The sequence below is a fragment of the Alphaproteobacteria bacterium HT1-32 genome (genome assembly GCA_009649675.1).
Lineage (GTDB): Bacteria > Pseudomonadota > Alphaproteobacteria > Rhodospirillales > HT1-32 > HT1-32.
This window is the reverse complement of the sequence record WJPL01000002.1, coordinates 115343-845363: the sequence shown is the minus strand read 5'-3', so window position 1 is coordinate 845363 and position 730021 is coordinate 115343. Positions and strand designations below refer to the sequence as shown.

648 protein-coding genes, 3 tRNA genes, 1 other RNA gene, 5 pseudogenes and 2 riboswitches (1 of these 659 only partly in view) are annotated in these 730021 nt (G+C 57.3%); of the genes and pseudogenes, 267 read left to right on the top strand and 390 right to left on the bottom strand.

All coding sequences use genetic code 11. The features are described 5' to 3' along the window. Positions 1-139: 139 nt before the first annotated feature. The 4 genes from GH722_15375 to GH722_15360 all read right to left on the bottom strand — a co-directional run bounded on the left by GH722_15375 (position 140) and on the right by GH722_15360 (position 2983). A complete protein-coding gene (locus GH722_15375; protein MRG73148.1) occupies positions 140-919 on the bottom strand; it encodes a polyprenyl synthetase family protein in 780 nt (259 codons plus the stop codon). Between the two features lie 128 nt (positions 920-1047). After that, positions 1048-1299 (bottom strand): exodeoxyribonuclease VII small subunit, encoded by a 252-nt coding sequence (locus tag GH722_15370; protein ID MRG73147.1) that lies wholly within the window; start codon positions 1297-1299, stop codon positions 1048-1050. A gap of 71 nt (positions 1300-1370) precedes the next feature. After that, positions 1371-2297, bottom strand: coding sequence for a histone deacetylase family protein (locus GH722_15365; protein ID MRG73146.1), 927 nt, complete (start codon positions 2295-2297; stop codon positions 1371-1373). Further along, the gene (locus tag GH722_15360; GenBank protein ID MRG73145.1) at positions 2294-2983 is read right to left on the bottom strand and encodes a TetR family transcriptional regulator; all 690 of its coding nucleotides are present in this window, start codon (positions 2981-2983) and stop codon (positions 2294-2296) included. The genes GH722_15365 and GH722_15360 overlap by 4 nt, the downstream gene beginning before the upstream one ends. Positions 2984-3117: 134 nt before the next feature. Here GH722_15360 and GH722_15355 point away from each other — a divergent pair, with 134 nt between their 5' ends. From GH722_15355 to GH722_15340, 4 genes are read left to right on the top strand one after another with little or no spacing between them, the layout of a single operon-like run. Beyond that, the gene (locus tag GH722_15355) at positions 3118-4293 is read left to right on the top strand and encodes an efflux RND transporter periplasmic adaptor subunit (GenBank protein MRG73144.1); all 1176 of its coding nucleotides are present in this window, start codon (positions 3118-3120) and stop codon (positions 4291-4293) included. A gap of 36 nt (positions 4294-4329) precedes the next feature. Next, positions 4330-7593 carry an MMPL family transporter gene (locus tag GH722_15350; protein ID MRG73143.1) on the top strand — a complete coding sequence of 1088 codons (3264 nt, stop codon included), beginning with the start codon at positions 4330-4332 and terminating at the stop codon, positions 7591-7593. Between the two features lie 11 nt (positions 7594-7604). Continuing rightward, positions 7605-8747, top strand: a complete 1143-nt coding sequence (locus GH722_15345) for an FAD-dependent oxidoreductase (protein MRG73142.1) — start codon at positions 7605-7607, stop codon at positions 8745-8747. Beyond that, the gene (locus GH722_15340) at positions 8744-9124 is read left to right on the top strand and encodes a RidA family protein (protein MRG73141.1); all 381 of its coding nucleotides are present in this window, start codon (positions 8744-8746) and stop codon (positions 9122-9124) included. Before GH722_15345 ends, GH722_15340 begins: the two co-directional genes overlap by 4 nt. A gap of 3 nt (positions 9125-9127) precedes the next feature. Here the strand turns inward: GH722_15340 and GH722_15335 are convergent, their stop codons facing one another. Then, positions 9128-9826, bottom strand: coding sequence for a dienelactone hydrolase family protein (locus GH722_15335; protein ID MRG73140.1), 699 nt, complete (start codon positions 9824-9826; stop codon positions 9128-9130). Positions 9827-9962: 136 nt separating this feature from the next. On the opposite strand from GH722_15335, the gene GH722_15330 reads away from it, so the two are divergent. Continuing rightward, complete coding sequence (locus GH722_15330; protein MRG73139.1) at positions 9963-10403, top strand: cyclic nucleotide-binding domain-containing protein; 441 nt, start codon at positions 9963-9965, stop codon at positions 10401-10403. Between the two features lie 18 nt (positions 10404-10421). On the opposite strand, the gene GH722_15325 is transcribed toward GH722_15330, so the two are convergent. From GH722_15325 to ehuB, 4 genes are all read right to left on the bottom strand, one after another. Beyond that, positions 10422-11102 (bottom strand): GntR family transcriptional regulator, encoded by a 681-nt coding sequence (locus tag GH722_15325; protein MRG73138.1) that lies wholly within the window; start codon positions 11100-11102, stop codon positions 10422-10424. A 7-nt stretch (positions 11103-11109) separates the two neighbouring features. After that, positions 11110-11778 (bottom strand): ectoine/hydroxyectoine ABC transporter permease subunit EhuD, encoded by a 669-nt coding sequence (gene ehuD, locus GH722_15320; GenBank protein ID MRG73137.1) that lies wholly within the window; start codon positions 11776-11778, stop codon positions 11110-11112. Further along, entirely contained in the window at positions 11775-12503 is a 729-nt protein-coding gene (gene ehuC, locus GH722_15315; GenBank protein ID MRG73136.1) for an ectoine/hydroxyectoine ABC transporter permease subunit EhuC, read from the bottom strand. Before ehuC ends, ehuD begins: the two co-directional genes overlap by 4 nt. Before the next feature lie 81 nt (positions 12504-12584). After that, positions 12585-13469 carry an ectoine/hydroxyectoine ABC transporter substrate-binding protein EhuB gene (gene ehuB, locus GH722_15310; protein ID MRG73135.1) on the bottom strand — a complete coding sequence of 295 codons (885 nt, stop codon included), beginning with the start codon at positions 13467-13469 and terminating at the stop codon, positions 12585-12587. 219 nt (positions 13470-13688) lie between these two features. Here ehuB and ehuA point away from each other — a divergent pair, with 219 nt between their 5' ends. From ehuA to doeA, 4 genes are read left to right on the top strand one after another with little or no spacing between them, the layout of a single operon-like run. Continuing rightward, positions 13689-14507, top strand: a complete 819-nt coding sequence (ehuA, locus tag GH722_15305; GenBank protein ID MRG73134.1) for an ectoine/hydroxyectoine ABC transporter ATP-binding protein EhuA — start codon at positions 13689-13691, stop codon at positions 14505-14507. Further along, positions 14504-15502 carry a hydroxyectoine utilization dehydratase EutB gene (eutB, locus tag GH722_15300; GenBank protein MRG73133.1) on the top strand — a complete coding sequence of 333 codons (999 nt, stop codon included), beginning with the start codon at positions 14504-14506 and terminating at the stop codon, positions 15500-15502. The genes ehuA and eutB overlap by 4 nt, the downstream gene beginning before the upstream one ends. A gap of 13 nt (positions 15503-15515) precedes the next feature. After that, positions 15516-16508: a cyclodeaminase gene (locus GH722_15295; protein MRG73132.1), complete on the top strand. Its 993-nt coding sequence runs from the start codon at positions 15516-15518 to the stop codon at positions 16506-16508. Positions 16509-16523: 15 nt separating this feature from the next. Then, positions 16524-17705, top strand: a complete 1182-nt coding sequence (gene doeA / locus GH722_15290) for an ectoine hydrolase DoeA (protein ID MRG73131.1) — start codon at positions 16524-16526, stop codon at positions 17703-17705. A 9-nt stretch (positions 17706-17714) separates the two neighbouring features. Here doeA and GH722_15285 read toward each other — a convergent pair whose 3' ends face one another. The 3 genes from GH722_15285 to GH722_15275 form a co-directional block, all read right to left on the bottom strand. After that, the gene (locus tag GH722_15285) at positions 17715-18236 is read right to left on the bottom strand and encodes a hypothetical protein (GenBank protein ID MRG73130.1); all 522 of its coding nucleotides are present in this window, start codon (positions 18234-18236) and stop codon (positions 17715-17717) included. A 28-nt stretch (positions 18237-18264) separates the two neighbouring features. Then, a complete protein-coding gene (locus GH722_15280; GenBank protein MRG73129.1) occupies positions 18265-18729 on the bottom strand; it encodes a cupin domain-containing protein in 465 nt (154 codons plus the stop codon). 93 nt (positions 18730-18822) lie between these two features. Beyond that, positions 18823-19794 carry a zinc-binding dehydrogenase gene (locus GH722_15275; protein ID MRG73128.1) on the bottom strand — a complete coding sequence of 324 codons (972 nt, stop codon included), beginning with the start codon at positions 19792-19794 and terminating at the stop codon, positions 18823-18825. Between the two features lie 147 nt (positions 19795-19941). Between GH722_15275 and GH722_15270 the strand changes: the two genes are divergently transcribed. The 6 genes from GH722_15270 to GH722_15245 all read left to right on the top strand — a co-directional run bounded on the left by GH722_15270 (position 19942) and on the right by GH722_15245 (position 27770). Further along, positions 19942-21204, top strand: a complete 1263-nt coding sequence (locus GH722_15270; protein ID MRG73127.1) for an MFS transporter — start codon at positions 19942-19944, stop codon at positions 21202-21204. A gap of 66 nt (positions 21205-21270) precedes the next feature. Further along, positions 21271-22533, top strand: coding sequence for an MFS transporter (locus GH722_15265; protein MRG73126.1), 1263 nt, complete (start codon positions 21271-21273; stop codon positions 22531-22533). A 15-nt stretch (positions 22534-22548) separates the two neighbouring features. Beyond that, on the top strand, positions 22549-23964 hold the full coding sequence (locus GH722_15260; protein MRG73125.1) for an L-seryl-tRNA(Sec) selenium transferase: 1416 nt from the start codon (positions 22549-22551) through the stop codon (positions 23962-23964). Beyond that, on the top strand, positions 23961-25868 hold the full coding sequence (gene selB / locus GH722_15255; GenBank protein ID MRG73124.1) for a selenocysteine-specific translation elongation factor: 1908 nt from the start codon (positions 23961-23963) through the stop codon (positions 25866-25868). The genes GH722_15260 and selB overlap by 4 nt, the downstream gene beginning before the upstream one ends. Positions 25869-25946: 78 nt before the next feature. Next, a tRNA-Sec gene (locus GH722_15250) sits at positions 25947-26042 on the top strand. Between the two features lie 162 nt (positions 26043-26204). Then, on the top strand, positions 26205-27770 hold the full coding sequence (locus tag GH722_15245) for a PAS domain-containing protein (protein MRG73123.1): 1566 nt from the start codon (positions 26205-26207) through the stop codon (positions 27768-27770). A 7-nt stretch (positions 27771-27777) separates the two neighbouring features. Here the strand turns inward: GH722_15245 and GH722_15240 are convergent, their stop codons facing one another. Continuing rightward, a complete protein-coding gene (locus GH722_15240; GenBank protein ID MRG73122.1) occupies positions 27778-28419 on the bottom strand; it encodes a uracil phosphoribosyltransferase in 642 nt (213 codons plus the stop codon). A 22-nt stretch (positions 28420-28441) separates the two neighbouring features. Further along, positions 28442-31063 (bottom strand): aminopeptidase N, encoded by a 2622-nt coding sequence (gene pepN / locus GH722_15235; protein ID MRG73121.1) that lies wholly within the window; start codon positions 31061-31063, stop codon positions 28442-28444. Positions 31064-31202: 139 nt separating this feature from the next. Here pepN and selD point away from each other — a divergent pair, with 139 nt between their 5' ends. Then, positions 31203-33425, top strand: a complete 2223-nt coding sequence (gene selD, locus GH722_15230) for a selenide, water dikinase SelD (protein MRG73120.1) — start codon at positions 31203-31205, stop codon at positions 33423-33425. On the opposite strand, the gene GH722_15225 is transcribed toward selD, so the two are convergent. The 4 genes from GH722_15225 to deoC all read right to left on the bottom strand — a co-directional run bounded on the left by GH722_15225 (position 33418) and on the right by deoC (position 38327). Continuing rightward, positions 33418-34890, bottom strand: coding sequence for an AMP nucleosidase (locus GH722_15225; protein ID MRG73119.1), 1473 nt, complete (start codon positions 34888-34890; stop codon positions 33418-33420). The two genes, selD and GH722_15225, sit on opposite strands and share 8 nt — an antisense overlap. A gap of 102 nt (positions 34891-34992) precedes the next feature. After that, positions 34993-36192 (bottom strand): phosphopentomutase, encoded by a 1200-nt coding sequence (locus GH722_15220; protein MRG73118.1) that lies wholly within the window; start codon positions 36190-36192, stop codon positions 34993-34995. Further along, positions 36189-37526 (bottom strand): thymidine phosphorylase, encoded by a 1338-nt coding sequence (deoA, locus tag GH722_15215; GenBank protein ID MRG73117.1) that lies wholly within the window; start codon positions 37524-37526, stop codon positions 36189-36191. The genes GH722_15220 and deoA overlap by 4 nt, the downstream gene beginning before the upstream one ends. Positions 37527-37529: 3 nt before the next feature. Then, positions 37530-38327, bottom strand: coding sequence for a deoxyribose-phosphate aldolase (gene deoC / locus GH722_15210; GenBank protein ID MRG73116.1), 798 nt, complete (start codon positions 38325-38327; stop codon positions 37530-37532). Positions 38328-38417: 90 nt separating this feature from the next. On the opposite strand from deoC, the gene GH722_15205 reads away from it, so the two are divergent. Then, positions 38418-40364: a hypothetical protein gene (locus GH722_15205; GenBank protein MRG73115.1), complete on the top strand. Its 1947-nt coding sequence runs from the start codon at positions 38418-38420 to the stop codon at positions 40362-40364. 286 nt (positions 40365-40650) lie between these two features. On the opposite strand, the gene GH722_15200 is transcribed toward GH722_15205, so the two are convergent. Genes GH722_15200 through GH722_15175 form a run of 6 tightly spaced genes read right to left on the bottom strand, consistent with a single transcriptional unit; the run spans position 40651 to position 46536 of the window. Continuing rightward, a complete protein-coding gene (locus tag GH722_15200; GenBank protein ID MRG73114.1) occupies positions 40651-41436 on the bottom strand; it encodes a purine-nucleoside phosphorylase in 786 nt (261 codons plus the stop codon). Next, on the bottom strand, positions 41433-41822 hold the full coding sequence (cdd, locus tag GH722_15195) for a cytidine deaminase (GenBank protein ID MRG73113.1): 390 nt from the start codon (positions 41820-41822) through the stop codon (positions 41433-41435). The genes GH722_15200 and cdd overlap by 4 nt, the downstream gene beginning before the upstream one ends. Positions 41823-41824: 2 nt before the next feature. Beyond that, entirely contained in the window at positions 41825-42796 is a 972-nt protein-coding gene (locus GH722_15190) for an ABC transporter permease (protein MRG73112.1), read from the bottom strand. A gap of 6 nt (positions 42797-42802) precedes the next feature. After that, positions 42803-43933: an ABC transporter permease gene (locus GH722_15185; GenBank protein MRG73111.1), complete on the bottom strand. Its 1131-nt coding sequence runs from the start codon at positions 43931-43933 to the stop codon at positions 42803-42805. 3 nt (positions 43934-43936) lie between these two features. Next, positions 43937-45517: an ATP-binding cassette domain-containing protein gene (locus GH722_15180; GenBank protein MRG73110.1), complete on the bottom strand. Its 1581-nt coding sequence runs from the start codon at positions 45515-45517 to the stop codon at positions 43937-43939. Between the two features lie 23 nt (positions 45518-45540). Further along, the gene (locus GH722_15175) at positions 45541-46536 is read right to left on the bottom strand and encodes a BMP family ABC transporter substrate-binding protein (protein ID MRG73109.1); all 996 of its coding nucleotides are present in this window, start codon (positions 46534-46536) and stop codon (positions 45541-45543) included. Between the two features lie 246 nt (positions 46537-46782). On the opposite strand from GH722_15175, the gene GH722_15170 reads away from it, so the two are divergent. From GH722_15170 to GH722_15140, 7 genes are all read left to right on the top strand, one after another. After that, positions 46783-48378 (top strand): multifunctional 2',3'-cyclic-nucleotide 2'-phosphodiesterase/5'-nucleotidase/3'-nucleotidase, encoded by a 1596-nt coding sequence (locus GH722_15170; protein ID MRG73108.1) that lies wholly within the window; start codon positions 46783-46785, stop codon positions 48376-48378. Between the two features lie 116 nt (positions 48379-48494). Continuing rightward, the gene (locus GH722_15165; GenBank protein MRG73107.1) at positions 48495-49652 is read left to right on the top strand and encodes an MFS transporter; all 1158 of its coding nucleotides are present in this window, start codon (positions 48495-48497) and stop codon (positions 49650-49652) included. 153 nt (positions 49653-49805) lie between these two features. Further along, positions 49806-51062 carry a sarcosine oxidase subunit beta family protein gene (locus GH722_15160; protein MRG73106.1) on the top strand — a complete coding sequence of 419 codons (1257 nt, stop codon included), beginning with the start codon at positions 49806-49808 and terminating at the stop codon, positions 51060-51062. Between the two features lie 12 nt (positions 51063-51074). Then, complete coding sequence (locus GH722_15155; protein ID MRG73105.1) at positions 51075-51386, top strand: sarcosine oxidase subunit delta; 312 nt, start codon at positions 51075-51077, stop codon at positions 51384-51386. Further along, complete coding sequence (locus GH722_15150; GenBank protein ID MRG73104.1) at positions 51383-54409, top strand: sarcosine oxidase subunit alpha family protein; 3027 nt, start codon at positions 51383-51385, stop codon at positions 54407-54409. Before GH722_15155 ends, GH722_15150 begins: the two co-directional genes overlap by 4 nt. After that, positions 54402-55016: a hypothetical protein gene (locus GH722_15145; GenBank protein MRG73103.1), complete on the top strand. Its 615-nt coding sequence runs from the start codon at positions 54402-54404 to the stop codon at positions 55014-55016. The genes GH722_15150 and GH722_15145 overlap by 8 nt, the downstream gene beginning before the upstream one ends. A gap of 2 nt (positions 55017-55018) precedes the next feature. Beyond that, positions 55019-55567: a GNAT family N-acetyltransferase gene (locus GH722_15140; protein ID MRG73102.1), complete on the top strand. Its 549-nt coding sequence runs from the start codon at positions 55019-55021 to the stop codon at positions 55565-55567. Positions 55568-55570: 3 nt separating this feature from the next. Here GH722_15140 and GH722_15135 read toward each other — a convergent pair whose 3' ends face one another. Continuing rightward, positions 55571-56875, bottom strand: coding sequence for an iron-containing alcohol dehydrogenase (locus GH722_15135; protein ID MRG73101.1), 1305 nt, complete (start codon positions 56873-56875; stop codon positions 55571-55573). Positions 56876-56995: 120 nt separating this feature from the next. Here GH722_15135 and GH722_15130 point away from each other — a divergent pair, with 120 nt between their 5' ends. Then, complete coding sequence (locus GH722_15130) at positions 56996-59194, top strand: CHASE2 domain-containing protein (GenBank protein ID MRG73100.1); 2199 nt, start codon at positions 56996-56998, stop codon at positions 59192-59194. 4 nt (positions 59195-59198) lie between these two features. Here GH722_15130 and GH722_15125 read toward each other — a convergent pair whose 3' ends face one another. The 4 genes from GH722_15125 to msrA all read right to left on the bottom strand — a co-directional run bounded on the left by GH722_15125 (position 59199) and on the right by msrA (position 63331). Then, entirely contained in the window at positions 59199-60656 is a 1458-nt protein-coding gene (locus GH722_15125; protein ID MRG73099.1) for a tetratricopeptide repeat protein, read from the bottom strand. 87 nt (positions 60657-60743) lie between these two features. Then, positions 60744-62180 (bottom strand): hypothetical protein, encoded by a 1437-nt coding sequence (locus tag GH722_15120; protein MRG73098.1) that lies wholly within the window; start codon positions 62178-62180, stop codon positions 60744-60746. A 334-nt stretch (positions 62181-62514) separates the two neighbouring features. Then, positions 62515-62694: a hypothetical protein gene (locus GH722_15115; GenBank protein ID MRG73097.1), complete on the bottom strand. Its 180-nt coding sequence runs from the start codon at positions 62692-62694 to the stop codon at positions 62515-62517. A gap of 160 nt (positions 62695-62854) precedes the next feature. Next, positions 62855-63331 carry a peptide-methionine (S)-S-oxide reductase MsrA gene (gene msrA, locus GH722_15110; protein ID MRG73096.1) on the bottom strand — a complete coding sequence of 159 codons (477 nt, stop codon included), beginning with the start codon at positions 63329-63331 and terminating at the stop codon, positions 62855-62857. A gap of 165 nt (positions 63332-63496) precedes the next feature. Here msrA and GH722_15105 point away from each other — a divergent pair, with 165 nt between their 5' ends. After that, positions 63497-64207, top strand: coding sequence for an NrdH-redoxin (locus GH722_15105; protein MRG73095.1), 711 nt, complete (start codon positions 63497-63499; stop codon positions 64205-64207). Between the two features lie 30 nt (positions 64208-64237). Here GH722_15105 and GH722_15100 read toward each other — a convergent pair whose 3' ends face one another. The 4 genes from GH722_15100 to GH722_15085 form a co-directional block, all read right to left on the bottom strand. After that, positions 64238-65776 (bottom strand): HAMP domain-containing protein, encoded by a 1539-nt coding sequence (locus tag GH722_15100; protein ID MRG73094.1) that lies wholly within the window; start codon positions 65774-65776, stop codon positions 64238-64240. 18 nt (positions 65777-65794) lie between these two features. Further along, positions 65795-67225, bottom strand: coding sequence for a transporter substrate-binding domain-containing protein (locus GH722_15095; protein MRG73093.1), 1431 nt, complete (start codon positions 67223-67225; stop codon positions 65795-65797). 157 nt (positions 67226-67382) lie between these two features. Then, a complete protein-coding gene (locus GH722_15090) occupies positions 67383-69728 on the bottom strand; it encodes a molybdopterin-dependent oxidoreductase (protein ID MRG73092.1) in 2346 nt (781 codons plus the stop codon). 84 nt (positions 69729-69812) lie between these two features. Beyond that, a complete protein-coding gene (locus GH722_15085) occupies positions 69813-70481 on the bottom strand; it encodes a hypothetical protein (GenBank protein MRG73091.1) in 669 nt (222 codons plus the stop codon). Between the two features lie 140 nt (positions 70482-70621). Between GH722_15085 and GH722_15080 the strand changes: the two genes are divergently transcribed. Together GH722_15080 and GH722_15075 are read left to right on the top strand one after the other, a co-directional pair. Next, positions 70622-71860 (top strand): DUF4147 domain-containing protein, encoded by a 1239-nt coding sequence (locus GH722_15080; GenBank protein ID MRG73090.1) that lies wholly within the window; start codon positions 70622-70624, stop codon positions 71858-71860. A 4-nt stretch (positions 71861-71864) separates the two neighbouring features. Next, positions 71865-72335 (top strand): molybdopterin-guanine dinucleotide biosynthesis protein A, encoded by a 471-nt coding sequence (locus GH722_15075; GenBank protein MRG73089.1) that lies wholly within the window; start codon positions 71865-71867, stop codon positions 72333-72335. Here the strand turns inward: GH722_15075 and GH722_15070 are convergent. Further along, positions 72325-72693, bottom strand: a complete 369-nt coding sequence (locus GH722_15070; protein MRG73088.1) for a DUF454 family protein — start codon at positions 72691-72693, stop codon at positions 72325-72327. The two genes, GH722_15075 and GH722_15070, sit on opposite strands and share 11 nt — an antisense overlap. 341 nt (positions 72694-73034) lie before the next feature. Between GH722_15070 and GH722_15065 the strand changes: the two genes are divergently transcribed. After that, on the top strand, positions 73035-74498 hold the full coding sequence (locus GH722_15065) for an amidohydrolase family protein (GenBank protein ID MRG73087.1): 1464 nt from the start codon (positions 73035-73037) through the stop codon (positions 74496-74498). A gap of 19 nt (positions 74499-74517) precedes the next feature. Then, the gene (locus tag GH722_15060) at positions 74518-75699 is read left to right on the top strand and encodes an aminotransferase class I/II-fold pyridoxal phosphate-dependent enzyme (GenBank protein ID MRG73086.1); all 1182 of its coding nucleotides are present in this window, start codon (positions 74518-74520) and stop codon (positions 75697-75699) included. 11 nt (positions 75700-75710) lie between these two features. On the opposite strand, the gene GH722_15055 is transcribed toward GH722_15060, so the two are convergent. Further along, on the bottom strand, positions 75711-76154 hold the full coding sequence (locus tag GH722_15055; GenBank protein MRG73085.1) for a hotdog fold thioesterase: 444 nt from the start codon (positions 76152-76154) through the stop codon (positions 75711-75713). A 518-nt stretch (positions 76155-76672) separates the two neighbouring features. On the opposite strand from GH722_15055, the gene GH722_15050 reads away from it, so the two are divergent. Together GH722_15050 and GH722_15045 are read left to right on the top strand one after the other, a co-directional pair. After that, positions 76673-77593, top strand: a complete 921-nt coding sequence (locus GH722_15050; protein ID MRG73084.1) for a dihydrodipicolinate synthase family protein — start codon at positions 76673-76675, stop codon at positions 77591-77593. A gap of 40 nt (positions 77594-77633) precedes the next feature. Beyond that, a complete protein-coding gene (locus GH722_15045) occupies positions 77634-78977 on the top strand; it encodes an MATE family efflux transporter (GenBank protein MRG73083.1) in 1344 nt (447 codons plus the stop codon). A gap of 48 nt (positions 78978-79025) precedes the next feature. On the opposite strand, the gene GH722_15040 is transcribed toward GH722_15045, so the two are convergent. Next, positions 79026-80075 carry a trypsin-like serine protease gene (locus GH722_15040; GenBank protein MRG73082.1) on the bottom strand — a complete coding sequence of 350 codons (1050 nt, stop codon included), beginning with the start codon at positions 80073-80075 and terminating at the stop codon, positions 79026-79028. A gap of 17 nt (positions 80076-80092) precedes the next feature. On the opposite strand from GH722_15040, the gene sufS reads away from it, so the two are divergent. Further along, positions 80093-81304 carry a SufS family cysteine desulfurase gene (sufS, locus tag GH722_15035; protein ID MRG73081.1) on the top strand — a complete coding sequence of 404 codons (1212 nt, stop codon included), beginning with the start codon at positions 80093-80095 and terminating at the stop codon, positions 81302-81304. Continuing rightward, positions 81301-81723 carry an iron-sulfur cluster assembly scaffold protein gene (locus GH722_15030; GenBank protein MRG73080.1) on the top strand — a complete coding sequence of 141 codons (423 nt, stop codon included), beginning with the start codon at positions 81301-81303 and terminating at the stop codon, positions 81721-81723. Before sufS ends, GH722_15030 begins: the two co-directional genes overlap by 4 nt. Positions 81724-81753: 30 nt before the next feature. Here the strand turns inward: GH722_15030 and GH722_15025 are convergent, their stop codons facing one another. Together GH722_15025 and GH722_15020 are read right to left on the bottom strand one after the other, a co-directional pair. Next, complete coding sequence (locus tag GH722_15025) at positions 81754-83148, bottom strand: aldehyde dehydrogenase family protein (GenBank protein ID MRG73079.1); 1395 nt, start codon at positions 83146-83148, stop codon at positions 81754-81756. Between the two features lie 21 nt (positions 83149-83169). Continuing rightward, entirely contained in the window at positions 83170-84540 is a 1371-nt protein-coding gene (locus GH722_15020) for a glutamine synthetase (protein MRG73078.1), read from the bottom strand. 194 nt (positions 84541-84734) lie between these two features. Between GH722_15020 and GH722_15015 the strand changes: the two genes are divergently transcribed. The 6 genes from GH722_15015 to GH722_14990 all read left to right on the top strand — a co-directional run bounded on the left by GH722_15015 (position 84735) and on the right by GH722_14990 (position 90927). Further along, a complete protein-coding gene (locus GH722_15015; protein ID MRG73077.1) occupies positions 84735-86663 on the top strand; it encodes a hypothetical protein in 1929 nt (642 codons plus the stop codon). Further along, positions 86663-87118: a response regulator gene (locus GH722_15010; GenBank protein ID MRG73076.1), complete on the top strand. Its 456-nt coding sequence runs from the start codon at positions 86663-86665 to the stop codon at positions 87116-87118. Before GH722_15015 ends, GH722_15010 begins: the two co-directional genes overlap by 1 nt. Positions 87119-87129: 11 nt before the next feature. Next, positions 87130-88281, top strand: a complete 1152-nt coding sequence (locus GH722_15005; GenBank protein ID MRG73075.1) for a response regulator — start codon at positions 87130-87132, stop codon at positions 88279-88281. Between the two features lie 174 nt (positions 88282-88455). Continuing rightward, complete coding sequence (locus GH722_15000; protein ID MRG73074.1) at positions 88456-89097, top strand: HAD-IA family hydrolase; 642 nt, start codon at positions 88456-88458, stop codon at positions 89095-89097. Between the two features lie 17 nt (positions 89098-89114). After that, positions 89115-90248 (top strand): hypothetical protein, encoded by a 1134-nt coding sequence (locus GH722_14995; protein ID MRG73073.1) that lies wholly within the window; start codon positions 89115-89117, stop codon positions 90246-90248. After that, positions 90238-90927, top strand: coding sequence for an FCD domain-containing protein (locus GH722_14990; GenBank protein ID MRG73072.1), 690 nt, complete (start codon positions 90238-90240; stop codon positions 90925-90927). Before GH722_14995 ends, GH722_14990 begins: the two co-directional genes overlap by 11 nt. A gap of 54 nt (positions 90928-90981) precedes the next feature. Here GH722_14990 and phnY read toward each other — a convergent pair whose 3' ends face one another. After that, positions 90982-92433 carry a phosphonoacetaldehyde dehydrogenase gene (phnY, locus tag GH722_14985; GenBank protein ID MRG73071.1) on the bottom strand — a complete coding sequence of 484 codons (1452 nt, stop codon included), beginning with the start codon at positions 92431-92433 and terminating at the stop codon, positions 90982-90984. A gap of 24 nt (positions 92434-92457) precedes the next feature. Beyond that, positions 92458-93591, bottom strand: coding sequence for a 2-aminoethylphosphonate--pyruvate transaminase (locus tag GH722_14980; GenBank protein MRG73070.1), 1134 nt, complete (start codon positions 93589-93591; stop codon positions 92458-92460). A 112-nt stretch (positions 93592-93703) separates the two neighbouring features. Between GH722_14980 and GH722_14975 the strand changes: the two genes are divergently transcribed. Then, positions 93704-94585: a LysR family transcriptional regulator gene (locus GH722_14975; protein ID MRG73069.1), complete on the top strand. Its 882-nt coding sequence runs from the start codon at positions 93704-93706 to the stop codon at positions 94583-94585. A gap of 6 nt (positions 94586-94591) precedes the next feature. On the opposite strand, the gene GH722_14970 is transcribed toward GH722_14975, so the two are convergent. From GH722_14970 to GH722_14955, 4 genes are all read right to left on the bottom strand, one after another. Next, a complete protein-coding gene (locus GH722_14970) occupies positions 94592-94981 on the bottom strand; it encodes a RidA family protein (GenBank protein ID MRG73068.1) in 390 nt (129 codons plus the stop codon). A 31-nt stretch (positions 94982-95012) separates the two neighbouring features. Beyond that, on the bottom strand, positions 95013-96713 hold the full coding sequence (locus GH722_14965) for a putative 2-aminoethylphosphonate ABC transporter permease subunit (protein ID MRG73067.1): 1701 nt from the start codon (positions 96711-96713) through the stop codon (positions 95013-95015). Continuing rightward, the gene (locus GH722_14960; GenBank protein ID MRG73066.1) at positions 96710-97792 is read right to left on the bottom strand and encodes a putative 2-aminoethylphosphonate ABC transporter ATP-binding protein; all 1083 of its coding nucleotides are present in this window, start codon (positions 97790-97792) and stop codon (positions 96710-96712) included. Before GH722_14960 ends, GH722_14965 begins: the two co-directional genes overlap by 4 nt. 84 nt (positions 97793-97876) lie before the next feature. Next, positions 97877-98905, bottom strand: coding sequence for a putative 2-aminoethylphosphonate ABC transporter substrate-binding protein (locus GH722_14955; GenBank protein ID MRG73065.1), 1029 nt, complete (start codon positions 98903-98905; stop codon positions 97877-97879). Between the two features lie 309 nt (positions 98906-99214). On the opposite strand from GH722_14955, the gene GH722_14950 reads away from it, so the two are divergent. The 3 genes from GH722_14950 to GH722_14940 all read left to right on the top strand — a co-directional run bounded on the left by GH722_14950 (position 99215) and on the right by GH722_14940 (position 104755). Then, complete coding sequence (locus GH722_14950; GenBank protein ID MRG73064.1) at positions 99215-100918, top strand: NADH-quinone oxidoreductase subunit F; 1704 nt, start codon at positions 99215-99217, stop codon at positions 100916-100918. Next, complete coding sequence (locus tag GH722_14945; GenBank protein ID MRG73063.1) at positions 100915-103680, top strand: formate dehydrogenase subunit alpha; 2766 nt, start codon at positions 100915-100917, stop codon at positions 103678-103680. Before GH722_14950 ends, GH722_14945 begins: the two co-directional genes overlap by 4 nt. Before the next feature lie 175 nt (positions 103681-103855). After that, entirely contained in the window at positions 103856-104755 is a 900-nt protein-coding gene (locus tag GH722_14940) for a methyltransferase domain-containing protein (GenBank protein MRG73062.1), read from the top strand. On the opposite strand, the gene GH722_14935 is transcribed toward GH722_14940, so the two are convergent. The 13 genes from GH722_14935 to GH722_14875 form a co-directional block, all read right to left on the bottom strand. Continuing rightward, entirely contained in the window at positions 104712-105311 is a 600-nt protein-coding gene (locus GH722_14935; GenBank protein ID MRG73061.1) for a DUF2062 domain-containing protein, read from the bottom strand. The two genes, GH722_14940 and GH722_14935, sit on opposite strands and share 44 nt — an antisense overlap. A 106-nt stretch (positions 105312-105417) precedes the next feature. Next, positions 105418-107145, bottom strand: coding sequence for a methylhydantoinase (locus tag GH722_14930; GenBank protein ID MRG73060.1), 1728 nt, complete (start codon positions 107143-107145; stop codon positions 105418-105420). Continuing rightward, a complete protein-coding gene (locus GH722_14925; GenBank protein MRG73059.1) occupies positions 107142-109193 on the bottom strand; it encodes a hydantoinase/oxoprolinase family protein in 2052 nt (683 codons plus the stop codon). Before GH722_14925 ends, GH722_14930 begins: the two co-directional genes overlap by 4 nt. 3 nt (positions 109194-109196) lie before the next feature. Then, entirely contained in the window at positions 109197-109898 is a 702-nt protein-coding gene (locus GH722_14920; GenBank protein ID MRG73058.1) for an ATP-binding cassette domain-containing protein, read from the bottom strand. After that, complete coding sequence (locus GH722_14915) at positions 109891-110676, bottom strand: ATP-binding cassette domain-containing protein (GenBank protein MRG73057.1); 786 nt, start codon at positions 110674-110676, stop codon at positions 109891-109893. Before GH722_14915 ends, GH722_14920 begins: the two co-directional genes overlap by 8 nt. Further along, a complete protein-coding gene (locus GH722_14910; protein MRG73056.1) occupies positions 110673-112526 on the bottom strand; it encodes an ABC transporter permease in 1854 nt (617 codons plus the stop codon). The genes GH722_14915 and GH722_14910 overlap by 4 nt, the downstream gene beginning before the upstream one ends. A gap of 89 nt (positions 112527-112615) precedes the next feature. Continuing rightward, positions 112616-113815 carry an ABC transporter substrate-binding protein gene (locus GH722_14905; protein MRG73055.1) on the bottom strand — a complete coding sequence of 400 codons (1200 nt, stop codon included), beginning with the start codon at positions 113813-113815 and terminating at the stop codon, positions 112616-112618. A gap of 69 nt (positions 113816-113884) precedes the next feature. After that, positions 113885-114922, bottom strand: coding sequence for a Rieske 2Fe-2S domain-containing protein (locus GH722_14900; protein MRG73054.1), 1038 nt, complete (start codon positions 114920-114922; stop codon positions 113885-113887). Further along, on the bottom strand, positions 114919-115818 hold the full coding sequence (locus GH722_14895) for a UPF0280 family protein (protein MRG73053.1): 900 nt from the start codon (positions 115816-115818) through the stop codon (positions 114919-114921). The genes GH722_14900 and GH722_14895 overlap by 4 nt, the downstream gene beginning before the upstream one ends. Positions 115819-115832: 14 nt before the next feature. After that, a complete protein-coding gene (locus GH722_14890; protein ID MRG73052.1) occupies positions 115833-117284 on the bottom strand; it encodes a 6-hydroxynicotinate reductase in 1452 nt (483 codons plus the stop codon). Continuing rightward, on the bottom strand, positions 117284-120043 hold the full coding sequence (locus GH722_14885; protein MRG73051.1) for a molybdopterin-dependent oxidoreductase: 2760 nt from the start codon (positions 120041-120043) through the stop codon (positions 117284-117286). Before GH722_14885 ends, GH722_14890 begins: the two co-directional genes overlap by 1 nt. After that, positions 120043-120885 (bottom strand): xanthine dehydrogenase family protein subunit M, encoded by an 843-nt coding sequence (locus GH722_14880; protein ID MRG73050.1) that lies wholly within the window; start codon positions 120883-120885, stop codon positions 120043-120045. Before GH722_14880 ends, GH722_14885 begins: the two co-directional genes overlap by 1 nt. 151 nt (positions 120886-121036) lie before the next feature. Continuing rightward, entirely contained in the window at positions 121037-121489 is a 453-nt protein-coding gene (locus GH722_14875; GenBank protein MRG73049.1) for a MarR family transcriptional regulator, read from the bottom strand. Between the two features lie 175 nt (positions 121490-121664). Between GH722_14875 and GH722_14870 the strand changes: the two genes are divergently transcribed. Beyond that, entirely contained in the window at positions 121665-121991 is a 327-nt protein-coding gene (locus GH722_14870) for a hypothetical protein (protein ID MRG73048.1), read from the top strand. A 23-nt stretch (positions 121992-122014) separates the two neighbouring features. On the opposite strand, the gene GH722_14865 is transcribed toward GH722_14870, so the two are convergent. Both GH722_14865 and GH722_14860 read right to left on the bottom strand, forming a co-directional pair. After that, a complete protein-coding gene (locus GH722_14865) occupies positions 122015-122779 on the bottom strand; it encodes an SDR family oxidoreductase (GenBank protein MRG73047.1) in 765 nt (254 codons plus the stop codon). After that, complete coding sequence (locus GH722_14860; protein ID MRG73046.1) at positions 122776-123570, bottom strand: FkbM family methyltransferase; 795 nt, start codon at positions 123568-123570, stop codon at positions 122776-122778. The genes GH722_14865 and GH722_14860 overlap by 4 nt, the downstream gene beginning before the upstream one ends. A gap of 149 nt (positions 123571-123719) precedes the next feature. Between GH722_14860 and GH722_14855 the strand changes: the two genes are divergently transcribed. The 3 genes from GH722_14855 to GH722_14845 all read left to right on the top strand — a co-directional run bounded on the left by GH722_14855 (position 123720) and on the right by GH722_14845 (position 126507). After that, the gene (locus GH722_14855; protein MRG73045.1) at positions 123720-124199 is read left to right on the top strand and encodes a redoxin family protein; all 480 of its coding nucleotides are present in this window, start codon (positions 123720-123722) and stop codon (positions 124197-124199) included. 49 nt (positions 124200-124248) lie between these two features. Further along, a complete protein-coding gene (locus tag GH722_14850; GenBank protein MRG73044.1) occupies positions 124249-125232 on the top strand; it encodes a zinc-binding dehydrogenase in 984 nt (327 codons plus the stop codon). An 81-nt stretch (positions 125233-125313) separates the two neighbouring features. Then, on the top strand, positions 125314-126507 hold the full coding sequence (locus GH722_14845) for an NADH:flavin oxidoreductase/NADH oxidase (protein ID MRG73043.1): 1194 nt from the start codon (positions 125314-125316) through the stop codon (positions 126505-126507). A 17-nt stretch (positions 126508-126524) separates the two neighbouring features. Here the strand turns inward: GH722_14845 and GH722_14840 are convergent, their stop codons facing one another. The 3 genes from GH722_14840 to GH722_14830 all read right to left on the bottom strand — a co-directional run bounded on the left by GH722_14840 (position 126525) and on the right by GH722_14830 (position 129551). After that, complete coding sequence (locus GH722_14840; GenBank protein ID MRG73042.1) at positions 126525-127991, bottom strand: sulfatase-like hydrolase/transferase; 1467 nt, start codon at positions 127989-127991, stop codon at positions 126525-126527. Between the two features lie 85 nt (positions 127992-128076). Continuing rightward, entirely contained in the window at positions 128077-128418 is a 342-nt protein-coding gene (locus GH722_14835) for a hypothetical protein (protein ID MRG73041.1), read from the bottom strand. A 206-nt stretch (positions 128419-128624) separates the two neighbouring features. Further along, entirely contained in the window at positions 128625-129551 is a 927-nt protein-coding gene (locus GH722_14830; protein MRG73040.1) for an N-carbamoyl-D-amino-acid hydrolase, read from the bottom strand. A 101-nt stretch (positions 129552-129652) separates the two neighbouring features. Between GH722_14830 and GH722_14825 the strand changes: the two genes are divergently transcribed. From GH722_14825 to GH722_14805, 5 genes are all read left to right on the top strand, one after another. Further along, positions 129653-129895 carry a hypothetical protein gene (locus GH722_14825; GenBank protein ID MRG73039.1) on the top strand — a complete coding sequence of 81 codons (243 nt, stop codon included), beginning with the start codon at positions 129653-129655 and terminating at the stop codon, positions 129893-129895. A 128-nt stretch (positions 129896-130023) separates the two neighbouring features. Further along, positions 130024-131166 (top strand): hypothetical protein, encoded by a 1143-nt coding sequence (locus GH722_14820; GenBank protein ID MRG73038.1) that lies wholly within the window; start codon positions 130024-130026, stop codon positions 131164-131166. A gap of 110 nt (positions 131167-131276) precedes the next feature. Next, on the top strand, positions 131277-131834 hold the full coding sequence (locus GH722_14815; GenBank protein ID MRG73037.1) for a TRAP transporter small permease subunit: 558 nt from the start codon (positions 131277-131279) through the stop codon (positions 131832-131834). Positions 131835-131836: 2 nt separating this feature from the next. Beyond that, positions 131837-133123 carry a TRAP transporter large permease subunit gene (locus tag GH722_14810; GenBank protein MRG73036.1) on the top strand — a complete coding sequence of 429 codons (1287 nt, stop codon included), beginning with the start codon at positions 131837-131839 and terminating at the stop codon, positions 133121-133123. 135 nt (positions 133124-133258) lie between these two features. After that, positions 133259-134545 carry an amidase gene (locus GH722_14805; GenBank protein MRG73035.1) on the top strand — a complete coding sequence of 429 codons (1287 nt, stop codon included), beginning with the start codon at positions 133259-133261 and terminating at the stop codon, positions 134543-134545. Positions 134546-134627: 82 nt separating this feature from the next. On the opposite strand, the gene GH722_14800 is transcribed toward GH722_14805, so the two are convergent. From GH722_14800 to cysE, 16 genes are all read right to left on the bottom strand, one after another. Beyond that, entirely contained in the window at positions 134628-135560 is a 933-nt protein-coding gene (locus GH722_14800) for a LysR family transcriptional regulator (protein MRG73034.1), read from the bottom strand. A gap of 183 nt (positions 135561-135743) precedes the next feature. After that, positions 135744-137009, bottom strand: coding sequence for a SidA/IucD/PvdA family monooxygenase (locus GH722_14795; protein MRG73033.1), 1266 nt, complete (start codon positions 137007-137009; stop codon positions 135744-135746). A gap of 161 nt (positions 137010-137170) precedes the next feature. Further along, positions 137171-138037, bottom strand: a complete 867-nt coding sequence (locus tag GH722_14790; protein MRG73032.1) for a prolyl oligopeptidase family serine peptidase — start codon at positions 138035-138037, stop codon at positions 137171-137173. A 237-nt stretch (positions 138038-138274) separates the two neighbouring features. After that, positions 138275-138351, bottom strand: a tRNA-Met gene (locus GH722_14785). 44 nt (positions 138352-138395) lie between these two features. Further along, positions 138396-139529 carry a tRNA 2-thiouridine(34) synthase MnmA gene (gene mnmA / locus GH722_14780; protein ID MRG73031.1) on the bottom strand — a complete coding sequence of 378 codons (1134 nt, stop codon included), beginning with the start codon at positions 139527-139529 and terminating at the stop codon, positions 138396-138398. A gap of 198 nt (positions 139530-139727) precedes the next feature. Beyond that, entirely contained in the window at positions 139728-140213 is a 486-nt protein-coding gene (locus GH722_14775) for a 6,7-dimethyl-8-ribityllumazine synthase (GenBank protein MRG73030.1), read from the bottom strand. Positions 140214-140317: 104 nt separating this feature from the next. Then, positions 140318-140518, bottom strand: coding sequence for a Fe-S cluster assembly protein IscX (gene iscX / locus GH722_14770; GenBank protein MRG73029.1), 201 nt, complete (start codon positions 140516-140518; stop codon positions 140318-140320). A gap of 16 nt (positions 140519-140534) precedes the next feature. After that, on the bottom strand, positions 140535-140876 hold the full coding sequence (locus GH722_14765; protein MRG73028.1) for a 2Fe-2S iron-sulfur cluster binding domain-containing protein: 342 nt from the start codon (positions 140874-140876) through the stop codon (positions 140535-140537). A gap of 26 nt (positions 140877-140902) precedes the next feature. After that, on the bottom strand, positions 140903-142789 hold the full coding sequence (gene hscA / locus GH722_14760; GenBank protein MRG73027.1) for a Fe-S protein assembly chaperone HscA: 1887 nt from the start codon (positions 142787-142789) through the stop codon (positions 140903-140905). 1 nt (position 142790) lies between these two features. Next, on the bottom strand, positions 142791-143420 hold the full coding sequence (gene hscB / locus GH722_14755) for a Fe-S protein assembly co-chaperone HscB (protein ID MRG73026.1): 630 nt from the start codon (positions 143418-143420) through the stop codon (positions 142791-142793). Between the two features lie 88 nt (positions 143421-143508). Further along, positions 143509-143832 carry an iron-sulfur cluster assembly accessory protein gene (locus GH722_14750; protein MRG73025.1) on the bottom strand — a complete coding sequence of 108 codons (324 nt, stop codon included), beginning with the start codon at positions 143830-143832 and terminating at the stop codon, positions 143509-143511. A gap of 69 nt (positions 143833-143901) precedes the next feature. Then, positions 143902-144306, bottom strand: coding sequence for a Fe-S cluster assembly scaffold IscU (gene iscU / locus GH722_14745; GenBank protein ID MRG73024.1), 405 nt, complete (start codon positions 144304-144306; stop codon positions 143902-143904). A gap of 51 nt (positions 144307-144357) precedes the next feature. Further along, positions 144358-145593 carry an IscS subfamily cysteine desulfurase gene (locus GH722_14740; GenBank protein ID MRG73023.1) on the bottom strand — a complete coding sequence of 412 codons (1236 nt, stop codon included), beginning with the start codon at positions 145591-145593 and terminating at the stop codon, positions 144358-144360. A gap of 49 nt (positions 145594-145642) precedes the next feature. Further along, complete coding sequence (locus GH722_14735) at positions 145643-146758, bottom strand: aminotransferase class V-fold PLP-dependent enzyme (protein MRG73022.1); 1116 nt, start codon at positions 146756-146758, stop codon at positions 145643-145645. A 9-nt stretch (positions 146759-146767) separates the two neighbouring features. Further along, on the bottom strand, positions 146768-147238 hold the full coding sequence (locus GH722_14730) for an Rrf2 family transcriptional regulator (protein MRG73021.1): 471 nt from the start codon (positions 147236-147238) through the stop codon (positions 146768-146770). Between the two features lie 24 nt (positions 147239-147262). After that, entirely contained in the window at positions 147263-147967 is a 705-nt protein-coding gene (gene cysE / locus GH722_14725) for a serine O-acetyltransferase (protein MRG73020.1), read from the bottom strand. A 207-nt stretch (positions 147968-148174) separates the two neighbouring features. Between cysE and GH722_14720 the strand changes: the two genes are divergently transcribed. Further along, positions 148175-148819 (top strand): alpha/beta fold hydrolase, encoded by a 645-nt coding sequence (locus GH722_14720; GenBank protein MRG73019.1) that lies wholly within the window; start codon positions 148175-148177, stop codon positions 148817-148819. 3 nt (positions 148820-148822) lie between these two features. Here the strand turns inward: GH722_14720 and GH722_14715 are convergent, their stop codons facing one another. Next, on the bottom strand, positions 148823-149884 hold the full coding sequence (locus tag GH722_14715; protein ID MRG73018.1) for an anhydro-N-acetylmuramic acid kinase: 1062 nt from the start codon (positions 149882-149884) through the stop codon (positions 148823-148825). Between the two features lie 99 nt (positions 149885-149983). Between GH722_14715 and GH722_14710 the strand changes: the two genes are divergently transcribed. Continuing rightward, complete coding sequence (locus tag GH722_14710) at positions 149984-151231, top strand: tyrosine--tRNA ligase (GenBank protein ID MRG73017.1); 1248 nt, start codon at positions 149984-149986, stop codon at positions 151229-151231. A 16-nt stretch (positions 151232-151247) separates the two neighbouring features. On the opposite strand, the gene GH722_14705 is transcribed toward GH722_14710, so the two are convergent. Continuing rightward, positions 151248-154427 carry a hypothetical protein gene (locus tag GH722_14705; protein ID MRG73016.1) on the bottom strand — a complete coding sequence of 1060 codons (3180 nt, stop codon included), beginning with the start codon at positions 154425-154427 and terminating at the stop codon, positions 151248-151250. An 81-nt stretch (positions 154428-154508) separates the two neighbouring features. On the opposite strand from GH722_14705, the pseudogene GH722_14700 reads away from it, so the two are divergent. The 3 genes and pseudogenes from GH722_14700 to GH722_14690 all read left to right on the top strand — a co-directional run bounded on the left by GH722_14700 (position 154509) and on the right by GH722_14690 (position 159974). Continuing rightward, positions 154509-157958 (top strand): annotated as a pseudogene (locus GH722_14700) (bifunctional [glutamine synthetase] adenylyltransferase/[glutamine synthetase]-adenylyl-L-tyrosine phosphorylase). Between the two features lie 5 nt (positions 157959-157963). Beyond that, positions 157964-158770 (top strand): DUF455 family protein, encoded by an 807-nt coding sequence (locus GH722_14695; GenBank protein MRG73015.1) that lies wholly within the window; start codon positions 157964-157966, stop codon positions 158768-158770. A gap of 70 nt (positions 158771-158840) precedes the next feature. Next, positions 158841-159974, top strand: coding sequence for a hypothetical protein (locus tag GH722_14690; GenBank protein MRG73014.1), 1134 nt, complete (start codon positions 158841-158843; stop codon positions 159972-159974). A gap of 16 nt (positions 159975-159990) precedes the next feature. Here the strand turns inward: GH722_14690 and GH722_14685 are convergent, their stop codons facing one another. Continuing rightward, on the bottom strand, positions 159991-161217 hold the full coding sequence (locus GH722_14685; GenBank protein MRG73013.1) for a Bcr/CflA family efflux MFS transporter: 1227 nt from the start codon (positions 161215-161217) through the stop codon (positions 159991-159993). A gap of 149 nt (positions 161218-161366) precedes the next feature. On the opposite strand from GH722_14685, the gene GH722_14680 reads away from it, so the two are divergent. Further along, the gene (locus GH722_14680; protein MRG73012.1) at positions 161367-162188 is read left to right on the top strand and encodes a CoA synthetase; all 822 of its coding nucleotides are present in this window, start codon (positions 161367-161369) and stop codon (positions 162186-162188) included. Then, entirely contained in the window at positions 162185-162910 is a 726-nt protein-coding gene (locus GH722_14675) for a CoA synthetase (protein ID MRG73011.1), read from the top strand. Before GH722_14680 ends, GH722_14675 begins: the two co-directional genes overlap by 4 nt. A gap of 16 nt (positions 162911-162926) precedes the next feature. Here the strand turns inward: GH722_14675 and sbmA are convergent, their stop codons facing one another. From sbmA to aroQ, 4 genes are read right to left on the bottom strand one after another with little or no spacing between them, the layout of a single operon-like run. Then, entirely contained in the window at positions 162927-163934 is a 1008-nt protein-coding gene (gene sbmA, locus GH722_14670; protein MRG73010.1) for a peptide antibiotic transporter SbmA, read from the bottom strand. A gap of 56 nt (positions 163935-163990) precedes the next feature. After that, positions 163991-165343, bottom strand: coding sequence for an acetyl-CoA carboxylase biotin carboxylase subunit (gene accC, locus GH722_14665; GenBank protein ID MRG73009.1), 1353 nt, complete (start codon positions 165341-165343; stop codon positions 163991-163993). Between the two features lie 13 nt (positions 165344-165356). After that, on the bottom strand, positions 165357-165815 hold the full coding sequence (locus GH722_14660; GenBank protein MRG73008.1) for an acetyl-CoA carboxylase biotin carboxyl carrier protein: 459 nt from the start codon (positions 165813-165815) through the stop codon (positions 165357-165359). Then, a complete protein-coding gene (gene aroQ / locus GH722_14655) occupies positions 165812-166276 on the bottom strand; it encodes a type II 3-dehydroquinate dehydratase (protein MRG73007.1) in 465 nt (154 codons plus the stop codon). The genes GH722_14660 and aroQ overlap by 4 nt, the downstream gene beginning before the upstream one ends. 245 nt (positions 166277-166521) lie before the next feature. On the opposite strand from aroQ, the gene GH722_14650 reads away from it, so the two are divergent. Then, complete coding sequence (locus tag GH722_14650) at positions 166522-167652, top strand: type III PLP-dependent enzyme (GenBank protein MRG73006.1); 1131 nt, start codon at positions 166522-166524, stop codon at positions 167650-167652. A 109-nt stretch (positions 167653-167761) separates the two neighbouring features. On the opposite strand, the gene GH722_14645 is transcribed toward GH722_14650, so the two are convergent. The 3 genes from GH722_14645 to GH722_14635 all read right to left on the bottom strand — a co-directional run bounded on the left by GH722_14645 (position 167762) and on the right by GH722_14635 (position 170718). Beyond that, positions 167762-168490: a thioredoxin domain-containing protein gene (locus GH722_14645; GenBank protein ID MRG73005.1), complete on the bottom strand. Its 729-nt coding sequence runs from the start codon at positions 168488-168490 to the stop codon at positions 167762-167764. 88 nt (positions 168491-168578) lie between these two features. Next, complete coding sequence (locus GH722_14640; GenBank protein MRG73004.1) at positions 168579-169337, bottom strand: DUF3047 domain-containing protein; 759 nt, start codon at positions 169335-169337, stop codon at positions 168579-168581. Continuing rightward, positions 169318-170718, bottom strand: coding sequence for a M48 family metalloprotease (locus GH722_14635; GenBank protein MRG73003.1), 1401 nt, complete (start codon positions 170716-170718; stop codon positions 169318-169320). Before GH722_14635 ends, GH722_14640 begins: the two co-directional genes overlap by 20 nt. Here GH722_14635 and GH722_14630 point away from each other — a divergent pair. Together GH722_14630 and GH722_14625 are read left to right on the top strand one after the other, a co-directional pair. Next, positions 170621-172348 carry a gamma-glutamyltransferase gene (locus GH722_14630; GenBank protein ID MRG73002.1) on the top strand — a complete coding sequence of 576 codons (1728 nt, stop codon included), beginning with the start codon at positions 170621-170623 and terminating at the stop codon, positions 172346-172348. The genes GH722_14635 and GH722_14630 overlap by 98 nt on opposite strands. A gap of 21 nt (positions 172349-172369) precedes the next feature. After that, positions 172370-173533 carry an aminotransferase class I/II-fold pyridoxal phosphate-dependent enzyme gene (locus tag GH722_14625; protein MRG73001.1) on the top strand — a complete coding sequence of 388 codons (1164 nt, stop codon included), beginning with the start codon at positions 172370-172372 and terminating at the stop codon, positions 173531-173533. A gap of 54 nt (positions 173534-173587) precedes the next feature. Here the strand turns inward: GH722_14625 and GH722_14620 are convergent, their stop codons facing one another. After that, the gene (locus GH722_14620; GenBank protein ID MRG73000.1) at positions 173588-176176 is read right to left on the bottom strand and encodes an Rne/Rng family ribonuclease; all 2589 of its coding nucleotides are present in this window, start codon (positions 176174-176176) and stop codon (positions 173588-173590) included. 526 nt (positions 176177-176702) lie between these two features. Between GH722_14620 and GH722_14615 the strand changes: the two genes are divergently transcribed. Then, the gene (locus tag GH722_14615; protein ID MRG72999.1) at positions 176703-177875 is read left to right on the top strand and encodes an AMIN domain-containing protein; all 1173 of its coding nucleotides are present in this window, start codon (positions 176703-176705) and stop codon (positions 177873-177875) included. Between the two features lie 5 nt (positions 177876-177880). Here the strand turns inward: GH722_14615 and GH722_14610 are convergent, their stop codons facing one another. Beyond that, positions 177881-178039, bottom strand: coding sequence for a hypothetical protein (locus tag GH722_14610; protein ID MRG72998.1), 159 nt, complete (start codon positions 178037-178039; stop codon positions 177881-177883). A gap of 2 nt (positions 178040-178041) precedes the next feature. On the opposite strand from GH722_14610, the gene GH722_14605 reads away from it, so the two are divergent. The 4 genes from GH722_14605 (at position 178042) to GH722_14590 (ending at position 184155) form a co-directional block, all read left to right on the top strand. Continuing rightward, positions 178042-180507: a PBP1A family penicillin-binding protein gene (locus GH722_14605; GenBank protein ID MRG72997.1), complete on the top strand. Its 2466-nt coding sequence runs from the start codon at positions 178042-178044 to the stop codon at positions 180505-180507. A 123-nt stretch (positions 180508-180630) separates the two neighbouring features. Beyond that, positions 180631-182250 carry a PAS domain S-box protein gene (locus GH722_14600; GenBank protein ID MRG72996.1) on the top strand — a complete coding sequence of 540 codons (1620 nt, stop codon included), beginning with the start codon at positions 180631-180633 and terminating at the stop codon, positions 182248-182250. Positions 182251-182328: 78 nt separating this feature from the next. After that, positions 182329-183448 (top strand): peptide chain release factor 2 gene (gene prfB / locus GH722_14595; GenBank protein MRG72995.1). Its coding sequence is split into 2 segments (ribosomal slippage): positions 182329-182397 and positions 182399-183448, totalling 1119 coding nucleotides; the frame shifts between segments, so codons are not numbered across the junction. A gap of 50 nt (positions 183449-183498) precedes the next feature. Beyond that, complete coding sequence (locus GH722_14590; protein ID MRG72994.1) at positions 183499-184155, top strand: leucyl/phenylalanyl-tRNA--protein transferase; 657 nt, start codon at positions 183499-183501, stop codon at positions 184153-184155. Here GH722_14590 and GH722_14585 read toward each other — a convergent pair. The 4 genes from GH722_14585 to GH722_14570 form a co-directional block, all read right to left on the bottom strand. Beyond that, positions 184122-184556: a DUF2155 domain-containing protein gene (locus GH722_14585; GenBank protein MRG72993.1), complete on the bottom strand. Its 435-nt coding sequence runs from the start codon at positions 184554-184556 to the stop codon at positions 184122-184124. The genes GH722_14590 and GH722_14585 overlap by 34 nt on opposite strands. A gap of 77 nt (positions 184557-184633) precedes the next feature. Then, complete coding sequence (locus GH722_14580; GenBank protein MRG72992.1) at positions 184634-185086, bottom strand: MCE family protein; 453 nt, start codon at positions 185084-185086, stop codon at positions 184634-184636. Next, entirely contained in the window at positions 185086-185580 is a 495-nt protein-coding gene (locus GH722_14575) for an MCE family protein (GenBank protein MRG72991.1), read from the bottom strand. The genes GH722_14580 and GH722_14575 overlap by 1 nt, the downstream gene beginning before the upstream one ends. 16 nt (positions 185581-185596) lie before the next feature. After that, complete coding sequence (locus GH722_14570; GenBank protein ID MRG72990.1) at positions 185597-185947, bottom strand: NADH:ubiquinone oxidoreductase subunit NDUFA12; 351 nt, start codon at positions 185945-185947, stop codon at positions 185597-185599. A gap of 115 nt (positions 185948-186062) precedes the next feature. Between GH722_14570 and GH722_14565 the strand changes: the two genes are divergently transcribed. The 6 genes from GH722_14565 (at position 186063) to GH722_14540 (ending at position 193947) form a co-directional block, all read left to right on the top strand. Beyond that, positions 186063-187076 (top strand): hypothetical protein, encoded by a 1014-nt coding sequence (locus tag GH722_14565; protein MRG72989.1) that lies wholly within the window; start codon positions 186063-186065, stop codon positions 187074-187076. A gap of 252 nt (positions 187077-187328) precedes the next feature. Then, a complete protein-coding gene (locus tag GH722_14560; GenBank protein MRG72988.1) occupies positions 187329-190946 on the top strand; it encodes a vitamin B12-dependent ribonucleotide reductase in 3618 nt (1205 codons plus the stop codon). Positions 190947-190980: 34 nt separating this feature from the next. Then, on the top strand, positions 190981-191205 hold the full coding sequence (locus tag GH722_14555; GenBank protein ID MRG72987.1) for a hypothetical protein: 225 nt from the start codon (positions 190981-190983) through the stop codon (positions 191203-191205). A gap of 3 nt (positions 191206-191208) precedes the next feature. Beyond that, entirely contained in the window at positions 191209-192168 is a 960-nt protein-coding gene (locus GH722_14550; protein ID MRG72986.1) for a hypothetical protein, read from the top strand. Between the two features lie 75 nt (positions 192169-192243). Beyond that, the gene (locus GH722_14545; GenBank protein ID MRG72985.1) at positions 192244-192711 is read left to right on the top strand and encodes a RidA family protein; all 468 of its coding nucleotides are present in this window, start codon (positions 192244-192246) and stop codon (positions 192709-192711) included. A 69-nt stretch (positions 192712-192780) separates the two neighbouring features. Continuing rightward, complete coding sequence (locus GH722_14540) at positions 192781-193947, top strand: GNAT family N-acetyltransferase (protein ID MRG72984.1); 1167 nt, start codon at positions 192781-192783, stop codon at positions 193945-193947. Positions 193948-193981: 34 nt separating this feature from the next. Here GH722_14540 and GH722_14535 read toward each other — a convergent pair whose 3' ends face one another. The 4 genes from GH722_14535 to GH722_14520 all read right to left on the bottom strand — a co-directional run bounded on the left by GH722_14535 (position 193982) and on the right by GH722_14520 (position 199018). Beyond that, entirely contained in the window at positions 193982-195133 is a 1152-nt protein-coding gene (locus GH722_14535; GenBank protein MRG72983.1) for an MFS transporter, read from the bottom strand. Positions 195134-195407: 274 nt separating this feature from the next. Further along, positions 195408-197750 carry an ATP-dependent Clp protease ATP-binding subunit ClpA gene (gene clpA / locus GH722_14530; GenBank protein ID MRG72982.1) on the bottom strand — a complete coding sequence of 781 codons (2343 nt, stop codon included), beginning with the start codon at positions 197748-197750 and terminating at the stop codon, positions 195408-195410. A gap of 4 nt (positions 197751-197754) precedes the next feature. Beyond that, a complete protein-coding gene (gene clpS, locus GH722_14525; GenBank protein ID MRG72981.1) occupies positions 197755-198156 on the bottom strand; it encodes an ATP-dependent Clp protease adapter ClpS in 402 nt (133 codons plus the stop codon). A 130-nt stretch (positions 198157-198286) separates the two neighbouring features. Then, positions 198287-199018: a hypothetical protein gene (locus GH722_14520; GenBank protein ID MRG72980.1), complete on the bottom strand. Its 732-nt coding sequence runs from the start codon at positions 199016-199018 to the stop codon at positions 198287-198289. Positions 199019-199238: 220 nt separating this feature from the next. Here GH722_14520 and GH722_14515 point away from each other — a divergent pair, with 220 nt between their 5' ends. Then, positions 199239-200432 carry a D-alanyl-D-alanine carboxypeptidase gene (locus tag GH722_14515; protein ID MRG72979.1) on the top strand — a complete coding sequence of 398 codons (1194 nt, stop codon included), beginning with the start codon at positions 199239-199241 and terminating at the stop codon, positions 200430-200432. 35 nt (positions 200433-200467) lie between these two features. On the opposite strand, the gene GH722_14510 is transcribed toward GH722_14515, so the two are convergent. The 9 genes from GH722_14510 to GH722_14470 form a co-directional block, all read right to left on the bottom strand. After that, on the bottom strand, positions 200468-200884 hold the full coding sequence (locus GH722_14510) for a hypothetical protein (GenBank protein MRG72978.1): 417 nt from the start codon (positions 200882-200884) through the stop codon (positions 200468-200470). Between the two features lie 3 nt (positions 200885-200887). Beyond that, a complete protein-coding gene (locus GH722_14505) occupies positions 200888-202261 on the bottom strand; it encodes a phosphomannomutase (GenBank protein ID MRG72977.1) in 1374 nt (457 codons plus the stop codon). A gap of 12 nt (positions 202262-202273) precedes the next feature. Beyond that, positions 202274-203590 (bottom strand): nucleotide sugar dehydrogenase, encoded by a 1317-nt coding sequence (locus GH722_14500; protein MRG72976.1) that lies wholly within the window; start codon positions 203588-203590, stop codon positions 202274-202276. A gap of 33 nt (positions 203591-203623) precedes the next feature. Continuing rightward, entirely contained in the window at positions 203624-204502 is an 879-nt protein-coding gene (gene galU, locus GH722_14495; GenBank protein ID MRG72975.1) for a UTP--glucose-1-phosphate uridylyltransferase GalU, read from the bottom strand. 149 nt (positions 204503-204651) lie between these two features. Further along, positions 204652-205395, bottom strand: coding sequence for a molecular chaperone DnaJ (locus tag GH722_14490; protein ID MRG72974.1), 744 nt, complete (start codon positions 205393-205395; stop codon positions 204652-204654). Between the two features lie 3 nt (positions 205396-205398). Beyond that, positions 205399-206112, bottom strand: coding sequence for a VWA domain-containing protein (locus GH722_14485; GenBank protein MRG72973.1), 714 nt, complete (start codon positions 206110-206112; stop codon positions 205399-205401). Positions 206113-206150: 38 nt separating this feature from the next. Continuing rightward, positions 206151-206927, bottom strand: coding sequence for an AAA family ATPase (locus tag GH722_14480; protein MRG72972.1), 777 nt, complete (start codon positions 206925-206927; stop codon positions 206151-206153). After that, positions 206924-208996, bottom strand: a complete 2073-nt coding sequence (locus tag GH722_14475; GenBank protein MRG72971.1) for a molybdopterin-dependent oxidoreductase — start codon at positions 208994-208996, stop codon at positions 206924-206926. Before GH722_14475 ends, GH722_14480 begins: the two co-directional genes overlap by 4 nt. A 74-nt stretch (positions 208997-209070) precedes the next feature. After that, positions 209071-210045, bottom strand: coding sequence for a DUF3179 domain-containing protein (locus GH722_14470; protein ID MRG72970.1), 975 nt, complete (start codon positions 210043-210045; stop codon positions 209071-209073). Between the two features lie 139 nt (positions 210046-210184). On the opposite strand from GH722_14470, the gene GH722_14465 reads away from it, so the two are divergent. The 3 genes from GH722_14465 to GH722_14455 are packed head-to-tail and all read left to right on the top strand — an operon-like array spanning position 210185 to position 213398. After that, entirely contained in the window at positions 210185-211285 is a 1101-nt protein-coding gene (locus tag GH722_14465; GenBank protein MRG72969.1) for an FAD-dependent oxidoreductase, read from the top strand. Continuing rightward, on the top strand, positions 211263-212462 hold the full coding sequence (locus GH722_14460) for a hypothetical protein (GenBank protein ID MRG72968.1): 1200 nt from the start codon (positions 211263-211265) through the stop codon (positions 212460-212462). Before GH722_14465 ends, GH722_14460 begins: the two co-directional genes overlap by 23 nt. A 3-nt stretch (positions 212463-212465) precedes the next feature. Beyond that, positions 212466-213398: a hypothetical protein gene (locus GH722_14455; protein ID MRG72967.1), complete on the top strand. Its 933-nt coding sequence runs from the start codon at positions 212466-212468 to the stop codon at positions 213396-213398. A gap of 7 nt (positions 213399-213405) precedes the next feature. Here GH722_14455 and GH722_14450 read toward each other — a convergent pair whose 3' ends face one another. The 4 genes from GH722_14450 to GH722_14435 form a co-directional block, all read right to left on the bottom strand. Continuing rightward, a complete protein-coding gene (locus GH722_14450; protein MRG72966.1) occupies positions 213406-215424 on the bottom strand; it encodes an FAD-dependent oxidoreductase in 2019 nt (672 codons plus the stop codon). Between the two features lie 121 nt (positions 215425-215545). After that, entirely contained in the window at positions 215546-216289 is a 744-nt protein-coding gene (truA, locus tag GH722_14445) for a tRNA pseudouridine(38-40) synthase TruA (protein ID MRG72965.1), read from the bottom strand. A gap of 5 nt (positions 216290-216294) precedes the next feature. After that, positions 216295-217224: a methionyl-tRNA formyltransferase gene (locus GH722_14440; protein ID MRG72964.1), complete on the bottom strand. Its 930-nt coding sequence runs from the start codon at positions 217222-217224 to the stop codon at positions 216295-216297. A gap of 16 nt (positions 217225-217240) precedes the next feature. Next, positions 217241-217759 carry a peptide deformylase gene (locus GH722_14435; protein ID MRG72963.1) on the bottom strand — a complete coding sequence of 173 codons (519 nt, stop codon included), beginning with the start codon at positions 217757-217759 and terminating at the stop codon, positions 217241-217243. A 356-nt stretch (positions 217760-218115) separates the two neighbouring features. On the opposite strand from GH722_14435, the gene GH722_14430 reads away from it, so the two are divergent. After that, complete coding sequence (locus tag GH722_14430) at positions 218116-219594, top strand: STAS domain-containing protein (protein ID MRG72962.1); 1479 nt, start codon at positions 218116-218118, stop codon at positions 219592-219594. A gap of 81 nt (positions 219595-219675) precedes the next feature. Here the strand turns inward: GH722_14430 and GH722_14425 are convergent, their stop codons facing one another. Next, positions 219676-221112: a DUF4139 domain-containing protein gene (locus tag GH722_14425; GenBank protein MRG72961.1), complete on the bottom strand. Its 1437-nt coding sequence runs from the start codon at positions 221110-221112 to the stop codon at positions 219676-219678. A gap of 132 nt (positions 221113-221244) precedes the next feature. Between GH722_14425 and rmuC the strand changes: the two genes are divergently transcribed. Then, positions 221245-222345: a DNA recombination protein RmuC gene (gene rmuC / locus GH722_14420; GenBank protein ID MRG72960.1), complete on the top strand. Its 1101-nt coding sequence runs from the start codon at positions 221245-221247 to the stop codon at positions 222343-222345. A gap of 56 nt (positions 222346-222401) precedes the next feature. Then, on the top strand, positions 222402-224036 hold the full coding sequence (locus GH722_14415) for an AMP-binding protein (GenBank protein MRG72959.1): 1635 nt from the start codon (positions 222402-222404) through the stop codon (positions 224034-224036). On the opposite strand, the gene GH722_14410 is transcribed toward GH722_14415, so the two are convergent. Continuing rightward, positions 224024-225052 (bottom strand): DUF2219 family protein, encoded by a 1029-nt coding sequence (locus GH722_14410; GenBank protein ID MRG72958.1) that lies wholly within the window; start codon positions 225050-225052, stop codon positions 224024-224026. The two genes, GH722_14415 and GH722_14410, sit on opposite strands and share 13 nt — an antisense overlap. Continuing rightward, a complete protein-coding gene (locus GH722_14405) occupies positions 225012-225257 on the bottom strand; it encodes a hypothetical protein (protein ID MRG72957.1) in 246 nt (81 codons plus the stop codon). Before GH722_14405 ends, GH722_14410 begins: the two co-directional genes overlap by 41 nt. Positions 225258-225428: 171 nt before the next feature. On the opposite strand from GH722_14405, the gene GH722_14400 reads away from it, so the two are divergent. Next, positions 225429-226028 carry a 2-hydroxychromene-2-carboxylate isomerase gene (locus GH722_14400; protein MRG72956.1) on the top strand — a complete coding sequence of 200 codons (600 nt, stop codon included), beginning with the start codon at positions 225429-225431 and terminating at the stop codon, positions 226026-226028. A 4-nt stretch (positions 226029-226032) separates the two neighbouring features. On the opposite strand, the gene GH722_14395 is transcribed toward GH722_14400, so the two are convergent. From GH722_14395 to GH722_14270, 26 genes are all read right to left on the bottom strand, one after another. Further along, positions 226033-226980 carry a nucleoside hydrolase gene (locus GH722_14395; GenBank protein ID MRG72955.1) on the bottom strand — a complete coding sequence of 316 codons (948 nt, stop codon included), beginning with the start codon at positions 226978-226980 and terminating at the stop codon, positions 226033-226035. A gap of 110 nt (positions 226981-227090) precedes the next feature. Next, entirely contained in the window at positions 227091-227594 is a 504-nt protein-coding gene (locus tag GH722_14390; protein MRG72954.1) for a phosphorelay protein, read from the bottom strand. Between the two features lie 168 nt (positions 227595-227762). Then, entirely contained in the window at positions 227763-229142 is a 1380-nt protein-coding gene (locus GH722_14385) for an SLC13 family permease (GenBank protein MRG72953.1), read from the bottom strand. Next, entirely contained in the window at positions 229139-229561 is a 423-nt protein-coding gene (locus GH722_14380) for a DUF1489 family protein (protein MRG72952.1), read from the bottom strand. The genes GH722_14385 and GH722_14380 overlap by 4 nt, the downstream gene beginning before the upstream one ends. A gap of 5 nt (positions 229562-229566) precedes the next feature. Then, positions 229567-230418: a class I SAM-dependent methyltransferase gene (locus tag GH722_14375; GenBank protein ID MRG72951.1), complete on the bottom strand. Its 852-nt coding sequence runs from the start codon at positions 230416-230418 to the stop codon at positions 229567-229569. A gap of 49 nt (positions 230419-230467) precedes the next feature. After that, positions 230468-231400 carry a hydroxymethylglutaryl-CoA lyase gene (locus GH722_14370; protein ID MRG72950.1) on the bottom strand — a complete coding sequence of 311 codons (933 nt, stop codon included), beginning with the start codon at positions 231398-231400 and terminating at the stop codon, positions 230468-230470. Beyond that, a complete protein-coding gene (locus GH722_14365; GenBank protein ID MRG72949.1) occupies positions 231397-233403 on the bottom strand; it encodes an acetyl-CoA carboxylase biotin carboxylase subunit in 2007 nt (668 codons plus the stop codon). Before GH722_14365 ends, GH722_14370 begins: the two co-directional genes overlap by 4 nt. Beyond that, positions 233403-234194, bottom strand: coding sequence for a hypothetical protein (locus GH722_14360; protein MRG72948.1), 792 nt, complete (start codon positions 234192-234194; stop codon positions 233403-233405). Before GH722_14360 ends, GH722_14365 begins: the two co-directional genes overlap by 1 nt. Before the next feature lie 13 nt (positions 234195-234207). Beyond that, positions 234208-235815: a methylcrotonoyl-CoA carboxylase gene (locus tag GH722_14355; protein MRG72947.1), complete on the bottom strand. Its 1608-nt coding sequence runs from the start codon at positions 235813-235815 to the stop codon at positions 234208-234210. A gap of 109 nt (positions 235816-235924) precedes the next feature. After that, entirely contained in the window at positions 235925-236527 is a 603-nt protein-coding gene (locus GH722_14350; GenBank protein MRG72946.1) for a 2-hydroxychromene-2-carboxylate isomerase, read from the bottom strand. 3 nt (positions 236528-236530) lie between these two features. Then, positions 236531-237667, bottom strand: a complete 1137-nt coding sequence (locus GH722_14345; GenBank protein ID MRG72945.1) for an acyl-CoA dehydrogenase — start codon at positions 237665-237667, stop codon at positions 236531-236533. 315 nt (positions 237668-237982) lie between these two features. Then, positions 237983-238375, bottom strand: coding sequence for a GxxExxY protein (locus tag GH722_14340; GenBank protein MRG72944.1), 393 nt, complete (start codon positions 238373-238375; stop codon positions 237983-237985). Between the two features lie 64 nt (positions 238376-238439). Next, positions 238440-238946, bottom strand: a complete 507-nt coding sequence (locus tag GH722_14335; GenBank protein ID MRG72943.1) for a DUF3291 domain-containing protein — start codon at positions 238944-238946, stop codon at positions 238440-238442. Positions 238947-238958: 12 nt separating this feature from the next. After that, positions 238959-239636 (bottom strand): SDR family NAD(P)-dependent oxidoreductase, encoded by a 678-nt coding sequence (locus GH722_14330; protein MRG72942.1) that lies wholly within the window; start codon positions 239634-239636, stop codon positions 238959-238961. A gap of 46 nt (positions 239637-239682) precedes the next feature. Next, on the bottom strand, positions 239683-240873 hold the full coding sequence (locus GH722_14325) for an acetyl-CoA C-acyltransferase (protein MRG72941.1): 1191 nt from the start codon (positions 240871-240873) through the stop codon (positions 239683-239685). Next, positions 240873-241352: a cupin domain-containing protein gene (locus GH722_14320; protein MRG72940.1), complete on the bottom strand. Its 480-nt coding sequence runs from the start codon at positions 241350-241352 to the stop codon at positions 240873-240875. The genes GH722_14325 and GH722_14320 overlap by 1 nt, the downstream gene beginning before the upstream one ends. A gap of 10 nt (positions 241353-241362) precedes the next feature. Next, entirely contained in the window at positions 241363-242535 is a 1173-nt protein-coding gene (locus GH722_14315; protein MRG72939.1) for an isovaleryl-CoA dehydrogenase, read from the bottom strand. A gap of 13 nt (positions 242536-242548) precedes the next feature. Beyond that, a complete protein-coding gene (locus GH722_14310) occupies positions 242549-243004 on the bottom strand; it encodes a hotdog fold thioesterase (GenBank protein MRG72938.1) in 456 nt (151 codons plus the stop codon). Continuing rightward, a complete protein-coding gene (locus tag GH722_14305; protein ID MRG72937.1) occupies positions 242997-243479 on the bottom strand; it encodes a thioesterase in 483 nt (160 codons plus the stop codon). Before GH722_14305 ends, GH722_14310 begins: the two co-directional genes overlap by 8 nt. A gap of 3 nt (positions 243480-243482) precedes the next feature. Further along, positions 243483-243905 (bottom strand): MerR family transcriptional regulator, encoded by a 423-nt coding sequence (locus tag GH722_14300; GenBank protein MRG72936.1) that lies wholly within the window; start codon positions 243903-243905, stop codon positions 243483-243485. Positions 243906-244013: 108 nt separating this feature from the next. Further along, positions 244014-244544 (bottom strand): gamma carbonic anhydrase family protein, encoded by a 531-nt coding sequence (locus tag GH722_14295; GenBank protein MRG72935.1) that lies wholly within the window; start codon positions 244542-244544, stop codon positions 244014-244016. Positions 244545-244621: 77 nt separating this feature from the next. Continuing rightward, a complete protein-coding gene (locus GH722_14290) occupies positions 244622-245668 on the bottom strand; it encodes an N-acetyl-gamma-glutamyl-phosphate reductase (GenBank protein ID MRG72934.1) in 1047 nt (348 codons plus the stop codon). 94 nt (positions 245669-245762) lie between these two features. After that, positions 245763-246242 carry an AAA family ATPase gene (locus GH722_14285; GenBank protein MRG72933.1) on the bottom strand — a complete coding sequence of 160 codons (480 nt, stop codon included), beginning with the start codon at positions 246240-246242 and terminating at the stop codon, positions 245763-245765. Between the two features lie 140 nt (positions 246243-246382). Continuing rightward, entirely contained in the window at positions 246383-248023 is a 1641-nt protein-coding gene (locus tag GH722_14280) for a BCCT family transporter (GenBank protein ID MRG72932.1), read from the bottom strand. A 220-nt stretch (positions 248024-248243) separates the two neighbouring features. Beyond that, entirely contained in the window at positions 248244-248786 is a 543-nt protein-coding gene (locus GH722_14275; GenBank protein ID MRG72931.1) for a hypothetical protein, read from the bottom strand. Between the two features lie 4 nt (positions 248787-248790). Continuing rightward, positions 248791-249411, bottom strand: coding sequence for a methyltransferase domain-containing protein (locus GH722_14270; GenBank protein MRG72930.1), 621 nt, complete (start codon positions 249409-249411; stop codon positions 248791-248793). Positions 249412-249529: 118 nt separating this feature from the next. On the opposite strand from GH722_14270, the gene GH722_14265 reads away from it, so the two are divergent. Then, positions 249530-250414 (top strand): LysR family transcriptional regulator, encoded by an 885-nt coding sequence (locus GH722_14265; protein MRG72929.1) that lies wholly within the window; start codon positions 249530-249532, stop codon positions 250412-250414. Positions 250415-250718: 304 nt separating this feature from the next. Here the strand turns inward: GH722_14265 and GH722_14260 are convergent, their stop codons facing one another. Next, a complete protein-coding gene (locus GH722_14260; protein MRG72928.1) occupies positions 250719-251795 on the bottom strand; it encodes a tartrate dehydrogenase in 1077 nt (358 codons plus the stop codon). A 129-nt stretch (positions 251796-251924) separates the two neighbouring features. Here GH722_14260 and GH722_14255 point away from each other — a divergent pair, with 129 nt between their 5' ends. The 4 genes from GH722_14255 (at position 251925) to GH722_14240 (ending at position 255195) form a co-directional block, all read left to right on the top strand. Then, positions 251925-252854, top strand: coding sequence for a LysR family transcriptional regulator (locus tag GH722_14255; protein ID MRG72927.1), 930 nt, complete (start codon positions 251925-251927; stop codon positions 252852-252854). A gap of 175 nt (positions 252855-253029) precedes the next feature. Beyond that, positions 253030-253950: an aldo/keto reductase gene (locus GH722_14250; protein MRG72926.1), complete on the top strand. Its 921-nt coding sequence runs from the start codon at positions 253030-253032 to the stop codon at positions 253948-253950. Next, a complete protein-coding gene (locus GH722_14245) occupies positions 253947-254609 on the top strand; it encodes a hypothetical protein (protein ID MRG72925.1) in 663 nt (220 codons plus the stop codon). The genes GH722_14250 and GH722_14245 overlap by 4 nt, the downstream gene beginning before the upstream one ends. 238 nt (positions 254610-254847) lie before the next feature. Beyond that, positions 254848-255195 carry a RidA family protein gene (locus GH722_14240; GenBank protein ID MRG72924.1) on the top strand — a complete coding sequence of 116 codons (348 nt, stop codon included), beginning with the start codon at positions 254848-254850 and terminating at the stop codon, positions 255193-255195. 92 nt (positions 255196-255287) lie between these two features. Here the strand turns inward: GH722_14240 and GH722_14235 are convergent, their stop codons facing one another. The 5 genes from GH722_14235 to rplM all read right to left on the bottom strand — a co-directional run bounded on the left by GH722_14235 (position 255288) and on the right by rplM (position 259847). Next, a complete protein-coding gene (locus GH722_14235; GenBank protein MRG72923.1) occupies positions 255288-256145 on the bottom strand; it encodes a taurine dioxygenase in 858 nt (285 codons plus the stop codon). Between the two features lie 113 nt (positions 256146-256258). Then, positions 256259-257659 carry a CoA transferase gene (locus GH722_14230; protein MRG72922.1) on the bottom strand — a complete coding sequence of 467 codons (1401 nt, stop codon included), beginning with the start codon at positions 257657-257659 and terminating at the stop codon, positions 256259-256261. 219 nt (positions 257660-257878) lie between these two features. Then, the gene (locus tag GH722_14225; GenBank protein MRG72921.1) at positions 257879-258712 is read right to left on the bottom strand and encodes a hypothetical protein; all 834 of its coding nucleotides are present in this window, start codon (positions 258710-258712) and stop codon (positions 257879-257881) included. Between the two features lie 177 nt (positions 258713-258889). Next, positions 258890-259381, bottom strand: coding sequence for a 30S ribosomal protein S9 (rpsI, locus tag GH722_14220; GenBank protein ID MRG72920.1), 492 nt, complete (start codon positions 259379-259381; stop codon positions 258890-258892). Position 259382: 1 nt separating this feature from the next. Continuing rightward, positions 259383-259847, bottom strand: coding sequence for a 50S ribosomal protein L13 (rplM, locus tag GH722_14215; protein MRG72919.1), 465 nt, complete (start codon positions 259845-259847; stop codon positions 259383-259385). 185 nt (positions 259848-260032) lie between these two features. Between rplM and GH722_14210 the strand changes: the two genes are divergently transcribed. Further along, complete coding sequence (locus tag GH722_14210; protein ID MRG72918.1) at positions 260033-260746, top strand: SDR family oxidoreductase; 714 nt, start codon at positions 260033-260035, stop codon at positions 260744-260746. Between the two features lie 63 nt (positions 260747-260809). On the opposite strand, the gene GH722_14205 is transcribed toward GH722_14210, so the two are convergent. Further along, positions 260810-261220, bottom strand: a complete 411-nt coding sequence (locus GH722_14205) for a hotdog fold thioesterase (protein ID MRG72917.1) — start codon at positions 261218-261220, stop codon at positions 260810-260812. A 99-nt stretch (positions 261221-261319) separates the two neighbouring features. On the opposite strand from GH722_14205, the gene GH722_14200 reads away from it, so the two are divergent. Continuing rightward, positions 261320-262012: a glutathione S-transferase family protein gene (locus tag GH722_14200; GenBank protein ID MRG72916.1), complete on the top strand. Its 693-nt coding sequence runs from the start codon at positions 261320-261322 to the stop codon at positions 262010-262012. Positions 262013-262169: 157 nt separating this feature from the next. Then, complete coding sequence (locus GH722_14195) at positions 262170-263387, top strand: MFS transporter (protein MRG72915.1); 1218 nt, start codon at positions 262170-262172, stop codon at positions 263385-263387. A gap of 82 nt (positions 263388-263469) precedes the next feature. On the opposite strand, the gene GH722_14190 is transcribed toward GH722_14195, so the two are convergent. From GH722_14190 to argE, 7 genes are all read right to left on the bottom strand, one after another. Beyond that, a complete protein-coding gene (locus GH722_14190; protein MRG72914.1) occupies positions 263470-264015 on the bottom strand; it encodes a peptidylprolyl isomerase in 546 nt (181 codons plus the stop codon). An 8-nt stretch (positions 264016-264023) separates the two neighbouring features. Continuing rightward, a complete protein-coding gene (locus tag GH722_14185) occupies positions 264024-265187 on the bottom strand; it encodes an iron-containing alcohol dehydrogenase (GenBank protein ID MRG72913.1) in 1164 nt (387 codons plus the stop codon). A 6-nt stretch (positions 265188-265193) separates the two neighbouring features. After that, a complete protein-coding gene (locus GH722_14180; GenBank protein MRG72912.1) occupies positions 265194-265814 on the bottom strand; it encodes a hypothetical protein in 621 nt (206 codons plus the stop codon). A gap of 78 nt (positions 265815-265892) precedes the next feature. Then, a complete protein-coding gene (locus GH722_14175; protein MRG72911.1) occupies positions 265893-266912 on the bottom strand; it encodes a hypothetical protein in 1020 nt (339 codons plus the stop codon). A gap of 176 nt (positions 266913-267088) precedes the next feature. Beyond that, positions 267089-267697, bottom strand: a complete 609-nt coding sequence (locus tag GH722_14170; protein MRG72910.1) for a hypothetical protein — start codon at positions 267695-267697, stop codon at positions 267089-267091. Positions 267698-267786: 89 nt separating this feature from the next. Next, positions 267787-269301, bottom strand: a complete 1515-nt coding sequence (locus tag GH722_14165; protein MRG72909.1) for a tetratricopeptide repeat protein — start codon at positions 269299-269301, stop codon at positions 267787-267789. Positions 269302-269334: 33 nt separating this feature from the next. Continuing rightward, the gene (gene argE / locus GH722_14160; protein MRG72908.1) at positions 269335-270606 is read right to left on the bottom strand and encodes an acetylornithine deacetylase; all 1272 of its coding nucleotides are present in this window, start codon (positions 270604-270606) and stop codon (positions 269335-269337) included. Between argE and GH722_14155 the strand changes: the two genes are divergently transcribed. Beyond that, positions 270605-272146 (top strand): MlrC family protein 3, encoded by a 1542-nt coding sequence (locus GH722_14155; GenBank protein ID MRG72907.1) that lies wholly within the window; start codon positions 270605-270607, stop codon positions 272144-272146. The genes argE and GH722_14155 overlap by 2 nt on opposite strands. Here GH722_14155 and GH722_14150 read toward each other — a convergent pair. Beyond that, positions 272079-273104, bottom strand: a complete 1026-nt coding sequence (locus tag GH722_14150; protein MRG72906.1) for a LysR family transcriptional regulator — start codon at positions 273102-273104, stop codon at positions 272079-272081. The genes GH722_14155 and GH722_14150 overlap by 68 nt on opposite strands. Positions 273105-273302: 198 nt before the next feature. Here GH722_14150 and GH722_14145 point away from each other — a divergent pair, with 198 nt between their 5' ends. From GH722_14145 to GH722_14120, 6 genes are all read left to right on the top strand, one after another. Then, entirely contained in the window at positions 273303-274883 is a 1581-nt protein-coding gene (locus GH722_14145; protein MRG72905.1) for an ABC transporter substrate-binding protein, read from the top strand. 72 nt (positions 274884-274955) lie between these two features. Beyond that, complete coding sequence (locus GH722_14140) at positions 274956-275933, top strand: ABC transporter permease subunit (protein ID MRG72904.1); 978 nt, start codon at positions 274956-274958, stop codon at positions 275931-275933. Then, positions 275930-276874 (top strand): ABC transporter permease subunit, encoded by a 945-nt coding sequence (locus GH722_14135; protein MRG72903.1) that lies wholly within the window; start codon positions 275930-275932, stop codon positions 276872-276874. Before GH722_14140 ends, GH722_14135 begins: the two co-directional genes overlap by 4 nt. Before the next feature lie 12 nt (positions 276875-276886). Then, positions 276887-277870 carry an ATP-binding cassette domain-containing protein gene (locus tag GH722_14130; protein ID MRG72902.1) on the top strand — a complete coding sequence of 328 codons (984 nt, stop codon included), beginning with the start codon at positions 276887-276889 and terminating at the stop codon, positions 277868-277870. Further along, on the top strand, positions 277867-278871 hold the full coding sequence (locus GH722_14125; protein ID MRG72901.1) for an ATP-binding cassette domain-containing protein: 1005 nt from the start codon (positions 277867-277869) through the stop codon (positions 278869-278871). The genes GH722_14130 and GH722_14125 overlap by 4 nt, the downstream gene beginning before the upstream one ends. Then, on the top strand, positions 278757-279734 hold the full coding sequence (locus GH722_14120; protein ID MRG72900.1) for an N-formylglutamate amidohydrolase: 978 nt from the start codon (positions 278757-278759) through the stop codon (positions 279732-279734). The genes GH722_14125 and GH722_14120 overlap by 115 nt, the downstream gene beginning before the upstream one ends. A 36-nt stretch (positions 279735-279770) precedes the next feature. Here GH722_14120 and GH722_14115 read toward each other — a convergent pair whose 3' ends face one another. Together GH722_14115 and GH722_14110 are read right to left on the bottom strand one after the other, a co-directional pair. Further along, complete coding sequence (locus GH722_14115) at positions 279771-280292, bottom strand: hypothetical protein (GenBank protein MRG72899.1); 522 nt, start codon at positions 280290-280292, stop codon at positions 279771-279773. Beyond that, on the bottom strand, positions 280210-280884 hold the full coding sequence (locus tag GH722_14110; protein MRG72898.1) for a hypothetical protein: 675 nt from the start codon (positions 280882-280884) through the stop codon (positions 280210-280212). Before GH722_14110 ends, GH722_14115 begins: the two co-directional genes overlap by 83 nt. 263 nt (positions 280885-281147) lie before the next feature. On the opposite strand from GH722_14110, the gene GH722_14105 reads away from it, so the two are divergent. Together GH722_14105 and GH722_14100 are read left to right on the top strand one after the other, a co-directional pair. Beyond that, the gene (locus tag GH722_14105) at positions 281148-281810 is read left to right on the top strand and encodes a cyclic nucleotide-binding domain-containing protein (protein ID MRG72897.1); all 663 of its coding nucleotides are present in this window, start codon (positions 281148-281150) and stop codon (positions 281808-281810) included. Positions 281811-282191: 381 nt separating this feature from the next. After that, entirely contained in the window at positions 282192-282569 is a 378-nt protein-coding gene (locus GH722_14100) for a response regulator (GenBank protein MRG72896.1), read from the top strand. A gap of 98 nt (positions 282570-282667) precedes the next feature. On the opposite strand, the gene rpmG is transcribed toward GH722_14100, so the two are convergent. From rpmG to GH722_14060, 8 genes are all read right to left on the bottom strand, one after another. Continuing rightward, a complete protein-coding gene (gene rpmG, locus GH722_14095) occupies positions 282668-282835 on the bottom strand; it encodes a 50S ribosomal protein L33 (protein MRG72895.1) in 168 nt (55 codons plus the stop codon). Between the two features lie 76 nt (positions 282836-282911). Then, positions 282912-284483, bottom strand: coding sequence for a PDZ domain-containing protein (locus tag GH722_14090; GenBank protein MRG72894.1), 1572 nt, complete (start codon positions 284481-284483; stop codon positions 282912-282914). A 74-nt stretch (positions 284484-284557) separates the two neighbouring features. Next, positions 284558-286795, bottom strand: a complete 2238-nt coding sequence (gene rnr / locus GH722_14085; protein MRG72893.1) for a ribonuclease R — start codon at positions 286793-286795, stop codon at positions 284558-284560. Then, positions 286792-289389, bottom strand: a complete 2598-nt coding sequence (topA, locus tag GH722_14080) for a type I DNA topoisomerase (protein MRG72892.1) — start codon at positions 289387-289389, stop codon at positions 286792-286794. Before topA ends, rnr begins: the two co-directional genes overlap by 4 nt. An 18-nt stretch (positions 289390-289407) precedes the next feature. Then, complete coding sequence (dprA, locus tag GH722_14075; protein MRG72891.1) at positions 289408-290529, bottom strand: DNA-protecting protein DprA; 1122 nt, start codon at positions 290527-290529, stop codon at positions 289408-289410. A gap of 86 nt (positions 290530-290615) precedes the next feature. Further along, entirely contained in the window at positions 290616-291230 is a 615-nt protein-coding gene (plsY, locus tag GH722_14070) for a glycerol-3-phosphate 1-O-acyltransferase PlsY (protein MRG72890.1), read from the bottom strand. An 8-nt stretch (positions 291231-291238) separates the two neighbouring features. Next, positions 291239-292531 carry an amidohydrolase family protein gene (locus GH722_14065; GenBank protein MRG72889.1) on the bottom strand — a complete coding sequence of 431 codons (1293 nt, stop codon included), beginning with the start codon at positions 292529-292531 and terminating at the stop codon, positions 291239-291241. Beyond that, the gene (locus GH722_14060) at positions 292528-293490 is read right to left on the bottom strand and encodes an aspartate carbamoyltransferase catalytic subunit (protein MRG72888.1); all 963 of its coding nucleotides are present in this window, start codon (positions 293488-293490) and stop codon (positions 292528-292530) included. Before GH722_14060 ends, GH722_14065 begins: the two co-directional genes overlap by 4 nt. Before the next feature lie 185 nt (positions 293491-293675). Between GH722_14060 and GH722_14055 the strand changes: the two genes are divergently transcribed. The 8 genes from GH722_14055 to GH722_14020 all read left to right on the top strand — a co-directional run bounded on the left by GH722_14055 (position 293676) and on the right by GH722_14020 (position 305235). Then, positions 293676-295094: a tetratricopeptide repeat protein gene (locus GH722_14055; protein ID MRG72887.1), complete on the top strand. Its 1419-nt coding sequence runs from the start codon at positions 293676-293678 to the stop codon at positions 295092-295094. Between the two features lie 115 nt (positions 295095-295209). Beyond that, the gene (gene phaZ, locus GH722_14050; GenBank protein ID MRG72886.1) at positions 295210-296556 is read left to right on the top strand and encodes a polyhydroxyalkanoate depolymerase; all 1347 of its coding nucleotides are present in this window, start codon (positions 295210-295212) and stop codon (positions 296554-296556) included. 168 nt (positions 296557-296724) lie between these two features. Beyond that, positions 296725-299982 carry a response regulator gene (locus tag GH722_14045; GenBank protein MRG72885.1) on the top strand — a complete coding sequence of 1086 codons (3258 nt, stop codon included), beginning with the start codon at positions 296725-296727 and terminating at the stop codon, positions 299980-299982. Beyond that, positions 299979-300902: a diguanylate cyclase gene (locus GH722_14040; GenBank protein MRG72884.1), complete on the top strand. Its 924-nt coding sequence runs from the start codon at positions 299979-299981 to the stop codon at positions 300900-300902. The genes GH722_14045 and GH722_14040 overlap by 4 nt, the downstream gene beginning before the upstream one ends. A gap of 303 nt (positions 300903-301205) precedes the next feature. Further along, positions 301206-302216 carry a DctP family TRAP transporter solute-binding subunit gene (locus GH722_14035; GenBank protein ID MRG72883.1) on the top strand — a complete coding sequence of 337 codons (1011 nt, stop codon included), beginning with the start codon at positions 301206-301208 and terminating at the stop codon, positions 302214-302216. A gap of 107 nt (positions 302217-302323) precedes the next feature. After that, positions 302324-302869: a TRAP transporter small permease subunit gene (locus GH722_14030; protein ID MRG72882.1), complete on the top strand. Its 546-nt coding sequence runs from the start codon at positions 302324-302326 to the stop codon at positions 302867-302869. After that, entirely contained in the window at positions 302866-304149 is a 1284-nt protein-coding gene (locus GH722_14025; protein ID MRG72881.1) for a TRAP transporter large permease subunit, read from the top strand. Before GH722_14030 ends, GH722_14025 begins: the two co-directional genes overlap by 4 nt. A 54-nt stretch (positions 304150-304203) precedes the next feature. Further along, positions 304204-305235: a hypothetical protein gene (locus GH722_14020; protein ID MRG72880.1), complete on the top strand. Its 1032-nt coding sequence runs from the start codon at positions 304204-304206 to the stop codon at positions 305233-305235. Positions 305236-305305: 70 nt separating this feature from the next. On the opposite strand, the gene GH722_14015 is transcribed toward GH722_14020, so the two are convergent. The 8 genes from GH722_14015 to GH722_13980 form a co-directional block, all read right to left on the bottom strand. Next, positions 305306-306697 (bottom strand): NAD synthetase, encoded by a 1392-nt coding sequence (locus GH722_14015; protein ID MRG72879.1) that lies wholly within the window; start codon positions 306695-306697, stop codon positions 305306-305308. Positions 306698-306709: 12 nt separating this feature from the next. Continuing rightward, on the bottom strand, positions 306710-307129 hold the full coding sequence (locus tag GH722_14010; protein ID MRG72878.1) for an NAD(P) transhydrogenase subunit alpha: 420 nt from the start codon (positions 307127-307129) through the stop codon (positions 306710-306712). Then, positions 307129-308271 (bottom strand): Re/Si-specific NAD(P)(+) transhydrogenase subunit alpha, encoded by a 1143-nt coding sequence (locus tag GH722_14005; GenBank protein ID MRG72877.1) that lies wholly within the window; start codon positions 308269-308271, stop codon positions 307129-307131. Before GH722_14005 ends, GH722_14010 begins: the two co-directional genes overlap by 1 nt. A gap of 131 nt (positions 308272-308402) precedes the next feature. After that, the gene (locus tag GH722_14000; protein ID MRG72876.1) at positions 308403-310115 is read right to left on the bottom strand and encodes a hypothetical protein; all 1713 of its coding nucleotides are present in this window, start codon (positions 310113-310115) and stop codon (positions 308403-308405) included. Between the two features lie 595 nt (positions 310116-310710). Beyond that, positions 310711-311175 (bottom strand): hypothetical protein, encoded by a 465-nt coding sequence (locus GH722_13995; GenBank protein ID MRG72875.1) that lies wholly within the window; start codon positions 311173-311175, stop codon positions 310711-310713. Next, positions 311165-311857, bottom strand: coding sequence for a hypothetical protein (locus tag GH722_13990; protein ID MRG72874.1), 693 nt, complete (start codon positions 311855-311857; stop codon positions 311165-311167). Before GH722_13990 ends, GH722_13995 begins: the two co-directional genes overlap by 11 nt. A 162-nt stretch (positions 311858-312019) precedes the next feature. Further along, on the bottom strand, positions 312020-313360 hold the full coding sequence (locus tag GH722_13985; GenBank protein ID MRG72873.1) for an AarF/ABC1/UbiB kinase family protein: 1341 nt from the start codon (positions 313358-313360) through the stop codon (positions 312020-312022). A gap of 3 nt (positions 313361-313363) precedes the next feature. After that, positions 313364-315160, bottom strand: coding sequence for a M3 family oligoendopeptidase (locus tag GH722_13980; GenBank protein MRG72872.1), 1797 nt, complete (start codon positions 315158-315160; stop codon positions 313364-313366). Between the two features lie 166 nt (positions 315161-315326). On the opposite strand from GH722_13980, the gene GH722_13975 reads away from it, so the two are divergent. Further along, complete coding sequence (locus GH722_13975; protein ID MRG72871.1) at positions 315327-317117, top strand: AMP-binding protein; 1791 nt, start codon at positions 315327-315329, stop codon at positions 317115-317117. Between the two features lie 3 nt (positions 317118-317120). Here GH722_13975 and GH722_13970 read toward each other — a convergent pair whose 3' ends face one another. After that, a complete protein-coding gene (locus GH722_13970; protein MRG72870.1) occupies positions 317121-317600 on the bottom strand; it encodes a winged helix-turn-helix transcriptional regulator in 480 nt (159 codons plus the stop codon). 131 nt (positions 317601-317731) lie between these two features. On the opposite strand from GH722_13970, the gene GH722_13965 reads away from it, so the two are divergent. Genes GH722_13965 through GH722_13955 form a run of 3 tightly spaced genes read left to right on the top strand, consistent with a single transcriptional unit; the run spans position 317732 to position 319316 of the window. Next, positions 317732-317968: a hypothetical protein gene (locus GH722_13965; GenBank protein MRG72869.1), complete on the top strand. Its 237-nt coding sequence runs from the start codon at positions 317732-317734 to the stop codon at positions 317966-317968. Between the two features lie 11 nt (positions 317969-317979). Next, positions 317980-318780, top strand: a complete 801-nt coding sequence (locus tag GH722_13960) for a class II glutamine amidotransferase (GenBank protein MRG72868.1) — start codon at positions 317980-317982, stop codon at positions 318778-318780. A 47-nt stretch (positions 318781-318827) separates the two neighbouring features. Next, positions 318828-319316, top strand: a complete 489-nt coding sequence (locus GH722_13955) for a response regulator (GenBank protein ID MRG72867.1) — start codon at positions 318828-318830, stop codon at positions 319314-319316. 2 nt (positions 319317-319318) lie between these two features. Here the strand turns inward: GH722_13955 and GH722_13950 are convergent, their stop codons facing one another. Beyond that, positions 319319-320287: an NAD-dependent epimerase/dehydratase family protein gene (locus tag GH722_13950; protein ID MRG72866.1), complete on the bottom strand. Its 969-nt coding sequence runs from the start codon at positions 320285-320287 to the stop codon at positions 319319-319321. A 146-nt stretch (positions 320288-320433) separates the two neighbouring features. On the opposite strand from GH722_13950, the gene GH722_13945 reads away from it, so the two are divergent. Continuing rightward, positions 320434-320679, top strand: coding sequence for a DUF2312 domain-containing protein (locus GH722_13945; protein MRG72865.1), 246 nt, complete (start codon positions 320434-320436; stop codon positions 320677-320679). A 31-nt stretch (positions 320680-320710) separates the two neighbouring features. Here the strand turns inward: GH722_13945 and GH722_13940 are convergent, their stop codons facing one another. The 4 genes from GH722_13940 to GH722_13925 form a co-directional block, all read right to left on the bottom strand. Further along, the gene (locus tag GH722_13940; GenBank protein MRG72864.1) at positions 320711-321145 is read right to left on the bottom strand and encodes an acyl-CoA thioesterase; all 435 of its coding nucleotides are present in this window, start codon (positions 321143-321145) and stop codon (positions 320711-320713) included. Positions 321146-321147: 2 nt separating this feature from the next. After that, positions 321148-321945 (bottom strand): alpha/beta fold hydrolase, encoded by a 798-nt coding sequence (locus GH722_13935; protein ID MRG72863.1) that lies wholly within the window; start codon positions 321943-321945, stop codon positions 321148-321150. Positions 321946-321947: 2 nt separating this feature from the next. Continuing rightward, the gene (locus GH722_13930) at positions 321948-323243 is read right to left on the bottom strand and encodes an O-acetylhomoserine aminocarboxypropyltransferase (protein MRG72862.1); all 1296 of its coding nucleotides are present in this window, start codon (positions 323241-323243) and stop codon (positions 321948-321950) included. A 540-nt stretch (positions 323244-323783) separates the two neighbouring features. After that, complete coding sequence (locus tag GH722_13925; protein ID MRG72861.1) at positions 323784-323966, bottom strand: DUF1192 family protein; 183 nt, start codon at positions 323964-323966, stop codon at positions 323784-323786. Between the two features lie 70 nt (positions 323967-324036). On the opposite strand from GH722_13925, the gene GH722_13920 reads away from it, so the two are divergent. From GH722_13920 to GH722_13910, 3 genes are all read left to right on the top strand, one after another. Continuing rightward, positions 324037-325035 carry a zinc-binding dehydrogenase gene (locus GH722_13920; GenBank protein ID MRG72860.1) on the top strand — a complete coding sequence of 333 codons (999 nt, stop codon included), beginning with the start codon at positions 324037-324039 and terminating at the stop codon, positions 325033-325035. 137 nt (positions 325036-325172) lie between these two features. After that, a complete protein-coding gene (locus tag GH722_13915) occupies positions 325173-325775 on the top strand; it encodes a DUF1013 domain-containing protein (GenBank protein ID MRG72859.1) in 603 nt (200 codons plus the stop codon). A gap of 43 nt (positions 325776-325818) precedes the next feature. Further along, positions 325819-326991 (top strand): response regulator, encoded by a 1173-nt coding sequence (locus tag GH722_13910; protein MRG72858.1) that lies wholly within the window; start codon positions 325819-325821, stop codon positions 326989-326991. A gap of 81 nt (positions 326992-327072) precedes the next feature. Here GH722_13910 and GH722_13905 read toward each other — a convergent pair whose 3' ends face one another. Further along, positions 327073-327855 carry a glucose 1-dehydrogenase gene (locus tag GH722_13905; GenBank protein ID MRG72857.1) on the bottom strand — a complete coding sequence of 261 codons (783 nt, stop codon included), beginning with the start codon at positions 327853-327855 and terminating at the stop codon, positions 327073-327075. 94 nt (positions 327856-327949) lie between these two features. Here GH722_13905 and GH722_13900 point away from each other — a divergent pair, with 94 nt between their 5' ends. Next, entirely contained in the window at positions 327950-329581 is a 1632-nt protein-coding gene (locus GH722_13900; GenBank protein MRG72856.1) for an AMP-binding protein, read from the top strand. A gap of 50 nt (positions 329582-329631) precedes the next feature. Here the strand turns inward: GH722_13900 and GH722_13895 are convergent, their stop codons facing one another. Then, a complete protein-coding gene (locus tag GH722_13895; GenBank protein ID MRG72855.1) occupies positions 329632-329796 on the bottom strand; it encodes a DUF465 domain-containing protein in 165 nt (54 codons plus the stop codon). Positions 329797-329916: 120 nt separating this feature from the next. Between GH722_13895 and GH722_13890 the strand changes: the two genes are divergently transcribed. Continuing rightward, complete coding sequence (locus tag GH722_13890) at positions 329917-330510, top strand: UbiX family flavin prenyltransferase (protein MRG72854.1); 594 nt, start codon at positions 329917-329919, stop codon at positions 330508-330510. On the opposite strand, the gene GH722_13885 is transcribed toward GH722_13890, so the two are convergent. Continuing rightward, the gene (locus GH722_13885) at positions 330504-330998 is read right to left on the bottom strand and encodes a TIGR02444 family protein (GenBank protein MRG72853.1); all 495 of its coding nucleotides are present in this window, start codon (positions 330996-330998) and stop codon (positions 330504-330506) included. The two genes, GH722_13890 and GH722_13885, sit on opposite strands and share 7 nt — an antisense overlap. Before the next feature lie 107 nt (positions 330999-331105). On the opposite strand from GH722_13885, the gene GH722_13880 reads away from it, so the two are divergent. After that, positions 331106-331321 carry a DUF465 domain-containing protein gene (locus tag GH722_13880; protein ID MRG72852.1) on the top strand — a complete coding sequence of 72 codons (216 nt, stop codon included), beginning with the start codon at positions 331106-331108 and terminating at the stop codon, positions 331319-331321. Here GH722_13880 and GH722_13875 read toward each other — a convergent pair. Next, the gene (locus tag GH722_13875; GenBank protein ID MRG72851.1) at positions 331298-332071 is read right to left on the bottom strand and encodes a diguanylate cyclase; all 774 of its coding nucleotides are present in this window, start codon (positions 332069-332071) and stop codon (positions 331298-331300) included. The two genes, GH722_13880 and GH722_13875, sit on opposite strands and share 24 nt — an antisense overlap. A 107-nt stretch (positions 332072-332178) precedes the next feature. Between GH722_13875 and purE the strand changes: the two genes are divergently transcribed. Both purE and GH722_13865 read left to right on the top strand, forming a co-directional pair. Then, positions 332179-332682 (top strand): 5-(carboxyamino)imidazole ribonucleotide mutase, encoded by a 504-nt coding sequence (gene purE / locus GH722_13870; protein ID MRG72850.1) that lies wholly within the window; start codon positions 332179-332181, stop codon positions 332680-332682. Next, positions 332679-333773 (top strand): 5-(carboxyamino)imidazole ribonucleotide synthase, encoded by a 1095-nt coding sequence (locus GH722_13865; protein ID MRG72849.1) that lies wholly within the window; start codon positions 332679-332681, stop codon positions 333771-333773. Before purE ends, GH722_13865 begins: the two co-directional genes overlap by 4 nt. Before the next feature lie 25 nt (positions 333774-333798). Here GH722_13865 and GH722_13860 read toward each other — a convergent pair whose 3' ends face one another. The 7 genes from GH722_13860 to GH722_13830 all read right to left on the bottom strand — a co-directional run bounded on the left by GH722_13860 (position 333799) and on the right by GH722_13830 (position 339183). After that, on the bottom strand, positions 333799-334245 hold the full coding sequence (locus tag GH722_13860) for a glyoxalase/bleomycin resistance/dioxygenase family protein (protein MRG72848.1): 447 nt from the start codon (positions 334243-334245) through the stop codon (positions 333799-333801). Beyond that, positions 334205-334552, bottom strand: a complete 348-nt coding sequence (locus GH722_13855) for a metalloregulator ArsR/SmtB family transcription factor (GenBank protein MRG72847.1) — start codon at positions 334550-334552, stop codon at positions 334205-334207. Before GH722_13855 ends, GH722_13860 begins: the two co-directional genes overlap by 41 nt. 105 nt (positions 334553-334657) lie before the next feature. Continuing rightward, positions 334658-336475 carry an SLC13 family permease gene (locus tag GH722_13850; protein ID MRG72846.1) on the bottom strand — a complete coding sequence of 606 codons (1818 nt, stop codon included), beginning with the start codon at positions 336473-336475 and terminating at the stop codon, positions 334658-334660. A gap of 33 nt (positions 336476-336508) precedes the next feature. Next, positions 336509-336991 (bottom strand): GNAT family N-acetyltransferase, encoded by a 483-nt coding sequence (locus tag GH722_13845; GenBank protein MRG72845.1) that lies wholly within the window; start codon positions 336989-336991, stop codon positions 336509-336511. Between the two features lie 20 nt (positions 336992-337011). Beyond that, positions 337012-337713: an alanyl-tRNA editing protein gene (locus tag GH722_13840; GenBank protein MRG72844.1), complete on the bottom strand. Its 702-nt coding sequence runs from the start codon at positions 337711-337713 to the stop codon at positions 337012-337014. A 15-nt stretch (positions 337714-337728) separates the two neighbouring features. Continuing rightward, positions 337729-338226, bottom strand: a complete 498-nt coding sequence (locus tag GH722_13835) for a GNAT family N-acetyltransferase (GenBank protein MRG72843.1) — start codon at positions 338224-338226, stop codon at positions 337729-337731. Between the two features lie 3 nt (positions 338227-338229). Continuing rightward, positions 338230-339183 carry a threonine dehydratase gene (locus tag GH722_13830; protein MRG72842.1) on the bottom strand — a complete coding sequence of 318 codons (954 nt, stop codon included), beginning with the start codon at positions 339181-339183 and terminating at the stop codon, positions 338230-338232. An 89-nt stretch (positions 339184-339272) separates the two neighbouring features. Between GH722_13830 and GH722_13825 the strand changes: the two genes are divergently transcribed. After that, positions 339273-339767, top strand: a complete 495-nt coding sequence (locus GH722_13825; protein MRG72841.1) for an arsenate reductase ArsC — start codon at positions 339273-339275, stop codon at positions 339765-339767. Positions 339768-339772: 5 nt separating this feature from the next. Here the strand turns inward: GH722_13825 and GH722_13820 are convergent, their stop codons facing one another. Then, entirely contained in the window at positions 339773-340669 is an 897-nt protein-coding gene (locus GH722_13820; protein ID MRG72840.1) for an EamA family transporter, read from the bottom strand. A gap of 10 nt (positions 340670-340679) precedes the next feature. Further along, positions 340680-340904 (bottom strand): DUF1127 domain-containing protein, encoded by a 225-nt coding sequence (locus GH722_13815; GenBank protein MRG72839.1) that lies wholly within the window; start codon positions 340902-340904, stop codon positions 340680-340682. Between the two features lie 92 nt (positions 340905-340996). On the opposite strand from GH722_13815, the gene GH722_13810 reads away from it, so the two are divergent. Next, positions 340997-342400, top strand: a complete 1404-nt coding sequence (locus tag GH722_13810; protein ID MRG72838.1) for an aminotransferase class I/II-fold pyridoxal phosphate-dependent enzyme — start codon at positions 340997-340999, stop codon at positions 342398-342400. Positions 342401-342439: 39 nt separating this feature from the next. Here the strand turns inward: GH722_13810 and GH722_13805 are convergent, their stop codons facing one another. From GH722_13805 to GH722_13720, 18 genes and pseudogenes are all read right to left on the bottom strand, one after another. Next, positions 342440-343222, bottom strand: a complete 783-nt coding sequence (locus tag GH722_13805) for a PhzF family phenazine biosynthesis isomerase (GenBank protein ID MRG72837.1) — start codon at positions 343220-343222, stop codon at positions 342440-342442. 94 nt (positions 343223-343316) lie between these two features. Further along, positions 343317-344660, bottom strand: a complete 1344-nt coding sequence (locus tag GH722_13800) for a phosphoglucosamine mutase (GenBank protein MRG72836.1) — start codon at positions 344658-344660, stop codon at positions 343317-343319. Between the two features lie 55 nt (positions 344661-344715). Beyond that, positions 344716-345738 (bottom strand): dihydropteroate synthase, encoded by a 1023-nt coding sequence (gene folP, locus GH722_13795; protein MRG72835.1) that lies wholly within the window; start codon positions 345736-345738, stop codon positions 344716-344718. Between the two features lie 14 nt (positions 345739-345752). Beyond that, the gene (gene hflB / locus GH722_13790) at positions 345753-347672 is read right to left on the bottom strand and encodes an ATP-dependent zinc metalloprotease FtsH (protein ID MRG72834.1); all 1920 of its coding nucleotides are present in this window, start codon (positions 347670-347672) and stop codon (positions 345753-345755) included. An 80-nt stretch (positions 347673-347752) separates the two neighbouring features. Further along, positions 347753-349057 carry a tRNA lysidine(34) synthetase TilS gene (tilS, locus tag GH722_13785; GenBank protein ID MRG72833.1) on the bottom strand — a complete coding sequence of 435 codons (1305 nt, stop codon included), beginning with the start codon at positions 349055-349057 and terminating at the stop codon, positions 347753-347755. Between the two features lie 6 nt (positions 349058-349063). After that, positions 349064-350017 carry a tol-pal system protein YbgF gene (ybgF, locus tag GH722_13780; protein MRG72832.1) on the bottom strand — a complete coding sequence of 318 codons (954 nt, stop codon included), beginning with the start codon at positions 350015-350017 and terminating at the stop codon, positions 349064-349066. Positions 350018-350144: 127 nt separating this feature from the next. Further along, positions 350145-350657: a peptidoglycan-associated lipoprotein Pal gene (gene pal / locus GH722_13775; protein MRG72831.1), complete on the bottom strand. Its 513-nt coding sequence runs from the start codon at positions 350655-350657 to the stop codon at positions 350145-350147. A 152-nt stretch (positions 350658-350809) separates the two neighbouring features. Then, entirely contained in the window at positions 350810-352126 is a 1317-nt protein-coding gene (gene tolB / locus GH722_13770) for a Tol-Pal system protein TolB (GenBank protein MRG72830.1), read from the bottom strand. Between the two features lie 464 nt (positions 352127-352590). Next, positions 352591-352920: pseudogene (locus GH722_13765) on the bottom strand (cell surface-anchored protein). 225 nt (positions 352921-353145) lie between these two features. Next, positions 353146-353529 carry a protein TolR gene (tolR, locus tag GH722_13760; protein MRG72829.1) on the bottom strand — a complete coding sequence of 128 codons (384 nt, stop codon included), beginning with the start codon at positions 353527-353529 and terminating at the stop codon, positions 353146-353148. A 66-nt stretch (positions 353530-353595) separates the two neighbouring features. After that, positions 353596-354324 (bottom strand): protein TolQ, encoded by a 729-nt coding sequence (gene tolQ, locus GH722_13755; protein ID MRG72828.1) that lies wholly within the window; start codon positions 354322-354324, stop codon positions 353596-353598. An 11-nt stretch (positions 354325-354335) separates the two neighbouring features. Continuing rightward, complete coding sequence (ybgC, locus tag GH722_13750; protein MRG72827.1) at positions 354336-354767, bottom strand: tol-pal system-associated acyl-CoA thioesterase; 432 nt, start codon at positions 354765-354767, stop codon at positions 354336-354338. Positions 354768-354932: 165 nt separating this feature from the next. Further along, the gene (locus GH722_13745) at positions 354933-357851 is read right to left on the bottom strand and encodes an HD domain-containing protein (GenBank protein ID MRG72826.1); all 2919 of its coding nucleotides are present in this window, start codon (positions 357849-357851) and stop codon (positions 354933-354935) included. Positions 357852-357922: 71 nt separating this feature from the next. Next, complete coding sequence (locus tag GH722_13740) at positions 357923-359233, bottom strand: transporter substrate-binding protein (protein ID MRG72825.1); 1311 nt, start codon at positions 359231-359233, stop codon at positions 357923-357925. A gap of 146 nt (positions 359234-359379) precedes the next feature. Beyond that, on the bottom strand, positions 359380-360420 hold the full coding sequence (gene ruvB, locus GH722_13735) for a Holliday junction branch migration DNA helicase RuvB (GenBank protein MRG72824.1): 1041 nt from the start codon (positions 360418-360420) through the stop codon (positions 359380-359382). After that, complete coding sequence (gene ruvA / locus GH722_13730) at positions 360417-361037, bottom strand: Holliday junction branch migration protein RuvA (GenBank protein MRG72823.1); 621 nt, start codon at positions 361035-361037, stop codon at positions 360417-360419. Before ruvA ends, ruvB begins: the two co-directional genes overlap by 4 nt. Next, on the bottom strand, positions 361034-361540 hold the full coding sequence (ruvC, locus tag GH722_13725; GenBank protein MRG72822.1) for a crossover junction endodeoxyribonuclease RuvC: 507 nt from the start codon (positions 361538-361540) through the stop codon (positions 361034-361036). The genes ruvA and ruvC overlap by 4 nt, the downstream gene beginning before the upstream one ends. A 4-nt stretch (positions 361541-361544) precedes the next feature. Next, the gene (locus GH722_13720) at positions 361545-362294 is read right to left on the bottom strand and encodes a YebC/PmpR family DNA-binding transcriptional regulator (GenBank protein ID MRG72821.1); all 750 of its coding nucleotides are present in this window, start codon (positions 362292-362294) and stop codon (positions 361545-361547) included. Positions 362295-362563: 269 nt separating this feature from the next. Between GH722_13720 and GH722_13715 the strand changes: the two genes are divergently transcribed. Beyond that, positions 362564-364483, top strand: coding sequence for a hypothetical protein (locus GH722_13715; protein ID MRG72820.1), 1920 nt, complete (start codon positions 362564-362566; stop codon positions 364481-364483). 57 nt (positions 364484-364540) lie between these two features. Here GH722_13715 and GH722_13710 read toward each other — a convergent pair whose 3' ends face one another. The 5 genes from GH722_13710 to GH722_13690 form a co-directional block, all read right to left on the bottom strand. Next, complete coding sequence (locus GH722_13710) at positions 364541-365356, bottom strand: TIGR00282 family metallophosphoesterase (protein ID MRG72819.1); 816 nt, start codon at positions 365354-365356, stop codon at positions 364541-364543. Then, entirely contained in the window at positions 365347-365937 is a 591-nt protein-coding gene (locus tag GH722_13705) for a 5-formyltetrahydrofolate cyclo-ligase (protein MRG72818.1), read from the bottom strand. Before GH722_13705 ends, GH722_13710 begins: the two co-directional genes overlap by 10 nt. A gap of 31 nt (positions 365938-365968) precedes the next feature. Next, positions 365969-366124: non-coding RNA, 6S RNA (ssrS, locus tag GH722_13700), on the bottom strand. A 9-nt stretch (positions 366125-366133) separates the two neighbouring features. Beyond that, positions 366134-366472 carry a cell division protein ZapA gene (gene zapA / locus GH722_13695; GenBank protein MRG72817.1) on the bottom strand — a complete coding sequence of 113 codons (339 nt, stop codon included), beginning with the start codon at positions 366470-366472 and terminating at the stop codon, positions 366134-366136. A gap of 1 nt (position 366473) precedes the next feature. Beyond that, complete coding sequence (locus GH722_13690) at positions 366474-366803, bottom strand: DUF4164 family protein (protein MRG72816.1); 330 nt, start codon at positions 366801-366803, stop codon at positions 366474-366476. A gap of 120 nt (positions 366804-366923) precedes the next feature. On the opposite strand from GH722_13690, the gene gap reads away from it, so the two are divergent. Both gap and GH722_13680 read left to right on the top strand, forming a co-directional pair. Then, positions 366924-367931, top strand: a complete 1008-nt coding sequence (gene gap / locus GH722_13685; GenBank protein ID MRG72815.1) for a type I glyceraldehyde-3-phosphate dehydrogenase — start codon at positions 366924-366926, stop codon at positions 367929-367931. A gap of 12 nt (positions 367932-367943) precedes the next feature. Further along, a complete protein-coding gene (locus tag GH722_13680; protein ID MRG72814.1) occupies positions 367944-368285 on the top strand; it encodes a hypothetical protein in 342 nt (113 codons plus the stop codon). Positions 368286-368328: 43 nt separating this feature from the next. On the opposite strand, the gene alaS is transcribed toward GH722_13680, so the two are convergent. Next, positions 368329-370974 carry an alanine--tRNA ligase gene (alaS, locus tag GH722_13675; GenBank protein MRG72813.1) on the bottom strand — a complete coding sequence of 882 codons (2646 nt, stop codon included), beginning with the start codon at positions 370972-370974 and terminating at the stop codon, positions 368329-368331. Positions 370975-371185: 211 nt separating this feature from the next. Here alaS and GH722_13670 point away from each other — a divergent pair, with 211 nt between their 5' ends. Continuing rightward, a complete protein-coding gene (locus GH722_13670) occupies positions 371186-373321 on the top strand; it encodes a N,N-dimethylformamidase large subunit (GenBank protein ID MRG72812.1) in 2136 nt (711 codons plus the stop codon). A gap of 61 nt (positions 373322-373382) precedes the next feature. On the opposite strand, the gene GH722_13665 is transcribed toward GH722_13670, so the two are convergent. The 5 genes from GH722_13665 to efp form a co-directional block, all read right to left on the bottom strand. After that, positions 373383-374909: a peptidoglycan -binding protein gene (locus GH722_13665; protein ID MRG72811.1), complete on the bottom strand. Its 1527-nt coding sequence runs from the start codon at positions 374907-374909 to the stop codon at positions 373383-373385. A 17-nt stretch (positions 374910-374926) separates the two neighbouring features. Then, positions 374927-376081 (bottom strand): flagellar motor protein MotA, encoded by a 1155-nt coding sequence (locus GH722_13660; GenBank protein ID MRG72810.1) that lies wholly within the window; start codon positions 376079-376081, stop codon positions 374927-374929. Between the two features lie 62 nt (positions 376082-376143). Continuing rightward, positions 376144-377190 (bottom strand): OmpA family protein, encoded by a 1047-nt coding sequence (locus GH722_13655; protein ID MRG72809.1) that lies wholly within the window; start codon positions 377188-377190, stop codon positions 376144-376146. Between the two features lie 125 nt (positions 377191-377315). Further along, positions 377316-378128: an inositol monophosphatase gene (locus GH722_13650; GenBank protein MRG72808.1), complete on the bottom strand. Its 813-nt coding sequence runs from the start codon at positions 378126-378128 to the stop codon at positions 377316-377318. Between the two features lie 6 nt (positions 378129-378134). Further along, complete coding sequence (gene efp, locus GH722_13645) at positions 378135-378704, bottom strand: elongation factor P (GenBank protein ID MRG72807.1); 570 nt, start codon at positions 378702-378704, stop codon at positions 378135-378137. 15 nt (positions 378705-378719) lie between these two features. Between efp and GH722_13640 the strand changes: the two genes are divergently transcribed. Continuing rightward, the gene (locus GH722_13640) at positions 378720-378869 is read left to right on the top strand and encodes a hypothetical protein (protein ID MRG72806.1); all 150 of its coding nucleotides are present in this window, start codon (positions 378720-378722) and stop codon (positions 378867-378869) included. Here the strand turns inward: GH722_13640 and GH722_13635 are convergent. The 4 genes from GH722_13635 to GH722_13620 form a co-directional block, all read right to left on the bottom strand. After that, positions 378866-379492, bottom strand: a complete 627-nt coding sequence (locus GH722_13635; GenBank protein ID MRG72805.1) for a thiamine phosphate synthase — start codon at positions 379490-379492, stop codon at positions 378866-378868. The two genes, GH722_13640 and GH722_13635, sit on opposite strands and share 4 nt — an antisense overlap. A gap of 175 nt (positions 379493-379667) precedes the next feature. After that, entirely contained in the window at positions 379668-380033 is a 366-nt protein-coding gene (locus GH722_13630; protein MRG72804.1) for a hypothetical protein, read from the bottom strand. 327 nt (positions 380034-380360) lie between these two features. Then, complete coding sequence (locus GH722_13625; protein MRG72803.1) at positions 380361-381539, bottom strand: VWA domain-containing protein; 1179 nt, start codon at positions 381537-381539, stop codon at positions 380361-380363. 65 nt (positions 381540-381604) lie between these two features. Then, complete coding sequence (locus tag GH722_13620; protein ID MRG72802.1) at positions 381605-382456, bottom strand: AAA family ATPase; 852 nt, start codon at positions 382454-382456, stop codon at positions 381605-381607. Positions 382457-382584: 128 nt separating this feature from the next. Between GH722_13620 and GH722_13615 the strand changes: the two genes are divergently transcribed. Beyond that, positions 382585-383106, top strand: coding sequence for a methyltransferase domain-containing protein (locus GH722_13615; protein ID MRG72801.1), 522 nt, complete (start codon positions 382585-382587; stop codon positions 383104-383106). Positions 383107-383236: 130 nt separating this feature from the next. On the opposite strand, the gene GH722_13610 is transcribed toward GH722_13615, so the two are convergent. From GH722_13610 to cyaY, 6 genes are all read right to left on the bottom strand, one after another. Then, the gene (locus GH722_13610; protein MRG72800.1) at positions 383237-384379 is read right to left on the bottom strand and encodes a glycosyltransferase; all 1143 of its coding nucleotides are present in this window, start codon (positions 384377-384379) and stop codon (positions 383237-383239) included. A 6-nt stretch (positions 384380-384385) separates the two neighbouring features. After that, a complete protein-coding gene (locus GH722_13605; protein ID MRG72799.1) occupies positions 384386-385459 on the bottom strand; it encodes a hypothetical protein in 1074 nt (357 codons plus the stop codon). 62 nt (positions 385460-385521) lie between these two features. Then, a complete protein-coding gene (locus tag GH722_13600; GenBank protein MRG72798.1) occupies positions 385522-386592 on the bottom strand; it encodes a hypothetical protein in 1071 nt (356 codons plus the stop codon). Between the two features lie 107 nt (positions 386593-386699). Beyond that, positions 386700-387440, bottom strand: a complete 741-nt coding sequence (locus tag GH722_13595; GenBank protein ID MRG72797.1) for a DUF599 family protein — start codon at positions 387438-387440, stop codon at positions 386700-386702. Positions 387441-387517: 77 nt separating this feature from the next. Continuing rightward, positions 387518-389338 carry an ATP-binding cassette domain-containing protein gene (locus GH722_13590; protein ID MRG72796.1) on the bottom strand — a complete coding sequence of 607 codons (1821 nt, stop codon included), beginning with the start codon at positions 389336-389338 and terminating at the stop codon, positions 387518-387520. Positions 389339-389353: 15 nt separating this feature from the next. Continuing rightward, positions 389354-389674, bottom strand: a complete 321-nt coding sequence (gene cyaY / locus GH722_13585) for an iron donor protein CyaY (protein ID MRG72795.1) — start codon at positions 389672-389674, stop codon at positions 389354-389356. Positions 389675-389851: 177 nt separating this feature from the next. Here cyaY and rpmE point away from each other — a divergent pair, with 177 nt between their 5' ends. Both rpmE and GH722_13575 read left to right on the top strand, forming a co-directional pair. Then, a complete protein-coding gene (rpmE, locus tag GH722_13580) occupies positions 389852-390076 on the top strand; it encodes a 50S ribosomal protein L31 (protein MRG72794.1) in 225 nt (74 codons plus the stop codon). 252 nt (positions 390077-390328) lie between these two features. Beyond that, the gene (locus GH722_13575; GenBank protein ID MRG72793.1) at positions 390329-390787 is read left to right on the top strand and encodes an Hsp20 family protein; all 459 of its coding nucleotides are present in this window, start codon (positions 390329-390331) and stop codon (positions 390785-390787) included. A 77-nt stretch (positions 390788-390864) separates the two neighbouring features. Here the strand turns inward: GH722_13575 and GH722_13570 are convergent, their stop codons facing one another. Beyond that, positions 390865-394356: an indolepyruvate ferredoxin oxidoreductase family protein gene (locus tag GH722_13570; protein ID MRG72792.1), complete on the bottom strand. Its 3492-nt coding sequence runs from the start codon at positions 394354-394356 to the stop codon at positions 390865-390867. Between the two features lie 179 nt (positions 394357-394535). Next, complete coding sequence (locus tag GH722_13565; GenBank protein ID MRG72791.1) at positions 394536-395480, bottom strand: LysR family transcriptional regulator; 945 nt, start codon at positions 395478-395480, stop codon at positions 394536-394538. A gap of 190 nt (positions 395481-395670) precedes the next feature. On the opposite strand from GH722_13565, the gene GH722_13560 reads away from it, so the two are divergent. From GH722_13560 to GH722_13545, 4 genes are all read left to right on the top strand, one after another. Next, positions 395671-396948 carry an FAD-dependent oxidoreductase gene (locus GH722_13560; GenBank protein MRG72790.1) on the top strand — a complete coding sequence of 426 codons (1278 nt, stop codon included), beginning with the start codon at positions 395671-395673 and terminating at the stop codon, positions 396946-396948. 113 nt (positions 396949-397061) lie between these two features. Next, entirely contained in the window at positions 397062-398054 is a 993-nt protein-coding gene (locus tag GH722_13555; GenBank protein ID MRG72789.1) for a TAXI family TRAP transporter solute-binding subunit, read from the top strand. Positions 398055-398153: 99 nt separating this feature from the next. After that, entirely contained in the window at positions 398154-400382 is a 2229-nt protein-coding gene (locus tag GH722_13550; protein MRG72788.1) for a TRAP transporter fused permease subunit, read from the top strand. 4 nt (positions 400383-400386) lie between these two features. Then, positions 400387-401643, top strand: coding sequence for an FAD-dependent oxidoreductase (locus GH722_13545; protein ID MRG72787.1), 1257 nt, complete (start codon positions 400387-400389; stop codon positions 401641-401643). A 3-nt stretch (positions 401644-401646) separates the two neighbouring features. Here GH722_13545 and GH722_13540 read toward each other — a convergent pair whose 3' ends face one another. Next, the gene (locus tag GH722_13540) at positions 401647-402363 is read right to left on the bottom strand and encodes an HAD-IA family hydrolase (GenBank protein MRG72786.1); all 717 of its coding nucleotides are present in this window, start codon (positions 402361-402363) and stop codon (positions 401647-401649) included. Positions 402364-402421: 58 nt separating this feature from the next. Here GH722_13540 and betA point away from each other — a divergent pair, with 58 nt between their 5' ends. The 3 genes from betA (at position 402422) to GH722_13525 (ending at position 406185) form a co-directional block, all read left to right on the top strand. Beyond that, on the top strand, positions 402422-404074 hold the full coding sequence (gene betA / locus GH722_13535) for a choline dehydrogenase (GenBank protein ID MRG72785.1): 1653 nt from the start codon (positions 402422-402424) through the stop codon (positions 404072-404074). Positions 404075-404227: 153 nt separating this feature from the next. Next, positions 404228-404719: a PAS domain-containing protein gene (locus tag GH722_13530; GenBank protein MRG72784.1), complete on the top strand. Its 492-nt coding sequence runs from the start codon at positions 404228-404230 to the stop codon at positions 404717-404719. A gap of 62 nt (positions 404720-404781) precedes the next feature. Further along, complete coding sequence (locus tag GH722_13525) at positions 404782-406185, top strand: MmgE/PrpD family protein (GenBank protein ID MRG72783.1); 1404 nt, start codon at positions 404782-404784, stop codon at positions 406183-406185. Positions 406186-406207: 22 nt separating this feature from the next. On the opposite strand, the gene GH722_13520 is transcribed toward GH722_13525, so the two are convergent. Next, entirely contained in the window at positions 406208-407527 is a 1320-nt protein-coding gene (locus GH722_13520) for a mechanosensitive ion channel (GenBank protein ID MRG72782.1), read from the bottom strand. Positions 407528-407896: 369 nt separating this feature from the next. Next, positions 407897-408943: a malate/lactate/ureidoglycolate dehydrogenase gene (locus GH722_13515; protein MRG72781.1), complete on the bottom strand. Its 1047-nt coding sequence runs from the start codon at positions 408941-408943 to the stop codon at positions 407897-407899. A gap of 114 nt (positions 408944-409057) precedes the next feature. On the opposite strand from GH722_13515, the gene GH722_13510 reads away from it, so the two are divergent. Then, complete coding sequence (locus tag GH722_13510; GenBank protein MRG72780.1) at positions 409058-409486, top strand: acyl-CoA thioesterase; 429 nt, start codon at positions 409058-409060, stop codon at positions 409484-409486. Positions 409487-409574: 88 nt separating this feature from the next. Beyond that, on the top strand, positions 409575-411491 hold the full coding sequence (locus GH722_13505) for an AsmA family protein (protein ID MRG72779.1): 1917 nt from the start codon (positions 409575-409577) through the stop codon (positions 411489-411491). Positions 411492-411494: 3 nt separating this feature from the next. Here GH722_13505 and GH722_13500 read toward each other — a convergent pair whose 3' ends face one another. From GH722_13500 to GH722_13480, 5 genes are all read right to left on the bottom strand, one after another. Further along, positions 411495-412556, bottom strand: coding sequence for a ribonucleotide-diphosphate reductase subunit beta (locus tag GH722_13500; protein MRG72778.1), 1062 nt, complete (start codon positions 412554-412556; stop codon positions 411495-411497). Beyond that, positions 412547-414382, bottom strand: coding sequence for a ribonucleoside-diphosphate reductase subunit alpha (locus GH722_13495; GenBank protein ID MRG72777.1), 1836 nt, complete (start codon positions 414380-414382; stop codon positions 412547-412549). The genes GH722_13500 and GH722_13495 overlap by 10 nt, the downstream gene beginning before the upstream one ends. A 293-nt stretch (positions 414383-414675) precedes the next feature. Next, positions 414676-415539 (bottom strand): MBL fold metallo-hydrolase, encoded by an 864-nt coding sequence (locus GH722_13490; GenBank protein ID MRG72776.1) that lies wholly within the window; start codon positions 415537-415539, stop codon positions 414676-414678. A gap of 50 nt (positions 415540-415589) precedes the next feature. Beyond that, on the bottom strand, positions 415590-416042 hold the full coding sequence (locus GH722_13485) for a GNAT family N-acetyltransferase (protein ID MRG72775.1): 453 nt from the start codon (positions 416040-416042) through the stop codon (positions 415590-415592). Between the two features lie 29 nt (positions 416043-416071). Further along, on the bottom strand, positions 416072-417097 hold the full coding sequence (locus GH722_13480) for an MBL fold metallo-hydrolase (protein MRG72774.1): 1026 nt from the start codon (positions 417095-417097) through the stop codon (positions 416072-416074). Between the two features lie 75 nt (positions 417098-417172). Between GH722_13480 and GH722_13475 the strand changes: the two genes are divergently transcribed. Beyond that, entirely contained in the window at positions 417173-418072 is a 900-nt protein-coding gene (locus tag GH722_13475; protein MRG72773.1) for an ROK family protein, read from the top strand. Positions 418073-418074: 2 nt separating this feature from the next. Continuing rightward, the gene (locus GH722_13470; GenBank protein MRG72772.1) at positions 418075-419352 is read left to right on the top strand and encodes a DNA polymerase IV; all 1278 of its coding nucleotides are present in this window, start codon (positions 418075-418077) and stop codon (positions 419350-419352) included. 17 nt (positions 419353-419369) lie between these two features. Here the strand turns inward: GH722_13470 and GH722_13465 are convergent, their stop codons facing one another. Further along, on the bottom strand, positions 419370-420158 hold the full coding sequence (locus tag GH722_13465; protein MRG72771.1) for a DUF1849 family protein: 789 nt from the start codon (positions 420156-420158) through the stop codon (positions 419370-419372). A gap of 208 nt (positions 420159-420366) precedes the next feature. Between GH722_13465 and GH722_13460 the strand changes: the two genes are divergently transcribed. Next, on the top strand, positions 420367-421092 hold the full coding sequence (locus GH722_13460) for a diguanylate cyclase (protein ID MRG72770.1): 726 nt from the start codon (positions 420367-420369) through the stop codon (positions 421090-421092). Positions 421093-421114: 22 nt separating this feature from the next. Further along, a complete protein-coding gene (locus GH722_13455; GenBank protein ID MRG72769.1) occupies positions 421115-421624 on the top strand; it encodes a hypothetical protein in 510 nt (169 codons plus the stop codon). Here the strand turns inward: GH722_13455 and GH722_13450 are convergent, their stop codons facing one another. The 3 genes from GH722_13450 to aspS form a co-directional block, all read right to left on the bottom strand. After that, positions 421625-422095 (bottom strand): hypothetical protein, encoded by a 471-nt coding sequence (locus GH722_13450; GenBank protein ID MRG72768.1) that lies wholly within the window; start codon positions 422093-422095, stop codon positions 421625-421627. It lies immediately after the preceding gene. 92 nt (positions 422096-422187) lie between these two features. After that, on the bottom strand, positions 422188-422946 hold the full coding sequence (locus tag GH722_13445) for a TSUP family transporter (GenBank protein MRG72767.1): 759 nt from the start codon (positions 422944-422946) through the stop codon (positions 422188-422190). Between the two features lie 17 nt (positions 422947-422963). Further along, entirely contained in the window at positions 422964-424787 is a 1824-nt protein-coding gene (gene aspS / locus GH722_13440; protein MRG72766.1) for an aspartate--tRNA ligase, read from the bottom strand. 139 nt (positions 424788-424926) lie between these two features. Between aspS and GH722_13435 the strand changes: the two genes are divergently transcribed. Beyond that, on the top strand, positions 424927-426009 hold the full coding sequence (locus tag GH722_13435; protein MRG72765.1) for an ABC transporter substrate-binding protein: 1083 nt from the start codon (positions 424927-424929) through the stop codon (positions 426007-426009). Positions 426010-426044: 35 nt separating this feature from the next. Further along, positions 426045-427199 (top strand): ribonuclease D, encoded by a 1155-nt coding sequence (gene rnd, locus GH722_13430; protein MRG72764.1) that lies wholly within the window; start codon positions 426045-426047, stop codon positions 427197-427199. Positions 427200-427239: 40 nt separating this feature from the next. Here rnd and GH722_13425 read toward each other — a convergent pair whose 3' ends face one another. The 7 genes from GH722_13425 to GH722_13395 form a co-directional block, all read right to left on the bottom strand. Continuing rightward, positions 427240-428748 carry a hypothetical protein gene (locus tag GH722_13425; protein MRG72763.1) on the bottom strand — a complete coding sequence of 503 codons (1509 nt, stop codon included), beginning with the start codon at positions 428746-428748 and terminating at the stop codon, positions 427240-427242. Further along, a complete protein-coding gene (locus GH722_13420; protein ID MRG72762.1) occupies positions 428738-430885 on the bottom strand; it encodes an RNA degradosome polyphosphate kinase in 2148 nt (715 codons plus the stop codon). The genes GH722_13425 and GH722_13420 overlap by 11 nt, the downstream gene beginning before the upstream one ends. A gap of 193 nt (positions 430886-431078) precedes the next feature. Next, positions 431079-431858 carry an SDR family oxidoreductase gene (locus GH722_13415; GenBank protein ID MRG72761.1) on the bottom strand — a complete coding sequence of 260 codons (780 nt, stop codon included), beginning with the start codon at positions 431856-431858 and terminating at the stop codon, positions 431079-431081. 18 nt (positions 431859-431876) lie between these two features. After that, positions 431877-432563, bottom strand: a complete 687-nt coding sequence (locus tag GH722_13410) for a DNA replication protein (GenBank protein MRG72760.1) — start codon at positions 432561-432563, stop codon at positions 431877-431879. Continuing rightward, entirely contained in the window at positions 432560-433651 is a 1092-nt protein-coding gene (locus GH722_13405) for an AI-2E family transporter (protein MRG72759.1), read from the bottom strand. The genes GH722_13410 and GH722_13405 overlap by 4 nt, the downstream gene beginning before the upstream one ends. Then, positions 433648-434223 carry a CDP-alcohol phosphatidyltransferase family protein gene (locus GH722_13400; GenBank protein ID MRG72758.1) on the bottom strand — a complete coding sequence of 192 codons (576 nt, stop codon included), beginning with the start codon at positions 434221-434223 and terminating at the stop codon, positions 433648-433650. The genes GH722_13405 and GH722_13400 overlap by 4 nt, the downstream gene beginning before the upstream one ends. Beyond that, positions 434202-435308 carry a DUF2066 domain-containing protein gene (locus tag GH722_13395; GenBank protein MRG72757.1) on the bottom strand — a complete coding sequence of 369 codons (1107 nt, stop codon included), beginning with the start codon at positions 435306-435308 and terminating at the stop codon, positions 434202-434204. Before GH722_13395 ends, GH722_13400 begins: the two co-directional genes overlap by 22 nt. Positions 435309-435343: 35 nt before the next feature. On the opposite strand from GH722_13395, the gene GH722_13390 reads away from it, so the two are divergent. Next, a complete protein-coding gene (locus GH722_13390) occupies positions 435344-436420 on the top strand; it encodes a phosphoribosylformylglycinamidine cyclo-ligase (GenBank protein MRG72756.1) in 1077 nt (358 codons plus the stop codon). Then, the gene (locus GH722_13385) at positions 436408-437064 is read left to right on the top strand and encodes a phosphoribosylglycinamide formyltransferase (protein MRG72755.1); all 657 of its coding nucleotides are present in this window, start codon (positions 436408-436410) and stop codon (positions 437062-437064) included. The genes GH722_13390 and GH722_13385 overlap by 13 nt, the downstream gene beginning before the upstream one ends. 441 nt (positions 437065-437505) lie before the next feature. On the opposite strand, the gene GH722_13380 is transcribed toward GH722_13385, so the two are convergent. Continuing rightward, on the bottom strand, positions 437506-437928 hold the full coding sequence (locus tag GH722_13380; GenBank protein ID MRG72754.1) for a nucleoside-diphosphate kinase: 423 nt from the start codon (positions 437926-437928) through the stop codon (positions 437506-437508). 105 nt (positions 437929-438033) lie between these two features. On the opposite strand from GH722_13380, the gene GH722_13375 reads away from it, so the two are divergent. The 4 genes from GH722_13375 (at position 438034) to GH722_13360 (ending at position 442303) form a co-directional block, all read left to right on the top strand. After that, positions 438034-439911 (top strand): ATP-binding cassette domain-containing protein, encoded by a 1878-nt coding sequence (locus GH722_13375; protein MRG72753.1) that lies wholly within the window; start codon positions 438034-438036, stop codon positions 439909-439911. Positions 439912-440003: 92 nt separating this feature from the next. Further along, positions 440004-440372: a hypothetical protein gene (locus tag GH722_13370; protein ID MRG72752.1), complete on the top strand. Its 369-nt coding sequence runs from the start codon at positions 440004-440006 to the stop codon at positions 440370-440372. A 14-nt stretch (positions 440373-440386) separates the two neighbouring features. Continuing rightward, positions 440387-440863 carry a hypothetical protein gene (locus tag GH722_13365; GenBank protein MRG72751.1) on the top strand — a complete coding sequence of 159 codons (477 nt, stop codon included), beginning with the start codon at positions 440387-440389 and terminating at the stop codon, positions 440861-440863. 69 nt (positions 440864-440932) lie between these two features. Beyond that, positions 440933-442303 (top strand): hypothetical protein, encoded by a 1371-nt coding sequence (locus tag GH722_13360; GenBank protein ID MRG72750.1) that lies wholly within the window; start codon positions 440933-440935, stop codon positions 442301-442303. 38 nt (positions 442304-442341) lie between these two features. On the opposite strand, the gene GH722_13355 is transcribed toward GH722_13360, so the two are convergent. Together GH722_13355 and GH722_13350 are read right to left on the bottom strand one after the other, a co-directional pair. Beyond that, positions 442342-443016 carry a glutathione S-transferase family protein gene (locus GH722_13355; GenBank protein MRG72749.1) on the bottom strand — a complete coding sequence of 225 codons (675 nt, stop codon included), beginning with the start codon at positions 443014-443016 and terminating at the stop codon, positions 442342-442344. 58 nt (positions 443017-443074) lie between these two features. After that, entirely contained in the window at positions 443075-443383 is a 309-nt protein-coding gene (locus GH722_13350) for a 2Fe-2S iron-sulfur cluster binding domain-containing protein (GenBank protein ID MRG72748.1), read from the bottom strand. A gap of 138 nt (positions 443384-443521) precedes the next feature. Here GH722_13350 and GH722_13345 point away from each other — a divergent pair, with 138 nt between their 5' ends. After that, entirely contained in the window at positions 443522-445078 is a 1557-nt protein-coding gene (locus GH722_13345) for an aminotransferase class I/II-fold pyridoxal phosphate-dependent enzyme (GenBank protein ID MRG72747.1), read from the top strand. Here the strand turns inward: GH722_13345 and GH722_13340 are convergent. From GH722_13340 to GH722_13330, 3 genes are all read right to left on the bottom strand, one after another. After that, complete coding sequence (locus GH722_13340; protein MRG72746.1) at positions 445037-445999, bottom strand: calcium/sodium antiporter; 963 nt, start codon at positions 445997-445999, stop codon at positions 445037-445039. The two genes, GH722_13345 and GH722_13340, sit on opposite strands and share 42 nt — an antisense overlap. 345 nt (positions 446000-446344) lie before the next feature. Then, entirely contained in the window at positions 446345-447961 is a 1617-nt protein-coding gene (locus tag GH722_13335) for a hypothetical protein (protein MRG72745.1), read from the bottom strand. Positions 447962-447963: 2 nt separating this feature from the next. After that, positions 447964-448884 carry a TIGR02285 family protein gene (locus GH722_13330; protein ID MRG72744.1) on the bottom strand — a complete coding sequence of 307 codons (921 nt, stop codon included), beginning with the start codon at positions 448882-448884 and terminating at the stop codon, positions 447964-447966. Here GH722_13330 and GH722_13325 point away from each other — a divergent pair. Further along, a complete protein-coding gene (locus tag GH722_13325) occupies positions 448782-449492 on the top strand; it encodes a response regulator (protein MRG72743.1) in 711 nt (236 codons plus the stop codon). The genes GH722_13330 and GH722_13325 overlap by 103 nt on opposite strands. 65 nt (positions 449493-449557) lie before the next feature. Here GH722_13325 and GH722_13320 read toward each other — a convergent pair whose 3' ends face one another. Next, on the bottom strand, positions 449558-450007 hold the full coding sequence (locus GH722_13320) for a DNA polymerase III subunit chi (GenBank protein ID MRG72742.1): 450 nt from the start codon (positions 450005-450007) through the stop codon (positions 449558-449560). Between the two features lie 27 nt (positions 450008-450034). Beyond that, positions 450035-451525 (bottom strand): leucyl aminopeptidase, encoded by a 1491-nt coding sequence (locus GH722_13315; protein ID MRG72741.1) that lies wholly within the window; start codon positions 451523-451525, stop codon positions 450035-450037. A 180-nt stretch (positions 451526-451705) separates the two neighbouring features. Here GH722_13315 and GH722_13310 point away from each other — a divergent pair, with 180 nt between their 5' ends. The 4 genes from GH722_13310 to GH722_13295 are packed head-to-tail and all read left to right on the top strand — an operon-like array spanning position 451706 to position 457088. Beyond that, on the top strand, positions 451706-453559 hold the full coding sequence (locus tag GH722_13310; protein MRG72740.1) for a hypothetical protein: 1854 nt from the start codon (positions 451706-451708) through the stop codon (positions 453557-453559). Continuing rightward, the gene (locus GH722_13305) at positions 453556-454515 is read left to right on the top strand and encodes a glycosyltransferase (GenBank protein ID MRG72739.1); all 960 of its coding nucleotides are present in this window, start codon (positions 453556-453558) and stop codon (positions 454513-454515) included. Before GH722_13310 ends, GH722_13305 begins: the two co-directional genes overlap by 4 nt. Beyond that, positions 454512-455621 (top strand): GNAT family N-acetyltransferase, encoded by a 1110-nt coding sequence (locus GH722_13300; protein ID MRG72738.1) that lies wholly within the window; start codon positions 454512-454514, stop codon positions 455619-455621. Before GH722_13305 ends, GH722_13300 begins: the two co-directional genes overlap by 4 nt. Before the next feature lie 6 nt (positions 455622-455627). Continuing rightward, the gene (locus tag GH722_13295) at positions 455628-457088 is read left to right on the top strand and encodes a RimK family alpha-L-glutamate ligase (protein MRG72737.1); all 1461 of its coding nucleotides are present in this window, start codon (positions 455628-455630) and stop codon (positions 457086-457088) included. Here the strand turns inward: GH722_13295 and GH722_13290 are convergent. From GH722_13290 to GH722_13280, 3 genes are all read right to left on the bottom strand, one after another. Continuing rightward, positions 457063-458037, bottom strand: a complete 975-nt coding sequence (locus tag GH722_13290; GenBank protein MRG72736.1) for a UPF0104 family protein — start codon at positions 458035-458037, stop codon at positions 457063-457065. The genes GH722_13295 and GH722_13290 overlap by 26 nt on opposite strands. Before the next feature lie 69 nt (positions 458038-458106). Then, positions 458107-459204, bottom strand: a complete 1098-nt coding sequence (gene amrS, locus GH722_13285) for an AmmeMemoRadiSam system radical SAM enzyme (GenBank protein MRG72735.1) — start codon at positions 459202-459204, stop codon at positions 458107-458109. Between the two features lie 170 nt (positions 459205-459374). Further along, positions 459375-460661, bottom strand: a complete 1287-nt coding sequence (locus GH722_13280) for an FAD-dependent oxidoreductase (protein ID MRG72734.1) — start codon at positions 460659-460661, stop codon at positions 459375-459377. 79 nt (positions 460662-460740) lie between these two features. Between GH722_13280 and GH722_13275 the strand changes: the two genes are divergently transcribed. After that, a complete protein-coding gene (locus tag GH722_13275; protein MRG72733.1) occupies positions 460741-461517 on the top strand; it encodes an SDR family oxidoreductase in 777 nt (258 codons plus the stop codon). Positions 461518-461594: 77 nt separating this feature from the next. On the opposite strand, the gene GH722_13270 is transcribed toward GH722_13275, so the two are convergent. Continuing rightward, positions 461595-462167 carry a glycine zipper 2TM domain-containing protein gene (locus GH722_13270; GenBank protein MRG72732.1) on the bottom strand — a complete coding sequence of 191 codons (573 nt, stop codon included), beginning with the start codon at positions 462165-462167 and terminating at the stop codon, positions 461595-461597. Positions 462168-462429: 262 nt separating this feature from the next. Here GH722_13270 and GH722_13265 point away from each other — a divergent pair, with 262 nt between their 5' ends. The 7 genes and pseudogenes from GH722_13265 (at position 462430) to GH722_13235 (ending at position 470707) form a co-directional block, all read left to right on the top strand. Further along, positions 462430-463641 (top strand): phosphoserine transaminase, encoded by a 1212-nt coding sequence (locus tag GH722_13265; GenBank protein MRG72731.1) that lies wholly within the window; start codon positions 462430-462432, stop codon positions 463639-463641. A 12-nt stretch (positions 463642-463653) separates the two neighbouring features. Further along, positions 463654-465234, top strand: coding sequence for a phosphoglycerate dehydrogenase (locus GH722_13260; GenBank protein ID MRG72730.1), 1581 nt, complete (start codon positions 463654-463656; stop codon positions 465232-465234). A gap of 145 nt (positions 465235-465379) precedes the next feature. Further along, a complete protein-coding gene (locus GH722_13255) occupies positions 465380-466135 on the top strand; it encodes a response regulator (protein ID MRG72729.1) in 756 nt (251 codons plus the stop codon). 95 nt (positions 466136-466230) lie between these two features. Next, a pseudogene (locus GH722_13250) lies at positions 466231-467055 on the top strand (ATPase). 162 nt (positions 467056-467217) lie between these two features. Further along, the gene (locus GH722_13245; GenBank protein ID MRG72728.1) at positions 467218-468144 is read left to right on the top strand and encodes a homoserine O-succinyltransferase; all 927 of its coding nucleotides are present in this window, start codon (positions 467218-467220) and stop codon (positions 468142-468144) included. A gap of 119 nt (positions 468145-468263) precedes the next feature. Continuing rightward, positions 468264-469391 carry an ATP phosphoribosyltransferase regulatory subunit gene (locus GH722_13240; GenBank protein ID MRG72727.1) on the top strand — a complete coding sequence of 376 codons (1128 nt, stop codon included), beginning with the start codon at positions 468264-468266 and terminating at the stop codon, positions 469389-469391. A gap of 23 nt (positions 469392-469414) precedes the next feature. After that, positions 469415-470707: an adenylosuccinate synthase gene (locus GH722_13235; protein ID MRG72726.1), complete on the top strand. Its 1293-nt coding sequence runs from the start codon at positions 469415-469417 to the stop codon at positions 470705-470707. Between the two features lie 141 nt (positions 470708-470848). Here the strand turns inward: GH722_13235 and GH722_13230 are convergent. Further along, positions 470849-471067, bottom strand: a pseudogene (locus GH722_13230) (hypothetical protein). Between the two features lie 147 nt (positions 471068-471214). On the opposite strand from GH722_13230, the gene GH722_13225 reads away from it, so the two are divergent. Beyond that, positions 471215-472111, top strand: coding sequence for a LysR family transcriptional regulator (locus GH722_13225; protein MRG72725.1), 897 nt, complete (start codon positions 471215-471217; stop codon positions 472109-472111). 62 nt (positions 472112-472173) lie between these two features. Here the strand turns inward: GH722_13225 and GH722_13220 are convergent, their stop codons facing one another. Then, complete coding sequence (locus GH722_13220; GenBank protein MRG72724.1) at positions 472174-472857, bottom strand: COQ9 family protein; 684 nt, start codon at positions 472855-472857, stop codon at positions 472174-472176. A gap of 45 nt (positions 472858-472902) precedes the next feature. After that, the gene (gene def, locus GH722_13215) at positions 472903-473451 is read right to left on the bottom strand and encodes a peptide deformylase (GenBank protein ID MRG72723.1); all 549 of its coding nucleotides are present in this window, start codon (positions 473449-473451) and stop codon (positions 472903-472905) included. Between the two features lie 145 nt (positions 473452-473596). On the opposite strand from def, the gene rpsU reads away from it, so the two are divergent. Further along, complete coding sequence (gene rpsU / locus GH722_13210; GenBank protein ID MRG72722.1) at positions 473597-473800, top strand: 30S ribosomal protein S21; 204 nt, start codon at positions 473597-473599, stop codon at positions 473798-473800. Between the two features lie 227 nt (positions 473801-474027). Here rpsU and rplI read toward each other — a convergent pair whose 3' ends face one another. From rplI to rpsF, 4 genes are read right to left on the bottom strand one after another with little or no spacing between them, the layout of a single operon-like run. After that, positions 474028-474618, bottom strand: a complete 591-nt coding sequence (rplI, locus tag GH722_13205) for a 50S ribosomal protein L9 (GenBank protein MRG72721.1) — start codon at positions 474616-474618, stop codon at positions 474028-474030. Between the two features lie 4 nt (positions 474619-474622). Then, a complete protein-coding gene (locus GH722_13200) occupies positions 474623-475582 on the bottom strand; it encodes a DUF2232 domain-containing protein (protein ID MRG72720.1) in 960 nt (319 codons plus the stop codon). A 47-nt stretch (positions 475583-475629) separates the two neighbouring features. Continuing rightward, entirely contained in the window at positions 475630-475866 is a 237-nt protein-coding gene (gene rpsR, locus GH722_13195) for a 30S ribosomal protein S18 (GenBank protein ID MRG72719.1), read from the bottom strand. Further along, the gene (gene rpsF, locus GH722_13190; GenBank protein MRG72718.1) at positions 475863-476309 is read right to left on the bottom strand and encodes a 30S ribosomal protein S6; all 447 of its coding nucleotides are present in this window, start codon (positions 476307-476309) and stop codon (positions 475863-475865) included. Before rpsF ends, rpsR begins: the two co-directional genes overlap by 4 nt. Before the next feature lie 185 nt (positions 476310-476494). Here rpsF and fabD point away from each other — a divergent pair, with 185 nt between their 5' ends. The 5 genes from fabD to mltG all read left to right on the top strand — a co-directional run bounded on the left by fabD (position 476495) and on the right by mltG (position 480931). Beyond that, positions 476495-477436 (top strand): ACP S-malonyltransferase, encoded by a 942-nt coding sequence (gene fabD / locus GH722_13185; protein MRG72717.1) that lies wholly within the window; start codon positions 476495-476497, stop codon positions 477434-477436. 93 nt (positions 477437-477529) lie between these two features. After that, entirely contained in the window at positions 477530-478267 is a 738-nt protein-coding gene (gene fabG / locus GH722_13180; protein ID MRG72716.1) for a 3-oxoacyl-[acyl-carrier-protein] reductase, read from the top strand. A gap of 124 nt (positions 478268-478391) precedes the next feature. Further along, positions 478392-478625, top strand: coding sequence for an acyl carrier protein (locus tag GH722_13175; GenBank protein MRG72715.1), 234 nt, complete (start codon positions 478392-478394; stop codon positions 478623-478625). A 63-nt stretch (positions 478626-478688) separates the two neighbouring features. After that, positions 478689-479945, top strand: a complete 1257-nt coding sequence (fabF, locus tag GH722_13170; GenBank protein ID MRG72714.1) for a beta-ketoacyl-ACP synthase II — start codon at positions 478689-478691, stop codon at positions 479943-479945. Beyond that, on the top strand, positions 479945-480931 hold the full coding sequence (gene mltG, locus GH722_13165) for an endolytic transglycosylase MltG (GenBank protein ID MRG72713.1): 987 nt from the start codon (positions 479945-479947) through the stop codon (positions 480929-480931). The genes fabF (GH722_13170) and mltG overlap by 1 nt, the downstream gene beginning before the upstream one ends. A gap of 68 nt (positions 480932-480999) precedes the next feature. On the opposite strand, the gene GH722_13160 is transcribed toward mltG, so the two are convergent. Together GH722_13160 and GH722_13155 are read right to left on the bottom strand one after the other, a co-directional pair. After that, positions 481000-481278 carry a cupin domain-containing protein gene (locus GH722_13160; protein ID MRG72712.1) on the bottom strand — a complete coding sequence of 93 codons (279 nt, stop codon included), beginning with the start codon at positions 481276-481278 and terminating at the stop codon, positions 481000-481002. A 108-nt stretch (positions 481279-481386) separates the two neighbouring features. After that, positions 481387-482049: a glutathione S-transferase family protein gene (locus GH722_13155; protein MRG72711.1), complete on the bottom strand. Its 663-nt coding sequence runs from the start codon at positions 482047-482049 to the stop codon at positions 481387-481389. Between the two features lie 80 nt (positions 482050-482129). Between GH722_13155 and GH722_13150 the strand changes: the two genes are divergently transcribed. Next, positions 482130-483464, top strand: a complete 1335-nt coding sequence (locus tag GH722_13150; protein MRG72710.1) for an MFS transporter — start codon at positions 482130-482132, stop codon at positions 483462-483464. Positions 483465-483468: 4 nt separating this feature from the next. Here GH722_13150 and GH722_13145 read toward each other — a convergent pair whose 3' ends face one another. Together GH722_13145 and GH722_13140 are read right to left on the bottom strand one after the other, a co-directional pair. Next, positions 483469-484251, bottom strand: a complete 783-nt coding sequence (locus tag GH722_13145) for an SDR family NAD(P)-dependent oxidoreductase (GenBank protein MRG72709.1) — start codon at positions 484249-484251, stop codon at positions 483469-483471. Further along, complete coding sequence (locus tag GH722_13140; GenBank protein MRG72708.1) at positions 484242-484775, bottom strand: hypothetical protein; 534 nt, start codon at positions 484773-484775, stop codon at positions 484242-484244. Before GH722_13140 ends, GH722_13145 begins: the two co-directional genes overlap by 10 nt. Positions 484776-484828: 53 nt before the next feature. On the opposite strand from GH722_13140, the gene GH722_13135 reads away from it, so the two are divergent. Further along, positions 484829-485761 carry a YicC family protein gene (locus GH722_13135; protein MRG72707.1) on the top strand — a complete coding sequence of 311 codons (933 nt, stop codon included), beginning with the start codon at positions 484829-484831 and terminating at the stop codon, positions 485759-485761. A gap of 12 nt (positions 485762-485773) precedes the next feature. Further along, positions 485774-486400 (top strand): guanylate kinase, encoded by a 627-nt coding sequence (locus GH722_13130; GenBank protein ID MRG72706.1) that lies wholly within the window; start codon positions 485774-485776, stop codon positions 486398-486400. 4 nt (positions 486401-486404) lie between these two features. Here GH722_13130 and rsmA read toward each other — a convergent pair whose 3' ends face one another. The 6 genes from rsmA to lptF are packed head-to-tail and all read right to left on the bottom strand — an operon-like array spanning position 486405 to position 494050. Further along, positions 486405-487217 carry a 16S rRNA (adenine(1518)-N(6)/adenine(1519)-N(6))-dimethyltransferase RsmA gene (gene rsmA / locus GH722_13125; GenBank protein ID MRG72705.1) on the bottom strand — a complete coding sequence of 271 codons (813 nt, stop codon included), beginning with the start codon at positions 487215-487217 and terminating at the stop codon, positions 486405-486407. Continuing rightward, positions 487214-488233 (bottom strand): 4-hydroxythreonine-4-phosphate dehydrogenase PdxA, encoded by a 1020-nt coding sequence (pdxA, locus tag GH722_13120; GenBank protein ID MRG72704.1) that lies wholly within the window; start codon positions 488231-488233, stop codon positions 487214-487216. Before pdxA ends, rsmA begins: the two co-directional genes overlap by 4 nt. After that, positions 488230-489639, bottom strand: a complete 1410-nt coding sequence (locus GH722_13115; GenBank protein MRG72703.1) for a hypothetical protein — start codon at positions 489637-489639, stop codon at positions 488230-488232. The genes pdxA and GH722_13115 overlap by 4 nt, the downstream gene beginning before the upstream one ends. Then, the gene (lptD, locus tag GH722_13110) at positions 489513-491657 is read right to left on the bottom strand and encodes an LPS assembly protein LptD (protein MRG72702.1); all 2145 of its coding nucleotides are present in this window, start codon (positions 491655-491657) and stop codon (positions 489513-489515) included. The genes GH722_13115 and lptD overlap by 127 nt, the downstream gene beginning before the upstream one ends. 2 nt (positions 491658-491659) lie before the next feature. Then, a complete protein-coding gene (gene lptG, locus GH722_13105) occupies positions 491660-492784 on the bottom strand; it encodes an LPS export ABC transporter permease LptG (GenBank protein ID MRG72701.1) in 1125 nt (374 codons plus the stop codon). Positions 492785-492787: 3 nt separating this feature from the next. Continuing rightward, a complete protein-coding gene (gene lptF, locus GH722_13100) occupies positions 492788-494050 on the bottom strand; it encodes an LPS export ABC transporter permease LptF (protein MRG72700.1) in 1263 nt (420 codons plus the stop codon). 24 nt (positions 494051-494074) lie between these two features. Between lptF and GH722_13095 the strand changes: the two genes are divergently transcribed. After that, on the top strand, positions 494075-494659 hold the full coding sequence (locus GH722_13095; protein MRG72699.1) for a BON domain-containing protein: 585 nt from the start codon (positions 494075-494077) through the stop codon (positions 494657-494659). Positions 494660-494742: 83 nt separating this feature from the next. On the opposite strand, the gene GH722_13090 is transcribed toward GH722_13095, so the two are convergent. From GH722_13090 to amrB, 7 genes are all read right to left on the bottom strand, one after another. Next, positions 494743-496482 (bottom strand): acyl-CoA dehydrogenase, encoded by a 1740-nt coding sequence (locus GH722_13090; protein MRG72698.1) that lies wholly within the window; start codon positions 496480-496482, stop codon positions 494743-494745. 376 nt (positions 496483-496858) lie between these two features. Continuing rightward, positions 496859-498244 (bottom strand): FAD-binding protein, encoded by a 1386-nt coding sequence (locus GH722_13085; protein ID MRG72697.1) that lies wholly within the window; start codon positions 498242-498244, stop codon positions 496859-496861. Positions 498245-498396: 152 nt separating this feature from the next. Then, a complete protein-coding gene (locus tag GH722_13080) occupies positions 498397-500001 on the bottom strand; it encodes a choline dehydrogenase (protein MRG72696.1) in 1605 nt (534 codons plus the stop codon). Positions 500002-500333: 332 nt separating this feature from the next. Continuing rightward, a complete protein-coding gene (locus GH722_13075; protein MRG72695.1) occupies positions 500334-501275 on the bottom strand; it encodes a threonylcarbamoyl-AMP synthase in 942 nt (313 codons plus the stop codon). Positions 501276-501295: 20 nt separating this feature from the next. Then, complete coding sequence (cysQ, locus tag GH722_13070) at positions 501296-502081, bottom strand: 3'(2'),5'-bisphosphate nucleotidase CysQ (protein MRG72694.1); 786 nt, start codon at positions 502079-502081, stop codon at positions 501296-501298. Beyond that, the gene (locus tag GH722_13065; GenBank protein MRG72693.1) at positions 502078-504414 is read right to left on the bottom strand and encodes a molybdopterin-dependent oxidoreductase; all 2337 of its coding nucleotides are present in this window, start codon (positions 504412-504414) and stop codon (positions 502078-502080) included. Before GH722_13065 ends, cysQ begins: the two co-directional genes overlap by 4 nt. A 155-nt stretch (positions 504415-504569) precedes the next feature. Continuing rightward, a complete protein-coding gene (amrB, locus tag GH722_13060) occupies positions 504570-506009 on the bottom strand; it encodes an AmmeMemoRadiSam system protein B (GenBank protein MRG72692.1) in 1440 nt (479 codons plus the stop codon). Between the two features lie 279 nt (positions 506010-506288). Between amrB and GH722_13055 the strand changes: the two genes are divergently transcribed. Genes GH722_13055 through GH722_13015 form a run of 9 tightly spaced genes read left to right on the top strand, consistent with a single transcriptional unit; the run spans position 506289 to position 515424 of the window. Further along, positions 506289-507809: a replicative DNA helicase gene (locus GH722_13055; protein ID MRG72691.1), complete on the top strand. Its 1521-nt coding sequence runs from the start codon at positions 506289-506291 to the stop codon at positions 507807-507809. Further along, positions 507806-508924: an alanine racemase gene (alr, locus tag GH722_13050; GenBank protein ID MRG72690.1), complete on the top strand. Its 1119-nt coding sequence runs from the start codon at positions 507806-507808 to the stop codon at positions 508922-508924. Before GH722_13055 ends, alr begins: the two co-directional genes overlap by 4 nt. Further along, positions 508921-509694, top strand: a complete 774-nt coding sequence (locus tag GH722_13045; GenBank protein MRG72689.1) for an MlaE family lipid ABC transporter permease subunit — start codon at positions 508921-508923, stop codon at positions 509692-509694. Before alr ends, GH722_13045 begins: the two co-directional genes overlap by 4 nt. Position 509695: 1 nt before the next feature. Beyond that, a complete protein-coding gene (locus tag GH722_13040; protein ID MRG72688.1) occupies positions 509696-510469 on the top strand; it encodes an ATP-binding cassette domain-containing protein in 774 nt (257 codons plus the stop codon). After that, on the top strand, positions 510466-511866 hold the full coding sequence (gene radA, locus GH722_13035) for a DNA repair protein RadA (GenBank protein MRG72687.1): 1401 nt from the start codon (positions 510466-510468) through the stop codon (positions 511864-511866). Before GH722_13040 ends, radA begins: the two co-directional genes overlap by 4 nt. Further along, positions 511859-512527, top strand: coding sequence for a CvpA family protein (locus GH722_13030; protein ID MRG72686.1), 669 nt, complete (start codon positions 511859-511861; stop codon positions 512525-512527). Before radA ends, GH722_13030 begins: the two co-directional genes overlap by 8 nt. A 25-nt stretch (positions 512528-512552) precedes the next feature. Further along, positions 512553-514016, top strand: coding sequence for an amidophosphoribosyltransferase (locus GH722_13025; GenBank protein ID MRG72685.1), 1464 nt, complete (start codon positions 512553-512555; stop codon positions 514014-514016). Between the two features lie 2 nt (positions 514017-514018). Beyond that, positions 514019-514741 carry an SDR family NAD(P)-dependent oxidoreductase gene (locus GH722_13020; protein ID MRG72684.1) on the top strand — a complete coding sequence of 241 codons (723 nt, stop codon included), beginning with the start codon at positions 514019-514021 and terminating at the stop codon, positions 514739-514741. 5 nt (positions 514742-514746) lie between these two features. Then, positions 514747-515424: a methyltransferase domain-containing protein gene (locus GH722_13015; protein MRG72683.1), complete on the top strand. Its 678-nt coding sequence runs from the start codon at positions 514747-514749 to the stop codon at positions 515422-515424. Here GH722_13015 and GH722_13010 read toward each other — a convergent pair. The 9 genes from GH722_13010 to thiM all read right to left on the bottom strand — a co-directional run bounded on the left by GH722_13010 (position 515421) and on the right by thiM (position 523370). Further along, complete coding sequence (locus tag GH722_13010; GenBank protein ID MRG72682.1) at positions 515421-516623, bottom strand: CoA transferase; 1203 nt, start codon at positions 516621-516623, stop codon at positions 515421-515423. The genes GH722_13015 and GH722_13010 overlap by 4 nt on opposite strands. A 531-nt stretch (positions 516624-517154) precedes the next feature. Continuing rightward, positions 517155-517922, bottom strand: coding sequence for a TSUP family transporter (locus GH722_13005; GenBank protein MRG72681.1), 768 nt, complete (start codon positions 517920-517922; stop codon positions 517155-517157). Between the two features lie 117 nt (positions 517923-518039). Beyond that, complete coding sequence (gene tenA, locus GH722_13000) at positions 518040-518705, bottom strand: thiaminase II (protein MRG72680.1); 666 nt, start codon at positions 518703-518705, stop codon at positions 518040-518042. Between the two features lies 1 nt (position 518706). After that, positions 518707-519648: an ABC transporter ATP-binding protein gene (locus tag GH722_12995; protein ID MRG72679.1), complete on the bottom strand. Its 942-nt coding sequence runs from the start codon at positions 519646-519648 to the stop codon at positions 518707-518709. After that, complete coding sequence (locus GH722_12990) at positions 519645-520418, bottom strand: ABC transporter permease subunit (protein MRG72678.1); 774 nt, start codon at positions 520416-520418, stop codon at positions 519645-519647. Before GH722_12990 ends, GH722_12995 begins: the two co-directional genes overlap by 4 nt. Then, entirely contained in the window at positions 520415-521164 is a 750-nt protein-coding gene (locus GH722_12985; protein ID MRG72677.1) for an ATP-binding cassette domain-containing protein, read from the bottom strand. The genes GH722_12990 and GH722_12985 overlap by 4 nt, the downstream gene beginning before the upstream one ends. Before the next feature lie 4 nt (positions 521165-521168). Further along, the gene (gene thiD / locus GH722_12980) at positions 521169-521984 is read right to left on the bottom strand and encodes a bifunctional hydroxymethylpyrimidine kinase/phosphomethylpyrimidine kinase (protein ID MRG72676.1); all 816 of its coding nucleotides are present in this window, start codon (positions 521982-521984) and stop codon (positions 521169-521171) included. After that, positions 521981-522649 (bottom strand): thiamine phosphate synthase, encoded by a 669-nt coding sequence (gene thiE / locus GH722_12975; GenBank protein MRG72675.1) that lies wholly within the window; start codon positions 522647-522649, stop codon positions 521981-521983. Before thiE ends, thiD begins: the two co-directional genes overlap by 4 nt. Further along, positions 522642-523370 (bottom strand): hydroxyethylthiazole kinase, encoded by a 729-nt coding sequence (gene thiM, locus GH722_12970; protein ID MRG72674.1) that lies wholly within the window; start codon positions 523368-523370, stop codon positions 522642-522644. The genes thiE and thiM overlap by 8 nt, the downstream gene beginning before the upstream one ends. Before the next feature lie 49 nt (positions 523371-523419). After that, positions 523420-523520, bottom strand: a riboswitch (TPP riboswitch). Between the two features lie 175 nt (positions 523521-523695). On the opposite strand from thiM, the gene GH722_12965 reads away from it, so the two are divergent. The 7 genes from GH722_12965 to GH722_12935 all read left to right on the top strand — a co-directional run bounded on the left by GH722_12965 (position 523696) and on the right by GH722_12935 (position 531801). After that, positions 523696-525285 carry an ABC transporter substrate-binding protein gene (locus tag GH722_12965; GenBank protein ID MRG72673.1) on the top strand — a complete coding sequence of 530 codons (1590 nt, stop codon included), beginning with the start codon at positions 523696-523698 and terminating at the stop codon, positions 525283-525285. A 73-nt stretch (positions 525286-525358) separates the two neighbouring features. After that, on the top strand, positions 525359-526339 hold the full coding sequence (locus GH722_12960; GenBank protein MRG72672.1) for an ABC transporter permease subunit: 981 nt from the start codon (positions 525359-525361) through the stop codon (positions 526337-526339). Beyond that, complete coding sequence (locus tag GH722_12955; protein ID MRG72671.1) at positions 526340-527290, top strand: ABC transporter permease subunit; 951 nt, start codon at positions 526340-526342, stop codon at positions 527288-527290. A 16-nt stretch (positions 527291-527306) separates the two neighbouring features. After that, on the top strand, positions 527307-528293 hold the full coding sequence (locus GH722_12950; protein ID MRG72670.1) for an ATP-binding cassette domain-containing protein: 987 nt from the start codon (positions 527307-527309) through the stop codon (positions 528291-528293). Further along, entirely contained in the window at positions 528268-529335 is a 1068-nt protein-coding gene (locus GH722_12945) for an ATP-binding cassette domain-containing protein (protein MRG72669.1), read from the top strand. Before GH722_12950 ends, GH722_12945 begins: the two co-directional genes overlap by 26 nt. Positions 529336-529337: 2 nt before the next feature. After that, on the top strand, positions 529338-530594 hold the full coding sequence (locus GH722_12940; GenBank protein ID MRG72668.1) for an amidohydrolase family protein: 1257 nt from the start codon (positions 529338-529340) through the stop codon (positions 530592-530594). Positions 530595-530616: 22 nt separating this feature from the next. Beyond that, positions 530617-531801 (top strand): amidohydrolase, encoded by a 1185-nt coding sequence (locus GH722_12935; GenBank protein MRG72667.1) that lies wholly within the window; start codon positions 530617-530619, stop codon positions 531799-531801. A gap of 223 nt (positions 531802-532024) precedes the next feature. On the opposite strand, the gene GH722_12930 is transcribed toward GH722_12935, so the two are convergent. From GH722_12930 to GH722_12905, 6 genes are all read right to left on the bottom strand, one after another. Beyond that, positions 532025-532651, bottom strand: a complete 627-nt coding sequence (locus GH722_12930) for an FMN-binding negative transcriptional regulator (protein ID MRG72666.1) — start codon at positions 532649-532651, stop codon at positions 532025-532027. Between the two features lie 99 nt (positions 532652-532750). Further along, on the bottom strand, positions 532751-533371 hold the full coding sequence (locus GH722_12925) for an SIS domain-containing protein (GenBank protein ID MRG72665.1): 621 nt from the start codon (positions 533369-533371) through the stop codon (positions 532751-532753). Further along, positions 533371-534174, bottom strand: a complete 804-nt coding sequence (locus tag GH722_12920) for a TIM barrel protein (GenBank protein ID MRG72664.1) — start codon at positions 534172-534174, stop codon at positions 533371-533373. The genes GH722_12925 and GH722_12920 overlap by 1 nt, the downstream gene beginning before the upstream one ends. Next, positions 534167-535135 carry a nucleoside-diphosphate sugar epimerase gene (locus GH722_12915; protein ID MRG72663.1) on the bottom strand — a complete coding sequence of 323 codons (969 nt, stop codon included), beginning with the start codon at positions 535133-535135 and terminating at the stop codon, positions 534167-534169. Before GH722_12915 ends, GH722_12920 begins: the two co-directional genes overlap by 8 nt. Positions 535136-535139: 4 nt before the next feature. Beyond that, entirely contained in the window at positions 535140-535919 is a 780-nt protein-coding gene (locus GH722_12910; GenBank protein ID MRG72662.1) for an enoyl-CoA hydratase/isomerase family protein, read from the bottom strand. Positions 535920-535992: 73 nt separating this feature from the next. Beyond that, positions 535993-537984 (bottom strand): tetratricopeptide repeat protein, encoded by a 1992-nt coding sequence (locus GH722_12905; GenBank protein MRG72661.1) that lies wholly within the window; start codon positions 537982-537984, stop codon positions 535993-535995. A 105-nt stretch (positions 537985-538089) separates the two neighbouring features. On the opposite strand from GH722_12905, the gene GH722_12900 reads away from it, so the two are divergent. The 5 genes from GH722_12900 to GH722_12880 are packed head-to-tail and all read left to right on the top strand — an operon-like array spanning position 538090 to position 545198. Next, positions 538090-539757, top strand: coding sequence for a peptide ABC transporter substrate-binding protein (locus GH722_12900; GenBank protein MRG72660.1), 1668 nt, complete (start codon positions 538090-538092; stop codon positions 539755-539757). Positions 539758-539775: 18 nt separating this feature from the next. Further along, a complete protein-coding gene (locus tag GH722_12895) occupies positions 539776-541728 on the top strand; it encodes a tetratricopeptide repeat protein (protein ID MRG72659.1) in 1953 nt (650 codons plus the stop codon). Further along, the gene (locus GH722_12890; GenBank protein MRG72658.1) at positions 541721-543343 is read left to right on the top strand and encodes a dipeptide ABC transporter ATP-binding protein; all 1623 of its coding nucleotides are present in this window, start codon (positions 541721-541723) and stop codon (positions 543341-543343) included. The genes GH722_12895 and GH722_12890 overlap by 8 nt, the downstream gene beginning before the upstream one ends. Further along, positions 543340-544290 (top strand): ABC transporter permease subunit, encoded by a 951-nt coding sequence (locus GH722_12885; GenBank protein MRG72657.1) that lies wholly within the window; start codon positions 543340-543342, stop codon positions 544288-544290. Before GH722_12890 ends, GH722_12885 begins: the two co-directional genes overlap by 4 nt. After that, complete coding sequence (locus GH722_12880) at positions 544287-545198, top strand: ABC transporter permease subunit (GenBank protein MRG72656.1); 912 nt, start codon at positions 544287-544289, stop codon at positions 545196-545198. The genes GH722_12885 and GH722_12880 overlap by 4 nt, the downstream gene beginning before the upstream one ends. Before the next feature lie 16 nt (positions 545199-545214). Here the strand turns inward: GH722_12880 and GH722_12875 are convergent, their stop codons facing one another. Next, positions 545215-545472 carry a hypothetical protein gene (locus tag GH722_12875; GenBank protein MRG72655.1) on the bottom strand — a complete coding sequence of 86 codons (258 nt, stop codon included), beginning with the start codon at positions 545470-545472 and terminating at the stop codon, positions 545215-545217. Then, positions 545459-546877, bottom strand: a complete 1419-nt coding sequence (locus GH722_12870) for a mannose-1-phosphate guanylyltransferase/mannose-6-phosphate isomerase (protein ID MRG72654.1) — start codon at positions 546875-546877, stop codon at positions 545459-545461. Before GH722_12870 ends, GH722_12875 begins: the two co-directional genes overlap by 14 nt. Before the next feature lie 80 nt (positions 546878-546957). Between GH722_12870 and GH722_12865 the strand changes: the two genes are divergently transcribed. The 6 genes from GH722_12865 (at position 546958) to GH722_12840 (ending at position 553139) form a co-directional block, all read left to right on the top strand. Continuing rightward, positions 546958-547776 carry a methyltransferase domain-containing protein gene (locus tag GH722_12865; protein MRG72653.1) on the top strand — a complete coding sequence of 273 codons (819 nt, stop codon included), beginning with the start codon at positions 546958-546960 and terminating at the stop codon, positions 547774-547776. Continuing rightward, positions 547773-548702: a ribokinase gene (locus GH722_12860; protein ID MRG72652.1), complete on the top strand. Its 930-nt coding sequence runs from the start codon at positions 547773-547775 to the stop codon at positions 548700-548702. Before GH722_12865 ends, GH722_12860 begins: the two co-directional genes overlap by 4 nt. An 85-nt stretch (positions 548703-548787) precedes the next feature. Continuing rightward, positions 548788-550164, top strand: a complete 1377-nt coding sequence (locus tag GH722_12855) for an aminotransferase class III-fold pyridoxal phosphate-dependent enzyme (GenBank protein MRG72651.1) — start codon at positions 548788-548790, stop codon at positions 550162-550164. Between the two features lie 17 nt (positions 550165-550181). Continuing rightward, on the top strand, positions 550182-551405 hold the full coding sequence (hemA, locus tag GH722_12850; protein ID MRG72650.1) for a 5-aminolevulinate synthase: 1224 nt from the start codon (positions 550182-550184) through the stop codon (positions 551403-551405). Positions 551406-551431: 26 nt separating this feature from the next. Continuing rightward, the gene (locus tag GH722_12845) at positions 551432-551965 is read left to right on the top strand and encodes a hypothetical protein (GenBank protein ID MRG72649.1); all 534 of its coding nucleotides are present in this window, start codon (positions 551432-551434) and stop codon (positions 551963-551965) included. Between the two features lie 28 nt (positions 551966-551993). Next, positions 551994-553139, top strand: coding sequence for a hypothetical protein (locus GH722_12840; GenBank protein ID MRG72648.1), 1146 nt, complete (start codon positions 551994-551996; stop codon positions 553137-553139). 2 nt (positions 553140-553141) lie between these two features. Here GH722_12840 and GH722_12835 read toward each other — a convergent pair whose 3' ends face one another. From GH722_12835 to GH722_12810, 6 genes are read right to left on the bottom strand one after another with little or no spacing between them, the layout of a single operon-like run. After that, entirely contained in the window at positions 553142-555412 is a 2271-nt protein-coding gene (locus GH722_12835) for a tetratricopeptide repeat protein (protein ID MRG72647.1), read from the bottom strand. After that, positions 555409-556230: an FkbM family methyltransferase gene (locus GH722_12830; GenBank protein ID MRG72646.1), complete on the bottom strand. Its 822-nt coding sequence runs from the start codon at positions 556228-556230 to the stop codon at positions 555409-555411. Before GH722_12830 ends, GH722_12835 begins: the two co-directional genes overlap by 4 nt. Further along, a complete protein-coding gene (locus GH722_12825; GenBank protein ID MRG72645.1) occupies positions 556227-557174 on the bottom strand; it encodes an NAD-dependent epimerase/dehydratase family protein in 948 nt (315 codons plus the stop codon). Before GH722_12825 ends, GH722_12830 begins: the two co-directional genes overlap by 4 nt. Then, on the bottom strand, positions 557164-558240 hold the full coding sequence (gene gmd, locus GH722_12820; protein ID MRG72644.1) for a GDP-mannose 4,6-dehydratase: 1077 nt from the start codon (positions 558238-558240) through the stop codon (positions 557164-557166). The genes GH722_12825 and gmd overlap by 11 nt, the downstream gene beginning before the upstream one ends. Before the next feature lie 60 nt (positions 558241-558300). After that, on the bottom strand, positions 558301-560172 hold the full coding sequence (locus GH722_12815; protein MRG72643.1) for a tetratricopeptide repeat protein: 1872 nt from the start codon (positions 560170-560172) through the stop codon (positions 558301-558303). Further along, a complete protein-coding gene (locus tag GH722_12810) occupies positions 560169-561671 on the bottom strand; it encodes a tetratricopeptide repeat protein (protein MRG72642.1) in 1503 nt (500 codons plus the stop codon). Before GH722_12810 ends, GH722_12815 begins: the two co-directional genes overlap by 4 nt. Before the next feature lie 168 nt (positions 561672-561839). On the opposite strand from GH722_12810, the gene GH722_12805 reads away from it, so the two are divergent. Genes GH722_12805 through flgE form a run of 3 tightly spaced genes read left to right on the top strand, consistent with a single transcriptional unit; the run spans position 561840 to position 565450 of the window. Then, complete coding sequence (locus GH722_12805) at positions 561840-563417, top strand: hypothetical protein (GenBank protein MRG72641.1); 1578 nt, start codon at positions 561840-561842, stop codon at positions 563415-563417. A gap of 20 nt (positions 563418-563437) precedes the next feature. Then, entirely contained in the window at positions 563438-564121 is a 684-nt protein-coding gene (locus GH722_12800) for a flagellar hook capping protein (GenBank protein ID MRG72640.1), read from the top strand. Between the two features lie 30 nt (positions 564122-564151). Continuing rightward, positions 564152-565450 (top strand): flagellar hook protein FlgE, encoded by a 1299-nt coding sequence (gene flgE, locus GH722_12795; GenBank protein MRG72639.1) that lies wholly within the window; start codon positions 564152-564154, stop codon positions 565448-565450. Positions 565451-565562: 112 nt separating this feature from the next. On the opposite strand, the gene benE is transcribed toward flgE, so the two are convergent. After that, a complete protein-coding gene (gene benE / locus GH722_12790; GenBank protein ID MRG72638.1) occupies positions 565563-566729 on the bottom strand; it encodes a benzoate/H(+) symporter BenE family transporter in 1167 nt (388 codons plus the stop codon). 239 nt (positions 566730-566968) lie between these two features. Between benE and GH722_12785 the strand changes: the two genes are divergently transcribed. Beyond that, positions 566969-567262 (top strand): GIY-YIG nuclease family protein, encoded by a 294-nt coding sequence (locus tag GH722_12785; protein MRG72637.1) that lies wholly within the window; start codon positions 566969-566971, stop codon positions 567260-567262. Positions 567263-567457: 195 nt separating this feature from the next. After that, positions 567458-568621 carry a SpoIIE family protein phosphatase gene (locus tag GH722_12780; GenBank protein MRG72636.1) on the top strand — a complete coding sequence of 388 codons (1164 nt, stop codon included), beginning with the start codon at positions 567458-567460 and terminating at the stop codon, positions 568619-568621. A 34-nt stretch (positions 568622-568655) separates the two neighbouring features. Here the strand turns inward: GH722_12780 and GH722_12775 are convergent, their stop codons facing one another. After that, positions 568656-570626 carry a tetratricopeptide repeat protein gene (locus GH722_12775; protein ID MRG72635.1) on the bottom strand — a complete coding sequence of 657 codons (1971 nt, stop codon included), beginning with the start codon at positions 570624-570626 and terminating at the stop codon, positions 568656-568658. 5 nt (positions 570627-570631) lie between these two features. Between GH722_12775 and GH722_12770 the strand changes: the two genes are divergently transcribed. Next, positions 570632-571804, top strand: a complete 1173-nt coding sequence (locus GH722_12770) for a glycosyltransferase (protein MRG72634.1) — start codon at positions 570632-570634, stop codon at positions 571802-571804. Positions 571805-571864: 60 nt separating this feature from the next. Here GH722_12770 and GH722_12765 read toward each other — a convergent pair whose 3' ends face one another. The 13 genes from GH722_12765 to GH722_12705 form a co-directional block, all read right to left on the bottom strand. Next, a complete protein-coding gene (locus tag GH722_12765; GenBank protein ID MRG72633.1) occupies positions 571865-573124 on the bottom strand; it encodes an ABC transporter permease subunit in 1260 nt (419 codons plus the stop codon). Next, on the bottom strand, positions 573121-574044 hold the full coding sequence (locus tag GH722_12760; protein ID MRG72632.1) for an ABC transporter permease subunit: 924 nt from the start codon (positions 574042-574044) through the stop codon (positions 573121-573123). The genes GH722_12765 and GH722_12760 overlap by 4 nt, the downstream gene beginning before the upstream one ends. 19 nt (positions 574045-574063) lie before the next feature. Next, positions 574064-575149 carry an ATP-binding cassette domain-containing protein gene (locus GH722_12755; GenBank protein ID MRG72631.1) on the bottom strand — a complete coding sequence of 362 codons (1086 nt, stop codon included), beginning with the start codon at positions 575147-575149 and terminating at the stop codon, positions 574064-574066. 229 nt (positions 575150-575378) lie between these two features. Beyond that, entirely contained in the window at positions 575379-576545 is a 1167-nt protein-coding gene (locus tag GH722_12750) for an extracellular solute-binding protein (GenBank protein MRG72630.1), read from the bottom strand. 287 nt (positions 576546-576832) lie between these two features. Further along, on the bottom strand, positions 576833-577573 hold the full coding sequence (locus GH722_12745; GenBank protein MRG72629.1) for a hypothetical protein: 741 nt from the start codon (positions 577571-577573) through the stop codon (positions 576833-576835). 7 nt (positions 577574-577580) lie between these two features. Beyond that, the gene (locus GH722_12740; GenBank protein ID MRG72628.1) at positions 577581-577904 is read right to left on the bottom strand and encodes a hypothetical protein; all 324 of its coding nucleotides are present in this window, start codon (positions 577902-577904) and stop codon (positions 577581-577583) included. Continuing rightward, complete coding sequence (locus GH722_12735) at positions 577901-579031, bottom strand: aminotransferase class V-fold PLP-dependent enzyme (GenBank protein MRG72627.1); 1131 nt, start codon at positions 579029-579031, stop codon at positions 577901-577903. Before GH722_12735 ends, GH722_12740 begins: the two co-directional genes overlap by 4 nt. Next, on the bottom strand, positions 579021-580124 hold the full coding sequence (locus GH722_12730) for an aminotransferase class V-fold PLP-dependent enzyme (GenBank protein ID MRG72626.1): 1104 nt from the start codon (positions 580122-580124) through the stop codon (positions 579021-579023). The genes GH722_12735 and GH722_12730 overlap by 11 nt, the downstream gene beginning before the upstream one ends. A gap of 61 nt (positions 580125-580185) precedes the next feature. Next, the gene (locus tag GH722_12725) at positions 580186-581283 is read right to left on the bottom strand and encodes an alpha-ketoacid dehydrogenase subunit beta (protein ID MRG72625.1); all 1098 of its coding nucleotides are present in this window, start codon (positions 581281-581283) and stop codon (positions 580186-580188) included. After that, on the bottom strand, positions 581270-582199 hold the full coding sequence (locus tag GH722_12720; GenBank protein ID MRG72624.1) for a thiamine pyrophosphate-dependent dehydrogenase E1 component subunit alpha: 930 nt from the start codon (positions 582197-582199) through the stop codon (positions 581270-581272). Before GH722_12720 ends, GH722_12725 begins: the two co-directional genes overlap by 14 nt. Positions 582200-582234: 35 nt before the next feature. Continuing rightward, positions 582235-583236 carry an NAD-dependent epimerase/dehydratase family protein gene (locus GH722_12715; GenBank protein MRG72623.1) on the bottom strand — a complete coding sequence of 334 codons (1002 nt, stop codon included), beginning with the start codon at positions 583234-583236 and terminating at the stop codon, positions 582235-582237. 14 nt (positions 583237-583250) lie between these two features. Further along, on the bottom strand, positions 583251-584792 hold the full coding sequence (locus GH722_12710; GenBank protein MRG72622.1) for an adenylyltransferase/cytidyltransferase family protein: 1542 nt from the start codon (positions 584790-584792) through the stop codon (positions 583251-583253). Beyond that, positions 584792-585790: an NAD-dependent epimerase/dehydratase family protein gene (locus tag GH722_12705; GenBank protein MRG72621.1), complete on the bottom strand. Its 999-nt coding sequence runs from the start codon at positions 585788-585790 to the stop codon at positions 584792-584794. Before GH722_12705 ends, GH722_12710 begins: the two co-directional genes overlap by 1 nt. On the opposite strand from GH722_12705, the gene GH722_12700 reads away from it, so the two are divergent. After that, complete coding sequence (locus GH722_12700) at positions 585716-586906, top strand: hypothetical protein (GenBank protein MRG72620.1); 1191 nt, start codon at positions 585716-585718, stop codon at positions 586904-586906. The genes GH722_12705 and GH722_12700 overlap by 75 nt on opposite strands. Before the next feature lie 16 nt (positions 586907-586922). Here the strand turns inward: GH722_12700 and GH722_12695 are convergent. Continuing rightward, positions 586923-587009, bottom strand: a tRNA-Leu gene (locus GH722_12695). Positions 587010-587155: 146 nt separating this feature from the next. Here GH722_12695 and GH722_12690 point away from each other — a divergent pair. The 4 genes from GH722_12690 to GH722_12675 are packed head-to-tail and all read left to right on the top strand — an operon-like array spanning position 587156 to position 589628. Beyond that, positions 587156-587953: an ion transporter gene (locus GH722_12690; protein MRG72619.1), complete on the top strand. Its 798-nt coding sequence runs from the start codon at positions 587156-587158 to the stop codon at positions 587951-587953. Positions 587954-588013: 60 nt separating this feature from the next. Next, positions 588014-588595: a DedA family protein gene (locus GH722_12685; GenBank protein ID MRG72618.1), complete on the top strand. Its 582-nt coding sequence runs from the start codon at positions 588014-588016 to the stop codon at positions 588593-588595. Next, complete coding sequence (locus tag GH722_12680) at positions 588595-589086, top strand: disulfide bond formation protein B (protein ID MRG72617.1); 492 nt, start codon at positions 588595-588597, stop codon at positions 589084-589086. Before GH722_12685 ends, GH722_12680 begins: the two co-directional genes overlap by 1 nt. Beyond that, entirely contained in the window at positions 589083-589628 is a 546-nt protein-coding gene (locus GH722_12675) for a demethoxyubiquinone hydroxylase family protein (protein MRG72616.1), read from the top strand. Before GH722_12680 ends, GH722_12675 begins: the two co-directional genes overlap by 4 nt. Before the next feature lie 30 nt (positions 589629-589658). Here GH722_12675 and GH722_12670 read toward each other — a convergent pair whose 3' ends face one another. Further along, positions 589659-590219, bottom strand: a complete 561-nt coding sequence (locus tag GH722_12670) for an HNH endonuclease (GenBank protein MRG72615.1) — start codon at positions 590217-590219, stop codon at positions 589659-589661. Between the two features lie 103 nt (positions 590220-590322). Then, positions 590323-590973, bottom strand: a complete 651-nt coding sequence (locus GH722_12665; GenBank protein ID MRG72614.1) for a prolyl oligopeptidase family serine peptidase — start codon at positions 590971-590973, stop codon at positions 590323-590325. Positions 590974-591034: 61 nt separating this feature from the next. On the opposite strand from GH722_12665, the gene GH722_12660 reads away from it, so the two are divergent. After that, on the top strand, positions 591035-591874 hold the full coding sequence (locus GH722_12660) for a tRNA glutamyl-Q(34) synthetase GluQRS (GenBank protein MRG72613.1): 840 nt from the start codon (positions 591035-591037) through the stop codon (positions 591872-591874). Between the two features lie 9 nt (positions 591875-591883). On the opposite strand, the gene GH722_12655 is transcribed toward GH722_12660, so the two are convergent. The 4 genes and pseudogenes from GH722_12655 to GH722_12640 all read right to left on the bottom strand — a co-directional run bounded on the left by GH722_12655 (position 591884) and on the right by GH722_12640 (position 594598). Then, complete coding sequence (locus GH722_12655) at positions 591884-592903, bottom strand: OmpA family protein (GenBank protein ID MRG72612.1); 1020 nt, start codon at positions 592901-592903, stop codon at positions 591884-591886. Further along, entirely contained in the window at positions 592900-593352 is a 453-nt protein-coding gene (locus GH722_12650) for a hypothetical protein (GenBank protein ID MRG72611.1), read from the bottom strand. Before GH722_12650 ends, GH722_12655 begins: the two co-directional genes overlap by 4 nt. A 141-nt stretch (positions 593353-593493) precedes the next feature. After that, complete coding sequence (locus GH722_12645; protein MRG72610.1) at positions 593494-594381, bottom strand: DUF4743 domain-containing protein; 888 nt, start codon at positions 594379-594381, stop codon at positions 593494-593496. Continuing rightward, positions 594359-594598, bottom strand: a pseudogene (locus GH722_12640) (hypothetical protein). Before GH722_12640 ends, GH722_12645 begins: the two are co-directional and overlap by 23 nt. A 337-nt stretch (positions 594599-594935) precedes the next feature. On the opposite strand from GH722_12640, the gene GH722_12635 reads away from it, so the two are divergent. The 4 genes from GH722_12635 (at position 594936) to GH722_12620 (ending at position 600703) form a co-directional block, all read left to right on the top strand. Beyond that, on the top strand, positions 594936-596432 hold the full coding sequence (locus GH722_12635; GenBank protein ID MRG72609.1) for a hypothetical protein: 1497 nt from the start codon (positions 594936-594938) through the stop codon (positions 596430-596432). 113 nt (positions 596433-596545) lie between these two features. Further along, a complete protein-coding gene (locus GH722_12630) occupies positions 596546-598402 on the top strand; it encodes an ATP-binding cassette domain-containing protein (protein ID MRG72608.1) in 1857 nt (618 codons plus the stop codon). Between the two features lie 16 nt (positions 598403-598418). Then, on the top strand, positions 598419-600002 hold the full coding sequence (locus tag GH722_12625) for a GNAT family N-acetyltransferase (GenBank protein ID MRG72607.1): 1584 nt from the start codon (positions 598419-598421) through the stop codon (positions 600000-600002). A gap of 2 nt (positions 600003-600004) precedes the next feature. After that, positions 600005-600703 carry an alpha/beta fold hydrolase gene (locus tag GH722_12620; GenBank protein ID MRG72606.1) on the top strand — a complete coding sequence of 233 codons (699 nt, stop codon included), beginning with the start codon at positions 600005-600007 and terminating at the stop codon, positions 600701-600703. A gap of 16 nt (positions 600704-600719) precedes the next feature. Here the strand turns inward: GH722_12620 and GH722_12615 are convergent, their stop codons facing one another. Next, positions 600720-600983, bottom strand: a complete 264-nt coding sequence (locus GH722_12615; protein ID MRG72605.1) for a hypothetical protein — start codon at positions 600981-600983, stop codon at positions 600720-600722. A 129-nt stretch (positions 600984-601112) separates the two neighbouring features. Here GH722_12615 and GH722_12610 point away from each other — a divergent pair, with 129 nt between their 5' ends. From GH722_12610 to GH722_12590, 5 genes are all read left to right on the top strand, one after another. Next, entirely contained in the window at positions 601113-601412 is a 300-nt protein-coding gene (locus GH722_12610; protein ID MRG72604.1) for a hypothetical protein, read from the top strand. A 95-nt stretch (positions 601413-601507) separates the two neighbouring features. Further along, complete coding sequence (gene rpmB / locus GH722_12605) at positions 601508-601804, top strand: 50S ribosomal protein L28 (GenBank protein MRG72603.1); 297 nt, start codon at positions 601508-601510, stop codon at positions 601802-601804. Between the two features lie 241 nt (positions 601805-602045). Beyond that, a complete protein-coding gene (locus GH722_12600; protein MRG72602.1) occupies positions 602046-602531 on the top strand; it encodes a response regulator in 486 nt (161 codons plus the stop codon). A gap of 11 nt (positions 602532-602542) precedes the next feature. Further along, positions 602543-603031, top strand: coding sequence for a transcriptional regulator (locus tag GH722_12595; GenBank protein MRG72601.1), 489 nt, complete (start codon positions 602543-602545; stop codon positions 603029-603031). 112 nt (positions 603032-603143) lie between these two features. After that, positions 603144-603356 (top strand): hypothetical protein, encoded by a 213-nt coding sequence (locus tag GH722_12590; GenBank protein ID MRG72600.1) that lies wholly within the window; start codon positions 603144-603146, stop codon positions 603354-603356. 4 nt (positions 603357-603360) lie between these two features. Here GH722_12590 and GH722_12585 read toward each other — a convergent pair whose 3' ends face one another. Then, positions 603361-603876 (bottom strand): hypothetical protein, encoded by a 516-nt coding sequence (locus tag GH722_12585; GenBank protein MRG72599.1) that lies wholly within the window; start codon positions 603874-603876, stop codon positions 603361-603363. A gap of 177 nt (positions 603877-604053) precedes the next feature. Here GH722_12585 and GH722_12580 point away from each other — a divergent pair, with 177 nt between their 5' ends. Genes GH722_12580 through GH722_12560 form a run of 5 tightly spaced genes read left to right on the top strand, consistent with a single transcriptional unit; the run spans position 604054 to position 609408 of the window. Beyond that, entirely contained in the window at positions 604054-605358 is a 1305-nt protein-coding gene (locus tag GH722_12580) for an FAD-dependent oxidoreductase (GenBank protein ID MRG72598.1), read from the top strand. Then, on the top strand, positions 605355-606158 hold the full coding sequence (locus GH722_12575) for a DUF1365 family protein (protein ID MRG72597.1): 804 nt from the start codon (positions 605355-605357) through the stop codon (positions 606156-606158). The genes GH722_12580 and GH722_12575 overlap by 4 nt, the downstream gene beginning before the upstream one ends. Positions 606159-606211: 53 nt before the next feature. After that, the gene (locus GH722_12570) at positions 606212-607408 is read left to right on the top strand and encodes a methyltransferase domain-containing protein (protein ID MRG72596.1); all 1197 of its coding nucleotides are present in this window, start codon (positions 606212-606214) and stop codon (positions 607406-607408) included. A 7-nt stretch (positions 607409-607415) separates the two neighbouring features. Continuing rightward, positions 607416-608765: an MFS transporter gene (locus GH722_12565; GenBank protein MRG72595.1), complete on the top strand. Its 1350-nt coding sequence runs from the start codon at positions 607416-607418 to the stop codon at positions 608763-608765. Further along, complete coding sequence (locus GH722_12560; GenBank protein MRG72594.1) at positions 608692-609408, top strand: DUF3833 family protein; 717 nt, start codon at positions 608692-608694, stop codon at positions 609406-609408. The genes GH722_12565 and GH722_12560 overlap by 74 nt, the downstream gene beginning before the upstream one ends. Here the strand turns inward: GH722_12560 and GH722_12555 are convergent. Genes GH722_12555 through GH722_12545 form a run of 3 tightly spaced genes read right to left on the bottom strand, consistent with a single transcriptional unit; the run spans position 609269 to position 611159 of the window. Continuing rightward, positions 609269-609727 carry a nuclear transport factor 2 family protein gene (locus GH722_12555; GenBank protein MRG72593.1) on the bottom strand — a complete coding sequence of 153 codons (459 nt, stop codon included), beginning with the start codon at positions 609725-609727 and terminating at the stop codon, positions 609269-609271. The two genes, GH722_12560 and GH722_12555, sit on opposite strands and share 140 nt — an antisense overlap. Continuing rightward, entirely contained in the window at positions 609688-610455 is a 768-nt protein-coding gene (locus tag GH722_12550; protein ID MRG72592.1) for an SDR family NAD(P)-dependent oxidoreductase, read from the bottom strand. The genes GH722_12555 and GH722_12550 overlap by 40 nt, the downstream gene beginning before the upstream one ends. 50 nt (positions 610456-610505) lie before the next feature. Beyond that, positions 610506-611159, bottom strand: a complete 654-nt coding sequence (locus tag GH722_12545) for a hypothetical protein (GenBank protein ID MRG72591.1) — start codon at positions 611157-611159, stop codon at positions 610506-610508. A 112-nt stretch (positions 611160-611271) separates the two neighbouring features. Between GH722_12545 and GH722_12540 the strand changes: the two genes are divergently transcribed. Beyond that, positions 611272-612087 (top strand): phytanoyl-CoA dioxygenase, encoded by an 816-nt coding sequence (locus tag GH722_12540; GenBank protein ID MRG72590.1) that lies wholly within the window; start codon positions 611272-611274, stop codon positions 612085-612087. A gap of 50 nt (positions 612088-612137) precedes the next feature. Next, on the top strand, positions 612138-612563 hold the full coding sequence (locus tag GH722_12535) for a heme-binding protein (protein MRG72589.1): 426 nt from the start codon (positions 612138-612140) through the stop codon (positions 612561-612563). Positions 612564-612614: 51 nt separating this feature from the next. Here GH722_12535 and GH722_12530 read toward each other — a convergent pair whose 3' ends face one another. Genes GH722_12530 through GH722_12520 form a run of 3 tightly spaced genes read right to left on the bottom strand, consistent with a single transcriptional unit; the run spans position 612615 to position 614418 of the window. Next, positions 612615-613190, bottom strand: a complete 576-nt coding sequence (locus tag GH722_12530) for a hypothetical protein (GenBank protein MRG72588.1) — start codon at positions 613188-613190, stop codon at positions 612615-612617. Continuing rightward, positions 613163-614029 carry a branched-chain amino acid transferase gene (locus GH722_12525; protein MRG72587.1) on the bottom strand — a complete coding sequence of 289 codons (867 nt, stop codon included), beginning with the start codon at positions 614027-614029 and terminating at the stop codon, positions 613163-613165. The genes GH722_12530 and GH722_12525 overlap by 28 nt, the downstream gene beginning before the upstream one ends. Before the next feature lie 50 nt (positions 614030-614079). Further along, positions 614080-614418 carry a DUF1491 family protein gene (locus GH722_12520; protein ID MRG72586.1) on the bottom strand — a complete coding sequence of 113 codons (339 nt, stop codon included), beginning with the start codon at positions 614416-614418 and terminating at the stop codon, positions 614080-614082. Positions 614419-614470: 52 nt separating this feature from the next. On the opposite strand from GH722_12520, the gene GH722_12515 reads away from it, so the two are divergent. Then, the gene (locus tag GH722_12515) at positions 614471-614881 is read left to right on the top strand and encodes an HIT domain-containing protein (GenBank protein MRG72585.1); all 411 of its coding nucleotides are present in this window, start codon (positions 614471-614473) and stop codon (positions 614879-614881) included. Between the two features lie 3 nt (positions 614882-614884). Here the strand turns inward: GH722_12515 and GH722_12510 are convergent, their stop codons facing one another. Then, positions 614885-616786, bottom strand: coding sequence for a hypothetical protein (locus tag GH722_12510; protein MRG72584.1), 1902 nt, complete (start codon positions 616784-616786; stop codon positions 614885-614887). 2 nt (positions 616787-616788) lie between these two features. Beyond that, positions 616789-618960, bottom strand: a complete 2172-nt coding sequence (locus GH722_12505) for a zinc-binding dehydrogenase (protein ID MRG72583.1) — start codon at positions 618958-618960, stop codon at positions 616789-616791. A 146-nt stretch (positions 618961-619106) separates the two neighbouring features. Here GH722_12505 and GH722_12500 point away from each other — a divergent pair, with 146 nt between their 5' ends. Further along, on the top strand, positions 619107-619568 hold the full coding sequence (locus tag GH722_12500) for an OsmC family peroxiredoxin (protein MRG72582.1): 462 nt from the start codon (positions 619107-619109) through the stop codon (positions 619566-619568). Positions 619569-619640: 72 nt separating this feature from the next. On the opposite strand, the gene GH722_12495 is transcribed toward GH722_12500, so the two are convergent. From GH722_12495 to GH722_12420, 16 genes are all read right to left on the bottom strand, one after another. Continuing rightward, positions 619641-621008 carry an MFS transporter gene (locus GH722_12495; GenBank protein ID MRG72581.1) on the bottom strand — a complete coding sequence of 456 codons (1368 nt, stop codon included), beginning with the start codon at positions 621006-621008 and terminating at the stop codon, positions 619641-619643. Continuing rightward, on the bottom strand, positions 620866-621627 hold the full coding sequence (locus tag GH722_12490; GenBank protein ID MRG72580.1) for a GntR family transcriptional regulator: 762 nt from the start codon (positions 621625-621627) through the stop codon (positions 620866-620868). The genes GH722_12495 and GH722_12490 overlap by 143 nt, the downstream gene beginning before the upstream one ends. Beyond that, positions 621627-622835, bottom strand: a complete 1209-nt coding sequence (locus GH722_12485; GenBank protein MRG72579.1) for a CoA transferase — start codon at positions 622833-622835, stop codon at positions 621627-621629. Before GH722_12485 ends, GH722_12490 begins: the two co-directional genes overlap by 1 nt. Continuing rightward, the gene (locus tag GH722_12480; protein ID MRG72578.1) at positions 622832-623983 is read right to left on the bottom strand and encodes an acyl-CoA dehydrogenase; all 1152 of its coding nucleotides are present in this window, start codon (positions 623981-623983) and stop codon (positions 622832-622834) included. Before GH722_12480 ends, GH722_12485 begins: the two co-directional genes overlap by 4 nt. Before the next feature lie 2 nt (positions 623984-623985). Further along, the gene (locus GH722_12475; GenBank protein ID MRG72577.1) at positions 623986-624504 is read right to left on the bottom strand and encodes a MaoC family dehydratase; all 519 of its coding nucleotides are present in this window, start codon (positions 624502-624504) and stop codon (positions 623986-623988) included. Positions 624505-624521: 17 nt separating this feature from the next. Next, complete coding sequence (locus GH722_12470; GenBank protein ID MRG72576.1) at positions 624522-625910, bottom strand: MmgE/PrpD family protein; 1389 nt, start codon at positions 625908-625910, stop codon at positions 624522-624524. A gap of 48 nt (positions 625911-625958) precedes the next feature. Then, positions 625959-626798 (bottom strand): CoA ester lyase, encoded by an 840-nt coding sequence (locus tag GH722_12465; protein MRG72575.1) that lies wholly within the window; start codon positions 626796-626798, stop codon positions 625959-625961. A gap of 14 nt (positions 626799-626812) precedes the next feature. Then, a complete protein-coding gene (locus GH722_12460; protein ID MRG72574.1) occupies positions 626813-627988 on the bottom strand; it encodes an acyl-CoA dehydrogenase in 1176 nt (391 codons plus the stop codon). A 4-nt stretch (positions 627989-627992) separates the two neighbouring features. Further along, positions 627993-628943 (bottom strand): hydroxymethylglutaryl-CoA lyase, encoded by a 951-nt coding sequence (locus GH722_12455; protein MRG72573.1) that lies wholly within the window; start codon positions 628941-628943, stop codon positions 627993-627995. Positions 628944-628952: 9 nt separating this feature from the next. After that, a complete protein-coding gene (locus GH722_12450; protein MRG72572.1) occupies positions 628953-629747 on the bottom strand; it encodes an enoyl-CoA hydratase in 795 nt (264 codons plus the stop codon). Continuing rightward, entirely contained in the window at positions 629747-630904 is a 1158-nt protein-coding gene (locus GH722_12445) for a CoA transferase (GenBank protein MRG72571.1), read from the bottom strand. Before GH722_12445 ends, GH722_12450 begins: the two co-directional genes overlap by 1 nt. Positions 630905-631053: 149 nt before the next feature. Beyond that, the gene (locus GH722_12440) at positions 631054-631827 is read right to left on the bottom strand and encodes a hypothetical protein (GenBank protein MRG72570.1); all 774 of its coding nucleotides are present in this window, start codon (positions 631825-631827) and stop codon (positions 631054-631056) included. Positions 631828-631922: 95 nt separating this feature from the next. Then, positions 631923-633164 (bottom strand): CoA transferase, encoded by a 1242-nt coding sequence (locus tag GH722_12435; GenBank protein ID MRG72569.1) that lies wholly within the window; start codon positions 633162-633164, stop codon positions 631923-631925. 21 nt (positions 633165-633185) lie between these two features. After that, positions 633186-633905, bottom strand: a complete 720-nt coding sequence (locus tag GH722_12430; GenBank protein MRG72568.1) for a glutathione S-transferase family protein — start codon at positions 633903-633905, stop codon at positions 633186-633188. A 22-nt stretch (positions 633906-633927) separates the two neighbouring features. Further along, a complete protein-coding gene (locus GH722_12425; GenBank protein MRG72567.1) occupies positions 633928-634548 on the bottom strand; it encodes a disulfide bond formation protein DsbA in 621 nt (206 codons plus the stop codon). Positions 634549-634665: 117 nt separating this feature from the next. Continuing rightward, positions 634666-635595: a LysR family transcriptional regulator gene (locus GH722_12420; protein ID MRG72566.1), complete on the bottom strand. Its 930-nt coding sequence runs from the start codon at positions 635593-635595 to the stop codon at positions 634666-634668. A 90-nt stretch (positions 635596-635685) separates the two neighbouring features. Between GH722_12420 and GH722_12415 the strand changes: the two genes are divergently transcribed. The 3 genes from GH722_12415 (at position 635686) to GH722_12405 (ending at position 639393) form a co-directional block, all read left to right on the top strand. Next, entirely contained in the window at positions 635686-636972 is a 1287-nt protein-coding gene (locus tag GH722_12415) for a hypothetical protein (GenBank protein MRG72565.1), read from the top strand. Positions 636973-637048: 76 nt separating this feature from the next. Beyond that, positions 637049-638095, top strand: a complete 1047-nt coding sequence (gene gtdA, locus GH722_12410) for a gentisate 1,2-dioxygenase (GenBank protein MRG72564.1) — start codon at positions 637049-637051, stop codon at positions 638093-638095. A 152-nt stretch (positions 638096-638247) separates the two neighbouring features. Further along, a complete protein-coding gene (locus GH722_12405) occupies positions 638248-639393 on the top strand; it encodes a PrpF family protein (GenBank protein MRG72563.1) in 1146 nt (381 codons plus the stop codon). Between the two features lie 230 nt (positions 639394-639623). On the opposite strand, the gene GH722_12400 is transcribed toward GH722_12405, so the two are convergent. From GH722_12400 to GH722_12380, 5 genes are all read right to left on the bottom strand, one after another. After that, positions 639624-640931 carry a hypothetical protein gene (locus GH722_12400; protein ID MRG72562.1) on the bottom strand — a complete coding sequence of 436 codons (1308 nt, stop codon included), beginning with the start codon at positions 640929-640931 and terminating at the stop codon, positions 639624-639626. Positions 640932-641551: 620 nt separating this feature from the next. Continuing rightward, positions 641552-642445, bottom strand: coding sequence for an FkbM family methyltransferase (locus tag GH722_12395; GenBank protein ID MRG72561.1), 894 nt, complete (start codon positions 642443-642445; stop codon positions 641552-641554). A gap of 231 nt (positions 642446-642676) precedes the next feature. Beyond that, a complete protein-coding gene (locus GH722_12390) occupies positions 642677-643462 on the bottom strand; it encodes an enoyl-CoA hydratase (protein MRG72560.1) in 786 nt (261 codons plus the stop codon). A 139-nt stretch (positions 643463-643601) separates the two neighbouring features. Beyond that, entirely contained in the window at positions 643602-665231 is a 21630-nt protein-coding gene (locus GH722_12385; protein MRG72559.1) for a hypothetical protein, read from the bottom strand. 325 nt (positions 665232-665556) lie between these two features. Continuing rightward, entirely contained in the window at positions 665557-666945 is a 1389-nt protein-coding gene (locus GH722_12380; GenBank protein ID MRG72558.1) for a tetratricopeptide repeat protein, read from the bottom strand. Between the two features lie 104 nt (positions 666946-667049). Here GH722_12380 and pncA point away from each other — a divergent pair, with 104 nt between their 5' ends. Then, positions 667050-667658 (top strand): bifunctional nicotinamidase/pyrazinamidase, encoded by a 609-nt coding sequence (pncA, locus tag GH722_12375; protein MRG72557.1) that lies wholly within the window; start codon positions 667050-667052, stop codon positions 667656-667658. Here pncA and GH722_12370 read toward each other — a convergent pair. Beyond that, positions 667655-668107 (bottom strand): hypothetical protein, encoded by a 453-nt coding sequence (locus GH722_12370; GenBank protein MRG72556.1) that lies wholly within the window; start codon positions 668105-668107, stop codon positions 667655-667657. The two genes, pncA and GH722_12370, sit on opposite strands and share 4 nt — an antisense overlap. Before the next feature lie 115 nt (positions 668108-668222). On the opposite strand from GH722_12370, the gene GH722_12365 reads away from it, so the two are divergent. The 3 genes from GH722_12365 to GH722_12355 are packed head-to-tail and all read left to right on the top strand — an operon-like array spanning position 668223 to position 671373. Then, positions 668223-668972 carry a glycosyltransferase gene (locus tag GH722_12365; GenBank protein ID MRG72555.1) on the top strand — a complete coding sequence of 250 codons (750 nt, stop codon included), beginning with the start codon at positions 668223-668225 and terminating at the stop codon, positions 668970-668972. After that, entirely contained in the window at positions 668969-669694 is a 726-nt protein-coding gene (locus tag GH722_12360; protein MRG72554.1) for an SNARE associated Golgi protein, read from the top strand. Before GH722_12365 ends, GH722_12360 begins: the two co-directional genes overlap by 4 nt. Further along, on the top strand, positions 669691-671373 hold the full coding sequence (locus GH722_12355) for a glycosyltransferase family 39 protein (GenBank protein ID MRG72553.1): 1683 nt from the start codon (positions 669691-669693) through the stop codon (positions 671371-671373). Before GH722_12360 ends, GH722_12355 begins: the two co-directional genes overlap by 4 nt. On the opposite strand, the gene GH722_12350 is transcribed toward GH722_12355, so the two are convergent. Genes GH722_12350 through GH722_12340 form a run of 3 tightly spaced genes read right to left on the bottom strand, consistent with a single transcriptional unit; the run spans position 671370 to position 673255 of the window. Then, on the bottom strand, positions 671370-671819 hold the full coding sequence (locus GH722_12350) for a dehydratase (GenBank protein ID MRG72552.1): 450 nt from the start codon (positions 671817-671819) through the stop codon (positions 671370-671372). The genes GH722_12355 and GH722_12350 overlap by 4 nt on opposite strands. Beyond that, on the bottom strand, positions 671819-672490 hold the full coding sequence (locus tag GH722_12345) for an RraA family protein (GenBank protein ID MRG72551.1): 672 nt from the start codon (positions 672488-672490) through the stop codon (positions 671819-671821). The genes GH722_12350 and GH722_12345 overlap by 1 nt, the downstream gene beginning before the upstream one ends. Before the next feature lie 45 nt (positions 672491-672535). Continuing rightward, the gene (locus GH722_12340; GenBank protein MRG72550.1) at positions 672536-673255 is read right to left on the bottom strand and encodes an FCD domain-containing protein; all 720 of its coding nucleotides are present in this window, start codon (positions 673253-673255) and stop codon (positions 672536-672538) included. A 114-nt stretch (positions 673256-673369) separates the two neighbouring features. Here GH722_12340 and GH722_12335 point away from each other — a divergent pair, with 114 nt between their 5' ends. From GH722_12335 to GH722_12315, 5 genes are all read left to right on the top strand, one after another. After that, positions 673370-673945 (top strand): TRAP transporter small permease subunit, encoded by a 576-nt coding sequence (locus GH722_12335; GenBank protein ID MRG72549.1) that lies wholly within the window; start codon positions 673370-673372, stop codon positions 673943-673945. A 14-nt stretch (positions 673946-673959) separates the two neighbouring features. Next, complete coding sequence (locus GH722_12330; GenBank protein MRG72548.1) at positions 673960-675249, top strand: TRAP transporter large permease subunit; 1290 nt, start codon at positions 673960-673962, stop codon at positions 675247-675249. A 14-nt stretch (positions 675250-675263) separates the two neighbouring features. Then, complete coding sequence (locus GH722_12325; protein ID MRG72547.1) at positions 675264-676082, top strand: creatininase family protein; 819 nt, start codon at positions 675264-675266, stop codon at positions 676080-676082. Continuing rightward, entirely contained in the window at positions 676079-677059 is a 981-nt protein-coding gene (locus tag GH722_12320) for a transporter (protein ID MRG72546.1), read from the top strand. Before GH722_12325 ends, GH722_12320 begins: the two co-directional genes overlap by 4 nt. 86 nt (positions 677060-677145) lie before the next feature. After that, entirely contained in the window at positions 677146-678744 is a 1599-nt protein-coding gene (locus GH722_12315) for a gamma-glutamyltranspeptidase (GenBank protein MRG72545.1), read from the top strand. A gap of 112 nt (positions 678745-678856) precedes the next feature. On the opposite strand, the gene GH722_12310 is transcribed toward GH722_12315, so the two are convergent. Further along, on the bottom strand, positions 678857-679786 hold the full coding sequence (locus GH722_12310) for a glyoxylate/hydroxypyruvate reductase A (GenBank protein ID MRG72544.1): 930 nt from the start codon (positions 679784-679786) through the stop codon (positions 678857-678859). Positions 679787-679953: 167 nt separating this feature from the next. Between GH722_12310 and GH722_12305 the strand changes: the two genes are divergently transcribed. Both GH722_12305 and cydC read left to right on the top strand, forming a co-directional pair. Then, on the top strand, positions 679954-680643 hold the full coding sequence (locus GH722_12305) for a nitroreductase (GenBank protein MRG72543.1): 690 nt from the start codon (positions 679954-679956) through the stop codon (positions 680641-680643). 129 nt (positions 680644-680772) lie between these two features. Then, positions 680773-684363, top strand: a complete 3591-nt coding sequence (cydC, locus tag GH722_12300) for a thiol reductant ABC exporter subunit CydC (GenBank protein ID MRG72542.1) — start codon at positions 680773-680775, stop codon at positions 684361-684363. Positions 684364-684476: 113 nt separating this feature from the next. On the opposite strand, the gene GH722_12295 is transcribed toward cydC, so the two are convergent. After that, positions 684477-685682 (bottom strand): imidazolonepropionase, encoded by a 1206-nt coding sequence (locus GH722_12295; protein ID MRG72541.1) that lies wholly within the window; start codon positions 685680-685682, stop codon positions 684477-684479. A 59-nt stretch (positions 685683-685741) separates the two neighbouring features. Here GH722_12295 and GH722_12290 point away from each other — a divergent pair, with 59 nt between their 5' ends. Further along, positions 685742-687067, top strand: coding sequence for a formimidoylglutamate deiminase (locus tag GH722_12290; protein ID MRG72540.1), 1326 nt, complete (start codon positions 685742-685744; stop codon positions 687065-687067). A gap of 99 nt (positions 687068-687166) precedes the next feature. Here GH722_12290 and hutH read toward each other — a convergent pair whose 3' ends face one another. From hutH to hutC, 3 genes are read right to left on the bottom strand one after another with little or no spacing between them, the layout of a single operon-like run. Beyond that, on the bottom strand, positions 687167-688705 hold the full coding sequence (gene hutH, locus GH722_12285) for a histidine ammonia-lyase (GenBank protein MRG72539.1): 1539 nt from the start codon (positions 688703-688705) through the stop codon (positions 687167-687169). A gap of 4 nt (positions 688706-688709) precedes the next feature. Further along, positions 688710-690380 (bottom strand): urocanate hydratase, encoded by a 1671-nt coding sequence (locus GH722_12280; GenBank protein MRG72538.1) that lies wholly within the window; start codon positions 690378-690380, stop codon positions 688710-688712. A gap of 10 nt (positions 690381-690390) precedes the next feature. Then, complete coding sequence (hutC, locus tag GH722_12275; GenBank protein MRG72537.1) at positions 690391-691131, bottom strand: histidine utilization repressor; 741 nt, start codon at positions 691129-691131, stop codon at positions 690391-690393. A 271-nt stretch (positions 691132-691402) separates the two neighbouring features. Here hutC and GH722_12270 point away from each other — a divergent pair, with 271 nt between their 5' ends. Together GH722_12270 and GH722_12265 are read left to right on the top strand one after the other, a co-directional pair. Beyond that, positions 691403-692173 carry an enoyl-CoA hydratase gene (locus tag GH722_12270; protein MRG72536.1) on the top strand — a complete coding sequence of 257 codons (771 nt, stop codon included), beginning with the start codon at positions 691403-691405 and terminating at the stop codon, positions 692171-692173. 2 nt (positions 692174-692175) lie between these two features. Continuing rightward, positions 692176-693693, top strand: coding sequence for a 3-hydroxyacyl-CoA dehydrogenase (locus tag GH722_12265; GenBank protein ID MRG72535.1), 1518 nt, complete (start codon positions 692176-692178; stop codon positions 693691-693693). 20 nt (positions 693694-693713) lie between these two features. On the opposite strand, the gene GH722_12260 is transcribed toward GH722_12265, so the two are convergent. Then, positions 693714-694427, bottom strand: coding sequence for a DUF1194 domain-containing protein (locus GH722_12260; GenBank protein ID MRG72534.1), 714 nt, complete (start codon positions 694425-694427; stop codon positions 693714-693716). A gap of 220 nt (positions 694428-694647) precedes the next feature. On the opposite strand from GH722_12260, the gene GH722_12255 reads away from it, so the two are divergent. The 3 genes from GH722_12255 to GH722_12245 are packed head-to-tail and all read left to right on the top strand — an operon-like array spanning position 694648 to position 697524. Continuing rightward, the gene (locus GH722_12255) at positions 694648-695652 is read left to right on the top strand and encodes a C4-dicarboxylate ABC transporter substrate-binding protein (GenBank protein ID MRG72533.1); all 1005 of its coding nucleotides are present in this window, start codon (positions 694648-694650) and stop codon (positions 695650-695652) included. A gap of 9 nt (positions 695653-695661) precedes the next feature. Then, positions 695662-696225, top strand: a complete 564-nt coding sequence (locus GH722_12250) for a TRAP transporter small permease subunit (GenBank protein MRG72532.1) — start codon at positions 695662-695664, stop codon at positions 696223-696225. Between the two features lie 3 nt (positions 696226-696228). Beyond that, the gene (locus GH722_12245; GenBank protein ID MRG72531.1) at positions 696229-697524 is read left to right on the top strand and encodes a TRAP transporter large permease subunit; all 1296 of its coding nucleotides are present in this window, start codon (positions 696229-696231) and stop codon (positions 697522-697524) included. A 114-nt stretch (positions 697525-697638) separates the two neighbouring features. Here GH722_12245 and GH722_12240 read toward each other — a convergent pair whose 3' ends face one another. Then, the gene (locus tag GH722_12240; protein ID MRG72530.1) at positions 697639-697908 is read right to left on the bottom strand and encodes a Usg family protein; all 270 of its coding nucleotides are present in this window, start codon (positions 697906-697908) and stop codon (positions 697639-697641) included. A 281-nt stretch (positions 697909-698189) separates the two neighbouring features. Between GH722_12240 and GH722_12235 the strand changes: the two genes are divergently transcribed. The 6 genes from GH722_12235 (at position 698190) to fabF (GH722_12210) (ending at position 705074) form a co-directional block, all read left to right on the top strand. Next, entirely contained in the window at positions 698190-698504 is a 315-nt protein-coding gene (locus GH722_12235) for a co-chaperone GroES (protein ID MRG72529.1), read from the top strand. An 18-nt stretch (positions 698505-698522) separates the two neighbouring features. Beyond that, positions 698523-700181: a chaperonin GroEL gene (groL, locus tag GH722_12230; protein MRG72528.1), complete on the top strand. Its 1659-nt coding sequence runs from the start codon at positions 698523-698525 to the stop codon at positions 700179-700181. Between the two features lie 203 nt (positions 700182-700384). Beyond that, on the top strand, positions 700385-701428 hold the full coding sequence (locus GH722_12225; GenBank protein MRG72527.1) for a hypothetical protein: 1044 nt from the start codon (positions 700385-700387) through the stop codon (positions 701426-701428). 12 nt (positions 701429-701440) lie between these two features. Continuing rightward, positions 701441-703150, top strand: a complete 1710-nt coding sequence (locus GH722_12220; GenBank protein ID MRG72526.1) for a PAS domain S-box protein — start codon at positions 701441-701443, stop codon at positions 703148-703150. 142 nt (positions 703151-703292) lie between these two features. Then, complete coding sequence (locus tag GH722_12215; GenBank protein ID MRG72525.1) at positions 703293-703715, top strand: MarR family transcriptional regulator; 423 nt, start codon at positions 703293-703295, stop codon at positions 703713-703715. A gap of 78 nt (positions 703716-703793) precedes the next feature. Further along, complete coding sequence (fabF, locus tag GH722_12210) at positions 703794-705074, top strand: beta-ketoacyl-ACP synthase II (protein ID MRG72524.1); 1281 nt, start codon at positions 703794-703796, stop codon at positions 705072-705074. 117 nt (positions 705075-705191) lie between these two features. On the opposite strand, the gene GH722_12205 is transcribed toward fabF (GH722_12210), so the two are convergent. Further along, positions 705192-705521 carry a hypothetical protein gene (locus tag GH722_12205; GenBank protein MRG72523.1) on the bottom strand — a complete coding sequence of 110 codons (330 nt, stop codon included), beginning with the start codon at positions 705519-705521 and terminating at the stop codon, positions 705192-705194. Between the two features lie 129 nt (positions 705522-705650). Here GH722_12205 and GH722_12200 point away from each other — a divergent pair, with 129 nt between their 5' ends. Further along, on the top strand, positions 705651-705941 hold the full coding sequence (locus GH722_12200; GenBank protein MRG72522.1) for a hypothetical protein: 291 nt from the start codon (positions 705651-705653) through the stop codon (positions 705939-705941). Between the two features lie 213 nt (positions 705942-706154). Here the strand turns inward: GH722_12200 and GH722_12195 are convergent, their stop codons facing one another. The 3 genes from GH722_12195 to GH722_12185 are packed head-to-tail and all read right to left on the bottom strand — an operon-like array spanning position 706155 to position 710376. Continuing rightward, positions 706155-707462 carry a pyridine nucleotide-disulfide oxidoreductase gene (locus tag GH722_12195; GenBank protein ID MRG72521.1) on the bottom strand — a complete coding sequence of 436 codons (1308 nt, stop codon included), beginning with the start codon at positions 707460-707462 and terminating at the stop codon, positions 706155-706157. A gap of 24 nt (positions 707463-707486) precedes the next feature. Further along, on the bottom strand, positions 707487-708515 hold the full coding sequence (locus GH722_12190) for a 2-oxoacid:ferredoxin oxidoreductase subunit beta (GenBank protein MRG72520.1): 1029 nt from the start codon (positions 708513-708515) through the stop codon (positions 707487-707489). Position 708516: 1 nt separating this feature from the next. Next, positions 708517-710376 carry a 2-oxoacid:acceptor oxidoreductase subunit alpha gene (locus GH722_12185; protein MRG72519.1) on the bottom strand — a complete coding sequence of 620 codons (1860 nt, stop codon included), beginning with the start codon at positions 710374-710376 and terminating at the stop codon, positions 708517-708519. 220 nt (positions 710377-710596) lie between these two features. On the opposite strand from GH722_12185, the gene GH722_12180 reads away from it, so the two are divergent. Beyond that, entirely contained in the window at positions 710597-711013 is a 417-nt protein-coding gene (locus GH722_12180; protein MRG72518.1) for a rhodanese-like domain-containing protein, read from the top strand. A 79-nt stretch (positions 711014-711092) separates the two neighbouring features. On the opposite strand, the gene metZ is transcribed toward GH722_12180, so the two are convergent. Next, complete coding sequence (gene metZ, locus GH722_12175; GenBank protein ID MRG72517.1) at positions 711093-712280, bottom strand: O-succinylhomoserine sulfhydrylase; 1188 nt, start codon at positions 712278-712280, stop codon at positions 711093-711095. 67 nt (positions 712281-712347) lie between these two features. Further along, a riboswitch (SAM riboswitch) is annotated at positions 712348-712422 on the bottom strand. A gap of 99 nt (positions 712423-712521) precedes the next feature. Between metZ and GH722_12170 the strand changes: the two genes are divergently transcribed. Continuing rightward, positions 712522-713580, top strand: a complete 1059-nt coding sequence (locus GH722_12170; protein MRG72516.1) for a heme A synthase — start codon at positions 712522-712524, stop codon at positions 713578-713580. A gap of 8 nt (positions 713581-713588) precedes the next feature. On the opposite strand, the gene GH722_12165 is transcribed toward GH722_12170, so the two are convergent. The 3 genes from GH722_12165 to GH722_12155 form a co-directional block, all read right to left on the bottom strand. Further along, a complete protein-coding gene (locus GH722_12165; GenBank protein ID MRG72515.1) occupies positions 713589-714743 on the bottom strand; it encodes an alanine/ornithine racemase family PLP-dependent enzyme in 1155 nt (384 codons plus the stop codon). Continuing rightward, the gene (locus GH722_12160; protein ID MRG72514.1) at positions 714740-715945 is read right to left on the bottom strand and encodes a DUF1611 domain-containing protein; all 1206 of its coding nucleotides are present in this window, start codon (positions 715943-715945) and stop codon (positions 714740-714742) included. Before GH722_12160 ends, GH722_12165 begins: the two co-directional genes overlap by 4 nt. A 460-nt stretch (positions 715946-716405) precedes the next feature. Beyond that, positions 716406-717707 (bottom strand): DUF3422 family protein, encoded by a 1302-nt coding sequence (locus tag GH722_12155; protein ID MRG72513.1) that lies wholly within the window; start codon positions 717705-717707, stop codon positions 716406-716408. A gap of 74 nt (positions 717708-717781) precedes the next feature. On the opposite strand from GH722_12155, the gene tldD reads away from it, so the two are divergent. The 5 genes from tldD to GH722_12130 all read left to right on the top strand — a co-directional run bounded on the left by tldD (position 717782) and on the right by GH722_12130 (position 722626). Continuing rightward, positions 717782-719215, top strand: a complete 1434-nt coding sequence (gene tldD, locus GH722_12150) for a metalloprotease TldD (protein MRG72512.1) — start codon at positions 717782-717784, stop codon at positions 719213-719215. A 2-nt stretch (positions 719216-719217) separates the two neighbouring features. Further along, positions 719218-719859: a glutathione S-transferase gene (locus tag GH722_12145; GenBank protein ID MRG72511.1), complete on the top strand. Its 642-nt coding sequence runs from the start codon at positions 719218-719220 to the stop codon at positions 719857-719859. Positions 719860-719876: 17 nt separating this feature from the next. Continuing rightward, a complete protein-coding gene (locus GH722_12140; GenBank protein MRG72510.1) occupies positions 719877-720941 on the top strand; it encodes a YeeE/YedE family protein in 1065 nt (354 codons plus the stop codon). Between the two features lie 107 nt (positions 720942-721048). Continuing rightward, positions 721049-721345, top strand: a complete 297-nt coding sequence (locus GH722_12135) for a c-type cytochrome (protein ID MRG72509.1) — start codon at positions 721049-721051, stop codon at positions 721343-721345. A gap of 12 nt (positions 721346-721357) precedes the next feature. After that, complete coding sequence (locus tag GH722_12130) at positions 721358-722626, top strand: hypothetical protein (GenBank protein MRG72508.1); 1269 nt, start codon at positions 721358-721360, stop codon at positions 722624-722626. 12 nt (positions 722627-722638) lie between these two features. Here GH722_12130 and GH722_12125 read toward each other — a convergent pair whose 3' ends face one another. From GH722_12125 to gabT, 7 genes are all read right to left on the bottom strand, one after another. After that, a complete protein-coding gene (locus GH722_12125) occupies positions 722639-723052 on the bottom strand; it encodes a YeeE/YedE family protein (GenBank protein MRG72507.1) in 414 nt (137 codons plus the stop codon). Next, a complete protein-coding gene (locus GH722_12120; GenBank protein ID MRG72506.1) occupies positions 723049-723480 on the bottom strand; it encodes a YeeE/YedE family protein in 432 nt (143 codons plus the stop codon). The genes GH722_12125 and GH722_12120 overlap by 4 nt, the downstream gene beginning before the upstream one ends. A gap of 86 nt (positions 723481-723566) precedes the next feature. Then, positions 723567-724535 carry a hypothetical protein gene (locus tag GH722_12115; protein ID MRG72505.1) on the bottom strand — a complete coding sequence of 323 codons (969 nt, stop codon included), beginning with the start codon at positions 724533-724535 and terminating at the stop codon, positions 723567-723569. Positions 724536-724540: 5 nt separating this feature from the next. Beyond that, positions 724541-725983, bottom strand: a complete 1443-nt coding sequence (locus tag GH722_12110) for a biotin carboxylase (GenBank protein MRG72504.1) — start codon at positions 725981-725983, stop codon at positions 724541-724543. A gap of 48 nt (positions 725984-726031) precedes the next feature. Next, positions 726032-728794: an ornithine decarboxylase gene (locus GH722_12105; protein ID MRG72503.1), complete on the bottom strand. Its 2763-nt coding sequence runs from the start codon at positions 728792-728794 to the stop codon at positions 726032-726034. Continuing rightward, on the bottom strand, positions 728791-729756 hold the full coding sequence (locus tag GH722_12100) for a carbon-nitrogen hydrolase family protein (protein MRG72502.1): 966 nt from the start codon (positions 729754-729756) through the stop codon (positions 728791-728793). The genes GH722_12105 and GH722_12100 overlap by 4 nt, the downstream gene beginning before the upstream one ends. Positions 729757-729833: 77 nt before the next feature. Continuing rightward, on the bottom strand, positions 729834-730021 hold the 3' portion of the coding sequence (gene gabT, locus GH722_12095; protein MRG72501.1) for a 4-aminobutyrate--2-oxoglutarate transaminase. Its footprint extends 1114 nt past the window's final position; only the last 188 of its 1302 coding nucleotides appear in the window; its start codon lies off the right edge, out of view; it ends in the stop codon at positions 729834-729836.

Below are 730021 nucleotides of genomic sequence, written 5' to 3'. Positions count from 1 at the left end.
AGAGACCGCCTCAATCGTCTCCTGACGTAACTCGACAGCAAGCTGCTTCAGCTCAGCCGTCGAAAAAGAACGGATGTCTGACGGAAGACCTGCGCGGTCAAGAACGGGCTTCGACGTGTTCATGCTGGTGTTATCCGTGTCAGTTCTTGCGTTCGACCACAAACCGGGCAACCGCCCGCAGGGGTTCGGCACGTTCATCAAATCGTTCGAGATGCTGGACAGCCTGATCGGACAGCATTCTTGCCTGTGACTTGGCCTGATCCATGCCAAGCAGTGACACGAACGTTGCCTTGCCCTGCTCCAGATCCTTGCCGACCGTTTTACCCAAAGCTTCCTGATCGCCTTCGATATCAAGGATATCATCTGCAATCTGGAACGCGAGACCGATGTCATGTGCATAAGCCGCAAGGGCAAGCTGACATTCATGATCGGCCTTGCCGAGGATAGCCCCGGCTTCACAGGACCAGGCAATCAGCCGGCCCGTCTTCAGCTGTTGCAGGCGGGTGATCCCATTTGCATCAAGTTGCTGATTTTCAGCCTGCAGGTCGATCATCTGACCACCGACCATGCCTTCGGCCCCTGAGGCTTTTGCCAGTGATGTCACCAGCTTGCAGCGCACATTCGGATCGGAATGCGTCTCGCGCTCACCCAGCACCTCAAACGCCATTGTCAGCAGGGCATCACCAGCCAGAATGGCCGTGGCCTCGTCAAACTTGCGGTGGGTTGATGGCTGTCCGCGCCGCAGATCATCATCATCCATTGCCGGCAGATCGTCATGCACCAGCGAATAGGAATGGACCATCTCGATGGCTGCAGCGGCACGAAGTGCGCAGACCTTCTGGACGTCGAACAGATTGGCGGAGGCCATGACAAGGAAGGGCCGCAACCGTTTGCCGCCAACCATGATGGCATAGCGCATCGCGTCAAAGACGCGGGATTCCGGCGCGTCGCCTCCGGGCAACAATTCATTCAGGGTCTTTTCGACAGCCGCAGCGTTTTCCGCCAGGCCGGTTTTCAGATCATACACGGCGAAGGTTCCGTTTCAGTTCAGTCAAATTTCGCCGGTTCAGCAGACACTGTTCCATCGGCGCGCTGAGATATTTTTTCGACGCGTTCCTGTGCTTCCGAAAGCTTCCGGTCACAATGGGCTTTCAGGGCAGCGCCACGCTCATAGTCGGTGATCGACTCATCAAGCTTCGCCTCGCCTTTTTCCAGCTTTCGCACGATGTTTTCCAGTTCAGACAATGCATCTTCAAAGCTCATTTTTGCAATGTCTTCAGGTATCACTTGCTCTGCCATCGAAAGGCTCCTGTTAAATCAGTCTGTGCCCGTTATACCGACAATTCCGGACAGATTACCCCGGATTCGCCCTATGCTGCCATCAAGGCAGCAACATGTGCCGCAGAGCATTCCCCGAGTGCGTCGAGGTCATACCCGCCCTCAAGGGTCGAAACAACCCGTCCGTCACAGCAGTCCGCCGCAATCTGGCAGAGTTTCGAGGTTGCCCAGCCGAAATCTTCCGCGACAAGGTTCAACCCGCCAAGCGGATCATCCTGATGCGCATCAAATCCGGCAGAAATCAGAACCAGTTCCGGGTCAAATGTTCGGATGGCCGGCAGGATCGTGTTCTCCATTGCCGCCCGGAAGGTTGCCGACCCGCTATCCGGCGATAAAGGCGCATTGATGATATTGCCGACACCGCGTTCATGGCGATCCCCCGTACCCGGATACAGCGGCATCTGATGGGTCGAGGCGTAAAGACAGGACGAATCATGCTCCAGCAGATGTTGCGTCCCGTTACCGTGATGAACGTCAAAATCCATGATCACCACCCGCCGGAGCCCATGTGCCTGCTGTGCATGGCGCGCCGCGATAACGACATTGTTGAACAGACAGAACCCCATGGCCTGATCTGCCTCGGCGTGATGCCCCGGCGGACGGGTTGCGCAAAAGGCATTCCGCGCCTGTCCGGATATCACTGCGTCAACGGCGGCAACCACAGCCCCGGCCGCGCGCAGGGCAGCCTCACCGGATTCGGGACAGACAACCGTATCAGCGTCAATCATCACCAGTCCCTCCTCGGGGACTGACCCCAGCACATGATCAACATGACCCTGAGGATGAGCCAGCATCAGATGCTCTCGGGTCGCACGGGGTGCTTCAAGGCGATCCAGCCCGGAAAAAGCCTCTGCACGCAGCGCTTTCAGAACGGAACGCAGCCGGTCTGCCCTCTCCGGATGATAGGCCCCCGTATCATGTTCAAGGCAGGCCTGATGGGTATAAAGGAATGTGGTCATATCGCCTGGCTACCATTCACGGCATAAGCTGCCATGAACACTTTAACAGCCCGTTCCACCGCAAGGTCAATTGCCTGAATATCTTCGGTCGTTGCCACGCCCAGCAGCCCTTTATTATACAGATCACCTTTGACCATACCGAAAAACTGTTCTGCGGCCACCTGCGGATCTTCAATGGCCAGTGTTCCTTTTTCCGCTTCCTTTTTCAGATAAGACGCAAGTCGGCTGTGCGAGCGCTTTGGTCCGGCATTATAAAAAGCCCGTCCGAGTTCAGGGAAACGGATCGATTCGGCTAAAACCGTCCGGTAGAGATTGATCGCGTCATCTGCCAGTACCAGCATCAGAAAACTGCGTCCGAGATGGTCGAGAACATCTGATACAGGGCGGGCACGGTCCACAGGTTCCGGCACCATCGACAGCATTTCATCGCAGCGTTCTGTCACCAGAGCCTCAAACAGGGATTCCTTGCTCTGAAAATGGCTGTAAACGGTCTGTTTTGAAACGCAGGCGGATTGCGCAATACGATCCATGCTGACCTGACCGTAGCCTTCCTTCAAAAACAGCGCGGCTGCCGCATCTGTTATCGCATTGCGTTTATTGATGGAATGCCGGGCGCGCGACGGCACGCTGTCGACAAGTTCTTTATTTGCAGTGGTTTGTGGCAAGAAGTGAGATTTCCCTGACAATCATCATCACAAAGAATTATCTAGACTGGACTACACAGTCCAGTTAAAAGACCGCACGATTCCGCATCATGGATTTCCGGGGGTTAATCCAAGGTCAGTTTTAACGATCACTTTAGCAGCAGGCACCCATCACGATGTTCAATCAGACCAGAATTATTGCATCCATTCTGGGCATGGCGATTTCCGCCCTGCCGATCGCCGCTCTCGCACAGGGTGGCCCCGCACCGGTCGGCGTCGATGTCGTCAAGACCGAACCCCTGACACAGACCAGCCCGGTCATCGGGCGGCTCGTGTCCCGAAAATTCGGACCGATTGCGGCCAGAACATCCGGGCCAGTTGAAGAAGTTCTCGTTGGCGTTGGCGACAAAATCAAAGAAGGCGATATCATCGCCCGCCTTGATGTCCGCCGTCAGCAGGCAGAAGTTGACCTCCGCAAGTCTGAGGTTGCTGAATATCAGGGGCGGATCGCCATGGCGAATGCCTCCCTGCGTAAAGCACAGCAGGAAATGCAGCGGATGGAAAGCCTCCGCTCTTCCGCCGCTTTCCAGAAAGGCCGGCTCGAAGACCTGGAACAGACAGTTGCAGAGGCACGCGGCAGCCTCGCCGTCGCCCGTGCTGAAGCGACCAGTGCCAAAGCCAGCGCAGATCAGGCAGAGATTGAACTCAACGATTCAGAAATCCGGGCACCTTTTGATGGTGTCGTGACAATCAAACATGTTGAATCAGGCGCCTGGGTGAATGCCGGGCAGCCGGTCGTAACACTGCTGAGCGATCAGGATCTCGAAGTTGAAGCCGCCGTTCCTTCCCGGATCATTGCCGGTGTGAAGTCAGGTGTCGTCGTCAAGATCAGGCTTGGTGAATCAGAGTTATATGATGCGGTCATCCGTGCGGTGATTCCGGAAGAAAACCCGCTGACCCGTACCCGCATTGTTCGGGCGATTCCCGACCTTTCCGCCGGTGCCACCCTTGCTGCGGGGCAAAGTGCCATCATGATGGTCCCGATCGGTGAGCCACGCGACGTCATCACCGTTCACAAGGACGCTGTTCTGAACCGCGCAGGCACAAATCTTGTGGTCCTGGTGGTTGACGGCAAGGCCGAGTTCCGCCCGGTACAGATCGGTGACGCTGTTGGCAGCCGGTTTGAAATTCTCGACGGACTGGCCCCGGGTGACGTTGCTGTCGTACGTGGAAACGAGCGGCTTCGTCCCGGACAGGCTGTGGCACCAACAGGCAAGAAGGCCCCAAGTAAGGATGAGAAGCCTGCCGCAGCAAAAACTGACTCTCAACAAAAGGCTCAGGGTGAAAGCTGATCAGCCCGACAGGCTGAGAACTTCTGAGAATACACTATGAATTTGATACGCCTCGCCATCGAGCGACCGATTGCGATTATTTCTGCCGTCATGATGGTATTGCTGTTTGGCATCGTTGCCTTGCAGACGATTCCGATTCAGCTGACGCCTGATGTCGACAAACCGGTTATTGAGATTTCGACGATTTGGCCCGGCGCCGCGCCCGAAGAAATCGAGCGTGAAATCGTCAACCGGCAGGAAGAAAAGCTGAAAGGTATCGAAGGGCTGTCAGAAATGAGCAGCCGTTCTGAAACCGGTCGCGGGTCTGTTGAGCTGGAGTTCGACATATCCACAAACATGGACCGCGCCCTGTTGCTGGTTGCCAACCGGCTCGATCAGGTCAGCGGTTATCCTGATGAGGCCGACGAGCCGACACTCAGCACGTCCGGTGCCAATGATAACGGCATCGCCTGGTTCATGCTGCAGACCCTGCCGGGCAATGACCGGCCGATCCATACCTATCGCGATTTCGCCGAGGATGTGGTTCAGGACCGCCTTGAACGGGTTGCCGGTATCGGTGCCAGTAACCTGTATGGGGGTGGCGAACGTGAGTTGCAGATTACGGTCAATCCGGAATCCCTGGCCCGCTACCGTCTGACCGTTTCGCAGGTCGTCCAGAAGCTTCGTGAGGCGAACGCCACAATTACCGGCGGCGACGTTGATGAAGGCAAACGCCGCTATGTTGTTCGGACCGAGGGCGACTTCGAATCCCCGGAGGATGTCCGCGCTGTCGTCCTGCGCTCAGAAACCGACCCGACCACAGGTCAGGTAAGCCGCGTGACGGTCGGCGAAATCGCCAATGTTTCATACGGATACAAGGATCCTGCGGCCTTTATCCGTGTGCTCGGCAAACCGGGCATGGCCATGAATGTCATCCGCGAAACCGGCGCCAACGTCATCGAGACGATGGAGGGTATTCGTGCTGCGGTTATTGAACTGAACGAATTTGCGTTGCCAAACCAGGGCCTCAAGCTGACTCAGGTTTATGACGAAACCACCTACATCGAATCTTCCATCGATCTGGTCATCAGCAATATCTATGTCGGTGGCGCGCTTGCAGCCTTCGTGCTCATGGTCTTCCTGCGCTCATTCCGGGCAACACTTGTTGTCTCCCTGGCGATACCTGTATCCGTCGTCGGCTCCTTTGTTGCCATGGCCGCCCTTGGCCGGTCGCTGAATGTCGTCTCGCTGGCCGGGATCGCCTTCGCCGTTGGTATGGTGGTCGACGCAGCCATCGTCGTGCTCGAAAACATCTATCGCCATTATCAGAACGGCAAAAGCCGCCGTGAAGCGGCCTATCTCGGTGCAGCGCAGGTATGGGGGGCGGTGCTGGTTTCCGCACTGACCACCGTCATGGTGTTCATCCCCGTGCTGATCATGAAGCTGGAAATCGGCCAGCTTTTCCGCGACATCGCCGTGGCCATTTCAGTTGCTGTCATGTTGTCGCTGATTGTCGCCGTAACCGTAATCCCCGCTCTTGCCAACAGCCTGCTCGGCGAGAACGATGGCAAAAGCATCACGACCATGCGCATTCCGGTCATTGATGATATCGCCAACGGCTTCATGGCCCTTGTCACCGGCTTTGTCCGGGCCGTGCTGAAAAGCAAGATACTGGCCGTGGTAACCGTCGCGATCATGTGTGGCGGCGCAGGTACGCTGGCCTATACCTTCCTGCCGAAGCTTTCCTACCTGCCGGAAGGAAATCAGAATTTCGTGTTCGGCATGGTTCTGCCCCCGCCGGGATACAACCTGGAGACAACAGCGGATATTGCAGGCGGCATTGAACAGACCATCAAACCTTTGTGGGCCTCCGACAAGCTGCGGTCCATCGAAGAAGAAAAGGCATGGAAAGAGAGCGGTGAATACAAGCCGGACCCGAATGCCCCGCCCCTCATGGAACGGTTTTTCTTCGTTGCGACACGGGCAACCACCTTCCTCGGTGCCATTGCCGTCGACGAAGGCCGTCCGTCCGAGCTGATCCCGATTCTTCAGGGACCGGTGTTCCGTGAACCAGGAACATACGGGTTCGTCACCCAGCCGTCGATTTTCGGCCGGGCAACCAGCGGAACCTCGATTGACCTGAACATCTCCGGCCCTGATCTGGAAACAATCATCGGCGTCGCCCAGAATGCCTTTGGCATGATCATGCAGGCCATGCCGATGAGCGAAGGCTATCAGGTGCGTCCGATACCCGGTCTTGAGCTTGGGGCTCCGGAAGTGCGTGTCATACCTGACCGGACAAAACTGGCCGATAACGGCGTCACAGCCCGTGAACTCGGCGATACCGTCGATGCCTTCAATGACGGTCTGAGGGTTGCCGAGATAACCGTTGAAGGCAAACGTATGGACCTGATCCTGCGTGGCCCCACCAATCATGTCATCGCGACACAGGGCATCGACAACCTGCCGGTCGTCACCCAGACCGGCCAGATACTGCTGGCCAATTCGCTGGCCAATGTCGTTGTGACATCCGGCCCGACGGAAATCCTTCACAAGGAACGTGCGCGCACAATCACGCTGCAGGTCAAACCACCAGCAGGTGTCGCACTGGAATCCGCAATGGACATCCTGCGCGACAAGGTCATGTCCCCTCTCAGCGCCGCCGGATTACCCGGAGGGGTAAAGCTGAATGTCTCGGGAACTGCCGACCAGCTGACAAAAACCTGGGACCAGATGCAGCTCGACCTGCTGCTTGCCCTGATCATCGTCTATCTTGTGATGGCAGTCCTGTTCGAGAGCTTCGTCTATCCGATGATCATCATGCTGTCCGTGCCACTGGCCGCGGCAGGTGGTGTTGGCGGTCTGAAGCTGCTGAATATCTACCTGTCCTTCAGTGGTGGATTTCAGGAACTCGACATGCTGACCCTGCTCGGCTTTGTCATTCTGATTGGTATTGTCGTGAACAATGCGATTCTGCTGGTCCATCAGACGCTGTATCAGATCCGCGAAGACGGTATGGGAATACATGAGGCGATTGTTGATGCGACCCGGAACCGTATCCGCCCGATCTTCATGTCCACGCTGACCAGTGTCTTCGGCATGTTGCCGCTGGTTCTGTTCCCCGGTGCCGGATCGGAACTCTATCGCGGTCTCGGATCTGTTGTCGTTGGTGGTCTGGCTCTGTCGGCTGTGCTGACATTGCTGATTATTCCGCCATTGCTCTCGCTGCTGGTTGATCCTCTGGAAAGCTGGTCACGCCGAAAGAACAAAACGGCCAACAGCACCAAGAGCGGAGAGGCGAAACCAGTTCCGGCGGAGTAATCGGACGAACCATGACCCGGAAAGTCATCATTGTCGGCGGCGGGATGGCGGGTATCTCGCTTGGCGCCGTGCTGTCAGCAGAGACTGAGGTTACGGTCCTCGAACGGGAAACGGCCCCCGGTTATCACGCGACCGGTCGTTCCGCCGCCGTCTATGCCCCGGCCTATGGCAATCGTGTGATACGGGCATTAACGGCCGCCTCCCGCGAGTTCCTTGAAACACCACCGGACGGTTTTTCTGCCTCCCCCCTGCTTGAGCCCCGCCATGTCATGTTTTTTGGCCGGGCGGACCAGCAGGAAACGCTGGCCGCGCTGATATCAGAGACGGCGGGGCAACCGGGGCTGCAAGCCGTCAGCGCATCAGAGGTTCTGGCACAGATACCCTGTTTCAGGTCCGGCTACCTCCATTCGGCTGTCGAAGACACGACAACAAGCGGCATTGATGTTGACGCCCTGTTGCAGGGATATGCGAGACAATTGCGCAGCAATGGCGGTGACATTCTCACAGACTTTGATGTCGACTCACTGTCTCGCGAACGAGACAACTGGGCCATAACATCAAAAGACGGACGGTCGATTGACGCCGACGTTCTGGTTGATGCTGCAGGGGCCTGGGCAGATCAGCTTGCCGTCATGTCCGGTGTTGCACCGGTTGGCCTGACCCCTCTGCGCCGGACAGCCATCACTATTGATCCGCCTGCTGGTGTCGATGTCAGCGGGTGGTCTATTGCCATTGATGCGGATGAAGAACTCTATTTCAAACCGGAGGCCGGGCGTCTTCTCGTCTCCCCCGCAGATGAAACCCCGTCAGAACCCTGCGATGCACAGCCGGAAGAGCTCGACATTGCCATTTGCGTTGACCGGCTGGAAACCGCAACTGACCTGACTGTACGCCGGATTACCCATAAATGGGCCGGATTACGGACCTTTTCACCGGACCGGACCCCGGTTGTCGGCTATGACCCGGCGGACAACGGATTCTTCTGGCTGGCCGGACAGGGCGGCTACGGAATTCAGACCGCCCCCGCCATGGCCGAGCTTGCAGCAGCGCTGGTGATGAACAGGGCTGTTCCCGAGAGGCTTGCAGCCTATGGTGTGAAAGAGGAGGATTTAACGCCTCATCGTTTCACAACTGACAGCGAGTCCGGACAATGAAAGTCATTGAGACAAAAGACGCCCCACCCGCCTTTTCCGCCTATGCACAGGCGACCGAAATACCTTCCGGTGCACGCTGGGTGCATGTTTCCGGTCAGGTGGGACTTGATGACAAGGGGCAGTTGCCGGCTGATTTCGAAGGACAGGCCAGGTGGGCTTTCCGCAATGTCATTGCCATCGTAAAGGCCGCCGGCATGCAGGCCGGCGACATAGCCAAGATAACGGTGTTCCTGACACGTCAGCAGGATGTTGCGGCCTATCGTCGCATACGTGACGAGGAACTGGGCATGGTTACCGGCTCCACCCTGCTTGTGGTGGCAGGACTGGCCAGCCCCGACTGGTTAATTGAAATCGAGGCTGTCGCAGCCGCTGTCTAGCTATCAGCCGAGATGGGCTGAGAAAAACTCCAGACTTCGCTGGTTGGCAAGTTCAGCGCTTTCCCTGTCGTAATGAATGCCGTCAGGGCGGGCAAAGGCATGGTCCTGCCCCGCATAGGAATGCAGGGTGACTTTCGCATTGTCGCCCCAGATGCGTTTGATTTCCTGCTGCTGCTCAGCGGAAACAAACTCGTCTTTCTCGGCGATATGCAGCATCACCGGGCAGGTCACTGTCTCATCCGCATGTTCGGGCAGCATCACACCGTAATAACCAACCGCAGCATCCGCACTTGTCCGGGTTGAACAGGCAAAGGCCAGCCGTCCGCCGAGGCAGTAGCCGATGGCTCCGACCTTACCCGTGCAGACATCGAGGCCGCGCAGATGGTCAATCGTCGCGCTGATATCTTCCATGCCCTTGTCGAGATCGAACCCGCCAAACAATTCAAACGCCCGCTTCCATTCCGCATCGGTCTTGTCTGTCAGCTGGATACCCGGCTCCTGTCGCCAGAACAGGTCAGGGCATAAAACCACATATCCCTTCCCGGCCAGCCAGTCGCTGATCTCGCGCATCCCCTGATTGACGCCGAATATTTCCTGAATAGCAATAATCCCCGGCCCTGAACCGCTGGCCGGTGTCGCCAGATAAGCCATGAATTCACCTGAACCATCGGCTGCGCTGATCTTGATTTCCTGTCCGCTCATTCACTCAATCTCCTGTTCTGGTCTCACAGTTTCGCTGACTTTAAACGATCCGGGTCGCGGTTCGCCAGCGGTCTGCAAGGATTGACGTTAGAACAGACCCTACCTACTATCCGGACAGACAGAAAAAGAGGGCTTGATGGACTGGTCGCGGTGTTTTCCGAAACTGAACGAAAGCGACCTGGAGAAGCTTATGGCTGTCTCCGAACAGGCCGAATTCATGCTTGGCGACCAGATCGTGGAAGAAGGGCAGCAACTCGACCATTTCTTCGTACTTCAAGAAGGACATGTCGGGATAGAACGCAGTCTGAGTGGTGGTGTCTGGGCACAGTTCATCAATCCGCTTGAAGAAGGCGATGTGTTTGGCGAAATGTCCTTCATTTCCCCCATACAGGCTTCTGCCACACTGATCGCACTGACGGACATCCAGACGATTAGTTTCCCGACGGACAAGGTCAAAAAGCTCGTGGCGGAAGATGACGGATTCGCCGCACGTCTCTATCACTCATTCGGTATTGTACTGGTGAACCGGCTGATACGAACCAACCAGCGAACCGATACATTTGAGCCCCGTCTTTAAGCTTTCTGCCATACCATTTTATCTGGCCTGAAGCATTCGCTGCTGACTTTCGAAGATATGGTTCCGAACCACATAGGCGAGGCCTACCGGGTCGCCTATTTCAATTCGCCGGATAATTTCCAGCAATTCATCGTGAACCGCCGTCATGGTTTCGGTCCAGTTCATTGCCGGTAGCAGCAATAACCACATTCTCGACGTCTGAAAGAACAGGCTTCGCTGCATTTCCCGTAATGTCGCGTTGCTGCCAAGGCCCGTCAGGCCCGTATAATAACGGATATTGATCTCAGCAAATCCGATCGTATCGCCCTCTTTCAGCGTCAGAAAGCTCTCTGCACATTCACGGAAAAAGTCTGCGGCATCGGGCGCAAACGGCAGTTTGATAAAGGGCCCCATTGATTCAGCCAGGACTTTCCTGACAGCATAAACATCGGCCAGTTGCTCAGGTTCGATCCGGGTGACAAGTGTCCCGATGCCATGTTTGATCTCTACCAGTCCCTCATGCTCCAGCATGGAACAGACACGCCGGATCGGTGACCGGCTGACAGAATATTCCTTCGCCAGTTCCTCTTCACTCAGCAACGTTCCCGGAGGGCAGCGGTTGGTGCAGATGCGATACCGGATATCCTGATAGATTGCCGTTATCCGCTGTTGTGGTGCCGTTCTCGGGCTGGTCAGGGTATTTGATGACGGATAAATCACAATGGCCTCAATAAACCTGGGAACCGGGCAATGCCGCCCGCTTGCTTGCCATTCTGGTCAGCTTTGCTGCGATCAGTGAGAGAATGAGAAAGAAAACTCCGGCAAGGGTAATTGGCTCAGTATACCGGAATGTGTCGTTCCCGATAATACGGGCGGTAGCGACCAGTTCAATGACGGTAATGGCCAGCAGAACCGGCGTTTCCTTGAACATCGTCACAAAATAATTTCCGAGCGGAAGAATGATCGGCGGAATGGCCTGCGGAAGGATAATGCGTTTCAGTGTCAGACCGGTCGAAAGATTGATGACCTTTGCCGCCTCCCACTGCCCCCGGTCAACCTGGGAAAAGCCGGAGCGATAAACCTCGGCGCAATAGGCAGAGTAGTGAATTCCGAGGGCCAGCACACCGCACAGCATGGCCGGAAGGAATATTCCGACCAGAGGCAGAAAATAGTACATCGCAAAGAGCTGAATCAGCAGTGGCGTTGTCCGGATGAATTCGATGAGCAGCCTGACCATGAAACTGACCACCGGGATTTCAAGCAGACTGACCACTGCCCAGATCAGCCCCAGTACGGCAGCAAGGGCAAAACCAAACACGGTAACCTGTAGGGTCACAAGTGAGGCAGCTGCCATCTGCGGCAAAATTTCAAATGCATAAGCCCAGTCCCAGATCATCCTGCACCTCCCAGACGAATGCCGCGCGAGAAATGCTTTTCCAGCACTTTCATGCCGATGGTGATGCACAGACCGATGGCAAAATAGATAAAGAGGATAATCGTGAACACCTCGACGGTCCGGTAGGTCGTCTGGTTCAGCTGATAGGCGGTATAGGTCAGATCGGAAATGCCGATAAAGGACACAAGTGCTGTAAGTTTGAACAGCTGAATTGCGATATTGCCAAAGGGCGGAATCATAATCCGGATTGCCTGAGGCAATATGATCCGTCTCATCCGGTTGAATTCGCTCATATTCAGGGCCGTCGCCGCTTCATGCTGGGCTTTCGGCACAGCCCGGATAGAGGACTCAACGACAATCGCAGCATAGGCCCCGACGTTCAGCGACACCCCCAGCACACCGGCTGTAAAAGGATCAACCCGGGGGCCGAACAGGGGCAGAACATAAAACAGCCAGAACAGCTGAACGAGTGCAGAAGTCCCCCGGAAAATCTCAACATAACCAATTGAAAGCCAGCGTATCAGCCGGACAGTCGATAACCTGCCGATACCTGCAGAGAAAGCGATGATGACTGTCAGAATCATCGACGCAAGAATCAGTTCCACGGTAACGCCCGCCGCCTGAAGAAAAACATCGGCACTGTCAGCGAAAGGCGAATGCTGAAAATATGCGAGGCCGGTAACGACCGTAATGCACAGTGTAATCAGCAGCGCACGGATCGACATGGGTCACCTCCGGCGTTGAAAGCTGGCGGACCCGCACCGAAGTCGTCTGGCGCGGGTCCGTAACGGGGAATCAACGAAAACTCAGAGGCCGGAACCGCAGAGTTCTTTCATGGACTTCGTTGGCGCATCCTTCGGCCCGAACCCCCAGGCCGACGCCATCTTGGCGTAATCACCGCTGGCTACATACTTGGCCAGGGTTGCCTGAAAGGCATCACGAAACGCCATATTAGCCTTCAGTTCATCGCCCGTCCCTTTCGGGAAAGCAATCGAGCCATGGCCCTGATAGTTCTCCCCTGCAATTTCAGTGATAGATCCGGAACTTTCCATGCCGATAAGATCTCCGGCGGTACGAACAATGTCGTTGATGGCAAACGCAGACAGCGCGAAACCATCAGCGCGCCCGGACATCACTGCTGAAATGCCGGCGGCCTTGTCGCCAACCTTGAGCAGTTTGTCTTCCGGCACGCCGTCTTTCTTCGCCAGTGTCTCCTCAGTACCACCTGCCAGCACGGCAAGTTTGACACCATCCGTTTTGGCGATGTCCGTGAAGGTATGCAGGCCCTTCGGGTTACCCTTCTTTACCAGATAGGCTGCACCCTGCCCCCAGGTCGGTTCCGCAAACAGAACCTGCTCACACCGCTTCGGACGCACATAAATGCCGGCTGCCCCCAAATCTGCCCGTCCGGCAACCAGTGACGGAATGATCGCACCGAAATCCATTGCGATGAATTCCAGTTTTGAAACACCCATCTGACCAAGCACATGCTTGACGATTTCCACCTGTTCACCGGTGAAACTTCCGTCTGCCTGCTTGTAGCCATAGGGCGCATAGCCGGCGATCGCCACTTTCGCCCCTTCTGTCCGGTACTTCTCCAGCAACGGATTGTCTGACGCAAGGGCTGTACCCGTAAGTATCATGGAGGCAGCGAGAACCATTGCCCCTTTGAATGATCTGATAACGCTCATTTTTCATCTCCTGTTCAAATGAAACCCACCTGGAATTCGATCCGGGTGATCTGCCGCCACCCTGTGAGAGAAGGATAATCAGATGCCAAGTTGGATACAACATGAAATCAGAAACGATCATAACCGGCGTATTCAAAACAATTATCGGTATATTTTCCTATAGATGTGTACCTCTATATGATCATAGTATGTGAGGACGCCAATGATGGAGACGCCGCCATGCCCGATGACAGCCCGACGCCGCCCTTGAGCCTGAACGGTTCAGACGAACCAGTCGTACGGTTCGCCAATGTCACCAAACGCTACGGTGACCTGACGGTTCTCGACCAGTTGAATCTGGACGTCTCGGAAGGTGAAATGGTTAGCATCATCGGCCCCTCCGGCTCAGGCAAGACCACTGTACTGCGTGTCCTCATGACACTGGAAACCATTGATGACGGCGTCATTTACGTCGATGGCAAACCACTGACGCATATGGAAAGGAATGGGGTGCTCGTACCTTCTGATGCCCGGTATCTTCGTCAGATGCGGCAAAACATCGGCATGTGTTTTCAGCACTTCAACCTGTTCCCCCATATGACCGCTCTGGAAAATTGCATGGAAGGCCCGGTCTATTCCCTTGGCATGACCAAACAGGAAGCCCGGGAGCGGGCAGAAGACCTGCTCGATATGGTTGGCGTTGCCGACAAGCGGGATGAACACCCCTCCCGTCTGTCCGGAGGCCAGCAGCAGCGCGTCGCCATTGCGCGAGCACTCGCGATGCGTCCGAAGGTCATGCTGTTTGATGAAGTCACCTCAGCCCTTGACCCTGAAGTCATTGGCGAAGTGACCACCGTCATTCGTAAACTGGTCAACGAACTCAACCTGACCATGCTGATGGTCACGCATCAGATGGGCTTTGCCCGGGATATCTCTGACCGGGTCTGCTTTTTTTATGGCGGCAGGATTGAAGAACAGGGTACACCGGATGAAGTCTTCGGAAATCCGCAACAGGAGCGGACGCAACAATTCCTCAGTGCCGTGAAGGAAGCCGTATGAAGCAATTGCCGATGCATCCGCGCCAGGTCTATCAGGCGCATGAACGGATACGGTCCCGGATACGAACCACACCACTGGCCCCTTCCCCGTCTCTGAGTGATGCATCAGGCAGCGATGTTTATCTCAAGCTGGAACATCATCAGCTGACAGGCAGTTTCAAACTGCGGGGCGCAACGAATGCCATTCTGTGTCTGAGCGATGAACAGAAAGCAAAAGGCGTCGTCGGGGCATCGACCGGCAACCACGGGCGCGGGCTTGCCTATGCCGCCCGGCAGGCCGGGGTGCGCTGCATCATCTGCATGTCCGAACTGGTACCATCGAACAAGGTCGAGGGCATCAGGGCTGAGGGCGCTGAGGTCCGGATTATCGGTCGTTCGCAGGACGACGCCCAGACAGAGGTTGACCGGCTTGTTGCAGAAGATGGCATGGTCATGCTGCCCCCCTTTGATCATGCCGACATCATTGCCGGTCAGGGCACCCTGGGCCTGGAAATCCTCGAAGCCCTGCCTGCAACAGACACGGTTCTGATTCAGCTGTCGGGTGGCGGGCTGATTTCCGGCATAGCCCTGATGCTGAAAGCAGCAGACCCCGCCATCCGTGTCGTCGGCGTATCGATGGAGCGCGGTGCTGCCATGATCGAAAGCCAGCGTGCCGGCAAGCCGGTTCCGGTTGAAGAACTGCCAACCCTTGCAGATTCGCTGGGTGGCGGTATTGGCCTCGACAACCGCTATACTTTTCCGATGGTACGCGATCTGGTGGACGACTTCGTCACCGTGTCGGAACAGGAAATTGCTGCGGCTATCCGGCACGCTTACTGGCAGGAACGTCAGATCATCGAAGGTTCAGGATCGGTCGGCATCGCAGCCCTGCTCGCCGGGAAAGTCCGCAACAGCGGCAAAACCGTCGCGCTGCTGAGTGGCGGTAATATCGACATGAAGCTGCACAAACGCCTGATCGACGGTGAAGACGTCGATGTCGCGGCCAGTCCGAACTGACGGGGTATAGCGGATGCCGGAAATCAGAATATTCACGGAAAGTGATCTTCGGCAAATGATCCCGCTCGACCTCGCCGCTATCGACTGTGTTGAGGCTGCGTTCAGTGCCCTTGCGACCCGTGATATTGCCATGCCGCCCATCATGAGTTTTCAGGTGCCGGAACATAATGGCGAGGTGGATGTCAAAACCGCTTATATTCCGGGGGTCCCCTCCTTTGCCGTCAAGATGAGTCCCGGCTTTTTTGATAATCCGAAGATCGGCCTGCCCAGCGTCAACGGCCTGATGGTGGTTTTCTCTGCCGCGACCGGGCTGGTTGAAGCCCTGCTTCTGGATAACGGTTATCTGACCGATATACGTACCGCCGCGGCCGGTGCCGTCGCGGCAAGGTGGCTGGCACGGGAAGATGCAAAAACCGCTGGTATTGTCGGATGCGGTGTTCAGGCCCGACTTCAGCTTCAGGCGCTGACACTGGTCCGGCCGATCCGGGAAGCCATCATATGGGGCCGCGACCCGGAAAAAGCCGAAGCCTGTGCAAAACAATGCAGCGATGATCTGGGTATCCCTGTCACCGTGGCTGCCTCCGTTTCTGATGTCATGACTGCGGATATCGTTGTCACCACAACCCCCGCCACCACTCCCCTGGTTGAAAGCCGGGATATCAAGGTTGGTCAGCATATTACGGCGATGGGGTCCGATGCTGATTACAAGAATGAACTGGCGCCGCAGATCATTGCCGATGCCAGCCTCTATGTCTGCGACAGTCATGCTCAGTGCCTTCGTCAGGGCGAACTGCGATCAGCCGTTGCCGCCGGTGTGGTTGGGGACAACCATCCCTATGAAGAACTTGGGCAAATCATCACCGGCAATGCCCGGGGACGTCATTCTGCCGGGGATATCACGGTCTGCGATCTGACCGGAACCGGCATTCAGGACACGGCGATAGCCGCTTTCACCCTGAAGCGCGCGAACACATTCACGCTCGGACATCTTTTCAACAGCGACTAACCTCCGGAGACTGCCATGCCTGACATCGATCTTCCTTTCAGCCGCGCAGAGTATGCGGATCGGATCAACAAGGTCAGGACGGCAATGGCCGCGCAGGGAATCGATCTTCTGATCGTCTCTGACCCGTCCAACATGGCATGGCTTACCGGATATGACGGCTGGTCCTTCTATGTTCATCAATGTGTTCTGGTGGACCTGCATGAAGACCCGGTCTGGTATGGCCGTCTGCAGGACGTCAATGGGGCGGTGCGAACCGTATATATGGATGAAGCGCAGATACTCTCCTACCCCGATCATTATGTTCAGTCGACCGAGCGGCATCCCATGGATCTGCTCAGTCAGATCATACAGGACCGTGGATGGGGCAAATGTCGCATCGGCGTCGAGATGGATAATTACTATTTCTCTGCTGCCGCCTATCAGTCACTGACCCGGCATCTTCCGAATGCACAGTTTCATGATGCAACAGGACTGACCAACTGGTGCCGGGCGGTCAAGTCAGCACAGGAACTGACCTACATGCGCCGGGCTGCCCGGATCGTTGAGGCTATGCATGCCCGGATCATCGACAAGGTCGAACCGGGAATCCGGAAATGTGATCTGGTTGCAGAAATTTATGACGCCGGCGTTCGTGGTGCCGACGGACATGGCGGCGATTACCCGGCCATCGTCCCCCTGCTGCCGTCCGGCTCGGACGCTGCGGCCCCGCACCTGACCTGGGATGACCTGCCGATGAAGTCCGGTGAAGGGACCTTCTTCGAAATTGCCGGCTGCTACCGGCGCTATCACGTGCCGCTATCCCGTACTGTCTTTCTGGGCAAACCCTCGCAGCATTATCTCGACGCGGACAAGGCCGTTCAGGAAGGCATGATTGCCGGACTGGACGTCGCCCGTCCAGGCAACACCTGCGAAGATGTCGCCCGGGCCTTCTTCAACGTGCTGAAAAAACACGGAATTACAAAAGACAACCGGACCGGTTATTCCATCGGTCTCAGCTATCCGCCGGACTGGGGCGAACGCACCATGAGCCTGCGGCTTGGTGATGTGACGGTTCTGCAACCGGGCATGACCTTCCATTTCATGACCGGTCTGTGGATGGATGACTGGGGCATGGAAACAACCGAGAGCATCCTGATCACCGAGCAGGGTGTTGAATGCCTTGCATCCGTTCCCCGTGAATTGCTGGTGAAAGCCTGAACCCGGACCCTACAGTCCCGGCAGACGCTCACCCGCCCGCCATTTTGCGGGATCCGTGAACAGACCGCTGAATATCCCCCGGTTGGCGCCACGCGCCTCCCGGTGGTTCTGTTTGTACGGAGACGAGCGGACATCAATGGCAATCGCATAACCCCGGTCAATCAGGGCGGCCGCAATATCGGAATAACCGAGATAGCACCGCGCGACAGGAATATCAGAACCCCCGTCACCTGACATGACGAGGCAATTCAGTTCCCCGCCCCGAACGATATCGCGCATGTTGTCGCGGGCAATCTGCCCGCATTCCCAGACCACACCCTGCCGCAGACATTGCTGCTGCGGCGAAGGTGCCTCGATTTTCCAGAGCACCAGCAACTGCCCTTCAACCTCGACGGTCCGCGCATCAATCACCACTGCTGTTCCGATAACCCGTTGTCCCGGCAACTGGCTATAGGCCGCTGTCTGAAAACCGGTTAATACAGAACCAGCCACAAGAGCGACGAAAAGCCAGAAGGGTCGGGAAACATGCAATTCAGGACGTCTCCGTTCTGTCAGAACATCACCGGATAAAGCGCTTCACATAGTCTGAGCCAAGTCCGACGGCTTCGTAATGTTTCCGGGCGTCATCAACACGGTCGAAGACATCGGTAGAGCCTGTCGTGTTGCCTTCTTCATCACAATAGAGCAGCGCACCGGTATTGTGGAACAGGGTCAGCATGCTGTCACCCTCATCGACGTATAATGTATGTACATCGCCCGGCGGTTCATACAGGTAACTCCCTGCCGTCGCGACCCAGTCACGTTCCAGATAGCGCCAGCGACCTTCGAGCACGAACCCATGCACGGGTGCCGGGTGACGATGGCGGGAAATCACGCCGCCCTGGGTTACCTTTGTCAGATGTACCCAGTAGCCCTGACTGACGTTGAAACAAAGCGGACGTGACCAGCGACCGGGGCCATTTGGCACCCAGAGTCGTTCATCCTCCGGCTCCCGGCCATCTTTCAGGAATATCTCATCAACCATATCCTGTGGTACAAGGGATGAATATTTAGGGGTGATACTGTCAGGCATTTCGTTTCCCGGTTCTGTTCATAAATTGAGAGTGGGTAGCTGTAATCAGCTGATCTTCAGCACGACCTTGCCCGTCGACTTCCGGTCGATGAGGAGTTGCAGCGCCTCTGCAGCCTGCTCCATCGGCAGGACGTGGCTGACATGCGGTTTCAGCTTGCCCTCTTCATACAACCCCACCAGAGCATCATAGGAACGGCGGTGAACTTCGGGCTTCTTCTTGCGGTAACTGCCCCAGTAGAAACCGATGGCAGAGCAATTTTTCACCAGCAGGATATTCGCCGGGATCTGCGGGACATCGCCGGACGCGAATCCCACCAGTATGATGCGCCCCTCATAATTGATGCAGCGAAGTGACGCCTTGAACACATCCCCGCCGACCGGGTCATAGATCACATCGGCACCACCGACATATTCCTTCACCTTCTCGCGGATATCTTCCGTGCGATAATTGATCAGGTAATCCGCGCCATACTGCTTTGCGATGGCCAGTTTTTCATCACTGCCTGCGGTAGCCACCACGGTCGCCCCAAGTGCCTTGCCGATCTCGACTGCGGTCAGTCCGACACCACCGGCCGCACCATGAACCATAAGAACATCGCCGGGAAAGACCGGGCAACGATGTGTCAGGGCGACATGGCTGGTGCCATACACAATCGGAAAGGCCGCTGCCTGAATATCTTCCATACCGTCGGGGACGACCGTCGTATCGACTTCATGGCAGATCGCATATTCCGCGAAGGCACCATGGCTGACCCGTGCCATCACCCGCTGACCGGGTTTGGCAATTGTGACACCCTCGCCGACTTCCACCACTTCACCGGCCAGTTCAAGGCCGGGCACGAAAGGAAGCTCCGGCCGGTCCTGATACGTTCCTTTTGCCATCAGGGTGTCAGCAAAATTACATCCTGCTGCTGCCACCCTGACTTTCAGTTCTCCCGGCCCTGGTGACGGTTCCGCAAACTCGCCGCATTGCAGAACATCCAGACCGCCATTTTCCCGAATCACAATTGCTTTCACGCTATCCGCCTTTTTGCCAAATTATGCCGGAGGGTCCCCGAGGATCACGGGCGGGTCAAGTGCCCGCTCCAGTACCCCGCGTTAAACGCATGTCTGCTATGCAACACAATAAGGGCTATCGCGTTTGGCTATCTAATGCTGCTATAGATGGTCTTCATGACACTCAAAGAATCAGTTACGCGAAACCCCATTATCGAAACCCTGAGCCAGCCGAATTACGGCCGGTATGTTGCTGGAAACTCGATTTCACTTATCGGCCTCTGGATGCATCGCATCGCAGTCGGCTGGCTGACCTGGAAACTGACGGAATCAGGATTCTGGCTTGGAGCCGTCGCCTTTGCCGATCTTGCCCCCTCCATCGTAATCGGCCCCATAGGCGGGGCATTGGCTGACCGGATCAGCCGCCTGCTCATTGTTAAGGTCGCCCAGACAATTGCCATGTTTCAGGCTGTGTTGCTGGCTGTCCTGTTCTGGACTGACGCCATCAATATCTGGCTGCTGCTGGGACTGACATTCGTCAATGGCGTGGTCATCGGCTTCAACCAGCCATCCCGTCTGGCGCTGGTCTCCAGCCTTGTCGACAAGGATCATGTCTCTGTCGCGGTGGCTATCAATTCCACAGTGTTCAACACAGCCCGGTTCATTGGCCCTGCCGCGGCAGGCGTTGTCATTGTCGCATCCGATGTCGGATGGGCCTTCATCATCAATGCGGCCAGCTATCTGGCCATGCTGGCCGCCCTGGCCAGCATTCACATCCTGCCCGAAACCGATGCAAAGAAGCGGGAGAAACGTGGCGTTCTTGCCGATATTGCAGAAGGATTCGGTTATGTACGGCGTCATCCGGGAGTTGGGCCGATGCTGTTCCTCATGCTGGTCACGGCTGTCTGTGTGCGTCCGTTTGTGGAACTGATGCCGGGCTTTGCCGCTGATGTATATCAGCGTGGTGCCGAAGGGCTGGCGACACTGTCATCGACAGTTGGTGTCGGTGCCGTTCTGGCAGGCGTCTGGATGGCCAGCAGACGCAACAAGTCGGACGCGGCAGTGATTGCTCTCACCTCGCCCGTCATCATTGCCATCGGTATTATCATTTTCGCCTCAACCGACATCTACCCGGTCGGCGTCGTCGCTGTCGCAATCGCCGGTTTTGGTATGGTTGCTTCCGGTGTCGGAATGCAGACATCCATCCACCTGTCTGTTCCAAGCGAAATTCGCGGACGCGTACTCAGCCTGTTCGGAATCATTTTCCGGGGAGGGCCAGCCTTCGGGGCGCTGGTAATCGGTGCCTTCTCTGAATTCTTTGGCCTGCAGGCCCCGACTCTTGGTGCGGCAATTCTGGCGCTGGTTATCTGGTTTTTCATCTGGCTTCGCCGGCAACGTATCATTGCAGCGATGACATCGGATTTGTCATAAGATTGATACTTTCGTAACGTCAGTACAGCGCTCACTGACGCAATTTTTTTCGACGGGAAGAATAGCATGTCTGACCTGTCCGGGCTCCGCGGAATTATCGCCTGCTACAAGCACCGGAATTTCACGATCTATTTCGCAGGCAACGCCACGTCCCTGATCGGAACCTGGATGCAGCGCGTTGCGGCGGGCTGGCTGGCATGGGAACTGACCCATTCGCCGACCTGGCTCGGTATCGTCGCCATGGCCGAATTTTTCCCGACCATTCTGCTCGGCCCGGTCGGTGGCGCGCTGGCTGATCGTTACAGCCGTGTCGGAATCATGGTCATCACGCAAATTTTCGCGATGATCTTTGCCGGTTTACTCTGTCTGCTGACCTTCCTTGATCTGATTACGATTGAATGGCTTGTGCTGCTGGTGGCTCTCACCGGCGTCGCTATCGGGTTATATCAGCCTGCCCGGCTGGCCATTGCCCCCAGTCTGGTTCCGCCAGAAAGCATCACCACCGCGATTGCACTGAATTCAATCTGCTTCAATGGCGCAAGGTTTGTTGGCCCCGCGATTGCCGCATGGATTATCGCCGACCATGGATCGGAATATGCATTTGGCGTCAATACGTTCAGCTATTTCCTGCTGATCACGGCCCTGCTGATGATGAATATCCCCCGTCGCAAGAAACGTGGTGACGGACAGGTATCTTCTATCCTCGGCGACATGCGTGAAGGATTCACCTTTGCGGTCCGCAGCGGAGGCATTGGTCCCCTGCTTCTTATGCTGACCGTCTCCGCCATCAGCGTCCGGGCCGTCATGGAACTGCTGCCGGGCCTTGCTGACAATGTCTTCGGCCAGGGCGCAGCCGGATATGGCTATCTCGTTGGTGCCGCCGGAGCCGGTGCTTCGGTATCCGGAATCTATCTTGCTGCCCGCGGGGGCCGGCAGGATGTCGCCGGCGTCGCCCTGATCGGAACCCTCGTTGCAGCACTGGCCAATCTGCTGCTGGTTGCCACAACGGATTATACACTGGCCCTCATCGGATCCTGCCTTTGCGGCTTTGGCCTGACGCTGGCCGGTGTGGCAACTCAGTCTGCCTTCCAGTTCGCTGTTTCCGGTCGCATGCGCGGACGAATACTCAGTCTTTATGGCACGATTTACATTGGTGGCCCGGCACTCGGCGCACTGATTATTGGCTCGATTGCCGAATTCACCGGCCTGCGTCTGCCACTTGCTGTCGGTGCCATTCTCTGCCTCATCGTCTGGGCCGGTGTCTGGGCCCGTCGTGCCACCATCATTGCAAGCCTTGTTCCTGTCGCACCTATTGGTGACGATGACTGACAACAAACCTGACTGATGAAAGGGGCTAACGCCGTGAGCGCCAGACCCGACTATTCCCGCCTTCCCGCCATTGATGCGCTGCTTCGACATCCAGGCCTTCGGAATGTTCGTGATGACTTTGGTGTCATGATCGTCACCGATATGGCACGAGACGAGATATCCCGGCTTCGCGGGGAACTGTCGGAGGGTACAGAGCTTCCCTCACATGAGCAGATTGCAGACCGCATTGCCCGGCGGGTTACCCGGCTGATGAGCAGCAATCTGCGGCCTGTCTACAACCTGACAGGCACCGTCATTCACACCAATCTGGGGCGGGCACCACTGGCACCGGAAGCTGTTGACGCGATGCGACGGGCAGCCGGTGCTGCTGCACTGGAATTTGATGTCGCGAGTGGAAAACGCGGCGACCGCGACAGCATTGTCGAGGACTGGCTGATTCGTCTGACCGGCGCAGAGGCCGCCACTGTCGTGAACAACAATGCGGCCGCCGTCATGCTGGTGCTGAACACCCTGTCTGAGGGACGGGAATGTATTGTCTCCCGCGGTGAACTGATCGAAATCGGCGGTGCCTTCCGGATGCCGGATATCATGTCCCGTGCCGGAGCCATTCTGCGGGAAGTGGGCACCACAAACCGGACTCATTTACGGGATTACGCGAATGCCGTAAATCCGGAAACCGGCATGATGATGAAGGTCCATACCAGCAACTTTGTTGTTCAGGGTTTCACCAAGATGCCGTCCGAACCGGAAATTGCCGGTGCCGCGAAAGCCGCTGGCGTCCCTTTCGTAAATGACCTTGGCAGCGGCATGCTGATCGACCTTGCGGCCTATGGCCTGCCGCATGAGCCGACACCGGCAGAAGCAATCCGCGATGGTGCCGATATTGTCACTTTCTCCGGCGACAAGCTGCTTGGCGGACCACAGGCCGGACTGATTGTCGGACGGGCAGACCTGATTGAGAAGCTCAAGAAAAATCCGCTGAAACGGGCCCTCCGGCTGGACAAGATGACCCTGGCCGCACTTGAGGCGACCTTGCAGATTTATGCCAATCCGGCAAAGCTGATTGAAAGGCTGCCAACCTTGCGCCTGCTGACGCGGCCAGCCCCGGACATTGCCGCGACGGCAACCCGGATAGCCGGTGCCATTGCGAAACAGCTGGGTGATGCAGCAACGGTAGACTGCCTCGCCTGCCACAGCCAGATCGGCAGTGGCTCCCTGCCCGTCGATCTGCTGCAAAGCACTGCCGTCCGGATTACTCCCAATGGTCCCCGGCGTGGTTCCGGCTCAAAACTGGAAGCACTGGCGGCGGCATTCAGATCCCTTCCGATGCCGGTTATCGGGCGTATTGCAGATGGCGCCCTGCTGCTCGACTGCCGCTGTCTTGAAGACGAGCCGGGATTCACCGAACAGCTTTCTTCCCTCGCGCCATGATTATCGCCACAGCCGGGCATATCGACCACGGCAAAACCACCCTGATCAAGGCGCTGACCGGCGTTAATGCGGACCGCCTAGCAGAAGAACAGCGCCGGGGCATGACTATCGACCTCGGCTTTGCCTATGGCAGGCGGAACGGCCTTGATCTGGCTTTTGTCGATGTACCGGGACATGAACGATTCATCCGCAACATGCTGGCCGGGGTCAGCGGTGTGGACGCTGTGCTGCTGGTTGTCGCCGCTGACGACGGTGTGATGCCGCAGACCCGGGAACATCTGGAAATCGTCGATCTGCTTGGGCTTGATCAGGGCGTCATTGCGATCACCAAAGCCGACATGGTTGATGCTGACCGGCTGACGGAGGTTGAACTGGAGGTTTCTTCCCTGCTCGCGTCAACAGGGCTGCGTAACAGCCCGATTCAGCCTGTATCCGGCATCACCGGCCTCGGTCTCGATGAACTGACAGATCATCTTCGTAATCTCGCGCCGGAAACCAGCCTGCAATCAGCAGACAAGGCGTTCAGGCTGGCTATAGACCGGGTCTTTACCATCGACGGTGCCGGCCTGATCGCAACGGGTGCTGCACATTCCGGGCAGGTGTCGGTTGGTGACAGTCTGCGCGTGATGCCGTCAGGCAGCCTGGTTCGTGTCCGCGGTCTGCGCGCCCATGACAAGCCGGTGACAACGGCAGGCCGTGGCCAGCGGATCGCCATCAACCTGACCGGCGTGGGCCGCGACGAAATCGGACGGGGTGACTGGCTTGCCGCCCCGCATCTTGATCTGCCAACAGACAGGCTGGATATCAGATTACGGGCTACGCAACCTCTGCGGCATTGGGATGCTATCCGGTTTTGTCATGGTGCTGCTGTTCACGAAGGACGTTTGGCCCTGCTGGAGACAAAGTCGATCACATCCGGCGAGACAGCCCTGGCGCAACTGGTTCTGGGAGGTCCGGTACAGGCGGTTCACGGCGACCGTTTCGTACTGCGGAATGCCGGGAATATAACAACTGTTGCCGGTGGTACGGTGATCGACCCCTTTTCGCCGAAACGCGGGCGGGCAAAACCTGAACGTCTGGCTCTGGTCAGGCAACTGGCTGACCTGGATCTGATCGACGGAGCAATTGCCGAACTGACGGCAACCCGAAACGGATTTGATCTCAGCCTGTATTCAATTGGTCGTGGTATCAGCCCTGATACACAGGCAGAACTGGCCGACGGTTTGCCCGCTGTCACTATCGGAGGCAGCCTGATTGATCAGGATCGCTGGACATCACTCAAGACAGAGATCACAGAATTTCTCAGCCGTTATCATCAGGAACATCCGGACAAGGCGGGTGCTGGCCGTGCAGAACTTGCTGACATCGGCAAATCGGCGGGCCTGTCAGGCCCGGCATTTGAAGCCGTCATCAACCGTCTGGTCAGCAACCGTCATCTTGGCCGTGCCGGATCAGCGATCGCGCTCTCCGGACATAAGCCAAGGCTGGCCCCGGCTGATCAGAAGCTCTGGAAGACATGCGAGACGCTGTTTGCCGGGGCGGGCCTGCGACCGCCACGCGTGCGGGAACTGGCAGAAGAACTCGGCCTTGAGCCGAAAGTAACAGAACGATTTCTGAATCGCTGTGTTGGGGCCGGCCTCGTTCTCAAAGTCGCTGACAACCGCTATTTCCCTCCCCTGGTGCTTAATCGCCTCGGCCTGATTGCCAGCGAGCTTGATACAGAAACGCAGGGCGCTTTCACCGTTCGGGATTACAAGGATCGTTCAGAAATTGGCCGCAACCTGACGATCGAGTTGCTTGAGTTCTTTGACCGTACGGGCCTGACCCACAGATCCGGTGAAACCCGACGACTGAAACGCAGTCCGGAAGAGTTGTTTTCCACCGGGGAAAACCCGGAGACCTGACACCTTTTCATCCGCCATCGAAGAATTTTCTGTTCAGTTCCCCTTGAAGGACGGGATGCAGTTGATACCCTTACTATTGGAAGAGTATGCGCGTCTGGTGATCGTCGCGGGCTTCAAACCCGTTGAGGGGTGGCAAGCCATCCCTGGTAGGTTCAATTCCTGCCTCTTCCGCCACTACGCCTGAAAACAAGACTGTGACCGGATTGACCGTCACACTCAATGCAACTTCGGTGTGAAAACCACCCTCATGTTTGATAAATTGTCACCTTTATTAACAACACCAGAATATTCACCTCTGGCGGCAATACCTGATGCTCAGAATGACACGCAAATAAGATGAAAATGTGGGAAATAGATAAGAATTTTTGGGCAGAAACGCCAATTGATACCTTAGGCCCAATATTAAACAGCATTGGCGTTTCCGTTTTTGTTATTGAGGTACTGGAAGACAACAAATTCATAGTTAGTTTTATTAATAATTTTTACGAATCGACATTCAATTGTGATGCTCGTGAGATTGCAGGAAAATTTATTGAAGATGTCATGCCCGCCGCATCAGCAGAAATGGTCATCAGTAATTACAAACGCTGCATAGCGACGGGGAAAATCGATCAGTACGATGAAGAAATCCAGCTTAGCAGCGGTTTTTTTCTGGCCAGAACGACACTGACTCCTCTGTCAAAGGACGGCAGAGTTACACGCCTTATCGGGACAACAAATGATATAACCGACCGCCGCGCCATGGAGATGGAACTGGCGACCGCCCGGGACCAGGCGGATATTGCCAACAAGGCAAAGTCGAGTTTCATGGCAAATATGAGCCATGAACTGAGAACACCTCTGAATGCCGTAATCGGGTATTCAGAAATGATTCAGTCCGAGATTTTTGGCCCGATCGGAAGCCCGAAATACAAAGAATATCTTGATGATATCCGGTTTGCAGGACGTCATTTGCTCGAAATTGTAAATGATATTCTGGACATCGCACAGGTTGAGTCCGGAACGACACCGATCGAGTACGAGGATGTCAGCCCAAGAAACCTGATTGAAAACGCCGTCCGGCTGGTTCAGCAGACTGATCGCACCAATCCGGCGACTGTCAATATCGGACGCATACCGCCAGACATCCTGATATCTGTTGATGTAAAGAAGATGCGGCAATGTCTCATCAATCTCATCGCGAACGCTCAGAAATTTTCATCCTGTGACCGGAATGTCCTGATTTCCAGCGAACTGCTCGACGATGAGCGGCTGTGCTTCATAATTTCGGACAACGGACGCGGCATGTCAGCATCCGATCTTCCAACTGCCCTCGCTCCGTTCGGACGTGTCGACAGCGAACTTGATTCACAAACTCAGGGTGCCGGACTGGGATTACCGATCACCAAAGCGTTTGTCGAACTCCATAGCGGAAGTTTTTTCATGAACAGCCAGCCGGGCATTGGCACGACCGCCTTCATTGTGCTGCCCACTGAGCGTATAACGCTGCCGGAAGGTGTCAAAAAACGCACTTCAGTTGAAGGCCTGAAGGATTTTTTCACGATTGACGGCGTCGACATCCCGTCTACGGCGGCTGATCTGGCCGACCAGTCACTCGATAAACTTCCGATTGGCGCAATCCTGCTCTCGGACTCCGGAAAGATCCTCAAGTATAATGCTACGGAAGCCCATTTTTCGGGCATGACACAGTCCAGGGTGATCGGCCTGAACTTCTTCAAGGAAGTTGCCCCCTGCACCTTCACTGATACTTTTTATGGCAGGTTTACCGATATCAGTGAGGGAAAGTCAGTAAGCGAAATATTCAGTTACGTATTCACATTGCGCCGGAAGTGGAAGGTCCTGATAGAAATGCGCCCTGACAAGGAGCCCGGCAACGTCTGGCTGTTTATCCGCTGGGCCTGACGACAATTTATTTGGTCCCGAACAACCTGTCACCGGCATCACCGAGGCCCGGCACAATATAGGCGTCCTCGTTCAGATGGCTGTCCAGGGCCGCTGTGTAAACCGGGATTTCCGGATGCGATCTGTGGAATTGCTGCACACCTTCCGGCGCGGAAACTAAAGCCATGAAACGAATATCCTGATCTGCCACACCATGCCGGTTCAGAACATCCGCTGCATGAACAGCGGAGTTCCCTGTCGCCAGCATCGGGTCCACCAGAATAAAAACCCGGCCTTCGGCAGAGGGCAGTTTGACCAGATATTCCTGTGGCTGCTTTGTCTCCTCATCCCGATAGAGGCCGACATGACCGACACGCGCGCTCGGTGCCAGTTCGAGCAACCCGTCGGCCATCCCTGCCCCGGCCCGCAAGATCGGTACGATGACGAGCTTGCGTCCGGCAATGAACGGCGCCTGCATGGTTGTCAGCGGTGTCTCAATCTCCCGCATCTCAACCGGCAGATCGCGGGTGATTTCGTAGCCCATCAGCAAGGCGATTTCGCGAAGCAACCGGCGAAAGCTGCCGGTTGAGGTTCCGATATCCCGCATGATGCTCAACTTATGCTGAACCAGCGGATGATTGACGATGTACAGGTTCGGCGTCTCACTCATGAAGAATGCCCTCCGATGATGATCAGTTGATCGACTTCGACGCAATTTCAAAGACATCCCGCGACAGGCCGGATGTCTCCAGAATTCTCCGCAGACAGGACTTCATGGCTATCTGACGGTCGCTGTCAAATCTCTGCCACCTGCCAAGCGGCTGCACAAGACGGGCAGCCACCTGAGGATTGATCCCATCCAGTTCAATGACGCGATCCGCCAGAAAGCTGTAACCCGATCCGTCAGCCGCATGAAAGGCCGGCAGGTTTCGCATGGCAAAACTGCCGACCAGAGACCGTACCTTGTTGGGATTGCGCATAGAGAAATCCGGATGCTTCAGCAGCGATTTGACCTGATCAAGGACATCCGGTCTTTGTGCTCCGGCCTGAAGCGCAAACCATTTATCCAGTACCTCAGTGTAGGATTTGAACCTGTCATGGAAATCTTCCAGTGCGTCACTGGCCGCCGTTCCCCCGACATCAACCAGACAGGCAAGCGCAGCCATCCGGTCTGTCATGTTTGTTGCGCTTCCATACTGCTTTCTCGCCAGATCAGCGTTGTCGGGATCGGCAGACAGAAAGCCGAGCGCCATGTTGCGGAGTGACCGGGCTCCGGCCTGTGCTGCCGTCGGCTCGTAAGCAGCATCACTGGTATTATCGTGCCAGATCGTCAGTAAACGGTCGCGCAGCCGCCGGGCGACCTGCTTACGGAATGTGCTGCGGACATGATCTATGCCCTCGATATCGATGATCTTCATGCTTTCTGCCACAAAACCAACCGATGGCAGCGCAACAACCTCAGCGACAAAGGCCTTATCCAGCCCTGAATCTCTCAGCGTATCAGCCAGTGCTTCGATATAATCTTCCGCAAGGCGCGGTGTTTTACCTGCACGCCAGTCCTCAATTCCGCTCAGAATCAGGGACAGGCCGTATTGCTGACCGGCTTCCCATCTGTTGAAGGGATCCGGATCATGCGCCATCAGTATGGCTTCCGATCCCCGCTGTCCTGTCATTGAGAGCTTTACCGGTGCCGCAAAACCGCGATTCAGTGAAAGAACCGGTTCCACTGGCAAGTCACGAAATGAGAATGTCTGCCTGCCCTCAGTCAGTGACAGCACAACGCTGTCATGCTCTGCCGGGGTCGAGGGCGCATCCGTTTTCACCGGCAACGCCCTACCGTCAGGTTTCAGAAGTCCGACAGATAACGGAATCTGCATCGGCTGCTTGGTTTCCTGCCCCGGTGTCGGACGCAGCGTCTGTTCGACATGAAGTTGCAGAACCCCGTTGGCATAATCCTGACTGATTGCCAGTTCCGGCGTGCCTGCCTGATGGTACCACAGCTTGAAATGAGTCAAATCAACGTCATTCGCATCTGACATTGCGGCCACGAAGTCGTCGCAGGTCACAGCCTGCCCGTCATGGCGGGCGAAATAGAGCCGCATACCCTTCTGAAAACCGTCTTCACCAAGCAGGGTATGCATCATGCGGATAACTTCAGCACCCTTTTCGTAAACCGTCGCCGTATAGAAGTTATTGATCTCGATATAGCTGTCCGGACGGACGGGATGTGCCAGTGGCCCGGCATCTTCCGGGAACTGGGCCGCACGGAGCGCCCTGACCGCCTTGATCCGTTCCACCGGTGCTGATCGCATGTCCGCTGAAAACTCCTGATCCCGGAAAACCGTCAGACCTTCTTTCAGACTGAGCTGGAACCAGTCGCGACAGGTAACCCGGTTTCCCGTCCAGTTATGGAAATATTCGTGCGCAACAATGCTCTCGATCGCTTCGTAATCTGCATCAGTTGCTGTCTCAGGGTCGGCCAGTATGTATTTGGAATTAAAGACATTCAGACTCTTGTTTTCCATGGCTCCCATGTTGAAATCGGAGATCGCGACGATGTTGAAAAGGTCGAGATCATATTCCAGACCGAAACGAACCTCGTCCCATTTCATGGAGCGTTTGAGAGATTCCATAGCCCATTCACAGCGCGGTTCATTCCCCGGTTCCACCCAGATCGCCAGTGCAACCTTGCGTCCGGAAGCCGTAATGAAGCTGTCCTCATAGGCACCGAGATTTCCGGCGACCAGAGCAAACAGATAACTTGGCTTCGGAAACGGGTCTTCCCAGACAGCGTAATGTCTGCCGCCTTCGAGTTCCCCCTCTTCAACCTTGTTGCCATTCGACAGCAATACCGGGGCCTCCGACCGTGCAGCGCGGATCGTCACCCGATAGGTTGCCATCACATCCGGACGATCCGGGAAATAGGTGATCCGACGGAATCCTTCCGCTTCACACTGGGTGCACCAGGTCCCGTTTGACCGGTACAGGCCTTCCAGTTTGGTGTTCGACTGCGGGTCTATCCGCACGACCGTTTCCAGATCAAATTCGTCCGGTACTTCGGGAATCGACAGGCTTTCGGCGTCTTTCGTGAAGGCTGCCGGATCGAGCTGGCGCCCGTCAATGGAAAGACTGACCAGATCAAGATCCTCCCCGTCCAGCCGCAGCGCCCCTGCTCCGCGCCGGACCATGTGAAGCCGTGTGGTGACTTCCGTCACTTCCGGTTCAAGGTCAAAGGTAAGGTCGACGGTTTCGACCGTAAACAAGGGCGGCTGGTAGTCGACAAGACGAATCGTGCGGGGGTCTTCCGTGCGCATCAGGGGGCTTTCAGATTGGTGATCCCGCTATTCTGCATGAGCGCCCGCCAGTGACAATGATTGCCGCAGGGACAGCCTTACATTTCCCCGTGATCCTGTTCAGGTTTTCGGGTTCCCCGCTTTAACAGCCTCCGTGGCTATGCCTATGATGGTACCATACGCCGGACGGGATGCGTCCGATAAAAAGGATGCCAACTTGATTACAGAGAACGACCGGACAGAGACAGAAATCATCCTGGTGGGTGGCGGGCATGCCCATGTGGAGGTAATCCGCCAATGGGCAATGAACCCGTCTCCACGGACCCGGATGACCCTGATCGCCCGTGATATCCAGACACCCTATACCGGCATGCTGCCCGGTCTCATTGCTAGTCTATATGATTTTGACGAGGCTCACATCGACCTGCGGCGACTTTGCCGGCATGCCGGTGTGCGCCTGATCCATGCTGCCGTTGACGGTATCGATGCTGATGCCCGGACCGTCAGCATGGCAAACCGCCCGCCGTTGCGGTTCGACTGGCTGTCTGTGGATATTGGCTCAACCCCTGATCTGCGCAGCATCCGGGGTGCCCGTGAACATGCCATCGGGGTAAAACCCGTCGATCAATTTCTGGTCTGGCTGAACGAGCTTGAACAGCAGACGAAGAATCAGCCCCGAAACCCCGTCAGGCTGGCAATCATCGGCGGCGGTGCTGGCGGGACCGAACTTGCGCTGTCTCTGGCCCATCGGTTCGGAGACCGTGTTTCGCTCCTCCTCATATCGGCAAGCCACGAGGTTGTGCCCGAACATTCATCCGGGGTGCGCCAGACATTACGACAGGCATTGACGGAAGCAGGCGTTGAACTGCACCGCGGCTCCCCGGTCACCGAAATTCGGGCGGACAGCGTCATTCTGGGTAATGGTGAGAGCATCCCGGTGGACAGGGTGATCTGCACAACCCGGGCGTCAGCCCCGGACTGGCTGGCAACAACCGGGCTGGCACTGGACAGTCACGGTTTTATCGCCGTCGATGATTGTCTTCAGTCCCCCTCGCATCCTCATGTTCTGGCCGCGGGTGATATCGCCTCAATGACAGGGCATGATCTGCCGAAAGCCGGGGTTTACGCCGTTCGGCAGGGTCCGGTACTGGCCGAAAGCCTTCAGCGTCTTGCCCGTGGAAAGCCAGCGGTTCCCTATCACCCCCAGTCACATGTTCTGGCCCTCATCTCTACTGGCAAGCGGCATGCTGTTGCCTCCTACGGGCCGCTGTCGGTCAGTGGTGACTGGGTCTGGCGCTGGAAAGACGGGATTGATCGCAAATGGATGGAGAAGTATCAGGACCTTCCGGTCATGGCCGAACCATCCGATCCGCAAACCGGCGACAGCCTCATGCGATGTGGTGGCTGCGGGGCAAAGGTCTCCAGCCTTGTCCTGAAATCCGCCCTCGCACGGGTCCGCCAGATCTATCCGCAGTCGATTGGGGACCTGGGGGACGATGCAGCCATTATCACGCCGCCTCCCGGCCAATCCATTGTTCAGTCGGTCGATCAGTTCCGCCAGGTGATTGATGATCCCTTCCTGTTCGGGCAGATCACGGCGGAACATTGTTTATCAGACCTGCACGCCATGGGCGCCGACCCCTATGGGGCACTGGTGACCGTCACGCTGCCGGATGGTGAGCCGGAGGTGATGGCCGATGACCTGACTCAAATTTTATCCGGCGTCACCGCAGCACTGGCCGCCTGTGGTGCGCTGTTACTGGGCGGTCACACGGCAGAGGGCGCTGAACTGACCCTCGGGCTGGCTGTTACCGGTTTCATAGATCCCAAGTCCCTGTCCGCCAAAGGCGGTGCCAGAGGCGGTGACAAACTGATCCTGACCAAACCGCTGGGCACAGGTGCCATCATGGCAGCCGACATGCGTGGCCGCGCCCGGACCGAACATGTGGAGGCAGCCGTTGACAGCATGCGGCAGTCCAATGGACCCGCAGCCCGTATCCTGCACGATTACGGGGTGACGGCGGCCACAGATGTCACCGGCTTCGGGCTGGCCGGTCATCTGATCGAGATGATGACCGGCGCCCGCACTGTGGCTTTGCTGGATCCGGCCAGCCTGCCCGTTCTGCCAGGATACAGGGAAGCAGAGGCAGCCGGTATCCTGTCCACCATGTATCCCAAGAATTTGCCGTTCGCCGTGCATTTCGATGGACATCCAGACGACATTTTCTTCGACCCGCAGACATCCGGTGGCCTGCTGGCCGCACTGCCTGACGGTCAGGCGGATGTCTGTCTGGCCGCGCTACAGAAAGCCGGAATACCGGCCAGAATTATTGGCAGCGTCGCCACACAGGCTGCCGGATCAAAGACAATCTGGCTTATCTGAAGGCCGGTTCATCAAAGGCCCGAAGTTTGCGGGAATGCAGGCTTTCCACACCCTGCTGCCGCAGCCGTTCCAGTGCCTCGATACCAATCTTCATATGCTGGCTGACCCGCTCCCGGTAAAACGCATTTGCCATGCCCGGCAGCTTTATCTCGCCATGCAACGGTTTGTCGGAGACACAGAGCAACGTGCCATAGGGAACCCGAAAACGATAGCCGTTGGCCGCGATGGTCGCCGATTCCATATCAATGGCAATGGCACGGGACTGGTTGAACTCCCGGTTCAGGGCATCCAGACGTAATTCCCAGTCCCGGTTATCTGTCGTATAGACAGTCCCCGTCCGGAGACGGGCCTTCAGTTCGCGGCCAGTAACCCCGGTAATGGCGGACACGGCCTCGGTCAGCGCAATCTGGATTTCGGCGATTGGCGGCACCGGCACCCAGGGTGGCAGGTCGTCATCCAGCACATGGTCGGCCCGCACATAGGCATGGGCCAGAACGTAGTCACCCAGCAACTGGGTTTTCCGCAAGCCACCGCAATGGCCGATCATCAGCCAGCAATGCGGGCGCAGTACCGCCAGATGATCGGTGATGGTTTTGGCATTCGAGGGGCCGACCCCGATATTGACCAGCGTAATTCCTTCATGCCGGTCTGATACCAGATGATAGGCAGGCATCTGCGGCAGATGCAGCGGCTCCATACCGCTGGCTGGCAGGTCACTCAGACGCGGGTTTGGCGTGACCACATTCCCCGGCTCGACAAAGGCCCGGAAGCGATCTCCGGACCGGACTTCAGACAGACCAAGTTCAATAAATTCATCAACATATCGCTGATAGTTCGTAAACAGGACGAACCGCTGGAAATGCTCCGGAGCGGTGCCGGTATAATGGGCGAGACGCAGCAGCGAATAGTCTACCCGCGAGGCCGAGAACATCGACAACGGCTTTGGCAGACCGGCCGCCACGACATTCGTTCCGTTGGCGATTTCGTCGTCAATTTCATTCAGGTCAGGCAGCGGAAACACCCGTTGCAGGTCGGTCGCATCATCCGCCGACATACCCGCCCCCGCAGCCTCAATCACAAAGGGAAGTGGAATCGGGCAGTTGCTGACCCCGACATGAAACGGCCCGCCATAATGCTGTTTCAGCAATGTCAGCTGTTCACGGTAATAGCTTTTGAACAGTTCCGGGCGTGTCAGGGTCATGCCAAAGGCACCTGATCCCCCCAGCGTCCCGTAAGACAGGGTTCCCTCCGACGCAGGCGTGACACGGCCATTATTAATGATCCCGACGAAGGGATAGCCGCGCCGGGGTGTCGGGCTGGTCCGGTCACCTGCGGCAAACTGGTCAAAACGGTCCTGAAGTGCCGTCACGCCATCGAGATAGATTTCGGCGACCCGTTCCAGTACCGCGTCAACGTCATCAAGCGACTGGAGATTGCCGACACCGGGAAAATGCTGCGCGCTCATGCTGTCAAAACCACCTGTGTTCCGAATGCACCAGAGGGAAGCCTGTCACGCAGTCGCCACCGCGTCAAAGAATGCAGCAGACCTTCACCCGCACCCGCGCCATTACAGAAAACTTTCGCCCGCATCCAGTGATGCAATGCCAAGATGGGTGGCGAGGCTTTGACCGATATCGGCAAAGGATGCCCGCCGGCCGATATCGCGCCCTTCAACATCCGGACCGAAAGCCAGGACCGGGACATGTTCGCGGGTATGGTCAGAACCGGGCCATGTCGGGTCACAACCGTGATCGGCAGTAATCACCGCCAGATCACCCCTCCGCATCCGGCGTTCCAGTTCCGGCAGGCGACGGTCGAAATATTCAATTGCGGCGGCATAACCCGGCACATTGCGGCGATGGCCATAGCTGGAATCAAAATCGACGAAGTTGGTGAAAATCAGTCCGCCATCCGGTGTCTCATCAAGGGCCTGCAATGTGGCATCAAACAGCGCCTCGTTGCCATCGGCCTTCACCTTCCGGGTTAGTCCCTGATGGGCAAAGATATCCGCAATCTTGCCAACGGACAGCACTTCACGCCCCTCGCCCGCCAGCCTGTCCAGCAGGGTCGGGGCTGGCGGCGGTATCGAATAGTCGCGGCGGTTCCCGGTACGACGGAAACTGGCACTGTTGTCGCCGATGAAGGGCCGGGCAATCACCCGGCCGATATTCCAGTCATCAACAATCGCCCTCGCCGCCAGACAAAGCCGGTACAGCCGTTCAAGGCCGAAGGCTTCCTCATGAGCGGCAATCTGCAACACGCTGTCGGCAGAGGTATAGACAATCGGCTTGCCGGTTCGCAGATGTTCCTCGCCCAGTTCTTCAATGATTGTGGTGCCGGAGGCGTGGCGTTCCCCCAGCACACCGGGGATTTCCCCGTCAGCGATCAGCCGGTCAATCAGTTCAGCCGGAAAACAGGGTTCTTCACGGGGGAAATAACCCCAGTCGAATTCAACCGGCACACCGGCCAGTTCCCAGTGTCCGCTCGGCGTGTCCTTGCCGAAACTGCGCTCCGCCGCATGTCCGTACAGGGACTGCGGCTCGACAGAGACATCACAGCCCGCCGCGACAGAACCGGAGCCGCCAAGCCCGGCCCGCACCAGCCCGAGGCGGGTCAGGTTGGGGATTTGCAGGGCACCACGATCAGAACCGGCACAGAAAGCGGCAATATGTCCGAAGGTATCTGCCCCCTGATCGCCGAACCTGACCGCATCTTCAGTCGCCCCGACGCCAAAGGAATCCATCATCAGGATGATTGCCCGGCTCATACCCCCTCACCCCGCAGATGTTTCACGATAACCGGCGACGGCGTTACCGGGTCATCCTGCACACGGACGGCACCGAGAACCAGAGCCTCTGCCCGCCGGGCGCTGTCTTCATCACGGGCATGAATGACACAGAGCGGCTGATCCGGACCCACCTTCTCACCAATGCCCCGGACCTGATCGAGACCAACGGCGTGATCAATGCTGTCTGTAACCCGCCGTCTGCCGCCACCAAGTTCAATCACCGCAATCCCGACAGCGCGGGTATCCACATTCGCGACGTAGCCTTCTCCGGAAGGTGTCACGACATGCCGGACCGGCGCTTCCCCTAGATAACGCTCAGGCTTTTCGACAAAATCAGCCGGGCCACCAAGGGCCGCGACCATGCGGCCAAAATGTTCGGCAGCGGCACCGCTGCCCAGCACCTCAGCCACCTTCCGGCGCAGGTCAGCCCGCGGGTTGCCGCCATCAGCCAGTTTACCCAGCAGTCCCATTTCGATGGCCAGTTCCGTCAGCACCTCAACCAGACGCGGATCACCGGTTCTGCCGGTCAGCAGGTCAACGGATTCCCTGACTTCCAGCGCATTACCGGCGGTGCTGCCCAGAACCTGATTCATATCGGTAATCACCGCCGTCGCAGGCAACCCGGCCCCGCCGGCCACATCAACGATGCTGCCCGCCAGTTCCTCTGCCATCGCCAGTGTCGGGGCGAAGGCACCGCTGCCGGTCTTCACATCCATCACCAGCCCGTCCAGCCCCGCCGCCAGCTTTTTTGACAGGATCGAGGCCGTAATCAGCGGGATGGATTCCACCGTCGCCGTCACGTCCCGGATGGCATAAAGCCGCCGGTCAGCCGGTGCCAGATCATCGGTCTGTCCGATAACTGCACATCCCGCCGTCTTTACGGTTTGCCGGAACAGGACATGGTCCGGGGTCGCATTATAGCCGGGAATGCTCTCCAGCTTGTCCAGCGTGCCCCCAGTATGGCCGAGGCCACGGCCGGAGATCATCGGCACAAAACCACCCAGCGCGGCGATGACCGGGGCCAGTACCAGGCTCACCTTGTCACCAACCCCGCCGGTCGAATGCTTGTCGAGCACCGGGCCGCCAAGGTCCAGATCGGCCCAGTCCATCCGGCGGCCCGATTCCATCATGCAACGGGTCAGGGCAACCCGTTCATCCATCGTCATACCCTGAAAGAACACCGCCATGGCAAAGGCCGAGACCTGACTTTCGGCAATGCTGCCGTCGGTCATGCCTGTTACAAAGCCGGCGATTTCATCTGCCGTCAAAACACCGCCATCCCGCTTGCGTCGTATCAGCTCCTGCGGGATCACGGCTCAGTATCCTTTTACCGCAATCGACGGGGCTGTGCCGTCCAGCGTCGAGATGATGTCATCCAGCAGGCCGCTGGCCCCGATCCGGAAACGGGCGGGTGTTGCCCAGTCCGGCCCCATGATGCGGTCAGCCAGCTGAAAATAGATATCGGCGTTGGCCACTGTCCGGATACCGCCGGCTGCCTTGAAGCCGCAATCAGCCCCGGTTTCAGCAATCGCCTTCAGCATGATTTCCGCCGCTTCCGGCGTGGCATTGATATCGACCTTGCCGGTTGAGGTCTTGATGAAATTGGCACCGGCCTCAATCGCGGCCTTGCTGGCGCTTTCGATCAGCGCCGGGTCAGCCAGACAGCCGGTCTCCAGAATGACCTTCAGGGTACAGTCTGCGGTGGCGGTCCGTGCTGCCGTCAGCAGTTTCAGGGCTGCCTTCTGCTGACCCTGCACCCATTTGTCCCAGGGCCAGACCAGATCAATCTCGTCCGCCCCGTCTGCAACCGCAGATTCGATCTCTGCCACGGCCTTGCCGATATCGGCCCCGCCGAACGGGAAATTGGCGACCGCCGCAACAGGTATGTTCTTCCCCGCTAGTTTCTCCCGGCAGAGCCCGATGAAGCGCGGCCAGACACATACTGCCGCCACAGAACCGGCTTCCGTCACCGCCCGGTCACAGAGCGCGGAGACAATCTCCACATCATCACTGTCCCCCAGCGACGTCAGATCCATCGCCGCCAGGGCGCGTTCTGCCGTAATCTTCAATCTGTCCTGCAAGCCTGTTTCCTCCGTTAAATTCACAAGCCCCATCATACGCCACTCGCCCCCCGAACTCACGCGATGCCGTCATGCAAAAACACGGCCCTGCGGAAGCGGCGGTGATCCTGAAACAAGTTCAGGATGAGGGATGGTTTGGGGACGGTTTTCACTGACCAGGGCCAACCGGCTGCACACCGGAAAACCCGCCTACCCTCTCCTCACAACGCCCACACCCAACAACCACCCCATCCTTTCCCTGACATCCCCTTACCCCTGCCAGATACCCTGTCTCCCTCATCTTCCTTACCTCCTCATCCTGAACTCGTTTCAGGATCCTTCCCGTTCAACCCCCTGCACGACAGTAATTCAACACGACACAGGAAGAGCAGCCCAGCCCGACGAAGAACCCAGCAACCTGCACCTCCAAATCCTTCATCAGTTGCAGAACCCGTCGACAGCCCCCGCTTTCCGCGCCAGACTGTCCGCATGACCGACGATCAGATCAAATTGCGCCCCGCCAATGAAAACCCCTGGTACGTGCTCGCAACCTACCACGGAGAGCAGACGGGCGACGAATTTGACGAAGACCTTCACGCAAAAAACCGGGATATCTGGAACCGCTGGATGGCGGCTGCCCTGTCGGATGAAGACCGCCAAAAGCTGATCGATGAAGAACGCGCCACGGCAGCAGAACTGAAGCCTTTCAGCGCGGAACAGCGCCGGGAACTCTGGGCTAGTTTCAGATCCCGGGAATTACCCGTCCCCGACCCAGCCACCGACATCGATTTCACCGAAACGGTATTCGCCTGTCCCGTTTCATTTGATCATTTCATTTTTCCTGCAAGGACGAGCTTTGTCAGGTCAGAGTTTGGAGGACAAGCCAACTACCAGAACGCCACATTCGAGAGGTACGCCGACTTCCACCACGCCGTGTTCTACTGGTACGCTGACTTTCGCTACTCTGCATTCCAAGAACACGCCTATTTCCAGCACATCGTGTTTCACAATTACGCCGACTTTCGCCACGTCTCGATCAAGGGGAATTTCGACTTCCGCCGCACCATGTTTCAGGGAAACGGTGACTTCGAACACGCCACGTTCAATGGAACCGCAGTCTTCGCGCACGCTACATTCCTGAGTTACGCAGTCTTTCTACATACAACGTTCAAGGGGGATGCCGACCTTCAACACGCCACGTTCCAGTATAACGCAGTCTTTGAAGATGCCGTTTTCCTGAACCAAGCCGTTTTCCAGAATGCTGCGTTTGAGACACGCGCAATCTTCCAGCATGCAGCATTCAAGCAAGGCGCCTCTTTTCTAGACACTCAATTCAAAGGATTAGCCGACTTCCGAAAGACCATATTTCAAGGGGATACGTTTTTCCGGGTTGAAGGAAAAAGTCATAGTCTATCTAAGACTTGTCAGTTTGGGGGAATTACAGACTTTAGCCACGCTGTATTTAATGCAGAAGTTTTTCTCACCAACAGGGAATTCTGTTCAGAAACGCGTTTCAACAGCTGCAAATTCTTAACGTGTGTGCCTGAATTGTCAGATTGCAGATTGCATGAAGGCACCACCTGGCATGACGTTCAATGGCCACAAACACCTTCCAACCCGATAGCAGCCCGCGATATGGCCGATGCCTACAGCCATCTACGGCGGCGGTCCAATGCGATTCAGGATCATGAGGCGGAACTGGATTTCTATGGCCGGGAATTGCGGGCGAAGCGAGCGGCTGTCGGTGGGGCGACCGGGTTTCTTATCTCGCTCTATGAGTGGAGTTGCGGGTTTGGTGCAAGTGTGCATTTACCGGTCTTCTGGCTCCTTGGATTGTGGACTGGCCTGGCCCCGGTCTATCACCTGATCCTGCAACATGCCGGAAGAGCCGGGATTGATCCGGCGCAAATGTACGGGTTCAGCCTTGCCAGCCTTGGCGGATTCTTCGGAATGCGGAAGGAGTTCTTCGCTGACTTCACAGAAAATCTCCCGACCATGGCTCAAACCCTCTCCGGGGCTCAAAGTTTGCTGGGGGCGGTGTTTGTGTTTTTACTCGGGCTGTCGCTGCGCAACCGGTTCCGGATCAAATAGGCGGTCCTCCGAAACGCGGCTTCGCCGCTCCCTGATTCATGAAATCTTTTTGTGTTGAAATCCTCATCCTGAGGAGGGCTGAAAGCCCGTCTCGAAGGATGGCGGCAGGGCAGGATTGTCCCCGCTTCGGCACCCCTTCCTCATCCTGAACCTGTTTCAGGATCCGGCAGATGACCTGAACGGGGGAGATCCTGAAACGAGTTCAGGATGAGGGGGGTGAAGGAGATGAGGGGGAGTGATTGATTGGTGGTATCTGTAGTCTGTCAGGGGGAGCTGTGTCTGCGGGTCAGGTCAGCCAGCGGGTGAGCAGGCGGGTGAGGCTTTCGCCGCCGGATTTTGCCTGTTCCATGGTATGGTCGTGGCTCAGCACTTCGTCGCTCATGCCCGCCGCCATATTGGTGATGTTGGAGATGGCGGCGACGCGCAGGCCGAGGAAGCGGGCGATGATGACTTCGGGGACGGTGGACATGCCGACCGCATCACCGCCCCACATCCGGACCGCACGGATTTCCGCCGGGGTCTCGAAGGTCGGGCCGGAGAACCAGACATACACACCGTCATGAAGGTCGATGGATTCTGCTTTCGCTGCCCTGTGCAGGGCGGCCGCATGATCCGCATCATAGGCATCCGCCATGTTCAGAAACCGCTTCGGGGAGGCTTCCCCGATCAGCGGGTTGATCCCGGCGAAATTGATATGGTCCGACAGCAGCATAAGCTGGCCCGGCCCCATGCCCCGCCGCAGTGACCCCGCCGCGTTGGTGAGAACCAGCGTTTCACAGCCAAGCGCCGCCAGTGTTTCGATTGCCGGGCGCATGGCATCGGGCCGTCCGGATTCATAATAATGCGCCCTGCCCTGCAACATCGCGACATCTGTAGTGCCGAGACGGCCAAGGATCAGCTTGCCGCCATGCCCCTGAACAGACGGAACCGGAAATCCCGGCAGGTCCGCATAGTCAATGATACAGCGGTCTGAAACCGCCTCACCCAGCCCGCCCAGGCCGCTGCCCAGAACAATGCCGACCGTGGGGGTGGTCGCTGTTTTTGCGCGGATAATGTCGGCGGCAGATGTCATCGCAGGTTTTCCGGGCCGAAACTTTCCGGCAGTAACTCAGCTAGGGTGAAACTGCGGCGATGGCCCTCCGGCCCGCAGATATGAATGGCCGTCTCCTGACCCGCAAATTCACGGATTTTCTGACGACAGCCCCCGCAGGGCGTGACCAGTGCATCGCCGGGACCGATGACGCAGACTTCCCTGATCTGCCGTTCACCCGCCATGACCATGGCCGCGATGGCGGTGGCTTCCGCGCACCAGCCCTGCGGATAGGCCGCGTTCTCCACATTGCAGCCGGCATAAACGGCCCCGCTTTCGCCCCGCACGGCCGCCCCTACCTGAAACCCGGAATAAGGTGAATAGGATTTGGCCATCGCCTCGCGGGCGGCCTGTATCAGATCATCCATAACTAGCGTTCTTTCACATAGGGAACGCCCAGTGCTTTCGGGGCCGTCGCCTTGCCGATGAAACCGGCGAGCAGAATAACGGTGAGAATATAGGGCAATGCCTGAATAAGCTGCACCGGCGCTTCACCGATGAAGGGCAGATCAACACCCTGCAGACGCACAGCCACCGCATCCAGAAAACCGAACAGCAGACAGGCCGCAAAAGCCGTAAAGGGACGCCATTTACCGAAGATCAGGGCTGCAAGCGCGATATAGCCCTGCCCCGCCGTCATATGCGGCAGGAAGGACGCATTCTGGCCGATCGACAGATAGGTGCCCGCAATACCACAGAGCAACCCGGCACAGATCACCGCAGAATAGCGCAGACCAGTGACCGATATCCCGGCGGTATCCACGGCATTCGGGGATTCCCCAACCGCCCGGATTCGCAGACCGAACCGCGTATGGAAGATCACCCACCAGGTCAGCGGCACGGTCAGCAGTGCCACATAGCCCAGCAGGTTATGGCCGCTGATCAGTTCCTGATACAGCGGACCGAAGACCGGAACCTGTCCGATCACCTCTGCCCCCGGCAACATGATCGGCAGAAAGCGGGCTTCATCCGGCAAGCTGGGTGTCTGGCCACCACGGGAGAACCAGGCGATGCCGAGGACAATGGTCAGGCCGGCGACCAGTACATTCAGGGCGACACCACTGACCACCTGTTCGCCCTTATGGGTAATACAGGCGAAACCGTGCACCAGCCCCATTGCGACGGAAACCAGAACCCCGCAGCCAAGCCCGGCCCAGGGCGATCCGGTATAGGAGGCCGCCGCCGCCGCGGCAAAAGCCGCCCCCAGCATTTTCCCCTCCAGCCCGATATCAATAACGCCGGAGCGCTCCGAAAACAGCCCGGCCATCGCAGCCAGCATCAGTGGCGCGGCAACCCGCAGGGTCGCATCAAAGGTCAGTAATATGGTCAGCCAGAGTTCCATGGCGGCCTAGCCCTCCACCGCACGGGCAGCGGCAATCGCCAGCATGCGTTTGCGGAAAAGCCGCTCCAGCGGGGGGCGTACCATCAGGGCCAGAGCCCCGGAAAACAGGATGACCAGCCCCTGAATGACCACCACCATGTCACGGGTCATACCCGGAATTTCAAAGGCCAGTTCCGCCCCGCCCTGATACAGGGCCCCAAACAGCAGGCTGGCCAGCACGATGCCGAAAGGATGGTTCCGGCCCATCAGCGCCACGGCAATACCGGTAAATCCGTAACCCGCCGTGAAATCGAGCATCAGGCGGTGCTGCACACCCATCAGTTCATTGACCCCGACAAATCCGGCCAGACCGCCGGAGATACACATCGCCAGCACGATCACCTTCTTCGGTTCAATACCGGCATAGACCGCCGCGGCCTCGTTAAAGCCGACGGTCCGGATTTCATAACCCCAGCGGGTCTTCCAGATGAACAGCCAGACAGCAACACAGCAGATCAATGCGCCGACAAGCGACAGGTTCAGTGGCGAAGGGGTAATCTCGATGCCTGCCCAGCCCGCGATTTCATGGGCGAACGGCAACCATGCAGCCTCTGCGAATTCACGGCTTTCCGGCGACATCTGGCCGGGTTTGATGAAGACGTTCACCATCAGGTAAACCATCAGCGACGCCGCGATGAAATTGAACATGATGGTCGTGATGACAACATGGCTGCCGCGATAGGCCTGCAACCAGCCCGGCACAAAGGCCCAGAACCCGCCGAAAGCCGCAGCCCCCAGCACGGCCAGCGGAATCAGCACGAACCCCGGCAGATACGGATCGAGCCACAGACAGACAAGGCCGACACCCAGGCCCCCGATATAGGCCTGCCCCTCCCCGCCGATATTGAACAGCCCGGCATGAAAGGCGACGGAAACCGCAAGTCCGGTGAAGATGAAATTGGTCGCGTAATACAGCGTATAGCCAATCGCCTCTTCAAAGCCGAAAGCGCCATTGATCAGCACCAGCAAAACCTCAACCGGGCTTTCCCCGACCGCAAGTACGATCAGGCCGGCAGCAAGGAAGGCAAGTGTCAGATTGATCAGCGGGATGGCGACGATATCAACCCAGCGTGGCAGCGTGTCTGAGGAAACAGCCATCGGTCAGGCCCCCGGCAAAATCGGGTTGGCATTGGCCATCATCAGACCGAGATGACGTTCATTCGCCTTCGCACCATCGACCCGCCCGACGATGCGGCCTTCAAACATCACCAGAATTCTGTCTGCCAGAGCCATGATTTCCTCCAGTTCGACGGAAACCAGCAGAATGGCAGCACCCCGGTCGCGCTGTGCCACCAGGTTTTTGTGAATGAACTCGATGGCACCGATATCCACCCCCCGGGTCGGCTGGCCAACCAGCAGGACATCCGGCTGGCGTATCATCTCCCGCGCCAGAACCAGTTTTTGCTGATTACCGCCGGAAAAATTGCCCGATTTCAGGCGGGGGTCGCGGGGCCGGACGTCATACCCCTCCATATTTTCGGCGCAATCCTCCAGCACATGATCGGAATTCATCAGTATCGTGCTGTTGTAGCGGTCATCACGGTGATAGCCCAGAATCGAGGACTCACTGGCGGCAAAGGGGGTGACCAGTCCCATGCGAATCCGGTCTTCCGGCACATGGGCGAGGCCCATTTCGCGCAGGCTGGCTGCTGTCCTCTCCGTCTTCGGAAATATGTCATGTCCGTTGACAGATATCCGGCCTTTCCGGAACTCCCGGATGCCCGCCAGCACTTCCAGCAATTCGCTCTGTCCGTTTCCGGAGACCCCGGCAATGCCGACAATTTCGCCAGACCTTACTTCAAGGCTGAGATTATCAATCCGCTTTACGCCATCCGGGTCATAGGCCGTCAGGCTGTCGACCAGCAAACGGACTTCGCCCGGTTTCGCATCACCTTTCGGCACCCGCATGACCACCTTGCGACCGACCATCAGTTCCGCAAGCTCTTCGCGGTCCGTCTCAGCAGTTACACGATGGGCGACCATTGCGCCCTGTCGCATGACCGAAACATTATCGGTGACAGACAGAATTTCCCGCAGCTTGTGGGTGATCAGGACAACCGTCACACCCTGTTCACGAAGCGCCGAGAAGATACCGAACAACTGGTCGGTTTCCTGCGGGGTCAGAACACCGGTTGGCTCATCAAGGATGAGGATTTCTGCACCACGATAGAGCGCCTTGAGGATTTCAATCCGCTGTTGCTGTCCGACCGTCAGTTCTGAAACTGGGGTGTCGAGCGGCGTTGTCAGACCGTAATCCGCCGCCAGCCTCTCCAGTTCAGTTCGACACCGCGCAACACCCTTTGCCAGGGTGTGGCCGCCTTCGCTGCCCAGCATCACGTTTTCGATGGCGGTGAAGGTATCAACCAGCATGAAATGCTGATGAACCATGCCAATGCCCGCGGCGATTGCCTGAGACGACGACCGGATGCGGGTCTTGTTTCCATTGATATAGATATCGCCCGCATCAGCTTCGTAGAAGCCGTAGAGGATCGACATCAGTGTCGATTTACCGGCTCCGTTTTCACCAACGATGCCATGGATGGTGCCCTTCGGGACAACCAGATCAACAGCCCGGTTGGCATGGACCGCGCCGAACCGTTTATCGATCCCGCGCAACTCAATTGCCGGGGGCGGAGCCAAGGCCCCGCCCCCGTCCGGATCAGGTGATATCGTCGAAGCCATAACGGCAGCCGGACGTTAACGCCCTACATGCTGCACTTGTTGTCAGCCATATAGTCATGGACCTTCAGATCGCCGGCGATAATGGCCGCTGATGCTTTTTCTACCGCGGCCTTCATGTCAGCCGAGATCAGCTTCTCGTTATGTTCATCAAGCGCCCAGCCCACACCGTTATCGGCAAGACCGAGAACCTTGATGCCCGGCTCAAACGTGCCATCCATCGCAGACTTGAAGGTTTCATAGGCGGCCACATCAACCCGCTTCAGCATGGAGGTCAGCATGGTGCCCGGCTGCAGATGGTTCTGGTTGGAATCAACGCCGATTGCGAATTTGCCGTTATCCTTGGCGGCCTGCAGAACACCAATCCCGGTGCTGCCGGCTGCGGCATAGACAACGTCAGCCCCGCGGTCGAACTGGCTTTTGGCAAGCTCGGCACCCTTGGTCGGGTTGTTCCAGGCGGCGGGAGTGGAACCGGTCATGTTTTCAAAGACTTCCGCATCAGCCTTCGCATGTTTTGCGCCTTGCGCATAACCACAGGCGAATTTCCGGATCAGCGGAATATCCATGCCGCCGACAAAACCAACCTTGCCGGTTTTTGAAGCCATTGCCGCGAGAATACCGACAAGGAACGAGCCTTCATGTTCCTTGAAGACAATGGACTGAACATTGGGCAGCTCGACCACGGCATCGATGATCGCGAATTTCACTTCCGGAAATTCCTTTGCGACCTTTTCAATTGCGGACGCCTGAGCAAAACCGACACCAAGTACGATATCGGAACCGCGTTGGGCCATACGGCGAATCGCCTGTTCGCGCTGCGACGGATTCGTGACCTCGAATTCCCGGTACTTGATACCTGTCTCCTTGGCGAACTTCTCAACACCGTTGAAGACACCTTCATTGAAGGATTTGTCGAACTTTCCACCCATATCGAAAACGACAGCAGGCTGAATGTCCGCCGCCTGTGCAGTCGAAATCGAAAGGAATGCGGCTGCGGCCGCAACGCTGATCAGGCGTATCATGATGTCTGTCCCTGGTTAAATTGTCCCCTCAAGGGATTTGAGTTTATCGGTTGTCCTGCGTCTGACAATCCCGAAGGACAGGCTACTCATCTCCAGCCGTGGCATAAACCGCTTTTCCGCCACGTCACAGGTTTGTGCGGGCGACTGTTTTGTTGCGGGATCTTCCCGTCAGGTTCAAACTATCCGGAGCTATAACCCGATATTTCGATATCACCGTTCGCAACCGACAAACTGGGATGTAAAACCATGAAAACCGGGGTCTTTCTTGCAACAGCAGCCGCCTGCGCCCTGACAGCAGGCAGTGCGCTGGCCGACTATTCCATTACCATCCTGCATACCAACGATTTTCACAGCCGGGTTGAGCCGATCAACAAGTATGATTCTGGCTGCAAGGCAGAAGACAATGACGCCGGAAAGTGTTTTGGCGGATATGCCCGTCTCGTAAATGCCATCCGCGCCGCCCGTGCCGCTTCACCAAACAGCCTGCTGGTTGACGGTGGTGACCAGTTTCAGGGCTCGCTTTTCTATACCTACTATAAAGGCAAGGTCGCAGCCGAGATGATGAATGCCCTCGGTTATGACGCGATGACTGTCGGCAACCACGAATTCGATGACGGCCCGGAAGTGCTGCGCGGATTTATGGATGCGGTGAAATTTCCGGTTCTTATGGCAAATGCCGACATTACGCAGGAGCCGACGCTCGCCGGAGTTCTGATGCCGGCAAAGATCGTTGAGAAGAACGGCCAGAAAATCGGCCTGATCGGTGTCACACCAGAAGATACAGGCGAACTCGCCTCACCCGGACCGAATGTAAAATTCGGCGATCCCGTACCTGCCGTTCAGCGCGAAGTGGATGCCATGAAGGCTGCCGGGGTGAACAAGATCATCCTGCTCTCGCATTCCGGCTATACCATTGACCTGTGGATCGCCTCCAAGGTTTCCGGTGTCGACGTCATCGTCGGCGGCCACAGCAACACTTTCCTGTCGAACGCCTCCGACAAGGCAGATGGCCCCTATCCGACATGGCGTAACGGACCTGACGGCGGCAAGGTAGCCATCGTTCAGGCCTATGCGTTCGGCAAATATCTCGGCATGCTGAATGTCAGCTTCAACGATGCCGGTGAAATCACCAGTGCTGCCGGTGAGCCGGTTGTGGTTGATGGCAAGATTGCCGAAGACTCCAGCCTGAAGTCCCGGATTGCCGAGCTGGCCAAACCGCTTGATGAAATCCGCAACAAGGTTATCGGCAGCTCAGCAGCCCCCATTGACGGTGACCGGAAGTCCTGTCGCGCCGGGGTTTGTGAAATGGGCGTTCTGATTGCTGATGCCATTCTCGAACGGACCAGATCACAGGGCGTTACCATTGCCATCACCAACGGCGGCGGCATTCGCTCCTCCATTGATGCCGGTGAAGTGACAATGGGCGAAGTCCTCACGGTGCTGCCCTTCCAGAACACCCTGTCGACATTCCGTCTCAAGGGTAAGGACATTGTCGCGGCCCTCGAAGCTGCTGTCAGTCAGGTAGAAGAAGGCAAAGGCCGGTTCCCGCAGGTCGCCGGTCTCAAATTCACCTGGACCCGCAGCGTCCCCGCAAATCAGGGTCGTGTGAAGGAAGTTCTGGTCATGAAGGACGGTGCCTGGAGCGCCATTGATCCGGAAGCGACCTACAGCGTTGTCTCCAACAACTATATTCGTGGTGGCGGTGACGGCTATGTCGCCTTTGCCGAAAACGCGATTGATCCTTACGACTTCGGTCCGGACCTGGCTGATGTCGTTGCCGATTATGTGGCGAAATCCGGCGACTACAAGCCGTACAAGGATGACCGTATTACCGAAAACTAAGCCGGTCTCACCCGCTCCGGAGACTTTCCGGGGCGGGTGTTTTTCCTGAATCGCAGAACCGATGCTGGCTGACATCACAGCTTGCCGAAGCTGACGGTCCGGCGTATGCCGCAGATATGAGCTCTGCCTCCCCCGCCCTTCGTTTATCACTGTTCTATGGTGCCTTCTTCTGGCTGATCGGCACAAACCTGCCCTACTGGCCGGTCTGGCTGGAAAGCCGCGGGCTTGGAGCAGCCGAAATCGGGCTGGTCGCGGCGGCCGCCTTCTGGACCCGCATCTTCATCGCCCCGACAATCGCCTTATGGGCTGACCGTACCGGGCGCCGGCGCACACCACTGATTATTCTCTCTATCACAGTCACCTGCGGTTATGGCCTGTTGTCCGTTACGGACGGCTATTTTCAGATATTGCTGCTGTATGGCTTCATCGGGTCACTGATGAACGCTGCCATGCCGCTGACCGACAGCCTGACCATACTGGCGCAACGTCAGACCGCGCTGGATTATGGCCGGGTCCGCCTGTGGGGCTCGATCACCTTTATTCTGGCCTCTTTTGCCGGCGGGTCCATTCTGGCGTCGGCCGGGCCGGACGGCATTCTCTACAGCATCATGGCTGGTGGTGTACTGCTCTGTATCATTGGCTTTCTGCTCCCCAGCATCCGCACAACTCCGGCAACGCGATCCTTTGCAGCAATAGGGGAACTGATCCGGCGACCGGCATTTCTGGCATTTGTTGCAGCCTCTGCAACGCTGCAATCCACCCATGCCGTCCTCTACGGTTTTGCCACCCTGCATTGGCGCAAGGCAGGCATTGATGATCAGATCATTGGTCTGCTCTGGGCCGAAGGCGTCATAGCCGAGGTGCTGCTGTTCGCTGTCGCCGGGAAGTATCTGACGCGCCTCAGCCCGTCGACCATGCTGCTGATCGCGGGCCTGGCCGGGGTCATCCGGTGGACCACCATAGGCACGACAACTGATCTCGGTGCACTGGCCGCTGTCCAGCTATTGCATGCCTTTACATTCGGGGCGACGCATCTCGGCATGATCCGGTTCATGTCTGCTGCGATTCCCGACCGGATGTCAGCAACAGCCCAAAGCCTCTACGACTCTCTCGCGATGGGGGTTGTCTTTGGCAGCCTGATGATGGTCTCCGGCCTGATGTACGACCGTTTCCAGGGGCAGGCATTCATTGCGATGGCCGTGGCTTCCGGCTTCGGCATCGTTCTTACTCTGGTTTTCCGCAAATTATGGTCGGGAGGTCGGGTTCTCGACTGAAACAGGGCCTCCCGTCGCCAACTGACAAGGAAACGTCAGCCGGTCGACATACGGTTTTACTGTCGGGCAATATTTCTGAGATCGGCATGTGACAAAGCAATCCTCGCATGCTGATATTCAGCATCACTTCAGACGTCCGGGACCCCTGCATCCATGACACGATATTCCGCCTGGTCGGTATTCCGTAACGCCCTGACAAAACAGGAAGACTGGGACCGGGCCTGGCGCGATCCCGAACCGAAACCTGCCTATGATGTAATTATCATCGGCGGCGGCGGCCATGGCCTTGCAACTGCCTACTACCTGGCCCGCAATCATGGCATCACCAATGTTGCGGTGCTTGAGAAAGGCTGGCTCGGTGGTGGAAACACCGGCAGGAACACCACCATCGTCCGATCAAATTACATGCTGAATGCGAACGGACATTTCTATGAACATTCCCTGAAATTATGGGAGGGTCTCAGCCAGGATCTCAATTACAACGTGATGTTCAGCCAGCGTGGCGTTCTCAACATCGCGCATTCCAGTTCCCAGATGGAAAGCTACAGCCGGCGCGGCAATGCGATGCTGCTGAACGGAATTGATTCCGAACTGCTGAGCCGCGATGAGGTGCAGAAATTTGTCCCGGACCTCAACTATTCCAGCAATGCCCGGTTTCCGATCTATGGCGGATTGCTGCAGCGCCGGGGCGGCACCGCGCGTCATGATGCGGTGGCCTGGGGGCTTGCCCGGGGCGCCGACATGCGGGGGGTCGATATCATCCAGAACTGCGAGGTTACCGGTATCCTGCGCGATGGCGATAAGGTAACGGGTGTGGAAACCAGCCGGGGGACCATTCGGGCACCGAAGATCGGGGTTGCTGTTGCGGGGAACACCGGCCGGATTACCGAAATGGTGGGCATGCGTGTTCCCATCGAGAGCCACCTGCTTCAGGCCATCGTCAGCGAACCGCTGAAACCCTTTATCGACACCGTCGTGACCTTCGGCGTCGGCCATTTCTATATCAGCCAGTCCGACAAGGGCGGGCTGGTTCTGGGTGGCGATCTGGATGGCTATAACAGCTATGCCCAGCGTGGCAATTTGCCGACAATTGAACATGTCATGGCCTGCGGGGTCGCCATGTATCCAGCTCTGAGCCGGATCCGGATGCTGCGGCACTGGGGTGGCGTCATGGACATGTCGATGGATGGCAGTCCGATCATCGGAAAGACACCCATCAAGGGCTTCTACCTGAACTGCGGCTGGTGCTATGGCGGGTTCAAGGCGACACCGGGTTCAGGGCATGTGTTCGCCCATACAATTGCCAACGACGCCCCTCACCCGTTCAACGAGGACATGACGCTGGAACGCTTCTCATCCGGTGCAGTTATTGATGAGCGCGGTGCTGGTCCGACGCCTAATGCGCATTAGGAGAACAGGGAAATGATCCGTCTGACATGCCCGCATTGTGGCGAACGCGATTTCACCGAATTTTCCTTTCGTGCGGAAGCGACTGTCACCCGCCCCGGTCAGGATGAAACCTCAGCGGAAGTCTGGATGGACTATCTGTACAACCGGGAAAATCCACGCGGTGCCTACTGGGAATACTGGCAGCACAGTGCCGCCTGCCGTGTCTGGTTCAAGGTCCTGCGCGACACCATGACCCATGAAATTCTGGATACTGCCACAGCAACCAGTGATGTAAGGCATGGACATCTGGCCAGCGGGTCACCTGTTCCGGGGAAACAATCATGACGGAGGCAGCCGTTCGCCGGGTCAGTTCCGGCGTCACCCAGCCCCGGCGTCTGCCACTGGAGAGTGAAGTCGATCAGTCACGGCTTTTACATTTCACCTTCGACGGCAAGCGACTGACGGGGCATCCCGGTGACACGCTGGCCTCTGCCCTGCTGGCGAACGGCACGGGGCTGGTTGGACGCAGCTTCAAATATCATCGTCCCAGAGGTATTTTCTCAGCGGGATCGGAAGAGCCGAATGCACTGGTGCAGTTACGCGACGGTAACCGCCAGGAACCGAACACCCGCGCCACTATGGTCGAACTGTTCGACGGCCTGACAGCAACCAGCCAGAATCGCTGGCCCTCGCTGGCCCTCGACATTCAGGGGCTCAACGGACTGATCGCCCCCTTCATCCCTTCCGGCTTTTACTACAAAACCTTCATGTGGCCACGTAGCTGGTGGACCGGTGTTTATGAGAAGATCATCCGCCGTGCTGCCGGAATGGGCATCGCCACCCGTGAGGCCGATCCGGATCGCTATGAGAAGATGCATGCCCATTGCGACCTTCTGGTCGTCGGTGCAGGTCCGGCTGGTCTGGCCGCAGCCCTGACCGCAGCTGAATCTGGCGCACGGGTTATCATCTGTGATGAGGGCAATGCGCTGGGCGGTGCACTTCGCCGGGAGCAAGATTATCTGGATAATGAGCCGGCGCTGAACTGGGTTGGGGTTGCCGCTTCCCGGCTCGCGGCATCACCGGATGTTCGTATTCTGACCCGCACATCCGCCTTCGGATATTACGATCATAACACACTGGGCCTGATCGAGCAGGTGGCTGACCACCTACCCGTTCCGCCCGAATGGATGCCACGACAGCGGCTCTGGACCGTTCGTGCGAGAAAGGTGATTCTGGCGACCGGTGCAACTGAACGCCCGCTGGTCTTCCCCGGTAATGACAGGCCCGGCATCATGCTCGGATCTGCGGTTCGCACCTACATCAACCGCTTCGCCATTCAGCCCGCAAAACGCGCCGTTATCTTCACCAACAATGACGATGGTTATCGCACGGCAGAGGATCTGCGGCGGGCGGGCGTGACGGTCGTTGCAATCATTGATCCGCGCAATGCCCCCGGCGAGGCAGCTCTGGCACAGGCCGGACTGGCCCCGATATACCGCAACAGCGTTATTGTTGAGACCGGTGGCGCCCGCGCACTGAGCCATGTCGATGTTCAGAATATCCGCGATGACGGCAGCCTGGCTGGCAAGGCAGAACGCTTGAGTTGTGATCTGCTGGCTATCAGCGGAGGCTGGACACCGAATGTTCACCTGGCCAGCCAGTCCGGGGGCCGTATGCGGTATGATTCCGCACTGACCACGTTCGTTCCGGACAGTTCGAAACAGCAGGAAACCTCTGTTGGGGCGGCGGCGGGGCTGTTTGATCTGCGTGACTGCCTGTCTTCTGGCGCCGGGGCGGCCCGTGATGCACTTGAAGACCTGGGTCAGGTAGCCGTCGCCGTCAGTCTTCCCGATGCACCATCACGACCAGCCAACCCGCTGATGCCGCTTTGGGAGGTTCCACGGGCCACGCACAGTCGCTCCAAAGCCTTCGTCGATCATCAGGATGATGTGACGGCAGATGATATCCGTCTTGCCCACCGGGAAGGTTTTATCTCGGTCGAACATCTCAAACGCTACACCACCCTTGGCATGGGAACGGATCAGGGCAAGACATCAAACGTCAATGGTCTCGCCATCATGGCCGCGGCACGCGGGCTGGACATACCGGATGTCGGCACGACAACCTTTCGGCCGCCAGTGACTCCCGTTGCCTTCGGTGCCTTTGCCGGAGAGGAGACTGGTCTGCATTTCATGCCCGTCCGCCGCACCCCGCTGCATGACTGGCATATCAGTAATGGCGGCGACATGGTGGAGGTTGGCCTGTGGATGCGGCCAAGATGGTATCCGCAAGCAGGAGAGACCACACGGCAGGCGCATCAGCGGGAGACCCGCCATGTCCGCCAGAAAGTCGGCCTCAATGATGTATCGACGCTGGGCAAGATTGATATTCAGGGACCGGATGCTGCGGAATTGCTCAACCGTGTTTATGTGAACGGCTGGAAAACATTGCCGGTGGGGAAAGCCCGATACGGGCTGATGCTGCGTGAGGACGGTTTCGTCTTCGATGATGGCACGACATCCCGCCTCGGTGAAAACCGGTATCTGATGACCACGACCACGGCCAACGCAGTTGCGGTGATGCAGCATCTTGAGTTTCATCTGCAGGCCGTCTGGCCAGAGCTTGATGTACAGGTCACATCTGTCACCGATCAGTTTGCCGGAATGGCCCTTGCCGGCCCCCTCTCCCGCAAGGTGCTGGAAGTGGCAGCTGACATCGCCATGGATAATGACAGCTTCCCCTATCTCGGGGTCCGGGAAGCCCATATCGCCGGTATTGCCGTTCGTATATTCCGCATCAGTTTTTCCGGCGAACTGGCCTATGAAATCCTCTGCGAGGCAGATCACGGCGTAACCGTCTGGGAAGCCCTGATGGCCGCTGGTGAACCGCATAACATCATTGCTTACGGCACCGAGGCCCTTGCCAATTTACGAATTGAGAAAGGCCATGTCGCCGGTGCCGAACTGGATGGCCGAACCACCCCTGATGATCTGGGCATGGGGCGCATGGTGTCCTCAAAGAAAGACTTCATCGGACGCCATATGCTGCAACGCCCTGCCCTGCAGCGCCCTGACAGGGAAAAGCTGGTCGGTCTGGTGCCGGTTGACGGAAAAACACCGGTCTCCGGCGGCAGCCATCTGGTTGAAAACCCAAACCTGCCGGTACCCGTTCCGACAATTGGCTGGGTCTCATCAAGTTGCCACAGCCCAAATCTGGGCCATCCCATAGCACTTGCTTTGATTCAGGGGGGCATGGTGCGGGAAGGTCAGATTCTTTATTCGATGTCCCCGCTACAGAAGAAAGTTGTCAGGGTTCGTGTTGTTCATCCCGACTTCATTGACCCGGAAGGATCGCGTCTTGATGTCTGATACTGCGTCATCCCGCCTGTCTCCTTTTACCGGTCATCTGCCTTCCGGCCGGACAGGTCGTCCAGACGGACAGCCCGGACTGATCGTCACTCCGCGGTCGGGGTTGCAGATTGTCCAGGTCGCAGGCCAGCCGAGACAGCTAAATGATCTGGCAAAATCCATTGCTGTGGGGATGCAGATCGCCCCCCCACTGGATGCAAATATGACGAGCCGGGAACCCGGGCTTGCCGCCATCTGGAGTGGCCCCTGCAGATGGCTGTTCGTCGCAGACCAGAATGGCCCCTCTGACCTCAGCCGTCAGCTTACAGATTTGCTGGCTGACAAACCGGTGGCCGTCACCGGTCTCAGTCATGCCCGTGCCGTAATGAACATTTCCGGACCGAATGTCCGGGATGTGCTCTCAAAAGGATGCGGTCTGGATTTCCATCCCGACCGTTTCACCCCCGACCAGTCTGCCCAGACATCCATCGCACATGCCGCTGTCCTGATAGATTGCTGCGAAACTGACCAGTTTGACCTGTATGTCTCACGAAGTTATGCCGCTTTCTTCGCCGAATGGCTCATCAATGCCGGTCGTGAATATGGTGTCGACGTATCGGAGAACTGAAAATGACGCCAGTCATTCGTGATGCAACGCCGGAAGATGCAGCACAGATCGCTGCGATCTATGCCCCGGTTGTCCGGGATACCGTGATCTCGTTCGAGACATCGCCGCCAGCAGATACCGAGATCGCGCGACGGATCACTGAAACCCTGAAAACCTATCCCTGGCTGGTAGCGGCCAGTGGCGACATCATTACCGGTTATGCCTATGCCAGCCAGCATCGTACACGGGCGGCCTATCGCTGGTCTGTCGATGTCACGGTCTATATGCATCCCGATTTCCACAGGCGCGGCATTGCATCAGAACTGTATCAACGCCTGTTCGCAATCCTGGCCGGGCAGAATTATCACGCAGCCTTCGCTGGGATTACCCTGCCCAATGCCGGAAGTGTTGGCCTGCATGAATCACTGGGATTCGAGCCGGTTGGAATCTACAGGGAAGTCGGCTTCAAAATGGGCGGCTGGCGGGATGTCGGCTGGTGGCGCAAGCCACTTCAGACATCCCGCACAGGCAATGAAGAGCCCATTCCCTACCCGGCACTCAGAAGTGTCTGACGCTTACCAGTAAGAGACCGCGTTGGAATACAGCCCGGTCAGGGACTCCAGATCAATCGGCTTCGGCGAGTTGTTGATCGCCGGCTGATGCAGGCACATTTTCGCCAGTTCGGGTGCCCGCTCGCGTGTCATGCCGACACCGCCAATACCATTCGGCATGCCCGTCTGCTGCATCATCCAGATCAGGCGCTTGGCGATCACTTCGCCGGCGTCTTCGCAGCCCGCACCACGAATATCAGCACCCAGCCATTCTGCGGCTGACAGATGCCGTTCCGGACAGGCGTCAGCGGTGAACCGGAACACCGACGGTGCGTTGATGATGACTGCCATGCCGTGCGGCACGATCTTGTGGGTATCGGCATATCCGGAGGCATGATACTCGCAGTTCAGTGCCGAAACCGGGTAAGACATTGCATGTGGTGCATGGGTGCCGGTATTGGCGAAGGCAATCCCGGCAAGGGTCGCCGCCCAGCTGATATTGTCGCGGGCTTCGATGTCACGGGCGTCTGCCACAGCACGAACCGCATATTCACCCGCAAGCTTCAGGGCTTCCCGTCCGATAATATCGCTGAACAGATTGGCCCCCTGCGTCGTCGGTCGAAGTGTTGGACGATCAGGTGCCGGGCGTACCGTATGTGGTCGTGCCGTAAAAGCTTCCAGCGCATGACTGATCAGGTCAAAGGCACTGCAGGCGATGACAGTCGTCGGCAGGCTGTAGGTACAGGTCGGGTCGACAATCGCCTCGGTCGGCAGCATCTGGCGGTGCACGACCGGCAGTTTGAAGTCGAGCCCCTGTACATAAACAACAGAGATTGGTGTCGTCTCTGATCCGGTACCGGCTGTCGTCGGGCAGGCAATATGCGGCGGCAAGGGGCCGGGCAATGTCGCACCGCCACCCAGCGGCTTGATGACATAGGTCATGAAATCAACGGGATACACACCATAGGCAATCGCCGCTTTTGCCGTATCCATGACAGAACCGCCGCCAACGGAGACAAAGCCATCGAAATTGCCTTCCTCAACCCATTTCGCCGCCTTCATGACGGAAACCGAATCCGGTTCCACAAGAATTTCGTCATAGACATCGACATCCAGTCCGGCTTTCCGGATCGACTCCAGTGCACGTGTTACCGGCTCCAGTGCCTTCAGCCTGGGGTCTGTGAACAGTCCGATGCGGGTCATGCCGAGTGCTTTGGCACGGTCTCCAAGCTCGGACATCACGCCACGGCCAAAGGTAATCCGCGACATATCAATGGTAAAACCGGCATCGCCGCTGGCGGTTTCGATATAGTGATGACAACAGGCCATGATCTCTCCCGGAGGTTTGTTTATCGTTTTGCGAATGATACCCCCATTCTCGCCGGGCAAAAACCGTTGCCTGAATTTATTGAATCCGTGTTCAACTGCGATATCGGAACGGGAGGCTGAATGTCGATAAAGCCGGGAAAACTGCTCGCACCTGTGCTGTCAGGAATGCTGGTACTTGCGCTGGCCCTTGCCATGCAGGCCAACCTTGGCCCCCTGACGACCGTGCGCAATCTTGTGTTCGACAGCTTTCAGCAATGGAAACCCCGAACCGCACTGGACGTACCGGTTCGCATTGTTGATGTCGATAATGACAGCCTGACAAAAATCGGCCAGTGGCCCTGGCCACGCACGATACTGGCCAGTCTGGTGCAACAACTGACTGGCCTCGGTGCCACCGCGATCGTTTTCGACGTGGTCTTCGCCGAACCGGACCGAACCTCCCCCGCCTCCGCTCTGTCCTACTGGAATGCAGGGTCTGAAGCACAACGCCTGCTGGGTGAACTGCCCGACCATGATCTGTTGTTTGCCGAAGCCATTGCCAATTCACCAGCGGTGATGGGAGTTGCGTTCGGAGACAGCGGCAAGACAACCCGTCCTCCGGCAAAAAAATCCGGCATCGCCTTCGGCGGGGACAACCCGCGTGAAAGCCTGCCTTCCTACAGCACGGTCGTCGCCAATCTTCCGATACTGGAAGAGGCAGCATCCGGTGTCGGAAACTTCAATTTCATCCCCGACACTGATGGCATTGTCCGGCGCGCGCCCCTGTTCGTGACAATGGGTGAAGAGATTTACCCGTCTATTGTCGCCGAGGCATTGCGGGTGGCACAGAATGCCGACAGCTATATCATCAAAAGTACCGGTGCCAGCCAGGAGTATGGTGCCGGCGGTTCAACTGCCATCGCCAGCGTTCGTATCGCCGATGTCGTCATCCCGACCGATGCAAACGGTGCCATGCGGCTTTATATGGCGCCCCACCATTCGTCCCGATATGTCCCGGCATCGACCGTCCTCGACAATTCAGTCTCTCCGGAGCTGATCGATGGCCATATCGTTCTGGTCGGCACCTCGGCCTCGGGCCTGCTCGATATTCGTTTCAGCCCGCTCGGCCAGCCGGTCGCTGGCGTTGAACTGCATGCACAGGCCCTCGAACAGATCATCACCCGTCAGATCATTACCCATCAGCCGGAAGCCGCTGAACTGGCCGGGCAACAATTTCTGTCCCGTCCGGACTGGTCGCCAGGCGCGGAAACGCTGGGCATGCTGTTGCTGTCGATCTGTCTTATTGTTTTCATGCTGCGATTTGCTGCCCTGCCCTCGGCGATCGCTGCCCTGCTTGCCATCGGCACCGCCGCCGGCGGTGCCTTCTGGGCCTTTTCCACACAGGGGCTGTTGTTCGACCCGGTCCTGCCGTCGCTGGGTCTGCTGCTCACCTATCTGACGTTCTCGATCCTGCGGCATATTCAGGCTGAACGGGACCGGCAATGGATCAAGACAGCCTTTGCCAGCTATATCTCCCCCAGTATCGTCGAGCAGCTGGTCAGCAATCCCGATCAGTTGAAACTTGGTGGCGAGCGTCGTGAAATGACCTTTCTGTTCACCGACCTCGCAGGCTTCACCCCGCTGGTGGAAAGCACCTCCCCTGAAAAGCTCATTCCCTTGCTGAACGAATATCTGAACGGCGTGACAAGGATCGGCTTCGATCATCAGGGGACACTGGACAAAATCGTCGGGGATGCGACGACCTTTTACTGGAATGCCCCGACTGACCAGCCGGACCATGCCGCCCGCGCCATCCGCTGTGCGCTCGACATCGACGCATTTTCAGAAACGTTTCGACGTGACAAGAATGCGATTGGCGTCCCCATCGGCATCACCCGGATTGGCGTGAATACAGGCAGTGTCATTATCGGCAATATGGGCGGTGATGCGATTTTTGACTATTCCGCGCATGGTGATGCCATCAACACGGCGGCCCGTATGGAAAGCGTCAACAAACAGCTTGGCACACGAATCTGCATCGCTGGCAACACCACATCTCAGATGGCTGACTTTACCGGTCGCCCCGTCGGAGACCTCGTGTTGAAAGGACGCTCTGAGGCTGAGAGCTGTTTCGAGCCGCTGACGGAGAAACTGGACAGGTCAGAGCATATCGCCGCCTACCGGCATGCCTACGAACTGATGGAACAGCTCGACCCCGGAGCACTGAACGCCTTTCGGGAATTGCTGCAAATCTGGCCGGAAGACAGCCTCGCAAAATTTCACCGGGATCGCCTTGCCCGCGGCGAACAGGGTATTCGCGTCGTCTTTGATGCGAAATAAATGGCTAGAATTCAAACCGCTTTGATAACAATGCCTGTCCGCGCCAGTTACGGTAGTCATAGGTCACCAGATTTGATTTCTGGCTATAAGCTTCACCGGTAAGATTAAGCACCCATCCGCCAAACGCTGTTCTTGTCAGCCGTGATGACGGGATATCCGGGAAGATATAGTCACCGATCATCGTGGAAACCGGCATCCCGTAAGTCAGACGGTATCGTGTCACCTGATCCTTCCGGCGTTCGGCACTGACCGCTTCATCCGGGCCTGAATAGAGCCGCTTTTCGAAGGAGAGTGAGTTCAGCACATAATGCCCGCCCCCCAGAAGCAGCGTATGGGCAAGTTCCGCCTCGCCAGAGACATACTGATAGAAAACACGGCGGGCGCGTTTGAACTTCTGATGATAGGACAGGGATAACCTGTTCGACGGATTGATCACGTAATCCAGCCCGATTTCATAATCGTGACTGTGACCACTACGCAGCACGGCGGAACTGCTTTCCGAGATGCCGTTGAATTTTTCGTTGGTGTAGCGTCCATCGACATTAAGCGTCAGATCGCCGTCAATCGGCACCGACAATGCCCCGGCCACCCCCCATCCTCTGAAATATCGTTCACGCGACAGAAAGGTCGATTGCGTGAAGGCTGTCGGCGTGAAGGTAAATCGGGGGAAATTCAGCTCCAGTCCGCCTTCTGCGGAAAGTGACTGGGTGTTAAAGGTTTCCTGCGTTGCCTGTTCCGAAATGTAGTGGCTGGCTGATCCGATGATCTGATGCTTGTCCTGAAGCCCGAGATCATAGCGCATGCTGATTGACGCAACACCGAGCAGGCCAAAGTCATCGTGATCTTTATCCGCTTCTGCAAGATCACCCAGAGCCCCCACAACCAGTTGCTGTCCGGTCTTGCTGCCTGCGGTCTTGTTGTCATCAAAATACCCGCCGAATGTCACGCCCAGCACAAACCGCAACCGCTGTCGGCGCAACGCAATCTCCGACAGAAACCCGTCAACTTCAGCGGCAACTTCCGATGGCAATTCCATTGCCTGCAACGCCCGCAATTCCCGCTCTGCCTCGTCGGTGTTATCCAGGCGATACAGAACAATCGCGTAATACAGCCGGATCTGGGGCTGGTCCGGATTGATGAGCAAGATACGCTCCAGCGTGGCGGAAGCGCCTTTCAGTTCGCCGCGGGCGATCTGGGTTTTTGCATAACGCAGGTTAAGTTCGAGATTGTCCGGGTCTTTCAGAATGTCCTGAAAGGTAACATCATCTGCAACCGGCAGCTTCCGGGCATCTTCTGCCGCCTTTTCGCGCCGCCGCCGTTCTTCCTCATCATCCTGATCCGGAATGTCCCGGTCGTTGACCGTCTGAGCAGACACCAGACCCGACGGCGTAAGCAGCAAAGCAGACAACAGGGCAGCAAAGCAGACCTGAAGGGCTGCGTTCAGGCATCCACGTTCGATCATTTATGTTTCTGCATCCGAACCGGCTCCCCGTTACCGAAAAGCTATAGTCCGAAGTGCCGCAACTCGCAACAAACCTGCGAGTCGCAATCAGGGGGCCGGCCCTGGCTGGCGCGTCGCGGTGCCGCTTCCGCTATCCGTTTGTATTGGTCCAACAGTGTCGGAAATTGAAACCTCATGTGTAAATTTTTTCGCAACAATTCCACCGAGATTACTAAGTGTCGCTTTTACGGTCACCTGGCAGGCTCCCGCACCGGAGGCACAGTCAACGGTGCTCGGGCCGCCGGAATCAGATCCAAAATTGGCCAGTCCATTTGGCAATTCATCGAATGACTGGGCAGAAAGCATCTCAACGGCAGTACCGATATCAGCATGCAGGGAGTTGATAATAACCCGGGAGTTTCCTCCGCCGGCATGACGCGCACCGAAATCAAGCTCCGCAATGAAGCGGTATGTCCCTCCCGATGACAATGGCACCGTCTGGTCGAAATGGAACTTTCCGGACTGGATGGTATTCAGATCACTGATCGAAGACACTCCGTCCTGAACATGGATCTGCTGAACAATCTGCTGACCGGCAGCGGCCTGGCTGCTCACTTTTTTCTGTGCGACCTGCATCCCCGACAAACCGACAATTCCCGCCGCCTGTGACTGACCACTGAATCCGGCACCGGATGACGCAGATCCCTGCTGACGAACCGGAGCCGCCTGATTTGTCTGTCTGTTTTCGGCTGATGACGTTGTCTGGTTTTGCCGGTCTGCCTGACTGGCCGGGGATGCGCCGTTATTTCCGGGGTTATCTGCCAGCCCCGCAGCATCAGGTCGGGCGATCGATGTTGTCAGTGCGGAAATACGTTCCGGCGGTATCTGTACCGGTGCTGTCGGCGCCTCCGCCCCTCCTATTGATGTCCCAAAACCTGGCCGGGTGACAACCACACTGCCTTTTTCATTCGAAACCTCAATCCGGCCGATCCTCTCCGCTGTATTGGTTTCCACTCCCGGACCCAGCAACACAACATCCGCGCCACTGGCGGTGACTTCGCCTGCAACAATCGTCCCGCGGATACCGATCGTACCGAACGGCGTCTTCACCTTCATATCTTCCGGTCGGTTCGCCGCAACCTTGCCTGTCACGAACCGGAACACGCCTCGCGCAACCGTGGCGGAGACACGTCCCGCCCCCGTTTCCGGATCATAGACGAACTCGTCGATTGTCAGCTGACTGCCCGGACCTATCGTGAAGATGGTCTCATCAAGCAACAGTATCTGCATCCCTGACGAAGGGCCTGATAGAATTCGGTCGGTCAGAAAGATCGGCTCGCCACTGGTTATCTGGCGCCCGACAACTTCCGGCAGACGGGTCAATTGCACGTCACCACGAACAGCAGCGGAAACACCAGCCTGCTCGGCTGCTGTAGCCGAAAAGGGGGCTGACCAAACCAGAGCGCAAATAGCAACCATGGTTGCAGCCGAACGAAAGGAATATGTCTGTTTCATAGCTGAACAGTACAGCAATCTGCCGACCATGCTGTGAAGTGGTTCACTTTGTATCCTGATGACGCCGACGACCCCACCAGACAGTAATGCGGCGTCGTTGTCGTCGCAACCATGCCGAGTCTTTCGACAGGACGACAACCCCCAGAGGAAACATCCAGAATCCAACAATCGGGAGAAAACCGACAACCCCGCCGGCACAGAGCGCAACCCCCATTATCCGCCGGCCGGTTCTGGATCGGGGAATTGGAATACCGGCGATTTTGTGATGCCCAGACATGATGTCCTCAGAAAAACGAAAACCCGCCTGATTAAGGCGGGTTTTCGGTAGTCTAACGCAGGCCCAGCGGGCCGCGCATGAACTTCGTCAGGCGGCCCAGCCGCCTTCACGCCATGCGGCGGTTTCCTTGCAAGACTTGCAGATCCGTTCGCCGTAATGCAGCGACTGAAATTCGCTGCTGCACATCAGGCACCGACGAGCCTTCGGCTTGATCTGTGCTTCGTTAACCGGCTTCTTGTTTGATTCGTTCCGAGCGGACGACGCCATTCGGCCCTCCGAGTAGTTGCGTACAGTGATGTTCGAATGCGTTGGTTTACACTAATCTTATTTTCGTGTGAACTAAAAATTTCAAGAACCTGTCATGTTCTCACCGCATAGCATGACATTTTGTCATCTCATGACAGGTTTCAAGGCTTAAGCCCCGGAATTAACCAAGAAAATCAAAAATGCTGCCTCGTTTTTTGGCAATATATTGCTGATGATAATCTTCAGCTTCCCAAAATGTTGACGCGGTTTCAATTTTCGTCGCAACAGGACGCCGCAGTCGTCCGGAGGCATTCAGTGCGGTGATTGCCTTCTCTGCCGCCCTCCTCTGAGCCTCATCATGAGGAAAAATTGCAGACCGGTACTGGGTGCCGATATCCGGCCCCTGACGGTCCATCTGCGTCGGGTCATGTGCACTCCAGAAGGTTTCCAGCAGTTCCTCATAACTGACCTGCTCCGGATCATACTCGACATCAACAGCCTCCGCATGCCCGGTCCGACCGGTACAGACCTCCTCATAGGTCGGAGAGTTGCTGGTGCCACCGGTATATCCTGCACGGGTCGCAGTTACTCCCGGAGTGGTCCGGAACGTCTCTTCAATGCCCCAGAAGCAACCCGCAGCAAATGTTGCTCTAGCCATACCTTTACCCTATCCTGTTTATCACAGACAGCAGGTATGCAACTGTCGTTCAGCGTCAAGACGGGCGGTAATGCAGTAACTAAATCGTGCGCTGTCTGGAACAGAAAGGAGCTCATCATGAGCGAACAAATCAAGGTTTTCTGGCAGCCTGCCTGAAGCAGCTGCATGAGACTCAAAGAGTTTCTCTCGATCCGTGGGATTGAGTTCGAATCGATTAATATACGGGAAGATGCAGACGGCCTGGCCGAGCTCCAGAGACTGGGAGCCCGTTCAATTCCGGTTGTCTCAAAGGGTGATCGCTTCACCTTTGCGCAAGTTATCTCTGACGTTGTGGAATTTCTCGAACTGGACGAAGAAACCGGACCGGAACTGGACCCGCAGGAACTCATGGACCGCATGAATCTGTTCATGACTTCGGCACAGCGTTTTGTCCGGCAAATGCCACAGGGTAACGTCGAAGACATGCTACCGGGCCGACCACGCTCCTATCGCATGCTGATGCATCATATCTTCCAGATTCCCCGCGCTTTTCTCGATATCTTCGAAGAAGGCGAGTTCAAGTACGAGAATACGGTGATCATGCCGCCGGATGATATGACAACCCCGGAGAGTATTGCCCGGTTTGGCGAACAAATTCAGGCACAGGTCAATGAATGGTGGGCAACACATCCTGATAAGGCTTGTGAGGAAACCGTCAAAACCTATTACGGTCAGCATAAGCTGCATGATGTTCTGGAACGTACGACCTGGCATTCCGGTCAGCATATCCGTCAGTTGATGTCCCTGCTGGAACAGCTCGGTGTCACCCCTGACAATCCGCTGACAATGGAAGACTACAAGGGGCTTCCGGTTCCAACGAACGTCTGGGACGGGTAACCCGCACAACTCCGGGCCGGCAGATCACCTTCAGTTCAGGGTGGTCTGCCGGTCCGTTACTTTTGGGGTAACCGGAAGAGTAAAGCTGATTGTCGTCCCTTTGCCGATCTCACTGTTAACCTCCAGCGCCCCCTCACTGGCTTTCAGCAGTTCCGTAACAATCGACAACCCAAGCCCGGTTCCCTGAGTGTCTTCTGTTGCGGCACTCCGGATATAAGGTGTGTGGGAATGGATGAACGGCTGGCCAATCGCCCTGATCATTTCCTCTGGCATCCCCTGGCCGTTATCCTCGACCGTAAAGCGAACCTTTTCACCATCTGCGGTCAGATGAGCAGACAATGTAACCAGCAGGTTCCTGCCACCATGACGGATGGCATTGTTGACCAGGTTAAGCAGTATCTGACGAAAAGCCCGTTTGTCAGCAAAGACGGCCAGCGCCGTATCTCCGATTTCTGTCTTCACAGTGGTCGATTGCCGTTCAGCGGTTACCATCAGTGACTTCACGACATCACCGGCAACCGGCGCAATCAGGAAGATTTCCGGTTCCAGTTCAAGATGACCAGCCTCAATTTTCGCCAGATCAAGCACGTCATCAACAAGACTGTTCAGATGCTGGCTGCTAAACCGGATATCCCCAAGATACTCGATCAGCTTCGCCTGATCAGTGCGCAAACTGTCAACAACCATCAGCATCTCGGAAATTCCCGAAATCGCGTTCAGAGGAGTTCTCAGTTCATGGCTCATGGATGCCAGGAAGTCTGATTTCGTGCGGTTGGCCTGTTCCGCATCTTCCACGGCTTTGGCAAGCTCTGCCGTCCTCTCGCGCACCCGTTCTTCCAGCCTGTCACGGGCCTCCGTCAGCTTTGCTTCACCAAGCTGCTCGATCTCCTGCATTCTGTTAAAGGCTTCGATCAGCGTGCCGATTTCATCTTTAGCTTCCCAGTCAACCCGAACCCGTTCATGCCCCCGCCGGGGATTATTGACCGCAGCAGCGAGATTCCGGATCGGCGTGACAATCGTCCGCCGGTTGACGAAACCCGCAATACCGAGTCCCCCCAACAGCAACACCGCAGCAAAACCCATTTCCAGAATGGTGCTGCGCCGGAGCTCATCAATTAACTCGACATTCGTGTAGGTGACATTCAGCTTGCCAATAACCGCAGGCTTCTCGCCGGGCGTTGCCGCAATAGCGATGTCCCTCATAACGGATATCTGAGCGCTGCCGTCCGGATTCTCGCCGTCTTCAGCAAAGGCAAGGGTCGCCCCGAATTCATCTGTGACCGTCGCTCCGACGATCCCCTGTTCTGCGACGATAGCCTTCAGGATGACATCCAGACGATCATGATCAAGATGCCAGAGAGAATCAGCCAGTACATTGCTTTGTGCTGTCACGAAGTCATTAAAGCGCTCCATCTTGCGGGCTCCCTCGTTCTCGTACTTGAACCAGGCAAAGCCTGCGATAAAGACTGACGAGAACAGAAAGAATGCCAGCGAAAACAACAGTGAAAAACGACGCTGGATCGATGTGGTCGAGCGGTTGAACCGGGCAAACTGTTCAAGAACGCTCATACCCCGGCCTTTCCGGCATCAACGCGCGTCAAGGCGCGCCTGCAGATCACTCCAGACCATATTCTGATTCACCTTCTTAAGGCCGGCATTGAAAGATTTCATCAGAACCCGGCCGTAGGCATCATTACGGAGACACAGATGGAGCGAACGCTGTCCCATGACTTTCTCATCCAGGCGCAGCACGCCGCGATACTGGGCAAGGTCCGGATCCTCAGACATCAGGTATCTGAAAACCTCGCTGTCGATAAGTGCGATCTCAGTCTTCCCTTCTGCAAGTTTCAGAAGATTGGCCTTATCGTCATGCGCAGAAACCGTGCTAACCAGTCCATCCTGCACCAGTTCATCAAACTCCTTCGTATTTGCATAGCCGACTACAGTACCAACCTGATACTGACAGAGATCTTCCGGATTGTTCCAGGACACATCATTTGCCCTGCGTTCAGCGACCGCAAGCGTACTGATACCGATCACATCGGACTGTATAAAACCCGCATCCAGATCGCAGCCGGTCGACGGAAAAAAACCTATGGACCGGTTCGTCCCTGTTCTGGCGTAAGCAATCGCCCGTTTCCACGGCAGGGAAGCTGTCTTTACAGGGTGCCCGTTTCCGGCCGCAAATGCCCGGCTGACGATCTCATTCGTCCCGCCACCAAAGGGCAGGTTTTCACCAACGAACGGGGGCCAGTTGCGTGAGGCCAGAACCAGTTCATCCTCAGGGTTGGAATATTTTGCAAGCAATGCCGCAAATCGTCCGGTTTCCTTGAGCCGCGCAACGCCACGATCAAAACTCTCCAGGAACTCGCCGGAAAACCGGGACTTCTTCGAGACCAGCAGATGAAATGGAACGGAGGCATAAACCTTCGGCATCGCAATGATCCGGTCAGACAGCCCCAGCCGTTCGATAGAATACCGGGTGGTTCCGGAAACATGCAGGAAGATGTCCTGCCGTCCGGCATCTATCTGCTTCAGACAGCCATCAGTTTCCCGTGCGGTGTCGAAAATAATACGATTCGTGTCCATGAAGTCCTGAGACCAGCCATCCCCCAGCATGACACAATGCCGGAACAGGCGGTGAGACTCGATATCCTGTGACTTGCGCAAGGCGGAATGGGCCGCAGACCCAACTCGCAAAAACGCCCGGGTTTCCAGATAAAAAACCGCTTCTTTCGAGGCGTTGACATAGCCCAGACGTTCAGAGGACGGATAGGTTACAATAGCATCAAGCCGCCCGAGTTCGACTTCCCGCTGCGCCCGGGCCCACGGCAGTCCTGTAACCCGAATTCTCTGGCCCGTCGCTTCCTCAACCAGTTCCGAGATAAAATGGACGAGATCTCCAGAAACTCTGGCACCATCACCACTGGAATAGGGATTCCAGTCCGAATTGAAGACAACATTAACCTCGTCAGCTTCTGCTAACGAGGCTGAGGCCAGCAGAATGCACGCAGCCAACATTCCAGCCAGGCGATTCAAGATCATCTTCCCCCTGATATAAGACAGCATACCCCCCTGCGCTCGCACCAGAATAACCGAAATTTCAGCCGGGTAAATCTGCCCGACTGGAATTCTCCAACTGTCCACAACAGCGGTTACCGAAAAATCCTGCCGTTCAGTCTTTTCCGGCTTCCTGCAGTGCGCCCCACACCCGCATTGGTGTCAGCGGCATGTCGATATGCAGAACCCCCAGATCACGGGTTGCATCCATGGCGGCATTCACAACCGCGGCCATGGCACCGACACAACCCGCTTCCCCTGCACCCTTGACGCCGAGCGGGTTCTTCTTGGTTGGTGCATCTTCGTAATACTCGATCGCCATATCTGCGATATCGGAAGCCCGTGGCATGGCATAATCCATGAAGGATGCCGTCAGTAACTGGCCGTCATCGTCATAGATCATCGTTTCCAGCAATGCCTGACCGATCCCCTGAACAGTCCCCCCCATGACCTGTCCATCGGCCAGCATCGGGTTCACCACATTGCCAAAGTCATCAATGATCGCATAGCGGTCCAGTTTCACGACGCCCGTATCCGGATCCACTTCAACCTCGGCAATATGGCAGCCATTCGGAACCGTGATGGCACTTCGTTCAAAAATTTCTTCTGAATCGAGACCGTTCTCAAGACCATCCCCCCGGAATTCATCCTTCCGGGACAGACGAACGATCTCGTCAAAATTCAGAACCCGGTCAGTCCCGACAACACGGGCAACACCGTCTTCGAAGGTGACATCCTCAACCGAAGTCTCAAATTCCTGAGCCGCAATTCGCCGGGCCTTCGCAATCACCGTGTCGACCGCTTTCATTACGGCACTGCCGCCAACTTCCAGCCCCCGGGATCCGCCATGGCCACCACCGATCGGCGTTGCAGCAGTATCAGCCTGAACATAATCAATCCGGTCAAAGTCAAGCCCCAGACGCGCGGCAACAATCTGCGGCAGGGCCGTCTCATGCCCCATGCCGGTCGACTGGCTGCCAACGGACAGGGTGGCACGACCATCATCTTCGAACACAATCCGGGAAAACTCCTTCGGCCCGCCGCCTGAGCATTCCAGGTACAGACAGGTGCCAAAACCGCGACGCAATCCGCGGGCGGCAGAATCCTTCTTGCGCTGTTCATATCCCTTCTGGTCGATCAGCGTCAGGGCCTGTTCGTAGATAGCTGCGAAATCACCGGAATCCACATCCAGCCCCATCGGGGTCGTATGCGGGGTTTCAGCCCCCGTCAGGGCGTTTTTCCGGCGCAGTTCAATCGGATCCATCCCCAGCTTGTGAGCCGCATAGTCGATGACGCGTTCAATATGAAAACTTGCTTCCGGGCGTCCGGCCCCCCGGTATGGTGCCGTAGGCGACGTATTTGTAAACACGGCATAGGAATGGAAGTACATTGCCTCCATTCTGTATGGCCCGCCCTGTGTACGTGCGCTGCCTCCGGTTGGGGTGAACGGACCGTTTGAGGCCGCATAGGCGCCAATATTCCCCCAGGAACTGACCTTCAGAGCCTTGAAAACACCATCATTATTGATCGCAAGCTCGACCACACTGCGCTGATCGCGACCGTGGATGTCCGCAATGAATGTATCCGTACGGTCCTTGCGCCATTTGACAGGTCGTCCCAGTTTCTCCGATGCAAACAGGACAAGTACATGTTCCGGATAAATACCGTTCTTCGCGCCAAACCCACCGCCGACATCATAGGCGACATGACGTATTTTCTGAGGGTCTACGCCAAGAATTTTTGCAACCTGGTCCCGGTTCGCATGAATGTTTTGACTGGAATTATAGAGAACATAACTGTCAGTTTCTGCATCATAGGACCCAAGTGCGGCACGCGGTTCAATCGGTGCCGCCTGTACCCGGTTGGAATGCATTTCCAGTGAAATCACGTGATCGGCTGCTGCAAAGGCCGCATCGGTGGCAGCTTCATCACCTTTCTCGAAATCAAGGCAGATATTGTTGGGGATATCTTCCCACAATTGCAGTGCCCCGTCCTGAACCGCTTTTCGTGCATCGGTGATTGCCGGTAACGGGTCATAATCAACCATGACCAGTTCAGCGGCATCTCTCGCCTGTTCCCAGCTCTCGGCAACCACCATGGCAACAGAATCACCGACATACATAACCTTGTCGGAAACCAGGCAGGGTCGCCCCGGTGCGCGGATTTTTGATCCGTCTCGGCTTTCCTGAACGGCACTTACGATGGGTAGTGACGGATATTTAGCCGGATCCCAGTCCTTGCCGGTATAAATCGCAAGAACACCTTCGGCGGCCTCGGCCTCCGACGTATCAACAGACAGAATTCTGGCATGTGCGTAGGGCGAGTATACGACTACGGCATAGGCCTGATTATCCAGATTGATATCATCGACATATTTACCTGCCCCCGTCAGCAGACGCGGGTCTTCCTTTCGTCGTACGGGTTGGCCAATGCCGAACTTCTGGAAATTGTCGCCGTCCATGTCTGTTCCTGACTCTGATTAGGATATGTTTGATAGAAAACTTATGGTGGCTGAATGGTACGGACAACTTCTATTTCCGAACACTCACTTCTGCCATGCATCTTCCGGCGAGCCGGGAAACTCCGTTTCAGCCATATTCCAGGACATCGTGATTCTCGGCGCATTCCCGTGATAGGGGATAACAAAATGCACCAGTTCACTGGGGAAAATCAGCATGGTACCCGCCTTGAACCCCGGATAGGCCGGTGTGGTCATCCGGTTTTTTTCCTGCGAACAACAGGCTGGCATCCGCGGGTCAACAAAACAGAATTTTCCTGCCAGCAGATCATTTTCATCTTCGTCACCTTCAGCCAGACAATAGACCAGACTTGCGGCACATCGGCGATGGCTGTGCGGCATCACGAAGTCACCGGCACGATAGACATTACCCCAGCAATAATCGACGAAAGCGGCTTCTGTATTGAACAGTTTTCTGAATAAAGCCAAGGCTCTGGCATGAATCAAATCTGCTGCCGGATTACCCCAGTCCTGTACGTTATGAAACTTTGTGCCACCAATTGCCCGGGATTGTGGCGGCGTCTCCGCGCGCTTCTTTTCTTCCCATTCGACAAGCTGTTTCACCAGAACGTCGTTATAGTCCGCCGCATCGTGAAAAACCGCAGCAAAGACGTTGTCGGTAAACTTCCCGATCTTCTGCCCTTTCGGCCAGACATCAAACTTGCGCGGTCCAACCCATATCGCTTCTTCAGTCATTTCTATCCAACCAGATGTTGCCGGGGGAGCCTACTCGTCCATAATCGAAGGCTCAACCGCCGCAACGACATCCCGGAAAAATGACCTTGAACACGCCTGACACTATTGCTGCCGATCCCGAACAATTCCTCAAAGACCTGATGTCGATGTCGCTCGCCGATGTTCGGCCGGAAAACTGTGTGCCTGCTGCACTTCCCCCGCGCCCCAAAGGGCGTACTGTCGTGATTGGCGCAGGCAAAGCCTCAGCCGCAATGGCACAGGCCTTTGAGCGTGCCTGGGACGGGCCTCTCTCCGGGCTGGTGATAACCCGGTACGGTTTTGCCCTGCCCTGCGAACAGATTGAAATTGTTGAAGCCTCCCACCCGGTACCCGATGCCGCCGGACGGGATGCGACGGCCCGCATCATGGAACTGGCACAAACACTGGGACCGGATGACCTGTTGGTTGCCCTGATTTCCGGCGGTGGTTCTTCCCTGATGATTGCGCCCGTTGACGGTGTCAGCCTGGAAGACAAGCAGGAGGTGAACCGGCTGCTGCTGAAATCTGGCGCCGATATCACTGAAATGAATTGTGTCCGCAAACATCTGTCCGGTGTCAAAGGCGGACGACTGGCAGCCCTTGCCGCACCGGCACCACTGCATTGCCTGATGATTTCTGATGTCCCCGGCGACGATCCGGCTGTTATTGCCTCCGGACCAACCGTGCCTGACCCCACCACTCTCGCAGATGCACGGGACATTCTGCGACGCTATGAAATCAACCCGCCTGCATCGGTTACGCATGCGCTTGCGGACCCGGCAAATGAAACACCGAAGCCGGGTGATCCGGCCTTTGAGACCACCATCAACGAACTGGTCGCACGACCTCTGCAGATGCTTCAGACAGCCGAGGCAGAAGCCCGGCGGCAGGGTCTGAATGTCATCAACCTTGGTGACCGCCTTGAAGGTGAAGCCCGTGAAGTTGCAAAAGCGATGGCTGGCATCGCCCGCAGCATCCAGGAAAGTGGCATTCCCTGTGCTGCCCCGGCATTGCTGTTAAGTGGTGGCGAACTGACGGTCACAGTCCGGGGCAATGGTGCCGGCGGTCCCAATCAGGAGTTTTCGCTGGCGCTGGCCATGGCACTGGAAGGCCGTGCCGGCATCTATGGCATTTCCTGCGATACGGACGGCGTTGACGGCAACAATGATGTCGCCGGGGCCATCATCGGGCCCGACACTCTCTCCCGCGGGAAAGGTGCCGGCATGAGCGCGGACGATTACCTGAAATCCAACGATGCCGGGGGCTATTTTGGCGCGATCAAAGACCTTGTCGTCACCGGCCCTACCTATACCAACGTCAACGATTTCCGCGCTGTTCTGGTGCTCCCTGAAGGGAATTAAATTTGTGAAAAAGCTTCTCATCGCTCTTCTTTTCGTAGCGGCACCACTGACTGTATCCGCCGCCGCTGACCGTCATGCCGGTTATTACTATCCAGAGCCCCAGACCATCGAAACCTACATCTCCCGGGCACAAAAAATCGACGGGGTTCAGCGCCGTCAGAGAATTGGATTCGTCGTCGGTTTCACACAGGCCATTCTTTCACTTCCCTATGCCCCGCCCTATGCCATCTTCGTAAAAGGTGATGACGCTGAGAAATTGCTTATCATCGGCTATCAGGACGGACGACTGGACACGATTTACCGGGTGCGGGCGCTGCTGGCTCAGCTGACCAGCACGGCCCGGACAATGCCGATATTTCAGAAATTCGAGGTCGAAGACATTTTCACTTATCTCGATTTGCTGAAAATGATGGGTTTTGCGCAGATCACGGTCAGTGACGGTGACGCTTTCGCGCACCAGATCATCATTCAGTAGGACGATCCGACGGTCGGGACAGAATGAAACCTGCACCTGCCAGCATCAGGGCGATTACAAGCCCCAGAACAACCGGTCCGGCCGCACCGGAGTAAATCGTCACCCCGAGGCTGATCAGCATCACACTAATAGCCACCGTCTTTGCCTGTCGCGGAATGACCCCATAGCGCGTCCAGTCCTGTAAGGGCGGACCAAAATTCGGATGCGTTATCAGCCATGCATGCAGGGCGGGAGAGCCTTTTGCGAAGGCCCATAAGGCCAGCAACATGAAGGGCGTTGTCGGCAGCACAGGCAAGACCACACCGGCACATCCGATCGCGACAAACAAAAGCCCCAGACAGCGCCATATAAGCACCACCGGCTTCCTGATCGTCTTTTCCTCAACCGGGTGATTCTGCATGGCATCCGACTATCTTCACTGATCCCACAGTCTACAATGCGGATGTCAGCAGAACAAAAAGAAGCCGGGACCATTAACGGCCCCGGCTTTTCCGGTCACTGAGGGGAAACAGCAACCGGCGAAACCGGCGGGGAACACCGGACAAAAGAACTGCGCAATAAAGCTGCCTGTTTTCCGGTGTCCACCGGATAAACCACTCAAATCTGATGACAAACTTATCAGCTTCCTGTCTGAACGCACTTGAACTGCCTTCAACAGAGCGTGATAAATCCGTGTAAACAAAATTGAGGGAAACAGGAATGACCAAGCCAGACAGCTGCGACCTGCTGATTCGCAATGCCACCATCATCGACGGAACGGGTGCCAACCGGCTAACCGGGGACCTTGCGGTAACCGGCGACCGGATTACGGCTATGGGAGACCTGTCCGAGATGACAGCCTCACGCAGCATTGACGCCACAGGTCAGGTTCTGGCTCCCGGTTTCATTGATGCGCATACTCATGATGACGCGGTGCTGCTGGCCCGTCCCGACATGACACCGAAAGTCAGTCAGGGTGTGACAACAGTCGTCGCCGGGAATTGCGGCGTCAGCCTGGCCCCTCTCGAAATCCGGCGCCCTGTCCCACCGCCACTTGACCTGATCGGTGGTACGCAAAGTTATAAATATCCCAAATTTGCAGGCTATCTGGATCAGCTCGACAAGGACCCGGCGACGGTCAATGCAATCTTTCTGGTCGGCCATGCCACCCTGCGTGAAGGAGCGATGGATCAGCTTGACCGTCCGGCAACGGCCGCAGAAATCACCCAGATGCAGCGTACTTTGGACGAGGCTCTGGATGCCGGTGTTGTCGGCATGAGTACCGGCCTGTTCTATCCGCCTGCCCGCTGCGCCCCGACCGAAGAGATCATCGAACTGGCGAAGGGTCTGAAACCCGCCGGCGGAATTTACGTGACCCACATGCGCGATGAAGCCGACCATCTGGAAAAATCGGTGGAAGAGGCCATCCGCATTGGTGCCGACGCTGATGTGCAGGTCATCATCTCGCACCACAAGGCAACCGGCGTCAAAAACTGGGGCAAGGTCATGCGAACCCTGCCAATGATTGAAAAAGCCCGTGAACGTCAGCGCATTGCCATGGATGTCTATCCTTATCTCGCATCTTCCACGATTCTGCAGGAAAGCTCTATCGGCGTGTCGAAACGGGTCATCGTCACATGGTCCGAATCAATGCCAGAAATGGCCGGACGTGATCTGTCCGACATCGCGGCAGAACTGGGCCTCAGCGATCTGGAAGCCGCAGAGAAGCTGAAACCTGCCGGGGCTGTCTATTTCAGCATGGATGAAGCAGACGTGCAGCGGGTTCTCAGTCACAGCCTGTCGATGATCGGCTCTGATGGTCTGCCACACGACACAAAACCGCACCCCCGTCTGTGGGGTACTTTCCCGCGTGTTCTCGGACATTATGCCCGTGATGTCGGCCTGTTTACGCTGGAGCAGGCGGTTCACAAAATGACCGGAATGACAGCCCGTGAATTCGGGATCAGTGAACGCGGTGTGCTGAAAGTCGGTAATTTCGCTGACCTGACCCTGTTCAACCCGGACGAGATCATCGACGCCGCAGATTTTGAAAATCCCATGCAGCCTGCACCCGGCGTCAATCTGGTGGTTGTCAATGGCCAGGCTGTCTGGCAATCCGGCGCCCACACTGGTGCACGACCCGGTCGTGCACTCCGACGTCAGGCCCTGCAATCCGCGGCCTGACCCTATAAGGATTGATCAGATGCTGAACACCCGTCTGGCTGACTTGCCGAACAGCCCTTTTGAGCGCCTTGGCAGTCTGCTGGCGGGTGTTACGCCTCCGATGGACCCTGCCGACATGACGATCGGGGAGCCACAGCATCCCTACCCTGACTGGATTGCCCGCGACATCCATGATGCCCGCAATCTCTGGGGCAAGTATGCGCCGCGCCGGGGGACGCTGCCGCTGTTGCAGTCAATCGCCGGCTACCTGACCCGGCGCTATGATTTGCCACAGGGAATGATCGAACCGGCACGCCACATTGTTCCCCTTACAGGAACCCGCGAGGGGCTTTTCCTGATCGTCAATCTGATCACCCCGCCAGAAAAGGCGGGTAAACAGCCAGCCGTCCTGATTCCAAACCCGTTCTATCATGCCTATGCCGGGGCCGCGCTTGCCGCAGGCGCTGAGCCTGTCTTTGTCTCCGCCCGTGCTGATACCGGTTTTCTGCCCGATCCGGGAAAACTGGATGAACAGCTGCTGGCACGGACCAGTGCCTTTTTTCTCTGTTCACCGGCAAACCCTCAGGGCGTCTTTGCATCAAAAGACCTGCTACGGCGCATGATCGAACTGGCCCGGCAATATGACTTCGTCCTGCTGCTCGATGAATGTTATGCGGAAATCTATACCAGCCTGCCCCCGACCGGAGGACTGGAAGTCTGTGCCGCCATGGGGGGTGACATGCGTAATCTGCTTGTCTTCCATTCCCTGTCCAAACGCTCAAGCGCACCGGGGCTTCGTTCCGGTTTCGTGGCAGGAGATCCGGATATTCTGGCAAAGTTCGGAGCCTTCCGGGATTATGCTTCGGCTATCCAGCCACTGCCGATCCAGCATGCTTCGGCAACGCTGTGGAACGATGACAGTCATGTCGAGGCAAGCCGCAACCTCTATCGCCAGAAATTCGCGGCCGCAGACCGGATACTCGGGCAAAAACCCGGTTATTACACACCTCCCGGCGGATTTTTCCTGTGGCTGGATGTCGGAGACGGCATTGCCACAGCCCGGCGTCTGTGGGCCGAACAGGGTGTTAAGGCCCTGCCCGGCAGCTATCTGTCCCGCGACGATGCATTTGGCAATCCAGGTGCAGAATATATCCGGCTGGCGCTGGTACAGGATCTGGCAAAAACAGAATCTGCCCTGACACGGATTGCCGGGGTTATCTGACGTTTCCCGAATCAGATCGGCGCGTCGCGAGGTACACCCTTCAGATCCTCGGAGCCGGTGCGCAGGCGATAAACCCCCTCGCCTGTCGCGATCAGATCGCCCTTCGCGTTGAACATTTCCCCGGCACAGAAATAAATTTTCCGACCGCCACCAGTCCGCCGGGCGACGCAACGCACCCGACCCGTTTTTGCCTGACCAAGAAAATTGGTCGTCAGTGACAGGGTGACTGCATAGCGGATATTGCCCGGTTCGCTGCAATACTGACCGGCATAACCGCAGACAGCATCAAGCATCGTTGCAATGACACCGCCATGCAAAACACCTGTCCGGTTAAGGTGGCGGGGCTCCAGATCAAGCTCCAGTACAGCATGGCCTTCAGACCATTCCGTCAGTTCATAACCGACAGTTATGTTAAAGCCGCTGAGTTCTTCTTCCTGAATCGCCTGATTGGTCATGTTGTCGCCTCTGTGAATTTGATGAGGCGTTTTAGAATGTCAGATAGCCGTCGTCCACCGACAGCATGACCCGGTCACATAACTTGGCGCATCAGACAACAGAAACAACAGAGGTCCGACAAGCTCTGCCGGTTCACCAGTCCGTACCATCGGTACATTTTCCAGATAGCGCGCAATCATCACCGGGGCTGAACCTGTAGCCTCTGTCGTCGGTGTCATTATTCAGGCGGGCGAGGATCACCTGCCCCCCCCTGCCGATGAGAGACCCGGCGCAAGGGCTTTGCCGATACCATTTCCGGCACCGGTAACAATCCCATTCTTTCCTGTGAGAGGATAAGTTTCAGCCGCCAGCACCACTTCAGACAACTGGATATCACATCAGGTAGTTCTCAGGGCCGGAACTGAAAACTGCCCACAGGAAACAGCACAAAAGTTTGCCAATTGAATTGTAGCAGGCGTATGACAAACGCTATAGTCCGCAAACAAATCAGCCTGCCCTTTTTTTCGAGGAATGTCCTATGACAAACACTGCACTTCGCGGCGTCTATGCTGCTGTCGCCACACCATTCACCAAAGATTATGAGCCCGATATTGACCGCTGGCTGGCACATTGCCACTGGCTGCTGGAGAACGGCTGTAATGGTCTGGCGCCGCTTGGCACAACCAGCGAAGCGAATTCGATCAGCCTCGAAAAACGACTGGAAATGATTGCAGCCTTCGGAGACTCCGACCTGCCAAAAGGTACGGCCATCTTCGGAACCGGCGCCTGCTCCATCGCAGAATCTGTCAGACTGACCAAGGCCTCCATCGACGCCAATGCCGGCGGACAGCTCATGCTGCCGCCGTTCTACTATAAAAACCCCAGCGAAGACGGCCTGTTTGCCTTCTTCTCCGAGGTGATTCAGCGCGTCGGCGATGATCGCATGCGGCTTTATCTCTATCACTTCCCGCAGATGTCAGCGACGCCCATCCCGGTTTCACTGACCGTGCGCCTGAAGAAAGAATACGGCGATCTGGTCGCCGGCATGAAAGACAGCTCGGGTGTCTGGGCTTATACGGCTGAAACGCTCCAGGAAATTCCCGGTTTTGGTGCTTTCTGTGGCAATGAAACCTTCCTTCTCGACACGCTCCGGGCAGGTGGTGCCGGTACAATTTCGGCCTCCACCAATATCTCTTCATCGATCTGCCAGAAGGTATATGCCAACTGGGAAACTGATGCGGCTGAAGATTATCAGGCTGCTGTCACCGCCGTTCGCAAGGTCTTCCAGAACTTCCCGACCTTTGCCGGTCAGAAAGCGGTTAAAGCCCATGTTTCTGGCGATGCCGAATGGGAACGCCTTTCCCCGCCACTGGAGCCGATGTCGGCTGCTGCGAAGGCTGACCTGATCGGGCAGCTTCAGGCACTCGGACATCTGTCGAGCTATCTGAAAGCCGCGTGAGGGCCCTGAACGGCTCTGTTCAGCATTGTATCGGGTTGCCATGATCCGGCTCGCTGACAAAAGTCTTTATCGGAAAATCTGGGTTATCGCCCTGCCGATGATGCTTGCCAGCGTGTCGGAACCCCTGCTCGGGGCCGTCGACACAGCCGTGGTCGGGCATTTGCCCGACCCGAAGCATCTTGGCGCGGTCGCCGTGGGGGCGATGCTGTTCTCCTATGTCTTCTGGGCTTTCGGGTTCCTGAAGATGGCAACCGGCGGGTTTTCGGCTCAGGCATTCGGTAAATCCGACGGGGATGAACTGCGTGCCGTGCTGGGCCGGGCCCTACTGATTGCCGCCGGCATATCGCTGGCGATGATCTTGCTTCAGCGCCCGATCCTTGCCTTTGCACTTCCCCTTATCGGGGCCGCAGAGGATGTCAGCCAACTGGCCGATGTCTATTTCAGCATACGGATATGGAGTACGCCGGCCGCCCTCGCCAACTATGTCTTCTTTGGCTGGCTGCTCGGGATGCAGAATGCCCGCGCCAATCTGATCATCACGCTGGCGCTGAATATTCTGAATATCGGCCTCGACCTGTTGTTCGTGGTCCAGTTTGAATGGGGCGTTGCCGGGGTTGCCTGGGCGACAGTTACCGCCAGCTATATTGCCGCTCTGATCGGCTGGTTCTTCGTTGCCCGCGGTCTGCAACAGTATCCCGGAAAATGGAGCTTCCCCGCTCTTTTCAATGCTGCAAAACACCGCAGGCTTTTCAGCACAAACAGCGATCTGTTTATTCGCACCTTATGCCTGGTCTCATGCTGGGCTGTCTTCACATCAGTCAGCGCCCAGATGGGAACCGTCATTCTGGCGGCCAACGCTGTGCTGATGACCTTCATGCAGATCATGGCCTATGCACTTGACGGATTTGCAAATGCGGCACAGGCCGTTGCCGGAGCAGCCTATGGCGCCGGTGACCGTCAACGGTTTGACGATGCTGTCCGCGCCGCCGGGCACTGGTCGATAATTTTCGGCCTGCTGATCGGCGCTGTTTTCATGCTGTTTGGCGGACTTATGATCGACCTGATGACCGGTCTGCCGGAAGTCCGTGAACTGGCGAAGCATTATCTGCCATGGCTTGCCCTGCTGACCACAATCTCAACCTGGGCATTTCTCTATGACGGCGTTTTCCTTGGCGCGACCGAGACACTTCCGTTGCGGAACACCTCGGCCTTCTGCCTTGTCGTTTTTCTTATCGCCCTGTTCGCCGGCACCCATTTCTTTGGCCCCGACGCCATGTGGCCGGCTATCCTGCTGCTTAATCTGTTGCGGGGACTGACGCTGCATCTGTCCTATCCGCGCCTGCTCAACTCTATCGCACCTCCGGCGGCAACGCCCTCGACCTGAGTTTCTGGCCGTCCCGTCCGACCCGGCTATACCGGAATCTGTCAGCCCCTATTTCCTCAGGTCTTCCATGGCCCGCCCGAGATAGGGGATATCGAGTTCATCCGGCACGGCTGGTCCACCTTTGCCGGCCCAGATTTCCATCGCCGTCGGCAGATTGTCTGCCTCCGGAAATTTCTGTTTCAGGATCTCGAACACTGTCCGCCGTGGCGGGCGCATGCCGCGCGGAATCCCCGGTGATGTCAGCCCCCCTGCACGCAGGGCCTGATTGAACATGACAACGGTAGACAATGCCTTGTTGTAACCTCGGGAGATCGTGATGTTGACCCCAAGCACCCGAAAACCGCCATCACGCCAGACCAGCAGGGGTGATCCGGAATCCCCCTGCACAATATCGCATTTATGACCGAGCACCGGCTGACCTTTAAAGAAACCATCAACCTGACAATTGATATGCGCACTGAGGACATGCGGCGCATCACCGCTATAGCCGGCCTGCAGGAATACGGTGCTGCGATCAACCAGCCGTTTGAAGTTCTCCGGTCCCAGCGGAGAAATGCCGATATGACCAACCTCACGCCCGATATCACGGTCCAGTTTCAGTAATGCCCAGTCATTGGCATTGTTGTTCGCATCCGGTGGTACCCGCGGATCAAACCCGGTCGGCAGAATGATTTCGCGGGCCTTGGCATCCGTCAGCCACTCACCACGCATATAACCCGCAACGAAAGTCACCGACCCGGCACGGACATAATCCTGTGTCAGACGATTATAAAGACAATGCGCTGCGGTCAGCACGAGAGCTTCGCCGATCAGGGTTCCTGTACAATGCCCTCGTGTGCGAAGACCGGTGATGACATTGACCCGGCCTACTGCACTCCACGGATATTCCCGGCTGTCCATGACGACCCGGTCATCCGCTCCCTTGATACCAATGCGACTGACATTGGCTGCGGACAAGGTGGCCGGCATCAGCCAGCCGCAGACAATCAGGGTCGCAATCAACCAACGACATAGCATTCTGAACCCTCCGGTTTCCCACCCCGTCAGGCATAGACTGTATAGCCAGAATTTAGAAGCCCTTGAACTGTGCCCCGCCATCGCGCAGTTATGATCTCATGACCGATGTTTCAGGAAATATTCGCGCCAGCTTCCCCGTCTTTGATCAGGGACCGCTGCATTATCTCGACCATGCATCTTCCAGTCAGGTGCCTGATGCTGTGATTGATGCAATCTCAAGTCATGACCGGGTATCACGGGCCAATGTTCATCGCAGTGTCTACGACCTCGCCGAACGTGCGACGGCGGCCTATGAAGGTGCCCGTGCGAATCTGGCGAACTGGATCAACGCCCCTTCAGACCGGGAGGTCATTTTTACCAGTGGCTGTACCGCCGCCATAAATCTTGTCGCCCAAAGTTTTGGCAGCCTGATGCAGCCGGGCGATGAGGTGATCATTTCGGAACTGGACCATCATGCGAATATCGTTCCCTGGCAGATGCTGCGGGACCGGGCCGGGATTGTGCTGAAGGTGCTTCCCGTCGATAGTCAGGGTATTCTGGACCTGTCGCGGCTGGAACAACTGGTGACACCACGCTGCCGGCTGATTGCCGTGACTCATATCTCCAACGTTACAGGCGCAATTACGGATATCGACCGGGTGGTCGCGGCAGCAAAATCTGTGGGGGCAGCCGTTCTGCTCGACGGCGCACAGGTAATGGGTCATGGCCCGGTAGATGTGCAGCGCCTCGGGGTCGATTTCTATACCGGGTCTGGCCACAAGATGTATGGCCCGACGGGTATCGGGTTCCTCTGGGGCCGGGGTGAGTGGCTGGAACAGATGCCGCCCTTCCTTGGCGGCGGTGAGATGATCCGTCGTGTAACGATGGAAACAACAACCTACGCCAGCCCACCCGGCCGTTTTGAGGCAGGCACCCCGCCAATCACACAGGCAGCAGGTCTGAATGCAGCCATCAACTGGATGCGACATCAGGACTGGAATGTCATCGACCAGATGGAACGCAGCCTGACAGAACGCCTTCTCAACGGTCTTTCCGACATACCGGGGATTACAGTTGCTGGACCACAGGGGCTGCAATCCCGCGCGCCCGTCATCTCGTTTTCACACAAGACCATCCACGCACATGACATCTGTGAAATCCTCAATCTGCATCATGTTGCGGTCCGGGGAGGACATCATTGTGCCCAGCCGCTGCTGGACGCCCTCGACCTTGCTGCACTGACACGGGTCAGCCTCGGTGCCTATGCCACAACCGAAGACATTGATGCCTTTCTGGCCGGACTGGCGGATGCGATCAGGAGACTCGGATGAGCGACAGTATTTACCACGACACGGTCATGGAACTGGCGAGATCAGCAACCGGGGCCGGCCTCCAGGACAAGGCCGATGCAGAAGCCACAATCGACAATCCGCTCTGCGGCGACAGGATTACCCTGCAGATCGACATGCAGGGCTCACAGGTTGCAGCCGTCCGGCACAAGGTCCGCGGCTGCGCGCTATGTGAAGCCTCGGCAGCGCTGATCTCCGGAAATGCTGCCGGTCTGGATCGCCCTGCCCTCCAGACAGCCCGGCAGAACATCGAAGCGATTGTCCGTCGTGGCGAGGACATTACGCCGGTATGGGCAGAGATGGCGGCATTTGCACCTGTCCATAGCCGCAAAAGCCGGCAGGATTGTGTCCTGCTGCCCTTTGATGCTCTGGACGCCGCCCTGTCGCAACTGAAAGAGTAAACTGGCTCGCCGGTTCAATATCCTCCGGATTTACGAACCGAGACGTTTCAGATGGTAGCTTTTCGGGCGTGTCAGGCTTTCATACCCGACCGATGACAACGTACAGCCACGACCGGAATTCTTTACCCCTGTCCAGGCCAGTGCCGGATCAAGGTAGTCGCAGCGGTTCATGAAGAAAGTTCCGGTTTCCACCTGATTTCCAATGAAGATCGCAGCCTCTTCATCTCTGGTAAAAACGCTGGCCGTGAGACCGAAGGCGCTGTCATTCATCAGTCGAATGGCTTCGGCGTCATCCGCAACCGGCATTACACCCACGACCGGGCCAAAGCTTTCTTCCGTCATCACCCGCATGGAATGATCGACCCCGCTCAGAATTTGCGGTGCCAGATAGGGCGTGCCTGCTGCATCGGCAGCGAACAGCTTCGGATCAACATGTGCCGTAGCCCCGGCGGCGACAGCCTCTGCCACCTGTCCGCGAACGAAATCTGCGGCGCTGGTCCGCACCATTGGTCCCAGATTGGTCGTGCTGTCAGTCGGATCCCCCAGCCTGTAGCCCCGGATCAGCTCCGCTGCCCCTGACAGGAAGTCATCAAAAACCGACTGATGGACATATATCCGCTCGATACCGCAGCAGGACTGGCCCGTATTGAACATCGCACCGTCAACCAGCGTATCAATGGCCTGCGCCAGATCCGCATCAGCCCGCACATAAGCCGGATCCTTGCCCCCCAGTTCCAGACCCGTGCCGATGAAACGATCTGCCACCGCATGCTGCACGGCATGTCCGCCATCCACCGAACCGGTAAAGGCCACGAAGTCAACGCCGGCAGAGCGCATGACAGAAGCTGTCTGGTCGTGAGTCAGATGCAGATGGCGCACCAGACCTTCCGGCGCGCCTGCTTCGACAAAGGCTTCCTCGAACCGCTCAGCACAAAGCGGTGTCTGTGCAGAATGCTTGAGCAACACCGCATTGCCTGCCATCACCGCTGGCCAGACACTGTTGACCGCTGTCAGGTACGGGAAATTCCATGGTGCCACAGTGAAAACCACGCCGACTGCTTCCCGCCGGATAAACCGGTTGAAGCCATCTTTTGCTGCAGGTTGCACATCTGCCAGTGCGGTATCGGCAATGGCGATCATATGGCGTGCACGTTCCTCAAAGCCGCCAACCTCGCCGGGAGCCTGCGAAATGGGCCGGCCCATCTGCCAGGTGATTTCTTCCGCTATCTGAGACTTCCGGCCGACAAAGGCATCGACGGCAGCACCACAGATTGCCGCACGTTCGGCGACAGATTTCAGACGCCAGGCTGCCTGTGCTTTCGCCGCACCGGCAATCGCCTGCTCAATGGCTGCATTGTCCGCATGCGGACGTTCAACATAGACCCGGCCATCAACCGGGGAGATACATTTCTGGATGGATGTCATGATAGCAGCCTTGTCGATAAATCAGATAATTTCGAAGTAACGTTCCATTTCCCAGCTGGTAATCGCTTTACGGAACTCCCGCTCTTCCCATTCACGGGTAGCAGCATAATGTTCTACAAAGGCATCCCCGAACAGATCACGGGCAGCTTTGGATTTCTTCAGTCGTCCCGCCGCTTCAAACAGGGTTGCCGGGAAACGGCGCTTCGGCGGAAACGTCTTCTCATAGGCATTTCCCTTGATTGGCGCATCCGGTTCGATCTTGTTTTCAATGCCCCAGATACCAGAGCCGATAGCCGCCGCCAGCGCGATATACGGATTGATGTCAGCCGCTGCAACCCGGTACTCGACCCGCTGCGACGACGGCTTGCCGCCAATCGTGCGAAGGGCACATGTTCGGTTCTCAACACCCCAAGACGCCTCTGTCGGCGCCCAGAAGCCCGGGATCAGGCGGGAATAGCTGTTCACCGTGCACGCGATCATCGAGAGCAATTCAGGCATCAGCGCCTGCTGGCCACCAATAAACCAGCGCATCTCGTCACTGATATTATCTGGTTTGTTCTCATCGAAGAACACGGCACCCCGTTCATCATGTCGCAGACTGACATGGATATGGCCGCTCTGGCCCGGCCAGTCCGGCGACCATTTCGCCATGAAGGTCGCCATCCAGCCGTTGCGTTGCGCCAGTACCTTTGTGAAGGTCTTGAACAATGCCGCCTTGTCCGCCGCCCGAAGCGCGTCATCGACGCCAAGCGCAGCCTCCAGCACCCCCGGACCGGTTTCGGTATGGAGGCCCTCAATCGGCATATCCATCAGGGTGCAGGTCTCAAGCAGGTCGTGATAAAACTCGGCATAAACTGAATTACGCAGCATCGAGTACCCGAAGAAACCGGGAGATATCGGCTTCAGGTCGCGATACCCCTTCTCCCGGACAGACTCTGAATCTTCATCAAACAGGAAAAATTCAAATTCGCAGGCTGATTTGACGCTGTAGCCATGGCCGGCCGCCCGGTCGAGTACCCGCCGAAGCAAACCGCGGGCGCAAACACTGTCAGCCGGTTCAGCGAACTCAGCCAGAAACAGAACGCTGCGCTGATCTTCCATCGGCAGTTCACGACAGGTTTCCGGAAGGATGCGGACAGGTGCATCAGGATAGGCCGTGTGCCAGCCGGTGAAACTGGTGTTGTCATACAGCTGGTCATTGGAATCCCAGCCGAGCACCACATCACAAAACCCGAACCCGCCTTTAAGCGCGGATATGAACTTGTCACGCGACATATATTTGCCACGCATCACCCCATCGGTATCGAACAGCCCGACCTTGATATAATCAAGGTCACGATCCTCAATCAGCTGAATAGCATCTTCCGCTGTTCTGACGTCACTGGCCTGCATGTCATTCCCCTTCGTTCATCTGAATACAGGCTAGCCAAAACGATACCGCCCGCAAGGTGAATGAAGGGGAGAAACACATCTTTCAAAGAGATCAGCCGTATCATGACTTCACAGCCTCTGACTGCCGCGTCAGGTCATTTCCGCATATCCGTTTAAATACGTATCTTCACAGTTTCAATTGCCTGCCTTAGGTTTTGTCTTCAACGGCAATCCACGGGGAGCCAGTTTTTTTGATTAATGCGGTAAAAAAAATTCTCCCTGCGGTTTTTGTTCTGCTTTCCATAGCCGGCAACGCAATTGCTCAGGACAAAGTGGTTCTCCAACTGCGCTGGGAACCACAATTCCAGTTTGCCGGGTATTATGCCGCGCTCTGGCAGGGCTATTACGAAAAATCCGGACTGGATGTTGATATCCGTCATGCCTTTGATGGCAATCAGGGCTATCGGAATGCCGTCAGGGAAGTCGTATCCGGGGCTGCGCAGTTTGGCGTCGGTTCGCTCGATTTTCTGCAGGAAAACGACACGGGAACACCAATGTCCCTGGTTGCCTCGATCTTTCAGCAAAGCCCGACAGTATTCTTCGTAAACCCGGAACTCGATGCCTCAACGGCAGAGCAACTGGCAAGGCTGAAAATTATCAGGAACCGGAACGGCTCAATGCTTGATCTGGAAATGCAGGCTTTTTTCCATTCAGAAGGCATAGATATAGAAAATATCACCTTTGTTACCGGCACAGACAATACGGAGCTGCTCACCTCCGGTCAGGGTGATGTCATCCTTGGGCATCGGTTTGGCGAGCGGGTCATTGCCAATGCACTTGGCAAATCTCCCCGCATCATTGAGCCAGCAAAGTTTGGTATTAATTTTTACGGCGATTCACTCTTCACCACTCAGCAGTTTGCAACCGCTAACCCTGATCTGGTTTCCCGCTTTCGCAAAGCCACAATTGAGGGGTGGCAATATGCCATAAACAATCCTGAGAAGATTATTGAACAGCTGATAGATATCTATGATCGTAAAAACCCGGTCGGTAACGAAACAGCTCTCAATCTGGATCAGGCAGAAAAAGTAGAAGCACTGACACTCTATCCGATTGTCACCCTGGGAAATACCAACCCGAGACGATGGGAGGCAATTCAGGACAGCCTGATGAGGATGGGTTTTCTGAAACATCCGCTGAATACGGATAATTTCATTTTTGATCCGGAACGCCTGTCCCGAAAAGCCGCAGAAACCCGTCAGAAAACCATATACTGGGTTATTGGCATTCTTCTGGCCCTGCTGATTGCGGCAGCAATCTGGACACTAACGCTGAGACAGTCGGTCAGCCGTGCGACCCGTGAACTGGCGGCTGCTTTTCAAGCAATTGAAGTCAGCAACAAAAAGCTGCGCCGTTCCAACAGCGACCTGGAAGAGTTCGCTTATGTCGCAGCACACGACCTGCAGGAACCCTTGCGGAAAATTCAGTCTTTCGGTCAGCTTATCCTGCATGATCAGGCCGAGAGGCTGGATGATCGCGGCAAGGAATATTTCGGCCTCATGACTGACGCGGCCAATCGCATGCAGCGCCTGATCGCTGCCCTGCTGAGCTACTCACGCGTGGTGTCGCGCTCCGAGCCGTTCAAAAAGGTATCGCTGAAAAAAATCTATGACGATGTCATTGGTGACCTGTCATCCATCATCTCTGAATGTTCAGCCCGGATCACGACGAGGGCCCTCCCCGAACTCCTTTGCGATGAGACCCAGATACATCAGCTATTCCAGAATCTGATTGGAAATGCTCTCAAATTCCGGCATCCGGGCCGCAGTCCGGTCATTACGATCACTTGCGAGATGCTGGAGAAATCAGAAAATCTGCATGGCCCGGTTTCTGTTATCAGAGTGTCCGACAATGGCATCGGCATAGATGAAAAATATCACAAATCGATTTTCGAGCCCTTCAAACGTCTGCATGATCGCCAAACCTACCCCGGAACGGGAATTGGACTGGCAATTTGTCAAAAGATCATTGCCCGGCACGATGGTCATATCTCCGTGGGGAAAAGTCACCTTGGAGGTGCCGAGTTTATTATCGAGCTACCCGTACCAAAAATGCCGAACCCAACAGAAGAGAACCAAACCTGATGTCTTCAAATTATCGCGACTGCGTCATCCTGATGGCGGATGACGACCCTGCGGATATCCTGTTAACCCGGCGGGCGTTTGAAGATGCGAAACTGAATAACACTCTGCGCACTGTCCCCGACGGGGTGGAATTACTTTCCTATCTGAATGGCGAAGGCGACTATTCAAACCGGAAGAAACATCCCTATCCCGACATCGTACTGCTTGATCTCAACATGCCAAAAATGGATGGCAGGACGGCGCTTGAGAAAATTCGGAGCAATCCCGGTCACCGCCGCCTGCCGGTTATCATTCTCACGACATCCAGTGCAGAAAGTGACGTGCTGAGTGCCTATGATACGGGCGCGAATTCCTATATCACGAAACCGGTCGACTTTGATCAGCTTGTGGAAGCGGTATCGTCTCTGGAGCGATACTGGTTCAGGCTGGTTACCCTGCCGACACCAAACGGTTAGATCTTTTTCTGATGGCACATGACCCGCCTGTCAGAATACTGGTTGCTGATGATGATCCCGGTGATCTGCTGCTGATCCGGCGGTATTTGTGCGATTCGACTGTCATGCATTTTGATGTAACCACTGTCGATAATTACCGGGATGCCCTGAATGCGATCAGACAGGATAATTTCGACGCGGCATTGATAGATTATCGCCTCGGTGCAGATTCCGGCCTCGACCTTATCAGAGAAGCTTCAACGACAGAAAACACCACGGCGCTGATCCTGCTCACCGGACAGGGAGATGCGGAAACAGACATAGCCGCCTCGCAGGCCGGTGCGGCGGACTATGTCGATAAATCCAGCCTGTCGCCGGAAACAATCGAACATGTACTTCGTTATGCCCTGCTCAACCAGGCGGCATTGTTGCGACACCGTCAGGCCCGCCAGTCAGCAGAAGAGCTTGCAAAAGCAAAAACCGAAATGCTGTCACAGATCAGCCATGAATTCCGGACCCCGCTGAATGCAATCATCGGCTTTGCAGACATGATCGGCAGCGAAATTCTCGGCCCCGTCGGGCAACCGCGTTACAAGAAATTTGCCAGCGACATCTCCAGCAGCGGCCAGCATCTACTTGGACTGATCAATCAGCTTCTTCTCTCGGCGAAGATGGATAACACCAGTCTGGTGCTGGAGCCTGAAACAGTCGACGTCGCAAAACTGGCGAGAGAATCAGTGACCATGGTCAGCCAGCTTGCCATCAGACAACAAATTGATCTTCAGTGCGTGCTGCCTGATGAACTTCACTGTATCGCTGACGAACGCGCCGTAAGACAGATATGTATCAATCTGCTGTCAAATGCGATCAAGTTCACCAATCAGGGAACTGTGCGCCTGACAGCTGACCATACAGATGACAACAAGATATCAATTTCTGTCTCCGATACCGGTATCGGCATTGAAGACAGCCAGTTACACAGGCTCACGGAAGCATTCTTTCAGGTCAATGACTGCCGTACGCGGTCAAGCGGTGGAAGTGGCCTGGGCCTGTCGATCGTCAAGGGCCTCGCCGAACGGCATGGCGGCGATATCCATATTGAAAGCACCTATGGTGAGGGAACCACCGTTACCGTCACCCTGTCACAGACAGCACCTGACGGGCCGCTCAAAATTAAAGCATAAGACCGGATTTATTCCCGGGCTGTTTCCCCCTGTCGCCATCCATTTTTCCGAGATGAGACTGAATATATAGCCAGACAAAAACATATTTACACATTACATGTAACGTGTAGTTTGACATCTCAAAATCGATAAAGCCGGGATCATCCGCCTGCCAACATCATATCGTGAGGAAACATGAACACCGCCTCCCCTGCCCGTTACGACGCCGTCATATTCGATCTGCTCACAGCTCTGATTGATTCATGGAAGCTCTGGAATGATGTCGCCGGATCAGAGGCCGATGGTCTGAAATGGCGAAAGCGTTATCTCGAAATCACCTATGGGTGCGGAGCCTATCGACCCTATGAGACACTGGTCCGTGAAGCCGCGATTCAGACCGGGTTTCCCGGCCACTTCGCCGACGAACTGGAACGCCGGTGGGCCGAACTGGAACCATGGGACGACGCCCCCCGGGCTTTGTCTGCTATTGGCAAAAAGGTACCGATGGCCGTGGCAACCAACTGCTCGGAACGCCTTGGACATATAGCCGCGGAAAGGGCCGGCGGAAACTTCACCGTGATTACGACAGCAGAAAGTGCCGGATTCTATAAACCGCGGTCAGAGGTCTACCGGGCTGTACTCGAGAAGCTTGGCACGGACCCGGCGCGAACCCTGTTCGTTGCAGGTTCAGCGTCAGATGTGCCGGGCGCAAAGGGCGTTGGCATGCCGGTCTATTGGCATAACCGCATCGGTCTGCCACCACGCGATGATGCAAGACCGGATTTCTTTGAACGTACACTGGCCCCCCTGCCCGGCATCGTGCTGACCAGAAGCTGAACTGACGGATACCCGGTATGACCCGACTGACTGACCTGGAAACACCCTGCCTTCTTCTTGATCGCGCACGTGTTGAAAAAAATGCCGCCGCAATGATTGCCCGATGCCGCGCCCTGGGTGTCACACTGCGCCCACATGTAAAAACACCGAAGTCACTCGACATAGCCCGCATCACGCAAGGGGGGGGAATCGGCCCCGTCACAGTCTCAACCCTGCGTGAGGCCGAACATTTCGCACGCCATGGCTATCGCGATATTCTGTATACGGTTGGCATTATTCCGGCAAAACTGGACCGCCTGACCCGCATCCAGCGTGAAACCGGGGCAACGGTGCGTATCGTTCTCGACAGTCAGTATGTTGCTGAAGGAATTGCAGGTTATGCCCGCAACATAGAAACGACGATCGAAGCCCTGATCGAGATCGATTGCGGTGAACATCGCAGCGGTATCAGCCCGGACGACTCAAGCTTGCTGACAATTGCCAGTACATTACAGGCGGCACCCGGCGTCACACTTGTCGGTGTCATCACCCATGCCGGCCATTCCTACGCTGAGAATGACATCGATGCAGTACGTGCCCTTGCCGCACATGAACGCGACTCCTGCATCGCCGCCGCAGAGAAACTGCGACAGAACGGCCATGACTGCCCCGTCGTCAGTGTCGGTTCAACACCGACAATATTGCATGCGGACCATCTGGAAGGCGTAACCGAGGCGCGCTGTGGTGTTTATGCGCTGTGGGATCTCGCACAGGCATCGCGGGGAATGTGCAGCCTTGATGACATCGCAGCGACCGTACTTACTACCGTGATCGGTCATAACCGGCAGGGAAACTGCATCATCATTGATGCTGGCGCGCTGGCCCTGTCGAAGGATATCGGCGCGAACAGGTTCATGCCTGCCGCAGGCTATGGCATCCTCTGTGATGCTGTAACCGCAACACCCCTGACACCCTTGTCCGTGAATCAGGTGCATCAGGAACACGGCACTGTCGACATACAGGACGCCGCGTGGTTTGAGCGCTTACCCATTGGAAGACAGGTGCGTATCATGCCCAACCACACCTGCATGACCTGTGCGGCCCATGATGTTTATCACGTCATTCAGGGCGATCAGGTGATCGACAACTGGGGACGCATCAATGGCTGGTAGCCGCATCGAGGACCTTCAGTTCGGACCTGTCGAAACATCGGCCCGTCTGGTTGATACCATCGTTGAGAAACTGAGAGACGCCATTGTCAGCGGCGAACTGCTTCCCGGCACGGCACTGAGTGTTCCCGCACTCGCCCGCGCCCTTGATGTCTCCCGCAGCCCCGTCCGAGAGGCTGTCCTGCAACTGGTTGGTGACGGGCTGGCTGTTGAACAACCCCGAAAAGGCGTTGTGGTAGCTACCATTGATCATGAGGACCTGGTCCGGATACATGAGATCAGGGAATATATGGAAGCAGCAGCTGCACGTTATTGTGCAGAACGGATCGACCGGTCCGGCATTGCCGCTCTTGATACCGTTCTGATCAGACAAAAGCAGGCCGTCGTCGATCATGATGCCCGGACCTACTATGAAACCAATGCCGAACTGCATGCGCTGATTGCCGGCAACAGCAACAATCCCCCCCTAGCACTTATGCTCAGCCGGTTTGAAGGGCAGATGGCAATCGCCCTGCAACAGATCTCATCAAGCCCCGCCCATATGCGCGAGGCTTTTCAGGAACATGAGGAGATTGTTGCCCAGATCCGCTCCGGCAACAGCGACAAGGCAGAACTGGCCATGCGTCTTCATATTGCCGGAACTCTCGCCCGCGTAAAACAGATGCACGAAGACGGGGACTAACGCCCCCGCCCTCTGTAGTACCGGGTTATTCAGACCGGAAAATGACAGATACGATCAGAACCAGGGCAGTGAATAGGTTTTCACGTTGGTGTAGCTCTTCATCGCTTCGATGACGCCTTCCTTGTAGCCAAGGCCGGAATCCTTAATGCCACCAAACGGGCTCATCTCGATGCGATATCCCGGAACCTCCCAGACATTCACCGTGCCGACATTCAGTTCTTCGATGAAACGGGTGATGTAATCCAGCCGGTTCGTGCAGACACCCGAAGACAGGCCGAAAGCCGTCGCGTTGGACAACTGAATAGCATGTTCGATCGAGTCAAAGCGGATGATCGGACAGGCCGGACCAAAGGTTTCTTCCATCACGAGTTCTGCCGTGTAGGGCACATGGTCAATCACCGTCGGCGGATACAACGCGCCCTGACGATCATTTCCGAGCAGCAGCTTCGCTCCGACAGACACTGCATCCTTAACCCGACGCTCAATGGTTTTTGCCGATTCCTCATGGATGACCGTCCCAAGATCGGTCTCCGGGTCCATCGGATCACCGGCTTTGATCTTGCGGCTTTTCTCGACAATCAGCGCGGCCAGTTCATCACCAATGGCATTATGCGCCAGCACCCGCTTGACCGCCGTGCAACGCTGGCCCGAATTCTTGTAAGCACCGGCAACTGCCAGTTCTGCCGCCTTGTCGAGGTCTGCGTCCTCCATGACAATCAGCGGGTCATTGCCACCAAGTTCCAGCACAGTCCGGCGGTATCCGGCTTTTTCAGCGATATACTTGCCGACAGGTACAGAACCGGTGAAGGTCACCAGATCGATATTCGGATTGACGATGAACTCGTCCCCGAGGTCAGCCGGCAGACCGGTGACAACCTGAAACATTTCCGGCGGCAGGCCCGCATCATACAGCATATCCGCCAGTAGCAGGCAGGTCAGCGGCGTCAGTTCTGTCGGCTTCACAACCATGCAGTTATTTGTCGCGACCGAAGGCGCAACTTTGTGCGAAACCATATTCAGCGGATGGTTGAAGGGCGTGATGGCGCTGATGGTACGAAGTGGCTCGCGCATCGTATGAATACGGCGCTGCTTGCCCTGCGGCGTGATATCGCAGGAGAAGGTTTCATCATCGTTCCGGATGGTCATCTGCGCAGCCAGCGAGAACACGTCATAGGCCCGGCCGCATTCATACAGTGAATCCTTTTTCGACAGGCCGGATTCTGCGGTGATGACGTCCGAGATCAGATCACGGCGTGCCGTGATATTCTCGGCGGTCCGGCGCAGGATTTCCGAACGCTCAAACCGGGACAGCTTCGGCTTGTAATCTGCTGCAATCCGGAACGCTTTTTCAGCATGCGCTGAGGTGCCACGGGGGACGGTGCCGATAACCTGATTATTCCAGGGATTGAAAACCTCAATCCGGCCGGACGTATCAACCAGCTCACCGCCAATGCGCATTTTCTCGTGACGCACGGTCTGTGCGACTGAACCGGTTGATCCATCCATTTTGTAGTCTCCTGTTTGAAAGTGTCAGGCTGCCTTTGGCGGCCCGAGACGTGTTACACCCATTTCCGTAATGACCGTCTTCACGGCAGCCAGCGCACCGCGCATTTCGTCAGCACCCAGACGCCCAATGCATCCAACCCTGAAACTCGGCGCGACAGTCAGTTTCCCCGGATAAATAACGAAACCCATCGCCGCGAGGCGGTCATAGAATTTTCCGAAATCAAATGCCGGGTCTTCCGGCATATGGAAGGTAATGATGATCGGCGCCTGCAGACTGTCGGGCAGCAGGGTTTCGAAACCCATTTCCCGCATCCCGTCGATCAGGATCCTGCAGTTATCGGCATATCGCGCCCCGCGACCGGCGACACCACCTTCTGCGTGATGTTCTGCAATCGCCACATCAAGCGCCGCCAGCACATGCGTCGGCGGTGTGAAACGCCACTGACCATTCGCCTCCAGTGCTTTCCACTGCTCATACAGATCAAGGCTGAGTGAATGGCTGTTGCCCGCCGTCTTTTCGAGGACGGATTGACGAATAACCGCAAAACCAACACCCGGGGCCCCTTCGAGGCATTTATTCGACGAGGCCATCAGGGCATCAAAATGAATTTCCCTGGCATCGACTGGCAGCGCACCAAACGCACTCATGGTATCAATCAGCAACGAGCGGTTCTGCGCGGCAACAACTTCGGCGATCTTAGACAACGGATTCAGAATGCCGGATGTTGTTTCGCAATGAACAACTGCCACATGCGTAATCGACTTATCCTGTTCCAGACGGGCGACAACTTCCGCCGGATTAACGGGAACATCCTCTGCCCATTCAAGAAATTCGCAGGCGCGGTCCAGATATTTGCACATCTTGACCATGCGATGGCCATAAGCACCGTTGACCAGCACCAGCAATTTGCCGTCACGGGGCAGCAGCGTGGCAATCGTCGCCTCGACGATAAACGTTCCGCTGCCCTGCAGGGGAACTGCGACATGCGTCCCCTCGCCGCCGGCAAGAGCCAGAACGGAAGACCGGATACGTGCCGTCATCTCGATGAACCGCGTATCGCGTGAGCCCCAGTCATGCAGCATTGCCTGCTTTACCGTCAGTGAGGTCGTCAGCGGTCCCGGCGTCAGCAGCCAGGGGTCACGGTTATCTGTCGTCATGTCATTCTCCTGCGTTGGCTGTTTCCAGCGCGATGACAAAATCGCGCAAAACAGCATTATAAGTCCAATCTTTATTGCCAATGCTCTGCATTGACCCTATCTATCTGAAATCATGAATCACGCCCAACTCAGAGCTTTTCATCAGGTCGCAACTGAAGGCAGCTTCACCAAGGCAGCCGCTGCACTGCGCGTCACACAACCGACGATTTCCGCTCAGGTCAAGGGGTTGGAAGATTCCTATGGTATCCGCCTGTTTGACCGACGTGGTCGCGGCATAGAACTTACCGACCTGGGTGAGACTCTGTTACAGATTACCCGTCGCCTGTTTGATCTTGAAGAACAGGCCGCCGAACTGCTCACTGCGAACCGGGCGCTGGAAGGTGGACATCTGAAGATCGGCATCGACAGCCCGATGCATGTCACCCCGATCCTGACCGAATTCGTCAAACGCTTTCCCGGCATTACCATCGGCCTGTCGACCGGCAATTCCGACAAGGTACTCCACGATCTGCTGGATTATCGTACAGATATCGCGGTCGTTGCCCGCCTGCAGGTCGACGACCGTCTGGTTTCCATCGTCCTGCGGGAAGACCATCTGGTTGTCTTCATGCGGTCTGACCACCCGCTTGCCGGCCGGAAAGGTATCAACCTGACCGAAATCGCACAGGAACGCCTTATCCTCCGTGAGTCCGGCTCCGTTACCCGCCAGATATTCGAGGAAGCACTGGACCGCGCTGAAATCGTTCCGCACACGATCATGGAAATGGACAGCCGGGAAGCGGTTCGGGAAGCCGTCTCAGCGGGTCTCGGTATTGGCATCGTATCCAACGCAGAAATCGGTGAAGCCGCCGGCCTTGCCATACTGGATATTCAGAACGCGGATGTCGGGATGACCGAATATCTGGTTTGCCTGCGTGAACGCCGCCGTCTGCGCATCGTCCGGGCCTTTATGGACCTGTCGCGGGAAATCCGTGACCGCGCAACGACTGGCTGACGCTCATCAGTCCGTTGAGCGGGCTGCAATCAGGTCAATCTCGACATTCGCACCACCTGCCAGTCCGGTCACACCAACACAGGTCCGGGCTGGCAACTTTCCCGGCTCGAACCAGCGGGCATAGGCATCGTTGACCTCGTCATACCGGTCGAAATCAGTGATGAACAAACGGGCATGCATCACCTGTTCCCATGAGCTGTTGCTGGCAGCCAGAATGGTTTCCAGATTCCGCATGCAGGCATCTGTCTGTTCTGCGTAACTGCCCCGGATATAGTCACCCGTCGCCGTATCAATCGGCATCTGGCCGGTGATAAAGACAAACGGGCCGTAAGCTACGGCGTGACTGTAGGGGGCAACCGGTGCCGGCGAGCCTGCCGGCATGATGCGTTCAATCATCGCTGCCATTTCCTGTCCCAGACCACTCATCCTAACGTGTCCGCCAGGCTTGGGTTCGCGCCACAACGCCTTTGCTTAGAACTGCATGAATAATACGGGCCACGGCACAGGTATAGGCAATCATCATCGCCATTGCCGCCGCAGGGGCAATGTCCCCGGCGTCGTCCATATTCATGACCGCAACAGAAGCCAGCGTTGTATCCGTTGAGTAAATGAAAACCACGGCTGACACCGTCGTCATCGCATTCATGAACAGATAGATCGAGATGTCGAGAATGGCCGGCAGACAGACCGGAACCGTCACTTTCGCAAACGTGCGATAGAACGGAGCCTTCAGCGAGGCCGAAACAGATTCAAACTCGGCATCCATCTGCTGCAGCGCCGTGGTCGCCGTCAGATGGCTGACCGTATAGAAATGCGCGACGGTACAGACCACCAGAATTCCCATGGTCTGATAAAGGAAATTGAACGGGTTATCCGGATTGTTGAAGAAGAAGATATAAGCCAGCCCCAGAACCAGCCCCGGAACCGCCAGCGGCACGATAGCAAGAAACTGAAAAGCCATCCGACCGGTCTGGAATCCCCGGCCCTTCTCCACCAGATAAGCCCCGAAGAACACGATCACTGTGCCGAACAGAGCGCTATACAATGCCATGCGGATGGAATTGAAATAGGAATCCCAGCCGCCACCATCCATCAGGTCAAAGCGGTAATTGTTGAACGACAGTTCGAGGTTATAAGGCCAGAACTTCACCAGAGCCGCATATTGCGCCATGCCCAGCATGCCGATGATCAGCAGGGCGACGATGGTGCAGAACACCAGCATCATCATGTCGACACGGCGATCAGGTTTTGGCTGCAACGGAACAGCACGTGCGGATAACAGAGCCACCTGACGATGCTGCACCCAGCGGTCGACAAAGAAAGCCAGCAGCGCAGGTGCGAGAAGCACAACGGAAACCACGGCCCCCATCTGGAAATTCTGCTGACCGATGACCTGCTTATACACGTCGGTCGCCAGCATGTTGTAATTGCCGCCAATAACCTTGGGCACCCCGAAGTCGGTAAAAACCAGCGTGAAAACCACAAAGCTGGCACTGATGAGGCCATATCGCGCGCCCGGCAGGGTGACTGTCAGGAACGTCCGCAACCGTGAGGTCCGCAGTGCAGTCGCGGCTTCATATAACCGCGCATCAGAAATCGACAGGGCCGTAATCACAATAATCAGCGCATGCGGAAACACCCAGTAACAGGATCCGATGACGATGCCGATCGGGCCATAAATTGACTGATCCCCCAGCAGAGCCTTGGCCACCCCCTGATTCCCAAACCAGTAAACGAGTGAAATGCCGCCCAGCAATGACGGTGTCAGCAGCGGAATCAGAGCGACAATCCGAAACACCCATTTGAATGGCATACAGGTGCGGGTCAGCGCATAGGCATAAATGAAGGCCACAGAGATTACGACGACAGTGGCTATAAGGGCGATCGACAGGCTGTTGAAAATCGAATTGAACAGTGCCGGCGTCGCAAAATACTCGGCATAGTTTGCCAGCCCCAGGAAGTTACCATCCTTGTCCTCAAGGCTTTTCGACAGCATGGCATAGAGTGGCAGCATAACCGCCACCACAAGAAACAGACCAATCGCCAGCATCGACAGCCGCATGATCCAGTCATCACGGCCGAGAACCGGCTTCACCCTTGCGGCAGCCGGGCTGACTTTGCCGCTCATGCGGCGCTCCCCGGGAAAATTCGCATCAATTCCGGAGGAAACCGGACCGGAAGCTGTTTCCCTGTAACGAGATTTTGTCGCCGAACCATGTTCGGGGACATATCCGCAAACAGTTCAACTTCACCAAAAGCAGCGCATTGCAGGTCAACGCGATAGAACGTACCGAGGAATTCCATCGAACGGATGACGGCTTCGACCACATTGCCACCTCCGGACTCAACCCCCTGCAACTGAATATCTTCCGGGCGGATAGCCGCAATTACCGGCTTCCCGGCCAGGCTTGTCGGTGTTTCTGCAATGAACCCCGCCTCCCCGATCTGCACATGTCCGGCAGAAGCCATTGCCGGCAGGAAATTCATCGCACCGATAAAGTCAGCAACAAATGGTGTTGCCGGCGTGCTGTAGATCTCTTCGGGCGTACCAACCTGCTCAATACAGCCATGATCCATGACGACAATCCTGTCACCCATCGACAGGGCTTCTTCCTGATCATGTGTCACCATGATCGTCGTGACACCGAGACGCTGCTGTAATTCGCGGATTTCCCCGCGCAGGCGCACCCGGACCTTTGCGTCCAGCGCGCTCAGCGGCTCATCCAGCAACAGCAGGCCCGGCGATGGTGCCAGTGCCCGGGCCAGTGCCACACGTTGCTGCTGGCCACCCGAAAGCTGGGACGGATATTTGCTGCCCTGATCGGCCAGACTGACAAGCCCGAGCAACTCATCAACACGCCGGTTTATATCAGCCCTCGGCATCCGCCGGTTTTCCAGCCCATACGCCACATTGGCTTTTACAGACAGGTTTGGAAACAGCGCGTAGGACTGGAAGACGATGCCAAAATCGCGCAGGGCCGGCGGCAGATTGGAAATGTCTTCTCCCGCCTGTTCTATGCGCCCGCTGGTCTGGTAATCCAGTCCGGCAATGGCCCGCAGCAAGGTCGTCTTGCCGCAGCCGGAGGGACCGAGGAAACAAACGAATTCCCCCTCATTCACCGACAATGAAACTTCAGACAACGCCGTGAATTCGCCAAATTTTTTGGTGACATCAGTGACGCGAAGATATGGCGCAGCTTTAGACATAATCCGTAATTCCCCCTGAAAACAAACAGCAGCGGCCCACCGGACTGATCATCCGGCAGGCCGCCTTGACCCAAAAGCGGGGTCTTACTTCGCTTCTGATTTCGAATCGTAACGCTTCTGCCATTCAGCAAGGATCGCCTTGCGGTTTTTCGCAGCATATTCGAAATCGTTATCGATCATTTTCTCAAGGATGCCTGTCGGGAAATGTTCCACCGGCGCGGCAACACCCGGATAGGCAACAACAGCATATCCGGAATTATACAGTTCGTTGGCCTTCTTTGTGATCGACCAGTCAACCAGCGTCTGGGCGGCTTCCATCTTCTTCGTGCCCTTGATGATCGCTGTTGCTTCCATGTCCCAGCCCACACCTTCGGACGGCAGGACAATCTCAACCGGTGCACCCTGAGCTTTCACCTTGGCACCACGGAATGCGAAGGACACACCGATCGGCACTTCGCCGGAACCGGCCTGACGGCAGGGCTTGGAGCCGGAATGGGTGTACCAGGCGATGTTCTGATGCAGGGCATCCATGAAGGCCCAGCCTTCTTTTTCACCGAAAATCTGCAGCCAAGACGATACGTCGAGGAAGCCGGTGCCCGAGCTGTTCGGGTTCGGCATTGCCACATGTCCCTTGTAGACCGGCTTTGCCAGATCCTTCCAGGATGTCGGCATCGGCAGGCCTTTGGCCTTGGCTTCAACCGTATTGACGCAGACGGCAGCAATCCAGGCGTCCATTCCCGTCCATGACGGCGGGTTGGCAGAATCTACGAATTTCGGATCCAGCTTCTCGACACCATTCGGCTTATAGGGTTCCAGCATGCCTTCGGTTTTCAGCAGCATCAGGCTGGTGGCCGCAAGACCCCAGACCACATCGGCCTGCGGATTGTCTTTTTCAGCAAGCAGCTTTGCGGTGACAACGCCCGTTGAATCCCGCACCCAGTTGATCTTGATATCCGGATGATCTTCATTGAATGCTGAGGCATAACGCTTCAGATCTTCGGCTTCGACCGCCGTATAGACAGTCAGTTCGGTCGCAGCCATCGCCTGAGCGGCAAAACCTGCCATTGCAACGCCTGCAATCAACGCACCTGCGCGCTGAACAATTTTCGACATATTATGGTCCCCTTCTGAATTGTTTAAATGAGCTTCACGAGATCACTTAACTGGTACAGGATCACCCGCTCCAGCTCCCCACGAATGTGCGTGTCACCCTGTTACACCATGAATTGTGACACCAATGCGACAGATAATGCAAAACCTTGATAAAGATGGGTGAAAAATGTTTTCGTCGCGATCCAGTCAAAATCAGGCGCGGATAGCCCATACCAGACCTGCGGATCGCTGTTGCATATCAGCCGGTTCGCTGGCACGAAATGCTGGCGTCACAATCAAAAAAAACAAAAGCCCGGGAGTACCGAGAAGATGACTCAGAATGACCCGCTGAAAACCCCCAATCGCCCCCCGCATCCGGGTTTTGGCAAAGGCGGGACGCGGGGCACACCCAAGGGTCGTCAGGTCGAAACAGAGGCACTTCAGGATATTCAGGCCACGCTGGATGGCAAAAGCCTGCAACGTGATCTTCTGATCGAGCATCTGCATGTCATCCAGGACAAATATGGCCATCTGAGCGCCCGCCACCTCGCAGCGCTGGCAGAGGCCATGAAACTTCCGATGGCCGAGGTTTTCGAAGTTGCCACTTTTTATGCACACTTCGATATCGTGCCCGAGGGTGAATCCCCGCCCCCACCCGTCACAATTCGGGTCTGCGACAGCATCACCTGCGAGATGAAGGGGGCAAAGCAGCTGCTGCAGTCCCTGCAATCCACTTCATCAGATCATGTCAGGGTGGTACGCGCACCCTGTATGGGAGCCTGTGACCGCGCGCCCGTTGCAGCAATCGGCCATTCCCAGATTGATCACGCAACGGCTGCGACAGTTCTGGCCGCCGCCTCTGCCCCACCCCATAACCTGCCAGATTATGAGACTCTCACCGCTTACCGGGAAGCTGGTGGCTATAAAATTCTTGAACAGCTTCAGGCTGCCGCGATTTCTCCTGACCGCATCATGTCGATCCTTGAGGATGGTGGCCTGCGAGGGTTGGGCGGTGCCGGTTTCCCGACCGGCCGGAAATGGCGCATCGTCTCCGGAATGGAGGGGCGCAAGCTGATGGCCATCAATGCGGATGAAGGTGAGCCCGGCACCTTCAAGGACAGATATTGTCTGGAAACCAGACCTCACCGGATCCTTGAAGGCATTTTGCTGGCCTGCCGGGTTGTCGGCATTAGCGAGGCTTATCTGTATCTCCGTGATGAATACCCCGCGGCCCGGGAAATTTTGCAGACAGAAATTGCGGCACTCGGTGAAAGCGGCCTGTCTGATGGCATTACCATCCACCTTCGCCGGGGAGCCGGTGCCTATATCTGTGGCGAAGAATCCGCCATGATCGAAAGCATCGAAGGCAAGCGCGGTCTGCCCCGCCATCGCCCCCCTTATGTTGCCGAGGTCGGCCTGTTTGGCTGCCCTACACTGGTCAACAATATCGAGACGTTATACTGGATTCCGGAAATTCTGGAGCGTGGCGCAGACTGGTGGGGAAGCCTCGGACGGCATGGCGGCAAAGGATATCGCATGTATTCGGTTTCCGGCCGTGTCCGTCATCCGGGGGTGAAGACAGCCCCTGCCGGCATCACCATGCAGGAACTGATCGACGAGTTCTGCGGCGGGATGGAATCCGGGCACAGCTTCTATGGCTATCTGCCCGGCGGGGCCTCCGGGGGTATCCTTCCGGCCACCATGGCAGACATTCCCCTCGACTTCGGCCATCTCGAAAAACATGGCTGTTTCACGGGTTCCGGCGCCGTTGTCGTGCTCTCGGACAAGGATACGGCGAAGTCTGCCGCGCTGAACCTTCTTCGGTTCTTCGAGGATGAAAGCTGCGGCCAGTGCACCCCCTGCCGGGCCGGGACTGAGAAGGCGGTCAAACTGATGCAGCAGGATAACTGGGACCAGCCGTTGCTCACCGAACTCTGCAACGCGATGGCTGATGCCAGTATTTGCGGCCTTGGTCAGGCAGCTCCTAACCCGCTACGCTCAGTATTCCGTTTTTTCCCGGAGGAACTGTCATGAGCGCGCCAGTCAAATTCACGCTCGACGGCAAATCTGTCGAAGCAGCACCAGACGAAACGATCTGGCAGGTGGCAAAGCGCCTCGGCACGGAAATTCCGCATCTCTGCTACCGGCCAGAACCCGGCTATAGGCCAGACGGAAACTGTCGTGCCTGTATGGTGGAAATCGAGGGGGAACGGGTTCTCGCCGCCTCCTGCCTGCGCAAACCCGCCGACGGTATGGTCGTCAGCTCCGCCAGCGACCGGGCAAAAGCCTCTCGCAATATGGTCATGGAACTGCTGATCGCCGATCAGCCCCCACAGGCAGAAGCCCACGATCAGGAAGCCAGTTTCTGGAAATGGGCCGATGCAATGGACGTCAAAGGCTCCCGCTTTCCTGCCCGGGATGTTCCGGTACCGGATTCCAGCCATCCGGCAATGCGGGTCAATCTGGATGCCTGCATCAACTGCAATCTCTGTGTTCGCGCCTGCCGGGAAGTTCAGGTCAATGATGTTATCGGTATGGCCTGGCGCGGCCATGACTCAAAGATCGTTTTCGATTTTGACGACCCCATGGGCGACAGCACCTGTGTTGCCTGCGGTGAATGCGTGCAGGCCTGCCCCACCGGCGCACTGATGCCCGCAAGTATTGTCGATGAAAAGGGTATCGGCGCACGGACGGCCGACCGTGAGGTAAACAGCGTCTGCCCCTATTGCGGTGTCGGCTGCCAGATCACCTACAAAATCAGAGACGACAAGATCGCCTGGGTTGAAGGCCGCGAAGGCCCTGCCAATCAGAACCGTCTCTGCGTCAAAGGGCGGTTCGGATTCGATTATGCTCATCACAGCGATCGCCTGAGTAAACCCATGATCCGCCGGAAAGATGCGCCGAAAGAAGCAGACTCCTACGTCAACCCGGCCAATCCATGGACTCATTTCCGTGAAGCAAGCTGGGATGAGGCGCTGGAAGCAGCCGCAGGAGGTTTCCTGAAAACCAAAGCCGCCTACGGCCCCGGCTCACTCGCCGGGTTCGGGTCTGCCAAGGGTACAAATGAAGAAGCCTACCTGTTCCAGAAACTCGTCCGGACCGGGTTTGGCACCAACAATGTCGATCACTGCACCCGGCTCTGCCATGCCTCCTCCGTCGCTGCCCTGATGGAAGGTATTGGCTCCGGCGCCGTGACGGCACCGGTTTCCGAATGCCAGAATGCTGAAGTCATCATCATCATCGGCGCACAGCCGACCACCAATCATCCGGTCGCCGCGACCTATATCAAGAATGCCACGAAAAAGGGTGCCCGGCTGATCATCATGGATCCGCGTGGCCAGGGCCTCGACCGTTATGCGCATCACAAGCTCCAGTTCAAGCCGGGGACCGATGTGGCGCTGCTGAATGCGATCATGAATGTGATTGTGACAGAAAAGCTTTACGACCAGAACTATATCGACGGGTTCACCCGTGATTTCAGCCATATACAGGCCCATGTCGAAGGTTTCACACCGGAAAGCATGGCCCCCGTCTGCGGCATTGATGCCGAAACCATTCGCACCGTCGCCAGACTTTATGCCAACGCCAGGACGGCGATGATTTTCTGGGGTATGGGCATCTCCCAGCATGTACATGGCACCGACAACGCCCGCTGCCTGATCGCACTGGCGCTGATGACCGGTCAGGTCGGACGCCCCGGCAGCGGTCTGCATCCGCTCCGCGGACAGAACAACGTTCAGGGTGCTTCCGACAGCGGCCTTATTCCGATGGTGTTCCCGAATTATGCGCCCGTCACGGACCCGGCCAATCAAGCGTTCTTTGAACAGTTCTGGAATGCAAAGCTGGACCCGAATGCCGGCCTTACCGTGGTCGAAATCATTGACGCCGCTGATCGTGGTGATATTCGCGGGATGTATGTCATGGGCGAAAACCCGGCGATGTCTGACCCGGATCAGCTGCATGTCCGCAAGGCACTGGCGAAACTTGACCATCTGGTCGTTCAGGAAATCTTTCTTACCGAGACGGCGATGTTCGCCGATGTCATTCTGCCGGCCAGTGCCTGGCCCGAGAAGGACGGAACCGTCTCCAATACCGACCGGCGGGTGCAGATCGGCCGGGCTGCTGTGCCCCTGCCCGGTCAGGCCCGGCAGGACTGGGAACTGATCCAGCAACTGGCCAACCGGATGGGCCTTGACTGGAATTACACTCACATCAGTGAGGTTTTCGCCGAAATGCGGGACTGTATGCCGCCGCTCAAGGGTATCACATGGGACCGCCTGGTACGGGAAGACGCCGTAACCTACCCCTGCGAAGCCGTTGATGAACCCGGTCAGGAAGTGCTGTTCGGCGACGGCTACCCCACTCCGGATGGCCGGGGACGGTTTGTCGCCGCAGATATTATTGCACCCGATGAAACCCCGGATGAAGACTATCCGATGGTTCTGACAACAGGGCGTCTGCTGGAACATTGGCATACCGGCGCGATGACACGACGGGCAACAAATCTCGACGCGCTCGAACCGGAGGGCGTTGCCCATTTGTCACCTTCAGACCTGAAACGCATCAATGTGGAAGCCGGGGGCTGGGTCAGCGTGGTAACACGCAGAGGCACCGTCACCCTGAAGGCCCGTGCAGACCGCGCCGTACCTGCAGGTATGATTTTCATACCTTTCTGTTTCGCAGAATCGCCTGCAAACCGGCTGACCAACCCTGCACTGGACCCTGCAGGCAAGATTGCTGAGCTGAAATATTGCGCTGCACGCGTTGAAGCTGCTGAAATGGTTGCTGCTGAATAAAACTCTGCCTGGCGACAGCTGTTGCCATGCCGGGCGGATTTAAGAAGCTGAACAAGAATTTCCAACCCATTGTATAATGGGCAAAAAAAGGGGCCGTGCTAAAAGCACGGCCCAAGTCTAGGGAGGAAACGTCCAAGATGGACGTTGCAACGGAAACCGCTGCAACACAGAAATAATGGCAATCCGGCCTCATGCTGTCAACTGCGATTTCGCAATTGCAGCATTTTTCTCGCCAAACCACATCCAGATATGCTGCGATTGCGAAATCAGAACAGATAAGGGCTGTAAACTGACCTTGAACGACGACAAATTAGAGGTTCTCAATCGATCGACTTATCGGAATAAAGCCATCGTTGCGCAATATCAGCGCCGGGCCGATATACTTCCGGGGGAGCGATTCCTTTTTCACAGCCTGAAACAACGCCTGCTGGGCAGCCGGATGCTCGATATCGGCGTCGGCGGTGGCCGGACAACCGCCTATCTGCTCGATATTGCACAACATTACACCGGCGTCGATCTGTCTCAGGAAATGGTCGATGCCTGTAAATCCCGCTTTCCGGCCCATGCCGAAAACTTTCACCAGTGCGACGTTCGTGACATGTCGATATTCGATGATGCCTCTTTCGATGTCGCAATTTTCAGTTTCAACGGTCTCGACTACATCCCCCATCAGGGACGGCTGGCCGCATTGCAGGAAATCAGGAGAATCGTGAAGCCCGGCGGGCTGTTCATCTTCTCCACCCATCTGACACCCAGCCTGAAATCCCGTTTTGCCCCGACGGCCAATCCCAACTCTGACAACTGGCTGAGGGACTGGCGGCTGAGGCTCCTATTCCACTGGCACAATCTGAGCGTCCGGAACATCGACACGACACCGTATAGTCTTGTCCGGGACGCCTCGCACAATTTCCGTCTGATTACCTATTACAGCCAGCCGGAAACCGTATTGCAGCAGCTTGCCAATGCCGGATTCGGAGCTGTCAGGATATTCGAGAACTATCGCGAGGCCGAGCTTACCAGAGAAGCCTATCTCACAACGCAGTTGAACTGGGCTTATTTCGCCGCTGAAGCCTGAGTTCGCGTTTCTTCCGGCGGCGGGCCTGTTGTGCAGCACTGTAGCGATGAGCCAGCCGGTAAGAAAACCACCCCCCCAGAATAGCCCAAGGGATGGAGCCGATAAACATCGGGACACCGAATGTCCGCAACAACCCGGCAGTATATACCCAGAGCGATTCGAGAAAGGATGCATCCGAATGCATGCTCTGCGAGAGCATGTTGACGAAGATACCGTAACCCTGAACGTCTGTATGCTGGCCCAGCATCAACTGGCCTGTAACAAAGAAGACGTAATAGACCGGGCCGACCGTAAAAACATTGGTCACCCAGGTCCAGGCCATCGCAACGATGACGCTGAAATCGAATTGCCGGGATATCGTGCGAAACAACAGCCAGATCAGGGCAACCATCGGCATCTGAACACCGACAGTCGGCGTCAGCGCGATCACCATCCCGACAGCAACACCACGCGCCACGAAATCCGGTGGATTACGATCCCGCTTGATGGGAATCACCAGCCGATACCGGGCAATACGCCGCAGTCCCACCAGAATCCGACTGGTCAACCCTGTCACATAGTCCTCCGTCGTCGCGGATCACACACCGGGGGCATATGACCTTCCTGCATCCGTCATGTCTAGGAGGAACAAGCTGACATCGCCGTGAATTGACCCGACAGGTTCATGCGCCGCGTAAACGTCCGGTTTCGGCTGCGTTGACGGACAGTGAATCCGGTTCAATCACAACGCCAAAGCGCTCTCTGGCCTGTTCGACGGTGTAATAGCCACGTTGCACATCACGGACAACTTTCTCTGTCGGACGCGTAAAAGGATCACCATAGCCCCCGCCACCGGGGGTTGAGACCCGAACCCGGTCACCGGCATGAAGCTCGATGCCCTGATCCTTGGACCGATGCGGCGGACGGTAGATCTGCCCTCCGCGCTCGATCTCCACCTGATTCATCCCGCCAGTGCTGCCACCAAACGCACCGTTTGGCCCCACACGACCATGATCCATCACCATGGAGGCCTGTGCCTCGCCTCGACGGACAGCCACCGTATAATTAACCCCGAATCCGCCACGGGTCCGCCCTGCCCCGCCTGATCCTTCATGCAGGGAATATTCCTCAAACAGAACCGGGAAACGCTGTTCCATCACCTCAATCGGTGTCGTCTTGGAAATACCGATTGTCGAACAGCCGTTGGTCAGCCCGTCAAGGTTCTTTGACCCGCCATAGCCACCACCGGAAATCACATACATGACATAGCTTTGCCCGGATTTCGGGTCATGCCCGCCAAGGCTGAAATTACCGGAGCTGCCTGCCGGTGCGGCAAACATCCGGTCCGGCATCGACGGGGCCAAGGCATCAAAAACCGCCTCGGCAATACGCTGACTTACCTCCGCCGCACAACCGGACACCGGGCGCGGATAGCGCGCATACAGAAATGTCCCCTCCGGATCGGTGATATGCAGCGGCTCGAACGTACCGGCATTGATCGGCACTTCCGGAAAGATATGCTTGATCGCCAGATACACCGAAGACTTCGTCGTCGCGATGACGCTGTTCATCGGTCCCTTGCAGGGCGGGCTGGACTCCGACATGTCGAAGAACAGCTCTTCCCCCGATTTCCGGACCTTCATGACGATTTCCAGCGGCTCATCAATCACACCATCTGAATCGACAACCGCCCGGCCTTCGTAATCACCATCGGGAATTTCCGTAATACGGGCCCGCATCTGCTGTGACGCCCGGGCACGCAACTCGTTGATTGCCTCCCGAACGACATCATCGCCATAACGGTCGAGCAATGCGGTCAGGCGTTTGTCGCCGACAGCCAGTGCCGAAGCCTGCGCCTTGATATCCCCGATCCGCTGGTCGGCAATCCGGATATTCGACAGGATGATCGAGAGGATTTCCTCATCCATCACACCGGCCTTATAGAGCTTCACAAACGGCAGGCGCAGCCCCTCCTGCTCCACCTCGGTCGCATTCGCCGAAAAGCCACCGGGCACCATGCCGCCGGTATCGGGCCAGTGGCCTGTATTCGCCAGCCAGGCAAAGAGCTTACCCTTGTAGAAGAATGGCCGGTAGAACCGTACATCCATCAGATGCGTACCGCCGAGATAGGGGTCATTGGCGATGAACACATCTCCGGGCACCACGTTTTTCACCCGGGCAATAAGCTCCTGTGTTCCGAACTGCATGGTCCCGACAAATACCGGCAGGCCAAGATCACCCTGGGCGATCAGATCCCCCGTGGTGGCATCATAAATGCCGTCAGAACGGTCGAGAGCTTCCGAAATCACCGGACTGAAGGCAGAGCGGACGAAGGCCAGATCCATTTCGTTACAGACCTGTTGCAGGCCATTCTGGATTACGGTCAGGGTGACCGGATCAAGCGTACTCATATCGCGACCTCCAGAATGATATTCCCGACCGCATCGACAGTCGCCTTGTCTCCCGGCTCGATGACACTGGTGCAATCCATCTGCGTTACGATGGCCGGACCGCTGAAAGCGGCCCCCGGTGCCAGTCGTTTGCGCTCAACCACCGGTGTATCCTGCCAGCCACCAACAGCAAACCAGACCTGTCGTGACCCAACCTGCGCCCCTTCAAGGGTCAGCGCATCCCCCTTCGGCGCAAGGGCTTCCATCGGAACAGGCTTCCGGCGCCCGATAGCAGCCGTATGCAGGTTCACCAGAACCGGCCGGATTTCCGGCAGCTCAACGGCAAATCGTTCAAAATAGACTTTCTCGAATGTGTCCCGCAGTTCATCCAAGGTGAAATCCGGGCCATCCAGCGGGATCGACAGCACATGGGTCTGCCCCTGAAACTGCATGTCTGCGGTATACAGAAACTCGATGGCTTCCACTGGCACATTGTCCCGTTCGATCGCAGCCTTGCCGCTGGCGACCTGACTTCGAACCAGTTCCCGCGCAGCCTCAATATCCAGTGCCGACAGCGGCATATTCAGCGTATTGACGAAATCATGGCGCAGATCTGCTGCAATACAGCCCAGTGCATTGGTGATGCCCGGTCGTGCCGGCAGGAAAACCCGGGGAATGGAAAGCTCCCGCGCCAGGGCCGCAGCATGCATCGGCCCTGCCCCGCCAAAGGCAAACAGTGCGAAGTCACGGGGGTCACGTCCCCGGGACAGAGAAACCATACGCACAGCACCTGCCATCAGGTCATTTCCCACACGCAGAATGGCCGCAGCCGCATCTTCCAGTGACAGGCCGAGGGGGTCACCAACTTCCCGCATGATGGCGCTGCGGATATCATCAATGGTGACCGGGTTATCGACCGACAGCAATGCCGCCGGATCCAGCCGCCCCAGTGCCAGGTTGGCATCGGTCAGGGTTGGCAATGTGCCGCCACGACCGTAACAGACCGGCCCCGGCGTCGCCCCGGCACTTTGCGGTCCAACGCGCAGCATCCCCGCATCATCAATCCAGGCAATCGATCCGCCACCGGCACCGATGGTATGGACATCAACCATCGGCACATGGATCGGCATGGCATATTTCAGTTCCATGTCGGAGGTTACCTGTGGCACCCCGTCGATCACCACGCCGACATCGGAACTCGTGCCGCCCATATCGTAGGTGATGACACGGTCAACACCGGCAGCACGGGCCGTTGCCGCCGCCGCCATGACACCGGAGGCCGGGCCAGACATCACCGTCTGCACTGCGGTCTCCGAGACAACAGCCGCAGAGACGCTGCCGCCATTGCCCTGCATCACCAGCAGGTCACGCTGATATCCACCCTTCGTCAGTTCACTCGACAACCGGTCGATATAACGATGCAGAACCGGCTGCACGACGGCATTCACCGCCGCCGTCACACCGCGTTCATATTCGCGATATTCCGACAATATCTTGTGGCCTGCGGTGACGTAACCGTTCGGCCAGTGTTTTGCCGCAAGCTCCAGCACCTTCAGTTCATGCACCGGATTGCGATAGGCATGAAGGAAATGCACAACCAGCGATTCGCACCCCGCCGCCTGCAGGGCAGCCATTGCCGAGATAACAGCATCTTCATCAAGCGGCGTAATGATCTCGCCCGCCGCATCCATGCGTTCCGGCACTTCCATGCGCAATTCGCGCGGGATCACAGGCTCAAAGGAGCCGATCAGACCGTAAGGCTTTGGCCGGGTCCGGCGACCGAGTTCGAGAACATCACGGAACCCCTTCGTCGTGATCAGACCACATCGGGCAACCTTGCCTTCCAGTACAGCATTCGTGGTCGTTGTCGTACCATGCACGATACTGCCTGCTGTTGGCAGATCGACGCCCCCTGCCTTGATCGCCGACATGACGCCAAATGCCTGGTTTTCAACGGTTGTCGGCACTTTCGCGACCCGCACCTCACCTGTTCCGGTATCCAGAACAATGAGGTCGGTGAAAGTTCCGCCGACATCAACGCCGACAACGATATTATTCTGCTCAGACATTCATTACACCGTCAGGTAGGCGGACCGGATGCTTTCATCCGCCGCAAGTTCGTCCATCGTGCCGGTATATCTGATCTCACCCTTCTCGATGATGATCGCCCGATCCGCCACAAGTTTTGCGAAGTGCAGATTCTGTTCTGAAATCAGCACGGTGAGGCCTTCGCTTTTCAGTTCCCGGATCGTGTTCGCCATCTGCTCGACAATAATCGGCGCCAGCCCTTCCGAGGGCTCATCCAGCAGCACAAAGGTCGGGTTTCCCATCAGTGAACGGGCGATCGTCAGCATCTGCTGTTCGCCACCGGACATCTGACCACCGGGCCGGGTCCGCATCTCGCCGAGATTCGGGAACAGTTCGAACAGACGCTCCGGCGTCCATGTCGGGGCCCCCTCCCGTGGCGGGCGACGCCCAACTTCAAGGTTTTCCATTACTGTCAGATCAGAAAAGATCCGGCGTTCTTCCGGAACATAAGCCAGCCCCAGTTTTACAATGCTGTGGGAAAGCTGCCCGGCAACTGAATGGCCGTCGAATCGGACCTCTCCGCTGGTCGGGCGTACCATCCCGACAATCGCCTTCATGGTTGTCGATTTTCCGGCACCATTACGACCCAGCAGGGCGACGACCTGACCACGTCCTACCGAGAAGGCCACGTCATGCAGAATATGCGCACGCCCGTAATGAGCATTCAGGCTGCTGACTTCAAGCATCTGCTTTCTCCGCGCCATAGGTGGTTCCGGCACCGAGATAGACCTGCTGTACCAGCGGGTCCGCCCGCACTTCTTCCGGTTTTCCTTCAGCCACCAGTTTCCCCCGGTTGAGCACAATGATCCGGTCGGCCTGTCCGAAGACGATATCCATGTCATGTTCCGTAAACAGAACGCTGAGGCCTTTTTCCGCGACGATTTTCTTGGTCAGCCGCATCAGGTCCATGCGCTCCTTCGGCGCCATCCCGGCAGTCGGCTCGTCCATCAGCAGCAGCTTTGGTTCATTCGCCAGCGCGATTGCCAGTTCCACCCGTTTCAGATCGCCATAGGCCAGCACACCACAGGCACGGTCAGCCTGATCGCTGATCCCCACCAGTTCCAGCAGCGCATCCGCCTCGGCCACATGACGGGAAGCGGCAGATCGGAAAAGGTCGAAAATCCCGCGATGATGACTGATCAGAGCCATCTGTACGTTTTCACGTACGGTCATCGTCTGGAAGGTCGCCGTAATCTGAAAGGTACGGCCAACCCCCATACGCCAGATCCGCCGGGGGCGTCGGCCGACCAGCTGGTTACCATCAAATATCACGCTGCCGGCATTCGGGCGTAACTGTCCATTCAGCATGTTGAAGCAGGTCGTCTTGCCAGCCCCGTTCGGGCCGATCAGCGCCAGAAGCTCACCCTGCCTTACATTGAAATGCACATCAGAGACGGCCTTCACACCACCGAATGATTTCGACAGACCCCTGACTTCCAAAGCGATGTTTTCTGTTCCGCTCACCACCGTTCCTCCATGCCAAAGGACTTGCCGAAATAGCGTTTGAACGAACCCGCAACACCCTGCGGAAACAGCACCACCAGCGCGATGATGATAATTCCGATAATCAGTCGCCAGTATTCGAAGGTCGTCAGTGCGTCATGCAGCCAGGTAAACAGGGAGGCACCGACAAATGGTCCGGAGAGTGTCTGTACACCGCCAAGCAACACCATCAGCAATCCGTCAAAGGATCGCTGAATCGACATTTCGTCCGGGAAAACGCTGCCCTTCGAAAAGACGTACAGCGCACCGGCCAGACCCGCCATGGTTCCGGCAAACACGAAGGCCGCCCATTGCTGCCGCGAGGTGTTGATGCCGATCGCCTCACTGCGCTGGGCAGAGTCACGGGTAGCCCGCAGGCCATATCCGAAAGGCGAGAACAGCACATGCCGGATAAACAGGATACCCGCGGTACAGATCAGCAATACCAGATAGAAAAAGATCATCCGGTCACTGGCCCAGGATGACGGCCAGATACCAAGCAGCCCGTCATCGCCATTGGTCACGTCGGACCACTGGAACACGATGGACCAGCCGACCTGTGCAAAGGCCAGTGTCAGCATGGCAAAGTAGACGCCCCGCAACCGGACACAGAACCAGCCGACAATCACTGCCATCGCAGCGGCGCAAAGTGGTGCCAGCAGCATCGCCAGTTCCATCGAACTGCCCGCATAAGTGACCAGCAGAGCCGCGCCATAGGCACCGCCGCCAAAATAGGCGGCATGTCCGAATGACACCATCCCGCCCGGCCCCATCAGGAAATGGAGGGAAACGGCGAACAGCGACAGAATCAGCATGTCTGTTGCCAGCACCAGCAGGAAGTCATCACCGGCCAGCGGCAAGGCAACGACAACCGCCAGCAGCAGCCCGATCAGCAGACGCAACTTCGGCGGGGCCTTTCTGTAAGGCGCTTCAAGCGGACCCGCCTCGCCCTTCGATCCATCCTCCGGCGTGCCTAGCAATCCATAGGGCCGGAAAATCAGCACCACCGCCATGACGACAAACATCAGCACCAGCGTGCTTTCGGCCCAGACAAGGATGCCGAAACTGTTCAGCTCCGAAATCAGCACGGCCGCCAGAAACGCACCGGGAATTGACCCCATGCCACCAACAACGACGACCACAAACACCGCAGCAAGAATATTGAAATCCATCAGCAGCGTCGCACCACCTTTCGGCAGTTGCGCCGCGCCTCCCAGCGCCGCCAGCGCGGACCCCAGAAAGAAAACACCGGTAAAAAGCCAGACCTGATTGACGCCAAGCGCACCAACCATCTCCCGGTCCTGTGTTGCCGCCCGCACCAGAATGCCCCAGCGGGTCCGGTTGAACAGCAGCCACAAACCTCCGAGAACAATCGGACTGAGGGCAATAAGCGCGATGTCGTATGTGGGCAACAACGCCCCGCCGATATCAACCGCGCCCTTCAGCAACGGTGCGCGCGGCCCGAGCAGATCTTCCGACCCCCAGGTCAGAAGCGAAAGATCCTGAATAACCAGAATAACACCAAAAGTCGCAATAAGCTGGAACAGCTCCGGTGCCTGGTAGACGCGGCGCAGGATCGTCATTTCGACCACAACACCGACCAGCCCCCCGGCCAGCGCAGACAACAGGATCGCAACCCAGAAACCGGCAAAACTGCCGCCGATAGCATTGATCATCGTGTAACCGATATAGGCTCCGAGCATATAGAACGAGCCATGCGCAAAGTTCACGATGCGGGTTACGCCGAAAATAATCGACAGACCGGAGGCAACCAGAAACAAGGCGGCTGCATTTGCCAGGCCGGTCAGGAACTGGACAACATAAAAACCCACGGGCAAAAATCCTGTCTGTCGAAGTCAGAAAACGAAGGTCTGTAGCGACCGGCCAGTATATGACCGGTCGCCAGCACAGACTTTAAGCGTCAGTTCGCAGGCCGCATCTTGCGGACTTCTTCATCTGACGGCAGATAGGCGCCACCATCGAGGTAGCTCCAGTCAACCATGATGCCCTTGCCATCCTTCAACGCGGTGGTGCCGACGAAGGCCCCCATCGTTGACTGATGATCCAGCGCACGCATGTGGATCTTGCCAAGCGGCGTATCCGTATCGAGACCTTCCATGGCATCGACCAGCTTTTCCGTATCAGTCGAACCGGCTTTCTTGATGGCCTCGGCAATCACCAGCATGGCGTTGTAGCCAACGATCGACCCGACACGCGGATAGTCGTTGAACTTGGCCTGATAAGCATCGACGAAAGCCTTGTGAGCCGGCTCGTTGAAGTCGTACCAGGGATAGCCTGTAACCAGCCAGCCTTTCGGTGCTTCGTCCTTCAGCGGGTCGAGATATTCCGGCTCGCCGGTCAGCAGACCAACGACCAGACGATCCTTGAACAGGCCACGCACTTCGCCCTCACGAACGAATTTCGCGAGATCGGATCCGAAGGTCACGTTGTAGATTGCATCCGGCTTAACGGCCTCGAGAGCCTGGGTTTCCGAACCGGCATCAATCTTGAACAGAGCCGGCCACTGTTCGCCCACGAACTCAACATCCGGACGCTTGGCCTTCAGAACCTTCTGGAAGGCGGCAACCGCATCTTTGCCATACGCATAGTTGGGAGCGATTGTCGCCCAGCGCTTGGCCGGGTTCTTCGCAGCAACCTCAGCCAGCATGGCAGCCTGCATATAGGTCGAGGGACGCAGGCGGAAGGTGTAACGATTGCCCTGTTCCCAGACCAGTGCATCAGCCAGCGGTTCAGCTGCGAGATACAGCTTTTTCTTCTGCCCGGCATAGGATGTCAGCGCCAGACCGATATGCGAGAACAGCGAACCCGAAATCAGCGAGACGCCTTCTTTCACAAACAGTTCTTCGGCCAGCTTGACCGCTTCACCCGGCTTGCCCTGATCATCGCGTGAGATCACTTCAAGCTGTTTGCCAAGGACACCACCCGCAGCGTTGATCTGCTCAATGGCCAGATCGACACCATATTTATAGGGCAGTGTATGCGCGGGCAGTGTCTTGTAACTGTTGATATCACCGATCTTGATGGTATCGGCGGATTGCGCCAGTCCCGGCGCCAGCATCGCAGCAACACCTGCTGCTGCGATAAAAGTTCTGCGTTTCATAGTCATCTTCCTATCGTCTCCCATAGTGTTTAGATGGACTGTCGGCTCTCGGTGGTGTGCCGTCGTGAATCAATTCGCGGCGGCAGAATAGGTTTCCTTGTCTTTCAATTCACTAATCAATTTTCGCAGACGGTTCGCGCCGGCATCAATGGCGATACGAACCGGCTGTCTGTCCGGCAGGCGGTCTTCCTCTGCCTGAACGGCCTGCAGGATAGCTTTGTCCTCAGCAAAAGCTATCCGGAAGGCATCGCTTATCCGTTCACCGACCGAGGCATCCCCGGCCGCAAAATTGCGGACATGCAGCCAGTAATCGATGGTCGTCCGCTCATCGACCGGAGTCATGAAATGGCAGGAATAGACCTGAATACAGTCATCTCGATTACCATCCGGCGCGCCTGTTCCTGCATCTGCACTGCCAAAATCAATGATCGCCGTTGAAGGAGCATGGAGATGGTAATATTGCCACCGGTCCACATTTCCCTGAAAATTTCCAAACATCTTGAAAAAAGCGACCGGCTCCGCATCCAGCGTCCAGCGCCAGGTCAGAACCTTGTTATCCTGCCGTTCCGAATAGATCGGAATCTCCTCCCCCGCCGGGCTGCCTAATGTCGTGCCATGCACGAAGCTGACATGCGCCGGATCGCAGAGATTATCGGCCAGACTGAGATAATGCGCGTCAACCAGCAACGCATCCCCATGCGCCACACCCCATTCAGGGTCATGATATTCCGGCAGATCAAACGGCTCGACAGTTGCCGCCAGATCAGCATCCCCCATCCAGACCCAGACCAGCCCCATATTCTCGGTGACCGGATACTTCCGAACCTGCGCTGTCGACGGAATGCGCTCTTGTCCCGGAATGCGGACACATTTTCCGGAACAATCAAAACGTAGTCCGTGGTAGCCGCATTCAATTACATCCCCCTGAAGGCGTCCCATGGACAAGGGCAGGAACCGATGCGGACAGCGATCTTCCAGTGCAACCACTTCTCCTGCTTCTGTCCGGTAGACCACCACGGGCTGCCCGATAATCGTACTGCGCTTTAGGCTGCGGTCGATATCCGTGCTCCAGCCCGCAACATACCAGGCGTTCTGAATGAAGGTCACATCCCCCTCCTCAGTTCTTGTCGACCATTCCCCTGCTTAAGCAGAGGCACCATGCTGGCTTCCGCCGATGACGTTGCGGACACCACACTGGCCACGCCCTGCAACATCAGGCTGGCAGACAGTATCAGCCCCCGGTCTGCCATATCCGCAGCAACAACCCGGCCTGCTTCAAGTGCTGCTTCAACACTGTCGCGGTCCAGCATCCCGACATCGACTGTGACCAGACGGTCGCCAAGATCTGTATCATCCCGCAGGCTGATGGCGGGTGCCCGACGGACCACCGGATGGTCAATATTCACCACATTCGCTATCAGCGTCGCCGCAACGTCCGCTGCTGCGGCCGCCGTTGCCAGCACGGTTACGGAATCCGCAATCCCCAGGGATTGCGAGCGCCCCCGCCAGCCGGAAGTTGCAATCCCCCGAACCGGACTGGCGGCATCAATCGTCAGATCACCATCCAGACGCGGTGCATCTGCATTGCTGACCAGCCCCACGGTTATCCGGGAATCACCCGCAACATGCAGCGCGATATCGCCGCCATTATTCACAATGAGGCTATCCAGTCCCGGCGCAGCGTCATGCATGGCCTTCAGAATATCTTCTGCCACGGCCCCGGCAACAGCCGCCATTGGCGTCACAAAATGTCGGTCTGAATGACAGGACACCGCAGCATACATTCGTGCTGCGACCGGACTGACAAAATCAGGCCGGATATCTGACGGAGGCTGTCGCAGCACGGCGAGATCCTGAACCAGTTCAGACAGAACTGACCCGAACCGCAATCCGGCCGCATGATAGGCCGTTCGCACTGACGCAACATCGCCACGTGCTTCAGCAATGATGTCAATCGGGCCATGCTGCAGATGCAGCTTCCGGCCGTCAGGCAACAGGGCTATCTGCGGGTTTCCACTCAATGCAGTTTCCCCGCTGAAGGCCAGGGGTTCTCCGGGCGGTTGTTTTCAAGTTTCAGCCGGTCACGCCGCAGTACTTCTTCCAGCGTGACGATGTGGTCCGAATGACCGCCAAGCGCCACATAATCCTCACGCGATAATGTGAATTCAATAGGCGCGACAAGTGCCGGTGTCGGTACATAACCGAACGAGTTTTCCGGCATTCGGGTGACATCCGCCATGATGGTGATTCCCCCACCCGGCCAGACAAATACCGGCGCACCACCACAGGTCACACGGGTCAGGGACTGCTTGACGCTGTTGGTCAGGCGGACCGGGTTTTCCGTCACACCCGCCCGAAGCGATCCACCGGCACCAGCCATGAACAGAATGCTGCAAAGAGCCGGCTCGCAGTTCTCCGCGATGCGATCAACAACAACCTGTACCGGTTCCGGCATATCAGCGGGTTGCGGCTTCAGATCTTCATCCAGCACAAACCAGGCTGAATCCTCGCCGGTCGTCGAGACCATCAGCAGACGCATGCCCGGCCAGGCGGTCTTGGGGTTGATCCGGTCGATGATCGCCAGCGGGTCGGAAACATTGGTCCCGCCCCAGCCGGAGCCATGATCCGCGACCTGAAAATAACGACCGGGGGTAGACTTCCTGCCCCTGACGCGGATGCCCGCCGGTGGCATGTCGAGAAAACGGCCGGCCTGATGTTCGGTCAGAACGCCGGTGATATGGTCGTCAACGACAATCACTTCATCCGCATGGCCCTGCCATTGCTGGGCAAAGATACCAATTGTTGCAGAACCACAGCCCACACGCATACGGTTCTCCTTCAGGCCATCCACAACCGGTGGCTCGCCCGCCTGCAGGATCAGCGTTGAACCATCATCAATTGTCAGTTCAACCGCCTTGCGATTGCAGAGATCCAGCATCGCCTGACAGGTAACATTGCCTTCCTTTTTGCTGCCGCCGGTAAGATGGCGGACGCCGCCCAGCGCCAGCATCTGCGAGCCATATTCCGCTGTTGTCACATGGCCGATCTGTTCGCCTTCGCAGCGGACAGCCGCCTGTTCCGGACCGAGATAACGATCTGTGTCGATCTTTGCCTTCAGACCGCAGTAACTGAAAATACCTTCGGAAACGACAGTAACCGTATCAACACCGTCGATGACCGAGGAGACGATAAAGGGTGCGGGTTTATAGTCCGGATAGGTCGTGCCTGATCCGACACCGGTGATGAATTTCTCCGGCTCCGTTACCGGGTTGCCATCCCATTCACCTTCAACGAAAGGAACAATCTTGTCGGCCCGCTGGGTAATGACCAGCGGATCAACACGGGTCAGAACGCCCTCAACATTGGCGTAGCGGTCACAGGCCCCGGTCTTGCCCTCACGTATCCGGCATAAAACCGGACAGGCATCACAGCGAACCAGACCATCAGCAGCATCTGTGGCTTCAGCCATCAGCTTGTCTCCTTCTCGACAATCATCTGTCGCAGACGATGCGGCAGCAACGGTGCCTGACGAACCCGGACACCGACAGCATGCCGCACGGCACCAAAGATAGCCGGGGCGGTTGCCACCAGCCCCGGTTCACCAACCCCTTTTGCCCCATAGGGGCCGAGAGGTTCTTCATCTTCAACCAGTATCACTTCCATTTCGGGCATATCCCCGAATGTCGGGATCAGATAATCATGCAGGTTTTCTGTCCGCCCCGGAATATATTCCTCCATCAGCGCCAGACCGAGCCCCTGTGCAATGCCGCCGTGAATCTGACCTTCAACCTGCGTCGGATTGATCGCCCGGCCGACATCATGGGCCGCAACAATGCGCCGCACCTTTACCGTCCCCAGAATCGGATCGACATCGACTTCGGCCATCTGTGCAGCAAAGCCGTAGGTTGCATAGGGGATCCCCTGGCCATTTTCATCCAGAGGTTCCGTCGGCGGGTCAAAGGTTCCCTCGCCCATCAGCACGAAACTGCCATCCTCCCGGAGTGGCAGCCGGGCCGGGTCAATCTCCCGGGCATCTTCGCCCGTGATGACGGTCAGCCGGCCGGCGGTCATCTCAATACGGGCTTCCGGCCCGGCATTTGCGGCACGCAGAATCTGACTGCGAAGATCCCTGCCCGCCAGTTCCGCAGCCTTACCCGTCACGAATGTCTGACGCGACGCAGATGTCTTGCCGGCGTCGGGGGTCAGATCGGTATCCCCAAACACAAAATCAAAATGATCGAGGCTGACACCCAGTGCCTCCGCAACAATCTGCGGCACAATGGTGTAGGAACCCTGGCCAATATCCACAGCACCCGAGAACAGAACGAACCTGCCGTCCGGTTTCAGCCCGACGCGGATCGTTGAGGGATTGGACATGGATGTATTTCCAATTCCGTACCACATGCAGCCAATTCCGACGCCCCGACGGGTTTTGCCGCCTCCGGCATTCAGCCTCTCAGCCTCGGCCAGAGCGGTTTCCCAATGAGGTCTTAATTCATCGAGACATTCACCAAGCCCGGCGCTTGCTTCCAGCAGATGACTGCAGGCGGTCTCCTGCCCTGCGGCGATTGCATTGCGGCGACGGAATTCAAGACGGTCCAGTCCGATCTGCTCTGCCAGGTCATCCAGCAGACATTCATGCGCAATCGCTGCCTGTGGCACACCAAACCCGCGGAATGCGCCTGACGGCGGCTCATTGGTGAAATAGGCCCGGCCCCGGTTTGAAACATGCGGCACGAAATACGGGCCACTGGCATGAACGGGCACCCGCCCCGCGACAGTCGGCCCCCAGGACGCATAGGCACCTGTATTGAAGATGGCATCCATCTCACAGGCCTGAAGATAACCATCCCGGTCACAGGCAAATTTCGCGTAAATGCTGGAGGGGTGCCGCTTCGTCGAGGACATCATGCTGTCCGGTCGCTCATAGATCGTCGCGACCGGCTTATTGCACAGCCATGCCGCGACCGCGACCAGAGGCTGCACCGAAATATCCAGCTTGCCGCCGAAACCACCGCCGCAGCCTGTCGGAATGATCCGTACATCCTCCGGAGCAAGCTGCATGACATTCGCCGTCTCGTCCCGGTCCATATAGGGGGCCTGGGTACAGGCCGTGATTTCGATGCGATTGCCAACCCGGCGCGCCCAGCCTGCTTCCGGTTCGATATAGGCATGTTCGACAAACCCGGTCCGGAAATCATCTTCCGCAACCGCTGCCGCCTCACCAAAACCTTTTGCGATATCACCCTTTCGCACCCAGCCATCAATCAACAGGTTTCCCGGCCTGTCCGGCAGCACCTGCGGCGCGCCCTCTGCCATCGCTTCTTCGACACCTGTCACAGAAGGCAACGCTGTATAGCTGACGGGGACGTCAGACGGATCAAGCGCGGCAATTGCCTCATACGAGCCGACCACAGCCACAACTGCCTGTCCCCGATAACGCACGATCCGGTCGGTCAGAACCGGCTGGTCCTTGATATCGGGATAGATACCAAAGCCGTTGAACGGAACATCAGCCGCCGTCAGCACACGTTCAATCCCGTCGCGCGCCAGCACCGACGACATGTCACCAAGCGTAATTTCCGCCGAGGCATGAGGCGAACGGATCACCCGAAGCCAGAGCGCATCCTCCGGTATGGCATCTGCGCCAAAGCGTTCAGCGCCTGTTACCTTTGCTACGCCATCAATCCGCGGCAGCCGGGCACCAACATAGCCATCCGCGCCAGCTTCTGCGACACTACCAGTACTCGCGACATCCAGCACTGCCTCGACAATCTTCTGATAACCGGTGCAGCGACAAAGCACCCCACCCAGCGCATCCATGACAGCCTGCCGGTCCGGCGCTGCATTTCGTTGCAGCAGATCGGTCGCAGCCATCAGCATACCCGGTGTACAGATGCCGCATTGCGCCGCCCCATGGCGCTGAAATGCCTGCTGCAGAGGGTTCATTTCAACGCCGGACGACAACCCTTCGACGGTGGAAATATCCCGCCCTGTCGCCTGCCCTACCGGCATCATGCAGGAGCAAACCTGCTCACCATCCACCAGCACGGTGCAGGCACCACAATCCCCGGCATTACAGCCGACCTTGGTACCCGTCAGGCCCAGATCATGACGCAACACCTCTGCCAGACGACGCAGGGGGGAGCCGGAAACTGAAACAGGCTTGCCGTTTACCCGGAAGCTGATGTTTTCGGCATCAACAGTCGTTCTCTGTTGCCCGTCCATCATGCGTTCTCCCCAATTGCGTCGAGCACCCGGCGGACAGCCTCGATAGCAGCTTCCAGCCGATAAGCGGCTGAGCCCCTGACATCGTCAATCGGCGACAGGTTTTGAAAATGATCCGGTGACAGACCGGCTGACAGATTACCCTTCACCTCCCGTCCTTTCAGATCGGCTTCCAATAGCGGCAGGCGTTGTGCCACTTCCGAACAGGCACCAATAGCGATGCGGGCGGCCGACACACAGCCTTGCGGATCAATCTCAATGACACCCGCGGCCATGACGATGGAGATCACCAGATATTTCCGGGCACCCAGCTTGTAGAAGGCAGCGTTTGCAGATGGAGAGACTTTCGGGATCAGCAATCCGGTCACCAGTTGATCCGGGCGTCGCGCTGTCCTGCGATTACCCAGCACGAAGTCGGATAACGCGATACGGCTGACGCCATTGCGGTCGGCAAGTTCAACAGTCGCATCAAGGGTCAGCAGCGGCGGCATCCCGTCCGCCGCCGGGGAAGCATTACAGATATTGCCGCAGAGGGTTCCGGCGTTCTGAATCTGGACACCACCTACTTCAAGTGCTGCCTGCTTCAGTCCGTCAAAACAGGCAGGCAGGTCGGCCCGGACGATATCTGTCCAGGTCGTTGTCGCGCCAATCCGCCAGTGGTCACCTTTGTCAGAGACCCCGCGCAGTTCAGTCACAGCCGACAGGTCGAGAATATTCTCCCGCACCGGCTTTCCGACACGCGCCGGATAGAAATCCGTTCCGCCCGCTAAAATGACATAGTCTTCTGACCCGACCGCCGACACGGCATCGGCCAGAGTGGATGGCCTAACATACGCTCCCATGCGCAGTGCTCCCTTATCTGCGCTCCTCCCCGTTGCGCCGAGGCGCGATACACAGTCAGGCTGCTTTTTGCGCCAATTATTGTATGTGTACGTACAAACTTTGCGCCGATATGATTTTCCTGTCAATAGGCGATCATTCTCCGGCAGCCCGTCAGACCAGCCTCTCCAGAAGACTGACAAACCGGGCCCTCTCCCGCGGCGACAGCGGTTCCAGGACGCGGTTCGTCACATCAAACCCCAGAGAAATTGCCTTCTGCGCCAGTTCTTCCCCGGCGTCGGAAAGGCGCAGCACGGCCCGTCTGCGATCCGTTTCATCTGCCGCCCGCTGAATCAGACCACGTTCGACCAGACGCCGGATCACGCCCTGCGTGGTTGCCGGGTCCATCGCTGTCAGCCGCCCCAGATGATTCTGGGACAAAGCACCCTCGTCATGCAACTTGGCCAGGGCGGCAAACTGGGTCGGAGTCAGCCCCGTCTCCTGCATGACATCGAGGAAAATCGCCGTTGCACGCTGATGCACGCGACGAATCACATGCCCGATCGCCTCCTCGACATGATAGACTTGGGGTTCGGTTTCATCGCTCATCATCGCTGCTGTCCGCATTACAGAATCAGGTTTCCCGTACCATGGCGGAAATCTTCCGGGAACGCTATCGGGACGCGATGACCGGAAATGAACACCAGACAGCGTCGATATGTTGTTGCCGGAAGACAGACCGTCTAGCCTCACCCGGTCTCTGCTGAACAGGGGTAATATGTGGCTTCGAAGGAGAAACTGAATGGGCCAGTCGATAACTGCAGCACTCACGGTACTTTTTCTGTTTGCCGCAAGTCCGGTACAGGCGAATGACAAACCGATCCCGTTTCATGAATTGGTCGATCTGTACGAGGGCTGCCTGTCCAAATATGTCGGCAAATTTCCGCCAGAGCAGGCATTCATCGGCAAGAGTCTCTGTTACTGCCAGACTGAGGCGTTCTCCCGCAACCGCACCTACGCCGAACTGGCTGACCTCGTAAAGACACCTGGCGCATTTAACGGTGCCGCAGACGGCTATATGGAAAATTGCGTCATCCGGGTACAGGGTGAGATTAAAGGCGGTAACTGACGATCCGTACGACCGCCCCGGTTTCAGCTACCCGCCGTCACACCACCATCGACGACCAGTTCCGTGCCGGTGATGAAACCCGCCTTGTCTGAGAGCAGGAACAGGCAGGCATTGGCCATGTCCTGAACTGTTCCCACCCGACCGAGCGGAATTGCTGCTGCCAGCCTGTCGCGGGCAGCCGGATCATCTTCCCATCGCTGCTGCATCGGTGAAGCGGTCCCGGCGGGCAGAATGGCATTGGACCGGATGCCCTCACCTGCCAGCTGGACTGCCAGTGATTTTGACAGACGGATCACCGCCGCCTTTGACGCACCGTAGGCATCCTGCGGCTTGCTGTCGCCCATCGTTGCGTCGATCGATGAAAAATGAACCATCGCCCCGCCGCCACCGGCACGCATCAGCGGTACCGCATGCCGGGCGGACAAAGCCATGGACTTCACATTGACAGAAAACACCTGATCCCAGACCGCCATATCCATGGCCGGATCAAGACAGGAAAGGTCACGGTCAAACCAGAGAACGCCAACCGTATTGACGAGATAGCGCAGTCCGCCAAAGGCGACCGCTGTGCCGCCGATGGCCGCACGAACGAATCCTTCGTCTGACAAATCACCCTGAAAATAACGATACTGGCCGCTGCCCGGAACAAGACCTTCAGGTTCGGGCTTCTGATCCGCCATACCAACATTCGCACCTGCCGCCAGCAGATCATTGGCTATTGCCAGCCCGATACCGCCACCAGCCCCTGCAACAAAGGCCGAACATCCTGCAAATTCTGACATGATCAGCGCTCTTCCACTTCTCTGGTTTTGTATTCCGGATTCCGGCAGGCCTGTTTCTCACCACTGAAGGGAATCATATCCCAGCCTTTCGTCGCATGCCGGAAAGCTTCGCTGCATCCCGCAACAATACGGTCATGCAGTTCGGCAACGATCAGCCCGACCTGATCGCGCCACTGATCGGCAGATTCCAGAACGGCTTTCTCACCGCCTTCGATATCCAGCTTCAGCACATCAATCTGCGGTACTGAAAACCTTTCCATCAGTGTTGGTATTGAGATCATATCGATCTCACCGAGAGCATCGACATGATCCGTATCACGGGCCCCGGCAACCATTGTGAATCCCCACTCACCGCTGCCACGGTCATAGAGAACTGCCCGTCCGTCCCGGTCAGAAAGCGCCGCATTCACCGCGGTTATTGTCGGCCAGTCCGCCACATTCTGACAAAGAACAGCATAATTTTCTGCCGAAGGTTCCAGCACGATGATGCGCGCACCCGGACAGGCCTGTGCCAGTGCGATGGCGGAAGTGCCGATATAACCACCGGCATCCACAATGACCTCTGCTGAACCGGCCAGCCGGGTCATCTCTGAAAATTCGCCGAAATGCAGGCAATCCAGTGCAACATTTATATCCGGAGTTCCGCTGCGCACCCGGACATCAAGACCATTGATCCGGATGGCAATCAGCCTTTTCCTGCCGATGATCTGATACATGACGAGACGCAGCGCACTCGCCCCGCCACCCGCTGCCCTGTGATCCCTGAATTGTCTGAGAATGTGAAATATCTGCATCATGGCGGAAGCTATCCTGATCACTGGTCAGAATCCAGTTTGACCGGGCATGTCCCTTATTGAACGCCTTTCTCGGGATTTTTATCTGTTGATCGTTCCGTCGCTGACGCGGAGTATCAGATTAACAAAATCAAATGGACAAGGAGGCTGAGATGGCCCTTTCAAAGAATGACAAAATGCCTGTCGTAAATGTTGGCGTCATGACCGAAAACGGTCCCGGCGTGATTTCGACTGAAGAAATTTTTGCCGGCAAGACTGTCGCCCTGTTCGGTCTGCCCGGTGCTTTTACAAAGACCTGTTCGTCTCAGCATCTGCCGGGATATGTACGAAATGCGGAAGCATTGAAGACAAAGGGCGTCGACAGCATCGTCTGCATTTCCGTCAATGACCCCTGGGTCATGCATGCCTGGGGCGAATCACAGGAAGTTGGCGACAAGGTCATGATGGTCGGCGACGGCGCCCTCAACTTCACCAAGGCTGTCGGTCTTGAAGTTGATCTCAACGACAAATGCTACGGTCCGCGCTGCAAGCGTTTCTCAGCCCTCGTCGTGGATGGTGTCGTCAAATCGGTCCATTATGAAGACAGCGGCTTCGGCGAGACCAGTGCAGAGAAACTGCTGGAAGATCTGTGACATATTTCCGGTGTAGCAATCGCCGAAACGTGACATCGGGATCAATCTGATGAAGGCTGCATTTTACAGCGCAACTGGTCATGCCCGGGATGTACTGCGGATCGGTGAGTTCCCGGATCCCATTGCTGCACAGGGCGAGGTTCTGGTGCAGATGGCAGTGTCTGGCATCAACCCCTCCGATGTGAAGACACGGCAGGGCAAGACGGCCCGCCCCTTTGAAGGCAGTGCCCGGATTCCGCATAATGACGGGGCGGGAACCATTATTGCCGTCGGGCCGGATGTTGACACCACCCGCATCGGACAACGGGTCTGGGTTCATAACACCAATGTCACGGGTGTGCTGGGTACAGCGGCGGAACTGGTTGCGGTCCCGCAGAACGATGCTGCAATTCTGCCGGACAATATCAGCTTTGACGAAGCCGCCTGCTTCGGTGTTCCCCTGCTTACCGCCTGTCATGGCGTCACCATTGGCGGTCCGGTGGAGGGCAAGTGGGTCTATATCAGTGGCGGTGCCGGGGCCGTCGGGAACTATGCCATTCAACTGGCCAAGGCGCTTGGCGCCTCAGTCATCACCAGTGTCAGCTCTGACGCCAAGGCTGAAGCCGCGAGGGAAGCCGGGGCTGATTTTGCTCTGAACTACCGCACCGAGAACCTCGTCGACCGCGTGGCAGAAATTACCGGTGGCAGGGGCGTTGATCATTATGTTGAGGTCAACCTCACCGCAAATGCCGAAACACTGCATGATCTTCTGGCAACCGGGGCAACGGTTGCCATCTATGGCTCCGACAGCCCCATGGCAACACTGGATGCCGGCAAGCTGCGTGTAAAACTGATCGGGCTGCATTTCTATAATGTTTATGCTCTTCCGGCCGAGATCCTCGCAGCGTCTAAAGCGGCACTGTTACCGATTCTGGAAACTGGTTTCATCCGGACCCGGATCGCAGAGCGTTTCACACTGGACGAGATCGTCGCAGCACATGAGGCTGTCGAATCCGGCAAACTGATCGGCAATGCCATCATCCGGATCCGCTGAGACAAACAACTTTGATTTCCCGGCGTCTTTTTCTGCTCCCGGTCTTGTATGCTCCTGCTCATCTGTGGATATAATGTATCTATGACAAACAATGACACACCGCTTCTGTTCACCCCGATCAAACTTCGCAGCGTCACCGCGCGAAATCGGATCGTTGTTTCCCCCATGTGCCAGTATCATTCCGTCGATGGCGGACCAACCGACTGGCAGCTGATGCATCTGGGTCGGCTCTGTGTTGGCGGCCCCGGCATTGTTTTTGGCGAGGAAACAGCCGTTGAGGACATTGGTCGCAAAACCTATGCCTGTGCCGGACTGTATAAGGATGAACATGTTCCGGCCTATCGGCGCCTGAACGACTTTATCCGGGAACAGGGTGCCGTTCCCGCCATTCAGTTGGGCCATGCCGGGCGCAAGGCCTCCTGCCATACCGCAGTCGAAAGCTGGCGCCCGTTGCGCGACGAAGATGTCGCTGACGGCATGCCACCCTGGCAGGGTCTTGCCCCCAGCGCGCTACCCGAACCGCCGCGGCGGTTTCTGCCGAAGGAAATGGACCTGGATGATATCGCCCGGGTGAAGGAAGCCTTCCGGATTGCAACCCTGCGCAGCGCAGAAGCAGGTTACGACATTCTCGAAATCCATGGTGCCCATGGCTATCTGATTCATCAGTTCCTGTCTCCGGCATCAAACCATCGCACTGATGCCTATGGTGGCGACATTGAAGGGCGGATGCGTTTTGCACTGGAACTGGCAGAAGTTACCCGTGCAGCATGGCCTGCGGACAAGCCCTTATTCTGGCGTATTTCTGCGGTCGATGGTGCCGGGGGTATCTGGAACCTGAATGACTCAGTCATTCTGTCGCAGGCGCTGAAAGACCGGGATGTCGATCTGATCGACGTTTCATCCGGCGGCATCAGCGGAAATTCAAAGATGCCGATGGTGCCCCGGCTTGCCGGCTACCAGACCGACTTTTCAGACCGTATCCGCAAGGAGACCGGTATCATGACCATCGCTGTCGGCGGCATTACCGACCCGCATCAGGCAGAAGCCATTCTGCAGAACGGCCAGGCTGACATGGTCGCGCTGGCCCGGGAGTTGTTGTGGAATGCTGACTGGCCGGCACATGCTGCAAAGGCTCTTGGTCTTCCGGATGCCTTTGACGGCATGCCGCATGAATACGCCTTCCGTTTACGGGAACGCGAGCGCCAGAAGGAAATGCAGATCAATCAGGCCGGCGCAAAATCGGAAGAAGCATTCCGCTATTTCATGGGAAACTGAGCTGAACGGAACGGTCCTCAGGACCGCTCCAGTTCCACCTGTTTTCCCGGCACCGGCGATACTGAAAACACACCGGCTTTCCTGACGGCTTCGATGCCGCCAAATCTGTCGGCATGAGTCAGCTGATCAGCCTTTGCCAGACGGTCGATTTCTTCCGGGTCAACGATAGCCCGGAGCTTCGCCTCAAGCGCGTCGGCCAGTCCGTCCGCACCGCCCCCCAATAACAGGTCATGTTCTTCCAGAGGGTCCGCCTCAAGATCGAAAAGCTGACGGGGCATATCGACATGGTAGATCAGCTTGTGCCGTCCTTCGCGATAGGAAAATCCGGCATTCAAGGCACCCATCGCGTGGAATTCCGCAAAGGACGAACGGTCTTCTCCCTCTCCTGTAATTGCCGGCCAGAGTGAGCGTCCGGGCAAAGTCGCATCCTCTGCAGCAAGGCTGGCACCGGCAGCCTCGGCAATCGTCGGGAACAGGTCGATATGAGAGGATATCTGTGTAACGACCTTGCCGGACGGAATACCGGGGCCTGACATCAGCAACGGCACACCGAGCGCATGTTCATAATGATTCGATTTTCCCATGATCCCGTGATGGCCGGCTGCCTCTCCGTGATCGCTGGTGTACAGCAGCCGCGTGCGATCCATCAGGCCCAGTCGTTCAGCAGCATCCATCACCTTGCCGATCTGTTCATCGACGACAGAAACCAGACCGCAGTAACCTGCAACGACACGACGGATCAGGTCTTCGCTGAATTCGTCTTCAAAGCTGTTCATCCATGACAGGTACTGAACTGCTGGATGCTGTGGCTGCTCGCTTTTGCGCCATTGCACCGGCATTGGCACCTCATCCAGCGGATACATGTTCCAGAACCGCTCTGGAACCCGGAAAGGCGGGTGCGGACTGGCATAGGAAACCAGCAATATCCACGGCCTGCCCTCTGAATTTCCGTGCTTTTCCAGCCAGGCGATGGCGTTGGCCGTAATATCACGGTCATAGAACTGGTAATCCGCCTCGCCAACGCCCGAATTTTCATAGATTTTCTTGTGACCCAGCCGCTGCGGCATGCCCTCCGGCGTGGCCCGCAACAAGGCGATCAGGGCGCCTTTACCGTCCAGGATATGCATCGGAATGATTTCTTCCGAAAAGCCGTTATCAATCTCACCTGACCGATAGTGAAGCTTGCCGATTGCGGTCACCAGACTGCCCTGATCACGGACACGCTGCTGCCAGGTCGGAAACCGTCCGTCATAGGCCAGGGCATTATCCCAGTATCCGGTTTCATGCGGATACCGCCCCGTTGCAATCGCCGCCCGCGACGGGCAGCAGAGCGGACTGACGCAACTGACATTGGTGAACCGGACGCCATTTTCAGCAATCCGGTCCAGATTAGGCGTTCTGACTGTCGGGTGCCCGGCTGCGCCCAGCATATACCGCGCATGGTTGTCACTCAGGAAGACAATCATATTCGCTGCGTCTGTCATGAGGACAACTCCTTGCTTTGGGAACAATGTATCGGGGACCAGACATTATCATTTGCCTGTCCGCCATGAAGTGCAAGCACCAGCCTTAGCCGGGAAAGGACTGAATACCGATCACTTCGAGCCTGTCACCGCTGTCATCGGATGTCAGACAGAGCAGACTTTCGCTGCCCTGAACAAAGCAATGCAGGCGGCGTTTCGACAGCCTGACCTGTTCATAACGTTCACGCGACATCCCCTCTTCGACATAAAAGGGGAATTCGCGGTGATCGGGAACAGTCTCTCCCTCCCGCCAGGGCGGAAGGCGGTCTGTCGTCGCCGTTACGGGATACTGCGACACCCAGTCCTTCAGGGCATCCTGCATGTCTGCCGGTGTATCGACATCTCCAAACCCGAAAAGATCAGAGATGTGATAGCTCGACTCATGCACCACCGCTCCCCTCCGGTTGCGCACCCGGAGTATGAGATCAGCACCTGAGCAATTATCAGAGGCCTCTGCCTGCGCCGTGAAACTCTCCAGCCAGACATGCTGGACGGATAATCCGCAACCTCCCGCAAACGCTGCTGTCCCCACAAGAGAGAACAGCAGCCCGCCTGTCACGACAACAGGGCACGTAATTGCGGTCAGCCCCCGCGTCATTCCGGCAACACAACGCCTACCTGTGAGGTAATCCGCTGATAATGTTCGGTCCGGCGATGGCGCTTGAAATCAAAGATCGTCTGTTTGCCGAAATTGCAGAGATCCATGTCACAGGCATGAATCAGCAGTTCATCTTCCTCTGTTTTCGCACGCGCCACCACATAACCGTTCGGGTCAACGATCACACTGCCACCAATCATCGGGAAACCGTCTTCAACGCCGCCCTTGGCGACACCCACGACCCAGGTTGAATTCTGATAAGCCCCGGCCTGCATCGACAGCTCAGAATGGAACAGGCGTCGTTCCGGCCCTTCCTCATCTGCCTGCGAATTCACGGAAGGGGTGTTATAGCCAAGCAGAACCAGTTCGACCCCCTGTAATCCCATTTCCCGGTAGGTCTCCGGCCAGCGCCGGTCGTTGCAGATGCAAAGGCCCATCCAGGCATCCATGTTGCGCCAGACATTAAAACCCAGATCACCCGGCTCGAAATAGCGTTTCTCCAGATGCTGAAAACTCCTCTCCGGGTCAAATTCGATATGCCCCGGCAGATGCACCTTGCGGTACTTCCCGACAATGTTCCCATCCCGGTCCGTCACGATGGATGTATTGAAGCGGTGCCCGTCCGGAGTCAGTTCCGCATACCCGAAGGTGATGGCGACCCGGTGTTCCCGCGCCCGGTCAAATAAAGGCTGTGTCGCCTGATTCGGCATATCACGTTCAAACCAGCTATCGGCCTCCGCCCGGTCTTCCATGTACCAGCGGGGAAAGAAGGTCGTCAGTGCCAGTTCGGGATAGGCGACCAGGTCAGCTCCCTGAGCGGCTGCCTCATCCAGCAATGCGATCATCCGCTCGACAACGGTTTCCCGGCTGTCCGCTTTATGGATGGCTCCCATCTGTGCTGCACCTACGGTAATATTCCTCATCCAGATTCACCCTTCCTTCTCTTTAAAATTACATTCCTGTCCGGACATCTCCCGGCTTGCCCGGACATTACGACAGGAGCCCGCCGCGGGCGAGCAGGACCATGCAAGGCATCGCCACAAATGCCGTGAGAGACCTTTTTGACACTGTCTGGCAAGCAATCCGTTTTTCGCATAATGAAATCGTTGTTTCATTTTCGATTTTAAGGCAAGTTGTCCGCATGTTTCCGGGATTTTCCAGCGTACCGGCTTCCTTTGCCCCTCATTCAGGGGGCGCGAAAAAGATGTCCGGACTAAACAAATTTGGTTCAGTAATGAACAGATACTGGAAAGTGCCTGAAAGATAGTGAATGATGTAATGCATACGCCGACAAGAGCGTACGAGACCAATGGGATTTCCCCAAAATTAGTGAGAGATCCTGGCGCTACGCCAAGATTTAAGTGAAACAAACCTAATGCCTCTGGGAGGGATTTAATGACTACAATGATTCGTAAGCCGGCACATGCGCTGGCTATTCTGACACTGGCCGCCGGCGTTTCGGCAGTCGGTTCAGTTGCTCCGGCGTCGGCACAGGATATCAAACCTGTAACCATCCGTCTTGCAGCCGATCACAGCGGCCCGCCGCATCCGGCTGGTATTGCGCAGGAATATTTCAAACAGCGTCTGCAGGAAGTCATTCCGGGCAGTGAACTGCGTGTGTATCACGCTGGTGCGCTCTACACGATTCCGCAGGCTGTTGAAGCCATGACGGACGGCAACCTCGAAATGGCCTGGGGCCAGTTCGGTAAAACCGCTCAGATCGATCCGTTCATGAGTGTTGTTGTCGGCCCGATGCAGCTCACAACCCCCGGTGCCATGAACGAACTGGATTCGTTTGAAACCGTCAAAATGCTGGCTGATCGCTTTGAAAAAATTCATTCGGTCAAGCTGCTCGGTACAGCACATCTCAGCATGTACATGGGTGCCGGTGCCGGCAGCCGTCTGCTGAATCCTGAAGATTTCGGCGGCAAGAAAATCCGCAGCATGGGCCCGGCTGAAAATGCCGCTCTCGGTGCCTGGGGTGCCAATGCAACGACGATGTCCTTCGGTGACGTGCCGCCTGCCCTGCAGACCGGTGTTATCGACGGCCTTCTGACCAGCCTTGGTGGTTACAACCAGGTCAAGGAACAGGCTCCTTACTTCACCGTTGCCGGTATCAACGGCGTCGTTGGTGATTACTACTGGATGGGTACCAGTGCCAACTGGTGGAACTCCCTCGAAGCCAACCAGCGCGATGCACTGCAGAAGCTGATTGTTGACGACGTTCTGCCGATGGCCAAGAAGCTCAACTGGTGCAACGACAAGCGCGTCCTTGATCTCTATGAAACCAAGGATCCGACGAAGCCGGGCATCTACATCATGAATGCATCCGAGCAGAAAGCCCTTGCTGACAAGCTCGGTACAGCAACCTCTGACTGGGTGAAAGCCAACACGCCTGACGACGCCAACCAGTGGGTCGACAAGTTCAAGGCAGAAGCCAAGGCAGCTGTTGAAAGAAACCCGCTCGGCGATGGCTGGATTGAAAAGACGGATTGTGCCGAACTGAAGCCATGGTTCGACAAGTACACCAAGAAATAATCTGACACCTAATCGTGTCGCTTGAGCTGTAGTAATATGCAGCGCTCTTCTGCCGCGCGCCCCTAATACCGGCGCGCGGCATCTTTTCTTGATGAAGGACATCAGTTCAAATGGAGCAACTCCTTGACCGGACCTACCGCGTCATTCGATTCATTCTGGATCGACTGGTCGGTAATGCCGCCGCAATCGTGCTTCTCGGCGCGACTTTGTTTGCAATCGTCGAAATCATCCGCCGCTATATCTTTGGCAGCGTTTTTCACTGGGGTCAGGACGTTGTGACATTCCTGATATCCGGTGCCGTATTCATGTTTTTTGCCGTCACCCAGGCTCGCCGCTCCCATCTCGCCGTGACTGCCGCTATCGAGCTGCTCCGGGAGAAGGGCTTTCTGAAAACCGTACTGGCAATCCGTACGGCGGTCAGCGCCATGTCACTGACCATGTTTGCCGCTTTCACATGGTGGGGCATTCCCACTGTCGAACGCAGCATGATGATGGGCCGGACAACACAGAGCATGGTACTGCTGATCTGGCCGTTCCAGCTGCTGCTGCTGATCAGTTTCGGAATTATGGCCCTCGTAACCCTGTTCCATCTCTATCAGGACATTCAGGCCCTGCGGAACAAGACGGTCTTCCCCTGGGCGCCTGTTGAAGAAGGGCTGGAGGTCTAGTTATGGGTTTTATCGGTACCGCACTATTCGGTCTGCTTACGATCGGTGCACCTATCGGCGTCGCCCTCGCGGGTTCTGCCATTCTTTTTATTCTCTATGACCCGATCCTGTCCCCTTCGACAGTATTCCGGGCATTTTTCAGCTTCCTCGGCAACTACACGCTGATGGCAATTCCGTTCTTCATCTTCGCCGGTTATCTGATGGAACGGACGGGCCTGATCGACAAGCTGTTCAAGCTTGCCGATGCTCTTGTCGGCTGGGTTCCGGGTGGCTTCGCCTATGCCACACTTCTGGCGGCTGTTCTGTTTGGCGCCATTTCCGGCTCCAGCACCGCAATGGCAGCAGCCATGGGCATGATCGCCTATCCGGAAATGATCAAACGCGGTTATCCCGTCTGGCTTTCTGCCGGGGTTATCGCCTGTGGTGGTGGTATCGCCATTCTGATCCCGCCAAGCATTACACTGATCCTGTATGGCGTGCTGACAGAAGAATCGATCGTCAAACTGTTCTTTGCCGGCTTCATACCCGGCTTCATGCTGGCCGTCAGTAATGCAGTGGTCATTCTGGGCGTGTCCTTCTATCTGAAACTGCCGGCTGGCACGTTCAGCTGGAAAGAACTTGGCATCTCCACCATTGAAGCCCTGCCAGCCATTCTGATGCCTGTGATGATTCTGGGTGGCCTGTATGGCGGGGTCTTCACACCGACAGAAGCAGGTGCAGCGGCCTGTGCCTATGCGCTGGCTTACGGCTTCTATAAAAAGCCCCGCGTCTTTGCGAAAGAACTGATCCCGGTCACTTTCCGGGCCATCAACCTGACCTCGATCGTGTTCTTCCTGGTCGGCTGTGTGGGTGTCTTCCAGTTCCTGCTCGCCAACAAGGGCTGGCCTCAGGATATTGCTGAATGGGTTATCAACTTCGGCCTCACGCCGTTGAGCTTCCTGTTCGTGCTCATCCTGTTCCTGCTGTTCCTGTCGATGTTCCTGAACGGTGTGGCCATTCTGGTGCTGACGGTTCCGATCTTCTTCCCTGTGGCTCTCAGCCTGGGCGTTGATCCGATCCATCTTGGTATCCTGTTTGCCATCTCCATCGAAATGGGCGGCGTTATTCCGCCGGTTGGCCTGAACCTGTTTGCGGTCAGTGGCACAACCGGGGTGCCGGTAACAAAGGTGATGAAAGGCGCGATTCCATTCCTGCTGACGGATGGTGTCGTTCTGATCCTCGTCCTGCTGTTCCCGATCCTGGCTCTCTGGATCCCGAACATTATGGTCGAGAATATCTTCGCCAACTAACACCGGACCGGGTGGTGAATAATCACCCGGTCATTCCAGACGAGCGGCCCGAATCGACTGAACGCGAATTGTTCATGTCAATTCGGGCCGTTTTCTTATCTGCTCTCCCCCTCCTCACCTATCGGATGTCCCCCTATGAAAACGCCAAACAAACTCACCGCAACTGAAGCCATTACCGCCATCGAAGCCGGTGACCTCACCGCACAGGCCCTGCTCCGGTCATGCCTCGACCGAATTGAAGAACGTGAACCGGTTGTCGGAGCCTGGGCTCATGTCGGTGGTGACACTGCTCTGGCCCATGCTGCCGCTATCGACAACTCCCCGAAACAGACAGCTCTGGCCGGCATCCCGTTCGGCGCAAAAGACATCATCGACAGCCACGACATGCCAACCGGCTATGGCTCGCCGATCTATGAAGGACATCGCCCGGTATGGGATGCGGCCTGCATTGCCCTGACCCGGGCTGCCGGGGGCACTCTGCTTGGCAAAACCATCACCACCGAGTTTGCCAACCTGACACCGGGCAAGACCGCCAATCCATATGACCCGACCCGCACGCCCGGCGGATCGTCCAGCGGCTCTGCGGCCGCGGTTGGTGATTTCATGGTGCCCTTCTCCTTTGGCACTCAGACCTCGCAGTCAACAATCCGCCCCGCAGCCTATTGCGGCGTTCACGGCTATTGCCCGTCACAGGGCGATTTCCGTATGGCCGGCGTCCGGGAGGCATCAGGCTCCTTCGACCGTCTTGGCCTCTTCGCACGCTCGATAGAGGACATCTCGCTGGTTCGTGATGTTCTGCTGCGTCGCCCTGTCCGCCCTGTCGGTGATATCCCCACAACTCCGCCACGGATCGGCTTCTGCCGCACCAGTCTCTGGGACAAGTTCGAACCTGCCATGCGGGATGCAATGGAGGATGCTGCAAGCCGCCTGTCGGCTGCGGGTGCCCGGGTCCGTGATTTCGCCTTTCCTGACTCATTCGACCGGCTGGCCGACGCCCATCGCTGGGTTTCCAGCTTTGAGTTCGCCCGCAATTTCACGCATGAATATGAACAGCATAACGATCTGCTCAGTCAGCGCCTGCGCGATGGCCGGATAGCTGATGGCATGGGATGCAGCTTTGAAACCTACCGCGATTCCCGCGCCTATCTGGCCAGTTGTCGCGCAACCCTCCCCGAACTGTTCGGCGATATTGATTTCCTGATTACGCCCAGTGCCTTCGGCGAAGCAACCAAAGGTCTGGACACAACCGGCCCCACTCAGATCGGATCAATCTTCACCCCGCTCTATCTGCCCTGTCTGTCCCTGCCCGTCTTCACAGGCCCCTCCGGCCTGCCAATGGGCCTGCAGATGCTTTCCCTGCCAGATACAGATGAACGTCTGTTCCGTCAGGCACGCTGGGTGGAAAACCAGCTGAAAGACTGAGCCGGAGCAGACAGAACAAACAGACGGCGTGCTGAACAGGCTTGCTCAGCACGCCGCCATTCCGTCAGGAAAGCCGTATTGGTCAGAGCGGTGGCGGCACAATCATCGACATCTGCGGAACACGGTCTCTGCAGTATTGTGCGAAAGCCGTCATCACACGTGACGGCCCGGCAATATCGGGAGAGGCCATCCCAATCATCATCGGGCGATGTTTTCCGGTCAGTTCGACGGTCACAAGTTCATGCCCGTCCATGGAATATTGTGCATCCGCGACAATATTCACCAGTGAGTACCCCAGGCCATTTCCCACCATCGTCCGGATCAGTTCGAGATGCTCGGATTCATGCGCGATCTTCGGCTTGATCCCGGCGGTCGCGAACAGGGATATAAAATATTCCCGGGAATGCGGCAGATCGAGAAGGATGAACGGCTCTTCCTCCAGATCTTCCAGAGAAACGGCTCCCTCACCGGCCAGCCGGTGCCTCGCCGGCAGAAGCACACGGGGTGGCACCGCTCCCAATGTCTCAAACCGGACATCCTCGGGTATGCCAAGGTCGTAACTTATCGCTATGTCGATGGCGGCATTCTGCAAACCTTCCATCAGATCCTTATGATGCTTTGCAGATGACCTGATCCGTACCGCCGGATATTCAGCACCAAAGCTGTAGCAAAGCTTTGGCAGCAGCAAAGGCGCCAGGGTCAGCATGCAGCCAACCGTCAGCGGCCCCTTGACCTCATCCGATATCTCTCCGGCAATTGTATATAGTCCCTCCGCCTGACTGAGCAGAACCTTGACTTCCCGCAGCAGCTGGCGGCCAGCCGGGGTCAGGTGCAGCCCCTGTGCATGACGCCGGATAAAAAGCGAGATTCCGAATTCCTGCTCAAGCTGGGAAATCGCATTCGATATGGATGGCTGAGAAACGTGAATTCTCTCCGAAGCCAGACGAATGCTGCCCGCCTCGCCGGTTGCAGCAAAATAAGAGAGCTGACGCAGGGTGAAGCGCGGTGGCGTCACACCACCAAACCAGTGCAATAAATGGACATGAGCTGCCCTCTCCTGTCAGAACAATGGCCGGGACCGGAAAACCCCGGTCAGCCTTACACAGAGCATCCGTGGTCTTCTGTCACGGTCTCCGCTGCCCCTGAATGTGGGTGAAGACGGCCGATCCGGTCAATTGTTTAATTCAGGCAACCCTGATCAGGGCTTTTTCCCTGCCGACTCATGATAGGCCAGATATTTGCGCTGTGTCAGAATATGGTCTGCGAGATATTTTGCGTCATGCCAGACGCCCCAGATGAAGGACGACCCCCGCTGTGACAGCCAGGGCAGGCCCAGAAAGTAAATTCCGGGCTCAGATGAGACCCCGCGCTGATGCTTGGGACGCCCCTGCTCATCAAAGGCATCAACCTTCAGCCAGCTGTAATCGACCGTGAACCCCGTTGCCCAGATGATCGAGGTAATCCCCGCTTCCGCCAGATTCAGTTCGAGAACCGGATTTGTCACGCAATCCGGGTCCGGCCCGATCCTCCGGGCCTCCGGCTCTTCCGGGAGATCAAGGCCGTTGCGGGCAATATAGGCGTCCGCCTCATCCAGCACGGACAGATAATTTGCATCACCTGCCGCAATATTCCGGGCCAGATCCGGCGCAAAACTCAGCACACCGTCACGAAAGGCCCTGGTGACACCAACCAGCGTCATGCCTTCTTCCGCCAGACGCCGGAAATCCACGGTCTGCCCTCCATGCGCACCACTGACTGCAATGGTGACATGTTCCGTGCCCGGCCCCGGCACTTCCGCATCCCATTTGCCGAGCACACCCAGCCACCAGACGAAATCACGTCCCCGGTAACTTCTGGGAGGCCGGTCGTGCTGTCCGACCGAGAGATAGACTTTCCGGCCAGCCTTCAGAATTTCGTCGGCAATCTGCGCACCTGACGAGCCCGCACCAACCACCAGAACAGCCCCTTCCGGCAACTGGTCAGGATTGCGATAGGCATTTGAATGGATCTGATGCACATCCGCCGTCTCCGGAACAACCGGCGGAATGACAGGCTTCTGAAATGGCCCGGTGGCGACAACCACGCTTTTAGCCTCGACCGGCCCCGCAGAAGTCTCAACCCGGAATCCGGAACGCCCCGTATTGCGCTCTACGGACGTAACCTCGACACCGCAGCGAACCGGGGCTGATATCTTTTCTGCGTAAGCAACAAAATAGTCCGCCACCTGCTCCTTGCCAGCGAACGCGTCCGGACTGATGCCGGAGAATTCAAGCCCCGGAAACCGGTCATGCCAGGCCGGACCATTGGCCACCAGCGAATCCCACCTTTCCGACCTCCAGCGCTCTGCAATCCGATGCCGTTCAAGAACCAGATGCGGCACACCGCAGTTCCCCAGATGCTCACTCATCGCCACACCGGCCTGCCCCGCGCCAACAACCAGCGTATCTATTCTCTCAACTGCCATATCCGAGTCCTTCCGGGCAACCTGCATTCAAGCCATACAAGGCATCACCATACGGTGCGCACCGGACAGCCCCAAATACGATCTTCATAAGCATTGGTTTGATTGTAACTAACCGCACTTAACGAGCCTGACAGTCTCGTCAGGCCGTATCAGACACATTGTTAATTCCGCTGTGCCGGCCCGCCATACCCAGCCAGAAATGCAAAAGTCCGCTTCCATGCATCTTCTGCTTTTGCGGCATCATAGTCAGCCATTTGCGCCCCATATTCATCTGCTTCAATCATGAAGGAATGACCCGTGGCCGGATATGCGATGATATCAACCGGGCGGTCGGCCGTGCGATTTCGATTCAATATTGATTTGCAGATCTCCGGGCTTGAGACCTGATCTTCTTCCGGAATCAGCGCCAGAATCGGAACATTTGCATAAAACGGCTCGTGCAATGATGCGACGATATTAAACCCCATGACATCTCCAATGCATAAAGGCGCCCAGAGAACGGCAGCACGCAATCCATCCAGTTCATTCACAGGGTTCGCTGATACTCCAAGCGGTACCTTGGCGGGGTCTGCATAGACCATCGCATCCATAATCGTCGCGCCACCAAACGATGTTCCCACCGCATAAACCCGGTCAGCGTCAACCCAGTGCTGCCGCTTAGCCCAGTCCAGAGCAATCATCAGGTCGCCCGCAGTCTGCTTTGGCAAAAGGTGACCTGACCGGGCAGCCTGCCCATTCGACCCGCGCCCGGAATACATGTCGAGGAAGACGATTCCATAGCCATTCGCAACAAACCGCTGCACCATATCGTCATATACGGAGTACCAGCTTTTATCGCTCGCACCATGCAGAAAAATCACGGTCGGGTGCGCCCCGGTCCCGGCGGGCTGAAACGTCCTGAGATACGGAACAACCTGCGTCTGGGCCTGATCCAGTGAAATACTGGGCGGTAACGATGGCGCACAGCCAACAATCCCAGACAGACATATCAGTGCCATCAGTTTCCGCTTCAACGTCGAACCCGGCATGTTCTCCTCCCTCGTAACTCAGATATAATTATGCATACTATATGCAAATTATACGACGAGGAAATAACGTGGCACTAAGCAGTCTCTCCACGGAAGATAGTCTGCTCACCAAAAAAGTCAGCTATGTGAAAGTTGCTTCCGGACCTGACAAATCCAGACAAAAGTCGAAGCAGGACATGCGAACAACATTCCTCATCTCCTGCGGGAGATTTCAAGCATTTGATATCATGAGAAAAATGGTAGCGGAGGAGGGATTTGAACCCCCGACACGCGGATTATGATTCCGCTGCTCTAACCAACTGAGCTACTCCGCCCCATGCGTGGCAGGCGGTGGATTTAGGCTGTCAGGGCGGGCATGTCAAGCCGCTGCAGCCGCCTGTTCTTCACGACGTATCCAGCCGCCGCCGAGAACCAGATCGCCATCGTACAGAACACAAGCCTGACCGGGGGAAACGCCGCGTTGCGGCTCTGCCAGAATAACTTCCGCCCGGCCGTCGCCAAGCGGGCGAACCGTGGCCGCAACCGGGGGTGTGGTCGAGCGGACCTTAACCTGACAGTCGATTCCCTCTGCCGGCAGCCCTGCCCTGTCGCCGATCCAGTTGACCTCACCGATCATGAAACGGGTCACGCCGAGTGCCTCACGCGGGCCAACAACGACACGGCGCCGGGTCGGCTCCAGCCGGACGACATAAAGCGGCTCTTCCGTGCCGCCAATGCCAAGACCACGACGCTGACCAACTGTATAATGGATGACGCCCTCATGACGGCCGATGACCTGACCATCCAGATCGACAATGTCACCTGGCTCAGCCGCTTCCGGGCGCAGCTTGCGCACGATCGAGGCATAATCACCGTCCGGCACGAAACAGATATCCTGGCTGTCGGGCTTGCTGGCGACGGGCAGGCTGAAGCGTTCCGCATGGGCACGGGTTTCGCTCTTCTCCATGCCGCCGAGGGGGAAGCGGACATAGTCCAGCTGTTCAGTTGTCGTCGCGAACAGGAAATAGCTCTGATCACGACCAGGATCGACGGCGCGCAGCATCCGGGCCGGGCCATCGCCATCCGGGCTGCGGCGCACATAATGGCCGGTCGCCAGCGCATCGGCACCGAGATCGCGGGCGGTGGCCAGCAAATCGCGGAATTTAACGGTCTGGTTACAGCGTACGCAGGGGATTGGCGTCTCGCCACGGGCATAGGTATCGGCAAAATCGTCGATCACGGCGTCACGAAAGCGGCTTTCGTAATCCAGCACGTAATGGGGCACGCCAAGGCTGTCTGCCACCCGGCGGGCATCATAGATGTCCTGGCCGGCACAGCAGGCACCCTTCTTCTGGATCGCCGCACCGTGATCGTAAAGTTGCAGGGTGACGCCGACCACGTCATATCCGGCCTCTGCCATCAGGGCGCAGACAACCGACGAATCGACGCCGCCGGACATGGCGACCACGACACGGGTATCCGCAGGCTTCTTGTTGGCGATTACATGTTCCATTGGCGGAATATACGGCGGGCCGGTGCGAATGCAAGATGGGCGGAGAATCCGGGCGATTCACGACAGACAAAAGATCTTGCATTCAGATCCCACAACCTGCCCGACAAGCCGGTTAATTACGGGGCATAAGTATCCGGATCCGGGGGCTTAACCCCTGCCCCGGCCACCCGTGCACCAGGCCCCGTCACCGCAAGAGGGTTACGTCAGCGTCTTCACCTGTGCGACATTTGCCAGCATGCTCAGACAGGCGGCGGCAGCCTCCCCGCCTTTTTTGGTGAAATGATCGAAGAAGAAATCGTGATGCTCACGGCTTTCATGGAAATTGACCGGCGTCAGCACGGCTGAAATCACCGGCACACCACTGTCCAGCTGAACCCGCATCATGCCGTCGATCACGGCGGTTGAGACGAATTCATGGCGGTAAATGCCACCATTGACGATCAGGGCACTGGCAACAATCGCATCATAGAGACCACTGTCAGCCAGCATCTGCGCCTGCAGCGGTATTTCGAGTGCGCCGGGGACTTCAAAGACATCAATATGATCGGCAGTGATCCCCGCTTGCGTCACCTTTGTTTCAAACGCGATCCGGCACTGATCAACGATATCACCATGCCAGCCAGCCTTGATGAAGGCGACACGCTTGAAGGCGTAATCAATCGCCGCAGGTTTCGTGTAGTCCATTGGTCTTCCTTCCCGATATCCGGCTCTGTCCCGGCCTGTGTCGTCAATTCACATCCCGCCATCCCGAATCTGTTCAGGACGGCAAATCAAAATACTGTCTCAAGCTATTCGCGTTCTTCGATCCAGGCCATCTGAATGGCTTCAAGAATTTTCTCGTTGGATTTCTGCGGATCATCATCAAACCGCTCCAGATCCTGCACCCATTGCCAGAGGTCGGTGAAGCGGAGATTGATCACGTCCGCTTCCGGATGCGCTTCTTCAAGATCAATGGCGATATCGTAGACGTCGCTCCATTTATATCCCATCTCTGCCTCCGTTAGCTCAAGTCTTGTCGACCATCATGTTGCGGGTGGCTTTCGGCAGTTTCACCCGGATACCATCGGTTTCTTCATTCAGGATGATCTGGCAGCCCAGCCGTGACGTGTGGGTCAGGCCAAAAGCCAGGTCGAGCATGTCTTCCTCTTCCTCGCTCGGCTCGTCCAGACCGTCATAGACGTCTTCTTCAACAACGATGACATGGCAGGTTGAACAGGCCAGAGAGCCCTCACAGGCCCCTTCCAGGTCGATATGGTTGCGATGGGCGGCCTCCAGCAGGGACAAGCCTTCTTCAGCTTCCACTTCCTGTTCGGTGCCATCCCGCAGGATGAATGTGGCTTTCCGCATGGCCATGATTGTATTTTACCTCTCGATTATTGGGCGTCGGACGGGCCGACGCGATGTTCCAGATCATTCATGGCAACGCCTTTCAGGGCATTGCCGATTCCCCGATCCATTCGTTTCTGGGCAAACGGCAGGCTGGCTGTATCCAGTCGTTCCACCGCACTGTTGATGACATCACGGTCATCGCCCTGAACGGCAGTCCGGACGGCTTCACCGGCGGCGATCAGTTCTTCCCGTTCAGCCCCCTCCAGCAGGTCGCCATCGACCTTCAGCGCCGCATCCAGCGCATCAACAGCCCGGCCCGCCTCAACACGGGCTTCCGCCAGCAGGCGCCATTCCATGTCATCCCGGGCGTTCTCCATACTGCTGCGCAGCATGGTCGCCATATCATCTTCCGACAGACCATAGGACGGCTTGACCTCGATGGTCTGTTCAACCCCGGTCATCTCCTCACGGGCGCTGACTGTCAGCAGGCCATCCGCATCCACCGAATAGGTTACCTTGATCCGGGCCGCACCGGCGGTCATCGGCGGAATGCCGCTGAGGACAAACTTGCCCAGCGAGCGGCACTGATCGACCATCTCCCGCTCACCCTGAACCACATGCACCATCATGGCGGACTGACCGTCCTGATAGGTGGTGAATTCCTGCGCCATCGACACCGGGATAGAGGTGTTACGCTCGATCACCTTCTCGACAATCCCCCCCATCGTCTCAATACCGAGCGACAGCGGCGCCACATCCAGCAACAGCGTGTCCGAGCCGCCGGTCAGCGCATCGGCCTGACGGGCAGCACCAACGGCGACCACCTCATCCGGATTGATATCCGCCAGCGGTTCCTGACCGAACAGTTCCGCCACACGCTTGCGAACCAGTGGCACACGGGTCGAGCCGCCAACCAGCACGACGCCTTTCACATCTTCCGGGAAAACATCTGCGTCTTCGAGGACGGACAGGCAGGTATCCAGCGTGCGCTGCACCAGCGGGCTGATCATTTCCTCGAACTCATCACGGGTCAGGCTGTGTTCACTGCGAACGCCCTCCGCCTCCATATACCAGGAGCCGCTGTCCTGATCGCTCAGGGCTTCCTTGATCATCCGTGCCGTGGTCAGGGCTGTGCGAACTTCGGCGCGGGAGGGATCTTTCGTGCCCCGTTCCGCCATCAGACGTTCAGCAATCACATGATCGAAATCATCGCCCCCCAGTGCGGCATCGCCGCCGGTTGAACGAACCTGAAACACGCCCGTCTGCATCCTCAACAGCGAAACATCAAACGTGCCACCACCCAGATCATAGATCGCGTAGAGACCTTCGGCCCCTTCATCCAGACCATAGGCCAGTGCAGCAGCCGTCGGTTCATTGACCAGACGGAGTACCTCCAGCCCGGCAAGCCGGGCTGCATCTCTGGTCGCTGTCCGGGCGGCATCATCGAAATAGGCCGGCACGGTTATGACGGCCTTGCGTACCTCACCACCCAGTGCTTCCTCAGCACGTTCTTTCAGTCCGCGAAGGATATCCGCAGAAATTTCCACCGGTGACAGGGTCAGGTCGGCAATGCGCAGTTTCACCATGCCGCCATCAGACGGCTCAATGTCATAGGGCAACGTACCGGCGACGGCTTTGATATCTTCCGCCCCCCGGCCCATCAGACGCTTCACCGAGGACACAACACGATCAGGATGGCTGAGAGCCAGTTGCTGCGCCATGGGGCCAACAATGGCCGAGCCATCGGGAGCGTAAGCAACGACGGACGGCACAAGGGCTGACCCGTCTTCGTCACGGAACGGCTGCGCCTCGCCCTCGCGGATCACCGCAACCACGGAATTCGTCGTGCCGAGATCAATACCAACCGCCTTGGTCTGCTCACCTTCATGGGGCAGCGGGGTTTGTCCGGGTTCATGGATCTGCAGCAGCATATCAGCCTCTTCCAGCCAGTTTCAGTCGGCGCGCGCGTGTTTCACCCGCCAGTTTGCCGAGATATTTCAGTTTTGTGGTCAATGCCCCTGCCTGATCCAGATCGCCGGCGGTGAAGGCCACGGCCAGTTCCTGCTCACAGGAGCGGATTCTCGCGTTCGTCTCACGGGACAGGCCAACCACTTCCTCAACGGTTTCTGCTTCAGCCAGGGCTTCCCGCGCTTCCATCGATTCCATCAGCAGTTCCGGATCACTGATCGTACTGTCACGATCAACATCGGCAGTCCGGCCATTGAGAGAAAGCAGGTAAGCCGCGCGGCGGAGCGGATCGCTCAACGTCTCATAGGCTTCATTCACGGCAACCGCCTGTGACTGGGACAACGCCTTCTCACGGCCGGAGCGGGTCGCAAAGCGATCAGGATGGAGTTTCCGCTGGAGATCAAAATAAGCCGCCTCCAGTGCCGCCGGATCAAGATCAAAACCGATCGGCTGTCCGAAGCGGGTGAAATGGTCGGCCTGCCCCGGAGGCTGAATAGCTGAACAGGTGTCACAAAACAAAGCCGCATCAGACACAGGCCCCTTGCAGGACCAGCAGGCGTTTGTCTTTGTCGATATGGAAGGTTCGTCAGCCATTGCGGCCTTTTTCACTCAAAAACAGGCCCGGCGCAGCAAGCTGCGCCGGGGAATTCAGGCAAGCCGGTCCGTAATCCCGGACAGAGACTCAGACGTGGAAGCTCTCGCCACAGCCACAACGGGCTTTCTCGTTCGGATTACGGAAGACAAAACCGGATTCCAGCTTGTCCTCTACATAGTCCATTTCCGTACCAAAGATGAACATCGAAGCCTTCGGATCAATGAACAGCTTGGTGCCCTCATCAATATCAATGGCTTCATCAAATCCGTTCTGCTCGTCGGCGAATTCCAGCGTATAGCTGAGGCCGGAGCAGCCTTTAGTGCGGACACCGATGCGAATGCCGAGAGTTTCCTTACCCCGGCCTTCAATCAGCGCATGAACGCGCGCAATCGCAGCCGGCGTCAGGGTAATCGGCGCAGGGCGTGGCGGCAGCGGACGGCGTTTTTTCGCCGCCCCGTCTTTGGTTGTCGCTTCCAAGACTTACTCCGCCGCTGCCGGTTTGGCCTGACCGGCTTTTGTACGATAATCCTTGATCGCAGCCTTGATCGCATCTTCAGCAAGCACCGAGCAGTGAATTTTCACCGGCGGCAGCGCCAGATGTTCAGCGATTTCCGTGTTCTTGATCGCTTCGGCTTCGTCAACGGTCTTGCCCTTCACCCATTCTGTCACCAGCGAGCTGGAGGCAATTGCTGAACCGCAGCCAAAGGTCTTGAACTTGGCGTCTTCAATCCGGCCATCCGCGCCGACCTGAATCTGCAACTTCATCACGTCGCCACAGGCGGGCGCGCCAACAAGGCCGGTTCCGACAGATGTCGAGTTCTTGTCGAGATTACCGACATTGCGGGGATTCTCATAGTGATCGACAACTTTTTCACTGTAGGCCATCAGATGTAACTCCTTGTTATACCGTATATATTGTTATGCGGGACGCGCAGATCAATGCTCAGCCCATTCAATCTTCGAAATGTCGATACCTTCCTGGGCCATTTCCCAGAGCGGGCTCATCTCACGCAGGCGCGTCACCTCTGCAATAATGCGATCTGCGGCAGTGTCCACTTCCTCTTCGGTCGTGAAACGCCCCAGCCCGATACGCAGAGAGGTATGGGCCATTTCGACCTCAACGCCAAGCGCACGCAGCACGTAAGACGGTTCCAGCGATGCCGAGGTGCAGGCTGAACCGGACGACACGGCAAGGTTTTTGATTCCCATCATCAGCCCCTCACCTTCGACAAAGGCAAAACTGATATTCAGGTTACCCGGCAGACGGTGCTCTGCATCACCATTCAGGTAAACCTCCGGCAGGGAATCATTGATCCGCTTCAGGAAGCGGTCACGCAGATAAATCAGCCGCTCGGCCTCTGCCGCCATCTCTTCTTTGGCGATAGCACAGGCCTTGCCAAAACCAACACAGAGCGGCAGCGGCAGCGTACCGGAGCGCATGCCACGTTCCTGACCGCCCCCGCTGATCTGACCGACCAGCCGGATACGCGGCTTGCGGCGAACATACAGCGCGCCGATGCCCATCGGACCATAAAGCTTGTGGCCGGAAATGCTCATCAGATCGATCTTCATTTCGTTGACATCAAGCGGGATCTTGCCAACCGCCTGCGCACAATCCGAATGGAAGAAGACCTTGCGTTCACGGCAGATCGCACCGATTTCAGCGACCGGCTGAATCACACCGATCTCGTTGTTCGCCGCCATGATGGAGACAATCGCCGTCTTGTCGGTGATCGCGTTCTTCAGCACTTCCAGATCAACCAGACCATTCTGCTGAACCGGCAGATAGGTCACTTCAAAACCCTGCTGTTCCAGCTGGCGGCAGCTGTCGAGCACACATTTATGCTCGGTAACACAGGTGATGATGTGGTTTTTCCGATCACCGTAAAACCCCATGATGCCTTTCAGGGCAAGGTTGTTTGATTCGGTCGCGCCGGAGGTAAAGATGATCTCCCGCGGGTCCGCACCGATGATATCAGCAACCTGACGCCGGGCATTCTCGACCGCGTCTTCCGCTTCCCAGCCATACTGATGGCTGCGCGAGTGCGGATTACCGAACTGCGCATTGAAATAGGGCAGCATCTCATCGACGACCCGGGGGTCAGTCGGCGTCGTTGCCTGATAGTCCAGGTAGATTGGACGATCTTTGGAATTCTGACCGGTAACACTCATAACTGCCTCATTGCCTCTCATTTAAATCCTGGCTGAATAGCCACTTGCTTCAGGCCGCAGATGCGATGCCCGGGCGCATTCGCCCGATCACCCGCATCCAGCCTTCGAAAAATCGTTCCTCGTCATCCGGCTGACTGGTCCAGCCAAAGCTGACCCTAACAGCAGACTTCGCCACGCCCTCTGCAACTCCCATCGCCGACAGGACATGCGACGGAGCAACCTTGCCCGACGAACAGGCTGAACCGGAACTGACTGCCAGACCCTCAAGGTCCAGAGCCATCAGCAGGCGTTCAGCCTCAATGCCATCGACACCAAAGCAGCAGGTCGTCGCCAGTCGCTCGGACTGGCCACCGAAAATCTGCACATCATAGCCAGACTGCAACAGCCGGGCTTCGAGACGGTTCCGGGCATCCCGCGCCGACGACACCCACGCCCAATCCTCAGATAATGCATCAACAGCAGCAGACAACCCGCTGATAAATGAAATGTTTTCCGTTCCAGCCCTTTGGCGACGCTCTTGCCCGCCACCACAAATCAGACTGTCCAGTTGCAGCCCCGGTCTCAGGATCAGGGCACCGACACCCGCCGGGGCACCAAACTTGTGACCGGAGATCGTCATCATGTCAGCACCGGTTTCAGCGAAACTGACAGCCATCTTTCCGACCGCCTGAACGGCGTCCACATGGACCAGCGCACCCGCATCATGAGCCAGCCTGACAACATCACTCACCGGCTGAATAACCCCGGTTTCATTGTTCGCCAGCATGACGGAAACAACCGTATCCTCGCCCCGTTCAGCCAGCATTGCAGCAAGCCGTTCCAGATCGACGATACCACTGCCATCAACCGGCAGAATATCTGCATCCGGTCCGGCCGCAGCCAGCACCGAATCATGTTCAATCGCAGACACAATCTGTCGCGCACGGCCACAACCACGCAGCGCCTGATTGTTCGCTTCTGTACCACCCGATGTGAACACAACATCCTGCGCCCGAGCACCAATGAAGCGGCCAACCACTTCACGGGCATCTTCAATCCGGCGGCGGGCTGCCCTGCCTGCCATATGGATTGATGACGCATTGCCAGTCTCCGAAAGCGCCGCAATGACTGCGTCCCGCGCTTCCGGCCGAACCGGTGTTGTTGCGTTATGATCGAGATAGATCACCGGATTATCCTATTCCGCTGCCCGCACGCCTTCGCGCGCATCAGCACCAAGAAAATTGCGCAATCCAAGCACGCGACGCTCGCAGATATCATCCAGCGATACCGTGCTCAGGAACGTATAGATCTGATTGCCCAGTTCCTCCCACAGATCATGGGTAAGACAGCGGCTTTTATCCATGTGACAGCCCCGGGGGGAACCGCTTTTGCAGCGTGTTGCCCGGATCGGCTCGTCAACAGCCATGATGATATCGGAAACCCGTGTCTGTTCGCGCTCACGGGCCAGCAGATAACCGCCTCCCGGCCCACGCACACTGGCAACCAGACCATCACGGCGCAATTTGCCGAATAACTGTTCCAGATATGACAGCGAGATCTCCTGGCGGTCTGCAATATCGGCGAGCGATACCGGCTTCCCGCGGCTGTGGGTCGCGAGATCCACCATCGCCATCACCGCATAGCGGCCTTTTGTCGAAAGTTTCATGTCACTTACCTGTCATTCAATTCATCAGGAGCGGTTTGCCGCACGCGGCTCTTCAGGCCGGTCTGCAGCATCACGCCGTTCAAGTTCATTCTCCAGTTCCGCGACACGGCCAGCCGTCGCCTGCAATTCCCGGCGGAGGTCTTCAATCGCCCGGACAACCGGATCCGGAATGTCACCGGTTGGCGTACCATAGGCCTGGAAGGATTCATCCCGCGCCTTCATGACCTGACGCGCCGGAATACCCACCATGGACGCCCCTGCCGGGACATCCCGAAGAACAACCGCATTTGCACCGATCCGGGCGCAACGGCCAACCGTCAGCGGGCCAAGTATCTGGGCCCCCGCCCCGACAATCACACCGTCTTCAAGTGTCGGGTGGCGCTTACCGGCATTCAGCTTGACCCCGCCCAGCGTCACACCCTGATAAAGCGTGACGTCATCACCGATCTCTGCCGTTTCACCAATCACCACACCTGTTGCATGATCTATGAAAAACCTGCGACCAATTTTCGCGCCGGGGTGAATTTCCACCTGGGAAACAATCTTTGCAAAATGCGACAACACCCGTGCAAGCAAGTGAAACCGTGCATTCCAGAGCGCATGCGTCACACGATAGATCAGTGTCGCGTGCAACCCGGGATAGCAGAGAATAACCTCCAAAACCGACCGGGCAGCGGGGTCACGATCCCGAATTGACCTGATATCCTCACGGATTACCTTGAAAAACATGGCTCTCGTCGCGTAATTAATCGCTTCGCCGGGTGCGATGGCCAATCCGTTGGTTCAGACATTTGCCCCGTCGACTATCGGGTATATAGGATACCCTACTAAATTGGTCAAGAATACGGACACCATATTCGGTATGCCTGATAGCCTCTATTTTTCAATTCCTACAAAAGTGACGGGTTAATCCCTTCCCCAAGAGAGCCGTAACCTATGCCTGAAGTTATTTTCAACGGTCCGGAAGGACGCCTCGAAGGTCGATACAGCCACGGTAAAACGGAGAACGCTCCGATTGCACTGGTCCTGCATCCGCATCCGCAGCATGGCGGAACGATGAACAACAAGATCGTTTACAATCTGTATCACTCCTTCGTGAACCGCGGCTTTTCGACACTGCGTTTCAACTTCCGCGGCGTTGGCCGCTCGCAGGGTGGTTATGACGACGGACAGGGTGAACTCTCTGATGCCGCTTCGGCGCTGGACTGGCTGCAGACCCTCAACCCGAATGCATCGGATTGCTGGATCGGCGGATTTTCCTTCGGTGCCTGGATTGCCATGCAACTGCTGATGCGGCGCCCGGAAATCTCGGGCTTTGTCTCCATTGCCCCGCCGGCAAACATGTTCGACTTCTCGTTCCTTGCACCCTGCCCGTCATCAGGCCTGATTCTGCATGGCGATAATGACGAAGTTGTGCCGGAAGCTGCTGTTGCCAAACTGGCACAAAAGCTCAAGACACAGAAAAACATTGTGGTGGATTACGATGTCATCGGCGGTGCCGGTCACTTCTTCACCGAACAGTTCGATGACCTGAATGAACGTGTCGGCACCTATCTGGATGGCAGACTCGGTCTCGGCTGACGCCTAAGCTTTGCGCGAGACCGCCAACCGACCGCCGGTCAGTGGCTGCGGCACACCCGTGGTGCCGGGAAAACTGATCGGCAGTCCCTCCAGATGGCGAACCGCCATATAGGCGAAGGCCTGCGCCTCCAGAACATCCCCCTGCCAGCGCACCGCCTCACAAGGCTGTACATCGGCATTCAGCCGCCGCCGTAACTCCGACATCAGGAAACGGTTATGCCGTCCGCCACCGCAAACCAGCCAGATCTCCGGCGGTTCCGGCAGATGACGGGCTGCCCGGGCGACACAGGCGGCGGAAAAAGATGTCAGCGTTGCCGCGCCGTCAGCCGGGTCTAATCCGGCAACAAAGTCGCCACTGAAATCATACCGGTCGAGCGATTTCGGCGGCATCTCGGCAAACCACGGATTATCCAGCTGTGCGTCAATCAGCGCCTCGTTTACTTTGCCGGCAACCGCAAGCGTTCCATTCCTGTCATACGGATCACCGGTTTTCTGTGCCACCCAGTCATCAACCAGTGCGTTCGCCGGTCCGGTATCAAAAGCCAGCATCGCGTCACCTTCACCAATCCAGGTGACATTCCCGACACCGCCAAGGTTCAGCACGGCAACCGGACGGCGGCTCAGGTTTCTGGCCAGCGCCTGATGCAGGACCGGCGCAAGCGGTGCGCCCTCACCGCCTTGCGCGACATCATTGCTGCGAAAATCGAAGACCACATCAGTTCCGGTTTTCTCTGCCAGTAAGGCACCATCCCCGATCTGCCAGGTCCGTCCCTTGTCCGGTTCATGCAAAATCGTCTGGCCGTGAAATCCGATCACATCGACCGGACCGGTTTGCTGTACCAGCAGTTCGACGGCTTCGGCATGAGCCAGGGTAACATCCCGCTCAACCTCCTCGACCGGCCCCTTGCCGCCAAGCACCGAACGAATGCGCTGTTTAAGCTCATCACGGTAGGGAACCATCAGATGCGGGCCGAACAGGCGGATCATCTCGCCATTGGTTTCCAGCAGGGCGGCATCAATGCCATCCATCGACGTACCACTCATCAGACCAATCGCGCGCCGCATGGATCGTTGTGTCATTTGAACCTCCGCATTGTCCCGCTCAAGGGGCTGTGATAGATCATCGCCCCTTCATCCGGAAACAGTAATCAGAAAAGCCTAATCATGTCTGAGCCGAAATCCGATTTTCTCCGTCTCATTGTTGAGCGCGGATATCTGCATCAATGCACCGACCTCGACGCGCTCGATGAGAAAATCCTGAACGGTCGCATTTCAGCCTATGTCGGCTATGACGCGACCGGTGACAGTCTGCATGTCGGACATCTGGTCTCGATCATGATGCTTTACTGGATGCAGCATTTCGGCCACCAGCCGATTACCCTGATGGGTGGCGGCACCACGAAAGTCGGCGATCCGAGCGGCAAGGACGAAACCCGCAAGATGCTGACGGATGATGACATAACAGGCAATATCGCCAGTATCCGGCGGACCTTCGAGAACGTCCTGACCTATGGCGAGAATGACGCCATCATGGTCAATAATGCAGACTGGCTGGACAAGCTGGAATACATCTCGTTCCTGCGTGATGTCGGCCCCCATTTCACCATCAACCGCATGCTGACATTCGATTCGGTAAAGCTGCGGCTGGACCGTGAGCAGCCGCTGACCTTCCTTGAATTCAACTACATGATCCTTCAGGCCTATGACTTCATGGAGCTATCGCGCCGCCATGGCTGTGTGCTGCAGATGGGCGGGTCTGACCAGTGGGGCAATATCGTCAATGGCGTGGAGCTGACCCGTCGTATCACCGCCAAACAGGTATTCGGCCTGACCACCCCGCTTATCACCACTGCCTCCGGCGCGAAAATGGGCAAAACAGCGGCTGGCGCTGTCTGGCTGAATGAAGACCGCCTCTCCAGCTTCGATTACTGGCAGTTCTGGCGGAATACGGAAGATGCCGATGTTTCGCGCTTCCTGAAACTGTTCACCCTGTTGCCAATGGACGAAATCGACCGGCTGTCCAAACTTGAAGGCCAGGAACTGAACGAGGCGAAGAAAGTCCTGGCGACGGAAGCGACCGCCGTGATTCGGGGTCGGGCCGCAGCCGAGGAAGCCGCAGAGACTGCCCGCAAGACTTTTGAGGAAGGGCAGTCTGCCGAGGGTCTGCCGACTGTTGACGTACCCGCCGCTGATCTTACTGCCGGGATACCAGCCTTCAGCCTGTTCCAGATTGCCGGGCTGGCATCCTCCGGCGGCGAAGCCCGTCGTCTGGTACGCGGCGGCGGTGCACGGCTGAACGATATCCAGATTACGGATGAGAATCAGAACATCGGAATGGAATCTGCGACACAGGACGGCGCGATCAAACTGTCAGCCGGGAAAAAACGTCATATTCTGATCCGTCCCGCCTGATCCGCAGAACCGGTGGCTATTTGTTATCCTGCTGCGGCGGCTTGCTGGTTCCGGGCTTTGGGTTTGTGCCGCGCTCGCCGCTGAACAGGTCGAAAAACTTTCGCAGGAACCCCGGCGCAAGGGCAGAAATCGGATTCACGGACGGGTCCGGATCATAAAGCGGCCCCCGAAGGCTGTAGTTCGCGGCAAAGACGCCACCGCCCTTTTCACCTGTCAGGATTTCGCCGATCAGCGGAATCTGTCCGATCAGGCTGTTCAGCGCATATGCCGGAACAATGGTGCCCGTGATATCCACCCGGTCCCTGCTAAGATCAACAGTACCGTTTGCCGACAGGCCGATTTCGCTGCCAAAAGCGCGGGCATCATCAATTTCAACAATCTGGTCGTTGATGATGAACGGCACCTGCATCCGGGCAAAATTGATCCCCTCTCCCTGGGCCATGTTAATGATCCCCGCCACAGATGGCGCACTCAGCAGCCGGGCAAAGGTCGGGGCATTCACGATCTGGAAGTCCTGAATTTCAGCACCACCCGTGACTTTCAATATCTTTGAACTGTCAATATTTGCAGCAATTTTCAGCCGTCCGCCCTGCATATCCTTGTAAAAGCCGAGGACTTCGAGAGCCGCCCCCGCATCATCGCTGACGATTTCCAGCCGTCGCCGGTTTTCCAGTGGTGTCAGGATAAGCCGGGTCATTTTCCGGTCACCGACCAGCCCCTGCAGATCAGCCGTTTCCCACCGGGAGGAACTGCGCGATGCAAATCCACGAACCTGTTCAACGCTGCGTTCAGGTGACAGCCAGAGACGTTCAATCTCTGCCGATATACGCAGCGGGACCAGATTGCCATCCTGCGTCGTCTGATCGGGGGCCGTGGCAACGGCGGTTATTGTCTCACCCGTGTCTTCATCTCCGCCAACAATCGTTGCCGCGTCAAATGACGGACCGGACACAGCGATATCGAACCCGCCATCCGGAGCCGCAACGACGCTTGCCGTGACATCGGTTTCCCCGAAACGGATCTTCGAGAATTCGATTCTGTTGGGTGCCGTTCCCTCTTCGTTGAAGGCCACACGCCCTTCCGCTTCGATCCCCGCGCCATCGAAATCAAACGACTGAATGGCCACGAGCCGCCCATCGACAAAGACCAGCGTTGCCCGTGCCTTGCCGCCAACCCCCGCACCTTTCGACCAGCCGAAGCCCGGAAGAGACATCACGGCCGCACGAAGATCCAGTTCCGCATTCAGGGCACCACGACCACCATCAAGTTCGGTAAAGACAATGTCCGCATCGACAGGGCCTTCCAGAAACGGGGCTGTAAACGGCGGGAAATCCAGGCCGAATTCATGACGGCTTGCCGCATCAATTTCCGCCTGCACTTTGTATTGCCAGCGAAACGGCGCCTGATCGGTGAAGTATCTCGTTGTCGTCAGGGTAATCGGCACAGGCCCCAGCAGCCCGGTGCCGTCGATCAGCATCCGTTGCTTGTTAACATCGAGCGCAAGGTCAGCTTCCCGAATGCCAAGGTTGGCGACCAGTCCGGGAAGCGCCACAGCCGTCAGGTCGGCTTTTGCCGTTATTTCGACTTCACTGAGCTGAAGCGCCAGTTTCGCCGGAAAATCTATTGCCAGATCGACCGATGCTTCACCTGATGCCTTTTTGGGATCCAGCCCCAGTTCGGAAGCGTAACCCAGTGGTTTGCTGTCAAGCAGGTGCAAAGCCTGATCCAGCGGCCCGTGCAGGCGGACATCAATATCCGTATTCGGATATTCCTGATCAAGTCCGATAAACAGCACCCGGCCTTCATCGACCTTCAGCTTGTCGATATGACCGGTATGTAACGCAATATCGAAGGTTGTCTGTGTGAAATCCGCCCGACCATCGACATCCTGAACCCTTGGCATCCCTTCAAGATAGCCAACCGTGAAATGTTCGAGATCAAGGTAGCCCTTCATATCGCTGAGCGTGAGCTCGCTGCCCTGAAGCGACCCCTGCAGACTGAGATTGGCCGTTGTAACCATCCCGTCTGACAGATTTTTCTCCACCCAGTCACGGACCAGAATGCCGATTGTTGCCGGCCAGAGTTCATTGAACCGGTTGTTCGGGATGTCCCGTCCGGCGACATTACCTGCGAAGGAAATTGTTCCTGTCCTGAGCCCCAGCGCACGCAGGCCGACAGCGGCGCTGGCCCCTTCCGAAACCACGGACAGTTCATCGACAACCAGTATGTCGAGACCTTCGATAGCCCGTCCCCGCAACGTGATCTCATCGAGGTCGAAACTGTGATCAATCGGGTCATTCAGCGTCAGGTTGCCCTTCCCTGTCTGAACATCGAACCCGATGGAACGAAAATCACCATCCAGGCCAACAGACAGGGTCAGCGTCCCCGCAGCCGACATATCGGAAGACCCGAAGTCTGCCGCAGCCGTCCAGATATCCTGCACACCGCCGAGCCGGAGATTCGAAAAACCAACAACAAGGTCAAGCAGCTCCGTTTCCGCCTGATAGCTGCCGACAATATCAATTACGGCAGCTTCCCCCTGCAGATCAATCGCTGTGGACATCTGTACTTCCAGCCCGTTCGGGCTGCGTTGCAGCAAGATGTCGCTATCCGGAATATTAAGAGACAGCGCAAGCGACTGATCATGGACCTGCAAATCTGCATCCCTGATTGCAAGTTCGGTCAGGTGCCCGAGCGGACGGCTGCGATCCGGGGCATCCAGCAGTTCATCGACCAGTCTTCTGGTCAGTTCCGACGATGCGACACCGGTTTCAGTCGCGCGGCCAAAATCCAGCTCATATCCGGATTTGGCGGCACGATTCAGCCGAACGGTTGGTCTGTTGATCATGATTCTGCGGGGCGCAATCATGCCACGCAACAAGGCCGGGCCACTGATTTCGATCGCAAGGCTTGGCACCGTCGCAATCACCACACCTTCCGAATCAATACCCTGCACATCTGTTGCCGTCAGATCGAGAGGCCTGTCCCAGCCACCCCAGCGCAACTCTGTCGCACCAATATTGATCCTGTAGCTGCCATCTTCAGGGGTCAGGGCATCTTCCACATAGGGGGTCAGAAAATGCAGTTCCACCGGGCCGGAACTCAATCGCCAGGCAGCCAGCATCAACAGCACGAAAAAGCCTGCGCCTATTGCACCGATGATGCGGATCAGCCTGTGTGTCGTGCGAATGATCAAAGATGTCTTCCAGCGCTTCGTTTCTTGACCAGAATAGATGCATCCCACAAGGTCGAAAAAACAACCGGAAACCTTTATATAATGTTCCAGGAAATCGATCCGGCAATCCTGCCTGTCGTATCAGACCCGCAACGCGCCACCCGCGGATGGGAGCGCTTTACCGAAGCTCTGGGAAAAGACGACGACGGCCAAGCTGTTGAAGCTCTGGAGGTCCTGCGCCAGTCACAGGGGCTGGAGAGGCTTGTCGATTCGGTCTTCGACCACAGTCCTTACCTGACAGCAGCACTTTGCCGGCAGCCGCAGTTTGGGCTCGAACTGTTGCGGTCTGATCCCGAAATTGTTGTCGCCTCGGAACTTGAGCAGCTCCATAAAACACTGATTCCTGACGAATCGACGGCCGCCATCATGAAACGTCTTCGGCAAAGCCGGGACCGGGTTGCCATTGCTGTTGCGCTGGCAGATATCAGCGGTCTCTGGCCCCTGGAATCCGTCACCGGCGCAATCAGTGACCTGGCCGATGCAACCGTCAATTCAGCTATCGCCCACCTGCTTCGCCAGGCCCATGACAAGGGCGACATCCAGCTGCCCGACCCGGAAGCACCCTGTAAGGGTTCCGGCTTCACCGTGCTTGGCATGGGGAAACAGGGAGGCCGGGAGCTTAACTATTCCAGTGATATCGACCTGATTCTGCTGTTCGACCCGGAACGTGTCGATTATCGCGGTAAAGATGCACCGCAAACCCTGTTCTCGAAAATATCCCGCAATCTCATCAAGATCCTGAGTGAGCGTACCGGCGACGGTCAGGTTTTCCGGGTTGATCTGCGATTGCGCCCTGACCCCGGTTCCACACCGCCTGCCGTTTCCGTCCAGGCTGCTGAAACCTATTACGAGGCGATGGGACAGAACTGGGAACGGGCAGCGATGATCAAGGCGCGGGCGGTTGCCGGAGATCTGGAGACCGGCAATGAGTTCCTGCGTTTCATACAGCCTTTCATCTGGCGCAAACATCTCGACTTTGCCTCAATCGAAGACATTCATTCGATCAAACGCCAGATCGACCGGCATTACGGCGGCTCGGAAATCTCGGTTGCCGGCCATGATGTGAAACTTGGCCGGGGTGGTATCCGGGAGATCGAGTTTTTCGTTCAGACCCAGCAACTGATCTGGGGGGGGCGACAGCCTGAACTGCGCGGCCGCGCCACGCTCGCGATGCTGCGGGAACTTGTCCAGCAGGGGCATGTGACCGAAACCGCTGCGGATGAACTGGAACAGGCATACAGGTTCCTGCGCTCGACCGAACATCGGTTACAGATGGTCGATGATGCCCAGACCCATGCTGTGCCGGAAGATGACGACAAGCTGGAAATCTTTTCACAGTTTGCCGGTTTTGCCTCCACGGCAGAATTTGCGGCAGAACTGGTTCACCACCTGATGACCGTGGAACGGCATTACAGCGGGTTGTTTGAAACCTCGCCGCAACTGGGGTCAGAGGGCAGTCTGGTCTTCACAGGTGTCGATGATGACCCGGAAACCCTGGCCACCCTCACCCGCATGGGTTTTTCCAATACGCCGGGCCTGTCCGATACGATCCGGGGCTGGCATCACGGGCGTTACCGCGCGACCCGCAGTAACCGGACACGGCAATATCTGACGGAACTGACGCCCCGCCTGCTGAAAGCCTTTGCCGCTGCTGCCAACCCTGACACGGCGCTGCTGAATTTTGACCGGTTTCTGGCAAAACTGCCTGCCGGCGTGCAGTTGTTTGCCATGTTCCACACCCATCCGGAACTTCTGGATGTCGTTGCCGAGATCATGGGGGGTGCCCCCAAACTGGCGGATCAGCTCAGTCGTCGACCGGACCGGCTGGAAGCCATTCTGAATGATGATTACCGCGGACCGCCACCGTCTCTGGAAGAACTGATTGCCGAATGTGACAATGACGTCCGTCAGGGAGCATTCTTTGAGGATAAACTGGATATTGCCCGTCGATGGGCCGGTGACCGGCGCTTCCTGATCGGGCTGCAAATTCTCCGCGGACAGATGAAACCTGTCGATTCAGGGCCGGCACTCAGTCACATAGCAGAGGCTGTTCTGAGAGCCATGCTGGCTGCTGTACGGCAGGAGCTTGAAATCCATCATGGTACCGTTCCCGGTGGCCGGATGATGCTTCTGGCCATGGGCAAGCTTGCCAGCAAGGAACTGATGCCCGGTTCTGATCTGGACCTCATCCTGATTTATGATGCTCCGGAAGACTGCACCGGATCAGACGGGGCCAAACCGCTTGCCGTCTCCGCCTACTACAGCCGCCTCTGTCAGCGTCTGGTCAACGCCCTGACGGCACTGACCGCCGAAGGGATGCTCTACGAAATTGATCTCCGCCTGCGCCCGTCTGGCAACAAGGGTCCGCTGGCCTGCAGTCTGACCGCTTTCGACAGCTATCACCGCAAGGATGCCTGGACCTGGGAACATATGGCATTGAGCCGGGCCCGCGCAGTGGCCGGAGATACCGACCTGTGCAAGACCGTCGACAGGGTGATCTCTGCAATCCTGAAATCCCCCAGGGATCCCGCCAAGTTGCTGGGTGATGTCTATTCCATGCGCCTGAAAATGGCCGGCGAACTGGACAAGGGCAGTCTCTGGGACGTCAAGCAGGCCCGTGGGGGAATCGTTGATGGGGAGTTCATCATCCAATATCTGCTGCTGCGGGAAGCAGCCAGCGCGGATGTTCTGGGCAAGACCACCATGGCGGCTTCGATTACGGCACTGCATGAAGCCGGTGTCCTGAGCGGCGAAGCAGCCAGAACCCTCACCGAAGCACTGGAATTCTGGCAAAGTCTTCAGGCTGTGCTGCGGGTTACGGTCGTTGGCGAGTTCAAACCGCTTGAAGCAAGTGTTGGCATGACCCGGACCATCCTGCGGGCAATGGATGCGCCTTCGCTGGACATTCTGGAGAAACATATGCTTGAAACAGCGACTGCCGTGCACGACCTGTTCATCGACATAATTGCTGAACCGGCAAAACAGTTGCCGGCGGAAAATGAAACCAGTGAATGAGGAGAGACCGGAATGACTGTGGACACAGGTGACAAGGCGCCGGAATTCAACATGCCCACCGACAGCGACGGAACCGTCAGCCTGAGTGACCTTAAAGGAAAGAATGTCATTCTGTATTTCTACCCGAAAGACGACACACCCGGCTGCACCAAGCAGGCCTGTGGCTTCCGGGATCTGCTGCCTGATTTTTCCGGCGCCAATGCCGAAATTATCGGTGTCTCCAAGGATACCGCCAAGAAGCACGACAAGTTCAAGGCCAAGTACGAACTGCCCTTCACGCTGGGTGCAGATGATGCCGGAACTGTCTGCGAGGATTACGGTGTCTGGAAAGAGAAAAACATGTATGGCCGGAAATATATGGGAATCGAGCGCACCACATTCCTGATCGATTCAACCGGCGTGATCCGTAATGTCTGGCGCAAGGTCAAGGTTCCCGGCCATGTCGAGGAAGTTCTGGCTGCTGTTAAGGCATTGTGATCACCATAACCGACACCACCACACTCTCCGGTCTGGCAACAGGCGTTCTCACCACCGCTGAGGCGCGGGCCAAGGCGGCAGCCGCCCTGGCTGCTGCGGCTGCCTGGGAAGATCGCGGCATTCAGGATATCGGGGCGACAACTCCGCCGGACCGGCCGGCACGGCCCGAACATCCGGTCCTTCAGTCACCCGGCAAAATGCCACGACGACGGATCGGAACGGTGGAGGGTCGTATCGCACTTCTGCATGCGGTCGCACATATTGAGCTGAATGCGATTGATCTGGCCTGGGACATCATCGCCCGATTCCCTGATATGCCCCGGGCATTTTATGATGACTGGGTCAGCGTCGGGCGTGAAGAGGCCACGCATTTTCTGCTGATTGATGACAGATTGCGGGAACTCGGTGCTTCCTACGGGGATCATCCGGCGCATGACGGTCTCTGGAAATCGGCTCAGTCGACGGCTGACGATCTGCTGGCCCGCCTCGCCATCGTGCCGCTGGTCCTGGAAGCACGGGGACTGGATGTCACCCCGGCCATGATTGAAAAGCTCGACCGCGCCGGAGATAACATCTCCGCTGATGCCCTGCGCATTATCTATCGGGATGAAGTCGGCCATGTTGCCATCGGCAAACGCTGGTTCGATCATGTCTGTGCCGGGCGCGGCATCGACCCTCTCGCTGCCTGGCGACGTCTTGTCACCGAGCGTTTCAGCGGCGGGCTGAAGCCCCCTTTCAATGACGAGGCCCGGCAACGTGCCGGCTTCGACAGTGCCTTCTACACGGACCTGCCTCCAGGCGGCACAGCCTGACGCCGTTGTCGCTTGCACCGACGGATGATTGCCGGTCAAAATCGGGCATTACTTCCACAGGCCAGATCGCATGACCAAAACCGTTGACCAGATCCCCCTGCCACAAGCCAGCCCCGGCACAGAGCGCAACCTGACCGTCGTGCGATATCGTGCCGCCAGTGCACGGCCATTCGTCTATCTCCAGACCGGGCTGCATGCCGATGAACTGCCGGGAATGCTGGTACTTGATCATCTGATGCGAAAGCTGGATGAAGCCGATGCCCGGGGAATGCTGGAAGGCCAGATTGTCATTGTGCCGGTCGCCAATCCCATTGGTCTGTCACAGCGGATCAGCCGCAGTCATATCGGCCGGTTTGATCTGGACAGCGGTAGCAACTTCAACCGTCATTACCCGGATATAGCCGGTCCTGTCGGCGATCTGGTTGACGGAAAACTGACCCAGTCAGCAGAAGGCAATGTCGCCCGCATCCGGAGTGCCATGGCGCGATATCTTGCCTCGCTCGACGATATCCGGGATGAAGCTGACGAACTCCGCCTGCGTCTGATGCGGCTGTCTTGCGAAGCCGATATTGCACTGGACCTGCATTGCGATTCAGAATCCATCATGCATCTGTATTTTTTGCAGGAACACTGGCCGCAAGCCGAAGACCTGCATCGCCTGATGGCCAGTGAATGCACTTTGCTGGCCAACAAATCCGGTGGCGAGCCGTTTGACGAGGCCCTGAGCACCCCCTGGCTGGAGCTACAGGCCCGTTTCCCGGACCTTCCCATCCCTCCGGCCTGTCTGGCCTGCACGGTGGAACTGCGGGGCCAGCATGACGTCTCCGACGATCTTGCCGCCCGTGATGCAGACGCCCTGTTCCGTTATCTGCAACATCAGGGTGTGCTCTCCGGCGACCCCGGCCCTCTGCCTGCGCCGGTTTCTTCTGCCACCCCTTTGTCCGGCGTCGACATGATCGAAGCGCCGGTACCCGGCATTGTCAGTTTCAGGGCAGATCCCGGCGATCGGGTGAAGGCCGGCACTGTTGTCGCTGAAATTCTCGACCCGACAACGGGCGAAAGGACAGAAGTCACCACCCGTCAGACGGGGGTGGTCTTTGGACGGCGAGCCCACCGGCTGGTTCGGCCAGGTGATATTTTTATTAAGGTTGCCGGCGAAAAAACGCTCGAAGGCCGTGAGGGACAGTTACTCACATCCCGCTGAACCGCCCGTCTTCAACTCAGTCGACCACGCTCATTGAAGCGGCTTCCCGGGCACGGACGGCAATCCGCGCCCGCCGCCGGAAGGCCGCACCCAGCAGATAGCAGCAGACCGCAAGAAACCCGGACGTTGCCATCACACCGACCATTGGCCACTGCGAATCTGTCTGCAACAGACCAACGACCTGCGCCACGCTGGCACCAATTCCCATTTGCAGAAAACCGCACATCCCCGACCCGGCTCCGGCCAGATCAGGACGGATGCTGAGTGCGCTGGCCAGCGCATTTGGCAGGCTGAGACCGTTGGCAAGCGAGACCAGAACCATCGGCAGGAAAATCGCCCAGGATGTGAACACCCCGGCGGCAGCAAATCCGACCATCGTCAGTGACCCGAGAATCATCAGCATCGCGCCGATCACCATCATCCGGTCAGCACCAAGACGTTCCGACAGGCGCCCGGTCAGAAAGTTGCCCGCCATATAACCAAAGGCCGGGAACATGAACATCAGGCCATATTCCGAGGGCGGACGGTTCAGAAGCTCAATCATGATGTAGGGCGCGCCCGCCAGAAACGAGAAGAACATCCCCGACAGCAAACCCGCAAACAGGGCATAGCCCCAGAAAGCCGGATGCCGTGCAATCGTGCCAATACCATTAAACGTCTGGAACAGGCTCAGGCTTTGCGGCCGGTCGAACTTGGTTTCATGCAGTGCAAACCAGGCATAGATCAGAACGGCAGTGCCAAAAACACCGGCAAAGGCAAAGCTTGCCTGCCAGCCATAATATTCATCCAGAAACCCGCCGATTGTCGGCGTCAGAAACGGCACGATCATCATCACCATCGTGACATAACCGATCATGCTGGCTGATTTCTCCCGGCCATACAGGTCACGTACAACCGCACGCCCGAGCACCAGCCCGGTAGCCCCTCCGATGGCCTGCAGCATACGACCCAGAATCAAAACTTCGATATTTCGGGCCAGAGCGCAAATCACTGTAGAAACCAGAAACAGAACCATCCCGGCCAGCATTACCGGTCGTCGTCCGAACCGGTCTGAAATTGCACCGACAAAAAGCTGGGACACCGCAATCGCGACGAGATACAGGGTTAGTGCATATTGCACTGTGCCATAAGGCACACCAAGTTCGTCGGCGATGCGCGGCATCGACGGCATGAAGATATTCAACGCAAGCGGCCCAACGGCCGTTAACGCGATCAGAACAGCCAGGCTGGGTCGCTTTATCATGCGCTAGATATAAGTTTCATTGATAGGACAATAAAGCGAAGAACGTGCTTATGCCCCATGCTTCTCGCGCATAGCTGGAACACGTCTCAAAAACTGCACGCCGGGCCGAAGCTGTTGTCGCTGGTTCGGCCTTCGCTTATTCTCCTGAAATGACACAGACACTGACCATCGAACAGATTGCCAAATCGATTCCTGACGGCTCACTGGTGGCCATACCGCCCGATTACAGCGGCTGCGCCATGGAAGCTGTCCGCGCCCTGATACGCAGGGGCGCACGTGATCTGCGGCTTGTTGGCGTTCCCAGTGGCGGGTTTCAGGCTGATATGATGATCGGGGCTGATTGCGTTCAGGCGGTTGAGGCCGCAGCCATGACGCTTGGCGAATATGGTGCCGCGCCCCGGTTCGTCGCAGCCTTCAAAGCCGGTGACCTTGTGATGCGTGATGCCACCTGCCCGGCCATTCATGCCGGTCTTCAGGCTGCGGAAAAAGGTATTCCCTTCCTGCCGCTCCGGGGGCTGATCGGCTCCGACATCCTTGCCCATCGTCCGGACTGGAAGCTGATGGACAATCCGTTTTCGACAGTGGATGACAAGCTGGTCGCCCTGCCCGCCATCCAGCCCGATGTCGCCCTTTTCCACGCGGCGAAGGCAGACAAGCGCGGCAATGTCTGGATCGGTGTCCGGCGGGAACTCATGCTGATGGCACATGCCGCTCGCCAGACCCTTGTGACGGTTGAGGAAATTGTCGACGAAGACCTGCTTGCCGACCCGGTCATTGCGGCAGGCACCATCCCGGGCCTCTATATCACCGGCATTGCCGAGGCGCGAAACGGTGCCTGGCCGGTTGGCCTGCCCGGATGTTATCCGCCGGATCATACGCATCTCGCTGATTATGCAGCAATGGCCCGTACCGAAGACGGATTCGCAGATTACATGCAGCAACATATTCTGACCGCACCGGCAGCCGCATGAGTGAGATTCGCCGCGAAGAGCTGCTGATCTCGGTCATTGCCGATATGCTGCAGGATCTCAACCATGTTGCCGTTGGCGCCCTGTCGCCGATACCGGGGGCCGCAGCCCTGCTGGCCCGCGCCCGGTCAAAAGGCCGGTTGCGCGTCAGCCTGCTTGGCAGTCAGACCCACAACCCCTTCACTGATGGCGGCAAGGAACTGTTCGATTGCGCCGCACAGGGTCGCATCGACGCTTTTTTCCTCTCAGGCGGCCAGATTGACGGGGAAGCCAATATCAACCTTGTCGGGGTCGGTGATTATCCGTCGCTTGATGTGCGCTGGAACGGCTCGTTCGGATCAACCTATCTGTATTTCCTGATTCCGCGGGTCATCCTGTTCCGCGAGGAACATACCCCCCGGGTTTTCGTTCCAAAGGTCGACTTCATTTCTGCCCCCGGCGTCAGCGAATCCGGCACTTACCGGACCGGCGGCCCCTATGCGCTGGTCACCGGCCGCTGTGTCTTCAACTTCGACAAGACAGAGCGCCGCTTCCGGCTTGCCAGCCTGCATGAGGGAGAAAGCATCGACAGTATCCGGGAAGCCACCGGTTTCACCTTCGATCACGGCAAAGATGTGCCTCCTACCTCCCTGCCGGATAACGACAGCCTGAGCCTGCTGCGCGGACAGGTTGCCGATGAAATCGCGGAAACCTATCCGGAATTCGCCAGCCGGGTCTTTGGCTGATATCTGCGACCAAATATCAGTCGGCGTCCATATAGGCCGGGTCAGCACGAACGCCTGCGTTGATTTCCGCTTCAAAGGCACGCAGGCGCTTGTAGACGGACAGCAGTTCAACAATCGTCGTCCAGCTGTTCACCAGAAACTGGAAAGATGATTCGACGCGGCCGAATGCCCGGATGATCTGCTGCATCACCCCGAGGGTAAAAGCCCCGGCAATGATGGTCGGGCCAAGTGCAACATAAGGCACCAGAACGCCGAATTGCAGGTAGGACCATTTTGCGACATCGAAATACATGTAGTGAAAGAACAGCCGGAAATAGTTTTTCCTGACATTTCCGAACAAGTCCCGGACCGTTGGCGGATCTGCGCGTTCCGCATTGTCCTCGCCAAATACCAGTTCCTTGCGATATGCGGCCTCGACTTTCTGGTTGTTGAATTCCAGCCCCGGCAGCTTCACCCCGACAACCGCCAGCAGCACAGTGCCGCCAATAGCGAACAGGATGGCGACATAGATCAGCGCATGATCGACATGCCCGATAACCGGCAGTTCAGTGACTTTCTTTGACAGTTCCCACAGAATCGGCAGGAAAGCGATCAGGGTCAGGATGCTGCGGACAAAACTGATGCCCAGCCCTTCCATGATCCGGGCGAAACGCATCGTATCTTCCTGCACGCGCTGTGAGGCCCCTTCGATATGACGAAGATACTGCCAGTGCGACATGTAGAAATTGTTCATCGCTGTTCGCCAGCGGAAGATCCAGTGCTTCGTGAAGAATTCGATCAGCACTGCAATCAGAATATAGAGCCCGGCAATTTTTCCGAAGGTGGCGAGCTGAAGATAATATTCTCCTGCCGTGATGGCGCCGGGTGTTCCCAGTGCTTTCTGAATGATGTCATAGAAACTGCCGAACCATTCGTTGATCTCCACATCCAGTTCGACCTTGTACCAGGTCACAAAGATGATCACGGCCCCACCAATCCAGGACCACAATGCCCAGCGACGGTCCAGAAAAAAGGAACGGAACATGCCTCATGTCACGCCAGACCGGCGTGCTCCCTGTTACAGCAATGACACGGGATTCCTCAGCCGAGTGAGGCTGACAGCCCGACAAAATGCTCCAGCCAGCGAATATCATATTCGCCATTCTGGAAGTCGGGATTTTGCACAAGACGCTGATGCAGGGGTATCGTTGTCTGGATACCGCCGATCACATACTCGTCAAGCGAGCGCCGCAACCGCATCAGGCATTCATTTCGCGTCCGACCGGAAACGATAAGCTTCGCCACCATGCTGTCATAATGCGGCGGGATCGAATAACCGGAATAGATACCCGAATCGACACGAACGCCAAGGCCACCCGGCGCGTGATATTCGCCGATGGTTCCCGGTGACGGGGCAAAGGTATCGGGATTCTCAGCATTGATCCGGCATTCAATGGCATGGCCCTGAATGACGATATCAGCCTGAGTGTAGCCAAGCGGAGCACCGGTCGCGACGCGAATCTGCTCGCGCACCAGATCAAGCCCGGTCACGGCTTCGGTTACCGGATGCTCAACCTGCAAACGGGTGTTCATCTCGATAAAGAAGAACTCGCCGTTCTCGTACAGAAATTCGATTGTGCCGACACCGCGATAACCCATCTTTCGCATCGCCGCGGCAACCGTATCGCCGATTCTGGCTCTCTGCTCTGCATTGAGGGCCGGTGAAGGCGCCTCTTCCAGCACCTTCTGGTGACGACGCTGAAGTGAACAGTCGCGCTCACCCAGATGCACCGCATTGCCGTGATGGTCACACAATACCTGAATTTCGATATGCCGCGGCTGACCGAGGAATTTTTCGATATAGACGGCGGCGCTGCCAAAGGCGGCTTCTGCTTCTTTACGGGTGGTCTGGAAGGCACTCGCCATCTCGCTGGCGTTGGGCACCACTTTCATACCGCGGCCGCCACCACCAGCTGCCGCCTTGACCAGAACGGGATAGCCCATTTCAGCCCCAAGACGTTCCGCTTCCTCAACCGAGGTCACTTCGCCGGGCGACCCCGGCACCACCGGAATACCGAGAGCTTCCGCTGTTTTCTTGGCCTCAACCTTGTCACCCATCCGGCGGATATGTTCAGCAGTCGGCCCGATGAAGGCAATGCCGTGATCTTCGACCATCTGTGCAAAATCGGCGTTTTCCGACAGGAACCCGTAACCGGGATGAATGGCATCAGCCCCTGTCACCATGGCCGCCGTCAGAATTGCCGGCATGTTCAGATAGCTGAGTTTTGCGGCAGGCGGACCAATACAGACCGCTTCATCAGCCAGACGCACATGCATCGCCGTCGAGTCAGCTGTCGAATGAACAGCGACGGTTCGGATGCCCATTTCCTTACAGGCACGCAGGATACGAAGTGCGATCTCGCCACGATTCGCAATGAGGACCTTATCGAACATGCTCAGGCCCGGATCATTCGAGGGTCAGCAGAAGTTCGCCGAACTCGACCGCGGAGCCATCATCGACAAGAATGCTGACGACTTTGCCGCTGCGCGGTGCACGAACCGGGTTAAAGGTCTTCATCGCTTCGATCAGGAACAGCGTGTCACCTTCTGACACCTGGTCGCCAACCTTGCAGAATTCCGGTGCTCCCGGTTCTGCCCGGCGATAGATCACACCGACCATTGGCGACGATACCGGATCCCCTGCCGGAGCAGCCTTCACAGGCGCTGCAGGGTCAGAAGGCATCTGCACCGGTGCTGCATAGGTGGCTGGCTGGGCATGCATGCCACCAGCAATAACCGGTGCAGGCTCCCGACGAACCTTGATCGAGAAATCCTCGTCCTCGTATTCGATTTCGGTCAGTTCATGCTCATCCAGCAACGCTGCAAGGCGATGAATGGCTTCTTCATTGATATCTTTTTTACTCATGCTGACGCTGTCTTTGTCCCCGTTAGAAGGATATGTGCCATGGCGTCGAGTGCCATGATGTAGCCGAAGGGTCCGAACCCGGCGAGTACGCCTGCCGACGCACCAGATATATAGCTGTGATGGCGAAATGTCTCTCGCGCATGTACATTCGATATATGTACTTCGATAACCGGCTTCGCCACGGCACGAATCGCATCATGGATCGCAACCGACGTATGCGTGTAAGCGCCGGCATTCAGCACCGCACCGTCCTTGTCGCCCGCCAGTTCCTGCAACCAGTCAACCAGAACACCTTCGTGATTCGTTTGACGAAAGTCGATATCAAGCCCGACCTTTCTGCCATGCGCCCGGCAATCGGCCTCGATATCCGGCAGCGATTTACCGCCATAGATCCCGGGCTCGCGAAGTCCGAGCAGGTTCAGATTAGGTCCGTTCAGAACAAGTACCCGTGGCACGACCATCATCCTTAGTCTTGATTAGTGAGACTGGTTAACCCACTTCCCCCTGTATCGCAACGCTGTCACATAAACGGAGTATTTCAAATCAGCGACAAACAAAAAAATCTGGAGAAATCCATTGCATCGTAACACGACCTTAGATAGTTTCCGCCGCTCTAAATTCTGCGCACGTGCCTCTGGCCTCCGGGATTACCGGTGTGTTTACGTAACGACGCAATTCTTTCTCGGATGTAACTGGGAGAATTGCGATGACACCGAAGATTGAAGACTTCCTGAAGAACGAAAAACCCGCAACACCATTCCTGGTAGTTGATCTCGACGTGGTCGAGGCAAACTATGTCGGATTGCGTGACGCATTGCCGGTCGCACAAATTTTCTATGCCGTAAAAGCGAATCCGGCAGAACCCATTTTGCAGCGCCTGATTGCGCTGGGGTCCTGCTTTGATACGGCAAGCATTCATGAAATTGACAGCTGCCTTGCCGCTGGTGCCCTGCCGGAAAACATTTCCTATGGTAACACGATCAAGAAAGCGCGGGATATCGCCCGGGCTTATGATCGTGGTGTCCGCCTGTTCGCTTTCGACAGTGAAGCTGAATTGCTGAAGCTGGCCGAACATGCACCGGGTTCACGGGTTTTCTGCCGCCTGCTGATTTCGAATCAGGGGGCCGACTGGCCGCTTTCCCGCAAGTTCGGATGCGAAACCGATATGGCAAAAGACCTGATGGTGAAAGCCCGGGATCTTGGCCTTGAGCCCTATGGAATCAGCTTCCATATCGGCAGCCAGCAAACCGACCTCAGCCAGTGGGACATCGCTATCGGCAAGACCGCAATGGTCTTTACCGGTCTGCGTGAAGCAGGCATCAACCTGAAAATGGTCAATCTGGGCGGCGGTTTCCCGGCGCAATACCGGACTGCCATCCCGACGATTGATGATTATGCCCACGCCATCATGGCCGCGATGACCAATCATTTCGGTAATGATCTGCCGCATATCATTGTTGAACCGGGCCGCTCCATACCGGGCGACGCCGGGCTGATCGACAGTGAAGTCGTCCTGATCTCGACCAAAAGCTACGAGGACGAAACCCGCTGGGTTTATCTGGATATCGGCCTGTTCGGCGGACTTGCAGAAACCATGGGCGAAGCGATCAAATACAGAATCCGCACCCCGCATGACGGTAAACCGGACGGGCTCGTCGCAATTGCAGGCCCAACCTGTGACGGTGCAGATATCATGTACGAGAAATGTGGCTATCGCCTGCCGAAGGCACTCGAAGTCGGTGACCATATCCAGTTGCTGAGCACCGGTGCCTATACGACCAGTTACTCGGCCGTAAACTTCAATGGCTTCCCGCCGTTGCGGGCATACTACATCTGATCATAACGCCGCCGGAGATCAGCATTACCCCCTGTTTCCGAACGAGGGAAGTGTTGTCTCCGGCGGCGTGACTTCCCCACCGGGACAACAGAAAACCTGCCGCTGGCGGTCAGCTTCCCTTGCGGACTTCCTTTACGAGTTCTTCCAGTGTCTCAAGGCTTGCGGCACCGGGGACCAGCTTGTTGCCGATGACAAAAGCCGGTGTTCCGGTAATGCCGAGATTCTGGGCCAGGGCATAATTACGTTCAATGGCACTCTGTATTTCAGGGTCCTTCATGTCCCGGTCAAGCTGCTCGGTATCCAGTCCCAGAGCTTTCGCGACCGACATCACGGTTGCTGCGGTTACCCGGCCACGATGATTCATCAGGCCCTCATGCATTTCATGGTATTTACCCTGCCGGACAGCCGCCATGGCTCCCTTTGCCGCTTCAATCGAGGCATCACCCAGAATCGGAAATTCCTTGTAGATCACCTTCACATCCCTGTTGCCTTCAATCAGGGCAGCAACGGTCGGTGACACACGCTTACAATAACCGCAATTGTAGTCGAAGAATTCAACAACCGTTACCTCACCATCCGGATTGCCGCCCGGCGGCGTAATCGGATCCGAACGAAGGTCATTTCCGCTGCCGGAAATTGCGCTCATGCGCTGCTGTTCTTCAGCCTGGCGCTGCTGTTCGCGAAGCTTCTCGATCGCACGCATGACAATGCCCGGGTTATCCAGAATATACTTCTCAACCAGCGATTCTATTTCCTTGCGCTGATCATCGGTCAGCGTGTCAGCCTGCGCCAGACTGAACGGTGAAACCGAAACCAGCGTGAAAAGCATCGCGGCCATCAGGCCAGGTCGAAAAATCATGAGAATGTCCCTGCAAATATCAAGTTGCCTTATTCTGGTGGAGGGTCACCGGAGCGGCAAGGCCCGACTAACGATAAACCCGCAGGCCATCGATCACGGATTCGGTCGTCAGGTTTGACGCTCTCGTGGCTACCGCCAGAAAGGCAATATTGACCTGTGACAAGTTATCCTCAGGCCATATCTCTCCATAAATCTTTGATAAATCTATATTTTCTTCCTGCCACTCACCAAACTGACCAACTCCCTGACGCAATGTCAGACGGCCATAAGGCCCACGACGGTCAATCCGGCCGGGCGGCGATGACAGTGTTGACCACACAATTGTGATGGCCCGGTCATGGGGGGGAAGCTCGTCACCCAGATAACCGGGACTGATATTCGAGCCAGACCCATTCAGCCGAAAGCCGACCAGCACCCGCGCCGGATGATCAGTTTCGCCGAGACTGCGCATCGCCAGCCAGTCCGCTTCGGTAAGGCCAGATGTCAGATGCCATTGCCATGCGGCATAGGGTGTTGCCAGCAACGGCTGGTTGGTCAGCAGGCCAATCACGCCGCCATTGCCCGGTGTCGACAGCTTGACTGCCGGTTTTCCGTCAACCCGTACGAAGGAAATTCCTTCCAGACCGGAATCGAAAAACCCGGAACGCCTGCGCACTTCCGCTCCGGCAACAAACCGGCCGGCAGCATCTTCTGTCAGAAAATCAATGTCGCCTTCCGGCGAGGCCGCATATTGCCGGATACCTGAATCACAGGCCGCCAGCAACGTCACCAGCCCGACACAGATCGCAATGTGGCGCAGACTGCGGTTACTTGAGGTCAGCCGCATTCAGAATATCCTGGGCGCGTAACCAGCTTGGCGTGCCCTTATCATAAAACTTGAGTGCAGCATTGGCGTGGAGTTTTGCTGCCGGAACATCCCGCTGCAGAAGGGCCAGTTCAGCCGATGCCAGTCTGCTTGCCCCGTCGTTGCCCAGCCGGGCATAGGAAATCGCCAGCAGACGCCAGGCAGCCGCACTGCCCGGGTCATCCACGATCAGCGCCTTGAGATTTTCAACAGCCTCTTCCAGCAAGGCGGGATTGCCTGTCTCGACCAACCCCTGTGCCAGCATGGCGCGAATCGGAATCGCCTCCGGTGCCAGACTGGCTGCTTTTCGCAGGGCTTCCACCGATGGCATGATCTTGCCATGTTCCAGCAGCATCTGGCCCTTCAGTTCCCAGAAATACGGATCTGACGGATATTCAGCGATCAGCGCATCAATTTTCGGAACAGCCGTATCAAGCTCGTTACGACGATAGTCGGCAATTGCCTGCGCATAGCGGGCCGGCACACTCGTATCGCTCTCCGGATAGTAACGATAAACCCGGCTTTTCGATTCGAGGAACCCGATAATCTTGGCCTTGGACCGCTGGAATTTAAGTTCCCAGCCGTCCGGAAGGGGAGTGTCTGTGAATTTCGACCTCTGGAGGAAGCTTTCAACGGACAGAACCCGGTCACTGCTAAGGGGATGCGACCTCACATATTCATTCTGTCGTGAGGTTGGCAGCAGTTCCTGACCTTCCAGCTTCTTCATCAGCTGATACATACCGACAGCAGAAAGACCGTTTGCCTCCAGATAACGCATCCCCGCCTGATCGGCAGAGCTTTCCTGATTGCGGCTGTATTTCAGGAAGTCGCGGATGGCGATATCCTGACCCGCCGCCGCCACGGCCCCACCGATATCACCGCGGCCTGTCGCCAGTCCGGCAGCAACACCCAGAATTCCGGCAATAAGCGAACTGGTCCCTGCACTTTCCATCGATTCATTGGTACGGGAAATATGCCCGCCCGCGATATGTCCCAATTCATGGGCAATCACGCCAACAATCTGCCCTGCATTATCTGCCCGGGTCAGCAAACCTGTATTTATGAACAGATTTTGCCCGCCGGAGACAAAGGCATTCAGTTCGTTCCGGTTAACGATGAAGATACGAACCGCCCGCGGATCCAGCCCTGCGCTCACCATCAACGGTTCCGCATAAGTCCGGATCATCTCTGATATCTCTGCATCGACCAGCCCCTGCGCGTGGGCTGCTTGCCGCAACGGGGAAAAGACTGCAATAACAGAGAGAATGACTAGAATGGATAGTCGACGACAACAGGCGACAATTCTTGATGAACTCAACAAAACCGGTCCAATGACGATATTAGATCTCAAGATTTCAAGCATGTTCAACGGTAAACGGGCACAGATCGCCCGTCAATCTGCAGCATCGCTCGCACTGGTTCTGTCACTTGCCGCCTGCGGGTCTTCCGACCCGCCGGTCGGGCAGGTTGGCCATGTTGAAGGCTTCTCAGGTCTGATCGCCGGTGATGAACCTTTGTCCGTTACTGTCGGGCGCGACATTTTGTCTGCTGGTGGAACAGCTGCCGATGCCGCCGCCGCCATGGGCTTTACCCTGGCCGTCACCCAGCCTTCTACGGCTGGTCTCGGCGGTGGTGGAATTTGCCTGATACATGACCGGAACCGTTATCAGACCGTCGCCCTTGATTTTCTGGCGACCGCTCCGTCCTCGCCGGCGACCTCCGCTACACGCGCGAACGCCGTGCCCGGAACGGTTCGCGGACTGGCTGCCATGCATGCGCGGTTTGGTCGCCTGCAATGGTCACAGGTTATTTCTCCGGCCGAAGGTTTATCCCGGTTTGGCTATACGGCCTCCCGCGCCTTTGCGCGCGATCTGGCACTGGTTGCCGGCCCCCTGCTGGAAGATCCGGAAAGCCGCAAAGCCTTTGCACGACCGGACGGAAACCCCATTCAGGAAGGTGATCTGGTCAAACAGATCGACCTTGCCGCAACACTGGCCCGCATCCGGGGCGGTGGAGCAGGTGAATTCTATCGTGGCGTCCTTGCACGCCAGCTTGTCGAAGCAGCAAACGCGGTCGGCGGCAGTCTCAGCTTCGACGACCTGAAAAACTATCGCCCCCAGTGGCGTGAAGCCATCGCCGTGCCGGTTGCACCGAACACTATGTACTTCGCCCCGCCCCCAGCAGGGGCCGGTGTCGTTGAAGCTGCGATCTGGCGCATGCTGACGGTCGATGACCGCTACGCCGATGCACCGGAATCTGAACGCCCGCATCTGCTGGCGGAAGCAGCCATGATAGCCTTCGCCGAGCGGTCGTCCTGGATCCAGCCTGACGGAAACATCAACACGACATTCCAGACAGTGATCGGCGATGCCGAAGCACGGCGTCGCTACGCATCCTATGATTCTGCCCGTCACACGTCGCCGGCCAGCCTGGCCATTCCGGCCCGTCCTGTACTTGAAAATCCGGCTGCCAGCAGCTTTGTCGCGGTCGACAAGGAAGGTGGTGCCGTTGCCTGTAACTTCAGCATGAACAATCTCTTTGGAACCGGCCGGATTGCCACCGATACAGGCATTCTGCTGGCCGCCCGTCCGGGTGATCGCGGACGCGGGCCAATGTCACTGGGCCCGATGATGATGATCAACACAAATACACAAAACTTCTACTATGCCTCCGCAGCCACCGGCGGTTCAGCTGCTGCAACTGCGCAGGTCGCTGTCAGCCTGCGCGCACTTGTCGGCGGGGAAACCCTGAGGGATGCCGTTGACGCCAAACGGGTTCATCATGCAGGAAATCCTGATGTTACCTTCTATGAAACAGGAGACAGCCCCGCGCGCGTCGAGACATTGCGTCAGCGGGGCCATAAAACCCAGCCCGTCGCCCTGATCGGCAGGGTCAATGCAGCCTGGTGTCCGGAAGGGCTACCGAGCGACCCCGAAACCTGTCAGACAACTTCCGATGCCCGGGGTTTCGGCCTTGCCATCGGCGCAAGATAACAACCAGTCAGCGATACCATCATGTTGAAAAAGTCTCTGCGGGGTGCCGTCCCCCCTTTTATTGTCATGGACGTCATGCAGGCTGCCGCTGACCGCGAGGCAGCGGGCAAACCGGTCTTTCATCTGGAGGTCGGTCAGCCGAACACATCGGCCCCAGCCGGCGTGCTGGCTGCAGCCCGTGCCGCACTGGACACGGACAAGGTTGGCTATACCGTTGCGTTCGGGCTGCCGGCACTACGCCAGAAAATCGCAGATCATTATCACCGGACACACGGCGTTCAGGTCGGAACCGACCGGATCGTTGTGACCACCGGTTCTTCAGGTGCCTTTACCCTCGCCTTTCTGGCTGCTTTCGATGCCGGCGACCGGGTTGCCCTGGCCTCACCCGGCTATCCGGCCTATCGCAATATCCTGACTGCCCTGGGAATTGAAGTTGTCGATTTGCTATCCGGCCCGGAAACCCGCTACCAGCCCTCCCCCGAATTGCTTGAGAAGGCACAGTCGGAAAGCGGGCGGAAACTGGATGGTCTGATTGTCGCCAGCCCCTCGAACCCGGCCGGAACAATTCTGAGCGCCGCAGAATTCGGCGCACTCGACGCGTATTGCAAGGCAAACGGTATCCGCCTGATATCAGATGAAATCTATCACGGGATCGATTACGGCCGCCCGGCAACCACCGCCCTTGCCTATGGCAACGACGCGATTGTCATCAACAGTTTCTCAAAGTATTTCTCGATGACGGGCTGGCGCCTTGGCTGGATGATCGTGCCGGAACAGCTTGCCCGTTCCGTTGAATGTCTGGCGCAGAACTTCTTTATCTCACCCCCGACAGTTTCCCAGATCGCAGCGATTGCTGCCTTTGACTGTCACGAGGAACTTGAAGAAAATCTGAAACGTTATGCGATCAACCGGGACATTCTGATGACCGGCCTGCCTCAGGCCGGGCTGACAGAAATCGCGCCTCCGGACGGGGCGTTCTACATTTATGCAAATGTCAGCAAATTCACGAACAACTCAGCAGATTTTTGTCGCCGGCTGCTTGCGGATACCGGTATTGCCATCACCCCCGGCAACGACTTCGATCCGCAACGGGGTGATGCCTATGTCCGGTTCAGTTATGCGGGGTCAGATGCCACCATGAGCGCGGCCTGCGAACATCTGAAAGACTGGCTGCAAAAAGCCTAACAAAATCATAGTCACCCCGTCAGCCTCAGAGGCTGACGGGGGATTATATGACGACTATTTACCCATAACCCGGTTCCACCAGCCGCGCCGTCTCGGACGCTCTTCTTCTGGCGTATCACCAACCGTTATGACCTCAGCCGCCGGATCGGCGACCGGCGGTTCATCCTTTACCTCAGGCTTCGCCGGTTCAGCAGCCTGTGCTTCTGGCTCAGCGGCTGTTTCGGCAGCCTTCTCAGTTGCCGGTGCATCATCGGCAACAGCTGTTGCCTCGTCAGCAGCCGGTTCCGACTTTGCTGCTGCGGGTTTGCGACGCCGTGGCGCCCGCTTGCGCTTAGGCTTCTCTTCGACTTCAGCAGCCGGAGTTTCTGCTTCCGGATTATCAGCTTCTGCCGCAACTGCCGGGGTCTCTTCCGGCGCCGCTGTGTCTGCTTCAGCCGGCGTTGCTTCCGCATCAGTTTCAACCGGCTTCTTGCGGGCCCGTGATCTGCGGCGGGGTTTCTTCACCGGCTCAGCAGATTCAGCCTCGTCAGCAGTTACATCGGCAGAACTTCCGGCGTCTGCTGTCTCCCCGGACTCAGTTGCCGGTTCGCTGGCTGCAGCCTGTTCGCTATTCTCGTCCGCACCGGCAGCATCATCGGATGCGTTGCTGTCATTTTCAGCAGCGGCATCATTCGATTCCGAACCATCTTCGTTCGTTTCACCATCCGCTCCATCACGACGACCCCGCTTGCGACCGCCGCGCTTACCGCGACGCCGGCGTTTGCGCGGACGACCTTCGGAATCGGTTCCCTCAGAATTATCATTAGAGGTGTTTTCCGAGTCATCACCGTCACTATCGCCATCATCGCTCTGATTCGACGCATTCTCTTCCGAATCCGGCGTATTGTCGTTGTCCTGAGACTGACGACCGCCGCGACGGCGACGGCGTCTGCGCGGTGGTTTCGATTCACCCTCATCATCTGATGCGGTATCAGGCGACCGGCTCTCTTCTGCCGGTGCATTCTGATTGTCACTGCCCCGTACCCGCTCGATCCGGTGGTCCGGTGCAATCAGGCTGTCATCGCCAAGCACATTGATCGACAGGCCAAACCGCGCCTCGATATCCGTCAGGGCCGAACGTTTCTGGTTCAGAATGAACAGAGCTACAGGGGTCGGCATCCAGATCGACAGTTCGGATGACTTACGCTTCATCCCCTCTTCTTCAAGGACACGCAGCATCTGCAGAGCTGACGAATCAACCGTCCGGACATGGCCGCTGCCACCACAATGCGGGCATACGGCTGAACTGTTCTCAAGGAAACTCGGACGCAGCCGCTGACGCGACAGCTCCAGCAGACCGAAAACACTGATCCGTCCGATCTGGATTCGCGCACGGTCATTGCGCATGGCATCTTTCAGCTTGCGTTCAACAGCATGCTGGTTCCGGTTTTCTTCCATATCGATAAAATCGATTACGATCAGACCGGACAGGTCGCGCAGGCGCAATTGTCGGGCAATTTCCTCGGCAGCCTCAATATTCGTACGGTATGCGGTTTCCTCGATGTTCCGTTCCCGGGTCGAACGACCTGAGTTAACGTCAATCGAGACCAGAGCTTCTGTCGGATTGATGACAATATAGCCGCCCGACCGCAGCTGGACTGTCGGCTGATGCATCGAATCCAGCTGTGATTCGATCTGGTAACGCTGCAGCAGAGGAAGGCTTTCCTCCTTGCCATACCGCTTCACCTTCTTGGCGTGGCTTGGCATCAGCGTTTTCATGAAGTCTTTGGCGTTCTTGTAGCCTTCATCGCCGTCGACGATCACTTCCTCGATATCCTTGGAATAGATATCTCGCAGAGACCGCTTGATCAGCGAACCTTCCTCATAAACCAGGCTCGGCGCCGTAGAGCCCAGCGTAAGTTCCCGGACTTCATCCCAGGTCCGCAGCAGATACTCACAATCCCGGCGAATCTCGGCCTTCGTCCGTTCCGCACCGGCGGTACGGATGATGACGGCCATGCCTTCCGGCATCTTCAGATCCGAAATGATTGTCTTCAGACGCTTGCGGTCAGCAACATTGGTGATCTTGCGGGAAATACCGCCACCGCGGGAGGTGTTCGGCATCAGCACGCCATAGCGGCCAGCGAGTGACAGGTAGGTGGTCAGCGCGGCTCCCTTGTTGCCGCGCTCTTCCTTCACAACCTGGACCAGCAGAACCTGACGGCGTTTGATGACTTCCTGAATTTTATAGGACCGGATATTCCGGGTCCGTCTTTTCTCGGACTCAATCTCGATCTCGTCCGTGTCATCGCCGCCGACAACATCGACATTGCCCTCACCGGCCTCATCGCCACCCGAATCATTGTCTTCGTTTGATTCAGTTTTGACCTCGGCCATAAGAGCTTCACGGTCAGCAACGGGAATCTGGTAGTAATCAGGGTGAATTTCACTGAAGGCGAGGAAACCGTGACGGTTGCCGCCGTAATCGACAAAGGCAGCCTGAAGCGAGGGTTCTACCCGCGTCACCTTTGCCAGATAAATATTTCCTTTAAGTTGCCGCTTTGATGCGGCTTCTACGTCAAATTCTTCTAATTTCGTTCCATTGACCACCACAACCCGGGTCTCTTCCGGGTGGGTGGCATCTATCAGCATGCGCTTTACCATTAAAATCCATTCTCCTGAGCGCTCGCGGCATCATTCTGTTTAAAGATGATGGACGGCGCGTCCTGTGCAGCAGGGGAACGCCGTTTGCGGCCGCAATCGAAACGGTACAGAAGAGATTATGTGCTTCGGTATACGTCATCATTGATGCGAACGGACTGTGCGTCCCGCCCCTTTTTAAAACTGGTTGAGCGCCAGACCCGACCCGCGGCAGCCAGTAATTGGCCCTTACTCCGCGTCATGTTCTGATCTGACTTACTCTCGGCAGTTTCAGGCTGGCTTGCGCCTCACGTTGTTGGCAGAAGACGTTATCGTCAATCCGGCGAACGTTTTACCCAAATCTGATGGTGCAAAATAGACGCGGCTTCGCCAATCGACAACGAAAAAGCACCGGGCGCAGGAAACCGCCGGATAAGTATCGAAAATTCGGGTGATATACAGGATTCCCGGAAGTTTTCTGAAAGACTTACAAAGATTTAACCGACAATATATAAACCTTGAGTCGAACTCCGGTTGTTTTTGGATCGTCATGGGCCGTTTCATTCGTTTGTTTCTGTTTCTGAGTGCGCTGATCGTCAGCGTCACCAGTTCCGCTGCGGAAACACCAAACACTGTCGCGACAGGTATCAGAACCGGCCAAAGTGCTGATATGACACGACTTGTTATCGACATGACTGAAACCGTGTCCTATGAAATCTTCACTCTGAACAATCCCTATCGTATTGTTGTTGATCTGCAGAATGCAGAATGGCTGGAAGATGCGACTCGCCATACAAAACCTGCGGGCCTGATCGATTCCATAAGGTTTGGCGCCCGAAACGACGGCGGTGTCCGTCTTGTGGTTGATCTGGACAGACCTGCCGAAGTCAAAAAATCTTTTCTGCTGCCCCCAAGCGGCAACGCACAACATCGCCTGGTAATTGACCTGAAAGAAACCTCCCGCGAGGAGTTTGTTGCCTCCAATCGTCTTGATTATGCCGCGACCTCTCCCCGTCCTCGGGTAAAGCCAAAGCGCAAACGGATCGTCATTGACCCCGGCCATGGTGGCAAAGACCCCGGTGCGATAAGTGTCGGCAACCGGTATGAGAAAGATATTGTCCTGGCCTTTGGCCGGCGACTTCGCGATGCCCTCAAAAGAACCGGTCGTTATGAAGTTGTGCTGACACGTGACACCGATTCATTCATCCGGCTTCGCGAACGGGTGCAGATCGCACGCGACCATGACGCCGATCTGTTTCTGTCCATTCACGCAGATGCTTCAACCAATCGGTCTGCACGTGGTGCTTCCATCTACACGCTGTCAGAGAAGGCTTCAGATAAGGAAGCCGCCGCTCTCGCTGCCAAGGAGAACAAGGCCGACCTCATCGGGGGAATTGACCTGAACGAGGAAGATACCGAGGTCGCAAGCATTCTGATTGACCTGGCACGGCGTGAAACGATGGATTATTCAAAACGCTTTGCGAACCGCCTTGCAGACCGCATGTCTTCTGCCACTGCAATGGTCAACCGGTCTCACCGCTTCGCCGGATTTGCTGTTCTCACAGCCCCGGACATTCCCTCGGTCCTGATCGAACTCGGTCATTTATCGAACCGGACCGATGAAAAAAACCTGCTTTCGCCGAATCATCACCGCAAGGTCGCCGGTGCAATTGTCAGCGCAATTGACGAATGGTTCAGCCTTGATGCTCTGGCGCAGAGATAAATCACTCACTCTATCCCGGAAAATTCGATAAAATCTGGCGATATACCAAGCCAGCCGGGAACTATTCTGTGCCTCTGCGCGTTCAGGATGGTAATAAGTGCAATCGCCATCAGCTTGCCATTTTCGGCAGGCTGACTGATGTCATCAAACTGGTTGCTGCGCATATATGAAACGTTTCTTTCTCTACTCGCTCGGACTTTGCTGCCTGTTCGGCATCATCGGTATTGGTGCCGCTTTTGCCGTTTTCATGCATTACGGCAAGGGGCTGCCGGATTATCGTCAGCTCGCAGACTATCAGCCGCCAATCATGACCCGCGTTCATGCTGGCGACGGTCGCCTGATTGCAGAGTTTGCCAAGCAGCATCGCTCCTTCGTTCCGATTGAAACAATTCCGGATGTGGTAAAGCAGGCCTTCATCTCTGCAGAAGACCAGCATTACTATGAGCATTTTGGTGTCGACGTTATCGGCATTGCCCGCGCTGTCGTGACCAATCTCAAGAATCTTGGCAGCGGACGCCGTCCCGTCGGGGCATCGACCATCACGCAACAGGTCGCAAAGAATTTCCTGCTGACCAACGAAACTTCTCTGGAGCGCAAGATCAAGGAAGCCATTCTGGCTATCCGGATAGAGAAAGCCTTCTCCAAAACGCATATTCTGGAACTCTATCTGAACGAAATCTATCTCGGCTACGGGGCCTACGGGGTTGCCGCCGCAGCCCTGAATTATTTTAACAAGTCACTGGATGAACTGACCGTATCCGATGCCGCCTTTCTGGCCGGATTGCCGAAAGCCCCGAACAATTATCATCCGATCCGGAAACCGGAAGCCGCCCTTATCCGCCGTAATTATGTGATCGGACGGATGCAGGAAGATGGCTATCTTGATGCACGCACCGCTGAACGGGCCAGACTTCAGCCGATTGATGTCGTCGACCGGGAAGCAAACCAGGTCTTTGACGCTGCCTTCTTTGCCGAGGAAGTCCGTCGCGAACTGCTCGGCAGGTACGGCGAGGCCGGATTATACGAGGGGGGGCTTGCCGTCCATACGACACTCGATCCGGAAATGCAGTTGCAGGCACAGCAGGCACTGCGTGAGGGCCTTGTCGAGTATGATCGACGTCATGGCTGGCGGGGTGCTGCAGCCCGTCTCGACTCTGTTGCCGGTGACTGGGCAAAACGCCTCGCCGAACTGGACCCTGAGCCATGGCTCGCGCCATGGGTACGTGCTGTGGTTCTGGAGGCAGATGAGAAATCCGCGCGTCTCGGGTTTGCCGACGGCAGCGATGGCACCCTGCCCCTGCAGGAGGTCACCTGGGCCCGCGCCTATGTCAGCGAGAACGAACGTGGCCCGCGTATCAGCGCAGTCACAGATGTTGTCAGCATTGGCGATATCATCATTGTTGAGACGGTGACCAAAGACGACGAAGGCAAGGACTACCCCGCCTCGACCTACGCCCTGCGTCAGCCGCCAAAAGTTGATGGTGGTCTTGTTGCAATGGATCCGCATACCGGACGGGTACTGGCTATGGCCGGGGGCTTCTCCTTTGCCAGAAGCCAGTTCAACCGGGTGACACAGGCATTGCGACAGCCGGGATCCTCGTTCAAGCCATTTGTCTACCTCGCTGCACTGGAACGTGGCTTTACGCCGGCCACCCGTATCCTTGACGCTCCCTTTGTCATCGACCAGGGCGCTGGCCTCGGAAAATGGAAACCGGCGAACTATTCAAACCGGTTTTACGGTCCTTCCACCATGCGCCTGGGCATTGAAAAATCCCGAAACCTGATGACCGTGCGCTTGGCTCAAACCATCGGTATGGATGTGGTCGCCGAAACGGCCATACGCTTTGGTATTGTGCGCGACATGCAGCGCACACTTGCCGCTTCACTCGGCTCTGTCGAAACCACGCTGATGCGCATGACCACGGGCTATGCGATGCTCGTCAACGGCGGCAAGCGGATCACCCCGACCCTGATTGATCGCATTCAGGACCGCACCGGAAAAGTCGTCTTTCGCCATGATGAACGTTCCTGCGCCACCTGTACGGCAAGTGAATGGCATGATGGCATGGCAGTGCCGTTGTTACCGGATACACGGGAAACTGTTACCTCGCCGGAAAGCGCCTATCAGATCGTCTCCATGCTTCAGGGTGTGGTGGAACGCGGAACCGGGGCCAAGCTGCGTGCCGTGGGCAAACCGCTTGCTGGCAAAACCGGGACAACCAACGACTATGTAGATGCCTGGTTCGTCGGCTTTGCACCCGATCTTGCCGTCGGCGTCTATACCGGGTTTGACGAACCGTCATCACTGGGCCGCGGAGAAGCCGGGTCAGCTGTTGCTGTTCCGATCTTCCGTGATTTCATGAAACAGGCACTGGCCAACAAGCCCGCAATCCCGTTCCGGGTACCAAGCGGTATCCGGCTGGTTCGTATCGATGGCAAGACCGGTCGTGTCGCCCGGATTGGTGACGACAATGTCATCCTTGAGGCCTTCAAACCCGACACCTCCCCTTCCGATACGGACAGCGTCCTGATCAGTGGCGGCGAAACCGAGATTTCAGGCACCGGCGCACCGGGAAGCTCTTCTCAGCCCATGCTGAACATGCCGAAGCCTTCGACAGGCGGCCTGTACTGACCCGGAAAAGGACCGACATCAGACTTTGATTATGAATACGGGTTAATCTGTCGACAGCGCGCTTGAAACGATTAGGGTAATGTCTTGTGAAAAGCTGACATACATCAGATTTTCAAATGGAACATGGCGATGCAGACGACACCCCAGACCTCTGTTGACCAGATACTCGCATTTCTGGCGCGACATCACAGCAATGATGTCGACAATTTTTTTGGCGCGTTGCTGGCGGAAATTCATGGCATCTTCAATGTGGACTTTGCCTTTGTCGGAAAACTTGATTCCCGTACGACAACCTACGTCGATACGCTGGCATTCATCGCCGATGGCCAGCCACTGGATAATTTCCGCTATTCCCTGAAGGGGACACCCTGCGAGAATGTCCTGAATGAAACGACCTGCTGTTTCTCTCAGGGCGTTGCCGCATTATTTCCCGAAGATGACCAGCTGGCCGACATGAATATAGATTCATATGTCGGCACAATACTACGCTCATCATCACATCTTCCCCTCGGTGTCCTGTCGGTGATGAGCAAAAAACCGATGAGCAACACCGATGAATTGAGGCGGGTTCTTGAGATCGCCAGCATGCGGGCCGCCAGTACGCTTGAGCTGCTTCTTGCTGATGATGAAATCCGCAAAACCAATGCACGTTATCACGCGGTGGTCGAAGACCAGATGGAACTGGTCAGCCGGTATGACAGCAAGGGTGTCCGGACCTTCGTAAATGACGCCTATTGCAGCTTCAACAATGTGCGCCGGGAAGACCTGATCGGCACATCCGCCTATGCAGGAATGTCACCTGAAGCTCTGCAAACGCTCATGGAATTGCATGATAAACTGACACCACAATCCCCTCTTGCCCATTTCGAAACCTGTACGGAGAATGCTCAGGGAAATACGGTCTGGGTACAATGGTCAAAACGCGGACTGTTCGATACAAATGGACATCTTCTGGAAATTCAGGCTGTCGGCCGGGATATCACAGAACAGAAGCTGGCAGAGCAGCAGCGCAAGGTCGCCCTGATTCAGGCAGAACGTGCAAACAAGGTGAAGTCAGAATTTCTGGCCAATATGAGTCATGAACTGAGAACGCCGCTCAATTCGATCATCGGCTTTGCTGAAATTATCAAAACAGAAGTTTTTGGTGCCCATAAGACGTCAAAATACACCGAATATGCAGGCGATATTCTCCATTCTGCACGACATCTTCTGAGTGTTATCAATGACATTCTCGATATCTCCCGGGTGGAATCGGGCGAGATCGACCTGCATCTCGAAGTTGTAGATGTTGCGTCTGTCTGTACCGGCTGCATCAGCATGATGCGCACACAGGCCGATGACAAAAAACTGAGCCTGGAGCTGGTAACACAACCCGGCCTTCCCGATCTCAGGGCTGACAAGCGACATTTGCGACAGATCGTCCTCAACGCACTGTCGAATGCCATCCGCTTTACCCCGGCCGGTGGCTCGGTAACGATAACACTGGGCTGCGACGATACCGCATTCACGCTTGCCGTTGCCGACACCGGTATCGGGATCGCAGAGGAAGATTTTGATCTCGTTCTCGAACCCTTTGGTCAGGTACGTCATGATTCGACGGTAACCCATGCAGGCACCGGCCTCGGCCTCGCCATATGCAAACGCCTCGTCGAGCAGCATGGCGGCTCTGTGTCGCTACGGAGCAAGCTGAACAAGGGCACTACCATCACCTTCAGCTTTCCTCTGGAGCCCGGCACGGGATAATCCCCTGATTTGGCGGTCTGCGGTTGACATGCGCCGCTACACGCAGACAATCCCGCGCAATCATACAGGGAGCATATCATGCGTGCAGAGTTGCAGTCCGTTGTTAACGCCATTGAGCAGTCGCTGGAACTGCTAAGGGGGCGTCTTTGACAAGGATGACGCACGTACAAAACTCGACGAACTGAACGCACTTGCTGAAGATCCGGACCTCTGGAATGACCCGGAAAAGGCACAGGCGATCATGCGGGATCGCAACCGTCTGGATGCCCTTGTGGGGTCCGTTGACGATGTGTCGAATGAGCTTTCCGAGATCAGTGAACTGATCGAGATGGCTGAGGCCGAAGGTGATGAAGAGATGATCACCGAAGCGGCAGCTTCACTGAACACGCTCGCCGAAACCGCTGAGATGAAACGCCTGGAGACCCTGTTATCCGGGGAAGCCGACGGTAATCACTGCTACGTCGAAGTTCATGCCGGTGCCGGGGGTACAGAGGCGCAGGACTGGGCAGAAATGCTGTTACGCATGTATCTCCGCTGGGGTGAAAAACATGGCTGCAAAACCGAGTATCTCGAAGAAAGCCCCGGTGAAGAAGCTGGTATCAAGTCAGCCACAGTCGTCCTGAAGGGTGATAATGCCTATGGCTGGATGAAAACCGAAAGTGGTGTTCATCGTCTGGTACGGATCAGCCCTTATGATTCATCCGCACGCCGCCATACCAGTTTTGCCAGTGTCTGGGTTTATCCGGTCATTGATGATCGAATCGATATTGTCGTTGAGGACAAAGACCTGCGGATTGATACCTACCGTGCATCCGGTGCCGGTGGTCAGCACGTCAACCGAACTGACTCTGCTGTTCGTATCACCCATCTGCCAACCGGTATTGTCGTGCAATGTCAGAACGATCGCTCCCAGCACAAGAACAAGGCTGCGGCGATGGAGATGCTGCGTGCCCGTCTTTATGAACGGGAATTGCAGATTCGGGAAGCCGCAGCACAGGCTGTCGAGGATACAAAATCGGATATCGGCTGGGGGCATCAGATTCGTTCCTACGTCTTGCAGCCCTATCAGATGGTAAAAGACCTGCGGACAAATGTTGAAACATCGAATACCCAGGCCGTTCTGGACGGGGATATCGATGCCTTCATGGCGGCAGCTCTTGCACAGCGTGTTCAGGGCGATCAGGAAGATCAGAACTGATCCCCTCACCGGGCGCTGACATGCCGCGCGATGACCGTTAGACTTCACGAATGTCACAGTTAACGGCAGAGATACTTTTACGCGCCTACGCTGCGGGAATTTTCCCGATGGCGGAAACCAGTGACGACCCGACACTTTACTGGGTCGATCCTGATATGCGTGGAATATTACCGCTCGACAGCTTTCACCTGCCAAAGAAACTGCGCCGGGTCATTCGGCGCGGAGACTTCCGTGTGACCTGCGATCAGGCCTTCGAGGATGTGATGCGACTATGCGCAGAACCGACCGAAGACCGTCCGGACACATGGATCAATGAGGAGATCGTCCGGCTCTATTCCGATCTGTTTGCCATCAATTGCGCCCATTCAATTGAATGCTGGAACGGAACAGACCTGGTCGGCGGGCTATATGGTGTTTCACTCGGTTCCGCATTTTTTGGCGAAAGCATGTTTTCCCGCCAGACCAATGCCAGCAAGGTCGCTCTGGCCCATCTGGTCGCCCGCCTCCGCGCCGGCGGCTACAGCCTTCTGGACACCCAGTTTGTCACCAACCATCTCGCACGATTTGGTGTAATCGAGATCCCCCGCAGAAATTATCTGAAAATGCTTGGCGATGCGATGGAACGACGCGCTTCGTTCCCCCGTGAACTGACAAATCCGCTCGATTATTTACGTCAGTTGGAACCGGATGCCCCTTCGGCGGGCTGATCCTGTTTTGCCGGGTCTTCGGCAATACAGTCTCTTACCCAGACATCAAAAACCGGGTGCTCCATGGCAGAAATCGCCGGAGAGGATGCAAACATCCACCCGGTGAAGACCCGACGCGGCTGACCGGCAGGCGGCGCATCATCGATCTCCAGAAAGCCGGCGCTTTCAGGGAATTCTTCTGGCGGTCGTTTGCGACAGGCTCTCGGCACAATTGTTAATGTACCGAAGCGCGCAGAGTCACCAACCGGCACGCGCAGGGTTGAAATTCTGCCCGTCACTTTATCAAGCGTCTGTAAGACCGCGATGGGGTAATCAACCATTGTCTCGTCATTACCGACCATCGGCCGTTCTGACTGCACTGGCGGAGTCTGCGCCGGAACCGGCTGAACAGCACCAGTCATCAGCGCTGCCACAGCAACCATCAGCGCGGTAATCCGTCGTGCACCTGAACGTGACATCATCTCAGGCATTTCTGCGATCAGTTTCCGGCACCGGTCGCAAGAAAGATCACCTCGCCGACCTGTTCTTCAAAGGCTTTGAAGTCCTTGGTTTGTTCAATCATGCCACCGGCCGCCAGCATCTCTGTCGCAGAGCCGGGCTTCAGTTGCAGATAAGCACCGCCCAGCAACCCTTCGCTGGCAATCGATGCGACGGTATCAACTGGCAGCCTGACTTCCTCATTCACATTGATGCGAATAATCGCATCATAGGTAACCGGGTCCAGCGACTGATCGACAACCGTACCGATCTTGATTCCGGCAATCCGGACATCATTTCCACGCTGCAGGCCGCCTACCTTCAGAAAGTTTGCTGTAAGCTCGTATCCACGATCCGGCGCAAACGAGACTGTATTATAGGCCACCAGCATGAACAGTCCGGCAATAACCAGAACCACTGCCCCCATAATGCTTTCGATAAGATTGCGGCCCATTAATTTCCCTCGCCTTGCTTTTCCGTTGCCGCCAGACTGGCCTGCCGGGATTTGATCTGCCCGATGATGAGTTCCATCAATTCCTCGATAATGATCGAACCCTGTGTGTGCCGCAGGTGATCTCCTGCTGTCAGCATCTTTTCGGCTCCGCCCGGGTCCAGTTCGATGAATTTCGCACCCACCAGACCGTCAGACAGAATAACGGCAGACGAATCTGACGGAATTTCGACCGAATTCTGAATTCTCATGGTCACTTCAGCGCGTTTCAGCTCCGTCAGACGCATCGATTCAACGCCGCCGATCCGGATACCACCGAGCCGGACTTCCGCCCCCTTCGACAGGCCATCGACGCGTGAAAAAGTTGCCGTAACATCATATCCGGCGCCACCGCTGCGAAGTGATCTCTGTCCTGAATAGGCGTAAACAAAAAACAGCCCTGCAAGGAGGACAACCAGTCCCCCGATCAATGCCTGCTGGAGTTCACCGCGTTTCACCGGTCAGCCCGCAGCTTCAGTTCGGGGTCCAGGCTTCATAATCGCCTGTCGCGTGATCCCGCTTGCCACCCCGGTAATCAGAGCCGGACGGCCGATAGGCCAGGGAGGTGCCCGTCAGATTCGGCAGGTGCGGTTGCTGCCAGTCACGACGGACCGCCTCAATTGGCTCATCCACCGTGTAATGCAGCCAGGCATGCCATTCAGCCGGCACCTTGGAGGCTTCGACCTCTCCCTTGAACAACACCCAGCGCTTGGCGCGCCGGCTCTCAGGCGGTGACTTCTCGAAATAATATTTGTTGCCGAAGGAGTCCTCGCCTTTCAGCGAGCCCTTGAACTTCGTGTAAAGCAATGTACCGATGCCTGCCATGCTGATCCCGTTGAGGTAGATAATTTGGAGGCGTGAATATCGCATTCCCTCACCATTGGTGTCCAGCCGTGATCAGTCGCTGGACATTGGTGCAGCTTCTCGCGATAAGACTCACATGCCTGATTTCTGGAAGGATAGCGGATTCGCCCTTACCGGACGGACAGCCGACAACCGGCTGACCGCAACAGATGACCTGTGGCGCGCCTATCTGATGCGCCCGGAACTGGCACCGATACCCGAATCCTGTGACGCAGAACGCAACCTGCATGCTGCATTGATGGAAAATCCGCTGCGTGCGGTCAGCGAAGCCGAATATTCCGCCCTGGCAGATGCGGATGCTGCCGACAACTTCCGAATCATGTTTGGTTTTCGGGATCATGTGATTGCAGCCGGGTCACTGGAAGCTGCTTATGCCGGACTCTTTGACGGTCGCCCGATCAGGGTGCCGCCCGTCTTTATCGACCAGATGGCCGCCCTGATAACCCGCCATATTCTTGGGGAGTCTCCCCCTGCCCTCGAAGCCCGGGCCGCCGAACTGCTGTTCCGGTCACAGAACGTCACCCTTTCGGAAGGCCAGGTCATGGTCGCCGATGAGGAAACCGTGCAGATGTTCGCCAGGACCGGGGGGTTTGGAAATCTCGGGCGCCTGATCGCCGAGGCACAGACAGATATGCGATCGGTTTCACTGGATGTTCTGGATGAGGACAATGCCGACCTTTATTGGGGCCGGTCGGAGCAACATGATACCGTCCTCAGCCTCACTTTCGCCTCTGCCGGGCTGGATGCCCTCTGCCGGGTTCTGGAAAAATGGGTGCGCCATTTTCTCGATATCGACATCTCCATTCAGCCGGTACGCCGAATCAGTGATCAGTCCTGGGTCTGGTATGTCGGTTTTGACGCTGAAGCGAATCAGCTGCTGACGACTCTTTATAACGGTCGAGAGGTCGGTGAAGCAGAAATGGAACGTCTGTTGTCACTATTCAGACTGGAATTCCGGGACAGCAGAAACATGCGTCCGGACATCGCCGGAAAGCCTGTCTATTGCGCGATAGCAATGACTTCGGGAAAAGTTCTCAAGCTGAAACCTCAGAACCTTCTGACCAACCTGCCTTTGGCCGAAATCAGCTGATTACTTTCCTAGTCTTGGAAGCTCTACTTTCCAAGCTTTTGATTTTCGATAAAATTTTAGGGAATTATTAACCGCGTCTTTGGTGCGGGCTTTTCTTTATTTAATTTTAACCTTGCGCCGATTAGCTGTTTTTCATAATGTTGTGGCTGACCCCGCCGACGCGCACAAAATATAGTTGCCGCACCGGTTCGGGGTCAAGCGCCGCCTTGGCGCAGACTGGGGAAAACTCAAGCATCCGGAGTCGGGGAAAGCATGCGAATCGAACGTTGTTTCACGAAATCAGAGACCTCACCTTACGACCTCATTGATTTCACCTTCACCACCAGCGAAATCCGCAACCCTGATGGCTCGGTCGTTTTCAAGGCGGACGATGTCGAAGTTCCGGCAAGCTGGTCACAGGTTGCAAGCGACGTTCTCGCGCAGAAATATTTCCGCAAGGCAGGCATCCCCGCTCACCTGAAAAAAGTCCCAGAAGAAGACGTTCCTGAATTCCTCTGGCGCTCCGAACCCGACAAGCCGGCCATGAAAGGCATGGCGAAAGAAGATCAGTTCGGTGGAGAAACCTCATCAAAGCAGGTTTTTGACCGTCTTGCCGGTACCTGGACCTACTGGGGCTGGAAAGGCGGATATTTCGATTCGGAAGATGATGCCCGCGCCTATTACGATGAAATGCGCTTCATGCTGGCCCGTCAGATGGGTGCCCCGAACTCACCGCAATGGTTCAATACCGGCCTGCACTGGGCCTATGGCATTGATGGGCCGAGTCAGGGACATCACTATGTTGATTTCCGCACCGGCAAGCTGACGAAATCAAACTCGGCTTATGAACATCCGCAGCCACATGCCTGCTTCATCCAGTCGGTCAGCGATGATCTGGTAAATGATGGCGGCATCATGGATCTGTGGACCCGTGAAGCGCGCCTGTTCAAATATGGTTCGGGAACGGGATCGAACTTCTCGAAAATTCGCGGTGCCAGCGAACCCCTTTCAGGTGGCGGACGGTCTTCCGGGCTGATGAGCTTCCTGAAAATCGGTGATCGCGCTGCCGGTGCCATCAAGTCCGGCGGCACGACACGCCGGGCGGCCAAAATGGTCACGGTCGACATCGACCACCCGGACATCGAGGAATATATCAACTGGAAGGTTGTCGAAGAGCGCAAGGTTGCTGCTCTGGTGACCGGCTCGAAGATTTCACGCCAGCATCTCACGGATATCATGGCGGCCTGCAATACCGACGAGATGGCAGGCAAGGACCGGCTTGATCCGAAGAAGAATTCCGTCCTCAAGAAATCAATCATTTCTGCGCGCAAATCCATGCTGCCGGAAAATTATATCCAGCGCGTCATCGAATTCGCCCGTCAGGGCTATACGGCCATTGATTTCGAAGTCTATGACACAGACTGGGATTCAGACGCCTATCTGACGGTGTCGGGTCAGAATTCAAACAATTCGGTCCGGATCACGAATGATTTCTTCAAGGCTGTCGAAAATGACAGTGACTGGAATCTGATCCGCCGCACCGACGGCAAGACCGCCAAGACCCTGCCCGCTGCGCAGCTCTGGGAATCCATTGCAGAAGCCGCCTGGCAGTGTGCAGATCCGGGTCTGCAATATGATACGACAATCAACGAGTGGCATACCTGTGCCAATTCCGGCCGGATCAATGCGTCTAATCCCTGCTCGGAATACATGTTCCTTGACGATACGGCCTGTAACCTTGCCTCGCTGAACCTGCTGGCTTTCCGTTCCAAGGACGGCACCTTCAGACTTGATGAATACCGTCACGCCATTCGTCTCTGGACGGTGACGCTGGAAATCGCCGTACTGATGGCGCAGTTCCCGTCAAAAGAGATCGCAGAGCTTTCCTATCGCTACCGGACGCTGGGCCTTGGTTACGCCAATATCGGCGGCCTGCTGATGGCCGGTGGCCTTGGCTATGACAGCCCGGAAGGCCGGGCGCTCTGTGGTGCCCTGACAGCCGTTCTTACCGGTGACTCCTACGCGACCTCGGCCGAAATGGCACAGGAACTGGGGGCCTTCCCCGGTTATGCGGAGAATGCCGATGTCATGCTGCGTGTCATGCGCAATCACCGCGCCGCCGCGCACGGTTTGAGCGATGACTATGAAGGTCTCGAAATCACTCCGGTGCCGCTGGATATCGAAAACTGCCCGGACCAGAACATTGCCGCCGCGGCCGCCGACTCCTGGGACCGCGCTGTCGAACTTGGTGAGATGCACGGCTATCGCAATGCACAGGCCAGCGTCATTGCCCCGACCGGCACGATCGGTCTGGTGATGGATTGCGACACCACCGGTATTGAGCCTGATTTTGCCCTGGTGAAATTCAAGAAGCTGGCCGGTGGCGGTTACTTCAAGATCATCAACCGGACAGTTCCCGCCGCACTGGCCACCCTCGGCTATACCGATGAACAGACAAACGACATTGTCGATTATGCCGTTGGCCACGGTACGCTGAAGGATGCACCGGGCATCAATCATGAAGCCCTGAAGAAGGAAGGCTTTGACGATGCTGCGCTGGCACGGGTTGAAGCATCACTGGCCAGTGCCTTCGATGTCCGGTTTGTTTTCAACAAATACGGTCTCGGCATGGAGTTCTGTCGCGACAATCTCGGTATTGACGAAGCCGAACTGGAAGATCCCGCTTTTGACATGATGGAAGCCCTCGGCTTCTCCCGGGAAGAAGTCGATGCCGCCAATATCTATTGCTGTGGCGCCATGACACTGGAAGGCGCGCCGCATATCAGAGACGAGCATCTGCATGTCTTTGATTGCGCCAATCCCTGTGGCCGTCTTGGCAAACGGGCGTTGTCTGTCGACAGCCACATCCTGATGATGGCGGCAGCACAGCCGTTTATCTCAGGTGCGATCTCGAAGACCATCAACATGCCGAATTCAGCGACGGTTGAAGACTGCAAGGACGCCTATCTGCTGTCCTGGCGTCTCGGCCTGAAAGCCAACGCGCTGTATCGCGACGGCTCGAAACTGTCACAGCCGCTGAATGCTCAGGTGCTGGAAGAAGACGACGATGTCGAAGACATCATGGAGCGCCCGCAGGTTGAGCGCGCGCCCCTGATCGCCGAACGCATTGTCGAGAAGTACATTACAGAGCGCCGCCGCCTCCCCCACCGCCGCAAGGGATATACCCAGAAAGCCATCGTTGGTGGTCACAAGGTCTATCTGCGCACCGGTGAATACGAAGACGGCGGGGTCGGTGAGATATTCATCGACATGCACAAGGAAGGCGCTGCCTTCCGGTCACTGATGAACAACTTTGCCATCGCTATCTCCATCGGCCTGCAATATGGCGTGCCGCTGGAAGAATTTGTCGAGGCTTACACCTTCACTCGGTTCGAGCCGAGCGGTATCGTCGAAGGCAATGACACGATCAAGATGTCGACATCGATCCTCGACTACATTTTCCGTGAGCTGGCGATTTCCTACCTCAACCGCAACGATCTGGCCCATGTAGAGCCGGAAGACCTGACACCCGATTCACTCGGACGTGGCGATGGACAGAGTGAACTTGATGTTCATACCGATGTCGTCGACCGGATCGCATCCCGTGGCTTTGTGCGCAACAATCTTGTTGTCCTGAAAAATGCCATGCGTCTGGCGATGGATGGCGACGGTGTCGAAGGGTCCGTCTCTCAGAGTGTCCATGCACAGGCTGTTGTTGCCATGGCACCCGAAGTCGAGACCGCCATGGATGAACGGCTGACGCGCATGCGTGAAGCCCGGATGAAGGGTTATGAAGGCGACAGCTGTGGCGAATGCGGCAACTTCACCCTGGTGCGCAACGGTACCTGCATGAAATGCGTGACCTGCGGGTCAACGTCCGGCTGTTCGTGACGAACGGCAGGGCGGGGTCGACAGGCGAGGTCTCGTGGCAAATGTCAGAATCGGCGTACCCGGAACAATTGGCGTCAGTGACTCACTGTTGCGCGACACCAATGTCCGCGTCGGCATTTCCGGCGTCAGCGTCGGGGAATACGAGGCAACCCGCCCGGAAACCCGTGTCTATGAAACACCGGGACGCCGCTCGCACAGTACCAGTTCCGAACGGGTTCATATCGAAAGCGGTATTCAGGTCAGCGACCGGGACTGGTAGAGCATGACCCTGTCTCCCGATCTTCCCGCACATGTGCAGTTCCAGAATTGCTTTGAAAGTTTCGCCAAGGCATTACGCCCCGAGCCGGACCGGTTTCATGAACTTCTGAAAACTGTTGATGAAGTGATACAGCCCCTGCGGCGCAGCTACTGGCCCGGATGTGCCCCGATTTTTCGCGGCGACCATCTGGTTGTCGGCGCTTTTGGCAAGGGAACTGCCCTTGCCTCGGATCTGGAAGTAGATCTGGTTTACCTGTTGCCAACAGCAGACAAATACCGGTTTCAGAATACGGGCAATCCGCAATCACGGCTGATCAGCGAGATGCGCGACCAGCTGGTACTCAATCTGTCCTCCGGCTATGTCCGGTCCGGACTTGACCGGATTACGGTGGTCTGCGGTGATGCAGATATTGTTATTCGGCCGGGGTTCGAACATGCGGATGGCGGATATGAACTGGCGGATTCGTCGAATGGCGGAAACTGGGTGTTCACCAATCCGCTGGCCGAACAGGCATCGATCCGGGTACTCGACCGGCTGAGCCACGGTAAATTATCGGAGATCATCCTGCTGCTGAAAAGCTGGCGAAATGTATCTGATGCCCCTATCGCCGGATTTGCCATCGAGCTTCTGGCCCGTGAGTTTATCTCTTCCTGGTCGGAAAGCTTCACACCGGCTCGCAAAACCGGCCGGATGCTGGCTGAGTTCTTTGCCTGGTCGCGCCACCAGACACCGGGGGATTTCCAGGCTCCCGGTAATGACAAACGCATTCATATCGGTGATGCCTGGCATGCCTGGGCAGAAGCGGCCTACTGGCGGGCCGTACTGGCTGAACGTCATATGGAGAATGCGGCCATTGATATGGCCTGTCTGGAATGGCGGGATGTACTTGGCCCCGCCTTCCCGACAATCGGCGCCGGTGATTTCAGCCTGAACGATATTTCACCGGCTGCTGTCGCGATCTGAGCCGCCTCTCCTGCCTTGCATCCTGAGCCTGCGTGCGCATGATCCCGGAAGTATTATCCATCAGGAGAGTGAACGATGTCTGGTTCCATTGATGCCCGTCTTGCCGAACTCGGTATTACCCTTCCCGCTGCGGCAGCGCCGGCAGCGAATTACGTACCTTACGTCGTAAGCGGCAATCTGATCTTTGTTTCCGGTCAGATTCCGGTTCTTGATGGCAAGATTCAATATACCGGCAAGGTCGGTGTGGACTGCGAGACCGATCAGGCCATTGCCTCTGCCCGTCTCTGCGGACTGAACCTGATTGCACAGGCACGGGCTGCCTGTGGCGGCGACCTCGACCGTATCAAACGGGTCGTCAAGCTTGGCGGCTTTGTTGCCTGCAGTGCCGACTTCTCAGATCATCCGAAAGTCATCAACGGTGCCTCCGACCTGATGGCCGAAGTGTTCGGCGACAAGGGCGCTCATTGCCGCTTTGCCGTCGGCGCACCCTGCCTGCCGCTCAACGTGACAACCGAAGTTGAAGGCATTTTTGAAATCGCCTGACAGATATCCACTTATCATGGGCGGGACAGACCCCATATCCCGTCCATGAGCAGTGAGATAACCTGAACGATGCCGGACTCCTCAGACGAAGCCCTTTCCGTTGAAATCATCAATGATCTCGACAGCATTGATGCGACTGAGTGGGATGCCTGTGCCGGTGCCGGAAATCCGTTCCTCAGCCATGCCTTCCTCTCCGCACTGGAAGACAGTGGATGTGCGACTGCCGAACAGGGCTGGATGCCCTACCATCTGGCTGTGCGCGGCACAGACGGAAAGCTTGATGCCTGCGCGCCACTCTATGTGAAAGGCCACAGTTACGGCGAATATATCTTCGACTGGGGCTGGGCTGACGCCGCCCGGCGCGCCGGGATCAATTACTATCCGAAACTGCAATGCGCCGTACCTTTCACACCGGCAACCGGTCCCCGTCTGCTGATCAGGGACGGTGCCGACCGTCCGCAAATGCAGCGCCTGCTGATTGCCGGCATGATACAGGTCGCACAGGAGCTTAAACTCTCCTCTCTGCACATCACTTTTCCGACGCACGACGAATGGGAACAGTTTGGAAAGTTCGGTCTGCTGCAACGGGTTGGTCAGCAGTTTCACTGGGAAAACCGGGGTTATCAGTGCTTTGACGATTTCCTTGCCGACCTGTCGTCACGCAAACGCAAATCCATCCGCCGGGAACGCCGGGATGCCGAGCGCCATGATCTCACAATACGGACACTGACCGGTGATGACCTGAAGCCGCATCACTGGGATGCTTTCTACAAATTCTATCTGGCGACCATCGACAAGAAATGGTCACAGGATTATCTGAACCGCGATTTTTTCCATATTCTGGGTGAACGCCTGCCGGATCGTGCAGCCCTGATTTATGCCGAAATGGATGGGACACCCGTTGCCGGTGCACTCAATCTCATCGGCTCAGACACGCTGTTCGGCCGCAACTGGGGCTGCCTCGGTGATTTCCGGTTCCTGCATTTCGAATGCTGCTATTACCGAGCCATCGACTTCGCCATTGAACATGGCCTGAAATGGGTCGAGGCCGGTGCGCAGGGACACCACAAAATTCAGCGTGGCTACCTGCCCCGGAAAACCTATTCCGCCCACTGGATTGCCGATCCCCGGCTGGAAAGCGCCATCGCTGATTTCGTTCAGCGAGAAGCCTATCAGGTTGAACATGAGATGACCCAGCTGGAAGCGGAATACTCACCCTTCCGGCAGGAGAACTGACGCAGAAACACAGCTGCGAGATACGCAGCCTGCTTCAGTCTTCATGTGTCATCCGGTCAACCTTGCGTAAGTCCGGGAACAGCCACCACCAGGCCGCCGTCACCCCCAGCGTAACAGCACCGCCGATGGCAATGGCCGGAACCACTCCGATGAAATAAGACATCCCCCCGGCCCGGAAATCACCAAGCTCGTTCGATGCATTGATGAAAACCGCATTCACTGCCCCGACACGACCACGCATCTCATCCGGTGTCGCAAGCTGCACCAGTGAGGAGCGGATATAGATGCTGACCATGTCCGCCGCGCCATAGACGGCAAGGGCGGCCAGCGATAGCCAGAATATCGTGGACAGGCTGAAAACCAGAATCGACAAACCGAAAATCCCCAGTGTGCCGAACAGCAGCGGCCCCATTCGGCCAGGTGCCGGTATTTGCGACAACAGAATTCCCATTGTCAGGGCACCGACGCCGGGCATTGCCCGCATCAGGCCAAGTCCGTCAGCACCAACATGCAGAATATCACTGGCAAAAACCGGCAGCATGCCCATGACGCCCCCGAACAGCACCGCGAACAGATCCATCGAAATCGCACCGAGGATCACCTTGTTCTGCCAGACATAGGCAAACCCGCCGAGGACCATTTCCAGATTGACCTTGCTGGCCCGCCGCGTTTCCCCGCGTCCCTCGACCCGGATAAAAGTTGCCGCGACCACCGATATCCCAAAGAAGATCACGACCACCAGGAAGACCCAGTAGCCGATTGATGCGATCAGAATGCCAGACAGAACAGGCCCGCCAATCTGGGACGCCTTGTTGAAGGAGCTGTTATAGCCGACGGCATTGGGAAACAGGCGTCGGGGCACGACATTCGTCAGCAGCGCCTGCGATGTCGGGAAATAAAAGGCACGGGCAGAGCCGATCAGAACCAGCAACAGGAAAATCGGCCAGACGACACCTTCACCGAACATCGCAAGGCAGAACATTGCGATGGAGGTCAGCATCTGCAAAACGCTGCACACGGCAATGATATTCCGGCGGTTATACCTGTCCGCAACGACACCTGTTGCCAGAAACAGGACAAAGGCCGGAGCAAACTGCGCCAGCCCAACCAGACCGAGATCAAACGGGTCACGGGTCAGGTCATAGACCATCCAGCCGACCGCAACGGTCTGCATATGGACAGCCATCGTGTTGGTGGCCCGCTGGGCAATAAAGGCGATGAAGTTGCGCTGCCAAAGCCGTTCCGGCGGCGCTATTTCAGATGATGAAGATATCAGTGGTCAGATTCCGGGGAAGAATATCCAGACCGGGACTCTAACCAGTCCCCCGCAGTTTCAACAGACTAATCTGATGATCACTGCCATGCGACAAACCGGGATATCTGATACCCCATATGAAGCACGGCGTCCCGCCAAGTCTCACCCTGTCACACCTGGCGGGACGCCATCTGTCACATGATTTCTACTTCACAGTTTCCAGTTCATCCTCAGCGCCCTTGCTGCCGCGCCGGCGCTTCGATTCTGGTTTTGTTTTTGCCCTACCAGCTTTCGGCTCAGGAAATTCGAAGACCAGTTTGTCTTCCTTCACCTTCACCCGGATGACACCGCCATCCGCCAGCTTGCCAAACAACAACTCTTCGGCCAGCGGGCGCTTGATATTTTCCTGAATAACCCGGCCAAGCGGACGGGCCCCGAAGCTCTTGTCATATCCGCGCTTCGCCAGCCAGTCGCGTGCTTTCGGTGTCAGTTCAATCATGACACCGCGTTCACCCAGCTGTGCTTCAAGTTGCATGACAAACTTGTCGACGACCTTGCGGACAACCTCGACCGGCAGGGCACCAAACGGAATAACCGCATCAAGACGGTTGCGGAATTCCGGGGTGAACATCCGGTTGATCGCATCATCATCTTCACCTGTCCGCTCCTCGCGGGCGAACCCGATAGCCGGCTTTGCCATCTCGGCGGCCCCGGCATTGGTGGTCATGATCAGGATGACATTCCGGAAGTCGACGGACTTGCCGTTATGATCGGTCAGCTTGCCATGATCCATAACCTGCAACAGGACATTGAACAGATCCGGATGAGCTTTCTCGATCTCATCAAGCAACAGCACACAATGCGGGTGCTGATCCACGGCATCGGTCAGCAGACCGCCCTGATCGAACCCGACATAGCCCGGCGGGGCACCGATCAGCCGTGAGACCGAATGGCGTTCCATATATTCGGACATGTCGAACCGTTTCAGTTCGACACCAAGCGTCAGGGCCAGCTGACGTGCAACCTCTGTCTTGCCGACACCGGTGGGGCCAGAGAACAGATAGCTGCCGATCGGCTTCTCCGGCTCCCGCAATCCGGCGCGGGCCAGCTTGATCGCGCTGGACAGGGACTCAATCGCCTTATCCTGGCCGAACACCACCAGTTTGAGATCACGCTCAAGATTAAGCAGCGATTCCCGGTCATTGGTCGAAACAGACTTCGGCGGGATGCGGGCGATCATCGAGATCACATCCTCAATATCCTTTACTGTCACCGTCTTGCGACGCTTTGATTCCGGCAACAGCATCCGGGCAGCCCCAACCTCGTCGATCACATCAATCGCCTTGTCCGGAAGCTTCCGGTCATTGATGTAACGGGCCGAGAGTTCCACCGCTGCCTTGATCGCCGGTGCCGTGTAGCGGACCTTGTGATATTCCTCGTAATAAGGTTTCAGCCCGGCAAGAATCTTGATTGCGTCATCCATTGAAGGTTCGACGACATCAATTTTCTGGAACCGGCGAACCAGCGCACGGTCCTTCTCAAAATGGTTGCGGTATTCTTTGTAAGTTGTTGACCCGATACAACGTATCGCACCACTGGCCAGAGCCGGCTTGAGCAGGTTGGACGCGTCCATCGATCCACCGGATGTCGCCCCTGCCCCGATCACCGTATGAATTTCATCGATGAACAGAACCGCATTCGGCATGTCTTCCAGTTCGCGCATGACAGCCTTCAGGCGCTCTTCAAAGTCCCCACGGTAGCGGGTGCCCGCAAGCAATGTGCCCATATCCAGCGAATAGATGACAGCTTCCTGAAGCACTTCCGGGACGTCACCATTCACGATACGACGTGCCAGCCCTTCGGCAATCGCCGTCTTGCCAACGCCGGGGTCACCGACATAAAGCGGGTTGTTCTTTGACCGGCGGCAGAGAATCTGGATTGTGCGGTCGACCTCGGTCTTGCGGCCGATCAGCGGGTCAATTTTCCCGTTCTTCGCTTTCTCGTTCAGATTGACGCAATATTCCGTCAGCGCCTCCTCACCCTTCCTCGCCTTGCCGTCATCAGGACCGGCTTCGTCCTCAGCGCCGTGCAACGGCCGCTCCTCAGACTGGCCCGGAACCTTGGCAATCCCGTGCGAGATGTAGTTGGTCGCATCGAGGCGGGTCATATCCTGGCATTGCAGGAAAAAGACCGCATGGCTCTCTCGCTCGGAAAACAGGGCAACCAGCACGTTCGCACCGGTCACTTCTTCCCGGCCGGAGGATTGCACATGTATGGCAGCCCGTTGCACGACGCGCTGAAAACTCGCTGTCGGTTTCGGATCTGCAAGACTGGGGGAAACCAGATCTCTCAGTTCCTCTTCGATAAAATGCTGAAGGTCACCACGCAGTTCCTCGACATCAACATCGCAGGCACGCAGGACCGACAGCGCGTCCTGATCTTCGGTCAGGGCCAGCAGAAGATGCTCAAGCGTCGCGTGCTCGTGATGTGCGTCAGTCGCAATGGAGAGCGCATTATGGAGGGATTTCTCAAGGTTCCGGGAAAGCATAGGATCATCCGTCCTTTTCGATTGTGCATTGCAGAGGGTGCTGATGCTGACGGGCAGCATCCATAACCTGAGCAACTTTTGTTTCGGCGATTTCGTAAGTGAACACACCGCATATGCCGACACCGCGCTGGTGAACATGCAGCATGATCCGGGTCGCTTCTTCCCTGGATTTTCCAAAGAACGTCTCGAGCACCATGACAACGAACTCCATGGGAGTGTAGTCGTCATTCAGCATAAGAACCTTGTACATCGACGGCTTCTTCGTTTTCGGCCGTGTTTTGACAACGATCCCGGTCTGCTGATCGTTGTCGTCGTCGGAAAGTCGTTCGCCGAGAAAATGTGGCGTCGTCATTCTGAATCCTGATTTAGTGTTACGGGATATCCCCGGGTATGTCTCATTATCCATATTGGTCGATTTGGCCTCAAGAAAAGGCCCTGATGCATAGCTTGCCAGAATGCAGGGCAGTGGCAAACGAAGAAGGCCGCAGAGTGATTTCTCTGCGGCCTTTCATATAGCACTATCCGGGAGGGTCAGGTCAGGCGGCGAAGCGGTCCTTTACCGTCCGGGCCACCGACATGACCTGTTCTTCCATCGGTGCGGACACCCGATCGACCAGATCACTTCCCGTCCCGAAAGCCTTGAGACTGGCTGTCATCCAGGACTCGAACTCCGCTTCAAAAAACTTCGTGTTCATTGAGCAAAGCTCATCCAGGCCTTTGACATTCCGGACCGCCTCAAGATGGCGAACACTGCGGTCTATGCCACCCGAGACAAAATCACTGATCGTCTCGTTAAGCTGAACTGTCGCATTCGTGACTTCAGCGCCAATCGCCTCTGCCGTACCGAACGGGGAGACCATTCCCCTCACCTGCTTTGCCTGAACGGACAGGCTGGCCGCTGGCTTGGCTGGCTTGGCCGGCTTAGCTTCAGCCGGTTTCACAGAACGCGGTGCCTTTGCCTTTTTAGCCACCTTTGGCTTTGCCGTGTTTGCGGGTTTCGACTTAGCGGTCGCCCGCGTCTTTGTTTTTGCCCTGGCTGGCTTCGCCGGCACTGACTTCACGGAAGCCGTTTTCTCTGATGCCGTCGTATCGACAGACTTCTGCTCAACCGGAGCTGCCTCGGCAGCCTTGGGAGCCTTGACATCAACGGACTCAGCCTTGGGCGCCTGTTCCTGAACGGGAGCCGTTTTGACGGGTGCTACCGACGGCTTTGCCGTTTCGGTCTTCACCACGGGTGCGGCGGATGTGACTGTTTTCTCAGTAGCCATTGTTTCACCTTCAGGGTCAAATGCATATTGCAATGCAACAAAAATACTGCATTGCACAATACGATGTCAAATGAATGACTAACCGCCCTGAAATTCATCATTTTTCCGCAAATTTTAATCCCACATTAAGGCCATCACGATAGACAGGTGACAGTCGGGGCCGTTAGACTTGGTCTACCGGGTGCGGCGACGGGTTCGAATCACGAGGGGTTGGACAAAGATGCGACTGGGACTATCGCGAACCGGCGGTCGGCTGTTGTGCTTGTGCCTGGCAGTCATTCTGGTATCCGCAGTTACCCTCGGACAGGCCGAAGCCCGCTATGCTTCGATTGTCGTCGATGCTGAAACCGGCAAAGTCCTTTATGCCCGCAATCCTGATACACGCCGCTATCCCGCCTCACTGACCAAGATCATGACCCTCTACATGGTGTTCTCTGCACTCGAAGAGAAACGAATCACCATGGATACAGAATTCAAGGTTTCGCACCGGGCTGCCGGACAGGCGCCGTCGAAACTCGGCCTGAAAGCCGGCTCCACCATCAAGGTTCGCGACGCTGTTCTGGCGCTGGTGACAAAATCGGCAAATGACGCTGCAACGGTGATTGCCGAGAACCTCAGTGGCACCGAAATCCGGTTTGCCCGGGATATGACAGAACGCGCCCGCGGTCTCGGGATGCGCAAGACGCAGTTCAGAAACGCCTCCGGACTGCCGAACCGCCGCCAGTTGAGCACCGCACGCGACATGGCCCTGCTGGGTCGCGCCATCATGCGGGACTTCCCGGAATATTATAAACTGTTCAACACCCGCTCTTTCACTTACGGCGGACGAACCTACGGCAATCACAACAACCTGCTGCACAGCTACAAGGGTACGGACGGTATCAAGACCGGCTATATCAACGCTTCCGGCTTTAATCTCGTCGCCTCGGTTGAGCGTAACGGGCGCCGGCTTGTTGGTGTCGTCTTCGGCGGCAAGTCTGCCCGCAGCCGCGACTCACATATGGCTGATCTGCTGGACCGGAGCTTTGGCGGGGCAACGGTTTATGCGAATCAGGGCGGTGTTACACCGGCTGACCGCACTCTCCGTGCGAAAATCGAGAAGCCGCTTCTCCCCCCTGCAACCGCTTCACAGGTTGCTGACACATGGGGAATTCAGGTCGGTGCCTTCCGCAACTATGGTCCGGCACGTATCGCCGCAGAAGATGCACATCTGAAACTTAAAAGCCGGATTGGCGATGCGCAGATCATGGTGCAGAACCATGTCGTGAATGGGGCTACCTATTTCCGCGCCCGCCTGGTTGGTTTGTCAGAAGCCGACGCCGAGACGGCCTGTATGAGCCTGAAACGCCGCAACAAATCCTGTCTGCTGATTGCCCCGGCAAAAGGCAAGGATCTCGCCGACATCTCCGGCTGAAGCCTACCCCTCCTGCCAATACAGCCTGACACTGTTCAGGGCCGTCCGAGAACAGCTATCCGTTTAAGGGTAAGCGCACGGCCCTGCTCTGCCCATATCTCGGGGCTCCATTCCTTCGCCGCCAGTGATGGTGAGCAGTGAGCGACGAAGGTTCGGGCCATCAGCCTTTTCCCGTCCTGCCGGCGAACCGCAACCAGACGGATTTGGTAATCAGACCCTTCATAGGCAACCAGCCTGCGAAGGACGGATGGTGGCAATCCCTGACAGATCAGCCCGCTGGTTTGTGCACCGGTTCGTCCGATCAGGGTTGGATAGCTTTGTCCGGGCAGAAAAACCCGTACAACAGACAAGGCCGTCGCTTGCCGGGGCCGGTAACAAGTCAGGTCCCGGCCTGTAACGGCTCTGAAGACCTGATCATCCAGCAATGTGCCGTAGAAAAACCAGACCTGCATGGCTCACGCCTCTGGCAATGTAATCCCGCTTTCCTGAAGTTCAGCCGTCAGCGCAGCCCTGAGCTTCTCCAGGCCAGCTTCTGTCTCCGACTCACAACGTGCAACGAGAACATCCTGTGTATTGGACGCCCGCAGCAGCCACCAGCCATCTGCTGTCTTCAGGCGCACACCGTCAATGTCGTTCAGTTCCCCCTCACCGCGCGCAGCAACACGGTTCCGGACCTCGTCCACGACCGCAAACTTGCGTGACTCGTTGCAGGGGAAACGCATTTCCGGGGTATTGATCAGGGCCGGAAGATCGTCCCGCATGTCAGCCAGACTGCGGTCGGATGCCGCGAGAATGCGCAGCAGCCGGACGGCAGCGTATAGCGCATCGTCAAAGCCGTGATATTCATCTGCGAAGAAGATATGCCCGCTCATCTCACCCGCCAGCGGTGCACCGGTTTCTTTCATCATTTTCTTGATCAGCGAATGACCGGTCCGGCCCATCAGGGGCTTGCCGCCAAGGCGCGCAACCTCGTCAAAGAATACCTGACTGGTTTTGACATCCGCGATCACCGTCGCACCGGGAATGGTCTCCAGCACTTCCGTGGCCAGCACACACATCAACTGGTCGCCCCACAAAACCCGGCCTTCAGAATCGACAACGCCGATACGGTCTCCGTCCCCGTCAAAGCCGATACCGACATCAGCTCCCTGCTGTTTCACGGCCTGCTTGAGATCGACAAGGTTCTTCTCGACCGTCGGGTCGGGATGATGGTTTGGAAAGGTACCGTCAACGTCCGTAAACAGGCAGGTATGCGTTCCCGGAATCCGGGCTACCAGCGCCTCGGTTGCCGGTCCTGCAACACCATTACCAGCATCCCAGACGACCTTGAGAGGGCGGCCATCACGGTACGCACCTACCAGTGTTTCGACATAGCGATCAAACACCGGACGTTCTTCAACCGGTCCCGTCGCCGGGCGGGCAACATAGTCACGTGCCGACGCACCGAGGGTCTGAATATCCCCGGCAAAAAACGGCCCGCCCTTCAGCATCATCTTAAGGCCGTTATAATTCGGCGGATTATGTGATCCGGTGACCATGACACCGGCATCCGCGCCGAGTTCATATGTCGAGAAATACAACATCGGCGTCGGTCCCATACCGACATCGAAGACGGTCATTCCCGCCTCTGACAGCCCGGCAATCATACCGGCAGCAATATCCGGAGAGCTCAGCCGACCATCACGCCCAACAGCGACAGACGAGCCGCCTGCTGCCCGTACCCGGTCACCAAATGCACTGCCAAGCGCCCGGGCAACATCTGCATCCAGATTGTCGCCAATAATACCGCGAATATCATATTCGCGCAGGATAACCGGATCGATATGCATTCCCATGACGGATCAGCCTGCCTGGCCCGGTCGCCCGATGCTGGAATAGGTAAATCCAGCCTCAATCATATCTGATGGCTTGTAGACATTACGCAGGTCAACCATCACCGGTGATTTCAGCAGTGACTTCACCCGATCCAGATCAAGCGCCCGGAACTGGTTCCACTCTGTCACCAGAGCCACGGCGTCGGCATCAACCATCGTCGCATAGGCATCGTCACACCATTCGATATCCGGCAGCATCTTACGCGCTTCCTCCATCCCTTCCGGATCGTAAGCGGCGACCGTGGCACCGGCTTCGATCAGTGCCGGAATGATATCCAGGCTGGGGGAATCACGCATATCATCCGTGTTCGGTTTGAAGGTCACTCCCAGCACGGCAATCTTCTTGCCTTTCACCGACCCGTCACAGGCAGCAACGATACGGCCGGCCATGCTTTTCTTGCGCTTGTCATTGATGTCCACCACCGTCTCAACGATACGGAGCGGTGCCCCGGCATCCTGCGCCGTGCGCACCAGCGCCAGCGTATCTTTCGGAAAACAGGAGCCGCCATATCCCGGTCCAGGATGCAGGAACTTCTTGCCGATACGTCCGTCCAGACCGATGCCGCGAGCCACATCATGGACATTCGCGCCAACCTTCTCGCACAGATCGGCGACTTCATTGATGAAGGTGATCTTGGTCGCAAGAAACGTGTTCGCCGCATATTTGATCAGTTCAGAGGTCGTCCGTGACGTGAAAACGATGGGGGTTTCGATCAGGAACAGCGGTCGGTAAAGACGGCGCATGACCTCCTGTGCCGCCTCGGTTTCAGCACCGATCACCACCCGGTCCGGACGCATGAAATCTTCAATGGCCGAGCCTTCCCGCAGGAATTCAGGATTTGAAACCACATCGAATTTTGCATCGGGGCGGGCTTCCCGGATAATCCGCTCAACCTCTGTGCCCGTGCCGACCGGCACGGTCGACTTGGTGACGACAACCGTATAGTCCGTAATCGCTTCCGCAATTTCCGCTGCCGCCGCATAGACGTATGACAGGTCTGCATGACCATCGCCCCGGCGACTTGGTGTGCCAACCGCAATGAATACGGAATCAGCACCGGCAACCGCTTCCTTGAGGTCGGTTGTGAACGACAGGCGGCCCGCCTGCACGTTACGTTCAACCAGATCTTCCAGACCCGGTTCATAAATCGGCATCCGCCCCTGCTTGAGACCGGCAATCTTGTCTGCATCCTTGTCGACACAGACCACATTCACACCGAATTCAGAGAAACAGGCGCCTGACACCAGGCCAACATAGCCCGTTCCAATCATCGCTACACGCATGGGAGGATATCCTTACCGATTGATCTTGATCTGCTAGTTTTCGTCCGAGATTCGTTTGAGCATCGACAGCATCCGGTCGCGCATGTCATCGCGTTCCAGGGCAAAGGCAACCGTCGCCTCGACAAAGCCTATCCGGTTGCCGCAGTCGAACCGCGTACCATTGAAGCGAAATCCGTGAAACGGAATGCGGTCGATCGTGCGGGCCATGGCGTCGGTCAGCTGAATTTCACCGCCAGCGCCGGTTTCCTGACGTTCCAGCTCATCAAACACCGCCGGCTGCAGGATATAGCGTCCGATGATCGACAACGTGGAGGGCGCATCAGCCGGATCAGGCTTTTCCACCAGTCCATGTGCCGATGCCAGGCGGCCATCATCGCTATCAACATCGAGAATACCGTATTTGTTGGTGTCTTCCCGCGGAACGTCCTCCGCCGCAACGATATTGCCGCCAACTTCCTCGTAGGCGGCAACCATCTGCTTCAGACATCCGGGCTTTGCCAGAATAAGGTCATCGGCCAGCAGAACCGCAAACGGTTCGCGACCGACAAGGTCACGGGCACACCAGACGGCGTGACCAAGGCCAAGCGGCTCACGCTGACGCGTGTAGGACACGCATCCCGGTTCCGGCAGCCAGGCATTGATGATCTCCAACTCGCGGGTCTTGCCGCGCGCTGTCAGTATCTCCTGCAATTCCATACTGTAATCGAAATGATCTTCGATGGCCGACTTGCCGCGGCCCGTGACGAAAATGAACTGCTCAATCCCGGCTTCTGCGGCCTCTTCAACCGCATATTGAATCAGCGGCTTGTCGACGACCGGCATCATTTCTTTCGGCATCGCCTTTGTCGCGGGCAGGAACCGGGTCCCGAGACCCCCTACCGGAAAAACCGCTTTGCGTACCGGCTGGACCATCAACTCAACTCCATATTGATCGGGCATCTGGCAGAAGCGCCAGTGTGCAGTGCAATAACGTGCGGCGTTTTCTGCCACAGCCCCGACGATGTCGCAAGAATACGCCCAAAGCAGGGCACTGTCTGACCGTCAGAAATTGACATTCCGGACTAAAGACCAGAGAGCAGGAAGTCCTTCGCTTCATTTATTTTCGACGCCAGTTCGTTGCTCCCGCCCCGGTCCGGATGTGCTGTCTTCATCTGCTGTTTATGCGCATACCGGATTTCATCTGCGGTTGCCCCCCGCGCAAGCCCAAGGATTTCAAGTGCTTCAGCTTCGGTCATAACAGACCGGGCACCCCGGGAGCGGTCTGAGGAGCGCCGACTATTCTGATCTGTATCATCCGTTTCACGCCAGTCCGGATGATGCCGGTCCAGATAGGCTTCCAGCAGATCTCCGCTCTCCTCGTCTTCCTGCTCTATCTCACGCATCAGCGATATGAGGTCATCCAGCGTCAGATCACCCAGTGATTGCCCCGCGAGTCGCCCCTGCTTCACCTGCCCCGACATGGCACCGCTGTCATGATCCAGTTCCATCGCCAGCCAGTCAGTCTCGACAGTAGAGGTCTGTCCGGTACTGGCCTGACCTCCCCCTCCTCCCAACGAACCGGCACGGCGGTACATACCGATTCTGCGAAACAGGCTCATCAGGACGGGTAAATAGAGCGGTAGCGCGAACAACGCCTGGGCGAGCCGCCCTGAAATCAGCAGGAACAGCAGCAGAATGGTTCCGATCAGCGCCAGTGACCATTTTGCTGTACGCCAGATCTGTGCTGGCCTGGCGTTCGCGTACCAGTTCAGCAGCAGCACAAATGATACCAGCAGGCACAGGCCGAGAATAAGATAAGCGATCATTTTCTAGCCGCGACCGCCCATCTGATTACTGATCAGCCGGACAGCCTCCTTGCCGCCCCGGCCTGACAAATCAGCAAGGGCTTTCCGGCCACCGGCCGCAAAGGCCGCGACAGCGCCCAGCAATTCCCGCAACTGATCAACACTGCCGGAATCAAAACGCGACCAGGCCCCGCCGGACAACTTGGCCATTTGCCGGAAAGCGGTTTCCGCAATCGGGTCATGCCCTTCCTGAAACAGAAACAATGGCGTTCCTTTCAGGCCAAGTTGGCCCGCCAGATGGCAGAGCGTATCAATACTCTCCTCCATACAGTCGCCAATAAATACGATGGCATTTACCTTTTGTTCGCCTGTCGATCGCAGTCCGTGGCGCAATACACGCTCAATCTGGGTTCGTCCGCCAAGACAACGCACCCCGGTCATGCTGCGCAACAGTGAATCCGGGTCCGACACCCAGCTGCTGGCCTTGAATTCACCGAACCCGCGAAAGAAACAAAGCTGCACATCAAGCCCGCCAATATCCCGGGCAGCAGTAAACATTTCTGCCTGTGTATGCATCGCCTGATCCCAGGTCGGTTCACGACTGCCCGTTGCATCCAGCGCAAACACCAGCCGCCCCCGTTTTCCAGCTTTCACCGGCGCCGGTGTACGCGCCACCTTCTTCAGGAATGCCGAGACGTTGTTACCGCCCTGCTGTTTTCTATCGAGTTCTTTTGCCATCAAAGCCAACATAGGGCTGCCGGAACGCAGTATCCAGTTCAGACGCCAATTGATCTGACGAGATCACGCAGTTCCTGACGGGCAGCGATATGCGACATCGTGAAGCCGGAGCCCTCAACCCCGGTGTCCCGCAGATCACTCAGCGTCAGCCCCTGCGGGAATAACTCACGATAAATAACCCGCTCACCCAGACCCGCGATGGTTCGAAATCCGATACGCCGCGACAACTCCGTCAGCAAAGCCTCAATCCGACGCTTGTTCCGCGCATCAAGACTGGAGAGCCGGTTTCGCATGACAATCCAGTCCATCACTCCCTGACCACGCAGGGCACGACGTTTCTTGGCCTCGAAAACAGCTTCGGAATAATGACTGGGCTTCAGCACGATCTGATCAGCCTGCTGAACATTGGCCAGCACGTCGAGATCAAGAAAACTGTCATTGATCGGCGTGATCAGAATATCAGCCCATGAATGCGCTGCCCGGCTAAGCTCATTGTCTGCGCCCGGAGTATCGACAACAACGACATCTGCCGATCCGTATGTCTGCCTTAACGCTTCAGCAAACCGTTCATCATCATTACCCGCATCTTCCGGCGCCAGCCGTAAATGCCGGGGCATTGGCAGTTTCAGGCCACGCTTCTCACCAACTTCAGCGCGGTTTTGCAAATAACGGCTCAGGGTGCCCTGCCGGGCATCCAGATCGATACTGGCCACGCGTTTTCCACTGCGCAGATAAGCCACGACCAGATGCATCGAGGTGGTTGATTTACCGGTTCCACCTTTCTCGCTGCCGACGACAATAACTGTTGGCGTCATGCCTGTTCGGGCCTGATCCAGACTGCTGCATCATGAAACACAGCGCCACCTGCCGGCGGGCCGGGGTCCGCACCGATCAGCGCATTCACACCCAGTCCTTCAATATAATCAGCACAGGGCCAGATACTCGGCACGGCAACGACGCCCTGCTGCACACCTTCAAACTCTTTCACCCGGATCAGGATTGATCCCCGCTTGTTACCAACCCGCACAAGATCACCTGTCGTCACGCCCAGACTCTTGCAGTCATCCGGATGAATATGAATTTCCGGGCTGCCGCCTTCCTGCTTCCGGGATGTCGGTGTCTCGGTGAAACTGGAGTTCAGGAACTGGCGGGCCGGTGGGGTGAACATGCGGAACGGATGTTCATCTGTCGCCACCTCAATCCCGTCCCAGTGATCCGGCAGTTCTGGCAGTCCGTGATGATACGGCCCCCATTCCGGCCAGTTCGGACGGAAGTGGAATTTCGAATCCGCATGCTCGAAACCATTCAGGAAACGAACTTCATCCTGCGGCAACTGACAATCAATCCAGCGCATCTCCGTCAGGGCAGCCATATCCGGTTTGCCGGATGCAGCAAGCGTTGCCTCGATCAGTTCCTGCTCATCCATGAAGAAGGCCGGATAATCCGTTCCGAGACGCTGCCCGATACCATTCAGCACAGCATTGTTATTCCAGCATTCCTCCAGCGGCTCCACGACCTTTCGGCCGATCTGGAGATAAGTATGGCCACTGGCGATATACAGATCGTCATGTTCCAGAAAAGTTGTGGCCGGCAGCACAATGTCAGACATTTTCGCTGTCGCCGTCATGAACTGTTCATGGGTACAGACGAACAGGTCATTACGGGCAAACCCGGCATGTACATTGATCTGCTCGGGCGCCACTTCCATCGGGTTGGTGTTCTGGATAAACATCATGTCAACCGGCGGGCCATCACCGATATCCTGCTTGTCGCCCAGCAGGACCGGGCCGATACGCGACATATCCAGTGCACGTTTTGATGTATCAAGCCGATCCAGACCTTTCACCAGCGTCTGATCCAGACCATAGATCTCGGTCTGACCGTAAAGCGCACCGCCGCCAAACTTGTCCCACATGCCGCGCACGGTCGGCAGGCAGGAAACCGCATGCAGATTAATCGAACCGTTGCGTGAGCGGCTGAAACCATATCCGACACGAATAAAACTGCGCTCTGCCTGACCATAGGCCCGGGCGAAGTCTTCAATTTCCTCGGCAGACAATCCGGTAATACCCGCAGCCCATTCCGGCCCCCGCGACTGCAAATGAGCTTCGAGCTCAGCCGGAACATCAGCATGGCGCGCCATATAGTCACGGTCAGCATAGCCATCCCGGAACATCACATGCATCACCGCGCAGGCCAGTGCGCCATCCGTGCCCGGCCGCAGCTTCAGATGCACATCTGCGGCCTGTGCCGAGCCATTACGATGCGGGTCAATGACGTAAACTTTTGCCCCCCGCTCCTTTCGGGCGCGGGACATATGGGTCATCACCTGAACCTGGGTCGCCACCGGATTGGTTCCCCAGATGACCACCAGATCGGTATGGGCAATTTCCCGCGAATCCGTCCCCCGGCGCTTGCCGATGCCCGCTTTCCAGCCCGTGACACTCAGGGTCGTGCAGATCGTCGAATTTTGCCGCGAGAATCCGAACACGTTGCGCAGACGCTCAATACCGTCGCGCATCACCAGTCCCATGGTGCCCGCAAAATGATAGGGCCAGACAGCTTCCGCCCCATGACGCTGACGGGCCCTCTCCATCGCACCGACAACCTCGTCCAGCGCGTCATCCCAGGAAATCCGGCGAAACTCCCCGGAACCTTTTTCACCGACACGCTGCAGGGGATGGGTCAGCCGGTCCGGATGATGCTGGCGTTCCGCATATCGGGCGACTTTCGCACAGACGACGCCCGCCGTATAATCATTGTCCGCCGCCCCATGCACACGACCGATCGTCTTTTCATCGATCATCTCAATATCGAGCGCACAGGTGGACGGGCAGTCATGTGGACAGACGGAAGCCGCCGTTTCGCCAATATCTCGGGGCATAATCAACTCGCCTCAGAATGCATCAAAGGATGACTTTAATCGCAAGCCTGACCAGCGACAACAAGGCTGCATTTCTACGGCAGGTGATTTAACACAGCTTGCGGGTGAAATGCTCTGAAAACAAAGGCGAAGGTCAGATCATGCACCGCATCCTGCCAGACATCACCGGTACGGCGTTGCACACTGACATTTCCGACATCGCGCCCTTTTGCGATCTGTGTTGTATCAAGAGCAGAATTCTGCCCCGGCTCCCAGCGAATCAGCAGATCATCGCGACGTACTTGTCGCACCTCACGCAGCAGATCGAGACTCCATGCCTCGCCATCGACGATAACAACCCGCTTCAACGGGGCTATGCCTTTCGGTAGATCGCCATCATAGAGAAAGGGGCGGTGCGACGTATCATATCCAGCATATGGATTCGCACCATAATCCCTGAGTTCCGGATTTGCGGGGACCAGCACCCGGCCATCAGGAAACCGGTCGCGAAACCGGGCATAGGATTCAAACCGGGACGGCAACATGGCAAGCCGCTTGCCAGTCATCTGACCAACGATTCCCTCGCCAAGAAACTGTTGCCACCAGCTTTCTGTCTGGCGGTCATACATGACAAGATCGCTGTTTCGCAGTTTTCCCGTTGTCCCGAAATCAAGAACAGAACCGTCGAGATTACGATCAAACACGATACCGGAATTGCAGAGCGGGCAGTAGGTCACCGTGACCGGTTTGCCACCAACCACGTCATTGACAATCTCGTGCCAGATCATGACCTGCAGGGGATAGGCCCGGGCATCTCCGTTATGCTCGAATGTGATGACCGGTTCTCCATCCGCAAGGCCAGTGACCTCCCCGACCATCCTGAATTCCGGATGATCAATCGGCGGAATGCCATCTTTCGGCGGACCACCTGACAAAATTTCGCTGTACTGAACCGATGTTCTGGAAAAATCAGTTCGTGGCCATTCATCCTGCCATTGGCGGGGATCAGCATGAACCGGCAAGGTCAGACAGAAGAACACTATCAATACCGGCGACAATAATCTGTTCATCGCGAAGGCCCTTTCGCTCTGACGGTCTGAACCGCTGGCCGCAGGTTGATGAGAAATGGATTTTCCCATTGAAATCATTGACCTCACAACAAACGGGCAATAACGATTGCGTGACATACATCTTCCGGGGAATACCAGAATGGATCGAATTGACTGTGTCGTGATTGGAGCGGGTGTCGTCGGGCTTGCCTGTGCCCGTGCGCTGGCTCTGGCCGGGCGTGAAGTGGTGATTATCGAATCTGACGTCGCTATCGGCACCGGCACAAGCTCGCGAAACAGCGAGGTCATCCATGCGGGGCTGTACTATCCGAATGACAGTCTGCGTGCGCGGTTTTGCGTTGAAGGCAAACACAAGATGTATGCCTATTGCGCCGAACGCGGTATCCCCCACAAACGTATCAGCAAACTGATCGTCGCCCTCGACGATGCCCAGGCCGACGCCATGCTCGCCCTGAAGAAGAATGCCGAAGGCAACGGAGTAGATGACCTTCAAATGCTTACCGCTGATCAGGCAACAAAGATGGAGCCTGCACTCAGCTGCAAGGCAGCATTTCTGTCACCATCGACAGGCATCGTTGATAGTCATTCACTGATGCTGGCCCTGCAGGGCGAAGCCGAGGATCACGGTACCATGCTGGCCCTGAACAGTCCGGTAATCGGCGGGGAAATCCGTCCCGATGGCATTCTGCTGCGTACCGGCGGCGCGGAACCCATGGAACTGATGGCAAATACCGTGGTCAATGCTGCCGGTCTTTATGCGCAGCAGATTTCAGGTTCCATCGACGGTATTCCCGCTGACAGTATCCCCGCAATTCATTATGCCCGTGGCGTTTATTTCACTCTGACCGGACGGGCACCCTTCAAGCGGCTCATCTATCCGATGCCGGTTGCCGCCTGGCTGGGCGTTCACCTGACACTCGACATGGGTAATGAAGCCAAGTTCGGACCGGATATCGAATGGATTGATGATGTCGACTACACGGTCGATCCGAACCGGGTAAATGATTTCTATCCGTCCGTACGCCGCTGGTGGCCTGGCCTGCCGGATGGCGGCCTGCAGCCTGGATATGCCGGCGTGCGACCGAAACTCTATGCTCAGGGTGAGCCGGCGGCCGATTTCGTCATTCAGTGTGAGGACCATCACGGTATTTCCGGACTGATTAACCTATACGGTATCGAATCGCCGGGACTGACATCATCACTGGCTATCGGAGAATATGTTGCTGCACAGGCTGCGTGAAACATTCAGGAAAAATGCCCTCCCCGCGCTATTGGTTGCGGGCGGGCTTTGTCTTGTTCTCTCCACCGATACCCTTGCCCAGTCTACGGGCACTCCCGGCCTCAAGGAGCCGGTAGCCCCGAAGATATTGCCGGGCAAGCTGGAGGCGATACAGAACATAAATTTCCGGGAAGAACTCCGGTCCCTCCTGATCGACATTGCAGAACGGGGCCGGGAAGGTACCCGTCCCTTTTTCATCGTCGCCGAGGGCGGCGAGGAACTTCTCCTCCGGCAACCACCACCGGACCGGCCACGGGACGACAATGGCGTCCCGGTCGTCCCTTTGTTCGGCGACAAAACCATGCGCCCTGTTGACAGAATCATGCTCGACAATGTGCAGATTCATAAGGGCTACCAGCGCGCCATCGACGCCTTGTCCTTTGATGCCCTGTTTTACGGGTATGAGGAATCAGGCAGCCCGACACCGGAGAAGGTAACCAATCACCGGCTGCTGTTCGCGGACAAATACAAACAGATGCGCATCCCCGTCTGGACATCTGATCTGGTTGATACAGAGCAACAGGCTGAAGCCTTTTACAACCGGACAGAAGCCCTTGATATCATCGGCTTTGCGAACACTTCCGGCTCTGGTTTTTTTGATGCCATACCGGAATATCCGAGACGGATTCCGGATGCTAATGCAGCAAATATTGATTCGATATCGAAGGTAAAAAACTTCATCAAGATTACGGATTCCAGCGCCTTTGAATCAAAGGAACGGTTCGTCCAGGCCATGCAGGGAACCAACTATGACGCCATTGTCGTTGATGTGTTCCATGGTCGCGGAAATCCGCTGACAGCCGATGAAGTCGAATCGCTGAAATATAAACGCCTGGGTGCCACGCGTATCGTGCTGGCAAGGGTGGATGTCAGCCGGATATCTGATCAGGCTTATTTCTGGAAAGATGAGTGGTCAGATGCCCTGCCGCCCTGGGTTTTTGACAGCTCAAAGGACAACAGCTCTTTCCTTGATGTCATGTTCTGGTCGCCGGAGTGGCGCGAAATCCTTTTCGGACGCACAGATTCCTACATCGGCGGCATCTATCTGCTGGGATTTGACGGAATCTACCTGACAGGCCTCGATGCTTATGAGAAGTACGAAGATATTCTGTACCGCTTCCGCATCGCAAATCAGTAGGTCATGCTCGCCGTATTCTCGATCACCATACCGTTCTTTGCGGTCATCGGCTGCGGCTATGCGGCTGAGCGGTTCCGGATTCTGGGGGCTGCCAGCCGGGTCGGACTGAATAATTTCGTCTTCTATTTTGCCCTGCCAGTGCTGATTTTCGGGCTTATGGCACGGTCCAATATCACCGGGGCCATCGACCCGGCGTTCTTTGGCGCTTACCTGACCGCTTCATTCGGACTGTTCATTCCGGGACTGATCATCGGTCGCTGGATTTTCCGGCTACCGCCGGGCGCCGCCGGTGTTCAGTCACTCTCCGGCGTTTACGGCAATACCGGCTATGTCGGATTGCCACTGGCGATACTGGTTCTGGGAGATGCAGCCGGCCTGCCGGTCATCATAACCCTCACCATGGACATCGCCATCATGGCTCCGGTTGTAATGGCGATCATCGAAGCCGGACGGGCAGATGGTGCCGGGGTTGGTGCTGTCTTTGCCCGGACTGCCCGCACACTCGTCAAAAACCCGATTATCGGTGCGATTGTACTGGGAACACTGGTCTCTGTTTTCCAGATACCACTGCCGGAAATTCTTACCCGGTTCATCGATTTCCTCGGTTCTGCAGCAGGCCCCTGTGCCCTGTTTGCACTCGGCGCCAGTCTGGTCGGTAACCCGATTTCTTCGGGCATCGGTGAAGTTCTGTATATCTGTCTGATCAAGCTGATCATACATCCGCTGGTGCTGCTGTTCACGATGACGCAGATGTTCACCATTGATCCGGACTGGGTAAAAGCCGCAGTCCTCAGCGCCACAATGCCGGTCGCCGCGACGGTTTTCGTTCTGGCCCAGCAATTCGACACCTATGTCCGGCGCTGTTCCACCGCTGTCCTGATCTCGACCATCATTTCTGTCGCCACAGTCTCGCTGGCGCTGACCCTGCTGGAATAGACCTGCGTCAGAGGGCCAGACCGATACGTGTCCCGTCTTCAATTGCACGCTTTGCATCCAGTTCCGCGGCCAGCCTTGCGCCGCCGATAACATGAGTTTCAACGCCCGCATCCTGCAGCGGTGCCAGAAGTGAGATTTCCGATTCCTGTCCGGCACAGAGCACAACACTGTCAGCCGGTAGCAGTCGTGGCTCTCCCTCAACCAGAATATGCAATCCGTCATCATCGAATCGCAGATAGCTGACACCACCGATCTGCTGCACCCCTGCCCGGCGCAGTTCGTCGCGATGTACCCAGCCCGTCGTTTTGCCAAGAGTACGCCCGAAGGCCCCGGTTTTGCGTTGCAACAGCCAGACCGTCTCTGGCCGGGGTGCGACTTCATGAACCGGCTCAGTCAGGCCGCCAGGACGGGTAATCTCAGGATCAATGCCCCAATGCTGCTGAAAAGCGCGGACCTCGTGATGGGCTCCCGCATGCCGCCCCAGCAGATAAAGCGCGACATCGTGACCAATCCCCCCCGCTCCAATGATCGCAACCTTCTGCCCCGCCTCCCGGCCCGACAACAGATCGGCATAGGAGATCACTTCCGGTCTGTCGAAACCCGGCAGATCAACCTGACGCGGGGTTACGCCACTCGCCAACACCACAGCATCAAATTCGGTAAGGTCATGAGGTTCGGCCCGGCAATTGAGGCGCAACTGCCCGCCAGCCCGGCGAAAGCAGTCGAGATAATGACGAATTGTCTCGGTAAAAACCGCCTTCCCCGGAATTTCTCTGGCCAGCCGGAACTGCCCGCCGGGCTGGCTGTCCGCTTCAAACAAAGTCACCGCATGACCACGCTCCTGCGCCGCAGATGCAGCAGCCAGTCCGGCAACACCCGCACCGACAACCGCAATCCGGCGCACCGGACTTGCTGGCACTACGGTGAAATCTGCCTCCCGGGCCGCGGCCGGGTTGACCAGACAGGTTGCCGCCAGTCCGGTGAAATAATGATCCAGACAGGCCTGATTACAGGCAATGCAGATATTGATCTGATCCGGCCGCCCCTCCGCTGCCTTGGTGACAAACTCCGCGTCCGCCAGAAAGGGGCGCGCCATCATCACCAGATCACAGACACCATCGGCGATCAGCCTCTCTGCAACTTCGGGCCGGTTGATCCGGTTGGAGGCCGCGACCGGGATAGTCACAGCCCCTCGCATTGCCGCCGTCGCAAAGGCAAAGGCTGCATCCGGTGTGGCCTGTGCAATGGTCGGAATACGCGCTTCATGCCATCCGATACCCGTTGTCAGCAAATCAGCCCCCGCCGCCTCGACAGCCTGCGCGACAATCGCAATCTCCCGCCCTGTCAGGCCCCCTTTGACCAGATCCAGCGCCGACAGACGAAAAGCCATGAGAAAATCGTCTCCCGCAGCCTTCCGGACTGCCTGAACAATCTCGACAGCGAACCGCATCCGGTTCTCCAGCGGCCCGCCCCATTCGTCTTCACGCTGATTGGTGTGGGTGGCCAGAAACTGGCTGATCAGATAACCCTCTGACCCCATGACCTCGATCCCGTCATAGCCCGCCTCACGGGCCAGCATGGCGGAGCGGGCATAATCTCCAATGGTCTGCCAGATCTCCGCTGTGGCCAGTTCCTGCGGTGCTGCCCGGTTGATCGGGGACCGGACAGCTGAAGGGGCAACCGCGTTATCATGATAACTGTAGCGCCCGGCATGCAGGATCTGCAGCATGATACGGCCACCGGCATGGTGAACCGCATCGGTGATGACGCGATGTGCCGCAGCATCTTCCGCTGTGCTCATCTCCGCCCGGTGATCTTTCAGGTTTCCGGCTGCGTTCGGAGAAAAACCACCGGTTACGATCAGGCCCGCGGAAGCCCGCGCGGCATAAAACCGTGCCAGTTGTGTCATCGCCGCCTCGCCATAGCCTTCCAGCCCGGTATGCATCGACGACATGATGACCCGGTTCGGCAACCGCATACCGTTGATCTCAAGCGGCTCAAGCATTCGCGTGAAAAAAGTCGTCATCAGAAGCCTCTCCAAAACAGGCGGGCTGGTCTGCCCTCCAACGAAGACAAACCATTTTCAGACCCGGCTGCAAGCAGAGGAAGCATCAGATCATGACTGAGCGCAGTACCAATGCGCCGCTTCAGACCGACGGATAATCCACGCGGGTGAGGTAGAGACCATCAGCCGGTGCGGTTTCGCCGGCGGCTGCGCGGGCACGGGCGTCGAGGGCTGCGGTGACATCATCGGGGGTCCATTTCCCCTCGCCCACCTTGCGCAGTGTGCCAACCATGTTGCGGACCTGATGATGCAGGAAAGACCGGGCTTCCACGATACAGTGGATTTCCTCACCAGCCTGGCGAATTTCAAACCGGTCGATGGTTTTCAGCGGGGATTTTGCCTGACAATAAGTCGCCCTGAAGCTGGTGAAATCATGATCTCCGATCAGCCGGTCAGCCCCGGCCTGCATCAGTGCCGGATCGAGTTTACCCGGCAGCCACCAGACCCGTCCGGCCTCCAGTGCAGGTGCCGCCCGGCGATTCAGAATACGGTACAGATAGGCCCGGCCAATAGCGGAAAACCGGGCGTGAAAATCCGGCTCTGCAACGGCTGCGAACGTGACTGCAATGGGATGCGGTCGCAAATGTGCGTTCAGGGCAGCCTGCACCTTGTCCGGCTTGTCACCCCGCGCCAGATCAAGATGGGCAACCTGCCCGGTTGCATGAACGCCTGCATCCGTACGACCGGCCGAAAAGACGGTTATCTTCTCACCGGCATAGGCCAGCACCGCCTCTTCCAGTGCCTGCTGGACGGACATGCCATTGACCTGTCGCTGCCAGCCGACAAACGGGCCGCCGTCATATTCGACAATCAGACGATAACGCACGTCGTCTACCCCGCATCCGGCAGCGCGAGCACATCACCCGGCGGCAGGTCATAACCGTTCAGCAACTCTGACGGTGTCATCGCCCGCTTTCCCTGACGCTGAACCAGTGTCGGACGGATAGCCCCATCCCCGCAGGCAATGGTCATCGCGTTATCCAGTATCGTGCCCGGATTACCCCTGCCGGACACAACGTCAGCCGCCAGCAACCTGATACGTTCTCCACCGCGCATGAAGAAGGCGCCGGGAACCGGGTTGAAGGCGCGGATTGCGCGCTCAACCTCAATTGCCGGCCTACGCCAGTCCAGTGCCGCCTCGCCCTTTGATATCTTTGCGGCGTAGGTCACCCCTTCCGATGGCTGAACAACCGGGGACAGGTCACCAGCATCTGCTGCCGTCAGTGTTTCGGTAATAAGCCGCCCCCCCATGACTGCCAGCGCATCATGCAGGTCACCGGCGGTCATCCCCGGGACAAGAGGAATTTCGCCACGTAGCAGCATCGGGCCGGTATCAAGTCCTTCATCCATCTGCATGATGGTGACACCTGACATCTTATCACCCGCCAGAATGGCCCGCTGAATAGGTGCTGCCCCGCGCCAGCGTGGCAACAGCGAAGCATGAATATTGAAGCAACCATGTCGGGGAGCCGCCAGAATACCTGCGGGCAGAATAAGGCCATAGGCCACCACAACGGCAGCATCCAGATCCAGGGCAGCAAAGGCCGCCTGCTCATCTTCCGGTTTGACCGAGACCGGTGTCCGGACCTCAATGCCTTTTTCCTCAGCGAACTGATGCACGGGTGATGGTCGCAGCGACTTGCCACGCCCGGCCCGTCTTGGCGGCTGGCTGTAGACACAGGCAATCTCATGCCCGGCTGCAATCAGCGCATCGAGGGCAAAGACGGAAAAGTCCGGTGTACCGAGAAAGGCGAGGCGCAAGGGCCGGGCTCCGTTGCTAGCCGCTCGCAGCCAGTTTGCGGGCTTTTGTGAGTTTACGCAGAATCACTTCGCGCTTTACCCGGGAGATATGATCGACAAACAGGATACCATCGAGATGGTCGATCTCATGCTGGATACAGACAGCGGTCAGACCATCGACCTCAATCTCCTGTGACGCGCCGTCATAATCGAGATAGCGCACGCGTACCCGGTCGGGCCGCTCCACATCTGAATAATATTCCGGAAGCGACAGGCAGCCTTCGTCATAAACCTTTGTTTCTTCCGATTCCCAGACGACTTCCGGGTTTGCCAGACGCATCGGCGCCGGATCCTCGTCACTGCTGGCTGTATCGATGACAATCACACGCTTTGTCACACCGACCTGCGGCGCGGCCAGACCAACACCCGGCGCGTCATACATCGTCTCCAGCATGTCATCCATCAGCTGACGGATATCATCGGTAACGGCATCGACAGGTTCACTGACGACTTTCAGGCGCGGATCAGGCGCGGTTATGATGGGCAAAAGGGCCATGGGTCTGCGTTTCAGTTGTGCGTAGCCGTTAGGTAGGCGACGGGCGTGGATGCGTCAAGGATTCGGCGGCTCTGTGCATCAAGTCAACCGGGGCGCAGAAAAGCCGTTCGCCCTCTGACATCAGGATCATTTCAAAAGTCCGGGCATCGCACTAACTCTGTCACCCCGCCCCATCATTTCGCACTTGCACAATTGAAGGCCAGCCTCTAGGCATGCCCCTGATTAGTTGGTGACAGGTACGTCTTATGGCGTTCATTTTTCGCATTAATCACATAATAACAAAGCCTTAATCTGCTGGCTGATCACCGCCTGGCATTTATCCGGCTTTCCGCACTGACCAGGGCAGAGAACCTCAAATGATTGTTTATTCCGCATTGCAGCGTAACTGGCTGTCAAATCCCCGCAACGATATTCTGGCCGGACTTGTTGTCGCACTTGCGCTGATCCCCGAAGCCATTGGCTTCTCGCTGATCGCCGGTGTCGACCCTCGTGTTGGTCTTTACGCATCATTTTCAATTGCCGTGATCACCTCGCTGGTTGGCGGGCGCCCCGGCATGGTATCTGCGGCAACCGCAGCCGTCGCTGTGCTGGTCGGCCCGCTGGTCCGCGATCATGGTGTTGAATATCTGTTCGCTGCCACCGTTCTCATGGGCTTCATCCAGATTGTCGCCGGCGCGCTACGCATTCACCTGCTGATGCAGTTTGTCTCCCGCTCGGTGATTACCGGATTCGTCAATGCACTGGCGATCCTGATCTTCATGGCCCAGTTGCCGGAACTCATCAATGTCGGTTGGGAAACCTATGCCATGGTCGCTGGTGGCCTTGCCATCATCTATCTGTTTCCGCTGCTGACCCGGATCGTCCCCTCACCGCTGGTTGCCATTGCCATACTGACATCACTCGCTATCTGGCTCGACCTGCCGGTCAACCGGGTGGGCGAAATGGGTGCGCTGCCAGACTCCCTGCCCTTTCTGGCATTGCCCAATATTCCGCTGACCTGGGAGACGCTGGAAATCATCGCGCCCTATTCTGTTGCCATGGCAGCCGTTGGCCTCATCGAATCCCTGCTGACGGCCCAGATTGTCGATGACATGACAGACACGCCCAGCCTGCGCCGCCGTGAAGCCTCTGGTCAGGGCATTGCCAACTTCATTACCGGCTTTCTTGGCGGAATGGGTGGTTGCGCCATGATCGGGCAATCCGTCATCAACGTGAAATCCGGTGGTCGCACGCGGCTTTCAACGATGGTTGCCGGTGTCGGTCTGCTGATCCTGATCGTCGCCGCCGGACCGCTTGTTGCACAGATTCCAATGCCGGCACTGGTTGCCGTCATGATCATGGTTTCCATCGGCACCTTCAGCTGGGGTTCAATCCGTGACCTCCGCAGCCACCCCTGGCAGTCCTCTGTCGTGATGCTGGCAACTGTCGTGGTTGTGGTTTGGACCCATGATCTGGCGCAGGGCGTCTTTGTGGGCGTGTTGCTCAGCGGTCTGTTCTTTGCGGGCAAGGTCCGTGGTCTGTTCAATGTCGGCTCCCAGCTCTCTGCTGATGAGCGGACACGGCACTACACCGTCACCGGCGAAGTGTTCTTCGCTTCTGTTGAGCGGTTCATCTCGTCGTTTGATTCAACTGAGGATATCGATCAGGTGACAATTGATGTCAGCCAGTCGCATTTCTGGGACATCACAGCCGTTGATGCGCTGGATAGGGTTGTTGCCCGTTTCCGCAAGAACGAGACCGATGTGGAACTGATTGGCGTCAGCGTCGCCAGTGCCGCAATGATCGACCAGTTCTCGGACAAAAAGCATCCTGCAATGGTTCCGGGCGGCATCTAACGCCCCTTCGACACAACCGAATATCCGTCATCCGGCCTGGCTATGCCAGTGCCGGAATGACGGAGGCAGAATGCACGTCGGTTAGCGTATCCGGGCTTTCCAGCTAAGTGTCGTCTCTCCCCCGGCAGGCACAGTGACATCCCATGCCAGACGGAAAGCATCGAGCTTCTCATATTCTGCGCTGCTGCTGAGAATTTCCCAATCCCCGTATAGCCGCTCTTCAATGCGGACGGTCACGGCGTCTTCCCGTGCATTGGCGACGACAATTTCATGTTCTGTCGTCGTCACCGTGCCGATTGAGTCTTTTCGCCGGTCATAGTCTGTCTGGCGACGGGTCGCCGTGACATCAAAAGCCTGACCGATATTCAACCGGACTTCCTGATTCTCCGGTGTCCGGGCAATGCTGTCTTCACCTATGAAAACCGGCGTGCCTGTACTGTCACGCTGGTAAAGACGCACCGTACCACCCGGCAAGGGCTCACCGAGGCCCGCTTTCGGATCATTCACGAAGTGGATTTCGATCGCCGCATTCAGCTGCTGTTCGCCGCTGCGACCGCCATAATAATGTTGTCCGCCACGGAACAGATAGGTCCGGCTCGACTGAACCGCTGCGGGCGAGAACAGGGCAATCTTCCGGCTTTCCCGCTGGCTCAGGGTAACCGGTGTCTTCAGACGATACAGATGGTAATCACCCAGCCCCTCACGCACCGGAGCACCACCGGCTGAGTCTGAGACAGCCATGGCCTCGCTACGCATCAGCATTGGCGCTGCTTTCGGCTGTCGGGTTGGCTGGCGGTTAACCTGTCCGGAAACCAGACTGATATTGGCATTCGTAAAGTCGATGTCCGTGCGGTTGGTCAGCGTGGCCCAGCTTTCCAGCCGCAGGGATGAGCCATCCGGTGCGATCTCCGCAACATAATCCGCCTGCCAGTCCAGATTGTCTGTCAGATAAGCAAGATCGAGCACCCGCTCGCCCGGTGTTTCAGTCTGGATATCAGCAACCATCGACGGGGCAGAACGCACGCCCGGCGGTAATGCATCAAAGGCAAGCCGTCCGGGTATGCCGGTCTCGATACGCCCGTCGATCTGCAACACCGGTCCGCCGGAAACCGACAACACTCTGGCGCGCCGAAGTGTTTCCACCCCGGTCTGCGGGTGCGTGGAAATGATCGTGACATCCTGACCGACAGAAGCCGCCAGCAGGCGGTCCGGTGTCAGGATATCGAAGTCAAACAGCTGTGCCGTCACCGTGGCGTTTTCAGCGCGCAGGATCGTACTGGCCTGATCCATGGAACGGCTGACATCGGTCAGCGCAATCCGGTTGTTGCCCTGAGCCAGGTCGACTTTTCGCTGATCCCGAACCATCGCGAACCCGCCGCCATAAATCACCAGCCCCAGTGAGGTACGGGCATCGGCACCGACAGCGCGTTCTTCTGCCGACTCAGCAATTGAAGGGAGGATGAGGCTCATCGCGAGAGCCGGAATAATCGCACGTAACATGGGGGAAATCCTTATCATTCAGCGGCAATTTGCGCGTGTTGGCAGAGCCGTGTAAAGCTTTTACGCATGAACATTTCAGACATACAGCCCGAACAATGGGGCATTATCGTGGCAGGTGGCGCGGTAGCGCTGATCATCCTGCTGCTGGCCATGATATTCATCGCATCAGGCCGAAGCCGCGACGATGTCACGTCCCTCCATGAGTCCGTCGACCGGCTGGCACAGGCTGCCGCAATCACGGAAGCCCGCATGGCCAATATCTCCGACATGCAGGCTGCGGGCCATGAACGCATGTCACAGCGGTTTCAGGAGCAGGAACGTGCACTGGCTGCAAAACTGGAAGAACAGTTGCACAAGCTGTCGCTCCGGGTCGGTGATACGCTGGAGAAAACCGGCACCAAGCAACAGGAAAGCATGGCCGATCTGCAACGCCGTCTCGCGGTCATTGATGTTGCACAGAAGAACATCACGGAACTCTCCAGTCAGGTTGTCGGGCTGCAGGATATCCTGTCGAACAAACAGAGCCGGGGCGCATTCGGCGAGACCCAGCTGAACGATCTGGTCAGCGCTGCCCTGCCCCCGTCGGCCTATGAGTTTCAGGTGACCCTGTCGAACCGAACCCGTGCCGATTGCATGCTGAAACTGCCAAATCCGCCGGGTTCAATCTGCATCGATTCGAAATTTCCGCTGGAAAGCTACAACAACATCCATTCCGTCCAGACAGAAGACGAACGCAAGGTCGCCCGTCGCGCCTTTGGGGCCGATGTACTGAAGCATGTGAAGGATATCGCCGAGAAATATATCCTGCCGGGTGAAACGGCAGAATCGGCGCTGATGTTTATTCCTTCTGAAGCCGTTTATGCGGAACTTTATGCCAATCATGAAGGTGTCGTCAGCCAGAGCCACCGGGCACGCGTCTGGATCGTCTCGCCGACAACACTTATGGCAACACTGAACACGGTCCGCGCCGTGCTGAAAGATGCGCAGATGCGCGATCAGGCCGGTCTGATCCAGAAAGAAGTGATCGCCCTGCTGGACGATGTCCGGCGTCTTGATGACCGGGTGGGTAAACTCGACCGTCATTTCGAGCAGTCACGCCGGGACGTTGAGGATATCCAGAAATCTACCCGCGGTATCTTCCGCCATGCCGAGCGCATCGAAGCCGTCGAAATGGGCGAAGAACCGGGTGCTGATGAACTGGAACCGCCAAAACCCGGTCAACTTGCAACCTCGCCGTCCAAAGGCAGCTGACCCCGCCACATATCATCCGGGATGACGGCTGTTTGCCCGTAAGATAGTCTGTCCGCATGCTGGTCCCTGCTGACAATTATCACGATGCCCGAAACCGGTTCCGGTGGCAGATACCGGCACGGTTCAATATGGGTGTTGCTGTATCAGACGCCCATGCAGACAGCGGGCGTGAGGCCCTGATCTTCGATGATGGTCATGGCACGGTCCGGCGTTACTCGTTCCAGGAGCTTTCCCGGCAATCCAGTCGCGCCGCCAACCTGCTGGTTGCCTTCGGCCTGCAACGGAACGACCGGGTAGGCATTCTGCTCAGCCAGTCACCGGAAGCCGCCATTGCACATATCGCCGCCTACAAGGCCGGCGCCATTGCGATGCCGCTGTTTGTCCTGTTTGGTCCGGATGCTCTGGAATACCGCCTGAAAGATTCCGGCACCCGCTTCCTGTTCACCGACAAGGCCGGGCTTGAAAAGCTGGCCGGCATCCGGAATAGCCTGCCCGATTTGCAGCAGATATTTGTCATTGATGCGGAAAAGGACGGCGATGGCGGAACCGCCTTCCTGCCAGCAATGGAACGGGCCAGTGACCGCTTTCAGCCCGTCGACACGGCAGCAGATGATCCCGCCCTGATCATTTACACATCCGGCACAACCGGCAATCCGAAGGGTGCCCTGCATGCCCACCGCACATTGCTGGGGCATCTGCCGGGAGTGGAATTTCCGCAGGATTTTTTCCCGCAATCCCGTGATCTGTTCTGGACCCCGGCAGACTGGGCCTGGATTGGCGGTCTTCTGGATGTGCTGTTGCCGTCGCTGTTTCATGGTGTCCCTGTACTGGCCCGGCGCATGGGAAAGTTTGACCCGGAAGAAGCCTTTGCCCTGCTGGCACAGCATAACGTCCGCAATGCCTTCCTGCCGCCGACAGCCCTGAAGCTGATGCGACAGGTGAAGGCACCGCAGAGCCGTCATGGCTATGCCATGCGCAGTATCGGGTCTGGTGGTGAGTCCCTTGGCGAAGAACTGCTGGACTGGGGGCGAGCCACATTCGGTCTCACGATCAACGAGTTTTACGGCCAGACGGAATGCAATCTGGTCGTCGGAAATTGTGCGACCCTGATGGAAGCCCGGCCCGGATCAATCGGGCGGGCCATCCCCGGCCATGACGTGGCGATTGTCGATGATCAGGGGCAGCCGTTACCGAATGGTACTCCCGGTCAGATTGCCGTGGCGCGTCCAGACCCGGTGATGTTTCTGAAATACTGGAACAGACCGGATGCAACAGCGGACAAGTTTATCGGAGACTGGCTGATTACCGGCGACACCGGGATCATGGATGAGGATGGCTATATCTGGTTTCAGGGGCGCGCCGACGATGTCATCACCTCATCCGGCTACCGCATTGGCCCGGCGGAGGTAGAAGACTGTCTGATGAAACATAAAGCCGTCGCCCTCGCCGCTGTTATTGGCGTGCCCGACCCGGACCGGACCGAAATCGTCAAGGCCTTCATCGTTCCCGCCGAAGGCACCCGGCCTTCAGACAATCTTGCCACAGAAATTCAGGCCTTCGTGAAATCAAGGCTGGCAGCGCATGAATATCCCCGGGCCATCGAGTTCGTTATCGAACTGCCGATGACCACAACGGGGAAAATCATGCGCCGTACATTACGGGACAGGGAAACAGGCGATCAGAAACGGTAAGACAGGCTGACAGAGCCGAAAATATCGTCATTGCTCTGTGTATCAAACTCCCGCGTCCGGTAGACTTGGGTATAGCTGAGCCGCCACTGGTCCCAGCTGACTGCGGCACCGATCTGCAAATCTCCGACCAGCGGATTTTTCTCAACGCTGTGGCTGCCACCAAAGGTGTTTCCGTCCAGAAAGATATTCCGGGCAATTGCGCGGCCTTCGATGCCGGCAAACAGGTACCAGCCAAAGCTGCCATCGCTGATAAAAAAGCTCGAACCGGGCAGGCTCGGGCGAATCCGTGGCGGTCCGTAATCTGCCGGCAGGTTTTTGCCGAAGCGCAGGGTCAGTCCAGCCGCACCGTAGGTGAAGACATTGCCCAGCGCCGCCCCGGCATGCGGTGTCGCATCAACACCATAGCCCGGCAGAAATGTCCCGAATTCGTAGAGCGACCGCCATTTGCGTTCGTAAAACAGTACCAGTCCCGGCTCATTATCGATCTGATTGTCCCAGCCGCTCGGATCCCGCGTATCAATAAGATCGTGGACGAATTCCTGTACCTGCGACCCCATCGCAGCCGGGCCGACGACGCCGATATCAAGTTGCAGGTTATCGAGAATATGGCCGTTATCAGACACAAGGCCGACGCTGCCATAGAGCCAGCCTGCATAAGGCCGGTCGTTGGGCTGAAGATTACGAACCGTGATATCGGTTGGTGTATAGAGGTTCTGCCCCAGACCGAACAGAACACGCAGCTTCCCGTCGCTTTCAAAGAAAGGGACATGGGACGCGGGTTCGGAAACCCATACCGGCACATCACCTTCTGCCGACAGCCAGGTTGCCCTGACACCATTGGTGTAATTTCGGTCGCTGTCACCGCCGAACAGATCATTCTCAATCTGGATTGAGAATGTACCACCTGTATTCTTTGTCTCGTCAGCCCAGACCGGTCCTGAAAAAATCAGACCGGCACAGAAGCCAACGGCAACGCTATTCGCGCGGATCAACCGCCTCAACAACAAACCCCTCATCAACGGGGTAACGCTGCTCAACGATACTCCGCGCCTCGTCGGCACTGCAGGCAAAAACGCCATGGCAGCGTCCGTCAGCCCACTGATCGTCAAAAATCTCATGGTGGCGATTATCCTTAACCAATTCACGAACGACCTGATTATATATGCGTACTTCAAACGCAGATTGCCCGTCATTGGTTTCAAAAATATGTTCGAGCGCCATGTCGCAGCTCCACTTCAGGTTTGCGCGACACGACCATCGCATCGCGATCCGTCTCAGAGCGTCACCTTGCCCAAGTTAAGATTCAGTTACAACAGGAAGTTACATTCGTGACTGCTGGACCTCTCGCCGGGCCTGCATCATCATCCCCGCAACAACGGCAGGAGCATCCAAATGGCTAAGACAGTTGACTACTATTTCTCACTCAGTTCCCCCTGGACCTATCTGGGCAGTCTCGAATTTGCCCGTCTCTGTGAGGACACCAGCACGACAGTCAACTTCCGGCCCAGCCACCTGAAGACCGTTTTCGCCGCAACCGGGGGGCTTCCCGTGCCGGAACGCGCACCAGAGCGCCAGGCCTATCGCCTTGTTGAACTGGAGCGCTGGGGTGCCTATCGACAGATGGACATCAACCTGCACCCGGCACACTGGCCGTTTGACGACACACTGGCCGTCGGAGCCATGCTTGCTGCAGAAAAGGCCGGGGCAGACCTTCATGCCCTTACCCATTCAATCATGCGTGCAGCCTGGGCCGAAGATCGTGACATGACCAACCCGGAGCATCTGGCGACGGTCCTTTCGGGACTCGGACTCGACAGCAAGGCGCTGCTGGCGGTTGCGGCCGATCAGTCTGCAACCCGCAAGGTGATCGACGCCAACACGGAAACCGCCATTGCGGCCGGTGTCTTCGGCGCGCCGTCCTATCTGTATGAGAATGAGTTATTCTGGGGTCAGGACCGGCTGGAATTCCTCGGGCGTGCCCTCGCCCGCTGACCGGTTACAGTCTGGCCAGCCGTTCCGTCAGTAAGTCATAGAATCCGTCTGCGTCGGCTTCCTGCATGACCATGGCATTGGCGGGCACACCGGTCCGCCCCCACCAGTCGACAACCGTTTGACCCATGGTCAGTTCGCTGGTGGTTTCGACCTGAACATTGCATTCCCGGCCTTGGAACAGGGCCGGATTGATCAGATAACCTATGACACAGGGGTCATGCAGCGGTGCCCCGGCAAGACCGCCATAGCGGTCCGGATCATTCCGGTCATAGAACCCCAGAATATTCCCTACTTCACGCCCGACATCACCGCCAATCGCCTTCAGGCGGTCAAGCCGGTCAGTTGTCGTGATGACCTTGTGGGTCACATTCAGTCCGAACATGGTAATCCGCGCACCGCAGCCAAAGACAACAGCCGCAGCATGGGGGTCAGCATAGATATTAAACTCCGCAACCGGGGTTACATTGCCATCCTGCCACGCCCCACCCATCAGCACGATCTCACGCAGGCGCCCCGCGATGTCCGGTGCCTGTATCATCGCCTGCGCGACATTCGTCATCGGGCCGGTAATCGCCAGTGTGATCTCTCCTTCCGGCCGGGATCGGATCGTCCGGACCAGATAATCGACCGCATGCATATCGCGCAGTTCCATCACCGGGTCAGGCAGACTGCATCCATCAAGTCCGGTTTCGCCGTGAACCTGTTCGGCTGTCGTCAGTTGCCGGATCATCGGACGCGGACAGCCGGCGAATACCGGCAGGTCCGGCCGCCGGGCAAGTTCACAGATTCTGCGGGCATTTCTGGCTGTCAGCGCCAGCGGCACATTGCCGGCCACTGTCGTAATCGCCAGCAGGTCAATTTCGTCTGGAGAGGCCAGAGCCAGCAGAATTGCGATGGCATCATCCTGCCCCGGATCACAATCCAGGATCACCCTGTGATCAGCTTCAGTCATAACCTTGCCCTGCCTATGGGGTCGCACGACAACGGGATTGCGGCCCATCTGTGCAGGCAGCAATCTGCGTCATCTGATAAAGGATATCCGCCCGTCGTCGACAGCGCGACTTACCGTGCCTTCAGCTTGGCAACAACGGCCTGCAGACCAGCGACCAGTTCTTCACCGGTTTTGCCTCCGTCGCCTTCCATGCGCTTGGCAATCACCAGCTTCATGGCATCAAAATGCAGTCGAACGATATGCAGGTCAGCCTTTGTCGGCGCACCCATCGCTTCAATGAAGCGGCAAAGCTGATTACCAATGTTGGTCATCATCTGATAGCCAAAACTGCCACCCTGACCTTTGATGTCATGTGAGATCGAGAATATTTTCTCAAAATGAGGTTCCAGCGGACCGGAGTCGGCCATTGCCGTGCTTATCGCCGCCTCAAGGTTTTTCAGGTCGGTCTGAACCCACTCAAGATAGCTGCCCTGCATTTCGGAAATAACCGATTCCGCACGCTCCAGCGCAGCCAGATCGATACCTTTTTCGCCCGGCGCAACCTGCACCTTGAGTTTGAGCGTATTCGGTGGAGTGATGAACTCCGCCTTCTTACCGCCCTTGTCATCAGCCATTTTTTTAACTCTATCCTGCTTCCCCGCAGACAAGGCAAAACTGCTCGTCCCGCCTCTTCATGACGAATTCCAACCATGTTTGCCAGAGGGACGCAACTATTTTGCCGCCCGTCGCAGCCTATGCGGGCATAACAATGCCCATCTTCGCCGATCCGGCACCAAAGCCGATCACAAATAGCCGAGAAATTGCCACCAGAGATAATCCAGCGGAATCAGAACGGTGATCGTTGTCGCTGCCAGCAGCAGATTCGGCATGATCACTTTCGACGCGGGCAGTCCGCCGATCTGCAAGGCAACGACCGTCGGTGGAGAGGTATAGGGCAACAGCATTGTTGAATAGCCAATGACCTGAATCATCAGCACCGTCGGCAGGGACAGACCACTGGCCGCCTGCAGCCCCTCCGCCAGCGGTGTCAGAACAGCAGGCGCACTGGTCACTGTCGTCACCAGTCCGGTGACCATCGACAGCAGGGTGATTGCGATGAAGTTCTTGATGTCAGCACCCAGTTCAAGGCCGATCAGATCAATAACCGCAGATCCGACCAGTCCCCCCACCCCGCTGTCGGCAGCAACCGCACCAAGACCAAGAACCGCGGCGACATAAACCAGCGAGGGATAATTTATCTTCGAACTGAAATCCGGAGCCGAGACCAGGTTTATCCCCGGCGTCGCACAGACAAGCCCGGCAGCCAGGGCCACCCAGGCAGGCGAGATATGATGCAGGACATCCGTCGCCCAGAAACCAAGTGCCAGTGCCAGAATGCCGCTCAATATCCATTCATCGCGGGACAGTGGACGCGACGTTTCTTCGGACTTTACCGGCCGCGCGACATCATTGAAAAACAACAGGGTTACAGCAATGATCAGCAGGGTTTTCAGCGCGCCGAGAACCGGGAAATGCAGCAGCAGATAAGGTGCGTAGGCGAAGGTGATGTCGTACTGAACCTCTGCCGCGCCAACCAGCACCATTGTCGGTACAGTCGCGGGCATGATAGCGGTTGCCGGCATGTAAGCTGCCAGCGCCGCAGCCGTGACCATTCCGTTGCGGCCGGCTGATCCCGGCTCGAATCCGAGCCGGTCAGCCAGCGCAAGAACCACCGGCATCATCAGCACAACCCGCCCCATGCTTGACGGCATCAGAAAGGCCAGTGCCAGCGCCCCAAGTACGACGCCTGTGATGATCGCCGGATAAGATGTCCCGAACAGGCCGAGCAATCCCCCGGCAATCCGCCCCCCAAGCCCGGTATTCTTGATGGCAACCCCGACAATCAGTCCACCAAACACCAGCCAGAAAGCCTGACTGGCAAAACCGGAGAAAACCACGTCCGGACCAGCAATCGACAACAGCATGGCGAACAGGAAAAAGCCGAGCGCGGTCAGATGTTCTGCAACAGCCCCGGTTGCCCAGAGGCCGATCGTGGCAATGATGAGACCAAGAGCCTGAAAAACTGCCGGATCAATCCCTGCCGGCGCCGGACCAATCACGCAGTAGGCGCCGAACACAAGACTCGCAATGCCGATCCATTGCGGCGAAGACATCGTTTTCAAAGCAGTCCGAGCTCCTTCAGTTCAGTCAGCAATTCCGTCGGCATCTCTGCAATATCGTCATGTGCTTTCATATCGATATCGGCAGGCGCTTCCTCTGGCTTCAGATATCTCCAGCCCTGGAAAGGCCGGTGCTTGCGGGGCATGACGCGAACAATTTCCGGGTCAATCACAATAGCGCAGCGTTTCACCCCCTCGTCATCAATCAGTTCTTCCAGATCAATGATCCGCTGCCGGGCCAGCATCACCCCTTTGATGATCCAGTAAATCGATCCGCCGTTCAGTACTTCATCGCGCCGTGCCGGGGTGCTGCGGGTTACGTGGCGCAACTTGCCGGTCTGTTGCAGACGAAAGGCCTGCCACTCGGCCATGCTTTCAACGCTTTCGCTGCCGACGCTGAGTTTACGCAAATGGATCGTCATTCGTCTTACCGCTTCTTCATCCAGAGACTGGTTTCAAACGCGCCATCGGGAAGTGGCAACCCGGCAACCGCACTGGCCCGCACATCCTTCAGCAATCTGGTCGTTGCGTAACGACTGGACCAGAGCGTCTCGAAGCCCCCGCCAATAATCAGCGGCAACACGGCCAGTTGCTCGTTATACCCCCGCCAGTCCCATTCTCCCGGATAATCGTCTGGCAAAAACATATCGTGGATATGGACGACAACCCCGCTCGGCAAGGCCGGAAGCACCCGGTTCAGCAACAGGTCCACATCACTGCCGGGTAACAGCAAATGGCTGGAATCAATGAAAAGGAAATCACCTGAGCGAAGCTGATCAAAGCGATTGCCGTCGCATTCCTGTATGGTCATGCGGCATGAATCAACCTCGGCCAGGCTTTTCACATCAGCCCTCGGAGCCGGATCAATCGAGGTGATCCGGGTTGCAAGCTCGCCATCACGAATGGCCCGCGCCAGAAATCGCGTTGAATGTCCGGAACCAACTTCGATGATCCGGTCTGGTTGCAGCCACCGCACGAAAGCATAGGCCACCGCACCATCCAGACGCGGAAACCAGTCCTGCTCCCATCTGGGCTCCGGCGGTTCAGCGCCGGAAAAGCCAGTGAAGATCTCCCGGAACTGTTCAAGCCCGGAAAGCGCCTCACGAAACTGGTCTTCCGACCGGCGCATGGCCGCTGTGACCGCCGGATAGGCTGTACGACTGCCCGGCGGGATAACCTGTTCGGCATACCGATAGGGCGTAAACAGCATCTCCCGACGAATGCCGAGCAGCGTTCTCAACCCGGTCATGAAAAGTCGTCTGGTCTGTCGCGGGATCATTCTGATCTGTTATCAGAGGGAAGCACCGGAGACCAGAAAGAGTATGATATCAGGACAGCAATGCCTCCTTAACGCCGTCACCGGCCTGACCGCCCAGTGCCAGATTTACCTTGCTTGAGGGTGCCCGGCCAAGCTCGGCAGAGATGAAACGCCCCGCTTCGATAACAGCGTTGAGATCAACTCCCGTTTCAATTCCCAGACCGGCCAGCATATAGAGCACATCCTCAGTCGCGACATTGCCGGAAGCTCCCTTTGCATAAGGACAGCCCCCCAGACCGGCAACAGAGGAGTCAACCGTCGCAATACCGCATTCCAGCACCGCATAAAGATTGGCCAGTGCCTGACCGTAAGTATCGTGAAAATGCGCGGCAAGTCTTCCTGTCGGTACGACGTCGGCAACGGTGCGGACCATTGTTGCCGCCCGCACGGGTGTACCCCGTCCGATCGTGTCGCCCAGCGACACTTCATAACAGCCCATATCGTAAAGACGCTTTGCAACTGTTGCCACGGCAGCGGGCTCAACCGGCCCCTCATAGGGACAATCAAGCACACAGGAGACATATCCCCGAACCCGGACATTCGCGGCTTTCGCAGCTTCCAGTACCGGCGCAAAACGATCCAGACTTTCTGCTATCGAACAGTTGATATTTTTCTGCGAAAAGCTTTCCGATGCCGCGCCGAATACCGCGACTTCGTCCGCTCCTGCCGCCAGCGCTGCTTCAAAACCTTTCATATTGGGGGTCAGCACAGGATAGGCTGTACCCGTACGACGTGCTATCCCGGCCATCACCTCGGCATTATCCGCCATCTGCGGAACCCATTTCGGCGAAACAAAAGCCGTCGCTTCAACAGCAGGCAGTCCAGCCGCAGCCAGCCGGTCAATCAGGGCTATCTTGACCTCTGTCGAGACATTCGTCTTCTCGTTCTGCAGACCATCGCGAGGGCCAACTTCGACGACGCGCACCTTTGAAGGCAGGCTCATGTTCCGTCCCCACCCGACAGGGCAAGAAGCACCGCCCCGTCTTCGACCTGATCGCCTGCCGCAAAGAAAATTTCATCCACGGTTCCGGCTTCCGGCGCGCGGATCGTATGTTCCATCTTCATCGCCTCCATCACCATCAGCGCATCACCGGCATTGACCCGATCACCAACTTCTACTTCCACGGCAATGACCTTGCCCGGCATAGGCGCCGTCAGCCCGCCGGTCAAAGCAGACGAGGCATCATCAGTCCGCGCCGGATCAACCAGCGTCAGGCGCTGTGCCACACCCCGGACAAACAGTGTCAGGGCGTCCTCTGTCGCAGCAATGCTGGCCCGTACCTGCCGGCCGTCGATCCGGGCAACCAGAACATCATTGCCCGCAAGTCTGCCTTCTGCCGCGACCAGACCGTTACCAGTATCAAAGGCATAGCCATCACGTCCCTGCACAACACTGACGGTCACTTCCTCACCGCCGAGATCAAACAGCAGATCGAAGTGATTGGCGTCATTCATTCGCCAGCCATTCGTCAGGTTCCAAGGTGATGCAGGATCATTTGAGGCGGCGGCCCGTCTTGCCGTGTTCAGCGCCTGCCGGGCCAGAACATATAACGACGCCAGCACCAGCATCTCGCCCCGGTCCGTATCCGGATTCGCAAACAGGTCAGCTTCGTAGCGCCCGATAAATCCGGTATCCAGGTCGGCATTCATGAAGGACGGATGCCCGGCAATGGCGCGCAGGAAATCCCGGTTGGTCTTCAGCCCCACCACTTCCGTTGCATCCAGCGCCTCACAGAGACGGCGAACAGCAGAAGGCCGGTCACGGTCCCAGACAATGACTTTCGAGATCATCGGATCGTAATGAACGCTGACCTCGTCCCCCTCCTCAACCCCGCCATCAATGCGGATATGGTCCGATGCCGGGGGATAACGAAGATGTTCCAGGCGACCGGTCGCCGGCAGGAAGCCGCCGGCAGGGTCTTCGGCATAGAGCCGCACTTCGATGGCATGCCCCTTTGGTGCCAGATCGGCCTGTCCGAAGGGCAGCATCTCGCCACTGGCGACACGCAGTTGCAGCTCGACCAGATCAAGGCCGGAGATCAGTTCCGTCACGGGATGCTCCACCTGCAACCGGGTGTTCATCTCCATGAAATAGAAGGAGCCATCCGTATCCAGCAGGAATTCCACCGTCCCCGCCCCGACATAGCCAATCGCCTTTGCCGCAGCGACCGCTGCCGCCCCGATTTCGTTCCGCAGGGCCTCGTCGACACCAGGGGCCGGGGCTTCTTCAACCACCTTCTGATGGCGCCGCTGAATCGAACAGTCCCGCTCAAAAATATGCACGCAGTTGCCGTTTCCATCAGCAAAGATCTGCACTTCAACATGGCGCGGACGTTCCAGCAGGCGTTCAACCAGCACCTTCTCGTCACCAAACGATGATTTCGCCTCGCGCTGCGCAGCAGCCAGTTCGGTCTCGACATCTTCCGCCCGGTCAACCCGGCGCATCCCCTTGCCACCGCCACCCGCTGTCGCCTTGATCAGCACCGGAAAGCCGATCTCCAGCACCGCCTTCGCCAGGGTCGCAATCGACTGGTCATCACCATGATATCCGGGAACCAGCGGCACACCGGCTTTTTCCATCAGGGCCTTGGCAGCAGACTTCGAGCCCATCGCGTCAATCGCACCCGCGGGCGGGCCGACAAAGACGATATCGTTCGCCGCACAGGCCCGGGCGAAGTCTGCATTTTCGGACAGAAAACCGTAGCCCGGATGGATCGCCTCTGCACCGGTCGCCTTTGCCGCCGCAATGACCCGGTCGATCACCAGATAGCTTTCCCCGGCCGCAGCAGGGCCAATCAGTACCGCCTCGTCTGCCTGCCGGACATGCATCGCATCCCTGTCAGCTTCGGAATAGACGGCGATGGTACGAAGGCCGAGGCGTTTTGCGGTGCGCATCACGCGACAGGCGATCTCTCCGCGATTGGCGATCAGGATTGATTTCAGCATCATTCTGTCTCCTGAACCCAGTCTGGTTTGCGTTTTTCCAGAAAGGCCGTCACGCCTTCCCGACCCTGAACGGATGCCCGGATATCGGCGATTCCGGCGGCGGTATGGGTCATCAGTTCTTCATCAACCGGCCTGCCCGTAACCGAGCGGATCAGAGGTTTGGAGGCGGACATGGCATCCGGGCTGTTCTTCAGCATCCGGCCAATCAGTTTCTCGCCAGCTTCCGACAGATCATCATGGGGCACCACCTCATGCACCAACCCGATCCGCTTTGCTTCTGCCGCGTCGAAGACATCGGCAGACAGGAAATAGCGCCGTGCTTCACGCTCCCCGATTGCCGCCACAACATAGGGCGAGATCGTTGCCGGGATCAGCCCCAGCTTGACCTCGGAAATCGCAAAGCTCGCCTGATCGCTGGCGAGGACAATGTCGCAGCAGGACACCAGTCCCACCGCCCCCGCATAGGCCGGACCGTTAATCAGTCCGATGACGGGGCGGGGAAATTCATTCAGCCGCCGCAGCAGCCGGGCCAGTTCCATGGCGTCGGCCAGGTTTTCATCCCGGCTGTAACCCGCCATCCGGCGCATCCAGTTCAGGTCTGCGCCTGCCGAGAAGGCCTTTCCCGCGCCGGTCAGCACCAGCAGGCGCAGATCTTCGCGGGCAGCAAGGTCATCCAACATAGCATTCAGTGTTGCAATCAGCCGGTCATCAAAGGCGTTGCGTACATCCGGACGGTTCAGTGTCAGCCGGGCGATGCCCTTGCTGACCTCAAGCAGAATGTTATCAGTCATGTCCTGCCCTTCCCTACATCCGGAACACGCCGAAGCGTGTCTGTTCAATCGGGGCATTCAGCGACGCAGAGATACCGAGACCCAGCACCATCCGAGTATCTGCCGGGTCAATGATACCGTCATCCCACAAACGGGCTGAGGCGTAATAGGGATGAGCCTGTTCCTCAAACTGGTCGAGCACCGGTTGTCTGAACGCGGCCTCATCTTCCTCGCTCCAGCTTTCCCCGCGTTTTTCCATCGCATCACGTTTCACCGTAGCCAGCACACCGGCGGCCTGAGCACCCCCCATGACGCTGATCCGGGCATTGGGCCACATCCAGAGGAACCGGGGGCTGTAGCCCCGGCCGCACATACCATAGTTCCCCGCACCGAACGAACCACCGATGATGACCGTGAATTTCGGGACTTTAGCCGTCGCCACTGCCGTCACCATCTTCGCCCCGTCCTTGGCGATGCCGCCGGACTCATATTTCGAGCCGACCATGAAGCCGGTGATGTTCTGGAGGAAGACGAGCGGAATACCCCGCTGTGCGCAGAGTTCAATGAAATGCGCACCTTTCAGAGCACTTTCCGAGAACAGGATACCGTTGTTCGCGACGATACCAACGGGATAGCCGAAGATATGAGCAAACCCGCAGATCAGGGTCGTCCCGTAGAGCTGTTTGAACTCGTCAAATTCCGAACCATCAACAATACGGGCAATGATCTCCCGCACATCGAATGGCTTCCTGGGATCAGCCGAGACAACGCCGTAGATGTCCTCCGGTGCATAGGCTGGCTCGACGCTCTCCCGAACGGCCAGCGCCGGTTGCTTGACCCGGTTCAGATTACTGACAATTCTCCGCGCCGTTGCCAGTGCGTCAGCATCATTCTGCGCCATATGATCCGTGACACCGGAAGTGCGGGAATGAACATCTGCCCCGCCGAGGTCTTCTGCGGAAACCACTTCGCCTGTCGCCGCCTTGACCAGAGGCGGCCCCCCCAGAAAGATCGTGCCCTGATTACGGACGATCACGCTTTCGTCGGACATCGCCGGAACATACGCCCCGCCTGCTGTACAGGACCCCATCACCACAGCAATCTGCGGAATACCCTTCGCGCTCATATTGGCCTGATTATAGAAAATACGGCCGAAATGATCGCGGTCCGGAAAAACCTCATCCTGCATCGGCAGGTTGGCCCCGCCGGAATCCACCAGATAGATACAGGGCAGATTGTTCTGCTCGGCTATCTCCTGCGCCCGCAGATGTTTTTTTACGGTCATCGGATAATAGGTGCCGCCCTTTACCGTCGCATCATTGGCAACGATCACACATTCCGTACCAGACACGCGCCCGATACCCGTCAGGATGCCAGCTGCCGGAATATCACCACCATACATCCCGTGTGCCGCAAGCTGCGACAGTTCGAGAAACGGCGATCCCGGATCCAGCAACTGCCGCACCCGGTCCCGCGGCAGCAACTTGCCCCGCCCGAGATGACGTTCCCGCGACCGCTCGCCACCGCCCAGCTTCACCCGGCTGACTTCCGCCTGCAGGTCCGTAACCGTGGCTTTCAGCGCGTCGGCATTCGCCTGGAATTCTGCCGAACGCGGGTTTAGGGCTGACTTGATCTTCGTCATTTGCGTTTTCTTTCAAAAACCGGATTCAGATATCCCGTAACTGATAAGGCGAAGCCATCACCTCCATGTCATCCCGGGGACCGCCGGGATGACATGAGGTTTCAAACCATCACCAGCCGCCGCTTTGCAGCCACTTCTTGACCATCCAGATACGATCGGAGCCCCAGAATCGCTCGCCGTCGACAATGATCATCGGTGAGCCGAATATCTGCTTCTCGACCGCAGCCTCGACATTGAGACGCAGCTTGTCCTTTATCTCGGGCTGCTGAATCGCATCCAGCAGGGCAGCACCATCAACGCCGACGCCTTCCGCAACAGCTGCAACCTCATCGGGTTTACCAATCTGGATGCCCTGACCAAAATAGGTATCAAAACAGGCCCGTGCGAATGACTTCGCCTTTGCCGGGTCCGTTTCATCCAGCCAGTAGAAGGCACGCGCCGCTGCAATCGTCGCAATCGGAAAGGGATCGGGCATGGTCCAGGGAAGGTGCTGAAAACGGGCCAGCCGGGGCCAGTCTTCGAGGCAGTATTCACCCTTCATCGGGACTTCCACCAGCGGCGGCATGCCGGTAATCTTGAAGACCGCCCCCAGCAGGAACGGCCGCCAGATTGTTTCCCGGCCATGACGGGCGCCAATATCGTCGATCTTGGCCTGTGCGAAATAGGCATAGGGGCTGGAAAAATCGAACCAGAACTCAATTGGATCGGCCATTCTTTAGTCTCCTGCAATTGCGCGACCGATCACCAGCCGCTGAATGTCTGAAGTGCCTTCATAGATCTGGCAGACCCGGACATCACGGTAGATACGCTCCACCGGATAGTCGTTCAGATAGCCATAACCGCCATGGGTCTGGATCGCATCTGAACAGACCCGCTCTGCCATTTCCGACGCGAACAGTTTCGCCATCGATGCTTCCTTGAGGCAGGGCCGTCCCGCGTCTCTCAGGCATGCCGCATGCAGCACCATCTGCCGCGCGGCCTCGATCTGAGTGGCCATATCAGCAAGGCGGAAATTCACCGCCTGATGTTGAATGATCGGTTTGCCGAAACTGGTGCGTTCCTTCGCATAGGACAGAGCCGCCTCATAGGCAGCCTGCGCCATGCCAACGGATTGTGCGGCAATGCCGATCCGGCCGCCCTCCAGATTGGAAAGCGCAATGCGATAGCCCTCGCCCTCCTTCCCCAGCATCAGGTCTGCTTCCAGTTGCAGGTCTTCAAAGACAATCTGGCAGGTTTCGGACGCTTTCTGGCCGAGCTTCTTCTCTGTTGAGGCAACGATATATCCCGGCCTGTCCGTCGGCACGATGAAGGCACTGATTCCCTTCTTGCCCGCTGCCGGGTCGGTTACCGCAAAGGCAATGCAGATATCGGCCCGGGAGCCGGAGGAGATGAACTGCTTGGTGCCATTGAGCACCCAGCCATTCCCGGAGCGTTCTGCCCTTGTACGAATGGCTGAGGCGTCGGAACCGGTATGCGGTTCAGTCAGCGCAAAGGCCCCCAGCATGTCACCCCGGGCCAATGGCCGTAGAAAACGCTGTTTCTGATCTTCCGTGCCATATTTCAGCACCGGCATACAGCCGACAGAATTATGTACGCTCATGATGGTCGAGCAGGAACCGTCACCCGCCGCAATTTCCGCCAGTGCCATGGCATAGGCGACGTGATCGCACTCTCCCCCGTCCCACTCCTCCGGCACCAGCATCCCCATGAAGCCGAGGCTTCCCATCTCGCGGATGGCCTCCTGCGGGAATATCGACCCCCGATCCCAAGCCGCCGCATTCGGTGCCAGCTTTTCGCGCGCAAAAGCACGGGCCGTCTCCCGGATCATCTCCTGCGTTTCAGTAAGCAGCATGACCTGCTCCCTCGTCGCCATGGAGGTGATGACGCGAATAAACACATACGGACAGATGTGAAGCAGTGGCTGACGACAATGCAGAAGCTGTTCGTGAGAGCAGGTTTATCGACACAGATGAACACAGATAAACACGGATGGTAGTGCAAGTTTTTGACAGCCGTTCCGTTATTCCGAAGGCTGAATTTTCGGGATATTTACGCACGGCCTTGCCGTGCAGAATTCCAGCGACGGCCATGCTGTGCGGCACTGATTCAGCCAGTTTCCCGGGCCATCTGTGTTTATCTGTGTTCATCTGTGTCAAAAGCTTCTGCATCAGAGAATCACCCTCTGATACTGTAACCGGTTCCTGCCAAAATTAATCAACAGGGCAAGTTTGTTCCCTGTCGCCCGCAAATAGTTGAGTGTTTGGCCAACATGGGAACGGGACAGGTTTTCTATCGCCTTAACTTCGATAATAAGACAGTCGTCGACGATCATGTCGGCTACATACCTCCCGACCTCATGTCCCTTGTAGGAGACATTCAGGGGAACCTCGTTCTGAGTTGAAATCCCTCTGATTTTCAGCTCAACGAGAAGGGCATTCTGATAGACCCGCTCCAGAAAGCCTGCTCCCAGTTGATTGGAGACCTCAAACGCCGCCGCAAGGACATTTCGGGTCAATCCTGCCTCCGGCCAGTTGTCGTCACCCAAACCTTGTTGTTGCATGTCATCATCTCCATTGCCGCAGACTTCGATGGAATGATTATGCAGAGATCAGGGTGGGTTCTGGTCATGACCAGCCGACGCAATGCTGGTCCGGGAAGAGGCTTCCTGCCTTGTCAGACTGTCCGTCAGGCGCGGGGAAACGCTGTTTGAAGGTGAAGGCCTGTGCCGTTGGGCCGCTGGCTTCCAGAAGGGCCAGACGGGCCAGCCCCTGCTGAGCTGTCGGCTCGGTACCGGCTGGTATCCACCACAGGCACTGATAGGCACCATCTGGCCGGGCGAACCACTCCCGGCGGCGGGCCATGACCTTCGTGTGCCCGGTCTTGTAGACATAATCGAACAGGGCCCCCGGCGTCTCCCAGACCGACATGTTGATGATGAACTGCGGATCATCGGTCAGCAATATATCCGTCGCATTGCCACTGTCGGATTTGAGCCGCCAGACAAATCCCGGCGAGCTTTCCGCCAGCGCATTGATTTCATCCAGCTGGTTCATGAAATCAGCGATTCCCGGATGGTCGGTCGGATAGAGTGTATGCCCGACATTGATCTGTGCGAGATGATATCTGGTCATGCCCTGCACTCCCTACCAGTCGATGGAGTATCCGTCGTAATTGAAGAAACCACCGGTATCGGCTGGCTTCACGCTGGCAACAACGGCCCGCATTCCACGGGCTGAAGTCGCTGCATCAATATCCGCGGCCGCCCCGCCCATATCTGTCTGCACCCAGCCCGGATGCAGAACGATGGAGGTAACACCCTGCCCGGCCAGTGATTTGGCCAGAATGCTCATTGCCATGTTCACCGCTGTCTTCGACGTGCGATAAATCATCTCGCCACTGCCGTTCGAGGCAATCGAGCCCATCCGGCTGGAGACCGTGGCGATTTTCTTCTGGTCGCTGGCGACCAGGTTATCAGCAAAGGCCTCCACAAGCCGGACCGGTGCATAGAGGTTGGTTTCCATGACCTCGCGCATTGCGTCGAAGTCTGTTGATCCGAACTGCCATCCACGCGGACCATAGATACCGGCATTGTTGAACAGGACATCGACAGGCTTACCCGACAGCTTCGCGGCAAGCGCCTTTACGGAATCATCACTGGTCACATCAAGCTGCTCGACCTGTACATCCCCAACGGCTTTCAGGTCATCGGCCTTTGCCGGTGTGCGGCAGCAGCCAATGACATCCCAGCCATCCGCCCGATATTGTCTGGTGAGTTCCAGACCAATTCCGCGATTGGCCCCGCTGATAAGTACTGTCGGCATTCGGTATCCTCCTGTTAAACTCTGCCCTCTGGGGCTTCTTCTCTGTTCAGTTAATTCGCTCAACAGCCATGGCTGTGGCTTCGCCACCACCGATACAAAGGCTGGCCATGCCTTTTTTCAAATCATGTTTCTCCATCGCCGCCAGCAGGGTCACCAGAATGCGGGCACCGGACGCCCCGATGGGATGCCCAAGCGCGCAGGCACCACCATGGATATTGACCTTGTCATGGGGCAGATCGAGATCTCGCATGGCCGCCATGGTCACCACGGCAAAAGCCTCATTGATTTCATAAAGATCGACATCGCCCGCAGCCCAGCCCGTTCGTTCCAGCAGCTTCTGCATGGCACCAACCGGAGCCGTTGTGAACCAGGCCGGTTCCTGCGCATGCGTGCTGTGCCCCCTGATGATCGCCAGTGGCTTCCGGCCCCGCTTTTCCGCTTCGGACAAACGCATCAGCACCAGCGCCGCACCGCCGTCCGAGATCGAACTGGAATTGGCAGCGGTCACCGATCCGTCTTTGGCGAAAGCCGGGCGCAGGGTCGGGATTTTATCAATGTTCGCATTGAACGGCTGTTCATCGCTGTCGACAACCGTCTCCCCCTTGCGGCCGCGAACCGTGAAAGGCGTGATCTCACCGGCAAAACTGCCATCTTCCGTCGCCTTGCGGGCACGGGTCAGCGAGGAAATCGCAAACTCGTCCTGCGCTTCGCGCGTGAACTGGTAATGCCGGGCTGTATCCTCGGCAAAGGTTCCCATCAGACGACCGGTGTCATAAGCATCCTCCAGCCCGTCGAGGAACATATGATCCTTCACCTCACCATGTCCCATCCTCAGCCCCCCGCGGGCTTTTGGCAGAAGGTAAGGCGCGTTCGACATGCTCTCCATGCCGCCGGCAATCATGATATCATTCACGCCCGCAGCAATGGCGTCGTGGGCCAGCATGGTGGCCTTCATGCCGGAACCGCACATCTTGTTCACGGTCGTCGCCGGTTTATCCCAGCCCAGCCCGGCATGATGCCCCGCCTGTCGCGCCGGTGCCTGACCAAGGCCCGCGGGCAGGACCACACCCATGATGCTCTCATCGACATCGTCCGGCGACAGCCCGGCGCGTTCCAGTGCCGCCCTGATTGCAGTCCCTCCGAGTTCAGGTGCCGGTACCGCAGAGAGGCTGCCCTGAAAACCACCCATCGGGGTACGTGCCGCCCCGACGATAACGATGGGATCTGATCTGTTCATCACTGTTTCTCCTCAATCGGGGACCCGTCTTTACGCAACATATGTTCACCATCCGCATCCCGGACAAACAACATGTCAGCATCCGGATATTCAACCCTGTCAACAGGAGAACGATAGCCAATTTCAATGTAATACAGGTCATTCTTTCCAGTATTTATTAACTGATGGCCATTCTGATCACCCGCCGGGAATCCGGCCATCATGCCTGACTTCAGGATTGTCTCACCTTCATCTGTCTTCAGAGTAGCCTCGCCTTCAAGGATGACAATGAACTCATCCTCGCAGGCATGCCAGTGTCGCTGGGCAGACGCAGCACCGGGTCGCAGTCTCGTGGCGTTCGCCCCGAACTGGGTCAGTCCAAACAGGTCGCCAACCGCCACACGCTCCCGCCCGGCAACGGCCTTGTCATAAGGTGGCGGATAATCGGTTCCGGTCTCTCCCGGCACCGTCCGCGGATCGAAGGGCTTATGCTTCACGATCTCGTCCCCCTCAGGCCGTTTCGCTGAACAGTTCGCGTCCGATCAGCATCCGGCGAATTTCACTGGTGCCGGCACCAATTTCGTAAAGTTTTGCATCGCGCAAAAGGCGTCCGGTTGCATAGTCGTTGATATATCCGTTGCCACCAAGGCACTGGATCGCCTCCAGCGCCATCCAGGTGGCTTTCTCGGCGGCATAAAGGATAGCACCCGCAGCATCCTTCCGGGTTGTCTCACCGCGATCACAGGCCCTGGCAACAGCATATACATAGGCCTTGGCGGCGTTCATGGTGGTATACATATCGGCCAGCTTGCCCTGCATCAGCTGGAATTCACCGATCGGTTTCCCGAACTGCTTCCGTTCATGGACATAGGGCAGCACGATATCCATGCAGGCCTGCATGATGCCAACCGGCCCGGCCGCAAGCACAGCCCGCTCATAATCCAGACCGCTCATCAGCACATTGACGCCACGACCGACCTCTCCCAGCACGTTCTCTGCCGGTACCTCGCAATCCTGGAAGACCAGCTCGCAGGTGTTGGATCCGCGCATACCCAGCTTGTCGAGCTTCTGCGCGGTCGAGAAGCCACTGAACCCCTTTTCGATCAGAAAGGCGGTGATGCCCCGCGGCCCGGCTTCCGGATCCGTCTTCGCATAGACCACCAGCGTATCGGCATCGGGGCCGTTGGTGATCCACATCTTGTTGCCGTTGAGGATATAGCGATCCCCCTTCTTCTCGGCCCGAAGTTTCATCGAGACCACATCAGATCCGGCACCCGGTTCGCTCATCGCCAGGGCACCGATATTCTCGCCCGATATCAGCCCGGGCAGATAACGCTGCTTCTGTTCGGCGCTGCCGTTCCGGTAGATCTGGTTCACACACAGGTTTGAATGCGCACCATAGGACAGGCCAACAGAGGCCGAGGCCCGGCTGATCTCTTCCATCGCAATGCAATGTTCCAGATAGCCCATATCAGCGCCGCCATATTCCTCTGATACCGTGATGCCGAGCAGACCGAGATCCCCGAACTTTCGCCAGAGCTGATTGGGGAATTCGTTGTCGCGGTCAACACCTTCCGCCAGCGGGGCAATTTCATCCGCAGCAAAGCTGGCCACGCTGTCGCGCAACATGTCGGCGGTTTCACCGAGATCGAAATTAAGCGACGGAAAACTGTTGGAAATCATGGAAATTCTCTCCTCACGCCGGTTGATCCGGCCTGTCATGCAGGCACATCAGTGTCTGCTGCATTATCGCACAGAGCGTCTCATTATTGTCAGTCGCGACGAAAACCTCGCCGGAACAGATCGTCAGATTACGGCCCGGACGGACGACCCGCCCGCGGGCGATCAGTTCTTCACCTTCAGCCGGAGCCACAAGGTTGACCTTGAACTCAACCGTCACAACACTGGAATTCTCAGGAAACAGCGTATAACCGGCATAACCTCCGGCGCTATCAACAATCGTTGAGGTGACGCCAGCATGAAAGAAGCCATGCTGCTGGGTCAGATCCTGCCGCCAGGGCAGCCGGATCTCAACAAACCCCGGTTCCACGGCGGATACAGAAGCCCCCATCAGCCCCATGACACCCTGTCGCGAGAAGCTGGCCCTCACCCGATCGGCATAGTCTGCAACCTTCGGCGTGAACTCAGCCATCTGACGTTCCGCAAATCGCATCATGTTCCGTCACCAGTGCCGTCATCTGTGCACGCAGATCCTCCGGAATTGCCATGCTTTGCCGGGTCGCGGAATTGATGAAGCAGGCGATATTGCGGATCTGGGCCGAAACCGCCCCTGTACCCAGATTACGCATCTCATGGCTGAAGGTAACGGTCTTGTTCGACAGACGCTCGATCCGGCTGGTCACGGCAATGATATCGCCTGCAACCAGTTCCGCCTTGTAGCGGATATCCTGTTGCAGGGCCGCCATGTTGTAGCCGTCTTCCCGCAGGGTCTTCGCGGTCACACCGAACAGGGCAAACAGGTTCCAGGTCGCCTCGTCGAACTTGCCGATATAATGCTGCACGTTCATGTGCCCCATATGGTCATGATGCCAGGGATAGATGGCCCCCCGATGGCAAACCGGCAGTCCCTCCGCATGAACAACCGGTGCGGTGATGTCGTTGGTCACGGCCTATCCTAATGTCAGTGAAAGTTGAGCTTTCTTCTCATCCTGCTTCGACCTGAGCCGCGTCAGGCGCTCGGAACAATCGGCCTCAATCCGTTCAAGCTCATTGAGAATCGCCGCAATGTCCTGGCGCTGCTGCTCCAGATGGTCACGTCGCTCCGCGATCTTCTCCAGAAAATGCTGAAGCTGACCGACCTCACCGCCATCCATATCATAAAGATCAAGGATTTCGCGAATTTCCTGAATGGAAAAGCCAAGCCGCTTGCCACGCATGATCAGCCGCAGCCGCGTCCGGTCCCGCTGGCTGTAGATCCGGCGCTGCCCGGCCCGCGCCGGTGAGATCAGCCCGGCATCCTCATAAAACCGGACCGTCCGGTTGGTAACGCCGAACTCAGCCGCCAGATCAGCAATGGTGAATTGATCTTTCATTGCAGAACGATGCATCAAGTTTACGTTTACGTAAAGTGTAAAATCAGGACAAAGAAAAGGCAGCCTGCATCAGCTGCGGGCTGCCCTCCCGTCTGATCTTCCGTCGCTTTACTTGCCTTCGGCGACCTTGCGATAAGACTGCGCCATCTTCGCATAATGCGCAGCGGTCTGCGGCAATGTACGGTTTTCTTCGTCTGTCAGCTGGCGCCAGTACTTCGCCGGGCTGCCGGACCAGAGTTCACCCTTTTTCACCCGCTTGTTCGGTGTCAGCAACGCACCGGCTGCAACCATGCCGCCGCCTTCAACGACAGCACCGTCCATGACTGTTGCTCCCATGCCGACAAACGCATGAGATTCCAGGGTGCAGGCGTGAATGATCGCCATATGCCCGATGGTCACATCGTCACCGATAACGGTGCCTGCGCGACCACGGCTGACATGCACAATCGTACCATCCTGAATATTGGCACGCGCACCAATTCGGATGCTCGCCACATCCCCGCGAACGACAACATTGTACCAGATATTCGCTTCCGGCCCGATTTCGACATCACCAATGATGACAGCGTTCTGTGCGATAAAGGCATCATCGGCAATTTTCGGAAGGATATCGTTGTAAGGCAGAATAAGGCCGCTCATGGGTATTTCTCCGTTGATAAAAGCCTCCCCTGCCTCTGAAACAGGTTCAGGGTGAGGGCTTGAGGTCTTGGCTGAACTTATGGGAACAGGGGCTGCTGATCGAGGCCCAGCGTCTCCGGCAGGCCCAGCATGACATTCATGTTCTGGATCGCCTGTCCCGATGCACCCTTCACCAGATTATCGAGCGCACTGATGATGATCGCACGCCCCTTTACACGGTCTGCAACAACACCAATCAGCGTGTAGTTCGATCCGCGGACATGGCGTGTGGCCGGAACTTCGCCTTCCGGCAGGATACCGACAAAAGGCTCGTCAGCATATCGCGCCGCCAGGGTGGCATGCAGATCACTGGCGCTGACACCCGGTTTCAGGGTGACATAGATGGTCGACAGAATGCCACGGTTCATTGGCATCAGATGCGGTGTGAAGGTAACGGTGATCGGCTCACCGGCAGCTTCCGTCAGTTCCTGATCGATCTCGACCGCATGACGGTGTTTGGCCACACCATAGGCATGGATGCCTTCCGACACCTCCGAATACAAGGTGCCTTCCTTCGGCGCGCGCCCGGCGCCGGTGACACCTGACTTCGCATCAATAATGATGTTATCGCGTTCAATCTGGTCTGCGATAAGCAGCGGGATCAGCGGCAGTTCTGCACCGGTGGTGTAGCAACCGGGATTGGCCACAAGACGCGCCCCGTGAATCGCCTCCCGCTTGATTTCCGTCAGTCCATAGACGGCATCCTTCTGGAGGTCCGGTGCCAGATGTTCATGCCCGTACCAGATCGCATAGGTCTCAAGGCTGGTGAACCGGAAATCTGCGGACAGATCGACAATCCGGACATGATCCGGCAGCCCGGCAATGATTTCCTGAGTGGTACCGTGCGGCAGTCCGCAAAAAACGAAATCGACACCCGACCAGTCGACATCTTCAACCTTGTCGAGTTCCGGCAGATCAAGCTGTCCCAGATGCGGGTAGACTTCGCGAAAGGGCACCCCGGCCTTGCGATCAGCCGTCATTGCCACAATTCGTCCGCCCGTGTGTCGGCTCAGCAGACGCACAAGCTCCGCTCCCGTATATCCACTGGCTCCAAGAATCGCGATCCGTGTCGGCTCCGCAGTCATCATCTCACTCCTGATAAATGTGGCCTCTTGATATAGCCCAATGCCCTGTCGCCCAAGGGAAAAATTGTCCAGACCTTATCAGCGGGCCATAAATTCAATGCTTTATGATCATCAGGCCTTCGTCGGAAGATGGAAGTTCGAAATAGCTGCTGAACAATTCAAAGTCTGCTTCTGTCGGTGCAAACGGATGCTCGCCAGAGGCATTGCGAATTTTCAGCCGGCGTTTGCACTCCTCATCGCTGGTCTCGATCAGGTGGAGGACATGACCGACACCTGCCGCTTGCGAAAGACTGATCAGGCCCGCGCGCTGACGCCGGGTGTTGCCCGGAAAATCCAGAACAACAGACATTCCCGAACGAAGCATCTCAACCAGCATCGGAAACAGAACCTTCCGAAGTCTGCCAGCCCTGTCGGCATAGTCCTCGATGGTTCTTATCTCGCCAGGCCAGAGAAGGTTGTTCCAGTTGTCTTCATTCACCAGAACCGCGCCCTCTTCAGCGGCAATACTGGCAGCGAGAGTCGACTTTCCAGCGGCCATCTTGCCGCAAAACAAGTGTAGGGTTGGCTGTGTCATTTCAGCGGTTTAAGAGATTCACACCATGATGTCATCCGTAATCCCGGACAACATCCCTATACTTTCCGCCAGGTCCGGATCAGTCAAAAAAAAGCCCCCGCACCAGAGATGCGGGGGCTGATCCGGCTTTGATCCGGTTGTTACTTGGTCAGCTTCGCTGATTGTCGCAACCCGATATACAGACTGACACACATCACCAGCAGAACGATGGTGAAGGGAAAGCCGGTTGATACCGCCATTGCCTGCAGGGCTGTCAGGGCTCCTGCCCCGCCAACCAGTAGCAGGGTTGCCGCAACAACACCTTCAAAGGTGCACCAGAACACACGCTGTGAAACCGGTGCATTCGTCTTGCCGCCAGCCGTGATGGTATCAATCACCAGCGAACCGGAATCTGATGAGGTGACAAAGAACACCAGCACCAGAATGATACCCAGAAACGAGGTGAACATGGCAAAGGGCAGAGGCTTCAGCATCTCGAACAGTTTCAGTTCAAGTGCAGCAGCCTTAACCGGAGCTGCCGCATCGGCAACCACCTGCGCAATGGCCGTTCCACCGAAAGCACCCATCCAGACAACACTGACCAGCGTCGGAATGACGATGACGCAGAACATGAATTCCCGCACCGTCCGACCCCGGGATACCCGGGCAATGAACATGCCGACAAACGGTGACCAGGAAATCCACCAGGCCCAGTAAAATGCAGTCCAGCCCTGTGAGAAATTCGCATCTTCACGACCGAACGGCATTGAAAGCGGTACGACTTCCTTCACATAGGCAAGTCCACCGGAGAGGATCGTCTCGAAGATCGTCGCTGTCGGGCCGACAATAATGATGAACAGCAACAGCAGCGCGGCCAGACCGATATTGATTTCGGACAGCACCTTAACACCGCCATCAAGTCCCCGGATCACCGAGATCATGGCCAGACCGGTAATCGCCGCAATCAGGATAACCTTCGCTCCGTTACCCGTACTCCAGCCGAACAGATAGTTCAGACCGGCAAGCGCCTGCTCCGTGCCGAAGCCGAGGCTTGTGGCCAGACCAAACAGGGTCGCGAAGACGGCAAGGATGTCGATCATATGACCCCACCAGCCCCAGACCCGGTCGCCAAGCAGCGGGTAAAAGGCTGAACGCAGCGTCAGCGGCAAACCACGATTATAGGTAAAGAACGCCAGAGACAGTGCCAGAACCGCATAGATTGCCCAGGGGTGAAGTGCCCAGTGGAAGATCGTGGCTGCCATGCCCAGATTACGGGCTGCCTCGATATCCCCTGCTGCGGCCCCCAGCGGTGCCCAGTCTGTTCGTACACCGCCTTCTGATGCGACCCCGCCCATGGAGGACGCGAAATGCGACATCGGCTCGGAAACACCAAAGAACATCAGGCCGATCCCCATGCCCGCTGCGAACAACATCGCAAACCAGCCGAGGTAGCTGTAATCCGGCGTTGCATCATCTCCGCCAAGGCGAATTTTGCCGAGGGGTGAGATCATCAGGAAAATGCTGAACAGCACGAACACATTTGCCGACGCCAGGAAGAACCAGTCGAAGTTTGACGTCAGGAATGGACGCAGCCAGCCAAAGAATTCCGTGGCATCCGCCTGAAAAGCAAGTGTGATGAAGACGAAAACAACAATCGACAGCCCTGAAATCAAGAAGACCGGATTGTGAATATCAAGCCCGAATGGCGTGATATTATGCTGCCCTGTTTCAAATTCCGTATCAATCGGATGCGGAACTTCTTCAGGAACAGGCTCGGTGGAATCATTCATTTCAACCCCCATTTGTTATGATTTCTTCCAGTGATTCGCAGAGTCCTATCATTTCCGGCCCGAATACCAAAACCCTGTTCCCCGCTTATTTTGTTCAGTCCGCGACATTCTGCAGGATTGATCCTTCAGAAAACGCCGGACTGTGCGGGTTCAAGCTTGGCTGACAGGCTATGGAGGAAAGGATCAGGGCTCCCGGTTCAGGCGGGAAATCACACCATAGAGTGCCTGGGGGCTAGAATACGGGGTGACCCAGCCAGCCGTGAATACCAACGATCACAGCATACAGCACCAGCGACAGGACAAGAATTTTGCCGTCACCGAACCAGGTTCCGCGTTCAGGGCGTTGCCATTCTCCTTCGGCGCGGTTGATGACGACCATCTCCAGTACCGCCCAGACTGCCATGCCTCCAAACAGCACCAGTGACGGCAGATCGCCATTTACCAGCAGATGCGCCACCGACCAGACCAGAACACCCGTCAGCATAGGGTGACGAATCCAGGTACGGACAACACCACGCACCCTCCCCACATCCATCAGGAATAACGCCACCAGCATCAGAAGATTGTTCAGATGCCAGCTCCAGCCTGGCAAGACATACAGAAACGTCTCCTCGGCTTCCCTGTATCCGAAGATCATCATGACGACACTGATGACGATCAGAATGGCGACGACCGGCCTGCCCCACTTACCCATGGCCTCACGTTGACGCGGCATGACCCGCCGGAACAGATGGGCCGCAATCCAGAGCACAAGGCCTGACAGAAGCAACGTCATGGGATCAATCCTTTACAGCAATCAGAAACAGCGCCTTCGTTCTGCCGGGCTGCCATCTGTGTTCGATGTTAAAACCTGCGGCGCTGATCTCCTGTTCCAGGGTAGCAGGCGTGAAGAACGCAACTTCCGGCACCAGACCAAAGCCCCTTGCAACCGGCAGAACCGGTTTCAGCCAGGACATCGGACCGCTGAGACAGGGCGTCGACGTGATGAAACGACCACCCGGCCTGAGCAAACTGTGAACCTTATTGAACGTCGCCTGACGGTCGGCCAGCAGATGCAGAATGCTGTGCCCCATCACCACATCCCATCTCCGGCCATCTGCCTCGAAGCTCTCGATGCCGTCCTGCCGGAATGACAGATTTTCAATTCCCGCATCTGCCGCTTTCGTGCGGGCAATATCGAGCATCCGCCCGGAGATATCGATAGCCGTGATCTGCCGGACGAAGGGGGCATGCAGAATTGCTGTTGAACCTGTACCGCACCCGAATTCCAGCACATCCATCTCAGGTGCCAGATGTTCCCGTGTGACAGCAAGCTTTCGATCATACGACGCCTGATCTGATATCCGGCTGCGGGCATAACGCGGCGCGATACGGTCCCAGAAGGCACTGTTTGTGGTCATCAGATTATTTCCCTCGCTTGTGATGGCATCATCACCACCATTTTGCTGGCGTGGGTTCTATACATACATTATCGCAGAATAAATTGCCTAAATATAACTGGCCTATATACATATTTGCATGAACTGGACATCCATCGCGTTCGACTGGAATCAGGTGCGGGCCTTCCTTGTGACCGCCGAAGAAGGCTCTTTCTCAGCCGCCGCTCGTGCATTGCGTTTGTCGCAACCGACACTGGGCCGGCAGGTAGCCGCACTTGAACAGCAACTCGGCGTCACTCTGTTCGAACGGCCGGGGCGGAAACTGCTTCTCACATCATCAGGGCTGGAGCTTTTGCAGCATGTCCGGGCGATGGGCGAAGCTGCCGGACGGATATCCCTGACCGCATCGGGCCAGTCACAGACCATCGCAGGCCATGTCTGCATCACCGCAACTGATGGCATATCGATGTATATGCTGCCCGATGCCCTGAAACGGTTACGGAAAGAGGCACCGGGCATCAGCATCGAGATCGTCGCCTCGAACGACGTTCATGATCTTCGGCGCCGGGAGGCCGATATCGCAATCCGGCATGGTCGCCCCGAACAGCCGGATCTGATTGCCCGGTTTCTGCGCAACATCCCCATGCGGTTATATGCAACCCCTGAATTTCTGGATCAGATCGGCAGACCAAAGGCGACAGATGACCTCTCGGGTGTCGTCTTCATCGGCTTTGAACAAACAGACCGGTTTACCGAATGGCTGAATGATATCGGTCTGTCGCTGACGGCTGAGAACTTCATGCTGATGTCAGAAAACGGTGCCGTCGTCTGGGAACTGGTTCGTAAAGGTCTCGGCATCGGCATCATGGCAGAGGAAGTTGCCCGCCACTTCGGCGGTCTCGAATGCGCCTTCCCGGAACTGGAAAACGTCATGGTGCCCATGTGGCTGGTCACCCACCGGGAACTCCGAACCAGCCCCCGCATTCGCAAGGTCTATGACATACTTGCTGAAACACTGTCATAACCTGCAGGGTGGATTCTGACGGGTGGTCCCGGATCATCACCGGGAGACCACCGGCTGACGCTTCACGATGAACGTGGTTTCTCTCCGCGTCTTGTATGGAGAGCCCAGAAGCATTTTTGGCCGATGAAAGGTGCCATCCGGATATTGGTCTCGCTGTCCGCAATCCGGTACGAGATGACCAGCCAGCATTTCAGGAGAGGAAGTTTCTGTCTCCGGCTGCGGATCGGGGAACCGCGGACGAGCAGGCATCACTCCAACACCAGTCCCTGCCCCGGCTGAAAACCAACCGGGGCAGCGGAATAGTTTAGTCGTTGCGGCCTTCCAGAGCGGCCAGCACTTCATCCGTAACCTGTTCGGTCGTGGCATTGCCGCCAAGATCACGCGTCAGCACCTTGCCGTCGGCAGTAACACGCTCAACAGCCGTCATCAGTGCTGCGGCGGCCGCTTTCTCACCCAGATGATCCAGCATCATCGCAGCCGACCAGAAAGAGCCGATCGGATTGGCGATACCTTTGCCCATGATATCAAAGGCAGAGCCATGAATCGGCTCGAACATCGAGGGAGCATCCCGTTCCGGACGCAGGTTCCCTGTCGGTGCAATGCCCATGGAACCGGTCAGTGCCGCCGCCAGATCGGACAGCACATCAGCATGCAGATTGGTCGCCACAACCGTATCGATGGACCGGGGGTCGAGCACCATCCGCGTTGTCATGGCATCAACCAGCATCTTGTCGGTTTCCACATCCGGGAAGTCCTGCCGGACTTCTTCAAACACCTGATCCCAGAACACCATGCCGTGACGCTGGGCGTTTGATTTCGTGACCAGTGTCAGTTTCTTCCGGGGCCGTGACCGGGCGAGTTCCAGCGCGAACCGCTGAATACGTTCCACACCCGTTCGTGTAAAAACGGAAACATCCATGCCGACTTCTTCCGGCAGTCCGGTGTGAACCCGACCACCGACACCCGCATATTCACCTTCCGAGTTTTCCCGGACGATTACCCAGTCGACATCTTCCGGCTTCGCGTCGCGCAGCGGCCCCCGGATGCCGGGAAGCAGGCGTGAGGGGCGAACATTCGCGTACTGATCAAACGGCTGACAGATGGCAAGGCGCAGGCCCCACAACGAAATATGGTCCGGCACACGCGGATCACCCGCTGAACCGAAATAGATGGCGTCAAACGGACGGAGCGTCGCCAGCCCGTCATCCGGCATCATCTTGCCGGTTTCGAGATAGTAATCAGTTCCCCAGGGGAATTCCTCAACACGCAGCTTAAAGCCCCCGTCACGTTCTGCGACGGCATGAAGAACGCGGGTGCCGGCGCGGATGACCTCGCCTCCGATGCCATCACCGGGGACGGCGGCTATACTATATTCACGCATGGGAAACTCCTTGATGTGGACAGGGCTGCTTTATCGCCCGAAATTCTGACTGTGAACAGTCATAGACAATTACATTCAGTTTGATAATTTCATAAATCTCATTTCATTGTTGCGTTGATAACAACAGTTATGGAAAGCGATCTCGCCTTCTTCGCCCTGCTTGCCCGACGGGAGAGTTTCACCAGCACGGGACAGGAGATCGGGGTTTCCGCCTCGGCCGTCAGTCGCCGGCTGGCACGGCTTGAAGACCGGCTTGGCGTCCGGTTGCTGAACCGGACAACCCGAAGGGTCAGCCTGACCAGTGAAGGCGAGACCTATCTTCGCGAGGCATCACGCATCCTCGGTGAAATCGAGTCACTCGAACAGAAAATCACCGGCGCCCGCGAGACACCGAAAGGTCTGCTCCGGATCAACTCCACCCTTCGCTTTGGCCGTACCTGCATTGCGCCGATGATAGCCGCCTACAAGCAACGCTATCCGGAAGTTGAAATTCAGCTGATCCTGTCCGACGCCCCCCTTAATCTGGTCCGGGAGGGTATTGATGTCGGTATTCGCTTCGGTGCACCGCCCGACAGCCAGATGGTCATGCGCCTGCTGGTTCGTAACCGCCGTTATATCTGCGCGGCACCCGCCTATCTGCAACGTCACGGCACGCCGGCAGCACTTGGCGATCTGCAGAAGCATAACTGCATCGTACTGCGACAGGACCACGGCACCTATGACCTCTGGCGGTTTGACGATCAGAATGGCGAAATGCAGACGGCAAAAGTCAGTGGCGATCTCAGCACCAATGACGGCGAGGTTGCGCTCGACTGGGTGTTGCAGGGCCACGGCATCATGTTGCGCTCGGAATGGGACATCGCCCGCCATGTACGTGACGGGGACCTGCGCATCGTCCTCCCGGGCTTCCGGCAGACCGCCCATATTTCAGCCGTCTACCCCGAACGCCATAACCTTTCCGCCCGGGTGCGATCATTCATCGACCACCTCGCCGCCACGCTGACTGAAACAGAACAGGGGGCGTCCCTGACCCTGACTCCGGAAGATATCCGGGGCTGACAGATCTGGTCCGGGACCACTTTTCAATCTGACCTCATCGACAGGACCGGTGCCGGTGTTTGCTCACCGCAGCTTTTTCTTTGTCCGGATTATTGTCGCCAAAGTCCGGTGACTGTTGCCTGATATCAGGGCGCTTCCTATCTGTCCTATAATAAAGAAAAGGAATGCCACACCGATGATCAGAAGAGATTTTCTGAAAACTGCTGCTGCTACTGCGTCGTTGCCGCTCTGGGCAGCACCTGCCCTCGGTGCTGAACCTGCGACATTTCTGACCCGTCCAATCCCGGCGACGGGAGAACTGATTCCGGCAGTCGGTATGGGAACCTGGATCACCTTCAATGTCGGCACCAGCGAGGCATTGCGCCGGTCACGGCTGGGTGTGCTTAAAACCTTCTTTGAGATGGGTGGCGGCCTGGTTGACAGCTCTCCCATGTACGGGACGTCACAGGACGTACTGGGCTGGTGTCTCGAACGCCTGCCGGAAAACACATCCCGCAACCTGATATCTGCTACAAAAATCTGGACTCCCGCAGGCGGTTCCGGATCAGAGCAGATAGCCGAAGCACGGTCGCTCTGGCATCGGAACCGCATCGATGTGATGCAGGTCCACAATCTGGTCGACTGGGAAGATCATCTGATCGCAATCAGAGAGGCCCGGGAACAGGGTCTGGTCCGCTATACCGGCATCACCACCTCGCACCAGTCGCGACATCGGGAAATGGCTGAAATCATGAATACCGAGCCGTTGAATTTCATCCAGCTGACCTACAATATCGAGGATCGGAAAGCAGAGCAGCGCCTTCTGCCGATGGCGGCAGAACGGGGTATCGGGGTAATTGTGAACCGGCCGTTCCAGCGCGGTGCACTGATCCGCAGACTGGAAGGCAGGCCACTGCCAGCCTGGGCGGCGGAACTCGGAATTCAGAACTGGCCCCAGTTCATCCTGAAATTCATCATTTCTCACCCGGCAGTTACCTGCGCAATACCGGCAACATCGCAGGTTGAACATATGCGGGAGAACATGGCCGCGATGCAGGGCCCGATGCCGGATCCCGCCATACGCCAGCAGATGATCAGCTACGTCGCCTCGCTATGAACCTGTCATCCGGCCTGCCCTACGACGCAGAGGTCTATGCCGTCCTGATGGGCAATTACAACGAACAGTGGCTGCCGGTCACTCTGCTCTTTCTCGCTGCCGGAACAGCACTGATCTGGCTGGCGGGAGCCCGGGCTGATCCGGGCCGCCGGTCAGTGCAACTATCCGGCATAGCCGTTGCAGCAAGTGCCGGGTGGACGGGCCTGATGCATCAGTGGCACCTGATGGCGCCACTCAATTTCATGGGCCTGGCCTACGCAGGACTGTGGGGACTGTTTGTCTTCTGGGTGGTCGTGCGCTGGATCATTGCTGCCCCCGCAATCTCCCGGCCCGACCGGCGATACAGAATATTCGGCCTGGTGATAATGACCGCCGGTCTGATCGGCTATCCGGCACTGCAGTGGCAATCAGGTATTCCGGTATCCGCGCTGGACTATGCCGGAACCGCCCCGAATGCCACAGCTCTGTTCGCTGCAGGAGCCGTGCTGGCATTCACGCAAAGCAAGCGACCTGATCTGCTGATTATTCCGGTCCTGTGGTCAGCAGTCGCCGGGCTGCACGCCTATCTGTTACGGCAGCCTGTGGACTATCTTCTGCCTGCAATGGCAATAACAGCCGTTGCCGGGCTGCTGTATATCCGCAAGCTGGCCAAAAGCTGAAACACAACTGTCCCCGGCAGGTTAAACCGGGGACAGCCAGCGCGAATCATTACCGGATCAGCCCAGCGTATAGTCGAGCGACAAGTACCGGGTGAGGTCCTTCATACGCTAAAGACTGGCCGAGGATCGCAAGCGGCCCCCGGCGACAACGACAAAAAATTTCATTACCGCTATCGCTCCTGCAACCAGCGTCATATGGTGGTCTTAATCTATACGGACCCAAATCAGGAATATAATCATGACAGTTGAACATGTAGATTCTGGCGAAATTCTGAGCCAGTCAGTTATCTCCGGAGACGTCGTCTATGTCTGCGGCCTGACGGCGACCGACCGCACGCTGGATATTGCCGGACAAACGGCAGAAGTCCTCGCCAAGATTGATGATCGCCTGGCCAAATGCGGTAGTGACAAATCCAAGATACTGATGGCAACGATCTATCTGACCAGCATTGATCTGAAGTCGGAGATGAATGAGGTCTGGAAATCCTGGCTGGGTGACCTGAACCGGCCTGCCCGTGCCTGTGTCGGTGGCATCGAACTGACACCGGGCGTGCTGGTCGAGATTGTCGTATCAGCAGCACGTTAGTGGTCGGGCCGGTACGGCTCAAAGTCAAACCAGTGAAGGCCGGAGAGACACCCCTCTCCGGCCTTCAGTCTGACTGCTATCCCGGTCTTTAATCAAAAGGGCGCATCACCGTCTATCGTTACCCGGTGCATGCGGCGACGATGCCCCTGATAGTCGCCAACCGCCTGATGCAACGTGCAGCGGTTATCCCAGAAAGCGAGGGAGCCGGGTTCCCACCTGAACCGGCAGACGAACTCGGTTTTGATACAGTGATCGAACAGAAAGTTGAGGATCGGGTCACTTTCCGCATCGGTCCAGCCGTCAAACCGTTCCGTATGAGACTTGTTGATATATAATGCTTTCTCGCCGGTTTCCGGATGGGTGCGCACAACCGGATGTATCGCTTCTATGACATCGGACTTCATGTCATAGGCATCCTTCATCCCGCTCAGGGCCTTCATTTTGGCCGCCCGTCCGCCAGACCGTTTCTGCGCTGATGTGTTGACGGCACGCAGGCCGTTCAGTGTTTCCTTCATGCCCTCCGACAGGGCCTCATATGCCGCTGTCATGTTCACAAACATGGTGTCCCCGCCATAAGGCGGCGTCTCCAGAGCATAGAGACATGTGCCCAGAAACGGCTCGGGCATATAGGTCGTATCTGAATGCCAGTTACTGCCGAAGTTCACCGTATCTGTTTCTGTCGTCAGCAGTTCAATAACCTCCGGATAACCCTCGATATGATTCAGGAACGGGTAAATACCCGGCTTGCCAAAGTGGCTGGAAAACTCCAGCTGCTGTGCCGGCGTCAGGGTCTGGTCGCGGAAGAAAATGACCTTGTATTTCAGAAAGGCTTGCTGGATTTCCTCATGCAGGCTGTTACTCAGCGAACCAGACAGGTCTACGCCGAAAATCTCTGCGCCAATCGCACCGGTGAGTGGACGGATTTCAAGCTGATCGGTAGTCGTCGTCATGTTGTCTTCTCCCATTTATCCGGATGATTTTTTCCGCCAGTTACCCCGTGGGTTGAGATCACCCAGCCCCGGGGATGACGATTTTCCGGTTTCTTCTGTTAAGGTTCTTTGTCTCAGAGCCAGGCCGGGGCACCAGAACCAAGTGCCGGACATGGCTTGTCCCAGTAGGGCGGAGTTGCCTCCATCCTGACGATCGGCCCCAGATGCCGGAGGGGACCGTAGCCGGTCTCAGTCTTGATCATTATGGCGTTCAGTTCCTCGTCGCTCACATCCATACTGGAATCTGAAAAACCGATCTTGCCCTGCCGGTAGATATACATCGCGGACTGACAGAGGGAGACCCGGACATGATAGGAGCCACCCTCCCGGGCACGCCGGGCAAGGGCCAGCAGAACACCATAAGCCCCGTTATATCCGGTGGTGTAATCGCAGGCTGCCGCTGGAAGCAGTTTCGGGCGCCCGTTTTCACCATTTTCCATGCAAATTCCTGTCGCGGCCTGCGCGACCTGTTCCCAGCCGGCACGGTCTGACAAGGGGCCGCCGGCACCGTAGCAATCGATAGACAGGTATATGATACCCGGCCGCTTTTCAGCCAGTTCAGCCGGGCTCAGACCAAAACGGCTCATAATTCCGGGCCGGTAACCCTGACTGAAAACATCGGCATCACCGATCAGGCTGTTAAGCGTCGCAAGGCCTTCATCGGTTTTGAGATCGAGAAAACAGCTCCGTTTGCCATGACTGGTGTCGATGACATGTTCCTGCACCTGCGGCAGATGTTCCGCCGTCACCATCAGAACATCGGCACCGTTCTCTGCCAGTGTCCGGGCCGCAATCGGTCCGGCGAGTATCCGCGTCAGATCGAGCACCCTGATGCCGTCCAGTGGCCGGCCGCCGGATGAAAACGGTATCGGGTCACTGTCTCCGATCTTCTCGATTTCGATCATCGGTTTTTCAGCCAGACCGGCCCCGTGCGGATGCGCCATCCACTCTGCATTGGAACGGACGACGGAGCCGCAGGCGCGGGCCTCCGCAATGGCATCATCAAGGTCCTGCGCGTCCCAGGTTGCCATCGCCTTCTCAACCGCCCTGGGGTCGGCCTCACAGCCGAGCACCCCAAGCACCCGCTTCTGCAAATGCGGCAGATTGAAGTGCGACAGAAACCAGCGACCGTCCTTGCATTGCCATGGCGCCGTCATCGAACGTGAATGTTCGCGGCTGGGTGACATGGGCGCGCGTGCCCAGCCACCATTGGCCGCAGGTTTCTCAAGGTATGAGCCACTGCGCATGGCCGCTGCCGCCTGACGCACGTCAATCGACACCTTCTGCCGGGCCCCCGTCTTCAGTTCATGAATATCGGTCACGGCAACACCGACACCGGCCAGAACACCCGCCGCAGCCTCACCGAGTTTAAAGTGGGCCGGGATTACCGGATCAGCGCCGGTAATCGACACTTCATCAGCCTCGGGCAAACCAAGGCCACGGACCTTCATCAATTCCTGAAAAGCAGGCGTCATATCTGTTCCTCTGTTATCAGAGGTTCTGAATTCCGCAGACCTGCCAGTCACCTGCCCGGTTGAGGCAGATGGTCGGGAAGAAACTGAGATCAGAACCAGCCTGTGAACGAAACAGGACAATATGGAACCCCGCCCATAATGTCTTATTTCCATTACATTTTAGCCAATATCGGACGTAACAGATGGCTAGTCAAATAGGCAGTCAGAGAGTGACCGGCATCAGGGCTTCCAGATCGGAAGGCCGCTCCTGTTGCCCCATTCCTGCCAGGACCCGACATAATTCCGAATGCGGGGATAATTCAGTAACCGTAACGCAAGATAGGCATGGGCAGACCGGTATCCGGTGTTGCAGTAGAGCGTGATCTCTTTGTCGGGCAGTGCCTCCAGCGTTTCAAAGGCCTCCCGTAATTGATCTGCATCTTTCATGCAGCCGCTTTCGCTGTCGTACAGGTCTTCCCAGTCCCGGTGTTTCGCTGTCGGTATGGCCCCGCCGTGCAGCGCCCGCCTGTCAGCACCGGTAAATTCATCATGGCTGCGATTATCAACGATGACGCATTCAGGATCATCAATCGCGCTGAGGATACTGCTGTAGGTCGCGACTGTCTCCATCACCGGACGGCAGACAAACTTCACAGGCTTTGGCGGGTCACTCTCTGTCTCCAGCGGCAGCCCGGCATCAGCCCAGGCAGTTATGCCGCCATCCAGAACATGCACATCTGAATGGCCCAGATACTCCGTGAACCAGAATCCCCGGGCTGCGCACATGTCGGTAAACCCGCCATAGAAGACGATGGTGTCCGTCTCCTGCACGCCGCGCCAGCCCAGCAGGTTTGCCCACATCCTTGTGAAGGAAGCCAGCGGGGCGGGATCCGTGTCATCCGTATTCACAAAATACAGATCGAAATGCCGCGCACCGGGAATACGCCCCTTTGCGAATTGTTCCGCCGGGCGCGTGTCGATGATTTTAAGTCCCGGCTGCGCTGATCTTGCCTTCAGAAAATCAGCAGACCAAAGCAAATCTGGATTTGCATAACCACGTTCAGAGATATCCATCAGTCAACTCCCGGAGAAATAATCTGAAATCGTTCGGCCTTTATCTTGAATTCGCCAGGAGCGGTTCTGATATCTGCGAACCCCGACATTTTGCAAATCTCTCCGAAACCCGCAAAAAGAAAAAGGGCTGCCCGGAGGCAGCCCTTTTCCATATTCGACAGTCTGAAGGCTGAAAGATCAGCGCTTCGAGAACTGGAAGCTCCGGCGGGCTTTCGCACGGCCGTACTTTTTACGTTCAACAACGCGGGAGTCACGGGTCAGGAACCCGGCTGACTTCAGTGCGCCGCGCAGGCCCGGCTCGTAATAGGTCAGAGCCTTCGAGATGCCGTGGCGAACTGCGCCGGCCTGGCCGGACAGACCGCCACCGGTGCAGGTGCAGACAACATCGAACTGACCGGCACGGTCAGCGACCGTGAACGGCTGGTTGATGATCATCCGCAGCACAGGGCGTGCGAAGTAAACTTCAATGTCGCGACCGTTGACGGTGATCTTGCCGGTACCCGGCTTGACCCACACACGGGCGATCGCGTTTTTCCGCTTGCCGGTTGCGTAGGAACGACCCTGCGCATCAATGACCGGTTCACGCGGAGCTGCAACTTCTGCTGCTTCAATGCCGGTTGCGGCACCGAGATCGGACAGATCGTTGAGTGTCTGGTTTTCTTCAGCCATATCAACCGACCCTTACATTCTTGCGATTCATTGATGCGACATCCAGAACCTCAGGGTTCTGTCCGTCATGCGGATGCTCGGCGCCGGCATAGACGCGCAGGTTTTTCATCTGCTGGCGACCCAGCGGATTGCGGGTAATCATCCGCTCAACCGCCTTCTGCACAACACGCTCCGGGAACTTTCCGTCGAGGATCTGTTCCGCCGTGCGCTGCTTGATGCCGCCCGGGTAACCGGTGTGCCAGTAATAGGTCTTGTCAGACCGCTTGTTGCCTGTGAGGGCAATCTTGCCGGCATTGATGATAATGACGTTATCGCCGTCATCCATATGCGGGGTGTAGGTCGGCTTGTTTTTGCCACGCAAGATCGTTGCGACAATGCTGGCAAGCCGGCCAAGAACGAGGCCTTCGGCGTCGATCAGTACCCACTTCTTCTGGATGTCAGACGGCTTGGCGGTGTAAGTCTTCATGTCCGCGCCCGTTCTCTCTTCCTGGGTGATTTGGAGCGCGGGTTCTAAGGCCCGTTTGATGCGAAGTCAACGAAAAAACCGCATAAAAACCAGTGAATTGCATATATGGTATCAGAATACCACACAATCAGACACCCCGGGAAGACCGCAGAAATCCTGAAATTATTCTCGACGGAGAAATAACCATGTCAAAACAAACAGCTGTTGCCGTCGTGACCGGTGCCGCAGGGGATCTCGGCAAACATCTGAGCCAGCGCCTTCGCGCAGAGGGCTGGCAGGTCATCGCGGCAGATATTGCCACAGGCAGCCCCGGCACCGCCCCTGATATCGTCAGTCTGGATGTAACTGATCCCGGCGCAATGGATCACCTGGCGGAAACAGCTGCAGCAACCGGCAGTTTTCGTCTGTGGGTCAACGCCGCCGGTATCTTCCATGTCGGGCCGGTGGCGGAGGCTGGCATTGAGGACTGGCACCGGATCATTGCGGTCAACCTGACGGGAACCTTCAACGGCTGCCGTGCCGCCCTGCCCCGTCTGGAAGACGGCGGTCGGATCATCAATGTCAGTTCCATTGCCGGCCAGAGCGGCGTCACCGGCATTCACCCGGCCTATGGTGCCTCGAAAGCCGGAGTTCAGTCGCTGACCGCCGTCTATGGCAAGGAAGGTGCGAAACGCGGCATTACCTGCGCCGCCGTTGCCCCCGGCGTGCTGGAAAGCGGCATGGGCAACCAGTTCTCTGACGACCAGCAGCGCAAACTGGAAGCCGCCACCGCCTTCCGGCGCTTTGGCCGGATTGAGGAGATTACCGAAGCCATCCTGTTTCTCGCCGACACCGAACGCTCCGGCTGGATCAACGGCACCACCATCCCCGTCAACGGCGGCGCCTGGACGCCCTACTGATTGAGGACGAAGCCTGCATTATCAGAAAGCTGATTTCTGACACAGATGAACGACGACCGCTTCCTACCCCGTCGAGATCGCATAGGTGCCGGTGATGTGGCAGACCGGTTCGTCGTCGCCGATGGAATAGGTTGTGACCTCGCCCACCGCCAGCCGCCGTCCGATCTTCAGCAGCTTGCCGTGGAACATCAGATCGTCGGGTTTTGGACGGCGCAGGAAATTTGCCGTCAGGTTCGTCGTCACCGACTGCATCGCGTCCGGTCTGCGGGTCAGCACCAGAGCGTAGAGCGTATAATCGGCAACCCCCATCATCACCGGACCAGAAATGGTACCGCCATGACGGATCATATCGGCACGGAACGGCAACCGTACCGTCACCTCGCCTGACCCTACTGATTCGACCTTCAGGCCAAGCTGGCCGACATAGGGTACCTCTTCACGGGCAATACGTTCGAGGTCAGCAGCATCATACATGGGACATTTCCTGAAGGTCGGCGATAAATCTGCACGCAGTGGTTTGACTAGGCGACCACATCCCCCACATGCTTGGCAACAAACAATGGAGAAACATCAATGTACGACCTTTATACCTGGGCAACGCCCAACGGCTTCAAAGTGTCCATCCTGCTGGAAGAACTCGGTCAGGCCTACAACGTCATTCCCGTGGATATCGGCAAAGGCGACCAGTTCAAGCCTGACTATCTGAAGATCAACCCGAACAACAAGATGCCAACACTCGTCGATCAGGACGGACCGGACGGCAAGCCCTATTCCGTGTTCGAAAGCGGTGCAATCCTGATGTACCTCGCCGAAAAACACGGCAAGTTCCTGCCTACCGAGACAGCTGCAAAATATCGCGTCATCCAGTGGCTGATGTTCCAGATGGGTGGTCTGGGCCCGATGCTGGGACAGGCCCATCATTTCCTGCAATATGCCCCGGAAAAGATCGAGTATGCGATGAACCGCTATGCCAACGAGGCCAACCGCATCTATGGCGTGGTGGAACGCCGGCTGAACGAAAGCGCCTATCTTGCCGGTGACGATTACAGCATCGCCGACATGGCCGTCGTTCCCTGGATTCGCCGCCCGGAACGCCAGAACGTCAATATTGATGACTATCCGGCAACGAAAGCCTGGCGCGATGCCATTCTGGCACGTCCGGCCGTCGTCAAAGGCTGCGCTGTTCTGGTAGCTGAGCGTGCTGATGGCTTTGATGAGGAAGCCAAGAAAAACCTGTTCGGCTCCGGACAGTATCAGAAGCGCTGATCCAAACTCCGTCAGAACTGAAATCTGCCGCCATTCCGGACCGGTTTCCGGATGGCGGCAGAAGTCTGCCGAATCAACAACCCGCATCCAGCCCCTGACATTGCGCAAATGTATCTGCTGAAATACAGTCCCCGACCAAAAGGATCAGCAGAACATCATGTCAGACTCAATCGCACCATCGCACATTTCTTCTCTCGGCCGTGACCGTCGCATTATCGGACTGATCGGTGCCGGGCATTTTTTCAGCCATTTTTACCTGCTGGTTCTGCCGCCGCTGTTTGTCTTTCTGGTTCCCGCCTACAACCTGACCTACACGCAGGCTGCGACCCTGATCAGCGCCATGGCTTTTACCTCTGCTGCCATTCAGGCCCCGATTGGCGCGGTTGTTGACCGGTATGGTGCTTTCTGGCCACTGGTCATCGGCGTCGCGGTCCAGTCCGGCAGCATGCTGCTGATGGGATTTGCCCCTTCCTATATCGTCCTGCTGATTCTGGCGGCAACTGCCGGTTTGGGAAACAGCGTCTATCACCCTGCCGACTACGCCATCATGTCCTCTCGCCTGAATCCGGAGCGCATGGGGCGCGCTTTCAGCATTCACACTTTCTCCGGTCATATCGGCTGGGCCGTTGCCCCGACAGCGGCCGCCCTGCTGTCCGCTGCGGTTGGCTGGCGCATGGCACTGGTCATGTTTGGTGTCTGCGGACTGGTGGTCGCGGGAACCATGCTGATCAATCGCGATCTGCTGGGTTCCGGAAATCCGGCTGGTGATGATGCCCCGGCACAGTCGACCGGCGATACGCTGAAACTGATGCTCTCGCGCCCGATCCTGTTCTGCTTCCTGTTTTTTGTCGTCATTGCCATGGCGGGTGTTGGCTTCTTCTCCTTCTTCATCACAGCGGCGGAACAGCATCTTTCGATCAATCTGGAAACGGCATCGCTGGCCCTGACCGCCTATTTCACCGCCAGCGCCATTGGTATTCTGGCAGGCGGGCAGATCGCAGACCGTACCAGCCGGCATGGTCTTGTTGCCTGTGCCGGTTTCATGACGACGGCCCTGTTGCTGGTCGGAATTGCCGAAATCCGGCCGGATGGTCTGCTTTTGTTTGTGATGATGATCGTCGCCGGTTTTAGCAACGGTCTTGTCCCGCCTTCCCGTGACATGATCGTCCGTGCTGCAACACCGCCGGGATCGACCGGCAAGGTTTTCGGTTTTGTCTCCGTCGGGCTGGATGTGGGCAGCGTCATGACGCCGATTCTGTTCGGCTGGATCATGGATGGCGGCGAGCCGAGGTTGGTGTTCTGGGCAACCGCCGGCATGTTCCTGCTGGCAACTGCCACGGTCATTCTGGGGCGCCCGAAGAGCATGACAAGCTGACGCCTGTCACAGGGCATATCCCGCATACAAAAATGGCGCAGCAGATTATGAAGTCTGCTGCGCCATTCTCTGTTCGACGGACTTACTTCGCGTCAGCAGCGACCTGCATCTTCACGATAGCTGTCGGATTATAGACAAAACCGTTGGCGTTTTTGTCACCCATCTGAATCCGGTCGACATTCTCCATACCCTCAACAACCTTGCCCCAGACCGTATATTTGTTGTTCAGGTGGTTGGCGCGTTTAAAGACGATAAAGAACTGGCTGTCGGCGCTGTTGATACTTGAGGAACGCGCCATCGAGACCGTACCCCGCACATGTGGTTCGAAGGAGAATTCAGCCGGCAGCTTCTGTCCGGAACCACCGGTGCCATCCCCTTTCGGGTCACCGGTCTGTGCCATGAAGCCTTCGATAACACGATGGAAAACCAGGCCATCATAGAACCCCTTGCGCGTCAGTTCCTTGATACGGGCAACATGCTGCGGTGCCAGATCAGGACGCATCTGAATCACCACCCGTCCCGTCGGCAGATCCATATAGAGCGTGTTTTCCGGGTCCGGAGACTGTGCCTGTGCCGAACCGGCAAAAAGACAGACAGCAGCAAGGGCGATGAGTAAGCGGCGTGTAATAGTCATGATCAGCTCAGTTTTCCTTCATAGGCGTTTTCGAGGATGGTCGCGTAACCGGCGACCGTCATTTCTACCGGGTTTCCACCGTTCGACGGATCAGCCAGCGCCATCTTGGCGATATCATTGATACGTTCCGGTTCGACACCAAGTGCCTTGATATCATGCGGCATCCCAAAGGTCTCCCGCAGTTCCAGAATCCAGTCCATCACGGAGGCTGCGTTATTTCCCAGCCCCAGATAACTGGCCAGTCTGCACATACGGTCATCGATTACCGGCAGGTTCCAGGCCATCACATAGGGATGGAATACGGCGTTGGTAAGGCCATGATGCGTATCATAAAGCGCACCAACCGGATGGCTGAGAGCGTGAATACCCCCAAGCCCCTTCTGGAAGGCCGTTGACCCCATACTGGCGGCTGCCAGCATATTCGCCCGCGCCTCGATGTCTGTTCCGTCAGTGACCGCTTTCCGCAGCCAGTCCCTGACCAGGCGCATCCCCTCCAGCGCGATACCATCGGCCATCGGATGGAATCCGGGAGCGCAGTAGGCTTCGAAACAATGGGCCAGCGCATCCATGCCGGTCGCGGCTGTAATATGTGGCGGCAGTCCGACTGTCAGTTCCGGGTCAGAGATCACAACGGAGGGCAACATTTTCGGATGGAAAATAATCCGTTTCAGATGTGCTTCCTCATCCAGAATCACTGACGCCCTGCCCGTCTCGGAGCCTGTACCCGCAGTGGTCGGGACCGCAATAATTGGCGCGACACCATCCGGATCGACCCGCTTCCAGTTGTCACCGATGTCTTCAAACTCCCACATCGGCGCGGTCTGACCGGCCATCAGCGCCACCGCTTTTCCGGCATCCAGACCACTGCCCCCGCCCCAGGCGATGACACCGTCATGGCCACCATCGCGATAGGCTGCCAGCCCGTCTTCGACGTTCTGTCCTGTCGGATTTGGTTTGATTGCCGAAAACAAGCCTGTGGGCACGCCTTCCTGAGCATTTGCCGCAATGGCATTGGTGATCATCGGCAGGGCCGCCAGGCCCGGATCCGTGACAATGAGTGGGCGCTGGATACCAAGCGATCCGCAAACCTTTGCAAGTTCCGCAATCCGGCCTGCACCAAAGCGCACGGCGGTCGGGTAGTTCCAGTTTCCGCTGAGGGTAGACATCGACTGTTATCTCCGTTCGGCAAAGGCCATCGCAGCCCCTGCCATAATGAAAAATGTTCCAAATCCCCGATTACGCCACCGGCGTGAGGCCGGACTGCCAAACAATCCGGAAAGCCGACCGCCAATCAGGGAATAGACCCCGTAAACCATCAGTGTCATCGCGATGGCGGTAATGCCAAGCCAGAGGAACTGCCCGGTCGCAGAGGAGTCTGAATCGATAAAGGGGGGAAGCAGCAGCGCATACAGAATAAAGGCTTTCGGATTCGTCAGCGCAATCATGAAAGCCTGAAGAAAGATCCGTCGCATCCGCCGGGGAACGGAAAGGCCATCCGAACGGTCAGTAACAGGAGCCCGCCACTGCGAAATACCAAGCCAGACCAGATAACCAACACCGATCCATTTGATGGCTTCAAACAATGTCGCGGATGCCAGCATCAGGGCCCCAAGACCACCGGCGGTCGCCGTCAGCAGAATAGCCACAGCCGACACAACGCCCAGAGCCGCCACCATACCGGCTTTTGCGCCCAACCGGGCCCCCGTGGCGATACAGAAAGCAGCATTTGGTCCCGGTGACAGCAGAATGAACAACCAGACACCGGCAAAAGCGACCCAGACATCGAATGACATGATACCCGCGGGAATGTTCGAGACTATCGCTGTGTAACGTCAGAACCGGTGACTCGCAATCACCCCAGCGCCGTCAGATCAGGAGAAATCAGCCAGGAAGTTATTTGAATCGTTGCCAAGCAGGGACAGGTTCTGCAGGGCAATGGTGGCTTTGATGCTGAGAGACCTCTGAAAAGCCGCTTTTTCCGTCAGATCACGTTCGATCAGGGTGAATTCTTCGGCTTTCAGGTCATCAGCCAGTGTACCAACCCGCTCGAACTGCTGGTCGACCAGTGTTTTCTGGGATTCGAGCAGCGCCATGTTCGTCCGCAGCTTCTGCCGCGCCGCATCGATATCTGCTGCCGCCCGGCTGCGCCCGTCAGCTGTGGAGAAGCCTTCATAAAGATGCTGGTTCATGACACCAAGGCCACCCCGGGTCACTGTCCCCGTGTGCTGAACACCATCAACGGTGAAGGTGGCCGTATCGGTTGCATCATCAAAACTGTCCAGCGTAAAGCCGCTCAAGCCGACTTCATCATCTGCGGCCTCTTTCGGATAGCTGGTAAATGGCTGGATGGAGTTAGCCGTGCGATTGACCAGCCATTTATGACCATTCTCGTCGGTGATGAAATCATCCGTGCCGAGATAAACGCCCTGAAGAGTCAGGGAGCGGCCGGACTCACTGACCTTCAGCGACGTGCTGTTTGTCGCGAAGTTCTCGCGGAAATTCGCACGGCCATTGTTTCCGATCAGATTTGTCTCACCGAAACCGGCCTTGTCTGTCAGCTTGTTAAGCTTCTTGATCGCTTCATTATGCAGGTAGGAATAATAGTCGCTGTCGTCCGGATTGGCCTCAGCCTTTTCCAGATAGGTCTTCATGTCGAACAGAATACCGTCGATTTCTTCGAACTTCTCGGTCGAGGCCTCGATCGCTTTCTGCCCTGTCGCAATGCCGAATTTCAAATCATTGAGTTTCGACGACCGCTCGTTAAGCAGATTGATCTTCGTCGAATAGGGGCTGGAATAATTATCGAGATCTTTCTGGAGCTGCTGGACGATACGATCCTGCGCCAGAGCAGAGATACGCTGATTCGCGCCAGCCGAATTAGCACCCAGCATTGCCGAGTTCAATAGCTGTGTATTCAGCGGGTTGCTCGCAAACTCAACCATTAGCGCCTTCTGCACATGTTTGTGTCACGAAGATACATGACACCACCCCTAGTCTTTCTGACCAAAAGGTTAATATCTTATAAACGACGCCTGTGGAAAACTCAACAGATTGCTTCAGCAAGCACTCACTTAACGTCGATATTCTGGTTCTTTACCGAGGTTCCGACACTGCGGACAATGGGCGGGATCAGTCGGCGGATCAGGCCGTCCCGGTCAATACCTTCGATGTCACCCAGTGCTTCGGCCTCCCAGAGGCGTTCACCGGAACTGCGGGCCCGAATACGGGCACCGACGCGGACCTGATTCGGATTCTGCCGTTCCTCACCTGCCGTGCCCGGATCATTATTCAGCAATCCGCCGCCCTGTGATGAATAAAGGTTCAGCTGCACCCGGGCATCATCCTGACCGGCAGTCCCCTTGGTACCACCGAACTGAAGAATTTTACGGCTGGGGCCACCCGCCGGACCGCCGAGATAGTCTTCCATCCAGAAATACAAGATCGATGGCGCACTGTCAGTCACCTGAAAGCCTTCACGCTCAAGCTGCGCCACAAACTCTCGTTCAAACTGAAGGTTTTCAGTCGAATCATCCAGTGGTTCCACTGAAATCACCCGCGTCGCAAACGCACCGCCATAAAGCGTCGCATTCAATCGGGCATCGGCAAAAGCCGCACCGGCAAAGGCCAGAGCAGAAATGGCCGCCAGCAGGGGTGTAAAGCGCGGGATCGTCAACATTCAGGCTCTCCGAAAAACTGAGGCGACCATGCTGTCAGGCTGCTTTCAAGTCAAGTTCGCAGGCAGAAAACAGCGTGATTATAGCACAGTTAATCAGCTCCGGCTGTCTTCATCCTGCCCGCAATCCGCGACAGCAGAATGCTCCAGTCCCCCGGCGTTTCCTGCCGGTACAGTTTCAGGGAGGGATAATGCGGGCTGCCTGCCATGCCACTGAACCAGTGCCAGAGCGCGCCATTGGACAGCAGCAGATCAGCCGGTATCCCCAGCGCGCCGGCAAAATGTGCTGTAGCGTTGGAAATTGTAACCACATGATCCATTGCCGCAACCTGTGCGGCGAAGGCATCAAGATCATGATTGCTGTCAACATCCGGGTCATGCAGCAGGCTCCTGCCGGTTTTCTGCCGGAATGCCCACCGTTCTGCACTGGTATCCCCATATTGCAGATCAACAAACCGGATTCCCGGAAGGCCCAGCACCTCCCCCCACAGATCCAGTTCAACCGATTTCCGGCTGGCGATTGTCGAGGCACCACTGCGCCAGGAAATCCCGACGAGCCGTGCGCTGTCATCTCCTTGATATTTCCGGCGCAGGCTTTCCACCAGTCCGGTATCCGGCACGAGACGCGGCGGGTGCCGGCCGAATTCACCCGCCGACGTCATCCCGAGGAGATAAGGCAGCGAACCAATCGGAGTCTGGAGATCAAACTGCCGGCCCTGCAATCCGGCATCAACCGGATCAAGAGCCGGATATATACTGACCTCCGGCCAGCTGCGCTGCATCAGCGGCACCAGCCGCGCCTCGCATTCCAGTGTTACCTGCGCGCCAGCATTGATCAGGGCCTGAAGGTTTCCCGAAAACAGGATCTCGTCCCCCAGCCCCTGTTCACCCCAGACAAGAATTCGCTTTCCCCCGACATCAGAAAGCTCCCCCGACCACATATCAGCGGAGAAAGGCCGGCGACGCCATCCCGGGAGTTGCCAGCGACTTTCATAATATTTCAGGCCTTCATCAAGAATTCCGGCCCGCAGCAGAAACAGGGACAGATTATAGGCCGCGCCCGCATGGTCGGGATTCAGCGCAACCGCTGAGCGATAGACGGTCTCCGCTTCGGTGAATTCTTCAAGATCTGTCAGACAGTTCCCCAGCGAGCCCAGCAATTGTGGGTTGTCCGGGTCTGACAACAAGGCATGACGGAGATGCGATGCTGCCTCCGTCGCCCGGTTCAGATCACGCAGTGAAGACGCATAATTGCCCCGGATCGAAGCCTCATCCGGAGCCAGTGCAACGGCAATCTCGAAACTTTCGAGCGCATCCTCAACCCGGCCAACGCGAAACAGGGCCTGTGCAAGGTTGGAACGATATCCGGGATTCCGGTCATCGAGGCGAACCGCCCGGACAAAGTTCAGGGCTGCCCGTTCGCCATCGCCCCGCGCCAGCCAGATGCCACCGCGCAGGTTATACGAAGGCGCATGACCGGATGCCTGCCCGAGAATATCGAGGATAATCTGTTCTGCCGCATCGAAACGACGAGCTTCATAAAGACGGACCGCCTCCCGGAAACGGTGTTCCAGATCAGCGGTCCGGTTATCGTCAGCCGACGACATGACAGCCGTCGGATTGTCTGATGCTGCGCAGAATCAAGCAGCCAGCCTTTCTTTCAGAAGATTGAGGAATTTCTCGCATTTCTCAATCTCGTCGAGCCTGATGAATTCGTTCGGCTTATGCGCCTGGTCAATGCTTCCCGGACCACAGATGATGGTCGGTACATCCGCCTGCTGAAACAATCCGGCTTCCGTACCAAACGCCACCTTCGAAGTGCTGTTGGCTCCTGTAAGCTGCTTCACGAACGTCGTCAGTTCGTGATCGTCACTCATGTTCAGGCCCGGCATCTGGCTGATGATATCAAACCGGATATCGGCATCCGGATTGACTTTGCGCATTTCCGGCAACAGTTCCGTATCAACAAAATTCGTCACTCTGGCGAACAGTTCATACGGCTCATCTTCCGGCAGATGACGGAATTCAAAATCGAAATAGCAGTCTTTCGGGACGATATTCAGCGCCGTTCCGCCATGCATCAGACCGGTATGAACGGTCGTATGTGCGACATCATACTTGTCGTCAAACGGGCCACTGACGGCGATTTCACGTCCCATCCGCCGCAGGAAGGCAACAATTTCAGCCGCATATTCGACCGCATTCACACCATGCGGGGCCAGTGACGAGTGGCATTCAAAGCCATGCACATGGCAGCGGTGGCTGAGTTTGCCTTTATGCGCAGTAATGACCTTCATCTCCGTCGGCTCACCGACAATGCAGCCACGCGGGCGTACCGGCATCTGGTCAAACTGTGCGATCAGACGCCGCACGCCGATACAGCCAACTTCCTCGTCATAGGAGAAGGCGAAATGAACCGGGGTCTTCAGGTCAGCGTCGACGAAATCTTTCGTCATCGATAGCGCCACAGAGACAAAACTCTTCATGTCACTGGTGCCACGTCCCCAGAGGCGACCGTCCTTCTCGACGATATTGAAGGGGTCAGTATCCCAGTCCTGGCCGTCGACCGGCACAACATCGGTATGACCTGACAGGCAGATACCCGGCTTGTCAGCCGGACCGATGGTCGCGAAAAGATTCGCCTTCGCGCCCGTTTCATCATGCACCAGCGTGGACTGGACACCATGATCCTCCAGGTACTGCTGAACATAGCCAATGAGTTCGAGATTGGAATTTCTGCTGGTTGTATCAAAGCTGCACAGCTTTTTAATCATCTCGATTGAACGCGGGTTAGCCGACACGGCGGGCTCCAGTTGATGCTGTTTACGAACGAGTGAGGCATCGCAGAAATGGTTTTGCACTACGGCGCGATGCCTGACTAAGATTGCGACCCTTCGGAGAACAGTCAACATGCCCCAATCGAAAAACCCCCGTGTCGCAATTTGCGGCATGATGCTGGAAAGCAATTCATTCGCCCCCGTCACCACAGAAGCGGACTTCCGGGAACGTGGTTACTTTCTTGGTGAAGACATCATGACCGAGGCCCGCGCCAAGGCATCGGTGATCGCCCGCGAAGTGCCCGCATTCGTCGCCGCAATGGATGCGACCGGACCGTGGCAGCCCGTCCCCCTGCTGTTTACAGCCTCGCAGCCTGCCGGTCCCTGTGATCATGCCTTCTTCGAAGACTGCATGACCGGAATCGAAAACCGGCTGCGGGACGCCGGGAATGTCGATGCAGTGTTTGTTGCCAATCACGGCGCCATGACCACAACCGGCACGCCAGACCCGGATGGCGAGATGATCGCCCGGATTCGCGCCCTTGTTGGTCCGGACACGCCGATTGTCGTCACCCATGACCTGCATGCCAATGTCTCTGAACTTCTTGTCGAGAGTGCAACGCTGCTGATTGGCTATCTGACAAACCCGCATGTGGACATGCCGCAGCGGGCGGAAGAAGCAGCCTTTTCCCTGCGGACGATTCTGGCCGGAGCAAAACCGAAAACCGCTTTCATCCGTCTGCCGCTGACGCCCCCCAGCGTCACACTGCTCAGCGCAGCCGGTCCCTATGCGGACATGATCACCTATGGACAGCGACGCCAGCAGGAGATGGGAGGCGAAATTCTGAACGTCACGCTGCTCGGTGGATTCGTCTATTCGGACACACCGAAGAACGGCGTCGCGATTGTCGTAACCGGCAGAAACCATCTCGAACCTGCCCAAAAGCTGGCACTGGAAATTGCAGAACGGGGATGGGCTGACCGGGAACGGTTCCGCCGTGAACTGACTTCAATCGAGGATGCCGTGGCCAGCGCCCTCTCCCGGAACGCCGATTCCTCCCTGCCGCCGCAAATCTATTCAGACGCCGGCGACAATCCCGGTGGTGGCGGTCGCGGAAATACCACCTGGCTGCTGAAAGCCCTGATTGATGCTGATGCAAAGGATGTGCTGTACGGGTCGGTCGTCGATCCGGCGCTGGCAGCAGAATGTCACCGACGCGGGAAAGGGGCGACCTTCACAGCCCGTTTCAATTCCGAAACCGAGAGCGAATTTTCCAAGCCGTTTTCCGCCGAAGCCGAAATCATCGGCGTCACTGACGGTCGCTTTGTCGGCAAGCTTGGCATCTTTGCCGGCCGCCTGCTCAATTGCGGGCCATCGGCAGCGCTCAGAATAGGCGGTGTAACAGTTGTCGTGATGACATGGCGGCAGCAGACAGCCGACGCCATGTTCTTTGAACAGTTTGGCCTGAATGTCGCTGACGCCCGGACTGTCTGCGTCAAGTCGCGGGGTCATTTCCGGGCTGGCTTCATGCCCTGGTTCAAGCCGGAACAGGTTGTCGAGGTGGACACAGCCGGGCTGACCTCACCAGTGCTGGAGCGGTTTGACTTCAAAGGCCTGCCGCGTCCAAGCTTTCCTCTCGACCCGTCGGCCGAATGGACTCCGCCAGACTGGTGACCGGGCCACGGGAAGACAACCGCCTTGCCGCCGTCTCGAACACCATCCTGATCCAGCCCAGCGCTGGGTCTGATGAGCGGTCATTCATCCAGTAACTGTAAATCGGCCGCTCAGGCCCCTTGAAGGGCAAGGGTGACGTTCTGAGCTCAGGTCGCTGCCGCGCGGCGGCCCGGGCAATACTGGTCGGGATCGAGCAGATAAGATCACAGGCGACGACGGCTTCAATCGTTGCATAGATATGCGGAGTCCAGAGGACAACCCGGCGGGACATCCCCATGGACAGAAGAATTTCATCTATGTAAGTGCTGGTGGCACCAAAGGTCGAGGTCGCGACATGATCGACAGCGGCATACTGCTCCAGCGTAATCGGATCCCCCAGCAGGGGATGACTGCGGGACGCGAGCACGATACTCGGCTCGCTGTAAAGTTCGGAATTGCGGATATGATCGGTCTGGCGGAGCCAGGGCAGCACAACCAGATCAATGCGATTATCAACAAATGTCTGCGGCGTCAGCGTGAAATGTTCCCGGTTCGGTGCCTGCCAGCTGGGAAGGTTGATGGCCTGCAGAACAATACCCGGTGCCGATTTCCGGACAATCTGCATGATTGTCGGCATCAGATAGACCGAGACGAACTCATTTGTGCCGATTCGCAGAATACGGTCTGTTGTCGAAGGGTCGAAGTTATGAACGCCCGAGATTGCCTCTCCGATAAGGTCCAGCGCCCGGTTGATGGGAACAATCAGTTCGTCGGCCCGTACCGTTGGCCGCATGGTGCCCTTGATCCGCTCAAACAGGATATCGCCAAAATGTGATCTGAGACGGCGAAGCGCCTGGCTCATGGCCGGCTGAGTCAGACCGATCCCCTCACCGGCGCGGGTTAACTGACGTTCCCGGTAGATTGCGCTGAACACTTTCAGCAGATTCAGGTCAAGATTCAGAACATTATCCGTAAGCATGTTGCCTATCTTAATTATTCATTTGCCTGATGAAAGGGTTTCACGACAAAGTACAGGTGGAGGGAGACAACGAGACTGCGGAACATACCGCTGCTTGTCGTCAGAAGATGTTTTCGGCAAGATCGTTGTAACAGTGTCCGTACGGGGCGCTGTACCTCGTTCACAGGGAATTCAACAGGGAGACCTAATATGAAGCTCATGAAGCCGATTATCGGCTTGGCGGTTGCAATGTCATTTGGCGTTGCTGCCCAGGCAAGTGCACAGGAACTACGCGTCGGCCTCAGTGCTGAGCCGTCGTCAGTTGACCCGCATTACCATAACCTCGGCCCGAACAACGCCATGGCGAAGAATATCTTCGGCCGGCTGATGACCCAGGATGAATCCCAGCGGCTGAAGCCGGATCTGGCTGTCTCCTGGAAGCCGATCGACGATCTGACATGGGAATTCAAACTGCGTCAGGGCGTTACCTTCCATGACGGCTCGCCGTTCACGGCTGATGATGTCATCTTCACGATGGAACGTGCCCCGAACGTACCGAACAGCCCTTCAAGCTATTCGACCTACATCAAGGGCAAGACCTTCAAGAAGATCGATGACTACACAATTCATGCATCGACAGAAGCTCCCTACCCGCTGATGCCGGCTGATATCTCGACAGTTGCTATTCTGTCGAAGAAAGCCGCTGAAGGTGCCTCGACTGCCGATTTCGATTCGGGCAAGGCCGCTATTGGTACCGGTCCGTTCAAGATGGTTGAATTCGTCAAGGGTGAGAAGCTGATCCTTGAGCGTTTCGAAGGCTACTGGGGCGAAAAGCCGGAATGGAAAACAGTCACGATCAAACCGATCAAGTCTGACCCGTCCCGTGTTGCCGCCCTGCTGGCCGGCGATGTCGATTTCATTGATGACGTTCCGACCACGGACGTTGCCAACCTTGTGGCCGATCCGAATGTCGCGATCAGCAAGAAGGTTTCCAACCGCGTCATCTATCTTCACATCGACCAGTTCCGTGAAGACTCACCGGACGTAAGCGGTAACAACGGCGAAAAGATCAAGAGCCCGCTGCTCGACGTTCGCGTCCGCAAGGCGATCTCCAAAGCCATCAACCGCGATGCCATTGTTGCCCGCGTCATGGAAGGCGTTGCCATTCCTGCCGGTCAGTTGCTGCCGGACGGCTTCTTCGGTCGCAGCGAAAACCTGTCGCCGGAACCGTATGATCCGGAAGGTGCTAAGAAACTGCTGGCTGAAGCCGGCTATCCCGATGGCTTCAAGCTGAAAATCCATGGTCCGAATGATCGTTACATCAACGATGCCAAGATCCTGGAAGCCGTTGGCCAGATGATCACCCGCGTTGGTATCAAGGCAGAAGTCATCACCATGCCGCGTTCTGTCTTCTTTGGCCGTGCGTCCAGTGGCAGCCCGGACAAGATGCCTGAATTCAGCCTGATCCTTGTTGGCTGGGGCTCCGGTACCGGTGAAGCTTCTTCACCGCTGAAGTCGCTGCTGGCTACCTATGACAAGGCTGCCGGTATGGGTGCTGCCAATCGTGGCCGTCACTCAAACCCGAACATGGACGCTGTGCTGAAGCAGGCACTGGCTACGGTTGACGATGCCGAACGTGAGAAGCTTCTCGCGAAGGCAACGGAAATCGCCATGAATGAAAGTCAGGGCATTATTCCCCTGCACTATCAGGAAAGTGTCTGGGCGACCCGCAAGGGCCTGACCTATGCCGGACGTTCCGACGAACATACTGTGTTCTACACGGTTCGCACCGCGAAGTAAGACCACGTCATACCGGGTGTTGCTTCACGCGGCACCCGGTATCTTTTTTAGCCTGACATCGGGGAGGCACAGATGTCGGTTTTTATTATCAGACGATTGCTGCAGAGTTTGCTGGTCGTCGTGATTATGTCATTTCTTGTATTCATGGCGATTTATCAGATCGGCGACCCAACCGATCTGCTTGTCTCCCCCGATGCTCCTCAGGAGGAGATCGAACGGGTTAAGCGCGATTTTGGCGTCGATCTCCCGTTCCATGAACAATATCTGAAGTTCGTCGGAAAGGCGCTTCAGGGTGATCTCGGCAACTCGTTCGTGATGAACGACCCTGCCCTCCAGCTCATCCTGCAGAAAATGCCTGCGACGCTCGAACTGGCCTTCAGTGCCCTGTTCCTGTCGATTGTTCTCGGTATTCCGCTCGGTGTTTATGCCGGCCTGCGCCATGGGACATTCTCATCCAAACTGATCATGTCAGGTTCAATCCTGGGGTTCAGCCTCCCCACCTTCTGGGTTGGCCTGATGATGATCATGATCTTTGCCGTTTATCTTGGCTGGCTGCCCTCAACCGGGCGCGGCGAAACGGTGGAAGTGCTGGGGATTGAGGTCAGCTTTCTGACCTGGGACGGTCTGACCCATCTGTTCATGCCGGCACTGAACCTGGCATTGCTCAAGATATCACTGGTTATCCGGCTTGCCCGGGCCGGTGTGCGCGAAACGATCCACATGGATTACATCAAGTTCGCACGGGCAAAGGGGCTGTCCTATCGACGGGTCATTCTGCTGCACCTGATGAAGAACATCATGATCCCGATCGTGACCGTCATTGGTCTCGAATTCGGTGGCCTGATTGCCTTCTCGGTCATCACGGAAACCATTTTTGCCTGGCCGGGGATGGGCAAGCTGATCATTGAATCGATCCTGTTGCTCGACCGGCCCATGGTTGTCGCCTATCTGATGATTACGGTGATGATGTTCATCATCATCAACCTGCTCGTCGATATCCTTTACTCAATTCTGGACCCCCGGGTCCGCCTTCAGGACGTCAAATCATGAAACCGGAAGCTACGGCAGAAGCATCGGCTGGCGGTGGCATCACACCAGCGCCGGCAGCAGCACGGGTACAGACCCCATTTCAGCGGTTTGCCTCAGACTTTCTGGAGAGCAGGATTGCCGTTTTCGGGCTGGTTATTACCTCGATTGTCGTTTTCATCGCGATCTTCGCTCCCCTGATCGCCCCGACCGATCCTTTCGATCTGGCAAAAGTCGATGTGATGGACAACCTGATCGCACCCGGCGGCCAGAATTTCGCCGGCGACTTTACCTACGTTCTTGGTACTGACGGGTCCGGACGGGATATGCTGAGCGCCATATTCTATGGTCTCAGAACCAGCATCACGGTCGGCGTCACTTCCGGTCTGATTGCTCTGGCTCTCGGTATGAGCATCGGCCTCGCCGCAGCTTACTTCGGCGGCTATGTCGATACGCTGATCATGCGTATCGTTGATATCCAGCTCAGTTTTCCGGCCATCCTGATTGCCCTCGTCTTCATGGCGGTGCTTGGGCCGGGTATCGACAAGACCATCATGGCGCTGATTGTGGCGCAATGGGCCTACTATGCCCGTACGGTCCGCGGCAGTGCGCTGGTTGAACGCCGGAAGGAATATGTCGAAGCGGCAACCTGTCTTGCCCTGAGCCATCGCCGGATCGTCTTCCGGCACCTGCTGCCGAACTGCCTGCCTCCGCTGATCGTGGTTGCAACAGTTCAGACGGCGCACGCCATCAGCCTGGAAGCGACGCTGAGCTTCCTGGGTCTCGGCGTACCGCAGACCGAACCGTCACTGGGCATGCTGATCCGCAATGGCTTTGATTACATGCACAGCCATAAATACTGGATCACCTTCTTCCCCGGCCTTGCTTTGCTGGTCACAATTGTCGGCATCAATCTTGTCGGTGACCAGTTGCGTGACATCCTCAATCCCCGCCTCCAGAAATAAGGACGAACTCTCATGAGCAGCGATCAGCCGACGCTCAGCGTCCGCGACCTTAAAACCTATTTCTACACCAAGGCCGGGATTGCCAAGGCCGTCGATGGTGTCAGCTTTGACGTCAAACGCGGTGAGATCATGGGTCTCGTTGGCGAATCCGGATCTGGAAAGTCGGTTACCGGCTTCTCGATCATCGGACTTGTCGACCAGCCCGGCGAGATTGCCGGAGGGGAAGTCCTCTACAAAGGCCAGAACCTTGTCGGCATGCCGGAAGAGCAGATGCAGAAGCTTCGCGGCAACCGCATCGCGATGATCTTTCAGGATCCGATGATGACCCTGAACCCGGTCCTGCGTATTGATACGCAGATGATCGAAACCGTGCTGGCCCATGAAAAGGTCAGCAAGGATGAAGCCAGGCAACGGGCCCGGGACGCTCTGGGCCAGGTTGGTATTCCGGCTCCGGATGAACGGCTGCGTTCCTATCCGCATCAGTTCTCAGGCGGTATGCGGCAGCGTGTTGCCATTGCCATTGCCCTGCTGAACAAACCGGAACTCATCATTGCAGATGAACCGACAACGGCTCTCGACGTCACCATTCAGGGACAGATCCTCTACGAAACCCAGAAGCTCTGCCGTGAAACCGGTACGGCTCTGATGTGGATCACCCATGACCTCGCCGTTATTGCAGGACTGGCTGACCGGGTTTGTGTCATGTATGCGGGACGGATTGTCGAACAGGGCCGGGTCGAGGATATCCTGGACAGCCCGGCACATCCCTATACCCACGGTCTGATCGGGTCCGTGCCCAGCCATAACAAGCGCGGACAGCGGCTGTTCCAGATTCCCGGAATGACCCCTTCCCTGCTGAAGCTGCCCGTCGGCTGCACCTTCAAGAACCGTTGCCCGCGTGCAACAGACGCCTGCAATGTCGAGCCGGAAATCGAGACACTCAGTTCCGGTCGCCAGCTGCGCTGCCATAACCCCCATCTGGAGACCGCAGCATGACCGCAACCGGCAAACCCATGATCCAGACCCTCGATGTCTCCAAACGCTTTGTGAAGCGCCTGGATATCGCCGGCAAGATCGCACAGAAGTTCGGCTCGAAAGTACGCGAAGAAGTCGTTCATGCTGTTGATGGTGTCTCCATCGAAGTCTCTCACGGAGAGGTTGTCGGTCTGGTTGGAGAATCAGGCTGCGGCAAGTCGACACTTGGCCGCATGATTGCCGGTATCCTGCCGCGCACAGAAGGTGACATTCTGTTCAATGGACAGAGCATCGCCGACATGAATGACGCGGATACGCGCAATGCGGCCCTGAAAATCCAGATGATCTTTCAGGACCCGTTTGCATCACTCAACCCGCGGATGCGGGTCGAAGACATCATCTCCGAGGCGCCTGTCGTCCACGGCATCGTCAACAAGAAGGACAAGGCGGATTATGCCGCTGAGGTGATGCTGCGGGTCGGCCTTGATCCGGAATATCGCAAGCGCTACCCGCATCAGTTCTCCGGCGGACAGCGTCAGCGTATCGGCATCGCCCGTGCGCTTGCCGTCAATCCGGAGTTCATTGTCTGCGATGAGGCTATCGCCGCACTGGACGTTTCCATTCAGGCACAGGTCATCAACCTGTTCATGGATCTGCGGACCGATCTCGACCTCACCTACCTGTTCATCAGTCACGACCTCAGTGTCGTTGAACATATTTCCGACCGGGTGGTGATCATGTATCTCGGCCGCGTCGTGGAAGTCGCCAAGACTGACGATATCTTTGACAGCCCGAACCACCCCTACACTCAGGCACTGCTGGGCGAAGTCCCCCGGCTTGATATCCGGCACCGGGTCTATGAGCCGGTCAGCGGGGAAATTCCCTCACCGCTCGATCCCCCGCCGGGATGTCATTTTCATCCGCGTTGCCCGCATGCCACGGCACGCTGCAAGGCCGAACGGCCCGCACTTCGCGAAATTGCACCAGGCCGGCTGTCAGCCTGCCATCTGAACGACGGTTAATCGTGGCTGTGTCTTTTCATATTGAGAATGTGGTCGAACGGATAGATCCGGATGTTGCGGTTTGTCCTCTGGTTCTGGATTCACCGCACAGCGGCAGTACCTATCCGTCAGATTTCGGCTCACGGTTGCCGCATATCGCGCTCCGGCATACAGAGGATGCTTTCATTGACGATCTGTTCGGTGAAGCTCCCGCATACGGGGCCACCATGGTTCGCGCCCTGTTCCCGAGATCCTATATCGATCCGAACCGGGCGGAAGACGATCTGGACCCGTCGATGCTGGATGGTGTCTGGCCCGGTGAACTCAACCCGGGCCCGAAAGTCGCCCTTGGTATCGGTCTGATCCCCTGCCGCGAGCCCGGGGGCGAAGTCTATGACCGTAAACTGTCCGTGGCGGAAGTCCGGAACCGTATCGATTCCTTCTGGCGTCCCTATCATGAGACGGTCTCCCGGACCCTTGACGAGCGCCGCAAGGCCTTTGGCAGGGTCTGGCATGTGAACTGTCATTCGATGCCGGCACGCTCCTCCAACATATCGCCCGAGGGCCCCGGGAAACTGCGACCGGACATGGTTATCGGAGACCGGGACGGCTCGACCTGCGATCCCGCTTTCACTGACCTGATAGCCAGTACATTGCGGGGATATGGATATGATGTCCGTGTCAACGATCCGTACAAGGGAGTGGAACTTGTCCGGCGCTACAGCAACCCGGCAGACCATCGCCACAGCGTACAGATCGAGATCAATCGCGGTCTCTACATGAATGAGGAACGGGTCGAGCGGAGTGCAGACTTCGTTGCGCTGAAGGAAAAGATCACTGATCTGATCCGGGTTCTCGCTGAATTCGCCACTGCGGGCCGTTAAACGCCGCTCCACGACGGAAACCGGGTCTCTCTTCCCTTATCCCTCGAATGTCAGCTTCTTCTCGTTGACAAGTTTCTGGGCCAGCCGCAACAGCCGGCTAACGGCGCCACTCGCCTCTTCAGCATCGACCGCCTGGTCCTGACGCGTGTTCAGAGCATCCTGATACATCATCATCGAACGCTTGCTCATATTTCTGGAAAATTTTGCCATCAGCTGATGGTTTGCGGCAAATGCCTGCATGACCACCACCATATCGGTAAAATGCGCTTCCTTGATAAGGTTCTGAACGCCTGCATCATTCGCTACCAGCAGCTTTTCAAAGAGCTGCTTGGCAGATGTCAGGCGGTTCTCTGCCTCATCCTTGTCGATATAGACCTTCAGTTCCGCTTTCAGCGCAGCAAAGTCGGCTGCGCCCATCTGGATAGAAGTATGCCCAAAGGTGATGAGATACTGCCCGTGTGAAAGCTCGCTGAGCTTAATCTGCATTCCGGCGCCCGGTTCCACTGACCACAGCGTTATACATGTTGGCGTAAAGATGGCTGGCTGTTTTTGCAGCATGACACATCCAGCGCCAGTCACGGTCGGTCAGATAAGCTTTTTCGATAACCTGTTCGACCTCATCAACATGGTCGACGTCGTCCCCCGACATCGCGAACAGGAACGATGCCTGTTCCGGTGACAGGTCCAGATCCTGAATCAGCTTGCTGGCGTAATTTCCGCCAAAACTGGCTCCAATAGTCTTCAGCACCAGCCCGGTCGCGATACGCGCCATCGGAGCTTTCAGTGCGATGTAAAAATTAAACGCCACATAGGCCTGACAGGGCGGTGACGGAAAATCATCGTGGGGATCCCGGTCGCTGTAGCCGGTAGCCGCAAGATCGTTCCGTATCAGCTTCCATTGACTTTTTGCCTGGTCCGCCTGCATCAGCAGGTAATCCTTGGCAAACTCCTGCTCAGGATCGCAGGTGGCAGCTGCCAGAGCCATGGAAGTCGGCGCCTCGTAAACCTGATGAAACAGGGTCAGTAGCAGGTTGTGATAATCCACCAGGGTCATTTCACCGGCAATCACGCGCCGACACATGCGATTATCCGGAAACCGGATGACCGCATCATTGACGATATTCAGGAAATCGCTTCTACCCTGCTTCAACTTCATTATCCTTGGAAAAGCAACCGGTGCATCCTGCCTCAAGGCCGCCTGCGGGGCAACGACTGATCGCCTGCGGCACTGCCTGTTACCCTCTACAGCCCCCCGTATTGCACGCAAGTTGACGGTCTATCGGAAATAAACAAGGATAGGCATGTCGGGGGAAGCGGTCATAGCACGACTGTCCGGCCAGAAGACGTAAACGACGATAACATGACATCGGGGACCGTGTGACCGCTGACGGGGGAAGTTCGCTTTCGAGCGTAATGTTGTTCGCAGACCTGGAGCAATCCGAGCTGGATGCGATTGAGAAGCTGTGTGCTTTCAACAGATATTCAAGTCAGGAACAGATCATTGACCGCGATAGTGAAAGCCGGGACGTCTTCTTCGTGGTCGAAGGCCGGGTCAGGGTTGTTCTCTACTCACTCTCCGGACGCGAGGTAACCCTCGATGACCTGGAATCCGGGAGCTATTTCGGTCAGCTCGCCGCACTGGACGGGCATCCACGCTCTGCCAGTGTAATGGCGCTCGAGAGCACGCTGGTTGCCACCATGCGTCCTACTCACTTCATGAGCATGCTAGAGGCACATCCCTCGATTGCCTTGAAAGTCATGCTGGAATTCACCCGTATCATCCGGGCATCGACAGACCGGATCATGGACCTGTCGACGCTTGGCGCGAACAACAGGGTCCATGCCGAACTGCTGCGACAGGCCCGGGTCGTCGGTGCCGATGAGAATATCGCCCGGATAACCCCGATCCCGGTCCATAGCGATATCGCCAGCCGCGTCAGTACGACCCGTGAAACCGTTGCCCGCGTATTGAATGACCTTGCCCGCAAAAAGCTGGTCGAACGCCAGAAGAACGCTCTGGTCATTCTCGACGTTAACCGGCTTGAAGACATGGTCGAGGAAGTTCGCGGCGAATAATCCGGAACTTCCGGTTACATCCTTCGTTAACCATTGTGATCCAGCGCACTGCAGTCTCTGTCAGCAGCGCTATCATGATGTTACTGGCCTGAAACCAGTTATGACGAAAGGATTGACGCAATGACCAGTTGGAAAGCTTTTGCAGTTGCCGGCCCATTGACCTTCTTCGCCATTATCATGTCGACAGGTCTCGGCATCACAGGCGGCCTCGGATTCTGAGGGAGCCTTTTTCATTTCGATAGTTCCAGACATACTCGGGCGGTCATTATGACCGCCCATTTTTTATCTGATGACATTGAGCTGTGTTGCAATTCATAGCTAAATAACTTGCCTGATTGTCAAAGCCGGGGTGTATTGGTTAAGTTAAGGCACGTAGGCAAAATCAGGATTATTATGGCAAAGAAAATTCTTATCGTCGAAGACAACGAATTGAACATGAAACTGTTCAATGACCTGCTTCAGGCGCATGGGTATGAGACCCTGCAGTCCAAGGACGGCAAGGAAGCCCTGAAACTGGCCCGTGACAATATGCCGGACCTTATCCTGATGGATATTCAGCTGCCTGAGATCTCCGGGCTGGAGATTACCAGAATGCTCAAGGAAGACCCGGGTCTGAAGCATATTCCGGTCATTGCCGTAACGGCATTCGCCATGAAGGGTGATGAGGAAAAAATCCGCGAAGGCGGCTGCGAAGGCTATATTGCCAAGCCGATTTCTGTCGCGAACTTCCTGGAAACCGTTGCCAGCTTCCTGAACTGACCCCTACTCAGGCAGCGCCTGTAAACAGTCAGAGATAAAGAAAAGGCCGCTGAGAACAGCGGCCTTTTCTTATTCTGCATAACCTGAAAACGGTCAGATTATTTAATCTTGGCTTCCCGGAACGTGACATGCTTGCGAACAACCGGGTCGTATTTCCGGAATTCCAGCTTCTCAGTCTGCGTCCGCGGGTTCTTCTTCGTCACATAGTAGTAGCCCGTGTCGGCTGTACTGACGAGCTTGATCTTGAGTGTATTTGGCTTAGCCATACCCGGAACCTCTGCGGTCTGAAATAGAGCGCGGAAAATACCCTCGGAACAGCAACTGTCAAGTGTTCAATACAGCCTAATATCCGGCGACAGCGGTAACCGATGCATCAAGCGCCCGTAAGTAGGCGACCCGGTCATCCAGCAGACGCATCGCCACATCCAGTTCGAAGGAACGGTTCAGTCTCCGGCTGGGGCACAGATTGCGTAATCCCTGCCGTCCGGCTTCGTCAGAGACATCAATCAGCCGCCAGTCAATCATCTGCCGGGCAATCTCCTTACGGCGCGCATTACTATCTCTCAGCACCTGACGGGCATCATGATCGACAGCACTCGTACAAACCGTCGGCATCACGCCGAGATGTTGCAGGGCGTAGCCGGAAGGCGCGTGAAAACGAGCCCATGTCAGCGCGATTTCCGCCTCGTTCGGCAGGTCGATAACATTCTGCACCGTCCCCTTGCCATAGGAGGTCGCACCGATAACCACTGCCCTGCCCGCATCCTGAAGAGCAGAAGCAACAATCTCGGCAGCAGAAGCAGACCGGCCATCGACAATCACGACCATCGGCAGACCATCGGCCAGATCACCATCATGCGCTTCAAAGCTCTGCAGACTGCTGGGATGACGGCCTTTGGCCGAAACAATCCGTCCATGGCTCAGGAAGAGATCGGAAACCCGGACAGACTGATCAAGAAAACCACCAGGATTGTTGCGCAGGTCAAGAATGATGCCGCGAAGGCCACTGCCGATATCCCGTTTGGCCCGGCTGATCGCATCTTCCAGCCGGTTTGCCGTATCGACCCGGAAACCGGTGAGCTGGATATAGGCGACCGAGTCCATCCGTTTGTAGATCACCGTCGGCGAGACGATCTTCTCACGGCGAACCGAAACGACACGCTCGATGCCATAGCCGTTACGCACAAGCATCTCGATTTCTGTACCGATCTTGCCACGCACAGTTTCAATAACCCTGTCCTGTCCCCAGCCGGACACAGGCACACCATCAACTGCGACGATGCTGTCACCAGGCTGTAGTCCGACTTTCGCAGCAGGGGATTCCGGATGGACCGACAGGACCTTGATGACATCGCCATCCGACCGGAAGCCAATCCCGATACCGCCAAAACCACTGCGTTCCGAACGGCGACGGTTTGCATCATCTGCACCAAAATACCGGGAATAGGTATCCAGCCGGGACATTGCGCCATCGAACGCCGCCTGGAACACCTGTTCTGTGCTCGCTGAAGCAAAGCTGCCATCGGACTTGCGAAGCTCTGTCACCATATCCACGGTAACGGCAACCCAGCCGGCAAGGTCTTCATCCAGCGGCCGGTCAAAGGACGCCAGTTCGGTATCACGGCGGTTGATCGTGATCTTTTTCGGTCCCGAAAGATTGACGGCAATCGATGAATCGATGGCCACCAGACCATTCAGGCCACTTACGGCGAGCTCTCCGGCATTTACCGGGTCGATATAACGGGAAAGTATTCTCCCGTAGCCGACATTAAACACTTCTGTCAGCTTTTCTGCATAAACATCCCGCGGGGTTTCGGCAATTGTATCCTGAGGCGGAGTCGTGCAGGCGCTCACCCAGAAGAGGGCAGCAACTGAGAAAACCTTCAAGCCATTGATATTGCTGTACATTGACATCAGCAACTGTTCCGTTGGGGCAATTATTGCGCTCCTTGTTGCCCTAGAACAGCGCTTTTTATCTTAAAGTAGCGTTAGCGCCTGCGTTTATGACGCGGTGGGTGCCCTTTCCCCCGGCCCCTTCCCCGCCTTGCACCCGGCCCCGGTTTCGGATGATTGAGGATTTCAAACAGCATCCCGCCCGTCACAGGTGACGCTTCAACGAGACGCACGGTGAAATCGTCACCCAGCGCATAAACCCGTCCGGCTGAATTGCCCGTCAGGCGGTGCGTGACCGCATCATGGTCATAATAATCGTCCGGCAGGGAGGATATCGGCACCAGTCCGTCAGCACCCGTCTCCTTCAGTGCCATGAACAGTCCAAACCGGGTAACACCGGAAACCGTTGCTTCGAAGTCAGCGCCAACACGGTCAGCCAGAAACGAGGCAATATATCGATCAGTCGAATCACGCTCAGCATCCGAAGATCGTCGCTCAGTGACAGAGATATGCTCTGCCGGCTCAACCAGGTCTTCGCTACTTTCGTAATTCACACCACCCGGCCCAAGATCAAAGGCATCAATCAGGGCGCGGTGAACCATCAGATCCGCATATCTGCGGATCGGTGACGTGAAATGACAGTAGCGAACCAGCGCCAGCCCGAAATGTCCGATATTATCAGGGCTATAGGCCGCCTGGCTCTGCGACCGCAGCACAACCTGATTGACCAGCCCCTGATGCGGAGCGCCGACAACCTTCTGGAGGATATTGTTGAAGTCACCGGTCCGGATCACGCCCTTGGTCAGGCTGAGACCAAATCCTTCAAGGAACTGGCGCAGGGATTCGAGCTTCTCCATTCCCGGCTGGTCATGAATGCGAAACACTGTCGCACGACGTTTTTTCACCAGGGCATCGGCAACCGCCACATTGGCGCAGATCATGAATTCCTCGATCAGCTTGTGGCTGTCGAGGCGCTCACGCGGCTGAATGCGGTCAACCGCGCCCTCTTCATTCAGAATGATCTGACGTTCCGGAAGGTCGAGTTCCATCACTCCCCGGGACCGGCGTGCCGTCTCCAGCGCCCTGAAGGCATCGTACAGCGGCGCAATGACCGGTTTGAGCAACACCTCCACGTCCGGGTCGGGAAAGCCGTCCTGCGCCCTCTGAACCTGTTTATAGGTCAGCCGGGCAACCGAGTTCATCAGTCCCCGCTCTATCCGGCTGCGAAGAATGGCGCCTTTCGCACTGATCCAGATATGCGCCACCATGCAGGGCCGGTCCTCCCGCGGCATCAGCGAGCACCAGCCATTCGACAGCACTTCCGGCAACATCGGAACGGCACGATCCGGGAAATAGGTGGAATTGCCGCGTTCAAAGGCAGCCTTGTCCAGCGGACTTCCCGGCCGGACATACCAGGCCACATCAGCAATCGCGATAATCAGATGAAAACCACCGGGATTGTCCGGATCGTCATCCGGTTCCGCAAAAACGGCATCGTCAAAGTCGCGGGCATCCTCACCGTCAATCGTGACCAGCGGTACCTTGCGCAAATCCACCCGGCCTTCAGGCGGTGCAGCCTTCGCCTTTTCCGCTTCCTGCGTCGCGGCATCCGGAAACACATCCAGAATGCCATGTCGCTTGATAACGATATCGGTGATCGCTCCGGGGCCGGACATATCCCCCAGAACTTCAACGATCTTTGCCGGTTTCAATCCGAGTTCACGACCATTCAGCACTTCAGCGCGAACCATCGTCCCGGCGACCAGATCTGCCGGCAGACGCCCGACAGCGGCGAATTCATCGCGATCCCGCCGGTCGATCGATTTCAGCCGCCAGTTCCCCGCCGCATCCTGACGGGCAACTGCCAGAATACCCGGCGTCTGGCGTTCCAGCCGCCGGATCACCTTGCCGCGATAGCCGCCTTCACCATCCTTGTCACAACGGGCGAGGACCTTGTCGTTCAGACCCGGCGCACTGCCACGACCAATACTGACAATATTGACCTCTGGCCCGTCTCCCTCACCTTCCCAGCTGACCGGAATGGCGAACAGCTCTCCGTCCTTGTCGATCCGTGAAATTTTCAGAACCGTGACGGAGGGCAGATCTCCGGGCTGACGGAAACTCTTGCGATCACCTTTTTCCAGCATGCCGTCCTTTTCCATCTGCCGAAGCAGTTTCTTCAGCAGCGGGCGATCCTGTCCACGAATGTGGAAGGCACGCGCAATTTCCCTTTTCCCAACCTTGCCAGGCGAAAGCCTGATGAATTCGGCGACCTGCTCCCGGCTTGGAAAAGGAACGGACTTCTGTTTGTCGGCCACGGGCGTCCGCCTCAGGCTGCGCTCTCGCGCGTCTTGGGCTTGGCCTTGGTGGTTTTTGCTTTCGTCGTCTTCGCCTTGGTGGTTTTGGCCTTGGTGGTTTTACCACCCTTGGCCGCCTTCGCAGCAATCAGCTCCACCGCCTGTTCCAGCGTCACGCTGTCCATTTCAGTACCCTTGGGCAGGGTCGCACGGATTTTGCCATGCTCTGCATAGGGCCCGAAACGGCCGGATTTGATTTTCACAGGCTTCTTGTCATCAGGGTGGGCACCAAGATCAATCGCCTTGCCGCCGCCTTTCTTCGCCTGCGCCTCGGCAATAATCGTCACAGCCCGGTTCAGCCCGATGCTCAGCAGATCATCATCCGCCGGCAGCGAGGTAAACCCGCCATCATATTTCAGGTAGGGCCCGAAACGTCCAAGGCCGGCCTGAATCATTTCACCGGTTTCCGGATGCGGTCCGACATCACGCGGCAGGCGTAAAAGACCGATCGCTTTTTCCAGATCAACATCTGCCGGTGCCAGCCCCTTCGGCAGGGACGCGCGTTTCGGCTTCTTCTTTTCTTCCGGCTCACCCAGCTGGACATAATGACCGTACGGCCCTTTGCGCAGGGTGATCATCTTGCCGGTTTCCGGGTCTTCCCCCAGTTCTACCGGACCATCCGCCGCGATCGCACCGTCATCCTCGCCGTCGCCGAGAATCTCCAGCTTACGGGTATGTTTGCATTCCGGATAATTCGAGCAGCCGATAAAGGCTCCGAACTTGCCAAGCTTCAGGCCAAGCCGTCCGTCATCGCATGAGGGGCAGTTGCGCGGGGCCTGGTTTTCCTCGGTCTCCGGGAAGAAATGCGGCCCCAGCGCCTCATCCAGCGCATCAATGACATTGGTGATTGTCAGGTCTTTTGCGCCATCAACAGCCTGATGGAAGGCGTCCCAGAATTCGTGCAGCACAACCTTGTAATTCACCCGGTCTGCCGAAATTTCATCCAGCTTGTTTTCCAGATCGGCGGTGAAATTGTACTGAATATAACGTTCAAAAAAGTTCGTCAGGAAAGTCGTGACCAGACGCCCCATGTCTTCCGGAATGAAACGGCGATTATCAAGCCGGACATAACCACGGTCCTGCAGGACGGAGAGAACAGACGCATAGGTCGACGGACGGCCGATACCGAGCTCTTCCATCTTCTTGACCAGACTGGCCTCGGAATAACGTGGTGGTGGCTGTGTAAAATGCTGTTCCGGCAGGACTTCACGCAGGTCAATCGCCTCGCCTTCATTCAGGGGCGGCAGACGCCGGTCGTCATCGTCTCCGTCGCTGTCGTCCATGCCTTCCCGATAGACCTTGAGAAAACCGTCAAACGCGATGGTTGACCCCGTTGCCCGCAAGCCGGCCTTGCCGTCTTTCGTATCGATATCAACACCGACCTGATCAATCTGCGCGGCTTCCATCTGACTGGCGATGGTCCGCAGCCAGATCAGCTCGTAAAGCCGCTGCTGATCCTGATCGAGATATTTGCGCATCATTTCCGGTGTGCGAGTCACATCGGTCGGGCGGATAGCCTCATGGGCTTCCTGCGCATTCTTTGCCTTGGTCTTGTATATCCGGGGCTCTTTCGGAACGTAATTCGATCCGTAATTGCCGCCGATATGTGTACGACAGGCTTCGATGGCTTCATTCGCCATCTGCACACCATCGGTACGCATATAGGTGATCAGACCAACGGTCTCACCATCCAGCGTCATACCTTCGTATAATTTCTGCGCCAGTTGCATTGTCCGCTTGGCACCGAAATACAGCTTTCGTGCCGCTTCCTGCTGCAGGGTCGAGGTAGTGAACGGCGGTTGCGGGCGACGCTGTGTGCGCTTCTTCTCAACAGAGGTCACACTCAGCGGAGAACTTTTGATCAGATCAGCCGCCGTCTCGGCAGAACCGGCATTCCCAAGCTCGAACTTATCCAGTCTTTTACCGTCAATCCGCGCCAGACGGGCATCAAACTCGGCTTTCGCGCCATTCGCGAGACGTGCCGTAACCGACCAGTATTCCTGCGGCTTGAAGACTTCAATCTCGGCTTCCCGTTCACAGACCAGCCTGAGCGCAACAGACTGCACACGCCCGGCACTGCGGGACTTCGGCAGCTTGCGCCAGAGGATCGGCGACAGGGTAAAGCCAACGAGATAATCGAGCGCCCGGCGCGCCAGATAGGCATCGACCAGAGGGCGATCAATATCGCGGGGGTTCTGCATTGCCGTGGTAACAGCGGTTTTTGTAATCTCGTTGAACACCACCCGCTTCACATCGACATTCTTCAGTGCCTTGCGCCGCTGCAATTCTTCCAGCACATGCCAGGAGATGGCTTCACCTTCACGATCCGGATCGGTTGCGAGAAACAGTTTGTCGGCGCCCTTGACCGCTTTGGTGATTTCTTTCAGATGCCGTTCGGAATCAGGCTGAACCTGCCACAGCATATTGAAGTCCTGGTCCGGGTCGACGGACCCGTCTTTTGGCGGCAAATCCCGGACATGCCCGAAGGACGCAAGAACCACATAGTCCTTGCCGAGATACTTGTTGATGGTCTTTGCCTTGGCGGGTGATTCGACGACGACGACGTTCATAAGCAGCATTCAGTTTAATTAAATCAATGCTGCGATCCTGTTGCCTGGCAGGCGTTCCAGCCTTCCGGCCAGTTCCATTTCCAGCAGCGCAGATGCAGCTTCCTGATGCGAGAGTTGGCATTCATCCAGCAGTTCGTCAACCGTGACCGGTGTAGATGACAGCAATGAGATCAGGCTGGATTTCGCCTCACGGGAGGAAAAACTGCGCTCGTCCGGGCAGGAAAATTCCGCCTTTACAATCTGTTCCGGTGATTTTGGCAACCTCATCGCACCGGCAAGTTCATCAAGTATATCATCAGCCCGTTCCAGCAGTTGTGCCCCCTGCCGGAGCAGCCAGTTCGGCCCTTCTGACCGTGGGTCGAGCGGAAAACCGGGGACAGCGAACACTTCACGCCCCTGTTCCAGCGCCAGCCGGGCGGTGATCAGCGAGCCGGACCGGCGGTTCGCCTCAACAACCGCAATAGCCCGGGACATGCCGGAGATCAGGCGGTTGCGGCGAGGGAAATTCGAAGCCTGTGCTGCCGTGCCAATCGGGAACTCACTTATAATGACGGCATCTTCGGCCATACGCAGGAACAGGTCGCGGTTCTGCGGCGGATAAATGATATCCAGTCCGCACCCCAGCACACCAACCGTGCCGGTTGGCAGCGCCCCTTCATGTGCGGCTGCGTCAATACCGCGTGCCAGCCCGGATGCTACGACAAACCCGCCCTCACCCAATTCCCGCGCAAGTTTTCGCGCATAGTTGCGGCCATTCGCTGAGGCATTCCGCGCTCCGACAATGCCAACCATCGGTCTGGTCAGCAGTTCGGCCGAACCCAGCACCCCGATAACCGGTGGTGCATCTTCAGTTTCAGTCAGCCATTGCGGATAATGCGGGTCGAAATGGGTAAGCAGGGTGGCACCGGCCTCACCTGCCGCAGCGATCTCCCGCTCAATCTCCCCCATTGCCGGAATTCTGACGGGACGTCTGCGACCGCCGGCACGGGCAAGATCCGGCAGGGCATCTAACGAGGCCCGGGCTGAACCGAAGCGCCGGATCAGACGGTGATAGGTCAGCGGACCGACATTCTCTGAACGGATCAGGCGAAGCACATCAGCCAGACCATTCCCGTCTGCCGATGATGATTGTTGCTGTATGGATATGGCTGCCTCCTCTGGCCCGGTACGACGGTCAGCCTGCCTCTGGCAATAGCCATTACAGGATCAGAGGCAATATGGAGAGGTCAGGCGGCTTTTTTCTTCTTCTCAACCCGGGGTTCTTCGCCTTTCAGCAGGCGGCGGATATTCGCATGGTGGCGAACCCAGACCAGCACAGCCAAAGCAGCAAAGGCGTAGATAACCGTATCCGGCTTGCCGAGAGCAAAGCCATAGACCGGTGCCGCAGCAACCGCGACAAGCGCAGCCAGCGATGAAAAGCGGAACAGAAGGAAGACAACCAGCCAGGTCAGGCAGGCACCGACACCCAGCATCCAGTCAGCAGCCAGCATGACCCCGAGTACGGTCGCCACGCCCTTTCCGCCTTTGAACCCGAGCCAGACCGGAAAGCAATGTCCGAGGACAGCGGCGACGCCTGCAATCAGTCCCGCTTCAAGCCCTGCAAACCAGAGACCGGCGATAACAGCCACCGCCCCCTTGCCACCGTCGAGCAGAAGTGTCCCGGCTGCCAGACCCTTGCGGCCGGTTCGCAGTACATTGGTTGCACCGATATTACCGGACCCGATCGACCGCACATCGCCAAGACCGGCGGCGCGGGTCAGCAGCAGGCCAAACGGAATGGATCCCAGAAGGTATCCCGCAGCGAGCCAGAGGAGAAGTTCAACACCCATGACAGACATCATAAGTCAGCTTAGCGCTCGAATACCAGCCGTCCGTCGACGACCGTCTTCAGCACGCGGCCCTGCACGGGACGTCCGTCGAACGGAGAGTTCTTCGACTTGCTCTGGAATTTACCGGGATCAATCTTCCAGCCAATGTTCGGGTCAAAGACCGTCATATCCGCCTGATGGCCGATCTTCAGCTGTCCGGCCTCCAGTCCCAGAACCCGGGCCGGCTCACAGGTTACCTTGGCGATTGCCTCCATCAGGCTGAGATGGCCGTTGTGATAAAGCTCCAGCGTGATCGGCAACAGGGTCTCAAGCCCGATACCACCGGGTTCAGCCTGGCTCATCGGCTGACGTTTACCGTCCACGGGCTGTGGTGCATGGTCAGATGCAATCGCGTCAATTGTGCCATCACGCAGCCCTTCGACAATAGCCTGCCGGTCTGCCTCGGAACGCAGAGGGGGCGACAGCTTGGCGAAGGTCCGGTAGTCACCCACCGCCAGTTCATTCAGGGCAAAATAGGGCGGCGCGGTCTCCGCTGTCACCGGCAGTCCCCGGGCCTTTGCCCGGCGAATGATATCGACCCCGTCTGCAGTCGACAAATGCGCCGCGTGATACCGGGCGCCCGTCAGTTCGACGAGCCGCATATCACGTTCCAGCAGGATAGCCTCAGCCGCGACCGGAATACCGGCCAGCCCCAGCCGGGTGGCCATTTCACCTTCATTCATATCCCCGGTTGCCAGCGTCGGCTCTTCCGGGTGCTGAATAACCAGAAAATCAAAGGTCGCGGCATACCCAAGCACCCGGCGCATCACCTGCGCATTGGCAATCGCCCGCACACCATCTGTAAAACCGAGAGCGCCGGCATCGGCAAGCATGGCCATTTCCGCCAGACCGTCGCCTTTCAGCCCCTTGGTCGCCGCACCATAGGCATAGACCTTTGCCAGTCCGACCAGTCTTGCGCGGCGCGCCACGAACTCCAGCACAGCTTCTTCGTCCAGCACCGGATCAGTGTTCGGCAGGCACACCATCGAGGTGACGCCCCCGGCAACTGCCGCCAGTCCGCCTGTCGCCAGGGTTTCTTTATGTTCTTCCCCCGGATCCCGAAGCTGCACCCGCATATCGACCAGACCGGGGGCGAGATACTTGCCCGCGCAATCGATCACCGTGGTGCCGGCCGGAACCGACTTCGCCGTAACGGAGGGGCCGATCTCCGCAATGATTTCCTCTGAAACCAGCACACCGCCCGGTCCATCGAGACCGCTCGCCGGATCCAGCAAATGTGCATTGACCAGAGCTGTTCTGGAAGTTGCCATCATCGGTTCCTCTGGCCAGGTTCAATGACATTGCCGGCAAGAATTTCCAGACAGGCCATACGTACTGCAACGCCCATTTCCACCTGTTCGCGGATCACGCTGCGTTCAAAATCATCCGCCACTTCCGAGTCAATTTCGACACCCCGGTTCATCGGGCCGGGATGCATGATCAGCGCATCCGGTTTTGCCAGACGAAGCTTTTCGTAATCCAGACCGAAAAAGCGGAAATATTCGCGGACCGTCGGAATATAGCTGCCCTGCATCCGTTCAAGCTGAACACGCAACATCATGACGATATCAACGTCCGCCAGCCCCTTGGACATATCATTATAGGTCTCAACGCCCATCCGTTCGATACCCGTCGGCAGCAGCGTCTTCGGCGCAACCAGCCGCACCCGAGCCCCCATGGTGGTCAGCAGGTGAATATTCGAACGTGCTACCCGGGAATGCATGATATCGCCACAGATGGCGACGGTCAGCCCTTCCAGGCGACCGACACGGCGGCGAATGGTCAGCGCGTCCAGCAGGGCCTGTGTCGGGTGCTCGTGCCAGCCATCGCCCGCATTGATAACTGCGCAATTGACCTTTTCTGCCAACAGGTTAACCGCCCCGGAATCGGGATGACGGACAGCCAGCACATCAGGGTGCATGGCATTCAGCGTCACCGCCGTGTCCAGCAGGGTCTCACCCTTGCTGACGGCACTGGCCGAGACATTCATATTGATGACATCGCCACCAAGTCGCTTTCCGGCCAGTTCAAACGAAGTGCGGGTACGGGTTGAGTTTTCAAAGAACAGATTGATCAGCGTCCGGCCGCGCAGGACAGACTTTTTCTTGTCGGTCTGACGGTTCTGTTCAACGTAAGTTTCCGCCTTGTCGAGCAGAGTGGTGATCTCAACAGGGGATAGGCCCTCGATTCCCAGGAGGTGGCGATGCGGGAACGGGAACTGGTCAGATGGCATTGTCATTAAAAGATGATTTTATATGGAGAGCGCTGCCCCGTCGCAAGTCAATCCGGCTGCTGTCTCACAAGCCACGGAAATCAGACCGGTCTGCCGCGGATAAAGATTTTCCTGTTAACCAGATTTTTCATCTCTTGTGGTCGACTCGGCGGTAACAGGAATCAGTAGGACCGGAATAAGAAGGCATGGAGAGAGCGGCCCATCAGCAGCCCATTGCCCGTCAGGCAGAACTGACCGCAGCCATAGAGGCCGCGGAAAAGCTATCCGCACGCAATCCGCTTGATGCCCGGCCATCCATGATTCTGGCCGAAGCCTATGCCGCGCTGGGCAACCCGTCCCGCCGGACCTTACACACAGCCCGCATCGTCAAACTGCGGCCCAAAGATGCCCGTCTGCGTCTTCAGCATGCATCGGCTCTCTGTGATGCAAATGATTACATCCGCGCCGAACGCCATGCCCGCGTCGCCACCCAGCTGGATCCGAACAATCCGGACAGCTGGGCAGTCCTCTCGGAAATTCTGCGGCTTGCGGGCAATGCCAAACAGGCGCTGGCATCTGCCCGGATTGCACTGGCCTATACACCGGCACATCCCCTCGCCCGTGCCTGCCTTGCCCATGCCCTCAAAGCCAACGGCAAGATGGAATCAGCCTGCGAAGCCTACCGGGCAGCCATCGAAAGCAGTCCTGATGAACCCGCGCTCTGGCATGGCTATATAGAAAGCATGATTGCCTGTGGACGACACGAGCAGGCCGTCAAGCTGGCACAGGATGCCCTGATCTATAATGACAATGACAGCGGTCTGCGCCTGAAGATCGCGGATCTCTACGAATCAACCGGCAGGACGGCAGCAGCAGCAACCGCATTGCGACCGATCCCGAAGGGCGATCCTAACTTTCTCAAGGCCCGCCAGCAGCTTACCCGTCTCAATCGCCATATACAGAAAGCAACGCGCCGGATTGATCCCCAGGCCGCCCCGTCCAAGCCGCTTGCCAATCAGCCCAGTCATTTTCAGGAACGCCGTCTCAAGGAAGGCGAGGCTTCCCGCGCACTCCCCTCACCCGTACGCGATGAACTGGCTGAGGCCCTGTTACGGGCCACTGGTCGACGCGGAGCACGATGGCGGGTCATTGAAGTCGGCTGCGGCCATGGCGAATTTGCGGATATTCTGACCCCATACGCCGCGCATCTGATGGGCGTTGACGACGATCTCGAAAGCCTTCGGGCGGCGCGCAAGACGGATTGCTACGATATGCTGCGCTATCGTCCAGTCGATTATCCGGCACCATCTGTACCGGCGAAATCCTGTGACCTTATTGTCGCTGGCGATGCCATGTCCCGGGCGATAGACATCAAGGCCTTGTTCTCTGCAGCACGTGACGTCCTGGTTCGTGGTGGATATTTTGCCTGTGTCATCTGGTCCCATCCGCCAAAATCCTTCGCCCGCCCGAAAAGTGATCATTTCGTTGGCCGGCGGATTGAGGACATCACACTCATGGCGTCAGAATCATGGTTTTTACCGGTCTACAGCGTCCGGGCAGTCGTGGATCAGCCCAAGGGCGGGCTTGTCGGACTGGGCAGAATCATGGTGTTTCAGCGTCAGTGATTTTTGCCTGTAACCGGCATCAAACGTTCCGAAACAATATGTTGCACCGCACCAATTGACGTGCTGCTATGATTCCTCAAGCCTATTTTTTTGAGCTTCAGGAACTATCCAGATGCTGAACTACCAGACTTTCGAGATGGCCCATGCGATGCTGGCCCCCCTGCGATGGGGCGCACGACGGCTCAAGTTTCAGATGGAATTGCCGATGATTCTGTTTGGCGAAAACGACATCGCCAAACGAATGACAGCGGGCATTGAAGTCTTTGAAAACCTGACCAAACGCTACGGTAAGCCTGACTTCGGCATTACAGAAACACATATCCACGGCCTGCCGGTACCGATCACCGAAGAAGTCGTGATGGAAAAACCATTCTGCCGGCTGTTGCATTTCAACCGGGATGAATCGGTCGCCGGCAAACGCTATGACCCCAAAGTGCTGCTGGTGGCCCCGCTCTCCGGTCATTACGCGACTCTGCTGCGCGGAACAGCCAAAGCAATGGTCTCCGAACATAATCTTTATGTCACGGACTGGACCGATGCCCGTGAGGTCCCTGTTCATGACGGCGATTTCGGGTTTGAGGATTATGTCGACTACCTGATCGAATTTATCCGGTTCCTCGGACCAAACACCCATGTCATGGCCGTGTGCCAGCCGTCAGTCCCCGCCCTTGCAGCAGCGGCCGTCATGGCGGCACAGGATGACCCCTGTCAGCCGGCGAGCCTGACGATGATGGGCGGCCCGATTGACACAAGGCGCAACCCGACCGCGGTCAACCTGCTGGCGCAGGAAAAGCCGATGGCCTGGTTTGAGGGCAATGTGATCATGCATGTGCCGTTCCCGCATCCCGGTTTCTCACGGCCTGTCTATCCCGGATATATACAGTTGTCCGGCTTCATGACCATGAACCTTGATCGCCATATAACGGCCCATCAGAATCTCTTCGATCATCTGGTGAAGGGGGATTGCGATTCGGTCGAACAACATCACAAATTCTACGATGAGTATCTGTCGGTGATGGATCTCCCCGCCGAATTTTATCTTGAGACCATCGAACGGGTGTTCCAGCAACACCACCTTCCTGACGGTAGGCTGATGCATCGTGGTGTACCGGTTGATTGCGCTGCCATCCGGAAAACCGCGATCATGACGGTTGAAGGAGAAAAAGACGATATCTGCGGACTGGGACAGACGGAAGCAGCCCAGGACCTGTGCATCAATGTGCCTGCTGATGAACGTTATCACTATGTTCAGGCCGGCGTCGGGCATTACGGTGTTTTCAATGGCACACGCTGGCGCACAGAAATTCAACCGCGTATCCGGGAATTCATCCGGACCATCCAGTTCAAGCGGCTCACAGAATCCGGTGCCTCCTCCTATGGCCTGCCCTATCGCAGCCTTCAGGAAAGCCGCGAAGAGGAAGTCGACTGGCAGAATGTTCAGGAAATGGACAGGGCCAACTAAAAATATTTCTGGCCACCTCCGGTCTTATTCGTAACGTTATCTGACATTGAAACATTGTCAGATCGTGCTTTGACCCCTGAACAGTCAGTAAAAACAGACCGAAGAATAACTTATGTCATTATAGTCGCCGCCTTATTTACGGCGATATGTTCTTCTTTCGTCTATTTCTTGTATAATAGCGTTAATGACATAAATGATACTTGGGTCAACCAGAACGAGAAAAGCCTGCAGAAGGTAGATGCGCTTACCCAGATACACCGGCATCTCGGCTATGGCGGGTTCATTCATAACTTCAAGAATTACGTTCTTCGGAAAGACCCCCAATATCTGGAGGCCGCACATTCCGATCTGTCTTTTGTCAGCAACGCGATCAATGACCTCCGTCTGATCCTGCTGGACCCAAATGATCAGGCCGCATTGGGAATTCTGACCAATACCCTTGAAGAATACCGTGAAAACCTGATTGAGGTCAGCAAGGAAGTCACCTCCGGCGCGACCCCCGCTGAACTTGACAAGATAGCCAAGGTGAACGACCGGGCGGCACTGGCAGCCATGCAGATGCTGATCAATGACATCTTTACCGAAAGCAGCCAGTCGCAAGCGGTAACCAGCGCAGCGATTGAACGTACTCTCTCGGTGCTTTTGCTGGGTCTGTTTGCACTTCCCGCGATTCTCATTGCCTCCTGGGGCTCGGTTGTGCTGATCAGACGGCTAGTTGCAACACAAACCGCTTTTGACAAGGAACGCAGACGCCTCAAGCTTATGGTCGATAATATTGACCAGGGCATCACGATGCTGGATGCCGATCTCAACCATGTCGTCATGAATGACAAGTTCAATGAGATTGCCGGATATCCGAAAGATATTGTGCATGTCGGAACACCAATGGAGGCCGCCGTCCGGTATGACGCTGAAAGAGGTGAACTTGGCACAGGTGATGTCGAGACGATTGTCAGAGAACGGCTCAGCCAGGCGCGCAAGTCCGAGGCCCTTGATTACACTCGCATCCGTTCAGATGGTACTGTTCTGGATGTCCGGCGAAACCCGATCGAAGGCGGTGGCTTCGTCACAACCTTCACCGATGTGACCGAACAGGTGCGTTCAGAAGAAGCACTCGCTGCGGCAAAGTCAGAAGCAGAGGCAGCAAATGCTGCGAAAAGCCAGTTCCTTGCAAATATGAGCCATGAAATCCGCACTCCGATGAATGCGATTATCGGTCTCAGCCACATGGCACTGAAAGGTGACATCGACTCCCGGACCAGAGACTACCTGTCAAAAGTCCATGGCGCCGCCAGATCATTACTGGGGGTCATCAATGACATTCTCGATTTCTCAAAAATCGAGGCCGGTAAACTGACCGTCGAGGATGTCCCCTTCCTGCTAGATGATGTTCTTCAGGGCGTCACAACTCTTGTTGCCGATTCAGCCACTGAAAAGGGGCTGGAACTGGTCTTCTGGACCGAACCGGATGTCCCGAGGTCTCTCGTGGGAGACCCGCTCAGGCTTGGCCAGATCATCACAAACCTTCTCAGCAACGCAGTGAAGTTCACCGAGAAGGGAGAAATTATCGTCCGCATCAACTGTCTGAGCTGCGATAATGATTCGGCACGCCTGTCTGTATCTGTAAGTGATACGGGCATCGGCCTGACTGAAGATCAGATAAACCGCCTGTTTACGTCATTCTCGCAGGCGGATGGTTCCACGACCCGGAAGTTTGGCGGTACCGGCCTTGGCCTTTCCATATGCAAACGTCTGATCGAGCTTATGGGGGGAGAAATCAATGTCACCAGCGAACCGGACATCGGCAGCACATTCGCATTCACCGTATCTCTCGGCGTTCGGGCAGAACATAGTCTGGACAGCCTGAAAGAGATCATAGACCCCCAGTCTCTGCGGGTTCTGGTCATCGATGACAACCTTACCGCCCGCACAATCCTGGGCGACACTCTCCAGAGCCTCGGCTTTTCTGAAATTGATCTGCTGCCCGATGGTAAAAGCGCAATTCAGAAAATTTCAGAGGATATACAAACCGGGGCAACGTACGATCTTATCCTGCTCGACTGGCATATGCCCGGAATGGATGGTCTGGAGACATTCCGCCAGATACAGGCGCTTTGTGATCCGGATACCCTGCCGGCAACATTTCTGGTAACCGCACATGCACGCGAGATGGTCATGCGGCAGGTGGAGAAAACGGCAATCTCCGGGTTTCTTACAAAGCCGCTCAATACCTCCATTCTGATGGATGCCATTGCCAGCCATTTCGGAGGAAATAATCAGAGTCGCGTCCTCAGGCACAGCACGGAAATTTCTGAATCTGACATCAGAGAAAAGCTCAGCGGCCTCAGGGTGTTGCTTGCCGAAGACAACGAAATCAACCAGCAGGTTGCCCGTGAAATCATGGAAGATGTCGGCATACAGGTATCCATCGCCGATAATGGCCGGGTCGCCGTTGAGAAGGTGCAGGCAGATCCCGATTCATACGATATAATTCTGATGGACCTCCAGATGCCCGAGATGGACGGATATGAGGCAACGGCAAATATTCTGGCCATGCCCGACAGACAGAACCTGCCCGTCATCGCGATGACAGCGCATGCCCTTGTTGAAGAACGAGAGAAATGTGCGGCGGCCGGGATGGTCGATCATATCGCCAAACCGATAGATACCTACCTGTTTTTCCAGACGTTAATCAGACATGCACCGTCCGACCTTCAAAGCCGTCCGCCCATGGCAAAGTCAGATAATGCGCCCGTCTCGACACCCACTCAGCAGACCATAACGGAGAGCATTCCCGACGTCATGCCGGCGACCGGTGACGCCGCTGCCAGACTTGAAGAGATGCGCGCAAAGGCAGGCCTGAAACCTGAATCCTTTGCCAAACTTGCCCATGACTTTGTTGCATCATACCAGGACTTCCCGGAGAAACTTGCCACAGCCATAGGCGACAATGACCGCAAGACGGCTTCCCGAATGGCCCACACACTCTCCGGGCTTGCCGGCACGTTCGGCTGCAATCAGCTTCAGAAAGAAGCCAAGGCCTATCAGATAGCCTGCGACACGGGGACCGGCGACAGCTATCCTGATACGGCGTCCCTGTTTGATGCCTTCCGGCATGACTTTGGTAATTTGCGCATTGCGCTGGGCGACCATCAGTACAGCCCAAAACCCGCCGAAGAACATGACAGTGCAGATACCATCGACCGGGCTGCCCTTGCGGAAATTATCCGTCGACTGGATGAAGGACTGGCAAAGAACAAGATGGCGACCCGCAAGTTGCTTCCGGAGTTGCAGACAGCCTTGTCAGGCAATTCCAGTATCGAGTTTGATCACCTGTCACAGCTGGTAAGCAGCCTGAAATTCGCTGAAGCACGGGATGTTCTGTCCGGAATAGCCCAAAGCCACGACATAGGTCCAGAAGCATGAAACTGCCGGAAACCCAGCCTAAAATACTGATCGTTGACGATGAGCATCTGAATATTGAAGTCCTCTGCGATGTGCTGGAGGATGATGGAGAAATGCTGTTTGCCCTGAATGGTGAAACCGCACTTCAGCTTGCTCAGGAGGAAATACCGGACATCATTCTGCTGGATGTGATGATGCCCGACATGGACGGCTATGAAGTCTGCCGTCGCCTCAAGGAGAATCCGGCTACTGCACATATCCCGATCATTTTTGTCACAGCACTTTCCCAGGTAGCTGATGAGACAAAGGGACTGGAACTCGGGGCAACCGACTTCATTACCAAACCGGTCAGCCCGCCCGTCGTGCGCGCCCGCGTCAAAAACCATGTCGAACTGAAACGATATCGTGATTTCCTGACGGAGATTGCCTTTGTTGACGGCCTGACCCAGATACCAAACCGTCGCCGGTATGACCAATTCCTCGATACCGAATGGCGGCGCGCCATCCGGCGGGAAACCAGCCTGTCGATGGTGCTGATGGATATCGACCACTTCAAGCAGTACAACGATACATATGGCCATCTTGAGGGCGACAGATGCCTGCAGGAAGTCGCAGCGGCGCTGGAGAAGTCCCTGATGCGACCGGCTGACCTCGCGGCCCGGTATGGCGGTGAGGAGTTTGCCTGTCTGCTACCTGAAACGGACATGGCGGGTGCCATGCATCTTGCCGAGAAACTGCGGGATGCCGTCGAGCAGTTGAAACTGCCGCACAAAAGCTCGCTCACGGCTGAACATGTCACTATCAGCGTTGGCGTTGCGTCTGTTGTCGCCAGCACAGAGCGAGAGCCCGAGGACCTCTTCAAACGGGCCGACAAAGCTCTGTACTCGGCCAAAGAAACCGGACGAAACAAAGTGGTCTCCGCCGATAACTGTCGAGACTGACTTCTGAAACCTGTCCGCTGGCCACGCGCCACAAGCCTCAAGTCACGATAAACACTCATCTTCAGATCAGCCGTCCCGGCATGGGGCGGGGGGACTGTTCTGTCGCCCTATGCCGGGACGAACGCGGATAGACCTGCGTTGATTTTCTCCGACAAATTCATTGTGCATCCTATAATGTATGCGTTACTGTATTTCTTGTGGCGGGCTGTTTTGGCATCCGCCCTCCCGGCAGGTGGCTAAAAACAAACCAATATCGCTGCCTGCCTCCACCAATTGACTTCTGCATCATTCCGGGAGGAACCCATGCGATTTGAAACTTTGACCAAACTTTCACTGGCGGCTGGTATTGCCGCTGCCATCGGCCTGTCATCAGGCATTGCGTCCGCCAAGACACTGCGCTTCAGCCACACCGACAATCCCGGCGGTTCCCGCCAGGCAGCCGCTGAACTGTTTGCCGAGAAGGTGAAGGAATATACCGAAGGCCGTCACACCGTCCGCATCTATCCGTCCGGACAGCTGGCAAATGACCCGAAAGCTGTGGAGCAGCTGCAACTGGGTGGCATCGACTTCACGGTAACCGCAACCGGCACCTACGCCACACATCTGAAATCCCTCAACCTGACGGCCATGCCGTTCCTGGTCGACAGCTACGAGCAGGGCTGGGCTTTGTATGACAGCTCTGACTGGCTGCAGGGTGAATTCGCAAAGCTTCCTGAAAAAGGCTTTCGCATCCTCTCCACATGGGAAGCCGGATTCCGCAGCTTCACCACGAAAGAGCCGCTGAACTCTCCGGCAGACGCCGTCGGCAAGAAGATGCGCGTCTACCCGAACGACATGATCCGCTGGACGATGGAAGCCATCGGCTTCAACCCGGTTGTCCTGCCGGTAACCGAGGTTTATCTCGCCATTCAGCAGGGCACCGTCATCGGGCAGGAAAACCCGGTCGATACCATCAAGTCCCTGCGATTCTACGAAGTCGCCAAAAACATCACCCTCACCCGCCATGTCTACAGCCCGCTGCCGCTGGCAGTGGCTGAAAACACCTGGAAAGAGTTCTCGGACGCGGACAAGGCTGCCATCACGAAAGCAGCACAGGAAGCAGCCGCTTTCAGCCGTAATCTGGTTCGGGATTCAGAAGCCAGCCAGCTCAAGGAAATGGAAGCCGCCGGCGCCACCGTGACTGTTCCCGTCATTGGTCCGTTCCGCGATGCCGTGGCAAAGGTCTATGCAGCCGCCCGTGATGTCTATGGTGCGGATGTCGACAAGATCCTGAAGGACGCCGAAGCGATCCGGAAGGCTCATCCCACGAAATAAACCAGCCCCGACAGGTCTCCCTGCAACAACGGGCCTGCCCGGCCTGATGTTGCAGGGGTAACCTTTCGTCGCCTGTGCTTATCCGGGCTGCCTTATGGGAGGCGTTCTTGGACTATCGACCTTATTATCCTTATCCGCTTCGCCTGCTCAGCCAGCTGGTGGATTTACTGCTGATTGGCTTCGGTGCGTCCATTGTGACCATCGTCTTCGTCAACGCTGCCCTCCGCGGTTTTGGCGGGTTTGACCTCGCCTGGTCGCTGGAGCTATCGGCCTTTCTGATGCTGTGGGTCACCTTTCTCGGATGCGCAGCCGCAGCGGCTCGCGGTATACATATGCGGGTGACCGAGATCATCGCCTTCGCTGCCCCGAAAGCGGCCCAGCGGATGATTGCCCTGCTGATCGATATTGGCGTCATCGCCCTGCTGATCACGCTGATCTGGCATGGCATCAATATCTCGATTCACACCTGGGCCCAGCAAACAACCGTGCTCTACTGGCCTGTCGGGCTGCTCTATGCCTCCATGCCTGCCGGCATCACCCTGACATTGCTGTTCCTGATCTGGAACATTGTGGTTCAGGCCTCCCACCTGAAACAGCCGCCAGATGATGGCAGCCGCCCCCTGCCCCCTGAAAGTCATGAGGGACTCGCATGATTCTCATGTTTCTCTGCGCCGTTTTCATCGGCGCGATCTTCATCGGCATTCCGCTGGTCTGGGCAATCCTGCTCTCAGCGATCCTGCCGATCTTCGTTTTCGACCTGGGCTATCCGTTACAGGCCGTCCTGCTCAATTTCATTGGTGGCATCGAACAGAACCATTACATCGCCATCCCCCTGTTCATCGTCACCGGCGAACTGATGAGCCGGGGTGGCGTCGGAGAACGTATCATTGCGTTTGCCCGGGCATTGCTGGGCTTCCTGCCCGGTGGTCTGGGTGTCTGCGTTGTCGGTGCCAGCATGATCTTTGGCGGTATTTCCGGTTCTGCCATCGCTGACAGCGCGGCAATAGGTTCCGTGATGATCCCGAACATGGCAAAGCAGGGTTATACCCGGGCTTTTGCTGCCGGGCTGGTCGCCTCTGCCGGCACCATCGGCATTATCATTCCGCCATCCATTCCCATGCTGGTTTACGGCTTCGTTGGCAATGTGTCGGTGGCTGAACTGTTTCTGGCAGGCTTTATTCCAGGCGCGGTCTTCGGACTGGCCCTGATGCTGGTCTGCTACTGGGTAGGGCGCAGCACTGGTTGCGATCCGGGGGGCAAGGGCGCCTCCGCCGGAGAAATTTGGCGCAGCTTTATCGGCTGTGCCCCGGCGCTGCTTCTGCCCGTCATTATTCTCGGCGGCATCTTCTCCGGCTATGTCACACCAACAGAAGCAGCCGCACTGGCCGTTGTTTACGGGCTGATCGTCACGATCGTCGTCTACCGGGATTTCCATATCCGTGACCTGCCGAAACTGCTGGTGGATTCATTTATCACCAGCGCCGTTGTCATGGTGGTCATCGGTGCAACAACCGTTCTGGCCTGGCTGATAACCCTGGAACAGATGCCGACCCTGCTGGTCAGCTTCGTACAGAACATGTCCGACAGCCCGTTCATGTTTCTGCTGCTGGTCAACATCGTGCTGCTGATTCTGGGTCTGGTACTGGACCCGGTCCCGGCCATCCTGCTGACGGCGCCGCTGTTCATCCCGACGGCAACCGCCTTCGGCGTTGATCCGGTGCATCTGGGTGTCGTGATGACCTGTAATCTGGCGCTTGGTCTGTTTACGCCACCGGTCGGGGCGACACTTTATGTCGCGTCCAACATCTCCGGTGTGGGGGTTCTGACAATTGCCCGTGCGATGGCGCCTCTGTACCTCGTCAGCCTGATCACGCTGATGCTGGTCACCTATATCCCGACAATCTCCATGTCCATGGTCTGGCTGTTCCGTTAAGCTTTCCGCCCTGCTGTCGTTCTTCAGCGGGGCGGAAACAACCGGAACCATCAGATGAGCATCACAGGCCCCGTCACCATCATCACCTGTCACGCGGAAGGAGAAGTCGGTGACGTCATCATCAGCGGTATCGAGCCTCCGCCCGGCGCAACTCTGTGGGAACAGCGGGCATGGATTGACCAGAACCGCGAACTCCGTGATTTCGTTCTGAATGAACCGCGGGGCGGCGTCTTCCGGCACGTCAATCTGGTCGTCCCTGCCCTTGATCCGCGTGCAGCCTTCGGCTTCATCATCATGGAGCCGGAACATACCCCGCCGATGTCCGGGTCCAATTCCATCTGTGTGGCGACCGTTCTGCTGGAAACCGGGATGGTTCCCATGCAGGAACCGGAAACCCGTTTCACACTGGAAGCGCCCGGCGGGCTGGTCGATATCCGGGCGAGATGCCGTGACGGCAAGGCGCTGGCCATCACCGTCCGAAATGTCCCGTCCTTCGCTGACCGGCTTGATGCCCGGCTGGAAGTTGCCGGGCTGGGAACGCTGACAGTGGATACAGCCTATGGCGGCGACAGCTTTGTGATTGTCGATGCCCCTGCCCTGGGCTTTCAGATCAGGCCGGATGAAGCGCGGGATATTGCGACAACCGGCGCACGGATTACAGCCGCTGCCAACGAACAGCTTGGTTTCAGCCATCCCGCAAATGCGGACTGGTCACAGATATCTTTCTGTCAGATGGCCATGCCGGTTCAGGTGAAAGATGGCATCCGGGAGGCTCGCAACGCCGTGGCCATTGATCCGGGGAAACTGGACCGGTCACCCTGCGGCACCGGTTGTTCCGCACGAATGGCCGTCATGCAGGCGAAGGAGCAATTGCAGGAAGGAGATCGTTTCACGGGCCGGTCCATCATCGGGTCCCGTTTTGACTGCCGTATCGAAGCGCTGACAACTGTCGCAGACCGTATGGCCATCATTCCGTCGATCACGGGCCGCGCCTGGCGCACCGGCCGCACAGAACTGCAGATCGATCCGACCGACCCCTGGCCCGGCGGCTACCGGCTGACGGATACATGGCCGAAACCGCTATAACTGACCGCCCCCCCCGCCATGCACTCCTGAATTCGCTCAGGAGTGCATGCAAGAGGTCAGAACCATAAGGTCAGTCCATCGCCTTGACGATTTCTTCGGTCATCTTCTTCGCATCGCCGAACAGCATCATCGTGTTGTCGCGGAAGAACAGTTCGTTATCGACGCCGGCATAGCCTGAGGCCATGGAGCGTTTGATGAACAGAACCGTTTTCGCCTTCTCCACGTCGAGGATCGGCATGCCATAGATCGGGCTGGCCTTGTCGGTCTTTGCCGCAGGGTTGGTCACATCGTTCGCACCAATAACAAACGCAACATCAGCCGTGGCAAATTCCCGGTTGATCTCGTCCAGCTCAAAAACTTCGTCATATGGCACGTTGGCTTCCGCCAGCAGCACGTTCATATGGCCGGGCATACGACCGGCAACCGGATGAATGGCGTAGGAAACTTCGACACCTTCCGCCTTCAGTGCATCTGCCATCTCACGCAGGGCATGCTGGGCCTGGGCCACAGCCATGCCGTAACCCGGCACGATGATAACCTTGGACGCATTTGCCATGATGAAAGCCGCGTCATCTGCGGAACCGGACTTGACCGACCGGTCACCGGTTGCACCAGCCGCCGCAGCAGCAGTTTCACCGCCAAAGCCGCCGAGGATCACATTGATGATCGAGCGGTTCATACCCTTGCACATGATGTAGCTGAGAATCGCCCCTGACGAGCCGACCAGCGCGCCGGTGATGATCAGCAGCGGGTTGGCCAGCGTGAAGCCGATACCGCAGGCCGCCCAGCCGGAATAGCTGTTCAGCATGGAAACAACGACCGGCATATCCGCCCCGCCGATCGGGAGGATCAGCAGGAAACCCAGAACAAAGGCCAGAATGGTCAGCGCCCAGAACGCCGTATGACTTTCCGTCGCCGCAAACCAGATCAGGAACAGGGCGAGCAGGATACCCAGCGCAGCATTGATCATATGCTGGCCCTTGAAGACCAGCGGATTGCCGGACAGCACCCCCTGCAGCTTGCCAAATGCAATGACAGAGCCGGAGAAGGTAATCGCACCAATGGCCGTGCCCAGCGACATCTCTACCAGGCTGCCGGCAGAGATCGAGCCGACCTCGCCAATGCCATAGGCGGACGGGCTGAACAGAGCTGCCGTCGCCACGAACACGGCAGCCAGACCAACCAGCGAATGGAAGGCGGCAACCAGTTGCGGCAGAGCCGTCATTTCGATCTTCTTGGCGATCAGTGTTCCGGCCGTGCCGCCAATCAGAATGGCCAGAATGATGTAACCGTAAGAGACCACATCCGGGTCCGCGATGGTGGTCAGAATAGCGACCACCATGCCGATGATACCCAGCATGTTACCGCGACGGGCAGTTTCCGGTGATGAAAGCCCCTTCAGCGCCAGAATGAAACAGACTGAAGCGAAGAGATAGAGTAAGGCGACGAGATTCTCGGACATGTCTGCTGTTCCCTATTTCTTCTGCTTTTTCTTGAACATCGCGAGCATTCGCTGGGTCACAATGAACCCGCCGAAGATGTTCACACTGGCCAGCATCACAGCAACAAAGCCCATGACCTTGGAAATGCTCATCTCGGCCGGTCCTACCGCAATCAGTGCGCCGACGATGATCACCGAGGAAATTGCGTTGGTGACGCCCATCAGCGGTGAATGCAGCGCCGGTGTGACGCTCCAGACCACGAAAAACCCGACAAAGACAGCCAGCACAAAAACGGTCAGCAAAAAGATGAACGGATCTGGCCCGGCGATATCCGCCACCGCCGGTGGCATTTTCGCCATCGCATCCGTTCCGAGTTTCGCCGTTGCTGCGGCAAGGTCAGACAACTGCGCCTGCATCTGTTCGATGCGGGCGAGGATTTCCTGCTTGTCCATTATTTGTCTCCTTCGCCGGTCAGGGCCGGATGAACGATCTCGCCATCACGCACCACGCAACAGCCTTTGATGATGTCATCATCCCAGTCGATCTTGATCGCCTTGCTTTCCTTGTCGACAAGCGGCGTCACAAAGTTCAGCAGATTACGTGCGTACAGCTTCGAGCTGTCTTCGGCGAGGCGGCTCGGCACATTCGCATGGCCGACAATCTTCACACCATGCTTCACCACCACCTTCCCGACTTCACTGCCGAAACAGTTACCGCCGCTTTCAACCGCCAGATCAACGACCACGGAACCGGCAGGCATATCTTTCAGCATTGCCTCGGTAATCAGCAGCGGGGCCGGACGGCCGGGAATCTGCGCTGTCGTAATGACCATATCCATCTTCTTCAGATGGTTATGCAGCGCCTCTTCCTGCTTCTTCTTGTAGTCGTCAGACATTTCCTTCGCGTAGCCACCGGCTGTTTCGGCATCCTTTGCGGATTCCGGATCAACCTCGACGAACTTCGCACCAAGGCTCTGTACCTGTTCCTTCACGGCGGGACGTACATCATATGCGGAAACCGCGCCGCCCAGACGTCGGGCTGTTGCAATCGCCTGCAGGCCGGCAACACCGGCTCCCAGAATGCAGATCTTGGCGGGCGGGATTGTGCCGGCCGCCGTCATCATCATCGGGATCGCCCGGCCAAATTCCTGCGTTGCGTCGAGCACGGCCTTATAGCCTGCAAGATTTGCCTGTGAAGACAGAACATCCATCGACTGTGCCCGGGTAATCCGCGGGACAAGTTCCATGGCAAAAGCCGTAATCCCGGCCTCTGCATATTTCTTCACTGCCGGTTTGTCGCTCAGCGCACCCAGCACGGAGACCAGTTTCACACCCTTGGCATAGGTTGCGATTTCAGTATCGGTCGGTGACTGAACCTTGAAGATGAAGTCCGCGCCATTGACGCAGGTCTTTCCATCCTTTGATACGGTTGCTCCGGCTTCGCGGTAATCCGCATCGGCGAAAGAGGCACCGTCGCCAGCGCCCTTCTCAACGGCGACATCAAACCCAAGCGCGACCAGCTTCTTCACCGTTTCCGGCGAGGCCGCGACACGTGATTCATTCTGTCTGCGTTCTTTTGGTACTGATATTTTCATTGGCGGTCGCCATCCCCATCCTGTTCTGGGATGCTGACATTACCGCACCGCACCCCGGCTTCAAAGCAGGTGCAGCATGCAATTTCCCCGTCGATTTGCCAAGCTATTGGCGTCAGGCAGCCAAAGCTTTCTCAGCCACCGAACCCGGCGCGTGACAACAGACCCTTCAGTTCAGCCCGGATCGCGGGACGTTCATCCTCCGACAATTCTGCCAGCGCCCCTTCCAGCCCGGTGGATTTTGTCAGATGCCTGATCACGCGATTGCGAACCACATCAAGCACCGGACCATCCCACAACAGACCCGAAAGCTGAAGCGACAGAAGCCCCCGCAGACGCTTCACCAGCGGCAATGCCTCGCCATCAATACGGCCCAGAACCTCGTCACTTTCGAGATATTCACAGGTCAGCTGGTCCAGTCGATCCCGGAAGATACGCTTTTCCTTGTCCCGCATGCTGGCGGCCTGGATGCCGTCACGGATCATCAGTACGGCACGCAGCTTCCTTGGAACCGGATGCCGGTAATAAGTGAAATTATTGATATGCTTCGGTCTGGTGATCGCCGCTGTCAGTACCGTCATGATATCTCCGGCAAGACGGTGCCCGAACGGCATCGACAAAAGCTCACACAGAAAAGTGATCCTGGCTGACGGCAACCTGAACAGTTCAGCCATTTCCCGGGTCAGGCGTTCCATCGCTCCCCGGGCACCGAGATCATCAAATCTGCGGCTGAACCGCGAGGCGACAGCTTCCGCCATGTCCGGCCCACCGGCAAAACGCCCGTTTTCATCTACCAGCCGGTTTACGATCTCGCCCAGGGCATCGACATCCCCATCTCCGCCATATCTCGTCAGGTCATTACGCCCGCCAACTTCACGGGCAATCCGTGCGGTCAGGACATCACGGGCGGTATCCATATTCGCCCCCCCGAACGCCCCGTTCAGGGCAGCCAGAACCGGCTGGCGGGTTTTGTCGACTTCCAACCCGCCAACAGCCAGGTCACTGAGCATTTTCAGCGCCGAGACAAGATCAGGCTGGCGACCCAGCAACTCCTGAAGCACCGATGCGCCGTCGATCACCTCGGCAATCAGTTCTCCCAGGACGAGATCAACCTCCTGTGGAAGTCGAGGGAGCTTCAGTTCGATGATGCGTTCCAGCTTCGCATCCCAGCTTTGCGCACCCTCCAGATGCTTCGACAGCATAACACCGAAATAGAAAAACTGCTGATCCGGCCCGCCATATTCCTCTGCCCGTTCCCAGGCTTTTCCGGGGCCCGCTGCATCAATCGACGGCAGTCCGCGCGATGCAGCCTCCCGCAGGCGATCGAACTGGCGGTCAACCAGACGGAACAGATCATCATTACGTTTACGCGGATCAACACCGGCATTACGCGCCTGAATGCCGGATACCCGCGAAACCGCAGACGGCAACAGCATATCCGCATCGCGCAGGCGTCTGAATTCCCGCATCGAATGCATCAGTTCGGTTGCCGTCAGGAAATGCCTGTCCAGATACCGGCGCAGCAGCCGGGTGGCACAGCGCCGCGCCTCAAAGCGTTCCAGGTCGGTAAATGTCTCGCACATCGGTGCATCATCAATCGGCACGATGGAGACCGGGCGTTCCGCCTTCGCCGGGATAGGCTGTTCCCAGATCGTATAATCGGAACCAAGCTCACCATTCTCAAAAACCCGGGTACGGGTGACGCGAAGCACAGTTCCCTCAGCCGACGACAAATGGGCCTCGGCGAATTTCTTCGCCCGGTGCTCATCCTCCTCGGCATGAACGGTCACCCACTTCCCGTCCCGCTCAGCCTGAACCTCGAACTGGTATTCCCGTTTTTTGAACACGCCAGACCCTCCGGCTGGCAATTTTGCAGCGAGATGGTTAAGGAAGGGTTTCAATTTATTTACCGGTTAAAAACAGACGGATAAAATCCCTATTAATATTCTAAACTCTATTATTATTTAGTGATCTCGAACATAACCAAGATCATGAATATGTTCCCACCTCCGATGCCGAACATAGAGCCAAATAAATAAACTATATAATATGGAAGTTACGATTGAGATAGATATTACTGGCGCCACAACTTCACCGAGAGACAACTCAAAATAACTTTTCCCCTGCACATAAAATGATATTTTCTCAATTGAAAAAATCCCGAGAGGAGAAGCTATAGAACCAACAAATGAATATAAAAACACCCTTATCCCTGCAAGAATTGCCCTGCCAGCTGAAGGTATATAAAAAAACCAATACATCACCGAACAAATCGAAAAAGATGATATTATTGAAACAAAAATCAATATTGATTTAATATTCATAGACTCCATAAATATTAAATATTCACTTGGAAATAAAAAAATACAGAAAACTTGCAATAACAGAAGAATTAAAAAAAATATCGCCAAGAACATTGATAGCAAAGCTCCGCGCTGCAATTCAACCTCCTCGCGAATGAACTAAAATTTTTCTTTCAACCCAAAAACTTAAAACACTAAAAAACAACATTCCCACAAAAAAAATCATCGCCGAAATTGCATACCATCCATTACCACCTTCAATTAGATGAACAGCAACAAACAAAGAGAATATCGACACTACAAACGACACCATGGAAGGAAGGTATGCTAAAGCACTCCTCAACTCCTGACCTATAAAAACATCTCTCTGAACGTCAGAATAGGATAGTAAAATACTGCCAACAATCTCCCTGGAAATTGCATCGTTAGATAAATGAATTTTTCGCTTTTTATTCAATGTCAAAAAAAGCTTTGAATAATACCCCACCTCATCTTCAGAAAACTCAAAAGAAAAATTCTCATGCTTCCTTTGAGAACTATTTGGTCTTTCCGAAGATCTAAATTCACAACTATAGTACGGAACCAACGCTGATTCAGAATGCATATTTTTCCTCCCCAGAAATATATGAATCAACTTCGCATTTTTTCTCCATTAGCGCTTGAGCTACTTTAGATTTTTCAATTGCATCTTGGCATGAATTTTTCAAACTTTCTACATCAGACAAATCCAATGCGACATCAAATTTTACATCTTCACCTCTACCTGAAACTTCAAGCATCAAAGTGAATGTAACTATTGATCCCAATATGTGCGATTTCTCCTCGTTAAAAACCGGGCGTATGTCAGTCAAAATTTTTGACTCCACAAGTAGGTTGTTGTGATCAAGTCCTAAATGTAGCGCCTTAACGGCGACACTCAATTTTTCCGACTTTAGTAGGCTGCCGATTAAATCTTTGCATTCATTCCATAATGAATGGTCAGAATCTACCCAATCAAGATTCTCAGATTGCAACGCTTCAGTCAGTGCGGCAATTACACTGTCAACATCGCTTCCTTCCCGTTGCTTGTATGCGTTCAAGCCTAAAAGATGGCGAAATAAAATTGCTGCATCAGCTTCACCTAAGATTTCATCGGCAACATGCCTTAGCTTAGTCAGCCTAATTGTTGGTTTCGTTGAGTTTTCAAGCTTCTCGACAAGCGCTACAAGACGCTGGGGTCCTTTTGAGCATATTTGCGCTAATTCATCAGCTTGCTTTTGACCGATCTTAATCGTCAAATTTGTCATAAGTTCCTCATTGCATCAGTGTTCATTATAAACAATCCAGTGTATTCGAGTTATTCGACCATAGCATTTTAAATAACCGTTTACGCTGGACACGCGATACTAGATTGCAACTTTTCAAGTCTAAACCGTATTTGCAGACTTCGAAAATTCATTCTTTATCCCTCACTCCGCCTCCGGCACGCCAGCCTTTGCCATCGCGACCCGCTGGCGTTCTGCCAGTCTGGTTTCGTCGAAGTCGCGGATCAGGTCGTGGAACAGGCGGTACCAGTTGATTTCTGCCTTGAGGTGTAAAAAGACCGAACCGAGGCCGATGGCGGCGCGGTCCATCAGGACGAATTCCCGGGGCGGGGTGACGCCGCCGAGGGCTTTCAGGTCTTTGTGGACCTTCTCAGCAACCTGCGCGCCATAGACGGTCGAGTTAGTTTCCTCGATCCGGCGGTCGCGATCTTCCATCAGCGGGGCATAGACGAAGCGCGCCCACTGGTTCAGAACCTCCAGCAGGTCCCGGTTGAGATTGGTGAAACCCCAGGTCTCGTAAGCCTGAACCGCCAGCGCCTCGTCATCGTTTTGCAGGGCGTTGTAGAGGTCGATCACACCGCGCACGAAACTCGGCGGAAAGACCCGGATGCAGCCAAAATCCAGCAGATTGACCGAGCCGTCATCCCGCACCGCATAATTGCCGAGATGCGGGTCGCCATGAATGACCCCATAGTAATAAAACGGCACATACCATGCCCGGAACATGTTCATGGCGATCTCGTTGCGCAGGTCCGGGCGTTCCCTGATGAAATCGAGGATGGGCGTGCCTTCAAGCCAGGTCATCGTCAGCAGACGTTTCGATGACAGTTCCGGAACTGGCTCCGGTACGTGAACCGCTTTTTCCTTCTGATGCATCAGACCATAGAGGCGCATATGCGCGGCCTCGCGCTCGTAATCCAGTTCCTCTCGCAGGCGGGCGGAAATTTCTGCATGAATGTTCGACGTATCGATCGACGGATCATATCGCCGGTAAATCGAGAAGATCAGTTTCAGCTGCCGGAGGTCGGCCTCCACGGTTGAAGACATATCCGGATATTGCAGCTTGCAGGCCAATGCCTGCCCGTCTTTACCGGTCGCCCGGTGTACCTGCCCCAGCGAGGCTGCGGCTGCGGCCTCCCGTTCGAATGAGCCGAACCTGTTCTGCCAGTCCGGCCCCAGTTCACTGGCCATCCGCCGCTTGATGAAGGGCCAGCCCATCGAGGGCGCGTTGGCCTGCAGCTGCGCCAGTTCCCTGGCATATTCCCGTGGCAGCGCATCGGGAATGGTCGACATGATCTGGGCAACCTTCATCAGCGGCCCTTTCAGGCCACCAAGTGCTGCTTTCAGGTCATTGGCGTGACGGTCCCGGTCCATTGTAATGCCGAGAAAACGTTCACCCGCCAGCCGCGCACCAACACCCGCCATCGCACCCGAGACACGGGCATAGCGCTGCACACGGCGGCCAAGTGAATTGTCTTCAGACATGGGTCAGAGTTCTTCCAGCTGATCGATCATCCGCTCGACAACCGACAGGCCCCGTTTCCAGAAGGCCGGGTCAGACGCATCCAGTCCGAACGGCGCAAGCAACTCCTTGTGCCGCAGGGTGCCGCCCGCCGACAGCATCTCCAGATACTTCTCCTGGAATTTGGGATGGCCCTGCTCGAACAGGTCGTAGAGGGCATTCACCAGACAATCACCGAAGGCATAGGCATAGACATAGAACGGTGAGTGAATGAAATGCGGGATGTAGGACCAGTAGATTCCGTAATCATCGGTGAAGTCGAAAACCGGGCCAAGACTTTCCCGCTGAACATCCATCCAGATTTCACAAATTCGTTCAGACGCAATCTCGCCGGATCGACGCTCGTCATGCACCCGACGCTCAAATTCGTAGAACGCGGTCTGGCGTACCACCGTATTGATCATGTCCTCGATCTTGCCTGCCAGCATGATCTTCCGTTTTGCCGGATCCTGCGTTTTCTTCAGCATGGACTGGAAGGTCAGCATTTCGCCGAAGACAGAAGCTGTTTCAGCCAGTGTCAGCGGTGTGTTTGCCATCAGATTACCGCGCGGTCCGGCCAGCACCTGATGCACACCATGACCAAGCTCATGCGCCAGCGTCATCACGTCCCGCACCTTGCCCTGATAATTCAGCAGGATATAGGGGTGGGCGGACGGCACGGTCGGATGAGCAAACGCCCCCCCGGCCTTGCCCGGTCGCGCCGGGGCGTCGATCCAGCCACCATCGAAAAACTGTTTCCCGATCTTCGACAATTCAGGTGAAAAGGATTCATAGGCCGACAAGACCGTATCAGCAGCTTCGGGCCAGCCAATCTTGCGGTCATCATCTGCCGGCAGAGGCGCATTCCGGTCCCAGTGCTTCAGCTTGTCGAGACCAAGCCATTCCGCCTTGATCTTGTAATACCGGTGCGAAAGACGCGGGTAGGCATCCTGCACAGCAGTCGCCAGCGCATCAACGACCTCGTCCTCAACGGCATTGCCAAGATTACGGGCAGAGACCGGACGGGCATAGTTCCGCCAGTTATCATCCGTCGCCTTGTCCTTGGCCAGTGTGTTTGTAATCAGCGAGAACAGTCGCTTGTTGCTGTTCAGAACCTTGCCGATGCTGGCCGCCGCTGCTGCACGTTTCTCCCGGTCCGGGCTCGACATCAGATCGAATATCTCGGTGGCTGTCAGGTTCTCGTCACCAAGCGGAAAGCGCATATCCGCCATCGTCTCATCGAACAGCCGTACCCAGGCAGAGCGCCCCGTCACATCCAGTTCATGCAGCAGACGCTCCATCTCGTCATCAAGCTGATGTTCCCGGAAGGCGCGGAGGTCGCGCAGCCACGGCTCATAATGCGCTGCTGCCGGGTCTTTCAGCAGGTCCGCCATCCGGTCTTCAGACAACCGGTTCACTTCCAGCGTGAAGAACAGGGTCGCCGTGGAAATATCAGTGATCCGTTCCTGAAGGGTCTGGTAAAAACGACCGACTTCCGGGTCCGAAACATTACCCGCATGCAGCAGTTGCGCATAGCTCATGATGCGCCCGGTAATCTCCGTCAGCGCCTCGAACTCACGGACTGCCTGCCCAAATTTTTTGCCGTCGATTTCTGCCAACCGGCCATGCCATGCCTCCCGGAACCGGGTTGACTCTGTGGCAAGCCTGTCGATGTCAGCCTTCAGTTCCGGACTGTCAGGGCCGGGATAAAGATCGGCCAGATTCCATTCCGGCAATGTTGCAGTCGCAGAGGTGTTGGCATCTTTGGCGGCATTGGGGTTCATGGTCTCTCCGATTGGAAGCATTGAATTCATGTGACATTGATATAGGCACTGACAGCCGACAAATGAAGCGGTGTCAGCAGCAGATGACCGGAATGCGAAAAATCGTCCTATAAGCGATTGTCACAAACCAATTCTGCCGCAAAATAGAGGTCAGGGAGAACGCCAGATGAAATATATGGAATGGACCAGCCTGCCCGCGATGTTTTTTGACTCCGCGGCGAAGCATAAAGACCGGCCTTTCCTCTGGGCCAAGAAGTCCGGCAGCTACAAAGGCCGCAGTTACGGCAAGAGCGCCGAACAGGTCAGCCTGCTGGCACGCGGTCTGGAAGATTGCGGGATCGGCTTTGGTGACCGGGTAGTGCTGGTCAGTGAAAACCGTCCGGAATGGGTTATTGCCGACTTTGCGATCATGGCAAGCGGGGCGATCTCGGTTCCCGCTTACATAACCAATACCGCGGAAGACCACCTCCATATCCTGACCAACGTCACCGCCCGTGCGGCCATTGTGTCGACGGCCCGGCTGCTCCCGCCCCTGCTGGAAGCCGCCAGGAAAAGCGGTTCCGTCAATATCATCATCACGATGGAAGCAACGGACGCCGAAGCACCTGAGGGTATCACCCTGCTGACTCTGGACGAGGTTCTCAAACGCGGCGCCAGGCGGCCCGACCTTGTCTCGGACCGGGTGCGACGTATCAAACGGGCGGACACAGCCTGCATCATCCACACATCCGGAACCGGTGGCGTGCCAAAAGGGGTCACGCTCAGTCACGGATCAATCCTGTTCAACTGTCTCGGTGCTTATGATCTGCTGCTGGAATTCGGTCTCGACCATGAGGTCTTCCTGTCGTTCCTGCCCCTCAGCCATTCTTATGAACATACAGCCGGTCTGGCATTCCCGATCTCGATTGGTGCCGAAATCTACTATGCCGAGGGCATTGAGAAGCTGGCTGGCAACATGCTGGAGGTCCGTCCGACCATCATGACCGCCGTCCCCCGTCTGTATGAGACCATGCGGGCGCGAATCATGCGCGGGCTGGAACAGGGCGGCGGTGCAAAAAAAGCGCTCTTCAACAAGACACTCGACCTGGGCCGGAAAAAATACGAGACGCCCGAAAACTTCAATGCACTGGACAAGCTGACAGACCGGCTGGTCGACAAACTGGTCCGCGACAAGGTCCGCGGCCGGTTCGGCGGGCGCCTGAAGACCCTTGTGTCAGGTGGCGGTCCGCTGAACTACGATGTCGGTCTGTTTTTCACCTCGCTCGGACTGACCATCCTGCAGGGCTACGGGCAGACAGAGTCCGCCCCTGTCATCTCCTGCAACCGTCCGGGCAGCCTGCGTATCGAGACGGTCGGCCCGCCGGTCAAGGATGTGAAGGTCCAGATCGCCCGCGATGGCGAAATTCTGGTCCAGGGCGAACTGGTCATGAAGGGTTACTGGAACGACCCGGACGCAACAAAGGACGTTATCGACGAGAATGGCTGGCTGCATACCGGCGATGTCGGACATATCGACCATAACGGCCATATCGTCATTACTGACCGGAAGAAGGACATCATCGTCAATTCCGGTGGCGACAACATTTCACCACAGCGCGTTGAAGGCATTCTTTCCCTGGAACCGGAAATCGTGCAATGCATGGTCCATGGTGACAAACGCCCTTATCTGGTTGCGCTCATCGTCCCGGACGATGATTTCATCACAAGCTGGGCGGCAGACAACAACAAGATTGCCGATCTCGCCACGCTCGCCCATGACGACGCATTCCAGAAAGCCTTCACGCCGATCCTGTCCCGGGTCAACGAACGGCTGAGCAGTATTGAACGTGTCAGAAAGGTCGTCATCGCCGATGAGCCCTTCACCGTCGATAACGAGCAGATGACACCAACGATGAAGGTCCGCCGCCATATCCTGAAACAGATATATGGCAAGCGGCTGGAAACTCTATACAGCTGAGGTTTAGCCCGGACGTTTGCGGACTTCCGCATAATCCAGCGGCAGCACACTGGTTTCCTTCAGCTCTTCCATGACGAAACTGGAGGAAACCGCTTCGAATTCGCAGCGTGAAATCAGACGTTTATAGACGTTGTCGTATGCCTCGATATCCGGCACCACGATATGGAGCAGATAATCCGTGTCGCCCGACAGCCTGTAGGCCCCGATGATCTCGGGAATCCCCTCCACCGCGCGCTCGAACCGGGCCAGCCAGTCAACACTGTGCCGGCCGGCACGAATATCGACAAACACAGTCTGACCGACATTCATGCGTGCCCGGTCGAGCACGGCGACCCGGCCACGGATATGGCCACTGTCTTCCAGTGCCCGGATTCTTCGCCAGCAGGGGTTCTTCGACAACCCGACCCGGTCCGCTATCTCGGCGACTGTGATTCCCGCATCAAGCTGAAGAATCTCCAGTATCCGAACATCAAAATCATCCAACATCCCAATATTCCATATCTATTTGGGATAAAATCACTCAAATCACCTCATTATTCAAGAAATATGGGACCCCATTACCAGCAGGACCCGATATAGTCCCAATCATCGAAACGCCAGCGGGGAAAGCTCTCATGTCCATCTTCACCGACCATCCGCATTCAGTTGACGAGACCTATTGTGAGCACACGATGTTCGCATGGCGTTTTGCCTTCCGGCTGCTGAAGGCTTCGGCCAAGGCTTTCATGCATGGCATTTTTCCCTTCACCTACATGACCGACGCCAGCGATGAAGTGAAGACACTGGCACGCGAACTCTCGACCCGGACCCCGAAGCCCGCTAGGGTTGGCGACGAAGTTCACGCATCCTGACAGGAAACTGAATGTGTCGCTGGCTGGCCTATTTCGGCAGCCCCATCTGTCTTGAAGACTTGCTCTACGCTCCGGAACATTCCCTGATCGATCAGGGGCGTTCCGCGCGCGAGGGCAAGATTCCGGTCAATGGTGATGGTTTCGGGATTGGCTGGTATGGCCGCCGCCCGGAACCCGGAATATACCGCGAAGTCCTTCCGGTCTGGAATGATCGCAACCTGCGCAGCCTTTCACGCCAGATCGACAGCCGCCTGCTGTTTGCCCATATCAGGGCGTCAACCGGCACGGCCACAACCCGCAGCAACTGTCATCCCTTCGCCGTTGGCCGCTGGATGTTCATGCATAATGGCCAGATCGGTGGCTACATGACAGTCCGGCGTGAACTGGAAGCACTGATTCCGGACAATCTTTATGTCTATCGGGAGGGTGCAACAGATAGCGAGCTGATCTTCCTCCTTGCCCTGGCAAACGGTCTCGACGCAGCACCTGAAAAAGCCATCGCCGAGACCATCCGTCAGGTCGACGAAATCACAAGCCGGCGTGGTATCACGGAACCCACCAAGATGACGGCAGCCTTCAGTGACGGTGAGCGGGTCTTTGCCGTCCGTTATTCAAGTGATGAGTCTGCACCTAGCCTTTACCTCAACTGTTCTGACGGCTCGGCCCTGGTAGCTTCTGAACCGCTGGATGGCATTGCAGACCGCTGGTTTCCCATTGCGCCGGCCGGTATGGTCGTCGTGGAAGGCCCTGACAAGTGCAAGGTCAGACGGATTGACTTTGGAGCAGCCGCCCCTCCCCTCAGTTCGGCCTGATCCGGAAAAGTAAGAAAACGTAAATCTATCAGCCCTATGATGTCAGGATGATACGCAGCCTCGACAGCCTTTCGATATTACTGGTGGATGAGCACCGTGAATCACGCACCCTTTTGCGTGACATGCTCATCACGACCGGTGTCATGGATATTCGGGAAGCAAAGTCCGGCGAAGAAACGCTGAGCATGCTGGCGCAAAAACCAACCGATCTTATTCTCATGGAACTGGGCGCAGACCCGAAAGCGGGTCTCGGCATGGTGAAGGCCATCCGTGACCCCAAACGCTGCAAGACCCCGAAAGTCGCCATCACGGTCGTCACCGGCCTGTCAGACAAACGAAGTGTTCTCGCCGCCCGCGATGCCGGCGTAAACGACTTCATCGCCAAACCGGTTTCAGCAGATGCGCTGCACAAGCGCCTTGACCGGCTGGCGCGAAAACCTCAGGAATTTGTTGAAAACAAAGCCTATTTCGGCCCGGACCGTCGGCGCCGCGAAATCGATATGGGCATCGAACGGCGCGACGAAAACGGCAACTGAGCCTAGCGCTGATTGTAGCTGCGGAACCATTCGATAAAGGCCGGAATACCGACATCAATAGGTGTCGACGGGTTGAAACCCAGATCTTCGCGGATGGCATCAATATCGGCGTAGGTTTCCTGCACATCACCGGGCTGCATTACGTCGAACCGCATGTCAGCCTTCATACCCAGTGAGTCTTCGATCAGGCTGATGAACCGCATCAGGTCTTCGCTGCGGTTATTGCCAATGTTGTAGACACGTTGCGGCGGCGTCTCCACGGGCGGCGTTTCAAGACAGCGGATCACCCCGTCGACAATATCATCGATGAAAGTGAAATCCCGGCGCATGTCACCATTATTGAACACAGTGATCGGCTCGCCAGCCATGATCTTCGAGGCAAAGATATAGGCGGCCATATCAGGCCGTCCCCAGGGACCATAGACGGTAAAGAAACGCAGTCCGGTCAGTGGAATGCCATAGAGGTGCGCATAGGTGTAGGCCATCAGTTCGCCCGACCGCTTGGTCGCGGCATAAAGCGACAATGGCGTATCCACCGGATCCTCAATCGAAAACGGCTGCTTTTCATTCGCTCCGTAAACCGACGAGGAACTGGCATAGACCATGTGCTTCAGGCCATCCATTCTGCGCGCCAGTTCCAGCATGATCAGTTGCCCTTCCACATTGCTGCGGACATAGGAATAAGGGTCGATCAGGGAATGACGGACGCCAGCCTGCGCTGCCAGATGAATAATGCCCGTGACATCGGGAAAGGTCTTCGCCAGTGACAGCATCGCTTCACGGTCGGCGATATCGGCCCGCAAAAACTGAAATCCGGGCTGTGCCTCAAGCCTGTCGAGGCGGGCCTGTTTCAATGCCGGGTCATAATAATCGTTCAGATTATCAATACCGACTACCGCCCTGCCCTGCGCCAGCAAGGCATTGGAAACATGGTAGCCTATGAAGCCAGCCGCGCCGGTCACCAGAATCATTTTTTCGGCCTCATCTTCAATACGAGGTCTCTATACAGGCAGGCATCATTGAAATCACGTCCCTAAAAAGCTTTTTCATGTAATCCACAGCTTGAGACCGAGCGCCGGCACGGCTATCGTCCGGCCACTTTAACGGAGATACAGAAATGACAGACGTTGGCGGCATCGCATCGGAACGGCTTCAGTCCTTTATGGAGCGGGTTGAGCGGCTGGAAGAGGAAAAGAAGGCTCTGATGGATGACATCAAGGATGTCTTCGCAGAAGCCAAGGGAACCGGATTTGATGTGAAAATCATGCGCCAGGTTCTGCGCCTGCGTAAGCTCGACAAGGAAGACCGTCAGGAGCAGGAACATCTGCTTGAACTGTACAAAGCCGCCCTCGGAATGGACTGAGGCGGCCCGCCCCGCATCACCCACCTGCCGGTCAGGCCTGTATTGCTTCCAGTGCCGACCGGATGCTTGCCGGAATTTCCACGGGACGGTTTGTCGTCCGGTCGACGAACACATGGATGAAATAGCCCGATGCCGCGGCTTCGTTCTGGCCTTCCCGGAATATCCCGATTTCATGGCGGACCGATGACCTGCCGATCCGGCCCACCCGCAGGCCTGCCTCGATCACATCGGGATAGGTAACCGGCGAATTATAGGTACAGGAACTTTCGACCACAAAACCGATAGTCGTTCCCTGATGGATATCCAGCCCGCCCTGCTCGATCATGTAGCCATTCACGGCACTGTCGAACCAAGCATAATAGATCACATTATTGACGTGACCGTAGATATCATTATCCGCCCAGCGTGTGGTGATCGGGCGAAAATGCCGATAGGCGTTACGGGTCTCGATAACCTTCTCAGCCAAACTCAGTCTCCTGTCACGAAAGCCACCAGAGCATCGAGTGTCTCGTCCGGTGCTTCACTCATCAGCATATGCCCGGATTTATCAATTATCTGAACGCGGCTGCCTGAAATCATGGCCGCCAGCTTCCGGGCAGACCGGGCCGGCGTCATCCGGTCGCGCCCCCCCAGCAGGAACAGGGTCGGGCAAGTAACCTTCGCGGCTGCCTGCGGTCCTGTCTTCCAGTCATCACAGGCTTTCAGATCTGTATGGAGAACACCCGCCGCGGCGGCCCCAAACAGCCGCACAGCTCCGCCTATCATCCACATACCGGGCGCCCGGTTACCACCGACATGACCGGCGGGTCCATGCCCCCAGGCCGTCATCGACAGACAGGCCTGCTCTGGCCGCTCCAGGGCATCGGCCAGCAGGGCCGGATGAACCGGAATGGCTTCGGACACACCCAGCAAAGCCAGTTTCCCGGCGCCGCCTCCCAGTCGTGCCGCAACTTCCAGCGCAACTGCGGCCCCCATTGAATGACCGACAAGCACAGGTCTTACAGCCCCGACAGCCTCCAGCAGGTCCACAACGCAATCCGCCATCTCGTCAACAGATTCAAGGGCGGGTCCGGCCGATCGACCATGCCCGGGCAGGTCAATCGCGAGCACGCCATAGCCATGCCAGGCAAACCAGCGACTTTGCAGCGGCCAGCAACTGTGATCCAGTGAAGCACCGTGAATGAAGATGACCGTCGGAAGCTTCGTGTCAAAACGGGTACCGCCGGTTGCCGCAAAGATATCCCTGCCTTTGACAGTTATCTGCATGATCAGCCCCGCTGTGACGCTTTGAGCGCCTGATCGAGATCACCCGTCAGGTCAGCCAGATCTTCCAGCCCGACGGACAGGCGAATCAGTTCCTCACCAATACCTGCTGATTTCAGGGCCTCCGCGCTCATCTGCTGATGGGTGGTACTGGCGGGATGGATAACCAGCGACTTGGCATCACCGATATTGGCGAGATGCGAGAACAGCTCCAGCCGTTCGATGAACTTCCGTCCGGCCTCACGCCCTCCCCTGATCCCGAAACTGAAAATCGCACCCGCCCCCTTCGGCAGCAGACGCTGGGCAAGGTCATAGTCGGGGTGACTCGGCAGACCGGGATAGCTGACCCAGTCCACTGCATCATGCGCCTCCAGATGTTGCGCAATAGCCTGAGCATTTGCCGTATGCCGCGCCATGCGCAGCGGCAGCGTCTCGACGCCCTGAAGAATATAGAAAGCATTGGTGGGGCTGATGCAGGCGCCGAAATCCCGCAATCCCTCGGCGCGGGCCCGCATGATCATGGCGGCGGGACCAAACTCCTCGGCAAAGTCGAGGCCATGATAACCGTCATAGGGTTCGGTCAGGGTCGGGAATTTCCCTGATGCTTCCCAGTCGAACTGACCGGAGTCGACAATGACCCCGCCGATAGAGGTTCCATGCCCCCCCAGAAACTTGGTCATCGAATGCATGATGATATCGACACCCAGCACTGCCGGCTGAATCAGGTAAGGCGTTGTGAATGTCGAATCGACCATCAGCGGCAGACCGGCCTCATGCGCCAGTTCAGCAATCAGCGGCAGATTCGCGACTTCCATTCCGGGATTGCCGATCGCCTCAGTGAAAACCAGCCGGGTCTCCGGTCGGATTGCAGCACGAAAGGCATCGACATCACGCGGGTCAACCAAGGTGGTCTCAATCCCGAACCTTGGCAGGGTATGGACAAACATGTTGTTGCTGCCGCCGTAAATCTTCGACGATGCAACGATATGTCCTCCGGCCCCCATCAGCGTCACAATCGCCAGATGCAGCGCCGCCTGACCGCTGGCTGTGCAGACCGCGCCAACACCACCTTCCAGCGCCGCCATCCGCTCTTCCAGCACTGCCGTCGTCGGATTCGATATCCGGCTGTAGATGTGACCCGCCCGTTCCATATTGAACAGGGCGGCCGCATGGTCGGTATCTTTGAAGACGTAGGATGTCGTCTGATAAATCGGCGTGGCACGGGCACCCGTGACCGGGTCCGGTTGTTGACCGGCATGCAGACTAAGTGAATCGAACTGAAGGAATCTGGAATCCGCCATTCAGTACGCCCTCCTGGTTCTGACCGTCTTTCCGGTCTGGCAAAAAGAAAGGGCCGTCCCCCCGACGGCCCCTTCCAACCCAAACGTTTTTGACGCCTCAACCGGTCAAACTCGCTTATGCGGCAATACTGTGTTCGAACCAGCCTTGCGGGTCAAGAGGGAAAAAATTCTACCGATATTGACCCGGGCTGCCCGAGGCCGAAAAAAGAGCCGCCAGATCAGGCGGCTCAGTTTCAACAGGGAGGCGTTTTTTGCACACTCAGAACTGCCCGGAATGAAAGAAGATTGAGGGGATCCGGGCTTCATGCCGGAACAATTCGTAGTAATTCCGACATGAATATTATCAGCGATTCAAACGCCAAAAACAATTGTCCAGACACAGGCTGTACTTAAGATGCTGAAATAAAAAGGTATAAAATTATATCTTATGGTGACAGATGATAGTCATCTTCGGCTGATTTATCTGATTCATGGCGAATCGATACATCTCTGACCTGCTGATCGCTTCCATGGTCAAGATATTTCACATCCAAAATCAGATCATGATTTAAAAAATGCCTCGGCTCCGGACCGGGCTGAGTGCTTTGCTGCAATCTTTTCTTCAGCCCGACCTATTTCAGACCTCAGTTCTTCTATGTAGTCGTTCAGCGCCTCAATCGACAACACATCCAGATCCGGTTGCTGAAGGATCGGTTTCTTTTTAATCGGTTCATCCCAGTCCATCTCAATCGCTCCCAACATTTGCAATGACCATGCGGACATATTAACTCCACACATAACCACGGAGGCAAGAATGACAATTCCGCAGACCATGACCTGCATCGAAATTACCGAACCCGGAAAACCGGATGTTCTGAAGCCCGCGACACGCGATGTCCCGGCACCCGGCGCCGGTGACGTGCTGATCCGGGTTGAAGTGGCCGGCGTCAATCGCCCTGATGTGGCGCAGCGTGCCGGGGTTTACCCGCCGCCACCCGGTGCATCTGACCTGCCCGGCCTCGAAGTATCCGGAACCATTGCCTCACTCGGCGAGGGAGTCTCCGGTCTTGCCGTTGGCGATCAGGTCTGTGCCCTGACACCCGGCGGCGCCTATGCCGAGTACTGCGTCACTTCCGCCGCACAATGCCTGCCCTGGCCGAAAGGCTATGACGCCCTTCAGGCCGCCGCCCTGCCGGAAAACTATTTCACGGTCTGGCACAATGTCTTTGAACGCGGCAGCCTGAAGCCCGGAGAAAAGTTTCTCGTCCATGGCGGATCAAGCGGTATCGGAACGACCGCTATCCAGCTCGCCAAGGCGCTGGGGGCAACCGTTTATACCACGGCCGGCAGCGATGAGAAATGTGCCGCCTGTGTCGAGATCGGCGCTGATCTGGCAGTTAATTACCGGACAGAAAGCTTTGAGGAAAAGATCCGGGAACATGCCGGAAAGTCAGGTGTGGATGTCATCCTCGACATGGTTGGCGGTGATTACTTCCTGCCCAATATGAAACTTCTGGCAGTGGAAGGACGTCTCGTACAGATCGCTACTCTCGGCGGGCCGAAAGCCTCCATTCATCTGGCGCAGATGATGGTCAAACGGCAGACCATTACCGGGTCAACGCTTCGGCCCCAGTCGAACGACGTCAAGGCACGGATTGCCAATGGCTTGCGGGAAACGGCATGGCCACTGCTCGATCAGGGAGACATCCGCCCCCTGATCCACGCAACCTTTCCGCTACAGGACGCAGCCAAGGCGCATGCCCTTATGGAAAGCTCCAGCCACATCGGCAAGATCATGCTGACAATCCAATAGCAGAAAGCCGGTTTGACCATGCAAAGCCCGCCCGCTATAAGCGGCGGGCTGGAGGTTTGCGCGACCCCGGCAGATCCGGATATCGAAGAGAGACACTGACGAGCCGCCTGCGCTGCGGACGAATGATGGAGTCGACAATGGCCCAACCACTTATGCCCAAAGCAACCGCCGTCTGGCTGGTTGAAAACACGACCCTGACCTTCGAGCAGATCGCTGCCTTCTGTGGCATGCATGAACTTGAAATACAGGCCATTGCAGATAACGAAGTCGCCATCGGCATGAACGGGATGGACCCGGTCACAAACGGGCAGCTGACCGCAGAAGAAATCAAACGCTGTGAAGGCGATGAGAATGCTTCTCTGAAAATGGCCCGGAGCGAAAATCCGCGCCCGCGTTCACGCCCCAAGGGTGCCCGCTATACGCCGGTTTCAAAACGGCAGGATCGTCCGGACGCCATTCTGTGGCTGCTCAAATATCATCCGGAGCTGACCGACGCGCAGATTTCACGGCTTATCGGCACGACCAAGAATACCATCAATGCGATTCGCGAGAAATCACACTGGAACTCCCAGCAGTTGACGCCGCGCGATCCGGTCGGGCTAGGTCTGTGCATGTCGGCTGATCTTGAAAAGGCTGTTGTCGTCGCTCGTGGCCGGGCGGCACGCGCCGGGACTCCGGTTGTGCAGAATACTGAAGACTCAGCCGAAACGGGACTGGACGGAACATCAGAAAACGACTAGCTTCTGATTGGCGGGGAATTGGTTTGGATAACAGTGATGTACCATGCACCCTCTTCAGAATCTCACCGTCCTTCTGGTTGAAGATACCTGGCAGATAAGAAATCTGCTGACATCGATTCTCACGCAGCTTGGTTTTGGCAAAGTCATCCGCGCCAGTAATGGTGCGGAAGCCATACAACTGATCAAGCTGATGCGTGATAATCCGGTGAAAGCCGGATTCTCAAATATTGATCTCGTGCTCAGTGACTGGGTTATGGACCCTGTTGATGGCCCCATGCTGCTCCGCTGGATTCGCCGTCATAAGGAGAGCCCGGATCGTTTCATGCCCTTCGTCATGATCAGTGCCTATTCTGATGATGCCCGCGTCGAAATGGCGCGCGATCTCGGGGTGAACGAATTCCTCTCGAAGCCTTTCACGGTGCGTGAGGTAGCCCGGCATCTGGAAGCGGTTGTCCGCGACGGACGGGAATTCTGCCGAACATCCATCTATTTCGGACCAAACCGGCGCCGTAAACGGGAAGCGCCCGATATGGGAGAACGCCGTGTTCACAAGAAAAACGGCGACGTCATCAAGTCATCCAAAGACTTTGGTATCCGGTTCTATCCACAACCCCGGACCCTGATTTCCAAACTCGTCTCTGGCGGGGATATCTCCCCGGATGTCCTGTTTGACTGGGACAAACTGGAAGACATGGAGCAGGATCTCGACCGGTTTTCTGAAGATTTCATGGACTGGACGGCTGAGTATCTTCAGCAATTGCAGGTCTATTACAAAGCTGCAGCAGACCTGCCGGAAGACAAGCGCAAGCCTCCCCTCGTCAAGATCAGCATGATTGCGCATGAACTCAGGGGCCAGGGCGGGGTCTTCGGTTATCCGCTGATTTCATCCATTGCCGAATCGCTGTTCGATCTGACGCATCAGATGCTGGATCGCAGCGACGACAGCCTCAAACTGGTAAAAGAACATCTGGACGCACTGAAAGCGGTGCTGCGTGAAAAGGTTCGCGGTGATGGCGGGGGGCTCGGCATTGCTCTCATGCAGGCCCTGCAGATGGCGAACCGGAAGTTCATCAGTCGCTCAAAAGCATCACACCTCGTCTCCCGGCGCTTTGTTCTGCAGAACAGCTACAGTCAGGAAGACCTCGACAAGCGTGGCAGCGAAATGCGCAAGCCTGGCCATATCCAGAAATTCGGTGACCAGCCATCAGCGGAATAAGCCGCGCTTCACCGCTCCGAAAGAACCCGCTGTCCTGACATCAGATCAGAACAGCGGGCCGAAACAGACAGTCCGCCAGGCTCAGTCCTCAGCAACCGGAGCCAGATAGTTCAGCGGCAGGCGGCCACCATCAGCATAGATTGTCTGGCCGGTAATATAGGACGCCTCTCCACTGGCGAGGAAAGATGCAACCGACGCGATTTCGGAAGGCTCACCCAGCCTGCCTGCCGGTGTCCGCGACATCACCGTACGATTGGCGTTCGGGTCTTTCGCCAGTACTGATTTCAGCATATCCGTACCGATGCTTCCCGGGCCGATCGCGTTCACCCGGATACCATGACCGACCAGTGACAGCGACATCACCTTTGTCAGCTGATTGAGACCACCCTTACTGACGCAATAGGGTACCTGAGTCGGAATGGCGACCACGGCGTTGATGGAAGACATCAAGATGATGGAACCTCCCTCGCCCTGTTTCACCATCTGTCTTGCCGACGCCTGACCAGCCAGAAACGCGCCTTTCAGATTGACCCGGATAACCTTGTCGAAATCAGCCTCTTCGATATCGAGAAAGTCTGCGGTATGGACGATACCCGCGTTGCAGACACAGGTATCAAGGCGCCCGAAGTTGTCCACGGCAGCCTTTACGGCCTTCGCAACATCATCCGCATTACCAACATCGCCGGTGACCGCAACTGCATTGCCTTCACTGCCGCTGATTGCCTTTACCGTTGCCGCAGCCTTGTCACCGTCAACATCGAAAACCACGACCTTCGCACCTTCCGACGCGAACCGGGCAGCAACAGCCTGACCAATTCCCTGCCCGGCCCCTGTGACCAGTACGCTTGTTCCTTCGTGACGCATGTTCTCGATCCTTCTATGTAATAGTCCGTGGCTTGACAGCCTTGTGCCGACAGCTTGCAATCCGTCGCCTGAAAACTCAAACGGGAGCATCGAAATGAACACCGCATCGCCCTATGCTATTGGTCTCGACAAGACCGAAGCAAACTATACGCCGCTCAGTCCGTTGAGTTTTATAGAACGCACAGCAAGTGTTTACCCTGATCATATCGCCATCATTCACGGCGATATCAGACGCAGCTGGTCAGAAACCTACAGACGCTGCCGCCAGCTTGCCAGCGCACTGGCAGGCCGGGGCATCAAGCGTGGCGACACCGTCGCTGTGATGGCTGCAAACACCCCCGAACTCTTTGAGGCCCATTACGGTGTCCCGATGACCGGTGCTGTTCTGAACGCTCTCAATGTACGGCTGGATGCACCGACCATCGCCTTCATTCTGGACCACGGAGAGGCAAAGATACTGCTGACCGACCGGGAATTTTCAGCCACGATTCGTGAGGCACTGACACTTTGCAAGGCTGCCCCTCTCGTTATCGATATTGATGACCCCCTGTATGATGGCGGGGACCTGGTCGGCGAGATGGATTACGAAGCCTTCATCAGCAGCGGGGACCCGGAATTCACCTGGTCACTGCCCGGTGACGAATGGGACGCGATTTCGCTGAATTACACATCCGGCACAACCGGTGACCCGAAAGGGGTCGTCTATCATCACCGTGGGGCCTATCTGAATGCTACCAGCAATATTGTCGGCTGGAATCTGGCGCACCACCCGGTCTATCTCTGGACCCTGCCAATGTTTCACTGCAACGGCTGGTGCTTTCCCTGGAGCCTGGCCGCCGTTGCCGGAACATCGGTCTGCCTGCGCCGGGTGACCGCTGCCAATATCTACAACGCCATTGCCGATCAGGGTGTAACTCACTTCTGCGGGGCCCCGATTGTTCTCAATTTCATCGTCAATGCCGGCGATGAGGAAGTGCGCGACTTTGATCATCAGGTTCAGGTCATGACAGCCGCCGCACCGCCGCCTGCATCCGTCCTTGAAGCCATGGAGGAACGCGGTTTCAGAATGACCCATGTCTATGGCCTGACGGAGACTTATGGCCCTGCTGTCATCTGCTCCTGGCACGACGAATGGGACAATCTCCCGAGCCGGGAAAAAGCTGCGAAGAAGGCCCGTCAGGGAGTCCGGTATCACATGCTTCAGGGGCTTACCGTCATGGACCCCGACAGCATGACCGAAGTCCCGAAAGACGGGGAAACGATGGGTGAGGTGATGTTCAGGGGAAACGTCGTCATGAAGGGCTATCTGAAGAACCCGAAGACGACGCAGGCATCCCTCTCCGGCGGCTGGTTCCATTCCGGAGATCTCGGCGTCATGCATCCGGATGGGTATATCGAACTCAAGGACCGGTCGAAGGACATCATCATTTCCGGTGGCGAGAATATTTCCTCCATCGAGGTGGAAAGCGTGCTCTACCGGCATCCCGCAGTACTGGAAGCCGCTGTTGTCGCCAAACAGGATGATAAGTGGGGCGAGACCCCCTGTGCCTTCATCGAACTGAAAAAATCAGCAGGCAATGTCACAGCAGAAGAAATCATCGCCTATTGCCGCGAGAACATGGCCCATTACAAGGCACCGAAAACGGTGATATTTGGCCCGCTGCCGAAAACCTCTACCGGCAAGGTACAGAAGTATGTCCTCAGGAAAACGGCCGACGCTGCATAGCGCCGGCCGCTCCGGAGACAAAAAAACCGGCAGCGTGCCGGTTGATATCGTCAGTGTTTCAGTTGCTTCAGTTCATCCTTCAGATGCAGCTTCTGTTTTTTCAGTGCCGCTATTGCGGACTGATCCGGAAGGGGGCGGTGTTCTTCAACCTCAATCGCATGTTCCAGTTCCACATGTTTTCGCTCCAGTGATTGAATACGTCCAGCTTCGGCCATAAGCGCCTCCTTCTGTGATTGTGAATCAAAAACCTAACAACAATATACTAGGAAGGTTAGCATGGCCCCGCTACCCCTTCCTGTCAGAAAAGGTTCAAAAAAGTGTCAGCAAAAAACAGAATGATCGTCGGAATCAGTGGCGCGTCCGGCGTCATCTATGGGGTGCGGATGCTGGAAATGCTCCGAAAGCTCGGGATTGAGAGCCATCTGGTGATGAGCAAGTCAGCAGAAATTACGCTGGCATATGAAATGGACATGAAAGTCGCCGCTGTTCGCGCGCTCGCAGATTATAACTATCCGATGGAGGATATCGGTGCGGCGCCCTCCTCCGGCTCATTCCGGACGCTCGGGATGATCGTTGCCCCCTGCTCGATTCGCTCGATGTCGGAAATCGCCACCGGGGTAACCGCCAACCTGCTGACACGGGCTGCGGATGTCACCCTGAAGGAACGCCGCCGGCTGGTTCTCATGGTGCGGGAAACCCCGCTGCATAGCGGTCATCTGCGGAATATGCTGTCCCTGTCCGACATGGGGGCAATCATTGCACCACCGGTCCCCGCCTTTTACGCCCGTCCGGACAGCATTGATGATCTGGTCAACCATTCCGTTGGCCGCGTTCTGGACCTGTTCGACCTTGATGCCGGCAATCTCAGGCGCTGGGGAGAAACCGGGGGATCCGGCAAGACGCCCCGGGCGACGAAGAAAGCTCAGTAAAGCGCCGCATCGACCAGTGTCCCAAGCGACTGATCATCAGGCGGCCCGCCAGACAATGTTGCCAGATAGGCTTCAAGCGCCCGGCGCATGGCAACTGATCGGTCTGCCGCCGCCAGAGACACAGGTCTGTAGCTGAATTCGAGGCCATAGAGCAGATCCTGTTCATGCTGCTCGGCGGTCAGTTCAAGCCGCTTTACCGATGACCGGAACGACTCTGCCTCTGTTGCCTCTGCCCCCAGACTGTCTGATTTCAGTTTAGTGCGAATCTGACGCAACGGTATAACAACCTCGCGGTGCCAGCGGCCGGATGCTGTAACGACAGCTTCGATATCTGTGTCCGAAACCGCGATGCCACGGGCAGCAAGCCAGCACAGATACAACAGAATATTCACATCTGCGCCAAATGCGGCCTGAATTCGCAGACAGGCAGCAGGAACTTCTGCCTGCCCATAAACCCTTAGCGAAAAATCCCAGAATGGGTTATCCATCACCTTGCCTCACCGTGGCATTTACCTGAAATCAAGCGACTGAAACTGCTGTTTTCAAACGCAGATATGGTATCATTGGGCTTAAGAAAACAAAGGGTGCGATCCGCGTGTCAGAAAAACCAGCCAATGATGAGGAAACGCTCGCCGTACGGCTGGCAGAATTGCAGTCAGAACATCGAGACCTTGATGACGTAATCCGCAGGATTGAGCGCGACGGACCGGCTGACCGGTTACAGATGCAGCGTCTCAAAAAACGAAAACTGCATCTGAAAGATCAGATTTCCTGGATCGAAAAACAGTTACTCCCTGACATTATCGCCTGACCTTCGGTTCTTGTCCGCCGCATCCAGCACTGATTCAGGGCTATCAGATGCGGTGATAATGGTCGTCCCGACATTGATGTTCAGTGACAGATTATGGCCTTCAAACTGAAACTGAGTTGCAGCCATCATCTCTTTCACACGTGAGAGATAGGCATCTGCTCCTGTCTGCCCCGAACCAAAAATAACCAGCCCGAAGGCATATCCACCCAGGTTTCCGATAATGTCCGCGGGGGTAAGAGGTTCCATCAGAATTTCTGAAACCTGCTTCAACACCCCTTCTTCCGCCACATGGCCGAACTCACGGCGAACCTGTTCGACACCTGTCACATCGATATAGAGCAGACTGTTGGAACCGCCGGACTGTCTGACCACATCCAGAACACGGCTAAGCTTGCCAATAAAGGACCGTCGATTCATCACCGGCAGAAAAGGATGGGCGTCGGTCAGGGTATTCAGCCAGTTCACCCGCCCGGTAAGCTCATCAACTTTTTCTTCCCGCTGCATCAGTTCGGCAAAAATTTTCTGGAAAGCATCACGGACAGCCGGTGTCAGTTCCTCTGCCGGCACATCCAGCATCGAAATAAAGTCGCGAAAATCAGCCATGGACCGTTGCCGTCGCTCTTCCGCAACCACATTACGCCCGTAACTGTCCGTCCCTTCCGAGGCACCTTGCCGACCACCGCCATGGCCTGCTGCCTGGCCAATACCCGGCACCGGCAAAGGGCCGTCTGATGATGTCATATCTGCCATTGCCTTGTTCCCCACCCTGGCAAAGTTGATCCCGGACTGTTGCGCGTCTTGTCATTTCCCGCAAGCCACCTGTATTCTCCGCCGCTTTCGTGGAAGGACACAGTTGTATGGCAGAGCAACAGCCTCTGGTTGGCGTAATCATGGGAAGTCAGTCTGACTGGCCGACAATGCAGCATGCCTGTGACATCCTGGACGAGTTGGGTGTCGCCTATGAAAAACGCATCGTATCGGCACACCGAACACCGGAGCGGCTGATGAGCTATGCCCGCGAGGCACGTGGCCGGGGACTGAAATGCATCATCGCAGGTGCCGGCGGTGCAGCTCATCTGCCCGGCATGGCTGCTGCCATGACGTCTTTGCCAGTTCTGGGCGTGCCTGTTGAAAGCAAGGCGTTGTCGGGCATGGACAGCCTGCTGTCGATTGTACAGATGCCCGGCGGGGTACCTGTTGGCACTCTTGCCATTGGCAAGTCCGGTGCCAAGAATGCCGGCCTGATGGCAGCTTCAATCCTGTCCCTGACCGACCCGAAGCTGACTGCAAGGCTGGAGACATGGCGTAGCCGGCAGACGGAGAGTGTCGGTGAAACCCCAGTAAGTGACAGCGAATCATGAATAGGAAGGTAATCGAACCGGGTGCCACAATTGGCGTTATCGGCAGTGGTCAGCTTGGCCGGATGACAGCACTTGCCGCGGCACGTCTCGGCTATCGGGTGCATGTCTACAGCCCCGAGAATGACAGCCCGACCGAACAGGTCTGTGCCGCCGCTACCGTCGCTCCCTATGATGATGAAGAAGCCCTGAAAAGTTTCGCCGATGCGGTTGATGTCATCACCTTCGAGTTCGAAAACGTTCCTTATGAAAGCGTTCAGATACTGGCCAACCTGGCCCCCGTGCATCCCCGGTGGGAGTGCCTTTATGTGGCCCGCAACCGGGTCCGGGAAAAACAGTTCATCAATGACTGTGGCATCGGTACCGCCCCCTGGCGGGAAGTAAAAAGCGAGGCCGACATCGCGGCAGCCCTTGTTGATATTGGCCGTCCCTCCATCCTGAAGACAGCCGAACTGGGTTATGACGGCAAGGGGCAGGTCCGCATTGACGGCGAGATTACCGCCGCCGATGCCTGGGAAATCTTCGAGGATGCCGGACAGGGCGTGCTGGAAGGCATGGTTGATTTCGAAAAGGAAATCTCTGTCATCGTCGCGCGGACAACCCTTGGCGAAATGCGTTGCTATGAACCCGTCGAGAACCGCCATAAGAACGGTATTCTGGACGTCACCATCGCACCGGCAGATATCGAACCGGAAGTCGCTGAATCCGCAATCGACATCGCCCAGACTCTGGCTGAAAAACTTGATCTGGTCGGCTTGCTGGCCGTTGAGATGTTCGTGCTACGCAGCGGCAAGATTCTGGTCAACGAAATGGCGCCGCGGCCGCATAATTCAGGTCACTGGACCATTGATGCCTGCCTGACCAGTCAGTTTGAACAATTCGTGCGGGCGGTCTGTGGCCTGCCGCTCGGCAATACAGAACGGCATTCCAATGCCGTCATGCAGAACCTGATCGGTGACGACATCCGCTCATGGTCGTCCGTACTGGAAAACAGTTCGGCAAAACTGCATCTCTACGGCAAGGCAGAACCCCGGCCCGGGCGGAAGATGGGGCATGTCACCCGTATCTCCGCACTCGCCCCCTCGTCAGACTGACTCCGGGGCGGGCCAGCATTACGCTTTAGCCGCAGCAGGCACTTGCCTTATCAGCCTTGGGCTTGTCTGCCGCAGCAGCCAGCAAGGACAACGTCCCCTCACCATACTCTTCGGCAATATCGAAAGTATGAAAGATTTCAATGGGCACGCCTTGCGGGTCAAGTGTCCAGGATTTCTGCATCTTGAAGTAGCAGCAGGTTTCCTCACCGATCTGCGTGCGCGGACCGCCAGCCTTCTGAACACGGCTGTTCAGTTCCGCCAGTTCCCCCTCATCCTCGGCCTGAATACCAAGGTGCGTGAAACCCGTCTTCTCGCCACGCGCTTCGATGACAAAATTCACCCGGGGGTTTTCGGGCATCCATTTCGCATAATCGGCTTTCCGGACCACCGGCTCCTCGCCAAACAGGTCCGAATAGAACCGGATCGATTCATCAAGATCCGTGACCGACAGGGCAACATGCAGACGTTTCATCAGAATCCTCCTTCAGCAACCGGTCATCCCGGCAGCAATTGAGTGTCAAATAACCAATGACATCATCCATGCACCCGAACGCTGCCCGGTAGAGGATAGACCGTCCCTGTCGTTCTGACGTGACCAGCCCGGCATGGGCCAGTTCTTTCAGGTGAAAGGACAAGGTTGCCGGAGCAACCTCCAGTTCATCCGCCAGCAAGCCAGCCGGCATCCCGGACTGACCTGCAACAACCAGCCGTCTGAAGACGGCCAGCCGGGTTTCCTGCGCCAGCGCCGCAAGCGCTGTAATGACATCGTTAGTTTTCATATTTTGATAATTATCGAATTATAAAATTATTTCAACATAATTCGAACAATCCCCTGTTCACTCTGTGTGTCAGATGAAGTCGCCCCGCCAAAACCCGGGAGGCAGTCACAAATCAAAGAACAATGGGGCTGTCAGGCTGAAGGCCAGCCAGATTACAATCAGCAGGGGCAGCCCCGCCCGGATAAAGTCGCGGAACAGATAATGCCCCGGCCCCATCACCATCAGATTCGTCTGATATCCGATAGGCGACGCAAAGCCGCAATTCGAGGCAAAGATCACCGCAACGGCAAAAGCCTCGACCGGTGCGCCGACCTGATTGGCAAGACTGATTGCAATTGGCGTAAACAGCACTGCCGTCGCCTTGGCCGACAACATGTTCGACATCAGAGCGACCAGCAGGAAGAAGAAAGACAGCACGATTGCCGGACTGGCATCCGTAGCACCGACAGCCAGAAGGGCTGAAATATAGGCTGCGCCACCAGTCTCCTGCATGGCAACACCCAGCGCCAGAGCGGCTGCAATCATCGTCACGATCTTGCCGTCAACGGCCCGGGCTGCCTGACGCAGGTTCAGCACATCCAGCGCCACCATCGCAGCAGCACCCGCCAGAGAACTGATGACAATCGGCACGACACCGGTTGCTGCCAGACCGACGACGGCTGCAAAGATAATCAGTGCCCGCTTTACCCGGTGGGTCGCCGGCAGTTCTGCCTGTGACCACTCCATGAGGACCACATCACGGCTGGCCTTCAGCCCGGCGACATCTTCCGGCTGTCCCTGAACCAGCAGCACGTCACCCGGCTCCAGGCGGATATTGGTCATGCGGGCGCGAATCATGCGGGCGCGCCGCCGGATTCCCAGCACGACGCAATGATAGGAATAACGAAAGCCGATCTGTTCCAGATTTCTCCCGACCATACGCGAGGATGGTGACACCATGACTTCTGCCAGCGTCTGCTCTCCCTGCCGCCAGCGCCCTTCACTGTCGGCCTCATCATCTTCACGCTCGCGCAATTCCGGATGCAGCAGACTGGGATCGGTTTCCAGTACTTTGGTCAGCGCGGCCCGCGTCGCGACGACCACCAGTACATCCCCCTCACTGATGGTGTAATTGTCGAACGGCGGCAACTCCCCATGCTCGCCGCGCATGACCAGTTGAACGGTAATATCCGGCAGTGCCTGAAACAGTCCGCCCTTGGCGGTTTCTCCAATCAGCGAGGCATCGGGGCCAATGGTAATCTGGGCCACAAACTGCTTCCCCCCTCCCGGCAGCAACAGCCCTGCCAGTCCGGCGCGGTCGGGCAGCAGGCGGGGGATAACAAACAGCAGGAAAACGAATCCGACGCCGGCAATAGCCAGTCCCGGCAACGTAAAATCAAAAAAACCAAAGGCCGGTTGTCCCAGTTCGATCAGGGCACTGTTGACCAGAAGGTTGGTACTGGACCCGATCAGGGTAATCATTCCGCCGATAATCGCCGCAAAACTGAGCGGCATCATCAGCGCCGATGACGACCGGCCGATCTTCGCCGCCAGCGCCTGCATGATCGGGATGAAAATCACCACAACCGGTGTGTTGTTCAGAAAGGCACTGATCAGGATCACCAGCACAAAGGACAAGGCGATTGCCACCAGCGGGCGGCTGATCCCCAGCACCAGCTGTGCCAGACGGTCCAGCGCACCGGTGCGCACCATCCCTTCGCCAATAACCAGCAAGGCCAGTACCGCAATCAGTGCCGGATTGGCAAATCCGTGCAGGAATCGTTCCGGCGACAGCAGATTTCCGCCGCCACCTCCCACAACAGGGGAAAAGTGGAAGAACAACATCAGCGCAGAAATTGCGCCAAGGCTGGTTATCTCAAGCGGCAGACGCTCCAGCGCATACAGCGTCAGAGTCACACCGATCAGTCCGAAGACAAACCACATCTGCAATACAGGATCGAGCAGCACTGAGCCGCCTCATGGTAATTGGCATTCCATGAATAATACCCCATCCAGCGGGTTGTGATAGTACGGCTCTGTCTCGTAAAATCCGAGCATCCGATAAATCCTGATCGCTGCTTCCAGCCGGACCAGCGTATCAAGTCGCATCAGGCTGTAACCTCTCTCTGAGCCAGCCTGAATGATCGCTTCCGCAAGACGCTGCCCCAGTTTTGCGCCGCGATGGCCCGGACGCACCCACAGCCGTTTCATCTCGCATATCCTGTTCCCTTCCAGTGGTGTCAGGGCAACACATCCCGCAGGCTCATCATTGATAAAGGCCAGCAGAATACATCCGCCGGGTTCTGCATATTTGCCCGGCAGCCGGGCCAGTTCCGCCTCCAGACCCTGAAAATCAAGATCAACATCCAGCCATGTCACATATTCCCGCGCCATGCGCCGGAACAATTCCAGTTCGTCCTGGCCTTTCACAGGCCGGATAACAACCGATGTGCCGGGCATGTCGTTGTCCTGTTCCTCTGTTAGTCAGCGAACAGAATATTGACGCGACGGTTATGCTTACCCTTGTTCTCGACCTTCCCGACCCGGATCTGTCCGATCTCCCCAGTTCGCGCAACATGGGTGCCACCACAGGCCTGCAGGTCCACTCCCTGAATATCCATCAGACGCACCCGGCCACTGCCCATTGGCGGTTTGACTGACATGGTGCGGACCAGATTGCTGTCCGACAGCAGCTCTTCATCCGTGATCCAGCGCGGAACCACGGCATGGTCTTCGGCGATCAGGCGATTCAGTTCCGCCGTAACAGCCTCTTTGTCGATGCCCTGCTCCATATCAAAGTCCAGCCGGCTTTTGGATGTGGAAACCTGACCTCCTGTCACCGGAAACGGAACCTGAGAGCAGAGCAGATGCAGCGCCGTATGCATGCGCATATGTGTATATCGCCGGTCCCAGTCCAGGATAGCCGTGACCTTGTCACCAACCTTCGGAAACGGAGCATCCTCGTCGAGCAGATGATGAATTTTGGTACCACCCTTGACCGTATCGATGACGGTATATTCGGTTCCGTCCGTGCCCTGCAATATGCCGGTATCTCCGGGCTGGCCGCCGCCTTCCGGATAGAAAACTGTCCGGTCCAGTGTGACTTCGCCTGCCGTCACGTGTGTCACCGTCGCCTCACAGGTTTTCAGATAGGCATCTTCCCGGAACAGTTCTTCAGTCATTCTGCACTCCACTCCTCAAAATCCGCTCGCTTCCCGACAACCATATTCATGGGCCAGCATCGACATGACAATAAGTGATCGTCTTGTTGCCCCGTCCCGCACGGCATCACGCAACCGCCCTTCCTCGACAAACCCTTCTGACCGGTAGACATGTTGCGCCCGTTCATTATCGCTGAAAACATCCACCCACAGCCGGTGGGCTGACAGCTCGGCAAAGACAAATTCCTTGATCGCCCTCAGGAATCGTCGTCCCAGCCCCTGCCCCGGCTGATCCACGATAATACGGGTCAGTTCCACCACCCCATGTTCGTCAGTAATACCCGACAGCACCGCAAATCCGCGGCGTCTGGCCTGCTGATCTTCAAGAATCAGATAGCGTTTATCCTCATCCGCCAGATTTACGTGATGGCGTGAACGCTTCCACCGCAGGATATAGGCTGACATATCCTCCCGTGCTTCAAGCTCCGTAATGAACTCAAGATCGCTGAAACGCGCCCGTCTGATTGCGGTCATTGATCAACCGGCCATCACCGACTGAAACAATGCCGCATCCACATTACCGCCGGACAGAATGACGCCAGCCCGCTTGCCAGCCATCTGCTGACGTTCCTGCAACAGAGCCGCCAGCGGTGCCGCGCCGGCACCTTCCGACAGGTTATGCGTATCCGTAAAGTAACAGCGCATAGCATTGGCGATTTCGTCTTCAGAAACCCTGACGATACGGTCTGCGCCACGATTGATGATCTTAACCGCACCCGGAACCGGAATTCGGCAGGCCATGCCATCCGCCATGGTATTGGCATCATTGGTCGACACGGCCTCGCCTTTATCAAAAGACAGGGCATAAGCGGGGGCATTCTCTGCAACGACGCCAACAATCCGGGTGCGGAGCCCCATCAGGTCTCGCACCATGATCGTACTGCAAATCCCGGAACCCAGGCCAATCGGCACATACACCACATCCAGATCCCTGACCTTGGAAAACAGTTCGTAGGCGTAGGTCGAGACACCGCGCAGCAAATCTTCATGAAAAGACGGAATCATATGGAGGTTCATCTGGTCCGACATTTCAGCGGCTTTCTCTCGCGCCTCGTCAAAATCAACGCCATGTTCGACCAGTTCGCCACCAAAGGCCTTCATTGCCTCATTCTTTTCCGGATTATTCCCGTGCGGAACCAGGATTACCGCCCGTAATCCGGCAGCAATCGCCGCCTTGGCGACACTTTGCCCATGATTGCCACGGGTTGCGGTAATGACACCCGCCACCTTTGGTTCCCGGCGCTTCAGTGAATCGATATAGGTCACCCCGCCCCGAACCTTGAAGGCGCCGATCGGGGTATGGTTTTCATGCTTCACCCAAACTTCGCATCCGACACGACGGGACAGTAAAGGCCAGGAAAGCTGGGCTGTCGGCGGAACCACCGCATGCACCAGCGGCAGTGTTTCTTCAATCTGTTCCAGGGTCCACATGGTCTCTCTCCTTTTGTCACGTCAGATGTCATCAAGATGAAACAATTCCCGGGTTATCCCCTGCGAAAACTTGAGAAGGAATGTCCTTAATGACGAGTCAGATTTATAATGTCCTGTTTCTTTGCACCGGCAACTCTGCCCGTAGCGTCATGGCAGAATCCGCCCTGAACCGGCATGGTATCGGAAAATTCAAGGCATACAGCGCCGGTAGCCAGCCGACTGGTGAAATCAACCCGCTGACCATCCAGTTGCTGCAACGGCTGAACTACGACACCTCCGGCCTGCGCTCGAAAAGCTGGGAGGAGTTCGAGAAAGCAGATGCCCCGAAACTGGATTTTGTTTTTACGGTTTGCGACTCTGCTGCCGCCGAAACCTGCCCGATCTGGCCCGGTCAGCCGATGTCTGCCCACTGGGGCGTACCTGACCCGGCGGCTGCGACAGGAACCGATGCAGAGCGCGCCGCTGTTTTTGCTGAGGTTTATGGCATGCTGGAGCGTCGGATCAGCATTTTCGTGAACCTGCCAATGAACGCTATTGGCAGCCTGAGCCTGCAACAGCAACTGGCCGATATCGGGAAGAGCTGATCCTGTCATCGCCGGCGTGCCACAAGTACCCCGGCCAGAATCAGCCCGGCAGAGACCAGCGTAACCGGCCCCACCTGCTCGGCCAGCAACCAGATCGCAAAGCCTGTTGCGAATACCGGCTGAAAGAACTGGAACAATGCTGTCCGGGCAATGCCGCCCCGGCCCAGTGCCCAGTACCATGCAATATAGGCGATGATGGTCGACCCGAATGCCAGAAACAGCACGCCCGAAATGGCAATGGCCGGATCACTGACCACCCCTATCGTTGCAAAAGGCAGAGCCGGTATCAGCAACAGGCTGGAAATCGTCACCCCCCATGCTGTCGTTGACCAGGAAGAATAACCACGTTGCGACAACAGGGCACCGGCGACATATCCCAGCGCACTGAATGCTGCCGCAGCAAAGATCAGAAGGTCGCCCTGCAATGACGCACCGTCTGTTGCTCCGCCCGCCCGGTTGGTGACCAGCAGGACTTCGCCGACAATTGCAATTGTAGCACCGATACCCCAGCGCAGACCTGGCAGCCGACGATCCAGAACGGACATGTAAAGACCGACATAAATCGGCAGGCAGGCCAGAATCAGCCCACCGTGGATCGCTGTGGTCTGCGACTGACCGACTGTGAACAGTACCGGAAACCCGACGAAGCCGCCGAAACCGCTGAGAAAAACCAGCAGCTTGCCACCAGCCCCTGTCGGTGGGGCCATACGCATGAACAAGACAACTGGTGCTGTAAACAGCCCAGCGACAATCGTCCGCAACAACCCGACCATGACCGGGTCCATGATCCCGGCCGTAATCTTGGTTGCAACCGCCGTGGCACCCCAGAGCATCACCGCAAACAGCGCGGCGGCCGGGACTGCGACTGTATCTACAGTCGAGGGGGGAGTACCGACCGCCATCGCTGCGGCGTCAACCCCAGAAAGATTTTCGGAATTCGGCGACCGCTTCGTCACGGGTCAGGCCGATATCACGAAGCATCCTGTCATCCAGTTCTGACAACATCCTGCGGCTGCGATTACGTCCATAAGCCGCGCGCAGCACAGTGCCGATACCAGAGAACAGGCGGCGACCGGTCATCACCACACCGCGACCCTTAACAGGCTCCAACGACGGATGGCTAAGTTGCGCAGACATTTTGAACCTCACATTGCCTTATTGTTGACTGAACAATTGAGGTGATATAACCCTCTCAATACCCAGTCAATTGATACATTGATATCGTTACAATGTGGACACCAGATCTCGCAGAGCGAAGCGGCCCCCGTTACATCGCCATTGCCAACGCCATCGCCGAGGATATTGGCAGACAAACCTTAACCCCCGGTGACAAACTTCCGCCACACCGTGAACTCGCCTGGCAGCTTGGCGTTACCGTCGGCACCATCTCCCGTGCTTATCGGGAGGCGGAGCAGCGCGGACTGGTCGTAGGAGAAGTCGGGCGCGGTACGTTCATCCGTTCCGGGCAGGAACAGAATGACGATTTCGCCCGGCGTAATGTCCTGTTTGCCTACAACAAGAACGACAACCCGGACCTCATAGATTTCAAGATCAACCGCCCCGCTCCGCCCGGTAAGGGCGAGGCCCTGCGGGATATGCTGACCGAACTGGCCGCCGAAGACGACCTTTCCGTGATGATGTCCTATCAGCCGGAACACGGCCAGTTGCACCACCGGCGTGCGGGAGCAAACTGGCTGCGCTTTGCCCAGCTGTCCCCGCAACCGGAAGAAGTGCTTGTGACCAACGGCACCCATCACGGCATGACCGTCGTTCTGGGGACGATCATGCGGCCCGGGGATTTGCTGGCGACGGAAAGCCTGACCTATCCCGGTATCAAGTATCTCGCCAACAGCATGAGTCTGCGGCTGAAACCGGTGGCCATGGACGACGAGGGCATGCGCCCTGACGCACTGGAGGCACTGTGCCAGTCCGAAGAAGTGCGTGCCGTCTATGTGCAGCCGACGCTGCAAAACCCGACCAACGCCATCATGAGCGAGCAACGCCGCCGTGACATTGCCGACATTGCCGTCGCTCATAACGTCGCCATCATCGAGGATGAAGTATATGGCATGATGCCGGTGGAACGACCGCCTGCGATCACCAGCTTTGCACCAGATCATGCCTATCACCTTTCCAGCGTCTCAAAATGCATGGCACCGGGGCTTCGTGTCGGCTTCATCAAGGCACCACAACAGATGATCAACCGGCTGGCGGCGACAATCCGCATGACCTGCTGGATGACATCACCGCTGAATGCCGAAATTGTCTGCCGCTGGCTGGCCGGTGAACGACATCAGGAACTCACTGCCTGGCATCAGGAACAGGCGCGGGAACGCAGCCGACTGGTACGGGAAGTGCTCAAACCCTGGTCTCCGCGCGGCCATGACTATGCCTATCATGTCTGGCTGACCCTGCCTGAGCCCTGGCGTATGGAGGAGTTCGTTGCAGAGGCTGAGAACCGTGGCGTTCTGGTGACCGGATCTGACCACTTTGTCGTCGGACGCGGTCAGACCCCGCACGCTGTCCGGGTCTGCTATGCCTGGGAACATAAACCGAATCGCCTGATGCGCGGTCTGACAATCCTGCATGAAATGCTGAATGACCGGATGTCCGGTGGCCGTTCGGTGATTTAGTCCGGAGATCACCTGCGAGAAGACAGGATAGTCATCCGCCTACAGCGTGATGATACCCTCAAGGAAGTCGACCGCTTTACCGGCCAGTACGACCCTGCCCTGTTCCAGCCGGCAAAACAGCTCTCCGCCACGCGCTGAAACCTGCCGCGCATGGATATCTTCCTTGCCAAGGCGCTCACACCAGTAAGGTACAATTGCGCAATGGGCAGATCCTGTCACCGGATCCTCATCAATGCCCCGCGCCGGGGTGAAATAGCGTGAGGCACAGTCACAATCATCCCCCGGGGCTGTTACTGCCAGCCCGTAACCCAGCTTTTTCAAAAGCCTCAGATCCGGTTCCAGACCGCGAACATCCCCTTCAGACGGCAGTACGGCCATCCGGCGAAACCCGGCGGTAAGAACCTGTTCCGGTCGCTGACCGATGACAGCCTCGATATCTGCCGCATCAGCCTGTCCGTCACCCAGTTCAATTTCCGGGAAGTCCATACAGATCAGACCGTCACTTCTTGTCACAACAAGTGTACCGCTGCGGGTCTCAAAGCGGATCTCGTCCGATTTATGAAAACCCCTGCTGAACAGAACATGCGATGTCGCCAGAGTGGCATGGCCGCACAGATCAACCTCGACCGCCGGGGTGAACCAGCGCAGCCGGTAGCCGTCGCCTTCCGGAACATAGAATGCCGTTTCCGACAGATTGTTTTCCAGGGCAATTGCCTGCAGCACGTCATCAGGCAACCAGGCATCAAGCGGACAGACAGCCGCCGGGTTGCCGCCAAACATTTCAGATGTAAAGGCGTCGACTTGATAAACGGGAATACGCATTGTCATCTCCATAGGTCACATTGACCCTATGATAGTGAGATGATTGCCTGCAATTGAAACAATGCGATGGTGACAATTTTGATGATTATCGGCTTTAGTCGCCGGTCTGCGCGATCACATCGGCGATCCCGCCGACGACATCTGCCACAAGCGCCGCGTCATCGCCTTCTGCCATCACCCGGATCAGCGGTTCCGTGCCAGACGGACGGATGACCAGACGGCCACCAGACCCCAGCCTGCTTTCACCTTCACCAATCGCCTGTTTCACCGCCGCACTGGCCAGCGGGTTTCCGCCGGAGATACGGACATTCTGCAAGAGTTGCGGGACCGTATCGAACACGTTGCAGACTTCACTGGCAGGCCGGTCCGCCGTCTGGAGTTCGACCAGAACCTGCAAGGCGGCAATCAGCCCGTCACCTGTGGTTGAATGATCATTCAGCACGATATGGCCCGACTGTTCACCGCCGACATTATATCCGCTCTCACGCATCTCGTTGACGACATAGCGGTCACCGACCTGGGTGCGGATCATGTTCAGGCCAAGCCCGCCCAGCATTCGCTCCAGCCCCAGATTGGACATCACGGTGGTGACAACACCGCCACCCTTCAACAGCCCCTCCCGGTGCCAGCCACGGGCAATAAGGCCCATCAGCTGATCGCCATCGACAACCTGCCCCTGTTCGTCCGCCAGGATCAGCCGGTCGGCATCACCATCCAGCGCGATCCCGATATCCGCATGATGGGCCACCACAGCCTCGCACATGGTCGAGGGATAGGTAGAACCGCAGCCCCGGTTAATATTGGTGCCATCAGGCGAAACACCGATGGGCACAACATCCGCCCCCAGTTCCCATAACACCGCTGGCGCTGTCTTGTAGGCCGCACCATTGGCGCAATCGACGACGATCTTCATGCCATCCAGTCGCCGCCCCCGGGGGAAGGTGTTCTTGGCATATTCGATATAGCGCCCCGGCGCATCATCCAGTCGCCGCGCACGGCCCAGCTTTTCTGCATCACACAGCCCATCAATAGGGCCTGTCATTTCGGCTTCTATGGCCAGCTCGACCTCATCGGACAGCTTGTAGCCGTCCGGGCCGAACAGCTTGATGCCGTTATCCTGATACGGATTGTGGGAGGCGGAGATCATCACACCAAGGTCTGCGCGAAGGGACCGGACCAGCATCGCAACAGCCGGCGTTGGCATCGGGCCAACCAGCATCACATCCATGCCCATCGAGACGAAACCGGAGACCAGTGCCGGTTCCAGCATATAACCGGACAGCCGGGTATCCTTCGCAATCACGACCTGATGGCGATGGTCACCCCGCCGAAACTGTTTCGCTGCGGCCTGCCCGACCCGTAAGGCGATATCAGCGGTCATGGGTGGTGTGTTGGCCCGGCCACGAATGCCGTCGGTGCCAAAAAACTTGCGCGTCATATGCGGTTATCCCGTCTTGATTGGTCTGTCCGGATAGCAGTGAAGGCCGAAAATGTCACGCTTCTGAAATGCTGATCGCCCGCCAGACTGCCAGTGCCTGCCGGGTTTCGGCAACATCATGAACCCGCAGAATCTGGACGCCCCGTCCGGCACCAGCCACCGCTGCTGCAAGTGACCCCGGCAGGCGGTCCTTTGCCGTCGGGACATCAGCGACCCGGCCAATAAAACTCTTGCGGGACACGCCGAGTGTCACCGCGCATCCCAGCCCCTGAAACATTGCCATCTGCCGGAGGATCAGAAGGTTATGAGCATCCGTCTTGCCAAAACCGATACCCGGATCGACAGAGATATTTTCCGGCTTCAGTCCGGCCTTCAGACAAACATCCCGGCGCTCGCGGAGAAAATCATAAACATCTGCCGACGCATAGCGGTAATCAGGCTCCTGCTGCATGGTCTGCGGCTGCCCCTGCATATGCATCAGCATGACATTGCACCCCGCTTCAGCCACGACAGAGAGTGCCTTCGGATCATGGGTCAGGGCCGTAACGTCATTCACGACCGTTGCCCCGGCCACAATCGCCGCCGTCATCACACGGGCATTACGGGTATCCACAGAAACCAGAATGCCCTGCGCGGACAAAGCCCGGACAACCGGTTCGATCCGGCGTATTTCCTCATCCTGTGAGACTGGCGCAGCACCGGGCCGGGTTGATTCCCCGCCAACATCGATAATCGACGCCCCCTCCTGCACCAGAGCCAGCCCCCGGGCGATGGCTGCCTCATGATCAAGATAGTCTCCACCATCGGAAAAACTGTCTGGCGTAACGTTGACCACCCCCATCAGCAGGGGCGCATCCGGCGGACAGGGCAAGCCGGCATACGCCTTTGGTACTGTCAGTGCCTCAATCTCTTCCGCGAGGAGTTCATCAACCCGCAGCAGACTTTCAACCGGCCGGTCTCCGTCAAATGTAAGGCAGCGGCAGTGGCTGAACTGCAATGCGCCGCCACCTAACGCCAGAACGCCGGCCCCAGAGGGACCGGCGTTCAGAACAGGATCAAGATATCGTCGCGGGTTCATTCAGACCGCAAAGATCAGCTTCCCGGCTGCGGCGACAGATCGCCGGTACCACCGGAAGGACGTTTCTTGCTGGTCGGAACCGAGGCCCGTTTGCCACGATCCGCATCCGGACCATCATCCGAAGTATCCGGACGATGGATATCCTCACCCCGCAGCAGACGGTCAATTTCGTCACGCGACAGGGTTTCATATTCCAGCAGACCCTTCGCCAGTGCATGAAGCGCATCCAGATGCTCTTCCAGAATACCCCGGCAACGGGTTTCACCTTCTTCAACGAGACGGCGGATTTCTTCATCAATCAGACGCGCTGTAGCATCCGACATGTTCTGCTGCTGTGTGACGGAATGCCCCAGGAAGACCTCTTCCTGATTAACCGCATAGCGGAGCGGGCCAAGCTTCTCCGAATAACCGAACTCGGTCACCATCCGACGACAGATATCGGTTGCCCGGCGAATGTCGTCTGATGCACCCGTCGTGATGTTTTCTTCACCAAAGATCAGTTCCTCAGCAACACGACCACCAAACAGGCTGGTGACCAGCGCGTCCAGTTGCACACGGGACTGGCTGAGCCGGTCACGTTCCGGCAGGAACATGGTTACACCGAGCGCACGTCCACGCGGAATGATCGTGACTTTATGCAGCGGCTCATGGCCCTTCACGTTCAGCATGACAATCGCATGTCCGGCCTCGTGATAGGCAGTCAGGGTTTTCTCTTCTTCCGACATCACCATCGAGCGACGTTCGGAACCCATCATGACCTTGTCTTTGGCTTCCTCGAATTCCTGCATGGTGACAACACGCTTGGACTTCCGTGCCGCCAGCAGCGCCGCTTCATTCACCAGATTGGCGAGATCAGCACCGGAAAAGCCGGGTGTGCCGCGTGCGATGATCTTCGCATCCACGTCGGGCGCCAGCGGCACCTTGCGCATATGCACTTTCAGGATCTGCTCACGACCCAGAATATCCGGGTTCGGCACCGTCACCTGACGGTCAAAGCGGCCCGGACGCAGCAGCGCCGGGTCAAGAACGTCGGGGCGGTTCGTTGCTGCGATCAGAATGACGCCTTCGGTGCTTTCAAAACCATCCATCTCGACAAGCAACTGATTCAGTGTCTGCTCGCGCTCATCATTTCCGCCGCCAAGACCGGCGCCGCGATGGCGGCCAACAGCGTCAATTTCATCGATAAAAATAATGCAGGGAGCGTTTTTCTTGCCCTGTTCAAACATGTCGCGGACACGGCTGGCGCCGACACCGACAAACATTTCCACAAAGTCAGAACCGGAAATTGTGAAGAACGGTACATTCGCCTCACCCGCAATGGCGCGGGCCAGCAGGGTCTTACCAGTACCCGGAGGGCCAACAAGCAGACAGCCTTTCGGAATTTTACCGCCGAGCCGCTGATATTTCTGCGGATCTCGGAGAAACTCGACAATCTCTTCCAGTTCCTGTTTGGCTTCCTCGATACCGGCGACGTCTTCAAAGGTCACCCGGCCTGATTTCTCCGTCAGCAGCTTGGCCTTCGATTTGCCGAAGCCCATCGCCTTGCCGCCACCGCCCTGCATCTGGCGCATGAAGAAAATCCAGACACCGATCAGCAACAGCATCGGGAACCAGGAAATCAGAATCTGGAACAGTGCGGAGGATTCTTCCGGCGGTGCAGCCTTGATTTCCACACCCTTGTCGGTCAGGCGCGTAATCATCGTCGGATCATAAGGCGCATAAGTCCGGAAGGTTTGTCCGGAGGTAAAGCTGCCGGAAATATCATGACCCTGAATGGTCACTTTCCGGACGGTTCCCTGATCAACCGCATCGAGAAACTGAGAGAACGCAATTTCGTTCTGAGCCGGCCTTGTGCCCGATCCCTGGAAAACATTAAACAGCCCAACCAGCAGCAGGCAGATGATCACCCAGAGGGCCAGATTTCTTCCGAACAAAGTGTATCCTTTCTAAGTCGACCGTCTGATGACTGTTTCATCGGTCAATTTGCCAGCAAAACGGCAGGAACGGTAACAGATTAAGACCTGTTGGCCAGTTCTAAGATAGGCGGCAATCGCGGCGGAACAAGCCATCTCGCTAATGGAACCAGTGGATTTCTTGGTACAAACCGCGCTGAAATGCCGGTCAGGCCGTCAGACAACCCGCCACAGGGCACCAGACCAGCGAATTCATCATCCCGATACAATGCCGGCAATCCTCTGACTACAGACAGCGGAATTCCTGTTTCTTCGACAATCGGACGCAGGGAAACAGCCGACTTTCCGGCCGGTCCAACCGACATTTTCCTGTGGCAAAACCCGTCACTGACCTGCAACCGGAACCTGCCATCCCAATCATGCTTCAGCGCATCATTCAGCGAGACGCTTTCTGATCTCTGATACTCCCGTGTGATCAGAATTGTTTCATTGTCCGGTATCAGCAGACAACCACCCAGCGTCATCCTGCCAGTCTCCGGATCAGCCAGCCTATTCCGCAGGCCGGTCACTTTTTCCGCAGGAGGCAGATAGGCACTGCCGGAAACAGTGCGAAGCACATGGGCAATCAGTGAGGCCGACAGATACTCATCATCCGACAGCACTTCACGACGCAGGACAGCAAAGCCCGCCGGTGACAGGCTGAGCTGCTTTGATGCAAGTTCTGCAATCTTCTGATCCCGGCTGATCCGGCTGCTGACATCATCCACACCGGGAGCAACGTCAAGCATGTCCTGTCGCTTCCTGACACGCTCAAACCGCCGGTCCTGATTGCTGGGATCTTCTACCCAATCGGTATTCAGCGCCTTGAGATAGCCCCGCAAATCCTTACCGGACTGCCCGAGAAGCGGTCGCAGCAGCCGCACGCCCTGCTCCAGACGGACTAACGCCATCCCGGCAACACCCGGCCCGGACGGTGCCCGTTCAATCCGCATTGCCTGTGTCTCTGCCTGATCTTCCGCTGTGTGGGCAACCGCGAGATGTAATATTCCGGCCTCACGGCACCAGTTGCTCATCAGATCGTAGCGGGCACGTCGCGCTCTCGCCTGTACCGCTGATGCAACGCCCTCATGCTGCCAGACCAAGACATGGTGTGCGATGCCCTGCCCTGCACAGACTGCTCCGACATGACGAAGTTCATCAATGGCCCCGGCCCGGAGCCGGTGATCGACAGATAAGGCGACGACCGTCCCCCCCCGGAGAGTCGCCCATTCCTGAGCCAGCAGCAACAGGGCAAGACTGTCACCACCTCCCGATACGCCAATCGCAATGACCGGCTGTGGTTCAAACGGACCACAATCCGCCATTGCCGCATCAAAGGCGGCGGAAAGATCCGGCCGCCAGTTCATGACCGGTCAGGTGCAGTTGATACGGCGACGTTCCGTCGCAGCGCGCTGCTTTATTGTTGCTGACGCCGAGGGATAGGCATCTGCAAGCTTCTTGAAGGCTGTACAGGCCTGATCCGTACGACCGATCTCCGCCAGCGACATACCAAGCTTCAACATGTTGTCCGGTGCCTTGGGGCCCGAGTTATAGCTTTTGAACCCTTCGGCAAAAGCAATTGCCGCACGCTCGAAATCGGCACGGGCATAAAAGGTTTCACCCAGCCAGTATTGAGCGTTACCGGCCAGCTTATGCTTTGGATGAGCTTCGACAAACTGGGTGAAGGCATTCGCAGCTTTATCGAACTCTTTGCGTTTCAACAGTTCGAAGGCGAACTCGTACTGTGCTTCCGGCGGGCCGTCAGGCAGCGTTACCGCCTCTGCGAAGGGCTGCATGGAAGCTGCATTACTTGAAGTATCCAGTTGCTCCTGGGTCAGCGTGCCGAGGGTTCCCGGACCCGGCGCCGTTCCGGGCTGTCCGCTATCGGACGGGGCTGTCAGGTTTCCGGCCTGTCCTGACTGGGCCGGACTACCTCCGTTCTCCAGCAGCGACAGACGGTAATCGACATCGGCAACCAGCTTGTCGAGGCGGTCACTGACAGTCGAGATCGCATGGTTCACTTCTTCCACCCGCCCGGTCAGGTTGCGCATTTCCTCTTCCATTTTGGTCAGACGGACTTCAAGCCGGCCGGCAACCGTGGCTGGCAGTGCCTCCGAAACGACAGAGGAGGATGGCGAAGCATTATCAGAGGATGCTGGCACACCATTACGATAGACCTGACGCTGGAGTGCATTCAGATCCTGTTCCATCCGAGTGAGACGGTCCAGCAGGGTCGACAGATCGCTTTGCGACCATGCAGGCGCTGCCATCCCGGCCAGCAGAACCCCGCCCGTCATCATAACTGCCAGAAAGCCACGCATTGTCATCGCTCCGATTTCTTCATCTCAGGTGAAGTACAAGTTTAAAGCTGCATATAGGCAAAAAAAAGGCGCCTGTCCGAACCACTGGCCCGGACAGGCGCCTGATTTTCAAGCGCCTCGCGTTAGGACGCGATTAGCTGGCCGGAACGTTCGACGGAACAGCAACGGAGCGACGATTCTGTGCCCATGCTTCTTCGTTCGAACCCAGCGCAACCGGGCGTTCCTTACCATAGGAAATCGTGCTCACGCGGCCTGCAGAAACGCCCTGGGAAACCAGGTAGTTCTTGGCAGCGTTGGCGCGACGATCACCCAGTGCAAGGTTGTATTCGCGGGTACCGCGTTCGTCAGCATGACCTTCGACGGTGATGTTGACTGACGGATATGCACGCAGCCATGCAGCCTGCTTGTCCAGCGTGTCCTGTGCTGTCGATGACAGGGATGAGCTGTCGGTGTCGAAGTAAACGCGGTCACCCACGTTGACGACGAAATCTTCGAGCGAACCCGGAGTGATTGAACTCTGAACCGGAGCAGCCGGCGAGGTTGTGGTTGAGCCACCGGCACCGGTGTTTGTAGCGCCTGTTTCCGGGTCGCTGCTGCAAGCGGCGACCAGCGTAAGAGCGGCAATAGCACTGATAATACGTAACATGATAGTAGTCTCCCGTACCGGCGAGGCGCCGGATGGTTGTTAATTGCGCGGCAAAGGCGAGTTCTTAATAGCTTCCGCACCGCAACATGGCAATGATAAAGCGCAGAAAACTTGGGATTACCCTTTGTGACGGCGGAATATATATCGAGTTGTCACGGAATCAAGGGGGACCATGCAGGGTCACTGCCCTGTAACGGAGTTGTGACAATACGCTCATTATAGCCCGTAAGATCAATCGAAACGAGTTCTACCTGACCGCCGGATCCGTCCGACTTGCTCCGCTTCTGACGATAGAACATCAGAACCCGGCCATTCGGTGCCCAGGTTGGCCCTTCGACCAGATAAGACTGGGTCAGCAAACGCTCACCACTGCCATCCGGACGCATCACACCGATATAGAACACCCCTTTGGAAAATTTCGTAAAGGCGATCAGGTCACCGCGGGGCGACCAGACCGGCGTCGCATAGCGGCCCTCACCGAAACTGATTCGTTTTACGTTGCTGCCATCCGCATTCATGACATAGAGCTGCTGCGCGCCTCCCCGGTCAGAATTGAAGGTCACGGAAGCGCCGTCCGGAGAATAGGAAGGCGAGGTATCAATGGCCGGGTGATCGGTCAGTCGCCGGACCAGTCGCGAGCGAAGGTCCATCGTGTAAATCTCGGTATTACCGTCCTGGGCCAGCGACATGATGACCTGATTGCCGTCCGGTGAGAATCTCGGGGCAAAGGTCATGCCGGGGAAGTCACCGAGAATTTCCCGGCGCCCCGTATCGATATTGAAGATATAGACCCGGGGCACATTCCGGAAATAAGACAGATAAGTGATTTCCTGCGCGGTCGGCGAGAATCTTGGCGTCAGCACAAGGGCCTGTCCGTCACTCAGGAACTGGTGATTTTCACCATCCTGATCCATGATTGCGAGACGTTTGATACGGGCGTTCAGGGGGCCGGTTTCACTGACATAGACAATCCGGGTGTCGAAATAACCGCTCTCTCCGGTAATCCGTTCATAGATTGCATCGGCAATGATGTGGGCGACACGACGCCAGTTCCCCGGCTCTGTTGTATAGGCCTGGCCGATCATCTGCTGGCTGGCAAAGACATCCCACAGACGAAATTCCACCTTCAGCGATCCGTCCTGCTCTATCTTGACCCGGCCCTGAACAAGGGCCTGCGCATTCAGAGCCCGCCAGTCTGCGAAACGAGGCTGCACATTCAGCGATTCAGCCGTCTGAATGAAGGCTTTCCGGTCAATGGGCTTGAACAGTCCGGACCGGGCAAGATCAGCAGTGATGACAGCCGACATATTCGCACCGGTAAAACTGTCGCGCTCGGTGGAACCGCTGAAATCGGTCACCGCGACCGGCATCGGCTCTACCTGACCGCGGGTGATGTCGATACGCAATTCAGCAATGGCCTGTCCGGCCATCAGCGATAGCGAGACGAGTGACAGAACGAGTAGCCTCATTACGATAACTCCTTTTGGTCTCAGAACATGAGACGCGGATCAAAGGTCAGAACCATGACCTTCCATGTCGCGTATTTTTCCGCTTTCAGCGGGAACTTCTTACAATTCGGATGACGAACGGCACGGAACGCTGCCTCAGCAGCGGAACGATAAAATCCGTCATTCATCTGGCGCAGCGTCGCCGCTGTATATTCCGCCCGTGCAACCGTCGCGTCCGGATTCATGAAAACACGTACCTCAACGCTCAGGTTCTCGGCCTCCTTGGCGCCAGGCTGAATATTCCAGCACTTCGCCACATGCTGCCGCACCAGATCGATTTCGGTAGCCGACAGCCGTTCGTCAATGTTCGGCGCCTTGTTTTGAGACGATGACGTACTCTGACTGGCCGTCTTAGGTTCGTCCTTACGCTGCTCTACCTTCTTTTCGAGATCCTCGACAGTCTTCAGAACCGACAGGAAGTCATCTTCCGGCTTCTTCTTGGGTTTTTCGTCACGAACCGTCGCCGTTTGTGTTTTCGGCTTTGGCTCAGCCTTCGGTGGCTCCGGCTTGGCCCGCGGTTCCGGCTTTGGCTCGGGCTCGGGCTTGGGTTCCGGCTTCGGCTCAGGTTTGGGTTCCGGCTTGGGTTCCGGCTTGGGTTCTGGAACTGGCTCCGGTTTCGGTTCCGGAACTGGCTCCGGCTTCGGTTCCGGGGCGGGCTCCGGCTTGGGTTCCGGAGCTGGCTCGGGTTCAGGTGCCGGCGGCTCTGGAACGGGTTCTGGAACTGGCGTCGGCGCAGGTGCCGGAGCAGGTGCAGGCGGCGGAGTTGGAGCCGGGGTCGGTTCCGGCTTGGGTTCTTCGACCGGAGGCGCAGGCGGTTCCGGTGCCGAAGCAAGATCGCTCAATTCAACAATCTCGACGACAATCGGCTGATCCTCAAGAATACGCGGCTGCGATATCAGGGGGACGATGAACAGCAGCAGAACTGCTACACCAGCGTGAAAGATCAGCGAAAGGAGGAGACCGGCGGGCATTGCGGTAACTCAGTTAGCGCCTTCGCGCGGCAGGGTCACCAGCGCGACCTTCGTGAAGCCCGCAGCATTGATCATACCCATGACTTCCATGACCTTGCCGTAACTTACCCTTGAATCACCCCGGACAAAAATTCTGGTGTCGGCCTTGTTGTCGGTAATCGCCCGCAACCGGGCAATGACAACATCAGCCGGCACTTCTGTTTCCTGAATGAACAGCTGCCCGCCTTCCTGAACGCTGACCACAAGTGGTTCAACATTCTCGACAATGGGGCGGGCTTCCGTTTTTGGCAGATCAACCTGTACACCAACTGTCAGCAAAGGAGCCGCAACCATGAAGACGATCAGCAGCACCAGCATGACATCGACAAACGGTGTCACATTGATCTCGCTCATCGGCTTATAAGCGCGCCCTCGTCCCCGGGACGAGGTATTGCGCGGTTGCAGCGATCCGGCCATATCTCAGCTCCCTTCGTCAAGCTGACGCGACAGGATCGATGAGAACTCCGCCGAGAAATTGTCCAGCCGGTTCGCATAGCGACCGAGATCAGCAGACAGCTTGTTATAGGCAAGCACCGCCGGAATAGCGGCTACCAGTCCGAGAGCCGTGGCAAACAAGGCCTCGGCGATACCCGGAGCAACAACAGCCAGTGAGGTGTTTTTCGACAGCGCGATTGCCTGAAAGCTGTTCATGATGCCCCAGACCGTACCAAACAGGCCAACGAACGGCGCGACCGACCCGACCGAAGCCAGAAAGGTCATGTATTTCTCCAGGCGCTCCATTTCCCGTCCCAGGGTGACCTGCATGACCCGCTCAATACGCTGCTGCAATCCGCCCCGCATCATATCGGACGACCCGTTCCGTGATGCACCGCGTCGCCATTCCCGCATGGCGGAGGCAAACATCGCGGACATCGGGTCAGCCGGATTGTTGCCAATACGGTCAAACAGGTCTTCCAGCGAGCCACCCGACCAGAAGCTGTCTTCAAACTTGTCACTGCGACGATTGACCCGCCGGATGCGGAAGACCTTGTCGAAGATGATCGCCCAGCACCAGACCGAGGCAAATGCCAGCACCAGCATGACCGCCTGAACAACGATATCCGCCCGCAGGATCAGCGATAAGATCGACAGGTCCGACGCATCGAAGGAGCCGTCCAGCGTGGTCGTTTCAACAGTGGTTTGATCCATATTATCTTCCTTCAGCCGCTTGTCGTCAGTTCGCCCCAGATTGTCCGGAGCCGTTCGGGAATACGTTTTGGTCGTCCATCACGATCTATACAGGCAAGCGTTACCGAGATGCGAACGAGGTCATCAACGTCCCGGCGAATGATCTGTTCCGCCTTCATTCTGGCTCCGCTTACCGAGCTCACTTCTGTCCAGACCGTCAGTTCATCGTCCAGTAACGCCGGTTTCAGGTAATCTGCCTCGCATCGCCGGACGGCAAAAAGAACACCTTCCGTCGTCTCCAGTGTCCGGTGGTCAGTACCGACCGATCGCAGCATTTCGGTTCGTCCACGTTCAGCAAACTTCAGATAGTTAGCGTAATAGACAATGCCTGCTGCATCCGTGTCCTCATAGTACACACGAAGCGGCAAAACATGGCACCGGCCAACAAATTGTCCATGGCCCATCATGTCCGCTCCTTCGGTCCGGGTCGTCCGGTTAATATCCACACTGCTCCTGAATTGACCAGCCCTGCACCACACAGCACTGGCGATGAAGGCGCGTTTTCGGGGGTCCCTGTGTCTTTTCTAGGGCAACCGGGGAAATATTTACGGAATTCGCAGGACAATCGCTCAGAACGCCAGAACTTTCTCCAGATCGATATCGTCGATCATTTCCGGATTCATGAATTTACGGGCATAATCGAGATAAACACCCGACTCGATGAACAGCCTGAACAGTTCCGGGTCGATATGCTTGTCGCCAACCATGAAGCCCATGATGCGGATGGCTTCCGACAGGGTCTTGCCCTTTTTATAGGGCCGGTCGGTTGCTGTCAGTGCCTCAAAGATATCAGCAATCGCCATCATCCGGGCAACCGGCGACATTTCTTCAGCCGTCAGTTGTTTCGGGTAACCTGTTCCATCCATCTTTTCATGATGGCCGCCGGCAATCTCCGATACGTTACGGAGATGTCGCGGGAATGGCAGTTCATCAAGCATCTTGATGGTCTGGACGATATGCTCGTTAATCTTGTAGCGATCTTCTTCCGTAAGCGTACCGCGGCGGATAACCAGATTGTGGATCTCACCCCGGTCATAAAGCAATTCCGGTACTTCGAGCTTGAACCCCCAGGGGTTATCCGGTGACAGCTTCTGCGAGTCCGGGCGTTCAAAACGATGATGCGCCCTGTCTGCAAGGAGCGGCTCGACAACCGGCAACGCCCTGGCCTCTTCTCGTTCCATGCGGAGCAACTCTTCCTGAGCCACACCAAGACGATCATCAAGTGTACGTGTCCAGGTCTTCCCCGCCAGTTCATGAATGCGGGCAATCTTGTCGTCTGACATGAATTCACCACCGATATTGCAATCGGCAATGAAGGCAAAGTCATCGTCAAGCTGGGCCAGTTCTGCTTCGAAGGCGGTCCGGCGTTCATCACTGGCGCCATTCTCCAGCACATCGCGGAGATAACTGATTTCAGCCTCACGCTTCATCACCTCGACCCGCATTCTGACTTCATGAATACGGTCGAAGATGGTTTCCAGTTTTGTCGCCTTATCGACCACAAATTCAGGCGTCGTCACCTTGCCACAATCATGCAGCCAGGAAGCCACATGAATGGCTTCCCAGTCATCGGACGACAGATGGAAATCCGCGTATGGGCCGGATGTTGAACGGTCTGCCGCCGCTGCCAGCATTTTCGTCAGTTCAGGAACCCGCTCGCAATGCCCGCCGGTATAGGGGGACTTCGCATCAATCGCGCCGGCAATAAGTTGCAGGAAGCTTTCAAACAACTGTTTCTGTGCGGCGATCAATTGACGGGCTTCGACTGAGATTGCAGCAGAACCGGACAAGGCTTCGGTAAACCTCACCAGCGCCAGATCCATGATCTCATCAGTTTCCATCAGCAGGATAACACCGACAAGTTCATGCGACCGGTTGAACAATGGCGCACCGAGCAGATTTCGGGGCGCTTCTTCCATTTCCCCGATTGCGCCAGCAATGCCGAGATTCTTGATTTCTTCCGGTGTTGCCACAGCGCCGAGGGCAAATTCATCAACAATCGCCCGTATCATCAGATTGTCAGGACCAACCAGGGAGACCTCCGGCACCATCGCATCAAGCGGGCGTCGCTCATCCCGCCTTATGGCATGGGGAACCAGATACTTACCATTATCACTGGTCAGATAGAGAATTCCTGCCTCGGTCTTGGTTGTCGCGATAATCTCGTCCAGCAGTCGTTCCAGCAGCTTGTCGAAATCCTCTTCTGCGGCAATTGCCGTCGAGATATCGAGAAACTTCCGGATCGTCTCTTTCATGCTGTCAATTGCGACAGACAGCTCATCGATTTCGATTATGTGGGTTTCGTCCGGTTCAGAGGCGGAGAAATCAAACCGCCGGATCGACTGAACGTCGCGGGCCAGTGTCGCGAGAGGCTTCGCGATATATCCGGCGACCATCACCGTTATCGCAATACTTATCAGCAGAATCACCGCGATATATCCTGCCGCCCTGAAAGCAGCCCGGTTTACCTCCGCATAAAGGTCCTTGTCCGAGACAGCCATCAACAGGCGGTAGTCTTCCGACCCCTCCACAGTAACCGGCACCACGAGCCCCCGATAAGCTTCACCTTCCACTTTGAAGGCAAAAATATCGTCGGTCTTTCCCTGTTCCGAATTCAGGACCTGCTTCAGAACCTTGTTCTCCGGCGAATCAATATCCGCAAGGATCAGTCTGGACGGATCCTGTTTATCAACCATTGCCAGACGGGTCGGGTCCGCATGTGCAATGAGCCGGTTCTTGTCATCAATCAGGGCAATATCGGTCCCCGGAACCGGCAACAGGCTGGCCAGCCAGTCACTGAGCGACTGGAGTGTAATATCCACCCCGGTAACGGCTTCGCCACGGTTACCCCGTGCCAGCGTCGTGCCGACATCCTTGGTCGTGAAGAAGATATAGGGAGCTGTCTTGATCTGCTTGCCACTGCGGTAAGCCTGCTGAAACCAGGGCCGCTTACGGGGGTCATAGGTCGTATAACCTTCGACCACGCGCCGGCTGATTTCCCGATAGCGGGCGTCATAGAAAATGAACACACCTTCTTCAAAGCCCCCCTCTTCACGCTCAATCGCCTGGATTACGTACTGGGTATCAGCCGAAGCCTTGAAGCGCTCGCGGTCAGCATCTGTCGCCATCCGGCGAACCAGCATGAAATCGCCATCGGGATACCCGATAAATACGGATGCCAGTGTCGGGTTAAGATCAAGATATCTCGCAAGGCGGCGACGATATCCGAGACGGTCCTGCAATGTCATTGCGGTCATGACCGGGTTTCGGCTGACAAGTTCTACCGCCAGTTCTGCCGGACGGAAGATATCACTCACCTTGACCGTGATCGCCTTGTTTGCCGCGGCAAAGGCTTTTTCAGCCAGTCGTGCCTGCTGTTCGCGATTTTCAAAATACTGCACAACGCCAAGCGTGACGCCAACTGCGACGACAAGAGAGACAAAGATAACAGAAAGATGTACCGCGATACGCTTGCTTCGTCTGATCAACAAACGTCCCCCCACTATCGTCTCCCTCAAGAAAACCTGACCCTGACCAGGGTCGTTACAATATCAGGCAGCTAATTCGCCACAGGCGGGACGCGAACACATGTCCCCGACACCTTGTTAAAGGTTCCGCAGGACACCGGGGCGCGCCAGTCAGCGACAAGTTCCCGGGATATGTCGAGATAGTCTGACCAGGCATCTCCGGGCAACAGGTCAGGGCTGCGCCATACAATCCTGAACTGTCCCTCGCTGTTGATTTCCCCGACCATCGCCGGACGCGTAATGTGATGATTGGGCAACATTTCAGCCATCCCGCCGCTCAGATTGGGCACCCTGATACCGACCATCTTGTCGATGACCTGATCAACATCCACTGACCCGGCCTGACGCACAGCCTCAACCCACATGTTGAAGCCGATATAATGCGCCTCCATCGGATCATTTGTCGCCCGGTACTCATCGCCCAGATAGTCATGCCACTGCTTCAGGAATGCCTGATTGGCCGGATGATCAATCGACTGAAAATATCCCCAGGCAACCAGATGTCCTTCAACCCCGGTTGCATCGACACCCGACAGCTCTTCTTCGCTGACGCTGAAGGAGACAACCGGGATGTCAGCTCCGTCGACCCCCTGTTGCGCAAGTTCGCGATAAAAAGCCAGATTGGCCTCACCGTTGATGGTCGAAATAACTGCGCTGCGGGCACCCTGCCGCCCGAAAAGTTTTATCTCGTTGACCAGTCCGGGCCAGTCTTTGAAATTCCACGGAATATAGCGGATTTCAATATCCTCTTCCGGGACTTCGTTGAGTTCCAGATAAGCTTTCAGAATATTGTTGGTTACCCGTGGATACACATAATCGTTTCCGACCAGATACCATCGCGTCACCTTATCGACGTTCATCAGGTACTCGACAGCCGGAATGGCCTGCTGGTTCGGGGTGGCACCGGTATAGAAGACATTACGCTCACTCTCCTGCCCCTCATACTGAACAGGATAGAACAGAAGTCCGTTATTCTTGCGCAGAACAGGCAGCATTGCCTTGCGGGAGGCCGATGTCCATCCACCGAAAACTGCGGCGACATCGCGCTTTTCAAGCATCTGCTGCAACTTCCGGGCAAATGTTCTGGGATCAGAAGCAGGGTCCAGAACCACCGGCTCAATCTGTTTGCCGAGCAAACCGCCATTCCGGTTCTGCTGATCAATCAGCATCAGCATGACATCACGGGGGGAACTCTCGCTGATCGACAGGGGGCCGGTCAGAGAATGCAGAATCCCGACCTTGATCACATCCTCAGCTTTTGCCGGTGAAGTAGCGCTGAAACCACCTAATACTGCTGAAATCGACAGTGTCAGCGTTACAGCTAATACAGCTGCTTTTCTCATGATGACGCCCTTTATACCCACACCGTTCTAAGATTAAACGACCTCCCGTGTCCAGAGTAATTCCGGGAAGGAAAACAACTCTATCATTTGATTTCCTGGCCCTGACCAGCAACAAAAGTCGCGTTCAGCCCAGACAGGCCCCGCCTTCAGGCTTCCCCGGAATCCGACAACAAATCGAACTGCGGTGTCTCGCGGGAGGGGGCCAGCATACCAAGATGCCGGTATCCGGCGTCAGCAACCATGCGCCCCCGGGGGGTCCGCATCAGAAAGCCCTGCTGGATCAGGAAAGGTTCGATCACGTCTTCGATCGTGTCACGCTGCTCGGACAATGCGGCGGCCATTGTATCGACCCCAACCGGCCCGCCACCATAATTCTCAATGATGCATCCGAGATAGCGCCGGTCCATATTATCCAGACCGCGGGCATCGACTTCCAGCCGGTTCAGGGCTGCATCGGCACGTTCCGCATCGACACTGCCCGCCTCACCCACTGCCGCAAAATCCCGGACCCGGCGTAACAGACGCCCGGCAACGCGGGGCGTACCTCGTGAGCGCCGGGCGATCTCCATTGCACCGTCTTCCAGCAGATCAAAACCCAGAACCCGGGCGCCACGGGCAACAATTTTCTGCAATTCTTCGGGCTTGTAGAAATCCAGCCGCAGAGGAATCCCGAAGCGTTCCCGCAATGGCGTCGTCAGCAATCCGGACCGGGTCGTGGCACCGACCAGCGTAAAAGGCTGCAAATCAATACGGACAGATCGCGCCGCCGGGCCTTCGCCGATAATCAGATCGAGCTGGAAGTCCTCCATTGCGGAATACAGCACTTCTTCGATTGCCGGATTAAGCCGGTGTATTTCATCCACGAACAGGACGTCGCGGGCTTCAAGATTGGTCAGCAGCGCCGCCATATCTCCTGTCTTGGCAATGACCGGACCTGAAGTGGCGCGAAAATTCACCCCAAGTTCACGGGCGACAATCTGCGCCAGCGTCGTCTTGCCCAACCCCGGCGGACCATGAAACAGCACATGATCCATTGCCTCACCCCGGCCCCGCGCAGCCTCAATGAAGATCTTCAGATTCTCGCGCAGTTGCTGCTGGCCGATAAATTCTGTGAGCTGAAGCGGCCGAAGCGATGAATCCAGATCTTCCGTCTGCTGATCACCTGCGACCAGACGTTCCTCGCTCATGCACTCAGTTCCTTCAGCGCGCCGCGGATGATCGCCTGTACACCCGCAGCCTCGGCATCCCCCAGTTGTGTGACAACCGTCGAGACAGCCCGCAACGCATCCGCACGCCGGTAGCCGAGATTGACCAGCGCCGACATGGCATCCTGTGCGGCAGAGCCGGCAACGGATGCCGAAGCTTCTGCACCGGTGCTTTGTGGTGCCAGTGCGAAATCCATACCGCCGATCTTGTCTTTCAATTCACCAATGATCCGCCCGGCCAGCTTCGGACCGACACCAGAGACCGGCTTGAAGGCTGCCGCATCCCCCGCCGCAATCGCGTGAACCAGCGCATCCGCATTCATGGAGGACTGAATGGCCAGCGCCACCTTCTGCCCGACGCCCTGAATACTGCAGAGACGCCGGAACCAGTCCCGTTCCAGAGCCGACAGAAAACCGAACAGGTGAATACGGTCTTCCCGAACCACCGTTTCCACGGCAACAGTTACGGGATCACCAACCGGCGGCATCTTGCTCAGGGTGCTGGTTGAACAGAACACCTGATAGCCGACGCCACCGACATCAATGACCGCATGATCTTCTGCAATCATTGCAAGGGTACCGCGTAACTGAGCTATCATCGCGCAGCCTCCACCAGTTTGATCCGGTCACGATGATGGGAATGACAGATGGCAACCGCAAGCGCGTCGGCCGCATCCGCATTTTCAAAGCTGACACCGGGCAACAGGGTCGAGACCATCATCTGAATCTGCGCCTTGTCGGCATGGCCGACACCAACGACCGACTTCTTCACCAGATTGGCCGCATATTCCGCGATCGGCAGTCCGGCCAGCGCCGGCGCCAGCAGGACCACACCCCGCGCCTGCCCCAGCTTCAGGGTTGAAGACGGATTTTTATTCACGAAGGTTTCCTCTACCGCTGCCTCATCCGGCTGATAAAGATTCAGCACATCCTGCAACCCCTCATGCAACTGGCGCAAACGATCAGCCATTGCATATTTGCCATTCGTTCTGATCACCCCATTGGCAATATGGGTCAGCCGGTTCCCCGTGACATCAATCACTCCCCAGCCGGTGTTTTGCAGACCCGGGTCCAGCCCCAGAAGTCGTCGGCGGGGTTGCATGAGATCAGGCGCTCAACTGCGCCAGAACATCATCATCGATATCGTAATTAGCAGCGACAAACTGAACATCATCATTCTCGTCCAGAATATCCAGCAGCTTCATCAGGGTCTCGGCCTTCTCCGCATCAACGGCAATCAAAGTCTGCGGCTTCCAGGCCAGACGGGCGCTTTCTGCTTCACCGAACTGCTGTTCCAGACCGTCGCGAACCACGTTCAGGTCATTCACCTCGCAGATGATCGTATGACCGTCTTCGCCGGATTCGACATCGCTGGCGCCAGCTTCAAGAGCCCCTTCGAAAATTGCTTCGGATGACCCCGCATCAGCCGGATAGCGAACTTCACCAATCCGGTCGAACATGAAGCTGACAGAGTTTGTTTCTCCCAGACTACCGCCAAACTTGTTGAATGCAGCCCGGACTTCGGAGGCAGTCCGGTTCCGGTTATCGGTCAGGGCATCAACGATAATCGCGATACCCCCCGGCCCATAACCTTCATAGCGAACTTCATCGAAGTTGGCGTCGTCATCTCCGCCGAGGCCTTTCTTCACCGCCCGTTCAATATTGTCTTTCGGCATATTGTTGGAGCGCGCCGTTGCCATTGCAGAACGCAGACGGGGATTAGAGCCGGGGTCTTCACCACCAAGTTTCGCCGCCACGGTAATTTCCCGCGCCAGCTTGGCAAACAGACGGGCACGTTTTTTGTCCTGCGCACCCTTGCGGAACATGATGTTCTTGAATTGTGAATGGCCAGCCATGTCGTCTCCGGTAACTAGAAGCTGATTATGATTACAGAGCCCACCTTCACGTCATGCGATGAGGCAGCATATCCGGATAGTGTAGGCATCGCCGGTTGAGTCGCAAGATCAGCAGCAGAACGCAACGATTTTCTGCGCCGTATCGGGCGGTTATCAGCGCAGCTTTCACATTCCGGTTTCGTAAAGTTGATTTCACTTGTCGCCTCGCCTGAGGACTTATGAGGCTCCGGCTTCCGACAAAGGCATAGCGAGGTCCATCCCGTACAATCATGATCGACACCACCAAAAGGCATACCGACATATCACACCAGCCAACGAACTGGGCGATACAGATTCACCGGTGTCAGCAGATTATCCGCAGCACCCTTGCCTGGAGAATAACTGCGGTACTGTTCGTCGTTATTGTTCTGGTTGAGACCGCAATAATCGTACCTTCCTCGCTCCAGTTCCGGGCAGATCTGGTGAACCGCTCCGTGGAGACTGCCCTTATTGCCGCAGGTCTCATCGCCCCGAACTCTCCGGCTGAACAGAAGGGGTATGAGGCGGCACTGGCCCTGTCCCGCCTGCGCCAGATCGATGGTGTTGTCGGCCTGTCCATGATCGGACTACCGATGGGGAAAGAATATGTTGCGGGCGAGCCCGTCGAGATGAGCCTTCTTGGCCTGCCCTATACCGGCTTCACTGACTACAGACCGCAAGATGCAAGCCGTTATGAAATCGCCCGGCGCGTCTCAACAGCAGCTGGCGATTTTGCCGTGGCCATCCGACTCGACACGACCTGGATAGACACGGAAGTTACTGCCTATGTCTGGCGAATTGCCGGTCTGGTCCTGCTGATATCGGCCTGCGTCAGCCTGACCACTCTGGCACTGGTTGGCGGATGGGTCATTCGCCCGCTGTTTCGTATTCGCAACGCCCTCACAGCCGCCAGCCGGGACCCGGCCAACGCCATGAACTACCGGCTGGGAGAAACCGGCAATGACGAGGTGGGTGAGACATATACCGCTATCGACAGGCTGCTGTTTGAAGTCTCGCGCAATTACAAGGAACAGCTGGCCACCCTCGGTGCGATTGCCCGGGAGACAAGTGATGGCATTGCGTCCTATGGACCGGACGGCACGCTCACCTTCGCGAATGCGGCCTGCCTGCGGCTTTGTCATGCCTCAACACTGAAACAGCTCGTATCAGAAAGAAAACCCCTGTTCAGGTTTCCCGGGGCTGAAGCCATTCACATCAGTCAGCTCGCCCCTGGCGAAGAATTATCCGGTCAGGCAATGCTGTCCGGTATAAACGGCGTGATCACCCCCTGCCTGATCAGTTCCCGCGTTCTGACAGATGAAACCGGCAATGTTTTACAGAAATTTGCCATTTTCCGGGATATCACTGAAATCCGGCAGGCCAGCAAGCAGCTGGAATACAAGAACATGCAGCTTGAAGCGGCAGACCGGAACAAGTCGGAGTTTCTTGCCAACGTCAGTCATGAGCTGCGCACGCCCCTGAATGCGATCATCGGTTTTTCAAATATCATGCGCGATGAAATGTTCGGGAAGATCGAGAACAGCCAGTATCGGGATTATATTCAGGACATCCATAACAGCGGGGAACATCTGCTTCAGGTCATCAATGCCCTGCTGGACCTGCGCAAGGTCGAGGCCGGAGAACTGGAGCTCACGCCAGAGGCAGTTCGTCTCGATGATCTGTTGCATGATACCCGGCGCATGATTGCGCCGGTCGTCCAGCAGCATGGCCATTCGATCCTGCTGGACCTGCCCAGCAAACCCGTAACGCTGCTGATCGACCGTCAGAAAATGCGGCAGGTGCTGCTCAACCTGATCAGCAATGCTGCGAAATTTTCACCGTCTCCCGACGACATTCGGGTCAGTGCAACGGTAAACCCGTCGGCTGGAGTGACAATTTCTGTAACAGATCACGGCATCGGCATGACCGAAGAAGAAATCAGAATTGCCATGACCAGCTTTGGTCAGGTTGACAGCGGTCTGAATCGCCGGTTTGAGGGTATTGGCCTTGGTCTGCCGCTGTCACTGGCTCTGACTGAACTGCATGGCGGCGCACTGAGGCTGTCTTCCATACCCGGCAAAGAAACCGTTGCCACGATCCACCTGCCGCCGGACTGCATCATGACAGATTCCGGACACCGGCCAGAAATATCAGCTTCTGCCAAAGAGTAACCGCACCCCCGCAAAGCAGAAAATAAAGACCCAGTGTCGTCTGTATCCAGCGCCGGGTCAGTACGCCGGCTCAGTCTCATGCAAATGCGCGCCAAGGCGGATCGGCTCGATAGACCGGGCCAGTCCGGTCTTGTCATCAATCTCCGCGATGATGCCGCAGATCGTGGCCGGGCCTTCTGCGGGGGACAGACGGTCACCCGGCACCTTCCGGACAAACCGGTCAATCGCCGGTTGCTTGCGCATCCCGATAACCGAATCATAGTCTCCGCACATGCCCAGATCGGTCAGATAACCCGTCCCTTTCGGCAGGATACGTGCATCGGCCGTCGGGACATGGCTATGGGTACCAACAAAAACGCTGACATGCCCGTCCATGAAATTTCCCATGGACTGTTTCTCGCTGGTTGCTTCGCCATGCACATCGACCAGGATCGCATCCACGTGGTCCCCCAGGGTCAGGACTTCCATCTGTTCAGCCAGCCAGGCAAACGGGTCATCCAGCGGGTCCATGAACAGACGACACATCACATTAAACACAGCCACCCGCTGGCCGGACGGGGTTTCATAAACTGAACCGCCACGACCGGGCGTGCCGCTCGGGAAATTACCCGGACGCAACAACCGGGGATCCGTCTCGATATAAGTCAGCAGATCCCGCTGATCCCAGACATGGTTTCCCGTGGTCAGGCAATCGACACCAGCATCATAGAACTGATGACAGATTTTCTCGTTGATTCCGAAACCATGCGCCGCGTTCTCACCATTCACGACCACGAAATCCAGTTTATGACGATCACGGAGTTTAGGCGTCATGTCGCAGACCGCCTCCCGGCCAGCCTTGCCGACCACATCACCCAGCATCATCACCCGCATCGTACTATTCCTTCCTCGTAAACAGCTATATCCGTAATCACGGCATCCAGTTTCTGATCAAATTCATCTCTCGGCACGTCCTGCACCAGCAGCCTGTCATAGGCGGCGCCGAGCGCCAGAACATCCCCTTCGGACCGCAACTGAGACAGCGTCCGGTCATAAAACCCACCACCATATCCCAGCCGGAAACCAGCCATATCAAAGGCAAGCATCGGCGCGACAATGACATCCGGAACCACCTTATCCGCCGTCTCTGCCGGTTCCCGAACGCCAAAATTTCCGGCGATCAGTTCACTCTCACCCGTGAACCGGTGAAACTGCAACGGCTGCCCCTGCCCGGTCATCCGCGGCAAGGCAACGCCCCTGCCTTCAGCCGCCAGTCGCGACATCAGCGGGCGAAGATCAACCTCGCTTCGCATCGGCCAGTAAAAAGCAATATTCGTCACTGCCCGGCGGGTGAGAAAATCATGCATCCGGTCGGAAATCCGGTCGGATAATTCCCTGCGGTACAGCGGTTCCAGACCGTCCCGTAATGCAGCCTGCACCTTCCTCAACCGGGTCTTGGTTGCAGGAATGTCCATATTGCTCCGAATCCGGGAAGAAAGAAGGTAACGCGAAGCCACCACTGCCGTCGGCGTTTGTATTCTCTGTGGCCCTGTTTACCAGGTGGGCGCCATATTGATGGACCAGGGTCCGCCAAGGGACAGCTCCCTATAGAGAATTATCGGCCCCAGGAATATCGGTGCCTAACGCACAGGGCAGCCTCGCTATCTCAATCTAGGTCTGCCCGAGGGAATCCGCAATGCTGTCGATGCGGTCCGCAATCCGATTCAGGGAGCCGACGAGGGCTTCCTGTTCGCGGGCCTTGCGGGCAGGGCTGTCATTCTTGTTCCCGGCAACGCTTTCCAGCTTGGAATAAGCATCCGACATTTCATCGGCGATCAGCAATGACACCATCACCAGCAGCCGTGCATCACCAATCTGGCCGACGGAGGCGACCAGTTCTGCAATGCGTTTGTCGATATAACTTCCCAGTCGCTTCAGATGGGCTTCCTGGCCATCGTCACAGGCAATCTGGTAAGAGCGTCCGTTGATCGTGACATTCACACTGGCCATCTCAACCGCCTGCCATTTTTTCAAGCCGGCGGATTGCCGCAGACAGGCGTTCATCCGCCTGCTGATTGCGCTCCGCAAGACTGTCACGTTCTTCCTGCAGGCTGCGAATCATGCTTTCGGTCTCGCCGGAAAGCCCGTCAGGAGCCGGACGGGACGCAACAGCATTCTCAAGGCGATCCAGCGCCTCATCAATACGCGCCAGCGCCTCGGTCACCCCGCCTGCCGATTTTGTCGGTAGTTCTTTCACGTTACCCGCCGAATCTGAAGTGGCGTGAGAATAGGAAGCACCTAACAGCCCGTCAACCAAAGGGAATGGCTTTATATTCCGCAGTTTTGGTTGACTGCCATGTCTGTTCCCCTAATCTGCGCCAGCCGCACGAATCAACGGTTCGCGGCATATCAAGTTACATTCACATACGCCCCACACGAAAATCTACAGGAGGATATCAGGATGGCTGTTCGCGTCGCGATCAACGGATTTGGACGAATCGGCCGGTTGGCGCTGCGCGCGGCAATCGAATCTGGACGAAAAGACCTTGAGTTTGTCGCAATCAACGACCTCGGCTCGGTTGAAATGAATGCCCACCTCCTGAAGTACGATTCAGTGCATGGCCGTTTCCCGGAAGAGATCAGCACAACGGATGATGGCTTCAAGATCGGCGATCACAACATCAAGGTTTTTGCTGAACGCGATCCGAAGGCACTTCCCTGGGGCGAACTGAACATCGACGTTGTCATGGAATGCACCGGTATCTTCACCTCGAAGGAAAAGGCATCCATGCATCTGGAAGCCGGCGCCAAGCGCGTGCTGGTCTCTGCTCCGGCATCCGGTGCCGACCTTACGGTCGTCTACGGCGTCAACGATGCCAAGCTTGAGAAAGCACATACCGTCGTCTCAAACGCGTCCTGCACCACCAATTGCCTTGCTCCTGTCGCTGCCGTGCTGAACGAAGCACTGGGTATCGAAAACGGCTACATGACCACGATCCATGCCTATACCGGCGACCAGCGCCTGCTGGATGCCCTGCATTCCGATCCGCGCCGGGCCCGCGGCATTTCCGGTTCGATGATCCCGACCTCGACCGGCGCTGCAAAGGCCGTTGGTCTGGTTCTGCCGGAACTCGATGGCAAGCTTGACGGTACCTCGATCCGGGTTCCCACCCAGAACGTCTCGGTCGTCGACTTCAAATTCACATCGAAGAAGAAAACCACCGTTGAAGAAGTCAACAAGGCCATCATCGCTGCCGCCAACGGCAAGCTGAAGGGCATTCTGGCAACCAACGATGAGCCGCTGGTTTCCATCGACTTCAATCACTGCCCGGCCAGTTCGACCTTCGACCTGACCCAGACCCAGGTTGTCGGTGGCACGCTTGTTCGTGTGCTCAGCTGGTATGACAACGAATGGGGCTTTGCCAACCGCATGAGCGATACCGCCATCGCACTCGGCAAGCTTGGCTAAGTCTGAGCTGATATGACGAACCCGCCGCCAGTCGTGGAAGTCTGCGATCTGGCGGCGGTGCTCGCCGCACTTGATGCGGCCCCCGCTTCCCAAATCCCCCTTATTCTGACAACCCCTCCCGGTGCCGCCAGTTGGCTCGGTGTTCCCCTGTTTGCGGAAATTGCCCGTCAGGCACGCAGGCAGAGCGGACGAAATGCCGTCTTTATTCTGGATTGCGCAGATAACGCCGGTGCCGCAGCCGAAGCGCTGGGCACTGACGATATTGATGGCGTCATCTTCAGCGGCAAGGCTTCAGCTTATGAGCGCCTGTCACGACTGGCCGCTGCCACCGGAAAGACCATCACCGCATCCTGAATATCAGGTCTTCTGTCCGTTACCGGCAGAACAGACCAGATACTCAGCCAGCGATATGGGCTTTGATGGCATCTACCGCAGCATCAGCCTTCGACGCATCCGGACCACCAGCCTGCGCCATGTCAGGACGACCACCGCCCCCCTTGCCACCAAGTGCTTCCGAACCGACACGGACCAGATCAACGGCGCTGACCTTATCCGTCATGTCGGGTGTCACAGCGACGACAATCGAGGCTTTGCCTTCATTGCCGGAAATCACGACGACCACGCCGGAGCCGAGTTGCTTCTTCAACTCGTCGGCCATGCCCTTCAGTTCTTTCGGCGGCATGCCTTCAAGCACCCGGCTGGTGAACTTCACACCGTTGATTTCTTCTGCTTCCGGCTTCGCGGCGCCACCGCTACCGCCTGTCGCCAGCGCCTTGCGGGCTTCAGCCAGTTCGCGCTCCAGCTTACGGCGTTCTTCAATCAGGCTGACAACACGGGCTGGTACATCTGACGGGGCAACCTTCAGGGTCGAAGCGACCGCACTCAGGCGACCTTCCTGTTCCGTAAGATAATCCAGAGCCGCCTGACCGGTTACTGCCTCAATGCGTCGCACACCGGCGGCAACAGCCCCTTCCGAAATGATCTTGAAAGCACCGATATCACCGGTACGCCGGACATGGGTGCCGCCACACAGTTCCGTCGAGAAATTGCGCCCCTGGTCATCTCCCATCGAAACGACCCGTACTTCCTCACCGTATTTTTCGCCGAACAGGGCCATTGCTCCCTGCTCAATCGCCTCATCCGGGGTCATCAGACGGGTTACAACATCGGCGTTGGCACGGACCTGATTGTTCACATCGCGCTCAACTGTCTGAATTTCATCGGCTTTCAGGCCGACCGGCTGACTGATATCAAACCGCAGGCGATCCGGTGCAACCAGAGACCCCTTCTGGGTGATATGGTCGCCAAGACGGCGGCGCAGCGCCTCATGCAGCAAATGCGTTGCCGAATGGTTGGCGCGCAACTGGCCCCGGCGGGTACCGTCAACAGACAGCTGTGCCGCCTGACCAACCCTGATCGTCCCGTGGCTGACCTTGCCCATATGGACATGCAGATCACCGACACGTTTCTTGGTATCGCTGACTGTCACCTTGCCGCCATCGGCGGTGTAAATGATACCGGCATCGCCCATCTGGCCGCCGCTTTCCGCATAGAACGGGGTCTGGTTCAGGATCACTGCAACGTCATCACCGTCATTTGCCTCCCGCACCGGGTTGCCATCGCGGACAATTGCCACGACCTGCCCTTCGGCCTGCTCGGTGTCATAGCCCAGAAACTCTGACGCACCGACTTCTTCACGGAGGTCAAACCAGACGCTTTCTTCAGCAGAATCACCAGACCCGGCCCAGGCGGCCCGTGCCAGTTCCTTCTGCTTTTTCATTGCCGCGTTGAAGCCATCAGTTTCAACCGACATTCCCTTCGACCGCAGGGCGTCCTGCGTCAGATCAAGCGGGAAGCCATAGGTATCGTAAAGCTTGAACGCGACACCACCGTCCAGCGTGCCGCCCTGTTCCATGCTGGCCGTTTCTTCGTCCAGCAGCTTCAGGCCACGTTCCAGCGTCTGCTTGAAACGGGTTTCCTCAAGCTTCAGCGTTTCGGTAATCAGTGCGTTTGCACGGCGCAGTTCCGGAAAGGCTTCGCCCATCTTGCCAACCAGCGTCGGCACAAGGCGATGCATCAGCGGATCTTTTGAGCCAGCCAGATGGGCATGACGCATACCCCGGCGCATGATCCGGCGGAGCACATAACCACGACCTTCATTCGACGGCAGCACGCCATCGGCAATCAGGAAGGAAGAGGCCCGCAGATGATCGGCAATCACCCGGTGCGAAACCGAGAAATCACCATCCGGATCAGTGGATGTCGCATCTGCGGAGGCTTCGATGATACTGCGGAGCAGATCAATGGAATAATTGTCATGGCTGCCCTGCAGGGTGGCGGCGATCCGCTCCAGCCCCATACCGGTATCAATCGACGGTTTCGGCAGGCTGACCCGTTCATCGACAGTCAGCTGCTCATACTGCATGAACACCAGATTCCAGATTTCAATGAACCGGTCACCATCTTCATCCGGGCTGCCCGGAGGACCACCGGGAATATGATCGCCATGATCGAAGAAAATTTCTGAACAGGGACCGCAGGGGCCGGTATCGCCCATGGCCCAGAAATTATCCGATGTCGGGATGCGGATAATCCGGTCATCCGGCAGGCCTGCGATTTTTTTCCACAGATCAAACGCCTGATCATCTTCATGATACACCGTGACCAGAAGCCGGTCTTTCGCCAGACCGTATTCCTTTGTCACAAGGTTCCAGGCGAGCTCAATCGCACGATCCTTGAAGTAATCGCCGAACGAGAAATTGCCGAGCATCTCGAAGAAGGTGTGATGCCGCGCCGTATAGCCGACATTCTCCAGATCGTTATGCTTTCCCCCGGCGCGCACACATTTCTGCGACGTTACCGCCCGGTCATAATCGCGATGCTCTGCCCCGGTGAAAACGTTCTTGAACTGAACCATCCCGGCATTGGTGAACATCAGCGTCGGATCATTACGCGGTACCAGCGGACTGGACGCGACAATCTCGTGACCGTTCTTCGCGAAGTAGTCGAGGAATGTATTACGAATATCGTTGGCGCTCTGCATCGCCGGAAACCTTCTGTCTGACTAGCTGAATTCGGCAATGCCGAAAGGACCGGCTTTTTAAATGGTGTGCGCGTCACTGTCCAGAAAGGGCACACCCGGCAGTTCATCCGGATTTTTCCCGGCAGCCCTGACCAGCATCTGCCGATGGCATTGTCCGGCGTGATGATCGCTATATGCTGACCTGCAATGACACCGCCAGAACAGGCCAGATATGATCCCGCTGATTGGTTACACGAACAAACTTTCTGCCCGCCCCGGTGACGAAGTCGAGGTAAAGGTTTCCTCATCAGGGGACGCACCTTATCGCGCCTCCCTCGTCCGTATCATCTCCGGCGATCCCAACCCGGACGGTCCGGGCGTCGTGCTGGAACCTGTCGCAGCCGGTTTTGAGGGTGACTATCCGTCGCGCAGACAATCTGTCGCGCTCGGCTCGCATATGACGGCAGAACTGAAAGCTCCCCTTCCGGCGAGCCTCCGGCTGTCCGTAACCATATGGCCGACCCTTCCGGACAAGCCCTCGCAGGGTGTCGTGACCCTGCAGGACCAGAACGGCGCCGCTGTTCTCGGGCTGCAGATCGGTCCGAACGGCGCCGAGGTCACAGCGGACGGGAGTGTTGTCGCAACCGATAATCGCCCTCTTCTGGAACGGCGATGGTATCGGCTGGAGGTCAGCCTTGATCCCTCAGCCGGCAAAATGGTCCTGACCCGCAAGATGCTCGGCGACCCCGTGATGGGTGAGACGCCGACAAAAACCGAAATCTCCCTGCCATCCATAAGAACAGACGCTGTCACTGGCATTCTGGTGGCTGCTGTCGACGAACATGACCCGGCGTCACATTACAACGGCAAGGTCGAGTTTCCGGCCCTGTATGAAACCGGGAAAGGCGAGCCGGTCGCCGCCTGGAATTTCAGCCGGAACATGACCAGTTTTACCGTCCCCGGTGAAGGTTCGCTGGCCACTGATGGATATCTTGTTCAGGCCCCTGCCCGTGCAATGACCGGATCAAACTGGAATGCGTCCGAAATGAACTGGTCGCGTGCCCCGGAACAATATGGCGCCATCCATTTCCACGACGATGATATCGCTGATGCCGGATGGGAAACCGATTTCACGATTACCATTCCGGACGATCTGAAAAGCGGGGCCTACGCTGTGCAGATCACCTGCGGCGAACATCGCGACCTGATGCCGTTGTTCATTTGCCCGCCACGCGGCAGCCAGACGGCGGACCTCTGCCTTGTCATCTCTACTTTCACTTACGTGATCTATGCCAACCAGTCCCGGGCGGATTTCGGTGAGCACTGGCGAAAACGCGCAGCGGACTGGGATGCCTTTCCCTATAATCCGTCTGACCATCCTGATTTCGGCCTGTCGACCTACAACGAACATACCGATGGTTCCGGCATCTGCCATACGACCTGGCATCGGCCGATCCTGAATCTCCGTCCCGGCTATCATGTCTTCGGCAATCCGGAATCCGTGTCCGGTCTGCGACATTTCCCGGCAGACACGCATCTGCTGGCCTGGCTTGCTGCAAAAGACATTCCCTTCGATATCGTGACCGACTGGGAGCTGCATCAGGAAGGCGCTGAGTTACTGAGCCCATACAAGGCGGTGATGACCGGCAGTCACCCGGAATATCATACGACAGGCTCGCTTGATGCTTTCAAGGGCTACCGCGATGGCGGCGGCAAGCTGATCTATCTCGGTGGTAACGGGTTTTACTGGCGGGTTGCCCTCCATTCCGAACAGGACGGCCTGATCGAAATCCGCCGGTCAGAGGGTGGCTTACGCGCCTGGCCGGCTGAGGTCGGAGAGTATTACCATGCCTTCGATGGCGATTACGGCGGCACCTGGCGGCGCAATGCCCGTCCGCCGCAGCAACTTGTTGGTGTCGGCTATACGGTTCAGGGGGACTTTGAAGGCACTTACTACCGCCGCAAACCGGATTCCTACGCCGACGACACCGCCTGGATATTTGCGGGCATCGAAGACGACATCATCGGCGATTTCGGCTTCTGCGGTGGCGGGGCCGCAGGGTATGAACTGGACCGTGTTGATTATCGTCTCGGCACACCACCTAACACCCGCATTCTCGCCACATCAGAGAACCACCCCGACAACTTCGTCCTGCCGCCTGAGGAGTGGCTGACCCATGTGAAGACAGTAACCGGAGAGGCCCCGGAAAAGCTGATCCGTGCCGACATGATCTATGTCGACCATCCCGGCGGCGGCGCTGTGTTTTCCACCGGTTCAATCACCTTCTGCGGGTCACTGCCGACCAACAATTTCAACAACAACATCTCCCGTCTGCTGGAAAACGTGGTCCGGAAATTCACTGGCTGACATCCTCGTTATTACCCCGGGATCCATGAGCGATCCCGGGCAACCCGGCTGACGCCGGTTTCTAACGCTGGGTCAGCTTCAGTTCGATACGACGATTACGGCGATAGGCGATTTCGTCATCAGCCGGGTCGATAGGCTGGAATTCGCCAAATCCTGTCGCTGCCAGATGTTCAGCCGCGACACCCCGTTCCTTGAGATATTTCACGACGGAGACAGCGCGGGCGGTCGACAGTTCCCAGTTTGACGGATAGCGGCTGGTGGCGATGGGAACCCGGTCCGTATGGCCGTCAACACGCAGGATCCAGTCCAGATCATCCGGAATACGCTGGGAGATCTCGACAAGCGTATCCGCAAAGGCCGCAAGCTGTACCTGTCCCTCAACACCCAGTTCCGCAGAGCCCTGCTCAAACAGCACTTCCGACTGGAAGACGAAACGATCACCGGCAATACGGATACCACGCTGACCACCCAGAACCTCGCGCAGACGCCCAAAGAACTCACTGCGATAGCGGCTCAGTTCCTCAACCTTGCTGGCCAGCGCCCGGTTCAGACGCTCCCCAAGCGAAGAAATTTCGACCTTCTGTTCTTCTGATAACCGTTCGGAGGCTTCCAGAGTCGCATTAAGCTGTGAAAGCTGACTACGCATGGCCGCAAGCTGCTGGTTGAGCAAAGCGACCTGCGCCCGAGCACTCTCTGACAACTCCTGCTCCCTGAGGAAGCGGCCTTCGGCATCGACCTTGTCCCGGCGTTCCTTTTCGATCAGGTCAGCCATATCCCGGATCTGGGTCTGCAAATCTTCCTTCAGCGCATTCAGCAGCGTGACATCAGACTGTAGCCTGGCGACATCCTTCAGCTTCAGCTCAATGGTTTCCTTGTCAGCCGAAATTGTTTTCTCGGCTTCCTCCAGCAACTTCTCCAGCCGTTCCCGTTCCTGGCGGGCCGCGAGGGCTGCCGCCGTCATTTCGTCTCGGATTTCCTGCTGCTTTGATTGTTCTTCAGCCAGCGCTGATTCAAGACGCAAACGCTCCGCTTCCGTCAGTTCAGCTTTCTCCGTAAGGGCAGCAAGCGCCAGCCTCTGCTCCCGCAATTCTTCCTGCGTTGTTGTCAAAGTCTCCGTCGCGGTCGCAGCTTCCTCACGGGCGTCCTGCAGGGCCGTGGCCAGCCTTGTTGCTTCGGCCCGCGCGGATTCGGCTTCCTGACTGACCGAATCCAGATTTGCTGACAGCCGGTCGCGCTCGGCTGTCACACTGTCGATCAGGCCCGCCAGCGACGTAATCTGTACCCGCAGGTCATCCCGCTCGCTGGTCATCGATTGCAGGCTTTGAGACAGGGCAGCAACATTGTCGCGCAGGTCGCTGCTGGTTGCCCGCTCCAGCGACAGCAGGTCAGCCAGTTCAGCGACTTCAACATTGAGCTTTTTCAGGGCTTCATCCCGCCCGGACAACTGAAAGCCCAGGAAGACCTGAGCAATCACGAAGATCATCAGCAGGAAGATGATCACCATCAGCAGGGTGGCAAGCGCGTCTACAAAGCCGGGCCATGTCAGGTCCCGGTTACGTCCGTTTCGGCGAAAGGAAGGAGCAGCCATGACTTATCCTCTGCCCGTCACTGGCCGGGCCGGCGCTGTTCCTCGGCAATCGCTGCCATGGTACGGGCCAGCAGCTTGATCTCACTGCGCAGTTCGTTGATCGTTCTTTCCCGGCCTGTCGAGCTTTCTTCAACCAGACGCGCCATATGCGTATCCAGGTTCCGTATATGTGACTTGGTACGATCATCCATACCGCCACCGGTGCCGCCAGCCTCGGCAATACCGCTCAGGATCGAGCGGATATCCTTCTGGCTTTCGGCCAGGCGCATCAGCACACTCTGTTCCGTCCGCATCTGATCCGTCATCGAGTTGACCGATTCAGCCAGTGCCATGATGTTGACGTTACTGGTCATCCGGCTTTCTTCCGACAGCTCAATGGAACGGCGCAGATGCTCCATATTGTCGGCCATCTGCTCCATCAGGGCCTGCATGTAAGCCGGGACATTAGAGACATCCCCCTCACCCCCGGAAAAGCTGGAACCACCGAGACGGGTTACCGAAGACAGCCATTCTTCAAGATCATTATAAAACCGGTTCTGTGCCTGACCGGCCTGCAGATCGAGGAAGCCGAGCACAAGCGATCCGGCGAGACCGAACAATGACGAGGAAAACGCCGTGCCCATTCCGCTCAGCGGTGCATTCAGGCCTTTTTTGAGATCGTCGAAGAAGACAGTAACATCCCCACCGGCAACACTGAGATTACTGATCACGTCACTGACAGAACCGACCGTTCCCAGCAGTCCCCAGAAGGTGCCGAGCAGACCAAGAAAAACCAGAAGTCCGATGGCGTAACGGGAAATCTCCCGCGATTCATCCAGCCGCGAGCCGATCGAGTCCAGAATGGACCGCATGATCGGCGCCGAAAGGCTGATACGACCACCCCGCCGCTCTCCCAGCATCGCCGCCATCGGGCTGAGCAGCTTGGGCTCGCGTCCTGCCGGAATATCTTCTCCGGCGCGATATTCCTCAATCCAGGTGACTTCCGGATTGAGCCGGAGCACCTGACGCAGATTATTCAGAATACCGATAACCAGAACCGCTAGGATAACACCATTCAGAACCCGGTTCGCCTCAAAGGCAGACTGCAGTTGCGGCAGCAGCAGGATCACCACCCCGATGACCAGCGCGATGAACAGGATCATATTCAACAGATACCGGGTCGGGCGTGTCATGGTCATGCTCTTTACATTGTTCTAACGGTGCCGGGTGTGGTCTTTCTGTCGTCAGTCCGGCGTCAGCGTCGGGCGATCGAAACATCCACCCGGTCAGGATCGCCGGAAGGCACCCGGTTCCCCAGTGCGCGCACATCAATGCGGGACGCCCGGACATCCTTGTCGATCAGAAACTTGCGCACGTTCAGGGCCCGCTTCAGCGAAATACGGCGCGCTGTGCTCGACGGACCGCCATCGGCACTGGCATAGGCCAGCAACTGAATACGCAGACTTTCATCCGCGGCAGCAGCAAGGGCAATCTGTTCAAGCGAGGCGATTCCTTCACTTGGCAAACGTGTTTCCCCCGGCGCAAAGGCAAGCAGGGCAGTTTCCGGTGCCCCCGCAGCAGGTGCGGCCGGTCCGGGTTCTGCTTTCGCAACCTGTGTTGGCGCAGGTGCGGGTGGGGCCGGCGGTGTTGGCGCCGCCGGCGCAGGGGCTGCTACGGGTGCTGGTGCTGGTGCCGGTGGCGCTGCCGGAGCTTCCGGTGCAGGTGGCGTTACCGCGACTTCCGGTGCCGGTTCAGCCGCAGGAACAGCTTTTTCCGCAGCCGGGGCTTCCGGCGCAGCAGGCTTTGGTGGTGTCGGGCGGGTAACCTCGATCTTTGGTTCAACCTTCGCAACCTGAGCCGGCGCAGGCTCGGGCTTTGGCGCAGCCGGTGTCGCGCGGACTTTTGGCTTGGGTGACGATGCAACCGGCGGCGGGGTAAGTGCAGGAGCATTTCCCTGAGCACCAAGCAGAGCCATCGCTTCCGGGGTCAGGCCGCTGCCACCGGCAGTAGCCGGGGCCGGAACAGGTGACAGACTGTTACCACCAATAACGGTTGTTTCTGTATTGAACTGCGGCGCGACAATCCGTGAGCGCGGAGCCTGCCCGTTTGGCATCAGCAGCCCGCCGGTTCCCGTATCATATCCGGCTGACGGATAACCGGATCCGCCACCGGGCATACCGAGGACGCTGTAATCGACTGTCACGGAAGGGTTTCCACCGCTGCCGACAATAACCTGAGACTGCGCAGACACCGGCAGTACAGTCAGGGTCAGCAGTGATAAGGTCAGAACTGTGCGTCGCATCGGGTTGAAATCCTCCTGATCCTGGGCTGCCGCGAAAAGCCTCAGTCGCGCCAGCTCATCCGGACTAGCTTGAAATGTAAACCGAAGATAACCAAGGCGCTACAACGCCACAACCGCTTTACCGGTCAGACCGGTTTCGGTTCCCGGACAGCGTTCCGCAACAGCCGTTTCAACTTGCCGTGCATCCGGTCATTGGCAGCCAGAATAGAGCGACCGTAGATGACGTTTTCCTTGCCATCAAGTTCGGTTACATAACCGCCGGCTTCGCGGACCATGATGATTCCGGCCGCAACATCCCAGGCGTTGATACCCTCTTCCCAGTAGCCTTCAACCTTACCGGCAGCAACATAAGCTAGGTCCAGCGCAGCAGATCCGATACGGCGGATTCCTGCGGATTCCTTCATCACGGCACCAAGCTGCTTCAGGTAGGTTTCATGGTCCCCCTTGTCCTGCCAGGGGATACCCGTGGCGAACAGTGAATGACCGATCTCTTTGCGTGCCGACACCCGCAGGCGCTGATTGTTCAGGAAGGCACCCTCGCCTTTTTCGGCCCAGAACATCTGATCGCCGACTGGCTGATAGACCACACCGGCAACGATCTCTCCCTGCTTTTCCAGAGCGATGGAGATACACCAGTTCGGAATGCCGTGCAGGAAGTTGGTGGTGCCATCCAGCGGGTCCACAATCCACTTACTGTCCGAATCGGCCCCGTCCTCAGAGCCGGATTCTTCCATCAGGAAGCCAAAGTCCGGCCGCGCCTTGCGCAGTTCCGCCTTGATGGTCCGCTCAGCCCGCAGATCGGCAGACGAGACAAAATCGCCCGGCCCCTTCATCGAGACCTGAAGCAACTCGACTTCACCAAAATCACGAACCAGCCTTCTGCCCGCCTTGTCGGCGGCATTGGCCATCACATTAATCAGCGCACTACGGCGAGCCATGAGCGATCAGTCCTTTGCGCGTTCGACGTAGGTACGTTCGGCTATGTTCACGACAACGCGCGTTCCTGACCCGATATGCGGCGGCACCTGAATGCGGACACCATTCTCAAGCAGAGCCGGCTTGTAGGAGGAAGAAGCCGTCTGGCCCTTCACAACGGCATCCGCTTCGACGATCTCAAGGATCGTCGTTTCCGGCAGTTCCACGCCAATCGGGCTGTCTTCGTAGCTTTCAATCTTCACCTGCATACCGTCCTGCAGGAAAGGCACCTGTTCTTCGCCAACCATATCCGCAGCCAGAGAAATCTGCTCATAGCTCTCGATATTCATGAAGGTGTACATTTCGCCCTCGGCGAACAGGAACTGATAGTCATCCTGCTCAAGCCGGACACGCTCAACCGATTCCGCCGACCGGAAGCGTTCGTTCAGCTTTGTGCCGTTACGAATATCTTTCAATTCAACCTGGGCATAGGCCCCGCCCTTGCCGGGCTGGGTATGGGAAATTTTCACCGCGCGCCAGAGACGGCCCTGATGTTCAATGACATTGCCCGGTCGAATGGCGTTACCGTTGATCTTCATATCTCGATATCCTGATTGGGTGAGACGTTATATACTGTCCAGAAGGTGGCGCGTTATACCGGCGACAGCCCCGTGACGCAATGCGCAGCGGTTATTGCCACCACCTGTTCGCTTTCTGATGACCTGCCCGGCAGTTTGTCACGCCGGACCGACATGACGGCCTAACGCCACACACCACTGACCATCGCCACAAAATCGGCACCTGCATCGGCCAGTGAACGGGCGTTGTCGGGCGTTACCCCGCCAATGGCAACACTCGGCACCGTCGTCACTTCTGACCAGATCGACAATATCTCGATATCGGCCAGATCCGTGACCTGCGGCTTGGTCGGGCTCGGAAAAAACGGCCCGAAGCTGACATAATCAGCCCCCGCTTCGGCTGCCTGCATCGCCGCGTGACGGGATCCGCCACAGGAGACACCAACCGAACGATCAGGTCCGACGATAGTACGCGCTTCTGCGACCGTCAGCCTGCCCTCTCCGACATGCACACCGTCACAATCAAACTCGGCCACCAGGCCGGCCTGCTCGCTCAGCAGAAAAGCAATGTCACGCCCCTGTGCCAGTGGCATCAGGCGTTCAGTCGCCAGACGCCACTCACCTTCGCTTGCATCCGGAAGCCTCAACTGCACACAGGCAGGCTGAAACCGCTCAAGTGCCTCCTCGAAGATCACGGCGAAAGGCTCCAGATCGATCTGTGGCGGTGTGATGATGTAAAGCTGGCAGTGGTCACCAAGGTCAATCAAGGCTGTGGCTTTCAGATTTTCACAAGTCAGTGGAATATACAGGCAAAACGAAGTGTGACACGATCGAAGGCTGTAATCTCAGGAAATCATATTCCGGCGGGTTAACACCCCTTCACCCTGAACCAGACAAGCAAAAACCCGGCGGAACAATCCACCGGGTTCTGCTTGGAAGTCCGGGCCGTGGGAGGAACGGCCGGCTTCCTGTATGATTGCCTGATCAGGCAGCCTTGAAATCAGCAACCTTCTCGGCGACCTTCTGAGCGGCTTCAACGCGCTCGGTCATCGGTGCGAAAGTGTCATTGGCGACCTTCACGTGAAGTTCGGCAATCTTTTTGCTCTCGGCAACTGCGGTATCCATGTTCTTCTTGAACAGGTTGCTCTGCAGTTCGACAACTTCCTTGACGTCTTTCACGCCGGCAACGGCCTTGCTGTAGTTCTCGATGGCATCGAACTGCACTTTGGCAGCGGCCATGTAGGCTTTTGAAAGGGCTTCAAAACCCTTAACTGCCAGATTACCGGTTTTAACAACGGCGTCGAAATTGCCTTTATTGAAAGCGACGACTTCGTCCATGCTCTTGATCATAATAGCTGTTCCTTTTGCTCTCGGGAGGGCTGGGAATCAGCCCCTGAATTTCCGTTGGGCGCATTCTTGTGCGCTGCAACATGACTGGGAATATACGGATATATTTGCTGGCGTCAAGGGGTTTTGTTGCACTGCACAAAAACAGCCAAGGCAGCCTAAAACTCAACCTTCAGAGACATGTTTCATATTTTAAAAAACGAACCATATCTCTTTTATAACAATACACTAACACATAAAACCAACCCCTGACACGTCGTCTCCGAGGCGAACGACCAGGCACTGTCAGATCTCATAAAAACCACCGGCTGCAAAAATTTTATGCAGATATCAGCGATTTAATTCCCGCATTGCACCATCAAGCCCTTCAATGGTCAGCGGGTACATACGGCCTTCCAGCATCTCCGACAGGATACGGATCGAATGGGTGTAATCCCAGACCCTGGACGGCACCGGGTTCAGCCAGACATGATGCGGGAAATGATTCAGCAGGCGCTGCACCCACGCCCGGCCCGGCTCCTCGTTCCAGTGCTCGACACTGCCGCCGGGATACTCGATCTCGTAAGGGCTCATGGAGGCATCACCGACAAAGACCAGCTTCCAGTCCGGACCATAGGTTCGGATCAGCTCTTCCGTCGGGATACGCTCGACATTACGCCGGTGGTTATCGGTCCAGACGCTCTCATAGACACAGTTATGGAAATAGGTGAATGCGAGATGCTTGAATTCGGTTCGGGCGGCTGAGAACAATTCCTCGCAGCGCTTCACATGCCCATCCATCGACCCGCCGATATCCATCATCAGCAGCACCTTGACCGTATTGCGACGCTCCGCTGCCATCTTGATGTCCAGCATACCGCCTTTGGCAGCGGTTGAGCGGATCGTATCATCCAGATCCAGTTCGGTTTCAGCCCCCTGCCGGGCGAACCGGCGTAACCGTCGAAGGGCAACCTTGATATTGCGGGTGCCGATCTCAACCCCGTCATCGAGATTACGGAACTCCCGCTTGCCCCAGACCTTCACCGCCCGGAAGTTGCGGTTACCATCCTGACCGATGCGAATGCCTTCCGGGTTATAGCCATAAGCCCCGAACGGCGAGGTTCCCGCCGTGCCGATCCATTTCGACCCGCCCTGATGCCGTTTCTGCTGTTCTGCCAGCCGTTCCTTCAGCGTCTCCATCAGTTTGTCCCAGCCGCCGAGGCTCTCAACCTTCGCCTTTTCCTCGTCGGTCAGGAACTTCTCCGCCAGCTTCTTCAGCCACTCTTCCGGAATTTCCGCATCAATCGCCTCCAGCGTCGACAGCACGCCCTCGAACACTTTCGCGAACACCAGATCAAACCGGTCCAGATGCCGTTCATCCTTCACCAGCGTCGCGCGGGCGAGATAATAGAAATGATCGATGGAATAATCCGCCACCCCCTTCTCCATCGCACCGAGCAGCGTCAGATACTCCTTCAGGGAAACCGGAAGGCGGGCATCGCGGAGTTCATAGAAAAAGGTGGTGAACATGAGGCGAGGCTATCAACTCGTTTCAGAATGATGAGGGATGCTGAAAATGAGGAACAACAAGAGAATTACCGCTGTTCCCGCCGGTTAAGGAACGCCAGCCGTTCGAGCAGGTGGACGTCCTGTTCGTTCTTCAGCAAGGCGCCATGCAGCGGCGGGATGAGGTCTTTGGCGTCTTTTGAACGCAGCACCTCTTCCGGCATGTCTTCGTTCATCAGCAGCTTCAGCCAGTCCAGCAGCTCGGAAGTCGAGGGCTTCTTCTTCAGGCCCGGAGCCTCGCGGATGTCGTAGAAGACACGCATGGCCTCGGCTACGAGGCGGTTGCGAATGTCCGGGTAATGGACATTGACGATGCTTTCCATCACCTCCGGTTCCGGGAAGCGGATATAATGGAAGAAACAGCGGCGCAGGAAAGCGTCCGGAAGTTCCTTTTCATTGTTTGAGGTGATGATGACAATCGGACGCTTCTCAGCCTTCACGGTCTTCTGGGTTTCGTAGACATAGAATTCCATGCGGTCGAGTTCGAGCAGCAGATCGTTGGGGAATTCGATATCCGCCTTGTCGATCTCGTCGATCAGCAACACCGGCGGCTCATCCGCTTCAAAGGCTTCCCACAGCTTGCCCTTGACGATGTAGTTGGAAATATCGTGAACCCTGTCATCACCAAGCTGGCTGTCGCGCAGGCGTGAGACCGCATCATATTCATACAATCCCTGCTGGGCGCGGGTGGTGGATTTGATATGCCAGGTAATCAGCTTGCGACCGAGAGCGGCGGCGATTTCATGCGCGAGGATGGTCTTGCCCGTCCCCGGCTCCCCCTTCACCAGCAGGGGACGTTCCAGCGCAATGGCCGCATTGACGGCGACCATCAGGTCTTCAGTTGCCACATAGGAGTCGGTGCCCTCAAAGCGCATGGATATACCTCATCATCTCGTCCGGTTTATTGTTGAGCGACCCTATCGGCGGGGATGCTGCGGTGCAAGGCACGGACAGACGGCCTCAGCGGTTCAGTCGTGTCAGGCTGAAAAACCGGTGCTATCTTCCCCCCATGAATGAACGACGGTTACATATTGGTGGTGAATCGCCAAAAGACGGCTGGGAGATCCTGAATGTTCAGGCCGGACCGGACGTCGACCATGTTGGCAGCTGCACCGACCTGTCACGGTTTGCGGATGCATCCGTCACTGAAATTTATGCCAGCCATGTGCTGGAGCATCTGACCTATGCAGACGAACTGCCCCGGGCGCTGAATGAATGCCGCCGGGTACTCGCCGCCAGCGGACGGCTGATGATCAGCGTTCCCGATCTGGAAAAACTGGCGGCGACCTATGTCAAACCCGGCATCTCCGCCGATAGCCGCCTTCAGATCATGCGTGTCATGTTTGGCGGCCAGACCGATGCCTACGACCTGCATAAATGCGGCTTTTCCTACGACACGCTCTGCCTGTTTCTGGCCCAGGCCGGTTTTCGCGAAGCAGCACAGGTTGAACGGTTCGGCCTGTTCCCGGACTCCAGCGATCTGAAAATTGACGGCAGTTATCTCAGCCTGAATGTCGTGGCGACAGTCTGAATCTGCGTTTTCCCGCGATCCTTCGAGACGGCGCTTTAGCGCCTCCTCAGGACGAGGCCGCAGGTTAGTATTCCTCATCCTGAGGAGGGCGAAGCCCGTCTCGAAGGATGCCGGAAAAACGCCGAAACTGTCAGGACCGTGCGACGAGCGCGTGCAGTTCCTGCTCCAGCCTGTCGACACAGGCAGGTATTGCGTAGTTTTTCAGTGCCTGCATACGACCGGCCGATGCAACCCGGTTCAGGCGCTCCGGATCGCGGGACAACGAGGTCAGCAATCTGGACAGGGACATTGCATCCTCTCGCGGGAAGGTAAAACCGGTCACACCATTTTCGATGACTTCCGGAATCCCCCCCACATCTGAGGAGACAACGCAGAGTCCCGCAGCCATCGCCTCGGCCTGACTGATTCCCCAGGGCTCATCAAAGATCGAGGGGAAGACCAGCACATCGCGTTCATGGTAGAGGGCGCGCAGCCGGTCCGGCTCCAGATAACCGACAAACCGGATCCGCCCGCCAAGTCCCTGCCTGGTGACGAAGGCGTTCATGCCGGCCACAAATCCGGGATCCGTCGAGTCACCGGCAAACACACAGTCAATGGCGACATTGGTGGCTTTCAGAACCGCCAGCGCCCCCATGAGCACCTGAGGCCCTTTATAGGGCAACATCAGGCTGGCATAGACCAGCCGCAGGGGGCCGGGAGGCCGGGGCTGTGGCGGTCCGGCATCAAAAGCGGCGACATCCGCCCCCGGCCATATCACGGAGGCACCGGCGAAGGGATATCCGGCAGCCATGAACTTCTCACGCAGGAAAGCACTGGGGACCGCAGGCTGATAGAGTGGTCCGGCCGGTGTATCAGCCGGGTCGAATCCGGGATCATTATTGCCGATATGATGCAGCACCGGCACACCGGCCGTGATCACCGCCTCGATACAGCGCCATGAGATAAAGTCCGGATTTCCGAACAGAACCACATCGGGCTGGAAATCCGCAAGCGCATGGCGGGTCGCCGCAACATTTGCCGCGACGATATCATCACGCTCCCGGCCTTCCGGCAGAAGCGAAATCCCGCCGTCTGTCCAGTTGCCATAAAGCCTGAGGTCACGGTGCAGGGCAGGATTGCGGTCCGGCGCTTTCTGTAATGCCGGCATATCACCGGCAAGTATCCGCAGATCATAGCCACGCCGGGCCAGTTCCCCGCCATAACCGGCAATATACCGGCCATAGCCGCCTAGTTCCTGCGGCGGATAGAGATTCGTGATGATCAGAATACGCATGAGAAGTCAGCCTCCGCCCGGCTGGTCGGAGAATTTCTGGCTGAAAAAACCAAAGGTCCGGGCCTGACTGACAATCTGCTGCGCGATCGGCTGACTGTCTGCCGCTGCTGCGTCAATCGCCGGGATATCAGCTTCATCCGCAACAAAACGGATCGGTGTCAGGATCTGTCGCAACTGTGCAGGTTTTGCGTCAAACCCGGCAATCCAGTGCGCAACCGTCGTTGCATCAGACCCGGCCGTACCGAGTGACCGTTCCAGATAGTTATCCGGCGACATGTCGACCATGCAGACGTCATCTGTCGTATCGACAAGCTCGATCCGGTCATGGTCATCGACCGCGATAAAGACGTAATCCCGGTCAACGGTCATGGTCAGGCGCTGCAGGGCATGGTCGGGGCGTACGAATATCGGATGGGCATGAAGCGCCCGCATGACGAAACTCTTTTCCCCCGCCGGCCAGAAGAACTGGTTCGGCCATTGAGTGAAATTCGGATGTCCCCATTCGCGGGTCCGCCATTCCGGCAACATCCCCGGCCGCATGCAGCCGACGAGATCGCGTGGTGCAATGACAAGCTCAGCCTGTCCCGGCCTGGCAAAGGCTTCGATCAGGGGGCGGCCGCTTTCCAGACTCATCCGGGGAATCGCAGCCAGAACCGCCGCAGCACCGGCATCAATTCGCCGGGCGGCATGACCCAGCGCGCCATCCGCATAAATCAGATCGGCATTGACCGGCGAGACCACCGTATCTGCCTGCCCCTGCGTCGCCTTGATTCCCGCCATATGGACCAGCGACATCATATCGCATTTAAGCCCCTCCTCCTCTGCTGTCGTGAAGGAGGTTGAATATTGCTCCGGCAGCATCCGGAATTCGATAACAGCAAAGGCTCGCGCAGCCTCAAGGGCGGCAGCCCCGTCAAACAGGGGGCGGTCTTCAGGCCGGGTATAAATCTGGATACGACAGTTATCCGGGGAAGCAAAAGACGGCAGGTTTCCCGGCGCCAGCATCGACGGCAGCGAAAGCTTCAGAAAGTAATCGACAAAGAAACTGCCCCAGCAGGGGATCGCAAAAAGATAACGCATGTCGCCTCATGATCGGTCGCCAGAGTGAGTGTACCCCCGCCACCCTTAAACGTCTGTAAGGATCAGTCCGGCCATTTTGGTGTGCCAAACTTCTTTGCCATAAACCCCAGACTGCGTGACAGGCTGACAATCTGTTCAGCAACCACCTGCCCCGCATCAGCGGCATCAGCACAGGCAGCTGCTTCCGTCTCGTCCGCCAGAAAAGTCAGCGGCTTCAAAATCTGCCGCAACTGACGGTCCGGCGCCGCAAAGCCCGCTATCCATTGGGCAATGCCACGAATATCCGGCGGTGACGAACCTTTTGCCCGCTCCAGATAATCATCTGGCGACATATCCACGATGCAGACATCATCGCTATGGTCGATCAGGTGAATCCGGTCATGGTCATCAATCACCGTGAAAACGTAATCCCGGTCAACGGTCATGGTCAGACGCTCTATCTGCCGGTCAGGACGGACAAAAAGCGGATGTGTATGCAGGGCGCGCATCACAAAACTGCCCTCCCCCGCCGGCCAGAAAAACTGGTTCGGCCACCGGGTGAAATTCGGATGCCCCCATTCCCGTGTCCGCCATTCCGGCAACATACCGGGCCGCATGCAGGCAACGAGATCACGCGATGAGATCGGCAGAACAACACCACCGTCCGGTCTGAATCGTTCGATCAGCGGCCGGCCGCTTTCCAGACTCATCCGGGGTATGGCCGCCAGGACGGCGCCGGCCCCGTCCTGCATCAGCCGGGCGGCATGTCCCAGCGAGCCGTCCGCATAGATCAGGTCCGCATTCACCAGCGAGATCGCCGTATCCTTCTGTCCCTGCGCTGCTCTGATTCCCGCCTGATGGACCAGCGACATCATGTCGAGCTTCAGCCCGATATTGGCCCGGCTGACTTCCTCGGCATATTGCGTCGGCAGCATACGAAGCTCGACAGTCGCGATCTCCCGGGCACGGGCAATAGCCGGTGCCTGATCGAACAGCGCCCGGTCCTGCGGGCGGGTATAGATTTCAAGCGTGCAGTTCTCCACCGTCGAAAAGGACGGCAGGTTCCCGTCCGCCAGCATGGATGGCAGCGACAGGTTCAGAAAATATTCCGTGTAAAACGCCCCCCAGCAGGGAATGGCGAAGTGATAGCGCATGGACAACCCCGGTTCGATCAGCCCGAACCTACCGCATATCCGGTTAACTGTCCGTCACCCTGGCAGCCGGTGACACGAATTGCAGATCCGGACAACAGGCGATACGCCTACCCCTGACTGTTGTCATCCCGGGCGGCAGCCCGGTCAGAAAGGTCAGCCTCAAGAGTGCGGAGGATACGGACCATCCGGGAAGAAAACTCCCGACGGTACAGCACAGCCACAACAGCCAGCGTAATCACAATGAACAGAACGGGATGGATGAACCATGACAACATGGCCATCCCAAAATAATAGGCCCGCAAGCCCCGGTTCGAGTGCTTTGCTGCATTGGAGGATACGGCTGCCAGTGCTTCGATATCTTCCTGTCGATGCGCCCCCAGATCATGGGGCGCAGGTGCCGCCCCGATCAGCACCGCACAGTAATTATACTGCCGCATGGCCCAGGTGAACTTGAAGAAGGCATAGACAAAACAAAGTGCCAGAATCAGCAATTTGCCTTCGAAAAACGCTTTGGTTGTCCGGACGGCAAACTCAAATTCAGCGAAAGCTTCAATCGCCCTGTCACTGGCACCCAGCAGGGCAACCACACCAGCCAGCAGGAAGATCGTGGTCGACGCCATGAACGTGGTGCCGCTGGTCAGATTGCCAATTATCCGCCCGTCAATCATGCGGTTATCACGGGCAATCATCTGTTCCATCCAGAGCACGCGATGCAGATGCATCACCTGCTGAAGATTACGCCGCCCGCTTTTATCTCCGTCCGCATCCACATAGCGGGTATAGCCGATCCAGACCGCAAAGAACCAGAGCAGGGCAGCAGCATCAAGCCAGGTCACACCAGCGGGCATACTCTATAATCTCCTGTCATATGACATTCAGATTAGTCGCTACGGGTGTCAGACACCAACCTTGCGATGTAGCCATGTCAGCTTCTCCCGTTTTTATCCGCATCAAACTGAAGGCGGGCCAGGCGGGCATAAAGTTCATCCGATTTCATCAGTTCATCATGCGTGCCGGACGCACGGGCAGAACCGTCTTCGATTACGACAATACGATCAGCCCCCAGTACGGTCGACAGGCGGTGCGCAATGACGATGGTGGTGCGGCCAACCATCAGCTTTTCCAATGCCAGTTGCACAGCGCGTTCGCTTTCCGCATCCAGCGCACTTGTGGCCTCATCCAGCAACAGCAGGGCCGGATCGCGCAGGATTGCCCGGGCGATGGCAATCCGCTGTCGCTGACCACCGGACAGGCGCACACCGCGCTCACCCAGATAGGTGTCGAACCCTTCCGGCAGGGCCTCTATGAAATCGCGGGCGAAGGCCGCTTTGGCAGCTGCTGTAACTTCATCATCGGTCGCGTCAGGACGGCCATAACGGATATTTTCGCGGGCACTTGCCGCAAAGATCGCCGGTTCCTGCGACACCATCCCGATTCCCGCCCGAAGCGCCGTCGGCTCAAGATCACGGACATTCAGCCCGTCAACAGACACCACGCCGGACTGCGGATCATAGAACCGCAGCAGCAGCTGAAAGACCGTGGTTTTACCGGCACCGCTCGGCCCGACCAGAGCCACCGTTTCTCCCGCCGCGACATCCAGGCTGAAGTCTTTCAGTGACGGCGCATCAGGACGTGAAGGATAGCAGAATGTCACATCCCGGATCGCGACGGCCCCCCGGAACGGAACCGGCAAACTTTCCGGGCTGGCCGGAGCGCCGATATCGACGGGCATATGCAGCAGTTCCGTCAGCCGTTCCGCGGCACCGGCAGCCCGTTGCAGATCACCCATGATTTCGCTCAGTGCCCCGGTTGAGGACGCGACAATCACCGCATAGAAGACAAAGGCCAGCAATTGCCCGCCATCCATTCTGCCGGCAATCACATCATGCCCGCCGGTCCAGAGCAGCAGGGCAACCGCACCGAACACCAGCGCGATGACCACCATCGTCAGCAGCCCCCGCGCCCGAATTCGACGTTCGGAAACTTCGAAAGCCGTATCGACGAACCCGGCAAAGGTTCGGGCCGCTACGGTCTCATAGGTGAAGGCCTGCAGTGTCCGGATCGCCCCGAGGCTTTCATCAGCATAGGAACTGACATCCGCCACCCGGTCCTGACTTTCCCGCGACAGTTTCCGTACCTTGCGACCGAAGATAACAATTGGCAGCACCACCAGGGGCACCATCGCCAGCACATAAAGCGTCAGCTTCGGGCTGGTAATGGCCAGCATGACCAGCCCGCCGGTCAGCAGCAGGACATTGCGCAACGCCACGGACGCCGAAGAACCGATGACGGCCTGAACCAGTGTCGTATCAGCCGTCAGTCGTGAGAGAATTTCCCCCGTTCGCACCGTCTCGAAAAATCCGGGGCTCAGCCGCAGGACATTGCTGTACACCGCCATGCGGATATCAGCCGTCACCCGCTCGCCCACCCAGGTCACGAAGTAATAGCGACCGAATGTCGCCACCGCGAGCAGCAGGATAAAAATCACCATCAGTCCGAGCGAATCGTTCAGCGTCTCTGCATTGCTCGCCGCAAAACCCTCATTGACCACACGACGCAGCCACCAGGGAATAACCAGCACCGCACCCGCGGCCGTTGCCAGCGACAAGCCGGCCAGCATGATTTTGCCGGCATAAGGTCTCAGAAAAGGAACAAGCTGGCGCAACTGGCCGAGATCGCGACTGCGCTCCCTGTCATCTTTTGCACCGCCCCTCCCGGCAGCAGCCGGCTGGGACATCCCGTCCATACGCGCCATGCCGGATTACCCGAGGTCGACGGGCATGCCGGCAATTCCCCCGAGCTCCCCGCTCAGCAGTTTCAGCAGATCATCATCGCTGCGGGTCGATATCCAGCGACCACCAGCCGGCGCATAATGACTGGCACCACTGACCGGTGATGCCAGCCAGATCTGGCGATTCGGACCATGTTTGTTGATGATGAAAACCCGGCCATCTTCCAGTTCGATATTCAGAATGCCATCCTGCAGATCTGCATCCATATGGTCGGTCAGGTTTTCGTCCACATAGTCCATGATCTGCTGCAAAGTGCGGTTGGCCTCTGCCTCGAAGGCGGTCTCATCCATCGTAATTTCCCGTTTCTGAAAAGCCGGTCCGGTCGTGCCTGCCTGCCCGCCAGCCCGATCCGGTGCGTAACCTATCGAACTGAAGCCGACTGGCCAAGCAACATGGCTTTGCCGGAAGGCTTGCAGCAGCCCCCACACTTGTCTATAAACCCGCGCTTAACGCCCCGGAGGACTGACATGAAAAAAGATATTCACCCGGACTATCATGAGATCAGCGTCCAGATGACGGACGGCAGCTCTTTCTCGACCCGGACAACCTGGGGTAAGGAAGGCGACGTAATGAAGCTGGATATCGATTCAAAATCGCATCCCGCCTGGACTGGTGTGCATCGCCTGCTGGACAGCGGCGGACAGCTTGCCAAGTTCAACAAGCGTTTCGCGAGCTTTGGCATCAAGCAGTAAGTCTCTGATACCATTCGAATTCGAAGAAGGTGGCTACCGCAAGGAGCCGCCTTTTTTGTTGCCTGAAGCAGAGACCTGCTGAAAAGCGGCGCTGCAAAATTCTTTGACGATCCCTTGACGCAAAATCAGCCGGAATTATATCAGCCGCGTCGAAGGGAATGCCCGATCAAGGGGTTCCCGGACTTTAGACGGCGCGGCCCGATATGGGGGCGCCGGAACATAAAACCCATGTTGCTCAAGGAGAATGTGGCAATGCGTACCTATGACCTTACACCCCTCTTCCGTTCCACTGTAGGATTTGACCGTCTTGCGCGCCTGATGGACAGCGCCAGCCAGGTTGAAAGTGCACCGACCTACCCGCCTTACAATATTGAAAAAGTTGCGGATGATGATTACCGCATCACCATGGCTGTCGCCGGTTTCTCGGAGAACGACCTTGAAATCACCGTTCAGGAAAACTCCCTGCTGATTTCCGGTCGCATTGAAGACCGCGAGGAAACAGCCGAGAAAAGCTACCTGCACCGCGGAATTGCCGCACGTGCCTTTGAACGGCGCTTCGATCTCGCAGACGACATCAAGGTTGTCGGGGCAGATGTGAAAAACGGCCTGCTGAATGTCGATCTTGTTCGTGTGGTGCCTGAAGAAAAGAAACCCCGTCGTATTGAAATCGGCGCGGGCGCACCGAAAGCAATCGAAAAGAAGGCTGCCTGATCTATCTGATCACCGCCTGATCTGAACCGGACGCCGGCCCACTGGGCCGGCGTCTATATTTCGGCCAGCCGATTCGGTTACTCCGCAGCTTCAACCGTTGGTGAGGTCACCGGATTGCGGAAAGCAGCGAGAAGCTGCGCTTCCGTTTGCTTTGCCTTCACCATGTTCCGTTCCTTGACGGGCCCGAAACCGCGAATCATCGCAGGAACAGACAATAACTCGACCGCCAGTGCGATATTGTTTTCCGTCAGACCGGAGAGCACTTCCTGAACCAGCGTTTCATACCCGGTAATCAAGGCACGTTCGCGCCGGCGTTCTTCCGAATAGCCGAAGATATCGAGCTTTGTGCCCCGAAGCCCTTTGAACTTCGCCAGCACACCAAAGGCCTGCATCATCCAGGGGCCGAACTGCTTCTTCTCAGGCTCTCCCGTATCCGGGTCGATCTGTGACATCAGCGGCGGCGCCAGATGGAACTTCAGTTTGTAATTACCCTCGAACTGCTCCCGTACCGCCCGCATGAAGGTCGGGTCGGTATAAAGACGAGCGACTTCATATTCATCCTTATAGGCGAGAAGCTTGAAATAGTTACGTGCGACAGCCTCGGTAATGGCTGTACCACCAAACCCGGCCTCACGTTCCCGAACCTGCGCCACAAGAGATTCGTAGCGCTCGGCATAGGCAATATCCTGATAGGCCACAAGCTGGGATGCCCGACGTGAAATCATCTCATCAAGCGAGGTTGAGAGCCTGTGCATAACCGGCGCTTCCCGGCGATGCGCCGCCCGGGCGACCGCTTCCGGATCAACAGCAGCCCGACGCCCCCACAGAAATGCCTGCTTATTGGCCTCAACGGCAATTCCGTTCAGGTCGATTGCCTGTTCGATCGCATCAGCAGAAACCGGAATCGCGCCCTTCTGATAGGCCAGCCCCAGCATGAACAGGTTTGTCGCAATCGAATCGCCCATCAGCGAGGTCGCAATGTCCGTCGCGTCAATGAAAGTTGCCCGGTCTGCACCGACTGCACCGGCAATCTGGCCCTGCATGCCCTGCCCCGGAAAATTGAGGTCCGGATTACGGGTAAAGTCACCGGTGACGATTTCATGCGAATTGATTACAGCGACCGTCTTGCCTTCGTCGATCTTCGACAGGGCGTCATAGCCGGCGGCGACCACGAGGTCACAGCCCAGCAGCAGTTCCGCCCCGCCTGCCGCAATACGGACGGCATGAATATCTTCCGGGCGCTTTGCGATTCGTACATGGCTGATAACCGGCCCGCCCTTCTGGGCCAGTCCTGCCATGTCGAGAATTCCGCAGCCCTTGCCTTCGATATGCGCGGCCATACCCAGCAGAGCACCAATCGTCACAACACCGGTTCCGCCGACACCTGTGATCAGGATACCAAAGCTTTCCGCTTCAAGGCTGGGGATTTCCGGGTCCGGCAGCACGGCCCAGACACCCGTATCCGTTCTGGCTTCCGGCTTGCGCAGCCCGCCCCCTTCGACAGTCACAAAGCTGGGGCAGAACCCGTTGACGCAGGAGTAATCCTTATTGCAACTGGACTGATCAATTGCCCGCTTGCGGCCGAATTCCGTTTCAACCGGCGTCACCGAAACACAGTTCGATTTCACACCGCAATCGCCACAGCCTTCACAGACGGCCTCGTTGATGAAGACCCGTTTCGCCGGGTCCGGAAAAGTACCACGTTTCCGGCGACGGCGCTTTTCAGCAGCGCAGGTCTGGTCATAGACCAGCACCGACACACCCTTGCGCTGGCGCAGGTCACGCTGCACCCGGTCCAGGGCCTCCCGTGGCTCGACCTGCACACCCGGCGCCCATTCCATTCCGGCCGGGTATTTGTCGGGGTCATCGACAACCACCGTGATATCGCGAATACCTTCGGAATAGACCATCCGTGTGATCCGGTCAGCGGTAATCGCGACCGGCTTTTCCCCTGCAGCCGGGGGCTGACCGCCGGTCATGGCAACCGCGTCATTGAACAGGATCTTGTAAGTCATGTTGGCATTGGCTTCGACCGCAGCACGAATAGCCATTGATCCGGAATGATGGAACGTGCCGTCACCAATGTTCTGGAAAATATGCTCTGTCTTCACGAACGGAGCCTGACCGATCCAGTTCGCCCCTTCGGCCCCCATATGGGTAAAGGTTTCCGTCTCCCGGTCCATCCACTGAACCATGTAATGACAGCCGATTCCGGCCATCGCCCGGCTTCCCTCCGGCACTTTGGTCGAGGTATTATGCGGGCAGCCGGAACAGAAATAGGGCGTCCGCTGCATCAGCGGGTTGATGCTCTCCAGTGACTTCTCGATCTTCTCCAGCACACCAAGCCGACGCCTGATATTATCACTTTCATAGCCCACTACTTTCAGCCTAGCCGCAATTACCCGCGCAATCCGCGCCGGGGTCAGCTCACCAGCAGATGGCAGAATCCAGTCACCCTGTTCGTCATACTTGCCGACAACGCGGGGACGTTTCTCACCGCCCATATTGTAAAGCTGTTCTTTCAGCTGATTTTCGATCAGCGCCCGCTTTTCCTCGACAACCAGTATTTCATCGAGTCCTTCGGCAAAATTCAGGATGCCCTTGCGATCCAGCGGCCAGGTCATGCCGACCTTGTAGATCCGGATGCCAATCCGCTCACAATCCGCCTCATCGATATTGAGGTCTTCAAGCGCCTGACGCACATCAAGATATGACTTCCCGCAAGTCGCAATCCCGAGCCGCGCATTGGGAGAATCTATAACCGTCCGGTCAATCCCGTTGGCACGGGCAAAAGCGATTGCCGCATAAAGCTTGTGACGCTCCAGACGGTATTCCTGTTCCTGCGGGGTATCCGGCCAGCGAATGTTCAGACCGCCGTCCGGCATATCGAAATCGGTCGGTTCAACAAGTTCAACCCGGTGCGGGTCGACATAGACGGACGCTGAGGTGTCCACAGTCTCGGCCACAGTTTTCATGGCAACCCAGCAGCCGGAATAACGCGACATTGCCCAGCCGATAATTCCGTAATCCAGAAACTCCTGAACACCGGCCGGGTTCAGAACCGGTATATGAGCATCGACAAAGGCATATTCCGACTGATGCGACGTGGTTGAGGATTTGCAGGTATGGTCGTCGCCAGCCAGCAGCAGCACGCCGCCATTCTTTGCAGAACCGGCAAAATTGGCATGACGCAGCACATCACCGGACCGGTCGACACCTGGCCCCTTTGCGTACCACATGGAAAACACGCCATCGACGGTGGCATCGCCATGCAGTCCGACCTGCTGGCTGCCCCAGATTGCAGTCGCTGCCAGATCCTCATTCACCCCGGCCTGAAACCTGATGTTATGCTTGGAGAGGAATTTCTTGGCGCGCCACAATTCCTGATCCAGCGCACCGAGCGGGGAGCCGCGATAGCCTGTAATGAACGAACCGGTATTCAGTCCCGCTGCTTCGTCCCGGCGTTTCTGCATCATCGGCAGGCGAACCAGCGCCTGTGTTCCGTTCAGATAAATCCGTCCGGTCTCAAGGACATATTTGTCTTCCAGAGATACCTTCGCCAAAGCCATATCCAACCCTCCCGTCAGAACGCTACAGTCTTATTAGGTAAGCAATACTGACTTATATAAATCTTTCCCTGCAAGCCCTCTCCCGAAAATAGACGGAAGATTTCACCGCGTGGAAACTGTTTGAAACGATATCGTCACAGAAGTCGGAAACCACGCAATAAAAAGCGTCATCAGGTCTGTCAGCCGGGAATAAATCCATTACTGAATCGCGCTGTCGTCTCGGCAAGCCGGACCATGAACATGTCCAGAAACTCCCTTGCCAGCCCGGAGGGCGGGGCAAAGGTTGCTGTCAGAATCGCCACTTCCATCTTTATATCAGGGATGAACGGCCGAAAGATCACCGCACCACCCCTGCGAGTCATGATTCCATAGGCCTCGGCAGTCATCGGATCGAGGATGGAGCAGAGATTCCCGCCTTCAACCAGTCGCAGATGCGGAATAAAGGTTTCCGTCTGATAGCGGGCGTTCAGGGTCGCACCGGCATCATGAAACGCCTTGCGACACTGCCGGTTGGTCATATGGCTGGGTAACAGCAATGCCATGGGGTGACCGTCCAGGTCAGCCGGGGTGATCTCTGACAAGGCGGCCAGCGGTTCGTCATCTCTCAGGGCACAGACACAGTTGAACGTCATTGGCGTGATATCGATCAGCGGTTTGTCGAGATCGCTGTCTTCAATACCCAGATCAACCAGACCGATATCGCAACTCTGGTTCGCGACAAGCTGCCGGACAGATGTTGAGACCCGGCTGTTCAGCACAAAACGGACATCCGGATGACTTTCGGAGAACCGGGAGATCACATCCGGCAGATAGAACATCGCCGGTCCCGGCATACTGGCAATCCGGAGTGTATGTCTCGCCCCCTCCGGCGCCCCCCGCATGGTCAGCCGCAGCCGTTCAATACGCTCCGGAATATCCCGGGATTCCTCAAACAGAAAATGCGCCTCTGGCAACGGGTGCAACCTCCCGCCACGGCGTTCAAACAGGGCACAACCGACCGACTCCTCCAGTGTGGATATCAACGCACTCACCGCAGGCTGACTGCGACCAAGCGTTCGCGCAGCAGCCGAGACAGATCCGCTGACCATGACTTCCTGAAATGCTTCCAGCTGTCTCAAATTCATGAGTTGCTCCTTCCCGTCACGCCACAGGGTATAGCAAAATCCTATCGATCCAGAAAAATTAATGAATAGGTTTTATAGGACAAGCATGTTTATGCTGTCTCACGGTAATGCTGACAAAGATCAGCAACCATGACAGGGGACTATAAAAACTGTGAGTGAAAACCGTGATTCAGACGGTCAGACTCGTTTTCTGCCATACTGGTGGGAAGCGGCTGAGCCGAAGTCCGTTCCGGAGGCCCCGGTTGCGGAACGTTGCGACGTTGCCATCATTGGTGCCGGTTATACTGGCCTCAGCGCAGCCATTACCCTGGCCCGCGCCGGACGTAATGTGCAGATTTTTGACCGGCAGCGACCGGGCGAAGGCGCTTCGTCCCGCAATGGCGGTATCACAAGCGGCAACATCCGCATTGGGCTGAGTGCCGCGATAGAGAAGTATGGCGAGGCCAAAGGACTGGCCCTCTACCGGGAAGGTGTCGAGGCCCGGAAAGACCTTCAGCGTTTTATCCACGAAGAGAAACTCGATTGCGACTTCGTTCTCTCCGGTCGCTTTACAGGCTGCATCAGTGACGACCATTACGACATACAGGCACGCGAAACTGACCTGCTGAACCGACATCTCAATATCGGTGGTTATGTTGTCCCGAAAGAGGAGCAGCATAAGGAGACCGGTTCCGCGATGTATCGTGGCGGGGTCGTGCGCCCGGATATCGGCATGCTTCATCCCGGGAAATTCGTACAGGAAATGATCCGCGTCGCTGTCGAGTCCGGTGCCATATTGCACGGTGAAACGCCTGTAACCGGGTTCGAACGCGTCAGCGATGGCTATGTCATTCACACCACACGGGGCAAAACGGTCGCCCGTGATCTCATTTTCGCAGCTAACGGCTATATTGACGGCGCAAACAAATGGCTGCGCCGCCGTATCGTGCCGATTCCCAGTTGCATGATTGCGACCGAGCCCTTGTCGCCAAACCTTATGAAAACCCTGATGCCGGCCGGCAGAGGCATGGGTGAAACCCGGAAACTGTACCGCTATTTCCGCCCCTCACCCGATGGCCGGCGTATTCTTCTGGGGGGACGTTCCTCGATGTTCGGGCGAAGCGAGGCAGAATCCGGCGCTCATCTGCTCAAGGGCCTGATTGAGATGTATCCCGAGCTGTCGGACACGAAAATCAGCCATTCATGGAATGGCCTCGTTGCTTTCAGCCGCTCTGATATCCCGCTGCTGTTCCAGCGTGACGGTGCCCATTACACCGGCGGCTATTGCGGCTCCGGTGTCGTCTGGGCCCGCTGGATCGGTCAGAAAGCCGCCCTGAAAATACTCGGGTCGCCGGAAGGCGCTTCTGTCTTTGACTGCGACCCACCGCCAGCCGTGCCGTTTTTTAACGGCCGGACCTGGTTTCTTCCGGCCGTTCTCGGCTGGCACGGCCTGCTGGATAAATTGGGACGGGGAGTCGTCAAGGCATAAACCCGATTATCCGGTAGCACGATGTCGCGATTGCAGACCCTCTGCAGACGCGATTCAGACCAACCAAACGTCAAATACAGAGGAGAAACGACGTGAAAAAAACTTCCATTCTGATGGCAGCGGCCCTCGCAGGAGCAACGCTGCTGAGCGGTGTCGCCCAGGCCCAGCAGATGACATTCTTCCGCATCGGCACCGGCAGCGCAGGCGGAACTTACTTCCCGATCGGCGGAATCATCGCCAATGCCATCTCCAGCCCGCCGGGTGCACGTCCTTGCGACAAGGGCGGTAGCTGTGGTGTACCGGGACTGGTCGCGATTGCCCAGTCAACCAACGCCTCCGCACATAACGTGACTGCCACCGACGCCGGCCAGATGGAAGCCGGACTGACCGGTGCTGCAACCCTGTATCAGGCGTATCACGGCGAAGGAAAATTCGAAGGCAACAAGAAGCCGAAACTCCGGGTAATCGCCAACCTGTTCCCGGAAGACATGCATCTGGTTCTCCCGAAAGGCGGCAAGCTCGGCTCGCTGAAAGACCTCAAGGGCAAGCGCGTTGGCATCGCACAGGCCGGTTCGGGTACGCAGATTGCTGTTGAAATGATTCTCGCCGACAACGGTCTGACCCGTGCCGACTACTCCCCGGCAGAACTCAATAACTCGCAGAGCGCCGAACGTATCGCTGATGGTCAGCTTGATGCCTATTTCTACGCTGCCGGCACGCCGGTCGCTGCAATGGTTCAGCTTTCCTCGACCAAGGGAATGGAACTCTACTCCTTCACCGATGCTGAAATTGCAGCCGTTGGCAAAATCCTGCCCTACTACGTTGAGTCGTCAATCGACAAGGGCACCTATGAAGGCCTCGACTATGATGTCAAAACGGTTGCTGTGAACGGCATTCTGGTGACCAACGCTGACCAGCCGGACGATCTGATCTACGGCATTACCAAAGCCATGTGGAGCAAGACCTCCCGCACGCTGCTGGATAACGGCCATGCCAAAGGCAAGGTCATCCGTCTGGAAACCGCGCTGAAAGGCATTGCCAACCTGCGGGTGCCGCTGCATCCGGGCGCCGAGAAGTTCTACAAAGAAGCCGGTCTGCTGAAGTAACCCATCGCTTCAGACTGACCATATCTCTGGCCGGTTGGCGCAATCTGCGCCGCCGGCCAGCAGATACACCAAAAACTCCCAAAACCGGCGGTATATGTAATGAGCAACAAAGATGATGTGCTTGATGTTCAGGCTGCGGAAGAACTGGAAAAACAGTACGACAATACGCTCAGTCACCGTGAACATGCACCGCTGCTGCGCAAAGCCCTTTTCGGCTTCACACTTGCCTTTGCGTTTTATCATTACATAACCGCCGGTATCGGGCTGCCAGTCGATTACTGGCATATGGGCATCCATCTGGCTGGCCTGTTTGTCCTGATTTTTACCGGCTTTCCGATGCTCCGGAACGAGCGCACAATGGCCTACCGCCCGAACAGCTGGTGGATCATTGCCAATGTGCCCGTCTATGACTGGCTCTGCATTATTCTCGGTGTAACAGCAGCCCTCTATCTCGGTTTCTCGTGGAGCGGCGTCGAAGCCAATATTCTGGGATTTGAAATCAGCATTCCGGACCAGGCCCTGCGGCAGGGAAATCCGGTCACTTCTGACATTTTCTTCGGAACCGTCGTTGTCGTGCTGGCGCTGGAAATCGCGCGCCGCACCATCGGGCCGATCCTGCCCGGCATCATTCTGGTCTTCATCGCCTTTGCCCTTCTCGGCCCTTATATGCCGATCCAGATTCTCATCCATCCGGGTGTCGACTGGCGCCAGTTCATCAACAATATGTACTTCCCTCAGGAAGGTATCTTCGGCGTTACGTTGTGGGTTGTCTCCACCATCGTTTTCCATTTCGTACTGTTCGGCGTCATCGCCCAGCGTATGGGGCTTGGTCAGTTCTTCATCGACAATGCGATGATCCTCGCCGGTCGCTATACAGGGGGGCCCGCCAAGGTCAGTGTCATTTCCTCGGCCTTCTTCGGCACGATCTCCGGCTCATCCATTGCGAATACCGTTTCCACCGGGTCGCTGACCATTCCGAACATGAAGAAGATGGGCTATCCCGGCCACTTTGCCGGCGGGGTCGAGGCCGCCGCCAGTGCCGGCGGGCAAATTACGCCGCCGATCATGGGGGCCGCCTCCTTCATCATGGCGGAATTTCTGGAAGTCCCCTACACCACCATCGTGATCGCCGCGATCGTACCCGCGTTGATGCATTACATCGCAGTTCTGGCGATCGTCCATTTCAAGGCCAAAAGCCTTGGGCTGCAGGGCTTCCCCGCTGATCGCCTGCCGCAACTGAAAGCCGTCTGGAAAGAAGGCTGGCCAACCATGTTGCCGCTGATTGCGCTGATCTATGTGCTGTTCAGTGGCTACACGCCCTATATGGCAGCCTTCATGGGCATTACGCTTTGTGTCATCGTCGGCTTTGTCACTGTCCGAAAGCCACTGACCCTCATTGTGCCACTTGGCGGGCTGGCCTTCATTGCCGACAAGTATTTCTCCGGTGTCTTTGATCCGCTGCTCAGCATTGTTCTGGTGATCTGCATCTTCATCGGCGTGTTCAATCCGCGTCGGCGTGAAGATTTCAGCCAGCTCTGGTCCAGCATGCGGCTTGGGGTTCAGTACGCCCTTGCCGTCGGTGGCGCAGCGACCGCAGTGGGTATCGTCGTCGGGGTTATCAATACAACCGGCGTCGGTTTCCGGATGGGTTTCATGGTCACAAACGGCGCCGCCGAACTGGCTGACATCATCTTCCCGCTGGTCTCCTGGATCCCCAGTGACGCTTTTACCCTGCCCTCCATCCAGCTGTTCCTGTCGCTCTGCTTCGTTGCCATGGCCTGCATTCTGATGGGCGCCGGATTGCCGACCACCGCGCTCTACATCATGCTGGTTTCCGTCGCCCAGCCGGCATTGTCACAGCTCGGTGTTCCGCCGCTGGCCTCACATATGTTTGTGCTCTACTACGGCGTGATGTCGGAAATCACACCGCCGGTCTGTGCCTCAGCCTATGCGGCGGCCGGCATTGCGGGGGCGAATCCGTTCCGGACCGGTCTGTCCGCCTTCTCGATGGGACTTGGCAAACTGATGGTCCCGATGGTCTTCGTCTATGCACCGACCATGCTGATTGTGCTGCCGGAATATTACTCGCTTTCAAGCTTCCTGCAGGTCTCGATAACCTGCGGTATCGGGGTGTTCACCATCGCGACCGCCGTCGCAAATTACTTTGCAGCCCCGCTTGGCACACCACTGCGGATCATCATGGCCATCGCCGGTCTGTTGCTGGTTGCACCCAGCGGCACGTCGGACATCATCGGTATCTGTATCGTCCTGCCGGTGCTTGGCCTGCAAATTCTGATGAACAGACGCCGCCCCTCTGCCACGGTGTAGAATCATGACGGAGATTGCATCAGACAGTGTTGCCGTCATTGGCGGCGGCATCGTTGGGGTCAGTTGCGCCCTGTTCCTGAACCGGCAGGGATTCAAGACAACCCTGATCGAGAAAACGGCACCGGGTCGCGAAACTTCCTATGGCAATGCCGGTGCCATCAGTCAGGCATCTTTCATTCCGATCAACTCGCCACGCATCCTGCGCAACCTGCATCGCTTTGCCAGCAACAAGACCAACTCTGTCCGTTATGATCCCGCCTATCTGGCGCGCAATGCAGGATGGATGGCACGGTTTCTGCTGCGTGCAAGACGCAGCAGTTTCATGAAAGCCGCCGACGAGATGAGCGCCTTCGCCTATCGGTCACGCGCTGTGCATCTGGAACTGGCCAGACAGGCCAGCGTTGAACACCGCTTTCGCGATACCGGCTGGATGAAGCTCTATCGCAGTCAGGCCGGGTTTGATGGCAGCTTCGAGGATCAGGAACTGATGCGAAGCCACGGCGTCGGCTACGATGTACTTGGCCCCAAAGAACTGTCCGAGATCGAACCGCATCTGAAGCCGATCTATGCCGGGGCTGTCCTCATCACATCCGCCTCAAATGTCGATAGTCCCGGAGGCGTCACCGAAGCCTATGCCGCTTTGTTTGAGGCAGAAGGCGGCATCATTCAGGCGCAACAGGTGCAACGGATCGATCCATCAGGCGACGGCTTCACGGTAGTCACCGAGCAGGGCAGCACAGGCTTCGCACAGGTCGTTGTGGCCGCCGGTCCCTGGTCTGCCGATCTGCTGAAACCACTGGGTTATAACATCCCGCTGGCCTATGAGCGTGGTTATCATCAACATTTTCAGGTCCGGGACGGCCAGACCCTGTACCGCGCCTGCAACGATATCGAAGGTGCCTTTTCCATGAGTCCAATGGAACGTGGCATCCGCGTCACCTCCGGCATTCAGTTTGCCGAACGTGATGCCCCGCCTGATTACAGCCAGATTCAGGCTATCTTCCCGGCAGCAGAACAGGCCATTTCGCTGGGATCAGCCGTTGAAAACCAGCCCTGGAGCGGCAGCCGCCCCTCGCTGCCGGATACTCGCCCGGTGATCGGCAGTGCAGCCCGGCACAAAGGCTTATGGATGGCCTTCGGGCACGGTCATATCGGTTTCGGAACCGGCCCGATCACAGGCAAACTGCTCGCGCAGATGGTTGCTGACAAACCGACGGACATTCCAATGGAGATCTTCCGGCCGGCCCGTTTCGGCGCCTGATCTTCAATCAGCCAGCAGATCAGCCAGAAAGGTAATGTTCGGAATGACATGATCTGCAAAAGGCTGCAGATCATCCGCGCTGCTGGCACCGGTCAGCACCCCGATTGCAAGCCCCGCCTTTACAGAGCGGGCCAGCTTCAGGTCATGTGTACTATCGCCGATAACCGCAATTTCTTCCGGCCGGAGCCCCGTGGCCGCACAAAAACCCAGCGCCATCGACGGATGCGGCTTTGGCTGATGACCACTGTCAAAACCCGCGTAATAAGCAAACTGATGATGCACACCAAACCTGCGCATCATTGCCTTTGACGAGGGGGAGCTGCCGTTTGTGGCAATCCCCAGCTGATATCCGAGATCCAGCATCTGCTGGCAGAACAGAGAGAGGTCACAGACCGGGGCTGCGCCAAATTCCAGATGATCCGAGAATATCCCGGATATCTGGCCCAGAATACTGTCAGCCGTTTCTTCCGGCAGCATAGTGGCCCAGAAAGCCGCCAGTTCGGCATCCGACGCGGCTGCCAGCATGGAACCGGGCCCTGATTGTCCGGTTTCCGGATCATAGCCAGCATCAATCAGCAGTCGGGACACCAGTTCCGGATCACCTTTTGCCAGAAGAGTAGCCGCCTCGGTAAAGGCCGGCGTCCAGGTCTGATGAAAATCGATCAGTGTCCCGTCCCGGTCAAAAAGCAGCCCCCTGATATGTCCCATGAAGATATTCATTCCCTGATTTTCCTATCGTCAGCTTGACGTTTAACACCTTCATGGGCAAGGAGGAGGTATGGCCAGAACTTCATTTGACTACATAATCGTCGGAGCCGGATCAGCCGGGTCTGTGCTTGCAAACCGGCTCAGTAAAAATCCGGCGAACCGGGTCCTGCTGATCGAAGCCGGACCACCGGATCGCAGTATTTTCCTGCATATGCCGGGGGCTTTTGCCGAACCGCTGAAGAATGACCGATTCAACTGGTTTTATGAGAGCGCGCCCGAGCCTTTCATGGATAACCGGCAGATGTATTGCCCCCGCGGCCGTGTGCTCGGCGGATCATCTTCCATCAACGGCATGTGTTATGTCCGCGGGCACGCATTTGATTATGATCGCTGGGCATCGAACGCCCTACCCGACTGGAGTTACGCCCATTGCCTGCCTTATTTCCGGAAAGCAGAGACATGGGAGAAAGGCAGTGATGAGTACCGTGGTGACAGCGGCCCGCTTCATGTCAGTGACGGCCCCTGCAAAAACCCGCTCTACGAAGCCTTCGTCGAAGCCGGTATCCAGGCCGGTTATCCCCGGACGGACGACATGAACGGCCATCAGCAGGAAGGCTTCGGCCATATGCAGCAGACCACCTACAAGGGTGAGCGCTGGTCTGCTGCCAAGGCCTATCTGCGCCCGGCATTACAGCGAGAAAATCTTGAGGTCCGTCATTCAACACTGACCGAGAAAATCCTGTTCGACGGAAAACGCGCCACTGGTGTGACAGTCTCGCGGAACGGTCGTCGCGAGACTGTCACGGGTGACGAAATCATTCTGTCCGGAGGTGCGATCAACTCGCCTCAGCTTCTGATGCTTTCCGGTATCGGGCCTGCCAGCCATCTTGCAGAGCATGACATTCCCGTGGTTGCCGACCTGCCCGGCGTCGGTGCCAATCTTCAGGATCATCTGGAAATCTATGTGCAGATAGGCTGTCGTCAGCCTATCACACTTTACTCGGCACTCAGTCTTGTCGGCCGGGCAAAAATTGGTCTGGAATGGTTATTGTTCCGGCGCGGACCGGGTGCCTCAAACCTGTTTGAATCAGGCGGCTTCATCCGCTCGGAAGCCGGTGTTGAGCATCCTGATCTGCAATATCACTTCCTGCCCATTGCGATCAGCTATGACGGCAGGGCCGCAGGTGACAGGCATGGCTTTCAGGCCCATGTCGGCCCCATGCGGCCGACGTCCCGGGGCCATGTCCGCCTGAAATCAGCTGACCCGGCTTCACATCCGGAAATCCTGTTCAATTACATGTCTACTGAGCAGGACCGGAAGGAAATGCGGGCCGCCGTCCGCCTGACACGGGAGATCTTCGCCCAGCAAGCATTCGAGCCCTTCCGGGATGGTGAACTGGCGCCCGGCGAGAATGTTCAGTCCGACAATGAAATCGACGCCTTTGTACGGTCGCATGGAGAGAGCGCCTATCACCCCAGCTGCACCTGTGCGATGGGATCAGGAGAACAGGCCGTCGTCGACGGGGAGCTGAAAATCCATGGTCTGGAATCCCTGCGGGTCGTCGATGCCTCGGTCATGCCAACCATTCCCAGCGGAAACCTGAATGCGCCGACCATCATGATCGCCGAAAAAGCAGCTGACATCATCCTTGGTAACCCTGCGCTTCCCGTTTCCGGGGCCGCTGTCTGGCAACATCCGGACTGGCAAACATCACAGCGATAATTTTTTTCGCCAAAAGATGGTAAAAAATTGTCTATTCCGGAAGGGGTGAAGCAAGATGACAGGATCATTGCCGTTCCGCTGGCGGGTCACCATGTCAATCGGGGAATATCGGAAACCTGATGATTAACAGACAATCCCCGTTCGTCGGAGATAATGATGCAGATTGATGAAATTCTGCAGAGAATTGTATCGTCTAACGTCCGGACGGCGTTGCAGTTCTGGGAACAATCCCGGGGCGGCAAGGAAATTCCCGCACGTTCAGATATCAATCTGATCGAGATTCCTTCCCTGCTGCTTGGTCTGACACTGGTTGATGTCATTGACGGCGGCAAGGATTACCGGCTGCGTTATGTCGGCCGGAACATTATCAACAATCAGATTCTGAAGGTCGGACAACTACAGTCCGAAATGCCCGCCCAACAGGGACAGGAGATAATCAAAGGGCGATACAGCCGTGTCGTTGAGCAACGACGCCCCGTTTTCCAGCGCTATGTCTATACCAGTATTCAGGGCGACAAACGGCTGATTGAAGCGATATCCTGTCCGCTCAGCGATGATGGAGAAACCATCAACAAGCTGTTCTGCTTCGGAGAGGATATGGGTTTCGCCAGTTCATCTGAAAAATTTGACGACACACTCATCTGAATCCCTTCCGCAATCTCTCCGACTTTGATATTGTCAGGACAAATACATTCGGGAGGTTACAAATGAGCATTTCAGAACAACTCGCCGCTTTCGCTGCCGGGCTATCGCTGGATCAGGTTCCTGATGAGGTTACAGAACGCACAAAGCTGCTGCTTCTCGATACATCAGGTATCGCCATTCGCGCCCGGCACGACGCTGAAAGCACGCCGGCCACCATCAGGATGGTCGAGCGGCTGGGCGGAGCCACCGGCAATCACGCCGTCTTTGGCGACCAGAAAGGCTATGGCGCATCCGCCGCCGCCCTGATCAACGGCGCACTCGCACATTCACTGGACTTTGACGACACCCATGCTGCCGGGTCGATCCATTCTTCCGCGCCGATTATTCCTGCCGCCCTGACTGCCGCAGAAATGACCGGCGCCTCCGGCAGTGACGTCCTCGCAGGCATTATCGCCGGATATGAAATCCAGATTCGCCTGTCCCTCGCCCTGTCGCCGAAAGACCATTATGACCGCGGCTATCACCCGACAGCCACCTGTGGTGCCTTCGGTGCTGCTGCCGCAGCGGGTCGTGTTCTCGGCCTGAATGACGAGCAGATGCTCGATGCCTTCGGTATCTGCCTCAGCCAGACATCCGGAACCATCCATTTTGTTGAGAGCGGTGCCTGGACGAAACGCTATCAGATTGGCCACGCAGCAATGAATGGTCTGATTGCCGCCACTCTGGCACAGGAGGGGTATCTTGGTGCGCGCACCCCGATTGAAGGCAAGCATGGGTTCCTGAACTCCTTCGCCCCCAATCCCGACCCGTCAAAAGCGGTCGCCGGTCTCGGCACTGTCTGGGAAACGCTTGCCCTGGCCGTGAAACCCTACCCCACCTGCCGGTACAGCCACGCAGCTATGGAGGCCATTGCCAGCATCTGCACCGAACAGGACCTGACGGCCTCGGATGTTGAGGCCGTTTATGTCGGTCTACCCCAGACAGGGTTCAAAATCATCGGTGACGGGCTGGCCCATAAACAACAGCCGAAAAGTGTCGTCGACGGCCAGTTCTCCATGCCGTTCTGCGCAGCCGTTGCCATTCGCGAACGCGGCATGGGCTGGGATGACTATGCAAAGCATCTGAAAGACTCGGAGACACTCAGCCTTTGCAAGAAGGTCGATGTCCAGATTGACCCGAAACCGGAAGCCTCTTTCCCGCGTTTCATGTCTGGCATCGCCCGCGTCACGGCCAAGGGCAAGACAACAGAACGTTTCGTCGAGATTCCCAAGGGTGAGCCCGAAAACTTCCAGACCGCTGAAGAACTGCGGGAGAAATTCGACGGCCTTACCGCACCCTATCTGTCACAGGCACAGCGTGACCAGTTTGTCGCCGCAACCCTGTCCTTTGAAAAGCAGGCGGATGTTGCTGCCTATCTTGCCATGACCCGTTCAGCCGGTGCCGGTCTCGCCAGCGCCGCGGAATAACAACCGGATGATCGCCGTCGCCTCAGTCCTCTGATGGCGGCGGCGTCTTTTCCGATTGCTTTGTCTCGGTCCAGTTGGTGATGGAAACCTCGCGCTGCGGGAACGGGATCTGAATACCGTGTTCACGGAATGCTTCCCAGACAGCAAGATAAACCGCACTCTTGATATTCCCGGCTCCGGCTTCCGGATCTTCCACCCAGAAGCGTAATTCAAGATCAATCGAGCTGTCACCGAAACCGGTAATCAGGCAATTCGGTGCCGGGTTGTTCAGCACCCGGTCGAGAGAGCCCGCAGCCTCCATACAAACCTTCAGCGCATGTGGCAGGTCCGTGTCATAGCTGACCCCGAGCGGTGCCCGCAGCCTTACCTTGCGCGACGAATAAGACCAGTTAATCACATTCTGGGTGATCAGATTCTCGTTCGGAATCAGATGTTCCACCCCGTCGCGGGTCACCACCGACACATACCGTGCCGACAAGGTATTCACCCAGCCATAGGTACCTTCCAGCTGGATCACGTCCCCGGGCTTGATACTGCGGTCAAGCAGCAGGATCACCCCGCTGATCAGGTTGGAGATGATCTTCTGCAAGCCAAACCCGATGCCGACACCAACAGCACCCGAGAATACGGCAAAGGCCGTCAGATCAATACCGACACCGGACAGGGCAACCACAATTGCCAGCGTGATCAGCACAATCTTGATCAGTTTGGACGTCAGCACCTGAATGGACGGGGTCAGCGAGACTGACCGTGATATCTGAAGTTCAACAAATCGCGATGCCGCCAGCGCCGCCCATAACAGGAAGGCACCAACCGCCAGCGCCTTGAGGGCGGCAAGTGCGGAAATCCGGAAATCACCAAAACTCGCACTGACCCCTTCCAGCATCGCAAGGGTCGGATCCAGCAATCCTATGATGTTCAGTGCCGCCAGCGCCCAGGCGACGGATGCCATGGTTCTGGAGGCCAGCGGGTTGCGCAGCAAACCGGATGTCAGCCGGATAATGACCCAGGCTGTCTGTAGTGACACCGCAATGGTGATCAGCCGGTGACTGCCACCTGCCGCCGTGGTGACCAGCAGGATCAGGTAAAGCAAAATCAGCCAGACCAGCACGACATAAATCGAAAGTGGCAGAGCAGCCAGACGACGAAGCACGAACCCGCCGCGGGCAATTGTCTGCATCCGCGCGACCCCTGCCTTGATCTGACCGCGCAGCACCAGTGCAAGACAGAGCGTTACCAGCACAGCGGCAAGCTGAACCCCCGCATCCACGGTCAGAACGTGGGCAAGCAACCACTCTATCGCCGATTGAACATATGGCTGGAGGTTCGGAATGTCGGGCATCAGGGTTACATGTTCGGTTGAACAGCCAGTTCAATCAAGCCGCAGATTAAAACCGTTCTTATTGAGACGATTATTGATCCCGATCAAAAGCTGGCACGTCATTTGCTGATACTAGTCACAGGCGAAACTGCATCGCCAGAATGATCAGGAAGGAAGAATGCCATGTCACATTACACAGATGTCAAAAAGCCAGTGTTACCGCGGGTCATGCAGTATCTCAGCTATCCTGTGTTTCTGGTAGGGATCGCAACCTTCATCGGTTACAGCTTCGCACAGGCCATGCAATAAGGTCTGATTTGCAGAATGCGAATTGCAAATTGCGAATCAAAGAGGAAAAATCCTTAATTCGCAATTTGCAAACAGGTGGAATTAGCTGATTTCAACCCCGTATTCCCGCGCCGCTTCCCTGATCTGGCGCCAGGTTTCATCTTCCACATATATTCCGTCTCTTGACCGGCACAGCCGCTCTTCTCGCTCCGGATCACCCGGCATCAGAACAGGCGAATGCCCGTCACCGGGCGGAGACTGGCGCGCATAATCGGACATCGCCCGCATCTCCGTCGCAATGTAATCGCTGTCCGTCAGCCGCACCGGGTCGATGACGATCATCAGCATATTATTGATGATACGGGTGTCTCTTTTATTACCCGGCTGAATGGTACCACCACCACCAATCGCACCAGCCAGCAACTCGCACATCATTGCCAGACCATAGCCCTTATGTTCGGCAATCGGCAGAAGCGCGCCCATCTTTTCTGAAAACATGACTCCCGGGTCATTTGTCGGCTGCCCGTCCGCATCGATCAGCAGACCATCCTTCACCGTCTCGCCCCGGTTGTTGGCAACACGCATCTTGCCGAGAGCAACCTTGCTGGTCGCCATGTCGAGGACGACCTGCTCCTCCACCCCCATGGCCGGAAGCGAGATGCAGATCGGGTTGGTGGCGTAACGGGCGTCTGATCCGCGATGCGGGGCCACCAGCGGACGATGACCTGTCACATTGACAAAATGCAGGGAAACCAGTCCGGCATCCGCACAAAGCTCGCCATAGGTTCCGACGCGCCCGATATGGTGCGCGTCGCGCAGCGCGGCCACTGCAAGCCCCGTCTCCTGGGCAACCCTGATCGACTGTTCGGTCGCCTCGCGGGCGACCACCTGCCCGTATCCCCCCTGACCATCGAACACCAGAATCGAGCCATCCTGCTTCACCTTCCGGACATGCCGGTTCGGATGCAGCACACCCAGCCGGATATTCTGAAGATAATGCGGCAGCATGCCGACGCCATGGCTGTCATGGCCGCTGAGATTGGCCATCACCAGATGGTCAGCAACAATCTGTGCTTCCTGTTCACTGCTGCCGGCAGCCTGAAGGATGTTCTCGACATCCCGACGCAAATCCTGATGGTCTTTCTGCATGATACCTTCTCCGCTGGGTCCGCTTATTCTGGCTACTGTCGCGCTGATGACAACCGCCCGTTGATTGACCGCCGGGAGATCGCTTGCCACAGTCCTGCTTTATGATCGGAGCCGATGCAGATGTTGGAAAACAAGATTATCCAGAGGGTTGAATGGGGCGATTGTGACGCGGCCGACATCGTCTTCTATCCGCAGTATTTCCGCTGGTTTGACCGGGCCACAGCCGCGCTGTTCGAAAGCGTCGGTCTGCCCGTTCGCAAGTTGTCGGAAACCTATGGTGTCCTCGGCATCCCGCTTGTCGATGCCAGCGCCTCCTTCCGGTCCCCCTCGACCTACGGCGATGACCTTGAAATCACGACGCATATACAGGAATGGCGCTCCAAGACATTTGTCCTGTCGCATCGCATGATGAATGGTGACCGCCTTGCGGTAGAAGGCACCGAGATCCGGGTCTGGGCCGAAAAGCATCCGACGGAACCCGGCCGCATCCGGGCAAAACGCATCCCCGATGAACTAAAGGCACTGATACCCGCTAAAACCTGACCAGGCAGACATCTTTGCCTGTCGCGCCACGTCCGGCCCTAACCCTCTATCACGACCCTGAGCATGATGTCCGTCTGATAACTGAACCATGCTGTCCCTGCGGCGTTTACGGGTTATGAAACATGCTCTGAAATATGCTTTTGGGTCACTGCTGCTCCTCATTCTTGGCCTGACGGCAGCCACCTTTTTCGTTCAGGGGAACCATATCAAGCCTTTCGCAGAGAACGCCTTATCGGCGGCTCTCGGGCGAGAGACGACGATCGGTGACCTTTATCTCGACAAGGGATGGATGCTTGGCATCACCGCAACAGATATTTCCGTGGCGAATGCCGACTGGGCCCCTGAAGAGCCGATGGCAGAGCTGGATGAACTGACTATCCGGTTTCGGTTATTCTCCCTTTTCGACAGTCGGCTGGATATCCCGCTGATCCGCGCCCGTGGCGGCAGTGTCGAGATTGTCCGCGACACTGATGGAAAACTGAACTGGTCATCTGCTTCATCAGCCGGCGACGCGGCAGCCCCGGAAGAGCGGTCGGAAATCCCCTCAATCGGAGAGATCGAGATTGCTGATGTGAAGATCAGCTACCTCGACATCACTTCACAACGCAGCGACCTGCTGCTTGCCGCCAATATTGAAGGCGTCCTGCGCGGCAAGCAGGATGTCTTCCTGAAAGGTAACGGGACAATCAACCAGTCCCCGTTCACATTTGAATTTGCCGGCGGTGCCTTTGATCGTCTGATTAATCCGGACGGTCTGTACCCTGTCCGGATCGCCATTGACGGCCCCACCCGGTTGCGCATTGAAGGACAGCTTGCGACATCGGAAGATGGCGAGACCCGCCTCACCTCCGTCCGCCTGACCGGCGACGACTTTGCCGATCTGGGGGTCCCGTTCGGCCTGCCCCTCCCGACCACCCCGCCTTATGATCTGAATGGCACGGTTCTGTTCGGTGACAAGGCCATCTCGCTGGAGGATTTCGCCGGAAGGATTGGCGACAGTGATGCATCGGGAACCCTGACCGTCGATTATGGCAATGAAGAGCCGCGCCTGACCGGCAGCATATATTCGAAAAGGCTCGACTTTGATGACCTTGCAGGGCTGATCGGTGCCCAGCCGGATCCGGATGAGACCGCCTCGGAAAGTCAGCAGAAGGCTGCGGAGCAACAGGGCCTGCTTCCGGAAACCGAAATCCCCGTCGCCCTGTTCCGCAGTGCCGAGATCGATATCCGGCTGATCGCCGACAGCGTGCTGTCACCGGTTGCCAAGGTCGATAATATTGACATGCATTTCATCCTGAAAGACGACCGGCTCACCGTAAAACCGCTGAAAGCTGGGATTGCCAATGGTGAGCTGACCGGGGAAATCGCCCTGAATGTCCGCGATGACATCCCGTCCGCCGACATTGATGTGACTCTTGACGGCGTCGAACTCTATCGCTTCTTTGAAGATACAGATTTCGTGCAGCAGATGGGCGGCGCCGTTTCAGGCCGTATCTATGTCATCGGAAGCGGCATGAACTTCGCCGAAATTCTGGAAGCCGCAAACGGTGGCGGTCATCTGGTCCTGCGCAATGGCCGGATCAGCGGGTTGATTGTCGAGGCGGCCGGTCTCGACATCGCGGAGAGTCTTGGTCTGCTGATCGGTGGCGATGTCAGCGTCGACATGCCCTGTGCCGTCGCAGCCATTACCGCGAACAGGGGCGTCCTGTCCTTCAAACGAGGTGTTATCTCCACCAGTGACAGTCTGCTCCTGACGGAAGGCAGCGTTGATATCGGCGCACGCAGTCTCGACATCCGTGTAGAAGCACGGGAACGGGATTTCAGCCTGATCGACCTGAAGGCTCCTGTCAGCATCCGCGGACCATTGCAGGATCCGGACATCCGCATCGGCGGCATCGACCCCTTCCCCTTCTTCTCCCTGCCCGATGAGGAAGCGCAGGTTAACTGCGACTGGCTGATCGAAGAAGCCCGGAAAGCCGCACCAGGCAGACCGGGAAGCCGGTAATCCTCAGTCGAACGCTTCGTCCCATTTCCCTGTGGTCGCGGCACGGGTATATTCCGTGGCCCGGTTTTCGAAGAAGTTGGTGTGCTCGACCGCGTTCAGCATGTTGTCGAGCCAGGGCAGCGGGTTGGTTTCGATGAAATATTGCGGGGCGAGACCCAGCTGTTTCAGCCGGTAATCGGCGATGTAGCGGATATAGCGTTTCACATCTTCCGCCGTCAGCCCCTCAATCGGGCCAAGACCGAAGGCCAGGTCGATGAAGGCGTCTTCGTGATTGACGATATGTTCGCAGATTTCAATCAGTTCGGTGCGAAAGGCATCATCGAGCACTTCCGGATGTTCATCACAAAAGGTACGGAACAGCTTGATGATTGAGTTCGTGTGCAGCGTCTCGTCGCGGACGGACCATGTCACAATCTGTCCCATGCCCTTCATCTTGTTGAAGCGCGGGAAGTTCAGCAGCATGGCGAAGGAGGCGAACAGTTGCAGGCCTTCCGTGAAGGCACCGAAGACGGCCAGTGTGCGGGCAATATCGCGTGGGCTGTCCACGTTGAACTGCTGCATATAGTCGTACTTGTCCTTCATCTCCTTGTATTTGAGGAAGGCCTGATATTCGAGTTCCGGCATGCCGATGGTATCAAGCAGATGGCTGTAGGCAGCAATATGCACCGTCTCCATATTGGAGAAGGCGGCCAGCATCATCTGGATTTCAGTTGGCTGAAACACCCGTGAATAATGCTTCATGTAGCAGTTATTCACTTCGATATCTGACTGGGTGAAAAACCGGAAAATCTGCGTCAGCAGATGGGTTTCCGATTCCGTCAGTTCGCGATGCCAGTCCTTCACGTCATCGGCCAGCGGCACTTCTTCCGGCAGCCAGTGCATCTGCTGCTGCGACTGCCAGGCTTCAAACGCCCAGGGATAACGGAACGGCTTGTAGCCAACAGACGGGGTCAGCAGGGTCGGGCGCTCAATTGAATGAAGCGTTGCGATATCCCGATCGGTAATGATGACGGCTGTCGGTTCGTCCTGATCTTCAACACGTGCGGCGGCGGACGTCACTGACATGCCAGGCACTCCTCGTAATCGGTGGAAGCTGCAGCGACCAGCGGCAGGTCAATCTGACCGCTGCTGGCGGGTTCGCTGCGCGAATTGATGCTGGAAACAATTTCCGCCCGGTTGATCGCCTTCGAGCGGCAATAGTAAAGGCTCTTCACGCCCTTCTTCCATGCCTGAAAATGCATCTGGTGCAGGTCGCGTTTATGAACATTTGCCGGAACGAACAGGTTCACTGACTGCGACTGGCAAATAAACGGCGTACGGTCAGCCGCATGTTCGATGATCCAGCGCTGATCCAGTTCGAACGCCGAACGGAAGACCATCTTCTCATGATCATCAAGGAAATCGAGATGCTGAACCGACCCTTCCCGGGTGGTGATCGAGGACCAGACTTCTTCCGTATTCTGGCCCTTCTCCTCCAGCACCTTCACCAGGTTCTTGTTGCGCACGTTAAAGGTGCCCGACAGCGTTTTCTGGACAAAACTGTTACCGGCAAACGGCTCAATACCCGGCGATGAATTGCCGGCAATGATCGAGATGGAAGCGGTCGGCGCAATCGCGATCTTGTTCGAGAAGCGTTCCATCGCGCCATAGTCCTGCGCATCCGGGCAGGCACCACGTTCTTTAGCCAGCATGGTCGAGGCCTCATCGGCCTGTCCCCGGATATGCTTGAAGATTTTCTTGTTCCAGGCTTTCGCAATGGCACTTTCAAAGGCCACATTCTGCGACTGCAGAAAGGAGTGAAAGCCCATGACCCCCAGACCGACCGAGCGTTCCCGCATCGCGGCATAAGCTGCACGCTTCATGCTTTCCGGCGCGTTCTTGATGAAATCGCTCAGCACATTGTCGAGGAAGCGGAAAACATCCTCGATGAATGTCGGATGGTCGCGCCAGTCCATGTACCGCTCCAGATTGAGCGAGGACAGGCAGCAGACAGCGGTGCGGTCTTCACCGTTCTGGTCGATCCCGGTCGGCAGGGTGATTTCCGAGCAGAGGTTTGAGGTTTTGACCTGCAGGCCGGCCATTTTGTGATGTTCCGGAATCGCCCGGTTCACATGATCAATGAACAGCATATAAGGCTCGCCGGTTTCAATCCGGGCCGTCAGCATGCGAATCCACAGGTCACGGGCCCGCACCACACGAATGGTGGAACCGTCTTTCGGACTTTTCAGTTTCCAGTCGCCATCACGTTCCACAGCACGCATGAAATCATCGGTAATGGCGATACCGTGATGCAGGTTCAGCGCCTTGCGATTCGGATCGCCACCGGTCGGACGGCGAATCTCGATGAACTCTTCAACTTCCGGATGGCTGATCGGCAGATAGACCGCCGCCGAACCACGCCGCAGTGACCCCTGGCTGATCGCCAGTGTCAGCGAATCCATCACCCGGATGAAGGGCACGACACCGGATGTCTTGCCATTGCCGCCGACCGTCTCGCCGATCGACCGCAGATTGCCCCAGTAGCTGCCAATGCCGCCACCGCGTGCGGCAAGCCAGACATTCTCGTTCCACAGATCGACAATACCATTCAGGCTGTCTGTCGATTCATTCAGAAAACAGGAAATCGGCAGCCCCCGTTTTGTGCCGCCATTCGACAGTACCGGCGTGGCCGGCATGAACCAGTGACGCGACATGTAATCATAGAGTCGCTGGGCATGCGCATTGTCATCCGCATAGTAGCTGGAGACCCGCGCAAACAGATCCTGAAAGCTCTCACCCGGCATCAGATATCGGTCAGTCAGCGTAGCTTTGCCAAATTCCGTCAGCAGCGCGTCCCGTGATCTATCCACAGTGACGGCACTGCCCTCAGCTAATTGTACGACGTCCAGCACACCCGATCTCCCTTGCGAGGCCTTACATTCCCGGTATCCACAGCCTGTGGATAATAGTTTTGAAACCCGGGCATATCCCCTAGATGTAGTGGCCGGGCAGAGGGAAGATACCAAATCTCGGTGCGCTGTCGACTGAATTCTTGTCGAAATAATGGCAAAAACCGGTTGCCGCTCCGCGACTCACTGGGTTTCTGCGGATTGTTCCGAAGGCGGATTAATTGATGGCCCGGGCTGCACTGGCGACGGGCAAATATGACAGGTTCTATCCTGGCTGCCGGTGCTGGCGCTGACCGCTAGAGAATGTTGAGCGGAACCCGCAGATAGGAAGTGCCGTTATCCGCAGGATCCGGCAGATTTCCGGCCCGGATATTCACCTGAATGGCCGGAATGATCAGCCCCGGCATGGCAAGAGTCGAATCACGGGATTCACGCATGGCGACGAATCCGTCCGCGGTGGCATCACCCCCTATATGTAGATTCGAGGCTTTCTGCTCGGCAACGGTAGCCTGATAGCGCAACTCCCGGCCACCGGGCTGATAGTCATGACAGGTATAGATATTTGTCTCGTCAGGCAGCGCCAGAACCTTCTGCACGGAGTTATAGAGTTCACGGGCTGACCCGCCCGGAAAGTCGCAGCGGGCGGTGCCGAAATCCGGCATGAACAACAGGTCGCCGACAAAAACATTGCCATCGACCAGATAGCTGACGCAGGACGGCGTATGCCCGGGGGTCGCCATCACCTGCCCCCGTAACTTCCCGATTTCGAAATCTTCACCATCGACGAACAGATGATCGAATTGCGACCCGTCTGTCGCCACTTCATCCGCCAGGTCAAAAATACGGACGAAATTCTGCTGTACCGCGCAGACACCACTGCCAATACCAATACGACCTCCCAGACGGTTTTTCAGCCAGGCCGCCCCTGACAGATGATCCGCATGGACATGCGTTTCGAGCAACCAGACACAGGTCAGCCCCCTGCTCTCGACAAAGGTCGCGATTTCCTCGGCGCCCGTGCTGTTGGTGTGACCGGATGCCGCATCATATCCCAGCAACGGATCAATAACCGCGCAGGCTCCGGTCTCCGGATCTGACAGGACATAGCTGAGTGTCGATGTGAGCTTGTCGAAGAAGGCGGTGATATCCGGCTGCGGCATGGGTGATCCTGTAAGTTGATACCACCCTAATTCTACATACTGATATCGTATTATTCCACACTCATTGAGCCCGGACTGCCCACTGTTCGGACCATGAACTTTCCGTCCACATCGGTCGACACAAAGCCGAACCGGCGATACAGGTCATGGCCGTCGCCGGTTGCCAGCAGCCAGCGGTCAACACGCCGCAGCCCCGCTGATCCGAAAATCAGACCGAGCATCCACTGCCCCAGACCACGACCGCGCAGATCTTCTGCAATGATCACATCAGACAGCCAGGCAAAGCGGGTTCCGTCGGTCACCACCCGGGCCATCCCGACCTGATGCCCCTGCTGATCCAGCAGGCCGAACAGCCGTGCGTTCTCAAGTGACTCCCGGACCTGCTCACGGCCGAGCCTGCCACCCCAGTAGGAACTGAGAACTGCATTCGTCATCCATTCCGGATCAAGCTGACCCGGAACATCAACAAACCGATAGCCATCGCGTTCGAAGTCACCAGACATGTGGGAACCTGCTCTCCCGTTTGCCGCTATCAGCTTCTGACGAACCGCCAGATACCATCCTCGTCAACGGTTCGGGTCAGACGACCAAGCTTCCAGAGATGATTGAGGTGAGCCAGGGCCTCACCGATGGCAAAGAACAGCTGGTGATCGTTCAGTTCACGGCGGAACAGGATTGGCACCGCTTCGCGAACCGTGCGCGGAGTCACGCAACCCAGCAGGGTTTCCTCCAGCCGGTCTGCATGGTGGTCACGCAGCGATTGCAGGCGCTGTTTCAACCCCCGGAAAGGCCATTTATGTGACGGCAGTACCAGTGTGTTGTCCGGCAATGGCTCGAACAGATCCAGTGAGGCCAGATACTGTGCCAGCGGATCCGCCTCCAGATCACCGGCCTGCACACTGATATTCGGGGTAATCTTCGGCAAGACCTGATCGCCTGATATGAGCACGCCAGCTTTCTCACTGAACAGACAGGCATGTTCCGGCGCATGCCCCCGCCCGACGATGACCTGCCAGGAATGCCGGCCTATCTCGATCCGGTCTCCGTCTGCCAGAATATGTGCCGGGTCAGGTATGCTGCCTGCACGACGGCGATAGGGGTTTCCGCGTTCATGCACCCGTCCGATGAAGCCTTCATCATACCCGCATTTGCGATACATGATCTCCAGTTCACCCGAGAAATCGGCATCATCCTTGGCGTGGACTTGTGCCGCCATGCGCCATTCACCGTCCGTAGCCCACATCCCGACACCAAGCCGTTCCGTCAGCCAGCCGGCCAGCCCCATATGATCGGGATGATAATGCGTGCAGATCAGACGTTTTACCGGGCGGCCACCCAGCACCGAGGTAAACACCGTCTCCCACAGGTCCTTGATTTCTTCCCGGTTGATCCCGGTATCCACAACTGTCCAGCCATCACCATCTTCAAGCAGCCACAGATTTATATGGTCGAGTGCGAATGGCAGCGGCATCCGTATCCAGAACACACCCTCTGCCACCTGCCAGGCTTCACCACCTGCCGGTTGCCCCTCAAAGATATAATCGATCCGGTCTGTCACATCTCGCTCCCGAAAATCAGTTTTGACGAACCATAGGGCTGCTGACTTTGACCAACAAGTTGTATACTCAGGCATATGCGTATCGGTATCGACCTCGGCGGGACAAAGATCGAAGGGATATTGCTGTCAGCTGACGGCGAAATCCTGCGGCGTGAGCGCGTGCCGACGCCACAGGGCAGCTATACCGGAACCATACAGGCGATCTGTGATCTGATAGACGATCTGGAATCCGATCAGTCCGAAACCTGTACGATCGGCATCGGCATTCCCGGCACCATCGCCCCCGATACCGGACTGGTAAAAAACGCAAACTCCACATGGCTGATCGGCAAGCCCCTCGACCATGATCTGATGCATGCCCTGCATCGTCCGGTCCGGCTGGCAAATGATGCGGACTGTTTCGCCATCTCCGAAGCAATAGATGGCGCCGCGGCAGGCTGCCAGACGGTATTCGGGGTCATCCTTGGCACTGGCGTTGGCGGCGGTATCGTCATCAATCATCAGTTGCTGGCAGGACCAAACGCCATTGCCGGGGAATGGGGCCACAATCCAATGCCCGCGATGAACCCGTCAGAACAGCCAGGCGCTGCCTGTTACTGCGGTCGGTCTGGCTGCATCGAAACCTTTCTGTCCGGTCCCGGCCTTGCAGCCCGCCATCATCACCTGACCGGCGAGAACCTGACCGCCGAACAGATCGCCAGCCTTGCCACCCCGTCCTGTGAGGCAACCCTCAGCGCCTATGAAGATCAGCTGGCTCGGGCGCTGGGCAGTGTCATCAATATCATCGACCCTGATGCCATTGTGCTCGGCGGCGGACTGTCCAAGATCGACCGGCTGTTCAGCAATGTCCCCCTGATCTGGGACCGCTATGTGTTCTCCCGGACGGTCGTTACCCGCCTCCTCCCGCCCCTGCATGGCGATTCGAGCGGGGTACGGGGTGCCGCCTGGTTATGGCATGACGAGGGGGCTGACTGATCATGCCCCCGGCGCTTTGCCGAAGCTGCCTGACGCGTGAACCGGGCAACGGGTCGAGATGCCGAAGCTGCGGCTCGCCCCGCGTCATCCGTCATGCCGAACTGTTCGAGCTTTCCATCGCCCATATCGACTGCGACGCGTTTTATGCGACGGTCGAGAAACGGGATAATCCGGAACTGCGGGACAAACCGGTCATCGTCGGCGGCATGCAGCGGGGGGTTGTCTCTGCCGCCTGCTATGTTGCCCGGACCCGCGGCGTGCATTCTGCCATGCCCATGTACAAGGCACTGAAGGCCTGCCCTGACGCTGTTGTCATCAAACCGGACATGACGAAATACGCAAAGGCAGGGCACGCCATCAGAACGCTGATGCAGGAACTCACACCGCAGGTAGAGCCACTCTCTATTGATGAAGCATTTCTCGATCTGTCCGGCACTGAACGGCTGCATCATGGCTCGCCGGCTGAAACGCTGGCCCGACTGATCCTGCGCATTGAAAAGGAAGTCGGGGTCACGGCCTCCATCGGCCTCAGCTACAACAAGTTCCTCGCCAAGGTTGCCTCTGATCTGGACAAGCCAAAGGGGTTTGCCGTCATCGGTCAGGCGGAGGCTGTCGATTTTCTGGCGACCCAGTCCGTCAAACTGATGTGGGGTGTCGGACGCCAGTTGCAGAAGAAGCTCCAGCGCGACGGATTGCCTCTGATCGGTGACCTGCAACGTAAGACCGAGAAAGACCTGATCAGCCGTTATGGGTCGATCGGCAGCCGCCTTGCAAACTTCTCGCACGGTCGCGACAACCGGCGGATTGAACCATCCTCAGGGGCAAAATCTGTTTCGGCAGAGACAACCTTCAATGACGACATTTCCGATACCGACGCGCTTCGGGAAAAGCTCTGGCCGCTTTGTCAGAAAGTCTCAGCCCGGCTGAAAGCCAAGGAACTGGCCGGTGAAGGTGTGATACTGAAGCTGAAAACCCCGGACTTCCGGCTGATCACCCGGTCGCAAAAAATGCCCGGCGCATCACAACTTGCTGAAAACCTATACCGCACGGCCGTCCCGCTGCTGGTGCGGGAAGCCACCGGCCGTCAGGCCTTCCGGCTGATCGGAGTCGGTGTTCAGGGCATTGTTCCCGCCCGTTTTGCCGATGCCATCGACCTTGCCGATCCGGACAGTGAAAAGCGTGCGAAAATTGAACGGGCTATGGATGCCGTCCGTGAAAAATTCGGCAACAAGGCCGTCGACAAAGGCCGCAGCTGGAAACCGGAAAAGAACGAAAGATAGCCGCTATTCCTGACGGATCAGCATTTCGGATGCGGCAACAACTCTATTTCACGAAGTTTGCCGTCAATCTTCAGGTCACCGAAATCCTGCACCACCTCCGTCGCAATGCCATTGGCAAAATACCGGACACCGAGTTCGTAGGATGGCTGTTCGGACCGCGTCGTCTTGTCAAAAAAGGCGAGGCGCATTTTCCATGAGTCCGTTTTCAGGCCGGGCTTCGCATCAGCAGCCGGTGCTGACAGTGGCCCGATAAAAGCGTTGATCGAGTAATAGGGAGTATCGACCGAGAAACCGTCAAACACGTCAGCCAGCAGGAAATTTTCACCAGACTGTGCTGCCGCAATCAGCCTCTCGATATGACGCGCCGGAAATATTGTTCCCTGCGCGAGAGAAAGGGTTCGCGTTACCGGCTGGCGATAGTCAACACTGCCGCCTTCATCATTCAACTCGGCGGCCCCTCTGATATCAGGCCCCTTCTCGCCATTGGTCGATGAATGCACGTTGAACCGGTAATCCTTCCCGTCATGGGACTCCCAGCCGGAATAGGTCCAGTCAGATGTGCGTTCCGGGCCTTCCTCATAGCTGGTGCGCAGGATTGTCCGGTTGTTCGTTGTCCAGCCATCACAGCTTTCCGTGAACTCATAAAAAATGGCCCCCGTTGTCGCACTGACACCGGTGCTTGTTGAATCTGCCGCCATCGAAAGTTCATACACTGCACGATGGGGTTGCAGCCGGATCTCGGACATCGCGGCGCTGGCCGGAAGGATGGCGAGAGAAGCGGTAATCGTTAACAGAACTGTTTTCATAACCGGAGATTATCACGTCCGTACCGCTGTACCAGCCCCCGGAAAACAGGGAATTTCCTGCCACCTGACCCGGTAAATATTGCCGACCGGCACGGCCCTGGATGATGAATATCCGGTTAACACGTTAATATTCTGCGCTTTTTATTCTGGCACGGTGATTGCGAAGGTTTCCACAAAGTTAACGCGTCACTTTCTGGAGCGAGCAACAATGAACACGATGGCAACGACCTCTCCCGTCACCGGTGATATCGATCTGGTCACGGCTTTCAGCCGCATTGTCAGTTCACTCGGCAGAACAGCCGGCCGCCGTGATGCGATTGTCCGCGACGCCATCATGCAGGAAATGCTGGCGCTGGCCGCCACGGCACAGACACGCATGACCGACCAGTCCCGCCGCATCCGCGATCTTGAACAGCTTGCCCATTCCGATGAACTGACCGCCCTGCATAACCGCCGGGCCTTCATGTCCGAACTGCGACTGGCGCTGGCCCATGCCCGCCGGTACACGGAAACCGGTGCGGTGATTTTCGTCGACCTTGATGGTTTCAAGGAAGTAAACGACCATTATGGGCATGCCGCCGGCGATGCCGTGCTGCAACAGGTTGGCAGTCTGCTGCGTGATCTGGTTCGGGAAACCGACATTGTCGGCCGTATCGGCGGTGATGAGTTTGCAGTCCTGCTGACACGCGCCTCAACCGAAAACGCCTTCCGTCGTGCCAAGGTAATCGAAAAGGCCCTGAACAGCGCCGTCGCAACCTTTGGCTCTGTCGCACTGCCAATCTCTGCCAGCTTCGGAATCGAAATGTTCTGCGGTCGCGATGACGAGGCCGTCCTGCTGGATCGTGCCGATCAGGCGATGTACCGCCAGAAACGCGCACGCAAGAGTGCGAACGAAAACTCCGGCGACATTCAGGGCGCTACGGGCGTAGCCTGAGAGAGAACGGCAGGCCAGACGCATGCGCATAGAACCCACATTCGGTTTTCTGAAAACCACCCGGCCGCCGGCCGAGATACGGGAAAACAGCAGCCCGGGAACCAGCCTGGTGGCTACCCGTCAGCCGGGGCGCGATCTTGTCGCCCCGGAAGCCGCAGCCATTGAAAAGGCCGAAGCCGAGAACCGCGCCCTGCCACCCGGCAAAGGCGGCTTCACCAACATCCGGAAGATGTCCCCCCGGCAGATGGCTGATCTGGCAATGAAACTTCACAGCCAGGATGTCCTGACCTATCAGGAATATTCGATGCTGGCCTATCAGCCGGAACTTGATCCCCGGTATGATGAGACAATCGGCGCTCTCACAGGCGAGGAAGCTGACCCGGACCGGCCCCGTGATTTCCTTCAGGACTGGGAAGAGCGGCTGAACTTCGAGCGACGCTACGGGGCGGAAAACAGCGAGGAGGTGCAACGCACCGAAAAAGTCCTCGCCGTCCTCAATCGCTTCGACCGGCCCGTCTTTCTGTCGACCTGATTACTGAACGATAATCCGGTAATCCGGCGTCGGGTTCAGAGGACAGGAATAGAGATACTCACCCGGCTCCAGCTCAACCGTATATTCCTGCGTGACTCCTTCATACAGGCCGCCACCGGAAACACTGGTTTTCGTTATCTTGTGCAGGGGATTGCGCCAGTCGTAATCCGCCTCGCGAATCCAGAACCCCAGTTCATAGGGAACATTCTTGTTCGCAACCCTGAAAGTATATTTTCCCGGCTTCAGGGTCAGGGTTTCAGATTTCGTCAGTCGTTCTGAACCTGATTCCTTGTTGATGGTCCGACAGTCATCTGCCTTCTGCGGTTGATAACCCAGATCCGTGCCTTCCGGCTCAATGAACTGACAACCGGTCTGGGTGAGTTCAATGACATTCTGTGCCGATGCGGCAGAAGTCATAGCAAGCGTCAGCGCAAGCGCCGTCGCTGATACAATGCTGAAATTCCGGTACATGTTCGAGCCTTTCTCCTGTGAGGGTGACTGACAGATACTGTCACCACCGCACACGGACAATTCACATAGCTGTCAGCAGTACGGCAACAGGCTTACGAAGCCGAGAGTGAAATCCAGATCAGGTTGCAGCCGATAATGACCAGCATGGTTGCGATCAGCTTGCGAAACAGCTCCTGCGATACCCGCTTGCGAAAACGTTCTCCGAACTTGATCCCGAGAACCAGCGGTACGGTCGCCGCCAGTGAAATCAGCAGTTCCTGCCAGCCCAGAATGGAAGCCGCAGACAGGGTCGCGAACATCGGCAGATAACTGACCAGAAAGAACATCGCCATCGCCGTGACGAACATGTCCTTCCCTATTTTCAGGGTAAACAGCATGACCATCAGCAGCGGTCCCTGAAAACCGGTCACTCCGCCAATCCCGCCCGCCATCGCACCGGTGCCTATCTGCAGAAAGCGCTCATGCCGTGGCGCGATGTCCACATCGACACGAATGACCTGCAACAGGGCAAAACAGGAAATGGCAACACCAAGCATCAGTTTCAGATTGTCCGGGTCGATGCGAACCAGAAACTGCGTCGTGATCGTCGCGGCGATAAGCTGTGCCGTCGCTGCCGGCCAGAACCGCCGGATACTTTCCCCCCGTAACTCGCTGGAGAAGTACTGATAGGCGTTGGCCGCGATGATCGGAACAATCAGGAAAGACAGAACAATGGTCGGCGGCAACAGCAGCGCGCCCACCGGTACCACAACCAGCGGGGTGCCAACACCAATCACACCCTTGATACCGCCAGCCACAAGAAAGGCGGCGCCGATAATCAGCAGGACATGTATTTCGTAACCGGCGACCATCCGGGGCTATCCGCTGCTCAGTCGCCCCCGGCCTCTGCCGGGGCTTCGCCTTCGGCCACTTTCTTCTTCACCTTCGGGAGTTCCTTGCGGATATGCAGTTCCTTGAGCTGCAATTCGCTGACCTCGTTCGGGGCCTGCATCATCAGGTCCTGTGCCTGCTGATTCATCGGGAACAGGATGACCTCACGGATATTCGGCTCATCAGCCAGCAGCATGACGATACGGTCGATACCCGGTGCCGAACCACCATGCGGCGGCGCACCATAGCGGAATGCATTTAGCATACCGCCGAACTTTGCCTCGACGAATTCCTCATCGTAACCAGCAATTCCAAATGCCTTGAACATGATATCCGGACGATGGTTCCGGATGGCACCGGAAGACAGCTCTACACCGTTACAGACAATGTCATACTGCCAGGCCTTGATATCCAGCGGGTCCATCGTTTCCAGCGCCTCAAGACCGCCCTGCGGCATGGAGAACGGGTTGTGGCTGAATTCAATCTTGCCGGTCTGTTCATCACGCTCGAACATCGGGAAATCAACGATCCAGCAGAAATCAAACCGGCCGGTTGCCCGAAGGTCCAGATCATCACAGACCTTCTCGCGAACCTGACCGGCAAACTTCGCTGCGGCTTCTTCCTTGTCACAGACAAAGAACACCGCATCCCCGTCGCTGACGCCCGCTGCTTCACGAATCTGCGCGATACGGTCGGCTTCAAGGTTTTTGGCAATCGGGCCGCGGGCTTCACCATCAGCGAAGGTGATATAGCCCAGGCCGGCCGCACCCGAACTGCGCGCCCAGTCATTTGCCTTGTCGAAATAGCTTCGCGGCTGCCCCGCAGCACCCGGCGCCGGAATTGCGCGAACCACAGAACCCTTGTCGATATTGCGGGCGAAGATACCAAAATTCGAGCCACGGAACGGCTCTGTAACATCGGAAATCAGCAGCGGGTTGCGCAGGTCAGGCTTGTCCGAGCCATAGAGGCGCATCGCATCATCGAATGTGATACGCGGAAATGGTGCGCTGGTAACGTCGCGGCCATCGGCAAATTCCTGGAATACGCCGGCCAATACCGGTTCGATCGCCGCAAAAACGTCATCCTGGGTGACGAAGGACATCTCGAAATCGAGCTGATAAAACTCGCCGGGACTGCGGTCAGCGCGGGCATCTTCATCCCGGAAGCAGGGGGCAATCTGGAAATAACGGTCAAAGCCCGCGACCATGCACAGCTGCTTGAACTGCTGCGGTGCCTGCGGCAGGGCATAGAACTTGCCGGGATGCAGACGGCTCGGCACCAGAAAATCTCGTGCCCCTTCCGGCGACGAAGCCGTCAGTATCGGGGTCTGGAATTCGGTAAAGCCCTGATCGATCATGCGGCGGCGGATCGAGGAAATCACATTTGACCGCAACACCAGATTCTTGTGCAGCCGTTCACGGCGCAAATCAATGAACCGGTATTTCAGTCGCAGGTCTTCCGGAAATTCCGCATCACCGGCGACCTGAATCGGCAGCACTTCAGCGGTTGATTGTACATCAATCGCATCAATCACCACTTCCACATGACCTGTCGGCAGGCGATCGTTGATCGTGTCATCGGTACGTTTGACCACCCGTCCGGTGACCGTGACAACGCTCTCAGCCCGCAGACCTTCGACAGTCGCAAAGATCGGGCTGGAGACATCAATCACGGTCTGGGTCAGGCCATAATGATCGCGCAGATCGACAAACAGAAGGTTGCCATGGTCGCGCTTGCGGTGAATCCAGCCGGAAAGGCGGACTTCAGAACCGTCATGTTCAAGGCGAAGTTCGCCACAATTGTGCGTGCGATAAGCGTGCATGGGGGTGTCTCAACGGGTTGTTCAGGCGTATCGGGAGAAAGCGCATCGACAGTCCGATGTCAAGGAACAGACGGTGTGTTTGAGCGCTCCGCAGCCATAGTTTAATCTCCATCCGGATATTCACCTGAAGGATTCACCCATGAAAAGACGTACGTTTATTGCTGCCAGCGCCCTTGGTGCTGCAAGCGCCGGACTGGCTGCGCCTGCTATCGCGCAGAATGTCATTGAATGGAAGATGGTGATGCCCTGGCCGAAGCAGGTGCCGGGCGTCGGTGTCAACGGTGTCCGCTTCGCAGAACGTGTGGAGGCCCTTAGTGGCGGCCGAATCAGGATCAAGGTTTATGGTGCCGGTGAACTGGTTCCGCCCTTTGAATGCCTTGACGCCGTACAGTCCGGCACCGCCGATCTGGCGCAGGGAACCCCCTATTACTGGGTTGGCAAATCCAAGGCTCTGAATTTCTTCACCGGTGTACCTTTTGGTATGACAGCGACCGAACGGACCGCCTGGCTGTATTATGGCGGCGGCATGGAACTGTGGGACGAAGTCTATGACGGTTTCGGTGTAAAACCGTTCTATGCGGGCTCATCGGGTGTTCAGGCTGCGGGCTGGTTCCGCAAGGAAATCAATACCCTGGAAGACCTGAAAGGTCTGAAAATGCGGATCGCCGGACTTGGCGGCGAAGTGATGCGCCGGGTCGGGGTAACGCCGACCATGATGCCCCCCGGCGAAATTTTCCCGTCACTGACCTCCGGTACTGTCGATGCAGCGGAATGGGTCGGCCCCTGGAACGATCTTGCCTTTGGTCTGCACAAGGTTGCCAAATTCTATTACACCGCCGCTTTCCATGAGCCCGGCCCCGCACTGGAAGTCTTCATCAACAAGGCAACCTTTAACGCCCTGCCCGCAGACCTGCAGGCCATCGTCGCGGCTGCGGCTTCTTCCATTGCCAATGAGGCAACGGCAGACTTCCACTATCACAACGTGGTCTCGCTGAAACCGCTGGTCGAACAGCATGGCGTCAAACTTGGCCTGTTCTCCGATGACATCATCAGGGCGCTCGGCAAGGCATCACGGGAAGTGATGGCGGAAATTGCTGAAACTGATCCGCTGACACGGAAAGTTCATGACTCCTTCACGGCCTTCCGGGACCAGGCGGCGGAATATTCCCGCTGGATGACCGGACCAAGCCTCCAGCAACGGCTGACCGGCCTCGACGCATAACCCTGATTTAACTGCCTGAACGGATATAACTGCACATGATGATGATTACGGACACAGATGCCCTCGCAGAGCTTTGTCAGGCTCTGGCAGCAGAACCCTATATCACCATCGATACAGAATTTATCCGTGACCGGACCTACTGGCCGGTATTGTGCCTGATACAGGTGGCCGGCATCGACAAGGCCGCCTGTATTGACCCGCTGGCAGAGGGCATGGACCTCGGGCCGCTCTACAAGCTGATGGCCGATACGTCAGTTCTGAAGGTCTTTCATGCCGCCCGTCAGGATGTTGAAATCTTCCTCAAGGAAGCGGGCGCCATTCCCACCCCGTTGTTTGATACCCAGATCGCAGCAATGGTCTGCGGTTATGGTGACCAGATCGGCTATGAGGCGCTGGTTAACAAGATTGTCCGTCAGAGCATCGACAAGTCGAGCCGCTTTACCGACTGGGCACGACGCCCGCTCACTCAAAAACAGCTCGATTATGCAATCTCTGACGTAACGCATCTGCGGGTGATTTATGAGGAACTGGTCGATCAGCTGGAAAAGAATGGCCGACGAAGCTGGATTGATGAAGAACTGAACGTTCTGACCCAGCCTTCGACCTATATTGTCGAACCACAGGAAGCCTGGCGACGTATCAAGTCACGCAATCCGAAACCACGATTCCTTGCCATCCTTCGGGAACTGGCTGCCTGGCGGGAAAATGAGGCCCAGACCCGGGACGTGCCCCGAAACCGGATCATGAAAGATGACGGCTTGCTGGAAATTGCGGCCCAGAAACCGCGTGATGCCAACAGCCTAGGTGCCTGCCGAAGCGTGCCGCAGGGATTCGCCAATGGCCGTTCCGGCACCGATATTCTGGAAGCGGTAAAACGTGGCCTCGACCTGCCAAACAACCAGTGCCCGACACCGCCGGTACGTCAGGAAATTCCGCCGGAAGCCGGTCCTGTCGCTGAAATCCTGAAAGTTCTGCTGAAGTTACGCACCCAGAAATCCGGTGTTGCACAGAAGCTGATCGCCTCAATCGCCGATATCGAGATGCTCGCCGCCGATGACAATGCCAATATTCAGGCCACAAAGGGCTGGCGTCGGGAAATCTTCGGGGCAGAGGCACTGGAAATGAAGCATGGCAAACTTGCCATCACCATCAAGAACGGTGAACTGGCCGTGGTCAGGTCCGCCGACTGACCGCAGGGAGATCAGTTACGGAAAATCGCGTTCACCGGCTTCAGCTGTAATCGAAAGCCGGTGAGCGCCCCATGAGTGCTGCAAGCTTCTTCAACCGGGATGAAAAGGCCGTCTCGGAGTAAAGCGCGTCGTCGCGGGGAAGTGTCAGCGTCAGCGTATCCTTGCTGAGTGACAGACTGGTCCGCATGGCAGCGTCCGGCTGCCCCGCACCGATTCCATGTGCCAGACGCAATGCCAGCCCCAGAACCGCAGCGGATTTCTGCGCATCACCGGACAGCAGCTTGCGGGCAATACCCGCGCCGCCCTCGCCTTCGTAACGTGTGTAAATCGCGATGGCCAGGAAGGCGCGATCAAAATGCCGGAGCCCGATGAACGGCGCCTGGAGAATTTTCAGGTAGGACATGTCCGCCCGGTATTCCGGATGGTCCATCCAGCTGATATTCGACAGATACGCCGCCGCCTTGCGAAGTGCCGGTGTCGCCGGGTCGTCTTCCCGAAACAGCGGAGCCATCCAATCTGCCAGCTGTTCCTTGCCAACCACATCCCGTCCCGCCTTCGCCGCCAGGTCACGGCAGCTGTCCAGCAGCGGGTCATGGTCATCGTTCAACAGGTTGAGGTACTCATAGAGAGCCCCCTCCCGCATTGAAGCGGCGGAGAAAACAACCCGCTCCGGCCTGGCGGCTTTCAGCAGCCGGTCCAGAACCAGTGCAGCAAACGGCACAGTCTCAGAACGCCGTTTCGGAATGCTCGACATCGTTTTCAGGCTGGCCGCACTCTGGCTGCTCACCAGACGCGCAATATCCGTCGCATAGGCCCGATCAATGACATAGTTATCAATGATCTCAAGCGGATATGATGCCTGCACCATTGCTGTCCGGCCCAGTGCCCGCCAGGCACCACCAACCGGGTAAAAGCTTCTGCCCTGCAATTCACCCAGCCAGCTGACATCGCCAATCAGCTTGTCAGCCCGGGCGCGGGCCTTTTTCCGGTCGTAGCCGACATGCTCCGGCAACCGGATTGTCCCAAGCGGCAGGGTCGCGAACCGGCCGGCCTTGCCGTCTTTGAGTTCGATCACATCAAGGCTGCCACCACCGATATCGCCGACCAGACCATCCGCCTTCGGATTGGCCGCCAGAACCCCCATCGCCGACAACAGGGCTTCACGTTCGCCACTGATGATCTCGATACTGAAACCGCAGGTCTCCTCGATCTCCGTCACAAAGGCGGGGCCGTTACCCGCTTCCCTTACAGCTGCGGTCGCCAGAACCGAGACATGCTCAACCCCCAGCCGCTTGCAAAGCTGCGAGAAGCGCTTCATTGCCGCCATTGCCAGATCGACACCTTCGGGGCTGAGTTGCCCGGACTGTTCAATGCCCTGAGCCAGGCCGGCAATAACCTTCTCATTGAAAAACGGGACCGGATGCGGGGACGCGCAGTCATAGATTACCAGGCGAACGGAGTTCGATCCCAGATCGATGACAGCTACCAGCCTGCGTGAAACGGCAGAACCGGATGTCAGGAGGTCATTCTGATTTTGTTTAATCTTCATCCAACACGAGGTTTGGGGCAGCAATACTGTTTTCGATGGCACTGCCACGACCTGACAGGCTCGGGTTGGTCATACAATAGGTATGTACCGAGAAGCCATCACCTTCCGCCTGATCGCGGATATATTCTCCACCGGGCATCAATGTCCAGCTTTGCAGGTCATCTTTCAGATTGGCGATCATGATCTGATCGAGAACCTGCTGATGGACCGTTTCATTGACCAGCGGGACCAGCGTTTCAACACGCCGGTCCATGTTGCGTCCCATCCAGTCAGCAGATGAAATCATCACCTTGGCATGGCTGGATGGCAATTCGTGACCATTACCGAAACAGATGATCCGGGAATGCTCCAGAAAGCGTCCGACGATGCTCTTGACCCTGATCTTTTCGGAAAGCCCCGGAATTCCCGGCCGAAGGCAACAGATGCCCCGTACCACCAGTTCAATCTCCACCCCGTCCTGCGAGGCCCGGTAGAGCGCATCAATGATTTCCGGATCAACGACCGAGTTCATCTTGGCCCAGATACCGGAGGGCTTGCCAGCGCGGGCGTTTTCGGCCTCCGCTTCAATCAGGCCGATCAGATTGTCGCGCAGGGTCAGCGGAGAAATTGAAATCTGTTCCATTTCCTCCGGTTCCGCATATCCGGTCATGTAATTGAACAGACGCGCAGCATCCCGGCACAGGGCCGCATCACAGGTGAAATAGGACAGATCGGTATAAATCTTCGCCGTAATCGGGTGATAGTTGCCCGTGCCATAGTGCACATAAGACACCAGAGACCCCGCCTCACGACGCACAACAAGCGACATCTTGGCGTGAATTTTCTTGTCGATGAAACCATAGACAACCTGTGCGCCAGCCCGTTCCAGGTCACGTGCCCAGCGAATATTGGCTTCTTCATCGAAGCGCGCCTTGAGCTCCACCATTGCCGTCACCGACTTGCCGGATTCAGCGGCTTCAACAAGCGCCCGGACAATCGGACTGTCGTGACTGGTCCGGTAAAGTGTCTGCTTGATGGCGACAACAGCCGGGTCACGGGCAGCCTGACGAATGAACTGCACCACCACGTCAAAACTTTCATACGGGTGATGGACCAGAATGTCTTTCTTGCGAATGGCGGCAAAGCAGTCACCGCCAAAGTCGCGAATCCGTTCCGGGAAACGTGCATTATAGGGAGTGAACAACAGGTCCGGGCGGTCGTTGACGATGATCTGCTTGGTATCGACCAGACCGATAATCCCACGCACCTTGAACACGTCATCCGCTGACACGTCCATTTCATCACGGACGAACGCCAGCAGCCCTTCGGGCATATCCGCACTGACCTTCAGCCGGATAACGGTCCCGCGACGGCGACGCTTCAGTGCCGACTCAAAATGCCGGACGAGATCTTCTGCCTCTTCCTCAATTTCCATTTCACTGTCGCGGATAACCCGGAAGACGCCGCTTTCGATCACATTGAAGCCCGGAAACAGGTGATTGATAAACAGGCTGATCATTGTTTCCAGCGACACAAAGCTGGTCTTCTGCCCCGGCAGACGGACAAACCGGTCGACCTGACTTGGCATCGGCACCAGCGCCCGCAGCAGGTCATCCGGGTCTTTCTCACTCTGCAATTGCAGGGCCATCGCAAAACCAAGATTCGGCAGGAACGGGAACGGATGCGCCGGATCAATAGCCAGCGGCGTCAGGACCGGGAAAACCTGCTCCATGAACCAGGCTTCAAGCCATTCACGGTCACGTCTGGTCAGGTCATCCGCCGACTTGACGACGATACCTTCCTTGGCCAGCGCCCGGACAATCGTCAGCCAGGAACGCTGCTGATGTTCCATCAGTTCATTGGCCATCTCATTGATCGCCACAAGCTGCTGTACCGGGGTCAGACCATCGGCACTGACCGAACTTACACCAGCCTGCAACTGGCCTTTCAGACCCGCAACGCGGACCATGTAGAACTCATCAAGGTTGCCGGCAGATATCGACAGAAAGCGCAGGCGTTCCAGCAGGGGATGGGAGTTATTATCGGCTTCCTCAAGCACCCGGGTATTAAAACGCAGCCAGGAAAGCTCACGGTTGAAGAACCGCTCTCCGCTGGTCAGGTCAATGGCGTCCAGAGGTGTTGAAGCCGCGATATCCATCAAATTCTCCTAATGCCGGTCCGAAAAGAACGGTCGAGCATTACCGCCTATCATAACGATCAGACGGAAATATGACAGTTTCAGGTAATTTGTTACAGAAGCATATGATTTCACGAATCGACCCCTTATGCCGACCTGCCCGAAACGAATGGCAGAGGGCATAAGGGGCCGTTCAGATCACTGACCTTCGGAATCAGAAAGTGCCGGGGTAGGCGCCGCCGTCGAGCAGAATATTCTGGCCCGTAATAAAGCCTGCATGCGCACTCGCCAGAAATGCACAGGCTGCTCCGAATTCCTCTGCCGTGCCGAACCGGCCCGCAGGGTTTGCCGCCATAGCCGCAGCCCGGAACTCGTCAAAGGACTTGCCCGTGCTCTTGGCTTTCGCGTGGAAATTACTGTTCAGCCGGTCCGTATCATGCTGTCCCGGCAGCAGGCCGTTGATGGTCACGCCATTCACAACGGTCTTGCGGGCGATTCCGGCAACAAAGCCTGTCAGCCCGGAACGCGCACCGTTGGAAAGCCCCAGAATATCAATCGGAGCCTTCACCGCACTGGAGGTGATGTTGATAATCCGGCCAAACTTTCGCGCCATCATACCGTCAACGGTCGCCTTGATGAGTTCAATCGGTGTCAGCATGTTCGCATCCACCGCCTTGATCCATTCATCGCGGCCCCAGTCGCGGAAATCACCCGGCGGCGGGCCGCCAGCGTTGTTGATCAGGATATCCGGCTCCGGACAGGCCGCCAGAACTGCGGCCCGGCCTTCCGGCGTGGTGATATCGCAGGCAACGGCTGTTACCTTTGCGCCGGTTGCCTCGCGGATTTCTGCTGCCGTTTGTTCCAGTGTCGCTTCGGTCCGTGCATTGATGACCAGTTCGACCCCTTCACCGGCGAGGGCCATTGCACAGCCCTTGCCCAGCCCCTTGCTTGCCGCGCAGACAATCGCCTTGCGGCCGCTGATTCCCATATCCATTAAACAAATCCTCCAGTTTCAGGTTGGCGTCTGTTCGATGACACGCCGGACCAGAGGCAGAGTGATGTTCCGCCTTTCTGCCAGCGCCGCCCGATCCAGCTTTTCAACAATGTCGCGGGCAGCCTCGAACGAACGCTCTATACGTCTAACGATGAAGGTAACCACCTCAACCGGCACCCGCAATTGCCGGTCAGAGAATTGTTTCACCAGCAGCGCCGCCAGCAAACCATCATCCGGGCCGTCGATCCCCACGACATTCCCTGTCGCCAGTCGCGAGCGCAGATCCGGCAAAACAATCGGCCATGTGTTGGGCGGTGTCCGCCCCGTAACCAGCAAAGCCCCGCGTGCTGCAGTCACTGCATTGAAGATATGAAAGAACCGGCGCTCATGCTCTTCCCGTCCGGCAACGTGATCCGCCTCATCAATTACAACCGCAGCAGGCCGGTCGATGACTGATTCGATATCACGCTCGCTCAACTGGTCCCCGCGCAACATCAGCGCATCGCTGCGTGTCCGGAAGACGTGACAGAGATGCGTCTTGCCGCTGGCTGACGGCCCGAAAACTGCCAGCAGCGCTGTCGGCCATTCAGGCCAGAGGTCCAGCCAGCGGACAGCTTCTGCATTGCAGTCGGAAACAACGTAATCCGGTTCGCCAAACGCCGGGCGGGCGCTGAACCCAAGGGGTAACTGTTCGGGTTCGGTCATTCTGCCTCAGGTAACTCTGTCCGCTTTGTGTGACCGGAATACAGATTGGATTCAAGATACCGGCCAATGAAAAACCGGACGAGAACACCAATCACAGCAGCCGTAGGGACCGCAATCAGAACCCCAACAAACCCGATCAGATTACCGAATGCAAACAGTGCAAATACAATCCAGACCGCATGCAGTTTCACCCGGTCACCAACCAGTTTCGGGGTCAGAAAGTTCCCTTCGATGACCTGACCCGCCGCAAAGACACCCGCAACAGCCAGTATCGGACCGATTGTCGAGAACTGGGCGACCGCAATCGCAAATCCGATCACAAGTCCGACGGCGATACCGACATAGGGAACGAAGGACAGCAGACCGGCGATCAGCCCGACCAGGAATCCGAAATCCAGACCGACCAGCGTCAGCCCGATGCCAAAGAAACAGCCCTGAATGAAGCAGACTGTAAGCTGACCGCGGATAAAGCCGGCGATGGTTTCATCCATCAGGCGAAACTGTTCGCGAATGACTTCCACATGATCCCGCGGCAACCAGCTGTCGACCCGATCAACCATGACATCCCAGTCACGAAGCATGTACCAGGTAACCAGCGGCGTGACGAACAGGAGGGACAGCAGGTTGACCAGCGCCAGCCCTCCGGTCAGCAGGCTTTTCACCAGCTTGCCCAGCCACAGCATCGCATCACCGGCATATTGAGTAACACCGGATTGCAGGCTTTTCAGATCTTCCGGGCTGAGTACGGCGCGGAGTTGCTCAAACAATGGCGTTGCAACGTTATGCAGTCCTTCCACATAACCGGGGAAATTGTCTGCAAACCGGACGACCTGACCCTGAAGAACCGGCAGCAGCAGCAGAACTCCCAGAATGATGGCGAGGAAGAACAGCCCGGCAATAATGCTCGCCGAAAGCGTTCTCGACAGTCCTTTTTCTTCCAGCTTGTCCGCCAGCGGGTCGAGCAGGTAAGCAGAAAGCGCGCCGACCACAAACGGGAGCAGGATTTCGCGAAACAGGTAGAGCGACCCGATAAAAAGCGCGATGACGCTGATCCAGATTACCGCCTGCCGGGTACCACTGATATTCATGAGCTTTCGTCTTCCCAACTGACCGCCTTGCGGCTCCAGATCACAAGATAGGCCGAACCGGACAGAATCGTTGTTATGGCGACAGCATAGCAGAACAAATCAGACAAACCGAGGTCCGGCAGCCCAAGCCCGAGAACGGCGAGAATAAAAACTGCATAGACAATCTGCATCGCCGTATTGACCTTGCTGATCCAGAGCGGCTGCATCTTCAGTTCGTTCCCCAGGGACGTAAACAACAGCCCGCCGCCCACAATCGCAAAATCACGGGCGACCACCAGTATCACCAGCCAGTGCGGCAACAGATCCTGAACGCCAAGTGTGACATAGACACTGACCAGCAGAATTTTATCTGCCAGCGGGTCGAGAAAACCGCCGAGAATGGTGCGGGCATCAAACTGCCGGGCCAGAATGCCATCAATGGCATCACTGGCCCCCGCAATCATGAACAACCAGAATGCAATGCCGTACTCACCTTCAACCATCGCCATGACGGTAACCGGCGTCAGCAGCAGCCGCCCGACCGTGATCAGGTTAGGGAGATAGGTCAGTCTCAAAGCGGACGCAGCACCCATTGACCAAGCTCGGCCTCCAGCGCCAGGTCCTTCTGTGCCAGCGCAGTACGCAGCTGATCTGCATCACCGGTAAAATACAGATCCACCATTGCACGGTCCAGTGCCAGCGACAGCAGCTCCCGCTTATAGATGATCGCGATATCATCCAGGCGTCGGCGAATGTCATTCCAGTCGCTCAGCGAGCGGATCGGAACCCGGACAAGCACAACCGCTTCCTGACCGAATCTGATGAGGTTCCGGTCTTTCCACGCGTCATCAACCGCCATCCGCAACCAGTCGCGCGCCCGGTCCATGACAGCATCCGGTGTTTCACCCTCAGCAGGCCGGAAGGTCTCGCTGAAAACCGTATCCGTGGCACCACGCCCGAAAGCGGAAGCATAGATCTCGACGCTACCGGCCGGGTTATCTTTCACGGACGCGGTTGCTACCAGCGCACCATTGGCCGCATACCGTCCTGCGATCGTCGCTATCCGCTCCGCATCACCATTAACCGCCTGCGAGGCTGTCAGGGCTGAAAGGTCCGGCAGATCACCGAGCGGGTTGACCATCGGCGACAGGCCGTCACTGACCACAATACGCTGCCAGGCAGCACGCCAGGGATTCGACTCTTCCCACAGTTTCAGGTCACCACCCGCCTCATAAACCGGCAGAATAACAAGCGGCTTTGCCACAGTCTCGGCAAAGGGAATGCTGTAATTGCGCAGCAGGGAACGGACATCCGCTGACCGGAACCGCACATCCATCTGCGCAATATAGCGCACATCGGAACTTTTCTCGTCGACCGAGAAATCCCGCACATAATTCACGATCTGTCCGGCCGGGATGGTCGGCAGACGGCTGTGGTCTGCGCTCAGGGTCAGACGCCGCAGCAGGATATCGAACGCTTTCTTCTGTCCGTTCGCCAGCGCCGTCGTCCTCGCAGCCTGTGCAGAGGCCGCTGTCTCGTCCACCGGCACGCCATTTACGCTATAGGGATCCGGTGCAGTTTGTGCACCCGCAGGGAGTGCAAATGACATAATCGCGAAAAGAAGCAGGAAACCGGCATGGACCGGCTGGCAGACATTCGATATGTTGCGCCGCTTCATAACCTTGTTCCCTTCAACAACATCGGACACGCGAGATGGGCGATCCAGATCACAAACGTCCTCTCACATACAAGAGTGCTGGCGTCGATATAGAGGCGGGCGATGCTCTTGTCGAGGGTATCAAGCCACTTGCCAAGGCAACGTCACGCCCTGGTGTGATGCAGAACCTTGGCGGATTTGCGGCAGCCTTTGACCTGAAAGCCGCAGGATTCAGCGACCCCGTGCTGCTTTCAGGCACCGATGGTGTTGGCACAAAGCTGAAAGTAGCCGAACTGGTCGGCGACCATTCAACCATCGGAATTGATCTGGTGGCAATGTGTGTGAACGACCTTGTCGTCCATGGGGCATCACCCCTGTTCTTCCTCGATTACTTCGCAACCGGGCATCTTGATGTCGGCACCGCCCAGACCGTGATTGCCGGGATTGCGGATGGCTGCAAACAGGCAGGCTGTGCGCTCGTTGGCGGTGAGACCGCCGAAATGCCGGATATGTATGCGCCCGGCAGCTACGATCTTGCCGGATTCGCCGTCGGCGCAGCAGAGCGTGACCAGATGTTACCGAAGCCCGGTATCGCCGAGGGCGACACAGTGATCGGTATCGCGTCCAGCGGTTTCCATTCAAACGGCTACTCACTGGTCCGGAAGATCGTGGACCGCAGCGGGCTGACCTATGCCTCCCCTGCCCCGTTCGATGCCGAACAGACGCTGGGGCAGGCATTGCTGACCCCTACCCGGATTTATGTCGATGCCTGCATGGCCGCGATGAAGACCGACAATGTCAAAGCCTTCTGCCATATTACCGGCGGCGGCTTCAGCGAGAACATCCCGCGCATTCTGCCTGAGGGTATTGGCATCCATATTGATCTGGGCAGCTTTGAGTTACCGGCCATGTTCGGCTGGGCTGCGCAAATCGCCGAGTTACCCGCCCTTGAAATGCTGCGAACCTTCAACTGCGGAATCGGCATGATCGCCGTCTGTGACAGTGCACAGGCAGACAGCGTCGTCACTGCCATCCAAAGCAAGGGGGATACAGCATCGGTGATCGGCAGCGTGACCGCCCATGCGGAAGGTCCGAAAGTCACCTACACCATTCCGAAAGGCTGGCCGTGCTGAAAATCGGGGTTCTGATTTCAGGCCGGGGGTCGAACCTTCAGGCCCTGATTGACGCCTGCGCCGGCGATGGATTTCCGGCCAAGATCGCCGTCGTCATCTCCAACAAACCCGACGCTTACGGGCTGGAGCGGGCCAGGCTGGCAGGAATTTCGACGATAACCGTTCCGCACGACACCTTTTCCAGCCGGGAAGCCTTCGATCAGGAGGTCGATCGTCATCTGCGTGAGGCCGGGGTCAAGCTGGTATGCCTTGCCGGCTTCATGCGGCTGCTGTCAGAGCAGTTTGTCCGGGGCTGGAAAGACCGGATGATAAACATCCATCCGTCCCTGCTGCCCTCCTTCAAGGGGCTTAACACCCATGCCCGCACCCTTCAGGCCGGCGTGAAGATCGCAGGCTGCACAGTTCACTATGTACGCCCGGAGATGGATGAAGGGCCAATCATCATGCAGGCAGCCGTACCGGTCCTGGCCGGTGACAGCGAAGAGAACCTGGCTGACCGCATTCTGGTTCAGGAACATCTGATCTATCCCGCAGCCGTCCGTCTGATCGCGGAAGGCCGGGTACGTGTTGCCGGAGAAACCTGCATCATCACCGGCTCCGGCAAAAATTCCGGACTTTCCGAAGCGCTGATCTCCCCTAAATGACCCCAGCAACATTAATCACTTGGAAACGGCTCTGGTTCGTTTATTTTGGCGCAATCACAACCGATAAATGGCAACTGACCAACGAGGAGTTCGCATCGTGAGCGAAGCAGGCGGAAAAGTAGACATGGAAGTCCAGCAGCGGACTTGGATCGCGTTCAATAAATTCATGGTCAAGGTCGGTGTCGTTGGTGTCATCCTGACCATCGCCATTCCCTATATCGTCGCTTTCTGATCAACTTTCAGAAGCGAACAAAAGCCGGCCTCGTCAGAGTGTCGGCTTTTTTTGTGTCTTTTTTTTCAGTCGCGCAATTTCTCCGCCCCTGAACAGCACAAAGCCGCCCTGTCAGATTGACAGAACGGCTTTGCAACAACTCTCCCGAAGGCAGAACCTCCGGATTATCTTGAATCACCGGGAGCGAAGGCCCGGTAAAGTCTCCGGTATCAGCCGACGACTTCGGTCTGTGCGAAGAAATAAGCGATTTCAATCGCTGCATTCTCCGGGCTGTCCGATCCGTGAACAGAATTGGCTTCGATGCTTTCAGCGAAATCCTTGCGGATCGTGCCTTCATCAGCATTTGCCGGATTGGTGGCACCCATGATGTCACGGTTTGCTTTCACGGCATTTTCGCCTTCCAGCACCTGCACGACGACCGGTCCGGACGTCATGAAATCACAGAGTTCGCCAAAGAAAGCCCGCTCGCGATGTACGGCGTAAAAGCCTTCTGCCTGCTTGCGGGTCAGCCACAGACGCTTCTGGGCGATAATCCGCAGACCCTTTTCTTCAAACCGGGCAATGATCTTGCCGGTCAGGTTCCGGCGGGTTGCGTCCGGTTTAATGATGGATAATGTACGTTCGATTGCCATTGTAAAAAACTCACTTTGCCTCAGGTTACGGCGCGCGGGTTTATAGCGGCGCTGCATAGCGCAAGCAACCACGGCTTTGACCTCTTTTTTCGAGAATCCAAAAACATGCTGCATATCAACGACCTGACCTACCGGATTGCCGGACGATTACTGCTCGAACAGGCGACTGTTGCCGTCTCTGATTACCAGAGAATCGGTCTGGTCGGACGTAACGGGGCCGGTAAATCAACTCTTTTCCGGCTTATCCTGGGTGAGATCGCACCGGAATCAGGAACTATTTCCATGCAACCCGGCCGCCGGATGGCGACCGTTGCCCAGGAAGCACCGGATGGTGATATCAGCCTGATCGACACTGTTCTGGCCGCAGATACCGAACGGGCAGAGTTGATGGCGAAGCTGGATCAGGATCCCGGTCGCCCCGATGCCGCTGATATCCATGACCGCCTGACCCAGATTGACGCCCATTCTGCGCCAGCCAGAGCAGCGGGCATTCTGTCCGGTCTCGGTTTCTCAGATGAACAGCAAAGCGGCCCCTGCAATGCGCTGTCAGGCGGCTGGCGTATGCGTGTGGCACTGGGTGCAGCCCTGTTCTCCAACCCGGACCTGCTGCTGCTGGATGAGCCAACCAACCATCTGGACGTCGAAGCAACCATCTGGCTGACCAACTTCCTGAAAAACTGGCGCGGCACGCTTGTCGTCATCAGCCATGACCGCAATCTGCTCAACCGGGTCACCACCCGCACAGTTCTGGTACAGGGTGGCCGTCTGACCGCCTATGGCGGGAATTTCGACACTTTCCGCAAAACCCGCGCTGAACAGCAGCGGGTGCAGGCAAAGACGACAGAAAAGCAGATGGCCCAGCGCCGCCATATGCAGGAATTTGTTGATCGTTTCCGCTACAAGGCATCGAAAGCACGACAGGCACAAAGCCGCCTGAAGATGCTGGAGAAAATGGAAATCGCCGCCCCCGTGGTTGAGGAGGCGCTCCCCAGCTTCGACTTCCCGACACCAGACCCGTTGTCACCGCCACTGATTAATCTCGAGGACGTCAATGTCGGTTATGAGCCCGGCAAACCCGTCCTCCGCGGTCTCGACATGCGGATCGACATGGATGACCGTATCGCCCTGCTCGGCGCAAACGGCAATGGTAAGTCAACACTGGCAAAACTGTTCGCCGGCCGGCTGAAACCTGAAACCGGAACTCTCAGAAAGTCCTCGAAGCTTGTTGTCGGCTATTTCGCACAGCACCAGACCGATGAATTTGATCTGACCGGCAGTCCGCTGACTCATATGTCGAAGCTGATGCCAATGGCGACGGAAACAAAAGTCCGCGCCCATCTCGGCCGGTTCGGTTTCGGAGCGGACAAGGTTGAAACCAAAGTCGGCAGCCTGTCCGGCGGCGAGAAGGCACGTCTGTTGTTTGCCCTGATGAGCCGCGAAGCTCCGCATCTGATGATCCTCGATGAACCGACCAACCATCTGGACATCGACGCGCGTGAGGCTCTCGTCTCTGCCCTTAATGCATGGGAGGGGGCTGTCATCCTTATCAGTCATGATGCGCGCCTGATCGAGCTTTGCGCTGACCGGCTTCTGCTGATCAATGACGGCGAGGTCAAACCGTTCGACGGCGACATGGACGACTATGAAGCCTATGTAACCGGGAAAGGTCGCCCGTCTCCGGCAGACAAGTCTGCGGATTCCCCGTCAGCGGAAACCGGGAAAAGCCGGCGAAAGGCAAAAGCCGGAAACCGTGCTGACAAGGCCCCTCTCCGACGGAAAGCGACAGAAGCGGAAAAGGAAATGACCCGCCTGACCCGCAAGCGAAGCCTGATCGAATCCAAGATGGCTCAACCGGACTTCTACAACAGCCCGGCAATCCGGATCACCGCCTTCCAGAAAGAACTGGCCGACGTGAAAGCGGCAATCCTGGAAGCAGAAACCAGGTGGCTGGAGGCTGAAGAAGCACTGGAAGTCGCAGACTGAGACAGCCCGCCAGATCACGTAAAACTGAAATATTGTTCCGCGCGGGATGCGCTACCATGTGATGAACAGCAACTCATAGCCGGAGAGAACAAATGCTGACCCGAAGACTACTGGTCGCCGCTTTCATATCGCTCACAGGTCTGACGACAGTTGCCTATGCTCATCACGGATGGCGGTGGACTGCCGACGGTAATGTTGAAGTCATCGGTATCATCAAGTCGGCAACGCTCGGTAATCCGCACGGGGTTCTGATTCTTGATGTCGAGGGAGAGGAGTGGACCGCAGAAGTTGGACAGCCCTGGCGCAATGCCCGTGCCGGACTGAGCGACGATTTGATGGCCCCCGGAACCGAAATCACGATTATCGGTCAGCGATCTGCCGATCCGAAAGAAAAGCGGGTGAAGGCTGAACGAATCAGAATCAGCAACAAACTCTACGAACTTTATCCCGAACGCGACTGACAGGATAACCGGCAATGCTTGCAGACCTGCTGACAGCCCTGCAGGCATCGGACGCGGCGACCGCGCTCCGGAAGTCCTTCTGGGTCTATCCGCTCGTCAATGCCGGACATATTTTCGGGCTGGCCATGATCTTCGGAGCCATTCTGCCCATGGATCTTCGGCTGATCGGTTTCTGGCCCGGAGCCGACTACCGGCAACTGGCAAGAATACTTGTTCCGGTCGCTGTCAGCGGGGTTCTGCTGGCACTGGCGACCGGCATTGCCCTGTTCAGTGCCCGCCCGCTGGATTATGCCTATAAGCCATTGTTCCAGATAAAGATGATCATCATTGTCATCACCCTCGGCAATGCCCTGTTATTGCACCATACTCATATCTGGCATAGCTTTCCGGCAATTGGTCAGGGGGCTCTCCGGTTCCGAATTGCCGGGATTATCTCGATTGCCGGGTGGGTATCAGTCATCACTCTCGGTCGCTTTCTCGGGTATTATTAATCATCGTTGGTAGTGCGGCCTGTCCCTGGCAGACAACTGATCAGTCCGGTCAATTAAGGTGTAACAGGTTTGGTAAGCACGGATAAGACATCATCAGCCAAAAGCACTGTATTCTGGCTCCTCCTCACTGCGATTACCCTTGCTGTTTTCATTGCGATTCTGGAACTGGGAAGCTGGTACATCTGGACGCATGTATTGCGGGCAAATGATTACGTGAAACTTTACGGCGAGCGAATGGCCTCAATTGACCGCCTGCTGGTCAATCCGGAGACAGAAGCCATTGGATATGAAGCGGGAACCACTGTTGTCACCTATAATACCGGCGAGTTTGTAGACCGCTTTCCTGTCTGGTTTTCTCCGGAACTCGGTGTCGGTATTTTTGATGACGGTATTGATGACACGACACACCGCGCTCTTGTTATCGGTGATTCATTCGGACGCGGCGTCGGGGCTACCACTCTGGCAAAGAACTGGGTGGAAACCGCGGAGCGACAGGCCAACAATACAGATATACTCAATCTGTCATTTGTTGGTTCCGGCCTTGCCGGATATATCGACACTTACAAACGATATGCGCGGTATTTCCAGCACGACACCGTTATTCTGAGTTTTGATGCAGATTCCGATTTCATTGATTCTGCCTATTCAAAAAACCGCCTGGTTCTTTTCCAGTCTGCAGATGACCTGAAAAGACGCGCCATTGCACTGAACTATGATGAAGGCTGTAACCGACTGCAAAACAGATGGCTGAAAAGTTGGACATTGCATGCAGTTTCGGAAGTCCTGCGCAGACGATATGAATGGGCAAATGTCGCATTGCGGGATGTTTTTCCCCCTTGTCCAAGCTCAGCCGAACCACCTGTGGCCATCCTCCGTGAACGCGAAGCCGCCGCTGAAGAGGCAAAGTCACATATGCAGGCCGAAACAAATCTGCTCAACTTTGTCTCGGATGAACTGCGGGAAATTCTTGCTAACCGGGACCTCGGAGGAGAAAGCGCTGAAGTCAGGTATAACGGATTTCGGATCCTGGTCCGACCCTATCACAGGGACCGGCATCTCGCCGACCTTATGACAGACAGCATAGCCGAGAGGCTTCTGGCCTTTGCAGATGAAGTGGGAAAACTCGGGAAATGTCTCGTCATCGTGATGCATCCGACAAAAGCCGAAGTTTATGCGCCGAAGTCCGATGATATCGTAACGGGAGAGGTGACCGCAGCAGATATCAGATACCCGTTTGACCGCCTGAAGGGGCTCCTGTCCTCGGACATTACCGTCATTGATCCGACAACAGCCTTGCATGAGGCAGCACAGGCGACGCAGGACAGATTGTATTATGCTGTCGATATGCATTACACACCGGCAGGCTATGCCGTCGTCGGAAAGATCGCCGGAGAAGAACTTACCTCACATTACGCCCGTTCCGGCTGCTCTCCGGAATAAGTGAGGACAGCAAACCGGAACGACAGATATTCCCAGAATCAGGCCGCCTTGCGGCCATAGCCGTCAAACAGGTCGGACAGGCGCTCGCGCCAGGCACAGACCGGGTCTTCTGATTCCAGCAAGGCGACATCACTGGTAATTGAGGCCCACTGGAAGCTGCCAAACAGAATGTAGTCTGCATATCCGGCCTGCCCGCCAGACAGGAAGGGTTGTTCTTTCAGTGTCAGACGGGCCGGGGTCAGAGCTTTCCGGAATGTATCAAGCCGCTGCTCCAGGTCGCCACAGACATCTTCCAGACGACAGCCGAACCGCGCTTCCCTTGTGGACCGGAAATGGTCACTGTCACACTCCGCCACATCATCAAGAATATCCGCGACAATTATCGGCGCCAGTGCGGTATTGATCACCGTATCTGCCCAGTGGTTTACAAACCGGGCCAGCCCGCGAGCCTCAGGCCCGGCCATCAGTGCGGGACGATCAGCATAAGCTTCATCCAGATAAACCGCGATATTCCAGCTATCCGTGATCGTCTGATCACCATCACGAAGCACCGGCACCTTTTTATAATCAGTGAAATCCAGATTACTCTTGTCGGCAAAACCGACAGCAACATGTTCTGCCTCAAGTCCCTTGTGACGAAGGGCCATATCGGTGCGCCAGCAAAAAGGGCTGAAACGCCGCCCATCCCGTCCATCAAGTTCATAAAGAATCATTATACCTGTTCCAGTCGTTCAGTTTCTCTTCAGAGACCCCATTTTCTGCGGTCATCTGTCAGCCGACGAGCTTCACCTTCAGCCCGTCGAGTTCATCGGTAATCTCAATCTGGCAGCCCAGCCGTGAGTTCTTGTCGAGTTCAAAACAAAGATCGAGTGTGTCTTCCTCGTCTTCTGACTTTGGTGCCAGTTTGGCCGCCCAGGCTTCATCAACAATCACATGACAGGTGGCGCAGGCCATCGAGCCACCACATTCACATGGCAAATTCAGATCTTCATCATAGGCGACATCAAGAATTGTCTGCCCGGATTTGACATCGTAGCTGGTCTCGTTCCCATCCTGGTCGACCACTATCAGTTTTGGCATTGAGCCCTCCACGCATTAAAGACGGTTTGAAAGATAATTTCTTCGCACCTGCGAAACCAACGGTTTTTTCTGTGTTTTTCCGACAGATTGGTCCTGATAGGATCGATTTTTATGAATTCATATCGGACCCATTGCGGAATGGTGAAATCAAGCTTCGGCATTGTCCTCGGAAGTCTGAGTTTTGACCGGGATGCACCATCCCCTCTGCACCGGCAGCTCTACAACCAGCTTCGCGACATCATTCTGGCTGGCGGATTGCCCGCAGGCACCAGACTGCCGGCCAGCCGCACACTGGCAGCCGAGACCGGCCTCAGCCGGAATACGGTCGTTGAAGCATTTGAGCAGTTGATGGCAGAAGGTTATGTGGAAAGCCGGGTCGGCTCCGGCACCCGCGTCGCAGCCGTACTGCCTGATGATTATCTTCAGGCTGGTGATCGCAAGGCAGAGACAGCGACCTATCGGGCTGCCGGGGCGCTTTCAGAACGCGGGAAAGTACTGGCCAGTGCCCGCCCCCTGTTCCGCAGCAGCTTCGACGCCGTCACCAATGAAGGCCAGCCCTTCGCAGCCGGACTACCGGCGATGGACCGGTTTCCCTGGACGCTCTGGCGGCGGCTTATGTCACGGCGCATGCGAAATCCTGATCGCGGGTTACTGCATTACGGCGACCCTCAGGGCCATCCGCCATTACGACAGGCAATTGCAGGCTATGTTTCCACTGCCCGTGGCGTCAGGGTGAATCCCGGTCAGGTTATTGTTCTTTCAGGCTCGCAACAGGCTCTCGACCTGACTGCCCGCCTGCTGCTTGATCCCGGAGACCCGGTCTGGGTCGAAGACCCCTGCTATCCCGGCGCGCGTGGCGCCCTGGCCGGTGCCGGAGCCCGGATTGTCCCGGTCGGCATTGACGATGAAGGTCTGGATGTCAGCGAAGGCCGTCGCCTTGCGCCCGATGCGCGGCTGGCATTCGTCACACCATCACATCAGTACCCGCTGGGCGTCACCATGACACTTGCCCGCAGGTTAAGCCTGATGGAATGGGCAAAGGAATCCGGCGCCTGGATCGTTGAAGACGATTATGACAGCGAGTACAGGTTCGGCGGTCGTCCTGTCCCGGCAATGCAGGGACTCGATACAGACGGGCGGGTGATCTATCTCGGTTCGTTCTCCAAAGTCCTGTTTCCGTCGATCCGGATTGGCTACATGATCGCCCCGGATGATCTGATTGACTCCTTCGTCGCTGCACGCGCCCTGATTGACGGCCACAGCCCGACCCTGACACAGGCGGTCCTCGCCGATTTTATCGACGGCGGTCATTTCACCGGCCATCTCCGCCGTATGCGGGGTCTCTATGCCGAGCGTCAGACGAAGCTGCTGACAGCAGCACGCGAAATTCTCCCCGAAGACTGCCGGCTGGAGCCGACGGAAAGCGGCATGCATCTGATGTGCTGGCTGCCCCGGGGTGCGGACGACCGCGCAATATCTGCTGCGGCCCGAAAGCTCGGCATTACCGCAACGCCGCTGTCTGCACTCACCCTGACGCACGACTATGCCCCGGCCCTCGCCCTGGGCTTTGCCAGCATCGACGGTGTCATCATGCGGGACGGCCTGAAACGTCTGGCCTCGGTCATCCGGACAACACCGGAAGCATCAACAGATCTACAGGCCGATAACCAGCCAGGCGGTATATCCAACATATGACGCGAACAGCAGCGTTCCTTCAAAGCGATTGATCCTGCCGGTCCCTTTGAAACCAAAACAGACAACGAGGAGGCCTGCGGTCAGAAGACCGACAACGAGCAAGTCCCGATGCAGGACTTCCTGCGGCACCAGCGTTGGGTTTATGCCCCCTGCAATACCAACGACTGCAAGTGTGTTGAACAAATTCGAGCCAAGTATGTTACCCAGCGCCAGATCGGACTGCCCCTTTCTCGCCGCTGACACGGAAGCTGCAAATTCCGGAAGTGATGTACCAACGGCGACGATGGTCAGACCGATCAGAAGATCGGAAACTCCGAGACCGCTGGCAATTTCCACCGCACCCCAGACCAGCAGCCGTGAACTGGCGATCAGCAGGAGAAGACCGATAACAACCCATACCAGCGATTTTCTGAGAGAAGCGCTTTTTTCGTCGACCTTCTCCTGAACCTCTGCCCCCATTGGATCATCCCGGTTTTGCAGGCCTTCAAATATACTCCACGCCATTAACGCAGCGAAAACGCCCAGAAGCACCAGCGCATCAAAACGGGCCAGCTGACCATCAGCCAGCAGAACGGCAGACAGGGCCGTTATGCCGAGGAGTATCGGAATTTCCTTCCTGACCACGACAGACTGCACGACGATCGGACAAATCATCACTGTCACGCCGAGGATCAACCCAATATTCGCAATATTGGAACCATAGGCATTTCCCAGCGCGAGCCCGGAATTACCCTCGACCGCCGCAAATGCGGAAACCATCATCTCCGGGGCTGAAGTCCCGAAACCGATGATGACCATTCCGATCAGAAGCGGAGAAATAGAATAATGGGCCGCGACTGCTGCGGCACCTTCGACAAACCGGTCCGCGCTCCAGATCAGCAACAGCAATCCACCAACGACGGCAAGTGATGCCAGCAACATGTAACCTGATACTCCAGATAACCAACGAGCCCAATAACGGCTTATCGTACGGTGAAGATGACTGCTACCGGAAATTTTGGTTGCAGCTGTTCCATGCTGATAGTCTGGATTTTTGAGATCCGAAGCAAAACAGTCCGTGGGACGAGTCAATACTGACCCGTTAAATAGAAAGCTCCCCGGCTTTAGCAATATCCGACCAAATAAATTGTCGCACTGTTGAGGCGATCATGATTCTGCGGCAACAAAAGCCCGGGCAACAGAATAACTAAACCGGCAACGCCCCCGGATATTGCCCCACCAGCCATCAGGCCGTAACCGTAAATGATAAAGGCCAGAACCGGTTTTTCAGCTCCTGACCATCCGTTTCGCCGGCAGATTCACGGTCACCTCCGTACCCTTGCCCAATGTGCTGTCGATCCGGACTTTCCCGCCGTGCAGTTCGACAAGTTCCCGGGTCAGAGTTAACCCCAGGCCAGTGCCGGTCTGGGAGGTTACCCGCGGGTCGCTGCTCTGCCGGAACGGCAGGAAGGCACTTGCGCGATCATCTGCTGACATGCCGATACCGGTGTCACTGACCGTAAAGAACGGAGCTTCCCCGCCGTTCAGTCCATAACTCAGCACCACCCTGCCGCCCTGCGGGGTAAATTTAACCGCGTTGGTCAACAGGTTCAGGGCGATCTGTTTCAGCGCCCTGTCGTCAGCCATCAGGACAATTTGGCCGACATCATCATCCTGCAACAGCAGGGTCAGTCGTTTGTCACGTGCCTGTGGTTCCACAATGTTGAAACAAAACCCCAGAATTTGCCCCAGAGAAACCGGTCGTTCCTCCAGGTCATATTCCCCGGCTTCGATCTTTGAGAGGTCCAGCAGATCATTGACCAGTGATAACAGCAGCTCGCCACTTGCCAGAATATCCTTGGCATATGCCTCGTAGTGACTGTCCCCCATTGGTCCGAAGGTACGATTGTCCATCAGCTGACTGAACCCGATAATTGCATTCAGCGGAGACCGGAGTTCATGGCTCATATTTGCCAGAAATGCAGACTTCGCGAGGCTGGCGTCCAGTGCTTCCTGGCGGGACAGGCGCAGCCTTTCCTCAGTCTCCTGACGGATTTCCACCTCCCGCCGCAATTCCTGATTACGCTGCTCCAGTTCGGCCGTTCTCGCTTCAACCAGTTCTTCCAGATGATCCCGGTGCTGCTGCAGGATCGATTGCGTCTCAATCTGACTTCTCTGAATTCTGGACAGTGAAGAAAGCAGGCCATTGAGAACATTTGTGATGTCGCCGAGCTCACTTTTCTCCAGCCTTGAAGACACAGATATCCGGCGGTCGGGGTTTTCAGGGTCAATTTCAGAAATATCATGCGCCAGCTTGGTCAGTGGCTTCGTCAGCGTCACAAAGAACAAAGCCAGCAGACAGATGCTGAGCAGAATATTACGGACCAGTCCGCCGATCAGCGTCAGCGCTGAACGCTTGAAGAACTGGGACGCGACAAGACTGGCATCGACCTCGACATCGATCCGTCCGATCTTGGTGGTACTGTTTATCGCAAAAATATCGACAGACAGGGACAGTTCGTCTTCAAACAGCTTGTTGGCGAGTCGTCCCTGCACATCATCGCCGCCCGGGCGAGAGACCTTGGCCAGAGGCTGGCCGAGATCATCAATCAGGACCACCTCACGGATGACCTGATATCGATACAGCCCTTCGACAACCGTTCGTGCCAGCTGATTGTCGATATTGAAGACAGCCTGGGCTGCCGGCTCGCTGACTGAATCAATAACCTGAAGAATCTTCGAATTGAGGTCCTGACGCTCGGCACGAAGATCAATGATGATCGTGATCGCGCTGAGAAAAAGCCCGATCACAAGGCCCGCAGTGATTGCATAGGCCGTCTGGCGAAACCAGAGACTGTTTTTCAATCGCAGCCGGGAGGTCGCTGGTGAGGCGAAATCAGACATCCCTACAAACCGAAGTACCGGTTATATACCGCCCGATAACGAGTCACCGAATCCGTATCAAGAAAGCCTTCATAAAAAGAGCGGAACTCTTCCGTGCGAACGGCTGTTTCCAGAATATCGTTGATCCTGGCAACCACCTCCTCCCCCCACGGGGTTCGGGAGCAGCCAATATAACCGATTGTATAATCCTTGATTTCGGCCAGAGACAGCACAGCGATCTGGTCACTTATCCCCATCTCGCGACCATGAAACTGCGCTTCAACGGGCTGCGCAAACATCGCGTCAATATGACCCTTTACCAGCATAGAAAGTAACCCTTTAGGGCCTTCCTTGCCGTGTCGTTCGATCATGTTTACACGATTTCTGTGTTTCGCAATCAGGCTGTCCAGTGGCTTGGTATAGGAACGTCCGTCAGAATAACCCAGACGCAGTTTACCATCGGAAATCAATGCATCGACGGAGACCTTTCCAGACGCGTCCCTGTACGGTGCCAGACTGGGCTGTTCGTTTGCGCGGATGATCAGACTGTTCGGCAACAGCAGCCGCGCCGGCCGGGTAAAAGCGATAAAAGCTTCCCGTTCCTTGTTTTTGAGCAGAGTCACCGAACAGGCATTATCGCCTTTTTTCATGTCGCGGAGGGTGCGCTTGAAGGGTGCCACCGTAACCCTGTGCTGATAGCTATCAAGCTTGCGGATCAGATAGGCTTCAATACGGTCCGAATAGCCTTTCCCCGCATGAGGTCCGTTGACGATGCTCAGCGGCGGGAATTCAGGCTTATACCAGTTGATCGTGGTTTCAGACTGGGCAAACGCAGAGGTTAATGTCGCTATCATCAGACAAGCGAACATACCCGGCAATCGGAAGCCTGAAAGCAACCTGCTCCTGTGACCCGCTCCTGGCATCAAACCAACTCCTTCCCACACCGCCAAGCATTTCCTGTTCTTGCTGTTTCGTCCAGCCCCGGCTTCTGTTTTGTCGTATTTTGAAGATGTTAAGCCCGATAATTGAGGTGACCGTTTTGCTGACAAAACAAATACCGGGTGCAGGCTGTCAGCGCCCCTCTGCAAAGATATGGCCTAAGTACTTTTCAACCATCAGACCTGCCGTCTATGGTCGGAAAGTTTTAGCCCTACCAGCAACATGCACGGAAATCCGGAACGTCCTTATGGCAAAGATACTATTGGTTGATGACAATGAATTCACACGCCTCATCATCAAAGGGATATTAGAGAGCGATGGTCATACCCTGATCGTTGCAAAAAACGGTCAGGATGGTGTCGAGGCGCTCCGGAACACTGCCGGAATAGACCTTGTCATCATGGACATCGTCATGCCGGTGATGAACGGGTTCGAAGCCGTCAAACTGGTCAGGGCTGATCCCGCGATCACTCACATCCCAATTCTGGCCGTGACGGCCAGAGACACCAGCGGCGACTATGAAGATATTTACGACGCGGGCTGTGATGCCTATGTCTCCAAGCCTGTCGAAGCGCATCGGTTGCTTGACCGTGTTAATTCACTTCTGAACTGAAAAACATTCCCTCCCGACACTACAGAGCCGCACTAAGATCAGAGCAGCGGTATCAGAAGACGGGGTCAGCCCGCCTTTTCCCATCCGCCGCGGTCGGTCTGTTTCCAATAGGTCACTGAGTGGCCATCTGCCTTGTAGACCTTCCAGTGCTCACGGGCAGCCTGAACGGCTTCCGGATCATTTCCATCGAACATTTCCAGCACCCGGGCAAAGCTGCCGGTACGGGAGGATGTTGTGCCATCAGTCAGAACAAGAACGTCCGAACCGTTGGGATTTTCGTCTTCCGTGGTAATCCAGACCGGCTGATCGGCTGGCCGGCCATCGGCAGGGCTGCCGTGCGGCAGCCAGCTTTCCGGCTTGTAGGTCCAGAGCCGGGCAGAGATATGCTCCACCCGCTCGGTCGACCCCGCCATTATGACCGCCCGCATGCCGCTAGAGGAGACTTTCTCCAGCAGCTTGGGCAGAGCGTCCTCCAGCGGCCACTTCTGCAAGTGGTAAAAGCTGATTTCAGTCACCCTGCCCTCGCTTTACCCGGGTTATTCTCACTTCTCGTAATTGTCAGCCACGAAACGGTCAAGCAACCGCACACCAAAGGCTGTACCGCCTTTCGGTACAGTCGGCTCGTCGGATTTCGACCAGGTGACCCCGGCAATATCCAGATGCGCCCAGGGCGTATCCTTTACGAAGCGCTGAAGGAACTGGGCGGCTGTAATGCTGCCCCCGGCGCGGGTGCCGGTATGTTTCATATCAGCGATATCCGACTTCAGCTGACGGTCATAATCCTCTCCCATCGGCAGACGCCACAGACGTTCATGCACGGATTTTCCAGCCGCTGTCAGTTTCTCGGACAGATCATCGTCGTTTGAGAACAGACCGGCATGCTCATGCCCGAGGGAAATGATGATCGCCCCCGTCAGTGTGGCCAGATCGACCATGAACTGCGGTTTGAAGCGGTCATTCGTGTACCAGAGTGCGTCACAGAGAACGAGACGGCCTTCCGCATCCGTGTTGATGATCTCGACTGTCTGGCCGGACATGGTGTTGACCACATCCCCCGGACGCTGGGCATTCCCGTCCGGCATATTTTCAACCAGACCGACAACACCAACCGCATTGACCTTCGCCTTGCGCTTCGCCAGTGCTTTCATCAGACCGGAGACGACGGCAGAGCCGCCCATATCCCACTTCATGTCTTCCATGCCGGCAGCCGGCTTGATCGAAATGCCGCCGGTATCAAAGCAGACGCCCTTGCCGACGAAAGCCAGTGGCTTGTCTTTCTTGCCGCCACCATTCCATTTCATGATCACAAGCTTGCTCTCGCGGACAGACCCCTGACCAACGCCAAGCAGGGCGCCCATGCCGAGCTTTTCCATCTGCTTTTCGCCGAGCACCTCAACTTCAAGGCCATCATCTTTCAGGCCCTGCAGCAATTTGGCATAGCTTTCCGGATAGAGAACATTGGGCGGCTCGGAAACCAGATCACGTGTAAAGAAGACGCCCTCAACAACCGCTTCCAGAGTCGCATAGGCTTTCTTGGCCGCCGAGGCAGCATCTGTCGCAATCGACAGCTTGGTGATCTGCGGCTTGTCTTCTGCCTTCTCCTTGGTCCGGTATTTATCAAACCGGTAGGAACGCAATGCAGAACCATAAGCAACATTTGCGGCAAAATCGCCGGCAGAAAACTCACCTTCGGGGGTGACATCCGCAATGATGAGGGCTGACTTTGCCTTAACCCCGGCGACCTGAGCCCAGGCAATGCCTCCTGCTTTCTGTGCGCCCAGTTCGTCCAGCTTCCCGGGCTCTCCCAGTCCGACCAGAACCAGCCGATCAATCGGCAGACCCGCCGGTGTGATCAGTGTCAGCGACTTTCCGGCTTTACCCTCAAAGCGGGAAGCCTCCATTGCACGGGTAATACTGCCACCTGTCGCCTCGTCCAGGGTGGCCGCAAGGCCGGCAAGCTTCCGTCCGGCAAACGCAAAGGCAACGGCCACACCGGATTTCGGGGCGGCGGGCTTGGTGAACGTGATCTGCATAAAGACCTCCAACTCGGGGTGGATGGACGCATGACGGATGTCTGCGTCGAAAAGCTGACTGTAAATGTCGCCCGACAGCACGAAATTGCAAGTGAGTGCTTATGAATTCCTGACATACCACCTCTTGAGGTTGCCGTCTTGAAGGCGTATTCCGCTTGCAGGACCGCTGTGGATACGGAAATGACAGAAACCCTAGACCTGTTCACCCCGACGCTGTTACAGGCGCTCAATGCCTGTGCCGTATTGCTGACGGTGCTTGTACTCAGTGGACTTGGCGCCGTCGCAACGGGCCGCTGGCGCTTCAATGAAGCCGATCTGATGACCGGCATCGGGGTTGCCATCACCACCATGACCCTGATCGGAGCGCTGTCTTTCCTGCCTCTCAGCTGGATCGGCTATGTCATTCTTGCAGCCGGCCTTATCGGCCTGACCTGGCGTACATTCGCAGGCGAACTGGTCGGCGGCCCGGGATCAGGCAAGGCGATCATTCTGCTGCTGCCGCTGCTTTTGCTGCTTGCCGGCATGCAGGCGTCACAATGGGATGAATTTTCTCACTGGCTTCACAGTTCATTCTATTTGTTTGAACATGACAGCTTCCCGAGAGACGGGCTGCCGACCAGCAGGGCCAGCTATCCGGCCTATCCATATGGCCTTGCTGATCTGACGCTTCTCGTCAGTCTGATATCCCGGCAGTTTGGTGAAAATACGACAATCCTGCTGAACACATTTCTGCTCGGGGCTTTCGGTCTGGTTCTGTTGCGCATTGCCGAGCTTGCGGACCGGCCGACGCGTCCTGAAAGCCGTGGCTGGGGCGTCGCCGCAATTGCGCTGATTGCCGGCATGCTGACCTTTCCGGTCCAGAAAATCCTGTTCTCGTCCTATGCCGACGCGGCGACGGCGCTGTTACTGGGCACAGCCGCCGCCTGTGGCTGGCGGGCTATCGAGGCGCTGGAGCGCGGTGCCACCACCCGAGCCATCGCCCCGGCCATCCAGTACGGCTGGGTCATGGCAGCCGTCGTTGCCCTGAAACAGGCGAACTTCGTTCTGTTCGTCATCCTCACAATTGCCGTGATTGCAACGGGTGTCATCACCCCGAATCTTCGCATCAGGTCATTGCTGCGAATTCTTCTGTTCATGGTCATCCCCGCTCTCGCCGTGTTCATTACCTGGCGGGTTTATATCGACCTCTACCTGACCGGAGCTGCTGAATTCACGATCACGGATGAGGAACGGTGGGTGTTTCATCTGGCACCGGAAATTCTCGCCCGCATGTTTGATATCGCCCTGAAGAAGGGCGTTTATTTCGGCCTCATGCTGCTGATCCTGTTCCTTGGACTTCGGGGGCTGATCCGCCGTCAGTCGCCGCTTGACCGGCTGGCACTGATTTGTGGCCTGACTTTCCTTGGCTACAATTGCTTCCTGTTCATGATGTATCTCATGGCGTTTGGTGAGAACGAAGCCCGGAGCGCGGCCTCCTTCTGGCGCTATAACATGCATCTGTTCGGTCTTGCCGCCCTGCCTGTCGCCTGGCTGGCAGGCAGCTGGGCTGCAGACCGTTTTGCCGCGGCCGGGCGAACCATCGCAGCCATTGTCGCGACTGCGCTGATCATTGCCCTGCCGTTTGGCCTGAGTGGCAAGATCCGGTTCGATCATCATCCGGTAAAAGACTATATCCGGAGCATCACGCAGGAAATGCGCACCCTGCTTCCGGCCGGTGCCCGGCTGATGCCGGTCGACCCGGAGATGACCATCTTCTATGGTCTCGTTGTGAACTATGATCTGATCGGCGCTGCCGAGGTTGGTGGCTATATCCATGTCCGCAATGCACCGGCCAAATACATGACCCTGTATCAGGAACGTTTTCAGCCAACGCATCTTTTTGTCCATACCATCACCGATGACGTGGACAGCTTCACCGGACTGAAGCTTGACCGCAGGGCTTCACATCTTCTGAAGCGCAGCGATACGGGCTGGCAGATTCTCAAATCATGGCCCTACCCCGGCTATAACAGCCCGACGGAGTTCAAGCATTGAGCGACGCCGCAGCCCCTCCTGTTCTGGCTGTTATCATTCCGGCCTATCGGGTTGCCGCCAAGGTTGCTGCGGTCATTGCCGACATACCGCCAGAGGTTGCCCATATTGTTGTCGTCGATGACGCCTGCCCGGAAGGCTCCGGGAATATCGTTGCCGCGCTGGACAACAAGCGACTTCACCTTGTCCGCCACACGGAAAATCAGGGCGTTGGCGGGGCCGTTGTATCCGGGTACCGCAAGGCACTTGAACTGGGTGCGGATGTAATGGTCAAGATTGACGGGGACGGGCAGATGGACCCGGCCATCCTGCACAAGATCGCCGGACCCGTGATGAGTGGCGAAGCCGACTATGCCAAGGGCAACCGGTTTGCAGATTTCCGAACCTTGAAGCGGATGCCGACCGTCCGGCTGCTTGGAAATTCCGGTCTCTCGTTCCTGCTGAAGGCAGCCAGTGGCTACTGGACCATGCTGGACCCGACCAACGGATATACGGCAATCCATGCCCGGGCGCTGGAGAAACTGGAACTCGACAGGCTGGATCGCCGCTATTTCTTTGAATCCGACCTGCTGATCCGACTGGGAACCGTCAGTGCTGTTGTTGTCGATGTTCAGATGGAAGCGCGCTACGCAGATGAAAATTCATCACTGAACATCCCGAAAACGATGCTCGAATTTCCGGGCAAAATTCTGCGTGGTCTGTTGCGCCGGCTTTTCCTTCGTTATTTCATCTATGACTTCAACATGGCATCGGTCTATCTGATGGTCAGCGTGCCTCTGCTGCTGTTCAGCTTCCTGTTCGGGATCTATCAGTGGATTGATTCCAGCCAGACCGGAATTGCCCGCCCGCTTGGCACCATCATGGTGGTCATCATTCCGCTTATACTCGGGTTCCAGATGCTGCTGCAGGCCATAGCCTTTGACGTTGCCTCAACCCCCAAGCGACGGAATCCGGAATGACCGGCCTCGTTATTGATCAGGCGCTGCCGGACGACCTGCAGCAACTGGTTGATCTTGAAAACCGCTGCTTCCAGCTTGACCGGCTGTCACGCCGCAGCTTCCAGCATCTGCTGACACACGGCCATGCCTTTATTCTGAAAGCTGTTCTGGAAAACCGGATCGTGGGCAGTGCCGTGGTCCTGCTGCACCGCTCCACACCGCTGGCCCGCCTGTACTCCCTTGCCGTCGATGCAGAAGCCCGCGGACACCAGATCGGAAAGCGCCTGCTGCAACAGGCAGAAGCCCGCGCCCTTGATCAGGGCTGCTCCTTCATGCGGCTTGAAGTCCGGCCTGACTCAACGGCTGCGCTGAACCTCTATCGTAACAGCCACTACCGCGACCTCGGCACCGTCGCCGATTATTACGAGGATGGCGCCCCCGCATTCCGGATGGAAAAAGCCCTGTCCGGCGGGGCGAACTTCGCCCGCTCGAAAGCTCCCTATTACGCCCAGACCCTGCCTTTCACCTGCGGCCCGGCCAGCCTGATCATGGCCATGAAGGCACAGCAGCCGGATCTTGCCGCAGACCGCAGCACAGAACTGGATATCTGGCGGGAGTCGACAACAGTCTATATGACCGGCGGACATGGTGGCTGTAGCGCAGACGGACTGGCACTTGCTGCCCATGCCCGCGGTTTTGATGCTGAGATTCTCATCAATACAAAGGGGGATGACATCTTTACCTCCTCGGTTCGTGAGCCGGAAAAGAAAGAAGTTGTCCGGCTGGTCCAGCAGGATTTCCGTCGCAAGGTGAATGCCGCCCGGATACCGGTAAAAACCACCACCGCCACATCGTCCGACCTGCGCGCTGCACTGGACGACGGCAAGACACCGGTGGTACTGATCAGTCATTATCGCCTGACCGGCAGCCGTGCCCCCCACTGGGTCACGGTGACCGCAGCAGACGATCATTTCATCTATATTCACGACCCGGAACCGGACCCGCCGGAAAATCGATTTGAGACGGACTGCATGAACCTGCCGGTGGCAGATTCGGAACTCGACCGCATGGTGAACTATGGCAAGGACCGGCTCAGTGCCGCTGTCCTCATCTCTCGAAGGAAGTGATGCGTTATGCGTAATCAGGTCATTGTCATTGAGAAAAAAACCGACCTCGACTGGGCCAGAGACTTCGGCATGGTCCAGACCGCCGCCGACTTCATCGCAGCCGACGGTTCTGCCGGACCGATGCCCCAACGGGTCATCAACCTGGCGGATGACTGCTCCTATATGAGCATCGGCTATTATTGTTCGCTGCTGGCTGAAGCCCGTGGCGAACGGGTCATTCCGTCAGTCGAAACCATTCTCGATCTGTCCCGCAAGTCGCTCTATGAAATGGTCCTGCCGGAACTGGATGCTATCCTGAACAAGGATATCGCCCGTATCGCCAATCCGCCGAAAGCCAGCTTCACCCTGACACTCTGCTTCGGCAGCGTCTCGGCCACCGGGTTCCGCAATCTCGCCCGCCTGATCTATGACCGGTTCCGCTGCCCTCTGCTGCGTGTCTCGGTACAGAAAGAAACCATCTGGCGCATCAAGTCACTGGAGATGATTGCGCCGAAACAGCTGTCGCCGGAAGAGTTCGACTTTTTCCAGAAGGCGCTGGAAAGCCATTCCCGGGTCAGTTGGCAAACACCGAAACGAAAACGGGCCCTGCGCTACAGCCTCGCCATTCTGGTCAACCATGAAGAACAGATGCCACCGTCGAATGCGGGTGCCCTGAAATTGTTCGAGAAAGTGGGCGCGGCCAACAATATCGATGTTGATCTGATCACCCGGAAGGATTTCCTGAAACTCGCTGAATATGACGCGCTGTTCATTCGCGAGACCACGTCGATCAAGGACCACACCTTCCGTTTTGCCAAGAAGGCCGAGGCCGAGGGCATGCCGGTGATTGATGATCCGACCTCAATCCTGCGCTGCACCAACAAGGTTTATCTGGCTGAACTGCTGTCAAAGAACAACATCCCTGCTCCGAAAACGATGATCGTGGACCGTGAACATCTGAACAAGGTGGTGGATGGTCTGGGCTTTCCGATGGTCCTGAAAATTCCCGATGGGTCGTTCTCACGCGGCGTCCACAAGGCCGAGAACAAGGAAGAGCTGCAAAGCTATTCCCGCAAGCTGTTCAAAAGCTCTGATGTCATCCTGGCGCAGGAATTCATGTATACGGAATTCGACTGGCGCATCGGCATCCTGAACCGCAAGCCGATCTATGCCGCGCAATATTTCATGTCGCGCAGTCACTGGCAGATCTACAAACATGCGGAAGGCGGCAAGACATCCTCGGGCGATTCCCGCACCGTGCCGATTGAGGAAGCGCCAGCCGACGTGGTGGATGCCGCGTTACGCGCCGCCAACCTGATCGGCGACGGCCTCTATGGTGTCGACATGAAACAGAACAGCCGCGGTGCCTTCGTCATTGAAGTGAATGACAACCCGAACATCGACCGGGGCATCGAAGACGCCATTCTGAAGGAAAGCCTTTATGAAATGCTGATGCTGGACTTCAAGCGCCGGATTGAGGATCGCTGACCGGCGCAGACGGCAGTTCCTTGATATTGCGGTCATTGCTCAACAGAAAAATCAGCCCGCCGGGCAGGCTGGAGACAACCACCGCAACCCCGAAGATCAGTGACAGCGAGAAGGCATCTGCATCAGCTACGCCAATGAAGGCGAAGGCGGCAACCATCGCCGCTTCCCGAACCCCCCATCCCGCAACTGAAATCGGGATGGTGGTCAGCAGCAGCACCGGCGGGAACAGGGCAATGCAATCCGCCAGTCCGATCCCGTGCAGTCCCATTGCCTTTGCAAAGAAATAAACGGCGGCAGAGACGTTGATATGCCCGATGACGGAGACCACCAGCAACGGCAATGCATAGCGTGGGGTCAGAAACAGCCGTCTTGTATCGGTCGCCAGTTGCCCCAGCCCCCGCACAACACGCCATTTCTGCAAGGCGGCGGGCAGTCGGTCGAGCAGCATCAGCAGGCACAGCCCGGCGACACCACCGAGAGCAATGGCCAGAAACGGCAGCACCAGCGCCATATCACCGGTCCGGTTCCAGATGAAGGGGGTCATCACCGCCACCAGAAAGGCCAGCGCCAGCACCGTCGCCACCCGGTCCAGCATCACCCCGTTGATGGACTGTGACAGGGTCAGCCCGCGCCTGTAGCCCTTGTACATGCGCACCGCATCGCCACCGACCGAAGATGGCAGGGTCTGACTGAAGAAAATCCCCATATAGATGTAACGAAAAGCATCGCTGTGGTTCAGCCAGCCATCAATGCCGCGCAGGGCAACCTGCCAGCGGACCATCGTGACCCCGACCTGAACGATGAGCAGCGCCAGGCCGACTGCGGCGATGCCCATATCCATCCCCTGCACACGCTCCAGCACCGCGTCCGCGTCCACGCTGTCGAGCAGAAACCAGATCAGCAGGCCGGACAGGCCAAGTTTCAATATCCAGAGGATCGTGTTTTTCATCGTGCGTTCAACGCGCCACCGTCTGAGGAATTCCGGGCGCTTCTAGCATATCCCCGGCACAAGACAATCTCAGGCCGCGTATTCGCGCATCACCACACGCTGCCGCTTGCGGCCCCAGTCACCGGGTTCACCATCAAACACACCCGCGCAGGCCGTGCCACAGGTCCGGCAATGGCCATCATGGGTCAGGTTCCAGATCGACAGCTCGTACCAGTCCCGGCCGATCAGCGGCGTGCCGCAACCGTGGCAGTAGGTGGTGCCGGAATTGTAGTCATGCACATTGCCGCAATAGGCATAGCGGATGCCATTCTTCTGGGCGATCCGCCGTGCCCGGAACAGAGTCTCCGGCGGCGTGCGCGGCTTATCCAGCATCTTCCAGTCCGGATGGAAGGCTGAGAAATGGACCGGCACATCAACACCCAGCGCCTCGACCACCCATTGCGTCAGTTCCTCGATCTCGGCTTCGCTGTCATTCTCATCCGGGATCAGCAGTGTCGTGATCTCAAACCAGACATTGGTTTCGTGCTTCAAATAGATCAGCGATTCCTTCACCGGCTCCAGCTGGCTGGAGCAGATATCCCGGTAGAACCGTTCGGTGAAGGCTTTCAGATCGACATTCGCCGCATCCAGATTAGAGTAAAACTCAGCCCGCGCCGCATCACCGATATAGCCCGCCGTCACCGCCACCGACTTGACCCCCTGCTCGCGGCAGGCCTGCGCAACGTCGATGGCATATTCCATGAAGATCGTCGGATCATTGTAGGTATAGGCGACCGACCGGCAGCCCTTGGAGACCGCCGCCATGGCAATTGCCTCCGGCGACGCCTGATCCTGCAACTTGTCCAATTCCCGCGATTTCGAGATGTCGTAATTCTGGCAGAACTTGCAGGTCAGGTTGCAGCCTGCTGTGCCGAAAGACAGCACCGGCGTTCCCGGCAGGAAATGGTTCAGCGGTTTCTTCTCAATCGGATCGACACAGAACCCGGACGACCGCCCCTGCGTCGTCAGCACAATGCGCCCGCCATCATTCGCCCGCACAAAACACAGCCCCCGCTGCCCGTCCCGCAATTTGCAGAACCGCGGGCAGACATCACACTGCACCCGCCCGTCTTCCAGGGCATGCCAGTGACGGCCCGGCGCCGCATTTGGGAAGCTTTCTCTCTCCATCCCCGCAGTTTGCGACAAAGCACCGGCGAGCGACAGGAAAACCGGAGGGCAGAGGATATCAGGTCATTCTCCGCCATCATCCCAGGCCTCCTTTCCCGCCGAAGCCATCGGCAGGGATCCTGAAACAGCTTCAGAATGTGAAAGTCGGAGGAAACCGGCCTGTCCGCTGGTCAGATATTCAGGCTGTCCATCAGCTTGTAATAGAGCAGCGACGGGGCAAGGAACCAGGGTTTGCCGGTGTAGAAGGGGCGGGTCTGGAAGGGGAGGTTGTCGAAGGCCGTCCTGCCTTCTTTCAGGCCCAGCACCTGCTGGCCGACACGCATGCCGAGATAGCCGGACATGCCAACCCCGGAGCCGCAATAGCCCATGGCATAATGCAGGCCGTCATCTTCACCGATATGCATCAGTTCATCAAAGCTGTAGGCGACGAATCCCATCCAGGAATGGCTGATCCTGACCGCCGACAGTTCCGGGAAGATCGCCGTGAGAGACTTGTGCAGCCGGGGTGCGCTGAGACGGGGGTTGGTTTCGCCGATGGAGACACGACCGCCGAAGATGATGCGGCGGCGGTCCGGGCTGGGACGGTAATAATAGACCACCTTGCGGGTATCGCTGATGACCCGGTTCGTCGGCATCAGACGATCCATCACCGCCTTGTCGAGCGGTTCAGTGGCGATGATGTAGCTGCCGATCGGGATGACGCGACGGCGATGCCAGGGGGTAAGGGCACCGGTATAACCGTTGGTCGCGATAACCACCCGGTTCGCCTGAATAAGCCCCCTCGCCGTTTTCACGGTAAAGCCTGACGCTTCCCGCCGGATATCCAGCGCCGGACAGTGAGAGATAACCTTCACCCCTGCGGCCAGCGCCGTGGTCAGAACACCCCGATGATAGGCTGCCGGGTCAAGACAGGCATTGTTGGGCGAAACCGCGCCGCCAAAATAAAGATCGGTGCCGAGTTCCGAATGCTGTTCCGACTTTGGAATGATGTAGGACCCGTCCTCAAGGCCGGGCACCGGTTTCTCCACCCGCTGTACCAGCCTGCGAAACCGGGCCGGGTTATGTGCGGCATGGAACCGTCCGACCCGGCCGAAATCGCAGGAGATCCCTTCCCTGCCGATAAAATCCTCAGTGTAATCTATGGAATTCTCGCCTTCCCGATGAATGGCGAAGGCCGTCTCCCGGCCGTGTTTGCGGCTCAGACTCTCAAAATCCGGTTTTACGCTGCGGCTGATCTGCCCGCCATTGCGGGAACTCGCGCCCCAGCCCGCATGTTCCGCATCCACAACCACCGTATGGCGGCCACCACGTGCTGTCTGAATGGCGGCATGCAACCCGGTATAGCCTGCCCCGATAACAAGAACATCCGCCCGTTCCGACAGTGTCTGCTCAGTCCGGACTGGCGGGGGTGTCCGGTCCCACCACCAGGGCTGTTCCTTATAATCGCTTGTGAACATGGCTTGTTTCTCTTTCTGAACGCCACAATCTCTGACCTAATGGTAACAAATCAACCACTTATTCCGGAAGGAACTCAGAATGGAAATTTCACTTAAAGGGCGCAATGCGCTGATTACCGGCGCCAGTCAGGGACTGGGCCGCGCGATGGCCGAACGATTTGCCTCCAGCGGTGCACGGGTCGCACTGGTTGCCCGGTCGAAGGAGAACCTTGATGAGGCCGCAGCCGCCATCGGTGATGCCGCCATGGCCTTCCCCTGCGACATCACGGACACAGACCAGCTGACACAGCTGTACAAGGATGTTGAGCAGAAATTCGGCAATGTCGATATCCTGATCAACAATGCCGGATCGTCACGACGCGGCTCGTTCCTCGAAGTTACCGACCAGGACTGGCAGGAAGACCTCGACCTCAAGCTGTTCGCCGCCATCCGGTTCGGACGTCACTACATGCCCGGCATGATGGAGCGGAAATGGGGCCGGGTGATCAACGTGGTCTCGACCGCCGCCAAGGCCCAGCCCGGAGGCAGCGTGCCGACCTCCGTCACCCGCGCCGCCGGCATGGCGCTGGCCAAGGTCATGTCAAAGGAAGGCGCGCCGCATAACGTGCTCGTCAATGCCCTGCTGGTCGGCAAGATCGACAGCGAACAATGGGCAAAACGCTGGCGGGCCCAGAATGACGGCACCAGCTATCAGTCGTTCCTTGACGCCATGGCGAAAGAATCCGGTGTCCCTCTCGGGCGCATTGGCGAGTCGGATGAATTCGCCCGCATGGCCTGTTTCCTCGTGTCGGATGCAGCCAGCTACATCACGGGCTGCGCCGTCAATGTCGACGGCGGCATGTCGCCGGTCGTCTGATGATCTGACAGGTCTGAGAAAATCGGCCCTTCTCCCGGTCAGCAGAACGCCGGCCGGGAGAAGGCCCTTGTCAGAAATCAGCTTTCACGAATCCAGCGACCCCGGTCGTCAAGACAGGCAATCCCCGAGATCGTGTCCGGTGATCCGTCAATAACGGCGGTCGCCGTATAGCTGCGGCATGTCCGGTTCCCGCGCTCAAAGGTATCAAGTGGCCGGATGACCGTTTCATGGCCACGTTTATTGATAAATCCGGCGCTGCGACCATCGGGCACGGTTGCCAGCAGACGCCCTGCACAGGACTGGTCCTGCTGCTCCATTGTCTGGCCGATGCTGCCACCCAGTAGGACACCGACCACAACACCGCCGATTGTCGCCGCGATATTGCCGTCGCCCTTACCGATGGTCGACCCCAGCACACCTCCGGCGACACCACCAAGGACCGCACCGATTTCAGTCTGGGCGCAATGGCCCGCATCATAATCAATCGGCGCCGGATAATGCTTCGGCTGCTTATGCTTGTGACGCTGTCCGTCATGCTTTGCACGCCAGCCATGTGCCGGGGCGTGAGCAGGCGGATCCGCCATGACCGGTGTCGTCAGGGCAATGAGACTTACCGCCGTCACCGCCGTTCTGAATAATTTCGTAAACATGATCGCTCTCCGTTTTCATGTTGGTACGCATATACGTTACTGAACATCGTTCAGTTCCACAATATATTTTTTGAACAATGTTTATTTTATAGCAAAACCCTACAAACATCTCAGTCACCCTGGACACACCGACACATAAACCGGCCTTTCCTGCCCCTGAAAAAGATTCATTTGACGGGGAGTGGTCTCCCGCATATTGCTCTCAGCGGGCCACGCCTCCCCACCGGGGCGAGACTCATCTGTAATGGTGAGAGGAAAACTTATGACCACAGATCCTGCTGTGCAGCCATCGCTGCATCAGGATGCACTCGTGCATCCGACAACGACCCCGAATAACCCGAATTTCTCTTCAGGTCCCTGCGCAAAGCGCCCGGGCTGGACCCTTGCTGCGCTCGGCGATGCCGTGCTTGGCCGGTCACACCGCGCCAAACCCGGCAAGGCGAAGCTGAAACAGGTTATCGACCTTTCTCATGAACTGCTCGGCCTGCCCGACGATTACCGTATCGGCATCGTTCCGGCATCTGACACCGGCGCTGTTGAACTGGCGCTCTGGTCCCTGCTTGGGGCCCGTGGCGTTGACATGGTTGCCTGGGAAAGCTTCGGCTCCGCCTGGGTGAGCGACGTCGTCAAACAGCTCAAGCTGAAAGACGTCCGCACCATCGAAGCCGGTTATGGCGAACTGCCGGACCTCACACAGGTTGATACCAACCGTGATGTCGTCTTCACCTGGAATGGCACCACCTCCGGTGTACGCGTTCCGAACGCCGACTGGATTGCCGATGACCGTGAAGGTCTGACCATCTGCGACGCGACATCAGCCGCCTTCGCCATGGACCTGCCCTGGCAGAAGCTCGATGTTGTCACCTATTCCTGGCAGAAAGTGCTGGGTGGTGAAGCAGCCCACGGCATGCTGATCCTCAGCCCGCGGGCTGTTGAACGGCTCGAAACTTTCGCACCGGACCGTCCGATGCCAAAGATCTTCCGCCTGACCAAGAGTGGCAAGCTGATCGAAGGTGTCTTCAAGGGTGAGACCATCAACACACCTTCCATGCTCTGTGTCGAAGACGCACTGGACTCGCTGAAATGGGCTGAGGAAATCGGTGGTGCTGAAGCCCTGATCGCCCGTTCGGAAGCCAACCTGGCAGCTGTCTCCGCCTGGGTTGAAAAGACAGACTGGGTTGATTTTCTGGCTGTTGATCCGGCCACCCGTTCCTGCACCTCGATCTGCCTCAAGATCGTGGCAGACTGGTTCACCAGCCTGCCGTCCGAAGCACAGGCTGCGGCTGCCAAGCGCATTGCCGCCATGCTGGACGACAAGGGGGTCGCCTATGACATCGGCGCCTACCGTGATGCCCCTCCGGGTCTTCGGATCTGGGGTGGCGCGACCGTTGAGTCGACAGACATGGAAGCCCTGCTTCCCTGGCTCGACTGGGCGGCAGCAACGGTAGCCAATGATGTAAACAAGACGGCCTGAGGAATTAGAAAAATGGTAAAAGTACTCGTCTCCGACAAACTGAGCCCGCGCGCCGTCGACATCTTCCGCGAGCGTGGCATCGAAGTGGATTTCAAGCCCGGCATGACCCCGGCAGAAATTCGCGAAATCATCGGTCAGTATGATGGCCTAGCCATCCGCTCCGCCACCAAGGCAACAGCAGAACTGATCGAAGCCGCCGACAATCTGAAGGTTATCGGCCGTGCCGGTATCGGCGTTGATAACGTCGACCTGAAAGCGGCCACCGCCAAGGGTGTGGTGGTCATGAATACCCCGTTCGGCAATGCCATCACCACGGCGGAACATGCGATTGCGATGATGTTCGCAGTCGCCCGCCAGATCCCGCAGGCCAACGAATCCACCCATGCCGGCAAATGGGAAAAGTCGAAATTCATGGGTGTCGAGCTGACCGGCAAGACACTCGGCGTCATCGGCTGTGGCAATATCGGCTCGATCGCGGCTGACCGTGCGGTTGGCCTGAAGATGAAGGTGCTGGCCTATGACCCGTTCCTGTCGGCAGAGCGTGCCGTCGAGATCGGTGTCCAGAAAGTCACGCTGGAGCAGCTGCTGGAACAGGCTGATTTCATCACCCTGCATACCCCGCTGACCGACCAGACCCGCAACATCATTAATGCTGATGCCATCGCCCGCATGAAACCGGGTGTGCGTATCATCAACTGTGCCCGTGGCGGCCTGGTCGACGAGGCAGCCCTGAAAGCCGCTCTCGAATCCGGTCATGTCGCAGGCGCTGCCTTCGATGTGTTTGTTGAAGAGCCGGCAAAAGAAAACGCCCTCTTCGGTCTGCCCAACTTCATCGCCACCCCGCATCTCGGTGCGGCGACGACCGAAGCACAGGAAAACGTGGCCCTGCAGGTGGCCGAGCAGATGTCTGACTATCTGCTGACCGGTGCGGTTACCAACGCGCTGAACATGCCGTCCGTCACCGCAGAAGAAGCTCCGCGCCTGAAACCCTACATGAAGCTGGCTGAATTGCTCGGCAGCTTCGCCGGGCAGCTGACGGAATCGGCTCTGCGCAGCGTGCAGATCGAATATGCCGGCCATGTTGCGGAACTGAATACCAAGCCGCTGACCGCCCTCGCCCTGCAGGGACTGCTGGCCCCGCTGATGAGCTCGGTCAACATGGTCAACGCACCGATCATCGCCAAGGAACGCGACATCGCCTGTTCCGAGACCCGCACCCTGCAGGCCCCGGACTATCAGACGCTGATCCGCATCACGGTAACAACCGAGAAGCAGACCCGGTCAGTCGCCGGTACCCTGCTCGGTGCCAGCCCGCGGATTGTGGAGATCAAGGAAATCGACATCGAGGCACATCTGGCCCCGTCGATGCTCTACATCACCAATCACGACAAGCCCGGCCTGATCGGCGAACTTGGCAAGGTGCTGGGCGATAACGGCGTCAACATCGCCACCTTCCATCTCGGTCGTGTGGAAGTCGGCAGCAATGCCATCGCCCTGCTGGAAATCGACGGTGAAATCTCCGAGGACGTACTCAAGAAAGTCCGCGCCATCGAACATGTCGTTCAGGCAAAGCCTCTGAAGTTCGATATCTGAGCGAACTTTGAATTGAAGACTTAAACTGGGGCCTCAGTAACTGTATTGAGGTCCCAGTTTCAATCACATTTACTGCTTTTAGTTGATCGCACCAAAAACTTGATCTAAAAATTTACGATTGTAAAAATTATTTTAGGTCGACTCTATGAGCGATTTTCTAAAAAACATTGGAACGCATTCGAAGACACCTTTAGGAATTATATCTATCTTCGTGACCCTAGTATACGCTATGGCGGCATTAGTAATCGGGTCAAATTCATTGCTAGACAATGAAAGAATAATTCTCGTTATTTTTCTGTGCACGTTTCCTATAATTATATTATTTACTTTCTGTTGGTTACTCACCAAGCATCATACAAAATTATTGTTTCCGAAAGATTTCAATAATGACGAAACATACATGAAAGTAGCTCGGATCACGAGCAGCGTCCAACATGCAGCTGCCAAAACATCTTCTGAAATGTCAGATTTAGATATATCTAATATTGTAAAACACGCCAATACTATAATAAAAAACAAATCAACTACCGGAACATCAAGGAAAACAATACTTTGGGTTGACGATAGACCTGAAAACAATACATACGAACGAGATGCTTTTCAGGAGATTGGGCTGCACATAGACTTATCACTCAATACTGACGACGCCATCGATAAACTAGAAAAGAACGAATATATCATTATTATATCAGATATGGGAAGAAAAGAAGGGCCACGAGAAGGTTACAAGCTTCTTGATATCATTAGATCTAACAATATTAATACACCTTTTTATTTTTATACAGTATCGAACTTGCCTGAACACAAAAAGGAAACCCTCGACCATGGAGGTCAAGGCTGTACAAACAACCCGTCAGAACTCTTTGAAATGGTAGTAAAAACAGTTATTGCATCAACGTAGTAAACCACTCGATAGGAATGAGACAGCTTTTCGTCGCCGATAGATGCATCTATAAATCGTGATCGATTAATTATACAGCGCTGCAGGGTTATCCGATGTCTGTCTCGCCGCTTCCTTCCTTCGAAGATTTCTGCGCTCTGCCGCATGCCTTTACGCTGCTGGGCATGTCCGGTGTCGGCAAGACCATGCTGTCGTCGCGGCTGCGGAAGATTTCCAACTGGTATCATTTTTCGGCAGATTACCGGATCGGAACGCGCTATCTGTCAGAGGAGATCCTCGACAATATCAAGCAGAAGATCATGGCGATGGAAGACCGGTTTGTCGCCGACCTGCTGCGCTCGGATTCGATCTATATCAACCACAACATCACCTTCGAGAACCTCGATCCGGTATCGACGTTCCTCGGGATGTTCGGTGACCCCGCCCTGAAAGGGCTGGCGAAGGACGAGTTTCTGCGACGGCAGGATCTGTATCGCCGTGCCGAAGTGGCGTCGATGCTGGATGTCTCAGGCTTCATCCGCAAGGCCTGGACCCTGTATGGCTGTGACAGCTTTATCAATGATGCCTCGGGCAGCCTGTGCGAAATCGTTGATATCGACAACCCGCAGGACCCGGTTATTGCCAGTCTCGGCGCAGAAACACTGACCATTTATCTGCGCTCGAATGACTATTACGAAGCAAAGCTGATTGAACGCGCACAGGCCTCACCAAAGCCGCTGTTCTACAATCCCGCTTTCATTACGCCACGGCTGGCGACCATGCCGGACAGTGGTGCCGGCATCAATCCGGTACAGTTTGCCGGCCCCCTGTTCCCGGACCTGATCGAGTTCCGTCGCCCCCGTTATCAGGCCTATGCCGACCGCTATGGCTTTTCTCTGGAGGCTGACGACCTATTTAAAGGCATGCCCGCAGAGAATGGCGGTCCGGGACCGGAGTCATTCCTGAGGATGATTTACGACATCATGGCTGCTGACCTTGCTGCCGGACGTCCGGGTGCTGCCTTGCTGGTCGAGACCTATCTCGCCGCCTGCGCCACCCGTCGCGAGACACGCAAGATCCGATAGAAGAGAGTACAACAGAACATGCCGATCAAAATTCCAAGAGACCTTCCCGCCCGTCAGGTACTGGAAGATGAAGGCGTTCTTCTCATCGGGGAAGACGACGCTATCCGTCAGGATATCCGCCCCATACGGGTGGCGCTGCTGAACCTGATGCCGGAAAAGATCAAGACAGAGAACCAGATCGCCCGTGTTCTGGGCTCCACGCCGCTGCAGGTCGAACTGACCCTGCTGACACCGGGCAGCCATACCTCGAAGAATACGCCGCAATCACATCTGCGCGACTTTTACCGGAACTGGGACACCATCCGGGACGAGAAATTCGACGGCTTCATCGTCACCGGCGCACCGATTGAAAAGCTGCCGTTTGAGGAAGTGACCTACTGGGACGAACTGAAACAGATCTTTGACTGGTCACGCACCAACGTCCACAGCCTGTTTTCCCTCTGCTGGGGCGCACAGGCCGCGCTCTATCACTTCCACGGTATTCCGAAATATACCCTGCCGGAGAAGCGTTTCGGTGTGTACTGGCACAAGGTGAAAGATCATCGCTCGCTGCTGATGCGCGGCATGAATGACCAGATTCCTGTGCCGGTCTCGCGTCATACGGAAAATCATGCCGAGGATTTCGCGAATTTCAGTAACCTCGACATCGTTGTTGAATCCGATGAGGCCGGTCCCTGTCTGGTCCGTGACCGGGCGCGGCGTGATGTCTTCATGTTCAACCATCTGGAATATGATTCGACAACGCTGGGTGACGAATATGCCCGCGATGCCGAAAAGGGTGAGGCCATCAACCTGCCCCGGAATTATTTCCCCGGCGACGACCCGGCAGCCACACCGATCAACTTCTGGCGGGCAAGTGCGCATCTGTTCTATGGCAACTGGCTGAACTCGATCTACCAGTCGACCCCTTACGATCTGGAGCAGATCGGCAAAGACAAGAGCTGACAAAACCTTCCGGCGGCTGAAATCTGTGACAACAGCCGCCGGACTGCGCCCTGCGCGGTTGTTCCATCCCGCCGCTTCGGCTATCAAACCTCCGGTTTTCACCTACGGATTATCCGTCCATGAATGACAGTGCACGTATGGCCCTTCTGCCGAACGGGCTCCGAGACATTCTGCCGCCGCATGCCGAGCATGAAGCCGGTGTTCTGGCTGCACTCTGTGCCTGCTTTGCCAGCCGTGGCTATGACCGGGTCGAACCGCCGATGGTCGAGTTCGAGGATGCGCTGTTGCAGGGCGGAGGCGATATCGCCTCTCAGACCTTCCGGCTGATGGATCCGGTCAGCCAGCGCATGATGGGCCTGCGCGCCGACATGACCCCGCAGATCGCCCGTATCGCAACCACACGGCTGCACAAGGCACCACGTCCGCTGCGCCTGAGCTATGCAGGCAGCGTTCTGCGGGTTAAGGGCGCACAGCTGCGCCCCGAGCGACAGTTTGCCCAGGCCGGCATCGAGATCATCGGCGCGGATGAGGACGCAGCCGATGCCGAAGTGATCGCGCTGTGTGACGAGGCGCTGGCCGCAGTTGGCATCGACGAGGTGACGGTTGATCTGTTCACCCCGAATCTGGTCGACCGGGCAACCGAATCTGTCAGTATTGACCGGACAGCCCTGCGTGAAGCCCTTGATCACAAGGATGAAGCCCTTGTCCGCAATATAGCCGGTGATGCGGCTCCCCTGCTCGGCAAGCTGATGCGGGCCTCCGGGGCCGCCGACCAGGCGCTGGAGCGGCTGGATGCACTCGACCTCGGCACAAGCGGTCGTCAGGAACTGCAACGGCTGCGCAACGTCATCAACACCCTGCGCGCCATTCGTCCGGATATCCGGCTGACCGTTGATCCGGTCGAAAATCGCGGCTTCGAATATCATACCGGGGTCAGCTTCGCGCTGTTCGGACGTGGTGTCCGGGGCGAGCTTGGCCGGGGCGGACGATATGTCGCCGATGGTGGCGAACCCGCAACCGGTGCCACACTCTATCTCGACAGTCTTTTGCGGGCGCTGCCAAAGCCGTCACGCCGTGACCGGCTCTATCTGCCTGCCGGCCCCTCAACCGGGGCCTCCCAACGGGCTGATGGCTGGACCACAGTCGCCGCCCTGAACGAAACGACAGATGCGGAAGGCGAGGCACGGCGCCTTGGCTGTTCGCATTGGCTGGATGGCGGGACGATCCGTCCCGTCACCGCCGCCTGACCACTTTCAAACGGAGATCAGTTATGTCCAATGTCGCAGTTGTCGGCTCCCAGTGGGGTGACGAAGGCAAGGGTAAGATTGTCGATTGGCTGTCAAACCGCGCCGACGTCGTTGTACGCTTTCAGGGCGGGCATAATGCCGGACATACCCTCGTCATCGACGGTACGACCTACAAGCTGAGCCTGCTGCCGTCCGGCGTCGTGCGCAGCAACACCATTTCGGTGATCGGTAATGGTGTCGTGGTCGACCCCTGGGCATTGCTCGGTGAAATCGAGAAGATCGGCAAGCAGGGTGTGGAAATCACACCGGACCGGCTCCAGATCGCTGAAAACGCGGCGCTTATCCTGCCCTTGCACAGCAATCTCGACCGGGTTCGCGAAGAAGCACTCGGCAGCGCCCGGATTGGCACCACCGGGCGCGGTATCGGCCCGGCCTATGAAGACAAGGTTGCCCGCCGCGCCATCCGTGTCTGTGATCTGGCCGATCCCGATCGCCTGCGGGCCCGGGTGGATGCTCTGCTGATCCACCATAATGCATTGCTGCGTGGTCTTGGTGAGGCCGAAATCAGCGCCGGTGACATCGTCACCGCCCTGCTGGATGTCGCGCCGAAGGTTCTGCCTTTTGCAAAGCCCGTCTGGAAAACCCTCGACCGGGCGCGACGCGACGGCAAGCGCATCCTGTTTGAAGGCGCGCAGGGCACCATGCTGGATATCGATCACGGCACCTACCCCTATGTCACCTCGTCCAATGTTGTCGCCGGTCAGGCGGCAACCGGCTCTGGCATGGGCGTCTCCGGCATTGGCTATGTCCTCGGTATCACCAAGGCCTACACCACCCGCGTCGGCTCCGGCCCCTTCCCGACGGAACTGGAAGACGCAACCGGCCAGCGACTGGGTGAACGTGGTCATGAATTTGGCACCGTTACCGGACGCAAACGCCGCTGCGGCTGGTTCGATGCGGTGATGGTCCGTCAGGCCGTCAAGGTTGGTGGTATCTCCGGCATCGCGCTGACCAAACTTGATGTGCTGGACGGCATGGATGAACTGAAAGTCTGCGTCGGCTATCGCCTGAACGGTGAAGAAGTCGATTACCTTCCCGCCGGCGCTGAACAGCAGGCGGCGGTCGAACCAATTTACGAAACGCTCGAAGGCTGGTCCGAAAGCACCTTTGGCGCCCGGTCCTGGAAGCAGCTTCCGGCAACAGCAATCAAGTATATCCGGCGTATTGAGGAACTGATTGAAGCCCCGGTTGCCCTGCTGTCGACCAGTCCGGAACGCGACGACACCATCCTGGTCCACGACCCCTTCGCTGACTGAGCCGTCTGGCACAGATGAGCCGGTAACAAATCCGGAAGATGCTTGCAGGCTTCTTCCGGATTTTTGTTGCGGACAGGCTCAGGTAATTGCGTGGGCGGCAGTCACAACCGGCCGGTCATCCCGTGGCCGTACATTGTGATACAGGTAATCCCTGCCCTTCTCGGTAATGCGGACCGCGATCTGACCGCTTTCCAGCCGGTGACGGCTGACCAGTCCCTGATCCCAGGCATCTTCCCAGACCGTCAGTCGCGGGCAGGATGTACGCCAGGCAGACATAACCTCGTCATAGCTGCGCGGTTCAGCCTCCAGCCATTCCAGCATATCGCAAATCAGGGATTCCATATCTGTCGTCCTTATCACCTGTTCGAGAGGGTAGACCCATCCTGTATGGGACGGAAACAATCAGGACGACCGTCAGGTGCCTCGTCCTAAACAAACGCTACCCGGTATGTTTTTATGAATCCAATATATGTTTACCGCATTTTTCATATGATCTAGATATGAGAAATGGATCTTCGTCATTTCAGATATTTCCTCGCTGTAGCCGAGGAGGGCCATATTACCCGAGCAGCAGAGCGACTTGGCATTCAGCAGCCGCCGCTCAGTCAGCAGATCAAGGCCATGGAAACGGAACTGAATGTTCAGCTGTTTCGCCGCCTGCCCCGTGGTGTTGAACTGACAGAGGCAGGCCGTGCCCTGCTGCCGGAAGCCCGGGCCATTATCAGTGGAGTTGAAGAAGCCATCGCCAAAACCAAACGCACGGCACGCGGAGAGGAAGGCGCCCTGTCGGTCGGCTTTACCAGTTCCTCACCCTTTCACCCCTTCGTGCCACAGATCATCCGGCGCTATCGTGAGCGTTTTCCAAAAGTGGAACTGATACTGGAAGAAGCCGGCACGGCAGAAATGGCTGAAGCACTGAAGGCAGAACGACTGGATATCGCCTTTGTACGTTCACCCATCGCTGACCGGACCGGGCTTGTGCTACACCTTCTGGTACAGGAACCGATGTTGCTGGCCATCCCGCAGGATCACAGGCTGGCTGGGCAACGCACCCCGGTCGGGTTGCATGAACTGGCAGATGAGCCCCTCATTCTGTACCGCCGGGCGGCAGGTCAGGGCCTGTATGACGCTATCATGGAAGCCTGTAGCTCAGCCGGATTCGAGCCGGTGATTGCACAACAGGCACCCCGTATCGTCTCTACTCTGAATCTGGTTGCGGCCGGTCTTGGCGTCACCATAGCCCCCGCCTCGCTGCGGCAGCTTGGCATGGATGGGGTGGTCTTTTGTGAACTGGCCCCGGACATCAGTCTGAAAGCCCCGATCTGGATCGCCGTCCGCACAACAGATCATTCAGTCGCAGCACAGGAGTTCGTTGCACTGGCCAGAAAGTTGACGACCTGTTAGCCGCTAATTCCCGTCTTTCGCCGGGACGCCATGAGGAAGAGACGGAAGCCCGCCCGGGCCAGCTAGTCAGTCGGACCACTGGCCCGGCGGGAGGGAAACGGGTTACCCGCCCGCAATCGTTCCAGCACCCGTAACGGCGAGGGGAAACGGGCGGCAGCCTTCTTGAACGGCGCCGTCAGTTTCGGGATGCGCATGACATCACCAATCCGCCGGTCGAGGAAAGCCCAGGTAGCTGCATCCCCCTCTGACCGGTCGTTCAGCCAGTACAACAATGTTGATGTCCAGACGCCGGACAACAGGCCCCGCTTGGTATAGTAATTATAATCATGGCTGCGGTCGCCACAGGCCCGCCAGATCGCATCAACCGTCGCCCAGGTCAGCTTTGCCGCGACCGGCGCGTTCTGCGGCTGCGCAAGCAGCGTCACGCCACGACGCACGGCCTCCTTGTCCGGCTCATTCTCCAGCCGGATCCGGACTGCCGTCGTGATGCGGTCGCGGATACGCATCTCGTCCAGTGGCATTTTCGCCAGCTGTTCCAGCATCCGGCTATCTGCCCGGCGAATGCTGTATAGCAGGGCATCCATTGCACCGTTGGGGAAAGCCAACAGCAATTCATGATCGCTGACGCCGGCATCTGTCGCCGCATGGCGTAACGCCGTCATCGTCCAGCCATCGAAGGCCACATTTGGCAACAAAGCAGCCATCAGCCGCTCACGGGTATCATCGTGCAAAGTATCAGTCATCATTCTGATATGGCATCAATTACCGTTTCCGCCAAGGGTGAATGCCCCTCAGTCCGGACGCAATGACGGCGGATCGCGCCGGATTTCCTCGGCAAACCCGAACAGCGACGGATCATTCAGCCGCTGCGGATAGAGCACCCCGTCAAGATGATCATATTCATGCTGGAACACCCTCGCATGGAAGCCACTGGCGCGCCGCTCAATCCGTGAGCCGTCAAGACCGGTCCCCCAATACCGGATACGGGTATAGCGGGGAACGGCCCCCGTCAGTCCCGGCACCGACAGGCAGGCCTCCCAGCCCAGCGAGGTCTCCTCAGATAATGGTTCATATCCCGGATTCACCAGAACGGTCATATCCTGCGCGCTGTCATCCGGATCTTCCGGCAGTTCGACCCGCGTTTCCGGAACAAAGAAAATCATCAGCCGCAGCGGTATATGGACCTGCGGGGCAGCCAGCCCGACACCTCCGGCATCTGCCAGTGTCTCAAGCATATCCGCGACCAGCCCCCGAATGCTGGTGGCGGTCGGGTCTTCCACAGGATCTGCGGCTTTACGCAGGACAGCATGTCCCATACGTGCGATTTTAAGAATTGCCATAAATTGTCAGCCGTAGCCGTCCCTTTTCTGCTGAAAAACTCTTGCGCTATGGGCGAAAACGCCTATACACGCAGCTTGATCAAGACGGCGGATATGTTTTTCGCCGTCTTTTAGTATTCGCAAGCTTGGAAGGAGCTGTCTGCACGTGCAAGTCTCTGTTCGCGACAATAATGTCGATCAAGCCCTGAAGGCGCTGAAAAAGAAAATGCAGCGCGAGGGTGTTTTCCGGGAAATGAAACTCCGCCGTTCCTACGAAAAGCCGTCTGAAAAGCGTGCCCGTGAGCGTGCTGAGGCCGTTCGCCGCGCCCGTAAGCTCGAGCGCAAGCGCCTGGAACGCGAAGGCTTCTAGTCTTCCGAAGACCTGCACGAGGGAGACTCCATCTCCGCTCGCATCAAACCCGCCCGGGTGTTCCCTGAGGCGGGTTTTGTTGTTTGCTGATTCTGTACAGCCCGGCTTTTCATCTGAACCAGTCATCCATAAAAAAACAGGGCACGGAATAAACCGCGTCCTGTTTTATTTTACAGATCACCGTGGCCGGATATCACACCCGGCCACGGATCATATCAGTCTGAGGCTTAGCTGGCCTTGCTGTCGTCTTCTTCAACAGCGTCAGCAGCTTCTGCTTCAATCTCTTCGAGTTCAGCCTGAACGTCATCGGTTTCAGCCAGCAGATCGGCTTCTGCAGCCTGTTCCGAAGCAATCTTCTGCGCTTCGGCATCTTCTGCCGAACGGGCGACATTGATCAGGATGGTCGCATCGACTTCCGGATGCAGGATGATCCGGATGTTATAGCGGCCCAGTTCCTTGATCGGCTGGTTCAGATCGACCTGGCTGCGGCCAACCATGAAACCGGTTTCCCGGGCACTGTCAGCAATATCACGGGCCGATACCGAACCGTAGAGCTGACCGCTTTCACCAGCCTGGCGAACCATCACGATCTCGCGGCCGTCAACCTGTGCGGCAACGGCTTCCGCTTCCTTGCGACGCTCAAGGTTGACAGCTTCAAGCTGTACCCGCTGGCTTTCGAAATAGGCCAGGTTTGCCTTGTTGGCGCGCAGCGCCTTGTTCTGCGGCAGCAGAAAGTTACGGGCAAAGCCCGGCTTTACCGTTACCACATCGCCCATCTGGCCGAGTTTCTCGACCCTCTCCAAAAGCACGACTTCCATAGTACTACTCCTCGTCAGACGGCCGGGAAGCGCTTGCTCGCGCCCTCAGACCCGTCAGGTGATCAACAACTCCAAGTGCTGTTACCAGCACAACCGAAACGCCGGTGATTAGCACCAGCAAAAGATAGAAAAGAAACAGCCACAGTCCCCGCCCCGGAAGCCCCCGGGTCAGCACATGCATCACCGCCAGCCCCTGCAGAAAAAACGGAAGAGCCAGCGCCGCTGTCACGGTCAGCAGGATAAACCCTGCGGTTCCGTCCAGCAGAAGCCATCCCGCCAGTGACGCCCCGAACGCGATCAGCAACCATGACGGCAGCCAGAATGTCCGGTAGACGGGTGTTGGCCGGATCGCCAGATTTCGCTTCGCCAGAATGCTCTGCGCAAATACCGCGTTCACCAGATACATCAGTGACGTGTAGACGATGGCTGCGGCCGGCAAAGTCGCTGCCAGCGTTTCGGACATCTTCGCCACATCTTCCGGCTGCATGGTTGCGCCCTGCGTGTCCAGTGCCTGCCCGAAAGCAGACATGAAACCGTCGGTGAAGCTTCGCAGAAAATCCAGAATGGCCTGTGGCCCGCCTGAAAACACTACCGCTGCCAGAAACCCGGCGACACAATAAATCGCCAGTGACGACACGACATGACCAGGAGGCGCAAAGCTCACCTGTCCATCCGCATCGGCTTTCTGCTGCAATGCCAGCCAGACCACCAGCAGGGCCGGTAATCCGTAAATGGCGACGAGCGGAAGAACCGACGCCGCCGGGCTGAGTACCGCCATTGCAAGACCGAAGACGCAGAGCGCTATTGCACCGGTCGTGGCGCCGCGCGCCAGACCGCACAACAGAAGCGGAAGCGGAAAAAACGGAGCGAGCAGTGCAAACGGAACGGCATAGGCCGGCAGCACCATAATCATGGCGCTGGCCAACCCTGCGGCGATCGCTATGCCGATTTCCCTGTGCATCACTCACATGCCTTCTCCACCGCCACCTGTCCGGTGCCGGAACCGACTGCTTACTTAACCACGTAAGGCAGCAGACCGATATAGCGGGCGCGCTTGATGGCGCGGGCCAGTTCACGCTGCTTCTTACCGGAAACAGCAGTAATGCGGCTCGGTACAATCTTGCCACGTTCGGAAATGTAGCGGCTCAGCAGCTTCACATCCTTGTAATCGATCTTCGGTGCATTATCACCGGTGAACGGGCAGGATTTGCGGCGACGAAAAAACGGACGACGAGGTGAGGTGCTCATGCCTTATCTCCTTCGCTGGCTTTTGCCGGCGCATCGTTGTTTTCCCGACGCGGGCGGTCTTCACTGTTGTCACGGCGCGGGCGATCATCGTTATCGCGGCGCGGACGGTCATCACGGCTACCGCGAGACTTCATCATCGCTGACGGCTCTGTTTCATGTTCTTCAACACGGATTGTCAGATAACGCAGCACGTCTTCATTCAGACGCATCTGGCGCTCCATCTCGGCAATAGCCGGGGCCGGTGCGTCGATATTCATCAGCGCGTAATGACCCTTACGGTTCTTGTCCATGCGGTAAGCGAGGGATTTCAGGCCCCAGTATTCATTCTTGGTGACACTGCCACCCTGTTCGCCGATGAGGGTCGAGAAGGTCTCGATAAGGCCCTCGGCCTGAGCGCCGGAAATATCCTGGCGCGCAATCATAACGGTTTCGTATAAAGGCATTCGTAAACTCCCTTACGGATTTTCTCAGGCAACGCAGCACGCGCCATAGCCGACACAGCGCCGGCAAGGGTTATTGAAGCCGCGCAATATACAGATAGGCGACCCCGGTGCAAGCGCTTGCGCCATCGCAGCCGCAAGGGTAATCAGGCTGAATCAAAAAAGACTTTGAAGGAAGGACACGCCATATGTCCCGTGCTTTTGTATTTCCGGGTCAGGGTTCGCAGGCTGTCGGCATGGGCAAGGTGCTCGCCGAAGCTTCACCGGTCGCCCGGGAAGTATTTGAAGAAGTCGATGACGCCCTGTCGCAGAAGCTCTCAAAGCTGATGTTTGAAGGGCCGGAAGATGAACTGACACTGACCGAAAATGCCCAGCCCGCCCTGATGGCTGTTTCCATGGCCCTGATCCGGGTGCTGGAGAAAGATGGCGGTATCGTCATCGCTGACAAGGCGGACTTTGTCGCCGGTCATTCCCTCGGTGAATATTCCGCCCTTGCCGCCGCCGGTGCATTTGGTGTGGCTGACGCAGCGCGTCTTCTGAAGACACGTGGCAAGGCCATGCAGGAAGCTGTCCCGGTTGGCGAAGGTGCCATGGCCGCCCTGCTGGGCCTTGATATCGACAAGGTCGCCGAGATCGCCCGCGAGGCGGCCGGAGACGAGGTCTGCGATATCGCCAACGACAATTCAGATGGTCAGGTCGTCGTCAGTGGCTCGCGTGCTGCTGTCGAACGCGCAGTTGTCCTCGCCGGAGAAGCCGGCGCAAAACGCAGCGTCCTGCTGCCTGTCAGCGCACCGTTCCATTGCGCATTGATGGCCCCCGCCGCCGATGTCATGCAGGCAGCCCTGGCCGAGACATCGATCACCCCGCCGAATCCGCGACTTATCGCAAATGTTACGGCTGACGAAGTCACCGACCCCGATGAAATCCGCGCCCTGTTGTTCAAGCAGGTAACCGGCATGGTAAGATGGCGCGAATCAGTCCTCGCCATGAAGGCAAAAGGCGTGGACACGTTGATTGAAGTCGGGTCTGGAAAAGTGCTGACCGGCCTTGTTCGCCGGATTGACCGTGAGCTGACGGGCATCTCCGTTCAGGGGCCTGATGATATTGAGACATTGCTGGCAACTCTCTGACCAGCAGCGATAACAGGGCCGGGGGTTTGCAGTCTCCCGGCAGAAATAACGGCTTCGGAGATCACCGTTGCAGCCGAGAAGGATAAAGAAGATATGTTTGATCTGACTGGAAAATGCGCACTGGTTACCGGCGCATCCGGCGGTATCGGCGGTGCCATTGCTTCTGCACTGCATGCAGCCGGGGCCACTGTCGCCCTGTCCGGCACCCGGCGCGAAGCCCTGGAAACACTGGCTGGTGAACTGGGTGAGCGATGCCATATCACGCCCTGTAACCTGTCGGACATGGAAGCGGTATCCGCTCTCCCCGGCCAGGCTGAGGCTGCCATGGGTGGCCTCCACATTCTCGTCAACAATGCCGGACTGACCCGTGACGGGCTTGCCATGCGCATGAAACCCGAAGACTGGGAACAGGTCCTCACCGTCAACCTCACCGCCGCCTTCCGCCTGTCGCAGGCCAGCCTGCGCACGCTCATGAAGCAGCGATTCGGCCGGATTGTGAATATTACCTCCGTTGTTGGCGTGACCGGCAACCCCGGCCAGACCAATTATGCCGCCTCAAAAGCCGGCATGATCGGTATGTCAAAATCCCTCGCGGCAGAGGTTGCATCGCGGGGCATTACCGTTAACTGCATCGCACCGGGTTTCATTGAAACCGCCATGACCGATGCGCTGAATGATGAGCAGAAGTCCCGCATGCAGGGCGTCATTCCGGCAGGCCGATTCGGCTCGATTGATGATATTGCTGCCGGTGCGCTCTATCTTGCATCCGACGAAGCCGGATATGTGACTGGCCAAACCCTTCATATAAATGGTGGAATGGCCATGATCTGATGTTTGGCCGTGGCGCTGGCCAAGCTAGAAGACATATGATACCTAACCGCCCGCTTTCCGGGCGGCGGGCGCATATAGCGAACAATGCTGCTAATATAACAGTTCAGGAACAAGGAAATCTGACATGAGTGATGTAGGTGATCGGGTAAAGAAGATTGTTGTCGAGCATCTCGGCGTTGAAGAAGCAAAGGTGACCGAGAACGCCAGCTTCATCGATGACCTGGGCGCCGATAGCCTGGATACAGTCGAACTCGTTATGGCTTTCGAAGAAGAGTTCGGTTGCGAAATCCCTGATGACGCGGCGGAAAAAATTCTGACGGTCAAGGATGCGATTTCCTACATCGAGAGCAACTCCTGATCCGGGACTGGCGCGGCGGAATCACTGCCGCGCCGTTTTCCGATCGACAGACCGGAAGAAACAATGCGTAGAGTCGTAGTTACGGGAATGGGCGCCGTGACGCCGCTTGGTGCAGGCGTGAAAACGACCTGGCAGCGGATGCTCAATGGTGAGTCCGGGATTACCTCCATCACAAAATTCGACACGGAACGGCTTCCTTCCAAGGTAGCCGGTGATGTGCCACTGGGTGATGGTGAAGGCAATTTCAACGCAGACAACTTCATCCTGCCGAAAGAGCAGCGGAAGATGGATGCATTCGTGATCTTTGCGATGGCCGCTGCACAGGAAGCCGTCGAAGATTCCGGATGGATGCCCGAAGACGAGGAATCCCTGTTGCGAACCGGCGTCATGATCGGTTCCGGGATCGGCGGATTGCCGGAGATTGAACGTACTTCCGTTGATTTTCATAACGGCAAACGTGTCAGTCCCTTCTTCATTCCGGCAGCGCTGATCAATCTTGCGTCCGGTAATGTTTCCATTCGGTACGGATTCAAGGGACCGAACCATTCAGTCGTTACCGCCTGTTCGACCGGAGCGCATGCCATTGGTGACGCCATGCGGCTGATCCGCTATGGCGATGCAGATGTCATGGTCGCTGGCGGCGCAGAAGCGGCAATTTGCCCCGTAGGTATCGCCGGGTTCTCGTCACTAAAGGCGCTCTCCACGAAATATAATGATACACCGGAACAGGCATCCCGCCCCTATGACAAGGGCCGTGACGGCTTCGTCATGGGTGAAGGGGCCGGCGTACTGGTTCTTGAGGAACTGGAACACGCAAAGGCCCGTGGTGCGAAAATTTATGCTGAAGTCGTCGGTTACGGGCTGTCAGGTGATGCCTATCACATCACCGCTCCGGCGGCTGACGGCAATGGCGGTTTCCGCTCCATGCAGGCAGCTCTCCGCAGTGCCGAGCTGAACACCACGGATATTGATTACATCAATGCCCACGGCACATCGACGCCGCTGGGGGATGAAATCGAGCTCGGGGCTGTTACCCGGCTGTTTGATGGTGCGATGTCAGACATCTCGATGTCATCAACAAAATCAGCCATCGGGCATTTGCTGGGTGCTGCCGGTGCCGTTGAGGGAATTTTCTCAATTCTTGCCATTCGCGACCAGGTTGCGCCGCCGACACTCAATCTTGATGATCCGTCTGATGGTTGTGTCGGGGTTGATCTGGTGCCCAAACAAGCCAAGGAACGCCGGATCCGTGCCGTATTGTCGAACTCGTTCGGCTTCGGCGGTACCAATGCAACGGTGATCTTCAAGGAATTTGCGTGATCGGTTTCCTGCGCATTGTCTTTCTCCTGATATGCGTCGCAGCCATTCTGGCTGGCGGCGCATTTTTTTGGGTACAAGGTGAGTTCAACAAATCCGGCCCGCTGTCCACCGACAAGAACCTCGTTATCCCGCGCGGCACCGGTGTTGAAGGAATCGCCAATCTGCTTCATCGCGAAGGCGTCATCACCAATCCCCTTGTTTTCCGAATCGGTGTCCGGCTGGAAGACGCACAGCGCGGGCTTCGCGCCGGCGAGTTCATGTTCCCTGCCGGTGCCAGCGCCCACACCGTCATGTCGGTACTGCTGAACGCCCAGCCGGTACGCCGCCGCATCACCATTCCGGAAGGCCTGACCACGCAGCAGGTGCTGAACATCATCGACATAACCGACGGACTGACCGGCCAGACACCGGCGTCGGTCGATGAAGGCATGCTGATGCCGGAAACCTACTATTTCACCTATGGTGACGACCGGGGCGCGCTGGTCCAGCGAATGAAGTCGGCTTCAAATAGCGCACTCGACGAACTGTGGCCCACCCGTGTCGAAGGATTACCGATCAGGACACCGGAAGAGGCGCTGATACTGGCCTCCATCATCGAAAAGGAAACCGGCGTCGCACAGGAACGTGCGCTGGTCGCATCGGTATTCATCAATCGCCTCAACAGGGGAATGCGCCTGCAATCGGATCCGACGGTCGTCTATGCCGTCACCAACGGCTCCGGCCCGCTTGGCCGCAGCATTTCAAAAGCCGACCTGGCCATTGATTCGCCCTATAACACCTACCGCAATGCCGGACTGCCGCCGGGGCCAATCGCCAACCCCGGACGCGCCGCCATTGAGGCCGTCCTCAACCCGGCGGAAAGCAATTACCTGTACTTTGTTGCCGACGGTCAAGGTGGCCATGCTTTCGCAACGTCGCTGGCAGACCATAACCGGAATGTCGCAAAATGGCGACGACTGCGCAGCCAGCAACAGGGCAATAACTGACATCATCCGAACGACAGAAGGGCGGTCCAGTCTCTGGAATTACGTCCCTTTCAGCAGGGCTGACAATGTCAGGATCCGCCCGCCCGCCTGGTTGCCAGATAGGAAACACCCTCGGCACTGACCCGTTCAGTATGCGGAACATTTCCCGCAACCATAATGCTGTCCCCCGGGCCACAGACACGCCGTTCACCCTCCAGTTCGATCACGATCTCGCCGCCGGTTATCAACAGGAAAACGTCATCATCGTGGGTATGCGTGTCATTAAACACCCCTGCGGCCTTGGACTTGGCGACAGGTACCTCAAAGCCCCCCTGCTCCGCAGCGGACCGAAATTCTGATTCATTCATATGCCGAAACCTCCGATGGCGATATCTCCGGACATCATTCTCCAGACCGGGGCAAGGAGCAAGCCGGAGTGTTTTTCCGGCTCCTGGTCCTGCATTGCGAATGTCCTGTTACTGTGCAGCGGCCTCTGCCGGAGGCAGGGTTTCCCGTGCCGACCGGCGTTCACTGAATCTGATCATCCATTCATTGATCCCGGGGTGCTTCTCAATCAGCTTTCGGCCATCCGGTTCCAGCCAGAGATACCGGATCATCGGATAGCTGTGGATATCTGCCAGCGTCACATTATCGGCGGCAAGCCAGTCCCGTCCGGCCCTGCCTTCAGTCAGACGGCGCAGGTACTTGTCGGCAATATCAAGTGATGCCCCGACCACGGACTCATCACAGGCCTGTCCCCGCGCCGGTTTGCTGATCCGCTCGACATAAACCCCTTTGATGAGAGCCGAAAACCCGTAAGCATCATTCATGGCAACAACGCAGTCACACCAGGCCGCCGCCACAGGATCCGATGGTTGCAGGCTCGGGCCATCCAGTGCCCGGTCCACATAGCGGGTGATAGCCTGTGTTTCATGAAGGCCCACGCCACCATGCTGCAATGCCGGAATTTTCCGGAACGGATGCAGATCCGTATAACCGTCCGGGAATGTCCCGGGGTCGTAGATATCGAAGGCGACGAACTCGAACGGGACAGACTTCTCCAGTAATGCCAGCCGGGCAATCCGTGTATAAACACTGTAGGTTGCTCCGAATAACCGGAGACTGGTTGACGAATTCAAGCTTGTCTCTCCCCTGAGCGGTAATCAAATCTGTAGTGGAAAATACGACAAATCATAATCGAGCCGAAAGAGCGGATATAATGACCAGCGAGACTGCATCCGGCAACGCATCCCGGGTCGCTGCCACCAACATATACGAAATCCTGACCGGGGACGAAGATGCCCGCGTCTGCAAAGATATTCCGGACAGTGCCTGTGATGCACAGCCCGTCAGCTTCACGCTTCAGCTGATCGCTCAGGTTCTGACCAAAATCGGCGACGGGCTGATGGATGTGAAGGTGGTTCTGGCCTGGCTGATGTCAGCAGTTGGCGCACCCGGTGCCGCTATTTCTCTGATTGCCCCGCTTCGCGAATCCCTCTCTATGGCGCCACAGCTCATCGTCGCAGCCTTCATCCGGCGAAGACCTGTGCGCAAATGGTTCTGGGTCGTTGGTGCCGTTCTGCAGGGAATTGCGGTTTTCGCAACAGCTACGGTGTTTCTGACGCTGGAAGGTGCCACCGCCGGATGGTCCGTCGTCGGGCTGGTGATTCTGTTCAGCCTGTCACGAGGCATCTGCTCAATTGCCGCCAAGGATGTGCTCGGGAAAACCGTATCCAGAGGACGCAGGGGAACCCTGAGCGGCTATGCAACCAGTGCATCCGCTTTTGTCATTCTGGCCTTTGGTATCTGGCTTAATCTGACAGGTGACGGACGTTCCGTGACCATACTGTCACAGGCCCTGATCATCTCCGCTGCCCTCTGGCTGGCCGGGGCCGTGGTTTACGCCCTGCTGCCGGAAGCCCCCGGATCAACGGGTGGCGGCGGAAATGCCGCTGCCGTTGCCATTGAGAGCCTGAAACTGGTGTTTGATGATCCGGACTTCGGCAAATTCGTCCTGTCCCGCGCCCTGCTGCTGGGGACCGCCCTGTCCGGCCCGTATTTTGCCGTACTGGCCCAGTCGTCCGGTGTTGACGGTCTTCAGGGTCTGGGAGGGCTGATGGTTGGTTCTGCCCTTGCCGGGGCTCTCAGTGCCCCTGTATGGGGGAGATTATCTGATGTCTCCAGCCGCCTGGTCATGGTTGCCGGCGGAATGATGGCCGGGCTTACCGGTATCGCAATCGGATTGCTTGATCTCAGCAACTCAGTGCTTCTTACATCGCCCTACAGTTTCGCCGTCGCAGTCTTCATTCTGGGACTTGGGCATGCCGGTGTCCGACTGGGCCGGAAAACCTATGTTGTCGATATAGCCACCAGTGACACCCGGTCATCCTATGTTGCCGTCAGCAACACGATCATTGGTCTGGTGCTGCTGGCCATCGGCGGTATCAGCGCCCTCGTCGCCTCGCTGTCGATTGCCTATGCCCTGCTGATGTTGTCTGCGATGGCCATAGCCGGTGCCGCCCTCAGCCTCAGTCTGAAAGAGGTTGAAGAGTGAAGACCTAGCCGCAGTCCGGTGATTTTGCCGGCATGCGTCTCAGCAAGGGGGCTGCAGCCCAGCCCGGCAAAGCCCCCAGCAGCCAGCCCGAGAACGCCATTGGCCAGGGGAATGCAATCGTCGCCTGATTACGCCCCAGTCCGGACCGGATGATCTTTGCCGCCTTGTCCGCCGGCATCAGCATCGGCATGGGAAAACTGTTGCTGTCGGTAATCCGGCTTACAACAAATCCCGGGCAGATGACATTCACACGAACATTCCGTGTGGCATAAACCGGCCTCAGACCGCCCCCCAGAGCCCGTACAGCCGCCTTGGAAGCTGAATAGGCCGGGGCACTGGGCAATCCCCGATATCCCGCCAGAGAGGCCACCAGCGCGATCTGGCCGTGCCCTCTCTCCGCCATCCGGCGCAGCGGAAGGTCGATTGTGTTCAGGACACCACCTACATTGACGTCCATAATCCGGCGCATGATGGCTGTTGTCTCTGTCCCGCTGCCTGACCCGCCGGAAATACCGGCATTGGCAATAACCAGATCAAGCGGGCGGACATCATCCGACGCAGATATCCACCGGTCCATTGCCTCACGATCTGTCACATCTATGACAGCGGCATCGACCATGCTGCCCAATTCCCGGCAACGATTTGCGACCTGTTCCAGTCTTTCCGGGTCACGCCCGGACAGGAACAGGCTCACGTCAGGGGCTGCATAAGCACAGGCCAGTGCCTCACCGATACCGCTGGAGGCCCCTGTAATCAGGATGGATGCAGGTTTGCCACTCAAAACCATGGCCCGATGAACAGACTCTGTGTTGTCATCCGGCTGTCCTTTGCCAGTGCCAGCCGTAACCGCGCCTCTGACAGCAATCTGGCTGTTGCCGGATCCCTCTCGATGATCTTGCCGAGCCAGTCGCGGTCCTCAGCCGACAATGACAGCATTCTGACTGTGATTCCCTTGCTGTCAGTCAGGCTGCTGGCCTCATAGGGGCGTCCTGTTACAGACCAGGCAGCCAGTAATATCCAGGCCGCATTCAGTTCGTCAGTATGCAGGTAACCGTCATTATTCGCATCATGTGACGCCAGCCAGTCGAGAACCGGGCCAAGATCCTTGCGTGCGATAATACCCTCCGGCGTTCCCCGTCCCGCGGACTCGCCGATAGTTGCCGCCCTGAATATCCCGGTGACAGGAATCAACTCGCCATCAGCCTGTCGCAACCGTAAATCCTGCAGGGCCATTTCCGGCGCCTGCGGGATAACGGCACAGGCAACAAGCGTGGCACAAAGAATGAGCATGGAGAGCGTTCTGATCAGCATGGGGCAAGAATTGCGGTGCTTTGCCGATCAACGCAATCCTTTTCCGGACCGGAATGTCATCCTATAGAAGAGCCTCACGATGCGAGGAAGATATGGCGAAGGTGCTGAGCATGACCGGGTTTGCCCGGTCCGAGACGGAAATCGACGGAACCCGGTTTGTCTGGGAACTGAAAAGCGTCAACGGCAAAGGCCTCGACATCCGCTTCCGTATGCCCGGCGGCTTTGAAGCGACTGAACTGAAATGCCGCAAGCTGGCGGACCAGCAGCTCGGGCGGGGGAATCTCACCGCGAACCTGACGGTGCAGAAAGAGGCCGCCGCCCCCACCTGTCAGATCAATCGTGAACTGCTGCGTGAACTGTTCGACACCTGCGCAGAGATGGCCCGCGAGACCGGCAGCGCCCCTCCACGTCTTGATGTGCTTGCTTCGGTTCGTGGTGTTCTGGATATGTCAGACGCCCCTTCAGACGGTCCGAGATGGCGCGAAGAGGATATTACCGCAGCAGGTGATCTGTTCAGTGAAGCACTGAGAGCACTGGTCGACATGCGGCAGGTTGAAGGCAGCGCCCTGCAACAACTCCTCACCTCCTTCCTTGCCGACATACGCTCACTGACAGAGGCCGCAAAAGCCCGGTCAGAGGAAAGACCCGAAATTTTCCTCCAGCGATTGCGCGAGTCAATCGAACGACTGACCAGAAACGATGACCGGTTTGATAGTGAGAAACTTGGCCAGGAAGCCTTGCTGCTCGCCGCAAAAGCCGACATTCGCGAAGAACTCGACCGGCTGAAAGCTCATTGTGATGCCGCCGGCCAGCTACTGAAGGACGGGGGCCAGATTGGCCGGAAACTTGATTTTCTCTGTCAGGAACTGAACCGGGAAGCCAACACCCTCTGCTCCAAGGCCAACGATGTGGAACTGACCGGGATCGGGATGAACCTGAAATCCGTGATCGAGCAATTCCGCGAACAGGTCCAGAATGTCGAATAAGGAAATATGATGATGCAGATAAGACGTCGTGGCCTGATGCTGGTGCTTTCGTCGCCTTCCGGTGCCGGTAAGAGCACGATTTCCCGCTCTCTGCTGGATAACGACGACAACCTGACGATGTCGGTTTCCGTAACAACCCGCACACCGAGAGCCTCTGAAGTTGACGGGATGCATTATCACTTCATCGAGAAACCCGAATTCCACAATCTGGTTGCCAATGACGGGCTGCTGGAACATGCGAAGGTGTTCGACAACTACTATGGCACCCCTCGGCTTCAGGTTGAGGAAGCCCTGAAAAAAGGCCGCGACGTTCTGTTCGACATCGACTGGCAGGGAACACAGCAGCTTTCCGAGAAAGCACCGAGGGATCTGGTTCGTGTCTTCATCATGCCGCCTTCCGTCGCGGAACTGGAACGCAGGTTGCGCAGCCGGGCGCAGGACAGCGACGAGGTCGTCAGGGGACGGATGGCGAAGGCGCTCGACGAAATGTCACACTGGTCGGAATATGACTATGTCATCGTGAATGACGACCTTAACCGCAGCATTTCCAGCGCCCGCTCCATTCTTGCAGCAGAGCGCCTGAAACGTGAACGGCAGATCGGGCTGGCTGATTTCACCAACGATATGCGCGACAGCTAGGGTCTCAGTCAGAGGCCCTGCTCAGCCGCAGGAAATCATCTACGGATAATTGTTCTGCCCGGACTGTCGGGTCGATACCCGCCGCCTCGAAATCATAGCCTTTGAGGCTGGAACGAACCATCTTGCGGCGCTGATTGAAGGCCCGGGCGACGGTTTGTTCCATTCTCGCAAAGGTCGCTGCATCCGGCGGGTTCTCTTTCGGATGCAACTGGATGATTGCGCTGTCCACTTTCGGTGGCGGGGTGAAGGCACGGGCTGGCACATCAAACAGAATTTCAGCATGACAAAGCCACTGGGTCATGACGGACAGGCGCCCGTAATTGCTGCTGCCCGGTGCGGCGGCAATACGTTGTGCAACTTCCTTCTGGAACATCAGCGTCAGGCTCTCGAAATCCGCGATATGGCGGAGCCAGCCGATCAGCAGAGGTGTCGAGATATTGTAAGGCAGATTGGCAATGACCCGGCGCGGGGCAGTTCCCAGTTCATGTGTCTGCGTCTTCAGCGCATCGGCTTCGATGATCTCCAGACGCCCGGGACAACAGGCTCCGATCTCATCCAGAACAGGCCGAAACCTCAGATCCTTTTCGACGACGATCACCTCGGCCGCTCCGGCGGCAAGCAAGGCCCGGGTCAGACCGCCCGGTCCCGGACCAATTTCAACACAACTGCCCCGGCTCAGATCACCTGCGGCGCGGGCGATCCGTCCTGTCAGATTCAGATCCAGCAGAAAATGCTGCCCGAACGACTTCTTCGCCAGCAGCCCATACCGGGCCAGTTGCTCGCGGATCGGCGGCAAATCATCCAGATGAGAACTCATCTTCGCAGTTGCGTCCGGTTAGCGGCAATATCGGACGCCAGCCTGATTGCAGCAATCAGGCTTTCAGGATTAGCCTTGCCTGTACCCGCAATATCGAAGGCGGTCCCGTGATCGGGGCTGGTCCGGACAAACGGCAACCCGAGGGTCACATTCACACCGCCGTCAAAGTCGATGGTTTTCAGAGGGATCAGTGCCTGATCGTGATACATGCAGATCGCCACGTCATAACCGCGCCGGGCTGCGGCATGGAACATCGTATCCGGTGGCATTGGTCCGATTGCGTTGACGCCTTCGGATCGCAGAATATCAATCGCCGGCCCTACGATAGTCTGTTCTTCGGTGCCCATCGCCCCGCCCTCGCCCGCATGCGGGTTCAGCCCTGCAACTGCCAGCCTGGGTTCAGCGATGCCAAAGTCCTCTCTCAAGGCACGGTCCGTAATACGCGCTTTGCGAACAATCGCATCAATTGACAGGTTCATCACCGCATTCCGCAGCGATTCGTGAATGGAGACAGGGACCACACGCAGTTCGCTGTTCGCCAGCATCATCAGCGGGGTCTCGACACCGGCCAGTGCTGTCAGAAATTCGGTATGACCGGGATAGGTAAAACCGGCACCGTAAAGTACCGCCTTGTTGATCGGGTTGGTCACCAGCCCCCCGATCTGTCCTGCTGTCGCCATCTGGACTGCGGTCTCTATGGCATCGATGACAACCCTGCCATTACGGCTGTCACCCTGTCCGGGCACCACCGGATGAGGCAGTCGCCGCACAAAAACGGGCAAAGCATCCGGAAAAACAGCGGCAGTATCCTGCGGGCCGGAGATTTCAGCTATCTCGATATCCCATCCCAGATGGCTGGCGAGCTTCCGAAGCCGTTCAGGGTCATCGATTGCAAAAAAGCTGCTGTCGCTTCCGCGCAACGCCTTCCAGGCAGCCAACAGTATTTCACCGCCAATGCCTGCCGGATCTCCCATGGTAACGGCAAGCGGTAACCGGATATGTGACAGATCACTCAGAGACGGATTTCCACAAATGCCGCGCGACGCAAATCCTGCAGATAGCGTTCAGCACGAAGTTGCAGGCGCTGAAGGCGCATACGATCCCGGACCTGTTCCTCCGATATCTCGTTTTTTTCTTCCGTGCGGTCACAAACCCTGTAGACGGCAATCCCCGCATCGGTTCTGACCGGGCGGCTGCTTTGCCCTGTAGCAAGCTGGCCGACAACACTGGCAATAGCCTGCGGCATTTCCTGAAGCTGCAATTTACCCAACGGACCCGACAGCGATGAGCCAAGCTGCTGCCCCAGCTGTCCGAACTGTTCGCAGGTAACAGCCTGCGCCGCGATCTGACTGGCGGTACCTCTGGCCTTGTCGATATCGGCCTGACTGGCATTTGCCGGCAATTCAACGATGGCCTGGCTCAGGTCGATGGTAACCGAAGGGGTACCACCGATCATTCTCCGGTCATTCAGACGCAGAATGGCCAGTCCTCCGATTGTCTCGACCGGGCCAGCGACCTCTCCCGGTTCCAGGCGATTCAGGGCCGCCTCAATTTCCGGCTCTGTATCTCCCGGAGCGACCCAGCCCACGACACCGCCTTCAGAAGCATAAGCCGACTGAGAAAATTGCCGTGCTGCCTCGACAAAGGGCGCACCATCCCGGATCTGATTGATCAGGCGATCAGCCAGTTGCTCAACGGCTGAGCGATCAGCCGGCGGGGAAGTGGACAGAAAAATTTCACTGTAATTATTCTCGGGCTTGCCCATGACTGACTTGAAACGCTCGGTTGCTTCCCGAACCTCAACATCATCCAGAGTGATCTGGCTGGCGATCCTGCGACCGACAATCTTGTTCCAGGCAATATCGGCGCGGATCTGATCCATCACTGATTCGAAGGGAACGCCATTGGACTCCATTGCCTGCTGGAACTGTCCCGCCGGTATCCGGTTCCGCTTTTCAATAACTTCAACGGCAGTGCTGATATCAGTCGGTGTAATTGTGATATCCAGCCGCTTCGCTTCCTGGAACTTCAGTTGTTCATCAATCAGGGTTCGCAGCACCTGTGGCGCGATACGCTGACGCACTTCATTGGTCCGAGGCAGGGAGCTGGAGGCCACAATCATCTCAACCCTGGCACCGAGGTCGAGTGTCGAGATGATGTCATCATTCACGACAGCGGCAACACGAAAGTCCTGTGCCTGCGCGCTATCTCCCGGTACAACAAGAAACGGCAGACAGACCAGGGCAAAAGACGCTGCTATACTTCTCCGGCTGATGTTCCTGATGATCCCCCGCATTACCCCACCGGGCTCCCGACTTCGCCAAGATTCTTGAAAAGAAAGCGTAACATGAATGTATCGTCTGCGTTCACATCGCGGTCCCGGGTAAAGCTCCGGACATAGTCTAGCGAAAAGCCGAAGCATTCATCTTCATAGCTCAGACCGGCACCGATTCTCAGCCATCCACCGTCAGATGTCAGATCGCGCCGGCCATCCGCACGTGCAATCCAGTGTTTCGAAAGCTGGCTCTGCCCATTCAGAGAGATTTCTTCACGTGCGTCGAACTCGTCACCGGATCCCTGTCGTTCAACCTGAATATAGTTCAGACCGATGGATAAAGCACGTTCACCGCCGGAAAATCCGATTTCCTGACGCTGCGGCTCCAGGTTTTCCTTGGAAAGACGGAACCTGTAGAGGAAGGACAATGAATTGGTCGGGGCAACTTCAACCCGTCCGACAAGGTCAGAGAAGTGCTGCTGCAAGCCACTTTCCTGCGTAAAGGTATCATCCTCCTTAACCCGGAAACTCTGGCCGACCAGCACTTCCGTACGACCGCCGCCATTACCATACCAGCCCCAGTTCATGCCGTAATTCAGCCGGGGCCCGCCTTCAACGCGGTCATAGCCGGTAAACCGGTTGGCACTGAACAGATTGGTATCATCAAACTCGAAATTCTGACTGTCTTCATTCGGTATGTCAGAAGGGTTCCCCCCATAAGGGGCAACAACGGCAGAAACCATTGGCTTGACGATCTGATGTGCGCCCTGCTGATCCCGTACCAGCGGCCAGGACCAGTTCACAGATGCCTGGGGGAAGACGCGACCGGTAAAGCCGTTTTCGGTCCGCCCATTGCCGACATTGACATCATTCACATGATAAAGGTCAGACTGAACTGTCGCACTGACAACGACCTCGTCACCCATTGGGCCGGTGTAGGGCATGTTCCAGCCACCCTTGAGTGACATACGCCGGCTATCCGTACCATCGCTGCGCTGCAGGACCTGTGTATTGGCATTAAAAGTAAAATACCGGCCACTGCCTTCTGTCGGCTCGCCAACAAAATCATACTGGGCAAAAGGCAAAACCAGAGGTGCCTCACCCGGATCATCATCCTCACGCAATCCCTGATACGCATAGGCAGAAGCCGAAGCATATCGCCGACCGCTGAACCCTTCGACATAGGCGCGTGACGTCAGGTCATCTTCGCCAGACAACTGATAACGGTCGAGATAGGTGTCATCGGTTGATCGCTGAACATCCAGTCCCCAGCGCCAGGTATCATCAATATCAAAGCGGCTTTCTGAAAAAATATGGCCACGGACATCATCATTGCTGTCTTCCGTGATACTGGTCTCGATATCGAACCGCCCCTTCATGCCCCGCCAGCGATATTCCGCCAGCCCGGCAGCGCCTTCCTGAGACGTTATGATCGGGGTAAAGGTTGCATCTTCATGCTCGTTGATATTCCAGAAATACGGCGTCTGCGTAAAAAACCCGAGGTCAGAATTATTCCCGAATGTCGGTGCCAGAAAGCCGCTTCTGCGTTTAACGGTCGGGTCCGGATGCTGAAAATAGGGAAGATACAAGAACGGGATACCGTAGAACTCCATCACGGCATCGTAATACTCGATGGTCTGCTCTTTCTGGTCATGGTTCACCTCAGCGGCACGAATCTGCCACAGCGGTGCCCCTTCCGGGTCATTCTTGCACAGTTCGCAGGGTGAATAGACGGCCCGTTTGAGTTCCGTCAGATTGCCATCGGTTCTGCGTCCGCCACGAGCGGCAAAGCGTGAGTTATCCTCCATCAGAATCCGGATTTCAGTCACCACCCCGGTTTTCAGATCGCCACTCAGTTCAACCTTCTCGGCAAAGATGACATCACCGGACGGCTCCAGCAGAGAAATATTCCCGAAGGCAGTCACAATGTCCTGCTTGCGATCATAGGAAATCAGATCGGCGAGGAGTGTACGTCCCCCCTGCACGATTTCCACATTGCCGCGGGCGGTGACGATCTCAAGCTGGTCATCATACAGCACTTCGTCCGCAGAAAAGACCGCAGGGTCCGTCGTGGAAGACGGTTGGTTCTGCGCATGGGCAGCGGTTCCCGTGAGAGAAACAAGAAACGCTGCAAGCGTTAACCATAACAAGGACTTACCTATCATCCCTAACCATCTTCCAGATGAAACAAGAGAGCAAGCCCCAGCAAACTGCTGACACCCGCCGGAGACCACGCGGCCAGTAAGATCGGGATGCTTTCAGACAACCCGAGCGCGCGGGTTATATCCGAGAAAACGAATAACAGAAAGCCGGCACTGACACCTCCGACAACAAGAAAGCCGGCTGAAGTCCGCAAAGTCAGCCGCAGAGAGAACGCAGCCGCAATCAGGACCATGGCACAGAGCAGCAATGGCGTCGACAGCAGTGACTGAAGATGCAGTCTGTGTCGCAGTGCCGAGAAGCCCGCTGTTTCAAGCACTTCGATGAATCCCGGCAGTGACCAGAATGACATTGTTTCCGGGGTGGCAAAGCTGTCCTGAATCTTGCCGAGTGTCAGGTCTGTATCGATGAAATGCTCATCCAGAAAAACCGACCGTTTGTCCTGGGTCGGATCCCGGGTCCAGACATCCTGCAAATACCAGAACCCGTCTCCCAGCTGTGCAAACTTTGCATCCAGTCGCAGGGTGAATTCATCAGCCGTGTTGAAACGATAAATCGTCACATCCGTCAGTTCGACATCAACGCCCTGCTGATAAACTTTCTTTGCATGGATCACATCCTGCCCGAGATCACTGCCCTGACGCAGCCAGAAGCCGGAGCCGGATATATCCAGTGCATTGCTGATCCCCCGGAAAAACCGGTTTTCCAGCTGTTCGTAATGCGACAGCATAAGTGATGAAAGCGGATTAAGGACGGCTGTCTGCAGCATTCCGATGGCCACGGCCCCAATCAGTGGTGGCAGGATCAGCTGCCAGACCGAAACCCCTGCCGCACGCGCGACGATCAGTTCATGATACCGCGTCAGCCGCCAGAAACAGGCCATCCCACCGAACAGGATCGCAAACGGTACGATTCGCATGCCGAGATGGGGCAGCTTCATCAGGGTCATCTGCGCCACCAGACCGATGGTGACATCGGGACGGGATGACGCCCGCCGCATCAGCTCGATGAAATCGAACAGGAAAATAATCCCGAGCAGGATCAGGAGAACACTGAAAACATGGAACAGAAACTGCCAGCCGATATAGACCGACAAAACCGCCGACAATTTTCTCGATGAGGGTGATGCCATCAGTCACGACCCTCCGAGAATGACCCGCACCAGGCGGGGCGGCGACAATCGTGAACTGGAACTTTGAATCAGCAGAACGGCGAGGATGATTGGAATCACGGCCGCAACATAGAGCAACGGCACCAGAGCCAGATTCTTAGCCGCAAGGGTCGACAATCCGAGGTCACCCGACATCAGGAAGATGACAATACCAACAGCCAGCAGGACCCGTTCGATATGTCCGCGCCGGCTGAACTGTCCCGTCAGCAAAAGAGCCAGACCGATCAGCGTATAAGCGAAAACGGACAAAGGCGTATATATTCGCCGGTGCCCCTCAACGCGCATCCGCCCGAAATCCCGTTCGCCAACACTTTCCGGAGTGACTGAAAACAATTCGCCGATACTGCGCTCTCTGGGTTCCCGGTAGCGTTCTCCCGCTTCCTTACCGTCACCACCGCTCCCGAACTCCAGTGTATAGCTGTCAAAACTACCGAAATTATAGCGATTGCTGGGTTGCTCAACCCGCTGAATACTGCCTTTTCCCAGGACAACCCGGGGGCCTGTCGTTGTCTGTACCAACGCACCCCGTGACGCGATATAGGTTGTTGGCCGGGTCTCATCCCGGCTGTCATGTACCATGATGCCGATCAGCTCACCGGAAGCTGAGCGTTCCTGAACGAAGACCATGACACCGCTGCGAATTTCATTAAACACGCCCTCGCGCAGGAATATCTGTGCTTCATCCTGCCGGATATCCCACTGCATCACCCGGAACTGTTTATAGGCCTGCGGAGTGATGTACATGTTCAGCGCATAGGAAACGAAACAGGTCAGCAGGGCCACAAGAAGTGCCGCTGAAGAAATCGACCAGTTCGACAGCCCCGCCGTCCGCATGATGACCAGTTCACGGTCAACAATCAGCTTGTTGTAGGTAAACAGAACCACCGCAAACAAAGAGATCGGCAGGATGATGACCAGAAAGTTGGGCAGCAACAGCACGGTCATCGTCAGGAAGGTTGTCAGCGACAGCCCCCGCGTCACGATCAGTTCGATAATCCGCAGACTCTGGATCAGCCAGATGACGCCGGTCAGGCCGGCGGCAACCATAAATGTTCCCGCAACCAGCTGTCGCGTGATATATCGGTCGAGGCTTTTCATTTCCGAAACAGTCGCGCGAACAAATTTCTGCCGTGTTTGGAACCTATAGCCGGATTCAGGCGTTCTTGTCACAATACATCCGGCGTTTCGAAGATTGTAACCAACCAGTCCTAGCGATGCACGCCACATATCGATTTTGAAGGAACAGACAACATGACATCCCCTCTGCGACAGACCGGACTTCTCCGCCTTGGTGCCGCGCTTGCTGCGACCCTGCTGGTTGCTGCCTGCCAGACAACCTCGCTGAGCGGAGCCTCTTCTGTCATCGAATACCGCACAAACGCTGAAGTTCTCGACGATAAATCTGTCGAGGCAAAAATCAGCAAGGGCGTCGAAGATCTCTCCACGCAGTATGTCATGGATGTGACCGCCGATGCCTATAACGGGCGCGTTCTGCTGACCGGCACAGCCGGCGCGGCAAATGCCAAGGAAAGTGTCGAACGGGTCGCCCGCTCAACACCGGAAGTCAAAACCGTCCATAACGAAATTCAGATTGCCGGTGAGGAAAGCGCCACCCGTGACCTGACCATTGCAGGCAAACTGAAAACAAAACTTCTGGCGACCAAGGGTGTCAGTTCAAACAACTACACCATCCGCGTTGTCAATGCGGTGGTCTATATCATCGGCATCGCCGAATCCGATGCTGAGTTCAACACCGTCCTGAACGTCGCCCGCAACATTGCCGACGTGAAGCGTGTGGTGAATTACATCAACATCGATTCATCCCGGGCAAGCTAACGCCACTATCCGGGCGCCGGAGTCCCCTCCGGCGCCCGGCTTAATTTCTTCCTGCACCTGACGTTGAAACGCAGCGCCCTGCCTCAGAAATCTGCTGCGGTCAGAGCCATCATGTCCTCAGCACCACCACAGGCAATCTGACGCAGTACGTCGGCACGACGGCAAAACCGGCTGATGAAATGTCGCGCTGCCGCCTGTCGGCGTGCCTCGCCACCTTCGCCCCCTCCAGCTTCCGCAAGTGACCGCGCCATCATCCAGCCGCCAATGGCCATCGCCGCCAGTTCCAGATAGGCAGAGGCCCCTGCACCCAGCCAGTTCTGATCGCTGCCATGTGCAACAATCTCTGTTGTTGCCATCTCCAGCGCCCTCACGGCCTCCTTCACCTGCCCGGCTTCCGCTGTTCCCAGCTTCTCCAGATCAGCCGAAATCTCTGCTGTAAAAGCCATCATCGCCGCCCCGCCATCGCGGGAGACCTTGCGTCCGACCAGATCAAGCGCCTGAATACCGTTGGTGCCTTCATAGATCGGCAGAATGCGGGCATCGCGATAATGCTGCGCCGCCCCGGTTTCCTCGATGAATCCCATTCCGCCGTGAATCTGCACACCGATATCAGCAACCCGGACGCCGATATCCGTGCACCATGACTTCACGATCGGGGTCAGCAATTCCACATTGCGCGCCGCCCGGGCTTTTCGATCAGCATCCGTGTGACGGTGAGAGCGATCAAACTCAGCCGCGGCAAAATAGGTAATGGCCCGGGCTGCATCGATCATCGCCCGCGCATCAAGCAGCATCCGCCGGACCTCGGCATGATGAATGATCCCGCCGGTCTCGCCACTGGCCGATTTTCCCTGCACCCGTTCCGTCGCGTAATCACGCGCCTGCTGATAGGCCCGTTCTGCAATCGCCACACCCTGCAATCCGACAGACAGCCGGGCGTTGTTCATCATCGTGAACATGCAGGCAAGGCCTCTGTTTTCCTCCCCCACCATCCAGCCCAGCGCCCCGCCATCATCACCATAAGACATCACGGCTGTCGGGCTGGCCTTGATGCCCAGCTTATGCTCCAGCGACACACAACGCAGATCATTGCGCTGACCGGGATTGCCATCAGCGTCCGGGATGAATTTTGGCACCACAAACAGCGAGATGCCACGAGACCCCGGCGGCGCATCAGGTGTGCGCGCCAGCACCAGATGCACGATATTCTCCGACATATCGTGCTCGCCATAGGTGATATAGATTTTCTGACCGGTGATCCGCCAGGCGTCACCCTCCGGCACGGCACGGGTCTTGACCTGTGACAGGTCCGATCCGGCCTGCGGCTCGGTCAGGTTCATAGTGCCCGACCAGCGACCGTCGATCATGCCCGGCAGATAAGTCTCCTGCTGCGCCTTCGTGCCATGTTCCAGCAGCGCCTCGATGGCTCCCTGATTGAGCAGCGGGCAAAGACCGAAAGACAGGTTCGATGCCTGCCAGACTTCCGACACGGCGAAGGCCAGCGCCCAGGGCAGTCCCTGTCCGCCCTGCGCTTCCGGAAACGGCACCGCATTCCAGCCGCCTTCACAGAACTGGCGATAGGCTTCCCGAAAACCTTCCGGCGTACGAACCACGCCATTCTCGGCAACACTGCCCGTCTGATCGCCGGAGAAGTTCAGCGGCGCAAGAACCTCAGAACCAAACCGGCCGGCTTCTTCCAGCACCGCCCGTGCCAGGTCCTCTGTCACTTCCTCCCAGCCGGGCAGCGACGACAACTCCCCAAATCCCGCCAGTTTCTCCAGCGTAAACCACATATCCTCGACCGGTGCGGTATAGGGAATCATCTTCATATCCTCATTCTGTCTGCTTCATTGTTGTTACCGCCGTTTTCCGGGGATGTCATGTTCTGCAAAAGGAAGGGGGGCGATGACACAGATGAACACAGATAAACACGGATGGCTCCGGTATCCCGGGTATAACTGATGAATGAGTCCGGACGCCTGTCTGGAAAGATATATCGGCCCTTCGGGCGCAGAAATTCCAACCCCTTCACACACCACAGATATTACACCATGCCCTCATTTCCCAGAGACGATCCCTGTTTATCTGTGTTCATCTGTGTCAAAAAACTGCGTCACAAACCCGCTTCCACAGCTTCAAACTGCAGAACTGCGTCGATGCGCCCCAGATCAGATCAGGGGTGATACAGATCAAGCCCCTTCAAAGCACCTTGCCGGGGTTCATGATACCGGCCGGATCCAGGGCTTTCTTGACGGCACGCATCATGTCCATCTCGACCCCATGCTTCCGCTCGGCCACTTCTGCCCGTTTCAGGACACCGACACCATGTTCGGCAGAGATCGAGCCATCCATCGACACCGTAATATCGTGGACGATTTTGTTCAGCACCGGATAGTAGCTGAGGAAATCCGGGTGGCCGACCGGCTCGGAGACATTGAAATGCATGTTGCCATCACCGGCATGCCCGAAGGCGCAGACGCGGACATCCGGAATCTCTGCCTCACAAGCCTTGGTCGCCACTTCAAGAAATTCTGCAATCCGCGAGACGGGCACGGAGATATCATGCTTGATGCTGACACCTTCCAGCTTCTGAACCAGCGGAATGGTCTCGCGAATGGCCCAGAGTGACTTGGCCTGCGCCTCGTTCTGAGAGATCACCGCATCGAGCACCAGTTCCTGTTCAAAGGCTTCCCCCAGGGCGGCCTCCACCTCATCCTGAACCGGGCGACCGGAGGCAATGTTAGTCACCACATACCAGGGATAGCTCTCCGCAAACGGATCCTTGATCGAGGATTCATGTTTCACGACATAATCGACACAGCGACGCTCCATCAGCTCAAAAGCCGAGACCGCATCGCCCGTGCAGTCGCGCAGGATGCCCAGCAGTTCAATCGCCTTCGCCGGGCTTTCCACCGCGATCAGGGCAGTCTGTGTATGGCGTGGCAGGGTGAACAGCTTGAGACTGGCCGCCGTGATGATCCCCAGCGTCCCCTCTGCCCCGATAAACAGATGTTTCAGGTCATAGCCGGTATTGTCCTTGCGAAGCTTCCGCAGGCCATTCCAGATTTCGCCCGTCGCCGTGACCACTTCCAGCCCCAGCACCATCTCCCGCGCATTGCCATAACGCAGCGTCGTATTGCCCCCTGCATTGGTCGCCAGATTACCACCGATGGTACAGGTCCCTTCTGCCGCCAGGCTCAGCGGAAACAGCCGGTTCACATCCCGCGCCGCATTTTGCAGTTCCAGCAGGGTGCAGCCGGCTTCCGCCACCATCGTGTAATCCGCCGGATCAATCTGGCGCACCTTGTTCATACGCTTCAGTGAAATCGCGACCGCATTGGAATCATCAGGAATTGCCCCGCCAACCAGACCGGTCATTCCCCCCTGCGGCACGACTGGCGTACCAGACTCCGCACAGGCCCGCACCGCCTTCGCGACTTCCTCGGTGGAACGCGGCCAGACAACCATCTGGCACTTCCCGTGCCACAGCCCCCGCGGCTCTTCCAGATGCGCTGCAATGCGCTCGGGGTCTGCACTCCATGAGTCAGAGCCAAGCGTCGAGGTCAGGGTTTCGCTGAGGGACATGGGAGATGCCTGTAGAATGGGGAAACGTGATGCCCGGATTTTGGCAGATGGGCTGCGGAGCGGCAAGCTAACGGATAGATATCAAACGTATTTTTAAAACTCATCCTCCATCACCTCATGCTACAGGATCACAGACAGAGCCGTTCACCATCTCATCCCAGAACCAGATCCGCCCCTTTCTCGGCAATCGCGATGACGCCGGCATTCAGATTGGCCGACGGCATGTTGGGCATGATGGAGGCGTCGATGACGCGCAGGCCTTGCAGCCCGTGTACGCGCAGATGGTCATCAACGACGGTCGTCGGGTTATCGGCGGGGCCCATGCGGCAGGTGCCCATGGGGTGAAAGGTGGTGGTCCCCCGTTGTTTGAGGGCTTCCATCAGGTCTTCATCACTGCGGACCGCTTCACCCGGGAAATCCTCACCGTCGAAAAAAGGTGCCATGGCCGGGCTGTTCAGGATGGCACGGGCCATCTTCATACCCGCCAGCACAACCTGACGGTCGGTTTCATGCGACAGATAGTTTGGCTGAATCAAGGGCTTGTCGAACGGGTCACCGGTCAGAGCCTTCACATATCCGGTGCTTTCGGGACGCTGCTGCCAGCAGGCGACGGACATGCCCGGAAACTTGTCGAGGACCGCCTGACGACCGGAGGTGTAGCTGGCGGGCATGAAGGATATCTGGAGGTCTGAATTGGCGATGGCCGGGTTGGAACGCCAGAAGGCATAGACCAGGGTTGCCGGCAGCGACAGGACACTGGGCCGTCCCAGCAGCCATTTCGCCACCTCCGGCACCAGACCCAGCCCCTGTGCCCGCTGGTTGATACTGTCGCTGTTCTTCACTCTCGCCGTAAAGCGTGGGGCATAATGGTCGCGCAGGTTCTGGCCGACCGCTGGCAGGGCATGACGAACGGGAATGCCAAGGCCCGCCAGATGCACCGGATCGCCGATACCGGAGAGTTGGAGCAGTTGGGGTGAATTGATGACTCCACCGGACAGAATGACCTCTCGGCTGGCCCGCAGGCTATGATTATCGCCGTCACGCCCGCCGACGCGATAGTTGACACCCGTGACCCTGCGCCCCTCCAGTATCAGGGACGTAGCCTGTGCCGAGGTGATGACGGTAAGGTTGGGTCGTGACCGGACGGGTGTCAGGAAAGCGCGGGCCGAACTCATGCGGCGGCGGCGATAGATCGTGCGCTGGGTGTAGCTGATCCCCTCCTGCTCGGCGCCATTATAATCGGCATTCCGGGGGATACCGAGGCTTTCGGCCCCGGCGATGAAGGCCTCTGCCAGCTGATGTGTCCAGTCGGTATCCGTGACATGCAGATTACCGTCGCGTCCCCGATAGACGTCATCACCGCCACCAACCTTCGTCTCCGCCCGACGGAAATAGGGCAGCAGGTCATCGTAGCCCCAGCCGCGGTTCCCCATCTGTGCCCAGCTGTTGAAATCCTCGCGGTTGCCGCGGGAATAGATATTGCCGTTGATCGAACTGGAACCGCCCAGCGTTTTGCCGCGCGGCACAGGAATTGACCTTCCCCCCGTCCATTCCGACGGCTCGGTCTGGTAACACCAGTTGAAGACCGGATCATCCATCAGCTTCATGAAGCCTGCGGGAATATGAATGAATGGATGCCAGTCCTTTGGACCCGCCTCCAGCAGACAAACTTTGTGCTGTCCGCTCTCGGTCAGCCGGTTGGCCAGCACGCAGCCCGCCGATCCCGCACCGATAATGATGAAGTCAAATGTCTGCATAACCCCGGAGGCCTCCCATCCCCCTGCGAAGCTACTGTCCCCGGCGTTTCCTGTACAGAGGGCGGTGTCAGGTTATGACCGTTTTTGGGATGACACAGATGAACACAGATAAACACGGATGGCTCTGGGAACCGGGGTCTTGGTGTAAGTCCGTGTGGTGTGCAGAGACACCGGAACTTCTGCGCCCAAAGGGCGCGATACATCTTTCCAGACAGGCGCCCGGCCTCATTCGTCAATCATACCCGGGTTACCGGGGCCATCCGTGTTTATCTGTGTTTATCTGTGTCATCATCCCACTTCCCCCGTTCCGGTGCCATGCCTGAAAGCACCCGTCACCCGCGAGGGGCGGCAGCACGGGTCAGGCGATCGTTGATGGCACGGCCGAGGCCGGTATCGGGAATCGGGGCGATGGTCATTATCCGGGCCGGTCGCCGGTCAAGCTGATGCATCATGGCAAACAGATTGGCTGCGGCTTCCACCAGGTCGCCGGTGGGGCTGAGATTCAGGTCGCCGTCACTGTCACCAAAGCCAAGATGAACGCCGCCCGGTTGCGAAGAAACCTGATCAAGCATAACCGGAAGCGAGGGTGCATAATGGCTGGTCAGCTGGCCGGGGGATTTCGGTGCTGTGTCATCGCTGGCCGCCAGCCTGACCGGGCCTGTCAGTTTCTCGATCTCCTCCTGCGTCACGCCGCCGGGGCGGAGCAGAACAGGCTGGTCCCCGGTCAGATCAAGCACCGTCGATTCCAGACCGATCTGGCATGGCCCGCCATCGAGAATGAGATCGGGTCCGTCACCGAGAGAGCTCGCCACATGCTGCGCGCTGGTGGAGGTAATGCCCCCGGACCGGTTGGCACTGGGGGCAGCCACGGGGCGCCCGACCTGCTCCAGCAGACGCCGGGCAATGGGGTGGGCCGGAATGCGAATGGCAAGGCTTGGCAAGCCTGCACTGGCCAGCAGCGAAACCCGGCAGTCCGGCCGGCGCATCAGCACCAGCGTCAGGGCACCGGGCAAAAACCGTTCCGCAAGAACGTGAGCCATGTCATGCAGCACAACATGTTCTGCCGCGGCTTCGAAGGACGGGAGATGACAGATCAGCGGATTGAAGCTTGGCCGACCCTTGGCTTCGAAAATACGCGCAACGGCCCGGTCATCTGTGGCATCTGCCCCCAGCCCGTAAACCGTCTCCGTCGGGAAGGCGACCAGCCCCCCGGTAAGCAGCAGTCCCGCCGCCCGGTCGATACCGGTGGAGGACGCCTCGACAATACTGGTCATTGCCTGCGTTTCTCCGTTCGTCAGTCCTGCTGTCCACGGGCAATGAAGTGGGGGTTTTCGAATCCCGGCTTGCCGTAAATCATCGGCCCGCCCTCGAACAGTTCCACATCACCGCTGGCACCCAGCAGCACCGCATGAGCGGCAGCAACATCCCATTCCATTGTCCGGCCAAACCGGGGATAGAGATCAGCCTTGCCCTCTGCAATCATGCAGAATTTCAGTGAAGAACCCGCCGTCATCCGCTGCTTCACCTTAACCCCGGTCAGGAAGTTCGACAGAGCCTCGTTATTGGCATGACTGCGGCTGGAAACGACCGTAAGCCCGCCGCGCGGCGGCATACGTGCTTCAATCACTTCCGGCAGGCCACCGTCACGCTCTACTGTGGAAGGCGCCGGAAAGGCTGCCTGATAGGTGACATCCAGTGCCGGGGCGTGAACCACACCGAGAACCGGGCGACGGTCTGCAATCAGGGCAATATTGACTGTGAATTCCCCGTTACGGCGGATGAACTCCTTGGTGCCGTCCAGCGGGTCAACCAGCCAGAACACGCCACCGGAAATATCCGGAATATTACCCGCATCGACCTGTTCTTCGGTGACAATCGGAATGCGCGGGGTCAGTGCCTGCAATGACTTCAGGATGACGATATCGGCCGCATGGTCGGCATCTGTCACCGGGGAATGGTCATCTTTCGAGCGAACATCGAATTCGCTTTCATAGACCTCCATGATCCGGTCACCGGCTTCAATGGCAATGGCACGGATATCGGCAAGAATATCAACGGGCTGAAACGGAAGCGTCGTCATTCGGCAGCCGCCTTGCCAGCCTGATTGATCGCAGTCCAGACCGCTTCCGGTGTCGCCGGCATATCAACCGTGCGGACACCAACCGGCGCCAGCGCATCGCAGATTGCATTGATAACCGCAGCACAGGCACCGATAGCCCCGGCCTCGCCCGCGCCCTTGACGCCAAGCGGATTGTTGAGACAGGGCACAACATTGGTCGAAAAGTCGATGGGCGGAATATCCGTGGCCCGTGGCAGGCAATAATCCATGAATGAACCGGTCAGCAACTGACCGTCACCATCAAACACGGTACGTTCGTAAAGCGCCTGACCAATGCCCTGAACCGTTCCGCCATGCACCTGACCTTCCAGCATGATCGGATTCAGGATATTGCCGAAATCATCAACGATGACGTAATTGACCAGTTCGGTCATGCCGGTTTCCGGATCAATCTCCAGTTCACAGATATGCGACCCGTTCGGATAGGTTCCCCCATCCGGCTTGAAGGTCTCCATACTGTTCAGGCCCGGCTCTGCGCCTTCCGGCAGATTTGCCGGGTCTTTCGCAGCTTCAGCCACATCATAGAGGCTCATCTGCCGGTCGGTACCGGCGACCGTGAAGACACCCTCGGAAAATTCCAGATCGGCTTCAGCCGTCTCCATGGCGTTGGCTGCGACCTTGCGGGCCTTGTCCAGCACCACCACAGCCGCCGCATCCAGCGCCGCGCCACCGACCGGGATCGAGCGTGATCCGCCGGTGCCAGCCCCGGTGGCAATACGGTCGGTATCACCCTGTTCGATATGAATACTGTCGAACGGCACACCAAGACGTTCCGCGACCAGCTGGGCATAGGCCGTTTCATGCCCCTGCCCGTTGCTCTGTGTACCAATCAGCACTGTGATCTGTTCCGGCTTCTCAAACAGAATCTGGGCGCTTTCCGGGCCACCACGTCCGCAGATTTCGATGTAACTGGCCATCCCGATGCCGCGTAATTTGCCGCGGGTCCGGGCTTCTACCCGACGCTCCTCGAAACCTTCCCAGTCACTGCCCGACATGGCGTCATCCATGTTCCTGGCAAAGTCGCCGCTGTCATAGGTATGTTCCAGTGGCGTTGCGAACGGCATTTCCTCGGCCCTGATGAAATTCCGGCGCCGGAATTCACCCTGGCTCATCCCCAGTTCGCGGGCACAGACATCAACCATACGCTCAATCGCATAGGCGGCTTCCGGACGACCGGCACCGCGATAGGCATCAATCGGCTGGGAATGCGTATAAACACCGAATACTTCCGCATGAATGGCCTGCATCCGGTAACAGCCGGGCAGCATCGGATGTCCCAGTGAGGCCGCCACCATTGGCGCGAAGTAGGACAGATAAGCCCCGAGATTGGCAAGTGTCTGGCATCGCAGTCCGACAATCACGCCCTTCTCGTCACAGGCCGCCTCAAGATGCGACACATGATCGCGGCCATGAACGTCGGACAGGAACAGCTCCGAGCGGTCACAGGTCCATTTGACGGCGCATTTCAGTCGACGCGCGGCCCATGAAACCGCGGCATCTTCCGGATACAGGAAGATCTTGATGCCGAAGCCGCCGCCAACATCCCCGGTCACAATGCGGATATCTTCGCGGTCCATTCCCAGCAGCTTGGCGATTTCCCGCTTCCAGAAATGCGACCCCTGGGTTGAGCCATGTACGGTCAGCCGGTTGGTCGTGGTATCCCAGCGCGCCAGAACCGAGCGTGGTTCCATCGGATTGGCAACGACCCGGTTATTGATAATCGTGACCTTGTGGGTCGAGGCTGCCGAGGCAAAAGCCGCATCGACCTTGTCTTTGTCACCCGTGGCCCAGTGGAAGGCTGTGTTATTTTTCACATGTTCCGGCCAGACTTCCGGCTGTCCGCTGTCCATTGCGGATGCCAGGTCAGTGACCGACGGCAGCATTTCATAATCGACCTGAACGGCCTCGGCTGCGTCCTGCGCAGCGTCCACGGATGTTGCGACCACCATCGCGACCATATCACCGACAAAGCGCACCCGGTCAGCCGCCATGATCTGCCGTGGCGGTGTCGCCTGCGGCGTTCCATCAATATTTTCCATCGGCGCGAGGCAACGAAGCGTCCCGACCTTATCCTCAGCCAGTTCCTTCGCCGTCAGAATGGCGACGACACCCGGTATTCCGGAAGCATCTGCCGTTTCCAGCTTCCTGATCCGGGCATGCGCATAGGGACTGCGCACCATCACGGCATAATGCTGGCCGTCATATCTGACGTCATCAGCATAGTTGCCGCTACCTGTTACGAGACGCTGATCTTCCTTGCGGCGCACTGGCTGGCCGACACCAAACTTTATCATGCCGTCTGTCTGTCCTTGAACTCGGGTTATGTCTGCAATTGCGTGTAATTATGATCCTAGAAAATCAGATCAGCCAACACCACAGGCGATATGGTGTCCGGAGGGAAATGTTTCACTTCCAGCAGACACCTCTGTCTGCAAGGGAAACTCTGGCTTCAAAGACCGAAACGGACATCCCGGTTCCAGATGGCATAGGGATTTTCGAGGTCCGTGTCTTTCAGCTGGCGCGCAAGAAAACGCTGAATGCGAATATCCGGCGACCAGTAATTTTCCGGCAGACCTGCCTTGCGCTTCAGATTATTCAGGAATGACCGGGGGTCGGGCAACCCTTCCCATACCATCGGCAGGAACAGCCCCCGTTTCTGCCCCTCAATCATGATCAGTCCGTCTTCACCCGGTGTGATCTTGCGCAGCAAATCCTCTTCATCCTCGAAGGACATCTCTTCGGGCTTCGTCAGAACAGAGATTGAAAGCGCGATGTCCGACACTTCGCCTTTATCCAGCGGCCTGAAGCGGCGATCCTTGAAAGCTGCCTTATAGGCGTTTTCCGATACGTCCCGGGCCAGCGCCTGATGAGCCAGCGGTGAGCCGATACAGCCCCGCAGATTGCCGCTGCGTTTCAGGGTGATAAAGCTGGCTCCCGGCTCCCGGCATTCCTGTGGCCAGTCTTCCAGATCAACATGCACAGGTGCCCCGTTGATAATTCCGTTCTCAATAGAACTCGCCGCCAGCCTCAGCAGGGCTTCTCCGTGGCGCTTCAGCAAACCGTCGGCATGGGCTGCTTCGGCGGAGCCTTCACTGCTCTCCGTTTCATCAAATACCCAGCTGCCATATCCGACGACCCGGTCTTTCGACCCGGCGGTGTCGCCGCTGTTACGCATATCCACAGTCTTTGCCGACAGTCCCCGCGCCTTCGCAAGTGCCAGCAGGCCACTAACCGGCACACGTCCGCAGGCATGTTCACCATCCAGAGGTCCTGAATCGAGGGACTCGATAGCCGCACAGGATTCTGCATCCAGCTTTTTCGCCTCATCATATCCATGATAGTGGCTGAGATCGGACGAGATGACGATCAGGGTTTCGGGACCGCCCCACAGCATTTCAAGAAGCTTCGCCATCTGCGCGGCTGACGCCCGTCCGGCAGCAATCGGCACAAGCGTGAATTTCGTCAGGATACGCTGAAGAAAGGGCAGGTGAACTTCCAGACTATGTTCCTGCGCATGCGCCTCGTCTGATTTCTGGGCAAACGGCAGGTCGAGCACTTTCTCGATCACTGCCTTGTCGAGCGGGATGTCGCCCAGCGGGGTGCGAAAGGCATCTACCGTCGGCAGGGCAACACCGTCGATCGCGACGCGATGGCAGGGGCCAATCAGAATGACGCGGCGAATACGGTCCTGCGCCGGACGAATGCGGGCATAGGCGCTGGCAGCAACCGGACCGGAATATACAAACCCGGCATGCGGCGCGATGATGGCCTTGGGTACCGCGGCAATACCTTCGACCTGCGAAAGATAAAACTGCACTGCCGCATCAAGTTCCGCCGGACGGGACGGATAGAAGGTTCCGGCGACAGCGGGGGGGCGAACGGTTGGCATGGCATGAACCCTGAGTGACTGTGTCCCCGCAGGGTAACCGAAACCGGGGTGCGGGGAAAGAAAGCGACGCAGATTCGACTCTGTCCCGCATGGCCGGCTTCCGGCCTGTATCTGCCCCTCTTCAATCCGGTGATTTCTGAACAATTCACATCTTATCCACATTAATAACGGGGACAGAATGGAACCGATAGTGAACCTTTCCCGGGTCAACAGAGTTTTCTGACGGATTGATGAAAACTTGATGCTGCATTCTACCCGCAACAGGGAGTAGGTTGCTGCATGGCAAATGCACTGATGGAAACTGATGACGCCGTCGATGACGGGCGTCTTTTAAGAACCCCCCCGCACAATTTTGAAGCCGAGCAGGCCTTGCTGGGGGCTATCCTTGGCAACCAGCGTGCCTATGAGCGGGTTTCCGAATTTCTGCGCCCCGAACATTTCGCCGATCCCGTGCATGGCCGCATCTATGATGCCTGTGGCCGCCTGATCGAACGTGGCCAGATTGCCAACCCGATTACGCTGGCCCCTTATCTGGAAAATGATGAGGTTGTCCGGGAAGTCGGCGGGCAGCGCTATCTGGCGAAGCTGGTGGCCTCGATGGTCACCATCGTCAATGCGGAAGACTATGCCCGGCAGGTTTATGACCTTCATATTCGCCGTGAACTGATTGATCTCGGCGAAGGCATGGTCAACGAGGCCTATCTGCCGAAGATCGACGAACCGGCAATGAACCAGATCGAGGCAGCGGAGCAGAAACTGTTCAACCTCGCAGCCTCCGGCGAATCAGAGCGTGGGTTCGTCTCTTTCCATGACGCCGCGACAAAAGCCGTCGAACTGGCAGAAGCCGCCTACAAACGGGACGGCCATCTCAGTGGTATTTCGACAGGTCTGCGGGATGTCGATAACAAGCTTGGTGGCTTGCATCCTTCCGATTTGCTGATTCTTGCGGCACGCCCTGCCATGGGGAAGACATCATGGGCCACCAACGTCGCCTTCTATGCAGCCCAGGCCCGGCGTAATGCGCTGGACCGGGGAGAGGAAGGTCCGGAACTGGATGGCGGCGTTGTCGCATTCTTCTCGCTCGAAATGTCGGCTGACCAGCTGGCCACACGTATCATGGCAGAAGCCACCGGCGTTTCCGGTGATCGCTTCCGGCGTGGTGATATTGACGATGACGACTTCGACCGCCTGACACAGGCAATGACCGTTCTCAGTCAGATCCCGCTGTTCATCGATGATACACCTGCACTATCGGTCAGTGCCCTGCGGACACGTTCCCGCCGGCTGCAACGTATTCACGGCCTTGACCTGATCGTCGTCGATTATCTTCAGCTGATGCGCGCCAGCCCCGGCACGCGAGTGGAAAACCGGGTGCAGGAAGTTTCGGAAATCACGCGGGGACTGAAGGCACTCGCCAAGGAACTCAGCGTTCCCGTCATCGCCCTGTCCCAGCTCAGCCGTCAGGTGGAAAACCGCGACGACAAGCGCCCGCAGCTTTCTGACCTTCGTGAATCAGGCTCGATCGAGCAGGATGCCGACGTTGTCATGTTCATCTATCGTGATGAATATTACATGTCCGACGAGCCGCCAGAGCGACGCGACAGTGAAACGGATGAACACCATAATTCACGTGTCGAACGCTGGCAGCAGCGCCGGGAAGAATCGCGAAACATCGCCGAACTGATCATTGCCAAGCAACGTCACGGGCCGACAGGTACGGTTCGTATGTACTTTGAAGGCGAAATCACGCAGTTTCGTGATCTGGATGAGTTTCACGATCAGGGCAATTTCAGCGAATGATTACTTCCGGTCCCGCAAATGACATCGCCGGGGCGTTTCTTACCATCGACCTGGACGCCATTGCGGCGAACTGGCGCCAGCTTCAGGGCCGGACAGCACCGGCGGAATGTGGTGCCGTGGTCAAGGCGAACGCCTATGGCCTCGGGATCGAACATGTTGCCCCCGTATTGTGGGATGCCGGCTGCCGGACCTTCTTTGTGGCGCATATTCACGAAGGCATACAGTTGCGGGAAATTCTGCCGGAGGCCGGTATCACCGTCCTGAATGGACTGATACCCGGCACGGCACCGGTTTTTCTTGAGCATAAACTGACACCAACCCTGAACAGTCTGGATGAAATCTCAAACTGGGCCCGCCTTGGCCGGATGCGCAGCGGGCTGGCCGGATGGATACATGTCGATACCGGCATGTCCCGGCTGGGGCTTGATGAGCAGGAAGCAAAAACCCTGATTGCTGAGCCTGACCGCCTGACCGGCCTCTCTCCGGTCGGACTGATGACCCATCTGGCCTGCGCCGACATGCCTGACCATCCGACGAATGAACTCCAGCGGCAGGCGTTCAACAGCTACCGGCAGGCATTGCCGATGTGCAGAACCAGCTTTGCCAATTCCTCCGGCCTGTTTCTGGGCAATGAATTCACCAGCGATGTCTCCCGGCCCGGGGTTGCCCTCTACGGCGTCAACCCGACAGCGGAAAAGACCAACCCGATGCGGCAAGTTGTTGAACTTCATGGGAAAATACTTCAGGTCCGTCAAATTGACACCCCCCGGCCCGTTGGATATGGTTCCGCCTTCGAAGCGCCGGAAGGCTCTGTACTTGCAACCGTTGCGGTTGGCTATGCAGATGGTTTCCTCCGTGCGCTGAGCGGTGCGGCGGTTGGGTTCATTGATGGTATGGAAGTGCCAATGGTTGGTCGTGTATCCATGGATACCATCATCTTTGACATTACCGCAGTTCCCGAACGCCACAGGAAAGTCGGACAGCTGATCGAACTGATCGGCCCGAACCAGCCTCTCGACGCCATTGCCGGACGTGCCGGCACTATCGGCTACGAAATACTGACATCCCTCGGCGAACGATATCATCGCCATTACCGGACATCTGATTCTCAATGAACCCGCTGGCGCCAATTGGCCGAATTTTCATCGCCTTTCTGGCCGCAATCGGCCGGATTTCGGTTTTCACCATCATTGCCCTTTCGCACTGCGTCCGGCCGCCGTTCTATTTCCGGCATATCGGCCGGCAGATGCTGGATATCGGCTATTTCTCACTGCCTGTCGTCGGGTTGACGGCACTGTTCTCCGGCATGGTTCTGGCGCTGCAAAGCTATACAGGTTTTGGCAGCATCGCCTCCGAAGCTTCCGTCTCCAGAATTGTTGTGCTGTCTGTCACCCGTGAACTTGCCCCGGTGCTGGCCGGTCTGATGGTTGCGGGCCGCATCGGCGCTGCCATGGCGGCAGAGATTGGCACCATGCGGGTTACCGAACAGATCGACGCACTGACCACGCTTTCAACTCAGCCCATGAAATATCTCGTTGCGCCGAGAATTATAGCCGGGCTGACCATGATGCCCTTCCTGATCCTGATCGCCGATATCATCGGAGTGTTCGGCGGGTATGTCGTGGCCGTCTATAAACTGGGCTTCAACCCTGCCGTCTATATCTCCGGCACATGGGATGCCCTTGAAGGTATCGGCGTTATTTCCGGACTGGTGAAGGCTGCCGCTTTCGGCTTTCTGGTCGCCCTGATGGGCTGTTACCACGGCTATTACTCCAAAGGTGGCGCCCAGGGTGTCGGTGCGGCGACTACATCCGCCGTGGTTTCCGCATCTATCCTGATTCTGGTGTTCAACTACATCATCACCGAACTCTTCTTCGGCGCCTGATATGACTGATCAGCCCAAAATAGACATCCGGGGGCTGCACAAGTCATTCGGCAAAAAGAAGGTCCTGCGTGGTGTCGACCTGTCCATCGGGAATGGCGAATCGGTCGCCATCATCGGTGGCTCCGGCTCTGGCAAATCGGTCACCCTGAAATGCCTGCTGGGGCTGTTACAGGCTGATGAAGGTGAAATCCTGATTGATGGTGAGGATATCACCGCCGCAACCGGCACCGCACATGACGCCATGATGTCTCGGATCGGCGTGCTGTTTCAGGGGGCCGCTTTGTTTGATTCACTGCCGGTCTGGGAGAATGTCGGGTTTGGCCTGATCGCGGAAAAGGGGATGCGCCGCAAGGATGCCCGTGAAGTGGCTATTGAAAAGATGGCGCTTGTCGGACTGGCTCCGGATCTTGCAGACAGATCGCCTGCTGATCTGTCTGGCGGTATGCAGAAACGCGCCGGGCTGGCGCGGGCCATTGCAACCGAACCTGAAATCGTTCTGTTCGATGAACCAACGACCGGTCTTGATCCGCTGATGGCTGACGTCATCAACGATCTGATTGCAGACTGCGTTGTGGATCTCGGCATTACCGCGCTGACCATTACTCATGACATGCGCAGTGCTGCTGCCATCGCAGACCGGGTGGCCATGCTTTATGAGGGCCAGATCACCTGGAGTGGCCCGGTCAAGGATCTCCGCGACAGCGGTAATCCGGTTATGGACCAGTTCATCCGCGGCGATGTGGATGGTCCGATCCGGGTTCTGGGGCATTCATGAAAAAATCCGCCTCCCGTTATGTCTGTCAGGAGTGCGGTGCCAGCACGACCCGGTGGGCAGGTCGCTGTGACGGATGTGGTGCCTGGAACAGTATCGTTGAAGAAGCTGTGCCGGAGACCGTCCCGAAAGGACTGGGCAAGACAAAGGGACGCCGGATCAACCTGGTGCCATTGAGTGGGGCCTCTGCCACAGAACCACGACGACCGACCGGCATTTCAGAGCTGGACCGCGTCAGCGGCGGCGGACTTGTCCCCGGATCAGCCATTCTGATCGGAGGCGATCCCGGCATCGGCAAATCAACCCTGCTGCTGCAGGCGGCTGCACAGGCTTCAAGAAACTCCCGTGCCATCTATATTTCCGGTGAGGAAGCGATAGACCAGATCCGGATGCGGGCCTTTCGTCTGGGGCTTTCCGATGCACCGCTCGAACTGGCTGCCGCAACGAATGTCCGCGACATCATTGCAACCCTGCAGGAAGGCCCTGCCCCATCGGTTGTCATCATCGATTCCATCCAGACCATGTTCCTCGACAATCTCGACTCTGCGCCCGGCACGGTTGCCCAGGTACGGTCGTCAGCCGCTGAACTGGTCCGCATTGCCAAGCGCGTGGGTTTCGCCCTGTTTCTGGTTGGTCATGTCACCAAAGACGGCGGCATTGCCGGCCCCCGGGTACTGGAACATATGGTCGATACCGTCATGTATTTTGAAGGCGACCGGTCGCACCAGTTTCGTATCCTCCGGGCCGTAAAAAACCGATTCGGCCCGACAGACGAGATCGGCGTTTTCGAAATGTCCGAAGGCGGGCTTGGCGAAGTCGCCAATCCATCCGAAATATTTCTCGGCGACCGGGATTCGAAAGTCAGCGGAGCCTGCGTCTTTGCCGGTATGGAAGGCAGCCGCCCTGTCCTTGTGGAAATTCAGGCACTTGTGGCCTCATCTTCCCTCGGAACACCGCGCCGGGCCGTTGTCGGATGGGATTCCGGACGACTGGCCATGATCCTGGCGGTGCTTGAAGCCCGCTGCGGCCTTGCCCTTGGCGGGTGTGACGTATATCTGAACGTCGCCGGTGGCTATCGCATCAGCGAACCTGCTGCAGATCTTGCCGTTGCTGCGGCTCTGGTCAGTGCACAGGCTGATTGCGCGATGCCGGAACGGACCGTCGTTTTCGGTGAAATCGGCCTCGGCGGCGAAGTCCGTGCTGTCGGACGCGCCGACGCAAGATTACGGGAAGCGGCGAAACTCGGCTTTGAAAGGGCAGTCACGCCGGATATGAAGAAAAACAAAGTCAAATCCACGGACGGAATTGCCCTGGAAACCGTCAGCCATGTTGCCGATCTGGTCGCCAGCATAGCCCAGCGCGCCGGTGGCCTGCGACAGAGTGAATCCGATTATGAGTAACTGGCCCGACCATATCGTCGATATCGCCGTTCTGGTGCTGATCGTCTTATCCGGCGGTCTGGCCTTTTTTCGCGGTTTCGTGCACGAAGTTCTGGCTGTCGCCGGCTGGGTTGGTGCCATATTCGCTGCCTGGTATGGCTATGGCGAACTTTCCCCCTATCTACAGGAACTGATTGCCAACAAGAAGACGGCAGACATTGCAGCCGGGATCATCCTTTTTGTTGTGACTCTGGCGCTGTTATCGCTGTTCACCCGTGCGGTTTCACGCCGGGTGCAGGAAAGCGCCCTGAATGCAGTCGACCGGTCACTGGGCTTTCTGTTCGGTATTGTCCGCGGCGGCGTCATTGTCTGTCTCGGCTGGATGCTCATCAGCTGGACCATTCCGCCTGAGGATCAGCCGGGCTGGCTGACCAACACCCGCACGGCCCCCCTGGCGGAAAAAGGCGCTAAAATCCTGCGCGGGCTGGCACCGAACAGCGAACGTGCGGGCGCCAAAGCGGCAGATGACGCGAAGAGCAAGCTGAAGGGCGCACTTGATGGCGGCAGGCTGTTTGAACAGCTCGTCGTACCACCTCCCGCCAAAGGCAAGGACGAAGCACAGGGCGGATACAGTTCAGACGACCGCAAAAAAGCCGACGAACTGATGAAGCAAACGCAGTAATGCACAACGCATCCCGGAGCGTGACATGACAGGCCATACCAACCCCTTCGACGATGACAAGCTGCATGAAGAATGCGGCGTGTTCGGCATTTTAGGCCATGTCGATGCCTCTGCGCTGACCGCTCTTGGTCTGCACGCCCTGCAGCACCGGGGACAGGAAGCTTCCGGCATTGTCTCCTACAATCACGAAAATGGTCAGTATTACACCCACCGGGGCCTAGGCCATGTCGCAGACAACTTCGGTCGCGACGATGTCATCAAGCAACTCCCCGGGGCCTGTTCAATCGGCCATAACCGGTATGCCACAACCGGCGATACGATCCTGCGGAATGTCCAGCCGCTGTTTGCCGAACTCAGCTTCGGCGGTTTCGCGGTCTGCCATAACGGCAACCTCACCAATTCCATCGATCTGCGTAAACGTCTTGTGAAACGCGGCTGCATCTTCCAGTCGACAATGGATACGGAGACCATCATTCACCTGGTCGCCATCAGCGAACAGACGAGCGTCGTCGACCGTATCATTGACGCAACCCGCCAGATTGAAGGTGCCTATTCCTTTCTTGCCATGACCGATACGGCTCTGGTCGGGGTACGTGATCCGCACGGTGTCCGCCCGCTGATTCTCGGACAGCTGGATGGCGCTTACCTGCTGACATCCGAGACCTGTGCGCTCGACATCATCGGCGCCGACTATATCCGCGATATTGATCCCGGCGAAATGGTGGTCATCACCGAAACCGGCATTCAGTCCATCAAGCCCTTTCCGAAACAGAAGCACCGTTTCTGCATATTCGAATATATCTACTTTGCCCGACCCGACAGCGTCCTTGAGGGAAAGTCTGTCTATGATGCACGCACGCATATCGGTGCCGAACTTTCCCGCGAAAGCAGTGTCGAGGCTGATGTTGTCATCCCCGTCCCCGATTCAGGCGTCCCTGCGGCAATCGGCTATGCCCATGAATCCGGTATCCCCTTCGAACTTGGCATCATCCGTAATCATTATGTCGGACGAACCTTCATCGAACCGACAGACAATATCCGTCATCTTGGTGTGAAGCTGAAACATAACGCCAACCGGGCGATCATCGAAGGCAAGCGGGTCATTCTGGTTGATGATTCAATCGTTCGCGGCACCACCTCCCGCAAGATTGTCGAGATGGTACGTCGCGCCGGAGCGGCAGAAGTACATATGCGTATTTCCAGCCCGCCAACCGCGCATCCCTGCTATTACGGAATCGACACACCGGAGAAAGAGGAACTGATGGCCTCTCGCTTTGATCTGGCCGGCATGGCACGCGAAATCGGCGTCGACAGCCTCGCCTATATCTCCATGGACGGACTGTATCGTGCCATGGGCGAGGCCGGTCGAAACAATGAAAGCCCGCAATTCTGTGATGCCTGCTTCAGCGGCGAATATCCGATCACGGTTTTTGACCGCAAGTCCGGCAAGGCACCGGCCCAATTGTCCCTGCTGTCGGAGCGATCCTGAACATGTCTCTCGACGGCCGGATTGCCCTGATCACCGGGGCCTCTCGTGGTATTGGTGCCGCAACCGCCAGGCGGCTGGCCCGTGACGGTGCGCATGTCATCCTTGTAGCCCGTACCGTCGGCGCACTGGAAGAAGTCGACGATGATATTCAGTCCGCCGGCGGATCAGCAACGCTCGTCCCGCTCGACCTGCGCGAGCATGACAAGATCGACCATATGGCCGCATCAATCTACGAGCGCTGGAAGAAACTTGATATTCTGGTCGGCAATGCCGGTATTCTGGGTGAACTGACCCCGGTTTCCCATCTCGCACCAAAGATCTGGGACTCTATCCTGCAGGTTAATGTCACCGCGAACTGGCGGCTTTTGCGAGTCTTCCATCCCCTGCTTCTGCAATCCGATGCCGGTCGTGCTGTCTTCATGACCTCTGGCTACAGCGGTGGCTCCCAGCCCTTCTTCGGGGCCTATGCGGCAGGACAGGCGGCGCTCGAAAGCCTGGTCAGAACCCATGCTATGGAAACAGCGGAAACCAGCGTCCGCACCAACCTGTTTGCCCCCTTGCCAGCCCGCACTGCCCTGCGCGCCTCCGGCTTCCCCGGCGAGCCGGAAAGCCGGCAGGTTCATCCGGATCAGGTTGTCGAACAGCTGATGCCGCTGCTACAGCCGGACTGGCAGAAAAACGGCGAGGTTGTCAGCATGATAGCCCCCGCCCCGACAGGGGGGTAATCCGTATGAAGGAAACTTCAAAAGCCATTCAGAGACGGCTGCATGACCCGAACTTTGCCAACCGTTATTTCATTGGTGTCGGGCTTGATATCCTCGGTGGAAACGATCCGCTCGGCCTCTACAACGAGCTGTTTCCGAAACTGAAAAGCGTCCGTGCCTGGGGCCCGGATGACGGCAATGTCCAGACTCTGGCCGACCTGAAGGATGAAAGCTTCAATTTCGTTCACTGCGTTCAGGCGCTGGCCCGTGTCGAAGATCCGAAACAGGCATTGGCCAACTGGTTCAGGGTCCTGAAACCGGGCGGGCATCTGGTGCTGACCCTGCCCGATGAAGATCTGTATGAACAGGGCCGTTTTCCGTCAACCTTCGCCCCCGGACATCGCTGGACTTTCACAATCCACAAGACCAAAAGCTGGAGCCCGCGCTCCATCAACCTGCTGGATACGGTCGTGCGTATTTCACCGGCGGTCGAAATCGTGAAAGTGGAACTGCTGAACGCCACCTATCGCTATAAACTGCCCCGATTCGACCAGACCCTGACGCCGACCGGCGAATCTTCAATTGAACTGATCCTGCGCAAGCGCCCTCAGACAGAACTCGACTTCGGCGGACATTCTCCACGTCCGGGTGAGGTAAACGAGAAACTGGCGGGGCTGCTGACCGGGCTTCCCGTAAAGCGCTAAATCACTCCCTCTGCCTTGAGCGTCTTCCGCTCCTCATCGCTCAGACCAAGCCAGTCGCCATATACAGCGTCATTGGCATCGCCAAGCACAGGCCCGAGCGAAGTCACTTCCCCCGGTGTCTTTGACAGACGGGGCACCACACCCGGTACAACCACATCACCCACACCCGGCACATCAACGGTCGTCAGGGTACCCCGGTCCCTGAAATGCGGATCTTCGAAGATGTCGGCGATGGAATTGACGGCACCGGCGGGAACGCCATTCTCGGTACAGATTTCGATGACCTGATCCCGGTCCATCGAGGTGGTCCAGGCAATCACCTCCGCCAGCACGGTTTCACGCCCTGCCAGCCGGTCCGGCTGCTTGCCATAAGCCGTGGCAAGGTCCGGTCTGTTCATCGCAATGCAAAGCCGCTCGAACATTTTGTCCGTTGTGCAGGCAATCGCCATAAACTTGCCGTCGCCTGTCGGGAAATGGCCATGCGGGCATGCATTCACGGTGCCCGAGCCTTCCGGTGCACGGACAAACCCGTCACGGGCATAACGTGGTGCAATTTCGTCCAGCGCCCGGAAAATGCTTTCATACAGGGCGCAATCGACAACCTGCCCTTCGCCTGTTGCATCCCGGTGTCGCAGCGCCATCAGCACACCGATGCAGCCGTTCATACCGGTCATGTAATCGGCCAGTGACGTTGACCCCGGCGTTACCGGTGTCTCACCGGGGTTACCGGCCAGATGTGTGAGCCCGCCATAGGCATGGGCAATACGGGCAAAACCCGGCCGGTCACGATAAGGACCGGTCTGGCCATAACCGGAGACGCGGAGCAGAACGAGCCCGGGATTTATGGCACTCAGCACATCCCAGCCCAGCCCCCATTTCTCCAATGTTCCGGGGCGGAAATTTTCCACCACCACATCGGCCTCGGCCACCATACGCTTGAACAGTTCGCTGCCACGCGGGTCGCGCAGGTTAAGCGTGATCGACCTTTTGTTCCGCGCTTCGGTCAGCCAGGCCAGCGAACTGTTTGGCTGTTCCGTGGGCGTACCATAACGCCGCCAGGGATCACCACCCGTCGGCAGTTCGATCTTGATAACATCCGCGCCGAACTCTCCCATGATTGCCGCCGCAAACGGGGCAGCAATGAAACTGGCGATATCAAGGACACGAAGACCGGACATCGGTCGGTTATCAGCAGTCATGGTCGGCACTCGCATGTAATTGAATCCATAAGCTTTCTGGATCGCAGGAATGATCCCTGCGGGCAAGCCTCAGATGCAGTCGGCGTGATGATCCGGGCATCTTTACCATTCTGCCCGCCGCCTGTTTCAAATATTCTTGATTGTCGCATAAAGCATCGTGCACGGTCGGACAGATATCCTGTATGATGAATTTACAGACAATGCTGAATGTTCAGCGTTACGCTATCCGGAATCCGTCCGGTCACTCTCTCAAAAGTTCGCGATTATTCCTGCCGGTCTCCGTTCAAGAACGCCCGGCAGATAACCTGTACCCGCCATGTCAGACCTTCTGACGCCGGGACATTTCAAGGGATGCAGCATCATGGGTAAAGGTGACAATCAGCGCGGCAATCGGGAAGCCAAAAAACCGAAAAAAGTCAAAGAAAAGGTCCTGGCAACCGCCAATTCCAACGCCGGCAAGCCAGTCATGCCATCGGCGGCCAAGAAGGGTAAATAGACCTTCACATCCCCCGCTAATCGGACGTTCGTCTTTTAAAACAGCGAACGTCCGAGATAACCTTCGAGCCCCGTCCAGAGCAGACGCAGCGCCAGAATAGTCAGCAAACCACTGAGGAACGGCTTGAAATAGGTCTTGCCCGATTTGATCAGCATGCGCTTGCCAATCACCGTACCGATCTGACCGCAGACCACCATCGCGACGATCAGCGGGATATAGGGGGCGAAGGTAAATCCCAGAACACCGAACGCCACCACCTTCAGCAGATGCTGGGCGGTCATCATGATCGCATGTGTGCCCGTATGCGCGACCGGGTCCAGCTTCATGGTTTTGACGATAGCGGAAATAAACGGCCCGGTTGCACCGAAGAACATGGTGAGAACCGCAGAGAAGATACCGCTGCCGATCAGGTAGCGCCCTCCCAGGGAAGGCATCTTTCCGAACACTGTCCACAGAATGAACAGCCCGATACCCGCCTCAATCGCCCAGGGTGCGATATTCACAAATACCGCCCCGCCAATCGCCACGCCGATCAGCGTACCGACAAAGAACGGCCAGAGTGACCAGATATCAATATGCTTCAGCAGTAATGCGGCCCGGCCACCGTTCGAGCCAAGCTGGACAATACCATGCACCGGGATGAGCGCCGTCGGCGGCAGCAGCACGGCCATGACCGCAACCATGATCGTGCCACCACCAAGACTGAGAGCTGCCGAAATGAAGGAGGTAAGGAGACTGACGCCAATCAGAACCACCGCCCCAAGCGGGCTGAGTTCAGGCGGGAGATAAATAAAGTTTTCCATTAACACGGGATACACCGTCGCCAGACGCCAGGAAACAGTAATGTGATATCAGAATATTATTCCGTTTAGCCTGAGAAACATTTTCTTCCTGAAGCCTGTCACCAGTCATGTCCCCGGTTATTCCAGCCCCATATCCCAGAATCCGACTTCAAGCCGGGTTGCATCCGTGAATGTCTTCTCCCAGCTTTTCCACTGCTGGCCGTCAGGCGTGACTTCGGATGTCAGTTCATCAAGCATCCGGGATTCGGCGGCAGCAACTTCCGCATATTCGTTACCCGAATACATATCAATCCATGCCTGATAGGGGTTACCGTCGCGTCTGGTTTCCGGCCATTGCAAAATCCATTGCGCGACCTCGCCATAGCCCAGAATGCAGGGAGCCAGAGCCATATGCAGATCAGCGAGATTGCCCGCCATGCCGCGTTCCAGCACATAGCGCGTATAGGCCATGCAGGCCGGGTGCTCCGGAATGCTTTCCAGCCGTTCTTCCCCGATGCCCCAGCCGGCACAGAACTCGACATGCAGACCGATCTCGATATCCAGTATCGCCTCCAGCCCGCCTCTGGCCTGGCGCATGCGCGCCAGGCTGTCGGACTTGTAGATGGCCAGCGCATAAGCACGGGCAAACTGGATCAGGAACAGATAGTCCTGCTCCAGATAATGCCGGAATTTGGCTGCCGGAAGATCGCCTCTGGCAATGCCCCTGACAAAATCGTGGGTGATATAGGCATCCCAATCCTTACGGCAGACACCCTTCAGGCGGTCAAAGGCAGCCGTGCTCATGCTACTTCAGCTCCACCGCATAGGTTTCAACTGCCGGGGCCTTCCTGATCATGCCTTCGCGGATCATGAATTCGGCGAACCGGGCATAACGGGCATTATCCATCGCCCCCGGACGCAGGGCAAAGCGCGGCAGGGTATCCGCCCATGCCCGCTTGTTCAGTTCGTCATCCAGCTTCTTGTCTGTGGCAATAAATGCCTTCCAGGCTTCATCCGGATGATTGATGAGATACATGGTTGCCGCTTCCAGCGCGCGGACAAAACGACTGAACTTCGGGTCATCCAGACGCTGGTTACTGGCGACGATGATCAGTTCATCATAGGCCGGAACACCTTCTTCCTCGACATAGAAAGCCCGGCCCGGACGTCCGACGATATCCATCTGGTTCAGCTCAAAATTCCGGAAGGCGCCGATAACCGCATCGACCTGACCGGAGATGATCGAAGGTGAGAGCGAGAAATTGACGTTGATCAGTTCGACATCTTTCACATCAACCCCGTGCTTGCGCAGCATCGCACCGAGAATGACATCCTCAAAACCGCCGACAGAGAATCCGACTTTCCGGCCCTTCAGGTCGGCGATCGACTTGACCGGACCATCAGCCAGCACCACCAGCGAATTCAGCGGCGTCGCAACAATCGTCGCGATCCGTGCCAGCGGCAGACCTTCCTCAACCTGTACATGCAGCTGCGGCTGATAGGAAACCGCGAGATCAGCCTTGCCCGCCGCAACCAGCTTCGGCGGAGCACTGGGGTCAGACGGCGCAACCAGTTCCACATCCAGCCCCTCTGCCGCGAAGAACCCCTTTTGTTGTGCGATGATCAGCGGCGCATGGTCCGGATTGACGAACCAGTCCAGCAGGACCGTCAGCTTGTCTGCGGCCAGTGCGGGAGAAGTTGCAACAGCAAGTGCCGCCGTCAGACCAAGTGTTCGGAGCAGTTTCATGAAGAAGAGCCTTTCATATCGGTAAAGAGGGTTTCCGTCTGCCAGCGGGTCAACCGCCGCAGCAACAGATCCGTCGCGAAATAAACAACGAGCCCGATGACCGCGAGAACCGCGAGGGCAGCGAACATCAGATCAATCTGCATACGTCCATTGGCATGCAGCATGAGAAAACCAAGTCCGGCACTAGACCCGACCCATTCGCCAACGACAGCGCCAATGGGAGCGACGGCGGCCGCGACCCGCAAACCGCTGCCAAAGGCTGGCAGAGCCGCCGGGATGCGGATATGGCGCAGGACAGACCGTGGCGTTGCTCCGACAGTACGGGCGAAATCAACCCAGCCGGGTTCCGTCGCACGCAGGCCGTCATAGAAAGCAGCCGTCACCGGGAAATAGATGATCAGCGTCGCCATCGCGACCTTCGAGAACAGGCCATAGCCGAGCCAGAGTGTCAGAACCGGGGCCAGCGCAAAGACCGGCAGGGCCTGGCTGATCACCAGCAGCGGCAACAACCACCGGCGGGCAGAACGGAAGGACGCCAGTGTGAGCGCGGAGACCGAGCCCAGCAGTGTCCCCAGCAGCAGACCAAGAAGTATCTCAAGCCCGGTGACGCCGGCATGATGCAGGATATAGCCAAAGTCATCGACCAGCGTGACGGCGACGGCCATCGGTCCGGGCAGCAGATAGGGTGGCACCCCGGTCAGCCACACAACCAACTGCCAGCCAAGCAACAGCAATACCGTAATGGCGAGCATTCGCAGACCCGATGTCATGCGGCAGCCCCTTCACCACCCAGCAGACGCATCAGCGAGCCGTAATGACCGGTTACGGAAGGATCATCCACGGCACGGGGCGTTCTGCCTGTCATCTTGATCGGCTGACTGACCGATGCCGGTTTGCCATCCAGCACATAAATGGCATCCGCCAGACGCAATGCCTCCATCGGGTCATGGGTAACCAGCATCACGGTTTTATCTTCCAGCAGGCGCGCCGCTTCCGCCTGCAACCGGAACCGGGAGATCGCGTCCAGCGCCGAAAAAGGTTCATCCATCAGGACAATATCGCGTTCGAGAAACAAGGTGCGGGCCAGTGCAACACGCTGACGCATCCCTCCGGACAGCGCCGCCGGGAGTTTCGCTGCCTCATCCGCCAGCCCGACCAGGTCCAGATAATGAAGCGCCCGGTGCTGCTGATCTGCGGATATACGACCTTCCTGAAGCCGGACCGGCAAAGCGACATTTTCCAGTGCGGTCAGCCAGGGCAACAGCAAGTCCTGCTGCGCCATATAGGCAATCCGGTTTTCCAGCGGCTGACCATCATCCGCATCAACCCGCCCGGAAATTATCGCTGTATCCGTCAGTCCCGCAACAAGCCGCAGAAGACTGGTTTTTCCGACCCCGCTGGCACCCAGTACGGCCGTCCAGCAACCGCCGCGCACCGCAAGATTAAGATCGGTAAACACAATGGCACCACCAAACCTCAATTCAGAGTCGTGAACGGTCAGTCCGGGCGCTGCCATGATCTCAACTCCTGGCCTTCCACAGGGCATGAAAATGATGAACAGGGCCATGCCCCCGACCAATATCCAGGCTGTCTGCACCAAGAATGGCGGCTTCGATATAAGCTTTCCCGATCCGGACAGCAGATGTGACATCCATATCCTTGGCCAGACCGGCAGCAATCGCCGATGACAAGGTACAACCGGTCCCATGCGTATTACGTGTCGGAATACGCGGACTGGTCAGCACCAGAATAGTATCACCGGACAACAACAGGTCCGTGCTCTCCGGCCCCTTGCCATGCCCGCCCTTGAGCAGAACGGCTTTCGCGCCGAGCCGCAAAAGATCACGCCCGGCGGCTTCCGGATCTGCAGCGACCTCATTTTCTGTCCGTCCGAGCAGCACAGCGGCTTCCGGCATATTCGGCGTAATGATATCGGCGACAGGCAGCAGCATCTCCCGCAACACCTCAACCGACGCATCCGCCAGCAGCTTGTCGCCGCTTTTGGCGACCATCACCGGATCCAGCACAATATTCCGGACAGAATACTTCGCCAGGCAGTCAGCCACCCTGCGAATAACATCCGGCTGGCTCAGCATGCCGATCTTCACCGCATCGACGACCAGGTCATCAAGCACGGTCTCAAACTGGCTGGTGATAAAGTCGGCCGGGACATCATGAATTGCCCGTACTTCCCGGGTGTTCTGCGCGGTCAGCGCTGTAATAACGCTGGCACCATAGACGCCAAGTGCGGAAAAGGTTTTCAGGTCAGCCTGAATACCGGCTCCGCCACCGCTGTCTGAACCTGCAACAGTAACGGCAATAGCTGTCTTGTTCATGCCGCCGCTCCTTTCGCAGCACCGGCATCCCGGACAATCCCGGCCAGTTGCCGTGAAGCGGCTTCAGGCTGCCCGGATTGCGTGATGGCAGAGACAACGCAAACGCCATCAACACCGGCTTCAATCACCCCCGCAGCATTATCCACACTGATTCCCGCAATGGCACAGAGCGGCAGTTTGCAACGCTCCCGGACAATTCCGGCGAGATGACGCAAGCCATCCAGCCCGATTGGCGGGTCCGGGTTCTTCTTGCTGGTGGTCTCGAAGACACCGCCGAAACTGACATAGTCGAGCAGGTCAACCGGGGCCTCATTTGCCTGCCGCTCATTCTTGACCGTGAGGCCGATAATTGCATCCGGACCGAGCAGTCGCCGGGCATCTTCAACCGTCATATCCTGCTGACCGACATGAATGCCAGCCGCACCACTGGCCAGCGCCACATCTACCCGGTCATTGATCAGCAGGGGGACACCGAGCGGCGTCAGTGCCGCGACCAGCGCCCGCGCCGTCTCGATCATCTCCCGGGTGCCGGATGTCTTGTCCCGCAACTGGACAAGGGTCACCCCGCCTGCTGCGGCCTGCCGGGCAACATCGACAATCTGCCCTTCCGGACAATGCGACGGTCCAACGCAGATATAAAGTGACAGATCGAGCATATCAGACATTCGTTTCCTCCCCGAGACGGGACAGTTCATCAATAAAGGAAATGGCAAAACTGGCCGGACCGGCAGCCGATACAGCTGCCCGTTCACCAGCTTCCCCAACACAATGCAGGGCGGCAAGGGTTGCAGCCTCCGGATCATCCTCTGCGGCCAGGAAGGCCGCGATGACGGCGGACAGCGCGCAGCCAAACCCGGTCACCTGATGCATCAGCGGCGTTCCAAGGCTGCAATCGGCTGACTGCCCGGCAGAAACCACATGATCGACCGGACCGGTAACCGCCAGAATCGTTCCGGCCTCTTTCGCAAAACGACGGAAGGCATCCATATCGGAGCCGCCGGCCATCAGGGCTGTCTCCCGGCCATTCGCACGCAACACCGTTGGTTTTCGCAACAGATATTGTGCTGCGGACTCCGCCCGGCGATGCGAACGTTCTATCATCACCGGGTCCAGTACCCAGGGGATGCCCACATTCTCTGCCGAGGTGATCGCCAGATCGATACTGCGGCGGCGGGCGGGATCAAGGGTGCCAAGGTTCACCAGCAACGCATCAGCGGAAGCGACAAACTCGCCGACTTCATCCGCGTCGTGGGTCATCGAAGGGTGCGCTCCAAGTGCCAGCAGCACATTCGCCGTAAAATTCTGGGCAACCGAATTGGTAATGCAATGAACGGCAGGCGAGGATTCGCGTACAGCAGTCAGGGCATTTGATACGGACTTGTCCATGTCACTCCACTAGCAGGGTGCTGGCGGAAGCTGGATCAGGGTTATCGCGGATTTTGCGACCCTCATTTCCTCCGCCGGCATTACCCGGTTCAGGTTCACGGGTCAGCGTCTAACGCTTCTCAGCCCGGCAGGGCCCCCCGATGAGTTAACCGGAAGCTAGTCCGGCAGACCCCGGAGTACAAGCCCGGGAAAGGGAAATTGGTTTGACAGTCTTCGCAATCCCCTTGAGGCTTCATGTCCTGAGCCCGCGCAGGCAAAGGGAGAGCGGCAACAGACCGTATTTGTCCGTCCGGGATGCGCTAAAAGAAAAACAACGGAGGCAAAAATGCGTTTCACACATATCGCCACTGCTCTGGCAGCTGTTGCATGCGTTGCTGTTACAGCACCAGCCCAGGCAAAAACTTTCAAATGGTCGTTTCAGGGCGATGCCCAGTCACTTGACCCCTATGTCCTCAATGAGACATTTACCCTTGGGTTTCTGGGCAACATCTATGAAGGCCTTGTCCGTCGTGATCCCGATCTGAAAATCATCCCGGCACTTGCCGAGAGCTGGGAAATTCCGGAACCGACACGCTGGCGCTTTCACCTGCGCAAGGGCGTGAAGTTCCAGAACGGTAATGATTTCACGGCTGATGATGTCGTCTTTTCTGCCGATCGCGTCCGGGCCGACGGATCTGATCTGAAAACCCGTGTCGGCAAGGACGTCAAGGTGGTCAAGGTCGACGATCATACGGTCGATTTCATCACCCCGGCACCGAATCCCATCCTGCATTCAGAATGGTCGACCTGGTATATCATCGACAAGGAATGGGCCGAGGCCAACGATGCGGTCGCCCCATCGAGCGTCACTGAAGGCAAGACCAACTACGCAGCCTTCAATGCCAACGGCACTGGTGCCTTCAAGGTCAAGGAACGTCAGGCTGACGTAAAAACCGTCTTCGTGCCGAATGAAACCTGGTGGAATGCCGCCAACAAGAAACACAATCTGACGGAAGTAACCTTTACGCCGATTTCGTCCGATGCAACCCGGGTCGCTGCCCTGCTGTCCGGTGAAATCGACCTGATGTATCCGGTTCCCGTACAGGATATGGCCCGCATCGATAGCAATAACGGCACCTCGGTTCTGGCCGGGCCGGAACTGCGGACCATCTTCCTTGGCATGGACCAGCGCCGGGACGAGCTTCTGCATTCCAGCGTCAAGGGCAAGAACCCTTTCAAGGACAAGCGTGTCCGTCAGGCGTTCTATCAGGCGATCGATATCGAAGCGATCAAGACCAAGATCATGCGCGGACTGTCGACCCCCTCTGCCCTGATGGTCGCACCGGGCATCAACGGTTCATCACCAAATTTCGAACGTCTGCCCTACGATCCGGACAACGCTAAAAAACTGCTGACAGAAGCCGGGTATCCGGATGGTTTCACCGTCACTCTGGATTGCCCGAACAACCGCTATGTGAATGACGAGGCGATCTGTCAGGCCGTGGTTTCCATGCTGGCAAAGGTCGGTGTGAAGATTGACCTTCTGGCCCAGCCAAAAGCCAATTACTTCAAGAAGATCCTCGCCCCGGCACTGGATACCAGTTTCTATCTGCTGGGCTGGACACCGGGCAGCTTTGACAGCTGGAATGTGCTCTACAACATTCTCGGCTGCTATGACGACGCAACCGGTTCCGGCAAGTTCAACCTTGGCGGCTATTGCAGCCCGGAAGCTGACAAGCTGACCGCAATGGTCAAGGAAGAGACCGATCAGGCCAAACGTCAGGCGCTGATCGAACAGGTCTGGAAGATCAATGTTGATGATGTGTCCTATATTCCCCTGCACCAGCAGGGCCTTGCCTGGGGCAAGAAGGACAACATCGATCTGGTCCAGCGCGCCGACAACGAGTTCATGATGTATCACGTCAACGTGAAGTAATCTGAACCCGACGGGCCGGTCCGGAACCTGTAGGGTACCGGACCGGCCTCCCCTCCTTTCTGGCGATTCCTGAATGCTGGCTTTTGTTATCCGCCGTTTTGCGCAATCCATCCTCGTGATGTTCATTGTCGCGCTCGTCTCGTTCTTCATGTTCACCTTTGTCGGTGACCCGGTGAACCAGATGGTTGGCATTGAAACCTCGATTGAAGAACGCGCTGAATTACGCGAAAGGCTGGGGCTGAACGACCCTGCCGTCGTGCAGTTCGGGCGATTCATCGCCAAGGCGGCGCAGTTCGAATTCGGTATTTCCTATCAGCACAAGAAACCGGTGACCGACCTGATCATGGAACGGATGCCGGCGACACTGGAACTCAGCATGGTCGCCGCCCTGTTTGCCCTTCTGGTCGGGGTGCCCATGGGTGTCTATACCGGCCTGAACAAAGACAGTGCGCTGAGCAAATTCTTCCTGTCGATCTCTCTGATCGGCATCTCCATTCCGACCTTTCTGATCGGTATTCTGCTGATCTTTGTCTTTTCGGTGCAGTTCAACCTGCTGCCCTCCTTCGGGCGCGGAGATGTGGTCAGCATTGGTGGCTGGACAACCGGTCTGCTGACCCCTTCCGGACTGAAAGCACTGATTATGCCGTCCGTAACCCTGGGCCTGTTCCAGCTGACCCTGATCATGCGGCTGGTCCGTTCGGAAATGCTGGAAGTGCTGCGTACCGACTTCATCAAGTTTGCCCGCGCCCGGGGGCTGACCAACCGGGCTGTGCATTTCGGACATGCCCTCAAGAACACGCTGGTTCCGGTCATCACGATCACCGGCCTGCAACTTGGCTCCCTCATCGCCTTTGCAATCATTACCGAGACCGTCTTCCAGTGGCCCGGAATGGGGCTGATGTTCCTGCAGGCAATCGGCGCTGTCGATATTCCGATCATGTCAGCCTACCTGATGCTGATCGCTTTCATCTTTGTGCTGATCAACCTGATCGTTGACCTGCTCTACTACGTTATCGACCCGCGCCTGCGGGCCGACCGGGGGGCAGCACACTAAATGACCGATATAACCAAACCAACCCTCAGCCAGCGTGTCACCGGCTCCGTCCGGGCCTTCTTTGATGGTGATGTCTGGTACAGTTTCACCCGTTCCAAGGTGACCATGATCGCGGCCTTTGTAACCGCCGTGATGATCATGTCTGCCGTCTGCGCCCCGCTGATCGCGCCGCATAATCCGTTCGACCTCGCCTCGATTGACCTGATGGACTCACAGACACCGCCGGTCTGGATGGAGGGCGGAAGTCCGGACTTTCTGCTGGGAACCGACGATCTTGGCCGGGATGTGTTTTCCACAATTCTCTATGGCTCACGGATATCCCTGCTGGTCGGCTTTGCCTCTGTGGTGTTCTCACTTGTACTCGGGGTCAGCCTTGGCCTGTTATCCGGATATGTCGGCGGTGTCGTGGATGCGTTCATCATGCGGGTGGCAGAAATACAGCTCTCCTTTCCGGCGATCCTGATCGCGCTGCTGGTCGACGGTATTGCCCGTGGTCTGCTGCCCAGTGATCAGCGTGAAAATCTGGCCATCTATGTGCTGATATTCTCCATCGGCATATCCGGATGGGTGCAGTATGCCCGGACAGTGCGCGGCTCCACACTGGTCGAAAAGAACAAGGAGTATGTTCAGGCCGCCAAGGTGATCGGCATTCATCCCATACTGATCATGCTGAAACATGTGCTGCCCAATGTCACCGGCCCGGTACTGGTGATCGCCACCATTCACCTCGCCATCGCCATTATTACCGAGGCGACGCTGAGTTTCCTTGGTGTGGGGGTGCCGCCAACCGAGCCGTCACTGGGCACGCTGATCCGCATCGGCAACAACTTCCTGTTCTCCGGCGAATGGTGGATCACCATCTTCCCCGGCATTACCCTTGCCATTCTGGTCCTCGCGGTAAATCTGCTGGGTGACTGGCTGCGCGACGCGCTGAACCCGAAGTTGCGGTGACGGAATGAGCGATGAAATGACCGGCATTCCGCCCCTGCTCGACGTTCGCAATCTCCGGATCGAATTCCCGACCCGACATGGCACGCTCGTCGCCGTCGACGATATCTCACTCCAGATCAATCCCGGTGAAGTGCTGGGTGTCGTCGGTGAATCCGGTGCCGGAAAGTCACTGACCGGCGCCGCCATCATCGGGCTGCTGGAACCACCGGGACGGGTTGCCGCCGGAGAAATCCGGCTCGACGGCAACCGTATCGACAATCTGCCCTATGAGAAGATGCGCCGGATACGTGGCAAGTCGATCGGCGCAATCTTTCAGGATCCGCTGACCAGCCTCAATCCGCTCTATACCATACGCGAGCAGCTGACCGAGACCATCCTGACCCACGAAGACATCAGCAAGGCACAGGCTGATGCACGGGCGCTGGAGCTGCTTGTGGAAGTTGGGATTCCCGCCGCAGCAGAACGGATCGACAGTTATCCGCATCAGTTCTCCGGCGGTATGCGCCAGCGGGTCGTCATCGCGCTGGCGCTCTGTGCCCGACCTAAGCTGATTATCGCGGATGAACCGACGACGGCACTGGATGTCTCGATCCAGGCGCAAATCATCTCGCTGCTCAAACGGCTCTGCCGCGACAACGGTACAGCCGTCATGCTGGTCACCCATGACATGGGCGTCATTGCCGAAACGGCCGACCGGGTCGCGGTGATGTATGCGGGGCGGATTGCCGAGATCGGACCGGTTCGTGATGTCGTCAAGAATCCGAAGCATCCCTACACAAAGGGGTTGATGGGGTCGATCCCGATGATCGGGGAAGATGTTGAAAACCTCACCCAGATTGATGGTTCAATGCCGCGGCTGACCGAGATCCCGGCCGGCTGTGCCTTCAACCCGCGCTGCTCCGAGCGTTTTGGCCGCTGCGAACGCGACCGTCCCGACCTGATGGATGCAGGCACCACACAGGCCGCCTGCTGGCTGTATGACCGGGAGGCTGGCCATGTCTGAGGGACCGGCAACGGACATCGTCCTCCGCGTCACCGGGCTGAAACGGTATTTCGACGTCTCCGCGCCATTTCTGAACCGGCTGCTCAGCGGCTCCGGCAAGCAGATACTGAAAGCTGTCGACGGTGTTGATTTCGAGATTGGACGGGGACAGACATTCTCAATCGTCGGCGAATCCGGTTGCGGAAAATCGACAATTGCCCGGCTGATCGTGGGCCTGCACCAGCCAACCGGCGGCGAGATCGAGTTTGAAGGCAATGCCATCTCTGCTGATTCCAGCCGCAAGGCAATGGCACCCTTTCGCAAGAAACTGCAGATGATCTTTCAGGACCCCTATGCCAGCCTGAATCCGCGCTGGCGGGTCTTCGATATCATTGCCGAACCAATCCGGGCCTATGGGCTGATCGACAACACAGCGGATATTGCCATTCGTGTCGGCGAGTTGCTGAGCCATGTCGGGCTGAATCCCAAGGACGGAGTCAAATACCCGCATGAATTCTCCGGCGGGCAAAGACAGCGTATTTCCATCGCACGGGCGCTGGCCAGCGAACCGGAATTCCTTGTCTGCGACGAGCCGACCTCAGCCCTTGATGTCTCGGTACAGGCGCAAATCCTGAACCTGATGAAACAGCTGCAGCGCGATTTCGGACTGACTTACCTGTTCATCTCGCACAATCTGGCGGTGGTCTATCACATATCAGACCATGTCGCGGTGATGTATCTCGGGCGCATCTGCGAGGTTGCGGACAAGAAGACATTATTCCGCCGCCCGCTGCATCCCTACACCCGGTTGCTGCTGGATACGATTCCCGACCTCGGCATGACCGGGAGGGAACGCGAACCGGTTGCCGGCGAAGTGCCAAACCCGATCAACCCGCCCAGTGGTTGCGCCTTTCATCCCCGCTGCCCCCATGCCAATGACCGCTGCCGTGTTGAGCGGCCGGAACCGATAGAGGTTCCCGGTGGCCGTGTTGCCTGCCATGCGGTTGAAGAAAACCGGATTCCGCCGGAGACTGATCGCCCCCTGCCCGATGAGGAGACCTGAACATGCCAACCCTGTATAGCGGCGGACGTATATTCGACGGCGTCGACCGGATTATCGACGGACATGCAATTGCCGTGCAGGATGGCATCATCGTCCGCATCGCTCCGGTCGCCGAATTTGACGGCTTTACGGGAGAGACCGTGGATACCACCGGCGGCACCCTGCTGCCGGGCCTGATGGATGCCCATGTGCATATCCTCTATGGCGGTGAGCCAAACCCGTCGGTAAAGCTGGAAGAATTCACCCCGGCACAGACCACCCTGCGCGGTATGGAACATGCCAATGCCACATTGCGCGGCGGCATCACCGCCATTCGTGACTGTGGCGGCCGGGATTATATGGAATTCGCCATCCGTGATGCCTGTAACAGCGGTCGATATCTTGGCCCCAGCATCCGCGCGGCCGGGCGGATCATCTGCATGACCGGCGGCCATGGCAACCGGCACGGGCGCGTCGCTGACGGTATCGACGATGTGGTCAAGGCGGTCCGTGAACAGATCCACAAGGGCAGCGATCTGGTGAAGATTATGGCAACCGGCGGCGTCATGACCCCCGGCGTCAATCCGGAAGACGCCCACTATTCAGCCGCTGAAATAGCCGCCGGCATTGCCGAGGCAACCCGTTTCAACAAGACCACCGCCAGCCACGCGCAGGGCGCCGCCGGTATTCTCAACGCTACACTGGGGGGTGTCACCTCCATCGAACACGGCATTTTCATGGATGATGAATGCTGCCGGGCGATGCTGGAACGCGGCACCTATCTGGTTCCGACACTGGCGGCACTGGCCAATATTCTCGGCAATGCCGAAAAGGGCATTCCCGACTATATTGTCGAAAAATCACAACGCTGTGCGGAACAGCACCGCAAGTCGATCCAGAAATTTTACAAGGCCGGCGGCAAGATTGCACTGGGCACCGATGCGGGCACGCCCTTCAACTACCATGGTGAGAATGCACAGGAACTGCGCTACATGGTCGATAACGGCATCTCGCCCGTCGACGCGCTTCGCTTTGGCACCTCCGCCGCGGCTGACCTGCTGCGCCTTGATGACCGGGGTATCCTGCGCGAAGGGCTCGCCGCGGATCTGCTGATCGTCCGGGGAGATCCGACAGCCGACATCAACATGGCCGCCGATAAGGCCAATCACCTTGCCGTCGTCAAAAACGGCACACTGATAAACACCTCCGCCGACAGTGCCGTTCTGCCCGATATCACCCGACATCGCGGCCCGCAAATGGCCGCTGCCAGCCTGTTCTAGGCCTGACTGAAGGATTAACGCCATGTCCATCATCAAACGCGCCGCCGAGCTTCAGAAAGACATGCAGACCTGGCGGCGTGACATCCACGCTCATCCGGAAACCGCCTTCGAGGAAGTCCGTACCGGCGATGTTGTCGCGGCAAAACTTGAAGAATTCGGACTGGATGTTCATCGCGGTCTGGCCCGGACCGGGGTTGTCGGCACGCTGAAATGCGGCAGGGGCAACCGGGCCATCGGTTTGCGGGCGGATATGGATGCGCTGAACCTACTGGAAAAGAACACGTTCGAGCATGCGTCACGCCATCCCGGAAAGATGCATGCCTGTGGTCATGACGGCCACGTGGCGATGTTGCTGGGGGCTGCGAAAATCCTCTCGGAAACCAAAAGTTTCGACGGCACTGTCCATTTCATCTTTCAGCCGGCCGAGGAAAACGAAGCCGGCGGGCGGGTGATGGTCGAAGACGGCCTGTTTGATCTGTTCCCGGTCGATGCTGTCTATGGCATGCATAACTGGCCGGGCCTGAAACCGGGTCAGATCGCGGTCAAGACCGGCCCGATGATGGCCTCCGCTGACAATTTCGATATCGAAATCAGCGGCACCGGCGCCCATGCCGCGATGCCGAATCTGGGAACGGATTCAATTGTCGTCGCCGCCGAAATCATTCAGGCCCTGCAAACCATATCCAGCCGCATCGCCGATCCGCTTGAGCCGGTTGTCGTATCCGTCACCCAGATCCATGCCGGTGACGCCTACAACATCATTCCCGACACGGTAAAACTGGCCGGTACCTGCCGTGCCTTCTCACCCGCACTGCGGGACCAGATCGAACCACTGATGAAGCGCATCATCGACGGCATTGCCGCCGCCCATGGCGTCGAAATCTCCTTTACCTACCGCCGCAAATATCCGCCGACGGTCAATGCGGCGGAAGAAACCGAATATGCCGCAGCAGCGGCGGCGGCTGTGGTGGGCGAAGAAAACGTGGTCCGCAACATCCGCCCCTCCATGGGCGCCGAAGATTTCGCCTATATGCTGGAGGCCCGCCCCGGCAGCTATGTCTGGCTCGGTCAGGGTGCCGATTCAGGCTCTTTCCACGGCTGTATGCTCCACAACCCCGGCTACGACTTCAACGACGAGGTCGCCCCCATCGGCGTCAGCTACTGGGTGACACTGGTGGAACAGCAGTTGCCGGTGAAGAAGGGATGACAATCCTGCCCCTGTCATTCCGGAAAGGCAGACCCGAGCTAACCTGACAATGCTGCGGATGTATTTTCATCCTTCGAGACGCGCTTTCAGCGCTCCTCAGGATGAGGTTCGTATATGAGGTGGACCTCATCCTGAGGAGGCGCCAGGCGCCGTTTCGAAGGATAATGGTGAAACCCGAACGTCAGCCGCCAAATACCACCGGTTCCGGGATAATCGGCGCTATCTAGTCGCTAAACCGCGCCCGCATCAGCCCGGCGACAGCGCGATCCATTTCTCTCGGGCTGCTGTCCAGTGCCTTTGCGGCACCTTGCACATCGTCAGCGCCCCGGTTCTGGCCCATCTTTGATTTTGCTTCGAGGCGGGTCACTGTCATTTCAAAGCCGACGATGCCGCGCATCATCGCAAACAATGCCTTGTCGTCCATCGCTCCCTCAGTGGTCCAGGGCTCGGGCGCATCTGCTTCGAACTTTGCCGTGAGGTCATCCAGCAGCTGGCGGACATCTGATGCCTCCTCCAGCACCCGGACCGGGCCATAGGCGTGAATGGCCTCGTAGTTCCAGGTCGGGACCAGCCCTTTCGCGGCGTACCAGCGGGGCGAGATGTAGCAATGCGGGCCACTGAAGACAGCCAGCGATTCGGTTTCCGCCGTGAACGACTTCCAGTGCGGGTTGGCGCGAGCGACATGCCCCCGGAGGATCAGCTGCTCACCGTCACGTTTCGCCAGCAAAGGCAGATGTGTGGCAAAGGGCTGTCCATCAATCACCGTCACCAGCATGGCAAATGAGTCTTCTTCAAGCCGCTGGTCAATCCCGGCCCGGTCCGTCAGTTCGAAATGGCGTGGCACATACATGCTGATTCTCCTGATGCCCGGAAGAGGTAGACATTGTGCCGGCAAAGCAACAGGACCATTCCCTGTAACGGTCTCCGGTCCATTATGATCTGCCGCAGGTCAGAACTTGCGCTGGCTGATCACGTCTTTCGGCATCATGGACAGACGCAGATACTGTGCGAGCAGATGCATCACCGACTGATGGGCATCCTCGACAACGCCGTAATTGTCTCCACTGACATGAATATGGGCATCGGCATATTTACCGCTGCGCCCGCCGGAAAAACCGGTCAGTGCGATGGTGGTGATATCGTTTTCGCGTGCATGGGCAAGCGCCCGGATAACATTTTCGGAATCCCCCGAAGACGAGATCGTCATCAGCAGGTCACCCGGTCTGGCCTGTGTCGCAAGCTGATAAACGAAGACATCATCATAGGAGATGTCATTGGCAATGGCGGTGAGCATCTCCACATTCGACGACAACGAGACGACGCGGGGTTTTACCGTTGTGTCGGTCTGGATTCCCTTGGCGAAATCACACAGCAGATGGTTCGCGATAGAGGCTGAGCCCCCGTTGCCGCAGGAGAATATCTGTCCGTCGCGTTTCAGGACATCGCCCAGCAGGCGCACCGCCTTTGACAGGGCACCCCGGTCAATCGAGGCGGTCGCCAGCGACAGGCGATTGTAATAGGCATCAGCATAGGAGCCGATATCGACAAAATGTTTATCTGGAAACGTCATTATTCAGCCCTTGGAGATTGGACGACAAGCCCGATACCCCAGCGCGACGCCCAACGCAAACCTTCGAGCGTTTTTCCGCGCGGGCTATATTCGCACCCGATCCAGCCAGTATACCCGTCCCGATCCAGTCGGTCGAACAGATGCGGATACCAGATTTCGCCATCATCCGGTTCGTGTCGTCCCGGCAGGCCCGCAATCTGAATATGGGCGATCAGGTTCCGGTGTTCTTCCCAGGCCTCGGTCAGGCTGCCTTCCAGCATCTGCCGGTGATAGAAATCCAGTTGCAGACGCAGGTTCGGACTGTCGATCTGATTGATGATAGCGACCGCATCCCCCGTGCGATTGAGGAAGTACCCGGCGATATCAAACGGGTTGATCGGCTCAAGCGTCAGAACAATTTTTGCCGCCGCCGCAATTTCAACCGCCTTGTTGAGGTTCTCGACAAAGACCGAACGGGCAACATCATGGGTAACATCCCCTTCCACCACCCCGGCAACCGCATGGACCAGCGGGCAGGAAAGTTCCGCCGCCATATCGACGGCACGTCTGATACCGTCGAGGAAATCTGCTGACCGCCCGGGAACGGCTCCCACACCTATGACACCATCTGCCGCAGGCGGCGTATCAATTACCACCAGCTTCAGGCCATAGCGCCGCAGCCGTTTCCTGATCTCGCTCACATCCATCTGATAAGGCGCAGAAAATTCCACCGCTGAAAACCCGGCAGCAGAAGCTATCGCGAAACGGTCCGGAAACCGGTGTTCGGTAAACAGCCAGTCTATGTTTGCCGCGAAATCAGGCATCCTCCTCCAAACCGAGCAACCGCCTCGCCCGGCTGGCAATCCGCGCCGCCTCGTCCAGTGGCGCTGGCTGCCAGTCCGTCCATTCGTTGCTGAACGGGCGGGCTGCTCCCCGTTCGTAAAGGTCACGGTGCAGCGATTCATGCTTTTCAATGGCAAAACCAGGCGGGCTGAATATCCAGACCGGCACTCCGGGCGCACAGGCTTCGCAAACCATCGACACAGAATCGCCCGTCACGACAATGCCATCGGCCAGCGCCAGAAGACCATGATAGGGATTCGGCCCCGGATCATCATAGCGATAGAGATAGCTCGCCGGTGGCAGTTCCGCACTGAACGCATCAATGGATGCCCCTGTCCGACGGCTTGTACTGACCAGCAGGCTGCCACCGACAGTCTCAGCCAGCGCCGCGACAGATTTTGACAGCCGCGCCGCCAGCGCCGGGGGGAAGGGTTTACGTTTTGTCGCCCCGCCCACCAGCACGGCAATCCAGGGGCGCGGCATCCCCTCAAACCTGTCGATCCATTCCTGACCGGCAGCCTTCAGGCCATCCGCATTGATGCGATGCGGCGCACCCGTAACAGGCAGAATGTTGTCAGCAACCGGTGGCTTGTCATGGGCGGGGATGGCCAGCAGATCAAACACTGAAAGATCACCACCGGGGTCCATGATCTGTATCAGGCGTGTCGAGGGGGACTGTTTCCGGACATATCGCGCAACCGCGGCTGACCGACGGCCCGCGGCAATGACCATATCCGGCCAGGGCGCTTCAATTGTTGCTTTGGACGCGGCTGTCAGCGCCCGCAGGGAAGCCCCGAAATTCGGCAATCGGGCGAAGCCGCTGTATTCGAGAGGCTTTTCGACAAAAGCCAGCCCCAGCTTATCGGCAACACCCAATGCCTGATTGGCCGTCCCCGCCCGGGGATCAACCAGAACCCAGATCAGTGGTGTTGCCCCGGCCATACCGTCAGCTGCCGGTAAAGACCGGCTTACGTTTCTCCAGAAACGCCCGGTAGCCTTCCCGGAAGTCCTCAGAATCAAAGCAGGCGTAAGTGCCCGTATGGTCTGCCGGTGTCATCACTTCACCTGACGCCAGCCGGTTTACCAGCGCCTTGTGCCGACTGTTCGCAAGCGGTGCATTACGCGACATGGAAAGCGCAGATTTCATCGCTGCATCCCGAACATCACTGTCCGGTACAACGCGGGTCACAAGATGATTGAGCCGGGCTTCAGCCGCGTCAAAGACCCGTGCCTCCAGCAATATTTCCTTCGCCACCACAGGCCCGGTCACCTGCACCAACACCTCCATGAACATCAGCGGCATGGTGATCCCGAGCTTGCTGACCGGTGCGCCGAACTTCGAGCTTTCGCCGCAGATCCGGACATCGCACAGCGCCGCAATTTCCATGCCCCCGCCGATACAATTGCCGTTGATTGCGGCAACCACCGGCTTCGTGCAATCCCGGATGGCACAGACAGTCTCGAACATGATGGCGCCATAAGCTTCTGCATCGGCTGCCGTCTTGTAGGCTGTCTCGAATTCGCTGATATCAGCGCCGACGCCAAAATGCTCACCGGCACCGGTCAGCACAACAGCGCGAATGCTGTCATCAGCTTCGATTTCGGCAAACCGGGCGGTCAGACCGAGCCACATCGGCAAATTCAGGGCATTCCGCTTTTCCGGGCGGTTCAGGGTTACCGTTGCAACAGCATCGTCGCGGCTGATCAGTATGGCGTCTGTGGTCATGTCATTTCCGTGTTCTGAATATCCTGCGGGCTTATCGCATATCCCGGTACAGGCCGTAAAAGATGTCCGGTGCCTACTCGGCAAACTTACCAAGTCCGTTGCGCAGATCATCCAGCCAGGGCTCATACTTGCGCCAGCGCTGGACGGCCTTGCGGTTGATGGGCTGGCGAACCTGCCAGGCACTCGCCGTCTGGACCAGACGTTTCGTCTTGTGAAAATCAAGGCAGGCGTCGTCCCATTCCAGATCAAGGAAATCGATAATTTCCCGGGTGACCTCTTCCTGATTATCCACCAGTTCCTCGTACTGTACTTCCAGAATCTGAACCGACAGCGTTTTCAGCCAATAGGCCATAAGCCGCTCATATTCCCGGTAATAAGCAGCGAGGTCCTTGAGATCGTAGCTGAAAAACTGGCTTTCCCGGAAATTCTGGAAGTAACAGCTGAGACAGGAATCCATCGGATGCCGCCGGGTATGGATGATCCGGGAACCCGGCAGGATGGTCTGAATGAAACCGAGATTGATGAAATTCGCCGGCATCTTGTCGACCACCCGCGCGGCTTCCGGGGCCAGTTTGTTGATGGCATCGAGGTAACTTTGCCCCATTTCTGCGGCCTCGGCCTCTGTCACCCTGACGGCGCATTCCGGATAATTGATCTGTCCGCGCCATTTGTCGGACAGAGCGACCGACAGGCGGGAGATATCCTTCAGTTCCCCCGCACCATGGGCCTTCGGATGGCTGGCAATGATCTGCTCAACCAGCGTGGTGCCACTCCGCGGCATGCCACAAACGAAAACCGGTTTCCCGCTGCTGTTACCCCAGCCTTTTCGCTGGCGCAGGAAATCTGCCGAATAGGTACCCATGTTGCGGCTGATATAGGCCGTATGGTTCTCCGGCCTGAAGATTTTGCCTGATGCTTTCAGCTGTTCTTTCTTGGCATCATTCGCCCGTCGATAGGCCGCGAATGAACCCTCATTATCGCCCAGTCGCTGCAGAATTTCACCAAGGCCGAAATTATGCATGACCTGTTCGTCCAGCGTGCCTTTCGAGCGGGCCATCGCTTCCTCGAATTGCTGACGCAACTTCTCCTGATCAAGCGCCTTGCCATACAGCGCCAGCTGATAAAGCGCCTGCAGATAATACGGCCGGACTTTCAGCACGTCCTGATACTGGGCACAGGCTTCATCAAACCGGCCAAGCTGTCCCAGTGCCGTTCCCCGGTTCAGCAGGGCATCCGTGTGATCCGGGCGTAACCTGATGGCCTTCTCGAACGCCGGAACAGCCGCTGCCACATCCCCCTGAACCTGCAATGCAACACCAAGACTGTTAAAATATTCCGGCCGGTCCGGAGACAGTTCCGCCGCCCGTTCATAAGCTGCTGCCGCCAGCACAGGCTGGTCACGGCGCATCTCGCAAATTCCGAGTCCGTTCCAGAATTCCGCATTGTCCGGCTCCAGCGCCAGCGCCCGGCAGTAATGGCTGCGGGCATGCAGCAGCCGTCCCCGACGCCGTTCCACATCACCGAACAGGGCATAGCCTGCGGCCATCCCCGGATCCACAGAAACGGCCCTGCGAAGCACGGAAACCGCGTCATCCGTCTTGCCTGCCTGCACCAGACCGACAACCATATTACGTACCGCACCGGGATGCGCCGGTTCAATCTTCAGGGCACGACGAAAAGCCGATACCGCACCGGCCTTGTCACCCGTCTCGTTCAGCGCAGCGCCGAGATTACTGATTGATGTCACATCCCGCGGGCGCAGTTCAATGGCCCGCCGCAGGCTGGTCACCGCCTCCGCAAACCGCTTTGACCGGTAGGCGGAAAGTCCTTTGAGGGCATGGGCCGCCCCCTCGTCCGGGTTTTCAGCAATCAGCATGTCAGCGACCTGTTCCGCCTCTGCCACCTGACCGCCATCAAGCCGCATTCGCCCGATCTCCACCGCTTTCTGCGGCTCCAGTCCGGCGACTTCCTTCAGGACAGACGGCTTTGCCGGAGCCTTTTTCCGTCCCGATGAAGCGGCTGATTTCCGTGACTTACGGGCAGTGGTTTTTCGTGCTGTGCTCATTGATCCAGACTACAGAAGGGAATGGCCACGGAAAACAATTGTAGGCAGTGGCGCAAGCACTACACTTTCCCCTGAGCCGTTTTGCAAGATCGGGAGCATATAACGATGGCACTTAAGCGTCTGAAAACCTGCATAGTCGCGCTCTGTGCTGCCCTGTCCTTTGCCCCCGGCGCACAGGCCCGTGACAGCCTGACCATCGGCATTTCCCAGTTTCCCTCGACATTCCATCCCTCCATCGATTCGATGATGGCCAAAACCTACATTCTGTCGATGGCACGCCGCCCGATCACCACGACGGATGCTGACTGGAATCTTGTCTGTGTGCTCTGTGTTGAACTCCCGACCATTGAAAACGGGCTGGCCCGGCCGGAAAAAACGCCGGACGGGAAAGACGGAGTCGCGATCACCTATAAATTACGTGACGATATTCGCTGGGGTGACGGAACACCCGTAACCACGCGGGATGTCCTGTTCACCTGGGAAGTCGGCCGGCACCCGAAAAGCGGCGTCGGCAATGCAGAGGCTTACCGCCGCATCCTCAGCATCGATATCCATGACGATTACAGCTTCACCCTGCATAACGAGAAGCTGGAATTTGAATATAACAACGTGAACCAGTTCTATCTGCTACCCGAACATCTGGAACGACAGGTGTTTGAGGCAAGCCCGGTCGATTACAAGAACACCACCCTGTTCCAGACCGACACCACCAATCCCGGTCTGTATTTCGGCCCCTATCAGATTGCCGCTGTTCAGCCCGGCACCAGTGTTGAACTGGTGGAAAACCCGACCTGGTTCGGTGCCAGACCAAATTTCGGGAAGATCAGTGTGAAGGCGATTGGCAATACCGCTGCGATGGAAGCCAACCTGCTGTCAGGATCAATCGACATGATTGCCGGAGAACTCGGGGTCACCATCGATCAGGCGATCGCTTTCGAGCAACGCCACCGGGACCGGTTTGATGTGATCTACAAACCGGGGCTGGTCTATGAACATATCGACCTCAATCTCGACAATCCGATTCTTCAGGATGTCCGGGTGCGTCGCGCCCTGTTGCGCGCACTGGATCGCAAAACGCTGAGTGAACAGCTGTTTGCTGGCAAGCAGCCGCCTGCGGAAACCAGCATCAACCCGCTGGACTGGATCTATACGGACGACCTGCCGGATAACAGCTACAGCCCGGATGCCGCCATCGCCCTCCTCGCAGAAGCCGGATGGACCGATATGCGTAATGGTATTCGCCATAATGCAGCAGGCGAGCCACTGCGTTTCGAGATCATGACCACGGCTGGCAACCGTACCCGGGAACTGGTCGAACAGGTTCTGCAAAGCCAGTGGAAAGCCGTTGGTATTGATGTCCGTATCCGCAACCAGCCGGCCCGTGTCTTTTTTGGTCAGACCGTCACCCAGCGGGAATTCACCGCCATGGCCATGTTCGCCTGGATATCCGCACCGGAAAGCGTGCCCCGGACAACCCTGCACTCAACCTATATTCCCACCGCAGAGAACAACTATGCCGGACAGAACTATACCGGCTATGTCAGCCCTGAAATGGACAAGCTGATCGACGAGGTCGAAGTCGAGCTGGATCGCGATAAACGCAAGATCATCTGGACCAAAATCCAGCAGATCTACGCATCGGACCTGCCCGCCCTGCCACTTTATTTCCGGGCTGATGCTTTCATCCTGCCGAAATGGCTGAAAGGCGTTCGCCCGACCGGACATCAATACCCCTCGTCGCTGGAGATCGAGACATGGCATGCGGCTGATTAATCCGGGCATGGGCTGAACATGGCCATATCAACGACCACCGCTTCTCTGCTGGATGAGGGTATGCGTCTGCATCAGGCCGGACATTTCGGGGATGCGGAGGTTGCTTATCTGCATCTGCTCAAGGCCGACCCCAACCATGCACAGGCACTTAATCTGCTGGGTGTGCTCTATCTCACCGGTGAAAGACCGAAAGATGCCGTCAAATGGCTGGCACGAAGACTGAAGCGCGCACCGGAAGACGACCTGGCGCGTCTCAACCTCGGAAAGGCCCTGCTGGCGTCTGGTGATGCGTTCAAGGCAGCCCAGACATTACGGCCACTCTGCGACGCAAGTCCGCAACATGTGGATGCCGTGATCTGTCTGGCCCGTGCAGAACAGAAGCGCGGGAGAATGGCTGACGCAGAAATGTTGCTGAAGGAACTTGCTGAACTGGTCCCGGACAATCCCGAGGTGCTGCTCGAACTGGCAAACCATCACATTGCCACCGGAGAGCCTGTCTCGGCTGAAAAACTGTTCCGGCATATTGTCGGACTTGAGCCTGAAGACATCAACAACCGCTGTAATCTTGCCGCAACACTCCAGAGCATGCACCGGACTGACGAGGCCGCAGAAATTCTGAATCAGGCGCTGGCACTGGACCCGGAGGATTATCGCACCCGTTTTCTGCTCGCCATGAATACCGGCATGAAGGGCGACTTTGCGTCTGCTGCAACCGAAATGGCAGCACTTGTCGACGAGCGACCCGACAATCTGGCAACACATGTGCATTTTGCCGAGATACTGAGTCTGGACAGCCGCAGCGAGGAAGCCGGGGCGCATCTGGCGTCTCTGATAGACAGCGGCGTCGATGACCCGGATATCTGGCATATGTATGGCGTGATCTGCCTGCAACTCGGCCTGACCAGTAAAGCCATCTCGGCGCATCGGCGTTCACTTCGCCTAAACCCGGAATCCGGGACGGGATGGCGACATCTGGCAGCCCTGAAAACCTTCACGGACCGCGATCCCGACCTGACCAGAATGCTGGAAATTTCGAAACGCCGGACGCTTGGCAGTGACAGTCAGATGCATATCGATTTTGCCATCGCCAAGGCATTTGACGACCTGCGCCGGCCAGCCCGCGCCTTCTCACACCTTGCCGCTGCCAACAAGGCGAACCGGGCGACATTCAGCTTCGATATCGCCGCCCATGAAAACTTTATCGACGACCTGATCGCAGCCACAGGGACCCCGCTTCCCCTACCGGAAAACACAGCCCCCGGACCGGTTTTCATCGTTGGAATGCCCCGTTCCGGCACAACACTGGCCGAACAGATTCTGGCCAGTCACCCGAAGGTTGCCGCGGGTGGCGAACTGATGAATCTGCGAAATGCAGTCGCAGAGATCGTACCGGATTATCCGGAAAGCATAACCACCGATCAGGCCAGCAGAATAGCCCGCGCTTATACGGAACGGACCCGACGATATTATGACGGGGCTGACTGGCTGACCGACAAGCTGCCGGAGAACGCGTTGCGCTGTGGCGTCATCGCGCAAGCCTTCCCGAACGCCCGGATTATCCATTGCAGCCGCGATCCGCTGGATATCGGCCTGTCCTGTTATCAGCGGCTGTTCACCGGTCTGCAGCCCTTTGCCTATGATCTCGAAGAACTGGGACGCTATCTGGTTGCCCATAACAGACTGATGACACACTGGCGCAAGGTCTTGCCCGGGCGAATAATTGATTTCGACTATCAGTCTGTCATCGACGATCAGGAAGGTGAAACCCGCCGCCTGCTCACCTTTGTCGGGCTGGACTGGCATGATGGCTGTCTTGACTTCCACAAGACCAGTCGACCGGTTCGTACCGCCAGTGCGACCCAGGTCCGCCAGCCGCTTTACCGGTCGTCCCTGCAACGCTGGAAACTCTATGAGACCCAGCTTGAACCGATGATCGCCATCCTGCGGGCTGCCGGACAGCTGGATGAATAGCCCCTCTTCCCGATTGCTGACGGTAGAGGAACTGACGATCCGGTTTCCGCTGGGTGGGAGGACAGTAACGGCCGTTGACGGCATCAGCTTTCATATCAGCCGCGGTGAAACCCTTGGACTGGTTGGCGAAAGCGGCAGTGGCAAAACCATCACGGCGCAGGCCATACCCCGCATCATCCCACGCCCCGGACGGATTGACGGCGGAAGGGTGTTACTGGACGGAACCGACCTGACCGGACTGTCAGAACGACAGTTGCGCCCGGTTCGCGGACGACGGATCGGCATGATCTTTCAGGAACCGATGTCGTCACTGAACCCGACCATGACCATCGGTGCGCAGGTGGCGGAGACCCTGCAACTGCATACCGGCCTGAAAGGCAGTGAGATCAGGGATCACGCCCGGACCATGCTGGAGCGGGTACGTCTGCCCGATCCCGGCAGCATGATGACGCGCTATCCGCACCAGCTTTCCGGAGGTATGCAACAGCGGGCAATGATTGCCATGGCACTGGCCTGTGACCCGGACCTGCTGATTGCCGACGAGCCGACCACTGCGCTGGACGTTACCGTTCAGGCTGAAATCCTCGACCTGATTGACGAGGCCCGGCGCGATCTTGATATGGCCGTGCTGTTCATTACCCATAATATCGCCGTGGTTGCCCGTATCGCAGACCGGCTGGCGGTCATGCAGGATGGCCGGATCGTGGAGACCGGAACTACGGCAGAGCTGATTGCCAGTCCCCAATCAGATTATGCCCGAAACCTGCTGAATGCCGTTCCCCGGCTGGGGGGTGGACCCCATCCGCGAAAACAACCGGCAGACATCAGCGACCAGCCGGTTCTTGCCATGCAGGGTATGAGTAAAAGCTATCCCGTTGCGGGCAGCCTGTTCGGCGATGCAGGCCGCAAGACCGTGCTGCAACCGACCGATCTGGAAATCCATAGAGGAGAGACCCTGGCGATTGTCGGCGCCAGCGGTTGTGGCAAAACCACGCTAACCCGCTGCCTCACCCGCCTGATAGATGCCGATTCCGGTGAAGTAGTGCTGAATGGCGCAGTTATGGGAGCAGATGACCCGCGCCTGCGTCAGGCCGTTCAGATGGTCTTTCAGGATCCTTTCGGTTCTCTCAATCCCCGCTGGAGCATCCGTGCCATCCTGCGCGAGCCGATGCAGATCGCAGGACAGATATCCGCAGCCCGGCAGCTTCCGGCAATTCACCGCGCCCTGGAACAGGTCGGGCTAGATCCGGCAATGGCAGACCGCTACCCGCACCAGTTTTCCGGTGGCCAGCGCCAGCGCATCGCCATCGCCCGCGCCCTTATCCTGAACCCCCGTCTCATTGTCGCGGATGAGCCGGTCTCCGCACTCGACGTATCCGTACAGGCGCAAATCCTCGACCTGCTGGCTGATCTGCAGGCAGACCTCGGCCTCTCCATCCTGCTCATCAGCCATGATATTGCCGTTGTCGAACGTCTGGCCGACCGGATCGCCGTGATGGCAGAAGGCCGGATTGTCGAAATCGGCCCGACACGCCATATCCTCGACAACCCGCAATCCCCGACAGCCCGCGAGCTGATCGCCGCCGTTCCCCGCCTGCCGGAACGTGCGGCATGACTGGCTGGCTGATTCGGCGCCTGTTCCATGTCACGCTGGTCATGGCGATCATGTCGGTGGTGATCTATGCCCTGATTGGCCTGATGCCGGGCGACCCCATTGACCTGATGATCGCAGCCGATCCGAAAATGACCCCGGCCGATGCAGAGCGACTACGCGGGCTATACGGTCTCGACCTGCCGCTGACAACCCGCTACTGGAACTGGCTGTCCGCGTTATTATCCGGCGATCCTGGCTATTCCCGGCTCTATGGCCAGCCGGTCGGTGCCGTGTTGCTGCCGGCACTTGCTGCCACACTGAAACTGCTGGGCCTTGCTTTTGCCCTGTCACTTCTGATCGCCCTTCCCGTCGGCATCATCGCCGGACTGCGACCGCAGGGCGCACTGGATTATGGCGTCAATTTCGTTGCCTTCGCCGGGGTCTCCGTGCCGCAGTTCTGGCTGGCGCTGCTGCTGATCATTCTGTTTGCCGTCCAGTTGCAATGGCTTCCTGCCGGTGGCCCGCCGCCTGCCGGGGCAGGATTGCAGACCACGCTGACCCATTACATCCTGCCGGTGCTTTGCATCACCATCGCCAGCGTCGGCGACCATACCCGCTTCATCCGCGCATCGGTGATCGACGTGATGCGTCAGGATTATATCCGGACCGCCATCGCCAAGGGCGCCGGACCGGGCCGTATCATCCTGCGTCATACCCTGCGCAATGCCATGCTGCCCGTCGTCACCGTGATTGCGCTGGATTTCGGATTCCTGTTCTCAGGTGCCTTGATTACCGAAACCATGTTTACCTGGCCGGGCATGGGTAAACTCATCTTCGATTCCATCATGGGCAACGATTTCAATCTGGCGCTGGTGGCACTGTTGCTGGCCACTTTCGTCACCCTCGCCGGTAACCTGCTTGCCGATATCGTCTACGCCCTACTTGACCCCCGGATACGCTACAAATGAAGGCGTCAGGCGCCATATCGCCGTTGCGGCTCGCCGCGAGTCGTTTTGCCCGGCACCGCATGGCATTGATATCCGCAATCTTTCTGGCGCTGCTGGCCTTGCTGGTCATCGCGGCCCCGCTGATTGCCCGCCTGATGGATATCGACCCGGAAGCCGTAAACCTTCTGGGCCGCTTCGGCCCGCCGGACGACCAGCATTTGCTCGGCACAGACGAACTGGGCCGCGATCTGATGCTGCGTCTGTTGCTGGGCGGGCAGGTCTCGCTGCTGATCGGTCTGACTGGTGCCCTGGCGGCAGCCGTTATCGGCTCCATCGTCGGGCTGCTTGCCGGCTACATCGGCGGTCGTCTTGACGACCTGCTGATGCGGCTGACCGATTCCGTCATCGCATTACCGGCGCTGCCCCTGCTGATTGTCCTCACCGCCATTGACCTGGAAAAAGCCGGCCTGCCCGCCGCGCTGGCGCAATCGGAACATGTCAGCCTGATCCGCATCATCGTCATCGTCGCCCTGTTCGGCTGGGTAAAGGTCGCCCGCCTGACCCGCGCCTCTGCACTGGCCGCCCGCAACCGTGACTATGTGCTGGCAGCCCGCAGCGTCGGTGCTGGCCCGTTGCGCATCATGGCCTGTCACATCCTGCCAAATGCCACCGGCCCGATCATCGTCGCCACAACCCTGTCGGTCGGCAATGTCATCCTGCTGGAGAGCGTGCTGTCATTCCTCGGCCTCGGCATCCAGCCCCCGACCCCAAGCTGGGGCAACATGCTGACCAACGCCCAGGAACTGATCTGGACTGCGCCCGCCCTCGCCATCCTGCCGGGCCTCGCCATCTTCCTCACGGTCATCGCCGTCAATTTCCTCGGCGACGGATTACAGGACGCCATCGACCCGCGATCAGAAGGGCGGTGATGGTAACGGCCTGTCCTCAGTCCGTGCCTTTTGTAACCACCCGCCAGACCGTCACCACACCGCCGCCCCAGGCGAGCGCCGAGACTGCCGTATCAATGACAGCCCGGATCGTCAGGGGACCGGTGAAAGCCGCGTCATAGTCGATCTGGAAGAACCAGATCAGCAGGGCGGCAATGGCGCTGCCCCCGGCAAGTGCGATCAGGGCTGCCCTGACCCGGTTGACCGGCTTTGCATTACCTGACCCGCCATCCGGCGTTTCATCATCCCCGGCCATAATTATCCTCCAACCGTTCAATATCATCTTCACCAAGATAGCTGCCGGTCTGGACTTCAATAATGCGCAACGGCTCATCCCCGGGATTTGCAAGCCGGTGGGTGGCCCCGACGGGAATGAAAATCGATTCATTCTCATGCATCAGCTTAGTCTCTTCGCCGCAAACCACTTCGGCCACACCATTGACGACCACCCAGTGTTCAGAGCGTTTCGCGTGCCGCTGCAATGACAGGCTGGCACCGGGTTTCACCGAGATATGTTTGACCTGATAGCGTTCCCCCGCATCGACGGACTGATAAAACCCCCAGGGGCGATAGACCCGTTGCGGCGTTGAAGCCGCAGGATGCCCGGCGTCGGTCAGTCGTTTCACGACATCCCCCAGCGAGGCGGCATGTGACCGGTCAGTGACCAGAAAGGCGTCTGCCGTCGCCACGACAACCAGATCCTCAACCCCCAGCGTCACGACCAGCGGACCTGTCGTGTGAACCAGCGAATTGGCTGTCTTTGTCAGCATGACGTCACCTGTCGTGACATTCCCCTGATCGTCCTTGTCACCGATTTCCCACAGGGCATGCCAGCTGCCAACATCGGACCAGCCCATATCGACCGGTACCACCGCAGCGCGTTCCGTATGTTCCATTACCGCGTAATCGACCGAGAGGCCGGAAATGCTCTCAAACGCAGCCGGATCCAGCCGGAGGAAATCCATATCCCGCTCGGCCCGGCGAACCGCCAACTCCGTCGCCGCCAGCAGATCAGGCTGAAAACGCTCCAGTTCGGCAATCATGTCGGAGGGACGGAAAACAAAAATGCCCGAATTCCAGAGATAGCGCCCGTCAGCGAGGTAGGATTCGGCCGTCGCCAGATCCGGCTTTTCAACAAAGGCCCCGACCTCTGCCACACCCGGGGCATCTGCAATCTCCATCCCGCGGAGGATATAGCCGTATCCGGTTTCCGCGCGGCCTGGTGTAATACCGAAAGTCACCAGCCGCCCCCTGTTTGCTGCTTCCGCCGCCTGCGACAGGGCCTCAGAAAAGGCCGCCTTGTCGCTGACGATATGATCCGAAGGCATCAGTACCACCGGTTTGTCACCATGGCGTTCCAGAGCCAGCAGGGCAGCGACAGCCGCAGCCGGTGCCGTATTACGTCCCACCGGTTCCAGCACGATGTCCCCGAGGGGCAGGCCCAGTGTCCGTGCCTGTTCGGCAACGACAAACCGGTGTTCATGATTGCAAATCACCAGAGGTGCTGCGAACTGCGCACCCTGAACCCGGCGCAAAGCGCCCTGCAGCAGGGTTTCGCTGCCGGCCAGCACCTGCAACTGTTTCGGATAAAGCGCACGGGACAGTGGCCAGAGGCGCGTGCCCGAACCGCCGGACAATATGATGGGAATAAGTTCAGACATCACCTTGCTACTTTCACTTTCACGCCTACACGAAAGCGGCCGCTCTGCCAATTACCATCGCCATGCACATTCGCCGGTAAATGACGTATTTTTATAACAAAAACGGTCGCCTGCCCCTTCTGGCCATGCATAATTGTCTCTCGGGCCTGAAAGAATTGGGGGCATATTTGGCCAATACGGGATTAATCGATTTTCCGGACGAACTGTTCCAGCGACTGTCGTCGCTTGGCGTTGGCATCGCCGGACAGCAGCTGGTCGACCTTGGAACCGGTCGCGGTAATTTTGCCCGTGCCTTCGCGGCGCGCGGATGTTCGGTTACCGCACTGGACCGTTCACCTGACATGCTGGTGGAAGCCCTCCAGCCGGAAAGTGATTGTACAGGCTCCCTGAACTACCTGCAGGCGAAGGCAGAAGATACCGGACTGCCCGATGAAGTTTTCGATTGTGTTGTCGCCGGGCAGGCATGGCATTTATTCGACCGGCTGAAAGCAGGTCAGGAAAGTCGCCGGTTGCTGAAACATGGCGGCCAGATTGCCATTGCCCAGATGGACTGGGTACCCCGCAGCGGCGGACCGGCAGAAGCCACGGAAGAAATCATCCAGCGTTACAACCCGGACTGGAACATCCTGTTTCGCCAGTCGAATTACATGGACTGGTCGCGCCAGCTCGGCACCACCGGGTTTCGTGATGTGCAGGAAGCCACCTTCAACACACAAATCGCCGTTGCCCCCGATATCTGGCGACAACGTATTCGTGCCAGCGCAGGCGTCGGTGCCGTTCTGCCGCGGGAAATGGCGGATGCGCTGGACAGCGATCTGGCAGCCACACTGAAAGACAAATTTCCCGGTGAGATGCTGCACGTCTCACATAAGGTGTTCTATCTGGTCGCCCGCGGATGATTCACGTCTTCGGGTCAATCAATCTTGATCTGGTTTTCACCCCTCCGCATCTGCCCGCACCCGGCGAAACGGTCCTCTGCGAAAAGTTCGAGGCATTTCCCGGCGGCAAGGGAGCAAATCAGGCTGTTGCTGCCGCCCGGGCGGGTGGTGATGTCAGGATGATCGGCTGTGTGGGGCGGGACGACTTCGCCGCTCTTCCTCTGGCCGCCTTCACAGAAGCCGGCGTTGATATCAGTGCCGTGGAACGGGTCGATGCCGCTACGGGCTGCGCCACCATCTCGGTCGCACCGGATGGTCAGAACCAGATTATCGTGGCCAGCGGCGCAAACCGTCTGGTCCGGGCAGAACAACTGCATCCGGCCGGTCTTCATCAGGGCGATATCCTGATGCTTCAGATGGAAGTCGACTACACGGAAATATGGAAAGCTGTTGACCTCGCCGCGGCAAATGGTCTGCGCATCCTCCTTAACAATGCGCCGACCGGACCGATCCCTGAGTCGGTTTTACCAAAACTGTCGCTGCTGCTGGTCAATGAGATCGAAGCCATGCAGGCAGCACAGGAACGCCAGTTGCCGGCAGATGACCCGCTGACAGCAGCCACCGCTCTCAATCGCTCATACGGTATCGAACTGATTGTAACGCTTGGTGGTGACGGCGCGGTTGCCGTAACCGGCAAAGGCGGCATCCGCGTCGCTGCCCCGAAGGTCGAAGTTGTCGACACAGTCGGCGCCGGAGATGCCTTTTGCGGTGCGCTGGCGGCAGCTCTGGCAGACAACAAGACGCTGCCGGATGCCCTTGCTTTCGCCAGTGCGGCAGGTGGTCTGGCCTGTCGTCACCATGGCGCACAGGCAGGTCTGGCGACAAAGTCCAAAATTTCAGAGCTGGCTGACAGTCTGAACCCCGCATCCTGCGATCTTCCGGGCTAGGTCAATATTTATCACCATTTGATTGGACGCGGAGGCGGTTTGGCGGCAAATTCCCGGTAGCCTGACCCCACCCGGAGCTAAACCAATGACTTTCATTCCAAATTCCCCCGAAGCCCGTGACGTCGCCAGCCAGCTGCATGGCTATACCAACATGCGTGCGCTTGAGCAGACCGGTCCGATGATGCTGACCACAGGCAAAGGTATCTATGTCACCGACAATGCAGGGAATGAGTATCTCGAAGCGATGAGCGGCCTTTGGTGTGCCTCCCTCGGCTTTGGTGAGGAGCGACTGGTGCGCGCCGCAACCGAGCAAATGCAGAAGCTGCCCTATTATCACACCTTCAATGGTCGCACGACGGACATCTCCATGGAGCTGGCCGAGAAACTTCTTGAGGTCTCTCCCGTCGAAATGTCGAAGGCTTTCTTCTGTAACTCCGGCTCGGAAGCCAATGATACAGCCATCAAGTTCATCTGGTATTACAACAATGCCCTTGGCCGGCCTGAGAAGAAGAAGATTATCAGCCGGGTCAAAGGCTATCACGGCGTTACACTGGCCGCCGCTTCAATGACGGCCCTGCCGAACAACCAGCGCGATTTCGACCTGCCGTTTTCAATGTTCCGGCATACCACCTGCCCGCACCATTACCGTTTTGCCCATGATGGCGAAACGGAAGAGCAGTTTGCCAGCCGCTGCGCCGCTGAACTGGAAGCCCTGATCCTCGAAGAAGGCCCGGACACGGTTGCGGCCATGTTCTGCGAACCGATCATGGGGGCCGGTGGCGTTATCGTGCCGCCCGCCACCTATTATGAAAAAATTCAGGCTGTCCTGAACAAATATGACGTGCTGCTGGTGGCCGACGAAGTGATCTGCGGGTTTGGCCGGACCGGTGAATACTGGGGCACCCAGACATTCAACATGAAGCCGGACATTCTGACCTGCGCCAAGGCTCTGTCAGGTGCCTATATTCCGATCTCTGCCGTCCTGATCAACGACAAGATCTATCAGGCGCTCGCCGACAACTCGAAGAAGATCGGCGTGCTGGGGCATGGCTACACCTATTCCGGCCATCCGGTAGGCTGCGCCGTTGCGTTCGAAACCCTCAAAATCTACGAAGAAACCAACATGGTTGGTCATGTTCAGTCCGTCATGGACCATTTCCAGACGCAGCTCCGCACGGTTCTGGATCGCCCGTTTGTCGGTGAAGTCCGTGGTAAAGGACTGGTCGGCGCTTTTGAACTGGTTGCCGACAAGGCAACGAAACGCTCCTTCGATCCGACACAGGGGGCCGGAAAGGTCATCGAACGTGTCACTGTCGAACAGGGGCTGATCATTCGTGCAATCGGCGACAACATTGCGTTTTGCCCGCCATTGATTATCTCCAGAGAGCAGATCGATGAAATGATGGAAAAACTCCATCGCGCGCTTGATGCAGCAGAGCCGGAACTGGCGGCGCTGGTCTGAGCAACGGATATCCTGTGATGAATTACGAAGCTCATTTTGAAAAAGAACTCGGTCGCCTCAGAACCAACGGTGACTATCGGATTTTCGCTGATCTGGAACGTCCGACCGGGACTTATCCGCATGCGGTAAACCGGCCAGACCCGACAGATGATGACACCCGTCAGGAGGTCACTGTCTGGTGCTCAAACGATTATCTCGGTATGAGCCAGCATCCCGACGTTATCGCCGCCATGACCGAGGCCGCAGAAAGCCTTGGTGTTGGTGCCGGTGGAACGCGCAATATTTCCGGTAACAATCACCGCCATGTCTTGCTGGAACGCGAACTGGCAAGCCTGCATGGCAAGGCATCCGCGCTTCTGTTCACCTCCGGTTATGTGGCCAACCTCACAGCACTTGCGACACTGGCGGAACGCCTGCCGGACTGCGTTGTGCTGTCGGATGCGGAAAACCATAACTCGATGATCGCCGGCATCCGTTACAGCCGGGCAAAAAAACAGGTATTCCGGCATAACGATCCGGCAGATCTGGACCGGCTGCTATCAGACCTGCCCGAAAACTGCTCAAAGCTGGTTGCTTTCGAATCCGTCTATTCAATGGACGGAGATATCGCACCGATTGGTGAAATCATTGATGTCTGCGAGCGCCACGGCGCACTGAGCTATATCGACGAAGTCCATGCTGTCGGCCTTTACGGCAACAGCGGCGCCGGCGTATCAGAACGTGAAGGTCTGGCAGACCGTATTGATGTCATTCAGGGCACACTGGCCAAAGGCTTTGGTGTCGTCGGCGGCTATATCGCGGCATCCGCTGCGCTGACCGACTTTGTCCGGTCTTTCGGCCAGGGTTTCATCTTTACCACCTCCCTGCCCCCGGCCGTTGCGGCAGCGGCACTTGCCTCTGTCCGGAATGTACGGGCAAACAACCAGCTTCGGGTAAGGCATCAGGAACGGGCTGCCCAGGTGAAACGCCAGCTGAAAGCCGCCGGTCTGCCGGTAATGCCATCAGACAGCCATATTGTGCCTGTACTTGTCGGGGATCCGAAGCTTTGCCGGGAAGCCAGTGACCGGCTGATGGAAGATCACGGTATTTATGTGCAGCCAATCAATTACCCAACAGTTGCACGCGGGACGGAGCGCCTGCGCATTACACCGACACCCCATCACAGCGATGAGGACATCGAAAAGCTGGTCTCTGCCCTTCGCACAGTCTGGAACAATCTTGGATTGAAAGCAGCGGCCTGAAACCGCTGACAGGAGTATAAAGATCAATGTATCCCGATAACTCCCTGACACCCAAAGAAGCCACCCGGCTCTGTGGCCTCGGTATACTGATGGGCGGAAGCTGCCCATATGCCGAACTGGCGCAGGCAATCCGCACCCATATTACGGCAGTCACCGGCCCTTCGCTGGAAATGATGGGGACATCCATTGAGTTGCTGCGTTATGAAGGACTGGTTTCAGCAGAAGACCCGGATGGCGATCACATCATTTCCATCACGCCCAAAGGACGGGCTGAATTTGAAACTCTGATGATGGCCAATCTGCGCGATTCCGACAGCGAGTTTTCCCGTCTGGTGATCTCGCTGAAGTTCCGTTTTCTGAAGCTGATGTCTCCGTCACAACAGCAGGCCCAGCTCGACCTTCTGTCCGAACGCACAGAACGCGACCTCGACCGTCTCATCGCACTCCGCGGCAGCTTCGCCGCAGAAGGACGCTTCTTTACAGACTGGGTTGAAAAGGAAATATCTCTTTCCGAACAGCGCCTTGTCTGGCTTGAAAGTCTCCGCGGGGAAATGGGCTGACCTTTACCGCAGCAGCCCGGAACACTGCATGAAGATTCGTAAAATCGGAAAACTGGCTGCAATCAACATTGCGGTTCTTCTGGTCGGCGTGGTGATCCTCGAACTGGTATTTGGTGCCTGGTTCAAGGCACCCGGTCTTTACATGATCAGCATGTACCGTGAGGTCGACTGGACCATCCAGACTGACGACAAATATCCCCGGTCTTCACCTGTCACCTATCGCCGGGATTATTATGGCCTGCGAGGCGACTTCGGCGCTCCCGGTGATGTCAGTATCGTCACCCTTGGCGGAAGCACGACAGATCAGCGGTTCGTCTCCGAAGGGGAAACATGGTCTGATGTCCTTGGCACCTGCCTGCGTGATAAGGGCTATGAGGCCCGTGTCGCCAATGCAGGCGTGACCGGACAAACCACTGCCGGGCATATCAACAATTTCCCGCTCTGGCTGGATCATGTCCCCGGTCTGAAACCTGCCTATGTTGTTGCCGCCATAGGCATCAACGACGTCGTGTTCGACAGCAAGGCAGGACAGCGTGCAGTTGATGACATCACCCTCTGGACCGAGTCTGCCCGCCCCCATGACCGGCTGAAATCAATCCGCCGTTCCATCAAGATGAATTCCGCACTTCACCGGATGTACCGGATTATCCGGGACAATATCGAAGCTTCACGTGCCGGTATCAACGATGCCGCCTCACGCCCTGATCATATCGCCGGGGATGTCGCGGTTGCCGGTGTTGACCTGATCAGGCAGGAACTGGCGGCCAAAGCAGAAGAAAGCGTCACCATCGGCGACGCGGAGTATCAGCGGGGCGATGCCGAATTTGCGGCTATCTATGCCGGTGTCATCGGTGATTACAAAGAGCGCGTTGCCCTGCTGGCAAAAACCATCAGTGACCGGGGTTCCGTACCGGTTCTGGTGACCCAGGGCAAAGGCACCTATATCGTCCGGGATGGCCGGATAACCGGCGACCTTGGCGATTATTTCCAGCTTCACCAGTTCAACAAGGCAATGCTTGAGGTCTGCGAGAAAGAAGGGCTGTTCTGCATCGATGCCGAACAGAACCTGCCGACGGCACCCGGCGATTACTACGATATCGTCCATACGACACCGCAGGGTTCAAGGAAGCTCGGGCTTTACCTGTGCGAAGCAATGCAGCCGGTACTGCCGTAAACTCAGCGGGAACGGCCTTCCGCCTCCAGAATATCCGCCATTTCCTGTACCGGACCCCGTTGGTTATACAGCCGGTCGCCCGCCGCAATAATGTCTGAACGGATATCTTCCCGCAGTGACTTTACCGAGGCTGTCTCCACCGCCAGACGGACATAATCTTCCGGACTGTCGGCAATACAGGCATCAATCCCCATCTGACGATACATGGCATAGGTCACGCGGCTCCGCATGAACTTGCCAGCCATGGTGATAATCGGTGTCCCCGTCGCAAAGCCTTCAAAGCTGGTATTGCCACCACTGAAATGGATCGGGTCGAGCATGACGTCAGCGGCTGAAATCAACCGGATGAAATCTTCCCCTGACAGGAAGGGCATAAACCGCGTTCTTGCAGCCAGCAGGTCCGATGTTGCCGCAAACCGGGCCTGAAGACTTTCGGTCCAGTGCTTGTGAGCCCCTTCGATAAAGACAATTTCAGCCAGCGGGTCGCTTTCGGCAATCGATGCCAGCACCTGATCGAAGGCCGGATGAATTTTGAACAGGCTTTGCGGACAGAGGTAAATATGGCTGTCCGCTGAAAACCCGAACCGGGAGCGGTCGCCAAGACCGTCGGGCAGAACCGGCCGTTCATAACAGGTCGGCAGGCCATCAAGGCCGATCAGCCGCTCGCGATATTGCGCCTCCGACCCCGGCGTCTCCAGATGCTTTCCGGAGAAGAACAGGTCCATCGCCGCGATGCCGGAGGTCTCCGGATGCCCCCATGTCATCGCCTGAACCGGCGCCAGACGGGAGAATCCCAGAAAATATGTGGTCGGCTCCATACCGATATCCGGATAAAACAGGATATCCGGCTGCTCTGCGGCAATCCGTTCACGCGCCAGCCGCAAATCCCCCGGCAGCTTTATATAGTGATCGCCTGAGGCCGCCATGCGCGACGACCAGTCATCCGCCCCCGGCCACAGATTGAAGACGAACCGTTCAAACCGGTCTGCTGGCAGGTTACCGACAACCCCATGCATCAACTTGGCGATGGTATGTGTACGGAAATGAGAGGAGACAAAACCAATCCTGATCCGTCGTCCCGGTTTCTGACCAGCCGCCACATGCGGCGCAATATAGTTCAGGTCCGGACAGGCAGAGGTAAGCAGGTCTGCCGCCTGTCCCATCAGGGCACAATCATTCTGGTCATGGTACGCCAGAAAAAACATGGTATGGCCGATCTGGCGCAACGGATTGTCGATCGACAGCCCCTTCTCCGCCATCTCCCGCAGGTTTCCGGCAAGCCCGCTGCGCACCTGTTCGATCTCCGCCTGACTGCCGGGAATCACCGGCAGCATGGTCTGACGTTTGAACAGCAGGCCATCATCACCCGTCAGACCATAGCCTTCATCGAAGGTCGCGGCGGCAGCTTCCGTCCGCCCTTCCTCGGCCAGTGCGTTGCCCAGATTATGATAGGCATCACGCAACCCCGGATCACGCGCCAGCGCCTCTCGATAACTGGCCACCGCAGCATCCGTATCGCCCGCCTGTTTCAGCGCATTGGCAAGATTGTTCTGTGTTTTTGCATCCTCCGGTGCGAGATCAGCCGCCAGACGAAGATGACTGACCGCCTCATCAGACGAGCCCAGTGCAGACAGCGCGGACCCCAGATTATCATGCGCCGCTGCAAGGCGGGGATTATGCTGGATGGCTTGCCGGTAACAGTCGGAAGCGCCCCGAATATCCCCCAGATCCTTCAGCACATTACCGAGATTATTATAGGCTGCGGCATAAGCCGGCGCACAGGCTATCGCCTGTTCAAATGCCGACTTCGCCTCATCAAGTCGCCCCTGTCGTTTCAGGAACGTACCCATATTGAAATGATGCAGGGCGACATCCGGCTGTAACCGGCGGGCTTCCTGAAAGCAGGTCTCTGCCAGCCTGTGATCCCCGCTCCGGTCAGCCGCAGCGCCCTTGTTGCCCAGCACTGCCGGGTTCGGCCCCAGCGCAGCCAGCGCCGCATCATAGGCAACCAGTGCGCCAGCAAAATCACCGGAAAGCCGCAAGGCCTCACCCAGATTGTTCTGAAATTCACCATTCGACGGACGAAGCTGCACGGCCTTGCGAAGTAACGTCACCGCATCCTCTGCCCGCCCTGTCGTGTTCAGCAGAACACCCAGCAGGTTCAGGGCAAAGGGCTGCCCCGGCTCCGCCGCCAGAACCTCGCGATATCCGGCCTCCGCCTCTGCCAGCCGTCCGGCCTGATGATGCCCGACCGCCTTGCCGAGATCACTCACGCCGACAATTCTCCGATCGCCTCATCCGTGCTGAACAGCAGATTGAAAATTTCGTCGGATTGCACGTACTGGCCTTCTTCAAGTGCCACGAACCAGGGCGCCTTGCTGTTGATGTAATAACAGCGATACCCGTAACTTTTCATCAGGGCCCGCAGTTCTTCCTCGCTGCCCCCCATCTGTTTCAGGCCAAACCGATTTGCCTCACAAACGATGAAGTCGGGATGCCGCGCCAGCAGTTCGGGTGCACCGCGCAGGATATCCAGTTCCGCACCTTCAGTATCGATCTTGATCGCCCGTGGCGTCATCCCCTTTGCCAGCACATCAAGGGTTGTCACCTCGACCTCCAGCTTCTGATCATCAACACGGGACTGCTTGTTCCAGGGATGCCGTCCGACCTCCCACAGCGCATGCCCCCCATCATTGTCGGAGTTCAGAAAGAACGTCGCCAGCCCCGGTTTCGCGCCGGCGGCTGCCTGGTGGCGAATAACATGGGTAAATCCGTTCTCCAGCAAATTTCCAGACAACAGTTCTGCATTTTCCGGATTGGCCTCAACAGCAATTACACGGCCTTCCGGCCCGACTGCCACCGCGCCCAGAAGACTGAAATAACCGACATGTGCGCCGATATCCATGAACAGATCGCCGGGGCGCAACGCCGTCAACAGCAGCCGAGAGGTATCAACCTCGTAACTCTCACCCCGTTCCAGTGTCTCCCGCATGAGGCGCTGGCTGAAATGGTCTCTGGTCAGTCTGATACGACAGGTCTGTGCCGCCGAATGTTTCGGCTGAATGGGGAAATCGACCCAGTCATCACTCATGCTGCCGCCTGCTGGCTGAGAAACCAGTCATAGGTTCGTGCCACCCCGTCATGGATGGAAGTTGATGCCTGCCATCCCAGTTTGCTGACCCGGGAGACATCCAGCAGCTTGCGGGGCGTTCCGTCCGGCTTCGTTACATCAAAGTCGAAACTGCCTTGAAAGCCCACGACATCAGCGACGGTCTGAGCATATTCGGCAATTGTGACATCATCACCAACACCGACATTCAGACAGACACCGTCCGAATAATGCCGTGACAGATAAACCAGCGCATCCGCTGCATCATCGACATACAACAACTCCCGGCGCGGTTTTCCGGTTCCCCAGATCGTCACAGACGGCGCACCTGCCAGCTTTGCATCATGACATTTCCGGATCAGGGCCGCCGCCATATGGCTGCTCGTCAGATCAAAGTTGTCACCGGGACCATACAGATTGGATGGCATCGCCGAGATAAAGTCACAGCCATGCTGTTTGCGATAGGCCTGACAGAGTTTGACGCCGGCGATCTTGGCAATCGCATACCATTCGTTCGTCGGCTCCAGCGGTCCGGTCAGCAGGGCCTCTTCAGAGATCGGCTGATCCGCATGCTTCGGGTAAATGCAGGACGAAGCCAGAAACACCAGCTTACGTACCCCGATGCGATAGGCACTGTTGATGATATTCGTCTCGATGGCGAGGTTATCATAGAGGAAATCAGCCGGCTGCGTGTCGTTCGCCATAATGCCGCCAACACGGGCTGCTGCCACAAAGACAACATCCGGCCGGGTCTCAGCCATCCAGCTCTCGACATCTGCCTGTCGCCGCAAATCAAGCTCACCGCGGGAAAGACCAATCGTTTCGCACTCTTCATCTGCCAGCCGGCGCATCAGGGCAGAGCCTACCATACCGCGGTCGCCGGCCACCCATATGCGGGCGCCCCGCAGCGGATCGTCAGATATCATTGCGGTCAACACCTTCGGTCAGGCCTCGCCGGATCTGCGCCAGATCGCTCTCCATCATTTCGGACACCAGTTCATCAAAACCCGTAGTTGCCTGCCAGCCCAGTATCTCCCGGGCTTTGGTCGCATCCCCCAGCAGGCTTTCGACTTCTGTCGGGCGATAATAACGCGGATCGATTTCGATCAGCGGAGTACCCGTCTTCTGATCGAACCCGATCTCGTCCACCTTGTCACCACGCCAGCCAATGGTGATCCCGACATGAGCGAAGGCAGCTTCGACAAAATCGCGTACGCTGTACGCCTTGCCGGTCGCCAGGACGTAATCACCCGGTTCATCCTGCTGCAGCATCCGCCACATGCCTTCAACATAGTCGCGGGCATGCCCCCAGTCGCGTGAAGCATCCAGATTTCCCAGATACAGCCTGTCCTGCAGGCCGAGGCTGATCGCGGCAACCGCTCTGGTGATTTTGCGGGTGACAAAGGTTTCACCCCGGATCGGGCTTTCATGGTTGAACAGGATGCCGTTGGAGGCATGAAATCCATAGGCTTCCCGATAGTTCACCGTAATCCAGTAGCCATAGAGCTTGGCCACACCATAGGGTGAGCGCGGATAAAACGGCGTCCGCTCGGTCTGCGGCGTCTCCTGCACCTTGCCGTAAAGCTCCGACGTGGAAGCCTGATAGAAACGCACCGTCTTCCCCATTCCGAGGATACGGATTGCCTCCAGCAGACGCATGGCACCCAGCGCGTCGGCCTGTGCAGTATATTCTGGTGTATCGAAACTCACCTGCACATGGCTTTGTGCCGCAAGGTTGTAAATCTCGGTCGGCTGAATTTCCTGGATCAGGCGGATCAGGTTGGTGGCATCGGTCATGTCACCGTAATGCAGCCGGAACTTCAGGTCGCTTTCATGCGGGTCCTGATACAGATGGTCGATGCGCCCGGTATTGAACGACGATGACCGTCGCTTCACCCCATGCACATCATAGCCCTTGGACAGAAGCAGCTCGGCCAGATAGGCACCGTCCTGTCCGGTGATACCGGTTATCAACGCTATTTTACGACTCATCTGCCCATCGTAACTGTGGTCTGTCTGCAATCAAACTATCCTGTTCGCCTTGCGTTCAGGTTAATGCATTCCCTGCTTTACCCGCCACATCTGATGATATGCCGATTCAAGCGACAGGCTGAATCCCGCGGCATCACAAAGCGGACTGGCCGCGATCTGCGGACGCAGCATCTCACGCCAGTGATCCAGCCTCTCCGGGTTTGAGATCAGATCAGCCGCAACCCGGTCATAACCTGCGACATCATCCGTGATCCAGTGTTCCAGCCGGGTGGTCGTCAGCAGGCTGGCCCCGACACGTCCGGCATGACAGTCACCACGCAGGGTCACAACCGGCACCCCCATCCACAGCGCCTCGCAGGTTGTTGTGGTCCCGGCATAGGGATAGGGATCAAGCGCAACATCAACATCACCATAAAGAGCCAGATGCGCTGCCAGGTCCGGAACATGGCCCACAAGGACAAGACGCGCGGGCGACAATCCGCCTGCCACCGCCAGTTCCCGCATCTGTTCCTGTACTTTCGGGTCAGCCAGTGAGCGTGATTTCAGCAACAGGCGGGCACCGGAGACAGAGGCGGTCAGCCGTGACCAGTGACGAATGACATCCGGCGTCACCTTCGACAGGTTGTTGAACGATCCGAAGGTTGGCGGACGGTCGGGTTGACGGGCAGGCGCAGGTGCATCCTGTGGCGGTCCATAACAATGGAAACCCGCCGGAAGGCGAACCAGCCGTTCCGAATGATGATCATCAACCGGATCAGCAACCGCATCGGTCAGCCGGTAATCCATTTCCGCCAGCCCGGTAGTGCCGGGATAGCCAAGCCATGTCACCTGTACGGGGGCAGCACGCTGACCGAAGACCGCCAGCCGGTTACCGGCTGTATGACCGGCCAGATCAATCAGCACATCAATACCGTCCTCACGAACCACCCGCGCAACCGCCGCATCGTCGAGACCGCGAAGATCGCGCCATCCCGCGGAGGCCTGCTGAAGACGAGCGGTCACCCCGTCCGGTGCGGCAACATCACTGTAGCAGGTCACATCCACCCGTTCCGAATCATGAGCTTTCAGAACAGGTTCCAGAAAAAAGGCGACGGAATGCGACCGCAGGTCCGGCGAGATATAGCCAATCCGCAACGGGCGCCCGAAATCCGTATTGCGGGAGACCTGTACAGACGGAGACTTTGGTGCTTCGCCATCTTGCAGACCTGCACCGAAGCGGTTGCCAAAAATGCGGTGTTCCTGCCAGATCGTCTCCGCCGTCTGTGACGGATCATAATGCAGGCAAAGCAGGAGATTACTGTAGAGTGAGGGATTGCCGGGTTGCAGGGCCACGGATTTACGGAAGGCCGCAATCGCCTCGCCATACCGGGACTGAGCCCGCAGGGAGACCCCCAGATTGGCCCAGGCATCGGCAAGTTCCGGTTTCAGGCTGATGGCCCGGCGATGCAGGGCTTCTGCCTCTGCCATCTCCCCTTCATACTGCAACGCGATACCAAGATTGTTCAGGGCTGCCGGGTAATTTGGTTCAGTTTTCAGTGCCTGCCGGCAATTCTTCACAGCTTCACGGGAGAATCCGAGCCGGATATTGATGACTGCAAGGTTGTTCAATATCCGGGCATCCCCCGGTGCCCGGTCACCGGCAAAGGTCAGCGCCTCCCGAGCGCCCTCAAAATCACCGAGATGTGCGCGGCAGGCACCCAGACGTCGCCAGACATCTGCATCCTCATGACCCAGCGCGATTGCCTGTTCATAGCGTTCGCCCGCCGTTGACCGGCGACCCTGCGCCTGAGCAGCAACGCCCGCCACGAAACAGGCTGCCCCGTTTGACGGTTCCGCCTTCAGTATCGCCAGTGCAGCCGTTTCCGCAGATTCCGGATGACCATCGTTCAGCAGCGTTATTGCGTTTGCCAGTTGGCTGGCCGTCGCAGTCATGAGCGTTTGTCCAGTTCAGCGGCAATCCGCGACAGCACACTGCTCCAGTCACCGGGCAGGGGCTGGCGGAACAGGCGCATTTCCGGATAAAGCGACGTTACTTCGCCATCCAGCCCCCAACGCCAGTCCGGTGAGAAGGGCAGCAGCAGCCAGCAGGGTCTTCCAAGCGCACCAGCCAGATGCGCCACAGCCGTATCCACAGAAATCACCAGATCAAGGCCTGCTATGATACGGGCAAGATCAGTGAAGTCTTCAATATCAGTCCGCCCCTTCATTCCCTCCGGCGACGCGCTGTTATCCGGCGCATTATCACGGTTCAGCGAGACAAAAGCTTCATCCCGTCCTTTCAGAAAGCTGGCCGCCATATCCGCTGGCAGGCTGCGCCGGGCATCATTGCGATGACGGGGATTACCCCGATGACAGAAGCCTGCCCCTCGTGTCAGCGTAACAACAGTCCGGGGTGCCGTAAGATAGGCAGCAGCAATGCCCGGCGGGGCATCCAGCCCCAGCCGGAAGGGCAGGCTCATCGCCGGCACCCAATAATCCCAGTCCTCGCCGGAAACATCGCTGACGACTTTCCCGACGCCGGGCACCGTGGTCAGCAGATCGGCAATGCAGGCATCCGCATACAGGTCAACACTGGCACCCCGGTCCAGCAGATCAAGAGCGTGACGGGCAAACTGGATCACATCGCCATACCCCTGTTCACAGACCACCAGCACAGTTCTGCCGCTGATGTCCTCACCCTGCCATTCCGGACAAGCCGGTGATGCCACATGCCAGCCTGCGCGCTGACGACGCGCTTCATAACCACGCCAGCCCCTGACGAAATCACCGGTCAGCAAATCAAGATGGGACAGATTGACGGCTGCCTCCACATGCGCGGGAGACAGTGTCAGAGCAGACGTCAGCGCCCGCCGGGCTTCCCCTATCCGGTTACCGGACAGGCAGGCAAAGCCGAGATTATTCAGGATGTCCGCATTATCCGGAGCAAGTTCATGCGCTGCCGTGAGGTCTTCAACAGCACCGTCAATATCATCCAGTCGCTCCCGCAGGTTGCCCCGGTTAATCAGGGCATCAACACAGTTCGGGTCCCGCGTCAGCGCCTGATCGTGACAGGCACGGGCTGCATCAATGTCACCCATCCGGCCCCTGGCCAGTCCCAGATTGGTCAGAATTTTCGGATCATCCGGGCGGCCCTGACGGGCAGATTCAAGTGCCTGACAGGCGGCTGCGGGATCACCTGACGCCAACAGCACCACACCACGGCTTCCGAGGAATAACGGCGTGCCCGGAGCCTTTGCGAGCGCCCGGTCAATCGCCCTCAATGCAGCGACCTGATCGCCGGTCTGGTGGTAAACCAGCCCCCGCAGATGCAGCAGGTCCGGGTTATCCGGCGTGCTTCGCAGACAGGCATCATAAATATTTGCCGCAGTTGTCAGATCACCGGCCTGATGTGCGGCCAGACCGGCTCCCGGACTCGGCTGCGCAGTGGTCACCACCCGACTCCGCCCGGCAGATTCTGCCCGCCGGGGGCGGCAAATTCAGGTGCAGATGCAGTTTTTTCCCGGTTGGTAATCATCAAAACTCCAGCATTTCCGGCATCCTCATGACTTGGCCCGGCGATTGCAGAGGACTTACCGGATCAATATGCGAGGACTTGCGCAATGACGATAACGTCGCTGGAAACCGCCAACAACCCGACGGCGCTTGCCGCAGGGGCTGCGAAGAGCAGTTCTGCGTCAAAATCCGCCGCGTTTGGCTTCGATTTTGCTGACATGCTCAGCCGGGTGCGCGTCGATTCTGACGCCAAACTCTCGATACTGAGCACGGAACGCAGTGCCCAGCCACTGGCTGAGCCGGAACAGCGCCGCGATGACGCGGCGAACACATCCGCAGAAAGCGACAAGGCGCAGAACGCGTCCGATGACACCTCAAGAAGTGATGAAAAACAGGCTGCATCTGATAATGGTGCCGGCCAGCAACAGCAGAATGCAGGACAACAGCAGCAGGGCGCTTCAGCCTCTCCGCTGTTTGCCATCATCGCCGCCCAGCAGGCCCAGAACGGGCCGGTCTCGGAGACAACGGCGTCAACGACAGCCCAGACAACGGCTGCACCAGTCATGCAGGACGCCGCGGCAAAAGTAGCCCAGCCGGCACAGATCTCCGGTAATGCCCAGGCGACACCGGAAGCCGCTGTTCAGGCAGCCGCTGCACAGACCAAAGGCAAGGCCGAACCGAAAGTTGCGGCCAATGCGAACACACCCGACACCACAGCCAAGACCGGACAGGTAACCCAGCAGCAGGCGCAGGATATCGCCCAGCGGCTGCAGCCCGGCGAAAAGGTTCAGGTGAATGTCCGGACGGAAGGTCCGGTCGAGGGTGGCATGCGGACACCGCTGATTGCCGATAATCCCGCTGATGCGAAGCTGATGCCGACCGATATGCGCGGCATGGCCGGTCAGGTAAAACCTGATCTTCAGCCCGGCCAGAACGGCCAGAATGCCCAGACAGGACAGAATGGCCAGAACGGCCTTGGTGGCCAGAATGCAGGACAGCCCCTGCCCCAGCCCGCTGCACAGGCAACCGCTGCACAGACCGGACGGTTTGATACAGCGCTGATGAATCAGGCTGCCCGGTTCGATGCGGCGCAGCCTGCCGCAGCAAGCAACTCAACCACACAAACCACTGCCAATCCGCTGGGCAAGGTGGATGGTATGCCGGCCCCGTCCGGTGCGCCAACCGGTCTGCACAACATTAACCAGACCGCCAACACGGCAGCAGCACAGACAGCTAATGCCAAACGTGCAACGCCACAGGCTCAACAGGCCATGCAGCAGGTCACGGTCAACGTCTCCAAAGCCCTGTCACAGGGGCTAGACCGGATCGAGATGCAACTGAAGCCGGCCCATCTCGGGCGGGTCGACGTGCAGCTTGAAGTCGGGCATGACGGCCGGGTGAACGCAACGGTTCAGGTTGATAAACCGGAAACACTGGAACTGATGAAACAGGATGCCAAGGCGCTCGAACAGGCGCTGAAAGATGCCGGGCTGAAAGCCGACGGCGGTAGCCTGCAGTTCAGTCTGCGTGGCGAAGGCGGCAATGACGGCAGCGCCGGGGGTCAGAAGACCGCCGGTAATCAGTCGGGACCAGCCGGAGACGGTGATGGCGTCGACAAGAATGAAGCCGGCCACCCCGAACATCAGGACATCGTGTCTGATGACCAGATCAATGTGGTCGTCTGACCCGGAAAGGATGACATCCCATGGTTGACGCAGTTGACGTCAATGCACTGACAGGTGCGAGCACCAAGGCTCAGACCAGCAAACTGAAGCTGACTGACGATTTCGATACCTTCCTGACCCTGCTGACCACCCAGTTGCAGAATCAGGATCCGCTGGAACCGCTGGATACCAACCAGTTCACCCAGCAGCTGGTGGAATTTGCCAGTGTCGAGCAGCTCATCGACCAGAGCGCAAGCCTGGAAGACCTGATCGCGCTGCAGGAAGAAACCACGCAGATCGGTGCCGCCGGTTACATCGGCAACACCATCGAGTATGACGGATCAGCAGCACCCTTTGTGGATGGCGAGGCCAACTGGGCCTATGTCCTGCCGTCGGATGCCACATCCGTTGAACTGAAGGTTCTCGACAGCTCCGGCACGGCGGTCTTCACGACCGACGGTGCGACATCAGCCGGGGTTCACACCTTTAACTGGGATGGCAGCGAGAATTTCGGATCCGGTGCAGCACCCGGAAACTATCAGCTTTCCGTGGTCGCAAAGAACTCGGAAGGCAAGGATCTCACTGCCGAAATCCGGTCCATCGGGAAGGTAACAGGCCTCGACCTGTCCTCCGGCGAGCCACTGCTTTCGGTCAATGGCATTCTCGTTTCCACCTCGACCCTACTGGGTGTCGAGGCCCCGAAAACAACCATAAGCGACTCCTGACAAGAGCCTTACAACACTAGGAGCTGAATCATGAGTATTTCAGGCGCATTAACCTCAGGAGTCTCCGGCCTCCAGGTCAATTCGAGTGCGCTCGGCGCGATTGCCGACAACATCTCGAACTCCAACACCATCGGTTACAAACGGACCGAAAGCCGTTTCTCTACACTGGTCACTCAGCAGATATCCGGAACCCAGTATTCTCCGGGTGGCGTACAGGACAATGTGCAGAGTGAAATCTCGACGCAGGGTCTGTTGTCTTCGTCAACGTCATCGCTTGATGCCGGTATTTCCGGTCAGGGCTTTTTCGTCACGACACAGACGGCGAACGCCGCAACCTCTGACACACATTTCTACACCCGGGCCGGTAACTGGAAGGCTGATGACGATGGCTTCCTGAAAAACACCTCGGGATTTTATCTCCGGGCATGGCCAACGGACTCTGCTGGCAACGTGGTCAACAGTTCCGGGACGATCGTCAGCACACCGTCGGAAAGTACCTTCAGTGAACTGACATCCGTTAACATCAACTCACTTCAGGGAACGGCAACCCCGACATCCAACCTGGGTCTTTCGGTGAACCTGCCGGCAAGTGCCGCAACAGGTGCCGCGAACTCGGTCAACACGTCGGTTGTGGTCTATGACTCACTTGGCGATACGCACCAGCTGACCTTCAACTGGGAAAAGACGGCTGCCCTGACATGGGATGTCACTGTCACCATCGATGACGGTGGTGCAACGGTTGGTGCGGCCTATAACGGCACGCCGATGACGGTTGTGTTCAACACGGACGGTACACCCGCCACCTATGAAGGTGCCGCAACACCGCCCGCGCTGGCAATCACCGGTCTGACCAATGCTGCCGATGACTTCAACATCACCCTTGATCTGGGAACGGCAAACTCAGCGGATGGCATCACCCAGGTAGCTTCGCCTTACATTACCAACTCGGTGGAACAGGATGGCCGGTCTTTCGGTTCGCTCAGCGGACTGTCTTTCGATCAGTCCGGCTTCCTGAATGCCACCTTCGACAACGGTACCAGCCGGCCAATCTTCAAGGTTCCGCTGGCGACCTTCGTCAATCCGGATGGTATGGAAAGCCGGTCGGGGAACGTCTTCATCGAAACTGCTGAATCCGGCACCTTCCTGCTGCGTGCTGCGCAGACAGGTGGCTCCGGCTCGGTTGAAGGCGGTACACTCGAACAGTCGACGGTTGATATTGCCGAGGAATTCACCCGCATGATCGTGGTCCAGCGGGCGTTCTCTGCCAATACGAAGACCATTCAGACCGCTGATGAAATGCTGGAAGAACTCGTCCGCCTCAAACGCTGATGATCTTCTGAACTGATTTACTTGCGACCCACTTCAGGCCCGCCGGCACTTCCGGCGGGCCTTTTCTTTTGTTTCTCTCCCGTCAGGTGACCTCACAGCCCGCAGCAAAGAATCAGCTTTTCCGGCCGATCTTTCCCAGCGCCATCATCGCGCCGCCAGCCAGCAATCCCCAGAACGCACCACTGACGCCGAAGAAGGCAACACCCGACGCCGTGGTCAGAAAAGTAATCAGCGCCGCTTCCCGGTGCGTACTGTCACTGACTGCCCCCATCAGGGACGCACCGAGTGCACCAAGCAGGGCCAGACCGGCCACCGCCTCAATCAGAATAGGCGGCGAGGCACTGATGAAGGCTGTTGCCGCCCCCGCACCAAGACCGAACAGCACATAGACCGAGCCCGCCACAACCGCCGCCTGCCAGCGTTTTGCCGGATCCGGATGCGCCTCTTCATTAGCGCAGAGTGCTGCCGTGATCGCCGCAAGGTTCACCGCATGTGATCCGAAAGGCGCACCCAGGATGGAGAACAGGCCGGTCCAGCGGAACAGCGGGTTCGGGTCGGGGTGATAACCATTGGCATTCAGCACCGCCATTCCCGGAATATTCTGCGAGGCCATTGTCACGATGAACAGCGGCAGCGCGATGCCAATCACCCCCGTCAGCGTGAACTGCGGCACCACAACCACCGGATCGGGCCAGAGATTGCCAAGCTCTGCCATCCCCACATCACTGGTCAGCGCAATCCCTGCGATGGTGACAACCACCGCCGCCGGCATTGCCAGCAGCCGGTTGATCCGCCCGACCACCGCCCAGGCAATCACAATCGCCAGCCCGAACAGCGGGAACTGACCCACCGCCTTCACCGGTGCCAGACAGAGCGGCAGCAGGACACCCGCCAGCATCGCATTGGCAAGGGGTGACGGAATCGACGAAACCCAGCGCCCGAGGGTCTTGACCGACCCGGCCAGTACAATCAGCACCCCGCAGACCAGAAACGCCCCGACCGCAACCGCGAATCCCCCTTCCGGAGCCGCCCCCGTCGCCAGCAATGCTGCCCCCGGCGTTGACCAGGCAATGGAAATCGGCAGGCGGTATTTCAGGCTGAGGAAAATGGTGCAAAGCCCCATCGCCAGCGACGCCGCCATCAGCCCGGATGTCACCTCCTGCTGGCTGGCCCCGACCGCCGTCAGCCCGGCCACAACAATGGCAAAGGAAGAAGAAAAACCGACAAACCCGGACAGCAGCCCCGCCGCTGTCGCCTGTGGTGATAACGCCATATCCATCCCCTCCGCCTCTGTTGCCCGGATTGTCGACCGGAACAACAATTTTGCAACGCCCTGATTGCGACAGTGACAATCCGGCAGAAGCGACGGCCTCCGGAAAGGATCCTGAAACGAGTTCAGGATGAGGGAAACAGAAGTTCTGAATTCCTTTTGCTCTCCTCCTCATCCTGAACTCGTTTCAGGATCCCCCGTAATCAAGTGCCACACCAAAACACACCTGACCCCACCATATCCCCCGCATGATACAATCAGCCTGGACATACATCCTGACGAACCGCCGGCACGGGACACTTTATGTCGGCGTCACCCGGGACATCGCCCGTCGCATGACCGAACACCGGACCGGCAACCTCCCCGGCTTTGCCAGCCGCTACAATCTCCACCGGCTTGTGCTTGTCGAACATCACGACCGGCTGACAGACGCCATCACCCGTGAAAAGCAGATAAAGAACTGGCACCGCAGCTGGAAACTCAACCTGATCGAACAGCAAAACCCGACATGGCGAGATCTCTTTCAGGACATTAACGGCTAGGGTTTTCTGTAAGCCCGGGGATCCTGAAACGAGTTCAGGATGAGGGGAGCGACAGGGGAAAAGACATACAAATCCCTGTTTTCCTCATCCTGAACTCGTTTCAGGATCCCCCGGTGACACGCCGCCACTACGCACCATTACGCATCGACGGGTGCAACTGCCCTGTCTAACCTGTTCGTCTGGGGAGGGGAGTCCATGAAGCAGTTACTGTTGATCGACAGCGAAGGCGGCACAGCGGACCTGCTGCGCGAAGCCTGTGCACTATCACCCTGGCTGAGTGCAGATATCCTGACCGCCACAACAGATGCCGAGGCCCTGCCGCTTCTTGAACAGGCCGGTGATCATATCGGGCTGGTCATGGTCTCCATCGATGGCGGAGATATCACCGGGCCGGGGCTGTTCAGATCTGTCGAACGCCGTGACCTGCGTGTCCCCCGCATCGCGCTGACCTGTGGCGATGATATAGAGACCGTCCGGACCGCCCTGCGTGAAGGGGCGGTTGATTTCCTGACCCGCCCCCTGAATGTCGCAGACGCCATCGCCACCATCGACCGTGTGATGAGCGATACCGAACGTCGTCGTCGCAACTGGCGCGAACGCTCCGACTATTCCGCCCTGATGCGCGAGGTCGAGATTGCCGCCAAGATGCAACAACAGATCCTGCCAACCCGCTTCCCCCGAGACGGCACAATTGAAGTGCACGGCGCCATGCGACCGGCAAAAATCATGGGCGGCGACTTCTATGATGTCTTCAAACTGGATGATCACCGCATCGGCTTTGCCATCGGTGATGTCGCCGGGAAAAGTGTGCCCGCCGCCTTTTACATGGCCGTTGCCCGCACCCTGCTCCGCTCTGCCGCCGACGCCCACGCCTCTCCCGCCGCCTGTATGGCGACCGTCGACCGGCTGCTGTCCGACTACGATATCCCCGGTATCTTCGTCACCGCATTTCTCGGCATTCTCGACACCCGCAGCAACCTCATCACCTATGCCAATGCCGGTCATTGCCTGCCCTATATCGGCGACAATGACGGCAATCTGCGGGAACTGGAAGGCGGCCGCAGCACCGTGCTGGGCATCGGCGCGGGTCTCACCTACGATGAGGATGAGGTAACATTACAGCCGGGAGAATTCCTGTTCCTCTATACCGACGGTGTCACGGAAAGCATCAGTGCCGCCGGGCACGACTTCGGTAATGGCAGCCTGGAGGCCTGGCTACGCGCCAACTGCACTGTCCCCGCCGAACAGATCGGCGAAGGGGTGTTGAACGCCATCACGGACTTCGCCCATGGCCGGGAACAGCATGATGACCTGACCTGTCTGGTGGTGAGGCAGCGTATGCAGACCATCCGTTCGTGAGGCCAAGAAGGAAATTATTAGTATCTGCCGGCTGTTATAAATTCAGTAACGCGCTTTCAATGGCCTGATTCTGTCCGGGTTTGGACTGACTCAGAGATGGTCGGGTGTCTTTTGCAACGGCGGCAGCCAGACTTATCTGATCATTCAGGCTTTCCGAAACACCCCTGTCATCTCTCCTCCCTCCCAACAACCCCGCCCCCATCCTGAACGGCCGTCCCGGTTCCGCGTAGGTTACCACCGGCACGCCCATATGCAGGGCCTCGCAGGTGGTTGTGCCGCCGTTGTAGGGGAAGGTGTCGAGGGCGAGGTCGATCTGGTTGTAGAGGTTGAAATGCTCGTACTGGGTTTTGGTATGGCCGAGCAGGTCGAGGCGTGACGGATCGATGCCACCGGCGGTGAATTTTGCTTCCAGCCGGGCGCGCATTTCCGGGTCGGCCAGTTGCGGAGCTTTCAGCATCAGTCTCGTATCCGGCGCCCGGTTGAGGATTTCGATCCAGGCATTGAGGCACTGGTCCGTGACCTTGCTGAGATTATTGAAGCAGCCATAGGTGAAGGGCCGTCCGTCGGCCCGTTTGTCCTGCTTTACCGGCGGGGTGTTGCCGGGTGGCAGGTAGGTCAGGCAGCCGCCGGGGATGCGCAGCAGCTTTTCAGTGTAATAACGCTCCATGCCCGGCGGGTCGGTGGCGTCATCCGTAATCCGGTAATCGATACGGGACAGGCCGGTGGTCGCGGCATAGCCGATATAGGCCATCTGAACCGGGGCCAGACGTCGGGCCATGGCTGAGAGGCGGTTACCCGCCGTATGGCCCGACAGTTCGATCAGGATATCGATACGGTCGTCGCGCACCTGTTTCGCCAGCGCGTCATCATCGAGATCATGGACGAACCGCCACTGATCCGCCCGGCGGCGGATGCGCTTGGTGGTGTCGTCGCTGGATCGCTGATTGGCGTAGCAGGTCACATGCACCTGACTGCGATCATGGTGAGCCAGTACCGGCAGAATGAAATGGGCGACCGGATGCGCCCGGAAATCGCCGGAGATATAGCCGATCCGGACAATCCGTCCTTCCCGCGGTTCATAATCCCCGAAGGTCTGTTCCGGCCCCGCTGCGGCTTCCATCGCCTGCCCCCAGTCGCGATGCGCCTCATAGAGTGCCTGCGGCGTGACATCGGCGTCGAAGGTCAGGCTGAACAGCCAGTTTGACCATGCCGGGTCATCAGGCGGCAGACCGGGCAGCAGGTCGCGGTAGATCGCCGCCGCTTCACCATGCAGCCCCTGATAGCGGAGCGCCATGGCGAGGTTCATGGCCGAGCTGCGGTTGCCCGGGCTGATCTCCAGCGCCCGGCGGTGGCGACGCTCTGCCGAAATCGCCCGGCCCTGCCGCAATTCCACCGCGCCCAGCCCGTCCAGCGCATCCACATTGTCCGGATCACGTTCCAGCGCCGCCACCAGCCACGGCTCTGCCGCCCCGAATTCCTCCAGACTGATGAGCAGGGTGCCGAGATCCGCCAGCGCCTGTATCGGCGGCGGCTCCGCTGTTGCAGCAAGCTGGTAATGACGCAGCGCGCCGCCCATATCACCCGCCAGACGCAGCGCGTTCCCCAGATTGTGGTTGGCTTCCCCCGAATGCGGCCGCAAGGCCACCGCACGGCGCAGCGGCACCACCGCTTCCCGCGGCCGTTTCAGGGCAATCAGTGTCCGGCCCTGATTAACGAAATACCCGGCGGTCTGGTTATCGAGATCACCGGCACGACGGAATTGCGTCAGCGCCGTTTCCAGATCGTCACGGCGTCTTGCGATGACGCCCAGAATATTTGCCGCACCTGCCCGCTGCCGGTCGTCCCCCTCCAGCGCGAGACAGATCGCCTCTGCCTCTGCCAGCCGCCCGTTATTCAGTGCGGTCTCGGCGGCGCGGAGCCGGATCAGGTTTTCATCGGTCTCGCCGGTTGTGTCAGTACTGCTCATCCGCCTATTCTCAATCGAAACAGGGACAAGCGCTAACATTCATCATGTCATTCAGGCAACTGGGATTCGTCTGGCCGATGTCGAGCCGGACCGGCTGGGGGGTTTTCGGGGCCAATCTGGCGCTGGAACTGACCGCGCGCGGCATTCTTCCCGTCCCGTTCATCGAGCCGCTGGATCTGGACCTCCCTCCCGAAAAGATGGCCACACTGGCGCCCGCCCTGAAATTGCAGAAGCAGGCGACGGCCATGATTCCGCCGGAGACAGACCGTGTACTGACCTGCCCCTATCCGCTGCTGCATGCCCTTGGCAACGGACTGACCACCACGAAAGTCAGCCGCAAGCTGTCCGGACAGCCGGATATCGGCATGGTGTTCATAGAGGATGGCCGGATTGACGATATCGTCCGCAAACGGGCAGAACGTTACCGGCTGATTCTGGCGGGCAGCCAGTGGAATGCCGATCTTCTGCGGGCCGGTGGCATTGACCATGTACAGGCCTGCCCGCAGGGGGTGGATACTGCCCTGTTCAGTCCGGACGGCCCGGCGCGGGATTTCGACGGACGGTTCACCGTCTTCTCCGGCGGCAAGCTGGAATATCGCAAGGGTCAGGATATCGTTATCGCCGCCTTCCGCCGCCTGCTGGAGCATCAGCCGGATGCCCTGCTCGCCGCTGCCTGGCACAATTACTGGCCGGACCCTGCACCCTGGCCGTCCGCACATGTCACCGGCCAGCCCCGGCAGGGTGATGACCGGCGTCTGCAACTGGTAGAATGGGTTGCGGCCAATGGCATTCCCGCGCGCAATTTCCTCGACCTTGGCGCACCGACCAATGCTGAAATGGCGACGATCTTCCGGGGGGCAACCGTCGGCCTGTTCACCAACCGGGCGGAAGGCGGCACCAACCTGGTCGCGATGGAGGCCATGGCCAGTGGTCTGCCGGCCATCCTGTCGGCCAATACCGGGCATCTGGACCTGATCTCTGCCGGGAACTGTTACCCCCTGACCGAACAGGGATCAGCCGCGGCGACCGCTGATTTTGTCGCCGTCGATGACTGGGGGGAAAGCGATCCGGAAGCAGCCGCTGTCCTGCTTCGGCAGGCTCACGACAATCCGTCCGAAGCCATCCGAATCGGCCTTGCCGGCAGCCGCAGCCTGCAACAGTGGTGCTGGCATGACCGCATCGGGCATATGCTGGAACTGATTCAGGAAATCACCTGAAACTCTGCTCGTCCTTCCTCATTCAGCATGAGGCGAGGCATCCCGTCGCATCATCCCGGATTACTGGTCGCCGCTCTGTTTCTTCAGGTTGTTCGGGTCGAACACGTTACCAAAGGGGGACGCAGGCTTTGCCGGAGCCGCCGGTTCCGGTTTTGAGGTGCCGGACTGGGTACCCAGATTGTTCGGATCGAAGACATTGCCAAACGGCGATGCAGCTTTCGGCTGAGCCGGTGCAGCAGGCGCTTCATTCTGCTGCTGTTTCATCCGTTCTTCCCGCAACTGACGCTGTTCCTCGGCGAACTTTTCCTGAATTCGCAGTTTCTCCTGCATGATTTCCGCCTTGCAGGCTTCCGCGTTATAGCCGGAGGCCACGACAGTCGTCGCAACACCCGCAACAACCACCAGCAGGATCATGATACCCGCCATCTGAGGCAGCGCGCCAAACCCGGCTTTCTGAACCGGCTTGCCGGTGTCCAGCCCATCAACCAGACGCTGCGCTGCGATCCGGGCTTCACGACGGCGGAGAATTTCGTAAATAATCGCCCCGGCCAGTGTGAGACCGATAATGATCACGGCCAGTGCGCTGATTGACGGATCAATGCCATAGCGCACCTTGCTGGCCAGTACCATGGTCAGGGTCGAGGTCGCCTGCGAGGTGAAAACGGTGGTGTTGTAGTTCTCGAACGAGGCGAGAAAAGCCAGCACCGCGGCAGACCCCATCGCCGGCTTGAGGAACGGCAGCAATACCTTGGTAAAGGCCTGAACATTGGTTGCCCCGAGGTCGAGGGCTGCTTCTTCCTGAACCGGATCGAAACGCTGCAGACGGGCGATGAAGACCAGCATGCAATAGGCCGAAATGAAGGTCGCCTGACCAAGCACGGTCAGGAAGATATCATTGAACAGGAACGAGCCGTCTTCCGCGCCAACCATATTGCCGAGACGACGCCAGAAAATCAGCGTCGAAATCCCCAGCACCACCCCCGGAACAAGGATCGGGCAGATCACCACGGTATAATAAAACGACCGGACCCGGTTGCCGATCTGGGTCAGCATGATCGCACCGGCCAGTCCGAGGGGCACTGCCACCAGCACAACGCAGATACCGATCAGGAAACTGTTCTGCAGCCCTTCAACCAGCCGGGCATCATTCGCCAGCTTTACGAACCATTCACCGGTCAGACATTCCCACGGCGTCACGCGGGGATAGCTGGAACTGTTGAAGGCACTGATGCTCATGATGATCAGCGGACCAAACAGATAGCCAAAGAACATCAGTGCATAAATGCCGAAGAAGAACTTCATTACCCCGCGAGACGTCATCGGGCGATCTCCCCGAGGCGAACCTTGAAGAGGCGCATCAGCAGCATCACGATGACGATACAGGCAACCAGCAGCACAAAGGCATAGGCCGAACCCCGTGGCCAGTGAATCGCCTTGTTGAACAGCTCATAGACCCGCTGGGTAAACCAGAGGCTGGACGGCCCGCCGAGAATTTGCGGTGCAGCCAGCGCCCCGGCTGTCAGCATGAAGACCATCGTACAGCCCGAGGTGATCCCCGGCTTGGCATAGGGAATGATAACCCGCCAGTGAATCCGCCACCAGGGCGAGCCAAGATCACGGGCCGCTTCAAGCTGATTGGTATCGAGGCTCTCGATCGCATTATAGATCGGGAAGATCATCAGCAGGATATAGGCGTAGCTGAGACCGGCATAGAGCGCGATATCGGCACGGATGAAATCAATCGGCTGGTCCCACAATCCGAGATCCATGCCGGTTTCATTAATGATGCCGGAAGCCCCGAAAATGATCCGGAAGGCAAAGGCGCGGAGAATTTCGTTCACCCAGTAAGGCACGATCAGCGACAGCACCAGCAGCCGGGACAACCCGCCCTGCGCGACCTTCGCCATATAGAAGGCGATGGGATAGCAGATCGCGAGATCGAACGCGGTCACAAACAGGGCGGCAACAATGGTGCGCCAGAAAACCCCGAGATCCTGAAAGTTGAAGCTGTCGGTATTCGCGGACGAGCCATAAAGCAGATAGTGATAGTTTTCGAGCGTAAGCACATCCTTGGCCGTGCCATATTCATGCGGTGCCAGGTTCAGCCGGAAAGAATAATCCAGCATGAACATCTGCGGCAGGATGATCATGACAATGCACCAGAAGGCGACAGCCCCCATCAGGATACTGCCGAGAACCAGTCCGTTCTTGGTGAAGAACCAGCGGAAGTAATTGACCAGAAGCATCTCCCGGCCCCGCCTATTCCGCCGCCAGCGGGCCGTGCGGCAGCACGACCGCCAGATTGGCATCGAAGCCGACTTCTTCCTCAATGCCTGAAATGTCCGTTGACGAGCGGCCATCATTGATCAGCGACATGCGGAGCGGTTTGTCCGTCACCGTGCGGAACATGATATGGCGCATATTGCCTTCAAATTCCTCGGTCAGGACAGTCGCCCTGAAACGGTTATCACCACCGCCAAGCTGCATTGCTTCCGGCCGGATAAAAATAAAAGCCTTTTCGCCGGGAGACAGGACCGCATTGCCAGAGGTACGCCCCCGGAAGGTTCCAAGCCCGGTCTCGATACGGGCATAACCGTCGGCTACTTCAATCACCTTGCCCGGCAGCGCATTGTTTTCACCGACGAAGGAGGCAACGAAAGCGGTTTCCGGATGATCGTAGATATCCTTGCTGTCACCAATCTGCTGGATCACCCCGTCAGACATGACCGCAACACGGTCTGACATGGTCAGCGCCTCGCCCTGATCGTGGGTGATGTAGATGAAGGTGATACCAACCCGCTGCTGAATAGCCCGCAGTTCAGAGCGCATATGCTGACGCAGCTTGAGATCCAGTGCAGACAGCGGTTCATCAAGCAGCAGCACCTTTGGTTCGACGGCGAGCGCGCGGGCAATGGCCACACGCTGCTTCTGGCCGCCGGATAATTCGGAAACTTTCTTGTCACCCTGACCGGACAGCGCGATCAGTTCGAGCAGTTCATCGGCACGCTTGCGACGTTCAACCTTGCTGACTCCCCGGACTTCCAGCGAGAAGGCAATGTTCTCTGCCACGGACATCAGCGGAAACAGGGCCAGATTCTGGAAAATCAGTGCGGTCGGGCGCTTGTTTGGCCCGATTCCGGCCATGTCCTGACCTTCAATCGACACCAGCCCTTTTGTCGGTTCCTGAAACCCGGAAATCGTGCGCAGCAAGGTGGTCTTGCCGCAGCCGGACGGTCCGAGAAAACTGAAGAACTCTCCCCCCCTGATGGTGAGGCTGGCCTCACGGACAGCAACAAAGTCACCAAAGGTAACCCATACATTATCGAGTTTTACATCTGCACTCATCAGTCGAACCCTGCGCCTTCCCCTTGAAGCACCGCATTCCCGCAGCACCCGCCTGTCTCAATCTTCCGACTATTCCCCCCCGGAACCGTTACTCCGTCTGCACAAAGACAGTGCTTTCAGGAGTATTCAGGAAGTTGACTGGCTACAATTTGCCACCTGTGCCCGGTGGCGGCCTGTATCCCCTGCACCGACGGCGGCGCAGGGGATCAGGACGTCAGATCACCTGAAATCAGGCGGTCTTGAATTTGTTCACATATTCGGTGCGAACATCTGCATACCACTGACCTTCAGCAGGCCAGGGATTGAGGTTACCCAGTGCGCTGCCCGGATACGCTTCGGCGAAGTTCTTCTTGTAGGCCTGACCGGCAAAGCCGTCAGCGCCCAGAACCACCGAGTTATAACCGTGATCATCGATTGCCTTACCGGCAGGTTCCGGCTTGTAGCAGTAATCGATGAAGGCATAGATCTGGTCGATATTCTTGGCACCGGTCGGCACGGACATGCCGTCAACCCAGGCCATCGAACCTTCCTTCGGTGCCTGATAGGTGATCGGCTCACCGCCCGTCTTCATAGCAAGCGGCGGACCATCCCATGTCTGGCCGACGATCACGCCTTCATTCAGAAGACCGTTCTTCTGGGTGTCGGCATCATCCCACAGCAACTTGATGTTAGACTTGTTCTCAATGCAGAACTTGGTGATCTGGTCCCAGACCGGACGCATTTTCTCTTCGCTCTGATAGGCATCAACCAGAACCGAACCCGGTTTCAGCTTGCCAATCCGCTCAAGGTACAGGCCAGCACCCAGCATACCGGAATGCGCACGCATCATGGTCTTGCCGGCATTAGCCTTGTCCCAGACATCGCCATAGCTCGGCTCACCGTCAGCCGGGGCCCATTTGTCGGTACGCCAGCCAATGCCTTCCGTACCCCAGATATGCGGCAGCCAATGCGACCCCTTGCCGCCGAAGTTCCATTCGTTGTCACCAATGGCAATCATCGGCGGGTTTACGTTGGCAAGATTGGCCAGCTTTTTGGTATCGAACGGCTGCAACAAACCAAGGTTTGACCACTGACCCGAACGGTTGTTGGTCGGGCTGCAGATATCAAAACCCGAACCCTGTGTTGCTTTCATCTTGTTGATGATTTCTTCGTTCGAGCCGATGCCCGTGAAGTTAAGCTTGATACCCGTATCGTTCGTGAATGATTTCACGAAACCTTCAGGCAGGTAATCCGACCACATCAGGATGTTGATTTCGCCGGAGGATGAAAAGGCGTCGCGAACGATCGCCGGGGATGCGACGGCAATGGCGCCGGTCGCAACGGTTGTCTTCATCAGCATGCGCCGCGTAAAAGCCTTCGCTGCGCGCTGTGTCTTGATGGAGGAATCGTTGGTCATAGTTTAGTCTCCCTGTGAACCGGACGGAAGCCGCAGCGAAAAGCCGCAAGCCAGAACAGCCTAACTTGTTACCCCGCACCTTGTGAAGTTTTCATGACGTCCGTTAAATTCCGGCTCCGTTTCACGAAACTTCGCTCCCGATCAGAACGTTCTGCCGATGGCCTGTCTCTCACAAGCGCCAACCCCGGAAAACAAATTGGGCCAGTTGCGCCAGCCGACTGGGCCAGAAGGCGTCCATCCGGCGCAATCCCGGCTATTCACGATCAAAACAGAACCACCGCCTCTGATCAGAGACGACGCAGTTTGCTCTCGTCCTTACGCTCGATGACATAGACCTGCAGCGTCCGGTCGAGGGTATTCTTGAGTTCATGTTCGAGCGACCTGACCATCCCCGGTTTCCCGGCCGGATCGACCCCAAAGCTGAAATCGATAACCACCCGGACCTCGAATCCGTCGATATCCTTCTCCAGCGCAGACAGCTGAACAATGTCCTCCGGCTGCCCTGCTTTCGTAAGGTGCTGAACAATCACCCGTTTCACGGAACTGATCCGCTCTTCATGCGTCAGTTCCAGCCAGGATGAAGCCGGCGCTTTATGATGCTCGTTCCGGCCTTCGTCATAGCGACTGACAAACTGTTCACCGGCAATCATCTGCGTCATCAGGGATTGCAGGAAATCAAACGGGTAGCCGGCATTTGACGGCAACAGAACACCCGTTGCATTCGGTATGGCACCAGCCGTGCGGGCATATCCCAGCAGGCGCGACACCCCGTGTTCGACCACGTCCCGTACCGGCGTACCAATTGACGACCGGCAGAACAGTTCCAACATGGCCGCAACCGGGGAACCTTCCGGTGCCTGATATCCGGCACCGGCGACGGTCTGGTCTGCACCGACCCGGAAGCCGACGGAGATACCGTCAATTTCAGAAAACAGCAGATTTTCATCTGCGGGCAGGCCAAGATGGCGCCGGGATTTGGCATACACATCCAGCCAGTCGAGAATTTCGGGTGAGACGTCCGGGGTCATCGGAATATCACTCTCCAATCCGGACCGTGACAACAAACTGTCCCGGATCCGTCGTGATACTCGTCGTGCCGATCACCCCCAGCGCCTTCAGCAATTCGTCGTGGCGTGCAGATGGAATCGTCGTCTGGCTGACCTGCATGGATATCTGTTCCAGACCGAAACTCTCGGCGGCCTCTGCCATGTTGAGAACGCCTTTGACCGGGTCAGGGTCGGGCACCCACATTTCGAGAAAGTCATCTCCGACGCCATGACGGCGCAGATTGTTGACCAGTCCGTCCTCGAACTCCTGCACCAGCGCATCGTAATCAAGAATGTCGGTTGAATTGCTCATGCTGCCCGCCGGGAAAGATAGTTGTTCACCGCATCCGCCACCCGGTGGATATCGCTGTCCGTCAGATACTGGTGCACCGGCAGGGTCAGTATGCGTTCCGCCTGACTTTCCGTGACCGGAAAGTCACCGGGACCAAAACCAAGAGACTTCGCCGCAGGCTGAAGATGGATCGGAATTGGATAATGTATCGCCGTACCAATCCCCAGCGCCTTCAGATGTGCCTGAAGACCATCACGGTCATCAACCTGAATGACGAAGGTGTGGAAGGTGTTGTGCTCAACTGGCCGGCAGGGAGGAACGTAAACCAGTGCGGGGTCGAGCAGTTGACGATAGAGCGCCGCATTCTGCCGTCGCGCATCTGATACGGCATTCAGTTTATCCAGCCGGGCTAGCAGAATGGCCGCCTGGAGACTGTCCATCCGGGCAACCGTTGCAAACTCCACCACCGTGTTACGGTCGGACATGCCGTGATTGCGAAGCTGGCGGACCCGCGTGGCAACATCGCTGTCATCAGTGGTGACAAACCCGCCATCACCACAGGCGTTCAGGTTCTTCAGCGGATGGGTCGAGAAACAACCGACATCCCCAAGGCCACCCGACAGGCGGCCATCGTAACGTGATCCGATCGCCTGGGCCGCATCCTCGACAATCATCAGTCCATGCTGTTTTGCCAGGGCCTGAATCGGAGCCATATCGGCCACACGCCCGGTCAGGTGCACCGGCATGATCGCCTTCGTCCGTGAGGTTATCGACGCCTCGATCAATGCCGGATCAATATTCTGATCATGCTGTACATCAACAAACACCGGGGTCGCCCCAATGGCAACAATGGCACTGGTGGAGGCAACAAAGCTGTTCGGCGGGGTAATGACCTCGTCACCCGGTCCGATGCCCAGCGCGCGCATACCCAGTTCAAGCGCATCTGTACCGGATCCCAGAACGACGGCTTCCCGGACCTCACAGAATTCTGCCAGCCGGGCTTCCAGTTCCTCGATCAGTCCGCCACCAACAAAGAACCCGCTATCGATCACACGGTCCAGTGCCGTATGCAGCATGTCCCGCTCATCACGCGCCTGCCGGGCCAGATCGACATAGGCAATCGGCGCATCACGCCCCTCAGCGCTCATCATAAAAATCCCGAACCGTTGCCGTCACATGGTCAAGTTCCTCACGCGACAGATGCTGATCAACCGGGAATGTAATGATTTCCTGCGTGTGACGGTCCGTTACCGGGAAATCGCCAGGCAGATAGCCCAGATGTTTCAGACCATCCTGCTGGTACAGCGGCACGGGGTAGTGAATCTTGCACTCGATCCCCGCCGCCTGACAATACTCATACAGCGCATCGCGTTCTTCGGCGAAAACGATATACAGATGGTAGACCCGGCGACGGTCATCCGGTCGTTCCGGAATACGGATACCGGCTATATCGGCAAAGGCCTCGTCATAGACAGCAGCATTGGCGATCCGCTTCGCCGTGATGTCATCCGCCTGTCCGATCAGCCAGTTGCCGACAACAGCCTGCAAGGTATCCAGACGGGAATTGTAGCCGAGGATTTCGATCTCGTCGCGATTGCGCATGCCATGGTTGCGCAACAGACGCAGACTGGCGTTCATCTCGTCATTATCGGTAACGATAACGCCGCCATCCCCCCAGACATTCAGGTTCTTCAGCGGATGTAGCGAGAAACCACCCGCCGCCCCCCAGGTACCGGAGCGCTTGCCACCGATATCCGCCAGCAATGCCTGACAGGCATCCTCAACGATGGGGAGGTTATGCCGGGCGGCGATTTCCATCAGCTTTGGCATATCCGTCATGTAACCGGTGAAATGCACCGGCATGATCGCCTTTGTCCGCGGTGTAATCGCCGCTTCCAGCTGATCGACATCCATGCAGAACGTGTCGTCGCAATCGACGAAAACTGTTCTCGCACCAATCTCGTTGATGGCCCCGACTGTCGCGATGAAGGTATTGGCGGTGGTGATCACCTCGTCGCCATGCCCGACCCCCAGCGATTTCAGCGGCAGTTTCAGGGCATCGGTGCCAGACCCCACGCCAATGGCATGGCGGGTTCCGATCAGTTCCGCAAATTGCTGTTCAAATTCTTCAAGCGGTCCGCCCAGCGTGAAATCGCCGGTTGGCACAAAGGCTTTCAACTGGTCCCAGAGGTCGTCGATATCGCCGAATTGCTGTGGCAGATAGGAATACCGGACCTTCATATGACGTTTAGGCGATGGCGCATGTTTCAGCATCACATTCACTTTCTTCCTCCGTCCTCTTCTAGAACGGTCCCTTGAAGTCCGGGTTCGGGACATCGATGGGACGTTGCGCACGGGCTTCTGCCAGCGCAGCCACGACCGGACCCAACCGGTCCGCAGCCCCCATAATATTGGCCGTCGCAGCAACAATGTCACCTGAATAAGGATAGAAATCCGGCACAAGCGAACGGCTGGAAGGTGTCGGATGGTCCGGCAGGCCCAGTCGCACCGGTGCGGCCTTCATGTCAGTGAAGGCCTGTTCCACGACAGAGGCAACAATCTCAGCCCCCGCACCAAAGCTTTTCCAGCCCACATCAGCCATGATCAGCCGCCCTGTCCGGCGGACAGACTCAACAACCGGCGCAAGGTCGAGGGGCTGCAGAACCCGCATGTCGAACAGGTCAGCGGAAACCCCTGCCGCCTTCATCGCATCAACGGCAGCACGGGCTTCATAGGTCATGTAGGAGGTTGCGACGATGGTCACATCGTTCCCTTTCCGGACATGCGATGGCCCGGACAGCGGGATCTCATAAAGTTCCTCCGGCACGTCGCCGGTCGTATAATGGGTCCATCGATGTTCCAGCATGACGACCGGATTATCATCGCGGACAGCCGCAACCAGCATTCCCTTTGCATCGCGTGGTGTCGACGGCAGGACGACCTTGAGGCCGGGAAAATGCGCAAAGACCGATTCCAGGCTTTGCGAATGTTCCGGCCCCTGCCCCCAGCCCCGTCCGATGATCATGCGAATGACCAGCGGCACGGTATGTTTGCCAGCCGTGACGTAATGGGCTTTCGCCGCATTGTTGAAAATCTGTTCCAGTGCCAGCAGGGCGAAATCAACCCGCTGATGCACCATCACCGGCCGCCGCCCCATCAGGGCCGCGCCAATGGCAATCCCTGTCAGCCCGTTCTCGGCGACCGGCATTTCAATCACACGGTCCGGGCCATAGGTTTCAACCAGCCCGGATGTCGTGCCAAAAATGCCCTTCGGGTCGGCAGCACCTTCCCCCATCAGGAAAACCCGCTCGTCCGCGGCCATGCACTGATCCATTGCCTCGCGCAGGGCTTCGGCACCTGTAATCAGTCGCTGATCGTCATCTGTATCAGGCGAAGACATGATCACCTGCTGTCTCTGCATCCGGGAAAGGCGCGTTCAGGGCAAACTCAAAAGCACGGTCGATCTCGGCTGCTATTTCCGCCGCAAGCCGGGTTTCTGCCTCAGCCTGAAGAAGTCCGGCTTCCGCCAGTCTGCTGCGTTGCATTTCAACCGGGTCTCGCGATTTCCAGCGTTCAAATTCCTCGACGCTGCGATAGCCCAGATCATTGTCGTAATAGGGACCACAATGTTCCCGCCAGCGATAGGTATCAGCCAGGATGAAGGTCGCTCCCTCCCCGGCACGGGCAGCTGCCGCCGCTTTCGCTGTCGCGTTGTAGACTGCTTCACAGTCATTGCCGTCAACCTGCATACAGGCCAGGCCATGTGCTGCTGCCAGATCGGTCAGAGGACGGTCGGGCTGGCGCTGGTCGAGCGGGGTATAGACGGAAAACAGATTATTCTCGCAAACGAAAATCACCGGCAGTTTGCGGATGGCAGCAAAATTCGCACTCTCATGAAAGACACCTTCCTCAACCGAGGCATCACCCAGGAAAACGACGGCAACAGCATCGCTGCCCGCCTGCTTCATGCCCAGCGCCGCGCCCACACCTACCGGTATGGAACTGGCGACAATCGGTGCGCTCATCAGAACACCGGCGTCACTGTCGAACAGATGCATTGAGCCACCACGACCACCGCAACAGCCCGGTGCCTTGCCATGAAATTCACAGAGCATGGCATTCAGATCACCACCCTTGGACAGATAATGCGCATGGCCACGATGAGTGGTGACAATCTGGTCATCCCGTCGCAGGGCAAGACAAACACCGGCCGAAACAGCTTCCTGTCCGATGGACAGATGCACCGGGCAGCGCATTTCATTGTCGAGATGATACCGGTCAGCCACCGCCTCTTCGATCAGCCGCACCCGCAACATGTCACGATGCAGCGCCAGTCGGACGGCAGGATCAATCACTTCAGCTTCACCTGTTGCATGGTCTTGATGTTGTAATAGCGCGGATCATCCATGCTGCCCGGCAAACGACCGTCGCTGAAAGCCTGCACCAGACCGCGCACCGCATCTTCAATGGTATATTTCGGGCGGAACCCCAGTTCCCGGCCAATCAGTTCCGATGACACATGATAGGACCTGAGGTCATCTGTCGGCTCGACCACAATCTCGACACCACCACCGACCGTATCGCGCACCGTCTCGGCCAGACGGGTAACCGAATGGTTTTCATAGCCGGCATTGAATATCTTGCCGTCGATCTGCGCGTCGGGAAGTTGCAGGGTCAGCAGATACAGATCGGTCATGTCCTCGATATGCAGGTTCGGGCGTTTCTGCGGCCCGCCAAACACCTTGATCCGGCCATTGTTGACCGCATGGTTGGTCAGGATATTGACGATTACATCCAGCCGCTGACGTGGCGCATAACCGCAAACTGTTGCGGGACGGATTGTCAGGGTAACAAAACCCGGTTCGCGCTCGCGCTCCAGCACATCTTCGCACATCGCCTTGAATTTGGAGTAATCAGTCAGCGGCTCCAGCGACAGGTTTTCGGTGACGTTATCCTCATCCTTGATGCCATAGACGCTTGACGAGGACGCATAGATGAAGCGAGTCACCCCGGCTTCCTTTGCCGCACGGACAAGCGGCTGAAAGGCATCGAAATTGATCGACTTGCCGAGATCCGGATCCAGCTCAAAGGACGGGTCATTCGAGATACAGGCAAGATGAATGACCACATCACAGCCGGTCAGCGCATCTTTGACGGCCTTGATATCACGCAGGTCGCCCTGCACTTCGCGCAGGTTCGGGTTCCCCCGGCTTTCCGCCAGTGCATCCTGGCCGAACAGATACAGGTCCAGCACCGTGACCTTATGCCCGACCTCCAGTAATTTCGGAACCAGACGGCTGCCAACATACCCGGCGCCACCTGTAACCATCACATTCCACTGGCGTTGTTCCATTATTCTGCCTTCCGTCACTTCAACAATGTTCGGATGAACTTTAGCAGCGAAACCTTTTCAATCGATTGACGATGGCCGACGATTCCAACCTTCATCGCCCCCGCCGCATTTCCGACAAACCCGGCCGTTTCCATCCGGGCACCTGCCGCCACCATAGGCGCTGTCACCGCAAAAAAGGCATCCCCGGCACCGACAGTATCAACAACCGTCTTGGTAAAGGCCGGAACCTTTGCCGCTTTCCCGCCGCGTTTCCAGGCAATGCAGCCATGCTTGCCATGTGTCACGACAAAATTCGGGCAATCGATCCGTGCCGGCAGCAACTCTGTCACCACGCTTTCCGTATCCGCATATTTGTCGGCAACAGCCAGTCGCGCTTCCGGCGCATCAATACAGATGTAATCAGCCCGGTCATACTTGGTGATCAGGTTATAGCCGTGATTGGCGCTGTTGGACTGGCAATTGACGGCCAGAAACTTCGCCGAGCGGGACAGTGCGTCAATGACGCGGGACGTGATAAGTCCGTGCCCGAAGTCCGTAACGATAACAAGGTCGAAGTCTCCCGCCCGACGCTCGATTTCATCAACAAGGCGGCGTTCCTGCTCCCCCTCCATAGGGGTATCGTCCATATGATAGACTTCGAACAGCTTGCGCATATAGCTGTCGTCGATATAGCGCGCCTTGCGGGTTGTCGGCTTTCCCGGTCGGGTGATGGCATGCAGCCAGACATTCGGCTTCAATGACTTGCGGGTCAGATCCTCATACCCGTCATCGCCGACAGCCGTCAGTATCTCAACCGATTCACAAAATTCAGCAATATGGTTTGCCGCCGCTGCGACACCACCGGCAAACACCTCGCTATCCCGGTAACGGGTCGCAATCATGTTCTCCTTCGGCGACTTCCCCATCGGAAAAACGTAATTGTATTCATCAATGATGCTGTCACCGACAATCAGGACACGATATCCGGCGATCTCTGCCGTCAGCCGGTCGATCTCTTCCTCGACCGCGTCATTCTGCTTGCGGTCGAGATATTCACGCAGCACCGGGTCAAAGACATCCAGATAGCGGTTGATCAGGGTCGAGGACGAAAAAGTGATGTCATCTGTAAACTCGATTCGCCCGCCATGGGATTCAACCGCATCCCGCTCATCCCGGATTTTGCCGGTGATATCATCATCGGGATTCGCATAGTCCGACCCCTTGATATAGACGTCCGGCTTAACGCACTGGATGACGTTTACGGCCGTTGCTTCCGGGTTCACCGCAACACATTCCACGCAACCCAGTGCCGCCAGCATCTCGGCGCGAAGCTGTTCTGTGAAGACCGGGCGCCCCGGCCCCTTGTTGACGCCCGCATCGCAGGTAACCGTGACAAACAGTACGTCGCCATGTCTTGCCGCAGCCTGCAAATGCCGGACATGTCCCATATGCAGAAGGTCAAAGGTACCATGCGCCAGCGCGATGGTCCGGCCCTCTGCGCGAACCCGTTCGGCGGCTGCGGCCATACCTTCAAGTGTCTGGATTTTCGTCAGGGCCTTACCATCATCATCGCTCATCAGAGGGCCTTGTCCTTGCCGAGATATTTGAACCAGTCCGACGTTGCCGAGGCAATACTGGACGGATCCCATACCGGAGCGTCCCGCCAGTCATCGAGATGGTCAAGCATCCGTGCAACCCCGGTCTCGAAACTGATGGTTGGCTGCCAGCCAAGTTCGGCCTGAATGCGGGTAATATCGGCAAAGGTACAATCCGGCTCTCCCGGTCGCTTGGGGATGTAAGTCACTTCCCCACCAAGCAGTTCGACCAGCCGGTTTACGCTGTAAGTGCCGCCGGAACCGACATTGAAGGCACGACCCGTTACATCGCTGTCCGCTGCCGTTACCAGTGCATCCACAACATCCGTCACGTAAGTGAAGTCTCGGGTCTGCTCACCGTCACCGACAACCGTGAACGGCTTGCCGGCAAGCTTCTGGCCCAGAAACACCCCAAAGACGGCCCCATAGGTGCCGGAAGTCCGGGCGCGTGGCCCGAAGACGTTGAAGAAACGCAAAGCAATACTGGACATGCCATAGGTCTGTTCCCAGTGCATCACATACTGCTCACCGATATATTTGGTCAGCGCGTAGGGATACATGGGCCGGATGGCTGCGGTTTCCGGTGTCGGATAGATATCCGGCACGCCATAACATGAACTGGATGCAGCATAGACAAACCGGGCAACCCCCGCCGCACGGGCACATTCCAGCACCGCCGCTGTGCCATCGACATTCGCCCTGTGATAGACCAGTGGCTGCTGAATGGAAGGAACGATATCCGCCATCGCACCGAGGTGAAACACGCGCTCAACATTCCCGAACAAAGGATCACCCGCCACCAGGTCAGGCAGATCAACCTGCACAAAGCGAAAGTCATCACGGTCCTGCAAATGGGAGATATTGGCCAGCCGCCCGACGGCCAGATTATCCAGAGCCACAACCTGATGACCGTCCCGCAACAACCGTTCGACCAGGTGGCTGCCAATAAAACCGGCGCCACCCGTAACCAGACATTTCATTTTCAGCTCCGACTCGGAAGGGTAATGGATCAAATCCGCCTGAAATCTGTTAACCTAATCAGGACAGCAAAGCAAAAATTAACAGTTTATTTACCACACTCTAATCACCTCTGTAGTCTGAACAACAAGGTTTTTCAGAGTCTTCAGCATCTACTGCATTCATTCAAAATTAACGTTAACCTTTTAACAAGGAATCTTGGTTTACCTTTCGTGAAGACTTGTAGTAGGCAGGTTACAGGAGAGAGTAAAATGCCGTCGTTCTGGAGTACCGCAACAGTAGGACTGATCGCTGTCACCACAGCAGCCGGTGTCGTGGCGTCACGCCTGCCCGAACAGCCTGTGTTACTCGCAAAACCGCAGGCAACCGTCTACCTGCCGATCGTCAAAAAACCGCAACAGCAAATCCCGAACGCGAATATCGACGTTCAGGCCGAAACGGCAGCCCATTCTGAAGCCTGGGTCAGCGAGGCACTGAAACAGGCAAGGGTTGTCGGCGATGTGGCCGCCCCTCCCCCGACCCCGCAGGTTGCACAGGCTGCAACCGTAAAGCCTTCGATTGCCGAACCGCGGATCAAGCCTGTCCCCCCGGTTGCCGTGACGGAAGCTGAAGTTACAGCATCCCTGACTGTCGGCACCGGGAAGCCCGCCGCTGCACCAAAGCAGGTCACAGCAGAAAAAATTCGCAAACCTGCGCCGTCAGGACATGTCAGTCAGAAACTTGCAGCCCTGCGGCTACAGGCGAAGAACCCGTCTTCCGCAAAAGCCGCCTACGACCTGTCCGCGCGGTTACGCACCGCCGGGGCCCGTGCGGTTGAATGGACGGAAATGCTCGAATGGGCCGCAGACCGCGGTCATACGCCTTCAATGTACAAGCTTGGCTCTCTGTTCAGGGATGGAGACGGCGTCAGGAAAGACACCCGTTTCTCACGCTTCTGGTTCGAGATGGCCGCCGCAGAGGGTCACATCCCTTCACTGCATAACCTCGGCGTCATGCTGGTCGAGGGCAAAGGTGGTCCGAAAGAACTGGACCGCGGATATCGCCTGATTTCGCTGGCTGCCGAAAAAGGCTTCACTGACTCCATGAAGCTGATCGCGGAACTTCCGGCCGGGCAGTAATCGGCAGGAAGAAGTTTGGTGCCCCCGGTCCGACTCGAACGGACACGTCCTTGCGGACATCAGATTTTGAGTCTGACGCGTCTACCAGTTCCACCACGGGGGCTGCGACGCGCGGATATTAGCTTTCAAAGGCAATCGGTCAACCCAACACTGCAATGTAACCAAATTGATACGCCAAGTGTCGGTTGAGTGCGCCCCTGCTTCCCGGCTATAAGCGAAGAATGAATAACAGGGGGTGGTGTCTCAAACATGCGATCTAATTTTTGCCAGCGTATGGTCCGGCACCCGATCTTTGATCAGGCCGCAGTGATTGTTATTGTCATCAATGCAGTGCTGATTGGCGTCGAGTTATCGCACGGAAGTCCGGAGATAACTTTCATACAGCAATCAATCATTCTGTTTTTTGTTGTAGAACTGATCATCCGTTTTCTCGGCCGGGAATCCTACAAAGAGTATTTTACCGACGGCTGGAACTACTTTGATATCTTCATCGTTACGGTCTCCCTGATTCCCGAAGCAGCCGTCTCCGGCGCTGATGTATCCGTTCTCCGCGCCCTGCGTGTCCTTCGCGTATTCCGGGCATTGCGGGCGATCGAGGAGTTGCGTCTGATCACCACGGTCCTGCTGAAATCAATCAAGTCTCTGGTTTATTCCGGCGCGCTGTTCTTCATCTTCATGTATGTCTATGCCGTGGTTGGCGTCAGCATGTTTCGTAATCCGAGCTATGCGGTATCACCCAATGCGGAACTCAATCCGACACAGCCAGATCCCTATGGCGATCTTGGCGAGGCCATGTTCAGTCTGTTCCGTATCCTCACCGGCGAAGACTGGACCGACCTGCGCTACAACCTGTTGCAGGTTCATTCCGACCTCTCGGGCTGGGTTACCTTCTACCATGTTTCATGGATGGTTGTTTCCGGCTTTCTGCTGATCAACCTTGTGGTGGGTGCGGTCATCAACAACTACGACAAGGCGATTGAAGAAGCCCACAAACAGGACGAGGACCGCAAGGCAGAAATGGCCCGGCGGGAAGAAGAAGACGACTGACGACTGACCCCTGGCCACATCCGGCTGCTGCCTCCGACACTGCTCCACAGGATCTACTGAATGCTGAAACGGCTATATGACTGGACCATGCGGCTTGCTGGCCACAAACGGTCAGATGCGGCGCTGGGCTTTATCTCCTTTATTGAAAGCTCGCTCTTTCCCATTCCGCCAGATGTCCTGCTGATCCCGATGGTTCTGGCACAACGGGAACGGGCCTGGAGAATCGCTGCAATCTGCACAATAACATCAGTAGCCGGTGGCTTGCTGGGGTATTTCATCGGCTTCACCCTGTGGGCACAGATCGGGCAGCCCGTCGTTGAATTCTACGGCTATATGGACAAATTCTCGGTTTTTCAGGGCCGTTATGAAGAATGGGGTGCCTGGATCGTTGCCTTCTTCGGGCTGACTCCGTTCCCCTACAAGGTCATTACCATCGCCAGCGGTGTTGTCAGTCTCGATATCTGGACCTTCATTCTGGCCTCCGCGATTTCCCGCGGGGCACGGTTTTTCCTGGTTGCCGCCCTGCTGTGGAAATTTGGCGATCCGATCCGCGAATTCATTGAAAAACGCCTTGGTCTGATCACCGTGATCTTCTTTATCGGCTTGATCGGCGGATTTGTCGTGCTCAAATACGCTCTATGATGCAGTCCCATCGAATGCCCCTGATCATATTGGCTACCTGCAGCGCTGTTGCTCTGGGAACTGCCTATGGCTCCCAGTATCTGGGCGGGCTGAATCCCTGTGTACTCTGCCTGTATCAGCGTGTTCCACACTGGATCGTACTGGCGGTAGGGTGCCTTGCCGCACTGCCCCTCACCCCGGCCCATCTGCGCCGCCCTGCACTGATGATCTGCGGGCTGGCCTTGCTTACGGGTGCTGCCATCGCAGGCTTCCATCATGGCGTCGAACAGCAGTGGTGGGAAGGCACCAGCGACTGCAGCGCAACCCTGAACACTGGTTCCTTTGAAGATTTCCGCGCACAAATTCTGAACAATCCGATCGTCCGGTGCGACGAAGTTCCCTGGTCGATGTTTGGTTTGTCGATGGCGAGCTATAATTTCATTGCTTCGCTGCTTCTGGCTGTCCTTGCTTTCTGCTGTGCCGCGAAGCGACTTCCCGGAGGTTTACGATGACAAGCAGCCGCCCCCTGCCCGGTGATATTTCCCGGGATGAGAAAATCAAGCGGATGATAAGGGTCGACCAGGCCGGAGAGTATGGTGCGAAACGCATTTATGCCGGCCAGATTGCAGTGCTTGGCAACACGGCAGATGGTCCCCTGATCCAGCATATGGCCGATCAGGAACAGAAGCATCTCGACTATTTCAACAAAACCGTTGGTGACCGGGGCGTACGTCCTTCACTGCTTCAGCCGCTCTGGCATGTCGGTGGCTTTGCCCTTGGTGCTGCCACCGCCCTGATGGGGCGTGAGGCGGCGATGGCCTGCACCGTTGCTGTGGAAGAAGTCATCGACGAACATTACGCCGCCCAGGCAGCAGAACTGGATGACAGCGAGGCAGACCTGCGGTCACATATCGAGGAATTCCGTGCGGAAGAACTGGAGCATCGCGACACCGGCCTCGCCAATGACGCCGAAAATGCACCGGGATATGAAGTACTGACGGCCGGAGTGAAGAAAGTCTCAAAACTCGCGATCTGGCTGGCGGAACGCGTCTGACCTTTTCAGACCCATCCGGAAGCCTGAGGCTCAGGGCTCCAGTTCGCTGTCCCAGTACAGATAATCACGCCAGTGTTCATGCAGATGGTTCGGCGGAAAGGCCCGTCCCTGCTGTTGCAGATGCCAGGCCGAAGGCTGTTCCGGAGGATTTATCGGCTGCATACCGCAGCGATCAGGCATCCGGTTCCCTTTCCGCAAGTTGCAGGGCGAACAGGAGGTCACAACATTTTCCCAGGTCGTTCGTCCCCCCCGGGAACGCGGAACGACATGATCAAATGTCAGTTCCGGCGCAATAAAAGAGCCGCCGCAATACTGACAGGCAAAACCGTCACGCAGAAAGACATTGAACCGGGTAAATGCCGGCCGCCGCGACATCGGAACGAATTCCTTGAGGCTGATGACGCTGGGCAACTGCATTTCAAAGGAGGGGGAACTGACGGCATGGTCATATTCCTCAACCACATTGACACGGTCGAGGAAAACCGCCTTCACCGTCTCCTGCCATGACCACAGGGACAGCGGAAAGTAACTGAGCGGACGAAAATCCGCGTTAAGAACGAGAGCAGGCCAATTATGAGTTGCTGCGATCACCTTTTTCTACGCTGTCTTATGCGTCCCCGATTGTTCCCGAAACGCTCACTTGTCTAAATACTATATGTTGCGGTATTACGACAGCCAACTACAAAATCAGCAGTCATCCAAGCCGCTCAAGCAGGAAATTTCCGGCAGCCCTGATGCCTGCCTCATCAATACCGTGCCCCAGGCCCGGGCGGGCCAGTGTCTGCACATCAACACGGACAGCGCGCAGGGCTTCTGCCGCTGCAAGCATCCGGTCAAAAACCACAACATCATCGGCTTCCCCATGTACCAGCAAGGCCGGTGGACGGGCCGTAACTTCTTTCCCGAGCATATCGGAACCGGCAAGTCCGCCGGAAAATCCGACCACACCGGCCAGTTCATGCGGCAAACGATAAGCTACCTGCAATGACATGATTGTGCCCTGACTAAACCCCACCAGCGCCAGCCTGTCAGGCGTCACGTCAAAGCGTTTCAGTACCGATGCCAGATAACCCTCGACCACCGGTGAGGCCGCAGCCACCAGATCCGCCACCACCTCCGGCGTACGATCCAGCAGGCTGAACCATTGCCGGCCATAGGGTGCCATATCACAGGGGTCGGGAGCGTCCGGCGACAGAAAAGCCGTTCGTGGCAGCAGCCGCGCAAAATCCGGGGCCAGCCCGATCAGGTCTGCACCATCCGCACCAAGGCCGTGCAGCAACACCACCACGCTATCGGCTTTCGTGCCGTCAGCCGGCAGGCGCTCCGGCCCTGTTAATGAAGTCATTTTTTCAGCCATCTGTTCTACATATGTGTGTTTAGCATCAGCGATGCGATATATTTCGGAAATGATTGTAACCCGTTTCGCCCCCAGCCCAACCGGTCATCTTCATCTTGGCCACGCCTATTCGGCGTTGCTCGCCTGGCGGGAAGCAAAAAAGGCCGGAGGAAAATTCCTGCTTCGTATTGAAGATATTGATGCGGGCCGCTGCCGGGAAGAATTTGTCGACAGCATTCTTGAAGATATCCACTGGCTGGGCCTCACACCGGACGGTCCCGTTCTGCGGCAATCCGACAGAACGACTGCCTACGAGGAAGCCCTCACCTCTCTGAAAGCACGCGGGCTGCTTTATCCCTGCTTCTGCACACGAAAACAGATCATGACAGAGATAGAAGCAGCGGGTGGAGCGCCACACGGGCTGGACGGTCCGGTTTATCCCGGAACCTGCAAAGCCTTGTCCGAAAAAGAAGCATCGCAGCGGATCCGGGAGAATGAACCACATGCCCTGAGGCTCGATATCCAAAGGGCATCGGAAATTGCCGGAAACCTGAACTGGACGGACCGTCTGGCCGGAACACAGTCAGCTGATTACGGGATAGCCGGAGATGTCGTCCTGGCCCGCAAGGATATCCGCAACTCCTACCATCTTGCCGTCACCCTGGACGATGCCGCACAGGACATATCACTTGTCGTCCGGGGCGAAGACCTGTTCAGCGCCACACATATCCAGAGGTTACTACAGACGCTGCTGGAGTTGCCGACACCAGAATATCATCACCATCCCCTCCTGCATGATGACAGCGGGAAACGGCTGGCAAAACGTGCCGGCGCGCCAGATCTCCGCTCCCTGCGTGCCGCGGGCCACCAGCCAGACGACATACGCAGAATGGCCGGTCTGCCGGGATAAACGCTCTCCTCAGCGAACCGAAATTTCGACCCGCCGGTTTGCCGGTTCCGGAACATTATCGTCTGTCGGAACCGCATTGTCGCTCTCACCAAACGATGTCACTTCGACAATCTCCGGCGCGACACCCCGGGCAATAAGCATATCCGCGACAGAACGGGACCGGACCAGCGACAGGCGTGCATTCACTTCGGCCCGGCCAACCCTGTCGGAATGACCAATTACCGAAATATCGGGTGTCGCCCGCCTGGTAATTGTCTCAATAATTGATGGCAGCATCGCAGCCGATTCCGCCGTCAGCTCGTTTGATCCGGTCTGAAAATAGAGGGTGAAATACAACGGCGCTTCCGGCACAGCTCCAAGAGCTGCCCCAAAAAGTGTGTTCACTTCGGCATCTGTCAGGACACCGGCCTCTGCCGGCACCTTCCCGTCAGCTGCACTGACCGCCTGACGTGGCCGGTTAAGCAACAGTTCACTACCGGCATTATTCACCGTGACCGCACCAGCCTTCCCGCCATCCTGTTCAAGCAACACCACAAGTGTCGCCTGAAACTTCTCGCTGGCTGCGGCCAGAGATGCCTCAAATTTCGTGCGACATGCCAGAATATCAGCCGGCTGATGGCCTTCTTCCTGTTCCTGCAACCAGCAGTCATAGGCCGCCTGTGCAGCCGCCATGTCATCCGGCGCCAGCGTTCGGCCGGCGGCGGCAAATGCAGACAGCAGATCATCATAGGCTTTCAGCAGATCTCCGGACTGATCCGCGCCAATCCGGCGGTCTTCAACTTTCGTTGGCAGAACCTGATCATTGGCAAAGGCTTTGACTGCCTTCGCCGCAAACATCTTTGCATCAGCGCGGTCGTATTCTCCCGCCTCTACCCGCGAATAAGCCAGATAGGCCTCACCAAGGCTCCGCTGAAAACCGGGCTCCGGGCGGGGCAATGTCTCAATTTCGGCGAAATCGACATCACCAACACATCCGCCGAGCAGGGACGAGGCAAGGAATACGGAGCAAACTGTCCGAAAGTTCATCATGGAACCCTCACCACAAAGCGCGTGCCGCGAATGCCAATCGTCGCAGTCGGTGTCTTGAAACTGACAGCTTCCGGCTTCAGTCTGCCAATGCCACCGGAAACATGCGCGAAAGTTCCCTGTAATAAGCTGGCAATCATCGAAACCTTGCCCTGCTGTGGCTCATAGATCAGTTCATCCATCTCAAGCAGGGCGTCCGGCCCCATGGACATCAGCGAGCCATCCCGGAAGGTGACGCCCATCGTGGAATCAACCCCGGTCATCAGCCTGTCACCATTCTGTATTTTTATGCCGGTCTCTGCCGCCAGTGATGAGCCATTTCGCTCAATCCTCGCGTCACCCGAGACTTCCTTGACGATACCGATATGGCTGTCTTCCGCAGCTACCGAACCATTGGATACTGTGCCTGCTACCAGGCACACTGAAACAAGAAATACGAACCGCCGCCACATCGGACACCCCTCCGCCGTTACAGACAGCCACTATCTTACGAAACCTGACAACGGTTGGCCTACAATAAAGTGACTGCTTTTCTGATAAGCGCCCAACCAGCCAGACCGGAAAAAGCCCGAAAACCAGGAAGACCAACAGGTCTAGAACCGGGGATGCAGGCCCGTCACCAGATGCTCGTAATCCGGATCATCCGCTTCAACAAACCCGTGGCGTATAAGGAAATCAAGGATGACCAGTGCACAATTGAACTTGTAATCCGTTGTCTCGCGAATACCGGCTGCGACATCATTGATATTCATCAGCATGAATTCATCAACCTCGCCATCTGCCGCCACAGGCACGAAGCTCGCAGGCAGTTCAAGATCGTAACACCAGAGCAGATCCCACCGGAAGCCTTCGGGCCGGACGCAACGATAGGTAATGGCGCTGACCGGTCTTGCCATTTCCGCCAGATCGCGGGGGATCGCCGCTTCCTCACCACATTCCTTGATCAGGTTGTCACGAACCGACAGGCCGGCAGGCTGGCCACCACCGACCATCTGATCGAGCTTGCCCGGTGCAGTCGCCTTTTGCAGGCTGCGACGGGCGATCCACATGAAAAATCCGCCATCCTTGCGGACATAACCGTTCATATGGACGCCATATCCGCGCGTCCCAAGTAAGGGAACCGCTGCCCGTTCGATCTCGAACACCGGCCGTTCAAAGGTACGTCCCACCGGATAATTCTCGTTCCGCCATCCGTGAATGCCCCGGGTTTGGCGGATATCGTTCAGGCAGGCTGCGATGGCCTCGGTCCGCTCATCATAAGATGACAGCCCGTCAGCCAGCCTGACTGCATTCGGTTCGATAACAAAGACATCCGGATACTTCTCCAGACTGGCGGCAAAAGCATCGGATGTCTGCCCGAGTTCGTGGCCGTCAACCAGCAGGGGCCGATAGCCATCTTGTTTCCAGTTATTCGCTTCGGCAATTCGGTCGAGATAGCTCACCCAGGCCTCCGGTTGATCAGATAACCGCTGCCTTCTCAGAAGTCAGCACGGTGCAGACATCATAGATCTGCCGCATGCAGGCCGCCAGATACTCTCGCTCCGGCTGCAGCATATTTGCCATCTGAATGTCGATAACGACGGAGTCACTGCCTTCCTGTACGGCATAAAGCCGTGTGGGAACGAGGTTCCGTTTGGCAAAGAGTTCGAGGACGCGGGGGACGACACCCGGTTCAGCATTGGCGCGGACAGCGAAGCAGGCTGTCGTTGCAAGAGGGCTGACGGTGTCAGAAGTGGTCTGGTCGGCGAATGTGCGCTGTTGCATGATGCGCAGTCCTTAAAAAAATTCCGGAAAAGACGAATCAGAAATACCCGGCGCTCAAACGAGTGCCGGGCCTGTAATTCGAATGAGGCCGCCGAGGACCTGTTTCCGGAAGGACTGATCAAACATGACCTTTACCTAGCGCTGAACCGCCTCTCCGTCAAGCTCCCGGCCAGAGTCTGCTGTGCATGGACGTTGCCGCTGCTGATGACCTATACTGGTCATGAATTTGAATTTTTCTGGCATTCGGTTGCCAGCGAGGGAGAGACCATCAGTGCGGGCAATTTTTGCAATCGGCGCCTTGATCAGCGCCATCTGGCTGGGCGCCGCGGCATCCTATGTACAGTTCCGGATTACCTGGCAGTCGCTACTCGACCTGCCATTTGTTGACCTCGCCGCTTTTGTTGCTGCCGCTTTCGGCCCCCCCGCAGCACTCTGGCTGATTATCGGCTATGTGCAACTGGGCTCAGCCCTGCGTGAAAACAACTTTGCGCTGAAACAACTGCACTGGCAGACCAAGCGTGCTGCGGATCAGGCAGAAGTTGAGGCACGCACCCTGGTTGAGAGCCGGACTTCCGCCAAGCGGGCGGAGCTGTTTCCGCTGATCAGTTATCTGATCGACGAGCTGAACCCGCTGGTTGCTCATCTCGCTGTTGAACTGAAGCTGATCGACAATGCCCAGTATGCCTCTGCCTGGCAGCGTTTTGGTCAGGGCGACCGCTGGGTTTTCTTCCGCTGCATTCTCAACACCTCCGGCGGGACCGAACCACTGGAACGCAAGATCGCCGCGACACTGAAGCAGGACAGCAAGGCGCTGCCTCTGGCCGAAGAATTTCGTGAAAACTTCGCCAATCTGCTCAAGGAACTGCGCAGCGTCGAAGGTGAAGGCCTGATCACCCGTCTGGTAGAGCGCGGAAATCTCGGCAAGCTCGACCTGTTGCTGAAACGGACGATGCCCCAGCCCGAGGCGGCACCAGCTGCACCGGCACCCGAACCGGCTTTCAAACCGGTGGAGACACCGGAACCGAAGCCTGCTCCCGAACCCGTAACCGAAAAGGCACCTCAGGCCGAACCGGAACCCGAGGAGAAAACCGAACTGCCGCCGGTTCCCGGCGGGGGTTGGACGGCAGCCGTTGAGCGCCCGATACCGCGCGCGCCTGCTCCTATAGCCGCACCACCGCATGTTACCAGTGAGCGGGCTCCGGACCCTGCCCCGCAGCCGCCAAAACCAGTCGCAGAAGTTACCGCTGAACCGGAAAACCAGCCGGAACCGGAAATGCCGCGCGATCCGCAACGGGATGAAGCCCGACGGGCACTCGCCGAAATTGCAGCTGCCCTGCAGGCTGTTGACGAAGCCAATGGTCGCGACGGTGGAGAGGAACAATCTGCCAGCCCGCGGCCTGTTCCGTTCCCGACACGCCGCGAACCACAGCTGGCACCACAACGAGCGGCGCAGACCACAACAACCAGTTCAGCACAGGACACACGGCCTGCCCCACCGACCCGTCCACTGCTGGCGTCACAGACATTACCCCGCGAAGGATCCCCCTTCCCGACCGTCACGCCGACACCCCCCCGGGACACCGACCGCAAACCGGCTGAGGAGAAGACGGCGACAGTGACACCACCACCGGCAGACAACAGCCCGACGATATCTGAAGAAGATCGTCTGCCGCCAATTCCCGAAGGCATTCGGCCACAGGAAGAGCCCAAGCGCCGCCTCAGTCCGATCGTGTCCGGCCTGTTTGGAAACCGGCCGAAAGATAAATAGGGGTCGTCTGACGGGCGCCCCGGACGTGACCGTCCATTCGGGCGTTCTGATTGTGCCCGTGGCCGGTAATCCCCACATGCCCCGAACCATCAAGAACAACGGCTCAGTTCCATATGTCACCCCCTCGCCCTGATACCGGCGACAAACGCCCCCGGAATGATCTGCAGACCATACGGACGCTGCTGCCTTACCTCTGGCCCAAGGACTCGTTCGAACTGCGGCTGCGGGTCGTGGTGGCCCTGTCGCTGCTGGCCATCGCCAAGGTCGCCAACGTCTATACGCCGATGCTGTACAAGGAAGCGGTCGACCAGCTCAGTCCCGCTGCCGGCGTAACCACAATTCTCGCTGTGCCTGTGCTGCTGATTATCGGCTATGGAGTGGCCCGGGTACTGGCGCTGGCTTTCGGCGAAATGCGGGATTTCTTCTTTGCCAAAGTTGCCGCACGGGCCATTCGGCAATCCGCTCTGAAAACCTTTGAGCATCTTCACGCTCTCGCGCTCCGCTTCCATCTCGAACGTCAGACCGGCGGCGTCAGCCGGGCCATTGAACGCGGCGTGAAGGGGATCGACTTCCTGCTTCGCTTCATGCTGTTCAATATCCTGCCGACCCTGCTGGAAGTGCTGATGGTCTGCGGCATTCTGATCTGGCTGTATGATATTTCCTTCGCCATCGTCACCTTTCTGACGATCATGGCCTACATCGCCTACACGCTGGTCGTGACGGAATGGCGGATCAAGTTCCGGCGCCGGATGAACGAAAAGGACTCGGAAGCCAATACCAAGGCCATTGATTCTCTGCTCAATTTCGAGACCGTAAAATATTTCGGCAATGAAGAGCATGAAGCCCGCCGCTTCGACGCCTCCCTTCGGGACTATGAACATGCCTCGGTCCTCAGCAATACCTCGCTGGCGCTGGTCAATATCGGTCAGGGGGCGATCATCGCCGTTGGCCTGACGGTGGTGATGATCCTGGCCGGTCAGGGAGTCGCTGATGGCACAATGACGGTTGGCGATTTCGTGCTGGTGAACACCTATCTGATCCAGCTTTATCTGCCGCTGAATTTCCTTGGGTTCGTCTATCGCGAAATCAAACAGTCACTGGCCGACATGGAGTCCATGTTCAGTCTGCTGCGCGAAGATGCGGAGATATCGGACAAACCGGATGCACCTGCACTGACTGTCAGCGGCGGCGAAGTGGCCTTCCGGAACGTCACGTTCTCCTATGAGAGCAATCGGCAGATACTGCATGGTGTTGATTTCATCGTCCCCGCGGGCAGGACCACCGCGATTGTCGGCCCCAGTGGTGCCGGAAAATCCACCATCTCCCGCATCCTGTTCCGATTCTACGACGTGGATGGCGGCGTGGTGACAATTGACGGTCAGGACATCCGCGACATCACACAGAAAAGCCTGCGGGCCACAATTGGAATCGTGCCGCAGGATACAGTGCTGTTTAATGACAGCATCTACTATAATATCGCCTACGGTCGCCCAGCCGCCAGCCGGGAAGAAGTGGAGGAAGCAGCCAGACTGGCCCGCATCCACGATTTCGTCAGCAGCCTGCCAGAAGGCTATGACACGAAGGTCGGCGAGCGGGGACTGAAACTGTCCGGCGGTGAAAAACAGCGCGTCGCGATTGCCCGAACCATTCTGAAGAAACCGGATATTCTGTTGTTTGACGAGGCGACATCCGCTCTCGACAGCCAGACCGAACGGGAAATTCAGGCATCGTTGCGCGAAGTATCAGCGAACCGGACAACACTTGTTATTGCCCACCGGCTCTCCACCATCATTGATTCAGATGAAATACTGGTGCTGGAAGCCGGACGCATCGTTGAACGCGGAGCACATAGCGAACTGCTGGAAACAGACGGCGTTTACGCAAAAATGTGGCGCCGCCAGCAGGAAGCCGCAGAAGCCGAAAAAACCCTGGCAGGAGCCATCGCAGACGGTGCGCTCCGCCCCACCTGAAGAAAGCCATCGGATTATGACCAAGCGCAAGAGCAGTCACGAAACCAACAAGACGCTTCTGAAGAAGTTTGAGAAGAAAATGCATGTCCGGCGCCTGCGCCAGAGTGACTACGAAAGCGTCGTCGCCGTGCAGAAATCTGCCTTCGGCGAAGATATTCCCCATTGGGAGCGGGAGCATTTTCTGGCTCAGCTGAAACGGTTCTCAGCCGGTCAGATCGGGGTGGAGTTCGAAGGCAAGCTGATCGCTGTCTCCGCCAGCCTGATCGTCAATGAAGAACAGGTCATCCGCCAGCATACCTTCAACGAAGTTGCCGATGACGGGCTGATTGGCAACCACGATCCGAAAGGTGAATATCTGTACGGCATTGATATTGCGGTAAACCCGGACTTCCGGGGCCAGAAACTGGCGCGCCGTCTGTATGATGCCCGCAAGCTTGTTGTTACCCGGCTTAATCTGAAAGGCATGATTATCGGCGGACGCATCCCCGGCTACTGCAATTATGCCGAGGAAATGTCGCCGGAAGAGTATTGCGAACAGGTTCATTCACGCACCCTCACCGACCCCGTATTGACCGCCCAGCTGTCAAACGGCTTCGAATTCAATCAGGTGCTGAGGAACTATCTTCCCGAAGATGTCGAATCGATGGGACATGCCACCCTGATGGTCTGGCAGAACCCCGACTACATGATGGACAAGGCCAGCGTCGCGGACAGCGGGATCGTTCGTATCTGTGTCGTTCAGTATCAGATGCGACCAATCAAGAAGTTCGTCGATTTTGCGCGTCAGGTTGAGTATTTCGTCGATACCTCCTCAGACTATCGCAGTGATTTTGTCGTCTTTCCGGAGCTTCTCACAACCCAGCTGATGGGATTGTACAAGGAACCAAACCCGGCAAAGGCGGCGCGGAAACTGGATCGCTATACCGACCGTTACCTTGATCTGTTTGCCGACCTGGCTCTGCGTTACAACGTCAATATCATCGGCGGTACACATCTGATGATCGAGGACGACAAGCTCTATAACGTCGCTTTTCTGTTCCGCCGCGACGGCACCATCGACAAGCAGTACAAGGTCCATATCACCCCGTCAGAAGCCAAATGGTGGGGCGTCAGCGCCGGCGACAAGGTACGTGTCTTTGATACGGACCGCGGCAAGATCGGCATATCGATCTGCTATGACATCGAATTTCCGGAAATGACCCGTGTAGCCGCCGAAAAAGGCGCAACGATCATGTTCGTGCCCTACAACACAGATATGCGTTCCGGCCATATGCGGGTGCGCTACTGCGCACAGGCCCGCTGTGTCGAGAATGAAATCTATATCGCCATGGCCGGCGCCATCGGAAACCTGCCGAATGTCGAGGCTGCGGACATGCATTATGCCCAATCCTGCATCCTCACCCCTTCCGACATCGCCTTCGACCGTGACGGTATCGCCGCGGAATGCACGCCGAACACAGAGATGATGATCATCCATGATCTCAGCCTTGATCTGTTACGTCAGCACAAGGACCGCGGCACAACCCAGAACTGGGATAACAGACGCACCGACCTGTATCGCGTCCGCTGGGATGATGGTGAAGAAGTTATCGAGGTCTGATCATGGCAAAACCCACACTTGTCCTGCTGGCAGGGCTGCTGAACGATGATGCTCTCTGGCAGCACCAGACAGATCATCTGGCCGATCATGCAGATATCATTGTCGGCGATACCCGTTCCGATGAAGACATTCACACGATGGCGCGCCGGGTTCTCGACAATGCCCCGGAGCGGTTTGCCCTCGCCGGACTGTCGATGGGCGGCTACTGCGCTTTTGAAATTCTGTCCTTTGCCCCGGAGCGGCTGACTCACCTCGCCCTGCTGGACACGACCGCACGGGCGGATGATGCCGACCGCATGGCATGGCGGCGTAATTTTCTGGCCTCCGCTGCCGGTGGCGATTTCAACGCCATCAAGCAGCAATCGCTTGATGCCTATATCCATCCGTCCCGGCATGATGATGCCGGGCTTATGCAGGCCTTTGACGCGATGGCAGAGCGTGTCGGGCTGGAGACCTACATCCGGCAACAGAAAGCGATCATGAGCCGCTCTGACAGGCGTGACCTGCTGCCAGGGATCAGCATTCCGACTGTGGTCATCTGTGGCCGGCAGGACAAGGCAACACCGTTGCCCTGGAATGAAGAAATTGCGGCGGCAATTCCGGGGGCCAGCCTGCATGTTGTTGAGACGGCTGGCCATCTGACACCGATGGAACGCCCGGAAGAGGTAACCGGCATTCTGAAAGACTGGATTATCACCTAGCGAAGGTCACAGATACTCAGTTCTCGACTTCGTAGGTCTCCCAGTCGTCGTCAGCAATATCGAAATCGTTCAGCGCTTCGCAAATCTCCCGGTTCCCCAGATAGATCCAGCGACCATAATCATCTTCGGCCGTTATGATCGTCTTGCGACCGGGGAACAGTGCCTGAAAGTACCGAATCGCATTTTTCGCGGCCTCAAGGTCATCAATCGTTTTCTGGGTCACCTGACAGACAACAATATCGCTGCCATCAAAGTTGAGAAGTGCTGCCCTGAATTTCATTCTGATCGTCTCCGCATTCGTGAATCCGGCAAGATTTATTTCTGCCAAGCATAACGTGAAATTATTCACGGCAAATGCTACAGTTCAATCACCGTACGACGTTGTACGGAAAATTTTCGGGATAGTCTGTTGAGCTTTGGAAAACTCATTGGAAAACTGCTCGGGCTGAAAGATATCGAAGCCCCGGCTGAGGCAACAGCGGGAACCGTTCCCGCAAAAGTCCCGCCGACACCGGATGTCGAGGTCGAGGTATTTCGCATGCCGTCTCAGGATGACCTTGATCGCCGGGCCGTTATCCGCAATGCCATGTCAGTCCACAGGGCCAGGCAATCCAGCCTCGACAGCCTGACGGAAGAAGAACGGCAAAAACTCCGTGCTATCGCGGAACAGGCATTTCTTGATCCCGGCAACGGACAAACACGTCATTGATCTCCCGGACAGCTTGACAGCCGCCTGACCGCGCCTTAGAACCCCTGCTCGTTTTGCGGTTCATCCGCTCATCATCGTTTTTTAAGGAGATCGCAATGTCGCGTCGTTGCAACCTCACAGGCAAAGGCGTGCTGACAGGCAATAACGTCAGCCATGCGAACAACAAGACCCGCCGCCGGTTCCTGCCGAACCTGCAGGTCATTTCATTTTTCAGCGAAATTCTGAAAGAACTGGTTCGTGTGCGCGTTGCCGTCTCAACCATTCGTTCGATTGAACATAAAGGCGGCATCGACGCCTTTATTCTGGATACCGCTGATGCAAAGCTGGATGACAATCTGCGTCGTCTGAAAAAGCGCATTCGCAAAGCGACGGAAGCTGCCGCCGCAGCCTGATCGCTTCTACTGATTGCCAGAACAGGCTCGCCAGTGGCGGGCCTGTTTTCGTTCCGGAACAAAACTTATTCCCTGGATCACGATTTCCGGAGCGGGATATTCAGGACAGCCCTAACCCTCTGTTTTTATATGTTTTGTCGGACATTCCTGACCGACTACACTGCTTTACTCACTCAGTTTCAGTCGATAAAGTCAGGCTACGCTTTGGGGGCGGGGCCTGACGTCATCGGGAGACAGGCTTATTAAACAGAAGATTGACTTCAGCAGGGTCAGTTTTCTCATCGTCGACGACAATAAACTGTCGATCAAGATGGTGGGAGATACCTTGCGCTATCTCGGCGCGACAAACATTGAGGTTACACGAAACCCCGATGAAGCCCTTTCTTTGATCAAAAAACAGAATACGGATGTCCTGATCACAGAATGGCAAATGGAATCGATGACCGGCGTCGAGTTCCTCGACCTTCTCCGGAACTCCTCTGCCTCGCCAAATCGCTTTTTACCAGTCATCATGCTGACCGGTCACTCTGAAGAACCCTTTGTCGCCGATGCACGCGACAACGGGGTAACCGAATTTCTGGCCAAGCCCTTTACGGCCAAGGGGTTTTATGCCCGACTTGTCTCGGTCATTGCCCGCCCCCGATGCTTTATCAATGCACCCAGCTATTTCGGTCCCGACAGACGGCGCAAGACCATGCCCTATGACGGCGACGAACGGCGGAGTTAGGATCAGAAGACATGGCGCGTAATGTACAGGTCATTCCGGCTCAGCAAGAGCTGAAACAGAAGTCGGTAAACACGAAGAACGGCTTTGATATCGCCATGACTCCGGCGGAACTTGATGAACTGGAATCGGTGATTCAGGCCAGTCGGGATGAATTTGTCGTGGAAGCCGCCAGCCTGCTGAAAAAGCTGCGTTCTGATCTTGGCTACGCACGGGCACACCGGGATGATGTCGCCATCTTCATTCAGTCAGCCCTGCGGGCAGCCTATGACATCAAATCCCTCGGCGGATCTTTCAACTATCCGCTGATGACAGCCATGGCAAAGTCCCTGCATGATTTCCTGACAGGGCGGACAGAACTGACGACGAAGCAGTACGATCTCGTCGGTCTGCATGTCGATATGCTCTATCTGGTGCTGTCCCGTCATATGGACGGCCCCGGTGGCACGACGGAACAGCAGATTGTCCTGGCTCTGCGTGAAGGCGTTCGCCGCTTCTCCTGACCTCACGGGGTCTTTTCCAACATATGCACAGATCGCAATGCTGCATTGCCACATAATCTATGGTGCACCGCAATATTGCCGGTTAGGGTGTTGGCATTGAAGGAGAATAATCATGCAAACAGCCCTCTCGATCCACTCACACACACTGCTCCATGTTCTTGCAGCACCGTTTCAGGCCATCGCTGACTTTGTTGACTCGCTCAGCCGGGCCACCGCAGCCGCCGATTACATGGAAGATTACTCAACCCTGTCTGACGCCGATCTGGCCGCACAGGGTCTTACCCGCGAAGATGTAAAGCACAACGTGCTCCGGATTCTCGGCTGATACCTTATCCCCGTCGCTGCAGGCTGGCCTTTCGACCGGCCTGTTCCGGGCGGGGCAATGCCTGATGTTCAGCATGAACAGCCGCCAGCCGTTCTGATATTTCCGACGGCCAGGGGGCTGTCTTCCGTGCTTCCAGATTAATATGCAATGACATCACTTCCATGGTTGCGCAGAGCGTATTGTCGCTGGCCCGCCACATGGAATGGATGAAATGATGCCGCTTGGCATCCCAGTCCAGCAGGTAGGTGGTCAGATAGACCTCTTCCCCTTCCCGGACCTCCTGCAGATAGACAACATGCAACTCCGCTGCAAAAGTGCTGTGCCGGGTGCGTTCCCGGTAACCCTTGTCGATTCCCACCTGATCCTTGTAGGCATCTGTCGCCCGGTCAAAAGCGACCACATAATAAGCCACATTCATATGGCCGTTATAATCAGTCCATTCCGCAGGAATGATTTCACGACCGGTTGCAAGCTGTCCCTCTGGTCCATGCATCGCGTCTGATAACTCCGTTATATCCATAAGTTGCACGGTGATACGACATTCCGTCCCCCGGCCCAAGTATTTGACGCACCATCAGTGATCCGTCAGCCAGCCGGTTGCGTAAAAGCTTTCACAGGCGAACATGCCTGCGGGGTTTACCACTAACTGGCGCATCGGGATCACGTGACTGAAGCTTTCATCAAGAATAGAAAAAAGATTGCTGTTATCGGGGCCGGGATATCCGGGCTGTCCGCTGCCTGGCTACTCCACAAGGCACATGACGTGACCCTTTATGAACGGCGGCGGCGTCTGGGCGGCCATAGCCATACAGTGACTGTCAGCACACCAGATGGCGATATTCCGGTCGATACCGGGTTTATCGTCTACACGCCCTCCAACTATCCCAATCTGACCCGTCTTTTTGCCCTGCTCGATGTCCCGACCAAAAGCAGCGACATGTCTTTCGCAGCTTCTCTGGACGCTGGCGGACTCGAATATTCCGGTAGTTCAGTTGCCCATATGCTGGGTCAGCCGACAAATATCGCCCGCCCGCGTTTCTGGCGGATGGTTCGTGGTATTCTGCGCTTCTTCAGTTCGGCCAGGGTCATTTACAACCAGCCCGATGCTGCCGGCCTGTCATTGCAGGACTGGCTGGAGCGGGAGGGGTATTCCGCCTCATTCATCGACGATCACATCATGCCGATGGGAGCCGCAATCTGGTCCTGCTCGGTTGCCGAAATGCGCCAGCAACCCGCACTGGCCTTTGTCCGGTTCTTCGACGAGCACGGATTGCTGGAACTCGCCGAGCGCCCGGAATGGCGCACGGTCGATGGTGGCAGCCGGGAATATGTCCGGAGGCTGGCCGCTCCGATCAGCGATCGTATCTGGCATGACAGTGCGGTCGAGGCTGTCTGGCGAACCCCGAACGGGGTTCTGGTGCGCGACAGTCAGGGCAGAACCGAACGCTATGACGATGTGGTCATGGCCAGCCACTCTGATCAGACAAGGGCCATGGTTCAGGATCTGAGCGCCTCCGAGCAGGCTGTTCTCGACTGCTTTCGCTACAAACCGAATGATGTCTACCTTCACAGCGACCCTGCCCTGATGCCGCTCCGGCGGCGGGTCTGGTCGAGCTGGAATTTTCTCGGTGGTGCCGGAAGAGAACGGGAAGGTAACGTCACCGCGACCTACTGGATGAACAAGCTTCAGGGGCTTCCCGCCTCAACGCCGCTGTTCGTCACTCTCAATCCGGTCAGGCCGCCCGCAGATCACCTGATTCACGGCCAGTACCTTTATGACCACCCGATCATTGATCTGGCATCCTTTGCCGCCCGTGACCGTCTCGATGATATCCAGGGTGCTGGCGGGATATGGTATTGCGGTGCCTGGACCGGTGCAGGATTTCACGAAGACGGCCTGCGGTCCGGCCTTCAAGTCGCGGAACAGATTGGCGGTGTTCAGCGCCCGTGGAGTCAGGAACCCCCGGCGATACAGCCACCGCTGGGGCTGGCAGCAGAATGACCCGGCCAGCATCAGCCCTGTTCGCCGGAGAGGTCATGCACCGCCGGCTGAAACCCCTTCGCCACCGCCTGGCTTACAGGATGTGCTACTTCCTCCTTGATCTGGACGAAGTCGCAGAACTCGACCGCGGGCATCGCCTGTTCGGTTATAACCGTCGTGCACTGTTCAGCTTCCGCGATGCAGATCATGGCGATGGCCAGTCTCATACCGGCGCCCTGCGGGACTGGATCGACACGATCCTGACCGAAAACGGTATGCAGGCAGGGGGGCGTATCCGCCTGCTTTGCCTGCCCCGGATGTTCGGATATGCATTCAACCCGCTGACCGTCTGGTTCTGCGACCGCAAAGACGGCAGTCAGCAGGCAATCCTGTACGAAGTGCGCAACACCTTCCGGCAAAAGCACCATTATCTGATACCGGTCAGTCCGGGTGAAGCGATGAAGAGCCGTGGAATGCTGCGTCAGCGTGCTGACAAGGTGTTCTATGTCTCTCCCTTCATCGAAATGGAGCAGCAATACCAGTTCCGTGTCCGGTTACCGGATCAGGACAAGGTCGCAGTTGCAATCCGGGAGTCAGATCCGACAGGCCCGCTGCTGCACGCTGCTTTCTCCGGCACACGCCGGGAGATTACGGATCGTTCGCTCGCCCTTACGGCACTTGCCTTCCCCTTGATGACACTGAAGGTCATCGCCGGCATTCACTGGGAAGCCCTGAAACTCTGGTTCAAGGGTGCCCGGTTCATCTCACGGCCAGCACCGCCTGAACGAACAGTTTCCTTTGGGTCTGGAGAAATATCTTGATAGAATGTTCAGGTTCCAACCTCGGCATCCGACTGAAAAGCTTGGGAGAGAACATGACGCCGCAGGGAAAATACAGATTTGACCCATGGACAGGCCTGCTGCTGGCTGCTGTCCGGCGCTGCCCTATCGGTAATGTTACGGTCATCACACCTTCCGGTGAAACACATGAAATCAAGGGAACACAACCCGGCCCCGATGCTGTCATGCATCTGCACAGCTCCGCTGGTGCCCGCGGCCTGATACTTGGCGGTGATCTGGGGCTGGCAGAAGCCTATATGGATGGCCACTGGTCGACCCCGGAACTGGCTACCTTCCTGGAATGGGGGGCGCGCAATCTGGATGCACTCGGCTCCACCGCCGAAGGCACTTTCCTGTCAAAAACGACGGCCCGGCTGCTGCATCTCATGCGGGCAAATACCCGGTCCGGTGCCCGGCGCAACATTGCCGCCCATTACGATCTCGGCAATGCGTTTTATGAACAGTGGCTAGACCCCTCGATGACCTATTCATCAGCTGTCTATCCGGACCTGAGCACCAGTCTGGAAGCGGCACAGCAAAAGAAAATTGAGCGGATAGGTGAGCTTCTGTCCCCGTCACCCGGCATGGAAATTCTTGAAATCGGTGCCGGCTGGGGAGCCATGGCAATCCACCTCGCCCGGAATTTTGGCTGCAAGGTGGTCGGGCTGACCTTATCGACCGAGCAGTATAACGAGGCCTCACGACGCGCACAGGCGGAAGGTCTGGGAGAGAAAATCGAATTCCGGCTGCAGGATTATCGCGACGTACCCGGCCAGTTCGATCGGGTTGTTTCCATTGAGATGATCGAAGCCGTCGGCGAAGCAAACTGGCCGCGTTATTTCTCGGTTATCAATGAACGGCTGAAATCCGGTGGTGCCGCCGCCCTGCAGGCGATCACCATTGCCGATGAACGATTCGATGGCTACCGCCAGAATGCCGACTTCATCCAGAAGTACATCTTCCCCGGCGGCATGCTTCCCTCACCCACGGCACTTCGCCAGCATATCGAGATGGCGGGAATGCAGATGGCAGGGGAAGCAAATTTTGGCGAACATTATGCCCGGACACTGGCAGAATGGCGGCAACGGTTTCTCGAAAAATGGGACAATATCTCGCCGCTTGGATTTGATGACCGGTTCCGACGCATGTGGGAATATTATCTCGCTTACTGTGAAGGTGGATTCAGGGCAGATCTGATTGACGTCGCCCAGGTTCGCATCGTCAAACCCTGACCCTGTCATGACATCCCCCGCACGCCCGCTGTCGCGAGGCCGGATAGCCGCCTATGCCGCCCCGGCAATGGCACTCGCCATACCGACTATTCCTGTCGCGGTCATGCTGCCGACTTTCTATGCTGAAACCTTCGGCCTTCCGCTGGCCGCTATCGGAGGCGTGCTGGCCGCCGCCCGCCTGCTGGATGTCATCACCGACCCGCTGGCCGGCGCGATCAGCGACCGCTGGCGGGGCCGGTTTGGCCGGCGACGGCCCATGATGGCGCTTGGCGCACCGGTCGCCGGGATTGCCCTGTTCATGTTGTTTGTCCCACCTGCTGATGTCTCCGTTATCTATCTCGCGTTATGGTCCAGCCTGCTCTATCTCGGCTGGACCATGATTGCCCTGCCCTACACCGCCTGGGGCGCTGAACTGAGCCCGGACTACCGGGACCGCTCGCGTATTACCCTCGCCCGTGAAGCCGCACAGATGACCGGTATTCTGATGGCTGCGGCCATCCCTGTCATCTTCTCGACCGATGACTGGCAAACCGGGCTGAAGCTGATTGTCATGGCCACACTGATTGGCGGCGCCATCTCACTGGCCGCCGCCCTTCGACTTGTACCGGACCCGGTTCCTGCACGCCCCGCCGATAACCAGACACCCATAAAATTCAGCATCTATCTTCAGAACAAGCCGTTCATGCGGCTGCTGTCGGCCTGGCTGCTGAATGGACTGGCGAACGGCTTTCCGACGGTCTTGTTCGCCTTCTTTGTCACCCATGTGCTAGGCGGCACCGACGCAGAACGAAACTGGCTGCTGTTGCTGTATTTCGGGGCAGGTGTCGCGGGGGTGCCACTCTGGATGAAACTGGCCGAACGGGTACAGAAACACCGGGTCTGGTCGGGAGCCATGATTTTCAACTGCGCAGCCTTTGCTCTAGCAGCCTTTCTGGGACCGGGAGATGTGCCCGTTTTTGCCATCGTCTGCCTGACAACCGGGCTGGCACTTGGTGCCGACCTTGCTTTGCCGCCCGCCATTCAGGCCGATGTGGTTGACTACGACACCCTGAAGACCGGCCGCCGGCGTGCCGGTATCTATTTTGCCTTCTGGAACATGTCGACAAAGTTTGCCCTGGCCGGTGCGGTGGGCGTCGCCTTTCTGTCGCTGGATATCCTCGGTTTTGATGCACAAGCCGGAGAACAATCCGCCGCAGCCACAGACGGATTGATTTTTCTATACGCCATCATGCCGATTCTCCTTAAGTTTTGCGCCATCGCCCTCATATATAAATTTCCGATAGATGCTGGCCGTCAGTCCGTCATTCGTCAGCGTCTGCAACAAAGAGAGGCTCGGGCCGAACGTGAAACGAATTAGTCTGCTTTTCGCAATCGCCGCCACGCTGGTTATAAACGGGTGCAGCAGCATGAAACCTCAGGACTTCGCAGGTCAGGAACCCCGACTGGTTCTGGAAGATTATTTTGCCGGAACAACGCAGGCCTGGGGTATTTTTGAAGATCGCTTCGGCAATTTGCGACGCCAGTTCACCGTCGATATCACCGGAGACTGGGATGGTGAAACCCTCACCCTCACAGAGGATTTCCTGTATTCCGATGGCGAAACAGAACAGCGCATCTGGCGCATCCGAAAGATTGACGAACATCGTTATGAAGGCCGGGCCGGTGATGTCATCGGAACTGCCGACGGATCTGTTTATGGCAATGCGCTGAACTGGTCGTATGACATGATGCTGCCGGTTGGCGACAACATCTGGAAAGTCACCTTCGATGACTGGATGTTCCTGCAACCGGGCGGCGTTCTGATTAACCGCGCAAAAGTTTCCAAATGGGGGATTCTGCTGGGCGAGGTTACGCTTTCCTTCAGCAAGCCGACAGACGCCGCCGCAAAAAGCGCAGCAAACCACCCACCAGCGGAAGTCTCTCATACAGCTGACCGGCTGCATCCCAATGGTCAATATGTGCTGTCAGAAGGCCATCCGGACCGAAGGTCAGTTCACTGAGTCCGGTAATACGTGCCGACTGTCCGCGCAGACCAAAAGTGAAAGTCCAGTGCGCGATAGATCTGGCATCATCACAAAGCCGGTAATTGACCACGAAGACCGGGCTCTCCACCGTCTCGAACATATGTTCGAAGACACGCAGAAATGCTGTCCGGCCGTGGCAATCGTTGAACGGATCAACGAAATGGACATCCTCGGCCACCAGCGCCGCCAGATCGCCAAGATTATCACGATCCAGCCGTTCAAAAGCCTTCAGATACCGGTCTGCCCACTGCTCTGTCATTGTCCTGTCAGCCTTGCCATCAGCGGGAAATACCATGAATAAGGCATCGCCCGGGTAATTTTCATCGGCCAGACCAGACGTTTCGGAAACGCGATCTCAAAGCGTCTGCGGGCCAGCCCGTCCAGTATTCTCCGGACCGCCTCGTCCGGTTCCATCAGGAAAGGCATGTCGAAGTCATTCTGTTCGGTCATCGCCGTGCGGACAAAACCCGGCAGGATCACCGAGATATCCAGCCCCAGACGTTCGCAATCAAACTTCAGACTTTCGGCGAGAGAGACCATGGCCGACTTTGCCGCCCCGTAGGCCCCGGCCCTTGGCAACCCCCGATAGGATGTCGGTGACGCGACCAGCGCCAGATGGCCGGATCGGCGCTCTGTCATGCCCGGCAAGACCGCAGCAATACCATTCACTGCCCCGAAATAGTTCACCTCCATCTGTTTCCTGACACTTCCCGCGTCAAAGCTTTCTGCATCGACCGGCGTGTAAGTGCCCGCATTCATAATTGCGAGTGTAACCGGCCCGGCCTCTGACTCGATCAGCCCCGTCGTTTTGTGCATAGCCGCTTCATCCGTGACATCAACCGGCATCGCAATGATCTGACCGTTGCTGTCACGGGCCACAGCTTCCAGTTTTTCGGTATTGCGGGCACTGATTGCGACCCGCCAGCCAGCACCCGCCAGCATCTTCGCCATACCGAGCCCCATGCCACTGCTGGCACCGGTTATCCATGCACAGCCGGTTTTCGGTGCCTGCGGAATTCTCATCCTTCGCCTCCTCGGTCTGTTATTAGCAGAAATACGGACAATCAGCGGGCCTACAGACGCTCATAATCAAGAATTGACCCGTCGAATGCCCTGAACTGCATTTTGACGAGCCGCTTGTCTGCGTACCACAGACGGACTTCGCTGCCATTGTCTGCCACGCTATGAGACTGGCGGGCTGTAACAGCCTGCCCCTGAACCATAACCGGCTCCTCACCTTTTTGGTCATGGTTCATCTTGAGGATTTCACCATCCTGCGTATCCAGCCAGGTTCCGGCATCCAGATAGACCGGATTCCAGTATGAAGTCGCCCCGGTATCACCCGGCAGGTTCAGCTTGCCTCTGGTGGAATCCCCCACAAGACGTCCACCTTCCCGTTGGAGGGAGACAAACTCCGGCGCGCCATCATTGTTAGTCTTCGCTTCTATCGACTGCAAAACACCACCGCGCCAGGTTTCTGTCGCCTCGTGCTGATAGTCATACAGGGTAATGAACGCGAACGTGACACGGATGTTGATGTCCGTCCGCACAATCACTTCATCCCCGTTGTCCGTGAACCGGACATGATGCGCCCCGATGACATCGCCATTTCGGGTAATGGTGAAATCGAGAACATTGCTGGTCGGAATGCTTTCATCGATATCCGCCAACGCGGTACCTGAAAACAGTATGAGCACCAGCAGCACTGGCAGGCGGAGGAATGTCATAAGCGATCCGATCTGATGAATTCTTGTCTCTATGTACGGCTTTGCGGCAGGATTGGATGTCCCCGCAGAGAAACAGCCGCACAACGACAGATTTTATTCAGGAAACAAACTCATGCCCTCCTTGCTATCCGAGCAGCAGATCACAGCTTTCCGCACTGATGGTGTCCTCTGTATCCGCCAGGCTTTCGATCAGAACTGGCTCGATCTGCTGGCACAGGGCATAGACCGGAATATCCGGGAGCCGGGGCCGGTCGGCCGCAAATATACGCCGGACGGCGCACCTGGCGGCTTCTTTGGCGATTACTGCAACTGGGACAGGATCGGGGAATATGAACAGTTCATGCGCCATTCCCCGGCGCCCCGGCTTGCGGCCGAGGCCATGTCCTCCCCCTCCGCCCGTATTTTCCATGAGCATGTTCTGGTGAAGGAACCCGGCACGCGGGAGCGCACCCCATGGCATCACGACCAGCCCTATTATTGCGTCGATGGTGACCAGATATGCTCGATCTGGCTGTCCCTCGACCAGGTTCCGGCCAGCGCCGGTGTCGAGTTTGCAGCGGGAACCCATGCCACCGGGAAGATGTATATGCCCCGACTTTTTCTGAATCATGAAAATTATGATTATGAGCCGGGCAGCTATGAAGACGTGCCGGACATCGATTCCCATCGCGATTCATACCGGATTCTGTCCTGGGATCTGGAGCCGGGCGACGCCATCATTTTCCACGCCAGGACGCTGCATGCCGCGCCAGGCACCGAAAAACTGCAGAATCGCCGCAGGGGTTTCGCAACCCGGTGGCTTGGCGAGGATGTCACTTATGCCAGCCGCCCCGGCGAGACATCACCGCCGTTCCCGGAACTGAAATCCCTGCTGAAGCCGGGAGACCCTCTCAATGCACCGATTTTTCCGGTTGTCTGGCCCGCCTGATCCCTTACTTCTGATGCCCTGAACAAAACAACATTTACCGAGGAAGACGTATGAGCCTGACCCTTGAGACTGCTAACAAGATTGTCGAGGTTGCCCTCGCGAAAGGCCATGAACTTGGCCTCAACCCGCTGACCGTCGCCATTCTCGATGCCGGTGGCACCCTGAAAGTACTGGCCCGTGAAGACGGCACCAGCACCCTGCGCCCCGGCATTGCACAGGGTAAGGCCAACGGCTGCATCGGCCTCGGCCTTGGTGGCCGTGCCATCTTCAAGCGCGCACAGGAACAGCCCTATTTCATCCAGGCCATGAACGCCCTGTCTGATGGCTCCCTCGTCCCGGTTCCGGGCGGTGTTCTCATCCGCAAGGATGGCGCCATCATCGGTGCTGTCGGTGTTACCGGCGACAGCTCGGAAAACGATGAAATCTGTGCCATTGCCGGCATTGAAGCTGTTGGCCTGACCGCAGACCACGGCTGATCTGTATCGGCCGGGACTCACCTCCCGGCCGCATCAGCCTGCCAGCATTCGTCAGCCGAAACGGGCGAACAGCCCCGGCATCTCATCCAGCGCCCCGGCTTCATTGTCGGCCCGGGCTGTCTGGCGTCCTGCAAGAAACATCTCATCCGATTCCTGCGCGGTCAGAACTTTTTCTCCGGCCATAAAATCTTCCCGGCCATTACCAAGCAGCCGGCTGGCCTCTGCCGACAACGGGACCAGCAGCGGACCGGAAATCAGCGTTTCTTCTGCTTTGGCCAGGACTTCTACTACTTCCCGCAGATAACCGATATAGAACTTCCAGTCTTCCTGTGATGCGTCCGACAGTCTGGCATCCGTAATCCTACCCCGCGCAGTCAGTACCCGCTCTCGGAGCTTTTCGACGACCGACCGGAACCGTTCCCGGGGAGGGCGGCTATCCTTTCCAAAGGCCGGTTTCTCCACGCCCTTCAGCCCATAGATGCTGGTCGCGTGAGACTCCGTTGTCAGGTCCCGGACAAACTTTGACTGCCGACGGTACATCCAGATGAACATCAGCAGAAAAACCAACCCGATGAGAATATAAAGCCAGTGAAACTTCATTACCGCATATCCACCGGCGTAATCCATGCCGGGTCATCATGTTTGCGCCAGTAGGTTTCCGACAATCTCGCTGTAACCGGGCCGGGCTTGCCAGATCCGACCGGCTTGCCGTCGATCCGGCAGACCGGCATCACACCGCCAGCCGTCGAGGAAATGAAAACCTCATCGGCCATATGTACTTCGCTGACGGCAACCTGACGCTGCTCGGCCCTGATCTGTAATTCTCCACACAAATCAAGAACGGTCTGCCGGGTAATGCCTTCCAGCACACCCCGTGACGGAGTCGCCACAACGCCATTCTTAACCGTAAATACGTTAAACCCTGGCCCTTCAGTGATATTTCCGGCACCGTCAACAAGCACAACATTCTCTGCACCGCGGTCATATGCCTCGAATATTCCGGCGACCAGGTCCATCCAGTGATAGTTCTTCACTGTCGGGTCAACTGATTCCGGGTTAATTCGCGGAATATTCGAGATGACAATGTCCAGACCACGCTTTCGCTGCTCCTCATTGGCAATCCAGCCAAAGGGAATGGCAAAGGCAATGAAGCGGTTCACGGCGTCTCGCGGGTCGCGGCTGAAGGTAGGCGATGTACCGCGGGTCAGGATCATCTCGACATAACAGTTCTCCATGCCGGACCGGCGAACCAGCTCCTTGAAAATCTCCGTCATCTCGTCATCGGTATAAGGCAGCGTCATCCGCAGCTTGCCGACACTCCGCCGGAACCGGGCCAGGTGATGACCAAGGCGGAAGAACTTCCGGTCCCAGACATGCACCACGTCATAGGTTGCGTCAGACCGCAGCAATCCCCAGTCCAGAACCGATATCTTGGCGTCCTTGATCTCGATATAGTCGCCATCCATGAAGGCCGCACCTGGCGGATAGGTCTGTTCCATCTCACATCTCCCTGTGTTCAGCTGACAACCGGGTCATCAAGTTCAAAAACGCCGGCAGTATCTTCCACTTCCAGCACCCATACATCCGGATCATAGCGCAACTGGCGGGCGATATAGTCATCCGCTGTCTTCTCATCGACCACCTCCGGTCCTGTCGCCGACAGCCATGCCCGGGCACCGTCAACAGTGCGGGTTTGCGAAAAGACCCGGCACCCCCTGCTGAAACGGTTCAGTTTCAGCAGAATCGATCCCGCATCCGTATCGCCGCGATGGCAGACCATGACCGGAACAAATTGCCCCTGCCATCGCCGGATCAGCGCCTTGATCCATATTTCCGATTTAAGTCGTGCTTCCATGCAGTAGGATTACCCTACACTGCCTTCAACGTCACTCTTCCGGATTATCAGAATGTTCGAACTACACCCCGATCTCGTCGCTGGCACTTTCGACGTGGCCAGCCTGCCGCTCTGCCGCGTTCAGTTGCTGAATGACAAAACCTACCCCTGGCTTGTGCTGGTCCCTGCAAAGCCCGGCCTGAAAGACTTTCATGACATCGCCGCCAGTGACCAGCTGACACTGATGCAGGAGATTGATCTCGCCTCACGGGCGCTGGTTTCAGTCTACAATCCGGACAAGATGAATGTGGCCGCACTGGGAAACATGACCCCGCAGCTGCATATCCATGTCATCGCACGATACAAGACAGACCCGGCATGGCCCGGACCCGTCTGGGGCGCCGTCGCGGCACAGAAATATGGCGAGGCAGAACTGGCTCAGACGATCGAGAAGATACAGGCCGCACTGACCGCAGCAGGCTGATAATCAGCCGCTGTTATCCCGGCGTCCATAACCGGGAGAAAATGGCAGAGGCTGTTCGGGCAGGGTCAGCGGTGAAAGCTGCTGACCGCCTTCAGCCCGGTCACGGATGATGATCCGGTCCGGCTTTATCTGTATCTCGCGCCAGACTTTCGCGCCAAAGCCTGCATGCCAGCCCCGGAATCCTGTCTCATCAAAAAACACACAGGTTCCACCCATCAGGGGGTCGAGAAAGAACAGACCGGCATCAAGGCTGGCAGGTTCCCGGCCATCCGCAGCTTGCGGCGTGAAATGAGCCGAAATCGCACGATAGGCATTCCGGGCCGCCGGGTCCGGGGTATAGATGTAAGTTCCCGGATCACGGATGATATCGCGTCCATCCACCGTCAGCTCGACACTCAACTGGTCATTATGCCGGTGCGCACCAATCGGGTCCGTCTCTCCCCCGCAGCGAATGGAAAGCCAGAGACGTTTACTGCGCAGGACAAACAACCCGAAGTCCGGGAATGCGAGCGCCTGAATACCTTCATCCAGCCCCTCCCCATAGGGCAGGACAAGCTCATTCCCGCCTGACAAGACTTCACCAGAACTGCCATGACCGGAAGCGATCTCACCTGGCGCGACCACAACTGGCTTTGCCAGCGTCGACATCACGAGACCATCCACACCAACCACTGTCTTGGCTGATGACAACAGTGCAGCGGCAGCATCAAGGGTCGCCTGCGGGGTCAGCTGGCGCTCCTGCAATTCGTCATCGAAATCCGGACAGAGATTCAGGAACCGGCCGCTGTCGTTATCGCCGACCTGCACAAAATCACCTGAAGGCTTGATTGTGGCTCTCAGAAACTCAGTTGCCGCAGCCAGTCGCTCATAATGCGCGGCTTTAAACTGTGATCCGGCACCGCGACAGGCCCCGGTGCCCCAGACTGCCATTTCCAGACACAGCCGGTGATAGGCAACAGAACCTTCAAAATGCCCGCCATCGCGGAGAAACTGAACGTCAACTTCCCGCTCCAGCTCCCGGGTTGCCAGCTTCAGCCACCCTGCGGCTTCCGTGTTCACCTTCGGGACCAGCGCCGCTGCGATAAAGGCCAGGCCGCTGATATTGGCGAGGTAATGGTTACCCGTCCGGTCCGGGTACCATTCCAGATTGCCGATAATGAATCGCCCGTGGTCAAGCAGGCTGGCAGACAGGATATCTGTCATATCATCAGAGCAATCCGGCAGGCTGGCACTGCGCAGGATCGAGTCTGCAACAACCCAGTTCGCGGCACGGATTGCGACATCCATCGTACAGCGCCAGTTCACTCCGAATTTCGGTGGATTGGCGGCAATGAAATCGAGTATCTGCGCCCGGATCTCGCTGGCCAGATCTGCATCACCACCTGCCGCAGCGGCAAGCGCCATGGCGGGAAGATGATGGCATCTCGCCAGTTCCCACGGCGACTTGATATCGACGCCCTGCCCTACCGGTATCGGTACATCGCGATGCCACTGGTCCGGTCTCCAGCAATGCCCGCTGGTCAGATCGCGATGCCAGTCCACAGGCTTGTAAACTGTGGGCAGAAGGGCAGCGATTTGTTCGGATACTACCTGATTGGGTCCGGAACTGATCTGCCCGTCTGATAAGGCGGCGACCCAGCCGGAGCCGAGAATATCAAACCGGTGCGATCGCCAGTTCTCAATGACATCGTCCGGCAGGCAGAATGCCGCGGATATCTGTCCGGCTTCCAGCGGGTCGAGGATGCTGATAAGCGGGGTTTTGTCGGCGCTATAGGTTGCCGACCATGTCGCCTGACGCCGGTCGATGAGATCGCGTAACCGTCGCCTTATCGTCATCGCACCGAAGCGCAGCAACCCGCCCGGTGAACTACGCCCTGCCCGTTTGAGATGGCGACCCGCCAGCATTCTCAGGTTCCGTCATCGAGGTCCGACAAGGATACGGGCTGGGTTTTGCCCGAACCGATGGCGGCTATCGCAGAGAAGGTCGCAAGCGTGGTCAGCATTGCGCTCTCTGCCGTCAGCGCAGGCGCACCGCTTTTCAGGCCAGCAGCAAATGCCGCAATCATGGCAGCCTGCCCCTTGTCCTGACCGCTGCCACCAATCTTCTTTGCCCGCCCCGTGGTTCCGAACAGGGAGCCTTCACGGAAATCCCGGATTACGGCGGCACGTCCACCGGCAAACACTTCGATAAATTCCTTATCGACGGCGTTCGGCCCGGATGCGGTATAGATGATTGTCGCGATTGATCCGTTCGCCATGGTCAGGGACAGGGAGACATCATCAGCAAGCTGGGCCGGGATGGCTGTGCCGCCATGACTGACCGCAGAGATCGCCATGACCTCACTGTCCGCCAGCGCCTGCGCCAGATCGACAAAATGACAGGCTTCACCAATAATCCGTCCGCCGCCGCGCTCAGGGTCCTGCGTCCAGTGGTCGCGCGGAATTGCTCCGGCATTGATGCGGATCACAATCGTCCGTGGCCCGGCGACCGGCTGCAGAAAAGACCGGACTTCCTGTACCAGCGGCGAAAAGCGGCGGTTAAAGCCCACCATCACCTGACGGTCACCGGCTGCCCTGTACGCCTTGTGAACCGTCTTCAGCCCGTCCATATCCATCGCCAGCGGCTTCTCGATATAGACATGCTTGCCGGCCGACAGTGCTTCCGCGGCCAGTGCCGCATGGCTGTCGTGACGGGTCAGGATGGCAATCACATCGCTGGCACCACCCATAACCCTGTCGGCAGCAACGGCACCTTCTGCGAAACCGAACTTCTGGGCCACGGTCGGGGCTGCGCGCCCGGCACCGGTTGCCACCGCCCGGAAATCAAACCCACCCTGTTTCTGAAACGCTGGTAACAGCACACCGGTTGCATAAGCACCGGCACCGATCACAGAAAGTCCGACCTTGTCAGATGACACGGCAGCCGGAGAAGCAGCCGACACCGGCGCGACACGGGTTTCCCCTGAATAGGTGAGCAGGATACCAAGATAGGGCTCTTTCCGTTCCCCCTTGATCAGGCTGTAGGCTTCCAGAGCATCATCGAACGCAAAGCGATGGGTAATCAGACGCTTAACATCAATCCGTCCCGCTGCAATCAGGTCGAGGAAGGCAGCCATGTTGCGCTGTTCCGTAAAGCGGACATAGCCATAGGGATAATCCATCCCGCCAATCTCATAGTCCGCATCATAACGACCGGGGCCATAGGAACGGGAAATATGAAAGGCGATTTCTTTCCGGAAGTAAGGGTCTCGCGGCAGCCCCGTGCCAACGGCACCAACCGCCACCACCCGGCCATTCTCCCGCGTGACCTCACCAGCCAGCGTGACTGGATCGTTCGAGGCGGTCGCCGCACAGATAAGGACACCATCAACGCCATGCCCGGATGTTTCATCCAGACAAAGCGACCTGACCGCTTCTGCATCCGTACTTGCCCTGACCCCGATCTCCTCGGCCCGTCTGACCATGATGTCGGCAGGATCGAAACCGATGACGCGGCAGCCATTGGCCTGCAATAACTGTGCTGCAAGCTGCCCGAGCAGCCCCAGACCGATCACCAGAAACACTTCACCCAGCTTCGGGTCGGCCAGACGCTGGCCCTGCAAGGCAATCGAGCCAAGCGTCGAGAAAGCCGCTTCCTCATCGCTGACCTTATCCGGGATGCGTGCCAGCAGATTACCCGGCACAACATTGAACTCGGCATGATTGGCAAACCCCGCCCCGGCGCAGGCAACCCGGTCACCCGGTCTCAGGCCCGGCACCAGTGATCCCGCCTGTTCGACGACACCGGCTGCACTGTACCCGAGCGGGCTCGGACCGCTCAGTCGTGCCTCAACGGTCTGCATGGTTTTGCGAATGCCTTCGCGCCGTGCCTTGTCGATAACCTTGCGGACAAGGTCAGGGCGGGCCATCGCCTTACCCAGAAGGGATTTCTCTCCCATCTCGACCAGCATGCGTTCTGTTCCGGCACTGACGACCGAAGCCGTCGTGCGTACCAGGGCGAAGCGGTCTTCAGGGGTCGGAACCGGTGCATCCTCCAGTCGGAGTTCGCCGGTTTTCATCGTCTGGACGAGTTGTTTCATGGTCATGACGGCGCGCAATCTAGTCCGGGTTGAACGTGAAACCAACGGCAAAGCGCATTCCGCCATCAAACCGGCAAACTTTACCTTCCGTCGGATGACCTTATCTGATACGCCGCTGCCAATCCAACCAGCGGAGTGCAAATCTGATGGGAAGTTATTCAGCGCGGGTTTTGTGGCGTCGCAGCAGCGATGAGAAGATGACTGACCGGCGCTACAGCCGGGCACATGAATGGATTTTCGACGGCGGGCTGGTCGTACCCGCTTCCCCCTCACCGCATATCGTACCGCTTCCTTATTCCGATGCCGCCAATGTCGACCCGGAGGAAGCTTTCGTCGCGTCCCTCTCAAGCTGCCATATGCTGTTTTTCCTGCATTACATGACGGATGAAGGCTTTGTCGTGGATGCCTATGACGACACTGCAACAGGTCACATGCAGAAGAACGAGAACGGAAAGTTCTGGATGTCAAAAGTCATTCTGGACCCGCAAATCAGCTATCTGGGAGACAGCCCGGCCGCTTCACTTGAGGCCGAGATTCATCACCGGGCACATGAAGATTGCTTCATCGCCAATTCGGTCCGGACAGAAGTGGTCATGAAGGCTGGCTGATTCGGGACTCGCAGATCGTCTCCGGCGATACCGAAGCTAGAGACTGGCAGCCATCAGGCCACAGAAACAAGCCTACTCTGTCACCAGACCAACCGTGCGGCGATAGGCGCTGTAGAGCACGACCGCCGCAATTCCGGTCAGGATGGCCAGTGCCGAGAACCCGACAGCGTAACTGCCGGTCAGGTCGGCAAGGATACCGAAGATAACCGGGCCCACGACAACACCGGAGAAAGTGCAGCCGATGGAGATCCCGGTTGCTGCCGCAGTCTTGTCAGCCGGAGCCTGATTGGCGACCTCTGCCATGAAGATGCCGTTCCAGCCAACGGCGCTGAAGCCCAGCAGCGCACAGACAGCGATAATCACCGGCATCGGCCAGCCGCCATTCATAATCGCCGCACAACCCGACCCGATAGCCATCAGCAATGCGAGGAAGGCCAGCATTGCCATACCTTTTTCATCGCCGATGCGAACCAGAATGGCGCCCCAGGCAATTCGGCCAATGACGCCACAGGCCTGAATCACAGCGTAGACCCCACCCGCCTGAATAACCGTCAGGCCAATTGCTTCCGTCAGATAGAGAACCATGAAGGCCCCGACGGAAAGCTGAATGATCGCAAACCCGAAGGACGCTGCGGCAAGCAGACGAAGATTCGGATAGGACATCACCATTGCCATCGATTCACGAACTTCCTGATAGCCGATGGGGGCTGACGGATTGCGTCCGGTATCGAACTGTTCACGCCACGGCTGGAACAACAGCACAAGCACACCGCTGAACCCCGCAATCACCAGTGCCGTCTCTGCACCGCTCATGTAACCCAGCAGCAGGGGCACACATAGTCCGGCTGCACCGGCACCAATCGGAACACCGGTTTGCTTGAGTGAGAAGATCAGGGGCCGGTATGCCTTTGGCGTATGCCGGGCCAGCAGTTCAGAAGCGGAGGGGTTGGCCGGTCCATAACCGAGACCGATAAAAAACGCGACAGGCAAAGCAATCCAGATATTGCCGAACGCCAGTGCCGCCACACCGACAGTTGCCGAAAACAACGAAAACTGGCTGACCCGGATCGGGCCGTAGCGAGCGACAAAACCACCTGCCAGCATGGCACCGATTGCCGCCCCCAGATAGACCGACGAGGTATAAAGCCCGACAAGGCTGCGGCTGATATCGAAACCGGAGCGGGGGTCTGCCGCCAGCATGGCCAGCGTCAGGGATGCCATCGTGATCGTCGCCTGAACCGCAAGCGCACCGCTGGTCAGACCAATCGTCCGGAGGGAAAGCAAACCATTCATAACATCAGGACCCTGACTCACGTCGAACACGCGATATGAAACTGAAGCGCCCTGCAGGATGCAGTGACACTGAATATTCCAGTAATTCCCCGTCGCCGGCCGTGTACCAGCGACGAATGCGCATCGCCGGACTGCCGCGGGGTGCATCCAGCTGATCTGATTCGGCTTTCCTCAGCGCACAGGAACTTATGATCTGCCGGATATCTTCCGCCTGATGTCCATATCGCTGATAGATCAGATGGGAAATTGCGCCGGAATGCCCGGCAACGTCATCACGAATGCCGGAAAACGCGCCGTTTACGTAAATTTCTGTCCAGGCGATCGGCGCCGCATCCGGATCGGCCACCGTTTCGCGCAAGCCGGAGATTTTGAGAAACCGCTGCCCCGGCTTGCAGCCGATCTCGGCAGCCTCTGCTTCCGTGACATCGACTTCTGCTATTTCAACATCCGACAGACGTGTATCGACGGCATATTGCAGCAGTTCATCAATTGAACCGATGCTCTGGGAATATTGACGTGTCGGTTCCGTCGCAATTACCCGGGTGCCTACGCCCTGACGGCTGGCAATCAGGCCCAGTTCCTGCAAACGACGGAGCGCCTCACGAACGGTATGCCGGCTGACATTGTACTGATTGCAGAGAGCCGCCTCGGTCGGCAACGTCGCTCCGACGGGATAGACCTCCTGCGCGATATCCTGCATCAGCCGTTCGGCCAGCAGGGCATATCGAGGTCTCGCCGGAGCGAAGTTGACGACCGGGGACTGCATCAGACGGCCCCTTTTTCTCTCAGGGCAGCAATTTCAGCGGCATTCAGACCGATTTCAGCCAGCAGGTCATCAGTTGAATCACCCAGTTCCGGCCCCGGTGTGCTCGGCACCTTTTCATCACCGGTCAGGGTGATGGGGGTCGACAACATCGAGAATTCCTTGCCCGACTGATGAGTCAGATGCTCGATCATCCCGCGCTCATGAGCGAACGGATTATCAACAGCTTCCTTCACGTTCATCAGCGGCGCCGACGGTACGTTGCCGGCAAAGACTTCCAGCCATTCAGCCGTGGTTTTCGCCTGCAGGGATTCGTCCAGGATTTCCTGAACAAGGCCTCGGTTCTCAAGCCGGTTATTGAACTTCACGAATCGTGGATCCGTCCCCAGTTCCGGGCGTCCGATCTTTTCACAGAGAATTGGCCAGAACTTCTCCTTGTTGCACATCAGATAGATCCAGCTGTCCTGCGTCTTGTAGAGGGCGCAAGGGGTCAGCGACGGATGGGCAGAGCGTTCTTCACGCCCCTGAACATGACCATCACTCATATACCAGTGGGCAAGATAGTTCAGCTTGAACAGGGCGAAGTCATAGAGGCTGACATCGATATCCCGGCCTTCACCCGTCGCCCGTGCCTGCGTCAGACCACACAGGAAGGCATAGGACAGGCCAAGTCCGGTCATCATGTCCACCACCGACTGTCCGAAGCGGGCCGGGGCCGTTCCCGGCTCACCGGTGAGCGAAAAATAACCCGCCTCTGCCTGCATCAGATAGTCATAACCCGGCCAGGCCGCGCGTGATCCCGTCCGGCCATAGGCACTGAGATGAGCACAGACAAGTTTCGGGTTGAACTGTTTCAGATGCTGATAGGTAATCCCGAGCTTGTCCGGCACATCCCCCCGCATGTTGGAGCAAACACCGTCAACTTTTGCGACCAGCTTGTGGAAGACCTCGCGGCCTTCTTCTGTCCGCAGGTTGATGGTCAGTGACCGTTTATTCCTGTTGAAAGACTGGAAGAAAAGGCTAGCTGACGTTGAGTCCTCTGCACCCTTGATGAAATAGGGCCCGACACCGCGTGACATATCGCCACCGTCGCCGGGGTTTTCCACCTTGATGACTTCAGCGCCCATGTCAGACAGGAACTGGGTGCCGAACGGGCCGGCACCATATTGTTCCACTGACAGGACACGTACACCTTCGAGCGGACGCATCAGATCGGGTTCCTTTCAATAAGTTGCCGCGCGATAATGATGCGCTGCAATTCATTCGTCCCTTCACCGATGGTCAGCAGGGGGGCGTCACGATACAGACGCTCGACGGTAAATTCCTTGGAATAGCCGTAGCCGCCATGCACCCGCATTGATGTCATGGCGTTTTCCACTGCCGCTTCTGTCGCGAACAGCTTTGCCATACCGGCTTCCATATCACAGCGCTCGCCCTTGTCGTAAGAGGATGCAGCACTTTCAACCAGCAGACGGGCCGCCTGGGTGCGGGTAATCATGTCCGCCAGATGCAGCTGGATCGCCTGATGCTGACAGATCGGTTTGCCGAAAGTTTCACGCTGCTGTGAGTATTTAACGGCCTCGTTGACGGCTGCCTGTGCGACACCGACACCACGGGACGCCACATTGATCCGGCCCAGTTCCAGCCCCTGCATCACATGAACGAATCCCCTGCCCGGCACACCGCCAATGATATTTTCGGCAGGAACCCGGCAATTATCGAACTGCAACTCAGTGGAATCGATACCCTTGTAACCCAGCTTTTCCAGCTTGCGGGCAACGTTAAATCCGGGGCCTTTTTCCACCAGCATGAAGCTGATGCCCTTGTGACGGGGCTGAATATCGGGATCGGTTTTCACCATCACCGCCATGACGTGGCATTTGATACCATTCGAGATCCAGGTTTTGGTGCCATTGACGATCCAGTCGTCACCATCCTTGTGTGCCTTGGTACGAATGGCCTGCAAATCGGTGCCGGTGTTCGGCTCAGTCAGGGCAATACCGCCACGCATTTCGCCACTGGCAAATTTCGGCAGCCATTTCTGCTTCTGTTCTTCCGTGCCCGACCGCTGCACCGCCATCGCCATGATGAGGTGAGAGTTGAAAATGCCGGTCAGCGACATCCAGACAGTCGAGATACGCTCAACGATCTTGGCATAGGTGGAGCAGGACAAGCCCAGCCCGCCATATTCCTCGGAGATCACGGCACCAAACAGGCCCAGTTCAGCCATCTTGCCGACGATTTCCTCGGGCCAGATATCATTGGCTTCGAGTTCGTGAACATAAGGAGCAACATCGCGTTCGAGAAAACGGTCAATGCTGTCGAGAATCATCCGTTCCTGTTCGTCATCCTGCGACATGATCAGCCCTCCATTCCATCGATATCGCCATGACCTTCTCTCCAGACCAGGAAGGACCGCTTGTAGCTCATGAACAAGGTGCCGTCAGATTTCTTGCCGCGGGTTTCCATGGTGACAATTCCCTGCCCCGGACGTGACTTCGACTCACGTTTGGCCAGAACCTCACTCTCGGAATAAATCGTATCGTTATGGAACACCGGAGCCAGCAGCTTGATTTCGTCCCAACCCAGATTGGCAATCGCCTTCTGGCTGGTATCTGACACGCTCATCCCGGTGACAATTGCCAGAGTCAGGGCGGAGTTGACCAGTGGCTTACCAAACTCGGTCTTTGCCGCATAAGCATAGTCGAAATGGGCGGGATGCGTGTTCCCGGTCAGCATGGTGAACCAGATATTGTCCGTTTCCGTGATCGTACGGCCCGGACGATGTTCGTAAATATCACCAATCTCGAACTGTTCGAAATAACGGCCGAGGTCTTCCCGGTAACGATTCGGGCCGACTTCTTTCACTCCATAGACCATTCTGTATTCTCCTGATTTCAGTGTTGTGCTGACGGGCGGGCCGCATCGATCAAGGCCTGTGCACTGCCGCTTTCCAGAGACATCACAGCGTTGAACAAGGCTGTCTCACCATCATTGCCGAGATAGGGCCGAACCAGACCCGCGAACTTCGAACGAAGCTCTGCGTCGGTGACAAAGTTTTCCGGCTCACCCTTCGGATACTGGACAAATTCCTCAACAATCGTGCCGTCTTCCAGCTCAATGCTGACCGATGCCGGCAGACAGTCGGGATAGAATTCTTCTGTTTTCGGGTCATTGAACACCTCGACCTTGCGGGTCAGGGCGAGCGTTTCCTCATCCTGCAGATGGGTTGCGTAATCATCCCAGGTCATCGCCCCTTCACGCAGCACAACGGCAGCAACAAAGGGCATCGAGAACTGACCATCAACCACGCTTACCGGATTCTGCTTCTGCTCCAGCGGAGCACCAACCAGATTGATGCCGGTCTGGAACAGACCAACCCGGACAGCCTTGATGCGTGCCGGATCGATATTGTGTTTATGGCGCAGAGAAATCGCCGCATCTGCTCCGGCATGGGTCGCCCGGCAGGCCGGGTAAGGTTTCACAGCAATCGCCAGTGTTTCCCATTTCTTACCCAGACCTGCGACCACTTTCGACTGGTCGGGGTTGGGTGCAAAATTATGCAGGAAGCCACGCTTGCCCTCGATGGCATCAGCAGCACCGACATAACCCTTGGCAGCCATTGTTGCAGCCACCAGACCTGCCATTGCCGCATTGCCAATCTGCGAACGCTTGGTCCATGCGCCGTTTTCAAGATACTGCATGGTCCCGGAAGCCGAGTTCAGGGCGATCCCGAAGGCGCTGGCCGTTGCCGCTGCATCGAGCCCCATAACACGCGCGGCAGCCGCGGCGGCCCCCATCGCACCGCATGTCGCTGTCGGGTGGAACCCGCGGGCATAATGCTCGGACGGATTCAGCGCCATCGACAACCGGCAGATGACCTCGTAACCAGCGACTGTGGCGGCGATGATATCCTTGCCGGATGCATTGCATTTCTGCGCCGCCGCCAGCACAGCCGGCAGAACCGGCGCTGAGGCGTGAAGCGATGCCGGCGCATGGGTGTCATCGAAATCGAGACTGTGAGCCAGCGAGCCATTGGCGAAGGCCGCCCCGGCAGCCGTATAGCCTTCCGCATCGCCCAGCACGCCACAGCTGCCCTGATTCAGTTCCAGCGCTTCAATGGCCTGCATCATGGCTTCAGTGGATTCAGCGTCATGGCGGGCCCGTACACTGATGCCGATCGTATCAAGGATCAGCAGCTTGGCCCGTGCAGCGACTTCCGCCGGCAGATCGTCATAATTCAGATTGGCGACAAATGCTGCGAGTTCTTTGGTTATGCCCGTCATGTCCTGTTACCTCCTGTTAGATTTTTTCTGTACCCGGCTCCCGGTTCTTCACCCCACCATCGCCAGCAGACGGCGGGCGGCGACGACAACCGGGTAATCCACCATGATGCCGTCGACCTGCAGAATGCCGCTGGTGTTGGTTTCGAACGCATCAACAATTTTCTGCGCGCGTTCAACTTCGGCTTTTGTCGGCGTATAGGCGTCGTGAATCGGGGCGACCTGTGCCGGGTGAATGGCGGCCCGACCGGCAAATCCCATGGTTTTCAGCTTTCGGGCTTCTTCCCGCGCACCATCGATATCCGGAATGTCGAGCCAGACACCATCCAGCGCATCAATACCGGCACCGGCTGCGGCATAGACCACCTTCGAACGGGCATAGAGCAACGCGTCCCAGCCCATATCCGAGTTGGTTTCAGCAACCAGATCAGCAGACCCCAGTGACACCGCTTTCACGAACGGGGTGGAATGGGCGATTTCATCGAGGCGGTTGATACCCTTGACGGATTCAACCACGGCAATGATATCCAGATCCGGCTTCTTCGGGCCAAGCAGACCAGCCACCCACTGTGCTTCATCAGCACTTTCAATCTTCGGCAATACGATACCGTCCGGCAGGGCTTCCGCATCCAGAAGGGCATGCATGTCGCGCAGTCCGTCTTCTGACCGCGGGCTGTTGATCCGCATCATCCGGCGCACCGGCGTTGCCGGCTGACGGGTGAAATATGGCAGCGCCTTGGCCCGTGCTTCCGCCTTCATTGCAGGGGCGACCGAGTCTTCAAGGTCGACACAGATCATGTCCGCACCAGTTGCGGCAGCCTTGTCATAGCGGTCATCGCGCAGGCCCGGAACGAACAGCATGGAGCGGCGGAGAATGGGTTTGTTTGTCATATGTAGATGTTTCCTCAGAAGGACCGGGGCATGCCAAGCACATGCTGACCGATGTAAGACAGAATCAGGTTGGTCGAGATCGGCGCGATCTGCATAAGCCGGGTTTCACGCCATTTCCGCTCAATGTCGTATTCACGGGCGAAGGAGAAGCCGCCGAAGGTCTGCATACAGGCTTCACCGGCATGCCAGGCCGCTTCCGAGGCCAGCATCTTCGCCATGTTGGCTTCTGCACCACAGTCCATTCCGGCTTCAAACAACGCCGCTGCCTTCTGGTTCATCAGGGCTGCGGCTTCCGTCTCCGCATAGGCCCGCGCAATCGGGAACTGAACCCCCTGATTCTGACCAATCGGGCGGCCAAAAATCGCACGTTCCTTGGAATATTCACTGGCCTTTTTAATGAAGAACCGTGCATCTCCGACGCTCTCGCCGGCGATCAGAATACGTTCCGCATTCATGCCGTCGAGGATGTAATAGAACCCCTTGCCTTCTTCGCCGATCAGGCTGGAGGCCGGAATGCGCATATTATCGAAGAAGACTTCCGTCGCATTGTGATTGATCATGGCGTCAATGGGCCGGATCTCACAGCCATTGCCCTTCACTTCCCGCAGATCGACCAGGAAGATCGACAGACCAAGGGTTTTCTTCTTCACCTGGTCCAGCGGCGTAGTGCGGGCCAGCAGCAACATCAGATCGGAATGCAGCGCCCGGCTGGTCCAGACCTTCTGACCATTGACCACATATTCGTCGCCGTCTTTGACGGCTTTGGTCTTCAGGTTGGTTGTATCGGTACCGCTGGTCGGTTCGGTCACGCCAAAAGCCTGAAGACGCAACTCGCCGGAGGCAATCTTCGGCAGATACTGTGCTTTCTGCTCTGGGCTGCCATGGCGCAACAACGCCCCCATGATGTACATCTGGGCGTGGCAGGCACCGGCGTTACAACCGGCCTGATGGATTGTTTCCAGAATGACACAGGCCGCCCGCATCGGCAGGCCGGCACCGCCATATTCTTCCGGGATAAGCGCCCCAAGGAAGCCGGTTTCCGTCAGTTCCCTGACGAAGTCAGTCGGATAACCCGCATCATCTTCCAGCTTGCGCCAGTATTCGCCGGGATATTTCTCACAGATTTTTGCCACGGACTCCCGAATTTCGGGATAGTCGAGACCAAGATCCATTGTCGGATTGTCACTCATCAAATTACTCCGCCGCGATTAGTGTTGCCGGGGTGAAACCTTTCGGTGCACCCGCAAGATTGTAAGCGCCATGTGTCGGCTCGTCCTTGAGGTGGGATTCCATGATCTCCCGCGCTTCCAGGAGGCGGTCGAGGTCAACACCTGTACGCAGGCCCATGGCTTCCAGCATGAAGACGAGGTCATCCATCACCACATTGCCACTGGCACCCGGCGCATAGGGGCAACCGCCGAGGCCACCCAGTGAGGCGTCAAAACGGGTGACCCCGGCGTCAAGCGCGGCAACCACATTGGCAAGCCCAAGGCCGCGCGTATCATGAAAATGACAGGTAACGGGGAAGTCCTTGCCGACCGTGCGGAACAGCTCGTCGAGCAGTGAGCGAACCTGCGCCGGATTGCCATAACCGACAGTGTCAGCCACAGCCAGTTCGTCGGCGCCCCGCTTTACCAGTTCCTCGGCAACCCGCATCACCGATTTCGGATCAACATTGCCGGAGATCGTGCAGCCAAAGGATGTCGCCATCCCGGAAGCGACCTTCACGTCCTTGTACTGCGGATTATCCTTCCGGAATTCGATGATCCGGCTGAACTCATCAAGTGACTGCTCTACGGTACGGCGGACATTCGCCATGTTGTGTTCTTCAGACACGGACATGACAAAGTTCATTTTATGGACGCCGGAGGTAAAGGCACTTTCGGCACCGCGCATGTTGGGCACCAGAACCGTCACGGTCAGATCATCGACACCCAGCGATCCGGCAACCACGTCAGCGGCATCCGCCATCTGCGGCAACAGTTTCGGGTTCACAAAGGATGCAACCTCGATTTCAGGAACACCGGCAGCGGCTTCAGCCCTGATCCAGTCAAGCTTGGCAGCCGTCGGAAAGATCGTCGGAATGCTCTGCAGCCCGTCACGCGTGCCAACTTCCTGAACACGAATATCAATCTGTTTCGTCATCGGTTGCTCCTATTTGCCCTTGTAGACGGGCTTGCGTTTCTCATTGAAGGACTTGATGCCTTCAAGCCGGTCTTCGGTTGTCACCATCCGGTTGTAGGCTTCAATCTCGTACATGTAGCCGGTGTTACGATCGACTTGGGTCGCAACCGCAATCGACTTCTTCGCCTGCCGGGTTGAGACCGGCGCGTTTGCCGCAATCTTGCGGGCTGTCTCCAGCGTCTCTTCCAGCAGTGTCTCAGGTGAGCAGAGCTTGTTGACCAGCCCCCACTGCAGCGCATCTTCTGCACCGAAGGGAGTGCCGGTCAGAATGATTTCCTTGGCCCGGCGCTCACCAACAGCATGCGGCATATTCTGCGTCCCCATGGCACCCGGCATAATGCCCAGCGTGACCTCAGTCAGCGCGAAACGGGCTTTGGTCGAGGCATAGGCAAAGTCTGCCAGCAGAACGAACTCACAACCACCGGCATAGGCAGGGCCGTTAACAGCCGCGATGACCGGCACCGGGCAATCACGGAAAGCCTTAACCGCCTGTTCGAACAGCGCATGCTGCTGTTGCCAGGTCTCATCGGTCATGCCGTTGCGTTCCTTGAGATCGCCACCGGCACAGAACACCTTGTCACCGCGACCTGTCAGCACGATGCAGCGCAGGTCTTCCTGATTGATATACAGCCCCATGAACAGATCGCGCAGGTCATACCCCATCTGCGTGTTCATCGCGTTGGCAGACTGCGGCCGGTCCAGTGTCAGCAACAGGATATGGTCGTCGACCCGTTCCCAGCTCAGGGTTTCAAAATCGTTGCGCATCACTTCTCCGTTCCGAAAATTTCGTTGTTATGTTCACCAAGCGCTGGCGCCATACGACGCAGCGGCGGGCGGTCGCCGTCAAAACTCAACGGCATACCCATCAGCTTGAAGGGGCTGTCCGGCAGTTGCTGCAGGATCCCCAGAGCTTCCGTCTGGGCATCCTTCATCATTTCTTCGGTGCTTTGTTCCGGCGCACTTGGCAGGCCAACAGCATCAAAGCGGCCACGCCAGTAATCGCGGGAACGGGTCGAGGTTACGCTTTCAATCAGCGCGCAAAGCTCGTCCAGATGTTTGTAGCGATCCTGATTGGTAGCGAAACGGGCGTCAGTTGCCCATTCCGGATGACCAAGTTCCTGACAGAGCAAACCGAACAGTTTGTCGTTCGGCGCCGCAATCATCAGATAACCGTCCGAACAGAGGAACACCTGATAAGGCACCATTCCCGGCGCACCAGACCCACGACGGATCGGATTTTCACCCGACGCCTGCAACCCGGTCAGATGATAGGTCATCCAGCCCATTGCCGTTTCATACAATGAGCTGTCCACGACACAGCCTTCACCGGTCTGCGCACGTTTCTGCAGGGCCGCCAGAATACCAATGGCGCACCACATACCCGTACCCATATCGATGATCGAGGTGCCGACACGCACCGGCGCCCGGCCCATTTCGCCGGTCACGCTCATGATGCCGCTATAAGCCTGCATCAGCGGGTCATAACCGGGCTTCTTGCTCATCGGCCCGGTCGGCCCGAAGGCCCAGATATTGCAGTAGATCAGTTCAGGCTTGTCCCGGCGCAGCGTTGCCGCATCCAGACCATAGCGTTCGATCAGGCCGGGCCGCAGGTTCTGCAGCACAATATCGCCTGTATCCTGAATCATTTCGCGCAGGCGCTTGCACTCCGCCGGGTCTTTCATATCCACCACGATGCCGCGCTTGTCGCGGTTCAGTGATTCGAAAATAGACCCCCGGCCATCCGGGAACATCTCGCCCCATTGCCGTGCATCATCGCCCTTACCGGGCCGCTCCACCTTGATCACATCAGCGCCAAGCGCCGCCATCAGCCAGGCACCGTAAGGTGCGGCCACACTGGATCCGATTTCGAACAGGCGCAGCCCTGCAAGGGGCAGCCCCGTCACTTCGACATTCTCTCCCATACCACCGTCAGTCTGTTTGTTTGATTAAGTTATCCGGTTGTCCGGACAAGCTATGCCTGGACAATACCGCCGTCAAGCGATGACGGGAATTATTTTGTCCGGACTTTCGCAAAGAAAAACCAGAAGGCGGCAGCTATCCCCCGTCAGTTTTATCCTGCCGGTTTCAAACGTCCCGACCGGGCAAGTGACATGGAATGCTTATCCCTGCCGTCGGAGAATGAGATATTCGTCAGGAACAGAAATTCACGGATAAACCCGCCCTCGATATCAAACAGCAGATATCCAGCGGTCAGCAGTTCTGCGCCGCCGCCATCAACCGGCGGTCGCATCCGGAGCTTCACCTTGCCAAACAGACAGGGCGCGCCCTCACAGTCAGCCCGGCCAGCCACCTCTGCACAGATCGATTCTTTCTGCTGGTTCATGCCAATGCGACCAAGTTTGATCTGCGTGCCGATATTCTGTGTGGCCGACTGGTACTGGGGAATCAGGCCAAAGAGCGTCGAGTATCTTTCTGACAATTCATCATCGGCGTGGAATTCATCAACCGTCAGTTCACGGTCTTCCACGTCGACCGTATGAACGATTCCCAGATCATTGGAATAAACCCCGAACGGAAGGGCCGGATGATCGGCCCAGTCAGTGCCTTCGGGAACCATGTAATGTGGAAAGAACCACTCAATGCCTTCATCAGCACGCTGCGTTGCCAACTTGAAGTGAGTTGACCTGACCGGCTTCTGCTGACCGTCAATCTCGACATGCGTGTCTTCCCAGCCCGAAAGCCTCAACCCGGTTTTCACGCGGATATCAACGGGTTTTGTCAGGGGTGTCACCTCCCGCGAAAAGCCCGCCTGACCTTTGGTCATGACCTTGCGGACATCGTTCAGGTCGAGTGGCTTCTTGGACTCAAAAATCGGATCGGACACGACATCCCTTTCGAAATTTCAGATCAGGCGTCGTTACATACGTTTCCATGTTCCGATGGGCAAAAACTCTTTGCTGATTGCGCCCGGCCTTTCCCTCAGCGAACCCGGCGATCGTTCACCAGCACCTTGTCTTTGTGGAGCTCAGCAATTTCATCGTCGCTCAGGTTCAGCAATTCGCTGAGAACTTCTGCATTATGCTGGCCCAGCAACGGGGCTGTCAGCGCCCTATCTTCCTGTTCTGAGGAGAAGCGGGCCGGCATACCCGGAATCGGAAACGTTCCGAGATGCGGATCGGTGACTTCCCGGATTGTGCCCCGCTGGCGCATATGCGGATGCTCGATCACCTCATCCAGCGCCAGGACCGGGGCCGAGGGAACCCGTGCGGCAGCAAGCACAGCCAGCACACCATCCCGGCCACCCTCAATACCCGCCATCCAGTCTTCGATGATCAGTTTCAGCGCCTCGCGATTGTCGCGCCGGTTCTGTGGCGTATCGAAGCGGGGATCAGCAGCCAGTTCAGGCCTTCCCATCGCCTCGACCATCCGCTTCCACTGATAAGGCATGACCATGATTGACAGAAACCGCCCGTCACCTGCGCGGAAAACACCTGTCGGACCACCATTCGGATGCTGCGATCCGGAACGCGGAGGAATCGCCTTCGCGCCACGCAGCCCCACACGCGGGATCAGGTCTTCCTGCATATGGACATAGGTATCAAGCAGGGAGCAGTCGATATACTGCCCCTCACCCGTGCGCTCGCGATGCAGCAGTGCAAAACCCACAGCCATTGCAGCCGCAACACCGGTGGCACTGTCGCCAATGGCAACGGGCATCTGTACCGGCCCGCGGTCAGGCTCGCCGATCCCGGAAGTCATCCCGGCATAGGCTGCCCCCATGTAATCAAAGCCCGGCTGACTGGCGAGCGGACCGCTCTGCCCGGCCATCGAAATCGAACACATGATCAGCCGGTCATTGAGTTTGCGGAGTTCCTCGTAACCCAGCCCCATACGCCCGATCACACCCGGTGCAAAATTCTCGACGATGACATCAACCTTCGGCACCAGTTCCTTCAGGATTTCCTGACCGCGCGGATGCTTCAGGTCAAGGGCCAGACTTTTCTTCGAATGGTTATGCTGGAAAAAATATGTGCTCTGGGAACAATCGCGGTCATCTGCGCCCCGGGCCTTCAGTCCGGACTGGCGGCCATGATCGCCGAGCGGAGCCATTTCGACCTTGATAACCTCGGCGCCAAGTTCGGCCATGATCCGCGTGCAGGTTGGTCCTGCCACAAACTGGGTAATATCAAGTACCCGGTATCCCTTGAGCATCGGTGTCATTCTTGTTCGTTCCTGAAAATGTCAGTTCTTGTCCGGGGATGATCCGTCGGCGGTCTTTGCGCCGCCAAACAGCACATCCCATGACCCGCCCATCGGCTTCTTACGGTCGGGCGTAACCTTTTCCTTCATGACCTGAAGCCCGCGCTGTACCGCCGGACGCTCACGCACCGCCTGATACCAGCGCAACAGGTTCGGATAATCATCCAGCGACTGTCCCTGCCATTTGTAAGGCCGCAGCCAGGGATAGACCGCCATATCCGCAATCGAGTAATCACCGGCAAGGAACGGGGCATCACCCAGTCGTTTGTCGATCACCTTGTAAAGCCTTGTCGCCTCGCGGGTGTAACGTTCAACCGCATAGTCGATCTGTTCCGGTGCATATTTGCGGAAATGATGTGCCTGCCCCAGCATCGGACCGACGCCCCCCATCTGGAACATCAGCCATTGCAGGACAACACTGCGGCCCCGGGCATCCGACGGCATGAAGGCACCGCCGGCTTTCTCACTCAGATAGAGCAGGATGGCCCCGGATTCGAAGACCGAAAAAGGCTCGCCCCCCGGACCATCGTGATCGACGATTGACGGCACTTTCCCGTTCGGATTGATCGCCTCATATTCCGGCGTGAACTGCACACCCTTACCGATATGAACCGGCTTGACGGTATAGGGCAGCCCCACTTCCTCCAGCATGATACTGGCTTTATAGGCATTGGGGGTCGGCCAGAAATAGAGGTCGATCATCAGAGTCTCCGGTTCCGTTGGATCAGGCTGTTTCCGATTTCGCGCCCGGCTTCAGCAAACCGGCTTCTTCAAGCCGCATTTCCAGGAACCACATCCGGTCATAACCCCAGAACTGCTCACCATTGAAGACAAACAGCGGCACGCCGAAGATCTGGTCTTCAACCGACTTTTCCTGAATCTGTTCATACTCGATGACACCTTCGCCCGCGAGGAACTCGCGATATTCATCAGCAGACAGGCCAAGACCGGCGATCAGATCAGCAATCGCATCAGCTTCGTCAGCCGCCAGTTCGCGTTTGAAAAACTCTTCAAAGACCTTGCGGCCATATTCACGCACCATCCCGTGACGGTCTGCAAACAAACCACCGATCAGTGCCGGGGTCGTATCAAAAATCTTCAACGGGCCGCGCAGCATCAGGCCGCCCCGCAGATTGGCGTTCCGGCGCGCGTCCATGTAGGAGTATTTGACCTTCCATTCGGAATAGATGCTCCGCTGTCCCTTACCCTTCAGGCGCAGCTGAAAGGGCAGCCACTTGATCCGGATGTTGTATTTGTCTTCAAGATCAAAAGCCGGATCGAATGCCAGAAAGGCATAAGGGCTCTTGAAGTCAGAGTACATTTTCACTTCAACGGGATTGGTCATGGCATGGGGTTCCTGTGCTGATAGATGCGTGCTGTTGTTATCCGGTGGGAAACCTGTGCCGACAGCCCTGCCATATCAATAAATAATTGATACAGTTTTCCTATGCGAATTTCGCATTTATTGAAAATCCCGGGATCCCGCAGCAGCTTTCATCAGCAGGGGGCGCAGGATTCTCAGAAAGGCTTCGGATTCAGCGCTCAGCGGGCGGTCATCGCGACGCAGGACCGCCACCCGACGGCTGATCGACGGCGACAGAGAGCGGACAACCAGGTTTTCATCTCCGATCGGCGGCAGCGACGTTGCCGGGACAATGGTCACCCCCAGCCCATTGGCAACGAATCCAAAGATCGAAGCATACTGATTGGTCACGATACTGTGGCTGAGATCAACACCACTGCGGCTGGCGGCCGCATCGACAATGCGCCGCAACCCGGAATCGGAAGGCATCGAGATAAGCGGGTAGCCCTGCAGGTCGGTCAGGGTCAGCAGATCGCGCTGGGCCAGTGGGTGCTGCCGGGGCAAAACCGCAAAAAAGGTTTCCTCCAGCACCGATTCCGGAAGCACACCCTTCGCCAGCCCCCCCGGATCTCCAATACCGAAATCGACAATACCGGTGCGGACATCCTCGGCAATAGCCGTCCCGAACCCCTCACGGATCTGAACAAAAACACCCGGATACAATTCACGAAACCGCACCAGTGCAGCTGGCAATACCAGATGGGAAATCGACATCAGCGAGGCGATGACAATCTGCGCAGGTGCCAGACTATGCCCTGAACGCAATTTCTCGACCTGATGGGCAAGTTCACCCAGCAGGCTTTCAGCAAAAGGAAGGAACTCACGCCCCGCCGCAGTCAGCGAGACTTTCCTGTTACCCCGGTCAAACAGGTCGGCACCCAGAATGTCCTCTGCCTGCCGGATGATACGGCTGAGACCGGGCTGTGAAATACCGAGATAGCTGGCCGCCGCAACAAAGCTGCCATAACGGGCCAGCGAGACGATGGCGTTCAGATGCTTAACGCTGACATCGGGGATCAGATCGCTCAAGGAAGGCCATCCATCTATAACAAAATTGCATGAAATATCTCTATCAATCGAATATTGACATTAAACAAGCCTCTCCTCAACAGTGCAGGAATGGATAAAAAACAAAACTCAGATCATGGCGGTTTAACTGAACCGGGTGATAACAAGGCGCGCCTTCTTGAGGGAGTCCGCGTCCTCGACCTGACCCGGTTTCTGTCCGGACCGCAGGCCACCCTGTTCCTCAGCGCCATGGGTGCAGAGGTCGTCCGGATCGACGATCCCCGCCGTGGCGACCCGACAGCCGGCGCCCCTCCTTTTCTGGGAACTGACGGCCCGTCAATGTCGCGTCAGTCCGCTGAGGATATCGGCATTGCCTATCTGAAACGCGGGCGCGGCAAGAAATCCCTCGGCATTGACCTCCGGACCAACGAGGGTCGTGCGCTGCTGCTGAAACTGGTCGCAAAGGCCGATGTGCTTGTCGAAAATTTCCGGGTCGGTGTCACCGAAAAGATGGGGATCGACTATGCCAGCCTGAAGCAGATCAACCCCGGCCTGGTCTATTGTTCAATCACCGGCTATGGCGCGACCGGTCCGGAACGCCACCGCAAAGCCTATGACCTTATGGTACAGGCGGCATCCGGCCTGATGAGCATCACCGGCGAACCCGGCAGCCACCCGCAGAAGGCAGGGTCTCCACTCTCTGACGGCATTGCCGGTACCTTCGCCGTCAGCGGTATACTGGCCGCTCTGCTGCAACGCCAGCGCACGGGAGAGGGGCAGTTCATTGATGTCTCAATGGCAGATTGCCTTGTCGCCCTGATCTCCGACGAGCCGTGGGATTGTTACGAAGCACTTGGCCTGCCCTACCAGCAGGGCAACCGGATCATGCGGTTCTCACCATTCAACACCTACGCCGCTGCTGATGGTCAGGTTGCGCTGGGCGCCGCAACGCCGAAAGACTGGATCGCGCTGCTCGACCTGATGGGCAGACAGGATTTGAAATCAGATCCGGATTTCATGGATACCGGATGGCGCATTCTCAACAACGATACGGTCGATCAGGTCGTTGCCGGCTGGACGGCGGGCCTGACCGTCGCCGATATCGTTGCCCGATGCGATGCCGCTGATATCCCCTCCAGCCCGATCCGGCATGTCCGTGACCTCCGGCAATGGGAACATCAGACCGAACGCCGGATGCTGGAACCGCTCACCCACACCAATGGCACCCGCGACGCCCGGGTGACGGCACCCGCCTTCCCGCTCCGTTTCTCCAATGCGGACACAAGTTATCCGGCTCCGGCATCCACGACCGGCCAGCATACAGACAGCGTCCTGACCGACTGGCTCGACCTGGACGCAGAGGAAACCGAACAGCTTCGGCAACAGGGGACGATCTGACAGCCTCCCATGCGGTTCTTGTCTATGGCATGAAATCGCGGGAATATGCCGCCGCTGTCAGAGAGGAGAAGCAATCATGGCTGTTGCCGCCACCGGGAACACCGAACGAAAAGCTTTTTACGACAAGATTTCGAGCCGCAATCTAGCTCCGCTCTGGGAAGTCCTGCATGGCCTTGTCACTCCGCAACCGGTTGGCCATATCACACCGGCCATCTGGCATTATGACGATCTCCGCTCCTGGATCATGGAATCCGGAGACCTGATCACCGCGAAAGAGGCCGAACGACGGGTGCTGATCCTCGAAAACCCGGCCCTGCCCGGCGAATCACGCATCACCACATCGCTCTATGCCGGCTGGCAACTGATCCTGCCGAGAGAAGTTGCCCCGTCACACCGCCATACGCAGTCTGCACTTCGTTTCATCGTTGAGGGGCAAGGTGCCTTCACCGCCGTCGATGGTGAAAAGACGATCATGAGTGAAGGGGATTTCGTCATCACCCCGTCCTGGACCTGGCATGACCACGGCAATGACAGCGACAAGCCGATGGTCTGGCTGGACGGCCTCGATATCCCGATACTTCAGTTCTTCGACGCTTCCTTCGCCGAACGCTATCCGGAGGAAAGCCAGCCGCTGGCACGACCCGAGGGTGATGCACTGGCCCGCTATGGCTCCGGCCTGATGCCGGTAGATTTCGAGACGAAATCCCGCACATCACCGGTCTTCAATTACCCCTACGCCCGGACACGTGAGTCGCTGGAGGCCATGCGCCGGACGGAACAATGGGATCCCTGCCACGGGCTGAAGCTGAAATATGTCAATCCGGTCAATGGCGACTATGCCATGCCGACCATCGGAACCTTCATGCAGCTTTTACCGAAAGGCTTCGAAACCGCCGCCTACAGGTCATCTGACGCCACGGTTTTTTCTGTCGTTGAAGGTAGCGGTGAAATTCATATCGGTGACGACAACAGCTTCACTTTTGGTCCACGCGATGTCTTCGTTGTCCCGAGCTGGCACAGCTATCGTTTCAAGGCCACGGAAGATGTCGTAGCCTTCAGCTTCTCCGACCGGCCCGTACAGGAAAAGCTGGGGTTCTGGCGTCAGGACCGGGGCAACTGTTGAGATACGAAATACATTCCCGGTCCTTCGAGACGCGGCGTTGCCGCTCCTCGGGATGAGGTGAATCAGACTATTATCCTCATCCTGAGGGGGCGCGTCAGCGCCGTCTCGAAGGATGGAGAACCACAAGAAAAACAGAACAGGAAATACGTCCGATGGCACAGCAGAAATATCCCGCAGTCTTCATGCGTGGCGGATCCAGCAAGGGGGTCTTCTTTCATGACCGCGACCTGCCGACTGACCCCGGCCTGCGGGACCGTATCTTCCTCGCCGCTATCGGCAGCCCGGATATTTACGGTCGTCAGCTGAATGGCATGGGCGGCGGCGTTTCCTCCCTTTCCAAGGCTGTGGTCATCGGCCCGCCGACCGTTGAGGGGGCCGATCTGGATTACACCTTTGCCCAGATCGCGGTCGGAGAGGCCGTGGTCGATTACTCGGCAAACTGCGGCAACCTGTCTTCTGCCGTCGGCCCCTTTGCCGTCGATGAGGGGCTTGTGAAGGTCGAGGGCGATGAGGCACTGGTGCGCATTCACAACACGAACACATCCAAGATCATCCATTCCCGCTTTCGCGTGAAGGACGGCATGGCCGTTATCGAGGGCGAGCAGACAATCCCCGGCGTCAGCGGTACTGCGGCACCGATCCGCCTCGACTTCCTTAATCCCGGTGGCGCGACCAGCGGCAAGCTGCTGCCGACCGGAAACACGGTCGATCAGCTTGATGTACCCGGTATTGGCCGGATTGATGTCAGTATGGTGGATGCCGCCAATGGCTGCCTTTTCATCGAAGCCTCCGCCCTTGGTCTGACCGCAACCGAACTGCCGGACGTGCTGGAAGCAAACAAGGAAGCCATGGCCGCACTGGAAGCGATCCGGCGTGCCGCCGCCGTTGCGATGGGGCTGGCAAAGAATCCGGAAAGCACACCGCAGGGCAATCCGAAAGTCGCTATCGTTGCCGCACCGGCACCGTTCAAGACCATCTCCGGGCTGGAAGTTCCTGCCGGTGACTGTGACCTGCTGGTCCGCATGATTTCAATGGGGCAGTGTCATCGTGTTCTGCCGCTGACCGGCGGTCTGTGCGCCGGAGTTGCCTGCCGCCTTGAAGGCTCAACCGCCGCCCACAATTTCAAAAGATCCGGTGACGCCATCCGGCTGGGAACCCCCTCCGGCATATTGTCGGTCGATGCCGAGGTCCTGCGAAAGGCCGACGGCTGGCATGCAGAACGCGCCAGCGTGTTCCGGACCGCACGCCGCCTGATGGAAGGCAGCGTCCTGATCCCGAATTTCACCGCTGCTGCGTAATCTGAGCAGGGGTCAAAATCCCGGGCAACGGCCAACCGGACGCCCCGGGATCACCTCCGGTCAGGAGACTGGTGCCAGACCTCGCCCTTGAGATCATCATGCCACGGCGTATCGATTGACTTCACCGCCACCCCGGTACCTTGCCGATGCGCGTCAGCTGCACTGATCCTGCCCCCGCCGGGTTAGCAGCTGTCTGGTCGTCGCTTGTGTTATTGCTCACAATTTAATCCCTAGTTCTGAATATCTGTCTGCCCCGGACACAGGTCGAGGACCCGCCAGGTAACCTGCGGACCTGTGAAGTCGGAACCGGAAAAACGGGGTTCGGTCATGAAGGCAAGCCGGCAGCCATCGGGCGACAGGGCTGTTTCATTCGCCGGGTAGCGATTACTGAAATAGGAATGGCCGATCAGGATACGTTCAACCTTGCCCTCTCTCGCCAGATATACGCCATGCCTGCCGCCAATCGCGAAGATCACGAATCCTGTTGCCGTCGGCACGTAATATGACTGGCTTCCGTGACCGTAAACTTCCGTGGTCATACAGACAGTTTCATGCCACCCGTCCCCCCGGAACCAGTAGCCGTCGACACAATCCTGTTCCGCATATCCGCGGAAATCCTTGCCGTTGTTATTCATTGAACAGGACCATGTGAAATAGGCCTGTTTGAAAGGCGCGTAGCGCAGACACTGAAAGGACGTGTAACCCTCAGAGAATGGCATGGCTGCAGCTACCCCCTGTGCCATATTGATAAGCTTTGCCTGTCGGTTTTGCTTTTCTTCCAGAGACAAATTGAAAGGTGACCCTTCAAGGAAACCATCGCCTTCTCTCAGTGGAACCACCGGCTGATAGGGATCCGTAATCCGCGGTGTCGGCTGCCATCTGCATTCAAACTGGTTCAGCATTTGCGCCGGTGGAAACTGCCTGTCTTTTTTCCTCGGCTCGATCTCCACCCGGAGGTCATCAGGCGGACCGGTCAGTACCACAGTACGCTCCGAATCCCTCTCAAGAACCGCCCGAAGATGCCGGCCGCTGTAACAAAGACCTCCGGCTCCGGGGCCCAGCGGCTGTTCGCGGAACTTGGTGATGCCCTCACTGCCCTTGTCGATGTCCCACAGCCAAAGCCATGCCGGTCCCTCGGCTTCCCGATAGCTACGATATTTCGCCCGCTGATAGTGCCGGGCCCGGAACACAAGCTGCCTGTTATTGATCCACACAGCCTCGGCATCGTTGTTATGCAGGCCCGGCCCGGCATCATACATGCGCCAGCCATCACCCTCGATAACGCTGACGCAAAACGGATTGCCCGGATCGCCGGTCGGCAGCACATCAAGGCAGCGCTGGACCTGCTCCAGGGTCACGCCCCAGGCAAAATAGGTCTCCTCGTCCAATGATTCAGGATTGGCCAGAATCGATGCCCGCAGCGGATCAACCACCTCAGACGGCGACGCTTTCTCAGCAGGCTGTTCATCGCAGGCAGCAACAAACAGCGACAGAACAGCTGCAACAAACAACTGGTCAGACAGCCGTGCCATGCGCATCAGCGCGCTCTCCCTCGTGTTTCCCGTATCGATGGTACAGAGTTGTCAGATAAACTGTCAAAAACCTATTGCCTGCGTCAGGTAGGATAGTCTGCGGTTTCTCATGGTCCTTCGAGACGGCGCGTGGCGCCTCCTCAGGATGAGGGGGGCTTTGTGATTACCTCATCCTGAGGAGCAGCGCAGCTGCGTCTCGAAGGATCGCAGCGAAGCTCAGACATCACAGCCGGGCAAAGGTCCCGGATAGCCCGGCTCACGCCGGTTCCGGGACGACGGAAAGAGAGCACTTCCAGACATCATCCTTTCGTCATCCCGGGAAGACCGTCAGGTCGGCTGCCCGGGATCTGTGGCGTTCACCCTCCGGTTTGAGAGTGCTGTCAATTCTGAATATCTGTCTGCCCCGGGCACAGGTCGAGGATCCGCCAGGTAATCTGCGGACCTGTGAAATGAGATCCTGAAAACCGGGGCATCGTCATGAAGGCAAGCCGGCAACCATCGGGCGACAGGGCTGTTTCATTCGCCCGCTCCTGCTCTCTCTTGTTGATGGCAGAAGCGTTCCAGCCTGCCAGTCAGCCACAGCTTCTCGTATCAATGGTACATAGTTACCGGGTCCACCGTCAAAACTAACTGTCGGCAATCAACGGAAGATTGGCTGACAGCTCAACTTCATCCCCGACAAACTTCACCCGCCGGTCATCACGATGGGCACAGAGCAGGTTGAAACTGGTCACCGTGCCGAAGATGTTGTCAGCAACGCCCCTGAAGTTCTCGGCATTGTAGAGGGGCAAACACTGCCGCCAGGCCCGATATCCCACATCACGAAGAAAAGCGGCCAAAGCCGTATTATCCCCGAAATGATCATATTCCAGGTAAAGGCAGGGTCGTAGCCGGTCAATCAGTTGCTCCGAACCTTTCAGCAGGCGGCTTTCCATACCTTCGACATCCGCCTTGATCAGGCGGCAGGTCTGAATATCGATATTGTCGAGTGGTACCGCGGGAACCGGAATGCCATCAGGTCGCGGTTTTCCCTCGCCCACGCCGCCAAAATTACCAGGCTGCCCGAGATCGAGATCAGGCATCCGGACAATTTCCTTGCGATCTGAAAGGGCCGTCTGAAAAGTCCGCACCTGTCGAATGCCATTCATGGCCATATTTGCACAAAGCAGCCGATACACCGCCTGTTGCGGTTCGAATGCGATAACGTCACCGCTTTCCCCGACACGCCGGGCAAAGGCCAGACTGTGAACACCAATATTCGCCCCGGCATCGACAACCGTATCGCCGGGTTTCAATAGCCGGCAAATCGCATCGACCTCTCGTCCGGAATATTCCCCGTAGAGCTCAAGAGAGCGCCCGATATAGACATCCATACGCGGATACAGCATCCAGCCATAGCGCGTTTCTACAGCGCGGAAATACGGCGCCCCAAGATTGCCAAGTGGACCGGGATCACTGAATGCCTGCAGGCGATCTTCGCACAGTTTTGAAAACTCTTCTCTTTGTGCATTTTGGTTCAAATTACTCTCCGGCCACGCCTGTAAGTAAAATTAAAACAGGCCTACCATATTCTCTGAAAAATGGAATTCCGACTTACAGAATTCATTAACGTAGCCCCGCTTCACTGCTGCTGCGTAATCTGAACAGAAGTCAGAATCCCGGGTTGCCAATTCCAGGCAGCCCGGGATTTCTCATGATCGCGAAGACGCCCGCTGCCTGATTGAAGCAGCGGGCTGGTGCTGATCGGATTCTCAGGGAATCCAGCTGGCTTTGCGTTTTTCGAGGAAGCTGTTGAGACCTTCCGAGGCTTCATCCGAGATACGCTTGCGCGCATGTTGTTCTGCCAGACGGGCGGCGAGATCTTCGGGAAAGCCGCCAGCCATTTCAATGCTGACCGCTTTGGTCTCGGCAACCCCATCCGGGCCGCAAGCCAGAATGGCACTGATGACCTTCTCTGCCGCGGCATCAAGATCAGCACGGGGTGCAACCTCATGCGCCATACCGATACGAAGCGCCTCCGTAGCGTCAAAAGGCTCTGACGACAGGGCATAACGGCGGACGTTTCGTTCACCAATGGCGCGATTGAGCTGGGGGATGATCGGACCGGGCATAACGCCCCACTTCACTTCCGAGATACAGAACTTCGCATCGTCAGAGGCAACGACCACGTCGCAGGATGCGGCGATTCCCGTACCACCGCCGTAACAGGCCCCCTGAATGACAGCGACGGTCGGTTTCGGATATAGATACAGGCCACGCATCGCATTCGTCGTATCGACGGAAACCTTCAGATTGGTCGGCCAGTCCGCACCGGAAACTTCCTTCAGCCAGCCAAGATCGGCACCAGCCTGAAAATGTTTGCCGTTCGCACGGATGACGACAAGCCGGACAGCGTCGTCAACTGCCCAGGCCATGAGATGTTCAGCCAGCAGGCCAACGACCTCTCCATTGTAGGCATTGTGAACTTCCGGCCGGTTGAGTGTGGCTGTGGCAACGCCGCGTGCATCGACGCTGGCAAGGACGACAGGTTCAGTCATGATATTTCTCCAGATTAAATCCGGACAAATCTAGCCGAACAGAAGGGACATCGAAAGCCCGGAGACTGCCCTGACCTGTCAGCCCGCCGAATCGTTCCGCTGCCCGCTGGAAGTGCAGACGGGTGTTATCGGGAACGATCTAGTCGGTCAGTCCTGAAACATCGATATCATCATCAACCATGATGGTATAGCTGCCGTTCTCATAGATCGAATAGGTGTCGTTTCCGTTGCCGTCGACATTCATGACTGTGTCATTACCGCTGTCGGTCCAGGTCTCGCCGCTGACGATACTGTCTCCGGAGTCCCCCACGATGATCAGCGAATTGTCGCCATCTGTGATCTCACCGACATCAGCGCTCAGGAAGTCGAGAATCCAGGCCCCGTCGTCCATATCGATGGCTTCGATGTTGTCGATCAGGCTGGATACAGCGCCGGTCAGGTCCAGCGTTCCGCCGCCGGAATCAAGGAACAGGATATCATTGTCGCTGGCGCTGGTTCCGCCATCCATCAGCACATTGTCCGCCGAGTAATACAGCGTATCGTTACCACTGCCGCCAAGCAGGGTATCGTTACCGTCACCACCGGACAGTGTGTCATCTCCGCTGCCACCGGTCAGCGTATCATGACCATCACCGCCACTCAGAAGGTCATTGCCAGAGCCCCCGGAGAGTTCATCATTTCCGGTGTTGCCGTACATCGAATCATTGCCATTGCCGCCAAGCAGGGTGTCATTGCCGACATTGCCCTGCATGTTGTCATTACCGTCATCACCTTCAAGCGTATCGTCGTCGTAGCCGCCATACATAAGGTCGTTACCGCTGCCGCCACTGACATGATCATTGCCGGAACCACCGGAGACGGTGTCCGCACCGAACCCGCCGCTCAGGCTGTCATCACCATCGTTGCCGTAAAGAGAGTCAGCGCCGCTGCCACCGGAGATCGTATCATTGCCATCGCCACCGGCCAGATACTGGTTGCCGTTACCGCCCCGAATGGTGTCATCACCACCACCGCCCAATAGCGACAGGCCGCTGTAGGAATTCTGACCATCATCACCGAACAGGGTATCCCCGGCTTCCGTACCGATGATCTTCTCAACGGCAAGCGTATTCCCGACTGTGTCGTCCGCCAGGATATCAGTGCCGCCGGCAGACTTGATCTTGTACCAGTCCGCGACGTGCGAGAGGTCGAGGGTAATAGCCGCTGTTTCGCCAGCATAGGACAGCGTGTCGGTACCGCCTCCGAAAGTGAAGGTGTCGTCATCGCCCACACCGCCGGTTATCAGGTCGTCCCCGGCACCACCGATGGCTGTATCGTTACCGGCACCACCATCCAGAGTATTGTTGGAGCCTGATGTGGCGTCCATGACGTCATCACCATCGCCACCGTCGAGCGTCTGATAAGTTCCGGTGCCGCCGTCCAGCGTATCGTTACCGGCACCGCCGAGCAGTGTATCCCAGTCGCCGCCACCGCTCAGATTATCGTCACCATCGCCGCCTTCCAGATAGTCACGTCCGTCACCGGAAGACAGCGAATCATTTCCCGTGCCGCCATAAAGCTCATCCCGGTCTGCGCCGCCGGTCAGCGTGTCGTTACCAGCGCCACCATACAGGGTACCGCGATCAGCACCGCCGTCGAGAACATCATCGCCGTCACCGCCAAACAGGGTGTCACGCTCGGCACCGCCGATGAGAGAGTCATTCCCGGCATCACCATACAGGGTGTCACGATCACCACCGCCATCGATGTAATCGTCGCCGTCACCGCCATAGAGTTTCTGGGTACCAGCTCGTCCAAGCAGCGTGTCATTGCCGCCGCCGCCGACGAAGACCAGCTGATCCCGGTCTGTGCCGGATCTTCCCGCCATCGTATCATCGGCTTCCGAACCAATAATCGTTTCGGTCGACAGCGACCCGATGCCTGCGTCCGCCAGCGTATCAATGCCGTCACCATGGGTAATCGTGTTCCAGGTCGCATTGTCAAAGTCGAAGGTAATCCCGCTCGTCTGACCGGCATAGGTCAGCGTGTCATAGAGATTGCCACCGATGATGCTGTTGTTGCCGGAGCCGCCGAGGATGGTGTCATTGCCGGAGGCACCATCCAGCGTGTCATCCCCTGCACCACCATCAAGATAATCATTATCCCAGCTGCCGAACAGCTTGTCGTTGCCGTCGCCGCCATAAAGCGAGTTATCACCATTCTCACCGCGCAACGTGTCGTTACCGGCCAGACCATACATCACATCATTACCGTCGCCGCCGGCCAGGCTGTCATCGCCAAAGCCGCCGGTCATGGTATCCGCACCGGCCGTCCCGGTCTGGGTGACCGGGGCGGAAGACAGCACCGTGTCACTGAAGACCAGCACCTCGACGCTGCTTAGCGTATCTGTGCCATCCGTGCCCACCGTATCCGCAACGGTAAAGTTGCCGCCGCTGCCGGTCACCACATAGTCAGCGTAATTGCCATTGAAGATCGCGGTGTCGCTGCCGAACCCGCCATCAAGCGTGTCATTGCCGGCACCGCCATTCAGGGTATCGTCACCGAGATAGCCGATAAGCGTGTCGTTGCCGACGTCACCTTCAAGGATATCATTGCCCAGCAGGCCGCTGATCGTGTCGTTGCCGCCACCGCCATTCAGCGAGTCATTGAACAGACCGCCAAGCAGGAAGTCATCCGACGCGCCGCCGATGATGGTGTCGATAGCGGCGGTGCTCAGTGTTTCGTCATTGAAGACCACCAGTTCGACATTGCTGAACCGGTCCACACTGGACGCCGAGGTGATGGTGTAACTGTTGTCCGCGCCGGTCAGCGTGTAGTCGGCATAGTTGCCGCTGACGATCAGGGTATCATTGCCAGAACCACCATCAATCGTGTTCGTACCCAGACCGCCATTCAGCGTATCGTCTCCGGCACCACCATCCAGCGTATCATTGTCCGTGCCACCAAGCAGGGTGTCATTTCCGGCCTCACCATACAGCGAGTCGCGCCCCGTACCGCCATCCAGCAGGTCATTTCCGGTACCGCCGGACAGTGTATCCCAGTCGGTACCGCCGAGCAGCGTATCATTGCCACTGCCACCATTCAGCACATCGCGGTCAGCGCCACCATCAAGCGTATCATCGCCAGCATCGCCATTGATAACCTGATCACCGGCCCGGCCTTCAACCGTATCGTGTCCGGCACCGGCATTTATGGTGATGTCTGTATCAACCGTGGAACTGCCCAGCATCGTGTCACCGGCGCTGGAGCCCGTAATTACCTCAACCTGAATATTTCCGGCAGAGGCACTGTCAGCCAGGGTGTCATTACCCCCGCTGTAGGAGACCCGGTTGCTGGCGTCAAAGTCATATGTGATGGCACTGGTAAGGTTCTCATAGGTCAGCGTATCCGTACCGCCATCGAAGATCAGGCTGTCGTTGCCACCGCTGCCGCCAAAGATGACATCATCGCCCAGGCCGGCATCGACCGTATCATCACCGGCACCGCCATCAAGGGTGTCTTCATCACCCTCACCTTCAAGCCTGTCATTACCTGAACCACCAAGCAGCGTGTCGTCGTCTTCACCACCTTCAAGCGTGTCAGCCCCGGTGCCACCATCAAGCCAGTCATTTCCGTCACCGCCATAAAGACCGTCATTCCCGGTGCCCCCGGCGATGCTGTCGTCATCTGCGTCACCGTAGAGTTCGTCATTGCCGGCACCACCATCAATCGAGTCATCATCATCGCCACCGGAAATTTCATCATTACCGGCATCACCAAAGAGGGTGTCGTCGCCACCCTCTCCGATCAGGCTGTCATTGCCGGTACCGCCATCAATCGTATCCTGACCAGACCCGCCGCTGATTTCATCAACCCCGGCGCCCCCATAGATGGTGTCATTACCACTCTCACCCAGCAGGCTGTCATTACCGGCATCGCCCATGATGAGGTCGTTGCCATTATCGCCATAGACAGTGTCGTCACCTGCACCGGCAGAGACGGTATCATTGCCGTTATCGGCAAAAATTTCATCCTCGCCGGACCCGCCGTCGATAGAATCGTCACCGCTACCCGCGTTGATGGTGTCATTGCCATCGCCACCTGACAGCGAGTCATTCCCCACTCCGGCAGTCAGCAAATCATTCCCGGTGCCGCCATCCAGTGTATTCGTGCCGCTGGTGTCATTCAGAATGTCATTATCAGCGCCACCGTAGAGCGTATCGTTACCGACCTCGCCAATCAGCGAATCTTCACCGGCATCACCGTAGAGTACATCATCGAGAGAGCCGCCCTGCAGGCTGTCATCCCCGGCACCACCATAAAGCGTATCATTGCCGGCATTGCCTTTCAGCAGGTCTTCGTTATCGCCACCATACAGCGTGTCATCACCAAGCCCGCCGTCGAGATCATCGTCACCGGCTTCGCCATACAGGATATCCGAACCCGTCGAGCCATCGATCTCGTCGTTGCCGGAGCCGCCAAACACCGTGTCGTTACCCGACCCGCCATCAAGCGTATCATCACCTGCATCACCGGAAACCGTATCATTCCCGAGACCACCATGGAGGTTATCCTCACCGGCACCACCATCAAGCGTGTCGTTACCGGCCCCGCCGATCAGCGAGTCATTACCGGCATCACCCAGCAGGATGTCATCACCACTGCCACCATCAAGTGTGTCATCGTCACTACCCCCATTGAGGTTGTCGTTACCCGCCTCGCCATAAAGATAGTCATCTTCCGTGCCGCCAATCAGCGTATCGTTGCCGCTGCCGCCGTAAAGCGTATCCCGTTCGGCCCCGCCGTCGAGGGTGTCATTCCCGGCATTGCCGTAGAGCGTATCCTGGCCCGCCCCGCCATCCAGGTCATCATTACCAGCATCACCGTTGAGAACATCCTGACCGGCACCACCCTCGATGATATCATTACCGTCACCTCCGTTCAGAAGGTCATTCCCGGTTTCACCATCGAGTGAATCGTCACCAGCACCGCCATCCAGCGTATCGTTACCGACCCCGCCAAGCAGGGAGTCGTTACCGGCGTCACCGTAAAGCGTGTCATTGCCGTTCCAGCCAACCAGGCTGTCGTCCCCGTCACCGCCATACAGCGTATCGTTGTCGTCACCACCGTTCAGCGTGTCATTGCCCGCATTTCCGATCAGCGTATCATCGCCGCCCGAGGCCAGAAGCGTGTCATCAAACAGACCGCCTTCCAGCGTGTCGCTGGAGCCCGTACCGACAAGATACTGCCCCTGCCCGGTGGCATTGATCGTCTGGCTCAGCAGGACAGTTGCATCGCCATTGGTCCAGACATCGTAGGTTTCATCAGAGGCATTACCGTCTGTGTCATGATCTTCGGTGCCGGTGAAACTCCAGCTTTCCGTCCCGAAGCTGACTGTGTCAGAGCTGTCACCAAAGATGAACAGATCGCCGGACTGGCCGGTCACCGTATTCACGCCGTCCGTGAAACCCTTCACCATATCCGCATCAATCAGAATGGAGTCATTGCCACCACCCAGATTCAACGCTTCGATGTTATCGATCTTGTAATTCGCAATGCTCGTCAGATCGTAGCTGCCAGACAGCTGGAGCTGATCGAAACCGTCGCCGCCATCCATGCGATTGAAAGCGATGTCACCGGCAATCAGCGTATCATTACCAGCGCCACCGAACAGGATATCGGCACCGCCACCGCCGGTCAGCGTATCATCGCCGCCGAGACCCATCATGACATCCTGGCTGGCGCTGCCGGTTCCTGTATTGCCGCTGCCATCACCAAGGAAGCTGACATTGACCGCCACAAACTGCACGGCCGAGCCGCTGACATTGACCTGATAGGTAACCGTCGTCCCGAAATCGAGGCCGGTCAGTTCATCAAATCCGCCAGAGAGCGAACCTGCCGAGATAAGATTGAATGTATCGCTGGCTGAAGGCGTGAATGCCGACGTCGTGACATTCAGCGTACCGTCCAGCGTAAGCGACCCGGACACCGTCAGCACATCATAGGTTGTGCCAGATGTCGTCCCCTGAATATCCATCTGCACCAGGCTGCCATTACCCAACACCGCATTACCGGTCACAACGGCATTATCGATACCGCTGTTTACCGTCCAGGTGCCTTCATTGGTAAAGCTGGTGCTGGCCCCCACGGTCAGGCTGCCATCAAGGATAAACGTTCCCGTATTGGTGACACCGGAACCGGACCCCTGAATATCCAGCGTCGTGCCCGGTGCGACATTGGTTGTGCCACCCAGCGTGACGCTGCCGGAGGATCCGACATCGATGTCCAGATCATGGTCAACATCCAGCAACCCGCTGGTCGTCAGCGTACCGTCAATATCAAGGATATTAGCCGATGTCCCCGCACCATCCGATAAAATCGTGCCCGACGAGGTCAATGTATCACCCGTGGAGACCATCAGCCGCGCCCGGTCATCGGAGGCGTCATCATTGGCCGTCAGAATGATCATCCCCGCGTTCGTACCGCCGCCATCGAGCGACGTATTTACGGATCCGCCCGTCAGTGCGGTATTCAGATCAAGCGTCGCACCGGCGTTGTTCGTGAAGCTATCGCCGAAGAAAGTGCTGCCGGAAACCGAGATGGTTCCGTCGTTAACAAATGAAACTCCGGCCAGAATGGTATCGGCGTTGAGAACAAGGTCATCGCCTGCATAGGTAAAGGTGCGGGCTGAACCGTCATCATCTATGGTCACATTACCGCTAAAATTCAGCGCCGGGTCGCCGGAAGTCCAGTCAACATCACCATTTAGCTGCATCTTGATGGTGCCCGCCAGATCAACGGTACCATCCGATGCGCCGCTGACCTCGGTCAGATCGCTGACTTCCAGTACAGAGGTATTGTTGGCACCACGGAACGTCAGGGTTGCACCCGTAGCAACATCCAGCGTTGTCGATGAGACGTCGGCGACGCCGCCGCTGATCAGCGATACATCAAGGTCATAGTCAACATCGATCAGGCCTGCACCATCCATGCTGCCCGCAATTTCCAGCACATTGGCGTCAGTACCGGCACCGGATGACAGGATCGTGCCGGTATTGGCCAGGTTCTGTCCGGATGCCACATACAGACGACCACGGTCATCTGAAGCATCATCATTGGCGATCAGGTTGATGGTACCGGCGTTGGTGCCACCGCCATTCAGCAATACATTTACATCGCCACCCGTGATGGATGAATTAATGCTGAACAGCCCGTCATTAATGAAGCTGTCATTCAGATTGACCGAACCGGAGGCCGTGAGAGTTCCGTCATTATCCAGCGTAACGCCAGCGGCAAAAACATCGCTGTTCAGAACAAGATCGTCACCGGCATAGCTGAAGATCCGTGCCGAACCGTCATCATCAACCGTAACATTACCGCTGAAATTCAGGGCCGGGTCGCCTGACGCCCAGGTGACGTCATTTTCGAGTTCAATCTCGACTGTCCCGGTGAAATTAACAGCGGCATCGGCAACATCTGTGAGAACGACAGAATCATCGAGGATGACCTTCGAACCCGAGAAACCGTTGAAGGTCAGTGTCTGACCGCTGGCGATATCCAGCGTCGTCGCAGCAATATCAATGACCCCGGAACTGGCAATCGAGATATCGAGATTATGGTCGACATCGACCGTACCGCCACCTTCAAAAACACCATCAACACGAATTGCATTAGCCACAGTGCCGTCACCGGAAGACAGGATGCTGCCGGTTGAGGTCAGCGTCATGTCGTCATCAACGAAAACCGAAGCCCCGTCATCGACAACACCATCATTGGCGACCAGTTCTATCGTCCCGGTATTCGTACCGCCGCCCAGCAAAGAAGCCGCGATACTCGCATCCCCCGGAACCGTTGTGACCGTGAAATTGCCACTGTTGGAAATGCTGTCCCCGAAAGTCGACGAGCCCACAACAGAAACCGAGCCCTGATTCTGGAAGACCACACCTGCCGCAAAGCTGTCACTGCCCAGAGCAAGATCGTCACCGGCATAAGTGAAGGTCCGGGGAGTACCGTCATCGTCGACCGTAACATTACCGGAGAACGTAAGTGCCGGGTCCGAGGCCCCCCAGGTCACATCACTCGCCAGCTCGATTTCAGTTGTTCCGTTAAAATCAACAAACGCCGTTGGTGTAGCAGTAACGACAACGCTGTTGTCCCAGATTACCTTGCCTCCGGATATCCCGGAAAAGGCCAGTGTTTCACCGCTGGAAATATCGATGGTTGAACCCGTGACATCTACAACCCCGACACTGGCAATCGAGAAGTCCAGGTCGTGATTAACATCAATGGTCCCGCCGCCGACGAACGTGCCATCTGTACGTACTGCGTTGGCTTCATTACCTGACCCGCCGGATTGCAAAACTCCGGAAGAGGTGAATGTTTCACCATTCTCGATGAAAATGGATGCATGATCGTCAACTGTACCGTCATTCGCGATCAGATTGATCGTGCCGGCATTCGATCCGCCACCGGCCATACTGGCCGTCACATCCACATCCCGGACCGTTGCGTCAACAGTGAAGATGCCCGTTGCATCGTTCGTGAAGGTATCCCCGAAGAAGGCCGTACCCGTTGCCGTCATCGTTCCTTCATTCTCGACAGAAACACCGGCAAGGAAGGTATCGCTGTACAGAACCAGATCGTCAGCCTGATAGGTGAAGGATCTGGCCGATCCGTCGTCATCCATGGTCACGTTGCCGGTGAAAGAAAGAACCGGATCAGCCGCCGCCCATGTTAAATCGCTTTCGAGTTCGATCTCGACAGTTCCGTCAAATTCGACGGTGGCATCGGCGATATCCGTGAGGACGACAGCATTATCAAGAATGACTTTCGAACCAGAGAAACCGTTGAAGGTCAGCGTCTTACCACTGGCGATATCCAGCGTCGTCGCGGTGACGTCGATAACCCCTGTGGTAGCAATCGAAAAATCGAGGTCATGATCAACATCAACCGTACCACCGCCGATGAAGGTACCATCCGTCAGGATCGCGTTGTCATCAATGCCTGCACCGCTGGAGGCAATATGACCGGTCGACGTGAAAGTATCGCCACCGTCGATGTAGATGGCAGCCCGGTCATCCGTCGAAACCTCATTCGCGATCAGGTTGATGGTACCGGCATTCGTTCCGCCGCCGTCCAGGCTGGCAGTAACATCGAGCCCCAGCACCGTCGCATCAACATTGAAGATACCCGTTGAATCGTTGGTGAAGGTATCACCGAAGAAGGCCGTACCCGTGGCCGTCATCGTCCCTTCGTTCTCGACGGAGACACCGGCAAGGAACGAATCGCTGGCCAGCACGAGGTCGTCGCCCTGGTAGGTAAAGCTGCGGGGCGTACCGTCATCATCAACCCGTACGGTCCCGCTGAAATCAAGCACGGGGGCTGATGCAGACCAGGTCACATTACCGGACAGGAACAGCCTCGGGTCACTTGCAAAACTGACCGTATCGTCGGTGTTACCAGCAAACACTTCTGTCCCGTCGAGCAGGATAGAAGCCCCCGAACTGGCATTGAAGGTTATGTCGTTTCCGGTGATATCAATGGTGCCACCGGACAGATCGAGCGTTGAGGTCGAGAAGACGTCAAACTGCAGGTCAGTATCTGCATCAATCCGGCCGTTATTTATGAAACTTGCCGTGTCGGAAATCCGGATCGTATCTGTGCCCGTTCCGCCCGCTGTGATGGTTCCGTCATTCTGGATAACGCTTGCGTCTTCACCGAGCAGCCGGCCGACATTGGTCAGCCTGACCTCACCGGCATTGGTCAGCGAACCTTCGACGCGGAGCAGACTGTTACCACTGATCTCGATGACGCCGTCAGAGTTGTTCGTAATCGCCCAGTCGCTGGTGGCATTCCCGGTGATGTCCACCAGACCGCTGTTCGACAGCGTACCGCCACCATCAAGGCTGCCAAAGGCGCCGGCCAGGGTGCCGCCATCTTCAACCGTGCCGCTGCCGTTGGTTGTGAGATTAAACGTGCCTTTATCCAGTGTCGCGCCATTGGCGATGGCAAAACCACCAACAGTTACATTGCTGTTCAGAACCGCAGAACCGGAACCGATGGAAACATCGTCACCCGAAGACGGGACGGTATTGAAGGTCCAGTTTCCGGCCGTGCTGAACAGGCTGTCCCCTGATCCGTTATTAAAGGTGTTCAGCGTCAGGAAATCGGTAATGGAGCCGACGGTATCGTCAAAGACAACCGCATCAACATTGGTGGACAGGATATCCGTTCCACCCGAACCGACATTGTCGATCACACGATAAACACCGCCAACACTGACCACGGAGAAGTTTGCCACATTTCCGCTGAAGACAATCGTGTCGCTGGAGGTACCACCGATCAGCGAGTCATCTCCGTCGCCACCGATCAGGGTGCCGCCGTTGGTGGTCAGTGTGTCATTGAAATCAGACCCAACCAGAACCTCGATGTTCGAGATCACGTCTGATCCCATCCCGCCGCCGATAGTCTGGGCAGATGTGTTGGTGAGGTCGACCGTCACACCGCTGGTCGCAGCTGAATAATCCAGCGTATCACTGGCCGAACCGCCATCTATCGTATCATTGCCGGAATCACCGATAATCAGGTCATTGCCGCTGCTGCCGATCAGGCTGTCATTACCGGAGCCGCCTTCCAGCGTGCTGTTGGCGGAACCGGCATTTATCGTGTCATCGCCAGCGCCACCGCTGAGGGTCGCGTTCTCTGAACCACCAATTATTGTATCGTCGCCATCTCCGCCCTGAACCAGTGAAATGCCGGTCCCGGCTGTAAGCGTGTCTCCGAAGTCCGAACCGATGACACCTTCAATATCCTGCAGGACATCAGAACCGAACCCGGTAACATCCGCTTCACTGTCGCTGACATAGGCATCCACGCCAGCAGTCGCGTTTTTATAAGAGAGGTAATCCGTACCGGCACCACCATACAGGTAGTCATCCCCGGCACTCGCCAGGAAAGTGTCATTACCGCCATCGCCGCGCATTTCATCATTGCCACCGGCACCGTCAAAAACATCGTCGCCATCGCCACCCTGGAAGGTGTCATTCGCGGTCGAGCCGACAGCAGTATCGGCATGGTCTGTACCGATAATGCGTTCGAAATCTGCAAAGCTGTCGGTGAACCCGCTTCCGGTGACGGTCGAAGCCGCGAAATCAACGGTGATGCCGGACGTAAAGGCACTGTCGTCATAGCTGAGAATATCTTCGCTGGATTCACCTTCACCATTCAGCGAGTCATTACCCAGTGAGCCGAAGATAAAATCGTCGCCGCTGCCGCCCAGAATGGTCTCGTCACCATCGGAACCTTTCAGCGTATCGTCATGAACTCCGGCCTTCAGAACCTCAATACCGGACAGGACATCATAACCTTCACCGCCGCCGATCGACTGCGCGCCCGTGTCAGACAGATCAACAGAGACGGCCCCGGCAGAGCCCGAATAGTCGGCAACATCACCATCACCCGCGCCGCCGTTCAGCGTGTCATTTCCGGCGCCGCCTACAAGCGTATCGTTTCCGGCACCACCAAATATATAGCCGGCACCAACACCATTGGTCAGCGACTCATCCGTGCTATCACCGACAACAATTTCCGGGCCGCCCTGGCCCTGACCGCCGTCAGCCCCCACCACCAGATCAAATGTGGTGCCGTCCAGGTCTACCGAATCGATAGCCGACGTTTCATTGCCCTGCTGATCGCGAATCTCGATAACCGCGCCGTCGCCAAGCGTCAGTGTCACCGTATCATTCGAGATCGTGGCATCGGCCAGCGTAACGCCGTTCAGTTCAAGAACATCATTCCCGGTTGAATCGATGATTGTGTCGTTACCGTCCCCGCTGTCATAGACATAGCGGTCGTTGCCACCATCATCCGTCAGAACATCATTGCCACGACCACCATCCAGCGTATCGCCGCCATCGCCGCCGATCAGGCTGTCATCGCCGTGAGCACCGAACAGAGTATCACTACCGCTGTCGCCATTCAGCGTATCGTCGACCAGTGACCCGACGATCACGTCATTTGAACTGGCGCCGACGCTGTCGATCCCCGGACCAGCCGTGACAGTGGCATCGCCGAACTGAACCAGCGTGCCGTTCAGATTGAGGATCGTATCTGTGCCATCCGACCCGACATTATCGGTAATCGTCAGGCTGTCGCCGTGATCTGTAACGCTGTAATCGGCAAGATTGCCATTATAGATGATGGTGTCGCTGGCATCGCTGTCGATCGTGTCATTGCCCGCGCCGCCCTTCAGCGTATCGGCACCGGTTCCGCCCTGCAGCAGGTCATCACCGGCACCACCATCAAGCGTATCAGCACCTGCACCACCGATCAGGGTGTCGCTGCCTGACCCGCCGTTCAGCGTATCGGCACCGGCCTCGCCTTCCAGTGTATCATCGCCAGCCGCCCCGATGAGAGTATCATCACCATCTGCCCCTTTAAGGGTGTCACTGCCGGAACCACCATCCAGATAGTCCGCATCCGCGCCACCATCGAGCAGGTCATCGCCAGCTGCGCCAAGGAGTGAATCCGCCCCGGCATTGCCGAACAGATAGTCATCACCGGCACCGCCATCGAGGTTGTTCACCATATTGTCGCCGATGATCAGGTCATCACCGGAGGTTCCCGTGATATCCTGCCGCAGGCCGAGCGTCGTACCAAGGCTGTCGAGGACCACCGTCTCGATTGCCTGATCGCCCGTGAACTGATCCTTGATTGTCAGGGTTTCACCCGATGTCAGGGTGATGACCGCATCATCGCCGCTCTGCGTGGCATCGGAAATATTCACCGAACCGGCAATGATCAGGCTGTCATTATCAACACCGCTGTCCGCGATGGAATCATTGCCGTCGCCGGACGACCAGAGAACCGTATCCGCACCGGCGCCTAGTTCAACCGTATCTGCGCCGAGGCCACCTGTAATGGTGTCCGCACCGTCACCACCAAGCAGCGTATCGTCGCCACTGCCGCCCAGAATGGTGTCCGCACCACCGGCACCGTCGATGGTATCGCCGACACGGGACCCGGTCAGCAGTTCGCCTGTCTCATCGCCGACTGTATCCAGGGCGGTGAATTCGGAGACACTGACCGTCGTATCATCAAAAGTGAGGACCTCGATGCCCGTCAGGACAGACCGCGCAGAAGCACTGGTCAGTGTGAAGCCGCCAAGGTCCGGGCCTGTTTCACTGTCATGTTCCGTGGTCAGCGTATAATCGGAGAGGTTTCCTGCAAATACAGCTGTATCGCTGCCGTCAGCACCGTAAATCGTGTCATCACCACCGCCACTGGTCAGCGTATCATCGTTGGTTGTACCTGCGATGATGTCATCGCCGGACGTCCCGGTGTCGCCGGTTGCCAGTTTATAGGGCGCATTATTGATGGTGATGTTCTCAACCGCGTTCGTGCCGTCGAAATGGCCCGCAAGGGTCAGCGTATCGTCATCAAGTTCCAGTATCAGGTCATTGCCTGTGCGATAGGCTGAACTGAGTGTGATATCGCCACCATTGGTCGGCGGCGCGTTCAGAATCAGGGTGTCGTCACCAGCGCCGCCGATGATCGTGTCATCACCTTCACCGCCGAAATGCAGCGCTGTATCATCGCCGCTTCCCAGATCAATCGTATCATCGCCGAATTCACCATCGGCAGTATCATTGCCACCGCCGAGGTTAATGATATCGTCACCGAACCCGCCGAGACGGCTGTCATCTGTCTCAAAAGGCGCGAAGGTCGTGCTTGCGGTATTAAAGCTCCCGTCTGAAAATTCAAAGACATCGACGCCTTCGAATATATGGGTGACACCCGTATTTTCATTCCGGAGACCCACCGAAACGTTCGGGTTCTGGCCACCCTGCGGAACGATGACCCAGTCATCGCGGGCACTGTCGATAATGACAGTGTCACTCCCGCTGCCACCCTCAATCGAGTAGGTCCCGGTATTGGTTGAATCGATATAGATTTTGTCGTTACCGGCACCGGCATCAACACTGTCATCGCCGGTTCCCGTGGTAATGCTGTCATCACCGGCACCGCCATCGAGATAGTCATTACCCGAGCCGCCATCCAGCGTATCGCCACCGTCATTACCGGTCAGCGTATCGTCGCCACCGAGCCCCTGAAGAGTGTCCCCGAGTTCGCCGCCGGTGAGAACGTCATTACCGGAGGTGCCTGTGAGGTCATAAGAAATAAACGTCTGGGTAACGTCGTTGAACACAATCGATTCGACGCCTGTCAGCGTATCCGTACCGAGATTGCCGACATTATCCACCACCGTGAAAGCACCGTTACCAATGTCGGTGACAGTATAATCAGCCTGATTGCCGGCATAGGTGACAACGTCGCTCCCGGCACCACCATCGATCTGGTCATTACCGGTGCCACCGGTCAGGGTATCGCTGCCGCTGCCGCCAAGCAGCGTATCGTCACCGGCACCGCCATCAATCTGGTCGTTCCCGGAGCCGCCGGACAGGGTATCGCTGCCAGCACCGCCACTCAGATTGTCCCGGCCGGAACCACCCTCGATATCGTCATCGCCGGCACCGCCGGAGATTGTATCCCAGCCATATCCGCCCAGCAGGCTGTCGCCCGCGTCAGAGCCGGTGATCACGTCATCATCGTCAGAGCCAACGACAACCTCAAAACCGGACAGATCATCGGTGAAGTCGTTATGTTCTGCCGTGCCATTGGCCAGATCGACCGTAACCGCCCCGGTACCAACCATGCTGTAATCAAGGGTATCCGTGCCCGAGCCACCATCCAGCGTATGAATGCCATCACCGCCGCGGACAGTGTCGTTACCCGCACCGGCCTGAACCGTCGTTCCGGAAGAAGACACAGTCAGCGTATCGTCACCGGAACCGGAGACGAGTACCTCAAGGTTAACAAGGGTATCAGTTCCGTGCCCGGACGTGACCTGCTGCCCGCCGCCATAGCCGAAGTTGACGGTCAGGCCGTCGGTTACCGTACTGTAATCAACAACGTCAGCGGTGCCTGCGCCACCATCCATCGTGTCGTCACCGGCGCTGCCGCGAAGCGTATCATTGCCGCTGCCGCCATCCAGTTTCTCGTTCCCGTCACCACCGCTGAGATCATCGTCACCGGCCCCGCCCAGCAGGGTCGCGCTGCCTGAAGTGACACCGGACAGGCTGAGGGTATCGTTGCCCGCCTCACCATCCAGCACCCCATTGAAGGTTGATCCCGCAACACCGATGGAATCATCGCCGCTGCCCGCACGAACCGTATCGATGCCGCCACCCGCTGTAATCGTGTCGGCAAAGTTCGTCCCGATGACGCCTTCAACATCAGTCAGTGCATCTGTGCCAAATCCACTGACTGCTGCAATACCTTCCGTCGTCGAGAAAGTGATGCCAGAGGTCGCATCGCTGTAGGAAACGAAGTCGGTTCCCGTGCCGCCGTCAATGACATCGTCACCTGCACCGGCAAACAGTATATCGTCGCCGGTACCGCCTTCGAGGGTGTCATTTCCGGCACCACCATCGAGAATATCGTCGTTGGCATCGCCGGTCAGGCTGTCATCACCTGCGCCGCCCCGGAGGGAGTCCTCGCCGCCTTCACCGGCAAGACGGTCATTGCCCGCACCGCCGTCAATAATGTCATTCCCGGAGCGCCCGTTAAGGGAGTCTGCGCCAGTCGAGCCGAGCATGGTATCGACGGAATTGGAGCCGACAATCTTGCCGAAATTGGCAAAGCTATCGGTAAACCCGTCGCCGGTTACGGTTGCGCTGGCCATATCAACCGTGACTCCGGACGTGATTGCGCCGGTATCATAACTGAGGGTGTTCTCGTCTGAGGCGCCTTCACCATTCAGCGAGTCATCGCCGAGTGAGCCGAAGATCGTATCGTCTCCGGCACCGCCCAGAATGGTGTCGGAATTATCAGAGCCGGTGAGATTGTCATCACCATCCCCGGATTGCAGGATCTCGATATCAATCAGCCGGTCATTCCCCTGACCGCCACCAACCGCCTGTGCCGATGCATTCGACAGGTCGATGGTCAGGCCACCGGTCACCGCAGAATAATCCGCCAGATCGGCATCCCCCGCGCCACCATCAAGCGTATCATCGCCGGTGGATCCGCGCAGCGTATCATCACCTGCACCACCAATCAGCGTGCTGGTTGCGCCTGCACCCGCTGTCAGGTCGTCATTGCCGTCGCCACCAATCAGCGTGTCGCTGGACGATGTGCCACCAATCAGGACGTCGTCACCGGAACCACCATCCAGCAGGTTCTGCGCCGAACTTCCAGACCCGCCGGTCAGCCTGTCATTACCAGCACCCCCCAGCAGGGTTGTATTAGCGGAACTGCCGCCGGAAGCATCCAGCGTATCATCGCCCGTCCCGCCATCGAGAACACCACCCGCGGATGTTCCAAGACTGTCATTCTGAGTAGAGCCGACAATCGCTTCAATCTGCGTCAGCGTATCCGTGCCATGCCCGGCCGCCGTAACCACCGCGGTGCCACCGGCCCCCAGGGTCAGCGAAATACCGCCAGCCGCATTACCATAATCAACCGTGTCATTACCGGCACCACCAACGAAGGTTTCGTCACCGGCCCCGCCAATGAGCAGGTCATCGCCCGCACCACCATCAAGGGTATTCGTGCCGGTGCCGCCGGTCAGCGTATCATTACCACCATCGCCACCGAGGAAGTTGTTACCACCACCGGCGGAGATAATATCGTTTCCGCCAGCTCCGTTCAGGGTGTTGTCTGACGCATCGCCAAGCAGCGTATCGACATAGGTAGAGCCTTCAAAGACCTCAAACCCGTCAAAACTGTCGGTGAACCCGTCGCCTTCAACCGTTGACGTACCGAGGTCTATCGTCACCCCCACCGAACCGCCATAGGCGGCATAGCTGAGCTGGTCTCCAGACCCCGAATTCGAGCCACCGATCAGGCTGTCATTTCCGAATGAGCCACGGACGAAATCATCACCCGCACCCGCATCCAGCGTATTGTCGGCAGCGTCGCCCCGGAGATGGTCATTCCCCGTGCCGGTAATGACATTTTCAATTCCTGACAGGACATCTGTCCCGAATTCCGAGCCTGTATTCTGTGCGGAGGTTGTGTTCAGGTCGACTGTAACGCTACCCGTGGCGAAAGAATAATCAGCCAGATCACCGTCGCCCGCACCACCGTTCAGAGTGTCGTCACCACTGCTGCTGACGAAAGTATCATCACCTGCGCCACCATTCAGGATCGAAATACCGCCGCCTGCCGTCAGCGTGTCACCGAATTCTGTCCCAATGACGCCTTCGACATCGGAAATGTTATCCGTGCCGAAACCGGCAACAGACACCGAACCGCCGGACGCAGCAAAGTCGATGCCGCCGATGGCACCATTAAAGGTCAGATAATCCGTCCCCGTACCGCCGTTGATGACATCATCACCAGAGCCGCCATCAAGGGTATCGTCACCACCGCCGCCATTCAGCGTGTCACTGCCGGCACTGCCGACCAGGCTGTTGCCATCTGCAGAACCGGTAATCGTATCGTCGAGAACCGAGCCGATCACCCCTTCGATATTGAGCAACCTATCCGTGCCAAAGTCGGCATTGGTTACCTGAGCGCCTGTATTCGACAGGTCGACATCAATACCCTGAGCCCCGAAATAGGTGCTGTAATCAATCCAGTCGAAGTCGTCACCGCCATCGAACCGGTCGTTGCCGCTGGAGGCAATAAAAGTATCATCCCCGGAATTGCCGTTGACGTTATCCGCCCGGCCGTTCCCTGACAGGATGACATCATCCCCCTGCCCGAGAATGATGCTTTCCACGCCGCTGATCGTATCTTCAAAAGCGACATTCGAAGAACCGTCCTGCCGGTAGACATAGGCGTCACTGCCCGTCACCGGATCGACATAGGTCAGGCCTTCCGTAACCGCGCTGTAATCCAGCACGTCATTACCGGCACCGCCCGTGAATGTGTCGTTCCCGGCGCCAGCACCAATCAGGCTGTCGTCACCGTCACCGCCGTTGAGGATGCCGGAACCGGTACCGGCCTCCAGCGTATCCGCGCCATCGCCGCCATCCAGCGTTACCGCAAAGGCACCGCCGACCAGCGTATCATCATCGGTTCCGCCGACAATATGCTCGAAACCTGAGACCGAGTAGGTTGTACCGCCATCGCTCACCGTGCCGTCGGCAAGATTGGCATCAAGGGCATTACCCTCGCCGGTCACGGTAATCACGTCACCATCCCCGGCGCTGCCGATAACATTTTCAATAGACGTCAGTTCGTCAGAACCGGCACCATGAGCAACTGTTCCCACATCAACACTGAAGGTAACCGGCGTTTCGGACCCTTCATAGGTCGCGATGTCATCATCCGCACCACCGTCCAGCGTGTCATTACCGGCACCGCCAACCAGAATGTCGTCGCCTGAACCACCTTCAACCGTGTTCGAGCCTGTACCGCCTGTGAGGCTGTCACTACCGGCACCGCCCTGCAGCAGGTCATCACCGGTACCGCCATTCAGGGTATCGTCACCGTCGCCGCCCTCAAGCGTATCTGCACCTGCTTCGCCGAACAGGGTATCATCCCCGGCCTTGCCCAGCAGACTGTCATCACCGGCACCACCATAGAGGGTATCGTTGCCCGTGCCGCCATCGAGCGTATCCTGCCCGGCACCGCCGTCCAGAAGATCGCGCCCCTGCCCGCCGAGCAGGATATCGTTCCCGTCGCCGCCATCCAGTTCGTCATTGCCGGAAATACCGCGCAGGGTGTCATCACCGTCGAGACCGACCAGCGTGTCATTCACCAGCCCGCCAACGATATCCGAACTCTGTCCCAAATCATCGGTGATGACCTGGCTGGAAGCCACGATTGTCGCATCATTAAAGCGGAACTCGCTGATACCGGAGACAGCATCAACCCCGTCACTGCCCTGATCATCGGTGACGGTAATGGTCGTGCCGTTATCATCAACAAGGAAAGAAAAATCATTCAGCTGCCGGTTCGTGTAATCAACAGCACCTGCGCCGCCACCTTCAATGCTGTCATCTCCGCCGCCACCGATGAAGGTGTCGAACCCGCTGCCGCCAAGCAGCAGGTCATTCCCACTTGCACCGTCCAGCGTATCACCGCCACCGCCGCCCGAGAGTGTATTATTACCGCTGGTGCCGGTCAGGGTATCGCCGGAATTTGTGCCGAGGACATTCTCTACGTTATAGAGTTCGTCCGTTCCGAACTGACTGGCACCGCTTTGCAACGAATTGTTCAGGTCAACGTCAATTCCAACCGTGCCAGCGGAATAATCGATCCAGTCACCGTCGCCATTGCCGCCATAGATGTCATCGTTACCATCGCCGACAACCTGAACAATGGTGTCATTACCGTCACCGCCGTCAATTTCATCAGCCCCGGTACCGCCGAACAGCGTATCATCACCGTCACCGCCATCCAGATAATCTTCACCGGTTTCACCAAACAGGGTGTCATTACCGGAACCACCGTTCAGTTCGTCATCCCCGCTGCGGCCATAAAGGGTATCGTTACCGCCGTCACCGTTCAGGGTGTCGTCATACATACCGCCATCAAGCGTATCATTGCCGTCTCCGCCATTCAGGACATCACTTCCATGGCTGCCGACAAAGGTAACACCACTGAGGGAATCGCCGACGAGATAGTCGTCCCCCGCTTCACCGCTGATTGTATCATCGCCGCCGCTGCCGATCAGTGTATTGGCGCCGGATGTGCCTTTAATCCTGTCACTGGATGAGGACGTGACCACATTCTCAACATTCGAGATGAGATCGTAATCGATATCCTCACCATAGGCGTTGAAGCTGTCCTCACCATTAATCGCCGGACCCGCAGGGCCGCCAATCTGACCGCCCTCGCCTTCATCAATCAGAACTGAACGGTCACCGAGGTCTACCGTTACACCATTTGTCGCGCTGGGGTAGTAAAGCCAGTCGTCGTCGCCGTCGCCACCATCATAGGTGTCATTGCCATACCCGGTACCGCCGATGATGGTATCGCCACCTGTACCCGCATTGACATAATCATCACCTGCGCCACCGATGATCGTGTCGCCACCGCCACCTGCAAACAGAATGTCGTTACCCGCGCCACCGTTCAGGGTATCGCCCCGACCTGCGGTTGTGATGTTATCGGCCCCCGCACTGCCTGTAATATTATAGGCAACAGTATCACCGTTAGCGTTCGTCGCAGGGAGCACAACGGTTGTCGGCGAACTATACGATATTGCCTGCGTTACATTAACTGGCGCCGGCGGCGGTGATGTAACAACAATATCATCATTATCATCATTGCCGGAACTGCTGCCACCAACGACAACGTCGTCATCTGTACCGGAATTACTCCCGACACCGCCAAAAACCTCACTAATAACACTGGAAAGCGGGTCGCTGCCTGTTACCGGACCATCAGATTCGGGCGCAGGAGCAACAACGTCCAGATCCCCCGGCTGCTCTCCCTCCGGCTGCTCACCTTCACCAATGGCCGGCCCAAAGGTCTCGCCTTCCTGACCGCCCTCACTATTCGGTCCATCATCCGGCGCGGCATCCGGGCCGCCAGCCTCATCCGGCAATGCAGGACCGGCAATTTCTCCATCCGGCGCTTCACCGTCAGCAAGCTCTTCTTCCCCTTCGCCGGTTCCTTCTTCGCCTTCTCCCTCAGCTTCTCCTTCGCCCTCACCTTCCTCTTCGGTCTCGCCGTCAAGACCTTCGAGCGACGGGCCGGCTTCTTCCTCGCCACCGCCTTCCTCGCCGCCCTCACCCTCACCTTCGCCTTCGTTTTCACCTTCAGCCTGCTGATCCTCTTCGCCGTCATCATTCTGCTGGCCGGGTATCTGCCGGGGGGTGTCCGAACGGGTGACGGATCCGTTGTCATTCACCTCGACACCCAGGGCACGACCGAAGGTCTGGTTGAAGTCGTCAGCTGTAAAGGTCCGGGTCTGTACGCTGCCCCCGGCAATATTGGCCCCCTGCAGCGGCACGTTGATGGTGGTGGTAAAGCCGGTATTGGTGGTGACGGTCAGTTCCCCGACCGTACCGTCAGCATCAGCGGTCAGAACAACCGTGACCTCGACTTCCTGGCCGGGCGCCGGGGCACCCACATCGCCGGAAATTGACGTACCGCGAATACCGATGGTGGCAACCGGAGTCTTGATTTCCATCGCATCGACGCCGGTCTTGGCAATTTTGCCCGACACAAACGAGAAGACGCCCTGAACAACCGAGAAGGTGCCGCCACCGCTCTGGTTGGCGGGGTCATAGATCAGTTCATCCAGCACCATGCGGCCATCGCCGCCGAGCTGGAATGTCGATTCATCGACAAAAACAATGTTGATCAGCCCGTCGGCTTCGGTCTCCAGCACGTCGCCCTGGAACACCTGATCACCCGCCTGCAACTGGACCCGCGTGCCATCGGCACGAACCGCATAGACAGAACCTTCCAGCGTATCAACCGTGCCGATCGGCTCTGCCCCCGGAAGGTCACCAGCCTGCGCGTACTGACCGGGTGCAACAGGCCCGGCAAGCTTCGTCGCCAGCGCCGCATCAATCACCAGACCACCACCGGCAGTCAGGTCCGGCGGCGTGCCGTCTGCAAAGAAATCCCTGATGAGAACGCGTTCGCCGTTATCGCCAACCAGAACCAGATCGGGACCGGCACGCAGGTAATCAGCCGAAGTCAGGAAGGAGCCATCATCAAACGGGATGCTGTCAACGCCGGCAGCATCGTAAACGGCTGTATATTCCCCCGCCTCTGTCAGATTACCTCCCTCCCGGGAAGCCGGACCGCTTAGCTCGTTCATAGCAACGCCTGCGTTCTTTCATGAGCGACACTAAACGGTCACCCCTTAACTCATGCCGCCCCGCAGCGACGAAAAACCCCGATATCTTTTATTAACAATGATCTGACGCGAGGGAATGACGGCGATCACATCGCGGTAGATTGTAGTCATTTCGATGCATTTATATCGACAACGACCACCCCTATCGGGAGGGTGGATCAACCACATGATCTTATCCGGCGCATTCCGGTCGGATGATGTCACGGATGAGGTTTTAACCGACCCCAGAACACCTGAAATCAGCATAAACAGAGAGATAGCGGCGACTCGATCCGCCAGACGGGTATCAGGATGCTGCGGTCATCAGTCGTTCCAGATCAGCTTTCACACCGGCTGCCTTTGCCGCTGCCCCAACCTGATCCAGAGCCTTTGCATAGTTCTGCAGGGTCCAGACATTGCATGGCTTGTTCAGCACCCGCTCCGAAAGCAGGGCCGTTGCTGTTTTCCAGCGGTTGTCCTGAATCGCAGAATCGATCAGCAGCATGGCGAACAGATCCCGCTGGGCATGGCTGCCGCCCAGTACGGGCAGCTGATAGCGGATCGGCATCAGCAGATCGACGGCCATACCCGGATCGCCGGTGCGCCGTGCAATCATCGCCCGGCAGATTGAAATACCGACATCGGTCGTGACCCGGTCGGTCCAGCCCCCTTTGCCGAAACTGTCATCCCGCAAAGATGCCAGCATTTCACCAGCCCGGGCCGGTTCAGCGGTTGCCAGTGCCAGACTGAAATGCGCATCCGCAAAGGCCATCAGACGTTCGTCAATACGCCCGCTCGATTTCCGGGCCAGAACATCCCAGCGATCTCCCACATCAATGCCGTGCATTTCAAGCCGCGCCAGCAGGGAAACATCGTTACAGATATCGAGATATTCTTCCGAATCAGCATCGAACAGATCGTTGTCATACAACGACAGGGCCTCGTCATACTCAGCCCTGTCAACATGCATCAGCGCACGGTGCCACCACAGATGATAACGAAAATTATTGGCCTGATTCCAGTTTTCCTGCAACCCGGAAATCCAGTTAATTCCCTCAGCCGCCCGGTCCTGCATTTCAAACACATGTGCGACCGCATGCACCGCCCAGGGATCCTTCGGGTCCAGTGCAACGGCACGCCGTCCCGTTGCCTCGGCTTCGTCATAACGACCGGTCTCTTCCAGTCCGAATGCCAGCATGCCCATAACGGACGGATAAAGCGGATCCCCCTCCGACCAGCCATGCAGGCAACGCCCGACTGCATCCCGCACTTCGGCAGACTGTCCGAGGTAAAAATGCCCGTACTGCGCCAGCTTCAGCGCCACAAAATCACGGGGATGATCAACCAGAATGGCGTCCCACAGCCGCACAGCCTCGGGCAGGTCGTCATTACACCAGGCATCCAGCGCCGCCGAATGCCCCTGCTCACGTACTGTTGCCTTTGTACAAAGCCGGCGAATCTCCGGCAGGCTGTCTGCCACCCGCTCTGCCGGCCGCGCTGCCGCCATCAGCTTGAAAAAGTACCCTCTGAGGAGATGCGCCATCGGCATCTCCGGATCCGCGGCGAAGACCGCTTTCAGCCGGTCTCCGATATCCCGGGAAAAATGTGCATAGCCATCCAGCGTATGATCAAAGGCAGCGGCTGCGTCGGCGCTCACGGTGGTCAGGGCATTGCCGTGGAAATCATAATTTGTCATATACGGAGTATGCTGGAGGGATGGAAATTGGCAACCGATTCACTGTCAGAACCGGGCCTGAGACCTGAATATCTTCTGCACCAGAACCCGGAAAGGACAGGCCAATGGAAAACCATAGCGCGCTGATCGTGATCGACGTTCAGAACGATTTCTGCACTGGCGGTGCCCTGGCGGTGCCGGACGGGGAAGCCGTCGTTCCGCTCATCAATCACATGGCCGGGAACTTCCGGCATGTTGTGCTGACACAGGACTGGCATCCGGCAGGCCACTTCTCGTTTGCGTCGCGTCATCCGGGGCAACAGCCTTTTTCAGCCATTACCGCCAGCTATGGCCCGCAGACACTCTGGCCAGACCATTGCGTGCAGCAAAGCGAGAGCGCTGCCTTTCACCCAGATCTGGACATTCCGCAGGCGTCGCTGATCCTTCGTAAGGGGTGCGACAGGGAACTGGATTCCTACTCCGCGTTTTTCGAGAACGATCACAAAACCGCCACCGGCCTCGGCGGTTATCTGCGGGAACGCGGAATCCACAATCTGGTGATGACCGGCCTTGCCACGGACTTCTGCGTCGCCTGGTCGGCAATCGACGCCTGCCAGCAGGGTTTCACCGTCGAGGTTCGGCTGGACGCCTGCCGGGCGATTGATCTGGACGGATCACTGGATGCTGCACTGGACAACATGAAACAGGCCGGTGTGCAGCTGAGCGGCAGCTAGTCCGGCTTTGCCGCCGCCCGCTGGTAGGCTGACAGACCGCTCCAGACCCGTCGGGCACGATTTGCCCCCCAGGCGCTTCCCAGACCGGCGGCCTGATCGAACAGTTGCCAGGCCCGGACAGCATCGCGCCGGGCGCCATTGCCAGTCAGGTGCATCTCCGCCAGCGCCAGAAGGGCACCGACATGTCCCTGCGTCGCAGCGCGCCGATACCAGGCAGCAGCAAGGCTGATATCCGCACCAACACCCAGCCCCTGACGATAAAGTTCCCCTATCCCAAACCGGGCGTCTGCATTACCCTTGTCCGCCGCCTCTATCCATTCGCGGTAAGTCGTCGCATAATCACCGGCCTGAAAGGCTGACCGGCCGCGCTGGTAATCCGCCAGCGCAGAAACCGGCGATACAACAAGGAACGAAAGAACAGCAAGGTGATAAGCGTAATTTCTGACCATACCCTGCTATACACGAAAACCGGCCATTGCGGACAATCAGGAACTCGACGTTTGCCAAACGGACGATGCTGACCATAATGCGCCGGCTGATTTCCCCCACCGTGCTTGCATGCTTATGACAGACGCTCCGTCCACTGACGAAATAGAGCTTTCCGTTGTCGTTCCGGTGAAGAACGAAGCGGAGAACATCCGTATCCTCATCGATGAAATCGACGCGGCGCTGGAGCCGTGTGGCGTCCGTTACGAAATCCTCTATGTTGATGATGGCAGTGATGATGCCACACTGGGCGAACTGGTCGCTGTCGGCACGTCGAACGAACGGCTGCGGGTTATCCGCCACCGGACCAGTGCCGGGCAGAGTACAGCCGTCCTGACCGGTGTGCGCCATGCCCGCGGAATCTGGATTGCCACACTGGATGGCGACGGTCAGAACGACCCGGCTGACATTCCAAAACTGCTTGAGAAACGCGGTGACCCTCTGCTGCTGCTCGCCGGCTGGCGGGCGCATCGCAAGGACACCGCCTATTACCGGTTCCAGTCACGTATCGCGAACCGTGTCCGCAGCGCCCTGCTGGGTGACGCAACACCGGATACCGGTTGCGGACTGAAACTTTTCAATGCCGCGACCTTCCTCCGTCTGCCGCATTTCGATCATTTCCACCGTTTTCTTCCTGCCCTGTTCATCCGGGCCGGCGGCAGCGTGGAATCGGTTGTCGTCAATCACCGCCCCCGGCTGCGCGGCGCATCGAAATACGGCCTGATGAACCGGCTCTGGGTCGGGATCGTCGATATTTTTGGTGTGATGTGGCTGAAAAGCCGACCGGTACAACCGGACATTCTGCCCGGACCGACTGACAACACATGAAACTGCGCCCGATATTACGCGGCCTGCTGTTCATCGCAGTGCTTGGCGGCATTGGCCTGATCATCAAACATTCCGGCCTTGCCGATCATTTCGATCAGAACTGGATCGACAGTGAAATCCGCAACAGCGGCTGGCAGGGCTATGCGATTTTTCTGCTGGCGGGCGGGCTTATGGCCGGGGTTGGCCTGCCACGGCAGATCGTCAGCTTTCTGGGCGGCTACGCCTTTGGTGTCACCCTGGGAACCGGCATTGCACTGCTGGCCACTGTAATCGGCTGTATTGCAGCCTTTACCACGTCCCGGCTGATGGGGCGTGACCTGATCGGCCCGCGCCTGCCGGTCCGGATACGACGTGCCGACGATTATTTCCGCGACAATACCTTCGCCATGACCTTGCTGATCCGGCTGTTGCCGGTTGGCAGCAATATCGTGCTGAACCTCGCCGCCGGCGTATCCAGTGTCCGGGCCGTCCCGTTTTTCTCCGGGTCCGCGATCGGTTATATTCCACAAACGCTGGTTTTCGCCCTGCTGGGAAGTGGCGTCACCGTTGATCCGGAAATCCGGATTTCCCTGAGTGTTCTGCTGTTTCTCGTCTCTGCCGTCATGGGTGTGGCCCTGTATCGCCGGTTCCGGCAAGGCCGCAGTTTCAACCGACAGATTGACGAAGCCATCGGAACAGACGATATCCCGGATAACGAAACCCGGACCGACCGCGCTTCATGACGACGATGCCCCCTGCCCCCGCCAGACAATGGATCTGGTTTTCTGTTGCTCTCTGGGCAGCGTTGATGATTGTCGCCGTCATCTGGCGACCGCTGCTGCCTGTCGACGAAACCCGTTATGCAGCCGTCGCCTGGGAAATGTGGCTGCGCGGCGACTGGCTGGTGCCCTATCTGAATGGCGAACCCTATCACCACAAGCCCCCGCTGCTGTTCTGGCTGATGAAGCTGGGATGGGCACTGTTCGGGGTCAATGAAATTACCGCCCGTCTCGTGGCACCGCTGTTTGGCCTTGGCAACCTGTTCCTGACCGCAGCGATTGCCCGGCGTCTCTGGCCTGACCGGCCGGATATTGCGACATGGGCCCCGATCATTCTGATTGGCTCGCTGTTCTGGACCCTGTTCACAACCCTGAACATGTTCGACATGATGGTCGGCTTCTTCGCGCTGCTTGGCCTCTATGGCGTGCTGGAAGCCTGGATCACGGGCCGGCGCATGGGCTGGGTATGGTTCGGCCTTGCCGTCGGATTCGGTATTCTTGCCAAAGGCCCGGCCATCTTCCTGCATATCATGCCGGTGACCCTGCTTGCCCCGTTCTGGACCGTGGCGGGGCGTCCTCATGGCTGGCGTTTCTGGTGGACGGGCATGGGGCTCGGGCTGCTGATCGGTGTCCTGATCGCGCTTGCATGGGCAATTCCTGCGGGTATCGCAGGTGGCGAGGAATACCGAGAGATGATCTTCTGGGGCCAGACCGCCGGACGGGTGGTTGATGCCTTCGATCATGCCCGGCCCTGGTACTGGTATACGGTCCTGATGCCCGCCCTGCTGATCCCCTGGACAATCTGGCCCGCCTTCTGGCGTAACCTGTCTGTCCTGAAATCGGCCCGTACCGAAGTCGGATTGCGTTTCTGCGTCATCTGGATCGGCTTTGCCTTCGTCACTTTCTCGGCGATCAGCGGCAAGCAACTGCATTACCTGCTGCCGGAATTCCCCGCCTTTGCCCTGCTTGTTGCCCGGGCATTGTCCGGTTTGCGGGCCGCCCCAACCGGTGTCTGGTCAAAAGTTCCGGCGATTGTTTTCATCATACTTGGCGTTGGTGTGGTGATTGCCCCCTTCGTCTCGCCACGCATTCCGGACTGGATGGTATCCTTGCCGTCAGCCTGGGGATTTGCGCTGGCTGCCATGGGCGGGTGGATGATCATCAAACCCCGTACCTGCATGACGGGCACGCTGGCAACACTGGCCGCCGCCACGTCACTGCTGGTGATCGTCGTCCATCTCGTCGCGTCACCGCGGCTGATGAGTGATTATGATGTCCATGAGGTCGCAGAGGAAATCAAACGGCATGAAGATGCCGGCCATCCCCTGTCATTTTACGGAAAATATCACGGACAGTTCAATTTTGCCGGGCGTCTCACTAAACCCATCACCACCACCGGTGACGCCGAAGCGGCGGACTGGATACGTGCCAATCCGGAAGGCCGTATCATTACGCTGCACCGTATCCTGCCGGAAACAGACCTGAAGCCTGACTTCATCGGCCTTTACCGGGGACGTTATCTGGCAATCTGGCCCGCACAGATCGTCGCCCAAAATCCGGATGTGGTGAAACGTGCACCCAGCGATCAGACCCCTAATTTTCCGGAAGACCTGAAAAAGTCGGATGATTCTACAGCAAACTAACCGGCGCCAGGCCGACGCATAACCAGCAGGTTGGCCGTCATATCCTGAACCGCCTCATCTTCCTGATTGATCGTCGAGATCCGGAGTTTCAGCACTCCCCGGTCCGGCTTTGACCGTGACGGGGTGACGGCCAGTACTTCCATCACCGCATGCAAACGGTCACCGGGGGAAACCGGCCTGTTCCAGTTCAGTTCATCAACACGAAAACCAACGATGCCGTTGACCGGCTGAAAGTCGCTGTCCACCATCAGCCGCATGGTCAGGGCCGCCGTATGCCAGCCACTGACGACAAGTTTGCCAAAAGTCGAGTCTGCCGCCACCGCTGCATCGAGATGAAATGGTTGCGGGTCAAATGCCGTGGCGAAATCTTTCGCGGCATCTTCAGACATCAGCCGGGCAGCGGTTACAAACCGCTGTCCGGGCTCATAATCGTCGAGATACTGCATCAGCCACCGGTCTTGGCGAGGACTTTGGCCGTCGCACCGGAACGTTCACCGATTTTCTCACCCGACAGCATCTTCTTGTGGCCTTCCGGCTCTGCCGCCTGCTTGCCCAGCGCCCAGTCGATATCTTCCTCGGCTTCGCCAACCGGCATGACAACCACGCCAGAGAAATCGGCAATAACCATGTCACCGGGATTAACAACCGCCCCGCCAATCGAGACCGGCGTATTGAAAGCGCCGCCGACATCATAGAGCCGGGTCGTGATCGGGGCCGTACCGCTGCACCAGACAGGCAGATCATACTGCCGGATTTCAGGAACATCCGTGCAGGGACCGTCAATCACGACACCGATACAGCCGGACGCCTTGATCGCAGCCGCAACACCGCCACCAAGGCAGGCATGCACGTCATCGCCGAGACGGTCGATGCACAGGAAATCACCCGGACGCAGAAACTGAACGATGTGGTGCAGCAAGGTCGAATCCATACCCGGAATGGCCAGCGTCACTGCCGTACCGGCAACTGTTTTCGGGTTTTCCAGAACCGACTGAATGCGACGGTTCACAAAACCCTGAAGCCGTTTATGACCAATCGTTGCGGTTTCTGCTCTCGATCCCTTTGCAATCAGGGCGGCCGGAACCTGGGTCGGCAGATCGTTGATTTTGTAGCTCATCTGACTCTTCCTTTGGTATGCTGTCTCACTTTTAAGAGGTGACGATTATTCTGCTGCGACAGAGCCACGATAGGCTTCAAAGCGACCGAGAATAACGTTGTAGGTGCGGTTGCGATGGCGCTCGATCAGGTCGATTGCACCATCCACATCACGATTGATCATCACCGTCATCAGGGCACGATGCTCGTCCTCGATTTCCTTGCCATCCCCGGTGCTGATTGCCGACTGCGGATTCAAAATACGGCGATAACGTTCAAGATGCGCCGTCAGCTGTTCACAGAAACGCAGCAGCCAGCGCGAACGACAGCCGGACACCAGAGCCATGTGAAAATCACGATGCCGCCGTTCCCGCTCTTCCTCCTCAATCGCGTTCAGAATATGTCCCGGCGGGCTGGTTTTGGTCAGCCGATGAAATGCCGCAACAATCTGCGCTTCCCAGTCATCATTTCCGTTGGCGATGGAAAGCTGAAGCGCGCGGGCTTCCAGTTCCCTGCGGATGCTGACCAGTTCCTCGAAATCCTCAATCGAGATCGGCGCAACCCGAAAGCCCTTTTTGCCTTCTGCCGTCACAAAATGCTCAGCCGCCAGCCGCGCCAGCGCTTCCCGGGTCGGACTGACACCCGAGCCGTAACGCGTCTTCAGCAACTCGGTCCGCAAAGCCATACCAGGCTCAAGCGCACCGCTACGAATATCCCGGCGCATCAGATCATAGACGGCAACCGCCTGCGTCGTCGGTCGAGGGTCAGGGAGCCTGTCGTTACTCATTCTTCATTGGCCATTTCATCCGGACATTTTTACCAATAGTAATCGCTGGAATTCTCACCGCGCAACGTATTTTCCGAATTCATAAAATTTTCGAAAATATCTTGATACAATAAAATTTCCGCCCTACCGTTCACTCACCAAGCGAAAAGGGGACGCAGGGTGAGTACAGAAAATGACCAGCCAAAGCCAGTGCCCGCAAAGCCAGCAAGAGACTTTGCCCTGCCGTTGCGCATTATCGTCGCACTGACATTCGGAACCATTGTTTCTCTCACAATCGCTCAGGTCTTTTTCCGGTTTGTCCTCGACAGCCCGCTGGTGTGGAGCGAGGAGCTGGTCCGTATCCTGCTGGTCTGGATGACCTTCATCGGTGCCTCCGTGGTCTGCTGGGATGGTCGGCATCTGAATGTCGATGTTGTCTTTGTCCGCCTTCCCGCCCGCGCGCGCAGGGTGATGCGCATGATCAATGTCGTACTGGCTCTCGGATTCCTCTGCATCCTGATCTGGGGCGGCTATCCGCTGATCGAACTTGCCCATTATGTTGAAATCGGTGCCCTTGACCTGCCGGAGAGCATTTACCGTGTGCCCGCCCTGATCGGCGGCGCGCTGATGATTCTGTTCATTATCCTTCGTGCGGTGTTTCGCTGGCAAAAGCCCAGAGACGAATCGACCGACGACATCACGGCCATGTAAGGAAACACCGACCGATGATGCCTGTAATCGTACTCTGCGTGCTGGTTGCCCTGCTGATGCTGGGGATGCCTCTGGTGTTCGCCATGGGTATCGCCTCGATATCCTATCTCGCGATGGCCGATGTCTCGCTGGCGATGATGACCCAGCGAATGACTACCGCGATGGACTCATTCCTGATTCTCGCCATCCCGTTCTTCTATCTGGCCGGCGAACTGATGAACGCCTGTCATCTGACAGAACGGATCGTTGCCATGGCGCGGGCCTTTGTCGGCCATATCCATGGCGGGCTGGCGCAGGTCAATATCTTCGCCTCCATGATCTTTGCCGGTATGTCCGGCTCTGCCACGGCTGATACCGCCGCTCTTGGTTCAGTTCTCATCCCGGCGATGAAAAAGGAAGGTTATCCGGCAGACTTTTCCGCCGCTGTCACCGTTGCCTCGGCCATGGTTGGCCCCATCATCCCGCCTTCCATCGGCATGGTGATTTACGGCGCCCTGGCTGATGTTTCCATCGGGCGGATGCTGCTTGCCGGCATCGTTCCGGGGGTCACCATCATTCTGGTCCAGATGATCTTCACCTGGTTCCTTGCACGCAAACGCGGCTATCCAAGATATCCCCGTGCAACCCTGCCCGAACTTGGTCGCGCAACCTGGAGAGGTTCACCCGCATTGCTGTTCCCGATGATCATCGTCGGCGGCATTCTCTCCGGCATCTTCACACCAACTGAAGCAGCCGCTGTAGCCGTATTGTACGGCCTTTGCCTCGGTGCCTTCGTCTATCGCAATGTCGGGTTCCGTGAATTCTGGGCCACCCTGCAAAAAGTATCATGGGGCAGTATCCGGGTTCTGATCATCATCGCTGTCGCCTCGACCTTCAGCTGGATCATGGTACGCGAACAGGTTCCTCAGGACATCGCCAGCTTTCTGTCCGGCTTTACTGACTCCTCTGCCATCATCCTGACGGTGATGATTGTTCTGCTGTTGCTGGTCGGGCTGTTCATGATCGCCTCTTCAGCCGAGATTGTGCTCACACCTATCCTGGTCCCGGTGGTGATGAGCTTTGGCGTCGATCCGGTTCATTTCGGCGTCCTGATGATCTTCTGCCTGATCATTGGCGGTGGCACCCCGCCGGTCGGCGTTCTGTTGTTCATTGCGCAGGACATTGCCGAGATACCCTTCTCGAAAATGGTCCGCGCCATGCTGCCTTATTACATCCCCCTCTTTGGCGCGATCATCATCATCGCCGCCTTCCCACAGCTTAGCCTCTGGATTCCGAACATGGTCTTCGGGGCGGGCATCAAATAAGGAGCGTCTTCCCTATGGCCGATAAACATCTTCTGAAAGACCTGACCTGGGTCGAATTCGCCGAACGGCTGAAGGACAATCCGACCATCCTGCTGCCTTTCGGCTCACAGGAAGAACAGGGGCCGATGGCACCCATGGGTGACTGGATGCTGACGGAGGCTCTGGCCTCGCGGATAGCCAAAGAATCAGGCGCCATCGCTGCGCCAACCATGCCGTTCGGATATGCTGACTATTTCCGTCCGGTGCCCGGCGGCATTCAGTTTCGCCCGGAAACCTTCTGCAAGGTGCTGGAGGATATGTGCGAGAATTTCCTCAGCCACGGCATTGATCACCTCGTGATCTTCAACGGCCATTCCGGCAACTTTCCGCTGATCGATCAGACGATCCGCAAAATCCGCCAGGAATGGGGCGTCATCATTCCCTGCCTGAATGTCTGGCGTCTGATCACACCGGAGAAATGGAAAGAGTTTCATCCGGATATCGGCACCAGGGCATTCGGCCATGGCAGTGATCCGCTGACATCGGTTTACATGCATCTGTTCCCGGAACTGGTGCGCGAAGACCTGATCGTCAAACCGAACGACAAATTTGGCGACCTGCTTGGTTTGCCGACGGCGGGCCTGAATGCCGTCAAATTCCAGGGCGTCGATATCAACGTCCCTGTCGATATCACCGATCGTTGCGACAATGGCATTGCCGGTGGCGACCCTACTCACTCTTCGGCGGAAGTCGGTGAAAAAATCGCTGACTATATCGTCGAATTCACCACAGCTTTTCTGAACCATTTCAGTCAGGCTGACACCTTAATCGAGGAAGAGGGAGATTCCGAATGAAACTGCAGAACTTGCTGAAAACGGCCGGCGTTGCCATTTGCGCGCTGACTTATACCGGTGCCGCACTTGCTGCCGACGCCATTGATGTCCGCTATGGTCTCTGGGCCAAGGAAGGCGAAGCGCAATATATCGGCGCGGTCAAATTCAAGGAACTGATCGAAGCCGAGTCCGGTGGTCGCTACAAGGTCACAATCTATCCGGGCAATCAGCTTGGGACGCCGCGTGAAATGCAGGCTCAGCTGGCACTGAACGACACGCAGATCATGGCATCCGGCGATCCAGGAATGAAGGAGATCGAGTATCTCGCCCTGCCTTATCTGATGAAAGGCATCAAGAATTACATCGATGTCATTTCCAGCCCGATTGGCGATGCATGGAACGAGAAGCTGGTGAAAACCCGTCGCATGCGTCTGTTCGGGTTCCTGCCACGCAGTCCGCGCCAGATCAGCTCGAACAAGCTGATCAACAGGATGTCCGATCTGGATGGCCTCAAGCTGCGATCGCCACAGCGTGACTATTATGTGGAATCCCTGACGGCTCTCGGTGCAAAACCGACGCCGATGGCCTTCAAGGAAGTCTACACCGCGTTGCAGACAGGTCTCGTCGATGGTCAGGAAAATCCGATCGAGACCATCTATGCCCAGAAATTCTATGAAGTTCAGAAAGCCGTCGCCATGGTCGATTACATCGACAAGCCGGCTTATGTCATGATCGGCGATCCCTTCTGGTCGAAACTTTCCGATGCCGACAAGGCCATGTTCAACAAGGCACAGACCGCTTCTGCAGAGCTGGTTGCCGGGCTGCTGCCAGAGCAGGAAAAGAAGTTCATCGCCGAGATGAAAGCCAAGGGCGTGACCTTCACCTATCCGGACAAGGCGGAGTTCATTGCAGCAACCCAGCCTGTACGTGATGCACTCGGCACCAAGATCTGGGGTGAAGAGACCTACAAGAAGATCGTCGCCATGGGCGCGAAGTAGATGTAAAAAACCTCCCTGAGAGACTTTGGCCCGGGAGCTCTCCCGGGCCATTTTTTTCAGCAATCAATCCCGACGGAGTACCCCTCATGAGCATGAACCGTAATGTTGAGCAATGGAGTGTTCGCAAGAGCGCCGTGGAAAGTGAGCGTGGCTCGGTCGCGTCCCAGCACTGGCTGGCTGCGCAGGCTGGTGCCGGTGCACTGGCAGCAGGCGGTAATGCCATCGACGCAGCCGCAGCCTGTGCCTTTGCGCTCAACGCCGTTGAGCCCTGGATGTGCGGCATTGGCGGCAGTGGTTTTATGGTCGTCTGGGTCGCCGCCGAAAAGAAAGCCTATGTTGTCAATTTTCAGGGTGTACTGGCGGCCGGTATCGATCCGGCAGACTACCCGCTCGACCCCAACGTCCCGGATGCTCTCATGGGTTTCCCCGGTGTAAAGGACAACCGAAACGTTGTCGGATATGGATCGATTACTGTGCCCGGAGCTGTTGCCGGACTGTCACTTGCTGTCGAACGCTTTGGCAGACTTGGGCTCGACAGTGTTCTGTCTCCGGCAATTCAACTCGCTGAACGCGGCCTGCCCGTCGACTGGAATGCCACATTGCAGATTGCGCTGGAAGCGAACGAGTTGATCAACAACCCCGCAGCGCGTGATATCTACATGCCTGGCGGTGTCCCGGCACGTCCGGAGCAGTTCCTGCCACTGGGAAATCTGCCGAAAACCCTTCGTGCCATAGCTGAAGGCGGACCCGGAGAATTCTATACGGGCAGAACCGGCGAAATGATTGCCGAAGATTTACAGGCAGGGGGCAGCCCGATCACACTCGAAGACCTCGCGGACTACGAAGCCGTGATTCATGACCCGACACCCGGCGAACACCGGGGGGCGACCCTCTACACTGCCGGTGACACAAGCGGCGGTCTCCGGTTGATCGAAACTCTGGAATATGTTGCGGAACATCTCGACACCCATCGGCCGTTTGGCGCACATACCTATGCCACCTATGCCCATGGCCTGAACAAGGCATTTCATACCCACAAGCTGAAAGTCGGCCAGATTCAGAAAACCGGCTGCACCTCGCATATGAGCACTGTCGATGCAGAAGGAAATATGGTCGCCCTGACCTATACCCTGCTGAACCGGTTTGGGTCGAAGGTGGTTCTGCCGCAAACCGGCATGCTGATGAACAATTCAGTCTCCTATTTCGACCCGCGCCCCGGCTATCCAACCACAATGCAGGGAAAACTGCGGATCAATTCCTCCAATATGTGCCCGACTGTTGCCGTTCGCGATGATGAAGCCCTGTTTGCTGTCGGCGCCTCCGGTGCCAATCACATCACCCCCTGCACCACGCAGCTGGCCGCCTTTCTGCTGGATTACGGCATGTCGCTGGAGGATGCCTTTAACACACCGCGTGTTGATGCCTCCGACCGCGGGTCAATCCGTGTCGATCCGGCGATGGGACAGGATGTTCTGGACGAACTGGCCAGGGAATTCGAACTGGAAATCGACCAGATGCTGGTTTTCCCGAAACTCTATTCCTGTCCGGCCGGCGTCATGCGTGATGCGAAAACCGGCAAAACCTGGGCGATTGCCGACAAATCCAGCCCCATTGCCGGTTCCGCCGCCGAAGCCCCGTTCAAACTGGACATCCGGCAGGATGATGGGCTGAAGGTCCGGGCCTGATGCTGCGCAAAGCTGAATAATATCCGGAAACAAATCCCGGGGCCTGCTCGCGCCAGCCCCGGGACATCGTTACTGGCAATAAACCCGATACTCCTGTGAGCAGCAGGAAGAGTCAGTAGCCGCGGGAAACATCTACCATGTCGGGAACCGGCTCTCCGGCCAGAAAACGGCGAATATTCCCCGCGATAATCTCCCCGCCGGCAACCGGATCGATCAGGCTGGCAACATGCGGCGTGACCAGAACCTTCGGATGATCCCAGAATGGATGATCGCTCTGTAACGGTTCCTGATGGAAAACATCCAGCGTTGCAGCACGCAGGTGACCCGAATCAAGAGCCGCTATCAGATCGTCATCGACCAGGTGCTCACCCCGACCAGAATTAATGACACAGGCATTTTCCGGCAGGGCGGCAAAAAGATCCTTGTTCATGATGCCATGTGTCGATGGTGTCAGCGGCAACAGACAGACCAGAATATTTGTCCGCGCAAGGAAGGCCCTGAAGCCATCTTCGCCGTGGAAACATTCAACGCCGTCAATCGACTTCGCCGATCGTGACCAGCCTGCCGTCTTGAAACCAAGCGCCGACAGTGCCCGTGCGCAATCTGCGCCGAGATTGCCAAGCCCCATGATACCAACACCGCGTTCATACATCGGCGGCTCGATAATCTGCAGCCATTCGCGGGTCTTCTGTGCCGCGTGGATTTCCGGAATCCGGCGATGGTGGCGCAGCACATGCAGGGTCACGTACTCCCGCATGCGTACACGCAGGTCATCCCCCGTCGTACGAATGATCGGAATGTCTTTCGGCAGTTCCGGATCGACAAGAATATGATCAATTCCGGCCCCAATGGAGACGATGACCCTGAGGTTCTTCAGGGTTTTCAGCCAGCCCGGTTCGGGCTTCCAGACAACCGCGATTTCCACGTCATCCAGATTACCGGGATCCTGATAAAACCGGACATCCTGATCCGGCAGCAGCCCCTTCATGTGATCGACCCACCACTGGCCACGCGCCTCGCCGACCTTCAGAACAATGGACATGATATTCCCTTCGATAAACCTGCACAAAAATACACGTACATCATAGCATTTGAACCCCGCCAGACCATCCCGAGAGCTATGATTTGTCTTGAATGAATGACTTTTCTCGACCCGCCGGAAGGGCCAGACTGCCGGGTCTGTATCCATCCCACAAAAACAGAGCTCTCATGTCTCAGTCTGACCCAGCTAACCCCGCCTTCGAGGCCATCACCTCCCGCCAGTCAATCCGTGCCTTCACCGATCAGCCTGTAGATACCGGGCAGATTGAAGAATTGCTCCGGGTTGCCCGCTGGGCACCAAGCGGATCAAATATTCAGCCTTGGAAGCTGCATGTGCTGACCGGTGATGCCCGCGACAGGCTGGTCGCCGCCGTGATGGAAGCCTTTGAAGCCGATCCGGACTGTTCAGACCGGGAATACGAATATTATCCGACGGACTGGTACGATCCCTATATTACCCGCCGCCGCGCCTGCGGATGGGGACTCTATAATGCCGTCGGCGTTCAGCGCGGGGATAGCGCGGGCATGAAACGCCAGCGGGCAAGAAACTACAGCTTCTTCGACGCGCCGGTCGGCATGATATTCACTATCGAAAAACGACTGAACACAGGCAGCTGGATGGATCTCGGCATGTTCCTGCAAAGCCTGATGATTGCCGCCCGTGCAGCCGGTCTCGACACCTGCGCGCAGGCTGCATTCGCTGACTATCATGCCGCAATCCGAACCGTCCTGCCCATTGATGAAGGTGAAATTGTCGTCTGTGGTCTGGGCCTGGGCTATCGCGATGCAACCGCGCCCGAAAACCAGTGGCGAACAGATCGCGAAGAGGTCGATGTCTTTACAACATGGCACAACTAATTCAGCCTGTTTCCGGGCAAGACTTTACCGCCTTCTGCCTCGCAGGTTAAAGAAGTTCAGCCCCCGTCCCCTGCCCGTTATCAGGCGGGAATAATTCATTTTCGAACCTGACCAACACGGATCATCCCGATGCATTTTGACCCCCGGCTCTGGCAATTCACTGAAGGTGCGCGTGGACGTATCTGGTTCACCGTGGCCGTTGGTGTTGCCGCAGCAGCAGCCGGAATTGCCCGCCTGGCGATGCTGGGATGGCTGATCGGTCTGGTATTCACCGGCGCAGAAATGGCAGATCTGATCCTGCCTTTTGCCCTGGTGGCCGGGGCGATGGCCCTTCGGGGCGTGCTCGAATATGTCCGGGAAATGGTCGCGCATGAGACATCTGCCCGCGTGCAGTTAATACTGCGCCAGACCGTCTATGACCGCATCACGACCCTCGGCCCCGCCTATTTCGGATCGGCGCGAACCGGTGAGGTGGTCAGTTCCATGGTCGAGGGCGTCGATCAGCTGGAGACCTATTTCGGGAAATACCTGCCGCAACTGATCGTCTCGCTGATCACCCCATTCGGCATTTTTCTGTTCGCCATGTTCCTCGACCTGCCGGTCGCGCTGGTGTTGTTTTTCGCTGCAATCGCCACCCTGCTCGCCCCTGCCATGTTCCATAGCTGGGACCGGAGAAACAGTGTCCGCCGCAGCCGCGCCTATGGGGCCTTTGCCTCGGAATTTCTCGATTCCCTGCAGGGTCTGGCAACGCTGAAGGCTTTCGGACAAAGCCGTGCCAAGGGCGCGGAACTCGGCCGCAAGGCACATGAAATTTTCCGCTCGACCATGTGGGTGCTGGCCACCAATGCCTCGACACGCGGCATCACCGATCTCGGGATAACCATCGGGGCTGCCGCCGCACTTGGCCTCGGTGCCTATCGCGTCACGGACGGGGTCATGTCAATTGAGGCCTTGCTGATTGTCCTGATGCTGGGGGTTGAGACATTCCGCCCGCTCCGTGACCTGCGCAGTCTGCTGCATCAGGGCATGATGGGCCGCTCAGCCGCAGAAAAGATATTCAACATCCTCGACGCGGAGCCACTGGTGCCGGACACCGTCACAACACCGGCATCTCTCAACGGTACGGATATTCGCTTCGACAACGTGCAATTCGCCTATCCGCAGGCCCGTCAGTCCACCCATGATGGTATGGACTTCACCATCGCCAGCGGAGAACGCGTTGGCGTTGTCGGACCATCGGGCTGCGGAAAATCGACCATTCTGCGTCTGCTGCAACGCCAGTATGATCCACAGGGCGGCGGCATTACCATCGGCGGGACCGATATTCGCAACATGCCGGTCAGCCAGCTTCGTTCGCTGATCGCTGTGGTCCAGCAGGATGCCTATCTGTTCCACGGTACGGTTGAAGACAATCTGCGTTTCGGCAAGGCGGATGCCAGCCGGGATGAGATCATCGCTGCTGCCCGTGCCGCTAATGCAGACGACTTCATCCGCCGTCTGCCCGATGGATATGCCACCATTGTCGGCGAACGCGGACTGCGCCTGTCCGGCGGCCAGCGCCAGCGCCTGGCCATTGCACGTGCCCTGCTGCGCGATGCCCCGATCCTTGTGCTGGATGAGGCCTTGTCTGCCGTTGACGCTGAAAACGAGGCCATCATTCAGGAGGCACTGGACCGCCTGATGAAGGGCCGTACCACACTGATTTTCGCTCACCGCCTGTCCAGTATCATTGGCTGCGACCGGTTGCTGGTGCTTGGGAAAGGCCGGGTTGTCGAGGAAGGTAATCATGACAGCCTGATCGCCCGCAAGGGTATCTATCAGGACCTGATGGCTGCCCAGACCCGCGACGGCGGTGGCGGTGATATTGACCTGACCGCCGCCCTGTCCGAAGTCCGTGCAGACGGCAACGACAACAATGCCGGCTGGATCGAAGAGGGCACTGAGGGGGCAAGCGACATTCTGTCAGCCCGTGATCTCGGCTGGATGCAGGCCGCCCGCCTGTTGCTGGCTGAAGCGAAACCATGGCGCATGAAGCTGTTCTGGACCTTCGTATTCGGTGTGGTCAGGACCCTGGCCTTCATCGGTATCGGGGCCCTGAGCGCCCTTGTCTTGCTGGCTGTCAAACGCGGGGAATCCTTCGACGGGTTGCTGATCGCGCTTGCCGTTGCCGCACCGACAGCCGGTATCCTGCACTGGCTGGAAAGCTGGCTGGCACATGACATGGCGTTCCGGATGCTCTCTGAAATGCGGATTGCCCTGTTCAAGAAACTCGACCGCCTGGCTCCGGCCTTCCTGCTCCGTCGCCGCTCCGGGGACGTGGTCGGGCTGGCCACCCATGACGTTGAAATGGTTGAGTATTTCTTTGCCCACACCATCGCGCCTGCTTTTGTCTCCGTCCTTGTGCCGTCACTGGTGGTCGCTGTGCTGGTCTGGTTCGACTGGCGGCTTGCTGCCGTTCTCGCCCCCTTCCTGATCACGGTCGGGCTGTTCCCGATTCTGTGGCGCAAACGCATCGACCGGCTGGGAACCGAAGCACGGGAAGTGCTCGGCGACCTCAATGCTTTCTCTGTCGACTGCATTCAGGGACTTTCCGAAATTCTGGCCTTTCAGGCGGAAGGCCCCCGCCGTGAGGCGCTGAACCTGCGCTCCCGGCGCGCCCATGCGCTTCGCCTGCCCTTCTTCTCTGACATCTCCCTGCAATCTGCCGTGCTGGAAGCAGCAACCGGTTTCGGCGGGCTGGTTGTGGTCATCGTCGGCGCGGCCTCCGTCTCTGCCGGGCGGATCGAACCCGGTGTGCTGCCGCTGATGTCCCTGCTTGCCATGGCCGCCTTCCTGCCGGTCTCGGAAATCGCCGCAATCGGCCGGCAACTGGCTGATACCCTTGGGGCCACCCGTCGTCTGCATTCGGTCAATAACGAGCCGGTCCCCGTGACTGACGGACCGGTGGATGACCTCCCGCTTCGTCCCGATGGGGGCGCGCTGATTACCGCCGATGCAGTCACTTTCACCTATCCTGACCGGGTTAACCCGGCCCTGAACAATGTCAGCTTTTCCATCGGTCCCGGCCAGACGCTCGCCATCGTCGGCCCTTCAGGTGCCGGTAAAACCACGGTTGCCCATCTGCTGATGCGGTTCTGGGATCCGGATGCCGGCCGCTTTACGCTGGACGGTCATGATCTGCGCGACCTCAATCTCGATCTGCTGCGCGACCGTATCGCGCTGGTGGCACAGGATACATGGCTGTTCAACGACACGCTGGAAGCCAACATCCGCCTCGCCCGGCCAGATGCCAGTGACGCCGACCTGCGCCTTGCCCTGGAACGTGCCGCCCTCGCCGATTATGTGGACAGCCTGCCGGAAGGCCTGCAAACCCCTGCCGGTGAACGCGGCGTGAAACTGTCCGGTGGCCAGCGCCAGCGCATCTCCATCGCCCGCGCCTTCCTGAAAGACGCCCCCGTCCTGATCCTCGACGAAGCCACAAGCCATCTCGACGCCATCAGCGAGAAAGCCGTCCGGGCTGCTCTCAGCCAGTTGATGCAAAACCGCACCACCATCGTCATCGCCCACCGCCTCTCAACCATCCGCGATGCCGATCAGATACTGGTGCTGGATGACGGCAAAGCCGTTGAGCTGGGTAGTCATGACGAACTGGTGGCAGAAGGCGGACTCTATGCCCGCCTGGTCGCCCGGCAGACCGGGTCCAAGGCGGCGGCAGAGTAAGCGAACCAAGCTTCACCCACTTGTCTATGTCATCCCGGACACCGATCCGGGATCCAATTGCGGCGGACTCCATTTCGCGGATGGATCCCGTCCTTCGACGGGATGACAGAAGGTCAGGTTATGGGAAAAGGCTTTGCCCCACCAATCCAGTAGGCCAGTTCGCCCGGGCTTTCGATATCCCAGACCGTGAAACTCGCCCGTTTTCCGACCTCTATCGTTCCCCGATCGTCGATGACGCCCAGCGCCTTGGCTGCGTTCCGGGTCACGCCCGCAAGTGCCTCTACCGGAGTCAGGCGGAACAGGGTGCAGGCCATGTTGAGCATCAGTGGCAGTGACGTGACCGGAGAGGAGCCGGGATTGCAGTCGGTCGCAATGGCGATGGGAACACCGGCGTCGCGGAGTGCCTGTACCGGTGGCAGTTTGGTCTCACGCAGGAAATAGTAGGCACCGGGCAGCAGCACGGCGACGGTGCCGGATGCGGCCATCGCCCTGATACCTTCCGAGCTGAGATATTCCAGATGGTCGGCAGAAAGGGCACCATATTCTGCCGCCAGTGCGGCACCGCCAAGATCACTCAGTTGCTCGGCGTGAAGCTTGACCGGCAGGTCATGGGCTTTCGCCGCTTCAAAGACCCGCCGGGTCTGTTCTGTCGTAAAGCCAATGCCTTCACAGAACGCATCGACTGCATCGGCAAGCCTTTCCGCCGCAATGGCTGGCAGCATCTCGTCACAGACCAGACCGATATAGGCATCCGCCCGCCCCTCATATTCCGGCGGCAGGGCATGGGCACCCAGAAAGGTGGTTCGAATATCCATACCCGTTATGTCGCCCAGACGGCGGGCGGCACGCAGCATCTTCATCTCGTTCTGCGTATCCAGTCCGTATCCGGATTTGATTTCCACTGTCGTCGCGCCATCTGCCTGCATTGCGCGCAGGCGGGGCAGTGACTGGGCAACAAGTTCGTCTTCACTGGCAGCCCGGACATTGGCCACGGTCGAGCGGATACCACCACCGGCACGGGCAATTTCCTCATAGCTGGCGCCTTCCAGCCGCAGTTCGAATTCGCGTGCCCGGTTACCGGCAAAGACCAGATGGGTGTGGCAATCTATCAGGCCCGGTGTGACCCATTTTCCGCCGATATCGACCCGTTCCACCGCCAGCGCATCAACCGGCAGGTCGCTCATTGAGCCGACCCAGACGATACGGCCACGGGCCACTGCAATGGCCCCTTCTTCAATCGCACCGTAAGCAGGCTGCCCTTCAGCCATAGTGGCGATGCTGGCATTGATCAACAGTTTGTCCCAGACCGGTTCCGACATTGATTCCTCCGGGGAAGACGGGTTGTATAGACAACTGAATTATCGCAGGCATGGAAGATATGACCAAGCATCGTTTTGAAGAAATCCTGCTGCCCACGGGCTGGGCCGGGGATCAGGTGGTGGAAACCGATACGGACGGCAGAATTCTGTCTGTCTCGGCTGCACCGGAAAATTCCATTCTTCCTCTGATCCGAGGTGCTGCTGTGCCCGGCATGCCCAACCTGCATTCCCACGCCTTTCAGCGCGCCATGGCCGGGCTGGCCGAACGGGCCGGTCCCGGTGCCGACAGTTTCTGGACATGGCGGCAGGTGATGTATGGCTTTGTCGAGAAACTGACACCGGAAGATGTGGAGGCCATCGCCACCAACCTGTATCGCGAGATGCTGAAAGCAGGCTACACCGCTGTTGCCGAATTTCATTATCTGCATCACGCACCGGACGGACAGCCCTACGACAACATTGCCGAGATGGGGGAACGCATTGCTGCTGCCGCAAAAGCCACGGGCATCGGCCTCACCCTCTGCCCCGTATTGTATGCACATGGTGGATTTGGCGGCGAATCAGCGGGCGATGGCCAGCGCCGGTTTCTGAATGATGCCGAACGTTATCTGCGGCTGCTCGAAGGCTGTGGCAGCGCCGTCCAGAACCTGAATGGCGGACGGCTGGGGGTCGCCCCCCACAGCCTGCGGGCCGTTACCGGCGACCTGCTGAGTGATGTACTGTCCGCAAGCGATGGCATTACCGGGCACGGGCCTGTCCATATCCATATTGCCGAGCAGATGAAAGAAGTCGATGACTGCCTCATCTGGTCCGGCCAGCGCCCTGTCGACTGGCTGTACGAGCATTTTGCTGTCGATGATCGCTGGTGCCTGATCCACGCCACCCATATCACGGAGTCCGAACGCGAACGGATCGTCACCAGCAAGGCGGTGGCCGGCATCTGCCCGACGACAGAAGCCAATCTGGGCGACGGCCTGTTTCCCGCGGCGGAGTTCGAGAGCGAGGGCGGTGTCTGGGGAATTGGTTCGGACAGTCATATCTCTGTCAGCCCGGTCGAGGAATTGCGCTGGCTGGAATATGGCCAGCGCCTGTTCCATCGCGGTCGCAACCTCATCACCGCCGGTCCCGGCAGTTCCACCGGACGCACCCTGTACGACGCCGCCTTGCGAGGCGGCGCACAGGCACTCGGTCAGAAACTTGGCCGGATCGAGGCCGGGCACCGGGCAGATATCGTCGTGCTCGACCGCAGTTCGGCAACCATTGCCGGACGCAGTTCAGACGCTGTGCTCGACGCCTGGCTGTTCGCCGGCAACATCAATCCGGTCCGCGATGTCATGGCCGGTGGTATCTGGGCTGTTCAGGACGGCGAGATTACCGCGTCCTGAGAAGAGCATACCGCTACATCCTTCGAGACGGTGCTTCGCACCTCCTCAGGATGAGGTAATACAGTCCTGCCCCCTCCGCAGGCCTGTCTCGAAGCACCGTCAGCCTTCCGCGATACTCGGCAGCAGGCTACCTACGAGCGCGTGGAAATCAGTGCCTGAGACCATGTCCTTGGCGGCAGCGATATCCGGAGCGAAATAGCGATCCACTTCATAATGCGGCACCCGCTGGCGCAGCTTGGCATGTAACTCACCCAGCAGCGGGGAGGTCTTCAGCGGGCTGTGGAAGTCGATGGCCTGTGCAGCCGCCAGCAGTTCAATTGCGATAATTCCCCGGGTATTGTCACCCATATCTGTCAGACGCCGCGCGGCAAAAGTCGCCATGGAAACGTGATCTTCCTGATTGGCGGATGTCGGCAGGGAATCGACACTGGCCGGATGCGCACGGGACTTGTTCTCGCTGGCCAGCGCAGCGGCTGTGACCTGTGCGATCATGAAGCCGGAATTCACACCGCTGTCCTTCACCAGAAAGGCTGGCAGTTCTGAGAAGGCCGGATCGATCAGCAGGGCAATCCGGCGTTCAGCCAGCGCCCCAACTTCCGAGATTGCCAGTGCCAGCACATCAGAAGCCATCGCCACCGGTTCTGCATGGAAGTTACCACCGGAGAGCACGTCACCCTCGTCCGGGAAGACCAGCGGATTGTCGCTGACGGCGTTCGCCTCACGCAGGAAAACATCAGCAGAAAACCGGATATGGTCAAGACAGGCCCCCATGACCTGCGGCTGACAGCGGATCGAATATGGGTCCTGCACCCGGTCGCAATCCACATGGCTGTCACGGATCTGACTGCCCGCCAGCAACCGGCGATAGGCTGCGGCAACATCGATCTGGCCGGGCTGGCCGCGAACGGCCTGAATACGTGGATCAAACGGTGTGTCAGACCCCCGGATACCGTCCACGGACAGCGCACCGGTTACGACGGCCGCCGCAAAATCATCTTCGGCACTGAACAGACCAAACAATGCCAGAGCGGTCGAGACCTGGGTGCCGTTCAGCAATGCCAGACCTTCCTTCGGGTCAAGATTCATGACCTCCAGACCCGCATGGGCAAGAGCCTCTGTCGCGGGCAGAATCCGGCCGGCAACCCGTGCCTCACCCACCCCGATCAGCAGGGCAGACATATGCGCCAGTGGTGCCAGATCACCGGAAGCACCAACCGACCCCTTTGCCGGAATGCAGGGCAGCACATCATGTTCAAGCAGCGCCATCAGCGCCTCGATCACAGACCAGCGGACACCGGAATGTCCCCGTGCCAGCGATGCCGCCTTCAGCGCGATAATCAGGCGCACCACCGGGTCGGGCAACAGAGCACCGGTTCCTGCCGCATGGGACAGGATCAGATTACGTTGCAGTTCCTGCAGCCGTTCCGGCTTGATCCGGGTCTTCGCCAGCAGCCCAAAGCCGGTATTGATGCCATAGACTGTTTCACCCCGCTCCAGAATCGCGGTGATCGCCCCCTGCGCCCGCTCGACGGCAGCTCGGGCGGCGGGGTCGATGGCCGTGGCGGCACCATGTGCAATCCGGCGCAACTCGCCCAGGCTGATATCACCGGGGCGGAGCAGAACAGTACTGTCAGTCATAATATCAGCCTTTCAGCATTGGCAGGTTGAGACCCTTTTCTTTCGCACAGTCGATGGCGATGTCGTAGCCTGCATCGGCATGACGCATGACGCCCGTCGCCGGGTCGTTCCACAGCACCCGCTCCAGTCGACGGGATGCGTCTTCTGAACCATCGCAGACGACAACCATGCCGGAATGCTGGGAATATCCCATGCCCACACCACCACCATGATGCAGCGACACCCAGGTCGCACCGGAAGCGCAGTTCAGCAGCGCATTCAGCAACGGCCAGTCAGATACTGCGTCCGAGCCGTCCTTCATGGATTCCGTTTCGCGATTCGGGCTGGCAACCGATCCGGAATCGAGATGGTCACGCCCGATCACCACCGGGGCTTTCAACTCGCCGGAGGCAACCATCTCGTTGAAGGCCATGCCGAGACGATGACGATCACCAAGGCCAACCCAGCAGATACGTGACGGCAATCCCTGAAAGTGAATGCGCTCACGGGCCATATCGAGCCAGTTGTGCAGATGCGGGTCATCCGGAATCAGTTCCTTCACCCTGGCATCCGTCTTGTAGATATCTTCCGGATCACCGGACAGGGCGGCCCAGCGGAACGGACCAACCCCACGACAGAACAGCGGGCGGATATAGGCTGGCACAAACCCCGGGAAATCAAAGGCGTCCGCGACGCCCATTTCCTTCGCCATCTCGCGGATATTGTTGCCGTAATCCAGTGTTGGTATCCCTGCCCGCCAGAAATCCAGCATGGCCTGAACCTGAACCGCCATACTTTCCTTTGCGGCTTTCATCACGCCAGCCGGATCCGATTCCCGTTTTTCTTCCCACTCCGACAGGCTCCAGCCCGCCGGGAGATAACCGTTCAGGGGGTCATGGGCGCTGGTCTGGTCCGTGACCGCATCGGGGCGAATGCCGCGTTTCACCATTTCCGGGAAGATTTCGGCCGCATTTCCCAGCAGACCAACCGATACAGCTTTCCCGCTGGCTTTTGCTTCTTCGATCATCGCCATCGCTTCATCCAGCGTATCGGCTTTCTTGTCCAGATAGCCGGTCCGCAGCCGCATATCGATACGGCTCGGCTGACACTCGACAGCCAGCATCGAAGCCCCTGCCATTGTCGCAGCCAGCGGCTGGGCTCCACCCATCCCGCCAAGACCGCCGGTCAGAATCCAGCGGCCCGTCAGGTCACCATCATAATGCTGGCGGCCGATCTCAACGAAGGTCTCGTAAGTCCCCTGAACAATTCCCTGACTGCCGATATAAATCCATGAACCGGCGGTCATCTGGCCGTACATCATCAGACCGGCACGGTCGAGTTCGTTGAAATGTTCCCAGTTTGCCCAGTGCGGCACCAGATTCGAGTTCGCAATCAGAACCCGCGGGGCATCCTTGTGGGTACGGAACACTCCAACCGGCTTGCCGGACTGAACCAGCAGGGTTTCCTCATCCCCCAGCGTGCGCAGGCTGGCGACGATCTGGTCGAAACATTCCCAGTTACGGGCCGCACGGCCAATACCGCCATAGACGACAAGTTCCTCCGGCTTTTCCGCCACATTCGCATCCAGGTTGTTCATCAGCATGCGAAGCGGCGCCTCGGTCAGCCAGCTCTGGCAGGTTAGGTCTGTTCCGGTCGGGGAACTGATCTTGCGGGAATTATCGATACGACTCGTCATAACGTTTCTCTCAGTTCGTTTTTTCAGGCTTCACAGGTGGCTGCATGGTGAACCGGGCCCCCAGCCGGAAACGGCTGGCCGGATGTGTCAGCCAGGCACGGGAGACCACCCGTTCGCCCGACCATGTGCGCCGGTTCAGCAGCAGCCCCGGTTCATTCGTCGGCATCTTCAACAGTTCACAGGCATGGGCATTGGGAATGATCGCCTCAACCAGATGTTCAACATCTGTCGCCGGGGCGACCTCTGTCAGATATTCGTTTGGCGTGGTTCTCGTGAAATCGATTGTCAGATAATCCGGCGCTGCCGCCGGATTCACCAAACGGTTTTCAAGCTGAATGGGCAGCCCGTTTTCATGATGTACGATAACTGAACGGTAGACCGTTGCCCCCTCTGCAAGACGCAGCGCACGGGCCGCATCGGCATCTGCTTTAAGTTGTTCCAGTGTCACGACACGGGCCGTATGTTCATTACCGCGATCACGAATTTCATCGGCAATATTGCGCAGTTCGACCAGTTCGACCTGTGGCCGGGGGTCGGCGACAAAAGTGCCCAGTCCCTGTACCCGGCGCAACCTGCCCTCTTCCGTCAGTTCACGCAGAGCACGGTTTACAGTCATCCGGCTGATACCCAGTTCCTGCACCAGTTCGTTTTCAGAAGGTACACGCTGATCAATATCCCATTCACCGGAATCGATCCGTTCAAGAATGAAATTCTTCACCTGCTGATAACGGGGAACGTGCTGATCCAGCATCACACAGCCTCCTGACAGCGGCCAGAGCAGACCTTGCCGCCAGCGTCCATGATGCGGGTGCAACAATATCTCATCAGCCGGCAGCCGCGATTGCAGTGCTGGCGAAACAAAGAATTGTTTTCATATCGTTTGCTCCCGATTGACAGGTCGTTGCCTGAAAGATGCGATGAACGAAGGTTTCATCTGCCAGCTTGTATATACAAGTTAGCCCCGTGTTGTACAGATCGTTTCTGCGGCTATGCTGCCCGCACATTCAGGAGGAGACGACCCGATGGCTTTGACCCTGCGCGAAACACCGGCCGAAGGTGTCGCTCTGGTACGGATCAACCGGCCAGAAGTGCGCAATGCCCTAAATATAGACGTCCGCCGCGAACTTGCCGCGCATTTCCGGGAGATGGAGGAAGATGATGGCATTCGGTGTGTCATCATTGCCGGCGATGACACAGCCTTTGCAGCAGGCGCCGACCTGAAGGAGATGTCGGAAAAATCAACCATCGACATGTATATGATGGGCTCGCGCAAGCTCTGGAAAGCGATCAGTGATTTCCCCAAACCGATCATTGCTGCCGTGAACGGTTTCGCGCTCGGGGGTGGGTGCGAGCTTGCCATGCATGCGGACATCATCATTGCCGGAGAAGGCGCACAGTTCGGCCAGCCGGAAATCCGCGTCGGCATCATGCCCGGCGGTGGCGGCACCCAGCGACTGTTGCGCGCTGTCGGCAAATACAAGGCCATGAAACTGCTGCTGACCGGTGAACTGGTCACAGCCGCCGACGCCGAGAAAATGGGACTGGTCAGTGAAGTTGTCCCGGACGCAGAAGTCATGGAACGGGCCGTCGTCATGGCTGGTCGCATCGCAAAGGCACCCGCTGTTGCCGTTCGCCAGATCAAGGAAGTCGTGACCAACGGCGCCGACGCCTCACTGGAAAGTGCGCTGTGGCTGGAACGCAAGGCATTCGAAACTTTGTTCGATACTGATGATCAGAAGGAAGGCATGGCTGCCTTTCTCGAAAAACGTAAACCGGAATTCAAAGGGCGCTAAGCATGTCAGACACATCCCCCCTTCTTAAAGTCGGCGTCATCGGTGCCGGGGCCATGGGCCGTGGCATTGCCCAGGTCGCCCTGACCGGTGGCATGCAGGTTCGTCTGTTTGATGCCAATGCGGAGGCCGTTAACGAAGCCGCGGCCTTCATCATCAAGATGATCGACCGGCTGGCGGAAAAGGGAAAGCTGGAAGCAGGCGAAGCCGACGCGGCAAAGCAGCGTCTGATCCCGGCAGCCAGCCTGCAGGATCTTGGTGACAGCGATATTGTCATCGAGGCCATTGTCGAAAAGCTGGAGGTCAAACACAGCGTCTTTTCCGAACTGGAAGAGATCGTCGGTGATTCGACGATCCTCGCCTCCAACACCTCATCCCTCTCAATCACCCGGATCGCCCAGGCACTGAAAAAGCCGGAGCGGTTTGCCGGTCTGCACTTCTTTAACCCGGTCCCCCTGATGCGGCTGGTCGAGGTCATTTCCGGTGAGCATACCAGCGAGACCATCGTTGAGCGGCTTTTCGAGATTGGCAGGCGTATGGGGCGCGAACCGGTACGGGTTGCTGATGCGCCGGGCTTTCTGGTCAATCAGGTCGGGCGTGCGCTGGTACTGGAATCTGCACATATGGCCACGGAAGGGGTTGCTGATTATGTCAGCATCGACCGTATCATGCGTGAAGCCGCCGGGTTCCGCATGGGGCCGTTCGAACTGATGGACCTGACCGCACTGGATGTCACCTATCCGGCGTCCGAGCAGGTCTGGGCGCAGAACTATAATCTCGACATCTTCCGCCCTGCCCGCCTGCTGCGGTCCCGCATGGAAGCCGGCAAACTCGGCCGCAAGACCGGCGCCGGGTTCTATCGTTATCCAGACGGCAAACAGGATGTGCCGGCAGAAGCCCCGGCCCCGGCCTTTGATGGCAAGACCGTCTGGCTGGCACCGATGCCGGATGCGGTCTCGGACGACGTGACCGGTCTGATACAGGCGCTGGGGGCAAAGCTGTCAGAGGCGGACAAACCCGGCCCCGACGATCTGATCATCCTCTCTCCATTGGGAGGTGATGTCTCGCTGACTGCCGCGACCTTTGGTCTGGATGCCACCCGCTGTGTCGGCGTGGACGGCGTGTTCGGCCTGAAGTCCCGTCGCACGGTCATGCGCTCACCAGCGACCCGGCAGGACTTTGCGTCCAGCGCCCTTGGTCTGTTTGCCGCGGATGGCAAAGCCGCAACATTGGCAAATGACAGCGCCGGGTTTGTTGCCCAGCGTGTCATTGCCCTGATGGTCAATATCGGCTGCTCCATCGCGCAGCAGGGCATCGCCAGTCCCGATGATATCGACAAGGCCGTTAAACTTGGCCTTGGCTATCCGATGGGACCACTGGAATGGGGGGATATGGTAGGCCCCGGAATTATTCTCGAAATTCTGGAGAACATTCAGGCGGCTTATGGCGACACCCGTTATCGCCCGTCGCCCTGGCTGAAACGCCGTGCCCTGCTTGGCCTGTCCCTGTCGACGCCGGATTAATTTTTCGGTTCGTCTGTCCTTCAGGGTAACTCCGCGAGATTCTCCCCCGGTTCCTCCCAGGCAATCGGATCCGGTGAAATCTCGCGGATCAGCTTGCGATGAATGGCCGCGGGGTAATCCGCAAAACTGTTGGCGACCTCGACAAAGGAATAAGGGCCGCCGATCAGGTTTTCCTCGAAATAGACATCCAGATGAGGGATTGAATCGAGGATCGCGAGACCATTGATCCGGATGCCGCTCTGAACAGCACGGTCACGCACCCGGTTCAGCAGCATCGTGAAGTCCGAGAGGCCATCACCCGAGACATCAATGATCCGGCGTCGCCCCTGATACTGGTTCAGGGCCATCAGTGACTGACCGAACTGTACTGCACCGGCAATTGATGTGCCGCCAATCTTGAACAGTCTCGGGGCTGTGCGGAGCCTCTCGGAAAAAGCCTTCGCATCCGCAGCGGTTTTCAGCAGGGTCCATTCAATCGACACCGCCTGCTCATGAATGCTGGACCACTGAAACATCGTGACGGCGATACCATCATCTCCGGTCACTTCAATCCCGCCAATGACCGCTTCGTCCAGGAAGGCATCAGCCAGACCGGAGATCTGAAGATCATACTCGGCATCTTCGATACTGGCGGAGACATCGACCGCCAGCACCAGTTCCAGATCGACGATATCTGCACGCCCCGGTTCCGAGACAGCCATCAGAGCCAGAAACCCTAGCACCACCTGCCGCATCCCGCCCTCCCCGTCTTTATGACATCTGCATCATAGGCGATACGGGTCACGGCGATAGTGGTTTTAGTGGCCCCGGTTACGGCAGGGCTCGACAGGTTTCATTTTGTGAAACTCTAACATTTTCGAAAATTTGTTGAACGCAACGAAATAACTCTGTTACGCTTTCGCCCGGGATTGGCCGTTCGGGACGGACCAAAAATCAACGGGAGACTTAAAAATCATGACATTTTACACAGGAAAACGCGCATTTGTCGCCGGCCTGGCCGCAACCGGTCTGGTTCTGGCGTCTGCTACGGCCTACGCAGCAGATAACTGGCGCTTTGCCCATAAAATGCCGCAGGACAGTCCGGAAGGCGTTGTTTTCGACAAGTTTGCCGAACTGGTGAACAAGTACTCGGACGGGGATCTGAATATCAAAATGTTCCCGAACGAGCAGCTGGGCAAAACCAGCGCCGTGATCGAGCAGCTGAAACAGGGCACCGTGCATATTTATGCTGAAGGCACGACCTACATGCAGAAGTACGAACCGAATGTGCGCTGGATTTCAGCTCCGTTTGCCTTCGACAATCGTGAGCACTGGGCACGCTTCATGAACTCTGACCTGGTCAAGGGCTGGTTCAAGAGCGCAGAAGAAAAATCCGGTATCATGGTGATCGGTGACCCAACCGCCATCGTTCGCGGGCCTTACCGCGTCATGGTTGCCACCAAGGATGTCCGCAAATTTGACGATATGAAGGGCCTGAAACTTCGTATGGCACCGAACAAGACTGCCATCGAAACCTGGACCCGGATTGGCGCAGACGTAAAAACCCTCGCCTGGACCGATGTCTATCAGGCAATTGACAAGGGTATTGTCAGTGCCGTGAACAGCCCGATTGCCCTCGTCGAAGCCATGCGTTTCTATGAAGTCGCACCACATGTCATTCGCCATGACGAGTACTATCAGTCGATCGGTTTCATGATCAACTCGAAGGCCTACAACGCACTGTCCGACAAGCAGCGTGCCGCTGTTGACCGGGCCTATGTTGAAACCGGCAAATTCTCGGAAGAAATAATGGGCAAGGCGGCGGAAGAATCCACCGTTCGCATGAAATCCAAAGGTGTCACCTTCGTTGATATCGACACCGCGCCTTTCGTTGAGTTGCTGCAGGCCATGTACAAAGAGAAAACGGCTTCCGGCGACCTGCCGAAGGAGTTTCTCGAAGTCGTCGCTGCGACCCGCTAAGCAACGACCATGAATGACAGGACCAAAGGTGGCGCATTGGCGGGATTTATCGCTGTCGCTGACCGCATCATGGACGGCATCTGTTCGCTGTTCCTGTTTCTCGCTAATGCCAGCCTGGCCCTGATGCTCGTCGGGACGGCCGCAACCATTGTGTTGCGGCCTCTCAACGTCAGCTTCTACTGGATCTGGCCCTGGACGATGCAGTTTTTCGTCTGGATGTCGTTTTTCGGCTTCTATGTCATTTACCGGAAAAACAAGGATATCGCGGTCGATTTTCTTGTCCGGAAATATGGTGACGGTGCAATGACGGCTACCCGTTATTTCGTCGCACTGACAACCCTGACTGTTACCGGCCTTATCCTTGCGGAAACCCGGATCATTCTGGAAGGCCAGATCGGCGATATCGAAGGGGTTATCACCCCCTGGGGCACCGAACTGGAACGCTATACACTTTCCATTCCGCTGTTCCTGTCGACCTTCCTGGTCTTCGTCAACGCGCTGCTTGAAATTCTCAAGGCAACACAGGGCGTGCCGGAACCTCTGCCGACCCACCTTACAGATCCGGACAGCTAAACCATGACCGCAATGCTTTTTATCGGCTTCATCGCCATGATCCTGCTGCGCGTTCCCGTGGCCATGGCAATCGGCGCTGCTGTCATGATGGCCTTTGCCACCAGCGACTTCAGCGATTCATTCTATATCATTCCGCAGCAAATTCTTGATGGCGTGAACAAGCCGTCACTGGCTGCCGTCCCCTTCTTCATCATGGCGGGGAATCTGATGAACGTGGTCGGCATGACCGATCGCATCTTCACCTTCGCAAATGCTCTTGTCGGCCATTTCAAGGCCGGTCTCGCACAGGTCAACGTGCTTGCCTCGATGATCTTTGCCGGTGTTTCCGGTGCCGCTGTCGCTGATTGTGCCGGTCTTGGTGCCATCGAGATCAAGGCCATGCGCGAACGTGGCTACAAGCCGGAATTCGCCGCCGCTGTTACTGTCTGTTCTGCCGTTGTCGGACCGATCATCCCGCCCTCGATCGGGCTGGTGATCTATGCTTTCCTGGCACAGCAGTCGGTTGAACGGATGTTTCTGGCTGGCGTTGTTCCCGGTGTCATCATCGGTGCCTCACTGATGATCTTCAATCGCATCCTCGCCATCCGGCATGATTTCCCGACCCAGCCGAAAGCCAGCAGACGCGAAGTACTTCGTAGTGGCTGGGACGGTATTCTGGCGCTGATCGCACCGGGGATCATTCTGGGCTCTATCCTGACCGGTCAGGTCACAGCAACGGAAGCCGGTGTTCTGGCCTGCATCTACTCGCTGTTCCTGGGGTATGCCTACAAGACACTCACATTGCAGCGCCTGATGAAGGCACTGACAGAAACCATGACAATGACCACGGTCATCATGATCATCATCGGTTTCTCGATTGCGATGGGCTGGTTGCTGGCCATTGAACAGGTTCCGCAGCAACTGGGCGAAGCGATCTTCTCTGTCACAGAATCACGGACTGTCTTTCTGGCGCTTGTCCTTGTGTTCGTGCTGCTGATCGGCTGTGTGGTTGAAGGCGTGCCGGTCAAGCTGATGCTGGTGCCGATGCTGCTGCCGATTGTCGATACCTTCGGCATCGACCGGGTGCATTTCGGAATTATCTTCCAGCTTGCCCTGCTGATCGGCATTGCGACACCGCCAATGGGGATCGGACTTTACGTCATGGTTGAGGTCGGCAAGGTACCTTTCGAGAAGGTGGCCATGGCTGTCCTGCCCTTCCTAATCCCGCTGATGCTGGTACTCATCCTGATCACCTATGTACCGCAACTGACCCTCTGGCTGCCCGATCTTGTTCTCGGACCGGATCAGCCGATCCGATAATCGCCAGCCTTGCCGGATCCCACAGATCCGGGATCAAACACTGCGCCGGAACCCAAGGCTTGACCACAGCCGTACACGGGTTCCGGCGCAGTGCGCCTTGGCCTGAAGCCGGACTCAGTGCATCGTCAGTTCAACATTTGCGAGGCGGAATTCCGAAGGGCGGACAATCTCACGGCTGGCCAGCTTCACCGAATGCAGCCTGCCATCCAGATTGTCTTCCCAGAAATCGAGAAACTTCTTCAGGATCGGATATTGTGGGGCCAGGTCCAGTTCCTGCCAGATGTAGGATTGCAGCAGTCTCGGATAGTCCGGCAGGTGATAAATGATTTCTGCGGTTGTCAGCCGGTAGCCCTGCATCTGAAGTTCGAGAGATTTTGTCTGCATTGCGCGTTCTCCTGAATATTTCTCGACAAGAGGTATTCACCCGGATATCAGTCTGCCGCATCCGCTTTTCAGCGCAAAGTTTTTTTATCATATATTTCAATAACTTGGCACCAATCCAACGAGAGTGCTGCCAAAACATCCGGCCCCGCAAAAATTATTCCCATCGCTGTCGCTTGACAGGGCACCATCTCCGACCTAAATCGCCAGCACTCACATCATGTGAGTGCTAAAATTGCAGATATATCTGCTGGACCAACGCTTCATTAATAAGGGAAACGAGCATGAAGTTCAGACCGCTTCACGACCGGGTCGTCGTTCGTCGGGTCACGACAGACGAGAAAACCGCTGGTGGCATTATCATCCCCGATACCGCCAAGGAAAAGCCGATGGAAGGCGAGATTGTCGCCGTCGGTACGGGTGCCCGTAATGAGAAGGGTGAAGTCGTGGCGCTTGATGTCAAGGCCGGCGACCGGGTTCTGTTCGGCAAATGGTCGGGCACAGAAGTCAAGATCGACGGCGAAGAGCTGCTGATCATGAAGGAAAGTGACATCATGGGCATCATCGAGACGTCCAAGAAGTCGAAAAAAGCTGCTTAATGAAAGGGCTTGAATACTATGGCTGGTAAAGAAGTTAAATTCTCGACCGACGCACGCGACCGTATGCTGCGCGGCGTCGATATCCTCGCCGATGCGGTGAAGGTAACACTCGGCCCGAAGGGTCGTAACGTTGTTCTGGACAAGTCGTTCGGCGCACCGCGTATCACCAAGGACGGTGTTACGGTTGCGAAGGACATCGAACTGTCCGACAAGTTCGAAAACATGGGCGCCCAGATGGTCAAGGAAGTTGCTTCCAAGACCGCTGATCTCGCCGGTGACGGCACCACCACCGCGACGGTTCTGGCTCAGGCCATCGTCCGCGAAGGTGTGAAGGCTGTTGCAGCTGGCATGAACCCGATGGATCTGAAGCGTGGTATCGACCTCGCTGTTGACGCTGTCGTGGCTGATGTCCAGAAACAGTCCAAGAAAATCAAGGGCACGGAAGAAGTTGCACAGGTTGGTACCATCTCTGCCAATGGTGACGCTGAAGTCGGCTTGATGATTGCCGAAGCCATGCAGAAAGTTGGCAACGAAGGCGTCATCACTGTTGAAGAAGCCAAGGGTCTCCAGACCGAACTCGACGTTGTCGAAGGCATGCAGTTCGACCGCGGCTATCTGTCACCCTATTTCGTGACCAATGCCGACAAGATGATCGCTGAACTCGACAATCCGTACATCCTGCTGCACGAGAAGAAACTCTCGAACCTGCAGGCAATGCTGCCGGTGCTCGAAGCCGTTGTTCAGTCCAGCCGTCCGCTGCTGATCATCGCTGAAGATGTCGAAGGCGAAGCACTGGCGACCCTGGTCGTCAACAAGCTCCGTGGTGGCCTGAAGATCGCTGCCGTCAAGGCACCGGGCTTCGGTGATCGCCGGAAAGCCATGCTGGAAGACATCGCCATCCTGACCGGTGGCCAGGTGATCTCCGAAGACATCGGCATCAAGCTGGAAAGCGTCACGCTCGACATGCTGGGTACCGCGAAGAAGGTCGACATCTCGAAGGAAGAGACCACGATCATCGACGGTTCCGGCAAGAAGACGGACATCGAAGGCCGCTGCAACCAGATCCGCAAGCAGATCGACGACACCACGTCCGACTATGACCGTGAGAAGCTCCAGGAGCGTCTTGCGAAACTGGCCGGTGGTGTCGCCGTGATCCGCGTCGGTGGTGCAACTGAAACTGAAGTCAAGGAACGCAAGGACCGTGTCGACGATGCGCTTCATGCAACCCGCGCTGCGGTTGAAGAAGGCGTTGTACCGGGCGGCGGCGTTGCCCTGCTCTATTCGACCAAGGCTCTTGAGAAGCTGGAAGGCGCCAACAACGACCAGCAGGTCGGTATCTCGATCATCCGCCGGGCCATTCAGGCACCGGTTCGCCAGATTGCCCAGAATGCGGGCACAGACGGCGCGGTGGTTGCCGGCAAGCTGCTCGAAGGTAAAGGCGGCACCTGGGGTTACAATGCCCAGACCGGCACCTACGAAGACCTGGTGAAATCCGGTGTCATCGATCCGGCCAAGGTTGTCCGTTGTGCGCTGCAGGATGCGGCCTCGATCGCCGGCCTTCTGATCACGACCGAAGCCATGGTCGCTGACAAGCCGGAGAAGAACAGCAATGCTGGCGGCGGTATGCCCGGCGGCGGCATGGGTGGGATGGGCGGCATGGGTGGCATGGACTTCTAAGTCCGGCTTACCAGAAGCTCTGCGAAGACCAGAGAGGTCGGGTGGTAACACCCGGCCTCTTTTCTTTTGATGATTGCAGTCCCGAGATCACTTTTCCCCCTAAGCTTCGTATAAGTACGGATAGAAATCCTGCCCGGTATCTCTGATTATGCGGCATCGTCCTGATGTGACGAGATGCAGGAAAGAGACGGAATTCGGGATATATGACGAAGAAATTGCTCGCGCTGGCTATGATGCTCATCCTGACTGGCTGCTTCGAGAAGGAGGCCGAAAAACATGTCTGGCGCCTGCAGTCTCAGGCGGTCGCAACCAGCATTGACTTCATCGAACTTGGCAAATTTGCCGAAAACGTCGCGCTGATGAGTAACGGTCGCCTGCAGATTTCGGTTCATCCAGGCGGGGAACTGACCAACGGCGCCGATATCTTCCCTGCTGTCAGTGATGGCAGAATAGAGATGGGGAATGGATGGCCGAACTGGTGGTCGGCGAAACATCCGGCCTGGGCTGTGATGAATGCCGGCCCGTTCGATTTCATGAATCTTGATGCCTCAATGATGTTCTTCCTTGCCGGCAAGGGAACAGACATGGCCAACGAACTGGCCAATCCGGAAGGCGTCGTATGGCGACCCGCCTGGTGGCCCGGAATGGAATTCGGGCTGATCTCCAGAGAGCCGATTACCGGCCTCGCAGACCTCAGGGGCAAGAAAGTCCGGATCGGCCCGGGATTACCCAGCGAGGTTCTGGCCGAAGCCTCCGGAAGTTATGCCATCCCGCTTGTACCCTCAGAAATCGAACCGGCGTTGCGCAGCGGTGATATCGACGCCGTGGAATGGACAACCGCCAGCGGTGCCTGGGATCTCGGACTGCAGGACATCGGCAGGCACGCCATTGTTCCGGCGGTCTGGCAACCATCGGTACTGTCAGACTTTCTCATCAACAAGGCAGCCTATGACCGGCTGACGCCTGACCTGCAGGCAATTCTGGAATCAGCCATCAAATCCTACACATTGACCACAACCTTCAAGGCCAAGCTCAAGGATTTCGAAGCGTTACAGAAATTTCAGAATTCCGACATCACCATTCGTCGCTGGAGCAAGGAAGATATCGAATCCTGGCGCAAGGCCACCGACAGCGTCATCACACGATACAAACTCGCTGACGACTACACGCGCAGGCTTCTGGACATAAAGAAGGATTTCAAAGACGAGTATAATGAATACTACCGGTATTTCGGTGCCTATGACTGATATCCGGGCAGTATGATGAAAGCTGACGGATCAGGCAGGCTTGTGCTGCTGATGACGCTTGTCATCATTTTCGTCCTTACGGGCTTTGTCATCATCCGCCTGACCATCGTCAACCATCAGCGGCTGACCGAACTCAGTCAACGCGCCGAGATCGTCGCCGAACGGATCGCGCTGTCTGCGACCCCCACCATCTGGTCGATCTTCGACAAGTCGGTCGACCGCCTCTATACCGAAGATGTCGCCTCTGCCATCATCGATTCCGAATTGCTGGATCCGATCATTTCCGGGGTTGTCGTCGAAGGGAGCTTCGGCCATCTGTTTATGGGCAAGGTCCGGACGCCATCTGGCGATATCGAATTCTATAATCGCCAGAATCATGCGGCCTATCTGAAAACCGTCGGCGTGATTGTCAGCCATCCCATCCGGCAGGGCACATTGACCATCGGTTCAGTGAATGTCTATGCCACCCCTCTCCCCTTCAGCCAGACCCTGCAGGAAACCCTGCTGATCGAGTTCATCGAAATCGCCGTCATCGTCGGCGTTATCGTCATCGGACTGCTGATTGTCATCAACCGGACCCTCCTGATCCCGGCCCGGCAGATGGCCATCGCCCGGCAGGCATTTGAATCGCTCAATGACGGGCTTTTCGTCACCGATCCGGATGGCCGGCTGATTGATGCCAATACCGCATATCGCAACAAGCTGTCCTCCTTCGCAGCCAACGGGTCCGGCCCGCCGATACAGATTCTCGATCCCGAAATCGCCGGCAGCCTGTTGCAGATCTGGGAAGGCAGCCGCCAGCATGACGGCTGGCAGGGCGAAACACGGGTCCGGGACAGGAATGGCAAGACAGTCCCGGTTCTGGTCAGCACCGCCCCGGTCCGCGATGACGGTGCCCGAACCGGCTATACGGTGACACTGATCAAGGATGTGACAGAACAGAAAGCCTCAGAGGAGGCGCTGCAGGAGCTGTTGCGGGAAGCCTCCATTCTGAACGAGCTTGCCCAGCAGGCCAATGCGGCGAAATCGGAATTTCTGGCAACCATGAGTCATGAATTACGGACGCCGCTGAACGCAATCATCGGCTTCACCGAGATGCTGTCCATGCCGGAACTGAAACTCACCCCGGAAAAGACCGAGAATTACCATGCCACGATCCTGCACAGCGCCCGCCATCTGCTGAGCCTGATCAACGACATCCTCGACCTGGCCAAGGTCGATGCCGGCAAGGTCGAAGTCCGCACCGACAATGTCGATATCGGTGAATTCACAACGGAATGCATTCAGTTCTTCCGGACCACCGCAAACGCGAAACAGATTACTCTCCGCGTCAATCCCGCCACTGGAACCATCCACACCGACAGCCGGCTGCTGAAACAGATTTTGCTCAATATTCTCTCCAATGCGGTCAAATTCAGCCCCGGCGGCAGTACCGTCGAACTCACCGTCCGCCAGGCCGCCGACGGAACGGTCGGGATCGAGGTTGTCGACGAAGGGCCCGGCATGACGGAAGAAGAAATCGTCAGGGTCATGGAGCCGTTCGTTCAGCTGGAAAACAGCTACACCCGCACCAATGAAGGTACCGGCCTCGGCATCCCTCTGATCGCCCGCTTCGCCGGCCTCATCGGCGGCAGCTTCAAACTGCTCTCCACCCCCGGCAAGGGGACACGGGCAATCGTCTCCGTTCCGGACAGACCAGTCCGGAACGACGCCGCCGCATAACCCGCGCGAAAGTGGAAGTCTTCAGTCTTGTTTCCGGGAAAATCGGATAGTCTGAATGAACAGAAAGGCCGAACGGCAAGGCCCGGCCGCTTTTCCTATCTGATATTTGACCACACAGCCAATCCGCAGTACTGCCTAGATTATGTCTGAGACTGATGATTTCTCGCGCTGCCTTCTGATGAACACAGCCAAGGCAGCACGCGCCCTGACCCGCAGGTATGACCGGCGGTTGCAGCCCTATGGGATCACCGTTGCCCAATTTGCCCTGCTGGTCAAAACGCGCCACCATGGAGGCACCACCATCAGTGCGCTGGCCGACCGCTTTGCCATTGACCGTACTTCCCTGACCCGGAACATGGATCTGCTGGAGAGACGAGGACTGATCCGCCGGGAAAAGGCGCCAAGCGGCAATGGTCGTCTCTGCTTTGTGACAGCGGAAGGCGAGAAACTGGTCGAACAGACCGTCCCGGAATGGCGCAAGGCACAGCAGGAGATGCGAGAACTTCTCTCCGGCTTCGATATCGATGACTATCTGAAGACCATGGAAATACTGACCAACGGCTAAAAGAAAAACCTTGCCGACTCTTGTCATCTGCCTCCTATAGTGCATATACACAGTGTATATGCACTATAGGAGGCAGCCATGCAGCAGGACGACCCGATTGTCATAACCGGACTGGGCGCGGTATCACCACTTGGTCAGGGTGTCCCGACCAACTGGCAACGGCTGATCGCGGGAAAAAGCGGTATTGTCAGCAATGACCGCTTCGATACAGACAACTATGTCTGCAAGGTTGCCGGACTGGTCCCGGACCGAAAGACCGACCCCGAGGGCGGTTTCGATCCGCTTGATCATATGGATGCGAAAGATCTGAAGAAGACCGATCTGTTCATCCGCTATGCCATCGCAGCGACAGCCGAAGCCGTCGAACAGGCGGGCTGGACCCCACAAGACCCGGCAGAGCGATCCCGCACGGCAACCGTCATCGGGACCGGCGTTGGTGGTTTTCCAGCGATCACAGATGCCGTCAATCTTGTCCGTGAACGCGGTCCCCGCCGCCTCTCCCCTTTCGTCGTCCCCTCCTTCCTGCCCAACCTTGCGACAGGACAGGTCTCTATCCGCTATGGCTTTTCCGGCCCCAGCGGCGCGCCGACAACTGCCTGCGCTGCTTCGGTTCAGGCCATCGGTGACGGCATGCGACTGATTCTGACCGGTGAGGCTGATGTCGCGGTCTGTGGTGGAACTGACGCCTGTGTCGACCCCGTCTCCATCGGTGGATTCGCCGCCGCCCGCGCCCTCTCCACCGGCTTTAATGCGACACCCACCCGGGCGTCGCGACCTTTTGACAAAGGCCATGACGGATTTGTCCTGTCAGAGGGAGCGGCCACCATCGTCATTGAACGCCTCAGCCACGCAAGGGCACGGGGTGCGACGCCACTCGCCATCCTCGCCGGCTACGGCACCACGTCTGACGCCTATCATGTCACCGCCGGCTGTCCTGACGGCGCGGGTGCACAGGCCTCAATGCAACTGGCTCTGCGGATGGCAGAAGCACATCCGGACGAGGTCGATTACGTCAACGCCCACAGCACGTCGACACCGGTCGGTGATGCCGCAGAAATCGCTGCCCTCCGTGCTGTCTTCAGGGGTCGCGGCAAGGACCTCGCGGTAACTTCCACCAAATCCTCAACGGGCCATCTGCTGGGCGCCGCCGGTGCCATTGAAGCCGTGTTCTCTGTCATGGCCCTGAAGGATGGTATCATCCCGCCCGGCCTGAACATTGAGGACCCGGAACCGGAGGCGGATGTCTTCGATCTTGTCCCCGGGCAGGCCAGATCGCAGCAGCTTGCGTCAGTACTCTCAAACAGTTTCGGATTTGGCGGGGTCAATGCATCTATCCTGCTGCGGCGCTACCGCCCCTGACACCTGTCACAATTCTCACTTCACGGAAGCTGCGGTATCTCGACAGAGACAATGCCGGTTGATCGTGACCGGAATCGTCTTCCTCAGATTTGGCGCAAAACTGGCTACCCTGAAACCCTAACTGACAGTCTTCTGACAACGGTGCCAGTCCTCGACAGTTTCAGGGCTGGCACTGCGCCGCAGCCGCATCAGATCATCACCATACAGCGACATAATCACCGTCTGCCCGGAATCCGCCTCGCCTTGCGGTGAGACATATTCAAAGCCATGCCGGTCATACTTACCCTGCATCGCCGTCCCGCCGGGCGTCATGATTTTCGGACCATCGATCGACAAAATTTTCATGTCCCTGCACCAGTGCCCGTCAATGGCATCAGCCTGCGCGACGCCCGGTGACAGTAGTCCTGCCACCGCCACCAGACCCAGAAACCCGCTTCGCATCTCCATAGCACCACCTCCTGACCAGAGGGCCCGACAGCCCCGTGGTCACAGCCTACAATATGGTGATCTGGCGGTGAACTGTGATATCAGTGCATCCTGCTCACTCCCGCGTGAGCGCAAACCGGGCGTTCTTTCATGATCTGGCTGCATCTCGTCACCGCTGTCCTTGCCGTCTCGCTCGGCGCCATCAATCTTACCGCCGCCAGGGGCACCACCCGACATCGTATCATCGGCTGGTGCTGGATCAGCCTGATGACCGTCACCGCCCTGTCGTCCTTCCGCATTCAGGAAATCAACCCCGGCAGCTTCAGCTGGATACACGGCCTCAGCCTGCTGACCCTGACAAGCATGGCCTGCGCCCTCATCGCCAGCCTCTTCGCCCTCCTCCTCGGCCGCTTCATCAGCGAATTACTCAGCTACGGCTGACACCACACCCTGCCTCATCCTGAGGAGCAGCAAAGCGGCGTCTCGAAGGATGGAGTTAGAGCGTACATGATCAGGCTGACCAGCCATCCTTCGAGACGGCGCGTTGCGCCTCCTCAGGATGAGGACCAAATTACCACCAAACCAATTCCCCCTCATCCTGAAACGAGTTCAGGATGAGGGAATGGTGCGGTGTTTTCTCTGAGTGCGAGGCAGTTACTCCTCCAAAACCTCCAGCATCTCCTCGATGGTTCCGTATTTCCGGCGGGGTGCACCGTTTTCTGCCGCTGCGTTTTCAGCTGCTTCAATCTGTTTCCAGTCGGCGTAGGTGACCACTCTGGCACCACGTTCTTTCAGCAGCGGGCCGAGCTTTCGGCGGCCCGGTTTGCCGCCATTACCGAGGTCGCTGAGGATATGAGCGGTGGCGGATTTAGCATCCGGGCGGCTGGAGGAGATGACGCCGGAGGGACCGCGCTTGATCCAGCCGACGACATAGAGGCCATCTTCGACCTTGCCGTCATCATTCGGGATAATGCCGCGCTGGTCATCAAAGGGGGCCCCTTCAATGGGGATCGAGCGGTAGCCGGTGGCAGCAACCACAAGACGGGTCGGAATTTCGAAGAACTCGCCGGTTCCCTTTACACGGCCATCAATGACCTCGGTTTTTTCCAGGCGGATGGCTTCGACATGGCCATCGCCCAGAATCTCGACGGGGTTGGCGTAAAAGCGGATATGCAGGCGCTTCTCCTTGGTCCCGCAATCCTCTGCATTGGCATAGTCCCGCAGGGTATCGAGGTTGCGCTGCATCAGGCGGGCCTCGCGACCATCAACGCCTTCCGGCAGGGCATCCGGCAGCTGTGCCGGGTCAACAACCAGTGCGCAGGTGGTGAGATCAGCCAGTTCCCGCAATTCGACATTGGTAAACTTGGCATCCAGCGGCCCGCGACGGCCCACCATATGGACCTCTCGCAGGGGCGACTGCCAGATCGCCTCGCCCGCATGGTAAGCCAGATCCGATGAGGCCATGCCGGTGCGAGTGCGCACCAGTATCCGGGCAATATCAATGGCAACATTCCCCAGACCAATGACCACCGCCTGATCCGTGTCGAGGTCCGGGTCCAGCCAACGGAAATCCGGATGGGCATTATACCAGCCGACAAAGGCAGATGATCCATAGACGCCATCAAGATCGGCACCCGGTATGGTCAGCTTTACGTCGCTGGCCGCACCAACAGCCAGCACCACCGCATCATACATGCCGCGCAGCTCATCCAGCGTCACATCCCGCCCGAGGGCGATATTGCCGTAATAACGGGATTTGTCCGCGATAGCCGATTTCTCGAACTTCCGGGCGACATTCTTGGTGGTCTGGTGATCCGGGGCGACACCTGCCCGGATCAGCCCGAAAGGGGTGGGCAGGCGTTCAATGATGTCGATTTCAACATCAGCGCCGGAAGACAGCAAAGCGTCTGCTGTGTAGAAACCCGCCGGGCCGGACCCGACGATGGCGACGGTCAGCGGCATGGCTGACCGTCCGCCCCGAGGGTATCAGCCGCCAGCGACCCAGGTATGGCCCGTGCGGAGCAAGTCGTTGAAATTGGTGATCTTTGCGCTCGATTTCGCGGCGTTGATCTGGTCATGAACGGCTGCCTCGTATGTATCTTCCCGAGAGCAGTATAGAACGCCCAGCGCTACCGGCAAATCCCGTCCGTTCATCGCCGCCAGCATACCGGCAAGCGTATGATTTGACGGGTCGTGGACCAGCAGATCGGCCTCCGTCACACCATTTTCACCAACCACCACTTCTTCAAGGCTCAGCGTCTTCAGGTTGAGACGGATACCCTTGTTGCCATCTGCGCCATAGATCAGCGGTTTACCCGCCTCCACATGGACCTGCCGGTCAGCAGCAACATCACGATCCGTAAATTCGTTGAAGACACCGTCGTTATAGACGATGCAGTTCTGCAGCACCTCGACGAAGGACGCGCCCTTATGTTCGGACGCTGCCTGGAAGATACCCGGCAGATGCTTCTGCTGGCTGTCGATACCACGGGCGATAAAGGTCGCCCCCGCACCCAGCGCATAGGTGCAGGCATCAATCGGCCGGTCGACAGACCCAAGCGGGGTCGAGGGTGACTTTGTCCCCTCGCGGGAGGTCGGCGAATACTGCCCCTTGGTCAGACCGTAGATCTCGTTATTGAACAGCAGCACCTGTAAATCGACATTGCGACGCAGCACATGCATCAGATGGTTGGCACCAATTGACAGCATGTCACCATCGCCGCCGACGACCCAGACATTCAGATCCGGATTTGCCAGCTTGATGCCCGTGGCAAAAGCCGGGGCACGACCGTGGATCGTGTGAAAGCCATAAGTTGCCATATAGTAGGGAAAGCGCGCCGCACAGCCGATGCCGGAGACAAACACGTTATCTTCCGTGCTCTGCCCCATATCGGCCATTGCCTTTTGCATGGCTTTCAGAATGGCGTAATCGCCACAGCCGGGGCACCAGCGTACTTCCTGATCCGTGGCGAAGTCTTTCGCGGTCAGCTTCTCTTTCTGGGTAACGGCGTTCATCTCAGGACTCCAGCTCATCGCGGATGGCAGCTTCCACCTCGGCGATCTTGAAGGGTTGACCGGCGACCTTGTTCAGGCCCTTCGCCGGGATCAGATATTCAGCACGCAACACGGTCAGCAGCTGGCCGGTATTCATTTCCGGCACCAGCACCTTCTCATAACCCGACAGCAGCTCACCGAGATTGGATGGCAGCGGCCAGATATGGCGGATATGGATATGCGAGACATCAAGCCCCTCGTCGCGCAGGTTCTGCACGGCGCGGCTGACCGGGCCAAAGGTCGACCCCCAGCCGACAACCGCCAGCTTGCCCGATGTTTCGCCCACTTCGACATCCTGATCGGGAATGGTCTTCGCCACATTGGCGATCTTCTGATGCCGGGTTTCCGTCATCTTCTGATGGTTTTCCGGAGTGTAGGAGATATGGCCGGAATTGTAGTCCTTCTCGATCCCGCCGATACGATGTTCCAGCCCTGGCGTTCCCGGCTTGGCCCAGGCGCGTGCCAGGGTTTCCGGATTGCGCAGGAACGGATGGAAACCTTCGGTCTCCGTATGGAATTTCACCGGGAAATGCTCGTATGTATCGACATCCGGAATCAGCCAGGGTTCCGACGCATTGCCGATATAGCCATCACTGAGCAGATAGACCGGGGTCATGAACTGCGTGGCGATGCGGCAGGCTTCAATCGCCACCTCAAAACAGTCACCGGGCGACCGGGCTGCCAGCACGACAACCGGGCTGTCCGCATTACGGCCATAGACCGACTGATACAGATCCGACTGTTCGGTCTTGGTCGGCATCCCCGTCGAAGGCCCGGCGCGTTGCACATTGACGATGATCAGCGGCAATTCGACACCGATGGCCAGACCAATCGCCTCGGTCTTCAGGGCAACCCCAGGACCAGAGCTGGAGGTCACGCCAAGCTGGCCGGCATAGCTGGCACCGATAGCGGAACAGGCAGCAGCAATTTCATCTTCCGCCTGGAAGGTGGTAACGCCGAACTGCTTCATCCGCGACAGGTTATGCAGCAGATTGGAGGCCGGTGTGATCGGATAGGAGCCGAAGAACATCGGGATTTCAGCAAGGCTGGCTCCCACTGCCAGACCATAGGCCAGTGCCTCTGCGCCGGTGACGGTACGGTACAGGCCGGGCTGAATTTCCGCCTGCGGCACATGATAACCGGGGAAATCCACTTCCGATGTTTCACCCAGGGCATGCCCGGCATTCAGTGCCGCGATATTCGCTTCGGCAATCTCCGGCTTTTTCGCAAACTTGGCGCGCAGCCCTTCGACCGTCGGGGTACGGTCACGGCCGAACAGCCAGTAGACATAACCCAGTGTCCACATGTTCTTGCAGCGCAGCGCATCTTTCTTCGACAGGCCGCTGTCCTTCACCGCTTCCATGGTGAGGGCAGAAATATCGATGGTAACCACCTGATAGGCCGCCAGCGCATTATCATCCAGCGGGTTACTGTCATATCCGGCTTTCTTCAGATTACGGTCATTGAACGATCCGGTATCAATAATCAGCAGACCACCGGGGCGCAGACCCTTCAGTTCAACCTTCAGAGCCGCCGGGTTCATCGCAACCAGACAGTCAAACGCATCGCCGGACGTGCGGATATCACGGGCGCCAAAGTTGATCTGGAAGGCACTGACCCCGAAGGTCGTGCCAACAGGTGCGCGAATTTCTGCCGGAAAATCCGGGAAGGTCGCCAGATCATTACCGGCCAGCGCCGTTGCCTGAGTGAACTGACCACCGGTCAGCTGCATACCATCGCCGGAGTCACCGGCAAAGCGCACGACGGCAGACTCAAGTTCCAGCCGTTTCGGGGGCGCTTCCTGAAGGGTCGCGACTGTCATTTCGATATCCCGGAATTGTTCGTGTACATACAATTAATCTGGACGATAGCGCAGTCTGAATGGAGGATCAATATCCACGCATGACCTTGCGCAACCGAGGCTCTGGAGTGCATAAGTACTGCCTGTCGCTATCGGTTACAACCGTAGGGATTTTGTGGATATTCCGCCACGTCACGGGGCATGGCGGATGATTAACGTTCAGCGGGAAAGGTTGCAGCGAATGTCATATGCCGGAGATATCTCACCGACCGACGCCTACAAAATGATCAGTGAAGACAATGAGGCACTGCTGATCGATGTTCGTACAATGCCGGAATGGGCGTTCGTCGGCCTGCCGGACCTGTCGGCTGTCGGCAAACAGGTGATGCGGCTGAGCTGGCAGCAGTTTCCGACCATGGAGGTCAATCCGGAGTTCACGGACAAGCTGGCGGAAGCCGCGCCGGACAAATCCCGGGCATTATTGTTCCTCTGCCGTTCCGGTGCACGTTCCGCCCATGCCGCCATGGCAATGACCGCCATGGGATATGAACGCTGCTACAATATCGCCTCAGGCTTTGAGGGCGACCCGGACATGAACGGCCATCGCGGCACCGTCAACGGCTGGAAAGTCGAAGGCATGCCCTGGGCCCAGAGCTGACAGGCAGGCGCCACCCGTCCTGAATTCGTTTTCAGGACGGGAAGACAGTCATCTGTTCAGGCTTCGGACAAGTCCTCAATCAGGCTGAAAGTGCCTGGCTGATATCCGCTTTCAGATCCGCCACATCCTCAAGTCCGACCGAGATGCGGACCAGACCATCACCGATATTCAGCATTGCCCGTTCTTCCGGGCTGAGCCGCTGGTGTGTCGTAGTGGCGGGATGTGTAACAAGGCTTTTGGCGTCCCCGACATTGTTCGACAGGTCAATCAGTTTCAGGGCGTTCAGGAAGCGGAAGGTCCGTTCCTTTCCCCCTTCAAGATCAAGCGAAACAACTGTCGATCCGCGGGATGACATCTGGCTCATGGCCAGCTTGTGCTGGGGGTGGCTTTCCAGTCCCGGGTAAATCACCCGGTTCAGACCCGGCTGGCCTTCCAGCGAGCGGGCAATTTCCAGCGCATTGTCGCAATGCCGGTCAACCCGCAGCGCCATCGTCTCCATGCCTTTCAGCATGACCCAGGCATTGAACGGGCTCATGCTTGGCCCGGTATGGCGGATGATCGGCAGCAACTGATCCCGGAAATCCGTATCATTGTACAGGATCGCGCCACCAAGGCAGCGCCCCTGCCCGTCAATATGCTTGGTCGTACTGTAGATCACGATATCCGCGCCATACTGCATCGGCTTCTGCAACATCGGCGTGGCGAAGACATTATCGACAACGACCCGCGCCCCGGCTGCATGCGCCAGATCGCAGACCGCCTTCAGGTCGATCACTTCCAGCGTCGGGTTCGACGGGGTTTCAAGAAAAACCGCCTGAGTTGGCTTTGACAGGGCGCTTCGCCACTGATCCAGATCGATGCCATCAACCAGTTCGGTTTCGACGCCATAAGACGGCAGGATATCGGTCACGATATAAAGACAGGAGCCGAACAGCGCGCGGGATGCGACAAGCCGGTCACCGGCTTTCAGCTGGCAGAACAGGGCCGAGAAGACCGCCGACATGCCACTGGCCGTTGCCTGACAGAAGGCCGCGCCTTCAAGCTTTGCCAGCCGTTCCTCGAACATCGAGACCGTCGGATTCGCATAGCGGCTGTAGACATAGCGAACACGATCGCCCTTGAAAGCGGCTTCTGCCTCTTCCGCCGATTTGTAGACATATCCGGATGTCAGAAAAATAGCTTCGGAGGTTTCATCGAAGCCAGAACGTTCCAGACCGCCACGGACCAGCAGCGTCTGTTCACGATAGTCATGCATGTCAGTTGTCATTTGCAGTTCCTTCCGCGCCCTCACGAGGGGCGCTCAACAAAAAACCCTGACCAGCGGGCCAGGGCGGTTCAGAACTGCCGAGACCTTTTAGCGATTGTTTTACGTGGCCGCAAGCTGGTCGCAAATCACCACGGCCTTTTCGATAGCCCTCCGGACAGGGCAGGTCAAGCCACTGTTACGCGTTGACCTGCGGCTCCCACAATCCTAGATACCACTCAGCGCAATGCCCCTCAGGACAGCCATGTCGACAAGTCTTTCTGGATCAGCCCCCCGCACCGAAACCACTACCACATCACCTGCTGTCGGATGGTGGCTGCTTGCCGTCGCCGCCATGGTATTTGTCATGGTGGTCATCGGCGCGCTGACCCGGCTCACGGAATCCGGACTTTCCATGGTCAGCTGGCGGCCGGTCACCGGCTGGCTGCCACCACTGAGTGAAGCAGAGTGGCAGGCAACCTTCGACGCCTACCGGCAATATCCGGAATATCTGAAGGTCAATGCGGGCATGACCCTGCATGAATTCAAGGAAATCTTCTGGCTGGAATTCATACACCGGGTATGGGGGCGGCTGATCGGTCTTGTCTTCTTTATTCCGTTTCTGGTGTTTCTGGTCCGTGGCATGGTGGCAAAACCGCTGCTGCCCCGGCTTATCGGGTTGCTCTTCCTTGGCGGCGCTCAGGGATTCATGGGCTGGTACATGGTACAAAGCGGCCTGATTGACCGGCCCGATGTCAGTCAGTACCGGCTGACTGCGCATCTCTGCCTCGCCTTCGCCATCTATCTGGCACTGATCTGGACTGCGCTCGACGTGCTGCGCCCCCGCGCGCCCGGTCTTGGCAAGGCCAGCCGCAGGCTGCTGTTACTGCTGGGGCTGGTTTTCCTGACCGCAATGTCCGGTGGTTTTGTGGCGGGGCTGGATGCGGGCATGACCTACAACACCTTCCCGCTGATGGACGGGGACCTGATCCCGGACGGCTATCTGGTCTATGACCCGGCCTGGAAAAGCCTGTTCGAGGATATCACGACAGTCCAGTTCAACCATCGCCTGCTGGCCACCCTGACCGGCGTCGCTGTTATCGCCGGCGCGGTGATGCTGATGCGCCAGACCACCGATCCCATTGCCCGCCGTAGCCTGATATTCAGCAAGCTGCTGGTAATTACCCAGTACCTTCTGGGGATCGCGACATTACTCAGCGTCGTCGCCATTTCGCTCGCCACCCTGCATCAGGCAACCGCCCTTCTGCTGATGACCGCCCTGCTGTTCTCGGCGCATGCCATCAATGAAGAACGAGAAAGCTGAGAACCGCCTCAGACAGGGGTAAAAGAACGGCCTTCACTGGCGGCCGGGCGCTTTTGGGGAAATGCGGCAAAGCTGTTGGGATCTGGCACAGGATAAGCCAGCTTGGTGACGAAGGGAGATGCCATAGCCCGGATCAAAGCGCTGTAATTGACCTGAAAAGCAACCTCTGCGCCAACTTTCAGACCCGTTTGGCCAGTATCCACGACGAGATGGTCACTGCTTGATCCGAGAATATCAATTCCCTGCGGCGGCATCAGTCCGGCCGGATCAACATCCATCTCCCCGAGGGCAAGAATGGCCTGAGATACAGTACCGTTCGGGTCGCTGGTATGTTTCTCCTCCGGAGGTGCTGCCCCGAAGGCCGTTTCTGCGATGTCGCCCCATGGCCGGGATGGCTTGCTCCCGGACTCGATCACTTCGGCAACCAGACTGAATACATCCGTGTGAAGCCCTTCGATTGGCCGGCGGTCAAGCGGCTGACAGCCGAGCAGGATAGCTTCTCCGAGCCGGAGATTGTTGATGCGTCCCGTATCACCACCGCCAAGCACCCATTCCAGATTGCTGGAATTACCGCCGGAAATAACAGAAAGAACCAGACCGAAGGTCGTGTCGATGGCATCGGCAAGTCTGGACAGTTCTCCCATATTGACGGCATCCGGAACCACCCCGCTGCGACAGGCGAGATTAGTTCCTATCCCTCTCAGGGTTATATTCGGAAAACAAAGCACCCGGCGCACCACATTCTCAAGGTCGGCAGGCATGATGCCCTCTCGCAGATCTCCCAGTTCGACCATCAGAAGGATGCCATGGCTGCGCCCTGCTGACTGCGCTGCTTTGGACAATTCTGAGATGACATCAAGTTCGGTATTCATGCTGAAATCAGCATGCCGGATCACCAGTGCTGCCTGACTGGCCATCGGTGAGCGGATCAGCGTCATCGGGGCTACAACGCCGGCATGGTGCAGGGTCTGAATGTTCTCGATCCGGGAATCGGCAAGGCCCGTTGCCCCTGCCTTCAGCAATTCCCGCGCAACGTCCGGGCGACCGAGCACACCCTTGGTTACCGCTGAAACCGAAATCCCGTGATGGCTCAGCAGATTGACGAGGGTACGGGCATTATGGCCGAGCTTTACCAGGTCAATTTCAAGCCTTGGCGCATTCAATGAATGCCGACGGTCAGCGATTTCCTGAGTTTCGGGAACGAGGTGAGAACCATTTCCACCAGATCATCGGGAGATCGTGTCAGGGCATCAGTCACGGGAATGCCAAACTCTTTCTCGCAGCGGATGATTTCTGTGCTGACATCGTCATTGGTCATATTCTCATGGTTGATCGTCAGACCGATGACCCGGGTATCAGAGAAAGTTTCGATCAGATTGATCTCGCTGGCCGCCGTCGGCATCGGCATCTGTTCAAAATCGCACCGGCTGGCACGCCCCGGCGCATGCTGGAGAATGACACCTTCCGGGCAGCTTCCCCGCAATACGAAGGATGTTGTCGAAAACGCCGGATGGCTGAGAGCCCCCTGACCTTCAACGATGATGACGTCCGGGTTTTCGGCTTCGACCGCCTCAAGAATGGTCGCTTCCAGTTCACCTGCGCAGAACTGAGACGGGACCGCATCCAGCGCTATTCCATGACGCGCACCCTGGATCAGGCCGGTTTGCCCGGTTCCCACCATAACCGCCCTTATCCCGCGATCATTCAGCGCGCGGGTTAGAATTGTCGCAGTCGTGCGCTTGCCGATAGCACAGTCTGTGCCGAGGATCGCAATGCGCGGACATTCGCAGTCGTTGATCCTGCCGCTGAACAACCGCAGATCCTTTTTCGCCCGGGGTCTGCGGACATCAAGAATACTGACGTTGTGAGCAGAGCAGGCGGCGATGAACACCGGGTCGTCATTGAGAAATTCATGCAGACCGTTGACAATATTCATGCCAAGGCTCATCGCCTCGATAATCAGTCCCCGCTCATGCTTCGACAGCATGCCGCTGGAGGGAGCCATTCCGAAAATGAAATAGTCGGGAAGTTTTTCAGCCTGCGACAAGGCATCAGCAAGATTTTTGCAAACAGGGATGGCATTCGGAGCGCCACCCAGCACAACGCCAGAGTCCCGACCAGCATGCTGACTGTCGATGACAGAAAGAATATCATACTTTTCAGAGTGCCGGACCAGTCCATTGGCCGTCTTTCCGTCAATAGCGCCGAAGTTTCCCTCGCAATAGATAACGGCTGTATTCGTCTTTAACTCCGGCTCTTTTCCCTGCAAAGGAAGAAGGACCGCAGGTCTGACCGTTGCAGGAGCAGCCGCGCGATTGTCATTACCGGATGAAGTCAACGGTCTGGATGTGTGAACAAAATTCATATTAATTCCTTAAATGGCACCTGAAACAGTACCAGCCGCCAGCAGCAGAATAGCGCAGGCGGGGCAATTTCGGTCGTAATGTCGATCATGAGAACAATCCCGGAAATCGGCGGGCATCGTCTTTGCCGCAAATCGTGATTTCGCGGGATTTCTGAGAGTTGAGGCGTCGTAACTTATCGAGAGAAGGTCCGGATCACCGCTTGCTCTGGGCAGCAGTTACATTTTTCGCCTTCACTATGCAGGCTTTGTCCAATCAGGAAGCCGCATGTCATGTTCCGGCAAATACCGAAATCGTTACGCATGACATATACAGATCATGTCTTGTAACACCCTGTCCCGGATGGACAAGGATTCAATTCTCGCGGAACTTGTGTTTGGAAAAAGAATTAAGTTCTAAAAGTAGTTTTTTGTCTGAAAAACGCACAGAAGATGGCGACCTTCGGAACGCTCTCGACTACAGCTATAACGATTTTTCCATCTGTTGTTGCTCAACACCGATCCTGCGTCGGATGCGGCGTACACCGAACCATGCCAGCAGGGCGATAACCGGTACCGCAACCGCCGTAACAAGCTCGTAATTCACGGGCAGACCGGCCGCATGCAGCCCCTTTGCCATATAGCCGACAAGACCCACCGCATAATAGGTAATGGCGGCAACCGACAGCCCTTCAACCGTCTCCTGGAGGCGCAGTTGCAGCTTTGCCCGCCGGTCCATTGAGGCCAGCAAATCGCGGTTCTGAGCTTCCAGCGATACATCGATGCGGGCCTGTAACAGGTCGCTTGCCCGCGCGATGCGGGCCGACAGGGCTGACAGGCGACCGGATGTTGAGATCACCGTCCGCATGGCCGGTGCCAGTCGCCGGTCCATGAATTCCTCGATTGTCTGCAACCCCTCAATCCGGGCTTCCCGTAGCTCCCTTACCCGCACCTCAACGATGGCGTAATAGGCTTCGGCAGCGGAAAACCGGTCGCCGCTGCGTGCACCGATACTTTCAACCATCGCCGCCAGACGTGACAGACGATCAAGCAGCTGCCGTTCGCTGTCCGCTCCGCTGGATTCCGTCAGTGCCGTGGTCACCTTGTTCAGTTCCCGGTCGATCCGCACAATCCGCGGCATGGCCAGTTGCGCATCCGGCAAGGCCATCATCGCCATCATGCGGTAGGTATCGATTTCGAACAGCCGCTGAATCAGCCGCCCGGTCTGGCCGCTGCTCATACCCCGGTCACGCACGAGAATACGGCCGAACCCGTCGCTATGAAGCTGGAAGTCTGTCCAGCAGGTGGCCCGTCCGCCTGCCATATCAGCGCCAATCACCGGATTTCCACCAAACCATGTCCGTGCCTGCTCCAGATCCAGCCGGCTGTCATCGCGCTGCATTTCCAGATGCCCGCCGGCAATCAGACGTCCCGGCATATTCTCGATCCATTGTTCCGGCACCTTGCCCAGCGCCGTTTCCGAAAACGGCGCACCCTCGGATGCAGGAACCGTAAGGGTATAGCTGGAATATTCGGTATGCCGTTCCCAGCGCAGCCGGAAATCACCGAAGTCAGCACTGAAATGCCGGGCATCCATCGGCGGCAGCCGGATATCGTAAAGACCGCAGAGTTCGCCGAGATGTGAATGAATGAGTTTCTGGTCTGTCTGGTTCTGAACCATCGCCAGATGAGTGACCCGGACAGGGGAGTCCGAGGGCTGAAAAGGCCGGGCATGGGCCTCGTCTGCCAGCCGGCGACGCAGATCATGTTCGCGCAGTAACTTCATTGTTTTCCCCAGAGCGCTTTTTTCAGGGCGATCCAACCTATATACAGCGATAACACTATTTCAGGAGCGGCTAAATGACCGATCTCGCAGCAACCGACAGCCTTTTCTTTGAACGCACCGGGATGGATCGCCCGAAAGTAGAGCGAATCGTCGCTGATGCCCTGCATGGGGCAGATGACGGTGAACTGTTCATGGAATACCGGCAATCCGAAAGCTTCTCGTTTGATGACGGGCGGATGAAGAACGCCGCCTATGATACCTCGCAGGGGTTTGGTCTGCGCTCTGTCTCCAACGAGGCGACCGGTTATGCCCATGCATCCGAACTGAGCGAGAGCGCCATCGAACGCGCTGCCGATACCGTACGTGCTGTCCGTTCCGGTAAGGGCGGTGAGATGTCCGTCGCACCGAACGGTACGAACCGTAACCTTTATACAGATGTCAATCCGCTGTCCGAGGTGCCGTTTGATGTGAAAGTCAAACTGATGGAACAGATGGATGCCTATGCCCGCAGCATTGATGATCGTATCCGTCAGGTCTCGGTTTCGCTGACCGGTTCCTGGCAGGCCGTACAGATCATCCGGGCAGACGGACGCCGGGCCGCCGATATTCGTCCCCTCATCCGCCTCAATGCCAGTGTCGTTGCCGCCAAGGGCGACCGGATGGAAGCCGGTTCCCATGGTGTCGGTGGCCGCATTGCCTATGCACACTGGCTGGAGCCGGAAAACTGGCAGGCAGTGATTGACGAGGCGTTTCGTCAGGCACTGGTCAATCTGGATGCCATTGATGCGCCGGCTGGCGACATGCCGGTTGTACTTGGGCCGGGCTGGCCGGGCGTCATGCTGCATGAAGCTGTCGGACATGGTCTGGAAGGTGATTTCAATCGCAAGAAAACCTCTGCCTTTTCCGGGCTGATGGGCCAGCAGGTCGCCTCCAAGGGGGTTACCATCGTTGATGACGGCACGCTGGGCGACCGCCGTGGCAGCCTGACCATTGATGACGAAGGTACGCCGACCGAATATACCACGCTGATCGAGGACGGTATCCTGACCGGCTATATGCAGGACCGGATGAATGCCCGCCTGATGGGTGTTGCCGCCACCGGCAATGGCCGCCGTGAAAGCTATGCGCATCAGCCGATGCCACGGATGACCAACACCTACATGCTGGGCGGCGACATGGACCCGCAGGAAATCGTTTCCTCCGTAAAACGCGGTATCTATGCGGTGAATTTCGGCGGTGGTCAGGTCGACATCACCTCCGGGAAATTCGTCTTCTCGGCGACCGAAGCCTACATGATTGAAGACGGCAAGGTTGGCCCTGCCGTCAAGGGTGCCACCCTGATCGGCAACGGACCGGAAGCCATGAAACGGGTTTCCATGATCGGAAATGACATGGCCCTGGACAGTGGCGTCGGCACCTGCGGCAAGGGCGGACAGGGTGTCCCTGTCGGCGTCGGCCAGCCGACCTTCAAGATTGACTCCCTGACCATCGGCGGCACAGCGGTGTAATCATGAAAAAGCTTCATTACTTCCCCGGCAACGCCAATCTTGCGCCACATATCGTGCTGCAGGAAGTTGGTGCGGAATATGAACTGGTCCCTGTCGACCGCAAGAACAGCAGCCACAAGTCACCGGCCTACCTGAAACTGAATCCCGCCGGGCGCATTCCGGTGCTGGAAGACGGCGATCTGGTTCTGTTTGAAGCGGCTGCCATCTGCCTGCACCTGGCAGACACCCACCCCGACTCAGACGTAGCACCGCCTGTCGGGTCAAGTGAACGGGCGCAGATGTATAAATGGCTGATGTATCTGACCAACACGATCCAGCCGGAAGTGCTGACCTATCATTATACGGACCGGCATCAGCCGCTGCCCGACGCTGTGCCCGCTGCCAAGGCCCGCAGTGACGAACGCCTGATGGAAATGTTCGACCTGATAGAGAAAGAACTGGCCGCAAACGGCCCCTGGCTGGTTGGTGACAGATTCACCCTGGCCGACATTTATCTGCTGATGAACGCACGCTTTTCCCGTATGTGCAGTCGCCCGCCCGCTACCCGCCCGCATCTCAAACGCCTGCTGGACGCTGTTGCCGCACGACCGGCGACCATCCGGGCCTGCGAAGAGGAAGGGCTCACCGCGCCCTTTTACTGTTAACGGCGGACCGCGCAGTTATGGATGACGCACCTGTAAATCTGCTGGTCGCAGCGGCGGCCTTCCCCATCGGAATCATCTTCGGTGTCATGGTGCGCTGGGGTGATTTCTGCACGATGGGGGCGATTTCCGATATCGGCCTGATGGGCGACTGGCGGCGCTTCCGTGCCTGGATGCTGGCTCTTGCCATCGCCATTGCCGCCAGCCAGTTTTTGCATATCGGTGAGTTTATCAACCTTGATAACAGCATCTACCTCAGCCCGCGACTTGGCTGGGCAGGCGCCATCGCAGGTGGCGGGATGTTCGGTTTCGGGATGATGCTGGCTGGTGGCTGCGGCAGCAAAAATGCGGTGCGTCTGGGTGGCGGCAATCTGAAATCCCTGCTTGTAGTACTGGTCCTCGGTCTCGTGGCCTATGCCACGCTGCGGGGTATTCTGGCCCTGCCCCGCCTGCGCCTTGATGATGCAACCGCGATTGACCTCTCCGGCCTTGCCCACGACCAAAGCCTCGCAACACTTGCCGCCGGCGCGGGCCTTGGTGAGGCAGCAATGCTCCGCCCGCTGATTGCTGCGGGACTGGTCCTCAGCCTGGTTGTTTTCACCTTCACAAGCCCCCGCTTTCTCCGCTCACCCAGACACTGGCTGTCAGCAATCGTGATCGGACTGGCCATACCGCTGGGCTGGATCGTGACCGGAATACTGGGAGCAGACAGCTTTGATCCGGCGCCGCTTGCCTCCCTGACCTTTGTCGCACCTGTCGGGGAAGGCCTGATCTATCTGATGACCTATACCGGAGCAACGGTCAGCTTCGGCATCGCCGCTGTTGCCGGAACCGTTTTCGGCGGCTTTCTGGCCAGCCTTGCACAGGGGCAGTTCCGGCTCGAGACCTTTGCTGACGGCAATGATTTCCTGCGACATCTTGTCGGTGCCGCTTTAATGGGTGCAGGCGGTGTGCTGGCGATGGGCTGCACGATCGGTCAGGGTCTGACCGGCCTGTCCACGCTGGCTGTCGGATCGCTGATCGCTGTACTGGCCCTCATCGGGGGAAGTGTACTTGGTCTGCGCTACCTGCAGGCTCATCTGTAGGGCATTCTACATTGGAAAAATGGGTTTAAGATCACGGCTTTGCGAGTTTGCGAGCCCGGCTTTAGCTGTTACCTTATTGAAAACTACGAATAAGGGAGCGTCAGGTGATGCCAAGAACTGCGTTGCTGTTTTTTACTGCAACCCTGCTGATCAGCAGTCATCTTCAGGCCGCCGGACCATCTGCGTCTGTACTCGCCGGAACCTGCGCCACCTGCCACGGTATTGACGGCAAGAATGCCGGATCGGTTCCCTCGATTGGCGGGATGGACATGAAAACCCTGAAAGAAGCCCTCATTGCCTTCAAGTCGGATGAGCGCAAGGGCACAATCATGAACCGTATCGCCAAGGGTTATACCGACAAGGAAATCGACGCGGTTGCGCGTTTCCTCGCCACCCGCAAATAGGAGGATTGCCGCATGACCCTGTCCCGCCGCCGCTTCACGACGCTTACCGGCGCTGCTGTTGTCGCCCCTGCTATCGGGCTGGGGCGCAACGCCTCTGCCGCCGGTGCCCGCGTCGTCATTATCGGGGGCGGATTTGGTGGCGCAACCGCTGCGCGCTATATCAAGCGTTGGGACTCGGCAATCGATGTCACACTGATCGAACCTGCAACCACCTTTGTAACCTGCCCGTTCAGCAATCTTGTTCTCGGCGGGGTCAAGAAGATCGGCGACATCACCCACAGCTATGACGGCCTTGTCGGCCTCGGCGTAAAGGTCATCCATGCCAAGGCAGAGAGCATCAATATTGAGAAGAAATGGGTGCATCTGCCAAATGAACAGATTGCGAAATATGACCGTCTGATCGTCTCCCCCGGCATTGATTTCCGCTGGGGCGAGGTCGAAGGATATGATGAAGCCGCTTCGCGTCTTGCCCCGCATGCCTGGAAGGCCGGGGTACAGACATTGTTGCTGCGCGAGCAGTTGCAGGCCATGCCGGACGGCGGCACCTTCGTCATCTCGCCACCCGCCAATCCCTTCCGCTGCCCGCCGGGGCCGGCAGAACGGGTCAGCATGGTCGCGCATTATTTCAAGACAACGAAGCCAAAATCGAAAATTCTGGTTCTTGATCCCAAAGGCGGTTTTTCCAAGGAAGGCCTGTTTACGGCCGCCTGGAAAGAGCTCTATCCGGGCATGATCGATTACCGGAAAACGGAAGACGGCAAGGTTATCCGGGTGGATGCAGAGAACAAGACACTGCATACGGAATTCGATGAGATCAAAGGGGATGTCGTCAACTTCATCCCGCCACAATATGCCGCTGCCATTGCCCGTGACGCCGGTCTGGCCGACGCAAGCGGCTGGTGCCCGGTAGATCAGAAAAGCTTCGCCTCGACACTGGCGAAGGATGTCTTTGTCATCGGTGATGCCAGTATTGCCTCACCCATGCCGAAGTCTGGTTTCTCTGCCAACAATCAGGGCAAGGTTGTCGCGGCTGCTGTCGTCTCAAACCTGCAGGGCCGGGAGATCGCTGACCCGAAACTGGCAAATACCTGCTACAGCCTCGTAGCCCCGGATTATGGCATTTCAGTCTCGGCCGTCTACAGGCTGAACAACGGCAAGCTTGAAGCTGTCGAGGGTGCCGGTGGCCTGAGCCCAAAAGAAGCCGGCATGCGCCAGCGCCAGCTCGAAGCGTCTTATGCCGAAGGCTGGTATCGCTCGATCACCGACGAAATGTTCGCCTGAGAAAACGGGCTTTCAGCTGCGGTCAAACAGCCACCAGGCGACCATCCCGGCCAGCATGGCGGCGACAAAAATAACCACGCTGATGTTCAGTGAGCCCAGGCCAACCAGAGCTGGTCCCGGACACAGGCCGACCAGCCCCCAGCCAGCGCCAAAAATAACAGCGCCGACAACCAGTGGCGGATCAATGGATGTGCGGTCAGGGAAATGAAACCGCGCCTCCAGCAAAGGCTGGCGCATCCGTTTTGACAAAATATATCCCAGTGCAGAGATCAGCAGCGCCCCACCCATGACAAAGGCCAGCGTCGGATCCCAGCGACCTGCGACATCCAGGAAACCCAGCACCCGTTCCGGATTGGCCATACCGGAAACCAGCAACCCGCCACCAAACAAGGCACCGGATGCCAGACCTGCAACTGCACGGATCATTGTACTGCTCCGATCACATGACGCATGACATAAACAGTCACCATCGCAATTCCGATAAAGATCAGGGTCGCCGTGATCGACCGGGGTGACGCACGGCCAAGGCCACAAACACCATGACCACTGGTGCAGCCACTGCCCATCCGCGTGCCGAACCCGACCAGCAGGCCACCAGCCACGAGCAGCAGAACGGAGTCGGTAATTTCAATGTTGTAGGAACCATCCGTTGCCACCAGCCAGATGAATGGTGCTGCAACCAGCCCGACAAGAAACGTCAGCCGCCATCCGGTCTCCCGGGCATTCGCGAACAGGTTACCCATGATACCGCTGATCCCTGCAATCCGGCCATTGCACAGCAACAGTACCAGAGCGCCTGCACCAATCATCAGACCACCGATAAAGCCATTCAACGGATTAAAATCTTCAACCATCCTGTGAACACCCGAAGTCGTTCAATCCACTCCACCGACCATACAACCAGACCGGACCGCATGCAGCGTAAATTCGCAGCTAAAAGTCAGGATGGCGCAAATGTGACATGCCGCGCGCCTTCGTGGAAACGGTCGAAGGAAAACACCCAGCGTCCGCCCGGCCAGCGATATTCCGCCTCACCCTTCGCCGGACGGTAAATCGCCGTATAAAGGGTGCCAAAACCGGTCCGGTAAGCATTGGTATAAAGTGGCGGACGGGAGAATGCTTCGATCAGGCGTTGCGACGTCATCTTGCGATCATCAAGACGGAATTTCAGATATTGTTCCCGTTCAATCGTGGCCGTTGCCCTGGCATGATCGTGCCATTCCACACGTCCCTGATGGTTCGTGGCGATGGCGACTGATTTGACGACGGGCGCACGGTCCGGGGCCAGAAAGGCGGTTTTATAGGTTCCGCCTGCATCCAGCATTGTCACATTATAGGCCATGTGAACCGGCACTTTGACAATCTCTGCCGCTGCTTCATTCGCCGTTGAACAGCTTTGCAGCAGATGCCGTAACACCAGCGGTATGCCGAAGCCGTCACCGACCACCCGGCGCCCCCCGAAGGTCAGGCTGACTGACAATCCGGAATCATTAAGGCCGTCAAGGCAGCCCCACATGCAGTCCGACATGCAGATGACCTTCCGGCCACCCCATTCGGTTTTCATGATAACCCCGTCACACAGTGCCGGCGCATAATCGTAGTTGCGTACCAGCAACGGATCATCATCTGACCAGGCCGCCTGAGAGCAGCCGGAAATATAAGCCGGAGGACGATAAAGTGACAGAAAACGGGCGGGCAGATCGCCGCCCCCGGCCCGTTCGCATAATTGCTCATAGAGCGGCAGCAGTGCCGGCAGGAACTGTTTTATCCTGTCCCGGCACTGCCGGTAGGTCGGACGCCGCTCAACGCCCTCTGACAGGAACCAGTGACGGTATGCCGGCCAGAGTTCGTTGAACAGGGCTTCCCATTTCGCACCCGGTGTTGAGTCGTCAACAGCGCGAAAGGTTATCTGCATCAGAGGATCTTGAAGGATCCGTCCGAAATTGGCGCGGGGGTCAGGGAACGACCGATAAACTTGTTCCGCATCCCGTCGATCCACATCTTTGCCCGTTTGTTGAGTTTGAAGTTATTATTCATCAAACGGCCACGGGTGACGAGAATGCCGAGATCGGCCCCCTCGTAGCGATAATCGCCTTTACCCGAAATTCGCAGGAAGAACGCTTCATTTTCGGTCGCGACGGCACGCCGGTGATAATCAAACCGGCTGTACTCAATCGAACCATCGTCGTTCATGTGATAGATGCCGGACTCCGGTGCATCAACCAGAATATCAACGGAATCGTCCGTATGCTTCATGACGAACTGGCTCCAGGAATCGATATTGTCCGGATCAGCCCAGCGCGCGTTCAGCGCATCGACATCCAGCTCAAAATCAACGCCGGAGAATTCCAGCAGATGGAACAGGGCCAGCGGTGCATCCGCATGGGCGAAGGCCGCATGGTTGGTCATCGAGCTGGCACCGGTGACCCGGGGGTTCAGTTCACCCAGATACATTTCATTGGTGTCCATATCGATCAGGAAATCGAGCTCGAAATAACCGCGATAACCTTCCTTGCGAAGCTGCTCACCGAACTGGAAGGTCCAGTCCCGCGCCTTCTGACGGACCTCGGCAGAGAACGAGTCGGCAAAGATTTCATTGCCACACCAGCCGCCGCGATAAGGGGTCAGTTCCTTGAATCCGACCAGTTCGGTCATCAGCGGGCCAACGATGGTGCCGGCCTTTGTGGCACAGGCTTCAATGGCCGATCCGCGGCAATTCAGCCGCTTCATGATCTTGACCTCGGGCGCTTCCTCGATCTCGGAGGCGTGGCGCTTGTATTCCTTCTCGTTCGAGATGAAGAAGGTGGTATGCCCGGAATCACCATAGGCCGTCTGGATCACCAGACTTTCACCGAGATCCTTCGAAACCTTCCGAAGGGTCTCGTAGCTGTCGACCTTCGCCAGCACGTTCGGTACTGACGGCACACCGGCACGATTGCCGATACGAACGGTTTCGATCTTGTCATCCATCCGGCCGCGCAGCTTGGCCTTCGGGAACCAGACCTGCATTCCCGCTTCCTTGGCAAGGCGTTCCGTATCCTCATCGAACATGAGGAAAGTTGCCTTCGGCTTGCCCTTGAAGGAGTTCACATAGTCGAGAACTTCCTTGTGCTGGAGCAGGTAATTATTGATGTCCTCGATCGACTGAAATTCCGCATGCGGCATTTCGGTCGGCACGAAGGTATTCGGATGCCGTCCGTCATAGCAGTCGAGATAGTTGATATATTTGAAATTCTTAACCCACTCATCAAGGCCGAGCAGGTTGAAGTTCGTGGCAGAAATAAAGAATACCGGTGTGTCAATCCGGTGGAAATAACGACGGATATCTGACAGTCCCTTAAGTTTCTTCTTTGGCATGGTATAGACCCCCTGTTTTGGTTGGTCGGTTGTTATCGCGCCACCTTGTTACTCGGCGGCTGCACTCAGAGTAATGGCTTCCTTGCGGAAAACACGCAGTCCCAGTTCCGGGCGGAACCCATGGATTTCCTTGACGTCCAGCGCCCGCATGTAATCCAGAATTTCGGTGCTGACGACCTGCCCCGGCACCAGAATCGGGAAACCCGGCGGATAGGGAATAATGAAGGTCGCGCAGACCACATCCTCACCGGCGGCAATGATCTGATCAATCTCGTCCGTGAACGGATCGAGGTAATCACAGGCCTCCTCGTCATAGGCCAGGAAGTAGGCATCCCGGATACGGCCTTCCGGCGTCGGGCTGGACGGATCGCTGCGGAAGAAATCGTGGAACCGACTGAAATCCGGCAGCGACGGCAGGTCTTCAGTCAGGGATTTCACCCGTTTCTCACGGGCCCGCAATTCCGGGCGGCTGAGCGAATCAAGCTGCTCGTCCATCTCCTGTGCGATCTTGACCAGAACCTCAATCAGATAAGCGACCGAACTGCGGGTCGTCCCGATATTGGTCATGAACAGAACCGTATTGCGTGACGTCTTGTTGATCTGGATACCGTACTTATCCATCAGCTGTTCGTTCTTGAAGGTATCCCCGTCAAGCCCCGTACTTCCGACATAAAGTGTCAGACGGGTCGCATCGAGGACGAACTCGTCATCCGACCAGGCCTCGAAAAAAGATGTCCAGCCATGGTCCGGATCATAATAGGATTCGATGCCGCTATCGCGATATTGCTCCGGAATCAGGTCCTTCACCGTCAGGAACCGGAAATGCCGGCGCAGTAACGGGTTGGTCTGGATCTGCTCGCGCAGCACCATTGCCATCTCAACCTGTTTGGAGACCAGCTCGAAGCCTTCCAGTTCCACCTGCCGTCGCCCGACATCAAGTGAAGCGACAATCTGGTAGTTCGGAGACGTCGATGTATGGGTCATATAGGCTTCGTGCAGCGAATCTTCGACCTTTGAGCGGAAATCCTGATCATTCACATGCAGCATTGAGCCCTGACGCAGGGAAGTCAGCGTCTTGTGGGTTGATTGCGTGACATAAACCCGAACCCGCGCCTTGTCCGGATCCGGTATCAGCCGGTTTTCCATACAGGCCGCATCGTCAGACAGGTCAACTTCCTTGGCGAAGGTCTCATACGACTGCCGATAGGCATCAGATTTGAACTTGACCCGCAGACGGTTCGCCGTGGCCATCCCTGTGCGCTTGCGATAGGTCGGGCCAGACCGGGCGAAGGCAAACCACGCTTCATCCCACAGGAAGACAAGGTCCGGCTTGATCGCCAGGCATTCTTCCATGACCCGCTCGACATTGTAGACAAGACCATCAAAGGTACAGTTGGTCAGCAGCAGCATCCGCACACGATGCAGCTTGCCCGCTGCCCGCAGTTTCAGCAGCTGATGCTTGATTTCTTTCAGCGGCACCGCGCCATACATCGAATATTCGCTGAGCGGATAGGAATCCAGATAGACCACCTCGGCACCGCCCAGAACCATGCCGTAATGGTGCGATTTATGGCAATCGCGGTCGATCAGAACGATATCCCCCGGCCGCACAACCGCCTGGACGACAATCTTGTTCGCGGTCGAGGTGCCGTTTGTGCAGAAAAAGGTTTTCTGCGCACCGAAGGCCCGCGCCGCCAGTTCCTGTGCCTTCTTGATCGGCCCGTGCGGATCAAGCAGCGAGTCCAGCCCGCCGGATGTCGCGGAAGTCTCCGCCAGAAAGATATTCATGCCGTAGAACCGGCCCATATCCTGAATCCAGTTGGATTTGGTAATGGACTTGCCACGACTGATCGGCATCGCATGGAACACACCTGTCGGCTGGCGCGAATATTCCTGCAGGGCGGTAAAGAACGGCGTCTGATAACGCTCGTTGATACCGCGCAGAATGTTCAGGTGAAGTTCGGTCAGGTCTTCCTGTTGATAGAATACCCGCCGGACATTTTTCGGTGCCCGGGTTGCAACGCTTTCAACGGATGCATCCGTAACCAGATAGATATCCAGTTCAGGCCGGAGATCACCGATGATTTTAGCCAGCATCGGCCCGCGATCCATCGGCGCAATGTCTTCCAGATCACCGGTCGAGACCCGCCACAGCTCACGCTGGACCGGGTCCAGCGCATTGCGCGATTTGAACGGAAAGCCGTAACGGATGGTAACCGCCTGAATGTTGTAATTCAGCAGGACCGCAATCAGCGCATCCTCGAATGTCGGTACAACAAGGCTTTCGTAAATAAACCGGTCCTCATTGCGGCGCATATCCCGCAGACCGTGCCGAAGGCGGGCCTCTTCACCCACGGACATCTGGTCAACAACAAGACTTTCGAAATAAGGCCGCCCGAAAGCCGTCTCATGGCTGCTGATTTCCTGATCATCCGCCTCTGTCATTTCATCGGGCGAATGCAGGGAAATTTCGCGATGCCGGTAGGCGTTGGACACCAGCGCCCGCACAATCCGGGCCGCCTGATGCGCCAGCAGATCGTAGTCACCACGATCATACTGGCGTTTCAGATGACCAAAGGTCTCTTTCCCGGGGAAGGCAAAGTACATCTCGATGGGTTCGAGCGTATCAAACGCTTCCTCGACCGACTTCTGGGCCTTGACCAGATCCTTCTTGGTAGCCTTCTTCTCGTTCAGCCTCTGGGCATAGTATTTCAACTGATTCCAGGTATCCGCCCGTAACTGGGAGGCGTTGTAATATTTGCTGAGCGACTTCTGGCCCACTGGAACGGGCAAAGTCCTGTCGTCGTTCATGTTCCGGTTTCCCCCTGAGGATGGATTGGAAAGTCCACTATTTCAGCAACGTCTGTAATCGCCGGTTGTTCCGACGCTTTTGGTTCCAGCGCCCCGACACCGGCTTTCGATCCGCGTACCGGCATGGCCAGCGGGCCAAGGGTACCGAGATAGGGATGCTGCGGCAGAGCGCGGTCATAGACCGGAAACTCGACCTTGCGGTCCCGGAAGCTCTTCAACGGCTGGCCAAGTCCGCGCAGCCCGGTTTCCCGCTCCCGCCGGACCCGCGCCAGATCGACTTCCACAGGAATAATTTCCGGTCCGCCGCCCGATTCATAAAGGATATGACCGCTTGGGTCGGCAATGAAGGAACGTCCTACACCACCGGCGCCAATACCGTTGATATCAATCATATAGCACTGGTTCATGGCGGCAGACGCCCGGCAGATCGCCCGCTCTACATCCCGGTCGATGGTGTTTGTCAGGGTCGGGTGGAGAATCACTTCCGCACCCATGGAGACAAGCGTCCGCGTGGTTTCCGGAAACCACATGTCATAACAGATGGAGACCCCGAAACGGCCCACATCCGGCACATCAAAAACAAGGAAGTCCTTGCCCGAATCCACGTCCTGTTCATAAGGCGCAAAGGGGAAAAGCTTGCGATGACGTCCAATAACCGTGCCCGTAGGATCAATCACACTGGCGGTATTATAGACAGACTCACCGTCACGCTCGAACATCGAGCCCGGGACAAGCCAGATACCGTGTCGCGCCGCCATTTCACAGAACGCAGCCTCTGCCGGTCCGGGCAAAGTCTGAATATTGTGCATCAGCGGTCCGAAGGGCGCCAGTTCACTGAACATGACCATCTGCACCCACGGGAACCGGGCCATCGCGATATCGATCTGTGCACTCATCGCCTCAAGATTGCTCTCGGTGGCGGATACGTGCATCTGAACGCCGGCAATGGCGAAAGGTATCATTCAAAGATCTCCTGGATCAGTATGAAAAAAGTCCCCCCTCCGGGGACTATAGCACCCGGAGGGGGGACTTGTACAAATCACGCAGCGGCTGCGCGGGCCGTGATGTCGGCAATGACACCTTCGAGAATGGTCATACCTTCATCGATAATCGCATCGGATGCGGTCAGCGGCATCATCAGTCGCAATGCGTTACCATACATGCCGCAACTCAGCAGAATCAGGCCGCGGCTGAGTGCTTCCGTCACAATCGCCTTGGTCAGCACCG

Bases quoted from the DNA above. Each gene is read 5' to 3' on its own strand.
- GH722_15375 (MRG73148.1), bottom strand. From the start codon at position 919: ATGCGCTATGCCATCATGGTTGGCGGCAAACGGTTGCGGCCCTTCCTT.
- GH722_15370 (MRG73147.1), bottom strand. From the start codon at position 1,299: ATGGCAGAGCAAGTGATACCTGAAGACATTGCAAAAATGAGCTTTGAA.
- GH722_15365 (MRG73146.1), bottom strand. From the start codon at position 2,297: ATGACCACATTCCTTTATACCCATCAGGCCTGCCTTGAACATGATACG.
- GH722_15355 (MRG73144.1), top strand. From the start codon at position 3,118: ATGTTCAATCAGACCAGAATTATTGCATCCATTCTGGGCATGGCGATT.
- GH722_15350 (MRG73143.1), top strand. From the start codon at position 4,330: ATGAATTTGATACGCCTCGCCATCGAGCGACCGATTGCGATTATTTCT.
- GH722_15345 (MRG73142.1), top strand. From the start codon at position 7,605: ATGACCCGGAAAGTCATCATTGTCGGCGGCGGGATGGCGGGTATCTCG.
- GH722_15340 (MRG73141.1), top strand. From the start codon at position 8,744: ATGAAAGTCATTGAGACAAAAGACGCCCCACCCGCCTTTTCCGCCTAT.
- GH722_15335 (MRG73140.1), bottom strand. From the start codon at position 9,826: ATGAGCGGACAGGAAATCAAGATCAGCGCAGCCGATGGTTCAGGTGAA.
- GH722_15330 (MRG73139.1), top strand. From the start codon at position 9,963: ATGGACTGGTCGCGGTGTTTTCCGAAACTGAACGAAAGCGACCTGGAG.
- ehuD (MRG73137.1), bottom strand. From the start codon at position 11,778: ATGATCTGGGACTGGGCTTATGCATTTGAAATTTTGCCGCAGATGGCA.
- ehuC (MRG73136.1), bottom strand. From the start codon at position 12,503: ATGTCGATCCGTGCGCTGCTGATTACACTGTGCATTACGGTCGTTACC.
- ehuB (MRG73135.1), bottom strand. From the start codon at position 13,469: ATGAGCGTTATCAGATCATTCAAAGGGGCAATGGTTCTCGCTGCCTCC.
- ehuA (MRG73134.1), top strand. From the start codon at position 13,689: ATGCCCGATGACAGCCCGACGCCGCCCTTGAGCCTGAACGGTTCAGAC.
- eutB (MRG73133.1), top strand. From the start codon at position 14,504: ATGAAGCAATTGCCGATGCATCCGCGCCAGGTCTATCAGGCGCATGAA.
- GH722_15295 (MRG73132.1), top strand. From the start codon at position 15,516: ATGCCGGAAATCAGAATATTCACGGAAAGTGATCTTCGGCAAATGATC.
- doeA (MRG73131.1), top strand. From the start codon at position 16,524: ATGCCTGACATCGATCTTCCTTTCAGCCGCGCAGAGTATGCGGATCGG.
- GH722_15280 (MRG73129.1), bottom strand. From the start codon at position 18,729: ATGGTTGATGAGATATTCCTGAAAGATGGCCGGGAGCCGGAGGATGAA.
- GH722_15270 (MRG73127.1), top strand. From the start codon at position 19,942: ATGGTCTTCATGACACTCAAAGAATCAGTTACGCGAAACCCCATTATC.
- GH722_15265 (MRG73126.1), top strand. From the start codon at position 21,271: ATGTCTGACCTGTCCGGGCTCCGCGGAATTATCGCCTGCTACAAGCAC.
- GH722_15260 (MRG73125.1), top strand. From the start codon at position 22,549: ATGAAAGGGGCTAACGCCGTGAGCGCCAGACCCGACTATTCCCGCCTT.
- selB (MRG73124.1), top strand. From the start codon at position 23,961: ATGATTATCGCCACAGCCGGGCATATCGACCACGGCAAAACCACCCTG.
- GH722_15245 (MRG73123.1), top strand. From the start codon at position 26,205: ATGAAAATGTGGGAAATAGATAAGAATTTTTGGGCAGAAACGCCAATT.
- GH722_15240 (MRG73122.1), bottom strand. From the start codon at position 28,419: ATGAGTGAGACGCCGAACCTGTACATCGTCAATCATCCGCTGGTTCAG.
- pepN (MRG73121.1), bottom strand. From the start codon at position 31,063: ATGCGCACGGAAGACCCCCGCACGATTCGTCTTGTCGACTACCAGCCG.
- selD (MRG73120.1), top strand. From the start codon at position 31,203: ATGCCTATGATGGTACCATACGCCGGACGGGATGCGTCCGATAAAAAG.
- GH722_15225 (MRG73119.1), bottom strand. From the start codon at position 34,890: ATGAGCGCGCAGCATTTTCCCGGTGTCGGCAATCTCCAGTCGCTTGAT.
- GH722_15220 (MRG73118.1), bottom strand. From the start codon at position 36,192: ATGAGCCGGGCAATCATCCTGATGATGGATTCCTTTGGCGTCGGGGCG.
- deoC (MRG73116.1), bottom strand. From the start codon at position 38,327: ATGGGGCTTGTGAATTTAACGGAGGAAACAGGCTTGCAGGACAGATTG.
- GH722_15205 (MRG73115.1), top strand. From the start codon at position 38,418: ATGAGGGATGGTTTGGGGACGGTTTTCACTGACCAGGGCCAACCGGCT.
- GH722_15200 (MRG73114.1), bottom strand. From the start codon at position 41,436: ATGACATCTGCCGCCGACATTATCCGCGCAAAAACAGCGACCACCCCC.
- cdd (MRG73113.1), bottom strand. From the start codon at position 41,822: ATGGATGATCTGATACAGGCCGCCCGCGAGGCGATGGCCAAATCCTAT.
- GH722_15190 (MRG73112.1), bottom strand. From the start codon at position 42,796: ATGGAACTCTGGCTGACCATATTACTGACCTTTGATGCGACCCTGCGG.
- GH722_15185 (MRG73111.1), bottom strand. From the start codon at position 43,933: ATGGCTGTTTCCTCAGACACGCTGCCACGCTGGGTTGATATCGTCGCC.
- GH722_15180 (MRG73110.1), bottom strand. From the start codon at position 45,517: ATGGCTTCGACGATATCACCTGATCCGGACGGGGGCGGGGCCTTGGCT.
- GH722_15175 (MRG73109.1), bottom strand. From the start codon at position 46,536: ATGATACGCCTGATCAGCGTTGCGGCCGCAGCCGCATTCCTTTCGATT.
- GH722_15170 (MRG73108.1), top strand. From the start codon at position 46,783: ATGAAAACCGGGGTCTTTCTTGCAACAGCAGCCGCCTGCGCCCTGACA.
- GH722_15165 (MRG73107.1), top strand. From the start codon at position 48,495: ATGAGCTCTGCCTCCCCCGCCCTTCGTTTATCACTGTTCTATGGTGCC.
- GH722_15160 (MRG73106.1), top strand. From the start codon at position 49,806: ATGACACGATATTCCGCCTGGTCGGTATTCCGTAACGCCCTGACAAAA.
- GH722_15155 (MRG73105.1), top strand. From the start codon at position 51,075: ATGATCCGTCTGACATGCCCGCATTGTGGCGAACGCGATTTCACCGAA.
- GH722_15150 (MRG73104.1), top strand. From the start codon at position 51,383: ATGACGGAGGCAGCCGTTCGCCGGGTCAGTTCCGGCGTCACCCAGCCC.
- GH722_15145 (MRG73103.1), top strand. From the start codon at position 54,402: ATGTCTGATACTGCGTCATCCCGCCTGTCTCCTTTTACCGGTCATCTG.
- GH722_15140 (MRG73102.1), top strand. From the start codon at position 55,019: ATGACGCCAGTCATTCGTGATGCAACGCCGGAAGATGCAGCACAGATC.
- GH722_15135 (MRG73101.1), bottom strand. From the start codon at position 56,875: ATGGCCTGTTGTCATCACTATATCGAAACCGCCAGCGGCGATGCCGGT.
- GH722_15130 (MRG73100.1), top strand. From the start codon at position 56,996: ATGTCGATAAAGCCGGGAAAACTGCTCGCACCTGTGCTGTCAGGAATG.
- GH722_15125 (MRG73099.1), bottom strand. From the start codon at position 60,656: ATGATCGAACGTGGATGCCTGAACGCAGCCCTTCAGGTCTGCTTTGCT.
- GH722_15120 (MRG73098.1), bottom strand. From the start codon at position 62,180: ATGGTCGGCAGATTGCTGTACTGTTCAGCTATGAAACAGACATATTCC.
- GH722_15115 (MRG73097.1), bottom strand. From the start codon at position 62,694: ATGGCGTCGTCCGCTCGGAACGAATCAAACAAGAAGCCGGTTAACGAA.
- msrA (MRG73096.1), bottom strand. From the start codon at position 63,331: ATGGCTAGAGCAACATTTGCTGCGGGTTGCTTCTGGGGCATTGAAGAG.
- GH722_15105 (MRG73095.1), top strand. From the start codon at position 63,497: ATGAGACTCAAAGAGTTTCTCTCGATCCGTGGGATTGAGTTCGAATCG.
- GH722_15100 (MRG73094.1), bottom strand. From the start codon at position 65,776: ATGAGCGTTCTTGAACAGTTTGCCCGGTTCAACCGCTCGACCACATCG.
- GH722_15090 (MRG73092.1), bottom strand. From the start codon at position 69,728: ATGGACGGCGACAATTTCCAGAAGTTCGGCATTGGCCAACCCGTACGA.
- GH722_15085 (MRG73091.1), bottom strand. From the start codon at position 70,481: ATGACTGAAGAAGCGATATGGGTTGGACCGCGCAAGTTTGATGTCTGG.
- GH722_15080 (MRG73090.1), top strand. From the start codon at position 70,622: ATGTCGATGTCGCTCGCCGATGTTCGGCCGGAAAACTGTGTGCCTGCT.
- GH722_15065 (MRG73087.1), top strand. From the start codon at position 73,035: ATGACCAAGCCAGACAGCTGCGACCTGCTGATTCGCAATGCCACCATC.
- GH722_15060 (MRG73086.1), top strand. From the start codon at position 74,518: ATGCTGAACACCCGTCTGGCTGACTTGCCGAACAGCCCTTTTGAGCGC.
- GH722_15055 (MRG73085.1), bottom strand. From the start codon at position 76,154: ATGACCAATCAGGCGATTCAGGAAGAAGAACTCAGCGGCTTTAACATA.
- GH722_15050 (MRG73084.1), top strand. From the start codon at position 76,673: ATGACAAACACTGCACTTCGCGGCGTCTATGCTGCTGTCGCCACACCA.
- GH722_15045 (MRG73083.1), top strand. From the start codon at position 77,634: ATGATCCGGCTCGCTGACAAAAGTCTTTATCGGAAAATCTGGGTTATC.
- GH722_15040 (MRG73082.1), bottom strand. From the start codon at position 80,075: ATGGCGGGGCACAGTTCAAGGGCTTCTAAATTCTGGCTATACAGTCTA.
- sufS (MRG73081.1), top strand. From the start codon at position 80,093: ATGACCGATGTTTCAGGAAATATTCGCGCCAGCTTCCCCGTCTTTGAT.
- GH722_15030 (MRG73080.1), top strand. From the start codon at position 81,301: ATGAGCGACAGTATTTACCACGACACGGTCATGGAACTGGCGAGATCA.
- GH722_15025 (MRG73079.1), bottom strand. From the start codon at position 83,148: ATGACATCCATCCAGAAATGTATCTCCCCGGTTGATGGCCGGGTCTAT.
- GH722_15020 (MRG73078.1), bottom strand. From the start codon at position 84,540: ATGCAGGCCAGTGACGTCAGAACAGCGGAAGATGCTATTCAGCTGATT.
- GH722_15010 (MRG73076.1), top strand. From the start codon at position 86,663: ATGTCTTCAAATTATCGCGACTGCGTCATCCTGATGGCGGATGACGAC.
- GH722_15005 (MRG73075.1), top strand. From the start codon at position 87,130: ATGGCACATGACCCGCCTGTCAGAATACTGGTTGCTGATGATGATCCC.
- GH722_15000 (MRG73074.1), top strand. From the start codon at position 88,456: ATGAACACCGCCTCCCCTGCCCGTTACGACGCCGTCATATTCGATCTG.
- GH722_14995 (MRG73073.1), top strand. From the start codon at position 89,115: ATGACCCGACTGACTGACCTGGAAACACCCTGCCTTCTTCTTGATCGC.
- GH722_14990 (MRG73072.1), top strand. From the start codon at position 90,238: ATGGCTGGTAGCCGCATCGAGGACCTTCAGTTCGGACCTGTCGAAACA.
- phnY (MRG73071.1), bottom strand. From the start codon at position 92,433: ATGGATGGATCAACCGGTTCAGTCGCACAGACCGTGCGTCACGAGAAA.
- GH722_14980 (MRG73070.1), bottom strand. From the start codon at position 93,591: ATGACGACAGATAACCGTGACCCCTGGCTGCTGACGCCGGGACCGCTG.
- GH722_14975 (MRG73069.1), top strand. From the start codon at position 93,704: ATGAATCACGCCCAACTCAGAGCTTTTCATCAGGTCGCAACTGAAGGC.
- GH722_14970 (MRG73068.1), bottom strand. From the start codon at position 94,981: ATGATTGAACGCATCATGCCGGCAGGCTCGCCGGCACCGGTTGCCCCC.
- GH722_14965 (MRG73067.1), bottom strand. From the start codon at position 96,713: ATGAGCGGCAAAGTCAGCCCGGCTGCCGCAAGGGTGAAGCCGGTTCTC.
- GH722_14960 (MRG73066.1), bottom strand. From the start codon at position 97,792: ATGTCTAAAGCTGCGCCATATCTTCGCGTCACTGATGTCACCAAAAAA.
- GH722_14955 (MRG73065.1), bottom strand. From the start codon at position 98,905: ATGTCGAAAATTGTTCAGCGCGCAGGTGCGTTGATTGCAGGCGTTGCA.
- GH722_14950 (MRG73064.1), top strand. From the start codon at position 99,215: ATGACTCAGAATGACCCGCTGAAAACCCCCAATCGCCCCCCGCATCCG.
- GH722_14945 (MRG73063.1), top strand. From the start codon at position 100,915: ATGAGCGCGCCAGTCAAATTCACGCTCGACGGCAAATCTGTCGAAGCA.
- GH722_14940 (MRG73062.1), top strand. From the start codon at position 103,856: ATGGCAATCCGGCCTCATGCTGTCAACTGCGATTTCGCAATTGCAGCA.
- GH722_14930 (MRG73060.1), bottom strand. From the start codon at position 107,145: ATGAGTACGCTTGATCCGGTCACCCTGACCGTAATCCAGAATGGCCTG.
- GH722_14925 (MRG73059.1), bottom strand. From the start codon at position 109,193: ATGTCTGAGCAGAATAATATCGTTGTCGGCGTTGATGTCGGCGGAACT.
- GH722_14920 (MRG73058.1), bottom strand. From the start codon at position 109,898: ATGCTTGAAGTCAGCAGCCTGAATGCTCATTACGGGCGTGCGCATATT.
- GH722_14905 (MRG73055.1), bottom strand. From the start codon at position 113,815: ATGAAACGCAGAACTTTTATCGCAGCAGCAGGTGTTGCTGCGATGCTG.
- GH722_14890 (MRG73052.1), bottom strand. From the start codon at position 117,284: ATGGCTGAAGCCACAGATGCTGCTGATGGTCTGGTTCGCTGTGATGCC.
- GH722_14885 (MRG73051.1), bottom strand. From the start codon at position 120,043: ATGGACGGGCAACAGAGAACGACTGTTGATGCCGAAAACATCAGCTTC.
- GH722_14880 (MRG73050.1), bottom strand. From the start codon at position 120,885: ATGGGAGCGTATGTTAGGCCATCCACTCTGGCCGATGCCGTGTCGGCG.
- GH722_14875 (MRG73049.1), bottom strand. From the start codon at position 121,489: ATGCGGACAGCAGCGATGATGAGCGATGAAACCGAACCCCAAGTCTAT.
- GH722_14870 (MRG73048.1), top strand. From the start codon at position 121,665: ATGGGCCAGTCGATAACTGCAGCACTCACGGTACTTTTTCTGTTTGCC.
- GH722_14860 (MRG73046.1), bottom strand. From the start codon at position 123,570: ATGATGCAGATATTTCACATTCTCAGACAATTCAGGGATCACAGGGCA.
- GH722_14855 (MRG73045.1), top strand. From the start codon at position 123,720: ATGGCCCTTTCAAAGAATGACAAAATGCCTGTCGTAAATGTTGGCGTC.
- GH722_14850 (MRG73044.1), top strand. From the start codon at position 124,249: ATGAAGGCTGCATTTTACAGCGCAACTGGTCATGCCCGGGATGTACTG.
- GH722_14845 (MRG73043.1), top strand. From the start codon at position 125,314: ATGACAAACAATGACACACCGCTTCTGTTCACCCCGATCAAACTTCGC.
- GH722_14840 (MRG73042.1), bottom strand. From the start codon at position 127,991: ATGACAGACGCAGCGAATATGATTGTCTTCCTGAGTGACAACCATGCG.
- GH722_14830 (MRG73040.1), bottom strand. From the start codon at position 129,551: ATGAGGAATATTACCGTAGGTGCAGCACAGATGGGAGCCATCCATAAA.
- GH722_14825 (MRG73039.1), top strand. From the start codon at position 129,653: ATGCAAGGCATCGCCACAAATGCCGTGAGAGACCTTTTTGACACTGTC.
- GH722_14820 (MRG73038.1), top strand. From the start codon at position 130,024: ATGACTACAATGATTCGTAAGCCGGCACATGCGCTGGCTATTCTGACA.
- GH722_14815 (MRG73037.1), top strand. From the start codon at position 131,277: ATGGAGCAACTCCTTGACCGGACCTACCGCGTCATTCGATTCATTCTG.
- GH722_14810 (MRG73036.1), top strand. From the start codon at position 131,837: ATGGGTTTTATCGGTACCGCACTATTCGGTCTGCTTACGATCGGTGCA.
- GH722_14805 (MRG73035.1), top strand. From the start codon at position 133,259: ATGAAAACGCCAAACAAACTCACCGCAACTGAAGCCATTACCGCCATC.
- GH722_14795 (MRG73033.1), bottom strand. From the start codon at position 137,009: ATGGCAGTTGAGAGAATAGATACGCTGGTTGTTGGCGCGGGGCAGGCC.
- GH722_14790 (MRG73032.1), bottom strand. From the start codon at position 138,037: ATGCCGGGTTCGACGTTGAAGCGGAAACTGATGGCACTGATATGTCTG.
- mnmA (MRG73031.1), bottom strand. From the start codon at position 139,529: ATGGAACATGTAATCGCCAACAAGAAGCCTGCGGATACCCGTGTCGTG.
- GH722_14775 (MRG73030.1), bottom strand. From the start codon at position 140,213: ATGGACTACACGAAACCTGCGGCGATTGATTACGCCTTCAAGCGTGTC.
- iscX (MRG73029.1), bottom strand. From the start codon at position 140,518: ATGGGATATAAATGGAGCGACGTCTACGATATCGCCATTGATCTTGAA.
- GH722_14765 (MRG73028.1), bottom strand. From the start codon at position 140,876: ATGCGGAAAGCCACATTCATCCTGCGGGATGGCACCGAACAGGAAGTG.
- hscA (MRG73027.1), bottom strand. From the start codon at position 142,789: ATGCTGCTGCAGATCCATGAACCCGGACAAACCCCGCTGCCCCATGAA.
- hscB (MRG73026.1), bottom strand. From the start codon at position 143,420: ATGGCTGACGAACCTTCCATATCGACAAAGACAAACGCCTGCTGGTCC.
- iscU (MRG73024.1), bottom strand. From the start codon at position 144,306: ATGGCCTACAGTGAAAAAGTTGTCGATCACTATGAGAATCCCCGCAAT.
- GH722_14740 (MRG73023.1), bottom strand. From the start codon at position 145,593: ATGAGTGTTACCGGTCAGAATTCCAAAGATCGTCCAATCTACCTGGAC.
- GH722_14730 (MRG73021.1), bottom strand. From the start codon at position 147,238: ATGAAACTTTCGACAAAAGGCCGCTATGCGGTGATGGCGATGGTGGAT.
- cysE (MRG73020.1), bottom strand. From the start codon at position 147,967: ATGTTTTTCAAGGTAATCCGTGAGGATATCAGGTCAATTCGGGATCGT.
- GH722_14720 (MRG73019.1), top strand. From the start codon at position 148,175: ATGCCTGAAGTTATTTTCAACGGTCCGGAAGGACGCCTCGAAGGTCGA.
- GH722_14715 (MRG73018.1), bottom strand. From the start codon at position 149,884: ATGCGGCGCGCGATTGGTCTGATGAGTGGTACGTCGATGGATGGCATT.
- GH722_14710 (MRG73017.1), top strand. From the start codon at position 149,984: ATGTCTGAGCCGAAATCCGATTTTCTCCGTCTCATTGTTGAGCGCGGA.
- GH722_14690 (MRG73014.1), top strand. From the start codon at position 158,841: ATGACCAAAACCGTTGACCAGATCCCCCTGCCACAAGCCAGCCCCGGC.
- GH722_14685 (MRG73013.1), bottom strand. From the start codon at position 161,217: ATGATAAAGCGACCCAGCCTGGCTGTTCTGATCGCGTTAACGGCCGTT.
- GH722_14680 (MRG73012.1), top strand. From the start codon at position 161,367: ATGACACAGACACTGACCATCGAACAGATTGCCAAATCGATTCCTGAC.
- GH722_14675 (MRG73011.1), top strand. From the start codon at position 162,185: ATGAGTGAGATTCGCCGCGAAGAGCTGCTGATCTCGGTCATTGCCGAT.
- sbmA (MRG73010.1), bottom strand. From the start codon at position 163,934: ATGTTCCGTTCCTTTTTTCTGGACCGTCGCTGGGCATTGTGGTCCTGG.
- accC (MRG73009.1), bottom strand. From the start codon at position 165,343: ATGTTCGATAAGGTCCTCATTGCGAATCGTGGCGAGATCGCACTTCGT.
- GH722_14660 (MRG73008.1), bottom strand. From the start codon at position 165,815: ATGAGTAAAAAAGATATCAATGAAGAAGCCATTCATCGCCTTGCAGCG.
- aroQ (MRG73007.1), bottom strand. From the start codon at position 166,276: ATGGTCGTGCCACGGGTACTTGTTCTGAACGGACCTAATCTGAACCTG.
- GH722_14650 (MRG73006.1), top strand. From the start codon at position 166,522: ATGACACCGAAGATTGAAGACTTCCTGAAGAACGAAAAACCCGCAACA.
- GH722_14645 (MRG73005.1), bottom strand. From the start codon at position 168,490: ATGGCCGCGATGCTTTTCACGCTGGTTTCGGTTTCACCGTTCAGTCTG.
- GH722_14640 (MRG73004.1), bottom strand. From the start codon at position 169,337: ATGCGGCTGACCTCAAGTAACCGCAGTCTGCGCCACATTGCGATCTGT.
- GH722_14630 (MRG73002.1), top strand. From the start codon at position 170,621: ATGACTAGAATGGATAGTCGACGACAACAGGCGACAATTCTTGATGAA.
- GH722_14635 (MRG73003.1), bottom strand. From the start codon at position 170,718: ATGCTTGAAATCTTGAGATCTAATATCGTCATTGGACCGGTTTTGTTG.
- GH722_14625 (MRG73001.1), top strand. From the start codon at position 172,370: ATGTTGAAAAAGTCTCTGCGGGGTGCCGTCCCCCCTTTTATTGTCATG.
- GH722_14620 (MRG73000.1), bottom strand. From the start codon at position 176,176: ATGGTAAAGCGCATGCTGATAGATGCCACCCACCCGGAAGAGACCCGG.
- GH722_14615 (MRG72999.1), top strand. From the start codon at position 176,703: ATGGGCCGTTTCATTCGTTTGTTTCTGTTTCTGAGTGCGCTGATCGTC.
- GH722_14610 (MRG72998.1), bottom strand. From the start codon at position 178,039: ATGCGCAGCAACCAGTTTGATGACATCAGTCAGCCTGCCGAAAATGGC.
- GH722_14605 (MRG72997.1), top strand. From the start codon at position 178,042: ATGAAACGTTTCTTTCTCTACTCGCTCGGACTTTGCTGCCTGTTCGGC.
- GH722_14600 (MRG72996.1), top strand. From the start codon at position 180,631: ATGGCGATGCAGACGACACCCCAGACCTCTGTTGACCAGATACTCGCA.
- GH722_14590 (MRG72994.1), top strand. From the start codon at position 183,499: ATGTCACAGTTAACGGCAGAGATACTTTTACGCGCCTACGCTGCGGGA.
- GH722_14585 (MRG72993.1), bottom strand. From the start codon at position 184,556: ATGACTGGTGCTGTTCAGCCGGTTCCGGCGCAGACTCCGCCAGTGCAG.
- GH722_14580 (MRG72992.1), bottom strand. From the start codon at position 185,086: ATGGGCCGCAATCTTATCGAAAGCATTATGGGGGCAGTGGTTCTGGTT.
- GH722_14570 (MRG72990.1), bottom strand. From the start codon at position 185,947: ATGGCAGGCATCGGTACATTGCTTTACACGAAGTTCAAGGGCTCGCTG.
- GH722_14565 (MRG72989.1), top strand. From the start codon at position 186,063: ATGCCTGATTTCTGGAAGGATAGCGGATTCGCCCTTACCGGACGGACA.
- GH722_14560 (MRG72988.1), top strand. From the start codon at position 187,329: ATGCGAATCGAACGTTGTTTCACGAAATCAGAGACCTCACCTTACGAC.
- GH722_14550 (MRG72986.1), top strand. From the start codon at position 191,209: ATGACCCTGTCTCCCGATCTTCCCGCACATGTGCAGTTCCAGAATTGC.
- GH722_14545 (MRG72985.1), top strand. From the start codon at position 192,244: ATGTCTGGTTCCATTGATGCCCGTCTTGCCGAACTCGGTATTACCCTT.
- GH722_14540 (MRG72984.1), top strand. From the start codon at position 192,781: ATGCCGGACTCCTCAGACGAAGCCCTTTCCGTTGAAATCATCAATGAT.
- GH722_14535 (MRG72983.1), bottom strand. From the start codon at position 195,133: ATGGCTGTCCATATGCAGACCGTTGCGGTCGGCTGGATGGTCTATGAC.
- clpA (MRG72982.1), bottom strand. From the start codon at position 197,750: ATGCTTTCCCGGAACCTTGAGAAATCCCTCCATAATGCGCTCTCCATT.
- clpS (MRG72981.1), bottom strand. From the start codon at position 198,156: ATGGATAATGAGACATACCCGGGGATATCCCGTAACACTAAATCAGGA.
- GH722_14520 (MRG72980.1), bottom strand. From the start codon at position 199,018: ATGGCTACTGAGAAAACAGTCACATCCGCCGCACCCGTGGTGAAGACC.
- GH722_14515 (MRG72979.1), top strand. From the start codon at position 199,239: ATGCGACTGGGACTATCGCGAACCGGCGGTCGGCTGTTGTGCTTGTGC.
- GH722_14510 (MRG72978.1), bottom strand. From the start codon at position 200,884: ATGCAGGTCTGGTTTTTCTACGGCACATTGCTGGATGATCAGGTCTTC.
- GH722_14505 (MRG72977.1), bottom strand. From the start codon at position 202,261: ATGCATATCGATCCGGTTATCCTGCGCGAATATGATATTCGCGGTATT.
- GH722_14500 (MRG72976.1), bottom strand. From the start codon at position 203,590: ATGCGTGTAGCGATGATTGGAACGGGCTATGTTGGCCTGGTGTCAGGC.
- galU (MRG72975.1), bottom strand. From the start codon at position 204,502: ATGGTCCAGCCGGTACGCAAAGCGGTTTTTCCGGTAGGGGGTCTCGGG.
- GH722_14490 (MRG72974.1), bottom strand. From the start codon at position 205,395: ATGATCGCTTATCTTATTCTCGGCCTGTGCCTGCTGGTATCATTTGTG.
- GH722_14485 (MRG72973.1), bottom strand. From the start codon at position 206,112: ATGGCAAAAGAACTCGATAGAAAACAGCAGGGCGGTAACAACGTCTCG.
- GH722_14480 (MRG72972.1), bottom strand. From the start codon at position 206,927: ATGACGCCAACAGTTATTGTCGTCGGCAGCGAGAAAGGTGGAACCGGT.
- GH722_14475 (MRG72971.1), bottom strand. From the start codon at position 208,996: ATGCCCCGAGATATTGGCGAAACGGCGGCTTCCGTCTGTCCACATGAC.
- GH722_14470 (MRG72970.1), bottom strand. From the start codon at position 210,045: ATGAACAGATTATTGTCGCCGGTATTGATAGTGTTCTTCTGTCTGACC.
- GH722_14465 (MRG72969.1), top strand. From the start codon at position 210,185: ATGGATCGAATTGACTGTGTCGTGATTGGAGCGGGTGTCGTCGGGCTT.
- GH722_14460 (MRG72968.1), top strand. From the start codon at position 211,263: ATGTTGCTGCACAGGCTGCGTGAAACATTCAGGAAAAATGCCCTCCCC.
- GH722_14455 (MRG72967.1), top strand. From the start codon at position 212,466: ATGCTCGCCGTATTCTCGATCACCATACCGTTCTTTGCGGTCATCGGC.
- GH722_14450 (MRG72966.1), bottom strand. From the start codon at position 215,424: ATGACGACTTTTTTCACGCGAATGCTTGAGCCGCTTGAGATCAACGGT.
- GH722_14435 (MRG72963.1), bottom strand. From the start codon at position 217,759: ATGGCCCTTTTGCCCATCATAACCGCGCCTGATCCGCGCCTGAAAGTC.
- GH722_14430 (MRG72962.1), top strand. From the start codon at position 218,116: ATGATTGTTTATTCCGCATTGCAGCGTAACTGGCTGTCAAATCCCCGC.
- GH722_14425 (MRG72961.1), bottom strand. From the start codon at position 221,112: ATGATAAGGATTTCCCCCATGTTACGTGCGATTATTCCGGCTCTCGCG.
- rmuC (MRG72960.1), top strand. From the start codon at position 221,245: ATGATATTCATCGCATCAGGCCGAAGCCGCGACGATGTCACGTCCCTC.
- GH722_14415 (MRG72959.1), top strand. From the start codon at position 222,402: ATGCTGGTCCCTGCTGACAATTATCACGATGCCCGAAACCGGTTCCGG.
- GH722_14410 (MRG72958.1), bottom strand. From the start codon at position 225,052: ATGAGGGGTTTGTTGTTGAGGCGGTTGATCCGCGCGAATAGCGTTGCC.
- GH722_14405 (MRG72957.1), bottom strand. From the start codon at position 225,257: ATGGCGCTCGAACATATTTTTGAAACCAATGACGGGCAATCTGCGTTT.
- GH722_14400 (MRG72956.1), top strand. From the start codon at position 225,429: ATGGCTAAGACAGTTGACTACTATTTCTCACTCAGTTCCCCCTGGACC.
- GH722_14395 (MRG72955.1), bottom strand. From the start codon at position 226,980: ATGACTGAAGCTGATCACAGGGTGATCCTGGATTGTGATCCGGGGCAG.
- GH722_14390 (MRG72954.1), bottom strand. From the start codon at position 227,594: ATGGCTGATGACAAGGGCGGTAAGAAGGCGGAGTTCATCACTCCACCG.
- GH722_14380 (MRG72952.1), bottom strand. From the start codon at position 229,561: ATGACGATCCATTTGCGTAAACTCAGCGTCGGCAGCGAAAGCGTTGAA.
- GH722_14375 (MRG72951.1), bottom strand. From the start codon at position 230,418: ATGATCCCGCGACAGACCAGACGACTTTTCATGACCGGGTTGAGAACG.
- GH722_14370 (MRG72950.1), bottom strand. From the start codon at position 231,400: ATGAGCCTGCCTTCAAAGGTGCGCGTCGTCGAAGTTGGCCCTCGCGAT.
- GH722_14365 (MRG72949.1), bottom strand. From the start codon at position 233,403: ATGCTGAAATCAATCCTGATCGCCAATCGCGGAGAGATCGCCTGTCGC.
- GH722_14360 (MRG72948.1), bottom strand. From the start codon at position 234,194: ATGACTGATAACATTCTGCTTGAGGTCAGCAAGGGCATCGCCCGGCTG.
- GH722_14355 (MRG72947.1), bottom strand. From the start codon at position 235,815: ATGACGAAGATCAAGTCAGCCCTAAACCCGCGTTCGGCAGAATTCCAG.
- GH722_14350 (MRG72946.1), bottom strand. From the start codon at position 236,527: ATGGCCGATCCAATTGAGTTCTGGTTCGATTTTTCCAGCCCCTATGCC.
- GH722_14345 (MRG72945.1), bottom strand. From the start codon at position 237,667: ATGCTGCTTACTGAAACGCAGGAGATGATCCGGGAGACGGCCCGTGCT.
- GH722_14340 (MRG72944.1), bottom strand. From the start codon at position 238,375: ATGCAACAACAAGGTTTGGGTGACGACAACTGGCCGGAGGCAGGATTG.
- GH722_14335 (MRG72943.1), bottom strand. From the start codon at position 238,946: ATGACCAGATATCATCTCGCACAGATCAATGTCGGGCATACACTCTAT.
- GH722_14330 (MRG72942.1), bottom strand. From the start codon at position 239,636: ATGCCGACAGTACTTATCAGCGGGGCCAATCGCGGAATTGGTCTGGAA.
- GH722_14325 (MRG72941.1), bottom strand. From the start codon at position 240,873: ATGAACAGATCAGATCCCATCGTTATCGTCGGGGCGGCACGTACCCCG.
- GH722_14315 (MRG72939.1), bottom strand. From the start codon at position 242,535: ATGATTTCCAACAGTTTTCCGTCGCTTAATTTCGATCTCGGTGAAACC.
- GH722_14310 (MRG72938.1), bottom strand. From the start codon at position 243,004: ATGGCTGAGTTCACGCCGAAGGTTGCAGACTATGCCGATCGGGTGAGG.
- GH722_14300 (MRG72936.1), bottom strand. From the start codon at position 243,905: ATGAAAGATCAATTCACCATTGCTGATCTGGCGGCTGAGTTCGGCGTT.
- GH722_14295 (MRG72935.1), bottom strand. From the start codon at position 244,544: ATGAGCGGCCTTATTCTGCCTTACAACGATATCCTTCCGAAAATTGCC.
- GH722_14290 (MRG72934.1), bottom strand. From the start codon at position 245,668: ATGACTGCGGAGCCGACACGGATCGCGATTCTTGGAGCCAGTGGATAT.
- GH722_14285 (MRG72933.1), bottom strand. From the start codon at position 246,242: ATGACACAGCCAACCCTACACTTGTTTTGCGGCAAGATGGCCGCTGGA.
- GH722_14280 (MRG72932.1), bottom strand. From the start codon at position 248,023: ATGGGGGTTGAAATGAATGATTCCACCGAGCCTGTTCCTGAAGAAGTT.
- GH722_14275 (MRG72931.1), bottom strand. From the start codon at position 248,786: ATGACGTTGCTTCTGTCAGGCCTTGTGCTCTGGATTGCGGCCCATCTG.
- GH722_14270 (MRG72930.1), bottom strand. From the start codon at position 249,411: ATGACCACAAACAGTGCCTTCTGGGACCGTATCGCGCCGCGTTATGCC.
- GH722_14265 (MRG72929.1), top strand. From the start codon at position 249,530: ATGAACTGGACATCCATCGCGTTCGACTGGAATCAGGTGCGGGCCTTC.
- GH722_14260 (MRG72928.1), bottom strand. From the start codon at position 251,795: ATGCGTGAATATAGTATAGCCGCCGTCCCCGGTGATGGCATCGGAGGC.
- GH722_14255 (MRG72927.1), top strand. From the start codon at position 251,925: ATGGAAAGCGATCTCGCCTTCTTCGCCCTGCTTGCCCGACGGGAGAGT.
- GH722_14250 (MRG72926.1), top strand. From the start codon at position 253,030: ATGATCAGAAGAGATTTTCTGAAAACTGCTGCTGCTACTGCGTCGTTG.
- GH722_14245 (MRG72925.1), top strand. From the start codon at position 253,947: ATGAACCTGTCATCCGGCCTGCCCTACGACGCAGAGGTCTATGCCGTC.
- GH722_14240 (MRG72924.1), top strand. From the start codon at position 254,848: ATGACAGTTGAACATGTAGATTCTGGCGAAATTCTGAGCCAGTCAGTT.
- GH722_14235 (MRG72923.1), bottom strand. From the start codon at position 256,145: ATGACGACGACTACCGATCAGCTTGAAATCCGTCCACTCACCGGTGCG.
- GH722_14230 (MRG72922.1), bottom strand. From the start codon at position 257,659: ATGACGCCTGCTTTTCAGGAATTGATGAAGGTCCGTGGCCTTGGTTTG.
- GH722_14225 (MRG72921.1), bottom strand. From the start codon at position 258,712: ATGGATATCTCTGAACGTGGTTATGCAAATCCAGATTTGCTTTGGTCT.
- rpsI (MRG72920.1), bottom strand. From the start codon at position 259,381: ATGGCTGAAGAAAACCAGACACTCAACGATCTGTCCGATCTCGGTGCC.
- rplM (MRG72919.1), bottom strand. From the start codon at position 259,847: ATGAAGACTTACACCGCCAAGCCGTCTGACATCCAGAAGAAGTGGGTA.
- GH722_14210 (MRG72918.1), top strand. From the start codon at position 260,033: ATGTCAAAACAAACAGCTGTTGCCGTCGTGACCGGTGCCGCAGGGGAT.
- GH722_14205 (MRG72917.1), bottom strand. From the start codon at position 261,220: ATGTATGATGCTGCTGACCTCGAACGTATTGCCCGTGAAGAGGTACCC.
- GH722_14200 (MRG72916.1), top strand. From the start codon at position 261,320: ATGTACGACCTTTATACCTGGGCAACGCCCAACGGCTTCAAAGTGTCC.
- GH722_14195 (MRG72915.1), top strand. From the start codon at position 262,170: ATGTCAGACTCAATCGCACCATCGCACATTTCTTCTCTCGGCCGTGAC.
- GH722_14185 (MRG72913.1), bottom strand. From the start codon at position 265,187: ATGTCTACCCTCAGCGGAAACTGGAACTACCCGACCGCCGTGCGCTTT.
- GH722_14180 (MRG72912.1), bottom strand. From the start codon at position 265,814: ATGTCATTCGATGTCTGGGTCGCTTTTGCCGGTGTCTGGTTGTTCATT.
- GH722_14175 (MRG72911.1), bottom strand. From the start codon at position 266,912: ATGCTGGGTGCTAATTCGGCTGGCGCGAATCAGCGTATCTCTGCTCTG.
- GH722_14170 (MRG72910.1), bottom strand. From the start codon at position 267,697: ATGTTGACGATCCCGCGCTTTACACCCCTGCTGGCGGCCATTTCTGCT.
- GH722_14165 (MRG72909.1), bottom strand. From the start codon at position 269,301: ATGTCGTCGGCTGACGATAACCGGACCGCTGATCTGGAACACCGTTTC.
- GH722_14155 (MRG72907.1), top strand. From the start codon at position 270,605: ATGCCCCAATCGAAAAACCCCCGTGTCGCAATTTGCGGCATGATGCTG.
- argE (MRG72908.1), bottom strand. From the start codon at position 270,606: ATGTTGACTGTTCTCCGAAGGGTCGCAATCTTAGTCAGGCATCGCGCC.
- GH722_14150 (MRG72906.1), bottom strand. From the start codon at position 273,104: ATGCTTACGGATAATGTTCTGAATCTTGACCTGAATCTGCTGAAAGTG.
- GH722_14145 (MRG72905.1), top strand. From the start codon at position 273,303: ATGAAGCCGATTATCGGCTTGGCGGTTGCAATGTCATTTGGCGTTGCT.
- GH722_14140 (MRG72904.1), top strand. From the start codon at position 274,956: ATGTCGGTTTTTATTATCAGACGATTGCTGCAGAGTTTGCTGGTCGTC.
- GH722_14135 (MRG72903.1), top strand. From the start codon at position 275,930: ATGAAACCGGAAGCTACGGCAGAAGCATCGGCTGGCGGTGGCATCACA.
- GH722_14130 (MRG72902.1), top strand. From the start codon at position 276,887: ATGAGCAGCGATCAGCCGACGCTCAGCGTCCGCGACCTTAAAACCTAT.
- GH722_14125 (MRG72901.1), top strand. From the start codon at position 277,867: ATGACCGCAACCGGCAAACCCATGATCCAGACCCTCGATGTCTCCAAA.
- GH722_14120 (MRG72900.1), top strand. From the start codon at position 278,757: ATGTCATTTTCATCCGCGTTGCCCGCATGCCACGGCACGCTGCAAGGC.
- GH722_14115 (MRG72899.1), bottom strand. From the start codon at position 280,292: ATGCTGCAAAAACAGCCAGCCATCTTTACGCCAACATGTATAACGCTG.
- GH722_14105 (MRG72897.1), top strand. From the start codon at position 281,148: ATGTTGTTCGCAGACCTGGAGCAATCCGAGCTGGATGCGATTGAGAAG.
- rpmG (MRG72895.1), bottom strand. From the start codon at position 282,835: ATGGCTAAGCCAAATACACTCAAGATCAAGCTCGTCAGTACAGCCGAC.
- GH722_14090 (MRG72894.1), bottom strand. From the start codon at position 284,483: ATGTCAATGTACAGCAATATCAATGGCTTGAAGGTTTTCTCAGTTGCT.
- topA (MRG72892.1), bottom strand. From the start codon at position 289,389: ATGAACGTCGTCGTCGTCGAATCACCCGCCAAGGCAAAGACCATCAAC.
- plsY (MRG72890.1), bottom strand. From the start codon at position 291,230: ATGATGTCTGTCATGGGTGTTGAACTTCTCCTCTGGCTCGCTGCGGGA.
- GH722_14065 (MRG72889.1), bottom strand. From the start codon at position 292,531: ATGATGGCAACTTCCAGAACAGCTCTGGTCAATGCACATTTGCTGGAT.
- GH722_14060 (MRG72888.1), bottom strand. From the start codon at position 293,490: ATGCCATCTGACCAGTTCCCGTTCCCGCATCGCCACCTCCTGGGAATC.
- GH722_14055 (MRG72887.1), top strand. From the start codon at position 293,676: ATGGAGAGAGCGGCCCATCAGCAGCCCATTGCCCGTCAGGCAGAACTG.
- GH722_14040 (MRG72884.1), top strand. From the start codon at position 299,979: ATGAAACTGCCGGAAACCCAGCCTAAAATACTGATCGTTGACGATGAG.
- GH722_14035 (MRG72883.1), top strand. From the start codon at position 301,206: ATGCGATTTGAAACTTTGACCAAACTTTCACTGGCGGCTGGTATTGCC.
- GH722_14025 (MRG72881.1), top strand. From the start codon at position 302,866: ATGATTCTCATGTTTCTCTGCGCCGTTTTCATCGGCGCGATCTTCATC.
- GH722_14020 (MRG72880.1), top strand. From the start codon at position 304,204: ATGAGCATCACAGGCCCCGTCACCATCATCACCTGTCACGCGGAAGGA.
- GH722_14015 (MRG72879.1), bottom strand. From the start codon at position 306,697: ATGTCCGAGAATCTCGTCGCCTTACTCTATCTCTTCGCTTCAGTCTGT.
- GH722_14010 (MRG72878.1), bottom strand. From the start codon at position 307,129: ATGGACAAGCAGGAAATCCTCGCCCGCATCGAACAGATGCAGGCGCAG.
- GH722_14005 (MRG72877.1), bottom strand. From the start codon at position 308,271: ATGAAAATATCAGTACCAAAAGAACGCAGACAGAATGAATCACGTGTC.
- GH722_13995 (MRG72875.1), bottom strand. From the start codon at position 311,175: ATGCATTCTGAATCAGCGTTGGTTCCGTACTATAGTTGTGAATTTAGA.
- GH722_13990 (MRG72874.1), bottom strand. From the start codon at position 311,857: ATGACAAATTTGACGATTAAGATCGGTCAAAAGCAAGCTGATGAATTA.
- GH722_13985 (MRG72873.1), bottom strand. From the start codon at position 313,360: ATGTCTGAAGACAATTCACTTGGCCGCCGTGTGCAGCGCTATGCCCGT.
- GH722_13980 (MRG72872.1), bottom strand. From the start codon at position 315,160: ATGAACCCCAATGCCGCCAAAGATGCCAACACCTCTGCGACTGCAACA.
- GH722_13975 (MRG72871.1), top strand. From the start codon at position 315,327: ATGAAATATATGGAATGGACCAGCCTGCCCGCGATGTTTTTTGACTCC.
- GH722_13965 (MRG72869.1), top strand. From the start codon at position 317,732: ATGTCCATCTTCACCGACCATCCGCATTCAGTTGACGAGACCTATTGT.
- GH722_13960 (MRG72868.1), top strand. From the start codon at position 317,980: ATGTGTCGCTGGCTGGCCTATTTCGGCAGCCCCATCTGTCTTGAAGAC.
- GH722_13955 (MRG72867.1), top strand. From the start codon at position 318,828: ATGATACGCAGCCTCGACAGCCTTTCGATATTACTGGTGGATGAGCAC.
- GH722_13950 (MRG72866.1), bottom strand. From the start codon at position 320,287: ATGATTCTGGTGACCGGCGCGGCTGGCTTCATAGGCTACCATGTTTCC.
- GH722_13945 (MRG72865.1), top strand. From the start codon at position 320,434: ATGACAGACGTTGGCGGCATCGCATCGGAACGGCTTCAGTCCTTTATG.
- GH722_13935 (MRG72863.1), bottom strand. From the start codon at position 321,945: ATGCAGATAACTGTCAAAGGCAGGGATATCTTTGCGGCAACCGGCGGT.
- GH722_13930 (MRG72862.1), bottom strand. From the start codon at position 323,243: ATGGCGGATTCCAGATTCCTTCAGTTCGATTCACTTAGTCTGCATGCC.
- GH722_13925 (MRG72861.1), bottom strand. From the start codon at position 323,966: ATGGACTGGGATGAACCGATTAAAAAGAAACCGATCCTTCAGCAACCG.
- GH722_13920 (MRG72860.1), top strand. From the start codon at position 324,037: ATGACAATTCCGCAGACCATGACCTGCATCGAAATTACCGAACCCGGA.
- GH722_13915 (MRG72859.1), top strand. From the start codon at position 325,173: ATGGCCCAACCACTTATGCCCAAAGCAACCGCCGTCTGGCTGGTTGAA.
- GH722_13910 (MRG72858.1), top strand. From the start codon at position 325,819: ATGCACCCTCTTCAGAATCTCACCGTCCTTCTGGTTGAAGATACCTGG.
- GH722_13905 (MRG72857.1), bottom strand. From the start codon at position 327,855: ATGCGTCACGAAGGAACAAGCGTACTGGTCACAGGGGCCGGGCAGGGA.
- GH722_13900 (MRG72856.1), top strand. From the start codon at position 327,950: ATGAACACCGCATCGCCCTATGCTATTGGTCTCGACAAGACCGAAGCA.
- GH722_13895 (MRG72855.1), bottom strand. From the start codon at position 329,796: ATGGCCGAAGCTGGACGTATTCAATCACTGGAGCGAAAACATGTGGAA.
- GH722_13890 (MRG72854.1), top strand. From the start codon at position 329,917: ATGATCGTCGGAATCAGTGGCGCGTCCGGCGTCATCTATGGGGTGCGG.
- GH722_13885 (MRG72853.1), bottom strand. From the start codon at position 330,998: ATGGATAACCCATTCTGGGATTTTTCGCTAAGGGTTTATGGGCAGGCA.
- GH722_13875 (MRG72851.1), bottom strand. From the start codon at position 332,071: ATGGCAGATATGACATCATCAGACGGCCCTTTGCCGGTGCCGGGTATT.
- purE (MRG72850.1), top strand. From the start codon at position 332,179: ATGGCAGAGCAACAGCCTCTGGTTGGCGTAATCATGGGAAGTCAGTCT.
- GH722_13865 (MRG72849.1), top strand. From the start codon at position 332,679: ATGAATAGGAAGGTAATCGAACCGGGTGCCACAATTGGCGTTATCGGC.
- GH722_13860 (MRG72848.1), bottom strand. From the start codon at position 334,245: ATGAAACGTCTGCATGTTGCCCTGTCGGTCACGGATCTTGATGAATCG.
- GH722_13855 (MRG72847.1), bottom strand. From the start codon at position 334,552: ATGAAAACTAACGATGTCATTACAGCGCTTGCGGCGCTGGCGCAGGAA.
- GH722_13850 (MRG72846.1), bottom strand. From the start codon at position 336,475: ATGTGGTTTGTCTTCGGACTGATCGGTGTGACTCTGACGCTGTATGCG.
- GH722_13845 (MRG72845.1), bottom strand. From the start codon at position 336,991: ATGCCCGGCACATCGGTTGTTATCCGGCCTGTGAAAGGCCAGGACGAA.
- GH722_13840 (MRG72844.1), bottom strand. From the start codon at position 337,713: ATGACTGAAGAACTGTTCCGGGAAGATGCCTATCTGAAAACCTGTGAG.
- GH722_13835 (MRG72843.1), bottom strand. From the start codon at position 338,226: ATGACCGCAATCAGACGGGCGCGTTTCAGCGATCTTGAGTTCATTACG.
- GH722_13830 (MRG72842.1), bottom strand. From the start codon at position 339,183: ATGTGGACCCTGGAACAGATTGAAGAAACACTGCCGCTGGTGCATGCG.
- GH722_13825 (MRG72841.1), top strand. From the start codon at position 339,273: ATGACGAGTCAGATTTATAATGTCCTGTTTCTTTGCACCGGCAACTCT.
- GH722_13820 (MRG72840.1), bottom strand. From the start codon at position 340,669: ATGGCGGTCGGTACTCCCCCCTCGACTGTAGATACAGTCGCAGTCCCG.
- GH722_13815 (MRG72839.1), bottom strand. From the start codon at position 340,904: ATGTCTGCGCAACTTAGCCATCCGTCGTTGGAGCCTGTTAAGGGTCGC.
- GH722_13810 (MRG72838.1), top strand. From the start codon at position 340,997: ATGTGGACACCAGATCTCGCAGAGCGAAGCGGCCCCCGTTACATCGCC.
- GH722_13805 (MRG72837.1), bottom strand. From the start codon at position 343,222: ATGCGTATTCCCGTTTATCAAGTCGACGCCTTTACATCTGAAATGTTT.
- GH722_13800 (MRG72836.1), bottom strand. From the start codon at position 344,660: ATGACGCGCAAGTTTTTTGGCACCGACGGCATTCGTGGCCGGGCCAAC.
- folP (MRG72835.1), bottom strand. From the start codon at position 345,738: ATGAACCCGCGACGATATCTTGATCCTGTTCTGAACGCCGGTCCCTCT.
- tilS (MRG72833.1), bottom strand. From the start codon at position 349,057: ATGAACTGGCGGCCGGATCTTTCCGCCGCCTTTGATGCGGCAATGGCG.
- ybgF (MRG72832.1), bottom strand. From the start codon at position 350,017: ATGACAATGCGTGGCTTTCTGGCAGTTATGATGACGGGCGGGGTTCTG.
- pal (MRG72831.1), bottom strand. From the start codon at position 350,657: ATGTTACGTATTATCAGTGCTATTGCCGCTCTTACGCTGGTCGCCGCT.
- tolB (MRG72830.1), bottom strand. From the start codon at position 352,126: ATGAGGCTACTCGTTCTGTCACTCGTCTCGCTATCGCTGATGGCCGGA.
- tolR (MRG72829.1), bottom strand. From the start codon at position 353,529: ATGAGCGAGATCAATGTGACACCGTTTGTCGATGTCATGCTGGTGCTG.
- tolQ (MRG72828.1), bottom strand. From the start codon at position 354,324: ATGGATCAAACCACTGTTGAAACGACCACGCTGGACGGCTCCTTCGAT.
- ybgC (MRG72827.1), bottom strand. From the start codon at position 354,767: ATGGGCCATGGACAATTTGTTGGCCGGTGCCATGTTTTGCCGCTTCGT.
- GH722_13740 (MRG72825.1), bottom strand. From the start codon at position 359,233: ATGAGAAAAGCAGCTGTATTAGCTGTAACGCTGACACTGTCGATTTCA.
- ruvB (MRG72824.1), bottom strand. From the start codon at position 360,420: ATGAGCGAGGAACGTCTGGTCGCAGGTGATCAGCAGACGGAAGATCTG.
- ruvA (MRG72823.1), bottom strand. From the start codon at position 361,037: ATGATAGCTCAGTTACGCGGTACCCTTGCAATGATTGCAGAAGATCAT.
- ruvC (MRG72822.1), bottom strand. From the start codon at position 361,540: ATGCAACCCCGCCGACGACTTCTGGGGCTGGACCCGGGTCTGCAAAAC.
- GH722_13720 (MRG72821.1), bottom strand. From the start codon at position 362,294: ATGGCTGGCCATTCACAATTCAAGAACATCATGTTCCGCAAGGGTGCG.
- GH722_13715 (MRG72820.1), top strand. From the start codon at position 362,564: ATGATCGACACCACCAAAAGGCATACCGACATATCACACCAGCCAACG.
- GH722_13710 (MRG72819.1), bottom strand. From the start codon at position 365,356: ATGCGGGTGATGATGCTGGGTGATGTGGTCGGCAAGGCTGGCCGGGAG.
- GH722_13705 (MRG72818.1), bottom strand. From the start codon at position 365,937: ATGGACATTCCTGCAACCAAGACCCGGTTGAGGAAGGTGCAGGCTGCA.
- zapA (MRG72817.1), bottom strand. From the start codon at position 366,472: ATGGCCAGTGTGAATGTCACGATCAACGGACGCTCTTACCAGATTGCC.
- gap (MRG72815.1), top strand. From the start codon at position 366,924: ATGGCTGTTCGCGTCGCGATCAACGGATTTGGACGAATCGGCCGGTTG.
- GH722_13680 (MRG72814.1), top strand. From the start codon at position 367,944: ATGACGAACCCGCCGCCAGTCGTGGAAGTCTGCGATCTGGCGGCGGTG.
- alaS (MRG72813.1), bottom strand. From the start codon at position 370,974: ATGCAGAGCGCCAACGATATTCGTAATACATTCCTCGACTACTTCGCG.
- GH722_13670 (MRG72812.1), top strand. From the start codon at position 371,186: ATGATCCCGCTGATTGGTTACACGAACAAACTTTCTGCCCGCCCCGGT.
- GH722_13665 (MRG72811.1), bottom strand. From the start codon at position 374,909: ATGGCTGCTCCTTCCTTTCGCCGAAACGGACGTAACCGGGACCTGACA.
- GH722_13660 (MRG72810.1), bottom strand. From the start codon at position 376,081: ATGACACGCCCGACCCGGTATCTGTTGAATATGATCCTGTTCATCGCG.
- GH722_13655 (MRG72809.1), bottom strand. From the start codon at position 377,190: ATGCGACGCACAGTTCTGACCTTATCACTGCTGACCCTGACTGTACTG.
- GH722_13650 (MRG72808.1), bottom strand. From the start codon at position 378,128: ATGGCTCGCCGTAGTGCGCTGATTAATGTGATGGCCAATGCCGCCGAC.
- efp (MRG72807.1), bottom strand. From the start codon at position 378,704: ATGAAGATCAACGGTAACGCCATTCGACCGGGCAATGTCATTGAACAT.
- GH722_13630 (MRG72804.1), bottom strand. From the start codon at position 380,033: ATGATCAAGAGCATGGACGAAGTCGTCGCTTTCAATAAAGGCAATTTC.
- GH722_13625 (MRG72803.1), bottom strand. From the start codon at position 381,539: ATGTTCACCACCTTTTTCTATGAACTCCGCGATGCCCGCCTTCCGGTT.
- GH722_13615 (MRG72801.1), top strand. From the start codon at position 382,585: ATGAATGAACGACGGTTACATATTGGTGGTGAATCGCCAAAAGACGGC.
- GH722_13610 (MRG72800.1), bottom strand. From the start codon at position 384,379: ATGCGTATTCTGATCATCACGAATCTCTATCCGCCGCAGGAACTAGGC.
- GH722_13605 (MRG72799.1), bottom strand. From the start codon at position 385,459: ATGCGTTATCTTTTTGCGATCCCCTGCTGGGGCAGTTTCTTTGTCGAT.
- GH722_13600 (MRG72798.1), bottom strand. From the start codon at position 386,592: ATGCGCTATCACTTCGCCATTCCCTGCTGGGGGGCGTTTTACACGGAA.
- GH722_13595 (MRG72797.1), bottom strand. From the start codon at position 387,440: ATGCCCGCTGGTGTGACCTGGCTTGATGCTGCTGCCCTGCTCTGGTTC.
- GH722_13590 (MRG72796.1), bottom strand. From the start codon at position 389,338: ATGGACGGGATGTCCCAGCCGGCTGCTGCCGGGAGGGGCGGTGCAAAA.
- cyaY (MRG72795.1), bottom strand. From the start codon at position 389,674: ATGGATGAGACCGCCTTCGAGGCAGAGGCCAACCGCACTTTGCAGCAG.
- rpmE (MRG72794.1), top strand. From the start codon at position 389,852: ATGAAAAAAGATATTCACCCGGACTATCATGAGATCAGCGTCCAGATG.
- GH722_13575 (MRG72793.1), top strand. From the start codon at position 390,329: ATGCGTACCTATGACCTTACACCCCTCTTCCGTTCCACTGTAGGATTT.
- GH722_13570 (MRG72792.1), bottom strand. From the start codon at position 394,356: ATGGCTTTGGCGAAGGTATCTCTGGAAGACAAATATGTCCTTGAGACC.
- GH722_13565 (MRG72791.1), bottom strand. From the start codon at position 395,480: ATGAATTTGAGACAGCTGGAAGCATTTCAGGAAGTCATGGTCAGCGGA.
- GH722_13555 (MRG72789.1), top strand. From the start codon at position 397,062: ATGGCAGCGGCCCTCGCAGGAGCAACGCTGCTGAGCGGTGTCGCCCAG.
- GH722_13550 (MRG72788.1), top strand. From the start codon at position 398,154: ATGAGCAACAAAGATGATGTGCTTGATGTTCAGGCTGCGGAAGAACTG.
- GH722_13545 (MRG72787.1), top strand. From the start codon at position 400,387: ATGACGGAGATTGCATCAGACAGTGTTGCCGTCATTGGCGGCGGCATC.
- GH722_13540 (MRG72786.1), bottom strand. From the start codon at position 402,363: ATGAATATCTTCATGGGACATATCAGGGGGCTGCTTTTTGACCGGGAC.
- betA (MRG72785.1), top strand. From the start codon at position 402,422: ATGGCCAGAACTTCATTTGACTACATAATCGTCGGAGCCGGATCAGCC.
- GH722_13530 (MRG72784.1), top strand. From the start codon at position 404,228: ATGATGCAGATTGATGAAATTCTGCAGAGAATTGTATCGTCTAACGTC.
- GH722_13525 (MRG72783.1), top strand. From the start codon at position 404,782: ATGAGCATTTCAGAACAACTCGCCGCTTTCGCTGCCGGGCTATCGCTG.
- GH722_13520 (MRG72782.1), bottom strand. From the start codon at position 407,527: ATGCCCGACATTCCGAACCTCCAGCCATATGTTCAATCGGCGATAGAG.
- GH722_13515 (MRG72781.1), bottom strand. From the start codon at position 408,943: ATGCAGAAAGACCATCAGGATTTGCGTCGGGATGTCGAGAACATCCTT.
- GH722_13510 (MRG72780.1), top strand. From the start codon at position 409,058: ATGCAGATGTTGGAAAACAAGATTATCCAGAGGGTTGAATGGGGCGAT.
- GH722_13505 (MRG72779.1), top strand. From the start codon at position 409,575: ATGCTGTCCCTGCGGCGTTTACGGGTTATGAAACATGCTCTGAAATAT.
- GH722_13500 (MRG72778.1), bottom strand. From the start codon at position 412,556: ATGTCAGTGACGTCCGCCGCCGCACGTGTTGAAGATCAGGACGAACCG.
- GH722_13490 (MRG72776.1), bottom strand. From the start codon at position 415,539: ATGCCGCAGCCGGATATCACCGCCTTCTTCGACAAGCTCACATCGACA.
- GH722_13485 (MRG72775.1), bottom strand. From the start codon at position 416,042: ATGTCTGGTGACTTCGAACGCGATGGCTATCGGTTTGTTGATGTTCCG.
- GH722_13475 (MRG72773.1), top strand. From the start codon at position 417,173: ATGCGTATCGGTATCGACCTCGGCGGGACAAAGATCGAAGGGATATTG.
- GH722_13470 (MRG72772.1), top strand. From the start codon at position 418,075: ATGCCCCCGGCGCTTTGCCGAAGCTGCCTGACGCGTGAACCGGGCAAC.
- GH722_13465 (MRG72771.1), bottom strand. From the start codon at position 420,158: ATGAAAACAGTTCTGTTAACGATTACCGCTTCTCTCGCCATCCTTCCG.
- GH722_13460 (MRG72770.1), top strand. From the start codon at position 420,367: ATGAACACGATGGCAACGACCTCTCCCGTCACCGGTGATATCGATCTG.
- GH722_13455 (MRG72769.1), top strand. From the start codon at position 421,115: ATGCGCATAGAACCCACATTCGGTTTTCTGAAAACCACCCGGCCGCCG.
- GH722_13450 (MRG72768.1), bottom strand. From the start codon at position 422,095: ATGTACCGGAATTTCAGCATTGTATCAGCGACGGCGCTTGCGCTGACG.
- GH722_13445 (MRG72767.1), bottom strand. From the start codon at position 422,946: ATGGTCGCCGGTTACGAAATACATGTCCTGCTGATTATCGGCGCCGCC.
- aspS (MRG72766.1), bottom strand. From the start codon at position 424,787: ATGCACGCTTATCGCACGCACAATTGTGGCGAACTTCGCCTTGAACAT.
- GH722_13435 (MRG72765.1), top strand. From the start codon at position 424,927: ATGAAAAGACGTACGTTTATTGCTGCCAGCGCCCTTGGTGCTGCAAGC.
- rnd (MRG72764.1), top strand. From the start codon at position 426,045: ATGATGATGATTACGGACACAGATGCCCTCGCAGAGCTTTGTCAGGCT.
- GH722_13425 (MRG72763.1), bottom strand. From the start codon at position 428,748: ATGAAGATTAAACAAAATCAGAATGACCTCCTGACATCCGGTTCTGCC.
- GH722_13420 (MRG72762.1), bottom strand. From the start codon at position 430,885: ATGGATATCGCGGCTTCAACACCTCTGGACGCCATTGACCTGACCAGC.
- GH722_13415 (MRG72761.1), bottom strand. From the start codon at position 431,858: ATGGATATGGGAATCAGCGGCCGCAAGGCGATTGTCTGCGCGGCAAGC.
- GH722_13410 (MRG72760.1), bottom strand. From the start codon at position 432,563: ATGACCGAACCCGAACAGTTACCCCTTGGGTTCAGCGCCCGCCCGGCG.
- GH722_13405 (MRG72759.1), bottom strand. From the start codon at position 433,651: ATGAATATCAGTGGTACCCGGCAGGCGGTAATCTGGATCAGCGTCATC.
- GH722_13400 (MRG72758.1), bottom strand. From the start codon at position 434,223: ATGGGTGCTGCGTCCGCTTTGAGACTGACCTATCTCCCTAACCTGATC.
- GH722_13395 (MRG72757.1), bottom strand. From the start codon at position 435,308: ATGAAGCGGCGCAACATATCGAATGTCTGCCAGCCGGTCCATGCCGGT.
- GH722_13390 (MRG72756.1), top strand. From the start codon at position 435,344: ATGGGCGATCCAGATCACAAACGTCCTCTCACATACAAGAGTGCTGGC.
- GH722_13380 (MRG72754.1), bottom strand. From the start codon at position 437,928: ATGGCAATCGAACGTACATTATCCATCATTAAACCGGACGCAACCCGC.
- GH722_13375 (MRG72753.1), top strand. From the start codon at position 438,034: ATGCTGCATATCAACGACCTGACCTACCGGATTGCCGGACGATTACTG.
- GH722_13370 (MRG72752.1), top strand. From the start codon at position 440,004: ATGCTGACCCGAAGACTACTGGTCGCCGCTTTCATATCGCTCACAGGT.
- GH722_13365 (MRG72751.1), top strand. From the start codon at position 440,387: ATGCTTGCAGACCTGCTGACAGCCCTGCAGGCATCGGACGCGGCGACC.
- GH722_13355 (MRG72749.1), bottom strand. From the start codon at position 443,016: ATGATTCTTTATGAACTTGATGGACGGGATGGGCGGCGTTTCAGCCCT.
- GH722_13350 (MRG72748.1), bottom strand. From the start codon at position 443,383: ATGCCAAAACTGATAGTGGTCGACCAGGATGGGAACGAGACCAGCTAC.
- GH722_13345 (MRG72747.1), top strand. From the start codon at position 443,522: ATGGTGAAATCAAGCTTCGGCATTGTCCTCGGAAGTCTGAGTTTTGAC.
- GH722_13340 (MRG72746.1), bottom strand. From the start codon at position 445,999: ATGTTGCTGGCATCACTTGCCGTCGTTGGTGGATTGCTGTTGCTGATC.
- GH722_13335 (MRG72745.1), bottom strand. From the start codon at position 447,961: ATGTCTGATTTCGCCTCACCAGCGACCTCCCGGCTGCGATTGAAAAAC.
- GH722_13325 (MRG72743.1), top strand. From the start codon at position 448,782: ATGTCGCTATCATCAGACAAGCGAACATACCCGGCAATCGGAAGCCTG.
- GH722_13315 (MRG72741.1), bottom strand. From the start codon at position 451,525: ATGCAGATCACGTTCACCAAGCCCGCCGCCCCGAAATCCGGTGTGGCC.
- GH722_13310 (MRG72740.1), top strand. From the start codon at position 451,706: ATGACAGAAACCCTAGACCTGTTCACCCCGACGCTGTTACAGGCGCTC.
- GH722_13300 (MRG72738.1), top strand. From the start codon at position 454,512: ATGACCGGCCTCGTTATTGATCAGGCGCTGCCGGACGACCTGCAGCAA.
- GH722_13295 (MRG72737.1), top strand. From the start codon at position 455,628: ATGCGTAATCAGGTCATTGTCATTGAGAAAAAAACCGACCTCGACTGG.
- GH722_13290 (MRG72736.1), bottom strand. From the start codon at position 458,037: ATGAAAAACACGATCCTCTGGATATTGAAACTTGGCCTGTCCGGCCTG.
- amrS (MRG72735.1), bottom strand. From the start codon at position 459,204: ATGGAGAGAGAAAGCTTCCCAAATGCGGCGCCGGGCCGTCACTGGCAT.
- GH722_13280 (MRG72734.1), bottom strand. From the start codon at position 460,661: ATGTTCACAAGCGATTATAAGGAACAGCCCTGGTGGTGGGACCGGACA.
- GH722_13275 (MRG72733.1), top strand. From the start codon at position 460,741: ATGGAAATTTCACTTAAAGGGCGCAATGCGCTGATTACCGGCGCCAGT.
- GH722_13270 (MRG72732.1), bottom strand. From the start codon at position 462,167: ATGTTTACGAAATTATTCAGAACGGCGGTGACGGCGGTAAGTCTCATT.
- GH722_13265 (MRG72731.1), top strand. From the start codon at position 462,430: ATGACCACAGATCCTGCTGTGCAGCCATCGCTGCATCAGGATGCACTC.
- GH722_13260 (MRG72730.1), top strand. From the start codon at position 463,654: ATGGTAAAAGTACTCGTCTCCGACAAACTGAGCCCGCGCGCCGTCGAC.
- GH722_13255 (MRG72729.1), top strand. From the start codon at position 465,380: ATGAGCGATTTTCTAAAAAACATTGGAACGCATTCGAAGACACCTTTA.
- GH722_13245 (MRG72728.1), top strand. From the start codon at position 467,218: ATGCCGATCAAAATTCCAAGAGACCTTCCCGCCCGTCAGGTACTGGAA.
- GH722_13240 (MRG72727.1), top strand. From the start codon at position 468,264: ATGAATGACAGTGCACGTATGGCCCTTCTGCCGAACGGGCTCCGAGAC.
- GH722_13235 (MRG72726.1), top strand. From the start codon at position 469,415: ATGTCCAATGTCGCAGTTGTCGGCTCCCAGTGGGGTGACGAAGGCAAG.
- GH722_13225 (MRG72725.1), top strand. From the start codon at position 471,215: ATGGATCTTCGTCATTTCAGATATTTCCTCGCTGTAGCCGAGGAGGGC.
- GH722_13220 (MRG72724.1), bottom strand. From the start codon at position 472,857: ATGATGACTGATACTTTGCACGATGATACCCGTGAGCGGCTGATGGCT.
- def (MRG72723.1), bottom strand. From the start codon at position 473,451: ATGGCAATTCTTAAAATCGCACGTATGGGACATGCTGTCCTGCGTAAA.
- rplI (MRG72721.1), bottom strand. From the start codon at position 474,618: ATGGAAGTCGTGCTTTTGGAGAGGGTCGAGAAACTCGGCCAGATGGGC.
- rpsR (MRG72719.1), bottom strand. From the start codon at position 475,866: ATGAGCACCTCACCTCGTCGTCCGTTTTTTCGTCGCCGCAAATCCTGC.
- rpsF (MRG72718.1), bottom strand. From the start codon at position 476,309: ATGCCTTTATACGAAACCGTTATGATTGCGCGCCAGGATATTTCCGGC.
- fabD (MRG72717.1), top strand. From the start codon at position 476,495: ATGTCCCGTGCTTTTGTATTTCCGGGTCAGGGTTCGCAGGCTGTCGGC.
- fabG (MRG72716.1), top strand. From the start codon at position 477,530: ATGTTTGATCTGACTGGAAAATGCGCACTGGTTACCGGCGCATCCGGC.
- GH722_13175 (MRG72715.1), top strand. From the start codon at position 478,392: ATGAGTGATGTAGGTGATCGGGTAAAGAAGATTGTTGTCGAGCATCTC.
- fabF (MRG72714.1), top strand. From the start codon at position 478,689: ATGCGTAGAGTCGTAGTTACGGGAATGGGCGCCGTGACGCCGCTTGGT.
- GH722_13160 (MRG72712.1), bottom strand. From the start codon at position 481,278: ATGAATGAATCAGAATTTCGGTCCGCTGCGGAGCAGGGGGGCTTTGAG.
- GH722_13150 (MRG72710.1), top strand. From the start codon at position 482,130: ATGACCAGCGAGACTGCATCCGGCAACGCATCCCGGGTCGCTGCCACC.
- GH722_13145 (MRG72709.1), bottom strand. From the start codon at position 484,251: ATGGTTTTGAGTGGCAAACCTGCATCCATCCTGATTACAGGGGCCTCC.
- GH722_13140 (MRG72708.1), bottom strand. From the start codon at position 484,775: ATGCTGATCAGAACGCTCTCCATGCTCATTCTTTGTGCCACGCTTGTT.
- GH722_13135 (MRG72707.1), top strand. From the start codon at position 484,829: ATGTCATCCTATAGAAGAGCCTCACGATGCGAGGAAGATATGGCGAAG.
- GH722_13130 (MRG72706.1), top strand. From the start codon at position 485,774: ATGCAGATAAGACGTCGTGGCCTGATGCTGGTGCTTTCGTCGCCTTCC.
- rsmA (MRG72705.1), bottom strand. From the start codon at position 487,217: ATGAGTTCTCATCTGGATGATTTGCCGCCGATCCGCGAGCAACTGGCC.
- GH722_13115 (MRG72703.1), bottom strand. From the start codon at position 489,639: ATGCTTCGGCTTTTCGCTAGACTATGTCCGGAGCTTTACCCGGGACCG.
- lptD (MRG72702.1), bottom strand. From the start codon at position 491,657: ATGATAGGTAAGTCCTTGTTATGGTTAACGCTTGCAGCGTTTCTTGTT.
- lptG (MRG72701.1), bottom strand. From the start codon at position 492,784: ATGGCATCACCCTCATCGAGAAAATTGTCGGCGGTTTTGTCGGTCTAT.
- lptF (MRG72700.1), bottom strand. From the start codon at position 494,050: ATGTGGCGTGCATCGCTAGGACTGGTTGGTTACAATCTTCGAAACGCC.
- GH722_13095 (MRG72699.1), top strand. From the start codon at position 494,075: ATGACATCCCCTCTGCGACAGACCGGACTTCTCCGCCTTGGTGCCGCG.
- GH722_13090 (MRG72698.1), bottom strand. From the start codon at position 496,482: ATGATTCCCTATACCGCACCGGTCGAGGATATGTGGTTTACGCTGGAG.
- GH722_13085 (MRG72697.1), bottom strand. From the start codon at position 498,244: ATGTCCCTCAGCGAAACCCTGACCTCGACGCTTGGCTCTGACTCATGG.
- GH722_13080 (MRG72696.1), bottom strand. From the start codon at position 500,001: ATGCAGACATTTGACTTCATCATTATCGGTGCGGGATCGGCGGGCTGC.
- GH722_13075 (MRG72695.1), bottom strand. From the start codon at position 501,275: ATGACCAGTATTGTCGAGGCGTCCTCCACCGGTATCGACCGGGCGGCG.
- cysQ (MRG72694.1), bottom strand. From the start codon at position 502,081: ATGACGACGCTTCCGTTTCAGCCCGTTGATATTCTTGCCGATATCCGT.
- GH722_13065 (MRG72693.1), bottom strand. From the start codon at position 504,414: ATGATAAAGTTTGGTGTCGGCCAGCCAGTGCGCCGCAAGGAAGATCAG.
- amrB (MRG72692.1), bottom strand. From the start codon at position 506,009: ATGCCAACCGTTCGCCCCCCCGCTGTCGCCGGAACCTTCTATCCGTCC.
- GH722_13055 (MRG72691.1), top strand. From the start codon at position 506,289: ATGGCAAATGCACTGATGGAAACTGATGACGCCGTCGATGACGGGCGT.
- alr (MRG72690.1), top strand. From the start codon at position 507,806: ATGATTACTTCCGGTCCCGCAAATGACATCGCCGGGGCGTTTCTTACC.
- GH722_13045 (MRG72689.1), top strand. From the start codon at position 508,921: ATGAACCCGCTGGCGCCAATTGGCCGAATTTTCATCGCCTTTCTGGCC.
- GH722_13040 (MRG72688.1), top strand. From the start codon at position 509,696: ATGACTGATCAGCCCAAAATAGACATCCGGGGGCTGCACAAGTCATTC.
- radA (MRG72687.1), top strand. From the start codon at position 510,466: ATGAAAAAATCCGCCTCCCGTTATGTCTGTCAGGAGTGCGGTGCCAGC.
- GH722_13030 (MRG72686.1), top strand. From the start codon at position 511,859: ATGAGTAACTGGCCCGACCATATCGTCGATATCGCCGTTCTGGTGCTG.
- GH722_13025 (MRG72685.1), top strand. From the start codon at position 512,553: ATGACAGGCCATACCAACCCCTTCGACGATGACAAGCTGCATGAAGAA.
- GH722_13020 (MRG72684.1), top strand. From the start codon at position 514,019: ATGTCTCTCGACGGCCGGATTGCCCTGATCACCGGGGCCTCTCGTGGT.
- GH722_13015 (MRG72683.1), top strand. From the start codon at position 514,747: ATGAAGGAAACTTCAAAAGCCATTCAGAGACGGCTGCATGACCCGAAC.
- GH722_13010 (MRG72682.1), bottom strand. From the start codon at position 516,623: ATGACTGCTGATAACCGACCGATGTCCGGTCTTCGTGTCCTTGATATC.
- GH722_13005 (MRG72681.1), bottom strand. From the start codon at position 517,922: ATGGAAAACTTTATTTATCTCCCGCCTGAACTCAGCCCGCTTGGGGCG.
- tenA (MRG72680.1), bottom strand. From the start codon at position 518,705: ATGAGCACGGCTGCCTTTGACCGCCTGAAGGGTGTCTGCCGTAAGGAT.
- GH722_12995 (MRG72679.1), bottom strand. From the start codon at position 519,648: ATGAAACTGCTCCGAACACTTGGTCTGACGGCGGCACTTGCTGTTGCA.
- GH722_12990 (MRG72678.1), bottom strand. From the start codon at position 520,418: ATGACATCGGGTCTGCGAATGCTCGCCATTACGGTATTGCTGTTGCTT.
- GH722_12985 (MRG72677.1), bottom strand. From the start codon at position 521,164: ATGGCAGCGCCCGGACTGACCGTTCACGACTCTGAATTGAGGTTTGGT.
- thiD (MRG72676.1), bottom strand. From the start codon at position 521,984: ATGAACAAGACAGCTATTGCCGTTACTGTTGCAGGTTCAGACAGCGGT.
- thiE (MRG72675.1), bottom strand. From the start codon at position 522,649: ATGTCTGATATGCTCGATCTGTCACTTTATATCTGCGTTGGACCGTCG.
- thiM (MRG72674.1), bottom strand. From the start codon at position 523,370: ATGGACAAGTCCGTATCAAATGCCCTGACTGCTGTACGCGAATCCTCG.
- GH722_12965 (MRG72673.1), top strand. From the start codon at position 523,696: ATGCGTTTCACACATATCGCCACTGCTCTGGCAGCTGTTGCATGCGTT.
- GH722_12960 (MRG72672.1), top strand. From the start codon at position 525,359: ATGCTGGCTTTTGTTATCCGCCGTTTTGCGCAATCCATCCTCGTGATG.
- GH722_12955 (MRG72671.1), top strand. From the start codon at position 526,340: ATGACCGATATAACCAAACCAACCCTCAGCCAGCGTGTCACCGGCTCC.
- GH722_12950 (MRG72670.1), top strand. From the start codon at position 527,307: ATGACCGGCATTCCGCCCCTGCTCGACGTTCGCAATCTCCGGATCGAA.
- GH722_12945 (MRG72669.1), top strand. From the start codon at position 528,268: ATGACCGGGAGGCTGGCCATGTCTGAGGGACCGGCAACGGACATCGTC.
- GH722_12940 (MRG72668.1), top strand. From the start codon at position 529,338: ATGCCAACCCTGTATAGCGGCGGACGTATATTCGACGGCGTCGACCGG.
- GH722_12935 (MRG72667.1), top strand. From the start codon at position 530,617: ATGTCCATCATCAAACGCGCCGCCGAGCTTCAGAAAGACATGCAGACC.
- GH722_12930 (MRG72666.1), bottom strand. From the start codon at position 532,651: ATGTATGTGCCACGCCATTTCGAACTGACGGACCGGGCCGGGATTGAC.
- GH722_12925 (MRG72665.1), bottom strand. From the start codon at position 533,371: ATGACGTTTCCAGATAAACATTTTGTCGATATCGGCTCCTATGCTGAT.
- GH722_12920 (MRG72664.1), bottom strand. From the start codon at position 534,174: ATGCCTGATTTCGCGGCAAACATAGACTGGCTGTTTACCGAACACCGG.
- GH722_12915 (MRG72663.1), bottom strand. From the start codon at position 535,135: ATGGCCGGGGCAACACCACTGATCTGGGTTCTGGTTGATCCCCGGGCG.
- GH722_12910 (MRG72662.1), bottom strand. From the start codon at position 535,919: ATGACCACAGACGCCATACTGATCAGCCGCGACGATGCTGTTGCAACG.
- GH722_12905 (MRG72661.1), bottom strand. From the start codon at position 537,984: ATGAGCACAGCACGAAAAACCACTGCCCGTAAGTCACGGAAATCAGCC.
- GH722_12900 (MRG72660.1), top strand. From the start codon at position 538,090: ATGGCACTTAAGCGTCTGAAAACCTGCATAGTCGCGCTCTGTGCTGCC.
- GH722_12895 (MRG72659.1), top strand. From the start codon at position 539,776: ATGGCCATATCAACGACCACCGCTTCTCTGCTGGATGAGGGTATGCGT.
- GH722_12890 (MRG72658.1), top strand. From the start codon at position 541,721: ATGAATAGCCCCTCTTCCCGATTGCTGACGGTAGAGGAACTGACGATC.
- GH722_12885 (MRG72657.1), top strand. From the start codon at position 543,340: ATGACTGGCTGGCTGATTCGGCGCCTGTTCCATGTCACGCTGGTCATG.
- GH722_12880 (MRG72656.1), top strand. From the start codon at position 544,287: ATGAAGGCGTCAGGCGCCATATCGCCGTTGCGGCTCGCCGCGAGTCGT.
- GH722_12875 (MRG72655.1), bottom strand. From the start codon at position 545,472: ATGGCCGGGGATGATGAAACGCCGGATGGCGGGTCAGGTAATGCAAAG.
- GH722_12870 (MRG72654.1), bottom strand. From the start codon at position 546,877: ATGTCTGAACTTATTCCCATCATATTGTCCGGCGGTTCGGGCACGCGC.
- GH722_12865 (MRG72653.1), top strand. From the start codon at position 546,958: ATGACGTATTTTTATAACAAAAACGGTCGCCTGCCCCTTCTGGCCATG.
- GH722_12860 (MRG72652.1), top strand. From the start codon at position 547,773: ATGATTCACGTCTTCGGGTCAATCAATCTTGATCTGGTTTTCACCCCT.
- GH722_12855 (MRG72651.1), top strand. From the start codon at position 548,788: ATGACTTTCATTCCAAATTCCCCCGAAGCCCGTGACGTCGCCAGCCAG.
- hemA (MRG72650.1), top strand. From the start codon at position 550,182: ATGAATTACGAAGCTCATTTTGAAAAAGAACTCGGTCGCCTCAGAACC.
- GH722_12845 (MRG72649.1), top strand. From the start codon at position 551,432: ATGTATCCCGATAACTCCCTGACACCCAAAGAAGCCACCCGGCTCTGT.
- GH722_12840 (MRG72648.1), top strand. From the start codon at position 551,994: ATGAAGATTCGTAAAATCGGAAAACTGGCTGCAATCAACATTGCGGTT.
- GH722_12830 (MRG72646.1), bottom strand. From the start codon at position 556,230: ATGAGTGATGACTGGGTCGATTTCCCCATTCAGCCGAAACATTCGGCG.
- GH722_12825 (MRG72645.1), bottom strand. From the start codon at position 557,174: ATGATATCTGACGATCCGCTGCGGGGCGCCCGCATATGGGTGGCCGGC.
- gmd (MRG72644.1), bottom strand. From the start codon at position 558,240: ATGAGTCGTAAAATAGCGTTGATAACCGGTATCACCGGACAGGACGGT.
- GH722_12815 (MRG72643.1), bottom strand. From the start codon at position 560,172: ATGACTGCGACGGCCAGCCAACTGGCAAACGCAATAACGCTGCTGAAC.
- GH722_12805 (MRG72641.1), top strand. From the start codon at position 561,840: ATGACGATAACGTCGCTGGAAACCGCCAACAACCCGACGGCGCTTGCC.
- GH722_12800 (MRG72640.1), top strand. From the start codon at position 563,438: ATGGTTGACGCAGTTGACGTCAATGCACTGACAGGTGCGAGCACCAAG.
- flgE (MRG72639.1), top strand. From the start codon at position 564,152: ATGAGTATTTCAGGCGCATTAACCTCAGGAGTCTCCGGCCTCCAGGTC.
- benE (MRG72638.1), bottom strand. From the start codon at position 566,729: ATGGATATGGCGTTATCACCACAGGCGACAGCGGCGGGGCTGCTGTCC.
- GH722_12785 (MRG72637.1), top strand. From the start codon at position 566,969: ATGATACAATCAGCCTGGACATACATCCTGACGAACCGCCGGCACGGG.
- GH722_12780 (MRG72636.1), top strand. From the start codon at position 567,458: ATGAAGCAGTTACTGTTGATCGACAGCGAAGGCGGCACAGCGGACCTG.
- GH722_12775 (MRG72635.1), bottom strand. From the start codon at position 570,626: ATGTTAGCGCTTGTCCCTGTTTCGATTGAGAATAGGCGGATGAGCAGT.
- GH722_12770 (MRG72634.1), top strand. From the start codon at position 570,632: ATGTCATTCAGGCAACTGGGATTCGTCTGGCCGATGTCGAGCCGGACC.
- GH722_12765 (MRG72633.1), bottom strand. From the start codon at position 573,124: ATGACGTCTCGCGGGGTAATGAAGTTCTTCTTCGGCATTTATGCACTG.
- GH722_12755 (MRG72631.1), bottom strand. From the start codon at position 575,149: ATGAGTGCAGATGTAAAACTCGATAATGTATGGGTTACCTTTGGTGAC.
- GH722_12750 (MRG72630.1), bottom strand. From the start codon at position 576,545: ATGACCAACGATTCCTCCATCAAGACACAGCGCGCAGCGAAGGCTTTT.
- GH722_12745 (MRG72629.1), bottom strand. From the start codon at position 577,573: ATGACCCCGGACGTCTCACCCGAAATTCTCGACTGGCTGGATGTGTAT.
- GH722_12740 (MRG72628.1), bottom strand. From the start codon at position 577,904: ATGAGCAATTCAACCGACATTCTTGATTACGATGCGCTGGTGCAGGAG.
- GH722_12735 (MRG72627.1), bottom strand. From the start codon at position 579,031: ATGAGCGCTGAGGGGCGTGATGCGCCGATTGCCTATGTCGATCTGGCC.
- GH722_12730 (MRG72626.1), bottom strand. From the start codon at position 580,124: ATGAAGGTCCGGTATTCCTATCTGCCACAGCAATTCGGCGATATCGAC.
- GH722_12725 (MRG72625.1), bottom strand. From the start codon at position 581,283: ATGTCTTCGCCTGATACAGATGACGATCAGCGACTGATTACAGGTGCC.
- GH722_12720 (MRG72624.1), bottom strand. From the start codon at position 582,199: ATGTTGCGGGTGCGGCTGATCGAAGAGGCGGTGGCTGACCGGTATCAT.
- GH722_12715 (MRG72623.1), bottom strand. From the start codon at position 583,236: ATGGAACAACGCCAGTGGAATGTGATGGTTACAGGTGGCGCCGGGTAT.
- GH722_12710 (MRG72622.1), bottom strand. From the start codon at position 584,792: ATGAGCGATGATGATGGTAAGGCCCTGACGAAAATCCAGACACTTGAA.
- GH722_12700 (MRG72620.1), top strand. From the start codon at position 585,716: ATGACCGTCCCGCAACAACCGTTCGACCAGGTGGCTGCCAATAAAACC.
- GH722_12705 (MRG72621.1), bottom strand. From the start codon at position 585,790: ATGAAATGTCTGGTTACGGGTGGCGCCGGTTTTATTGGCAGCCACCTG.
- GH722_12690 (MRG72619.1), top strand. From the start codon at position 587,156: ATGCGATCTAATTTTTGCCAGCGTATGGTCCGGCACCCGATCTTTGAT.
- GH722_12685 (MRG72618.1), top strand. From the start codon at position 588,014: ATGCTGAAACGGCTATATGACTGGACCATGCGGCTTGCTGGCCACAAA.
- GH722_12680 (MRG72617.1), top strand. From the start codon at position 588,595: ATGCAGTCCCATCGAATGCCCCTGATCATATTGGCTACCTGCAGCGCT.
- GH722_12675 (MRG72616.1), top strand. From the start codon at position 589,083: ATGACAAGCAGCCGCCCCCTGCCCGGTGATATTTCCCGGGATGAGAAA.
- GH722_12665 (MRG72614.1), bottom strand. From the start codon at position 590,973: ATGACTTCATTAACAGGGCCGGAGCGCCTGCCGGCTGACGGCACGAAA.
- GH722_12660 (MRG72613.1), top strand. From the start codon at position 591,035: ATGATTGTAACCCGTTTCGCCCCCAGCCCAACCGGTCATCTTCATCTT.
- GH722_12655 (MRG72612.1), bottom strand. From the start codon at position 592,903: ATGATGAACTTTCGGACAGTTTGCTCCGTATTCCTTGCCTCGTCCCTG.
- GH722_12650 (MRG72611.1), bottom strand. From the start codon at position 593,352: ATGTGGCGGCGGTTCGTATTTCTTGTTTCAGTGTGCCTGGTAGCAGGC.
- GH722_12630 (MRG72608.1), top strand. From the start codon at position 596,546: ATGTCACCCCCTCGCCCTGATACCGGCGACAAACGCCCCCGGAATGAT.
- GH722_12625 (MRG72607.1), top strand. From the start codon at position 598,419: ATGACCAAGCGCAAGAGCAGTCACGAAACCAACAAGACGCTTCTGAAG.
- GH722_12620 (MRG72606.1), top strand. From the start codon at position 600,005: ATGGCAAAACCCACACTTGTCCTGCTGGCAGGGCTGCTGAACGATGAT.
- GH722_12615 (MRG72605.1), bottom strand. From the start codon at position 600,983: ATGAAATTCAGGGCAGCACTTCTCAACTTTGATGGCAGCGATATTGTT.
- rpmB (MRG72603.1), top strand. From the start codon at position 601,508: ATGTCGCGTCGTTGCAACCTCACAGGCAAAGGCGTGCTGACAGGCAAT.
- GH722_12595 (MRG72601.1), top strand. From the start codon at position 602,543: ATGGCGCGTAATGTACAGGTCATTCCGGCTCAGCAAGAGCTGAAACAG.
- GH722_12590 (MRG72600.1), top strand. From the start codon at position 603,144: ATGCAAACAGCCCTCTCGATCCACTCACACACACTGCTCCATGTTCTT.
- GH722_12585 (MRG72599.1), bottom strand. From the start codon at position 603,876: ATGGATATAACGGAGTTATCAGACGCGATGCATGGACCAGAGGGACAG.
- GH722_12575 (MRG72597.1), top strand. From the start codon at position 605,355: ATGACCCGGCCAGCATCAGCCCTGTTCGCCGGAGAGGTCATGCACCGC.
- GH722_12570 (MRG72596.1), top strand. From the start codon at position 606,212: ATGACGCCGCAGGGAAAATACAGATTTGACCCATGGACAGGCCTGCTG.
- GH722_12565 (MRG72595.1), top strand. From the start codon at position 607,416: ATGACATCCCCCGCACGCCCGCTGTCGCGAGGCCGGATAGCCGCCTAT.
- GH722_12560 (MRG72594.1), top strand. From the start codon at position 608,692: ATGCTGGCCGTCAGTCCGTCATTCGTCAGCGTCTGCAACAAAGAGAGG.
- GH722_12555 (MRG72593.1), bottom strand. From the start codon at position 609,727: ATGGTATTTCCCGCTGATGGCAAGGCTGACAGGACAATGACAGAGCAG.
- GH722_12550 (MRG72592.1), bottom strand. From the start codon at position 610,455: ATGAGAATTCCGCAGGCACCGAAAACCGGCTGTGCATGGATAACCGGT.
- GH722_12545 (MRG72591.1), bottom strand. From the start codon at position 611,159: ATGACATTCCTCCGCCTGCCAGTGCTGCTGGTGCTCATACTGTTTTCA.
- GH722_12540 (MRG72590.1), top strand. From the start codon at position 611,272: ATGCCCTCCTTGCTATCCGAGCAGCAGATCACAGCTTTCCGCACTGAT.
- GH722_12535 (MRG72589.1), top strand. From the start codon at position 612,138: ATGAGCCTGACCCTTGAGACTGCTAACAAGATTGTCGAGGTTGCCCTC.
- GH722_12530 (MRG72588.1), bottom strand. From the start codon at position 613,190: ATGGATTACGCCGGTGGATATGCGGTAATGAAGTTTCACTGGCTTTAT.
- GH722_12525 (MRG72587.1), bottom strand. From the start codon at position 614,029: ATGGATGGCGACTATATCGAGATCAAGGACGCCAAGATATCGGTTCTG.
- GH722_12520 (MRG72586.1), bottom strand. From the start codon at position 614,418: ATGGAAGCACGACTTAAATCGGAAATATGGATCAAGGCGCTGATCCGG.
- GH722_12515 (MRG72585.1), top strand. From the start codon at position 614,471: ATGTTCGAACTACACCCCGATCTCGTCGCTGGCACTTTCGACGTGGCC.
- GH722_12510 (MRG72584.1), bottom strand. From the start codon at position 616,786: ATGCTGGCGGGTCGCCATCTCAAACGGGCAGGGCGTAGTTCACCGGGC.
- GH722_12505 (MRG72583.1), bottom strand. From the start codon at position 618,960: ATGAAACAACTCGTCCAGACGATGAAAACCGGCGAACTCCGACTGGAG.
- GH722_12500 (MRG72582.1), top strand. From the start codon at position 619,107: ATGGGAAGTTATTCAGCGCGGGTTTTGTGGCGTCGCAGCAGCGATGAG.
- GH722_12495 (MRG72581.1), bottom strand. From the start codon at position 621,008: ATGCACCCCGCGGCAGTCCGGCGATGCGCATTCGTCGCTGGTACACGG.
- GH722_12490 (MRG72580.1), bottom strand. From the start codon at position 621,627: ATGCAGTCCCCGGTCGTCAACTTCGCTCCGGCGAGACCTCGATATGCC.
- GH722_12480 (MRG72578.1), bottom strand. From the start codon at position 623,983: ATGTCGCAGGATGACGAACAGGAACGGATGATTCTCGACAGCATTGAC.
- GH722_12475 (MRG72577.1), bottom strand. From the start codon at position 624,504: ATGGTCTATGGAGTGAAAGAAGTCGGCCCGAATCGTTACCGGGAAGAC.
- GH722_12470 (MRG72576.1), bottom strand. From the start codon at position 625,910: ATGACGGGCATAACCAAAGAACTCGCAGCATTTGTCGCCAATCTGAAT.
- GH722_12465 (MRG72575.1), bottom strand. From the start codon at position 626,798: ATGACAAACAAACCCATTCTCCGCCGCTCCATGCTGTTCGTTCCGGGC.
- GH722_12460 (MRG72574.1), bottom strand. From the start codon at position 627,988: ATGAGTGACAATCCGACAATGGATCTTGGTCTCGACTATCCCGAAATT.
- GH722_12455 (MRG72573.1), bottom strand. From the start codon at position 628,943: ATGACGAAACAGATTGATATTCGTGTTCAGGAAGTTGGCACGCGTGAC.
- GH722_12450 (MRG72572.1), bottom strand. From the start codon at position 629,747: ATGCGCAACGATTTTGAAACCCTGAGCTGGGAACGGGTCGACGACCAT.
- GH722_12445 (MRG72571.1), bottom strand. From the start codon at position 630,904: ATGGGAGAGAATGTCGAAGTGACGGGGCTGCCCCTTGCAGGGCTGCGC.
- GH722_12435 (MRG72569.1), bottom strand. From the start codon at position 633,164: ATGACACCGATGCTCAAGGGATACCGGGTACTTGATATTACCCAGTTT.
- GH722_12430 (MRG72568.1), bottom strand. From the start codon at position 633,905: ATGATCGACCTCTATTTCTGGCCGACCCCCAATGCCTATAAAGCCAGT.
- GH722_12425 (MRG72567.1), bottom strand. From the start codon at position 634,548: ATGACCAATCCCGTTGAAGTGAAAATGTACTCTGACTTCAAGAGCCCT.
- GH722_12415 (MRG72565.1), top strand. From the start codon at position 635,686: ATGGATAAAAAACAAAACTCAGATCATGGCGGTTTAACTGAACCGGGT.
- gtdA (MRG72564.1), top strand. From the start codon at position 637,049: ATGGCTGTTGCCGCCACCGGGAACACCGAACGAAAAGCTTTTTACGAC.
- GH722_12405 (MRG72563.1), top strand. From the start codon at position 638,248: ATGGCACAGCAGAAATATCCCGCAGTCTTCATGCGTGGCGGATCCAGC.
- GH722_12400 (MRG72562.1), bottom strand. From the start codon at position 640,931: ATGCGCATGGCACGGCTGTCTGACCAGTTGTTTGTTGCAGCTGTTCTG.
- GH722_12390 (MRG72560.1), bottom strand. From the start codon at position 643,462: ATGACTGAACCTGTCGTCCTTGCCAGCGTCGATGCACGCGGCGTTGCC.
- GH722_12385 (MRG72559.1), bottom strand. From the start codon at position 665,231: ATGAACGAGCTAAGCGGTCCGGCTTCCCGGGAGGGAGGTAATCTGACA.
- GH722_12380 (MRG72558.1), bottom strand. From the start codon at position 666,945: ATGACAAATTATGATTTCCACGGCAATGCCCTGACCACCGTGAGCGCC.
- pncA (MRG72557.1), top strand. From the start codon at position 667,050: ATGGAAAACCATAGCGCGCTGATCGTGATCGACGTTCAGAACGATTTC.
- GH722_12370 (MRG72556.1), bottom strand. From the start codon at position 668,107: ATGGTCAGAAATTACGCTTATCACCTTGCTGTTCTTTCGTTCCTTGTT.
- GH722_12365 (MRG72555.1), top strand. From the start codon at position 668,223: ATGACAGACGCTCCGTCCACTGACGAAATAGAGCTTTCCGTTGTCGTT.
- GH722_12360 (MRG72554.1), top strand. From the start codon at position 668,969: ATGAAACTGCGCCCGATATTACGCGGCCTGCTGTTCATCGCAGTGCTT.
- GH722_12355 (MRG72553.1), top strand. From the start codon at position 669,691: ATGACGACGATGCCCCCTGCCCCCGCCAGACAATGGATCTGGTTTTCT.
- GH722_12350 (MRG72552.1), bottom strand. From the start codon at position 671,819: ATGCAGTATCTCGACGATTATGAGCCCGGACAGCGGTTTGTAACCGCT.
- GH722_12345 (MRG72551.1), bottom strand. From the start codon at position 672,490: ATGAGCTACAAAATCAACGATCTGCCGACCCAGGTTCCGGCCGCCCTG.
- GH722_12340 (MRG72550.1), bottom strand. From the start codon at position 673,255: ATGAGTAACGACAGGCTCCCTGACCCTCGACCGACGACGCAGGCGGTT.
- GH722_12330 (MRG72548.1), top strand. From the start codon at position 673,960: ATGATGCCTGTAATCGTACTCTGCGTGCTGGTTGCCCTGCTGATGCTG.
- GH722_12325 (MRG72547.1), top strand. From the start codon at position 675,264: ATGGCCGATAAACATCTTCTGAAAGACCTGACCTGGGTCGAATTCGCC.
- GH722_12320 (MRG72546.1), top strand. From the start codon at position 676,079: ATGAAACTGCAGAACTTGCTGAAAACGGCCGGCGTTGCCATTTGCGCG.
- GH722_12315 (MRG72545.1), top strand. From the start codon at position 677,146: ATGAGCATGAACCGTAATGTTGAGCAATGGAGTGTTCGCAAGAGCGCC.
- GH722_12310 (MRG72544.1), bottom strand. From the start codon at position 679,786: ATGTCCATTGTTCTGAAGGTCGGCGAGGCGCGTGGCCAGTGGTGGGTC.
- GH722_12305 (MRG72543.1), top strand. From the start codon at position 679,954: ATGTCTCAGTCTGACCCAGCTAACCCCGCCTTCGAGGCCATCACCTCC.
- cydC (MRG72542.1), top strand. From the start codon at position 680,773: ATGCATTTTGACCCCCGGCTCTGGCAATTCACTGAAGGTGCGCGTGGA.
- GH722_12295 (MRG72541.1), bottom strand. From the start codon at position 685,682: ATGTCGGAACCGGTCTGGGACAAACTGTTGATCAATGCCAGCATCGCC.
- GH722_12290 (MRG72540.1), top strand. From the start codon at position 685,742: ATGACCAAGCATCGTTTTGAAGAAATCCTGCTGCCCACGGGCTGGGCC.
- hutH (MRG72539.1), bottom strand. From the start codon at position 688,705: ATGACTGACAGTACTGTTCTGCTCCGCCCCGGTGATATCAGCCTGGGC.
- GH722_12280 (MRG72538.1), bottom strand. From the start codon at position 690,380: ATGACGAGTCGTATCGATAATTCCCGCAAGATCAGTTCCCCGACCGGA.
- hutC (MRG72537.1), bottom strand. From the start codon at position 691,131: ATGCTGGATCAGCACGTTCCCCGTTATCAGCAGGTGAAGAATTTCATT.
- GH722_12270 (MRG72536.1), top strand. From the start codon at position 691,403: ATGGCTTTGACCCTGCGCGAAACACCGGCCGAAGGTGTCGCTCTGGTA.
- GH722_12265 (MRG72535.1), top strand. From the start codon at position 692,176: ATGTCAGACACATCCCCCCTTCTTAAAGTCGGCGTCATCGGTGCCGGG.
- GH722_12260 (MRG72534.1), bottom strand. From the start codon at position 694,427: ATGCGGCAGGTGGTGCTAGGGTTTCTGGCTCTGATGGCTGTCTCGGAA.
- GH722_12255 (MRG72533.1), top strand. From the start codon at position 694,648: ATGACATTTTACACAGGAAAACGCGCATTTGTCGCCGGCCTGGCCGCA.
- GH722_12250 (MRG72532.1), top strand. From the start codon at position 695,662: ATGAATGACAGGACCAAAGGTGGCGCATTGGCGGGATTTATCGCTGTC.
- GH722_12245 (MRG72531.1), top strand. From the start codon at position 696,229: ATGACCGCAATGCTTTTTATCGGCTTCATCGCCATGATCCTGCTGCGC.
- GH722_12240 (MRG72530.1), bottom strand. From the start codon at position 697,908: ATGCAGACAAAATCTCTCGAACTTCAGATGCAGGGCTACCGGCTGACA.
- GH722_12235 (MRG72529.1), top strand. From the start codon at position 698,190: ATGAAGTTCAGACCGCTTCACGACCGGGTCGTCGTTCGTCGGGTCACG.
- groL (MRG72528.1), top strand. From the start codon at position 698,523: ATGGCTGGTAAAGAAGTTAAATTCTCGACCGACGCACGCGACCGTATG.
- GH722_12225 (MRG72527.1), top strand. From the start codon at position 700,385: ATGACGAAGAAATTGCTCGCGCTGGCTATGATGCTCATCCTGACTGGC.
- GH722_12220 (MRG72526.1), top strand. From the start codon at position 701,441: ATGATGAAAGCTGACGGATCAGGCAGGCTTGTGCTGCTGATGACGCTT.
- GH722_12215 (MRG72525.1), top strand. From the start codon at position 703,293: ATGTCTGAGACTGATGATTTCTCGCGCTGCCTTCTGATGAACACAGCC.
- fabF (MRG72524.1), top strand. From the start codon at position 703,794: ATGCAGCAGGACGACCCGATTGTCATAACCGGACTGGGCGCGGTATCA.
- GH722_12205 (MRG72523.1), bottom strand. From the start codon at position 705,521: ATGGAGATGCGAAGCGGGTTTCTGGGTCTGGTGGCGGTGGCAGGACTA.
- GH722_12200 (MRG72522.1), top strand. From the start codon at position 705,651: ATGATCTGGCTGCATCTCGTCACCGCTGTCCTTGCCGTCTCGCTCGGC.
- GH722_12195 (MRG72521.1), bottom strand. From the start codon at position 707,462: ATGCCGCTGACCGTCGCCATCGTCGGGTCCGGCCCGGCGGGTTTCTAC.
- GH722_12190 (MRG72520.1), bottom strand. From the start codon at position 708,515: ATGAACGCCGTTACCCAGAAAGAGAAGCTGACCGCGAAAGACTTCGCC.
- GH722_12185 (MRG72519.1), bottom strand. From the start codon at position 710,376: ATGACAGTCGCGACCCTTCAGGAAGCGCCCCCGAAACGGCTGGAACTT.
- GH722_12180 (MRG72518.1), top strand. From the start codon at position 710,597: ATGTCATATGCCGGAGATATCTCACCGACCGACGCCTACAAAATGATC.
- metZ (MRG72517.1), bottom strand. From the start codon at position 712,280: ATGACAACTGACATGCATGACTATCGTGAACAGACGCTGCTGGTCCGT.
- GH722_12170 (MRG72516.1), top strand. From the start codon at position 712,522: ATGTCGACAAGTCTTTCTGGATCAGCCCCCCGCACCGAAACCACTACC.
- GH722_12160 (MRG72514.1), bottom strand. From the start codon at position 715,945: ATGAATTTTGTTCACACATCCAGACCGTTGACTTCATCCGGTAATGAC.
- GH722_12155 (MRG72513.1), bottom strand. From the start codon at position 717,707: ATGAAGTTACTGCGCGAACATGATCTGCGTCGCCGGCTGGCAGACGAG.
- tldD (MRG72512.1), top strand. From the start codon at position 717,782: ATGACCGATCTCGCAGCAACCGACAGCCTTTTCTTTGAACGCACCGGG.
- GH722_12145 (MRG72511.1), top strand. From the start codon at position 719,218: ATGAAAAAGCTTCATTACTTCCCCGGCAACGCCAATCTTGCGCCACAT.
- GH722_12140 (MRG72510.1), top strand. From the start codon at position 719,877: ATGGATGACGCACCTGTAAATCTGCTGGTCGCAGCGGCGGCCTTCCCC.
- GH722_12135 (MRG72509.1), top strand. From the start codon at position 721,049: ATGCCAAGAACTGCGTTGCTGTTTTTTACTGCAACCCTGCTGATCAGC.
- GH722_12130 (MRG72508.1), top strand. From the start codon at position 721,358: ATGACCCTGTCCCGCCGCCGCTTCACGACGCTTACCGGCGCTGCTGTT.
- GH722_12125 (MRG72507.1), bottom strand. From the start codon at position 723,052: ATGATCCGTGCAGTTGCAGGTCTGGCATCCGGTGCCTTGTTTGGTGGC.
- GH722_12120 (MRG72506.1), bottom strand. From the start codon at position 723,480: ATGGTTGAAGATTTTAATCCGTTGAATGGCTTTATCGGTGGTCTGATG.
- GH722_12110 (MRG72504.1), bottom strand. From the start codon at position 725,983: ATGCCAAAGAAGAAACTTAAGGGACTGTCAGATATCCGTCGTTATTTC.
- GH722_12105 (MRG72503.1), bottom strand. From the start codon at position 728,794: ATGAACGACGACAGGACTTTGCCCGTTCCAGTGGGCCAGAAGTCGCTC.
- GH722_12100 (MRG72502.1), bottom strand. From the start codon at position 729,756: ATGATACCTTTCGCCATTGCCGGCGTTCAGATGCACGTATCCGCCACC.